This is a genomic window from Aliamphritea hakodatensis (assembly GCF_024347195.1).
Lineage (GTDB): Bacteria > Pseudomonadota > Gammaproteobacteria > Pseudomonadales > Balneatricaceae > Amphritea > Amphritea hakodatensis.
In genome coordinates this window covers 2248667-3171412 of record NZ_AP025281.1, presented here as the reverse complement: position 1 = coordinate 3171412, position 922746 = coordinate 2248667, and the positions used below count along the sequence as shown (strand labels likewise).

The 922746-nt window shown below is 51.7% G+C and carries 860 protein-coding genes, 21 tRNA genes, 1 pseudogene and 5 riboswitches (2 of these 887 only partly in view); of the genes and pseudogenes, 503 read left to right on the top strand and 379 right to left on the bottom strand.

Translation table 11 applies throughout. From position 1 onward, the window contains the following. Positions 1-381, top strand: partial view of an FKBP-type peptidyl-prolyl cis-trans isomerase gene (locus tag PCI15_RS14670; RefSeq protein ID WP_271270688.1) — the 3' portion only. The gene continues 102 nt to the left of window position 1, outside the view; 381 of the gene's 483 nt are visible here — the last part of the coding sequence; the start codon falls outside the window, past its left edge; the stop codon is at positions 379-381. A gap of 86 nt (positions 382-467) precedes the next feature. After that, a complete protein-coding gene (locus PCI15_RS14665) occupies positions 468-1778 on the top strand; it encodes a hypothetical protein (RefSeq protein ID WP_271270687.1) in 1311 nt (436 codons plus the stop codon). A 6-nt stretch (positions 1779-1784) separates the two neighbouring features. Here the strand turns inward: PCI15_RS14665 and PCI15_RS14660 are convergent, their stop codons facing one another. Continuing rightward, the gene (locus tag PCI15_RS14660) at positions 1785-1961 is read right to left on the bottom strand and encodes an oxidoreductase-like domain-containing protein (RefSeq protein WP_271270686.1); all 177 of its coding nucleotides are present in this window, start codon (positions 1959-1961) and stop codon (positions 1785-1787) included. A 150-nt stretch (positions 1962-2111) separates the two neighbouring features. On the opposite strand from PCI15_RS14660, the gene PCI15_RS14655 reads away from it, so the two are divergent. Further along, positions 2112-4391 carry a YgiQ family radical SAM protein gene (locus PCI15_RS14655; protein ID WP_271270685.1) on the top strand — a complete coding sequence of 760 codons (2280 nt, stop codon included), beginning with the start codon at positions 2112-2114 and terminating at the stop codon, positions 4389-4391. Positions 4392-4433: 42 nt separating this feature from the next. On the opposite strand, the gene PCI15_RS14650 is transcribed toward PCI15_RS14655, so the two are convergent. The 3 genes from PCI15_RS14650 to htpX all read right to left on the bottom strand — a co-directional run bounded on the left by PCI15_RS14650 (position 4434) and on the right by htpX (position 6074). Further along, positions 4434-4625 carry a PA3496 family putative envelope integrity protein gene (locus tag PCI15_RS14650; protein WP_271270684.1) on the bottom strand — a complete coding sequence of 64 codons (192 nt, stop codon included), beginning with the start codon at positions 4623-4625 and terminating at the stop codon, positions 4434-4436. A gap of 142 nt (positions 4626-4767) precedes the next feature. Further along, positions 4768-4947 carry a PA3496 family putative envelope integrity protein gene (locus PCI15_RS14645; protein WP_271270683.1) on the bottom strand — a complete coding sequence of 60 codons (180 nt, stop codon included), beginning with the start codon at positions 4945-4947 and terminating at the stop codon, positions 4768-4770. 248 nt (positions 4948-5195) lie between these two features. Then, positions 5196-6074 (bottom strand): protease HtpX, encoded by an 879-nt coding sequence (gene htpX / locus PCI15_RS14640; RefSeq protein WP_271270682.1) that lies wholly within the window; start codon positions 6072-6074, stop codon positions 5196-5198. A gap of 239 nt (positions 6075-6313) precedes the next feature. Here htpX and PCI15_RS14635 point away from each other — a divergent pair, with 239 nt between their 5' ends. Further along, positions 6314-7231, top strand: a complete 918-nt coding sequence (locus tag PCI15_RS14635) for a class I SAM-dependent methyltransferase (RefSeq protein WP_271270681.1) — start codon at positions 6314-6316, stop codon at positions 7229-7231. Between the two features lie 73 nt (positions 7232-7304). Here the strand turns inward: PCI15_RS14635 and PCI15_RS14630 are convergent, their stop codons facing one another. From PCI15_RS14630 to PCI15_RS14620, 3 genes are all read right to left on the bottom strand, one after another. Next, positions 7305-8132 carry an HDOD domain-containing protein gene (locus PCI15_RS14630; protein WP_271270680.1) on the bottom strand — a complete coding sequence of 276 codons (828 nt, stop codon included), beginning with the start codon at positions 8130-8132 and terminating at the stop codon, positions 7305-7307. A 332-nt stretch (positions 8133-8464) separates the two neighbouring features. After that, a complete protein-coding gene (locus PCI15_RS14625; protein ID WP_271270679.1) occupies positions 8465-8833 on the bottom strand; it encodes a hypothetical protein in 369 nt (122 codons plus the stop codon). A 214-nt stretch (positions 8834-9047) separates the two neighbouring features. Next, positions 9048-10265, bottom strand: a complete 1218-nt coding sequence (locus PCI15_RS14620; protein WP_271270678.1) for a pyridoxal phosphate-dependent aminotransferase — start codon at positions 10263-10265, stop codon at positions 9048-9050. A gap of 173 nt (positions 10266-10438) precedes the next feature. Between PCI15_RS14620 and msrB the strand changes: the two genes are divergently transcribed. Beyond that, positions 10439-10852: a peptide-methionine (R)-S-oxide reductase MsrB gene (gene msrB / locus PCI15_RS14615; RefSeq protein WP_271270677.1), complete on the top strand. Its 414-nt coding sequence runs from the start codon at positions 10439-10441 to the stop codon at positions 10850-10852. Beyond that, entirely contained in the window at positions 10853-11521 is a 669-nt protein-coding gene (locus PCI15_RS14610) for a DNA-3-methyladenine glycosylase I (protein WP_271270676.1), read from the top strand. Positions 11522-11591: 70 nt separating this feature from the next. On the opposite strand, the gene PCI15_RS14605 is transcribed toward PCI15_RS14610, so the two are convergent. Both PCI15_RS14605 and syd read right to left on the bottom strand, forming a co-directional pair. Continuing rightward, on the bottom strand, positions 11592-12167 hold the full coding sequence (locus tag PCI15_RS14605; RefSeq protein ID WP_271270675.1) for a YajG family lipoprotein: 576 nt from the start codon (positions 12165-12167) through the stop codon (positions 11592-11594). A 6-nt stretch (positions 12168-12173) separates the two neighbouring features. After that, positions 12174-12758: a SecY-interacting protein gene (gene syd, locus PCI15_RS14600; protein ID WP_271270674.1), complete on the bottom strand. Its 585-nt coding sequence runs from the start codon at positions 12756-12758 to the stop codon at positions 12174-12176. A 233-nt stretch (positions 12759-12991) separates the two neighbouring features. On the opposite strand from syd, the gene PCI15_RS14595 reads away from it, so the two are divergent. From PCI15_RS14595 to PCI15_RS14500, 20 genes are all read left to right on the top strand, one after another. After that, positions 12992-13067 (top strand) — tRNA-Val (locus PCI15_RS14595). A 22-nt stretch (positions 13068-13089) separates the two neighbouring features. Then, a tRNA-Asp gene (locus PCI15_RS14590) sits at positions 13090-13166 on the top strand. A gap of 49 nt (positions 13167-13215) precedes the next feature. Continuing rightward, positions 13216-13291: transfer RNA gene (locus tag PCI15_RS14585), tRNA-Val, on the top strand. Positions 13292-13308: 17 nt separating this feature from the next. Continuing rightward, positions 13309-13385, top strand: a tRNA-Asp gene (locus PCI15_RS14580). A 57-nt stretch (positions 13386-13442) separates the two neighbouring features. Further along, positions 13443-13518 (top strand) — tRNA-Val (locus tag PCI15_RS14575). Positions 13519-13535: 17 nt separating this feature from the next. Then, a tRNA-Asp gene (locus PCI15_RS14570) sits at positions 13536-13612 on the top strand. 57 nt (positions 13613-13669) lie between these two features. Next, positions 13670-13745, top strand: a tRNA-Val gene (locus tag PCI15_RS14565). Between the two features lie 17 nt (positions 13746-13762). Beyond that, positions 13763-13839 (top strand) — tRNA-Asp (locus tag PCI15_RS14560). Between the two features lie 57 nt (positions 13840-13896). Next, a tRNA-Val gene (locus PCI15_RS14555) sits at positions 13897-13972 on the top strand. A 21-nt stretch (positions 13973-13993) separates the two neighbouring features. Then, positions 13994-14070 (top strand) — tRNA-Asp (locus PCI15_RS14550). 379 nt (positions 14071-14449) lie between these two features. Continuing rightward, entirely contained in the window at positions 14450-15385 is a 936-nt protein-coding gene (locus PCI15_RS14545; protein WP_271270673.1) for a GGDEF domain-containing protein, read from the top strand. Positions 15386-15465: 80 nt separating this feature from the next. Further along, positions 15466-16422, top strand: a complete 957-nt coding sequence (locus PCI15_RS14540) for a 1-aminocyclopropane-1-carboxylate deaminase/D-cysteine desulfhydrase (RefSeq protein ID WP_271270672.1) — start codon at positions 15466-15468, stop codon at positions 16420-16422. Between the two features lie 55 nt (positions 16423-16477). Beyond that, positions 16478-17359 carry an NAD(+) kinase gene (locus PCI15_RS14535; RefSeq protein WP_271270671.1) on the top strand — a complete coding sequence of 294 codons (882 nt, stop codon included), beginning with the start codon at positions 16478-16480 and terminating at the stop codon, positions 17357-17359. A gap of 1 nt (position 17360) precedes the next feature. Further along, entirely contained in the window at positions 17361-18335 is a 975-nt protein-coding gene (locus PCI15_RS14530; protein ID WP_271270670.1) for a metallophosphoesterase, read from the top strand. Positions 18336-18341: 6 nt separating this feature from the next. Next, the gene (locus PCI15_RS14525; RefSeq protein WP_271270669.1) at positions 18342-19199 is read left to right on the top strand and encodes a rhomboid family intramembrane serine protease; all 858 of its coding nucleotides are present in this window, start codon (positions 18342-18344) and stop codon (positions 19197-19199) included. A gap of 45 nt (positions 19200-19244) precedes the next feature. After that, positions 19245-19511 (top strand): YeaC family protein, encoded by a 267-nt coding sequence (locus tag PCI15_RS14520; protein ID WP_271270668.1) that lies wholly within the window; start codon positions 19245-19247, stop codon positions 19509-19511. Then, positions 19501-20349 carry a DUF2797 domain-containing protein gene (locus PCI15_RS14515; RefSeq protein WP_376787817.1) on the top strand — a complete coding sequence of 283 codons (849 nt, stop codon included), beginning with the start codon at positions 19501-19503 and terminating at the stop codon, positions 20347-20349. The genes PCI15_RS14520 and PCI15_RS14515 overlap by 11 nt, the downstream gene beginning before the upstream one ends. A 167-nt stretch (positions 20350-20516) precedes the next feature. Continuing rightward, the gene (gene pepN / locus PCI15_RS14510) at positions 20517-23150 is read left to right on the top strand and encodes an aminopeptidase N (protein ID WP_271270667.1); all 2634 of its coding nucleotides are present in this window, start codon (positions 20517-20519) and stop codon (positions 23148-23150) included. Between the two features lie 91 nt (positions 23151-23241). Then, positions 23242-23628 carry a hypothetical protein gene (locus PCI15_RS14505; protein ID WP_271270666.1) on the top strand — a complete coding sequence of 129 codons (387 nt, stop codon included), beginning with the start codon at positions 23242-23244 and terminating at the stop codon, positions 23626-23628. An 11-nt stretch (positions 23629-23639) separates the two neighbouring features. Then, complete coding sequence (locus PCI15_RS14500; RefSeq protein ID WP_271270665.1) at positions 23640-24224, top strand: HAD family hydrolase; 585 nt, start codon at positions 23640-23642, stop codon at positions 24222-24224. A 60-nt stretch (positions 24225-24284) separates the two neighbouring features. Here PCI15_RS14500 and PCI15_RS14495 read toward each other — a convergent pair whose 3' ends face one another. Then, positions 24285-24740, bottom strand: coding sequence for an Lrp/AsnC family transcriptional regulator (locus PCI15_RS14495; RefSeq protein ID WP_271270664.1), 456 nt, complete (start codon positions 24738-24740; stop codon positions 24285-24287). A gap of 197 nt (positions 24741-24937) precedes the next feature. On the opposite strand from PCI15_RS14495, the gene PCI15_RS14490 reads away from it, so the two are divergent. Beyond that, positions 24938-26593, top strand: a complete 1656-nt coding sequence (locus PCI15_RS14490) for an aminotransferase class V-fold PLP-dependent enzyme (protein WP_271270663.1) — start codon at positions 24938-24940, stop codon at positions 26591-26593. A 58-nt stretch (positions 26594-26651) separates the two neighbouring features. Here PCI15_RS14490 and PCI15_RS14485 read toward each other — a convergent pair whose 3' ends face one another. Together PCI15_RS14485 and PCI15_RS14480 are read right to left on the bottom strand one after the other, a co-directional pair. After that, a complete protein-coding gene (locus PCI15_RS14485) occupies positions 26652-27779 on the bottom strand; it encodes a sensor domain-containing diguanylate cyclase (RefSeq protein ID WP_271270662.1) in 1128 nt (375 codons plus the stop codon). A gap of 191 nt (positions 27780-27970) precedes the next feature. Next, on the bottom strand, positions 27971-29152 hold the full coding sequence (locus PCI15_RS14480) for a GNAT family N-acetyltransferase (protein ID WP_271270661.1): 1182 nt from the start codon (positions 29150-29152) through the stop codon (positions 27971-27973). Between the two features lie 182 nt (positions 29153-29334). Between PCI15_RS14480 and PCI15_RS14475 the strand changes: the two genes are divergently transcribed. Beyond that, positions 29335-29784, top strand: coding sequence for an HIT domain-containing protein (locus PCI15_RS14475; RefSeq protein WP_271274623.1), 450 nt, complete (start codon positions 29335-29337; stop codon positions 29782-29784). A 102-nt stretch (positions 29785-29886) separates the two neighbouring features. Here the strand turns inward: PCI15_RS14475 and PCI15_RS14470 are convergent, their stop codons facing one another. Both PCI15_RS14470 and PCI15_RS14465 read right to left on the bottom strand, forming a co-directional pair. Next, on the bottom strand, positions 29887-30042 hold the full coding sequence (locus PCI15_RS14470) for a hypothetical protein (protein WP_271270660.1): 156 nt from the start codon (positions 30040-30042) through the stop codon (positions 29887-29889). Between the two features lie 43 nt (positions 30043-30085). Further along, complete coding sequence (locus PCI15_RS14465; protein ID WP_205656784.1) at positions 30086-30355, bottom strand: GrxA family glutaredoxin; 270 nt, start codon at positions 30353-30355, stop codon at positions 30086-30088. 322 nt (positions 30356-30677) lie between these two features. Here PCI15_RS14465 and PCI15_RS14460 point away from each other — a divergent pair, with 322 nt between their 5' ends. Then, a complete protein-coding gene (locus PCI15_RS14460; protein ID WP_271270659.1) occupies positions 30678-31163 on the top strand; it encodes a Crp/Fnr family transcriptional regulator in 486 nt (161 codons plus the stop codon). 41 nt (positions 31164-31204) lie between these two features. Here the strand turns inward: PCI15_RS14460 and PCI15_RS14455 are convergent, their stop codons facing one another. Continuing rightward, positions 31205-31774 (bottom strand): TIGR04211 family SH3 domain-containing protein, encoded by a 570-nt coding sequence (locus tag PCI15_RS14455; RefSeq protein ID WP_205656782.1) that lies wholly within the window; start codon positions 31772-31774, stop codon positions 31205-31207. Positions 31775-32113: 339 nt separating this feature from the next. On the opposite strand from PCI15_RS14455, the gene PCI15_RS14450 reads away from it, so the two are divergent. Together PCI15_RS14450 and PCI15_RS14445 are read left to right on the top strand one after the other, a co-directional pair. After that, on the top strand, positions 32114-32476 hold the full coding sequence (locus PCI15_RS14450; RefSeq protein WP_271270658.1) for a glutathione S-transferase N-terminal domain-containing protein: 363 nt from the start codon (positions 32114-32116) through the stop codon (positions 32474-32476). A 124-nt stretch (positions 32477-32600) separates the two neighbouring features. Continuing rightward, entirely contained in the window at positions 32601-34574 is a 1974-nt protein-coding gene (locus PCI15_RS14445; RefSeq protein WP_271270657.1) for a DNA topoisomerase III, read from the top strand. Positions 34575-34698: 124 nt separating this feature from the next. On the opposite strand, the gene PCI15_RS14440 is transcribed toward PCI15_RS14445, so the two are convergent. Beyond that, a complete protein-coding gene (locus PCI15_RS14440; RefSeq protein ID WP_271270656.1) occupies positions 34699-35388 on the bottom strand; it encodes a type 1 glutamine amidotransferase domain-containing protein in 690 nt (229 codons plus the stop codon). A 117-nt stretch (positions 35389-35505) separates the two neighbouring features. Between PCI15_RS14440 and PCI15_RS14435 the strand changes: the two genes are divergently transcribed. From PCI15_RS14435 to PCI15_RS14365, 15 genes are all read left to right on the top strand, one after another. Further along, the gene (locus PCI15_RS14435) at positions 35506-36423 is read left to right on the top strand and encodes a LysR family transcriptional regulator (RefSeq protein ID WP_271270655.1); all 918 of its coding nucleotides are present in this window, start codon (positions 35506-35508) and stop codon (positions 36421-36423) included. Between the two features lie 146 nt (positions 36424-36569). Beyond that, positions 36570-37538, top strand: coding sequence for a GTP cyclohydrolase FolE2 (gene folE2 / locus PCI15_RS14430; protein ID WP_271270654.1), 969 nt, complete (start codon positions 36570-36572; stop codon positions 37536-37538). Beyond that, positions 37535-38140 carry a DUF1826 domain-containing protein gene (locus PCI15_RS14425; RefSeq protein ID WP_271270653.1) on the top strand — a complete coding sequence of 202 codons (606 nt, stop codon included), beginning with the start codon at positions 37535-37537 and terminating at the stop codon, positions 38138-38140. The genes folE2 and PCI15_RS14425 overlap by 4 nt, the downstream gene beginning before the upstream one ends. Positions 38141-38151: 11 nt before the next feature. Next, positions 38152-38574: a phosphoribosyl-AMP cyclohydrolase gene (gene hisI, locus PCI15_RS14420; protein WP_271270652.1), complete on the top strand. Its 423-nt coding sequence runs from the start codon at positions 38152-38154 to the stop codon at positions 38572-38574. 132 nt (positions 38575-38706) lie between these two features. Further along, on the top strand, positions 38707-39384 hold the full coding sequence (locus PCI15_RS14415) for a response regulator (RefSeq protein ID WP_271270651.1): 678 nt from the start codon (positions 38707-38709) through the stop codon (positions 39382-39384). Beyond that, positions 39371-40741: a HAMP domain-containing sensor histidine kinase gene (locus PCI15_RS14410; RefSeq protein WP_271270650.1), complete on the top strand. Its 1371-nt coding sequence runs from the start codon at positions 39371-39373 to the stop codon at positions 40739-40741. The genes PCI15_RS14415 and PCI15_RS14410 overlap by 14 nt, the downstream gene beginning before the upstream one ends. Positions 40742-41018: 277 nt before the next feature. After that, positions 41019-41195 (top strand): hypothetical protein, encoded by a 177-nt coding sequence (locus PCI15_RS14405; RefSeq protein WP_271270649.1) that lies wholly within the window; start codon positions 41019-41021, stop codon positions 41193-41195. A 193-nt stretch (positions 41196-41388) separates the two neighbouring features. Beyond that, a complete protein-coding gene (locus tag PCI15_RS14400; protein WP_271270648.1) occupies positions 41389-42042 on the top strand; it encodes a YfdX family protein in 654 nt (217 codons plus the stop codon). 78 nt (positions 42043-42120) lie between these two features. After that, positions 42121-43113 carry an AAA family ATPase gene (locus tag PCI15_RS14395; RefSeq protein WP_271270647.1) on the top strand — a complete coding sequence of 331 codons (993 nt, stop codon included), beginning with the start codon at positions 42121-42123 and terminating at the stop codon, positions 43111-43113. 16 nt (positions 43114-43129) lie between these two features. Then, positions 43130-44059, top strand: a complete 930-nt coding sequence (locus PCI15_RS14390; protein WP_271270646.1) for a DUF58 domain-containing protein — start codon at positions 43130-43132, stop codon at positions 44057-44059. Between the two features lie 2 nt (positions 44060-44061). Further along, complete coding sequence (locus tag PCI15_RS14385; RefSeq protein ID WP_271270645.1) at positions 44062-44556, top strand: DUF4381 domain-containing protein; 495 nt, start codon at positions 44062-44064, stop codon at positions 44554-44556. After that, complete coding sequence (locus PCI15_RS14380) at positions 44553-45581, top strand: VWA domain-containing protein (protein WP_271270644.1); 1029 nt, start codon at positions 44553-44555, stop codon at positions 45579-45581. Before PCI15_RS14385 ends, PCI15_RS14380 begins: the two co-directional genes overlap by 4 nt. Then, entirely contained in the window at positions 45581-47719 is a 2139-nt protein-coding gene (locus tag PCI15_RS14375; RefSeq protein WP_271270643.1) for a vWA domain-containing protein, read from the top strand. The genes PCI15_RS14380 and PCI15_RS14375 overlap by 1 nt, the downstream gene beginning before the upstream one ends. A 12-nt stretch (positions 47720-47731) precedes the next feature. Beyond that, a complete protein-coding gene (locus tag PCI15_RS14370; protein WP_271270642.1) occupies positions 47732-49516 on the top strand; it encodes a BatD family protein in 1785 nt (594 codons plus the stop codon). A gap of 134 nt (positions 49517-49650) precedes the next feature. Next, positions 49651-50772: a mandelate racemase/muconate lactonizing enzyme family protein gene (locus PCI15_RS14365; RefSeq protein WP_271270641.1), complete on the top strand. Its 1122-nt coding sequence runs from the start codon at positions 49651-49653 to the stop codon at positions 50770-50772. 61 nt (positions 50773-50833) lie between these two features. Here PCI15_RS14365 and PCI15_RS14360 read toward each other — a convergent pair whose 3' ends face one another. Continuing rightward, positions 50834-51304 carry a nucleoside triphosphate pyrophosphohydrolase family protein gene (locus tag PCI15_RS14360; protein WP_271270640.1) on the bottom strand — a complete coding sequence of 157 codons (471 nt, stop codon included), beginning with the start codon at positions 51302-51304 and terminating at the stop codon, positions 50834-50836. Positions 51305-51475: 171 nt separating this feature from the next. On the opposite strand from PCI15_RS14360, the gene PCI15_RS14355 reads away from it, so the two are divergent. Beyond that, positions 51476-52201, top strand: coding sequence for a PhzF family phenazine biosynthesis protein (locus tag PCI15_RS14355; protein WP_271270639.1), 726 nt, complete (start codon positions 51476-51478; stop codon positions 52199-52201). A gap of 145 nt (positions 52202-52346) precedes the next feature. Here PCI15_RS14355 and PCI15_RS14350 read toward each other — a convergent pair whose 3' ends face one another. Beyond that, a complete protein-coding gene (locus PCI15_RS14350) occupies positions 52347-52826 on the bottom strand; it encodes a hypothetical protein (protein ID WP_271270638.1) in 480 nt (159 codons plus the stop codon). A gap of 178 nt (positions 52827-53004) precedes the next feature. Between PCI15_RS14350 and PCI15_RS14345 the strand changes: the two genes are divergently transcribed. Next, the gene (locus PCI15_RS14345; protein ID WP_271270637.1) at positions 53005-53583 is read left to right on the top strand and encodes a TetR/AcrR family transcriptional regulator; all 579 of its coding nucleotides are present in this window, start codon (positions 53005-53007) and stop codon (positions 53581-53583) included. 97 nt (positions 53584-53680) lie between these two features. Here the strand turns inward: PCI15_RS14345 and PCI15_RS14340 are convergent, their stop codons facing one another. The 6 genes from PCI15_RS14340 to bhcA all read right to left on the bottom strand — a co-directional run bounded on the left by PCI15_RS14340 (position 53681) and on the right by bhcA (position 60074). After that, a complete protein-coding gene (locus tag PCI15_RS14340) occupies positions 53681-54385 on the bottom strand; it encodes a DsbA family protein (RefSeq protein ID WP_271270636.1) in 705 nt (234 codons plus the stop codon). A 118-nt stretch (positions 54386-54503) separates the two neighbouring features. After that, the gene (locus PCI15_RS14335) at positions 54504-55379 is read right to left on the bottom strand and encodes an isocitrate lyase/PEP mutase family protein (RefSeq protein WP_271270635.1); all 876 of its coding nucleotides are present in this window, start codon (positions 55377-55379) and stop codon (positions 54504-54506) included. 203 nt (positions 55380-55582) lie between these two features. Further along, complete coding sequence (bhcD, locus tag PCI15_RS14330) at positions 55583-56569, bottom strand: iminosuccinate reductase BhcD (RefSeq protein ID WP_271270634.1); 987 nt, start codon at positions 56567-56569, stop codon at positions 55583-55585. Between the two features lie 69 nt (positions 56570-56638). After that, positions 56639-57799, bottom strand: coding sequence for a 3-hydroxy-D-aspartate aldolase BhcC (gene bhcC / locus PCI15_RS14325; RefSeq protein ID WP_271270633.1), 1161 nt, complete (start codon positions 57797-57799; stop codon positions 56639-56641). Between the two features lie 110 nt (positions 57800-57909). Further along, on the bottom strand, positions 57910-58872 hold the full coding sequence (gene bhcB, locus PCI15_RS14320; RefSeq protein ID WP_271270632.1) for a beta-hydroxyaspartate dehydratase BhcB: 963 nt from the start codon (positions 58870-58872) through the stop codon (positions 57910-57912). Positions 58873-58904: 32 nt separating this feature from the next. Beyond that, positions 58905-60074, bottom strand: coding sequence for an L-aspartate--glyoxylate aminotransferase BhcA (bhcA, locus tag PCI15_RS14315; protein ID WP_271270631.1), 1170 nt, complete (start codon positions 60072-60074; stop codon positions 58905-58907). Positions 60075-60375: 301 nt separating this feature from the next. Here bhcA and PCI15_RS14310 point away from each other — a divergent pair, with 301 nt between their 5' ends. The 4 genes from PCI15_RS14310 to PCI15_RS14295 all read left to right on the top strand — a co-directional run bounded on the left by PCI15_RS14310 (position 60376) and on the right by PCI15_RS14295 (position 66123). After that, positions 60376-61149 (top strand): IclR family transcriptional regulator, encoded by a 774-nt coding sequence (locus tag PCI15_RS14310; protein ID WP_271270630.1) that lies wholly within the window; start codon positions 60376-60378, stop codon positions 61147-61149. 422 nt (positions 61150-61571) lie between these two features. Next, positions 61572-64493, top strand: coding sequence for an AAA family ATPase (locus PCI15_RS14305; RefSeq protein ID WP_271270629.1), 2922 nt, complete (start codon positions 61572-61574; stop codon positions 64491-64493). A 667-nt stretch (positions 64494-65160) separates the two neighbouring features. Next, on the top strand, positions 65161-65505 hold the full coding sequence (locus PCI15_RS14300; protein WP_271270628.1) for a mannan-binding lectin: 345 nt from the start codon (positions 65161-65163) through the stop codon (positions 65503-65505). Between the two features lie 174 nt (positions 65506-65679). Continuing rightward, entirely contained in the window at positions 65680-66123 is a 444-nt protein-coding gene (locus PCI15_RS14295; protein ID WP_271270627.1) for a pseudoazurin, read from the top strand. A gap of 43 nt (positions 66124-66166) precedes the next feature. On the opposite strand, the gene PCI15_RS14290 is transcribed toward PCI15_RS14295, so the two are convergent. The 4 genes from PCI15_RS14290 to PCI15_RS14280 form a co-directional block, all read right to left on the bottom strand. Further along, positions 66167-67765 (bottom strand): sensor domain-containing protein, encoded by a 1599-nt coding sequence (locus PCI15_RS14290; RefSeq protein WP_271270626.1) that lies wholly within the window; start codon positions 67763-67765, stop codon positions 66167-66169. Between the two features lie 583 nt (positions 67766-68348). Further along, the gene (locus PCI15_RS14285; protein ID WP_271270625.1) at positions 68349-69401 is read right to left on the bottom strand and encodes a GGDEF domain-containing protein; all 1053 of its coding nucleotides are present in this window, start codon (positions 69399-69401) and stop codon (positions 68349-68351) included. Between the two features lie 259 nt (positions 69402-69660). Next, entirely contained in the window at positions 69661-69918 is a 258-nt protein-coding gene (locus PCI15_RS23740; RefSeq protein WP_376787816.1) for a CV_2116 domain-containing protein, read from the bottom strand. Positions 69919-70141: 223 nt separating this feature from the next. Further along, complete coding sequence (locus tag PCI15_RS14280; RefSeq protein WP_271270624.1) at positions 70142-71773, bottom strand: methyl-accepting chemotaxis protein; 1632 nt, start codon at positions 71771-71773, stop codon at positions 70142-70144. A 558-nt stretch (positions 71774-72331) separates the two neighbouring features. On the opposite strand from PCI15_RS14280, the gene PCI15_RS14275 reads away from it, so the two are divergent. Both PCI15_RS14275 and PCI15_RS14270 read left to right on the top strand, forming a co-directional pair. Further along, positions 72332-73639 (top strand): Na+/H+ antiporter NhaC family protein, encoded by a 1308-nt coding sequence (locus PCI15_RS14275; RefSeq protein WP_271270623.1) that lies wholly within the window; start codon positions 72332-72334, stop codon positions 73637-73639. Positions 73640-73935: 296 nt separating this feature from the next. Continuing rightward, on the top strand, positions 73936-74400 hold the full coding sequence (locus PCI15_RS14270) for a hypothetical protein (protein ID WP_271270622.1): 465 nt from the start codon (positions 73936-73938) through the stop codon (positions 74398-74400). Between the two features lie 135 nt (positions 74401-74535). On the opposite strand, the gene PCI15_RS14265 is transcribed toward PCI15_RS14270, so the two are convergent. The 6 genes from PCI15_RS14265 to PCI15_RS14240 all read right to left on the bottom strand — a co-directional run bounded on the left by PCI15_RS14265 (position 74536) and on the right by PCI15_RS14240 (position 82895). Further along, entirely contained in the window at positions 74536-75117 is a 582-nt protein-coding gene (locus PCI15_RS14265; RefSeq protein WP_271270621.1) for a cytochrome b, read from the bottom strand. Between the two features lie 137 nt (positions 75118-75254). Further along, positions 75255-76514: a sensor histidine kinase gene (locus PCI15_RS14260; protein ID WP_271270620.1), complete on the bottom strand. Its 1260-nt coding sequence runs from the start codon at positions 76512-76514 to the stop codon at positions 75255-75257. 15 nt (positions 76515-76529) lie between these two features. Beyond that, positions 76530-77204 (bottom strand): response regulator transcription factor, encoded by a 675-nt coding sequence (locus tag PCI15_RS14255; RefSeq protein ID WP_271270619.1) that lies wholly within the window; start codon positions 77202-77204, stop codon positions 76530-76532. Further along, complete coding sequence (locus PCI15_RS14250; RefSeq protein WP_271270618.1) at positions 77198-80347, bottom strand: efflux RND transporter permease subunit; 3150 nt, start codon at positions 80345-80347, stop codon at positions 77198-77200. The genes PCI15_RS14255 and PCI15_RS14250 overlap by 7 nt, the downstream gene beginning before the upstream one ends. After that, entirely contained in the window at positions 80344-81543 is a 1200-nt protein-coding gene (locus tag PCI15_RS14245; RefSeq protein WP_271270617.1) for an efflux RND transporter periplasmic adaptor subunit, read from the bottom strand. The genes PCI15_RS14250 and PCI15_RS14245 overlap by 4 nt, the downstream gene beginning before the upstream one ends. Next, complete coding sequence (locus tag PCI15_RS14240) at positions 81540-82895, bottom strand: TolC family protein (RefSeq protein ID WP_271270616.1); 1356 nt, start codon at positions 82893-82895, stop codon at positions 81540-81542. The genes PCI15_RS14245 and PCI15_RS14240 overlap by 4 nt, the downstream gene beginning before the upstream one ends. Positions 82896-83371: 476 nt before the next feature. Between PCI15_RS14240 and PCI15_RS14235 the strand changes: the two genes are divergently transcribed. Then, positions 83372-83527, top strand: a complete 156-nt coding sequence (locus PCI15_RS14235) for a hypothetical protein (protein WP_271270615.1) — start codon at positions 83372-83374, stop codon at positions 83525-83527. Between the two features lie 264 nt (positions 83528-83791). Then, positions 83792-86035: an ankyrin repeat domain-containing protein gene (locus PCI15_RS14230; RefSeq protein WP_271270614.1), complete on the top strand. Its 2244-nt coding sequence runs from the start codon at positions 83792-83794 to the stop codon at positions 86033-86035. A 139-nt stretch (positions 86036-86174) separates the two neighbouring features. Here the strand turns inward: PCI15_RS14230 and trpB (PCI15_RS14225) are convergent, their stop codons facing one another. Together trpB (PCI15_RS14225) and PCI15_RS14220 are read right to left on the bottom strand one after the other, a co-directional pair. Beyond that, positions 86175-87377: a tryptophan synthase subunit beta gene (gene trpB / locus PCI15_RS14225; RefSeq protein WP_271270613.1), complete on the bottom strand. Its 1203-nt coding sequence runs from the start codon at positions 87375-87377 to the stop codon at positions 86175-86177. Positions 87378-87586: 209 nt separating this feature from the next. After that, on the bottom strand, positions 87587-87835 hold the full coding sequence (locus tag PCI15_RS14220; RefSeq protein WP_271270612.1) for a hypothetical protein: 249 nt from the start codon (positions 87833-87835) through the stop codon (positions 87587-87589). Between the two features lie 113 nt (positions 87836-87948). On the opposite strand from PCI15_RS14220, the gene pdxB reads away from it, so the two are divergent. From pdxB to PCI15_RS14195, 5 genes are all read left to right on the top strand, one after another. Next, complete coding sequence (gene pdxB, locus PCI15_RS14215) at positions 87949-89103, top strand: 4-phosphoerythronate dehydrogenase PdxB (protein WP_271270611.1); 1155 nt, start codon at positions 87949-87951, stop codon at positions 89101-89103. A gap of 2 nt (positions 89104-89105) precedes the next feature. Further along, positions 89106-89801, top strand: coding sequence for a flagellar brake protein (locus tag PCI15_RS14210; protein WP_271270610.1), 696 nt, complete (start codon positions 89106-89108; stop codon positions 89799-89801). A gap of 113 nt (positions 89802-89914) precedes the next feature. Next, a complete protein-coding gene (locus tag PCI15_RS14205; RefSeq protein ID WP_271270609.1) occupies positions 89915-91030 on the top strand; it encodes an ATP-NAD kinase family protein in 1116 nt (371 codons plus the stop codon). Positions 91031-91181: 151 nt separating this feature from the next. Further along, on the top strand, positions 91182-91745 hold the full coding sequence (locus tag PCI15_RS14200; RefSeq protein WP_271270608.1) for a hypothetical protein: 564 nt from the start codon (positions 91182-91184) through the stop codon (positions 91743-91745). A 270-nt stretch (positions 91746-92015) separates the two neighbouring features. Next, on the top strand, positions 92016-94748 hold the full coding sequence (locus tag PCI15_RS14195; protein WP_271270607.1) for a bifunctional acetate--CoA ligase family protein/GNAT family N-acetyltransferase: 2733 nt from the start codon (positions 92016-92018) through the stop codon (positions 94746-94748). 51 nt (positions 94749-94799) lie between these two features. Here PCI15_RS14195 and PCI15_RS14190 read toward each other — a convergent pair whose 3' ends face one another. From PCI15_RS14190 to PCI15_RS14175, 4 genes are all read right to left on the bottom strand, one after another. Further along, a complete protein-coding gene (locus PCI15_RS14190) occupies positions 94800-95108 on the bottom strand; it encodes an ArsR/SmtB family transcription factor (protein ID WP_205656730.1) in 309 nt (102 codons plus the stop codon). 274 nt (positions 95109-95382) lie between these two features. Further along, complete coding sequence (locus PCI15_RS14185; RefSeq protein ID WP_271270606.1) at positions 95383-95949, bottom strand: DUF5610 domain-containing protein; 567 nt, start codon at positions 95947-95949, stop codon at positions 95383-95385. A 134-nt stretch (positions 95950-96083) separates the two neighbouring features. Next, positions 96084-97346, bottom strand: a complete 1263-nt coding sequence (locus tag PCI15_RS14180; RefSeq protein WP_271270605.1) for a GGDEF domain-containing protein — start codon at positions 97344-97346, stop codon at positions 96084-96086. Positions 97347-97450: 104 nt separating this feature from the next. Beyond that, complete coding sequence (locus PCI15_RS14175; protein ID WP_271270604.1) at positions 97451-97804, bottom strand: hypothetical protein; 354 nt, start codon at positions 97802-97804, stop codon at positions 97451-97453. A gap of 318 nt (positions 97805-98122) precedes the next feature. Between PCI15_RS14175 and PCI15_RS14170 the strand changes: the two genes are divergently transcribed. Both PCI15_RS14170 and PCI15_RS14165 read left to right on the top strand, forming a co-directional pair. Continuing rightward, complete coding sequence (locus PCI15_RS14170; protein WP_271270603.1) at positions 98123-98317, top strand: bacterioferritin-associated ferredoxin; 195 nt, start codon at positions 98123-98125, stop codon at positions 98315-98317. 135 nt (positions 98318-98452) lie between these two features. After that, on the top strand, positions 98453-98845 hold the full coding sequence (locus PCI15_RS14165) for a hypothetical protein (protein WP_271270602.1): 393 nt from the start codon (positions 98453-98455) through the stop codon (positions 98843-98845). Between the two features lie 21 nt (positions 98846-98866). Here PCI15_RS14165 and bfr (PCI15_RS14160) read toward each other — a convergent pair whose 3' ends face one another. Both bfr (PCI15_RS14160) and bfr (PCI15_RS14155) read right to left on the bottom strand, forming a co-directional pair. Beyond that, positions 98867-99340 (bottom strand): bacterioferritin, encoded by a 474-nt coding sequence (gene bfr / locus PCI15_RS14160; protein ID WP_271270601.1) that lies wholly within the window; start codon positions 99338-99340, stop codon positions 98867-98869. A 65-nt stretch (positions 99341-99405) separates the two neighbouring features. Next, the gene (gene bfr, locus PCI15_RS14155) at positions 99406-99891 is read right to left on the bottom strand and encodes a bacterioferritin (protein WP_271270600.1); all 486 of its coding nucleotides are present in this window, start codon (positions 99889-99891) and stop codon (positions 99406-99408) included. A gap of 254 nt (positions 99892-100145) precedes the next feature. On the opposite strand from bfr (PCI15_RS14155), the gene PCI15_RS14150 reads away from it, so the two are divergent. Both PCI15_RS14150 and PCI15_RS14145 read left to right on the top strand, forming a co-directional pair. Beyond that, positions 100146-100892 carry a sulfite exporter TauE/SafE family protein gene (locus PCI15_RS14150; RefSeq protein WP_271270599.1) on the top strand — a complete coding sequence of 249 codons (747 nt, stop codon included), beginning with the start codon at positions 100146-100148 and terminating at the stop codon, positions 100890-100892. Positions 100893-100980: 88 nt separating this feature from the next. Further along, entirely contained in the window at positions 100981-101919 is a 939-nt protein-coding gene (locus PCI15_RS14145; protein ID WP_271270598.1) for a universal stress protein, read from the top strand. Between the two features lie 126 nt (positions 101920-102045). Here the strand turns inward: PCI15_RS14145 and PCI15_RS14140 are convergent, their stop codons facing one another. The 6 genes from PCI15_RS14140 to xthA form a co-directional block, all read right to left on the bottom strand. Then, complete coding sequence (locus tag PCI15_RS14140; protein ID WP_271270597.1) at positions 102046-103068, bottom strand: LacI family DNA-binding transcriptional regulator; 1023 nt, start codon at positions 103066-103068, stop codon at positions 102046-102048. Between the two features lie 96 nt (positions 103069-103164). After that, complete coding sequence (locus PCI15_RS14135; protein ID WP_271270596.1) at positions 103165-104703, bottom strand: ABC transporter permease; 1539 nt, start codon at positions 104701-104703, stop codon at positions 103165-103167. After that, the gene (locus PCI15_RS14130) at positions 104700-105764 is read right to left on the bottom strand and encodes a quaternary amine ABC transporter ATP-binding protein (RefSeq protein ID WP_271270595.1); all 1065 of its coding nucleotides are present in this window, start codon (positions 105762-105764) and stop codon (positions 104700-104702) included. The genes PCI15_RS14135 and PCI15_RS14130 overlap by 4 nt, the downstream gene beginning before the upstream one ends. A gap of 128 nt (positions 105765-105892) precedes the next feature. Next, the gene (locus PCI15_RS14125) at positions 105893-106861 is read right to left on the bottom strand and encodes an ABC transporter substrate-binding protein (protein ID WP_271270594.1); all 969 of its coding nucleotides are present in this window, start codon (positions 106859-106861) and stop codon (positions 105893-105895) included. Between the two features lie 67 nt (positions 106862-106928). Continuing rightward, positions 106929-109304 (bottom strand): DUF1989 domain-containing protein, encoded by a 2376-nt coding sequence (locus PCI15_RS14120; protein WP_271270593.1) that lies wholly within the window; start codon positions 109302-109304, stop codon positions 106929-106931. 363 nt (positions 109305-109667) lie between these two features. Further along, complete coding sequence (gene xthA / locus PCI15_RS14115; RefSeq protein ID WP_271270592.1) at positions 109668-110477, bottom strand: exodeoxyribonuclease III; 810 nt, start codon at positions 110475-110477, stop codon at positions 109668-109670. A 279-nt stretch (positions 110478-110756) separates the two neighbouring features. On the opposite strand from xthA, the gene gorA reads away from it, so the two are divergent. Then, positions 110757-112112 (top strand): glutathione-disulfide reductase, encoded by a 1356-nt coding sequence (gene gorA, locus PCI15_RS14110; protein ID WP_271270591.1) that lies wholly within the window; start codon positions 110757-110759, stop codon positions 112110-112112. 72 nt (positions 112113-112184) lie between these two features. On the opposite strand, the gene PCI15_RS14105 is transcribed toward gorA, so the two are convergent. The 3 genes from PCI15_RS14105 to PCI15_RS14095 form a co-directional block, all read right to left on the bottom strand. Then, entirely contained in the window at positions 112185-113207 is a 1023-nt protein-coding gene (locus tag PCI15_RS14105) for a GGDEF domain-containing protein (RefSeq protein WP_271270590.1), read from the bottom strand. A 397-nt stretch (positions 113208-113604) separates the two neighbouring features. After that, positions 113605-114213, bottom strand: coding sequence for a YigZ family protein (locus PCI15_RS14100; protein WP_271270589.1), 609 nt, complete (start codon positions 114211-114213; stop codon positions 113605-113607). Continuing rightward, the gene (locus tag PCI15_RS14095) at positions 114210-115367 is read right to left on the bottom strand and encodes a cation diffusion facilitator family transporter (RefSeq protein WP_271270588.1); all 1158 of its coding nucleotides are present in this window, start codon (positions 115365-115367) and stop codon (positions 114210-114212) included. Before PCI15_RS14095 ends, PCI15_RS14100 begins: the two co-directional genes overlap by 4 nt. 541 nt (positions 115368-115908) lie before the next feature. Between PCI15_RS14095 and PCI15_RS14090 the strand changes: the two genes are divergently transcribed. After that, positions 115909-116847, top strand: a complete 939-nt coding sequence (locus PCI15_RS14090) for a bile acid:sodium symporter family protein (protein ID WP_271270587.1) — start codon at positions 115909-115911, stop codon at positions 116845-116847. 506 nt (positions 116848-117353) lie between these two features. Further along, on the top strand, positions 117354-118856 hold the full coding sequence (gene mqo, locus PCI15_RS14085) for a malate dehydrogenase (quinone) (protein WP_376787815.1): 1503 nt from the start codon (positions 117354-117356) through the stop codon (positions 118854-118856). Positions 118857-118931: 75 nt separating this feature from the next. On the opposite strand, the gene PCI15_RS14080 is transcribed toward mqo, so the two are convergent. Both PCI15_RS14080 and PCI15_RS14075 read right to left on the bottom strand, forming a co-directional pair. Beyond that, on the bottom strand, positions 118932-119432 hold the full coding sequence (locus PCI15_RS14080; protein WP_271270585.1) for a hypothetical protein: 501 nt from the start codon (positions 119430-119432) through the stop codon (positions 118932-118934). A gap of 167 nt (positions 119433-119599) precedes the next feature. After that, the gene (locus PCI15_RS14075) at positions 119600-120214 is read right to left on the bottom strand and encodes a riboflavin synthase subunit alpha (RefSeq protein ID WP_271270584.1); all 615 of its coding nucleotides are present in this window, start codon (positions 120212-120214) and stop codon (positions 119600-119602) included. A 176-nt stretch (positions 120215-120390) separates the two neighbouring features. Between PCI15_RS14075 and PCI15_RS14070 the strand changes: the two genes are divergently transcribed. Continuing rightward, a complete protein-coding gene (locus PCI15_RS14070; protein ID WP_271270583.1) occupies positions 120391-121293 on the top strand; it encodes a TIGR01777 family oxidoreductase in 903 nt (300 codons plus the stop codon). On the opposite strand, the gene PCI15_RS14065 is transcribed toward PCI15_RS14070, so the two are convergent. After that, positions 121294-123084, bottom strand: a complete 1791-nt coding sequence (locus PCI15_RS14065) for a BatD family protein (RefSeq protein WP_271270582.1) — start codon at positions 123082-123084, stop codon at positions 121294-121296. Between the two features lie 256 nt (positions 123085-123340). Between PCI15_RS14065 and PCI15_RS14060 the strand changes: the two genes are divergently transcribed. Continuing rightward, positions 123341-123559 (top strand): DUF2835 domain-containing protein, encoded by a 219-nt coding sequence (locus PCI15_RS14060; RefSeq protein WP_271270581.1) that lies wholly within the window; start codon positions 123341-123343, stop codon positions 123557-123559. 74 nt (positions 123560-123633) lie between these two features. Continuing rightward, positions 123634-124662, top strand: coding sequence for a quinone-dependent dihydroorotate dehydrogenase (locus tag PCI15_RS14055; protein ID WP_271270580.1), 1029 nt, complete (start codon positions 123634-123636; stop codon positions 124660-124662). 127 nt (positions 124663-124789) lie between these two features. Here the strand turns inward: PCI15_RS14055 and PCI15_RS14050 are convergent, their stop codons facing one another. Further along, the gene (locus tag PCI15_RS14050; RefSeq protein ID WP_205656703.1) at positions 124790-124999 is read right to left on the bottom strand and encodes a BatR family protein; all 210 of its coding nucleotides are present in this window, start codon (positions 124997-124999) and stop codon (positions 124790-124792) included. A 517-nt stretch (positions 125000-125516) separates the two neighbouring features. Between PCI15_RS14050 and rlmKL the strand changes: the two genes are divergently transcribed. Then, entirely contained in the window at positions 125517-127700 is a 2184-nt protein-coding gene (rlmKL, locus tag PCI15_RS14045) for a bifunctional 23S rRNA (guanine(2069)-N(7))-methyltransferase RlmK/23S rRNA (guanine(2445)-N(2))-methyltransferase RlmL (RefSeq protein WP_271270579.1), read from the top strand. A gap of 99 nt (positions 127701-127799) precedes the next feature. On the opposite strand, the gene gltA is transcribed toward rlmKL, so the two are convergent. After that, a complete protein-coding gene (gene gltA / locus PCI15_RS14040; protein WP_271270578.1) occupies positions 127800-129080 on the bottom strand; it encodes a citrate synthase in 1281 nt (426 codons plus the stop codon). An 851-nt stretch (positions 129081-129931) separates the two neighbouring features. Here gltA and sdhC point away from each other — a divergent pair. From sdhC to PCI15_RS13910, 26 genes are all read left to right on the top strand, one after another. Beyond that, the gene (sdhC, locus tag PCI15_RS14035; RefSeq protein ID WP_271270577.1) at positions 129932-130309 is read left to right on the top strand and encodes a succinate dehydrogenase, cytochrome b556 subunit; all 378 of its coding nucleotides are present in this window, start codon (positions 129932-129934) and stop codon (positions 130307-130309) included. Further along, positions 130303-130650 carry a succinate dehydrogenase, hydrophobic membrane anchor protein gene (gene sdhD, locus PCI15_RS14030; RefSeq protein ID WP_271270576.1) on the top strand — a complete coding sequence of 116 codons (348 nt, stop codon included), beginning with the start codon at positions 130303-130305 and terminating at the stop codon, positions 130648-130650. Before sdhC ends, sdhD begins: the two co-directional genes overlap by 7 nt. 1 nt (position 130651) lies before the next feature. Further along, positions 130652-132427, top strand: a complete 1776-nt coding sequence (sdhA, locus tag PCI15_RS14025) for a succinate dehydrogenase flavoprotein subunit (protein ID WP_271270575.1) — start codon at positions 130652-130654, stop codon at positions 132425-132427. A 12-nt stretch (positions 132428-132439) separates the two neighbouring features. Then, entirely contained in the window at positions 132440-133144 is a 705-nt protein-coding gene (locus PCI15_RS14020) for a succinate dehydrogenase iron-sulfur subunit (protein WP_205656698.1), read from the top strand. A gap of 467 nt (positions 133145-133611) precedes the next feature. Then, positions 133612-136443: a 2-oxoglutarate dehydrogenase E1 component gene (locus PCI15_RS14015; RefSeq protein WP_271270574.1), complete on the top strand. Its 2832-nt coding sequence runs from the start codon at positions 133612-133614 to the stop codon at positions 136441-136443. Between the two features lie 47 nt (positions 136444-136490). Beyond that, the gene (odhB, locus tag PCI15_RS14010) at positions 136491-137699 is read left to right on the top strand and encodes a 2-oxoglutarate dehydrogenase complex dihydrolipoyllysine-residue succinyltransferase (RefSeq protein ID WP_271270573.1); all 1209 of its coding nucleotides are present in this window, start codon (positions 136491-136493) and stop codon (positions 137697-137699) included. A 39-nt stretch (positions 137700-137738) separates the two neighbouring features. Beyond that, positions 137739-139181, top strand: coding sequence for a dihydrolipoyl dehydrogenase (gene lpdA, locus PCI15_RS14005; protein ID WP_271270572.1), 1443 nt, complete (start codon positions 137739-137741; stop codon positions 139179-139181). 194 nt (positions 139182-139375) lie between these two features. Beyond that, entirely contained in the window at positions 139376-140542 is a 1167-nt protein-coding gene (gene sucC, locus PCI15_RS14000; protein WP_271270571.1) for an ADP-forming succinate--CoA ligase subunit beta, read from the top strand. A 2-nt stretch (positions 140543-140544) separates the two neighbouring features. Then, complete coding sequence (gene sucD, locus PCI15_RS13995) at positions 140545-141420, top strand: succinate--CoA ligase subunit alpha (protein WP_205656693.1); 876 nt, start codon at positions 140545-140547, stop codon at positions 141418-141420. A gap of 90 nt (positions 141421-141510) precedes the next feature. Next, positions 141511-142158 (top strand): nucleotidyltransferase family protein, encoded by a 648-nt coding sequence (locus PCI15_RS13990; protein WP_271270570.1) that lies wholly within the window; start codon positions 141511-141513, stop codon positions 142156-142158. A gap of 191 nt (positions 142159-142349) precedes the next feature. Continuing rightward, on the top strand, positions 142350-142580 hold the full coding sequence (locus tag PCI15_RS13985) for an FmdB family zinc ribbon protein (RefSeq protein ID WP_271270569.1): 231 nt from the start codon (positions 142350-142352) through the stop codon (positions 142578-142580). Between the two features lie 100 nt (positions 142581-142680). Further along, positions 142681-144447: an aspartate--tRNA ligase gene (aspS, locus tag PCI15_RS13980; protein ID WP_271270568.1), complete on the top strand. Its 1767-nt coding sequence runs from the start codon at positions 142681-142683 to the stop codon at positions 144445-144447. Between the two features lie 256 nt (positions 144448-144703). Continuing rightward, entirely contained in the window at positions 144704-145219 is a 516-nt protein-coding gene (ruvC, locus tag PCI15_RS13975; RefSeq protein ID WP_205657035.1) for a crossover junction endodeoxyribonuclease RuvC, read from the top strand. Next, positions 145213-145923 carry a trimeric intracellular cation channel family protein gene (locus PCI15_RS13970; protein WP_271270567.1) on the top strand — a complete coding sequence of 237 codons (711 nt, stop codon included), beginning with the start codon at positions 145213-145215 and terminating at the stop codon, positions 145921-145923. The genes ruvC and PCI15_RS13970 overlap by 7 nt, the downstream gene beginning before the upstream one ends. A gap of 45 nt (positions 145924-145968) precedes the next feature. Next, positions 145969-146592 (top strand): Holliday junction branch migration protein RuvA, encoded by a 624-nt coding sequence (gene ruvA / locus PCI15_RS13965; protein WP_271270566.1) that lies wholly within the window; start codon positions 145969-145971, stop codon positions 146590-146592. Between the two features lie 19 nt (positions 146593-146611). Then, positions 146612-147625 (top strand): Holliday junction branch migration DNA helicase RuvB, encoded by a 1014-nt coding sequence (gene ruvB / locus PCI15_RS13960; RefSeq protein ID WP_271270565.1) that lies wholly within the window; start codon positions 146612-146614, stop codon positions 147623-147625. 136 nt (positions 147626-147761) lie between these two features. Then, positions 147762-148133 carry a TraR/DksA family transcriptional regulator gene (locus PCI15_RS13955; RefSeq protein ID WP_271274622.1) on the top strand — a complete coding sequence of 124 codons (372 nt, stop codon included), beginning with the start codon at positions 147762-147764 and terminating at the stop codon, positions 148131-148133. A gap of 377 nt (positions 148134-148510) precedes the next feature. Then, a complete protein-coding gene (gene tolQ, locus PCI15_RS13950; protein ID WP_271270564.1) occupies positions 148511-149191 on the top strand; it encodes a protein TolQ in 681 nt (226 codons plus the stop codon). 12 nt (positions 149192-149203) lie between these two features. Next, entirely contained in the window at positions 149204-149620 is a 417-nt protein-coding gene (tolR, locus tag PCI15_RS13945) for a protein TolR (protein ID WP_271270563.1), read from the top strand. A gap of 7 nt (positions 149621-149627) precedes the next feature. Beyond that, positions 149628-150701 (top strand): cell envelope integrity protein TolA, encoded by a 1074-nt coding sequence (gene tolA, locus PCI15_RS13940; protein WP_271270562.1) that lies wholly within the window; start codon positions 149628-149630, stop codon positions 150699-150701. Continuing rightward, on the top strand, positions 150698-151996 hold the full coding sequence (gene tolB, locus PCI15_RS13935; RefSeq protein WP_376787814.1) for a Tol-Pal system beta propeller repeat protein TolB: 1299 nt from the start codon (positions 150698-150700) through the stop codon (positions 151994-151996). The genes tolA and tolB overlap by 4 nt, the downstream gene beginning before the upstream one ends. 322 nt (positions 151997-152318) lie before the next feature. After that, positions 152319-152822 carry a peptidoglycan-associated lipoprotein Pal gene (pal, locus tag PCI15_RS13930; protein WP_271270561.1) on the top strand — a complete coding sequence of 168 codons (504 nt, stop codon included), beginning with the start codon at positions 152319-152321 and terminating at the stop codon, positions 152820-152822. 20 nt (positions 152823-152842) lie between these two features. After that, complete coding sequence (gene ybgF / locus PCI15_RS13925) at positions 152843-153598, top strand: tol-pal system protein YbgF (protein ID WP_271270560.1); 756 nt, start codon at positions 152843-152845, stop codon at positions 153596-153598. A 48-nt stretch (positions 153599-153646) separates the two neighbouring features. Then, on the top strand, positions 153647-154330 hold the full coding sequence (gene queC, locus PCI15_RS13920) for a 7-cyano-7-deazaguanine synthase QueC (protein ID WP_271274620.1): 684 nt from the start codon (positions 153647-153649) through the stop codon (positions 154328-154330). Positions 154331-154454: 124 nt separating this feature from the next. After that, positions 154455-155507: a quinolinate synthase NadA gene (gene nadA, locus PCI15_RS13915; RefSeq protein ID WP_271274619.1), complete on the top strand. Its 1053-nt coding sequence runs from the start codon at positions 154455-154457 to the stop codon at positions 155505-155507. Between the two features lies 1 nt (position 155508). Further along, positions 155509-155949, top strand: a complete 441-nt coding sequence (locus PCI15_RS13910; protein WP_271270559.1) for a c-type cytochrome — start codon at positions 155509-155511, stop codon at positions 155947-155949. Positions 155950-156017: 68 nt separating this feature from the next. On the opposite strand, the gene PCI15_RS13905 is transcribed toward PCI15_RS13910, so the two are convergent. Beyond that, complete coding sequence (locus PCI15_RS13905; protein WP_271270558.1) at positions 156018-156446, bottom strand: MaoC family dehydratase; 429 nt, start codon at positions 156444-156446, stop codon at positions 156018-156020. 320 nt (positions 156447-156766) lie between these two features. Here PCI15_RS13905 and PCI15_RS13900 point away from each other — a divergent pair, with 320 nt between their 5' ends. Further along, positions 156767-158551, top strand: coding sequence for an acyl-CoA dehydrogenase (locus PCI15_RS13900; protein WP_271270557.1), 1785 nt, complete (start codon positions 156767-156769; stop codon positions 158549-158551). Positions 158552-158620: 69 nt separating this feature from the next. On the opposite strand, the gene PCI15_RS13895 is transcribed toward PCI15_RS13900, so the two are convergent. Beyond that, on the bottom strand, positions 158621-159439 hold the full coding sequence (locus PCI15_RS13895; protein ID WP_271270556.1) for a mechanosensitive ion channel family protein: 819 nt from the start codon (positions 159437-159439) through the stop codon (positions 158621-158623). A 290-nt stretch (positions 159440-159729) separates the two neighbouring features. On the opposite strand from PCI15_RS13895, the gene PCI15_RS13890 reads away from it, so the two are divergent. The 8 genes from PCI15_RS13890 (at position 159730) to PCI15_RS13855 (ending at position 172815) form a co-directional block, all read left to right on the top strand. After that, positions 159730-160116 (top strand): hypothetical protein, encoded by a 387-nt coding sequence (locus PCI15_RS13890; RefSeq protein WP_271270555.1) that lies wholly within the window; start codon positions 159730-159732, stop codon positions 160114-160116. Between the two features lie 616 nt (positions 160117-160732). Further along, positions 160733-161560, top strand: coding sequence for a hypothetical protein (locus tag PCI15_RS13885; RefSeq protein ID WP_271270554.1), 828 nt, complete (start codon positions 160733-160735; stop codon positions 161558-161560). Between the two features lie 98 nt (positions 161561-161658). Further along, positions 161659-161862, top strand: coding sequence for a hypothetical protein (locus PCI15_RS13880; protein WP_271270553.1), 204 nt, complete (start codon positions 161659-161661; stop codon positions 161860-161862). Positions 161863-161923: 61 nt separating this feature from the next. Next, positions 161924-165250 carry an exodeoxyribonuclease V subunit gamma gene (gene recC, locus PCI15_RS13875; RefSeq protein WP_271270552.1) on the top strand — a complete coding sequence of 1109 codons (3327 nt, stop codon included), beginning with the start codon at positions 161924-161926 and terminating at the stop codon, positions 165248-165250. Then, positions 165243-168932: an exodeoxyribonuclease V subunit beta gene (recB, locus tag PCI15_RS13870; RefSeq protein ID WP_271270551.1), complete on the top strand. Its 3690-nt coding sequence runs from the start codon at positions 165243-165245 to the stop codon at positions 168930-168932. The genes recC and recB overlap by 8 nt, the downstream gene beginning before the upstream one ends. Continuing rightward, positions 168919-170952 carry an exodeoxyribonuclease V subunit alpha gene (gene recD / locus PCI15_RS13865; protein WP_271270550.1) on the top strand — a complete coding sequence of 678 codons (2034 nt, stop codon included), beginning with the start codon at positions 168919-168921 and terminating at the stop codon, positions 170950-170952. The genes recB and recD overlap by 14 nt, the downstream gene beginning before the upstream one ends. Positions 170953-171071: 119 nt before the next feature. Continuing rightward, the gene (locus tag PCI15_RS13860; RefSeq protein WP_271270549.1) at positions 171072-172082 is read left to right on the top strand and encodes a class I SAM-dependent rRNA methyltransferase; all 1011 of its coding nucleotides are present in this window, start codon (positions 171072-171074) and stop codon (positions 172080-172082) included. A 52-nt stretch (positions 172083-172134) separates the two neighbouring features. Then, the gene (locus PCI15_RS13855; RefSeq protein ID WP_271270548.1) at positions 172135-172815 is read left to right on the top strand and encodes an alpha/beta hydrolase; all 681 of its coding nucleotides are present in this window, start codon (positions 172135-172137) and stop codon (positions 172813-172815) included. A 17-nt stretch (positions 172816-172832) separates the two neighbouring features. Here PCI15_RS13855 and PCI15_RS13850 read toward each other — a convergent pair whose 3' ends face one another. Then, positions 172833-173150: a DUF3301 domain-containing protein gene (locus PCI15_RS13850; protein ID WP_271270547.1), complete on the bottom strand. Its 318-nt coding sequence runs from the start codon at positions 173148-173150 to the stop codon at positions 172833-172835. A gap of 144 nt (positions 173151-173294) precedes the next feature. Here PCI15_RS13850 and PCI15_RS13845 point away from each other — a divergent pair, with 144 nt between their 5' ends. The 7 genes from PCI15_RS13845 (at position 173295) to htpG (ending at position 179920) form a co-directional block, all read left to right on the top strand. Then, the gene (locus tag PCI15_RS13845; RefSeq protein WP_271270546.1) at positions 173295-174056 is read left to right on the top strand and encodes a DUF599 domain-containing protein; all 762 of its coding nucleotides are present in this window, start codon (positions 173295-173297) and stop codon (positions 174054-174056) included. Between the two features lie 2 nt (positions 174057-174058). After that, entirely contained in the window at positions 174059-174958 is a 900-nt protein-coding gene (locus PCI15_RS13840; protein ID WP_271270545.1) for a LysR family transcriptional regulator, read from the top strand. A 218-nt stretch (positions 174959-175176) separates the two neighbouring features. Then, positions 175177-175764: a YceI family protein gene (locus PCI15_RS13835; protein WP_271270544.1), complete on the top strand. Its 588-nt coding sequence runs from the start codon at positions 175177-175179 to the stop codon at positions 175762-175764. A 5-nt stretch (positions 175765-175769) separates the two neighbouring features. After that, complete coding sequence (locus tag PCI15_RS13830) at positions 175770-176294, top strand: cytochrome b (protein ID WP_271270543.1); 525 nt, start codon at positions 175770-175772, stop codon at positions 176292-176294. 16 nt (positions 176295-176310) lie between these two features. After that, on the top strand, positions 176311-176853 hold the full coding sequence (locus tag PCI15_RS13825; RefSeq protein WP_271270542.1) for a YceI family protein: 543 nt from the start codon (positions 176311-176313) through the stop codon (positions 176851-176853). A 21-nt stretch (positions 176854-176874) separates the two neighbouring features. Beyond that, a complete protein-coding gene (locus tag PCI15_RS13820) occupies positions 176875-177825 on the top strand; it encodes an MBL fold metallo-hydrolase (RefSeq protein WP_271270541.1) in 951 nt (316 codons plus the stop codon). A gap of 187 nt (positions 177826-178012) precedes the next feature. Further along, positions 178013-179920, top strand: a complete 1908-nt coding sequence (gene htpG, locus PCI15_RS13815; protein ID WP_271270540.1) for a molecular chaperone HtpG — start codon at positions 178013-178015, stop codon at positions 179918-179920. 68 nt (positions 179921-179988) lie between these two features. On the opposite strand, the gene PCI15_RS13810 is transcribed toward htpG, so the two are convergent. Further along, the gene (locus tag PCI15_RS13810) at positions 179989-183138 is read right to left on the bottom strand and encodes an HD domain-containing phosphohydrolase (RefSeq protein ID WP_271270539.1); all 3150 of its coding nucleotides are present in this window, start codon (positions 183136-183138) and stop codon (positions 179989-179991) included. A gap of 546 nt (positions 183139-183684) precedes the next feature. Here PCI15_RS13810 and PCI15_RS13805 point away from each other — a divergent pair. The 4 genes from PCI15_RS13805 to PCI15_RS13790 are packed head-to-tail and all read left to right on the top strand — an operon-like array spanning position 183685 to position 187046. Continuing rightward, entirely contained in the window at positions 183685-184620 is a 936-nt protein-coding gene (locus PCI15_RS13805; RefSeq protein ID WP_271270538.1) for a DMT family transporter, read from the top strand. Next, complete coding sequence (gene ada / locus PCI15_RS13800) at positions 184617-185687, top strand: bifunctional DNA-binding transcriptional regulator/O6-methylguanine-DNA methyltransferase Ada (RefSeq protein ID WP_271270537.1); 1071 nt, start codon at positions 184617-184619, stop codon at positions 185685-185687. Before PCI15_RS13805 ends, ada begins: the two co-directional genes overlap by 4 nt. Before the next feature lie 11 nt (positions 185688-185698). After that, entirely contained in the window at positions 185699-186676 is a 978-nt protein-coding gene (locus tag PCI15_RS13795) for an alpha/beta fold hydrolase (RefSeq protein ID WP_271270536.1), read from the top strand. Continuing rightward, the gene (locus PCI15_RS13790; RefSeq protein WP_271274677.1) at positions 186603-187046 is read left to right on the top strand and encodes a hypothetical protein; all 444 of its coding nucleotides are present in this window, start codon (positions 186603-186605) and stop codon (positions 187044-187046) included. Before PCI15_RS13795 ends, PCI15_RS13790 begins: the two co-directional genes overlap by 74 nt. A 12-nt stretch (positions 187047-187058) precedes the next feature. On the opposite strand, the gene mepK is transcribed toward PCI15_RS13790, so the two are convergent. The 3 genes from mepK to PCI15_RS13775 form a co-directional block, all read right to left on the bottom strand. After that, the gene (gene mepK / locus PCI15_RS13785; protein ID WP_271270535.1) at positions 187059-187655 is read right to left on the bottom strand and encodes a peptidoglycan L,D-endopeptidase MepK; all 597 of its coding nucleotides are present in this window, start codon (positions 187653-187655) and stop codon (positions 187059-187061) included. Between the two features lie 115 nt (positions 187656-187770). After that, entirely contained in the window at positions 187771-189075 is a 1305-nt protein-coding gene (locus tag PCI15_RS13780) for a L,D-transpeptidase family protein (RefSeq protein ID WP_271270534.1), read from the bottom strand. A 361-nt stretch (positions 189076-189436) separates the two neighbouring features. Then, positions 189437-190618: a pyridoxal phosphate-dependent aminotransferase gene (locus PCI15_RS13775; protein ID WP_336296709.1), complete on the bottom strand. Its 1182-nt coding sequence runs from the start codon at positions 190616-190618 to the stop codon at positions 189437-189439. Between the two features lie 235 nt (positions 190619-190853). Here PCI15_RS13775 and uvrB point away from each other — a divergent pair, with 235 nt between their 5' ends. From uvrB to PCI15_RS13745, 6 genes are all read left to right on the top strand, one after another. Beyond that, positions 190854-192869, top strand: coding sequence for an excinuclease ABC subunit UvrB (uvrB, locus tag PCI15_RS13770; RefSeq protein WP_271270532.1), 2016 nt, complete (start codon positions 190854-190856; stop codon positions 192867-192869). A 157-nt stretch (positions 192870-193026) separates the two neighbouring features. Beyond that, complete coding sequence (locus PCI15_RS13765) at positions 193027-193647, top strand: response regulator (RefSeq protein WP_271270531.1); 621 nt, start codon at positions 193027-193029, stop codon at positions 193645-193647. 41 nt (positions 193648-193688) lie between these two features. Continuing rightward, positions 193689-194900 (top strand): ABC transporter substrate-binding protein, encoded by a 1212-nt coding sequence (locus tag PCI15_RS13760; protein WP_271270530.1) that lies wholly within the window; start codon positions 193689-193691, stop codon positions 194898-194900. Positions 194901-194902: 2 nt separating this feature from the next. Beyond that, complete coding sequence (locus PCI15_RS13755; protein ID WP_271270529.1) at positions 194903-196771, top strand: sensor histidine kinase; 1869 nt, start codon at positions 194903-194905, stop codon at positions 196769-196771. 38 nt (positions 196772-196809) lie between these two features. Continuing rightward, positions 196810-198102, top strand: coding sequence for a response regulator c-di-GMP phosphodiesterase, NosR family (nosR, locus tag PCI15_RS13750; RefSeq protein WP_271270528.1), 1293 nt, complete (start codon positions 196810-196812; stop codon positions 198100-198102). 388 nt (positions 198103-198490) lie between these two features. Next, positions 198491-201178: a bifunctional diguanylate cyclase/phosphodiesterase gene (locus tag PCI15_RS13745; RefSeq protein WP_271270527.1), complete on the top strand. Its 2688-nt coding sequence runs from the start codon at positions 198491-198493 to the stop codon at positions 201176-201178. 57 nt (positions 201179-201235) lie between these two features. Here PCI15_RS13745 and PCI15_RS13740 read toward each other — a convergent pair whose 3' ends face one another. From PCI15_RS13740 to PCI15_RS13730, 3 genes are all read right to left on the bottom strand, one after another. Continuing rightward, positions 201236-202243, bottom strand: a complete 1008-nt coding sequence (locus PCI15_RS13740) for a sensor histidine kinase (RefSeq protein ID WP_271270526.1) — start codon at positions 202241-202243, stop codon at positions 201236-201238. Next, positions 202240-202788, bottom strand: coding sequence for a heme NO-binding domain-containing protein (locus tag PCI15_RS13735; protein ID WP_271270525.1), 549 nt, complete (start codon positions 202786-202788; stop codon positions 202240-202242). Before PCI15_RS13735 ends, PCI15_RS13740 begins: the two co-directional genes overlap by 4 nt. Positions 202789-202859: 71 nt before the next feature. Then, positions 202860-203774, bottom strand: coding sequence for a transporter substrate-binding domain-containing protein (locus tag PCI15_RS13730; RefSeq protein WP_271270524.1), 915 nt, complete (start codon positions 203772-203774; stop codon positions 202860-202862). Between the two features lie 279 nt (positions 203775-204053). Between PCI15_RS13730 and PCI15_RS13725 the strand changes: the two genes are divergently transcribed. The 3 genes from PCI15_RS13725 (at position 204054) to PCI15_RS13715 (ending at position 206780) form a co-directional block, all read left to right on the top strand. Next, a tRNA-Val gene (locus PCI15_RS13725) sits at positions 204054-204130 on the top strand. A gap of 213 nt (positions 204131-204343) precedes the next feature. Beyond that, complete coding sequence (locus PCI15_RS13720) at positions 204344-205393, top strand: hypothetical protein (protein ID WP_271270523.1); 1050 nt, start codon at positions 204344-204346, stop codon at positions 205391-205393. Between the two features lie 214 nt (positions 205394-205607). Further along, positions 205608-206780, top strand: a complete 1173-nt coding sequence (locus PCI15_RS13715) for an HNH endonuclease (protein ID WP_271270522.1) — start codon at positions 205608-205610, stop codon at positions 206778-206780. A gap of 11 nt (positions 206781-206791) precedes the next feature. Here the strand turns inward: PCI15_RS13715 and PCI15_RS13710 are convergent, their stop codons facing one another. The 9 genes from PCI15_RS13710 to PCI15_RS13670 form a co-directional block, all read right to left on the bottom strand. After that, positions 206792-208024 carry a tyrosine-type recombinase/integrase gene (locus PCI15_RS13710; protein ID WP_271270521.1) on the bottom strand — a complete coding sequence of 411 codons (1233 nt, stop codon included), beginning with the start codon at positions 208022-208024 and terminating at the stop codon, positions 206792-206794. Then, entirely contained in the window at positions 208021-208338 is a 318-nt protein-coding gene (locus tag PCI15_RS13705) for a hypothetical protein (protein ID WP_271270520.1), read from the bottom strand. The genes PCI15_RS13710 and PCI15_RS13705 overlap by 4 nt, the downstream gene beginning before the upstream one ends. A 147-nt stretch (positions 208339-208485) precedes the next feature. Further along, on the bottom strand, positions 208486-209121 hold the full coding sequence (locus PCI15_RS23735; RefSeq protein ID WP_376787813.1) for a DNA translocase FtsK: 636 nt from the start codon (positions 209119-209121) through the stop codon (positions 208486-208488). Positions 209122-209174: 53 nt separating this feature from the next. Next, complete coding sequence (gene ssb / locus PCI15_RS13695; protein ID WP_271270519.1) at positions 209175-209675, bottom strand: single-stranded DNA-binding protein; 501 nt, start codon at positions 209673-209675, stop codon at positions 209175-209177. Positions 209676-209684: 9 nt separating this feature from the next. Continuing rightward, entirely contained in the window at positions 209685-211304 is a 1620-nt protein-coding gene (locus tag PCI15_RS13690; protein WP_271270518.1) for a YqaJ viral recombinase family protein, read from the bottom strand. Then, positions 211301-212056, bottom strand: coding sequence for a RecT family recombinase (locus PCI15_RS13685; protein WP_271270517.1), 756 nt, complete (start codon positions 212054-212056; stop codon positions 211301-211303). Before PCI15_RS13685 ends, PCI15_RS13690 begins: the two co-directional genes overlap by 4 nt. Before the next feature lie 116 nt (positions 212057-212172). Beyond that, positions 212173-212583, bottom strand: a complete 411-nt coding sequence (locus PCI15_RS13680) for a hypothetical protein (protein ID WP_271270516.1) — start codon at positions 212581-212583, stop codon at positions 212173-212175. Between the two features lie 379 nt (positions 212584-212962). Then, complete coding sequence (locus tag PCI15_RS13675) at positions 212963-213058, bottom strand: YHYH domain-containing protein (RefSeq protein WP_271274618.1); 96 nt, start codon at positions 213056-213058, stop codon at positions 212963-212965. Positions 213059-213589: 531 nt separating this feature from the next. Continuing rightward, positions 213590-214318, bottom strand: coding sequence for an XRE family transcriptional regulator (locus PCI15_RS13670; protein ID WP_271270515.1), 729 nt, complete (start codon positions 214316-214318; stop codon positions 213590-213592). Positions 214319-214351: 33 nt separating this feature from the next. Here PCI15_RS13670 and PCI15_RS13665 point away from each other — a divergent pair, with 33 nt between their 5' ends. The 12 genes from PCI15_RS13665 to PCI15_RS13615 all read left to right on the top strand — a co-directional run bounded on the left by PCI15_RS13665 (position 214352) and on the right by PCI15_RS13615 (position 223151). Further along, positions 214352-214564, top strand: coding sequence for a Cro/CI family transcriptional regulator (locus tag PCI15_RS13665; RefSeq protein WP_271270514.1), 213 nt, complete (start codon positions 214352-214354; stop codon positions 214562-214564). A gap of 27 nt (positions 214565-214591) precedes the next feature. Further along, positions 214592-214915 (top strand): hypothetical protein, encoded by a 324-nt coding sequence (locus PCI15_RS13660; RefSeq protein ID WP_271270513.1) that lies wholly within the window; start codon positions 214592-214594, stop codon positions 214913-214915. A gap of 178 nt (positions 214916-215093) precedes the next feature. Continuing rightward, the gene (locus tag PCI15_RS13655) at positions 215094-215948 is read left to right on the top strand and encodes a TAXI family TRAP transporter solute-binding subunit (protein ID WP_271270512.1); all 855 of its coding nucleotides are present in this window, start codon (positions 215094-215096) and stop codon (positions 215946-215948) included. A 389-nt stretch (positions 215949-216337) separates the two neighbouring features. Beyond that, positions 216338-217024 (top strand): Gp49 family protein, encoded by a 687-nt coding sequence (locus PCI15_RS13650; RefSeq protein WP_271270511.1) that lies wholly within the window; start codon positions 216338-216340, stop codon positions 217022-217024. Positions 217025-217141: 117 nt separating this feature from the next. After that, positions 217142-218158, top strand: coding sequence for a helix-turn-helix domain-containing protein (locus PCI15_RS13645; protein WP_271270510.1), 1017 nt, complete (start codon positions 217142-217144; stop codon positions 218156-218158). After that, on the top strand, positions 218158-218844 hold the full coding sequence (locus tag PCI15_RS13640) for a replication protein P (RefSeq protein WP_271270509.1): 687 nt from the start codon (positions 218158-218160) through the stop codon (positions 218842-218844). The genes PCI15_RS13645 and PCI15_RS13640 overlap by 1 nt, the downstream gene beginning before the upstream one ends. Then, positions 218841-219314 (top strand): recombination protein NinB, encoded by a 474-nt coding sequence (locus tag PCI15_RS13635; protein ID WP_271270508.1) that lies wholly within the window; start codon positions 218841-218843, stop codon positions 219312-219314. Before PCI15_RS13640 ends, PCI15_RS13635 begins: the two co-directional genes overlap by 4 nt. After that, entirely contained in the window at positions 219311-219622 is a 312-nt protein-coding gene (locus tag PCI15_RS13630; protein WP_271270507.1) for a DUF1364 domain-containing protein, read from the top strand. Before PCI15_RS13635 ends, PCI15_RS13630 begins: the two co-directional genes overlap by 4 nt. 38 nt (positions 219623-219660) lie before the next feature. Then, positions 219661-220038, top strand: coding sequence for a RusA family crossover junction endodeoxyribonuclease (locus tag PCI15_RS13625; RefSeq protein WP_271270506.1), 378 nt, complete (start codon positions 219661-219663; stop codon positions 220036-220038). Between the two features lie 30 nt (positions 220039-220068). Continuing rightward, positions 220069-220728 carry a hypothetical protein gene (locus PCI15_RS13620; protein ID WP_271270505.1) on the top strand — a complete coding sequence of 220 codons (660 nt, stop codon included), beginning with the start codon at positions 220069-220071 and terminating at the stop codon, positions 220726-220728. A 225-nt stretch (positions 220729-220953) separates the two neighbouring features. Continuing rightward, positions 220954-221163: a YgaP family membrane protein gene (locus PCI15_RS23730; protein WP_376787812.1), complete on the top strand. Its 210-nt coding sequence runs from the start codon at positions 220954-220956 to the stop codon at positions 221161-221163. Then, positions 221163-223151: a putative bifunctional diguanylate cyclase/phosphodiesterase gene (locus PCI15_RS13615; RefSeq protein WP_271270504.1), complete on the top strand. Its 1989-nt coding sequence runs from the start codon at positions 221163-221165 to the stop codon at positions 223149-223151. The genes PCI15_RS23730 and PCI15_RS13615 overlap by 1 nt, the downstream gene beginning before the upstream one ends. A gap of 287 nt (positions 223152-223438) precedes the next feature. Here PCI15_RS13615 and PCI15_RS13610 read toward each other — a convergent pair whose 3' ends face one another. Next, positions 223439-223843, bottom strand: a complete 405-nt coding sequence (locus PCI15_RS13610; protein ID WP_271270503.1) for a hypothetical protein — start codon at positions 223841-223843, stop codon at positions 223439-223441. 495 nt (positions 223844-224338) lie between these two features. Here PCI15_RS13610 and PCI15_RS13605 point away from each other — a divergent pair, with 495 nt between their 5' ends. From PCI15_RS13605 to PCI15_RS13480, 27 genes are all read left to right on the top strand, one after another. Next, entirely contained in the window at positions 224339-224611 is a 273-nt protein-coding gene (locus PCI15_RS13605; protein WP_271270502.1) for a DUF1496 domain-containing protein, read from the top strand. Between the two features lie 181 nt (positions 224612-224792). Further along, the gene (locus tag PCI15_RS13600; protein WP_271270501.1) at positions 224793-225260 is read left to right on the top strand and encodes a hypothetical protein; all 468 of its coding nucleotides are present in this window, start codon (positions 224793-224795) and stop codon (positions 225258-225260) included. 424 nt (positions 225261-225684) lie between these two features. Further along, positions 225685-226278, top strand: a complete 594-nt coding sequence (locus tag PCI15_RS13595) for a hypothetical protein (RefSeq protein ID WP_271270500.1) — start codon at positions 225685-225687, stop codon at positions 226276-226278. A 2-nt stretch (positions 226279-226280) separates the two neighbouring features. Further along, positions 226281-226637 (top strand): hypothetical protein, encoded by a 357-nt coding sequence (locus tag PCI15_RS13590; RefSeq protein WP_271270499.1) that lies wholly within the window; start codon positions 226281-226283, stop codon positions 226635-226637. A 44-nt stretch (positions 226638-226681) separates the two neighbouring features. After that, complete coding sequence (locus PCI15_RS13585) at positions 226682-227002, top strand: hypothetical protein (protein ID WP_271270498.1); 321 nt, start codon at positions 226682-226684, stop codon at positions 227000-227002. Continuing rightward, positions 226908-227159 carry an Rz1-like lysis system protein LysC gene (gene lysC / locus PCI15_RS23795; protein WP_446680444.1) on the top strand — a complete coding sequence of 84 codons (252 nt, stop codon included), beginning with the start codon at positions 226908-226910 and terminating at the stop codon, positions 227157-227159. Before PCI15_RS13585 ends, lysC (PCI15_RS23795) begins: the two co-directional genes overlap by 95 nt. An 18-nt stretch (positions 227160-227177) precedes the next feature. After that, the gene (locus PCI15_RS13580; protein ID WP_271270497.1) at positions 227178-227534 is read left to right on the top strand and encodes a hypothetical protein; all 357 of its coding nucleotides are present in this window, start codon (positions 227178-227180) and stop codon (positions 227532-227534) included. A gap of 71 nt (positions 227535-227605) precedes the next feature. Beyond that, positions 227606-228148 carry a terminase small subunit gene (locus PCI15_RS13575; RefSeq protein ID WP_271270496.1) on the top strand — a complete coding sequence of 181 codons (543 nt, stop codon included), beginning with the start codon at positions 227606-227608 and terminating at the stop codon, positions 228146-228148. Next, positions 228093-228836 carry a terminase large subunit domain-containing protein gene (locus PCI15_RS13570; RefSeq protein WP_271270495.1) on the top strand — a complete coding sequence of 248 codons (744 nt, stop codon included), beginning with the start codon at positions 228093-228095 and terminating at the stop codon, positions 228834-228836. Before PCI15_RS13575 ends, PCI15_RS13570 begins: the two co-directional genes overlap by 56 nt. Beyond that, on the top strand, positions 228833-229549 hold the full coding sequence (locus tag PCI15_RS13565) for a phage terminase large subunit family protein (RefSeq protein WP_271270494.1): 717 nt from the start codon (positions 228833-228835) through the stop codon (positions 229547-229549). The genes PCI15_RS13570 and PCI15_RS13565 overlap by 4 nt, the downstream gene beginning before the upstream one ends. A 33-nt stretch (positions 229550-229582) precedes the next feature. Further along, positions 229583-231724: a hypothetical protein gene (locus PCI15_RS13560; protein WP_271270493.1), complete on the top strand. Its 2142-nt coding sequence runs from the start codon at positions 229583-229585 to the stop codon at positions 231722-231724. After that, a complete protein-coding gene (locus tag PCI15_RS13555) occupies positions 231717-231914 on the top strand; it encodes a hypothetical protein (RefSeq protein ID WP_271270492.1) in 198 nt (65 codons plus the stop codon). The genes PCI15_RS13560 and PCI15_RS13555 overlap by 8 nt, the downstream gene beginning before the upstream one ends. Positions 231915-231963: 49 nt before the next feature. Beyond that, the gene (locus PCI15_RS13550) at positions 231964-232929 is read left to right on the top strand and encodes a hypothetical protein (RefSeq protein ID WP_271270491.1); all 966 of its coding nucleotides are present in this window, start codon (positions 231964-231966) and stop codon (positions 232927-232929) included. Between the two features lie 168 nt (positions 232930-233097). Next, positions 233098-234087 (top strand): N4-gp56 family major capsid protein, encoded by a 990-nt coding sequence (locus PCI15_RS13545; protein WP_271270490.1) that lies wholly within the window; start codon positions 233098-233100, stop codon positions 234085-234087. Between the two features lie 85 nt (positions 234088-234172). Further along, on the top strand, positions 234173-234604 hold the full coding sequence (locus PCI15_RS13540) for a hypothetical protein (protein WP_271270489.1): 432 nt from the start codon (positions 234173-234175) through the stop codon (positions 234602-234604). Positions 234605-234613: 9 nt separating this feature from the next. Then, a complete protein-coding gene (locus PCI15_RS13535; protein ID WP_271270488.1) occupies positions 234614-235243 on the top strand; it encodes a phage adaptor protein in 630 nt (209 codons plus the stop codon). Continuing rightward, positions 235243-236988 (top strand): hypothetical protein, encoded by a 1746-nt coding sequence (locus PCI15_RS13530; RefSeq protein ID WP_271270487.1) that lies wholly within the window; start codon positions 235243-235245, stop codon positions 236986-236988. The genes PCI15_RS13535 and PCI15_RS13530 overlap by 1 nt, the downstream gene beginning before the upstream one ends. Then, positions 236985-239561, top strand: coding sequence for a hypothetical protein (locus PCI15_RS13525; RefSeq protein ID WP_271270486.1), 2577 nt, complete (start codon positions 236985-236987; stop codon positions 239559-239561). Before PCI15_RS13530 ends, PCI15_RS13525 begins: the two co-directional genes overlap by 4 nt. Beyond that, on the top strand, positions 239558-239920 hold the full coding sequence (locus PCI15_RS13520; protein WP_271270485.1) for a DUF4376 domain-containing protein: 363 nt from the start codon (positions 239558-239560) through the stop codon (positions 239918-239920). Before PCI15_RS13525 ends, PCI15_RS13520 begins: the two co-directional genes overlap by 4 nt. 1 nt (position 239921) lies before the next feature. Beyond that, positions 239922-240608, top strand: coding sequence for a hypothetical protein (locus PCI15_RS13515; protein ID WP_271270484.1), 687 nt, complete (start codon positions 239922-239924; stop codon positions 240606-240608). 13 nt (positions 240609-240621) lie between these two features. Continuing rightward, positions 240622-240927, top strand: a complete 306-nt coding sequence (locus tag PCI15_RS13510) for a hypothetical protein (RefSeq protein WP_271270483.1) — start codon at positions 240622-240624, stop codon at positions 240925-240927. 53 nt (positions 240928-240980) lie between these two features. Beyond that, the gene (locus tag PCI15_RS13505) at positions 240981-241982 is read left to right on the top strand and encodes a hypothetical protein (RefSeq protein ID WP_271270482.1); all 1002 of its coding nucleotides are present in this window, start codon (positions 240981-240983) and stop codon (positions 241980-241982) included. Beyond that, positions 241982-242491, top strand: coding sequence for a hypothetical protein (locus PCI15_RS13500; RefSeq protein WP_271270481.1), 510 nt, complete (start codon positions 241982-241984; stop codon positions 242489-242491). Before PCI15_RS13505 ends, PCI15_RS13500 begins: the two co-directional genes overlap by 1 nt. Next, entirely contained in the window at positions 242491-243186 is a 696-nt protein-coding gene (locus PCI15_RS13495) for a hypothetical protein (protein ID WP_271270480.1), read from the top strand. Before PCI15_RS13500 ends, PCI15_RS13495 begins: the two co-directional genes overlap by 1 nt. Positions 243187-243221: 35 nt before the next feature. Further along, positions 243222-251243 carry an LPD38 domain-containing protein gene (locus tag PCI15_RS13490; protein WP_271270479.1) on the top strand — a complete coding sequence of 2674 codons (8022 nt, stop codon included), beginning with the start codon at positions 243222-243224 and terminating at the stop codon, positions 251241-251243. Positions 251244-251333: 90 nt separating this feature from the next. Continuing rightward, positions 251334-251555 carry a cupin domain-containing protein gene (locus tag PCI15_RS13485; RefSeq protein ID WP_271270478.1) on the top strand — a complete coding sequence of 74 codons (222 nt, stop codon included), beginning with the start codon at positions 251334-251336 and terminating at the stop codon, positions 251553-251555. Position 251556: 1 nt separating this feature from the next. Beyond that, a complete protein-coding gene (locus PCI15_RS13480; protein WP_271270477.1) occupies positions 251557-252231 on the top strand; it encodes a hypothetical protein in 675 nt (224 codons plus the stop codon). A gap of 74 nt (positions 252232-252305) precedes the next feature. On the opposite strand, the gene PCI15_RS13475 is transcribed toward PCI15_RS13480, so the two are convergent. Both PCI15_RS13475 and PCI15_RS13470 read right to left on the bottom strand, forming a co-directional pair. Then, positions 252306-252989: an RloB family protein gene (locus PCI15_RS13475; protein ID WP_271270476.1), complete on the bottom strand. Its 684-nt coding sequence runs from the start codon at positions 252987-252989 to the stop codon at positions 252306-252308. 18 nt (positions 252990-253007) lie between these two features. Continuing rightward, positions 253008-254249: an AAA family ATPase gene (locus PCI15_RS13470; RefSeq protein ID WP_271270475.1), complete on the bottom strand. Its 1242-nt coding sequence runs from the start codon at positions 254247-254249 to the stop codon at positions 253008-253010. A gap of 1342 nt (positions 254250-255591) precedes the next feature. On the opposite strand from PCI15_RS13470, the gene PCI15_RS13465 reads away from it, so the two are divergent. Next, a complete protein-coding gene (locus tag PCI15_RS13465; RefSeq protein ID WP_271270474.1) occupies positions 255592-256404 on the top strand; it encodes an SEL1-like repeat protein in 813 nt (270 codons plus the stop codon). Between the two features lie 42 nt (positions 256405-256446). Here the strand turns inward: PCI15_RS13465 and PCI15_RS13460 are convergent, their stop codons facing one another. Beyond that, a complete protein-coding gene (locus tag PCI15_RS13460) occupies positions 256447-257892 on the bottom strand; it encodes a coiled-coil domain-containing protein (protein ID WP_271270473.1) in 1446 nt (481 codons plus the stop codon). A gap of 321 nt (positions 257893-258213) precedes the next feature. Here PCI15_RS13460 and PCI15_RS13455 point away from each other — a divergent pair, with 321 nt between their 5' ends. Next, positions 258214-258666 carry a hypothetical protein gene (locus tag PCI15_RS13455; protein ID WP_271270472.1) on the top strand — a complete coding sequence of 151 codons (453 nt, stop codon included), beginning with the start codon at positions 258214-258216 and terminating at the stop codon, positions 258664-258666. A 336-nt stretch (positions 258667-259002) separates the two neighbouring features. Here PCI15_RS13455 and PCI15_RS13450 read toward each other — a convergent pair whose 3' ends face one another. After that, positions 259003-260805: a helix-turn-helix domain-containing protein gene (locus PCI15_RS13450; protein WP_271270471.1), complete on the bottom strand. Its 1803-nt coding sequence runs from the start codon at positions 260803-260805 to the stop codon at positions 259003-259005. A 254-nt stretch (positions 260806-261059) separates the two neighbouring features. Here PCI15_RS13450 and PCI15_RS13445 point away from each other — a divergent pair, with 254 nt between their 5' ends. The 10 genes from PCI15_RS13445 to PCI15_RS13400 all read left to right on the top strand — a co-directional run bounded on the left by PCI15_RS13445 (position 261060) and on the right by PCI15_RS13400 (position 272332). After that, positions 261060-262037 carry a flavin reductase gene (locus tag PCI15_RS13445; protein ID WP_271270470.1) on the top strand — a complete coding sequence of 326 codons (978 nt, stop codon included), beginning with the start codon at positions 261060-261062 and terminating at the stop codon, positions 262035-262037. 15 nt (positions 262038-262052) lie between these two features. Next, positions 262053-263564, top strand: a complete 1512-nt coding sequence (locus PCI15_RS13440; protein WP_271270469.1) for an aldehyde dehydrogenase — start codon at positions 262053-262055, stop codon at positions 263562-263564. Positions 263565-263701: 137 nt separating this feature from the next. After that, the gene (locus PCI15_RS13435; RefSeq protein WP_271270468.1) at positions 263702-264742 is read left to right on the top strand and encodes an LLM class flavin-dependent oxidoreductase; all 1041 of its coding nucleotides are present in this window, start codon (positions 263702-263704) and stop codon (positions 264740-264742) included. Positions 264743-264863: 121 nt separating this feature from the next. Then, complete coding sequence (locus PCI15_RS13430; protein ID WP_271270467.1) at positions 264864-265994, top strand: ABC transporter substrate-binding protein; 1131 nt, start codon at positions 264864-264866, stop codon at positions 265992-265994. After that, the gene (locus PCI15_RS13425) at positions 265979-266863 is read left to right on the top strand and encodes an ABC transporter permease (protein ID WP_271270466.1); all 885 of its coding nucleotides are present in this window, start codon (positions 265979-265981) and stop codon (positions 266861-266863) included. Before PCI15_RS13430 ends, PCI15_RS13425 begins: the two co-directional genes overlap by 16 nt. Then, complete coding sequence (locus PCI15_RS13420) at positions 266860-267699, top strand: ABC transporter permease (RefSeq protein WP_271270465.1); 840 nt, start codon at positions 266860-266862, stop codon at positions 267697-267699. The genes PCI15_RS13425 and PCI15_RS13420 overlap by 4 nt, the downstream gene beginning before the upstream one ends. Before the next feature lie 12 nt (positions 267700-267711). Next, positions 267712-268887: an ABC transporter ATP-binding protein gene (locus PCI15_RS13415; protein WP_271270464.1), complete on the top strand. Its 1176-nt coding sequence runs from the start codon at positions 267712-267714 to the stop codon at positions 268885-268887. 8 nt (positions 268888-268895) lie between these two features. After that, positions 268896-270095 (top strand): alpha/beta fold hydrolase, encoded by a 1200-nt coding sequence (locus PCI15_RS13410; protein ID WP_271270463.1) that lies wholly within the window; start codon positions 268896-268898, stop codon positions 270093-270095. A 104-nt stretch (positions 270096-270199) separates the two neighbouring features. Further along, positions 270200-270790, top strand: coding sequence for an amino acid synthesis family protein (locus PCI15_RS13405; protein ID WP_271270462.1), 591 nt, complete (start codon positions 270200-270202; stop codon positions 270788-270790). A gap of 84 nt (positions 270791-270874) precedes the next feature. Next, positions 270875-272332, top strand: a complete 1458-nt coding sequence (locus PCI15_RS13400) for an NAD-dependent succinate-semialdehyde dehydrogenase (protein ID WP_271270461.1) — start codon at positions 270875-270877, stop codon at positions 272330-272332. A gap of 355 nt (positions 272333-272687) precedes the next feature. Here PCI15_RS13400 and PCI15_RS13395 read toward each other — a convergent pair whose 3' ends face one another. After that, positions 272688-273152, bottom strand: coding sequence for a cyclic nucleotide-binding domain-containing protein (locus tag PCI15_RS13395; protein ID WP_271270460.1), 465 nt, complete (start codon positions 273150-273152; stop codon positions 272688-272690). Between the two features lie 405 nt (positions 273153-273557). On the opposite strand from PCI15_RS13395, the gene PCI15_RS13390 reads away from it, so the two are divergent. Continuing rightward, positions 273558-274016, top strand: coding sequence for a DUF2846 domain-containing protein (locus PCI15_RS13390; RefSeq protein ID WP_271270459.1), 459 nt, complete (start codon positions 273558-273560; stop codon positions 274014-274016). A 232-nt stretch (positions 274017-274248) separates the two neighbouring features. Here the strand turns inward: PCI15_RS13390 and PCI15_RS13385 are convergent, their stop codons facing one another. From PCI15_RS13385 to thiD, 9 genes are all read right to left on the bottom strand, one after another. Beyond that, positions 274249-274638 (bottom strand): VOC family protein, encoded by a 390-nt coding sequence (locus tag PCI15_RS13385; RefSeq protein WP_271270458.1) that lies wholly within the window; start codon positions 274636-274638, stop codon positions 274249-274251. Positions 274639-274701: 63 nt separating this feature from the next. Further along, entirely contained in the window at positions 274702-275106 is a 405-nt protein-coding gene (locus PCI15_RS13380) for a helix-turn-helix domain-containing protein (protein ID WP_271270457.1), read from the bottom strand. Between the two features lie 196 nt (positions 275107-275302). Continuing rightward, the gene (locus PCI15_RS13375; protein ID WP_271270456.1) at positions 275303-276370 is read right to left on the bottom strand and encodes a nickel/cobalt transporter; all 1068 of its coding nucleotides are present in this window, start codon (positions 276368-276370) and stop codon (positions 275303-275305) included. A 17-nt stretch (positions 276371-276387) separates the two neighbouring features. Further along, the gene (locus PCI15_RS13370) at positions 276388-277056 is read right to left on the bottom strand and encodes a DUF1007 family protein (RefSeq protein WP_271270455.1); all 669 of its coding nucleotides are present in this window, start codon (positions 277054-277056) and stop codon (positions 276388-276390) included. Between the two features lie 523 nt (positions 277057-277579). Then, positions 277580-278245, bottom strand: coding sequence for a thiaminase II (gene tenA, locus PCI15_RS13365; RefSeq protein ID WP_271270454.1), 666 nt, complete (start codon positions 278243-278245; stop codon positions 277580-277582). A gap of 28 nt (positions 278246-278273) precedes the next feature. After that, complete coding sequence (locus tag PCI15_RS13360) at positions 278274-279203, bottom strand: ABC transporter substrate-binding protein (RefSeq protein ID WP_271270453.1); 930 nt, start codon at positions 279201-279203, stop codon at positions 278274-278276. 23 nt (positions 279204-279226) lie between these two features. Beyond that, positions 279227-279976, bottom strand: coding sequence for an ABC transporter permease (locus PCI15_RS13355; protein WP_271274617.1), 750 nt, complete (start codon positions 279974-279976; stop codon positions 279227-279229). Between the two features lie 70 nt (positions 279977-280046). Further along, entirely contained in the window at positions 280047-280817 is a 771-nt protein-coding gene (locus PCI15_RS13350; protein ID WP_271270452.1) for an ABC transporter ATP-binding protein, read from the bottom strand. Between the two features lie 8 nt (positions 280818-280825). Next, positions 280826-281647 (bottom strand): bifunctional hydroxymethylpyrimidine kinase/phosphomethylpyrimidine kinase, encoded by an 822-nt coding sequence (gene thiD, locus PCI15_RS13345; RefSeq protein ID WP_271270451.1) that lies wholly within the window; start codon positions 281645-281647, stop codon positions 280826-280828. A gap of 59 nt (positions 281648-281706) precedes the next feature. After that, a riboswitch (TPP riboswitch) is annotated at positions 281707-281808 on the bottom strand. 206 nt (positions 281809-282014) lie between these two features. Further along, a riboswitch (cobalamin riboswitch) is annotated at positions 282015-282217 on the top strand. 141 nt (positions 282218-282358) lie between these two features. On the opposite strand from thiD, the gene PCI15_RS13340 reads away from it, so the two are divergent. From PCI15_RS13340 to PCI15_RS13330, 3 genes are read left to right on the top strand one after another with little or no spacing between them, the layout of a single operon-like run. Continuing rightward, positions 282359-283228 carry an ABC transporter ATP-binding protein gene (locus PCI15_RS13340; RefSeq protein ID WP_271270450.1) on the top strand — a complete coding sequence of 290 codons (870 nt, stop codon included), beginning with the start codon at positions 282359-282361 and terminating at the stop codon, positions 283226-283228. Next, positions 283173-284129 (top strand): ABC transporter substrate-binding protein, encoded by a 957-nt coding sequence (locus PCI15_RS13335; RefSeq protein WP_271270449.1) that lies wholly within the window; start codon positions 283173-283175, stop codon positions 284127-284129. The genes PCI15_RS13340 and PCI15_RS13335 overlap by 56 nt, the downstream gene beginning before the upstream one ends. Positions 284130-284132: 3 nt before the next feature. Next, positions 284133-285161: a FecCD family ABC transporter permease gene (locus tag PCI15_RS13330; RefSeq protein WP_271270448.1), complete on the top strand. Its 1029-nt coding sequence runs from the start codon at positions 284133-284135 to the stop codon at positions 285159-285161. Positions 285162-285163: 2 nt separating this feature from the next. Here the strand turns inward: PCI15_RS13330 and PCI15_RS13325 are convergent, their stop codons facing one another. Beyond that, positions 285164-286027, bottom strand: coding sequence for a substrate-binding periplasmic protein (locus PCI15_RS13325; RefSeq protein WP_271270447.1), 864 nt, complete (start codon positions 286025-286027; stop codon positions 285164-285166). Positions 286028-286327: 300 nt separating this feature from the next. Between PCI15_RS13325 and PCI15_RS13320 the strand changes: the two genes are divergently transcribed. Next, entirely contained in the window at positions 286328-286603 is a 276-nt protein-coding gene (locus tag PCI15_RS13320; RefSeq protein ID WP_271270446.1) for a LysR substrate-binding domain-containing protein, read from the top strand. 90 nt (positions 286604-286693) lie between these two features. On the opposite strand, the gene PCI15_RS13315 is transcribed toward PCI15_RS13320, so the two are convergent. From PCI15_RS13315 to PCI15_RS13295, 5 genes are all read right to left on the bottom strand, one after another. Further along, positions 286694-288121 carry an APC family permease gene (locus PCI15_RS13315; protein WP_271270445.1) on the bottom strand — a complete coding sequence of 476 codons (1428 nt, stop codon included), beginning with the start codon at positions 288119-288121 and terminating at the stop codon, positions 286694-286696. Between the two features lie 130 nt (positions 288122-288251). Continuing rightward, a complete protein-coding gene (gene argE / locus PCI15_RS13310; RefSeq protein ID WP_271270444.1) occupies positions 288252-289430 on the bottom strand; it encodes an acetylornithine deacetylase in 1179 nt (392 codons plus the stop codon). A gap of 332 nt (positions 289431-289762) precedes the next feature. Continuing rightward, positions 289763-290434, bottom strand: coding sequence for a DUF1028 domain-containing protein (locus tag PCI15_RS13305; protein WP_271270443.1), 672 nt, complete (start codon positions 290432-290434; stop codon positions 289763-289765). 72 nt (positions 290435-290506) lie between these two features. After that, positions 290507-290926 carry a RidA family protein gene (locus tag PCI15_RS13300; RefSeq protein ID WP_271270442.1) on the bottom strand — a complete coding sequence of 140 codons (420 nt, stop codon included), beginning with the start codon at positions 290924-290926 and terminating at the stop codon, positions 290507-290509. A 63-nt stretch (positions 290927-290989) separates the two neighbouring features. Beyond that, positions 290990-292249, bottom strand: coding sequence for a flavin-containing monooxygenase (locus PCI15_RS13295; protein ID WP_271270441.1), 1260 nt, complete (start codon positions 292247-292249; stop codon positions 290990-290992). A gap of 748 nt (positions 292250-292997) precedes the next feature. Between PCI15_RS13295 and PCI15_RS13290 the strand changes: the two genes are divergently transcribed. The 5 genes from PCI15_RS13290 (at position 292998) to PCI15_RS13270 (ending at position 301072) form a co-directional block, all read left to right on the top strand. Further along, a complete protein-coding gene (locus PCI15_RS13290; RefSeq protein WP_271270440.1) occupies positions 292998-294530 on the top strand; it encodes an HD domain-containing phosphohydrolase in 1533 nt (510 codons plus the stop codon). A gap of 72 nt (positions 294531-294602) precedes the next feature. Beyond that, positions 294603-295928, top strand: a complete 1326-nt coding sequence (locus PCI15_RS13285; RefSeq protein ID WP_271270439.1) for a sensor histidine kinase — start codon at positions 294603-294605, stop codon at positions 295926-295928. Positions 295929-296003: 75 nt separating this feature from the next. Then, on the top strand, positions 296004-297419 hold the full coding sequence (locus PCI15_RS13280; protein ID WP_271270438.1) for an MATE family efflux transporter: 1416 nt from the start codon (positions 296004-296006) through the stop codon (positions 297417-297419). 187 nt (positions 297420-297606) lie between these two features. Further along, positions 297607-297751, top strand: a riboswitch (cobalamin riboswitch). Positions 297752-297902: 151 nt separating this feature from the next. Further along, on the top strand, positions 297903-299078 hold the full coding sequence (locus tag PCI15_RS13275; RefSeq protein ID WP_271270437.1) for an SRPBCC family protein: 1176 nt from the start codon (positions 297903-297905) through the stop codon (positions 299076-299078). Positions 299079-299104: 26 nt separating this feature from the next. Next, positions 299105-301072 (top strand): Rieske 2Fe-2S domain-containing protein, encoded by a 1968-nt coding sequence (locus PCI15_RS13270; RefSeq protein ID WP_271270436.1) that lies wholly within the window; start codon positions 299105-299107, stop codon positions 301070-301072. A gap of 117 nt (positions 301073-301189) precedes the next feature. Here PCI15_RS13270 and PCI15_RS13265 read toward each other — a convergent pair whose 3' ends face one another. The 4 genes from PCI15_RS13265 to PCI15_RS13250 form a co-directional block, all read right to left on the bottom strand. Then, positions 301190-301474, bottom strand: a complete 285-nt coding sequence (locus tag PCI15_RS13265; RefSeq protein ID WP_271270435.1) for a type II toxin-antitoxin system RelE/ParE family toxin — start codon at positions 301472-301474, stop codon at positions 301190-301192. 2 nt (positions 301475-301476) lie between these two features. Then, on the bottom strand, positions 301477-301755 hold the full coding sequence (locus PCI15_RS13260) for a type II toxin-antitoxin system TacA family antitoxin (RefSeq protein WP_271270434.1): 279 nt from the start codon (positions 301753-301755) through the stop codon (positions 301477-301479). A gap of 103 nt (positions 301756-301858) precedes the next feature. Continuing rightward, positions 301859-302674 carry a substrate-binding periplasmic protein gene (locus PCI15_RS13255; protein ID WP_271270433.1) on the bottom strand — a complete coding sequence of 272 codons (816 nt, stop codon included), beginning with the start codon at positions 302672-302674 and terminating at the stop codon, positions 301859-301861. Between the two features lie 142 nt (positions 302675-302816). Further along, positions 302817-303713, bottom strand: coding sequence for an endonuclease/exonuclease/phosphatase family protein (locus tag PCI15_RS13250; RefSeq protein WP_271270432.1), 897 nt, complete (start codon positions 303711-303713; stop codon positions 302817-302819). Between the two features lie 74 nt (positions 303714-303787). Here PCI15_RS13250 and PCI15_RS13245 point away from each other — a divergent pair, with 74 nt between their 5' ends. From PCI15_RS13245 to PCI15_RS13235, 3 genes are read left to right on the top strand one after another with little or no spacing between them, the layout of a single operon-like run. Next, on the top strand, positions 303788-304279 hold the full coding sequence (locus tag PCI15_RS13245; protein WP_271270431.1) for a methyltransferase family protein: 492 nt from the start codon (positions 303788-303790) through the stop codon (positions 304277-304279). A gap of 39 nt (positions 304280-304318) precedes the next feature. Next, entirely contained in the window at positions 304319-306622 is a 2304-nt protein-coding gene (locus PCI15_RS13240; protein ID WP_271270430.1) for a mechanosensitive ion channel family protein, read from the top strand. Next, on the top strand, positions 306619-307593 hold the full coding sequence (locus tag PCI15_RS13235) for a LysR substrate-binding domain-containing protein (RefSeq protein ID WP_271270429.1): 975 nt from the start codon (positions 306619-306621) through the stop codon (positions 307591-307593). The genes PCI15_RS13240 and PCI15_RS13235 overlap by 4 nt, the downstream gene beginning before the upstream one ends. An 11-nt stretch (positions 307594-307604) precedes the next feature. Here the strand turns inward: PCI15_RS13235 and PCI15_RS13230 are convergent, their stop codons facing one another. Beyond that, positions 307605-308354 (bottom strand): HDOD domain-containing protein, encoded by a 750-nt coding sequence (locus PCI15_RS13230; protein WP_271270428.1) that lies wholly within the window; start codon positions 308352-308354, stop codon positions 307605-307607. Positions 308355-308536: 182 nt separating this feature from the next. Continuing rightward, positions 308537-309460, bottom strand: coding sequence for a LysR substrate-binding domain-containing protein (locus tag PCI15_RS13225; RefSeq protein ID WP_271270427.1), 924 nt, complete (start codon positions 309458-309460; stop codon positions 308537-308539). A 134-nt stretch (positions 309461-309594) separates the two neighbouring features. On the opposite strand from PCI15_RS13225, the gene PCI15_RS13220 reads away from it, so the two are divergent. Then, positions 309595-310542 (top strand): DMT family transporter, encoded by a 948-nt coding sequence (locus PCI15_RS13220; RefSeq protein ID WP_271270426.1) that lies wholly within the window; start codon positions 309595-309597, stop codon positions 310540-310542. A gap of 65 nt (positions 310543-310607) precedes the next feature. Here PCI15_RS13220 and lysA read toward each other — a convergent pair whose 3' ends face one another. Further along, the gene (gene lysA, locus PCI15_RS13215) at positions 310608-311879 is read right to left on the bottom strand and encodes a diaminopimelate decarboxylase (protein ID WP_271270425.1); all 1272 of its coding nucleotides are present in this window, start codon (positions 311877-311879) and stop codon (positions 310608-310610) included. Between the two features lie 250 nt (positions 311880-312129). Here lysA and PCI15_RS13210 point away from each other — a divergent pair, with 250 nt between their 5' ends. The 3 genes from PCI15_RS13210 to PCI15_RS13200 all read left to right on the top strand — a co-directional run bounded on the left by PCI15_RS13210 (position 312130) and on the right by PCI15_RS13200 (position 314440). Further along, positions 312130-312549 carry an Lrp/AsnC family transcriptional regulator gene (locus tag PCI15_RS13210; RefSeq protein WP_271270424.1) on the top strand — a complete coding sequence of 140 codons (420 nt, stop codon included), beginning with the start codon at positions 312130-312132 and terminating at the stop codon, positions 312547-312549. A gap of 146 nt (positions 312550-312695) precedes the next feature. Then, the gene (locus PCI15_RS13205) at positions 312696-313487 is read left to right on the top strand and encodes a DUF1338 domain-containing protein (RefSeq protein WP_271270423.1); all 792 of its coding nucleotides are present in this window, start codon (positions 312696-312698) and stop codon (positions 313485-313487) included. A gap of 122 nt (positions 313488-313609) precedes the next feature. After that, complete coding sequence (locus tag PCI15_RS13200; RefSeq protein ID WP_271270422.1) at positions 313610-314440, top strand: hypothetical protein; 831 nt, start codon at positions 313610-313612, stop codon at positions 314438-314440. A 59-nt stretch (positions 314441-314499) separates the two neighbouring features. Here PCI15_RS13200 and astA (PCI15_RS13195) read toward each other — a convergent pair whose 3' ends face one another. Continuing rightward, positions 314500-315552, bottom strand: coding sequence for an arginine N-succinyltransferase (gene astA, locus PCI15_RS13195; RefSeq protein ID WP_271270421.1), 1053 nt, complete (start codon positions 315550-315552; stop codon positions 314500-314502). A gap of 327 nt (positions 315553-315879) precedes the next feature. On the opposite strand from astA (PCI15_RS13195), the gene PCI15_RS13190 reads away from it, so the two are divergent. Both PCI15_RS13190 and PCI15_RS13185 read left to right on the top strand, forming a co-directional pair. Continuing rightward, on the top strand, positions 315880-316362 hold the full coding sequence (locus tag PCI15_RS13190) for an Lrp/AsnC family transcriptional regulator (protein ID WP_205656593.1): 483 nt from the start codon (positions 315880-315882) through the stop codon (positions 316360-316362). Beyond that, entirely contained in the window at positions 316362-316781 is a 420-nt protein-coding gene (locus PCI15_RS13185; protein ID WP_271270420.1) for a GNAT family N-acetyltransferase, read from the top strand. The genes PCI15_RS13190 and PCI15_RS13185 overlap by 1 nt, the downstream gene beginning before the upstream one ends. A 1-nt stretch (position 316782) precedes the next feature. Here the strand turns inward: PCI15_RS13185 and PCI15_RS13180 are convergent, their stop codons facing one another. From PCI15_RS13180 to PCI15_RS13135, 10 genes are all read right to left on the bottom strand, one after another. Further along, positions 316783-317415, bottom strand: coding sequence for a cytochrome P460 family protein (locus PCI15_RS13180; RefSeq protein WP_271270419.1), 633 nt, complete (start codon positions 317413-317415; stop codon positions 316783-316785). 111 nt (positions 317416-317526) lie between these two features. Further along, positions 317527-318486: a helix-turn-helix transcriptional regulator gene (locus tag PCI15_RS13175; protein ID WP_271270418.1), complete on the bottom strand. Its 960-nt coding sequence runs from the start codon at positions 318484-318486 to the stop codon at positions 317527-317529. A 173-nt stretch (positions 318487-318659) separates the two neighbouring features. Further along, positions 318660-320147: an SPM autocatalytic domain-containing protein gene (locus PCI15_RS13170; protein ID WP_271270417.1), complete on the bottom strand. Its 1488-nt coding sequence runs from the start codon at positions 320145-320147 to the stop codon at positions 318660-318662. Between the two features lie 149 nt (positions 320148-320296). Further along, positions 320297-321181, bottom strand: coding sequence for a PhzF family protein (locus PCI15_RS13165; protein ID WP_271270416.1), 885 nt, complete (start codon positions 321179-321181; stop codon positions 320297-320299). Between the two features lie 70 nt (positions 321182-321251). After that, entirely contained in the window at positions 321252-322604 is a 1353-nt protein-coding gene (gene astB, locus PCI15_RS13160; protein ID WP_271270415.1) for an N-succinylarginine dihydrolase, read from the bottom strand. Positions 322605-322739: 135 nt separating this feature from the next. Beyond that, complete coding sequence (gene astD, locus PCI15_RS13155) at positions 322740-324209, bottom strand: succinylglutamate-semialdehyde dehydrogenase (protein WP_271270414.1); 1470 nt, start codon at positions 324207-324209, stop codon at positions 322740-322742. Between the two features lies 1 nt (position 324210). Next, positions 324211-325239 (bottom strand): arginine N-succinyltransferase, encoded by a 1029-nt coding sequence (gene astA, locus PCI15_RS13150; RefSeq protein ID WP_271270413.1) that lies wholly within the window; start codon positions 325237-325239, stop codon positions 324211-324213. A 58-nt stretch (positions 325240-325297) separates the two neighbouring features. Beyond that, positions 325298-326317 carry an arginine N-succinyltransferase gene (gene astA, locus PCI15_RS13145; RefSeq protein ID WP_271270412.1) on the bottom strand — a complete coding sequence of 340 codons (1020 nt, stop codon included), beginning with the start codon at positions 326315-326317 and terminating at the stop codon, positions 325298-325300. Next, positions 326317-327570: a hydrolase gene (locus PCI15_RS13140; protein ID WP_271270411.1), complete on the bottom strand. Its 1254-nt coding sequence runs from the start codon at positions 327568-327570 to the stop codon at positions 326317-326319. The genes astA (PCI15_RS13145) and PCI15_RS13140 overlap by 1 nt, the downstream gene beginning before the upstream one ends. Positions 327571-327579: 9 nt before the next feature. Continuing rightward, a complete protein-coding gene (locus PCI15_RS13135; RefSeq protein ID WP_271270410.1) occupies positions 327580-328809 on the bottom strand; it encodes an aspartate aminotransferase family protein in 1230 nt (409 codons plus the stop codon). Between the two features lie 285 nt (positions 328810-329094). On the opposite strand from PCI15_RS13135, the gene PCI15_RS13130 reads away from it, so the two are divergent. Continuing rightward, positions 329095-330147: a GlxA family transcriptional regulator gene (locus PCI15_RS13130; RefSeq protein WP_271270409.1), complete on the top strand. Its 1053-nt coding sequence runs from the start codon at positions 329095-329097 to the stop codon at positions 330145-330147. 26 nt (positions 330148-330173) lie between these two features. On the opposite strand, the gene PCI15_RS13125 is transcribed toward PCI15_RS13130, so the two are convergent. The 3 genes from PCI15_RS13125 to PCI15_RS13115 are packed head-to-tail and all read right to left on the bottom strand — an operon-like array spanning position 330174 to position 331628. Further along, positions 330174-330398, bottom strand: a complete 225-nt coding sequence (locus PCI15_RS13125; RefSeq protein ID WP_271270408.1) for a BrnA antitoxin family protein — start codon at positions 330396-330398, stop codon at positions 330174-330176. Beyond that, on the bottom strand, positions 330395-330682 hold the full coding sequence (locus PCI15_RS13120) for a BrnT family toxin (protein ID WP_271270407.1): 288 nt from the start codon (positions 330680-330682) through the stop codon (positions 330395-330397). The genes PCI15_RS13125 and PCI15_RS13120 overlap by 4 nt, the downstream gene beginning before the upstream one ends. A 19-nt stretch (positions 330683-330701) precedes the next feature. Next, positions 330702-331628, bottom strand: coding sequence for a LysR family transcriptional regulator (locus PCI15_RS13115; RefSeq protein ID WP_271270406.1), 927 nt, complete (start codon positions 331626-331628; stop codon positions 330702-330704). A 140-nt stretch (positions 331629-331768) separates the two neighbouring features. On the opposite strand from PCI15_RS13115, the gene speB reads away from it, so the two are divergent. The 6 genes from speB (at position 331769) to PCI15_RS13085 (ending at position 342593) form a co-directional block, all read left to right on the top strand. After that, complete coding sequence (gene speB / locus PCI15_RS13110) at positions 331769-332704, top strand: agmatinase (RefSeq protein ID WP_271270405.1); 936 nt, start codon at positions 331769-331771, stop codon at positions 332702-332704. A gap of 177 nt (positions 332705-332881) precedes the next feature. After that, the gene (locus PCI15_RS13105) at positions 332882-334003 is read left to right on the top strand and encodes a polyamine ABC transporter substrate-binding protein (RefSeq protein WP_271270404.1); all 1122 of its coding nucleotides are present in this window, start codon (positions 332882-332884) and stop codon (positions 334001-334003) included. Between the two features lie 180 nt (positions 334004-334183). Continuing rightward, positions 334184-334870 carry a hypothetical protein gene (locus tag PCI15_RS13100; RefSeq protein WP_271270403.1) on the top strand — a complete coding sequence of 229 codons (687 nt, stop codon included), beginning with the start codon at positions 334184-334186 and terminating at the stop codon, positions 334868-334870. A gap of 171 nt (positions 334871-335041) precedes the next feature. After that, a complete protein-coding gene (locus tag PCI15_RS13095; RefSeq protein WP_271270402.1) occupies positions 335042-337795 on the top strand; it encodes a bifunctional diguanylate cyclase/phosphodiesterase in 2754 nt (917 codons plus the stop codon). A gap of 20 nt (positions 337796-337815) precedes the next feature. Further along, positions 337816-338850: an extracellular solute-binding protein gene (locus tag PCI15_RS13090; RefSeq protein ID WP_271270401.1), complete on the top strand. Its 1035-nt coding sequence runs from the start codon at positions 337816-337818 to the stop codon at positions 338848-338850. Positions 338851-339140: 290 nt separating this feature from the next. Next, positions 339141-342593: a bifunctional diguanylate cyclase/phosphodiesterase gene (locus tag PCI15_RS13085; protein WP_271270400.1), complete on the top strand. Its 3453-nt coding sequence runs from the start codon at positions 339141-339143 to the stop codon at positions 342591-342593. A 43-nt stretch (positions 342594-342636) separates the two neighbouring features. Here the strand turns inward: PCI15_RS13085 and ribB are convergent, their stop codons facing one another. Beyond that, complete coding sequence (gene ribB / locus PCI15_RS13080; protein WP_271270399.1) at positions 342637-343302, bottom strand: 3,4-dihydroxy-2-butanone-4-phosphate synthase; 666 nt, start codon at positions 343300-343302, stop codon at positions 342637-342639. A gap of 147 nt (positions 343303-343449) precedes the next feature. Continuing rightward, positions 343450-343670: riboswitch (FMN riboswitch) on the bottom strand. 313 nt (positions 343671-343983) lie between these two features. Between ribB and PCI15_RS13075 the strand changes: the two genes are divergently transcribed. The 14 genes from PCI15_RS13075 (at position 343984) to PCI15_RS13010 (ending at position 358450) form a co-directional block, all read left to right on the top strand. Further along, a complete protein-coding gene (locus PCI15_RS13075) occupies positions 343984-344337 on the top strand; it encodes a hypothetical protein (protein ID WP_271270398.1) in 354 nt (117 codons plus the stop codon). A 26-nt stretch (positions 344338-344363) separates the two neighbouring features. Continuing rightward, positions 344364-345740: a class II fumarate hydratase gene (locus tag PCI15_RS13070; RefSeq protein ID WP_271270397.1), complete on the top strand. Its 1377-nt coding sequence runs from the start codon at positions 344364-344366 to the stop codon at positions 345738-345740. Positions 345741-345750: 10 nt separating this feature from the next. Continuing rightward, complete coding sequence (locus tag PCI15_RS13065; RefSeq protein WP_271270396.1) at positions 345751-346179, top strand: DUF2753 family protein; 429 nt, start codon at positions 345751-345753, stop codon at positions 346177-346179. 104 nt (positions 346180-346283) lie between these two features. Beyond that, the gene (gene sodN, locus PCI15_RS13060) at positions 346284-346784 is read left to right on the top strand and encodes a superoxide dismutase, Ni (RefSeq protein WP_271270395.1); all 501 of its coding nucleotides are present in this window, start codon (positions 346284-346286) and stop codon (positions 346782-346784) included. Between the two features lie 73 nt (positions 346785-346857). After that, a complete protein-coding gene (locus PCI15_RS13055; RefSeq protein WP_271270394.1) occupies positions 346858-347163 on the top strand; it encodes a S24/S26 family peptidase in 306 nt (101 codons plus the stop codon). 78 nt (positions 347164-347241) lie between these two features. Further along, the gene (locus PCI15_RS13050; protein ID WP_271270393.1) at positions 347242-347589 is read left to right on the top strand and encodes a DOPA 4,5-dioxygenase family protein; all 348 of its coding nucleotides are present in this window, start codon (positions 347242-347244) and stop codon (positions 347587-347589) included. A gap of 152 nt (positions 347590-347741) precedes the next feature. After that, on the top strand, positions 347742-349322 hold the full coding sequence (locus PCI15_RS13045; protein ID WP_271270392.1) for a DEAD/DEAH box helicase: 1581 nt from the start codon (positions 347742-347744) through the stop codon (positions 349320-349322). 32 nt (positions 349323-349354) lie between these two features. Then, on the top strand, positions 349355-349828 hold the full coding sequence (locus PCI15_RS13040; RefSeq protein ID WP_271270391.1) for a LabA-like NYN domain-containing protein: 474 nt from the start codon (positions 349355-349357) through the stop codon (positions 349826-349828). A gap of 168 nt (positions 349829-349996) precedes the next feature. Continuing rightward, entirely contained in the window at positions 349997-350740 is a 744-nt protein-coding gene (locus tag PCI15_RS13035; protein WP_271270390.1) for a TetR/AcrR family transcriptional regulator, read from the top strand. A gap of 95 nt (positions 350741-350835) precedes the next feature. After that, positions 350836-353202, top strand: coding sequence for an efflux RND transporter permease subunit (locus PCI15_RS13030; RefSeq protein WP_271270389.1), 2367 nt, complete (start codon positions 350836-350838; stop codon positions 353200-353202). Then, complete coding sequence (locus tag PCI15_RS13025; RefSeq protein WP_271270388.1) at positions 353189-353995, top strand: outer membrane lipoprotein-sorting protein; 807 nt, start codon at positions 353189-353191, stop codon at positions 353993-353995. The genes PCI15_RS13030 and PCI15_RS13025 overlap by 14 nt, the downstream gene beginning before the upstream one ends. Positions 353996-353997: 2 nt before the next feature. Further along, entirely contained in the window at positions 353998-355197 is a 1200-nt protein-coding gene (locus PCI15_RS13020; protein ID WP_271270387.1) for a hypothetical protein, read from the top strand. Positions 355198-355476: 279 nt separating this feature from the next. Next, positions 355477-357495, top strand: coding sequence for a methyl-accepting chemotaxis protein (locus PCI15_RS13015; protein WP_271270386.1), 2019 nt, complete (start codon positions 355477-355479; stop codon positions 357493-357495). A gap of 154 nt (positions 357496-357649) precedes the next feature. Continuing rightward, a complete protein-coding gene (locus PCI15_RS13010) occupies positions 357650-358450 on the top strand; it encodes a substrate-binding periplasmic protein (RefSeq protein WP_271270385.1) in 801 nt (266 codons plus the stop codon). 1 nt (position 358451) lies between these two features. On the opposite strand, the gene PCI15_RS13005 is transcribed toward PCI15_RS13010, so the two are convergent. The 4 genes from PCI15_RS13005 to PCI15_RS12990 form a co-directional block, all read right to left on the bottom strand. Beyond that, the gene (locus tag PCI15_RS13005) at positions 358452-359984 is read right to left on the bottom strand and encodes a PhnE/PtxC family ABC transporter permease (RefSeq protein WP_271270384.1); all 1533 of its coding nucleotides are present in this window, start codon (positions 359982-359984) and stop codon (positions 358452-358454) included. Positions 359985-359991: 7 nt separating this feature from the next. After that, positions 359992-360648: an ATP-binding cassette domain-containing protein gene (locus PCI15_RS13000; protein WP_271270383.1), complete on the bottom strand. Its 657-nt coding sequence runs from the start codon at positions 360646-360648 to the stop codon at positions 359992-359994. After that, positions 360648-361523 carry a putative selenate ABC transporter substrate-binding protein gene (locus PCI15_RS12995; protein ID WP_271270382.1) on the bottom strand — a complete coding sequence of 292 codons (876 nt, stop codon included), beginning with the start codon at positions 361521-361523 and terminating at the stop codon, positions 360648-360650. Before PCI15_RS12995 ends, PCI15_RS13000 begins: the two co-directional genes overlap by 1 nt. Positions 361524-361700: 177 nt before the next feature. Continuing rightward, a complete protein-coding gene (locus PCI15_RS12990) occupies positions 361701-362774 on the bottom strand; it encodes a TauD/TfdA family dioxygenase (RefSeq protein ID WP_271270381.1) in 1074 nt (357 codons plus the stop codon). Positions 362775-362958: 184 nt separating this feature from the next. Between PCI15_RS12990 and PCI15_RS12985 the strand changes: the two genes are divergently transcribed. From PCI15_RS12985 to PCI15_RS12920, 14 genes are all read left to right on the top strand, one after another. Continuing rightward, positions 362959-363750 (top strand): helix-turn-helix domain-containing protein, encoded by a 792-nt coding sequence (locus tag PCI15_RS12985; RefSeq protein WP_271270380.1) that lies wholly within the window; start codon positions 362959-362961, stop codon positions 363748-363750. Positions 363751-363811: 61 nt separating this feature from the next. Next, a complete protein-coding gene (locus PCI15_RS12980; RefSeq protein WP_271270379.1) occupies positions 363812-364384 on the top strand; it encodes an HD domain-containing protein in 573 nt (190 codons plus the stop codon). A gap of 487 nt (positions 364385-364871) precedes the next feature. Next, entirely contained in the window at positions 364872-367640 is a 2769-nt protein-coding gene (locus tag PCI15_RS12975; protein WP_271270378.1) for a FimV/HubP family polar landmark protein, read from the top strand. A gap of 40 nt (positions 367641-367680) precedes the next feature. Further along, positions 367681-368523 carry a tRNA pseudouridine(38-40) synthase TruA gene (gene truA / locus PCI15_RS12970; protein ID WP_271270377.1) on the top strand — a complete coding sequence of 281 codons (843 nt, stop codon included), beginning with the start codon at positions 367681-367683 and terminating at the stop codon, positions 368521-368523. Positions 368524-368747: 224 nt separating this feature from the next. Then, on the top strand, positions 368748-369428 hold the full coding sequence (locus PCI15_RS12965; RefSeq protein WP_376787811.1) for a phosphoribosylanthranilate isomerase: 681 nt from the start codon (positions 368748-368750) through the stop codon (positions 369426-369428). 19 nt (positions 369429-369447) lie between these two features. Further along, positions 369448-370632: a tryptophan synthase subunit beta gene (gene trpB / locus PCI15_RS12960; protein WP_271274615.1), complete on the top strand. Its 1185-nt coding sequence runs from the start codon at positions 369448-369450 to the stop codon at positions 370630-370632. 38 nt (positions 370633-370670) lie between these two features. Next, entirely contained in the window at positions 370671-371474 is an 804-nt protein-coding gene (gene trpA / locus PCI15_RS12955; RefSeq protein ID WP_271270376.1) for a tryptophan synthase subunit alpha, read from the top strand. 33 nt (positions 371475-371507) lie between these two features. Further along, positions 371508-372371 carry an acetyl-CoA carboxylase, carboxyltransferase subunit beta gene (gene accD / locus PCI15_RS12950; protein WP_271270375.1) on the top strand — a complete coding sequence of 288 codons (864 nt, stop codon included), beginning with the start codon at positions 371508-371510 and terminating at the stop codon, positions 372369-372371. A 114-nt stretch (positions 372372-372485) separates the two neighbouring features. Further along, the gene (gene folC / locus PCI15_RS12945; protein WP_271270374.1) at positions 372486-373778 is read left to right on the top strand and encodes a bifunctional tetrahydrofolate synthase/dihydrofolate synthase; all 1293 of its coding nucleotides are present in this window, start codon (positions 372486-372488) and stop codon (positions 373776-373778) included. A 1-nt stretch (position 373779) separates the two neighbouring features. Beyond that, complete coding sequence (locus PCI15_RS12940) at positions 373780-374331, top strand: SPOR domain-containing protein (RefSeq protein WP_271270373.1); 552 nt, start codon at positions 373780-373782, stop codon at positions 374329-374331. A 106-nt stretch (positions 374332-374437) separates the two neighbouring features. Further along, positions 374438-374956, top strand: a complete 519-nt coding sequence (locus PCI15_RS12935; RefSeq protein WP_271270372.1) for a CvpA family protein — start codon at positions 374438-374440, stop codon at positions 374954-374956. Between the two features lie 33 nt (positions 374957-374989). After that, the gene (gene purF, locus PCI15_RS12930) at positions 374990-376507 is read left to right on the top strand and encodes an amidophosphoribosyltransferase (protein ID WP_271270371.1); all 1518 of its coding nucleotides are present in this window, start codon (positions 374990-374992) and stop codon (positions 376505-376507) included. A gap of 131 nt (positions 376508-376638) precedes the next feature. Continuing rightward, the gene (locus PCI15_RS12925) at positions 376639-377598 is read left to right on the top strand and encodes a tRNA dihydrouridine synthase (protein WP_271270370.1); all 960 of its coding nucleotides are present in this window, start codon (positions 376639-376641) and stop codon (positions 377596-377598) included. A gap of 293 nt (positions 377599-377891) precedes the next feature. Then, the gene (locus PCI15_RS12920; RefSeq protein WP_271270369.1) at positions 377892-379772 is read left to right on the top strand and encodes a methyl-accepting chemotaxis protein; all 1881 of its coding nucleotides are present in this window, start codon (positions 377892-377894) and stop codon (positions 379770-379772) included. A 53-nt stretch (positions 379773-379825) separates the two neighbouring features. Here the strand turns inward: PCI15_RS12920 and PCI15_RS12915 are convergent, their stop codons facing one another. Next, positions 379826-380239, bottom strand: coding sequence for an immunity protein Imm33 domain-containing protein (locus PCI15_RS12915; RefSeq protein ID WP_271270368.1), 414 nt, complete (start codon positions 380237-380239; stop codon positions 379826-379828). Positions 380240-380407: 168 nt separating this feature from the next. On the opposite strand from PCI15_RS12915, the gene PCI15_RS12910 reads away from it, so the two are divergent. Both PCI15_RS12910 and PCI15_RS12905 read left to right on the top strand, forming a co-directional pair. Beyond that, the gene (locus tag PCI15_RS12910; protein ID WP_271270367.1) at positions 380408-380851 is read left to right on the top strand and encodes a YbaN family protein; all 444 of its coding nucleotides are present in this window, start codon (positions 380408-380410) and stop codon (positions 380849-380851) included. Between the two features lie 102 nt (positions 380852-380953). Beyond that, positions 380954-381562 (top strand): MiaE family protein, encoded by a 609-nt coding sequence (locus PCI15_RS12905; protein WP_271270366.1) that lies wholly within the window; start codon positions 380954-380956, stop codon positions 381560-381562. Between the two features lie 51 nt (positions 381563-381613). On the opposite strand, the gene PCI15_RS12900 is transcribed toward PCI15_RS12905, so the two are convergent. Beyond that, positions 381614-382336 (bottom strand): UDP-2,3-diacylglucosamine diphosphatase, encoded by a 723-nt coding sequence (locus PCI15_RS12900; RefSeq protein ID WP_271270365.1) that lies wholly within the window; start codon positions 382334-382336, stop codon positions 381614-381616. A gap of 1 nt (position 382337) precedes the next feature. Then, positions 382338-382865, bottom strand: a complete 528-nt coding sequence (locus PCI15_RS12895) for a peptidylprolyl isomerase (protein ID WP_271270364.1) — start codon at positions 382863-382865, stop codon at positions 382338-382340. Between the two features lie 192 nt (positions 382866-383057). Between PCI15_RS12895 and PCI15_RS12890 the strand changes: the two genes are divergently transcribed. The 3 genes from PCI15_RS12890 to PCI15_RS12880 all read left to right on the top strand — a co-directional run bounded on the left by PCI15_RS12890 (position 383058) and on the right by PCI15_RS12880 (position 386136). Further along, positions 383058-384743, top strand: coding sequence for a glutamine--tRNA ligase/YqeY domain fusion protein (locus PCI15_RS12890; RefSeq protein ID WP_271270363.1), 1686 nt, complete (start codon positions 383058-383060; stop codon positions 384741-384743). A 104-nt stretch (positions 384744-384847) separates the two neighbouring features. After that, on the top strand, positions 384848-385588 hold the full coding sequence (gene bluB / locus PCI15_RS12885; RefSeq protein WP_336296707.1) for a 5,6-dimethylbenzimidazole synthase: 741 nt from the start codon (positions 384848-384850) through the stop codon (positions 385586-385588). A gap of 173 nt (positions 385589-385761) precedes the next feature. After that, positions 385762-386136 carry an acyl-CoA thioesterase gene (locus tag PCI15_RS12880; protein ID WP_271274613.1) on the top strand — a complete coding sequence of 125 codons (375 nt, stop codon included), beginning with the start codon at positions 385762-385764 and terminating at the stop codon, positions 386134-386136. Positions 386137-386209: 73 nt separating this feature from the next. Here PCI15_RS12880 and ftnA read toward each other — a convergent pair whose 3' ends face one another. Then, positions 386210-386743, bottom strand: coding sequence for a non-heme ferritin (gene ftnA / locus PCI15_RS12875; protein ID WP_271270362.1), 534 nt, complete (start codon positions 386741-386743; stop codon positions 386210-386212). Between the two features lie 433 nt (positions 386744-387176). Here ftnA and cysS point away from each other — a divergent pair, with 433 nt between their 5' ends. From cysS to PCI15_RS12855, 4 genes are all read left to right on the top strand, one after another. Then, complete coding sequence (gene cysS / locus PCI15_RS12870) at positions 387177-388562, top strand: cysteine--tRNA ligase (protein ID WP_271270361.1); 1386 nt, start codon at positions 387177-387179, stop codon at positions 388560-388562. Positions 388563-388626: 64 nt separating this feature from the next. Beyond that, complete coding sequence (locus PCI15_RS12865) at positions 388627-389310, top strand: TIGR04282 family arsenosugar biosynthesis glycosyltransferase (protein WP_271270360.1); 684 nt, start codon at positions 388627-388629, stop codon at positions 389308-389310. Beyond that, positions 389301-390212, top strand: a complete 912-nt coding sequence (locus PCI15_RS12860; protein ID WP_271270359.1) for a radical SAM protein — start codon at positions 389301-389303, stop codon at positions 390210-390212. The genes PCI15_RS12865 and PCI15_RS12860 overlap by 10 nt, the downstream gene beginning before the upstream one ends. 23 nt (positions 390213-390235) lie before the next feature. Then, positions 390236-390952: a glycosyltransferase family protein gene (locus tag PCI15_RS12855; protein ID WP_271270358.1), complete on the top strand. Its 717-nt coding sequence runs from the start codon at positions 390236-390238 to the stop codon at positions 390950-390952. Here the strand turns inward: PCI15_RS12855 and PCI15_RS12850 are convergent. The 3 genes from PCI15_RS12850 to PCI15_RS12840 form a co-directional block, all read right to left on the bottom strand. Next, complete coding sequence (locus PCI15_RS12850; RefSeq protein ID WP_271270357.1) at positions 390929-391726, bottom strand: substrate-binding periplasmic protein; 798 nt, start codon at positions 391724-391726, stop codon at positions 390929-390931. The genes PCI15_RS12855 and PCI15_RS12850 overlap by 24 nt on opposite strands. Before the next feature lie 82 nt (positions 391727-391808). Further along, positions 391809-394193 (bottom strand): bifunctional diguanylate cyclase/phosphodiesterase, encoded by a 2385-nt coding sequence (locus PCI15_RS12845; protein WP_271270356.1) that lies wholly within the window; start codon positions 394191-394193, stop codon positions 391809-391811. A 383-nt stretch (positions 394194-394576) separates the two neighbouring features. Continuing rightward, a complete protein-coding gene (locus PCI15_RS12840) occupies positions 394577-396712 on the bottom strand; it encodes a dihydrolipoyl dehydrogenase family protein (RefSeq protein ID WP_271270355.1) in 2136 nt (711 codons plus the stop codon). Positions 396713-397139: 427 nt separating this feature from the next. On the opposite strand from PCI15_RS12840, the gene PCI15_RS12835 reads away from it, so the two are divergent. The 12 genes from PCI15_RS12835 (at position 397140) to PCI15_RS12780 (ending at position 407818) form a co-directional block, all read left to right on the top strand. After that, a tRNA-Arg gene (locus tag PCI15_RS12835) sits at positions 397140-397216 on the top strand. A gap of 26 nt (positions 397217-397242) precedes the next feature. Next, positions 397243-397318, top strand: a tRNA-His gene (locus PCI15_RS12830). A 9-nt stretch (positions 397319-397327) separates the two neighbouring features. Further along, positions 397328-397412: transfer RNA gene (locus tag PCI15_RS12825), tRNA-Leu, on the top strand. A 31-nt stretch (positions 397413-397443) separates the two neighbouring features. Further along, a tRNA-His gene (locus PCI15_RS12820) sits at positions 397444-397519 on the top strand. A gap of 243 nt (positions 397520-397762) precedes the next feature. Continuing rightward, on the top strand, positions 397763-399103 hold the full coding sequence (gene tig, locus PCI15_RS12815; RefSeq protein WP_271270354.1) for a trigger factor: 1341 nt from the start codon (positions 397763-397765) through the stop codon (positions 399101-399103). Between the two features lie 130 nt (positions 399104-399233). Beyond that, a complete protein-coding gene (gene clpP, locus PCI15_RS12810; RefSeq protein ID WP_205656529.1) occupies positions 399234-399854 on the top strand; it encodes an ATP-dependent Clp endopeptidase proteolytic subunit ClpP in 621 nt (206 codons plus the stop codon). Positions 399855-400021: 167 nt separating this feature from the next. Then, complete coding sequence (clpX, locus tag PCI15_RS12805) at positions 400022-401314, top strand: ATP-dependent Clp protease ATP-binding subunit ClpX (RefSeq protein WP_271270353.1); 1293 nt, start codon at positions 400022-400024, stop codon at positions 401312-401314. A 142-nt stretch (positions 401315-401456) separates the two neighbouring features. Beyond that, a complete protein-coding gene (locus tag PCI15_RS12800; protein ID WP_271270352.1) occupies positions 401457-401795 on the top strand; it encodes a hypothetical protein in 339 nt (112 codons plus the stop codon). A gap of 189 nt (positions 401796-401984) precedes the next feature. After that, positions 401985-403274 carry an NAD(P)/FAD-dependent oxidoreductase gene (locus PCI15_RS12795; protein ID WP_271270351.1) on the top strand — a complete coding sequence of 430 codons (1290 nt, stop codon included), beginning with the start codon at positions 401985-401987 and terminating at the stop codon, positions 403272-403274. A 338-nt stretch (positions 403275-403612) separates the two neighbouring features. Next, a complete protein-coding gene (locus PCI15_RS12790; protein ID WP_271270350.1) occupies positions 403613-404224 on the top strand; it encodes a cupredoxin domain-containing protein in 612 nt (203 codons plus the stop codon). A 10-nt stretch (positions 404225-404234) separates the two neighbouring features. Next, a complete protein-coding gene (locus PCI15_RS12785) occupies positions 404235-406580 on the top strand; it encodes a bifunctional diguanylate cyclase/phosphodiesterase (protein ID WP_271270349.1) in 2346 nt (781 codons plus the stop codon). Beyond that, positions 406574-407818, top strand: a complete 1245-nt coding sequence (locus PCI15_RS12780) for a hypothetical protein (protein WP_271270348.1) — start codon at positions 406574-406576, stop codon at positions 407816-407818. Before PCI15_RS12785 ends, PCI15_RS12780 begins: the two co-directional genes overlap by 7 nt. 96 nt (positions 407819-407914) lie before the next feature. On the opposite strand, the gene purB is transcribed toward PCI15_RS12780, so the two are convergent. The 4 genes from purB to PCI15_RS12760 all read right to left on the bottom strand — a co-directional run bounded on the left by purB (position 407915) and on the right by PCI15_RS12760 (position 411698). Beyond that, a complete protein-coding gene (purB, locus tag PCI15_RS12775) occupies positions 407915-409279 on the bottom strand; it encodes an adenylosuccinate lyase (protein WP_271270347.1) in 1365 nt (454 codons plus the stop codon). Between the two features lie 126 nt (positions 409280-409405). Further along, entirely contained in the window at positions 409406-410071 is a 666-nt protein-coding gene (gene hflD / locus PCI15_RS12770) for a high frequency lysogenization protein HflD (RefSeq protein WP_271270346.1), read from the bottom strand. A 7-nt stretch (positions 410072-410078) separates the two neighbouring features. Next, positions 410079-411182, bottom strand: coding sequence for a tRNA 2-thiouridine(34) synthase MnmA (gene mnmA, locus PCI15_RS12765; protein WP_271270345.1), 1104 nt, complete (start codon positions 411180-411182; stop codon positions 410079-410081). Between the two features lie 69 nt (positions 411183-411251). After that, positions 411252-411698 (bottom strand): NUDIX hydrolase, encoded by a 447-nt coding sequence (locus tag PCI15_RS12760; RefSeq protein WP_271270344.1) that lies wholly within the window; start codon positions 411696-411698, stop codon positions 411252-411254. A gap of 116 nt (positions 411699-411814) precedes the next feature. Here PCI15_RS12760 and PCI15_RS12755 point away from each other — a divergent pair, with 116 nt between their 5' ends. Next, a complete protein-coding gene (locus PCI15_RS12755) occupies positions 411815-412276 on the top strand; it encodes a molybdenum cofactor biosynthesis protein MoaE (protein ID WP_271270343.1) in 462 nt (153 codons plus the stop codon). 14 nt (positions 412277-412290) lie between these two features. Here PCI15_RS12755 and PCI15_RS12750 read toward each other — a convergent pair whose 3' ends face one another. Then, the gene (locus tag PCI15_RS12750; RefSeq protein ID WP_271270342.1) at positions 412291-412962 is read right to left on the bottom strand and encodes an rRNA large subunit pseudouridine synthase E; all 672 of its coding nucleotides are present in this window, start codon (positions 412960-412962) and stop codon (positions 412291-412293) included. A gap of 143 nt (positions 412963-413105) precedes the next feature. Between PCI15_RS12750 and icd the strand changes: the two genes are divergently transcribed. Beyond that, positions 413106-414362: an NADP-dependent isocitrate dehydrogenase gene (gene icd / locus PCI15_RS12745; RefSeq protein ID WP_271270341.1), complete on the top strand. Its 1257-nt coding sequence runs from the start codon at positions 413106-413108 to the stop codon at positions 414360-414362. Positions 414363-414447: 85 nt separating this feature from the next. Here icd and PCI15_RS12740 read toward each other — a convergent pair whose 3' ends face one another. Then, on the bottom strand, positions 414448-414684 hold the full coding sequence (locus PCI15_RS12740; protein WP_271270340.1) for a cold shock domain-containing protein: 237 nt from the start codon (positions 414682-414684) through the stop codon (positions 414448-414450). 253 nt (positions 414685-414937) lie between these two features. On the opposite strand from PCI15_RS12740, the gene clpS reads away from it, so the two are divergent. Further along, positions 414938-415291 (top strand): ATP-dependent Clp protease adapter ClpS, encoded by a 354-nt coding sequence (gene clpS, locus PCI15_RS12735; RefSeq protein ID WP_271270339.1) that lies wholly within the window; start codon positions 414938-414940, stop codon positions 415289-415291. Between the two features lie 13 nt (positions 415292-415304). After that, the gene (gene clpA / locus PCI15_RS12730) at positions 415305-417566 is read left to right on the top strand and encodes an ATP-dependent Clp protease ATP-binding subunit ClpA (RefSeq protein WP_271270338.1); all 2262 of its coding nucleotides are present in this window, start codon (positions 415305-415307) and stop codon (positions 417564-417566) included. A 150-nt stretch (positions 417567-417716) separates the two neighbouring features. Here the strand turns inward: clpA and infA are convergent, their stop codons facing one another. The 4 genes from infA to trxB all read right to left on the bottom strand — a co-directional run bounded on the left by infA (position 417717) and on the right by trxB (position 420491). Continuing rightward, the gene (gene infA, locus PCI15_RS12725; RefSeq protein WP_205656512.1) at positions 417717-417935 is read right to left on the bottom strand and encodes a translation initiation factor IF-1; all 219 of its coding nucleotides are present in this window, start codon (positions 417933-417935) and stop codon (positions 417717-417719) included. Positions 417936-418041: 106 nt separating this feature from the next. Then, positions 418042-418755: an arginyltransferase gene (locus PCI15_RS12720; protein WP_271270337.1), complete on the bottom strand. Its 714-nt coding sequence runs from the start codon at positions 418753-418755 to the stop codon at positions 418042-418044. Continuing rightward, positions 418752-419462: a leucyl/phenylalanyl-tRNA--protein transferase gene (gene aat / locus PCI15_RS12715; protein WP_271270336.1), complete on the bottom strand. Its 711-nt coding sequence runs from the start codon at positions 419460-419462 to the stop codon at positions 418752-418754. The genes PCI15_RS12720 and aat overlap by 4 nt, the downstream gene beginning before the upstream one ends. Before the next feature lie 81 nt (positions 419463-419543). Then, complete coding sequence (trxB, locus tag PCI15_RS12710; RefSeq protein WP_271270335.1) at positions 419544-420491, bottom strand: thioredoxin-disulfide reductase; 948 nt, start codon at positions 420489-420491, stop codon at positions 419544-419546. A 299-nt stretch (positions 420492-420790) separates the two neighbouring features. Here trxB and PCI15_RS23725 point away from each other — a divergent pair, with 299 nt between their 5' ends. The 6 genes from PCI15_RS23725 (at position 420791) to PCI15_RS12675 (ending at position 428787) form a co-directional block, all read left to right on the top strand. Further along, a complete protein-coding gene (locus PCI15_RS23725; RefSeq protein WP_376787810.1) occupies positions 420791-423754 on the top strand; it encodes a DNA translocase FtsK in 2964 nt (987 codons plus the stop codon). Positions 423755-423757: 3 nt separating this feature from the next. Next, positions 423758-424447, top strand: a complete 690-nt coding sequence (lolA, locus tag PCI15_RS12695; protein ID WP_271270334.1) for an outer membrane lipoprotein periplasmic chaperone LolA — start codon at positions 423758-423760, stop codon at positions 424445-424447. Further along, complete coding sequence (locus PCI15_RS12690; RefSeq protein ID WP_271270333.1) at positions 424447-425790, top strand: replication-associated recombination protein A; 1344 nt, start codon at positions 424447-424449, stop codon at positions 425788-425790. The genes lolA and PCI15_RS12690 overlap by 1 nt, the downstream gene beginning before the upstream one ends. Before the next feature lie 9 nt (positions 425791-425799). Continuing rightward, entirely contained in the window at positions 425800-426174 is a 375-nt protein-coding gene (gene crcB / locus PCI15_RS12685; protein WP_271270332.1) for a fluoride efflux transporter CrcB, read from the top strand. Positions 426175-426194: 20 nt separating this feature from the next. Then, complete coding sequence (gene serS, locus PCI15_RS12680; protein ID WP_271270331.1) at positions 426195-427466, top strand: serine--tRNA ligase; 1272 nt, start codon at positions 426195-426197, stop codon at positions 427464-427466. Positions 427467-427578: 112 nt separating this feature from the next. Further along, on the top strand, positions 427579-428787 hold the full coding sequence (locus tag PCI15_RS12675; RefSeq protein ID WP_271270330.1) for a UbiH/UbiF/VisC/COQ6 family ubiquinone biosynthesis hydroxylase: 1209 nt from the start codon (positions 427579-427581) through the stop codon (positions 428785-428787). A 398-nt stretch (positions 428788-429185) separates the two neighbouring features. On the opposite strand, the gene PCI15_RS12670 is transcribed toward PCI15_RS12675, so the two are convergent. Further along, positions 429186-429716: a phasin family protein gene (locus PCI15_RS12670; RefSeq protein WP_271270329.1), complete on the bottom strand. Its 531-nt coding sequence runs from the start codon at positions 429714-429716 to the stop codon at positions 429186-429188. Between the two features lie 319 nt (positions 429717-430035). On the opposite strand from PCI15_RS12670, the gene PCI15_RS12665 reads away from it, so the two are divergent. From PCI15_RS12665 to mtgA, 3 genes are all read left to right on the top strand, one after another. After that, positions 430036-432957, top strand: a complete 2922-nt coding sequence (locus PCI15_RS12665; RefSeq protein ID WP_271270328.1) for an insulinase family protein — start codon at positions 430036-430038, stop codon at positions 432955-432957. Between the two features lie 68 nt (positions 432958-433025). After that, positions 433026-433904, top strand: coding sequence for a DMT family transporter (locus tag PCI15_RS12660; RefSeq protein ID WP_271270327.1), 879 nt, complete (start codon positions 433026-433028; stop codon positions 433902-433904). 78 nt (positions 433905-433982) lie between these two features. Beyond that, positions 433983-434717, top strand: a complete 735-nt coding sequence (mtgA, locus tag PCI15_RS12655) for a monofunctional biosynthetic peptidoglycan transglycosylase (protein WP_271270326.1) — start codon at positions 433983-433985, stop codon at positions 434715-434717. A gap of 31 nt (positions 434718-434748) precedes the next feature. Here the strand turns inward: mtgA and PCI15_RS12650 are convergent, their stop codons facing one another. After that, the gene (locus tag PCI15_RS12650; protein ID WP_271270325.1) at positions 434749-435108 is read right to left on the bottom strand and encodes a DUF2750 domain-containing protein; all 360 of its coding nucleotides are present in this window, start codon (positions 435106-435108) and stop codon (positions 434749-434751) included. A gap of 209 nt (positions 435109-435317) precedes the next feature. On the opposite strand from PCI15_RS12650, the gene katG reads away from it, so the two are divergent. Beyond that, a complete protein-coding gene (gene katG / locus PCI15_RS12645) occupies positions 435318-437513 on the top strand; it encodes a catalase/peroxidase HPI (protein ID WP_271270324.1) in 2196 nt (731 codons plus the stop codon). Between the two features lie 164 nt (positions 437514-437677). Here katG and metH read toward each other — a convergent pair whose 3' ends face one another. Further along, positions 437678-441406: a methionine synthase gene (gene metH / locus PCI15_RS12640; RefSeq protein ID WP_271270323.1), complete on the bottom strand. Its 3729-nt coding sequence runs from the start codon at positions 441404-441406 to the stop codon at positions 437678-437680. A gap of 459 nt (positions 441407-441865) precedes the next feature. Between metH and panD the strand changes: the two genes are divergently transcribed. Beyond that, on the top strand, positions 441866-442306 hold the full coding sequence (gene panD / locus PCI15_RS12635; protein ID WP_271270322.1) for an aspartate 1-decarboxylase: 441 nt from the start codon (positions 441866-441868) through the stop codon (positions 442304-442306). 45 nt (positions 442307-442351) lie between these two features. Here panD and PCI15_RS12630 read toward each other — a convergent pair whose 3' ends face one another. Both PCI15_RS12630 and PCI15_RS12625 read right to left on the bottom strand, forming a co-directional pair. Further along, the gene (locus PCI15_RS12630) at positions 442352-442654 is read right to left on the bottom strand and encodes an antibiotic biosynthesis monooxygenase family protein (RefSeq protein ID WP_271270321.1); all 303 of its coding nucleotides are present in this window, start codon (positions 442652-442654) and stop codon (positions 442352-442354) included. A 32-nt stretch (positions 442655-442686) separates the two neighbouring features. Further along, positions 442687-443535, bottom strand: a complete 849-nt coding sequence (locus tag PCI15_RS12625) for an SDR family oxidoreductase (RefSeq protein ID WP_271270320.1) — start codon at positions 443533-443535, stop codon at positions 442687-442689. A gap of 106 nt (positions 443536-443641) precedes the next feature. Between PCI15_RS12625 and PCI15_RS12620 the strand changes: the two genes are divergently transcribed. The 3 genes from PCI15_RS12620 (at position 443642) to PCI15_RS12610 (ending at position 445485) form a co-directional block, all read left to right on the top strand. Further along, positions 443642-444025, top strand: a complete 384-nt coding sequence (locus PCI15_RS12620) for a VOC family protein (RefSeq protein ID WP_271270319.1) — start codon at positions 443642-443644, stop codon at positions 444023-444025. Between the two features lie 107 nt (positions 444026-444132). Continuing rightward, entirely contained in the window at positions 444133-444735 is a 603-nt protein-coding gene (locus tag PCI15_RS12615) for an FMN-dependent NADH-azoreductase (RefSeq protein WP_271270318.1), read from the top strand. Positions 444736-445023: 288 nt separating this feature from the next. Further along, entirely contained in the window at positions 445024-445485 is a 462-nt protein-coding gene (locus PCI15_RS12610) for a flavodoxin family protein (protein WP_271270317.1), read from the top strand. A gap of 89 nt (positions 445486-445574) precedes the next feature. Here PCI15_RS12610 and PCI15_RS12605 read toward each other — a convergent pair whose 3' ends face one another. After that, positions 445575-445751 (bottom strand): hypothetical protein, encoded by a 177-nt coding sequence (locus PCI15_RS12605; RefSeq protein ID WP_271270316.1) that lies wholly within the window; start codon positions 445749-445751, stop codon positions 445575-445577. Positions 445752-445798: 47 nt separating this feature from the next. Beyond that, a complete protein-coding gene (locus PCI15_RS12600; RefSeq protein WP_271270315.1) occupies positions 445799-446884 on the bottom strand; it encodes a site-2 protease family protein in 1086 nt (361 codons plus the stop codon). Between the two features lie 116 nt (positions 446885-447000). Here PCI15_RS12600 and PCI15_RS12595 point away from each other — a divergent pair, with 116 nt between their 5' ends. Continuing rightward, entirely contained in the window at positions 447001-447651 is a 651-nt protein-coding gene (locus tag PCI15_RS12595; protein ID WP_271270314.1) for a glutathione S-transferase, read from the top strand. Between the two features lie 33 nt (positions 447652-447684). Here PCI15_RS12595 and PCI15_RS23720 read toward each other — a convergent pair whose 3' ends face one another. Together PCI15_RS23720 and PCI15_RS12590 are read right to left on the bottom strand one after the other, a co-directional pair. Next, positions 447685-447795, bottom strand: coding sequence for a DUF4113 domain-containing protein (locus PCI15_RS23720; protein ID WP_376787842.1), 111 nt, complete (start codon positions 447793-447795; stop codon positions 447685-447687). A 427-nt stretch (positions 447796-448222) separates the two neighbouring features. After that, positions 448223-448540 (bottom strand): type II toxin-antitoxin system RelE/ParE family toxin, encoded by a 318-nt coding sequence (locus tag PCI15_RS12590; RefSeq protein ID WP_271270313.1) that lies wholly within the window; start codon positions 448538-448540, stop codon positions 448223-448225. Positions 448541-448803: 263 nt separating this feature from the next. On the opposite strand from PCI15_RS12590, the gene PCI15_RS12585 reads away from it, so the two are divergent. After that, positions 448804-449583, top strand: a complete 780-nt coding sequence (locus PCI15_RS12585) for a substrate-binding periplasmic protein (protein ID WP_271270312.1) — start codon at positions 448804-448806, stop codon at positions 449581-449583. Between the two features lie 67 nt (positions 449584-449650). Here PCI15_RS12585 and PCI15_RS12580 read toward each other — a convergent pair whose 3' ends face one another. Beyond that, entirely contained in the window at positions 449651-450460 is an 810-nt protein-coding gene (locus PCI15_RS12580; protein ID WP_271270311.1) for an ion transporter, read from the bottom strand. Positions 450461-450696: 236 nt separating this feature from the next. Between PCI15_RS12580 and PCI15_RS12575 the strand changes: the two genes are divergently transcribed. Next, a complete protein-coding gene (locus PCI15_RS12575; protein WP_271270310.1) occupies positions 450697-450933 on the top strand; it encodes a VF530 family protein in 237 nt (78 codons plus the stop codon). A gap of 6 nt (positions 450934-450939) precedes the next feature. Here the strand turns inward: PCI15_RS12575 and PCI15_RS12570 are convergent, their stop codons facing one another. Together PCI15_RS12570 and PCI15_RS12565 are read right to left on the bottom strand one after the other, a co-directional pair. Then, positions 450940-451347, bottom strand: coding sequence for a hypothetical protein (locus tag PCI15_RS12570; protein ID WP_271270309.1), 408 nt, complete (start codon positions 451345-451347; stop codon positions 450940-450942). A gap of 1 nt (position 451348) precedes the next feature. Beyond that, the gene (locus PCI15_RS12565) at positions 451349-452266 is read right to left on the bottom strand and encodes a hypothetical protein (RefSeq protein WP_271270308.1); all 918 of its coding nucleotides are present in this window, start codon (positions 452264-452266) and stop codon (positions 451349-451351) included. A gap of 327 nt (positions 452267-452593) precedes the next feature. Between PCI15_RS12565 and PCI15_RS12560 the strand changes: the two genes are divergently transcribed. Continuing rightward, a complete protein-coding gene (locus PCI15_RS12560; protein ID WP_271270307.1) occupies positions 452594-453463 on the top strand; it encodes a DMT family transporter in 870 nt (289 codons plus the stop codon). Between the two features lie 51 nt (positions 453464-453514). Here the strand turns inward: PCI15_RS12560 and PCI15_RS12555 are convergent, their stop codons facing one another. Both PCI15_RS12555 and PCI15_RS12550 read right to left on the bottom strand, forming a co-directional pair. After that, positions 453515-455116 (bottom strand): methyl-accepting chemotaxis protein, encoded by a 1602-nt coding sequence (locus PCI15_RS12555; RefSeq protein WP_271270306.1) that lies wholly within the window; start codon positions 455114-455116, stop codon positions 453515-453517. A 179-nt stretch (positions 455117-455295) separates the two neighbouring features. Then, positions 455296-456228, bottom strand: coding sequence for a LysR family transcriptional regulator (locus PCI15_RS12550; protein WP_271270305.1), 933 nt, complete (start codon positions 456226-456228; stop codon positions 455296-455298). 192 nt (positions 456229-456420) lie between these two features. Here PCI15_RS12550 and ydiJ point away from each other — a divergent pair, with 192 nt between their 5' ends. The 4 genes from ydiJ to rraA all read left to right on the top strand — a co-directional run bounded on the left by ydiJ (position 456421) and on the right by rraA (position 460973). Beyond that, a complete protein-coding gene (ydiJ, locus tag PCI15_RS12545; RefSeq protein ID WP_271270304.1) occupies positions 456421-459480 on the top strand; it encodes a D-2-hydroxyglutarate dehydrogenase YdiJ in 3060 nt (1019 codons plus the stop codon). Between the two features lie 15 nt (positions 459481-459495). Further along, a complete protein-coding gene (locus PCI15_RS12540) occupies positions 459496-459720 on the top strand; it encodes a hypothetical protein (protein WP_271270303.1) in 225 nt (74 codons plus the stop codon). Between the two features lie 85 nt (positions 459721-459805). Next, the gene (locus PCI15_RS12535; RefSeq protein ID WP_271270302.1) at positions 459806-460384 is read left to right on the top strand and encodes a methyltransferase domain-containing protein; all 579 of its coding nucleotides are present in this window, start codon (positions 459806-459808) and stop codon (positions 460382-460384) included. Positions 460385-460484: 100 nt separating this feature from the next. Further along, a complete protein-coding gene (gene rraA / locus PCI15_RS12530; RefSeq protein WP_271270301.1) occupies positions 460485-460973 on the top strand; it encodes a ribonuclease E activity regulator RraA in 489 nt (162 codons plus the stop codon). A 1-nt stretch (position 460974) separates the two neighbouring features. Here rraA and PCI15_RS12525 read toward each other — a convergent pair whose 3' ends face one another. Beyond that, the gene (locus PCI15_RS12525) at positions 460975-461403 is read right to left on the bottom strand and encodes an RrF2 family transcriptional regulator (RefSeq protein ID WP_271270300.1); all 429 of its coding nucleotides are present in this window, start codon (positions 461401-461403) and stop codon (positions 460975-460977) included. 281 nt (positions 461404-461684) lie between these two features. Here PCI15_RS12525 and PCI15_RS12520 point away from each other — a divergent pair, with 281 nt between their 5' ends. The 3 genes from PCI15_RS12520 to PCI15_RS12510 all read left to right on the top strand — a co-directional run bounded on the left by PCI15_RS12520 (position 461685) and on the right by PCI15_RS12510 (position 463968). Further along, entirely contained in the window at positions 461685-462344 is a 660-nt protein-coding gene (locus tag PCI15_RS12520) for an HAD-IA family hydrolase (RefSeq protein ID WP_271270299.1), read from the top strand. Positions 462345-462579: 235 nt separating this feature from the next. After that, positions 462580-463557: a signal peptide peptidase SppA gene (gene sppA, locus PCI15_RS12515; protein WP_271274612.1), complete on the top strand. Its 978-nt coding sequence runs from the start codon at positions 462580-462582 to the stop codon at positions 463555-463557. Between the two features lie 3 nt (positions 463558-463560). Then, the gene (locus tag PCI15_RS12510; RefSeq protein ID WP_271270298.1) at positions 463561-463968 is read left to right on the top strand and encodes a GFA family protein; all 408 of its coding nucleotides are present in this window, start codon (positions 463561-463563) and stop codon (positions 463966-463968) included. Positions 463969-463977: 9 nt separating this feature from the next. Here the strand turns inward: PCI15_RS12510 and PCI15_RS12505 are convergent, their stop codons facing one another. After that, on the bottom strand, positions 463978-464556 hold the full coding sequence (locus PCI15_RS12505; protein ID WP_271270297.1) for a Maf family protein: 579 nt from the start codon (positions 464554-464556) through the stop codon (positions 463978-463980). A 122-nt stretch (positions 464557-464678) separates the two neighbouring features. Between PCI15_RS12505 and PCI15_RS12500 the strand changes: the two genes are divergently transcribed. The 13 genes from PCI15_RS12500 (at position 464679) to PCI15_RS12440 (ending at position 475056) form a co-directional block, all read left to right on the top strand. Continuing rightward, the gene (locus tag PCI15_RS12500) at positions 464679-465209 is read left to right on the top strand and encodes a YceD family protein (protein WP_271270296.1); all 531 of its coding nucleotides are present in this window, start codon (positions 464679-464681) and stop codon (positions 465207-465209) included. A 25-nt stretch (positions 465210-465234) separates the two neighbouring features. Next, positions 465235-465417, top strand: a complete 183-nt coding sequence (gene rpmF, locus PCI15_RS12495) for a 50S ribosomal protein L32 (RefSeq protein ID WP_205656453.1) — start codon at positions 465235-465237, stop codon at positions 465415-465417. A 14-nt stretch (positions 465418-465431) separates the two neighbouring features. After that, the gene (plsX, locus tag PCI15_RS12490; protein WP_271270295.1) at positions 465432-466442 is read left to right on the top strand and encodes a phosphate acyltransferase PlsX; all 1011 of its coding nucleotides are present in this window, start codon (positions 465432-465434) and stop codon (positions 466440-466442) included. 142 nt (positions 466443-466584) lie between these two features. Next, positions 466585-467514, top strand: coding sequence for an ACP S-malonyltransferase (gene fabD, locus PCI15_RS12485; RefSeq protein ID WP_271270294.1), 930 nt, complete (start codon positions 466585-466587; stop codon positions 467512-467514). A gap of 37 nt (positions 467515-467551) precedes the next feature. After that, complete coding sequence (gene fabG, locus PCI15_RS12480) at positions 467552-468295, top strand: 3-oxoacyl-ACP reductase FabG (protein ID WP_271270293.1); 744 nt, start codon at positions 467552-467554, stop codon at positions 468293-468295. A gap of 158 nt (positions 468296-468453) precedes the next feature. Continuing rightward, positions 468454-468687: an acyl carrier protein gene (gene acpP, locus PCI15_RS12475; protein WP_205656449.1), complete on the top strand. Its 234-nt coding sequence runs from the start codon at positions 468454-468456 to the stop codon at positions 468685-468687. 86 nt (positions 468688-468773) lie between these two features. Continuing rightward, positions 468774-470015, top strand: a complete 1242-nt coding sequence (fabF, locus tag PCI15_RS12470) for a beta-ketoacyl-ACP synthase II (RefSeq protein WP_271270292.1) — start codon at positions 468774-468776, stop codon at positions 470013-470015. A gap of 86 nt (positions 470016-470101) precedes the next feature. Then, on the top strand, positions 470102-470944 hold the full coding sequence (pabC, locus tag PCI15_RS12465; RefSeq protein ID WP_271270291.1) for an aminodeoxychorismate lyase: 843 nt from the start codon (positions 470102-470104) through the stop codon (positions 470942-470944). Positions 470945-470960: 16 nt separating this feature from the next. Continuing rightward, positions 470961-472007: an endolytic transglycosylase MltG gene (gene mltG / locus PCI15_RS12460; protein ID WP_271270290.1), complete on the top strand. Its 1047-nt coding sequence runs from the start codon at positions 470961-470963 to the stop codon at positions 472005-472007. A gap of 13 nt (positions 472008-472020) precedes the next feature. Beyond that, the gene (gene tmk / locus PCI15_RS12455) at positions 472021-472665 is read left to right on the top strand and encodes a dTMP kinase (RefSeq protein ID WP_271270289.1); all 645 of its coding nucleotides are present in this window, start codon (positions 472021-472023) and stop codon (positions 472663-472665) included. A 24-nt stretch (positions 472666-472689) separates the two neighbouring features. Beyond that, the gene (locus PCI15_RS12450) at positions 472690-473700 is read left to right on the top strand and encodes a DNA polymerase III subunit delta' (RefSeq protein ID WP_271270288.1); all 1011 of its coding nucleotides are present in this window, start codon (positions 472690-472692) and stop codon (positions 473698-473700) included. Between the two features lie 116 nt (positions 473701-473816). Beyond that, positions 473817-474167: a PilZ domain-containing protein gene (locus PCI15_RS12445; protein ID WP_271270287.1), complete on the top strand. Its 351-nt coding sequence runs from the start codon at positions 473817-473819 to the stop codon at positions 474165-474167. Between the two features lie 112 nt (positions 474168-474279). Next, positions 474280-475056 carry a TatD family hydrolase gene (locus PCI15_RS12440; RefSeq protein ID WP_271270286.1) on the top strand — a complete coding sequence of 259 codons (777 nt, stop codon included), beginning with the start codon at positions 474280-474282 and terminating at the stop codon, positions 475054-475056. Positions 475057-475078: 22 nt separating this feature from the next. On the opposite strand, the gene PCI15_RS12435 is transcribed toward PCI15_RS12440, so the two are convergent. Next, positions 475079-475987 carry a LysR family transcriptional regulator gene (locus PCI15_RS12435; RefSeq protein ID WP_271270285.1) on the bottom strand — a complete coding sequence of 303 codons (909 nt, stop codon included), beginning with the start codon at positions 475985-475987 and terminating at the stop codon, positions 475079-475081. Positions 475988-476103: 116 nt separating this feature from the next. On the opposite strand from PCI15_RS12435, the gene PCI15_RS12430 reads away from it, so the two are divergent. Both PCI15_RS12430 and PCI15_RS12425 read left to right on the top strand, forming a co-directional pair. After that, positions 476104-477033, top strand: coding sequence for a DMT family transporter (locus PCI15_RS12430; RefSeq protein WP_271270284.1), 930 nt, complete (start codon positions 476104-476106; stop codon positions 477031-477033). A gap of 62 nt (positions 477034-477095) precedes the next feature. Further along, positions 477096-477503: a secondary thiamine-phosphate synthase enzyme YjbQ gene (locus PCI15_RS12425; protein WP_271270283.1), complete on the top strand. Its 408-nt coding sequence runs from the start codon at positions 477096-477098 to the stop codon at positions 477501-477503. A 58-nt stretch (positions 477504-477561) separates the two neighbouring features. Here the strand turns inward: PCI15_RS12425 and PCI15_RS12420 are convergent, their stop codons facing one another. The 9 genes from PCI15_RS12420 to PCI15_RS12380 form a co-directional block, all read right to left on the bottom strand. Continuing rightward, the gene (locus PCI15_RS12420; RefSeq protein ID WP_271270282.1) at positions 477562-479106 is read right to left on the bottom strand and encodes a methyl-accepting chemotaxis protein; all 1545 of its coding nucleotides are present in this window, start codon (positions 479104-479106) and stop codon (positions 477562-477564) included. Between the two features lie 282 nt (positions 479107-479388). Then, on the bottom strand, positions 479389-479928 hold the full coding sequence (locus PCI15_RS12415; RefSeq protein WP_446680443.1) for a chemotaxis protein CheW: 540 nt from the start codon (positions 479926-479928) through the stop codon (positions 479389-479391). Positions 479929-479943: 15 nt separating this feature from the next. Continuing rightward, entirely contained in the window at positions 479944-480720 is a 777-nt protein-coding gene (locus PCI15_RS12410; protein ID WP_271270281.1) for a hydroxypyruvate isomerase family protein, read from the bottom strand. Continuing rightward, positions 480713-481651, bottom strand: coding sequence for an NAD(P)-dependent oxidoreductase (locus tag PCI15_RS12405; protein WP_271270280.1), 939 nt, complete (start codon positions 481649-481651; stop codon positions 480713-480715). The genes PCI15_RS12410 and PCI15_RS12405 overlap by 8 nt, the downstream gene beginning before the upstream one ends. 29 nt (positions 481652-481680) lie before the next feature. Further along, a complete protein-coding gene (locus PCI15_RS12400; protein ID WP_271270279.1) occupies positions 481681-482016 on the bottom strand; it encodes a TusE/DsrC/DsvC family sulfur relay protein in 336 nt (111 codons plus the stop codon). A 12-nt stretch (positions 482017-482028) separates the two neighbouring features. After that, positions 482029-482325, bottom strand: a complete 297-nt coding sequence (gene tusB, locus PCI15_RS12395; protein WP_271270278.1) for a sulfurtransferase complex subunit TusB — start codon at positions 482323-482325, stop codon at positions 482029-482031. 1 nt (position 482326) lies between these two features. Beyond that, positions 482327-482695 (bottom strand): sulfurtransferase complex subunit TusC, encoded by a 369-nt coding sequence (gene tusC, locus PCI15_RS12390; RefSeq protein WP_271270277.1) that lies wholly within the window; start codon positions 482693-482695, stop codon positions 482327-482329. 23 nt (positions 482696-482718) lie between these two features. Next, on the bottom strand, positions 482719-483111 hold the full coding sequence (tusD, locus tag PCI15_RS12385) for a sulfurtransferase complex subunit TusD (RefSeq protein ID WP_271270276.1): 393 nt from the start codon (positions 483109-483111) through the stop codon (positions 482719-482721). A 166-nt stretch (positions 483112-483277) separates the two neighbouring features. Continuing rightward, positions 483278-483961, bottom strand: a complete 684-nt coding sequence (locus PCI15_RS12380; RefSeq protein WP_271270275.1) for a Bax inhibitor-1/YccA family protein — start codon at positions 483959-483961, stop codon at positions 483278-483280. Positions 483962-484186: 225 nt separating this feature from the next. Between PCI15_RS12380 and PCI15_RS12375 the strand changes: the two genes are divergently transcribed. The 3 genes from PCI15_RS12375 to mtnN all read left to right on the top strand — a co-directional run bounded on the left by PCI15_RS12375 (position 484187) and on the right by mtnN (position 486807). Further along, positions 484187-484939: a pseudouridine synthase gene (locus PCI15_RS12375; RefSeq protein ID WP_271270274.1), complete on the top strand. Its 753-nt coding sequence runs from the start codon at positions 484187-484189 to the stop codon at positions 484937-484939. A gap of 61 nt (positions 484940-485000) precedes the next feature. Continuing rightward, positions 485001-486002, top strand: coding sequence for a thioredoxin fold domain-containing protein (locus PCI15_RS12370; protein WP_271270273.1), 1002 nt, complete (start codon positions 485001-485003; stop codon positions 486000-486002). Between the two features lie 52 nt (positions 486003-486054). After that, positions 486055-486807 (top strand): 5'-methylthioadenosine/S-adenosylhomocysteine nucleosidase, encoded by a 753-nt coding sequence (gene mtnN / locus PCI15_RS12365; RefSeq protein WP_271270272.1) that lies wholly within the window; start codon positions 486055-486057, stop codon positions 486805-486807. 51 nt (positions 486808-486858) lie between these two features. Here the strand turns inward: mtnN and PCI15_RS12360 are convergent, their stop codons facing one another. Next, positions 486859-487398 (bottom strand): TlpA disulfide reductase family protein, encoded by a 540-nt coding sequence (locus tag PCI15_RS12360; RefSeq protein ID WP_271270271.1) that lies wholly within the window; start codon positions 487396-487398, stop codon positions 486859-486861. 140 nt (positions 487399-487538) lie between these two features. Between PCI15_RS12360 and PCI15_RS12355 the strand changes: the two genes are divergently transcribed. Then, positions 487539-488414 carry an NAD(P)-dependent oxidoreductase gene (locus PCI15_RS12355; protein ID WP_271270270.1) on the top strand — a complete coding sequence of 292 codons (876 nt, stop codon included), beginning with the start codon at positions 487539-487541 and terminating at the stop codon, positions 488412-488414. A gap of 122 nt (positions 488415-488536) precedes the next feature. Beyond that, the gene (locus tag PCI15_RS12350; protein ID WP_261840996.1) at positions 488537-488674 is read left to right on the top strand and encodes a hypothetical protein; all 138 of its coding nucleotides are present in this window, start codon (positions 488537-488539) and stop codon (positions 488672-488674) included. A gap of 108 nt (positions 488675-488782) precedes the next feature. On the opposite strand, the gene PCI15_RS12345 is transcribed toward PCI15_RS12350, so the two are convergent. Continuing rightward, positions 488783-489691, bottom strand: a complete 909-nt coding sequence (locus PCI15_RS12345; RefSeq protein ID WP_271270269.1) for a DUF1853 family protein — start codon at positions 489689-489691, stop codon at positions 488783-488785. A 157-nt stretch (positions 489692-489848) separates the two neighbouring features. Between PCI15_RS12345 and PCI15_RS12340 the strand changes: the two genes are divergently transcribed. The 7 genes from PCI15_RS12340 to PCI15_RS12310 all read left to right on the top strand — a co-directional run bounded on the left by PCI15_RS12340 (position 489849) and on the right by PCI15_RS12310 (position 494218). Next, positions 489849-490160 (top strand): excinuclease ABC subunit C, encoded by a 312-nt coding sequence (locus tag PCI15_RS12340; RefSeq protein ID WP_271270268.1) that lies wholly within the window; start codon positions 489849-489851, stop codon positions 490158-490160. Positions 490161-490276: 116 nt separating this feature from the next. After that, positions 490277-492166, top strand: a complete 1890-nt coding sequence (gene uvrC, locus PCI15_RS12335; RefSeq protein WP_271270267.1) for an excinuclease ABC subunit UvrC — start codon at positions 490277-490279, stop codon at positions 492164-492166. Positions 492167-492243: 77 nt separating this feature from the next. Further along, complete coding sequence (gene pgsA, locus PCI15_RS12330) at positions 492244-492792, top strand: CDP-diacylglycerol--glycerol-3-phosphate 3-phosphatidyltransferase (protein WP_271270266.1); 549 nt, start codon at positions 492244-492246, stop codon at positions 492790-492792. Between the two features lie 177 nt (positions 492793-492969). Then, positions 492970-493045: transfer RNA gene (locus PCI15_RS12325), tRNA-Gly, on the top strand. 37 nt (positions 493046-493082) lie between these two features. After that, positions 493083-493156: transfer RNA gene (locus tag PCI15_RS12320), tRNA-Cys, on the top strand. A 6-nt stretch (positions 493157-493162) separates the two neighbouring features. Beyond that, positions 493163-493249, top strand: a tRNA-Leu gene (locus PCI15_RS12315). Between the two features lie 219 nt (positions 493250-493468). Next, complete coding sequence (locus PCI15_RS12310; protein ID WP_271270265.1) at positions 493469-494218, top strand: hypothetical protein; 750 nt, start codon at positions 493469-493471, stop codon at positions 494216-494218. A gap of 36 nt (positions 494219-494254) precedes the next feature. Here the strand turns inward: PCI15_RS12310 and PCI15_RS12305 are convergent, their stop codons facing one another. The 10 genes from PCI15_RS12305 to PCI15_RS12260 all read right to left on the bottom strand — a co-directional run bounded on the left by PCI15_RS12305 (position 494255) and on the right by PCI15_RS12260 (position 499668). Beyond that, on the bottom strand, positions 494255-495244 hold the full coding sequence (locus PCI15_RS12305) for a phage integrase central domain-containing protein (protein WP_271270264.1): 990 nt from the start codon (positions 495242-495244) through the stop codon (positions 494255-494257). 6 nt (positions 495245-495250) lie between these two features. Continuing rightward, the gene (locus PCI15_RS12300) at positions 495251-495469 is read right to left on the bottom strand and encodes a DUF4224 domain-containing protein (protein ID WP_271270263.1); all 219 of its coding nucleotides are present in this window, start codon (positions 495467-495469) and stop codon (positions 495251-495253) included. Positions 495470-495479: 10 nt separating this feature from the next. After that, positions 495480-495713, bottom strand: a complete 234-nt coding sequence (locus PCI15_RS12295) for a hypothetical protein (protein WP_271270262.1) — start codon at positions 495711-495713, stop codon at positions 495480-495482. 24 nt (positions 495714-495737) lie between these two features. Then, on the bottom strand, positions 495738-497435 hold the full coding sequence (locus PCI15_RS12290) for a DNA cytosine methyltransferase (protein WP_271270261.1): 1698 nt from the start codon (positions 497433-497435) through the stop codon (positions 495738-495740). Further along, positions 497435-497626 (bottom strand): hypothetical protein, encoded by a 192-nt coding sequence (locus PCI15_RS12285; protein WP_271270260.1) that lies wholly within the window; start codon positions 497624-497626, stop codon positions 497435-497437. Before PCI15_RS12285 ends, PCI15_RS12290 begins: the two co-directional genes overlap by 1 nt. Then, a complete protein-coding gene (locus tag PCI15_RS12280) occupies positions 497623-497880 on the bottom strand; it encodes a hypothetical protein (RefSeq protein WP_271270259.1) in 258 nt (85 codons plus the stop codon). The genes PCI15_RS12285 and PCI15_RS12280 overlap by 4 nt, the downstream gene beginning before the upstream one ends. A gap of 82 nt (positions 497881-497962) precedes the next feature. Then, a complete protein-coding gene (gene ssb, locus PCI15_RS12275) occupies positions 497963-498430 on the bottom strand; it encodes a single-stranded DNA-binding protein (protein WP_271270258.1) in 468 nt (155 codons plus the stop codon). Positions 498431-498440: 10 nt separating this feature from the next. Continuing rightward, the gene (locus tag PCI15_RS12270) at positions 498441-498701 is read right to left on the bottom strand and encodes a hypothetical protein (protein ID WP_271270257.1); all 261 of its coding nucleotides are present in this window, start codon (positions 498699-498701) and stop codon (positions 498441-498443) included. A gap of 321 nt (positions 498702-499022) precedes the next feature. Next, the gene (locus PCI15_RS12265) at positions 499023-499253 is read right to left on the bottom strand and encodes a hypothetical protein (RefSeq protein WP_271270256.1); all 231 of its coding nucleotides are present in this window, start codon (positions 499251-499253) and stop codon (positions 499023-499025) included. After that, positions 499231-499668: a helix-turn-helix domain-containing protein gene (locus PCI15_RS12260; protein ID WP_271270255.1), complete on the bottom strand. Its 438-nt coding sequence runs from the start codon at positions 499666-499668 to the stop codon at positions 499231-499233. The genes PCI15_RS12265 and PCI15_RS12260 overlap by 23 nt, the downstream gene beginning before the upstream one ends. Positions 499669-499851: 183 nt before the next feature. On the opposite strand from PCI15_RS12260, the gene PCI15_RS12255 reads away from it, so the two are divergent. Continuing rightward, positions 499852-500880 (top strand): hypothetical protein, encoded by a 1029-nt coding sequence (locus tag PCI15_RS12255; protein WP_271270254.1) that lies wholly within the window; start codon positions 499852-499854, stop codon positions 500878-500880. A gap of 74 nt (positions 500881-500954) precedes the next feature. Here PCI15_RS12255 and PCI15_RS12250 read toward each other — a convergent pair whose 3' ends face one another. Beyond that, complete coding sequence (locus tag PCI15_RS12250) at positions 500955-501284, bottom strand: helix-turn-helix domain-containing protein (protein ID WP_271270253.1); 330 nt, start codon at positions 501282-501284, stop codon at positions 500955-500957. 225 nt (positions 501285-501509) lie between these two features. Between PCI15_RS12250 and PCI15_RS12245 the strand changes: the two genes are divergently transcribed. Then, positions 501510-501692: a hypothetical protein gene (locus PCI15_RS12245; RefSeq protein WP_271270252.1), complete on the top strand. Its 183-nt coding sequence runs from the start codon at positions 501510-501512 to the stop codon at positions 501690-501692. Positions 501693-501727: 35 nt separating this feature from the next. On the opposite strand, the gene PCI15_RS12240 is transcribed toward PCI15_RS12245, so the two are convergent. After that, a complete protein-coding gene (locus PCI15_RS12240; RefSeq protein WP_271270251.1) occupies positions 501728-502291 on the bottom strand; it encodes a hypothetical protein in 564 nt (187 codons plus the stop codon). Between the two features lie 88 nt (positions 502292-502379). Between PCI15_RS12240 and PCI15_RS12235 the strand changes: the two genes are divergently transcribed. The 7 genes from PCI15_RS12235 to PCI15_RS12205 all read left to right on the top strand — a co-directional run bounded on the left by PCI15_RS12235 (position 502380) and on the right by PCI15_RS12205 (position 507666). Then, a complete protein-coding gene (locus PCI15_RS12235; RefSeq protein WP_271270250.1) occupies positions 502380-502613 on the top strand; it encodes a Cro/CI family transcriptional regulator in 234 nt (77 codons plus the stop codon). Between the two features lie 583 nt (positions 502614-503196). Continuing rightward, positions 503197-504198 carry a DnaT-like ssDNA-binding domain-containing protein gene (locus PCI15_RS12230; protein WP_271270249.1) on the top strand — a complete coding sequence of 334 codons (1002 nt, stop codon included), beginning with the start codon at positions 503197-503199 and terminating at the stop codon, positions 504196-504198. A 10-nt stretch (positions 504199-504208) separates the two neighbouring features. Then, a complete protein-coding gene (locus tag PCI15_RS12225; protein WP_271270248.1) occupies positions 504209-504649 on the top strand; it encodes a hypothetical protein in 441 nt (146 codons plus the stop codon). 17 nt (positions 504650-504666) lie between these two features. Next, positions 504667-505122, top strand: coding sequence for a hypothetical protein (locus PCI15_RS12220; protein ID WP_271270247.1), 456 nt, complete (start codon positions 504667-504669; stop codon positions 505120-505122). A gap of 176 nt (positions 505123-505298) precedes the next feature. Continuing rightward, positions 505299-506528, top strand: coding sequence for an AAA family ATPase (locus tag PCI15_RS12215; RefSeq protein WP_271270246.1), 1230 nt, complete (start codon positions 505299-505301; stop codon positions 506526-506528). A 4-nt stretch (positions 506529-506532) separates the two neighbouring features. Continuing rightward, complete coding sequence (locus PCI15_RS12210) at positions 506533-507198, top strand: HNH endonuclease (protein WP_271270245.1); 666 nt, start codon at positions 506533-506535, stop codon at positions 507196-507198. 69 nt (positions 507199-507267) lie between these two features. Continuing rightward, positions 507268-507666, top strand: a complete 399-nt coding sequence (locus tag PCI15_RS12205; RefSeq protein WP_271270244.1) for a hypothetical protein — start codon at positions 507268-507270, stop codon at positions 507664-507666. Positions 507667-507813: 147 nt separating this feature from the next. On the opposite strand, the gene PCI15_RS12200 is transcribed toward PCI15_RS12205, so the two are convergent. Beyond that, positions 507814-508620 carry a pentapeptide repeat-containing protein gene (locus PCI15_RS12200; RefSeq protein ID WP_271270243.1) on the bottom strand — a complete coding sequence of 269 codons (807 nt, stop codon included), beginning with the start codon at positions 508618-508620 and terminating at the stop codon, positions 507814-507816. 103 nt (positions 508621-508723) lie between these two features. Between PCI15_RS12200 and PCI15_RS12195 the strand changes: the two genes are divergently transcribed. Continuing rightward, the gene (locus PCI15_RS12195; RefSeq protein WP_271270242.1) at positions 508724-509149 is read left to right on the top strand and encodes a M15 family metallopeptidase; all 426 of its coding nucleotides are present in this window, start codon (positions 508724-508726) and stop codon (positions 509147-509149) included. 41 nt (positions 509150-509190) lie between these two features. On the opposite strand, the gene PCI15_RS12190 is transcribed toward PCI15_RS12195, so the two are convergent. Beyond that, the gene (locus PCI15_RS12190) at positions 509191-510621 is read right to left on the bottom strand and encodes a pentapeptide repeat-containing protein (protein WP_271270241.1); all 1431 of its coding nucleotides are present in this window, start codon (positions 510619-510621) and stop codon (positions 509191-509193) included. Positions 510622-510837: 216 nt separating this feature from the next. Here PCI15_RS12190 and PCI15_RS12185 point away from each other — a divergent pair, with 216 nt between their 5' ends. From PCI15_RS12185 to PCI15_RS12035, 33 genes are all read left to right on the top strand, one after another. Beyond that, positions 510838-512694, top strand: coding sequence for an ankyrin repeat domain-containing protein (locus PCI15_RS12185; RefSeq protein WP_271270240.1), 1857 nt, complete (start codon positions 510838-510840; stop codon positions 512692-512694). 1 nt (position 512695) lies between these two features. Beyond that, positions 512696-513859, top strand: a complete 1164-nt coding sequence (locus PCI15_RS12180) for a hypothetical protein (protein WP_271270239.1) — start codon at positions 512696-512698, stop codon at positions 513857-513859. 110 nt (positions 513860-513969) lie between these two features. Continuing rightward, positions 513970-514374, top strand: coding sequence for a S24 family peptidase (locus tag PCI15_RS12175; RefSeq protein ID WP_271270238.1), 405 nt, complete (start codon positions 513970-513972; stop codon positions 514372-514374). Further along, positions 514374-515633, top strand: coding sequence for a Y-family DNA polymerase (locus PCI15_RS12170; RefSeq protein ID WP_271270237.1), 1260 nt, complete (start codon positions 514374-514376; stop codon positions 515631-515633). The genes PCI15_RS12175 and PCI15_RS12170 overlap by 1 nt, the downstream gene beginning before the upstream one ends. Positions 515634-516100: 467 nt before the next feature. Next, positions 516101-516961, top strand: coding sequence for a hypothetical protein (locus PCI15_RS12165; RefSeq protein WP_271270236.1), 861 nt, complete (start codon positions 516101-516103; stop codon positions 516959-516961). Further along, positions 516958-517419 (top strand): hypothetical protein, encoded by a 462-nt coding sequence (locus PCI15_RS12160; RefSeq protein ID WP_271270235.1) that lies wholly within the window; start codon positions 516958-516960, stop codon positions 517417-517419. Before PCI15_RS12165 ends, PCI15_RS12160 begins: the two co-directional genes overlap by 4 nt. 2 nt (positions 517420-517421) lie before the next feature. Continuing rightward, the gene (locus PCI15_RS12155; protein WP_271270234.1) at positions 517422-517982 is read left to right on the top strand and encodes a hypothetical protein; all 561 of its coding nucleotides are present in this window, start codon (positions 517422-517424) and stop codon (positions 517980-517982) included. A 159-nt stretch (positions 517983-518141) separates the two neighbouring features. Next, entirely contained in the window at positions 518142-518744 is a 603-nt protein-coding gene (locus tag PCI15_RS12150; RefSeq protein ID WP_271270233.1) for a hypothetical protein, read from the top strand. Next, the gene (locus PCI15_RS12145; protein ID WP_271270232.1) at positions 518737-519048 is read left to right on the top strand and encodes a phage holin family protein; all 312 of its coding nucleotides are present in this window, start codon (positions 518737-518739) and stop codon (positions 519046-519048) included. Before PCI15_RS12150 ends, PCI15_RS12145 begins: the two co-directional genes overlap by 8 nt. Before the next feature lie 2 nt (positions 519049-519050). Then, positions 519051-519392 (top strand): hypothetical protein, encoded by a 342-nt coding sequence (locus PCI15_RS12140; RefSeq protein ID WP_271270231.1) that lies wholly within the window; start codon positions 519051-519053, stop codon positions 519390-519392. Beyond that, on the top strand, positions 519286-519540 hold the full coding sequence (lysC, locus tag PCI15_RS23790; RefSeq protein ID WP_446680442.1) for an Rz1-like lysis system protein LysC: 255 nt from the start codon (positions 519286-519288) through the stop codon (positions 519538-519540). Before PCI15_RS12140 ends, lysC (PCI15_RS23790) begins: the two co-directional genes overlap by 107 nt. A 48-nt stretch (positions 519541-519588) precedes the next feature. Further along, positions 519589-519960, top strand: coding sequence for an HNH endonuclease (locus PCI15_RS23715; protein WP_376787809.1), 372 nt, complete (start codon positions 519589-519591; stop codon positions 519958-519960). A gap of 207 nt (positions 519961-520167) precedes the next feature. Further along, the gene (locus PCI15_RS12135; protein WP_271270230.1) at positions 520168-520530 is read left to right on the top strand and encodes a phage terminase small subunit P27 family; all 363 of its coding nucleotides are present in this window, start codon (positions 520168-520170) and stop codon (positions 520528-520530) included. A gap of 3 nt (positions 520531-520533) precedes the next feature. Further along, positions 520534-522255, top strand: coding sequence for a terminase large subunit (locus tag PCI15_RS12130; protein WP_271270229.1), 1722 nt, complete (start codon positions 520534-520536; stop codon positions 522253-522255). Between the two features lie 172 nt (positions 522256-522427). Continuing rightward, positions 522428-523714, top strand: a complete 1287-nt coding sequence (locus PCI15_RS12125; RefSeq protein WP_271270228.1) for a phage portal protein — start codon at positions 522428-522430, stop codon at positions 523712-523714. Beyond that, complete coding sequence (locus PCI15_RS12120) at positions 523702-524661, top strand: S49 family peptidase (protein ID WP_271270227.1); 960 nt, start codon at positions 523702-523704, stop codon at positions 524659-524661. The genes PCI15_RS12125 and PCI15_RS12120 overlap by 13 nt, the downstream gene beginning before the upstream one ends. A 78-nt stretch (positions 524662-524739) precedes the next feature. Next, a complete protein-coding gene (locus PCI15_RS12115; protein WP_271270226.1) occupies positions 524740-526014 on the top strand; it encodes a phage major capsid protein in 1275 nt (424 codons plus the stop codon). 65 nt (positions 526015-526079) lie between these two features. Then, positions 526080-526277, top strand: a complete 198-nt coding sequence (locus tag PCI15_RS12110; RefSeq protein ID WP_271270225.1) for a hypothetical protein — start codon at positions 526080-526082, stop codon at positions 526275-526277. Positions 526278-526348: 71 nt separating this feature from the next. Beyond that, positions 526349-526897 carry a head-tail connector protein gene (locus tag PCI15_RS12105; protein WP_271270224.1) on the top strand — a complete coding sequence of 183 codons (549 nt, stop codon included), beginning with the start codon at positions 526349-526351 and terminating at the stop codon, positions 526895-526897. Further along, complete coding sequence (locus PCI15_RS12100; protein ID WP_271270223.1) at positions 526894-527220, top strand: phage head closure protein; 327 nt, start codon at positions 526894-526896, stop codon at positions 527218-527220. Before PCI15_RS12105 ends, PCI15_RS12100 begins: the two co-directional genes overlap by 4 nt. Then, positions 527220-527729, top strand: coding sequence for a hypothetical protein (locus tag PCI15_RS12095; protein ID WP_271270222.1), 510 nt, complete (start codon positions 527220-527222; stop codon positions 527727-527729). Before PCI15_RS12100 ends, PCI15_RS12095 begins: the two co-directional genes overlap by 1 nt. Continuing rightward, positions 527729-528445, top strand: coding sequence for a hypothetical protein (locus PCI15_RS12090; RefSeq protein WP_271270221.1), 717 nt, complete (start codon positions 527729-527731; stop codon positions 528443-528445). Before PCI15_RS12095 ends, PCI15_RS12090 begins: the two co-directional genes overlap by 1 nt. A 12-nt stretch (positions 528446-528457) precedes the next feature. Further along, the gene (locus PCI15_RS12085; RefSeq protein WP_271270220.1) at positions 528458-528607 is read left to right on the top strand and encodes a hypothetical protein; all 150 of its coding nucleotides are present in this window, start codon (positions 528458-528460) and stop codon (positions 528605-528607) included. 2 nt (positions 528608-528609) lie between these two features. Continuing rightward, positions 528610-529530, top strand: coding sequence for a phage tail tube protein (locus PCI15_RS12080; protein WP_271270219.1), 921 nt, complete (start codon positions 528610-528612; stop codon positions 529528-529530). A gap of 84 nt (positions 529531-529614) precedes the next feature. Then, on the top strand, positions 529615-530034 hold the full coding sequence (locus tag PCI15_RS12075) for a phage-derived protein YdaY family protein (protein ID WP_271270218.1): 420 nt from the start codon (positions 529615-529617) through the stop codon (positions 530032-530034). A 550-nt stretch (positions 530035-530584) separates the two neighbouring features. Then, complete coding sequence (locus PCI15_RS12070) at positions 530585-534598, top strand: hypothetical protein (RefSeq protein WP_271270217.1); 4014 nt, start codon at positions 530585-530587, stop codon at positions 534596-534598. Further along, positions 534595-536016, top strand: coding sequence for a hypothetical protein (locus PCI15_RS12065; protein ID WP_271270216.1), 1422 nt, complete (start codon positions 534595-534597; stop codon positions 536014-536016). Before PCI15_RS12070 ends, PCI15_RS12065 begins: the two co-directional genes overlap by 4 nt. Beyond that, entirely contained in the window at positions 536016-536843 is an 828-nt protein-coding gene (locus PCI15_RS12060; RefSeq protein WP_271270215.1) for a hypothetical protein, read from the top strand. Before PCI15_RS12065 ends, PCI15_RS12060 begins: the two co-directional genes overlap by 1 nt. A 5-nt stretch (positions 536844-536848) precedes the next feature. After that, positions 536849-537358 (top strand): hypothetical protein, encoded by a 510-nt coding sequence (locus PCI15_RS12055; protein ID WP_271270214.1) that lies wholly within the window; start codon positions 536849-536851, stop codon positions 537356-537358. 10 nt (positions 537359-537368) lie between these two features. Then, on the top strand, positions 537369-538943 hold the full coding sequence (locus PCI15_RS12050; RefSeq protein ID WP_271270213.1) for a hypothetical protein: 1575 nt from the start codon (positions 537369-537371) through the stop codon (positions 538941-538943). 755 nt (positions 538944-539698) lie between these two features. After that, a tRNA-Gly gene (locus tag PCI15_RS12045) sits at positions 539699-539774 on the top strand. Positions 539775-539833: 59 nt separating this feature from the next. Further along, positions 539834-539909: transfer RNA gene (locus tag PCI15_RS12040), tRNA-Gly, on the top strand. An 18-nt stretch (positions 539910-539927) separates the two neighbouring features. Next, a tRNA-Cys gene (locus PCI15_RS12035) sits at positions 539928-540001 on the top strand. Positions 540002-540040: 39 nt separating this feature from the next. Here the strand turns inward: PCI15_RS12035 and PCI15_RS12030 are convergent. After that, positions 540041-540850 carry an aminoglycoside phosphotransferase family protein gene (locus PCI15_RS12030; RefSeq protein ID WP_271270212.1) on the bottom strand — a complete coding sequence of 270 codons (810 nt, stop codon included), beginning with the start codon at positions 540848-540850 and terminating at the stop codon, positions 540041-540043. A 188-nt stretch (positions 540851-541038) separates the two neighbouring features. Between PCI15_RS12030 and thiB the strand changes: the two genes are divergently transcribed. The 3 genes from thiB to PCI15_RS12015 are packed head-to-tail and all read left to right on the top strand — an operon-like array spanning position 541039 to position 544259. Continuing rightward, positions 541039-542043, top strand: coding sequence for a thiamine ABC transporter substrate binding subunit (gene thiB / locus PCI15_RS12025; RefSeq protein ID WP_271270211.1), 1005 nt, complete (start codon positions 541039-541041; stop codon positions 542041-542043). 42 nt (positions 542044-542085) lie between these two features. Beyond that, positions 542086-543651, top strand: a complete 1566-nt coding sequence (locus PCI15_RS12020; protein WP_271270210.1) for an ABC transporter permease subunit — start codon at positions 542086-542088, stop codon at positions 543649-543651. Between the two features lie 8 nt (positions 543652-543659). Beyond that, a complete protein-coding gene (locus tag PCI15_RS12015; RefSeq protein ID WP_271270209.1) occupies positions 543660-544259 on the top strand; it encodes an ATP-binding cassette domain-containing protein in 600 nt (199 codons plus the stop codon). 41 nt (positions 544260-544300) lie between these two features. Here PCI15_RS12015 and gap read toward each other — a convergent pair whose 3' ends face one another. Then, positions 544301-545305: a type I glyceraldehyde-3-phosphate dehydrogenase gene (gene gap / locus PCI15_RS12010; protein WP_271270208.1), complete on the bottom strand. Its 1005-nt coding sequence runs from the start codon at positions 545303-545305 to the stop codon at positions 544301-544303. 168 nt (positions 545306-545473) lie between these two features. Between gap and PCI15_RS12005 the strand changes: the two genes are divergently transcribed. The 5 genes from PCI15_RS12005 (at position 545474) to PCI15_RS11985 (ending at position 550609) form a co-directional block, all read left to right on the top strand. Beyond that, positions 545474-546079, top strand: a complete 606-nt coding sequence (locus PCI15_RS12005) for a DNA-binding protein (protein ID WP_271270207.1) — start codon at positions 545474-545476, stop codon at positions 546077-546079. 57 nt (positions 546080-546136) lie between these two features. Then, complete coding sequence (locus PCI15_RS12000) at positions 546137-546577, top strand: response regulator (protein WP_271270206.1); 441 nt, start codon at positions 546137-546139, stop codon at positions 546575-546577. A 109-nt stretch (positions 546578-546686) separates the two neighbouring features. After that, entirely contained in the window at positions 546687-547355 is a 669-nt protein-coding gene (locus PCI15_RS11995; RefSeq protein ID WP_271270205.1) for a response regulator, read from the top strand. A 95-nt stretch (positions 547356-547450) separates the two neighbouring features. Further along, positions 547451-547735, top strand: coding sequence for a hypothetical protein (locus tag PCI15_RS11990; RefSeq protein ID WP_205656409.1), 285 nt, complete (start codon positions 547451-547453; stop codon positions 547733-547735). A gap of 1647 nt (positions 547736-549382) precedes the next feature. Further along, positions 549383-550609: a tyrosine-type recombinase/integrase gene (locus PCI15_RS11985; RefSeq protein ID WP_271270204.1), complete on the top strand. Its 1227-nt coding sequence runs from the start codon at positions 549383-549385 to the stop codon at positions 550607-550609. Between the two features lie 227 nt (positions 550610-550836). On the opposite strand, the gene PCI15_RS11980 is transcribed toward PCI15_RS11985, so the two are convergent. Further along, positions 550837-551715 carry a general secretion pathway protein GspB gene (locus PCI15_RS11980; protein ID WP_271270203.1) on the bottom strand — a complete coding sequence of 293 codons (879 nt, stop codon included), beginning with the start codon at positions 551713-551715 and terminating at the stop codon, positions 550837-550839. Positions 551716-551725: 10 nt separating this feature from the next. Further along, positions 551726-553645: an ExeA family protein gene (locus tag PCI15_RS11975; protein WP_271270202.1), complete on the bottom strand. Its 1920-nt coding sequence runs from the start codon at positions 553643-553645 to the stop codon at positions 551726-551728. Positions 553646-553903: 258 nt separating this feature from the next. On the opposite strand from PCI15_RS11975, the gene PCI15_RS11970 reads away from it, so the two are divergent. The 3 genes from PCI15_RS11970 to PCI15_RS11960 all read left to right on the top strand — a co-directional run bounded on the left by PCI15_RS11970 (position 553904) and on the right by PCI15_RS11960 (position 558531). After that, positions 553904-555277, top strand: coding sequence for a sigma-54 dependent transcriptional regulator (locus PCI15_RS11970; RefSeq protein ID WP_271270201.1), 1374 nt, complete (start codon positions 553904-553906; stop codon positions 555275-555277). A 128-nt stretch (positions 555278-555405) separates the two neighbouring features. After that, positions 555406-555666: a hypothetical protein gene (locus PCI15_RS11965; RefSeq protein ID WP_271270200.1), complete on the top strand. Its 261-nt coding sequence runs from the start codon at positions 555406-555408 to the stop codon at positions 555664-555666. Positions 555667-555983: 317 nt separating this feature from the next. Next, a riboswitch (cyclic di-GMP riboswitch) is annotated at positions 555984-556069 on the top strand. A gap of 77 nt (positions 556070-556146) precedes the next feature. Beyond that, positions 556147-558531, top strand: a complete 2385-nt coding sequence (locus PCI15_RS11960; RefSeq protein ID WP_271270199.1) for an Ig-like domain-containing protein — start codon at positions 556147-556149, stop codon at positions 558529-558531. Between the two features lie 63 nt (positions 558532-558594). Here the strand turns inward: PCI15_RS11960 and PCI15_RS11955 are convergent, their stop codons facing one another. The 14 genes from PCI15_RS11955 to PCI15_RS11890 all read right to left on the bottom strand — a co-directional run bounded on the left by PCI15_RS11955 (position 558595) and on the right by PCI15_RS11890 (position 574078). Beyond that, positions 558595-559935 (bottom strand): hypothetical protein, encoded by a 1341-nt coding sequence (locus PCI15_RS11955; protein WP_271270198.1) that lies wholly within the window; start codon positions 559933-559935, stop codon positions 558595-558597. Between the two features lie 389 nt (positions 559936-560324). Next, positions 560325-562490, bottom strand: a complete 2166-nt coding sequence (locus PCI15_RS11950; RefSeq protein WP_271270197.1) for a hypothetical protein — start codon at positions 562488-562490, stop codon at positions 560325-560327. A gap of 553 nt (positions 562491-563043) precedes the next feature. Then, entirely contained in the window at positions 563044-565197 is a 2154-nt protein-coding gene (gene gspD, locus PCI15_RS11945; protein WP_271270196.1) for a type II secretion system secretin GspD, read from the bottom strand. Positions 565198-565218: 21 nt separating this feature from the next. Further along, a complete protein-coding gene (locus PCI15_RS11940) occupies positions 565219-565827 on the bottom strand; it encodes a hypothetical protein (RefSeq protein ID WP_271270195.1) in 609 nt (202 codons plus the stop codon). Then, the gene (gspM, locus tag PCI15_RS11935) at positions 565824-566441 is read right to left on the bottom strand and encodes a type II secretion system protein GspM (RefSeq protein ID WP_271270194.1); all 618 of its coding nucleotides are present in this window, start codon (positions 566439-566441) and stop codon (positions 565824-565826) included. Before gspM ends, PCI15_RS11940 begins: the two co-directional genes overlap by 4 nt. Next, complete coding sequence (locus tag PCI15_RS11930) at positions 566438-567547, bottom strand: PilN domain-containing protein (RefSeq protein ID WP_271274566.1); 1110 nt, start codon at positions 567545-567547, stop codon at positions 566438-566440. Before PCI15_RS11930 ends, gspM begins: the two co-directional genes overlap by 4 nt. Positions 567548-567581: 34 nt before the next feature. Beyond that, entirely contained in the window at positions 567582-568523 is a 942-nt protein-coding gene (locus tag PCI15_RS11925; protein ID WP_271274565.1) for a type II secretion system minor pseudopilin, read from the bottom strand. Further along, positions 568498-569217 carry a PulJ/GspJ family protein gene (locus tag PCI15_RS11920; RefSeq protein ID WP_271274564.1) on the bottom strand — a complete coding sequence of 240 codons (720 nt, stop codon included), beginning with the start codon at positions 569215-569217 and terminating at the stop codon, positions 568498-568500. The genes PCI15_RS11925 and PCI15_RS11920 overlap by 26 nt, the downstream gene beginning before the upstream one ends. Next, positions 569217-569630: a type IV pilus modification PilV family protein gene (locus PCI15_RS11915; RefSeq protein ID WP_271274563.1), complete on the bottom strand. Its 414-nt coding sequence runs from the start codon at positions 569628-569630 to the stop codon at positions 569217-569219. The genes PCI15_RS11920 and PCI15_RS11915 overlap by 1 nt, the downstream gene beginning before the upstream one ends. Further along, positions 569623-570069, bottom strand: coding sequence for a GspH/FimT family pseudopilin (locus tag PCI15_RS11910; RefSeq protein ID WP_271274562.1), 447 nt, complete (start codon positions 570067-570069; stop codon positions 569623-569625). The genes PCI15_RS11915 and PCI15_RS11910 overlap by 8 nt, the downstream gene beginning before the upstream one ends. Before the next feature lie 23 nt (positions 570070-570092). Continuing rightward, positions 570093-570545, bottom strand: coding sequence for a type II secretion system major pseudopilin GspG (gspG, locus tag PCI15_RS11905; protein ID WP_271274561.1), 453 nt, complete (start codon positions 570543-570545; stop codon positions 570093-570095). A 16-nt stretch (positions 570546-570561) separates the two neighbouring features. Next, positions 570562-571782 carry a type II secretion system F family protein gene (locus PCI15_RS11900; protein WP_271274560.1) on the bottom strand — a complete coding sequence of 407 codons (1221 nt, stop codon included), beginning with the start codon at positions 571780-571782 and terminating at the stop codon, positions 570562-570564. A 1-nt stretch (position 571783) separates the two neighbouring features. Next, positions 571784-573508: a type II secretion system ATPase GspE gene (gene gspE, locus PCI15_RS11895; protein WP_271274559.1), complete on the bottom strand. Its 1725-nt coding sequence runs from the start codon at positions 573506-573508 to the stop codon at positions 571784-571786. A gap of 252 nt (positions 573509-573760) precedes the next feature. Continuing rightward, a complete protein-coding gene (locus PCI15_RS11890) occupies positions 573761-574078 on the bottom strand; it encodes an ArsR/SmtB family transcription factor (RefSeq protein WP_271274558.1) in 318 nt (105 codons plus the stop codon). Between the two features lie 278 nt (positions 574079-574356). Between PCI15_RS11890 and PCI15_RS11885 the strand changes: the two genes are divergently transcribed. The 4 genes from PCI15_RS11885 to PCI15_RS11870 all read left to right on the top strand — a co-directional run bounded on the left by PCI15_RS11885 (position 574357) and on the right by PCI15_RS11870 (position 577149). After that, positions 574357-575319, top strand: coding sequence for a permease (locus tag PCI15_RS11885; protein ID WP_271274557.1), 963 nt, complete (start codon positions 574357-574359; stop codon positions 575317-575319). 132 nt (positions 575320-575451) lie between these two features. After that, positions 575452-575790, top strand: coding sequence for a hypothetical protein (locus PCI15_RS11880; protein WP_271274556.1), 339 nt, complete (start codon positions 575452-575454; stop codon positions 575788-575790). Between the two features lie 64 nt (positions 575791-575854). Continuing rightward, the gene (locus tag PCI15_RS11875) at positions 575855-576121 is read left to right on the top strand and encodes a DUF2933 domain-containing protein (protein ID WP_271274555.1); all 267 of its coding nucleotides are present in this window, start codon (positions 575855-575857) and stop codon (positions 576119-576121) included. A 29-nt stretch (positions 576122-576150) separates the two neighbouring features. Next, positions 576151-577149: a YncE family protein gene (locus tag PCI15_RS11870; RefSeq protein ID WP_271274554.1), complete on the top strand. Its 999-nt coding sequence runs from the start codon at positions 576151-576153 to the stop codon at positions 577147-577149. A gap of 50 nt (positions 577150-577199) precedes the next feature. On the opposite strand, the gene PCI15_RS11865 is transcribed toward PCI15_RS11870, so the two are convergent. From PCI15_RS11865 to PCI15_RS11850, 4 genes are all read right to left on the bottom strand, one after another. Then, positions 577200-578609, bottom strand: a complete 1410-nt coding sequence (locus tag PCI15_RS11865) for a multicopper oxidase family protein (protein ID WP_271274553.1) — start codon at positions 578607-578609, stop codon at positions 577200-577202. A 214-nt stretch (positions 578610-578823) separates the two neighbouring features. Further along, a complete protein-coding gene (locus PCI15_RS11860; RefSeq protein WP_271274552.1) occupies positions 578824-579627 on the bottom strand; it encodes an SDR family NAD(P)-dependent oxidoreductase in 804 nt (267 codons plus the stop codon). A 2-nt stretch (positions 579628-579629) separates the two neighbouring features. Continuing rightward, positions 579630-580607: an LLM class oxidoreductase gene (locus PCI15_RS11855; RefSeq protein ID WP_271274551.1), complete on the bottom strand. Its 978-nt coding sequence runs from the start codon at positions 580605-580607 to the stop codon at positions 579630-579632. A 21-nt stretch (positions 580608-580628) separates the two neighbouring features. Continuing rightward, a complete protein-coding gene (locus PCI15_RS11850; protein ID WP_271274550.1) occupies positions 580629-581621 on the bottom strand; it encodes a zinc-dependent alcohol dehydrogenase family protein in 993 nt (330 codons plus the stop codon). A 105-nt stretch (positions 581622-581726) separates the two neighbouring features. Between PCI15_RS11850 and PCI15_RS11845 the strand changes: the two genes are divergently transcribed. Continuing rightward, positions 581727-582626 (top strand): LysR family transcriptional regulator, encoded by a 900-nt coding sequence (locus PCI15_RS11845; RefSeq protein ID WP_271274549.1) that lies wholly within the window; start codon positions 581727-581729, stop codon positions 582624-582626. Positions 582627-582646: 20 nt separating this feature from the next. On the opposite strand, the gene PCI15_RS11840 is transcribed toward PCI15_RS11845, so the two are convergent. Next, a complete protein-coding gene (locus tag PCI15_RS11840) occupies positions 582647-584293 on the bottom strand; it encodes an amidohydrolase (protein ID WP_271274548.1) in 1647 nt (548 codons plus the stop codon). 140 nt (positions 584294-584433) lie between these two features. On the opposite strand from PCI15_RS11840, the gene PCI15_RS11835 reads away from it, so the two are divergent. Further along, positions 584434-584811: a VOC family protein gene (locus PCI15_RS11835; RefSeq protein WP_271274547.1), complete on the top strand. Its 378-nt coding sequence runs from the start codon at positions 584434-584436 to the stop codon at positions 584809-584811. 1 nt (position 584812) lies between these two features. On the opposite strand, the gene PCI15_RS11830 is transcribed toward PCI15_RS11835, so the two are convergent. Continuing rightward, positions 584813-585691, bottom strand: coding sequence for an AraC family transcriptional regulator (locus tag PCI15_RS11830; protein WP_271274546.1), 879 nt, complete (start codon positions 585689-585691; stop codon positions 584813-584815). Between the two features lie 20 nt (positions 585692-585711). Continuing rightward, positions 585712-586206, bottom strand: coding sequence for an SRPBCC family protein (locus PCI15_RS11825; protein WP_271274545.1), 495 nt, complete (start codon positions 586204-586206; stop codon positions 585712-585714). Between the two features lie 221 nt (positions 586207-586427). Here PCI15_RS11825 and PCI15_RS11820 point away from each other — a divergent pair, with 221 nt between their 5' ends. Then, positions 586428-587561: a hypothetical protein gene (locus tag PCI15_RS11820; protein ID WP_271274544.1), complete on the top strand. Its 1134-nt coding sequence runs from the start codon at positions 586428-586430 to the stop codon at positions 587559-587561. 155 nt (positions 587562-587716) lie between these two features. Here PCI15_RS11820 and PCI15_RS11815 read toward each other — a convergent pair whose 3' ends face one another. Continuing rightward, positions 587717-588823: an adenosylhomocysteinase gene (locus tag PCI15_RS11815; protein WP_271274543.1), complete on the bottom strand. Its 1107-nt coding sequence runs from the start codon at positions 588821-588823 to the stop codon at positions 587717-587719. 280 nt (positions 588824-589103) lie between these two features. On the opposite strand from PCI15_RS11815, the gene PCI15_RS11810 reads away from it, so the two are divergent. After that, positions 589104-590741 carry a diguanylate cyclase domain-containing protein gene (locus PCI15_RS11810; protein WP_271274542.1) on the top strand — a complete coding sequence of 546 codons (1638 nt, stop codon included), beginning with the start codon at positions 589104-589106 and terminating at the stop codon, positions 590739-590741. 501 nt (positions 590742-591242) lie between these two features. Here the strand turns inward: PCI15_RS11810 and PCI15_RS11805 are convergent. Then, the gene (locus tag PCI15_RS11805) at positions 591243-594935 is read right to left on the bottom strand and encodes an EAL domain-containing protein (RefSeq protein WP_271274541.1); all 3693 of its coding nucleotides are present in this window, start codon (positions 594933-594935) and stop codon (positions 591243-591245) included. 471 nt (positions 594936-595406) lie between these two features. Between PCI15_RS11805 and PCI15_RS11800 the strand changes: the two genes are divergently transcribed. Further along, on the top strand, positions 595407-597938 hold the full coding sequence (locus tag PCI15_RS11800; protein ID WP_271274540.1) for an EAL domain-containing protein: 2532 nt from the start codon (positions 595407-595409) through the stop codon (positions 597936-597938). Between the two features lie 75 nt (positions 597939-598013). Here the strand turns inward: PCI15_RS11800 and PCI15_RS11795 are convergent, their stop codons facing one another. After that, positions 598014-598409 (bottom strand): GFA family protein, encoded by a 396-nt coding sequence (locus tag PCI15_RS11795; protein WP_271274539.1) that lies wholly within the window; start codon positions 598407-598409, stop codon positions 598014-598016. Positions 598410-598568: 159 nt separating this feature from the next. Here PCI15_RS11795 and PCI15_RS11790 point away from each other — a divergent pair, with 159 nt between their 5' ends. Both PCI15_RS11790 and PCI15_RS11785 read left to right on the top strand, forming a co-directional pair. After that, entirely contained in the window at positions 598569-599453 is an 885-nt protein-coding gene (locus tag PCI15_RS11790) for a LysR family transcriptional regulator (protein WP_271274538.1), read from the top strand. 80 nt (positions 599454-599533) lie between these two features. After that, positions 599534-600772, top strand: a complete 1239-nt coding sequence (locus tag PCI15_RS11785) for a M24 family metallopeptidase (protein WP_271274537.1) — start codon at positions 599534-599536, stop codon at positions 600770-600772. Between the two features lie 9 nt (positions 600773-600781). Here PCI15_RS11785 and PCI15_RS11780 read toward each other — a convergent pair whose 3' ends face one another. Both PCI15_RS11780 and PCI15_RS11775 read right to left on the bottom strand, forming a co-directional pair. Next, positions 600782-601891, bottom strand: coding sequence for a mandelate racemase/muconate lactonizing enzyme family protein (locus PCI15_RS11780; RefSeq protein WP_271274536.1), 1110 nt, complete (start codon positions 601889-601891; stop codon positions 600782-600784). Between the two features lie 32 nt (positions 601892-601923). Beyond that, entirely contained in the window at positions 601924-603036 is a 1113-nt protein-coding gene (locus tag PCI15_RS11775) for an alcohol dehydrogenase family protein (RefSeq protein ID WP_271274535.1), read from the bottom strand. A gap of 131 nt (positions 603037-603167) precedes the next feature. Here PCI15_RS11775 and PCI15_RS11770 point away from each other — a divergent pair, with 131 nt between their 5' ends. Then, a complete protein-coding gene (locus PCI15_RS11770) occupies positions 603168-604043 on the top strand; it encodes a LysR family transcriptional regulator (protein WP_271274534.1) in 876 nt (291 codons plus the stop codon). Here the strand turns inward: PCI15_RS11770 and PCI15_RS11765 are convergent. After that, a complete protein-coding gene (locus PCI15_RS11765) occupies positions 604040-605455 on the bottom strand; it encodes a sigma-54 interaction domain-containing protein (protein WP_271274533.1) in 1416 nt (471 codons plus the stop codon). The genes PCI15_RS11770 and PCI15_RS11765 overlap by 4 nt on opposite strands. A gap of 277 nt (positions 605456-605732) precedes the next feature. Between PCI15_RS11765 and PCI15_RS11760 the strand changes: the two genes are divergently transcribed. From PCI15_RS11760 to PCI15_RS11740, 5 genes are all read left to right on the top strand, one after another. After that, the gene (locus PCI15_RS11760) at positions 605733-606509 is read left to right on the top strand and encodes a 3-hydroxybutyrate dehydrogenase (protein ID WP_271274532.1); all 777 of its coding nucleotides are present in this window, start codon (positions 605733-605735) and stop codon (positions 606507-606509) included. Between the two features lie 83 nt (positions 606510-606592). Continuing rightward, positions 606593-607660: a TRAP transporter substrate-binding protein gene (locus tag PCI15_RS11755; RefSeq protein ID WP_271274531.1), complete on the top strand. Its 1068-nt coding sequence runs from the start codon at positions 606593-606595 to the stop codon at positions 607658-607660. Between the two features lie 105 nt (positions 607661-607765). Next, on the top strand, positions 607766-608296 hold the full coding sequence (locus tag PCI15_RS11750) for a TRAP transporter small permease subunit (protein ID WP_376787836.1): 531 nt from the start codon (positions 607766-607768) through the stop codon (positions 608294-608296). Next, positions 608296-609681, top strand: a complete 1386-nt coding sequence (locus PCI15_RS11745) for a TRAP transporter large permease (protein ID WP_271274529.1) — start codon at positions 608296-608298, stop codon at positions 609679-609681. The genes PCI15_RS11750 and PCI15_RS11745 overlap by 1 nt, the downstream gene beginning before the upstream one ends. Before the next feature lie 80 nt (positions 609682-609761). After that, complete coding sequence (locus PCI15_RS11740) at positions 609762-610520, top strand: spermidine synthase (RefSeq protein ID WP_271274528.1); 759 nt, start codon at positions 609762-609764, stop codon at positions 610518-610520. Here the strand turns inward: PCI15_RS11740 and PCI15_RS11735 are convergent. Further along, the gene (locus PCI15_RS11735) at positions 610517-611968 is read right to left on the bottom strand and encodes an aminotransferase-like domain-containing protein (protein WP_271274527.1); all 1452 of its coding nucleotides are present in this window, start codon (positions 611966-611968) and stop codon (positions 610517-610519) included. The two genes, PCI15_RS11740 and PCI15_RS11735, sit on opposite strands and share 4 nt — an antisense overlap. 168 nt (positions 611969-612136) lie before the next feature. On the opposite strand from PCI15_RS11735, the gene PCI15_RS11730 reads away from it, so the two are divergent. Continuing rightward, complete coding sequence (locus tag PCI15_RS11730) at positions 612137-612739, top strand: LysE family translocator (RefSeq protein WP_271274526.1); 603 nt, start codon at positions 612137-612139, stop codon at positions 612737-612739. Between the two features lie 62 nt (positions 612740-612801). Here the strand turns inward: PCI15_RS11730 and PCI15_RS11725 are convergent, their stop codons facing one another. Continuing rightward, positions 612802-613782, bottom strand: coding sequence for a cytochrome-c peroxidase (locus tag PCI15_RS11725; RefSeq protein WP_271274525.1), 981 nt, complete (start codon positions 613780-613782; stop codon positions 612802-612804). Positions 613783-614049: 267 nt separating this feature from the next. Beyond that, positions 614050-614940, bottom strand: coding sequence for a LysR family transcriptional regulator (locus PCI15_RS11720; RefSeq protein WP_271274524.1), 891 nt, complete (start codon positions 614938-614940; stop codon positions 614050-614052). Positions 614941-615089: 149 nt separating this feature from the next. On the opposite strand from PCI15_RS11720, the gene PCI15_RS11715 reads away from it, so the two are divergent. Next, positions 615090-616292, top strand: a complete 1203-nt coding sequence (locus PCI15_RS11715; protein WP_271274523.1) for an NADH:flavin oxidoreductase/NADH oxidase family protein — start codon at positions 615090-615092, stop codon at positions 616290-616292. Between the two features lie 55 nt (positions 616293-616347). Here the strand turns inward: PCI15_RS11715 and PCI15_RS11710 are convergent, their stop codons facing one another. The 6 genes from PCI15_RS11710 to PCI15_RS11685 form a co-directional block, all read right to left on the bottom strand. Continuing rightward, entirely contained in the window at positions 616348-617712 is a 1365-nt protein-coding gene (locus PCI15_RS11710) for a malonyl-CoA decarboxylase (protein ID WP_271274522.1), read from the bottom strand. A gap of 10 nt (positions 617713-617722) precedes the next feature. Continuing rightward, positions 617723-619351, bottom strand: a complete 1629-nt coding sequence (locus PCI15_RS11705) for a long-chain-fatty-acid--CoA ligase (protein WP_271274521.1) — start codon at positions 619349-619351, stop codon at positions 617723-617725. An 80-nt stretch (positions 619352-619431) separates the two neighbouring features. Further along, positions 619432-621750 carry a 3-hydroxyacyl-CoA dehydrogenase/enoyl-CoA hydratase family protein gene (locus PCI15_RS11700; protein ID WP_271274520.1) on the bottom strand — a complete coding sequence of 773 codons (2319 nt, stop codon included), beginning with the start codon at positions 621748-621750 and terminating at the stop codon, positions 619432-619434. A 31-nt stretch (positions 621751-621781) separates the two neighbouring features. Further along, positions 621782-622564, bottom strand: coding sequence for an alpha/beta fold hydrolase (locus PCI15_RS11695; protein WP_271274519.1), 783 nt, complete (start codon positions 622562-622564; stop codon positions 621782-621784). A gap of 1 nt (position 622565) precedes the next feature. After that, positions 622566-623894, bottom strand: a complete 1329-nt coding sequence (locus PCI15_RS11690; RefSeq protein ID WP_271274518.1) for an O-acetylhomoserine aminocarboxypropyltransferase — start codon at positions 623892-623894, stop codon at positions 622566-622568. After that, positions 623894-625048, bottom strand: a complete 1155-nt coding sequence (locus PCI15_RS11685) for a dimethylsulfoniopropionate demethylase (RefSeq protein WP_271274517.1) — start codon at positions 625046-625048, stop codon at positions 623894-623896. Before PCI15_RS11685 ends, PCI15_RS11690 begins: the two co-directional genes overlap by 1 nt. Before the next feature lie 283 nt (positions 625049-625331). Here PCI15_RS11685 and PCI15_RS11680 point away from each other — a divergent pair, with 283 nt between their 5' ends. Beyond that, positions 625332-625484, top strand: a complete 153-nt coding sequence (locus PCI15_RS11680) for a hypothetical protein (RefSeq protein WP_271274516.1) — start codon at positions 625332-625334, stop codon at positions 625482-625484. 178 nt (positions 625485-625662) lie between these two features. On the opposite strand, the gene fecE is transcribed toward PCI15_RS11680, so the two are convergent. The 7 genes from fecE to PCI15_RS11645 form a co-directional block, all read right to left on the bottom strand. After that, a complete protein-coding gene (gene fecE, locus PCI15_RS11675) occupies positions 625663-626433 on the bottom strand; it encodes a Fe(3+) dicitrate ABC transporter ATP-binding protein FecE (RefSeq protein ID WP_271274515.1) in 771 nt (256 codons plus the stop codon). Next, entirely contained in the window at positions 626433-627383 is a 951-nt protein-coding gene (locus PCI15_RS11670; RefSeq protein WP_271274514.1) for a FecCD family ABC transporter permease, read from the bottom strand. Before PCI15_RS11670 ends, fecE begins: the two co-directional genes overlap by 1 nt. Further along, a complete protein-coding gene (locus tag PCI15_RS11665) occupies positions 627380-628408 on the bottom strand; it encodes a FecCD family ABC transporter permease (RefSeq protein WP_271274513.1) in 1029 nt (342 codons plus the stop codon). The genes PCI15_RS11670 and PCI15_RS11665 overlap by 4 nt, the downstream gene beginning before the upstream one ends. Beyond that, positions 628405-629343 carry an ABC transporter substrate-binding protein gene (locus PCI15_RS11660; RefSeq protein ID WP_271274512.1) on the bottom strand — a complete coding sequence of 313 codons (939 nt, stop codon included), beginning with the start codon at positions 629341-629343 and terminating at the stop codon, positions 628405-628407. The genes PCI15_RS11665 and PCI15_RS11660 overlap by 4 nt, the downstream gene beginning before the upstream one ends. An 81-nt stretch (positions 629344-629424) precedes the next feature. Beyond that, entirely contained in the window at positions 629425-631842 is a 2418-nt protein-coding gene (locus PCI15_RS11655) for a TonB-dependent siderophore receptor (RefSeq protein ID WP_271274511.1), read from the bottom strand. 114 nt (positions 631843-631956) lie between these two features. Further along, positions 631957-632955 (bottom strand): FecR family protein, encoded by a 999-nt coding sequence (locus PCI15_RS11650; protein WP_271274510.1) that lies wholly within the window; start codon positions 632953-632955, stop codon positions 631957-631959. A gap of 13 nt (positions 632956-632968) precedes the next feature. Further along, complete coding sequence (locus tag PCI15_RS11645) at positions 632969-633556, bottom strand: RNA polymerase sigma factor (protein WP_271274509.1); 588 nt, start codon at positions 633554-633556, stop codon at positions 632969-632971. Positions 633557-634050: 494 nt separating this feature from the next. On the opposite strand from PCI15_RS11645, the gene PCI15_RS11640 reads away from it, so the two are divergent. Both PCI15_RS11640 and PCI15_RS11635 read left to right on the top strand, forming a co-directional pair. Continuing rightward, the gene (locus PCI15_RS11640; protein ID WP_271274508.1) at positions 634051-634908 is read left to right on the top strand and encodes a LysR family transcriptional regulator; all 858 of its coding nucleotides are present in this window, start codon (positions 634051-634053) and stop codon (positions 634906-634908) included. A 146-nt stretch (positions 634909-635054) separates the two neighbouring features. After that, positions 635055-636632, top strand: a complete 1578-nt coding sequence (locus PCI15_RS11635; RefSeq protein WP_271274507.1) for an alkaline phosphatase family protein — start codon at positions 635055-635057, stop codon at positions 636630-636632. Positions 636633-636683: 51 nt separating this feature from the next. Here PCI15_RS11635 and PCI15_RS11630 read toward each other — a convergent pair whose 3' ends face one another. The 8 genes from PCI15_RS11630 to PCI15_RS11595 form a co-directional block, all read right to left on the bottom strand. Continuing rightward, positions 636684-637154: a CreA family protein gene (locus tag PCI15_RS11630; protein WP_271274506.1), complete on the bottom strand. Its 471-nt coding sequence runs from the start codon at positions 637152-637154 to the stop codon at positions 636684-636686. A 61-nt stretch (positions 637155-637215) separates the two neighbouring features. Then, entirely contained in the window at positions 637216-637569 is a 354-nt protein-coding gene (locus PCI15_RS11625; protein ID WP_271274505.1) for a 5-carboxymethyl-2-hydroxymuconate Delta-isomerase, read from the bottom strand. Between the two features lie 107 nt (positions 637570-637676). After that, on the bottom strand, positions 637677-638795 hold the full coding sequence (gene gbdR / locus PCI15_RS11620; protein ID WP_271274504.1) for a choline metabolism transcriptional regulator GbdR: 1119 nt from the start codon (positions 638793-638795) through the stop codon (positions 637677-637679). Positions 638796-639515: 720 nt separating this feature from the next. Next, positions 639516-640088: a carboxymuconolactone decarboxylase family protein gene (locus PCI15_RS11615; RefSeq protein ID WP_271274503.1), complete on the bottom strand. Its 573-nt coding sequence runs from the start codon at positions 640086-640088 to the stop codon at positions 639516-639518. A gap of 125 nt (positions 640089-640213) precedes the next feature. Next, positions 640214-643141 carry an MFS transporter gene (locus PCI15_RS11610; protein WP_271274502.1) on the bottom strand — a complete coding sequence of 976 codons (2928 nt, stop codon included), beginning with the start codon at positions 643139-643141 and terminating at the stop codon, positions 640214-640216. Positions 643142-643816: 675 nt separating this feature from the next. Continuing rightward, positions 643817-645397 (bottom strand): BCCT family transporter, encoded by a 1581-nt coding sequence (locus tag PCI15_RS11605; protein WP_271274501.1) that lies wholly within the window; start codon positions 645395-645397, stop codon positions 643817-643819. A gap of 235 nt (positions 645398-645632) precedes the next feature. Next, the gene (locus PCI15_RS11600) at positions 645633-646139 is read right to left on the bottom strand and encodes a M48 metallopeptidase family protein (RefSeq protein WP_271274500.1); all 507 of its coding nucleotides are present in this window, start codon (positions 646137-646139) and stop codon (positions 645633-645635) included. Continuing rightward, positions 646139-646609 carry a DUF1499 domain-containing protein gene (locus PCI15_RS11595; RefSeq protein ID WP_271274499.1) on the bottom strand — a complete coding sequence of 157 codons (471 nt, stop codon included), beginning with the start codon at positions 646607-646609 and terminating at the stop codon, positions 646139-646141. Before PCI15_RS11595 ends, PCI15_RS11600 begins: the two co-directional genes overlap by 1 nt. A gap of 352 nt (positions 646610-646961) precedes the next feature. On the opposite strand from PCI15_RS11595, the gene PCI15_RS11590 reads away from it, so the two are divergent. Further along, on the top strand, positions 646962-647582 hold the full coding sequence (locus tag PCI15_RS11590) for an SOS response-associated peptidase (RefSeq protein ID WP_271274498.1): 621 nt from the start codon (positions 646962-646964) through the stop codon (positions 647580-647582). 20 nt (positions 647583-647602) lie between these two features. Here the strand turns inward: PCI15_RS11590 and PCI15_RS11585 are convergent, their stop codons facing one another. From PCI15_RS11585 to ppsA, 3 genes are all read right to left on the bottom strand, one after another. Next, on the bottom strand, positions 647603-648862 hold the full coding sequence (locus PCI15_RS11585) for a Y-family DNA polymerase (protein ID WP_271274497.1): 1260 nt from the start codon (positions 648860-648862) through the stop codon (positions 647603-647605). After that, on the bottom strand, positions 648862-649266 hold the full coding sequence (locus tag PCI15_RS11580; protein ID WP_271274496.1) for a S24 family peptidase: 405 nt from the start codon (positions 649264-649266) through the stop codon (positions 648862-648864). The genes PCI15_RS11585 and PCI15_RS11580 overlap by 1 nt, the downstream gene beginning before the upstream one ends. A 236-nt stretch (positions 649267-649502) precedes the next feature. After that, positions 649503-651902 (bottom strand): phosphoenolpyruvate synthase, encoded by a 2400-nt coding sequence (ppsA, locus tag PCI15_RS11575; protein WP_376787835.1) that lies wholly within the window; start codon positions 651900-651902, stop codon positions 649503-649505. A 509-nt stretch (positions 651903-652411) separates the two neighbouring features. Between ppsA and ppsR the strand changes: the two genes are divergently transcribed. Further along, positions 652412-653230, top strand: a complete 819-nt coding sequence (gene ppsR / locus PCI15_RS11570) for a posphoenolpyruvate synthetase regulatory kinase/phosphorylase PpsR (protein ID WP_271274494.1) — start codon at positions 652412-652414, stop codon at positions 653228-653230. 25 nt (positions 653231-653255) lie between these two features. On the opposite strand, the gene PCI15_RS11565 is transcribed toward ppsR, so the two are convergent. Both PCI15_RS11565 and PCI15_RS11560 read right to left on the bottom strand, forming a co-directional pair. Beyond that, positions 653256-654653 (bottom strand): MFS transporter, encoded by a 1398-nt coding sequence (locus PCI15_RS11565; protein ID WP_271274493.1) that lies wholly within the window; start codon positions 654651-654653, stop codon positions 653256-653258. Between the two features lie 228 nt (positions 654654-654881). After that, complete coding sequence (locus tag PCI15_RS11560) at positions 654882-655349, bottom strand: DM13 domain-containing protein (RefSeq protein WP_271274492.1); 468 nt, start codon at positions 655347-655349, stop codon at positions 654882-654884. A gap of 404 nt (positions 655350-655753) precedes the next feature. Here PCI15_RS11560 and PCI15_RS11555 point away from each other — a divergent pair, with 404 nt between their 5' ends. Continuing rightward, positions 655754-656857, top strand: a complete 1104-nt coding sequence (locus PCI15_RS11555; protein WP_271274491.1) for a phosphoribosylaminoimidazolesuccinocarboxamide synthase — start codon at positions 655754-655756, stop codon at positions 656855-656857. An 86-nt stretch (positions 656858-656943) separates the two neighbouring features. Here the strand turns inward: PCI15_RS11555 and PCI15_RS11550 are convergent, their stop codons facing one another. The 3 genes from PCI15_RS11550 to ylqF all read right to left on the bottom strand — a co-directional run bounded on the left by PCI15_RS11550 (position 656944) and on the right by ylqF (position 658558). Then, positions 656944-657189, bottom strand: coding sequence for a CDGSH iron-sulfur domain-containing protein (locus PCI15_RS11550; RefSeq protein WP_271274490.1), 246 nt, complete (start codon positions 657187-657189; stop codon positions 656944-656946). A 152-nt stretch (positions 657190-657341) separates the two neighbouring features. Further along, positions 657342-657590 (bottom strand): hypothetical protein, encoded by a 249-nt coding sequence (locus PCI15_RS11545; RefSeq protein WP_271274489.1) that lies wholly within the window; start codon positions 657588-657590, stop codon positions 657342-657344. Positions 657591-657616: 26 nt separating this feature from the next. Next, entirely contained in the window at positions 657617-658558 is a 942-nt protein-coding gene (gene ylqF, locus PCI15_RS11540) for a ribosome biogenesis GTPase YlqF (RefSeq protein ID WP_271274488.1), read from the bottom strand. Positions 658559-658755: 197 nt separating this feature from the next. Between ylqF and PCI15_RS11535 the strand changes: the two genes are divergently transcribed. Beyond that, the gene (locus PCI15_RS11535) at positions 658756-659976 is read left to right on the top strand and encodes an EAL and HDOD domain-containing protein (protein WP_271274487.1); all 1221 of its coding nucleotides are present in this window, start codon (positions 658756-658758) and stop codon (positions 659974-659976) included. A gap of 171 nt (positions 659977-660147) precedes the next feature. Further along, entirely contained in the window at positions 660148-660738 is a 591-nt protein-coding gene (locus tag PCI15_RS11530; protein ID WP_271274486.1) for a DUF2889 domain-containing protein, read from the top strand. 65 nt (positions 660739-660803) lie between these two features. On the opposite strand, the gene PCI15_RS11525 is transcribed toward PCI15_RS11530, so the two are convergent. Next, positions 660804-661250 carry an HPP family protein gene (locus PCI15_RS11525; protein WP_271274485.1) on the bottom strand — a complete coding sequence of 149 codons (447 nt, stop codon included), beginning with the start codon at positions 661248-661250 and terminating at the stop codon, positions 660804-660806. A 130-nt stretch (positions 661251-661380) separates the two neighbouring features. On the opposite strand from PCI15_RS11525, the gene PCI15_RS11520 reads away from it, so the two are divergent. After that, entirely contained in the window at positions 661381-661956 is a 576-nt protein-coding gene (locus PCI15_RS11520; protein ID WP_271274484.1) for a TetR/AcrR family transcriptional regulator, read from the top strand. A gap of 61 nt (positions 661957-662017) precedes the next feature. Here the strand turns inward: PCI15_RS11520 and PCI15_RS11515 are convergent, their stop codons facing one another. Then, on the bottom strand, positions 662018-663724 hold the full coding sequence (locus PCI15_RS11515) for a methyl-accepting chemotaxis protein (RefSeq protein ID WP_271274483.1): 1707 nt from the start codon (positions 663722-663724) through the stop codon (positions 662018-662020). Positions 663725-663994: 270 nt separating this feature from the next. Beyond that, positions 663995-664903: a LysR family transcriptional regulator gene (locus tag PCI15_RS11510; RefSeq protein ID WP_271274482.1), complete on the bottom strand. Its 909-nt coding sequence runs from the start codon at positions 664901-664903 to the stop codon at positions 663995-663997. 139 nt (positions 664904-665042) lie between these two features. Here PCI15_RS11510 and PCI15_RS11505 point away from each other — a divergent pair, with 139 nt between their 5' ends. From PCI15_RS11505 to PCI15_RS11485, 5 genes are all read left to right on the top strand, one after another. Beyond that, positions 665043-667007: an acetoacetate--CoA ligase gene (locus tag PCI15_RS11505; protein ID WP_271274481.1), complete on the top strand. Its 1965-nt coding sequence runs from the start codon at positions 665043-665045 to the stop codon at positions 667005-667007. 339 nt (positions 667008-667346) lie between these two features. Then, on the top strand, positions 667347-668249 hold the full coding sequence (locus PCI15_RS11500; RefSeq protein WP_271274480.1) for a methylenetetrahydrofolate reductase: 903 nt from the start codon (positions 667347-667349) through the stop codon (positions 668247-668249). 271 nt (positions 668250-668520) lie between these two features. After that, positions 668521-669528, top strand: a complete 1008-nt coding sequence (gene dctP / locus PCI15_RS11495) for a TRAP transporter substrate-binding protein DctP (protein WP_271274479.1) — start codon at positions 668521-668523, stop codon at positions 669526-669528. A 76-nt stretch (positions 669529-669604) separates the two neighbouring features. Further along, complete coding sequence (locus PCI15_RS11490) at positions 669605-670240, top strand: TRAP transporter small permease subunit (protein ID WP_271274478.1); 636 nt, start codon at positions 669605-669607, stop codon at positions 670238-670240. After that, positions 670237-671640, top strand: coding sequence for a TRAP transporter large permease (locus PCI15_RS11485; RefSeq protein WP_271274477.1), 1404 nt, complete (start codon positions 670237-670239; stop codon positions 671638-671640). Before PCI15_RS11490 ends, PCI15_RS11485 begins: the two co-directional genes overlap by 4 nt. Positions 671641-671702: 62 nt before the next feature. On the opposite strand, the gene PCI15_RS11480 is transcribed toward PCI15_RS11485, so the two are convergent. The 7 genes from PCI15_RS11480 to PCI15_RS11450 all read right to left on the bottom strand — a co-directional run bounded on the left by PCI15_RS11480 (position 671703) and on the right by PCI15_RS11450 (position 677700). Next, the gene (locus PCI15_RS11480; protein WP_271274476.1) at positions 671703-672416 is read right to left on the bottom strand and encodes an aspartate/glutamate racemase family protein; all 714 of its coding nucleotides are present in this window, start codon (positions 672414-672416) and stop codon (positions 671703-671705) included. Continuing rightward, positions 672413-673717, bottom strand: a complete 1305-nt coding sequence (locus PCI15_RS11475) for an S-methyl thiohydantoin desulfurase domain-containing protein (RefSeq protein ID WP_271274475.1) — start codon at positions 673715-673717, stop codon at positions 672413-672415. Before PCI15_RS11475 ends, PCI15_RS11480 begins: the two co-directional genes overlap by 4 nt. Positions 673718-673782: 65 nt before the next feature. Continuing rightward, positions 673783-675051, bottom strand: coding sequence for an ATP-grasp domain-containing protein (locus tag PCI15_RS11470; protein WP_271274474.1), 1269 nt, complete (start codon positions 675049-675051; stop codon positions 673783-673785). A gap of 440 nt (positions 675052-675491) precedes the next feature. After that, a complete protein-coding gene (locus PCI15_RS11465; RefSeq protein ID WP_271274473.1) occupies positions 675492-675707 on the bottom strand; it encodes a GDCCVxC domain-containing (seleno)protein in 216 nt (71 codons plus the stop codon). Next, complete coding sequence (gene merC / locus PCI15_RS11460; protein ID WP_271274472.1) at positions 675700-676116, bottom strand: organomercurial transporter MerC; 417 nt, start codon at positions 676114-676116, stop codon at positions 675700-675702. The genes PCI15_RS11465 and merC overlap by 8 nt, the downstream gene beginning before the upstream one ends. A 95-nt stretch (positions 676117-676211) precedes the next feature. Then, a complete protein-coding gene (locus PCI15_RS11455) occupies positions 676212-676631 on the bottom strand; it encodes a MerR family transcriptional regulator (RefSeq protein WP_271274471.1) in 420 nt (139 codons plus the stop codon). 37 nt (positions 676632-676668) lie between these two features. Next, positions 676669-677700: a permease gene (locus tag PCI15_RS11450; protein WP_271274470.1), complete on the bottom strand. Its 1032-nt coding sequence runs from the start codon at positions 677698-677700 to the stop codon at positions 676669-676671. Between the two features lie 84 nt (positions 677701-677784). Between PCI15_RS11450 and PCI15_RS11445 the strand changes: the two genes are divergently transcribed. Then, positions 677785-678657: a LysR family transcriptional regulator gene (locus tag PCI15_RS11445; protein ID WP_271274469.1), complete on the top strand. Its 873-nt coding sequence runs from the start codon at positions 677785-677787 to the stop codon at positions 678655-678657. A gap of 41 nt (positions 678658-678698) precedes the next feature. On the opposite strand, the gene dsbD is transcribed toward PCI15_RS11445, so the two are convergent. Then, on the bottom strand, positions 678699-680591 hold the full coding sequence (gene dsbD / locus PCI15_RS11440; RefSeq protein ID WP_271274468.1) for a protein-disulfide reductase DsbD: 1893 nt from the start codon (positions 680589-680591) through the stop codon (positions 678699-678701). A gap of 392 nt (positions 680592-680983) precedes the next feature. Here dsbD and PCI15_RS11435 point away from each other — a divergent pair, with 392 nt between their 5' ends. From PCI15_RS11435 to PCI15_RS11420, 4 genes are all read left to right on the top strand, one after another. Beyond that, on the top strand, positions 680984-682051 hold the full coding sequence (locus PCI15_RS11435; RefSeq protein WP_271274467.1) for a 3-deoxy-7-phosphoheptulonate synthase: 1068 nt from the start codon (positions 680984-680986) through the stop codon (positions 682049-682051). Positions 682052-682340: 289 nt separating this feature from the next. Then, entirely contained in the window at positions 682341-684569 is a 2229-nt protein-coding gene (locus tag PCI15_RS11430; RefSeq protein ID WP_271274466.1) for an NADP-dependent isocitrate dehydrogenase, read from the top strand. A 398-nt stretch (positions 684570-684967) separates the two neighbouring features. Then, on the top strand, positions 684968-685981 hold the full coding sequence (locus PCI15_RS11425; RefSeq protein ID WP_271274465.1) for a cytochrome-c peroxidase: 1014 nt from the start codon (positions 684968-684970) through the stop codon (positions 685979-685981). Between the two features lie 15 nt (positions 685982-685996). Then, positions 685997-687598, top strand: coding sequence for a methyl-accepting chemotaxis protein (locus PCI15_RS11420; RefSeq protein WP_271274464.1), 1602 nt, complete (start codon positions 685997-685999; stop codon positions 687596-687598). A 76-nt stretch (positions 687599-687674) separates the two neighbouring features. Here PCI15_RS11420 and PCI15_RS11415 read toward each other — a convergent pair whose 3' ends face one another. The 5 genes from PCI15_RS11415 to PCI15_RS11395 form a co-directional block, all read right to left on the bottom strand. Further along, the gene (locus PCI15_RS11415; RefSeq protein ID WP_271274463.1) at positions 687675-688784 is read right to left on the bottom strand and encodes an MDR/zinc-dependent alcohol dehydrogenase-like family protein; all 1110 of its coding nucleotides are present in this window, start codon (positions 688782-688784) and stop codon (positions 687675-687677) included. A gap of 149 nt (positions 688785-688933) precedes the next feature. Next, a complete protein-coding gene (locus PCI15_RS11410; protein ID WP_271274610.1) occupies positions 688934-689851 on the bottom strand; it encodes a D-ribose ABC transporter substrate-binding protein in 918 nt (305 codons plus the stop codon). 151 nt (positions 689852-690002) lie between these two features. Next, positions 690003-691049, bottom strand: coding sequence for an ABC transporter permease (locus PCI15_RS11405; RefSeq protein ID WP_271274462.1), 1047 nt, complete (start codon positions 691047-691049; stop codon positions 690003-690005). A gap of 26 nt (positions 691050-691075) precedes the next feature. Then, on the bottom strand, positions 691076-692617 hold the full coding sequence (locus PCI15_RS11400; protein WP_271274461.1) for a sugar ABC transporter ATP-binding protein: 1542 nt from the start codon (positions 692615-692617) through the stop codon (positions 691076-691078). After that, positions 692614-693270 (bottom strand): DUF2291 family protein, encoded by a 657-nt coding sequence (locus PCI15_RS11395; protein ID WP_271274460.1) that lies wholly within the window; start codon positions 693268-693270, stop codon positions 692614-692616. Before PCI15_RS11395 ends, PCI15_RS11400 begins: the two co-directional genes overlap by 4 nt. A gap of 455 nt (positions 693271-693725) precedes the next feature. Between PCI15_RS11395 and rpiB the strand changes: the two genes are divergently transcribed. Genes rpiB through dhaL form a run of 3 tightly spaced genes read left to right on the top strand, consistent with a single transcriptional unit; the run spans position 693726 to position 695918 of the window. Then, positions 693726-694211 carry a ribose 5-phosphate isomerase B gene (rpiB, locus tag PCI15_RS11390; RefSeq protein WP_271274459.1) on the top strand — a complete coding sequence of 162 codons (486 nt, stop codon included), beginning with the start codon at positions 693726-693728 and terminating at the stop codon, positions 694209-694211. 38 nt (positions 694212-694249) lie between these two features. Next, a complete protein-coding gene (locus PCI15_RS11385; protein WP_271274458.1) occupies positions 694250-695260 on the top strand; it encodes a dihydroxyacetone kinase subunit DhaK in 1011 nt (336 codons plus the stop codon). 1 nt (position 695261) lies between these two features. After that, positions 695262-695918: a dihydroxyacetone kinase subunit DhaL gene (dhaL, locus tag PCI15_RS11380; protein ID WP_271274457.1), complete on the top strand. Its 657-nt coding sequence runs from the start codon at positions 695262-695264 to the stop codon at positions 695916-695918. Positions 695919-695930: 12 nt separating this feature from the next. On the opposite strand, the gene PCI15_RS11375 is transcribed toward dhaL, so the two are convergent. Then, positions 695931-696914, bottom strand: coding sequence for a sugar-binding transcriptional regulator (locus PCI15_RS11375; protein WP_271274456.1), 984 nt, complete (start codon positions 696912-696914; stop codon positions 695931-695933). A 173-nt stretch (positions 696915-697087) separates the two neighbouring features. Beyond that, positions 697088-698038, bottom strand: coding sequence for a hypothetical protein (locus tag PCI15_RS11370; RefSeq protein ID WP_271274455.1), 951 nt, complete (start codon positions 698036-698038; stop codon positions 697088-697090). Positions 698039-698270: 232 nt separating this feature from the next. On the opposite strand from PCI15_RS11370, the gene trmJ reads away from it, so the two are divergent. The 7 genes from trmJ (at position 698271) to PCI15_RS11335 (ending at position 705634) form a co-directional block, all read left to right on the top strand. Then, positions 698271-699035 carry a tRNA (cytosine(32)/uridine(32)-2'-O)-methyltransferase TrmJ gene (trmJ, locus tag PCI15_RS11365; RefSeq protein WP_271274454.1) on the top strand — a complete coding sequence of 255 codons (765 nt, stop codon included), beginning with the start codon at positions 698271-698273 and terminating at the stop codon, positions 699033-699035. Beyond that, positions 699032-700192 carry a cupin domain-containing protein gene (locus PCI15_RS11360; RefSeq protein WP_271274453.1) on the top strand — a complete coding sequence of 387 codons (1161 nt, stop codon included), beginning with the start codon at positions 699032-699034 and terminating at the stop codon, positions 700190-700192. Before trmJ ends, PCI15_RS11360 begins: the two co-directional genes overlap by 4 nt. 680 nt (positions 700193-700872) lie before the next feature. Beyond that, on the top strand, positions 700873-702468 hold the full coding sequence (locus PCI15_RS11355; RefSeq protein WP_271274452.1) for an isocitrate lyase: 1596 nt from the start codon (positions 700873-700875) through the stop codon (positions 702466-702468). A gap of 184 nt (positions 702469-702652) precedes the next feature. After that, positions 702653-703216, top strand: a complete 564-nt coding sequence (locus PCI15_RS11350) for a hypothetical protein (RefSeq protein ID WP_271274451.1) — start codon at positions 702653-702655, stop codon at positions 703214-703216. A gap of 224 nt (positions 703217-703440) precedes the next feature. Then, entirely contained in the window at positions 703441-704118 is a 678-nt protein-coding gene (locus tag PCI15_RS11345) for a DUF3313 domain-containing protein (protein WP_271274450.1), read from the top strand. Positions 704119-704144: 26 nt separating this feature from the next. Further along, positions 704145-704492 carry a DUF3302 domain-containing protein gene (locus tag PCI15_RS11340; RefSeq protein ID WP_271274449.1) on the top strand — a complete coding sequence of 116 codons (348 nt, stop codon included), beginning with the start codon at positions 704145-704147 and terminating at the stop codon, positions 704490-704492. Between the two features lie 2 nt (positions 704493-704494). Next, positions 704495-705634, top strand: a complete 1140-nt coding sequence (locus tag PCI15_RS11335; RefSeq protein ID WP_271274448.1) for an HlyD family secretion protein — start codon at positions 704495-704497, stop codon at positions 705632-705634. A gap of 229 nt (positions 705635-705863) precedes the next feature. Here PCI15_RS11335 and PCI15_RS11330 read toward each other — a convergent pair whose 3' ends face one another. Together PCI15_RS11330 and mtnK are read right to left on the bottom strand one after the other, a co-directional pair. Further along, on the bottom strand, positions 705864-706652 hold the full coding sequence (locus PCI15_RS11330) for an autoinducer binding domain-containing protein (RefSeq protein ID WP_271274447.1): 789 nt from the start codon (positions 706650-706652) through the stop codon (positions 705864-705866). A gap of 50 nt (positions 706653-706702) precedes the next feature. Then, on the bottom strand, positions 706703-707917 hold the full coding sequence (mtnK, locus tag PCI15_RS11325) for an S-methyl-5-thioribose kinase (RefSeq protein WP_271274446.1): 1215 nt from the start codon (positions 707915-707917) through the stop codon (positions 706703-706705). A gap of 392 nt (positions 707918-708309) precedes the next feature. Here mtnK and PCI15_RS11320 point away from each other — a divergent pair, with 392 nt between their 5' ends. Beyond that, positions 708310-709023: an RluA family pseudouridine synthase gene (locus PCI15_RS11320; RefSeq protein ID WP_271274445.1), complete on the top strand. Its 714-nt coding sequence runs from the start codon at positions 708310-708312 to the stop codon at positions 709021-709023. Positions 709024-709072: 49 nt separating this feature from the next. On the opposite strand, the gene PCI15_RS11315 is transcribed toward PCI15_RS11320, so the two are convergent. Next, complete coding sequence (locus tag PCI15_RS11315; RefSeq protein WP_271274444.1) at positions 709073-710020, bottom strand: LysR family transcriptional regulator; 948 nt, start codon at positions 710018-710020, stop codon at positions 709073-709075. A 106-nt stretch (positions 710021-710126) separates the two neighbouring features. Here PCI15_RS11315 and PCI15_RS11310 point away from each other — a divergent pair, with 106 nt between their 5' ends. Continuing rightward, positions 710127-710561: a carboxymuconolactone decarboxylase family protein gene (locus tag PCI15_RS11310; protein WP_271274443.1), complete on the top strand. Its 435-nt coding sequence runs from the start codon at positions 710127-710129 to the stop codon at positions 710559-710561. Positions 710562-710575: 14 nt separating this feature from the next. Continuing rightward, positions 710576-711250: a DJ-1/PfpI family protein gene (locus PCI15_RS11305; RefSeq protein WP_271274442.1), complete on the top strand. Its 675-nt coding sequence runs from the start codon at positions 710576-710578 to the stop codon at positions 711248-711250. A gap of 44 nt (positions 711251-711294) precedes the next feature. On the opposite strand, the gene PCI15_RS11300 is transcribed toward PCI15_RS11305, so the two are convergent. Further along, positions 711295-711639, bottom strand: coding sequence for a hypothetical protein (locus PCI15_RS11300; RefSeq protein ID WP_271274441.1), 345 nt, complete (start codon positions 711637-711639; stop codon positions 711295-711297). 3 nt (positions 711640-711642) lie between these two features. Then, positions 711643-711939 carry a DUF1330 domain-containing protein gene (locus PCI15_RS11295; protein WP_271274440.1) on the bottom strand — a complete coding sequence of 99 codons (297 nt, stop codon included), beginning with the start codon at positions 711937-711939 and terminating at the stop codon, positions 711643-711645. A gap of 247 nt (positions 711940-712186) precedes the next feature. On the opposite strand from PCI15_RS11295, the gene PCI15_RS11290 reads away from it, so the two are divergent. Beyond that, entirely contained in the window at positions 712187-712894 is a 708-nt protein-coding gene (locus tag PCI15_RS11290; RefSeq protein WP_271274439.1) for a TetR/AcrR family transcriptional regulator, read from the top strand. A gap of 11 nt (positions 712895-712905) precedes the next feature. Then, positions 712906-713379 (top strand): VOC family protein, encoded by a 474-nt coding sequence (locus PCI15_RS11285; RefSeq protein ID WP_271274438.1) that lies wholly within the window; start codon positions 712906-712908, stop codon positions 713377-713379. Here PCI15_RS11285 and PCI15_RS11280 read toward each other — a convergent pair. Genes PCI15_RS11280 through PCI15_RS11270 form a run of 3 tightly spaced genes read right to left on the bottom strand, consistent with a single transcriptional unit; the run spans position 713372 to position 714933 of the window. Then, positions 713372-713788 (bottom strand): GNAT family N-acetyltransferase, encoded by a 417-nt coding sequence (locus PCI15_RS11280; protein WP_271274437.1) that lies wholly within the window; start codon positions 713786-713788, stop codon positions 713372-713374. The two genes, PCI15_RS11285 and PCI15_RS11280, sit on opposite strands and share 8 nt — an antisense overlap. Then, positions 713778-714494 carry a pseudouridine synthase gene (locus PCI15_RS11275; RefSeq protein ID WP_271274436.1) on the bottom strand — a complete coding sequence of 239 codons (717 nt, stop codon included), beginning with the start codon at positions 714492-714494 and terminating at the stop codon, positions 713778-713780. Before PCI15_RS11275 ends, PCI15_RS11280 begins: the two co-directional genes overlap by 11 nt. 22 nt (positions 714495-714516) lie before the next feature. After that, positions 714517-714933 (bottom strand): VOC family protein, encoded by a 417-nt coding sequence (locus PCI15_RS11270; protein ID WP_271274435.1) that lies wholly within the window; start codon positions 714931-714933, stop codon positions 714517-714519. A 135-nt stretch (positions 714934-715068) separates the two neighbouring features. Between PCI15_RS11270 and PCI15_RS11265 the strand changes: the two genes are divergently transcribed. From PCI15_RS11265 to PCI15_RS11255, 3 genes are read left to right on the top strand one after another with little or no spacing between them, the layout of a single operon-like run. Beyond that, positions 715069-715611 carry a GbsR/MarR family transcriptional regulator gene (locus tag PCI15_RS11265; protein ID WP_271274434.1) on the top strand — a complete coding sequence of 181 codons (543 nt, stop codon included), beginning with the start codon at positions 715069-715071 and terminating at the stop codon, positions 715609-715611. A gap of 51 nt (positions 715612-715662) precedes the next feature. Further along, positions 715663-717084, top strand: a complete 1422-nt coding sequence (locus tag PCI15_RS11260) for a cytochrome ubiquinol oxidase subunit I (protein ID WP_271274433.1) — start codon at positions 715663-715665, stop codon at positions 717082-717084. Then, a complete protein-coding gene (locus tag PCI15_RS11255; protein WP_271274432.1) occupies positions 717081-718082 on the top strand; it encodes a cytochrome d ubiquinol oxidase subunit II in 1002 nt (333 codons plus the stop codon). The genes PCI15_RS11260 and PCI15_RS11255 overlap by 4 nt, the downstream gene beginning before the upstream one ends. A 69-nt stretch (positions 718083-718151) precedes the next feature. Here PCI15_RS11255 and PCI15_RS11250 read toward each other — a convergent pair whose 3' ends face one another. Then, entirely contained in the window at positions 718152-719045 is an 894-nt protein-coding gene (locus tag PCI15_RS11250; RefSeq protein ID WP_271274431.1) for a LysR family transcriptional regulator, read from the bottom strand. Positions 719046-719175: 130 nt separating this feature from the next. Here PCI15_RS11250 and PCI15_RS11245 point away from each other — a divergent pair, with 130 nt between their 5' ends. After that, a complete protein-coding gene (locus tag PCI15_RS11245) occupies positions 719176-719682 on the top strand; it encodes an ester cyclase (protein WP_271274430.1) in 507 nt (168 codons plus the stop codon). Between the two features lie 158 nt (positions 719683-719840). Here PCI15_RS11245 and PCI15_RS11240 read toward each other — a convergent pair whose 3' ends face one another. The 4 genes from PCI15_RS11240 to PCI15_RS11225 form a co-directional block, all read right to left on the bottom strand. Continuing rightward, positions 719841-721493, bottom strand: a complete 1653-nt coding sequence (locus PCI15_RS11240) for a GMC family oxidoreductase (protein ID WP_271274429.1) — start codon at positions 721491-721493, stop codon at positions 719841-719843. Positions 721494-721542: 49 nt separating this feature from the next. Next, positions 721543-722859, bottom strand: a complete 1317-nt coding sequence (locus PCI15_RS11235) for an NAD(P)/FAD-dependent oxidoreductase (protein WP_271274428.1) — start codon at positions 722857-722859, stop codon at positions 721543-721545. A gap of 77 nt (positions 722860-722936) precedes the next feature. Then, the gene (locus PCI15_RS11230; RefSeq protein ID WP_271274427.1) at positions 722937-724439 is read right to left on the bottom strand and encodes an aldehyde dehydrogenase family protein; all 1503 of its coding nucleotides are present in this window, start codon (positions 724437-724439) and stop codon (positions 722937-722939) included. Position 724440: 1 nt separating this feature from the next. Next, positions 724441-725553 (bottom strand): mandelate racemase/muconate lactonizing enzyme family protein, encoded by a 1113-nt coding sequence (locus tag PCI15_RS11225; RefSeq protein ID WP_271274426.1) that lies wholly within the window; start codon positions 725551-725553, stop codon positions 724441-724443. Between the two features lie 209 nt (positions 725554-725762). Between PCI15_RS11225 and pdxR the strand changes: the two genes are divergently transcribed. The 5 genes from pdxR (at position 725763) to PCI15_RS11200 (ending at position 731636) form a co-directional block, all read left to right on the top strand. After that, a complete protein-coding gene (gene pdxR / locus PCI15_RS11220) occupies positions 725763-727277 on the top strand; it encodes a MocR-like pyridoxine biosynthesis transcription factor PdxR (protein WP_271274425.1) in 1515 nt (504 codons plus the stop codon). A 244-nt stretch (positions 727278-727521) separates the two neighbouring features. After that, positions 727522-728604, top strand: coding sequence for an extracellular solute-binding protein (locus tag PCI15_RS11215; RefSeq protein WP_271274424.1), 1083 nt, complete (start codon positions 727522-727524; stop codon positions 728602-728604). Positions 728605-728746: 142 nt separating this feature from the next. Continuing rightward, a complete protein-coding gene (locus tag PCI15_RS11210; protein ID WP_271274423.1) occupies positions 728747-729853 on the top strand; it encodes an ABC transporter ATP-binding protein in 1107 nt (368 codons plus the stop codon). Positions 729854-729855: 2 nt separating this feature from the next. After that, positions 729856-730722, top strand: coding sequence for an ABC transporter permease (locus PCI15_RS11205; RefSeq protein ID WP_271274422.1), 867 nt, complete (start codon positions 729856-729858; stop codon positions 730720-730722). An 11-nt stretch (positions 730723-730733) separates the two neighbouring features. Continuing rightward, positions 730734-731636: an ABC transporter permease gene (locus PCI15_RS11200; protein ID WP_271274421.1), complete on the top strand. Its 903-nt coding sequence runs from the start codon at positions 730734-730736 to the stop codon at positions 731634-731636. Between the two features lie 101 nt (positions 731637-731737). On the opposite strand, the gene PCI15_RS11195 is transcribed toward PCI15_RS11200, so the two are convergent. From PCI15_RS11195 to PCI15_RS11180, 4 genes are read right to left on the bottom strand one after another with little or no spacing between them, the layout of a single operon-like run. After that, entirely contained in the window at positions 731738-732895 is a 1158-nt protein-coding gene (locus tag PCI15_RS11195; protein WP_271274420.1) for a D-alanyl-D-alanine carboxypeptidase, read from the bottom strand. A gap of 43 nt (positions 732896-732938) precedes the next feature. Then, entirely contained in the window at positions 732939-734150 is a 1212-nt protein-coding gene (locus PCI15_RS11190; protein WP_271274419.1) for an MFS transporter, read from the bottom strand. Positions 734151-734193: 43 nt separating this feature from the next. After that, complete coding sequence (locus PCI15_RS11185; RefSeq protein ID WP_271274418.1) at positions 734194-734469, bottom strand: TMEM165/GDT1 family protein; 276 nt, start codon at positions 734467-734469, stop codon at positions 734194-734196. 21 nt (positions 734470-734490) lie between these two features. Beyond that, on the bottom strand, positions 734491-735366 hold the full coding sequence (locus PCI15_RS11180) for a DMT family transporter (protein WP_271274417.1): 876 nt from the start codon (positions 735364-735366) through the stop codon (positions 734491-734493). Positions 735367-735642: 276 nt separating this feature from the next. Here PCI15_RS11180 and PCI15_RS11175 point away from each other — a divergent pair, with 276 nt between their 5' ends. Continuing rightward, entirely contained in the window at positions 735643-736404 is a 762-nt protein-coding gene (locus PCI15_RS11175) for a dimethylarginine dimethylaminohydrolase family protein (RefSeq protein WP_271274416.1), read from the top strand. Positions 736405-736426: 22 nt separating this feature from the next. Beyond that, complete coding sequence (locus tag PCI15_RS11170) at positions 736427-737266, top strand: substrate-binding periplasmic protein (protein WP_271274415.1); 840 nt, start codon at positions 736427-736429, stop codon at positions 737264-737266. On the opposite strand, the gene PCI15_RS11165 is transcribed toward PCI15_RS11170, so the two are convergent. From PCI15_RS11165 to PCI15_RS11150, 4 genes are all read right to left on the bottom strand, one after another. Further along, positions 737228-738076, bottom strand: coding sequence for an ABC transporter permease (locus PCI15_RS11165; protein WP_271274414.1), 849 nt, complete (start codon positions 738074-738076; stop codon positions 737228-737230). The genes PCI15_RS11170 and PCI15_RS11165 overlap by 39 nt on opposite strands. A 5-nt stretch (positions 738077-738081) precedes the next feature. Then, positions 738082-738774 (bottom strand): ABC transporter permease, encoded by a 693-nt coding sequence (locus tag PCI15_RS11160; RefSeq protein WP_336296749.1) that lies wholly within the window; start codon positions 738772-738774, stop codon positions 738082-738084. A 275-nt stretch (positions 738775-739049) separates the two neighbouring features. After that, on the bottom strand, positions 739050-739844 hold the full coding sequence (locus PCI15_RS11155; protein ID WP_271274413.1) for a transporter substrate-binding domain-containing protein: 795 nt from the start codon (positions 739842-739844) through the stop codon (positions 739050-739052). Between the two features lie 76 nt (positions 739845-739920). Beyond that, positions 739921-740730, bottom strand: a complete 810-nt coding sequence (locus PCI15_RS11150) for an ABC transporter ATP-binding protein (protein WP_271274412.1) — start codon at positions 740728-740730, stop codon at positions 739921-739923. Positions 740731-740871: 141 nt separating this feature from the next. On the opposite strand from PCI15_RS11150, the gene PCI15_RS11145 reads away from it, so the two are divergent. Together PCI15_RS11145 and PCI15_RS11140 are read left to right on the top strand one after the other, a co-directional pair. Further along, positions 740872-741501, top strand: coding sequence for a TetR family transcriptional regulator C-terminal domain-containing protein (locus tag PCI15_RS11145; protein WP_271274411.1), 630 nt, complete (start codon positions 740872-740874; stop codon positions 741499-741501). Between the two features lie 441 nt (positions 741502-741942). Continuing rightward, complete coding sequence (locus tag PCI15_RS11140) at positions 741943-742704, top strand: dimethylarginine dimethylaminohydrolase family protein (RefSeq protein ID WP_271274410.1); 762 nt, start codon at positions 741943-741945, stop codon at positions 742702-742704. Between the two features lie 109 nt (positions 742705-742813). Here PCI15_RS11140 and PCI15_RS11135 read toward each other — a convergent pair whose 3' ends face one another. Beyond that, positions 742814-743947 carry a trimethyllysine dioxygenase gene (locus tag PCI15_RS11135; protein ID WP_271274409.1) on the bottom strand — a complete coding sequence of 378 codons (1134 nt, stop codon included), beginning with the start codon at positions 743945-743947 and terminating at the stop codon, positions 742814-742816. Between the two features lie 191 nt (positions 743948-744138). Between PCI15_RS11135 and PCI15_RS11130 the strand changes: the two genes are divergently transcribed. Continuing rightward, positions 744139-745191, top strand: a complete 1053-nt coding sequence (locus tag PCI15_RS11130) for a threonine aldolase family protein (RefSeq protein ID WP_271274408.1) — start codon at positions 744139-744141, stop codon at positions 745189-745191. Positions 745192-745230: 39 nt separating this feature from the next. Here the strand turns inward: PCI15_RS11130 and PCI15_RS11125 are convergent, their stop codons facing one another. Further along, positions 745231-745626 carry a DUF1761 domain-containing protein gene (locus PCI15_RS11125; protein ID WP_271274407.1) on the bottom strand — a complete coding sequence of 132 codons (396 nt, stop codon included), beginning with the start codon at positions 745624-745626 and terminating at the stop codon, positions 745231-745233. Positions 745627-745913: 287 nt separating this feature from the next. On the opposite strand from PCI15_RS11125, the gene PCI15_RS11120 reads away from it, so the two are divergent. Beyond that, positions 745914-747323 carry an aminotransferase gene (locus PCI15_RS11120; RefSeq protein ID WP_271274406.1) on the top strand — a complete coding sequence of 470 codons (1410 nt, stop codon included), beginning with the start codon at positions 745914-745916 and terminating at the stop codon, positions 747321-747323. Between the two features lie 181 nt (positions 747324-747504). On the opposite strand, the gene PCI15_RS11115 is transcribed toward PCI15_RS11120, so the two are convergent. The 3 genes from PCI15_RS11115 to PCI15_RS11105 form a co-directional block, all read right to left on the bottom strand. Further along, the gene (locus PCI15_RS11115; protein ID WP_271274405.1) at positions 747505-748593 is read right to left on the bottom strand and encodes a mandelate racemase/muconate lactonizing enzyme family protein; all 1089 of its coding nucleotides are present in this window, start codon (positions 748591-748593) and stop codon (positions 747505-747507) included. Positions 748594-748751: 158 nt separating this feature from the next. Continuing rightward, entirely contained in the window at positions 748752-749420 is a 669-nt protein-coding gene (locus PCI15_RS11110; protein WP_271274404.1) for a class I SAM-dependent methyltransferase, read from the bottom strand. 101 nt (positions 749421-749521) lie between these two features. Beyond that, entirely contained in the window at positions 749522-750127 is a 606-nt protein-coding gene (locus tag PCI15_RS11105; RefSeq protein WP_271274403.1) for a TetR/AcrR family transcriptional regulator, read from the bottom strand. Between the two features lie 157 nt (positions 750128-750284). Here PCI15_RS11105 and PCI15_RS11100 point away from each other — a divergent pair, with 157 nt between their 5' ends. Beyond that, positions 750285-751340, top strand: coding sequence for an MBL fold metallo-hydrolase (locus tag PCI15_RS11100; RefSeq protein ID WP_271274402.1), 1056 nt, complete (start codon positions 750285-750287; stop codon positions 751338-751340). A gap of 46 nt (positions 751341-751386) precedes the next feature. Here the strand turns inward: PCI15_RS11100 and PCI15_RS11095 are convergent, their stop codons facing one another. Continuing rightward, the gene (locus PCI15_RS11095) at positions 751387-751935 is read right to left on the bottom strand and encodes an NADPH-dependent FMN reductase (protein WP_271274401.1); all 549 of its coding nucleotides are present in this window, start codon (positions 751933-751935) and stop codon (positions 751387-751389) included. Positions 751936-752072: 137 nt separating this feature from the next. Between PCI15_RS11095 and PCI15_RS11090 the strand changes: the two genes are divergently transcribed. Further along, positions 752073-752966 carry a LysR family transcriptional regulator gene (locus tag PCI15_RS11090; protein WP_271274400.1) on the top strand — a complete coding sequence of 298 codons (894 nt, stop codon included), beginning with the start codon at positions 752073-752075 and terminating at the stop codon, positions 752964-752966. 1 nt (position 752967) lies between these two features. Here PCI15_RS11090 and hisD read toward each other — a convergent pair whose 3' ends face one another. Together hisD and PCI15_RS11080 are read right to left on the bottom strand one after the other, a co-directional pair. Further along, the gene (hisD, locus tag PCI15_RS11085) at positions 752968-754311 is read right to left on the bottom strand and encodes a histidinol dehydrogenase (protein ID WP_271274399.1); all 1344 of its coding nucleotides are present in this window, start codon (positions 754309-754311) and stop codon (positions 752968-752970) included. After that, entirely contained in the window at positions 754308-755255 is a 948-nt protein-coding gene (locus tag PCI15_RS11080; RefSeq protein WP_271274398.1) for a LysR substrate-binding domain-containing protein, read from the bottom strand. The genes hisD and PCI15_RS11080 overlap by 4 nt, the downstream gene beginning before the upstream one ends. Before the next feature lie 202 nt (positions 755256-755457). Here PCI15_RS11080 and PCI15_RS11075 point away from each other — a divergent pair, with 202 nt between their 5' ends. Beyond that, complete coding sequence (locus PCI15_RS11075; protein ID WP_271274397.1) at positions 755458-756423, top strand: DMT family transporter; 966 nt, start codon at positions 755458-755460, stop codon at positions 756421-756423. 98 nt (positions 756424-756521) lie between these two features. On the opposite strand, the gene PCI15_RS11070 is transcribed toward PCI15_RS11075, so the two are convergent. Both PCI15_RS11070 and aspA read right to left on the bottom strand, forming a co-directional pair. Then, positions 756522-758006 carry an aldehyde dehydrogenase gene (locus PCI15_RS11070; protein WP_271274396.1) on the bottom strand — a complete coding sequence of 495 codons (1485 nt, stop codon included), beginning with the start codon at positions 758004-758006 and terminating at the stop codon, positions 756522-756524. Positions 758007-758020: 14 nt separating this feature from the next. Continuing rightward, positions 758021-759865, bottom strand: a complete 1845-nt coding sequence (gene aspA, locus PCI15_RS11065) for an aspartate ammonia-lyase (RefSeq protein WP_336296739.1) — start codon at positions 759863-759865, stop codon at positions 758021-758023. A gap of 184 nt (positions 759866-760049) precedes the next feature. Between aspA and PCI15_RS11060 the strand changes: the two genes are divergently transcribed. The 5 genes from PCI15_RS11060 (at position 760050) to PCI15_RS11040 (ending at position 765745) form a co-directional block, all read left to right on the top strand. After that, entirely contained in the window at positions 760050-760964 is a 915-nt protein-coding gene (locus tag PCI15_RS11060) for a LysR family transcriptional regulator (protein ID WP_271274395.1), read from the top strand. 178 nt (positions 760965-761142) lie between these two features. Continuing rightward, positions 761143-762606 (top strand): sulfatase family protein, encoded by a 1464-nt coding sequence (locus tag PCI15_RS11055; RefSeq protein WP_271274394.1) that lies wholly within the window; start codon positions 761143-761145, stop codon positions 762604-762606. Positions 762607-762663: 57 nt separating this feature from the next. After that, complete coding sequence (locus PCI15_RS11050; protein WP_271274393.1) at positions 762664-763608, top strand: Bug family tripartite tricarboxylate transporter substrate binding protein; 945 nt, start codon at positions 762664-762666, stop codon at positions 763606-763608. Between the two features lie 14 nt (positions 763609-763622). Then, positions 763623-764144: a tripartite tricarboxylate transporter TctB family protein gene (locus PCI15_RS11045; RefSeq protein ID WP_271274392.1), complete on the top strand. Its 522-nt coding sequence runs from the start codon at positions 763623-763625 to the stop codon at positions 764142-764144. 65 nt (positions 764145-764209) lie between these two features. Next, positions 764210-765745 (top strand): tripartite tricarboxylate transporter permease, encoded by a 1536-nt coding sequence (locus tag PCI15_RS11040; RefSeq protein WP_271274391.1) that lies wholly within the window; start codon positions 764210-764212, stop codon positions 765743-765745. On the opposite strand, the gene PCI15_RS11035 is transcribed toward PCI15_RS11040, so the two are convergent. Continuing rightward, the gene (locus tag PCI15_RS11035; protein ID WP_271274390.1) at positions 765727-766671 is read right to left on the bottom strand and encodes a LysR family transcriptional regulator; all 945 of its coding nucleotides are present in this window, start codon (positions 766669-766671) and stop codon (positions 765727-765729) included. The two genes, PCI15_RS11040 and PCI15_RS11035, sit on opposite strands and share 19 nt — an antisense overlap. 238 nt (positions 766672-766909) lie before the next feature. On the opposite strand from PCI15_RS11035, the gene PCI15_RS11030 reads away from it, so the two are divergent. Further along, positions 766910-767815, top strand: a complete 906-nt coding sequence (locus tag PCI15_RS11030; protein ID WP_271274389.1) for a DNA-3-methyladenine glycosylase family protein — start codon at positions 766910-766912, stop codon at positions 767813-767815. Between the two features lie 25 nt (positions 767816-767840). Here PCI15_RS11030 and PCI15_RS11025 read toward each other — a convergent pair whose 3' ends face one another. From PCI15_RS11025 to PCI15_RS11015, 3 genes are all read right to left on the bottom strand, one after another. Next, positions 767841-768755, bottom strand: coding sequence for an AEC family transporter (locus tag PCI15_RS11025; protein ID WP_271274388.1), 915 nt, complete (start codon positions 768753-768755; stop codon positions 767841-767843). A gap of 32 nt (positions 768756-768787) precedes the next feature. Next, a complete protein-coding gene (locus tag PCI15_RS11020) occupies positions 768788-770056 on the bottom strand; it encodes a glycosyltransferase (RefSeq protein WP_271274387.1) in 1269 nt (422 codons plus the stop codon). A gap of 207 nt (positions 770057-770263) precedes the next feature. Further along, positions 770264-771100: a helix-turn-helix domain-containing protein gene (locus PCI15_RS11015; protein WP_271274386.1), complete on the bottom strand. Its 837-nt coding sequence runs from the start codon at positions 771098-771100 to the stop codon at positions 770264-770266. Between the two features lie 318 nt (positions 771101-771418). Here PCI15_RS11015 and PCI15_RS11010 point away from each other — a divergent pair, with 318 nt between their 5' ends. The 7 genes from PCI15_RS11010 (at position 771419) to PCI15_RS10980 (ending at position 778054) form a co-directional block, all read left to right on the top strand. After that, entirely contained in the window at positions 771419-772711 is a 1293-nt protein-coding gene (locus PCI15_RS11010) for an NAD(P)/FAD-dependent oxidoreductase (protein ID WP_271274385.1), read from the top strand. Between the two features lie 74 nt (positions 772712-772785). Beyond that, positions 772786-773046: a cupin domain-containing protein gene (locus PCI15_RS11005; protein ID WP_271274384.1), complete on the top strand. Its 261-nt coding sequence runs from the start codon at positions 772786-772788 to the stop codon at positions 773044-773046. Positions 773047-773115: 69 nt separating this feature from the next. After that, positions 773116-774558 (top strand): aldehyde dehydrogenase, encoded by a 1443-nt coding sequence (gene aldA, locus PCI15_RS11000; protein WP_271274383.1) that lies wholly within the window; start codon positions 773116-773118, stop codon positions 774556-774558. Further along, complete coding sequence (locus PCI15_RS10995; RefSeq protein WP_271274382.1) at positions 774558-774905, top strand: transposase; 348 nt, start codon at positions 774558-774560, stop codon at positions 774903-774905. The genes aldA and PCI15_RS10995 overlap by 1 nt, the downstream gene beginning before the upstream one ends. Positions 774906-774988: 83 nt before the next feature. Next, a complete protein-coding gene (locus PCI15_RS10990; RefSeq protein WP_271274381.1) occupies positions 774989-775981 on the top strand; it encodes a TRAP transporter substrate-binding protein in 993 nt (330 codons plus the stop codon). A gap of 285 nt (positions 775982-776266) precedes the next feature. Then, complete coding sequence (locus PCI15_RS10985; RefSeq protein WP_271274380.1) at positions 776267-776704, top strand: hypothetical protein; 438 nt, start codon at positions 776267-776269, stop codon at positions 776702-776704. A gap of 102 nt (positions 776705-776806) precedes the next feature. Beyond that, a complete protein-coding gene (locus PCI15_RS10980; RefSeq protein ID WP_271274379.1) occupies positions 776807-778054 on the top strand; it encodes an NAD(P)/FAD-dependent oxidoreductase in 1248 nt (415 codons plus the stop codon). Positions 778055-778094: 40 nt separating this feature from the next. On the opposite strand, the gene PCI15_RS10975 is transcribed toward PCI15_RS10980, so the two are convergent. Beyond that, positions 778095-779519, bottom strand: coding sequence for an aminotransferase-like domain-containing protein (locus tag PCI15_RS10975; RefSeq protein WP_271274378.1), 1425 nt, complete (start codon positions 779517-779519; stop codon positions 778095-778097). A 188-nt stretch (positions 779520-779707) separates the two neighbouring features. Here PCI15_RS10975 and PCI15_RS10970 point away from each other — a divergent pair, with 188 nt between their 5' ends. Together PCI15_RS10970 and PCI15_RS23785 are read left to right on the top strand one after the other, a co-directional pair. Beyond that, complete coding sequence (locus PCI15_RS10970; RefSeq protein ID WP_271274377.1) at positions 779708-780493, top strand: PhzF family protein; 786 nt, start codon at positions 779708-779710, stop codon at positions 780491-780493. A 671-nt stretch (positions 780494-781164) separates the two neighbouring features. Then, entirely contained in the window at positions 781165-781509 is a 345-nt protein-coding gene (locus PCI15_RS23785; RefSeq protein ID WP_446680452.1) for a DUF3592 domain-containing protein, read from the top strand. A 144-nt stretch (positions 781510-781653) separates the two neighbouring features. On the opposite strand, the gene PCI15_RS10960 is transcribed toward PCI15_RS23785, so the two are convergent. Beyond that, entirely contained in the window at positions 781654-782553 is a 900-nt protein-coding gene (locus PCI15_RS10960; protein ID WP_271274376.1) for a DMT family transporter, read from the bottom strand. A 343-nt stretch (positions 782554-782896) separates the two neighbouring features. Here PCI15_RS10960 and PCI15_RS10955 point away from each other — a divergent pair, with 343 nt between their 5' ends. The 6 genes from PCI15_RS10955 to PCI15_RS10930 all read left to right on the top strand — a co-directional run bounded on the left by PCI15_RS10955 (position 782897) and on the right by PCI15_RS10930 (position 790886). Continuing rightward, positions 782897-784312 carry an aminotransferase-like domain-containing protein gene (locus tag PCI15_RS10955; RefSeq protein WP_271274375.1) on the top strand — a complete coding sequence of 472 codons (1416 nt, stop codon included), beginning with the start codon at positions 782897-782899 and terminating at the stop codon, positions 784310-784312. A gap of 175 nt (positions 784313-784487) precedes the next feature. Then, the gene (locus PCI15_RS10950) at positions 784488-785072 is read left to right on the top strand and encodes an SIS domain-containing protein (protein ID WP_271274374.1); all 585 of its coding nucleotides are present in this window, start codon (positions 784488-784490) and stop codon (positions 785070-785072) included. 260 nt (positions 785073-785332) lie between these two features. Continuing rightward, positions 785333-785890, top strand: coding sequence for an alkyl hydroperoxide reductase subunit C (ahpC, locus tag PCI15_RS10945; protein ID WP_446680453.1), 558 nt, complete (start codon positions 785333-785335; stop codon positions 785888-785890). A 109-nt stretch (positions 785891-785999) separates the two neighbouring features. Next, positions 786000-787586, top strand: coding sequence for an alkyl hydroperoxide reductase subunit F (gene ahpF / locus PCI15_RS10940; protein ID WP_271274372.1), 1587 nt, complete (start codon positions 786000-786002; stop codon positions 787584-787586). A 198-nt stretch (positions 787587-787784) separates the two neighbouring features. After that, entirely contained in the window at positions 787785-789002 is a 1218-nt protein-coding gene (locus tag PCI15_RS10935) for a bifunctional alpha/beta hydrolase/OsmC family protein (protein ID WP_271274371.1), read from the top strand. A gap of 54 nt (positions 789003-789056) precedes the next feature. Beyond that, positions 789057-790886: an ABC transporter ATP-binding protein gene (locus PCI15_RS10930; protein WP_271274370.1), complete on the top strand. Its 1830-nt coding sequence runs from the start codon at positions 789057-789059 to the stop codon at positions 790884-790886. A 55-nt stretch (positions 790887-790941) separates the two neighbouring features. Here PCI15_RS10930 and PCI15_RS10925 read toward each other — a convergent pair whose 3' ends face one another. Next, positions 790942-791544, bottom strand: a complete 603-nt coding sequence (locus PCI15_RS10925; protein ID WP_271274369.1) for a TetR/AcrR family transcriptional regulator — start codon at positions 791542-791544, stop codon at positions 790942-790944. Positions 791545-791649: 105 nt separating this feature from the next. Here PCI15_RS10925 and PCI15_RS10920 point away from each other — a divergent pair, with 105 nt between their 5' ends. Both PCI15_RS10920 and PCI15_RS10915 read left to right on the top strand, forming a co-directional pair. Then, positions 791650-792537 carry a DMT family transporter gene (locus tag PCI15_RS10920; protein WP_271274368.1) on the top strand — a complete coding sequence of 296 codons (888 nt, stop codon included), beginning with the start codon at positions 791650-791652 and terminating at the stop codon, positions 792535-792537. Between the two features lie 10 nt (positions 792538-792547). After that, the gene (locus PCI15_RS10915; RefSeq protein WP_271274367.1) at positions 792548-792985 is read left to right on the top strand and encodes a TrmO family methyltransferase domain-containing protein; all 438 of its coding nucleotides are present in this window, start codon (positions 792548-792550) and stop codon (positions 792983-792985) included. 32 nt (positions 792986-793017) lie between these two features. On the opposite strand, the gene PCI15_RS10910 is transcribed toward PCI15_RS10915, so the two are convergent. From PCI15_RS10910 to PCI15_RS10885, 6 genes are all read right to left on the bottom strand, one after another. Next, positions 793018-793302: a hypothetical protein gene (locus tag PCI15_RS10910; RefSeq protein WP_271274366.1), complete on the bottom strand. Its 285-nt coding sequence runs from the start codon at positions 793300-793302 to the stop codon at positions 793018-793020. Positions 793303-793339: 37 nt separating this feature from the next. Then, positions 793340-793990, bottom strand: a complete 651-nt coding sequence (locus tag PCI15_RS10905; protein ID WP_271274365.1) for a response regulator transcription factor — start codon at positions 793988-793990, stop codon at positions 793340-793342. Positions 793991-794013: 23 nt separating this feature from the next. After that, positions 794014-795378, bottom strand: coding sequence for a cache domain-containing protein (locus PCI15_RS10900; protein ID WP_271274364.1), 1365 nt, complete (start codon positions 795376-795378; stop codon positions 794014-794016). A gap of 128 nt (positions 795379-795506) precedes the next feature. Further along, positions 795507-796796, bottom strand: a complete 1290-nt coding sequence (locus PCI15_RS10895; RefSeq protein WP_271274363.1) for a TRAP transporter large permease — start codon at positions 796794-796796, stop codon at positions 795507-795509. Positions 796797-796808: 12 nt separating this feature from the next. Continuing rightward, positions 796809-797345 (bottom strand): TRAP transporter small permease subunit, encoded by a 537-nt coding sequence (locus tag PCI15_RS10890; RefSeq protein WP_271274362.1) that lies wholly within the window; start codon positions 797343-797345, stop codon positions 796809-796811. Positions 797346-797408: 63 nt separating this feature from the next. Further along, the gene (locus PCI15_RS10885; protein WP_271274361.1) at positions 797409-798503 is read right to left on the bottom strand and encodes a TRAP transporter substrate-binding protein; all 1095 of its coding nucleotides are present in this window, start codon (positions 798501-798503) and stop codon (positions 797409-797411) included. A 418-nt stretch (positions 798504-798921) separates the two neighbouring features. Between PCI15_RS10885 and PCI15_RS10880 the strand changes: the two genes are divergently transcribed. Next, positions 798922-799614 (top strand): outer membrane protein, encoded by a 693-nt coding sequence (locus tag PCI15_RS10880; RefSeq protein ID WP_271274360.1) that lies wholly within the window; start codon positions 798922-798924, stop codon positions 799612-799614. Positions 799615-799712: 98 nt separating this feature from the next. Here PCI15_RS10880 and chrA read toward each other — a convergent pair whose 3' ends face one another. Together chrA and norR are read right to left on the bottom strand one after the other, a co-directional pair. Continuing rightward, positions 799713-800936: a chromate efflux transporter gene (gene chrA / locus PCI15_RS10875; protein WP_271274359.1), complete on the bottom strand. Its 1224-nt coding sequence runs from the start codon at positions 800934-800936 to the stop codon at positions 799713-799715. A 206-nt stretch (positions 800937-801142) separates the two neighbouring features. Continuing rightward, positions 801143-802738 carry a nitric oxide reductase transcriptional regulator NorR gene (gene norR / locus PCI15_RS10870; protein WP_271274358.1) on the bottom strand — a complete coding sequence of 532 codons (1596 nt, stop codon included), beginning with the start codon at positions 802736-802738 and terminating at the stop codon, positions 801143-801145. A gap of 323 nt (positions 802739-803061) precedes the next feature. Between norR and PCI15_RS10865 the strand changes: the two genes are divergently transcribed. Beyond that, the gene (locus PCI15_RS10865) at positions 803062-803421 is read left to right on the top strand and encodes a hypothetical protein (protein ID WP_271274357.1); all 360 of its coding nucleotides are present in this window, start codon (positions 803062-803064) and stop codon (positions 803419-803421) included. 50 nt (positions 803422-803471) lie between these two features. Further along, positions 803472-804659, top strand: coding sequence for an NO-inducible flavohemoprotein (hmpA, locus tag PCI15_RS10860; RefSeq protein WP_271274356.1), 1188 nt, complete (start codon positions 803472-803474; stop codon positions 804657-804659). Between the two features lie 72 nt (positions 804660-804731). Here hmpA and PCI15_RS10855 read toward each other — a convergent pair whose 3' ends face one another. The 4 genes from PCI15_RS10855 to PCI15_RS10840 all read right to left on the bottom strand — a co-directional run bounded on the left by PCI15_RS10855 (position 804732) and on the right by PCI15_RS10840 (position 806934). Beyond that, positions 804732-805697 carry a permease gene (locus PCI15_RS10855; RefSeq protein WP_271274355.1) on the bottom strand — a complete coding sequence of 322 codons (966 nt, stop codon included), beginning with the start codon at positions 805695-805697 and terminating at the stop codon, positions 804732-804734. A 120-nt stretch (positions 805698-805817) separates the two neighbouring features. Beyond that, on the bottom strand, positions 805818-806114 hold the full coding sequence (locus PCI15_RS10850) for an ArsR/SmtB family transcription factor (protein WP_271274354.1): 297 nt from the start codon (positions 806112-806114) through the stop codon (positions 805818-805820). A 150-nt stretch (positions 806115-806264) separates the two neighbouring features. Then, positions 806265-806663 (bottom strand): fosfomycin resistance glutathione transferase, encoded by a 399-nt coding sequence (gene fos / locus PCI15_RS10845; protein ID WP_271274353.1) that lies wholly within the window; start codon positions 806661-806663, stop codon positions 806265-806267. 25 nt (positions 806664-806688) lie between these two features. Further along, entirely contained in the window at positions 806689-806934 is a 246-nt protein-coding gene (locus PCI15_RS10840; protein WP_271274352.1) for a hypothetical protein, read from the bottom strand. Positions 806935-807090: 156 nt separating this feature from the next. Between PCI15_RS10840 and PCI15_RS10835 the strand changes: the two genes are divergently transcribed. Next, positions 807091-808017, top strand: coding sequence for a DMT family transporter (locus tag PCI15_RS10835; RefSeq protein ID WP_271274351.1), 927 nt, complete (start codon positions 807091-807093; stop codon positions 808015-808017). A 46-nt stretch (positions 808018-808063) separates the two neighbouring features. On the opposite strand, the gene PCI15_RS10830 is transcribed toward PCI15_RS10835, so the two are convergent. The 13 genes from PCI15_RS10830 to PCI15_RS10770 form a co-directional block, all read right to left on the bottom strand. Further along, positions 808064-808753, bottom strand: coding sequence for a hypothetical protein (locus PCI15_RS10830; RefSeq protein ID WP_271274350.1), 690 nt, complete (start codon positions 808751-808753; stop codon positions 808064-808066). Positions 808754-808920: 167 nt separating this feature from the next. Beyond that, positions 808921-809850 (bottom strand): AEC family transporter, encoded by a 930-nt coding sequence (locus tag PCI15_RS10825; protein WP_271274349.1) that lies wholly within the window; start codon positions 809848-809850, stop codon positions 808921-808923. Positions 809851-809985: 135 nt separating this feature from the next. Beyond that, a complete protein-coding gene (locus PCI15_RS10820; protein ID WP_271274348.1) occupies positions 809986-810873 on the bottom strand; it encodes a LysR family transcriptional regulator in 888 nt (295 codons plus the stop codon). Positions 810874-810887: 14 nt separating this feature from the next. Beyond that, complete coding sequence (locus PCI15_RS10815) at positions 810888-811589, bottom strand: MOSC domain-containing protein (RefSeq protein ID WP_271274347.1); 702 nt, start codon at positions 811587-811589, stop codon at positions 810888-810890. Positions 811590-811790: 201 nt separating this feature from the next. Then, the gene (locus PCI15_RS10810) at positions 811791-812186 is read right to left on the bottom strand and encodes a type II toxin-antitoxin system YafO family toxin (protein WP_271274346.1); all 396 of its coding nucleotides are present in this window, start codon (positions 812184-812186) and stop codon (positions 811791-811793) included. After that, complete coding sequence (gene yafN / locus PCI15_RS10805) at positions 812186-812485, bottom strand: type I toxin-antitoxin system antitoxin YafN (protein WP_271274345.1); 300 nt, start codon at positions 812483-812485, stop codon at positions 812186-812188. Before yafN ends, PCI15_RS10810 begins: the two co-directional genes overlap by 1 nt. 237 nt (positions 812486-812722) lie before the next feature. Beyond that, the gene (locus PCI15_RS10800) at positions 812723-813334 is read right to left on the bottom strand and encodes a LysE family translocator (protein ID WP_271274344.1); all 612 of its coding nucleotides are present in this window, start codon (positions 813332-813334) and stop codon (positions 812723-812725) included. Between the two features lie 60 nt (positions 813335-813394). After that, positions 813395-814318 (bottom strand): LysR family transcriptional regulator, encoded by a 924-nt coding sequence (locus tag PCI15_RS10795; protein WP_271274343.1) that lies wholly within the window; start codon positions 814316-814318, stop codon positions 813395-813397. A gap of 27 nt (positions 814319-814345) precedes the next feature. Then, positions 814346-815512 (bottom strand): M20 aminoacylase family protein, encoded by a 1167-nt coding sequence (locus PCI15_RS10790; RefSeq protein ID WP_271274342.1) that lies wholly within the window; start codon positions 815510-815512, stop codon positions 814346-814348. A 27-nt stretch (positions 815513-815539) separates the two neighbouring features. Beyond that, the gene (locus PCI15_RS10785) at positions 815540-816442 is read right to left on the bottom strand and encodes a VOC family protein (RefSeq protein ID WP_271274341.1); all 903 of its coding nucleotides are present in this window, start codon (positions 816440-816442) and stop codon (positions 815540-815542) included. 4 nt (positions 816443-816446) lie between these two features. Next, entirely contained in the window at positions 816447-817229 is a 783-nt protein-coding gene (gene epsC, locus PCI15_RS10780; protein ID WP_271274340.1) for a serine O-acetyltransferase EpsC, read from the bottom strand. Positions 817230-817304: 75 nt separating this feature from the next. Further along, a complete protein-coding gene (locus tag PCI15_RS10775; protein ID WP_271274339.1) occupies positions 817305-818870 on the bottom strand; it encodes an aldehyde dehydrogenase family protein in 1566 nt (521 codons plus the stop codon). A gap of 2 nt (positions 818871-818872) precedes the next feature. Then, positions 818873-819751, bottom strand: coding sequence for an NAD(P)-dependent oxidoreductase (locus tag PCI15_RS10770; protein ID WP_271274338.1), 879 nt, complete (start codon positions 819749-819751; stop codon positions 818873-818875). Between the two features lie 664 nt (positions 819752-820415). Between PCI15_RS10770 and PCI15_RS10765 the strand changes: the two genes are divergently transcribed. Continuing rightward, the gene (locus PCI15_RS10765) at positions 820416-821468 is read left to right on the top strand and encodes an NAD(P)-dependent oxidoreductase (RefSeq protein WP_271274337.1); all 1053 of its coding nucleotides are present in this window, start codon (positions 820416-820418) and stop codon (positions 821466-821468) included. A gap of 103 nt (positions 821469-821571) precedes the next feature. Here PCI15_RS10765 and PCI15_RS10760 read toward each other — a convergent pair whose 3' ends face one another. From PCI15_RS10760 to PCI15_RS10710, 11 genes are all read right to left on the bottom strand, one after another. Beyond that, on the bottom strand, positions 821572-822645 hold the full coding sequence (locus PCI15_RS10760) for a hypothetical protein (RefSeq protein WP_271274336.1): 1074 nt from the start codon (positions 822643-822645) through the stop codon (positions 821572-821574). A 135-nt stretch (positions 822646-822780) separates the two neighbouring features. Beyond that, a complete protein-coding gene (locus tag PCI15_RS10755) occupies positions 822781-825606 on the bottom strand; it encodes a DEAD/DEAH box helicase (protein ID WP_271274335.1) in 2826 nt (941 codons plus the stop codon). Then, the gene (locus PCI15_RS10750) at positions 825581-827359 is read right to left on the bottom strand and encodes a tetratricopeptide repeat protein (protein ID WP_271274334.1); all 1779 of its coding nucleotides are present in this window, start codon (positions 827357-827359) and stop codon (positions 825581-825583) included. The genes PCI15_RS10755 and PCI15_RS10750 overlap by 26 nt, the downstream gene beginning before the upstream one ends. A 492-nt stretch (positions 827360-827851) precedes the next feature. Further along, positions 827852-828244 carry a hypothetical protein gene (locus PCI15_RS10745; protein ID WP_271274333.1) on the bottom strand — a complete coding sequence of 131 codons (393 nt, stop codon included), beginning with the start codon at positions 828242-828244 and terminating at the stop codon, positions 827852-827854. A gap of 443 nt (positions 828245-828687) precedes the next feature. Then, a complete protein-coding gene (locus PCI15_RS10740; protein ID WP_271274332.1) occupies positions 828688-829602 on the bottom strand; it encodes a DMT family transporter in 915 nt (304 codons plus the stop codon). 17 nt (positions 829603-829619) lie between these two features. Beyond that, on the bottom strand, positions 829620-830435 hold the full coding sequence (proC, locus tag PCI15_RS10735) for a pyrroline-5-carboxylate reductase (RefSeq protein ID WP_271274331.1): 816 nt from the start codon (positions 830433-830435) through the stop codon (positions 829620-829622). Positions 830436-830534: 99 nt separating this feature from the next. Then, positions 830535-831494: a helix-turn-helix domain-containing protein gene (locus PCI15_RS10730; RefSeq protein WP_271274330.1), complete on the bottom strand. Its 960-nt coding sequence runs from the start codon at positions 831492-831494 to the stop codon at positions 830535-830537. 176 nt (positions 831495-831670) lie between these two features. Then, positions 831671-832375 carry an amino acid ABC transporter permease gene (locus tag PCI15_RS10725; RefSeq protein ID WP_271274329.1) on the bottom strand — a complete coding sequence of 235 codons (705 nt, stop codon included), beginning with the start codon at positions 832373-832375 and terminating at the stop codon, positions 831671-831673. After that, a complete protein-coding gene (locus PCI15_RS10720; protein ID WP_271274328.1) occupies positions 832368-833075 on the bottom strand; it encodes an amino acid ABC transporter permease in 708 nt (235 codons plus the stop codon). The genes PCI15_RS10725 and PCI15_RS10720 overlap by 8 nt, the downstream gene beginning before the upstream one ends. Positions 833076-833155: 80 nt before the next feature. Continuing rightward, on the bottom strand, positions 833156-833953 hold the full coding sequence (locus tag PCI15_RS10715) for a substrate-binding periplasmic protein (protein ID WP_271274327.1): 798 nt from the start codon (positions 833951-833953) through the stop codon (positions 833156-833158). 21 nt (positions 833954-833974) lie between these two features. Continuing rightward, positions 833975-834739, bottom strand: a complete 765-nt coding sequence (locus PCI15_RS10710; protein WP_271274326.1) for an amino acid ABC transporter ATP-binding protein — start codon at positions 834737-834739, stop codon at positions 833975-833977. A 359-nt stretch (positions 834740-835098) separates the two neighbouring features. Between PCI15_RS10710 and PCI15_RS10705 the strand changes: the two genes are divergently transcribed. Further along, a complete protein-coding gene (locus tag PCI15_RS10705; RefSeq protein WP_271274325.1) occupies positions 835099-836121 on the top strand; it encodes a threonine aldolase family protein in 1023 nt (340 codons plus the stop codon). 382 nt (positions 836122-836503) lie between these two features. Here the strand turns inward: PCI15_RS10705 and PCI15_RS10700 are convergent, their stop codons facing one another. From PCI15_RS10700 to PCI15_RS10690, 3 genes are all read right to left on the bottom strand, one after another. Next, on the bottom strand, positions 836504-836896 hold the full coding sequence (locus PCI15_RS10700; RefSeq protein WP_271274324.1) for a hypothetical protein: 393 nt from the start codon (positions 836894-836896) through the stop codon (positions 836504-836506). Positions 836897-837186: 290 nt separating this feature from the next. Continuing rightward, complete coding sequence (locus PCI15_RS10695; RefSeq protein ID WP_271274323.1) at positions 837187-837726, bottom strand: class I SAM-dependent methyltransferase; 540 nt, start codon at positions 837724-837726, stop codon at positions 837187-837189. 5 nt (positions 837727-837731) lie between these two features. Then, complete coding sequence (locus PCI15_RS10690; RefSeq protein ID WP_271274322.1) at positions 837732-838064, bottom strand: PBPRA1643 family SWIM/SEC-C metal-binding motif protein; 333 nt, start codon at positions 838062-838064, stop codon at positions 837732-837734. 264 nt (positions 838065-838328) lie between these two features. Here PCI15_RS10690 and PCI15_RS10685 point away from each other — a divergent pair, with 264 nt between their 5' ends. Beyond that, positions 838329-839993, top strand: a complete 1665-nt coding sequence (locus tag PCI15_RS10685) for an alkaline phosphatase D family protein (RefSeq protein WP_271274321.1) — start codon at positions 838329-838331, stop codon at positions 839991-839993. Positions 839994-840215: 222 nt separating this feature from the next. On the opposite strand, the gene PCI15_RS10680 is transcribed toward PCI15_RS10685, so the two are convergent. After that, on the bottom strand, positions 840216-841091 hold the full coding sequence (locus tag PCI15_RS10680; protein ID WP_271274320.1) for a LysR substrate-binding domain-containing protein: 876 nt from the start codon (positions 841089-841091) through the stop codon (positions 840216-840218). A 123-nt stretch (positions 841092-841214) separates the two neighbouring features. On the opposite strand from PCI15_RS10680, the gene PCI15_RS10675 reads away from it, so the two are divergent. After that, positions 841215-841886 carry an FMN-dependent NADH-azoreductase gene (locus tag PCI15_RS10675; protein ID WP_271274319.1) on the top strand — a complete coding sequence of 224 codons (672 nt, stop codon included), beginning with the start codon at positions 841215-841217 and terminating at the stop codon, positions 841884-841886. A gap of 313 nt (positions 841887-842199) precedes the next feature. On the opposite strand, the gene PCI15_RS10670 is transcribed toward PCI15_RS10675, so the two are convergent. The 4 genes from PCI15_RS10670 to PCI15_RS10655 all read right to left on the bottom strand — a co-directional run bounded on the left by PCI15_RS10670 (position 842200) and on the right by PCI15_RS10655 (position 843896). After that, positions 842200-842430 (bottom strand): TA system antitoxin ParD family protein, encoded by a 231-nt coding sequence (locus PCI15_RS10670; protein ID WP_271274318.1) that lies wholly within the window; start codon positions 842428-842430, stop codon positions 842200-842202. Positions 842431-842529: 99 nt separating this feature from the next. After that, positions 842530-842934 (bottom strand): DUF1801 domain-containing protein, encoded by a 405-nt coding sequence (locus PCI15_RS10665; RefSeq protein ID WP_271274317.1) that lies wholly within the window; start codon positions 842932-842934, stop codon positions 842530-842532. Beyond that, positions 842931-843605 carry a class I SAM-dependent methyltransferase gene (locus PCI15_RS10660; RefSeq protein ID WP_271274316.1) on the bottom strand — a complete coding sequence of 225 codons (675 nt, stop codon included), beginning with the start codon at positions 843603-843605 and terminating at the stop codon, positions 842931-842933. The genes PCI15_RS10665 and PCI15_RS10660 overlap by 4 nt, the downstream gene beginning before the upstream one ends. 24 nt (positions 843606-843629) lie before the next feature. Continuing rightward, positions 843630-843896, bottom strand: a complete 267-nt coding sequence (locus tag PCI15_RS10655) for a hypothetical protein (RefSeq protein WP_271274315.1) — start codon at positions 843894-843896, stop codon at positions 843630-843632. Positions 843897-844057: 161 nt separating this feature from the next. On the opposite strand from PCI15_RS10655, the gene PCI15_RS10650 reads away from it, so the two are divergent. Further along, on the top strand, positions 844058-844705 hold the full coding sequence (locus tag PCI15_RS10650) for a GntR family transcriptional regulator (protein WP_271274314.1): 648 nt from the start codon (positions 844058-844060) through the stop codon (positions 844703-844705). An 83-nt stretch (positions 844706-844788) separates the two neighbouring features. Here the strand turns inward: PCI15_RS10650 and PCI15_RS10645 are convergent, their stop codons facing one another. The 3 genes from PCI15_RS10645 to PCI15_RS10635 all read right to left on the bottom strand — a co-directional run bounded on the left by PCI15_RS10645 (position 844789) and on the right by PCI15_RS10635 (position 847764). Beyond that, positions 844789-846108 (bottom strand): TRAP transporter large permease, encoded by a 1320-nt coding sequence (locus tag PCI15_RS10645; RefSeq protein WP_271274313.1) that lies wholly within the window; start codon positions 846106-846108, stop codon positions 844789-844791. Then, complete coding sequence (locus PCI15_RS10640) at positions 846105-846629, bottom strand: TRAP transporter small permease (RefSeq protein WP_271274312.1); 525 nt, start codon at positions 846627-846629, stop codon at positions 846105-846107. The genes PCI15_RS10645 and PCI15_RS10640 overlap by 4 nt, the downstream gene beginning before the upstream one ends. A gap of 142 nt (positions 846630-846771) precedes the next feature. After that, on the bottom strand, positions 846772-847764 hold the full coding sequence (locus PCI15_RS10635) for a TRAP transporter substrate-binding protein (protein ID WP_271274311.1): 993 nt from the start codon (positions 847762-847764) through the stop codon (positions 846772-846774). 225 nt (positions 847765-847989) lie between these two features. On the opposite strand from PCI15_RS10635, the gene PCI15_RS10630 reads away from it, so the two are divergent. From PCI15_RS10630 to PCI15_RS10615, 4 genes are read left to right on the top strand one after another with little or no spacing between them, the layout of a single operon-like run. Beyond that, positions 847990-848631 (top strand): GntR family transcriptional regulator, encoded by a 642-nt coding sequence (locus tag PCI15_RS10630; protein ID WP_271274310.1) that lies wholly within the window; start codon positions 847990-847992, stop codon positions 848629-848631. A gap of 38 nt (positions 848632-848669) precedes the next feature. Then, complete coding sequence (locus PCI15_RS10625) at positions 848670-850184, top strand: malonate--CoA ligase (RefSeq protein ID WP_271274309.1); 1515 nt, start codon at positions 848670-848672, stop codon at positions 850182-850184. Continuing rightward, positions 850165-850662, top strand: coding sequence for a YiiD C-terminal domain-containing protein (locus PCI15_RS10620; RefSeq protein ID WP_271274308.1), 498 nt, complete (start codon positions 850165-850167; stop codon positions 850660-850662). The genes PCI15_RS10625 and PCI15_RS10620 overlap by 20 nt, the downstream gene beginning before the upstream one ends. Positions 850663-850672: 10 nt before the next feature. Beyond that, complete coding sequence (locus PCI15_RS10615) at positions 850673-851971, top strand: malonyl-CoA decarboxylase (RefSeq protein ID WP_271274307.1); 1299 nt, start codon at positions 850673-850675, stop codon at positions 851969-851971. Positions 851972-852170: 199 nt separating this feature from the next. Here PCI15_RS10615 and PCI15_RS10610 read toward each other — a convergent pair whose 3' ends face one another. Further along, positions 852171-852617, bottom strand: a complete 447-nt coding sequence (locus PCI15_RS10610) for a flavodoxin family protein (protein WP_271274606.1) — start codon at positions 852615-852617, stop codon at positions 852171-852173. A 224-nt stretch (positions 852618-852841) separates the two neighbouring features. On the opposite strand from PCI15_RS10610, the gene dctP (PCI15_RS10605) reads away from it, so the two are divergent. The 3 genes from dctP (PCI15_RS10605) (at position 852842) to PCI15_RS10595 (ending at position 855792) form a co-directional block, all read left to right on the top strand. Beyond that, positions 852842-853885 carry a TRAP transporter substrate-binding protein DctP gene (gene dctP, locus PCI15_RS10605; RefSeq protein ID WP_271274306.1) on the top strand — a complete coding sequence of 348 codons (1044 nt, stop codon included), beginning with the start codon at positions 852842-852844 and terminating at the stop codon, positions 853883-853885. A 63-nt stretch (positions 853886-853948) separates the two neighbouring features. Then, on the top strand, positions 853949-854491 hold the full coding sequence (locus tag PCI15_RS10600; protein ID WP_271274305.1) for a TRAP transporter small permease: 543 nt from the start codon (positions 853949-853951) through the stop codon (positions 854489-854491). Continuing rightward, positions 854491-855792 (top strand): TRAP transporter large permease, encoded by a 1302-nt coding sequence (locus PCI15_RS10595; protein WP_271274304.1) that lies wholly within the window; start codon positions 854491-854493, stop codon positions 855790-855792. Before PCI15_RS10600 ends, PCI15_RS10595 begins: the two co-directional genes overlap by 1 nt. A gap of 37 nt (positions 855793-855829) precedes the next feature. Here the strand turns inward: PCI15_RS10595 and PCI15_RS10590 are convergent, their stop codons facing one another. Then, positions 855830-856423, bottom strand: a complete 594-nt coding sequence (locus PCI15_RS10590) for a TetR/AcrR family transcriptional regulator (RefSeq protein WP_271274303.1) — start codon at positions 856421-856423, stop codon at positions 855830-855832. A 120-nt stretch (positions 856424-856543) separates the two neighbouring features. Between PCI15_RS10590 and PCI15_RS10585 the strand changes: the two genes are divergently transcribed. From PCI15_RS10585 to PCI15_RS10575, 3 genes are all read left to right on the top strand, one after another. Further along, positions 856544-857191 carry a glutathione S-transferase family protein gene (locus PCI15_RS10585; RefSeq protein WP_271274302.1) on the top strand — a complete coding sequence of 216 codons (648 nt, stop codon included), beginning with the start codon at positions 856544-856546 and terminating at the stop codon, positions 857189-857191. 228 nt (positions 857192-857419) lie between these two features. Then, positions 857420-858373: an ABC transporter ATP-binding protein gene (locus tag PCI15_RS10580; RefSeq protein WP_271274301.1), complete on the top strand. Its 954-nt coding sequence runs from the start codon at positions 857420-857422 to the stop codon at positions 858371-858373. Further along, a complete protein-coding gene (locus PCI15_RS10575) occupies positions 858370-859131 on the top strand; it encodes an ABC transporter permease (protein ID WP_271274300.1) in 762 nt (253 codons plus the stop codon). The genes PCI15_RS10580 and PCI15_RS10575 overlap by 4 nt, the downstream gene beginning before the upstream one ends. A 91-nt stretch (positions 859132-859222) precedes the next feature. Here the strand turns inward: PCI15_RS10575 and PCI15_RS10570 are convergent, their stop codons facing one another. From PCI15_RS10570 to PCI15_RS10540, 7 genes are all read right to left on the bottom strand, one after another. Further along, complete coding sequence (locus PCI15_RS10570) at positions 859223-860005, bottom strand: inositol monophosphatase family protein (RefSeq protein WP_271274299.1); 783 nt, start codon at positions 860003-860005, stop codon at positions 859223-859225. Between the two features lie 12 nt (positions 860006-860017). After that, positions 860018-861037, bottom strand: a complete 1020-nt coding sequence (locus PCI15_RS10565) for a LacI family DNA-binding transcriptional regulator (RefSeq protein ID WP_271274298.1) — start codon at positions 861035-861037, stop codon at positions 860018-860020. 33 nt (positions 861038-861070) lie between these two features. After that, positions 861071-862585, bottom strand: coding sequence for a glycerophosphodiester phosphodiesterase (locus PCI15_RS10560; protein WP_271274297.1), 1515 nt, complete (start codon positions 862583-862585; stop codon positions 861071-861073). Beyond that, positions 862582-863643: an ABC transporter ATP-binding protein gene (locus PCI15_RS23780; RefSeq protein WP_271274296.1), complete on the bottom strand. Its 1062-nt coding sequence runs from the start codon at positions 863641-863643 to the stop codon at positions 862582-862584. Before PCI15_RS23780 ends, PCI15_RS10560 begins: the two co-directional genes overlap by 4 nt. Continuing rightward, positions 863643-864479: a carbohydrate ABC transporter permease gene (locus PCI15_RS10550; protein WP_271274295.1), complete on the bottom strand. Its 837-nt coding sequence runs from the start codon at positions 864477-864479 to the stop codon at positions 863643-863645. The genes PCI15_RS23780 and PCI15_RS10550 overlap by 1 nt, the downstream gene beginning before the upstream one ends. Before the next feature lie 14 nt (positions 864480-864493). After that, a complete protein-coding gene (locus PCI15_RS10545; protein WP_271274294.1) occupies positions 864494-865807 on the bottom strand; it encodes a carbohydrate ABC transporter permease in 1314 nt (437 codons plus the stop codon). 90 nt (positions 865808-865897) lie between these two features. Next, on the bottom strand, positions 865898-867259 hold the full coding sequence (locus PCI15_RS10540) for an ABC transporter substrate-binding protein (RefSeq protein WP_271274293.1): 1362 nt from the start codon (positions 867257-867259) through the stop codon (positions 865898-865900). Positions 867260-867926: 667 nt separating this feature from the next. Here PCI15_RS10540 and PCI15_RS10535 point away from each other — a divergent pair. After that, complete coding sequence (locus tag PCI15_RS10535) at positions 867927-869903, top strand: bifunctional diguanylate cyclase/phosphodiesterase (protein WP_271274292.1); 1977 nt, start codon at positions 867927-867929, stop codon at positions 869901-869903. Positions 869904-869923: 20 nt separating this feature from the next. Then, entirely contained in the window at positions 869924-871513 is a 1590-nt protein-coding gene (locus tag PCI15_RS10530; protein WP_271274291.1) for an HD domain-containing phosphohydrolase, read from the top strand. A 29-nt stretch (positions 871514-871542) separates the two neighbouring features. On the opposite strand, the gene PCI15_RS10525 is transcribed toward PCI15_RS10530, so the two are convergent. Beyond that, positions 871543-873750, bottom strand: coding sequence for a CHASE2 domain-containing protein (locus PCI15_RS10525; RefSeq protein ID WP_271274290.1), 2208 nt, complete (start codon positions 873748-873750; stop codon positions 871543-871545). A 162-nt stretch (positions 873751-873912) separates the two neighbouring features. Between PCI15_RS10525 and PCI15_RS10520 the strand changes: the two genes are divergently transcribed. After that, the gene (locus PCI15_RS10520) at positions 873913-874677 is read left to right on the top strand and encodes an MBL fold metallo-hydrolase (RefSeq protein WP_271274289.1); all 765 of its coding nucleotides are present in this window, start codon (positions 873913-873915) and stop codon (positions 874675-874677) included. 12 nt (positions 874678-874689) lie between these two features. On the opposite strand, the gene PCI15_RS10515 is transcribed toward PCI15_RS10520, so the two are convergent. The 6 genes and pseudogenes from PCI15_RS10515 to PCI15_RS10495 form a co-directional block, all read right to left on the bottom strand. Beyond that, a complete protein-coding gene (locus PCI15_RS10515; protein WP_271274288.1) occupies positions 874690-876567 on the bottom strand; it encodes a FecR domain-containing protein in 1878 nt (625 codons plus the stop codon). A gap of 54 nt (positions 876568-876621) precedes the next feature. Further along, positions 876622-877800 (bottom strand): porin family protein, encoded by a 1179-nt coding sequence (locus tag PCI15_RS10510; RefSeq protein ID WP_271274287.1) that lies wholly within the window; start codon positions 877798-877800, stop codon positions 876622-876624. Positions 877801-878056: 256 nt separating this feature from the next. Further along, complete coding sequence (locus PCI15_RS10505) at positions 878057-879211, bottom strand: FAD-dependent oxidoreductase (RefSeq protein WP_336296748.1); 1155 nt, start codon at positions 879209-879211, stop codon at positions 878057-878059. A gap of 57 nt (positions 879212-879268) precedes the next feature. Beyond that, a pseudogene (locus tag PCI15_RS23680) lies at positions 879269-879430 on the bottom strand (rubredoxin); the annotation flags it as partial. A 143-nt stretch (positions 879431-879573) separates the two neighbouring features. After that, the gene (locus PCI15_RS10500; RefSeq protein WP_271274285.1) at positions 879574-881007 is read right to left on the bottom strand and encodes an aldehyde dehydrogenase family protein; all 1434 of its coding nucleotides are present in this window, start codon (positions 881005-881007) and stop codon (positions 879574-879576) included. A 23-nt stretch (positions 881008-881030) separates the two neighbouring features. Next, positions 881031-882212, bottom strand: coding sequence for an aromatic ring-hydroxylating oxygenase subunit alpha (locus PCI15_RS10495; protein ID WP_271274284.1), 1182 nt, complete (start codon positions 882210-882212; stop codon positions 881031-881033). A 361-nt stretch (positions 882213-882573) separates the two neighbouring features. Between PCI15_RS10495 and PCI15_RS10490 the strand changes: the two genes are divergently transcribed. Then, positions 882574-883470: a LysR substrate-binding domain-containing protein gene (locus tag PCI15_RS10490; RefSeq protein ID WP_271274283.1), complete on the top strand. Its 897-nt coding sequence runs from the start codon at positions 882574-882576 to the stop codon at positions 883468-883470. A gap of 7 nt (positions 883471-883477) precedes the next feature. Here the strand turns inward: PCI15_RS10490 and cysQ are convergent, their stop codons facing one another. Next, positions 883478-884266 (bottom strand): 3'(2'),5'-bisphosphate nucleotidase CysQ, encoded by a 789-nt coding sequence (cysQ, locus tag PCI15_RS10485; protein WP_271274282.1) that lies wholly within the window; start codon positions 884264-884266, stop codon positions 883478-883480. A gap of 180 nt (positions 884267-884446) precedes the next feature. Here cysQ and cysD point away from each other — a divergent pair, with 180 nt between their 5' ends. The 4 genes from cysD (at position 884447) to galE (ending at position 889603) form a co-directional block, all read left to right on the top strand. Continuing rightward, positions 884447-886198, top strand: a complete 1752-nt coding sequence (gene cysD / locus PCI15_RS10480; RefSeq protein ID WP_271274281.1) for a sulfate adenylyltransferase subunit CysD — start codon at positions 884447-884449, stop codon at positions 886196-886198. Further along, complete coding sequence (gene cysN, locus PCI15_RS10475; protein WP_271274280.1) at positions 886198-888099, top strand: sulfate adenylyltransferase subunit CysN; 1902 nt, start codon at positions 886198-886200, stop codon at positions 888097-888099. The genes cysD and cysN overlap by 1 nt, the downstream gene beginning before the upstream one ends. Before the next feature lie 260 nt (positions 888100-888359). Next, positions 888360-888503, top strand: a complete 144-nt coding sequence (locus tag PCI15_RS10470) for a hypothetical protein (protein ID WP_271274279.1) — start codon at positions 888360-888362, stop codon at positions 888501-888503. A gap of 83 nt (positions 888504-888586) precedes the next feature. Beyond that, entirely contained in the window at positions 888587-889603 is a 1017-nt protein-coding gene (gene galE, locus PCI15_RS10465) for a UDP-glucose 4-epimerase GalE (RefSeq protein WP_271274278.1), read from the top strand. Between the two features lie 122 nt (positions 889604-889725). Here the strand turns inward: galE and ygiD are convergent, their stop codons facing one another. Continuing rightward, complete coding sequence (gene ygiD, locus PCI15_RS10460) at positions 889726-890658, bottom strand: 4,5-DOPA-extradiol-dioxygenase (RefSeq protein WP_271274277.1); 933 nt, start codon at positions 890656-890658, stop codon at positions 889726-889728. A 232-nt stretch (positions 890659-890890) separates the two neighbouring features. Here ygiD and hpaR point away from each other — a divergent pair, with 232 nt between their 5' ends. From hpaR to PCI15_RS10440, 4 genes are all read left to right on the top strand, one after another. Then, positions 890891-891313, top strand: a complete 423-nt coding sequence (gene hpaR, locus PCI15_RS10455; protein ID WP_271274276.1) for a homoprotocatechuate degradation operon regulator HpaR — start codon at positions 890891-890893, stop codon at positions 891311-891313. A 272-nt stretch (positions 891314-891585) separates the two neighbouring features. Then, positions 891586-892437 (top strand): 3,4-dihydroxyphenylacetate 2,3-dioxygenase, encoded by an 852-nt coding sequence (gene hpaD / locus PCI15_RS10450; RefSeq protein ID WP_271274275.1) that lies wholly within the window; start codon positions 891586-891588, stop codon positions 892435-892437. Positions 892438-892486: 49 nt separating this feature from the next. Next, positions 892487-892930 (top strand): GlcG/HbpS family heme-binding protein, encoded by a 444-nt coding sequence (locus tag PCI15_RS10445; RefSeq protein ID WP_271274274.1) that lies wholly within the window; start codon positions 892487-892489, stop codon positions 892928-892930. A 1-nt stretch (position 892931) separates the two neighbouring features. Further along, on the top strand, positions 892932-894134 hold the full coding sequence (locus PCI15_RS10440) for a multidrug effflux MFS transporter (RefSeq protein WP_271274273.1): 1203 nt from the start codon (positions 892932-892934) through the stop codon (positions 894132-894134). Here the strand turns inward: PCI15_RS10440 and PCI15_RS10435 are convergent. The 14 genes from PCI15_RS10435 to PCI15_RS10370 form a co-directional block, all read right to left on the bottom strand. Beyond that, positions 894131-894934: a hypothetical protein gene (locus PCI15_RS10435; RefSeq protein WP_271274272.1), complete on the bottom strand. Its 804-nt coding sequence runs from the start codon at positions 894932-894934 to the stop codon at positions 894131-894133. The two genes, PCI15_RS10440 and PCI15_RS10435, sit on opposite strands and share 4 nt — an antisense overlap. Positions 894935-895058: 124 nt before the next feature. Further along, positions 895059-895541, bottom strand: a complete 483-nt coding sequence (locus PCI15_RS10430) for a universal stress protein (RefSeq protein WP_271274271.1) — start codon at positions 895539-895541, stop codon at positions 895059-895061. A 20-nt stretch (positions 895542-895561) separates the two neighbouring features. Further along, on the bottom strand, positions 895562-896890 hold the full coding sequence (locus PCI15_RS10425; protein ID WP_271274270.1) for a TRAP transporter large permease: 1329 nt from the start codon (positions 896888-896890) through the stop codon (positions 895562-895564). A 47-nt stretch (positions 896891-896937) separates the two neighbouring features. Next, positions 896938-897453 carry a TRAP transporter small permease gene (locus PCI15_RS10420; protein WP_271274269.1) on the bottom strand — a complete coding sequence of 172 codons (516 nt, stop codon included), beginning with the start codon at positions 897451-897453 and terminating at the stop codon, positions 896938-896940. A 28-nt stretch (positions 897454-897481) separates the two neighbouring features. Continuing rightward, on the bottom strand, positions 897482-898492 hold the full coding sequence (locus tag PCI15_RS10415; protein WP_271274268.1) for a TRAP transporter substrate-binding protein: 1011 nt from the start codon (positions 898490-898492) through the stop codon (positions 897482-897484). Between the two features lie 235 nt (positions 898493-898727). Next, a complete protein-coding gene (locus tag PCI15_RS10410) occupies positions 898728-899114 on the bottom strand; it encodes a 5-carboxymethyl-2-hydroxymuconate Delta-isomerase (RefSeq protein WP_271274267.1) in 387 nt (128 codons plus the stop codon). A gap of 95 nt (positions 899115-899209) precedes the next feature. Further along, complete coding sequence (hpaE, locus tag PCI15_RS10405) at positions 899210-900733, bottom strand: 5-carboxymethyl-2-hydroxymuconate semialdehyde dehydrogenase (RefSeq protein WP_271274266.1); 1524 nt, start codon at positions 900731-900733, stop codon at positions 899210-899212. Positions 900734-900754: 21 nt separating this feature from the next. Continuing rightward, positions 900755-901525, bottom strand: a complete 771-nt coding sequence (locus PCI15_RS10400; protein ID WP_271274265.1) for a fumarylacetoacetate hydrolase family protein — start codon at positions 901523-901525, stop codon at positions 900755-900757. A gap of 10 nt (positions 901526-901535) precedes the next feature. Further along, positions 901536-902186 carry a fumarylacetoacetate hydrolase family protein gene (locus tag PCI15_RS10395; RefSeq protein WP_271274264.1) on the bottom strand — a complete coding sequence of 217 codons (651 nt, stop codon included), beginning with the start codon at positions 902184-902186 and terminating at the stop codon, positions 901536-901538. A 15-nt stretch (positions 902187-902201) separates the two neighbouring features. Continuing rightward, the gene (gene hpaI / locus PCI15_RS10390) at positions 902202-903041 is read right to left on the bottom strand and encodes a 4-hydroxy-2-oxoheptanedioate aldolase (RefSeq protein WP_271274263.1); all 840 of its coding nucleotides are present in this window, start codon (positions 903039-903041) and stop codon (positions 902202-902204) included. A 10-nt stretch (positions 903042-903051) separates the two neighbouring features. Beyond that, complete coding sequence (gene hpaH / locus PCI15_RS10385) at positions 903052-903855, bottom strand: 2-oxo-hept-4-ene-1,7-dioate hydratase (RefSeq protein ID WP_271274262.1); 804 nt, start codon at positions 903853-903855, stop codon at positions 903052-903054. 262 nt (positions 903856-904117) lie between these two features. Then, on the bottom strand, positions 904118-905578 hold the full coding sequence (locus PCI15_RS10380) for an NAD-dependent succinate-semialdehyde dehydrogenase (protein ID WP_271274261.1): 1461 nt from the start codon (positions 905576-905578) through the stop codon (positions 904118-904120). A gap of 163 nt (positions 905579-905741) precedes the next feature. Then, on the bottom strand, positions 905742-906689 hold the full coding sequence (locus PCI15_RS10375) for an AEC family transporter (RefSeq protein WP_271274260.1): 948 nt from the start codon (positions 906687-906689) through the stop codon (positions 905742-905744). A gap of 85 nt (positions 906690-906774) precedes the next feature. After that, a complete protein-coding gene (locus PCI15_RS10370; protein ID WP_271274259.1) occupies positions 906775-907947 on the bottom strand; it encodes a p-hydroxyphenylacetate 3-hydroxylase oxygenase component in 1173 nt (390 codons plus the stop codon). Between the two features lie 300 nt (positions 907948-908247). On the opposite strand from PCI15_RS10370, the gene hpaA reads away from it, so the two are divergent. The 15 genes from hpaA to PCI15_RS10295 form a co-directional block, all read left to right on the top strand. Continuing rightward, a complete protein-coding gene (gene hpaA / locus PCI15_RS10365; protein WP_271274258.1) occupies positions 908248-909171 on the top strand; it encodes a 4-hydroxyphenylacetate catabolism regulatory protein HpaA in 924 nt (307 codons plus the stop codon). 230 nt (positions 909172-909401) lie between these two features. Then, on the top strand, positions 909402-910340 hold the full coding sequence (locus PCI15_RS10360) for a flavin reductase (RefSeq protein WP_271274257.1): 939 nt from the start codon (positions 909402-909404) through the stop codon (positions 910338-910340). Between the two features lie 127 nt (positions 910341-910467). Next, a complete protein-coding gene (locus PCI15_RS10355; RefSeq protein WP_271274256.1) occupies positions 910468-911172 on the top strand; it encodes a helix-turn-helix transcriptional regulator in 705 nt (234 codons plus the stop codon). 100 nt (positions 911173-911272) lie between these two features. Beyond that, positions 911273-912595 (top strand): aspartate aminotransferase family protein, encoded by a 1323-nt coding sequence (locus PCI15_RS10350; protein ID WP_271274255.1) that lies wholly within the window; start codon positions 911273-911275, stop codon positions 912593-912595. Beyond that, positions 912588-913607 (top strand): phosphotransferase enzyme family protein, encoded by a 1020-nt coding sequence (locus tag PCI15_RS10345; RefSeq protein ID WP_271274254.1) that lies wholly within the window; start codon positions 912588-912590, stop codon positions 913605-913607. Before PCI15_RS10350 ends, PCI15_RS10345 begins: the two co-directional genes overlap by 8 nt. Positions 913608-913796: 189 nt before the next feature. Then, positions 913797-914042, top strand: a complete 246-nt coding sequence (locus PCI15_RS10340; RefSeq protein ID WP_271274253.1) for a hypothetical protein — start codon at positions 913797-913799, stop codon at positions 914040-914042. A gap of 236 nt (positions 914043-914278) precedes the next feature. Beyond that, positions 914279-914596, top strand: coding sequence for a hypothetical protein (locus tag PCI15_RS10335; protein ID WP_271274252.1), 318 nt, complete (start codon positions 914279-914281; stop codon positions 914594-914596). A 262-nt stretch (positions 914597-914858) separates the two neighbouring features. After that, the gene (locus PCI15_RS10330; RefSeq protein ID WP_271274251.1) at positions 914859-915035 is read left to right on the top strand and encodes a hypothetical protein; all 177 of its coding nucleotides are present in this window, start codon (positions 914859-914861) and stop codon (positions 915033-915035) included. A gap of 66 nt (positions 915036-915101) precedes the next feature. Next, positions 915102-916016, top strand: coding sequence for a PDC sensor domain-containing protein (locus PCI15_RS10325; RefSeq protein WP_271274250.1), 915 nt, complete (start codon positions 915102-915104; stop codon positions 916014-916016). 238 nt (positions 916017-916254) lie between these two features. Next, on the top strand, positions 916255-917544 hold the full coding sequence (locus tag PCI15_RS10320) for an alginate export family protein (protein WP_271274249.1): 1290 nt from the start codon (positions 916255-916257) through the stop codon (positions 917542-917544). A gap of 81 nt (positions 917545-917625) precedes the next feature. Beyond that, complete coding sequence (locus tag PCI15_RS10315) at positions 917626-919038, top strand: aldehyde dehydrogenase family protein (RefSeq protein ID WP_271274248.1); 1413 nt, start codon at positions 917626-917628, stop codon at positions 919036-919038. A 351-nt stretch (positions 919039-919389) separates the two neighbouring features. Next, positions 919390-919881 (top strand): universal stress protein, encoded by a 492-nt coding sequence (locus PCI15_RS10310; protein ID WP_271274247.1) that lies wholly within the window; start codon positions 919390-919392, stop codon positions 919879-919881. A gap of 57 nt (positions 919882-919938) precedes the next feature. Then, a complete protein-coding gene (locus PCI15_RS10305; protein ID WP_271274246.1) occupies positions 919939-920898 on the top strand; it encodes a tripartite tricarboxylate transporter substrate binding protein in 960 nt (319 codons plus the stop codon). A gap of 112 nt (positions 920899-921010) precedes the next feature. Then, positions 921011-921622: a hypothetical protein gene (locus PCI15_RS10300; RefSeq protein WP_271274245.1), complete on the top strand. Its 612-nt coding sequence runs from the start codon at positions 921011-921013 to the stop codon at positions 921620-921622. Between the two features lie 14 nt (positions 921623-921636). Then, a protein-coding gene (locus PCI15_RS10295; RefSeq protein WP_271274244.1) for a tripartite tricarboxylate transporter permease crosses the window boundary here: on the top strand, positions 921637-922746 show its 5' portion. Its footprint extends 381 nt past the window's final position; only the first 1110 of its 1491 coding nucleotides appear in the window; it begins with the start codon at positions 921637-921639; the stop codon falls past the right edge of the window.

Sequence of the window (922746 nt, the reverse complement as noted above, 5' to 3'; positions counted from 1 at the left end):
CTGCACGGTAAGGGCAATATTGTTCCTGGCCTGGAAAACGCTCTGACCGGTAAACAGGTCGGCGATAAGCAGCAGGTAGAAGTATCTCCTGAAGAAGGTTACGGTCAGCCAAACGAAGAGTTGATTCAGGAAGTTGAACGTAATCTTTTTGACGGTATCGACAATATTGAAATCGGTATGCAGTTCATGGCGCAGACGCCATGGGGTGAGCAGCCGGTTGTTGTAACTGCTTTGACTGACGAAACTGTTACGGTAGACGGCAACCACCCGCTGGCAGGTGATGTACTGAACTTCGACGTTGAAGTGGTTGAAGTACGCGATGCGTCTGAAGAAGAGCTTGAACACGGCCATGCACACGGTGCTGGCGGTCATCATCACTGATCGGTTCGTAATGTAATACTCAAAGCCTTGTGCATCTTCGGAGCACAAGGCTTTTTTCGTTAAGGGCTTTTTAAGGACAGGATGTTATGTCACAGGGTAACAGTGTTGCGGATGCGGTGGCGGTGAATCCGTTGCAGTCATTGCGGGGCGTCAGTGTCTTGCTGGGGGTGATCAGTACTCCGCTGGCCCTTTGGCAGGAGAGTTTTCTTCTATTTGCCGGTCTGTGTTACTGGCTGGCCTGCGGGCTCTCGTGGCAGACAATGAGCCGCCGTAACCGCCTGCAGGCGCTGGTGTTGTCCGGGATTGGCGCAGGGGCTGCTTTACTGGCGTGGTTGCTGGCTAATCCGGTGGATTTCAGTGGTTTACTGAAAGGCAATATTGCGCTGATTTCGATGCTGGTGGCGGTAAGCTTTCTCGGGCTGGTCAGCCAGCCTGATCTTGCGGAAGGTGAGCAACTGCCTACGGGTAAGCGTTCGATCCTGGGAACCCTTCTGGGGGTGCATTTCTTCGGAGCGGTGATTAACCTTTCCGCGCTGTTTATTCTCGGGGACCGTATGTCACAGCGGCGCTCACTGAGCCGGGCGCAGGTGGTCGCGCTGACCCGGGCTTTTTCAGCGGCAGCGTTCTGGTCGCCATTCTTTGCGGCGATGGGGGTGGCGCTTACCTATGCACCTGAAGCACGCTTATCGGAGCTGATGTTTAGCGGAGCTTTTCTGGCGATGGCGGCGTTGGTGGTGATCTTCTTTACGGTACGCCGGCTGTCAGTGCATGAGCGCTTTGAAGGCTATCCGCTTCGGCTGAACAGCCTCTGGTTGCCAAGCTTACTGGCGGTCGCTGTATTGCTTGTACACTACCTTTATCCGCAGTTGTCCATATTGTTCATTATCACCCTGTCTGCACCGCTGATTTGCCTGTTTACATTGCTGTTGCGGGGCAGCGTGGCTGCACCGCTGCGCGGTCACGTACATGGTCGGCTGGCGAATATGACCAATGAGGTGGTGCTGTTTCTGTCTGCCGGGGTATTCAGTTTTGGCTTGCAGAGTTTGCTGGCCGGGCAGGGGTCTTTACTGCCATTCAGTGAATTTAACGCCTGGACGGCGGGCCTGAGTTACGGATTTATTATGCTGCTGGCGGTATCAGGCCTGCATCCGGTTATCGGTATTTCCCTTATCGGCCCCTTGCTGATGCCGCTGCAGCCGGATCAGAGCATGTTGGGGATTATCTTTTTATCCAGCTGGGCGCTGGGGTCGGCAGCGGGACCGTTGTCCGGCATGAATATTTCGATACAGGGGAAATACGGCATCGACGGTATGCAGATTATGCGCTGGAATATGCCGTATATGCTGGGAATGTCGGTTCTGGTGATGCTCACATTGTTAGTTTTTGAGCGGATTTAAGCAGCCTTAAGCGCCGGCCTCGCTGTTGTCTGGCTGCTGAGTCTGTGCCTGTGCTTCCTTCAGGGCTTTTTGCTCTGCATTCCAGGCATGCAGGTCTTCATAATAGGTGTCCCATACGCAGGGGGAGCAGGCGCTTTCACAGCATTCATATTCACCGGGCGGTGTCGGGCGTTCTCGGTTCATTGGCGTTGGCTCGTGTATTCTGTACTGAAACTCCATTCTAACATTTAATGATCCGGGGTGGAGGGGCTGTTAGCGGCCGGTTTATTGGCCGTTAGTCGCAGTTTCTGCGACAATGGCCGGCTACTTACGACGAAGCAGTTTCCAAACGCCATGAGAATACACGCCCCCGATATCTTTTCGTTTCCGCCATACAGGGCCAAAAGCGATAATCCGGCACCGTTTTTACCGACAACCCGTGCAGAAATGGACCAGCTTGGCTGGGACAGTTGCGACATTATCATCGTGACCGGTGATGCCTATGTGGACCATCCGAGCTTCGGTATGGCAGTGATGGGGCGGTTGCTGGAAGCGCAGGGATTCCGGGTTGGCATTATTGCCCAGCCGGACTGGCGCAGTGCTGAGCCGTTTATGGCCCTGGGCAAGCCAAATCTGTATTACGGGGTAACCGCCGGAAATATGGATTCGATGATCAACCGCTACACGGCGGATCTGCGGATGCGTCATGACGATGCTTATACGGCGGGCGGGGAAGGCGGTAAGCGTCCTGACAGGGCGGTCATTGTCTACAGTCAGCGCTGTAAGGAAGCCTACCGGGATGTACCGGTAGTCATCGGCGGGATTGAGGCGAGCCTGCGACGGATCGCTCAGTACGATTACTGGAGTGACAAGGTCAGACGTTCAGTACTGATTGATGCCACGGCGGATATTCTGCTTTACGGCAATGCTGAGCGGGCCATTGTGGACCTGTCACATGCGCTGGCTGAAGGGAAGTCGCTGGATGATATCTGGAATCTGCGTGGCACGGTGCATTTACGTAAAGCACCGCCTGCCGGCTATGTTGAGCTGGATTCTTCCCGGATTGACTGGCCGGGTAATATCGATAAATTGCCTAACCCTTATGATTTTGGCAATCAGGAAAATGACAGTGATAACGGTACTGCCTGCGGCACGGCCCCGGATGATCTGGCAGACATTCCGGCACCCATAAAAATAGTACCGATGCCGCTTAAGCGTAAGGAAAAGCTTGAGTTCGAAACGACCTATATCCGGTTACCGTCGTTCGATAAAGTCACCAAAGATCCGGCCCTCTATGCTCATGCTTCACGGGTGTTGCATCAGGAATCGAATCCGCACAATGCCCGTGCGCTGATGCAGAAACACGGTAACCGGGAGGTGTGGGTTAACCCGCCGCCGATTCCCCTGACCACTGAAGAGATGGATGGTGTGTTTGGCCTGCAGTACCAGCGGGTGCCGCATCCGAAGTACGGTAAGGCGAAGATTCCGGCGTATGACATGATCCGTTTTTCGATCAATATTATGCGCGGCTGTTTCGGTGGCTGTACCTTCTGTTCGATTACCGAACATGAAGGGCGGATCATTCAGAGCCGGTCCCATGAGTCGATCATTAATGAGATTGAAGATATCAAAGAGAAAGTGCCGGGCTTTACCGGCTCAATCTCGGATTTGGGCGGCCCCACGTCCAATATGTATTTCCTCAACTGTAATGATGATGAAATTCAGTCGAATTGCCGTAAGCTTTCCTGTGTCTATCCGACTATCTGTAAGAACCTGACGACGGATCACAGTCCGACCACTGAGCTGTACCGCAAAGCCCGTAAGGTGCAAGGCATCCATAATGTCGCGATCGCTTCCGGCCTGCGTTACGATCTGGCGGTGCGAGACCCGGAATATGTTAAAGAGCTGGTCACCTATCATGTGGGCGGTTATTTGAAGATTGCGCCGGAGCACAGCGAGCCGAATACCCTCAGTAAGATGATGAAACCGGGTATGGATACCTACTACGACTTCAAGAATATGTTTGACCGTTTCTCCAGAGAAGCGGGTAAGAAGCAGTATCTGATTCCGTATTTTATTGCCGCCCATCCGGGCTGTGATGATGAGGATATGCTGAGCCTGTCTTTATGGCTCAAGGACAATGATCTGAAAGTGGACCAGGTGCAGACTTTCTATCCCTCCCCTATGTCTCTGGCAACCGCCATGTATCACTCCGAAAAGAATCCGCTGAAGCAGATTACTTATAAGAGTGACCGCATGTATATCCCTAAGCAGACTGAGCAGCGTAAAGCCCATAAAACCCTGCTGCGTTACCATGATAAGGAGAACTGGCCACAGCTGCGGGCCAAGCTGAAGGAGATGGGGCGTTCAGAGCTGATCGGCCGGGGTAAAGAGTGTCTGGTTGCAGAAGAAGAGGCGCCGAAGCGTCAGTCCGGGGCAAAAACTGCTGGTCAGGGCAGCGCGCAGGCTGCTAAGGGTTATCAGCCGGTTACACCGCAGGCGGTTAAGGCCAGGAAAAAGCCAGCGCAGAGTAAAGCGTCACAGAAACAGAAGCCGGCTGCTAAAACGGCCACCGGGGCCAAGGCCCGCAGTGCCCAGCGCAGCCGGATAGCCGACCGGATAAAGCAGCGCTGAGCGCTGCTTTAGCTGTATTCTGACAATGGGGCTGGCGCTGGTTCAGGCCCATTCAAAGCCGTCGCTGATGCGCCGTTTCAACTGACGTTCTTCCATATAATCTTCGATCATCTGGCGTTTGCGTTTTGTTTTGGCTTTTTTCGGGCGCTGTTGTTTGTCTTCACCAAAGAAGCTGTTGTCCATATCATCAAAGGCTTCTGCAGATAGGTCTTCAAGACGGATTTTGCTGCTCATAACTGTATTGTTCCGCTGGTTTATATGTCGTATTGTCCGGTGCACCGCAGTGCTTGTTCCGATATATAAAACCGCGTTTTTATGACCGGCGTATTACCGAATGATGACGGTTCCGTCATGTATGCGATTAAGCCGGGCGGTATCAGTCGTCAAAGAATTCCCTGAGTTCGCGTTCCAGTTCACGCTGTTCCCGCATAGCTTCAATGCGGCGGCGTTTTTCTGTGTCCGGGCAAAATCTTTTTTCAGCTGTCGACAGTTCAGTATCCGCTGAGTCGGTATCTGTAATGTCCAGTTCTTCTTCGATAGCAGTTTTTTCATTCATGCTAAAAAACCTCGGCTAAAGTCCGATAGCGGGTGAAAATACCATCAGCCGAATTTGGCGTGGCGCTGTAAGTGTTAATCTGATTATGGAACAAAGTTTGGGGAGAGGTTAAAGAACTTTTTTTTATTAAACTATGACGTAATATTCGCTGAGAGAATAATTCACTGACACCATTGCTGGCTATCTGCAGCAATAAAAAAGCCCTGTTTTCCGGAAGAAAAACAGGGCTGGTTACAGCGGGTCTGAGTTTATTTCTGCAGCGCGGCTATGCGGTCATCCAGTGGCGGATGGGTGGCAAATGCGGCCATAAAACCCTGTTTAAGGTGGCTGCTGATACCGAATGCAGTCATGGTTGTTGGCATCTGGTCAGGCACTTCATATTCCGCCTTGAGGCGTTGCAGGGCACCGATCATTGCAAAATTACCTGCCAGGCGGGCACCCATTTCATCGGCGCGGAATTCCCGGCGGCGGCTGAACCAGGCAACGATGGTGGATGCCAGTACGCCCAGAATCAGTTCAGCAACGATTGATGCGATGAAGTAGCCGATGCCATGGCCTTCTTCGTTCTTCAGAATAACCCGGTCAACAAAGTGACCAATGATGCGGGCAAAGAACATGACAAAGGTGTTTACCACCCCCTGAATCAGCGTCAGGGTGACCATGTCACCGTTGGCAATGTGGCCTATTTCATGGGCCAGGACGGCGCGGATTTCTTCCCGGCGGAAACGCTGTAACAGGCCCAGGCTGATACCGACCAGCGCATTGTTTTTATTCCAGCCGGTGGCAAAGGCATTCGCCTGTTCCGCCGGAAAAATGCCTACTTCCGGCATGCCGATGCCGGCTTCGGTGACCAGTTCCTGAACCGTATCCATCAGCCACTGTTCGTCAGCGTTGCTGGCCTGTTCGATCATTTGCAGGCCGGTAGAGCGTTTGGCCATGAATTTGGAGAGCAGCAGGGAAACAAAGGAGCCGATGAAACCGAAAACGGCACAGATGATCAGCAGGTTGCCCAGATCAAGATCCACGCCGTTGGCTTGCAGGGTGGAGCCCACGCCCAGAAGGCTGAGGGTAACACTGGCAACCAGAATGATGGCAAGGTTGGTCAGAAGAAAGAGTACGATACGCATAGATGTATAACCTTTGGCTGGCTATGGGATTATTTTACCGGCCGGTTAACGGCCTGTTATGGATTATGTGTGTTTCAACCTTAGATATAGGCGGGGGGCTTAAGTTTCAACCGCTAAGGCTAAATTAGTCTGCGCTGGTACCGCCCGGGCAGGATGTCTATAATCGCCGCTGATTTTAATTTGCAGGTGTTTTCTTCCCACTGAATCCCGGGAGGTCGCCTTGTTCAGAGCAGGATAATATGCAGGCCGTATTTGATTATATAGAACAGCAGTTTGGCCGCCGGCCGGGGGAAGTCAGCCGTTTATTTCATGGCCGGGGGTGTTGCTTCAGTGGCTTTGAAAATGTGGTTATTGATCGCTTGCCGCCACTGATCGTTATCCGTCTGTTTAATGAAATTCCGGCGGATCAGCTAGAGCGGCTGGTGGCTTTTTTTGCAGAACATCCGGTTCACCGGCCAGCGACATTGCTGGTGCAGCACCGCTATCGCCGTGAAGACAGTATTCAGGTGTGCTGGCAGGCGGATGATGCTGATATTCACAGGCTGGCGGTGACAGAAGGGTCGCTGAAGTTCTGGATGCAACCCCTGAAGAATCAGAACAACGGTTTGTTTCTGGACATGCGCGAAGGCCGTCGCTGGGTGCAGCAGCATGCTGAAGGGGCGCGGGTTCTTAATCTGTTTGCATATACCTGTGGCTTTTCGGTAGCTGCGCTGGCCGGTGGAGCTGAGAAGGTGGTTAATCTGGATATGAGCAGTCCGGCGTTAAACACCGGTCGGGAGAATCACAGGCTGAATGATCATGATCTCAGCCGGGTAAAGTTCTTTGCCCATGATCTGTTCCGTTCCTGGGGGAAGCTGAAGCGTGAAGGGCCTTATGATCTGGTGGTAATTGATCCGCCAAGTTTTCAGAAGGGTAGCTTTGTGGCAACCAAGGATTATCTGAAAGTGTTACGGCGTTTGCCGGAGCTGACCACTGATCATGCCAAAGTACTCAGTTGTCTGAATTCGCCGGAGCTGGAAAGTCAGTTTTTGCGGGATCTGATGGCAGAGCATTGCCCACAGTTCAGCTTTGTGGAACGTCTGGCGAACCCGGATGATTTCCCGGATGCTGATCCGGAGCGGGCGCTGAAGGTGCTTGTATTTGAGAAACTGGCTTGAGAAATGAGTGCTGAGAAAGCAGTGCCTGGAAAGAAAAGATCAGGCTGCCGGTAAACGGCAGCCTGAGGCGGTATTAACCGGCCAGACCGTCAAGGCCGGACTCAAGTGCCATGGCTTCTTCACAGCTGCTGGCAATGTCAGCCGGTAAGCCTGCCAGTGCGGCTACTTTAACCGGGAAGCGTTCAATGGTTTCTTCCAGGCTGCGTTTGCTGCGGATGCAGGCATTCAGATAGCAGGCAATGTTGGTGATGGCGCAGGCAGGGTTAGGTGGCTCGGCTTCCATCGGGTTTTTATGGTAGCGAACAGCCTGACCCAGCTCTTCCGGGAATTTCCATAACTCCAGCAGGGCCTGGCCCGCTTCCGGAGTCGTAAAGTTCAGGCGTTCCATTTCTGCTGCTGACCGGCTTGTGCCGCTTTCCTTGACCCGCTGCTGAATGGCTTCGGCCAGTTTAGGTTTGGTGAGGTGTAACAACAGACGGCCGATGTTATGAATCAGGCCGATGGTGAATGCCATATCCGGATCAACGTTGTCGGTTTTGCTGGCGTACCATTTGGCAATCGTGGCAATGCGGAATGACTGTGACCAGAATTCTTTCAGGTTCATGCCTTCCACTTCGCTGACTGAGCCTGCCAGTCCGGAGGCGATAACCAGTGTTTTCAGCTGGGTCATGCCGAGCATGACAACGGCTTCGTCGATTGAGGACACTTTTCGGCTCAGGCCGAAGTGTGCTGAGTTGACCAGACGAAGTATCTTCAGTGACATGGTCTGATCCTGAGAGACCTTTTCGCTGATTTCACCATAGTCGGCATTTGGATTGTTCAGTTGCTGGATCAGCTCACGTACCACATCAGGTACATTGGGTAATTTGTGAGTCTGTTGTAATAATTCGCTGACTTCCATAGCCACTCCTTAATCTGTGACAGGCTATCTAAAATTCGTTGTTCAGCTCAGTGTCTGCAGTATGGTGGCGGAAAAAACGTGCTATAACGGCCGCCAGAAATTCTTTAACCTGTTGAGCTGACTGTTATAGATAAATACGAAGAGGCTTGTTTTGCAAGCAAATATAACCTCATTATGGGAGGTGGCCCGCCAATAAACACACGTTTGTTTAATGGCTGGCGGTGGCTGATTCCTGTGAATCATTCGCGAGTAAGTAAGCGCGTTTGTAAAGCGCCAGGCAGTTATGGCCGGCTGACCGGCCATAACCGGGTGCTGTTGCAGATCTTTCCGGTTTACAGGTTCAGTACATGATTTTCGATATGGCCGCGCAGCTGTTCATATTGCCCCATTTCTTCCGGCATGAAGTAGAACTTGTAGTAATTACGTTCAACTATGCTGCCTTTGTTATCACCGATCCGTTCTTTAATGCTGGAGTGCCGGTATGTCATCTGCATGTGAATCACGCGGGTGTGAGGCGGTACACTGATTTCGTAGCCTTCCAGATCGTAGCGGGTTTTGGTTTCTTTGATGGTGTAGAAGGAAATTTCTGCAGCGTGGTTAAGGTTGATCAGAAAGTTACTGGTGACCGGAATGATATGATTCTGTTCCATGCCGTTGTGTTCCATGAAGATGCCGCAATTCTTTTTGATCTTTATAAACATAATGCTTCCAGTTGCTGATAGATTGGGTGCGCCGAGTGCCGGGTATCAGCATCAGGGCACAGACAGTATAGCTGGCCTGTATGAAAAAAATCTTACGCCAGCCTGGCAAGGAAAGCGAACGGTTATACGGCTATCGGTTTTCAGCATGTGGCAAAGGCAGGGGAGGGTAGCTGCCGGTTCGGGGCGACCGGCAGCGGGCTGTCAGTGTGGCTGATCAGCTTTGAGAGTAGTTGCGGAAAAACTCACCGATGCGGCTGATAGCCTCCATCAGTTCGTCTTCACGGGGCAGGATAACCAGGCGGAAGTGCTGTGTATCCGGCATGTTGAAGCCGCTTCCCTGAACAATCAGTACTTTTTGCTGCAGCAGAAGATCGAGGGCCAGCTTTTCATCATTGAAGATCGGGTACATATCCGGATCCACTTTTACGAACAGGTACAGTGCGCCCATAGGCTTTACGCAGGAAAGTCCTGGAATGGCGTTTATTTCACGATACGCAAGTTCTCGCTGGTCATACAGGCGTCCCCCGGGGATGATCAGCTCATTAATACTTTGATAGCCGCCCAGTGCTGTCTGAATTGCGTGCTGCGACGGAACGTTTGCGCACAGGCGCATGCTGGCGAGCATATCCAGGCCTTCGATATAGTCTCTGGCATGATGTTTAGGGCCGCTGAGAACCATCCAGCCAGAGCGGAAGCCGGCAACGCGATAAGTTTTTGAGAGGCCGTTGAACGTAATACAAAGGACGTCGTCGCTGAGGCTGGCCAGTGGAATATGCCTGGCGTCGTCATAGGTGATTTTATCGTATATCTCGTCGGCAAAAATAATCAGGTTGAATTCACGTGCAAGGTCAATAATCTGTTCCAGTACTTCCTGCGGATAAACGGCACCGGTCGGATTGTTTGGGTTAATGACCACGATACCTTTGGTGTGTTCGCTGATTTTGCTGCGCATGTCATCAATGTTGGGTGCCCAGCCGAGGCTTTCATCACACTGATAATGAACCGGAGTACCACCGGCAAGGCTGACTGCAGCGGTCCACAGTGGATAGTCCGGCGCAGGAATAAGCAGCTCATCGTTGTCGTTAAGCAGTCCCTGGGTGGCCATGACGATCAGCTCGCTGACGCCGTTGCCCAGATAGATGTCTTCGATGGTGACGTTTTTAATGCCCCGTTTCTGGGTTTCCTGCATGACGGCTTTGCGGGCCGAGAACAGGCCTTTGGAGTCACAGTAGCCCTGGGCGGTTGGCAGATTATGCACCACGTCCTGAATGATTTCTTCGGGCGCTTCAAAGCCAAAAGGGGCGGGGTTGCCGATGTTCAGCTTGATGATGCGCTGGCCTTCTTCTTCGAGACGTTTGGCTTCCTGAAGTACTGGTCCGCGTATGTCGTAACAGACGTTAATCAGTTTGTTGGATTTGCGGATTATTGACATCTTTATTTATCCTTGGTGGCCACGGTCTGCCAGTGGCTGAAACAGTGAGTTATTTTATTGTATGCACAGGACGCTAAAGTTTAACTTTGGGCGATCAAAACAAGGTTTTGAATCATACTGCATTTGGCCTGTCCATAAACAGTAGCTGAGTGTAAAAAAACAGGGGAATTTCAATGGGTGAAAACAAATATCCGCGTCAGCGCAGTGATGCTGAATGGCAGTCTGAATTAACCCCGGAGCAGTTTCGGGTCTGCCGCCAGAAAGGGACCGAGCGTCCGCACACCGGGGCGTATGATCAGCATTTCGTTGCCGGCAAGTATCAGTGTGTATGTTGCGGGGAAGAGTTGTTCGTTTCAGAGACCAAATTTGATGCTGGTTGTGGCTGGCCGAGCTTTAATCAGCCGGCTAATGACAGCTGTATCGGTGAGAACCGTGACCTGTCTCACGGCATGATCCGTACCGAGGTGGTCTGTAATGGCTGCGGTGCGCATCTGGGGCATGTGTTTCCGGATGGTCCGGCACCGACCGGTTTGCGTTACTGTATTAATTCAGTATCGCTGGATTTTACCGCCAAAGAGGAACCGTAAGTGAAGTCATTTACATGGATTTATGAGCACGTCAGTGCACATAAGGCCGGCGAGGATATAGAAAGCCTGATGCCGGTGGTGCAGCCGCCGAAAGTGCTGGCCGGGCTGGCCGATGACAGGGTGTTGTCTGAAATGTCGCGGCGGATTTTCCGGGCCGGGCTGAAACATTCACTGGTGGATGCCAAGTGGCCTGCTTTTGAAGAAGCGTTCTGGGGATTTGCGCCCCAAAAGATTGCGCTGATGAGTGATGAGCAGCTGGAAAACATGATGCAGAATGACAGGATCATCCGGCACTGGGGCAAGATTAAAGCGGTCCGTACCAATGCCACGATGATTGTGAATTACAGCGAGCAACATGGCAGTTTTGCACAGATGATTGCGCACTGGCCAACGGAAGATATTGTCAGTCTGTGGGCCTTCCTTAAAAAAGAAGGTCAGCAGCTTGGCGGGCGTTCTGCTGCCTATTTTCTGCGTCAGATAGGCAAAGATACTTTTCTGCTGACGGATGATGTTGTGGCGGCTCTGAAGGCACAGGGAGTGATCGATAAAGCGCCGACTGCCAAACGGGATCTGGCACTGGTACAGAATGCGTTCAATGCCTGGCAGCAGGAATCTGGCAGGCCGCTGGCGCATATCAGCAGGCTGCTGTCTTACACTGTCGGCTGGTAATGTTCAGGCGGGCTGAATGACAAAAAAAACAGGCCTTCGGGCCTGTTTTTTTATGTGTTGGTTGCCAGTATTACTGGGCAAGAAAGTCCAGTAACTGCGGGTCACTGAAAGCGCGGCTCAGGGTTTCCAGAATGATTTCCTGTACCACTGCCTGGTTTTCCTGCAGGTCAGGGGTGGCAACAAACTGATGCTGTTTCTGGCTGTTGTAGTTGCCGGTATAGCTACGGTTATATTTGCTGGCTTTTACTTCAAGGCTGGCCTTGACGGTAACGGTTTGCAGGGCTTCTACCGATGCAGAGTAGCTCAGGTCTTTCAGGGTCAGTAGCAGTTGGGCTTCGGCATTGCCGGCGACGGGCGTGGCCCCCAGTTTAACCAGCGCGACTTTCGCCCCCTGATTGATCTGCACGTTTGCCGGCAGGGCCAGTTCTACCGGTGCCCGGTCGCTGAGGCGGCTGATACGGTAGCCGATCAGACTGTCCGGCCGCAGGTCGCGGGTTTCAACGGCAACGGTCAGGCCTTCAGGCAGGCGTTGCTGAGTGTCGATTTTGGGGTGCAGGGCCTGCAGATCAACCTGATGAGGCTGAAACTTACTGCAGCCGGTGAGCAGCAGTAAGGAGGCGAATACAGACATCATTAAAAAACGCATAGCTGTTTACTCCGTGTCAGGAATCGGTAAAGGCGTCAGTGTGGTGATAAATTCACTTAATGAGCCTGCTATCTTTCGGATTGCCGGGCGGCCGGGAAGTTCCAGCCAGACTTCGCCGGTGTGATTATCGACGCTAAGATAGTGATCGCCGTCCGGTTCTGTGCAGGCAAAAAAGAGGCTTGGCGGGTGGCGCAGTTTCTGTTTGTTCAGCAGGTGAGCGATCAGGTTTCCCCGCAGGCGTTCGCAGTCTTTTTCATTCCAGATAAACAGCAGGCTCAGGTCGCCGTCCGGACATTGCGCCGGCACGGGGTCGGACCAGTAGCTGCTATACCAGGTGCGGATGTCCGGATGAATGCTGTAGCTAAGTGCTTCTTCCAGCCGGTCGAACATCTCCTGTGCGTAGCTGTTTTGCGGCATAGGTTGCCATACCTGATGGCTGTCGGTGTTGGCCGGGGAAGGCTGATAGCAGGCTGACGGCCATTCCGGATCAGCAATCGTCAGCGGTAATCTGCCATATGTTTCCTGCTGCAGTTCAGTGCTGCTCTGTATGAACCGGTCAATGAGTGTCTGTAAGCTTTCGGCGGTGTGCATGGATCTGTTTTCCCCTTATTGTTGCAGTAAGTATAAAGGCTTCCGGATATAAAAGAATGCTGTGTATCCGGTCTTTAGCAGATAAAGCTGAGCGTATTGAACCGGTTAGAATAGCAAGGGCTGACAAGGGGGAGTGAAATAGCGGACGAAAATCTTCACTGAAGCTTTGAAATAATTTCTGATAAACGTTTGACAAGGCACGTAAAATCCTTACAATTCGGCTCTCGATTTGAGGGCGTGTAGCTCAGTTGGGAGAGCGTCGCCCTTACAAGGCGAATGTCGGGAGTTCGAGCCTCTCCACGCCCACCATCAAATCGAACACTTGCAGAGTGGAGCGGTAGTTCAGTTGGTTAGAATACCTGCCTGTCACGCAGGGGGTCGCGGGTTCGAGTCCCGTCCGTTCCGCCAATCTGCAGTAACTCCTGAAGGGGAGTCTAAAACCTTCAGCTTGTTTAGTGGGCGTGTAGCTCAGTTGGGAGAGCGTCGCCCTTACAAGGCGAATGTCGGGAGTTCGAGCCTCTCCACGCCCACCACTAAACAGCACGACTGTGGAGCGGTAGTTCAGTTGGTTAGAATACCTGCCTGTCACGCAGGGGGTCGCGGGTTCGAGTCCCGTCCGTTCCGCCACTTCTCCGGAAGCGGCAACTCCTGAAGGAGAGTCTAAAGCCTTCAACTCTGTTTAGTGGGCGTGTAGCTCAGTTGGGAGAGCGTCGCCCTTACAAGGCGAATGTCGGGAGTTCGAGCCTCTCCACGCCCACCACTAAACAGTACTACTGTGGAGCGGTAGTTCAGTTGGTTAGAATACCTGCCTGTCACGCAGGGGGTCGCGGGTTCGAGTCCCGTCCGTTCCGCCACTTCTTTTGAAGCGGCAACTCCTGAAGGGGAGTCTAAAACCTTCAACTCTGTTTAGTGGGCGTGTAGCTCAGTTGGGAGAGCGTCGCCCTTACAAGGCGAATGTCGGGAGTTCGAGCCTCTCCACGCCCACCACTAAACGGCACTACTGTGGAGCGGTAGTTCAGTTGGTTAGAATACCTGCCTGTCACGCAGGGGGTCGCGGGTTCGAGTCCCGTCCGTTCCGCCACTTCTCCGGAAGCGGCAACTCCTGAAGGGGAGTCTAAAACCTTCAACTCTGTTCAGTGGGCGTGTAGCTCAGTTGGGAGAGCGTCGCCCTTACAAGGCGAATGTCGGGAGTTCGAGCCTCTCCACGCCCACCACTAAACAGATCTTATCGCTGCGGAGCGGTAGTTCAGTTGGTTAGAATACCTGCCTGTCACGCAGGGGGTCGCGGGTTCGAGTCCCGTCCGTTCCGCCACTCTATATCTTTATATCCCCTCTCTTTTGTTTTAAATATGCCGTTAGGTAGATGCTTTGACATCTCTGATATATCCCTTCTTTCCAGTCTGATTCTTAAACTAATCGCCAGTTGATTTTTGGTACATTTGTTTGATTTTCTTTGCTTAACGGAAAATTAATAACATTACTGTCATTATGGGTAATCTGCATGATGCAGTGCCGATGTGATTGTGTTTCTATAACGCCCTTAATATTGCGCCATCTGATGTTCAGCACTGTCTCTTCGATAGCCTGATAGATAACAAGGATCCGGGTTGGAATGTTTTTCTGCCTGGTGCACATTTTATGTGTTGTTTGACTTTAAACACTGTTTGGGACTTTCAGGTATCGGATAACCTATGAGAAATACTACTGTGTTAAGTGAAATTACCGCTATATGCCCAGACCCTATTATTGCTGTTGACAGTAAGGGACTTATTTCGGTTTTTAATCCGGCGGCAGAGAGGTTGTTAGGTTATAAGGCTGCGGATGTGGTGGGGGAGATGCACATCCGTGCATTATATTCCAGTGAGGCGGATGCCCGTGCGGTCATGCTGACGATGCTGTCCGTTAGGCTGGGGGGACCCGGTAAGCTCGAGGGGTATGAAACGGCTATTCTGGCCTGTGACGGCAGGCGTATCCCAATCCGTCTGTCGGCGTCACTGATTAAGGATGGTGACCGTCGCGGCAGTATCGGTTTCTTTCATGATTTGTCCCAGCAGAAAACACTTGAAGCCAATCTTAAGAAACAGTCCATTACTGATGATCTCAGCGGGTTATATAACCAGCGGTATTTTTATTCACGTTTATCAAAAGAAATGGAGCGTGCAAAACGCTACGGCAGTAACGTCAGCCTTATCTGTATAGATCTGGATGGGTTTAAGCAGGTAAATGACCGGCTGGGCCATCTCGAAGGTGATCAGGTTATTCGCCGTATGGGGCAGTTGTTGCTGGAGACCGTCAGGGATTCCGATCTGGCATTCCGTTATGGTGGTGATGAGTTTATGGTGCTCTTGCCGAATACCAACGGTGATCATGGTATGAGTTCTGCTAACCGTATCCGGGAGCGTTTTAATGCCGGATGTTTTTATTCGCCGGAGTTTGCTGCAGAAGGGGATATTTGCCTGTCGATGAGTCTGGGCGTTGCTTCCAGTGACGGTAGTGAGCCCGTGGATCATCTGATTCAGCGGGCAGATATGGCGATGTACCGGGCGAAACATGCCGGCGGAGACTGTGCAGTGCCGTTGCAGGGATGCGCTGATATAAAAACACCCGATGCTGAGGCAATTGCCTGAGGGTGTTTGCGGGCCTGCAGGACTGGGCAGCGCTCTGATACTTCTATATGATGCGGGCAATATTTGTGGATTGCCAAACCGTGTCGTCAACTGATTTTTCCCTTTCTTTGCGAGATGTTACGCCTGTCGCCTTTGCCCGGCGGGGGGTGCAGTTACAGTTGCTGGATCTCACCGGCATCCATCCTTTCATCAGCGGTAACAAGTGGTTCAAGCTGAAATACAATCTGGCGGCCTATCAGGCGGCGGGTAAGTGTTGCCCGTTACTGTCGTTCGGCGGTGCCTGGTCTAACCATCTTCATGCGCTGGCCTTTGCCGGGTATCAGGCAGGCATTCCTACCATTGGTGTTATCCGCGGTGAGCGGCCGCCGGTATTATCTGCCATGCTGCAGGATGCAGAGTCCTGGGGGATGCGGCTGGAGTTTGTCAGCCGGGCGGAATACCGGGAAAAAAACACCGGGGCTTTTCGTATCGCTTTGCATGATCGTCTGGGAGCGTTTGAGTATTTGCCGGAAGGCGGTTCCAATGCATTGGCGGTTAAAGGGTGCCGCGAAATTCTGAGTGGGCTTGAGAACAGCGATGCCCCGGATTTTCTTTGCTGTGCCTGCGGTACCGGCGCAACGCTGGCCGGGCTGATTGCTGCAGCGCGGCCTGCGACTCAGGTGTTAGGTGTGCCGGCTCTGAAAGGGGCTGATTTCCTGTATGATGATATTCGCGGTTTACTGAAGCAGGCAGGCTATGCTGATAGTGGGCGCTGGCGGTTAATTCTCAGTGCGCACGAGGGCGGCTATGGTAAAATCAGCCCCCGCCTGGCGGACTGTATCGAGCGTTTTCGTCTCAGCAGCGGGGTGCAGCTGGAGCCTTTATATACTGGGAAGTTGTTGCTGGCGCTGGAAGATCTGCTGGCAGCCGGTGAGTTTCCGACCGGAAGCCGGGTGGTGATGGTTCATACTGGCGGGTTACAGGGGCTCAGGGGAATGGCTGAGCGACTGGCCGGGCAGCTGCAACGTTTTTATGATTCAGGCTGTGATATACAGTGACAAGAGACAGAATAAATTGCGTGGCAGCTGTGCCTGACTGCGTTTTGGAGTACTAATGGATAATTTTCGTAATATCGGTTTAATTGGCCGGCTTGGCAGTACAAAGGTGATAGATACCCTGAAGCATCTGATTCGCTTCCTGGGAGAGCGTGGTCTGAATGTCATTCTTGACGAGAAGATTGCCTCGCTGATGCCCGGCCACAGTGAGCAGACGTGTAATACGAAAATGATGGGTGAGATTTGTGATCTGGTCATTGTTGTCGGCGGCGACGGCAGTTTACTGGGAGCCGCCCGCAGTCTGGCGCAGTCTAATGTGCCGGTGTTGGGTGTTAACCGGGGGAACCTGGGATTCCTGACGGATATCGCACCGACTGAGATTGAAGAGAAGGTCGGCGAAGTACTGAATGGTCAGTATACGGTTGACCGCCGGTTTCTGATTGACGTGGTGGTGAAGCGTAAAGGTGAACCCATCGGTGAGGCTACTGGCCTGAACGACTGTGTACTGCACCCGGGTAAGTCAGCCCGGATGATTCAGTTCGAGCTGTATATTGAAGGGCAGTTTGTCTACACCCAGCGCTCTGATGGTCTGATTGTATCCACGCCAACCGGTTCCACCGCTTATGCGTTATCCGGTGGCGGGCCGATTATGCATCCAAAGCTGGATGCGCTGGTGCTGGTGCCAATGTTCCCGCACACCCTTTCCAGCCGGCCAATTGTGGTCGACGGCAACAGTGAGCTGAAGCTGGTGATCAGTGACAGCAACGAGACCTACCCAACTATCAGTTGTGACGGTCAGAAAGATATCAGCTGTGCGCCCGGCGATACGATTACCATTCATAAGAAGCCGCAGAAGCTGAAGCTGCTGCATCCGCTGAACCATAATTTTTATCAGACTTGTCGTGAAAAACTCGGCTGGAGCACGAAGCTGGGTGAGTAATATGCAACAACAATGGCAGGGGTTCGACCTGATTGGCGATGTGCATGGCTGCGCCAATACCTTAATTCTTTTACTGGAAAAACTTGGTTACAGTAAGCGTAACGGCGTTTTTTCACACCCGTCCCGTCAGGCAATTTTTCTGGGGGACATCGTTGACCGCGGGCCGCGTATCCGGGAAGCGCTGCATATTGTCCGGGATATGGTGGATGCGGGTTATGCGCAGATTGTCATGGGCAACCATGAGTTTAATTATCTTTCCTATACGACGCCGGGCCGTCCGGGGTCGGGGATGCCGTATCTGCGGGAGCATAACCGCCGTCACCTGCGCATTCTGAACGAGACCCTTGAGCAGTTTGCTAATCATCCTGAAGATAAGCGTGACTTTCTCAACTGGATACAGGAGATGCCGCTGTTCCTTGAGCAGGATCAGTTCCGGGTAGTGCATGCCTGCTGGTCACAGGAGCATATAGACCATTTTCTGCAGACTACCGGCGGCAGCCGTATCAGTGAGGATTATCTCCATCAGTCGGCGATTGTCGGCAGCTATGAATGGGAAACCATGGATCGCTTATTGCGCGGCACGCATCTCAAATTGCCGAACGGTGAAGAGATGGTCAGTAAAGACGGTTTCCGGCGCCGGTTTTTCCGAACTAAGTTCTGGTCCTGTGATCCCCAGTATTATATTGATGTGGTTTTTCAGCCTGACCCGTTACCGGAGCATGTTGCCCGTACACCGTTGAGTAAGGCTGACCGTGCTGACCTGATTCATTATTCGCCGGAAGAAGCCTTGCTGTTTATCGGCCATTACTGGTGCGAAGGCAAACCTCAGGCGCTGGCGGATAATGTCGCCTGTCTGGATTACAGTGCGGTGAAGTACGGTAAGTTAGTTGCCTACCGTCTGGATGATGAAACCAGCATTGATCCGGATAAGTTTGTCTGGGTTGATGTGCGAAAAGAAATTGCCGATCAGGTATAGGAGCCTATGAAGCCAGTTCTTGAAGTCCCCCTTGATGTCGACCTGAGTGAGTTCACTGCCATGCTGTGGAAGCACAGCGTGCCGCACCGGGTACTGGAAGAGGGTGACAGGCAGATTTTGCTGGTGGCACATACGGTCAGTGATGAGCAGGTGGAAGCGCTGTTTGAGCACTGGCAGAATGGTGGCAGTTTGCAGAATGTGCGCAGTAATCAACCCCGTCAGGGGGCAGTTTCAGTGGCACATATGAAGCGAACGCCGGTGACGCTGGTGCTTATTCTGCTGAGTGTCCTGGCGACTTTTCAGGTGGATTTCGGGACCGATTTGCAGGCTGTGTCTGTGTGGTCCATTGTTGATTTTCAGGTACTCGGCGATCAGATCCGTTATGGTACGGATCTCTGGGCTGAGTTAGGCAATGGCGAGCTCTGGCGGCTGTTTACACCTGCATTCATGCACGGCAGTGTGCTGCATCTGGTATTTAATATGCTGTGGATGTGGATTGTTGCCCGCCGGCTAGAGCTACTGTTCGGTTCGCCGGCACTGTTACTGATGGCGCTGATTACCGGCGTCGTCTCTAATATTGCCCAGTTCTGGGATGCCGGCCCGCTGTTTCTGGGGATGTCCGGTGTGGTCTTTGGCTTACTGGGATTTGCCACCGTATGGGATCGTTTGAAACCCCGGCAACCGGTGGGGCTGCCACCGGCCATTCTGGGCTTTATCCTGTTTATGCTGGCGCTGGGGTACTCAGGCTTGCTGGCGACTTTCGGTTTTGGTCAGGTGGCGAATACTGCCCACCTTGCCGGTTTATTAACCGGGGTCATGTTAGCGTTAATTGCCCGGGGTATCAGTATGCTTCGTCATCCCTGAGGGGAAGACTTTGTGCTAGTATTGGCAGCCCGAACGGAGACTGATATGACTTTTGAAAAAATGATCCAGGCGATGACGCCGGATGTCTATGCCAGCCTTAAGCGGGCTGTAGAGCTGGGAAAGTGGCCGAATGGTCAGACGCTCAGTCAGGAACAGCGTGAAACTTCAATGCGGGCGGTGATTGCCTATGAAGCGGCGAATCTGCCTGAAGAACAGCGTAGCGGATACATTGACCGTACCAAGAAGGACGGCAGCCAGCACGGTAAGAATCCCCTGGAACCTCAGGTACTGAAGATTTTAAATGAGCACTGATATTACTATTCTGCAACAACTTGGTTGCGGTGCATTAAGTAAAATGCCGGTCAGTCTGGCTGAACCTGTTGAGTACCGGCTTCAGCTGGATGAGCAGCAAATCGTTCTGAATGAATATCTGGGACGCCGGATCCGGCTGAGCTTTGCCGGTGAAATAAACTGCACGAACTGTGGCCGTAAAACCAAGAAGAGTTTTGCCCAGGGGTTTTGTTATCCGTGCTTTAAAAAGCTGCCCCAGTGTGACACCTGTATTATGGCCCCGGAGCGCTGTCACTTTCATCTGGGCACGTGCCGTGATCCGGAATGGGGTGAACGTTTCTGTAAGCAGAGCCATTACGTGTATCTGGCTAACTCTTCCGGTATTAAGGTGGGTATCACCCGGGGCAATCAGTTACCGACCCGCTGGATTGATCAGGGAGCGGTACAGGCTTTGCCGATTCTGAAAGTCAGCGAGCGCCGCTGGTCCGGGCTGGTGGAGCGGGTCATTGGTCAGCATGTCAGTGATAAAACCAACTGGCGGACGATGCTTAAAGGGCAAACCGATACGCTGGATCTGATTGCCGAACGGGACCGGTTGCTGGCGCTGTGTGCCGATGAGCTGGCAGCGCTGGAGCAGGAGCATGATACGCAGTTTGAGCATCTCAGCGATTCTGAGGTGCTGGAAATTAATTACCCTGTGCTTAACTACCCAAGCAAGGTAAGCAGCCATAACCTGGATAAAACCCCTGAAGTCGAAGGTGTACTGCAAGGTATCAAGGGGCAGTATCTGATTTTAGATACCGGGGTGATCAATATTCGTAAATTTACTGCTTACCGGGTTGAATTCAGTGCAGTTTGAGGGGAATTTTTTTCCGCTTCACCCCTCCAATTGCTAGATTCCGAAACATGACACTTTTACCGGCGCTGTTAGATACCGGGATGTGACCAGAGAGCCGGGCAGGGAAGCGCCCGGTGGCACCTCCGGTCAGCGGCGGCAGGAAGTAACAGAATACATAAGGTAGCTTGATGACTCAGCCACAACCGAATGAGATTTTTCTGAAGGATTATCAGGTTCCTGCTTACCTGATCGAAACAACTGCACTGCGTTTTGAACTGGGTGAAGAAAATACCCGGGTCATCGCTGATCTTAAAATCAGCCGTAATCCGCAATGCCAGCAAAACAAACCGGGGCTGCAACTGGACGGCCATCCGGATCTGGTGCTTGAAGAACTGTCCGTTGACGGTCGCTGCCTGTCTGCCGATGAGTATCAGCGCGACGGCGAACAGCTGGTTATCGCCGATGTACCCGCCCGCTTTGAATTACACTGTGTGACGGTGATTGAACCGCAGAACAATACCGCTCTGGAAGGCCTGTACAAGTCTGACGGGATGTTCTGTACCCAGTGTGAAGCCGAAGGTTTCCGACGTATTACCTTCTATCCTGACCGTCCGGATGTGATGTCCGTCTTTGAAACGACCGTTGTGGCCGATAAAGCGGCCTATCCGGTATTACTGTCCAACGGAAATGCGGTTGAACGGGGCGAAGAGGAAGGTATTCACTGGGTACGCTGGCAGGACCCTTTTCCGAAGCCTGCTTACCTGTTTGCGCTGGTCGCCGGTGACCTGAAGTACATTGAAGACAGCTTTACCACGATGTCCGGTCGCGACGTCAAGCTGCAGATTTTTGCGGAAGCCAAGGATCTGGATAAGCTGGACTACGGCATGGCTTCACTGAAAAAGTCCATGCGCTGGGATGAAGAAGTCTATGGCCGTGAATACGACCTGGATATCTTCATGGTGGTGGCTGTTGATTTCTTCAACATGGGGGCGATGGAGAATAAAGGTCTGAACATCTTTAATACCTCCTGTGTACTGGCCCATCCGGCGACCACTGTTGATGCCGGCTTTCAGCGGGTGGAGGCAGTTGTTGCCCACGAATATTTCCATAACTGGTCCGGCAACCGGGTCACCTGCCGTGACTGGTTCCAGCTGAGCCTGAAAGAAGGTTTTACTGTTTTCCGTGATTCTGAGTTCTCAGCGGACATGAACTCCCGTACCGTCAAGCGGGTTGAAGATGTATCTTTACTGCGCACCGCACAGTTTGCTGAAGATGCCGGCCCGATGGCACATCCGGTCCGCCCGGCGTCCTTTATCGAGATTTCTAACTTCTACACCCTGACCGTGTATGAAAAGGGCTGTGAAGTGGTCCGCATGATTCATACCCTGCTGGGCGCTGAGGAATTCCGTAAAGGCTCTGATCTGTACTTTGAGCGGCATGACGGTCAGGCGGTTACCACGGATGATTTTGTGCAGGCAATGGAAGACGCCAGTGGCCGTGATCTGACGCAATTCCGGCGTTGGTACTCACAGGCCGGCACGCCGGTGATTGAGGCCAGCGGGGCGTATGATGCTGCGGCTAAGCGTTTCAGCCTGACCCTTCGCCAGAGCTGCCCGGCAACGCCGGATATGGCAGAGAAGCAGCCGTTCCATATTCCGGTTGCTGTAGGCTTGCTGAACCCGCAGGGGGATGACTGCCTGCTGGATGACGGTGCAACGTCTGTGGTGCTGGATTTCACTGAAGCTGAGCAGGTGTTCCATTTCAGTAATATTGATGCCGCGCCGGTGCCTTCGTTGCTGCGTGGCTTTTCTGCGCCGGTTAAGCTGAGCTATCCGTACAGCCGTGAAGCGCGGATGTTCCTGATGCAGCATGACAGTGACGGTTTCAACCGCTGGGATGCTTCTCAGCAACTGGCGGTTGAGATCATGCAGGGGCTGATTGAAGATCATCAGGCTGGCAGAGCGCTGCAGATTCCGGAACAACTGATTACCGCTTATCGCACGGTGTTGGCGGATACGTCTCTGGATAAAGCCATGGTCAGCAAGATTCTGACTTTGCCAAGCCAGGCATATCTGAGTGAACTGGCTGAGGTGATTGATGTTGAGGCGATTCATACGGTCCGTAAGTTTGTCCGTAACAACCTGGCGGATGCCCTTGAGCCATTGTGGCTGGAAGTGTATCAGGCAAACCTGAGTAACGAGACTTACCGTCCGGATGCCGATTCCATTGCCCGTCGCAGCCTGAAGAATCTGGCGCTGGCGTACCTGCTGGCAACGGCTAAAGATGAATATCTTCAGTTTGCCCTGCAGCAGTATGATGCAGCAGATAACATGACTGATCAGCAGGCATCGCTGACGCTGGTGGCGCACTCTGAATTTACTGATGCGGCGGATGACTTGCTGAGCCGTTTCTATGCGGTCTGGAAGGATGAAGCACTGGTGGTGAATCAGTGGTTGTCGGTGCAGGCAAGTATTCCTGCAGACGGCGCTCTGAAGCGGGTAGAGGCGTTACTGGAACACCCTGCTTACGATGCGAAGAATCCGAATAAGATCCGCTCATTAGTCGGCGCGTTCTGTGGTCAGAATCCGGTGAACTTCCATCATCAGGATGGTTCCGGTTATGCTTTCCTGGCGGATCAGATCATCATGCTGAATACGCAGAATCCGCAGATTGCATCCCGCTTACTGGGGCCGCTGACCCGCTGGAAGAAATATGCGCCGGCGCGGCAACAGCAAATGCGTGCAGAGCTGGAACGGATCAAAGCCAGCGGTGAGCTGTCGAAGGATGTGTTTGAAGTTTTGACTAAGAGTTTGGCGGTATAGCCGCCGGATTATTGTGCTGTTCTGTACATGCCGGTTGCGCAGTGACAGAACAGCGACTTTATACGAGCCAAGAAAAGAAAGGAAAAGAGTGATGGAGCCAAGTATCGCTGCACAGGATAAGTATGATGTGCAACAGAACTTTCGCCGTTTTGTTAAGTTTGATGATAATTACCGGGATCATTTCGAGCGTTTGAAAGAGGCGAAAGCCAGCCGGGTATGGATTGCCGGTGTGATTGCGTTACTGTTTGCCTTCGCATCAGAGTTTTACCTGGGGGCTGCTGCTGCGCTGCTGGTCCTGTATTTTTACCGGATAGGTATGGCCTGGCAGGCATCCTTTAAAGCAGATGAAAGCCGTGAAGAAGTGATTCGCTGGTTCCACAGCAAGGGCTTTAAGCTGGAAGGTCAGATTTTATACCGCAGTGAAGACAGTGCGCTGGAAAATCCGATCGATCCGTTTAATGACGTTAATTATTCCTGAGTGGAACGGCCATGCTCGATCTGAATAAGTTTCGTCACTGGGTCTTTGATCTGGACGGTACCCTGACCCGTCCGGTGCATGATTTTGCACATATGCGCCGTGAGCTGGGGATACCTGAAGGTGAGATGATTCTCGAAACAATCGAGCAGGCACCTGAGCCGCACAAGCAAAAACTGTTACAGCGGCTTGATGAGCTTGAAGGGCATTATGCCCGTCAGGCTCAGCCGGCAGAAGGGGTGCAGGATCTGATTATCAGACTGCACCGTGCCGGCTGTAAACTGGGCATTCTGACCCGGAATAAAAAGGATTTTGCAATCAGTTCCCTACAGGCAATCGGTGTGGCGGAATACTTCCACGCGGATGAAGTGCTTGGTCGGGATGAAGCTCGCCCCAAGCCGGACCCTGAAGGCTTGCAGAAGCTCTGTCATCGCTGGCAGGTGGTGGGAGATGAGCTGGTAATGGTCGGCGATTTTCGCTTTGATCTTGAGGCCGGTAAAGCCATAGATGCTCAGACCGTACATGTATCTGCCGCCGGCGCGGTTGAGTGGCCGGAGCTGACCGATGTGCGGATTCATTCGCTGGCTGAACTGCTCTGAGCAGACAGGCGTTCTGAATCACCGCTTGTTAACCAGGGCCAGCTAGTCAGAGCCCGTAAATCAAAGCAAGGGTAAGCAGGTAGTATTCTTAATTTCTTCCATGGCAAAACTGGACGTCACATTGCTAATACCTTCAACCCGGTTGACCAGCTCTTTGTAAAACCCGTCAAACGCCTGAATATCGGCGACCACTACCCGCAGCAAGTAATCCCATTCACCGGCCATCCGGTAACATTCCACCACTTCTTTGAGTTCTGTCACCCTGACAGCGAAGTTTTCCAGCCAGCGACTGTCGTGATGCTGGGTTTTTATATGCACGAATACCGATACCCCAAGATTGACTTTGGTTGCATCAAGCAGTGCCACCCGCGACCGGATCACACCGGCTTCTTCCAGCCGCTTAATCCGTTTCCAGCAGGGAGTGGGTGAAAGATTGACCTGTTCGGCAAGCGCCTGCAGGGAGAGGCTGCAGTCTTCCTGGAGCAGGTTGAGTATCTGGCGGTCTTTAAGGTCCATAGGTGATCCGGGTTACTGGCTGAGTAAAGCCAGTTTATCTCAGGCGTGATGCTTGTAAAATAAATTTCTGTTTTTCTTTTAAAGAGGAAAATAAATTTCTACTATTTGCGCTTATATTACAAATAAAAGCAAACTAATTTTCCCTCTGGGTGCATATACTTTATCCATTCTTTAAATGCAGTTTTCGGAGTGGCAGTATGACAGCGCTTATTCAGCATATACGTGATTCAGTGATCGGTGCAGACCGGAGCATCGCAACCCCTTTTGGTAACAGACCGCTGGTGTATGCGGATTACACCGCATCCGGCCGCAGTCTCAGTTTTATTGAAGATTATATTCGCCGGCAGGTGTTGCCGTTTTATGCCAATACGCATACGGAGTCTTCTTATACCGGTGCACAGACAGGGCAGTTACGTGAGCAGGCACGGACCGAAATCCGCCGGGCGGTGAATGCCGGGGATGACTATGAAGTCATTTTTTGCGGATCGGGGGCGACTGCTGCAATTCATAAGCTGGTAGATATTCTTAATCTGCGTTTACCGGCGGATCTGAATGACCGGTATGAGTTTGCGGCGATGATCCCTGAAACTGAACGCCCGGTGGTGTTTATCGGGCCCTACGAACATCATTCTAATGAACTGCCATGGCGGGAAAGCATTGCGGATGTGGTGGTTATACCACTGGATGCGTCCGGGCTGCTGGATATATCCGTGCTGGAAGACAGGCTGCTTGAATACCGTGACCGGCCACTGAAAATTGGCAGCTTCTCTGCAGCCTCAAACGTAACGGGCCTGAAGAGTAATGTGGAACAAATCAGCCGGTTGCTGAAGCAATCCGGTGCTTATGCCTTCTGGGATTATGCCGCCGCCGCGCCTTATGTTGGCATTGATATGATGTCCGGCGGTCAGCCTGAAAGTGCGCTGGATGCGGTCTTTATTTCACCTCATAAATTTATCGGCGGGCCAGGCACACCAGGTATTCTGGTGGTGAACAAAGCGCTGCTGTCAAACCGGGTGCCGGCAGTGCCCGGTGGTGGAACCGTGATATATGTGACCCCTGAAGACCACAGCTATACCGACAGTGGTGAGCGTCGGGAAGAGGGGGGGACGCCGGCGATTGTTGAGTCGGTCCGTGCCGGTCTGGTGTTCAAGTTGCAGCAGCAGGTTGGGGTTGAAACTATCGAACGTCTTGAGACAGATTTTGTGCGCCGGGCGCTGCAGCACTGGGGCGCTAACGATAATATTGAGGTGCTGGGTAACCCGGATGCACCACGCTTATCCATTGTTTCCCTGCGGATTAAGCACCGGCAGCAAGATCTTCACTACGGATTTGTCGTGGCGCTGCTGAATGATCTGTTTGGCATTCAGGCCCGTGGCGGCTGCTCCTGTGCGGGGCCATACGGCCACGCATTGCTGGAGATGGATATGCAGTACAGTAAAGCGGTCGAAGCCCAGATAAAGGCGGCGCAGATGGTTATGCGGCCGGGCTGGAGCCGGCTGAACTTTAACTATTTCATTGATGAGGCAACCTTTCAGTATCTTTTGCAGGCGGTGGATCTGATTGCTGCCCATGGCTGGAGACTGTTACCGTATTATCAGTATGATCCTGCTTCAGGCGTCTGGAAGTATCAGGGGCAGGGGCTGCAGACAGCGGTGAATCTGCATGATGTGGATTTCATGGCGGCTGCAGAACCGCTGGGGGCTGTCACAGTTGCGTCTGACTATGCGGATTTACTGCAGCAGGCGGAAGCCGTTTTACTGGGGGATCAGGAAGGGCAACGTTATGCGCTTGATCTGCCGGCAGATGCCGAAGCGCTGCGCTGGTTTATATTACCTCAGGAAGTAGCTGTCTGATTTACCGGCAGTATGAAAGAAGACCGTCGCAGTATTAGCTGCGGCGGTTTTTTTTGGTTCAGCCAGATACCAGTTTAATGCCACTGCGCGGTTCCAGATCAAACGGCTCGTAGGCACACTGGTTGCGGCCGTTATGCTTGGCGGTATAGACACCGTCATCGGCAGCTTTCAGCAGCCGGGTGGACAGGTCTTCCAGTGATGCCCAGTGATAACGGGACACTTCACAGCTGGATATGCCAATGGAACAACTGATCCGGAAGGCTTCTCCAAGATCATTATGCATGATCATTTTCAAAATTTTGCTGCGAATGGTATCACCGATTTGCTGTGCCTGAGCGGCATCACATTTGGGCAGCAGAATCGCAAATTCTTCGCCGCCATAACGGGCAATAAAGTCAGTTTTACGCAGTGACTTTTTAAGAACCTGGCCCACACTGCGCAGCACCCGGTCCCCCACCTGATGGCCGTAAGTGTCGTTTACCAGCTTGAAATGGTCCAGGTCGACAAACAGGCAACTGAGCGTGGTCTGGTGCCGGTTTGCGCGGGACAGTTCCCGGATGATTTCCTGATCGAATGCACGGCGGTTATGTACCTTGGTGAGCATATCAATGATGCTCATGCGTTTGAGATTCTGCTGGTTGATGCAGTTTTCTATACAGACTGCGATAACAGAGGCCAGGTGGTTTATGTAGTCATAGTCAAAACTGTCGTTGTAACGCCCGGGATCTTTGCTGCCTAAGTGCAGGCTGCCGATCAGGCAGTCATGGCGTACCAGCGGCAGCAGGGCGCTGCTGAGAATAAAGGGGCTGCTGGGAAAGGCGAGTTTTTTAGTTTCACTGTCCAGTTCTCCCGCCTTCAGTTCAGGGACCGGAAAAATTGATTTCAGTAAGCGCTGATTTTTGACAAACCGCAGGGTGTGGCCGGGCTTTGGGGGCACGTACTCATCCAGAAGATCCCGGGCGGCGCCTTCAGGGTCCAGCAAGATCAGATTGACAGAACTCAGGCGGAAATATTCTTTGAACTCAACTAACAGCAGGTCCAGTAATTCTGCCAGCGTGCTACAGCTCAGCAGGCGGATTTCCATCTCAAAAAAAGATTTCAGAATGGCCTCATTACGCTCCATCTTACTCGACATAAGACGGATAACGCGGCGCAGCTCCTGATTGTCTTTTTCTGTTGATGCCATAAATCGCCTAACTGGAAACTAGGGTTTTGCCTGACTGCAAAACTATAATTCATTTAATCGGCAAAGTACTGGGAAACTTTTGTCCCTAAACCTGAAAAAAACACTTTAATTTCAACAACCCTGATGAACACTGGCCTGTAGCCAGAATAGTCATTACCCAGATTGGGTAATGGATGTGCTTTTAATGCTGTTTAGTCTGCATCCCGGCCATCCGGATTATCTGCTTTGAAAGGCAACTGGGCTTCCAGCGCTGCCATATGTTCACGCATCATGGTTTCTTCTTCGGCAAGAAACTGGCTGATAGCCTGGTCGAATCCTGCTTCCGCCAGCCAGTGTACCGACCAGGTTTCGATTGGTTTAAAGCCACGCTGAATTTTATGCTCTCCCTGTGCGCCGGGGTCAAAGCGTTTTAAGCCGTTCGCAATACAGTAGTCGATGCCCTGATAGTAACAGGTTTCAAAATGCAGGCTGTCGAACGCCTCCAGTGAGCCCCAGTAGCGTCCGTACAGGGTGGCTGAATCCTGCAGATACAGGGCGGCGGCTACGTCCTGATCGTCTTTGCTGGCGATACAGAACAGCAGGTTTTCCGGGATGCTTTCGCACAGCAGGCGAAAGAAATCGCGGTTCAGATAACCGGAACGGCCCCGTTTAAGGTAGGTGATCTGGTAAAAGTCGTAAAAGCGGTCCAGTTCTGCGTCAGTGATTTGCTGGCCGTTCAGAAACCGGTGGCTGATCGCCTGCTGGTTAATTTTCTGCCGTTCCTTGCGGACGTTTTTACGCTTTCTGGAACTGAAGGTACTCAGGAAATCATCAAAGTCATGGTAACCCTGATTGAACCAGTGATACTGGCTGCCCAGGCGGCGCTTAACCCCGTCACCCCTGAGGAGCGGCAGGCTGTCAGTGTCCAGAAACAGGCTGTGCCAGCCGGACAGCTTATGTTGCCGGCATACCTGTGTCAGTGCCTGAGCAGCCGCCTGGTGCAGCTCTGCCTGCTGTGGCGGGCTCAGGTCAGCCGACAGGCACAGGCGGGGGCCGGTGCTCGGTGTAAAAGGAATGGCGTTGAGCAGTTTTGGGTAATATTCCAGGCCGTAACGTTGGTAGGCGTCTGCCCAGGCCCAGTCGAACACGTATTCGCCATAGGAATGCTGTTTGACATACAGAGGCATCACGCCAACCGGTTCCGGATCGTTGATGACCAGATGAAAGGGTTGCCAGCCTGTTTTGATCGAGACGCTGCCACTGCTTTCCAGTGCATGCAGGAATCCGTAACGGATAAACGGATAATCCAGTCCGCAGTCTGGCCGGTGGACCAGGGCATCCCAGGTTTCCTCGCCGATATCAGCGATGGAGTTATGAAAACTGAATGTGGTCATAGCGCAGTGTTTGGTGGCTGGAGGAGTGTGCTTACTGTAAGTCAGTTGGTTGTGGTAAATCCAGCTTTCTGTCTGATGCTGACCGGTAAGTATGAGAAAAACTGCTTTACAGTCAACAAGTTCTGTCGGGAAGGCTGTTCAACTGCTAGAGTTAAGGTATTGCTACACAAAGGAGATATATGATGGATGAGCTAGAGCTGGAATTTGAACTGGATCCCCGTCTCGCCGCCGACTGCATTCATATTGGTGATTTCCCGCTATGCCGGCTGTTGCTGATGAATGATGCCAACTATCCCTGGTTTATTCTGGTACCACGCCGGGCCGGCGCGACAGAAATTTATCATTTGCCGGAAGAAGAGCAGCAACAGCTTATACATGAATCCTCTTTTCTGGCTGAGAACCTGCACGATATTTTTGCCGCCAGAAAAATGAATGTGGCGGCTATCGGTAATATGGTTGCGCAGTTACATGTGCACCATGTGGTGCGTTATGAAGATGATGCCGCCTGGCCTGCGCCTGTATGGGGCGCGGTACCGTCCCGGCAATATTCTGAAACAGAGCTGTATGAAGTACAGCATAAACTTGAAGTGATACTCAGAGGTGCGCTGGCGCTGAACCGGGCGGCCAGTTAACCGGCGGGATGTATCGGCAGGTATAAAAAAAGCGCTGAGTCTTCATGACTGAGCGCTTTTCTGTTGTCCGGGCTTTTCGGAACGGGCCCGTTTTCTGCAGGTCTAACGGCGACGGCGGCGCTGTGGATGCCGGCGTTGCTCTTCGACAGGAATACGGATTGCCTGCGGTTGGCTGCTGTGCCCTTTAAGATGGTCTCTGAGGCTATAGCCAATCACGAACAGACAAGCTAAAACGGCTAAAGACAATAATGTAATCATAGGCTTGCTCGCTGTTAATTGCGGTTATTGCTTAGTCAGTTCCTTACAGCTCGAATCCTTCGAGCTCATTTCCTTCTTCAAGCTCAGCGACTAATGCAGAAAACTCGGTAAAGCCTCCGATGTGCTCCTTTCCGTGGAAGATCTGAGGAACAGTTGTGACTGGTTTACCGATGGTTTTTTCCAGATCTTCTTTGCTGATACCTTCTTTATGGATATCAATGTAGCGATGATCTAAATCTTTGATTTCACAAAGTTGCTTGGCACGGACACAGAATCCGCATCCTTCACGACCAAAAATAGTCACACGTTGCATCTAAATAATCTCCTCATAAGAACGGGTGACATTGAAACAATTTATTAACCCGTATGCCAATAGTGAATGTTTATATTAAACATAGCTATTGGTTATTAGCTCTGTAACCCGGTGAAGTATGCCATAAACCGGGACTGAAGCCGCGCCAATATTGTCAGTATAGCAACCAGTTTGAGTAAAGGATGCTATGTAACCTTTAACCCCGCTGGGCGTTTGATTTTACCAAGAGTAAAAGTGCCTGTTTGACCGTGGCGCTGCTTGGTTTATTATGTCACGAGTTTGACATAATAAAATGTCGTCTCGGGAAAAGTTGAGTAGTCGCGTGGCAGTAGATATTCCTATTGAGCAATTGCAGAACATGCCTGTATTTGGTGGCCTGCGGGAAGACAGTATCCGGATGCTGATTGCCGGTTGTAAATGCGTTGAGCATGTGCCGGGAGAGGCTTTTTTCTCCGAAGGTGAGCGGGGCGATTCAGCCTTTATCGTGGTATCAGGCCATGCATCCCTGTATAAGCACGGCAGTGGAAATGGCAACCTGCATAAGATTCGCAGTTTTCAGGCGACAGAATGCTTCGGTGCTATGGCCCTGCTTGGGGTTTACCCACGCAGCGGTGTGGTCATCGCTGATGATCACTGCCATGCGATTGAAATCAAGGCCGATCAGTTGTTTTCGCTTTATCAGCAGGATGCCGAGCAGTACATGCTTATATTTATGAACATGGCCCGTGATCTGAGCAGACGTCTGCGTGACGGAGATTGCGAACTGGCCGGCTGTATTGATCAGTTAAGTACAGAAACCGCCGGATAACGGCGGTTTTTTGCATCTGAAGACTTTATCTGGATTTATCCTTACCACACGTCCGGACGTTTCTTGCGGCGCGGAATCAGCGGGATAATCAGACCCAGTACCAGACCGCCGAATGCAACCAGCCCGCCGTAGGTAAACCAGCGCATCAGGTTTGAATCATCCATGCTGTTTATGGAGCGGTTCAGGCTGGAAATTTCCAGCTCCAGTTTGGCAATGGTGTCAGCATATTCTTTATTTTGCTGCTGCAGACCCACAGTTTGTTGCTTCAGTGACTGAATAACCTCATTCTGCTGGGTGATCATGGCATTACTTTTACCCAGTTTTTCTTCCAGCTGGGGAAAGCGGACCGACATGCTTGAGCCTTCGCTGACGTTAGCGCCGGGCAACCAGCCGGTACGCCCTGAAGCGGTTTTGATTTTTACGTAACCGCTGTCTTTATTGCGGTCCAGTATGGTGATGCTGGTGCCGCTGCGGATCCGGCCGGTGATCCTGTACTGATCACTGGGGCCGCCGTGGTAATAGGTAAAAACATCATCACTTATATAGGCTGCCTGAGTGTTCAGGCTGAAAAGAGAAACCAGGGTAAAACAGGAAGCAATCAATAAACGCATGGTGGCACCGTAACTCGTATTCTGCTCTTGCTGCATAACAGGGCTGCAAGCTTGTATTGGTTTTATCGGGTGCCTGCTGACGGGAACGGTATTGTCCTTCGTTTCGCAGGGTGCAGACCCCCGGGTAAATAATTTTAATTTTGTCTCATCCCTGTACAGCTTAGCCTGTGACTTCGGTGCCCGGGAAAAGTTCGAACATTTGTTTATTATTTTCAGTTTTATTTCAGCTTTGTCGTGCAGGCATCCGGTGCTGACGGTTAAGCGGATTTACGGCATCGTCACAGAGGGTTGTTGTGTGCTAGAATCGCCCACCGTTTTTGTTCTCTGAGGAAGATAGAAGTGTTTATTATTCGCTGGATTCTTGGCCGTATTATTTTACTGGTGAATGCGCTTACTCCGCCGAAAAAAATGCAGCGCAGCCCTGAAGAACAGGCTGAGCTGGATAAGCAGACAGCCAGTTTATCCCTGTATCAGTACGAAGCATGTCCTTTTTGCGTTAAGGTTCGCCGTGCGATGCGCCGTTTTAACCTGAATGTGGAAGTGCGGGATGCCCGGCGTAACCAGGATTATAAAACTGAGCTGGAGCAGAATGGCGGCAAACTGAAAGTGCCTTGTCTGCGTATTGAAGAGCAGGATGGTGTGCGCTGGATGTATGAGTCCGGTGACATTATTCAGTATCTGGAACAGAACTACGTAAAATAAGCCGCTTTGCGGTGAGAAAAAAGCAGCCAGTGGCTGCTTTTTTTGTGTCTGTGGCTCACGGGGCTTGCCGTAACAGAATGCTTAACTGTATATTTAGCCAGTAAAGTATCCGGTTGAGCTATTTATGATTTTATACATTGCCGAAAAACCCAGTCTGGCACGGGCATTGGCTGACGTTCTGCCAAAACCGCACAGCAAAGATCAGGGATTCATCCGGCTGGGCAACGGCGATGTTGTCAGTTGGTGCCTCGGACATTTGCTGGAGCAGGCTGAACCGGATCACTATGACCCCCAGTATAAACAGTGGCGTTTTGAGCATTTACCCATTGTGCCTGAACAGTGGAAGCTGCAGCCGCGCAGCAAAACACGCAGCCAGCTGAGTGTTTTGCGCAAGCTGGTGAAGCAGGCTGATCAACTGGTTCACGTTGGCGACCCGGACCGGGAAGGGCAGTTGCTGGTGGATGAAGTCATCAACTACTTAGGTGTCAGTGCGGCAAAAAAAGCTGCCACGCAGCGCTGCCTGATCAGTGACTTGAATGCCAGTGCAGTGCGCCGGGCACTGCAGCAACTGCGTTCTAATCAGGAATTTGTACCCCTTTCAGTCTCGGCACTGGCCCGTTCCCGGGCGGACTGGCTGTACGGGATGAATATGACCCGGGCCTATACATTACGCGGACAGCAGGCCGGTTATAGCGGCGTACTGTCAGTCGGCCGGGTACAGACACCGGTTTTGGGGCTGGTGGTCCGGCGGGACCAGAGCATTGCAGACTTTGTATCGAAGCCATTCTATGAAGTAGCCGCCCATTTGCAGACGGAAAAACAGGAAGATTTTCAGGCCCGCTGGAAGCCCAGTGAAAACTGTGCCCCTTATCAGGATGAAGAAGGGCGGGTATTGTCCCGGCCGCTGGCGGAGAATGTCGCCTCCAGAATTACCGGCCAACCGGGCACCGTCACAAAGCTGGAACAGAAGCAGAAACAGCAGGCCGCGCCGCTACCCTTTAACCTCTCTTCACTGCAGATAGAAGCCGCAAAGCGCTTCGGCATGAATGCCAAGGCGGTACTGGATACCTGTCAGAGTTTGTATGAACGTCACAAGCTGATTACCTATCCCCGCTCTGACAGTCGGTATCTGCCCCGGGAGCATCACGGGCTGGCAAAAGATGTTATGCCTGTTGTACTGGCAAACTGCCCAAGTTTTGAGAAGGTGTCCGGAATGCTGGACCTGAGCCGGCGCAGCGCCGCCTGGAATGACAGCAAAGTAGACGCCCACCACGCGATTATTCCCACCAGTCGTAAAATGCCTGCGTCTCTGAGCGAAACTGAGAAGAAAATTTATACCCTGATCGCAACCTTCTATCTGTATCAGTTCATGCCTAAGTACAGTTACTTTGAGACCAAAGCTGAGGTAACGGTTGCCGGTGGTCTGTTTGTCTGTAATGCCCACCGTACGCTGGAGCTGGGCTGGAAGCATTTACTGAATAAAGATGCCAGCAAGGATCAGCAGTTGCCTGAACTGCAGCAGGGGCAGGTGGTTGACTGTCTGCGCGGTGAGGTGGAAGAAAAGCATACCCAGCCCCCCAAATATTTCACCGACGCCACTCTGCTGGCGGCGATGACCGGGATTGCCCGCTATGTTCAGGACCCGGATATCCGCAAGATACTGAAGGAAACTGACGGGCTGGGCACTGAAGCTACCCGTGCCGGAATTATTGAACTGCTGTTTACCCGGGGTTTTTTGTACCGGGAAGGTAAGGCGGTTCGGGCTTCAGAGGTAGGTAAGGCGCTTATCGGTTGCTTACCGGATTCGGCGACCACACCGGATATGACCGCCCGCTGGGAATCCACCCTTAATGATATCTGTCATAAGCAGAGCAGCTACGACGGGTTCATGCAACCCTTGATGAGACATTTAAAAACGCTGGTAGAAGGCTCTGCCGGGGTGCAGATTCCGGCTTCACTGAAAGCAGCCGCACCGGCCCGGAAAAAGAGCTACAAACGCCGCAAGACGACAGGTAAAGCGAAGGGGGCCGCAACTAAATCAGCGGCTAAAACGCCCCGCTCTTCAGCAGGTCGCCGACGTAAAGCCGCAACCGCCTGAGGCCAGTGCTGAGCGCAGGTGGCCCGGAATAGGGGGCCTGACCTGTCACCGGTCATATCGGGGGGATGACAGACCACCTAAGACGTGAAGGTAAGAGGTGAAGGCCAGGCAAAAAGAAAATAACTCAGCCGTCCAGATGTCCCAGTAATTTTTCAGCAACCAGTTCAGAACTTGCAGGGTTCTGGCCGGTAATGATCAGACCATCCTGTACGGCAAAGGCGTGCCAGTCTTCGGCTTTCTGATATTCCGCACCGGCAGCGAGTAATGCATCTTCCAGTAAAAACGGAACGATGTCGGTTAACTGTACAGCCGCTTCTTCACTGTTACTGAAGCCGGTGACCGCCCGGTCTTTAACCACTGCCGTACCGGTGGCATCTTTTGCATGCAGTAATACGGCGCTGGCATGGCAGACGGCGGAAACCGGCTTGTTGCTGCGGATCATGGCTTCAATCAGCGCAATTGAATGCTGATCTTCTGTCAGATCCCACAGCGGACCGTGACCACCGGGGAAAAATATCCCGTCGTAATCATCAGCTTTGATATCGCCGAGGGGCAGAGTGGCTGCCAGTAGTTGTTGAGCCGTTTCATCCTGAGCGAAGCGCCGGGTGGCATCAGTCTGGAAGTCCGGGAGTTCACTTTTAGGATCAACCGGCGGCTGACCACCGGTGGGTGATGCAAGGGTGATATTTACGCCGGCATCCGCAAACACATAGTAAGGTGCGGCGAACTCTTCTACCCAGAAGCCGGTTTTCTCGCCGGTATTGCCCAGTTCAGAGTGGGAAGTTAGCACCATAAGAATATTTAACTGTGACATAAACAGTGTCCTTCAAGTAAGAAACCAGAATATCTGCAGTATGAATTAATCAGCTTCATTACATAATGGTTATAAAATTGGTAACTTTGTTTTAATAATTAATACAAAGGCGGCTTTATGGATCTCTCTTTTGAACAGCTCAAGAGTATGGTGGTGTTTGCCCACGTAGCAGGCCGGGGCAGTTTCAGCGCGGCTGCCCGTCATATGGGGCTGTCCCGCGGTGTGGTGAGTTATCATATAAAAAAGCTTGAACGCCAGTTAGGCGTGCAATTACTCAACCGCTCAACCCGCTCATTATCTCTGACCGATGAGGGCCGCAGTTATTATGCCTACTGTAAAACCATCACTGAACAGGCCGCTTCAGCACAGCAGCAGATGGAAAACTTCAGACAGGTGCCGGAAGGCTTACTGAAGATTACTTGCCCGGTAAATATGGGGCTGCAGATTATTGTCCCGGCACTGAATGAGTTTAAGCAGCGCTACCCAAGGATTGAGCTTGATATCGTACTGGCGGATCAGGTGGTGAATATTCTGGAAGAAGGCATTGATCTGGCAATCAGGGGGGCACCGCTGGCGGATTCGTCTTTACAGGCAGTGCAGCTGGCGGTGCTGAAAACCCATATCTGCGGCTCGCCGGCTTATTTTCGTAAACATGGCAGGCCACAGTCACCGGAAGATCTCAGCCGCCATAACTGGGTGATGTACCAGCTGTCGCCAGGCAGCCTGGAACTGCGCAAAGGGGAGCGCTCTTTCAGCATCCGGCCGCAGGGGGATATTTCGACCAATAACGCAGCTGCCCGTACCGCGTTTGTTGAAGGCGGCCACGGGCTGGGGCGGATTCCCGCCTATGATGCCGCGCCGAAAATCCACGGTGGCACGCTGGAGTCAGTACTGGATGATTACCGGCTTAACGATATTGAAGTCTACGGAGTGTTTGCGCCGGGCGCTGCGAAAACCAAAAAACTCAGAGTACTGCTGGATTTTCTGAAGTTGCATTATGCCGCTCTGGAACATCAGCGGTTACTGAGTGTGTAATTTGCAGAGAAATCGTGCTTGTAGATATAAAAAGAATTGTTATAACATAACAAAATAATGCAGTCCGGTTACTGCGCTTGCCGACATCTGTGATGATCTGAGGCAGTAACCGATAGATTTTCTTTTTATATTTCAGGAGCCATTGCTTGAACGCCTCTCTGCCGGATACTGCCCGCCATCTGTTACCATCCCACAGCCACTCTCTGGACTGGGTGGGTATGGAAAATATCAGACTGCCCTTACAAATACTGACCTCTGATTCCGCGCAGGAAGCCATTCCTGTGACCGCGTCGGCTGATCTGGGAATCGATCTTCCCGGAGGGGAAGGTGCACGCAAAGGCATCCATATGTCCCGGCTATACCATGCCCTGATGGCGCTGACGGAAGCGCCACTGACTGTGCCGGCGGTACTGCACTGTTTACAGGCATGTGTGCACAGCCATGAAGACTGTCACTCAGATCAGGCGGCGCTTACGCTGCGGTTTGATTTATTATTGTCACGTCCTGCGTTGCTGACTAAACAGGCGGCAGGTTGGCAGGGCTACGGTGTAGAGTTGTCTGCCAGTACGGATAAAGACGGCTATGCCACCCTGTCTGCGACGGTTGAAGTTGCCTATTCCTCAACCTGTCCCTGCTCGGCGGCGCTGTCCCGTCAGGCGCTGAGTGAACATTTTAATGATGCCTTTGCCGGTGACTTCCGGCCTGATATTGCTGAAGTCAGCCAGTGGCTGATGAAAGAAGGCAGTGTCGCCACACCACACAGCCAGCGCAGTGTGGCGCGGGTGTCGGTCGGAGTGCCGGTCGGAGTGCCGGGGCGGGCGTCAAATTTTGGTTTGATAACGCTGATTGACCGGATTGAGTCCGCCTTGCAAACCCCGGTGCAGACCTTTGTGAAACGCGCCGATGAACAGGCTTTTGCACTGCGTAACGGCAGCAATCTGATGTATGTGGAAGATGCCAGCCGGCGGATTCTCGATGCCGTGTGTGAGTATTCGTTGGCAACCGTGCAGGTGCGTCATTTTGAAAGTTTGCACGGGCATGATGCGGTAGCTAAAGCTCACTGGACAGCGCCCGGCCTGAGCGCACAACCGGCTAATAAAGAGGTTCGCAGATGACCGCGGCACTGGCTTTGCCTGCACAGCCGGCCCATGTGTGCAGCGGCAACCAGCCGGTTATTCTCAGTGAGATCTACCGGCCGGAACTGAATCTGGTGTACTGGCAGCGGCAGGCTGAACAGGCCGTACTGAACTATGCCCGGTTTCTGGCCGGATCTGAGTGTCATTTCACCAGTAAGTCCAGCGTGCTGTCTGAACCGGAAGTTGCAGACTGGCTGAATGATGTATTGCCGGAGCATCCGGACAAGGCTGCCTTTACTGAGGATGTGGCGCTGCTGGCTGACATGTTCAGTTGTCTGTTTGATCTGCCCCGTATTGGCGTACGCCTGCAGGTCTTGCAGCAGGCCATGTGTCCGAAGTTTCATGTTGATAAGGTGCCCTGCCGGCTGGTAACGACCTATACCGGTGCCACCACCGAATGGCGGGAACAGGCTGTGGCCGGGTCTGATACTGCAGCAGAACACTTCGTCCCACCGTACAGTGTGGTGCTCCTGAAGGGCGATGGCTGGTGGCAAAATGAAGGACGGGGCATTGTTCACCGTTCGCCGGCGGCCAGCCCTGAAGACCCCCGGGTGTTTCTCAGTTTTGATTTTGCCAACTGAGGATCAGCGGTATGCATAATCAATACTTTTTAGCGCTGGAAAATGCCGCCGCAGGACACCGCGTGTCACTGGATGAATTGCTTGAGCAACTCGCTTTCAATCAGGATGGGCTGATCCCGGTAATCACTCAGTGTGCCGATACTTGTCAGGTGCTGATGCAGGCATGGATGAATGCTGAATCGCTGCGTAAAACCCTGGCAACAGGCCATGTGACATACTGGAGCCGGAGCCGGAATCAGCTGTGGGAGAAAGGCCTTACCAGCGGCCATACTCAGGAACTGCTGGAGTTGCGCACTGACTGTGACGGCGACAGCCTGCTGTGTCTGGTCAGGCAAAACGGACCTGCCTGCCATACCGGGCGCTCCGGTTGTTTTTATTTTTCAATGAAGCCTCAGTCTGATCAGGCTGCCGTGCTGGAATCCAGGCCGGATTAACGGCTTCTGTTTACCTGCTAAGAAGTATTTAGCAGTTGCACTCCTCATACGGGATAATTATGTTGTATCCGGTTGTCAGTACTTAAACCGCTGATAACCGGACCAATGTGCAACCAGGTGAACGGAACACTGATGAAAATTTTGCTGGCTGAAGATGATGTCGTCAACGCTGAGTACATTCGCAAAGGGCTGATCGAAAAGGGCTTTGTAGTGGACTGGGTGACCGATGGCAGGGAAGCCCTGACCTATTGCCTGTATAACCGGTGCGATCTGTTCATTGCTGACCGGATGCTGCCGGGCATGGACGGACTGTCGGTGGTTAAGGCATTGCGGGCGTCCGGCAGCCAGCTGCCGGTGATCTTTCTCACGGCCATGTCCGATGTGGACGACAAAGTGGAAGGGCTGCTGGCCGGCGGCGATGACTATATGGTTAAGCCGTTTCACTTTTCAGAATTGCTGGCGCGGATCACCGTGCTGTCCCGGCGTCCGGGTGAAAGTACCGAAAAAACTGAGCTGGTGGTACATGACCTGAAACTGGATCTGCTGACCCGGATGGCCGAACGGCAGGGGCAGCACATTGAACTTAAGAACAAAGAGTTTGCCCTGCTTGAATTACTGATGGAAAACGCCAACAGGGTGGTCAGTAAAACCATCATTCTGGAAAAAGTCTGGGATCTGAATTTTGACCCGGGTACCACCGCAGTAGAAACCCATATCAGTAAGTTGCGCCAGAAAGTGGATAAGCCATTTGCTGAGCAACTGATCCATACCGTCCGTAATATGGGATACAGCCTCCGTGCCCCTCGCTAATATTACCGCCGGATCAGCATTTCGGGTTGCGGTTCAGCTGCTGGCGGTATTCATCGTCATGTTACTGGTGGCCGGCACTGTGCTGGTTTCCGCCGTGACCAATACCCTTGAAAATGAAACCCGGGCCCAGCTTGAAGAAGAAGCCCTGCTGTTTGAAGACATTTACGACGCAGAGGGCACCCCCGGGCTTACCAAAACCATCGAAGAACTCGGCAGGCAGTCGGTATTGTTTGACCATGCACTGGGGCTGTTCGATGAAGACCAGGTACATCTGGCCGGCCAGGTAAGCCTGATGCCGGACTTTGTTGGTTGGCGCAAAACCCGTCTGACGTTAGCAGATTCTCAGCCTGATAAAGAACAGAATTACCATGCCCGGGTGATACAGCTGAACAGCATGACCCTGGTCATCGGGCGAAGCACGGCGCACATTGATGCCGCCAGAATTCAGCTGATTTTCTGGTTGCTGGTCACCGGGGTGTTCCTGTCTCTGGGGGCTTTAATTCTTGGTTATCTGGCCAGCCGCCGTTCTTACCGTAAATTGCAGCGCATGGGGCAGATTCTGAAAGCCATCGCTGCCGGTGATATGAGCGCCCGGATTCCCGTTTCAGAAAAGCCCGATCAGATAGACTTGATCGCCTTGCAGATGAATGCTCAGCTGCAGCATCTGGCAACACTGGTGAACGGTATTCAGGCCACTGCCACTGCCATTGCCCATGATCTTAAAACGCCTTTATCACATGCTCAGATTGCCCTTTATGAAGCCGGCGATAAGTGTGACCGGGGTGAAGATCCCGAACAGGAAATCAGTCAGGCGCTGAGTAAGCTGGAACAGCTGAACCAGACCTTTGATACCATTTTGCGGATTTCCCGTATTCAGGCCCACACCGACCGCAGCAGCTTTGCGACGGTTGAACTGTACGGTCTGGTGGAAAAAATCCATGACCTGCTGGAACCCGGTGCTCAGGACGCCGGAATCCGGCTGACTGTTATGCCTCAGCAGCAGGCTGAGCTGAAACTGTATTGCGATGCAGGCATGATTCAGCAACTGCTGATTAACCTGCTGACCAATGCCATTACCCATTGTCCGTCAGGCAGCCATGTGCAAATCAGCGCGATGCAGCAGGGTGATGGCGTGATGCTGACGGTAGAAGATAACGGTCCGGGGATTCCTGAAGATGAGCGTGATGCGGTTTTCAAACCCTTTAGTCGCCTCAGCCAGTCCCGCACAACACCGGGTAACGGGCTGGGTCTGGCGCTGGTGAAAGCCATTGCGGATGCCCATCAGGCCCGTATATCCCTGGCGGATGCCGGGCCGGGCCTGACAATCCGGATACTGTTTCCAAAGTTGGTTCCTTAGCTTATCCCGGAACGCATTCCAAAACTTTAAATTATTTTAAACTTTTGCCGAATTTCAGCCGAACTTCGGGGGTTAAGCTGTTCCTCAACATCTGAAACGGTTGCTGTGAAGGCGCATGGGGAAGCCTTCAGGGCGCTAAATTAGGATGTCTTGCAATGACAATGCCGGGCCTCTGCTGTGACTGTGTACCCGCGCACCGACTCCTGCCGCTTATGGATGCACAGGTCAGGGCCCGGCTTTCAGTTGCTGCACCGATTAACGCTTACCGGAACAGATCATGTCAGACATACAACAGGCAGAAATTGCCAAACTGCATAGCCATATCACTCAGGACGTCCATAAGCTGGTGGATAAATACCTGAGAATCATGGAATGGGAAGTACCGGAAACCGACGAAGCTACTGCCCGTTCAATGATCCTTGAACAGATAAAAGTTACCCTGGAAACGCTCTGAATCACCCATCCTGAGCGAGGACCAAAAGCCCGCCGGCGCCTGCCGGACGGGCTTTTTTATTGCCCTGAACTTGTTTTAAAACAGTAGGTTAGCGTTTTTATGAAAGTTTAAATTTTTTTAAAGCTGGTTAAAGGTGGGGGTGAATATCAGGGCTTACTCTGTTCAGCATCAAATGAATGAACTGGAGATAATCATGAAAACAGCCTCTACAAAAATCGCATTAGCATTCACCGGCATTCTGGCCGCCAGCAGTGTTTCCGGTCTGGCCATGGCTGGCCAGAGCAAAGCGGCTACTCAGGAGAGTGCGGCGGTATATGTGATCGAAAGTATCAAGATTCCAGGCCATGCTAAGTCGGTTTTATCTGATACCCGTGCTGCCCGTGTGGCCCTGTTTGAAGGCCAGACGGATGCTGCTATCGATCTGGTACAGAAGGCGCTGGAGACCTTTGATGCCGGTGTGGCCGATTACGCGGTTGAGCTGGATGGTGATGCCGGTTTCGGTATTCCCGTCGACAGTTCGGTGGAGTTCAACGAAGGCTTCCAGCCCACTGAATCAAACGCAAAAGTCATTAATCAGGCCGGGCAACTGGCGCAGCAGGGTGACTCGCAGGCCGCGGTTAAAACCATGATTGAAGGCGGCATTGAACTGGACTTTAAATACGCCATGCTGCCGGTCGCCCCGACCGTTGTCAGCCTGAATAACGCGCTGGATGATCTGCAGGATGGCAGCTTCTACGAAGCAAACATCGCCCTCAAAGCAATTGAGACCTCTCTGGTAATCGAAGACTACGGTGTGGCAGACACGCCGAAGCAGGGCTTCGCCTGGGAAACCATCAGTAAATCTTAATCTGTTCACCGTTGGGGCCGGCGCAGGCCGGTCTCTTTTTCTTTGCCCTGCTGGTTTTTTGATGAAGAGGAAAAACCGATGAATACTAATGCTGTACTGCAGGAAACGGATCAGTTGAATGATGGACTGATCCCCTACCTGAAAGCCCATATGAACGCCCGGATTGTGGGGCAGGAACGGTTTGTTGAACGCCTGTTAATGGCACTGTTTGCCGACGGTCACATTCTGCTTGAAGGCGCGCCGGGGCTGGCAAAAACCAAGGCCGTTAATGCCCTGGCGGAAGCCATCGACTGCGATGCGCGCCGGATTCAGTTCACCCCGGATCTGCTGCCCAGTGACCTGACCGGCACGGACATCTACCGGCCGGAACAGCAGAGTTTCACCTTTCAGGAAGGGCCGCTGTTTAACAGTCTGATTCTGGCGGATGAGATCAACCGGGCACCGGCCAAGGTGCAGTCGGCACTGCTGGAAGCGATGGCTGAAAGGCAAATCACAGTGGGTGGCAAAACCTATCCGTTACCGGCGCTCTTTCTGGTCATGGCCACGCAGAACCCGATTGAACAGGAAGGAACCTATCCGCTGCCGGAAGCTCAGCTGGACCGCTTTCTGCTGCATGTAAATATTGATTTCCCCAGCGCTGCAGCTGAACGGGAAATTTTGCGCATTGTTCACGGTGAGGCCCGGGGCGAAGTGACAAAACCTCAGCGGCTGATTAGCGCTGAAGAAATTTTTGCTGCCCGCCAGCAGGCACTGGAGACCCATGCGTCTGAATCCCTGCTGCAATACATTATTCAGATTATTCAGGCGACCCGCCGGCCGTTCATGTATGGCGAAGATATGGTGGATGTCATCAGTTACGGCGCCAGTCCGCGGAGTACTATCGCGCTGGATCGCTGTGCCCGGGTACACGCCTGGATGCGGGGCTCTGAGTTTGTCACGCCGATGGATGTGCAGGCGGTGGTTCATGATGTTTTGCGCCACCGTATCATCCTCAGTTTTGAAGCCCAGGCCGACGGTAAAACTGCCGATGAGTTCATTTCCACCCTGATCGACCGTGTGCCGGTGAGCTGACAGGGAGGGTGTACTGATGCAACAGACACAAGCTGTCGCGCCGGGCATTGAGCTCAGTAAAAAAGAACTGATTCAGATGCGACCGCCGCGGAGAGCAACCGGCTTTGCACCGTCCGGTCCGGTTCAGACCCACCAGTGGGGCACTAACCGCTCGGCATTTCTTGGTCAGGGAATGGAGTTTGCTGAGTCGCGTATATATCAGCCGGGGGATGACGTTAAAAATATCGACTGGTGTGTCACTGCCCGCACCGGGCAGGCCCATACCAAGCTGTTTCAGGCAGAGCGGGAACGGCCGGTATACCTCCTGCTGGACCTGCGCAGCATGATGCAGTTCGGTTCCCGGGTGCGCTTTAAATCACATCTGGCAGCTGAAGTTGCCGCAAAACTTGCCTGGATTGGCCACGACGGCGGTGACCGGATCGGCGCGCTGATTCTGGGGCGCAACAATATTCACAGTTTCAGATCGGCCCGCACCCGGGGTTCAGTTTTACAGTTTCTCGATACCGTCGCCCGGGAAACCCGGCAACAGGGGATGGCGGATGAAGCCGGGCTGCAGGAAACGTCTTTAAGTGATGGCCTGCGGCGGCTGCGTCAGATCTGCCGGCCCGGCAGCATGGTATTCGTGATCAGTGACTTTGCGGATCTGGATAGCGCCTGTGAACGGGAGATGAAATATCTGGCGGGCCGTACCCACATGATCAACATTCAGATCAGCGATCCGCTGGACTCGGCATTGCCGGCAACTGCAGGACGGATCAGTAATGGCCGGGATACCCTGCAACTGAACCGTCTGGGGCAACAGGCACTGCAAGATTACGCCAGTGCTTTTGAGTATCGCAGCCAGCGACTGAAAAAACTGAGTGCGCAGCACCGCATGGTGTTGCATCAGATCAGTACCCCTGAATCCCCTGCAAGCCTGTTCAGCCCTCGGCCGGCAAGGAGCTAAAGATGGAATCCAATCTTACACCTGATGTTCAGGCCCAGCTGGCGTTACTGCGGGATATCAGCTTACCGGAAGCGGTTTCATGGTGGCCGCTGGCACCGGGCTGGTGGCTGGCCGCAGGCGCTGTTGTCACGTTACTCATCGCGGTACTGGTGTATCGGTATTTTCACCGGCGCAGCCTGCGGTATATCGCCCTTCAGGAGCTGGCGCTGCTGCGGCGCGGGGCCGCTGATATGCATGCGGTTGAGCTGGCGACCCGTTTATCAGTACTGCTGCATCGGATCGCCATGGCGGCGGGTAACCGGGAATCGGGCAAACTCAGTGACGGGCAATGGCGTGAGTATTTGTGTCAGGGCAGGCAGGGGATGGCATCCGGGATTGCCGGGTTTATTGCCAGTGCGCCGTACCGTCAGCAGGATCATTTTCCTGCAGACGATGAAATGCCGGATCACAGCAGCCTGCTGGATAAAAGCGAGCACTGGATCAGGAGGCATACATGATTACCTTTATATGGCCGCTGGCCTTTCTGTTATTACCGCTGCCGTTGCTTGCCCGCCGGTATCTGAAACCGGTGGCTGCAGGTACTGGCGGGGCATTGCGCGTGCCATTTTATGCCCGCTTTTCGGTGCAGCAGACCTCTGCTGCCGGTGCAGCGGGTCAGAGCCTGTGGCGCTTGCTGATGGCCTGGAGTATCTGGGGATTACTGGTGACTGCACTGGCGCGGCCGGCACTGGTGGGGGAAGAGGTTCCGTTGCCGGCACAGGGAAGGGATCTGATGATGGCCATCGACCTGTCCGGTTCAATGCAAGAGGAAGATCTGACCCGTGGCGGACAGCGGGCAACCCGGCTGGCTGTGGTGAAACAGGCGGCGGATGATTTTCTCCGGCGGCGGGAAGGTGACCGTGTCGGCCTGGTGCTGTTTTCTGACCGGGCGTATCTGCAGGCGCCGTTAACCTTTGACCGTGAAGCTGTCCGGGAACTGCTGGGTCAGGCACAGGTGGGGCTGACCGGCCAGAAAACCGCCATTGGCGATGCGATAGCCATTGCTGCCAAACGCCTGAAAGACAGGGCCGAAGACAGTCGGGTGCTGGTGTTGCTGACCGACGGTGCCAACAACGAAGGTGTTATGGACCCCCTGCAGGCGGCTGCGCTGGCTAAAAAACTCGGTATCCGGATTTATACCATTGGTGTGGGAGCGGATGCCGTGCAGGTGAATACTGTGTTTGGCCGGCAGGTGGTCAACCCTTCACAGGGTCTGGATGAAACAAGTCTGCGTGACATTGCTGCCATGACCGGCGGTGAATATTTCCGGGCGACCGATGAACAGGGGCTGGCCAGCATTTACCGGGCCATTGACCGGCTGGAGCCAGTCAGCGGTGAGCCGGTATATGTACGGCCGGAAGTCGCCCTGTATTTCTGGCCGGCGGGGATCGCGCTGGGGCTGACGGCACTCTTGGCTGTACTCAGCCTGTTAGTCGGCGGTGTGCTGAGTGTAAACCGGGTTAACCGTGCGGAGGTTCAGTGATGAACGGTATGTTTGAACAGTTTCATTTTCTGCGTCCGGAATGGCTCTGGGTGCTGCTGCCTGCAGCGGTGTTGTTGGTGCTGCTGGCTCGCCGGGGGGCTGCGCAGGGGCAGGATAACTGGCGGCGTTACATTGATGCGCATCTGTTAGCGCATCTTTCATTAGCGGGCAGTGCCCCGGTTAAGCGGCGTAAGTCCTGGAGCGTGGTGGCGCTGGTGCTGGCGCTGCTGATTACCGGTCTGGCGGGGCCAAGCTGGAAAAAAGCTGACACGCCATTATTTAACGGTGGTGAGCCGGTGGTGGCGGTTCTGAGTCTGGCGCAGTCTATGAACGGGACGGATATTGCCCCCAGCCGGCTTAAACGGGCCATTCATAAACTGCGGGATTTACTGGCTGAAACCCGGGGCAATGACCGGGCGCTGGTGATCTATTCCGATATTCCCTTTGTTGCGGCCCCGCTGACCAGAGATGCGCAGGTGATTGAACAGATGTTGCCGGAACTGTCTACCGGGCTGATGCCGGTACTGGGAGACCGGCCTGATCTGGCGATTAATGAAGCGTCACAGTTGTTGCAGCGTACCGGCGCACGGTCGGGCAGGATCATTCTGCTGACGGACAGTCTGGGCGACCGTCCGCAGGCCAGTTTAGAGGCGGCGCAGGCGGCCCGTGAACAGGGCTATGAGGTATCTGTGCTGGCAGTGGGCACCGCAGAAGGTGCGACACTGCAAACCGCTTCCGGACAGGTCATCAGTGATGCCGACGGTTCGGCATATGTTTCGCGGCTCCCCCTGGACGGGCTGGCGCAACTGGCCCGTCAGGGGGGCGGAGCAATGGCGCTGATCACGCCGGGCGGTGAAGATCTGGCACAACTGTTACCACAGGATGCCGGGGCTGTATCAGCCGGTGACAGCAGTGATATCCGTTCTGACCGCTGGGTGGACAGCGGTTACTGGCTGTTACTGCTGCCGGTGCTGGCTGCGCCGCTGCTGTTTCGCCGCGGCCTGGTCTTCGGTCTGCTATGCATGCTGGGGGTGGCCGGGTTTCAGCCGGATACGGCTATGGCTTCAGAAAAGGCTGGTGGAAAGGGGGCCGTGTCACCGGCTCCTGAACCACCGTCTGTCTGGACGGGACTCTGGCAAACGCCGGATCAGCAGGGCAGTGAAGCCTTTGCTGCCGATGATTTCAGCACCGCAGCACAGACGTTCGAATCACCGGACTGGCAGGCAACTGCCCTGTACCGCGCCGGCGATTATCAGGCGGCCGCAAAAGAATATGCCGCCCTGCCATCCGGAGATAAAGACTACAACCTGGGCAATTCGCTGGCCCACAGCGGTGACTTTCAGGGCGCGCTGGATGCCTATGACCGTTTCTTAGCAGGCAATCCTGAGCATGAGAATGGGCTGTATAACCGTGAGCTGGTGGCGAAATTGCTTGAGCAACAGCAACAGCAACAGCAACAGCAACAGCAACAGCAACAGCAACAGCAACAGCAACAGCAACAGCAACAGCAACAGCGACAGCGACAGCAACAGCAACAGGATCGGGATCAGGGTCAGGAGCAGTCCGGCTCAGGTTCTCAGGATTGGCAACAGGAGCAGCAGTCCGGCTCAGGTTCTGAGGAGCAGCAGGAGTCGCAGGATCAGCAGTCCGGTTCAGGTTCTCAGGAACAGCAGGATCAGCAGGATCAGCAGTCTGGCTCAGATTCTCAGGATCAGCAACAGGAGCAGCAATCCGGTTTAGGTTCTCAGGAACAGCAGGATCAGCAGTCCGGTTCAGGTGCTAAGGATCAGCAACAGGATCAGCAATCCGGTTCAGGTTCTCAGGAACAGCAGGATCAGCAGGGGCAGCAGTCCGGCTCAGGTGCTCAGGATCAGCAATCCAGTTCAGAGGCGCAGGCCGGAAATGCCGCAGAGAAAGAAGACCCGGGCTTGCTGTCCCAACTGATTTCTGACGCCCTGCTGGGCAACGGAGAGCCGGCAGAAGATCCGCAACAGAACGCTGAAAAGGCTGGATCAGGGGCGGTGGCACCTCTGGATCAGGCGTCTGAGCAACAGTTACGGCGGGTGCCGGATGATCCTACAGGTCTGTTGCGCGCCCGTATTCGCCAACATTATGCCCGGCTCCGGGCGGCGCAGTAAAAGAGGTTAAAGATGAAGTCATTCCGTTTTAAAACACTCACTCTGGCTGCGGCGGTGACCGCAGCCGCTATGTCGCCGGCGTTGCTGGCGGCCGGTCTGGATGCCCGGCTGAATGCACAGAAGGTTGCCGTGGGTGATAGCTTTCAGCTGATTCTGAGCACCCGTGACCCGCAGGCATCTGCGCCGGATCTGACGCCACTGGCAAAGGATTTTGCTGTGCAGGGAACGTCCCAGTCCATGCAGACCAGTATCATTAATGGCCGAAAAAGCGCTCAGCAAAGCTGGATTATTACGCTGGCAGCAAAGCATACCGGGGAGCTGACAATCCCGGCAATTTTTGCCGGTGCGGTCAGCAGTGATACTGCATCAGTGCAGGTGGTGGACATCAGCGAGATGCCTAAAGCGGTTGGTGCTGACGGCATCAGTGTCACGGTCAGCCTGGCGGATCAGTCACCGCATTATATTTATCAGGAAATTCCTGTAACAGTGAGGATGGAGGTACGTCAGCCCATACAGCAGGCGACACTAATTGCGCCACAGAGTCCGGATTTTGAGCTGACTCAGAACGGTGAAGACCGGCTGGTTCAGGGGCAGGGCGTGAACATCATTGAGCGGGATTATCTGTTACGGCCACACACCAGCGGTGAACTGACGTTGGGGCCGTTTGTACTGCAGGGGGAAGTGGCGGATGCCCGGCAGACAAGATCGCCGTTTTCAGGCTTCCCGTTTGACCGCAGCGCCATGCTTCAGCAGTTTGGCTTTGGTGGCATGTTCAGCCAGGGGAAACCGTTTAAGGTGCGTTCCGATGCGACCGGCCTGCAGATTGCCGGTAATCCGGACGCGGCTGCAGGCAGTTGGTTCCTGCCGGCCCGGGCTGTGCAGATAGAGGCCAGCTGGGAGTCTCAGAACCCGGTGTTCAGGGTAGGAGAGGCGGTAAGCCGCAAGATCAGCCTGTTGGCGTTAGGTGCCCGGCCGGAACAATTGCCGGATCTGCACATAACCGGTACTGAAGATGTGAAGCTGTATGTGGATGACAGCCGTGTTCATCAGGTGCAGAGCGCCGAAGGCACCGTTGCCCGGCGGGATACGCTGATTTCTGTGGTGCCTACTGTGCCCGGTGAAGTGACTCTGCCAGAAGTGCGGGTAAGCTGGTTGGATACCGGTAGCAGTGAGCAGAAAGAGGCTGTTTTACCGGCGCAGACCATTACCGTGGAAGGGATTGCCAGTCAGGCACAGCCTGCTCAGGTGACTGCATTACCGGCGCAGCCTGAGGCAACCGGGACCGGGGCTGCTGAGCCGGCATCTGCGGCTTCGGATGTGTTTGCTCTCCTTAAAGATAAGCGCTACGAAGCGGCTGCTTTAGCGGTTCTGCTGTTACTGACGCTGCTCATTATCAGGCAGCGCAAAGGTTCAGCCCGCCGGCAGCCTTTGGCTGATATGTCTGCCCGGGGGCAGGGGGGAAATGCCGTAAAGACCGCAGCATCTTCACCGGGGGCGGATAAAGAAACCGTACAGCTTGAAGTATTGCGCGAGGCGATCCGGGCAGGGGATAACCGTCAGATATACCTTGCCCTGCTAAGCTGGATGCGTTGGCGGCAACGGCCGCAAATGAATGCCGAACTCAACCGGGAAATAACAGCACTGGAGGCTGTGGTGTTCGGCTCTGAAGGCAGTGCCACTGTCACCTATGACAGCAGTGGTCTGACCAGGATTCTGGATACGGTCGGTACGCCGGCTAAGCGCAGCAGTGAAAAATTACCACCGCTGTATCCGGAGCAAGTCAGGCATTCTACCTGATATAAAGAGTGATGTAGCCGTTTCATAGGATTGGCAATCTTCTTCGCTTTTGTGAGAGTAAGGGGTATCTTGACTGGGCTATAAAGGAACAGTTCGATATTCAAAATCCGCAAAATCATAATAAGAAGATTGCCATGAAAATTGCCCGTATTGATGTGTTTCAGCAGGATTTACCCTACTCGGGCGGCGTATACCGGTTATCCGGCGGCCGCGAGTACCACAGTTTCGATGCTACCTTTGTCAGAATTACCACGGATACCGGCCTGGAAGGCTGGGGGGAAAGCACCCCGTTTGGCGCAACCTACATTGCCGCCCATGCACTGGGGGTGCGGGCCGGCATCGCTGAAATAGCCCCGCAACTGATCGGGCTTGATCCCCGTCATGTTGACCGGATGAATGATGCGATGGATGGCGCACTGGTTGGCCACAATCATGCCAAAACCGCGATAGATGTCGCTTGCTGGGATATCTTCGGTAAAGCAACCGGGATGCCTGTCTGTGATTTATTAGGCGGGCGTACCCGGGCAGCCATGCCAATTATCTCGTCGATTTATGCCGGTGATCCGGACGATATGCGTCGCCGCATTGCTGAACACCGGGCGCAGGGCTACCGCAGCCATTCAATTAAGGTTGGTGCGGCGGAGGCAGAAGGTGGGCCGGCGCTGGATGCTGAACGGATTACCGCTTCGCTGGCGGATCGGCAGCCTGGTGAATATTTTCTGGTGGATGCTAACGGCGGTATGTCCGTGGAACATGCGTTGCGCATGATCCGTCTGTTGCCGGCCGGGCTGGACATCGTGCTGGAGGCTCCTTGCGCAACAGTTCGGGAATGCCAGTCCCTGCGTGCCCGCTGCGATGTCCCCATTATCTGGGATGAGCTGGCGCTGGATGAAGCGGCTATAACGCAGATCGTTGCCAATGATCTGGCGGACGGCATTGGCCTGAAAATTTCCAAGAATGGCGGACTGACCCGTGGCCGCCGGCAGCGGGATATCTGTACCGCTGCAGGGCTGACCCTGAGCGTACAGGAAACCACCGGTTCTGATATTGCATTTGCCGCCATCGTCCATTTAGGCCAGACAGTCAGGCCGGAACTGTTACGTTCCGTACTTGAGTGCCGGGACATGGTGAGCCTGACAACCGCCGACGGTAATTTCAGGGTGGAGAACGGTCTGGTTATGGCACCGGACGAGCCTGGTCTGGGCATTACTCCAAGGCTGGATGTGCTGGGTGAACCTGTGGCCAGTTACGGCTGAGTATAAGAAGAGGGAATAGAGAAGCCGGACAGCCCTGGCTGTCCGGCGGACAAGGCGGTACTTAAACGAATTCCGGCTCGTGCCAGTTAATGCATTTCAGGAACTTGTGCGCCGGGTAGAACTTGCCGTCTTTACCGGTCTGGTCTTGCGCTGATTTAATAAAGGCTTCCGGCAGTTCGCCACCGCTGTATACCTGCAGGCCAACTTCTTCGCTGTAATACGCCAGGGTCTGTTCAACTTCTTCTTGTGTCTTACACAGCTTGGACAGGTTGCTTGCCTGTACGGTTGCCATGTCCTGATCGGCATCAATCCCCAGAACATGGGCCATGCCATATGTGGTGACCAGTACGTCGGCAATGGCATCACGGACTTCGCTGATATCCTGATTCTCTATACCTTCTACCAGCTCAGCCAGCTCTTCTTTTATCAGGTGTAACTGCTTGGCCGCTTTTTGCCAGTCAGGATTGGTTTTATCACCCTGAACGTTGCCAAAAACTGAGTTAAGAAAGGATACATCGCTGAAATTACTCATAGAGATTCGCCTGAAATAAATAATCTGATTGCTGCCTGACGGTGCTTACTGTAAAAAATGGAAGTAAGTCTGTCGGCAATTGGGTGAAAGCATACACCGGGCCGGCATAAATTCAGCGCAATATGATGGCGTTATTGGCGGTTCAGTGCAACCGCTTTGCAGGAGGCAGCAATGCGATTCAGAGTATTTGGGAATGCCGCCGGTCAGGGAAATCTGATGGCGATGACTGACGTGCCTGAAAATGAGGAAAACAGCGGGGTTCCGGTCCAGGTGCTGGCTGAAAACTCTGCAATAGCGGCGCGGCGTCTGCGGTTTTTTTATCCCGGTTCGAAGGAAGCGCCCCTGTGTGGTCATGCGTTATTGGGGGCTGTCCGGGCGTTGCAGATGACCGCCGGGCAGGTAGAAACCGCCGCGGGGGTGATGCAGGTACGCTGTGACGGAGAGCTTGCAGAAGTGAATTTGGGCGCACGGGAGTCCCCGGCTATCGATCTGGAAGGCTTTTCAGCCTGCTGGCTGGGGCTGATGCCGGGCAATATTCATCTTGAAGGGGTGCACAGTGCGGGTAAGGCCAAGCTGTGTATCTGGGTGGATTCACTGCAGGCACTCAATGCTGCTGAGTTTAATTTGCCGGCGCTGGCGGACTGGAATCAGGGGCGGGATTTCAGTGGTTATGTGCTGTACACCGAGCATGAAGGACAGCTGTATGCCCGGGCGACGAATCCGTTATTTAACATGCCGGAAGATCCTGCCTGCGGTGTGTGCTGTTCAGCGTTGCCACTGACCATCAGTGAGGCCGGCTGCAGCGTTATGATGGGGTTTCCGGATTATCCGAACCGTATTCACCTGCGTTGTGAGGCGGGCAATATCTGGGCCGGTGGCCGGGTAACCCCGGCCTGATCGTTAGAGGGCCGGCTCTGTATAAAAGCATTTTTTATTACGGGTGGTGTTGCAATACTGACTTCGGTTGTCCGGAGTATCTGAAGGGGCTGGCAGAATATTTCCCGAAACAGAAGATATAGATGTCCTGAAGGGAGCCTGTTACTTAGAACAGATGCCGCAGTGACATCAAAAGGAAAACGCATGTCCAGAGCAGCAGCATCAGCCAGCTCCAGTTTTTAAGCCTTCTTTGCAACATTTCCAGTTCACTGATCTGAAAATCTTTCTCAATTCCTGCAATTATTTTATGAAAATTACCTCCTATGGCCAGTGCGCCGATAAAGGCCATCACGACAGTGATCAGGAGGCCCGCATAAATGGCCCAGGGTACATTGCCAAAACCCAGTAGGAATATAAGTGCACCGCCACTTAAAATACTTCCCATGCCACTGATGGTTCCCAGCCGTCCCGCCTGTTTTTCCAGCTCAACGCTGTGTGCTTTATCTTTTTGCCGGTTCCCGGTGAACCTGTGTGACGTACCGATTTCTTTGATGATTGCCGCTAGCCAGAATGCCATGAACAGCACGTGTAATGTTTTTAACAGGAGGTAAATCATAAGGGGCCTTTTCGGTTTGATCTCTGACAAACGAAGATCCGTCAGTGCTGAACAGATCGGTAGAATTTTATGTAACCATATAGTTACTAATTGAATGGTAACTATATGGTTACTACTTGGCAAGGCCGGTCGCATATGATTAACTGTAGATGCTTGTCCGACATTTAAAGAACTTACATATAATCCAGAATAAATCCCGGTATTTCAGATGGTTAAATCAGTCAGAAACCCACATGAAACAAAGAAAAAAATACTGGAAGCCGCGCTGGAAGAGTTTTCTGAATACGGTTTTTATGGTGCAAGAGTAGACCGTATTGTTCAGTCTGCCGGTGTTAATAAGCGGATGGTTTATCATTACTTTCATGATAAGACCGGCTTATTTGAAGCCTTGATTAACGCTGAAATCGTGAAAATGAGCGAAGTTGCGCAACACGGACCGGTTGATTCCCTGGTCGAACTTTCACGGTACTGGTTGAAAAATGCCGGGGTCACCAAAGACTATTATCGCCTTTTAATGGCATCTGAAGCTGTGTCCGGTGACGATATCATGCTGAAAGATGAACATGACGCCAGTTACCGTTATTCAAAAAATATTTACTCAGATTTACTGCAAGATAAAGACGTTGATCCTGCTTACTTCCTGTTAGCGATGGTGAGTATCACGTCTTTTCCAATTATGATGCCCGGGCTTGCTAAGCTGATTACCGGCGACTCTGTTGAAACCACTGAGTTCGGGACTGCATATGAAAAAGCCCTGCTGACCCTTCTGGAAGAAAAGTACCGGTAACCGGCGGGTTGTTGTGCCGGGTAGTGACTACGAATTACCTGCAAGAGCGGTTGCGCCTGATCACTCAGAATAACCCAATTTTCGCAGGTATATCCTCTTAGGTAAGCAGGCTTATTATGTGGTCTGCAAATGCGATGGGCTGTCCATAGTAAGGCTGATGATTGATGACGCCGACACAGTTATTAGAATCAGGGCCGGCAGGGGGGGCAGATGCGGGCGCCGTTTTCTCAAGTACAAAGCCGGGATAGCCGTGCAGGTTAAAACGCTGCATCTGTGAGCGGCAGTCGTTAAACCGTTCTAGGATGCGGGGCGTTATGACGGACATGCTGTGCAGAAAATCCTGAGGGGCATTCAGTACTTCAGAGGCCCGTTGTACCAGCACCTCTTCGGCGGTGATATCTAGCCCGTCGATGTAATGCGCCTTTTGCAGGCTATGCAGCATCTCGGTGCCTTTTCCTGCTAATGCTTCAGCTGCCAGCACAGCAGCGGAAGGGGGCGTGGAATCCAGAATCCGGGAGGTATCAAACAGTAACTCCTGTTGATAGGCCTGACCGAATGTCTGACCGGTCAGGTCAGCAATGCGGGCATCGTGGTGGCTGGCCATCGCCCGGAACCGGTCTGAAACCGGCAGGCAGTTTGGCTGGCTGAACAGGCCGCCCGGGTGCAGATGAATATTCAGCTGTATATCCTGTCCGGCCAGTTCAGGGGCCAGGCGTTTTGCCTGATTCAGCAGGGGGGCGGCGCCGTAGCACCAGCCACATAAAGGGTCGAAGTAATAGTGCAGGGTATAGTTTCGGGACACGGTATTGTCGTCAGTTTCTGAGTACAGAGGGGTACTCTAAAACTGACGGCGCGGGGAATATAGTCGCCTGCCAGCAACAGATTGTTGCATGATCCGGCAGAATGAAGCCGCTGGAAGGTTAATTGTCCGGAGTGACATAGTCGTTAATCAGGGCGTCATAGTGTGACTGGCGTGAATATTCACTGATCAGTGCTTTCGCGGAGGCATCGGTATGGCGTAATTCAGCCGTTGGATGGTGTCGGAGATGTAACGCCTGTAATGACCGGTAGGTAGCCTGAACGGCGGCCTCGTACGCCAGATGCCCCTGCAGGCGGATTCTGACCTTGTTATCAGTCAGCATCTGCTGGTTGCCTAAATCAACCTCACCGTAGGTAATCAGCATCAGTGGCAGATGGGTGCTGGTGGCGATCTGACCTAAAACGTCTTTGTCGGTGAGCCCGAAGATACACAGGCCGTCGATGCCGGTCGCACTGTAGGCTTTTACTCTTTCCAGTATTGCATCCACCGGCTGGCCCGGCAGTGCATGGGTGCGGGCAAAGATTGCAAATTCAGGGTCCCGACGTGTTTGCAGGGCTGCTTTCAGTTTACTGCAGGCTTCATCAACCGGGATCAGTTGCTGTGCAGAACCCTTATAGGCGCGGGGTAAAACAGTATCTTCCAGTGTCACCAGTGAGGCGCAGGCATATTCCAGCGCTTCGACGGTTCTGACAACGTTAAGGGCGTTTCCGTAGCCGTTATCACCGTCCACAATGACCGGCAGAGCAGATGCCCGGCATACCCTGCGGGCCTGTTCAACCAGCTCACTGAGTGTCAGCTGACAGATGTCCGGTACGCCAAGGGTCATCAGGGATGTGACAGAGCCTCCCAGAATACCGGTCTGAAAGCCAATATCCTCTGCCATCCGTGCGGACATGGGATCAAACACAGAGGCGCAGGGAATACATTGGTTGTCGTCAAGCAGGGCGCGCATGCGCCTTCGGGCGGTTTTTTTCATGCTGTGTGCTCCTAAATTCAGTGCAGGAAAAAAACACCCCTCCGGCGAAGGAAGGGGTGTTTGGCTGCCTGTTCAGGCAGCCGGGGCATCGCTGCATGTACCGGCGGACAGGGAGTAACTCCTGACTGCTTATGGACGTCAGCTGTAGCAGGAGAGGCCGGCAGGTTCAGCGATATACCGGAAGCAGACGCCGTGATGTCTGCTTACAGTTCGGTCCAGTCGGCTTTGTTCTGAGCAATGGCCAGTTCAGCGGCCGCCGAGGCGACTGCCAGATCCTGCAGGCCTACACCGGTGCCATCAAACAGGGTGATTTCATCATCAGAACGGCGGCCCGGGTGGCTGGCGTTGATGACTTCACCGATGGGGGTAATATCACTGGGGCTCAGGCTGCCATTGCCAACGGCATGCTGTGCTTCACCTATGGTCACCGACTGTTCGGTCTCGTCGGTAAATACGGTAGCGGCGACCAGCAGTTGCGGATCAACTTCCTGTTTACCTTTGGTGTCGGTGCCCATGCAGGCGATGTGGGTGCCGGGTTTGATCCAGTCTTTCTTCAGCAGTGGTTCAAAGGCCGAGGTGATGGTGATAATCACGTCAGCCTGAGCCCCCAGTGTTTCGCGGCTGACCGCTTCGAATGGTAAGCCCAGTTCCTCGCAGACCGCCTGCAGCCTTGGCAGGTATTCCGGGTGCGGGTTCCAGGCAACCACTTTTTCAAAGTTGCGTTGCTCCACGGCAGCCCGCAGCTGGAATGTTGACTGGTGGCCTGCGCCGACCATTCCGAGCACTTTGGCATCTTTACGGGCCAGGTGGGCAATCGATACCGCGGAAGATGCCGCCGTACGGACAGCGGTCAGGTAATTACCGCCGACCAGCGCTTTCAGCTTGCCGGTGTCCGGATCGAACAGGATCACCGTGGACTGGTGGTTGGTCAGGCCGTTGGCAGCATTGCCTGGCCAGTAGCCCCCGGATTTCACCCCCAGTACCTGACCGGCCCGGTCGAAACCGGATTTAAATCCGTACAGGGCATCGGCATGGCCAATGGCTTCACGGACAACCGGAAAGTTACAGGCGTCATTTTTGGCCATGGCAGCAAAGATATTTTCAACGGCGGTGAATGCTTCCGGGCGGCCAACGATGGCTTCGCAGACAGCTTCGGAAACAATGGCAACGCCTTTATTCTGAGTAGTCATTCAGTGACTCCTTTCAGGTGTTGTGTGCCGGTTGCCCGGCACAGCAGATCAGGATGTTAATGGTGGTGCTCAGTAAGCCTTGCCGCGGGCAGATACCGGCCACAGGGTTTCAACCTTGCCGCCGCGTACGCCGACGTACCAGTCGTGAACGTTACAGGTCGGGTCACAGTGGCCGGGTACCAGTTTCAGTTTCTGGTTTACTTTCAGTGCGCCGTCCGGGTCGGCAATCACGCCGTGTTCATCGGAACACTTGATGTATTCAACATCGTCGCGGCCGAAGATATACGGCAGGCCGCTGTCCACTGACTGGGCTTTCAGCCCGGCATCACAGATGGCTTTATCGGCTTTGGCGTGGCTCATGACCGACGTCAGGATGAACAGTGAGTTTTCGAATTCTGAGATACGTTCGCCGTTTTCGTCATGAATGGTCTGGTAATCCGCATCCATGAAGGCGTATGAACCACACTGCAGTTCATTGAATACACCGGAATTGCCTTCGAAGTAGTAAGAGCCGGTGCCGCCACCGCCGACGATGTCGCACTCCAGCCCTTCTGATTTCAGCAATTCGATGGACCGGGCCACCATTTCGACTGCGATATCAATCTTTTCTTTACGTTCGCTGTAGTTTTGCAGGTGTTGCATAGCGCCCTGATAGGCTTGAATACCGGCAAACTTCAGACCCGGTGCAGCAGCAATGGCTTTGGCCAGTTCAACTACCGGTTCACCGGCGGCCACACCGCAGCGGCCGGCACCGCAGTCGATCTCTACCAGGCATTCAATTTCAGTGCCGTGGGTCTGGGTCGCTGCTGACAGTTCGGCGACGTTATCGATGTCATCGACGCAGCAGATCGTCCGTGCACCCAGTTTCGGCAGTTGTACCATACGGTCGATTTTTGCCGGGTCACGTACCTGATTGGAAACCAGTACGTCACGGATACCGCCACGGGCAAATACTTCTGCTTCTGATACTTTCTGGCAGCAAACACCGCAGCTGTCCCCCAGGCGTTCCTGTAACAGGGCGATATCGACGGACTTGTGCATCTTGCCGTGCACCCGGTGGCGAACACCCATTTCACGGGCGTAGCGACCCATGGTACGGATGTTGTTTTCCAGGGCATCCAGATCAACCACCAGGCAGGGGGTCTGGATATCTGCTTCGTTCATGCCGATTGCCGCCGGGATGTCATAACCTACTTCCGGGGTGGCCGGTACATTGTTTTGTGCTGTCATGGGATTCTCCAAATGAATTTTCCTTACCCGGCAGTACTCTCAGCAAGTGAGAGGCGTGCTGTTGTGCAGAGACTGACCGGGGGCAGATAGTTGTTCGGTTAACGGGATGTTTACAGCCAGGGCAGTTTGTCGAGATCGACATTGCCGCCGGTGATAATCACGCCGACGCGTTTGCCCCGGAATACATCCGGATTCTTCAGGATGGTTGCCAGCGGCACTGCGCTGCTGGGTTCCATCACGATTTTCATGCGCTTCCAGATGAGCTTCATGGCCTCCACAATCTCGGTTTCTGTGGCCGTCAGAATGTCTGTGACGTGGTTGCTGACGAAGTGCCAGGTGAGATCTTTCAGCGGTACTTTTAAACCGTCGGCAATGGTCTGTGGGGCATCGTCAGCAATGATGTGACCGGCCCGGAAAGAGCGGGCAGCGTCATCGGCATTCAGCGGTTCTGCCGCATAGATTTTTATGTCAGGGGCGATGCTGGACAGGGTCAGACAGGTACCGGAGATCATCCCGCCACCGCCTATCGGTGCGATAACCGTATCCAGATCATCTACCTGATCCAGTAACTCCCGGGAGCAGGTTGCCTGGCCGGCGATGACCCGCGGATCGTTATACGGGTGAATGAAGTCCGCTCCGGACTGAGCAACCATGTCGGCAAATACCGCTTCCCGTGAACTGGTTGAAGGCTCGCATTCGACGATCTTCCCGCCGTAGCCGATAACCGCATCTTTCTTTGCCTGCGGTGCGGTCCGCGGCATCACCACTGAAACAGGGATGCCGCGCTGGCCAGCAGCGTAAGAAAGCGACAGGGCGTGGTTACCGGAAGAGTGGGTGGCCACACCAACTGCCGCCTGTTCTTCGCTGAGACCAAACACAGCATTACAGGCACCGCGCACTTTGAACGCACCGGCTTTCTGAAAGTTTTCGCACTTAAAGAACAGCTCTGCGCCGGTCAGCTCATTGATGAAACGCGAGGTCAGGACTGGCGTTTCATGGATGTAGGGTCTGATACGCTCGTGGGCGATCTTCACATCATCCCAGGTCGGTATGATCATTGTTTGTTCAGACATGATGTACCTCTTATCTGCAGTTTGAAGACGCCTTACGCGGCGGTCTGGCGGAAATACTCCTGGGCGGCACGTACACCGCTGCCCAGTTCTATCGGGTAATCCAGGTCGGCCATCGCCATTTCAATGGTGGCAAGTCCGGACAACACCATGACGTCGGTCAGTGATCCAAGGTGGCCGATACGGAATGCCTTGCCGTTCATTTCGCCCAGGCCGATGCCGAAAGAAACGCCGTATTTGCTGAAGGCGTGTTCCGTTAAGCGGTTACTGTCAAAGCCTTCCGGTACGTAAATGGCGCTGACCGTGTTGGAATAAAGCGCCGGTGAGTTGGCGCATAATTTCAGTCCCCAGGCTGATACTGCTTTGCGGACACCTTCAGCCAGGCGGTGATGGCGGGCGTAAACCTGTTCCAGACCTTCTTCAAACAGCATGCTGAGGCTTTCTTTCAGGCCGTAAATCAATTGCAGGGGCGGTGTGTAAGGGAAGCCGCCGGTGGCGTTGGCAGCCAGCATGTCGCGAAAGTCAAAAAAGGTCCGTGGCAGGGTGGCGGTTTCCATGGCGGCCAGCGCTTTCTGGCTTACTCCCAGAATGGCCATGCCGGTTGCCAGCATGAAACCTTTCTGCGAGCCGGATACGGCGATGTCTACACCCCAGGCATCCATTTCGAAAGGGACTGAAGCCAGTGAGCTGACACAGTCAACAAACATCATGGCCGGGTGACCGGCGCTGTCCATTGCCCGGCGAACTGCGGCGATATCACTGAGGACACCGGTTGCTGTTTCGTTATGGGTTACGAGGACTGCTTTGATCGCTTGCTGGCTGTCGCCCCGGAGCACTTCTTCGAACTGGTCTGCCGGAGCACCGCTGCCCCAGCTGCATTCGATGATCTGTACATCCAGACCGTGCCGTTCGCAAAGGTCGATCCAGCGGTGCGAAAACATGCCGTAGCGGGCAATCAGGACTTTGTCACCCGGGGACAGGGTGTTGCAGATAGCCGCTTCCCAGCCACCCGTACCGCTCGCCGGGAAGGTGATAATTTCACCGCTGTCGGTACCAAACACTTTTTTGCAGTCGCGCAGGACGGGGGCAAAGGTTTCTACAAAATCAGGGGCGCGGTGATCGCGGCTCTGAATGTGCATTGCGTTGCGTAACCGGTCCGGGATGTTGGTCGGGCCGGGAATAAAAACGGGATTCTGATCTGCCATGATTGCTCTGCCTAAAGTTGATAGTTGGACCCTCGGCCTGATAACGGCTGCGGTGGTCAGTTACTATTTAACTTATGGGTCAGGTTTTTATATCGCAATACGCAAGATTGTCATAATGTGAAAATTATTGATTTTTTGGAGTTTTGTTGTTTATATTGTTGTTTTTAAACAATTTTATATTTTAAGTCCAGCTTTCATAATGCGAAAATGGAAAGTTGTGTGTTGTATAGTGAAAATATCTGCTGCATTATGAAATGGTTTCCCATTGCAATTACGTTTCAGACCTTCGGAGAGCAGGCAGATGTCTCAGGAAAAAAATAAAGAGAAGCCGGAAGCGCGCATTCAGGTGATTGACCGTGCAGCAACCTTACTGGATTCAATTTCACGTTATTCAAAACCGGTGAAGCTGAAGGTGTTAAGTGCTGATACCGGGCTGCATCCTTCAACTGCGCACCGCATTTTGCATTCGCTGATCGATAACCGTTTTGTAGAACGTAATGGCAGTGGAGAGTACCGTCTGGGGCAGCGTTTGCTACAGCTGAGCAACCGCCTGCATACGGACATTGATCTACGTGCAGTGGCATTACCTTTTATGGAAAAGTTGCGGGATAAGACCGGTGAAACGGTCAATCTGACGATCCGTGAAGGGGATGTGGTGATTTATTTTGAAAAGGTCACCCCAAACCGGATGATGCATGTTCAGCAGATTATTGGCAGCCGTGCGCCGCTGCATGTGACAGGAGTGGGTAAGCTGATGCTCGGCTCAGGCGGGGAAGAGGAAATTGCGAATTACGCTCAGCGGACCAATTTACCGGCTTATACCCGCAATACATACTCATCATTGCCGGCACTGACCGACGAGTGTCTGAAAAGTGTTGCTCAGGGTTATGCTTTAGATAATGAAGAGGCTGAAATTGATGTCGGTTGTATTGGCGTATTGTTATACGACCGGACCGGTAATATTACCGCGGGACTGTCCGTTTCAGCACCGATTGAGCGGCGCAAAAATGCCTGGATTGAAGATTTGCAAGCGGCTGGCAAGGCTATTTCTGCTCAACTTGGTTATGAAAACTGAGTCACGGGCTTCTTTTCTGAGGATTTGCTGCAACAATTAATTAACAGACTGTTGGAATCAACAGGTGTGTTACCTGCGATTGTCAGGTATATTTTGCGTATAGGGATTCGTTTGTTTTTTGCATGGCTAGCGTTTGAGTTTAAACGTTTCTGTGGGGACAGTCGGCGGCAACTGGCAGCGAATCCGTCATTTCAGGGCTCTTGCATTCCGGTGCAGCGAATACCGCTGCAGGTGCCTGTCTGACTGTTCTCCCGTGTGTGACATAAGTATTAGAATAATAAAGTGTTTCATCGGCTGAATATGCCCGATCAAAGCCTGGTAAATGGCTTGTTTCTGTATTAGTTGATGGCCATTTTCTGTTTTAAAGTCTGATTCGTTCAGCAGGTTGTTTAACAGGTTTTACCTGGTTCAGGATTTGAAGCATGACAAAACAAAAAGACCGGCAGATTTTTATTGACGGTACAAGACTGAAACGTCTCCGGCGGGAGCACGGCCTCAGTCAGGAGGCTTTGGCAGATGCCTGTGAGCGTCAGCATTTGCGTATCTCTATCGCAACAATTAAGCGTGCGGAAACTAATAAGCCGGTAACCCTGCGTACATTGCATAATCTGGCAGAGTATTTTTCAGTACCACACCTTGAATTGTCATTGCACAAAGAGCAGTACGATTTGGCGGAAGGACAGGCGCTTTTACAGAACCGCCTGAGTGTTGTTGCGGTTGTTAAGGTGACTGATGCTGAGCAAAATGCTGTCATACAGCAGCAACTGAATGATTTATCTCCGCTGTTTGTCAAACAGCACGGCGCTTATGTTATCGCGGCGTTCAGCCAGTATGTGGCTGTGCCGGGCTCAGGGAACAGTGGCCGGGCGCATATTCTGCTGCTGCTTGAACACATGCTGACGGAACGGCCTGCTTCACTGCTGTCACCGCACTTTTGTCTGATCTCACTGGAGCAGTTACACCATGACGGCAAGGCGTATACTCTGCCAAACAGTGATGTCAGCAGGTTACTTGACGATGCTATGTATGTCCCGGCCAACAAAATTGTGGTCGGTGATCAGCTGAAGTTTCTGTATGACCTGCAGTTTGATTTTTCTCCGCTGCAGCCGGATCAGTCTGGCTGGTGGGTTATCGAAGGTGCAACCAGCAGAGAAGAGCGGCAAGTTCCCCTCTATGGCCGTGAGAAAGAACTCAGCCGCTTACAGGGGCAGTTCGACGTCAGTCTGGGGGAGAGCAGGTTAACCCTTAACTGTCTGGCCGGCGACTCCGGTATGGGTAAGACCCGGATGCTGGAAGAAATGTCGGGCTATGCACAAGACCGGGGAATGCGGGTCATTCGCCTGGACGCCGAGCAGTATGAAACTGACTGGCGTCTGTCGCTGATCAATCGTCTTGAACAATGGCAACCAGAGGGGCTGAGTGAAGACAGTGATGTGTTGCTTGCCACCCTGGAGAATATGCCAGGCGGGCTGGCGTTACTGATCGATAATATCCACCTTTGTGTATCTGACACGTTAGAACAACTGGCTGAGTTAAGTGAGACCCTGAAGGGCTTCCCCGTGGCGGCGGTGATTACCAGTACTTTCCGTTATTCTGACCGGGTTATCCGTTTACTGAATCCGGATTCCTTTATCGCGTTATCCCGTTTAACCGTCGCCGAATGTGAAAAGCTGGCGGGGCACTTTAAACATCATTCCCGGGAATGGCTGCAGCAGAGCATTGCCCGTTCTAACGGGGTGCCATTTTATCTCAACTTATTGCTGGAACAGGTTGATCCTGACAGCCAGCAAATGCCTGAGTCTATCCAACTGGTGTTGGAAGAGCAGTTATTTGCCCTCAGTTCCGGTGAGTTACAGGCCATGCAGTACCTGGCGCTGGCCGGCGCTTCTTTACCGCTTGATGTGCTCTATGTGCTGGCGGGACAGTCTGATCTGAAAGCCCTGCGACAGTCACAACTGGTACGGACAACTTCAGACGGCCAGCTGGAAATTGCAAACCGGCTGATACGTGAGTTGGTGGTTGAAACCCTGAAGGATGAAGACCGTTCCGAACACCACGGGCAACTGGCCGATGAAGTTGAGAAGGCCATGATGGACGGTAAATTGTCTGAGCAGACACCGTCCCGTGACCGGCTACGCATGGAGTGGTTATACCGTCAGTTTAAACTGGCCGGTAATTATTTCCGGGCGGTGGTGTATCAGGCCCGTTATGCCAACCTGCTGATTGCTGCAGACAGTTACAGTGAAGCTGAAGCACAGTTGCTGGAAGCCCGTGATTTACTGGTTACAGCGGCATTGCCTGAACACTGTACCCGGGGGAAATATACGCCGGAACAGTGCGAAGACCTTAAGCTGGACCTGCTGTTCTATCTGGCGAACGTTTATAAAATGCGTTATGGCTGGTATTCCCCGGTGATCAGCGATGTGTATGCTGAAATCCTTGACCTGTGTGACCGGACCAAGAGTTATCACCGGAAAGTAAACGGATTATTCAGGGTCTGGACAATTGCGCTGATGCGGTTGGATATTCCTGAAGCCATTGGCTACGCTCAGGAGGCTTTGGCGTTATCTGAGCAACTGGAAGACAGCGCCTGTAAAATGCAGGCGCTGACGGCTCTTGGCAATACCTGCTTCTGGGCTGGCCGGGCTAAGGATGCTTTCCGGCACTCCAGCCTGGCATTAGAGCAGTATGAGCCGGATATTCTGGAGTCGGCACTGGAAATCGAAGGCCAGGATCCCCGCATGATAGCCTGGTGCTTTAAATGTCTGAGTGCTTTGCAGTTGCAGGATGAGCAGGCGGAGTCTTATCTGGAAGAAATGATCGCAACCAGCCGTGAAGTCGGACATATGTTCAGCCTTGCAATTGCTTTACAGGCCGGTGCCTGGTTCTGCTGGAAGCAGCGTAATGTAGAGAAAACCCTTGAGTATGCCGCTGAGCTTGAAGTGCTGACGGAAGAAAATGCCTTTCCGTTTTACCAGGGCATTGCCGCCTTATTTAAGGGCTGGGCCGAATATCAGCAAAATCCGGATGAGAAACATATTCTGACCATTTCAACGGCATTTCAGCGTTGGTTATCCAGCACCGGATTCCGTCTGACCCATTCGCTTTATGCTGCGCTGATCAGTGATGTACTGATCAGTCACGGGCAGCAACAGGAAGCAGTTAAGGTGCTGGAAGAAGCCATCGGGCTGGCCGAGCAGCAGGGGGCTAACTGTTATCTGCCGGAACTGTATTATCTGATGTCCCGTACGGTGGGCGATAATTCCTTTGTGGCTTCCGAATGGGTACAGAAAGCCCGTCTTCATTTTTCCTGCACTCCACTTCAGCACAGTTTATTTGGTTGATTCTCTGCCGCCGGTTATCCGTACCGGCGGCTCATTTCACGGCCTTTCATTGCCTTGTTTTACATCTAATAGTTAACAATTGTTTAATAATTGATCAATAATGGCGTTTAGTCTCTTTTTGCCCCTGCAACTGATACCAAGATGATACTTTTTAAAATTCAGGCTTTGTTAGACTTATTTGTACGGAGAGATCATTGCAGCAGTCAGAGAGGGAGCGTGTCAGGATGACATAACGCCAATGACAAGGAAGCTGGTCGAAGCGACAGGAATTACTGCAAAGGAACTGAAAAGTTCAGGGATGAGCGCTGCATCAGGATGTATGCATGAATGGATCTGGGGGACGGAGTTCACCCATTCATGGACGAGCAGGATAATTTGCCTCTGTTAGGATGAGGCGCTCATGGATTGATTCAGGGACGATAGGCTTTAAGGACAGAGTCACTTCACGGACGGGAGCTTCGTTATGGATGATTTTATACGGGGTGGTATGGGCGCATACCATCCCGTAAATCGCCTGATCAGATCAGCGCCTTCCTGCTTTTTGCGAACTTCACCATCGGGTGGCCGTTTGCACTCTATTTACGATAGTCAGATTTATGTCATTTGATACCAGGCTGACAGAAATACTCAGGATGTGAGTACAGCCAGTGCACAACAGGGAATCGTGATGTCTAGCTACAAAGTCAGTTTGCCCGCAGGCCCTATCTGGAACCAGGCGGATGCCGAAAAGAAAGCACCCATGATTGCGGCAGCGCATCAGGGCGTCTGGACCGGCGTCTGGAATACCGTAGTTGAAGGCAAGATGAGTGTGGTAGAGGTTGAGTTAAGCGGTAACCAGCAAGGCGAAAATGAGCTGGTAACAACTGTACCCGCCGGGCCACTCTGGAGCGATGACGAAGCACAGGAAATAGGACCTGTACTGGCCGCGTCATACGGCGCTGAATTCACCGGGCGCTGGGAGTCCGTTGTTCAGGGAGAGATGAGTATTATAGAGATCAGATATGTCTTCTGACATCTTCTGATGACAAGATCAGATAAAGAAACGGTTGCTGTTATGGCAGCCGTTTTTTTTTGTTCGCAGATAATTATACTTTAATGTAAATAATAATGATTATCAGGTGCTTTAGGTTCATGAGTGGCGTACCCTATGGCCAGATTATTTCATTCAGTTAAACAGGAGGTTGTTATGAAACTGAAAAATCTGCTGGGTGCTGCGCTGATGTGCCTGACAACAGGCGCATGGGCAGCGGAAATCATTGTTGAAATGAAAAATGCCGGTGCTGACGGTGCCATGGTCTTTGAGCCTGCGGTGGTGAAAGCGGAAGTGGGTGATACCGTGACGTTTGTGCCGACGGATATGGCTCATAACTCAGAGTTGGTGCCGGGGCTGGCACCGTCGGGAGCAGCAAGCTGGAAGGGCGGAATTGGTCAGGCAGTATCAGTCACGCTGGATAAAGAAGGGGTGTATGTTTATCAGTGTCTGCCGCACGTCATTATGGCGATGGTCGGTGTGATCGTGGCCGGAGAACCGGATAATCTGGATCAGGTTATCGCGGACTCTGCCGCTTTGAAGGGGCGTTTTGTCATGAATAAGGACCGTTTGGATACCTATTTGGAACAGGCAAAATAGTGCTGTTATCTACTTGCCGGAAAGCGGATGCGCTTTCCGGTTTTCACAGGTCGGTTTTCCGGTTGCTAACCAGTGGCTGCTGCTGTTGGCTGATCCGGTAAGTACCTCGGCCGGCAAGTTTAGCGTCATACATAGCCATATCGGCGGCCCGTATCATATCTTCAGGTTTATACAGGATTTCTGAAGACAGACAGATGCCAATACTGGCGTTGATACTAAGAATTTCCCCTTTGATATCAAATGGATGTGAAAGGGCATCAATAATACGGTGCGCCGTTTCCTGGCTCCTGCTGGCCTGGTTATCATCCTGTAACAGCACGATAAATTCATCACCCCCCACCCGGGCAACCAAATCTTCCCCACGGATAGTGTGGCGCATACGCTTACCTACCAGCGCCAGCAGTTCATCACCTACCTGATGGCCAAGGGTGTCGTTAACCACTTTGAAGTGATCCAGATCGACAAACAGCAGCGCATAACGCTGGGTGTGATGATTTTTCATGAGCCGGTCTATCTGCCGGTTGAGTAATACTCTGTTAGGCAGACCGGTGACACTGTCATGATTGACCTGGTGAATCAGTTTTTGCTGGGCATTCAGGCGTTCCAGTACGCTGCCAATGATGCCACTCAGCGTACCCAGGATGTCCAGGAGCCGGTGTGAGTTTGAATCCGGTACTGAGGCAGCGGCATTGAGCACTGCGATGATACGGTTTTCACAGCGGACAGGAATACTCCAGGCGCAGTTCATTCCCCGTTCACTCAGACACTGATGTTCAGGGTAGGGGGAGTCGGCAAGCTGAGAGAAATACATGGGTTTCTGGGAATTCATCACCTGCTGCAGCGCCGTTCCCTGAGCAGGCATACTCAGGCAATTCATAACTTCATTCCCTGCCAGAACGGTTATCTCAAAGATATCCTGCTCCGGACAATACGCAGCATAGCTGATGCGCTGTGAAGGCATCATAACCTGCAGCGTACGGGTGGTGATTTCCAGTGTTTCAGTGACCGATGTTACTGTTGACAGTTGCTGGGCCAGCCGGCTGAGATTCTCTAACTGGGTGGCATAAAACCGGTAATGGCTGACGGCTTTCTGACGGTCTTCGAGTAATCGCTGACGTTCAATGTTGGCAGAAACCAGCTGAGCAATCAGTTCAAGTAACTGTAATGAAACCCGGTTAAATCCTGTGTGGCTGCGGTGGCCTGAATTGATAGCGCCAATGGCGTTATCATGAATAATCAGGGGGGCATTGATGATGCTGCGCAGGCCGTCCTTATAGAGGATCTGTCCGTCAGTTTCTGTTGTGGTTGCGTGTAGCTGATGGATTTGCCCCTTGCACAGTTTAAATGCCCGGCCGGTAAAGGTGTTTTCCACGGTCAGTGATTTCCCCATCGGCAGCGTGCCGTGCTGACCATGCAGTGTGAAGATGTCCAGTTGATGGGTCTCAGGGTTATGTAATGTGACACTGGCACGGTCATTGGGAATCAGGGCTTTCAGGCTGTTGGCAAGGATGGAATAAATCTGTTGCTCTGAAGGGGCGGTAATAATTGCGCTGATAAAACGGGCCAGAGCTATGCTTACCTCAGAGGATAAGGCGAAGGGTTGTTCCGAAATTGCAGCCTGCTGATCCGACACAGTTGACATAGTAATTCAGAGTTGCCGATGGCGATAATTGCAATTCAGTATAGCCCCGGAACCGGTAAATGTCGTATTTGTCTGAAAAGTCCGGTGTATTTAATTGATATGTGCGTTTGAATTAAGTTATTGAATTTTAGATAATTTTTGAATAATAGGCCGGATGTGTCTGGCAGAAGCTGTGAAGGCAAGGGGGAGCAAAACAAAAAGCTACCCGTCTGAAAGGTGGGTCGTGGGAGTTCAGACAGATAGCTTTTCGTATAACTAAGTATAGGTGGAATGTGCCGGTTCGCTATTTTCTCGTTAAGAAATCTGTATATTCAGATTAATAACCTTAAATTTCAATTGCTTATGTATAGGGGTTTTCACCTAAAAGCTCATGCTGCAGGTCAATTTTAAACAGACTGTCCGGCGTAAGATTGACGTTGCGATTTGGTTTGAGATGGGATGGGTACCGGATGCCTGCTGGCGTATCGACATGCCGACTATATTACCAGGCCGATTTCCCTATTTTACAGATGTACTTAAAACCGGAAATACCAGCGTTTGTCAGCATCCGTAGTACCCGGTTATCAGTATAGTTAACTTCTGCTTATCCGATATGATCCGCGTCAGCGGGCTTTGGGAGTGTGCCCGCTTGAGCGTCATGTATTTCAATACGGTTGCGGCCGTTTTGTTTGGCTTTATAAAGTGCAGCGTCGGCTCTTTCCAGCCATTCAACGGCTGACTCGCCCTCCGTTTGCCGGGCTGCTCCCATGGATATGGTGACTTTGACATCTGCGGGAAAACGGTAAGTTTCAACCAGTTTCCGCAGATTCTCACAGACCTCTGCCGCTTCGTCCAGGCGGGTATCCGGCAGCAACAAGACAAACTCTTCACCGCCATATCGGTATAAAGAATCCGCTGCCCGGATATTCAGGCTGATAACTTTTGCCAGTTGGATCAGGACTTCGTCGCCGGCCAGGTGGCCGTAACGGTCATTGACGCTTTTAAAATTATCCAGGTCAAACATCACCAGTGAAATGTTGGTGAAGTTTCTGCGTTGTGCCATGACCCGGTTTGCGAGTTCCTGAGTGAGTGAACGCCGGTTTCGGATACCGGTCAGCGCGTCTAATGTCACAAGCCGGGTGAGTTGTTTTTCAATTTTTCTGTATGAGTTAAATGTAATATACAGGATTAAATTCATCAGCGTACAGGGGACCAGTATTGAGGCAAATACGATACTTTCAGTCTGGGGAAACAGTATAAAAGACAATGCTATTGCTGATGTAATACTGATTACAACGGCGGATGCCGGGGGCATCAGATAATAAACAACAATGACGGCTGGAAAATACCAGAAAACAGAGGACAATCCTTTAATGTATACCACAGCTACGCAGGCAGTCATGAGAAAAACTGACATGGTGACCCGGGCAGACGAAACGTTGTTTTTGCCGTAGTTCAGTTTGAAAAATGCCAGCATGATAGTCAGAACGATAGCGTCAATGGCTGCTACAGCCCAGTCTTCGGTGATGATCCGGTAGATGATAAAAGGCGGGATATATAAGATGCCCAGTGCGCTGCAGGAGAGCAGTACTATTTCTTGTTCTGACCGGGTCTTACATTCGTTCTTTAATTTATTGATAAGGTTTACAGCAGCCATTCTTATACTCAGCACTGTCAGTGTCTAAAAAACAGTATTATCATGAATGGCAATCATCAGAACAAAAAAGTCCCGGCAAATCAAACGGCATATAATATTAATAACGTAATCTGATTTATTATGAATATCTCCTGAATAATTAACTTAATGTTTGCTTTTATGTGGTTGGGTTTTTGACAGGTATCAATTAATACTTAATAAGTATTTATTGATTGTTTTATATTAAAAATTAAGTTGTTTTCTGGATATATGCTTGCGGCTATATAACTGAAAACAGGCGATTCGTATTCTGGCCGGGAATTTTGCCGTCAATCACCCTGAGCGCATAGAAAATACAGTGGGCTTCAGCCTCTTCCCGTGAGTCGCAGGTGTTTTTGCTTTTGAAGTATTGCTGTCTCGATACAGAAGCGGTTTTCAGATTACGCTGTATCAGTACCCTTACGCTCCATTTTCGACTCTCTGTCAGCTCTTCCGGCGCTGCGAAAATAAGAAATCCTTTGTGCTGAGCCCTGATCATAGGCATTTCCCTGTTGTTGTTAAAACGTGCCACAGGAAAAAGATAGTTGAGGCTGAATATGATGCGACAAGCGTATACTCAGTTTGGGTAAATATTGTAAAAGATCCGTCTGACCGAACGGCTTAATTAAAATGCATTAAGTCCTGTGTGACCAGAACCGGACGGTAAATGCCTTTTATACGCGCCAGACACACAGTGGTGCCTGGCTTTCAGGGAAGGGGTGTCAGGCAATCCGAAAACGCTCAACGGTCGCTTTAAGCTCATCTGCGAGCGCTGAAAGTTCTTCACTGGAGCGTGCAATATCCTGTGCTCCCTGTGCGGAGCTGTGGGAGTTGTCCAGAATGCTGATCAGAGAACGGTCGATCTCTTCCGATACGCTGGTCTGTTCGCCGGAGGCGCTGGCAATTTGTGTATTCATGTCGGTAATACTGTTAATTGCGAGGGAAATATTACGCAGCGCTTCACCGGCTTCACCGGCTTTTTCGCCAGCATCTTTCGCTTTTTCCTGACCGGCAATCATCGCCGTCACTGCATTTGCCGTACCTGTTTGCAAATGCTCTATCGCATTCTGGATTTCCTGGGTTGAGCTTTGAGTCCGTTGGGCTAAGGTTCTTACTTCGTCTGCTACAACGGCGAACCCGCGCCCCTGATCACCAGCCCGGGCTGCTTCAATGGCTGCATTGAGTGCCAGTAAATTTGTCTGCTCAGCAATTTCTTTGATAACGTCGACAATATTCCCAATACTGGCGCTGTCATTTTCCAGTGCCTGGATACGTTCTGATACGGTCGCGACATCATTGATCAGGGTGTTTGTCGCATTGACCGCTTCAGACACAATGCTGTTGCCTTTGGCAGCCTGCTTGCTGGTATTCTGTGCGTCGAGATCGGCATGAGTGGCATGTTGTGAAATGTCCTGAGCAGTGGCGACCATTTCATTCATGGCGGTAGCGACCTGCTCTATCTCAATACGTTGGGCATCAATATTACTGTTGGCATCTATGCTGACGCGGGTCATATCGGTAGCTGAAGCTGCCAGCTGTCCAGTGGCCAGGTTGATTTGCAGGATAATGCTCCGCATTTGATCAATCATTTTGTTAAAACTGCCGGCCATATCTCCCAATTCATCATTGTTAGTGATATCCAGCGTGAGCGTCAGGTCGGACGTGAGGGCTATTTTTTCGATAGTCTGGCGGGCCTGGTTTAATGATCCCATCAAAGAATGAAAAATGCTGAAAGCAATTGCCAGAAAGGACGCAGAAATGACCAGAGTCATCAGACCGAGGTATAGCAAGCTTTCATCATAGGTTGCCTGAACCAGATGGAATTCCTGTTCTGCCCCCCGCAGTTGAAACTCAACCAGCTCATTAATTTTAACGCTGATGGGATCAATCGCCGCATAAAGTCCGGCTATATCTTCAGTGAGAGTGTTTTCAGGATTACCCTGAAATTTTTCCAGTTTACCCACGAGGGTGTAGATGACTGTGTCGGCATGTTTAAAAAGCGCTTCAGCTTCTGCAGCAATTCGTGCCTCTTCTTCTGTCAGGTGGCTGGACATAAAGTCCTGCCATTTGAGCTGGATTTGCTGCTCTGCCTGAATGATGTCCTTAACGGTTGTATTCAGAGGCGTCAGGCCAACGTTGGCTTTGTTCAGGCTATTGATAACTTTGATGGCATAGTCGTCTGATATAACTTTGAGGTCTTCCAGTGGAATGACCCGGTCTTTATAGATACGTTCTGAGCCTGCGACGGTAACCTGTAACTCAAGCAAAGCGGTGATCATAATTGCAAGTAAACCTGCAACTGGCAGTACTGACATCATAAGCAGTTTATGCTTAATGGACATGTTTTTCAGCATGTTACTTCCTGTTCATATGTTTGATGAAAAACAGCATGTTCCCCCGGTAGCATTGTGGTTTCATAAGATCCTGTTATAAAACCATTTGCTACATGCTAACGCGGCGTATAAGTATCAACTTATTGAATCTAATGCAATATTTATTATTTTTTGAGAGAGGTAATTCATCAGGTGCTACCAGTATATTGCTTCTGTTTCAGAGCTGAATGGTATTTTGGTACAGGTGTGAAATCGTCGTTTTTGTTTGAATTTTGTACAGATGGTAAGATTTTAATCCAGGCCAGAATCGCCTGGCCGGGCACTATGTGTGTCCGGTTACAGTTTTGTAATAACCGGTTGATTATCTGTAGAGAAGCACCTGCAACAGAGCGGGGTGGTCTTTTATAACCAACATGCTATGTTTTATAATTTTTTAATTCTAAAAAGAAATAAAAAATCTTTTCTTTACAGTATTCTGAGAGTATCTTTGCCGGCACTTCCAGTCTGGCTTACAGAGATCCTGGCAGCCGGGCTGAGTTAACTGTTACCCACAGATTTCTCGTTTCAGGATGACGATTCATGCAAACTTCCAACCCACTGGCGCTGCTACCGTTAGCGCTGTTTCTTGTGCTGTTCATTGGCAGCGGTCTTTATTATCAGTCACAGGGCACTGATTTTGCTTTCTATCAGATTTCTGCGCCCGTCGCGATTATCCCGGCGATTGTGCTGGCACTTTGCTTTTCTGCCGGATCACTGAATAACCGGCTGGAATCTTTCATTAAAGGGATCGGTGATTCCACCATTATCACCATGGTGCTGGTGTTTCTGCTGGCCGGGGCGTTTGCCTCAGTGGTGAAAGCTGTTGGCGGGGTAGATGCAACGGTTAATTTCGGGCTGAGCGTTATACCTGAATGGCTGTTATTACCGGGCATCTTTGTGATTGCTGCTTTTATTGCTACATCAATGGGTACCTCCATGGGCACTATTGCCGCGGTGGCACCGGTTGCGGTCGGGTTATCTGAGTCCAGTGACCTGCCATTGCTGTTGACTACCGGCGCTGTTGTTGGCGGCGCCATGTTTGGCGATAACTTGTCGATCATCTCAGATACAACCATTGCTGCAACCCGTACTCAGGGGTGTGCAATGCGGGATAAGTTCCGTCTTAACCTGATGATCGCCTTGCCGGCGGCCTTTGCGGCGATTCTGTTGCTGGCCTATCAGAGTAACCCGGGTGATGTGATACCGCAGGATTATGAATTCATTAAAGTAGTGCCGTATCTGGTTGTGCTGGTTCTGGCGGTATTGGGGATGAATGTAATGCTGGTACTGTTAACCGGTATCTTACTGGCCGGTGGCGTTGGCTTCATGAGCCTGCCGGATTACAGTGTGGCGCAGTTGTCTAAACAGATTTACCAGGGCTATACCGGAATGCAGGAAATTATAATCCTGTCTATGCTGATCGGCGGTTTAGGTGCTTTGATCAAACAGCAGGGTGGCCTGAACTTTATTGCGCAGACCATTGAGAAACTGACTCACCGGGAAGGGCGCGAAGATAATCGCCGGGTGGGGGAATTCAGCATTGCCGCCAGTGTGGCTGCGGTAAACCTGTGTACTGCTAATAATACGGTGTCCATTGTCATTGCCGGCTCGCTGGCAAGGGACATTGCGGAACGTTATGGGGTAAACGCGAAACGCGCTGCCAGCCTGATGGATATTTTTTCCTGTGTGGTTCAGGGGATGATCCCCTGGGGCGCGCAGATCCTGCTGGCATCATCTGTCGCAAAAGTTTCCCCACTGGAGCTGGTGACGTCGGTGCAGTACTGCTGGTTCCTTGGATTAGCGGCGATCATTTCAGTGATCATTGCCCGGCCGGGTTATGGCCGCTAATTCGCTGTAACGGATATAACAGAGTTAACGGCGCGGCTGTGCAGCAGTATTCGCGCCGTTTTTGTTTTTTTAACAGAAAAAAGCCGCACATCTTTGGATTATGGAATAGTAGATGTGTATCATTCCGGGGTTGTAAAAAGTTGCAGAAAATACAAAGTTAACGGATTGGTATGTTCAAAAGAGTTCTTTTATTGGTCGCTGCGATTGGGGTGTCGGGTTGCCAGTTACAGTCTCTGTTAAAGCCTGACGCTTCATCTCAGGCAGAGTCTTCAGATACATCTGTACAGGCGCAGACTGTGACGGTTGAAAAAACACCTGTTAAAGTAGCCCCTCAGAAACCGGCGGTTGCATCAGTAACGAAACCTTCAGCTTCTTCCCTGAGCGAAGATGATCCTCTTAAAGCGGAACAGAGTAACGCCATTCTGGCTGGCCGTCTGGCGGTGATCAATGCCCGCCTGCATGAGGTTTGTCAGGTCTCTGATTATGAAAGAAGTGAGCTGAACCAGTGGTCAGCGGCGCAGGATCAGCTGTATCTGGGTAATCAGCAATCGCCTTTTAAAAGTTATTATGAGCACGGTAAAGGCATTGCATCCACCTATACCACCGAACATCTGAAAGATGTGCTGGTAGTGACCAGTAAAGATGCAGGTGTCAGTTTTACGGAAAACTGTAAACTGATGATCTCGCAGGTGATTAAGAAGAATGCTCACCTGCGTTCGTTCACCGGTACTGAAACAGAACCGCCTACCTTCAGTTTCTGATCAGCCGCATAACGCGGCTGTAAAAAAAGAGAAAGTCCGTCGTCCGGTAACCGGCAGATGGCTTTCTCTTTTTTTTGTGGCCGGAACGCCTGAGTTGTGTTTCCGACTGAACAGAGTTCACTGAATCAAGGGAGGTTACTCGTATGTGCTTTTGGTATGGGGTTTGGCTCCAAGCATCCGGCGGATTGTGGCATCTTTATCTATCAGGTGATGTTTCAGTGCGCCGATTGTATGCAGGGCCACTGTGATCAGAATCAGGTCCCCGGCCAGACTGTGTACAGTACTCATAATGTTTTTCAGGCTCTCATTGATAGCCACAAAATCAAACGGGCCATCCGGACCTGTGTTTGTTGGGAAGAGTTCCACCCCAAAGGCTGTCACGCCGTAGCCGCCCATTGCAGACATCATGAAACCACTGAAAGGCATGATGACTGTGCCTGAAATTAAAATCCAGTGGCTGGCTTTGGACAGAATGCGTTCTATCCGGGAGTAGTTACCCACGTGTGCCGGCCAGCCCTGTTTTATACGCCAGATAATGCGAAAAACAGCAAAACCAAATACCAGCACCCCAAAGGATTTATGCCAGGGCATCAGGGCAAAGGTTTCTGTGGTTGAAATGTAAAGGCCGCTGGCTAATAGCATGATCATCAGAAAAGCAATCAGCCAGTGTAATCTCACCGTGGTTCGGGACAGTTTTGATGGGGTATCGTTATTCATGGTGCACCTCAACGCCATTGATTGAACTTGTTGTCAGAGTGTGAACCGGGGGGCATTAAAAAAGCGTTAAAAGATTGAAACAGAACGAGACTGTTATGTACTGGTCCTGTTATGGGATGGACGTTTTAAGGTGATGATTATTTTTCCGGGTTGAAGATAACCGTCATCTGTTTGCTTGCATCTTCTTCCTGTTCCGTCAGTGCCCAGTTGAAGCGGCTGACGAGCTGGCGAATCAGTTTCAGCCCCAGTCCGAATCCGGTCTGGGTTTTGGCTTGGCTGGCGGGCAATGTATTGATCACCCGGATACTGTTGCCGTCCTGAATGATCTGAATTTTTCCACTAATAGTATGCTGAAACGCATTGCGGATGATATTCGTGATCAGAATACGGAAGGCCGCTTCAGGCAGTTGCATGATGGTGGGCTGAGTTCGGATACTCACTTCGACGTCTTTGCCGGCAAGAAGGTAGTCAAGTTCGCCGGTTACCTGTTGCAGAGTATATTCTATATGCACGTCGGTGGTCTCAAGGGCTTCCTGGCTGTCTCTGTTCAGCCAAAGCAGGGTTTCCGTAATGCCTTTCATGGTTAGGCTGGCCCGAAGAATTCTGTCCCGTACTTCACGTTCTTTGAGGGACGGCGAGGTGCTTATTTTGTCCAGCAGTGTGGCATTGCTTCTGAGGGTTGCGATGGGGGTGCGCAGTTCGTGGCTGGCGAAGCCCAGAAACTCTTTTTCCCGTTCCAGTGCTTGTCCCGCATTCTGAATACTGCCATGAATGATTTTCGCAAGCTGGTTCAGTTCATCGTACTGAAAGTCCGGCGGGGATTCGTTAGCACTCTTCAGATTCAGTTGCCTGGCCCATTTGTAGATAGACTGCACCGGATAGGTGAGGTTATTCAGCATCCGGTATATGACGAAAATAAAAACAGCCAATGATCCCAGGCCCCATAAAGCGATGATTACCATGGGGTCCAGCCCTTCATGGGATGTTGTTTTCTCCATGTTGGATGAAATCATAATCTTTGAAACGTAACGCAGTTCGCCATGTTTATTCCGCAGGGACATCAGAGAATAAGATTTTTCCGGGGGGGCAAAGTACCACCAGTTTTCAAAATGGATCAGCTGCTTCTGATGTCGCTCCGGCGGGGTTGGGAATATGTTTCGGATGTTTTCCGGCACCTTTTCCCAGCGGTCTGCCACATGGTAACCAAAGTCGGTAGTAATGGCGTTTTGCCCCGGCGGTAGCAGTTTTGATGCCTGTATCATCTGAGATTCCTGTACGGAATCAAAGCCTTCAAGAAAATACTGTGTGCTCTGGTAGGTGAGCAGTGCAGACATACAGATGGCCAGCAGGATTATCCGGAACAGAATATAGGATTTCAGGCTTTTGGTTTGCTGCATGGAAATACCCTTGTATCAGCTGTGTTCTGAGGAAATGAAAAATCCGAATCCTGTGGCGGTTTTCAGCATGTCACCGGCATTGCCTGTTTCCAGCGCTTTGCGCAGATTGTGAATGTGAACGCGCAGTTTGTTACTGTCGGGTAAGTCATCTCCCCATACTTTCATTATCAGATCCGCATGGGGGACCGGATGGGGGCTTGCCCGCATGAGTACTTCCAGAAGTTTAAAACCCGTTGGGCTCAGTTTGATCGGAGAACTGTTGATACTGGCGGTGCGGCTGTGAAGGTTCAGCTGCAGCGGACCGGTCTGAATAACGGATACCTGGCCGCTGCGCCTTTTGGAAAGAGCATGCAGGCGCACGATCAGCTCTTCAATCTCAAAGGGTTTGATCATGTAATCATCGGTACCGGCGTTAAATCCTTCAATTTTATTTGCCAGCGTATCCCGGGCGGTCAACATCAGGATTGGAGTATCATTGCTGTCAGAGCGTATTTTTTCACACAATGATAAACCGTCCATGCCTGGCATATTGATATCCAGGATCAGCACGTCATAGCGGTTCTTCGCGATCAGCGCTGCGCCTTCCATACCATTGGCTGCGTAGTCGCAGATGATGCTTTCAATCTCCAGATGGTCGATAACAGCCAGTGCCAGGTCGCGATCATCTTCTGCCAGTAAAACATTTAGCATCCGGATTCCTCGGGGTAAGCATTTGTTTCAGATGTATGCGTTTTAGAGCTGAAAAACTGTGTTACGTCATACTGAATCATGAGCATTGCGGGAATAATTATCAACGTAATTGCCGTGGCGAATAAAATGCCGTATCCCAGTGACGCTGCTGCCGGGATGATGAACTGAGCCTGAGTTGATGTTTCACTCAAAAGGGGGGCAAGCCCTGCAAAGGTGGTAAGAGATGTCAGCAGTACAGGCCTGATCCGGCCTGTACAGGCCTCAATTATTGCTTCACGATAAGGTATATCCTGCTTGCGGTTTTCATTAAAACGGGAAACCAGCAGCAGACTGTCATTCACCACCACACCGCTCAGTGCGACGATACCGTTGAATGACAACACGCTCAGCATCATATCGTTGAACCAGTGTCCCAGGATGGCACCGACCAGGCCAAACGGAATGGCTGTCATAATGATAAGTGGTTGAAAATAAGAACGTAAGGGAACTGCCAACAGAATATAAACAGCCATCATGGCGATGACGAACAGTTCGGTCATTGAGCCTGCTGTTTCAGCCTGCTCTTCCGCTTCACCGGCAAAATGAATGTTCAGATCCGGATAGCTTTTCTGCAATTCAGGGACAAGTGTTGCCTCTAGCTGCTGAACCAGTTCTGTTGGAGACAGGATTGCCTTATCAACACTGGCGCTCACATAGTAAGCCTGCAGCCCGCCGATCCGGGTCCTTTCGGTTTGCTGATATTCTTCGGTGACTGAAGCGACTACCGAGAGCGGCACTACAGATCCGTTGGGCAGACGGACTTTGGCATTGAGGATATCGCTGATATCCCGGCGTGCTGATTCAGGGTAGCGGATGCGAACCTTGATTTCGTCTTTTCCCCGCTGATACTGCTGGACCACTTCACCGCCAAAGGCCTGCAGTATCTGCCGGGAAAGATCCGCCGTTGTAATACCCAATGTATAGCCTTGCTGGGTCAGGCTGAACTTCAGCTGGTTCTGGCCGCTGCTGAAGTTGTTATCAATCCCCTGTACACCTTTTATTTGAGAGAGCGCTGTTAAAAATTTCTTACCGGCCAGGGACAGTGTCTGGCTGTCCCAGGCTTTCAGTTCAACTTTGAATTCATTGCCGCCCCCAAAACCCGAACGAATATCCAGTGATTTTACGCCTTCCAGACTGCCAGCCAGAGATTTCCATTCGCGGGTGAAGTCATTAATTGAGTAGCTCGCAGATTCGTTCAGTTCAACGGAAACGGATCCGGAGAAATCATCGCTGGCAATGATTTCAACAGTACCAATACCGGACGCGGTATCTGGTCCGGACAGGGTCCGATCTGCTTTTTGTGCAAGCTGTTCAAGGGTCAGCAGGTTTTTTTGGGTGAGGCCAAAGCTGGCATCATTTTGCATCGCAAGGCTGGCGGAAATCGTTGTACCCGGGATGTCAGGAAAGAATCCGGTGCGAACGCTGCCGTTAAAAGGCATGGAGAGAACGAAAATAAAAACAGCAATGGAGGCTAATACAGCGGCATACCTAAATTGAATAACCTGTCTGATTAATGGGGCATAGAGCCGTTCAGTCACCCACATAAGCCCGGCGTCGCAGCGGTGCTGAATACGTGCCCAGCAATCTTTCCAGCCGTTACCGATTTTGCGGTGTGTATTCAGGTGTGCCAGATGTGCCGGAAGAATCAGTTTAGACTCCACCACCGAGAGCAGTAAACAGATAGTAACGATTACCGCAAACTGACTATACACCTGTCCCATGCCGCCTTCGATGTTGGCCAGGGCCACAAATACCGCAACGGTAGTCAGTACACCGAATATCGTGGGCACGGCGACGCGCTTAGTGCCGGCGATGGTGTTGGCCAGTGTGTCACCCTTGATCCGGCGTTCTGTATAAATGCTTTCGCCAACGACGACGGCGTCATCAACTACGATACCCAGAGCTAGAATAAAGCCAAAAGTGGTCATCTCATTGATCGACATGCCGGTGAAGGATTCAGACATGAAGAACAGGGTGCCACAGAAAATGAATGGCAGGCCGGCAACAACCCAAAGAGCGACCCGAAGATTCAGAAACAGGGCCAGGACAACAAAGACCAGAGCTATACCGGACAGTGCATTTTTGATGAGCAGTGAGAGCCGGTCTTTAATCAGTGCACTGCCATCATTCCAGGCTTGTACAGATACATTGTCCGGCAGAGCTGCGGAGGTTTGCCATTTTTCAACGATCTCATCAGCCTCTTCAACCAGCTTGATAACATCGCCGGTTTCATTGACGGTCATTTCAAGGCCGATGCCGTTCATGCCGTTATAGCGGGCCAGGGTGTAGGTCTGATCGGTAAAGCTGTCTTCAATCTGGCTGATATCGCCGAGCCTGATAACCGTTCCTGCAGGATCAGTAATGACGGGAATCCGGGCAAATTGCTCGGCATAATAGGCTTGCCGGGCAACTTTCAGCCGCACAATCTGATCTTCACTGCGCAGGCTGGTGGACAGGGCTGAGGTTGATTCCGCATTGATGGCTGTCTGTACGTCTGAAAGGGTCAGACCGTAAGCTTCTAATTTAGCTTCATCGATCTCAACAGACAGTAACTTTTCGGCTTTGCCTTTAATATCCACGCTGCTGATCTGGCTCTGAGCAAGAAGGTCAACCTTCATGCGTTCGGCCAGTGTTTGCAGGGTAAGTCGGTCTGTATTACCGTAAATTTTGACTGAGTAGGCGTGTTCTTTAAGTGCCTGCTTTTCAATCACCGGGTTTTCAGCATCTGCCGGAAAATTATAAATAGCATCAACTTTACTTTTTACATCCCGTAACAGCGTGTCCAAATCATAGCCACTGACTCTTTCAATTGTCACGGTAGATGAGTTTGCATCAGATACCGAGGTAACCCGTTTGATACCGTTAACGCTTGCGACTGCTTCTTCAATTTTTATTGCAATGCCTTCTTCGGTCTGGGTGGCATCACCACTGTCATAAGTAACAGAGACTGTGACCGAATCGACAGGCCAGGGAGGGAAGGCTTCTTTGCGTAAACCGTCAACAGATAACAACCCCAGCAGAATGATGCTCAACAGCAGCAGGTTAGATGCAACACTGTTACCGGCGAACCAGGCGATGATTCCCGTTCTTGATATCTGATTCATCGGGTGCTCCCGGAAGATGCGTTGGTTTGAGCTAAGGCCGCCGGTATGCCGGAAGCTGCGTCAGTTTCAACTTTCATACCCGGCAAATAGCTGGCAAGCGGTAATGTGACAATACGGGGAATGACGGCGGTGTCTTCAGATGCCAGGTATACTTTATCAGCCATGCGTAAACGGATATTGGCCGGTGCTTTGATCAGAGTATCAGTGCCGTCTACAAACCAGATCTCATTATTCTGAGTGACACTTGAAGCCGGAATTTGCCAAACATCTTCCATTATTAAACCGGGAACTGAAGCTTCAATAAATGTACCGGGATAGAGAGGCGGGGACTGATCCAGAGGGTTATCCAGCCGGACAATCAGGGAGCGTTGCCGGGTATTACTTTCGATGTGTTGTGTTGCCCGGTCCACATATCCCTGCCACTGGTGATCGCTTTCAGTATCTGACAATGAGACAAACCAGGTTTTTTCATCTTCAGAGGGTTGTGGGAGGTGGCTCCAGTCTTTTGTGGAGATCGGCAGTGTCAGTTCTACCTGATCAGTGCCGTACAAAACGGCCAGTTCAGCGCCTGGCTGGATAAAGCCACCCAGCTCGACCGCACGGGACACGATCAGGGCGTTAAAAGGCGCCCGGATAATCGTTTTGCCAAGATCCGCGTTGGCTTTTTCGAGAGAGCGTCTGGCGTGCTCAACCGCTGCCCGGGCTGATTTTACCTGAGGTGCATACAGTGCCAGTTCAGAGTCGGGAGAACCTTTCAGGCCGGAGCGTTGCCACTCAGCTTTAGCCTGGGTGCGGTTCAGTTGCTGTTGTAATAGTGTTACCTCAGCAGCCGCGAGTGCCGATTTCGCATTCGCAACCGCTTCCCGGTATTCAGTATCATCAACCTTCAGCAATACATCGCCGGCCTGAAGCCGTTCGCCGCTTTTAAACAACGCAGAGAGTTGAGTAACTCTGCCACTCACTTCAGCAGCCAGATTAAGTGTCTGAACAGGAATGACTTCACCGTACCCCTTAATACTGGAAGGAAAGTTTCCGGCTGCCGGTTCAATGATTGTGACTTGCGGGTAGCTTTTGGCCTCTGGCAGCGGTGCCGGAAAGTTCTCTTCTGGAGAGTTGCTACTGATGGCATACGCTCCAAGCACACCGGCAGCAGCAATTACGGTAATCAGTAACTGTGTTTTAACACTCTTTTTCATGATTTAACTCCCAGCCCTAATGCCAGTCCAAGGGTTATGCGGTTTGATAAGCGCGCGTAAGTCAGTTGGGTTTTCTGCACTCTGAGGTCGAAGGTTTGTGTCTGGATTGTTAGCAAATCCAGAAATGTCACCAGCCCCTGGCGATACTTTGTCTGATAGGTTTCAAAGCTGCGCTCAGCGTTGTTCAGCGCGTCGCTGATATGTGCTTGCTGTGCCGATAATGCGTTCTCCTGCCCCAGGGCGTTTTCTACTTCCTGCACGGCAGCTAACAGCTTTTCCTGATAGGCCCAATAGGTCTGCTCTGCAGTCAGATCCGCCTGCCGGGCCTGTGCCCGTAGACTGCCTCCCTGAAACAGAGGAATAGTGAGCTGGTTCAGGACACTCCACGCGGGGCTGGTGAACAGCGCATCACGTAATGCTGAGTTGCTTTGGGAGAGGGACAGACCCAGTGAAAGAGAGGGCAACAGATTTTTATAAGCGACCGCACTGTTCAGATCAGCGATTCTGATGTTCAGGTAGGCCTGCTGAAGGTCCGGACGGCGCCCCAGATCCTGCGCTGGAACGGAAGCAAGGGGAATTTGTACCTGAGGAAAGCTGATGCTCTCCGGGGAGCTGTATTCAGTTTTACCCAGCAGGGCTGCCATAGAACGTTGCAGGGTTTTATGACCTTGCAAATAGGCAACCAGTGTTGCTCTGGATGACGCGCTCTGGCTGCGGGCTGAATCCAGATCGGTCAGTTCGTCAAGACCTTTGCGGTAGCGCTCAACAATGGTTTGCTCGTTTTGCTCAAGTACCCGCAACCGGGTTCGTTCTATATCAATTAACTGGCTTTGCTGAACAAGTTGGAACCAGATATCGATGATAGAAGAAGCAAGCAGGTCACGGGCATACTGGTCGGCAGCAATGCTGCTGGCAAGGCCTGCCTGACTGGCGTCTGCACTATCCTGCAGCTTTTGCAGCCAGTCCAGTGTCCAACTGACATCCAGACTGCTCTGGTAAACCGCATCGCTGCCCTCGGTGTTGTTCTGCGAAACGCTGAGGCTGGCCTGCGGCAGTTGGTCGCCTCTGACGTTCGCGACATTTTCACGGGCTATCTGAATAGCCAGAGCTGTTTGTTGTAGCCCTGGATTGTTACTTAAGCCCTGTTGGATAAGTACCTCTAAAGCTTCCGAATGAATCAGGTCTGTCAGATAGGTTTTTTCTGAGGCAGAGGGTATCTGCTGTTGCCATTCACTGATGCTGTTCAGCGATTCTGTGGATTGCTCAGCAAACCGGGTGCCATCCAGTGCTGCGCATCCTGAAAGCATGGCAATGGTGCACAATGCCGGAAATTTGAATGTGAGTTTTAACATGAGTTTAGCCGCTGCAATTGATTAGTCGTGATGACTGAAAAACAAGGGTATGCAGGTGGGCATTAAAAAAGCGTTAAAAAAATAATGGATCCGTTAACGCGGTCAATGATCAAATCAGACTGTGCGTCTGTTCAAAGTGCAGCCGGTGGCTTATAAAACGGGAGAGAAATGACAGGTTTGCTGAACAAATCTAAGTACAGGGAGATAAAGGGATATAGCTGAAGCAGCAATTCGGAGCGGGTAAGTATCTGCAGTAATGCTTTTCGGAAAGCTTGCTGGGAGGCATAGTGATAGTAAGGATCAGATGTAAAATTTAAGTGATCGGCATCTTTCATCTACAAATATCTGAAACAATACACACGGAATATAATTTAAAATTTTTTCACCTTCCACGCTGTCGTTTGATAGTAAGGCTTCAAATATCCTCAATCTGTGTTCAAGAGAACGCTAACCTTTTAAAGATTGAGGAAATAGTTATGTCTAAAAGCAAATCCAGCACTGCAATGTCTACAGCGGCTGCATCTCGTATTCAAAGCTCTACAGCCAAGTCTAATGGTGGCAAAGTGTCTTCTGGAAGCTTTGCTTCAAGGGCGCAATCTGCAGCTGCCAGAAAATCTGCGGGCAAAAAATAAAAAGGATATTAAACGGGGGAGGTGAAGGCCTCCCCGGTTTTCAACGGAGTTGAATGATGCGAAAGTTCAGCAGCTGTAAAGAGATTGGTGCACTGGTCTCAACAAAAGTTAGACAGGGCTGGTTTTTCCGTAAAGGTAAAAAGCATGGTCAGTTAGTATCCCCTAATGGTAAAAAGTTGACAGTGCCTTCGTCACCGAGTGATAGGCGCGCGTTTCAGAATTTCAGGCGGGATGTACAAGTAGTAGAAAAGGAGTATCAACTAAATGGATGTTAAGATTCCAGAAAGGCCATATCTCACTCAAGGTGAGATTCTTAGAGTTTTATCTGTTGCTTTGGGCACAAAGAATAATAATCCGGATGTGGATCAGCTAGCACGACGCGGGGATTTTGATTGCGAGTTAAGAAGCAAACTGCTAAATGATTTGTTTTACCTACCGCTTGTTGAGCATGGTCTTGAGTCATTCGCGTTTTTCTTCACTAAATCCTTAGATCATATTTTGAACGAATACGTGCGTTTGGTGAATACCGTTTCATTAGATGCAATGGATAGAAAGGAATCAATGCCTGTATTAATAGAGCATTTCTTCTGTCGTTTCTTTTCTGGTCTGTTGTTGAGGTTTCACAAAGACTTCGGTGGACCTGGCCCGAGAAGTTATCTTGAAGATATAGATAATAACTATCTTGGAGTTGCTTGCAGATGGTTGGAATTAAATGTCGATTCATTCCCTGTGTTTCTTAAATCCAACGATAAAAAGTGGCAAGACCAATATAGAAAGTGGAAGAAAGGGCAAGAGATTCCAAAGTTTGAGTCATTGTTACTTTTTCTTTCAGATTTTCCAGAATCCCCTGATAAGCAGACGATTCTAATTCATCTAATAGCTTCTCGCTTTATTCATTTTTATGGGAACAAATTCACCGCGTATGACCTTAAAGCATATGTTAATCAAGCTATTAAAAATGTTGGAAAGTACGATGTAGGTCGGGCTTTGTCCATGGCTAATCACAATGCAGCAGAAAAGTTTGCGCCCCTTCGTCAAGCTATTATTCCAGCATTTGAACTATTGTCGCTGAAATCTGAAAAAGATAGCACCATTCAGCAGAAAGCAAAAAAAGAGCTGGATTTGTTTGAAGTAAGAATTGGACAGATGGATCCATCAGGTAGGACAAGGCATTTTTATGAGTGGTTGCAAGCGAGATGGTTGTTGTTTTCAGGTGAATATCAGAAGGCTCTGAAACAATATGAAGTAGCATTTCAATACAGTATCTACAGGACTTCTAATGTTCAGGAAATTCTAAAAGAGGCTCTTGCTTTAGCCGCGAAAGAGCGTGATAAAGCTCTTATGAAACGTCTGAAAAATCAGGCTGCAGCATTTGGGTTCTATAACTTACCTGAAGCTATTGAATCAACTTCAAACCCTAAAAAGAAAACCAAGATTGATGTTGTGGAAGACTGGGAAATTGAGCAATGGGATATGGCTTTTGCTCGTCTATTTCCAGCCAAAAGCTGCTTCCCGGGATGCTTTGATGAAAAGAAACACTCAGTAAACCTCCCATTTGTTCATCATGTTGAAAAGAAACATTTTGAAAGAGAACCTGATCTCGATAACCCAAATCGAAGGAGAGATGTTGGTATCAAAATAGGTGGAAATAAACGCAGATATTCCGAGCTTATCTGGCATACCGATAACAATCATCCAGAACATGTGGAGTCTCTTCTTGATGCTGGGGCAAAGGTTGATCTATTGTCAGATACTTCTGACTCCGCTTTGCTTTTAGCAATTTTGGAGATCGTCAACAGCGGTGATCGAAGATGTTATGACTTATTGAAAAGTCAAAAACATAGTCAACAGACAATGAATGCCTGTACTGATAAGGAAAAAAGAACGATTTTATTGGCTGCACTAGAGACAGGGCAACCGGATATAGTTAGCACTGTATTAGATATGGGAGCGGAAGTAGATCTTCGTGGGAAAACCGATAATACAACAGCTTTAAATCAATGCCTTAAATATCTGGGTACGCTCAAATCACCCCTTAAGACATTTCTGAATCAAATGAGCTTATCTATAGATGATCCGGTGTTTATAGATAGCGTCAGGCGTTTGTCTGCAGGCTTTTTAGGGCTATCAGATGCAGAAGTAAGAAATAGATTACATAGTCAAAAGTATGATCCCAGAATGCAAGAAGTGCTGAGTGCACTCACCGAAGCCTTTGTGGAAAATAAAGTTGAGAAGTTTGAGAAAGACAAACTATATGAAATCTGCAATTTGTTATTAGACCGGGGGGCAGATCCAAATGCTGTGCATACAAGCCCAATTAAAGGCTACACGCCATTAATGTTGGCTGTAGAGAATGACGACGCAGAACTGGTTAAGAAAATGCTCTCTTTGGGCGGAGATCCGTATAAAGTCTATTTTCATGGGCCGGAGCCTGTAGATTGCTGGAAGATAGCACAAGAGTTTCGTGCGAATAGATCTCTGGATGTTTTAGGAAGGCGTAAAGCGTAAGGGGGAAAGACCAAGTCGCGTGCGAAAAGCTTGCGAATTTGTAGAAAGATTTTTGCAGGTAAGTAGAAAGGATTAGATTAAGCATAAATCAGTAACTGATTGATTAATAAGATCTGATCCTTTCTTTTTATTTCTGAACTTACAGCCCCAGCTTATCTGCCACGTAGTCGGCGTCTTTGTCGCCGCGGCCGGAGAGATTCACCAGAATGGTCTGGTTCTGATCCAGTTGCGGTGCCATGCGCATGGCCCAGGCCACCGCGTGGGCGCTTTCCAGTGCCGGAATGATGCCTTCCACCCGGGAGAGGGTCATGAAGGCGTTCAGGCATTCTTCGTCGGTGACGGATTCGTACTGTACCCGTTCAATGTCTTTCAGGTAGCAATGCTGTGGGCCAACGCCGGGATAGTCCAGACCGGAGGCAATGGAGTGTACCGGCAGTGGCTGGCCGTCGTCATCCTGCAGGACGTAGCATTTAAAGCCGTGAATTTCGCCCGGTGAGCCGAGGGTCAGAGTGGCGGAGTGATCCGGTGTGCTGAGGCCTTTACCGGCCGGTTCTACCCCGACGATGCGGACCTCGTCATCATTCAGAAAGGCAGTGAACAGGCCCATGGCGTTGGATCCGCCGCCGACACAGGCGGTGATGTAATCCGGGTGTTTGTTAAATTTATCCTGAAACTGCTGGCGGGCTTCCCGGCCAATGATGCTCTGGAAGTCCCGGACCATTTTCGGAAACGGGTGCGGGCCAACGACGGAGCCAATGGCATAGATAGAGTTAACCGGGTCCTTCAGGTATTCCTCAAAGGCACTGTCGACAGCATCTTTTAAAGTGGCGGTGCCGCGGCTAACCGGGATCAGGTTACAGCCCAGGATTTTCATCTTAGTGACGTTCGGGTGTTCTTTTTCGATATCTACCTGGCCCATGTGGATCTCACACGGAATGCCCACCAGTGCGCAGGCGGTTGCCAGTGCGACGCCGTGCTGGCCGGCACCGGTTTCTGCAATGACCTTGGTTTTCCCCATGTATTTGGCCAGCAGGGCTTCACCCAGGCAGTGGTTGATTTTGTGGGCGCCGGTGTGGTTCAGGTCTTCCCGTTTCAGGAAAATCTGTGCACCGCCAAGCTGATCGCTTAACCGTTTGGCGTGATAAACCGGGCTCGGGCGGCCGACGTAATCCTGAAATAACTGCATCAGTTCATTCTGAAATGCGTCGGTATGGCGGATCTCTTCGTACGCCTGATTGATCTCATCCATAATGGCTTTCAGTTCCGGGGGAATGATTTGTCCGCCGTATTCTCCAAAATAGCCTTCGGCATCGGGCATTGGCGCAAAACTGAACTGACTCATGATACCTCTCCTGGTTCTTGCAGGGGCAGGCAGCGGTTGCCTCAAGGTGGGCGATGCTGCTGCTTTGTTATATGCATAGCAAAAGATGAACTATAGGGATTAAGCGGGGTGGAGACTGTTCGCCATTAGTCTAATAGACGGGGTAAAGAAAACACACAGAAGTCGAAGGGGGAAAGTGATATATGACGGGGAAAGGAATTGCGCTGGGATTAACCGAAATCCAGCTCGATCTGCTGCTCTTTGGCCGCGGTTTTTTTAAAGCCGAGTTGTTTTTTTTCACGGCCGATTTCCCGTAAGCGGTGCCGGGCTTCGTGATAGCAGTGATATACCGTGTGATTGAAGGCATTGTCCTGGTTCAAAGAGTTGCCCCAGGACTCGCTGAGCACCCAGTCACCTACCAGGTCCTGGTAGAGACGGACGATAAAAAAGTCCTGTTGTTTGCGCCAGCGAATGATCAAGAGTGGTTCCTAAATAAAATGACTGCATATTTTACTGCAATCTTGAGTGGCCGGGAATTATAATCATGCTTGAGACGCTTAACCAGCCGTAATTTCAGTATCCGGAGCCCTATTTGAATAACCTGCCATTACATATTGTTGCTGATGAAAATATTCCTGCTGTGGAAACCCTGTTTGGTGGTTTTGGCAGCATTCGCCGGTTACCGGGACGCCACCTGAACAGTGAAGATGTTGCAGGGGCTGATGTGCTGCTGGTGCGGTCAATTTCCCGGGTAAACGCGCAGCTTCTGGCGGGCAGCCAGGTAAAGTTTGTTGGGACCGCCACGATCGGTACTGACCATATTGATCAGAACTATTTACAGCAGCAGGGCATCAGCTTTTCCAGTGCTCCGGGCTGTAATGCGGATGCGGTGGTGGAGTATGTCATCAGTGCTCTGTACATGCTGGCAGCTGAGCAGGGGTTTGAATTACTGGATAAAACCGTTGGCATCATCGGTGTGGGCAATGTGGGTGGCCGGCTGCAGCGACGCATGCAGGGGATGGGCATAAAGGTACTGGTGAATGATCCGCCCCGGGCAGCCCGCGAGGGATCAGAAAGCTTTACCGCCTTGGATGCTTTGCTGACCGAAGCCGATATCATCTGCTGCCATACACCCCTGACCACAACAGGCGAGCATCCCAGCAAACATCTACTCAATAAAGATAATCTGGACTGCCTTAAGTCCGGTGCAGTGCTGCTGAATGCGGGCCGTGGCCCGGTGATTAATAATGAGGATCTGCTCAACTGGCACCGCCGGCGTGATGATGCCACCCTGATTCTGGATGTCTGGGAACATGAACCGGCAGTAAATGCTGAGCTTGCCGCACGGGCGCGCATCGGTACGCCGCATATTGCCGGCTACAGTCTGGAAGGCAAGGTGCGCGGAACCTTTATGTTGTATGAGGCATTTTGCCGGGCGCAGGGGATCACGCCCCAACTGACACTGGATGACTGTTTGCCTCGGGCGGAGCTGACGGATCTGACACTGGAAGACACCGCAGATGTTCGTCAGGCGATTGATGCTGTGTATCATCCCGGCGCTGATGATCAGCGTTTTCGGGATTCGCTGACGGATGCGGTGCAACAGCCGCAGAATTTTGACCGGCTGCGTAAAGAATATCCGGTCCGCCGAGAGTTTGCCTCGCTGACATTACATGGTGTGGCGGCTGACAGCCGTCGGGGAAAGCTGCTCCAGGCGCTGGGTTTTAAACTCGCGGAGCAGTCGTAATCATGGCGAAGACACTGGCAGACTTTAAACTGCAAATCGGTGAGCCGGTCCGGGTTGAGATTAAAGCCCCGAAAGGACATTACATGACCTCGCTGGCAGGCGTGGTAGAAAACAGCGGGATCTTCATTCAGGCACCGAAAAATGCCTATGGGGAAACGGTGCTGATCACCGAAGGGAACATCATTACATTGCGTTTACTGAGCAATAACCGGATCATTACCTTCGCCAGTAAACTGCTCAAGCAGTATGATATGCCGGTGTCTTACTGGCTGCTGGAATATCCCGGGCGCATTGAGTCCAAGCAGATTCGCAGTAACAGCCGGGTGCCGGTGAATCTGATGGTCTCGGTGGATGATTTTGATGATATGAGCCACCGGGATGACCTGCCCTGTTCCGCGCTGGGGGTGGACATCAGCCTGAGTGGCTGCTGTGTGCAGTATGGCCAGACCCTGGGTGATATCGGCGACCGTTTCTATCTGACAACCCGGGTGCGGGTGGCGGATATTGAACATGTGATCCTGACCCCGGTCGAGTTACGTAACCTTCACCGGGGCAGTGAAGCAGGCAGTGTGGTGATTAATCATGGGTTTAAATTTATAGATCTGGATGAAGACTCCCGTCTGATTCTGATTGCCTTTACCTACCAGCAGTTCCTGGTGGAAACCGGCAATCTGGAACCGAACGGCCAGGAGTTGTAACCGGCCAGAGATTGAATCAGAAACCGTCTGGTGCGGCGGCAACTGATGCAGCGTGATGATTGAAAGTGATACGTACGGTGCTTGAGGGAGCATCACAGCAAACAGGATTAAAGATGTTTCGATTAGGTTTAATTGTAAATCCCGTCGCAGGGCTGGGTGGCAGTGTTGCACTTAAAGGCAGTGACGGTGAAGATACCGCTGCCAAAGCACTGGCATTAGGTGCCGAACCCAAGGCCAACCTGCGTACCCGTCAGGCGCTGGAGCCTTTACAGGGGCTTGAGCTGGAAGTGCTGACGTTTCCCGCGGAGATGGGCGCGGATACCGCTACCGAAATGGGATTTGATCCTAAGGTGATCGGTGAAATTGAGTCCGGTCATACCACGGCGGAAGACACCGAGCGTGCTGCTGTGGCGATGGTGGCCGAAGGGGTAGATCTGATCCTGTTCGCCGGCGGTGATGGCACTGCGCGTAATATCTGCCACGCCATTGAAAACGCCGTGCCGGTATTAGGTGTACCTGCCGGGGTTAAAATCCATTCCGGGGTGTACGCGGTGACGCCTAAAGCCGCCGGTGAAGTGGTGGCCATGCTGGTGCGCGGCGAAATAGTCACGCTGGATGAACAGGAAGTGCGGGATATCGATGAAGCGGCTTTCCGGGAAGGCCGTGTCCGGGCCAAATACTACGGTGAATTGCTGGTGCCGCAGGAAGCCCGTTATGTGCAGAATGTGAAAAGCAGCGGCGGTAAAGAGATTGAAGAGCTGGTGCTGGACGACATTGCGGCGGACTTCGTGGAAACCATGGAAGATGATGTGCTGTACATCATGGGGTCCGGCTCGACGGTCCAGGCACTGATGAATGAGCTGGGGCTGGAAAATACCCTGCTGGGGGTGGATCTGATCGAAAATGGTCAACTGATCGGCCAGGATCTGACCGCCCAGCAACTGCTGGACATGACCGAAGGGCGGGAAACCCGGCTGGTCATTACGGTGATCGGTGGTCAGGGGCATATTATTGGTCGCGGTAATCAGCAGCTCAGCCCGGCACTGCTGAAGCGTCTGGGCCGCGACAACATCATTGTGGTGGCCACCAAAACCAAGATTCAGTCACTGGATGGCCGACCGCTGATCGTTGACAGCGGCGATGCCGAATTGAACCATCAGTTATCCGGCCTGATCCGCATTGTCACCGGTTACCGGGATGCCATTCTCTACCGGGTTGCTGATCTGTAATCCGCAAGCGTATTGATAAGCCGGTGTTATACCGCCGGCTTATCGGTATAAGTTTTGTTACATCGCTGCAGTAATTCTGACATTCTCCTGTCATATACCTTCCTTATTCTCCTGAGCAATACAAAACAATTTATGCCCGGAGAGAATACCTATGTCCATGAAAACATTTGCCAAAGCCGTGATGGTTGCCGGTACAGCACTGGCCCTGACGGCTTGTCAGACGCAGCAGGATAAGCCGGTGGCAGAAGCCGCCCCGCAACTGAATAATCAGGACCTTTACGAAGTGGCTCATGAAGGCCGTCACTATGTCTTTGACGACTTTGCTACCTACCAGCAATTCCTGACCGTGGGCGAAACCTCATACCGGAAGGTTTTCATTGGCGGCGGTCCTAAGGGTGAGAGCCTGGTGTTTGGCCTGCGCGGTGAAGATAAGAAAAAACTCACCGGTCTGGCCGGTGTGGAAATGTATAACGGTAACATGCCGGCGGCTGAAGATTTTTACGGCGAAATGCGCGGTGAAGATGGTCGCTTGTATGTATTTGACCGTCTGGAAGATATGGAAGCTGTTCGCCAGACCGGTGAAGCGGCATATCGCCTGACGCAGATCGGTACCGGCCCACAGGGACAGTCTGTTGTATTTGTACTGAACAAAGACAACAAAAAACAATATCCTGAAGCGCTGGTTAAGCGCTTTAAGGCAGTGAATTCGCTGTAATTCCTACCGCCATTAAGATCAGAGTCAAAACCCGCCGCCCGGCGGGTTTTTTTCGTCAGGCTGATTTATATTCCCGTAAGGTTACAGTCTGAACTGTCAGCAAACCCCAGCCGTCCGGGAGAATGACCGGGATGAGTGTGTCTGTCCTGACGCAACCTTTGATGTTCGTCACAAAGTGATGAGTAAAATCTATGCTGCACCTGCGAAAGAAGCGTTTCACAGGTAGAATAGCGGCTATTATGTTTGCTAATCCATTGCAGGGCTGTCGCTGTGAGTACCCGATATCTGAAGCGTTTATTTAATCCCCGGTCTGTTGTCATTATCGGCGCGTCTGAGCGCCAGAATAATATGGGCGGCGTGGTGTTGCAGAACCTGCAGGAAGGCGGTTACAAAGGCCAGTTAGCAGTGGTGCACCCTGATGACCATGGTGAGGTATTCGGCGTGCCTGCGTTCACGGAGGTGAGCGGGCTGGACTGGGTGGCTGATCTGGCAATTATCTGTTCGCCGCCGGCCACGGTGCCGGGCATGGTGGAAGTGCTGGGGCAGCAGGGTGTTAAGGCGGCAATGATCCTCACCGGTGGCTTGTCCCGGGATGTTGGTTCCGATGGTAAGAGCCAGCGGGACGCCATCCGGGAAGCGGCAGAGCCCTATGGTATCCGGATTCTCGGCCCTGACTGTATGGGATTACTGGCCCCCTGGCAGAGCATTAATGCCAGCTATTCACACCTGAATATCCAGAAGGGCAAGGTAAGCTATATCGGCCAATCCGGTTTGCTGGGCACGGCGATGATTGACTGGGCAAATGGTCAGGGCATTGGTTTTTCACACTTCCTGACGCTGGGGGACGGGGTGGATGTGGACCTTGCTTCCATTATTGACTATCTGGCACAGGACCCGCACACCCAGGCGATTCTATTGCAGATGGATCATCTGATCGGCAGTTCCCGGGATTTTATCAGTGCATTACGGGCTGCTTCCCGGAACAAGCTGGTGCTGGTGCTGAAATCCAATATGGTCTTCGCTGAAGACCGCTTGCAGGCGCCGGCACCGGGTATCGCCCATGAAGATCTGGTGTACAACGCGGCCCTTAGCCGGGCGGGTGCGGTCAGGGTTGATACCAGCGATCAGCTGTTTAATGCGCTGGAAACCCTGTCGCGGATGAAAACCATGCGCGGTGAACGGTTGGCGATTGTTTGTAACGGTATGGGGCCCAGTGCGCTGGCGGTGGACCGGTTAAGGAGACGGGGCGGCCGGCTGGCAGAACTGACCCCGGCAACGGTGACTGCCCTGAAGGAAGTCTTACCGGGCAACTGGAGTGGCCGTAATCCTATTGATCTGAGTGCAGAAGCTACCCCGGAGTGTTTCTCCCGGGCGGTGCAGTTACTGAGCAAAGACGATCAGGTAGATGTGGTGCTGGTGGTGCATGCTCCCACCCGTCTGGCTTCCGGGGCGGATACCGCTGAGGCGGTGATTGCGGTGGCTAAAAAAACCGTGCGAAACGTTCTGACCTGCTGGATGGGGCGTAGCACGGCGATTGACTGCCGCAACCTGTTTAATGATGCCGGGATGACGACCTTTATCACCCCGGAAGAGGCGGTGGATGCGTTTATGTATATGGTGGACTTCCACCGTAACCAGAGCGCCATGAAACAGACGCCGCTGCCTTATATCACCCAGAACCGGGAAAATCATATCCGGGCCAAGCATTTACTGGAGGTGGCGTCGGCAAAGGGCCGCAGTTTCCTGCGCCACAGTGAGGCCTGCGAGCTGCTGGATCAGTACAGTATTCCGGTGGCTAAATCCTGGTATGCAGATGATATAGAAGAAGCGGTTGAGGCTTCGCAGCAGTTTGACCGTCCGGCGGCGATCAAGGTACTTCACGACCAGAATGCCCAGCCGTACTGTTATGACGAAAAAAGTCAGCAACGCTGGCAGGATCTGGCGCTGGATCTGGAGAACGAACAGGAAGTCCGGCAGGCGGCGGTCCGGCTGGCATACCGGGCACGGGAGCGTTGCCCGGAAAGCGGTGCATTGGGATTCTGCGTTCAGCCCATGCAGCGGGGCAAACAGTCGATTCTGATCAACCTGGGTATCAGCCGGGACCCGGTGTTCGGGCCAGTGATAATTTTTGGTGTCGGGGGGTATACGGTGGATGTGATTGCTGACCGGCGGGTAATGTTGCCCCCGCTGAATCTGAGTCTGGCCCGGCAACTGATCTGTCAGAGCCGCGCATGGCAGGTACTGCAGGAAAACAGCCACCGCCCGCACAGCGATCTGGAACAGTTGTGTGAAGTGTTGCTGAGTTTGTCGCAAATGGCTGTGGAATTACCCCATTTACAGGCGGTGGAGATTAACCCGCTGATGATCAACAAGCAGGGCGTACTGGCGGTGGATGCCGCAGTATCTCTGGGGGAGCCGGCACCGCTGGCAATTTCTGCCTATCCTGAGCATCTGCGGGAAGAAGTTAGCCTGAAAGGCGGAAGGCCCGTTGAGATCCGGCCGATTCGCGGCGAGGATGAGCCCAATCATTTGTTGTTTTATAACAGCCTCAGCGCTGAATCGATCCGGCTGAGGTATTTCTATAACCGTGGTGTGCCGGATCATCTGGAACTGGCCAACTGGACGCAGATTGATTACGACCGGGAGATGGCCTTTATCGCCACAGCCTGGAAAGCGGATGGCAGCGGCTGGGAGACCCTCGGAGTGGTACGGGCGGTGACCGACGCGGATAATGTCCGTGCGGAGTTCTCGGTGGTTATCCGTGATGAGCTGCAGGGGGAAGGGCTGGGCCGTATTCTGATGCAAAAGGTCATCGACTACTGCCGCAGCCGGGGCACACTGTTGCTGATGGGCTCAACACTGGTGTCGAATAAGGGCATGCAGGGGCTGGCCCGTCATCTGGGCTTTAATAACAGCTACAACATGGATGAAGACGCTATCGAAATGGAGATGCTGCTGAATGAGCCGGAACAGGACTGGCAGAAGCAGCGGCTGAAGCACTGACTGGCAGGGGAATCATGGGCACTGAAGGGGCACTCTTCAATGCCTGACCGGTTATAGCGTTGGGCAGAACACTTCGTGCAGGGTGTGAATAATGCGGGTAGCATTATTGCCCGACAGCGAATAGTAGATGGTCTGCGATTCACGGCGGGTGCTGACTAACTCATCCTTGCGCAGTACTGCCAGATGCTGCGATAAAGCCGACTGACTAAGATCCAGATAGTCGTTTAACTGAGTGACCGACAGTTCTTTGCCATCGAGATGACAGAGAATCAGTAACCGGCTTTCGTTACTCAGGGCTTTCATTATTTTTGCGGCCTGGGCCGCATTGTCTTTCATCATTACCAGGGTCTCTGGCGTCATAGGATGATCCGCAATGGTATTCAAGGGGAAGTCTCCGGTAATTTTTATTATTGTGCGGGACTGACCAAGGATCACTCGGCCATCCAACACAGGGATTCTAGTGGAACTGGAATTAAATCTCAATTTGCTAATACACTAGAAACGACGCTGGCTGGCGAGCAGATACTGCAGTTTGTCGCTGAAAAAAATCCCGGGGAGTATTTGCGTCCGGCACTGATCGTAATTTTTTTGATCATATACCTAAGTAGGATGCCGGACATTGATCTGAATCGGGTTATGTTGCGGCGCTTTCAGCGGGGGCCGGTCCGGTCAGGTTTTCAAAGAAAACATCGAGTTTTTCCTGCACCAGATCGTAGGTGGTATCGATATTGGCGGCAATGTCTCCTTCAAGCACTTTCAGACCGTCGAGAATTTCACGGGCTTCATCAAAGCCCTGTTTGATGCCGCCGCGGATGATCTCGCTGAACTTACTGGCCGCTTCTGCTTCGCTGAGTTCCGGATTTTGCTGCCGGTAGCTGCCGAAGAAGGCCGTGGTCTGGCTTGCGATACGTTCTGCCGTGGCTTCCGGGCTGACATCCAGGCCAGCGTCATAGGCTTTGTTGATAGAATTCTCGCCGAGATCAGCTTCCAGTACTTCATTGAGCTTATCAATCGCACTGCGGTACACCAGCGCCAGGGAGTCGTTACCGGAGCTGATGCTGACATTCAGTGATGCCTGCAAGATTGACTGGTTCAGTTCGGTCCGGCTGGACTGGGCGGTGCTGACCTGTTCGGTCTGGTTTTTTTGCTGAGCAGATACGTCATTGCTGCGGGGCGTGGTTCCCTGAGTATTAATCTCCATAGTACCGGTCTCTGAATGGGGTTAACGATCTCTTTACTATCGGCTACTCAGGGAAAATATCGAGTGAATTTATTTCAACCGGGCCGGGGCAGCGTGCGCCAGTCCCGGCCAGGCATGAATAAACAGAGATGCTGTTATTCGTTAGTGATGCCGGTCTGCCGCCCGATGGTGCGGTTACGGCCCATCTGTTTAGCCTTATACAGGGCCTCATCGGCAGCTTTGAGAACGGCGCTGCTGTCTGCCAGATCATCGGTATTCTGGCACAGGCCCAGACTTATACAGACCTGCACATAGTCCGACTCCGGCTGGCCTTTGCTGCGCTGATTTTTGCCCTCGTCGGCATCTTCCGGGCGGTTGTCGCCGCGAATATACATCGGGTACCCGGCCACTGCTTCCCGGACCCGCTCTGCGGTATGCCAGGCGGCTGCTTCATCCTTGCCTTTAAAGAGGATGGTAAATTCTTCACCCCCATAACGGAATACCTGCGCGCCTTTGGCGGCCTGACGCATCTGGCTGGCCACCATTCTCAGTACCTGATCGCCGACATCGTGGCCGTAGGTATCGTTGAATTTTTTGAAGTGGTCCACATCCACCATGGCCAGGGTGTAATGTTTACCGACACTGGCGAGCTGGTTCTCCAGTGCCCGTCGTCCGGGCAGGCCGGTCAGTTCATCGATAAATGCCATGCTGTAGGAGTTAAACAGAATGGTAAACAGCAGCAATATTAGCGCCGAGCAGGCGAACAACGCAGAAACCAGTGGCTGTGCGAAGAACGCCAGCATAACCGCCGCGGCCAGTGTCATCATCAGCATGGCGGCGTCTACCAGGCTCTGACGCCGCATCAACAGAAAACCGTTAAGTAGCAGCGTTGCCGAGAATACTGCCAGGCTGACCTGATTCAGTAATAGCGGATCAAATGCCAGCTCCAGCATGGATGACGGCAGGGTGCTTATCCAGCCGGCGAAGCTCTGGGTATATTTCAGCCCACATAACAGCAGGTAACCGCAGATGATAATGCCCGCCCGGGGGATGGCCCAGCGAGGACTGAAGCCCCGTTCCGGGTACAGACTGAGTAACGCCTGCTGGGCCGGAAACAGCAGGCAAAGCAGGCTGAAAAACACAAAATTGGCAGGCAGATTAAGTGAGGTCTGCAGCTCCGCCTGAATGGCTGCATAAAAGCAAAGGGCGTTGAGTGACCCCAGGAACAGCCGGCCCTGATTAAAACTCATCGCAAGGATCAGACTAATAACACCAAGAATATACGGGAGCAGGGTAACTATATCTTTATAGTGCAGGGGCAGGGCGGCTGCCTGCTGCTGTAACAGGATTCCGGCAATCAGGGTGATAATGCCGGGAATCAGTAAACGCAGCGACTTTGTGAAGGCATGAGCAAGCAAAGAAATGGCCTTAAAATAACAAACAAATTAAGGCGTTAGGGTATCACAGGCTGTCCGGATGATGAGGCTGCTGTTAACCGCTTTGGGGAATTTCTTTGCCGGTTTCAGTTCGTTTCCGGGTGCTCGTTATGGTATTGCTCTATCAGAATAACGATGATCCCCAGCAGGAAGGTTTCCAGTTCATCAACACTTTTATTGAAGTAGCTGAGAAATTTTTCTGCCTGATGATCCTGCAGGAGCTTATTCATCAGTGAGTACTGGATTTCCGGCTTGTTGTTATCGGTACGGGGGGTTATCTGCCAGTTAATAAAGTCGCTGTGCAGATCGGCCATCTGTTCCTGCGCAAACTGGCAGAAGGGCTCTATATGTGAGCGGCCCTGAGGGCCCAGGCAACCTGACTCAACGTTATAAATGATGGTCAACTTCTTGGCTGCGGGTAATGGTAAGCGTACTGTCATAGATCTGTTTAACCTGATTCACGTCCCGTGTGAGCATAGTAATTGTTTTTCTGATTCAGTGAACGGGTGTCGTTAAATTTTCAAAGGCTCCGTTACTGAGGGGCGTAGGGTTTCAATACATTAAACAAGCGTATAAATCGTTTGTAAATCAACAGACTGATTAATTCTACCCAAATTTGTGTGAGGCAGCAGTCCTTTGTACTCAGTTTGACATTGAAGCACATTATTGATGTGAATCATTTTCATGTTGATTCATCTTGATAGTCATTATCATTTACATTAATATCTCCGCAGCTACTGTTAATGAGAATGAGTTCAATGTACGTCTGCATTTGCCACGGTATAACCGATAAAAAGATTGAAGCCAGTATTGAAGCTGGGGCGACCACCATGAAACAGCTTTCTACTGAGCTGGGTGTGGCCAGTCAGTGCGGTAAATGTGCACGTGTCACGAAAAAAATTCTCAATGATAAGCTTTATGAGCTGGCGGAAAACGCTGTAAAAGTTGCCTGATCAGGCAATTTCTCTTCTCTGTGTCCTGGGCCCGTCTGCCCGGGTCTGATATTTCTTTTCTTTTTAATCCTGTTTGACCCTGACGGTCGTCTGTTTATAAGATGTTTTTAAACCACCTGTTTAAGAGTGCCTCTTATGAAACGCTCGCTGGCCCTTACCCCGCTCAGTAAAGAACACCATCTTGCCTTGGTGAATGCCAAGCGCATACTGGATGCTGCGCAAGTGTCTTCGCAGGCTTTATCCAACCAGTGGCAGGTTATGCACGGTACTTTCATTGCTGACTTACTGGTTCACTTCGACGAAGAAGAGAAGCTGTTTGCACATCTGTTAAGCGGTGACCTGAAGCAGCAGTTCGAAGAAGAACACCGGCAACTGCGGTGTCTGGCAACCGCGGATACTGATGAGGAGCGAGCGGAGTTTGCCCGGTTGCTGAGGGCACATGTACGGTTTGAAGAGCGGGAAATGTTTAACTGGCTGGAGGAGCACCACAGTGACGCGCTGGCCACTGCGGTGGGGATTACTTCTTAATATTTGTCCTGGCGGACGGGTTTAGTCGTCATCCATCTGGGTTTGCAGGTAGTTTTCCATGCCGGCATTGGCAATCAGATGCTGCTGGGTTTCCAGCCAGTCGATCTGTTCTTCCTGATCTTCCAGAATACTTTCCAGCAGGCTGCGGCTGATGTAGTCATTCTTTTCTTCACATTTGGCAATGGTGTCTTTCAGCGGTTTAAGTGCTTCCAGCTCAAAGTCCATATTTGCCTGAATGATTTCACCGGTGTCTTCGCCGATCCTTAACCGGCCCAGATCCTGCAGGTTCGGTAAGCCTTCCAGAAACAGAACCCGTTCGATAATCTTATCGGCATTCTTCATTTTCTGAATGGACACTTTGTAATCGGCTTCATTCAGGCCACCCAGCCCCCAGTTCTTGAACATGCGTGCGTGCAGGAAGTACTGGTTAATGGCGACCAGTTCATTCGCAAGTACGGCGTTCAGGCCTGCGATAATTTGGCTATCACCCTTCATAATTTTTTTCCTTATCGGCGTATCAGTCTGTGATATCTGTTCTGATAAATGGCTGTTTTAGTGAATTATGCGCCGGCGCCGCCGCCCATCTGTGACTGGGTATAGTTCGCAATGCCGATTCGCCCGATCAGACCCAGTTGCTGCTCCAGCCAGTAAACATGGTCTTCCTCGGTGTCGAACAGCAGTTTTTCCAGAACTTCGCGGCTCTGATAATCCTGTTCAGCTTCGCAGGTTGCGATCACGTTACGGACGGCTGCAACGACTTCCATTTCCAGCTTCAGATCATTTTCCATCATGGATTTAATGTCATGACCAATGATCAGTTCGCGGCGTTTACTCAGGTTTGGCACACCTTCCAGAAAGAGGATACGCTTGATCAGCCAGTCTGCATGCTGAGTTTCTTCTTCCATTTCGTGATTCAGTCGGGTGTATAGCTTTTCCAGGCCCCAGTCGTCATACATGCGAGAATGTACAAAGTACTGGTCAATGGCGGCGAGTTCATTCGCCAGCAGCATATTGAAGGCGTCGATAACTTTTTGGCTGCCTTTCATGGGATTCTCCGTATCAGGCTCTTGTCATTGATTGTGTGTTCGGACAGGTGGTTTTTTATAATTGGTTCTACCCGCCGGACAATAGGGTGGCATAAATATAGCGTATAAAGATGACAATTGTGTCTGTGATTTAATGCTGTTTTTGCATACCATGCCGGGATTATCATTTGTAAATTATTATCGCTAACCGGTGCATAGGATTCGCGTTAAGTATTTGAAAATAAATATCATTCGGCAAACGCTGAGGAATGTGAATGGAACTTATTGAGTGGGTTATGCTGACGTTGATCGTCGGCGTTGCTGGGGTGGTCAGGGGCTGTATTGGCTTTGGTTTTTCAGCGTTGGTGGTGGCTTCGGCGACACTTTTTCTGGCCCCGTCCCAGGTAGTCCCGATGATTGCGGTACTGGAAATTGCAGCCAGTATTCAGATGGTGCTCAGCACCTGGCGGGATACCGCCTGGCGAATTCTGAGCTATCTGCTGATTGGCACTCTGATCGCCACCCCGCTGGGCGTGTATGCGCTGGTGGTGATGCCGGCGGATAATATTCGCTTGCTGCTCTCGGCGGTTATCCTGATTATGAGTGTGCTGCTGGCTGTTGGCTGGCAGTACCGTGGCCCCACCGGCCCGGTGCCGTTTTTCGGGCTGGGGCTGGTGTCCGGGGTCTGTAATGGTGCTGCAGGGGTAGGCGGTTTGCCGGTGGCAACCTTTCTGACGGCCATGAATCTGACCATGACCGAGTTACGGGCCACCCTGGTTATGTTCTTCCTGCTGACGGATATTATCCTGCTGAGTACGGCCTCCGGCCATGGCCTGCTGAACGAAGAACTGGTGTGGCAAAGCCTGGCAATGATGGTGCCGATGGGGATAGGAATTTTCTTCGGCTCGCGCCTGTTCAGGGTATTGCCGGAGAAAAAACTGCGCCGGGGGGTGATCTGCCTGCTGATCCTGTTATCGGCGGTGGGCATTATCCGGGCCGGGATACAGGCGTTCACCGGATAATCTTTCTCTGCACTGACACTAAAAAAAGCGTTGAAAAATTCTTATGCTGATTCATGCTTAAAGGGTGAGAGTGAACAGGGGGTTAGCGATGAATATAGAGAAGATTCTGGTTAACGTGGAAGCGGGAGTGGATCATCAGTATCTGCTGGAGAAAACCTTACGCCTTGCTGAAGCCAGCGATGCCCGTGTGGAGCTGTTTCGCTGCTGCTATAACACGTCTTTGCGTAACAGTTATCTGTTCGATAAAGAAGGCCTGCTCCGCGCGGAACATGGCTTTATGAATCAGGCTGAGCGAGAACTGGAAGTTCTGGCGGAGCAGCTGGAAGCCGAAGGTGTGGATGTTGACTTCGATGTTTGCTGGGAGCGGCACCATGCCGACAGTCTGGTCCGTAAGGTGCTCCGTTATCAGCCGGATATCCTGTTGCATCAGATAGAGAAACATTCCCGTCTGGGGCATTTCCTGTTTGCCCAGAGTGACTGGCAACTGATCCGTGAGTGTCCGGTGCCTTTAATGCTGGTTAAGGAACACAGCTGGTCGGATGGCGGTCATGTGGCGGCAACCGTTGATCCGTTTCATGAGTGTGAATCTCCTGCAGTACTGGACAGCCATATTCTTGACTGGAGTGCGGCGATTGCCCAGCAGCTTGAAGGTGAAATGCGGGTGATGCACTGTTTCAACGTTCTGCCCCATTCCGCCATTTTTGACGAGCACGTGGTGGCTGATTTTGAAAATATGCAGGTGAAAGTGCGCCGTGAGCATATCCGGGCACTGGATACTTTGCTGGAACCTTACGGACTGAATACTGACAGTTCCAGAGTCAATTTGCTGGAAGGGCCGCCACACCGGAAGATGCTGGAATATGCGGATGATCATCATGTGGATTTACTGGTGATGGGCGCGGTTGCCCGCGGTGTATTTGACCGGCTGATGGTGGGCAGCACCATTGAACGGATTCTGGACTCGATCCACTGTGACATTATGGTGGTAAAAGGGCCAGATTTTGAATGCCATGTCAGTGAGTCCTGATTTGGTCAGTCTCTGAAGTGCTATCAGAAACCATCCTGCGGGATGGTTTTTTGTGTCTGGTTGTTTTTTCAGGCGAGAGTTCTTCAGGTCTGGTTTCTCAGGCCTGGTCCCTTCAGGCTTATTTTCTCAGACTGAGGGCGCCGGGCCGCTGGAATCCCGAATTACCAGATGCGAATCGATCAGTTGGCTGGCGATGGCAGTGTTCTGTTCAATGTTGTCCATCAGGGCCCTTGCGGTGGCGTCACCCATTCGCCGGGAAGGCGTGTGTACGCTGGTCAGCCCGGGATTACTGACGGCAGCCCAGTCCTGATCATCAAACCCGGTGACTGACAACTGTTGCGGTACGCGGATGCCTAGGCGGGGCGCTTCCAGTAAGACCCCCATGGCCAGCACGTCAGAAGTGCACAGTAGTGCCGTGAAATTCAGGGGCGGGGTGAGGATGTTTTTGGCTGCCTGGCAGCCGGCGGCAAAGTTCAGTTCCGTTTCACTGATACTGATATCGCTGACCCCTGCTTCATGTAAACCGTCCAGAATGCCCTGTACCCTGATGCGGGTCCGGTCGATCAGGTCCCGCGGGCCAGAGAGAATATGAAACTGTCGGTGGCCGTGGTCCAGTAGGTGCCGGGTGATGGCTTTACCCATGCTGTAGTTATCGTAGCCGATTGTCGGCCACGGATACGCGGCGTCGAATAAGCTGGTACAGACCAGCGGCAGGTTACGGGCGGCGATCAGTTCCAGCAGTGCTTCATCGTGTTCAGCACCAGACAGAATCAGGCCTTCAATGCCCATTTTCAGCAGTTCTTCAACCCGGTGGCTTTCGCTGTACCGGTCAAAGCCACAGGTGGCAACAATCAGTCCGTAGCCGCGGGTTGCCAGCGTCTGTTCAATGGCATCAATAAACCGGGCAAAGATGGAGTTGTCGATAGTGGGAATGACAATGCCAATGGTGTAGCTGCGGTTCATGGTCAGTGAGCGGGCAGCGCTGTTAGGGACATAATTCAGCTGCTTGGCGGCGGCCATCACTTTGTCGCGGGTATCAGGCCGTACGGTGCTGGCCTGATTAAATACCCTGGAGACGGTGGCGACGGAGACCCCTGCGAGTTTGGCGACCTGACGGACGCCGCTTTGTCCGGACACTGCTTTATTCATAGGCAAGGAGAATACTGGATCTGTGGTGCTTTGAGAAGAAAACGCTGCCGTGTTGTCACGGCAGCGCTCTGGTTTCAGCCGGTGTGACGCTTATCGTCAGCGTTTACCCTGAATGATCCGGTCAAGAATCATGGAGCAGATCAGAATGGCAAAGCCGGCCAGTATACCTTCACCGGTGGAGGCGTATTGCAGTGCTTCCAGTACATCTTCACCCAGGCCTTTTGCGCCGATCAGGGAGGCGATGACGACCATGGCCAGGCTCATCATGATGGTTTGGTTAACCCCGGTCATGATGGTTTTAGCCGCCAGTGGCAGATCAACTTTGAAGAGCAGGTAAGCCGGTGTGGCGCCGAAAGAGATTGCCGCTTCGCGAACATGCTCCGGAACACCCTGCAGGCCCAGTACCGTCAGGCGGATAACCGGCGGGCTGCCGAATACCAGTGTCGCCAGAATGGCGGCCGGTTTACCTGTCCCGAAAAAGGCGATGATAGGAATCAGGTAGACGAACGATGGCATGGTCTGCATGAAGTCCAGCACCGGCCGGATAAAGGTATATACCCGGGGCTTGCGGGCACAGAGAATCCCCATTGGAATGCCCAGCGAGATACTGACACAGGCCGCAGCACCCAGCAGGGATACAGTGGCCATTGCTTTGTCCCAGAAGCCCAGAAAGCCCAGGTACATTAAGCCTGCTACGGCAAAAATGGCGACTCTTGGCCCGGCACACTGCCATGCCAGCAAGGCAATGAACAGAATCACAACCGGCCATGGCGTACCGACGAACAGGGTTTCCAGCCCGTCCAGCAGCACCCGCACGCTGTCGGTTACATTATTGAAGAAACCGCTGCCGGCCACTGTGGCGTAATCAAACCATTCTTTCAGGCCGGAACTCACGCCGGTACGGAAGCCTTCCGGTGCGGGAAAGGTTTGCAGGGCGCTCCAGGTGGTTGGAAAGGAAAACTGTGCGGATGCCAGACCATAAACGGTGGCCACGATTGCCAGACCGGTGATGCCCCGTAATGAGGATATGCCGTGGGGCAGGTAACGGTCGGAGCGCCACAGGGTAAAGTGTTTTTCCAGTGCCTGATTGGCGATTAGCCCCTGAATCAGTTTAAAGGCTGCCATCACGGCCAGGCCGAAAATCAACAGGGACATGCGCTCGGTTTCAAGTGCCTGCGCCTGCTGCAGTGCCTGCTGGACGGCGTTTTCCAGTGAGTTGACGATGCGGGTCAGGCCTTCGACGTTACCGGACCCGGTTTCAATGGCGCTGGCCAGTTGTTCCCGGCGCTGTTCCAGGGTGGCGCTGATGCGTTCAGCCCGCAGCTTGGACTCCGCTCCCAGATCACTGAATAGCCCAAGTGAGATCTGAATACAGGCAAAGGCTTCCAGCAGTACAAAGACCAGAAACCAGTTCCATAACCCCCGGGCGGCAAACCATACCGGGCCCAGTAACGCAGCCATCAGATTGAAGCTCAGGATAAAGCGGTTAGCGCCGCTGATCCGTGCAAAGGCTTGTCGGTAGTACGGGCTGTTCTGGACGCAATACTGGTCGACCAGCTCATTCACGGCCTGCTGGTAGGCGGCTGTGTTTTTGTCTGCGGCGGCGTTGGCTGTGTGTTGGGTGGTGCTGTTCATTCTGAACCTCCGTTGCCCTGGATACCGCGCATAATGTCTACCCGGTCGATTACGCCGACGGTTGCGCCGGCGTCTTCAACGATGATTGCCCCGGGCCATTCAATGGCGGTGTCAATCAGGGTGTTCAGGTCGGCATCGGCGCTGACTTTCGGGGCGTTCTGCGCCAGCGGGCCATATTCGGCAATATAGGCGTCCGGGCTTTGCATCAGTGAAGCGGCATGGACAAACTTGAGCCGGGAAATACTGGCGACAAAATCAGCGACGTAATCATCGGCAGGGTTGGTAACAATGTCTTCAGGGGTGCCGATCTGGATAATGCGGCCGTCCTTCATGATGGCGATCCGGTGGCCGATGCGAATAGCTTCATCGAGGTCGTGGGTGATGAAAAGGGTGGTTTTTTTCATAACCCGGGCCAGCTGCATGAACTGATCCTGTAACTGGCGGCGGATCAGCGGATCAAGTGCGCTGAAGGGTTCGTCCATCAGCAGTACCTGAGGGTCGGCGGCAATGGCCCGTGCCAGACCGACCCGCTGCTGCATCCCGCCGGAGAGTTCGTGGGCGTATTTATCTTCCCAGCCGTTCAGCTCTACCAGTTCCAGTACCCGGTCGGCTTCCTGCCAGCGTGTGGCCTTGGGCAGGTCACGGATTTCCAGAGGCATGGCGACATTATCCCGCACGGTGCGGTGGGGCATCAGTCCGAAGTTCTGAAAGACCATGGCGATACGGCGGTTGCGCAGATCACGCAGCTGTTTCGCATCCAGCCCGACAACGTCATCACTATTGACATGAATATGACCGGCAGACGGTTCCAGCAGGCGGTTTACATGGCGTACCAGGGTAGATTTGCCGCTGCCGGATAAGCCCATGATGCAGAAGATTTCGCCTTCTGCCACTTCAAAGCTGGCGTCTGCCACGCCGACCACACAATTATATTCTTCCAGTACCTGTTGCTTGCTGATGCCATGTTCCTGCACTGCCTGCAGTGCTTCGCGCCAGCGGTCGCCGAAGATCTTCCAGACCCCGCTGACCTGAATAGCCGGCTGCTCGGTTAGTGTATTCACCGTTACTTCCTTCTTATTCTGTTTGTTTCTGCTGGCCTGCCACGTCTGAGAGACGTGGTAGGTTCCGGTGACAGTGGCCCTGAAACGGGCCCTGTGCTGACTATCTGTTCTGAAGGCCTGTGCTGGCCTCAGAGGCCCAGCCATTTATCGACAGTTGCGGTGTTGGCGTCGACCCAGGCTTTGGCCACATCGGCCGGTGCCTGTTTCTCAATGACCACGGCATGAGTCATGGCGCTGATGGCCTGATTGTCCAGATCGATGTTCTTCAGGAAGTTCGCCACTTCCGGAGCGCGCTGTTCCAGTGATTTAGAATAGGCGACCCGAACGGTTTTTTTCGCATCACCGCTGCTGATGTGAGATTTAGCGAACCATTCAGAGTCCTGATCAGGCTGTACCATACGGTAGGTGTCAGGATTATTTTCCGGTTCTTCCACCATGGTCACGTCATAGAGTTTGTGAACGTAGTGGGGGTTGTAGCAGTAGAACACCACGCCCTGACGTTTTTTTATGGCGGCGGAAATTTTGGCGTAGAACACCGCTTCATCTTCGGTGGTCGGTTCGAGGAAGTCTTCAATGCCGTAATCCCGGACTTTCACCTGATTGATTTTGGTGGAGCCCCAGCCTGGCGCCCCGACCCAGATTTCCCCTTTGCCGTCGTTGTTCAGGTCGAACAGCTTCTGGGCTTCGGGGGTGGCCAGGTCATAAATGGAGCTGATGCCGTGTTCGGTTTTCATATAGGTCGGCATACAGAAACCGCTGACGCCTTCATAAGACCCTTCACTGAGATTGACGGTACCGTTCTCTTCCACGTATTTATCGGTGAAGCTTTGCTGATTGGGCAACCAGACATCCGGGTGTACGTCGATATCCCCCCGGCCTTTATCCATACCGGCGTAAATCGCGGCGTTAGCCCCCGGGGCCAGGCCGACTTCAGCACCAAGCTTTTCACTGGCAACGACCTGAATCACGTTAGCGATAATTTTGGCGCCCGGCCAGCTGGGTTCGCCGACGGTGATTTTATCCGTCGCATGGGCCTGACTGAAAAGCAGGCCTGAAGCACTGAGGGCGATCAGCAGAGGTTGACGTAAAGATTTCATGTTTCACTCCGGTTGTTATTGTTGGTGTGGGTGTTCGCTACTTAAGGCATTGCCGGACAAAAGCCGGTTACTGCCTTGCTTTATGACGTTGCGGATCAATGAACGGCAACTCACAGACCGTTGCACTGAGACGTTTCATGTGGCCGTCGAGCCGGCCGATTTCAAGCGGGGTGCCGGGGACCGCCAGTTCAGTGGCGACTCTTGCCATGGCGATAACCTGTTGCAGCTCCGGTGACCGGGTGGCGCTGGTGATCGTGCCCACGGGCTGGCGTTCAAGGAAAATGTGATCGCCGTGCTGGGGCAGTTCGTCCCCCTGTATTTTCAGGCCGACCAGCTGTTTGCGCGGCGCCTGGCGGTTTCGTTCAATGGCCGCACGGCCGGCGAATTCGGTGTTGCGCATGTCGATGGCAAATCCCAGGCCAGCTTCGTCCGGTTCGGTATCTCCGCCGAATTCGGCACCGCTGATCATCAGGGCCGCTTCGATTCTGAGCATTTCCAGTGCGTCACCGCCCATCGGGCTGACGCCGAGACCTTCACCGGCAGCAAATACCGCATCCCACAGGGCGACCGCGTCACGGTGATCACAGAACAGTTCATACCCCAGTTCACCGGTAAAGCCACTGCGGGTGAGCATGAATGGGATGCCGTCACGGTCATGGGTGCGGGCAACGGCACAGCCGAACCATTTAATGTTGTTCAGTTCCGGCTGGGCTGGCTGGGTGAACACCAGCCGTTGCAGCAGTTCGCGGCTTTTCGGGCCCTGGATGGCAAGGTTGCAAAGCTTGAGGGTCAGATCCCTGATCCAGACTTTAAGGTTATTTTCCCGGGCGAGGCTTTCCAGCTGCCGGGCGGATTCGTCGCTGCCACAGCACCAGCGGAACAGCTGCGGTGCCAGCCGGAACAGGGTGCCGTCATCAATGACTGCGCCCTGGTCTGAGCAGAGCAGGGCATAGTAGCCACGGTGAACGGACAGCCGGCTGATGTCCCGGGTCAGGGCCAGTTGTAACAGCCGTTCGGCGTCCGGCCCGTAGATGTCCAGCTTACGCAGGTTGGACATGTCCTGAACGGTGACATTGTTGCGGCAGTTCCAGTATTCGGCGATGCTGCCGGTACTGTCAAATGCCTGGGGTAGCCAGTAATTACGGGCATTATGGAAACGCTTGGTCAGTGCGCTGGTACGCGGATGAAAAGGGGTTTCGGTACTCATAAACGGGGTCGACTCCGGTAAGGATCGGTAAGCAACAGAGCGGGGAATGGCCGCATCCGGACGGTATATGCGTATGTGTATCTCAGTCGGGTTCCAGCCGTTGATCGGGTCGATATCGTCCGGGCAGGCAGTGCTGACGCAGGTGAGGTCAGTGAGGGCCTGCATCAGTACATAATCCCCGGGCCGGGACCAGGATTCATCGGAGCCAAGCCGGTGGCTGTCAGGATCAATCCAGGAGTTAAAGAAGAAGTTAATGGCCGGCCAGGCCCGGCGGGATTGAATGCCGTAGGGAGCATAGGCGGCAGATATATTGTCGGAGCAGTTGATATGGCCGGGAAAGCCCCGTTCTGCATAGCCGAATTCGGTGCAGGCCAGTGCGAATGTGTCATGACGGCCGGCGGTATCCTGCACCACCGCCAGCAGGGGCTTCATGTCCTGATCATAAAATTTGTCATGCAGCCCTGGCTGGGGGTAGGCACCGGCCGCCAGCGAGCGGCTGACGGTGGAATCAATAAAGCGTTCTCTGCCTTCAGCCAGTGCGGCTGAGTTCATGGCCATAAAGTCGGAGCACTGGCGGCCTTCCACATCGATGATCTGAATGTATTCGCCTTTCTTAACGGTGTAGGCTTTGGCGGTGGCACGGGGGATGCGGAACTCATCCCGAACCGGCCCCAGTGGCTCCGGCAGTGGCTGATCGCTGTCGGTTTCAGATCGCTGGATACTGATATGGGTAACCGAGCGGGGCTGTTCACTGCCGTCTACCAGTTGGCTGCTGGTGGCAGAAAGAGCAATGAGCAGGCAGTAATCCTGCGCCGCCTGAATAATCAGGGGGAGCTCGGCGTTTGCCAGCATATCCCGGTTCAGTATCCGGAAGCTGAGGTCCTGTAACGCCAGTTGTCGCGCTTGCAACCGGGGTTGTATAGCCAGCGAATTAAATTGCTCAGCAGGCTGGTCTGCTGCTGGCATAGATTGCATAAATTCGGGCTGATAGTTGACGGTACTGAGGCTTCCGGGAGAAGCATCACCGGTGGTCAGTGCTGAGAACAGCAGGGTGCTGTCGGTCAGGCTGGCGTTCAGTGACAGCAGGTCACCTTTGCGCAGGCTGATCCAGTGGCAGCCTCCGGGATTAAGTTGCAGGGTTTCCTGAGTGTCCGGTTGTGGAAAGCCGGGATACAGGGCGGTGGTGTCCAGCCCGCCCCGTGAAGGTTCCCAGATAAGTGTCGTTGCATCAGCCATGGCAGGGCTCTTGTCATCAGGTTGTGTGGATGATTAATAGCTGCATTTAGTCATTCTGATTAAATGTAACCGGTTACATTTGTATTTAACTTAATCCCGGTTTTGACTCTTTGCAAGCCCTGGGGCTAAAAAACAGGTGAAAATTTATACAGACGGCGGAGCAGACTCTTTATCGGTTTGCCGGTGTAACTGTTACATTTTGCTTTGTCAGCGGGCTGCCTGCGCCGGCTGCCGGGGAGGGGGGGAGGGAGGCCGTTCCGGGGGGAGGGCAGTGAAAAGGCAGAAAAACAGGCCGTGGCGAGGAGGAAATAAAAAAGGATACCCGCGGGTATCCTTCTTAGATCTGATGGCTATTCCGGCCGGTTAGCTGAACTCGGCCCAGATAGGTGCGTGATCTGACGGTTTTTCCATACCGCGGATATCATAGTCGATGTTTGCATCGGTGCAGCGTTCATACAGTGGTTTTGTCACCAGGACTGCATCAATGCGCAGGCCGCGTTTCGGTTCTGCCTCGAAGCCACGGCTGCGGTAATCGAACCAGCTGAACAGGGCATCTTCGGTCGGATGGAGTTTACGGAAGGTGTCCTGCAAGCCCCAGCCCAGCAGGGTGGCCAGCCATTCCCGTTCTTCAGGCTGGAAACTGGCTTTACCTGTTTTCAGCCAGCGTTTGCGATTTGGCTCGCCGATGCCGATATCGATATCTTCACTGGAAATATTCAGGTCACCCATGACGCAGACATTGGCGTCCGGGGAGCAGTGTTCATTCAGGTGGATCTGCAGGTCGGCATAAAATTTACGCTTGGCCGGGTATTTGGTCTCGTGGGCAATATTTTCGCCCTGCGGGAAGTAGCCGTTAAGGACGGTAACGGTTTCGCCGTCGATGTTGTATTCGCCAATAATCATACGGCGCTGAGCGTCTTCATCATCGGTGGCAAAGCCCATCTGAATGCTGACCGGTGGCTGTTTGGAAATCAGGCAAACACCGTAATGGCCTTTCTGGCCATGGAATTCAACGTGGTAACCCAGGTCGGTGATCATCTCTACCGGAAATTCTTCGTTATGTACTTTAATTTCCTGAATGCCGATAACGTCTGGCTGGTGCTTGTCGATGAGGGCTTTGATCTGATGAGGACGTGCACGCAAGCCGTTGATGTTGAAAGAGATGAGTTTCATTGTAATTCCGTAAGGCTGAATCGAAAGGCCCTAAGTTACTCTGCGCACCGCTAAAGATCAATCGCCTGGCACGCGGGTAAACGGGAAGTTTTGTTTATAGCTTTTGGTAATTCTTAAAATGGATGTTTATAAGTGATTGCTATAAGTATTGTTGATTATCTTTATTGGCAGTTAGTCGTCCAAACAGGTAGATTAGCGTCTTTATATGACCGCAGGTTGTCGCGGTTTTGATTGATATTCGCAGCGCAGTACGTGGCGTAACAGAAAAGAGGAATAATTGTGGCAGAGTTTGATTTTGATCTGTTTGTAATTGGTGCCGGTTCAGGCGGTGTACGTGCCGGACGTATGGCAGCTGCCATGGGTGTAAAAGTAGGGATGGCTGAGGACCGCTACATGGGCGGTACCTGTGTCAATGTGGGTTGTGTACCGAAGAAACTGTTTGTTTACGGTTCCCACTACCATGAAGATTTTGAAAATGCAGCGGGCTTCGGCTGGGATGTGAAAGCGAATGGCTTTGACTGGCCGACCCTGCGTGATAACAAGACAAAGGAAATTGAGCGTCTTAACGGTATTTACCGCAACATGCTGAAAAATGCCGGCGTGAACCTTATTGAAGGCCGCGCGCGGATTACCGGTCCGAACGCGGTTGAAGTATCCGGGCAGACCTATACCGCTGAGCGTATTCTGATCGCCACCGGCGGCTGGCCGTTCGTCCCAGAGTTTGAGGGTAGCGAACATGCGATTACATCTAATGAAGTATTCTATCTGGATGAATTTCCGAAACGTGCACTGGTGGTGGGCGGCGGTTACATCGCGGTTGAGTTTGCCGGTATCTTTGCCGGTCTGGGGGCTGAAACATCTCTGATTTACCGCGGTGATATGTTCCTGCGCGGTTTTGACGAAGAAGTACGCCGTTTCACCGCTGAAGAAGTTGCCAAGAAGAATGTTAACCTGCGCTTCAACAACAATATCAGCAAGATTGAAAAACAGGCTGACGGCAGCCTGCTGGCGCATATGACCGATGGCTCGGTTCTGGAAGCGGATACCATTCTGTACGCGACCGGCCGGGTACCTAATGTTACCGATCTGGGTCTGGAAACGGTGAATGTTGAACAGCAGAAGAACGGCGCGATTGTGGTGAACGACAATTTCGAAACCAGCGAGCCGTCAATTTATGCGATCGGTGATGTGATTGACCGGGTGCAACTGACGCCGGTTGCCCTGGCTGAAGGGATGGCGCTGGTGCGTAATCTGTTCGGCGGTCAGGATCAGAAGGTGGACTACAACCTGATTGCTACGGCGGTATTCTGCCAGCCAAATATCGGCACTGTCGGTCTCTCGGAAGAGCAGGCCCGTGAACAGTACACCAATGTGGATGTTTACAAGTCATCTTTCCGGGCGATGAAGCATACGCTGAGTGGCAGTGATGAGAAGACCTTCATGAAGATGCTGGTGGACCGTGATACCGATAAGGTGCTGGGCATTCACATGGTGGGTGCAGATGCCGGTGAAATCATTCAGGGCATGGCGGTCGCGCTGAAAGCCGGTGCGACCAAAGCAGTATTTGACTCTACTATTGGTATTCACCCAACCTCTGCTGAAGAGTTTGTAACCATGCGTGAGCCGGCTAAATAAAAGGCTTTCACCGGGTATAAAAAAACGCGCCGGATGGCGCGTTTTTTTTCGTAAGCAGTCGCAGGGTGGTGGTCAGCCAGCCAGCTGTACCTGATCGCGTCCGTTGGCCTTAGCCTGGTAAAGGGCTGCATCGGCGCGGCTTATGCAGGCTTCCGGGGTTTCACCCGGGATCAGCCCGGCAACGCCGAATGACGATGTAATTGAGCTGATGACTTCGCCGGACTTCTTCTGTTTGATCCGGATCGCTTTGATTTTACCGCGGATGGTTTCGGCCAGTTTAGCCGCCGCAGCGGTATCTTTACCCGGCAACAGGACAGCAAATTCTTCGCCGCCAAAACGGACCGGTAACAGCGGCGGCAGGCACAGCTCTTTAACCATTTTACCCACGTACTGCAGGACTTTGTCGCCCATCAGGTGGCCATAGGTGTCATTAAATTTCTTGAAGTGATCAATGTCGATCATCACCAGCGTGACTTTGGCGTCCTGACTGCTGGCAATCTGGCTGAATTCCATATCGAATACACGGCGGTTGAACAGACCGGTAAGGGCGTCCACGCTGGCATCCTGACGGGATTTCTCCAGCTCCTGCTTGAGGGTGGCAATCTCAGCCTGAGCTTCGTCGATCTTGCTCTGGAACTGTTTGGTGGTTTCGCTCATTGCCTGGGTGTTTGCCGTCAGTTTTTCAATGATTCCGGCAACGTTTTCGTCCTGGTCAATGAAATGGCTGGCCTGTAAAGCCTGCAGGCTGTCTTCCAGAACATCATTGAAGGCTTCGGTATTCTGGATGGTGCTGCTGGCTTCATTTTCCAGGCTGCCCATAACGGCCATCAGAGCGGTCTGCAGGTCTTCAGCGTTATCGATTTCTTCTTTAATGAGGAAATCACGAAACATTTGTTCACTGACAATACTCGGGCAGGTACCGTAAGTTTCCAGCGCCTTGTCCATCTGGGTGTTGAGCCCCGGAATGACGTTGGAAACATAGGCATACCAGAGTGAATAATTCAGCGGGTTGGGCGGGATGCTGTATTTGACCATCAGAGGGATGGCCTGACGGAGGCATTCTGCAGCCTGATTTGGATTATCTGCGAACTTCATACGACCTCTTCTGCGAGTGCAATCGTTATATCAACAAGTACAACAATCAAACATGAACCTGATTTTCTACTCAGTAGTTATCTATCGGCTTGATTTGGCGGAACTTTATAGTTTATTGAAAATAATTAAACAACTGTTTTAAAGCCCGGGTGCGCTATTTTTGTGATCCTCGCATGAGGTGAAGCAATACTGAAATAAGACTATAGGTTAATGTGGGCTGTTTGAACAATTTAAAAATGAATAACTGATACAGAACAGACACTTATCTCTGTCAGGCAGGACTTTAAGTCACTGGGTTGTAAACGTGCTGCAAATCACAGTCCGGTGCTGGGACAGGCTGCCGCTGAAGGGGCCATGGGAGCTGCCGGCGGAGGTTATTCGCTGGCAGCCGGGCGGACTATTCGCCGGTTGAGAGGGTCACTTTGTGCTGAATCGGCTGCAGCGCCTGCTTAAAATCATCCAGTTGCTGAACTTCTATCCGGCCGTGAATAACCAGCTGTTCTTCAAAGAGCCGTTCGTCCACCTGAATGCTGAAGCGGACAATCAGCTGTTCCAGATCACCGGTCAGGTCATAACCGGCACTCAGGCTGATCGTCGACTGGGGAATAACCTCTTCGGTTTCCAGCAGGCGGATACTTTCATTCAGGCTCTGGCCATAAGCCCGGACCAGCCCGCCGGTGCCCAGTTTTACGCCACCAAAGTAACGGGTGACCACGGCGCAGATCTGCCCCATCCCGGAGTGCCGCAGAATGTTAAGCATAGGCTGGCCGGCAGTGCCTTTAGGTTCACCGTCATCACTGCAGTTCCACTGTTGCGGATCTTCAGGATAGCCTGCCACATAGCTCCAGCAGTTATGGTTGGCCTTGGGGTGCTGGCGGCGAATGCTGTCGATAAAGGCGTCTGCTTCTGCCCGGCTATTAACTGGCGCGATATAACAGATAAACCGACTGTGCTTGATAATGATTTCACTGCTTACAGCAGCGCTGGGGCGCAGGTAGGTCTTCATTTCAGTACTTGATCGTTGCTGTCGGTATGGCGTACCAGCAGGTTAAGATGGCCAAACCAGGCGTGTTTGCTCAGTTCAGTGTTCAGTTGCTGTTGCAGGTCTGGCAGGTCGTACGTCACAGTGTCCGGATGATTGAGCTGCAGGTCAATTTCAATGGCGTCGGTGTGATAATGCAGACTGAGGCGGTGAATTTTCAGCTCCGTTGCATCATGCCGGTCCAGAATAGCGAACAGACAGCGGCTGATTTCTACCCGGTTGGGCAGCACCTGGCAATAGTTCTCTGCTTCATCATCATAGGTATCAATATGGAAGATTACGTGCTTTATGTCGGGAAAACGGGCCCGCAGACGGTATACCGCCATATCACCGATAAAATGTCCCTCTGATGCGCTCAGATAGGGCGCTATCTGCAGGTGAACCTCCAGCAGGATATGGCTGGCCATCCGCCGGCTTTTAAAGTTGTGAACACTGAGGATGCCCTCAACCTGCATGATTTCGTCGGTGTAGGCCTGGACATCTTCTTCCGGTAAAGCGGTGTCGAGTAACTCCTGAACACATTTCCAGCTCAGCTCAATGCCTATTTTGGCAACAATAAAGCCCACCAGTATGGCGGCAACTGCATCCAGCCAGGCAAAGCCGCTCATGGCGCCGGCAATGCCCACAAATACGATGATGGATGAAAGGGCGTCTGTACGGCTGTGCCAGGCGTTGGCAATGAGCAGGTCAGACTTCAGCTTTTGTCCGATCGCCAGGGTATAGCGGAAGATCGCTTCTTTGGCGATGACAGATATCGCGGCTACCAGCAGCGTTGGCCACTCAGGAATGAGCAGCTGATTGCCGCTGATCAGGGTGTGCAGGCTGTCATAAGCAATGGCACCGGCCACCAGAATCAGCAGGCCGCCGAGAATAATTGTCCCCAGTGTTTCGAACCGGGCATGACCCCAGGGGTGTTCTTTGTCCGGTTCCTGATGGGAATACTTCAGAATGACGATGACCATAAAGTCGGTCAGCAGATCTGAAAGGGAATGGATGCCGTCAGCGACCAGTGCACTGGAGTGGGCAATGCTGCCTATAACGATCTTCAGGGCACCCAGCAGGGCATCGAGAACAGCGCCGATCAGGGTGATTTTCTGTGCTTCTGATTGCGGGGTCATAATCTGAATAATAGCTGTTATCGGGCAGCTTCGTCTGAATACGGAGGAGGCATACTAATGTGTCTGGCTGACGTGCTCCAGCTTCCGGATCAAAAAGCAGTAAAAAAAATATCAGAAAAGTACGCTTTTCGGGTTGACTTGGCTCTGTCACAGAGCTGACGCGGTTTTGCAATATAGTGTGGGAAAAATACCGCTTTAGTCAGGAAATATCCATTTTGAAGTTTGTAACTTATTGAAAAATATACGCTAAAACATATGGTTAAAAAGTGATCAGTTTGTGTGTATCAGCACGGTTATGGGGCTGTCGGCGGGTTTTTGAATGGCTACCCACAGCGTTATCCACAAGATATGTGAGTAGATCTTTTCAGGCCATGTGCTGCCGGGGTTTGGTGCAGGCTGGGGAAAAAATTTCTCGCCTGTTAAAGGTTTTCTGTGACCCAGGTAAAGGCAGAAAAAACAGGCTGTTATCCGGGTGTTTTTTCAGCCGTTTATACGACTAACGGATAGGCGGCGGTTATATTATCCGGAGCAGCTAAGGCCTATGATGGCGAAAACTTCTGAAACCTGTCTGCAACGGAGTACAGACCTGCCAATGAATAGCCCGGATACAGTTGCCATTTTCCTGCCCCTGGGGCTCTTTGCCGTGATGTTTGCGGTGGGGATGTCACTGTCGGTGAAAGATTTCAGGGTGTTACTGTCCCGGCCGGGCGTACTGGTGCTGGGAGCGCTGTTACAGTTAGTGCTGCTACCTTTGCTGGGTTTAGCTGTTGTGACGTTATTCGCCCTCCCGGCTGTTCTGGCCGCCGGGCTGATGATTGTTACCTTCGCACCGGGAGGCGCCACGTCTAATCTTATGTGTTTGCTGTGCCGGGCGGATACGGCATTGTCGGTCAGTCTGACGGTCATCTCCGGGCTGATTATCCCCTTTACCTTACCGGTGCTGAGTGTGTTTACCCTGCAGCAGTTGCAGCCGGGCGGTGCAGCCATTGATCTTCCGGTGGGGCCGACAATTGCCAAGTTACTGGCAATCGGTGTGTTGCCGGTGATTCTGGGGATGCTGTTACGCCACTGGCAAACTGAATTCTGTATCCGGTCACGGCGCTGGATCAAAGCGGCCGCTGCGCTGATTATGTTGCTGGTGGTGACGGCGCTGACGGTTGCTCAGATGCAGGGGCTGATGCAACTGCTGCCGGTGCTTGCGCCGGCGGTTTTAACCCTGGCGACCGGCGCAATGCTGCTGGCATTTATGGCCGGCAGGTGGTCAGGTGTGGGGACGCCCCGGGCGCTGACGCTGGCCATCGAGACGGGGATCCAGAATGCGGGCACCGGGTTGGTGATAACGGCGGTGATTCTGCAGAACCCGGATATGTCCGCCGCCGTTCTCCTGTATGGCATTCTGATGCAGGTACCGGCCCTTGGGCTGATCATCTGGCGAAATCTGCCGGGGCATTCCGGGCACCGTTCACCGGTGTTGCGTTAGGCTGGGGATTGTTTTTGATTTGCGCCGCGGTGTGTTTTACCGGTATCAGTGGCTGTAAAGTTCTGGCGGTTGGCTGAATTTGCACTAGGGTTATCAGGTCAGGTGCTTTTGCAGGCGCCTGACAGACGGGCTGATGGTGAAGATTGCTGTTTCGAAAACGGCTTCCGGTGATTTTGCAGGTGCAGCGTGAGGATTCCTGTCAAAGCATATTATTGTATAGACCTTAGTGGGAGTATCCGCCTAAGGGATAGTATTTTATTATCCGGTGCCACAAGCTTTTTTGGTCATAATCAGTATAATCAGCGCCACAAATTCCATCCCGGGCGGTAATTCAGCTTCGTTAATAACGAAAGCTGGTTCATTTACCCAGATGGATGCTGCAGCAACTAAACTGCAGAAGCTCTTTACTCAGTGCTGTTGCCGCTGGCTGGATTTCGGTCCTGCTGATTTGTTGCGGTGCAGTGTTGATAGCAGCGTTAATGTCCAGGTTTAAATGGCGGAGATTTATGACCTCGAAAACTGTTGATGTATTACTGGTGGGTGCCGGTGCGATGAGCACCACGTTGGGTGTGCTGCTTAAACAGCTCGATCCTTCCATGAAGATTGCCATGGTAGAGCGTCTTGACCACGTGGCGAATGAAAGTACCGATGCAATGAATAATGCCGGTACGGGCCATGCAGCATACTGTGAGCTGAACTACACAGCGTTGCAGGATGACGGCAGTGTCAGTACTGATAAAGCTTTTAACATTAACGCGTCTTTTGAAGCCAGCCTGCAATTCTGGTCTTATCTGGTTGAGCAGGGGTGCCTGCCTGATCCTGAACAGTTCATCAGCAACGTACCCCATCAGAGCCTGGTGTGGGGTGAAGAGAATGTTGCGTTCCTGCGTAAGCGTTATGCGGCCCTGAGCCAGCGTGCTCAGTTTGCCGATATGGAATATTCCGAAGATCCGGCAGTACTGACTGAGTGGATGCCGCTGGTGATGCAGAGTCGTCCGGTTGATCAACCGGTGGCAGCTACCCGGGTGCGCTACGGTACCGATGTTAACTTCGGCTCTCTGGCCCGTAACATGGTGGATTATCTGCAGAAACAGGATAACTTTGAGTTATTGCTGGGCCATGCGGTTGAAGACCTTTCCCAGTACAGTGACGGCGACTGGCGGGTTGAACTTAAGTCTCTGAAGGGTAAAGAAACTAAGCTGCGGGCTAAGTTTGTCTTCCTGGGGGCTGGCGGCGGTGCGTTACCGCTGCTGCAGAAATCCGGTATCAGTGAAGGTGACGGCTATGGCGGATTCCCGGTAAGTGGTCAGTGGCTGGTCTGTAACAAGCCGGAAATTGTTGAGCAGCACATGGCCAAGGTTTATGGTCAGGCACCGATCGGCGCGCCGCCGATGTCTGTCCCGCATCTGGACAGCCGGGTGATTGACGGTGAGCGGGCGCTGCTGTTCGGGCCTTTTGCCGGTTTTACCACTAAGTTCCTGAAAGAAGGCTCAGTACTGGATATGCCACTGAGTGTTCGGCTGAATAACCTTAAGCCAATGATGTCGGTGGGCGCCAAGAATATGGATCTGACCCGTTATCTGATCAGTGAGGTGATGCAGTCTCACAGTGACCGTGTGGATGCGTTACGCCGTTTCTTCCCGGACGCTAAAGACGAAGACTGGGAGTTGTCTTACGCCGGTCAGCGGGTCCAGATCATCAAGAAAGATGACAAGGGCAAGGGTAAGCTGGAATTTGGTACTGAGGTTATTTCCTCGGCAGATGGCCGGTTGGCTGCGCTGTTGGGGGCGTCTCCGGGGGCATCTACAGCAACTATGACCATGATTGATGTAATCCGTCGCTGTTTCCCTGAGCAGATTGCTACCCCTGAGTGGCAGGCAAAGCTGAAGCAGATGGTTGAGTCATACGGCGAAGATCTGGTAGCGGATGATGAGCTGTTGCGCCGGGTACGTAAGCGTACTCTGTCTGTGCTGAAAATTGATGATCAGTACGGTGCTGAAGAGGCGTAAGTCCTTTTGCTGATGTATTAAAAAAACCGCAGCCAGAGCTGCGGTTTTTTTTCGCCTGCCGTTTTCTTTACGGGGTTATTCAAATACCAGGCGGATGTAGTGGGTAGCTTTGGGTTTAAGCCGGATCTGGCCACTGACCAGATAATCGCTGTTGAGATTGCCTGACTTCATATAATAGGTGCCTTCCGCCAGGATAAGGGCGGCGTTCTTACCCTGCTCCAGCTTGACGGGGCTTTGCAGTTCACCGCTGTCATCAATGGGGAAAAGGTAGGTATTGCAGTTCACCTGACCGCTCTGTGGATGGATACAGTCGCTGAGTATTACCCGGGTATGGGAGGCTGTTTCCGGTGTTTTATCCCGCATCAGAATCGTGCCGTAGTTACGGCGGGTTTTGCTGGGCTGGCTGGGAGAGACCGACTGACGGGCAATGGCCCGGATGTTGATTGCCTGTGTGCCAGCCTGGGCGGAATGCTGCGTGTCTGGCGTTGGCTGCAGGGCGCAGCCAGTTAAAAAGATGCCTGTCAGACAAAGAATGCCCCGGAGAAAGTCTGACCTGTTGCCTGATTGTTGTTGCACCGGTTCTGCCACTGATGTCGTTTTAGAGGGTACATCCGATGCTGAATATGGCTCAGACTGCCGGCCGTACATGAATACTTATCATGACAACCGGATATGCACTTTGCAATAAAAATCAGTGAATTAGCCGACTTCCGGATGAGTAGTCCGTTATCGGGGCTGGCCGCTCAGCTGTCGCTCCGGTGTGCCATATAGCGTTCAATGGTATCTACCACTGCCTGGGTCTGGCTGTCGATTTCCAGATTAATGGCATCGCCGGGCTGAACAGTGCCAAAGGTGGTTACTGACAGGGTTTCGGGAATCAGATAGACATTGAAGCCGGTATCACTGACTTCGCCGACAGTGAGGCTGCAGCCGTTCAGGGCGACAAAGCCTTTTGGCAGGATGTACTTCATAAATTCCGGGGCGACATCAAACCACAGGATACAGTTATCTGCCGGGGTGTCTTTGCTGCGCAGGCTGATCTGGCTGTGAACGTGGCCGGATAACAGATGGCCGCCGATTTCATCGCCAAAGCGTGCCGCCCGTTCAAAGTTCACTTTGGCCCCCTGTTGCAGTGCGCCAAGGTTGGTCACCCGCAGGGTTTCCATAATGAGGTCGAAGTGGACCAGCCGGTCACTGAAACCGGTGATGGTCAGGCAGGTGCCGTTGACGGCGATGCTGGCCCCGGTCTGCAGGTTATCGCAACTGGCCTGCGGCAGTTCCAGGGTGAGCCGCATAAAGTTTTCCTGCCGCTCCAGTTGGGTGACGGTGGCGATGCCTTGTACGATACCTGTAAACATAAATGTCTCTCATTTGTGGGCAGCCGGCTGCCGGGGATTAAGCTGTCATCACGTTAAACGTGTTAGCTGAGATCTTTATATAGAGATCCACAGAATGGATTTCAAGGTATAAGATGGTAAAGAGCCTGTGTACTTTTTACAGGCGCAGATGCCGAAAGAAGGGATGGGGTAACCGTATGCATATTCTGATGAGTGGCGGAACAGGGTTTATTGGTCAGGCGCTGGTGCCGGTACTGCTGGCCGAAGGCCATTCGCTGACACTCTGGGTTCGCTCAGAAGCAAAGTTGCGGCGCTTATATGGAGACAGTGTCAGTGGTGTCGCTTCACTGGATCTTCTTGGGGATGATGTGCATATTGATGCGGTTATTAATCTGGCGGGGGAAGGCATTGCCGATGCCCGCTGGTCTGAGTCACGTAAGCAGCTGCTGCTGAACAGCCGACTTGGGGTGACGGACGCGCTGGTCGCACTGATTGAGCGCCTGCAGAATAAGCCGGCGGTTTTGCTCAGTGGTTCCGCTATCGGTTATTACGGCAGTCAGCCGTCTGACCGGGTGTTAACTGAAGACGCAGAACCCCATGATGAATTTGCCCACGAGCTGTGCCGGCGCTGGGAAGAGAGTGCCCTGCGGGCTGAAGCGTCCGGCGTAAGAGTGTGCCTGCTGCGTACAGGGATTGTGCTGGGTAACGGCGGCGCGCTGGCTAAAATGCTGCCACCGTTCCGGTTCGGGCTGGGCGGGCGGATTGCTTCCGGTGAGCAGGCGATGTCATGGATTCACCTTCAGGATGAGCTGGCGATTATTGTTTTTCTGCTTAAACATCCGGAATGTTCCGGTGCCTATAACCTGACGGCTCCCGGTGCCGTCAGTAATGCTGAGTTCACTGCTGAGCTGGGTCGGGCTTTGCACCGCCCGGCGATATTGCCGCTGCCGGCACTGGTGCCGGGGCTGATGCTTGGTGAAGGGGCTGTACTGCTGTTAAAAGGGCAGCGGGTGTATCCGAAGCGCATAGAAGATGCCGGCTACCGGTTCAGTTACCCTGAACTTCCGGCAGCCCTTGAGGCAGTTATGGCTGAAGGCTGATCAGAGGGTCTGTAACAGTGCGGACTGGCGATCCCGGATTTTATAAAGGGCATTGGCGAGCAGGTCACCGGCCCAGTCATCAGCATCGTGTTCGTTAATGTGGTTTTCAAGATCAATCAGCAGCAGTTCCAGGGTTTTGCTGCCGCTGGCGTGAATCATGTCCATGCTGTTATGTACCTCTTTGTCCGGCCAGATATACCGGGCCCATTCAAGCATCATTAGCCGGGCTTCCAGCGCCATACCCTGATGGCAGGCCTGTATTGTGGCATTAAAAGCCTCTTCTTCAGCAACCTGAATGGCCATCAGGTCAGCAGCATCCAGCTCTTCTTCCACGCTGTCAGGGATGCTGTCCGGGTCTTCGGTCAGAGGCATCGACGGCGCAAAAGGGTCCTGTTTCATTTTACGCAGGCGGGCAAAGGTATACAGCCAGCCGAGTGCACAGAGAATACTGAAGCCGGCCAGTAACCAGACAATGAAAGGCAGCGAAGTATCCTGGGGTGACGCAGGAAGGGGCTGAACAGGTGGCGCCGCTTCAGGTGTTGCCGGCTTCATTACGGTGTTTTCCTGCATCACCGGGGCAGTTATTGCTGCTGATATTTCCTCAGCAGGTTCTGCCGGTGCCATTGCTTTCATTGCTTCGGCCGGTGGCAGGCTTTCACCTATGCTGATCGGGGCTGCGCCGGGAATGATCCGCAGGATAGCGCTTGGCAGGGTGGCTCGCTCATTGCGGTCACGCTCGGTGTTCCACCAGGGAATAACAATCTGTGGCAGGGTAACTTCACCCCGTTCGGTGGGAATAATGGTAATGACTTCGGTACGGCTGCTTAACAGTCCTGCGCCGGTAATTTCTTCATTCAGGGTCACTTCTTCAATGGCAATGCGGGCCAGTTCGTTCCGCAGGGGCATCAGCGAGGGCAGATTGCTGGCGGGTACACCTTCGGCACTGAGGGTGATGGTCCGCCGGATGGCCGCACCCGGTACCAGGGGTTCAGGCATCTGCCAGGTTTCGCTAATGCTGGCTTTGCTGCTGGGCAACCAGAAACCGGGCGGGTCCTGAGGGGCCTGATTCAGAATGGCGATATTCAGTGGTGGGCTGGTTACCTCTGCTGCGCCGGGACCGTTGCGGAAGCTGGCCTGAGGAATGATCAACTGGCCGGGCTGCAACGGGAATATGGCGTAATTATGTTCCAGTACCTGATAGCTTTCGCCCTGAAAGCGGGTGGTGTACTGGCGCGGTTCCCCCAGTGACTTTACTTCGGCATTGTCTATTTCCGGCTGTTGCAGATGAGCAAGCTGTACCAGAGGCTCCTGGTGAAAGACCCTGATGCTGTAAAGCAACTGGCTGTTGACATAAATTTCGTTGTTATCGACGTTGTGCTCGACGAATTCATTCTGGGGGGCGGCGGCTGCCGGGCGGTTCTGGCTTGGCAGCACCGTCAGGGAAATTGTCGGGCTGAGTTCGTCGTTGATCAGTAATTCGGGAATTTGCAGTTCGCCGCTTTTACGCGGGCGGAGCAGTATCTGCCAGCGGCTGCTGTAGGTGTTATTACCGTTGGTGTGGCTGGATACGCTCATTTGCTTGCTGCCAAGGAAATGAAAGTCTTTATTCAGGGGGGAAAAATCCGGCCGACGGGCACTGCGCTGATCCACTTCGACGGTCAGTAGCACGGTTTCATTCTCGTTGATGGCATAGCGGTCAGGATAAACGCTTACCTGCGCCTGCAGCAGGCCGGAAAAAAACAGGCTTAAGGCACCTGACAGAATGACTGAGAAATTAAGTAAGCGTTGCATGCTGGCAGGTGAAGTCCTGTTGCGCTGATAGTATAGATGCCGGCAGTTTTTCGGATGCGGGCACCGGAAGTTTAAGCTTAGGATTATAACGGGGTTTTCGGTAAATCCCAGTGGTCACAGGAGGCGGGTATTAAAAAGCGGCGAATATGAGTTGCCTGGGGTGTCCGGATGTCTTTTTGTTACCGGTTATCATGGAATCCTGATCTTTTCCTGATATAAAATAACGGTAATTTTATGATCAGTTTTAAGCGGGATTATGCAGCAGATTATTGTTGATATCAGCCTGAGTAGCGAAGAGTTTTTACAGCATTACCGGGGGACGGCGAAAAATGTCGTAGCCCGCAGCCGGGATGGCCGGCGTATCCGGTTCCCCGCAGAGATACTGCGGCCGTTTTTGTTACACAGCGGAATCAGTGGCAGTTTTGTGATTCGTTTTGATGAAGGGGGAAAATTTAGCGATATCCGGCGTTTATAAGGGGATGGCTTTTTACTCTGTTTCACCGATTGCTTATAATGCCGCCTGAATTTTAAACCGATATGTGGCCGCCAATGTTATATCAACTCGCTCGTTCTGCACTGTTTCAGCTTGATCCTGAAGTTTCCCATGACCTGACTCTGAAAAGTATGCAGCTGATGGGCAGCAGCGGACTGAATAAGTTACTGGCGTGCAAGCAGCCGGAGTTGCCGGTGAATGTGATGGGAATCGACTTTCCAAACCCGGTGGGGCTGGCTGCAGGTCTGGATAAGAATGCTGTCGCCATCGATGCGATGTCTGCGCTGGGGTTTGGGTTTGTGGAAGTGGGCACGGTAACGCCGCGGCCTCAGCCGGGAAATCCGAAGCCGCGGATTTTTCGTCTGCCACAGCAGCACGCGATTATTAACCGGATGGGGTTTAATAATCTGGGCGTGGATACCCTGTTAGAGAATGTGGCCAGAAGCCGTTACAACGGGGTGCTGGGCATTAATATCGGTAAGAATATTGATACCCCTGTTGAAAGTGCGCTGGATGATTACCTGTTGTGTATGCGTAAGGTCTACGATAAAGCGACGTATATTACTGTGAATGTTTCCTCGCCCAATACACCGGGCCTGCGCAATCTGCAGTTTGGTGATTCACTGAATGAGCTGCTGGAAAACCTTAAGGAAGAGCAGGCCAAGCTGGCACAGGTGTTCGGTAAGTATGTGCCTGTAGCCGTTAAAATCGCGCCGGATATGAACGAAGAAGAATTCGGTCTGGTGGCAGCCTCCCTGAAGCAGTTCGAGCTTGACGGTGTGATTGCAACCAATACCACATTGTCCCGTGAAGGGGTGGAAGGGTTGCAGCACGGTGATGAGGCTGGTGGTCTGAGTGGCGCACCGGTTCGCAGCGGTTCTACACGAGCGGTGCGGATTCTTGCCCGTGAGCTGGACGGCGCGTTACCGATTATCGGTGTGGGCGGTATTACCGACGGTTTTGATGCCCGGGAAAAAATTGAAGCCGGTGCCAGTCTGGTGCAGATTTACAGTGGTTTCATCTATCAGGGGCCGGCGCTTATCCGGGATTCTGTTCAGGCGATAGCTGAGCTGGGCGATAGCTGAGTTATCTTGCCGGGATAAAAAAATAGGGCCTGAAACAGCGTTTCAGGCCCTTTTTTAATGGGTTAGGAAAAGTGAGTGTTATAGCTGAATCCTGCTGCCGTAAGGCTGGGCAGGATTCTGTGGGGTGTTAATGAAGAGACGGGTTGATGTTAATAGCTGAGACCCCGGACTGACCGTTCCAGTGCGCTTCGCGGCCTTCTCTCCAGCCACTCATCCAGTGACTGCGTAAATCGTTGACGTTGTTAACGGGACACTCGTCCCGGGATTTACCAATCAGGCCTGCCTGAAAACCACGGTTGAATAGTACGGAGGAACGATCTCGCTTTTGTCTTTTCATAAGACAACCTCTCTTTAAGGTTTAACATTGAAGGCAGGATAGCCGTCCTCTGGAATCCCTTAGCTGTCGGGTGACTCTTGATTATCTGCCAGCAATAATAGCTATCCATTTCTCTGTGAATCAGGGGCAGAGTGATCTTGCCTCTGAACATCGCACTCCACCATTTATACTCAATTCAGCTTCGCTGTGTAATTAAAAAAGCATATTAACGGTTGGCTTTTAATAAATTTGTAATCTTCGCAGTTGCAATAATGCCGTGTTTTCAAGCAGTTAATCTACGCGGGTATTTTTTAAATAGATGTTTGAAATATTTTCATCTGATATGGCGCAATTTTTGTACTCATTTGTCCTTATGCGAGTTGTCTTTTGGTGATTCTGATCTAATGGTGCCGGAGTGGGGAAGGTGATGCTGACAGGCGTCAGGGGCTGTTTGACTGGTGTTATGCCGGCCGGCGCGTTACCATGCGTGTCCTGACTATCTGTGTCCCGCATCCATCTATTTGAATACCTGTCTGATATGAATTTTTTTGCTACCTGTCCCAAAGGCCTGGAGCCTGTTTTATTTAATGAACTTGAATCTCTGGGGGTGACGGATTGCCGTCAGACTCTGGCAGGGGTGAGTTTTGCCGGCGAGCTGGCTGAGGCTTACCGGGTATGTCTGTGGTCGCGGGTGGCTAACCGGGTCTTGCTGGTATTGCATGAAGCCGGTGAAGTTGAAACCGCTGATGACCTGTATCAGGCGGTGCGTGCGGTGAGCTGGCTGGATCACCTGCGGGCCAGTGGTACGCTGACGGTGGATTTTTCCGGTCAGTCACAGGCCATCAGTCACAGCCGCTTTGGTGCTCAGAAGGTGAAGGACGGGATTGTCGATCAGATCCGTGAAGAGACCGGACGCCGGCCATCCGTTGACCGTGTGCGCCCGGATTTACGGGTGAATGTACGTCTGAACCGGGGTAAGTTACGGATCTGTCTGGACCTGTCCGGTGACAGCTTGCACCGTCGCGGCTATCGTTTGCAGGCAGGTAAAGCACCGATGAAGGAAAACCTGGCGGCGGCGCTTTTATACCGCAGCCAGTGGCAGGATTTTTATGCGCAGGGGCAGGGGCTGATCGATCCGATGTGTGGTTCCGGTACCTTGCTGATTGAAGCGGCGATGATGGCGGCAGATATTGCGCCGGGTCTGCAGCGCCGTGAATTTGGTTTTACCCACTGGCCGCAACATAAGGCATCTGTATGGCGGGAGCTGGTGGAAGAGGCACAGGCGCGCCGTGATGCGGGTCTGGCGGCAGTGAATATTAAGCTGGCCGGTTTCGATTCCGATGCTAAGGTTTTGGCGACCGCGCAGGAGAATGCCAGCCGTGCAGGGGTTGATCACCTGATGCATTTTGAGCGCCGCGAGCTGGCCAAGCTGTCGCGTCCTGCGAAAATGGAGCAGGGTTTGTTGCTGACTAACCCGCCGTACGGTGAGCGTCTGGGTGATGAGCCGACACTGTATTTTCTCTATCAGCATCTTGGTGAGCGTCTTAAGGCGGATTTTGCCGGCTGGCGAGCCGCGGTATTTACCGGTAATCCAGAGCTGTGCAAGATGATGAAGCTGGCGGTAGATAAGCGTTACAAGCTGTATAATGGTGCGCTGGAAAGCCAGTTGCTGATGTTTGATATCCGCGCCCGTACTGCTGAAGAAGTCGCGCAGGCTGAAGAGAAAGCACAGCAGGATCAGGAAAAGTATAAAACTGAAGCCGGTGCCATTGCGTTGTCCGAAGGGGCGACCATGTTTGCTAACCGGGTGAAGAAGAATTTAAAGCAATTGGGTAAATGGGCCCGTAAGCAGGATATCAGCTGTTACCGGATCTATGATGCTGATCTGCCTGAGTATGCCGTTGCGGTCGATCGTTACGGTGACTGGCTCCATGTGCAGGAATATGCTGCACCTAAGAGTGTTGATACTGTTAAAGCCTTTGAACGCGTGCAGGAAGTGATGCAGGTCTTGCCTGGCGTGCTGGAAATGCCAGCAGATAAGGTGGTGCTGAAACAGCGTCGCCGTCAGCAGGGCAGCAGTCAGTATGAAAAGCAGAATGCGACTGAGCATTTCTTCGAGGTGCAGGAGGGTGGCTGCCGGATTCTGGTCAATCTCCAGGATTATCTGGATACCGGGCTGTTCCTGGATCACCGTCCGGTGCGTCTGCAGATTCAGCAAGAGTCTGCCGGTAAGGATATTCTGAACCTGTTCAGTTATACAGCGACGGCTTCATTGCATGCGGCTAAGGGCGGTGCGCGTTCGACCACCAGTGTTGATATGTCGGCAACTTACCTTGGCTGGGCGCGTAAGAACTTTGCGCTTAATGGTTTTGCTGAAACCCGCCATCATTTTTTGCAGGAAGACTGCATCAAGTGGCTGAAGGCGCAAAAGGGCCAGCAGTTTGATCTGATCTTTATGGATCCGCCGACCTTCTCGAACTCTAAGCGCATGCATGATGTGCTGGATGTGCAGCGCGATCATGTGATGCTGGTGGATCAGGCGATGCAGTTGCTGCGCCCAGGCGGTAAGCTTATCTTTTCGAATAACTATCGCCGCTTTAAGTTGGATGAGGCGTTGCAGCAGCGTTATCAGGTTAAAGATATTACCCGCTCAACCATCGATCTGGATTTTAAGCGTAATGCTAAAATTCACTGCTGTTTTGAGTTTGTAAAGCCGGAGTAAAGCAGGGGAGTTGCGGTCAGCGACTGCCGGTGTAGCCGGTTCTGAAGAGAATAAAAAAGGCCATCATATGATGGCCTTTTTTGTGGCTTGTCAGCGGGATTACTTTTTCTCGTAATCGCGCTTGGTCGGGCCGGTGTATAGCTGGCGCGGGCGGCCGATTTTGTTCGGGCCGCTGTGGAATTCGCTCCAGTGAGAGATCCAGCCGATTGTCCGTGACAGAGCGAAGATAACGGTAAACATGTTCGTTGGGATACCGATAGCCTTCAGGATGATGCCGGAGTAGAAGTCTACATTCGGGTACAGTTTACGCTGGATGAAGTAATCATCTTCCAGGGCGATCTGTTCCAGGCGCTTGGCGATCTTCAGGAAAGGATCGTTTTCAATACCCAGTTCAGCCAGTACTTCGTCACAGGTTTGCTTCATAACCTTGGCGCGAGGGTCAAAGTTACGGTAAACACGGTGGCCGAAGCCCATCAGGCGGAAAGAGTCTTCAGGATCTTTCGCGCGCTGAATAAACTCATCGATGTTAGATTCGTCACCGATTTCCTGCAGCATGGTCAGTACGGCTTCGTTTGCACCGCCGTGCGCAGGTCCCCACAGGGCAGCAATACCGGATGCGATACAGGCGAATGGGTTAGCGCCGGAAGAACCTGCTAAACGGACGGTAGAAGTGGATGCGTTTTGTTCGTGATCTGCGTGTAACAGGAAGATGCGGTCCATGGCTTTAGCCAGTACCGGATTAGTTACATAGTCTTCACACGGGTTGCCAAACATCATCTGCAGGAAGTTGTCTGCATAATCCAGTTCGTTACGCGGGTACTGGAAGGGCTGGCCAATGCTGTATTTGTAACACATGGCAGCAATGGTTGGCATTTTGGCGATCAGACGGAAAGCACACACTTCACGGTGGTGCGCATCGTCGATATCCAGAGAATCGTGGTAGAAGGCGGACAGTGCGCCGACAACCGCTACCATGATCGCCATTGGGTGTGCGTCACGGCGGAAGCCGTTGAAGAAGTGTGTCATCTGTTCGTGAACCATGGTGTGGTTCTTAACAGTCTTAACGAAGACTTCTTTCTGTTCCGGGGTTGGCAGTTCGCCGTTTAAAAGTAAGAAGCAGACTTCCAGGTAATCGGAATTTTCTGCCAGCTGTTCGATCGGGTAGCCGCCATGCAGCAGTACACCTTTGGCACCATCGATATAAGTGATGCTGGACTCGCAGGCTGCGGTGGAAACGAAGCCCGGGTCATAAGTGAACAGGCCTTTGCTAGTCAGAGCGCGTACGTCAACCACATCGGGACCTGTGGTGCCGGTATAAACCGGAAGTTCGATGACTTCCTCGAGACCATCGACCGTTAAGCGTGCTTTCTTGTCAGCCATTAGAGGCTCCTATCATTTCTGGTTATCTGAATGACTCAAGAGCCTTTGAGGGAACCGCAGGACCGGCGCTGGCTATATATAAGCAGGCGGTCGGGTTTGCTCAGAGGCTCCTGTAATACTAGTCACGTTAGGGAAACCGCTCTTGGTCCAACCGGCAGATTGATAACAATTTCTGCAGATTGCCAAGCTTTTTTCAGGGTTTCGTCTGAGTCTCTGCTCGTAATAGGACCCAGACAATATAGAGACTTACACGAAATTGTCAATTTATATTCGGATTTCTGTGTTGCGGTGCAGCATGAGGTGTTGATGTGTCTGTTTTTTGGGTTTATTGATGTTTTTCAGTTAGTTAGGCGGTGTTTGTTAAGTGAGTATTTAGAAGTTTATGCCGCAGATAGCGACTTTTGTATGATTCTGAATGTCGTTGCCGGCAGGGTGTAAAAAGAAGGTTTTTAAAAAAAAATTAACAGTACCCATCGCGAGTGGAGAAGCCGGAATGTTGACACTATTATGCAGGTTAATCAATTTTGCCTGAGGCCAAGTATGGCGCGGGTTTTACGATGGTGGATGCGACATCTTCTGTCGCATTGAGGAAAACGATTTAGGTGCTGAAGGGGGCTTTTTTGGCTGTTTTCTGATCGTGTGATCTGGCTGTAAGTACCTAGACAAAGGGCTTAGAGGCCTGTTGCTTAATTGTAATATTAGTGCGAGCTGGTATACTCTCGCACCAGCTTGCAGGCCCGTATTTAAAGGGGTGTAGGCGTTGGACCGAGGTACTTACTTTGTCTTTGAACACTACCCTTTTATAACTTAGCCCTGCGATCGGGCTAACCAATAAAGTGTGAACAAGAGCCGTGAACAAGAAAAGACCCGTAAACTTAGATCTACGAACTATTAAACAGCCATTACCGGCGATTACATCCATTCTGCATCGTGCAACTGGTCTGGCACTATTTTTTGGTGCCTTCTTCATGCTGTATGCCCTGGGGATGTCTCTTGAGTCTGAGCAGGGTTTTAACGCTGCCGCACAGATGCTGACGGAGAGCTTCTTTGCGAAGCTGATTGCCTGGGGATTGGTTTCAGCATTGCTGTATCACTTCTTTGCCGGTATCAAACATCTGATTATGGATTTTGGTCATTGTGAAGAGTTGGAGTCTGGACAGAAGGCCGCCAAAGCGACTTTAGTTATTGCGGCTATCGCAATTCTGCTGGCAGGAGTATGGATATGGTAACTTCAATTACAAGTTTTGGTCGCAGCGGCTTATATGACTGGATGATCCAGCGTGTAACGGCTGTCGTACTGCTTGCTTACACGATCTTCATGATCGGTTATCTGTTAATGAATCCGGATCTGGATTACAACCAGTGGAGCGGCCTGTTTGAGGGCACGGTGATGCGTATCTTTACGCTGCTGACAATCCTGTCTCTGGCGGCACACGCCTGGATCGGAATGTGGTCTATCTCGACTGATTATATCAAGCCAACCGGTATCCGTTTTCTGTTCCAATCTGCGTGTGGTCTGCTGACCTTTATCTACGTTGTTTGGGGTGTTCAGATCCTGTGGGGAGCATAAGATGAGCAGCAAGTTACGTACCCTGACCTTTGACGGGATTGTAATTGGTGGCGGTGGTGCCGGTATGCGTGCCGCGCTGCAACTGGCCCAGTCGGGCCTGAATACTGCGTGTATTACAAAAGTATTTCCAACCCGTTCGCATACGGTGTCTGCGCAGGGTGGTATTACCTGTGCGATTGCCAGTGCGGATCCGAACGATGACTGGCGCTGGCACATGTACGATACCGTCAAGGGTTCCGATTATATCGGTGACCAGGACGCGATCGAATACATGTGTTCTGTAGGCCCGCAGGCGGTATTTGAGCTGGACCACATGGGTCTGCCGTTTTCCCGTACTGAAGAAGGCCGTATTTACCAGCGTCCTTTCGGTGGTCAGTCTAAAAACTTTGGTGAAGGTGGGCAGGCAGCCCGGACCTGTGCGGCCGCTGACCGTACCGGTCATGCGCTGCTGCACGCACTGTACCAGGGTAATATTAAAGCCGGTACCACCTTCCTGAATGAGTGGTATGCGGTTGATCTGGTTAAGAATGCAGATGACGCGGTGGTTGGTGTTATCGCGATCTGCATCGAAACCGGTGAAACAGTGTATATCAAGGCTAAAGCGACCGTGCTTGCGACCGGTGGTGCAGGCCGTATCTATCAGTCCACAACCAATGCGCTGATCAATACCGGTGACGGTATGGGCATGAGTCTGCGTGCCGGTGTACCGGCCCAGGATATGGAAATGTGGCAGTTCCACCCAACCGGTATTGCCGGTGCCGGCGTACTGGTAACCGAAGGTTGCCGGGGTGAGGGTGGTTACCTGGTCAATAAGGATGGCGAACGCTTCATGGAGCGTTATGCGCCTAACGCGAAAGACCTGGCTGGCCGTGACGTGGTTGCCCGCTCTATGGTGCTGGAGATTCTGGCTGGCCGTGGTTGCGGTGAGGAAGGTGATCACGTATTCCTGAAGCTGGATCATCTTGGGGCTGATACCCTGAATGCCAAGCTGCCGGGTATCCTTGAGTTGTCCCGTACCTTTGCGCATGCTGATCCGATTAAAGAGCCGATTCCGGTTGTTCCGACCTGTCACTACATGATGGGCGGTGTCACCACCAATATCGGTGGTCAGGCGATCGGTGCGGATGCGGACGGTAACGATACCATCATCGACGGCCTGTTTGCCTGCGGTGAAGTTGCCTGTGTATCGGTACACGGTGCAAACCGTCTGGGCGGTAACTCGCTGCTTGATCTGGTGGTATTTGGCCGTGCGGCCGGTATCCAGATTGAGAAGCAGATGCGTGAGGGCTACGAAGTAGCGCCGGCCAGCGAAGCTGATCTGGAACGTGCGATGGCGCGTCTGAACCGTTTGAACAATTCAACCGGTGGTGAAAAGGTTGCTGAGGTTCGTGCTGAACTGCAGAAGACCATGCAGCTGTATTTCGGTGTATTCCGTGAAGGCGAAAGCATGGAGAAAGGTCTGGAGCTGCTTAAGGAAGTGCGTGCCAAGGTGTCTGATCTTCATCTGGAAGATAAGAGCGCGGCATTCAACACGGCCCGTATTGAAGCGCTGGAACTGGAAAACCTGATGGAAGTTGCTGAGGCAACGGCAATCGCTGCTATTACCCGTAAGGAAAGTCGTGGTGCGCATGCCCGTAACGACTACACCGAGCGTGATGATGAAAACTGGTTGTGTCACTCACTGTATCACCCGCAAACGCAACAGATCACCAAGCGTGCTGTTAACTTTGCGCCGAAGACAGTAGATGCCTTCCCGCCAAAAGTTCGAACGTATTAAGGGGTTGCCACGATGTTAGTAAGTGTATATCGCTATAATCCTGAGGTTGATGATGCGCCTTACATGCAGGATGTCCATATCGACATTCCTGGTGGTAAGGACATCATGGTTCTGGATCTTCTGCAGTTGCTGAAAGATAAGGATCCGTCTCTGGCGTACCGCCGTTCGTGCCGTGAAGGTGTTTGTGGTTCCGACGGTATGAATATGAACGGTAAGAACGGTCTGGCGTGTATTACGCCGCTGTCTGAAGTGGTTGAGAACGATAAGATTGTTCTGCGTCCGCTGCCAGGTTTACCGGTTATCCGTGATGTGGTTGTTGATATGACCCAGTTCTATCAGCAGTACGAGAAGATCAAACCGTTCCTGCTGAATGATACGCCGGCGCCTGCGATTGAGCGTCTGCAGTCTCCGGAAGAGCGTGCTGAGCTGGATGGTCTGTACGAGTGTATTCTGTGTGCATGCTGTTCAACTGCCTGTCCGTCTTTCTGGTGGAACCCTGATAAGTTCATCGGCCCGTCCGGTTTGCTGCAGGCATACCGCTTCCTGGCTGACAGCCGGGATACGGCGACCAAGGAGCGTCTGGCAGACCTTGATGATCCGTTCAGCGTCTTCCGCTGCCACGGTATCATGAACTGTGTCAGCGTTTGTCCTAAGGGGCTTAACCCGACAAAGGCAATTGGCAAGATCCGTAACATGCTGTTGCAACAGGCAACCTGATTGTTACTCAGGGCGGTCCCGAAAGGTACCGCCTTTTTTATTGCGTAAATTTAGCTCAGCTATTGCGGTATGGCATGAATTGCATTCATGCATCCTTTGGTGAATGTTCAGCCGGGCCCAGGCATGGTACAACTGTATTTTGCTCTGAACGGTTGAATTTTATACACCAAATCAGCTGAAAGACGCTTTTGAATCGGATGAGTGGGGTGCGTGTCGTATTTTTGTAAGTAAAATAAAGTTGTATATGATCCAAAAATAGAAAACTTTAAGATTCTTAGTGCCTTGCATGTATGAAGCGGGGTACAAAAAGCGTAGAATCTGTCCCCGTATAAGTGCTACCACTTCGGGGCTATATACGTGAGAAATAATAAACGATAACCATAAAGGAAATGGTCGGAAATGGCCGAATCAGTCGGGACGTGGTGCAACCTGAACGTTGATATTCCTTTGAGCCAGGGTGATCAATAATGCAAGAAGGCATAATGGAGCTGATGTGGAAAAATGCGCATCTTTACGGTGGCAATTTATCCTACATTGAGCAGCTGTATGAAACCTATCTGATGGACCCCAACGCGATTCCTCAGGAATGGCGTGAAGAATTTGACCGGCTACCTAAAGTCGGCGACAACATTACACAGGATGTGCCGCATACAGCGGTGCGTGAACACTTCCAGTTTATTGCTAAGAATCAGCGTCGGGCCGCGCCTGTCTCTGCTTCCAGCGTCAGCTCTGATCACGAGAAAAAGCAGATCCGCGTCCTGCGGATGATCAACGCTTATCGTGTACGGGGGCATCAGGCCGCTCAGATTGATCCGCTTAATCTGCTTGAACGCGAGCCTGTTCCTGATCTGGACCCACGTTTTCATGAACTGTCTGAAGCAGATTATGATACGACGTTCCAGTTAGGTTCCCTGTTTTTCGGTGCTGAAGAAGCAACACTGAAATCTATCCTGGATGACCTTAAAAAGACTTACTGTACAACGGTCGGTGCTGAATACATGCACATCGTTGATACTAAAGAAAAGCGCTGGATTCAGTCCCGTCTGGAGCCGGTACGCGCCCATCCGACCGTCGAGCCGGAAAAGAAAGTCATGGTGCTGGAGCGCCTGACTGCGGCTGAAGGTCTGGAAAAATATCTGGGTTCCCGTTTTGCCGGCGCCAAGCGCTTCGGTCTGGAAGGCGGTGAATCAATGATCGTTTCACTGAATACCCTGATTCACCGTGCCGGTAAACACGGCGCCCGTGAGCTGGTAATCGGTATGGCTCACCGTGGCCGTCTGAATACCCTGGTGAATATCTTCGGTAAGAATCCGGCTGAGCTGTTTGGGGAGTTTGAAGGTGTGCAGACACTGGAAACCTCCGGTGATGTTAAGTATCACCAGGGCTTCTCATCCAACATCATGACCGATGGCGGTGAAATGCATATGGCGATGGCGTTTAACCCGTCGCACCTGGAAATTGCCGCACCGGTAGTGGAAGGTTCAGTGCGGGCCCGTCAGGACCGCCGGGATGATGATGTGGGCACCACGGTTGTGCCGGTTAACATCCACGGAGATCAGGCGTTTGCAGGTCAGGGCGTGGTTATGGAGACATTCCAGATGTCCCAGACCCGGGCTTACAAGACCGGCGGCACCATTCATATCGTTGTAAACAACCAGGTTGGTTTTACAACGAACAAGCAGGAAGACTCCCGTTCCACTGAGTACTGTACTGATATCGCCAAGATGGTACAGGCACCGATTTTCCACGTGAACGGTGATGATCCTGAAGCGGTACGCTTTGTAACCCAACTGGCTGTGGATTACCGTACCGAATTTAAGAAAGATGTGGTTATTGATCTGGTCTGTTACCGCCGTCGCGGTCACAACGAAGCGGATGAGCCGTCCGGCACCCAGCCGCTGATGTATCAGAAGATCAAGGCCCAGAAAACTACCCGTGAACTTTATGCTCAGCAGCTGATTGACGAGGGCGTCATCACGCAGGAGCAGAGTAAGCAAATGGAGAAGGATTACCGGAAGAATCTGGAAGACGGCAAGCACGTTACCCATTCTCTGGTGCTGGAACCGAATAAAGAACTGTTTGTGGACTGGACTCCGTATCTGGGTCACAAATGGTCATTTGACTGTGATACCAGCGTGGATATCAAAACCTTGCAGTCACTGGGTCAGCAGATCTGTGAAGTGCCTGAAGGTTTCTCTGTTCAGCGTCAGGTTCAGAAAATCTACGACGACCGTAAGAAAATGGCGGCCGGGGCAATGGCAGTTAACTGGGGCTGTGCGGAAATGCTTGCATACGCGTCAGTGCTGGCTGAAGGTCACGGTGTTCGTCTGACCGGTCAGGATGTGGGGCGCGGAACTTTCTCCCACCGTCACGCAGTGTTACACAGTCAGAAAGATGCGGCCGTTTACGAGCCGTTACAGAATATTGCACCGGATCAGCCACGGCTGACCCTGCATGATTCTTTCCTGTCGGAAGAGGCGGTTCTGGCGTTTGAGTATGGCTATGCCACGACGACGCCGAACGCGCTGGTTATCTGGGAAGCTCAGTTTGGTGATTTCGCCAACGGCGCTCAGGTAGTTATCGACCAGTTTATTACCAGTGGTGAGCATAAGTGGGCCCGTCTCTGCGGCCTGACCATGCTGTTGCCGCATGGCTTTGAAGGGCAGGGGCCTGAGCACTCATCAGCCCGTCTGGAGCGTTACCTGCAGTTGTGTGCTGAACACAACATTCAGGTATGTGTACCGACGACGCCGGCGCAGATTTTCCATCTGTTGCGCCGTCAGGTGGTGCGTCCGTTGCGTAAGCCTCTGGTGGTTATGTCGCCGAAGAGTCTGTTGCGTCATAAGCAGGCAGTTTCCAGTATTGAAGAGCTGGCAAACGGTAGCTTCCAGCCGGTTATCAGCGAGACTGATCAGCTTGATCCGGCGAAGGTTAAGCGCCTGGTGCTGTGCAGCGGCAAGGTTTACTACGACCTGTACAACCGCCGTGCGGAGCTGGAAAAAGACGATGTTGCGATTGTACGTATTGAACAGCTTTATCCGTTCCCTGAAAACCAGATGTATGAAGCGATCAAGGATTACACCAATCTTGAATCCGTTATCTGGTGTCAGGAAGAACCGATGAATCAGGGCGCCTGGTACTGCAGTCAGCACCACATGCGTCATGCGCTGGCGCGTCATAACAGCTCGATTCAACTGGGCGGCGTAGGCCGGCCACATGCAGCCGCACCTGCTGTAGGGTACATTTCAGTACACCTTGAACAGCAGGAAAAACTGGTTAATGAAGCAATCAATGGCTAACAGGCCTGACGAAAACGCCTGTTAGTAACACTGAGAAAGGAAAGAATATGTCTATCGAAATCAAAACGCCGACCTTCCCTGAATCCGTAGCCGACGGTACCGTGGCTACCTGGCACAAGCAGCCTGGTGAAGCTTGCTCCACCGATGAACTGATTGTTGATATTGAAACTGACAAAGTTGTGCTGGAAGTGGTAGCGCCGGCGGATGGCGTGCTTAAAGACATCATTAAAGGCGAAGGCGATACAGTACTGAGTGAAGAAGTGCTGGCGACTTTCGAAGCAGGTGCAGCAGCGGCTGCACCGGCAGCGGCGGCTGAGCCTGCTGCGGCGGCTCCTGCTGCAACTGATGCTGATAAGATCGGCCCGGCTGCCCGCAAGCTGATTGAAGAAAACGGTCTGGACGCTGCTCAGATTCCGGGTACCGGCAAAAATGGCGGTATCACTAAAGAAGATGTCGCGAACTTCATCAAGAACAAACCTGCGGCGCCTGCTCCGGCTGCCGCTGCGCCTGCGGTTGCATCAGCGGCTGCGCCGGGCACAGTGCCTGTCGGTGAGCGTGTTGAGAAGCGTGTTCCGATGACGCGTCTGCGTGCAACGATTGCTAAGCGTCTGGTTGAAGCTCAGCAAAATGCTGCCATGCTGACGACTTATAATGAAGTCAATATGAAGCCGATCATGGAGCTGCGTAAGCAGTACAAGGATCTGTTCGAGAAAACCCACAACGGTACCCGTCTTGGCTTCATGTCTTTCTTTGTTAAAGCTGCAACTGAAGCGCTGAAGCGTTTCCCTGCAGTGAATGCCTCAATCGATGGTAACGATATGGTTTACCACGGTTATCAGGATATCGGTGTAGCGGTATCGACCGAACGTGGTCTGATGGTACCGGTACTGCGTGATACAGATGCGATGAGCCTGGCAAATATTGAAGCCACTATCCGTGACTTCGGTCTGCGTGGCCGTGACGGTAAGCTGGGTATGGATGACATGCAGGGCGGTACGTTCACCATCACCAATGGTGGTGTGTTCGGTTCCCTGATGTCTACGCCAATTCTGAATCCGCCACAAACGGCTATCCTGGGCATGCATAAAATTCAGGAACGTCCAATGGCCGTCAATGGTCAGGTAGAAATTCTGCCAATGATGTATCTGGCCCTGTCATACGACCATCGTATGATTGATGGTAAGGAAGCTGTACAATTCCTGGTTACTATAAAGGATCTCTTAGAAGATCCAGCTCGGATGTTGCTAGACGTATAAACTCAGCCCCCTTACAGAAATTTTTAAAGGTAGGTAAAAATGTCAGATAAATTTGATGTCATCGTGATTGGTGCTGGCCCTGGTGGTTACGTAGCTGCGATTCGAGCCGCACAACTGGGACTGAAAACCGCGTGTGTAGAGAAGTGGGTCGATGGCAAAGGTGCACCTTTACTGGGTGGTACCTGTCTGAATGTTGGTTGTATCCCTTCCAAGGCTCTGCTGGAGTCTACTCACCAGTTTCATAATGCCCAGCACGCTGATGTTCACGGCATCCAGGTTGGTGGCGAAGTCACTATGGATGTTAAAGCGATGGTTGCCCGTAAGGACAAGATCGTTTCAAACCTGACCGGTGGTATTGCCGGTCTGTTCAAGGCGAATGGTGTGACGCTGCTGGCCGGTAAAGGCAAGCTGCTGGCAAACAAGCGTGTTGAAGTGACCGCTGCTGATGGTGTTGCAACTGTTTATGATGCAGAAAACGTAATCCTGGCTTCCGGGTCCGTGCCGGTTGAGATCCCGCCTGCGCCGCTGACTGAAGGCCTGATTCTGGACAACGAAGGTGCCCTGAACATCGACGAGACGCCTAAGCGTCTGGGTGTTATCGGTGCCGGTGTTATCGGTCTGGAAATGGGTTCCGTATGGGCGCGTCTGGGTACTGAAGTAACAGTACTTGAGGCGATGGACAGCTTCCTGGCGATGGCCGATAAGGACGTTGCCAAAGAAGGTCAGAAACTGCTCAAGAAGCAGAAGCTGGACATTAAACTGGGCGCACGTTGTACCGGTACTGAAATCATTGACGGTAAAGAAGTTAAGGTTAAGTACTCCGATGCGAACGGTGACCAGGAGCTGGTTGTTGATAAGCTGATCGTAGCGGTTGGCCGCCGTCCTCAGACTAACGGTCTGCTGGCAGATGATTCCGGCGTTAAGCTGGATGAGCGTGGTTTCATCTTTGTTGACGGTCAGTGCCGCACTGAAGCACCGGGCGTATACGCGATCGGTGACTCAGTACGTGGCCCTATGCTGGCGCACAAAGCATCTGAAGAAGGCATCATGGTTGCGGATATCATTGCCGGCCATCACGCACAGATGAACTACGATGTAATTCCAAGCATCATCTACACCCATCCTGAACTGGCCTGGGTCGGTAAGACCGAGCAGGAACTGAAGGCGGAAGGTGTTGACATTAAAGTAGGTAAATTCCCGTTTGCAGCGTCTGGTCGTGCCATGGCCGCGAACGATACCGACGGTTTTGTGAAGATGATTGCTGACGCTGAAACTGACCGCATCCTGGGCGTGCATATGGTCGGTGGTATTGCGTCTGAGCTGATTGCTCAGGCTGCAATTGCAATGGAATTCTCTTCAACTGCAGAAGACCTGCAACTGACTGTATTTGCTCACCCAACCGTGAGTGAGGCAGTGCATGAAGCGGCACTGGCTGTGGATGGTCACGCAATCCACATGGCAAACCGCCGCAAGCGTAAGTAATAAAAAGCCCCTGTACGCTGTGCAGGGGCTTTATAGTTTTAGATTTCGACCGGAGACCCCGGTTGATTATCGTTGTGTATACCCGGCATGCTGTTACTGCAGCAGCTGAGGTGTTTGCAACCTTTGGGCTGTATATCAGTGGCCTCTCCCCATTGAGTACAGAGACCTCAAAAGTAAAAACGACGGATTAGAGCATGAATCTTCATGAGTACCAGGGCAAACAACTGTTTGCCGAATATGGTCTGCCGGTATCCAAGGGATACGCTGTAGATACCCCGGAAGCGGCTGCTGAAGCAGCTGAAAAAATTGGTGGTAGCAAGTGGGTTGTTAAAACCCAAGTGCATGCCGGTGGCCGTGGTAAGGCTGGCGGTGTACAGCTGGTTGACTCTCCTGCAGAAGCGTCTGAATTTGCCGCTAAGTGGTTGGGTAAAAACCTGGTGACCTATCAGACTGACGCTAATGGTCAGCCTGTATCTAAAATTCTGGTAGAAGACTGCACCGATATCGCCAATGAGCTGTATCTGGGTGCGGTAGTTGACCGTTCTTCTCGTCGTATCGTTTTCATGGCATCTACTGAAGGTGGTGTGGAAATTGAGACAGTTGCGGAAGAAACACCAGAAAAAATCCTTAAAGCGACCATTGATCCGCTGACCGGTGCGCAGCCTTACCAGGGCCGTGAGCTGGCATTCAAGCTGGGTCTGGAAGGTGTGCAGATTAAGCAGTTTACTCAGATCTTCATGGGTCTGGCGAAAATGTTCCAGGAAAAAGACCTGGCGCTGCTGGAAATCAACCCGCTGGTTATCACTGAAGCCGGTGATCTGCACTGTCTGGACGCTAAAGTAGCGATCGACGGAAACGCGGTTTACCGTCACAAAGATCTGCAGGCAATGGAAGATCCGAGCCAGGAAGACGAGCGTGAAGCACGCGCTGCTGAGTGGGATCTGAACTACGTTGCACTGGATGGCAGCATCGGCTGCATGGTTAACGGCGCAGGCCTGGCAATGGGTACGATGGACATCGTTTCCCTGCACGATGGCTTCCCGGCTAACTTCCTGGACGTAGGTGGCGGCGCGACTAAAGAGCGTGTTACCGAAGCGTTCAAGATCATTCTGGAAGATTCAAAAGTTAAAGCGGTTCTGGTTAACATCTTCGGTGGTATCGTACGTTGCGACCTGATTGCTGAAGGTATCATCGGCGCGGTTAAAGAAGTCGGTGTAGAGGTGCCTGTTGTGGTACGTCTGGAAGGTAATAACGCAGAGCTGGGTTCTAAACTGCTGTCTGAATCCGGTCTGGATATCATTGCAGCGACCAGTCTGACAGACGCTGCTGAGCAAGCGGTAAAAGCAGCGGAGGGTAAATAATCATGGCGGTTTTAATTAACAAAGACACTAAGGTGATCTGTCAGGGTTTCACCGGTGGCCAGGGTACCTTCCACTCTGAACAGGCAATTGCCTACGGTACTAAAATGGTCGGCGGTGTTACGCCGGGCAAGGGCGGTACTGAGCATCTGGGTCTGCCAGTGTTTAACACTGTATCCGAAGCGGTTGCTGAAACCGGTGCTACTGCATCTGTTATCTACGTACCGGCGCCATTCTGTAAGGATTCTATCCTGGAAGCGGCGAATGCAGGTATCGAGCTGATCGTATGTATCACTGAGCACATCCCGGTTATGGATATGCTGGAGTGTAAAGTTAAGTGTGACGAGCTGGGCGTACGCCTGGTCGGCCCTAACTGTCCGGGTGTTATCACCCCGGGTGAATGTAAGATCGGTATCATGCCGGGTCACATTCACCTGCCGGGTAAGGTCGGTATCGTTTCCCGTTCAGGTACCCTGACCTATGAAGCGGTTAAACAGACAACTGATGCCGGTTTTGGTCAGTCTACCTGCGTAGGTATCGGTGGTGACCCGATTCCGGGTTCTAACTTCATCGACATTCTGGAAATGTTCCAGAACGATCCGCAGACTGAAGCCATCGTAATGATTGGTGAAATCGGCGGTTCTGCTGAAGAAGAAGCGGCTGCATACATCAAGGCAAACGTGACTAAGCCTGTTGTGTCTTACATTGCCGGTGTTACTGCACCTGCAGGTAAGCGTATGGGTCATGCCGGTGCAATCATCTCAGGCGGTAAAGGTACTGCTGATGAGAAGTTTGCAGCACTGGAAGCGGCTGGTGTTAAAACCGTTCGCTCTCTGGCACAGATCGCTGACGGTCTGCGCGAGGTAACCGGTTGGGAATAATTTCCTGACGGGTTTTCCGCTCTGAAAAAAAGGTAGCTTCGGCTGCCTTTTTTGCGTTTGGTATTTGAGGTGTTACCGGTTTTAGTATTTTTGGATTCTAATGTTCTTTTGTTGCTCGGGTCGTGCTTAAAAGATACTAGGGGAGTTGATTGTGATAACGGAATTTATCGAAAAAAAAACCTGGATGCTGTGCCTGATTATAAGAAAGAAATATTGGTGCTGATCAGTAACAATCAGGAGAGTATGGAGGCCTTAGCTGCGGTCAGGGAGTTGCAGTTGCCTGATGCATTAATCGCTGCAGGCTTTGTGCGTAATAAGATATGGGATTCTGTGTTTGCGACAGATACGCCGCTGGCCGATACGGATGTCATTTATTTTTGTCAGCATGATGTAAGCGAAGAACGTGACAAGCTGTTAGAACAGCGTCTTGGCAAATTATTACCTGGGGTATGCTGGTCGGTTAAAAATCAGGCCAGAATGCATGTCAGAAACGGTGACCGGCCCTATATCAGTAGCGCTGATGCAATGTCATTCTGGCCGGAAAAGCAAACCGCTCTGGGGATTCGCCTGGAACCGGACGGCAAGCTGCATCTCGAGCATTGCTTTGCGCTCTCACTGCAGTTTAATCTTCGTATTGATCACAATGAAGCAGGTTCTGTGGTTGTGTTCCGTGAACGTGTACAAAGTAAAGGCTGGCTCGAACGCTGGCCTGAGCTGATACCTGTCGAAAATAGCTGATGGTCAGTTTTCCTTTTTGGCTGCCGGTTTTTGGCCTGTGCCAGCGGGCTGAAGTGTGGCCGGAATGCCAGGATGTATCCGGGTGAGATATTTCCGTGTCAGCCCCTGTCAGCCCGGGGAAATTCAGGTATAATTTGCGTCTTTTTATTGGCGATGCATGCCTGAATAAGCATAAAGAAGTGATATAAGCGATGCCTATTTTTGATTTTGCCTGCCGCGAATGCGGTCATGAATTTGAAAAGTTAGTGATGAAATCTGATGCGCCGCCTCCGGCATGTCTGGCCTGTGACGCAGAGAATGTTGAGAAAAAGGTCTCCGCGCCAGGGTTCCGCTTATCCGGCAGCGGCTGGTATGAAACTGATTTCAAAACCGGCAAGAAGAAAAACATAGCGGGGGACAGCTCCTCCGGTGCAGGTAGCTGATACCTGACGTGTGATTGCTACGGCAATCTGAATAATTCAGCAGCCGGCCGGGAAGGCCGGCTGTGAGTGAACAACTGATTAATAACAGGAACTGGTAATTATGCGCAGCCATTATTGCGGCGAACTAAATACAACTCATATCGGCGAAGATATCGTCCTGAACGGCTGGGTACATCGTCGCCGTGACCACGGTGGTGTAATCTTCCTGGATGTTCGTGACCGCGAAGGTATCACCCAGGTCGTGTTCGACCCGGACCGTGAAGAAAGTTTTGCTCTGGCCGACAGCGTGCGTAATGAATATGTCATCGAAGTACGCGGTACGGTCCGTGCCCGTCCTGAAGGTACCACTAACACGGATATGCCTACCGGCGAAATCGAAGTGCTGGGTAAAGAGCTGGTTATCCTGAATAAGTCTGAAACACCGCCTTTCCAGCTGGATGAGCATCAGCAGGTAGGCGAAGATGTGCGTCTGCGTCACCGTTATGTTGACCTGCGCCGTCCGGAAATGCAGGACAAGCTGCGATTCCGTTCCAAGGTGACCAATGCGATCCGTAACTACATGGATGACAACGGTTTTCTGGATATCGAAACTCCGATTCTGAACCGTGCAACGCCGGAAGGTGCCCGTGACTATCTGGTACCGAGCCGGGTTCACGAAGGTCAGTTCTTCGCACTGCCGCAGTCGCCTCAGCTGTTCAAGCAGCTGCTGATGGTGTCCGGTTTCGACCGTTACTACCAGATCGCCCGCTGCTTCCGTGACGAAGATCTGCGTGCAGACCGTCAGCCTGAATTTACCCAGATCGACATTGAAACATCCTTCATGGATGAAGAAGGGATCATGGGGCTGACTGAAGCGATGATCCGCAAGCTGTTCCTGGAACTGAAAGGCGTTGATCTGGGTGAATTCCCGCGTATGCCATACGCAGAAGCGATGCAGCGATACGGTTCTGATAAGCCGGATCTGCGTTTCCCGATGGAACTGGTTGATGTTGCAGATCTGATGGCTGAGATTGAATTCAAGGTATTTGCCGGTCCGGCTAAAGATCCTAAAGGCCGCGTTGCTGCCCTGAAGGTTCCTGGCGGTGCCCAGCTGACCCGTAAGAATATCGATGAATACACCAAGTTCGTTAGCATCTACGGTGCTAAAGGTCTGGCGTGGATCAAGGTTAATGAACTGGAGAAGGGCGAAGAAGGCCTGCAGTCTCCGATCGTTAAGTTCCTGGGTGCTGAAGTTGCCATGCAAATCATGGAACGTCTGGGTGCACAGAACGGCGATATCGTATTCTTCGGTGCAGACAAAGAAAAAGTTGTCAGTGAAGCACTGGGTGCGCTGCGTATTAAGGTCGGTGAAGATCTGAATATGGGCGAGCGCGAGTGGGCGCCGCTGTGGGTGGTTGACTTCCCGATGTTTGAAGAAACCTCTGAAGGTGGTCTGACCGCACTGCATCACCCGTTCACCGCACCAAGCTGCTCGGCAGACGCGCTGAAAGCTAACCCGCTGGAAGCTCTGTCCCGTGCATATGACATGGTTCTGAACGGTTGTGAGCTGGGCGGTGGTTCAGTTCGTATCCACGATCAGGAAATGCAGGCGACGGTACTGGAAGTGCTGGGTATCTCTGACGAAGAAGCAGAAGACAAGTTTGGCTTCCTGCTGAACGCACTGAAATACGGTGCGCCACCGCACGGTGGTCTGGCATTCGGTCTGGACCGTCTGATTATGCTGATGACAGGTACTGACTCTATCCGTGAAGTAATTGCCTTCCCTAAAACTCAGAGTGCGTCCTGTCCGCTGACTGAAGCGCCGGGTCAGGTAAGTGCTGCGCAGCTGCGCGAACTGCACATTAAGCTGCGTGCCAAAGAGGCCTGAGCAGTACCCCTGTTCACCGCCGGGCGCTCTGGCGGTGAAGCTGAATCGGATCACTTATCCGGATGCTGGGCCTTGCTCAGATCAGAACAGTCCTGAACTGTAGCGTGAAAGTGATACGAAAATTAAACCGGGATTCATCTCCCGGTTTTTTTATGTCTGTTGTACGTAGATGCCTGGCTGAAGCAATGATAGTATGTATAAAAATACAGTGTATTCGTACAGTTTTATTGGATGACCGGGGATATCTCACAACGCCATGCTGATTCTAGGAATTGATCCGGGTTCACGGATAACCGGGTACGGCATTATCAATGCGGTAGGCAGTAAGAATGAATATGTTGCCAGCGGCTGCATCCGGATTAAAGGGGACGAGCTGCCGGAGCGGTTGCAGCAGGTCTATGCCGGGGTGACCGAAATTATCGAGCATTACTGTCCGCAGGAAATGGCCATCGAGCAGGTATTTATGGCCCGTAATGCCGACTCTGCCCTGAAACTGGGCCAGGCGCGGGGTGTGGCCATTGTGGCCGGCACTAATCAGAGTCTGCCGGTAGCCGAATATGCGGCCCGTAAGGTTAAGCAGGCTGTCGTAGGGAAAGGCTCAGCGGATAAATCTCAGGTACAGCATATGGTGATGTCCATTCTGAAGCTGCCCGGTCTGCCGCAGGCGGATGCGGCAGATGCGCTGGCCATTGCGCTGTGTCATGCCCACACCCGTACCAGCCTTATAGCCATGGCAGGTGCTAAGGGGAGTCGGCGGGGGCGCTTATGTTAAGTGATGAATTTGGCTGGACCGCAGACTTTAAAATGAACCTATTTTTTACCCTCTCTGAATTTGTTTATATGACAGAGCTTGTGGGCGTTGCTGTGTTTGCAATTACCGGTGCACTGGCTGCACAGGGTAAACACATGGACATCCTCGGCGTTGTAGTGCTGGCTGTCGTGACATCGCTGGGGGGCGGTACTATCCGGGATCTGACCCTGGACATTCATCCGCTGCTATGGATTCAGAATGATACCTATATATGGACTGCCGTTATTTCAGCGGTTGGGGCATTCTGGGTATGCCGTTATTTACGCTATCCGCGCCGTCTGCTGATCATTCTCGATGCGCTGGGCATGGCGCTGTTTACCGTGCTGGGAGCGCAGAAGGCCATCAGTCTTGAGTTGCCTGCCATTATTGTTGTCATGATGGCGATGGTCACCGGCTGTGCCGGGGGCATGGTCCGGGATGTCCTTACCCGTCAGATTCCGCTGATCCTGCACCGTCACGGTGAGTTATACGCCACCTGTTCAATCATTGGCGCAGTACTGTATGTGTGGCTGGAAGGTTCCATGCATCCTGTTGTATTAGTGGCATTATCAATTTCAATTATTTTTATTATCCGTATGGCAGCCGTATTTGGTGATATCTGTCTGCCGGAGTTTATCGTTGCCGGTCATAAACTTGAGCGTCGCGACGATAAAGAACGGGGTTAGTATTTCGGGTTGTCTGGCAGCCTCTATAAGTGAAGGAAACAATACGTGATTGGTCGTCTTAAAGGTGAATTGCTGGAAAAGGTGCCGCCGCAGCTGGTGCTGGATGTAAACGGTGTCGGCTATGAAGTGGATGCGTCAATGAACACCTTTTACCGTTTGCCGGGAGTGGGGCAGACGGTGGTGCTGTTTACCCATATGGTGGTGCGGGAAGATGCACAGTTACTGTACGGTTTTTATGACCGCCAGGAGCGTTCGCTGTTTCGCACGCTCATTAAGGTAAATGGCGTGGGGCCGAAGCTGGCGCTGACGATTTTGTCCGGCATCAGTGTCTCGGAGTTTGTGCAGAGTGTGCAGTTTGAAGATACCGCTGCGCTGGTGCGGTTGCCGGGCGTTGGTAAGAAAACCGCCGAACGCCTGCTGATCGAAATGAAGGATAAGATTAAAGACTTCCAGGTGGATGATGTGGCGGACTTCACCCTGACCGATGATTTTGGTGACGCGCCGCCGGTTGCGGATAACCGGGCTGAAGCTGAAAGTGCACTGGTTGCACTGGGGTATAAACCTGTACAGGCGACCAAGGCCATTGCTGCTGCAGAAAAAGGCCTGGAGCCCGGTGCCAGCAGCGAATCCTTGATCCGTGCCGCGCTGAAAAGTATGGTGCAGGGATAACTGAGATAAGGGTTAACTGATGATCGAAGCGGATCGTTTTGTATCGCCGGTGTCTGTGCCGGCTGCAGAAGAAGTGCAGGACCGGGCTATTCGTCCGAAATCACTGGAAGACTATGTGGGTCAGCCGGTGGTGCGCGAGCAGATGGAAATCTTCATTGGCGCGGCTAAAAAGCGTGGCGAAGCGCTGGATCATACCCTGGTATTCGGACCGCCGGGGCTGGGCAAAACGACATTGGCGAATATTATCGCCAGTGAAATGGGCAGTGAAATAAAAACCACCTCCGGGCCGGTACTGGAAAAGGCCGGTGATCTGGCGGCGATGCTGACCAATCTTGAACCCGGTGATGTGCTGTTTATTGATGAGATCCACCGGCTGAGTGCATCCGTTGAAGAAGTCCTGTATCCGGCGATGGAAGACTATCAGCTGGATATCATGATCGGTGAAGGTCCGGCTGCCCGGTCAATTAAGTTGGAGTTACCGCCTTTTACTCTGGTGGGCGCGACTACCAGAGCCGGTTTGCTGACGTCGCCGCTGCGTGACCGGTTTGGCATTGTGCAGCGGCTGGAGTTTTATAACATTGATGACCTGACCAGCATTGTCGAGCGGTCTGCCCGTTTGTCCGGCTGTGCAATTGAACATGAAGGTGCTATTGAGGTGGCCCGCCGTTCCCGGGGGACGCCGCGAATCGCTAACCGCTTATTGCGTCGTGCCCGGGATTTTGCAGAAGTCCGCGGTGACGGTGAGATAACCCGTGAAATGGCTGATCTGGCACTGAATATGCTGAATGTTGATGCCCGGGGTTTCGATCATATGGACCGCCGGCTGCTGCTCGCCATGATTGAAAAATTTGGTGGTGGGCCGGTTGGGGTGGATAACCTTGCGGCAGCGATCAGTGAAGAGCGGGATACCATTGAAGATGTACTTGAGCCTTATCTGATCCAGCAGGGGTATATGATGCGAACGCCCCGTGGCCGAGTGGTCACTGATCACGCTTATGCGCACTTTGGACTGGAATTACCTAAACGCGATTGACGTGCGTCATGGTGCGCTTTTCATGAATGTTTAATATTACATCTTAACAAAACAGTGTGGTGCAGATTGCCGGCGGGCCAGAGAGGGCCAGGGGCGCATCGCTGAATTTATACGAAGGATCCGGAGTAGAGATGTGATGAGACGCTGTGAATTGTCGCAGTCCCAGCTGGCTGATCTGAGAAGAGATGTCCGGCAGTTAATTGCCCAGTTGCGTGAAGATCTGACGCAGATCAGGGAGCAACAAAGAGCAGAGCTGGCTGTTGTGGATGTGGCTCAGCCAGTCGACAATGCTGAGCAGGCAAGTGCCAGTGCGCACCGGGTGCAGTTACTGGCGCATATACAGCAGCTGGAAGGTGAGGTACGGGCTGCTGAACATGCTTTGCAACGGCTGGATGATGGCCTTTACGGTGAGTGTGAAAGCTGTGGGGAAATGATTGAGTTGAATCGCCTTAAGGCGAATCCTGTCGCGGTGTTATGTATCGGCTGTCAGTCTAATTTTGAAGGCTGAATAACGTACGGCGGGGTAAAATTAAAAAACCGGGTTTTTTACCCGGTTTTTTTATGGAAAAAATAAACTTCCGGCAATCATTGCTGTCTCTTTTCATGGCCAGCATTGAGAAACTCAGAATGCGGTCAGGTCAGTCAGACATCCGGACGTCAGGCGAGCTTAATTCAGTATGCTGAAAATTACCTGAAAAACGAAGGTGGCTGTTGCTTACCTGTAAAATCAGGTGATTATCTGTACTAAAGCACGCCAGAAAACTGCCTGCCGGATCAGCAGCCAAATAATTGAATTTTGTAAAAAAGATAAAGATTTTAATTCTTTATCCGGCTACTATCTCATGCTAAATAATTTTTTTTGTATAAACGGAAGAGGTTCAGACTGTGCCGGATAAAATGTCGATCTGGAGTCTGGTGGTAAATGCCAGCGTAGTTGTTCAACTGGTTATGTTACTGCTGTTACTTGCATCGGTCGTTTCCTGGGTAATGATTTTCCAGCGTCACGCTGTATTACGCCAGGCAAAACAGAAATTACATTATTTTGAAGACCGTTTCTGGTCCGGTATGGACCTCAGTCAGCTGTTCCGGGAAGTCAATCATTCCCCGGATGCTGATAACGGTGCTGAAAATATTTTCCGGGCCGGCATTAAAGAGTTTACCCGTCTTAATCAGCAGCCAGGTGTGGATGCGGATGCCGTGATGGATGGTGCGCAGCGTAGCATGCGAGTGGCACTGGCCCGTGAAGAAGAGCGTCTGGAAACCAATTTGCCTTTCCTGGCGACGGTCGGTTCTACCAGCCCGTATATTGGTCTGTTCGGTACCGTATGGGGGATCATGAACTCTTTCCGCGGGCTGGCAAATGTCCATCAGGCGACACTGGCATCCGTTGCACCGGGCATTTCCGAGGCTCTGATTGCAACGGCTATCGGTTTGTTTGCGGCAATCCCCGCGGTCATTGCCTACAACCGCTACTCTGCTCAGACTGAAACACTGATGAACAGCTACGAAACCTTTGCCGATGAGTTTTCCAGTGTGCTGCACCGCCGTGCACATGCCGGACAATAAACGGTTAATGTTATGATCAGACGTCAGAAAAAATCCCGTAAGCTGAACGCCGAAATCAATGTGGTTCCCTATATTGATGTCATGATGGTGCTGCTGGTTATCTTTATGATAACCGCGCCGATGCTTACTCAGGGCGTTAATGTTGAACTGCCACAGGCGGGTGCAGATCCGGTAGATACCCAGGACAACGAACCGGTTATTGTCACGGTTGATAAAGACGGCAACTATTATATTGATATCGGCGGTGATCCGGCGGAAGCCGTCAGCGAAGATGTGGTGTTTGAGCGGGTTAGCAAAGTGCTGGCAACGAACCCAAAGACGCTTTTGCTGGTCAGAGGTGATAAGGGTGTCGATTATGAAGCCGTTGTGATGCTGATGACATTGTTGCAACAGGCCGGTGCCCCGAGTGTTGGCCTGGTGACTGAGTAAAGCAACTGTGAATTCCCGATCTTATATCATACCTACGTTTCTCGCTGTATCACTGCATGCAGTTGTGCTGACGCTGTTATTTAATTCATGGTTTGGCCATGCGGACGATGAACGTAAGGTTACGCCGCGTCATGTTCAGGCGAGCATTGTTGACCTGACATCCAAGAGTAAAGCATCAGAAGCGCAGGCGAAGAAACGAGAAGAAGCCCGCAAAAAAGCTGAAGAACTGAAAAAACAGCAGGCTGAACAGAAGAAAGCGGAAGACGCGAAACAGGAAGCGGAACGTAAAAAGGCTGAAGACGCTAAGCAGGAAGCGGAGCGCAAGAAGGCTGAAGAAGTTAAGCAGGAAGCCGAGCGTAAAAAGGCTGAAGAGCAGAAAAAGGAAGCGGAGCGGAAGAAAGCTGAAGTGGCTAAGCAGGAAGCTGAGCGCAAAAAAGCCGAGCAGGCTAAAAAGTTAGCTGAACAGAAGAAAGCAGAAGAGGCCAAACGTAAGAAAGAAGCCGAACGTAAAAAGGCTGAAGAGGCTAAGCGCAAAAAAGAAGCCGAACGTAAGAAAGCTGAAGAGGCTAAGCGTAAGAAAGAAGCAGAGCGTAAGAAAGCAGAAGAAGCTAAGCGTAAAAAAGACGCTGAACGTAAGAAAGCTGAAGCAGCTAAGCGTAAGAAAGAGGCTGAGCGTAAAAAGGCTGAAGCTGAGCGGAAAAAGGCTGAGGCAGCATTACAGGCTGCACTTGATGCTGAAATTGCCGAAGAAGCCCGTATTGCACAGGAGCTGGCCGATGCTGCCAGCGTAAATAGTTATACTGCCTATATTAAAGGTGAAATTCAGCGTCGCTGGAGCCGTCCGCCCAGTGCGAGGAATGGCATGAAGGTAACGCTGACGATTCATTTATTCCCCACAGGAGAAGTGGACAACGTCTACGTGAAGCGCTCCAGTGGTGATGCATTGTTTGATGAGAGCGCCATTCGGGCGGTGAAGCGTGTTGAACGGTTCGATCAGTTGCAGGACATGCAGTCTGCATTGTTTGACCGGCAGTTCAGAAAATTTGATTTGTTATTTAACCCTGGAGATCTTCGTCAATGAGCAGAATGTTGTCCGGCACAATCATGGTATGCCTACTCTTTTTCAGTTTACTTGCCAGGGCTGAATTAACCATTGAAATTACCGAAGGGGTGGACGAGCCAACCCCAGTGGCGGTTGTGCCTTTTGCCTGGAGCGGTAATACCGCATTACCGCAGGATATTGCAGAAATTGTCACCAATGACCTGAAAACCACTGGCCTGTTCTCGATGATGTCTCAGGACAATATGCTGAGCTTCCCGTCGGAGCGTTCAGGTGTGTTTTTCCGGGACTGGCGGGTATCCGGGACGGATTTTCTGGTGATTGGCCGGATTAATCCGCAGGTGGACGGCAATCTTGAGGTGGCCGTAGAAATGTTCGACGTGCTCAAAGAAGAACGCATTTTGGGGGAGGTGGTGAATGCCAACTTCTCGAATCTGCGGGCTGTGGCACACTATATCAGCGATAAAATTTATGAAGCCCTGACCGGTATCCGCGGTGCGTTTTCGACCCGTATAGTGTATGTAACCGCAGATCTGGTCCGTTCCGGCGTTTACGATTATAAGCTGCAAATGGCGGATGCGGACGGTTACGGCGCGCAGACCATTCTTCAGTCTGATGAGCCTATCATGTCACCGACCTGGTCCCGTGACGGCACTAAGCTGGCTTACGTCTCCTTCGAAACCGGCCGTCCCGCAATTTACATCCAGTATCTGTCTACCGGTCGCCGTGAAAAGGTTCAGTCATTCTCGGGCCTCAACGGTGCGCCAGCGTGGTCGCCTGATGGCAATAAACTGGCACTGGTGCTGTCGAAGGACGGCAACCCTGAAGTGTATGTTCTGGATCTGGTACAGCGCCGTTTAAACCGGGTGACGCATCATTTTGGAATTGATACGGAACCTTCCTGGACACCTGATGGTCAATCATTGATCTTCACGTCAGACCGGGGTGGCCAGCCACAGATTTATCAGGTCTATTTACCGACCGGTGATATTACCCGTCTGACGTTTGAAGGTAACTACAATGCCCGTGGTCGTCTGACTCAGGATGGTCGTTACCTGACCATGGTGCATCAGCAGGGCGGTTCTTTCCATATTGCTGTTCAGGATTTGCAGAGCGGCCGTCTGGATCTGCTGACACAGACAGCGATGGATGAATCGCCAACGATTGCACCAAACGGCAGCATTGTAATGTACGCAACCCAGGCCGGTGGCCGGGGTGTATTAGGGGCGGTGTCTCTGGACGGTAATGTTAAATACCGTCTGCCATCCGATCGCGGTGATGTTCGTGAGCCGGCCTGGTCACCGTTTCTTAACTGATGCGTTTTAAATAGGCTGTCTGTCTGGCAGGCAGCCTGACCGGTTTCACGTAAGCAGTTGACAGGGAACAATAATAAAGGGTTCTCTGGCTATTGAACTCTTGCGGGAACCACTTAGAATATGCAGTTCTGTGCTTAATGCGGAAAAGATCATGCCAAATTCCAGATGATCGTCGCAAAATGCCACGCAGGACTTGTGTAAAGCCAGTGTAGTTGGGGCAAAGCTATTGCATTCATGGCTGGCAAGCTTTAATTTAGGCAACCATACGTTGCATTAATTTTCGGTTCATTATGAACCAGTTAGAAAACTTTAGGAGTCGTCAATGCAAGCTAAGAATATCAGCAAAGCAGTTGCTTTAGCGCTGACTGTGGTATGGGCTGCCGGTTGTAGCACCACATCTCAAAATACTACTGAAGGCGCGGCTGGCGATACCAGCACTACGTCTACTACCAGCACTGCTTCAAGCAGTGTTTCCGGTAACGCAATGGATCAGGTTAAGAGCCTGGATAACACCTTCTACTTCGACTTCGACCAGTACACACTGAAGCCTGAAGCTGTTGCTGCGCTGCGCGGTCACGCTAAATACCTGGCGTCTAACCCGTCTGCAAAAGTAACGCTGGCAGGTCACGCCGATGATCGCGGTACCCGTGAATACAACATCGCTCTGGGTGAGAAGCGTGCTAAAGCAGCTGCGCGTGTTCTGACGATTAACGGTGTTTCCAGCAGCCAGATCGAAGTCATCAGCTACGGTGAAGAAAAGCCAGCAGTTGTGGGTAACAACCCATCTGCATGGGCTCAGAACCGTCGTGCTGTTCTGACTTACTAAGCGTAGGTAAGCAATAACACATGATTAAAGCATGTTCTGTTACTGCTATGGCGCTGGTGCTTTCAAGCACCGGCGCTTACGCTGCTGATCCGGTACCGGTAATTGAGCTTCAGGTACAGGAAGGTTCAGGCAGCAATTTTTCTCAGGGTAGCGCCGCTAACGGCGATATCCTCCAGTTGCTTGAACAGCTGCAGCGCGAAGTTCAGTCTTTGCGGGGCACGGTTGAAAAGCAGCAATATCAGATCAAGAAGATGGAACGGGATGCCCGTGACCGTTACCGTGATCTGGACCGGCGAATTTCTGCTGCACAGCAAGGTGTAGCGGCGAATGGCCCGGCGTCACCGGCAGGTGAAAATACAGGTGCTGATACAGCCGCAACAGGCACTTCAGCGCCGGCATCTTCAACACAGGTCACCGATGTTGAAGCGTATCAGGCCGCTTTCGCGCTGGTGCGTCAGAAAGATTACGCTGCCGCACTGAGTGCTTTTGATTCTTTTATTGATACCTATCCTTCCAGCCCGCGGTTAGCCAATGCTTATTACTGGCTTGGCGAGGTAAATCTGGCTGAGCAGAATGTTGAACCTGCGCAGCAGGCCTTTCAGTATGTACTCGATAATTTTGCCAAGCACCGCAAGGCCGCAGATGCCAGTTATAAGCTTGGCGTGATCTACAAACAGCTTGGTGATGCCGCTAAGGCAAAATCGTATTTTGAGCAGACTGTTGCTCAGTATCCCGGATCATCTGCTGCCAGTCTGGCGCAGGATCACCTTAAGTAACAACTTCAATGATGGCAGTCAGCACTGGCTGCCCGTGACAGATTAATGATGAATACTTCTCCGAACAAAGCGGTAGTGCTTTTATCCGGCGGTCTGGACTCTGTGACCGCACTGGCAATGGCTCAGGAAGCCGGCTACGAATGTTATGTACTCAGTTTTGATTACGGTCAGCGTTCTCAGACCGAGCTGAATGCCGCAAAGACAATTGCTGCCAAGATGAAGGTGGCTGATCATAAGGTTGTTCGTTTGCACCTTGAAGACTTTGGCGGCTCTGCTTTAACTGACGACACTATTGATGTGCCGGTTGAAGAAGAAGAAGGCATTCCGGTTACCTATGTGCCGGCCCGTAATACGGTGTTTATGTCACTGGCGCTGGCCTGGGCGGAAGTGCTGGAAGCTAAGTATATTTCCATTGGTGTGAATGCAGTTGATTATTCAGGCTATCCGGATTGCCGTCCGGAATATGTAACAGCCTTTGAAACCATGGCGAATCTGGCAACCAAAGCCGGTGTGGAAGGGGATGGCATTAAGATCCTGACTCCGCTGATTGATCTGACTAAGTCTGAAATCATTGCTGAAGGTAACCGTCTCGGCGTGGACTATGGTCTGAGTGTGTCCTGCTATCAGGCTGATGATGATGGCCGTGCCTGCCGCGAATGCGACAGCTGCCGCATCCGTGCCAAAGGCTTTGCCGACGCCGGCGTTGCCGATCCTACCCGTTACCAGCCGTAAGCTTTCTCTGGCGGAGCATGCCGGTGATGCCAAAAGCACCGGCAACAATGCTATACTCCGCAGCTTAAGAAAAACCGACCCTTACTTACAGCGTAAACGCTGTGTTGATGACAAGATCTACACAATGCTAACGAAACACGAATTAGATGACCGTATTCTGGTCCAGGAACACCTCGCACGGGAACGTTTGCCGGTTGATGTTGACCAGGCTCAGCGGGAAGAATACAAACAACGGATCAAGCAGTTACTGATTGAGAAAGATGCCTGTCTGGTAGCCCATTATTACACCGAAGAAGTCTTACAGGAGCTGGCGGATGAAACCGGCGGCTGCGTTTCTGATTCGCTGGAAATGGCGCGGTTCGGGAATCAGCATTCTGCCAAAACGCTGGTAGTTGCCGGGGTGCGTTTCATGGGCGAGACAGCCAAAATACTCAACCCTGAAAAACGTGTTCTGATGCCAACGCTGGAAGCAACCTGTTCACTTGATCTGGGATGTCCGGAAAAAGAATTTACAGCATTCTGTGACGCTCACCCTGATCACGAAGTGGTGGTTTACGCCAATACTTCTGCCGCAGTAAAAGCCCGTGCTGACTGGGTGGTCACCTCCGGGATTGCGCTTAAGGTCGTTGAACATCTGGCGGATCAGGGTAAGAAGGTTATCTGGGCGCCGGATAAGCATCTGGGTGAGTATGTTCAGAAACAGACCGGTATTGAAATGCTGATGTGGGATTCCTCCTGCATCGTCCATGAAGAATTTAAGGCACAGCGTCTTCTGGATATGAAACAGGTATACCCGGATGCTGCGGTACTGGTTCACCCGGAATCCCCGGACCCGGTGGTACAGATTGCTGATGTGGTGGGGTCCACCACCCAGATCATCAACGCCGCCCGTGACCTGCCAAACAAGCAGTTTATCGTTGCGACGGATAAGGCGATTTTCTACAAAATGCGTCAGGCTGCGCCGGATAAAGAGTTTATCGAAGCACCTACTGGTGGTTCCGGTGCCACATGCCGCAGCTGTGCACACTGTCCGTGGATGGCCATGAACGGTCTGGAAAATGTTCTCAGCGCGCTGGAAAACGGCACCGATGAGGTCATTGTTGACGATGCACTGCTGGATGACGCCCGCCGTCCTCTGCAGCGGATGCTCGACTTTTCCAGTCAGATGGTGAAGTAATATGCTGCGTTCGGCAATCGTAGCCAGTGTGCTGGGAATGGGCGTAATGCTCGCCGGGTGCGACGGTATGCCTGGCGGTGAACCGGATCTGAACGCACTGGCTGAGCAGTGGAATACACCTGCTAAACAGTGGAGTGAAGCTGATTTGCTGCGCCTTGACCGTGGTCAGAAATTCTATAAGCGCACCTGCGCCGCCTGCCATATGGGAACCGGTGAAGGTCAGGTCAGTGTGGGCGCGCCGGCACTTAAAGATAATGCTTTTGTCAGCGATGAAGTTGAGCCGCTGATTGAGCTGGTGCTCGAAGGTAAGGGTACGATGCCGGGTTTTTCTCATTCCGTGACCGGTATGGAGCTGGCGGATATCCTGACCTACATTTCGAATGCCTGGGGTAATGACAGTGGCATGACCTTCTCGATGGAGCAAGTTGACGCGCTGCGCTGATCCGCTTCTGAATCTTAAAAAAAACCGGCTTATGCCGGTTTTTTGTTATCTGAAGGCTGTTTTACCGGTTAGCCGCGTTTGTCGACCATCAGCAGTGCGTAACCGGTAGCAACCAGTTTATCCCCTACATGTACGTCGGTGCGCATCTTCACACGGCGGCGGCGCTGATCGATTTCCTCAATTGTGCCGGTTGCTTTCGCAGTATCACCGATCAGCACCGGAGCCTTAAACTTAATCTGCTGGTCGAGGTAGATACAGCCCGGTCCCGGAAGCTTGGTACCGGCAACGGTGGAAATCAGGGCACCACAAAACATGCCGTGAACAATTCGTTGTTTGAAAGGCGTAGATGCGGCGTATTCTTCATCCAGATGCACCGGGTTGGTGTCGCCGGACAGTTCAGCAAACAGGTTAACATCGGCTTCGCTGATGGTTTTTTCGTAGGAGTCACTCATGCCTACTTCCAGATCTTCCAGATAGTAGCCGTGTAAATCTTGCATACATTTTCCTCTTGTCTGCAATTGTATCGCGCAGCCCGGTGATGCAGTTGCCGGGCAGCATACAGGTTTCAGAATCAGGCGTTATGCGGTCGGTTAAGCAGGTTTATGATCCGTTGCCGGTGACTGTTTTAACCTTCCGACAATCTTATACTGGAAATATAAGTGAAAACCCTTATAAAATGATGGGCGCACTGATCATCAGGGTGTTAAGTAAAACATGCTTTTGCCCCTTAGCGAAGGTCAGAACAGAAAAATACACGGCTTCCTGACATAAAAAAGCCCTGTCTGCAGGGCGGTACAGTAAAAGAGTGGAATAGGTTATGGCGGAATACAGAGCACCGGTTGCGGATATGCGGTTTACCCTTAAACATGCAGCGGGTTTGCAGCAGCTGGCAAAGCTGCCCCAGTTTGAGGATGCCAGCGATGACATGGTTTCGGCGATTCTTGAAGAGGCCAGCAGAATTGCCGGTGAAGTGCTGGCGCCACTGAATATCAGCGGAGATCAGCAGGGCTTGCAGCAGCATGATACAGAGGTACAGACACCGGCCGGATTTCGGGAAGCCTATCAGGCATTTATCGAAGGGGGCTGGGGCTCTTTACAGTTTGATCCCGGTCACGGCGGGCAGGGCATGCCCTATGTGCTGTCCATTGCTGTTATGGAAATGTGGCAGGCGGCCAATATGAGCTGGGGATTGTGTCCGTTACTGACCCAGGGCGCAGTTGAGGCGCTGGCAAGCAGTGCCAGTGATGAGTTGCAACAGGCTTATTTGCCAAAACTGATCAGTGGCGAATGGACCGGCACCATGAATCTGACTGAACCCGCTGCCGGGTCTGATCTGTCGGTTATCCGCACTAAGGCCGTACCAAACGGTGATCATTACCTGATCAGCGGGCAAAAGATTTTTATCACCTGGGGTGAGCATGATATGGCGGAGAACATCGTCCATCTGGTGCTGGCCCGTTTACCGGATGCCCCACCGGGAGTGAAGGGGATTTCGCTATTTCTGGTACCTAAATTTCTGCCCGACGCGTCGGGTAACCCTGCTAGCCGGAATGACTGTCGGGTTGTGTCCCTTGAACATAAGCTGGGTATCCATGCCAGCCCGACCTGTGTGATGTCCTACGGAGACAATGATGGCGCTGTGGGTTATCTGGTGGGCGCTGAAAATCAGGGGCTGGCCTGTATGTTCAAAATGATGAATAACGCCCGACTGGCCGTAGGGTTGCAGGGTGTGGCGATTGCGGAAAGAGCCTATCAGCATGCGGTGGAGTTTGCCCGTGAACGGGTGCAGGGCCGTGCGGTGGGATTTGATCAGGCCGGCCCGATTATCCGTCATGCTGACGTGCAGCGTATGCTGTTGACCATGCGGGCGCTCACTGAAGCGGGCCGGGCGCTGACTTATGATGCCTGCGCCAGTATTGACTGGGCGGCACAGAACCAGCATGAAGATCTGCAGAAAACTCACAGTGCCCGGGCGGCATTGCTGACCCCTGTTGTTAAAGGCTGGTGTACCGAGCTGGCACAGGAAGTTACCTCACTGGGGGTGCAGGTCCATGGTGGGATGGGCTTTATCGAAGAAACCGGTGCTGCTCAGTACTACCGGGATGCACGCATCCTGCCTATTTATGAAGGTACTAACGGTATTCAGGCGATGGATCTGGTGGGGCGTAAGCTGATTTTTGATAATGCTGCTGCTTTTAATGCATTGATGGCAGAAATCCGGGCAGATATCGGTAGCGCAGAGGCTGTCGGTTTAACTGTTCAGGCTGAGGCTCTGAAGGCTGCAGTAGAGTGCTGGGAAGGTTGTGCTGAGTTTATTCTTCTGCACCAGGCCGGTGATCCTCAACTGGCCGGGGCGGTGGGGCAACATTTTCTGATGCTATCCGGCTATGTCTGCGGTGGCTGGCAGTTACTGCGTCAGGTCGTTGCCTGTCAGTCTGAGGCTGACATCAGTCCGCAGTATAAGGCGGGAAAGCAAAAGGTTTGTGATTTCTATCTTCAGCAGATTTTGCCACGTATTCAGGGCCATGCTGAAACCTTACGAAAGGGCAGCGCTGCGGTTATTGCGATGTCTGAGGAAGAGTGGCTGAGTGCCATCGGTTAAAGGCATTCACGGAAATGTTCAGACAAAAAAAAGGGCCTTCATGATGAAGGCCCTTTTTGTTTGAGTTATTTAGTCTTGGGAGATCATATGAATATCCCGCTGAGGGAACGGAATGGTGCAGCCTGCCGCTTCAATGGCTGACTTCAGCGCCACCCGGCTGTCAAAGAAGAAAGACCAGTAGTCTTCTGTTTTCACAAAGCCGCGTACCAGAAAGTCTACAGAGCTGTCATTCAGGTTAACGACGGCAACCACATTGCCTTCATCCTGCAGAATGCGGGCATCTTCAGCCAGTACCGCTTCCATCGCCGTTTTAGCTTTGCCCAGATCATCGCTGTAAGCAACGCCTATGTTGACTTCAACGGCCCGGATATCGCTGTGGGTGTGGTTGATGATGTTGCCATTAGCCAGTGGGCCGTTAGGGATGATAACAGTACGTTTATCAAAGGTTTGCAGGGTAGTAACGAAGATACCGATGTCGCTGACCATGCCTTCCAGCCCCTGGGCTTCAATATAATCACTGACTTTGAATGGCCGGAAGATCAGAATCATCACGCCGCCGGCAAAGTTAGACAGGCTGCCCTGCAGTGCCAGGCCAACTGCCAGTCCTGCAGCGCCGAGAACAGCGATAAAAGACGTTGTTTCAATGCCGACCATCGAGGCAACGCTGATGATCAGCAGTGCCTTGAGTAAGACGTCCAGTGCGCCGCTGAGAAATTTAGCCAGGGTTTCATCCGGAAAGTGGCTGATCATGGTGGTTCTGGAAAAATAGCTGATTTTTTTGATGACCCACAGGCCGATAATCAGTACCGCAATCGCCAGCAGTATCTGTCCGCCGTAAAGGGTGGCAAGGTTTATAAGGTTCTCGTATTGCGACTCTAGGATGTCCATAGGGTTACCGTTGTTGTGATGAATGTGATGAGCAAGTTGCTGTGAAAAAGCCAGGAAACGGGTAAATGGTAACCGGTCAATCCTGTCATCTGGCTGAACAGGAAACCGCTTTGTGGCTGTTTCTGAATAAGGGGGCTGGCACCGGAGCGGGTCTGGCTGTCAGACGGTAGTATCTGTAAGCCTTTGCAGGTAAGCTTCTGGTTGCTGAAAGGCTGGGGGAAGTTTTATGTTCTGCCGGGTGTTTTCAGCAGCTGATACCAATTTTTTATGTGTTGTTACGACGGGCATCTATGATCACCAAAATTTTTATTACTCTCGCTGTTATTGCTGCCTGTTATTTTTATCTGAAGTTCAAACGAAAACGTGTCGCAGCGTCGCAGCCTGCTGCACGGGTAATTCCTGATACAGATATTGATCCGCGTCCTCCGTTTCGCCTACTGGCTGTTATTCTGGTGGTTTTGGCGCTGGTGGGCGGAGCGTCGGTAGCGGCCTACCACTGGTATGATGGCCGTACGCTGCTGAGTGTACAGTTAACCCCGGCAGGGGAGGGGGAAAGCCGTGATTATCAGGTGTATAAACGGGATCTTGAACTGCGCCGTTTTACCACGGTTGAAGGTCAGATTGTCCGGGTTGCAGATTCAGACAGGCTGATTGTCACTGAGGTGCCGCAGGACTGAGCTCCTGAATCCGGCTGTCAGACATAAAAAAAGCCACGGTATTAGGGGATACCGTGGCTTAATGAATGTTGATGAAACTTTCATTAGGGAAATACAACGCTGCGGCTTAATTATAACTGCTTAGCGTTTGAATTCCGGCAATTATTACTTGTGATGTGAGTGCCTGAACTCTGCAGCGCGGATTAAAAGTATTGGTCCCAATAATGAATTCGTCAAGGGGTTTTCTGCTTAATTTTTAGTCTGTTTTATCGCTTTTCAGTGCTGTTCTTCAGGTGCCTGATCGGTAGCTATCTTTATTAAATACTTGAATAAAATCTTCTAACTTCATGAAACCTTGTGTGTTTTGTTCGGGTTTTTTGCGGTTTTATGTTGATGTATCCGATTGGAATGGTCTCGCTTAACGCAACTGCAAAAATACTGTGTAGTACGTTTGCCCGCCTGATGCCCCGGTATTCCCGTCTCTGTGTTTTGATTTCAAACCCATAATGGTTAGTCAGTCGACCTTTTGCCTATATCCCAACTTGGGTTTTAACCTATAGTTCCCATACGTTTTAGGGACCGTCAGATAGATGGCTGCCTGCGGGTTATATAAGGGACAATACAGGGAATCAGGACGATGAAAAAATTGGGCCTCAGGGGCCGGTTTGCAGGCTTTACAGGGATAGTCATTATGGTGTTTGTCAGCGCAGCTGCTGTACAGACTTTGTTGCTGCAGGGGCAGCGTGATGACTGGCATAACCTTAAGGATCAGGCGCTGGCCCGTGATCACTTGTTAACGGAAATCCGCTCGCAGCTGGGATACGGATCACTGATCCATAATTTCAAGAATTACGTGTTGCGGGGTCAGGCCGGTTATTACCGGCAACTCACAGAAAATCATGCGGCGTTGAGCAGTGGAATTAAACGCTATCGCCAGCTCGACGGACTGACGATGTCAGAAGGCAATGCTCTGGATAATATTCAGCGGGTGGCGGATCAGTATCTGGCTTCAGCGACCGCCGTCAGAAATTTGCTGGCCCGGGGGGCTGACAGCGGCAGTATAGATAAGAGCGTCAAAATTTCCGATGAGCCTGCCATTCAGGGGCTTTCTGATCTGCAGGCCCGCTACGCTGAGTTGCTGGCAAAGTATGTCAGGAAAATTGAGTCCCGGGCGGATCCTGCATCCGGCACCGCATTCGTGCTGATGGCAGCATCACTTGCAGTCATTCTGCTTGTCGCGTTGCTGTTTTACCGCTATCTCAGCGCCCAGCAACGTGCAGTACGTACAGTGCCAGGTAGTCAGCCTCACGGTGTGGCAGGAGAAATCAGTAACGAAGACGGCAGCATTGCAAACAGCGGAGCGCAGCATGTCAGCCGTATATTCCTGTTGTCCGAAGAAACCGCCGCAGCCGTTGAGCGGAATAAAGCCGTGATTGCAGAACTGGATCATAAAGCGCAGCAGTGAGTGATGTGCCAGGGTGATTTTAAAGTCAGTGAATGGGCTTGTGTGCGGTTAGGGTTCTTGTAAAATGTTGGTTTTAAAGACATGCCTGAAGAGCGAACATGAAGAGTTATCTGTTTACTACAGAGAATGACCGCGGCGGTGTAATGCTGTGTGATATAGAAGATTTTGATGAAGCCATTGTGTATCTTCGTAAGCGCTTTAAAGGGGTGGTCAGCGTAGTTGCCGGTGAGGAAAACTGGGAGTTGCCGCCTGAAGAGCGTGAATCAGCCTTACCGCCGGACCCCGCTGCACCGGACACCTGATATGTACGCGTAGCCTTGCTGCGCCGCTCTGACCGCCCTTGCTGTTGCAGGGGCTTTTTGTTTGTATGGTTTATCGCAACTGAGTGCCCCGTACCCTATGTTCCGAATCTATCACTCGAACTCACTTGAGTTACAGAAAGATCTGCTGGTGGAAATGATCCGCCGTGAGCCATTACCCAATCCGTTCAGCCGGGAGCAGATCCTGGTACAGAGCCCCGGGATGGCACAGTGGCTTAAGCTGGAGCTGGCGGAACGGCTGGGCATTGCTGCCAATATTGAATTCCCGCTGCCGGCATCTTTCCTGTGGCGAATATTTACCCAGGTTTTATCCAGTGTGCCGGAGCGTTCGGCGTTTAACAAAGAAGCCATGACCTGGTTGCTGGTGAGGCTGTTACCGGATTACCTTTCTCAGGATGAGTTTCTGCCCTTGCAGCAATACCTGCGGGGGGATGATGACGGCTATAAGCTGTATCAGCTGAGTGCTAAAGTCGCGGATATATTTGATCAGTATCTGGTGTACCGGCCCGACTGGATCGCCGCCTGGGAAGCGGGTGATCCGCTGCATGATATTACAGAGTCACAACCCTGGCAGCCTAAACTCTGGCAGGCGCTGGTCGCTGAGGTCGCCGGGCTGGGGCAGCCCCACTGGCACCGGGGTAATATGTTCAATGACTTTCTGGCTTCGCTGCGCAGCGGCGCTTTCGACACCTCGCAACTGCCGGAACGGGTATATGTGTTCGGTATTTCGGCATTACCCGGTAATTTCATCGAAGCATTGCAGGCGCTGGGTAAGCAGGTGGATGTCCATCTGATGGTGAATAATCCGTGCCGGTATTTCTGGGGAGACATTGTCGACCCTAAATACCTGGCCAGATTACATCAGCGCTGGCTGTCCAAGCCGGGTATGACTGAACAGAACTATTACAGCCACGGCAATCCGCTGCTGTCTTCCATGGGCAAGCTGGGCCGGGACTATCTGTATCAGTTGCAGGAACTTGGGGCTGAGGAAGTCGAGCTATTTGAATCTCCCCTGACGGATCAGCGACAGGGGCTCTTACAGCATATCCAGCACGATATTTTGCACCTGGATGATCCGGCGGCCAACAAGCTGTTGTCTGATGCTGAAAAACGTCAGATAGCATCCGATGATCAGTCCCTGATGCTGCACAGTGCCCACAGCCATCTGCGGGAAGTGGAAGTGCTGTACGATCAGCTGCTGGCGATGCTGGATGAAGATCACAGCCTGACGCCCCGGGACATTATCGTCATGGTGCCCGATGTCGCCACCTATGCACCTTACATTGAGGCGGTGTTCGGCAACGCGCCGGCAGGGCGCTTTATCGGCTATTCCATCTCCGACCGGACCGCCCAGCAGGAAAGCCCGTTACTGATGAGCTTTTTTGCGCTGCTATCCCTGCCTCAGAGCCGGTTAACCGTATCGGATGTACTGGCCATTCTGGAAGTGCCTGCTGTCTTACGCCGCTTCCAGCTGGATGAAGCGGGCTTTGAACGGTTACGCCGCTGGATTGATCAGACCAACATCCGCTGGGGGCTGGATGGCAGGCAGCGCTCCGGCATGGAGTTGCCGGCATTTGAACAGAACTCCTGGCAGTTTGGTCTGAAACGGATGCTCGCCGGTTATGCCATGGGTGGCAGCGATGAGCTGTGGCAGGGCATTGATCCTTATGCCGAGATCGAAGGCATTGAAGCCCGGGATCTGGGACAGCTGGCCGAATTCATTGAATTGCTGGAGTTTTGCCTGAGCAGCCTCAGCGAACCTCGCAGTATTGAGGACTGGTTACAGATCATTAACCACCTGCTGAACAGTGCTTATGATCCCGATGCCGCCGACGAAGTGGTCCTGAATCAGATCCGCGAAGCGCTGGAGAGCCTCAGTAATACCCTGCAGGAAAACCGTTTCGAAGCGCCACTCAGTGCGCAGGTCTTCAACGACTGGCTGCAGGAACATCTTGGGAGTCAGCGTTCCAGCCAGCGTTTTCTGGCGGGAGCGGTCAACTTCTGTACCCTGATGCCTATGCGGGCGATTCCTTTCCGGGTGGTCTGTTTGCTGGGAATGAACGACAGTGTTTACCCGCGGAGTATCGCCCCGGTCGGTTTCGATCTGATGGTGAAACACACCCGCCGCGGGGACCGTTCCCGCCGGGATGACGACCGTTACCTGTTCCTTGAAGCGCTCCTGTCTGCACAGGAACGGTTGTATATCAGTTATCTGGGGCGCAGCGCGCAGGACAATTCCCCCCGGGTACCCTCAGTACTGGTCAGTGAGTTATTTGAATACTGTCAGCAGAACTATATCGATGAGCAGGGTGGGCTGGCCGTAACAGAATTCACCGAGCACCCTTTGCAGCCGTTTAACCCGGCGTATTTTGGTCAGCATCCGCACTTATTCAGTTATGCGGATGAATGGTTACCGGCGGCAGGAGGCGGGGGTGAACAGCCGGATCAGTTCCTTACCCAGCCACTGGAAGCGGAGGCATTGCCAACGCTGGAGCTGAAAGACCTGCTGGCGTTTGCCCGTAATCCCGTGAAGCATTTTTTCCAGCGCCGTTTGCAGGTGTATTTTCTGGATCACAGCATCGTTAACCAGGATGAGGAACCGTTTCAGCTGGATGGTCTGGAAGGGTATCAGCTGAAGCAGCGCCTGCTGCTGGCGGCCCTGAATGGTGAAAGCCTGAATAAGCTGCTGGCAAGGGTAGAGGCGGCCGGTGAACTGCCGTACGGGCTGGCGGGGCAGCTACAGACCCGCAAACTGGTGCATGACTGTCAGGAAATGGCGCAGAAAATGGAAGCCTATTACAGCGGACAGCCTGCACGCCGGGAATGCCGTCTCACCCTTGAGCTGGAGGATGGCAGTGCAACAGAGCTGACCGGCTGGCTGGATGATTACCATGAAAACCGTCTGTTACGTTACCGTCCGGCCCATTCAAAAGGGCGGGATATGATCAGCCTGTGGCTTGAGCATCTGGTCAGTATGGCCCATGACAACCATCATGATTCCTGGTTCTTCGGGCTGAATGGCCGGCACGGGTTCAAAATGTTTTCTGCCGCCAAAGCCAGAGGGCATCTGCAGGACTGGCTGAACCTGTACCGCCGGGGGCTCTGTGAACCACTGCCGCTGCCTGCAGACACTGCCTGGGAATGGCTGACGGTGAATGAGGAAAAAGGCCCGGAGACGGCCGCTCAGAAAGCCGAGAGCCGTTTTAACCATGATGCTTTCAGTCCGGGAGAGTCTGCCGATGCCTATATTGCCCGGGTCTATCCGGAGTTTGCCTCGCTGGGTGAAGCATTTGTACAGCTGACCGAACAGTGTTATCAGCCCATGCTGGCCTGGTACGAAACTTCAAATGAGCAGGACGCCGATGACTGAATCTGTAATCCCACGGGATGTTACACCGGAGCAGCTAAACCCGCTGACGTTTCCCCTGCATGGTCAGCGGCTGATTGAGGCCAGTGCCGGTACCGGCAAAACCTTTACCATTGCCGCGCTGTATTTACGCCTGCTGCTGGGCCATGGTGCCGACGGCGCCGGCAGAGAGGCCCCGCTGAGTGTGGATCAGATCCTGGTGGTGACCTTTACCGAAGCGGCCACCGAAGAACTGCGGGAGCGGATCCGGGCACGGATTCAGCAGGCCCAGCAGGCATTTTTAGCGGTGGCTGGCGATGGCACATTGTCGGATGATCCGATCCTGCGGCAGTTGCTGGTGGATCAGGGCAACGCTGAAGCACAGCTGCGGGCGGCCAAACTGCTGGAACTGGCTGCCCGGCAGATGGATGAAGCGGCAATTTTTACCATTCACGGTTTCTGTCAGCGGATGCTCAAACAGCATGCCTTTGAAAGCGGTGCGCTGTTTGCCACAGAGCTGCTGACCGACGATGCAGATCTGCGCCGCCAGGCGTTACTGGATACCTGGCGCAGCCTCAGTTACTGCCTGCCGGAGGCCCTGACCGAAGCCTTGCTGCAAATCTGGCCGACCCCCGACCGCTATATGCAAACCCTGCGGCCGTATCTGGGGCAGACTGAAGCAGAGTTTACCCCGGATTGTCGCGGCTATGATTTGCTCAGTGGCTGGCAGGATTATCAGCAAAAACTGCAGGGGTTCCGTGAACAGTGGCTGGCCGGTGAAACGGATCTGGCTGAACTGATTCAGAGCTCAGGCGTAAACAAAAATGCTTACCGCAAGGCCTATGTACCGAAATACATCGCCGTCATTGACAGTTTCGCCCGGGGAGACATCCGGCAGGTACCGGAAGCGGAAATACAGCGGTTCCGGCAGTCGGTGCTGGCGACGAAAACCCCGGCGGGCAAGGCGGTACCTGAACATCCCTTGTTTGACCTGTGTGATGCATACTTTGAGTGGCGGCTGCCCCTGCGGGAAATTCTGATTCATCAGGGGCTTGAACAGCTGAATGCACGTTACAGCCTGCTTAAACAGCGGCTAAGTGTGCTTTCGTTTGATGATTTGCTGAGTAACCTTGACCGGGCATTGCAGCGCGATACCCACAATATTCTCGGGCAGCGCATTGCTGAGCAGTACCCGGTGGCGCTGATCGACGAATTTCAGGACACTGATCCCCTGCAGTACCGGATCTTCAGCCATCTGTATGGCGGCAGCGAGTCCACCGGCCTGTTTATGATCGGTGACCCTAAGCAGGCGATCTACGGTTTCCGCGGGGCGGATATCTTTACCTATATTCAGGCCCGCCGTGCGGTTCAGGCACACTATACCCTTGGCACGAACTGGCGCTCTGCCAGTAAAATGATTCAGGGGGTAAACCGCCTGTTTGACTATCATTCCGCGCCGTTTATGTACAACCGGGACATTCCGTTCCTGCCGGTGGATGCGGCGAATAAGGCCGACAAGACGCCTTTTACGCTGGCAGGGCAGCCGCAGACACCGCTGAATCTGTGGTTCGGCGAACGGGAAATTCAAAGCAAGAAATCTTATCTGAACAGTATGGCGCAGGCCTGTGCCAGTCATATTGCCGATGTGCTGGCGGCCGCTGCCCGGGGCGAAGCCCTGATCGGGGACCGGCCGGTAGCAGCGAAAGACATTGCCATTCTGGTGCGTGACCGGACTGAAGCCAATGCGGTGCGTCAGGCGCTGGCGGGCCGTGCTGTGGCCAGTGTCTATCTCAGTGGCCGGGAAAGTGTATTTAACAGCCAGGAAGCGGTGGACCTGAACCTGATTCTGCAGGCTATCCAGCATCCGCAGGATGAGCGCCGGTTGCGGGCCGCGCTGGCAACCGGTCTGTTAGATTACCCAGCCAGCTTTTTAGAGCGGTTAAACCGGGATGAACAGTTGTGGGAAGGCCTGGTGGCGGAGTTCAGTGGCTATCATGATTGCTGGCTGAGTCTGGGCATCTTACCTATGCTGCGGCGGTTACTTGTCCGCCGGCAGCTGGCCGAGCAATTGCTGGCTGGCGAGCAAGGCGAGCGGCGTCTGACGGACCTGCTACATCTCGGTGAAATACTTCAGCGGGTAAGTCTTGAGCAGGACAGCATGACCAGCCTGATGCGCTGGTTCAGTGATCAGCTATTGGCGCCTAACGGTGAAAATGATGAACAGCGCTTGCGGCTGGAAAGTGACCGGGCGCTGGTGACTGTGATTACTGTCCATAAGAGTAAAGGTCTGGAATATCCGCTGGTGTATCTGCCTTTTGCCTGTACGTTTAAGCCGGCTACCCAGGCCAGCTATCACGATGATGACGGCCATTATAAAATTGATCTGACCGCCGCGGACGAAGCGTTGGCTGCGGCGGATAAAGAGCGGCTGGCGGAAGATGTCCGCCTGCTGTATGTGGCACTTACCCGTTCGGTATACGCCTGTTATGTGGGGCTGGCAAACCTCCAGGATGGCCGCCGTAAGGCCAGCGGGCTGGCCCGCAGTGCGCTGGGGTATCTGCTGTTACAGGGCGATGCCGGTACGCTGCCGGGTAAAAAAGCCCCGGTGCCGGATCTGGATGCCCAGCTGGACAGCCTGCTGGCGACCGCAGAAGGCTCGATAACCGTCACAGAACCCCCAAGGCCTGTGGCAGCCGCACAACAGTCGCTGTTTGCCGAAGAGGATCGCGGCATTCCTGATTCCGGGGTCTCACCACAGGGCGGAACTGCAGAGCCTGAGGCGCGACAGTTTGCCCGGCGGTTATTGCGTGACTGGCGAATCTCCAGTTATTCAGCGCTGACCAGCCATGCCAGCCACAGTCTGCCAAACCTCCCGGGGCTGGATCTGGAAGTGGCGGATGAAGCCGACAGCGGAACCGATAGCGGCGCGGATGCGGCACCGGTCTACGATATTTTTACCTTCCACAAAGGGGCCCAGGCCGGTACCTTCCTGCACGAAATATTTGAATCGGTAGATTTTACCGATTACCACACGCCTGAGGTGGCAGAACTGCTGGAAGCCCGCAGTCAGGTGATGGGCTATGAACCGGAATGGTTACCTGTATTACAGCAGCTGCTGGATGATGTGCTGCAATGCCCGCTGAATATTGAAACCGGTCTCACTCTCGGCCAGATCAGCAACGCGCAGCGCTTAGTGGAAATGGAATTTATGTTGCCGTCTGAAGGGCTGAACGCCAGCGGTTTAAATGCGCTGGTGGCGCGTCATGATCCTCTTTCTCAACATGCACCGCCGCTGGATTTCGCACCGTTACGGGGCATGCTCAAAGGTTTTATCGATCTGGTGTTTGAGTATCAGGGGCGCTATTACATTCTCGATTACAAATCGAATCACCTGGGCAGTTCGACAGACGATTACAGCCCTGAAAAACTGGATCAGGCCATGTTGGAACACCGTTATGATCTGCAGTATCAGCTCTATACGCTGGCGTTACACCGCCTGCTTGCCAGCCGCTTACCGGGTTACAGCTATGAACAGCACTTTGGTGGCGTGTACTACCTGTTCCTGCGGGGGATGCGGGCTGGTATGCCGGGCTACGGTGTTTTTTATAACCGGCCGGCACTGGCACTGGTGACTGAAATGGATGCACTGTTCAAAGCAGAACTGAACACTGTTCCTGCGATGGAGGCTGGTAATGAAACCCTGTGAGCCTGTCCTGAATGATTGTTTTGACGCTTTGCTCCGGGCCCGTCAGCAGAACCTGCTAAGGCCACTGGATTATCAGTTTGCCCGTTTTATCTGCGAACAGGACAGCGCTGCTGATCAGCATCTGGCATTGTTGGCAGCCTTCACCAGTTATCAGTTGGGTCGGGGGGATGTTTGCCTGCCGCTGGAGCGGATTGCCAGTTTGGTGGATGAATGGCCGAAAGGGCTGCGCAAAGAGTTCCGGCTGTTATTTAATGCACTGGAGAGCGACTGCCTGCGGCCGCCGTCGGTCGGCGCTGAAGCAGCCCCGGTTACTGATGATATGCCGGTAACGCTGGATATGTTTGCAGAACCTCCGGCGCCAACCGTACCCGCAGGCGCTGTGCCAACAGTTGCTTTAAGTGACCGTTACAGCAGCATGGGTGAGCCGGGTGAAGAGGCGCCGCTGATCTTTGACGGCGAACGCTTATACCTGCAGCGCTACTTCAGCTTTGAGGCCTATCTGAACAGCCAGATTACCCGGTTGGCACAGCCGTTGACGGTAGACGAGTCAAGCCTTAAGCAGGGGCTTGCACAGCTGTTTACAGCCGATCCGGCGCAGCCGGTTGACTGGCAGCAGGTCGCTGTTGCGGTCGCCCTGCGGCGGCGTTTCAGTATCATCAGTGGCGGCCCGGGTACCGGGAAGACGACCACAGTAACCCGGTTACTGGCACTGTATGTTCAGCAGCAGTGTTTACAGCATGGCGCAGATTTTGTGCCGGCGATTAAACTGGCCGCGCCAACGGGTAAGGCGGCGGCAAGGCTGAGTGAATCCATTGCCCAGGCCCGTGATCAGCTGAATATAGCCCCGGAGATTATCCAGCGGATTCCGGTGGAAGCTACGACAATTCACCGTTTACTTGGCACCATTCCTAACAGTAAATCTTTCCGGCATAACGCCGAAAACCCGCTGCACCTTGAATTGCTGGTGGTGGACGAAGCGTCCATGATTGATTTGCCCATGATGGCAAGGCTGCTGGCAGCGCTCCCGCCACAGGGGCGCATCATTCTGATTGGTGACAAACATCAGTTGGCCTCGGTAGAGGCGGGCAGTGTGCTGGGGGACATCTGCGCCTGGCATTTGCAAGCAGGCGGTAGTCAGTCTGTGACATCTGCTGAGCTGCAGTACAGTACAGATCAGGCGGGCTATCTGAGTCGGGTGTGTGGGCTGGACGCCGGCAGCGTTGCCGGTGGACAGCGTGCAGTCGCCGACAGCCTGGCGCTGTTGCGGCACAGCTATCGTTTTGATGCTGCCAGCGGCATTGGCCAGTTGGCGGCGGCGATCAATGGCGGCGATGCCACGCAGATTGAGCCGGTACTGAAGAAAGGATATGAGGATATTGATTTTATACCGTTATCTTCTGACAGTTATCCGCAACTGATCGAGGCCGCTGCGCAAGGGTATTCAGACTATCTGCGGGCGTTACGGGCCGGTGCGGCACCGCTGGCGGTACTGAATGCTTTTGCCCGGGTTCAGCTGCTGGCGGTATTGCGTCAGGGTGTATACGGCGTTGAAGGGCTGAATCAGGCGCTGGAGCAGCGGCTTAACCGTATGGGGCTGATTCAGACCGGCCAGCAATGGTATCCGGGCAGGCCGGTCATGATCGTCCAGAATGATCACCAGTTAGGGCTGTATAACGGTGACATAGGCATTGTTCAACCTGATGAAGATGGCCGGGTGAGGGTCTGGTTTGAAGATCCGCACCATCCGGACGGTGTCAGAGGTGTTTTGCCCAGCCGGTTGCCGGGTCATGAAACCGTATTTGCGATGACCGTGCACAAAAGTCAGGGCTCTGAGTTTGCCCGGGTGCTGATGATCCTGCCGCCGGAAGACGGCCCGCTGATGACCCGCGAACTGGTTTATACCGGGGTGACCCGGGCGAAACAGCGGCTGGAATTGTACGCCCGCCTGACCAGCCTGAAAGGCGCTACTGCCCGCCGCACTGAGCGGGCCAGTGGTCTGGGCCCTAAGCTATGGACATGAGCTATGGCCATGAACTGAAACAGCCGCGGGCGGTTTACGGTCATTCAGCGGTGTGCGGTTGATGTCGCCGGACATCCACGTATACTGCCCGCCGAGCCGCACTTACTGAGATTGATTGAATGTCTGACCTATTCCAAGCTGCACTGCAACGCCGGGAGGCACTGCTGGCAGATCTTCACGCTGAAGCAACCCGCTGTTACCGGCTGTATCACGGTACCACCGAGGGTATACCGGGGCTGACGCTGGACCGCTACGGCGATCAGCTGTTGCTGCAGAGTTTTCATACGCCGCTCAGTGAATCTGAAGCGGATGCGCTGTTTACTCAGGCAGAAGTGTTTCTGCAACATGCCGGCGTGGAAAATCTGCAGCGGGTATATAACGACCGCAGCAGCAGTAATTCCCGCCGCAGTGATGATCACGTGGTCGACCGCCAGCAACTGACCGGACAGGAACTGGGGGTTAATTATCTGGTGAAGGGCAAGCACAAAGGTCAGGACCCGTTACTGTTTCTGGATATGCGGGCCGGGCGTCGCTGGCTGCAGGCGAATGCCGCCGGAAAATCCGTACTGAATCTGTTTTCGTATACCTGCGGGGTGGGCGTCGTGGCGGCTAAGGCCGGTGCCAGCCGGGTACTGAATGTGGATTTCGCCACCCGCAGCCTGGATGTTGGCCGTGAAAATGCCCGTCTGAATGATCTGGATGAGTCCCGGATAGGGTTCTTTCAGAGCGACTTCTTCACTGCCGCCAAACAGCTGGCAGGTATAGAGATTAAACAGCGGGTGAAAAGGGGGCAGAAACCCCGGCAGTTTCCCCGCATTGAGGCTGAAGAGTTTGATCTGGTGTATCTGGATCCGCCCCGCTGGGCGAAGAGTCATTTCGGCACGGTGGATCTGATCCGCGATTACCCCAGTGTGCTGAAGCCTTCATTGCTGGCGGTCAGTGACGGCGGTCAGTTGGTGTGTACCAATAATGTTGCCAAGGTGAGTCTGGAAGACTGGCTCGATGTGGTAAAACGCTGTGCCAGTAAAGCCGGTCGACCGGTGAAAGACATACAGTTGATTACCCCGGAAGCGGATTTCCCGAGCACTGACGGTTGCCATCCGCTGAAAATCGCTGTGTTACAGTTATAGTCAGGGAGGCCGTGCCGGCTCAGGTTTAATTTTCAAAATGACAGGGAAGCCCATGGACGAACAGTACGCTGAAAAGCCTGCCGCTGTGTCGGTAACAGGCCCTAAAGAAGCGGTGGTATTACTGCACGGCCTGGCCCGGACGCCAGCTGCCTTTAACCTCCTGGCCCGGTTTCTGGAAGAGGCGGGCTATCAGGTCGTTAATCAGGGCTATCCTTCCACATCTGAACCGGTTGAATCCCTCGCAGAGCCGGCCATCAGGAGTGCGCTTAAGGCCTGTAAAGGGGCTTCCAGAGTGCATTTTGTCACCCATTCCATGGGCGGAATTTTACTGCGGTATTTTTTGCGTCAGCAGACGATTACCGGGCTTGGCCGGGTGGTGATGCTCGGGCCGCCAAACGGTGGCAGCGAAGTGGTGGATAAGCTGGGCTGGTTACCGCCGTTCCGCTGGATAAACGGCCCGGCGGGTTTACAGCTGGGTACCCGCGGCTTACCGGTACAGCTGGGGCCGTTCAGCGGTGAGCTGGGCATTATTGCCGGCAGCCGCAGTGTGAATCCCTGGTTGTCATTGCTGATACCCGGAACCAACGACGGTAAGGTGTCGGTGGTCCACACCCGACTTGAAGGGATGCAGGATCATCTGATTATGCCGGTGACCCATACCTTTATGATGCAGAACCGCAAGGTGATGGCTCAGACGCTGTTTTTTCTGCGTTACGGTACTTTTAAACGCTAAAACCGCCGGTCTTCCGGTCAGATCCTGTGAGGGTCAAGCTGCGTGCTGGTCACTTTGTAACCCAGTAATATCACCCGGCCACGGGCCCGGTCTTCGCCATTGGCGGTGAAGTCAAACAGGTAAGAACGCCAGATACGGAACCGGCCGGTTTCATCCCGCTTCAGCCAGAAGCCCCGTAGATAGATACTTTCATCCAGCAACTGTACATCCATGTCTTTACAGTAAGCTTTGGCTGCCCGCAGGGCGATGTCTTTTACTTTCAGTGAATACCACCAGTGCCAGCAACCGACACAAATCAGGCACAGCCAGAATAAAGCTTTTAAATCTATATACATACGGGCATTTCTACAGAGAAGACACACAGGCAAGTTAGCATAGCTGCCGGGGGATGCCAACCGGCCGGCAGGTGCGCCCCGGTATTTGGCTATACCGTATAAGCCTATGTTTATACAGTGCAATTTAACCCCGGCATGATTAGAATGAAGGCTCCTTTGTACTACCGGGTTGTGAATGTGGAACCGTTGTCCCTGTTTGTTCAAGATAACTGGCTGAATATACTGGCACTGGTGTGGTTTTTAATGTGCTTTAAGGGCTATAACCTTTACAGCAAAAAGAAGGCCAGAACCTGTCATTGCCTTGCCAGTGTGATGCATTCCTACCGGCTGGACTGGATGACGCAGGTGATGCACCGGGATGTCAGGATTGCTGATGCGACGGTGATTTCTAATCTGGAACGAGGCGTGTCGTTCTTTGCCTCTTCGACGATTCTGATACTGGCCGGTTTAATGACCGTGCTGGGCTCTACTGAAAAAGCCATTGATATTGTCGGCGATATTCCCTTTGCCACCCATGCCACCAAGGCCGAATGGGAACTGAAACTGCTGGTGCTGATCGGCATGTTTATTTATGCTTTCTTCAAGTTTACCTGGAGCCTGCGGCAGTATGGTTTTACCTCGGTGATGATCGGCGGTGCTCCTATGCCCTGTGAAGGTGTACAGGAAAAAGAGCTGATGAACCATGCCAACCGGATTGCCATCATGAGCTCGCTGGCGGCTAATAACTTTAACCTTGGCCTGCGTACCTATTATTTCAGCATGGCGGTACTGGGCTGGTTTATTAACCCCTGGCTGTTTATGGCGCTGTCTGGCGGGGTACTGTTTGTGCTCTACCGGCGTGAATTCAAGTCTGCCACCTTGCTGCAACTGGTAAGCAGTCAGGCTGATCCGGGTCTGAAGGATTAACCGTGCTGGATCTTAACGGCGTACGGATTTTTGTGCAGGTGGTGGATGCCGGTGGTTTCAGCGCCGCAGGCCGGGTGCTGGGGCTGCCTAAGTCGACCATCAGCCGTAAGTTGTCGCAGCTGGAATCGGATCTGGGGGTACGTTTATTAAAACGTTCCACCCGCTCACTGACCCTGACGGAACAGGGCAGCACCTTTTACCAGCGGTGCCGTTTAATTGTGCAGCAGGCACAGGATGCCGAAAGCGAAATGCTGGACAGCCTGGCCGCTCCCCGGGGCATTTTGCGGGTCTCCGCACCGGTGGAAGAAGGTAACGATGTGCTGGGACCGGTGATCGCGGATTATCTGATGAAATACCCGGAGGTTGAGTTGCAGCTGCACCTGACCAATGAGTTCGTTGACCTGGTGGGCGGAGAGTATGACGTCGCTGTCCGGGCCGGAGAATTGCAGGATTCCTCGCTGATTGCGGTGAAGTTATTCAGCGAAACCATGACCCCTTATGCGTCGCCGGCGTATTTACAGAAATATGGCACGCCCACTGAGATTGCCCAGCTGGCGGAGCGTAACTGTTTTCTGTATGGCGAACGAACTGCCAAGGTCCTGCATCAGTTCATCAACGACGGCAAGCGTGAAAAAGTCACGCTTTCCGGCAGTATGGCGGTAAACAGCCTGGGATTTATCAAGAATGTCACCCTGCGCGGAGGAGGCATTGGTTTTCTGCCGGAACATCTGTGCCGGCAGGAACAGGAAAGTGGCCAACTGGTGGCGTTTCTGCCGCAATGGCGGTATCCGGAAGGCGGTGTGTATGCGGTCTATCCTCACCGTAAGCTGTTGTCTCCCAAGGTGCGCAGCTTTGTTGATCATCTCCGGGAGTATTTTGCTGATACGGCGGTTGGTCGCTGAGTAACCCTTCTTTTTTGTTTTCCTGGCCGTTTTCTTTTTACTTATATTTGCAAAAGTTCCCGGTTGACTGTTCCCTGAGTGGAACAATGCTTCTCAAATAACCCGTCTAATCTTACTGAAGCAACAATAGTATTCTCATATCCGTCGATTAATTAACCGGGTACGGCCAGAGGCTGCACAGGCAGCCGCCGGACTCACTGACCGAGAATGAGATGATTATGAAAAAAACACTTGCGCTGTGTTCCTTAGGATTAGCGATGGCACTGCCGGTATCTGCGGCGGATTATGAGTTTGATAAGGCACATACCAATATTCAGTTCGGGGTCAGCCATAATGGCCTGTCTAACTTCCTGGGTCAGTTTCAGGACTTCAGTGGTCAGTTCGACATTAATGAAGAAGATCTGACCCAGTCTTCCTTTGATGTGGTGATCAAAACCGCCAGTGTTGATACCGATGTACCGGCGCTGGATGATCACCTGAAGAATGAAGACTTCTTTGATGTGACCAAATACCCGGAAATGCGCTTTAAGAGTGAGCGTATTGTGCAGGTTGCCGGTGACAAATACGAAGTTGAAGGCCAACTGACCATGCTGGATAAAACCCTGCCGGTCACGCTGGATGCCCGTCTGAATTTTCAGGGACGGCACCCGCTGGCAGATTTCTTCCCGGCATATGACACCCAGTATCTGGGCTTTTCTGCAACCACCAGTATCCGCCGGACAGCATTCGGCATGATGACCTATGCGCCAATGCTGGCAGATCAGGTCAACATCACCCTTGAAGCTGAACTTAAGCGTACACCGTAAAGGCTATGTCTGTTTCGCAACGGTATGACCGGGTCAGCCGGATATTGCACTGGCTGACCGTACCTCTGGTGCTGGTGTTGCTGGTGATCGGCTGGCTGATGGTGGATATGCCATTGGGGCTGAAGCGTTTTGATACGGTAAACCTGCACAAGTCCCTTGGCGTGCTGGTGTTACTGCTGACGCTGATGCGCCTGTTGCACCACTGGGTAATCAGGCCGGCGGCACAGCTGCCGGAGAACCCTCTGGCTGCGAGACTGGCCCATAGATTGCTGTATCTGTGTTTACTCGGGCTGCCGCTGAGCGGCTGGTTGATGTCCAACGCCGCAGGGTTCGGTGTCACGGTTTATGGCACGGCTACCTTGCCGGTACTGCTGGCAGAAAACCCGTTTCTCAGAGAGGTGTTCAGCGCCCTGCATCAATGGCTGGGCTGGGGCCTGTGTGCGTTACTGGCGGGGCATATCGGTGCGGTGATATGGCACCGCTGCTGGCTGAAAGATGATGTCTGGCAGCGGATGCGTCCCTATGATTAATGACCGGAGTAGCAGATTGAGAAGAGTAAAACAGAGTCTGTTGGCAGTAATGCTGGGCATCAGCATGCTGGCCAGCGTTGCTGCCGGCGCCGCAGAGCTGGTCAGGGAAAGCAGTGAGATCCGTTTCAGCGGCACGCAGATGGGCAGGGCGTTTGACGGTCAGGCCGGTGTTTACACGGCCACGGCTGAATTCAGTGCCGAAGGCCAACTGACAGCCCTGCAGTTGCAGATCCGTGCGGATTCGCTGGATACGCAGAACGCAGAACGGGATCAGGTACTGCACAGTGATGAATGGCTGGATGCGGCGGTGTTTGCTGAAATCCGTTTTGCAGGCCAGTCTGATGATGGTGAGTTTATCCGTGGTTTTCTCACTATCCGCGATAAAACCCTGCCACTTGATCTGACGGTGAACAGTGCGACGGATAACAGCCTGGTGAGCCTCAGCGCAGAGGGTGAGTTCGACCGTCTGGCCTTTGGGCTGGGCAGTGGTGAATGGCTGGATACAGCGGTGGTGGGAGCAACGGTTAAATTCAGTGCCCGGCTCACTTTTGAACCCTGAAATATGGACAGGAGCAGTAAAATGAAGAAAACAGCAAGCTGGATTATCACCGGGATGCTTTCCCTCAGTGTGATGTCCGTTAGCAGTACACTGCAGGCGAATCATCTGGCAGAAAAGTCAGCATACTTTAATGACCGGGGCACCTTCTATAACTGGTTTGATTATGTGGATGTGAAGGAAACGGCGGCGGATGTTTTTACCCTGAAATTTAAGAATGAGCAGGAGTTTTATTACACGCATTTTGTGGTGACGTCAGCGGGCGTAGTGGTGTTTGATCCGTTATCCGACAGTGCCGCTGAAGCCATGGTGGATGTGATCCGGGAAAAAGCACCGGATATGCCGGTTGCTGCGATCATTTATTCCCACCTGCATACAGATCATATCGCCGGCGCGCGGGTGCTGCGCAAAGCCTTTGCTGAAGACACAGACACCGATATTCCGATCATTGCCCATGAGCGTACCAAGCGGTTCTTTGAACGCAGGGACGTCCCCTTTATTGATATGCCCACTGAGGTGGTAGGGGACGAAGGCAAAACCTATCAGTTCGGCGATACCGAGATCCAGCTGCAGTATCTGGGGGATGTGCATACCGCTTCCATTCTGGTGCCGGTGCTGCCTGAAAAGCGGGTGGCGTATACCGTGGATTATATTAACGGTGATGTGGTGGGCTGGACCGACCTGCCCGGGATCAATCTGGATGTGCTTATGGCCCAGCAGCGCCGTACCCTTGATGTGGAGGCGGATACGTTTTTATTCGGGCACGGTGCGCCGGGGGATAAAGCTACGTTGCAGCGGCAGATTGATTATTTTACGGCTCTTCAGACTGAAGCACGTAAAGCGATTGCTGCCGGCTGGACTGAAGATCAGGCCGCAGAACGTATTGAGCTTGAGGCGTTCCGGCATTTTGCTAACTATGATGACTGGTTTGAAGGCAACGTCCGGGCGTTCTACCGCTGGGAAAAGAATCGCTGAAGCCCGCTGAATAAAAGGGCCGGCCGCTGATGTTATTTTTATCCCTGCCGGCCTTGAAATCTGTTTGCTTACCCCCATTTTGAATGCAGGGTTAAGGAATCTGATATTTAATCTTGCCGTCTGCATTCACTGTGCAGCCGTTTTACAGCAGATTCCGTAATTATTGTTTTAAGCTTGGGATTGAATAATGAGCACAGATACTCAGAAAGAAACACTTGGTTTTCAGACCGAAGTTAAGCAGCTTTTACATTTGATGATTCACTCTTTGTACTCCAACAAAGAGATTTTCCTGCGTGAGCTGGTGTCCAATGCATCGGATGCTGCTGACAAGCTGCGTTTCCAGGCGCTTTCTGACAACGCCTTATATGAAGGTGACGGTGAACTGCGTATCCGTATCGGCTTTGATGCGGAAGCTAAAACCGTCACCATTGATGACAACGGCATCGGTATGAACCGTCAGGACGTTGTTGATCACCTGGGTACCATTGCCAAGTCCGGTACGTCCCAGTTCCTGTCGTCCCTGAGCGGTGATCAGAAGAAAGATTCTCAGCTGATCGGTCAGTTTGGGGTCGGTTTCTACTCGGCATTCATCGTGGCTGACAAGGTAGACGTTTACACCCGTAAAGCCGGTGAGTCTGCAGCCGAAGGTGTGCACTGGGCATCTGCCGGTGAAGGCGAGTTCAGCGTTGAAACCGTTGAGAAAGCCGAGCGCGGTACCCGTATCGTATTGCACCTGAAAGACGGTGAAGAAGAGTTCGCCAACGGTTTCCGCCTGCGGACCCTGATCCGTAAATATTCCGATCATATTTCCCTGCCGGTTATCATGCAGTCTGAGCCTGTGCCTGCGGCTGAAGGTGAAGAGCAAAAAGCTCCGGAAGACGAAACCGTTAACACTGCAACAGCGCTGTGGACCCGTTCCAAGAGTGACATCACTGACGAAGAATACGGTGAATTCTACAAGCACATTTCCCACGACTTCCAGGAGCCGGCGAAATGGAGCCACAACCGGGTTGAGGGTAAGCTGGAATACACCAGCCTGTTATACGTACCTTCCCATGCACCGCATGATCTGTGGAACCGCGATACTCCCCGCGGCCTGAAGCTGTACGTGCAGCGGGTATTCATCATGGATGACGCTGATCAGTTCCTGCCGATGTACCTGCGTTTCATGAAGGGTGTGGTGGACACCAATGATCTGTCACTGAACGTTTCCCGTGAGATTCTGCAGAAAGATCCGGTGGTTGATAAGCTGCGTGCAGCACTGACCAAACGTGCCCTGGATATGCTGGGTAAAGTGGCCAAAAATGATCCTGAAAAATATGCGTCGCTGTGGTCCTCGTTCGGTGAAGTACTGAAAGAAGGTCCGGCGGAAGATCACGCGAACCGTGAAACCGTTTGTAAGCTGTTGCGTTTTGCCTCTACTCACAATGCTGATGCTGCCCAGAGTGTATCCCTGGAAGATTACGTGTCCCGCATGCAGGAAGGTCAGGAGAAGATTTACTACACGGTTGCTGAAAACTACAACACCGCGAAGAACAGCCCGCATCTGGAGATCTTCCGTAAGAAGGGCATCGAAGTCATTCTGATGTCTGACCGGGTCGATGAGTGGCTGATGAGTCACCTGTTCGACTTTGACGGAAAATCTTTCCAGGATGTCAGCAAAGGCGAGCTGGATCTGGGTGAAGTTGAGAACGAAGAAGAGAAGCAGGCACAGGAGGAAGTTGCTAAGGAACTGGAAGGTCTGGTTGAGCGACTGACTACCGGTCTGGGTGACAAGGTAAGCGAAGTACGTATTACTCACCGTCTGACAGATTCCCCTGCCTGTGTGGTTCTGGGTGCTTATGATATGGGCATGCAGATGCGTAAGATCATGGAAGCGGCCGGTCAGGAAGTGCCGGAAAGCAAGCCAATCTTTGAAGTGAACCCTGAGCATCCGCTGATCAGCAAACTGGATCAGGAAGCGGATGAAGACCGCTTCAACGAACTGAGCCTGGTGGTATTTGAGCAGGCGCAACTGGCGGCCGGTGGCACACTGGATGATCCGGCGGCTTACGTGACCCGTCTGAACAAGCTGCTGGTGACCATGATTGGTTAAACCACTCAGTGAGTAAACAGAAAAACGCAGTCATCTGACTGCGTTTTTTTATGCCTGCAAAAGCGGTTTCAGGCCGCGGCCTGTTCCAGATATTTACGCAGGTCGACCGCATCAATCTGTTCATCCGGGAGAAACTTTCTGGCGTATTGCAGATAGGTCCCGCTCTCAAGGAAGAGCAGGAAAAGTTCCATATCCACGTGTTCATCCAGCGCCATCTTGTACATGATATCCACGGCGACACTCAGAGGCTTGGCTTTCTTGTAAGGCCTGTCAGCGGCGGTGAGGGCTTCGAAAATATCGGCAATCACCAGAATACGTTCCGGAATGGAAAGTTGCTCTGCGGTGAGCTTACGGGGGTAGCCGGTGCCCTTCAGTGTTTCATGGTGGCTGGTGGCATAGCGGGGTACCCGGCTGAGTTCTTCAGGGAAGGGCAGTGCTTCGAGTATCTTGATCCCGCTGATCATGTGCTCGTTGATTTTGAAACGGTCTTCAGCGGTCAGGGTGCCGCGGCTGATCGACAGGTTGTAAATTTCACCCTGATTGTAGAGGTGTTCCGGTACTTCCATGTCGATCTTATATTTCGGATCGAAGTGCATTTCCCGGTCCCGTTTGATGATATGTTCTGGCCGGTCGGCCAGCAGGGGTTCTGCGACCGGTAATGCTTGCTCTGTCGCAGGCCGGTTCAGTTCTTCCAGCGGGCCGAGGCCCAGGCGGTCATCGAAATGGCGCATCCAGGTTTGCTGGCTGATGGCTCTGATCCGTTCTACTTTCTCATCGCTGATAAACTCACCCCCGACATTCGCGCTGGCAATAAAACGGAAATCTTCCTGTAAACGGTTTTGCTGCTGCTGCAGTTTGGCCGCCGCGATGCTTTGTGACTCCGGATTTTGCTGCAGGGTTTTCAGATATTCAATTTCCGCGTCCCGCCAGAGGACTTCAAAGCGGGTTCGCACTTCGTGAATCCGGTTGTAATTGGCTTCAAGCTTGGTGCCTTTATCGACGATAAATTCCGGGGTGGTGATTTTACCGCAGTCGTGTAACCAGGCGGCGATACGGAACTCACGCCGTTCGTTGTCACTGGCAAACCGGAATTGTCTGAATTTGCCCTTGTTACTGTCCTCTACGGCCTGTGCCAGCATCATGCCAAGCTCCGGTACCCGGTTACAGTGTCCGGCGGTGTAGGGGGATTTGTCATCGATTGCCTGAGCGGTCAGGCGAATAAAGGCTTCGATGAAATCGTTCTGATCCTGTTGGTGTTTCTTAATTTCGCAGGCCATATCCAGTACCGAGTTGGATAGCTGCCAGACTTCTTTGATGCGGGTATCAACCAGGTGTATTTCATCAAAACGGCGGTCTTTAACCTTTTTGGTTTCTTCTTTCAGTGAGGTAATCGCCCGCACAATCGGGGAGCCAAACCACCAGGCAACAGGCACCAGTAATAGCAGTACAGCCCCGGTCATCAGGGTAGAGGTAATGATCTGGCTAAAGACCGCTTCAGTGACAATTTCTTCCGGTATGACAACGGCAAAAAACTCCCTGTTCCAGCCCTGTCCGTGGAGCGGGGTGACGTAAAAGAATTTGTTGCTGCCGTTTACCTCCATTCTGATCATGTTTTGCTGTGCGGAGGGGGTGCGTGATAAATCCAGCAACTGATCATAAGGCACAAAGTTATTGTGCTGCGTATGAATGCCTTCGCTGAGCCATTTGTCACGCAGTACCTGCCGCTGAGCCGGGGTAATGTTCGCCAGTGCCAGGTTAATAACCTTCATCAGGCGGGTCTGATCAGGTTGTAAATACAGGTGAAGGTCCAGTTTTTTCAGTTCCGGCAGGGTGATGACTTTCAGCATGTTACCCACGCTGGTTTTGCTGAAATGGTTAAGCGTGGAGCTGACATGGACGATCGCATCGATGCGGCCGTTCTGTAACGCCTTAATCGTGGTTTCCAGATCTGGAAAATCCCGCAGGGTTGCTTCAATCCCCTGGCGTTTTAGCAGTTCCGTTAATCCCTGACCGTAGGGAAGTCCCAGTGTCAGGCCGTTCAGGTCTGACAGTTTTGAGATGCCCCCCGTGTGTTTTTCAACTGCGACGGCCAGTGCCTTGGTATACATGGGCTGGCTGATTTCGCCCCGGTTTTCCTTCAGTCCGGATACTGAATGCAGAATGTCGATATCCCCGTCGTGAAATTTTCGCTGTAACTCGTTCAGGCTGAAGCCGTTGATAAACTCGAACTTCAGGCCAGTCATTTCCGCGATCAGGGTTAACAGATCAATGGCGTAGCCTTTAGGCTCCCCGGCGACTGAATAGTCCAGCGGCGGCCAGTTGGTCTGGTTGGAGACGGTCAGTGAGCTGGTAGCTGCAATCAGCTTCTGCTGGCCCGGTGATAGCTGCAGGGGCTCAGAAGCCGGCATTTCAAGTTGCTGGGCCCGGTTCTGGTTTGACGCGATCAGTTCGCCGTTATCATTGAATATAAATGACTCGATGCCTTGCTGATCGGTCAGCCCCAGAGCCGCAGCAGAGAGCTTTGAATTAACAGCGGAAAGCACAATATCAATGCCCAGCACGGCTTTGGGGGTTCTGATTGAATAGGTCTGGCCAGTGAGCTTCAGGTGTTTGAACAGGTAGGGTTCAGTTTTATGAACCTTGTTTGCCGTGGCCGCGTTATACCAGGGGCGCTGGGTGGGAAAATAGTTACTGATTTTTGAGGTGCTGTGGGTCAGGTTTAACTGGTTGTCGTAGTAGAGCGTCTGTCTGATACGCTGGCCGGTGTTGCTGCTGATTTTGATGATGACCCAGCGGTCCTGATCAGCGGCAAAGATTTTCTCACGCACCACCGGTGACGATTCAAGATTGATAACCTGATAGAAGTCTTCGTCAGCTTTGCCGTAATAGATGCTGTAAAACATCGGGTTGTCCTGTAATACCTGAATCAGCAGATCGCGGATTTCCAGTTCAGAAAATTTATGCTGGCTGGTAACAGAGACGTCTTTCAGTACCTTGATACTTCTTGAAGCATCGATGTCGATGCCCTGAATGTAGGCGCTGATTTTTGAAGAAGCGGTGGTGAGCTTGGTTAATACCAGCTCTTCAGACATTTGCTTGCCAAAATGAAACTGCAGGCTGAGTGCGAAGACAGCGGTCAAACCGGTGACCATTAAAAAGATGCATCCAACGGTAAACCGGATGGAAAATTTTCTGGCGTGCAGTACGGCTTTATCCATGTCTGTTGTACCCTCCGATGGCACCTGACAGCGTCTGTTTATGTTCCGGTTCTTGCCGCTCATTCCCTGAGTTTCGTGAGAAAAATGCTCGTTGGGGGAGGTAAATCAAGCAACAGACTTCAGCCTAACTGGTCACCTTTGTAGCATATAAGAGACACTTTGAATCACCCGGAGGGGTAAACGGCCCGTCCGTTTTATTATTGTTTATTAGTTTATGAGATGTTTACTCTCATAAAATCAATGGGTTATATATGTTCTTGCAATGTTTTTAATCAAGCCGGCCGGGTGCCCATATTAGGTATACTGAGCGGTTAGACGGTATTGTCTGCATTACTTCAGGATTGCATAACATACTGATTTTTATATCGGCAGGCAGTCGCGGTGCTGTAATCTTGCTATGTGTTACCGCGGGTTACTTTGGGTGTTACCGTTGTCGTATTCAGGTTTTATGAAAGCTGTTTCTGAATACAACGCAAGAACCTGAGTGTTTTAGCGGGGGTCCTGGCATACATTGGCTGAATAAGAGAACAGTGAAAGGATTATTTTATGAAACAGACAATGAATCTGCAGGAATGGGGGCTGTTATTCAGCCTGGCAATTATCTGGGGAGGCTCGTACTTCTTTGTTGATATTGCGCTAACACAACTGCCGGTGTTCAGCATTGTGCTGTTGCGGGTTGCCGGCGCAGCGCTGTTCCTGTTTGCGCTGTTATATCTCTTGGGGCAGCGAATGCCGTTTAACTGGCAGGCCTGGCGGGGCATGCTCTGTATCGGTTTGCTGAATAATGCGGCCCCTTTCTGTCTGATTGTCTGGGGGCAGACCTATATCAGTGGCGGTTTGGCTTCGGTGCTCATTGCGATGACGCCGGTGTTCAGTATTCTGGTGCTGCGCGGGCTGGGTATCGAAAAACGGATCGGCGCCGGGAAGCTGGCAGGGCTGGTGCTGGGGATCACCGGGGTAGCGGTGATTATTGGCCCGGATGTCTTTGCCGGTCTGAAAGGAGATCTGACCGCCCAGCTGGCGATCTTGCTGGCGGCGTTCAGCTATGCCTGTGCCGGGGTGTACGGTAAGCGTTTGCAGGGGCAGGGTTACAGCACGTTAGTGATCACTGCCGGGCAGGTCACCGCTTCAACCCTGCTGTTGCTGCCGGCAGTGCTGTGGGTTGATCAGCCATGGTTACTGCCGCTGCCTGATACTTCTGTGTTACTGGCGGTTGCGGCACTTGCCCTGGTCTGTACTGCGCTTGCCTATATTATTTATTTCCGGATTCTGTCGACAGCCGGCCCGACCAACTTGCTTTTGGTGACGTTTTTAGCGCCGGTCAGTGCCATCAGTTTAGGCGCGATATTCCTCGGCCAGTCTTTGTCAGCTGAGCATTATCTGGGCATCCTGCTGGTGGGGGCCGGGTTGCTGGCGATCGACGGTCGGACAGTGAAGCTGTTCACGGGGGCAAAGAATAATCAGCAGGAGGTGATGAAATGAATATGCTGTTTGCTGATGATGACAGCCGCTGGCAGGCGGTGTGTGACCGGAATCTGGCGGCCAGCGGTCAGTTTTATTATGCCGTGCTGAGTACCGGTATTTACTGCCGGCCGGGCTGTTCATCACGGCAGCCTAAACGGGAAAATGTTCGTTTCTTTGAAGATACAAAAAAGGCGGCAGAGGCGGGGTTTCGGGCTTGTAAACGCTGTAAACCGCAGGACGGTTCCGCATCGGATGCGCTGGTTGAAGTGGTCGTGAATGCCTGCCGCTATATTGAAGAAGCAGAAGACAGCGTTGACCTTGCTGAACTGGCTGAACATGCGCAGTTAAGTGTCTGGCATTTTCAGCGCTTGTTTACCCGGCTGGTGGGTGTAAGCCCGAAAGCCTATCAGCGCAATCACCAGAATAAGCGTTTCACTGCTGCCTTGCTGGATCAGGTCAGTGTGACAGAAGCGGTCTATGCCTCCGGTATCGGCTCAGCAGCTTCCGTGTACAGCCATAACCGGCTGGGTATGACGCCCTCACAGTTCCGTAAGGGCGGTAAAGGTCAGCAGATTTACTATTGCACCGGGGCAAGTGTGCTGGGCCCCCTGATGATGGGGGTGAGTGCCAGAGGTATCTGCTGTGTTGAATTTATGGATGCAAGTGCTGATGTACAGCAGATGCTGACGGTGCGTTTTCCTGCCGCAGAGCTGATTGCCGCCGGACATGAACTGTCTGATTTACTGGCTGAAGTACTGGCCTTCGTGGAAGCCCCTCAGGCGGAATGTGATTTACCGCTGGACATACAGGGCACTGCATTTCAGGAGCGGGTCTGGCAGGCTTTGCAGGCAATTCCGGTGGGCCAGACAATGAGTTATAGTCAGCTCGCTGCATCCGTGGGGCAGCCAAGCGCCAGCCGTGCTGTAGCCGGTGCCTGTGGCGCAAATAAGCTGGCAGTGCTGGTGCCCTGTCACCGGATTGTACGCAGCGACGGTGGCTTAAGCGGTTACCGCTGGGGAACAGAACGCAAGCAACAGTTGCTGAATAATGAAGAGCAGTTGCAGAATAACAGTGAGCATGAATGACAGGAACAGCAATGGGACAGACAGATGGAAGGGCTTTAACCGGGCCGGTTGCCGGCGGTTATGCTGAAGCCTGCGGCTTATACTGGCAGGCTTACGGAAATGCCTCAGACCCGGTATTGCTGATGATCCGGGGGCTGGGTTCACAGTTGATTCACTGGCCGGAAAACCTGCTGCAGCGTATCGCCGGTGAAGGCTATCGGGTGGTGGTATTCGATAACCGCGATTCCGGATTATCGGATAAACACAGGGCGCTGACCGGTAACCTTCTGGCTGAACGGTTGCAACAGGCCTGGCAGGGTGAAGCGGCAGAACCTGCTTATACACTGACAGATATGGCGGCGGACGTGGCGCACTTAATGGATGTGCTGGACATTCAGCAGGCACATATTCTGGGCGGCTCGATGGGCGGGCTGATCGCACAGATTTTTGCGGCTCAATGGCCGGAGAGAACATTGAGCCTGAGTGTGGTGTTTTCAACGTCACTTGATGCTCAGTTACCTAAAGGTCATGGCTGGAATCTGCTGTATGACGACAGTCAGGCCCCGGTTGCGGCAGCGCTGAGCCTTCCTGATGATGCCAGAACATTTGCAGATATGGTGCGGGCCGCTGCCGCAGAGAGCGCCCTGTATACCGGCACAGACCACCGGCCAACTGATGAACAGCAACTGCAGCTGGCGGAACAGGCGCTGCGCCGCTGTTATTGCCCCGAAGGGTACATGCGCCAGTTACTGGCGATTCTCTGTCACTCTGATTTACGGGAAGCTAACCGGTCGATAACGGCACCGGCACTGGTGCTTCACGGTTCAGCAGATCCGATTTTTCCGGTAGCCTGCGGACAAAGTATTGCCGACAGCATCGGCGGCGCCCGTCTGGAAGTGCTGACCGGCTGGGGGCATGACTTACCGGACAGCATGCATGACTGGTTTATCAGCCGGCTGGCAGGGTTGCTGCAGGGGAGTGATGCCGGTGTTGCCTGTTCGGCTGGTTAACCGGCTGAAGTCAGCTTTTGCCGTGCTGGTGATTCTTTTAACCGGGGTTTTAATGCTTGGTTCACCGGAAGGTGATGGGTTCCCGCTGGCGGATCTGGTTCTGGCGATCACCGGACTTCTTCTCAGCGGCACCGTTGCGGTATCGGTGAAGGTAGCCTCGCTGCATACCCTGGCGGTCGCGTTGGCCAGAGTGTCGGGCATTCTGTCGGTCTTTGCGCTGATCCTGCTGATCGCCGCCGGTACTCTCGGCGGTGGCTTCAACCTGTCGTCTGAGAACGCCGGTACGGCTGTTTTACTGGTGCTGCTGTCGCTGACAGGATTATCGGCGTTACTCTGGCCACACCGGCAGGGAAGTGCTGCCGGTTCCTGATAGTGTTGGGTTTTACTTGCCCCAGCGGCGTACCCGGCCCACATCCAGGTGAACAAAGTCACTGCGGGTATAGAGGCCAACGCCACCGCCTTTAACCGCCAGTGCCGCTTTGTGGATGTCTTTTACATCAACCCCAGGGATCCGGATATCGATGGCTTTGCCCTGCATGTGCAGGCTCTTCTTAGCGACTTTGCTGCTGTTCTTGCGTAATTTTTCGTTGGTTGCCGGTGAGCGGTAAGCAGAAATTACATGGAAGGGTTTCTGGGTTCCCAGTGCGGTCCGTACGTCGTACAGCAAGTTCAGCAGGTCCGGGTTCATGGTATAGACCTCACCGTTATGATGATCCCGTAAAAGATAGTTCACATCGGACATTTCGGTGGCGACAAACTGATTGTCACTGAAAAAGGTAGTCGACAGGGATTCACCGGTATGCAGGTGTAAAAAATCCAGTTGCTTTTCTGCATGAGAAGCCAGTGGCATACCCTGAGCGGATGCCAGGGGGATTTGCATCTGGTTGATCTGCGAAAAGGCGTTAGGGGCCAGAGACAGGCCGGTGAAACCGCTGAGGGTGCGCAGAAATTTTCTGCGGCTGTGAAACTGTTTAGACATAGTGTGCGTGAGGTACTGAGGGTCAACGAATACTACCAGGGCGGCCGCATTGGCCGCCCTGAATCATGGCTGGGGATTATGCCCGAAAGCGTCTCTGCTGTACATAAAATGATCACTAATTATGTGCTTCAGGTGATGGTGATATGTCTGCCTGCGCGGTCTCCAGTACCGGTTGGGCAGCACTTTTATTTATGATTTCAGCCAGTTGCTGCTGATGTTCCTGAATTTGCCAGCGATCACGTTTATACAGATCTTCGCGAAAATTTAACGTGCCCCGGGGGCCGATCCAGGCCGTCCAGTAGGTGACATGCAAATTGACCGGTTGCTGAAGCGGCAATGTTTCGGTTTGGGAGTGGTCGAGTATGGGGTCCAGAGACACTGTTTCCTGCTCACTCAGTGCCAGCAGAGTGTCAGCCAGTTGCCGTGCTCTGGCCACCCGGATACAGCCGGAACTGAATGCCCGGCGGTGTTCGTCGAACAGCCGCGGTGCAGAGGTGTCATGCAGGTAAATGGCGTACTGGCTACGGGAGACAAACTTAATTCGCCCCAGAGTATTTCCGGCACCGGGTGGCTCCCAGAGGCGCTGAAACTCATCGCCCTGATACATTTTGTTCAGATCTATATTTTCTTCAGGAACCGGGGTGGATGAGTGCCAGCCCGACAGTACCTGCAGGTTTTTCCGTGCCAGATAGCCAGGGTCAGCCTGCCAGCGGGGCAGAATATCTTTGAAGGCAATGCTGCGGGGCACGTTCCAGGAGGGGTTAATTACAAGTGCCTGGATGTGGGTGTCGAAAACCGGGGTTTTACGGGTCTTTCTGCCGACGATGGTTTTCATCTCCAGGAGGAGTTGCTGTTGGTCATATAAACGCAGACGAAATTCCGGAATATTCACCTGAATAAACCGGTTACTGATTTTCTCAGCAAACTGGTTCTGGCGATGAATATTCAGCGCCAGTTGCTGGATACGGTGAGCCGGTGACATGTTCAGCGCTTTGCGGCTTTGCGGGCCAAGAATGCCATCCACTTTAATGCCGTGGCGCTGCTGAAAATGCATGAGAGCCTGTTCCAGATTACCGTCGAAATACTCAAGACTGCCGTCGGTTTCCGGGTCGGTATACGGCGCGGAGAGGTCGCCCAGCAGTAACAGCTGGTGGCGCATAACTGCCAGATCCGGATGGCTGTCTTCCAGTCGTAGCAGCTTGTTGGTTTTCCGCAGGGTAGGCCAGGGCAATGTGCTCAGGGTCTGATAAAAACCGATGGCCTGTTGCAGGTTTTTAAAATCGTAGGGTTTGGTATCCAGAGGTGTAATGACAGGTCGGTTTGCAGAGGCCGTTGCTGATAAGCAGAGCAGCAGGAAGAAGACGAGAGCGTGCAAGGAGAGCTGGGGAAGTGCTGGCTGGCTGATCGTTCGGCAAAACATGACATACTCCTCCCTGGGGGTGAAGCCGGTCAGCGACTGTCGGGGGTAAGGCCTGCAATGCCTGATCGTTATGTTGCTGTCAGTCGTCTGTTATTACGGTGGCTCCCACAGGTTTACTGCATAGTGGCGAGCAGCTGAGATGTTCCCGGGTCTTGCTGCGGTCTTGCTATGTAGCGGCTAAAAACACTTTTCAAATAAAAGCAGGTAAGGGTAAGTACAGTCCGGGTTTGGGTGTTCTTCAAGTTATTTTCTGAGCGGATATGAAAATGAAACGGCTGTTTTGTGGTGTTTTTGTGGTTGAGATATAGCTGACAGGCAATAAAAAACCGGGCAGTTGCCCGGTTTTCTTTTAACGGTAAAATCAGCCCTGCAGGGCTTTCTTGATACGGTTGATTGCGTCGTCCAGTACTTCCATAGATGTAGCGAAAGACAGACGCATGTTGCCCGGCGCACCGAAAGCAGAGCCCGGTACCAGTGCAACACCGGCTTCCTGCAACAGGAATTCAGCCAGCGCGATGTCATCAGCAAAACGGTCATCATTGTCGATGATGGCGTGGAAGCTTGGGAAAGCGTAGAAGGTGCCATCAACATCCAGACAGTCAACGCCTTCGATTTCGTTCAGTTTGTTTACAACGAAGTCACGGCGCGCCTGGAACGCAACCAGCATTTCGTTGACACATTCCAGGCCGCCTTCCAGTGCCGCTTCAGCCGCGACCTGAGAGATAGAGGTTGGGTTAGAAGTGCTCTGGGACTGGATCTTTTTCATCGCACCGATGAGCTTCGCAGGACCTGCTGCGTAACCGATACGCCAGCCTGTCATGGAGTAAGCCTTGGATACACCGTTCAGTACGATGGTACGGTCATACAGTTCAGGACAGGCATTCAGGATGTTCACGAATGGCTTGTCGTCGAACATGATGTGTTCGTACATGTCATCGCTGGCCACCATCACGTGAGGGTGCTTCTTCAGCACTTCACCCAGGGCTTTCAGTTCGTCCAGTTCGTAAGCAACGCCGGTCGGGTTAGACGGGCTGTTCAGCACCAGCAGTTTAGTGCGTTCAGTGATGGCTGCTTCCAGCTGTTCCGGCGTGATCTTGAAGCGGGCAGACTGTTCAGTTGTTACGATAACCGGCTTACCTTCACCCATCAGAACCATATCCGGGTAAGACACCCAGTACGGAGCCGGGATGATGACTTCATCACCTGCGTTCAGCAGGGCCATCGACAGGTTAAAGAAACTCTGCTTACCACCACATGAAACCAGAATCTGGTTAGCTTCGTAATCAAAGCCGTTATCACGTTTTAATTTATTAATAATCGCGGTTTTCAGAGCTGGCGTACCGTCAACAGCGGTGTATTTGGTGAAGCCGTTGTTCAGCGCGGTAATTGCTGCGGTTTTAATGTGTTCCGGGGTATCAAAATCAGGTTCGCCGGCACCCAGGCCGATAATGTTCTGACCCGCTGCACGTAATTCGGCAGCACGGTTGGTTACCGCCAGTGTCGGGGAAGGTTTGATACTGTTTACGCGGTCGGAAAGTTGCATATCCAAGCCCATATCCTCTGAAAATGTGGATTTATTCCACGGTCGATTAACCGCACAATCATACCGGAAACCAATGTGAGTAAGCATCCCCCTGAACCGTAAAAAAGCGACATATTTATGAAATAACGCTTTGTTTTTTAAATTCAGGTAACAGATTCGTTTGTCCCTCTTTCGGCCTGCCGGGTATAATCCCCGATTCTCTTATTTTATGCAGCGATACAAGCGAACTCACATTATGAAGCAACGCTTTCAGGTAAAGTCGAATTTCCAGCCCGCCGGTGATCAGCCGGCGGCGATTGAAGGGCTGGTAACGGGTATCAATGCAGGGTTAACTGCGCAGACTTTACTTGGGGTAACCGGCTCAGGGAAAACCTTTACAGTTGCAAATGTGGTTGCTGAGTTGCAGCGGCCAACCATCGTGCTGGCCCATAACAAGACCCTGGCAGCCCAGCTGTACGGTGAGTTCCGGGAGTTTTTCCCGAACAACTCGGTTGAGTACTTCGTGTCTTACTATGATTACTATCAGCCTGAAGCCTACGTGCCGTCCTCGGATACCTTCATCGAGAAAGATGCGTCCATAAACGACCACATTGAACAGATGCGGCTGTCGGCGACCAAAGCATTGCTGGAGCGCGAAGACGCGATCATTGTTGCCACCGTGTCAGCAATTTACGGTCTGGGTGATCCTAAGTCTTATCTTGGCATGATGTTACATCTGGACCGTGGCGATGAGATTGATCAGCGCTTTGTTCTGCGCCGTTTAGCTGAGCTTCAGTACACCCGCAATGATATTGAACTGCACCGGGGTACCTACCGGGTACGGGGGGATGTGATTGACGTTTTCCCGGCAGAATCTGAAAAAGAAGCGGTGCGCATCGAACTGTTTGATGATGAAGTTGAAAACATCAGCTATTTCGACCCGCTGACTGGCGAGGTGCTGCGCAAAGTGCCCCGGGCAACGATTTATCCGAAATCCCACTATGTTACCCCCCGGGAAATACTGGTGGCCGCGGTCGATAAAATTAAAGTAGAGCTGCAAGAACGCCTGAAACAATTGCGCGATCACGACAAGCTGGTGGAAGCGCAACGCCTTGAACAGCGGACCCTCTATGATATGGAAATGATCATGGAGCTGGGCTACTGCTCAGGTATTGAAAACTATTCCCGTTATCTGTCCGGCCGTGACCCGGGTGCTGCACCGCCGACCCTGTTCGATTATCTGCCGGATGATGCGCTGGTGGTGATCGATGAATCCCATGTGACCGTGCCGCAGTTAGGCGCGATGTATAAGGGTGACCGGTCCCGCAAAGAGACACTGGTGGAATATGGCTTCCGCTTGCCGTCTGCGCTGGATAACCGGCCAATGCGGTTCGAGGAATGGGAGTCGATTTCTCCCCAGATGATTTTTGTTTCCGCAACTCCGGGTAAATATGAAGCAGCTAATGCCGGTCAGGTAGTAGAGCAGGTGGTACGCCCCACCGGGCTGCTGGACCCGCTGGTGGAAGTACGACCGGCACAAACCCAGGTCGATAACCTGTTAGGTGAAATCAATAAGGTCGCTGCCAATAAAGAACGGGTAATCGTCACGGTGCTGACCAAGCGGATGGCGGAAGATCTGACCGAGTATCTGGATGAACACGGGGTTCGGGTTCGTTATCTTCATTCCGATATTGATACCGTGGAGCGGGTGGAAATTATCCGTGACCTGCGGATTGGTGAGTTCGATGTACTGGTGGGGATTAACCTGTTACGTGAAGGCATTGATATGCCGGAAGTAGGCTTGGTGGCGATTCTGGATGCGGATAAAGAAGGCTTCCTGCGTTCGGAAACGTCAATGATTCAGACCATCGGCCGGGCAGCCCGTAATATCAATGGCCGGGCGATTCTGTATGCGGACCGGGTAACCGGCTCCATGCAGCGGGCGATGGATGAAACCGAACGTCGCCGTGAAAAGCAGATGGAGCATAACGAGAAGCACGGCATTGTGCCCAAAGGCATCAAAAAGTCGGTGGCTGACATTATGGAAGGGGCTTCGTCTATTCCGGGCCGTAAGAGCAGCAAGGCGGCGAAGAAGGTGGCTGAAGCCACTGCAGAATACAATGTTGATCCGGCACAGCTGAGCGGGCCGGAACTGGCGAAAGCCATGAGCAAGCTTGAAGACCAGATGTATGAAGCGGCGAAAAACCTTGAGTTTGAGAAAGCCGCACATTTCCGGGATCAGCTGGAAAAGCTCAAACACAGCGGTTTGTAATAGCGTTCTTCAGGAAAACCCGGCACATGCCGGGTTTTTTGTGCCTGCTGTTTGCCCCCAACACTCCGCTGTCGGCTGTGTCCTGAATGTCTGATTTGTCCGATAAGTCGCATTTGTCTGAAAAGTGTCTATGATAGAGAAGAGTTAAGGAGCCTCTATGCAGACATTTACCAGCGGCCAGATCGCGACTCTGTGCAACGTAAACCCCCGAACGGTGCTGCGCTGGATCACCAGCGGCAAGCTCAAAGCGTTCCGTTTACCCGGGGGAAATCACCGTGTACCTGAAGATGATTTTCTGGCCTTTCTGAACGACAACGGGCTGCCGGTACCGGCTGAGCTACAGCACACAGCCAGTCCGGACGGTGAGTCTTCCATCGCAGAAACGGTGGTTCACAGTGCCCCTAAAGTGTTGATTGTTGATGATGAAAAGGATGTCCGCCGGGCCATTAACCGGGTATTACGGCCGTTACGCTGGGAAGTACATGAAGCGGCTGACGGATTTCAGGCAGGCAGTCTGATGCTGCAGGAAAGGCCGGATCTGGTGTTGCTGGACCTGAGTATGCCGGGGCTGGATGGCTACGAAGTGATTCGCTATATACGGGGCAACCGGCAAATCTGTGACTGCAGGATTCTGGTGATTTCTGCACTGCCGTCGGCGGCGCTGAAAAAGGCGCTGGATTGCGGTGCCGATGAAGTGCTGGCCAAACCGTTCGACAACCGGAGGCTGCGTGAACTGGCGCAACATCTGGTGATGAATTCAAACCGTAAGGAAGCATAAGCGCCTGAATACGTTCGCCTTCTGAATAGGGAGTAACCGATATGCAGCTACGTCTGATCATTTTTCTGATGGTGTGTGTGCTGGCCTGGCCGGTGTTTGCCCGGGATAAGCTGATGCGGCTGTATATTGATGCAGATAACAGCATTTCGCGGCAGGCAACAGAATCGATTTACCGGGGCATGTATACCGCACTGAAGGAACGTGATTTTCAGATAGAAGGATACCGGTTTGAAATTGTTATCCGTGATCACCGGGGCAACTCTTCCCGAAGTAAGGCGAACCTGGAAGCCTTCCTGAAGGATGACCGTGGCTTGCTGATATTCAGCGGTTTGCATTCGCCACCGCTGCTGGCCAATCAGTCATTCATCAACCGGCAAAAAATTCTTCTGCTTGATCCATGGGCAGCCGCGGCCCCTATTACCCGCAGTAAAGAGGCGGAAAACTGGATTTACAGGTTGTCGGTTGATGACAGTAAGGCCGGTGAATTTATCACGGCCCAGGCGGTCGACAGGGAAGGCTTCAGCAGGCCCTATCTGTTACTTGAGAATACTGGCTGGGGCCGCTCAAACGAAAATAATATGCTCAGTGCGCTGGCGGAAAGAGGGCTGGAGGTAGCCGGCGTTAGCTGGTTTAACTGGTCGCTGGGACAATACAATGCCAGAAGTATCCTGCGTCAGGCCAGAGACTCCGGCGCTGATGTGATTTTTCTGGTCGCCAATGCGCCTGAAGGGAAGGTGCTGCTGCAGGCGATGGCGGACGATCCTTCCCTGAGACTGCCTGTACGCAGCCACTGGGGGATTACCGGTGGGGATTTCGCCTTGGATGTGTCCGCTGAAATCCGCCGGCAGACAGACCTTAAATTTATCCAGACCCGTTTTTCATTTCTGGAACTGCCCCGTACGCCGCTGGCTGAACAGGTGTTACAACAAGCCCGTGACAATTTTTCCGATGTGATCAGCGCCAGTGATATTAAGGCCCCGGCTGGGTTTATTCATGCCTATGATCTGACCAGACTGATGATTGCCGCGATTGAGCAGGCAGGCCTGAGTGGAGATGTAGTGGCAGACCGGGCGGGTATCCGTGCGGCACTTAACCGGCTGCAGCAGCCAGTTGAAGGGCTGATTAAAACCTACCGGCAGCCCTTTTCTGTATTCACCCCGCAACAGCCGGATGCCCATGAGGCGCTCGGCCCTCAGGATTTGCGTATGGCCCGTTATAACGGGCAGGGGAATATTATTCTGGAGTCTGAATAAATATGTCTGTCCGGCAAGCGCCTGAGCGCAAAACACGTAAACCCAGTATTGCCAGAGGGGTTGCCCGCCTGACTGCCCTGAGTATTGCTGTCATGGGGGTTCTGGTAGTCGTCCTGGTCGGTCTGCGGATTAACGGTGTCATGCAGGAATTGCGGCAGGAGCATCTGCGCCATGAAAGTCAGACGCTGGTGGCAGAGTTCGAGCGCTTTCTTGCTAACCAGTTAATTGTTCTGCGGGATCATGCCGCTTTTCCGGTGATGCGTCAGGGGGTATTGCAGCCTGAGCAGATGCGTGGCTACGTCAGTGATTTTATGCAAAATCTGTCGGTGATCGGCCGCCGTTATAAAGAAACCCTGGTGGATTTTCAGGGCCTGACGGTCTATTCAACCCGGCCGGAGCTGGAAGCGGATTACAGCCATGCCCCATGGATGCAGAAGGTGATCAGTGGTGAAGTATCTGAACTGATTATGCTGCATGCCATCCGGGGAGAATATTACTGGTGCATTGTTATTCCGGTGGAATATCAGGGGTTTGCAGAAGGGGCACTGATTACAGAAATTCCCCTGAGTGCAATGAGCAATGATTATCAGCTTAATGAACGTCTCAGCGATATGTATATTCGCCTGCTGCAGGGCGATCAGGAAGTTGCGCATTATGGCCAGCCACAACCTGACGGGGCGGTGTATCTGGCTGACTGGCCGTCGCAGAATCTGCGTTTTGAGTTTCAGGCAGATGATACCGCATTGCATAATCAGCGCTGGGAAATTCTCTTGCAACTGGTACTGCTGGTGGCATCGGTGGCCATTGTGATGGTGTTGCTGGCTTATCGCTGGGGACAACGGGCGATTGCCCGCCCGATCCTGTATCTGCAGCAGGAAATACGCCGTCTGAGTATCCGTAAAAACAAGGACCCGATTGATGAAGCCAGTGCCTGGCGGGAAGTTCAGGATGTGGCCCGGGGGTTTAACCGGATGTTACGGCGGATCGACCAGCGGGAACAGCAGCTAAAACAGTCAAACCAGGACCTTGCCCGGATGAACCGGCAGCTGCAGCAAAGTCAGGATCAGTTAGTGCATGCAGAAAAAATGGCCAGCCTCGGTACGCTGGCAGCGGGGGTTGCCCATGAAATCAATAATCCTATCGGCTATGTAAAGAGTAATCTGGGAACCCTTGAGGGTTATCTGGCTTCTGTGTTGCACTATCAGCAATTCATTGACCGGCACAGTGATACATGGCTTGAAGCTTTCCCTGAACAGCGTCAGCAGCTGGCAGAACTGAGGCAAAGCGCTGACATTGACTATGTACTGGAAGATGCACCTCAGCTGATCTGTGAGTCCAGGGCCGGGGTTGAAAGGGTGGCGGATATCGTGACTAACCTGAAGAGCTTCGCCCATGTGGGTGAAACTGAAATGGCCCGGGTGGATATGAATATCATTATTCAGGATACCCTCAAAGTGATCCGGAATGAGCTGAAATATAAAACATCAGTGTATGAAGACTATGATAATTTGCCGGAGATCGACGCCAATGCGGGCCAGCTTCAGCAGGTGATTATTAACTTGCTGATGAATGCCGTACAGGCAATTGAGACCCGCGGGGATATATTCATTGCCAGCCGGTATTGTGATGGTCAGATAATAATCAGCGTCCGGGATACAGGTTGCGGGATTGCGGCCGACAACATGAAAGACCTGTTTACGCCCTTCTATACCAGTAAAAAAGTGGGTGAGGGTACCGGGCTGGGCCTTTCGATCAGCCATGGCATCATTGAGAAGCATGGCGGCACTATAAAGGTTACCAGTCAGCCGGGTCAGGGGACGGAGTTCCGTATCTCATTGCCGGCAGATGTAGAAGCGGTACAGCAGGATTAAATACAACCGGCAGGTTTTACCTGATTACAGGGAGCGGCATGGATACTGATAACCGATCAATTCTTCTGGTGGACGATGACGTTGAATATCTGGCGGCGCTAAAAGCCCTGCTGGAACCTGCCGGGCACCAGATCCACTGCGCCGAATCCGGTGGTGCCGGTCTGGATATTCTGGCGGACAGCCCCATGGATCTGGTGATCAGTGACATGAATATGCCAAATATGAGTGGTGATGAATTTCTCAGTGAAGTGGCTGCCAGATGGCCGGAAACGGAACGTATCGGCATGACGGCGTCGGTTGAATCTGAAGTAACGGTCCGGGCCATCAATAAAGGCAAGGTCAGCCGTTTTCTGCTCAAACCCTGGGAAGATGATGAGATGCTGCAGGCGGTAGAAAAATGCTTGCAGCTGGGACAGTTAAAGCGCGAGAACGAACAGCTGCACGCGCTGACGCTGGCGAGCAATAAACAGCTGAAAAAACTGACCCGTAAACTGGCCGGTGCCGTTGAAGACAGAACTGCCCGGCTGTTGCACAGCCATACCGAGCTGAAAAGCAGTTACCGTTCGGTGGTACGGATGTTTTCCGCGCTGACTGCCCGCCGTCTGGGGCAACTGGCGGAAGACAACGTCAGGCTGAATAAACTGATGGTCACGGTCGCTAAGTTAAGCCCTCTGAAGGGCGGGGATTTAAAGCAGCTCTATTATGCCTGGCAGTTGCGTAATATCGGTAAACTGAGTTTTGATGATCAGCTCATTAAGCCCGCCTATCTGCAACTCTCCCCGGCCCGACAGCGTCTGTACCGCCGGCATCCTCTGCTGGCTCAGGCGCAGATTATGTTGGTAAAGCCGCTTTACGACGCCGGTAAGATTATTGCCCAGCATAAAGAATATCTGGATGGCAGTGGCTATCCTTCAGGCCTTAAAAGTGACGACATCAGCCTTGGGGCGCAGTATCTGTGTGTCGTAAATGATTATGTGGAATTAGTGAACGGCCATTATTCCGAGCGGGCTTACAGTACCGCAGAAGCCATCCGCTATATGCAGGAAACCGCCGCCGAGCGTTATAACCCTGAAGCGCTGAAAACACTGGTTAAAGCTTTGCAGGAACTTAATAAGCAGGGTGCGGCTCTTAAGGATGAATACATTGGCAGCGTAGAGCTTAAACCGGGGATGAAACTGACCCGTGATCTGCTCAGTGAGCAGCATGTCCTGTTGCTCAGTGCCGGCATGGTGATGGATGAGGTGGCGATTGAGCGCCTGCGGGAGATGGAATTTAATCTGGGCGAGCATTTTCGTATTTACATACAGCAACGTAAGTCTGGCCGGGCCTGAGCGGCCAATTTATATGGGCGGTTCTTAAGGGCAGAGTCAGCCACTGGCTGTACTATAACTGTTTGATTTTATGACAGGGTATACCCAGTCTGGTGAGTTATCTGGCTTCATACGCAGATAAACGGTCAGTATCGTTGTAGGCTTATCTCTAAGGTTCATGTAATTACGTCCGGACAGCGCAGAAAATTATCAGTTTGCCGGAAACACGGGATGTTTAACGGATGTGGAAATCACCGGTAAGCATTCCCGGAGCAGTACTATGCATGTAATAGCGGCATTTTATGTTTTCTCAATTGATTCTCTGACTCCTCTGGCGTTCCGGCAATCACGCTTACAGAGAGGTCTTATGTTAATTCCAACCCAACCGGTCAGTTCATAAACCTGTGTCATGAAGCTTAAAACCATTCAGTTTTCTCTGGCGTTACTCTGTCTTCTGACGCTCTTTGGCAGTTTAGTCGGCTATATCTGGTTACTTGAAACAGATGCTGAATACCAGTCCCGGCAGCGGGCCGACAGCTACGTGGAAAAAGTAAATGCAGAGCTGGATGCATATCTGCGGGCACAATCCCGGCAGTTAAGTCTGCAGGCCAGCCTGACAGAAGTCACCGGTTTCTACTCCAGCCCTGGTGAAGACCCTACGCCGGTTCTTAACCGTATCTGTGATATTAATTCTGCTTCCCTGTGTTATCTGATGGATCTCGACGGTTATATGGTGGCCGTGAATGATAATCCGCTGAAACAGCAGATACTGGGGAATAATTTCGCCTACCGTCCGTATTTCAGCCAGGCCCTGTCAGGGATTTCATCGGTGTATCTGGCGCTGGGGTACCGTACTAAAAAAAGGGGCCTGTATTTTTCCCATCAGGTCCGCGGTGAACAGGGTCAGTTGCTGGGGGTCATCGTTAATAAGATAGATATTACCGGCCTCGAAGAACGGTTTACTGACGTGCCGGGCAAGATGGTGTTGTTATCACCGGACAGCATTGTGATGGCATCGAATATCCGGGAGTGGGTGTTTAAAAGCATGAATCCGCTGGACAGCTGGCAGCAACAGTTGCTGGTTGACGGGCGTCAGTTTGGTGAGAGAGTCACCGAAACCTTACCCTTTGTCTGGAAAAACGGCTCACCTGATGTGACTGATGAGTTTGGCAATAATTATCGGGTATCGACGGCTGAAATTGAGCGGCTGCCCGGGTGGCGCTGGCTGTATCTCGAAGATGAAAACTATTTACCTTCCAGCCATTTTTCCGATTTATCGGTGCTGACACTGCTGACGCTGATGGCGGTGATTCTGACGATGATTACCTGGATGCTACTCAGTAAGGGGCGTACGTATATTCATGAGCTGAGCCGTGAAATTCATGATTTGCGTATCAGTGAGTCCCGTTTGCGGCAGCTGACCCAGACCGGCAGTGAAGCCGTTCTGTTGCTGCGGGGCAATCAGATCATTGATTTCAATGAAATTGCCGAAGGTATGTTTGGTTATACCCGCAATGAATTACTCAGTACCGAAATGCCCGACCTGTGGGGCAGCACTCAGACTGAACGGGTGGCAAAAGCGATGGCTAACAGTGAACAGCATATTGAAGCTGAGGCCGTTCGCCACGACGGGATGAGTTTTCCGGTCGAGCTGAATACTAAACACATCATCCTGGATGATGGCCCCGCAACAATCATCAACCTGCAGGACATTACCGTACGCCGGCAGCGTGAAAAGCTGGTTCGGTATCAGGCACAGTTTGACGCCCTGACAAACCTGCCCAACCGTACCCTGATGACCCAGCGTCTGGAAAGGGCAATCAGCCGCTCAGCGCTGAATGATGGTTTTGTTGTGCTGATGTTTATTGATCTGGATGATTTTAAAAAGATCAATGATAGCCTGGGGCACAAAGTTGGCGATGAACTGCTGATATCTGTTTCACAGCGATTGCAGGATGTGATCCACGAAGACGATACGCTGGCGCGCTACGGCGGTGATGAATTCATCCTGATTCTGGAAAATCAGCAAAGCCAGGCGGACGCCGAAGCCATAGCCCGAAAAATACTGGTGGCACTGGCGATGGAGTTTCAGTTGCAGGGCCGCAGTTACTTCATTTCTGGCAGTATTGGTCTGGTGATTGCGCCGCAGGATGGCACCCAGCCGGAAGAGCTGCTGAAGAAGGCTGATACCGCCATGTATCACGTCAAAGCGGAAGGGCGTAACAACTTTGCCTTCTATACACCGGAAATGAATAACGAGATTACCGACCGGCTGGAAGTGGAAGATCAGTTACGCGGTGCGCTGGAGCGGGATGAGATTTATCTGAACTTTCAGCCGATATATTCTTTTAAAGAGCAGCAGTTGCTGGGCGCAGAAGTACTGGTACGCTGGGATAATATACAGCTCGGCATGGTACCGCCGGATGTGTTCATTCCGGTTGCGGAACAAACCGGCTTAATTGTCCCGCTGGGAGAATGGATTCTGACTCAGGCCTGTCATCAGGCGAAGCAGTGGAGCGAACAGCTTAACGGTGAGTTTACGCTGGGAATCAATGTATCGCCCCGGCAGTTTAAAGACGGCCATATTGTGCAGGTGTTGCATCAGGCACTGGAAAACAGTGGTTTCCCGGCTCATCAGTTAGTCCTTGAGATCACCGAGGGTCTGCTGATTAAGCACGATGCCAGTACAAAAACCGTTCTGCAGCAAATCAAGGACATGGGTATTTGTCTGTCGATGGATGATTTCGGCACCGGCTATTCTTCCCTGAGCTATCTTAAACAGTTCCCGTTTGATGTGGTGAAAATTGACCGCAGCTTTGTCCGGGATCTGGCCAGCGATCCGAGCGATCAGAAACTGATTCTTGCCTCAATTGCGATGGCCAAAGGCCTGGGGCTGAAAGTGGTTGCAGAAGGGGTGGAAGACGTTTATCAGTATGACTTCCTGCACACCGCCGGATGCGATGCGGTGCAGGGGTATCTGCTTGGCCGGCCAATGTCTGCAGAGGTTTTTTATGCTCAGGTTATGGATTCATCAGTGCCGTCAGAAGACCTTGTTGAAGATGGGGTATCTGTGCCGCAGCCCGGATTGACTGACTAGCAAGAATTCGTCCACATACTCTGTAAGCCCACCTGGCCTTGATTTCCTGTCGCGGTATTAAACTGACTCTTCTGTCAGTTCCTGAGGGTCTGACAGCGGATCGCTGGCTGCAGATTCGCCCCGTTTAAGTGGCAGATAAATACTGAAGCGGCTGCCAACCCCCGGCTTACTGGCCACTTTCAAACGCCCCTGATGATTTTTGATGATGGAATAGGTGATCGACATTCCCATGCCGGTGCCTTCGCCCACAGGTTTGGTGGTAAAGAAAGGATCGAACAGGGATTTCAGTACTTTTTCATCCATCCCGCAGCCGTTGTCCGTAATCTGAACAAGGACTGCTTCATTTTCAGTTCGGGTTTCAATGCGCAGCAGTGGCCGTTCTGTGTTTTTCATGGCGTGGCAGGCATTCACAATGATATTGAGAAAGGTCTGATTCAGTTCGTTAGCTTTGCCGGGCACTAATGGTAATTCTGTAAAATGTTTTTCAACAGTGACGGTGTTTTTCAGCTGGCTGTTGAGAATTTTCAGAGTGCTTTCCAGACCATCAATAACGTCCACATCTTCCCAGTCAGTATCCTGTGAGTGTGCAAAGCGTCTGAGGTTCTGTACGATGTCTTTCAGGCGGTCCAGACCCTCCTGTGAGTCCGCCAGCAGGCCGGTGATGTCTTCGCTGATAAACACCAGATCTTCGGCTTCTATCAGCCCGGTGAGTGCCTCAGCCTGTTCCGGTTTCAGCAGCTCATCAGTCTGCCAGCGCAGTACCAGTTGCAGCAGCTTCTGATATCCCCCGATATAACCATTCAGGCTGCCCAGGTTACTGTAAACAAATGCCAGCGGATTATTGATTTCATGGGCAACGCCGGCAGACAGGGTGCCCAGCGTTGCCAGCTTTTCGTTACGCATCAGCGCGTTATGCTGTTCTTTCAGCCGTTTGTTAGACGCCTCTAACTGCTGGTTTTTCAGAAAAAGCTCGCGGCTTTTATCATCCAGCAATTGCTCAGCTTCCAGACGGGCAGCCCTTTCCCGGGCATAGGCCGTCTTATAGGCTTGTGCTTCGTCGTTCATGCTGTCTGCTCAGTAAACCGGATGATTAAATCACAATGATCAGCCCCCTGATGGGTGCAGACCGGATGTGTCATTTCAATTGCCTCGTTGTAACGGCTGGCCGCACCGCGAATCAGCCCTTCAGCCAGCAGACAAAGCTGACGGGGGGAGCGGTATTCCATGACAAGGGTATGATCGTCAGGCTCATGGCAAATAATCGATGGCAGGTCCGGAGACTCGTAGAGTTTACGGACTTCTACATGAATCACGGAATCGATGCTTTTCAGAAAGTCTTTCAGGGTCGGCTGGGTTTCCAGAAATACCGGATAGCGGCGGGCAAGCTGGTCAAACAGAAACTCACCGAAGGCACCCACAACCGCTTCAGCCGGTAGCTCCAGCCGGGCAGACACTTCACCAACCAGTGCAAAGAGCTTATCATCCGGGTAGCTTTTGCCGGCGGTGTAGATGCCGTCCTGGCCGAGTGTGCCGAGAATATCGTTCCAGGCCATCATGCCACATTTCTCGATGACCATTTCTTCAAGAATGTTGAAGATAACTCCTTTCATGGACGTCCTCCTGACGCAGCTGTTCACCTATATCCTTTAAATATAACGGGAATTCAGCGATTTGCAGTACGTTAATTACCCATTGCGGGTTGAGAAGATGACGGCATGCTGCCATGCCCATCCTCAAATGCTTTTTTTAACCACCGACCGGTATTCGGGAGTGGCAGATCTGCGGGGAGGTCCGGATTGTTGAGGATAAAAATACGCCGGTGCTTCAGACCGGACTGTTTAATCACTTCCCGGTGGTACTGCATGAATAACCGGTCGAAAGAGCCGTCGGCTTTTGCCTGTTCGAGACCGCGCTGCAGACGGTCGGCCAGTGCCTGATTATCTTTGCTGACGTAGAAAAAAACCGGGTAAGGGTAGTAAAGCGCAAATCCCTTATCCGCCGTTAATTGCGGATAGTCCGGTTTTCGTTCTTCCAGCTCTTTATAGATTTCATTGATGCCCCGGGGGAAGTAATCAAAGCGACCCGCGCTGAGCATAGAAAACAGATTAGGGTAGCGGGCAACGCCTGTGACTGGCAGTTGATTCGCCTTGAGAATGGAGAGATCAGCCCAGTGACTGCCGAATCCGGCATTTAGCTGGCGCAGATCGTTCAGGCTGCTGATGCCGGCAAATACATCCGCCTGACGGAGGTGAATCATAGCAATCCGGTAGCCGAGAATGCCCTGAAGGATAGGCACTTTGACCGACAGAAAACGTGCCTCCCGTTCTGTCGTTGCGGAAAGAAAAGCAATGTTAATGCCCTGTTTCATTTCCAGTGACTGGAGACCACGAGCCTGGGTCATTTCTTCAGTGATCGGGCTGAGCAGGTAGGGGCCATCGGTTGCGGCGGTTTTATCCAGCGCAAGTTTAAGCAGATCGATCCGGTAGCTGTACCGGGAGTCGGTCTGAAAGAATTTCAGTGTCAGAGGCGTACTGTGTACGAAGGTACCGAACAGCAAAAGCAGTACACAGGCCAGAGAGCGAACAACAGCAATCATAAAACAACCTGTCAGATAAATGCTTCAGCGGTCTGGAATGGAAAAGTATACATGGCTGAACGGGTGCAAGTGTGAATAATGTGTTAATTGGGCAAAGGAACAGTCAGAAGCTGAGCATTGACTAAAGTCTAACGGGCGTTTTATGAGCTGCAGCTGAATTACAGGGGATTTAAATAAGAAAATTTGACGATCTGCCTTTCGGGAAGGATAAGTTATTAAAAACACCGGTAAAAACTGCTTGCGTCCGGCAATGATTTGCCTATAATACGACCCCACTTCAGGACTATAGCTCAGTTGGTTAGAGCGCTACCTTGACATGGTAGAGGTCCCCAGTTCGAATCTGGGTAGTCCTACCAAAATTCTTCAAGAAAAACAGACGTTTATGTCTGTTTTTTTTCGCCTGCAGTTTTTCAGTTTCCAATCAGTTTCCAATCAGTTTCCAAACGTTTCTGATCGAAGTTCTTTTTTGTCTTTGGATCCCTCCTCGTATTAGCAATCTAGCCAACTCTTCCTGACCCGTGTCATTGCAGTTAAAGTAGCTGCAATCACAAGGAAAAAGGAATCCGTGAATGTTACTGGAACAGATTGCTGGATATGAGTTACCAACATTAGGTTTATGGCCTCATTATTCTCCTCAGTTCGATTGTTGGATGATGCATGCCTACAAGCTAAAAAAAAATGGTAGTTTAGCTTGGTACAAGTACTTTATAGAAGGCGGAAATGATTGGGTAAAGCCTGAGTTATACAGCGACCTTAAGGAAGCGGAAAGTGTAGCTAGAGACAGGAACCCTGCATTGCTATTGAACATAGATAGTTTGGCTGTAAAAGATGAAGTAAGGCTATCTCTTCGATTGAAGGTAGATAAAGCGTTAAAGTCTAGAGATCGGCTAATTGAAGAAGAGTTGTTGATGTTAGAGGTTGCTAAGGAGAAGCATTCAAAAGCCGAGCGCCCTAGTATCCATAGTCTGGTTCTATCTGAAAAGCACGAGCATTTACGTGGGGAACTGCATAGCCAATTGCAAGAAATGCCTTATCTGCAGATTGCTCGTGTTAAACATACAATTCTTGCCCGTAAGGGGGAGAGTGATTGGTCAACTGAATTGTATAAGTACACTAAATCAGAGCAAGCATGCTATCGAGAAAGGATTGCACGTGGCTTTGGTTATTGCGGTACTGCTCATTGGGGTAAGACAAAAGCCGCCATCCGTGCTGAGTTATTGCCAAGGGCTAATGAATTGCTTGCGAAGGCTAGTGTTAAAAGAATGTTAGATGAAGCTTTACGTGATGGTCGTAAGGTGATCGTGGCTGGAGGTTTCGTTTTTTGGTACGAGGCTAACGAGAAAGTAGGCTGGATCGTTAAAGAAGCGAATTATTCAGATAGTAAAAAGGCAAACATAGCTTTATGGGCTGAAGGTACGATTGTTTCAAAAAATCATGGACGAATCGTTGTATTACCATACATCAAAGAGAATGGTGAGTTAGTCCAGGGTCATACAAAGAATGCGCCTAATGATGGTAAAGCTACACCAAGAGATCCGAGAGAATACCTTGAATTACCATTTGATATTCTCAGAGGTGATTACATGAGAACTTTATTTGGTGAGCTGCAGTACGAATAAGCTTCTTCCAGCTTATCGATGTCATGGCAAGCAAAGCCTGTCATGACAAAAAGTTTGCAAGTCAGTGCCAAAAAATCCGCTAATTTACATTCAAAAAGAACTTTGCCTCTATACCTGCAATTCAAGGTTTTGGTTGATCTAGTTAGTTGTTCGTCAGCGGCCATGCTGATAGATTTTGATCTTCTGTACTTGAGTAATGGAAAGGAAAGAAAGGATGCCTAGACGTGGCGGAGCTGACTGGTCTGAAGAAGAGCTTGTGCTCGCGCTTCATACCTATCAATCAAATCTTGATCAAGATTTGGTTGCTACCCATCCTTCAATCGTAAAATTGAGCGAGGATTTGCGGCAAGCACCTTTGAATTTAGATTGGGAGCGAGACGCTTCTTATCGCCCTCCGGATGGTGTTCGATCTAGAGTTGGGAATTTTCGTCGTATTGCCAATAATCAGTTGGATAATGTCCCTAAATCAGCCATTGCTGTGTGGGATAAATTCGGCAGCAATTCACTCAAGCTTAAAAAACGTTGCGATCAGATACGTACATCATGGCAAAGTAAGAAGGCGTTGGTCCCTTCAGGGGTTCTCCCGTTTATAAAAGGAAGATTATATAAGCGTAGTCATCTTCATGATTTATGGGGAGGTTCCAGGCAAAGTGGAATTGCGCCGTCAGCAAAGCAAAAAGTAGTTTTCATTTTTACCGGTGAAAGTGGAGAACAACATGGTTATGAAGACCGATGGGTTGATGGCGTTTTTCGATATGCGGGTGAAGGGCAGCGTGGAGACATGGCGTTAAATTCCAATAACATGTCGATCATCGGACATGTAGCTGCTGGTAAAGATCTTCTGCTATTTAAGCAGGCTGACAAAAGAAGTTATGTTACTTTCGAAGGTCAGATGATTTATACAGGTCATGACACTACGAGAGGTGTAGATACAGATGGTAATGAGCGAGAGCTAATAATATTCGATCTGGTACCTATCGAAGAAATGGCATCTACTTCAAATTCAGAGTTAGAGAATGAAGTTGATGAAATCGATGATCTGGGAAGGCTGCGAGAGTTAGCAATGGAGGCTGCCACATGGAGCGGTAAATCAAAAGATGTACAGAAACAGTACTATCGACGCAGTTTTGCTGTTAAAAATTATGCTTTGAGAAGAGCTGCAGGAAGCTGCGAAAGCTGCAAACTACCAGCTCCTTTCGAGACAACTCAAAATGCCCCGTATCTCGAAGTGCATCATGTAAACAAATTATCAGATGGTGGTCCTGATCATCCTGACTTTGTGATTGCTTTATGTCCGAACTGCCATCGGAAGGCACATTATTCCAAGTTTGCTGCGGAATATAATTTAGAACTGAAGGCAAAATTGGCAACTTTATCTGTGACGTAGCTAGATATCGTTCACTCCCCCTCATCAACTAACCTTGCGATTTCTGGGGGGAGAAGGGTGTTGTTCCAGTCAATCTCATCAACATTTACCTGGTCTAGAGATAAGTCTGCATTAACGGCGACTGGTCGTATTTGTTCGTGGCCGGCGATGTAGTGTTCAGTCGTTGTCACTTTACCATGGCCAGCCAGGGCCATGATGTATTCCAGGGAATAGCCTGCTTTGAAGTACATCAAGATCCCCAGTGCACGAATGTCATGTAGGGTCGGACGTTCTCTTTTCGGCAGGTGATCGTATGCTCCGGAAGCGTCCCGAGCCTTGCTGAATTGCTTTGACAGGTAGTCAGGCAGAACGGCGAAAGGATGGGGTTTCGCATCCCGGACTTTTGCTGACATCCGGACCGGCCGGCAATGCACCAGATACGGACAGGGAATGTTACTGGATAATGACGAATCAACTGCATTCCAAAGTGCATCACCCATCGATATCTGAATATAAACCGGGTTCGAATAGTTACGGGTTTTCTGCTGCAGGATTTTGATTGATTTGTTTGCACGATTGACGTGATCGCGGTGCATTGCGATGAGGTCAGACCGGCGCTGCAGGCTGTACAGAGCAATATCCATAGTGCGTTGAATCCACTCTGGTGCGAATGTCCGGACTTTCTGAAAGCCTTCCAGTGTGTGCCGTTTGCGCTGGCGAGGCTCGGCAACCTTAGGCTGTAATTCAGTTGCTGGATTATTGTCTCTGTATCCCTCTGCAATCGCATATCTGAACAGTTCTTTCAGCAGAGGTATATGTTTGTTCTGGACGTGGCCAGACCTAGACTTTAAGTGCTGAGCCAGGTCGAAAGTCGTTACCTGCTGGCAGGGGGTTTTACCTAACAAGGTGTTGTACTCATTCACAACTAGTTGTTTACCGTCAAACGTCTGTTGACTGATTTTTCCCTGCTCAAGTTTTACGGCAAGCATGTTGTTCATGTACTCGTCGATCACTTGCATCATCGGCGGGTTTCTGGGGTTGTATGGCTGCGGATTGTCAGCAAGGTTTAGTACCTTCTCAACCAGAGTGCCTGAAGCCCTTAGCGCCGTTGTCAGCGCATTGGCTGCCTCAATGGCTTCCTGCTCACTGTCGGTTTTAAGTGGTTCCAGATCGCCGTTAGGCATTCTGTAATAGAAATACCTACGGCCATTAGGTTTGTTTACCACTTTAAGGTGAGGGGCCTTGTCGTTACGGCGTGGACTCATGCTACTTTCATTCCGGTATTAGCGGCGGTTTTTGCCAGGATTGCATCAGCAACCGGGTTGCCGGTTAGCCTGACTGATTTTTCAGCCTGAGGCGCAGCAGGCTGATTTTCACTGTATCCCCATGCCGGTGATCCGTCCGGAAGGACATAGACATACCAGCGGCCACCGAACTTAATGCCGGGGACAGTGCCTTTCTTGATTTGGCGTACAACGGATGCATTGCTTACACCGCCTTCAGTGTAGTTCTGAAGAATGTACTCAGCGACCGGTTGTTTCTTTGGCCATTTGCTTCGGTTCAGATGTTGTGTAGTCATATTAAATTAGCCTCGCTAACATCGGTTGCAGCACTTCTACCGGGGCGGGTTCGAAGTGAGGGTAGGGGTGACGTCGTTCTATATCTGAGTTGTGTAGAGATATGCAGAGGTTTCTGCATATCCCATCGCAGTAAGGGCAAGAAGCCATTAGCTTAAAATCTCTCTGGCGCCGTTTTCGTTTGGTGCGCTGAGAATACCTGCCTGCTCCATCATCTCAATGAGACGAGCAGCGCGGTTGTAACCAATCTTCAAATCACGCTGAACAGCAGATATGGTTGTTTTTCGTTCCTCCTGTACGAACTTCACTGCTTCGTCGTACAGAGGGTCATTAGCTGAATCAAGCAGGTCCGGCTGATCATCTTCAGAGATCGGTTTGTCGCGCTCATCAGATTCATATTCTTCGATGCCTGGCAGAATGATCATTACTTTCTGGCCAGTCTGATCAGCCAGTTCGTGAGCGCCGGATGGTGCGCCATCTTCGCCGAGGGTACGTTCAATTTTCATCTTGGCTTCAATGCCGCCTTTGAAGACAACCTGATCCACGGTTGCCATAACAAATGGGCGACCGTTAGCAGAGATGTGCTTTACGCACGTTTCAACAGCTTCAGATGTTTGCTTATCGATGCTTTCCAGAAAGTCGTCCTGAGTGGCCTGGCTCATTTTCTGCCAGACATCAGGCATTGCTTTACAGCAGCGGACGATGATACCCATTAAATCCGCCTGCATTGTTTCAACGGAGGTGATTAAGGTTTCGCTGTTTTCGGTATCGGTTAGTGCATTCATTGAAATGGTTCCTGTGGGGTTGTAGTTGCAATGTTGTTTAATTAGCCGTTTCGCTAAAACGGTATGTCGTCGTCGAAATCATCCATGCCTGGCGCCGGTTGTGGTGCTGGTGCCTGTTGCCGTGGCGGCTGTTGGTACTGCTGCTGCGGTGCCTGCTGCTGGTATTGCTGCTGATAACCGCCTTGCTGATACTGCTGTTGTCCGCCGCCTTTATCGTTACGGCCATCCAACATTTGCATTTCACTGGCAACAATCTCAGTGGTGTACCGATCCTGGCCGCTTTGATCCTGCCATTTGCGGGTTCGTAGAGAGCCTTCCAAGTAAATCTTTGAGCCTTTGCGCAGGTATTCACCGGCAATTTCCGCCAGACGGTTAAAGAACACCACACGGTGCCATTCGGTACGTTCCTGCTGTTGGCCGGTTTGCTTGTCTTTCCAGCTTTCCGAAGTGGCTACCGTGATGTTGGTTACGGCGTTGCCACTCGGCATGTATTTGGTATCTGGGTCGTTGCCCAGATTACCGATGAGGATTACTTTGTTTACGCCGCGAGCCATGGGAACCTCTTAGGCTGCATCATGCAGTGCAGCAGTGTTGACGTTGTATTTAGTGAGGATCTCATTCAGCTCAGCCATGGCAGATGCTGAAACTATGTTACGAACTCCCCAGGAACCGATAGCTGCATTCAGGCACTTTGCATCAGCCAGTGGCTCGCCGCGGCGTGTGGGTGTCTGAAAGCGAGGGGTAGAGGTTACCGGTATAGACTGCTCAGCAATTGCCGGTGAAGGCTCCTCAGTAGCTGTAGTAGGCTGTTTAGCAGCTGCTTCCTGTTCTTCCCGAATACGCTGTTCTTCCTGTAAGCGGATGGTTTCACGCTCTTGTTCCAGCCGGTCATCTTCGTCACGGATGCGGTTTTTGATTTCTGCCTGAACGTGCTCAGTAGCCAGCAGGGACAGGGTGGATGCATCGCTGAACAGATGGTGATAGCTTTCAGCTACTTCATTAAGTGCTGTCAGGTTCTTCTGTATCAGGTTGCTGTGTTGGGTGGCTTCGATTTTGGACGCCGCCAGCAGGTCATCAGCGGCGGAGCGCAGGCTTGTAATGGTGCGCTTACCTTTAATTGCACCGGCAAAATCATCATTAACAGCAGGTATCCGGACCGGGTATTTATTCCCGAACATGGCCTCGAGGGATTTTTCCAGATCACCGATATGCTTGCTCAGGGCCAGCTTACCGCTTGAAACAATATCGCTACGGATAGCAAGCTTTCGCTCTTTCACCAGCTTGTCGACGCTCAGGCGCTTTTGCCGGGTCGCTTCTTTGATGCGATCAATGGTTTTGAACAGCTCGTTAATGCTGGCGGTACTTGCCAGCGCCTGCTCTTTCACCCGGCCCAGTTGATCCTCTGCGTTTTTGCAGAATTTCACTGCTTTTTCGGCATCAGCAAAATCCTGATCAGTTTGCAGATCCGTTTTAATGCTGTTGATGACGGCTGTTGCTTTCTGCTCAAACTCGGGCAGGTTGCTGGCCAGCACTTCGCCGGAGATGTTTACTGACAGGGCCGGCAGGTTTTCGATATCGGCACCCGCAGGCACCGGCTTTTCTTCGACGTGTTCGTAGTTGGCTTGATCGGTCGCGAACTGATCCCAGCCGGCGCGCAGCTGTTCTTCATCGCCTGGCTGCAGTTCATACCAGAAGGTATAGGTATTTTCTTCCGTACCATCGGTGACCATGTACAGGCACTTTTCCGCTTCACTGACGATCAGCTGCTGAACGACCTGCCAGCGGTCCGCCTCTGGCATTTTGCCATCCTGGATGCTGGCAACCTTTTCAGCGTTGTACTGCTTACATTCCCATGCAACGGTGCCCATCATGTTCAGGCCGTCGAATGATGCCAGCAGCACTTCGTCTTCCGTCAGGCCAGTGACCGGATATAGCTCTTCGCCAATGATTTTTTCAGCGATAGGGCGTGCCAGCGCTTCAATTGCGTGGCCTTTATCCAGAACGTGTTCCTGGAACCAGCTGCTGAACTCCTGCTCGGTGCCCAGCGCTTTCATCTGAAGCAGTTCGTTACGCTTCACACTCTTGGAACACGCCATCATAATGCTGGCTTCAGAGGCGGTGAAGTAGTGCAGGCGTGATGCCTTCCACTCTTCAGACCCTTGGATTAACTGTAAAATCTTCATGCTGCCACCTGCTTAATTTGCTGTTGCTGTTCGTCGGTTAACTGAGCTTTGCTGCTGACCATTGCTATGATTTGGTCCGGTGTCCGCTTTTCTGATTCGATAGCGGATTTCCATGTTGGAAAGTTCTTCTCGAAGTCATCTGCGGAGTAGAAGGGCATTGCTTCTGGCTCTGATGCAGAAGGGCTTACATCCTTCGGCTGTACTGATTCGATGCGCTCCGCTTCATCTGGATCAACGATTCCGGACAGGCCGAATGCATAACGGGCAGCCTGAATGGTCGCTTTGTGGCGAAGCATACGGGCTGGCCATTTTTTCCACGGATCAGATGTGCCGGCGCATTCATTGAAATACTCGGTTACCTCTGTGTGCCGGGTGCGGTCTTTACGGAAGATTCGGCAGGTGATGGCAGATAGCTTGCCTTTGTCATCAAGACTGTCTTCAAACTCCATACCGTCGAACTGAGGGTGTCCGTTGATGATCTTCAGCCAGCCGTCGATTGACACGATTGGCTGAATAGCGCCCCGGTTCGCAAATGCGTAAATCTCTTTGGTCAGCGGGTTCAGTTTGTATTCGTTGGCAATGGCCAAGAAGGTTACAAACTCTTCGTTGCTTACCTGATTGCCATTGTTTCCTTTGGCCTTAATCAATGTATTCATAACGATGCCGTGCATTTCACCGGCATCAATATTCAGACGCTGCGCAAGGTTGCTCAGAACCGCTGGTGGCTGGTAATGCGTGGATTGCTGTGTCATATCCCTATCTCCGGGTTTTGCTAATCGGTAAGCTCTGAGCGTATTCAGCAGCCTTGTTTTGTGCTTTACGCTTTTGCTCGCGCTGAGTCTGTTTTTTCTTATCGGTGGTCATGCTTCTATGCTGCGTAGTCCCTGCCTAAAAAGTCGCTGAGCAGTTCAAGCTCTTGCAGGATTGATTCGTAATGCTCGTCAACCAGCTGTACAGCGGCCTGTTTCATTAGCCTGGTCAGATCCGCCTGAAGGCCGAGGCGCGCTGATTTGATTGCCCAGACACCGGCTTTCAGTGCTTTCATATCTTCTTCCAGCGTGTCATTACCGCCGGATAACGTGTTTTCCATAAAGCGCTCAATCACCGCGGATTCGTTAAGAGAGCAGCGCTTATGTTCTGCATCGAAATACGAAAGCGGTTCGCCGTTCAGCACCTGCGAAGCTAGTGCTTCAATGCGGCCCTGGCGGCTGATCGTTGCAGTGTCTTCCTGTACTTCTGGGCCGCTGATGAGCACGTTTTGTTGATATGCGTTAATCATGGCTATCTCCCTTAGGCGACTGATTTAAGCAGGCGCTGTAAAAGTGATGGCTCAGTGAACCGGATGAGAACCGCGGGGAACTCGGCTCTATCATCCAGCTCACGTTTTGCCAATTTGGCGCGCCAGTTAGCCAGGCGCTTTGCTCGCTGCAGTGACGGGAGTGAGAAAGGTTTATGAGTTACTGAATTAAGTACGATCATGTGTTCCTCAAACTGTCCTGTTAGCAAGTAGTAACAAATGTTAGTTAACTAGCATTGGAGTAAATGTTAGTTTGCTAGCATTTTTGCGTCAAGTGGTTTTTTTAAAATTTAATGGCCAGTTCGTGGAGTCGAAAAAAAACCCGCTCAGATGGCGGGTTTAGGTTTTGAAGAGGTAAGAGTTAGTGGCAGTGGTATGCCTTGGTTCCCGAGTGGCATCCGTTGCTATCAGTTCCGCCTGAGTGGGCGCTTGCTATGGATGTTGTAAAAAGCGCCATAAATGCGATTGCAATCAGCTTTTTCATGATATTTCCTTTTCATGTACTGGCTTGAAAGTAGCGACGGCTTAACACTACTGGTTTATATTCGGAAAAAATAACGCGGTAATTACTTAATTGCAGCCGTATTGGTTACAAGTCTTGTTGTAGTAATTACCATTACTATCCGTTCCGTTATGGTATGTAGTATTACCGATGGTTGTTGAGGTGCCGCTCCAGGAATTTCCGTTTGAAGCGCGCCCGTTTTGATATGTGGTATTACCTATAGTGGTGGAGTCTTGGGACCAGGTTGATCCTGTGTTGCTGTTTCTGCCGTTAAGATATGTAGAATTTCCGATTTTTTGAACATCGTACGTATTGCCAGAATTGTCATAGCATGTTTTGTACGAACCGGAACCGTAGCACTCGGCGTGGGAAGGTAAAGAAAAAACTAAAGCAAACAGTGATGCAAAAAGGGTGGTTTTAATCATATATCATTCCTTGAGTATATTGAGGGCGACAGCTTCCTGCTCAATCAAATCAGAACATTTATTATAGCTTTCTGGCAAGTATGCCTGCAACTCTACCAATTATTGTCAGTTGACCGATATTGTGAGGGGCAACAGTTTGATCCTGATACGCAGGGTCAAAATTATTGTCTGATCGAATTGTCCAGTTTTGATCAAAGTTTTTAATAAAGCGTTTAACTTTCAATTCACCATCGAAAGCAAAAGCGTAAATGCTATTGCTTGTCAGCCGGGATTGAGATGTGTCAACAATAATACGGTCGCCATCCCTAAGAGTTGTTTCCATTGAGTCACCTTTAACGGAAACAATTCGGGCGCTTAAAGAGTTTACGTTGAACTCGTCAAGAAGGGATTCTGGTACCTGGATAGTTTCAATTACTGCCTCTTGATCTGACGAGGTGCCGAATCCTGCAGATAGCTCCACACTCAAAACAGGGATATCAACGAAGGGCTCGACAGGCTGGATAGGGGCTGATTTTCCCCAACCTTGGCTTAAGTCTGCCGGTAAACATCCAAACGCTTTAGCCAGGCTAAGTAAAGTTTCAGCCTTAACGTCAGAGTTAGGATCTTTCTCAATCTGAGCTATTCGACCGCGGCTAATGTTTATGCGTCGCGCCAGCTCTTCTTGAGTCCATTTACGCTCTTTCCGGAGTGCCCGGACATTTTTACCAATGCTCATGGAAGTTATTTTACTAACAAAATTGGTTAGTTGGGGTTGCATAGTATTTGCTAGTAAACTAACATTTTCGTTCATAAAGACCTCTTTGCCGAAAATTCGGAGCTACTTATGGAAATCAAGATCAAGACCGAAGATGCAGTTAACTTCTTCGGTGGCTGGGGGAAAGGCGGAGTTCAAAAGCTTGCTGAAGCTCTTGGAATCACTCACGGCGCTATAAGTCAGTGGGGTGAGTATTTGCCGGAACGCCGCGCATTGAAGTTATACGTCGACACTAAGGGTGCAATCACAACTGTAGCAGACGAGCCTCAGAAAGCTGCCTGATACCCCAATACTGAAAAGGACTTTCTCATGTCAGACAAAAAAATATTCAAAGTGACAAGTCACACTTCCGAAGAAAATCACCAGTACGTTCATGAGCAGGCCAAAGCTTTAGGTATTTCTGCATCTCAATATGTCCATGAGCTGATTGATTACATTCGCGGCAGTGATAAGGCCAGTGGCTTTGATCCTGTCATGAGCAAACGTGTTGAAGAATTCATTAACACTATGGCGCCAGAGTTTGGCTTTGAAAAGCAAAACCAGAGCGCGGATAGCGCGGATCAGCGCGCCATGTTCTTACGCTGCGTTGCCAAGTTTCAAAATAACCGCGTAGTGAGTACCGAATTGCACTGAGGTGGGTGGAGCCATCCTCTGGGCTGTGGCTTGGCCGGTTATCTGTTCCTCCGGGTACCGGTCTTTTTTAAAGCATCTTCTGAGAGGGTGCTTTAAAAAATTCTTAATCTCAGTCTGAGGTTAAAGCAAGCAAAGGGACTTTTTCCCGAAAAATAAACCAACCCAACAGGGGGCGATTGTGAAGAAATTAATAATAGCTTTTGTGCTGGCATCTCTTGCTGCTTTCAGTTTGCCGGCAGCCGCAGATGACTTCGTTATCTCAACAGGTGTTGAGAAGGGCGGTTACTGGGCGAAAGGCAAAAATATCAAGAATCAGATTTTGAAAGCTGCTGACAAGATGGATGTCCGGCTTGATATCGAAGTCATTGATTCGACGGGCTCGCCAGAAAACATCACCCGCATGAACGATGGCGATGCTCAGTTAATTATGGTTCAGGCAGATGCGCTAAATGTCATGCCGGTTAACGTGCCGATTAAGACCAAGAGCGCAGGCACCGAATATGTGCTCTGGGTGTACAACATCGACAACGGTTATGACGACCTTGATGAAATTGAAGGTAACGAAAAAGCCGCTCTGGTTTTAGTTGAAGGCTCTGGCGCTGAAATCACGATGAGTTCGTTTGTGCAGGAAGACGGGGGATATGAGAAGAACCTGAAGACTGCAATTTATGCAATGGACTTAGAAGAGGCTTTCGACATTGTTGCTGATGGCCGCCATGAAGGGCGCAAGGTGGCTGGGCTGTTACACGTAGGCTCATCTATCCCGCAAGATCTGGCCAAGTCGTTTAAAGGCCTTGTCATGGTGGGGTCTGCTTCAGATAGCGATTTCAATGATGCTGAAGATGTAAACGGTGAAGCCCTTTATGCAAATTGCGAAGTCACGCAAAAGCAGGCGTATGGCCTTACAGGCTTCTCTGATCCGGACACGGTTTGTGTTCGCGCACTGGCTGTCTATACGACCGACCTTGAAAGCTCAAAGCTGGTAAAGGCGGTAAGGAAAGGCACTTCTAAAGCTTTACGTGGGGTTAAGTAGGTGACTGGTTTCGCGCTGGTAATGGTTATTCCTGCTTTGATTCTCGGTTTCATTCTTGGCCGTAAATGGCAGCGAATCATCCACTGGTTTAAGAAATCCTGAAGCAGAAATTGCGTTCAGCACAAGCCCCTTTACTGGGGCTTTCTGGGTGCCGGGATAAGTTGATTGGGTCTTACCTAGTTGCAGTATTAAAACCCGTCTGTGGCGCAGCGATGCCGGGGGTGGTTGGCCGAACAACCCTGACCTACCAGTAAAGGGCTGATCAGGTAGATGTTTTCTGATCGCAGTAACTCGCCGGGAGGCGATAGGTTCGCCGTGCGACGGTGAGGGCTTGAATACTCGCGTTATCCAATAGGCCCTTCTTAAAAACCTCAATACAGGATTTCACGATGACCAATGTAACGGAAACTAAGCCTACCGGTGATGCTGCTGGCGTTGATGCTGCGATGGAAGCTGACATCATTCAGAAGGGGCTGACCGCTCCCCGGGTAACCAAAGAAAGTATCGATGCCATTATGGCGGCTGTCGATTATCACACCTATGTCGTACCAGGTACGACCACCACTGTAGCGGTTGCCATGATTCATGGTTTCACGCTTTGTCAGGAAATCACCGCCTGTGTCGATGCTAAAAACTTCGATGAAGAGCTGGGCCGTAAGTATGCCATTGAAAAGGCTGCTGCTGTTGCCCGCGACAAGCTCTGGGAACTGGAAGGCTACACCCTGAAGTTTGGTTGCGTCAGCCTACCTGATATTGCTCGCGTCGCTCATGAGATAAACCGTGCTTACTGTGAAGCCATGGGTGACATGTCACAGGAAGAATGGAGCCAGGCACCCGCTTGGCAGCGTGATTCTGCAATCAATGGCGTTAATTTCCACCTGATGAACCCTGATGCGGATGCCGGTCTTTCTCACATCAACTGGATGGCTGAGAAGAAGGCTGACGGCTGGGTGTATGGCGAAACTAAGGATCCTGAAGCGAAGACGCACCCTTGTATGGTGCCGTTTAATCAGCTGCCTATTGAGCAGCAGGCGAAGGATTTCTTATTCCGTGCGGTGGTACACGCGCTGAAGTAAGTAAGGCGGTCATTCCCTGAATCTTGCTGGACACGGGAATGACCTTCCAGACAACAAAAAACCGCGATAACTGGGGTTGCAGCCCCTACGCGGTTTTTCATCAACTGAGGTTTAAGTATGACACACACAGCTCAAATATTGCAATTTGATACAGCGAGGCGTCAGACCAAGGTGGATCAGGAAACGGAAGCCGTAGACACCGGCTGGATTAAGTCGTATCGCAAGCGCCTTGAGAGCGATTTTGCGCGTTGTCCGGTTAAGTATGCCGTATGGGATTACCTGTTGCATACAGCGACCCACAAGCCACGTAAAACCCGTCTGGGGCGGCAGGATATTACATTGCAACCCGGCCAACTGATTACCAGTCAGCGCGTGATCATGAATCAGTTCAATAAGAGTGTGCTTCCTATTACCCGGGATATTATTCGTGGGGCGCTGGATTACTTTGTCCGTGAGGGGATGATTCAGTCAGAAGGTGGGCGTACCGGTTCTGTTGTTACCATTGTGAACTGGGGTAAGTATCAGGGCGAAAAACAGTCAAAAATTCCCCCACAGATCCCCCACACAATTCCCCCACATGATCCCCAAGCGGAAGCCCCGGAATTAAAGGGCTGCGCTGACGTAACGCCCAAGGCGCTCCCCCACACGGAACCCAAGGCATTCCCCACTATACAAGAAGACAATAATTCTAATACTAACCTCTGTAGTAATACCTCTCTTGTCACAACTAACGTTGAGACGACCGATAAATTACCGGCTAAGCGGACTGTTACCGATTACCCCGAAGAGTTCGAGTGGATGTGGCAACGCAGACCACGCCGTGAAGGTTCTGATAACAAGCGTAAAACCCTGACTCACTGCCGGGCCCGTATCAAAGAGGGCGCAACCTGGAATGACCTGATCGCCGGTATGTTCCGTTACGGCAAGTACTGCAAACAGCGTGGTCAGTTGCATACCCCGTATACGATGCAGATGTGCACGTTCTTCGGTACCGGTGAGCATTACAAAAACGACTGGACTGTTAACGAATCAACCCCAGCAACCGGGCCTAAGTCGCCGGCTGGCAGTATTACTGCGCCCACCGCTGAAGACTTCGATGATACTGGCTGGATTCATGAGCTGGAGGATGCGTGATGAAGTCTGTTAACGCTCTGACTAACCCAGCAATGAACGCTATCCGCACCGGTAAGTTCGACGATAAGGCGAGCTATGCCAGCGTAGAGACTGCCAAACACATCAACAAGGTGTTCAAAGCGCTGCAGTCTGTCTCTCCGGCATGGAAGGCTGCATTCCCATCCTCTGAAGCGCTGAATGAAGCCCGCCGCTCCTGGACCAAGGCATTTATCGATGCCGGCTTGTCTGACATGGGCATGATTGAGCTGGGCATTTCCCGGGCCCGCCAAGACCCTTCCGACTTTTTCCCGTCACCGGGCAAGTTCATAGCCTGGTGCTTTCCGACACCTGAAGAGCTGGGGTTGCCTTCGTTGGAAGCTGCTTACCGTGAGGCTTGCAATAACGCCCACCGCATCAGTCAGCACCGGTGGAGCCATGGAGCGGTTTACCAAGCCGGCAAAGAAAGCGACTGGACAAAACTGCGCAGTGAAGTACAGCGCTACTCATTCCCGGTGTTCAAGAAGGTTTATAGCGAAATATGCATTCGAGCTTTACGTGGCGAACAGTTTCAGATGCCTGTGCCTGCTGCTAACCAGCTGGAACATCACATGAACGGTATGCCGGTGGTTACTGAGCAGACCAAAGCTGCCGGCCGGGAAGAACTGAGCAAAATGAAAGCCATGTTTTCGACCAAGGGGGCAGCATGAGTAAAGGCGATCTTCAGATTCTAATTGAGAACGAAACCGTAAAGCGTGATCGGATGATGCATGTCTGGAAACTGGTAAACAAGGGACTGACTGCTGGTCCGGTACTGTTAACCCTTGGCCGTGAAAAACGTACCTTGGATCAAAATGCCAAAATGTGGGCAATGCTGGCAGATGTCAGTTTTCAGGTTGATTGGTACGGCGAAAAGCTTTGTACAGAGAGCTGGAAGAACATCTTCACCGCGTCACTGTTTAAGCAGAAGACAGTCCCCGGCATTGATGGTGGTTTTGTCGTGCTGGGTAAGCCAACCCGAAATATGAAGAAGCGTACCTTCGCTGAGCTTATAGAGCTGATGTACGCCTTTGGTGCTGAGCATGGCGTTCACTGGTCAGAGCGCAACGTGACCATGATTCAGGAGTATCTGCAGTGGCTGAATGATGAACGGGCTAAGGAAGGGGACAAGGCAGCATGATTCGTTCAAAGCATCTTCGTGAATCAGCCCGGGGGCAGGAGTGCACATTGCAGATTGCCGGTATTTGTAATTACCAGAGCGAAACAACCGTGCTTGCACATCTGCCAAGTGAAAGCCACGGCATGGGTCTGAAAGCAGATGATATATCCGCCTGCTTTGCCTGTTCAGCATGTCATGACGTTATCGACAACCGCTCATCAATCCGGATCAGCAACGAAGACCGTGAATTCTATATGCGCCGGGCTCAGAACCGGACTCTGAACATCTGGGTTGATATGGGTCTGGTAACCGTAAAGGGGGCGGCGTGAATTCCATCAACGGTAAGTTAACGGTAAGGGATAGATAGATGCGTGAAGTAGAAATCTTCATTCCATTCATGGGCCCCAGCACCAACAAGATTTACGCCGGTGAGCATTGGGCAAAGAGAAAGAAGCAGGCAGATCTTGGCCATAGTGCAGTAAAGGCGGCTGGTATTGAGCCGTTTATGCGGCCAGTGCATTTAACGTTTACCCCAGTGCTTGGTAAACGGGCCAGAGCAAGAGACTGCAGTAATTACAGTTACACAGTGAAACTGATTGAAGATGGTTTAGTGGCTGCCGGTGTGATCATTAACGACACGCCTGATTATGTGAAAGGCATCAGCATCATGGCTCCGATTACAGACCGATCAAAGCCATCAGGCATGATTGTTTATATAGAAGAAGTTCGTTGTGACGCTGCTTGATGAGCGGTGATTCAATAAGGAGAGTATTAGATGAAGCTTATTTCAGCTAGACAAGCATGGCATGACTGTTACCTGGATTCTCAGGTATCGCCGCTTGAACGCTATATTGAAACGGCCCGGCTGTGCGCACAGGTTCAGTACAGCAGTAAATTGAATACGGCGAATAAGGCCGCTCACCAGGCGCAGGCCGGCTTGATCCAGTCTGCAATCGGTACATTGCCGGTGCCGCTGCAGGCGTTGGGGCACTGGCTCTACGCGCCTCAGGGTGTATTCGGTACAGAAAAGGTTTCAGGGGAGTGGGTTGATGGCGCAGACGGTGCGCCTGAATACAAAGTTCTGAAGGATCACGGACATATTGAGAATGCTGTGTGGCAGATGATTGCTGTGAAGTTGGGTATAGAAGACCAGCACAGCGATGAATGGTACCTGGTGCGCTGTTCAATGCATGCCTATCGCGAACTCGCATGGGGCCGGGATGCGCTGCTGAAGCGGCCTAAGTACATTGCTCAGTGGCTGGAAGAACAGCACGGCATTGATATTGATACCCGAAATTTTTACCGGGGGCTGGGTAAAGTGCAGACAGAAGTGTTAATGCTGCTGGATGATTTGGATAAGAAGGCGTTGGAACCGGTGGCAAAGCTTATTGCTGAAATGACCAGTGAGGTGGAAGAAGGTGAAGAAAGCGTTTGAGACGGAATTTATTAACTAAACGAATATTGTTCTGTGAGATCTCGTACTAGAGTTACTTAGAAAGAACATGCGTCTAATGGCAGATGGTTCAGTTAGCTACTAGGCAAACGTTAAGGGCTGTTGATAGCTTTCTCTGCATTTTGAGTAGCCTAAGGTTACACATTATTATTCGAATACACTACTTTTGTACTAAGGAGTTCGGCGTTAAGTAAGTTGGTAAATTCTATGACTAGAAACATGAGTGTATTGGATCGTTGTTTGAGAACTTTTTTTGGAACAATATTGGTTTTGATTAGCTGGCCATTTTTAGATGTGGTTCCAGGTATTGTTCTTAGTTACTTTTGCTTAATATTTGGTATTGTAAATATTATTTCTAGTTTGGTTTGTTGGTGCTTTATGTATGATTTACTTGGTGTTTCTACTAAGGATGATTAATGAGCTTTATTACGGAAATAAATAAAGTATATGATGATAAGCAAATAGAAAAAAGCTTAAGAAAAAGAATTTTCTTTGGGTTTTTAATTGTCACTTCAATTATAAGTTTATTATTTATAGTTGAAGGGTATGACTCTGCTGTTGATTTTGGTAAGCAAGCTGAAGGATTTCAACTTCATGAAAATGCAATACATGTAGTCGAAACTCTAGAGTTTCTTGATGCAAATTCAGACGAAAATATTGAAGAGTATATGAATATATCTGATCATTTGCATACGAGAAATGAGGCCGCAGTAATTTATATGCTTAATGGAAGAGAGGTTGTTTCTTCATCGGATCTTTCAACAGAGCATCTCAATAAATTAATTCCTTTAATTAGAACCATCGATAAAGAAAGTAATTATGATCGTCATTATTATCATAGCAAAATGTGTGATGATGAGTATTGTATAGTTGAGTGTGATGGTTATGAATATAATTGGATGATTTATCATAGTGATATGTATGGCGATGTCTTAGTGATACAAAAATATAATTTAAAAGAATTAGCCAGAGATTATGTTATACCAAGAATGTTAACTTCTGCATTTGTCGTGATATGGCTAGGTATATGGTCATCATTTGGTATCGCATTGGTACTGTCAAAGTTAATCAGTAAGTATCAAAAGTCACTTCAATTTCATGTATTTCATGATCGAGTGACAAAACTACCAAATGAGAAGTACCTTATTGATAAACTTTATCATATTAATGATATTGACGATTCTATTGAGATTTATGGATTAGTAATGATATCAGTTGATAATATTGATTCTATACAGTCTTTACATGGATTAGAAGTTCGCGAGTTATTGATGTCGAAAGTAGCAAAAACAATTAATGATAATATTGATGGCTGTGTCGTAGGTAATTATAGCCGTGATGTTTTTTATGTGCTGTTTTCGTATGATGAGCATAAATTGAAAACGATAAAGAATTTATTTACTAATTTTCCATGTAAAGAGTTCAATGTGAGCAGGGTTATATTTAATCCTGTTTTTAGTTTAGGGGTTAATAGTTTTAGTGATGATTTCTACTCGCCTAATGAAGTTATAAGTGGTGCATGTAGTGCACTGAAAAAAGCTAAAGATTATAGAAGTGGTTGTGTTGTATTCACAGATGCTGATGGTAAAAGAATTAATACAAATAATTTACTTAATCAAGATTTAGATAATGCTATTAAAAATCAAGAGTTTGTTCTTCACTATCAGCCAAAAATATCTCTGATTTATAATGAAATTGTTGGTGTGGAGGCATTGATTAGATGGAATCACCCAAAAAGAGGTATTATTTATCCGGATCAATTTATTCATTTAATTGAAAATAGTTCAATAGCCAAAAAATTTACAGCTAATGTTGCAGATATGGCTATTCATCAAATAAATGAATGGGCTAGTAAAGGCTTAGATATCAAGGTGGCAATTAATGTGTCGCCATATGATTTAGCGGATGAAGAGTTTTCAAATTATTTGTTGTCGCTTTTCGCGAGTGGAACGTTAAAACGCCATCAGATAGAGATAGAACTGACAGAAGTAGAGCATACGGTAGATATTAAACATTTATCTAAGGTTCTGTATCAATTAAGAGACATAGGAGTTGATTGCTCAATTGACGACTTTGGTACAGGTATGGGTTCTCTTACTTACTTGAAAGATATACCTGTACATGCGGTGAAGATTGATAAGTCTTTTGTTATGGATATGGACGTCAATCCTGCAAGTGAAGCGATTACTGAGTCTACAATTAAGCTTGCTAATAAACTGGGGTGTAAGGTTATTGCCGAAGGCATTGAAAACGCATGTATTGAGAGAATGCTATTTGAAAGAAAATGCGATGTAGCTCAGGGCTATCATTATTCAAAGCCATTGTCTGCTGATGAATTAGCTGATTATATTTTTGATTATAATCAGCAACAAGAAGAGAAGATAAAATTGTTTATTATTGATTAGATGTGCAGAAATAATATTAATTTCCCAAATTGTGCTTTATATGCACTGACCAAACATTCAAAACCTCGCTTCGGCGGGGTTTTTATCGCTTTAAGAAGGGGGGTTCTGTCATAAGAAGGATATCCTAAAGTGATACTTGTTTATTTGTTGGCATGAGTATTATGGAATGTACCCTCCAGTCCTATTGCGTAGTAGTAGAGAGGCTCTTAACTATGATCAATTAATCCGAGCTTCAATTTCCTTTGATAAAGGCCCAGGCTTGATCTAGATAAGCCTGGGCCTTCACTTTACCTGTATGGGTCAATAGTAATTATGACAGTGAGGGCAGGTTTGCGGTCGTCTCTGTTTTCAAAGCATTTCCAGTGGTATTCAGCTGTGGGTCTAATTGTAGAATGATCTATCCTGGCGAAGTCTTGACTGCCAGAGTGACCCATAAAGACTTCAATATCTGTGGATTGGAAGTTGAAATCACTATGCACATTGATGTTGATCGGTCCTTCGCGATCTACTAAAACTTCTGTCGGATCATTTGCTAAGCGTATAAGAAGCCGTTGACGGTTCCGGGAGTTGGTAACTGCAACTGTTTTGATTGTAATGCCACGGTTTGAACCGCCTGCTTCACCGCACGGAACCGTATACGTCTGCTCTGGCAAGATGTCTAAGTTTGATTTCTCTTCTATCTGATCTGTCATGTCTATGTCCCTATATCTTTACACTGAGGCGTTACTATTTCAGGAATTTACTTGTAGATCAAATTTTGATCAGTAGGGGCGGTGGCAGTGGTGCTCTGTTGTTAAAGGTTTATGTCCGTTGTGTATCAAGAGAAGACATTAAGCCTGTGTGACAATATGACTAATAGTATAATTACAGTATGAAACTTATCTGACTGATTAAAGATTTAATATTTGTTTAATGATGTTTATTATTTGGAGGGATGCTTGGTGATTGTTTTATATGGTTTTCAGTGTTCTGAAATCAAAAAAGCTAATAGGGTGCCTTGAAATTTTTATCTGCTTTTTATATGAAAGCAATAAAAGGTGTTGTTTTATATGGGGTTAGGGTGATAAATGCTTGGTTATAATTAGTTTAAGAGAAGGTTATTATCTGATTTTACTAAAAGAGTAAGGTCATTTCTTTTTTTTGGACTATGCTTAATGCTATGGTGTTAAAAACATAGGGATTTTCCTGTGCGTAAATATTTAATAGTAGCTGTGCTGACTATTGCTTTAGTTTTTCTGTTTTCTAATTCATCTTTAGGATCCGAAAAATCTAAGATGGCATCGATAGAATTTGGCTTAGGTGGTCATGTTTGTTTGTATGATGGGAAAGCTTATTCTCATGGTGCATATCTAAAGATTAAGCATAAGGAAATGTGGTGCTTTTCAAAAGGATATGAAGGAAAGCCTGAATGGAGAAACGTAAAAACCGAAAGTTGGATAAAAGTCTCAATAGGTAAGTAGTAGGATAGTCTACTTAATTTTAAATCCTCGCTTACTAAATTTCTGTGATTTCCGGACATTGCTGATGTTAACTATTAGTTTGATGATAATCCTTGGTAACTTAATCTTCACAAAATAGACACTTCAATATTTATGGAACTGCTACAGATTTCTAGAGCAAATATCAACAATGAGAATTGCTATGGAATTTATTACGAAAGAAGAAACAATTCACTGTATTCGAGTTGGTAAAAATAGTAACTTAGGAATAGAAAATCGTACTATAGTAGCTTCATTTGATGCACGTATTAACCGTGCTGCACCTCATGTTGTAACAAAGTTATTACCAACGGAGATAGAAGAGCTTGAGTTATGGCTGAAGGATCGCAGAGACTTGCAGGCAAGATTAGAAGGGCAAGCTATAGAAAATACTATTCTTGAAGCTCTTCCTATTTTACTCAGACAAGCTATTTATGCTGTAAAGTATATAGACAAACTAGATTCGCATGTCTATTTTTCTATCGTTGAAAATTTAAAAGAATTGTCGGGGGTGCTTGAAAATTGTACACAGTATAACGCTGATTGTAGAGCAGATTTAAAACAAATGAAAAACAGCGAAGAGCAAAAAGAAAGACTGAGCATGATTAAAAAGAATATTGAAAAAAAATAATATTAAACAATAATCGTATTAAATTTTATATTATGAATGGATCTGTTAGTTGTTTTTAATTGGCTGGGTTTTATAGTTATGGTTTTTTACAAATGTATTGAGGATTTACAATTTAATTTGCTAGTGAATCATGGCGAATAGTTATTGGTTAAGACATTGAAAATGAGTCTGTTGAGAAGATGCCATTTTGATAGAAAGTACGATATAGCACCAAGAATGCCATTACCCAAAGCCTGTACCTGCAGAGAGTTTGGCTGACCATATATTTTATTATAATCAAAAAAATAAAGGCTGAAATTATCTATTGTTGACTAAATGTGCAGAAATAGTATGATTTCCCCATGATGTGCTTTCTGCGCACTGACCAAACATTCAAAACCTCGCTTCGGCGGGGTTTTTTTATGCCTGCCGTTTAGGACTCACCATGAAAACTTCAGATATCACGGTTGAAATGCTGCGTGAGGCCTGCGCACGTAAGGACTATTTGTTCTTCGAGAAAGGCAACTTCAACATGAACATCATTGGCATCCGGACCGAGGACAATGCAGCCAATACGTTCAACGACGTCATCTGCTTTGCATATAAGCAGTCCGGCCGCTGGGTGCTGTTTACTCTGGATGGAACAACTGACCCCGGTCTGTTCTGGCGATTGAATCCAATGAATGCACTGGGTACGGCGGTGCTTGTGCCGGGCCAGTACCTTGGCGCTTACACGCTGGGGCTTCATAAAGGTAAGTATCCTGCTTTCATCCAGTCCAAGGCGTTACCGGTTTACCGGGATGCTGATCAGGATGGCTTTGTCGATACCGACGGCGAGATTGATCTTGGCTGGCATGGCATCAACATTCATCCGCGTTCTGAAAGCTCCACCAGTGACGAAATTGGCAAATGGTCCGCCGGTTGCCAGGTTCCGGAGCATTACTACGAGCACATGATGTGTTACTACGCTGCTAAACATGCTGAAACGCTTTACGGCACGCGCTTTTCTTATACGCTGCTGGAAGAGAAGGATTTGTAAGTATGGGTAGCAATGAAGCACAAATCATTGCCAGCGCGTTGCAGGACTATCAGGAAGAGAATCGCCAGCAGTTATCAGAGCTGCGCAAGTCCACTACAGCAATGGCTACAGCTGTTGCTGATCTGAATACTACTATTGCCCGGGTTGAAGAGCGCCACGCTCACCAAGATGACGGCATGAAGCGTATCGGAAAGCAGCTTGATGATCATGAAAACCGGCTGAGAAAGCTGGAGGGAAGCCAAGCAGGTGCCCGAATGGCATTTCTGGGTGGATGGAAAGTGCTGGTAACTATCGGTGGTGTTATGTCACTGGTGGCAGCGATAGCTTCAGCGGCTTGGCCGATAATTTCAGGCTCATAGGTAATCCCATGTTATTTGCTTCCCGGATGGCAGGCTTTAAAGCAATGGCTGCAGCAGCTGTTGTGGTTATTATTTTGGGCGGTCTGTTGTATTTGCAGATCAAACGAAACGGAGAGCTTTCAGCAACTGTTGATCAGCAGGCTGCCACGATTAATTTGCAGACTGCCGCCCTCGATAAAGAGCGCAGAAAAAGCGCTGAAACCAATTTACAGCTCGCTGAATCTCGCAAGAAGGTTCAGCAGCTGCAGCAAAGCGAGCGGGAGCTTAGCCATGACCTTCAAGCGAGTAATGACAAAATTATTAATGCTCGCATCCCTGTTGATGTTGCTGAGCGGGTGCGGCAGTTCCGGAACAGTAATAACTGAAACTGTTCGTGACCCTGTTCCTAATACCTGGACTGTGCCGGTGCAGGCACCCAGCTTAAGCGGCACATTCGGTGAGTATATTGCCCAGTGTGAAGCCGCAATTAAGCAAAGCAATGCCGATAAGCGGCAGATCCGGGAATGGTCTGAATCAGAATAGCCCAGCGAGGTTTAGCTTATGCCGTATGAACTGGATGCACCAGAAGGGTTCTGGAAGTTAGGACCGGTAGCAAAGTCGGCCATCTGCAACGGTATGGGCGCGAAAGACAGTCGCCTATCGCGGTTTATTCCGAATTCAATGCTGTTTCTGGATGTGAAAGAGGCAGCTGATATCCATGACTACATGTATCACGTCGGCACAACCATTGAAGATAAGAAGGATGCTGACCGGTATTTTCTGATCAACCTTCTGAAGATCATCAATGATGCCGGCGGTCTGCTTGCGTTCCCGCGCCGGTGTATCGCATTAAAGTATTACGAAGCCGTCCATTATGGCGGTGAAGCTGCTTTCTATAAGGGAAAGCTGAATGTTTAAGAGCTCGTTGTGAAACGCCTCTTTGGCTCGCTGTGAAGCGTCCCGCCAGCTTGCCGTGAGGCACCTGGTAAATGGGAGGCATAGCCTCCCTTTTCTTTTTTCAGCAGGCCGCCCGGGAGGGCCGCTATTACATGAAAAAGCTTACCGTTAAAGAAGAAGGATTCTGCCAAAGTGTTCTGCTGCTAAGCGACAAGTCGGCGGCCTACCGTAAGCACTATAAGTGTGATCGGATGAAGGACAGTACTGTACATGTCAAAGCCTCAGAGCTGGCGAAGAAGCCGCATGTGGCTGCACGAATAGATGAGTTGCAGGCCGAAGTAAAAGAAACCTTTCTCGTTGATGTTTCAGATAAGAAAAAGCTGTTATGGCAGATTGCTGAGCGGTGCGCCCAAGCAGTTCCAGTGTTTGATTTGGAAGGCAATGAAACGGGCGTATATAAATTTGATGCAAAAGGCGCGGTGTCTGCGGTGTCTGAGTTGAACCGTATGGATGGCGATCACGCTGTTATAAAAATGGCCAGTTTAAATAAAAATCTTTCACCAGAGGAAGAACTGACGGATGACGAGCTTGATGCAGAAATTGCCAAGTTCTTTGACTCCGCCTCAAAAGCGTAAGCTGCTGGCCCTGCTTCGTGAAAAGCAAAACAGAGAGCGTTGCAGGCAGTTTGAGCAGCTGTTTCCGGAAGCGGGAGATTACCGCAGAGAGCTTTATCCGAAGCACCTGGAGTTCTTTAGAGCTGGCTCAATCCACCGTGAAAGACTGTTCATGGCGGGTAGCCGGGTAGGCAAAACGGTTGCTGGAGGATATGAAACAACCTGCCACCTGACCGGGCTTTATCCCGATTGGTGGGAAGGCCGGCGGTTTATGTACCCCGTTAAAGTCCTTGCTGCAGGTGATACCGGGCAATCAACCAAAGACATTATTCAGGAAAAGATGCTGGGTGGTGAATGGGGAACTGATGACTGGGGCACCGGCATGATTCCGCGCCACCTCATGAGCAAGCCAAAACCGAAGCAAGGTATATCGGGCGGCTATGAGGAAGTGAAAGTAAAACACGTTACTGGTGGCTGGTCCGTATTCAAAATGCGTTCCTATGACCAGGGGCGTCGAATCTTCCAGGGGTTTGAGCTGGATGTGTTCTGGCCAGATGAAGAAGTCCCGCAGGATGTTTATGCAGAAGGGCTTATTCGAACAATGACAACTCAGGGAATGGTGATCATGACCTTTACCCCGCTGAATGGCCTGACTCCACTGGTTTTAGATTTCATGACGAGCATGAACGATCAGGAGCTGCTTGAATGAGTCGGTATGTAGTTCAGGCCGGGTGGGATGATGTACCCCACCTAAGCGAGCAGGATAAAGCAGATATGATGAAGTCATTACCACCACACCAGAAAGATGCGCGGTCGAAAGGCGTACCATCGTTAGGTGCTGGCGCTATATATCCAATCGCTGAAGAAGAGGTGACTTGCGAGCCGTTCCAGATTCCCCGTTATTTTGCCAAAGCATATGGCATGGATGTGGGCTGGAAAAAAACTGCTGCCATCTGGGGGGCTTGGGATCGGGACAGTGACATCATCTATTGCTACTCAGAGCACTATCGTGGATATGCTGAGCCAAGCGTTCACGCCTCGGCAGTAAAGGCCCGTGGCGTTTGGATACCTGGCAATATTGATTATGCCGGTGCCAATCAGTCGGATGGTAAGCGGATCATGGAGCTTTATGAGAATGAAGATCTGAATCTTTTTCGGGCTGAAAAGGCGGTTGAAGCTGGGTTGCTGGAAGTCTATGAGCGACTTTCTACCGGCAGGCTGAAGATTTTCAGCACATTAAAAAGCACGTTTGGCGAATACCGCATTTACCGGCGAAACGATAAGGGTAAGGTGGTCAAAGAAAACGACCACTTAATGGATGCGCTCCGTTATCTGGTAATGGGTATATCCAATGCAACGACTCCGCCGGTTCAAACGCCAGGCATTACGAGTGTCGTGATTGACCCTGTTGCGGGTTACTAATCCTTCCTTTTAACCTCCAGTCGTGAGACTCGAATGAATCAAAATGCAGAACAGACAACTCAGCAGGATACCGCTGAGCGTATTGCTGAACGCTTACAGGCGGCAGGCGATAAGTTGCTTAAGCTGGTTGGCGAACAGGCTAAGGCTCGGTCACAGATCGAGCAGCGCTGGCTAAAGGATTTACGGCAGTACCACGGCAAATACACTGAGCAGGAAGAAGCGGCGTTTAAGGATGCGGAGACTTCTCAGCTGTATGTGAATATCACCCGCAATAAAACCAATGCGGCTGAGGCGCGGCTGCAGGATATGCTTTTTCCCACCGATGACCGGAACTGGGGAATCAAGCCTACACCTGTTCCAGAAATGGAAAAGAAGGCTGTTGCTGCAGGTGTTGAGGCTGCGAATGATGAAACTGCCAAGATGGTCCGGGAAGCCAAAGCTGCTTCTGATCGGATGCAAACCAAGATCGATGATCAGTTAACCGAGGCGCGGTATCAGATTAAATCCCGTGACATTATTCATGATGCAGCGCTGCTGGGTATCGGCATTGTTAAAGGCCCGGTCATTGTGGGCCGGGCTAAGAAAAAATGGACGACCAGCCCGAATGGCGAATCTGAACTGGAAATTACAGAGACTTTTGAGCCAGGGGCTGCACGAGTTGATCCGTGGAACTTCTATCCGGATATGTCAGCGCGAACCATTGAAGAAGCTGAATTTACTTTCGAACACCATAGTTGGACTAAAAAAGAATTACGCAAATTCGCTGCATTACCTGGTGTTATTAAGTCAGAGGTGAAAAATCTGCTGGCTATCCAGAATCGTGAAAACGGTGTGGTGGAAGACCATCTTGATGATATCCGTGCGATTACCGGCGTGGATGTTGTTAGCAGCTCCAACCGGTATGAGGTTTGGGAATATCACGGGCCGATCAAAAAGTCTGATTTGCAGGATGCTTACGATCTGTCCGGCTCTGACTATGAAGAAGATGAGTTTGAAGATCTGGACGATGAAGTCGATGCGGTTGTTTTCTTCTCTGATAAGCACATCCTGAAGGTCGTATTAAACCCGATGGATACCGAAGAGTCGCCTTACTCGGTGTTTAACTGGGAAAAGGATGAGTCTTCAATCTTTGGCTTTGGTGTTCCGTATCTGATGCGCAATGCTCAGAAGGTTATCAACGCCGCTTGGCGAATGATGATGGATAATGCCGGTGCCAGTGTGTCGGATATCATTGTTGTCAATCAGGATATTGTCACGCCGGCTGATGGGAAGTGGACGCAAACGACTGGTAAGCGGAAGCTGTATTTCCTTAAGGATAAAACCAGGACTGTTCAAGAAGCATTTCATGCTTTCTCAATGCCTAACCATCAAGGTGAGCTGGCAAACATTCTAACCATGGCTCGGCAGTTGGCAGATGAAGAAACAAACCTGCCGCTGATTGCCCAGGGCGAGCAGTCTTCCCATGTAACCAAAACCAGCAGCGGCATGGCGATGCTGATGAACAGTGCAAATATTGTGTTGCGTCGGGCAGTTAAAAACTGGGATGACGATATCACTCGCCCAATGATCAGCCGTTTTTACGACTGGAATATGCAGTTCTCCCGGGACACAACCATTAAGGGTGATTTCTCAGTTGATGCTCGTGGCTCAAGCGCGTTGCTTGTCCGTGAGAAGCAACAGCAGAACCTGATGATCTACGCCAACATGTCTGCGTCGAACCCTGAGCTGGCTATTCGTCGCGACTGGGAAGGTATGGACAAAGAGATTGCTAAATCTCTGGAGGTGCCTCACGACAAACTGACGCTGACTGAAGACCAGATCAAAGAGAAGCGTGATCAGGCGGCACAGCAGGGTAATCCTGAAATGGAAATCAGGATGGCAGAAATTCAGATGAAGCAGCAGCAAATGGACTTTGACCAGCGTCTGAAAATTCAGGAGTTGGAGCTTCAGATTCAATTCGATTATGAGAAGTTGCAGCAAGAGCGGGAGCTGAAGCTTGCTGATATAGCCTCCCGGGAAAATATCACCATTGCTCAGTTGCAGGCCCGGACGGGGATTGAGGAAAAGCGGGAGAAAAACAAGCGTGATATTGCTGCTTCGATTGCTATGAGCCGGCAGGCAGAGACACAGCTGAAAGCTCAGAATCTTGCTGAAGGACACGACACGTATGGCTGATATCGATCCGAATTCTGAAACGTGGAAAACTGTAAGAGAATTCTTGGATGAACAGCGCAGCGAAGCCGTAGAGATGTTGATTGCCGGAGATAAGTGCAAGAAGCAGCGGGGCAAGATTGAGCTGATAGATAAGATTTACGGCTTGGAAGATAAGTGCGATATAGCTATCAAGCCGACAACATATTGTTAATTACCCAACCAACGACATAAGCCGCCTGTGAAGGCCGCTGGAGAATGTTATGCCAGACCCAAATGAATCACTGGAAACAACCACTGTTGAGGTGCAGGAAGCTTCTGACGCCGAATTCGATGCGGCGTTTGATGAGTTTGCCGGTGATGGATCCACCGGAGATCTGTCGGATACTGAAACTAATGATGAATTATTGCCGGATGATCAGGCGAGTGGTGCCGCTGAACAGAATCGCGATGATAAAGGGCGGTTTGCTTCTGCTGATAATGATCAGAATACAGACGGCGCTGATGGCAACAAGGATGATGGCCAGTCTGCTGAAACGGATGGTGCTGCTGAGCCTGAGAAAGGAACCGAGTATTGGCAGGCAGAGGCTCAGAAGTGGGAGCATCGGTTTAATTCAGATGCCGGTCGTCAGCGAGCGCTTCAGCAAAAGATTGCTGAACAGAATACGGTCATTGAGCAGCTGCAGCAGAAAGGCCCTGTTGCAGAATCTTCCACTACCGGTGAAGAAGCAACCGGTATGTCTGGGGAAGAGTGGGCGCTTTTCAAGGAAGAGTTTCCGGAAATGGCAGCCGGTGTTGAGAAACAATTCAATACTATGGCGCAGCAGATTCAGGGTATGCAGCAGCAGTTTGCGTCTCAGTTGAAGCCGATGCAGGAGCAGCATGCTGAACAGCAGCGACTCGCTGAACAGCAATATGCTGATGCTCAGTTTACTGTGCTTGAGAATAAGCACCCAGATTTTAAAGCTGTTGTTAATTCAGCAGAGTTTGATAGTTGGTTGAAACAGCAGCCGAGTGCTGTACAGCAGCTTATGGCCAGCGATGACGCCGCAGATGCCGCGTATTTGCTTGATGGTTATAAAGCTACCCTGGAGCCTACGGCGCTTTCAGCCAAACGTGAACGTCAGTTACGTGACGCTCAAACGGTATCGGGCCGTTCAACCCGAAAAACCCCGGCAGCAGCTGATGATTATGATGCTGCCTTTGATGAGTTTGCTGCACAACAGTAGCCGCGGTAGCCGCTATTTTATTGTGAACTCATTACTTCCATCTCCCCTCATTTAAGCAATCGCTAACGGTTAAGCCGCCTCTGTAAAGACGCGGTTTTTTTGTGTGGCTTGTTTATCGCCGGGATTGGAGTTTTTCAATTTATATTTTATTCGTTAGGAGTAACTAACATGACTACTACTTATGGCGGCCTGTCCCAGCGGACAGTTGCTTCCGCGGCTACCAACCACCTGAAACACGCTGAGCCGATTATCGTTCTTGGTCGTTACGGTATGTCTAAGCCAATTCCAAAAAACACTGCAGAGAAGCAGAAGTTTCGTCGCCCGGTGCCTCTGCCGTTAGCAAAAACTCCGTTAACTGAAGGCTCCCCGCCAACGTCTAAAGCAATGCAGTATGAAGATGTTGAAGTCACCTTGAGCCAGTACGGTGATGTGGTAGAAATTACCGATAAGGTTCAGGATCTGGCAGAAGACCCTGTACTGAAAGATGCAACACAGTTGACCGGCGAGCAGTCTGCAGAAACGATTGAATCGCTGATGTGGGGCATTTTGCGTGCGGGCACAAACGTATTCTACGGAAATGGCGCCGTTCGGAACGGTGTTAATTCAAAAATTTCCGTAAGCAAGCAGCGCAAAATTACTCGTTTGCTGAAACGTGAGCGAGCGAAGAAAGTTACCACCATGGTTGGTCCTTCTGTGCACTATAGCACCCAGCCAGTAGATGCTGCTTTCATTGGCTTGGCGCATACCGATTGCGAAGCTGATATTCGTGATATGGCTGGCTTTGTGCCGGTTGAAAAATATGGCCAGATGAAGGCGATGCCTTTCGAGATCGGTAAGGTTGAAGATGTCCGTTATGTGCTGACGCCTGTCATGGAGCCGTTTGAAGATGCCGGCGGCGATAAAGGCACAATGATGTCCACATCCGGCACCAAAGCAGATGTCTATCCGGTAATTTATATCGGTAAGGATGCCTATGGTCACGTTTGCCCGAAAGGTAAAAACGGCGTTGAGATGAAAATTCGCCAGCCTGGTGAAATTGATTCCAATGACAAGCTGGGCCAGGTCGGCTGGGTAGGCTGGAAGACCTGGTGGAAAGGCTTCATCGCAAATGAAATGTGGATGGCGCGACTGGAAGTTGCGGTATCCAGTCTGGACTAATCATTAACCATTTTAAAACCAGATAAGGGGGGGGCGTTTGCCTCCCTTTTTTTTAGCCGCCCGTGAGGGCCGCAGGAGAAAGCTCATGGAACTGCATCAAATTAAAAGCTTGTCCGGTGAAGAACTGAAGAATCAGGCGAAAACACTGGACATCAACGTCACCGGCAATATGAAAGATGAAACCATCCAGAAAAAAATCATTGAGAAGCTGGGGCTGACCGATGATTCCGAAGGTGGCGTGGGAAAAGCGGGCAACAATGAATCTGGAAAGTCTGCTGATTCTGGTAAAGAACGCATGGTAACCGTGCGTATTCAGGGTGATAAAGACAACAAACAGCCTGTCCCCGTCGCGGTGAATGGTCGTGTTCTGCGTATTAAGCGGAATGAAGATGTGCAAATTCCTGAGTCCTTCCTGGAAGTTCTGAAGAATGCCAAGCAGTTACAGTATGAAGAAAATTCTAAAGGTGAGCTGGAATCATCTGAAGTCTTTTCTTATCAGTTTTCTGTGCTGGGCTAAGGCGGTCAGATGAACTATCTCAAGCTGTGTCAAAGATTGCGTCAGGAATGCGGCGGATCAGGAAGCGGGCCTACCAGCGTTGCTGGGCAGCGGGGCGAAAGCCAAAACTATGTTGACTGGATCAGCCAGGCATGGCTTGAGATACAGCAAGAGCGTCAGGAATGGCGTTTTATGTGGGGTAAGGAAAGCGTCTCGCTTGTGGCTGGTACCCGGCTGTATGCAAAGCCTGATGGGGTTAAGTCCATCGTTCCGGATAGCGTCAAAATCAATGGTCATATTGCCAGCATGGTTGATTATGAAGCCTTTCGGACCCGTTATGACGCTGACACCCCGTCTATTCCACGTGTTATAGCCGAACAACCGGATGGCCAGATCATTATCAGTGGTACACCAGACGCGGCTTACACCTTAACTTTTGAGGTAAATAAGCGGCCGCAGTTACTGGTCGATGATGATGATATTCCTTCCATACCCGAAGAATTTCACATGGCAATTGTGTACCGGGCAATGATTGACTATGCCGGTTTTGAAAATGCCGGCGAGGTTTACGCCAGAGCTCAGAAACGGTTGTCAGACATCATGACAGCGCTGGCTGATGACCAGTTACCGCCAATGTCATTTGCGGGGCCCATTGCATAATGTCTATGAAGCATATTCCCATTCAGGGTGGTCTGGATCTGGTAACCGGCTCTCTGCAGCGTAACCCCGGTGCACCAATAGGTTGCCTGAATTATGAGGTGCCGCTGCAGCATGGCCTGAAAAGCATTGATGGTTTTGAGCGGCTGGATGGCAAAACATCGCCAACTGATGGCGACTTCCATGTACTAAAGGTTGTCGATAGCAGCGGCTTTACGTTGGGATCATTGATCACCGGGAACAGCGGTGCCACCGGTGTCGTGATAGGTATTAATCCTTTCGAAGTAGCTGTAGCGAATATGACCGGCAGCTTTGAAGGGGATACCGTTCAGGGGCAGACTGTTCAGTCTGTGCTACGGAACGATGCCGAAGTGGATGCAAACTACCATGCCTACAAGTTGGCGAAGGCTGATTACCTTCGGACGCTTATTGGTGCTGTTCCGGGATCAGGCTCAGTACTGGGTGTATGGATTTATAACGGCCGCTATTTTGCCTTTCGAAATATTGAAGATGGCGCCAGCGCTACAATGTGGGAATCATCCCCGGTCGGCTGGGTTGCTCGAAAAACTGGCCTTACGCCAGGTGGTAAGTATTCGTTCGTGAATGCCAACTTTACCGGCTCAACTGAAACCCTGTTTATGTACGGGGTCAGCGGGGTTCACAAGGCATTCCAGTTCGACGGAACTACCTGGACAGATATCAGCACGGGCATGACGGACGATAAGCCGTCCCACATTGCTGCACATAAGCAGCACCTGTTCCTGAGTTTTAATGGTTCGGTCCAGCACTCACCGATAGGCGATCCTTTGGCGGAATGGTCGCCGGTGCTGGGAGCTGGTGAGATTGCCACCGGCGACAGCGTGTCCGGCATGGTCGTTGAAGCTGGTTCGTTAGCCATTCTTACCAGGAACAAAACTTTTATTCTGTACGGCTCGTCAGCTGCTGATTGGCAACTTTCAGAAGTTAGTACCTCAGCTGGCGCGCTGGCGGGCACTCTTCAGTCAATCGGTAGACTCAGATATCTGGATGACAGAGGTCTGACCCAGCTGGCCGCTGTTCAGCATTATGGAAACTTCAGCACTAATGGCTTTGACCGGCTGATAGCACCTCTTATCCAGAAACGGAAGGGAATCACAGCCGGCAGTATTGTCGTTAGAAAGAAGAGCCAGTACCGGCTGTATTTCAGTGATGGGACCGGTGTGTTTTGCACTCTTGATGGTCAAAACGTACTTGGTTTTACCGAGGTGGATTACGGTGTCAGTCTGACCTGCTTCTGTTCAGGTGAGGCTTCTGGTGGTGAAGAGGTGCTGCTTGCCGGATCTGAGGACGGGTTTATTTATCAGCTCGATAAAGGAACCAGCCTTGATGGCCGGGAGATACAGGCCCACATCAAGCTGCCATACCACCATTACGGTAATTCTCGGATGAGAAAGCGCTTCCGCCGGGTAAGCATAGAGGCGGAGTGTCCAGAACCTGTTTCGTTGTTGACCCGGGCTGATTTTGATTACGGTAACAGTAATGTAGATGAGCCTCTGGATGTAGATATTCTGGCCGGCGGCGGTTCTTGGAACATTGACGACTGGAACGAATTCGTCTGGTCGCAGGCAGTTGCTACCGAAGCAATCGCGAATGTTGATGGCACCGGTGTAAATATGGGGCTGATCATCTACTCCAATTCTAAGACGGCTCCTCCGCATATCATCAATTCAATTCAAACGCAGTTCGATCCCCGTAGGTTACAGCGATGAGTAATGATTATTTTAGCCAGGAGTCAGAACGGATTCCGGGTACACGCGCTCGCGCAGAAAATATCAATAAAGATTTGAAGGGCATTGAAGCAGGATTCGATAAGTTGCCGAATCCTCGTACTGATGAGCGGCCCGGCTTCTCGGAACCTATTGCAGTACCAGAAGCCATTGACGATGATCAGGCGGCCACCTTTGGCCAAGCCAAGCAATACGCGAACGCTGCAGCAGCTGCCGGCGGTAATCCGGCAGCTCTTCCAGTTACCGCACTGGCAATTGGCTCCCTGGGCGAAGGTGAGTCACTGATTAATCGCAATGGCGTTCTGACCGGCGGTAGCAGCCATAAGGTGCATACCGCTCGTAGCCTTGCTATGGGGCAGGGTGATGAGCTTGAAATCATCCACGATGACCTGTCTGATGCTGCCGATAACCGGATAGTACAGGTATCGGAAAAAACACTGGGTACAAACCTCAGCAGTGATGTTCTGGTGCAGGACGGCAGCGATGCAGTCTGGCAGTCAGAAGCAGGCGCAAGCCCTGTTTCCGTTACAGATAACGGGGGGCAGGTAGGAACGCTGGCTAACCGGTATATGATCGAGACAGCAAATTATATAAGCCGTACTACCTGTATGGATGAGTCGGCGATAGTTGTTGAAAGCGACCGAGTAGGGTTCCTTGGTGTAGAGCTTAATGACTCTGGCGACTCTTCATTTGAGCCGCAGATCTGCATGTATTGGATGCATGGTGCCGGAACTAACGTTGAGAAGCAAGGAGATGATTACGGTACTTCTTACCCTTCAGGCTTACAGCGTGAGTTGCTGGGGCTGTTGGAAGTGTTCAACTCTGACAGGCTCGGGGCTCATAGCAATGTGCTGATTCATCATGGTGGCAAATATTATTTGGTTCTGCGTACCAATGTGGCCGGCGGCAGTACGAACCGGTACTTCCATGATGTCATTTCCTTTGAGCTGAACAGTGAAAGGGAGGTTGTGAATAGAACACTGATTTCCAGTATGGAAGCGCAAATCGGTCTTTACACAAAGACTTATGCGAAATCAGGCAGTGTTATTTATTGGCTTTCGCTTGAAAGCTCTACCGGCAAGGTTTTTTTTAATGCTTTGGATTTACCTACCGGTGTCTTAACTGAAACATTATTAACGGATTCAGATGCCAATCTGTTAAATGTCACAGCTGCCTACACGCCAGCAATTGTGAATGGATCGCTATTGATGGCTGGAAAGCACTATGACGGCTCTGTATTAAGTAGTTACAAATATAAGTTAGTGATTGTTGCTATCCCGCTCGCAACACCTGCAAGCTATTCTGTTACGGAAGTTTGGAAAAGCAGCAATAGCATTAATTCGGCTACCATTTTTGAGGGTGACCAGCTGTATGTGTATACCGGTACAACTTATAACGCCAATGGGTATACGGTTGACTGCAGCAATCCTTCAAGCCTAGTTGTAACCCAAGAGGGAGGGCTTTCTTACAGCCCTAGCCGTATACGTAATCTTTGCCAAAATTCACCGGCGGGATTACGAGTGGCTGCTTACAGCTCTTACAATTCTATTTCGTTTTGGCGGCAAGGGGATTACCAGGCTAAAAATCTTCGTGTTGATGACGGCATTCTGTGGTCGATAGCGAATGCGTCTTTCTTTAGCAATGGCGGAATTGGCCGCCTTCTGCATGTTGCTGGGAATCGTTATGTTGCATTGCCATCAACTGACCGCCTTAGGTCTTTTGATGCAGCTGTTTTTGACCTCACATTACCAACGAATATAAGCAACGCTTCGGTTACCGACGATCAAGGTTTTAGCCTGGTTAAATCTGCAGGCACTTGGCAGGCAGGTGATGTAGGTAAATTTATCACCGGTAACGGCGGTATTGTCCGGATCACCGAGATAGATACCGACACTAGTATTGCCCACGCCAAAGCGGCCTATACCGACTTCACAGACCTGTCTGATTTATCTGAATGGAATCTTCAGCCATTGCACCTGGAGAATGAAACTTTCAGAAACTACATGCCGGAAGGTCAGCAGGCAGAACTGGAATCTATTGATACCAGTCTGTGGGCATCGATCCAGTCGGTAACAGCCGCTGACGCCGCCGGTTATTTCTTTACCTTCAGCTTTGATGATGCCAATTGGCTGATTCATAAAAACGGTGTCAATCGCGTTATCGCTTCATCAGAGGCGGCAAAGCATTCCGGCACCGATGGTAACTGGTACTACCTGAACAATTCAGATGTGTGGCAGCCAGTGTCTGGCAAGCAGGCGGCACTGCAGGCCGCGTTAGTCTCCTCATTAAACCAGATGAATAAAGACGACTTAGCGGCCATTGATTGGTCGTCTGCCGGCTTTACTCCGTCCCTGTCAGGAATGCTGTATTTGGCAATCTTGGTTCCCACCGGCGTTTCGAGCATGGGGACACTGAGCATTGCTTACACATCTCATGAAGAGTGGATTATCCGAACTCAGAATTACCGCATAAACATCGAGCGTGACAATAAAGTGATCGTTCAGAAAGAGTCTGCGGGAACCGAAGACGTAAAAGTATTGGTGGCATGCTTATGAATCAGGCAAACCAGCTGTTTTCCCGAGAGGTGAACAAGGCGCGGCAAAAGCGTTTAGAAAGCAATTTGGTCGAGTTTAAGGGGTACCACTGGCAGGCAGATCCTATGTCGCTGTTATTGATCGTCGGTGCCGTCCTGGGTCTGGTAGTCGATCCTGATAAGCCGGGTATTGAATGGATGACCGGAGAGAATGTGAAAGTGGAGCTTTCCCAGGATGAATTTATTCAGCTGTCGCAGGCAATTCTTGCTCATGTTTCTGATGCTTACGCCTGGTCATGGATGATGAAAGAGCAACTGGGTCAGTGCGCTGATATCAACGAAGCGTTGCAGCTTCTTAATGAAATGAAGGATGGTAAATAAAATGGCCTTATCTCCCAAGGTATCCACTGTCAGCAAGGAAATGACCTCTTTGCTGAGTTCCGATAGCCCCTACATGAAGCAGGCTGAGACCCGCGGCAAGCAGCAGGGTAATAGCCGTGGCTTGCTGAATTCCTCTATGGGGGTAGGTGCCGTTGAAAATTCCCGTATAAGCGCTGCCATGCCGATAGCCCAAGCCGATGCAGCGGCTAAAAATCAGGTAGCCATGAAGGCTTACGATCATGCGCAGCGTAAAGAAACGATGCTCCTGGATAATGAGCTTCAGCAATCAAACATGAATCTCAGCAACTCATTACAAAAAGGTGTGATGAGCTATGGCAATGAGCTGGATAAGGATAAACAGACCCACAGCACCGGCCTGCAGAAGGATTTAGCATCATTCAACACTGATCAGTCTATCCGGCAAATGGGCTATGAAGCCTCAGCCAATACCCAGGGTAAATATTTAGAAGCTCTGGACAAGATTACCAATAACACCATGGTATCGATCAATGAGATCGAAACAGCGCAAGGTATTCCCCAGTCAGAGAAAAACAAGATGATTGAGAATACCGTAAAACGCCGTGATGCCGATTTGGCTTGGACTCGCCAGCTGTACAGCAATATGCCGACCTGGGATTTCAACTGGTTTAAAGCTTCATCTTCACCGTCAGCCCCTGGCAAAGCATAAGGAGTAAACACATATGTCTTCATGGTATACCCCTGTGGTTAGTTTTCTGGAAAGCAGTGCAAAGTGGATGGAGAAAAACCCGACAGCGGCGTCAATGATCGGCGGTGCCTTGGCCGGTGGGGCGCAGTACTACACCGAAACAAAGATCCAGAAAGACCGCGAGCGCCACGATAAAAAAATGTATGACCGCCGAAAGAGCGATCAGCTTGATAATGCCCGGGCCTCTTCTGGAATTGATGCCAGTGGGTACGGTAACCATGCCAAGTCTTTGGTGGGCGGTACCGGTTTGCTGAATAGTGCGAAGGGCGGGGTGGTTTAATTATGGCGGGTAGAGCGGGAGCCAATGCCCGGGGTGGCCGAAGTGGTCACTCTATGGGCGCTGAGCGTGAGGGACAAGCAAGAGGGCATACCGGTGGTGGTAATGAATCACGTCATGCGCCGGGAAGATATACAAAAGATCAAATAAACCAACAGCTGGATCAGGAAAGGGAGCGGCAGGAGGCTGAGAGAGAAGGCCGTTCAAGTGCAAAAAAAACGACAACAGAGCGGCGAAATCAGTATGCCGGTGCTCCGGGACGGTTTACCGCTGAGGAGCTGAATCGACAAGTAGATCATGAGGTGTCTCAGACGAACAGTGATCTGGTTTCTCAACAGCGTGATCTGGATCCAAGGGGTTTAAACGCAGCGACATATGCTGAAAGGCAAGTTGATAATGTGGCGCCAAGCAGTGCTTCTGATCGTCAGGGATTCACCGACAGGGAAAATACAACCGTCACACGCAGCGAAGATGCACAGGATGCTGGAAGAGCAGCCTACGGCAATGTAGTCGGTAATGGTCTTGCTGGAGCGATTGCAACGGCAGCTAATTATACCGTTGCTCCTGGTGCTGGTTTGCTGGCGCATTCTGCTATTGATGCAAGCCAAGCCAGCGATTACCAAGAGGCAATGGGCCGAAAAGAGCTGTCGTTTACTGATCATGCTAAGGATTTCGGCAAAGCTGCCCTGAGTAATACGGTTCCAGATTTTATAAACGGCGGAGTTGGGCAGATAGCAGGATCGTTAGCCTCTAAAACAAATCCGGCCATACAGTTAGGTACCGGACTGTTGGCAAGTGTCGTTACTAAACCGGTAACAGATGCCATTCAACAAGAAATATATTCTCCAGACAATGGTATAGAGACAACCCAGCAGCATATTGCAGGAACCCGTAACGGCTTGCTGCAGTCGGCAAAAACTAGTCAGCTTGGAAGTGTGACAAATCAGGTGGAGGCCAATACAGCAGCTACCGGCTTTGATTCAAACTTTGGCAGTTATGACAGCCATCTGAACGACTTTAAATATTCAATTCAATCTGCAAATGAGGCGTGGAGCTAATGGAAGGATTACTAAACCAGGCCCGGCAACCGCAGCCAGGTGTAAGTGGTGGCCAGCCGCCAGTACAGGAGTCACAGGGCAGGCAGCCGGATGATCAGGCAATGTATGAACGGCTGGTCAATACGGCCCTTGAGTTTATTTACTCTGATGTCGGTACTGACATGGTACTGGAAGGGCTTCAGCTGTCCGGTGCCGACTTTGTTCAGAATGCGGGCAATGTTATTGCAAAGGTATTAATGCGGCTGATTATCTCTGTGCGGACGTCTGGCAGTGCTATACCGGCGAAGATGATGCTGCAGGCGGGTATGGAATTATCTGCGGTGGTTCTGGATATGGCAGAGCAGCATGATCAGTTGCCAAATACAGAAGATGGCATGCTGGATAATATTTTCTTTGCCGCGATTACGATTACCGGCCGAGAATTGCCAGAAGATATTCTGACGGCGCAGGAGCGGCAGGAGATTGGTCAGACACTTCAGGAAGTGCAGCAAATGAAAGGAGGCCAGTAATGTCTGGATTAGGTTTGTTGGCAAGTGTGGTGGGTGGCGGTGCAAAAGCTGGTGCAGCCAGTGCCCGTCAAATCGCAGATGATGGTCGCGCTGCTGAAGCAAAAGAGTTGGATCGGCAATACCAGACTGAACAGAATAACATTCAGCACCAGCGTCAGCTTGAGCGGGACGATATTCAGTATGACCGGCAACAGGCCCAGGCGGATTTAGCGTATAAGCGGAGCCTGCAATTGGCCCGCATTAAGGCTAGTCAAAAGCCTGTTGCTAATCAGTGGCAGCTGATTAAAACCAAAGATCTTGAAGGCAATGAGCAGGTTGTCGGCCGATTTAATAAAACCACCGGTGAGCGGGATATGTTTGATTCATCAGGCGGCAACGGCGGGGCAGGCAGTGTTCTGGATTTTGCAACTAATTTGCCCGGCGGGCGTAAGGTTGGCGACAAAGCCAAATCGTTAAATGATCTGGAAAACGAGCAGCGACAGCGCGATACTACGGTAGAAGGAAAGTATGCGGTTGGCGCACCGGTTCCGGATTATACTCAGCCTAACCGCAGAACCCCGATGGAGTCTGTGGCGTTTGTGATTGATGCCTTCAGCAAAGGCGAAACGCCTGATATCAACGATGTTGAAGCCGCGTTGCCTAATCTGCCGCCGTTGTATCGAGCGAAAGCACAAGCGTTAATTGATCAGAAGTAAGATACATATTCAGCCTGTCGAGAGGACACGCGTTCATGAGCTACATGAAAGAGCTACGGGAATCGAACCCCGGCTTAGAAAATTTCTCAGATGCAGAAATTGCCCAGCATTTGCCTGATATCGATCCGGAAATGTTCGCCGGAAAATCACCAGAAGAGTCTTTGTCACTGGCCACGCAGGATAATAACTTTATCGCTGATGCTGGCCGGCTGTTCTGGGCCGGGGCTAAAGAAACGACCGGCCAGGCACTGACCGCTTTAGAACTTGCAACGGGTTCTGATTGGCAGGTTGATGATGATCTAATTCAAAGCGGAAAGGAAACTTATCAGAATGTTGATCCGCTGTTGCGGCATGACATTGAGAAGGCCGGCTTCCAGGAAGAGAGCGAGAATACCGTAGCGGGTGTTACCGGTGCGCTGGCCAAGTCGGGCGGCTCAATGGTGCCATACGCAGTTGCTCAGACAGGCGCAGCCCTTACTTCTCCCCTTACCGGTGGCACCTCTACATTTGCTGCACCTGCTGCAGTTAACGCGGCAGTGATTGCCGGCGGTAATTATCACTCTGTTAAAGACCAGATTAATGCGCTTTCTTATGAAGATTTGGAAGGCGGCGAGTTGTTTGCAAACTACCTGGCCAGATCAGAAAAATTCGCTCAGGGAGACGAAGCCAAAGCACTGGCGCGGGCTCAGATGGCTGACGATTTGGCCCGGGATGCGGCGACTGAAGGCGCATGGATAGGCGGCTTGTCGGGTGCAGTGCTTGGCCCGGCGCTTTCCAAAATGTTCCGTGGTGGCCAGGGTGCTTTAAAGGGGGCCGGTACCGGTGCTGCAGCTGAAGGCGGTCAAGAGTTTGTTGAGTCCGGTGCCGAGTCGTATGCAGTGGAATCAGCCAAATCTGAAGCGATCGGTTTTGATGTTGATTATAACCGGGTTGTTCGTGATGCGGCATTCGGTGCAACGCTGGGCGCTGGCGCGGGTGGTACGCTGGGTGCTGCCACCGGTGCGCTGGCACCGACTCCGATTGAACATTCCCAGGAGCGTATCAATGAGGCGGTTGAAAAAGCTGCCGCTGAAGGCGGCGACTCACTGGATCAGGCTGTTGCCGGCGGTAAGGCGCAGGCTGAAACGGTTGCCGCTGCTGTCTCTGAAACCAAGGCTCAGGCGAAGGCAAGTAGCCGGGATATGTCGGGGCTCGATGGGTTAATCATTATCGCTCGCCGTGAAGGGGTCGCAGAAGAAGAGGCCCGGCTGACCAATGCTAAGAACCTGTATGAACGGGCTTTACAGTATCAGCGGGCTGGCGATATTGCGGCAGCTGACCGGCTTCAACAGAAAGCTGATCAGATTGTTCGTGATGTCTCACAGGTTAACGAGCCGATCAAACAAGAGGCCACTGCAAGTTTTCCTGTTCCGTTCACCCATCAGGGTACCGTTGAAGGGACAACTGATTTGGTGCCCGGCAGGCAGTCCGCCCCTGAAAGCGTTATTGAAGGGGAAACAATCACTGATCCGCAGCGTCTTGAATATCAGACGGCTTTACTGGCCGATCAGCGCGGGGTTAACCGGCTGGAAAATGCCGGGGTGATTTATGGGGAAGAGCCTGCTGAAGTTACGGCTGTACGGCAGCAACGGGAAGCTGACAACTTCAATGCGTTTTATGGTCAGGAAGGTCAGGCTAACTTTCAGCAAAACGTTATTGAAGGTGAGCTGGACCGCAGTAATGAATTACCCGACAACCGGGCTAAACGGCTCCCACCAGGTACCGGCCAGATTGATCTGGGACAGCAGCGTCCGGACCGGCAGTTTAAGCCGGTAGATCCTGTTTACTCCGGCGTAGGTGAGAACATTGTTCAGCGCCAGGGCGGGGATAAAGCCGCATTACCACGACCAAGCACAATCAGCCCTGATCAGTACCGAGAACTGCAGACTATTCAGCGCCAGGCTGTCAGAACGCCAGTCAGTAAGCGGACTGAGGAACAGCGGCAGGCGGTTGCTGTCGTGTCTGCCGTAAAGTCCGGCAGCATTAAAGTTGCTGAATCGGCGAAGATAAAGCCTCAATCCCGTGGGAAGTCTTCACAAGTTGATACCAGTCGTCACACGTTTGCCCAGGCAATTGCTTTATCTGGCGGACTGAGTCGTGAAGCGGCACAGGATATGGGGGTTGATCCCGCGCATTTTGCTGACAAGCGCGGAGGTGTATTCGGTAAGCCGTTGTTCCGTAAAAATGGCGGCTTGTCTGAAGGTGAGCTTTTTGAAGTGCTAAGCCAGCAGGGTATGGAATATATTCAGACTCAGGAAGAGTTCCGGGAACGTCTGTTTGATCATCTTGGCGGGAAGGCGCATTACACTGCTGAAGGTTATGTTCGCCAAGCCGAAGAAGAAGCAATGCTGCGCGAGCAGTTTGAAGAAGGTGCTGAGCCGATTATTGAAGGCCAGACCTCAGAAGAAAGTATTCTGTCTGTTGCCGTGGATGAGGCCCGCCAAGCTGGCGTGGCAGAAAGCAGAATCCACGATATACTGCAGACCAATGATAATGAACTTGATGTGGCACTGGAGCTGCGCAATGAAATCGACCAATTACACACCCAAGGGCTTCCGGCCGGAAATGGTTCTGAAGGGCGCGGACAAACTGAAGCAGCAGCGGGAGAATTCCCAGCAGGCGAATCAACCAACCCGGAGCAAGTCTGGGGATCAGAAGACTTCGAACTAAATTCCTATACTGAGGCGGATATTAGCGCACAGGAGCAAGCGATTGCCGACGCTGATGCATCTGCCGCCACTCAACAAAAAACCGCTCAGGCGAAAGTTGACGCGGACTCTGAAGTAAATGACTTTACGCTAACAGGTTCTGACCGCGCTGCTGATGTAGCTGCAGGGCGTGGCCAGAATGATATGTTTGATTCTGGTGTAGCTGAAAATAGCGCTGAAGCTTATACTGACGAATCCACGGAAAGCATAAAATCGGAATCTGAAAATGTCAGAGAATCAGGGTCAGTACATAGTGAAGAATTGCGAGAGCAAGACCCAGCCTCCGAACAGGCCGAAAGGAACTTACTCACCGCCAGCGGATTATCAGGTAGAGAGCAGTCAGCGCAAATCAAAGACAACTTCAGAGTCCAGTACAAACAAGTCCCAGTAGGCTCTGTATCGGTTGCGTTTGATGTTGCTAACACACCCTCAGAAGTCGCGCATATAGTTGCCCCATTTCGCAAGCATGCCCAGGAAACCATGCTTGCACTGGTAACGGATAAGACCGGTAAGGTCGTAAACTTAATTCGGCACACCAAGGGAACAAAAAACGCTTCGAGCGTTTACCCTGTGGAGTTGATTTCTGCAATTGCCGCTACCGAGAACGGGGCTAACGTTTGGTTTTCTCATAACCACCCATCCGGATCTCTTGACCCTTCAAAAGCAGATATACAAATAACTGATAAGCTGCAGGGAATGTTGGACGCTTCTGGCGTAGACTTCAAAGGGCATGTGATCGTCGCCCCGGGGAACAAGGCTACTTTCTTTAAAGATGAAATTCGCAGCACTGTAGCCATCAAGGCTGCGCATCGAAACAAATCAGTCAGCGTAACAGAGAGAGTCATCCGAAAGCGCAATCTTGATGACGCCCTATATGTAACATCTCCTGACGCAGCCTTTAAGGTTGCCAAAGAGACCGCATCAGAAGATGCGATTATCTTGCTCAGCAATGCCAATCAACATATCGGCTCGTTAGCTATCTCAAGCTATGAGATGCAACAGCTTAGATCGGGTGGGCAGGTGCGCCGTATCCTTAGCGCGATAGATGCGACAAATACTGCCGCTGTATTGATAAAAACTCAGAATAAAGACTCTGCAGAAAACGTGGCTCGCTTCCTGAACTCACTTGATGATATTCGGGTGTTGGATTGGATTTCTGAATCTAATGGCAGGCTGGTTAGCGATATGGCTGACGGCGGCAGAGTAAATAGCAGTTCAGGTGCGTTCTTCTCCCGCTCCGGTTCCGGGGCCGACCTTTCTGAATCTGCTACCGGTGACGTGGAAGCGCATGCCGGACTTACTGTGGATGCAGCCGAAAGCGCTGTCGTTAACATCCGGAAGCGTCTTGGTCTGCGGGGCGTTAAGATCAGCGTTGTTGCTTCCGAGTCCGGCCTTCCCGAAGTGATTCGCAAACAGGCTGCGCAGGAAGGCGCTGAGGGCGCGATAGGTGCGGTTTATCACGATAATTCTATCTATATAGTTGCTGACCAGATGCAAAGTGTAACGCATCTGGAATCAGTAATCTTTCATGAGGCTGCACACTACGGTAGCGGCAAGCTGTTCGGCAAAGACCTCACCAGCGCATATAACAAGCTATGGATGAAGCTGGGTGGATTCAAGAAGCTGAAAGCGTTAGCGGAAGAGCTGGGCGTTTATGCGGATATGGAGCCGTATTTCACCACGGCAGAAGAATCCGTTTTGAACGGGAGTATGTCTACGGCCCGTCGGTCTGCGTATTTGATCGATGAGTTTCTGGCGCATGTGAATGAAAGGCAGGCAACGGAAACTCTGCCGGCAAAAGTGAAGCGCGCTATTCAGGAGTTTGTGGGTGCAGTTCGTGATGTTATCCGCAAGCTGGGTCTGAAGAATCTGGAAGAAGTCTCACAGGAAGATATTGCGTTTCTGCTGAAGCGTATCAATGCTTCTGCTCAGAATTACGATTCTGCCAAAGGTCAGCCGCACTTCATGAACATCTCAGAAGAAGATCAGCAGCTGATGTTCCTTAGCAACTTGGCTGATCAGTTTGAAATTGAAGAGCTAGCTGCATTCTCCCGTCAGTCAGAGGTTGATGCCAGTAAGGTGCTGGAGCAATGGCAGCGAAAGCTGAAAATGGCGAGACATTCAAAAAATCTTGATTTCGTTATTGAGGTGAAAGCGCCGTTGATTCTGCGTGAGCTGGGGATTCTGAAAACGGTTTCTCTGACCAAGCGGCGCATGTCTGCCATTCTTGATAAGCATAAAGAATTACCGCGCAAGGTGTTGGAAGAACTACCTGTATTGCTTGCTGACCCATCGGTTATTTATACGCGAAAGAAAGGCGATACTAATGCCGTTATAGAGGTAACGACCAGTGCGGGAGAGCCAATCTTGGTTGGTATGCAGGACGGTATTATCAAAACAGTTACTCCCAAGAATCATCATAACGGAATTGATGGGAATAATCGCTTAGCGACTGAGATAGCGGGCAGTCGGGTTCTGTACGCTAGAAACAAAGAAGCCCTGACTAATGCCAAGGCTTCCATTGAAGGCCGCCACAGTGGAGCAACAATCGCTCATGAACACCGAGGTGTTCGTGGTCAGGGCCTGAAAGGAAAGATACTCTTCAAATCTGATGTTGTCAAAAAGCATAACCGTGAAGATGACGGCCAGCCAATGTTTTCCCGTAAAAGCCGCTCCCGGGCAGCCGAACAATTTGCTGATCTGAACGAAGATCAGACTTCGTTCCTGGGTAAGATTGCGCCGAAAACCACCGCGCAGCGAATCAAAGACCGTATAGCCGAAGCGCTGGACCGGGGCGGGCTGAAAGTTCGCCAGGGCATGATTGATCGGTATGCTGCTTTGTTCGAGCTGGATAAGCAGGCGCAGGGTGAAGAGGTTGTTGAGAATAACACCCGGATGAGTTCATGGGTGCTGGCCAAGATGAGCCATGCGGCGGACGGTGCTTTATCGGCGCTGATGAGCTTTGGTCGTATCCGATTTTCTGATGGTGTGATTCAGCTGCAGAATGATCAGGATGAATCCGGTGGCTTAATGGGCGTTCTGTCAAAGCTGGGATCTGGCTCAGAAGTGGAGCGGTTCATGGGCTGGATTGCTGCCAACCGTTCAGCAAAGCTGTCTGCTGAAGGCCGGGAGAACCTGTTTACGGAAGAGGAGATTGCCGCCAGCATCGACCTGAATAAAGGTGAAACCGCTGAAGGCAAGCAGCGAGAAGCCTTGTATGAAGAGGTCTTTGCAGAGTTTCAGCAGTACCGGGATGACGTGTTAAAGATTGCTCAGGAAGCTGGCATTATCTCTGAGAGTAACTATGACATGTGGAAGGACGAATTCTACGTGCCATTCTACCGGGTAATGGAAGAGCAGGATGTTAACGGCCCCCGGATGTCAGGTGGCCTGTCACGTCAGCAGGCTTACAAAAAGCTGAAGGGCGGTAGTCAGGAACTGAATGACCTGCTGGAAAATACGCTGCTTAACTTTCAGCATCTGCTGTCTTCATCGTTGAAAAACAATGCGGCCAGTCAGGCAATCGATAATGCGATGAAAGTCGGTATTGCTGAACAGACCAGCGAGTCTGCCCGGGATAAGAAGGCATCGACCTTTGTATTAGAGGGCGGTGAAAAGCGCTGGTATAACATCAGTGATCCATTGGTGTTTGAGTCGCTTACATCGCTGAACGACCCGGCCACCAGTACATTTTCCCGGAAGCTGATGCGTTCATTTAAGCGGGTCTTCACCAGTTTTATCACATCGTCACCTCAGTTCATGGTTGCCAACGGTATCCGGGATACGTTGCATGCCATGGCCATTGGCAACTTAAGCTATAACGGCTTCAAGAACTTTGCCGGCGGCCTGAAGGATTACGGTTCACCGGTGCACAAAGGTAAGCTGAAAGGCCAGATGATGGCTACGGGCGCTTCTTTTAGCTTCGGGCATGTGTACGGCTCCGGTGATGCGGACGCGCTGCATGCTGAGCTTGAGCGGACAATAAAGGGCGCGAAGGTTTTGCGCGACCCGAAGGACGTGCCCGGCATGATCCGTCAGGCATGGGACTTCTATTCTGGCTTTGGTGACGCAGCGGAAAACGCTAACCGGACATCGATGTATAAGCAGAACCTTGAAAAAGGGGAGCTGTATGCCGCGTTTCAGGCTCGGGATTTGATGGACTTCAGTAGTCACGGCGCTTGGCCGGCAGTCCGCTTTCTGGTGGATACCGTGCCGTTCCTGAATGCCCGACTGATCGGTCTGGATCGCATGTACCGCGGTGGCGTAAAACCCACTGTGAATGTGATTAAGCAAATGCTCGGCGGGGAAGCGGCCAGTATGACCGATAAGCAGGCAGCCCAGCGCTTTGCTATTGTTACCGGGGCACTGACGGCGGCCAGTATTGCGCTGTACCTTCACAACAAGGACGATGAAGAATTCCAGAAGCTGGAAGACTGGCAGCGTGATATGTACTGGTTTGTTCGTGTCGGTGATTCAGCCTATTTCATCCCTAAGCCTTTCGAGATCGGCGCGATTGCCACGGTTGCGGAGCGGGGGCTTGAACAGATGGTTGACGATACCAAAGATGGCAAGCTGTTCCTGGAACGGATGGGGCATGTGGTAACCGATACCTTTGCATTCAACCCGGTGCCGCAGATGTTTAAGCCGGTGCTGGATGTGTATGCCAATAAGAGCAGCTTCACCGGCCGGGACATTGAAACAATGGGTATGGACCGGCTGAGTAAGGTTAACCGGTACCGGACCAATACCACGGATGGTGCCAAATACATTTCCCGGGCGCTGGATAGCACGGTCGGAAAGGTCAGTGAAAACCTGGTGATTAGCCCGGTGCAGGCTGATTATCTGATACAGCAGTATCTTGGCTGGGTCGGCACCATGGGTGCCACTACGGTTGATATTATCAGCAAGCAAGCCCGGGGCCACGAAGATCCGGCCAAAGACTGGACCGAGCACCAGCCGATTCGTCGGTTCTTCCGTGATACCAGCAACCCCAGTTACACCCGCTATGGCACAGAGTTTTACGATGCGCTGCGGGAGACGAACCGGGTATATGCTGATATCAAGCATCTGAGGAAGATGGGGGAGGAAGCTGCAGCAGCTGAACTGGCTGCTGAAAATGGCAATAAGTTACGGTTGCGGGCAGTGCTTAACAAAGCGAACAAGACGCTGAGCAAACTGAATACCCGGTCTAAGCTAATTCAGCGAAACAACAAGCTTTCTGCAACGGAAAAGCGTCAGCGACTGGATATCATTCTGAAGCAGAGAAATATTATTCAGGTGGCGATGATTAAAAAGGTTGAGAAGAGATAGCAGGTAATGCGGCTTGAAATTACATTATGTATCTGCTAATTATTAAGCCGAATAGTGCGGAAGCCTATATCTATTAAGGAGCTAGTTGTTATGGTAACGATTTCTATACCTGTTGGTGATTATTTTCAACATACACATGATCACGAAAGTACAAGTGAGATATTACAAGGAGTTGCCCGTGTGAAGGTAGGTACTCAGACGTTCGTGATGAACATGGGTGAGCTTATCAGCGTTCCAGCAGATACACCTCATTCGTTTGAAAATATTAGCCAAGAGATGCTGTTAGTTAGTTGTGGCCATAAAAATTCATGATATGAAAGAAAAATTTGGACATTCTGGCCCTCAGAAAGAATTAATTAGAAGTATTTTAAAGCCAAATATAATGTTGGCCTTGATTCTCATTTTTACTATTTCTTTGATATATCAAATAGGTTATGAGTACGGTTTTTTTTGTAACAGTTTTGTGCTTCCATTTTCTTTAGATAAAACAATAACAGTATATGTTCTCTTATTAGGCACTGTCTTTGCGGTAAGAAACTTTTGTTTGAGTTCAAAACCTTTAATTAATTATGAATATAGGTCAAATGTCAAATCAGAAAGTGGACTGTCTGATAAAGTATTTCAAACAAAGCTAAAAAATTCTGGGAATGGGATCGCCATTATTAACAGTGTTTTATATATAGTTAAGACTGTCGATTCAGAGGAAGTACTTAAAACAGAAGAGCCTTTCAAGGTGATTGAATATCTCGAGAAAAATGGTATACACCATCATAAGGATTTAGAAATCCTTTTTTGTAGTCCTGGCTATGCTTTAGGCTCTAATGCTGAGAAGCCTTTACTTGAGTCTGCGCAAGACGTTGCAGAAAAAATTGAATTTCTTGACATGAGAATAAGAGTTAAAAGCATTATGAATAATGAATTTGAAAAATGGGTGTTTTGTATTCCTAGGAATAAAGATGTTAGTTTTTATATGAGAATAAGAAGTTGATTTATAATGTTGATTTTATTTCTAGATGTTCTTTGTTTAAAAAATAGGTTATAAATGATTTTGTATATTTTACGTTAATTTTTATTTTTAAAGCTCAAGAGAAGTTTTACTATTAAGTGTATGTCCGTATAGAGATCACATCCTGTCCAGAATGTATTTTCTTTAGCTAGTGACTCAGCTCGTTCAATAGCTATGTCTAACCATCGTTTAGTGATGGAATAGTGGTTTTGGTTACCTTTTTCGTAATTGTCAATATGATGGGATAATGCAGCATAGACATCTTCTTTTGGCATCATCGTTTGTCTATTTTCAAAGTGTAAGAGCAGCCATATTTCAAAATTAGGAATAGAAGGAATTACTGAAAACTCAATAGGTACTTTCTTGTCATTTAACAGTTTTTTATTATTTATATTTTCTGCGAGTTGCAAGGCAGTATGGTAGTGTGCGTGATCATCTCTATCTATAACCGCATAAATCTTTTCAAATGCTTTTGGCTGAATGTCTGTATCAGAGTCACCTTTTAGGAAAAGATCATAAGCATACTCTACAACTTGCTTGGGACATGTACCATATTTACCTTTTAAAATTGAAACACTAGTCGTTTGAAGCCGCAGGTCACGCCTGATTTCTAAGAAGTAGTTTGGCTCAGTCTCTTTTCCTTCCGTTACGATTAAAACTCTATCTGCAGTTAATCTACTGCCTTGTTTTCTTTGAAATTTCTTTGCTTGGCGTATTTTAGGCTGATTATCCTTTCCCATTTTCAATTCCTTATGATTTTATTCCTGAAAAAACGGAATAGCACCGTATCTGCCAATTAAATAGCCAGTTTCTAAGTCCTCACCTTTCCTAGGGCTAAAATCAAGGAGAGGGTAAAGTTCAGAAGCGTGCTGATCATTTTTTTCGATAAACCAAATTTGATCTCTACGAAATAGCTTTTTATCTAAAAGGCTTGTATCGTGAGTAGTAAAAATTAACTGCGCAGAATTATTATTAACTGTCTTACTATAAAATAGTTTTATAATCCGTTTAGCCATAAGAGTATGTAGGCTTGTATCGAGCTCGTCATATATAAGGACTTTTCCGGATTCAAAAATATCAAGAAGAGGGCCGGCTAAAGAAAAAAGACGCTGAGTCCCCATCGACTCTTCACTTAGTTCAAATGTGGCTTCCATATGATCATTTTTTTTATGAAAGACAGGAAGAGCAAACTCGGTTTCTTCAGATGTTATCTCAGGAGCACCTGTTTCGTTAAATTGTATTTTTTGAGATCTTCCTTTTTTCTTGACAATAGTAACGTTTTCAATACTTAAGTCTGAATTTCTTAGAAAGTCTTTAACTATTTTTTTTGATTTATCATCACTTAAAGCTATTAAAGTGAATTCATCATTTGGAACCGAGTAGCTATTATAAATAACCATATCATTTTCAAAGAAATCATAGACTTCTTTTAATTGTTCACTGTTGAATTGAACTGCAGCAGAAAGAAATAGTACGTTATGTCTAGTAGATCGTTTCCATAAGTCCTTTTGACCTGTGATATTTGGCCCAAAGTAATAATCATAGTCTTGAGTGGTACTATTAAAAGTTCTGGTAAACCAATGCTGAGGCTTTGATGTCTTATAAACATAGAGCCATTCTTCAACTACACGTTCTTTCGTAACATTAAAGCCGTATTGATATCGAACTTTATTTTTAATGAATGTTATTTCAAATTCTGAAGGGGAAGATATACATTCGGCTGCTAGTTTGAAGGGGCTAACATTAATTTGCTTACTAGGAGGTTGTGTTGCAGACTGAATTACAGCTGATTTAAAAAAATCTAATGCATAAATGAGGTTAGATTTTCCACTTGCGTTTGCTCCATACAGTGCAGTACAGCTGAGGAGTTTCGGGATAGATTTGATATCGGTATTAAGAGTATTACTATCGATAAAAGTTTTATCTTTTGAAGCAGAAAGATTGAGGACTGCTTCATCTTTAATAGATCGAAAGTTAGTAACTCTAAATTCTAAGAGCATGATAGCACCTAAAAGGGGGTATTTCTGTCGATTTTTGCATTATTTGTGCAAATAAACAACCTATATTGCTGTTTTAGCGTTTCTGATAGAGCTGCTTCAGATCTTTTAACATCAGGTAAATTGCTACGCTATCCAACCGATGATACCAAACACAATACTTAGCACAATCGGCATGCCAGCTCCCAGTAGGAATACTGTTGTCCAATTCTGATTTCTGGGATGAAACACGCCGCCCAGATGTACAACAATGAATGAAAGTACCAGGCAGAGTAGGCCGCCAAAGAACCATTGATGAAGCGCGCTTTCCACTTTTAAATCTCCTTTCTAATGTGGCGCTAAGTCAGCGTTTAGAGTTTCCAATAGTAGCGTAAGTTATTGATTTAGTTACCACGGATATAGCTGTTTTGAGTAACAGAAAAACAGGCTATATTCTCTTTATATCAATACCTTACAGCTTAACGACTGCCGCTTTGACATGGTAGAGGTCCCCAGTTCGAATCTGGGTAGTCCTACCAAAATTCTGAAAAAGCCCGCATTCACTGCGGGCTTTTTGCGTTCTGGGATATGGCAGATGAGAACTGCCGAAGGCAGTCGAGCCGAGCGAAGCGAGACCAAATAGGAACCTGCGACGATAGCCTCGAAGGGGTGAACGGCGAAGCCGGGAATAATCTGCCTGGTCCTACCAAAATTCTGAAAAAGCCCGCTTTTATAGCGGGCTTTTTGCATTCTGCGATAAGTGAATTCTTTGGCAGATGAGAACTGCCGAAGGCAGCCGAGCCGAGCGAAGCGAGACCACATCGGAGCCTGCGACGATAGCCCCGAAGGGGTGAGCAGCGAAGCCGGGAATAATCTGCCAAGTCCTGCCGGATTCTGAAAAAGCCCGCATTCACTGCGGACTTTTTGCATTCTGCGCTGTGGATATTCATTGGCAGATGAGAACTGCCGAAGGCAGTCAAGCCGAGCGAGGCGAGACCACAACGGAGCTTGCGACGATAGCCCTGGTAGCCGCGAATAATCTATTTGATTTTATCCGGTTGACGAAAGCATCCTGCTGTTATTTTGTTTGATAAGTCAGTTTTGAAGAAACGATGGGCTTTGTTATAGCAGTCCGTTCAATAGCCTTGCTATTACCGCATGGAAGCTTTCAGGATGTTCAGGCCGGTTATCGAAAGATAGCCGTTGTTATTAGAGGCTTGTCATAACTCGACTAACATGGCTGTTTTGTGGTGGGTCAGAGTCAGGTGAAAGGTATCGGTATTTGTTAACTTATCTGGCCGGAAAACGCAGGCTGGCTCTGTTAGAAGCTATAATCCTGCTTAGAATCAGCTGTAGTGGAAGTACCATGAGAATTATTATTTCAACGTTCATTGCCCTGTTAATGGTGGGGTGCACAGGGTTTGGCGGTCATCAGGATTTATCCTCTGAAGCACTGTACAAGCGCGGTGTTTCCTATACCCAGGGAACGGACAGACCACAGGATTATGCCGCTGGCGTCAGGGACTTTATCCGGGCAGGAGAGAGGGGGCATGCGGCCGCACAGTATCTTGCCGGTATCGGTTTTTATACCGGCAGAGGTGTGGCACAGGATTATCAGCAAGCCCGTTACTGGTTTACTCAGGCAGCCCTGCAGGGACATGCCGCCGCGATGAATCAGCTGGGTGATATCTACCTTAATGGCAGGGGAGCAGCAGCGGAGAAAAGCTGGGGAATGTATTGGACAGGCCGGGCGGCATCTCAGGGTGATGTGAATGCCATGTTTGTTTATGGGATTGGCCGCCTGCGTGGCCTGGGTGTTCCTGAAGATATTCGGCAGGGTGTTTTCTGGTTGAAGCTGGCACAACAGCATGGGCGTCAGAATATGGAGCAGCTGTTGAGTACCATGCAGCAGAAGTACCCCCGGGAATATGAGCAGGCGGGAAAAGATATTCAGCATTGGCAACCCTTGAGTGTGGCTGCCGCAGAAAAGCGAATGCAGGTTGTTTACATTCAGTCCAGACTGCGGGCGGAAGGTTACTCCCCCGGTTCGGCTGATGGCCTCTGGGGGACGCGAACCGCGTCTGCGCTGAATGCATTCTGTTTGGGCCGCCAGCAAGTGTGCGATCAGCCTGACAACAAGGTGATTGAATTACTGCGAAAGGCGGAGCGGGAGCACTAAAAAAGGGCCCGTGTAGCGGGCCCTTATTAAGTTCAGTCCGGTTTATACGTCCGGTGTTTCGTCAGTCGGTTGTTCGGCTGTCGGGTCTTGCGGAGAAATGCCCAGTAAGTCGTTCAGTGCGGTGGTTACTTCATCGGTAACCTCCTTGTTGGCGGCTTCTGCCAGTGCTGTTGCTTCGGTTTCAGCCTGAGTTTGAATTGCCTCTTCAACGGTGTCTTTCTGTTCAGTTGTATCAGTTACTTCGCTGGTTTTGTCATCAACTGCTTCATTAAGCGTATCTACTGCCTGCTGAGCGTCAGCCAGTTCTGTGTCAGCAACGCCAACGTTGGCACTGGCGGTTTCAACACCGGACTGTGCTGTTCCGATATTTGCTTCTGCTTCACTTATGTCGTTTTGCGCGCTGGTCAGTGAGTCCTGAGCATCAGCCAGTGCTGATGCGGCACTGGCCAGACCGGTGGTTGCAGTATCAAGTTCTGACTGAGCTGCATCCGCTGAAGTGACCGAGCTGTTAACAGTGTTTTGTGCGCTGTCTAATTCAGTCTGAGCGCTGCTGACGGCCTCCTGAAGGTCCGCGTTCTCCGGGTCTGCGGATAAGGCTGACTCTGCGTCAGCCAATGATTGCTGGCGATCACTCAGTGCTTGCTCTGCTGTATTCAGTGACTGTTGTGCATCAGCCAGTGTTTGCTCCGCCGCTGAAACGGTTTCTTCTGCCTGAGAGACGGATTGCCGAGCCGTTTCCACACTGTGAGTGGCGTCAGTAACAGAATCCTGGGCGTCAGTTAAAGATTGCTGCGCGTCAGCAAGGGTCTGCTCAGCGGCACTTAAATCTGCTAATGCATCCGTTACGCTCTGTTCAGCTGAACTCAGCTGGTCTGTGGCTGTGTCCAGATCTGTGTTCAGAGAATTCAGTTGTTGATTTAGCTGTTCGAGAACATCATTGATTTCTGCCAGCTCACCGTTAAGTTTACGGCCTTCCAGTACCGCTGTTTCATAGGTCGCCAGGAGACCGACCACTGATTTAGGTGATGCATTGAGACGGGCATTAGGGGATGCGTGTGCTGCGTTTAAGCGGCCAAGTGCACTGGCAATAGCACCGTGGTTATTGCCCAGGGATTTACCATGGCCTTTACCATTATTGGTTTTACCTGCGGAAGCTGACTGGCCTGCAGAGCTGTCATTGCCATTACCGCCGCCATTGCCATTACCACCTCCGTTACCGCCGCCGTTACCGCCGCCATTACCGCCGCCGTTACCGCCGCCGTTACCGCCGCCATTACCGCCGCCGTTGCCACCGCCACCACCATTACCGCCGCCGTTGCCACCACCATTACCGCCGCCGTTTCCGCCACCATTGCCATTTTTAGCATAGGCCTGGCCGCCTAAATCAATCAGTGGGCTGTTGGCAGTCAGTGCAGGAAGTACAGTCAGTGTAACGCCCAGTGCAGTTACTTTAAGAAGAGAATGTAAATAGGAAGATGCATATGGCATGGGAAGACCTCAGCTAAAAAAACAGATCTTGCAGTAACTGAGATCAACGAATGAAGAACAGTAAAACTACAAACAAAATTCAAACATCCGTATTGGATGAAAACTATACAACTGAAATGGAGGGTTATAGAACCGCCGGTTAAGGGTGAAATACCCAGATTGAGTAATCTGTTTGCTGCAGGGCCCCTAGCCTGTAACGGATGGCTGTGATAACTCTTTCAGTAACATTTCAGTTACAGGTGTTTATATACTGATCAGTGGGTGGGTCGTGGACTTACTTTTTTCTCATTAACCGGATAGCAGGGATAAGGAGGATCGGTTATGGACGGCATTTCACATATTACTTCAGCAGCGGTCGGTCAGATCACTGCTACGGCTCCCGTCAGCAGAGCAGAACGGGCCATTGCGGCGTATACAGAAACCCTTGAGCCTGAGCGTACTGAACGCCCGGGGGTACAGGTAAGCATCAGCGATGCTGCACGCGAAGCGCTGGCCCGGGAACAACTGGAACTGGAGCGCTTGAGCGAGGAACGTATTGAGGCCCAGCGACAGCGGGATCTGGATAACGACGCCTTTATCAGACAGCTGGATCAGATTCGCCTGACGGATTTCATTCTGGCTGCGCAGAAGTATTCATTGTACGGTCTGGCGAATGCACCCATCGACCGTCGCTACGATGTTGATGAATTTGAATCAGCGGACAATCGGGTGCTCAGAACCGGTCAGCCATCAACGGTTACCTATTACAGTCAGGCCGATTCCGGCATGACATAATATTCAGTAATACTTTTCCCCTGTCTCACAGTTACGGGCATTAGTTTTCCGTGACTGTGCGACCCTCCTGCATAAGGCTGTTTTTACGGCCCTATGTCAGATAGATGTACTGTACATACAGGTGATGTAAAAGATTATGAGATGGCTGAAAAATTGCTTTTTTCCGGATAGCAGTGCTGAGTATTGCACTAACACTATTTAGTCGCGTCTTTACTGGGGGGGCGCGAATCACAAGCTCGGGTTTCAGGACTGTGGCAGCACTTTCTTAACGGACGTTACTGGCAGAAGGAATCCATGTGTCTGTTCTGGATGTCTTCTTGTGTTTGTTGAAGCAGTTTAGTTTGTGCCACTTCCTGCCATATGCCGTAAACGCAATGCCAGCTCCAGACCAAAGCGCTGATCGGCATCTTCAAAATTAATATCAAACAGCTCTTCGATTCGTTCAATCCGGTAGCGAAGTGTAGTGACATGGATCTCCAGAGTGTCAGCACAGGCCTGATAGCGGCAGTTGCTGTGCAAGAATGCAGATAAGGTATCCAGCAGCTTATTCTTATGTTTGCGGTCGTACTGATCAATCTGTTCCAGGCTTTGATTGATGAAGTTGCTGACGACAGACTGATTGGTGGCAGCAAATAAAATTGCGTATGCACCAAAGCTGTCTTCATTGAGGACCCCGGTACGGTTGAATTGCTGGCTTAGCTGGATCAGGCGTTTGCATTCAGACCATGCATTCGAGTAATCATCCAGCTGGTGGCAGGACTGGCAACTGACGAGTGTCGGCTGCTGACTGAAAATCCATTGTAATTTCTTCTCAAGATTTAACATGCGCAGGTTAAGTTTATCCCTGGTACTGCACTGGCTGGCAGGTATTGATACAAGATAAAGGTCTTCAAAAATCAGACAGACTGATGCTTCAAATACACTGTTAACCTGGCTGGCAACCTGTTGATGCTTTGAGCTTAAAAAGTCCTCCGGGCTGGTACGATTACCTAGCTCAGGCGGGGCTATTGCCAGCAGATAATTGCTCTGATCCAGCCGAATACCTTTATGTTGGGCCCGGGCGATAAGTTCTTCAGGGTTACGCCAGTTACGGCTGATCAGTTGTTGAAAAAGGTCGTTGAGAGAGCCGGTTTCACTTTTAAAGTGAATAAAGCTACGCATCATCAAAACCCGTAATGCAAATTCGCTTTGCTCGGTCATCAGGTTAAGGATGGGGGTCTCCTGGATACCCTGTCTGAGCAGTAGCAGAGCGCCGACAACATTATCGTCAACTCTTAGCAGCTCAATCTGGTATTTAAGGGTGCCTGATGTACTCAGTTCTAACGCCAGCAAAGCTGGGTTTGTGGCTTGTTCGGCGGCCTGTACCTGTTGCAACACCGATCTTGCATGCTGGTTGCTGACTAAATGCTGCCATTGATTGTCGCCGATAATCCCCTGAGCTGGCGGGCTTCCCGGGATGACTGTTTGCTGAGTCAGATCCACCAGGATGACAGGGTGTTGAAGTAATTTTTCCACTGCTTCCAGAATATGGGGAATCGAAGAGTCGGTCAGGGCCAGATCCATCAGTGCTGCACTATGGGTAATCGAGCTTTGTAAGCGTTCGGTGCGGGCGGTTTCACGTTGCAGATAGATCATCCGTTTGACCGTTATTGCTGCCAGGTTGCCGATGGTTGTCAGGTAGCTCAGTTCGTCTTCGTCAACGTTAATTATCTGGCGTGAGAGAACAGTCAGTACCATCGGATTGCCATGCTGGTCTTCGGTATTCAGCGGCAGAATTACCACGGAAAAGTAATTACGCCGGATAGCATCGGACTGGTGAGCAGGATATTGCGCGCATTCCTGCATATTGCTGATAACCAGTGGTTTATTGTTCTTGATGACTTCGGTCGTCGGGCTGGATACCAGTGGCCATTCATTGGGGATTTTATCTTCAGTATCAATGTAAGGGTCGAAACGTGCTCTGGCGAAAACCTTACTTTGCTTTGAATCCATGCTCAGTACTGAGCTCATGCTCCAACTGGTATGACGACATACTGCATAGACGATTCTATTCAGTGCTTCTTCGTAACTGGTACCGGAATTAATCAGCTTTGCCAGTTCGGCTATGTTGTTAAGCAGGTTGGTAGTGGCCTGATTCATTGGCTCTGGTGCTCCTGTGGCAGATAACTAATCCGGCCTGGTTGGTATTGACCCTCATTTTTTACTATTACCCGGATTTGTCAGTGAGGCAATCGATGGTGCACAGGTTTTATCTTTTCCTATGAAAAGTAGGAAAATTAGATCGTTTTTTGGTTGTTTTTCTCAATTGTTGCCCCGGTTGTTGATCCATATCATGAAATTATTCCTATTGATGATGAATGTTTTGAACCGGCTTGTTTCTGAGGAGAATAAAAATGAAAACCTCGACACTTGATCCCAAAGCCCTGCGTCAGGCCTTTGGAACCTATGTCACCGGCGTTACTGTTGTTACCACTGTGGATGCTGATGGTCAGCCCCGCGGCCTGACTGCCAATTCTTTTACGTCTGTATCTCTGGACCCGGCCCTGGTGATGTTTTGTATCGACCATAAGGCGGCCAGCTATCCCGTTTTCCAAAACTGTAAAGGCTTTGTGGTCAATGTTCTGACCGAAGCTCAAAAGGACGTATCTAATCTGTTTGCTTCCAAAGCGACAGACAAATTTGATCATGTTGAAACTCGACCGGGTGTTACTGGCGCTCCGATTATCGATGATGCGCTGAGCTGGTTTGACTGCACACTGCATGATCAGGTCGAAGCCGGAGATCATCTGATTCTGATCGGTGAAGTGAAAGACTTTGCCAGCCGTCAGGCCACCCCGCTGGGATACGGTGGCGGTAACTACATTACGTTCGGGTTGGAACAGACAGCTGTTAAAGCGGGCAACAATACTCAGTTTGGCTGTGTGCTGGGCCATGAAAATAAGGTCTTACTGATTCGGGATGAGGAATCAAACGGCTGGACGATTCCACTGGTGCAGGCGGAACCGGGGCAAAGTGAAGTGCTGAGCCGTTTACCCGGTTTATTGAAACAGATAGGTGCCGAAGCTGAGATCAGCTTTCTCTATTCCGTCTACGAAACCCTTGATCATAAAACGCATATCGTCTACCGGGGCCAGCTGACACAGCCGGAGCTGTCCGGGAGCAAGACGACTGCGAGGCTATTTACCGCGGATGAACTGCCCTGGGACCAGCTGTGTTTCCCGCAACTGAATGCGATGTTGCGCCGCTATTTCCGTGACTGTGTTAATGACCGTTTCGGAATCTATACCGAGGCACTCGGTGAGGGTTCGGTGGCCATGCTGGAAGGCCGGCCGGAAGCATGGGGCGAGCATAAGCAGAAAATAAACCTGTAAACGGAGTCGATTGTAATGCGCAATTTGGAACAGATTACAGGCCAGCGCCTGAGTCACTATATTAACGGTCAGTGGCACGAACCCAGTAACGGAGAATACTTCGACAGTCTTGATCCGACAAATGCCCAGCCCTGGTATAAGGTCGCTTCCGGTGATGCTCAGGATATTGAAGACGCCGTCAGTGCTGCCCGGGCAGCCCTTAAGAATCCGCAGTGGCAACGTATGAGCCAGACGGACCGTGGTCACATGGTTCGCCGGCTGGCGCAACTGATTGATGAAAACCGTGAAATGCTGGCCCGCATTGAAACCCGGGATAACGGTAAGCTTCTGCGGGAAACCCGTGCCCAGACCACCATTGTGCCGGATACCTTTTCTTACTTTGCCGGTGCGGCTGACAAGCTGGAAGGTACGACCATCCCGCTGAATAAGCCGGATATGCTTAATTACACTGTCCGTGAGCCGATCGGTGTCGTCGGTATTATCGTGCCCTGGAATTCACCCTTGTATCAGCTGGCCTGGACCCTGGCTCCCTGTCTGGCAATCGGTAATACCGTGGTTATCAAGCCCTCTGAACATACAAGTGCTTCCACGCTGGCATTGATGGACCTGGTGGAGCAGGCCGGATTCCCGCCGGGCGTGGTGAATGTTGTCACCGGATTTGGCCCGGTGGCCGGTGAAGCGCTGACCCGGCATCCGCATATCGCCAAAATTGCTTTCACCGGCAGCAGTGAGACTGGTAAGCGGGTCGCCGCGAATGCTGCCAGCCATCTGGCCCAGTGCAATATGGAGCTGGGGGGGAAGTCGCCGCACTGTGTGTTTGATGATGCTGATCTGGACCGTGCCGCTAATGGTGTGGTCGCGGGTATTTTTGCCGCTGCCGGACAGACCTGTGTGGCGGGCTCCCGGATCTTTGTCCAGGAGAGTGTTTATGACGCGTTTCTCGATAAATTACTGACCCGCACCAGGCAGATTAAACTTGGGGATCCTACCGAAGAGGGGGTTCAGGTCGGGCCACTGGCGATCCGTGAACAGCTGGAAAAGGTCACCCGCTATGTCGAGATTGCTAAAGCGGAGGGGGCCACTCTGCTGAGCGGTGGTAAACCGCCCGAAGACCCGGCGCTGAGTGAGGGCTGGTATTTCGAGCCAACACTGTTCACCGATGTCGACAATTCAATGCGCATCGCTCAGGAAGAGGTCTTCGGGCCGGTCGGTTGTGTGATCCGTTTTTCGACTGAAGAAGAGCTGACAGAGCTGGCCAATGCGACCGAGTATGGCCTGGCAGCAGGTGTCTGGACCCAGAGCATGGAGAGGGGGCTGCGTTTTGCCCGGGAAGTTGAGAGCGGCATTGTCTGGGTGAATACCTACCGTGCAGCATCATTTGCTACCCCGGTAGGCGGCTTTAAAAACAGTGGCTATGGCAGCCATAACGGACTGGAATCGCTGCGTGAATATTCCAGAAGTAAGAGCGTGATGCTTGATTATTCCGGCAAAGCACAGGATCCGTTTGTGATCCGTGTGAAGGAATAACGCTGCGGGAGGGAGCCCGCGGGTCTCCTTATCTGCATTTTAAACACCAGGGTAACACCGGGAAACGGGCCGGCCTGTCTGTAGCGGCAGAGGTTGGTGTGGCAGAAATCTGAGAATAACAATAAATCTGGAGAGAGATGATGGATTTTGACATCGTATTAAATATGGCACGTCTGGATGACGAAACGCCGATGCAGCAGGTCTGGGATAAGACCAATTATATGGTTCGGTTGGCTGATGAAGCAGGCTTTACCACTGCCTGGACTGCTGAGCACCATACCATTGAGCTGACTATTGCACCTAATCCGTTTCAGTTGCTGAGTCACTGGGCTGCGATCACTAAGAATATTCGCCTGGGTACCGGGATTGTAACGGCGCCTTACTGGCACCCGATCAGACTGGCCGGTGAGGCCGGATTGTGTGATCTGATTTCCGGCGGCCGGCTTGAGTTTGGTATCGGGCGCGGTTCATTCCAGTATGAGTTTGACCGTATGCAGCCGGGTATCGATCAGCGTGAAGGCGTGGGGTATATGAAGGAGATGCTGGCGGCACTGAAGGAACTGTGGAAAGGCGACTATGCCCATGATGGCCAGTACTGGCAGTTCCCGACAGCCACCGCCTGCCCGAAACCACAGCAGTTACCGCATCCGCCGCTTTGGTGTGCTGCCCGTGATCCGGGCTCGTTTGACTGGGCGATTAGCAATGGCTGCAACATTATGGCTACGCCGCTTCAGGCACCTCATTCTGAAGTAGAGGTGTTGGTAAATCGTTTTAACGATACCGTTGCCCGTTATCCTGAGCTGCCCCGTCCCAAGCTGATGATGCTGCGCCGGGTCTGTGTTTATGATAATCCGGATGACTGGATGGTGCCGGTAGAAGGGGTGACTAATTTTGGCCGCTACTTCGAAACGCTGATGAAGAACATTGGTGGCGTGGAAAACGGCTTTGCTGACCCTGCGGATTATCAGGCCATTGCCAATAAGAACGATTATGACCCTAAGTCCCTACACGAAAACATGTTATTTGGTACGCCGGAAGAGGTCGTTGTCAAACTGAAAAAATATGAAGCACTGGGAATCGATACTTTCCTGTACGGCGAAGCGTACGGGGTATCTGATGAATTTAATAAACGTTCGCTGGAGCTGTTTGCCAGTGAGGTTATGCCACATTTTCAATAAGCCATAAATTTCAATGTCAGAGAATTAGGAGAGTATTACAAACCGTAAGTGGATTTAATCTGCTGTATCCTAAGATATAAATATAACTATTTGTTTTCTATGCAAAGTTTAGGAGAAAGAGATGTCAGACAATAAAAATAAATTTGATACTGATCCGCAGTTAAACAGTGATGAAGCAGGGGCTTCCTGTGTCGCGCCGGTCCAGCTGAGCAGGCGTAAGTTTTTGGGGGCCACGGCCGCTGTAGGTGCCGGTGCTATGCTGATGCCATTTGGTTCAAGCTTTGCCGCGAGCAATAAGGGGACAGTCGTATACCTGAGTTGGGGCGGGTTTTATCAGGAGTCACAGAAGAAAGCCTGGTGTGATCCTTTTGAGAAAGAATCCGGTGTTCGGGTGGTTCAGGCCGGCCCGATGAACGAAGCGAAAGTCCGTACCAGTGTGGCCAGCGGTTCACCTGAGTTTGATATCGCAGATGCCACGGACATATTCCTTTACTACGGCAGCGCCGATAATCTTTTTGAACCGATCGACTACAGCGTGGTTAACCGTAATACCCTGCCACCGCAGTTTACGCATGATTACGGCGTGGGGAACTGCGTCTGGTCTTATAACGTTTGTTACAACACTGATAAGTTCAGTGAAGGCACTGGTCCTCAGACCTGGACTGATATTTTTGATACCAAACGTTTCCCCGGTAAACGGATTCTGCGTGACCGCGTATACGGCATGTTAGAAGTGGCATTACTGGCCGACGGTGTTGCACCTGCTGATCTTTATCCGCTGGATGTTGAACGCGCATTTCGTAAGCTGGATACCATTAAGGACGATCTGATCCTGTGGAAGTCGGCTTCGCAGGCTCAGCAACTGATGGTGGATGGTGTTGCCTCCTGTGGTTTGCTGCATAACGGCCGTATTTTTGACGCGGTGAAAAAAGGCGGTCATCTGGCAATCGGCTGGGAACAGAACGTTCAGTCAGTGGACTATCATGTGGTACTCAAAGGAGCACCTAACAAAGCCAATGCCATGGCTCTGATCGAGCGCTCAATTCAGCCGGATGCTCAGGCAGCTTTTGCGAATATGACCGGGTACGCACCTGTGAATCAGGCCGCGTTTGAGTTTATTGATGCCGATGTGGCGCCATGGTTGCCAACTGAACCTTCGAATATTGAAAAAGGTTTTGTTCTGAATGCGGATTACTGGCGTGAAAACCTGAAAGAACTGGCAGATGAGTGGACCAAATGGAAACTATCGTAACCAACAGGGCTGCCGGCCTTGGGGTTACCTGGTGGAGTAACGCGGCACAGCTGGTCAGAAATCGATATTTCTGGCTGGTGGTGCCCGCCACCGTCACACTCTTGCTGGCATTTGCCTGGCCGGTACTGGGTTTTCTGCTGAAGGCCTTTACCGACCCTTTTAACGGGTTGCATAACTTCAATGAAGTGTTCAGCAACTTTATATACGGCGCGGTGTTGTGGAATACCGTAGTGATAAGCTTCGTCACCACGTTTCTTTCATTACTGTTAGGGTATCCGCTGGCTTACACAATCGCTCAGGCTTCACCAAGGGTGCGACGGTTATTGATCTTTGCGGTGCTGGTGCCTTTCTGGACCAGTATTCTGGTGAGAACCTTTGCCTGGATGGTGTTGTTGCAACCCAGTGGTCTGATTAATGACATATTGATTGGGCTGGGGTTGTTACTGGAACCGCTGGATATGCTGTTTAACCGCACGGGTCTGTTGATCGGTATGGTGCAGATTCAGTTGCCACTGATGGTGTTCCCGCTCTATACCGTGATGTCGAAAATCGATAAGCAGTATGTTTCGGCAGCAGCCAACCTGGGGGCGAGTCCTGTCACCGCATTCAGGCGGGTTTACCTGCCACTGAGTATGCCGGGAGTCTTTACCGGATCGATGCTGGTGTTCGTGACGTGTCTGGGGTATTTCATCACGCCGGCACTTTTAGGCGGCCACCGTGATGTTGTAGTAGCACAGTTGATCCATGAGCAGGTAACCGAGCTGGGTAGTTGGGGGATTCCTGCGGTACTGGCCATTATCCTGTTACTTAGCACACTGTTTATCTTCGGTATTGTGCGGCTGTTTCAGCGTCGGGAGAAGAAACTATGATTTTATCTTCATCGTTACAGGCGCTGAAATATCAGTTCACGCAAAACGGCTGGAGCTGGCTGCGGTGGTTGCTTTGTTACACGGTAATTTTGTACCTCATAGCACCGCTGATCATCGTCGTTATTATCTCCTTTAGTTCGGGGTATTACCTGACGTTTCCACCACCGGGTTTCTCTTTCCAGTGGTACGAAAACATCCTTGATCCCAAGTGGATGGATACACTCTGGATCAGTGTTCTGGTAATGGTGCCGACATCGATAATTGCCACGGCATTAGGGCTTGCGACAGCTCTGGGACTGGCCCGGTCGGATATTCCCGGTACCACGTTCATTCGGGCTTTGCTGATATCTCCGCTGGTTGTTCCGGTGATCATTACCGCAGCGGCTTTGTATGGGACGTTCAGAAGCTGGGGCATTCACGGCACCGTTGGAGGTTTGATACTGGCGCATATAATTCTGACGATCCCCTATGCGCTGTCGACGATCACCGCGTCACTGGGCATGGTGGATGCTCGGCTGGAAGATGCTGCGGCTAATCTGGGGGCATCGCCATGGACGGTATTCCGCAAGATTACTTTTCCTTTAGTAATGCCCGGGGTGCTGTCGAGTTTTTTGTTTTCACTGGTGATCTCGTTTGATGAGTTGATCGTGTCTCTGTTCATCAGTACGCCACTGGTGCGGCCGGTCACAGTTCAGATGTGGTCGAATATCCGTGGTGATGTCGACCCGACGATAGCGGCGCTGGCTTCTATGTTGTTTGTGTTTGCATTGCTGATTCTGTTACTGGAAAGCCTGTTCGGTAAGAAGGAGCAGAGTCAGGATGCATCTGCAAGTTGAGGAATAATAAAAATGAATACCCAATCAACAACCTTTGCAGTTGAGAACGATAGCCCGGCTATGCCGGAGGCCGTTTCTTCAGCAGCAGACATTTTATCGTTACGTAATGTGAACAAGTTATACGGCGATTTCGTTGCCGTTAGCAATGTATCGCTGGACCTTAAACAGGGTGAATTCCTGACATTTCTGGGGCCTTCAGGCTCCGGTAAAACCACTACGCTGATGATGGTTGCAGGTTTCACCGGCCTGTCCAGCGGTTCAATCATGCTGGATGGTAAGCCGCTGGATCCTTTGCCGCCTCATAAGCGGGATCTGGGCATGGTATTTCAGCAATATGCACTGTTTCCGCATATGACGGTGGAACAGAATGTCGCGTTTCCCCTGCAGGTCAGAAAGCTGGGGCGTGATGTCATTGAGGAAAAAGTCCGTGCCAGCCTGGAACAGGTCGGGCTGAGCCAGTATGGGGACCGTTTGCCGAAACAGTTATCCGGTGGTCAGCAACAACGGGTCGCACTGGCCCGGGCGATGGTGTTTGAACCCCGCTTATTGCTGATGGACGAACCCCTTGGCGCTTTGGATAAGAAACTGCGGGAACATATGCAGATTGAAATTATGCGGCTCCACAGAGAAATGGGGATTACTGTCATTTACGTGACTCATGATCAGGAAGAAGCGCTGGCAATGAGTGACCGGATAGCGGTGTTCAATGAAGGGGAGATCAAGCAAATCGGGTCGCCGTCAGAGCTGTATAAGCAACCTAACAGCCGCTTTGTTGCAGACTTTATCGGCGAAAGTAATTTCATTGAAGGGACAATAACCTCAGTCATTGAACTTGCTGACAGCGACACCGGTGTAGCTGTCGGCACTGTTGAAACTGCCATCGGACCTTTACAGGCCCGGCTTGGATCGGAACTGGCAGTTAACTGTAAAGTCAGTCTGGCGGTGCGGCCAGAGAGAATCTGGATTGTTGCACCGGACACACCGGACAACTGTGAAAATATCGTTTCCGCCAGGGTCACTGATGTGGTGTATCTGGGGCAGCAGCAGAAATACGTTGTGCGGCTGAATAACGGTGACGAGATGACGGTTATGCAGCAGCTAAACCGTGCAACCAGCGGTGAAATTGCGGTTGGCAGTGAAATCCAGCTGGCCTGGACCGCAGAAGCCAGCGTGTTGCTGGCGGACTAGGAGGGCCTATGAACTATTTCGATAATGGCCAGTTTGCAACCTGCTATGAGCTGGCCGGTCAGGGAATGCCGGTGGTATTCGTCCATGGTGTAGGTGCACACCTGCAGGGCTGGGATGGTGTGATTAAAGCCTTTAAAGGTTCTGTCAGATCACTGCGTTACGACCTGCGTGGCCATGGTGAAAGTGAGCGGATACAAGGGCCTTACCAGTTGCAGGCGTTTGTAGATGACCTGCAGGCATTGGTGACGGAACAGGGGTGGAGCCGGTTTCATTTGGTCGGCTTCTCACTCGGGGGGCTGATTGCACAGGCATATGCACTGCAACATTCCCGGCAATTGCACAGCCTGACCATCATCAGCTCGGTCACTGACCGTACGCCGGAAGAGCAGGCAAAGGTGACAATGCGGGCCGATACACTGGCCGAAGGCCGGGCTGATAAGCATATGGCGGCAGCGGTAAACCGTTGGTTCAGTGATCGGTTTATTGAGGATCATCCGGAAATCGTCGAGTGCCGGGTGCAGCGTAGCCTGAACAATGACCCCCACTGTTATGCCGCTGCATACCGGGTACTGGCTGAGTCTGATCTGGCTGATCAGCTCCCCGGAATTACCTGTCCGACGCTGATCATGACTGGCGAGGAGGATGCCGGATCGACGCCCCGGATGGCGAAGGTAATGAGCCAGCGGATTCCGGATGCGGAAGTACATATCCTGCCGGGGCTTAAACATGGGGTGTTACTGGAAGCCCCTGACCTGATTGCCGGAATCATGCTTGAGTTTTATCGCCGCCGATTCAACCATTCTTTAATGTCCGGGAGTAACCCTGTGAGTAATAAACTGATGGAACAAGGGCTTAAAGTCCGTAAAGAAGTGCTGGGAGAGGCGTATGTTGAGGCTGCCTTTGACAATGCTGATGACTTTAACTGCGAGTTTCAGCATCTGGTCAGTGAATACTGTTGGGGAGTGTGCTGGACTGACGACACACTTAACCGGCGTGAACGCAGTATCCTGAATCTGGGAATGATTGCAGCTCTGGGTAAAAGTCATGAATTTGAGTTGCATTTTCGGGGGGCTCTGCGCAACGGGTTAAACCCGGATGAGCTGAAATCAGTCCTCACCCAGATTGCAGTTTACTGCGGTATTCCGGCCGGCGTGGAGTGTTTCAGAATCGCTCGCAAAGTATTGGCGGAAGAAAGCGCAAGTCACTGATATCTGAACGTTTATCCTAAACGTTTAATTCACTAAGAACGCACAGCAGATAGTTGCCCCGGAGTGGGGTAAGGCCTTCTGTTGTCTGAAAAAAGGTAAGCATTATGGCTTTTACAATCAGAAAACTTGTCACCCACAAGGAAACAACCTTAATCGAGGGTGATAAAGGTGTTGATATACCGGTCACAATGACCGGCGTTGCGGCGGTTGTGAAAAACCCCTGGCATGGTCGCGGGTTTATCGAGGACCTACGGCCAGAACAGCTTGATGGCTGCAGTGAACTGGGGCGTGTGCTGGTAGAGCAGATGCTTAAAGAAATCGACAGCGTCGATTCGATTGAAGCCTATGGTAAGGCGGCTGTCGTGGGTGCCGACGGGGAGATCGAGCATGCTTCCGCGATGATTCATAACCTGCGGTTTGGTAATCATTACCGTAATGCCATGAAGGCGGAGAGCTTTTTAGCCTTTACCAATATCCGTGGTGGCATGAACTGTTCAATTCAGGTGCCGATGAAGCATTTACATGAAATCAGTGCCCGTTCCCACTTTATCACGATGGAGTTTTCCATTTCCGATGCACCAAGGGCCGACGAAGTGGTTGTCGTTCTGGGAGCTTCCACCGGTGGCCGGGCACATCCGCGTATCGGTGACCGCAATATGGATATGGTTGAACTGGAGCAGGAAGCACAAGCCTGACCTCTGGCCATCAAACCGGGCCGGAAGCCCGGTGCACGGCTTCCGGCTATTCGTGAATACGTAATCAATACACAGGTAATCGTTATGTCATTGCACCAATTAAATGATGCATCGCTGTTAAAGACCGATGCCTTTATCAATGGTCGCTGGGTGAAAACCGGACAGCATTTTAATGTGTTCAATCCGGCCACGGGAGAAGTTCTGGCTGAAGTTGCAAGTTGTACAACTGAGCATACCCGTGAGGCAATCAGTTCAGCTGATGTGGCGTATCGCAGCTGGTCTGCCCAAACGGCTAAGCAACGGGCAGGGATATTGCGCAACTGGTTTAATCTGATGCTGCAACACAAGCAGGATCTGGCCATGATTATGACTGCTGAGCAGGGTAAACCTCTGGCTGAGTCTGAAGGCGAGATCGCCTATGCGGCCTCATTCGTGGAATGGTTCGCTGAAGAGGGTAAACGGATTTATGGGGATACCATTCCTTCACCGGCAGGCGACAAGCGGATTATAACGGTTAAGCAGCCAATCGGTGTGTGTGCGGCAATTACCCCCTGGAATTTTCCGGCCGCAATGATCACCCGTAAAGTGGCTCCGGCGCTGGCAGTTGGTTGTGCGGTCGTGGTTAAACCCGCCGAACTGACTCCTTTATCGGCGCTGGCGCTGGCTGAGCTGGCTGACCGGGCAGGTTTTCCACCAGGCGTATTTAATGTTGTGATGGGGGATGTAACAGCGATAGGTGCGGAGCTGACCGCTAATAAAACGGTGCGTAAATTGTCCTTTACCGGATCAACCGATATCGGAAAATTGCTGATGGGGCAAAGCGCTGCAACGGTCAAAAAACTCTCGTTGGAGCTGGGCGGTAATGCACCCTTTATCGTATTTGATGATGCAGATCTTGATGCCGCTGTCGAAGGCGCGGTGCAGTCTAAGTATCGAAATACAGGCCAAACCTGCATCTGTACCAATCGTTTTCTGATTCAGGACGGTATCTATGATGCCTTCGCGGAAAAACTGGCCTGCCGGGTCGCCACAATGACAGTTGGCTCCGGGTTTGATCCACAATCAGTGCAGGGGCCGCTGATTGATGAGCGGGCTTTGGAGAAGGTGGAACGGCATGTTCATGATGCTGTAGCAAAGGGAGCCAGGATTCTGACCGGCGGAAAACGTCATTCACTGGGGCGGACATTTTATCAGCCCACCGTGCTTGCTGATGTAAGTCCGCAGATGCTCTGTTGTGAAGAAGAAACCTTCGGACCGGTGGCTGCGCTGACACGTTTCAGCGATGAGAGTGAAGCTACTGATATTGCTAATGATACAGACTCCGGACTCGCGGGCTACCTGTACAGCCGTGATATCAGTCGGGTGTGGCGGGTAGCGGAGGCACTTGAATACGGCATGGTCGGGGTTAATACCGGTGCGGTTTCAAATGAGGTCGCGCCATTCGGCGGCATCAAGCAATCCGGTATTGGCCGGGAAGGCTCACGGTATGGCGTCGAGGATTATCTGGAACTGAAATATATCTGTCTCGGCGGCATTGAGTAAGTGTCGGAATCTTGAAGTAGCTTCATGAAGACCGTTCGTAAGAACGTTATATAACCCGGCGCTCCCGTCGGGTTTTTTTTCGGGAAAATTAACAGGGCTGAAAAGAGAAGTTGAGGCCGTCAGAAGAAGTGGCAGATGGGTATGTCAGTGAGAATGATACATCAGGTTTGGGCTGAAGGCCGGAAGCTGTATGTGCCAGGGTGTGGTTTTTGGTGTTTAAACCCCGGAAGGAGCAGAGATATACGTTTAGTTATTTTCAATAAAAGGGCGATTGAGAACTGAAAGACATAACCCTGAATGTACTTCTTTGCGGGGCAGTGAGGAGAGGCTTTTATGTGAAAACAGACCATTCATGTTAGTTCTGTACCGCATGTTTGATATAGGCCCGGCAGATATTACGCGTCAGGTTCATTAACAGGATGAAGGACTGTTCTCCGTCGATTTCCGGCAGGCTGGCAAACAGGTGATCGCTGATGCGCAGCACCACCGACCCGGTGACGGGTGTTACATCCCCAATGACAGGGTTCATCGAAAGCATGCTGATAAAGCCCACGCACTCACCTGGCTCCAGCACGTTGACGATCTTGTTTTCTTTGTGCGGACCGCAGTAGAGCGTGCTGTTCCCTTCAATCAGGATATAAAAGCCGTTGGGCCGATGGCCTGCAGAGAACAGCCGGTCGTTCTTTTCAGTGCGGTAGATCTCGGCCTGGTCCAGTAAATGCCCGACAAAATCCTGATTCAGTGCACCAAATACCGATAACTCCTGAAGATGCCCGACAGGGTAGTCCTTATCAAACTGTGTTCTGGATATTTTCAACATGGTAGAGGCCCCGATTTCTCTTACTGCAGTTTAGTTAAGCCAGAGAGGATTGCACCGTGAAGGTTAAGAACCCCAGCGTACCAATGAGTTTTTGAAATGGGTGGGGGCTTTGATTCAGAGCCCGTAAAAGATCTGATTTTATCCTTGTTTTTGATATAAAAGCACTACATATTAAGCACTTAGGGCTTTAGGTATACGGCAACAGGTACACAGTCCGTCATTAATACATGCATGCTTGTTTTTATCGGAGGAAAAAGGCAGTGCAGTCTGAAAGTCTTTTGGATTCAGGTTATTGCCGTTTTTCTTGCTACCGGCTGTGGTCGAAAAACACGTACGCTTGTTTGTAAAACAATATTGATAGTTTCAAAACTAATTGGCACTTAGCAGTAAGGAATGGATTAAGTAATGAAAAAAGTGTTGGTAGCATCAGTTTTAGCGGCGTCATTTTTATCCGGATGTGCCTCCGTCCCGATGGAGTCGGCTGAAAAAACAGAACAGGCAAAGAAGTTTAACGCGCCTTCTGAAGGTAACGCTGGTCTGTATATCTACCGTGCAGGTGCATTCGGTGGTGCTTTGAAGAAAGACATTTGGGTCGACGATAAATGCATTGGTGAATCAGCGCCTGATGTATTTTTCTATGAAGAGGTTGTGGGTGGCGTAGAGCACAAAATATCGACAGAGTCAGAGTTTTCACCCAATGATCTGCTTGTTAAAACAGAAAAAGGGAAAAACTATTTCTTCAATCAGTATATAAAACTGGGCGCTTTTGTTGGCGGTGCGAATATCGAGCAGGTTAACGAAGCGGAAGGTAAGGCGGCGATTGCAGGTTTAGCGATGGCGAAAAAAGGAACCTGCAGTAAATAGTGTAACACCGCTGGTTACTGCTATTGCCAGGTAGTACTTGCTTAAAGTGCTATCTGGCTGAGGCTAAAGAAATCTAGGGCAGGCCGGTTTTCTTGCTCATCCAGAAGGCTGGAAAAAGGAGAGGTCTGACCCCGTATCCTTTGAAGATCAAAGAGGATAACGGAGGCCGGAGTCAGATTAACACATAAATCTCCGGCCCTTTAAAGCTCCCTGGTACGAAGCTGGGTGACCTCTACAGCTCCTGCATCAGCTGAATATAATTCCCGCAGGTATCATCCAGTACCGTAATTTTAACGGTGCCCGCTTCAGTCGGCGGCATAGAAAACGTCACCCCCAGACCGATGAGCCTCTGGTATTCTTTTTCTATGTCATTCACCTCAAAAGAGGTGCAGGGGATACCGGCTTCTTTAAGGGCGTGCTGGTACACTTTAGCGGGTTCAAAGGCCATTGGCTCCAGCAACAACTCAACGCCGGATTGTTCATCAGGGGAGACGACCGTCAGCCATTTGTGTTCTCCCAGTGGGATATCCTTTTTTTTAATAAAGCCTAAAATGCCGGTGTAAAAATCCAGCGCTTTATCCTGATCTTCAACAGGCACACTGGTAACGTATATTCTGATCATCTCTTTAAAACTCTTTGCGGGTTAGTGAGCAGATAAAGCATAACTGTGTTCCCGGGCGAATACTTATTCCCGATTGCTGTTATGCATGCGCTGATATTCTCTGGGGGTGTTACCGGTGCATTTTTTAAAGACGGATGAAAAGGTTGGCATGCTTTGGTAACCGACGTCCAGGCAAGCCTGAGTGACCGGCATACCTGTTTTAATCAGGTCTTTGGCTTTAGAAATGCGTAAATCTCTCAGGTAGACTCTGGGGGTTAAGCCATACATTTGCTGAAAGATTCTGACAAAGTGAAACCGGGACATACACGCCGCTTTAGCCAGATCGTCCAGTTCCAGCCGCGCTGAATAGTGCGTATCCATGAGTTCCCGGGACTGCCGGACCTGTTCATATTTTTCCGGTGGCAATACCTCTTCGCGGTAGATGCGTTCCAGTTCAGCTTGGAAAAATGATTTGGGTGCGTTCGGCATTCGGCTACTTACAGTCAGAGTGCAGGTTCTGTCTGACTTTAGCACAGTTTAGTGATGGCCCGAGCTGAAGAACCCTTTGCCGAAAGCCTGTGTGTGCAGAGTGGCATTGGGGTGTGATCTGCCCCGGGAGCTCATTCTGAGAAGGGGAAAGGTGTGCCGGGTAACTGATCTGTTCAGTTACCCGGCCATATGAGTATTACAGTAAAGGGTGGTTGCTGATCAGGGCAGAGGTGGCAATGAACAGGCTATAGCCAAAGAAGATCAGAAAGATTCCTCCGGCAAGGCGCAGATAGTTGGAAAGAAAATGATAGGCTCTGGTACTGATGCCGTCCGGTCCGGAAATGAGACGTTCCAGCCGGGTACGGGCGTACACGGTCGCAATCGCCATTAAACTGACAGACAGTCCGGTTCCTAAGCCCATCATCACAGTGGCAAATACTCCATAGGAATAAACATCCACGAGGTGTGCGTAGATCAGCACAATGATTGCACCGGAGCAGGGCCGGAATCCCATGGAAAGAATCACGGTGAGTGTCTGTAAAACTGACTGATTCTTTACCGGGGCGTGGGCATGGGAGCAGCCGCAACCGGAGCTATGGGAATGATCATGTGAATGGTTGTGTGTATCGCTGTGGGAATGATCATGTGAATGGCTGTGTGAGTGATCGTGAGAATGATTATGATGCTGGTGATTATGATAGTTTGCGGATTTAAGCCGCTTAAACAGATTAGCAATGCGATCCGTTTTCAGAAGCACACGCACAGCTTTGAAAGTTAAAACCAGCCCCAGCAGCATGACCAGAATATAGCTGACAATGGCTACATTGGTTCCGTAGTTCTGCACGTCGGCTAATTGAAACGCCAGATATCTGGCCAGCAGGCTCACCAGCGTAATGGCAACAACGGATTGCATAATTGCGGACAGCATGGCGACAATCACACCATGGCGAATGCTCTCTTTGCCGGTGCCCAGATAGGTGATAATTACCGCTTTGCCGTGACCGGGTCCTACCGCATGAAAGACACCGTACAGGAAGCTGATTGCAATAAGGGCGCCACCAAATTTTGCAGGATTCTCTGTTACCTGGCTAATATGATTCGCCATGGTTTTATGCAGCTGTAGCTGCACCTCAACAATTAAGCCCATCAGGGAAGCCCAATTAAAATACAGGGCAGAAACCAGGGTAACCGTTAACAGGCAGGTTAACAGGTTGATGATGATCTTCTGGCGATTATGCTGAAATGCTGGGCTGATGGCTTTCATATATAGACTTCTGCTGTTTAATGTTTCTGATTGCAACTGATACGTATGGTTTCGGCAAAATATTTACCTAAGCCGTTGGTTTCACGCTGGCTCCGGTCCAGGCTCATTGCGTAGTCAATAATGTCTTCAGTCGGGGCGGGTTGTTCGAGTGTGCTGGAGCAATCTATGTCGCTGTTAGCGGTTACTGAGATATTGCTGTTTTCGGTGTGCATCATGGCGATATAGTAGGTGGGATCGAAAATCTGCCATTCAATTGTTTTATTATCGAGGGGGATTTCGGGCGCGATATCAAACAGAATTTCCATTTCAAGAAATTGTCCGGTGCCTTCATCCTGAGAATATAGCCGGTAGCTGGCCGGAGCGGGCAGTGGGACGGATGTATTATTGATATTCAGCAGCGAAAAATAATTATAATCTGCCAGGTCTGTAATCATTTTACGGGCAATTATATTCAAACCTTTTTCTTCATTTTTATGCTCATTTAATACGTCAGCTAAGGTGATCATTGAGTAGTAAATGTCGAACTTCCACGTCTGCTTAATTTGCGTCAGCCTGTTCTGGCTATTAATTGTGAAGCCGGATTTCAGGTCGATCCAGTTATGCGGGTGGGCAGATGTCAGGGATGCGTAGCAGGCAAGCAGGACTGATAAAACCAAAGACATGAAAATCCGGAACTGTAATGTCATGTTGCAGGCTGCCTGTTTGGATGGTCGGGAGTGCTCATATTCATTCTGAATACATGCCGGTGAGATGCTAAGCCCATCTCTGGCTGTCAGTGTTAATTCGCATAAATGTTATAATATAACATTTATATAATCCAGCTTTCCTCTGCGGCTGGTGTTACCTGAGTGTTGCGCAGGGAAGGTCGCCCTAAGGCGCCTTGCTCTCTGTGGGCGTTCTATTGATAAACATCAGCATGGCAGAAGGCAACGGAATAGAGTTTTGGGATAAAAATAAGATTGTTGCCGGATATCAGCAGGGTAATAAATGCTGTCAGGGGACGTGTCGGATTTGGTAAACAGTATTGGACGTTTATAAGAGAAAAGACGGCAGTAGGCTAACTGTGTGGAACAGACTGAGATGAGCCGGTGTAAAAAAGCCTTAGCAGCTTTGGTCTGCTAAGGCTTCTTCATTCAGGAATATCCGGCGTACAGTTGCCTTAAGCTATATGTAGCATCAGGATGCCCGCCGGATAATGCAGGTACTGACTTATTGTGTCAGATCCAGCCCCTGCTGCCAGAAGGCAATTTCCATGCGGGTAGCCGTGGTGAAATGCTTCTGCAGCTGTTTGCCGCGGCGGGAGTCCGCCGGGATTTCTGCAATCAGTTCATCGAAGAATGCTGTGGTTGCATAGGCTGCTTCCTGATATTCCTCACCGGCATACATGTCGATCCAGTTGGCATATGGATTGCCTTCAATGACGCTGTTGCCGGTTTCAGTCAGATACTGACCCACGTGGGCGTAACCCAGTGCACAGGGCACCAGTGCCGCGTACAGATCGGCCAGGTCACCCTGCAGGCCTGCATCGATCAGATAGCGGGTGTAGGCCACGGTGGCAACAGCCTCAGGCAGTTCCAGAATATCATTTTCCTGCAGACCCCAGGACTTGCAGTAGTCTATATGCAGGCTGATTTCGTGCTCCACCAGTGCAGAGAGAGACGGCAGGCTGGCACGCATCTGATGCGGGCTGTCGCTCTTGAATACCGCCAGCGCGTGGGCACGGGCGTAGTGAATCAGGTAGAGGTAATCCTGCTGCAGATAGTGGCGGAAGCTTTCATTGGCCAGTGTGCCCTGGCCAAGCTGCTGCACAAAGGGGTGTTTGATGTACAGGTCCCAGTCTTGCTGGCAGCCTTTAATCAGATCCTGATGGTTCATAGTCTGTGTTCCTGTGCTGTGTCCGGCGTTACTGAACGATGTAGTCAGTGGCTTTCGGCAGTGTTTTAATCACGCCGTTGTCGAACAGGAATTGGGCATAGTTGTCATAACGGCCCAGATCAGCTGCCTGCGGGCGCAGGGCGAAACGGATCAGGGTGTCTTTCCAGGCCAGACGGTTCAGTTCGGTATCCAGCTTGTTACCGTCGCCGTAAGACTTAAACAGTTCCCAGGCTTCATCCGGGTGATTAACGGTGAACTGTGTTGCCAGTTCCAGCGCCCGGTTAAACTTCTTCAGCATGTCTTTATCGATTTTGTTGCTGTTAGCAACCACAACCAGCTCGTCGTATGGCGGAATGCCTTCTTCTTCAACGAAGAATGCCTTGCCTTCAAAACCTTCCATGCTCAGCTGATGCATTTCAAAGTTACGGTAGCCGCCGTAGATGGCATCTACCTTGCCGGTTGCCAGTGACGCAGACAGGGACCAGCCTACGTTGATCAGTTCCACGTTGTCGATGCTGGCGCCGTTTTTCTTCATCATGGTGCCGATGGTAGCATCGACCAGTCCGCCGTCGAAGGCATAACCGATTTTCTTACCTTCCAGATCCGCCAGAGAAGTGTAGCCCTTATCTTTCAGAACCATCACGGTATTCAGCGGGGTGGCGATCAGGGTTGAAACCCGGCTCAGGGGCAGGTCTTCAACCACATCACGGATCAGCTGCGGCTGATAGGTAACCGCCAGATCAAATTTGCCGGCCGCAACCAGCTTAGGCGGGGTGCTTGGATCAGCAGGTTCGGTAATTTCAATGTCCAGACCCTGGGCTTTAAACAGGCCCTGTTGCTTGGCAACGATAATCGGGCCGTGGTCCGGGTTTACAAACCAGTCCAGCATCAGGGTGACTTTTTCAGCCAGTGCCTGCTGGCTGAACATGATCAGAGCAAAAGCGAGTATTTTTTTCATGACAGTTTCCGTTGTTTCATTTTTCAGGTGTTGTTTGACTTTTCCCGGTACCAGGGAATGGCTTTTTTAAGTAACTGGTCAGTGCTGTAGTACAGCAGGATAGAGAACAGGGCGAGGATAAACAGGGCCGCGAACATGTCGGCAATCTGCATCCGGGCGTTAGCCTGCAGCATCAGGTAACCCAGGCCGCCAGCAGAACCGACCCATTCGCCAACGACGGCGCCAATGGGGGCAACCACGACGGCTACCCGAATACCGGATGCCAGCGTTGGCAGGGCTGCCGGCAGGCGGATATGCCACAGCTGACGCCAGCGGTTGGCGTGCATGGTGGTGGCCAGGTCAAGGTAGCCGGTAGGCGTATGGCGCAGACCGTCGAAGCAGGTGGTAGTGACCGGGAAAAAGATTATCAGCGCTGCCATTATTACTTTGGAGGCCATACCATATCCGAACCAGAGCATCAGAATCGGTGCGAGGGCAAATACCGGGATGGCCTGGCTGGCAATCAGCACCGGCAGTAACCAGCGACGTACCGGATTAAACAGCAGCATCTGCAGCGCTAACCCGATGCCCATGAATAGTCCGAGTAACAGTCCCAGCACAATTTCTGTGAGCGTGATCAGGCTGTGATCCCAAAGCAGTTCCGGATTACTGATCAGCTTGTCGAATACCAGCAACGGTGGTGGCAGTATAAAGGGTGGCATAGAGAAGACCGTTACAATGGCCTGCCACACGCCCAATATAACCAGGCTGGTGACGGTCAGGCGAAACAGTATCTGCCGCCGGCCTGTTCCGTTCTGTACATCCTGCTGAGCGGTGGGGCGGGTTGTAACCGGGGTGACGGGCTTATTCACTGGCGCTCTCCTCACTGAACTGTTCATCCGCGGCCTGAAGGGCAGCTAACAGACGGTGCTGGTAGTCGCCGAGTTCTGCATCCACAGGCCGGGGCACCGGGCTGTCCGGTGTGGCTGCGGCTTTTAACCGTCGCTGCTGAAACAGCCAGACATGCTGGCCCAGCCGCAGGGCTTCCTGCGGGTCATGGGTGATCAGTAATACGGTGCGGCCTTCCAGCGCTTTAAACGCCAGCGCCTGTAAGCGGTGGCGGGTAACAGCATCCAGTGCGCTGAAGGGTTCATCCATCAGTACGATGGGGGTGTCCTGCATTAAGGTACGGGCCAGTGCTACCCGCTGACGCATGCCACCGGATAATGCGTCGGGTAGCAGATGGCTGCTGTCAGCCAGACCCAGCTGGGCCAGCAGTTGGTCGGCGCGGGCATAGTCATCAGCAGAGGGTTTACCTTTGCTCAGGCGAGCCTGCAGGCAGACGTTGTCGCGCACTTTCAGCCAGGGCAGGAGCAGATCCTGCTGGGCCATATAGGCGATCTGACCTTCCAGGGGCTGGCCGTGCTGATCGGTAATTTCACCGCTGCTGTGATGTTGGGGTTCGATTAATCCGGCAAGCCGGCGTAGCAGGCTGGTTTTACCGCAGCCGCTGCTGCCCAGCAGGCAGGTCCATTCTCCGGCAGGCAGTTGCAGGTTCAGTTCACTGAATACCGGTTCAGGGGCATGCTGATATTGCAGGCTAAGCTGGCGGATATTGATTTCGGTGGCGTGCATGGTCTGGATTACCGGGCCTGACGGTAAAAGTGATGCACCGGGCCGGAACCTTCACCAATGCGCAGTTCATCAGCATGTTCAATGGCCGCCTGAATATAGTCTTTGGCCTGCTGAATGGCGTCGGCCATCGCGTAGCCCTGTGCCAGGAACGAGGCTATGCTGGCGGACAGCGTGCAGCCAGTGCCGTGGGTGTTTTGGGTATCGATACGCGGGCTGCTGTAAGTGCGCAGGCCTTGAGCGCCGAGCCAGAAATCGGTGCTGGTATCGGCTGCCTGATGGCCGCCCTTGATCAGGACCGACTTGCAGCCATAGCCGAGCAGTTGTTCGCAATGTGCCGCGGTATCTTCCGCGCTGGCGGTATTCAGTTCCGGGCGTGCTGCCAGTAATGCCTGAGCTTCCGGCAGGTTCGGGGTGATCACATCGGCCAGTGGGATGAGTTCGCTGATCAGGGTGTCGGTGGCATCTTTGGCCAGCAGAACGTCGCCACTGGTGGCAACCATCACCGGGTCAAGCACGACGTATTTTGGCTGATATTTGCGGATGGCTGCAGCCACCGTCCGGATGGTGTCAGCATCGCCCAGCATGCCGATCTTGACGGCATCTACCGCGATATCACTGAAAACGGATTCGAACTGTTGCTCAATGAACGCGCCCGTTACTGGCATAACACCACTGACGCCGCGGGTATTCTGGGCGGTCAGGGCGGTGATGACTGTGCAGGCGTAGCTGCCGGTGGCAGAAATGGCTTTGATGTCTGCCTGTATGCCAGCGCCACCACCGCTGTCGGATCCGGCTACGCTGAGAACGATAGGAGTGTGGGGCTGTGACATGGTGCTTTCCTGCATCTGAGTAGAGATAACGGAGTGAACCGGCAGGAAATGTAATGCTGTAAGCGATGTTTACAGATTTCCTACGCCAATTCACTGGATCAGGTTCTACGGGTTTAGCAGTTGCCATCTCAACCAGAATTCTGGTTCCCCGACTGTATTGGGCGATCATAGAGAGTTGGCTATACAAACACAAATGAAACTTATTGGTATCCAGACGTGTACGCCTAAAGCATGAGTGGCAGCGCGCAGCGCCGGGCTTTCAGGGTGTGTGGCGGGGATCGGGTCGACGGGGCTGTATGCTGGCGTTGAAAAATATTCTGGCAGCAAGGGTTGTGTTTCAGGATTTTCCAAAATACTATGCTGCCAACTAATTCTGTATGCGACAGGTGCAGCCGGCCATTTTTATGGACGGCTGATAATTGGGAAGCCGGTGAGATTCCGGCGCTGCCCCCGCAACGGTAACTACAGTTTGGTCATCAGCAAACCACTGAGCAGTATGCTTGGGAAGGGTTGATGACCGGCATATGCCAACTGTTAAGCCCGGAAACCAGCCTGCGTATCACCCTTATAAAATCGCGGTGGGCGGTTCTGGGCATAAAAGCTTTCTGAAGCTTTTTTTCCTGGGCGTGCTTGTCCGTGTGTGAACTTAGGCGACACATGGCAAAGACATTTCGAAAACACTCTCTGTTCTGCCGGGGCTTCCGGTAACCGATGGCCGTGGCTGATTTGCTGCAGGTTTCAGGGCTGACTGTATCTGGCGATAACCAGCGTTTGCTGCTGGATGACGTCAGTTTCAGTATGCGCCCGGGCGAAGTGGTGGGCGTACTGGGGCCGAACGGTGCCGGTAAAACCACACTGCTGCGCTGCCTGTTTGGTGCTCTGCGCCAGTTCAGCGGATCAGTTCACATCAATGGCCGGGACATCAGTACCCTGACTGACCGGCAACGGGCTTTGCAGGTGGCTGCGGTTACGCAGGAAATGCCTGCTGACTTTCAGCTCAGCGTCCGTTCAGTGATTGCCACCGGCCGTACGCCGCATCAGCACTGGTTTACCGGCAATGATCCGGACGCGGAAAAGGTGATTGATGAGGCGATCAGGCAGTTTCATCTGCGACGCTATCTGGACCGTGATATCAGTGAGCTTTCAGGTGGGGAGCGCAAACGCGTGATGATCTGCCGGGCCCTGGTACAGCAGCCAGAGTTGCTGGTGCTGGATGAGCCCTGTAACCATCTGGACATTGAACATCAGCTCAGCCTGATGCAGTTACTGCGTAAACTGCCAGTCAGCAGCCTGGTGTCTCTGCATGATTTCCCACTGGCGGCCCGCTACTGCGACCGTGTTCTGGTGATGCAGCAGGGACGTCTGGTAGGCGAGGGGACACCTGCTGATGTGCTGACCCCTGAGTTATTCGAAAACGTTTTTGCCGTGCGTGCCAATACCTACTCTAACCCTTGGGAGCAGTGGTCGTTTTATGCCACCTCGCTCCCCTTTTTTTCCTGTACAAAAAAGCAAAAGGACCAAGCACATGCGCACCCTCATCTTCAGCTCAGCGATGCTGTTCGCCAGTCTGGCGCCGCTTAGCCAGGCATCTGAGTTTCCTGTTACTGTTGATAGCTGTGGCCGTACCGTTACCTTTGATGCGGCCCCTCAGCGGGCGGTGATTCATGATCAGAACATGAGCCAGATGGCATTTGCACTGGGTATTCAGAAGCATATAGCCGGTCTGACCGGCATTACCGGCTGGTACAAAACCAGCCCTGAATTTGATAAAGACCGGGGTGACATTCCGGAGCTGGCGCCAAAAAATCCCACCACTGAGAATGTGATCAGTGCCGATCCGGATCTGTTCTTTGCAGGCTGGAATTACGGCATGCGTACCGACGGTGAACTGACGCCGCAAAGCCTGGGTGATCTGGGTGTACCGGTACTGGAGTTGACGGAGTCTTGTGTGCACCTGACCAAGTCCGGACCGGATGCCTCAATGGATTTACTGTATGACGACGTTGTACGCCTGGGTGCCGTATTCGGTGTGAAGGAAAAAGCTGACGCACTGGTTGATGGCTGGAAGTCCCGTCTGGCAGCGGTTGCTGATAAGACTGAAGGCAAAAAGCCGGTTAAAGTTTTCCTGTATGATTCCGGCGAAGACAAGATTTTCACCTCCGGCCGTTTCGGTATGCCTACGGCGCTTATCCGCGCTGCGGGCGGTGAAAACGTGATGGATAACATTGATACCAGCTGGGGCAAGGTGGGTATTGAAGCGGTAATGGACGCTGAGCCTGACTTCTTTATTCTGGTGGATTATCAACAAGGTGGCTGGAAAGGCTCCTGGGAATTCATCAAGAACCATCCGGTCCTTTCTACACTGGATGCAGTGAAGAATGATCGCTTCCTGCCACTGGAATACGGTGAAATTACACCGGGCCCGCTGAACATTCAGGCCGTGGAAAAACTGGCTGAAAAGATGTACCTGAGCGGACGGTAAGCCTTGAGTAAGACCTTCAGGCCGGGACTGATCGGCGGCGCTCTGCTGTTGGTTATCCTGGCACTTTCACTGGCGGGCATCATGATCGGTGTCAGCCAGATTCGTCCGGATCAGGCGCTGGCCATTCTATTGCAGGGCTTAGGTCCTGATATGCTGGGTACTTTCATCGAGCCGGACTGGCGTAAATCTCAGTCGGTCATTATCACTGAACTGCGGGCTCCGCGGGTGATTCTGGCGATGCTGGCCGGTGCCGGTCTGGCTGTGGCCGGTGCGGCTTTGCAGGCGGCGACCCGTAATCCTCTGACTGATCCTTTCTTGCTGGGCGTGTCCTCCGGTGCATCGCTGGGAGCCGTGCTGGTTATTTCTCATGTGGGGTTGGTCATCGGTGCGTATAGCATGCCGGTGTTCAGTTTTGCCGGCGGACTGTTATCTTTTCTGCTGTTACTCATGCTTATCAAGCGGCCGGAAAACCAGCGGCCAGATCGTCTGGTGCTGGCCGGTGTCGCCATTTCATTTTTGCTGATGGCCGGCACCAACGGGCTTATTTTTCTGGGCGATCAGCGGGCGGCGCAGTCAGTGGTGTTCTGGATGCTGGGTGGCCTGGGCCGGGCGCGTTGGGATCTTCTGCCCATTCCTGCACTGATCATTGTGTTGGGTGTGGCCTTTCTGATCTGGCAGGCCCGTAACCTGAATGCCCTGATGATGGGGCAGGAGAGTGCAGCAGCATTGGGTGTATCGGTTAACCGGGCACGGGTGGTTGTATTATTGCTGGCCACCCTGGTGACCAGCCTGATCGTTTCGCTGACCGGCACGATCGGTTTTGTCGGCCTGGTGGTGCCGCATATTATGCGGGCGTTTGTCGGGGGCGATAACCGTACTCTGCTGCCGTTATGCGCGCTGGCCGGTGCGGCTTTCATGCTGGGTATGGACATTGTTGCCCGCATGTTACTGGCCCCGCAGGAACTGCCCATCGGGATTATTACCGGGGCAGTGGGAGGCAGTTATTTCTGCTATCTGTTAGCTCGGCGCTAGCGCTATATCTTGTTCACCAGCCTTTTGCGTAACCGGTAGTTGAGCATAACCGGGCTGTTGAAGCCGTACTGGCTGATCAGATCGTCCAGCAGATTTACTTCCGACAGTTTTATGTAGGCTGCCTGTAATGCCTGGACAACTTGTGGGGAGGTTTCCGGGCTGGCAGCAAGCCAGAGCTGTTTTGACAGATCATCGACGCGTAACACCGGTACAAAGTCATCCGCGTTAAAGCCGAATTCATCAATCCGGTAAGGGAAGCTGTTGACCTGTGGGGCGTAGTCAATGTGCAGGGCGCGGAGCATTTTAATGGTTTGCCGGGTGTGATTAACGCGCACCGGTGTGAAGCCCTGTTCTGTAAAGTAGGTGTCGAGGCTGCCGCCACCCTGAACAGCGACCCGATATTTCTTCAGCGCTTCCAGTGATGCTGGCATATGATCGGGGCCGTCAATATGTTTATAGACGATCACTTCATAGGGTGAAACCGGGCCGATCCAGTGGTACTGGCTTTCCCGCTGTGTATTACGGGATATAGAAAAAAACAGTTTGTTGGGGCCGTCCTGAGACATTTTGATCGCACGCCGCCAGGGGAGAAAGTGAGTACTGCCGATCACCATAGGCTCTTGTTTCGCCGCTTCTTCAACCAATGCTTTGATGAAATCAATCACGTAACCCTTGGGCTGGCTGTCCAGTTCGATTTGCAGGGGAGGGAATTCTTCAGTAATCAGATCAAGCTGAGTGGCTTCTGCTGCATAGCTTAGTGACGCTGTACTGCCGAATATAAAGACGGTTAACAGTCGGATGCAGTATCTGAAAATGAACGGTTGCTTACCGCATGGTAAAAAAAATCTGAAGGTTCTTCTGAACATTCAAGCAGCCTTATGACAACAACGATACTGGTCCCTCATCCATGTTTTATTCAGAAATCCCTTTCTTATTAGACAGATACTACGAAAATCCATAGGTAATTTCATCTAAAAACTGAATCCTGACTGAACTTTTATGAAGTATTTTCAGGATGCGTGGCACATCCTGAAAATATTGGAGCTGAGGGCCTGTTTTTCCGTTCAGGCCGGTGAGAACGGGTAGTCTGTACATCCGGCTGCTGAGCCGCCAAACAGCGTGCTTTTATCCTGCATGGGAGACAAGGGGAGATTCTGCGCAAAGCGGTGGTAAATCAGGCCGGCCTGCCGGGTAATGACGGTGCGCTCGTCCGGCAGTGGGCGCTGCAGAGTATGGGCATTGTGCTGAAGTCATACTGGGATGTTTGTAACGATATGAATGCTGGCCGGCTGGTACCTGTACTGGAAGACTATACTGCCGGTTTGAGTGAGCAGGATGACGCAACGGTGGGGTTGCAGATTGTATATCCGCAGCGGCGCTATCTGCCCCGTCAGGTACAGGCGTTCAGTGATTATCTGACGGCATTTAGGCGCCAGCAGTAATGTTGACGTCAGATCAGGCTGCAAAGGGGCCGAAGTCAAACTGACAAAATAAAAAAGGCAGCCGAAGCTGCCTTGTGATTCCAAAAGCTGTTATTCAGCGTCCAGTGCTTTTTCGATTGGCTCAGGTTCGAAGAGATTCTTCTTCATTACCACTTTCACCCAGAACACACCGATCACGGATACGATACCCAGTACCACACCTGCTGCGCCGAAGATCTGATTGCTCAGTTCCGGTGCCGGTGATGCGTAGATCACCGCATAGATCATACCGGCAATACCGATGATCTGAGGTAACGGATAGAAAGGTGTCTTGTACGGACGCGCCATATCCGGGTAACGCTTACGCAGGGCGATCACGTTAATGTGCGTGATGATATACGCCAGCAACCAGGCGATTGCTGCGGAGATCAGCAGCAGGCCGATGGCATCCGGGTTATCACCCATAACCAGCATTGGCAGGCCGGTAACCGCGGCAACAAATACCACCGCAACCCACGGAGTTTTTGTGTTTTTGGTCAGCTTTTTGAACTGTGGGAATGCCTGGCCGTTTTGTGCCATACCGTAAAGCATGCGGGGAATCGCAGCCAGTGAAGTGTTAACCGTTGAACAGGTTGCAGTAACAGCAGCAACCGCCAGGAAGGTTAAGCCTACATCACCGAATACGGCTTTGAAGTAATCGTAATGCGGTAACGGCGACGCCGCCAGATCATCTGCAGGGATATACAGCAGGGCACCCAGGCAGTAGATAGCGATCGTACCGAAAATAACGGTAACACCGATGATCATCGCGCGGGGAATATTGCGCTCAGGATTTTTGGATTCTTCTACCAGCGGGCAAACAAACTCCGCGCCGACATAACCCCAGATTGCCAGTGCAACCAGAGTAATTACTTCTGCACCCAGCGGGTTCCAGGTAGAGGTCAGATCAAGACCTGCAGGCTGCGGATTAGCTGCACCTGATACTGCTGTCAGGCCAAGCACCAGCAATACAACAACCATTACAAACGCCAGTACTGACTGCAGCTTGGCGAACACATCAATGCCCATCAGGTTCAGTGCGGTGAAGATAGCCAGTAAGCCAAAGCCTACGGTGTACTGCGGGAAGGCTCCCGGATAAATCTTGTCGATAATGAAGTCGACCAGTAACAGCTCAGCCGACAGGGCAAACATTGCCACGACGACATAGCCGGAGAATACCGCCAGAATGGCGGGGAAATGGCCAATCGCCACCTCAGTGTAACTACTGAGACTGCCCGCACGGGGAATCATCAGTGACAGTTCAGAGAATGAATAGACGTAGGTCAGGGCCAGAATGTAGCCGATAGCCAGCGGGATAATGAATCCCAGACCAGCGATGCCGGCACCCTGCAGCATCAGAACCATAACACCCTGAGATACCACCAGACCAACGGCAACGGCTAACAGTGAGCCTAAACCGAGTACTCTGCTGAATCCCTTGCTGCTGCTTCCCGAGGAAGCCTCAGCGCCGCCAGAGGCGTAGGTAGAATTGTCAGACATTTTTTACTCCTGGTTTATTATATTTTTGATATCAGGTTGGCCCTATTCAAGTATAAGACCGGACGTTAAAACGGGTAAGACCTCCTTCGCGATTTAAGGTGTGCGCGTGGTGCTGTAACCTGGCTGGCGATTATCCGCTTAGCTGGGTAATTAAGCGGGCCATGAAGGCATCGCACTGGTTGATTTGATCAATATGGATAAACTCATCGGGCTTGTGTCCCTGATCCATGCTGCCAGGGCCGCAGACAACGGTCGGAATGCCCAGCACCTTGCTGAACAGGCCGCCCTCGGTGCCAAAGTTGATATGTTTTTTGGCCATCGGCTGCGCAAGATTTTTCACAAAGGCGATCACTTCGCTGTCGCTGGCGGTGCTTAAGCCGGGGTATTCAGTGGTGATATTAATTTCAATGCGGCAATCCGGGCTGGTATTGCGCATTTCTTCAGTGAGCTTGTCCGCGTAACCCTGTAGGCGTTGCAGCAGGCCGCGGGGATCTTCGGCGGCAACGTTGCGGAATTCAAACACAAATTCACAGTAATTCGGCACGATGTTAACCACGGTACCGCCGTGAACGACACCGGTGTGAACAGTGGTGTAGGGGATGTCATAGCCGTCCTCGAACGGACCCAGTGTCTGTTTTTCATGGGCCAGCTGTTCCAGCCAGGTAATCATCCGGGCGGCGTAGTTCACCGCATTGACGCCGTAGGGTGCCATGCCGGAATGGCATTCTTTACCGTAGACGCTCACTTTAGCCGCCAGCTTGCCCTTGTGGGCCGTTACCACCTGCATTTCAGTCGGTTCGCCTATGATGCAGATAGCCGGTTTCACCGGGTGATCCTTCAGGGTATCGATCATCCGGCGTACGCCCACACAACCGATCTCCTCATCGTAGGAGAAAGCCAGGTGCACCGGCAGTTGCAGAACCGCCGCCTGCATGGCCGGTACCGCAGCCAGGGCCGAGGCGATGAAGGTTTTCATATCGCTGGTGCCACGGCCATAGTAACGGCCATCGGTTTCACTCAACTGATAAGGGTCACAGGTCCAGTTCTGGCCGGTAACAGGAACGGTATCGGTATGGCCGGATAGCATAACGCCCGCTTTCGCTGCTACTTCTGCCTTGTTAGCGGCGGAGCCGGCAACCGTGGCATAGAGGTTGGCCTTGCCACCGGCTGCATCATAAATCAGTTGGCTTTCCACACCCTGTTCATTCAGATAGCTTTGTACATAGGCCATCAGCTCCAGATTGGAATTGCAGCTGGTGGTGTCAAAGCTGATCAGATCTTGCAGCAGTTGCAGGGTGGTGTGTGGCATCTTGTTTCCCGGAGCGTTGTTATTATCAGTTGCCGGCTGTGCCGCTGAAGGCAGTTGTTCATGTGCTTCTGAAAGTCTGCGCCGTGAAGAACAGATACTTTCAGGAACAGGGCTGAACGCGTGGATCAGAAGGCCAGCTGGCGATAAATTCAGAATATGCCCTTGCTCTTCATCATTAAAATATTTTTATTTTTTGATTTGGATCAAAAAAACTTATTTAGCCTGTATTTCAATGTATTAGGCTGTTCTTCATGGTCAAATACATAGATTTAAGCCATAAAAAAGCCCGGAAACTATGTTTGTCGGGCTTAAAGTAAGGGGGTTTGGGAGGCTTATTCGTCGCCGGGCACGCCATAGGATTCTGCATTAGCAGGATCTGTGGCCCGGGTGATGTAAGCATCCATCTGAGGCTGGTAGTTGTTCAGTACCATGCGCAGTTCACTGATGGGTGAAACGTGCCAGTCAACCCGCAGATCAACGATGGGCCAGTTTGGCTCGCCATATACCAGCAGGCCGGCTGAATGTTCCGGGCCCAGTTCACCGCCGGCGGCCAGACCGGCTTCCAGCGCGGCTAGCAAGCGGTCCGCCAGGTCGCCGCTGCTGTGTTCGAAATGATCGGCCATTGCTTGTGGCACATCGGTATTGGCCAACAGGTTGCCCATCGCGATGCAGTTTTTACCTTCGGCAGTGGCATAGATGCCCAGTGCTTCGGCGCCACTGAAGGTGGCACCGCTGCCGTCTTTATCCAGCACGCCTAACTGACGCCACTGAACATGCGGTTCGGCGGCCTGAAGCTTTTCCATCACGGCTTCAGCATTGTGGCCTTCGGCCAGCAGATCGAGTGCCAGGGGGCCCAGATCCGGGTTGGTAATATTCTGTGTCAGGGCAACACCTGTACCACTGCGGGCGAAGGCGCACCGGCTGGTGACGCAAATGCTGGAAGAGGTGATCGCGCAGCCGACCATACCGGTATCAGGACAAATACCTGCAACTGAGAATGTCATATTGTTATCCTGTTGTGCTGTAGTAAAAATGCCTGCGTCATTACTGAGGCAGGCTGTAAGGTGTGTCTGTAATCAGGCTTCGTCGTCCGGTATGACGGCAATCACGTCAATTTCCATCAGCCACTGAGGCTGTGCCAGCGCCTGAACCACCAGCCCGGTTGAAATCGGGTAAACGCCTTTGAACCACTTACCGGTCTCTTTGTAGACTTCTTCCCGGTAGCGCGGGTCGATGATGTAGGTGGTGGTTTTAACCACGTGGCTAAGATCTGAACCGGCTTCTTCAAGCAGTTGCCTGACGTTTTTCATCGCCTGTTCTGTCTGCGCCTGCGGGTCACCCAGACCTACCAGGTTACCTTCAAAATCAGTGCCTACCTGGCCGCGGACGTAAACGGTGTTACCGGCACGCACAGCCTGACACAGGTCGTTGTCCAGGCTCTGGTTCGGGTAGGTTTCTTTCGTATTGAACATACGGATGCGTGTATGGGTTGGCATCAACTTGCTCCAGTTAAAACGTGATCAGACAGGCCGGCTGACAGCCGGCCTGTTTACGGGTGTTTAGCGCTGTGACGAATCGCGGTAAGCCAGATACTTACGCTGTGTCGCGATGTGATCCGCAATGTGCTTGGCGTCGTGCCACACACCCCAGATGAACGTGGAACCCCGGCGGGATAACCATGGCAGGCCAACAAAGTAGACGCCCGGTTCAGTGGATACGCCGCGCTGGTGAGCCGGCTTGCCTTTATCGTCGAAGGCGTTAACGTTCAGCCAGCTGTAATCGGTCGCAAAACCGGTCGCCCAGATGATGGAGGTGATACCGGCTTCGGCCAGGTTCAGCTCAACAATCGGGTTGGTGATGCAGTCTGCATCCGGGAAACGGGTGCGGGCTTCCGGTTCTTCCGGCAGATCCAGGCCGTTGCGTTCAATATAGGCATCAGCGGCATCCAGCAATTCCAGATAGTTGTCGTCGCCCCGGTTCAGGTTATCAACCAGATCTGACTGGAAGGTCACCGAGCCGTTGTTAAATGCTTTTGTCAGGCCAACCAGCGTCATGCCTTCGTTTGCCAGACGGCGGAAGTCGACAGTCTGGCCACCGTAAGCACCGCTTACCGCAATGGTGACGTGCTCAGTGCCCGGTTTCATGGCTTCGGCATCCCACTCACCCAGTACACCTAACCACCAGCAGAAGTCGCGGTTACGGTAAGAACGTGGTGGACGGTCATGCGGGCCAACAGACAGGTATACTTTTTTACCGGCACGTTGCAGTTCGTCAGCGATTTGTGCACCGGATGAACCTGCACCCACGACCAGTACTGCACCTTCCGGCAGTTGTTCCGGGTTGCGGTAACCGGCTGAGTGAATCTGATGGATGTTATCGTCTTTCGGTGCAATCGGCGGAATAACCGGGTGCTGGAAAGGGCCGGTGGCAGAAACCACACGGTTAGCAATAATAGTGCCTTCAGAGGTTTCTACGGTGAAACCTGGCTGGTCGGCATTGCGGACAACATTTTTAACTTCCACACCGGTACGGATCGGTGCGTTGAATTTTTTCGCATAGTCATTGAAATAGTCAGCCACGCGTTCTTTCGGGGCAAAGGCATCGGCATCAACATCTTCAAATTCCAGACCCGGGAAACGGTCGTGCCATGCCGGGCCGTTAGCGACCAGAGAATCCCAGCGGGCGGTACGCCATTTCTCGGCGATACGGTCACGTTCCAGAACCAGATGTGGCACATCAAGATTGCTAAGGTGTTCGCTCATGGCCACGCCGGCCTGGCCGGCACCGATAACAAGCGTGTCTATTTTTTCAACTGTCATGTCTGAGTCCTGTTGTTGTTATTCAGTGTTTCTCAGAGGGATTGGTGACCCGTCCCACACAGCAGGGTGGGCGGGGTGTGCATGGCCATAAGCATTACGCAGCGTTTCTCTTTCCGGTAATGCAGGGTAAATACACAGCCCTCATGTTGTGCATTCAGACTATGAGCTTTGCTTGCATTATTAAAATATTTTTAACTTTTAGAATGGATTAAAAAAACTGATTCAGATCATTTTTTGCTGCTATTCCTACCCGGCTTCCGGAAGGATCCGGAGCGGTGTTACTAAAATGGTTAATCTTGTGCCACAGTTATTTAGCCAGGTTTTACTGAGGTGGTGATTAGCAGAGAAAGCTAACCTGTTGATTTCCAATGGATGGCAGGCTTCCGGTATATCTCTGTACGGAGTCGCGTATGAATTTGGCAGTTTTGCAGTGGCATAAAAGGGTGCCTGCCAGCCATACGGGGGCTGATTTTGATGTTAGGCTTTTATTGATACTGGTATTTGCACCGACAGCAGACAGTGCTGTTTCAGGCTGGTTAATGATGTCGCAGGGCAGGAATTGTAGCCCGTATTTTTTACTTTTTTGTTAGCAGCAGTTCAGCCTGAATGTGCTTGAACTGGCTGCATGGAAGATGGACTGGCTGTTTTCAGCGGTCCGGTGGAAGAGAGTGTCAGGAAGACGTTACAGGTGTGCGTCAGGCCAGGTTTGCTGTTTTCGGTGTGATGCATCCGGGGGAACGATAACGATATGACGCTGTTTCAGTTTAAGCGGTCTGAGCAACCCTCAGATCACGTGCATATACCTGAGGAAGTGGATCACTGGCATGTGCTGGTGGTTGATGATGAGCAGGCTATTCATGATGTTACCCAACTGGTTCTTGCCGGTGTTGAAGTATTTGGCCGGCCACTGAAGCTGCACTTTGCCTATAACGGTACTGAAGCCCGCAGCATGCTGCAGAATGGCACCGAGTTTGCCATGGCATTTGTCGATGTGGTGATGGAAAGTGACAGCGCGGGTCTGGAACTGGTTTCCTGGATCCGTGAAAAACTTCAGAACCAGTCTATCCGGCTGGTCTTGCGGACCGGTCAGGCGGGGATGGCACCTGAAGAAGACGTCATTCGCCGGTATGACATTAACGACTATAAAACCAAGACGGAATTTACTGCGCTTAAAATGACCACCTCGGTGATCTCAGGCATTCGCAGTTACCGGGATATTGAAACCATCCTGAGAAACCTCAGGGAATTCCGCAACCTGATCCGCACATCAAATACCATTCTTAAAGTTCAGAATCTTGAAGAGTTTGCCCTGGCGGCGCTGGATAATATGTTGCCTCTGCTGCACCTCAAAGGGGCGTCTTTTTACATGGTGCGTCATGAGGATGATTTCATGGGAGAGACCCGTGAAACCGTGGTTGCCTGTAGCGGCCGGGAAGGTGTGGGCAGCCATTGTGTCAGCGCGATACCGGAAAAGGTCAGGCGGCAAATCGGTTCTGTCTTCCGGCTGGGGCAAAATGTTCAGGCCCGTGACTATTTTGTGGCCTACTTTCAGACCTCTGCCACCACCCGTTCAGTGTTTTACGTGAAATATGCGGATAAAGGCGAGCACTTTAATGCCCGTCTGGCGGAGTTGTATATCACCAATATTGCACTGATTCTTGAGAACCTGATTGGTAAACAGCAGTTAGCGGATAACCAGCGTGAGCTGATGTATATCGTGGGGGAAGCGGTCGAGGCCCGCAGTAAGGAAACCGGTTCCCATGTGAAGCGGGTGGCGATTCTGAGTGAGCTGCTGGCCCGTAAAGTGGGGCTGCCGGACAGTTTTTGCGCGGCGATTAAGACCGCAGCGCCCCTGCATGATATCGGTAAAATAGCCATCCCCGATAATATTCTCGGTAAGCCGGGTAAGCTCGATGCTGCGGAATGGTCGGTGATGCAGAGCCATGCAGAAATTGGCGGTAATATGCTGGCGAAGAGCCATTTGCCGGTGGCACAGCTGGGGTCACGGATTGCCCGCTACCACCACGAAAACTGGGATGGCAGCGGTTATCCGGAAGGGCTGTCCGGCGAGCAGATTCCGATAGAGGCACGGATTATGGCATTGGTGGATGTCTTCGATGCGCTGGGTGCAAAGCGCTGTTACAAAGACCCCTGGTCACTGGAGGATATTCGCGGGTTTATTGAGACGAACCGGGGCGTGAAATTTGATCCGCAGCTGGTGGAGCTGTTTTTTGAGTCTTTCGATGAAATGGTGGCAACCCGGGATCGTTATCCTGACTGATCCGGGGCTGTGGTGGGGCTTTCTTTGGTGGGGCTTTCTTTGGTGGGGCTTTCTTTGGTGGGATGAGAGGTAATGGAAGATTATATTAAAGAGATTATTGAAGATGCTTCCAGTACTTACGGTGCTGACTTCCTTCAGAAAATAACCCTTAAACTGAATAAGGTTCTCAAGGCTGACTATACCTATATTGCTGAGGCGGATGATGCATATGAAAAAGCTGATCTGGTGGTGTGGGTGGCCAGAGGTGAGCTCAGTGATACCTTCAGTTATCCGCTGAAAGATACTCCCTGTTCCGATGTAATGTGTGAAAAGGTGGCCTGCTTTCCCCGGGGTGTTGCCAGCGCATTTCCTGAAGATGAATTCCTGGCCGACCTGAAAATTGAAGGGTATATCGGCACCGCGATCCGGGATTCAAAAGGCCGGGTTATGGGACTGATTGCCGCACTGTACGAACGGGATATCAGTGATGAACAGGCGCTGATTTCAGGACTGTTTCAGGTATTTTCCGGCCGGATAGCGGCTGAGCTCGAACGGGCAAGATTTGAAACGTCGCTGGAAGACCTTAACGAAACCCTGGAAGCCCAGGTTCACAGCCGGACCCGCGAACTGACTACCACGCTGGCCAATTTACAGGCCGCCCAGCAACAACTGGTCGAATCGGAAAAAATGGCCGCCCTTGGCCGGCTGGTCACAGGCGTTGCCCATGAGGTGAATACTCCGCTGGGGATTGCCATTACGGCGCACAGTTTCATGGAAAAGCAGTTCGGGGATTTTCGCCGGCAGGTTGAGGCCCAGCAACTGACCATCGAAGATATGGATAAATACTGTGATTCAACCCGGGAATCGCTGCGTTTGCAGGCGTTTAACCTTAATCATGCGAAAGACCTGATAGACAGCTTTAAGCGCACGGCGGCAGATCAGCATGTGCTGGAAGAAGAAACCATTAATCTGCGGGAATACTATGCGGATGTTATCTCAACGTTGTCTGCCATGCTGAATACAAAACGTATCCGGCTGCAGCTTGATATTCCGACTGATTTAACCGTACGTACATTGCCGGGGGTACATGCACAGGTGCTCAGCAATCTGATTGAGAACAGTGCCCGGCATGGCTTTGATGCAACTGATGCAGACAACCGGATTTTGATTACCGGATTCAGTCGTGAGGATGGTTCAGTGCAGATTGATTACTCAGATAACGGTAAAGGTCTGAATGCTGAAAGCCGGGAAAAAATCTTTGAGCCTTTTTACACCACCGCCCGCAGTGAAGGTGGCACGGGGCTGGGTATGTCTATTGTATATAATCTGATCGTCCAGTCACTGAAAGGGCAGATTGAGTTATTGCCGGGAGATAGCGGTGTCAGTTTTTGTTATCGATTCAGTTCATTCCAGGGCTGAATTCTCTCTGTAAACTGAATGATTGTTCAGTTTTTTCTGTTATGCTAAGACTTGTTTCGCCGGTGTGCTTCCCGTATGCCGGCTTTTTTGTGGTTATGGAAAATGCATCAGGATCAGTACTCATCAGACACAGTTCCCCCAGCGGCGGGTGAAGCCCGGGCCATTCTGAACCTGGCTATTCCGCTGGCGGTTGCACATATTGCGATGGTCGGTATGGAAGTCATCGATACCATTGTTGCCGGACAGTACAGTGCGCAGGATCTGGCGGGGCTGGCAATGGGCGGCAGTATCTGGCTGATACTGGTGCTGTTTATGGTGGGTGTTCTGGGGGCAGTACTGCCACGTATGGCGCGATTTTACGGTGCGGATGATGGCGCGAACGTCACCGGTGAAGTGCAACAGGGAATGATTCTGGCGGTAACGCTGGGGCTGATAATGACGGCGCTGAGCTGGATTATTCCCGGCTGGCTGCCCGGGCTGGGCGCGGGGGACACTGAAACCCGCATTGCGCAGGGCTATATCAGCATTATCGGTTTGGGCTTTCCGGCGATCGGCGTCTTTATTGTCGTTATGAATCTGCTGGAAAGTCACGGGCTGACCCGCTTCATTGCGCTGACCAGCCTGCTTATTTTACCGTTGAATCTGTTGCTGGATTATGTGTTTGTATTTGGCGTCGGGCCATTTGAAGGCATGGGCGGGGTTGGCTGTGCGGTCACCTCGGCTTCGCTGTACGCTTTATGGACTGTTGCGCTGTGCGTGTACGCGGCGAAACATCCGAAGCTGAAAGGTTACCGTGTTTACCAGCGCTGGCCGGGGGTCGACAAACAGCGGATTAAAGCGATTCTGGGCCTTGGCCTGCCCATCGGTCTGATGCTGCTGGCGGAAGAAGGCTATTTTAATATTTCTGCGTTACTGATCGCGCCTTTAGGTGTCAGTTCAATGGGGGCGCACCAGATTACCATCCAGGTGGCGGCGCTGGTGCTGATGGTCGGGCTGTGTATCGGCCAGGCAACCGCCATTCGCGCTTCGCACAGTATCGGCCGGGAGGATACCCGCGGTGTACACCAGCAACTGAAAGTGGGGCTGGCTATGGTGCTGGTATTCAGTCTGGTGTCTGGCGCGCTGATCATGATCTGGCATGACAGGGTACCCGGGTTGTTCGTCCGGGATGCGGCGGTAATCGCACTGTCAGCGAGCATGCTGGTATTCGCACCGCTGTTCTTTGTATTCGATGCGCTGCAGGTGTGGTGTATCCAGGTGCTCAGAGGGTTTCAGGATACCCGTATGCCGATGCTGATCCAGCTAACATCTTACTGGGCAATCGGGTTTCCACTGGGTTACAGCCTTGGGCTCACTGATCTGTGGGGTGAGCAGTATGGTGTATTTGGCTTCTGGGCCGGCTTTATGTGTGGGGTGTTGCTCAGTGCAATGTTCCAGGCGCGACGTCTCTACCGGATGGTGCGACAGCAAGTCTGGCTGCCGGCCCACTGAAGCATTCTCTCTTTTCCGGCTGAAAAAACAGTTTTCCCTGTGTTTTAAGGATCACGGTATCTGAGAGGCTGTTTTTTCTGCATCTGATTGCGACTCATACCCTGCTTTTATGCGACTTACGACCTTTTCACCGGCTTTTTTGGGTCTGGAATGGTCGTTTTTAAGCAATGACCGAAGTTTTTTTTTGCGATACTGGCGCCACTTAGGACACGCCGTCACAAGCGGCGGGTTGGTGAAAACAGTGAAACTCTGTTGCTATCCCCGTAACGGTGAGAACGTTTTCTGATAAAGATGCGTTTTTAGCCCGATCCCACCTAAGTCACAAACTGGATACCAGGCACGGAGCCTGGTGATTAAGGTTGCGGTGGACAACAAAACTGAATTGCGGCTTGGCTGCAGGGTTATCCCTTGCCAGAAAAAGCTGTAACAATTCATGCTGTTCACCGCCTGAGATGCTATTGCTTTTTTAGTGTAGGCGGCCCTATGCAACACGTACTTACCGAGCTTGCCAATAAGCCAAAGAACTTCAGTCTGGCTGGCAAATTTTACAATGACCCTGCGCTTTATCAGATGGATCTGGAAAATATCTGGTACAAAGACTGGATATTTGTCGGCCATGATTTTGAGTTAGCCAATACCGGCGATTACATGACCCTGCCTCTGGGCGAGCATAACATCGTCATCATCAATCAGGGTGAATCCCTGAAAGCCTTCTATAACCGTTGTCCGGTCAGCGGCTATCCGCTGTGTAACGAAGAGAGCGGTAACCAACTGACCCTGGGTGACAGCGGTGCGACAATTCAGTATCAGCTGGATGGCGAATCCCTGGGTGAGGAAGAAGCACAGCTGCAGCCGGTAGCGCTGAACAGTGTGCAGAGCTATCTGTTTGTTTGCCTGGCGGATGCGCCGGAAGATTTTGCGGCGTTCAGCAGTGTGGTCGAGCCGTATATGGCACCGCACAGCATGGCCAATGTGAAAATTGCTGCCCAGTCTTCCATCATTGAAGAAGGTAACTGGAAGCTGGTATTCGAGAATAACCGCGAATGTTATCACTGCCTGAGTAACCATCCGGAACTGATCATTACTTACCCGGAAGACCCGGCGGTCACCGGTGTCAGCCCGACGGGCGAAGTGCCTGCCATGGTGTCTGATCACTGGGAGCGCTGTGAAGAAGCCGGTTTGCCAAGCCGTTTTAAAATTTCCGATAAAGGCGACTTCCGGGTGGCCCGTATGCCACTGCTCAAAGACTTCACCAGCTACACCATGAGCGGCGAAGATGCGGTCGCCAAGCCGCTGTGCGATGAAGCGCTGCCAAATGTCGGTGCCCTGGTGTTGTTCCATTACCCGAATACCTGGAATCACTTTCTGGGTGATCACGTTATTTCTTTCCGTATGTTGCCACTGGGGCCGCAGACCACACTGGTGACCACTAAGTGGATGGTGCGGGCTGATGCTGAAGAAAATGTGGATTACAACCCGGCGGAGCTGCTGGAAGTATGGGAAGCCACCAATGCTCAGGATAAGCACCTGGTGGAAGAGAACCAGCGGGGCATTAATTCACCGCTGTATTCATCCGGCCCGTACTCGGAAAATCAGGAAGACGGTGTTATTCAGTTTATTGAATGGTACAGCAACACTTTGCAGGCACGCCTGAGCTGAAACTCACGGCAGTAAGAGATCTGATAATGACAACAACAACTTCGACAAGCCGCCCCTGTGGAACTGAAGACAATCAGGAACTGATTTACCAGAGCCACGAAAGTTCTAAATCTGAACTGCATGAGCAGTGGTACAGTGACTGGATTTTTGCTGGCCATAGCAGCCAGATTCCTGCTAATGGTGACTACATTACGGTTCAGGCGGGTCACTATCCTGTGATTTTAGTCCGTAATAATGATGCTGAAATCGTCGCTTTGAATAACAGTTGCCGGCACCGTGGTTCACGGGTGTGCCAGCAGGACAAAGGTAATGCGCCAAATCTGGTGTGTCCTTATCATCAGTGGACGTACGATCTGAACGGTCAGCTGGTTTTTGCCCGTAACATGATGGATGAAATCAACATCGATGAGTTTCCGCTCAAGAAGTTTGCAGTAGCGGAACATGATGGTTTTGTCTTCGTACATCTGACGGATGAAAGTGCAGTATTTGCAGGGGTTGACGATTCTTTTAAGAAGACTTTGTCTGATTTATCGTTGTCGGATACCGATCAGTGGAGCTCTGCTGCGGATTATCGTCAGCAGGTTGATGCTCACTGGGATGAAGCCGAAAGTTTTATCAACGATGCAGCTGAGTGCCTGTATAGCGGCAAAAGTATCAGCATCTGGCAGGCTTCTGATCATATCGCCATTATTCGTCAGATTCCGTTAAACCTGTATCAGACTGAAATTTCGATCCAGTGTCTGGTAGCTGCAGATTCTGTTATGGGCCGTGACTATCATGACCAGGCCCTGATGGAACAGTGGGGCGTGACTGACTACCAGTCCAGCATTGTAGTGACTGCCGACACTGACCCTGATGAACAGCATCAGGCGAATATGGACTTTGCTGAAAAGTACGGTTTGGAAGCACCTGTTCTGCGTCATAACGACATGGACTACAACGACATGTTCTCTGAACACCGTACCTGGGACAGCAGTGCCCAGGAGCTGGTGTGCACCATGGTGGTGGATGAGACCGAGAACGTTAAGACCTATACCTTCAAAACAGATGGCAACAGCTGGTTTAAGTTCAAGCCAGGCCAGTTTGTGACCTTGTCACTGCCAACTGAAGAGGGTCCTGTTCTGCGTACGTATACGATTTCGTCAACACCTTCACGTCCGTTCTCTTTGTCTGTCACTGTAAAAGTGCAGCCAGATAGCACAGGTACACGCTGGTTGTTCGAAAACGTTCAGCCGGGCGACAGCCTGAAGGCTTACGGTCCGGCAGGTGAATTCAGCTTCTTTAATCAGCCGTCAGAGAAATATCTGTTTATTTCCGCCGGTTCAGGCATCACACCTATGATGTCCATGACCCGCTGGATGTTTGACTACGGTTACGACATGGACGTGAACTTCATCAGCTGTGTGAATACACCACAGGACATTCTGTTCCGTGAGGAGCTGGAGAATGTAGCAGGGCGTTGTCCGAACTTCCGTCTGAGCTGGGTGTGTGCTGAAGATACCAAGTACAATGCCTGGACAGGTTTACGTGGCCGCTTCAATAAGTTGATTCTGGGTCTGACAGCACCGGATTATATGGACCGTGATGTGTATTGCTGCGGACCTGCGCCCTTCATGAAAGCGGTGCGGGATGCGCTGGATGCATCCGGTTTTGACATGAGCCGTTACCACGAAGAAAGCTTTGGTGCGCCGGATACCTCAAATCAGGAAGATCAGTTCCCGGATGGTGCAGAAATCGTGCACGTTAACTTCGGTAAGTCTGATAAGAGCCGCGAAGTCAGCCAGCGTGAAACCCTTCTGGATGCAGCGAAAGCGGCGGACATCGCCATCCCGAGTGCCTGTGGCTTCGGTGTGTGCGGTACCTGTAAGGTGAAGGTTGTTTCCGGTGAAACCCATATGGTTCACAGTGGCGGTATCAGCCAGAAGGAAATCGATCAGGGCTATGTACTGGCGTGCTGTACTAACCCGATCACGAATACCGAAATCGCCCTGTAAACGGTTGGTGAAGGTAAGAAAAAAGGAGAGCTTCGGCTCTCCTTTTTTGGTTTGGGTTTAGCGAGACTGTGTTATCAATTGCTTTTAGCTCCGGTGGTATTGCAGAAGCAGGTAAGGTCAGTTTGTCTCTGAAGGGAATTTCTGTTTCTGATGCAATACGCGCATGATGCGGATGACAGCATTATCAGTGTAGTAAGAGACGAGCACTGAAATTTCAGGAATGATGAGCAGTCTGCCGCGGATGTTGTTTCTTTTCACTCCCAACTTTGGCTGCTCAGTCAGATTCTCAACTTTTGCCTGAATAATATCATCTGTTTTTTCTGCAACAGCAGGATTAAATGCGTACAGAAATTCAAATATCTTTTCCCTGTCGTTTAATGATTCTTCACTCCATTGAATCATGTTTAGCTCCGGTTTCGGATTCTGGCTTTACGCGCCGACATATCGTTTTTTGCTGATTCGTTATCGATAAATGTAGTTTGCTCTGAGTCGAGCTTTTCAAATGCCTGATTAACCTGTTCGGTCAGCCATGCATCATGTGTCAGTACTTTGCGTTGTTGTTCTGCGAGCTGCTCAGTCAGCTCCCGGCAGGCATCGCTGAGTGTTCGTCCCTGGCTTTCTGCCATTTGCTGTGCGAGACGTTTCGTTTCTTCGTCAACGCGAAACTGGATTCTGGTATCCATGAGAACCTCCAAAACTGCGTGTGTACAAATGTTAGCACGTGCTCATCAGGTCTTCAAAATTCAGAAGGACAGAATGACGGATCGCACAGATGCAGTGCGTTGGTCAGTTATTCTTGATTGATGAGCTGAGTCCGGCCTGCTCAGCGGAATACTTCTCTATGTTGGTTTTCAGTAACTCTTTAACCCATTGCCGATAGTCCGGTTCCTGAATCATGGCGTTAATTTCGGGCAGTAAATGCTTCCACCGGGATTTTTTTGAGATAGAGATGTACAGGTTGCCGGTGGTGATCGGGTGATCCAGTGGCACGATATCATCTGACATTTTCAGTGTGGCCAGTTTGGTTAGCCCGGATTGGCGGCCGAAGGGTACAAAATCGACCCGCCGGTGTTTAAGCATCATGAAAGCCGATTTGTAATCCGGTACCCATTCAATATTCACATTGTTTTTCAGAAACGTATCAAACTGTTCGCCGATACTCACGCCCAGTACCATGGCTGCCTGCTTCCCACTGAGATCTTCCCAGCGGTGAAAACTGAATGCGTTGTCCTTGCTGACGAAGACGGCGTTCTGGTTGTGGCCCATCGGGGTGGCGGTGAAGTCTGAATAGGTTTGGCGGGCGGGGTTGATAAAAGCACAGATGTTGACGTCTACATCACCCTGTTCAACTGCTTTCTGGCAGCGTTTCCAGGGGCCGACGTAAGAAAGGTCAACGCTGACCCCCAGCCGGCCGAACAGCTCGCGGGTAACATCTGCGCAGGCGCCGTGTATTTCGCCTTTGCTGTGCCAGTTCCAGGGCGGGTAGTCCTGATGGCCACAGGCTTTAAGGGGTACATCTGCGGACCCTGAATATGTATTGGCAGTAAACAACAGACCGATCCCGAGCAGTATACTTCTGACTAACTGAACGCGGCGTCTCATACGTTTGTATCCCCAATGGATTTAAGATACTACAAATAAATCAAAGAGTTGGAATACTAAAAGGTATAGTAAAATGGCGCATAAGCAAATAGAAAAAAAGCATAAGAGGCGGTTCTCAGGCTTTTCTGCTAACGGTGAGGGGCTAAAGACTGAGGGTGACGGATATCGGACAGTGATCGCTCAGGTAATGGTTCAGTACATCATCTTTTGCAAAGGTATGATGGTGGAACGATCCCGGTTGCAGGGCGCTGAATACTGAATCACTTAGCAGGATATGGTCGATATACTGCTTATAATTTCGCAGGGTCCAGCGGTGTTTTTTCTTATCATAACGGCGACTGTAGCACTGGCTGGCATTGTTGTTACCGGTAGTGCGCAGGCCAGTATTCTGCAGACGTTTAGCGTACTTGTCGGCGCTGTTTTTCAGTTGCCGGTTAAAGTCTCCTAAAATGGCGTAGTTGCGATCACCCTGTTGTTCTGCCCAGCTGCGGATCAGGTCTGTTTGCCGGTCAAGCTGCTGGCAGTTTTTACGCCGTTTGCTTTGCTTGTCTGCTGCATTGTTGTAGCAGCCTGCTTTCAGGTGCACGTTGAGTAGAGTGAGGGTTTTGCCGTCCGGGGCCGTAACCTTCAGTGGCAGACCGTAGCGCAGGCTTTGTCTGCGGTGAAGATCCAGCGCTTTCAGTTCGGGCAGGGGTTGAACGTGAAGAGATTTACGAACCGCATAGCCAACTTTCTGATCGTTCTCCCGGGATGAAATGAACAGCTGATATTCATCGGCAGGGAACAGCCGGGCGGCGCTGGCTGTGTCGGCCACCTCCTGAAACGCGATGATGTCAGCGTCTAACTGCCGGGCGTAGTCCCTGAGTTTTGCATAGTCTGCTGCTGTACGTTCCTGCTGGCGCTGTACCGGTGTGGAATCGAGCCATTCAATATTCCAGCTGGCAACCTTTAGCTCACTGGCAAGGCTGTATTCACTGCTAAGAATTAGCGCTGAAATGAGTTGCAGTTTAACTATCCTGTTGTTTTGTAAACTGAACATTGTCTGATTCCTTATCATTACCCCGGGGATTCAATATACTGCTGTAATAATGCCATTGATAGCCGGATGTTAAGATGACAACGCATTCCGATCAGCCATTTGATCCAGATAACGATAAGCGTGGCCCTGGTGTCAGAGTACCGCCGCCGGTGATGGTCGCCGGATCAGTGTTACTGGGGATGGGGCTGAACCTTATTGTGCCTTTAACGCTGAGTACGCTAGTGTACTGGCTGGGCGTTTTTCTGATGGCCGTTGCCCTGTGTCTGGCGCTGGCATGTGTCTGGCAGTTTTGGCGGGCTAAAACCCATATAGAACCCTGGCAGCCTACCCGCCGTATTATTATTTCAGGTGTGTACCGTTTCTCACGTAATCCTGTCTATCTTGCCATGTTTGTATTTCAGATTGGCTTAGGGCTTTGGCTGCTGAACGGCTGGGTTGTGTTATGTGGCAGTCTGACGCTGAGGCTGTTGTCTCATTTTGCCATCCGTAAAGAAGAGGCATATCTGCTGGCTAAGTTTGGTGATGAGTATCAGCGCTATGCGCAGCAGGTTCGGCGTTGGTTCTGACGCCGGTTCCCTAAAGAAAAATAACAAAGGATACCCTTTATGCAGTTGCGATTATTCACCAGCCTTGGGGTTGTGTTTTCTTTGCTGCTGAGTGTGCTGGTAAACGTGCATGCCGCGACAGCCACTGCCGAACCCCTGCTGCCGGAAACACTGACAAAAGAAAGTGTCAGTGGTTTTCTGGCGGAGTTATCAGATAAAGAAGTGCGCAGCCTGCTGAATAAGCAACTGCAGGGGCTGGCTGAAAAATCCGCTGAAGATAAACAAAGCCTGTTTGAGGGCTTTACCGCCGGTATTGTTAACACCCGGGAGCATTTGCTGGATGCTGTTCAGCAACTGCTGGCGTTACCCCGGAATTTTGCGGTGGTGGGGGAGGCACTGAATGAGGCCTTCAGTGATGTATTTACCGTTATCTGGTTTGCCGGGCTTGTCGCGCTGATTCTCGCGGTTACCTATAGCATTTCTGCCGGTGCGCTACGCCTGCTGCCCGTGAAATACCGTCTGCCTGTAAATGACGGTTTGGCAGTGCCGTTTTCCCTCAGACTGAAGTTGCTGGGGCGGCAGTTTTTACTGGTGAACATCAGTCTGGTGATTTTTTATAGTCTGGCTGAAACCCTGATGATGCTGGCTATCAGCCACAGTACTGCGCTGATGACGGCCATCGCCATTCTCGATTATGTCTATGTTGGTTTGGTGGCGTATGTGCTGATGTCGTTTTTTTTGGCACCCAGACATCCACATTTACGGATGATTAATCTGCCGGACCCTGCCGCGATTCGCATGGTCTGGCAGGGGGTTGTGCTTGCTTTGCTGGCAACCAGCAGTATTTTTCTGGAGTGGGTCTGGCACCTGCGCTTAAAGCCTTTGGAAACCGGATTGGGTTTCTGGCTGGATATTTGTTTTTATCTGGCGCTGCTGTGGATTGTGTGGAGTAACCGCCAAACGTTTACCGCAATGCTGTTATTGCAGAATGAACAGAGTAGTCCGGCCAGAATGCGGTTCGCTGAATTCTGGCCGAAAGTGGTGATGGTGGCGGTGGTACTGACCTGGCTGAGCTTGCAGGTGATCATCGCTAATGGCGGGTTCAGCCTGGAAGTGGTGTATGCGGCGGTGGTTACGCTGCTTATTTTGCTGGTGGTGCCGTTTTTTGATGTGGCGATCCGGGCCATTATTGAGCATTTTTATCCGTTACATCTGAGTGCCGGAGAGCCAAAACCTCAGGCTGAGCAGACGCAGGCTGAAGATCCCCCGGCCGGGCTGGCGGAAGATGCTGTTGGGGATGTTACCTGGGAGCAGGAAGCCCTGATGCGCGGTGAAGTGCAGATCAGTGCGCTTCGGGTTACCCGGTTGTTACTGGCAGGTATTGTTCTGATCATCCTGCCACTGCTGTGGGGTGTCAGCTATGTGGATCTGGCTAGTCAGGGGGTGAGCGCGAGGATCGCCGCCAGCTTGGTGGAGTCGACGGTATTGCTGTTGCTGGCGATGATTGCCGCGCAGGTGATTGATGTGCTGGTTAAACGCAAGCTGGCGACTGAGCTGCCAGTCGGTGATCAGGAACAGGATTCGGAAGGCGGGCAGGGGCTGTCCCGGGCGGCGACTTTATTGCCGATTATCCGGATCATTGCCTTTGTGCTGATTTTTGTCAGCTCGCTGTTTGCTATTCTCAGCAGTCTTGGGGTTAATACCACGCCACTGCTGGCCGGTGCCGGTGTGGTCGGTCTGGCAATCGGCTTTGGCGCGCAGACGCTGGTGAAGGATATCGTGTCCGGAATGTTTTTCCTGATTGATGATGCCTTCCGCATGGGAGAGTACGTGGATGTGGGTGAGATTAAGGGGACGGTTGAAAAGATTGCCCTGCGTTCGCTGCGTTTACGGCATCATCTTGGCGCGTTGCATACCGTACCGTACGGCGATATTGCGCGGCTGACCAACTACAGCCGTGACTGGGTGATTATGAAACTGCGTTTCCGGGTGCCCCATGATACGGATATCAACAAGGTGAAGAAGCTGTTTAAGAATCTGGGCAAAGAGTTGCTGGACCATCCGCTGATCGGTAAAGATTTTATTGAGCCGTTCAAGAGTCAGGGGGTGCTGGAAGTGGATGAAGTGGGGATGGTGATCCGCGGTAAATTCACCTGTAAACCCGGTGGCCAGTTTATGATCCGTAAGGAAGTTTATGCGCAGGTCCAGCGGGTGTTTGCGGAGAACGGCATTGAGTTTGCCCGCCGTAAGGTTGAGGTTCAGATGCCGGAGCATGCTACCGAGCAGGATAAAGAACGGGCGGTAGCGGCGGCCAGTGAAGCCATCCAGAACAGCCAGCCGGCAGAACCGGCTAAGCCAGCATGACAGAAAAAATGATGACACAGGATTCACGGTCAGCCTCCGGCCGTTTACCTTTGCGGGGCTTGCATGTGTTTGCCGTGGCGGCCCGCCATGGCAGCTTTAAAAAAGCAGCCGAGGCGTTGTGCGTAACGCCCCAGGCGGTGAGCCTGCAGGTACGTTCACTGGAGGAATCCCTGCAGTTCAGCCTGTTTGTACGTTTGCCCGCGGGTATACAGCTGACCCATGAAGGCGGGCAGTTGCTGGATTATGTTGAGCGGGGGGTCAGCCTGATCGAAACCGGCATTGCGGATATCCGTGCCAAGCAGGGGCGCCGGCAGTTCAATATCCGGGTATCTCCCTGGTTTGCCGTGCATTGTTTATTGCCCGGTTTCAGTGAGTTTGAAGCCCGTTATCCTCAGGTGGATTTCAATGTCCGTACGGCTTTAAGGTTTCCGGATTTCTCCCGGGAAGAAACGGATGTCGCCATTCAGTGGGGGTTTGGTCAGTGGCCATTCCGACACAAACAGCTGCTGATCAGGGATGATAAGTGCCTGGTCTGTGCGCCCTCGTTACTGAAGCGTAAAGCGCTGGCTGAGCCTCAGGATTTACTGCATCACCGTTTACTCTGCACGGAGCTGTCGGTGTATCTGTGGAAACAGGTGCTGGAGCATTTTGATGTGGACACGGTTGCAGAGCGTCAGGCGATGCCACTGGACAGTCAGGCCAGCCAGATTGAAGCAACGCTGCAGGGGCTGGGGGTGGCACTGATGTCAGAAGATGTAGCCCGTGATCATATGGCAACTGGCGAGCTGGTGCAGCCACTGGGAGACTGGACCGTTAGCCAGCTGGCCCCGGCACTGATGCCCGGTTACTGGCTGATCGCCAGCGATGGATTGGAAGATCTGCAAAGCGATACGCTGGTGGCTGACTTTATTCGCTGGCAACAGCAGCAGCTGGAAACCAATCCACTGGTGAAGCACCGGATTGCAGGCTGAATCAGGTTGTTTTACTGAATACTTGGGTTTGGGCTGCTGAGCAGGGCATCGCGGGTAATACCCACCAGAATTCTGAAACGTTCAGGGGCTTTGCTGTTGCTGATTACACCGGGATCATGGTGATGTTTAATCAGGCTGCAGATGATTTTTGGCAGGTTCATTTTTTTGGCGGCTATATAACCGATCTGGGCATGGGTGGTGCCGATCAGTTGCAGTTCCGCTCTGGGCAGGTCATCCAGCGACTGCCAGCCAGCAGCGGCAGCCTGGTTGATAGTTTGCGGTGAAAATTGCAGCAGAACAAAACGCCCCAGATCGTGGAGCAGTCCGCAGATATACCCCAGTTCCGGGGGGATCTTACTGTCTTTCTGCTGGCAGGAACGTTCAACTTCACTGGCGACCCGGACTGAATGGGGCCAGAGGCTTTTTTCTGCCTCGGTAGAGGGCATAAACACTTTGCCAACGGACACTTCTGTGACCAGCTTCACGACAGTTTCTGAACCAATACGGGTCAGCGCTTCACGCAGGTCATAAATCGGATGCCCGGGGGAGGATGTGGCCGAATTGGCATGGCTGAGTATCAGGCACGCCAGCGGTGGATCAGTTCTTGCCAGTTGGAAGACTGCTTCAAAAAAATGTTCGGACTGCGGGTCCAGTTGCATCAGTTGATGAATGACACCCGGTAGCATCGGGAAATGGCCGATCTGTTTTTCGACCGCTTCCAGATTTAAGTATTTCTTACGTGTTTTTCGGTCTGTATTCATAGGCATCCTGCGGACTCGTGGTCCTGCCCGGCTGTTATTAACAGTAAAATTATTGCAGACCCCGGAACAATGGCAATGCTGCTTAAGGCAAACATCTGATCCAGATAGGTTTTCCGGTCATTATTCTGGGGTATATGGGATCTAATGTACCCAGATTGTGCTTTTATGAATGCGCTGGGTTGTCAGCGTTCGGCGTGTGCGGTGGCCGTGATCCAGTCGATAAATGCCAGGGCTTCCGGGCGTCGGGCAGATTCTTCCGTGGCGACCACATCATAGCTGAGGGCCGGACTGGCTTTTTCGTCGAACGGGCAGGTGAGCAGACCGGACTGAAACAGGTTACTGACAATGGGTTCGCTGACCAGTATTACCCCCTGTCCGGCAATGGCTGCCTGCAGAGCCTGACTGTATTCACTGAAATGCATGCCTTCATCGGTGGCTATGTGCTGGATGCCAAAGTTTGCCAGCCAGCCTTGCCACAGAAACCATTGCTGGCTGGATTTAGCGCCTTCCAGCTGCGTGGTGTCCCAGTGAATGAGTTCGCTGGCCTGCAAGTCTGACAGTACCGGTGGGAAAGGCAATCCCGCAGCATAGGCCGGGCTGCAGGCCGGCAGAATTATGTCGCTGAACAGAGGGTGGCGGACCAGCCCGTCATCCCGTGGGATTCCGTAGCGGATCGCCAGATCGATATTGCTGCGTGGTAAGTCAATAATCTGGGGGCATGAGTCAATCAGCACACTGATATCAGGATGGGCCTGACGGAACTGCGCCAGCCGGGGGACCAGCCAGGCACTGGAAAAAGACGGTTCAACCGTAATGATCAGTTGTCGGCGCTGCCGGGTGTCGCGCATTTTTTCAACGGACGTCCGGATGTGCTGCATTCCCTGGCTGAGGTCATCCAGCCCCGCCATGCCCGCCTGTGTCAGTATCAGCCCCCGGCCTTTGCGGGTCAGCAGAGGAGTGCCGACAGCGGCTTCCAGCCGGCTGACCAGCTGCTTCACGGCGGCAGGTGTTACATTAAGTTCTTCTGCGGCAGCGTGATAGTTAAGGTGTCGGGCAGCTGCTTCAAAAGCCTTTAATGTATTCAGGGACGGCAGAGACTGATTCATGGCAATATTTAGAAAATGTTAATGATAAGAAAATAATATATGAATTCCGCCCGGATAATAAGACGCCTAGAATTCCGTGTAAGAGGGTGACTAAAAACCTCACGAAGATTTTCTATTTTTAAGGGTGGCTAACAGTGCTGATCAGATCTCCAGGTGCCGGGCTGGCATCGGCTGTGGTGTTTTTCTCTGCCGCGTTATGGGGCATTTACTGGATTCCGTTGCGCTTTCTGGAAGAGCAGGGGATTAGCGGAACCCTGGCGGTTGCGGTCTTAAACATGCCGGCGATTTTGCCTTTGCTGTTGTTAGTCGGGCTGCAGTTACGTGCCCACCGGGGCTATCTCGGCCGGATGCTGTTAATCGGTATTTTCACCGGCATGGCCATCGCTCTGTATTCCTCAGGGGTTATTTATTCGTCAGTGGTGCGGGCAACGCTGTTGTTTTATCTCACACCCGTGTGGGCAACCCTGATTGAGATTGTCTGGTTTAAGGAGAAGGCCGGTTGGCCGCGCTGGCTGGCAGCGGTTGCCGGCTTAGTCGGTATGGCGCTGCTGTTGTCCGGTGAAGGTTCTGCAGCATTTAATATTGGCGATGTGTTTGGCTTCTTTTCCGGGGTTTGCTGGGCATTTGGTGCAGCGATGATCAAGCGTTATGACAGCGTGCCATTACCGGGCATGTTGCTGAGCCAGTTTTGTTTTACCGTCGCCGGCGCCCTGTTACTGGGGTTGATTGCCGGTGCCGGTTACAGTTCTGCAGACTATGGTTCGGAGAGCGGCGTCAGCGCTGAACAGATACTGGCGGTATTGCCCCAGACCTCGGTGATTGCCATCGGTATCATTCTGCCGGCGGTGCTGGCGATTTTCTGGGCACAGAAGTTTCTTCTGCCGGGCAGGGTAGGCCTGCTGATGATGTCTGAAGTGATTGTGGCGGTGGCCTCTGCCAGTTTACTGCTGCCTGAAGAGCATATGTCACTGATCGCGTGGTGCGGTGCCGGGCTGATCATCAGCGCCTGTGTGCTGGAGGTGCTGTCTGTGCCGGATTCAGACCCGGCGGGATTACAGCCGGCTCAGGAAGGCGGCCGGTAAGATCACTGATACCGCAAAAACAGGGCCGGAAGCTAGCTTCCGCCCTGTTACGCCGGAGGCTTGCTTTAATCCTCAAATGCCATCAGGTCATCCTGGCTGACAGGCCGCCTGATGACTTGAAAAGTATCCTGATCTATCAGTACTTCAGCAGCTATATCCCGGCTGTTGTAACTGTTGCTCATGACGGAACAGTAGGCACCGGCGCAGAGAAAGGCCATCAGGTCGTCTGCCTGCACATCGTTGGGTACCGGATAATCCCGGGCAAAGGTATCGGTGCTTTCGCACACCGGGCCAACTACATCCAATTGTCTGAAACCGCCGTCGTCGGTGTGTCTGACGGGCAGCAGCGGATGTTCCGCCTGATAAAGTGCCGGGCGCATCAGGTCGTTCATGGCCGCATCCAGAATCAGAAACGGACGGGGTTCAGCCTCTTTCACAAAGTTCACCCTTGTTACCAGCAGTCCCGCATCGGCGATCAGTGAACGGCCGGGTTCAACGACCACTTTACCGTCATATTCAGGGACTTCTGTGTTAATAGTGTCGGCAATAACTGCCGCGACTTCACTGAAAGACAGGCTCCTGCCGTTGCCATAATCAATGCCAAACCCCCCGCCCAGATCCAGACAGAGGATATGAATATCTTCTGCCTCAAGTGTTTTGGTCAGGGCTAACAGTCTGGAAACAGCCTGACCGTAAGGGGCTGCGTCACAGATCTGTGAGCCAATGTGCATGGCCAGTCCGCAGAGGTTCAGGCAGCTGTGATCTGCATAGTCACGGAACAGCTGCAAAGCTTGTTCCGGCGGCATACCGAACTTGTTGCCCCGGGTGCCGGTTGTAATGTGCCGGTGGGTATTGACAGCTACATCAGGATTCACCCGCAGGGCAACCTTTACCGGTTGTGTGTGTGCCTGGGCCAGAGTGCCAAGCAGCGCGAGTTCTTCTGCTGATTCCACATTGAACTGGCCGATACCGGTGTTGAGGGCCAGACGTATTTCTGCCGCCGATTTGCCAACGCCGGAAAAGATAATTTGCTCTGCTGGAATGCCTGCTGCGATGGCCCGCTGTATTTCGCCGGCGGAAACGGTATCAACACCGAGGCCCTGGCTGCCGATCAGGCGTAAAATATGCAGGTTGCTGTTGGCTTTCATCGCGTAGTGAATATCAATATTATGGGCTGCAAAAGCCGCCTGACAGCGCGCTGTGTTTTGCAGGATTCTGGCTTTGGAATAGCCGTAAAAAGGTGTCGGCACCTGCTGAGCAACGGATGAAAGATTGCAGGACTCAAGCTGCAACTGGTTATCGCGGTAGTTCAGTTGTTCATTCAGAAGTGTGGTCACGGTTGGCTCCGGTTCAGATCATCGAATAAGGGCCAGCTTACGCAAGTGGCGGTTGCATGGCTGCTGTCAGAATCACCTGTTAGGGTGTCAGAATGCCGGTATTTCAGTGAAAATGTCTGCGCGAACCGCTTTAACCCTGAGGTAAACTCAGCAGGCTCAGCCTGTAAAAGAAGGCTTGTAAAAGAAGGCCTGTAAAAGAAAGCTTGTAAAAGAAAGCCGGGTAAATACACAACAGAGTAAAGAGAGTGTTATGGATAAGTTTGATCAGGGAATCATAGGCCTGCTGAAGCAAAATGCCCGTCAGTCTGTGGCGGCCATCGGCAATGAGGTCGGTTTGTCCCGTACCGCGGTGAATGACCGTATCCGTAAGCTTGAAGACCGTGGCGTTATCCGCGGTTATACCATTGAACTGGGGGGGGATCTGCAGGCAAACAAAGTGTCTGCGTATTTTGAACTGACCTTCAGGCCTTTCGACCTGCAGGCGGTGAAACAGCAGTTTGCCGGGATTCCTGAAATCACCCAGGCCCATGCTCTGAGTGGCTCCACTGATGTGCTGCTGTTTGTGGAGGCTGCATCCATGGAACGGCTGACCCGTATCCGGCAGCAGTTGTCGGAACTCCCGGATCTGGAAAAAATCGTCACCTCGACAGCATTTGAGCAATTGATATAAACAAGGTCAGCTTTCAGATCAGGGTAAGTTTTAATTGCTCTTGCAGGTAAGTTTTTTTGGTTGATAAAGCCTGCGACAGCTACCACACTAAGGGCATAAGAAGGGCGGTTGACGCCCGTGATACGGCACTAACGAGCGGAGTTTTTATGCAGGTCGAGCAGTTCTTTTCTAACCTCTGGCAGGACTATATTCAAATCACCCCACAGGCAAAAAGCATTCAGGAACTGTTTGTTGCTACTGATGGCGAAGTCATTAATGATCATGTTGCCTTCCGGACATTTGCCGGTACGCCGTTGCAACTGGATAATCTGGAGCCGGTGATCCTGAGTATGGGTTACGAGCGTCAGGACAGCTATGAGTTCAAAGCAAAGAAACTGCGGGCGCACAGCTTTATTCATCCTGATCCGAAGCAGCCAAAGATTTTCTGTTCTGAGTTGCTGACGGAACTGCTGAGCGAAGAAACACAGGCAATTATTGCCCGTTATACTGCGCAGATAGAGCCGCAGAATTTGACCCCGGCAGTATTTTATTCAGCCCGTCACTGGGATATGCCAACGCTGGAAGATTATCAGACTGTCATGGCTGAAAGTGAGTACGGTGCCTGGCTGCTGGCCGTCGGTGTACGGGTTAATCACTTTACGGTAAGCATTAATCATCTGAGCAGCACTGACAGCATTGCTGACGTTCTGCAGCGGGTAAAAGATGCCGGCTTCGCGGTGAATACTGTTGGTGGCGAGGTAAAAGGCACGCCGGCTAATCTGCTGGAGCAGGGTTCCACTATGGCAGACCGCCAGGTATATGAATTCGGTTGCGGTGCGCAGCAGGAAATTCCAACCTGTTTCTATGAGTTTGCCAAGCGCTATCCTGATGCTCAGGGGGTTGTTTATCAGGGATTTGTGGAAGCAAACGCGGATAAGATTTTCGAATCAACTAACTGATTCACTGACGCTTTTTCTGGAATCCGGCCGGTCTCTGATCGGTCGGATTTTTTTATTCCTGATGCTTTCTGGTTTATGCTTTGCCGTAGTGAAAAAGTGATGCTGTATAAAGGAGGGCTGAGATGTCCGTGTGTGAAGGGAATACAGAGTTCGCGAAAGACATACAGAAAGCCTGTGAATCCGGTGAAGATGCCTACGGTAATCAGATCAGTCATGTATTTGTGAAGCGCCCGCTGTTTATGGTGTATCAGATAGACGATGCGGATATTAATAACAGTCTGCGGGTCTATGTTTCTGAAGACCCGCGCAGTCAGGAGATCGACAAACGTTACAGCTACATCCGGCATTTTTATTTTAATGCCAAGGGGTTGCTGGCCCGGTCGCCAAACCTGAACGCGATGAAGTACCGCATCGCCAAAACCGTGGAAGACTGTTTAAAGGATGAGGCGCTGGATAAATCCTCAGCAGAGCAGACTTTTAAACATCTGATTCACATTATTGAAGAAGAATACGCCAAAGCAACTAAGAACCGGTTTTACTATCTGTTGCCGCATTTTGTGACCGTGCCGGTCTTATTTCTGCTGTGCCTGCAACTGATGGAGCAGCGCAGCCCGGAGAATGAATGGTGGGTAATTTTTACGTCATTACTGGCGGCTGCCCTGGGCGGTTTCATGAGTGTCCTGAAGAATGCTTCCAGACTGAATTTTTATGAGTACAGCCAGAAGCGTAAATACGTATTTCTGGGGGCGGAGCGCCTGCTGTTATCCTTTGTGGCGGCAGCCATTGCGTTCATTGTGCTGAAATCCGGTGCGGTGGTGGCGCTGACCGGTTTTGACAGCTACTGGCAGGTCATGCTGGTGCTGGTGGTGGCCGGCTTTTCCGAAACGCTGGTGCCGGGTATTTTGCAGAAAATGGAGAAAAGGGTTTCTTCAGAGCAACAGGATCAGAAATAAAAAAATGCCGGTATAAGCGCCGGCATTTCGGGTGTCTGTGTTCTGTTTAACAGAACTGTTTACGCGACCTGGGCGTTGCTTTCCGGTCGGGCTTTGCGAGTTTCAACGTAGCGTACCTGAGCCCGTCCTTTCAGTTGAAGGGCATCCAGTTCTGTCGCTGCCAGTTGTAACTGTCCCTTGCTACTGATGCTGGCCGGGGCCAGTGCCAGACGGTAGTTGGCCAGATCACCGTTACTGATTATGTATTCCTGTTGCTGGCTGCCGTTCGCGCACTGTACGGTGGTTATTTCTGCAGTACGGCTCTCCTGAACAGTATGAATTTCATCCCGTGTGATCTGCACGCTCGGGCCACCGTCAAACAGGTCAACGTATCCGGTAAACTGAAAACCTTCTTTCTTCAGCATGTTCAGGGCCGGCGCTGAGCTGTCGTGGGGTTTACCGATAACGTCCCGTGCGGCTTCCGGCAGCAGGTCAATGTAGATCGGGTACTTGGGCATCATGTCAGAAATGAACTGCGAACCTTCCAGCGCTGCCGTGCGGACCGCTTCCTGAAAATCCATGGCAAAGAACTTATGGCCCAGATGCTGCCACAACGGTGAATTGCCGTTTTCATCCTGCCAGCCCCGCAGTTCTGCCATAACGGTATCGGCGAACAGGTGAGGGAAGTCTGCCATTAACAGGAAACGTGCCCGGGAAAGGAATTTACCTACACCGGGTTTACGGTATTCAGGGAGCAGGAACAGCGAGCCGATTTCAGTCGCGCCGGTGTAGTCGTTCACCATGCTCAGCACTTTAGCCTGGCGGATCATATCCAGTTGCTGGCTGCTGCTGACCAGTGTTGAAACCTTATAGGAATAGAAGGGTTGCGACAGGCCAATGCCGGTGTAGATGGCGGTCGTGCCGACCACTTGTCCGGTCAGGTTATCTTCCAGCACCATGAAATAGGTGCTACTGGCATCTGCGTTACCGGCAAAGGCCTTCTGTGAGGCGGCAATTTTGCTTTCCCAGGCAGCTTCATCGGCTGGCATTGACGTCATACCGCGACCGACAACGGCTGAAATGTGCATCAGGTCATTCAGATCGCCTGGCTGGCAGGGACGGATAATCAGCATAGACTTTACCTTCTTATAATGGGCCAGCCGGGTCTGCGTGAATATGTGCAGAATATAGTGTGGGCTGGCTGCAGTAATCTTTTATATTGAGTCTATTTTAAAGGGTATGTGGCCGAATGAGCTGTGTAATTTACCCGTCTGTCAGACAGAATATTCATGATTTTAAGGTAAGTCGAAATAATATTTCGCCTAGTCGGTTTTCAGAAAATTACCAGCCTTCTGGCGTATATCCTGAAGATATACCTATATATACTGGGGCTTAGCGCTGATGCACAGTTAAAAGCTGATGTTTGTCGATATAAAAATAAAGCAGAAAAGAGAGTTAAAATGCAGTTAGATCGTATTGACCGAAATATTCTTTCGGTGCTGCAGGGTGAAGCACGGATTACCAACCAGGAACTGGCGGACCGGGTGGGGCTGTCGCCAAGTTCCTGCCTGAACCGGGTGCGGAAGTTACAGGAGGCTGAGCTGATCGGCCCGTATCTGGGGATTGTGAATCTGGCAAAACTGTTTCGCAGTGTAACAGTGGTGGCAACCGTCAGCCTGAAAGATCAGAGCACTGAGGCGTTCCGTTGCTTTCAGGAAGCCGCTCAGGCCATTCCGGAAGTTGTTGAATGCCATGTGGTCAGCGGCAGCTTCGATCTGTTTATGCGCATTGTCGCACCGGATATGCTGCGCTATAACGCCATCAATGATCAGTTGCTGGATGTGCTGCCCGGTGAGGTAAACATCAGCAGCCATGTGGTTCTGCATACACCGAAAGAGTTCAGTGGTTATCCGCTGAATGAGCTATGGGAGGGGTATAACTGATGATACAGCCAGTATTAGTTGAACAAACCGTGAGTGCTGAGGATTTTATACGTCTGAGGGCGATAACCGGGCTGAGTCCCCGGCCGGCAGAGGTTGTTGCCCGCGGGCTGGCCGCCAGTCTCTATGGCGTCTGCATTGTTGATTGCGGTAAAGCGGTCGGTATGGGGCGGATTATCGGTGACGGTGCACTGAACTTCGATATTGTGGATGTGGCGGTTGATCCGGCCTGTCAGGGGCAGGGGCTGGGCCGCGTGATTATGGATGCGCTGATGGCATGGTTAGAGACTAATGCACCCAGGGAATCTTACATTACCCTGATGGGGGACGTGCCGGCGCTGTATGAAAAGTATGGATTCAGGCTGACCAGACCCCGCAGTGAAGGGATGTATTACGACTGGTCAGCCCGCAGGCACCGTTAAGTTACTCGACCGGTACCGCGACCCGGCCGGTACCTTTGGCATCGGTTAATACCGGGTAGTGCTGAGTGAATACCATATCATCCTGCGCGCCGGCGGTGTGGCAACCGGAGCATTTTCCGGTTGGAAACTGTTCACTGGTTTTCTGGAAGAGCTCGCTGTTTTCCAGTTTCGGGAAACGGTAGAAGCCCCACTGCCCCGGTTCATTGGCAAACTTGACCGGGTCTTTCAGCATGCCTGCCACGGCGACCACTTCACCGGCACCGTAGCCGGAGCCGGTCATCCCCTGATAGCGGGTAATGCTCATGACTTCTTTGAGTATCATGGTGCCGGTACGGAATTCACCGGTTTCTTTCCAGTGTTTAAACGCCCCCCGATCCATATAGATGGTGCGCATTTCGTTGAACGGTGCCTTACCGTTGTTAAGTTCGTTGGGTGATACGTTGGCACCGACCTGAATCCATTCCCGGTAATCCAGCGGTAATTCCAGCCGGTTATCGGCGTTGAATTTAGCTGGCGGTGGCAGGTCTTCTGCCAATGCTGAGCTGCTCATGAGTCCGGCACTGAGCAGGCCGACTGCAGTGGAACGAAGCAGTTTACCGGTAAATCCGGTGTGTGTAATTATGCATTTTTTCATTATTTTTATTCCGGGCAAATGTCTGTAAGGCGTGCTTTTGCAGCGGCTTACCGGAGCAGGCCGAAAGCACATCTTCAGCATAAATAGCGGATTGCCGGAATTAAATACCAGTTAAGTGCGGGGAAAGTACGGGGTCAGGTAACTTTTCAGGCTGACGGACGCGCTGTTCAGGCCGAGTTTTTTACGGATGTTCTGGCGGTGGTAATCAACGGTTTTTTTGCTGATGTGTAAAAGCGCAGCAATCTCTTTACTGGATTTTCCTGCCTGAATATAACTGACAACGTTGTGTTCAGCAGGGCTGAGCAGACGCAGGTTCTGCAGCGGTGTGTTATCGGCGGGCAGCAGTTGCTGGCGGATCAGTTGCAGACATTCCTGTTGTGCCTCACTGAGGGGGTCGCTGGCCAGTTGTTCCAGCAGGGGCGAGATGTGCTGACTGAGTTCGGCACAGGTTTCCTGTTCCAGCACCTGCCGGTCACTTTCCCGTTGGCGTAACAGCACCCGCAGGGCGGTGTTGATTTCGTCCAGATCAGTTGCGCGGTTGTTTATCTCCGTATTCAGGGACTCCAGATGCTGTTCGAGCCGGGACTGCTGTTGCCGGTGGGTCTGTAATTCCTGCAGCAGTTTCAGGTCATGATTAATCAGTGACTGGAATTCTTCCATCAGATGGCGGTAATCCAGTGCCCGGTTATCGGCCTGGTAGTCCATCACACAAATGGTGCCGAAGGGTTCTGCGTCCGGCCAGTTAAGCGGATAACCCAGATAGAAGCTCATACCGTTCTCGACGTCAGGGGCGTTTTTCCAGTCCCGGGTCCGGTGCGCATCTTCTACCAGTAGGGCACTCTGGCCTTTCACGACCCGGTCACAGTACATGTCACTGCAACGTTTATTGAAACCTCTGGGGCGGAACGGGTTTTCGGCATTGCTGCTCCGAAGGAGCAAGCTGATGTCATCCTGTCTGACCTGGGTAATCAGTACCGCAGGGGTATTGCTGAGCCGGGCCAGCAGGTCGATAACGTGTTGCCATTTTTGCAGCAGGCTGGCGGGTACTTTCGGTCGGCGGGATGTAGTCATATCTGGCTCCCGATACAGTTGTTATTATGTACGGGATAATAAACCTGCCTGAGGATTTGTTCGTGAGCCAACAGAATTGAGGCTTTAGAGCCACCGGGGCTGTGAATTCTGGGATGGAGGGGATGGCAGGCGCAGAAAAGCGCGCCTGCCGGGCTGAACGTAATGGGGGAAGGTCAGTTCGCCTGGTGATGTTTACGCAGGTTCTGAATAATATCTTTCAGCTGCTGGTTGGCATCATATTCCTTTTCGTCCTTCAGGTGGGACAGTTCAATCAGCCGGTTGAGGGATTCCAGTATGTTTTCACCCAGTTCGCCAGAATGGACTTTTTTGGCTTCTTTGGGGGCGTCTTCACTGTTATCGGTTTTGACCGTCAGCTTTTCCCCGTCGGTCACCGTGCTGGTTTCAGTACGGCGGGTAACACGGGGCTGATTGTTTTCCGGCATCATCAGGTCAAAAATGCTGGCGAACCGGGGCGTGTCCCCTGTATTGGTAACGTCGGTTATGGCGGCAGGCTGGCCAGCTTGCTCCGGGATCTCCGGTGGCGGTGGTGCGTCGGGATGGATGGCCAGATCCACTTCCTGAATGCTGCCTGCCTGGCCATCTTCCATCAGAAACATACCGCTGCTTTTAACCTGTCCCAGCAGTTGGTTGCTGCTGTCGGTCAGGTCAAAGTTACCGCTGCCGGAGCCGAGATATATGGCACCGACGCCGGCCTGTTTCAGGCTGATCAGCTGATCATTACCGGCTTCGTCCCGGCTCCATATTTTCAGTTTGTCGAAGATCTCATCAGACTCATCGATCCATTTATTGCCGTCGTCATCATACCGGGCAAGGTGGGCAAAGCCGTCGGTTCCCTGGGTACCGAACAGTTCGCTGCCATCGTTGATGACGTTGTCGTTGTTGATGTCCAGCGCCAGAAATCCGCTGCCCCCGGTGGCGAATGAGATGTTCTCTTCGCTGCCGTCGGCATCCAGATCAAAACTGAAGCTGGTGCTGGTGAGTGCCGCACCGGCGCCGCCCAGATTAATCATCAGCGGGTCCATGACTTCCCGTTCACTATGGCGAATCTGCATGCTTTCTTCGAGTTCAAAGCTGCGCTCCATTTCCAGTTCCATGGCAAAGTTAATTTGCCGGCCGTCTGCGGTGGTCACGGTGCCCTGGGTGTTTACCTGCAGCTTTTCTTCCTCTTTATAGAAATGCTGTTCGGTGATATCTACCCGGGCGTTGGTGGCAGCCGCCGCACTGATGGCGGTGAGTTCGGCCTGTGCCTGATTTAACTGAGAGACATTCTGATACACCTGAGCCTGCTGAAGGTTAAGACTCTGGGTCGGGACCGGCAATTGAATATTAAAGCGCACCGACTGGGCATCGAGCCCCAGTGTTGTTCGGGTAAGGGTTTCAATATTCCGGGTATTTTCCAGCGTCCGGCTTTGCCCGTTCTGAGTGATAACCGACTGGCTGGAAAGGGAGTTACTGTCCCGGTGGCGCATTTTTGCCTGATAAGAAAGGTCAGTCACCGTTTCCGTCAGGCTAAGGCCGGTACCTGTGCCGAGGCCGCCACGGCTCTGGGCTGAAGAGGCGCTGGTCATCTTTTCGTAATGGTGGCTGTCTTCCCGGTTATGGAGGGTCCTGAAGGCGACCTCAGATGATGAGATTTTCACGATAATCGTCCTATGATAATGCTGGCAGTGATAACAACAGACACAGAATCAATATATGAGCCAGATATGAGTGAATAATCAGGTTATCGGCGAAGCTGAACAAAAGCTGAGTGACAGGAGCGAAAAAAATATCCCTGATGCGTGCTGAATCAGGCAGTCACTGACAAGTATTGCTGGCTGGTTAATTGTGCAGTACCGGAAACCTGTACCCGGTTGATGCGTCCCTGATGAATCTGCAGTGTGCTGTTAATCTGCGAATTCTGAGCGAGCGCACAGCCTTGCAGGAAATTGTATTCGGTTTGTTGCGGAGAGTGGTGGGCTTGCAGATAGCAGGCCAGTGCACCGTTGCTGCTGCCGGTGGCTGCTTCTTCGGGGATGCCGAACAGGGGCGCAAAGTTGCGGCATTCTGCGGTAAATGCGGCGCCTGCTGGCTGTATCTCAAAGGCATGCAGGCCAATCAGGTTATGCTGCTGGCAGAACTGACTGAGCGCTGTCTGATCCGGGGTTAGCCGGTTCAGGGTATTTACCGGCAAGGGTAGGAGAATATCCGCCAGACCGGTTGAGACCGCCTGTATAGGTAAGCCGGTGCTGAGTTCAGTTGCGGGCAGGTTAAGCAGAGGGGCGATCACTGCCGGATCGAAGGTTTGCAGGAATTCAGGGCGTTGCTGATCCATAGATACCTGGCCGGTTTCACTCATGCTGACTTGCAGAAGACCCGCGCCGGTGTCCTGAATATAGTCTCCGGCGGTGAGGATCTGTTGTTGCCACAGCAGGCTGAAGGTTGCCAGTGTTGCATGGCCGCAAAAATCCACTTCTGCGGTCGGAGTAAAAAAACGCACTTTGAGATCGGCGGCTGAAGCTTGTTCAGGGGGGCAGACAAAGGCTGTTTCCGGATAGCCCATTTGCCGGGCAATGTTCTGCATCTGCCGGGTAGTGAGGCCGTCTGCATCCGGTACAACGCCAGCGGGATTTCCGCCTTTATCCTGATAGGTGAAGGCGTTAACTGTATATACCTGAATGCGTTTGATGGTCATCTTGGTCAGTCATCCTGCAGTAAAACGAAAAACGCCGGCAGTATACCGGCGTTTTGTACTGATGTGCAGGTCAGCCGTGGCAGCGGCCTTCACGCTGGAACGGATACACAGAGCCCAGTTGTAAAATCTGTGTCAGTTCATCCAGTGCGGTACGGGATTCTGTCAGTAACTGCGGGTCTGCCAGATCTTTTTCGCGCAACTGATCACGGTAGTGTTTGTCTACCCAGGTGTTCAGTGTAGTGAACAGGCTGTCGCTCATGCGGGTATGCTGGTTGAACGCCGCCAGTTCGGCGTCATTCATGGCAACCCGCAAACGCAGGCAGGCAGGGCCGCCGCCGTTGCTCATGCTTTGCTTCAGGTCGAAGACTTTCAGTTCACTGATGCTGGCATCGCTGCTGATCAGTTCCTGCAGGTAGTTCCAGACTGCCGGATTTTTCTCACATTCTTCCGGGATGACCAGCAGGGTGCTGCCGTCTGGCTTACTTAGCAGCTGGCTGTTGAACAGATAGCTTTGCACTGCATCCTGCACGGATACCTTGTCGGAAGGGACTTCGATGATTTCGAAGTCGCCGTTCATAGCGGTCGTCAGCTGAGCGTTAACCTCAGCCTGATTGAGAAATGCTTCCTGGTGACAGAAAAGCAGTTTGCCGTTGCCCACCGCGATGACGTCATTATGAAAGACGCCCTGATCGATAATCGCCGGGTTCTGCTGGGCATAAACCACATGGCTGTCGCTCAGACCGTGCTTACGGGCAATCGCCTGGCTGGCTTCCAGAGTTTGCCGGGCCGGGTATTTTTGCGGTGCCGGTTTGCTCATATCAAAGCCGTAGCGGCCGAAGACGAAAAACTCGATGCCTTGCTGGCCATAGTCATGGCAGAAACGGGTATGGTTGGCAGCACCTTCATCGCCAAAGTGCTCGACCCCGGGCAGTGCATGGTGATGCTGGAAGTGCTGACTGTCGGCAAAAGTTGCCTGCAGGATACGGCCGGTAACGCTGTGTTCAATCGAGCGGTGAAACTTGTTGGTCAGGTTGGCCGGGGTGAAGTGTACTTTGCCGTCCGCAGTATCTGCGCTTGGGGATACGGTCGCGGCGTTGGCGGTCCACATGCTGGACGCTGAGCAGCAGGCCGCCAGAATGCGGGGCGCCTGCTCAGCGGCACTGGCCAGTACGCTGGCATCAGAACCGGTGAAACCCAGCCGGCGCAGGGTGGCAATGTCCGGGCGTTCCTGAGGGGCCAGTATACCCTGTACAAAGCCCATATCGTGCAGGGCTTTCATTTTCTGCAGGCCCTGTTTGGCTGCCAGCTTCGGATTAGACGCTGCAGCCTGATGCTGTTCAGAGGCAACGTTGCCGAAAGAGAGGCCGGCGTAGTTGTGAGTCGGGCCGACCAGGCCGTCAAAATTAGCTTCGCGTGCTGTCATCGAAGGTACCTGAATGTAGAACGTTAAAGGGGTTGGTCAGAACCTGTCTGGCTAACAGGGTAGCACCGGGCAGTGGCTGTCTGCACTGCCTGATGCGACATGCACAGCCGGAAAGCCGGCTGTGCTGTGTTACTGTCAGTCCAGTGTCAGGCCCGGTGACAGTGCGGCAGGCATGGCCAGACTGTCTGCTTCGATACCGGCGACCGGGTATGAGCAGTAGTCCGCCGCATAGTAGGCGCTGGCACGGTGGTTACCGCTGGCGCCGACGCCGCCGAACGGTGCAGCACTGCTGGCACCGGTAATCTGCTTGTTCCAGTTAACGATGCCGGCGCGGATCTTCTTATAGAAGGTGTTGAACTGGTCTTCACTGTCGCTGAATAAGCCGGCAGACAGGCCGTAGCTGGTGTTATTGGCCGCCTGGATTGCCGCGTCGAAATCTTCGTAGCGAACGACCTGCAGCAGCGGGCCGAAGTATTCTTCGTCCGGCAGCTGTTCGATGGCGGTCACGTCCAGTAGCCCGGGACTGACCAGACCGGTGCCGGCCTGCAGTTTAGCTGCTGCAACCAGTGCACTGGCACCCAGTGACAGCAGGTTTTCCTGCGCGGCGATAATGCCGTCGGCTGCCGCTTCAGAAATCAGGCTGCCCATAAACGGTGCCGGTTCTTCAAACTGGCCGCCAACTTTAATCTGGCTGACGGCTTTGCTCAGTTCAGCAATGAACTGATCACCGGTGCTACCGTTTGGTACGAACAGACGGCGGGCACAGGTGCAACGCTGACCAGAAGTGATGTAGGCAGACTGAATGGTTTCGTGAACGGCCGCTTTAACGTCGCTGATGTCACCTACAATAAGTGGGTTGTTACCGCCCATTTCCAGCGCCAGAATCTTGCCCGGATGGCCGGCGAACTGTTCATGTAACAGGTGTCCGGTACGGGAGCTGCCGGTGAAGAACAGACCGTCCAGACCGGCGTGGGATGCCAGCGCAATGCCGGTGTCTTTTTCACCCTGGGTCAGGTTCAGGACACCGGCTGGCAGGTCGGTTTTGTCCCACAGCTGAATCATCAGCTCGGCGACTTTAGGGGTCAGCTCGCTGGGCTTCAGGATGACAGTGTTGCCCGCCAGCAGCGCCGGTACGATATGGCCGTTAGGCAGGTGGCCCGGGAAGTTATACGGACCGAATACAGCCACCACACCGTGGGGCTTGTGGCGCAGCACCGCCTGAGCACCGGCCATGTCACTGCTTTTCTCGCCGGTACGTTCTTCGTAAGCGCGGATGGAAATTTCGATCTTGCCAGCCATGGCAGCCGCTTCTGTCAGGGTTTCCCACAGTGGCTTGCCGGTTTCTGAGGCAATGGTTTCCGCGATCAGTTGCTTGTTTTCAGCCAGCTGTTCGCCGTACTGACGCGCGATGGCGCAGCGGTCGCTGAAGCTCACTTCTGCCCAGTTCTGGGCCACTGAACGGGCGGCCTCTACTGCCGCGTTGACCTGTGCAGGGCTGGCGGCGGCAGATGTCCACACAGCGTCGCCGTTAAATGGATTCAGTGAAGAAAATACCGGGCCTTCGCCGTTCAGCCACTGGCCGTTGATGTATAAAGATGCAGTCATGTTAAAACCTCCGTGCGGATGAAAGCGGTACAACCCGTACTGTGCTTCCGTCATTAATCTGTAGGGCGTCGGCGACCTCCTGTGGCAGGGCGGCGACGTGCTTACCCACCGGGGTAAGGGCGGTCATGCAGCAGCGGAATTCTGTAAAGTCCGTGGTGCTGACCAGATAAAGTTCCCCTTCAGGGGCGCGTGCGGATATCTGTACCTTGACGTACTGGCTTTCCTGAATGGCACGGATATCGTTAGTCTGGGCTTCCAGCGTCGGGCCGCCGTCGAAAATGTCCACATAGCCGGTGTAGCGCATGCCTTCTTTTTCCAGCAGTTTGCGGGCCGGGGTGGTGGCTTCGTGGGTCTGGCCGATCGCCTTTTGGGCGGCTTCCGGCAAAAGGTTGGTGTAAATGGTGTTCTTCGGCATCAGTTCGGCAATGAATACCTTGTCCATGGAGGACAACTGGTCAGCCTCGGAAAAGTCCAGCGAGAAGAAGTGACGTCCCAGACCTTCCCAGAAAGGTGAGACGCCGTTTTCATCGGAGTAACCGCGCATTTCCGCAATCACATGGTCGTTGAACAGGTGCGGGAATTCGGCCATGAACATAAAACGGGATTTGGACAGTAACGATCCCTGACGGCTGTGACGGGCTTCCGGTGCCAGGAACAGGGTACACAGTTCAGAGTAGCCGGTGTGGTCATTGGTAATGGTCAGGGTGTTGATGGTGTTATAGACCTTCAGTTCCCGGGAAGCATGAATCAGGGTGCCTACGCGATAGTTGTACCATGGATCAGTCAGGCCGACGGCTGCTTCAATGCCACAGATGCCGACCACTTCACCGGATTCTGTATCTTCCATTACAAAGAGGTAGAGGGCGTCCTGAGGCGGTGTGTTGCTGTCATAGGCACGCAGGGCGTCATCCAGTTTGGCTTTTACCTGAGCGTCGTTATCTTGCAGGGAGGTGAATCCCGGACCGGTTTTGCGGGCCAGTTCGCGCAGGGCCTGGTGATCTTCAGCCCGTATTGGGCGCACAATCATCATATTAAAAAGCCTCTATAATCAATTTGTTAAGGTATTTTATTAAAGTATATTTTAGGCATTAAACGGCCAGTAACAGGGCTTCGTCACCATCGCTGAGCTGCAGTTGCCGTGCCTGCTCAGCTGTCAGCACCGGGTGCTGCGGATCAACGTCTGCAAGCAGGCAGCGGAATTCCCCTAATGCGTGATTGCTGATCAGCATGGCGATTTCATTGCCGCCCGGTTGCGGTGTTGCATCCTGCACGCGGACAGTCTGAGTGTTGCTGGCACGGACTGAGCGAATGTCGTCTGTGCGACTTTCAAGTGTTGGGCCGGCGTCAAAAATGTCCACGTAATTGCGGAACCGGAAGCCTTCGTTTTCCAGCAGATCCAGCACCGGTTGCTGATCCGGGCGGGTCTTGCCCAGGGCGGCTTTGGCGGCCGGGCTGAGCATCGGAACATACACCGGATAATGCGGCATCAGGTCGGCAATGAAGCCTTTGGAGTTAATGCCGGTCAGGTAGTTTGCCTTGGTAAAGTCCATGCTGAAGAAGTGCCGGCCCAGACTTTCCCAGAAAGGTGACTGGTGATTTTCATCGGCTACGCCCTGCAGTTCAGAAATGATCCGGCTGGCAAAGCGTTGCGGTTGCCGGGCGATAAACATCATCCGGGCACGGGAGATCAGTTGCAGGTTTTCCGCGGTACGGGCTTGCTGGTCCAGAAACAGGGTGCAGAGCCGGGCTGCGCCGGTGTAATCCTGACAAAGGTGCAGGGCCGGTACCTTGTTGTGGATCTGCAGCTCGCTGGAGGCATGGACCACTTCATCAATGCGGTAAGAATAAAACGGGGTGGTGATGCCCACGGTGGCATCAATACCACTGACGCCGAGTATCTCGCCGCTGTCTGTATCGGTGAGGACAAAGTGATAGCTTTCTTCACCGGGCATTTCCACCGTTTTACGCAGTGACTGCTGGGTACGGTTGATCAGTTCGCCGATATGATCCCGGTTGGCGGGCAGGGTTGTCATGCTGCCGCCGGAAATCACCGCCAGCCTTTCCAGGCCGGCAAGGTCAGCAAAGGTAACCGGGCGTACGACCAGCATCAGTGTTCTCCTGCACAGCTGTTTTTGGCATCAGTAAGCCAGCGGATGTCTTCGCTGCTGGCCAGTTTCAGCAGCATCAGGCCACTGAGCTTGGCCCGCTCTGTCAGAGAACGGACTTTCATATATTCGTCACTGGAGTGAATTTTGCCACCCTGAACGCCCAGGGTGTCAATGTTAGGCACACCGGCTGCTGCCAGGTTGTTGCCGTCACAGCAACCACCGGTTGGCAGCCATTCGATTTTCATACCCAGATTGCTGCCGCATTCCTGCGCCAGTTCAAATAACCGGGTATTGGTCGGGGACAGTACTTTCGGCTTACGACCAAAGCCGCCGAACAGTTCCAGTTCAAGGCCGTCGCGGTTGTTGATGTCTGTCAGCAGGCGCTGAATGTGTTCCAGGCACCAGGCTTCGTCTTCCGGCTGTTCGAGGCGGATATTAAAGCGGAAAACACAGAGGTCAGGGACGATGTTCACCGCGCCGCCGCCTTCAATGAAGCCGGGGTTAATGGTGACGCCTTCTCGCTGGCCATTCAGGTCGTCCAGCTGGCTGACGAAGTCACACATGGCACGGATCGCGTTGCGTCCCAGGTGGTGTTCACGGCCTGCATGGGCGGCTTTACCGGTGGCTTTGACGCTGAAGTTGCCACTGCCTTTACGGGCGCCGGCCAGGTTACCGTCCGGAAAGCTCGGTTCGTAAATCATGCCCAGGTGGGCGGTTTTCGCTGCGTCCTGAATCAGGGCAGCGGAGCCCGGTGAACCGATTTCTTCATCCGGGTTGAACAGTATCTGCCAGCCGATCCTGTCGGCGTAGGGGCTGCGTTCAAGCGTTTCAATGGCTTTAAGCATGACGATAATGCCGCCTTTAAGGTCGCTGACCCCAGGCCCGTTGATGGTTTCATCGTCTAACCAGGTGACCGTTTGGAAGTCGCTGTCGATGGCGAATACTGTGTCCATATGGGCGCAGAAGAATACCTGTAACGGTGCTTCAGGCCGTTTTGAGATCCGTACTGCATCCCCCAGTGGCAGGGATTGCAGAACGCCGTTAGCATCCAGTAGCTCATACGGGCTGACCGGCAGGGTTTCGATCTTACCGCCAAGCACTTGCGCATATTCCTTCAGCTTGTCGCCAACGCTGTTAACGCCGGCAACGTTCAGGCTACCGGAGTTGATGTTAGCAAGCTCGATGGTTTTGCCCAGCATGTCCGGGTATTCGTCGTCCAGCCAGGTCAGCCATTGGGTAAGATCGTGATTCATAGTCAGCCCTTATTCTGCCGCTTGTTCAGCTTCAATAACCTGAGCAATGGCCTTGTCCAGACGGGCCATGCCTTCAGCAATGTCTTCGTCCGGGATAATCAGGGACGGGGTGAAACGCAGCACATTAGGGCCTGCAACCAGAATCATCACGCCGGCATCACGGGCACCAGCCAGGAATTTAGCTGCCTTGCCGTGCCATGCTTCGGTCAGTTCAGCACCGATTAGCAGGCCGCCACCACGCACATCTTTAAAGATGCCGTATTTTTCATTCAGTTTTTGCAGTTCAGATTCGAAAACAGCCCGTTTATCACCCACCTGATTAAGTACTTCCGGGGTGTTAATGATATCCAGAGCCGCTTCTGCCACCGCACAGCCCAGCGGGTTGCCGCCGTAGGTGCTGCCGTGGGTACCGAAGTTCAGGCTTGGGGCAACTTTATCAGTACACAGCATTGCACCGATCGGGAAGCCGCCACCCAGTGCTTTGGCGGTGGTCAGGATGTCCGGTTTAACATCAGAGTGCATGTATGCATACAGCTTGCCGGTCCGGCCAACGCCGGTCTGTACTTCATCCAGTACCAGCAGGGCATTGTGCTGATCACAGAGTTCACGTACGCCGCGCATGAAGTCTGCATCCGGAGACAGTACGCCGCCTTCACCCTGAATCGGTTCCATGACCACTGCGCAGGTGCGCTCAGAAATGGCTGCTTTCAGGGCGTCCAGATCGTTAAAGGGTACGTGGGAGATGCCGCCCGGTACCGGCTCAAAACCGATCCGGTATTTCTCCTGACCACCGACTGATACCGTGAACAGGGTACGGCCGTGGAAGCCTTGATGGAACGCAATGATTTCGTTCTTTTCCGGACCAAAGTTGTCGTAGGCGAATTTACGGGCCAGTTTGAAAGCGGCTTCGTTGGCTTCACCGCCGGAGTTGGCAAAGAATACCTTGTCTGCAAAGGTGGCTGCAGTCAGCTTCTGTGCCAGGCGCAGGGCCGGCTCATTGGTGCAGGTGTTGCTCAGGTGCCAGAGCTGGTCGGCCTGGCCTTTCAGCGCTGCCACCAGTTTAGGGTGGGCGTGACCCAGTGCGTTTACTGCGATGCCACCGGCGAAGTCGATGTATTCGATATCATTCTGATCCCAGACACGTGAACCGGCACCGCGTACAGGGATGAACTGTTGTGGGTTGTAGTTAGGTACCATTACCTCATCAAAATCTGCCCGGGTAACCTGTGTGCTGGTCATTGTTATCTTCCTAATCAGTGTTGTTATCGTGACTTGCTGTGTTTGTGTATCTGCAAGCCGTGTTGTCTTATTAAAATACTAACAAAACCTATCGTGGAGATAAGATGTTAAGTTTATGTCCTGCGACATAAACTTTTAGTTTGTTGCCATTTTGGGCCTGGTTCGGGGCAATCTTCGCGACAGAGCCCCGGTGGCTGCGTATGATTAATACAAGTTTTCGTAAGGACTTTAGATTTTTGTCATTTACGGAATGTGGTCCTGATTTATCGGTAAATGGTTGTACAGATGGCAGCGGAACAGATTACGCCTCAACAGATAGTGACGTTAGCGAACAAGCCGGAACGGCCGTACCGTTTCGGCTTTCTGCTGCTGCCTAACTTTTCATTAATTGCGTTTTCTTCCGCTATCGAGCCGTTACGAATGGCTAACTGGGTGACCGGTGAAGACTGTTATGAAACGGTCCTGATCAGTCATGACGGTGAAGCGGTGGCCAGCAGTTTCGGTGTGCAGACATTGGTAGATTGCAGTCTGGCGACCATGCCGACGCTGGATGCAGTATTTGTCTGCGGTGCCAGCCCCATCGCCCGGACCGGCAATGAGGCGATTATTGCCTGGCTGCGCCGTCAGGCGAATACGTCACTGGCGATCGGCGGTATAGGTACCGGTTCCTATATTCTCGCCTGTGCCGGGTTACTGAATGAACACCGTGCCACCATTCACTGGTGGGATATGGCCAGCCTGAAGGCAGAGTTTCCTCAGACTCAGGTAATGAATACCCTGTTTGAAATCGACGGCAAGCGGTATACCTGCAGTGGTGGTACTGCTTCAATGGACATGATGCTGTTTCTGATCGGTCAGCATTTTGATATGTCACTGGCCGGCGCGATTTCGGAACAGTTTATCTGTGAGCGAATGCGTGCCGGGGATGACCAGCAGCGGATACCGCTGAAAAACCGTATCGGCGCCAGCCAGCCGAAACTGATCGAGGCGGTCAGCCTGATGGAAGCTAATCTGGAAGAGCCTCTGAGCAGTGAAGATCTGGCGGAGCTGGTGGGTATTTCCCGCCGGCATCTGGAGCGGCTGTTTAAACAGCATCTGCAAACCGTCCCGTCGAAACACTATCTGGAGCTGCGGCTGGAGCGTGCCCGGCAGCTGTTACGCCAGAGTGATAAACCGGCCGCTGAAATTGGCAACGAATGCGGTTTTTCCAGTGCCTCTTATTTCAGCACGGCTTACCGGAATCATTACGGCGTTTCACCCCGTGAAGAACGTAACCGGGTGGAAGTCACGGAGGGCATTATGCCCAGCGGGTTAGGCCGCTCGCGGAATTCTTTCTGAAGGCCTGAGCGCTCAGGTTAACGGGGTTATTTTTCCTGTTGCCAGGTGATATCTATCCTGCGTTGCTGATTCACACAGTCTTGCAAGTACAGGTTGATAAGGCTCTGGTACGGGATGCCTGTATCGGTGGACATCGCTTTAAAATAGCTGAGAATTTCTTCATCCAGACGGATTGTTACCGGTTTTTTTAATCGCGCAGCATAGGGATTGCTTCGTGACTCCATACTGGCGAAATCATATTCCTCTTTCATCCCCGGTGCTCCATATAATAGTTGTGCTCTTTTTTGGTTGCCTTGCGCGCTGAGATGATCCGGATAATATTGCCATTGTTCCGCTCGCAATAGCACACAACCAGAACATGGGTGTGAGCGCTCATGCCCAGCATGATAAAGCGGTCTTCTTCTGAAGAATGCTCCGGATCGAAAAACTGCAGTGCCTGTTCATCCGTGAACACTGTTTGGGCTTCTGGAAAAGATATCCCATGTTTCAGTATGTTCGATTCAGCTTTAATTGAGTTCCATTCAAATATAAGCATACATACAGTGTATGTACGCCTATGCTGATGTCAAATACCCATCGTATTGCTTGATGGTTTCCCGTAGCCAGATCAGCCCCGGATCGTTATCGAACAGGGGGTGGTGGAGGATCTGCATGTCGATGACCGGCATATTGGCCGGCGGGGTGACAATCCTTACCGGCAACAGATCACAGAACAGCCGGGCCATCTGGTAAGGCAGGGTGGCGATGGCACCGGTTTGGGCGACAATCCGGGCGGCCGCCATATAGTTGGTGGTGCGGACGCTGTGATGGCGGCTGAGCTGCTGACTCTGCAACCAGCTGTCGACGGGGTTGGCGGTGTCGCCGACCTGATCGAAAAACACCACGTGATTAATGTCCAGATATTCCTGCAGACTGAGCTGATTGCTGATGCGGCTGTTTTGCTGGCCGGCCAGACAGACAAGATGTTCGCTGAGCCAGTCTTCGGTGACCAGATGCTTGGGAATCCGGTGGCTGGCATCAACACCAACCACCAGATCGACGCTGCGGTTTTCCAGTTTTTCCCGGCTGCTGGCATCGGTGATCATTTCGACATTAATCCGGACCCCGGGAGCCGTTTGCTGTAACCGGGCAAAGAGCCCCGGAAAAATAACGGCTTCAAAGTAATCGGTACAGGCGATGGTGAATACCCGGTTGCTGCGGGCCGCATCAAAAGCTTCCGGTTTGGCAAGGGTGCGGTCGATCAGCTGCAGGGCGCGGCGGACTTCCGGCAGCATTTCCAGCGCTCTGGGGGTGGCCTGCAAACCGTTGGCAGTACGTACCAGCAGCGGATCGTCGCAGTATTCCCGTAACCGGTTCAGGGCGTGACTCATCGCTGACTGGCTGAGGAAAACTTTTTCAGCAGCGCGGCTGACATGGCATTCGCTGATCAGGGCTTCGAAGATGATCAGCAGGTTCAGGTCGAACTGTCTCAGTGCCTGCATAGGGCAATAATCCTGATGGTATTAATCTTATGCATAGTTGTATTGAAACTATGCGTTTCACTAATTATAACCCCGGAGTTACCTTGGTGAGCAATAACAATAATCCGGGTAGCAAGAGGCTGCCCGTATCGAGGTGAGTAATGTCAGCTTCTATGAATATTGCCGACGCAGATATGCCTATTTATGGCGGTCTTGGAATGACGTTTATGGAATTCCCGCAGGTTACCAGTTTACAGACCAGTGATGCCGATGTGGTGGTGACCGGAGTGCCGTTTGATATGGCGACTTCCGGCAGGCCGGGTGCCCGTTTCGGGCCGACCGGTGTACGTCAGGCATCTGCACAGCTGGTGTGGGAGGGCGCGCGCTGGCCCTGGACTTTTGCGCTGGATAATCACCTTAAAGTTGAAGATTCCGGCAATGTTTCTTTTAAGCACGGTGAGCCGCAGACCCTGGTGGATAACCTGGAAGCCCATATCAGCCAGATTCTGGAAAGCGGTAAATCTGCGCTGACCTTTGGCGGCGATCACTTTATCACGCTGCCGGTATTACGGGCTTACGCTAAAAAGCACGGTCCGGTTGCGCTGATTCACTTTGATGCTCATACCGATACCTACGACGGCGGCAGTAAGTACGATCACGGCACCCTGTTCCATCATGCGGTGGTGGAGGGGCTGGTGGATACAGAGCATTCTTTGCAGATTGGTATCCGTACCTCCTATAACCGTAAGAATCACCCTTTTGAGGTGCTGGATGCTGCCTGGGTGGGTGATAACGGCCCGCAGGAAACCCTGAAGCGGATTCACGAGCGGGTTGGCAATAAGAAAGTCTATGTCAGCTTTGATATTGACGGCCTTGATCCTGCGTTTGCGCCGGGTACCGGTACGCCAGTGGCGGCGGGTATCAGTATTGACTGTGCCCTGAAGGTGATCCGTGGCCTGCAGGGGCTGGATCTTATCGGCATGGATGTAGTCGAGGTCGCCCCGGCTTATGATCACGCTGAAATCACTTCACTTGCAGGCGCAACCCTTGCGCTTGAGTATCTGTACGTTCTGGCTGCCAACGGCGGCGCTGTCTAGTCGCTTAAAATAGCTTGTCTGTTACCCGCGTCCTCAGGGTAGCAGGCAGGCATCTGCTGAATTTCTGATTTATCCGCTTTCAGTCATGTGCCCCTTTCCATTATGTATTTGGTTGCACAGGATGAGTTGTGGCTGAAGCATCTGTTCTGAGAATAAAAATAATCCGGGAGATCTGTGATGCGTGTACTCAATAATCTTAAATCAACGCCTCTGGTGAGCGGCATTTCTGCTGCTGTGCTGGCGCTGGGTATCAGTGGTTCAGTGATGGCCGAACAGCAGGTGCTGAACGTCTATAACTGGTCGGACTATATCGATCCTGCGGTGCTGGAAAACTTCCAGAAAGAGACCGGCATTAAGCTCAATTATGACGTCTACGATTCGAATGAAGTTCTGGAGGCCAAGCTCATGGCCGGCGGCAGTGGTTATGATGTGGTGGTGCCAACGGCTGCCTTTCTTGAGCGGCAGGCTAAGGCGGGAATCTATGCGCCCATCGATATGAGCCTGCTGAGTAATGCCGGTAATCTGGATGAAGATATGCGCGCCAAGGTTGCCCGGCATGATCCCGGTAATCAGTACAATGTACCTTATACCTGGGGCACGATCGGTCTGGGCTATAACGTTGCGGCATTAAAACAGCGCCTGGGAGACGTGCCTTTCGACAGCCTTGATCTGCTGTTCAAACCGGAAGTGGTCAGTAAACTGCAGGACTGTGGGGTCAGTGTACTGGACTCGCCGGCGGAAGTGGTGTCTATGGCGCTGCATTATCTGGGGCTTGATCCGAATTCCGAGAAAAAATCTGACCTGAAAAAAGCCACCGCTTTACTGCAGTCGGTGCGGCCTTATTACACAAAGTTTACCTCTTCACAGTTTACTTCTGATCTGGCCAATGGCGAGTTGTGTCTGGCAATGGGCTATAACGGCGATGTCCTTCAGGCCCAGAGCCGGGCCGCTGAGGCCGGTCAGGGCATTGAAATTGAGTACCGGATACCTAAAGAAGGTTCGCTGGTGTGGTTCGACCTGATGGCTATTCCGGCGGATGCACCCCATAAAGAGGCTGCCCACAGGTTTATTGATTACATCCTGAGGCCTGAGAATGCAGCGGCGGTCTCTAACTTCGCGTATTTTGCGGTTGCCAACAACAAGGTTGATCCTTATCTGCTGGATGAAGTTAAAAATGATAAGGGCATTTATCCCGATGAGGATGTGAAAGCCAGCCTGTTCACCCAGAATACGCATACCGCTAAATACGACCGTTTGCTGACCCGTGCCTGGACCATGATCAAGGCTAACCGGCAGTAGCCGTTTTGCCCCCGTCATCTGCAAGTCTGGCTGAAGCGGACAGGCCTGCAGGGCGGGGGTGTTTTCATCACAGCATCCGGGGTGAGCCGCTGCTGTGGGTTGATGGTCTTATTTTTGCTTATCTTTTCCTGAGATATATTTTTGCCTGTCATCCGGTGGGCACAGACTTAAGGAAAAGCTATGTATATTCAGCAATCAGCCGTGGTACAGCCAGCGGTTTCCTCAGCTCCCCGTGTCCGTTCAGCGGCAAACGGCGATCGTCAGGCGGCAACGTCTGGCCAGCCAGAAGCGGTCACTGTGTCGGCGCAGGGTCGCGAAATGTCTGCCAGTCAGGCGATTTATACCATGGAGACCGGCGCTGGCCGTAAAGATGTTGATCTGGACAGTTTTTTTAAGCCCGGTTCTCATCTGAAAGACGGTGTGCTGGATACCGGCGCATTGCTGATGCCCAGCGCAGAGAATGTCAAAGCGCTGCAGCAGCATATCAGTCAGCGTTTTCCTGATTTTCTGGCGGCCAATAACATTCCAGAAGCGCCGGAAAAAATTGAGTTTGATAATCAGGGACAAATTGTTCTGCCCGCAGATTATCCATACGCGGAGCAACTCAAAGACGCGCTGGGGCAGGATCAGGAAATGTCCCGGATGCTGTCGACCGTTAACGGCCTGAGTTCCCATCTCGCTGCGTTACAGAGTTTGCAGCCTATGCATGATGCGCTGGATGCTGCGGATTCTCAGGCAGAAATTGATTCAATCCTGCAACGTTTCAGCCATTTGCTGAATGATAACGCCCGGTATCCCGAGGTCAGCCTGAGCTTTTCTGAAGACGGTCAGTTACAGATGATGGCTGATAACAGGGCGATGGTTTAGATCAGGGGCAGGCAAATAGCCTAAAATGACAAAATGGGTAATTGATCTTTGTTATCTAAATAAAAATCATTATCATTATTGATGTGCGCTTCTGGCATTCGCCAGTCGCGCATTCTGATGTTCAGCCTGTCACCGGGGTTTTGCCGGTGTGATCTGAGAGATAATGATTGCGTGAAAAAGCGTTCAGTTTCCCCGCTTGTCATGGTGTTCCTTGCCACCTGTATTCTGTTGCCCAGCAGTTGGGCTGCTTACCGTGTAACGGCTGGTCTGGAGCAGCGTGAGTATGAGCGCACCCTTGAGGAACGGGCGGCAGGGCAGTTCAGTGTCGTGCGTGCAGCCCTGAACGAGCTGGTGGGCGGTCTGTCTTCCCTGCGCAGCTTTATTGAAATCAGTGGCAGCGTGAAGCGCTGGGAATTTGATCACTTTATTGTCTCGCAGAATATATCGGATTACGGCATCGCTTCGTTTGAATGGTTACCTAAGGTAGCGGTAGAGGCGGCTGAGGCACTTACCCGGCAGGCCCGCGCTGAAGGGCAGTTTGATTTTGCTGTCCGTGCCCCTGATACGGGGCTGCACACACCGTTCCCTGATTTGTTCCCGTTACTTTACAGTTCTTCTTCTGATATGGACGGTATCACGCTGGGCACCAATCTGGTGGCGGTGCCTGAATACAGCAATGCTTTTGTGGCCGCGGCAGAGAATGCCGGTTTGCAGATCGCCATTGTTGAGCAGTCAGACGGGAATGAGCACCTCTCCCGCCTTGTTTTTGGTGTATTCGAGCCGCAGTCAGATATGCCCCGCTATGCATCGCTCTATGGCTATGTATCCGCAGCGATCGACATCGGCAATGCGCTGGAAGTGTTGCTCGGGCAGCAGGCGGTTCAGGCCGGCCTGTGCGTGCAGGTGGCTGATATGACCGGTGCCGGTGTGGGGGTCCTGTTCCGCAGCAACCATTTATCCGGTAGCCGCTGCCGGTATGATGTTGCCCCTGAGGCGACACGTTCGATGGCGTATACACTGGGCGGACGTCAGTTACGGTTTACCTTTTATGATCAGACCCGGCCGGGCTACACCCGCTGGTTTGCCCTGTCGAACCTGGTGGGTCTGGCGTTGCTCGGGGTGAGCATCATGGTGCTGATGTATATCTATACGTCGCGACGCTATGCCCTGAAGATAGAACGTTTATTTACCAACAGAACCCTCCGGCTGCGGGCGGTAAAGCATGAGTACAGCCAGCTGTTTATGCTATCGGTCGATGGCATTTACCGGGCCTCGGTGTCAGGCCGCCTGCTGAAGGCGAACCCTGCCTTTGCGGCTGCGTTCGGTTTCAGCTCCCAGGATACTTTGCATCAGGAGGTGAAGAGTGTGCCCGGACAACTGCATCATGATCCTGACGTGTTCAGTGCGCTGGTTCATGAACTGAAAGCCTCCGGCCGGGTAGTCAATTTCGAATGGCAGGGGACCGATTCAGCCGGCCAGCCGGTCTGGCTGGTTGAAAACGCCTACATCGTTGATGATGGCCAGGGGGACAGCTATTACGAAGGCTCTATCAGTGTCATCACCGAACGTAAACTGGCACAACTGAAGTTACAGCATCAGGCTGAACGGGATGCGCTCACCGGCTTGTACAACCGGCCAGCATTTGTGGCCCGGATTGATCACCATCTGAATACGTATGGTGCGCTGGGGACCGGGTTGTTTTTCATCGATCTGGACCGTTTTAAAGCGGTCAATGATACCTACGGTCATGCTATCGGTGATGAGCTTTTGCAGCAGTTCTCTGCGCGGCTGACAGATTGCTTCCGGGAGTCGGATCTGATCGCCCGCTTTGGCGGCGATGAGTTTGCTGTATTTGTGACGGAGGTGCAGGGCAGTGCCCGTCTGCAGTTACTGGCTGCCCGGGTGTTGGAAACCATGCAGGAGCCCTTTGTATTCAGTGACGGTAATTGTTTTCAGACCACAGCAAGTTTGGGGCTGAGCCTGCTGGATAAGGCCTGTCAGAGCGCCGAAGACGGCCTGCGTCAGGCGGATCTGGCGATGTATGAGGTAAAGCGCAATGGCCGTGACAGCCAGGTGCTCTATGATGACCGCCTGAATGCCAGAGCCCAGCGCCGTATCCGGCTGGAAGTGTGTCTGCGCAGTGCGATTGAAAATAATGAGCTGGTACTGTGTCATCAGCCTGTGGTGGCGCTGAATGACTCTAAAATTAAGGGCAGTGAGGCTTTGCTGCGCTGGTCCAGCCCGTTGTTGGGTGACGTCTCCCCGGTGGAGTTTATCCCGTTGGCGGAAGAGCTGAACCTGATTCAGGCAATCGGTGACTGGGTATTGCAGCAGGCGGTTACTGATCTTGCCGGCCTTGTCAGGCTGACCGGTAATCAGCGTTTGTTCGTTAACGTGAATGTATCTCCCAAGCAGCTGCTGAGTGACACAATCCTCCGGCAGGTTAGCCGGTTGCTGAGCCGCTGTCAGCTGCAGCCTCATAACCTGCGCCTTGAAGTCACCGAGAGCGCCCTGTACAGCCATGAAGAGCTGGCGATTAAACAGTTGCAGGCTCTGCATGAAATGGGGATCGGCATTTACATTGATGATTTTGGCACCGGCCACAGCTCACTGGAGCGGCTGGTGACCTATCCGCTGAGCGGGCTGAAGATCGACCGTTCTTTTGTCAGTAAGCTGGCACCGGATAATACCCAGGCCATTATTTTGCAGGCAACGGTCAAAATGGCCGAATTGCTCGGCCTGACTGTTGCCGCGGAAGGTATCGAAACCTTCCGGCAACAACAGTTTTTCGCTGATCTGGATTGTCGGTACGGGCAGGGCTTTCTGTTTTATAAACCACTGGTGCTGAGTGAATATACCCGGGTGCTGGGAGATGATTCCGCTGCAGGGGATATCACTGTACAGGTGCAACCGCTGCCGGTGTAAATGTGTAAGGTTTGAATCTGATGAGTACTGATCTGATGAAGCGTACAGCTGTTCTGTGTGGCGGCGTGTGTCTGTTGCTGAGCAGTGTTGTGCCGGCGGCTGAAATTAATATTTATTCTTACCGCCAACCATTTCTGATTAAGCCGATACTTGACTCGTTTGAAGCGGTGTCGGGTATCCAGGTGAATGTTGTCTACGTCAGGAAGGGGCTGGTGAAGCGGCTTGAAATAGAAGGCGACCGTTCTGTGGTTGATCTGATTCTGACAGCCGATATCGGCCCGCTGTATGCCCTCAAGCAGGCCCGGCTGATTCAGCCGGTCAAAAGCGATGTACTGAAAGAGAATATCCCTGCGAAGTACCGTGATGCCGATTCTCAGTGGTTTGGTCTTACCGCCCGGTCCCGCATCCTGTATACCTCGAAAGAGCGTCTCGCCGCGGATGCTATCGGTCGCTATGAAGAACTGGCTGACAGCCGCTGGAAAGGGCGGGTGTGCAGCCGTAGCGGCAAGCATAAGTATATGCTGTCTCTGGTGAGCAGTCTGATTTTGGCCAACGGTGAGACGGCGACTGAACAGTGGCTCAGGGACGTGAAAGATAATTTGGCCCGGCGACCAACCGGTAATGACCGGGCGCAGATTAAAGCCATCAGCGACGGCGTCTGTGATGTTGCCCTGGCAAACTCATACTACTTTGGCAAGATCCTGACGAATGAACGTAAGCCTGAACAGCAAGTTTGGGCGGGGGCGGTCAGGCTGGTTTTTCCTAATCAGGCGGACCGCGGGGCGCACATGAATATCAGTGGCATAGCCCTCAGCCGGTATGCACCTCACCGGGAAGAGGCTATCCGGCTGATGGAATATCTCAGTGCTGAACAGGCGCAGTTTATGTATGCGCAGGGCAATTTTGAATTTCCGGTGCGGGTTAATACCCCCCGGGCTGAACTGATCGAAACATACATGGGCGACTTTAAAGAGGATGATCAGCCGCTGGGGCAGATAGCTGCACGTCGTCAGCAGGCTCTGCAGCTGGTTGAAAAGGTCGGTTATGATGAATGATTAAATGTCGGAATGAGCAGAAAAAATCATTGCAGACTTCAGATTGCCCGATACAATGTCCCGGACAGAAAATTGCGCTGTGATCTAAACGTAACCTTGTGAATATGATAATTTAGATTAGCTTCGTAACTTAATGATATTTATTAATAATATGTTTTATTTGAAAATAAATATTAAACGCATTTAGCCAGCTGTTATCATTTTTGGCTGGCACTATCTGTCCGGTATTATTGAATCGTGTTTTGAGTTTGCGCGCCAGGGATGGAACCGCGACGTTATGGTGATCCCTGATGAGTCTGAGCCTGTCCCTGCTGGCTGCAACAATCAAGCGACGTTTAAACTTTGCTTCTGTAACCCTGTTGGTGTGTTTTTCTGTCATCTGGTGGCAGGCATCTTACTGGTTTGAAACCTATCTGGTTGAAGAGCGCGGTCAGCAGTTTGACCAACAGGTCGACGGCTACGCACAGAATCTGGCAAATATTCTCAATAAACGCTTTGCGCTTCTGCAGGGCCTTACCTCCTACGTTGAAACCGACTTACTGTCTTCTGATGAGAGCCCAGAAGATTCAGGGCAGCGTCTTGATACCTTTATTAACGGCTTACTGACCTCATCAAAGGGCATCCGTAATTTTGCGGTGGCTCCGGATGGTGTTATCAGCAAGGTTATACCGCTGCAGGGCAACGAGTCTGCACTGGGGCATGATCTGCTCAGTGATACCCGACGGGCAAGCCGTCATGCGACGTTGCGGGCCATGCGTCAGTCTGACATTGCACTGACATCACCGATGCAGTTATTGCAGGGCGGTGACGGTGTTGTGGCCCGCCAGGCAGTGAACGTGGATGGTCATTTCTGGGGGCTGGTGTCGATGGCACTCGATATGGCCCCGCTGTTACAGGAGTCCGGATTGTTAAATCCGGAAACAGATTTGCAGATTGCTATCCGCGACACTCAGGGCGTCGTGTTTTACGGTGAAAGCGAGATGTTCACCAATGAGCGCCTGGTGCACAGTGTTGACCTGATTGATGGCCAGTGGGAGCTGGCTGCCGTGAGTTCTGCCAGAACTGATTCCCATATCCGTCAGTCCGTGATGATTTTTGAAAGTGTGCTGGCGGCTTTCTTCCTGCTGGTGACTGGCGTATTAACCCAGCAGCGGCGACAGTTCCGTGGGCAGTTATCTTTCGCCGATGACGACCGGGACGTGCAACCGGGGCGACCGGGGCCTCCAACCTGGGCAGCGCCGCTGCTGACGTTCAGTGCGCTGTTTATGGCAACCGTTGCCCTGTACTGGTTTATGCAGCGCAATGATACGGCCAGCGAACAGTTGGCGCTGAATAACACCGCGGCGACGCTGGAGCACGATATCCGCCGGCGTCTGAGTTCACATCAGGAATATTTTGAGTTGCTGGCGGAGCAGATCAGCCAGGGGCAGCTTTCAAAAACTTCCTATCAGCAACGGGTATCCCGCTATGTGTATGACCACCCAGGGCTGGTAAATGTGACCTGGGCGGATGCTGATTTCATTATCCGCGATACGGCACCTTATGAAGAGAACAAGCAGGTCGTCGGCCTGAAGCTCTTATTACCTGAGCCGAAACGGGCATCTTATGAGGCTTACGTTAGCCGTCAGCCGGTCTATACCAATCCGTTTGTGGTGATTCAGGGGCATCCGGCATTTGAACTCTACGTGCCAATTTTTACCGGCGAACGTTTCCTCGGGACGCTGGGGGCGGTATATAAAATTGAATATCTGCTGGATGGTCTGGTGCCCGAAGATGTGCGCAGCCGGTACAAGGTGGATTTTGTGGACCGGGAAGGTCAGGTGATTTATGGCGAAGCTGAGCATACGCCGTTAACCGGTCTGACCCGGGTACTGCCTATCAGCCAGCTGAATGAAGCGGTGTGGTTGCGCCTGAGTGCATATGATAACCGTCCTGAGCAAAGCAGCCGTCTGTTGCTGATTCTGTTGTTGTTACTGGCGACCGGTATCGGCATCAGCCTTTGGCTGCAGTACCGGGAAAGCCGCCTTAACTGGCGTCTGGGTGAGGATCTGCGGGAAAGTCAGCGGCATTTTCAGGCGATTGCTCAGTCTTCCCCGATGGCGATCATTATCAGTTGTCCCGAAGACGGCAGGATTGTGTACGGCAATGCCCAGGCAGAAAAGCTGTTCAGTTGTGCCATTGATACACTGCAGGGAAGTCAGCTTGAGGATTATTTTTCCAGTGTTGAGGATTATCGCCGGTTCTGTTCACTCATAAAGGAACAGCGGCATCTGGATAACTTCGAGCTGCTGATCGACAGACAGGACGCAGGAGAAAGGTTCTGGGCATCGTTGTCTTCTCAGGTGGCGTTATACGGCAGCCGTGATGCCATTATCACCAGTGTCATTGATCTGTCGGAACGTAAGAATCATGAAGACAAACTGTTTGAACAGGCTAATTATGATGCCCTGACCGGGCTGCCTAACCGGGGGCTTGCGTTTGATCGCCTGCAGGATGCGATGGCCCGGGCAAAGCGGCAAGGTACCCGGATAGCGCTGATGATGCTGGACCTGGATCACTTTAAAACTGTCAACGACAACCTCGGCCACAATGCCGGAGACCTGCTGCTTAAGGAAGTGTCCCGGCGCTTAACCGGCTGTGTCAGGGAAGGGGATACGGTTGCCCGGCTGGGGGGCGACGAATTTACGCTGATCCTGCCTGAGCTGAAAGAGGCAATGGAAGCAGAGCTGATCGCGGAAAAAATTATTAAGGCTTGTAGTGAGCCGGTGTTCATCCGGGGTCATGAGGTGGCGGTAAGTGCCAGTATTGGTATTACGGTATTTCCTGATGACGGTGAAGGCCAGGAAATGCTGCTGAAAAATGCCGATACCGCGATGTATAAATGCAAGGAAGACGGCCGTAACCATTTTCACTTTTATACTGAAGAAATGAACCGTCATGCGCAGGCACTGCTGCAGATGGAGCTGGAGCTGCGTAAGGCGTTGCAGCGTGAGGAGTTTGTGCTCCATTATCAGCCGCTTATCTGTACCAAAACCGGTCAGATTATGGGCGTGGAAGCGCTCCTGCGCTGGCACAACGAAACCCTCGGACATGTGACGCCTGATGTGTTTATCCCGCTGGCGGAAAGTATCGGTGTGATTAATGAGCTGGGGGAGTGGGTGTTGTATCAGGCCGCTTCCCGGATAAAAACCTGGCGGCAGCAGCCCGGTATGCCTCAGTACGTAGCGGTGAATGTTTCGGTGCAGCAGTTACGGCAGGGGCGTTTTGCCGAGCTGGTGGGTAAGGTGCTGCAGGAAGTTGATATTCCGCCGCAGGCGCTGGAGCTTGAAATCACTGAAACCGTCCTGCTGGACAACACTGAGCGTAATCACAGCATCCTGAATGTGATCGATGCAATGGGTGTACGGTTATCAATTGATGACTTTGGCACAGGCTATTCATCACTGAGTTATCTGGGGCGTTTTCCGTTTGATACCCTGAAAATCGACCGGTCGTTTATTAGCGATGTGGATGAGCGTGATGAGGCGGCGCAACTGACCAGTGCAATAATTTCCATGGCGGATATTCTGGGCCTGCGGGTGGTTGCGGAAGGGGTGGAAACCCAGAAGCAACTGGATTTTCTCGGTTCGCTGAGTTGTGACCTGACCCAGGGGTTCTATCTGGCCAGGCCCATGCCGGCGGCTGAGCTTGAAGCCTTTATTGCTGAATATTCGCCGGTCTGCAGTCAGGTTGTACCTGCCTGAACCGGGCGGCGCTGAACCGCCCGGTAACATACTGTCTTGGCGGTTAAGCGCTTTCTGACAGCGCAGCCATCCGCCAGGTCACGATATCTTCCACGCTCAGCACGGGCATGTTGTTCGCTTCGCCGAAGCGGACGATTTCCGGCAGTTTCGCCATGCTGCCGTCCGGATTTGTCAGCTCGCAAAGCACGCCGTAGGGTTCCAGTCCGGCCAGCTTCATCAAATCAATGGTGGCTTCGGTGTGTCCCCGGCGGGTCAGTACACCGCCTTCACGGGCCCGCAGCGGATAAACATGTCCGGGCCGGGCCAGATCTGACGGTACTGCGCGCTTTGCAATCGCCGCTTTTATGGTGGTGACACGGTCGGCAGCGGAGACGCCGGTGGTGACGCCTTTGCTGGCTTCAATGCTGACGGTAAAGGCGGTTCCGTACTGGCTGTTGTTGTCGGTGACCATCGGTGGTAGTTCCAGCTGACGGACCCGGTCTTCATCCAGGCACAGGCAGACAATGCCGCTGCATTCGCGGATCAGCATGGCCATCTGGGGCACGGTCAGGCTCTGAGCGGCAAAGATTATATCCCCTTCGTTTTCCCGGTCTTCATCGTCGACCACGAGTACGCCCTGTCCGTTCCGCAGGGTTTCAAGTGCCAGGCTGATGCGCTCAGCAGGGGTGCTTTCAGTAAATGGATTTGTAAAAATTTCAGACTGATTCATGGTTTTACCTAAATGCGTAATAGTTCCAGAATCAGGGCATAAGGAACGGCAGCAGGCATCTGCTGTTTGCACAGCAAGCTCCGCCATCAGATATGACATACATAGCTGCACTCAGCAGGTAACACACCGGCTGAAGCAGGGGATGTTGTTCATTCTCTTCCATCCGGACTCAGCAGTGTCTGACTGACAACACTGGCATTACCGTCGGCTCTGGATTGTTTCTGTGAAATCACCAGATCTGCTGACCCCGGCACTGATCATCACTGAGATTGTCAGCAATGCAGTTTGCCGGGCGCTCGCGGGCTTAAAAAGAGGATTGGTCTTTTATCACCGCCGGTGGGGAGTTGCACCCCGCCCTGAGAATTTCCCGGCTGTGCCGGGTGAGGGGATAGTCGGCTAAATTTAATCCGGAGTCTAGTGTTTTCAGTAGCCTTGTCGTTATTGAGCCTGTGCAGGCTTTTAACCTTTGCTGAGGCTTAAAAACCCCTGAAAATCCATGGGTTTAATTATGCGAAAGCAGGGGAGATACAGGTTTACCTGAATAGAATTGTAAAATATAATGCGAATAATTCTCGTTTGTAGTTAGTGCTTTGATGATCGGTATCATTTCCCTGGCAGTTCCGGCAAACGTTCAGCAGCAGTTAGTCAGATACCGGCGGAGTATCTGCTAAGGAGATCCGATTGAGCCAACAGATAATCGACCAGCTTTCAGTACACCTCCCGGACGGACAGGCGATCCGTTTAGGCCTGAGCCCGGATCGTCCGGAACGGGTCAAAGAGTATCTTGATGAAGCGGACAGGCTGGTTAGTCAGTTGCCGCGTCCGGTGCAGCGCCAGGCATATATACTTTGTTATCAGTTACTGCTGGAAACGATTTGCGATTGCTGTGTGCCGGTGCACTGGCGCCGGCTCTGTATGGATCATATCTACCGGCCGTTGCTTGCCCTCGGCCGGCTGGCCAGATCCCAACAGCAGCGGCAGGCCGTCAGGCGCTGCTATCGTGAAGTGTCAGTATTAAGTAATTATTTTCTGTAAGCCGTTCCGGGCCTTGAGGAGTCACTATGAAAACACGTATCGAAAAAGACAGTATGGGTAGCCTGGAAGTACCTGAAAACGCGTTGTATGGCGCGCAGACTCAGCGGGCGATTAACAACTTCCCGATCAGTGATGAGGCTATGCCACGGCCATTCATTGAAGCCCTGCTGCTGATTAAAAATGCCGCTGCCCAGGCGAATCAGGAGCTGGGCTGTATTTCTGCAGCGGTTGCCAATGCAATCAGTGACAGCTGTCAGTTGCTCAGCAGCGATCCGTTACTGATGGATCACTTTCCGGTAGATATTTTTCAGACCGGCTCAGCCACCAGTTCAAACATGAATGCCAACGAGGTGATTGCAACGCTGGCCAGCAGGGCGCTGGGGGATGAAGTCAATCCAAACGATCATGTGAACTTTGGCCAGAGCAGCAATGATGTGGTGCCCAGTGCGATTCATATCAGTGCAGCCTTACAGATACAGGATCAGCTGCTACCGGCGCTGGAGCATTTACAGGCCACAATTGAAACCAAAGCAACAGCGGTTGCCGGCTACTGTAAAACCGGCCGGACTCACCTGATGGATGCCATGCCGGTACGGATGGATCAGCAATTACTCGGCTGGGCAAGCCAGATCCGGCAGAATCGCGAGCACCTGGAAGCACTGTTACCTGCCTTGCAGCAACTGGCACAGGGCGGCACAGCGGTGGGGACCGGGGTGAATACCCATGAGCAGTTCGCTGCGCTGTTTGCGCAGCGTTTAAGCTCACTCACCGGCTACAGTTTTTCACCCTGTCATAACAGGTTTGCAGCCATCGGTTCGCAGGATACGGCGGTTGCGGTTTCAGGGCAGCTGAAAACAACAGCGGTCAGCATTATGAAGATCGCCAATGATTTGCGCTGGATGAATTCCGGGCCGCTGGCCGGTTTGGGCGAAATCTCGCTGGAGGCGCTACAACCGGGATCTTCCATTATGCCGGGCAAAGTGAATCCGGTGATTCCGGAGGCGGCAGCCATGGCTGCAGCACAGGTGATGGGTAACGACACGGCGATCAGTGTGGGTGGCCAGTCCGGTAATTTCGAACTGAATGTGATGTTACCGATGATTGCGGCAAACCTGCTGAAGAGCATTGGCTTACTGACCAGTACCAGCCGGCTGCTGGCGGATAAAGCAATCAGCAGTTTCAGTGTTAATGAAGCGAAATTAACTGAAGCACTGCACCGTAATCCTATCCTGGTGACGGCGCTGAATCCTGTTATCGGTTATGCCCGGGCGGCGGAAATCGCCAAGCAAGCTTACCGTGAAGGCCGTCCGATCCTGGATGTTGCGGTGGAGGGAACGGATCTTTCCCGTGAAGAATTGGCAGTTTTGCTGGACCCGCAGAAACTGACAGAAGGCGGATTATAGGCGGTGATATATGAGCAATCAGATACTCAAAATGAAACGCTGGCAGAAACAGGTTCAGGCGGGTAATGAGTGCTTCAATGCCCATCAGCTGTTTGCTGCAGTGGCGCATTACCAGTCTGCCAAACAGCTGGCCTGGCATTTATTCAGATATTGGGAAGACCCCGCTGAAGCCGTCGCGGTGGTGATCATCAGTTATCACAATCTGGCTGATCTGTACTTGCGGCGGTTGCAGCCCGAGATGGCCGGTAATGAACTTGACCGGGTGCATGACAGCCTGTTGCAGGAAATTGCAACAGAATCTGATTCGCCGCGGTATCAGGCGCTGTTATCGGGACTTCGGCGTACGTATCAGGCGTTGCTGGAATTTAATCAGCAACACCGCCCTGATCAGGTCGGGGCATTGCAGGACCGCTATGAAGCAGAGCTTCTGGCGGGGTAGCAATGTAACGAAATAACAAGGTTTCCGGAAACGGAATGACCACTGAGTGCAGGGTGGCGGCGTGGCTGCCGGTTTTGCACGCTTTACTATGATAGGAGTAAATAATGATCCACGGTATTTTTAAACAGCTTGACGCCATTTGTCAGTTTTCTGCAGCGCAAGCTCACTGCGACATTCCCTGCAAGATTTATGATCCGCAGATTGCCCAGATCGCTGCACTGAGTGTGATCCGTTTTATGGATCTGATTCAGGAACTGGCAGATAAAGACAGCCTGACACTGGCAGAGCAGGCTCAGCTTGGCCGCCTGATGCAGGAAAAAGAAACCCATGCTGCAAAGGTTAAGGAAGAGGTCCGGGTTATCTGGGGTGACTACTTCAAACAGCCGCAGTTTGATCAGTTCCCGAATACCAATGAACTGGTACACAGCATTATGCTGACCGGATCTGCCTGCAAGCAGAACATCAGCCGTGAACACGGTGAGAAGCTGCTGGCGCTGGTGAATGAGTTTGCGGCAAGTTTCTGGACGACCAAAGGCGTAGAGACCTTTACTGCTGAGTGCCCGTATCCGCCTGCGATGCAGGTGACCTATCCTAAGCTTGGCTGATTAGCCGGCCCTAAGCTTGGCTGAGCAGCCGGGTTAAGGGTTTCAGTTCCATTAATAAAGGCAGGGTTGCGTAATGATCAGTATTCACCGTGTGGATGGCCAGAGTATGCTGCCGGCGTATGCCGATGGCGACTATGTGCTCTGTATTAAGCCTCTGCCTTTAATGCCGCTGAAGAAAGGGGATGTTGTGGTGATTCAGCATCCCCGTTTAGGCCGGATCATTAAACGCGTCGCCAATCTCAGTACCGGTGACGATATGTGGCTCAGTGGTGATGGTCCGCAGAGTACCCCAAGCGAAGTAATGGGCTGGCAGCCCAGCCAAACCCTGGTTGGCCGTGTGGTGTGGCATATCGCCAGACACTCTGCTGTCACCGGCTGAATCTGAATTTTTAGTCCCGGTCCGGGGGCAGACTTGCTATGATGCTCTGGTTCTTATTTGCCTGAGTTGTTTAAAGCTATGTCTGATCTGTATCCCCGAAATCTTCATCCCGCTTATCACGCCCATGTCTATTTTGATGCCAGCACGCTGGCCTTTGCCACAGCATTGTGTGAACAGGCTGGTCAGGCGCTGAATGTTCAGGTTGGCAGGGTGCATGAACGTCTTGTCGGGCCGCATCCCTGCTGGAGCTGTCAACTGAGTTTTGTAGCGGCTGACTTCGATAACGTTGTGCCCTGGCTGGATCAACACCGCCAGGGTCTGAGCGTTCTGGTGCACGGTTTAACCGGTGACAATCTTAAAGATCACACTGACTATGCTTACTGGCTGGGGGATGCTGTGCCTCTGAATCTGGAAATGTTTCGCTAAAGCGCCGTTATCCAGCTGTCTCACTGGTGTTATGCGGTAGCCTGCTGTAAGCTTCGCGCCGGTTCTTTACTTCGGATATTGCCGGTTACATCAGACAAGAGTCTGCCGGTGAATCTCTCGCCATTACTTGCCAACCAAGAGAAACATTTTTTATGAGTTTTGCCGATCTGGGCTTATCGACGCCATTGCTTGATGCCGTTAGCGAACAGGGCTATTCAGAGCCTTCAGCGATACAGGCGGAAGCGATTCCAGCAGTTATCCATGGAAAGGATGTGATGGCTGCAGCCCAGACAGGGACCGGCAAAACCGCAGGCTTTACCCTGCCAATTCTTGAGCGTCTGAAAGACGGGCCGCGGGCGAAAGCCAATCAGGCCCGGGCGCTTATTCTGACACCAACCCGTGAGCTGGCCGCTCAGGTGGGTGAGAGTGTGGTTGATTACAGTAAATACCTGAAGCTGAGTTCTGCTGTGGTGTTTGGTGGTGTGAAAATTAACCCGCAAATGCAAAAGCTCTGCAAAGGCACCGATGTGCTGGTGGCAACACCGGGCCGCTTGCTGGATCTGTATAACCAGAATGCTGTGAAGTTTGATCATCTGGAAGTACTGGTGCTGGATGAAGCAGACCGGATGCTGGATATGGGATTTATCCATGATATCCGTAAAATCCTGCGATTGTTGCCGACGCGTCGCCAGAACCTGCTGTTTTCAGCCACGTTTTCAGATGAGATTCGCCAGCTTGCCAAAGGGCTGGTGAATGATCCTGTTGAAATTTCGGTGACGCCCCGTAATGCTGCGGCGACTAGCGTGAAGCAGTGGCTCAGCCCGGTAGATAAGAACCGTAAGGCGCCGTTGCTGATTAAGCTGATTAAAGATAATGACTGGCAGCAACTGATCGTGTTTACCCGTACCAAACACGGTGCGAACCGTCTGGCCAAACAGCTGGAAGCGAAGGGTATTACCGCGGCAGCCATTCACGGTAACAAGAGCCAGGGCGCGCGTACCCGTGCGCTGGCGAACTTTAAAGCCGGTGAGGTCCGTGCGCTGGTTGCAACAGATATCGCCGCCCGTGGTCTGGATATCGAACAGCTGCCACAGGTTGTGAATTACGACCTGCCTAATGTGGCGGAGGATTACGTACACCGTATCGGCAGAACCGGACGTGCAGGGGCCAGCGGTGAAGCAGTCTCTCTGGTCTGTGCTGAAGAGCTGGATCAGCTGACAGGTATTGAAAGCCTGACCGGTAAATTGATTGAGCGGGTGTCAGTAGAAGGTTTTGAACCGTCTGAGCCGTTACCGGAAAAACCTCTGAAAACACTGAAAAAGAAAAAGCCGAAAAAGCCGAAACCGCGGGCCGCGGGTGAACGCCAGTCCGGTGAGCATAAAGATGGTCAGCGCTCTGCGGATAATGCCCGGGGTCATAAGCCTGCCGGTAAGAATAAACGCCACCGCAGCGACAGCCAGGCCAAAGGGAATAGCCGGGGAGAATCCCGTTCCGGGCCAAACCGGGATGGCCAGGCGGCTGATCCGGCCAAACCGGCTAACCGACGCCGCCGTTCCGGGTCAAAACCCGCTGTAAACGGTAACCGGGCTGAGCAGGGGCAACCGTCAAATGCTAATGGCCAGTCCCGTGGTCCGGCAAAGGGTAACCAGCGCCGCAATGATCAGTCCGGTGCGCAGCGCCCGGCGGGTAATGCACCCCGTAAACGAGTAGCTTCCGGAAACCGGGCCGTTTAAACGCTCAAAAGGTGTAAGGGAGAAAGGTGAAAATGATGAAGATCGCCGTGTTTGCCGATGTGCAGAATCTCTACTACACCACCCGTCAGGCGTATAACCGCCAGTTCAATTACCGCAAGCTCTGGCAACGGCTGAGTGCCGAAGGGGAAATTGTACTGGCTAATGCTTATGCCATTCACCGTGGTGATGATAAGCAAATGGGGTTTCAGCAGGCGTTACGGCACATTGGTTTTGATGTGAAGCTGAAACCTTATATCCAGCGCAGCGATGGCACTGCCAAAGGTGACTGGGACGTAGGGATCACTATCGATATCATGCAGGCCGCCAGCGAAGTGGACCGGGTTGTCTTGCTGTCCGGTGACGGGGATTTTGATCTGCTCATGCAACATATTCAGCAACACCATGCAGTGGTGGCTGATGCTTACGGCGTGCCCGGCCTCACGGCTAACGCCCTGATAAACAGTGTAAACGCATTCTTTCCGATTGAAGATGAACTGTTACAGTAGCGGCGCTGACCGCCACTGCACTTTCCTGAAATTTACTCACCAGTCATAAATAAACTGAACTTTTTCAGTTGTCATAAGGCGCTATATCTCTATAATTGACGATTCGTCACTAAAGCTTCATGTGACTGACACATGTGCCCGGTAAGTTAAGTAAGTAAAGAGAATTGAATGAGTCCACGCCAGGTTGATGAACGTACCCTCCATGACCGCGAACAGCAGATGCTGGATGCGGCAGTCCTGCTGCTCGGTAAGATTGGGGTAGAAGGCCTGACCATGGATAAGCTGGTGAAGGAAGTGCCATTTTCCAAAGGTACGGTTTACAGCCATTTTACCGGTAAGGAAGACGTGCTTCTGGCGTTGTGTAACCGGGGAATGGGATTGCTGGGCGGATATTTTCGGCGGGCATATCTGTTTGAAGGCAGCACCCGGGAACGGATGCTGGCGCTGATGTTTGCATACCTTATTTATTCGCAGATTTATCCAATGCTGTTTATGTTGGTAGTCAGTGCCAAAGCTCCGGGGGTCATTGAAAAGGCTTCTGAAAAACGCCGTGATGAACATCATGAACTTGAACAAACACTGTTCGCCAGCGTTGGCGGTATTATTCAGGATGCCCTGGATAACGGTGACTGTAAGAATCCCAACGAACTGACCCTCGAGGAAATCGCCTATACCGGTTGGGCTTCTGCTTTTGGTGCGATCACCCTGATGGCGAAAGGTGTTGAGGATTGCGTCGTGCGGGGTGAGCTGTGTCCTCAGCAAGTGGTGATGACTTCGGTGCATACACATCTTGACGGCCTGCAGTGGCTTCCTTTGCTGCGGGATTACAATTTTGAACAGACAGTTGAACGTTTAAAGCGGGAAGATTTTGCAACTGAAGTACAGTTGCTGATGGCCCGTTGCGGTGGTTAACTGATTGATTTAAAAGCAATATAACAAAAACAGGCGCGGCAGAAATGCCGTTTTTTTAAACCTTTATAATGACGATTCGTCAAAAAGGCAGAGAAATGAAAGAAAAACTTTTCTCAACGGTGATTAAGCATCCTGTATGGGTGGCTTTACTGTCAATTCTGTTGATAGTGGGTGCTGCATACGGTGGTAAGAATCTGGTATTTAAGAGCGATTACAGGGTGTTTTTCAGTGAAGACAATCCGCAGTTACTCGCATATGAGGCCATGCAGAACATTTACAACAAGAGTGATAATGCTTCTTTTGTAATTGCTCCGGCTGATGGTGACGTGTTCACTCCGGAACGTTTGGAGATGATCCGTCAGATTACGGAAGATGCCTGGCAGATTCCGTATTCTACCCGGGTTGATTCGATTACTAACTTCCAGCATACCTGGGCGGAAGAAGACGACATGATAGTGGAAGACCTGGTGCTGGAGGGTGCTGTGCTGGATCAGGCGGCACTTGACCGGGTACGTCAGGTCGCGGTTAACGAACCACTGCTGTTAAATAACCAGATTTCCAAGACGGGTCACGTGGCGGTCGTGAACGTCACCGTACGCCTGCCGGGCATTGATCCGGTTACCGAAGTGCCGGAGGTTGTCACCAAGGTTCGCGAAATTCAGCAGAAGTATATGCAGGCGAACCCTGATATCAGCATTCAGCTGTCCGGCATCGTGATGATGAACAACAGCTTTGCCGAATCGTCTTTGCAGGATAATGCCACCCTTGTACCGGGCATGTTCCTGGTTGTGATTATCGCAATGGTACTGTTACTGCGCAGCTTCACCGGTACGCTATCAACAGTGCTGATTGTTGCGACCAGTATTGCCGGTGCAATGGGGCTGGCAGGCTGGGCCGGACTGTTCCTGACCGGCCCTTCAGCCAGTGCGCCAACGATGATTCTGACGCTGGCGGTGGCTGACTGTATTCATATTCTCAGTACCATGAAATATGAGATGCGTCTGGGTGTGGCAAAGCGTGAAGCGATTCTGGACAGCCTGCGGGTTAACTTCCAGCCGATTCTGCTGACCAGTGTGACCACCGCGATTGGTTTCATGAGCATGAACTTCTCTGACTCACCGCCGTTCCGTGACCTGGGTAACATTGTTGCTGTGGGCGTGATGCTGGCGTTTATCCTTTCCGTCACCCTGTTCCCGGCGTTGCTGATGATTCTGCCGGTGCGTGTGAAGGTGCGTAAGGAAGAAGAGCGGGATTCGATGCGTTCTCTGGCGGGGTTTGTTACCAATAACCGTCGCGTGCTGTTGCCGGTGATGACTGTGATCATGGCCAGCCTGATCGTGTTCCTGCCACAGAATAAACTGAACGATGACTTCGTGAAGTACTTTGATGAGTCGGTGCCTTTCCGTCAGGCAACGGACTTCATGCAGGATAACCTGTCCGGTATGACGCAGCTTGAAATCTCGCTGGGCAGTGGTGAGTCCAGTGGTATCAATGACCCTGCTTACCTGAAAGTGCTGGGTGAATTCAGTGCATGGCTGCGCGAACAGCCGGAAACAGATCACGTAAATACTTTATCTGATACGCTGATGCGTCTGAACAAGAACATGCACGCGGATGATGAAAGTTATTACCGTCTGCCGGATGACCGCGAGCTGTCGGCGCAGTACCTGTTGCTGTATGAAATGTCACTGCCATACGGGCTGGATCTGAATAATCAGCTTAACGTTGATAAGTCAGCGACGCGGATCATTGCCACCATGACCAATATGTCCAGTAATGAACTTATTCAGGTGGAAAGACGTATTCAGGGCTGGTTTATTGCCAATGCGCCGGATATTGAAGTGGAAGTGACCGGACCAAACCTGATGTTTGCGCATATTGGTCAGCGGAATATTCAGAGTATGCTGTCCGGTATTGCCATGGCACTGGTGCTGATTTCAATATTACTCGGCTTCGCGTTACGTTCCGTACGCTTTGGTCTGATCAGTCTGATTCCTAACCTGGCGCCGGCGGCAATGGGCTTTGGTGTCTGGTTCCTGATCGATGGTCAGGTGGGCCTTGGTCTGTCGGTTGTGGCCGGTATGACCCTGGGTATTGTGGTGGATGATACGGTTCATTTCCTGAGTAAGTATCTGCATGCCCGCCGTAATAAGCAGGCTGATCCTGAAGCCGCCGTTCGTTATGCCTTTGGCAGCGTTGGCCGGGCTTTATGGATTACCACCTTTGTACTGGTTGCCGGCTTCATGGTGCTGTCTTTATCAAGCTTCAAGCTGAATGCTGATATGGGCTTACTGACCGCGGTCACCATTCTGATCGCCCTGATTGTGGATTTCTTCTTCCTGCCGCCGTTGCTGATGAAGCTTGATGCTGGCCGGGTTGAAGCGCCGGTAGATGCTGCTGAAAAAGAATCTGAAACTGTAACTGCTACTGTGACTGCTGGAGAGCAACATGCAAGTAACTAAGTCTTTTAATTTTGTACTGGGCGCCGGCTTGCTGGCATCCGGGATGCTGATGAGTTCTCTGACGCTGGCTCAGACGGCTGAAGAGCGCGGCCTTGAAATATCCCAGGAAGCCAAGCAGCGTGACCTTGGCTGGGGTGATATGCAGGCTGAGATGCTGATGGTGTTGCGTAATAAGCAGGGTGAAGAAAGTGTCCGGGAAATCCGGATTAAAAACCTGGAAATTGACAACGACGGTGATAAAAGCCTGACGGTTTTCGATAAGCCCCGCGATGTGAAAGGCACAGCATTCCTGAGTTTCTCTCACCCGGTGGGTGCGGATGATCAGTGGCTGTATCTGCCGGCACTGAAGCGGGTTAAGCGTATTGCGTCCCGTAACAAGTCCGGTCCTTTCATGGGGTCTGAGTTTGCCTTTGAAGATCTGAGTTCGTTTGAGATTGAAAAGTACACCTATAAGTACCTGCGTGATGAGGCCTGTGGTCTGGGCCAGTGCTTCGTGGTTGAACAGTATCCGGTGGATAAAAACTCCGGTTACACCCGCCGTGTCGTGTGGCTGGATCAGGCAGAATACCGCACTGAAAAAGTCGAGTTTTATGACCGCAAAGACAGCCTGCTGAAAACCCTGACGTTCAACGGTTATCAGCAGTACCTGGGCCAGTACTGGCGTGCAGATCTTCAGACCATGGTTAATCACCAAAACGGCAAAGGCACCGATCTTGAGTGGTCCGGCTATAACTTCCGTACCGGTCTGAAAGATTCTGATTTTAATAAAAACACCCTGAAACGGGCGCGTTAACCATGGCGTTCAGGCAAATGGCTGTGGCAGCACTGGCGTTCGCGCCGGTGGCTGTCAGTGCTGAGGATGTTTTTTTTGAGGTGTCGGGTAAGGTGGCCGGACAGCTGCAGGGCTTCACTGAAGATGCGCAGTTTGCCGGGCAGGATTACGATACCAATCTGTCGTTCAGTATTGAACCGGAGTTCTACTGGGAGTGGAATGATGGCGAAGACTCAATCATCTTTGAACCTTTTTTCCGTTACGACGAACAGGACAGTGAGCGTACCCATGGGGATATCCGTGAGCTGAACTGGCTGAGAGTCGGTGATGGCTGGGAGTTCCGGGCCGGTCTGGGTAAAGTCTTCTGGGGGGTGACCGAATTTCAGCACCTCACAGACATTATCAACCAGACGGACGGTGTTGAAAGCTTCGACGGTGAGGAAAAGCTGGGCCAGCCTATGCTGAACCTTTCTCTGGTCTATGACTGGGGCATTGTGGACGCCTTCATACTGCCCGGATTCCGGGAGCGGACATTCGCCGGGCAGGACGGTCGTCTGCGTTCCGGTCTGGTGGTCAATACGGATGAAGCCGAGTATGAATCCTCGGCGGAAGATAAGCACGTGGATCTGGCGCTGCGCTGGAGTCACAGCATTGATGTCTTTGATCTGGGTGTTTACTGGTTCCGTGGTACTAACCGTGAGCCGCTGCTGCAAACCCGCAGTATTGGCGGTAAAATCGAACTGGTGCCGGTGTATCAGCAGATTGATCAGTTGGGGTTTGACGGTCAGGCGACCATTGATTCCTGGCTCTGGAAGGTTGAAACCATTGTCCGTGACAGCAAGGATGATCGCTATACCGCTTTTCAGGGCGGTGTTGAATACACCTTTTACGGTATCAGTGAAACCAACACGGATTTAGGTCTGTTGCTGGAATATGGCTGGGATGAGCGCGGTAAAGACGCCACTTCAGCTGCGCAGAACGATGTCTTTGTCGGTACCCGTTTTACCCTTAATGATGAAGCCAGTACGGAAATTCTGCTGGGGGGCGGCATTGATGCTGACTACGGCAGTCGCAGCTTCTTCGTTGAGGCCAGTCGGCGGGTAGGGGAAGACTGGAAAGTCAGTCTGGATGGCCGTTTCTTCAGTACCGATAAGGCGGCTGACCCTGCAGTAGCGCTTTCGGAAGATGACCGTATTCAGTTGACGGTTGAACGCTACTTCTGATCACTGCTTTTCAAACGTATAAAACCGGAGCCTGCTCCGGTTTTTTATGCATAATGCATAATTTTTTCACTTTTTATGACCCTTAACTGTGATAAAAAACTGAGGTAAATCAGCTGTTTGTTTTCTATTACCCAAATTGACATATATGTATTACTGTCTTATTGAAAATGAATCTCATTTCTATATAGTGCGCTGCAAGTATGACAGGTGTGTTACAACCTGAAAATAAGTCAGGCGGTTCAGTCCGGAGCCGTTTATCTAGCAGTAGTGAGGAATGAAATGGCAATTAATCGTTGGCCCCTGACCAGGCAGCTGAGCCTGGGGGTGTTTGTGCTGGTGGGCGTAATCATGGCCATTCTGATCGGTGTGGTGGGTTACGAAACCCGTACCGTGCTGATAAGTCAGGCGGAGCAGTCACAGGACCGGCAGGTTGAGGTACTGGCATCTCAGCTGGATACCGCGTATGGCACCATCATTGATAACACCGAACGCCTGGCGACCACCTTCAACGGGCTTTACCCCGACGGGCTGGTATTCGACCGTGAGAAAACGGTTCAGGTCGGTGCCTATGCCAGCCCGCGGGTGACGCATAACGGCGAGGTGGTCAATCTGAACTTTTCTCAGGTAGACCGGTTTGCCCGGATGACCGGGGGTAATGCGACGGTTTTCATCCGTTATCAGGATGACTTTCTGCGGGTCACCACATCACTGAAGAATCTGCAGGGCAAACGGGCTATCGGTACGTTGCTGGGTAAGGGGCATCCCGGATACCAGCAGTTAATGCGCGGTGAAGTGTACCTGGGTGAAGCGCACCTGTTCGGTACTGATTATATGACCAAGTACACACCGGTAACGGCTAACGGTGAAGTGGTTGCGATTCTGTATGTGGGCTTCCCGACATCTGATTTACTGAAGCAGTTGCGTAATAACCTGCTGATGACCCGGTTCGGCGACTCAGGATATGCGGGGCTGGTGTATAACGCAGCAAACAAACTGGCGGGTAAACTCATTGCCGATCGGCGCAATCAGGGGGACTCCCTTACCGCCGTTTACAGCAATGCCGGTTATAAAGATGTACTGAGTGATAGCACCGGTGCGTTTGAATACAGTGATACGAATCATGATGGCGGGGTCAGGGTCAGTTACCGTCAGGCGGGAAACAGTCCGTGGACGGTGTTTGCAGTGAGCTACAAGGATGAATACACCCGTCAGGTTGAGCCTTTACTCTGGTTGCTGATGGCCATGGCGTGTATAGCGGTGGTGGTGCTGGTGGTATTACTGTCAGTCTTTTTACGCCGTGCACTGGCGCCGCTCAAAGAGGTTGGACGTGTGCTGACGCTGGTGGGGCAGGGGGATCTTACTGCAGGGTTCAGACGCGCGCCGGATGCACAGAGTGAAAACGAGCTGGTGCGTCTCCAGCTTCGGGTAAGCGCGATGCTGGAAGCCTTTTCAGAAGTGATTGCAAAAGTCCGGGCCTCCGGTGACGACGTTGCACATGTATCCGGAGAGATATATGTGGGCAGTGATCAGCTTCAGGAGGCTGCGCAGGCCAGCAGTGAAGAGATCGTTCAGGTGTCGGCTGCGATTACTCAGGTTGCCGATTCCATTCATCATGTCGCGGAAAATGTCAGTTCTGTATCGGCAGAGGCCGATACTACGTCTCAGTTGGCGCTGGACGGGCAGCAGGCTGTTGCCGGGGTTGAACAGTCGATTAATTTGCTTAATTCTGAGTTTGCTGAGGTGGTTGGTTCGATTGGCAAGCTGGAGCAGGACAGCGCTGATATCGGCAATGTGGTAGAAGTGATTAATGCCGTTGCTGAACAGACGAATTTATTGGCACTGAATGCGGCTATTGAAGCTGCCCGTGCCGGCGAGCAGGGCCGTGGTTTTGCCGTGGTCGCAGATGAGGTGCGTACGCTGGCGCAGCGGGTGCAGGATTCAACCAAGGAAATTCAGCAGGTTGTTGCCAAGTTACAGCTGAATGCCAAGCAGGCTTCTGAGCGAATGCGGGCAGGGGAATCCCGGGTGTCTGAGAGCGTTGAAAAGGCCGGCATTGCTGAGGCGCTGCTGGGTCAGATTCAGGCGGCCACCCAGCGGGTACGTGAGCGCATGCTTGATGTGGCCAGTGCCACAGAAGAGCAAAGTTGTGCGTCTGAACAGATCAGTCAGAGCAGTCAGTCATTACAGGTGCGCTCCCGTCAGGCGGCAGAGCAGGCCCATGCCAGTTCAGATGCCAGCCAGCAGATGCAGGCGTCTGCCCGGGCACTGCAGGAACAGGTCAGTCAGTTCCGTATCTGAGGTGCTTAGTTTTAGGCCGGTCCGCTGTTTGGCGGGCCGGCAAAATTTCAGTTGACCCATCCTCCGTCAGTCGCTAGTTTTAGTCTATATTGACGTGCTGCATGATTGTTCAGCAGCATCATTTCTCATTGGCTGATCGCAGGAAAATAACAGTATGGCTAATACAGCAAGATGTTTGTTGTTATGGGTTGCTATTGTTTTATCCGTTTCATCTGTTGCTGTCACTGCCAGCGAAAAGCCCCCGCTCAGGATTATTGCCCTGACAGATTTTAAGCCGTTTATCTGGTGCGAACAGAATCAGGCGGACGGTATTGATATCGAGCTGATTGCGGAGCTGTTTGACCGGCTCGAAATGACCTACGAGATCGAGTGCGTTCCCTGGAAACGGGCCCTTCATTATATTAAAACCGGCTCAGCGGATGTTTTACTGACCGCGTATAAAACCGCTGACCGGGAAGTGTTTGCAACCTACCCCAAAGCACCCCTTCATCGCACGGTTTTCAGTGTGTTCGTTCGTAAGGGCGACGGTTTTACGCTTGATTCAGTTGCGGATCTGTCCGGTAAGCGGATCAGTGTGCCGGCGGGATTCAGCATTAACCCCCAGTTTGATCATGCCAGGCAAAGCGGGCAGTTTACGTCTTATGAAACTAATTCGATGGCCAGTGGTTTTCAGATGCTGATGAGTGGCCGGGTTGATGCCTATGTCAATGAGCGGCACGTAGGCTTATATGCGTTGTATGAGATGGGAATGAGTAATGAAATAGTGCCTCTGAAAACGCCGCTGCATGAGCCCCGTCCCGCGTATATGATTTTTTCCAGGAAGTCGCCGCTTAACCAGAAACTGCTGATTGAGGCGGTGAATACGCATCTTCAGGATATGTGGAATGAAGGCACTGTGCTGGAAATCACTGACAGTTTCACCAGCCGTCTGTTGCCGGTGGCTGTGACTGAGTAAGTCAGCAACTGCTTATCTGTTGCAGTTTCAGTTTCTTACGCAGCATTCCGGCCACATGATCTGCAACAATATTCAGCATTGCCGCGCTGATAATCAGTAACATGGCCACATCAAAACGAATCTCCTGAATGGCGCTGTCGACAAAGAATCCGAGGGTGTAAATACCCAGGATGCCGAGTATCGCGGTTTCACGCATGATGACCTCCCAGCGGTAAAACAGGATTGCCATAAACGGATTATAAATGCGCGGCAATACTTCATATCCGTACCGCTTAAAGCCGGTGACAGCATCTTTTCGCAATGGAAGGTGTTCACTGCGCTTAGCCAGCAGGTGCGCAATCAGTGCGCCGTTATGCAGGGCCAGCGCCGCAATGGCCGGCAGCATGGAGGGGCCCCACAGTTGTAGCAGAATATAAGCCAGCAGGTATTCCGGTGTTGAACGGGCAATGATCAGCAGCAGTTTGCCGCCGCTGCGGCCGGTGGCGTTCATAAACAGTTTTGATGCCAGCGGGAAAAGTACCAAGGCGATGATACCGGTCATGACCAGGGCGATCTGAGTCAGGATCAGTGTGTTCCAGATGCCTGGCAGGATCTGGTGGCTGAAAATATTTTCAAACCATTGCAGGAGTGCTGTCAGCGTTTCCGGGGCCCATAAAGCATCTGCGTTGCGTAACGGTGCAGGGATGATATCTGAAGTTAAAAAACGCACAATGTTTTGCCACTGAATGCTGGCCTGTCCCGCCGGATTGAAATGTTCAGAGATTATCAGCCAGGGGCTGGCCAGCAACCACAGTGGTAGCAGGCGTTGGTGGCACCAGAGTCTGATGCTGGCGATAAGCGCGAAAAATAACAGCAGCAGGCTGGCAACTTCATGATAATAGCCCTGACTGAATGAGGCCTCCAGATAGTAGCCAAGTGTGGGCAGGCCTATAAAGCCGAGAATGGCACTGGAGCGGATGCCGCATTCGAAGCGGTAGCGGGTATAGCTTACAAGGTGTGGCCAGGCCTGGGCGATCCGGCTGTAACAGAGACTGGTTAAGCGGCTGCTGTTGCCGGCGATCACCCGTTCGGGGCTGGCGGAGGTCTCTTCCAGAATTTCAGCATACACTTTAGCGAAGACGCCGCTGTAGGGTAGCGCAATGGCAAGCAGGCCGGTGAGCGGATGCAATCCGAAGCATTGCAGAAAAATCAGCGCCCAGAATAATTCATGAACCGAACGCAGGGCCGCGCAGAGTATTCGCAGCCAGCGACGGTGAAACTGAGTGGCAAGACACAGCCCGCAGAATGCCGCCAGCGCGACGCCCAGCAGGGCAAAAGCAATGGTGATTATCAGTGCATCGGCGGCGCTGCCAAGGATATTCAGATCCGGTTGTAACCAGGCGCTGAAAAAACGCTGCATTTCCAGCATTGGGTTGATACTGGTGATGGATATGTCTGCCAGAAACAGGCAGCCGGCGGCAATCAGTAAGAAACAGATGCTGATTCGCAGACGGGGAGTGTGGCTGAGTAAGCCCGGACGCTGGCTGATGTTCATGCCGGTGTCAGTAGAAGTCCAGCAAGCTTTGCTGGGTCAGGCGGGTGGCGGGCTGGTCCAGCGCCAACTGACCGTCGGCGATGCCGATAATGCGGTCTGCATATTTTAATGTTATTTCCAGATCGTGCAGTGCAACGATGGCCCCCGGATATTGCTTACGCAGCAGTTGCATGGCCTGGCTGGCTCTCGGGCCGTCGAGAGCAGAAAAGGGCTCGTCGGCAATCAGCAAGTCGGCCTGCTGATACAGTGCGCGGGCGATGGCAATACGCTGTTGCTGCCCTCCGGAGAGTTCACCAACCGGCTGCCAGCATTTGTCTGCCAGATCCAGTTGGTCCAGCTGTTCCCAAACCTTTGTTATGTCAGCTTGTCTGGGGCGGATCAGGTTGATCAGGTTATACAGGGTAGAATGGCGCTGCAACTGGCCCATATAGACGTTCTGATACGCTGAAAGGGTGTCGACAAGCCCGAGATCCTGTGGAATAAGGGCGATGTTACGGCGGGCCGACAGGCGGTCATAAATGTGGTTGAGCAGCGATGATTTGCCACCGCCGCTCTTGCCGATGAAAACCGTCAGCTGATCAGTATCCAGGTGCAGTGTAACAGGGCTGATGACCTGCTGTTTGCCGTAATGAACGCTGAGGTTTTCAAGGGCGATGGCTGACATCAGTCAATCAGCCCTACCTGTTTGCCGATTTCAAGAATGGAACGGAAGTCTTCGTTGCTGGCAGGAATAAAGCCTTTGCGCGGGAAGCTGTTAAGCAGTTCGGTGTCTTTCATGCTGAGCAGAGCCTGTTTTACTTTTGCTGTGAAGCCTTCGCCAAACTGACTGTCGAGGTCGCCCCGTACAGTCCACTGATAATCCGGGTATCCCGGTGTTTCCGCAATGATGTTTACCTTTGTAGTATCAACGGTACCGGCTGCCACGCTGCTGTCCCAGACTTTATAGTTGACGGCACCCACCTGATAAGCGCCGGATTCAACTAAAGCAATCGTCCGCGAATGGTTGCCGCTGAAGCCGACCCGGCTGAAGATATCATCCGGGGCCTGGTCAAACTGTTTGCGCAGAAAGAATTCAGGCATCAGCCGGCCCGATGTGGAGCCTTTAGAGCCAAAGGTAAACGTCTTGCCCTTAATCTCTGCTGGCAGGGTGGTTGTGCCACCATCAGCGTTGGCGGTCAGGCCGGTACTGCTGTGGGCGATGAAGTAAGATTTGAAGTTTGGATCTTCCACGCCCTGAGCGATCGCCTGAGCACCTGGCACCAACTGACGTGCTTTAACGCCCGACAGGCCACCAAACCAGGCCAGCTGAACCTGATTGTTGCGAAAGGCGGTGATGGCGGCAGCGTAAGATTTAACCGGTACGAACCGAACGTCAGTTTTGAGCTGGCTTTCAAGATACTCGGATACCCGGGCGAAGCGTTCCTTGAGACGGGTTTCGTCCTGATCAGGAATGGCGGTAAAGACAAAGGTGGGTGTGGCGTGTACCAGGCTGCCGGATAACGCGGCCAGACAGGCAATCAGAGTGTGTTTTAGTTTCATTGTGAGCTCATTGATGAACAGAATAACAGGCCGCCGAATCTGTGCGGATTCAGCGGCGCGCATTCTTACATATCCGGGGGGTAAGCTCGAGAGTTATAACGGTTTTTTGTGAAAAAAATGACAGTTTGCGGCTCCCCTTGTCTGACCGGAGCAAGGGGAGTCTCAGCCGTGGGCCGTTCAGCTCTTCAGCTGATTACGCAGTACGGCAGCGGTGCTGCGCAGGCTGTCGATATCGGCATAGCAGCCCTGCAGGTGACGGGCACCAATTGCCTGAACTTCCCGGCCGTGAAGAACCCGTTCATTGTTGAACAGGATCAGGTCGCCGGACTGCAGTTTCAGGGTCCGTTTGCAGCGGTCTCCCTGTACGATGCGCATAAACGTCTGATAGGCGTCATAAAAGGCTGGCATGATGTCAAAGTCAACCTGGAAGGGCGCCGATGAGCGGTTGTTGATCCGCACTTTTATGATCTCGCCACGGCTGTTGGTGGTGATCATTGTATCCTGATGCTCAAGAACTGCATCTTGGCTGGCAAAGCGGAAGCGGACAATCTGTTCGCTCAGCAGAGCGAATTTCTCCGGGTATTCCTCCCGCAAAATCCGTGCAGCTTCAAAACCATCTGTCAGGGCAGTCACGCCGCCTTCTTCTGCCTGGATAAGGCAGTGAAGTAATTGCAGGGTCGGGACCGGATCACGGTAAGGGTTGTCGGTATGCAGGCTGAGTGGCATAGGGGTGTATGCCAGATTCTGAGGCTTTTCTTCAGTTTTAACCTCAAACAGGGTGCCGTAGTTGGTCTGGCGTACAAAGCCAAACAGGTCGACTGCCTTGAGAATCATCCCGGCCTGTGCCGGTACGCCACTGAGTTTGGTGATGCCGTGGCTGATCAGCGCGTCCAGCCAGGCCAGTTTGGTGCGGTCATCGCTGATCACGTCGGCGTATTCAAAGCTGATACTGTCCAGATTCAGATCACTGCCCCAGAGCGTATCCCGGTCAGTTGTGGCTGTCCCGTTGTCGTAGGCATGCGAAGCAAGATAAGTATCGGTAAATTCGGATTCATGGGTGTGGGGTTCAGCAAACCGGACCCACAGGCCGGTGTCGGTTTCACGGCTTTCTGCAATTTTCACATCCGCCGGCAGTTGCCAGGTTTCGTGCAGACGCTGGCCATTTTCATGGCGGCATTGAGGGCACTGGCAGTTATCCCGTAGCCACAGACTGTGAAAGCGCTGATTTTTATAAGTAAGTATGTCTTGCATAACAGAGTCTCTTGAAAGTTTATCCGACTGGCCGGCAAATAGATTCTGGCCGTTGCTTGACGGTGCTGAATTTTGATTGTTATGGTATGTCGGTTTTATGATTATTCATATGGATTTTATGGATATAAATATGGACTTTTTTGATTCTGATGTGAAGTTTTAATGACGTTTTACGGTTTGGGCTATGCAACTGACTGATGCAAATTTAAGCTTGTCACTGGTGCGTTCATACTGGCAGAAAGCGGATCTGGACTGGGCATATCCGAGTTATCAGCGTCCGTATAACTGGTTGATCTATACCCGCAGTGGCCGGGGATATGTTGAGCTGGAAGGGCGGCGGCTGAAGTTGCTGCCCGGCAGTATGGTCGTCGTGCCTCTGAACCGTGAGTGCCATTATCACTGTACCGAGCCCATGGAAATCGGGGCCTGTGCATTTACCTTGCAGATGTCACCGGGGGTGGATGTGTTTGACCTTTACCGTGTGCCGGATAATCCGGTTGCGGTGACGGATGAACAGCTATTCAGGGATGTGATTGAGGCAGAGCAAAAGCCGGGCGGCACGCTGCTGGCGATGGGGGCTGTGCTGAGGTTGCTGGCACCGGTGCTGGATGTGGCGGCGACCCGGGGAGAATCCGGTCAGGATGAAGTGAGAATGCAGAAGGTGCTCAGCTACATAGACCGGCATCTGACCCATCTGGATATGACCGATCTGGCATCTCAGTTGGGGTTCAGTGACGGGCATTTCAGCCGCTGGTTCAATAATGTAATGGGGGTGTCTCCAAAGCGTTATGTGATCCAGAAACGGGTGGAGGCCGCCACCAGGTTGCTGCTGTTTGGTGGGCAGAATATTGAAGCGGTAGCACGGCATTGCGGATACGAGGATGCGTTATATTTTTCGAGGATATTCAAAAAATATACCGGATTATCGCCCCGTGAATACCGGAAAATTAAACAGTTTGATTTAGGCAGTCAGTGAGCAATGGCTGCGCGCTGAGTGAGTGCTCTTATGACGGGCAACTTTATTACTGGTGAGGAAAATGATTAATAAAAGCGATGTAACCCGTGACAATATTGTCGATTATCTGCTGGAAGTGTTTGCGGTCCGCGGGCCTGAATCCTATCTGGGTGAGCCGGTGTCTATGGCGGATCACATGGAACAGTCAGCAGCCTGCGCGGTTGAAGACGGTGCGCCGGATTCGCTGGTGATTGCTGCACTGTTACACGATATCGGTCACTTTATCGGTGATTTCCCGCTGGATGCGCTGGAGAATGGAACGGACAATTTGCATGAAGATGCCGGTGGTGCGATTCTGAAGATGTTTTATCCGCCGGAGGTCAGTGAGCCGGTGCGTTTGCACGTTGCTGCCAAGCGTTATCTGTGCACCGTAGATGAAACCTACTATGACCGTTTGTCACCGGCGTCAATTAACTCACTGAATCTGCAGGGCGGAAAAATGTCAGCAGAAGAGGTGGCGGAATTTGAAGCTAACCCGCACCATAAAGATGCTGTGCGGTTGCGGTATTACGATGATGACGGAAAGGTTGCCGGGCGGACAATTCATAAAGTGGCCTACTACCGCCCAATGCTGGAATCATTACGTCTTCAGTAAAAGGGTGAATTTTGAAAACCGAAAAGCCGCGTTTAGCGGCTTTTTTGTGTCTGTACTGAGCCGGCACTGTGAGTCAGGTATTGCATGTTCGGCAATGCAGATTGATGGCTGGATGAAGAGGTTCCGTTAAGGGCAGTGGATTAACGCAGGCTAATCGAATAACAACGTGTTTGGCGCACATTCATATTCAGAGGCTTATGGTCTGGCGCGGGTGACTATAGTCCCGCGCTGGCCGGGTGATTTTAGTGGGGAAATGCCCCGAAATATCCCTGCTGGACGTAAGATATGTGCAGCAAATCAATAATTTAGGGGGGCGGTAGCACAAATGTAGCATTTTTACTGACCATTATGGTGTCAGTTGGACCTGAGTTGTTGATTAAACACTGGTTTTAATGAATACTCTGCTGTGATAGTCCGCTTTGTAACTTTCTGAATATATAAGGTTTTCGCTCAGCTATTTTTGAGTGGGGATATAAGGAAGCAAAATATGCTGCGTAAATTGGCTCTTAGCCTGGCAATTGCCGGAGCAATGAGTAGCACCACAGCCCAGGCTCTGGGACTGGGTGAAATCCAAATTAAGTCGGCGTTGAACGAGCCGTTAAGGGCTGAGATACAACTTCTCCAGGCGCGGCAGTTAAACCCCCAGCAAGTACAGCCAAGAATGGCGGGAATTGATGAATTCGCATTAGCGGGAATCGAGAAACTGCGCTTTCTGACGGATGTACAGTTTAATGTGCAGATCCGGCCTGACGGTAATGGCGTTATTTATCTTTCTTCTGCTGTGCCGGTCAAAGAGCCGTTTCTGAACTTTCTGGTTGAAGTGAACTGGCCAAGCGGACGCCTGGTTCGCGAATATACCGTTCTGCTCGACCCGCCGGTGTATGATCCGACTCCGGCAACTGTTGCCGCGCAACCCCCTAAAATACGTTCTGAGGCAATGACTGCAGCGCCATTGCCCCAGTCTCAGTCCCGGCCTGCTACACCTTCAAAACCTGTTTCTAATATTCAGACCCGTGCGGACGGCAAGTCTGAAGTTTATGTTGATGTCAATGATACCCTCTGGCACATCGCTCAACAGAACCGGCCATCAGACAGCATCTCTGAAGCGCAGATGATGCTCGCGATTCAGCGTAAAAATCCGGATGCATTTTCAAACGGCAATGTTAATCAGCTGAAAGCTGGTGTTGTCCTTAAAATGCCGACAATGGAAGAAGCTAAGAAGCTGACCCCTCAGCAGGCAAAGGAAGAATTCTGGCGTCAGACCGCCGTGTGGAAACAGAGCACAGGTAAGTCGGCAAAAAAGCCACAGCTGGATAGTTCAGATAAAAGTGATGTCAGTGTGAAATCGGCGGCGCCTGCCGATCCGGTGGCGGAGTCAGGCCAGCTTAAAATAGTTGCTTCAGCCTCGGAGAGTGATTCGGCTGCGATGGCGGATGGTCAGAGTGGTGAAATGGCCAAAGCTGATGATTCTGAGCTGGTCGCCAAGAATACCCAGCTGGAAACCGATTTAACTGCTGCACTGGAAACCGTTGATCAGATTCAGCGTGAGAATCAGGAATTGACTGGCCGGGTAGATGCACTTGCCCAGCAGATGGAAAGTTTGCAGCGTTTGCTTGAACTTAAAGATCAACAACTGGCTGCACTTCAGGCTGAGCTGGATGCGGCCAAAAAACAGCAGCTAGATGCTGAGCTGGCAGCGCAGCAGGCTGCTGAAAGCGGTTTAGTGCCGACCATCATGAAAGTGCTGAAAGATTTTGGTTTGTATATTGCCGCCGGCGGTGCCGGATTGCTGGCGCTGATTGCCGGGCTGATTTTCTTCCTGCGTCGCCGTAAAGATAAAGATGAAGAAGCGGGCAGTGAGCTTGAGCAGGCGGTGGCAGATGCTGAAGCCGATATCGGTGATGTTACGGAAGCTACTGAAGACGCCGTGACTGCAGACGCTGAGTCAGTTGCAGACGCTGATGCGGATGTGCCGGACGAGGCTGAAGAACTGGTGGCAATGTCAGATGATGTTGATCTGGATGATCTTGAAGACCTGACTGAGCTGGATCTGGAAATGGATCTTGATGACAGCTTTGCAGAAAACCCGCTGGAAGCGCCTGACGCTGATCCGCTGGATGAAACAATTGATGATCAGGAGTTCGATCTGGGGCTGGGTGATGATGACCTGGATGCGGATCTGGCTGAACTGGATATCGCTGATGTGGAAGAGGCCGTTGAACCGGCTGCTGTCACGGCAGCAGCAGATCCTGCAGACGATGAGTTTGATCTGGATCTGGACATGGATATTGACGAGCCGTTTGCTGCGGCTGCTGAACAGCCTGAAGTCGATGAGCTGTCTGAAGAGCTGGCAGGGCCGGAGGTTGATGACGCCCTGGATGCCATTCTTGATGAGGGTAATGACGCCTCAATCGATGATGTTCTGGCTGAGATCGATGATGATGAGCTGGAATTCACCGCTGAACCTTTGGCTCAGGATACCGAAGATGATATAGCTGATCTGGACGATGTCCTTGCGGAAGCGGGTGGCGATGATCTGGAGTTTACGCCGCAGGCTTTGCCGGATGATGAGCCTGAAGCGGTGGCTGAGGCCGTTGCTGATGACAGCGATGAGCTTGAATTTGATTTGTCTGCCGCTGAAGAGGATGAAGATCTGGTTGATCTTGATTCACTGCTGAATGATGCGCCGCCGGAAGCGCCGGTTGCCGCGCAAGATGAGTCAGTTGATATTGATGATCTTATGGCTGATCTTCAGTCTGCAGATCCGCTGCCGGAAGATGAAGACGACAGTGATATGGTGTCACTGGATGAGTTGTTAGGTGAGTCTTCAGCGCCGGAAGCTGCTTCACCTGTGCCTGAGCATGTGGCCGTTCATCCTGAAGTTGAAAGCCTGCTTGAAGAAGCGGTTGCCGAAAATGATGAAGTGGTGCTGGATGAAACAGCATTTACCGGTGGCTCTGCTGCAGACGAGCTGGAAGCGACGTTCTCTTCGGATCTGGATGCAGATCTTGATTCCGAACTCGAAGCGTTGCTCAGTGGTGATGACAGTGCGTTACCGGCTGGCGGTGATGAGAGTCTTGACGGTATCAGCCTGCTGGATGGCGCTGATGAAGTTGAGACCAAGCTTGATCTGGCCCGTGCCTACATCGATATGGAAGATGTCGACGGTGCAAAAGATATTTTGGCTGAAATTCTGCAGGAAGGCAGTGATAATCAAAAGCAGGAAGCGAACTCTCTGCTGGAATCGCTTGTCTGAGGACAGGATTTTAAGCACTCTGGAAAGTAAGTAAGAATTTATGTCACAACGGGATAACACCCAGCAAGAAGGGGCGACGCAAGTCGCCCCTTATCGTTTTGCGTTATGTGTAGAGTATGCCGGTGGAAACTACCGGGGCTGGCAAATTCAGCCGGAACATAACGTGCCGACCATTCAGGCTGAGGTTGAGGCCGCTCTGAGTAAGATTGCCAACGAACCCGTCAGTGTGGTCTGTGCCGGCAGGACAGATGCCGGGGTCAGTGGTACCTATCAGATTATTCATTTTGATACCTATGCGAAGCGCGATGTTCGCGGCTGGGTGATGGGAACAAACACCAAGCTCCCTGATGATATAGCCATTAAATGGGCCAAGCCAGTTGATGCCACGTTCCATGCCCGTTTTTCTGCGCTTGAGCGGCGCTACCGGTACCTTATATACAGCGCTAAGGTGAAGCCTGCGGTATTGAATAAAGGGGTGACCTGGACGTATAAAAGCCTCAATGTCGATGCCATGCGCGAGGCGGTTCAGCACCTGATCGGCAAACACGATTTTACTTCCTACCGGGCGGTGGGCTGTCAGGCAAAAAGTCCGGTAAGGGACGTCCGGGAGTTCAATGTATACCGTGAAGGGGATCTGATCGTTCTGGATGTGCGGGCGAACGCCTTTTTGCATCATATGATCCGTAACTTCGCCGGTGTGCTGATGACGATCGGGGCGGGTGAGGCCGAGCCGGTATGGGCAAAAGAAGTGCTTGAGGCACAAGATCGCCGTTTGGGCGGCGTCACTGCGCCGCCGTTTGGTCTGTACTTTGTTGATGTGAAGTATCCGGCAGAATATGAGTTACCGGTGTCTGATCTTGGACCGTATTTTTTGTCCTGCTAGTCAGAAAAAACGCTGAGCCAGCCGGTACAGGTGTGCTGTTTCTTTTCCTGTCTGAAACGCGTCTTGGGGCTGTGCTTGGCGGATCTATCTGGTAGTATGTTCGGCTTCATAATTAGATATAAGTTTATTGTGTGATGTGCACGCAGCTTGTGTGCGAATTGTACAGTATTCATGATTTGAGCCTGTCTGGCAGGCTGTGTAACAGACAAGCAGGAGAGCTGCAGTTGGCGGTTGAAACGGCTACTGGCAATTCAGAGCATAATAACATTGGATCCGGTACGGCAGCCCGGGTGAAAATCTGTGGTATTACCTGTCTTGAAGATGCGCTTATGGCCATCGACGCAGGTGCTGATGCGCTGGGGTTCGTATTTTATGCGCCAAGCCCACGCTACGTGAGTCCTGAAACTGCGGCGGAGATTATTCGCCAGCTTCCTCCCTTTGTTACCACGGTTGCGCTCTTTGTTGACGCGCCAGCAGAGGATGTTGCCGCTGTTGTTGAACTGACTCAGATAGACCTTCTGCAATTCCATGGCAAAGAAACCGCCGCCTATTGCGAGCAGTTCAGCCGTCCTTATTTCAAAGCCCTGCGTATGTCCGCTGACATTGATGTCAGTCTGGCTGCTGCTGAGTACCCCTCGGCCCGGGCAATTCTGCTGGATGCTTATCGCAAAGGGGTGCCCGGCGGCACCGGCGAAAGCTTTGACTGGCAACGTATACCTTCAGATCTTCCTAAGCCTTTAATTCTGGCGGGTGGTCTGGACGGGTCCAATATTTATCGTGCTATCACCCAGGTCAGCCCGTTTGCGGTTGATGTCAGTGGCGGGGTAGAGCGAGTCAGGGGGCGAAAGTCGCCTGAGAAAATCAATACCTTTATGAGTGAGGTGGCACGTGCCAACTACAGCTGAACTTGCAATCGCAAAGCAGATGCCTGATCAGGGTGGTCACTTCGGTGACTTCGGTGGTCGTTATGTATCTGAGACCCTGATGGCTGCATTGCAGCATCTTGAACATACTTATGAAACCCTGTGGGCTGATCCTAAGTTTCAGGAAGAATTTGACCGCGATCTGGCACATTATGTTGGCCGTCCGTCGCCACTGTATCATGCGGAGCGTTTGTCCCGTGAGCTGGGCGGCGCGCAGATTTACCTGAAGCGTGAAGACCTTAACCATACCGGTGCCCATAAGGTGAACAATACCATCGGTCAGGCGTTGCTGGCCAAGCACACCGGTAAGCCGCGGATCATTGCTGAAACCGGTGCCGGTATGCACGGCGTTGCCAGTGCCACAGTTGCTGCCCGTCTGGGGCTTCAGTGCCAGGTTTACATGGGTGAGGAAGATGTCCGCCGTCAGGTGATGAACGTCTACCGTATGAAATTGCTGGGTGCTGAGGTTATTTCGGTCAGCTCCGGTACCAAAACCCTGAAAGACGCGATGAACGAAGCCATGCGTGACTGGGTAACCAATGTTGATAATACATTCTACATTATCGGTACCGCTGCAGGCCCGCATCCTTATCCGAAACTGGTGCGTGATTTCCAGTCTGTTATTGGTCGTGAAGCCCGTAAACAGTGTCTTGATCAGGCCGGTAAACTGCCGGATGCGCTGATTGCCTGTGTTGGCGGTGGATCCAATGCCATTGGTTTGTTCCATCCGTTTATTGAAGATGCTGATGTGCGTATGGTGGGTGTGGAAGCGGGCGGTAACGGTCTGGAAACCGGTGAGCATGCTGCGCCACTGACTGCCGGACGTCCGGGCGTACTGCACGGTAACCGTACCTATCTGATGGAAGATGACGCGGGTCAGATCCTTGGCACGCACTCAGTGTCTGCCGGTCTGGATTACCCGGGTGTCGGTCCTGAGCATTCTTATCTTAAGGATATTGGCCGTGCTGAATATACTGCGATCAACGATGACGAAGCGCTGGACGCTTTCCGCCGTCTGACGCTGGTTGAAGGCATTATGCCGGCACTGGAATCCAGCCACGCAATTGCTCAGGCGATGAAGATGGCACCGACGATGGATAAAGATCAGGTTTTACTGGTCAACCTGTCAGGTCGGGGTGATAAAGATATGCATACCGTTGCTGCGATTGATGGTATTAAGGTTTAACAGCGGTTTACGCAGACAGCGAAAGAGTACTGAATATTATGAGTCGTATAAGTTCCTGTTTTGAAAAGTTGCAGGCAGAAGGTCGTAAGGCACTGATTCCTTACGTTACTGCCGGCGATCCGGCCCCGGGTGTTACGCTGCCGTTAATGCATGCGATGGTAGAGTCCGGCGCAGATATTATTGAGCTGGGTGTGCCCTTCTCTGACCCGATGGCTGACGGTCCTGTTATCCAGTTGGCGTGTGAACGGGCCTTGAGTCACAACACCAGCCTGCTGGATGTGCTGGCGGTGGTAGCTGAATTCCGTAAGACAGATCAGACCACTCCGGTCGTACTGATGGGGTACCTGAACCCGATCGAAGTAATGGGGTATGAGGCATTTGCTCAGGCTGCTTCTGACGCCGGTGTCGACGGCGTACTGACCGTCGATCTGCCACCAGAAGAAGCGGTTGATTTCGGCCCGCTGATGAAGGCTAAAGACATTGATGTCATTTACCTGCTGGCACCGACGACTGTTGAATCCCGCATAGAGAAAATCTGTGCCGCGGGCAGTGGTTATGTGTATTACGTGTCGGTTAAAGGTGTGACCGGTTCTGCCAGTCTGGATGTTGATGACGTGGCAAGCCGGTTGGATATCATCCGCAAGCATACAGATATGCCGGTGGGTGTGGGTTTTGGTATCCGTGATGATGCGTCTGCCCGGGCAATTTCTGAAGTTGCTGACGGTGTAATCGTCGGCAGCGTACTGGTTAATAAGATCGCCGAACTGGCTGATCAGCAAGATAAGATTCCTGAAGCAGTGGCTGCAATTACCGGTAGCATGCGTCAGGCCATGGATAAATAAGCCCGCTGAAGAAATGCGGTTAGTGGAGTCATAATGAGTAACTGGCTGGAAAAAATTGTTCCCTCTCTGGCGCGTTCTTCAGAGAAGAAACGTACCAACATTCCTGAAGGTCTGTGGAAGAAGTGTGCAAAGTGTGAATCGGTACTGTACCGCCCGGAACTGGAAAAGAATCTGAGCGTTTGTCCGAAGTGTGATCACCACATGCGGATTGGTGCGCGTCCACGTCTGGAAATGTTCCTGGACGAAGACGGACGTCAGGAAATCGGTGCAGAGGTGACACCGGTTGACCGTCTGAAGTTTAAAGATTCTAAAAAGTATAAAGACCGTCTGGCTGCTGCGCAGAAAGATACCGGTGAGAAAGATGCGCTGGTTGCGATGCGCGGTGAAGTGAACGGCCTGCCGGTTGTGGCGGTTGCATTTGAGTTCCGCTTCATGGGCGGCTCAATGGGTGCTGTGGTTGGTGAGCGTTTTGTGCGTGCTGCTAATGTGGCGCTGGAAGAGGGTATTCCGCTGATCTGTTTTGCTGCCAGTGGCGGTGCGCGTATGCAGGAAGCTCTTTTCTCCCTGATGCAGATGGCGAAAACCAGTGCGGCACTTGAAAAGCTGAAAAATGCAGGCGTACCGTACATTTCTGTGCTGACTGATCCTGTATACGGCGGTGTATCTGCCAGTCTGGCAATGCTGGGTGACCTGAACATCGGTGAACCCCGTGCCCTGGTTGGCTTTGCAGGTCCGCGGGTTATTGAGCAAACGGTACGTGAGAAGTTACCGGAAGGCTTCCAGCGCAGTGAGTTCCTGCTGGAACACGGTCAGGTTGATATGATTATTAACCGTGGCGAGATGCGCGACCGTTTATCTTCTATTCTGCGTATGATGCAGGGTAAGCCGGCAGCATAAGTTGCAGAGGCGAATACTTCGAAGGCCGATTTTGCTTAGCAAGTCGGCTTTCTTGTTTTTAATGGTTTTTTAGCATTGCAGACCGTTTTCAGGTCGTAACTGATGGCAGTGAGTATGTCTGAGCAAACAGCAAATAAAAAAGATCTGGCGCAGTGGCTGAGCTGGATTGAGCAGTCCCATCCCAGTGAAATTGAGCTTGGTCTTGAAAGGCTTAATGAAGTCTACCAGCGGCTGAATCTGGATCTGTCGGTCTCGAAGGTTGTCATTATTGGCGGCACCAACGGTAAGGGCTCAACGGTTGCGATGCTGGACCAGGCATTGCGTGATGCAGGCAAAACCGTTGGTTGCTTTACTTCGCCTCATTTCCTTCGTTACAACGAGCGGATCAAGCTGAACGGTCAGCAGGCGCAGGATGAGGTGCTGGTAAGTGCGTTCGAACGTATTTATGCGGCCTGCGGTGATACTTCGCTGACATACTTTGAATACAATGCGCTGGCGGCTCTGATTGTGTTTGCTGATGCCAAGCCGGATGTCATGCTGCTGGAAGTCGGACTGGGCGGTCGCCTGGATGCAATCAATATTGTCGATGCGGATATCTCTGTGGTTACAACGGTCGCTGTCGATCATATTGACTGGCTGGGTGATGACCGCGAAAAAATCGGTTATGAGAAAGCCGGTATATACCGAAGCGGACGGCCGGCGGTATGCGGTGATCCGGATGCGCCGAAAATGCTGCTCGATTACGCCGCTGAAATTGGCGCTGAACTGTGCGCCCGCGGCGATGATTTTCAGCTGACTGAACACGCTGACGGCCGCTGGGACTGGCAGGGGAAGTCTGCCACTGGTGATGTTGTCAGTTATAAAGGGTTGCCGGATATAAATTTACCGAAACCAAATGCGGCAGTTGTGATCCAAGTACTGCAGTTGCTTGGGGTGTCGCCTGAGGAAGGTGAGCTTGCGGCCAGCCTGGCAGCAGCATCGCTGACCGGCCGCTTGCAGCGCATAGAGCGCCACGGCTGTCAGTATACGCTGGATGTGGCGCATAATCCGCAAGCAGCTGAATACGTTACCCGACGGCTGAATACTGAACCCTGTTCAGGTAAAACCTGGATGGTGCTGGGGATGCTGGCAGATAAGGATATTACCGAGGTGCTTGGTCACCTTAAAGATTTAGCGGATCAGTGGTTGCTGGTAACGCTTGATGTTCCCCGGGGGCAGACAAGTGCAGCCCTGGCTGAAATGCTGCAGCAGCAGGGGGTCGCCAGCGACCGTCAAACTGCTTATGATAGTGTGGCGCAGGCGCTGGAAGGGCTTGTGCCTCAGTTGAGCACCGGTGATCGGGTTGTGATTGCCGGCTCATTCTTTACCGTCAGTGGTGCGCTGGCGGCACTTGAACTGGAAGGCTAGTGTGACAGATGTGCTTAAACAGCGCCTGGTAGGTGCAGTCATCGTAATACTGGCAGCGGTTGTGCTGCTGCCGGTGCTGTTCGACGGTGCCGGTTATAAAGAACGGCATCTGGATAGCCGTATTCCTGCGGAACCAGAGCTGGCTGAGGTGATTATCAGTGAGCCGGAGAACGAGCGCTTGCCGGATACCGACGAGCCTGCGGAACCGCAGCCTGCGGTTACCATTAAAGCCAAGCCTGCTGTGCTGGCCGAACAGGTAGAAAAAGTTGCCCCTGAAATTGATTTGAGCACCGATACGCCCACGCTGGATGCAGAGGGTGTGACGGTTGCCTGGACCCTGCAGTTGGCCAGCTTTAAAGATGAAGATAATGCCAAAGCGTTACGCCGCCAGCTTATTAAGGCGGGTTATAAAGTATATACCCGTAAAAATGGCAGCCTGATTAAGGTGTTTGTCGGGCCGGATGTGCAGAAAACCAGGCTCGAGTCGCTGCAGGGCGGGATCAAGGAGCAGTTTGGTCTCGACGGTATAATCGTGCGTTTTACCACCCGATAGGCATTGGGTAATGTCGCAGGCTCTGGTAGAATCCGCGGCATTGCAGATAACAGGCTGTTTCAGCCTACTGACAGTCCCTTTAACAGGGCTTGGATAACTGATTGTTATGACACTGAACTGGGCCGACTGGGCAATTGTCGGTATCGTTGTTTTGTCGGGTCTATATAGCTTGCGCGGTGGTTTCGTAAAGGAAGCCCTGTCGCTGGTCACCTGGGTTGCCGCATTCGTTATCGCGCGTCTTTTTGCTCCTTCTATGAGCACCTTGCTGGATGATTTTATCAGTACACCTTCAGTACGCATCGGCGGGGCTTTTATCCTTTTATTTGTCGCTACCCTTATGGTGGGCGCTATTCTTAATAATCTGATCGGAATGCTAGTAGAGGCGACCGGTCTGAGTGGCACGGACCGCATTCTGGGCGTAGGCTTTGGAGTGGTACGTGGCGGATTAATCGTTGTCGTGCTGGCGGCGTTACTGGTGCGTTCACCGGTCGTCAGTGATCAGTGGTGGAATGAGTCCCAGCTAATTCCCCACTTCCTGTTGCTTGAAACCTGGACCCGGGACACAGCCACTGATATTGGCTCGCTGATCTGGAATATAGGTGTCGACGGGATCAATAATAATTAACTTTGCTGTAATTGCTTAGCTGAGGTGTCTTAAATGTGCGGTATTGTTGGCGTGGTTGCCAAGTCCTATGTAAACCAGACGATTTTTGATGCACTGACAGTGCTCCAGCACCGTGGCCAGGACGCCGCAGGTATGGTGACCTGCGACGAGGATCGTTTTTTTCTGCGTAAGGATAATGGTTTAGTCAATGAGGTTTTCCGTACCCGGCACATGAAGCGCCTGGTAGGTAATCAGGGTATCGGTCACGTCCGGTACCCGACGGCGGGCAGCTCAAGTTCTGCAGAAGCTCAGCCGTTCTATGTAAACTCTCCTTACGGGATTGCGTTAGCGCATAACGGTAACCTGACCAATGCTGAGCAACTGGCTGAGCAGATGCGCAATGAGAATCTGCGTCATATTAATACAACGTCTGATTCTGAAATTCTGTTAAATATCTTTGCCCATGAATTGCAGCAAATCGGTAAGCGGGTACCTACCGCAGACGATATTTTCACGGCAGTGAAAGCCGTGCATGAGCGTTGCATCGGCGGTTACGCAGTGGTTGCTGTTATTACCGGTTATGGCATCGTTGCCTTCCGGGATCCTAACGGTATCCGTCCACTGGTATACGGTAAGCGCGAAACGCCGAACGGTACTGAGTTTATGGTTGCTTCAGAATCTGTTGCACTGGATATTTCCGGTTACACACTGGTGCGTGATATTGCCCCGGGTGAAGCAATCTACATTTCTCAGGAAGGCGAAGTGAGTACGCTGCAGTGTGCGCCGAAAGCTGATTTTGCCCCGTGTCTGTTTGAATACGTGTATCTGGCGCGTCCTGACTCCATTATGGATGAAGTGAACGTATACAAGTCGCGCATGCGTATGGGTGAAAAACTGGCTGAGAAGGTCATGCGTGAGCGTCCGGATCATGACATCGACGTGGTGATTCCGATTCCGGATACCAGCCGAACTTCTGCACTGGAAATGGCCCATCATCTGAACGTGAATTTCCGGGAAGGTTTTATTAAGAACCGTTACATTGGCCGTACGTTTATTATGCCGGGTCAGGAAATGCGTGAGAAGTCTGTGCGCCGTAAGCTGAACCCGATTGAGCTGGAATTCAAAGACAAGGTGGTCATGCTGGTTGATGACTCGATTGTTCGCGGTACCACGTCCCGGCAGATCGTTGAGATGGCCCGGGATATGGGTGCGAAAAAGGTGTACTTTGCCTCTGCAGCGCCAGCTGTCCGTTTCCCGAACGTATACGGTATCGATATGCCTTCAGTGGACGAGCTGATCGCCCATGACCGGACCGATGATGAAGTCGGTGAACTTATCGGTTGTGACTGGATGCTGTATCAGGATCTTGATGATCTGAAAGAATGTGTCCGCGCCGGTAACGAAGAAATTAACAATTTCGACAGTTCAGTGTTTAACGGTGAGTACATCACCGGTGACATTGATCAGGCGTATCTGGACCGTATCGAAGCCAAACGTAATGATGCTGCTAAAGCGGGTAAAGATACCAAAGACGGTAATGATTCCACTGATCTGCTAACCAAGATCAGTTAACAGGGTTACCGGCGTCAGCGCCGGTTCCGTCAGTGCAGAGGAGTGACCGGTTAGCCGGACACTCCTTTTTACATTTAAGGGGCACCGTATCGTCTGTCGGTGCTGTCATGCCAGGATTAAAGTCTCCGTTTATGAAGATTGTTTTAGCGCCGATGGAAGGGGTTGTGGACGCCACAATGCGCCACATGCTGACAGATATCGGTGGTGTTGATCAGTGCGTTACCGAATTCGTGCGGATCTCTGACCGTCTGTTGCCGCGTAAAGTGTTTCACCGGCTGTCGCCTGAACTGCTGAACGGCGGTAAAACTGCCAGTGGTGTGCCGGTCATTGTTCAGTTGCTGGGCAATCATCCGGAAATGATGGCCATGAATGCCTGTCGTGCGGCGAAGCTGGGTGCGCCGGGTATTGATCTGAATTTTGGCTGTCCGGCAAAAACTGTCAATAAAAACCGGGGTGGGGCGGTTTTGCTGCAATTCCCGGAAGAGATTTACAGCATCATTAAAAAGGTCCGTCAGGAAGTGCCGGCGGATGTGCCTGTCACCGCTAAGATGCGACTGGGTTTTGCGGATAAGTCGCTGGCACTTGAAAATGCACGGGCCATTGCTGATGCTGGCGCTGATGGTCTGGCAGTCCATGCGCGGACCAAAGTTGAAGGCTATAAACCGCCTGCGCACTGGGAATGGATAGCCCGCATCCGTGAGGCTGTTGATATCCCTGTTACCGCCAATGGTGAAGTCTGGGATTATCAGGATTATCTGAAGTGCCGCGAGGTCAGTGGCTGTGATGATGTCATGATCGGGCGGGGGCTGATTGCTTCACCGGACCTGGGCCTGATGATTAACAGCCACAATCGCGGTGAAGATTTTCAGGCGATGAGCTGGCCCTGTATGCTGTCAGTGTTAGAGGATTATCTGGAGCGGGTCGTCGTGCAGATGGCGCCTAAGTATGTTCATGGCCGGCTTAAACAGTGGTTGAAAATGATGCAGCGGCGTTATCCTCAGGCAGAACAGATGTTGCTCGAAATGCGTACCCTGAAAGAGGTGGGGGAGGTTCGCAGTTTTCTGCAGGCGTATAAAGCGCAGGCGGTTTGATCCGTATCGGGTCACGGAGTTCTCCGTGGCCTTCAGACATGCCGTTTTACGACGGCCGAAACTCATCCAAAAGTCGAAATATTCGGCGTTTGTAATCCGTTGATTTTATTGATCCAGCGCTATAGACAGCATATCCCGTGGCTTGCAGTACCCAATCTGTGATGTAAGTAGATTGTTCAGGGCACCCGACAAAAGTAGTATTCGCAGAATACCCATTTGTCTGATTACGACAACAAGAATTAGTTCCGGCGCGGGTAATTTTTTCGCTGACATGAGTAGCATAAAGAGGTTCTATGAAAGTCTCCCATAAAATTGCAGTGGTAGCATCGGCTGTTGTTGCGGTTATTTTTACCATTTTTTCCTGGTTTCAGTATGCGTCAGTGAGGGATTCACTGTATAGCACCGCAGCGAGTAATACCCAGGAAGCAACACAGGCATTGTCGGCCCAGATTACTAACTGGCTGAATGCCAAGCTGGCACTGATCGATATGACCGCTCAGGTAATTGATGCTGAATTTACGCCTGAGGCCATTCAGCAGACATTTGATGCGCCGATCCTGAAGCGTGAGTTTGAGTTGATCTTCGGTGGTCTGGCAACAGACGGCAAGCGGATAACCAATGATTCGAGTTGGAATCCTGCCGGCTGGGATGCCCGTAAACGTCCGTGGTATCCGTATGCGCAGGAGCATAACCGGGCAGTACTGACAGCGCCGTATAATGACGCTGCTTCCGGGTTGCTGCTGGTATCAGCTGTCACCAAGTTTACCGATAACGGAGCCTTTAAGGGGGCTTTCGGCGGTGATCTGAGCTTGCAGGTCATTTCTGATGCGGTGAATACCCTGAATTTCAACGGCGCGGGCCATGCATTCTTACTGGATAGCAACGGCAGCATTATCAGCTATCCGGGCGGTGAGTTTGACGGCAAGCAATTGTCAGATATTTTCACGGCTGATCAGCCACAGCTGAACAATCAGCTGCAGGAAGTAAGCTTTAAGGGTGAAGCGGTCCTGACCTCATTCACCAAGCTGGAAGGGCTGTACGGCAGTGACTGGCTGATCGGCGTTATTCTGGAAAAAGACATTGTCATGGCAGAAGCTACCGCGCTGGGCGTACGGGCGTTAATCGTCACCGTGCTGAGCGTGCTGATCTGTTCTGTTGTGCTGTATATGACAACAACCCGTCTGCTGACGCCGTTGCAGAATCTACGGGAGTCACTGATTGATATTAATTCCGGTGAAGGTGACCTGAGACACCGTTTGTCCGTGGACAGTAAAGATGAGTTTGGTCAGGTATCAGTCGACTTTAACGAGTTCGTATCGCACCTGCAGGCACTGATTCAGGATGTCAAAACCACCTCTACGGATATTCTGACGAGTACGGAGCTGACAGCCGGTTCGGCCAATGAATCCGTATCCCGTCTGACGCAGCAACTGAGCGAACTGGATCAGTTGGCGGCGGCAATGCATGAGATGTCAGCGACGGCTCAGGATGTTGCCCAGCACGCCCAGCATACCGCTGATGCGGCCAATCAGGCTGATCAGGCTGCAGAGCAGGGTGCCGGCATTGTTTCCCAGACGACGTCTTCTATCGAGAAGCTGGTCGTTGATATGGATAACGCGGTGAACACCATCAATGAGCTGGCAGATTTCAGTAATAACATAGCCTCTATTCTGACCGTTATTACCGGTATTTCTCAGCAAACTAACCTGTTAGCACTTAACGCGGCGATTGAGGCTGCGCGGGCGGGTGAAGCTGGCCGTGGATTTGCCGTGGTGGCTGATGAGGTGCGTGCGCTGGCTTCCCGGACTCAGCAATCCACTGAAGAAATTCAGGAGATGATCGATCAGCTGCAGAACGGTGTAACCAATGCAGAGCAGACCATCAGTCAGGGCCGTAACATGGCCAGTGAAACCAGTGAGCTTGCCAGTGAGGCCAATGGTGCACTGCTGAATATCCGTGACAGTATCCGCAGTATCAGTGAAATGACCATTCATATTGCAACGGCGGCGGAAGAACAGAGTGCAACGGCTGAAGAGATTAACCGTAACACGACGAATATCCGTGATATCAGCCAGACGGTGTCCGACAGTGCTAATGAGCAGTCTCAGCTGTGTCACGGCATGGTTGAACTGACCCAGAAACAGGATGCGGGTCTTAATCAGTTCAAAGTGTAAACATCCGGAATTAAAACAAGCGCCTCAGGGCGCTTTTTTTATATCTGCCAGTCTTAAATGTCCAGGTCTTCTTCTTTGACGCTGAAGCGCCCCAGATCATTGGTGATTTCAACGTCCGGGCTGGCGGTCGGAATTTTGAAATCGTATACCCGTTGCCATTCAGTGCAATCCGGTGTCCGTTCCCAGACTGTGCCAGCGTTATATTCAAGCAGAGATTGAAGAGAAGGGTCCAGGTTGGTGATTTTGTCCATCGGAACCGTTGCCATGTTGGCAATGTCATCTTCAAGGTATTCAGGGGCTTCGTAGCCTGTATATAAGCGCCATCCGGTATCGTTCAGATGTTCAGGTACAGTTTTGTACATGAAGCGAACCGGCAGCTTTTCATCAAAAATCATCCGCGAGGCAAGTACCAGATATCCGTTTTTGGTTTGATTGGTTTCCGGATTTTGTGTGTCGCTGGTTGTCATGCGCAGATCCTGTCAGTTAAAAAGGAGCGCATTATAGCCTGTCCGGATGGATGAGTTTAGCCCTGGGTCTCCCCGAAAGGGGGGTACAAAGTATGATTATGAAAATAAATGGCGTAATGCATATTTATGACTTGGTTTGTTGTCATCATGTATTTATGCTGTTTGGTTATGAACCCGTTGAAAGATTCATCCGTTCCCGGCCGCGAATCATCCGTTATCAGTGAGGAAGTGGCCACCGTTTCTTCATTCTGGCGGCCATTGTTGCTGCTGGCAGGCTGGTTATCACTGATTCTCGGCGTGATTGGTATCTTTCTGCCATTGCTGCCGACGACACCATTCCTGCTGCTGACAGCGACCTGCTTTGCTAAATCATCGCCGCGGTTTCATGGCTGGCTGATGAGTCATCCGAAACTCGGGCCGCCCATACGGGACTGGCAAGAGTACCGCTGCATTGTTCCTGCCACCAAGCGCCTTGCAACCGTGCTGATCGTGCTTAGCTTCAGTGTTTCGACTTTTATAGTTAAGTACCTGATTCTGAAGGTCATGCTGGTAACAATGATGTGTGGCTTACTGGTCTTTATCTGGCGCACCGCTGACGGGCCGTCCGAGTAATTTTTTCCTGACTTTAATTGCGCTGAATCAGGCCCTGGCGGTTTGTTACTGATGGACTGCGGGGTATAATCCCGGCTCGCTAAATTTCAGTTGGATTATGACATGTCTGCTCTGGACGAGATTAAAGAATTTCTTGCCTGTGAAACCCCTGATAGCTGGATTCAGGCTGCGCTTGAGCAGCAGGATCTGTTGCTGATTGATCATGCTCACTGTGAAAAGAAAGCGGCATCCACGGCGATGACGCTGATGTTTCGTTACGTTGATAACAGTGACTTGCTGAATAAAATGTCCCGGCTGGCCCGTGAAGAGCTGATTCATTTTGAACAGGTGCTGGCGCTGATGGAAGACCGGGGTATCCAGTACTGTCATCTGAGTTCAGCCCGCTATGCCGGTGGATTACGTGAGCATGTACGGACCAGTGAGCCTGGCCGGTTAATTGATATTTCTATTATCGGTGCATTCATTGAGGCCCGTTCCTGTGAGCGTTTTGCCAAACTTGCGCCGTATCTCGATGATGAGCTGGCAAAGTTTTACCGCTCTTTGCTGAAGTCCGAAGGGCGTCATTACCAGGATTATCTGAAACTCGCGGAAGATGCAGCAGGCGAAGATATCAGTGAACGGGTGGCGATGTTCCGTGAAGCTGAGCGTAACCTGATCGAGTCGCCGGATACTGAGTTCCGCTTCCACAGCGGTGTGCCTTCAGCCGCATAATGATCCAGCAGTGATTAAAAAAAAACCGGCTATGTGCCGGTTTTTTTATGATCAGTGATCTGTAATGGGGAAGCTAATGAGGGCTTCGCCTGCTTCGGTGCATTCCAGATACCAGCCCTGCGTATCCCAGTCACCCAGGACTATGCGTCGCCGCTCCTGAGCCTCTTCGTGAACAGCCGGGCGGTGGGTGTGGCCGTGGATGAGCAGGCTTACGTCTGCGTCAGTCATGGCCTGTGCCACTGCCTGCGGATTCACATCCATGATGGTCATAGATTTTTCGGCATTTTTGTTCTGGCTCGCCGCCCGCAGCTGGCGGGCAATTTCCAGCCGCTCGGCAATGCTTTTACTGAGGAAGTCATCCTGCCACTGCGGGTTGCGCAGCAGTTTGCGGAATTCCATGTATTCATGGTCATCGGTGCAAAGCTGGTCGCCATGCATGAGCAGGGCGCGTCCGGCAGGGAGGTCAACGGTAATGGCTTCCGGTAACAGGGTGCAGCCAGTCAGGTCGGCAAAGGTCTGCTGAACCAGAAAGTCTCTGTTGCCGTGCTGAAAAAACAGTTCGGTCCCCTGATCGTGTAAATCCCGTAAGGCTGAAATGACCTGTTGCATATCCCCGGGGATTGCATCGTCACCTATCCAGGCTTCGAACAGGTCGCCAAGAATATACAGCTGCTGGCACTCTCCGGCCTCACTGTTCAGGAACGTCAGTAACGCCCGGGTAAGGTCCGGGCGTGAGGCCTGCAGATGCAGGTCGGAAATAAACAGGCAGCGCATGTTATTCGTCGACGTCGATCTCTTCCAGATCCGGCAGGTCGGCAATGGATGCCGACTTGATGATTACGTCTTCAGTCGGAACATCCTGGTGGCCGGCACGGAAAGTGGTGGTCACCGCTTTGATCTTGTCTACCGCATCAAAACCGTCTACCACTTCCGCGAATACTGTGTAACCCCAGCCTTCCATTGTTTTAGCGGTGTGATCCAGGAAGGTGTTGTCGCTAACGTTGATAAAGAACTGAGCAGATGCGCTGTGCGGGTCCATTGTGCGGGCCATAGCAACTGTGTATTTTTTGTTGCTCAGACCGTTGTCAGCTTCGTTTTCGATGCTGTCAGCGTTTTCTTTGCTGACCATACCCGGTTCGAAACCGCCGCCCTGAATCATAAAGCCATCAATAACACGGTGGAAGATTACACCGTCGTAGAAGCCTTCTTTAACGTATTTTTCAAAGTTAGCGGCTGTTTTTGGCGCTTTCTCATGGTTCAGTTCCAGGGAAATGTCCCCGAAGTTAGTCTGCAGAACGATCATGGCTTTAATTACCTTTAAACCTAATAAAACAAAGCAGGGATTATACGTCAGGCAATGGGCTGCGTCAGGTGAAAATTAATGCAGCTGAATGCTGAGTGATGTGGCAGTTGACCTGAGGCTGATTTATAATGCTGCTCACTTTTGTGCCTGGCTGTAGCCAGGTGAATACAATAACGGAATCAAAGACGTACTATGAGTAATAACGACGCTTCGACAACAAATACACCGCCGACGAACTTTATCCATCAGATCATTGAACAGGATATCCAGGAGGGTCGGAACGGTGGCAAGGTTGTTACGCGTTTCCCGCCTGAGCCAAACGGTTATCTGCATATTGGTCATGCCAAATCTATCTGTCTGAATTTCGGCACGGCTGAAAAATACAATGGCGAGTGTAATCTGCGTTTCGACGATACCAACCCTTCCAAGGAAGATCAGGAATACGTAGATGCCATTAAAGAAGATGTGCAGTGGTTAGGCTTTAAGTGGGCTGGCGAAGTACGTTATGCGTCTGATTATTTCGATCAGTTCTATGCCTGGGCGCAGCACCTGATCCGCAATGGCAATGCTTATGTCTGTGACCTGTCCCCGGAAGAAGCCAGTGAATACCGTGGCTGGGCGACTAAGCCAGGTAAGAACAGCCCGTTCCGTGAACGCAGTGCTGAAGAAAGTCTGGATCTGTTGGAACGCATGAAACAGGGTGAGTTTGAAGAAGGCAGCCGGGTACTGCGTGCCAAGATCGACATGACCTCTTCAAACATGAATCTGCGGGATCCGATTCTGTACCGTATTCGCAAGCAGTCGCACCATCAGACCGGTGACAAATGGTGCATCTATCCGAACTATGATTTTGCGCATGGTCAGGAAGATGCTATTGAAGGTGTCACGCATTCGATCTGTACCCTGGAATTTGCTGATCACCGTCCATTGTATGAATGGTTCATTGAGAATCTGCCCGTACCGAGCAAGCCGCGTCAGTACGAGTTTGGCCGTCTGAATATTAACTACACAGTCACCAGTAAGCGTAAGCTGAAACAGCTGGTGGATGAAGGTGTGGTAAATGGCTGGAATGATCCGCGGATGCCGACAATCTCCGGTATGCGTCGTCGTGGCTACTCTGCGCAGGCCGTGCGTAATTTCTGCGACAGTCTGGCTGTTGCCAAAACTGACGGTGTTGTTGATATGGCGCAGTTTGAGTTCTTTGTCCGTGAAGACCTTAATGAAAACTCTGCCCGTGCTATGTGTGTCCTTAACCCGCTGAAAGTGGTTATTACCAACTTCCCGGAAGGTGAAGTGGAGATGATGACTGCGCCGGCGCACCCGCAAAAAGAAATGGGTAGCCGCAGCCTGCCGTTCACCCGCGAAATCTATATCGACCGGAATGACTTCAATGAAGACAGCACCCTGTCCCGTAAGAAGTTCAAAAAGCTGGTACCGGGTGACTTTATGCGCCTGCGCAGCGCCTATGTCATTAAAGCAGAAGAAGTGATTAAAGATACGGACGGTGAGGTAACCGAAATCAGAGCGACACTGGTACCGGGGACTGTGGGTGAAAACCCGCCAGCTGAAATGAAGCCGCGGGGTGTTATGCACTGGGTATCCGCGACTCAGGGTAAGCAGGTTAAAGTCCGTGTTTATGACCGGCTGTTCAGTGTTGAAAAACCAAACGATGATGACTTCCTGGCGGACATCAATCCTGATTCCTATATGGAACTGGATAATTGCTGGGCTGAGCCGGATCTGATTAATGCTGAGCCGGAAACGGTTTTCCAGTTTGAGCGTGAGGGCTACTTTGTGGCAGACCGTTACGACCACGATGTCACCACACCGACATTTAATAAGACCATCGGCTTGAAAGACAGCTGGGTGAAGAAGTAATCTAGACTTTGCTAAAAAACGGCTTTTTAGCCGTTTTTTTATGCCTGCCGCGCTGGTCAGACCTGCCCGGCGCTGAATATCTTGTTTTGAGTCAGGAGTGCGTTTTGACCGATCCTATGATGCATCAGACCGATGACGGTTTTACTGAGCAACAGTTAGAAGGTCTTTATAAAGCTATATACACGCGTAGGGATGTACGGGGGCAGTTTAAACCGGATCCGATTCCTGCGGATGTGCTGGGGCGGATCCTTGACGCGGCACATCATGCGCCCTCTGTGGGGTTTATGCAGCCGTGGAATTTCATGCTGATCCGTTCTGAAGCAGTAAAGCGGGGCGTGCAGACGTTATTTGCCAGGGCAAATGAAGAAGCGGCACAGATGTTCGAGTCTGAAAAGGCCCGGCTGTATCAGCAGCTGAAACTCGAAGGGATAATGGCGTCCCCACTGAATATCTGTATTACCTGTGATTCGGAAAAAGCCGGTCCTGTCGTGCTGGGCCGTACCCATGATAAAGCGATGGATCTCTACAGCACAGTATGTGCGGTACAGAATCTGATGCTGGCGGCCCGGGCGGAGGGAGTGGGCACTGGCTGGGTAAGTATTTTTGACAAAGATGAGCTGAAAAAGCTGCTGAATCTCCCCGAGCATGTTACCCCTGTTGCGTATCTTTGCCTGGGGTACGTTGATTTCTTTTATCAGAAGCCCGAGCTTGAAAGTGTTGGCTGGCGAAAACGGCTGGCTGTTGAAGAGCAGGTGATGTTTGACCGTTGGGATAATCTTGAATCAGATAATGCAGAGAATCAGGCGCTTCTCGATGAGCTGGCTCGGCGAAGCGAAAACGAATAAAGATTGCTTCAGCAAGTCCGTTGCTGATATGGCATAGTAATATATCTGTTTTAGATCATTAATTATATTCGGAAGTCGCTGTGTCGAATCAATCAGATAACACCAATACGCAGAAGCAGAATCCTGCAGTAACAGATAAAACCCGTGGCCGTCTCACGACACGGACCATTGCCATGCCTAATGATACCAACCCGGCGGGGGATATCTTCGGTGGCTGGGTGTTGTCACAAATGGATATGGCGGCGGGTATCTGCGCCGGCCAGCGGGCTCAGACCCGGGTAGTCACCGTGGCACTGGACAGTATGAGCTTTATCCGTCCGGTGAAGGTAGGGGACATTCTGGGGGTCTATACCGAGACGCTGTCAGTGGGGCGTACGTCTATGCAGATTCACGTTGAAGCCTGGGTGCGCCGTGGCCGTATCGGTCTGCGTGAAAAAGTGACCGAGGCGATCTTTAAGTTCGTTGCTATTGATGACGATGGCAATCCTGTACCGGTGCCGGCAGAGGATGAGTTGCCTGAATATGTGTTAGGGGATCATGAGTTCTGAGCACTGGGTTCTGAGCCATCAATAAAAAAGCCTGTGATTGTCACAGGCTTTTTTGATGGTGCAGTTGAAGCTGTTATACCTGAGCTTCGGCTTCCAGAATGCTGCCGCCGGCTTCACCGTTCGCCATCTGACCGATTTCTTTATCAATAAAGAACAGGCCTTTACCGTCTTCACCGATAATTTCAATTTTGTCCAGGATACCTTTGAACAGCTTTTCTTCTTCGTGCTGCTCGGCAACATACCACTGCAGGAAGTTAAAGGTTGAATAATCCTGGTTGCTGAATGCGGTGTGGGCCAGTTCGTTGATCTTGCGGGTGATCAGGCATTCATGTTCGTAAACTTTTTCAAACAGATCTTTGATAGATGTAAATTCTTCAACCGGTGCGTCAATCGCGCCAACTCTTGCCATTGCGCCGGTTTCATTAACATAGGTGAACAGGCGCTTCATGTGCTGCATTTCTTCGTCAGCATGGATCATCAGGAATGCTGCGCAGCCATCAAAGCCTTTGGATTCAGCCCACGAGCTCATCTGCAGGTACATATTTGATGAGTAAAATTCGAGATTGATCTGGCTGTTAAGTTTCTCAAGCATGGATGGGCTGAGCATGGTTATGTCCTTGATACAGAATTAAAAACTGATTATATCGCAATTGGCTTGCAGAGCCATTTTTTTGCTTTGGCTGAGCGGGCACATTTCTGGCACAGATACTCACTGTGGCGGGTAACGGCTGCCAGTTCATCAAAGTGTTTGGCTATGTTGTCTTTGTTGAGTTTGCAAAGGCTTTTTGGCTTAAGTGAAGATGACAAGATACTTACCTGCTGGCTGAGCGGGATATGCGAAAGCCGGGATTATATTTGTAATTGAGAACGTTTTGCAATTGAACTTCTTTCAGCTTGAGGGTCGCGTTAAGTTTGTGCTGCAGGAGTGATGCAAGTGTTTGATCTGCGTGTAAAGAAATACGGCTAATCGGGTGCATGGCGGCTAATTTTCTTTATAATGTTCAGCTCAATTCGAACTGTCTAGTTATAAGCGAAATCAAATGCTACAAATCTATAACACCCTGACGAAAGAGAAAGCGCCTTTTCAACCGATAGAAGCAGGCAAGATCAAGATGTATGTCTGTGGAATGACAGTGTATGACTACTGTCACATCGGTCACGCCCGGGTGATGGTGTCATTTGATTTGATTACCCGTTACCTGCGGTCCCGTGGCTGGGAAGTAGAATACGTGCGCAACATTACAGATGTTGATGACAAGATCATCAACCGGGCGGCGGAAAATGGCGAACCGGCCATCGATCTCTCTGAGCGCATGATTGCGGCGATGCATGAAGACGAAGCCAAGCTGAATGTGCTGCGTCCTTCTCAGGAACCTAAGGCAACGGCACACATCGACAGCATTCAGGAGCTGATCCGGACGCTGATCGACAAAGGTTTTGCTTATGCCTGTGATAACGGTGATGTGTATTACCGGGTCGAAAAATTTGCCACCTACGGCCAACTGACCAACAAAAATGTTGATGAGCTGCGCGCCGGTGCCCGTATTGAAGTGAACGATGCGAAAGAAAGCCCGCTGGACTTTGTGCTCTGGAAAGGTGCGAAGGAAGGTGAGGTTAGCTGGGAATCCCCGTGGGGTGCAGGCCGTCCCGGCTGGCATATCGAGTGTTCAGCAATGTCTAAATGCTGCCTGGGTGACACCTTTGATATTCACGGTGGTGGTCCGGATTTACCCTTCCCACACCACGAGAATGAAATTGCCCAGTCGGAAGCCGCAAATGGCGTGAAATACGTTAATACCTGGATGCACGCCGGCGCTGTGCGGGTCAATTCAGAGAAAATGTCTAAGTCTCTGGGTAACTTCTTCACCATCCGTGACGTACTGGAAAAGTATGATGCTGAAGTGGTGCGGATGTTCCTGTCTTCCGTACACTACCGCAGCTATATTGATTATTCAGAAGAAAGTCTGAAGGAAGCGCGCAGTAAGCTGGACCGTTTCTATCAGGCGCTGAATGATGTTGACGCAGGTGAGCCGGCACAGGAAAACGATTACCAACAGCGTTTTGATGCTGCCATGGATGATGACTTTAATACCCCGCAGGCATTCGCAGTGATGTTTGAACTGGTCAATGAGCTGAACACTGCCAAGCGTGAAAATGCGGATAAAGCCGCCGCTCTGGCCGCTCAGCTGAAGCAATTAGGCGGTGTTCTGGGTCTGCTGCAGCAGCGTCCGGCTGACTTCCTGCAGGGAGAGGCAAAAGAAGGTGGGCTGAGTAACGATGCGATTGAAGCGATGATTCAGCAGCGTGCTGATGCCAAGGCCGATAAGGATTATGCTGAATCTGACCGGATTCGTGACGAACTGGCCTCCCAGGGGGTTATTCTTAAAGACTCCCGTGAAGGTACCAGTTGGTACCGGGAAGGTTAAATTAACCCTGTAATCTTAAAAAGGCAGAGCTAACCCTCTGCCTTTTGTGTATCTGGAGTATCGCTTGTTCGCAAAGGATATTAGCTTAGTCATTTTTTGTAAGCGTCCGGCACCTGGTCAGGGGAAGCAACGTCTGGCGGCCAGTGTTGGCCGGACTGCTGCATTTCAGGTGGCTGAAGCCTTGCTGGATTGCGTGCTGGAAGATGCGGCTCAGTGGCCTGGCACGGTTGTATTATCACCTGCCAGTGAATCTGATGCTGAATGGGCCGCAGGGCAGGCCGGAGGAAACTATAAAGTTGTGCCGCAGTCTGAAGGTAATCTGGGTGAGCGTATTCTTGCGGTAGATGCTCAGCTGCGTGATGAAGGGCATCACAGGATTGTTTATATCGGCAGTGATGCGCCGGAGCATAATCAGGAAGTGTACGAACGGCTTGCTGTTCTGATGTCCGATCATGATGTGGTGCTGACACCGGCAGGAGATGGCGGCGTGACGGCAATGGGTTCAGCGGTTGGCTGGGGTGAGCTGGAAACCTTGCCCTGGAGTACTGATCAGTTAGGAATGGCGTTAAAGCGTCAGTCAGAATCTGCAGGCTTATCAGTGGGGTGCACCCCGGTCTGTTATGATGTTGATCAGCTGAGTGATCTGCAGCGCTTACAGAAAACTTTACGAGATGATCCGCGGCCGGCGCGCCAAACGCTGTTGCGGATAACCGGTCAATTGCTGGAGGAGCATGACGGATGGAAGTAATTCGCAGTCGTAGCTGGTATCAGACTGAGGACGGTACCGCACGGGGTTATATTGCACCGCATGAGCTGAAAGAGCTCTGGTTTCATACGGGCACAGCCTGCAATTTAAGCTGTGATTTTTGTCTGGAAGGTTCCGGGCCCGGTGATAAGCGGCTTGAGCTGATTAAATTGGTGGATGCTGAGCCGTATATCCGTCAGGCGGTAGTCATGGGCGTACAGCAGTTTTCGTTTACCGGCGGCGAACCGTTCCTGGCCAAAGATCTGGTCAGGATACTTCAGGCTGCCGCTGAGCATGCGCCGTGTCTGGTGCTGACAAACGGCACTGATGCATTACAGAAGCGCATTGAGCAGCTGGATGTGTTGCATGACGCCAAATACCCGGTCAGTTTTCGGGTAAGCATTGATTCCCCGGATGAGGAAATACACGATCAGGGCCGCGGTGAAGGTATGTTTGCCAGTGCGCTCACGGGCATGAAAATGCTTCATGACCATGGTTTCGGTGTGTCGCTGGCCCGGCATATGGCCGACGGTGAAGATACTGCGGCGGTGGAGCAGGCTTACCGGGCGGTTTTAAGCGATTATGGGCTGCCAGACGATATCAAGTTTGTTGCCTTTCCTGATTTTTTGCCGCCGGGCAGCATGGGGCACGGGCCTGATATCACCACTAATTGTATGACGCAGTACCATACGGAAGATTCACGGCGCAGTTTTATGTGTGCATTCAGTAAAATGCTGGTTAAGCAGAAAGGCCGCATGCGTGTATACGCCTGTACGCTGGTGGATGATGATGCGGAGTATGATCTGGGAGATGACCTTGCTGCCGCCCTCGAGCAGAAGATAAGTATGCGGCATCAGCGGTGTTTCAGTTGTTTTAAGTACGGTTCTTCCTGCAGTGAAACCTGACCTTAACTGGCTGGTGGTGGCCGGTGTCTAGCCTGTCGGTTGTGATTCCTGTGGGGCCGGCGGAAAAAACGCTGGGTGATCTGCCGTTGAATCTGCTGCGTGCTTTTAATGATACGCCAGGACTGGGGCTGTTAGTGCAGCGCTGGGAGATTATTCTGGTGTTTTGCGAGGCTTCCCGGCACTTAGAAAAACAGTTGCCACCTGAATCTGGGCTCACAGTGCGTTACGCCGAAGCTGGCCGGGCAAAGCAGATGAATGCCGGGGCTGCCGTGGCAACCGGGTGTTTTATCTGGTTTTTACATCTGGATTCAAAGATTAAACCTTTGCATTGCCTGCGTCTGAGTGAGCGGGTTATTCAACGTAGCGATACGCTTCATTATTTCCCGCTGGCATTTCAGAATGACGGTGCCGGGCTGATGGTATTGAATCAGTGGGGGGCTAACGTGCGGTCTGATCTGCTGCGCGTGCCATTCGGTGATCAGGCGTTCTGTTTGTCAGCCCGGCTCTTCAGGCTTCTTGGGGGGTATCCCGAGGACGTCGCTTACGGGGAAGATCATTTACTGGTCTGGTACGCTCGTCAGACCGGAATCCCGTTGTGTTCAACCGGGGTTGCGTTGCCCACCAGTGCGCGTAAGTATGCGTCCCATGGGTGGTTAAAACTGACCCTCAGATATCAGTATCTATGGCTCAGGCAGGCATGGCCGGAATTCCTTTGCTTACTGAGGCGACGTTTTCTGTAGCCTGACATTGTCGTAAGACTGTTGCAGTCTTATGTAGTCCTGAAGGGATGCGGGATTAAGCACTTCTCCCAGACAGTCTTCGAGGATAGCCTGATAGCTGCCGTCCTGTTTCATTGCCCGGATTGCGTTTGCCAGTCTGGGTATCAGGCTTTCGTGTTTGCGGTGAAGATAGATGTATATCGGCTCAATCGTCAGTGCTGGCTGCAGAGCATGTATGTTGGTGATTTGTTGTTGCCGGAGCAGCCCGTAGCCCATCTTTTTTTCATATAACGCTAAATCTGCACGATTCATTTTCAGCATTTTAAACAGCGCTTCCGGGCTGACTACCTTATCGATCATGGGGGTGTCAGGCAGGTTGTTCTCGAATACTACCCAGCCCCGTATATATGATAGCCGGTGGGTTTCAAGGCTGCTCCAGTCCGGCGTTGTCAGTTGCCGGTTTTTACTGAAGGCAACAATTTCTGCTACCCATGTGATTTCAGGAACGGGCAGCAGGTTTGGGTATGTGTGGGTGACACCTGCAATGCGGGCCAGATCTCCGTCATGTAAGCCTGCGTTGGCGTCTCTCAATGCCCGTCGTGCCGGAATCTTTTTAATGACTGCCTGAATGCCAATGCGTCGGAATGCTTCTGTTGCAATACGGTCGGCGAGTCCTGTCTGAAGATCGGTAGAGATTGGCAGGCGCTGGATGGTGCTCAGTACGATTGTCTGGCTGGCCTGTGCGGGGGGCAGAAATATACAAAATAACAGCCCGCAAAGTATCATCGCTTTCATAGTCATCCTTTTTTGTGATCGCAAAAAAATGAGCCGGAAACATGATCATCCCAGTGCATACAGCAGTGCACTGAACTGCGGGTTACAAGTTGCTTATTTTTTCGAGTTTTTCTTCCTGATAATGAATGCTTTTAATCAGTTCGCCCTGTGGCTTCTGGTAGAGATAGCCTTGTGCCTTGGCGCAACCAAGATGTCGCAGGTGCTGTGCCTGAAGCTCTGTTTCTACGCCTTCTGCAATGAGATCCAGATTAAGAATTTTAGCAATGGAGATGATGGTGGCCACAATGGCTGAATCTTCAGGATCGGTCAGCATGTCCCGGACAAAGCTCTGGTCGATCTTAAGCTTATCAACGGGCAGGATCTTGAGATAGGAGAGGGATGAATAACCGGTGCCGAAATCATCAAGGGCAATTCGCACACCCATTTTGCTGAGCCGGTTAAGCCGTTCAATCGCCCAGCCCTTATCCTGTATGATCAGATCTTCAGTGACTTCTATTACCAGCATTTCCGGTGCCAGGCCGGTTTCTTCCAGTACTTGTTGAATATGGGTGATGATTGCATCTGACTCAAGCTGGCAGGGGCTGACGTTGACGGCAATCGGTACCTGTTCATCAAGCTTTGCCATGGTGCTGCAGGCTTCTTCAATGACCCAGGCGCCAACGTCAGTGATCAGGCCGCTGGAAACAAGTTCAGGAATGAACTCGGCGGGTGAAATCATATTGCCGTCAGGGGTTTTCCAGCGCAGCAGACATTCGACAGAGACTGTCTGGCGGGTTTTCAGATCAATAATCGGCTGATAAAACAGGACGAATTCTTTGGCCTTAAGCGCGCGGTGCAGGGCGGTCTTCAGAATAAGTTTCTGATTCGCCTCTGCGTCCATGCCCGGGCTGAAGAAAACGACCCGGTCACGGCCGTCAGCTTTAGCTTTGCACAGGGCCAGATCCGTATGGCGCAGTAGTTCATCAAAACTGTTGCCATCTTCTTCGAGCATGGCGCAGCCGATACTGACGGACACCTTGATCATTGAGCCGGCAACCAGCATGGTTTCATCAAACGCTTGCCGGATCTGTTCAGCCATCCGGGCGGTAATTTTCCGGGCGATGGTGATGTCTGTTTCCGGCAGTTCGGTCAGTAACAGAAACTCGTCGGAGCTGAGCCGGCCCAGTGAATCGCTTTTAGGCACGATAGATTGAATAATGTTGGCCGTTGCTTTAATCAGCAGGTCGCCATTTCCCTGGCCGAGGGTATCGTTGATGCTTTTGAAATTATCGATATCAACAATCATAACGGCATAGCGGTTTGGTGATGCCTGATTGCGGATGATTGTCTGATTAATCCGGTCACGCATCAGTACCCGGTTGGGCAGGGAGGTCAGCTGATCAAAGTTAGTGATTTTGTCGATCTTGGCTTCCTGCTGTTTCCGTTCGCGGATGTCCCGGCAAATGGTCAGCAGATGTGGCTGGTCATTGATCTCAATGATAGAGGCTGAGGTTTCTGTAGGGATCAGATTCCCCAGTCGTGATTTAAAGGTCAGCTCCTGAATATTCCAGCCGGTCCGCTGGGTTTCATCAAGGAAATTCCGAATGTGTGTATGTGCGCCGCTGTAGAGGGCGTAAAAAGACAGATCCCTGAGCTGCTCCTCGCTGAAGTTCAGCATGTCGCAGGCTTTGCCGTTGAAGTCGATGATACTGTTATTGGTCAGGTCGATTATCAGGATGGCATCATGAGAGCCTTCGAAGATAGTGCTGAGCTTGCGGCGCTGTTCATCGCTTTGCAGATAAAGCTGCCGCACCTTGCCGTGCATCGAGTCAATCGTCTGCGCCAGTTCGTCCAGCTCATCGTGAGAACGGTTAGGGCGGGCAATTGCCTTATGGACAGACAGTTCCTGCTGATTCTTCTGATCGTCAGACAGATCAATGCTGCTGACCAGCTGCGAAATCCGGGATACCCGGCTGGTGATGATCTTAAAAATTATCAGCAGGATCAGGAATGAAACCAGAAAGGTCTTAACCCCCTGGCCCAGCAGGATAACGGCCAGACGGTTACGCAGGCTGGCGTATATATTGTCCAGTGTAGCCCATACTTCCATATGGCCTAACTGATTAATGGTACCCTGCTGTTCACGGACGATAGGATAGGTTTGGGAAATAATGTGCTGGGCTTGCTTGTCGCCGATGGCATTTACAATGGTGTTGGTTTCGTCGACGATGCTGACGTAGATGACGTCGTTGAGGTTATAAATGCCCCGGATCTGGGATTCCACAACATCAGTGTTAAACAGCCAGATGTTTTCGCTCAGGCTGGGCAGGTAGCTGACTTCAATGGATTTAAAGCGCTGTTCGAGCAGATTTACGTCAATGCGGTATTCAAAATACAGTTCAAGCAGCGTCAGAATCAGGGTGACTGAGGAGCTGCAGATCAGAATGTAGAAAAGTATTCTTTTACTCAGCCCAGTAACGCCGGACATCTGAGACTTTTTTGAAATCACAAAAATATACCTACTCAGTATCAATGAACCGAGTTCTTGTGCCGTAAAAGAGAAAACAGTGGCGGGTAACTGAACTCAATATTGAACCAAAACTAAGACTAATGGGTATTAGCTTGCGTCCATGCGTTTATAGCATATTGGCTTAATGGACGCTCAGAAACAACCGAATAATGCTAAGCGGTTACTCATTATGTTGAAGAATAAACTGAGAATGTCTTTTAATCCGGTTTTGCTGCCGGGGTTGGCTGATCCTGTACCTATGTATCAGCCGGAGGCAGACAGGAGGCTGATGGCGGGCGGCAGTCTGTAGGACGAATGTTTGCCCCTCAGGGATATGAGGGGCGGGTGAAGGTTATGAAGGATCAGTTGCGCATCCAGCGGTGGAATTTTTCCAGCCATGCCAGGGCTTTCTGGGGTGCATGGCGTTTTTTCCAGACGCCGGCAGCAAAGCGGTTTGCCTCATTAATAGTCGGATAAGCGTGTAAAGTACCGAGAATCTTATTCAGTCCCAGCTTATGCTTCATCGCCAGGGCAAATTCCGGCAGCATCTCCGCAGCATGTTCGCCGACCAGAGTCACGCCCAGAATCTTATCGGTTCCGGGTTTGAGCAGTACTTTAACAAAACCGTAGGCCGCTTCATCTGTAATGGCTCTGTCGAGATCATCAAGATCATATTTAACAACCTCATGGGGAATGCCTTTATCAATAGCCTGCTTTTCATTGATGCCTATCCGGGCAACTTCCGGGCTGGTATAGGTTGTAAACGGTATGTAGCTGTAATCAACTTTAAAGCGCTTTAACTGGCCGAACAGGCCGTTGACCGCTGCGTACCATGCCTGATGTGACGCGGCGTGGGTGAAGCGGTACGGGCCAATCACATCGCCGCAGGCGAATACGTTAGGCAACTCTGTGCGGAGGTATTCATCCACTTCAAGCTGGTTATCACCTTTTCTGGTCAGGCCGATATTTTCAAGGCCAAAGCCATGCAGGTTAGGGGTTCTGCCGGTGGCTACAAGAAGCTGGTCGAAATCGATGCGCCGTTCTGTGCCCATATGTTCGCAGATCAGCGTGTGCTGGCCATTACTGGTTTCGAAGCGAACCGGTGTGTGTTCAGCACACAGGCTGATACCGTCTTCCAGCAGGCGGCTTTCAACCACCTTGGCTGCATCCTGATCTTCATTGGTCAGCACCTGGGGCTTGCGGTATACCAGCGATACCTGACTGCCCAGACGGGCGAAACACTGGCCGAGTTCACAGCCAATGGCGCCGGCGCCGAGCACCAGCAGCCGTTCAGGACGTTGCTGAAGTTCCCAGACGGTGTCAGAGGTTAGCGGAGTCAGATTTTCAATGCCCGGAATGTTCGGAACAGAGGGGCGGGCGCCGGTGGCAATGACAATATTTCGCGTAGTGATGATTTTGCCGTTAACTTCAACTTCCCAGGGGGAGCGGATGGTCGCCTCGCCGGTTTCACAGTCAACGCCGAGGGATTCGTACCGTTCTACCGAGTCATGGGGTTCGATGGTCGTAATTACCCGTTTAATCCTTGCCATGATGTCGGCAAAGTCAAACTCCACTTCAGCCTTCTTAATGCCGAGTTTATTGGCGTCACGGACATCGGCCAGAAAGTGGGTGCTGCGAATCAGTGCTTTGGAAGGCACGCAGCCAGTATTGAGGCAGTCGCCGCCCATCTTGTGCTTTTCAACGAGCGTGACCCTGGCTTTTGTTGCCGCAGCAATATAAGAGGTAATCAGGCCGCCTGCGCCAGCACCTATGACGACCATGTTGGTGTCAAATGAAGCCGGCTTGTTGAATGCGCGGTATTTTTGACGGGCTTTGATGTTGCTGACAATCGCTTTGGCGATCCACGGGAAAATACCTAATAAGCAGAACGACAGTAACAACCCGGGTGAAACAATATCACCGGCCTGCTCAATCGCGCCTAGCTGAGTGCCTGCGTTGACGTAAACAACTGTTCCCGGCAGCATGCCAAGTTGGCTTACCCAGTAGAATGTTCTTGCGCGCATGGTGGTCAGGCCCATGACCGGATTAATCACAAAGAAAGGTACCAGAGGTACCAGGCGCAGGGTGAACAGGTAGAACATGCCATCTTTGGCTATGCCCTGATTAATAGGGTCAATGTGCGACTGGAATTTGTTCGTCAGGGGTTCCCGTAACAGGTAGCGGGCAATCAGAAATGAACAGGTGGCGCCAATGGTACTGGCAAATGACACCAGAATAAGGCCGGACAGTAAACCGAATACGGCACCGGCGACCAGCGTCATGACGGCGGCGCCCGGAAGGGAGAGGGCAGTAACTGCTATGTAAATAGCCATAAACACCAGGCCGGATAACAGCAGGTTATCATCAACCCAGGTTTGCAGTGATGTTTGCTGGGACTTTATATAGCTAAGGTTGAAATAGCTGCCTAAGTCGAAAATAAAGAATGCGATAACGACCAGTGCAATGATTGCAATCAGCAGGCCTTTTTTCCAGTTCATGACGGTGTCCTTATTATAAGCAAGCAGGGTTTGCATTGCCGGGATGGTGGCATCGGCCGGATTTGCTATGGTATTGATTTTTAAACCGGGCCACAAATACTGCTCTATGCTGCAGTGAGGGCCTGAAATAAAGCTGAAAATATCCGCTTTATCAATGAGCTGAACGGTTTTTGGCCGCCGGGCCCCGGGGGCTGGCTGACAAATAAACAACAGTGACAGGAAAATCCGGCTAACTGGCTTATTTCGTTAAAAAAATCAAAAAGGGTGTTGACGCCAAAGGGGCGCATATATAATATGCGCACCACCTTGAGGCGAGGCACACAACGCAGCAATGCAGAGGGTTGATCGCACAGGGGTTCGGGAATTAAAACGCCTGAAACTCATTGAGAAGGCAGTTGTTCTGATCATAGAGTAAGCTTTCCAATATGGGCCAATAGCTCAGCTGGATAGAGCACCGCCCTTCTAAGGCGGTGGTCGAGGGTTCGAATCCTTCTTGGCCCGCCAGTTTGGAAAAGTAAATGTATGTAGTGGTGGGCGTAGCTCAGTTGGTAGAGCTCCGGATTGTGATTCCGGCGGTCGTGGGTTCAAGCCCCATCGTCCACCCCAATACATATTGCGGACGTGGTGAAATTGGTAGACACGCTGGATTTAGGTTCCAGTGCCGCAAGGTGTGAGAGTTCGAGTCTCTCCGTCCGCACCATTTAGAAAGACTCCTTTCCATAGGAAATATGGTGGGCGTAGCTCAGTTGGTAGAGCTCCGGATTGTGATTCCGGCGGTCGTGGGTTCAAGCCCCATCGTCCACCCCAATTTCCTTATCTTAATCTTCTCTTTTGTTTCTTTTGATGCTGCCTGATTCGCAGTTTTTTGCGTATCTGCTGTTTGCTGGCTATTTCGGTGCTTTTCACTTGACTAATCCTGCGGCTTGCCGGAAAATTCCCGCCTTTAGATATTCTGGCCCTGTTTGCGTAAGAGTGCTTTAGCTTCAATAGCATGCAGGTTGTAAGTGTTTTGATTTGTAACGATACAAATAATTTTTTGCGAGGAATTCCATGCAAGTTTCTGTAGAAACGACTACTGGTCTAGAACGTCAGGTGACTGTTGTTGTACCGGCCGAGCGTGTAGACAATGATGTTGCTCAGCGCGTGCAGCAAACTGCCCGTACTGTTCGAATTGACGGTTTCCGTCCTGGTAAGGTTCCGGCCAAAGTAGTTAAGAAGCGCTACGGCAAGGGAATTCGTCAGGAAGTCATCGGTGAAGTTATTCAGGAAAGCTTCTACCAGGCTACTCAGCAGGAAAACCTGACTCCTGCAGGTGGTCCGAACATCGAATTCAAAAACGACAAAGAAGGTGAAGATTTTTCTTACACCGCTACTTTTGAAGTTTACCCTGAAATCGCTCTGGCTGATTTCTCTGCTGCTGAAATAGAAAAGAACAGCGCTGACGTAAAAGACGAAGACCTGGAGCAGATGATCGAAACTCTGCGTAAGCAGCAGTCTGACTGGGTTGCTGTAGAGCGTGCTGCTGCAGACGGCGATCAGGTTAAGATCGATTTTGAAGGTTTCATCGACGGTGAAGCATTCGAAGGCGGTAAAGGCGAAGGTATGGACCTGGTTCTGGGTTCTAACACCATGATCCCGGGTTTCGAAGCAGGTCTGGACGGTGCTGAAACCGGCGCTGACGTTGAGCTGAACGTGACTTTCCCTGAAGATTACCACTCTGAAGATCTGAAAGGTAAAGCGGCAGTATTCAAAGTTAAGGTGCAGTCTGTATCTGAGCAGCAGCTGCCTGAACTGAACGAAGAATTCTTTGCCAAGTTTGGTCTGGAAGAAAACAACGTAGACAGCTTCAAAGTTGAAGTTCGCAAGAATATGGAACGTGAAGTTAAGCAGGCGCTGAAAACCAAGCTGAAAGAAGCTGTTTTCGGTCAACTGGTTGAGCTGAACGCAATTGATGTTCCTGCGGCTCTGATCGACAATGAAATTGATGCAATGCGTCGTCAGGCGATTCAGCAGTTCGGTGGTGCGGAAGCTAACATCGATCCTGAAATGCTGCCTAAGGAAATGTTCCAGGAGCAGTCTGAGAAGCGTGTTAAAGTTGGCCTGCTGGTAAACGAAGTTATTAAGGCAAACGAACTGACTGTTGACGAAGACCGCGTTAAGACAACCATTGATGAGCTGGCTGCTACTTACCAGGATCCTCAGCAGGTTATCGACTGGTACAACAGCAATGAAGAAATGCTGGGTCAGGTTAAGAGCCTGGTGATGGAAGATCAGGTACTGGATCTGCTGCTGGAATCCGCTAAGGTTACAGAAGTAGCGCTGAGCTACGAAGATGCTATCAAGCCTGCTGAGCCAAAAGCACAGGAAGAAGACGCAGAAGCTGAAGCATAATTGCCAACTGCTTGATTTGCGTTTATAAAATAACGGCTGTCGGCGTAAAGTCGGCCGCCGTTTTTGCTTTTCAGGGTGCTTTTAATCTGTATGTAGGGCACCGAGTTCAGGATCAAAGGAGAGAATAGGTATGTCACAAACTTATAATGGCCCAACAATGATCACCAGCAGTGGCCTGGTACCTATGGTTGTTGAGCAGACCGCCCGCGGCGAGCGTTCTTATGACATTTACTCCCGGTTACTTAAAGAACGTGTGATTTTTATGGTTGGCCAGGTTGAAGATCACATGGCTAATCTGGTGGTAGCGCAGCTGTTGTTCCTGGAGTCTGAAAATCCGGATAAGGATATTCACCTGTATATTAATTCTCCGGGCGGTTCTGTGACTGCCGGGCTGTCGATTTACGATACCATGCAATTTATTAAGCCCGATGTGAGTACAATGTGTATTGGTCAGGCTGCCAGCATGGGTGCGCTGTTGCTTACCGGTGGTGCAGCAGGCAAGCGTTACTGCTTACCTAATTCGCGTATGATGATTCATCAGCCGCTGGGCGGATACCAGGGCCAGGCAACTGATATTGAAATCCATACAAAAGAGATTCTGTCTATCCGTGAGCGCCTGAATGGTATTATGGCGCATCATACAAATCAGGATCTTGAAGTAATTTCCCGTGATACTGACCGTGACAATTTCATGTCGCCTCAGGCTGCGGTTGAGTACGGACTGATTGATGCGGTGATGGAACGTCGCTAAACTTCAGGGTAGTGATGACTGCCGTATGCTACAGTTGTAGCGGTTATAATACGGTTGTTGTGTTCTGCTCCGGAGTGATGAACCGCTATAATTTTCAGTATGGCGGAAGATATATATTAGATGGTGGCCGGGTTCAGCACTGGTTACCTGAGGAAAGAGGTAGTTGAATGTCAGACGATATCAACGGCAAAGATGGCGGCGATGACAGCAAAACGCTGTATTGCTCGTTCTGCGGCAAAGGTCAGGACGAAGTTAAAAAGCTGATTGCAGGCCCTTCAGTATTCATCTGTGATGAGTGTGTGGATCTGTGCAACGACATCATTACTGAAGAAACCCAGCAGGTGAGTGAAGATGTTGAGCAAAGCGATGATTTGCCGACACCTGCCGAAATTAAGCATAACCTGGACGAATACGTTATTGGTCAGGAGCGTGCAAAGAAGGTTTTATCTGTCGCTGTTTATAACCACTACAAGCGTTTGCGTTTTCAGCAGAACAGCAACGCTGAAGTAGAGCTGGGTAAGAGTAATATTCTGCTTATTGGTCCAACCGGTAGCGGTAAAACCCTGCTGGCTCAGACGCTGGCGCGTATGCTGAATGTACCTTTTACAATTGCTGATGCAACGACGCTGACCGAAGCCGGTTATGTGGGTGAAGATGTTGAGAACATCATTCAGAAGCTGCTGCAGAAGTGTGATTACGATGTAGAAAAGGCTCAGCTGGGCATTGTCTATATCGATGAGATCGATAAGATTTCCCGTAAGTCAGATAATCCTTCAATTACCCGGGATGTATCCGGCGAAGGTGTTCAGCAGGCGCTGCTGAAGCTGATTGAGGGTACGGTTGCATCTGTGCCGCCTCAGGGTGGTCGTAAGCACCCACAGCAGGAATTCCTGCAGGTTGATACGTCTAACATCCTGTTTATCTGTGGCGGTGCATTTGCCGGCCTTGATCAGGTAATCCGTAATCGCAGTGAAAAGAGCTCAATCGGTTTCAGTGCAACTGTCAGCAGCAAGGATGATTCTAAAAACGTCACTGACGCGCTGCGTGATCTGGAAGCGGAAGATCTGGTTAAATATGGTCTGATTCCTGAGTTTGTCGGTCGTCTTCCTATGCTGGCTACACTGGCAGAGCTGGATGAAGATGCGCTGATTCAGATTCTGACTGAGCCAAAGAACTCGCTGACCAAGCAGTACGGTGCCTTGTTTGAAATGGAAGGGGCAGAGCTGGACTTCCGTGAGTCTGCGCTGCACGCAGTTGCTCAGAAAGCGCTGGCAAGAAAGACCGGGGCACGTGGTTTGCGCTCAATTCTTGAGGAAACGCTGCTGGATACTATGTATTCACTGCCGTCTCAGGATAATGTCAGTAAAGTTGTGATTGATGAAGGCGTCATTTTAGGCGAATCTGAACCAATGATGATTTACGAGAACACTGAGCAGCCAAAAGCGGCCGCTGAAGAATAACCAGCAATTACGCTGATAAAAAGGTAGCCATCGCTACCTTTTTTTATGCCTGTTGTTCAGGCTGCGTCTGTTTGTCCGGGCCGCACTATACTGAGGTTTTAATCTGTGAGGCGCGGTTATCGGCAGATACTGCGATGCTGATATGAACAGACTTTTTTCCGGTGTATGCCGTTGGTGTGTTGTTTGCTGCCTGTCAGGGGCTGCGTCCGGTATTTACGGCGCGGATCAGCCGTTGTTGTGTAAGTTGGCGACCAGTGAAGATTATTTTGCACTCTATGATGATCAGGTGAGTTATGAGAGCGGGCTGTTCCGGCATTACAGTATGCTCAGTGGTCTGACTGTGATTGTGCTGAATAAGCAGACGCTGGGTTTTAACCGGTTGTCGAATCTGGCGCTGTTGCCGGTATCCACGCTGGATATTAACCGGCCGGCGGAGCCAAACCAGCTGATGTCCGGTCAGTGCCATTATGTACCTCAATGAGCTATTCATTTCTGGGTATAGCGGCTTGCTAGACTTTCGTCTATTGTATGTCCCGGTAGGTTTTTGTCTGCGTGTATCTGTTTTCAGCCAGTGCATGCAGTAAGCTTATTGCTCTGAATAAGGTGAGCTTAAGTCATTGTTTCTTTGTACATATAGTGGCTTAAGCTGACTTTATTTTGAGGATTAACCATGCAAACCATTGTAATCGTAGGAGGAGGGGCCGGCGGCCTTGAACTGGCAGCAAGTTTAGGCAGCCGATTAGGCAAAAAGAAACAGGCGAAGATTATTCTCGTAGACCGAAATCCGAATCATATCTGGAAACCCTTGCTCCATGAGGTGGCAACGGGGTCGCTGGACATGAGTATTGACGGTGTGTCATACCGGGCGCACAGCGGGCAGCATCATTACCAGTTTCAGCTGGGTACCATGACCGGGCTGGATGCGGCTGATAAGCAGATTCATCTGGCGGCCGTTGATGATGAGTATGGCGTGCAGGTGTTGCCGGAGCGGAATATCAGCTATGACACTCTGGTCATGGCCGTCGGCAGTGTGAGTAATGATTTCGGAACGCCGGGAGTGGCTGAGTACAGCTATTTTCTTGATTCTCATCAGCAGGCGGAGCGTTTTCAGCGGGGCCTGCTGAACAGCTTCATGCGTGTGAATCAGCAGGGCGCGGAAAACAAGCTGCGGTTGGCCATTGTTGGCGGCGGCGCGACCGGTGTTGAGCTTGCCGCGGAACTGACTCATGTGGCCAATTTGCTCAAACAGTACGGTATGCCGGAAATGTCTGCGAGCCGTTTGCAGGTGGATTTGCTGGAAGCGGGGCCGAGTATCCTGCCAGCCCTGCCTGCGCGTATATCCACCGCTGCACGGCGCGAATTGCAGCGGTTGGGGGTGGTGGTACATGAGAATACCCGGGTGACCTGTGCGGATGAGCGGGGATATGTTGATCAGAATGGCGATCTGATTGCTGCTGATCTGATGGTCTGGGCAGCAGGTGTCAAAGCACCGGACTTTATCAGGGATCTTAATTATTTTGAGCTCGGCCGCGGTGGTCAGATAGTGGTTAAGCCGGGTTTGCAGTCCAGTGTGGATGATAATATCTGGGTGTTGGGTGACTGTGCTGCCTGCCAGCAACCGGACGGTTCCTGGGTGCCGCCCCGGGCGCAGTCTGCACATCAGATGGCCAGTCATATCGCGAGCAGTATAAGGCGTCAGATGAAGGGTAAGCCGGTCAGACCGTATCTGTATAAAGATCACGGCTCCCTTGTGAATCTCAGTCGTTACAGTACGGTGGGCAGCCTGATGGGGAATCTCAGCGGCGGCACAATGTTTGTGGAGGGTAAGATAGCCCGGCTTATGTATATGTCACTGTACCGGATGCATCAGCTCAGTATCCATGGCTGGCTCAAAGGGATGTGTCTTATACTTGCGCAGAAAGTGGGGCACATGGTTCAGCCGAAAATAAAATTACACTGATGAAGAGCCGGCTTTTTAGCCGGCTTTTTTTGTCCCTGAATTCAATCACTCAATGATCTGATTATTATCTGAACAGGCCGTGGTGCGGGGGTTCTCAGAAACACAAAGTGAGATGTTTTTTGTGTAAAAATGTACTTTCTGCAACAAGTTACGGGTCAATAATACTGTATATTCAGGTCAGAATTGATCGGGTTTCAGATGAATCCCGGGTGAATATAACTGCTTCAGCGATGTATAGCAGCAGGTTTTCCGGGCTGACTAGGGAGTGTATTTCAGTGGCAAAGTTGGGTTGGGCTGTAACTGTTGGAAGTCGTGCCGGCTGTATTCTTGGGCTGCTGATGTCTGCACCGGCCCTGGCAATTGAGCTGAATGTTCAGGTGCTGAGCGCCTCGGGAGAGCCCCTGCAGGATATGGTTGTGTATGCTGAGCCTCTGGACGGTCAGCAATTGCCTGCGACGGATAAAGTTGTCAGTGTCGGCCAGAAAGGTAAGTCTTTTGCACCTTATGTCAGTGTGTCTCAGGCCGGCAGCGACGTACTGTTTGATAACCAGGATGATATTACTCACCACATTTACTCGGTTGACAGTGATGCCCGTTTTTCATTCAAGATCAAGGCAGGGGAACAGCGTCTGCAGCGTGGTCTTGATCAGAGCGGGGAAGTGGCTATGGGCTGTAATATACATGACTGGATGTCCGGTTATCTGTTGCTGGTTGATACCCCTTTGTTCGGAAAAACCTCACAGGCTGGCGCTGTCAGTTTCGATACCCCTGAGGCGGGCCGTTACCGGGTGACTGTGTGGCATCCACAGCTGCTGGCCGACAATAACAGAGAGGCACAGACAGTGGATGTGCAAAACGGGATGAAGGTAACAGCTCGGCTGACCAGCGGTATGGATGAAACACCTGAGCAGGAAAGCGATGATGATTTTGATTTTCTGTCTGAGTATTGAGTGAGTTTGTGTGAAAAGCTTACAAAGTAAAATATTTACCTTCTTTGTACTGCTTCTGTTATTGGTACAGGGGGTGGCGTTCTGGACCCTGTATGCGGGTAATCAGAATCAGCAAAAGCAGGAAATCAGTAATCGGCTGACGACTGCTAAGACTGTTTTTACGGAGTTGTTTTCCAGCCGGATTGAATACCTTGCAGCGTTCGCTGAAACCGTGTCTAAAGACTATGGCATTAAGCAGGTATTTAATGAAGATCAGCGCAGTTTGCTGGTCGCGCTCAATAATCACCGTAAGCGAATTAATGCAGATCTGGCGATGACTGTATCCGCACAGGGGGTGATCAATGCTCAACTGGTCAGCGCGGAACAGGACGGCGGTGAGCGCAAGGTCCGCCGGGGTGATGAGGTGGGTGTTGAATTTCGTTATCAGGACTGGCTGAAGAATCCTGAACCGGGTCATCTGTATGCCATCGGCAAGAATGTTTACCAGTTAAGTTTATCGCCGGTAAAAGTCGGCGCGAAAACCATTGGCTGGGTGATGTTCGGCTTTCAGGTTGACGGGCGTCTGGCGACTGAATTTATGACCATCACCGGCCTTGAAACAGACTTTATAGTGGAAGGTGATGCCGGTTGGTGGCTGGTGGCATCTTCATCGCCAACAGCTGATGTTCAGTTTTCCGGAAAAATCATCACTGAGCAGTCTGTTGATGACCGCTTTATTGCGGTCGGGCATCAGATTTCCGAAGACCAGCACCTACGTTTTGGCGTTGCCATGTATGGCTTACGGGCAAATTTCGTGGAAGTTCTGCAGGAGCAGTGGTGGAAGCTGCTGATTCTGGCAGTCGGTACACTGGTGTTGTCGCTGGCCGGCGCTTACTGGATTTCTGCATCCATTACCCGGCCGGTTAAACGGCTGGTTCAGCAGGCCAAAATTGTTGCCAGTGGTGATTATAACCAGACGATTAATCTCGATGACCGCAGCGAGCTGGGGCAACTGGCCGACGAGATTAACCTTATGCAGGATGCGGTGCTCAGCCGCGAACAGGCATTGTCTCACCGGGCTAACCATGACCCCCTGACGGATTTGCCTAACCGTAACTTTCTGAAGATTATTCTGGGCTCTCTGTGCGGGCAGGAAGAAGCCTTCGGGGTGATTCAGCTTAATCTGAGCCGCCTTAAGGATGTGAATGATACCCTGGGTCATCAGGTGGGTGATTATGTTATTCAGGCGCTGGCTGAGCGTCTGCGGAGTGTGCAGGGTTTTCAGCTGGTGTGTCATCTTGGGGCCGATGAGTTCGTGGTGCTCACTGAGAATTGCCCACTGGCTGAAGCGCAAAGCTGTGTGCAGCGTTGTCTCGATCATCTGGATGCAGCGCTGGAGCCGGTCTTTGATTATGAAGGACTGGGCTTTCAGCTACAGGTGCGCAGCGGAGTGTCACTGTATCCAGAGCATGGTAATACGCCTGACAGCCTGCTGAGAATGTCGGATATCGCGTTACATCATACCCGGGCGACCAGTCAGCAAGTGCAGTGGTTTGCCCCTGAGCTTGATGTAAACAGTGTTGAGCGGCTTAATCTTATTAATGATTTGAAGCAGGCTATCAGTGGTGATCAGTTAGTCCTGTTTTATCAGCCAAAAATGAACCTGGAGAGCCGGGTGGTTACCCATGTTGAGGCGCTGGTCCGCTGGATTCATCCGACAGTGGGCATGGTGCCACCGGACAACTTTATTCATATTGCCGAGCAGACCGGGCAGATCAATGCACTGACGCGCTGGGTAATCCGCACTGCGCTGAGCCAGTACAATGACTGGCGGGCCGAGGGGCTTGATCTGGGGGTAGCGATAAATATCTCAGCGGCCAATCTTAAGGACCCGGATTTTTACGGCTTTCTCTGTGAAACCGTACAGGAACAGGTTGTACCGGCAGAAAAGATCACCCTGGAAGTGACCGAAAGCGCCGTGGTTGAAGACCCTGAGTCTGCTATTACATTGCTGAGCCGCTTTAAAGTCTGGGGGATGCGCATTTCAATAGATGATTATGGTACCGGTTATTCTTCACTGGCTCAGCTTAAACAGTTGCCCGTACATGAACTTAAAATTGATAAGTCATTTATTCAGCGTCTCAGTGATGATCAGTCCGATCAGATCATTGTTAAATCGACCATTGAACTGGCCCACAGTATGGGGCTGAGCGTGGTTGCAGAAGGTATCGAAGATGAGTTCGCCCTGGATTGGCTGACGACTAACAAGTGCGAATTGGCGCAGGGCTATCATATCAGCCGTCCTCAGGCTGTCGATGTGCTGACGCCATGGCTGAAGGACCACGCCCAGCTGAATCCCCGGGAGGAGGCGTGCTAAATAAAGGCACAGTATTTGCGGCAATCGTAAGTGCCGGAGCGGTTACCCAGGTAAGCGCGCTGGAAAGTAAGCTGAACGGCATCATTGACTACCGTTTGGCGCACAGTGATACCTCTGACAGTTACCGTCAGGGCGGGATTGGTAAATTCGGCACAGATAATGGCGGTCAGGCCTATCTTGGTCAGGCGGGCCTGCAGTGGGTTCTGGAGTGGGATTCCGGTCTCAGCTTTCATGCGGTGGCTAACGGCTATCTTGATGGTGAAGATAACGGTCTGGGTATAACGGAAACATTTTTTAAGTACCGCGGTATCCCGAATGATTCCGGGCACCGGCTTCAGTCAAAGGTCGGTTTGTTTTATCCGGCTATATCGCTGGAGAATAAAGCCTTTGCCTGGGCAGCCAAAAACACCCTTAACAGCTCAACACTGAACACCTGGATCGGTGAGGAGATCCGTTTGCTGGGGGCAGAGCTTACCTGGACGCGCTTAGGCAAACTGAACGATGCGGATTATGATCTGAGTTTTACGGCCTCCGGTTTCTTTAACAATGATCCTTCCGGCGCGCTGCTGGCGTGGCATGGCTGGACCAGCAGTTCGCGGCAAACGCTGTGGGGAGAAAAGCGTAAGATCCCGCCGCTGGAAGCGCGCAAGAGTGGATTCAAACTTGAGCCTCAGGCGGCTGAGTCTGACCCTTTTTTAGAGCTGGATGACCGGCCAGGTTATCATTTGCAGACTCAGGTACGCTGGTCGCGCCAGGGAGAAATAAATGCCGGTTATTATAATAATAATGCCCGGACAGATATCGTAGAGCACGGTCAGTATACCTGGCTTACCCGGTTTTATTATGTGGGTGCGCGCTGGTTACTGGATAAGAAGCTGGAGCTGACAGCCCAGTATATGACCGGTGATACCCTGATGAATGATGTCTACGGCAGGCCTGTGGTCGACAATGATTACAGCAGTGCTTTTGTGATGCTTAGCAAGCGTATCGGGAAGCACCGGGTTACCGGTCGTATTGAAGAGTTTTCTGTGACGGATAAAGACCAGACTGTGGGTGATAACAACAGTGAATACGGTAAGGCGGCGACCCTGAACTATACCTACCGGTATTCAAAGCCTCTGTTTTTATCTGTAGAACATAGCTGGATTAATTCCGACCGGCCGGGGCGTGTGTATTCCGGTGAACCGGCTGACCGTGAAGAACGGCAGTTGTTACTGGCAGTCAGGTATTTCTTTTAGCGGGCAGGGATCTTTTCTGTCAGGGCTGAAACAAAAAAGCAGGGTGTTAACCCTGCTTTTTTATGCGCGATGCGCTGTTGCATCCACAGAGAAAGCTCAGATGGCTTTAGCCTGAGCCGGTGCGTTACCGATGTAGCTGTGCGGCGTCAGCTCCTTCAGTTCATCCTTAGCGCTCTGTGGCATTTCCAGCGTATCAATAAATGTCTGGATGGTCTGTTTATTCATGGTCTGGCCACGGGTCAGTGCCTTGAGCTTTTCATACGGTTCTTCGATGCCGTAACGACGCATTACCGTCTGAATCGGCTCGGCCAGTACTTCCCAGGCATTTTCCAGATCGTCGTTCAGGCGGGCTGCATTCAGTTCCAGCTTGCTGATGCCTTTCAGGCTGGCCTGATAAGCGATCATGCTGTAACCAAAGCCTACACCCATGTTACGCAGTACGGTGGAGTCAGTCAGGTCGCGCTGCCAGCGGGAGATTGGCAGTTTGGCAGCCAGGTGCTGCATGATGGCATTGGCGATACCCAGGTTGCCTTCAGAATTTTCGAAGTCGATCGGGTTAACCTTGTGGGGCATGGTAGATGAGCCGACTTCACCGGCAATGGTCTTCTGCTTGAAATAACCCTGTGAAATGTAACCCCATACATCCCGGTCGAAATCGATGATGATGGTGTTGAAGCGGCAGACAGCATCGAACATTTCAGCAATGTAATCATGCGGTTCGATCTGAGTGGTGTAAGGGTTGAAGCTCAGGCCCAGGCTTTCTACAAATTCCTGTGCGTTCTGCGCCCAGTCAACATCAGGGTAAGCAGACAGGTGCGCGTTGTAGTTACCTACTGCGCCGTTAATTTTACCCAGCAGTTCAGCATTTTTCAGCTGTTTAATCTGGCGCTGCAGACGGTAAGCCACGTTTGCCATTTCTTTACCAACGGTGGTTGGTGACGCCGTCTGGCCGTGGGTGCGGGACAGCATTGGCTGTTCTGCAAAATCGCGGCCCAGCTTTGCGATTTCGTCAGTGACCTGTTGCATCAGCGGCAGCATAACCGCCTGGCCCTGTTTCAGCATCAGTGCGTGAGACAGGTTGTTAATGTCTTCAGAGGTGCAGGCAAAGTGAACGAATTCGCTGACAGCAGCCAGTTCGGCGTTGTCCTGAATACGTTCTTTGATCAGGTATTCAACCGCTTTAACGTCGTGGTTGGTGGTACGTTCGATTTCTTTAACGCGGTTAGCTTCAGTTTCGCCAAAGTTGTCAACCAGTTGGTTAAGCACGGCGTTGGCAGCATCGCTTAATGCCGGTACTTCAGTGATTTGTGGGTGAGCGGCCAGTTTCTGCAGCCAGCGTACTTCCACTTCAACACGGGCTCTGATCAGACCGAATTCGCTGAATACCGGACGCAGGTCAGCTGTTTTGCTGCCGTAGCGGCCGTCGACGGGGGAAATAGCAGTTAAAGAAGAGAGATCCATAACGAGGCATTACCTGATGAATTAAATTTTGAGGGCGAATTATAGCGAAAACGCCGGGAGAGGAAAATCCGCCCGGCGTCTTTTTACACATTCATAAGTTGCAGAAACACGTTTTATGTTGCCTCTTCAGCGTCCGGTGATGTCAGTAATGGCCGGGCGAATGCGGGACTTGAAGAACAGTAACTGCCAACGCTTGCCGCCACTCTGACGCCACAGCACCGCTGCACGGATACCTGCCAGCAGTAAGGCCCGAATCTTGTCAGCGTTTTCCGCATTTTGCAGATGACGGGGTTCACCGGTTACCTGAATGCGGAATTTAAAGGTGCTGAGGGTGTCCTGATAGAGGCTCGCCAGATTGGCAATGATCGTCGGGTGTGTCAGAGTCGCTGCGTTATCAATCAGGTTTTCCTGATCATTAAAGTATTTCGCCTGCTGTTCGATTTTCAGTAGCCGCTCAGCAATGGTATTGAAAAGCTCAGGTTGTTTATTGAGCTTCTTTTCCAGGTGCAACAGGCTGAGGGCGTAGCGGATGACATCCTGATTCTGCTTGGAGCGGTCTTTGTCGATCAGTTCCTGCAGGTGACGGAATCCCGTACCGAGGCTGACCGGCAGGGCGCGTTCGCCGCCGTAGATTTCTGCAGTGCTGTCCGGATTGGTGACGAATACGCTGCGAATACAGGTTTCCAGATTGCTTTGCTGCACCATACCCCGGGTTGCGATCTGTTCGACCAGGCTGGCAGCCTGGAACAGCCCTGCCAGTGCAATTGCCTGATTATGTGTTGCCTGTGACATGATGTGTCTAGCCTCGCTTACCGGTAGTTTCAATGACGCCGCCGCCAATGCACACTTCTTCAGCGTAAAAAACAACGGACTGGCCGGGTGTGACGGCGCGCTGTGGTTCGTCAAAGCGGATAAGGTAGCCACCCTTTTCTCCGGCTTCAATGGTGCAGGCCTGATCATCCTGACGATAACGGACTTTTGCTTTACAGCGTACCGGCAGTTCAGCCGGTGCTTCGGAGATCCAGAAAATGTCACTGGCGCTGAGCCAGTCACTGAACAGCCGTTCGTGGGAGGTGCCCTGTACGGCGACCAGTACATTTCGTTCCAGATCTTTTTCGGCAACAAACCACGGAATTTCCGGATAATCTTTCAGGCCGCCGATGCCCAGCCCCTGACGCTGACCGATGGTGTGATACATCAGCCCCTGGTGCTGGCCAATCACATCACCATCCGGGGTTTGGATGTCGCCCGGTTGTGCCGGCAGGTACTGTTTCAGGAAGTCGCTGAAGCGGCGCTCGCCGATAAAGCAAATGCCGGTACTGTCTTTTTTGTTGTGGGTAACCAGGTCATGTTCTTCAGCCAGGCGGCGTACTTCCGGCTTTTCAAGTTCACCGACAGGGAACAGGGTCATTGCCAGCTCTTCGCTGCCTACCTGATGCAGGAAGTAGCTCTGATCCTTGTTATTATCCAGACCTTTCAGCAGGCAGGCGTGCCCATTGATATCGCTGCGGCGTACATAGTGGCCGGTTGCAATTTTGTCGGCTCCCAGGGTCTGGGCATATTCAAGGAAGGCTTTAAACTTGATCTCACGGTTACACAGAATGTCCGGGTTGGGGGTGCGACCGGCCTTGTATTCTTCAAGAAAATGCTCGAAGACGTTGTCCCAGTACTCAGCAGCAAAGTTTGCCGTGTGCAGGGTGAGGCCCAGTTTATCGCAAACCGCCTGTGCGTCAGCCAGGTCATCCATGGCGGTACAGTAATCGGTGCCGTCATCTTCATCCCAGTTTTTCATGAACAGGCCTTCAACCTGATAGCCCTGTTGCTGCAGAAGCAGAGCGGAAACAGATGAATCAACACCGCCGGACATGCCGACAATGACTTTGGTAGTGGCGTTATTACTCATAAAAAATACTGGCTCGTAATGGCTGTGTGCAAATTTCTAATATGGGGATGCGGCTGGCAATATTAAAGCTTAATCATGAATAAAGTTCAGCGGGTAACGCTGACCTTTCAGATAGTCATCAAGGCATTGCAGAACTGTCGGGCTGCGCAGGTCACCCTTGCGGGCGATCAGTTCATCGTAGGTCAGCCATAAGGCGCGCTCTATGCCGGTATCCAGTTCAGCATCCGGCTGTTCTGAAATCGCCCGGGCAATAAAGGTAAAGCGGTGATATACCGTGCCGTTCCCCGGTGCTTTATAAACGTACATGCCCAGAAGTGCTTCGGGTTCCACATGCCAGCCGGTTTCTTCCAGGGTTTCTCGCCGGGCCGCTTCAGTAAAGCTTTCGTTGGCTTCCAGATGGCCTGCCGGCTGATTGATCACCAGCCTGTTCAGGGTGGGGGAGTGTTCTTCAACAAACAGGAAACGTCCGTTATCTTCTACGATGGTGGCAACGGTGGCGTGTGGAGTCCAGCGCATGGGTGTAAAATATCCATATCGGTTATGACTTTTTAGGTGGACAACCTTAGCATTTCTGGTCATGCTTTTCCTGAGTTTTAAATAGTCATTTTTGTGTTTGTGGTACGGAGTTTCAGGTGGTCAGCAATATCATCAAAGTTCAGCAGGAAGATTTCGATATCAGTGGTTTAAATGCCTTAATCCGGGACGATGATGGTAGTCATGGTGCGATTGTTACCTTTACCGGCATTGTCCGGGAAATGGCGTCCGGACCCGGGCTGGTAGCAATGGAGCTTGAGCATTACCCCGGGATGACCGAAAAGTCTCTGGAAAAAATTGCATTGCAGGCACGGGAGCGCTGGGATCTGGGTCCGATTGTGATTGTTCACCGTGTTGGCCGGCTGGCGCTGAATGACAATATTGTCTTTGTGGGTGTGGCAAGTCCTCACCGTGTTGCCGGTTTTGCAGCAGCACAGTTCATTATGGATTACCTGAAGCGCGACGCGCCATTCTGGAAGAAAGAGATTACTGAGCAGGGTGAGAACTGGGTGGCTGCAAAGGACAGTGACCTGGCGCGCGCAGATTCCTGGGATACATAAGCACCCGGAAATGTTTATTTTTTAGTTTGTCTGCGCCCGGCTCTGTTGCCGGGCTTTTTATGTGCGGTATGCCCTGTTTTTTGTCCCCCGTTACTGCGTTTTGCCGGTGGCCGCCGATTTGGTTTGTCTGTTGTGGTGGCGGGTAAAAAGACCGTTTCTGACCGGCTTTCGCCGGGCTTCAGAGAGTCCAGTTTCCAATCACCAATACTTGCTCTGATCAGTCGCAGTGTCGGGAAGCCGACAGCCGCGGTCATGCGCCTGACCTGTCGGTTTTTGCCTTCACTGATGGTCAGTTCAAGCCAGCTGGTCGGCTTGTTTTTACGTTCACGGATAGGTGGATTACGGGGCCAGACATCCGGTTCGTTAATGTGTCTTGCCTTTGCTGGCCGGGTTTTGCCGTCCTTCAGTTCTACGCCTTCGCGCAGTTTTTTCAGGGCGTTTTCGTCAATTTCGCCTTCGACCTGAGCCCAGTAGGTTTTGGCCATCTTAAATTTGGGGTTGGCAAGCTGGTGCTGTAACTGACCGTCGTCGGTGAGTATTAATAAGCCTTCAGAGTCGTAATCAAGGCGTCCGGCGGCATAAACACCGGGCTGGCGGATAAAGTCAGCCAGGGTGGCCCGTCCTTCATTGTCAGTAAACTGGGTGAGTACCTGAAAGGGCTTATTAAAAAGTATGACGTTGGACATTTGTAGGACGGTGACCTGAAAACTATATTTAAATCTGACTGGACGGAAGCTGGATTCCGTATTCTTCTGTGCCGAAGCTTATGGATTGACGGCTCTGACCCGTACTCAGAATTTTCCGGACGTAAGTATACGTGGAGTAAGCTATGGCATACCAACATATTCGTGTTCCCGAGGGTGAGAAAATAACATTTACCGGTGACAACCTGATTCAGGTGCCAGACCGGCCGGTGATTCCGTATATCGAAGGCGACGGAATCGGGATGGATGTATCACCGGTCATGATTGATGTGGTCGATGCTGCGATAAAACAGGCTTACGGTGGCAGCAGGAAAATAGCCTGGATGGAAGTGTATGCCGGCGAGAAGGCAACGCAGGTCTATGATCAGGATACCTGGTTGCCGGATGAAACGTTGCAGGCATTTAAAGATTTTGCAGTGGGCATTAAAGGGCCGCTGACGACCCCTGTCGGCGGAGGGATCCGTTCTCTGAATGTTGCCCTGCGTCAGGAGTTGGATCTGTATGTATGCCAGCGTCCGGTGCGCTGGTTTCAGGGGGTACCCAGTCCTGTTGTGAATCCCGGTGACGTTGATATGGTGATTTATCGGGAGAATTCTGAAGATATTTATGCCGGGATCGAGTGGCAGGCGGGCACAGCTGAAGCGCAGAAGGTAATTGACTTTCTGCAGCAGGAAATGGGCGTCACAAAAATCCGTTTTGATCAGATGTGCGGTATCGGTATTAAGCCGGTATCAGAAGAGGGGACTAAGCGTCTGGTGCGTAAGGCGTTGCAGTATTGCGTGGATAATGACCGCCGGTCTCTTACACTGGTTCATAAAGGTAACATCATGAAGTTTACCGAAGGTGCCTTTAAGGAATGGGGGTATGAGCTGGCAAAAGATGAGTTTGGTGCGCAGCTGATGGACGGCGGCCCCTGGATGAGCTTCAGGAATCCGGACAGCGGGCGAGAAATTGTCGTCAAGGATGTCATTGCAGACGCGATGTTACAGCAGATACTGCTCAGGCCGGCTGAGTATGATGTGGTCGCCACGCTGAATCTGAACGGTGATTATCTGTCTGATGCGCTGGCTGCGGAGGTGGGCGGTATAGGTATTGCGCCCGGTGCTAACTTATCGGACCGCGTGGCTATTTTTGAGGCGACCCACGGCACAGCACCTAAATATGCCGGTAAAGATATGGTCAATCCCGGCTCGATTATATTGTCTGCCGAAATGATGCTGCGTCATCTTGGCTGGCTTGAAGCGGCCGACCTGATCATTAAAGGGATGGACGGTGCGATTGCTGCGAAAACGGTTACCTATGATTTTGAGCGTCTGATGGATGGGGCTACAAAGGTGTCCAGTTCGGGTTTCGGGGAGGCGATTATTCAGCATATGGGCTGAGGGCAGGGGCGTTCAGTTTGTGTGTGAGAGATACAAAAAAGGCAGCGTAAGCTGCCTTTTATCGTTTGAAGTGGTTAGAAGTTGCTTATGAACTTTCCGCTTCTTCCAGTGCCGTAACTTCAATAGGTTTGATGTTGATCGCGTGGATACCCTTAGGGCCCGGTGTCGTCTCAAAGCTCACTTCCTGGCCAGCTTTTAAGCTTTTATAGCCATCGATAAGAATTACCGAATAGTGAGCAAATAAGTCTTCATCATGTTCTTGCGATATAATAAATCCAAAGCCTTTGGCGTTATTGAACCACTTGACTTTCCCTGTGTACATTGGTGTCCCCCAATTTCCGATTAAAACTGCGACCCTAAGCTCCGTGGGTCTGTTAACTGAACGACCTCTGTTGATACAATGTACTACAGCTGAGGTGCTTCCATGTTTCTGAAAATGTCTCGCAGGGACTACCGATACAACAAATTTATTATTCCTCCTGCAAAAAAAATTATAACATTCTTCGGACTTAGACGAGCATTACAACACTCCCCATTATGAGATATAAAAATTGGTAAAAATTGTGAAATGTGATATGCGTCATTTACAAACAACAATCCGTTGTTCTGCCGACGATCAGGATCCACATGATCATGGTACCGGCGTAGTCGAAGAAGTTGCAAAGCCTGAACTAAAACGTCCTTCAATGTACCAAGTACTATTGATGAACGATGACTATACCCCTATGGACTTTGTGGTGGAAATACTAATGGTTTTTTTCTCTATGAATCAAGAAAAAGCCACACAAGTTATGTTAACGGTCCATACTAAGGGTAAAGCTGTGTGCGGTGTGTATACCCGGGATGTCGCAGAAACAAAAGCAACTCAGGTGAATCAGTACGCTAAGGAGAGTAAGCACCCGTTGCTGTGTGAAGTCGAGCAAGCGTAGCGGAGCGATTATTATGTTGAATAAAGAGTTAGAAGATACGCTGAGTGTGGCTTTTAATAGTGCTCGTGCAAAACGTCATGAATTTATGACGGTTGAGCATCTGTTGCTGGCTTTGTTAGATAATTCAGAGGCCCATTCTGTATTACAGGCATGTGGTGTTGACGTTGATAAGTTAAGGGTCTCACTGGCCTCTTTTATTGAGGACACTACGCCTTTACTGCCGGACAATATCCCGGATCTTGAAACACAGCCCACGCTCGGTTTTCAGCGTGTGCTGCAGCGGGCGGTGTTCCATGTACAGTCCTCCGGTAAATCTGAAGTAACCGGCGCCAATGTGCTGGTGGCAATCTTCAGTGAACAGGAAAGTCAGGCGGTGTATGTGCTGCAGCAGCAGGGCATTGAGCGCATTGATATTGTTAATTATATCTCCCACGGGATTTCCAAGGTTTCAGATTCAGAAGAGCCGGCCGCACTGGATGATCTGAGTGAAGCCAGCCCTTCCACCGAGAAAGATAAGAGCCCGCTGGCCAATTATGCGGTGAATCTTAATAAAGAGGCGGAAGCGGGTAATATCGATCCGCTGGTTGGCCGTGATGATGAAGTTGAGCGGGTGGTGCAGATCCTTTCCCGGCGCCGTAAAAATAACCCGCTGCTGGTGGGTGAAGCCGGGGTGGGTAAGACAGCCATTGCGGAAGGCCTGGCAAAGCTGATCATCGAGGGTTCTGTTCCCGAAGTGATATCCGAGAGCACAGTGTATTCCCTTGATCTTGGCGCATTGCTGGCCGGTACCAAGTACCGCGGTGATTTTGAGAAACGCCTTAAGGGTCTGCTGAATGAAATCCGTAAGCTGGACCACGCGATCCTGTTTATTGACGAGATCCATACCATCATCGGGGCGGGTGCTGCTTCCGGTGGCTCAATGGATGCCTCTAATCTGCTTAAGCCGCTGCTGAGCTCCGGTCAGTTACGCTGTATCGGCTCGACCACTTTTCAGGAATTCCGCGGCATCTTTGAAAAAGACCGTGCTCTGGCGCGCCGCTTCCAGAAGGTGGATGTGCTTGAGCCGTCTGTCGATGATACTTACCGTATCCTGCAGGGGCTGCGCAGCCGCTTCGAAGAACATCATGAGATCACGTACACCGATAATGCGCTGCGGGTCGCTTCTGAGCTTGCTGACCGTTATATCAATGATAAACATATGCCGGACAAGGCAATCGATGTGATTGATGAGGCCGGTGCTTATCAGCGTCTGGTGCCTGAAGAGAAGCGTGCCGAGCTGATTGATGTGGCTGAAGTGGAAAGCGTGGTGGCCAAAATTGCCCGTATTCCGGTGAATAATGTCACCGCTTCAGATAAGGAACAGCTAAAAAAGCTGGATAAGAATCTGAAGATGGTGGTGCTGGGTCAGGACGAAGCAATTGATACCCTGTCTGCGGCAATCAAGCTGTCCCGTGCGGGCCTTAAAGAGCCGAACAAACCCGTGGGGTCATTCCTGTTTTCCGGCCCGACCGGTGTAGGTAAAACCGAGGTAACCAATCAGCTGGCCCGTATTATGGGCATTGAACTGATTCGCTTCGATATGTCGGAGTACATGGAGCGGCATACGGTTTCCCGTCTGATCGGTGCGCCTCCGGGCTATGTCGGTTATGATCAGGGTGGCCTGCTGACGGAAGCGGTTACCAAGTCGCCGCACTCTGTATTGCTGCTGGACGAGATCGAAAAAGCTCATCCGGAAGTATTCAACCTGCTGTTACAGGTAATGGATAACGGCACGCTGACGGATAACAATGGCCGCAAGGCTGATTTCCGCAACGTTATTCTGGTAATGACCACCAATGCCGGAGTTGAGCAGATGAGCCGTGCCTCAATCGGCTTTACGCATCAGGACCATACCACTGACGGTATGGAAGCGATCAAGAAGATGTTCACCCCTGAGTTCCGTAACCGTCTCGACGGTATCATTCAGTTCAAGGCTCTGCCGATGGATGTTATCAAAGGTGTGGTCGATAAGTTCCTGACTGAACTGCAGGTGCAGCTTGATGATAAGGGCGTTCAGCTGAATATCGATGATGCAGCCCGTACCTGGCTGGCAGAGAAAGGCTACGATGAAACCATGGGGGCGCGTCCGATGCAGCGTCTGATTCAGGAGCAGCTCAAGAAGCCACTGGCAGAAATGATTCTGTTCGGCGAGCTGTCTGAAGAGGGCGGTGAGGTCGAAATCAGCGTTGATGATAACAATGAACTGGCGCTGGATGTGGTCGCGGCAATGGCTTAACCGCTGTTGCTGCACCGGTAAAGCCCGGGCATAAAAAAACCGCTTGTGAAAACAAGCGGTTTTTTTTATTAAGGTCGGCGCTGGCGGACAGCTATTGATGCTTCAGTAAACAGCAGTTAGCTAATAAGTTGCAGAGCCGGAAAACCGTAATTAGCGGGCGCGGTAGGTGATGCGGCCTTTGGTCAGATCGTAAGGTGTCAGCTCAACTTTTACCTTATCGCCAGTCAGGATGCGGATGTAGTTTTTACGCATTTTGCCGGAGATATGTGCAGTCACAACGTGACCGTTTTCAAGTTCTACGCGAAACATGGTGTTAGGCAGTGTGTCGGTGACAACGCCTTCCATTTCAATACTATCTTCTTTGGACATTCAGTACCTACCTAGGTTGCTAATATTTGAAGCGCCGTATTTTGCCTCATTTATCGGGTATATCAAAGAGATTTCTCTGCATATTCTTTGCATATGTCGATTTGGATCATACATCTACGTTTAGCCACTCGCCCTGCAGCAACATTTCCAGCGGGCGGAAGCTGGTTTTGTACGACATTTTCTGGCAATCGCGTACCCAGTACCCCAGATAAAGATAGTCTTTATCCTGGCGAAGTACCTCTTCAATCTGCCATAAAATTGCATAACTGCCGAGGCTGCGACGGGTCTGTTGCGGATCAAAAAATGTATAAATCGCAGACAGCCCCTGTATCAGATCATCAATGACGGCGATGCCTATGAGTTGTTTGTCCGGCAGGCGAAACTCTATAAAGCAGCCCTGTTGCTGGCTTTCCACCAGAAAGGTGCTGAACTGGCTCTGGCTGGGAGGGTACATGTCACCATCGGAATGTCTGGCTTCAATGTAGCGGGCATAGAGATCATAGTATTCGTCGGTAAAGCGGGGGGCTGACTGGCTGATCAGTAAATCACTGTTACGGTTCCAGATCCGCTGCTGGCTTTTGCTGCGGTGAAACTCCCGTACCGGAATGCGGACTGAAATGCATGCCTGACAGTGGTTACAGTAAGGGCGGTAGATATGTTTGCCGCTGCGTCGAAAACCAAGGTCAGACAGCTGGCTGTAGGCGTCAGTGGCAATAATTTCGTGGGGATCCACAAACAGTGTCTTTGCCTGAACGCCGTCCAGATAGCTGCACTCATGCTCCGGCGTAGTATAGAAGTGTAACGTTTTGAGATTCGTCACTGGCTGCTCACTATGTCGTCTGTTGCCAAATCGAATTGCCAGGGATGTGTGCAGGGTATATCCAGATAGCGATCAAGATAGTGCTTAAATTCCGTTCTGGGGATGACCTCTGCTCCCAGGCTCGCCAGGTGATCGTTGTAAACCTGACAGTCAATTAAAGCATAGCCCCATTTTTGCAGTTGTTTGGCAAAAAATACGTAGGCAATTTTCGATGCATCCGTGCGACGGCTGAACATCGACTCACCGAAAAACAGCTTGCCGATGGCGATACCGTAGAGGCCGCCGATCAGTTGGCCATCTTCACGGACTTCTACAGAATGTGCGTGGCCCAGGTGATGAAGGTTTAAATATGCCTGCTGAATATCTTCGGTGATCCAGGTTTCCGGCTGGCCGGGCCTCGGCTGAGCGCAGGCGTTGATGACCGCCGCAAAGTCATTATTAAAACTGACGTCAAATCCTCCGCGGCGGATCCGTTTGCGCAGGCTTTTCGACAGGTGGATGGCTTCAGGGCGCATCACGCAGCGGGGGTTGGGTGACCACCAGAGGATAGGCTCATCATCAGCAAACCAGGGGAAAATACCTCGGCGGTAGGCGTTTAACAGCCTTTCCGGGCTGAGGTCGGCACCTGCGGCGAGCAGGCCATTGGGGTCGTCCAGTGCTTCTTCAATGGGTGGAAAGCTGCAATCGGGGGTAAGCCAGGGGATCATAGTGACGGGTATTAATCCTGATTAAAAAATAACGGCGTCCTGAAAGACGCCGTTAATGTATAGCAAAAAGCCTGATAAAGATCAGTTATCCAGGAAGGTTTCTGCGTCCAGCGCGGCCATGCAGCCAAAACCTGCAGATGTGATTGCCTGGCGGTAAACGTGATCGGCCACATCGCCGGCAGCGAAAACGCCGGGTACTGATGTCTGGGTGGCATTGCCGCTGGTGCCTGAGTTGATGGTCAGGTAGCCATCTTTCATATCCAGCTGACCTTCAAAGATACCGGTATTTGGCTGGTGGCCAATGGCAATAAATGCACCCTCAAGTTCCAGCTCCTGAGTGCTGTCATCGAGTTTGTTTTTAATCCGGATGCCGGTCACGCCCATATCGTCGCCCAGCACTTCATCCAGGGTGTTGTTCCAGATGATATTAATGTTGCCGTTTTTCGCCCGGTCGAGCACTTTATCCTGCAGAATTTTCTCAGCGCTGAAACTGTCGCGACGGTGAATCAGGGTGACTTCTGCGGCGATGTTGGAGAGATACAGGGCTTCTTCAACCGCAGTGTTGCCGCCGCCAATCACCGCGACTTTTTTACCCCGGTAGAAAAAACCATCACAGGTAGCGCAGGCACTGACGCCTTTACCCATGAAGGCTTCTTCTGAAGGCAGACCGAGGTATTTGGCTGATGCGCCGGTGGCGATGATCAGGGCGTCACAGGTGTACTCGCCCATATCGCCAACCAGGCGGAAAGGTCGCTGGGTCAGCTCGGTCGTATGAATATGATCGAACAGTACCTGAGTATCGAATCTTTCGGCATGGGCCTGCATGCGCTGCATCAGTTCAGGCCCTTGCACGCCGTCAACATCGCCGGGCCAGTTATCGACGTCGGTCGTGGTTGTCAGCTGGCCGCCGGCCTGCATACCGGTAATGACAACCGGGTTCAGGTTGGCGCGCGCAGCATACACTGCAGCGGTGTAACCGGCCGGGCCAGAACCAAGAATAATAAGGCGGTGATGTTGTACTTCACTCATAAGGAATGTCCACTCAGATAGCTGGGTAAAAGCCAGGGGGAAGTCAGGCGGATCAATGACGGTAACGCATGTGCCTGAGGCCGCTCTGCCGGTTATCAGTCCGGCGAATAATCTGGCATAAAATCAGTGGCCTATTATGCCTGTTTTCCGTTTAGAGACAAATTGTCCGGGATCAATTCGGTCAGTGGCCATAAAACACCTGTTTAAGGGCTAATTAATTACTACAGGCTGTGGGGCTGGGGACGCAATTATGCTATTTTTCGGGTATATGTTTTATGTTTGTGTGTGAGGGAATTTCGTTGAGTCAAAACAATCAGTTAAGCACCGAATCTTTTACAGATCTTGTCGCCCGGGTGATGAAAGAAGGCGGCATCATACTCTGGATCGGTTTAGCTGTTTTTATGCAGTTAGCGATGTTTGGCTATGACAGGCGGGACTCCGGCTGGTCCCATTTAGGCTATCAGCCTGAAGCGCGTAATTTTACCGGGCAAACCGGTGCCTGGCTGGCGGATCTGCTGTTTTCCATGGTGGGGGTTGCTGCCTGGATTGTGCCTGCACTGCTGATGTATCCGGCCATAAAATTTTTCTTCCGTAAGCAGGCGACACTGGTGGATGCTATTCCGTTTGTGATGGTGCGTTTAGTCGGGCTGGTGCTGTTCCTGTGTTGTCTGGCGACCCTGGCTGCAACGCATCTATCCAATGCCGGTGATGCTCTGCCGTTCAGTATGGGCGGGGTGATCGGCCAGGCTATTTCTGATTTAACGGTCAGCCTGTTCAGCCTGGTGGGCGGTACCGTCGTTCTCTGGACGCTGCTGTTATTTGCCCTGACCCTGTTTCTTGAAGTGTCCTGGGTAGCGGTGCTTGAAGGGATGGGGCGGTTTGCCCTGAATCTGACTGATAAAGTCTTAGGCCGGGACGTTGCCCGCGAAGAGGTGGCTCAGGAGCATACTGCCGTCGATTCTGAGATTGCCTATCAGCCTGAAATGGTTGCTAAACCACTGCCAATCGTTGAGGAGCCGCCGGTTCAGGAAACGTCAGTACCTGAGTCAGAATTTGCCATTGAAGAGCGCCCGTCGGCGCTGGATAAACTGAAGTCCCTGTTTTCCCGTCAGCGTGACTCAGCAGAACATGACGATTCTGCTATCACTGACTCAGTGCCGGGTGCTCAGGAAGGTGGACGCCGCGAACCGAGCTTTAATCTGGAACAGCCCCGGGGAGAGGACCTTAATGATCCGTTATTTGCGCCCCTTGATCAGCAGCCACGGCGGGCCGAACAACAGCAGGATCTGAATTTACGACCAGAGCCTGCAGCGGCACCTCGCCGCCCGGCCGATGCACGGCCGCCGTCGCAACGGCCTCAGCCGGCGGCAGAGCAAGCGCCGCAGCCAGTGGGGGATATTTTACAGAGGGCAGTGCCGCAGCGGGAGACCGTGCCGCCTCAGGATACACTGCACCGTCCGGAACAGGCATCACCCCGTCAGGCAGCCGTGCAGCCAGCAGCGCAGCCTAACCCAGAACCCCGTCAGGTTGCGCCAGCTGAAACGGAGATTGATCCGGATTCTGTACCCATTGTCGGGATGGAAACAGCAGTACCCTCTGCGCCTGCAGCATCTGTTGCGCCTGCCGCTCAACAGACGGCATATGTTGAGAGCGAGCAGCGCAAGGGTGTAAAAATTGTGCCTTTATCAGAAACCCACGTGCCGATGAAAGATAACGAGCTGGGTTTGGATAAGGCTGCAATGACCAAGCGCCGTCAGCCCCGCCGTAAGATTCCTTCAATGGATCTGATGGACCCGCCTGAGCTGAAGCAGGGTCATTGTTATACCGATGAGCAGCTGGAGCAGATGTCCCGCCTGTTGGAAAGCAAACTGAAAGACTTTGGCATTGTTGCCGAAGTGGTAGAGGTGAATCCAGGCCCGGTGATTACCCGCTTTGAGTTACAGCCTGCACCCGGTGTGAAAGCCAGCCGGATCACTAACCTGGCGACAGATCTGGCCCGTTCCATGGCTGTGATGAGTGTGCGGGTGGTTGAAGTTATCGCTGGTAAGTCAGTCATCGGCATCGAAATACCAAATGAAGAGCGCCAGATGGTGCGGCTCAGTGAAGTACTTAATTCCAAGCCTTACATTGAGGCATCGTCCAAGCTGACACTGGGTCTGGGTAACGACATTGCCGGTAACCCGGTGGTTGCCAATCTGGCGAAAATGCCTCACCTGCTGGTAGCCGGTACTACCGGTTCCGGTAAGTCAGTCGGGGTTAATGCCATGCTGCTTAGTCTGTTGTACAAGGCTACCCCTGAAGAAGTACGTCTGATGCTGGTTGACCCCAAGATGCTTGAGCTTTCCATTTATGAAGGCATACCGCACCTGCTGGCACCGGTTATTACTGATATGAAAGAAGCCGCCGGCGGTTTGCGCTGGTGTGTGGCGGAAATGGAACGCCGCTATCGGATCATGGCTAAGATGGGCGTCCGTAATATTGCCGGATTTAACGATAAGCTGCAGGAGGCCCGGGACCGCGGTGAGCCGCTGCTGGATCCTCTGTGGAATCCTGAGGAAGAAGGCTTGCCTGCTGATTCGCCGGCACCTTATCTGGAATCTTTCCCGTACATCGTGGTCTGTATCGATGAGTTTGCTGACATGATGATGGTCGTGGGTAAGAAAGTTGAAGAACTGATTGCCCGTATCGCTCAGAAAGCGCGGGCAGCCGGTATCCACCTGATCCTGGCGACCCAGCGACCATCTGTTGATGTTATAACCGGTCTGATTAAAGCCAACGTGCCGACCCGGATAGGTTTCCAGGTGTCATCAAAAATTGATTCACGGACGATTCTTGACCAGAGCGGCGCCGAGCACTTGCTGGGCAACGGTGACATGCTGTATCTGCCGGCAGGCAGCAGCTTGCCGAACCGGGTGCACGGTGCGTTTGTCAGTGATGATGAAGTCCACCGGGTAGTGGAAGCCTGGAAGAAGATTGGCAGCCCTGAGTACCTGATCCATGATCTGTCAGAAATGGTTGAAGGTGGCGGTAGCAGTGGTGGCAGCTTTGGCGGTGATGATGAGCAGGATGCCTTGTATGATGAAGCAGTTGCCTTTGTGACAGAGACCCGTAAAGCGTCTATTTCATCGGTACAGCGCCGGCTGAAAATCGGTTATAACCGTGCAGCAAGAATGATAGAAACAATGGAAGCGGCAGGCGTGATTTCCAGCGCCGGCAGTAACGGTGCCCGTGAGGTGCTGGCGCCGCCTCCGCCTAAGGATTAATACATGTTAAATACGTTTGTAAAACGCGGTATACAGCTGGCCGGTGCCGTGGCACTGGCGGGCTGGGTAGGCTTTGCTTCAGCGGAAGCGGATCTGAATAAAGATGCCAGCGCTGAGCTACAGGGGCTGCTGAGCAGTTTTAACAGTCTGAGCGCTGAGTTTGAACAGGTTTCGGTGGCCGGTGACAGCCGCCGTACGGAGCAGTCACGCGGTGAGCTGGTTGTCGCTAAGCCTGACCGTTTCAGCTGGCTGGCGAAAGAACCGTTTCCGCAGCAGATTATCAGTGACGGCGAGTACATCTGGATTTATGACCCTGATCTTGAGCAGGCAACCCGTAAAAAGGCTGATCAGCAGAATGCCGGTGTACCGGCGCTGATCCTCAACGGACAGGTTGATGAGCTGAAGGCAACCTATAAAATTCGCCTGATCCATGAAGAAGGCGCGAATAAACTCTTTGAGCTTTTGCCGAAAAGTGACCAGGAGATTTTTACCCGGGTACGGTTACTCTTTACTGATGGCGTGATTGCAGAGTTGCAGCTGGAAGACTCTCTGGGGCAGCGCAGCTCAGTGCAGTTTTTTGAGCAGCAACTGAATCCGGTTATCAGTGAAACACAGTTTAGCTTTGATGTTCCCGAAGGTACCGACGTGATGTACGATCACGGCACAGAAAACGGTATTGACGGAGCAAATTAATGGCAGATCTGTTCAGCGATCTGGAAAACGAGGCTTATCAGCCACTGGCAGCAAGAATGCGGCCGGTGAAGTTAACCGATTACTGTGGCCAGCAGCACCTCCTGGGCGAGGATAAACCGCTGCGTAAGGCGCTCGAGCAGGGCGCTGTGCACTCGATGATTCTCTGGGGGCCGCCGGGAGTGGGAAAAACCACACTGGCCAAGCTGCTGGCACACCATGTGGATGCCCATTTTATTACGCTTTCCGCGGTACTCAGTGGTGTAAAGGATATTCGTGCAGCGGTTGATCAGGCGCAGCATGTAAAGGCGCAGTCCGGTCGCAAAACCATTCTGTTTGTGGATGAGGTACATCGCTTTAATAAATCGCAGCAGGATGCATTTCTGCCATTCATTGAAGACGGCACATTTCTGTTTGTCGGGGCAACGACCGAGAACCCATCGTTCGAGTTGAATAACGCATTGTTATCCCGGGCGCGGGTCTATTTACTGCGCAGTCTGAATGACAGCGATATTCTGCATTTACTGGAACGGGCCATTAATGATCCGGATAAAGGTGTGTCGCAGCAGCCGCTGATTTTCGGTGAAGGCGCGCTTAATAAGTTAGCACAGGCGGCTGATGGCGATGGCCGCCGCGGGCTGAATCTTCTGGAGATAGCTGCTGATCTGGCGGAGCGTCAGGCTGACGGCTATCACGTGGATCAGGCGGTGATCGAAGAGGTGCTTAAATCCAGTGCCCGCCGGTATGACAAACAGGGTGACCTGTTTTACGACATGATTTCTGCCTTTCATAAATCTGTCAGGGGGTCTTCACCGGACGGTGCCCTTTACTGGTATTGCCGGATGCTTGATGGTGGCTGTGATCCACTGTATGTGGCCCGCCGACTGGTGGCGATTGCCTCTGAAGACATCGGCAATGCGGATCCAAGGGCCATGCAGGTGGCGTTGTCGGCCTGGGATGCGTTCGAGCGGGTTGGCCCTGCTGAAGGGGAGCGAGCCATCGCTCAGGCAGCTATTTACTGTGCCAGCGCGCCCAAGAGTAATGCGGTGTATATGGCGTTTAATCAGGCTAAGGCGGATGTCCGTGAAGACCCCGGTTATGAGGTGCCGGTGCATTTGCGTAATGCGCCTACCAGCCTGATGGCTGATCTGGGTTATGGCGCAGAGTACCGCTATGCCCATAATGAGCCGGATGCTTACGCTGCCGGTGAAAGTTATCTGCCGGAAGAAATTGCTGAACGCCGCTACTATCATCCGGAGCCCCGCGGGCTGGAAATCAAAATTGCCGATAAGCTTGAATACCTGCGCGCACTGGATGCTGCCAGTGATAAACAGCGCTACCCTTAAGGAGGCCGTATGCTGCAGCTGGTGTTTGTTGCGTTAGGTGGCGCGCTGGGCGCACTGGGCCGTTACTGGGTGAGTAATCATATTGTCAATAATGCCCGCTACGAACTGCCCTACGGGACCCTGCTGTGTAATGTGCTGGGCTCCTTTCTGATGGGGATCTGCTTTGTGCTTGTGCTGGAGAAAGCCAGGCTCAGTCCGGAGATGCGGCCGTTGCTGATGGTCGGCTTTATGGGTGCGTTTACAACTTTTTCCACCTTCTCGCTGGAAGCCGTGACCCTGTTGCAAGAAGGGCATATAATGTCTGCCGCAGTGTATGTGTTACTTAGTGTTTTACTGTGCCTGCTGGCGTTATACGCCGGTTTATGGTTTACCCGCTTAATCTGATTAAGGTTATATCTGACATCATGCTAGATCCTAAATTTATTCGTTCAAATCCTGAGGAAGTTGCACAGTTACTGGCTAAAAAAGGTTACCAGTTTCCTGTGGATGAGTTTAACGCGCTGGAAGCGCAGCGCCGCGAAGTGCAGGTACAGGCTGAGCAGCTGCAGAGTGAGCGAAATACCCGATCGAAAAATATCGGTAAGGCCATCGCAGCAGGTGAAGATGCTGAAGCGCTGAAAGCTGAAGTACGTGAGCTGGGTGAAAAGCTGGACAGCAGTAAAGAATCCCTGCGTGAGATTCAGGAACAGATGGACGCCATTCTGATGGGCGTACCGAACATCCCGCACGAAGACGTACCGGAAGGCGCGGATGAAGACGATAACGTTCTAGTGCGCACCTGGGGTGAGCCAACACAGCTGGATTTTGAACCCCGCGATCACGTCGATCTGGGCGAACTGAGCGGCGGTCTGGATTTTGGCACAGCGGCGAAGATCACCGGGGCCCGTTTTGCGGTATTGCGTGGCGGTATTGCCCGCATGCACCGTGCACTGATCCAGTTCATGCTGGATACACACAGCAGCGATCACGGTTATCAGGAAACCTATGTGCCATACATGGTGAATGCTGATTCCCTGCGCGGCACCGGCCAGTTGCCTAAGTTTGAAGAAGATCTGTTTAAAGTACCGGGCGAACGGGATTACTACCTGATTCCAACCGCTGAAGTACCGGTTACCAATATCGTCCGTGATGAAATTGTTGATGCTAATCAACTGCCAATGAAGTTTGTCTGCCACACACCCTGTTTCCGCAGTGAGGCCGGCAGCCATGGTCGTGATACCCGCGGCATGATCCGTCAGCACCAGTTTGAAAAAGTTGAGCTGGTACATGTGGTTGAACCTTCCAAGTCATGGGATGCACTGGAAGAACTGATAGGTAATGCAGAAACCATTCTGAAGAAACTGAACCTGCCGTACCGGGTTGTTACCCTGTGTGGCGGTGATCTGGGCTTCAGTGCGGCAAAAACCTACGATATCGAAGTATGGTTGCCAGGTCAGCAGAAGTACCGTGAAATCTCTTCCTGCAGCAACATGGCAGACTTCCAGGCCCGCCGTATGATGGCGCGCTGGCGTAACCCTGAAACCGGTAAGCCTGAACTGCTGCATACCCTGAACGGTTCCGGTCTGGCGGTTGGCCGTACCCTGGTGGCTATCCTTGAGAACTACCAGACTGCTGAAGGTAAGGTGAAAGTACCTGAAGCACTTCTGCCATACATGGGCGGCATTACTGAGCTTTAATCCTCCGGTAAACGGAAGTGTGGTTGCTCAGTAAGGGCAGAAGAGCGATCTGAGGATCGCTCTTTTTGTATCTGCAGCAGATAAAATTCACCGGGTGAACGGTTAACTGACAATGAAAAAATATGATGTGCTGATTGTAGGCGGCGGCATGGTAGGGGCAAGCATTGCCTGTGCCCTGGGAGGCTCAGAGCTCAGTGTTGGGGTTATTGAACTGCGCATGCCGGCGCCGTTTGACCATAGTCAGGCCCATGATATGCGGGTGTCTGCTATCAGTTTGGCGTCAGAAAATATTCTCCGTAATGTCGGTGCCTGGCCCGGCTTACAGAATAAGCGGCTGTGTCCTTACCGCCGGCTGAAAACCTGGGAAGTAGACGCCGACCGGGCTGCTACGGAATTTAACAGCGCAGATATTGGCGAAGACCATCTGGGTCATATAGTTGAAAACCGGGTTATTCAGCTCGGGTTGCTGGAACAGCTTCGGCAATGCGCTAACGTAGACCTGATTTGTCCGGCAGACATTACCGGCATTGATTATGCGGCCGGTGCCAGCATTATAACCCTGGCGGATGGTCAGCAGGTGTTTGGCCGGCTGCTGATAGGTGCAGACGGTGCCCAGTCTAAAGTCCGCAGTCAGGTAGGGATTGGCGTGCACAGCTGGGATTATGAGCAGCATGCGCTGGTGGCTTCTGTGACCACTGAGCTGCCGCAGCAGGATATAACCTGGCAGCAGTTTACGCCGACAGGACCGCTGGCGTTTCTGCCTCTGAGCGGTCATCAGGGCTCGCTGGTGTGGTACAACACACCGGCTGAAGCGCGCAGGCTGCTGGCCCTGAGCGATGAGGCTTTTCTTGCAGAAGCACAGAGCCGCTTTCCTGACTGTCTCGGTGGTATTACCGGCTTGCTTGGCAGGGCGGCGTTTCCCTTGCGGCGTCAGCATGCGCAGCAATACGTTAAAGAAGGCGTTGCGCTGGTGGGGGATGCAGCCCACACGATTCATCCGCTTGCCGGGCAGGGCGTGAACATTGGTTTGCTGGATGCGGCAGCGCTGGCTGAAGTGTTACTGGATGCAACCCGGGCGGGTGAAGATATTACCGGCAAGGAGGTATTAGGCCGGTATGAGAATCAGCGGCGCAATCAGAATCTGCTGATGATGCAGGTAATGGACAGTTTTTACCGTCTGTTCAGTAATGATCATCTGCCGCTGAAGCTGCTGCGTAATCTAGGCCTTGGGGCTGCCGGTAAACTTGGCCCGGCCCGTAACCGGGTGATGCGTTTTGCCATGGGGCTTGAAGGTCCGATGCCTGAGCTGGCTCGCCGGTAAAAAAGCACCCTGCATGGCAGGGTGTGGAGAACGGCAATGACTGCCGTTTAGGAAGAACGCAGCGGGTCTGTTACATCAGGGGGTGATGTGGCCTGGCCAGAACAGGTACCGCTGCAGAGCAAATCGTTGGGACGCTTTTCTGCGCCCTTTTTAGCACGCTTATTCAGAGCGCTTATTCAGAACCTTTATTCAGCGAGCAGGCTCAGATCTTTGCCTCTGACTGTTTTGGCGCTGCTGTCTTGCTGGCTGCTGTCGTTGCTGGTTTCGCTGCAGAGCCCGGTACTGTTTTATCCGCTTCTGCCGTTTTCGCTGCTGGCTGGGTTGCTGTAACCGGAGGCTTAGCCGGGGTAGGCGCTGTTTTCACTTCAGGCTTTTTGGCTGGCTGGGCGGCAGCAGCTTTAGGTGCTTGTTTTTTTTGCAGCAGTCTTCTTTGCAGCAGGTTTCGTGGCTGCTTTTTTAGGTGCCGTGCGCGGGGCGGCTTTGGTTGCCGCAGGGGTGATGGCCGGTGTCGTTGCGCTGGCGGCTGGTGCTGCACCTTCTGCTGTAAAATCCGGCAGGCCGGTCATGGTCAGCAGTTTGCCTACTTCATCTATATACTGCAGTTCAGACTGGGTAATGCTATCCAGATTGGTTTTAACAATGTCGCTCAGTTCGCCGGATGCTTCGTTGATGGTTGCCAGTTCTTTTTCAGCCACTTCAGAAAACTGGTCTTCTATGCGTTTGAAGAACTTCACCTGCAGATCCAGAAACTGCTGAGGATCAGTGGCCACTGTCAGTTCCTGTATTTGGGACAGGGTGGTGTTGACCAGACTGTTCATGTAGTCCGACTGCAGCGCAAACATCTTTTCTGCTGCTTTCTGATTGATCTCTACCATGTCCATCACCGGGCGGAATGATGCCTGAACGTCCTTAAACATATTTTCATACATATTGTTCACCTTCGCAGTAGTGTTATGTTGCAGTGCAACAAAGCTGGTTAAAATATAAGCATGGTGTTCCTTCAAGTCAAACCTTTTTGTGCACTGCACAAGGTAGCCTTTGGTCGTAACTGAACAGTGGCACTTTTTGATTGCAACCCCGTGACAAAAGCGTGACAGAACTGTCATACCCGGGGAGGTTGAGGTTTCCCGGATATTTTTCAATGTCTTAGTCAGCAAATTAGTTATCAAACTTAGTCATCAAACCCAAGCGTTCCGGGACATTTCGGATTACAATGCACCAAACGGTTTTACAAAAGGCATAGGATTTATGAACCAAGCAGCTACGCAACAGGCCTGTCATTCTGCGTTTCAACTGCAGCGCAGCCAGCCGATCGAATCGCTGGATATAGTTATAGAGGAATATCAGCATAAGCAGACCGGCGCGCTGCATTACCATATTCAGAGTGAAAATCAGGAAAATGTATTCCTGGTGGCGTTTCGTACTGTGCCTGAAGACAGCACCGGTGTGGCCCATATGCTGGAACATACGGCGCTGTGCGGCAGTGAGCGTTATCCTGTCCGTGACCCGTTCTTTATGATGACCCGCCGCTCCCTGAATACGTTTATGAACGCGTTTACCAGCAGTGACTGGACGGCATATCCTTTTGCCAGCCAGAACCGTAAAGATTATTTTAACCTGCTGGACGTGTATCTGGATGCGGCTTTCTTCAGCCGTCTTGACCCTCTGGATTTTGCTCAGGAAGGTCACCGCATTGAGTTTGAGGAACCGGGCAATGCAGACAGCCCTCTGGTCTATAAAGGGGTTGTGTTTAATGAGATGAAAGGGGCCATGAGCTCAGTGGTTTCCACTGTCTGGCAAACCCTGACCAAGCATCTTTTCCCGACGACGACTTATCATTACAACAGTGGCGGTGATCCGGAATGTATTCCGGATCTGAGCTATGAAGAGTTGATTGAGTTTTATCGCAGTCATTACCACCCGACCAATGCTGTATTCATGACATTCGGTGATATTCCGGTGGCTGAGTTGCAGGAACGGATGGAGACACTGGCGTTGTCCCGGTTTGAAAAACTGGATACTACGATCAGTGTCAGCGATGAAAAACGTTACCATTCACCGGTCCGTGTCGAAGAAGCTTATGCGCTTGATCAGGATGATGTTGACAACAAAACCCACCATGTTCTTGCCTGGCTTATCGGGCCAAGTATCGATTTAGAACAACAGCTTAAAGCGAACTTGTTATCCAGAGTCTTATTAGATAACAGCTCGTCTCCGCTGCGTTATGCACTGGAATCTACCGAGCTGGGGCTGGCGCCTTCGCCGTTGTGCGGCCTTGAAGACAGTAACCGTGAGATGGCGTTCATGTGTGGTCTGGAGGGCAGTAACCCGGAACACGCAGCAGCGTTTGAGCAGTTGGTACTGGAGACCCTGCAAAAGGTGGTTGATGAGGGTATCGACCAGAGTCATGTTGAGGCAGCACTGCATCAGCTGGAACTCAGCCAGCGTGAGCTGAGCGGTGATGGTTACCCGTATGGGATGAACCTGATTCTGTCTTCCCTGTCTTCTGCGATTCACTGTGGGGACCCGATTGCGTTGCTGAACCTGGATCCGGTGTTAGAAAAACTGCACGATGAGATTAAGCATGAGGACTTTATTCCGGGCCTGATCCGTGAGCTGTTACTGGATAATGCTCACCAGGTGCGCCTGACCATGCGTCCGGATACTCAGCTGAGCCAGCGTAAGGATGCGGCTGAGGCTGCCCGTCTGGCGAAGATTAAGGCGACTTTTTCAGATGCAGAAAAGCAACAGGTTATTGAACAGGCTGCTGCGCTTGAAGCACGTCAGAATGAGCAGGATGATGAATCCGTGCTGCCTAAGGTAACCATTGCAGATGTACCGGCTGAAATGCGCATTCCGACCGGCACCGATCATCAGGATAAAGTGGATTACAGCTTCTATGCTCAGGGTACCAACGGTCTGGTCTATCAGCAGGTGATTATGCCGTTACCGGCGCTGAGCGCTGAAGAAATTGAATTGCTGCTCCTGTACAGTGACTGCGTCACCGAACTGGGGTGTGGCGGACGTGACTATCAGCAGAATCAGGCGCTGCAGTCACAGGTATCCGGCGGGGTGTACGCCCACAGTACCCTGCGTGGCAGTATTGATAACGAACAGAGTGTTTCCGGCTATTTTGTGGTGTCAGGCAAGGCTCTGGTAACTAAGCAGCAGGCATTGACTGAGCTGCTGAAAGAAACCCTCGAAACCGTTCGTTTTGATGAGCTGGCGAAAATCCGCGAGCTGGTTTCCCAGCGCCGTACCCGTAAGGAGCAGAGCATCACTGGTCAGGGACACAGTCTGGCAATTGCAGCGGCCTGCAGTGAGCTTGCACCGGCGGCGAATGTCAGTCATTTGCAGCGTGGTCTGGCCAGCATTAAGGCGGTTAAGGTGCTGGATGATGCACTGGCAGATGATGCCCGTCTGCAGCAGTTGGGCGAACAGCTTCAGGCGCTGCACAGCAAAATGACTGATGCACCGCGCCGCTTCCTGCTGGTTGCTGAGCCGGAGCATGAAGCGGAGCTGGTTGCTGATTTGTGTGAACGCTGGCAGGGCCATGAATCCCGCAATTTTGCGCCACTGGCGCTGGCAGAAACCCGTCAGGTGGTTAAACAGGCATGGACCACCAGCACCCAGGTGAACTTCGCTGCCAAAGCCTATGCCACCGTTGCGGTTGAGCATCCGGATGCTGCCCCGTTAACCGTACTGGGTGACTTCCTGCGTAACGGCTTCCTGCACCGGGCAATCCGTGAGCAGGGTGGTGCGTATGGCAGCGGTGCCGGTCAGGATTCTGCCGATGCGGTATTCCGTTTCTTCTCGTACCGTGACCCGCGTCTGAGTGAAACACTGGATGATTTTGACGCTTCCCTGCAATGGCTGGCAGACAATGACCACGATGAGCAGAAGCTGGAAGAAGCGGTGCTGGGGATTGTCAGCAGCATCGATAAGCCAGGTTCTCCGGCGGGTGAAGCCAAACAGGCATATCACAGTGAGTTGTTTGGCCGTACACCGGAACAGCGCAAAGCCTTCCGTCAGCGTATTCTGGAGGTCAGCATTGCCGATCTGAAACGGGTAGCTGCTGAGTATCTGCAACCTGAAAAGGCCAGTGTGGCAGTGGTTACCAATCCGAGCGGTGCGGAGCAACTCAAAGGCTTTGACGTTATCAGCATCTGATAACCGCTGCGTCCGAATCAAGGCACTGATGTTCTCAGTGCCTTTCTTTTTTCTGCAAAGTGAAACCTATGTCCGTCAGTCGTGTGATTGAAAGCAAGGGAAGCATTTATCAGGGCGCTGCGCTGATACTTATATCTGAACTGTTTCTGGTGGGTTCAGGCATGGCCATCAAGCAGATCGGTGATCAGTTACCGGTAGAGATGATTGTGTTTTTCCGTAACCTGCTGGGGGTCATGCTGTTATTGCCCTGGTTGCTCAATAACGGACTCAGTGCCATCCGTACCAGCCGTTTGCATCTGCACTTTATGCGGGCCGGCGTGGGGGTGGTTGCGATGGGGTGCCTGTTTTATACCTGGGGGCATTTGCCACTGGCACAGGCTGCATTGCTAAAGCAGACAGCGCCTTTCTTTATGCCGGTGCTGGCGTTCTTCTGGCTTGGGGAGCGGGTTGGCTGGCTGGTTAAGGTTTCCATTGTCATCGGTTTTAGCGGTGTCTATCTGATCCTGAATCCTCAGGAGGGGGCGTTTAACTGGGTGGTTCTGGTCGCGCTTTGTGGTGCATCTCTCGGCGCGCTGGCCAAGGTGACGGTGCGTAATCTGCGCAGTACTGAACCTGCCCGGCGGATTGTATTTTATTTTGCCTTCTTCAGTACACTGATTGCCTTTGTGCCTGCGGTTATCGGCTGGCAGCCGCTGACCTGGCCGTTATTTGGGCTCTTGGTGATAGTGGCGGCCTGTTCAACACTGGCGCAACTGTTGCTCAGTAAAGCCTACGGGATGGCGCCTGCAGGACAGCTGGGGCCTTTCACCTATGGCTCAGTCGCATTCGCGGTATTGCTTGGCTGGTTTATCTGGGATGAGGTGCTGGCAACCCATACCTGGATCGGGATCGGTCTGATTTGCGGCGCGGGTCTGGTGGCTATGCTGGGTAAAGCCCGGTCTGCCTGACCGGAATTCACTTTCTGTATGACGTATAAGCCGGTATGATGGCGATTTTTTGTACAGCAGTCAGGTAGGTTTATCGCCGTGTGGTTAGCAGGTTCAGGTATCAGAAAGCGGATTCAGCACGTCAGGTTACGCCTTAAGCGTTGGGTTCTGGGTATGCTGCTGATGGTGTGTCTGTTGCCGTTTGCGCTGGTTGCCAGTGTGAAGTTTATTGATCCGCCGGTCTGGTCCTGGCAATTCCAGCGCTGGATCGATACTCCGGATCAGTATCCTGAAACGGTGCTGCACCAGTGGGTTGATCTGGCGGATATCTCCGACAATATGCAGCTGGCGGTAATTGCCAGTGAAGATCAGTTATTTCCCGAACATGACGGGCTGGACTGGGATTCTATCGATAAAGCGCTGGCCGACCGTAAGGCGGGTAAGCGTACCCGCGGGGCCAGTACGATCACGCAGCAAACGGTGAAGAATCTGTTTCTCTGGCCGGCAAAGAGTTATGTGCGTAAAGGGCTTGAGGCCGGGCTGGCGGTTATCATGGATGCCATGTGTGATAAGCAGCGGATTCTTGAGCTTTACCTGAATATTGTAGAATTCGGGCCGGGTATCTATGGTGTGGAGGCTGCCAGCCAGCACTTCTTCAGCCGTTCAGCTAAGCAGTTAACAGCCCGTCAGGCGGCGTTGCTGGCCAGTGTGTTGCCGAATCCTTACCGCTTTAATGTCTCGGCCCCGAGCGATTATATGCAACAGCGGGTGCGCTGGATCATGCGGCAAATGCGGCAGCTTGGGGTTGCCACGGTAGCCGGTTTGCAGCGCTGAGCCGGCTATTTCATGGGCAGGAAAGCGGTGGTTACGAATTCGCTTTCTTAATTGCTTTTCTCAGGTCTGCATCCAGATCTTCCGGGTGAATTACCAGACCGTCCTGATTTTCTTTCGGTGATACAACCACACAGAACTCATCTTCTTCCAGACCGGCAGTCCAGCGGTGCTGCCAGACTTTCAGTGGGATGGCTTCCGGTTCACAGTCTTTCCATTCGTCGCTGATCCAGGCGGCAGCTTCTGCTTCGCTGGCCCATACCGGCACACAGTCTTCGTCGTCAGTGTTGAGCATTACGCTGCCGTGCTGATCGGTAAGAATCCAGACTTCCTTCTGGTTGGCAACGGCGCTGAGAAAGGCGTTGTAATCCTGGTCGTTGTTTTGCTGGGTCATAATTTTTCACTGAGTTTGAAGATAAGAGGCGCGCATACTGCCCGGCTTTGGTAGCCGGGTCAATCACTCCTGTAGCCCGTCTATTTATAAAAAACTATTAAATATAGAAAATTAATTAATTATCCGTAATCGCCATCTGTTTCTATAGTTTCATTACTCCCGTACTGAGCATAGCGGGGAGATTCCAATAATGACAGGAGATCAGGCCGATGAGTGAACAAGGTAAATGCCCCGTAATGCACGGGGCAAATAAGCAAATGGCGACCGGCAGTACCGCTAACCGTCACTGGTGGCCCAACCAGCTGAACCTTAAGATTCTGAGTCAGAATACGGCGCAAGTAAGCCCGATGGATAAAGGCTTTGATTACGCCAAAGCGTTCAGTGCACTGGACCTTGATGCGCTGGCAAAGGACGTGGATGCCCTCATGACGGATTCGCAGGATTGGTGGCCCGCGGATTACGGGCATTACGGTCCGTTATTTATCCGTATGGCCTGGCACAGCGCGGGTACTTACCGGACTCATGATGGACGGGGGGGCGCCGGTACCGGATCGCAGCGTTTTGCACCGCTGAACAGCTGGCCGGATAACGGTAACCTGGATAAAGCCCGGCGTTTACTCTGGCCAGTAAAGCAAAAGTACGGTGAGGCTATTTCCTGGGCGGATCTGATGATTTTTGCCGGTAACCGGGCACTGGAAACCATGGGGCTGAAGACCTTTGGCTTTGCCGGCGGCCGTGAAGATATCTGGGAGCCGGAGGAAGATATTTACTGGGGGCCTGAAACTGAGTGGCTAGGGGATCAGCGTTACAGCGGTGACCGCGCGCTGGACAATCCGCTGGGGGCGGTACAGATGGGGTTGATTTACGTTAACCCTGAAGGCCCGAATGGTAATCCTGATCCGCTGGCATCTGCCCGTGACATCCGGGAAACTTTTGCCCGGATGGCCATGAATGATGAAGAAACCGTAGCGCTGGTGGCCGGCGGCCATACTTTCGGTAAAGCACACGGGGCCGGTGACCCTTCTCATGTGGGGGCCGAGCCTGAAGCGGCAGCTATTGAGGAGCAGGGACTGGGCTGGAAAAATACCATGGGCAGCGGTAAGGGTGGTGATGCCATTACCAGCGGTATTGAAGGGGCATGGACCAGTAACCCGGTACAGTGGGATAACGGTTTCTTTGATGCGTTATTAGGCTATGAGTGGGAGCTGACCAAGAGTCCTGCCGGTGCCCATCAGTGGACGCCGACTGCAGCGTCACAGTCTTCCGGTGCGCCGGCGGCCCATGATGCTGATCGCCGGGAGCCGCTGATGATGACCACCGCTGATATGGCGTTAAAACTGGATCCGGTGTACGGACCGATTTCACAGCGTTTCCATCAGCACCCTGAAGAATTGGCGGAAGCATTTTCCAGAGCCTGGTTTAAGCTGACGCACCGGGACATGGGGCCGTACGTGCGTGGTCTGGGGGCGATGGTGCCGGCAGAACCACAGTTATGGCAGGATCCTGTACCTGAGGTGTCTCATCCGCTGATTGATGAAGAGGATGCGCAGAACATCAAAGCGGAGATCCTGGCGACCGGGTTAACCCTTTCTCAGCTGGTATCGACCGCATGGGCGTCGGCTGCCACGTTCCGCGGCAGCGATATGCGCGGTGGCGCGAACGGCGCACGGTTGCGTCTGGCACCGCAGAAAGACTGGAGTGTGAATAATCCCGCTCAGTTGGAGGGTGTGCTGCAGTCGCTGGTCAGTGTGCAGCAGGCGTTTAACTGCTCACTGGCTAATGACAAACAGGTATCTCTGGCGGATGTGATTGTGCTTGGTGGCGCAGCAGCCATTGAGCAGGCTGCCGGAAACGCTGGTTTTGCTGTCAGCGTACCTTTTAATCCGGGCCGTACCGATGCGACGCAGGAGCAGACTGACATTGAATCATTCAGTGCGCTGGAGCCGGTTGCTGACGGATTCCGTAACTTTGCCGTGCCTAACCATGTGCGTCCGGCGGCTGAACTGCTGGTGGATAAAGCGCAGCTGCTTACCCTGACAGCACCGGAAATGACGGTTCTTGTCGGTGGTATGCGCATGCTGAGTGCCAATACAGGGCAGAGCCGCCACGGCGTATTCACGAAACAGGCTGATACTCTGTCGAATGATTTCTTTGTCAATTTGCTGGATATGAGTACCCAATGGCAGAAGTCGGCAACTGAGGAGGGTGTCATTGAAGGCAGTGACCGTGCGAGCGGTCAGCTGAAGTGGACTGCCACTGAAGTTGATCTGGTGTTTGGCTCGAACTCTCAACTGCGGGCCATTGCTGAAGTGTATGCCAGTGCCGATGCCGGTGAGAAATTTGTGGCGGATTTTGTCTCAGCATGGGCGAAAGTGATGGACCTGGACCGGTTTGATCTGAGCTAAGATAAGCCTCCGGCACCCGGGTCACGGCAACGGCATTTCGGTTAATTCCGGGGTGCCGTTTTTCTTTGTCTTTCACGGGTAGGAAAATGTAGTCAGGAAAAAAGGCAGCCACCGGCAAATAGCTTTGCCGGTGGCTGCAAAGGGACGCGGTTGGGGAAAGCGTCTTAACCTTCTTCAGGCTCGTAGCCAAGGTTCGGGGTCAGCCAGCGTTCTGCTTCCTGCTGGCTGATCTGGCAGCGTTCAGCGTAGGAACCGACCTGATCTTCGCTGATTTTGGCGACACCGAAATACTGGCTTTGAGGATGGCTGAAATACCAGCCACTGACGGCTGCAGTCGGGTACATGGCATAACTGTCGGTCAGTGTCAGGCCGGTATGTTGTTCCACATTCAGTAGGTCCCACAGGTGGGCTTTGATTCTGTGATCCGGACAGGCCGGATAGCCCGGTGCTGGCCGGATGCCGCTGTATTCCTCACGGATCAGGGCTTCGTTATTCAGTTGTTCCTGGCTGGCGTAACCCCACAGCTTTGTGCGTACGTAGTGATGCATGTATTCGGCAAACGCCTCTGCCAGCCGGTCTGCCAGTGCTTTAACCATAATACTGCTGTAGATGTCGTTGTCTGCTTCGTAGCCTGCAACCAGTGTCTCAACGCCATGACCGGTGCTGACCGCAAACATACCCAGATAATCTTCCCTGTTGCTGTCTTCAGGGGCGATGAAATCAGCCAGGCACAGATTTGCCTTGCCGGCAGTTTTTTCTATTTGCTGGCGCAGCTGGGGCAGGGTGGCTTGTATTTCCTGACGCTGCTCATCCTGATAAATCACGATATCGTCATGATCCCGTGTGCAGGCTGGCAGTAATCCGACAACGGCATGTGCAGTAATGCTGCGGTTGCTGATTATGTCATCCAGCATGCTGGTGGCATCGTCAAAAAGTTTGCTGGCCGCTTCACCGACAACCTCATCTTTAAGGATGGCAGGATAGCGCCCGGCCAGCTCCCAGCTACGGAAGAAGGGCGTCCAGTCGATGAATTCAGTCAGCTTGTTCAGGTCAAAATTTCTGAAACTGTGAATCCCTGGCTGTGCGGGTACCGGCGGGGTGTAAGTATCCCAGTCCGTTGCCAGTTTATTGACGCGGGCCTGTTGCAGGCTGACCCGGCGACCCAGCTTCTGTCGCTCCGTGAAACGTTCCCGTATCGCCTGATATTCCTCTTTTATCTCATTGATATAGGTATCTTTTTTGGTTTCTGAGAGCAAGCTGCTTGCCACGTTGACCGCCCGTGATGCGTTGCTGACGTGAACCACCTGATCAAGATTAAAACCCGGTTCAATCTTGACTGCGGTATGTGCCTTGGAGGTAGTTGCGCCACCAATCATCAGAGGCAGGCTGATATTCTGGCGCTGCATTTCTTTGGCGACACTGACCATCTCATCCAGTGACGGTGTGATCAGTCCGGACAGGCCAATGATGTCGACATTTTCTTCCCGTGCGGTACGCAGAATGGTTTCACCGGATACCATCACACCGAGGTCGATAATTTCGTAGTTATTACACTGCAGCACCACGCCGACAATATTTTTACCGATGTCGTGAACATCCCCTTTGACGGTTGCCAGCAGGATCTTACCGTTACTGCGGACTTTACCGCCTTGCTGCTCGGCTTCAATATAAGGCATGAGCCAGGCGACGGCTTTTTTCATCACCCGTGCTGACTTCACGACCTGGGGGAGAAACATCTTACCCGCACCGAACAGATCGCCGACGATGCCCATCCCTGCCATCAGCGGACCTTCAATGACTTCGATTGGCCGGGCATAGTGCTGGCGACATTCTTCCACATCGGCTTCGATATGGTCGGCAACCCCTTTTACCAGCGCATGGGAGAGGCGTTCTTCAACCGGCAGTTCCCGCCAGGCGGCCAGTTGCTCGGTGGTATCTGTCTGGCTGTCGTCATTCAGGTAACGGCTGGCTATGTCCAGCAGGTTTTCTGTGGCTTCATCCGAGGTATTGAGGACTACCGCTTCCACGGCGGTTTTCAGTTCAGCCGGCAGGTCATCATAGATTGCGAGCTGGCCCGCATTGACGATTGCCATGTCCAGCCCCTGACGGATGGCATGGTAGAGAAAGACGCAGTGAATGGCTTCACGGACCGGATTATTGCCCCGGAAGGAAAAAGACACGTTCGATACGCCGCCGGACACCATTGCGTGGGGCAGGTTCTGTTTGATCCAGCCGGTAGCGCGGATAAAGTCATCGGCGTAGTTGTTGTGTTCCTCTATCCCGGTGGCAACCGCGAAGATGTTCGGGTCAAAGATAATATCTTCTGCGGGAAAGCCGACGGTGTCCGTGAGTAACTGATAAGAACGCTGGCAGATCTCAGTCTTACGCTCATAGGTATCTGCCTGACCGGTTTCATCAAACGCCATCACCACAACAGCGGCACCGTAGCGGCGCAGCAGGTTGGCCTGTCGGATAAAGGCTGCTTCGCCTTCTTTCAGGCTGATGGAGTTGACGATCCCTTTGCCCTGTACACATTTCAGACCGGCTTCTATGACCTCCCATTTGGATGAGTCCAGCATCACCGGTACCCGGCTGATATCCGGCTCGGAGGCGATCAGGTTAAGGAAGCGCACCATCGCGGCTTCTGCATCCAGCATGCCTTCGTCCATGTTGATGTCGATGATCTGTGCACCGTTTTCAACTTGCTGCCGGGCGACTTCCAGCGCGGTTTCATAGTCACCGGCTTTAATCAGGCGGCGGAAAACCGCTGAGCCGGTGACATTGGTACGCTCACCGACATTCACAAACAGGCTGTCTGCATCAATATTAAGGGGTTCCAGGCCGGCCAGCCGGCAGGCAACCGGTAATTCAGGTACCTGACGGGGGGCATGTTGCTGGCATGCCTGCCTGATGGCTTTCAGGTGTTCAGGGGTAGTACCGCAACAGCCGCCGACAAGGTTGACCAGCCCGCTGGCGGCCCATTCACCGATTTCTGTGGCCATTTCTGCCGGTGTTTCATCGTATTCGCCAAAGGCATTCGGCAGGCCTGCGTTGGGGTGCACAGATACAAAGGTGTCAGCCACCCGGGACAGTTCTGCCACATACTGACGTAATTCCTTCGGGCCAAGGGCGCAGTTCAGGCCGATGGTTACCGGCCGGATATGGCGGACGGCATTCCAGAATGCTTCTGTGGTCTGGCCCGATAATGTCCGGCCGGACGCATCGGTAATGGTACCGGAGATCATCAGGGGGATATCCAGGCAGTGATCCTGGCAGTATTTATCGAAAGCAAATATCGCCGCTTTCGCATTCAGCGTGTCAAAAATGGTTTCGATCAGGATCAGGTCTGATCCGCCTTCAATCAGGCCTTGCAGAGATTCAGTATAGGCTGTTACCAGTTCATCAAAGTGAACATTGCGTTTACCCGGGTCATTCACATCCGGTGAAAGCGAGCAGGTACGGTTTGTCGGGCCTAGTACCCCGGCAACATAGCGTGGCTGTGCGGCAGTGCTGAACTGGTCTGCCGTTTCCCTGGCCAGTTTTGCCGCCTGAAAGTTAATTTCCTGGCTTAGATGCGCCATGTCATAGTCGGCCATGGCAATGGACGTGGCATTGAAAGTGTTGGTCTCAATGATATCGCAGCCGGCATCCAGGAATGCCCCGTGGATTTCACGGATGATGTCCGGACGGGTCAGTACCAGTAAGTCATTGTTGCCTTTCAGGTCGGTTGGCCAGTCGCTGAATCGCTGGCCGCGGAAGTCCGTTTCACCGAGTGGGTATTGCTGAATCATTGTGCCCATGGCGCCGTCCAGCATCAGAATACGCTGTTTAAGTGCAGTGCGAAGTGTCTCAGTGATGTTCTGTGCTGATGGCTGGGTAGGGGCGATTGTCATAGGTGTTTCCGTTACTGCGTGTCGATAAAGGCGTTTATTCTAGGGGCTTCTGGTGAGCTGCTGGGTGATTTCGACTCAGGTTAAAATGAATGAAATTAAAGTAAGGTTAAAACAACTTGAATTTTATTGCTGGTGGGGTGGGTATTGCTTATGCGTCGCTAATCCGAATAATGGTTCAATATGTTGATTTTTAGCGACAAATTAGCGCTTTTATTCCCTTTTTCAGCTGTTACAATCAGCGCCGGAAGTACCGCTGTCCGGTTTTCGGACGGTGAAGAAGTGTTGCCTGGCGGCACTTATTGGGCAGGTCTGTCGGCGTTCGTTTATCGTGCCAGAACAGATCAGAGGGTTCTGAACCGGTGCGGGCGCAGACACGACTTTAGATGAACAGTTCTGAAATCAGGCTGTTCCTGGGAAAGCCGCAGAGACATTCTGTGGCGCAAGATTAAGGTTGTATCTATGTTGCAAACATTTCTGAAAGCAAAACTTCACCGGGTCACTGCTACCCATGCCGAACTGCATTATGAAGGCTCCTGTGCCATCGACGGTAAGCTGCTGGACAGCTCCGGCATTCGCGAATATGAACAGATACACATCTATAACATTAATAACGGCGAACGTTTCAGTACCTATGCGATCCGCGCTGAAGATAACAGCGGCATCATTTCTGTAAACGGTGCGGCAGCACACAAAGCGAATAAAGGGGACTTGCTGATTATCTGTGCGTATGTGCAGTTGGATGAGCAGGAAGCAGAGGGCTTCGAACCTACCCTGTGTTACTTTGAAAATGCCCGTAACGAGAATGATGCCGAACAGGTGAGCGATGCTGAATTACACAGCCGTAATACCCTGACCGGCATCAAGAACGCGATTGCTACCCAGATGAGTGATCTGGCATAAGCGGCGGTTCTGACTGCAGGGCCGCGCTGGCGACCCTGCCTGTGGTTATTCCTGCGGTGGATTAAAGGCATAACTGCGTTTTACTTCCACAACATCGACCCGGTAGCTCTTATACCATTTTTCCCGGCCATACTGCTGTGCAAGGCTGTGCTCCTGATCCTGTTTCCAGCGCAAAACCGCCGCTTCGTCCGGCCAGTATGAAATGGCAATCTCATCATCTCCTTCGGTGACAGCGACAAATTCCAGACAGCCGTATTGTTCAAAGGCCAGTTCCCGCATCCGGGCAACGGTATCACTGTATGCCTGATCCTGTCTGGCGGCTTTGGCGCGGAAAATAACGGCGTACATTGCGGTGGCTCCTGATGTGTTTTGTCCGGGGGTTATGAGTTTTCTGAACCGGATGCCCTGATCAGTATTCTGTCCAGTACCCGGGTGGAAACGAAACGTTTCAGCCAGCCCAGCAGGTAAGTGGGGGTGGTAACGTAATAGCGCGGTTGCGGACGTTTGCTTTCCAGTGCGTGGATGACGCGTTTCAGTACGGCTTCCGGTCCGAGTGTAAAGGGATCTTCTTTTTGCGGGTCAGCATTGCTCAGCCGGCTGACAACGCCCTCGTAGGTTCTGCGGAAAGGGCTGTTTTCAATGTTTATATTGGCCTGGAATTTGGCATAGGCATTGGCGCGAAACTCGCTGCGTACCGGGCCCGGCTCTATCAGTGAGACGTATATACCGGTGCCGTCCAGCTCCTGCCTAAGGGTATCGCTGTAACCTTCCAGTGCGAACTTGCTGGTGTTGTAGGCACCGCGGAACTTCATGGTGATTAAACCGAGCACCGAGCTGTTCTGAATGATTCGGCCTTCTCCCTGGCGGCGCATTACCGGTAACAGCTTGCAGGTAAGCTCGTGCCAGCCCAGCAGATTTGTCTCCAGCTGTTCTCTCAGCACTTCACGGCTGAGGTCCTCGATTGCACCGGGCTGGCCATAAGCACCGTTATTGAACAGGGCAAAGAGTTTACCGTGGGTCTGTTCCAGCACCCAGTCGGTTGCCAGCTGAATAGATTCGGAGTTATCCAGGTCAAGCTGGAAGCTGTTTAGCCCTTCGTTATTCAGGCGGGCGACGTCTTCAGCTTTACGGGCGGTGGCAAATACCTGATAGCCACGCTGGCTGAGATGTTTTGCTACATAGTAGCCAATACCCGTTGAACAGCCGGTAATCAGAATGCTTTTATTCATAATTTCCTGTCAGAGATTAATGAGTTGTAAGCACCGTATACCGTCCCGAATTGTTTTGCTAGTCTGAAGTTAAGTGTTTCATAACAAGGGTTATCAGGGAGGTTGTATGAGTAGCGAGACTTTACCAGGGCCGCGTCACGGGAGTATCAATTATCTGGAGTTTCCGTCCCGTGATCCGGCGCTGACAAAAGCGTTTTTCGGCCAGGTGTTTGGCTGGACCTTTGTGGATTATGGGCCAGATTATTGTGCCTTTAAGGAGCCGCATACCAGCAGTGTGGAAGGGGGCTTTTACCGGGCAGACGCATCTTCGGATGCGGATGCCGGTGCCGTACTTATAGTGTTCTACAGTCAGGATCTGGCGGCAACTCAGCAGGCGGTTGAGCAGGCCGGGGGAACGGTATCCCGAGCTGTATTTGAGTTTCCCGGTGGCCGGCGTTTTCATTTTAAAGAGCCCTGTGGCAATGAGTTTGCTGTCTGGTCAGATCAGTGATAGTTCGATTTAAACGAATGAAATTAGCTATTTCATATGATTTATATTCGTTTTTTTATGGTTAATAATGCGCCTCATCACTGGCTATCTGACTTGAGGAGCATTCCATGGCCCGTTTACTCGTAATTAACTCCAGCCCGGCTGCAGAAGGTTCAGTCAGCCGTCGCCTGACGGCTGCGCTGGTGGCCCGTTTTTCAGGTAAGGCATCTGATATCACGTATCGGGATGTAGGGCTTGAGCCACCGGCGCATCTTGATGCTGAGACCATAGGCGCGTTTTATACCCCGGCGGACCAGTTAACCCCTGAGCAGCAACAGAAAACCCGGTTATCTGACCAGTTAATTGCTGAGCTGGAAGCGGCCGATGTGATTGTCATTGGCTCACCCATGCATAATTTCACTATTGCCGGAGGCCTTAAAGCGTATTTAGATCAGGTTGCCCGGGTGGGGCGTACCTTTCAGTACAGCCCGGAAACTGGCCCGGTTGGGCTGCTGGCCGATAAAAAAGTGTATGTGCTGAGCAGCCGTGGCGGAAATTACTCTTCCCGCAGCCCTTATGCAGAGCTGAACCATGAATCTACCTATTTGCAGACGGTGCTGGGCTTCATTGGCCTGACGGATGTTACTTTCATTGCCGCTGAAGATATTAAGGGTGGTGATGACGGCATCAACACGGCGCTGGCACTGATCGACAGTATTGAGATTGCTTAATCTGTATTTCCTTTAGAAAGCAGCCAGATGGCTGCTTTTTTATGCCTGAATGCTGGTGGTCAGAGCTTTATACTTTACTTTATACCGTTATCTTCTGAGAAAATTTATATCCTGTAAACCGCAGTGAGCTGCAGCCCGGGTGTTTTTCCGGTAATCAGCGGGCAGAGCGTAGGGGGCTTTCTGCAGCTTAAGTGACTGATTTGTCTGGTCTGTTTGTACGGATAGTCTGACAGGACGGCGTTTCGGGGCTATGTTAAGCTGCAAGGGTATCTGATTCAGGAATATGTCATGAAGAAACTGCTTATTGTTGCCCATGCACCGTCGGAAAATACCCGGCGTATGGTGGATGCTGTCCTGCGGGGGGCCAGCCATCCGGACATTGAGGGTGTCAGTTGTCGCTGGGTGCCACCGCTGGACGCGGTGCCAGCAGATGTTCTGGAGTGCGATGCGATTATTCTTGGCACCACAGAAAATCTTGGCTACATGAGTGGTGCGCTAAAGGATTTTTTTGACCGCATATATTATCCCTGCCTGGAACAGACTCAGGCATTACCCTGTGCGATGTATATCCGTGCCGGACATGACGGCACCGGGACCCGCCGGGCGGCGGAAACAATCTGTACAGGGTTGCGGTGGAGCTGGGTTCAGGAGCCGCTGTTGTGTCGGGGAGAGTGGCAGGACAGTTTCGAAGAGCAGTGTGAAGAGCTGGGTATGGCGCTGGCGGCAGGGTTGGACGCTGGGATTTACTGAGTGCGTCTGTATCTGGCGTCCGGATAGTGCCGGGACCGTCCGGTAAGTTAGTGCTGGGGTAAAAGGGCTGCAACCCGGGGATCCCGGGATCAGCGTTTTTTCGGTTTTTTCTTGGTAAAAATATTCAGCAGTTTTTTCTTCGGATCTGTTTCTTCGGTAGGCATGGCTTTTTCGAAGCGGTCTTTCATCTGATCCATACGTTGTTCTTTACGTTTATGGCGGGCGTCATCCCGTCTGCTGCTGATATCGACGACCTTATCACTCATATTTTGCTCTCATAAAGCGGACGCCGCTCGCCCGCGATATGTGCATTCTAGCTGCGTAATACCTGTAACGGCAAACCCAGTAACGCATCCCCTGTGCCGGCAAAGTACCAGATGATGGCGACCAGCCCGCTGACGGTTGCCAGATACCAGAGGGTTGAAAAAATCTGGCCATAGCGGTCCAGCGGCAGTAAATGGGTCATATAACGGCTGCGCCATTCAAAACCGATCTCAACACAGCCGACAATCAGCAGAAAACCCAGCAGAGCAAGCCCCAGTGTGTAGCTGATGAATATACCGATACCGGCAGCACCTGCACACAGCAGCAGGCCGACCAGTGAATTCATTGAAAAGGCGATGCTCTTCAGGACATGTCCGCCATCCAGAGGCAGGATTGGCAGCAGGTTGAACAGGTTAAGCAGGGCGTTGAAAGCACTGAGTCCCGCAAAAAATGCTTCCCCGGTTACCCAGTAGGCAAACAAACACAGTACTGACATACCCAGGCCGAATACCGGCCCCATCAGGGAAATAACGACGTCCTGCCAGCGGGTGTTTATTTTTTCGTCGCTGAGAGCAAGCCCGCCAAGAAAGGGAATCAGGTAGATGCCTTTGGTCTGCATGCCAAAATGTTTCATCGCCCGGATATGCCCATACTCGTGCACCACCAGGCAGGCAATCAGTGCCAGTGCGAACTGCAGGGAGAAGAACCATGAATAGGCGGCCAGGCTCGCACCGGCCAGTACCACTTTGATCAGCTTGGCGCTTTTCAGCAGTTTCAGGCCCAGTGCCGCCAGACCCACTATGCTGAATGGCTTTTTCGCAGGTTGCGGGGTTTCAACCGGTTGCTGGCGTTCAATGTCTTTGCTGTTACGGCTGCCGTCACTGACGGCGTGATCATCAATGAAGAGCTCATGCTGTAGGGTGAAGGGTTGCCAGTTCAGGTCAATCGCCAGCCGGCAGGTGATTATCTGCTCGCCGGCTTTCAGTTCAAAGCTGTGCTCAGATGTGCCGTTATAATTAGCATCGGCGTCAATACGGGATACTGGTGTGTTGTTCCAGTAGAGGATTTGCCAGCCGGCCATCGAGCCTTCCAGACGCAGTGATTTTCCCAGACACTGAATATTAAGTAATTCCACAGGGTGCTCTTATACAGTTAATGCTTATCGGCGGGATCATAACATAGCGCTGTTCGGTTAAGCACCGGAGGATTACCGGGTATACTGGGCGTTTTTGATTATCTGGGTTGATGTGTATGGCGGATTTGCCTGTTCTGTATTCTTTCCGGCGTTGCCCTTATGCAATGCGTGCCCGTTTAGCGCTTGCGTATAGTCAGCAAGAGGTATTGTTGCGTGAAGTGGTGCTCCGGAATAAGCCCCGGGCAATGCTGGAGGTTTCTCCGAAAGGCACCGTGCCGGTTCTGGTATTGCCGGAGGGCAGGGTGATCGATGAGAGTTTCGACATTATGCGCTGGGCGCTGCGGCAAAATGATCCTCAGGACTGGCTTCTGAACAGGGATTTGGATCTGCAGTGGGATATGCAGGGGCTGATTCAGGAAAATGATTTTGTTTTCAAGCAGCATCTGGATCGCTATAAGTATTCTGAACGTCATCCTGAGCATTCACAGGATTATTACCGTGATCAGTGCATGGTGAGTCTGGCGAAGCTTGAAACCCGGCTGGCGAAGCATGGCGGGTATCTGGTTCTGCCCCGGGTGAGTCTGGCTGATATGGCGATCGTGCCATTCGTGCGGCAGTTTGCCCACGTTGACAGGGACTGGTTTTACAGCAGTGAATATCCGCACTTGCAGGCCTGGGTGAGAGGCTTCTGTGACTCTGAACTGTTCCGGAAGGTGATGCCGAAGTTTGCGCCCTGGGATGAGGGTGGTGACTCTGTTCTATTTTAATATCAATTAGTTATGTTTGTTATTTAAAGCTAATCAGAGTTTTTGGATTGGCAGTTCGTTCCAGCGATTTGTATAAGCCGGGGAGGGTTTGTTGCGTTGCATTTGCCAGCTCCGGGTCAGTTTTTCTCCCGCAACCCAGGCAATAAACCGGCGGCTTTACTGTCAGATGCTACAGGGCAGTTTAATGGCGCCAGTTATCAGGCAATGGCGTGCAGGCCTTTTTTTTCTGCGATAGCCAACAGTTTGGCTGTTGATCCAGTGGGCTTTGAGTAGCCCTGCTCCTATCGCTGGACTGCTTTGACTGTAACACCCAGATAAGCCGCCAGTACTGACTGGCTGATATGATTTTTATCCCGAACTTCTTTAATTCGTTCCGGGGTATAGACGGGGACTGGTGTCAGGCATAGCGCATTAAATTACGCATAGTGATTTCATCAGCTGCGCCGCATTCATGCAGAGCGGTTATATCTTCGTGTATGGAATTAAGAATATCGCTCATGACGAATCTTCCTCAGTGCTGTTTGTTATTTCGCGTATTGCGCCAGACTTGAGAGATGCTTTCAGTTGCTCATCATTGAGCCTGAAAATACACTTTAGCCATTTCCTTGAAAGCCGCTTTTTCCTGCTGAGTGATATTGTCTGTTTCGCTCTTCAGGAATCCGTAAAGGAAAAAGGCTTTGTTGCCTTTTTTGAATCCAATGATTGTGCGCAGGCTGCCGCTATTACCACGCTCATTAATGCCTGTGCGCTTTTTAAAAATGGAACCACCCAGATCCGCATCAATGAGTCCGTTTTCAATTTCAGCGATGGTGTCTTTGATTCTGTCATCTGCCAAACCAATAGCATCAGACCATTTGGTAAACTTTTTTGTTAGAAAAATCCGTGTCACTGAAGCCTTCCCTGCTTATATGGCACTAAAACTATACAACTGGATAGGATACTAAGAAATGGTATAAAGCTAAGAGCAGCTCTGTCCTGATTTTTTATATGTTTGCTTCCTGTAAGGGATATAGCCTGCTTCTTGACTGTTTGCGGCACATTCCCCCGATCTGGGCAGTCCTTCATGCATATCCCGTGTAACCCTTGCAGTAGCTGCTATATACTGGGCGAAACAGTGACAGATTCATTCTGATAGCCAAAAGGAAACGTAATATGCGCATACTTTTCGACTGTCTGATTCGTTCAGTTCTGGTTGTTGTTCTGTTTGGTGCCACGCAGGTTTTTGCAGCTGATAAGCTCAAAGCCTGTTTTGTGGAGTGGCCCCCTTATACACGGATGATTGATGGTCAGCCTGGCGGAATTACCGTCGATATAATGAAGGCTGCAGCAGAACGGGCCGGGTTCGAAATCAGCTTCCGTAATTTACCCTGGCAACGGTGTATCGTGATGGTACAGCGGGGCGAGTATGACTTTGCTCTGGATGCAGTTGAGCGTCCGGGTCTGATTCACGGTGATCACCCTAATGCTTTGTATGTTCAGGCTTTCTGGTTACGTGACGGTGATGATTACGGCCCCTATGAGTACGTCGGCAAGCTGGTTGATAAGCGCCTGGCGCTGATGCAGGGGTTTCAGTATTCAGCCAAAATTCTTAACGCAGGCTTTCCGGTAATTGAGTGGGTAGCGACGGAGGAAGTTGCCGGCAAGATGATTATGAAAAATCGCCTGGATCTGGTGTTTGCTGATGTGGTCGTGATGCAGCAGGCGATCCGGGATCATGGTCTGGCACTGAAGCCTATGTTGCCGGTGTTCAGTACGCAGCCGATGTATCCTTCATTTAACGTCGGACAGCGTGAAAAAATGCGCCGCATCGATGATGCAATCGGGGCGATGCATGCGGATGGCAGTCTGGATGAGGTGTATCAGCAGCATACCGGGGCCGGGTTCTCGGATCTGGTGAAAATCAGTTCGCAGGGCCAGACTCTCAGGCCCTGATAGCGGGCCCGGATATAAAAAAAGCCTCATCATGAGGCTTTTTTTGTGCAGATTAAGACTTGCTGTATTAACGGTGAGTGTGCTGATCTCTGATCAGGGCTTTCAGCTCAATAATTTCTTTGTGCAGATCTTCGATTGTAGGCACGCCGTCGGCCATGTCCTGTTCTTTGCGTTCGTCTGCATGTTCCGCTTCCATCACATTGACAACGATACCGATCACCATGTTCAGGAAGGCAAATGTTGTCAGGAAGATAAAGCTCAGATAATACGCCCAGCTGAAGGAGTAGACGGCCATTGTTTCGTACATGACGTCGGTCCAGTCTTCAAAGGTCATTACCCGGAACAGTGTGAGCATGGCAATGGAAATGTCACCCCACAGGGTTTCATTGATGTGGGCGAAGAAGGATGCGCCGACTGCTGCATAGATATAGAAAATAATGAACATCAGCAGGATCACATAGCCCAGTTGCGGCAGGGCTTTAATCAGTGAGTTCAGCAGCAGGCGCAACTCGGGAATGATCGAAACCATCCGTAACACCCGGAAAATCCGGATCAGGCGGCCTATCAGTGCCATTTCGCTGTCCTGAATCGGGATCAGGCTGATGACAACGATCAGGGTATCGAACAGGTTCCACGGATTTTTAAAGAAGTTGCGCTTATCCGGTTCGCCAATAAAACGAATGCTGATTTCAATAAGGAAGAATACCGTGATACCGCTGTCCAGCCAACTGATCAGCTGTAATACCTGCGGTGGAATATCGTAGGTTTTTGCGCCGATTACCAGTGCGGAAAAGATGATGATGCCTACGACAAACCATTCGAACATACGGTTGTTGCGGAGGCGGTAAAAGTTGTCTTGCAGCGTATCAAAAGTCATATCAGGTTACAGCTTATTGATAAGGGTTGATGTTCAGGCCGGGCATTGTAACCCAGCTCAAATGCAGAGGAAAATGCCAGTCTGCCGCTCTCTGGCGGCCGGAGCAGGTAAACAGGTAAAAGTATGGCCTGAAATCCGGCGGGACAGGTTAACGGTGCGGAATCTGGATGTCGGGTATCGGGCCGGTTTGATAGGCCGTATAATTGCGCCATTATTAATCATCCGGCCGGAAATTTATGGATCAGCAACCGAATAACCCCTTACATGGCATTAAGCTGGAACAGATTGTTGTTGAACTGGAGCAGCATTATGGCTGGGAACGTCTCGGACAATTAATTGATATTAACTGCTTTCAGGCAAACCCGAGCGTTAAATCCAGCCTTAAGTTTTTGCGCCGCACCCCCTGGGCGCGCAGTAAGGTTGAGCAGCTGTACCTTGATACCAAAAGTAGCCCCTGGGGGAAAAAAGACTGACCGTTGTCAGGCGGTCTGCAGGTATTGCTGCAACGCCTGCTGACTGTCAGCGCAGTGGTAAAGGGTTGTTTTCAGCTGATGTGTCCGGCAGGTGATTTCCAGTGCGGACTGCTGGCTCAGTAACAGAATAATCTCCGTGGTTTCATCCAGTGTCATTCGGTACAGGCCTGTCGTGAGGGGATTTTCCGGATCAAGTTGCTGCAGGTAGTCAGCTGCATTCATTTGATGAATTTCCGGGTCGGATTCACCTGAAAGTTCCAGTACTGCGAAGCTCTTGGGGGCGGACAGAAAGTCCCGTTCAGTGGCATATATGAGTAATGTTGACCGCCCCAGCGGGCTATGGTGATGGAACCAGCACAGGTCTTCGTGCAGCCGCTCCGGGGCTGGTAAGTGGGTGGCGCGGATAAAATCCATGTCAGCGTATGGTTCCTTTCTCACAGTCCCACTGCAGCTTGCGGACTTTTTGCCGGGCCTTTTCATCTAACGGCAGGCTGGTGAGGTGCTGCAGATTTTCCGGTGTGAAAAACAGGCTGGCTTCAGCAATCAGTTGTTCTCCGCTGGCCAGGGCCTGGCTGATGTCATCGAACCAGTTTTCCGGTAGCTGAAGCGTTTCGGAATCGTTATATCTGCTGAGTTTCTTCTCCAGCTCAGTGATGCCTTTCAGGCAGGTATCGATCAGTTGCTGTCGGATGTCGCCGTTGAAAACGCCCAGCCCCTGAAGGCTTTCAATATCTGCTAGCTGAGCGTCGCTGGCGTCTGCTTCAATCATTTGCTCAATGACCGGGCTGTTCTCTCCCTGCTGATGCAGGCTTTTCAGGGCGTCAAACAGCTCGGAAGGGCAGGCCTGACGGAAATTGCGCACTGACTGATAGAGCCAACTTGCGCCCTTGGGTTGTTTTTTTAGGGCTTCAACACGGTTCTTGGTATCAGCACAGCGCTGCCGGATCTCGCTGAGACTGAGTACAACGGTGTCGGCAGGCGGCTCTGCCGGGGTGCTTTTGCTGACGGTTTTTGTTTTTGGCGCTGCCGGCCGGCTGCTGACTCTTGCTGCGCGGGGTGGCTTTAGCATTTCTGCAGGCATCAGTTTGCGGGCACAGCTGTCGCACAGACAGCATTCCCGCCCGTGTGCAGTGTGTACCAGAAAGCCCTTCTTGTGATTCTGATAGCAGTTAGTGACCGAGCAGCTGGCAATTTTGCGGGGGAAGGAATATGCAGCAACGACGTACCGGAACTCGGACCGCAGGGGCCGGACGGTATCACTGAAACCGGGTCGCTGGGTAAGGTCGTTGAGGCTGTTAATTGTGACGCGTTCAGCGGTGTAGAATTTGCTCATAAATACTTCTTATTATCTGTGGCCGCATATTATTTTTTGATTATCAGAAACTTATGACATCAGCTGTATGCAGATATTAGCTGATGAAAATGCGTTGCGGCATTTTACTTGTAACTCAGGGAGTGGCAGAACGTCAACCTGAGGCTAGGGTTTGTATGCCTTAATACTGAGGGTTTTTACTGCAATACAGGTTAATGATGAAGGAATAATAGTTAACTAATATTTTTATGCTCATCTGGTGGTATTGCCTGCCATCTATTTTCGATATGATGCGGCGTTCTTTGTTTTTCAGATGTTTTCCGCTATTCGTTATTAAAGGATGCTTGTATGAATCGCGCCATTGCGCTCGTTCCATGGATGTTCGTGCTGTTGTGGAGTACCGGCTTTATCGGTGCGAAATATGCGCTGCCATTTATAGAGCCATTTTATCTGCTGTTTATCCGTATGTTGTTTACCCTGGTGGTGTTTGCCGGGCTGTGTATTGTCTTTAAGCCCCGCTGGCCCGGTCCGGTGGAGGCCAGCCACCAGATGGTAACCGGATTTCTGGTACATGGCTGTTATCTGGGAGGGGTGTTTGCTGCCATTAAACTGGGTATGCCGGCGGGTCTGACGGCCATATTTGTCGGTCTGCAGCCTTTGCTGACAGCCTTGCTGAGCTGGCGCTGGTTCGGTCAGAAGCTGCTGGGGATTCAGTGGCTTGGCATGGTGCTGGGGTTGCTCGGGGTGAGTGTGGTTATTCTCAGTGGTCAGCAGGCCGGGGCAAACCTGAATGTGGGCGGTGCCGCCTTTGTGGCTGTGGGGGTGGCACTGATTGCCATTTCAGTGGGCACGCTGTACCAGAAGCGTTTTGGTGGTCAGGTGGATTTACTGGCCGGTTCGGTTTTTCAGTACATTTCCACGGCCGTTTTTATGGGGCTGCTGGCCTTTCTGTTTGAAGACCGGGTGGTGCAATGGACACCGACATTGTGGCTGGCAATGGCCTGGCTGGTGTTTGGGCTTTCCGTGGCGGCGATACTGCTGCTGATGCTGATGATCCGTGAAGGTGAGTCTGCGCGGGTGGCCAGCTTCTTTTATCTGGTGCCGCCGGCGGCCGCTATCGAAGCCTGGCTGTTGTTTGATGAACAACTGACGCTCATTCAGCTGGGGGCTATCGGCGTGACGGTGTTTGGTGTGTATCTGGTATTGCGCCGCCGTTAAATAAAAAAGCCTCTGCAGCGAACTGCAGAGGCTTTTTTCTGTGTGTCTGTGTCAGACTTTAAAGCGGGCCACAGTGTTGTTCAGCGTGTTACCGTGATCATTCAGGCTTTCTGCTTCAGCTTTAATTCGCTGGGAATCTTCCGCAACATTTTTACCGACAGAGCAGAATTGCTGGACATCGTCAGCAATGCTGGAAACCTGCTGCCCGGCCCGTTCTGTTTCAGTCGCCACTTGATGGCTTTCCTCACTGAGGGACAGAATAGAAGCACGGATCTCATTCAGTACCGTCACCATATTCTGGCCGAGTTCTACCGATGCCGAGGCTTTTTCACGGCCACTTTGCATGGAGTTCACCACCGTATTGATTGACTGCACAAGCGCTGCCAGCATGTCGTTAATTTCAGCAGTGGACTGGTGAGTACGGGTCGCCAGGGTGCGTACCTCGTCGGCGACAACTGCGAAGCCACGGCCTGATTCACCGGCCCGTGCGGCCTCAATGGCGGCGTTCAGTGCCAGCAGGTTGGTTTGTTCGGCAATATCGGCAATGGTACTGACAACCTGACCAACCTGATTACTGGTTTCATGCAGTTGCATCAGTTCATTCGAGGCTTTTTCTACGTCATTGGCCAGTTCGTCGATGCTGTCAGAGGTGCGTTGCATCTGAGACGCGCCTTTGTCGACTTCGTCAGCGCCTTTGTTGGCAGCTTCTGCGGCGGCTTCAGAGCGGACAACCTGATCCTGAATGTGGCCTTCAAGTTCGCGGGTGGTATTCATCAGTTCATCAATCATCAGGCTGAGATTATCGATTTGCTGATCCGATGTGCTGGCCACCGAGCTGAGTGTGGAAACGGCGTTTTGGGTGCCCTGGGCGGCATTGTTTACTTCGGCCATGGCGGAGCGGAACGTACCCAGCAGGGCATTAAGGCGCTGTGCGGTGTCGCCAATTTCGTCATGGGCAAAGGTTTTGACCTCATGGCGCAGGTCATAGCTGCTGGCAACTACGTCAATGTCGTTAGAGAGTGACAGGATGGGGGCTGCCACCAGCCGCTTGGTAACGATGAATGCGGCAATAACGACGGCGAGAATCAGGATGATAAGTACCACTAACAGCTGGATTTCATTGCCCAGCATCTTGCTGACTTCCGCAACACCGGCGCTGGCGTCTTCCTGGATCATCTGTTTAATTTCAACAATCCGGTGCTTGCCATCGGTGGCTCGGGCGGAAAGGTCGGCCAGTTGATTACGGGCTTTATCCCAGTCTTTATTACTGGCAGACATGGTTTGCTGTAACTGTCCCAGAGAGCTGCTGACGGAGTCGACGATACCCTGCAGTTGCCCCATGTCATTGCCACGGATGGTCTGATAGGCGGTGACGGCAGCATTAATATGCTCAAGTTCAGCGGCAGCCCGTTCGGCAAACTGTTCAGGGTTGATGCTGGTGCCATAGAGTTCATAGGCAGTGATTTCCAGCTCATTCAGTGAGAGGTTGATATCCTGAATGTGGTTGAGTGCGGGCAGCGTGTCGTCAACAAAGACGTTTACCTTGTCCCGGATCAGATGTGTGGCGTTATACAGAATGGCGGCTGCGACCACCGTCATGATCAGAATAATCAGGTATCCGATCGAAGCTTTGTGGGTGATATTTATTTTCATAATAGGCGCTAATCTTCCTGCAACATAAAGCTTGAGAGTTAGGACAGTTGGTACGGAACATCATCCTTATTCCATTACCCATTTTGAGCTTGTCCGTTAAGCCTATAGAAAGAATTCATTCAGATATAGCGATCAGGAGGCTGCAGAAGGGCATGCATATCCCAAAATGACATATGTTTTCATTCCCGGGTCAGACGCACATGTCCGGGCAGGCGGGCGTGTTCAAGATATTCAGTTATCAGTTGCAGAAAGCTGGCCGCTGCAGGGCTGAGGGAGCGGGATTTACGGGTAATGATACAGATGCGGCGGGTAATGGCCGGGGCGTTCAGGGGAACAAAGCTGAGGTTCTGAAAGGCGGTTGTGCTGGCGGCAAGTGCCGGTAACAGCGTAATGCCAAGGCCCTGTTCAACCAGCGCAGCCAGCCCGGCGGTGGTTGATACTTCCAGCCCCGGTGGGCGTGAAAACGCAGGAATGTGTTCAGTAAGCTGCTGGCGTATTGCGCTGTCTCTGCTCAGGTGAATAAGAGGTTCGCCGGCGATCTGCTGCCAGGAAAGTGTTGGCATGTCGCTCAAAGGGTGGTGCCGGGCCAGTACTGCGCCGTAGTCATCGCTCAGAATCTGCCGGTATTCAAGGTCCGGATGCTGGCTGTGGCTGGCGGCAATCGCAAAGTCAGCATCATTGCTGATGACCAGTTGTTCAAGCTGGGCAGCATTGTCGTCCCGCAGGCAGATGTCGACGTCAGGGTATTGCGTCTTATAAAGCTGTACCAGCTTGGGCAGCAACCTGCTGACCGTTGAAGGGGAGGCGGCGACAGTTACCAGGCCCTGCTGATGGGCGGATATGGCTTGCAGATCACCAATGGCGGTATCGAAATCAGAGATAAGTTGTTTTGCCTGGGGCATAAAACGTTCCCCCGCCTGGGTGAGGATGACCCGGCGGGTAGTGCGGTCAAACAGTGACAGGCCAACATGCTGTTCAAGTTGTTTGATGGTTGCTGTCAGTGTTGACTGGGTCTGGTGAAGGCTTTCGGCTGCCCGGGTAAAGCTGCCTGTTTCGGCGATACGGAGGAATGCACGGAGGTGGCGGATGGACAGGTGATGGCTGTTTGGCATGGCTGCAGACTGAAAGATTGATTGGTAATAGCGATTAATGTATCAAATTAAATCATTTGAGTAATTAATTATCATGCTTCAGACTACCCTGATAAGAGCCATATAGCATCGTTTTCAGCGTCTGATTTTTCTGTTGTCTTAGTTTAGTTTTGTGCTGTAACTGATTGTTAATAAATTATAAAGAGTGATTGTATGATCCCCCGTCTTGATAATCTGAATCCTGTGCAGAGTCTGTATCTGGAGTTTTTTAATCAGTTAACTGCCCGAGGATTTGGCGGTGATGTAAATCCTGATTATGCCAACCGGGTTGTGTTGGCAACGGATAACAGTATTTATCAGGTATTACCCCAGGGGGTGGTGTATCCAAAGCAAACATCCGATCTGGTGATGATTGCCCGGCTTGTCAGCGAAGAGCGTTTTAAAGAGGTTGTTCTGGCTCCACGTGGAGGCGGTACCGGTACTAACGGACAGTCGCTGACCGATGGGGTTGTGGTGGATATTTCCCGCCATATGAACCAGATTCTGGAAATTAATGCTGAAGAAGGCTGGGTCCGGGTTCAGACCGGGGTGGTTAAAGATCAGCTGAATGCTGCGCTTAAACCTCATGGTTTGTTCTTTGCGCCGGAGCTGTCTACCAGTAACCGGGCGACCATCGGCGGCATGATTAATACCGACGCAAGTGGTCAGGGTTCCTGCCTGTACGGTAAAACCCGGGATCATGTGCTGGCACTGAATTCAGTGTTTCTTGATGGCAGTGAGTGGCAGTCAGAACCTTTGTCGGATACTGAGCTGGGAACGGTTAAACAGCGCAACGATAAAGTCGGCGAAGTCCACCGTCTGGTGGATGCTATTCACCGTGAGAACCGACAGCTGATTTCCGATGTGTTTCCGCCACTTAACCGCTGCCTTACCGGTTACGACCTGGCCCATATCCGGACTGAAGAAGGTTTGTTTGATCTGAATTCGGTACTCTGTGGCGCGGAAGGGTCGCTGGCGTTTATCACAGAGGCAAAACTGAATGTGTTGCCGATTCCTGAATATGCTGCGCTGGTCAATATTAAGTATGCCGGTTTTCAGGATTCCCTTGAGGATGCCAAGCAAATTTTGGGATGTGGCCCGACATCCGTAGAAACCATTGATTCTAAAGTGTTGTCGCTGGCGATGCAGGATATTGTCTGGCAGACCGTTGAAGACTATTTCCCGCAGGATGCTGCTGAGCCGGAGATTAAGGGCATTAATCTGGTGGAATATACCGCGGCCAGTCAGGCAGAACTGGAAGCCGGTGTGGCCCGGCTAACAACGTATCTGGATGAGGTAAACCAGCAGCCGGCTAAAAGCTTCGGTTATTCTGTGGTGTACGGCGGAGCAGAAATCAGCAAGGTCTGGGCAATGCGTAAAAAGGCCGTAGGTTTGCTGGGGAATGCCAAGGGCCAGCAACGGCCCATTCCTTTTGTGGAAGATACCGCCGTGCCGCCGGAAAATCTGGCGCCTTTTATTGCCGAGTTCCGGGCGTTACTGGATCAGCACGGGCTGGCGTATGGCATGTTCGGGCATGTTGATGCCGGTGTGTTGCATGTCCGGCCGGCGATGGATATGAAAGATGAAGTTGATGAGGCTCTGGTCCGCACGGTCACCGACGGCGTGGTGGCGCTGACGCAGAAATATAACGGCTTGCTGTGGGGCGAGCACGGTAAAGGCGTCCGTTCAGAGTATGCACCGGCATTTTTTGGTGAACTTTACCCTCAGTTGCAACGCCTGAAGGCCGGCTTTGATCCCTTTAATCAGCTTAATCCCGGCAAGATAGCCACCCCGGCAGGCAGTGGTGCGCAGCTGCTGAAAATTGATGAGGTTGCTACACGGGGGCAGCAGGATCGTCTGATTCCGCTGGCGGCCAGAGATGAATACAGTCAGGCGATGTTCTGTAACGGTAATGGCGCCTGTTATAACTACGATCCGAAGGATGCTATGTGTCCTTCATGGAAGGTCACCCGGGAGCGTAAACACTCTCCCAAGGGGCGGTCTTCACTGGTGCGGGAGTGGCTGAAACAGCTGGCGGTTCATAATACGGATCCGGTCGCCGAGCATCAGAAGGTGCGTTCGTCTAACTTCCTATTTAGCTTGCCGGCCAGATTACTTAACAGTCTGTTGCTTAAGCGTGGCCAGTATGACTTTAACCATGAAGTGTATGAGGCCATGCAAGGGTGTTTGTCCTGCAAGTCCTGTGTGGCCCAGTGTCCGATTAAAGTGAATGTGCCGGATTTCCGTGCCCGTTTTCTTGAGTTGTATTACGGCCGTTATATGCGCCCGGCTAAAGATTATTTGCTGGCGGGGCTGGAGCCTTTGCTGCCGACGTTGGCGAAATGGCCGGGGCTGTATAACACCCTGACCCAGCGGCCGGCGATGCGCGCTGTTACCGCCAGGTTGTTGGGGCTGATCGATAACCCGGCAATGTCTCCGGAGAGTCTGGCAGGGCAGTTAGAAGCGCAGGCGGTTGAGCTGGCAACGGTCAGCCGTATTGCCCGTCTGAATCAGGCAGACCGTGCCCGCACCGTGATTCTGGTGCAGGATGCGTTTACCAGTCACTTTGAAGTACCGTTGGTACTGGATGTTATCGAGTTGCTGCAGCGGCTTGGTTTTAATGTCTTACTTGCACCGTTCAGGCCGAATGGTAAGCCGCTGCATGTGCACGGTTTTATGAAAGGGTTTGAGAAAGCCGCCGACCGCAATACTGAAATGTTGAAAGGGCTGCAAGGTACCGGTGTGCCACTGGTGGGAATTGATCCGGCAATGACGCTTACATACCGTCAGGAGTACCGCGATAATCCTGACCGGGATCAGATTGAAGTGCAGTTGTTACAGGAGTGGCTGGCAGGGCAGAGTGATGCCTTGAAAGGCTTTGCGGCGGATTATAATCTGGACGCCGGTGAGTTTGTGCTACTGGCTCACTGCACTGAGAAAACGTCGGCGGCAGTAAGTATGAAAGGCTGGCAGCAGATCTTTTCTGATTGCGGCCAGGCGCTGACTCAGGCAGCGACCGGGTGTTGCGGTATGTCTGGCACCTATGGCCATGAAGCAGAAAATGCTGACACATCCGCCGGAATCTATAAAATGAGCTGGTCCGGTGTGGTGAATGCCCCCGAAAACCGTGATCGTCTGGTTGCGACTGGCTACTCGTGCAGGAGTCAGGTGAAAAGGCAGGATCAGCAACAGATTCCTCATCCGTTGCAGATGTTGCTGTCTCTGAGCCGCTAACTTAAGAAGGCTGTAATGATTGATAGTGATGTTTCATGGCCATTGTTGCTGATATTTATATTGCTGGTGTTTGGTCCGCTTAGCTGGCGGGCCTGGAAGCGGCGGCATCAGCAGGTGCCGCCGATGGCTAAAAACGACCGCAAGCTCTACCGGCTATGGCAGTCTGATCCGCAGGCTTATGAGCGCCAGTATGGGGAAATGGACCGTCAGTTAGCCACGCGTGACAAATCCGGTTCCTGAGCCGTTCAGGGCAGGTGTTGCTTGCCCGTCTCCTGCCTTGCGCGCATAATCGACGGCCTGTTTTTATCGTGGGATATCAGCCGTTATGCAGCAAGACCGTATTAAGTGGGACCAGCGTTACGCCGGTAAGCCTTCTGTCCCGCCCGGGGCGCCAAAAATTCTTCTTACCGAATGGTCGCTTCTGAAGCCGGGTACAGTGCTGGATATTGCCAGCGGTGACGGGGCGGCGAGCCTGTTTCTGGCTGACAAAGGCTTTATGGTGACCGCTGCGGATATATCGGCAACGGGTTTGGCGCGGCTGGCTGGTTTCGCTGAAGACGCCGGGCTGACAGTTAAAACCTGTTGTGTGGATCTCGATGATACAGCTGCGTTGCAGCAGCTGGGCCGTTTTGACAATGTGGTGATGAGTTATTTCAGGCCAACGCCGGAGCTGTTGGCAGGCTTGGCCGGTTTGTTGTCGCCGGGAGGGCGTGCCTGGCTGGCAACCTTTAATCAGAGGCAGCATCAGCAGCAGGGCTTTTCAGCAAGATTTTGTCTTGATGACGCTGAGTTTTGTGACTTTTCCGGTCAGCGTCAGGCGGGGCTCACTCTGCTGGAATATCGCAACCACAACGATGAAGAAGGTGGGATTGACAGTTATCTGTTCGAAAAAGTTGCCGAATAACCGTGCTTTTCCCTCTTAAGTGGTAGTGCATAAGCCGCGGATATCGAGGATGATGCGGTAACTGATATGTATTCGTATAAAGATAATTAAGGAGTGCTTCGTGGACGATTTATTACCCGAGTTATGTGACCAGTTTCCGGAAAAAATTCAGGTCGTAGAGCCGATGTTTGGCAACTATGGTGGCCGTGAGCGTTTTGGTGGTGAGATCGTCACGCTGAAAGCCTTTGAAGATAACTCGCTGGTCCGCGAGCAGGTTGCGCTGCCGGGAACGGGTAAAGTGTTGGTTGTTGACGGGGGCGGCTCAATGCGCCGTGCCATGCTGGGCGATATGCTGGCAGAGAAGGCCGCGCTTAATGGCTGGGAAGGCATCATTATCTACGGCTGTATCCGTGATGTGAATGCGATCGGTGAGCTGGATCTGGGGGTGCAGGCGCTGGGACCTAATCCGATGAAGACCGAAAAGAAAGGTGTGGGTGAGCTGAATGTGTCGCTGAATTTTGGCGGTGCGACGTTTACACCGGGTCACTATGTTTATGCTGATAACAACGGTGTCATTGTTGCCAGTGAGAAACTGGAACTGGCCGAATAATTCAGCGGCTGGTCACGATCAGACGGCTCTGCATCTGCGGGTCGTCTAAAATATCTGCCAGTGAATACAGCGCCAGAGTTTTCATCATGGCGGCCTGTGCCTGGGCAAGAATGTTTTTCAGGCCGCATGCGGGTGCAAGGCAGCACTCCTGGCCGGTGCAGTCAACCAGTGGCCGCATACCTTCCGTCAGGGCTATGACTTCTGCAAGGTTGATGTCTTCAGATGCAATGGCCAGCCGTATACCACCTTTCTTTCCTCTGAATGTTTCCAGATAGCCGGATTTAGCCAGTCCATGTACGACCTTGCGTAAGTGTTCGACAGAAATGTCGAAGAAGTCAGCAATTTCTGCAAGCTGGCACAGACGGTGGTTGTTGGTGGCTGTGTAGAAGAGTACGCGTAAACTGTAATCGCTGAAGCGGCTGAGCTGCATGACTTACCTGCCTGAGTCACTGTTCTGACTGGCTGCTCTGCAGTGTCTGTCCGGCAGAACCGGAGGCAGGCAGAAGCTGGCGTGTCAGAGAATTCTGAGTGAACTCACTAGCCTAGTTGAGTCTAACAGTGCATACAAGTCCTGTGACGTGAATTGCCCGGTTTACTTTCGGGGCTATTCATATAATGTAGGCGGCTGATTTTTCGTGTTTTATCTGGCTTACCGGTTAACAGAGTTTTTTCTGTTCCGGCCGGGTTTTGTGGGTTTATAAGGAGTGTCGCTTGTATAAGCTGCTGATTTTTGACTGGGACGGAACCGTGATGGATTCCGCTGCGCGGATTGTTGCCTGTATGCAGCATGCGGCAAGGGATTTGCAACAGCCTGAATTAACGGACAGTGCAATCCGTGACATTATCGGGCTGGGTTTGCCGGAAGCGTTCCGTATTCTTATCCCCGGTATTGCGGAGGATATGATCGAGCCAATGCGCGAGCGTTACGGGCATTACTTTTTGGGAGATGACCCGACCCCTGTTGAGCTGTTTCCCGGTGTGAGGGAAGGTCTGGAGAAATTGCAGCGTCAGGGGTTTGTACTGACAGTGGCAACCGGCAAGAGTCGCCGGGGGATTGACCGGGTATTTTCTTCTACCGGGCTGGGGGAGGTGTTTGTTGCGTCCCGCGGGGCAGATGAGACGGCTTCGAAGCCGGATCCGCTGATGATTCATGAAATTCTGGCGGAAACCGGCGTTGCACCGGAGCATGCGCTGATGATCGGTGATACCGAGTACGACATGGAAATGGCGGCTAATGCTGGCGTGGATGGTCTGGCGGTCAGTTACGGGGTGCATACCCTGGAACGTATGCAGCCATTCAGTCCGGTGCAGGAAGTGCACAGTTTTACTGAAATGGTTAACTGGCTGGAAAGCCGTTGTCTGAAAGATTAGTTTTAAAGTTGTTGTCCGGCAGTAAGCGGTTATGGATATAGCGCTTACGGGTCTAAAATACAGTTACAGATAATAGGTGCAGTAATGTGGGCTGTGCCAGGAGAATTACGTGTCAGATAAGCATTGGCAGGCAGCGCCAGAGGATGAGGCTGCCGGGCGGGTAAAATCAGCAGATCAGGCAACAGCTGAAGCATCTTCTGAATCGTCAGACGCAGTGGCAGCGCAACCTGAAAAAATAACGGTAAGCACTGAGTCTGAAGAAAAGAATCTGCGTGCAACCAAAGAGTGGCGGCTGATTGAGCGGCTGATCATGAGTTTGCAAAGTGAGCAGCGTAAATCCCGGCGCTGGGGGATCTTCTTTAAATCCCTGACGTTCTTATATCTGTTCATTATTCTCGGCGTTTTTCTGTTGCAGTCTCCGTTTTCTTCGGATGTGCTGGAAGAAGCGCCACATACCGCTGTTGTTCAGGTAAATGGCCCGATTGCCAATGGTCAGGATGCTAATGCGGACGCCATTATTCATTCCCTGCGCAGCGCCTTTAAAGCAGAAGATTCGAAGGCCGTGCTGGTGCGGATTAACAGCCCTGGTGGCAGTCCCGTACAGTCCGGCTATGTCTATGATGAGATTAAACGGCTGCGCCTGCTGTATCCGGAAAAGAAACTGTATGCAGTGATTACCGATATAGGGGCGTCCGGGGCGTATTATATTGCAGCCGCTGCGGATGAAATTTATGCGGATAAGGCCAGTCTGGTGGGGTCTATCGGTGTGGTGTCATCCGGTTTTGGTTTTGTTGATCTGATGTCCAAGCTCGGGGTTGAACGCCGTGCTCTGACTGCCGGTGACAACAAGGCGTTACTGGATCCTTTCTCGCCGTTACGGGACGAAGACAAGCAGTTCTGGCAAACCGTTCTGGATACCACCCATAAGCAGTTTATCGAGCAGGTAAAGCTTGGCCGTGGTGAGCGGTTGCAGGATAATCCGGATCTGTATACGGGGCTGGTGTGGACCGGTGAGCAAGCGCTTGAGCTGGGGCTGGTTGACGGTCTTGCCAGTAGCAGTACAGTGGCGCGTGATATTGTCGGTGCTGAGAAGCTGATTTTGTATTCGCCTAAGGTCTCGCCGCTGAAGCAGTTGGCTGATCAGCTGGGGGTGAGTTTTGCGAAAGCGATGAGTACTCATTTAGGGCTGGATTCACCGGTGCGGTTGCAGTAACCGGTGGCCATTACCGGCGGGTGTTTTTGTGGGGCGGTTCGTTACCGGATAGAGGGCAGGCTGCGTGATGCGCGTAGCTGTCACTGTTCTCTGTGCCGTAAAGCTTTCAGTGCTCAGGCCTCAGCGTATGCGCTGCTGGATGCGGAAGCGTTCAGTTGGGTTGCCGGTGAAAACCTCCTGACCCGGTATGTGGGTAAGCAGGGTTTTGGGCTGCAGTTTTGTAAGCTTTGTGGCTCAACCCTGACCGGAATTTATGAAGGCCGGATTCACGGTGTTACCCTGGGTTGCGTTGACGGTGATCCGGATATTGAGATCGGCATGCATATATATGTCGGTTCAAAAGCCGCCTGGGAGGTTTTGCCGTTGGCAGAGTCCCGGGCGGTGTTTCATGAAGAAGGGACGGCTCCCTGAATTTCTTATTTAAAGCGTTCGCAACCCCTGGTGCTCCAGCATGCTGATCAGGCGGATCAGTGGCAGTCCGATCAGGCTGTTAGGATCATCTCCCTCCAGTTTGCTGAACAGCGCGATTCCCAGCCCTTCCATTTTAAAGCTGCCGGCGCAGTCGTAAGGCTGTTCTGCGTTCAGGTAGTTTTCGATCATCGTTTGGCTCAGGGTGCGAAAGTGCACATGGTAAGGTTCTACGCATACCTGATGGCTGTCATCAGCCGTGTTAAGCACGCACAGGCCGGTCAGAAAGGTCACGTGTTTTTCTGAGCAGGCCTGCAGGTGTTGGCTGGCATTGGCAAAGTTGCCGGGCTTGCCGACGATCTTATTGTCCAGAACGCAGCACTGGTCGCTGCCGATAATAAGGGTGTCAGGATGATGAGGTGCCAGTGCAAGGGCCTTTTCATGGGCCAGCCGGGCAACATAATCCGCCGGTGATTCGTCTTGGTGCGGGGTTTCATCGATGTCCGGTGAGGCGCTGCTGAACGGCAGATTCAGACGCTCAAGAAGGGCACGGCGGTAAGGTGAAGATGAGGCTAAAACAAGCGCTGGCATCGGGCAGTTATTCCAATCAGATTAACAGGATAGGTAAGCGGTAGATATTAACGCTTTTTTTTATCTTGCAAAGGGTTATTTCCTTTGACAGCAGGGATTTTGATCCCTATCATGGCGCGCTTATGTCGAACGTCCCAATACCAAAGAAAATAGACCCGCGTAAGCTTGCTGAGCGGGGAGTACGAATTGAAGGTTCAACTGAACTGAAGTTCATGCCGAATCTGACATCAATGTTAGTTGATGATCAGAATTCTGTATGGATCGATTTACAGTTTGATCGTGATGAACTGAAGATACGTACGGTTCAGGGCAGTGCAGGTGGCAAGTTAGCAATGACCTGTCAGCGTTGTCTGGAACCGGTTGAAATTGATGTCGAAGCGAAGTTCAATCTGGCCATTGCGCCGACTGAGGAGCATGCCAAGAATCTGCCTAAGTACTATGATCCGCTGATCGTAGAAGGCGATGAACTTGAATTGCTGACAATGGTTGAAGAAGAGCTGATTTTGACGCTGCCAATTGTGCCATACCATGATGACTGCAGCATCCAGACTTCCTTCGGTGAAGAAGTAACGGATATTTCGACAGACACAGATTCAGATAAAACTAACCCTTTCAGTGTTTTAGCCACACTGAAAGGCGGTAAGCTTGATTAAGCTTTGATAATAGGAGCTACAACCCATGGCAGTACAAAAGAGCAAAGTAACTCGTTCACGTCGCGGTCAGCGCCGTTCTCACGACGCTCTGAGCAACCCAACTCTATCTGTAGAAGCAACTACCGGTGAAACTCACCGTCGTCACCACGTAAGTGCTGACGGTTTCTACCGCGGTAAGCAGGTTGTTGCGCAGCAAGACGACGAGTAAGTCGGCCTGACTATATGCGAATCGCGATTGACGCGATGGGCGGGGACTTCGGTCCCCGCGTTGTTATACCCGCCTGTATTGATGCACTGACGCGTCATCCTCATTTATCTCTGACCTTAGTGGGCCAGCAGGATAAAATCTCTGCTTTTATTTCTTCCGGTGAGCGACAGCAGTTTGCTGAGCGCCTGACGGTTCTGCATGCCGAAAAAATAATCGGTAATACGGATAAACCTTCCCGTGCGTTGCGGCAGCGTAAGCAAACCTCGATGCATGAAGCGCTGTGCCTGGTGGCTGATGGTCGCGCACAGGCTTGTGTCAGTGCGGGAAATACCGGTGCGCTGATGGCACTGAGTCGCTTTGTCCTGAAGATGCTTCCCGGTATTGACCGACCGGCAATTATTACTGCGATTCCGTCCCGTAAAGGTGATAGCTATATGCTTGATCTGGGAGCAAATGTAGATTGCAGCGCCGAACATCTGCTGCAGTTTGCCATTATGGGGTCGGTAATGACCCGGGCGGTTGCCGGTATAGCTGAGCCTAAAGTCGGCTTGCTGAATGTCGGCGAAGAAGAAATTAAAGGGAATGAACAGGTAAAGCTGGCATCCCGGCTGATCAGGGAGCATGGCGGGATTAATTATGCCGGCTTTATTGAGGGCGACGATATCTGTGCCGGAAAGGTTGATGTGGTGGTTTGTGACGGTTTTGTTGGCAATATCGCGCTGAAAAGCAGTGAAGGGGTTGCGAGGCTGATTGGTCGCCAGCTTCGGGATGGTTTCAGTGGCAGTGTGTTTCGGCGCTTGCTGGGATGGCTGGTAAAGCCGGTATTGCAGGATATTGCCAGCTATATCGATCCGGGGAGGCGTAACGGTGCCAGTTTGCTGGGGCTGCAGGGTATTGTGGTAAAAAGTCATGGCGGTGCTGACAGGCAATGTTTTGGCTATGCGATTGATCAGGCGGTTGCTGAAGTCAGCATGGATGTGCCTAATTGCATTAACCTTCAGCTGGAAAAAATTCATAGCGATTAAATACTGTCTGAAAAGATCTTACTGAGCCGTTAAGGCGTTTTATTTTCAGGCGAATACTGTAAACTACGCTGTCAATTGAGCCTGTAGTTATGCTGTTTTGTTGATACAGGTTTCGGGCATTCATCTGCGAATTGAGGTAATAATGCAGCAGTCTCTTGCGTTTGCTTTTCCGGGACAGGGTTCCCAACATCTATCTATGCTGGCTGAGCTGGCAGAATCTCATCCTGTAATTCAAGCAACCTTTGCTGAAGCATCCGACGTGCTGGGTTACGACCTGTGGGCGCTGACTCAGGATGGTCCTGAGGCGGATCTGAATCAGACGGACCGTACCCAGCCAGCGCTGCTGACTGCCGGTGTTGCTTTATGGCGTCTGTGGCAGGAACAGGGTGGTGCTACGCCGGCGGTTATGGCAGGTCACAGCCTGGGTGAGTACACCGCGCTGGTCTGTGCCGGTGCGATTGACTTTAAAGATGCTGTGAATCTGGTGAAGCTGCGCGGTGAGTTTATGCAGCAGGCTGTGCCGGCAGGTACAGGTGCAATGGCTGCAGTGCTGGGTCTGGCGGATGATGCAATCGAAGCGGCCTGTGCAGCATCAGCCGGTGATGAGGTTGTGTCAGCGGTTAATTATAACTGCCCTGGACAGGTCGTGATTGCCGGTAACAAAGATGCCGTGGAACGGGCAAGTGCTGCCTGTAAAGAAGCCGGTGCCAAGCGCGTTGTGCCGTTACCTGTCAGTGTGCCGTCTCACTGTGCGCTGATGCGACCGGCAGCTGAGCAGATGCAGCAGGCGCTGGCGAATATTGATATTCGCATGCCTGATATCAAGGTTGTGCAGAACTTTACCGCACAGCCTCCGGCAGATGTTGATGCGCTGGTCCAGAATCTGCTGGCGCAACTGTACAGCCCTGTACTGTGGACGAACAGTGTTCAGGGTATGGTCGCTGAAGGAATTGAAACCATTGTTGAGTGTGGTCCGGGTAAGGTGTTATCCGGCCTCAATAAGAAGGTACACCGTCCGTTGAATGTGGCTGCAATTAATGAGCCGGCCGGACTTGAAAAAGCATTAAGTTAAACACGGTCGTCAGAATCGTGATGATAGGAAGAAAAGTATGAGCATTGAAGGTAAGGTAGCTCTGGTTACCGGTGCCACACGGGGAATTGGTAAGGCGATTGCGCTGGAACTGGGTCGCCAGGGTGCTGTGGTAATCGGTACTGCAACCAGTGACAACGGTGCAGCATCTATTGCTGAATACCTGCAGCAGGCGGGTGTCAGCGGTACCGGTCTTAAGCTGGACGTGGGATCCAGTGAGTCAGTTGAAGCGGTGGTGAAAACTGTGCAGGATGAGTACGGTGCGGTTGCTATCATCGTGAATAATGCCGGTATCACCCGGGATAACATTATGATGCGGATGAAAGAAGATGAGTGGGATTCAGTGATGAATACCAACCTGAAATCCGTTTACCGTCTGATGAAAGGCTGTCTGCGCGGTATGACCAAGGCCCGCTGGGGCCGCGTTATCAACGTCAGTTCGGTTGTGGCGTCAATGGGTAATGCCGGTCAGGCGAACTATGCGGCTGCCAAATCCGGTATGGAAGGTTTCAGCCGGGCGCTGGCCCGTGAAGTTGCTTCCCGTAACATCACTGTGAACTGTGTTGCACCGGGTTTTATCGATACCGATATGACCAGTGGTTTGGCGCAGGAGCACAAAGATACACTGCAGTCACAGATTCCTTTAGGGCGTCTGGGGCAGCCTGAAGAAATTGCATCTGTTGTTGGTTTTTTAGCCAGCGACGCCGGCGGCTATGTGACGGGTGAGACGATCCACGTCAATGGCGGCATGTATATGTCTTAAAGTTCTCTCACGGGAATTGTTTTTTTTGTCAAATTGTTGATAATGGGCCGCAGCTCACTGGATAAAATTGCCGTTAGGCTTGATCCAAGGCGGCGGATTCTAATAAAATCCCTGTTCGCATCTACGGATGTGACTGTCGATAAAAAATAGGAAGAGTTATGAGCAACATCGAAGAGCGCGTTAAAAAAATCATCGCTGAACAGCTTGGTGTAAAAGAAGACGAAGTTACCACTGAAGCTTCTTTCGTAGAAGATCTGGGTGCAGATTCTCTGGACACCGTTGAACTGGTGATGGCTTTGGAAGAGGAATTTGAAACTGAAATTCCTGACGAAGAAGCTGAAAAGATCACTACCGTTAAGCTGGCAATCGATTACATTAACGCAAATCAGTAATCGACATACCCAGAATACCGAGAAGCCGCAACTATAGCGATATAGTGCGGCTTTTCTTTTTGTCACCAAACCCCAGGAGGATCTGAATGTCTCGTAGAAGAGTTGTCGTCACCGGCATGGGCATGCTTAGCCCGGTAGGTAACACTGTCCAGGAGACATGGGCGAATATACTCAATGGCGTCAGTGGTGCTGCTGAAATTACTCATTTCGATGCATCTGCCTTTGGTACACGTTTTTCAGCGTCTGTTAAAGACTTCAGTCTCGACGGTTATCTGAACCCTAAAGACGCCCGTAAAATGGATTTATTTATCCAGTACGGCATGGTGGCAAGCATTCAGGCGATTCAGGACGCAGGTCTTGAAGTCACTGAGGAGAACGCATCGCGTATCGGCGTCGCGATTGGTTCCGGAATCGGCGGTTTGCCGATGATTGAAAATACCCATGATATTCTTAATAAGAGTGGTCCGCGCCGGATTTCACCATTCTTTGTGCCAGGCAGCATCATTAACATGATTGCCGGCAACCTGGCGATTAAGTACGGCTTTAAAGGCCCGAATATTGCCATTACCACTGCATGTACAACCGGTACGCACAATATTGGTCAGGCAGCGCGTATGATTCAGTACGGTGATGCTGACGTGATGATCGCCGGCGGTGCGGAGATGGCAACTACGCCTTTAGGTCTGGGCGGCTTCTCTGCAGCCCGTGCACTGTCTACCCGTAATGATGATCCGCAGGCAGCCTCCCGTCCGTGGGACCGTGACCGTGACGGCTTCGTGCTGGGTGACGGTGCCGGTGTCATGGTGCTTGAAGAGTATGAAGCGGCAAAAGCCCGCGGTGCGGAAATTTATGCTGAAGTCGTCGGCTTTGGCATGAGTGATGATGCACACCATATGACTTCACCACCGGAAGACGGTAGCGGTGCCGCGCTGTCTATGGCGAATGCCATGCGCGATGCCGGTCTTAATGGCGATCAGATTCACTACATTAACGCCCACGGTACTTCGACACCGGCCGGTGATATTGCTGAATCCAATGCAGCCAAGCTGGTACTGGGTGAAGCGGCTGCGGCGAATGTCCGTATGAGTTCCACCAAGTCGATGACCGGTCACTTGCTGGGTGCAGCAGGTGCTGTTGAAGCGATCTTCAGCGTGCTGGCCATCCGTGATCAGGTTGCACCGCCAACCATCAACCTGGATAACCCGTCTGAGGGCTGTGACCTGAACTATGTGGCGCATACCGCGCAGCAGGCAACAATCGAAGCGGCTATATCCAACTCCTTCGGATTTGGCGGTACCAACGGTACCCTGATTTTCCGAAAAGTCTGAGCGGTATAAAATAAAGGCGTGCCGGGCACGCCTTTATTATTTCTACAGGGCAGTATATGCGCTGTATCGTTACAGAGAGAATTCCCATGCTTAGTTGTATCGTCAATGGCCAGCCGGTCAGTGAGCTCAGTGTGCAGGACCGTGGACTGGCCTATGGTCAGGGACTGTTTGAAACTCTGACGCTTAAAGAAGGTAATCCGCAGGACTGGAAGCTGCATATGCAGCGTCTGGAACTTGGGGCGAATCGATTAGGAATTCCCTTCGATAACAATCTGTTAGATGCATTTTCTGATGATTTAGTTAAGCTTCTGGCAGCGAAGGCTCTGCCTGAGCGCGCCGTTCTCAAGATAATTCTCACCCGTGGTGCCGGGGGGCGTGGATATGCGGTCACTGAGCCGCTGGCGCCGAACCGTATTCTGCAACTCAATCCTTTTCCGGCCTGGCCGGCTGATCCGCAGCAGAACGGTATCCGTGTCATCCTCTGCGAAACCCGTCTGGGGCTGAATCCTCAACTGGCAGGTATTAAGCATCTCAACCGGCTTGAGCAGGTGCTGGCCCGCAGTGAATGGCAGCAGTCTGACATTGCGGAAGGGCTGGTCTGTGACACGGAAGGTTATCTCGTAGAAGGGACAATGAGTAACCTGTTCTGGCTACGTAACGGTGAGTTGTTCACGCCTGATCTGACTTACTGCGGAATTGACGGCATTATCCGTCAGCGACTGATTGAGCGGGTACGGGAATTAAAGATTAAGGTCAGTGTGGGCCGTTATCAGCCGGCCGATCTGCTGGATGCAGATGAGGTCTTTATGACCAACAGCGTTATTGGCCTCTGGCCAGTCACTGAATGTATATCAGCGGGTTTGCAGCAGCGCTGGCAGATCGGTACCCTAAGCCGTCAGCTGAGCCGGTGGCTGGCGGAACAGCAATAATAACAACGGGAAGTATATGTTACGTAAAATCGCCTTTTCATTTCTGTTAACGCTGGCGGTGGTCGCCCTGGCGCTTTATTTTGGCTGGCGTTCACTTAATGGTTATCTGGATGAGCCTTTACAGCTTGATGAGCCGGAGATCGTGCTGGTTAAGTCCGGCAGCAGCTTTCCGCGGGTAGGGCGTGAGCTTGCCGAGCGGGGCTTGTTGTCGAAACCTGACTGGATGGCGTTTTATGTGCGTATGCAAAAGGTCGGGCATTTACTGAAAGCCGGCGAATATCAGATTGAACCGGGTGTCACGCCGAGACAGCTGGTTGCACAACTGGTGGAAGGTAAAAGTATTTCTTACCGCTTTACGCTGATAGAAGGCTCAACATTTAAGCAGATGCGTCAGCGTTTAGCCGAAAGTGATGTGCTGGTACACGAAACCGATGGGATGAGTGACGGAGAACTGATGGCCGCTTTAGGGCTTGAAGGTCAGCATCCTGAAGGGCGTTTTCTGGCAAATACTTATCAGTTTCAGCGGGGGATGACTGATCTGGACCTGTTACGCAGAGCCCATCAGCTGCAGAAAAAAGTGCTGACTGAAGAGTGGCAGGCACGGGCAGAAAAGTTTGAAAGCAAGGTTTTACCCTATAAAGACCCGTATGAAGCGCTGATTATGGCGTCCATCGTGGAGAAGGAAACCGGTCTGAGTGCTGAGCGTCCGGTGATTGCCGGGGTGTTTGTGCGTCGTATGCAGATCGGGATGCGCCTGCAGACGGATCCGACAGTCATTTATGGTATGGGGGATAAATATAAAGGTAATATCCGCCGTAAAGATTTGCGTACCCCTACACCTTATAACACCTATACAATTCCCGGGTTGCCACCGACGCCGATCGCCATGGTAGGCCGTGAAGCCATTAAAGCTGCGCTGCATCCGGAAGGTAAAAAGTGGCTGTATTTTGTTGCTAAGGGAGATGGCAGTCATCAGTTCTCCGCGACCCTTAAGCAGCACAATAAAGCGGTACGTGAATATCAGTTAAAGCGTAAAGCGTCATACCGTTCCGCACCTGAATAACCAAAGGAAGTATATGAGTGATCGTCAGGGGTGTTTTATTACACTCGAAGGTACAGAGGGCGTAGGTAAATCGACCAATCTGGCATTTATTGAAAGCATGCTGGCTGAGGCTGGTATCAGCTTTGCCCTGACCCGTGAGCCGGGCGGTACGCCTCTGGCAGAGGAGCTGCGGGAGATGTTGCTGTCGCCCCGTGAAGAGGCGGTTGCTGATGATGCTGAGTTACTGATGGTTTTTGCTGCCCGTGCGCAGCACTTGCAGACAGTGATTAAGCCTGCATTGCAGTCCGGGCAGTGGGTACTGTGTGACCGCTTTACTGATGCGACCTTTGCTTATCAGGGCGGTGGCCGGGGGCTGGATCAGAGTCTGATTCTTGACCTTGAGCAGCGTGTTCAGAAGGGGCTGCAGCCGGATCTTACCCTGTTGCTTGATGTGCCGGTTGAAATTGGCCTTGCCCGTGCAGCTAAGCGTGGTGCGTTGGACCGTTTCGAGCAGGAGCAAATTGGCTTTTTTGAGCGGGTGCGTGCTGCTTATCTGCAGCGGGCTGCTGATGATCCTCAGCGGTTTGCTGTTATTGACGCCTCCGTCTCACTGGCTGAGGTTCAGGCGCAGATCTGCAAGGTGATGGGTGTGTTTCTTGAGCAGCATCCGACGGCTTAACAGATAATTTCACAGGAATTTCAAATGAGTGAAGAGCTCTGGCAAGATCATCCGGTAGTGCTGCCCTGGCTTAAGGAGCGCTGGCAGTATCTGTGCAACCTTAAGCAGCAGGGTCGGTTACCTCATGCGCTGATGGTGAATGGCCCAAGGGGAATCGGTAAAGCCTGTTTTGCGCTGGCAACCGCCAATTATCTGTTATGCAAATCGCCAAAACATGATGCGGCATGTGGTCATTGCCGCAGCTGCGAACTGGCGCAGAGCAGCGGCCACCCTGACCTGTTTCATTTGCAGCCTGATGAGCCGGGTAAGCCCATCAAGGTTGATCAGATCCGTGAGCTGACCGAGTTTATCTATTCCACAGCCCAGCAGGGTGGCTATCGGGTGGTCATCGTTGACCCGGCAGAAAGCATGAACGTCAATGCGGCCAATGCGCTGTTAAAAATGCTGGAAGAGCCGGGTAAGGATACTGTGCTCCTGTTGGTTACCCACCGTTCCGGTCAGGTGATGCCAACCATTAAAAGCCGCTGTCAGCGCGTTGACTGCGTGGCGCCGGACGGAGTAATGGCCGCTCAGTGGCTGGGTACTCAGTTGGCGATGGACACGCAGGATGCTGAGCAACTGTTACGCATTGCGCATAATTCACCTTTGCAGGCCATGGCTTACAAACAGCAGGATTATCTGGGATTGCGAAGCAAGGTATTGGCTGGCCTGGCGGATATACTGAAAAACCGCCGCAGCACCATTGAAGTGGCGCAAGCTCTGCATAAGGAAGATCTGGAGTTAATTCTGGCCTGGCTTTACGGGTTGGTGAATGACATTGCCCGGCTTGCGGCGGGGCAGGAAAATACTGAATTGCTGCGGCATAAGGATGTTCAGAATATGCTACTGGCGGTTTCCCGCCGGGCAGACCCGCAACGCCTGTTTTCGTTTGCAGATGAAGTGCATGAAGCACGTAAGTCTGTAATGTTCCGGTTAAATCCCAATAAACAGCTGTTACTGGAAAAGCTTCTGTTCGGCTGGCAGAGCCTGCGTTAATCTTTAATCTTGGCGGCCAATGCAGTAAGCTGTGAGCACAATGGCTGGCTGTTGTATATCAGCATCAGACAGGACAGTATCTGCGTAAGTATATAGATCAGGGAGGCTCCGGCCAGATGTCAGTAATTCCTCGTATGAGCCATGGCATATTGTCATTAGCGATTAACACGAAAGAGGATCTGTACAAGGCGTACATGCCATATATCGTTAATGGCGGCCTGTTTATTCCCACTCCGCGTACGTATCAGTTAGGGGAAGAAGTGTTTATGCTTCTGACCCTGATGGAAGAAGGTGACAAGATTCCCGTGACAGGAAAAGTTGTCTGGGTAACGCCCCGTGCAGCCCAGGGGGGTCGTATTCCCGGTATCGGTATTCAGTTATCACAGGAAGATTCAACCCTGGTGCGAAAGATCGAAACTTACCTGACAGGTGCGCTGAACTCCGGACGGCGTACCGATACGATGTAGAGCAGCCCGGCTGCTACTGATATCTGCGTTCAAAGCATGCTTCTGCTGCTTACTTTTTGTGTCTTTTGTCTTACAATGCCGGCACTTTTTTCCCATGTTGTGATCAGGTCCGATGTTTGTAGATTCCCATTGCCATTTAGATAAACTGGATTTCTCCTCTGGCGATACCCTTTCCCGTGTACTGACGAGTGCTGCAGAGCGTCAGGTCAGCAAAATGTTGTGTGTCAGCGTTGATATGCAGAGCTTTACGCCGATGTATGAGCAGATTGCCGGGCTTGATCAGGTATATGCTTCGGTAGGTGTTCATCCACTGAATACCGCTGAAACACCGGTCTCTGTTGATGAGTTGCTGGCCAAAACAGAACTGCCGAAGATCATTGCGCTTGGGGAAACCGGGCTGGATTATTTTTATCAGCAGGATACTGTTGAAATCCAGCAGCAAAGCTTCATTAATCATCTGGATGCGGCGAAGGTCTGTAAGCTTCCGGTCATAGTGCATACCCGGGATGCCCGTCAGGATACGCTGGACATTCTCAGACACCATGCCGATTTTGAAGTGGGCGGTGTTTTACACTGCTTCACGGAAAGCTGGGATATGGGACGGCAGGCGCTGGATATGAATTACCTCTTGTCGTTCTCCGGTATCATCACGTTCAAAAATGCTGCCGAATTGCGTGAAGTGGTGAAACAGACGCCGCTGGATAAGATGCTGATTGAAACTGATTCACCCTATCTGGCACCGGTGCCTTACCGGGGTAAGCAAAATGAACCGGCTTATGTTGCTGAAGTGGCGCAGTGCATTGCTGATATTAAAGGCCTGCGCGCAGAAGATGTGGCGCGTATTACTACCGATAACTTCCACCGGTTGTTTAACCGGGCGGCTGACTGATTCTGCTTTCTGTGCCGGCGGTTCAGCCGGCATTTCTTCCTGAAATATGCTGTTGCAGAATATCCTGCATAGCTCTTCCGGCGTTGCTCAGTGCCTGGTTTTTTGACCAGGCTAGCAGGCACTGACGCTGCAGCCCCGGGTTGCTGATCGGTACATTGCGCACATCCGGCGGCAGTGCGATGCCTTCAGGCATCACGGTGTATCCGAGACCCCGTCGTACCAGTTCAAGCTGAATCTGCATTGATTCAGCCTCTATCACGGTATTCAGTTGCAGGTTGTGCCGGAATGCTTCCCGTTCCAGCAGGGCGCGCAGACCGTGAGGGCGGTTAGGCAATATCTGTGGCAGTGTCAGCGCCTTGCTGAGGGTGATCTCACTGCTCAGTACTTGCGGGTGCTGCCGGTTGATCGGCAGGTCATCAGCCGGTGTGATCAGTTGCATCGATTCCTGCCAGATAAGCTGGGTATTCAGATTAGCGCTCAGTGCGCCTGCGTACAAAATCCCCATATCAATACGGTTTTCCAGCAGGGCCTTTTCCAGCGCGCCTGACAGCAGTTGGATCACCCTCAGCTTTACGTTCGGGTAGCGGCGGTGAAAAGCTTCTACAACCGGGCCGGCAAACCGGCTGCCTGCCGTTGGGGGAAAGCCTATGCTCAGGCTGCCCTGTACATCGCCCTGTAACCCGGCGAGGTCGCTGTTCAGCTTTTCCATCTCATCAATAATGATACGGGCCCGGTCCGCCAGGATCTGGCCCGCGTCAGTTAACTGAACGCCGCGGCCGGTACGGTGCAGCAGGCGTGTTCCGGCCGCATCTTCCAGGGCTTTTAAGTGGCGGCTCAGTGCAGGTTGGCTCAGTTCCAGGCGAGCAGCAGCCTGGCTGAGGCTGCCAAGTTCCGCAATGTGCAGAAAGCTGCGTAAATGTCTGGATTCCATAAGGCATATTCCGATATGCATAAGTGTAATATCTGATAGTAGCAGTATGATATCGACTTATATTAGGGCGCTGCAAATAATATCCGTACTGATTAACTGATACGGACAGAGTGCCGATGAGTGCATTAAATACACGTACAGAGCAGCAGGCCTTGCTGATGATAATGGTGGCTACGGCGGCGCTGTCGGTGAAAGGGATTATTGCCAAATTTGTCTATGCCTCCGGTACGGATATAACAGTCTTGCTGTTATTGCGCTTTGGGGTAGCTGTGCCTTTGTTCTGGATCTGGTATGGCTTTCAGCGAAGCAGGGAGCAAGTGAGGCGGCAAGCTGCTGTCGGGATGTCAGCCAGAAAGCAAGTGGGGCAGCTGTTGATTACCAGTGGTTTGTTTTTTGCGGCCACCTATGCCGATTTTCAGGCGCTGTTGCTCATTGATGCGGGCTTGTCCCGGCTGATTCTGTTTACCTTCCCGGTATTCGTTGTGCTGTTCAGTGCTGCTGTGAACCGTTCCGTACCGGGAGGGTGGCAGATAATCGCCCTGTGTCTGGCATACGCAGGTCTGGTGATTATTATGTGGCAGGGCAACGGCATGACAGGTGAATATGCCCATCGGTCAGAAGGGATTGCCTGGGCATTACTGGCGGCGGTGTCATATGCGGCATACCTGATGTACAGTCAGCGGGTTATGCGGCATATGTCATCAGCACTGTTTTCAGCCGCCAGTGGCAGTTTGATTCTGTTGTTCATGGTCGCGTTCTACTGCCTGCAGGGCCGGCCTGTGTTGCACTATAGCGCTGAAGGCGCTGTCTGGAGTGTAGTGATTGCAATTGTATGCACGGTTGTGCCGTTCCTGCTGATGCACGAAGCGATTCGCCGGGCCAGTGTGGAGCGGGCCAGCCGTGTTGCGCTGGCGGGGCCGGGAATGACGCTGTTGTTTGCCTGGTTGCTGTTAGATGAGGCGTTGTTGCCGTTACAGATTGTCGGGTGCGTTATAACGGTTGCAGCAATTGCCTGGCTGGAAAAGCTGCGCTCAGCGGACCCCTGAGTTGATTATTTTTTCCCGGTGGCTAAGCTGGCCACAGATAAATATCAGCACAGGTGACGCAGATGGTAACAACACTGGAAATCAATACCCGTGGGCAGGGATTATATGAGTTTACAGATCAGCTTGCTGCGCTGGTGAGTCGCAGTGGTATCTCAGATGGCCTGTGTACCATTATGATCCGGCATACCAGTGCCAGTCTGTGTATTCAGGAGAACGCTGATCCCAGTGCTCAGCATGACCTGGAGCGCTGGCTGAGCAGGTTGGTGCCGGAAAATGACGCGCTGTACACCCATATCTTCGAAGGTGCCGATGATATGCCTGCGCATATTAAAGCGGCGCTGACAGCTACCAGTCTGTCGGTGCCGGTTCAGGACGCAAGGCTGATGCTCGGAACCTGGCAGGGCGTATTTTGCTGGGAGCATCGCCATGGCAGCCATCGTCGCAGTATCGCAGTGCATATTGGCGGCTAAAGTGCAGATCTGAAATTAAAACGGCCGCTGTTGCGGCCGTTTCTGTTTCTTAAAGTGGTTATTTAGTTCGGCTGACAATCTGGGAAAGGTCTGCCACCAGTGCGGCCAGTTCTTCGCTGGCATCGGTTGTCTGGCTGACCGATTGGCTGCTTTGTTCTGAAACGGTGCGTATCGACATGATGCTGTTGCTGACTTCCGTTGCTGCAGCGCTTTGTTGATCTGCCGCGCTGGCGATCTGATAAGTGCCCTGGGAGATGGTGTCGATGGATACCGCGACCTCTTCAAATGCATGGTTGGCCTGCAGTGCCTGACCGATGCTGGTCTGGGCTTTCTGCTGGCTTTGTTCCATGGTATTAACAGTGATGTTGACCTGTTTCTGGATGCCGTCGATGGTCTGGTGAATCTCACCGGTGAATTCCTGAGTGCGTTGGGCAAGCGCCCGGACTTCATCAGCCACTACGGCGAATCCGCGGCCATGTTCGCCGGCACGGGCTGCTTCGATCGCAGCGTTCAGAGACAGCAGGTTGGTCTGGTCGGCGATGTCATCAATGATGCTTATAGTTGCACCAATTTCCTGTGCCTGATTCCGTAGTTGTTCAGACGACTGAGAGGCTGTGCTGACATCTGCCACCAGTTGTTCGATGCTGTGATGCAGGGTGTTGATGATCGCTTTCCCGGACTGTGTCTGAGTCACTACGCGCCGGGTTTCGTCAGAGGCCTGCCGGGTGTTGGCAGCTATTTCATCAGCACTTGCTGACATCTGTTCCGCGGCAGATGCGAGCATATCCGTTTCATTGTTCTGTTGTTCGATGCCGGTGCTGGTTTTGATCAGCGCATCCCGTGTGGTGTGCATGACACTGTCCAGGGTACCAATGGCGTCTTCAATACGGCCGGTGATTGTCCGTAACTGTGCTTTTTGCATCCGCATGGCCAGTTCGACTGCGCCCGTTTCATCCATGCGGCCGGTCATTGCAAGTTGTGCAACGGGGTTGTCATAAACTTCACGGGCATTGCTCAGCAATTTCTGTAGTGGGTTCAGCAGGCGGTAAGAGGCATAGCTAACAGCACCGGCAGTTGCTGTCAGCAGTAACAGTTTGCTGGCTGTGTCCAGTGGTATAAAGCTTGCCGAGCCTGCTGCAGCCAGGCCTGCGAGCAGCGTAGCACCCATGCGCACCATCAGGCTTTGCCGTGTAAAAGACGCGCTGGATCCGCTGTTCAGGCGTTTGTAGAGTTTGCTTGCCAGTTGTTTTTCTTCATCACTCGGGCGGGTGCGGACAGACTGGTAGCCGGTTTTACTGCCGTGGCTGTCATAAATAGGCGTGACAAAGGCTCTGACCCAGTAGTGGTCGCCATTTTTGCAGCGGTTTTTAACCAGTCCCATCCAGGGCTGATCCTGTTTCAGGTGTTGCCACAAATCAGCAAATGCAGCTTTTGGCATGTCGTTATGGCGGACTATATTATGGTGTTGCCCGACCAGCTCGTTCAGGCTGTAGCCGGATACATCAACAAAGTCCTGATTAGCATAAGTAATCCGACCATCAAGATCAGTGGTCGAAATCAGTCGGGTTGCGGCTGAGTACTGGCGTTCGGTGTTACTGGTCAACCTGATATTCTCCTCGCAAAGCACCGGCGGGTGGGGCTTGCCGGGTAATGTACATGCACTGTTTGTTGTGCCTGAAAATGGCGGAAGAGTAATATTAGATTAACTAATAAGCAAAGCGATGGTCACCAAAATGATGATAATTTCAGCGTCTGTTCAGCTTGTTGTCTTATTGGAGTTTAATGGCGGATGCTAAGGCTTTCAGAGCATCGGAAAGTGCTGTGCTCAGGCAATAAAAAACCCCTGGCCACAGGGCAGGGGTTCAGAGGTGTAAAACGGGTCTGATTAAGCGTAATCAGGGCTCAGGCTGCGGTAGCCCGAGAGCATTTTAACCAGATCCAGCAGGATAATAAGCTGCTCATCCCGGTAGCAAACGCCCTGTACGTAATGCCGGGCGGTTTCGTCACGACCCAGATTCGGTGCGCGGTCGACTTCGCTGATTGGCAGGTTGATTACCTCATCAACGCCGTCCACCAGCATGCCGATTACTTCTTCCTCATCAAACTCGGCAACCACGACGCGGGTGTCGTTGTTGATGTCTGAGGCTGGCAGATTGAACAGATCGCGGGTGCTGATGACTGTTACCACATTACCCCGCAGGTTAATGATGCCGAGAATGCCCGGTAATGAACCCGGAACAGGGGTGATTTCGGTATAACGCAGTACTTCCTTAACCTGCATTACATCAATGCCATAAAGCTCTTCAGCGACTGTGAACGTCGCCCATTGCTTCATTTCTTCCTGAGTTTGGCCTTTTTTTTCAAGTTCGGAGTCACTTAATTGCTCCAGCTCATGAAGGTGTTTCGTGGCTTCTTCAAAACTCATAGTTCACCTACAACCTTATTTTGATTGATTTAACCAACTGAGCCCCGTCAGGGTGCTGGTCAGTGGTATATATTCAAGACTGACAGATCCCGCATAAGATGTCGCGTCAATTGCATTGAAAACATTGGTGAAATTGATTTCACCGGTACCTGGTTCGTGACGGCCAGGTACATCTGCAAACTGTATGTGGCCAATCCGGTCAATGTTTTCCTGCAGGGTTTGAATCAGATTCCCCTGCATAATCTGCATATGATAAATATCAAACTGCAGTTTCAGATTGGCATGTCCAACCTCAGCAAATAGCTGCCATGCCTGATTGCTGGTGCAGAGGAAAAAGCCAGGAATATCCTGAGTATTGATTGCCTCACTGACCAAGCTTATACCTTCAGCATCACATGCTACAGCCGTATTGTATAGATTACGGATAAACGTTGATTTTACTTGGTCTTTTTCACTATTTTGGGGAGTAATGCCCGCCAGCAAATTAATTTTCTTGCAGTTCAGGGCTGTTGCATACTGAATCGCTCTGGCAACCCCTTGTTGTTGCTCGTCTATTCTGTCCGGATGGCAGGCAATGCCCCGTTCTCCGGTGGCCCAGTTACCGGCGGGGGCATTTATCAGAATCAGGTCCAGTTCATGCCGTTCCAGTTGTTCTTTTATCTCAGCGATGCTCAGTTCATAGGGGAACTGTATTTCAACCTTTCTGAAGCCCGCCTCCGCGGCTGCGGCAAAGCGTTGCTTCAGTGGCAGTTCGGTAAAGAGCATGCTCAGATTAATGGCAAAATCAGGCATCCCGGTGCTCCGTGTCATATCTGGGTGTGGCCGCCGGGGCTGTTGTAGGCTTGTCGTTCAGGCGGGCGGGCTGATTCAGGGCTTCAAGCTGCAGCAATAAACCGCTGTGATCAACGTCTTCAAAGCCCTTGCTTAGCATTTCCTGATATTGCTCGTAAACCCGCTGTGAGAGGGGCAGGGTCAGTGATTCTGCCCGGGCGGTGTCCAGAATCGTGCGTAAATCTTTGAGCTGTACTCTGGAAGTTGCTCCCGGGTTGAACTGCCGGTCGATCATACGCTGGCCGTGCAGTTCAAGGATTCTGCTGCTGGCAAAGCCGCCCATCAGGGCTTCTCTGACGGCCGCCGGGTCCGCACCACCTTCCGCCGCCAGCAGCAGGGCTTCAGAGACCGCGCCAATGGTAATGCCGACGATGGCCTGGTTGGCGCATTTAGCCAGTTGTCCGGAACCTGCCGGGCCGATATAGGTGGATTTACCCAGGGCAGCAAAGACAGGTTGAACGGCATCAAATGTCTGCTTACTGCCGCCGGCCATAATTGACAGGGTTGCCTGGGCAGCGCCGACAGTCCCGCCGGACACCGGGGCATCCAGGTAGTTAATGCCGGCTGCCACGAAAGTGGCAGCATGCTGCTTGGCCAATTCCGGTGGGATGGAACTCATGTCTATTACTGTCGCGCCGGGCTTAAAACTGCTGATGCCTGCCTGTTGCAGTAATACGTCATCAACAATGGGGCCGTTTTCCAACATAGAAATGACAATGTCCGCCTGCTTAACTGCGCCGGCCGGTGTCTCGGCAGCTTCTGCGCCATGGGGGCACAGGGCCCGGGCTTTGCTGGCGGTACGGTTCCAGACGGTGAGGCTGAATCCTGCGTTCAGCAGATTGGTTGCCATAGGATGACCCATCAGGCCGATGCCCAGAAAAGCGATACGCATATTAGCTCCTGAAAAGTAGGTGTCCGAGATCAGAGGCAGTTGGTTGGCTTGGGTAAGCCCGCCAGTTTACTGGCAAGCTTGGCCGGGCTGCCCGGAAAAAGCTGCATCAGATACATGCTCTTGCCTTTGTCGGCGCCTAACTTTAAACCCACCGCCTTTACCAGTGGCCGCATCGCCGGAGACTGCTCATAGGTGTGATAGAAATCCCGCAGGATCTCGATAACCTGCCAGTGATCATCTGTCAGTGTCAGGTTTTCTGTACTGGCCAGCTGCTCGGCAACCGACCGGTTCCAGTCATTCAGGTCCCGCAGGTAGCCTTCTTTATCAAGTTCGATGGTCTGGCCATCAATGATTAACTGTGACATGTAGATTCCGAATCAGGCCCAACTGACAACAGGATGATGCTGACAGCTAAGTTCAACAAAGGTGCTGTAAGAGGCAGGCTTAAACAATGGGTTGAGTGTGGTCAGGCCGCGGGCATCAGTATCCGCTGACAGTACGTAGCAATCAACCGCAAGGCTTTCTGCATGCTGAAACAGTGCGCTGTAAGCGTCAAGTGCGCCATAAACGCCGTCTTCTATCAATAGCAGTGCATCGCCTGCCTGCAGGGCGTTAAGGCAATCCTGTGTGGCGGAGCTGCCGGACGGGGCTTTATTAAGGGTATGTAAACTCATTTCAGAAACTCATTACCTGGTCGTGACGGCTGATCAGTGTGGCTATTTGCTGGTCATCCAGTAATTCTGCAGGCAGGCTCAGCTGTTCTTTTTTCAGTCCGCGTTGCTGCAGTGCGCTGGCGGACACAAAAATCTGGTCGATGTCGTACATGGGCAGGGCCGAAAGATTGGCCGCGAGATTCTTCTGACCGATTCCCTGCGGCTGCTGATCCTGCAAAAGCTGAAAGACGCCGTCCGCCAGGAACAGCAGGCTGATATCCTGCTCAAAAACAGATGCGGTTAACGCGACATCAAGTGCGTCGCGGGCCGCTGAAGAGCCGTAAGGGGCTTGTCGGTTTATCAGCAGAAAGGATTTTTTAATCTGACTCATGGGGTGTCCTGTAGGCTGCTGAGTTAAGGAGCAAAGGTAATCATGCGGTCTGAAATCATCGCCGCTTCTACCAGCTGACCAAGGCCGGATAACTGGTAGTTATCCTGCAGGTTGCCGGCCGGTTTTTCATGACGTTTGGCTTCACCCTCGTCGAGTACACCCCGGCGTACTGCGGCAGCAATGCACACTACCAGATCAAGATCATTGTCTTTCGCCAGCTGTTGCCATTCGTTAGGAATATGCATTTCATCCTGCGGCGGAGTCGCCAGTTTTGAGCCGGTGTGGACAGCATCCGCATAAAAGAAAACACGGTGAAGGGTGTGGCCCTGTTGCAGCGCTTCCCTGGCGAACTGAACAGCGGTGGCGACGCTCTGGCTGCTATATGGCGCGCCGGTGATAAGCAGAGAAAAGATCATAGTTAATAGTATCTGTACCAGTAAAGCATTTCGCAGTGATACGGTAATGTGTACTGCGTGAAAGCCAAAATATTATGGCCAAAAAAAAGCCCTGCATTTGCAGGGTTTTAGTTTAACAAGGCTTAGCCCGTTGAAGAAATAGGCCAGGCTGTTTTATCTGTTGGGATCAGTCGTCGCTGAAAGCACCGATCAGGCTCAGCAGGTGTACGAACAGGTTGTAAATGTTCAGGTACAGGCTGACAGTTGCCATGATGTAGTTGGTGTAGACGCCGTTAACGATGTTGCTGGTGTCATACAGGATGAAACCGGCCATCAGCATTACGATCAGGGCAGAGAACGCCAGGCTGAATGCGCCAACCTGAACACCGAAGAACGGCAGGGCAATCAGGGCAACCATGGAAATCAGGGCAACCATCATGCCGGCAGCCAGGAAGCCACCCATGAAGCTGAAGTCTTTCTTGCTGGTCAGCACGTATGCAGACAGACCCATGAATACTGCGCCGGTCATGCCCAGTGCAGTCATGATGATCTGACCACCGTTAGCCATTGCCAGGTAGTGGTTCAGTAATGGTCCCAGACCAAAACCCATCAGGCCGGTGAAGGCAAATACCATAGGTAATGCCCATACGGAGTTTTGCATTTTGTTCAGGGCAAAAATCATGATGAAGCTGACAATGATGCTGCCGATGTAGAGCATGAACGGAGGATTCATTGCCATGGAAATACCCGCAGTGACTGCGCTGAAGACCAGTGTCATCGCCAGCAGCATGTAGGTATTACGGATTACTTTATTGGTTGCCAGAACCGACTCTTGCGAGCGCGGGGCAGCCATAGTATCGATATTACGCATTGTATCCCTCGATAAAATCTTAATGATGTTGCTTTATATATATAGGATTTTACTGTTATTTCAACTCTGTGTGCATGAAAAAAAATTAAAAAAAGCGGAAAAATCCTTATGAATTATAGGTCTATAGGCTTTGTCAGGTTTAGTCTGTACCTCGGTGGATGCTGGCCGTATGATACGGCGCCTGAATTAGCCGTAAGGCCGGTTAACTGATATGACGGTATTGTTTTGACTGAAATAAGCACAACTGAACTGAATGTTCTTTTTGAAGACGATTATCTCCTGGCAATCGATAAGCCTTCCGGGCTGCTGGTGCACCCGAGCCCGATTGAAAGGCGGGCAGAAAATGCTGTCGCGCTGTTACGGGGGCAGAGAGGTTTAAAAGCCTATACGGTTCATCGTCTGGACCGTCCGACGTCAGGGGTGTTGCTGTTTGCCAAAGACCCACAAACCGCCCGGGCCATGAGTGAGCAGTTTGCGGCCAGAGAAACAGACAAGACCTACCTGTGTGTTTGTCGCGGATATACAGATGCAGAGGCGGTCATTGATTATCCGCTGAAGGAAGAGCTGGATAAGGCGGCGGATAAATTTGCAAATCCTGATCAGCCTGCAAAAGAGGCTGTGAGTGCATACCGAACCCTTGGCCATGCAGAACTGGATATCCCTTCCGGTCATTTTCCCACCAGTCGGTACTCACTGGTTGAAGTCAGGCCGAAAACCGGCAGGAAACACCAGATCCGCCGTCATATGAAGCACATATTTCATCCTATTATCGGTGATACCAAGCATGGTGACGGTCATCACAACCGGATCTTCCGGGATACGTTCGGCCTGCAACGTTTGCTGTTATTGGCAACCCGGCTGGAGTTTACCCACCCTCATAGCGGTGAGCGGGTGTGTGTGACCGCTGAGCCGGGTGAATGGGAGCGCTCTCTGTTCGCTGAGCTTGGATGGGCTGATGTCGCCCAGACAGGCGGCTGATAGGAGCGAATCGGGTATACTTGGGTTTTTAAACTGAACGGCGATGAAGGAGATATCAGTAATGATCAGGCAAGGTATAAAGCAATGTTTCCGTCAGATATGCCGGTTGTCAGTCGTCATGCTTATGGCGTTTACCGTGCATGCCAGCCAGGGCGGGCAGCCTGCTGTGAGTATGCAGGCGGTCGATCATAATCAGGAGATTCCCGAGCTGAGCTGGTATCTGGACGGTTTTCTGGAACTTGCCGATGACGTTGCCGAAGCCAGGGAACGTGGCCATAAAATCGTATTGTATTTTCATCAGGAAGGTTGTCCCTATTGCTACAACCTGGTCACTCAGGTATTTCCGGAACCCCGTATTGATGCCCTGATGGCTGAAAATTATGAACTGATAGAGCTGGATATCTGGGGGTCACGGATTGTTACCCTGCAAGATGGCACCGAGCTGGAAGAGAAGCAGCTGGCGGCCATGTTAAAAGTTCAGTACACCCCGACCCTGATCTTTCTGGATGAAACCGGGACACCGGAACGCCGGGTTGACGGTTACCGGCCACCGGAAGCGTTTCTCGAGCTGGTCACAGGGCTGGTGAATGGCGAAAGTGCGCTGCCATCCTCAGAAGAGACAGGGGATCAGCTGATTGATCTGAGCAAACAGTCCCGGCCTGCTGCGATTCAGCTGGTTGCTACAGCATGCTCTGCCTGTGAAGGCTTCAGTCAAGAAGTGCTGGTCAGAGAGGATACCCGGGCGTTGCTGGCGGACTACCGGCAGGTAGACGTCAATTTGACGGATAATCCCATGCTTAAACTTCCGGATGGAAGGACACTGCCGGCAGGCCAGTGGGCACGGGAGCTGGGTATTTCATATTTACCTGCCTGGATTTTTCTGGACGCTGCCGGTAAAGAACAGTTCCGGGTGGATGCTTACGTAAGAGCATTTCACTTTAACAGCGCTTTACAGTATGTTGCTTCCGGCGCGTATAAAGGTCAGCCTGAGTTTCAGCGTTATCTTCATGATCAGGCCGATCAGATCCGTAAAAGTGGCAGCAGCGTCGATATATTAGAGTGATAATGATTACTTAATCATTACGCGTGGTAATTTTAATTGGGAAACGTATAAGATGACAGCACAAACCAGTTTTGCAAGCCGCCTTCAGCAGCAGAGTAACGCACTTAAGGTAGGCATTATCGGTGCGATGGATGAAGAGGTAGAAATCCTTAAGCAGGCACTGCAGAACCGTGAAGATCACACCATTGCCGGTTATGAGCTTTTTACCGGCCAGATGCACGGCGTTGAGGTTGTACTGCTTAAATCAGGAATCGGTAAGGTAAATGCGGCGATTGGTACCACGCTGATGCTGCAGACGTTTCAGCCAACCTGCGTGATTAACACCGGCTCGGCCGGCGGTTTTGCAGCGGAGCTGGAAGTGGGTGATGTTGTTATTTCTTCTGAAGTGCGCCACCACGATGTCGACGTGACCATCTTTGGCTATGAACACGGTCAGGTGCCGGGCCTGCCTGCAGCCTTCCTGCCGGATGAGCATCTGGCTCAGGTAGCGGAGTGCTGTATTGCCCGCATGGAAGGAATGAAGACAGTGCAGGGGCTGATTGCCACCGGTGATTCCTTCATGAACTGCCCGGAACGTGTTGCCAAAACCCGCGAAAACTTCCCGACAATGAAAGCGGTTGAGATGGAAGCGGCGGCAATTGCCCAGACCTGCCATCAGTTTGATATGCCATTTATTGTTATCCGTGCGTTGTCTGATATTGCCGGTAAGGAATCAAATCTGTCATTTGAGGAGTTTCTGGTAACCGCCGCCAAGCATTCCGCAGCGATGGTAATGAACATTGTTGAAGATCTGCACGCTGCATAATTGTGCAGTGGGATTAAAAAAGCCGGCAATTGCCGGCTTTTTTGTATCTCGTTATTGGGGGATCAGTCCCCGGACAGCCTGAATATTTTCCGGATGATCCCATTCGCGGATACCGACGATCTTTTCCAGTACATTGCCGTCGGCGTCCAGTACAAAGCTGGAAGGCATGACATCAATCAGTTTTGAGCCAAGGGCAGTGCCTTTTTCATCAATCAGGATGTCCATGCTGAGCTGAGTTTCCTGCTGGCTGAGAAAGTTTTCGATGCTGGCCTGGTTTTCACTGATATTTACCGCAACGACCTGAAACTCATCATAACTGAAGGCGTCCTGCAAACGCTGCAGGGCAGGCATCTCTTTAACGCACGGCCGGCACCATGACGCCCAGAAGTTTACCAGCACGGGTTTGCCGCGGTACTCGCTGAGTGAACGGGTGTTTTTTTCCATGTCAGACAATGATAACTGGTGCAGTTGCCGGGTTTGCACCTCGGGACTGGCCTTTTCAGCATATGCCGCTGAGGCAGAACAGAGTGTCAGGATGGCTGAAGTAATCATTACGCGTGGAAATGCTTTTAGTTGCTGCATGCTGATCATAAAGTTGCGTCCGTGAAAATTAACACCGTAGGTACATATTCTGCCCGATAACGGCGCGAGTCTAAACAAAGAGTTTTGCATTGACTGCGCTTGGTATAGGCTAGGCGCAGTTAATAATGCGTGTCAGAGGATAAGAACACATGAAGGTTGCATTTGTTGGTTTGGGAGTAATGGGTTTTCCAATGGCGGGTCATCTGGCCCGTGCCGGTCATGAAGTGTGCGTCTATAACCGCACTGAAGCCCGCGCTGAGAAATGGCTGGAGACTTACCCGGGCAGCCGTGCTGATACGCCGCAGGCTGCCGCTCAGGGCGCTGAAATTGTGTTCACCTGTGTCGGTAATGATGCGGATCTTCGGGAAGTGGTCACCGGTGAGCAGGGTGTGTTTGCCGGTCTGGCTGCCGGTGCCATTCTGGTGGATCATACGACCGCTTCTGCCGATGTGGCGCGTGAGCTTGATGCGATTGCCGCTGAGCGCGGTTTTGGCTTTCTGGATGCGCCGGTTTCCGGCGGACAGGCAGGCGCTGAGAACGGTGTGCTGAGTGTGATGGTTGGGGGCAGTGATGCGGTTTTTGCTATAGCTGAGCCGGTGATTGACTGCTTCGCCAAATCCAGCAAGCTGCTTGGTCCGGCAGGCAGTGGTCAGTTGGCTAAAATGGTGAACCAGATCTGTATTGCCGGCCTGGTTCAGGGCTTGTCTGAAGGGGTTCACTTTGCACAGCAGGCGGGTTTGGATGTGGCGGCTGTTTTTGATGTTATTCAGCACGGTGCTGCCGGTTCCTGGCAGATGGTTAACCGCCATCAGACCATGATTGATGATGAGTTTGATTTTGGCTTTGCCGTCGACTGGATGCGTAAGGATCTGGATATCGCCCTGAGTGAAGCGCGTAATAATGGCGCTCAGCTGCCGGTGACCGGTCTGGTTGATCAGTTTTATGCGGATGTGCAGGGGATGGGTGGCAACCGCTGGGATACTTCAAGTCTGGTTAAACGCCTGAACCGTAATCGCCAGTCGTAAGGCTTAACCCTGCTGATTAACCTTTGCACAAAATGACTGTTGCTCTTGATGATTGGTGCCGATTCTCTATAATCGGCGCCAATTATAAATAAGGGTTAAAAGCCCGAAACGAGGACAGTTCTATGGTCGATAAGTACAACTTAATCTCTTTCGCGCCGAGCATTGCAATTGTAGGCGCGATGCTGGTCATGGTCGTTGTGGGTGTTTGCCTTCTGAAGAAGAGCATCGCCAAAGATGCGGCTGCCGCTGAGCGCAAGTAAACTCTGCTTTTCAGGTATCTGCAGGTGCCGTCCGGCATCTGCATCTCACAGTACTTTTTTCTTATATATCAGCCAGTTAATCTTCCCGGTTGAAGTGCCGGTTAGGGTTCAGGCGCCGGTATGCCAGTCATTCGGCACGATAAAGCCGCGGCTCACTTCCTGCCAGCCGTGTTCCGGATGCTGATTCAACTGAGCAATTAACAGCGGTGACGATAAATCATCGATATTTGCCAGCAGCTCATGACGGCTCAGGCTATCCTGAAAGCACATACGGGCCGGTGCCAGCCACTGGGGTTTCATTAAAATGCCGTAGCGAAAGTCCTGACTGCCAGGCAGTGCCTGAGCGGCTTGCAGTGGCAGCCACCAGCCCCGGGCGTGCTCTGGGCTGACCGGTTCGATCCAGTTATCCGCATTCTGCCATTCGGTGTAAGGGTAGAAGAGGTAGCCTTTAAGCAGCAGGCTGTGCAAATCCGGAAACAGGTCCAGCTTTTCAGCCTGCTGGCCGCCGGCGCGGGTGTTGGACAGTTGCAGCTGATGCTCATTGAGCCTTTGCCATTTACGTGACAGCTGATCAGAACGGTTAGGGCCAATAAAGTGGCTCAGATCCTGTGCCCGGGTATCGGTACACAGATAGAACTTAACCGCCGTTTCAAGATGCACTTTTTTACCGGTATTCAGGCGAATCAGGAAGTCATATTCACCCACGGTAGTTTTGTCTTTGAATACCTGAATATTAGTTTTTATTTCAGTAGGTTGTATGAACTGTTTAAGGTATATTTTAACCAGGTCTTCGAAGTAATAACCGAGCCTGTAACAGGCTTGCTGGCGTAGCTGGCTGATCACAGGTTCAGGATGGTTATCGAGGGCTTCAAGGCGTTGTTGCAGGTTATCGATATCAAACAGCCAGTCGGCACAGAGTGATTCAGGTAGGGTCATAATGTCCGGGCTGCGGGCGAGCCAGGCCAGATCTCTGACAATTCCGTGGCGGAAGTTTGCCATGCTTACTTCAGTCTTCATACGCAAAGCATTCACATTGCTGGGAAAAATCCCTAAAGTAGTGAAACTGTAGCAGTTATTGAGCGTGTTTGAGAACTCATTTTCAGCGCATAATCCGGACACGCAGCTGATAACGCAACCGAAAGTCGGGCAAGCCGCCCTTTATAAGGTAAATATCATGACCCAGACCAGACGACAGCAGGATACTCAGGTGGTTGATGAGCAGGATCGTCATCCTTTAATGACCACCAATGACATTAATATGATTCTGGTGAATGGTGCACAAACCGCCCTGAGCAAGCTGAAAAGGGCGCAGAGCTTTAATGCCCGGTTGTATTATTATGCTGAGATAGCGGTATTCCTTGAGGTCTCTCTCTCCCGTGACTCAGGCATTCTGGACGATACCCGCCAGCGGCTGGAAGAAATTCATCAGGAAGCCACACACGCCCATATGGATGCTAATAAGCTGAACAATATTATTGATGTTTAGGTAATAAGCACGGTGCCCGCTTGCCGTTCAGATTGCTGGCGGGCGGATGATTTCCTTTTCCGCTCCGGAATATTTATGGCTTGCCACCCGTTGGGTGCTCAGTAGAATACGGCTGCATGGTTGATAATAATCCCCCCCACGACGACGCGGTGTTTAAGGCAGCAGATGCCAGTGACAGCTCACAGCAGGCGTTTGACAGTAAGGCTTTTCTTTCCCGTCTGACAAGGCGTCCCGGTGTGTATCAGATGTATAACAGCAAAGAAGAGCTGTTATATGTTGGCAAGGCCAAGAATCTGAAAAACCGTGTCAGTAGCTATTTTCGCTCCACCGGCCTTAATGTAAAAACCCAGGCGCTGGTCAGCCACATTGCAGATATTCAGATCACTGTGACCAACAGTGAAACCGAGGCGTTGCTGCTTGAACAGAATCTGATTAAAGAAAACCGGCCGCCGTACAATATCCTGCTGCGGGATGATAAATCATATCCGTATATCTTTGTCTCAGATACACAGACCTATCCTGCGGTGCGCTTTCACCGCGGCGCAAAGCGGGCTAAGGGTAAGTATTTCGGCCCGTTTCCCAGCAGCGGTGCGGTGCGGGAAAGTCTGGCTATCTTGCAAAAGGTTTTCCAGATCCGGCAGTGTGAAGAGAGTTTCTTTAAAAACCGTTCACGGCCTTGTCTGCAGCATCAGATCAAGCGCTGTACAGCGCCCTGTGTCGGGCTTATTTCCCCGGAAGCCTATCAGGGAGACATTCGCCGGGCGAGTATGTTTCTGGAAGGCAAAAGCACCGCGATAATGGATGAGCTGGCGGTGCTGATGGAAGACGCGTCCATGGCGTTGAAATTTGAAGAGGCTGCCCATTTTCGGGATCAGATCTCAAGCCTGCAAAAAGTGCAGGAGCAGCAGTATGTTTCAGGCACAAGTGGTGATGCGGATGTCATTGGCTGCGCAATTAAACCCGGCGGAGTATGCCTGCATATGCTGTTTGTTCGGGGCGGCCGTATTATCGGATCGAAAGTGCACCACCCCAAGGTGTCCGTTGAGGATACCGAAAGTGATTTGTTGTCTGCGTTTATTGCGCAGTGGTACCTGGGGGCTGGCCGGGAAATTCCGGATTCAGTGATTACCAGCTTTCCGCTGGAAGATAAGGATTGCCTTGAAGAGGCGCTGGCGGCACGTCGCGGCAAGAAAGTGGCGGTGGTTGAGCGGGTGCGGGCAGATAAAGCTGGCTGGCAGCGTCTGGCACAGACCAATGCAGAGCAGCATCTGCAAAGCTATCTGGCCAGTAAACAGAATATTTATAACCGCTTTCTGGCGCTTCAGGAGGCGATGCAGCTGGATGATGTGCCAAGGCGTTTGGAATGTTTTGATATCAGTCACAGCTCCGGTGAGGCAACTGTGGCGTCCTGTGTGGTGTTTGACCATAACGGCCCGCTGAAAAGTGATTACCGGCACTTTAATATTACTGACATCACCGGCGGTGATGATTACGCCGCGATGCATCAGGCGCTGACGCGCCGTTATACGCGTTTGCGTAAAGGTGAAGGCAAACTGCCGGATATCCTTCTTATCGACGGTGGTAAAGGGCAGGTATCCCAGGCGGTTGATGTGCTCAGTGAGCTGCAGATAGAAGGGGTGCTGATTGTCGGTGTTGCGAAAGGCAGTGACCGCCGTGCCGGGCTGGAAACACTGGTGATGGCAGAAACAAATACTGAAATTTCCCTGCGCGGGGATTCTTCCGCGCTGCACCTGATACAGCATATTCGTGATGAAGCCCACCGCTTTGCCATTACCGGGCACCGGGCCCGCCGTGCCAAAGCACGTAAAACTTCTCCGCTGGAAGGCATTGCCGGTGTGGGAGCCAAGCGTCGCCGTGAATTACTGAAGCACTTTGGCGGTATTCAGTCTATCGAGAAAGCAAGTATTGAAGAAATTGCAAAAGTCTCTAGTATTAGCCGCAAAATTGCTGAGGATATTTATGCCGCGTTACATCCGGACCCGTAACTGATATGTTAGCTGCGGCCCGAAAGGGCATGATATTTAAAGGGTTGTCGAGAAAACCCTGTTGTTTTGGATAATTGATGAAAATCCCCAATATTTTAACCTCATTACGCATTCTGCTGATTCCGGTCTTCGTGATGATTTATTACCTTCCCTATGGCTGGAGTGCAGTGGGGGCGGGTTTTGTATTTGCGCTGGCGGCTGTCACAGACTGGCTGGACGGTTATCTGGCCCGTAAGCTTGATCAGAGTTCGCCGTTTGGTGCGTTTCTTGATCCTGTTGCCGATAAGCTGATGGTGGCGGCAGCACTGACATTGCTGATTGAGACCTACGGCAATCTCTGGATAACCATCCCGGCGATTATCATTATTGGCCGTGAGATTGTTATTTCGGCGCTCCGGGAGTGGATGGCTGAGCTGGGTAAGCGGGCCAATATCTCGGTATCCTATATCGGCAAGGTGAAGACATCACTGCAAATGCTGTCGATTCTCTTGTTACTTGTCAGCATACCTTACTCCACTGTTTCCTGGGCCGGCATTGTGTGTCTGTATATGGCGGCAGTGCTTACGCTGTGGTCAATGTATATTTATCTGGCTGCGTCCTGGGCGGATCTTACTCATGATATCTGAATGCTTTAACGCCCGGTAAAAGCTAATAATAACCAGCCTTGAGCTGGTTATTTTTTGTCCGTTTACTGGCAATCTAAGTTATTAATCTGCTTGGTTTTTTCTAAGCAGGGGTGAACACCAAAAGTTGTTGACATAAAAGGGCATCTGTCTATAATACGCACCACTCTTACGGAGCAGGCGGAATTAGCTCAGTTGGTAGAGCGGAACCTTGCCAAGGTTCAGGTCGTCGGTTCGAGCCCGATATTCCGCTCCAATCTCTTTACAGAGAACTGCAACGTAAAAGTTACCTAGGCGCGATGGCAGAGTGGTTATGCAGCGGACTGCAACTCCGTGTACGCCGGTTCGATTCCGACTCGCGCCTCCATGTCCAGCCCGGATGATGGAATTGGTAGACATAGGAGACTTAAAATCTCCCGCTGGAAACAGCGTGCCGGTTCAAGTCCGGCTCCGGGCACCATTGATATGGTCACTTTAAACCCCGCAGGCTCAGGCTTTCGGGGTTTTTTGTTGTCTGGGGCTTGGTTTTTCAATTTCTCTTAAAAACGCCTTTCCTAATAAAGTTCCTAATATACAGTGCTGAATATAATGCTTTTGCTTGGTTTTTATGGGGGCTCTTTAGTAGTGATTGAAAAAAAGATAGAATTTTGTTCTGTATAAACGATGGAGATTTCTGCTTATGGACGAGGTTAAGGTTAATGAATACTTATTGAGTGGAGCGGATATTGTTGGTTTAGTTGACGCTTTGGTCTGGCCGGTAGTCTTCTTGATTTCTCTATATACGGTTAAAGATGGGGTGCCAGAAGCGGCAAAAGAGTTCTTAAAGAACATACGATTAAAAGAGCTTTCTACTCCAATTGTCAGTGGAAAATTTGAGCAGGTACCCGTAGATAATACTGATGGAGTGAGGGAGCTTAAGCAGGCCCAGTCTTGCATAGAAGAAAACTCTTATTCTGACAAAAAGAGCGGTGGCTCGAGTGAGTACACAAAGCTGATTGATACTCAGATCAAGAGAGAAAATAAGTTATCAGGTTCAATATTGAATACGGTCAGAGATCAGCTTCAATCTTTAAGCAAGGATGAAAAAGTTGATCTACTTGAAAGAACCTTAGCGATAGAGTTATCACATAAAACGTTCGCATCAATCACTCAAACAATTTATTTGTCGCAGTACAATTACTTACTCAGCCTTTACGTTAAGGAAGATCATAAAGACCCCATAAAAAATATATTTGTATTTTTTGCAGCGATTCGCGAAACAAACGAGACATTACAAAATACAGATGCCAGTTCTTTTGTTGGTTATCTTGTTAATTCAGGGCTTATGATTGTTGAAGGTGATCAGCATCAACTTACATTAACTGGTGAGTCTTATGTTGAGTATATACAAAACAACCCTAATATTTACTCTATGCTGACTAAGATTTAGCTCTATCAATTCATAACTGAATCTTCGGGGTGGCTGTTAATCATGCGTTCTAACTACCTCAGTTTTTCGGTCATAGGTCGCTATCATCTGAAATGATTTATGACCGCTAAATTTTTGTTTATCGCCACTCCAATCACTAATGCTCTTTGCCTTGATGTCATGAAATGTGAACTCGAAGCTCAGATTAGGGTACGCTTCTTGAGCGAGCGCTTTAGCTTTTAGCCATCGTGCACGGAAGGCTGCATAGGTCAGTGGCTGGCCTTGTTCGTTGGCGATTACCTGATTGACTGAGCTGATCACCTGAAACGACTTTGCCGTGTTTATGGCTGCTTGCAGGCGAGGGGACCAGGCTTTGATCTGGGCTTTGCCGGTTTTACCCTGTTGTATATAAATCCCTTCTTGCTGCAGCTGGTTGGCTTGTAGCTTTAACACATCCCCAACCCGGGCGGCGCAGCAGTACGATATTTCCATCACCGCCTGAATAATCGGATCACTACATTTCAGGATGGCGGTGTATTCTGCATCTGATATATAGCGTTCACGGGCTTTCTCTGTAAACTTCCGGACGCCTTTGCACGGGTTAGCGGTTACCTTACCTCGCTCATATGCCCAACTGAATACCTTAGACATAAACGAGTGTTCCCGGTTGGCGGTTACCTGTGCCTGTTGGCCTCGCAGGTCCATATACTGGCGTATGTGTTCTGGTTTTATGTTGCTGGCTTGCATCTTTCCAAACGGTTTAAGTACTTGCCGTGCATTCTGGTGGTATTTCTTTTGTGTGCTAACGGCCAGTTCTTCAAATGCAGGTGAAGCTAAAAATTTCTGCACCAGTTCTTTAAAGGTGCCTTGTGACATTTCCAGTTGCGCCAGGGCTTCGTCATAAGAGCGAATAACGGCGGCTTTACTGGCCGTCAGTGGAACCAGCCGAATAGCGCCACCGGTCTTAGGGTGAAACTCATAGGCTGATTTTCCTTTGTATACCCGCTGCGGTAGCCATTCGGTACCGGGCTTCCTTTTTCTGCCCATGGTGTTTTATGCCTTAAATGCTGAAAAGTCAGGTTCTTCCTGCGCAATAGCATGGCGCAAGTGCGAAGGGTGGTTAACGTGATACCAGGTGGTTTTTATCTTACCGTCAGCCCGCTCTACAAACTCAATGCCTGCTTCCCGCAACACATGTGCCTGCTTGGCCCGTTGCTTGTAGCCGGTCAGCTCGATTATATCGCTGTCTGTAAGCAGATTAGCCTGTGCCATGCGATATCTCCTATTCATCATCCCAGGCATTACAGTCCGCACCCATATCATCGATGTCGGTTAAATAGTCGTCTAACTGATCAGCCATATCTTCAATCTCTTCGTGAAGCTCAGACATTGCTTTCATGGCTTTTCTGCAAGACTCCGGGTTATTGTGTTCTGCAATTTCACTAAGCTGATTGGCCGCATCAAATATGTGTGTGCGGGTTGCTTCAATTACCTTTTTGATGTCTTCGCATTCCATAGATCTCTCCTTTCAGTCAGTGGCTTAATGCCACTCCCGATCTTGCTTTTGACGAACGGACATGGCGGCTGCAACTGGCTGTACCCATATCGGAGTTGAGCCAAGTACGAAAGTTTCTCCAGACCATGCAAGTAACAGGGTTTCTGCAATCACGTTGAAGATGGCCTCGGCAGCTGGTGGCGGAACCATATTGCCAATTTGTTCACGCCAGATGCTGTGGCCACCGCCATGCATTTCAAGGTATTCACCGGGCTGCACGTAGCCCTGTAATGCTGCAAGCTCGAGTGTGGTGAACGGGCGGTGCCAGGTGCCATCTAATGATTCGATTACGCAGGCCAGTTTTTCATTTTGGTCAGGTAGATCAGATGGGCGAGGATCAGCAACAGAGAACTTTCCATTGTCGTACTTGCCTGCAGCAGTGACAGCGCCAGCGGTTTCTTGCCAGTCGACAACACCATAATGTGCGGCAGTCAGATAATGGTCGCCTTTTTCCCGGTGCAGTGCTGGGCGTGGATCTTGTACAGAGAACGCACCTTCACCGGTGGTGCTGGCGGCGATAACTGAGCCGGCATGTTCTGACCAGGGCACGATTTTGTATTTACCGCCGCCTCGCCGGTGATTTGCAGGCCTAGGATCAGCAATGCCGAAAGCGCCTTCACCTTTGTTGCTGCCGGCGATAACGGTACCGGCAGTATCTTGAAGGCGGCAGATATTGTATTTCGAAAAGGCCATGCCAGAATTCGGGCGTGGGTCAGCCACAGCAAACGCGTCATTTGTAACTGTGCTTCTACCAGGTACGGCACCAGTGCTGCAGTGCCAATCCCGGACCCCTAAATAGCCTTTGTGGTACTCAGGAATGATCAGATAGTCCCGCAAGGTGCCGTCAGTGTTCACAGCCAAGTCTCTAAGGCTACGCCAGTCTTTACCGGCTTCAACAAATGCCAGTCGAACCCACGTTTTCCAGTGCAGCTGAGGGATTGAGTGCAGAGGCCCAGCACTGGCATTACCCGGCATTGGGAATCCTTCAAGCACTTTACCGACAGAGTTAAGCGGGCGGTGCGGCGGCTCATATAAGAACGGTGGCACTTTCTCAGCATGTCGAGCCACCAGTAAGAAACGTTTACGGCTCTGCGCCAGCCCTGCTACATGACCACAGTCATGAGTTGTGCGGGCAACGATATAGCCATAGCGTTCAAGTAATTGCTGTATCTGGTCCAGCAGTTCGCCGCCACGGGCTTCAATGCGGGGTACGTTTTCCAGCAGGAAAAACTCTGGCGGATCGTCTTGCCAAGCTTCCATGCAAAGAAATATACCCCGAACGGTTAAGCGGTTCAGTGCTCGGTATTTATCTGTTTCACTTTTCTTCTGGCTTAGCAGGCCAGAGAAGCCTTTGCAGGGCGGGCTGGTAAAGATGATGTGCGGGCGCTCATTTCCTGCTGCCTTGCGGATATCTTCAGGCGTGATTTCTTGCCAGTCAGCAGCGGGCTCAGCACCGTGAAAGTCAATGTACTGATCGCGGTCGAATAGGTCCATGACGCTACCAGGTGCACCGGTTTGCTGCTCAAAGTTATGGATCGCATCAGGCAAAACATCAATGCCACCTAAGCAGCGCGGCTTTCCCTGAAGGGTGCCGATGTTTGCCTTGCCACGGTTAAAGCCAATCGCACCGCCGCCTGCCCCGCAAAATACGTGAAAGTGTCGGATTTCTTTTACTGTGGCCATTATTCAGCCCTCTGGATATGGTCAATGCTGACGGCACCGGTTTGACCGGCTACTTTTACAACGCCGCTGCCACACACCATCCACGGATCAGAGGTGATTTCAGTATCGCGGTGGCGGTCGCGGCCAAGCACGGGGAAATACTTTACAGGTGTGCCGATAGGGAACTGGGTTTTGAACTGGTCAAGGGTCATAACTGGTTACCTTTATGCTGCGGAACTGCTAACAATTCTTTTTGTCGTGACATGTCACAATTTGCGATGTTGTGAATTAGAAGTGTCACAACCTCACCGTCTTCTTCGAATCCGTGATCAGACTTAAGCTTGTCCAGGTGTTCACGGGTTCTGCGAAACATATCCATTTGGAAAAGCTGAGCGCCGACTGCTTCCCGGTGTTCTTTTTCTCGCTGCAGTTGTTCCGCTTTGCGCTTTGCTGCTGACTTAGCCATCTGTCAATTACCTTTCTTGGCATAGGTGCGCTGCGCTGGCCGTGGGGGAACGAAAGGCCAGCGCGGCGACTTAATCGGTTCGTCAAAAGGGCACATCATCATCAAACTCGACCGGCGGCAGGGGCGCTGCGCTAGGTGCCGGAGCGGCTTGCTGTTGCTGGTACCGCTGGGGTTGTGCTTCCGGATACGGGCCTTGGCTGTTGCTTTGCTCCGTCCGTCCGTCCAACATTTGTAATTCATTGGCGACAATCTCAGTGGTGTACCGGTCCTGTCCGCTCTGGTCCTGCCATTTACGGGTTCTGAGAGAGCCCTCGATGTACACTTTTGAGCCTTTGCGCAGGTATTCACCGGCGATTTCAGCCAGCCGGTTAAAGAACACCACCCGGTGCCATTCAGTGCGCTCGACCGGCTGCCCGGTTTGCTTGTCTTTCCAGGTGTCAGAGGTGGCAACCGTGATGTTTGTCACGGCGTTACCGCTTGGCATGTATTTGGTATCCGGGTCATTGCCCAGATTGCCAATCAGAATGACTTTGTTAATTCCGCGAGCCATTGCCGTTTCCTTAAATCAGTTTGTTGCGTGGTTCAATTTCAAAATTGAATCGGCGGCGCTTGTGCCAGTCCGGACGGCGCAGAATCTTCAGCGTGTTAATGGCCCGCCCTCGGTCGCCATTGCTCATGGTGTCCATGTGCTGCTCAATCAAGTGAATATCTGCTTGCAGGGCTTCATATTCAGAGTATCGACCGCGCACTAACTGAGAGCTTTCTGCTTTGTCTATGGCATCAGCGGCCAGTTTTCTGAATTTGGGTGTCTGGTGTTTCATTAGCTTCAGTCCATTCTGTGTTTTGCACCGTGCCGTATAGTGGCTGGGGCGTGTGGGTCGTATTGATCAGCGCCGCGGCGCAAATCAGCAATTTGTTGTTTTAAATCCCTGATCACCTCCAGCATGCTGACGGCGGCAATGCTGGGAGTTAATGCGGTGCCAGTTGTGCGACAGACAACACCCATTTCATTACAGGCAGCGCACGGGACTTCATGAAACAAGCCTTCTATATAGGCTTTGCCGTTGCAGACAGCGCAGGGCGCTATCTGAACTCGATTTATCTTCAGGTCTGGGCCTGTTGATTTCGGTTTATTCACTGTGCTACAGGTCCAGATTCAGTTGTTTTTTGACGAAGATCGCACCGGCGTATACATCGGGTTTAATTTTCCGCTCGACCAGCCCCTGCCTGGCAGCTTCTTCCAGTACCGGACCCACATAGCGAGGGCTGTAATTAAGAATGCTGGCCAGCAGTTCAGGGGTGTATTCCTGATCGGTCACCATGTTTGCAACCACGGCATGGCCGCCTTTATCAAGCAAGAATTCGAGGCTCATGCGCTACCCACTCAGAGATATTTGATTTACTAAAAGCTAACCACTGGGGCAGGTCGGTAGCTTCTTCAATGGTGGCCAGCTCCCGGGCCCTGCGCCCACGGACCCGCCGGGTCATATCATCAGCGCTGCTGAAGCACGCAGCAAAGCCGAAAGCCAGCAGCAGGGCGGCGGCAGCCCCTTTGGTTTGGAAGACTCCAGCGATGAAAAGAGTCGCGACCATTTGCGCCCGGGTGTGGGTGTCAGTAATAGCCATGCAGCCCAGCACGTCATGCTTAGCTGTCCGCTGGGTAATGCCAACGATCATCCCTATTTCAGAATCAGTTTTGCCGGCAGCCACCCACGTTGCACACTCAACCTGCCGGCCTGTGAGTTGAATTGCTGCTGCTTTTTCTTGATTGACTTCAATGTCTCGCATTTCTTTAATCTACCTAAAGTAGCATTCAGAATGAATATACTACCTCCGGTAGCTCAAGTAAAGCTACCAATAATAGATTTTTGCAAAAACTTTGGGGTGGTAGAATTCCGGGGCATTGCAAGGATTGAGCTTGGTAGGGCGCTCAGTAGTTCCGGAACCTTCTAACTATGCCAAGGAATGAAAATGGCCAAAGTATTTAATGGACCATATAAAGCAGGGCCGGCCGGCGGCGCAAAGAAAACGCTTTTAACAGATATTGATTACGAAGCTTACAACGCTCAAAAAGAGTCAGAAAAAGACATTCTCAGTGAAAGGCGCCATTGGTTTTTTGGCTGCCTGTTTTTATTGATAGGTACCTTCATACTGTTCTCAGTTCCTCTGGCTGGAATACCTATTATCTTAATTTCCACATTCTTATTGCCGCCCATAAGAAGCTTGGTTTATTCCGCCGCGAGGAAGGATGTTTCAGCCAAAGGAAAAGTCTTACTGTCCGCTACCCTGATTGTTCTATCCGGATTTATGTATAAACAACACGATGACCGGCAGGCAGAACAGCAGCTGGCTGAACAGGTGAGGCAGGTAGAGGAAATAAGGCACCAAGAAGCAGAATATTTCAACGCTAACCGCGAACAGATAATAGCCAGCATTAATCAACATCTGTTATCAAAGAGTTATGAGGCTGCAGCGGCTGAGTCTGGCAAGTATCTTTCTGCCGGAGGTGAAGAGCTAAAAAGCCTGAATTTGCAGGCTAAGCAGCTGTTGGTCCAGACTCAAAACAACGAAGAGATTTCTAAAATATTAGCTGAGCTTAAAGCGATCCCTGTTAAAGAGTACGAGAAAAACAGATTGCTTTATCTGCGCCTGGTTGATTTGGACCCGAGCAAAAAGAGATACGCAGAAAAGCTTAAGTTTTACACCAAAAAGGTTGAGGAACAGGAAGAGCGAATAGCGGCAGATACAGAAAGGGCGATTAAAATTAAAAAGCAATTTAGCCCTATCGATGGCCGGCACTACAACTTTGAAAGACTGATCAAAACAGAAATGAACGATCCTTCAAGCTATGAGCATGTTGAGACGGGTTACTGGAACAGGGGAGATCATATTGTTGTTAAAACAATTTTCCGTGGGAAGAATAGTTACGGCGCCCTGGTTAAAGACTCAGCGACAGCCAAGTTTAATTTGGATGGTGAGTTCCTTCAGTTGCTTGAATAGGTATTGATGATAGCTGTATGAATGACCTTGAGGGGGTGGCAGGGGTGTCTGTTCCCCCGGGTCGGGACGTTTGCTTAAGCGTTTTGCTTTTCGGCCAGCGCCCCGGCCACGCTTGAAACCAGTTCCCTATAGGGGGTGGGTAACATCCTGTAGTCGCTTAGAAACGTTTGTTCTTCCTTCGTAAGCTGCGTAATGTTTTCGCGTCCGTTAATGTAATAATCAATGCTCATGCCGTACAACCGGCACATGCTGGCAACATCGCCCAAAGTATTGGGCTCTGAACCGCCTTCACGTTCCCAGCTTTTAATCGTGGCAATAGATTTATTCAGCTTTTCAGCTGCGTCTGACTGTCTCAATCCTGCGCTATTCCGTGCGGCTTTACATCTTTTAGCGCGACTACTCATAAGGTAATAGTGGCAAAAATATTGCTTATTGGAAAATTTTTTTTCTGAAGGGTAAGGCGTTCTAACCCTAGACAAGTGTTTGAGGATATACGGATTAACCCTTTGTTGTTACTGGGAATTCAAGAAACTAAACTGTGTCGGCAGCGTTTGTTTCGCCGCATGGACACGGAGCCGTTATGGCAGTGGGAGTTCTCTTAACTGAGAAAAAGCACGTAGGGATAATTAATGGAATTAGGAAAAGACGGTCAGGTTATACACCTGAAAACAGTAAATCGAGCAGAAGAATTAATTGATCAGTGGGTTGATATTGAGGATATGACAAACCCAGTAGAAAAGCTTGCCGCTGCCAGTATCTGGCGTATGCGGGTAAGGGATTATGCACGTCTCAAGAGGGCTGATAGCGCATAGTGCTTTGCCTGTTCGCGGTGTTGTTTGTTGTTTTGTTATCCTTCGCTTCCTGCCGCGGTACTTAGTACTGCATCGCGAACTTCTTCAGGAATTTCATTAGGTTTAGTCTTATATTTAACGCAATGGTTGAATAGTACAGCAGCCGCTTTTGCCGCGATCCGGTCGGAAAACTCAAAGCCGGAAAGGTCGCGAGTCTCAACAACGTGAGCCATGCAATCCTGCAGTAGAGTGATGTGGAAGGGGTTCAGATAGATTTCAGGTTCTTCTACTGTCACAAATGAATTATCACCGTTGCTACCTGGTAGCGCGACCTGTTGTTTTTTACTTTCGTCCTGGGGGTATTTCTCACCCTCGCCATATCGTAACCACGCTTCACGAACACCCAGCCACCGGGCGATCTTCGGCATTTTCTCGTTATCTGGCCAGGCTTGACCGAGAGTGTACCGGCGGGCCATTTCGTTTGTGACCTTGGCAACGTCTTTAAGCTTAAGCGTGGTCACACCGGTGGCGCTTTTCCGCTGGGACTGCTGACCATTTTCAAGCATGGCCTCAATCAGGCGGGCTGCAAATTTTTTGCATTCTGTCTGTTCATTTCTCATATGGGTAATTCTATTACTACTATCGGTAGTATTAAATTAAACTATCGGTAGCTTATTGGCTTGACACTAAGCTACTACCGGTAGCATTATGGCCCGCATGAATACAACGACCGATTTAAAAGCCTGCGCTTCAGCTGTTATCGAAAAGCTGGGCGGCCCATCTGCCATTGCTTCTACCCTGGACATTTTGCCGTGGGCAGTTTCTAAGTGGCGTAAATCTAAAATTCCAGCAGAAAGGGTGCCTGTCTTGGTGCAGCAGTTTTCCGGAAAGGTTACTGCTAACGAAATGCGCCCTGATCTATATCCCAAAGATAGCGGTTAATTGCTGGTGGCGCATTGTCCGAACGGACAAAGCAGCCTGATAGAACAGAATTCACAGTAAGGGACCGGGAGAGATCTATCTGTGTTTGGCCGGTATCTGTTTCCCGGGTACCGGCCCTTTTTATTTACTGGCTCTGCCAGCCATTATGCCCCTTAGACTGGGGCTTTCTGGGTGCAAATTATCGCTAAAGCTAAAACCCAGCTGGTGGTCCCGGCTAAACAGATCAGGGAGGGCAGGCCGATGTAGTTTGACTGGTTCCGCGAAAGCGGCGAGTTTGGGCAACTTGTAATCATTTTCCAGTGCTGGAAATCCGTCATGCTGCCAGCGCCCAAAAAGAAGAGAGACGGCCCCCGGAATCCTGTGTCGGGGTGGTTTTACCGGGTCATGCAGTACCGGCACTTTTTACAGGCCGTCAGCCCCTTCACATTGCTGAGCGTCAGGGCTGGCGTACAGGCAATAAAAAACCGCTATCAATGGGCGGCAACCCTAAGCGGTTTTTTATTAACTCTGAGGTTCAAATTATGCAGTTACATGATTCAAAACGCAAACCTGCAGGCCTGTCCGTTCGGACAGGGGGGATGTAATGCAGTACTCATTATTCTTAAATCAAGTTCGTATGGTTGAGTGGAGTTTGAACCTACAGCAAGCAGTATTGTTCAGCTTCCTGTATGAGCTTCCAAGCTGGTGCGAGAGCAAGCAGATAGACGGCAAGGCTTTTTACTGGATCAGCAAAGAGAAGGTCGCAGAAGAGCTGCCAGCCATATCTCCAAAGCCTGACACCATTAAGCGCTATATGGCCTCTTTGGAAAAACTGGGGGTGATTGAGCGTGTTGTGATCAGCAATAAGACGCACGTTCGTATCACTGATAAGGGCCGCACCTGGAACAAAGCAGAGACTCAGGAAGGTGCGGGCAAGGTAGGGAAAAAAATCCCGACCACCAAAGCAAAGGCGGGAAAAAAAAACCGGCCAAGCGGGGAAAAAAATCCCGACCAAGTAGGGAAAAATATCCCGACTAAGGCGGGAGAAATATCCCGATCAAGTGGGGAAAAAAATCCCGCATATCAGTATACCAGTGATCAAGCTGACCAGAATCAGCCTACCCATGATCAGATAACCAATGATCAAATTATTGTAGAGGTTGGTGGTCCAAATGCAGATTTTCACCCGGCGGTGCCTGCTCGAGATTCAGCCACACCACCAGCATCACCATCAGCCGATTTGTTCGCGCTGGATGTTAACCAGCCATTCAACCAATCAGCCACACCTGATCATCAGAAATTCAACATGCACTGGGAGTGGCTGCCAGGTGGAATGTTTAACGGTCGCTGCCAGCTGCTGAAAATCAACGTGTCTAGTATTGACCCTGACCAGCAGGAGGAGATTTTAGGCGAGTTTCGAAGTTACTGGTCCGGTAAGCCGTTACGGCTGAGTCAGAGTGACTGGGAGCACAAGCTTGCCAAGCGGATGCAAGCCTTGCAGGTGAACGCTGCCAGCCATGGCCACCAGCAGCCCGTGACCACGCCGGCCGGCAAGCGGGCCATGGTGTCAGAAGAAATCATGAACGTTAATGATACCAACTGGTGAGGATACGGGTATGACTTCAAAAATAATCATTGGAATTGATCCGGACTTGGTGAAAAGCGGGGTAGCGATCACTCAGGCCAAGCAGATCATCAGTTTGGATGCTATGTCGTTCTTCCAGCTGATTCAGTTCATTGAAGAACACAAACACCAGGCATGCTTTCACCTGGAAGACGTTGAACACGATAAAACGGTTTACCGGCGGGCAGGTGTACGCAGTGCCGCGGTAGAGCGGAACATTGCTCAGAAAGTTGGCCAGGTAAAAGCGATCGGGCGCTTGCTGAAACAATACCTAACCGATACCGGTGCAGATTTTCGTCTGATAAAGCCGCTGCAAGGCGTTACCAAGCGAAATGCCAAAAAGAACGCAGAATACTTCAATCGCCTGACTGGCTGGACCGGGACAAGCAACGAAGACAAGCGCGATGCCGCCTTACTGGCGCTATACGGCTGATTAGCGAAGGGGATCAAATGATCAGTGATGCCAGAATCATAAACGTGGTTGACCGTTACCTGGCCGTAGAGATCGCCAGAGACTTAAACAGTGAAGCCGGCTTTCGCGCTGAGCACCAGATCGGCCGGTTGATGGACTACCGGGGCCAGCTGCCGGAGAGTGGCCACGGCGGTAACAGCAATGGCGCCATGATCTACCAGGTAGGCATGATGTTCAAAGAACCCCGCGATCGTAAAACACTATGGGCCTGCCGGGTGATGACCTGCCTGCATAAGCGTAATCCCAAACACCACGCCGCGCTGGTGGCCTGGGTACTGCTAAAGAACCGCCCGGATCCGGATAACGAAGCCGACTACCATACCGATGCCCGCATCGCCGCCGCTCTGCAAGTAAGCCGCTCCGCCTTCCTCAATAATCTGAAGGCGGGGAAGGGGTTTGTGTCGGACATGGTAGAGATTAGCGAAGTGGGCTAATTTGAATTGTTTATCGCATCTCATAAATATGCATAGAGACTCTAAGGTGTTGATGCCTCTAAAATGATCGACAAAGCGTAAAGCCTGGTGCTTATCTATTAAATAGTGCTTTCAAGCTATATAGTTCAACTCAAAATTAGACAGAGCTCTATCTGACTTAGTGTGTGGTGGACAAGATGATTGATGCAATAGATTTTAAGTTGACTGGTAACAACGGCAAATATGTAAAGATTGCACTTAACGGTAAAAACCTAATAATTACCGGAGCTAATGGATGTGGTAAAACACGGCTTTTACTTCAGTTACATGGACGTCTTCTCAGCGTATTTGACCGTGATATTCACAAGACAATGGATATCCAGAATCAATTAGATTACTTAGAAAGTAAAATTGTAAATTTCCAGCCGTCTGATCCTGTGTACAATCAGTATAAAGTTCAAATTCAGAACTTAAGGGAATCTCTAGCTTCAGCCGATAGGGAAAAATTATTTTTTAGAGATTTAGATAGCCTCTTTCTTTTAATGGATGAGAAAAAATTTTTATTGCGCTTTTATGAAGCTAATAGGTTGACAGATAATATAGGAGGAACTGGGCATGTCGTTAGTCTTTCTTCAGTAAAGCAAAATGCGAAAAACTTCAGTTATCGTGAAAATTTGAGTCACGAATTTGAAAATTATTTAGTTAGTTTATATAACTACGCATCACATGTGATTGCTCGTGAAGAAAATCTAGGAAAAGTACAGTATATTAATGAGTGGTTTGATAAAGTACAAAATGATCTATGTAGTTTGTTTGAGGACCCCGGATTAAGATTGAAATATAATCCTGAAGAGCAGACCTTCTATATTCACCAAAATGGGAAGGATCCATATAGATTCAACAACTTATCATCAGGGTACGGTTCGATTATTGCTATTTATGCAGATTTGTTAATGAGTGTTGAACTACATGATTTATCTGCACATGAAATTACAGGTATTGTTTTAATTGATGAAATTGATGCACATCTACATGTTTCGATTCAACGTAAAATTTTTGCATTCTTTAATAGAGCATTTCCTAAGATTCAATTTATTATTACAACTCACTCTCCTTTTGTTGTTCAGTCAGTTAATGATGCAATTATCTATGACCTTGGTAGTTCAGAAACTTTAGAAGATCTATCTATGTATTCTTATAATTCCATACTTAAAGGTCTTCTGGGTGTTGATAGTACATCTGATGTTTTAATTGAAAAATTGATTGAAATGGCAAATATTGTAAAACAAAAAAACTTAGATGAGGCTCGATTGAAAGAGTTGGTGAATTTGATTTACCCACATTTTAATGAATTGGATTCTCGCTCTAAGGCATTCTTTCTTCAGGGTAAAAATAAACTTTTAGATGCTAGTGATGGAGCAGAATAAACAGATGTTTAACGTAATTCGTACTTATCCTGCGCCAGATAGCATTGCAAAGAATCAACATAATAAGGAAGATATCCTAGAAGCATTGTTGCCAATTTTTTTTGAAAAATGCTATTTATGTGAGCGTGATGAGATTCAAGATGCTGAAGTTGAGCATTTCGTTCCACATGAAGGCGATAAGTTATTAAAGTATGCATGGGAAAATCTTTATTATGCTTGCTCACGTTGTAATAGTATAAAAAGTAATAGTCATATTGATTTGTTAGACTGTGCTGACCCTACTGTTGATGTAGGAGGGTTAATTAGCTGTTTAATGCCTTCAGTACCTAATGGCAATATTATAGTAGAGCCTGTCAGTCAAAATCCTACTACGCGTACTAATAATACAGTAGATTTGCTAAATTATTGCTACAATCTTGAAAACACAGCTTTGAGAAAAATTAGTCGTGAGTCTCTTTTTGAAAAAATGTGGGATTATTACTCAAAATTATTACTTGCTAGGCAGGTATTACGTAACAAGAGTTCAGGGAAAACTGCAAAAAAAGAAGCTGAAGAAATCATTGAGTCTATGATGGATGTGAAACATCCATTTTCAATATTTTGGCGTTATTTTTATATCAATGACTCCTTTCTGGTTAAAAATTATCCATATTTAAGGTCGGGTTTTTAAATTTTAAAAATGTTTATATCAGGACGTATAGGGTTATTTTTATGATTAATTTGTTGATGGGAGGCGACAATGAGTAACTATGAACAAGATTACGTCGAGTTCTCAGAGATGAGATCTAGGGCCGATTCAATTGCTAATGCGGCTTTTTTATTGAGTGGCGGAGCTTTGGTTGTTTCTGTATCAAACATGATCGAGGCGAAAAAGCAAAATATGATCACGGATGAAGTAGCGCAACTTGTTTCGGCCTCATGGCAATATTTCGCATATGCGATAATTATGTTTGTTGTACTCAAAGCTTATTTGGTTTTCTTTTCTTTTTTAAGGCATCAAATATCTGAAGATTCTTTTCAGAGATTGGTTAACTTTCTTAATCTGATAGGGTGGTTGATCGGTATTGTTGGGCTTTATTGCTTCTTTCAAGGGCTGCTTAAAATGGTATCTGCAGCTCAGCTAATAGTTGTTATGTGAGTTTTATAGGAGGGCTGAAAATTTTTGTGGTTTGTGTTTTTTTTATACAAAAAGTATATCTTGATTTCTAAATTGGGATTTCTGCCCAAATAGTAATTTTAAAACCTCGCTTCGGCGGGGTTTTTTTATGGGTGAAATTTGAGAGGCTTACTTGTCGTCAGGGTGAATTGGAATATCAGCACCACAGCTCAATTCCTGATCACGAAAACTTGTTTCCCAGTTCTCTGCATTTGTAAGCTCTTGGCAAGTAAGCTTAGCGAATCTAAGATCAGCTTCAAATAGGTTCGCCGATCGAAGGTTGGCACTGGTTAGGTCGACTCCGGTTAGGATGGCCCAAGTTAGGTCGACTTCGCTTAGGTTGGCCTTGCTTAGGGTTGCTTCAGTTAGGTTGGCCCCTCTTAGATTGGCCTTGCTTAAGTTTGCTCCGAATAGAATGGCCTCGGTTAGGTTTGCCCCTCTTAGACTGGCTCTTGTTAGGTTGGCCTGGAATAGATCGGCCTTCGGAAGTAGAACACCGTCTAAGTACACTCCAGCTTGCTCATTGTCGACGGAAAGGTCTATCCCTTCTAATGATTTTCCTTCTTGATGTAAAAACTCAAGTGCTTCTGTTTTACCTGAGCTTCCAGGAGAATCTATAGCAAGTAATTGCCAACCAGCTACGATGCGATCTTCTTTCCTGGCTTCTCTATCGCTATTGAAAGCTATTAGGGTCAGGATTAGTAAGAATGAGCTGATAGAATTAAATATACGAGTTAAATGCCAGTCATTAAGCCAGTCAGCAAAGCGATGTGAAATTTTAGAAGGAAAACCTATAAGTTGTATTAACCTGTAACGTATATCGAACATATCGTTTGGCTTCTTTTCTTCCTGTTCGATTGGCTCTTCCTGAAGGCTTCTTAAGTTGGAAATTTTTTGTTTCAAAATATCAGCGTTATTCCTAGGAGAAGGACGCATATCGTCTTCCTTGTTGTAATACGTACCAAATAGTCTTGATTATATTAACCGAGCGCCTTTGGTGTCTCGGTTTTTTTGTGTCTTTAATTCGAGAATCCATATTATGCCTTACCAATTAGGAAAGCAGTCACGCCAGCGCCTGGCTGGTGTGCATCCAGACTTGCGTGTTGTTGTTGAGCGAGCTATTCAAATCTCTAAAGTTGATTTCACTGTGCTGGAGACCCTTCGAACACTCGAACGTCAGCGCAGTCTTGTTGCTGCTGGTTCATCCACGACCATGAAAAGCCGTCATCTTACCGGCCATGCCGTTGATTTGGGGGCTTGGATTGATAACGCCGTAGACTGGAGTTGGCCACTTTATTACAAGATTGCCGAAGCAATGAAGCAGGCTGCTGAAGAGCTGGCTGTTTCCTTGGAAAGGGTTAAAACCATTCTAACTCCTTTTGCAAGGGTTTCGGTGATGATTGAAGGATCAAGAATGAAGTTTTTAGATGCCTTATTCAATGTAATTTCTCGTGTATGTGTATAGGGGCGGGATTAGACGTTGGGAAGTGAATTCTTACGTATTGGCTACAAACGGAAACGATGGCGGAACCCCAGACCAATCAAGAAAAGAAAGACGAATGATAATATTCCCTGAGTAACACTGATTGCATAAATCCAGGTTGGTATGTCGGAACTTCCAAATAGCTGGTTAGCAGTCTCATTGGCTGTTGCTCTGCTAGAGGCAACAAAAGGTACGACTTGCGTTAGCGAGTATAAGAGACTATTAAACAGAGTCTGGAGCCCATCTGTGACTGCAGTGGTTGAGAGCTTAACCAGGCTAATTATTTCATAGGTAATAGAATAGAGTAGGGTGATTAATATCAAGAATTTTGAAGGTATGGTGATGCTTCTTCCGTATTCTGAACATTCGTCAAAGGCATAGTCAAGCCAGTGGTTTATACCTTTCAGCTTGTGACGTTTAACGCGCATTTCCATAACGTGAAATTCTAGGGCCTGCTGGTGACTCCTGTTGCTTTCTGCAAGTTCTTTTAATCGACACAGTCGCGCACCATCGAATTCATCAATAGGTATCTGTGTATTGCGGAGTTTTTTATAATCGCAGGAGATATTGTCAAGAAATAGTTGATGGCTTAAGGAGGTTCCTGTTAGATCAGGAATACAGGAAAAGGTAAGCCCTGAAAGATTTAAGGTACGCTTAAACATACAGTTTTGGAGTGAGAAAGAAGTGATGGTTTCGGGAGTGTCTAGGTCTTTGAAGCTTACGCGCCCCGAGAATTCTGTAGCCGTGAAATCGACCTCGCCAGCGTTGAGTTTTGCATTACGGAAAGATAATCGTCCTTCTCCAAACATGGTTTGGATAAAAGATACCTTACCTTTACCGAATTGAGTCCTATTGAATGATACATATCCGTTACCGAACTTTGCCAAGGTAAAATCAACATCTCCTTGACCGAGTTTTGCTAGAGTGAAATCTACATCTCCTTGACCGAATTTGGCTAGAGAGAAGTTAACGTATCCTTTACCGAAATTTGAATTATAAAAAGTTACCTTTCCATCACCAAAATGAGTGCGAGAGAAAGAAACTGTCCCATCGTCAAACTGCGCATTTTCGAAAGAGATTCTGCCTTGACCGAACTGAGCGTCAAGAAAGGATACGTTTCCCTTGTTGAACTCTGTATTGGAGAAATATACATCTCCTTCGCCAAATTGAGTGTTATAGAAACTTACAATACCGACTCCAAAGTACGTATCTGAGAATGATACATCTCCCTTACCAAATTGTGTTTTAGAAAAGTTAACGTCCCCATATGTAGGAAAGCGATATCCCGCAAAGTTTAAAGCTTTATCTTTACTGCGGTACTGAGAGAAGTCTACTTTACTAAAGTCCACATTTGCTTCGGGAAAGCCCGCGATGTACTTATTCCATACTTCTTTGCCTGCCAGGAACTTCTCAAGTACTTCATCACCTTTTAAAACTATGCGTTCATTACTCATTGAGTGTCGTTCCTTGTTGTCGAGAGCAGGGGGCTACAGGAGGGACAATATAGCGATGATTGATGCTTACCGGAAGAGCACACCTATCTTGGTAACACCGTCGCGATAGATGCCGTCGGGAAGCATTTCTGTATGAACAAATGTCAAGTTCGCTGATTCGTAGGCTGCCTATACTTCATTTGTACTGGCTCGAGATACGCTGTTGGGGGTGAAGTCATGGATGAATACACTGTCAGGTTTAACCAAAACTTTCCCTCGCAGTATTTATGTACAGTTTTTATTTTTATCGCTTTGCTTCTGGGCAACTCTGTTGCAGCGGTGGCTGAGCAGTCAGAACCTCCAGAAGCACAAGCCCCGTCAGACGTAAGCCCATTCATACAGCAACAACTACAAAGCCCGGAAGGGTTGTTTGAACTGTTAATGATAGGTGTCTTTAGTGACGACCTTGATTTAATAGAGCAAAGCCTTATCAACCAGGTAAATCTGAAGAGCACAACAGAACAAGGTGAATCCCCGATATTCATTGCTGCCGCCCTGGGTAATGAAAGGGTAGTGAAATTGCTGCTCAGCTACAGGAATGAGTTTGATCTCAATAAACCCAATAATGAGGGCATATCTCCGTTAATGGCTGCCGTTATGGGGGAGCATACAGGTGTTGTGAAGATGCTTATTGATGCTGGCGCGGATTATAAGGCATCAAATTTCAATGAAGGGCAAATACAGAGCGTTCAGAGCCTGGCGTTGGCAAGCAACGACCCTGATTTGGTCGAATTATTTGATAAGGAAAGGGCAGATGCCCTAAGACTTAACATTAATCTGATCATTGCATCATCCGACTTATTCGATGGGGCCATAGAAGGTGATGTCGATCGGGTCAGAAACAGTCTGGAATTTTTTACCGACACTGACAGAACCACAATTCTTGACGAAAACGGCTGGTCTCCGCTTATGCATGCAGCGGCTAACGGTCACCTGAATGTTGTTAAGTTCCTGGTTGATGCTTCATTTGATGTAAATCAGCAGTACGGAGAAGAGCGGTTAACCATCTTGATGGCTGCAGCGGCAAATGATGATATTGATCTGGCCAAATATATCATCAGCCAGGGTGGCCGCTTTAGCTTGAGACAAAAAAACGGGCTTACGGCTGCCCAAATTGCCAGGGCTGTTGGCGCGACTTCTGTGTTAACCGTACTTGAAGGCACTCATAAGTCTGCAGATGCTTTCGTCGCGGCCAAAACAGGCGATATAGGGGCTTTACTTGGTTTTATGAAGAAGCGAAATGTCTCTGCCATGACTGATGATAAAGCCTGGACGCCTTTTTTCCATGCCGTTAACTCAAATCAGCTAAAAGCAGCCGTTTTGATTCTGAGTAAATATAACTCCAGACCCGTTCATCACATGACAGTACGTGGTGAAAGCCCTATGACAATTGCCATAGCAAACGGAAACATGGACATGGTTAAGTTGCTGGTCAGGCATGGGGCCCCAATAGAGAAAAACATTAAGGGGGATCTACCGCTGGATGCTTTGGCGGCACAGCTTAACCAACAAGAAATTGCTAAATACTTAAAAGCACAACGCAAAGAGCTGACGCTTGAACTTCAAAGGGAGTTACTGATTGCTGGTTATAAGGTTGGTAAACCGGATGGTATAGCCGGCGGCATGACTAAAAAGGCGTTGGTGTCTTTTAATAAAACCGTTACAAAACCACTAAATTATCGCGAAACAATAAACTACTTAAGGTCTGGCAGGGGAAAGCGCTCTTTTTATGTTTGCAATGTAAGTAAAAAAAAGAAGGTTTTTTACGCGGTTGCGAATCTACGTAATTATAAGGTCGGTGGCTGGTGGGGCGTTGATAAAAACAGGTGTAGATTGCATACAAGTAAGATTGGTATGAATGGTGAGGCCACATTTTTACACAGTACGCATTTTAAAAACTTTGAAAGGACTGAGTTAATCTGTGCGCCACAAACTGTTATAGATCATAGTACTTCAAAGAAATGTAAAGCAATGGAGACGTTTTATCATGTACCCCTGACAGACAAAGGGATTGTCGTATGGATAGGGGGCTGAGATGAATCATTTGTCGAGAGCGTCGCTGTTCTGTGCATTGATCATCCAATTATCTATTGTAGATACGACGCATGCACGCTACGTACCCGCAGCGCCTATTGATCCTAAAGATCGACAAGAATGCTCGGATCATGCCAAAAGGCTTCGAGCCATAAGTAAGTCTATTTATGATAAAGCAAGGGAAGCGCGCCGAAGATTTTATGCTACTCGTCCTACACCTAGGCAGTCGACAGCATTTAGCGAATGGCATAGTGGTGTCTGTAAAGAAGGGAATGATATTTTCGTCAGATCAATGCGTGAAGAAAATGAATGCCATAGGCAGGTTAGAGCATATAAGAAATCGGTGAGAAGCCAAAACACGCTTGCTAATCAGTCGAAAAGAGTTTTCAACCAACCTAGAAAGGTTATATTTAAAAGTTATCAGCCATCAGCAAAAAAAATGGCAGTTAGCTATGTGTCTAAACATAATTCCGATGTAGCAGCGATTAATCATGTCAGGAATCAATATTTAAAAAGACAAAAACAAATAGCGCTAGCTAAAACAGCCTGGGGGTTGATTAACGGGCAAGGTGGATGGGCTCAGCGATTAGATTTTGCAAAAAACTCTTCACTTCAGCTAAACGGCTTGAGGAAGGGGAATCCATTATCAAAGATGTTAACTTCATCCGGTATTAAATCTGTAAGCGGGATTGGTGCTGATTTAATTAAACGTTTTGAGTCAGGGTTTCAATCGTTTAACCATGGTTACTCCGGTAACCGATATCAGCCTTATCAAAGTTTATTGAATATATCGAACTATGCGCATGAATCTATCAACCTCGGTAAGACTGACCTTCTGAGTGAAGTCAATAGCATCCGGTTTGAGGATGGCAATATGCATCCGTCGGTGAAAATAGTTCAGGCTATTGCGGATAGCTATGTTAAGTATAAAACGGTGATAGCCAGCCAGCCGAAGAGGAGTGTTGCGGTTCGGAAACCCAACAGAGCCCAACCCAGCCGAAGCAGCCAAATGTATAAAAATGATAATCCTGATTGCGAAAAGATTTCGCGAAGATCAGGACTTGATCTGCTTAACGACGCTGAACTGATGAGAGATCAACATGAAAGTATTAGAGAATCCACCAGGCAGGTATTAATTTCTATGGGTTGTCGGCCAAACTTTTAAGAATGTAAACAATAGGCTCTGTCTGTTGCTCTCCATTGTTAACGTGTTTCAGTAGCTGAAGCACGTTTTCTTGCTTATACTGTATTTATGTACAGTATAAGGTTTGTTCTATGCTTCGTTTTATTCCCATACCGGCACAGGCCGGCATCAGCGGTTTTGAGTCGCCGGCTGCTGAGTACACACAATCTGCCCTGAATCTGGATGAGCTGCTCATCGATCATCCGTCTGCTACCTACCTTGGCTATGCCGAGGGGGAGTCCATGGTAGGAGAAGGGATCTTCTCCGGTGATTTACTGGTGATCTCACGGTTCGAGAAAGTGAAAGACCAGGACGTCGTTGTTGCCAACCTCAATGGCGTGTTTGTTTGTAAGAAGATCGACAAGCGCCGGGCTATGCTGCTGTCGGCGGCGCCGGGCAGGGCGCCGTATCATATCCGTGAAGGGGATGATTTTCAGATTGAAGGGGTGGTGATCCGCTCCATCCGCTTGCACCGGCCGCTGGTGAAGAGTATCTGATGTACGCGCTCTGTGATGCCAACAGCATGTATGCCAGCTGTGAGAAGATCTTTGATCCTTCGATTCGTGATAAACCTGTGGTGGTGCTAACCAATAATGATGGCTGCATCTGTGCAGCGTGTCATATCGCTAAGCGTCTGGGCATCGATAAGAAGTTTGTGCCGTACTTTAAGGTAAAGGAAGATCTTGAGCGAGCTGGGGCGGTGATCCGGTCCAGTAACTATGAGCTGTACGCGGATATCAGCCAGCGGATGATGGATGTGTGTTCCCGGTATGCGCCAAACAGCCATATCTATTCCATTGATGAAGTGTTTCATGATTACCAGGGCTGGATGCCGCCTGAAGGCTGGTTTAAGCATGCCTGGGCCATTCGCAGGGCCGTTTGGCAGGAAGTACGTTTACCCATAGGCGTGGGCATAGGCCCAACCCTGACGTTGGCTAAAGCGGCTAACCATGCAGCTAAACGTATACCGGGCTATCGGGGCGTGGCGGTGATCGATGATGAAACAAGCCGTCGGTATGTGCTTCAAAACATGGAACTGACAGACGTTTGGGGCATTGGTAGCCGTCTGGCCAGACGACTACAGGCGCTGGGGGTTGATACGGTATGGAAGCTGGCCAACGCCAACCCGGGCTGGATCCGGAAGAATTTTTCCGTGCTGGTGGAAGGTACGGTGTATGAGTTGAGTGGCATTGCTAAGCTTGGCTGGGATGATGTACGGGCGCCGAAGAAAGAGATTTACAGTATTCGTAGTTTTGGGCAACGGATATTCACCCCGGCTGATCTGTTACAGGCGCTGACTCAGCACGCCGGCATTGCCGCAGCTAAACTGCGCCGGCAGAACAGCCTGGCAGGTACGGCGATTATCTTTGCCACCAGCTCCCCGCACGATGCCCGCGGCTATTATCGGAAATACATCACCCATCGCTTTGCGGTACCGACACAGGATACCACCGTCATCGCCAATGCCTGCCGGCAAGCGGTGCAAGCTATCTATCGCCCGGGAGTACCGTTCTATCGCTGCGGCGTGGGTCTTATAGACCTCAGCGAGAAAGCCGCCTTTCAGCACGACCTCTTCACACCCTCTGCAGACAACCCCGAACTGATGGCCTGCATGGATGCTATCAACGTGAAATACGGCCGTGACACCGCCCACATCGCCGGGCAGGGCATCCGCCAGAAGTTCGCCATGCGCAGGCAGTTTCTTTCCCCTCAGTACACCACCAGGCTGAGTGATATACCAAGGGTCAAGTGTTAATGCATTAGGAAGTAATAACGGTGACGGATTGATGATTTATCAGGCTGGCATGACGTTCAAAAACCGAAAAATTTTGTCACGTAATAGCTCTACCGGATGGTGGGCAGTTTGCTGAAGAAAAATTTCAAGCATTATCGGGTATTGATTGCATAAGTGATGTTTAAGAACCGGCCAGATCCAATTGCCGGCAAGGCTTTTAACGCATACGAGCGCATTGCCGCGGTGCTTTATGTGAGCCGTAGTATGTTCTGAAGAGTCTGGATGTGGCTAAGGTGTATGTGTCTGATCTGGTGGAGTAACAGAGTAGGATGTTTGTATATAGCGTCGAGTCGGTTGATGATTGATTCTCAAATAGTGACTTAATGCATATGTTGTGGAAATCTTTGCTCAAATGGGTCAATATTGCTGCTGCCTATATGTGATGTATGCATGTTTAGGCTTTTATTGATAAGGATTATCGAGATTTTATGGCCTCCCTAGATATTACATTTCAGCTATATCGTTATCAGCTTTTACCTATTGACAGGTTTCTTCAGACCAGCCTGTTGAATGGAGCTAACACAATCAATGAGCTTATTGAAAGGAAAAACGAATTTTTTAATATAGCTCTATCGAATGTATCTGATAGTCCAGGTAAGAAGAAAGATGTTGAGATTAAAATTATAACTTCCGTTGGTGATATCTATCTTCTTAAACTGGCAAAAAAAAGAAAGGTAAATGTAGAAACAAAGCAGTTTAAGAAAGATGAAATAGAAAATTGGCCGTCGGTTTACGTTGTAGTTAATAACCACCCAGATATTCAGATGATTGCTGTTCAAAAAAGAACTAGCGCATTTGTTAACACAGGCACAGTCATAAATCATTTATTTGAAAGCTTAAAGCATACAATGCAGGGTTATCACTTAACGTCATTGTATGAGCCAAAGTTTGAAAGCAAGAAGTTCTGGCGATTGCTTAGCATGCTGCAGAAGCAAGGTGAGGAAGTTCATTCTATCGAATTTGAAATTGTGACTGCTAATATGGCGAGTATTTCAAAGACTCTTCCAGATGATTTGAAAGCCTTCGCAAAAGCAACTAACTCAGTAAAAACCAGCCTCAAAATTGAATCTGACTCCGACGCAAGCTTGAAGCTAGAGCAGTCTGAGCCATTAATGAAGGGTTTAGTTGATTACGCCAGTGAAGGGGGGGGCAATATACGTATTAAGCTTGCTGGTATATCAAAAACACACCATACTTCTGAAACAATCACAGAAGTTTCTGTAGATGACTTAGATATAGAAGGTTCTGCTGAACAGGCCATTGAAGCTTTACAGGAAATTTTTAAATGATATCTGAAGTTGCTAAAACATCTTTGATTTCGTTATCAATTGGGTTCCTCGTTGAAATCGCTGGTTCTTGGTTATCTTCTGACTTCCTATCTAGTTTTTTTAAAGCTAACTTAATTACTATTCTGGTAGCCCTGCTTGCTGTAAACGCTGCAACAATGGGGATTGTATTAACGAAAATTAGAGATTTGATAGATAAGAGCGGGAAACAAGATTCGCGAAATTATTTTTTAAATACCAGAAGCCAGATGTTGTTATCAGTTAAAGAGCAGATAGGTTTAATTGCAGTTGCTGTTAGTGTTTTAATTCTCCAAGATTCATTGGTTGTTAGTAAGCTTCCTAACTCCGAATTATTAATTCACTCAGTATTAACTGCTGTTTTTGTATATGCCCTGTTAGTTTTATATGACACCGCTAAGGGCGTTCTGATCATTGTTGATTTTGACGTGCCTGAGAAGTAAGTATGCCTGTAGAATCAGTTAACACTACTTCACAGTGGATCCCTTTGTTTGGACCTTTTGTTGGAGCAATAATAGGATTCAGTGGTGCACTTGCTGTTACAGCGTACGGTAAAAAGAAGGAAGAGAGGCTGGCTAGAGATGTTCGTCAGCGAAACAGGGTTGAGCGAATTTATATCTTATGTGCTGAGATATCATCGCAGCTAGTTGAAGCCACCAGTGATATTGATGAGTTATTCCATCAGGCGGCGTGTGAACACAACGGTGTTGAATTCAGAAAACAAGAGAAGTCTAAGGACAATTCATCAAGAGGGTTGCCGCCAATTAAAGAAGCAGAAATGCTTATTGGATTATATCATCCGGAGTTAGCACCAGAATTTCAGCAAATGTTAAAGCAGGTTCGAAAGGTTCATGGATTGCTTTCGCACTTAAGGATCACGTCCATTATTGACAAGGAAGAGATTTTGAATGAAAAATATGAAGATATGTCGGAAGAAAAATTTAATACTGCATACGCATCTATAGAGCGTTTTCAAAGTTTGTTAGCACGACATACATCTCCTTAGTTAACTGTATGTTTGCACAGACTGTATAAAAAACATAAATGTGTTGTTTTTTCGATACAAAATGCATATTCTGATTTCTAAGTTGGGATAGTTGCCCAACAACTAATTTTAAAACCTCGCCCCGGCGGGGTTTTTTTTCGCCTGTCGTTCGGAGGCCGCATGGATATGTCATTCATTACAACTGATCTGATCCGCGCTGCATGCCAGCGGCTGGATTATAAGTTTTTTGAATACGGTGACTACAACCTGAACATTGTCGGCATTCGTACCGCTGACGATAAGGCGAATACGTTTAACGATTTTATTACCGTGTCATTCAAGGTGCAGGGCGAGTGGCGGCTATACGTGTTCGATGCCACGACAGACCCTGGCGTGTATTACCGCCAGAACCCACTGAATGTTCTGGGAACGGCGATTCTGGCAGCCGGCCAACATCCCGGTGCATTTAAGCTGGGTAAGCACCGCGGCTTATATCCTGCACTGGTGCAGGCGTCTCCGTTACCGGTTCACCGGGATAATGATAAGGATGCTGAGCTCGATACAACCGGCCTGGTTGATGAAGGCTGGCATGGCATTAATATGCATCATGCGTCCGCCCGCTGGGTCAGTAAGTTAGTCGATAAGTGGTCTGCAGGTTGCCAGGTATTGGCCAGTAAAGCAGATTTAGATTTCATTGTGGGGCTGTGTCGCCATTCTGCCGCGCTGTACGGCAACCGGTTTACTTATACGTTGCTCGATGAACAGGATTTAAAGCATGCCTGAAAAAGACCCTCAAATGTATGAGCTCATTACTTATGTCTGGGTTCTGGCTGTTTCTGGTTTTGGTGGCCTTGCTAACTATGTTCGTAAGGTAAAGGCAGGAAATGCAGAGCGCTTTTCAATTTTAGAAGTTGTCGGTGAAATTGTGATTTCTGCTTTTGCTGGATTAGTTACATTCTGGCTGTGTGAGGCTGCAGGAATTGAGCAGCCTTTAACTGCTGCTTTGGTTGCTATATCTGGGCATATGGGAAGCCGTGCAATAGCTTTGTTTGAAGATGGCCTGAAGCGCCGCTTTGGCGTTAGATAGTTATGAGAATTGCTATTGGTCTTGGTCTCGCGGTGGTTGTTGTTTCTGGACTGCTTTACTGGCAGATCAAACGTAACGGTGAGCTGTCTGCAGTTATTGATCAGCATCAGGCAACTATCACCCAGCAGAACGCAATCATCCAGAAAGAGCGGACAGCAACCGCTAAGACAAATGCGCAGCTCGCTGAGTCCCGGCAGGCGGTTCAGCGGTTGCAGCGTAACGAGCAGGTATTTAATCATGATCTCGAAGCAAGTGCTGATCCGTGTATTAACTCCGCTATTCCTGCTGACGTTGCTCAGCGGGTGCAGCAGTTCCGCGACAGTAATAACGGAAACAATCCGTGATCCTGTTCCTGATACCTGGACGGTGCAGGTACAACCGCCAAGCTTAACTGGAACTATTGGTGACTATATCGCCCAGTGCGAGGCAGCCATCGTTCAAAGCAACTCAGATAAACAGCAAATCCGGGAATGGAGCAGCGGCCGCCGATAGTGGGTTTGCTCCAGGAACAATTAATCTTAATTCTTTTAGGGCTGTGTTATGCCGGCAAGAGTCCCGAAGGCTTGCCGGCAGGCAGGCTGTCCGAATACCACAATTGAAAGGCATGGCTATTGTCCGGCTCATGCCGACAAGGCCACCAGCTGGAAATCCGGCAGGGCAGGCCGCGGGCGAGGTGGCAGGCCCTGGAGGAGAAAGCGTGAAACGGTTAAAGAACGCGCTAAAGGTTTGTGCCGGCTTTGCGAACAGTCAGGGAGGCTGATGCCAGGCAGTATTTGTGACCACATTGTTCCTGAAGCCGAAGGAGGCACGGACAGCCTCAATAATCTGCAGTGGCTATGCAGTACCTGTAGTGATGAAAAAACCCGGCAAGAAGCACACAGAGGCCGGCTGCGGTCTGCTGGCAAGGGGTAGGGGGTGGTAAAACTCAACAGCCTTTGCAACCCGGACACCGCCACCTCAGTCAAATTTTTACGTGTACGTAATTAAAAAATAAAAAGGGCGAGAATTGTGGGGCGAGTGAACCGACCAGGGCAGGGCCGTAAGTCAAAGCCCGAAGCTCAGAAGCGTCTTAGCGGTTCCCGGCGGAGTAATTCTGATGCAGTTGAGTTCTCTCAGGTTGTGAATATTGATTGTCCTCCCTGGTTAACTGGTCTTGCTGCAGAAATGTGGAAAACGGTGTGTCCGCAACTTTGCAGAACCGGGATGCTATCAGCTGAAGACGCTCATTTACTCGAGGCGTTTGCTTCAGAGTATAAGCGTTGGCGTGAAGCTTTAGATTATTACAACGATCCTGAAACGGGTGGTCCAGTTGTGATTGGTGCTAATGGTGGACCAGTAAAGAATCCAGCGAGCACGGTTATCAATGAGTGTCTGCGAAATATCACTTCATATGGTGCTCAGTTAGGTCTAAGCCCGTCAGCAAGAAGTGCTTTGATCAATCCAGGCGGTAAATCTACTAAAGGCGAGTTTGACGAATTCTAATGAATGGCCAGTTATCCGAATGTAAATGCGGCAAACAAATACGCCCGGGACATTGTTGCCTGTCGTATTCCTGCTTGCCGGTGGGTTTATTTGGCGTGTAAACGCCACTTAGATGATTTAGAAAAAGCCAAACAGAAAAAATATCCATATAAGTTTGATAAGGCAAAAGCTGAAAGGATTTGCTCATTTTTACAAAAGCTACCTCACACTAAAGGCAAGTGGGCGCGGGAACGTAGAAAGCTTGTATTAGAGCCGTGGCAACTTTTCAGATATGCCGCTGTATTTGGTTGGGTAAATAAAAAAACTGGTTTTCGCCGCTTTAAAGAGTCGTATAACGAAATCCCCCGTAAAAACGGTAAGTCTGCAGAAGCGGCAGGAGTAGGGCTTTATCTGTTTGCTGCTGATGGGGAATTCGGTGCTGAAGTTTACTGCGGAGCAACGACAGAACACCAAGCCTGGAAGGTTTTCGAGCCGGCCCGGATTATGTGTCTTAGAACACCAGATCTGGTGAGCAGGTTTGGCATTGAGATAAACGCGAGAAATTTAAATATTCTTGCTGATAACTCAAAGTTTGAACCGTTGATCGGAGATCCGGGGGACGGCGGCTCTCCAAGTGGTGCAATCATTGATGAATATCATGAGCATAGAACTGCTTCACTGTATGACACCATGGCAACTGGTATGGGGGCACGGGAAAATCCGCTGATCCTTATTATTACCACCGGTGGTAATAACATTGCTAGCCCGTGCTATGCCAAGCGTAAAGAGGTTGAGCAAGTACTTGAAGGCGTGATTCAGGATGATGAACTATTCGGGATAATTTACACGATTGACCCGGATGATGACTGGAAAGACCCGAAAAGTTTAATCAAAGCTAACCCGAATTTTGGTGTTTCAGTAACGCCGGAGTATCTACAAAGTCAGTTACGAAAAGCCCTGAATAATCCGCGAACTGCGGCATCCTTTAAAACGAAACATTTAAACATGTGGGGCGGTGCTGCTAATGCGTTTTTCAATCTTGAACATTGGGACCAGTGCGCTGACACAAGCTTAAGGCACGATCAATTCAGAGGTGAGGATTTATTCTTAGGAATAGACCTTGCGTCTAAGCTTGATTTAACCGCTGCAGTTTCTGTTTACAGCCGGTTAGATGATGCCGGAAGAAGGCATTATTACTGCATTTCTCCGTATTTCTGGATACCTGAAGATACTGTATTTGAAAGTGAAGATGACACTGCAGCTGATAGATATAAAGCGTGGGTCGAAACTGGGCACTTAACAGCAACTGATGGGGCTGAAATAGATTATCTATACATCCTTGATGAAATGAAAAGCCTTAATGGTGACGGCCAAATCGAAGAAGTTGGCATGGATCCGCACGGTGCCGCGATGCTGTCACATCGACTAAGCGACGAGAATATTGAAGTCGTTTCTATTGTTCAAAACTTTACCAACATGTCTGATCCGATGAAAGAGTTGGAAGCCGCATTGAAAAGTGGACGTTTCCACCATGACGGTAACCCCGTTCTGAAGTGGTGTATCAGCAATGTAATCGGTAAAGAGTTGCCGGGTTCAGATGACATAGTTCGCCCAACTAAAGATAAAGCAACCAACAATAAAATTGATGGTGCAGTCGGTCTGTTAATGGCCATAAGTAGGGCAATGTTTACTGAAAGCAGCGGCCCTAAACAATCAGTCTATGACAGGACAGACGTAGCATGCTGAGCACATTTATTTTTTTGGTGGGGCTTGCTGGCGCTGGCCTTCTTTCATACGGAGCCTGGTTAGCATATGCGCCGGCCGGGTTCATTGTTGGTGGTGTTTTATCTCTGATATGGTCGTTTTTAATGGCAAGGGCTGGGCAATCACAGCCAGCTTCTGCTGATGAGGAGCAATAATGTTTATCCCTGCCATGTTCAAAAAAGGCGGCAGCGTCTCTGCACGTCAGGAGTGGGGCAACTGGATTAGCTCTATGTCATCCGGCTCTAAAACAAAATCCGGGATGATGGTGACAACAGAAACGGCGCTGGCTAATGCGGCGCTTCGGTCCTGTGTTACGTTGCTTGCTGAATCCGTTGCTCAGTTACCGTGTGAGCTCTACCGCCGTAAGAAAGACGCTAAAAACAGTGAATATTCTGGGCGCGAAAAGGCGGTTGATCATCCACTTTATGATGTTATCCGGCACCAGCCAAACGGTAAAGATACTGCTTTCGAATACTACGAACAGAGTCAGGGCGCTCTGGGGTTAGAAGGCAATACTTTTTCATACATCGATCGCGATGCAGCCGGCTTTGTTAAGCAACTGTGGCCAATTAACCCGAAAAAAGTAACGGTTCTAAAAGGCCCGGATGCTCTGCCGTATTACCAGGTGCAGGGCATGGAAGGCATTTTGCCTATGCGGCTGATTCACCACGTTAAAGCGTTTTCGCTGGATGGCTATATCGGGCTATCACCGCTGCAAACCAGTGCTGATGTGGTTGGTCTTGCGCTGGCCACTGAAGAACATGCTGCTGCCGTGTTTGAGCGGGGCGCAACTATGAGCGGTGTGATTGAACGGCCGAAAGATGCGGGAACAATTGAGTCACAGGAAGGAGTCGACCGGCTGCTGAAAAAATTCGCGGATCGGCACAGTGGTATGACAAATGCGTTCTCTGTCGCGCTGCTGCAGGAAGGCATGAAATATAACCAACTTGCCATGGATAACGAAAAGGCACAGTTAATTGCCAGCCGTAACTTCGGTGTTAATGAAATATGCCGGCTGTACAAAATACCGCCGCATATGATCCAGCATTTGGAGAAAACATCATCCTGGGGTTCTGGTATTGAACAGCTGTCCCTGAGTTTTGTGATTTACACGTTACTGCCATGGATCAAGCGCCACGAAGCCGCCATGATGCGCGACTTCCTGCTGCCTGAAGAGCGTAAAGAGCTCTATATCGAGTTCAATTTCTCCGGCTTATTACGGGGCGATCAGAAATCTCGGTATGACTCTTATGCACTTGGCCGGCAATGGGGCTTCCTGTCGGTTAACGATATTCGCCGGCTTGAGAATATGCCGCCGATCGCGGGCGGTGATAAATACCTAACCCCATTAAACATGGCTGATTCGGGACAGATTCAGTCTTCAATGAACGCGACCCCAGAACAAGCGAAAGAAATTGAGGAAATACTATGCAGAAGCTGATGATTAATTACCCCCATGTGGCCAGCATGGTATTTAACACGCCACTGTACGCGACTCCTGAAGTGGTTGCGGGTGTGAAAGCGGTGTTGATTCCACGGCTGACAGGTCAGGCAGGTGAAACAATCGGCATGGATGTTGAAGATTCAATGCCAATTCCGTCAGGTTCGGGGTCGGCTGAAATGTCAGAGCGGGACCGCGAATTACGCAGCCTGAAAATTGTCAGCAAGATAGCCATTATCAATGTGCACGGTGTGCTGGTGGCCCGCCGCGGGACGATTGATAACACCTGTTCAGAACTGATCAGCTATGAGCGCCTGCGCTCCCAGATTCACCTGGCAATTGAGCATGACCAGGTAGAAGAAATCGTACTCGACTTTCACTCTGGCGGTGGCCATGCGATGGGCTGCAAAGAGCTCGCGGATTTTATTCGGGCGTGTACCGAAATTAAGCCAATTACAGCCATCGTTAATTATGCCGCGTACTCAGCGGCGTATTTTCTGGCAGCAGCTTGCACAAAAATTATCTGCAGTCCTACGGCTGGTGCCGGTTCCATTGGTGTCATTATGGAAACAATGGAAGTCAGCGAGTGGGAAAAAAACGTGGGTATTAAGTACAACACGTTTTACCGCGGCAACCACAAAAATGATTGCAGCCCACATGAAGCTCTGACTGAACAGGCAGCCGCTGAAATTAACGGCAAACTTGATGAAGCCTATGAAATATTTACAGGCTCTGTTGCTGATTATTTAGGCCTGTCCCAGCAAGCTATTATCGACACACAGGCCCGCCTGTTCACGGCACCTCAGGCGCTGGCGGCAGGGCTGGTACATGAAATCATGCCTGCACAGGACGCCATCAACGCCATTGCCCAGCAGTACATTCAACCCGTTAATCAATCAACAATCGGTATCCGCGCTGCGGCGATCGATAAACAGGTTCAGCTTTAGCCCTGCGGCAGAGCTCGATCACGAAGCGGCATAAGCCGCTTTTTTTATGTCATTCAGTCACTAAAAAGGTGAAAAATAATGCTTACTATCGAACAAGCCCGCCGCAAGCGTGCGGAGATCAATGCACAGATTCAGGAACTGGCTGCTGCTGAAAAGGCTGGCACCATTACTGCTGAGCAAATTGAACAGTTTGAAACCCTTGAAACTGAGTTTAAAGGTCTGACTCAGCAGATTAACCGTCTGGAGGCAGCAGAGCAGATGAACGCTGCAGCGGCTGAACCTGTTGCTAGCTTTGCAGCACCTGCGGTGCATGTGAAAGAAGAAGCTAAGCAATACCCGGGAGCAGCGTTTGCGCGTACGGCAATGGCTGTGGCAGCGTCCAAAGGTGATCTGAATTTGGCCGCAAAGTTTGCAGCGAATGAGATGGGCGACAAGGGTCTGTCTATGGCAATTCAAACCTCTGCTGACAGCGGTGGAACTTTGATTCCCCGTAATACGCACAGTGAAGTTATTGAACTGCTGCGGCCTCGTACGGTTGTGCGGGCGCTGGGCGCGCGTGCCGTACCGCTGCCAAACGGTAACCTCGGCCTTCCGCGTATGGCGGGTGGTGCAACGTCTGGTTATGTTGGTGAAGGTGCGGATGTTCTGGCAACTGAAGCCAGCACAGATGATGTTCAGCTGTCAGCAAAAAGCATGATTACCCTGGTGCCTATTTCAAATCAGTTGATTGGACAGGCGGGCTTCAATGTGGAACAGCTGTTCCTTAATGACATGCTGAACGCAATGGCTGTGCGTGAAGATAAGGCATTCCTGCGGGATGACGGCACCAACAATACGCCGATCGGCTTCAAAAAAGTGGCGACGGATGCGTCTCGTGTTATGCCGTGGTCGGGTACTGCGGACTCTGATACTGTCGATGCGTATCTTGACAGCCTGATCCTGAAGCTGATGGAAAGCGACAGCATGCTGGTTAACCCTGGCTGGGCGATGGCACCGCGTACGTTCATGAAGCTTTCAGGCCTGCGTGATGGTAACGGTAATAAACTGTATCCAGAAATGGCACAGGGTATGCTGAAAGGCTGGCCGATCAAGCATACCACCACAATTCCTGTGAATATGGGCACAGGCTCCAATGAATCAGAAATCTACTTTGCAGACTGGAACGATGTAGTGATTGGTGAAGACGGGGCAATGAGCGTCGACTTCTCTAAAGAAGCCACCTACAAAGACGCTTCTGGCAATCTTGTATCAGCTTTTGCCCGTAACCAGTCAATCATTCGTGTTGTGAATGAGCACGATGTAGGCTTCTGTCATCCGGAAGGCCTGGTCATGGGTTCGAAGGTTACCTGGTAAACACCATGAATGGGCAGGGCACTGGCCCTGCCTCTTACCATCATACATAGCCAGGAGATATCACCATGGCCGGTAAACAAACCAAGCAAGAAGAAAATAAGCGGATCTCTGTGGAGTTCATTAAACCCTGGGGTCGTTACTCAAAAAGCGACATAGCAGGTTTTGATGCAGAAACAGCTGAGAAGCTGAAGAAGGCAAAAGTGGCTGTCGAACCAGGTACTGCGAAAGAAGCAGACGGTAAATCAGAAGATCCGGCAGCATAGTAGCAGTCTGAATCAAAAACACCGGCACCTGCCGGTGTTTTTCGTTGAGGATGTTAAGGAGTAGGGGTTGTATGGCAGTTACTATCAAAACAGAACCAGTTGATTTGGCTGTTGAATTATCGCTGGTGAAGAAACATTGCCAGATTGATGATGACATTACGGATGATGACGATCTCTTAACGGCGTACATACATGCGGCCCATCAGCTATGCCAGACGATTACTGGCCGATACTTTGGAAACCACACGTTACTGTTTAAGGGGCGTTTGTCGGATGAAATAGAATTGGCGGCGGATCTTCAAACAGTGGCGTCAGTTAAATATCGGAACTGTGAAGGTAGCCAGCAAGTTATATCTGAGTCGGATTATGGAGTATCTACTTCTGGGCTCGTCGGCTTTGTCAGACCATACGGGGTTGTATCGGATGTTCATAAAAAGGATCCAGAGCCGGTTACTATAGAGTTTGTCGCCGGTATGCCAGTTCCTAAGACCGTAGTTCAAGCCATTTTATTATTGGTTTCCCATTGGTATGAAAACCGCCAGGCAGTTGGGCGAGTGACCGAAGAAACAGAATATTCCGTGAATGCTCTGCTGAAACATTACCGAGTGATAAATATATGAGTGTCGTTCTTCGCCATCAGGTCCAGATCAAGCAGCCGGTGATGGGCCGCGGTGAATACGGCGGCGAGCAAGTCGAATCATATGATGTTTTTCTGAACAAGGCCCGGGCCCGGGTAAGGGTTGTTTCTGCAAAAGAAGAGGATCAGGCGGATCAAACTCAAAATCCAATCGTGTATGAAGTAATTCTGCGTTACAGGCCCGGGATAACTGAAAACATGGTTGTTGTATGGAAAAGCAAGTTCGGTGATAAATCCCTAAATATCAAAGGAATAAAGCCTGATGTTAAACAGGTTTATTTGACTCTGCTGTGTGAGGCTGCTTGATGATTGATGTCTCTATAAATGCAAATTCCGTTCTGGAAAGCCTGCAAGCCCTTGAAACCTCACTTAAAACTAAAGCTGTTCGGGCGGGCCTGGTATCTGTTGCAAAGCCTATTAAAGCAGCAGCAAAAAATCTTGCTCCTAAAGATAAAGGTGACCTTGCAAAAGCGATCGGTCATAAAACCTTGAGCAAGCGAGATGCTGCCCGAATTGATTTGTATCAGGGGTCATCGAATCAGGTTAGTGAAAACAACCCGGGGCTGGCAATTATTATCGGGCCTAATCGTAAAGTGGGTGGAAAGAGTCAGGCTTATATTGGAACCCTGGCAGAACATGGGACAAAGAAGCGTTTCAGGCATTACCGAAAAGCCCGTTTGAAACATCTCCCGGGTTACATGCACGGTGGAACAGAAGGTACGCACTTTATGGCCCGTGCCCTGAGCCGGAATCAGGGCGATATACCGGGGCGGTTTTATAGCGGCCTGGCAAATCACTTAGACCGGATCAAGTAATGATGAATGAGATAATAACGGCGCTGGTGGGCGTTGGGTTTAATGCTGCCCAGACAAATGAAACTGATATTTCTGATGTAGATACCGCCCACACGTTTTCCGATATGTTCTCGGGGCTTGTTGATGATCGAGTTTATCCGGTCCGACTGCCGGAAACAGTAACGTTACCTGCAGTCAATTTTCAGCCGGTTTTCAGAAATCACATTGAGGTTGATGGTGAGAAGGTTGGCAGGATAGATGGTTATGTTCTGACTATCAGAGCAAAAAATTTCCCTGATCTGCAGCGCCTGAGCTTGAGGATTGCTTCAGAAGTTACAGGAAGGTCTGAGCAGCTAGAAATAACCGATGCTTCTACAGACTTTGAGGCTGATCAGCATCAATTCCGCGCCGATATGGAAATTGAGATCACGACACTTGCAACTGCTTCACAGACCCTGCCTGCATCCCTTGTTTATTCAACGTCTGCCCGGGCTGAAACTAGCTCATTAAGTACAGCTATTCGTCAGCGTGTTACAGAGGTTTTTTCAGTTGTGCTGATAGGGCGAGCGGATCAGTTGAAGGCGATCCGCGACAAGTGTAAATCTGCATTGCTTGGTCTGGAACTGCATGAGAGGGGCGAACCTGTTGAATACATCGGTGGCAACCGGTTGGCGCAAAAAGGCCCGCTGATCTACTGGCGGGAACAGTATTCATACAAACGCTATATATCGAGTTAAAGGGGGTGTCTTGTGAATCAGGGCGGGCGTTACGAAATGATTGATGGTCAGCGGGTGCTTGTGGAGCAGACGCAGCCCAAAGGTAAAAAACCACTGGCTAAGCCGAAGGCCGCGCCAGGCACAAAGAAAACAACTGGCAACCCGGCTGGGAAGGAAAAATAACCATGTTATTTCGGAAAAAATTACTACTTGCAAAGATTGAGTCTGTTTATGCAACAGATTCGGCGCCGTCAGAATCTGGTAATGCGATTCTTACTAAGAACCTGCAGATTCAGTTAATGCAGGGCAACACAGTTAACCGGGATGTTGACCGGCCAACGCTGGGCAATGATGAAACTTACCACACTGCGCCGCATACCAAGGTCACTTTTGAAGTTGAAGTGGCGGGTTCTGGTGCGGCAGGCACTGCGCCGGCTTACGGTGCTTTGCTTCGGGCTTGCGGCTTTTCTGAAACGATCAATGCAGGAACAGACACGGTTTATCAGCCTGTCAGTAAAGATTTTGAATCAGCCACTTTATATTTCTACCTGGACGGCGATTTACATAAGCTGGTTGGTGCCCGGGGGTCGGTCAAAATCTCACTCGGAAAAGACGGGTTGCCGATGATGTCATTCGAGTTTACTGGCCTGCGAAAGGATCCCGGTACAGCCACGATGCCCGTAGCTGATTGGTCAGCCTTTGAAACGCCGGTGGCGGTAACAGACGGTAATTCAGCATTTTCAGTGCATGGCTATAACGCTGTCATGGAGTCTTTAGATATCGATATCTCCAACAATGTTGTCTATCGCAATGTTGTAGGCGGCGAGTCGGTACAGATCACTGACCGCTCTCCTTCAGGTTCGTGCACGATTGAATCCCCGGATATCGCGACAAAAGATTTCCATGCAATTATTGCCGGCCATGAGCTGGGAGCAATGACCTTTACCCACGGCAAAACCCCCGGAAATGTCGTTAAGTTCGACATGCCGAAGGTTCAGCTGTTACAGCCAAACATTGGCGATAGTGACGGTATTGCAACGCTTGGATTGAATTTAAGTGTGCTTCCGGATGCTGGCGACGATGATCTGAAAATCACAGTTAAGTAACTGGTTTAACCCTGCCTGCTTCCGTCCGTGGCGGGTGGGGTTTCTTTGTACAGCGGACGAGTAAACGGACAAAGGACAAGCAATATGTCATTCATTTTAAAGCCAATCGATGAAGTCTCTTTAAAGCTGGATATCAAGGAACCTTGCGGTGTAGGTGAATATAAGAGTCACGATCTGGTTGTTACCTGGGTTTATCTCCCAGAGCCTGAGTTAAAGCAGCTGAAAGAAGAAATTGAAGCTGAACAAAAGCGCATGATGAAGGCGGCTGAAGACTTAAAAGAAGGGCAGGAAATGCCAGAGCCTAAAATCACAGATCGTAGCATGTGTGAGCGGTTGATTAAGAATATCGAAGGCCTGCTTACGGATGACGGTAAAGAAATTCCTTATCAGCCGGAGCTGATAGAGCAACTGCTTAATATGAACTATGTGGCAGTGCCATTGCTTGAGCAACTGGGTACCGTCATTTCAGGCCAGGCTGGCTTAGAGGCGCTGGCAAAAAACTAATCGATGCCGGACGGTTCTGGGCGTCCGGTAGCGATTCCAGTCCTGATAATGAAGCATTAAAAGAGCTGATTGAATCAGGCGCACCGCCTGAAGTTTTGGAACACTTCCAAAGCGAATTATCAAAAACCTTTCCTTTAGATCCAGAAAATAACCTTCCTTTTCAGTTATTCCTCGGCTGTCGGCCTCAGTATGTCGTAATCAGCGGCATGGCAGGCACAACGCGAGTCTATGACGGCGTTTCACGCTGCGAGCTTGAATCAGTCATGAATATGCACGGCGTAAAGAAAAAACGCCGGCTGGGGCTGCTTAGGAAGGTTCAGCTAATAGAGAAAGGGGCCCGGCATGGGCAGGGTAAGAATACTTAATCGTTGATTGCTATAGCGCAACAGCTTACCCAGCCCGCGCCAGCTATAACCGGGCTGAAAAACCAGCCAGGGATAATCAGCAGGCTGACGGCTGCAAAGCCGAACTTCCCGCTAAGAATTAACATCAGTGTTGGCAGCAATGCCAATAAAAACAGAATCTCCATACCGGGATTATAGGGCGTTTCATGGCTAAAGCATATAAAACTGGCTTAGTGATCACCGGCGATGCCGCCGGCGGCGTTAAAGCTATTGAAATGACCCGGGAGAAGCTGGGGCGGCTTAACGATACCGGTAAACGTAGCCAGCGCCAGATGAAGGCTATGCGCAAGGAGAGCGATAAGCTAAGTGCATCTATTGCGTCTGTTGCTCATAAGGCTGTCGCATGGGGTGCCGCTTTTACCGGTATTGCTTCTGTAACAGCCGGTTTCAGTAAACAGTTAGACTCACTGGACAAAATCCACAAGTTAAATCTGCGCTTGGGTGCCAGCACAGAGGCTTTATCCGAATACTCAGCAGTTGCAGAGTGGTCCGGAACCAATATTAAACAGCTGTCTCTGGCCTGGCAGCGCCAGACCCGCAGAATTGCAGAGGCAGCCGCCGGCACTGGGGCCGCGAAAGATGCCCTGGTGGAGCTCAATTTATCTGCTGATGAATTAAAGCAGCTACGTCCTGAAGAACAGTTCCTGGCAATTGCCAACGCACTGCAGGGAATAGAAAACAGTGGCGATCGTGTACGGCTGGCAAACAAGATTTTTGACAGCGAGGGCGCCGCGGCGGCCCTTCAGGTTATCAATCAGGGTGAAGAAGCCCTTAATTCAATGCTGGCCCGCGCCCGTGAATTGAATGTGACTGTTGGTCAGGATCAAGCGGCGGCAGTTGCTGCTTACAATGATGCCATGGCCGATCTGTCCATGGCCTGGGGGAGCGTGAACCGGGAGGTGGCCGTATTTGTCGCCACCAATGGAACAGAAACCCTTCAAAACATGGCAACAACAGTTGCGGCCGCCGCGGAATCCGTTCAGTACCTGGATGATGTGGCGATTATTGCCGCAGGCACGATGGCCGCCAAATATGTACCGGCGATGCTGACAAAAATTAAAGCATCGGCTGCAGCGGTTCAGGCAAATCGTACTTTGCTGGCCAGTGAGCTGCAGCTTGCAAAACAGCAGCATCATCGAGCTGTGCAGGACCAGGCAGCGGCGCAGCGGTCCTTAGCTGCAGCTCATACAATGCAATTACGGGCCGCCGCGGGTACACGGTTAGCCGTTGCGAACCAGGCTGTTATTGCTACTCAAAATGGCTTAACTGCCGCGACTAACAGATATACGGCTTCAGCGACTTTAGCTGGCCGTGCCACCGCTGGGCTTAAAGCCTCTCTGGCTTTTATGGGTGGCCCCGTCGGTGTTGCTATTCTGGCGACAACAGGCATGGCGGTTTATGCCGCCAATGTTGATGAGGCAAAGATCAGAAGCCAAAAAGCTATAGGGCCAATTGACCAGTTGGCTATCTCTTTGCGGGAAATGTACCGGGTGCTTTCCGGCGGCCAAGACGAGTATCTGAAAAACAACTTGGTAAAAGGGTTTTTGAAACGGTCATCAGAAGAGCTGGCCAGCGATATCGAAAAAACTCAAAAGTTTATTGATAAGCTTGAGGCGGTGCCCGATGGCGGCTGGTTGGATGGCAAGTATGATGCTGCGCAAAGGGATTTAGTCGGCCAGAAATTGCGCTTAGAGGCTTTGACTGAAGCACAGGAACAGCAAACAAAAGCCCAGAAAGAAGCGGACAACGCCACCGGGGAGGCGAACGCCTCTGGCGCGAAAAACGTTATTGTTACTGTTAAGCAGGCTAAAGCAGTTGAGAGCCTGAAGGCCTCAAATGAAAGTCTGGTTGAATCGCTTCAGTTTGAAGTTGATGTGCTGAAGCACTCTGAAAAAGAACAGTACGTTCAGCGCCAGTTACGCCAGCTGAACGCAGAGGCGACCGAAGAGCAAAAGGCCACTGTTCGGCGCCATTCAGAGGCGCTATTTGAGCAGCAGCAGGCGCTTAAACAGTCAAATGAGGCCCTGAAAAAGAATCAAGAGTCTGTTGATGCATGGGCAAAAATGACGGACAGGGCGATAGAGCGCGTCGATGATGCGTTTTTTAAGCTGTACCGCAGCTCATTCGATGGCTTTGATGATTTCAAAGATTCAATGGTGAATACCGCCAAGGATCTGATGGCGCAACTTGCTTACACGTTCAGTAAGCGGTTGGTAATAAATGCTGTCGGCTCCATTTCTGGTGCCGGCTCACTTGTCGGGGGGCTGTCATCAGCGGCCGGCGCTGTTACGGGTAGCGGTTCCGCCGGCGGTGGCGGTGGTGGATTGCTTGGCAATTTATCAAGTCTGAAGTCATTGGTTGATCTGGGAACCGGTAATTTAGTGCCTGCCTGGGCAATTGCAGGGCTGAATAAACTGGCTGCCACTCAGAATGTTTTGTTCAATCCAGCATGGGCGGCTGCTAACCCTGAAATCGGGCTGGCAACCGGTGCAGGTTCTGGACAGGCTTTATCTGTTGCCAATCCTGCAAACTGGTCACAGTCCATATCAGCTGTTGCTCCCTACGTTTCAGGCATTGGCGGTGCTTTCTATGGTTATGGCCAGTCTGGCGTCAAAGGTGCTATTTCCGGCGCTGCTGGTGGCTATTTTGGTGCTAAAGGTGGCGCAAGCTTTGGTGCGGCTATTGCCGGCCCTGTGGGGGCTGCTGTCGGCGCTGTGCTTGGTGGCGTTCTGGGGGGCAAGCTGGGCGGCAGTCTCTTCGGGTCTGGGTGGAAGCTGAAAAGTAAAACCCTGAATCTTGGGTACCGCAACGGCAAGACCTACGGATACGTTAAAACTAAAGAGAAAAAGAAAAAATCGTTTTTCAGAGGTAGCAAAAGCCGTTACCGCGTTTATCGGTTTTCGAGAGACAGTACAGATCAGCTGAGTACGTATTTTCAGGCCGTGAAGGACGGTTTGAAAAGCTTAACAGGCGATGTGGGGTTAAGCGCCCATTACGGTGCTGCCGAGAAATACCGGAGCCGGTACTCCAGAAATATCAAATATTCCAGCAATAACCAGGTTAAAAAGTACGTAGAGCAATGGACAGACCGGGTTGTTGATGGGCTATCAACTTCTGTATTGAAGTCTGCAGGTCTTGACGACCTGATAGCGATTGACGAAAAAGCTAATGCAGCCTTAATGCGGCTGGCCGGTCAGTTTAAGTCCTTTACTGCAATTACTGAGGATCTGAATTTATCGTTCAATCAAACTGGCGCTGGCGCCATTCGGCTCAGCGACAGGATGGTAAAGATTTTCGGCGGCATGGAACAGCTGCAGGAAAGCAGTGGCTTTTATTACCAGAATTACTTTACTGACAAAGAAAGAAGCACCCGGCAGATTGCAAAACTGAATGGTGTTTTAAATGAATTTAACGAGGAGTACGGCACCTCGATTGATTCACGCAAAGACTTACGCAGCTTTGTGGAGTCTCTGAACCTGACAACAGCCGCAGGGCAAGATGCTTATTTGGCAGCAATGAAGCTTGCCCCGGCGCTCTCAACATTGGGACAGTTAACCGAAGAAGCCGTTTCTTCTATCTCACAGCCAATTACAGAGCAATTAAGCCGTATCCGGGATTACTCTGTGGGGTTGCTGCAGGATCAGCAGCGGGCCGCGGCGTCACTTGCGGGTGTGGTAAATGGCTTGAAGCTTTCCGATAACTCACCGCTGAAGGCTCAGGCGAAATTCAACCTGGTACAGAGTGATTTTGCTGCCCTGCAGGTACGTGCAGAAACCGGTGATGCGGAAGCGCTTGGCCAGATTGGTAACGCTGCACAGGCGTATATAAACCAAGCGGCAAGCTTTTACGCCAGTACCGGAGCTTATAAGGATATCTTCGAAGATGTAACCAAGGTTCTTACCGGTCTTGGGCAGGAGTTCGGCAGCGAGGACCGGTTACAGTCAGAGATTGCCCGCCTTGATAAGGAACTACTCGAAGAGAGCAAGAAGGCCCGGGAGGCCGCTGATAAGCAGGTGCTTGAATTGAAGCTTTTGCGGGGTGAGGTCGAGCGCCTGAATGCTCAGAATGCTGCTATTGCGAATGCACAGATTGCTGAAGCAGAAAGGCAGACCCGGGCTTTTGAACGTAACGGACAAGCAGTAATAGCGAGCCCTTTATGATTTCAGATGATGATTACCAAAACTGGCTGACACAGGCGGCGGCGCGGCGCTGTCTGCTTGTTGAGTTGACGCATACGGCGGGTGTTGAGTATGTGGCAACCGCGCCGTATATCGGGGAGCCGGTAACCAGGGATAATACGCACCGGGTATATGAAGACAGGGTTTCTTCAGTGGTCAGCTTATCTGAGCGGATCGATGGCAGGTCAGAAATAGGCACCATTACCGTGATAAACGATGGTGATTTAAATGCCTGGCACGGTTACCAATGGCGCACCGGTAACATCAGCATTTATTTGGGCGACCTTACCTGGCATCGGCAGGATTTTCGACTGGTGGCATCTCTGCCTAATAGTGGTTTGGCCGCCAGCCGTGCCGGGGAAATTTCATTTTCGGTGTCTGATGGCCGATCGGCACTTGAGGTGCCGCTGCATGAATACAGGGCCGAAACTGAGAATAAGGAATACGGGTTCCCGGCGGTATTTGGCTCCGTCTTGCATGTGCCGGCCGTTCTGATAAATGCCGTTGAAGATGAATACATTCTCAGTGGCTGGGAAGATGGCCCGGCGAGCATATATAGCTACCCAGATATTCATGATTCTGGGGCAGTGGTTTCTGATCCGGATGTGCGGTGGTTGTCGAACTCCAGATTTCAGCTAAAGGTTCCAGCTCAGGGGCCTGTATCTGCCAGCACCATTCGGACCTATGGCCTCAATAAGCCAGCCGAGATCGTTCAATTTATTGCGGGCGTGGCCGGGTTAGCCGTTAAAGCTGAGTTGCTTGATGCGCTGCCGGATCGTCATTTATCTCTGTACTACCCGGACGGCACAAAGACAACCTGTCGCCAGGTGCTTGATGATCTGGTGCTGCAGATTGGAGGTTATTGGCGAGTCAATTTAACCGGTGAATTAGAGGTGGCTGTATTGGAGGCGCCAGCGGAACCGGGAATCACAATAACCCCTGATGATATTTTCAAGGATGGGTTACGGCTGATAAGAACAGAGCCGGCATGGCGTCAGTGCTCCGTTGATTATTACAAGAATTTCTATGTTCTGTCCCCGGGCGATATAGCCGGCTCAGTCAGTGATTTTATTAAAGGCGCGCTGACCCGTGAGTGGTTCCAGCAGCGGACCTTTAAGTTATCGGATGCCGATACTGTCGAGGCTTCTATAGCAGTCGATGTGCAAATTCCGAACTATGACGGTTATTACGAAGCTGACCGGCGATTGCAGTTGCGAAGTGCTGACCGGCAGGTATGGGAGTGTGAATGTTTCTTGGCGCCGGCCCTGATATCAGTGGGCGATACAGTCAAGATAATGCACCCCGGTATCAGTCCGTTTTCTGATGGTGTAGACGCCGTGGTTTTTTCAAAGAGGCCTTCTTTCACTGAAGAGCGGATAAAATTAGAGGTGTGGTTTTAATGGCTGAAAGCAATATTCGATTTATTGTTGTCAATGAGCATGACAAGGCCGCACTGACTGCCAGCAGCGAAGCTGTCCCGGTGGCATCAACGCAGAAGCAAAGCAAGGCCCATGCTTGGCGGACACAAAGTGTCGGTGTTCACTCAGTTACCGCTCAGATGGGGCAAGGGCCAGCGTATGCTAATGGCTTTTGTATGGCTCAGCATAACCTCAGTAAGGATTCCGAATATCGGCTCGTTCTGAAGCTCCAGGGCGTAACGGTTTACGACTCCGGTTTAATTCCTGTTCAGACTTTCTTCATACCTGCCGGAACCTGGCGGGCGGGCATAGACCCATGGATGGCGGCCGATAACGATAAGCTGGCGGAACAGTGCACTTCACTGTGGTTTGATGCCGTACTTTTCGACAGTTACGAAATAACCGTATCCGATTCAAAAAATAGCGCTGGCTGGCTTCAGGTCGGCCGGTTCTTCCTGGGGGTTGCCATTTCGCCGGCGGTGAATATGGACTACAACGCAAGAATGACCCATCAGGAAAGCGGGCGGCACAGCCCTACGGATGGCGGCTCGCTATGGACGGTCGGCAAGGGCTCCAGAAGGCAATTTGATATCGATCTCAACTACTTATCTATGGATGAACGCTTATTGCTTGAAGGAGAGCTGGTGGCCGCTGGGCTCGCGGCGGATATATTTATTTCCGCATATCCCGGGGCCGGTGGTTTGAAAGAAATTCAGCATCAGTTCATTGCAAAAAGGCAGGCAGGACTTTCATTTACTCATAACAATTTCAACAACTGCACAACGAAGCTGCAGTTTTTTGAGGTGTAGCAGAAATGTCGATATCAGAAATTAGCCTCAGTCTTTCAGATTTAAAAATTCAGCCCGGTCATACCATCGATTTTGTTAACAACTTCAATACCCAGCAAGACCGGTTGATGAAGTTTGCCGGTGATCTGAATACTGTAGCCGGTGAAATAGAGCAGGCTCATACAGAGGCGCTGCAGGCCCGAAACGAGGCGGTAGCGGCTCAGCAAGGATCATCAGCAGAGGCGGCGGCACAAAGCGCAGGTGAGGCGCAGGGCTACAAAGACGCAGCTGAACAGGCAGCGACCGCAACGGGTAATGACCGTCAGGCCGTGGCTCTCGATAAATCAAGCGTAGCAACAAATAAACAAACGGTAATAACGGCTGCGTCAGAGGTCGCCAGCGCGCGGCAGGCTGTTGAGGAGGATCGTCAGGCGGTAGCCGTAGACAGAGCGGCAACAGAGCAGGCGGCCAGTAATGCATTGAATTCAGTCAGTCCGGACAATGTGGCCCGGGAACTGGGAATGGCAATTTTTTAAGGGGTGGGAAATGTCCAACAAAATTGAAACAACATTGAATCAAATCGCTGACAAGCTATCTTCTGTTGCGGCCAGTTCTGAATCTCTCCAGGAGCTGGCATACGCTGCGAAGGGGCTGGAGCACTTAGACGCGATTACTGCGCGCCGTACCCTTGAAGCGTCAGTGGTTCCGTCATATGCAAAAACGATGCTGCCATCGTTAACGCTTCCATTTGCTGTTACCGCTGGGCAGTTTGTAACGGCGCTTGCGCCGGTCAGTGAAATGCCACCGCCGGCCATGGCTGAAGACACTCGAACTATCCTGAATTCCACCTACGGTCACGATGTGTGGGCGGAGCCATGTGGGGATAAGCGTGTGATGGTGGCGGCCAGTGATACGAGCAGCGGCGATACCTATATTTATGTTGCTGCAGATGATGACGCAGATGCCGGTGTGACCTTGGGGTCACCGTTTACGCTAAATTCTTCATATGCATGGCATGTAAGAATGGGGAGAATAGGTAAAAGTAACAAGGTGTTATGCGCACATGTTGATGCTTCAAGTGATGGTCGCGTATATGTGATGACAGATCAGGGCGGCGGCATAGCTCCCGTGCCTGGCAGTGAGGTTGAGTTCTATACGGGCACAATTCCTAATGATTATATGGGGCTGGATGTATGCGCCCTGTCTGATGCTCGCGGGCTGGTGGCATACCTTAATGGGAGTCAGGCCGGGGAGTTGCAGCTGATCAATATTAACGGCGCGGCTGTTAGCGAGATTGGCAGCGCTGTTTCATTTGGGGCGAACGCTACTTATTCGATAAGGCTTCACCAGTTGAGTGATACCCGTGCAATTCTGGTGTATGCACTTTCAACAGGAAAAACAGAAGCTCGGATAATCGACATTGCTAGCGGAACTATTCAGTTAGGGCCTGTATTTGAGTTGTCAGCATCCGGCACCAGTTATGTTGATGTTGTTGGCGTCGCTACTGACCGGGCGGTAGCTGTTCTGAGCGCTGCGACCGGCACCAAGGTGATGGATCTAAATGTTAATGGATCAAATGTCATTTCGCTGGGTAATGTTATTGTTCTGGGTAGTAGTGGTTCTGCTAATGAGCTGCCGAATATTGAACTGATAGACAGCGAGACGGCAATTATCAGTTATGCCGAAGGCGCCGGCGCTGGTGACCGTTATTTGCGGCGGGTCGACCTGCGGGCCGGAACGCTGAAAGATATTGATTCGGCTGCTATCGATTCGGGCATTGATGTGGAGTTTGTAACGCCGGCCGTCCAGATCGGTGAAGGCCGGGTGCTGGTGGCTTATTCTGACTCTGTTTCAAGCGGTAATGCTTACCTTAAAACGTTTGATGCTTTGGCGAATTTATCTAATGCTGATGAATGGCTTGCCCTGGCAAAAACTTCCCAGGCTGAAAACGAGCAGGGTGACTATTTCGTCGCTGGCTCGGTGGTTGAAGGGGTTTTTACTGGGCTTGTCCCAGGCTCGGATTACCATCTTTCAGACAGTGGTACTTTGTCAGTTAATCCATTAATAAATCGGCCGATTGGTAAGGCTATATCGTCTGATGTGCTGTTACTCAGAAATTGATTTATAACCTCCGTAAAATGCCTGGTTTCAAACAGGCATTTTCCTAATATACAGTGGATGAAGTCACCGCAAAGCCGCGTAAAATCACAGTGTTATATTAGGAAAATACAGCACAACTGTCTGATTAGAGGGCTTTTTTGGGGAGACTTAAAATCTCCCGCTGGAAACAGCGTGCCGGTTCAAGTCCGGCTCCGGGCACCATTGTCACATGGTCACTTTAAACCCCGTAGGCTCAGGCTTTCGGGGTTTTTTGTTGTCTGGGATTTGCTCAGCCCAGCTGAAAAGCAGATTGTAGGTCAGCGGATCAGGTCAGCTTTTAAAGTGTCGCCGGAAAATGTCAGAGCCGAGTGTCTGAGGGGCTACTGCGGGAATTGGTCTGAGAGGACCGGCAGCGGTCTTTAATCGGGTTAAGTACCGTTGCCTGGGCGCTTCTGCCAGATAAACCTGAGGGCTCAGGTAGCAGGAGCATGGCCTGATTCGGGCAAATATTTCCTGATACGCTAATCCGTACATTTATGGGGAAGTCAGGACTTTTTCAGGATGCAATTCCGGTTATTCAGTTGTGTATCTGGCTGCCCGGGTCCCGGTGACGGCGGGTTGTTTTATGACCAGGTGTGGGCAGCTGTTAAAAAACTGAAAATATCAGTTGAAATAGAGGGGCGATTTTCCTAATATACAGCGCATCGAAACACCGGGCAGCTCATAAGATTACCAAGTTTTATGAGAGATATGACTGGCAAGTATTTGATAGAAAAGCGGAATTAGCTCAGTTGGTAGAGCGGAACCTTGCCAAGGTTCAGGTCGTCGGTTCGAGCCCGATATTCCGCTCCACTTCTTGTAAGTGGTTTACAATCTTTGATGAAAACTGATCGTTTCTGATCAGGATCTATGCGGAATTAGCTCAGTTGGTAGAGCGGAACCTTGCCAAGGTTCAGGTCGTCGGTTCGAGCCCGATATTCCGCTCCAATCCCTTAAAGATTTCAAGGCGCGATGGCAGAGTGGTTATGCAGCGGACTGCAACTCCGTGAACGCCGGTTCGATTCCGACTCGCGCCTCCATTTCTTTCCCTTAAATGATTCTTTTCTTTATTGCGGTGCTTACATCTGTTCGCCGGCGATTTCCCGTGCCTGAAACCACAGAGCTTCGAGTTGTTTGTTGAATCTTACGGCGGCGCTGGCTGCTACGGAAAACTGCTCTCTTTCTAAGTGCTTGAAGGCGGGCAATTGATTCACCTCATCAGGTGCGAATCCAAACTGAGTGATCAGGCCGGCAGCATCCAGCCAGGGGTGACACAGGCCTGCATATTCCCAGTCCAGTAAGATCAGTTGACCCTTGCTGAGGCTGAGGTTGCCGGGATGAAGGTCCTGATGGCCGGGTACGGTTGGGGTGGAAGGGAGCTGCTGCTGAAGTTGAATTGTACTGTGCAGTTCGTGCCGCAGCCTCTGGCATGCGTCCTGCTTCTCTTTGCTTGCCTGGTGTTCAGTGATTATCTGTTCATAGGTATCCCAGATGGCATCAAACTTAAAGTTGAGTGCGGCTGTGCTGACGGAGGCTGTTTGTAGCTGCCGGATAATCTCAATCAGCTGAGCCCGGGCTGCTGATATAATGTCTGAGCTGTCGTGGTCACCGTAATCATAAAGGCAGCACCAGCCTTTGTCTGGCTGGTTGCTGAGTGTTTTTACCATCCAGGGATGGTCCTGAAATAATTCCATAATGCCGGCTTCTCTGTGGCGGCATACCCCCACAGCCCGCTCTGCGGGTGCATTGATGCGTAAAATCTGCTGACCTTTGCCTGCCCGAAACAGATAATTACTGGTTCCCTGGGCATTAAGCGGGCGCCAGTCCGTTATATTTGTCTGGGAGCAGGCATGTGTATAGCAAGATTGCAGGTCGTCAGGTAGTTGCACGTGAGGTCTTTTGTCAGATGATGGTCAGGTAATAATCAGGTTTAAGTGCAGTGTACTGTTGGTGGAAATCCGGGTAAAGCAATCCGTTAAAATCATAGGCTTATGGGTGACTTGTAATCGCTTGGGTCAGCTCCCGGTTTAGAGTAATATGGCGCCGGTATATGAAAATAATTTTTGGGGAATCGTACATGTCTAAGTTTAAGTCGGCGCTGTTGGCATCTGCTGTATCACTGTCTGCGGGAGGGGTATTGTCGGCAAACGTTGCTCAGGCAGAACCGCTGAATGTATATACGTATGATTCCTTTGTTTCAGAGTGGGGCCCGGGTCCTAAGCTTGAGGCGGCGTTTGAAGCGCAGTGCAACTGTGATGTGAATTTCATTGCGGTGGATGACGGTGTCAGTATTCTGAACCGCCTGCGGGTTGAAGGGAAAAAGAATAAGGCCGATATCATTATGGGCCTTGATGATGCGCTGATGGAAGAAACCCGTGCCACTGGTCTGATCGCTGAACATAAGGTGAAATTGCCCGAGCTGCGGGCTGAACTTAACTGGCAGGATAAGCAGTTTGTGCCTTTTGATATGGGGTATTTCGCCTTCGTTTACGATGCGGACAAGATTGCAGAGCCTGTAACATCTTTACGTGAACTGATTAATAGCGATGCCAGTGTCATCTATCAGGATCCCCGCACCAGTACGCCGGGCCAGGGATTGATGATGTGGGTTGAGTCGGTTTACGGAGATGAGTCTGAAGCGGCATGGAAGCAGCTGAGCCAGCATACTGTGACCGTCACTAAGGGGTGGTGGGAAGCGTACAGTATGTTCCTGGAGGGTGGCGCTGATTACGTACTGAGTTACACAACGTCTCCGGCCTATCATGCTGTTGTAGAAGAAAAAAATAATTACAAAGCAGCTGCTTTCAGTGAGGGGCATGTGGCTCAGGTTGAGGTTGCTGCGGTGCTGAATACCAGTAAACAGCCAGAGCTGGCTCAGCAGTTTTTACAGTTCATGGTATCGCCTGAAGCGCAGGAAATTCTGCCGGTAACAAACTGGATGCTGCCGGTAGCAAAAAATACAGAGCTTCCGGAAGTGTTTGGCCGTCTGGCGAATGTTGAACGTATCGGCTTCACGTCTGAAGAAGTGGCCAAACAACGTAAATCATGGATCCGCGAATGGCGCAGCGCTGCTGCTAAATAACGTGACGATCAAATCTGTCCAGCCAGCATTACAGGGTTGTATATGCTGGTAGTCGCTTTACTGGTACTGACCGGCAACATTGCTGTGTCAGTGCTGGCCTTTCAGGGGCTTATTGGTTTCTCAGGGCAGGGAGCCGATCTGAGCATTTTCAGCGACGCTTATTTCTGGGGCGTACTTTCCTTTTCTGTGAAGCAGGCGGTACTGAGTGCTGTGCTGTCTGTCATGCTGGCGTGGCCGGTTGCTCGTGGTCTGTATTTTCTGCCGACGCTCCGGGGGCAGCAGTCGTTTCTTCGGCTTTGCTTATTGGCATTTGTGATGCCGACGCTGGTGCTTATTACCGGGTTGGTTGTATTGTTTGGCCGCTCCGGCTGGCTGTTACCGCTGTTGCCGGATGACTGGAATCTTTACGGTTTACATGGCATTTTGCTGGCGCATATTTACTTGAACATGCCTTTTGCTATCAGAATGTTACGCCAGCAATATAACAATATACCTGATCCTGCCTGGCGGCTGGCTTTGCAGCTGAAACTCAGTCACTGGCAACGCTTTTGTTATATAGAGTTGCCGGTGCTGCGTCCGGTTTTGGTTATGTTGCTGGGTTTCGTTTTTATTCTCTGCTTTAACAGCTTTGCGGTGGTGCTGGCGCTGGGTGGCGGGCCGCAGGCAACCACGCTTGAGGTGGCGATTTATCAGGCCCTCAAATATGACTTTAATATTCCCGAGGCTCTTAGCTTTGCCTGGACGCAGCTGATAATAGCGGGCGGGCTGTTTGTTGTGCTGTACCGAAAAGGCAGTGGCGGCTGGCTGAGTGTGGACCTGCCGGACAGCCATTGGCGCCCGTTGCCCGGCAAATGGGCGGGAGTTGCTTACCGCACCGGTTACGGGCTGGTTTGGGTGTTTCTGTTGCTGCCGTTGGTATCCCTGGTCTTTCAGGCGGCGCGGAATGATCTGCTGGAATTTGATTATCTGGCATTATTGCAGCCGATACTGTTGTCTGCCTTACTGGGTATTATGGCTGCCTGTCTTTCGGTGATCATCGGTTATTTGTTGCTGCTGCCTGTCAGGGAGGCCCGTTACCGTGGCATGACCCGGCGGCAGTGGCTCCTGGAGTGGCTGGCCACCCATACACTGATAGCGCCGGCTATGGTGACCAGTGTCGGGCTGTATGTGCTGTTGCTGCCGCAAACGGATCTTGATCAGTACGGTCTGGTATTGGTGGTCGTGCTGAATACGCTGGCGGTAGTGCCTTTTGTAGTGCAGCAGCTGCGGCCGCGTCTGCTTCAGTACGATGCGCAGTATGATCAGTTAGTGCGGAACCTTAAGTTTTCACCGCTATTACGGCTGCAGGCTGAGTTACCATATTTACGGCAGGTGCTGATTAATGCATTTGCGTTAGGTTTGTTACTGGCCATTGGAGATGTCGCGGTGTTTGCAATTTTCGGGCATCAGGACCTGATTACCTTGCCATGGCTGATTTACAGTTATGCCGGTACCTACAGAATGGATGAGGCGGCGATGGCTTCGCTGGTTCTGCTTTTGATGTGTGCCGGGTTAATGAAATTATTTGTAGTTCAGAAGTTACCTTATAAAGTTAAAGATAAGCGATAAATATCAATATGTTAAAGGTAGAGTCTCTTAAAGTACGTCGGGATCATAAGTTGCTTGCTTATGATATGGCTATTGCGCCCGGTGAGCGGGTAACGCTGCAGGGTGAGAGTGGTGTGGGTAAAACAACGTTGTTGCTGTGTCTGGCGGGCTTTGTGGCAGCTGAATCCGGCGCAGTCAGTTTTGATGGCGAGCCGCTTCTGGGGTTGCCGGCTGACAAGCGACCGGTTGCGATGCTGTTTCAGGAACATAATCTGTTTGAGCATTTATCGGTAATCAGGAATTTAACGCTGGCGCTTCAGGGGACTGATGAAGTGCTTATCCGCGCGGAGGCGGAGCAGTTGGGAGTGTCAGAGCTGCTGGAGAAGATGCCTGCGCAGCTTTCCGGTGGCCAGCGGCAGCGAATCGCTCTGTTGAGGACGCTGTTGCGTCCGGAGCCTGTAGTACTGCTTGATGAGCCTTTTGCTGAGCTAGATGCCAAAACCCGGGAGCTCGCCGCTGACTGGGTACAGGAGAAGGTTGAAAGCACGGGTAAGACGTTATTGCTGGTTACCCACCAGGATGAAGATGTAGCCAGGTTGTCGCAGCGGAACATTATTATTACCGGATAAAAAACGGGCAGTTAAACTGCCCGTTTTTTTATGCAGAAGTTTTACAGGGCGGCAATCGCCTTGCAGGTATCCAGCATACGGTTGGAGAATCCCCATTCGTTGTCATACCAGCCAAATACCTTCACCAGTCCATCGGCATAGAGCGTCTGTGTAGAGTCGAAGATGCAGGAAGCGGGGTGGTGATTAAAATCAACAGATACCAGCGGTAACTCATTGTAATGCAGTATTTGATGGTACTGATCCAGCGCAGCGGCCTGCATCAGACTGTTGATTTCATCAGCGCTGGTTTCCCGTTCAGGGATAAAACTCAGATCTACCAGGGAGACGTTGGCTGTCGGGACCCGGACAGCCATGCCGGTAAGCTTGCCATTCATTTCCGGTAATACCAGACCGACCGCCTGAGCCGCGCCGGTTTTGGTTGGAATCATCGAGAGTGCTGCTGCCCGTGCACGGTAAAGATCCCCGCCGGCGGTATCGGAAAGATGCTGGTCATTGGTATAAGCATGAATGGTTGTCATAACCCCCTGGCGAATGCCAATGGCGTCATTAAAAATCTTAGCCATAGGGGCCAGGCAGTTGGTTGTGCAAGACGCGTTAGAGATAACTCTGTGGTCAGCGCGCAGGTTGTGATGGTTGACGCCATAGACGATGGTGGCGTCGGCACCGCTGCAGGGGGCGGATACCAAAACCCGTTTTGCGCCCTGATTCAGATGCACAGAGGCGGCTTCTTTTGATGTAAATCTGCCGGTGCATTCAAACACAATGTCGATATCAAGATCAGACCAGGGCAGTGCCTGCGGGTCTGCTTCGCTGAGCATGTTAATGCGGTCGGATCCGACGTGCATTTCATTATTAACCAGCTGTATCTGAGTAGCGAATTTGCCATGCACACTGTCGTACTGGCAGAGGTGAATATTGCTGGCCGGATCGCCCAGATCATTGATGGCTACTACGTTGATTTCGTGCTGTCGTCCTGACTCATATAAAGCACGCAATATGTTTCTACCGATACGACCAAAACCATTGATTGCGACACGTGTAGTCATGGTACTTCTCCTTTTTCAGGCAGGTAATTTCAGAATATGAATAAACGCACTGAATTAAAAGCAGTTTTTTAAAGAATCTAAGGATTGTCGACACTGCCGCGCTAGTTAGTTGTTACTAACGCTGGTATGATACATATTATTCAGTATGTATTGTGTATTAATAATATCATGAGCGAACACGATTCAACCTATCAGAAAGTCTTTATTGCAGCGGATGAGTTGCTGGCGAAAGGCCAGCGACCTACTCAGCAATCTGTGCGGGATCTGCTGGGAACCGGCAGCCTGACAACCATTAATAAAGCCCTGAATGCGTGGTGGCAAAGTCTCGGTGAACGGCTGCAAATGCAGCGTCAGCGACCGGATATCCCGGAGCATATTTTTGACATGGCGAACGGAATTTGGGAGAAGGCGCTGGCCCATTCAGACGCTGAAATGTCAGCTAAAAAGCAGGCGCTTGAGATGGAATATGCCGATAAACTGGCAGCGCTGAATGCCCGTGAAGCGACCCTGATATCAAACAAAGCATCTGATTTTTCAGCGACGGATACACAAAGCGGGCAGAAAGTAATTCAATTAACGGATGAAAATTTACGGCTCTCGCAGCATAATCAAAGACTTGAAGGCGAACTGACGAATTTGCGCGATGCATATCAGCAATCGCAGCAGCAAATAATTCAGCAGGATTTACGGCTTCAGTCACTGGAAGCCGAAAAATCTGCAAAGGAACAGGAGGTGCAGCGTCTGCATTCACTGATCCTGAGTCTGAATAAATAATGATTACTGTCGCGCAGATGCGGCTAAGAACACCCAAGCCATGTGACCTGGAATACTATGGATATATATCTGGAAAAAAACGCCACGTATGAGGATGTCCTGGAAGCTATTCGCGAAGTGGATGTAAGTGCGGCGGTTTGTTGCACTGAAGAAGCGGTATTCGCACTGGCAAAAGACGTTTTGGTCAAAGAAAAGCAGGCGGGCGTCACCGTTCAGCTTGTGGATGAGCAGGGTTTTGCGGTTCGTCAGGTGACCAGCAAAACACCGGAAGAAGACCGGCCGACTGATTGTCAGCTGAGTACCCGACAGGCAGCCGTTGTGCGGGCGCTTGAAAAAGTTTTGATGCATTGCAAAAAAGAGGGTGTCCAGCTTGTAGGGTACAGTGACGAACTGGTTGCAATGCCAGCCCAGGTTGACCCGGAAGACGTATCGCCGGCAGTTGCACTGGATGTTGAAACCTTTGGAGTGTATCGCGGTGCGGATGCAATAATTAAATGAGAATAATTCTTTTTAAAGAATAGGTTTCAAAATAGGTAGTCTGCAGTAGTTTAACTTGATTATTCTCAGTAACATCAATACATATCGAGCGTAACCCTTTGTAAATATTATGAGTGAACTGATCAAAGTACTTTTAGTGGATGATCATCCTGTAGTGCGGGCAGGTTTTCAGAGATTGCTTGATAATGATAGCCGCATAGACATTATTGCCGAGGCAAGCAGTGGGCAGGAAGCAGTTGAAAAATACTTCGAAACCCAGCCAGACGTGATAATTATGGACCTTTCAATGCCCCAGGATGATTCCGAACAGGAAGGCATGCAGGCATATGGAGGGCTAGAGGCTATCAGAAAAATCCGTGCAAAAGACCCTAAAGCCAAAGTACTGGTTTTAACGGTTATGGAGAGTGAGCCGTTTCCGGCCCATGTTGTTCAGGCGGGTGCCAGTGGTTATTTAACCAAGCGCTGTGCGCCGGATGAGCTTTTAATGGCTGTTTGTGAAGTCGCCAGCGGGAAAACATATTTCGCTGAGAGTATCAAAGAAAAGCTTTCGCCCGGCAGTGGCGAAGAAGGTACGCCTTTTGGTTTGCTGACAAAGCGTGAATTTCAGATATTCTCATGCCTGGCAGAGGGGCAGCCGGTTGCGCATATTGCAGAGAAAATGTTTCTCAGCCCTAAGACTGTTCATGCGCACCGGGCAAATATTTTACGGAAACTGAAGATTAGTAATAATTCTGAATTGGTTCACATGGCGATTCGTCACAACATAGTTCAGGCTTAAAGAGTTCAGGCATAAATATGGCACTAAAAATGCGAGCTTCAGCTATGCTTAATGGCATAGTAACGCCAATAAAACCCAGCGAAAGCGAGGCCGGTATGAACCCAATCAGGCAGGATCAGTCAGACCTTATTGTTGAGGCCGACTTTATGTGGCGCGAAATCCAGATTGGCGATGACATCTATATAGATGCTGATCACTATATGGATGGCGAACGTAAGCTTTGCAAAGCGGTTCCGTATCAGGTGCTGAATAAAGTTGAAGCGCTGGGCGGCGCACAAACACTGGTGGTTCAGTCATACAAAACCGGTGAGCTTGTGAATGTTTCGATGTATCAGGTATGCAGCTACGAACAGGCACCGACACCCATACAAATGGTTTGAAGCACGCAATACAACAAAGAGGCCCGGTTAATCCGGGTTTTTTTGTGCCTGTCATTTTTGGCCGGTTGTTGATCTGATTCTCAAAGGGCTCCGGATAATCCGGTGCCTTTGTATCTGCAGTTTTTGATTAGCATTGTTTACAGATGGCGTTCATCTGGCGCTTTTTGTGGCTCAAAATTATCGTGCGGAGAGTGCTGTTAATTTTTGTTTCGTGGGGTGAGTATGGTTTCGTGCACGTAGCGCGCGATATTAATTCATCTTATTAACGAATCGCTGTGTAATGAAATTTGTTTTTTATCAATTGATTTTCTGATGGTCTTCGAGGCAGGTATCCAGGTATGCATCAGTTATTGGCAATCTATTAATAGCAGATAATTAGTTTGTTCCGGATGGATGCCGGTTCACAAGCTGGTATCTGTCAGCAATGCCAGATATCCGGTTGAATACTGGATAAGGAGCACATTTAATTAAGATGTTGGTTGGTACTAGCCAATTATATGACGTATAAATAACACAATATCTTATTTCGCATAATGTATATTATGTTAAATAGAGTGATGCTTTTTGTATTCATATGGCGCCTGTTCTGCAGGAAGGTACTGTTTTGTTATGAATGGAACATCAGATCAGATTCTCACGCGGTTTTCTCCGTGCGGAGAGCGTCGCTAATTTTAATTTCGGGTACTGGGTATGGTTCTGTGCACATAGCGTCACCTGTTATTTTAAAGTTAACATTTAGCCTTAAATCATTTTGCTGTGAAATGATAACTGCATAGCTCTTTCAACAAGTCTCTTTCAACTATCAGTTGTGCTACGGGCATATTCTTCTTTCCGTTGGCGGTCTGATTGTTTTCATTAGTTGTGTGATCAGCGCTTTGGTCTCTTCCGGTTCTGAGGCATTCGCCTTCTTCAGATTAGCAGGCAAAGGTACAGCTTCGTGTCTGTTCTGGCTGCTGGGCTTTGTGAAAGCCTAGGTAGCTTGTGCGGAGAGTTAGATGATTCAATGTTCAGGCTCTGTTGTATTGCTCATTCGACTTGTTCGCTCAGTTCGGTTGATCAGGGTTATGTCTGAAATTATTCACTGTGCTTTCGTGAAATGTGCCTTTGTCAGTGCTGGGCTTTACTCAGGGTCTGTACTGATGGCTTTTGTTAATAACAGATCAGCAGCTGCAAATAAGGACATCGGTTTTTCAGTTGAACTAATCAGTCAGCATTGCTCAGTTACGAATCTGTGAAGCTTCTGGTATTTCCAAAACTGCCTTTGCCAGGCATTCGGATCGCAGTGAGATTCTTAAAAAATATTTCTGGAGAAGATCTGTGTTGTGAATGAGCCCATCAAACTGAATGTTGAACGTGGCAGGCTCAATGCAACAGGAAGCAGTATTCTGTGTACTTAGAGTTGTGCACGGGTTTGTGTGGTTCCTGTTTGTGAACATAGGTTCCGGATTGTCTCCCAGCAATATGACTAAGCCAGGTATCTGATAACAGGCCGTTATCGTTGCGGCTGTAAAGAAAAGTAACGGGGTTGCAGCCGGATATGGCTCTATTTGAGATTATATTAAACTTCCAGTAGTAGACACTACTGGAAGTTGAGTGTGTAAATACATATACTCAACACCTTTAAGTTTTCTTCGGAGGTTCTGATCCGTGTCTGACAAATCCTTTCCCGGTTTGCCGCTGTTTGATTCTGCAAAATACTTTAACCAGATCCCCAGAAATGCAGTCTTTCCCGATCAGTCACCGGCAGTCGAAAAATTTGTGCTTAGCCTCGGTGTTGATGGTGCGCTGGACGATTACCGCTATACCCGTGATTTTCTGGCCAGTTACAGTAAGAAAAGCCAGGATACCTACGATAAGTTCCGCGGTGATGCCGAACGCCTGCTGTTATGGGCGTGGCTGATTCAAAGAAAATCCGTTGTTGAGCTCCGTCGGCGCGATCTTGAAGAATACACAGACTTTGTCGCAAAACCTGACAGCAACTGGCAGGCACCAGCAACCGTACGTCGCTTTCTGAGTACTAATGGTCGGCGTGAACCTAATGAAGACTGGCGCCCTTTCCGTCTAGCCGGCGCCGGCAAAGGCCGCCTGAATACCAAGTCCTGGCAAGGGTTGTTTTCAAACCTGAGCGTGTATTTCAATTACCTGATGGCTGAGGATTACGCTCCGGGTAACCATATTCCTATCGTAAAGAAAAACTGCCCGTATTTACGCCAGGAAACCGGCATCAATACGGCTAAACGGCTGTCTGAACTGCAATGGGAGTATCTGCTTAGCACAGCTGTAGCCATGGCGGATGCCGATCAGGCCCATGAACGTACTTTGTTTGTTATCGCTACTCTTAAGTCCCTGAAACTGCGTATTTCTGAACTGTCTGAGCGGCCTAACTGGCTACCGGTTATGTCACACTTTCACCGGGATCATGAAGGAAACTGGTGGTATCGCACCTTTGGTAAAGGCTCTAAAGAACGGGATGTGTCTATCTCTGATGAGTATCTGAAGTTTCTCAAACGTTACCGTACACACCGTGGCTTAACCCCCCTGCCATCAAAGGATTCCAGCGAGCCTGTGATCGAATCCAGGGTTAAAAAGCGCGGTATTGGCAGCCGTCAGCTGCGTAATATTGTTGAAGTAGCCTTCACGGAGAGCTGTGAGTCGTTGTTAAAGGACGGCTTTGAAGTGGAGGCTGCAGAGCTTCGTGCTGCCACAACCCACTGGCTTCGGCACACGGGCGCTTCAATGGAAGTTGCCGCCGGTCGTAACCTGGCCCACGTTCAGGCGGATCTGGGGCATGGCAGCATCCGGACAACGGATGAGCTGTATGTGGATTCAGACAATATGGAGCGGGCGTCCAGTGCTAAGGCGCAGGATGTTTAGGTAGTGACTACCTGGGCACCAGCCTTTCCCTGTATGCCCATGCTGACACTGGACTGAGCGCCTCATCACTCACTCAACAAAGGAGGATTATTCCTTGCGAGTTGATATTTTTACCACTAAATCAGCAATCCGTTCTGCCAAAATAATTGAAGGATAATTGCTGCCGGTTAAACAGCTGTAGATAAGCCTGTTCCTGCAAAATAAAAAATGCGGATAATCGTTTGCCGTCACCGCGAAAGTTGCCAGAAGCGCTGAGCTTTGAAGGTCATAATCACCCCGTCGCGGGTGATTTCATCCAGCCTGAGACCCTGTGAAACATTTTCCCCCTGTCGATAGCTCCGGCCGTTTATCTTTACCATGCGACTGGCCGCGTTGGCTGAATAAATATGTACGCTGAAGTTCAGTTCCGGAAGCTCTCTTTTTAAGCCTTCCGGCAGTTGCCGGGCATGCAGAATCCCCTGGTAAGGATCTCTGGCCGGGGGATTCTTATGCTTTGTTGCGGTTGGCGGCAGTTTTTCAGGCGCCGTGAGCAACCTTGGTCTGATGCTTTGTTCTGCTGCAGACAGCGAGCTTTCACTGGTGGTTTCTACCGGTTGCTCAGAACGGCCTTTCGGCTGAGTTACTGTTGCAGCCTGTTGAGCTTCAGGCTGGCTGGGAGCCTTTGTTTTGTGATCCTGTAACTGGACTTTAACGCCTTTTAAACGGTTCTGTGTAGATGATGAAATGCCGAATCCGTCATGGGGCTTTATCTCCGGCAAGTCATCAGACGTTACACTTGTGGCGTGCTCTGTAGGGATTACTTCCGGATTCATAATGTTTTGTGTGTCCGTTGTTTTCTCAGCCGGTATGACGTTTTCTCCGGCTATTGCCGCCGTTGACTGCACAGGTGTATGGGCTGTTACTCTTACTGGTGTGTCTGACATGATTAGCAGGCTAGCTGTATAAGCGGCCAGCAGAAGCGCTGCCGATATTACCAGCCATTTTGCATTGATGGTTCGTTTACGTGGTGGCGTATCGCTTATCAGCGGCAGGCTCTGCAGTGTGGGTACTGATCCCAGTGTGCGCTCTTTGTCAGAACGTTTGAGAGAGTCGAGAATATATGACACCTCTGCCCTCCTATGGACTGGTCAGTTGTGGTGTGTCTTTTCCAGCCTTTACCGTCAGTTGGATAAGTGTTTTTGGCCCGACTACACCGTCCGGTATCAGGCCGGCTGTCGTCTGAAATTTTTTAACCTGCCAGACCAGCGCTTCATCATAACGTTGTGGTGACGGTTGTCTTGGCGCGCGCCCCTGAATGGCAGCCAGTTGTTTATCAAGCCAGGTGACTTCAGGGCCTTTTTTGCCGGGCTTTAAGATGTGTTTATATCCGTCGGGCGGATTCCAGAACAGGGTAAAATTGCCGGACAACCAAAGTTCAAGGTTTTTCAGCTCTACATAGCGGGTTTCTTCGGCCACATATAAGCGGGCAATTTCACCGTCAATTGCACTGATGGTGGCGTAAAAGATTTGTCCCCGGGCGTTCTGCATTTTGATAACGGTAGGCAGATTTATCCGACGTAATTCATCCAGATTACTGACCCTGAAATAACAGCTGAGTCCGAAGCTGCTGGCTGCCTTGCAAACATCAGGTTGCTGTAAGGGGTCATAATTTTCGCCCCACAGCTCAAACAGATACTGATATGCCAGTGTTTTGCTCAGATCAGCCTGCTCTTCCCCCTCCCAGTACCAGTTTGCCGGGTTCGACAGTGTTGGGGTGGCTGCAGATGTTACCGGGTCAGATGCGGCGGGTTTTCCAGTAATTTCAGCTTCAGGCTCCACCTCCTGAGGCGGGGTAAGTAGTGCAACGTTGCGGGTAGGCGTGGCATCGTTTTGTTTGTGCTGATCTGTCTGGTCTGACGGAGTGTTTTCAGGTGTTTGTATATCTGTATTTTGGCGTTCAGGCTGCTCTGCTTCTTCAAAGCCTTTAACGGTTACTGATGAAGCATGTCTGTTTGTTAATTTTTCCGGTTCTGTACGGTCGGCTGTTGTGGCGGCTATCGCCGGTGTTTCCGGGAATGTGTTAACTGTATCTGTTTTGTCTGTTTGGTGATTCACCAGCGCCTGTGCGTGGCTGATCAGTGCCTGATAGCCTGGGTAGCCAAAGATCAGAAAGCCGGCAATGACTGATACCAGAACACCTGACCAGACCGGCTTAATGAATTGCGGGAGGTATTTTTTCTTTACCTGTTGCTCACCGAACACTTCCCCTGCAGCCTTACCCAGAACGTCTATTTTGACTGTATTTTCCCGCTGTACGTAGGCGCCCAAAAGCGCCCGGTCACAGATGATGTTGATCAGTCTGGGAACACCTTTTGTCAGCTTATATAGCCGTTTTGTGGCGTCCAGATTAAACAGGGGGCAGTCTACGCCTGCCACCGCCAGACGGTGATTAATATATGCCTGAATTTCATCCGGCTGCAGTGCTTTAAGGTGATACCGGGCGGTGATTCGCTGATTGAGCTGACGCAGCATGGGCTGGGACAGCAGTTCAAGCAGTTCCGGCTGGCCCACCAGAATAATCTGTAACAGTTTTTGAGTATTGGTCTCCAGGTTGGTCAGAAGGCGAACAGTTTCAAGGACATCGGTCGAAAGGTTTTGTGCTTCATCGATGATCAGCACCGTATTTTTGTTATGGCGGTGGTTTGTAATCAGGTGCTGGTTAATCCGGTCTACGTATTCTTTCAGGCTGCGGGAGTCGGCTGTTATGAAGATACCGAGATCATCACAAATGGTGGCCAATAATTCGGTAACTGTGTATTTGGGGTTAAGAATCAGGGCAACTTCGGTGTTCTCAGGAAGCTGTTCAAGCAGGCACCGCGTCACAGTGGTTTTACCGGTTCCCACTTCACCGGTCAGCAACACAAAGCCGCCGTTACTGTTAATGCCATACAGTAAATGTGCCAGTGCTTCTCTGTGTTGCTCACTCATATAGAGAAAACGAGGATTGGGTGCAATTGAGAATGGCGGCTCAGTTAACCCAAAATAATGGCTGTACATACCGGTTCTCCTTTTATAGCCCTTTAACTATAGAACCTGAATATCAAAGCCGCGCACGTAAAAAGCGTATAAATGACCTGTTTTGATGTGATTCACCAAGTTTACAGTTGCTCCGGTAATGTAACTCATACAATACACATTAGTGTTGCGCAGATTTCACCCACAATGCGGTATCTGTTACTAGAATTATGCTTGCGTCCCCTGAAACAGGGGCGTTTAAATAATAAAAAAAGCCCTCTACAGGAAATTTATAGCACCATGGATACGTTCATTCAGGGTGCTGCCGCTGGTGGAAATGTAAGAAAAGCGGTCTATCTCGATCTGGCGGATAAGCACCAGTACAACATTAACAGGTTCCCGTTTTCAGACTGGTCTGTTGACCGTGTGACGACTGAATACCGGGCAAAGAATTTAATCAGTAATCAACATTATCTCGTGGGTATGGTTTATCTCAGTTACCTGACTGACGAGCAACGTGAAAAAATTATAAATCTGATCGGGTATGAATACGGCACTGTCTGGATTGCCCTGGTTGAAGAAGGAGATCTTGAAGACAGCCGTTTACGGTCACTTATTTACGAAAATTTTTATGATTACTTCACCCTCCCCCTGGACAGCAGTCTGGTTAACCTGAAGGCGGTTATGGGGCACGCCTATGGGATATCTCTGCTTCGGGTGGCCAGTGAGCGGGAAGAAGATTTCATAAAAACCAGTGAAATGGTCGGTGCTAGTGAACCCATGCGGCGGATATTCGAAATGATCCGAAAAATATGTATGGTGGATGCATCTGTCCTCATCTCCGGTGAAACAGGCACGGGTAAAGAGATGATTGCCCGGGCAATTCATCAGCGTTCTTCCCGCTGTGAAGGCCCTTTTGTGGCAATTAACTGCGGTGCGCTGCCGGATACTCTGATTCACTCAGAGCTGTTCGGTCATGAAAAAGGCGCATTTACCGGCGCCCATGAACGAACGATCGGGCGTCTGGAATCTGCGCATAACGGCACATGTTTTCTGGACGAAATTGGCGATCTGCCCCTGCCGTTGCAGGTGTATCTGTTGCGCTTTCTTGAAGAGCAAACCATCGAGCGGGTTGGCGGCAGTGAGTCATTTAAGATTGATACCCGTATCATTGCCGCGACGAATGTTAATCTTAAGAAAGCTGTGGAAGATGGCCGCTTTCGCAAAGATCTGTTCTACCGGCTGAATGTGCTCAATATTCATACGCCAAACCTGGCTGAGCGTTTTGAAGATATTGAACTGCTGGCAAAGTATTTTTTCCGTCATTTTGCGAAAGAATACAACACCCAGTGCAAAGGCTTTTCCAAACAGGCGCTGTACACAATGAGTAATTATGAGTGGCCGGGCAATATTCGCGAGATGATCAACCGTATCCGTCGGGCGCTTATCATGACAGATAACCGGCTGATTACCGCAGATGATCTCGGTATGTCGAGCCAGGACATTACGCATGAGATCGTTTCGCTGGATAAAGCCCGGGATAAAGCAGAGGAACTTGCGGTGCGCAGTACCCTGCATTACGTAAAAGGCAATATATCCAAAGCGGCAAAATATCTGGGTATATCCCGGGTGACGCTTTACCGCCTTATCAGGAAATACGACTTACAGGTCTGAACTGTACAGGTGGCGAAACAATTTGAATTTATTTCATGATGTAAATTCAATAACTTATTGTTTTTAAATGAATATTAACAGTGGCTCAAACGTTGCATTACTCTTTCGGGGGAAGGAGGAAAACGGTCATGCGCGTCACTGGCACAGTCATTAATCAGGCTGATCCGGATAAGTCTCTTCGTGAAGATTATTCCAGTAAGCTTCCAGTCCTTATCGATTCTGACAGCACTTCACCTAAGTGGAATCAGGCGCTGTTACAGGATATCCGCCGGCACCAGCAGCGTGCCATGCACCATTCCATACACTGGTCTTCTGCACCCTACATTATCTTCTGGGACGAACTGGCTGAGGATTGGCACGCAGATTACCCCCACCATTTACCAAAATAGGCGGTCTTTGACCGCGACTCTTCTGAATTTATCCCGCAAAAGCGATCACATTTTATACAAAAGTTTACACTTTCTATCAGACAACTGTATAAGACTTGTACAGTTTGAGGTGCTAACATGTCGCGCAGTTTACAGGGTGTAACACAGCTTAAACAGTTCAGTACTGTGGGCAGGCTAAACAAAGCATCCAATTGATACAGGACATCATGTATAGGTCAGCCTTAAATATGGCTGCTTATATTGCAGGTGGAATAGCCATATGGAACAGACAGTATCTGCTGAAGTAAACAGCAGACGTACAGAATAGAAAGATCCTCTCCAGACAAAGGCACAACCTGAGTAATCAGGTTTCGCAAAGTTACGGATCCCGGTTTGTCTCAGACGGGACCGCCGAACTGCCAAAAAGAGAGAATTCGTCCCTACCTTTGCAGCCCTGCGTTGCTGAGGATCTTTCGTTACATATTTTTAACAGAGATCCTCATGGCTTTACTCAAAAATTCTTTCGTGCGCGCCATCAGCTCACTGAGCTTTGTTTCTTTTATAGGGTTATCCGCAGCTGAGGTTGTGGCCTCTTCCCATGTTTCCCATGTTCATTCAAAGGGCGTATCCCAGGGCGCTGGCGAGAATACCACAAAAGGTATGCCGGCACATATCCGTGAAAAGCTCCAGAGCCGGTTGGAACTCGAAGGCACTATTGAGAAGGTATATGAAGACTTCCCGGACGGCAGCCATCAGCTTAATCACTATCTGATAACCGGTAATGACCGTTTCCCGTTGCATATGTATGGTCAGCAAAAAAACCTGCGCAGCGGACAGAAAGCACGGGTACGGGGCTGGGCGTTTAAAGGCCAGCAGAATGATGATCAGATCGCCGTTGAAACCGGTGATGATATCCTGATCATGGGCGCTACCGGTGGGGATAACGGCGGCACTGCCGGCATTATGCCGAATACCTTTGGGGAGCGTAAGATAGCGGTTTTCCTGGTGAATTTTCAGGACTCACCAAATGATAAGCCGTGGACGACCAGCCAGGTCCGGGACAACGTATTTGGCCTGGTAAACGATTTCATTCAGGAAACGTCTTATAACCAGACATGGCTGAGCGGTGACGTGTACAACTGGATCACCCTTCCTCTGGATGGCAATACCTCCTGCCCTTCGAACTATCACCTGCAGGTGGATCAGATAGCCCAGAATCAGGGTGTAAACCTGGCCGATTATGAGCACATCATGTACATGATCCCACCTGACAGTGCCTGTTCAACCAATGCCGGCACCGTTGGCAGCAACGGTGTATCCCGTGCCTGGATCAGTTCTCCCCTGTCGCTGGATATCGTGGCCCATGAGTTTGGTCACAACCTGGGGCTTTCCCATGCCCACAGCCTTAACTGCCAGAACGGTGTGCTTGAGAGTAACTGCCAGTCTGCAACTTATGGCGATTTGCTGGATATCATGGGTACTAACGTTGGTCATATGAATGCTTTCAACAAATCATTACTCGGCTGGCTGGGTTACGGTCAGTCACCGGCGGTAACAACGGTTACTTCCTCAGGAATCTATGAGATTGCCCCGCTTGAGTCCAATACTACTGGCAGCAAAGCGCTTAAAATCGCCGCCGGTAACGATGCAACAACCGGTGATACAGTGTGGTACTACCTGGAATACCGGCAGCCGATTGGCTTCGATGCAGAGCATTTCGAAGACGGTTATGAGCGCTATCCTGAAAACCTGGCGAACGGTGTGATTTTCCACCGTGCAACAGGCACCCAGAGTAACAGCAGTTATTTGCTGGATATGACACCGGACAGCATTACCAGTTTTGCCAGCTACGATTTCCGCGATGCTGCTCTGGAAGTCGGCCAGACGTACATTGATGATGAATTTGGTATCTCCATTACACCGGTCTCGAATACCGCTAACGGTATCAGTATCAGCGTGTCTCTGGACGGTACCGCACCGGACCCCGTTCCGGATACCAATGCTGCGCCGGTTGCAGTGAATGACAGCGCGGCAACCAGCGAGAATGCCACGGTAACGGTCAATGTGCTGGCTAACGATAGCGATGCTGACGGCGACAGTCTGAGCATTACCTCTGTTTCAGGCGTGAACGGTTCTGCTCAGATCAGTGGCGGTAATATTGTGTTTACGCCGGCCAGTGGTTTCAGTGGTACAGAAAGCTTCAGCTATACACTGTCTGATGGCCAGGGTGGTACTGACAGCGCAACGGTTACCGTTACTGTGACAGCAAACAGCCAGAACAATGCCCCGGTTGCCAAGAATGACAGTGCCAGTACGAATGCGGGAACAGCAGTAACGATTGCCGTATTAAACAACGACAGCGACAGCGATGGCGACAGCCTGACGATCACTGCCGCTAACAGCTTGCAGGGCAATGTCAGCATCAGTGGCAGCCAGCTTGTATTCACCCCGGCCAGTGGCTTTACCGGTACTGCAACTGTTAACTACAGCATCAGTGATGGTAACGGTGGTACCGACAACGGGGCAGTCTCTGTTTCTGTGAATCCGGTCTCATCAAACACAGCACCGGTCGCGGTTGCGGACCTGGCACAGATCAGCAGTAAAACCACAGTTCAGATCGCTGTTCTGGAAAATGATTATGATGCGGAGAATGATACGCTGACCGTTGCAGGTGTTACTCAGGGCAGTAAAGGTACTGTCAGTGTCAGCAACGGTGTGCTGGTGTATTCACCGCATAAGAGTTTCAAAAACTCCGACAGCTTTACCTACACCATAAGCGACGGTAAAGCCACGGCAACGGCAACCGTGACTGTGCAGTTATCATCCGGTACGGGTGGAGATGACAGCAGTGGTGGCGGAAATAAAGGCAAAGGCCGTAATAAGTAACCGGCAAGATTGAATAGCTGTAAGAAAACCGGCCCGGAATGGGCCGGTTTTTTATTACTCCGTTTACTCAGTTAACAGATAAGGATTCATGTCCGGGCTGGGGCATTCGGACGGTAACCCTGGTGTGTCGGATACGCAGATTGAACAATTGGCATCGTCATCATCGGAGACTTGCGCTCCAGAGAAGATCCCTTCTGCCATCACAACGGCTGTATTAGAGAACAGAGCCTCAGGGGTTTCGCCTTGCATGTACACAGTAAACAGTGAATAGATACCGTCACCGTGCAGCAGTGTTTCGCCGGTAGGCATGCTTGGGTAATAGCAGATATTCAGATCTTTATAGGCACCCGGTGCCAGATCATTTATCGGCAGGTTCTGATCAAGGGCGATTTCATCCACCAGAACAATGTTGGTCAGTGTTTCATCATTACCGTTGTTGGTAACGCGGATATCAACACAGGCCTGCACACCCAGAATGGTTGCTTCGCCAACGGTGACCTCTTTTAAACGGATCATCGGATCAGCACAGCTCTTTTCAATCACCACGCTTGGTGGTGCGAAATCAGGGCAGCTTGCATTGCTGTCATCGCTGACAGTTGGCTGGTGGCCAAACTCGGTATCAGCGGTAACAGTCACTTCGTTATAACCATTGTTAGGCAATGGAGTGGCGGAATCACAGACCACGCTGATGGTGGCCATAGCGTCTTCACCCAGTTGCTCAGGTACATTGGTTATATTACAGCTGGCGACATTTGTCAGTGAGTCATCAACCATGAAGTTATTAAGTACGCCGTCACCACTGTTAGTGACTTTAACTTCATAGGTGTAACGGGCGCCGTTTTCACCATTGTTGAGTAATTGCGGTGCTGAAGGACAGCTTTTCTCAACGGTGATGTCCGGGCTGCCTGGCAGATAGCAGAACGAGATATGGCTCAGGCCACTGAATTGTTCTTTTCTTGGATGTAAGGGAGAATGCAGATTACCGTCGGTGCTGATGCCTGTACCCGTGTAATCATACATGTTGCCGCCGATTGGGCCGCCTTTTACAAAAATCCCCTGAATCTGGCCCTGAAAGTTCTCCCATTTGAATGTGTTATTCCCGGTCAGGGTAATATCGACGTAAGGGTTTGAGAGATAGTCCTCAGGATGCAGCTTAATTTCCAGCAATCCGGGGATTCCGCTCACCTCACCCAGTTGAGAACAGGTTGGGTTGCCCTCATAAACATGCGGAACTATTCCGCCCGGATCGGTTGGTGAGCCCGCACGGTCCTGAAAGTCCGTGTGGCCTGCATTTGCTGAGACCGAAAGCATCATGGCACAGAGCCCCCCTACTGCAAAACTCCACAGTCTTTGGTGGGGTGTGCCGTTAGTACAGCCATTATAGTCAGATGTTATATAAGACATGGCTTGTCCTCCTTTTGGTTAAAGACTGCTGTCAGGTCGTTCTGGCAGCCCTTAGAAGAAGCAGGAACTCTGCCCCTGCTTCTGTGACAAGCGCTGAAACAACATTCCCCCGAACAAGCCTGATTACAGCACTTTGTATATAGTGAGCATATACCGTGCCATGAATATAACTTATTGATATCAGGTGGTTATTGGAGAGGTTTAGTGCTTTTTTTCCCCGCTTAGTAAGGCAGTGTTTACACATCGGTAATTCACCGTGAACTATGTGTAAAGATGATGAAACTGAGGTTTCTGGCACAGGTTCAGCAGGTAAATTTAACGGCGAAGAATAAAAAAGCGGGGGCCGATGCCCCCGCTATGCTATGCCTCTGTGTTACTGAGTAATCATATTAATTACACAATTCACAGGTTGCACTGTCAGACTTGTCTTCAGGATCACCCTGAGTCAGTACGCCTGAGAATGCGGCAGTTGCTGTGTTGGTGAATGTTGCTGTGCCCTGCTCAATGATTGGGCCAAGGTCAGCATCAGGCAGATAAGTGGTCTTGATGACCAGAGTCTCACCCACATCTAACCGGCCATTACAGCCAGCATTGGTACATGACATTCCGGCAGGACCACTGACTTTCTCAACGGTTTCTGCAAGGGTGTCAGTCAGCAGTACGTTAAGATCCTCATGATCGCTGGTATTACCTGAGTTGGTGACCGTGATCAGGTTAGTGATCTCGACGGCCAGTGCCCCCTGGTGTGCAACCAGTGCAACGCCATCCGGGTCAGCCTGAGTACCGCACTCTTTAACGATGGTCAGGTCACGTAACGGTGCCAGAGCGCATGTCAGTACGCTGGCGGTATCACTGGCAGATTCGTCAACAAGGTTATCAACCAGATAATCTGCACTGGCTGTTATTGTATCGGAATGGTCGGTGTCATTGGTTTTAGTCAGTGAACCTGAATAAGCCACAAGGTCACCGATTTCCATGGTGCCACTGCCCAGAGTGAGGTTAGCCTCACCGGCATCCTGAATACCGTTAACAGTCACAGACTCATACCAGGCAACAAAGTTGTTTGGTGTGATGCCTGAACCGTCGGTAGCCACGTCAGCCAGGTCGACATTCGACAGCAGGACGTTACCGGTATTTTCAATGGTACCGCTCAGCGTTGCCTGATAAGTATCATTGTTTATCAGCGCGGCTGTGCAGTTCTTCGTCACTGCAAGGGTTGGGTTAGACGCAAAGCATGCCGCGATGGCTTCTTTGGTATCTATCAGAGAGCCTCCACCGGTGGTAGAGTACGCTTCTGCGGTAACCGTATCCGTAAAGTTCAGATCGGACAGGTCCGGATTGGCCACGGTGTAATGGCCTTCGTAACGAACCACAGTACCACCGGGTACGACGACAGTCGGTTCGCCTGCAGTACCGGTGTTGGTGATAGCTGTATCACCACCGTCACAACCGTCTCCGCCTGTATCGATGCAGAATGCATCAAACACAGCGACACCGCCGGGGGCAGTATCAGTCAGGTCAATGGACAGAGAAGCGACACCGGTATTATCAATGTTACCGGCAAAGCTGACGGTTACCTGGGTATCGTCACCGTTAATATCGGCTTTACAGAACTTATCGACTTCAAAACCGCACAGTGGGAACGCGCCAGTAATGAAATCTTTCAGCTGAGCAGTAAATGAGCTGGAAGAACGGGTTTCGGCCATGAAGCTGGCAAAGCAGCCGTCACCACCGACCAGTTGAGTGATGTTAATACCCCCTTCGAAGAAGGTTTCATATGGGAACTGGTTAACAAAACCGTCTTTTGAGGTATAAGGCCATGGGCTGGCAGTCGGGTCGTTAGGGCCGTTTTCATCGTTTGAAACAGCACAGGCCAGATCAGCACCCGGACCACCACAGATTGCACCGGCACCGGACTGACCTTCAATTAAGCGCAGGTTTCTGGCGGCACAGTCTAAAGGACCAGGGTTATTGCTGGCAGCTTTAGGACAGGTTTCATCCCATACCAGCACCTGGATTAACGGTACAGCATTGTTAGCCTGCGGGAAGTTGACCAGCACCAGAACGTCACCGTTGCTGTACTTGCCGTTACTGAAGGTGGCTGATGTGTGATTCCCGAAAAACTGTCCAAAATCCGGGTCCTGAGGGTCATCAATGATGCCAACCTCTTCAACGAAGAACCAGAAGCCCAGAAAGGTGTCACCGGCATTTGCAAAGCGGTCAGCACCAAAGTAGACCGTCAGGTCGCCGTTGTCATTATATGCGGCAGCGAAGGCGTCGCGGATATCACTTTTATCCGGTACTGAGCCGTCTCCCCAGCTCCAGTCGCTGACATCATGGATGTCTTTGTTACCGCCGCCGAATATGGAAATATCTGCGTTCTCGGAAACAAATGTAAAGACATCATCGTTACCGTTGTTTGTTCCGTTGATTAAGTCATCATAGAGGGTTTCCCAGTCATCGGGTTCTGTTGCCGCAGCATCATCAACCGCATTCCCTTCGAGCTGAAAGAAACCGTCATGTACAGCATGGGCTGACACGGATGCCAAACACATAAAGCATCCGAAAAACCATGCCTGTATATATCGGAAGAGTGTCGTTTGTTTCATATTGCACCTCACCAATTCCGCAGGAAATAATTGCCACAGAGGCATCCGCATCGACACAACATATACTGCGTTTGTCTCAGACGTGAGGTCGTTATCCTGCTCTGTTTTTTGGGGCTACCCTGCCTGCTTTTCCCGCTTGGGAGGTTCTGTTGCGTTCCGTTGTGCGTAATCAGACTGAGTGATCAGGCAGCAAGAGTAGCGTCTTTAAGTAGGCAAGTTCTGTGCCTGTTTGTAAGGTGTTGATTTATAGGAGTTTATTTCTATTAAAATTCTGTAAAAAGTAAGGAATGTATAGGCGGTATACAAAACCTGAGGTTCTGTGTAACAACCGCTTTACGGTAGCTGTTTAAAATGACGTACTGCTAAACGCAATAAGTTTTTTGCGGATACAAGTGCCAATTAATCAATTAATTAGATAAAGAAGTGAAGGTGTTTTAGCAGGCAGGAGTTGTTAGTCTGTGTAAAGTTGCCGGTGCGGGTAGGCACCGGCAGGAAAATATTAAAGCGGAAATTCAACGCCTTTGAGTTTCTCGCGGTATTCCCGGGTGACATCCCGGGCTTCCTCTTTGTCGGTGACCGCCGTTGGCGTGATCATAACGACCAGCTCTGTACGGCTGACGCTCTTTCGCTCACTGCCAAATAGCCAGCCGACAACCGGTAAATGCCGTATCCCCGGTACCCCGCCACTACCGGTATCGCGGTTTTCTTTTATAAGACCACCAAGCACGAGGGTTTCGCCACTCTGTACGGCCACACTGGTTTCAATTTGCCGCTGGATGATGGTCGGTGAATCAATGCCGGAGGTCGTTGTCTGGTCAACATCGTTCACTTCCTGTTTGATATCCAGTACGACCATACCCCCGGCATTTACCCTGGGTGTAACTTCCAGCAATACACCGGTATCCCTGAACTGAATAGTGCTGGTGGTGTTCAGGTTGTCGCTTGCCGTAGATGTGGTTTCCGATGTCCGTACCGGTACCTGATCGCCAACCCTTATGGTTGCGGTATGATTATCCAGCACCATCAGCGTGGGTGAAGATATAACATTCAACTTGGAGTCTTCTGCCAGCGCGTTCAGCAGTAAGCGGGTTCCGGCGGCATCGAATACTTCAAAGTTAGCGGTGGCGAAAAAGTTGCTGGGAGTCACAATCGGCACGTTACCGACAGAACCTCTGGAGGATTTACCATCCAGGGAGGATTTGAAGAACCATTGCAGGCCATAGCGCAGCTCATCTTCCAGCGAGACCTCTACAATGGTAGCTTCAACCAGCACCTGTAATGGCAGTACATCCAGTTTCTGAATGGCTCGCTGTACCTTTTCATAATCAAGGGCTGACGCCAGAATGAGTAACGCATTGTTTTCTTCATCGGCAATAATACTTACATCCCCAACATCGAGGCTGGACCCGTCAGAAGGCTGTGCAGAACTTAACCGTACCGGGCTTGTACTTTGCGCGGTCTGTGTATCGGCGTCTGTATCCGGCTCATTCACCGGTCGGGGACGGTTTACGGATGTATTACCTTCATCGGCCTGACGGCTGCGGCGCTGGCCTTCAAACAGCTCTGACAGCATTTCTGCCAGATTTTCTGCTTTGCCATTCTGCACGTAGTACACATACATGTTTGTGCCGCGTGGATCTTCTGCCCGGTCCAGCCGTTTGATCCAAACCTTCACATCACGCAGGTATTTTTTTTGCGGCGTAATTACTAATAGCGCATTGAGTCGATCGATTGGCAGAAACTGAACAAATCCGGCCAGAGGCCCTTCAGCGGCATCACCAAAAATGGCTTCCAGTTCTTCAATCATTACATCAGCAGCCACTGTCTGCAGCCGGAATAACCCGACTGACATGCCTTTGAGCTGATCGACATCGAAAATATTCACCGTTTCCTGGATGTTCTGGAGTTCATCTGCTGAGCCGGCAACGATCAGCAGGTTACGGCGGCTGTCGACTTCAAGCAGGCCCTGTTTGGGCTTCAGCGGCTCCAGTATTTTCATCATTTCCGAAGATGCGATATACCGCAGGGGCATAATCAGTACCTGATAACCCCGTCCGCTTTTTAAACCTGTTTGTGGTGAATAGCCTGAATCCAGTGCCGATTCGGCGGGGACGATTTCGTAGAAATTGCGTGTTTGGCGCAAAACCGCGCCGTTGATGGCTAACAGGGCTTCAAGGGTTGGGAGAAGCTCTTCCTGCAGGAGTGGCTGGCTGGTTTTCATGTGCACCGAGCCTCTGACCCGGTCATCAATGACATAGTTTTTTTGCAGGATATCACCGAGAATGGTTTTGATGACTTCGCTGATTTCAGCGCCCTGGAAATTCATGGTGATCTCGCCTTCCGCGGCGGCTGGCGCTGATTCTGATGAGGTTTGAGATACCATCACCCCGTGACCTTCATAAATTTCAAAGCTGGGAGTTTTGGCTGTTTCGTTAAGGCTGCCCTGATCCGAAAAACGGGATGCTATCGCCGAACTGTCTCTGATGGCTGACCGTTGTTTTGTGTTTTCCCCCGGTGCCTGCTGCGTCTCTTTGTTATCAGAATACCAGGGGTTGTCGAGCGCCTGACGATGCCCTCCCGGTGTCAGACTGCATGCATAAATAAAATAGCAACTGGCAAAGAGCATCACTGTTCTTACTGAGAGATTATTCATTACATCCTTCCTCGGCAGTGGTTATTCTGTTTTTGGATCCACTGCCTTTTCCACGATTTGTGGCTTTAACTTTTTCCGGTCGGGTTTAGTTACTGCCGCCTGCTTCTGTTGCTGGGTCTGAGGCTGGGCCAGTTCCCGGGGCTGCCACAGTTCAAACCGTACCTGTTCTTCGCCGTTACTGACCAGTGCATAGTCAGGGCCAACCTCGTCCAGTAACCAGCTGGGTTCCAACGGCATTCCTGCTTCAATCCGCCGGGGGGGTCCCCCCTGTTCTTTAGATGAAAACAGGGCAATGGGCGTTTGTTTCAGGAGAATGGTGCCGCTCAGTCGCCATTTTTCAGACAGGTCACCAAGGTTATTGTTAACGCTGGCTTCGGGCCGTGGACGCCGGGATGCATGAAACAGCGGCCTTTCACTGATGCTGCGATAATCACTGATCGTCGCGGTACGGTGTGCCGCTGTATCGGCAGAGTTTTCCTGAGTCTGTGCGGGCTGCGAATCAGGGCCAGTACTGGCAGTGTTGGTGCCGGTGCCGTTTTCCTGGGCATGCAGCGGTGCTGCTAACAGTGTTGTAAGGAGCAGAGTTATCAGCGTGCCTGCCAGATATTCAGGCGGTGGAATTAAATTCATATCCCCTCCGCTAATGTGTATGCGGTGACATTAAACTGTACGTCAAGTGTCGGAACGCGGGCTCTGATGCGGCTTTTTGCTTTACCCCGGCTGGTGACGACAGTGTTCGGCTCAGTACGGATGGTCGAACGGATCACCAGATCATCGGTAAACAGCACTGGCCGGCTGTGTTCGATGGCATACAGCACTTTCACCAGATCGGTAATTTCTGTTCGCAGATGAACTTTAATGCTCACGGCTTGTAAGGGGGTGTTCTGCTGCAGGTTGTTAATGCCTGTGCTCACCAGCTGTCCTCCCGTACGGCTGATCATTGAGTTGATCATTTGTTGCAACTGAGCGGCCGCCAGACTGGGTTTTGATTCCCTCAGGTAGATATCGGTTACCGGCGCAGCAGCCCGTAACTCCTGTAATTTGGTACGGTTGTCCTGCAATTCTGAAGCTACCCGGCGGTAAACCTGCAACTGATGTTCTAACTGCTGAATTTCACTCCGGGTCTCCAGATATCGGGTTAACAGCGGTGCGATGAGCAGCCAGTAGATCAGGATGGCAAATATCATTAATAATGCCAGTGCCAGAAAGCGGCTGCGGCTAAACGTTGACTGTGCGGGACTCATTGTGCTGACTCCCCATGCAAACGGCCACTGATTACAAAGCGTTCCTTCCGGGTTCTGGGGTTCAGTGTGACCGGTGAAGCGAAGGCAATCTCCGTCATCAGCTGTGACTGATCCAGCAGGCCAATCAGTGCCGATGCCTGACGGGACTCACCCTGAAGGCGAATGTCCTGACCGTTTATCTGTAACTGGTTAATCCAGGTGTGATCCGGCAATATCCGGGTCAGTTGTTTAAGAAAGTCCAGTGTGGAATAGGATGCCTGCTGTTGCTCACTGAAAAAGGTGCGGCTCTGACTCAGTATTATGAATTCCTGTTCTACCGCTCTGGCCTCTTCCGCCGCCAGTTTAGGTTCCGTGACTGCCTGCCTGAGTGATGTCAGCTGTTGTTGCTGAAAATGGAATGGCAGGATCAGCAAGGCGATCAGCAGCAGGATTACGAGACTGGTTCGCCAGAAAATTCCCATGCCGGACCGGGATGTACCGGTATCTGTTTCCGGTAGCAGGTTCATACTGTAAAGGTTGTTACTTTGTTCTGCGGACGGAGCTATCACACCGGGGGCAACGCCCCAGTCAGCCAGTTTATTCAGTACCGGTTCGAGTATTTCGCGGGTTACCACCTTCAGCGCGACCCGGATCCGGGTGTCATCGTTGTCAGCTATGCCGATGACCCGGTAACCATAATAGATGTGCTCTGCTTTGTACGGGGTATAGCGGTCAATTTCATATCTGAGCACATCCGAAAGATTACGTTCCGTGGCACGGGGCAGGATGATTTCTGTTTCCAGTAAATATTCCGGAGGGAGTAAGAGAATGATCTGATCGGCCTGCTGCGCATACGGATGGTAACGGCCTGACAGTTCAGGCGACGGATCATCCAGTGTCAGGCTGCCGAGGAGTACAAGCTGGCCACGGTTGCCAAACCGGAAGCTGCAGGCTTGCTGCTGGAGTTCTGCAATCAGAAATCTGCCTCGGTTTGTCAGGTGATGCCTCAGTGTATAGGGCATCAGTTCCAGCAGTTCTGTGCTCCACCATTTCCAGAAATGCCGGAGTTTGTGGAGTATTTGACGGACACTGTTTGCTATAACGGAGCTGCTTTGTGGTGTATCCATGTTGGTTATCCTTTAATTCGGTAACCAGTAAATGCTATTCCTCTCTTGGCTGCGTTCCTTCAGACGGGATAGGAATACGAATACTCTGTACCTCGTGGTTACCCAGAGGCCCCGTCCTCTTGCGGATAACTACGTCTTTTAACGCCCGGGCATGTTCTGCCACAAACGCCTTAGTATGAATAGTGTAGTAGACACCTTGTAAAGTTGGTGGAACAAATTTTTCAATAAACTCCGGAGGCGCAGGTGCCGGTTGCTCACTGTCATGGTGTTCACGCCGTTTCAGGATGTACTGATCCACGGCGATAGCGGTGGCATTGGGAAACGCCAGCAATACCAGCCGGGGTGCGACTTGCGGATTAATTTGCTCCCGCCGGGAGTAGACAGTGATGGCCCCTGAAACCGCTTCAAAAATCCATTCTTCCATGCCAAGAATCTGACGTAACTCTGATATGGATTCGAATTCGTCATCTTTCGCTTCGTAAGCCAGTCCGGCAGCTATGTAGTCCTCGTCTTCGGCGCCGTTAAGTCGGCGCAGGTTGTCCGGGTCACGCCAGTCCAGCACGGCATTTGCCAGAAAGTTGCTTTTTTCCGGCGCGACACCGGCTGCCACAAAAAGCCTTTCAAGTTGCAGGAGGCTGACCTGATTAAGGTCGAACTTTCCGTTTTCGTCCTGTAGTTTTACCTCGATCTGAATACCGTTCAGGGTCATCAGGTGTGGGCTGCTGTCTGCCAGCCAGCGTTCCTCAGGGGGTAAAGACAGATTCATAACCGCCCAGTTAACACCGGCATCAGCCGCATAACTGAGACGGGTGTGGCTGAGCAGATTGTGCGACAGCTGTGTTTCGGTACGGGTAATCAGAGAAAGATGCATGGCCATCAGGGAAAGAAGTACTAACAGCCACAGCACCATCACCAGCACAAAACCGTACTGGCTGTGCCGACCGGGGGCGCTATAAACCCAGTTGCTTGACTTCATAGTTGTGTACCTGGGGTTTGATCATCAGCTCAGCGGTTACTCTCCCCTCCTGGTCAGCCAGCCTTACTCTGATCAGCTCCGGTAGTTGCTTTTGTTTTTCCCATTCTGTTTCCCAACTGGGTAAGTGGTCATCAGGGGTATGGCGATAATCAATTTCGATCTGGCTGACGCGGTGCAGCAGGAATACCCTGCTTTCGCTTTCCCGCAGCTGATCCCGGGCTGTATCGATCAGGAAAGGCTGATTATCTTCATCCTCAGATTCGATTTCACTGGCAGTTCCCTGTCGGGCCGATGGCTGGTTATCATAGGCCAGATAGCTTAAGAGCAGCCCCTGTCTGCCAGCTTCATTATATTCCAGTCCAATTCTGATCCAGTACAGGTGGCTTAAAGTGGTGTCGCCGGGTAACGGCGCAACAAAAGTAATTTCATCAGGATAGCCTGCAAAGGCAATCATGCTTTCGCCGCCCTGATTGTAGAGTACTTCGTTACGGGCCTGACCAATCAGCTTTCGGAGCATCCACTGGGCGCTTTGCTGCCGGTTCTGTGTTTCCTGAATGCTGATCAGGCTTTCCCAGTTCCGCACGCCCAGATTGAGCCCCACAGAAACGAGCAGCATAACCAGACCCGTCAGGGTCAGTGCGACAAGGACTTCGACCAGTGTAAAGCCTTTCAGACGTGCTGCAACGACAGTCATTACAGGGGCTCCGTACGTATCAGTTTGACGGTTTGTAACCTGACCTGGCGTTCTTTTGTGTTTCCCCAGGCAACAGTGACGGTGACGCTCAGTGACTCGAGATCATTGACAATAGCCGGATCATAATCAGGGTATTGCCAGTCATCAATGTCCACTTCCCAGTGATACTTGTCATCGATCCGGCCCCGGTCCCGGCCGGGCCGCAGCGCCTGTCCGGACGTTACCTCTGCCATCCTTGATTCTGCAAACTGCAATGCTTTACGGTACTCTGCCCCCGTGACCTGATGGTGCACGCTGGCAGAGAAAATGTTCATTATCACTGTGAGTGAAACGCTGAGTAGCAGGAAAGAAACCAGCACTTCCAGCAGGGTAAAACCTTGTTGTGGGTGTGAGGATTTTTTGTGTTCAGCCATCGACGTTCACCCTGCCCGTTAACCAGTCGACCATGATCTGATACTGACTGTCCGAGGCTTTCAGGCTCACGCTGCCACCACTGGAACTGCCGTCAGGAAAAAACAAAATATAAGGTTGGCGGTCTGGCCTGTGACCAGCCCCCGTGAGTGAAATAACGGTGCCTGCTTCCAGTGGATACAAGGTGTTCTTGTTCGCATGGCTAACCGACAGTTCGCCACTTTCAGGGTGCAGTTCAACACGGACCAGGCTGGCCCGGCTGATTGCTTCACTGCGGGCAAACCGCAGCAGAGCAGCGATTTTCTGGCTGTCACCCCGTAAGGCCATGCGCTCGGCTACCTGGTTGAAGCCCGGGGCTATCAGGGTGGTGGCCATCACGGCGATTACCAGAACGATCAGCAGTTCAAGTAAGGTAAACCCCCGATGGTTATACCCGCGCATTTTGCTACTCCTGTTTCAGTACTCTATTGCCAGTTAGCAACATCGCGGTTTTCAGCCTGCCCGCCTTCCTTGTTGTCTGCGCCGTAGGAATATAAATCGAATTCGGCATTTTCTCCCGGATGTCTGTAGTGATAAGGATTACCCCAGGGGTCCAGCCGGATAACGGATTTTTTCAGATAAGGGCCGTTCCACTTATCTTCACCTGAAGGCTGTTTTATCAGTGCCTCAAGGCCTTCATCGGTACTTGGGTAACGGCCTACTTCAAGGCGGTAGAGGTCAAGGGCTGATGAAAGCTCTTCGATCTGTAAGGCCGCTGTTTTTACCTTTGAACCTGACAGTTGGCGGAATACCTGCGGGCCGACCAGGCTGGCGAGTAATCCCAGAATGACCAGTACTACAAGGATTTCCAGTAGCGTGAAGCCTTTTAATGTTGCAGGTATACTCCCCCGCTTGTTATTTGCGTGTCGGGCATACATGGCTGTTCCTCCTGCATTAGATAGGTATGTCGTTGATACTCATAATGGCAGCCAGTATTGAGATGATGATGCCGGCAATCATAATGCCCAGCCCGACAATAAGTGCCGGGGTGAGCACGGCCAGCAGGCGCTGAGTCTGGTTGGCTACTTGCCGGTCATAAAGATCAGCTACCTTGATCAGCATGACATCGAGCTGGCCGGTTTCCTCTCCTACCTGAATCATCTGTATTGCCAGTGATGGAAAGCGTCGGGTGTTCTGCAATGGCCGGGTAAGGTGTTTACCCGCTTTAAGTTCAGCAGCTGCCTGATCCACTGAGTGCGTCATCTGTGTATTGGTCAGGGTCTGCCGGGCGATCCCCATTGCGCTGAGCAACGGCACACCGCCATGTAGCAGCGTACCCAGGCTGCGGCAGAACCGTGCGGTTTCCACACTCTGGATCAGCCGCCCTAACAGCGGCAATCTCAGCTTGAGGTTATCCCACGATTCCCGTTGAGCGGTTTTCTGTAACTGATACCTGAGCAATACCATGCCGGGCAGGATGACTGCCAGCGCCCACAGGCCGTATTCCTTAATCCCCGCAGCAACGCTGAGAACGACGGTTGTGGAAAGGGGCAGCGATTTGTTCATACCGGCAAACAGCTGTTCAAACTGAGGCACGACGTACACCAGAATAATCAGCAGCGAAATAACTGATACAACCACCAGAATAATGGGGTAAATGAGAGCGGACAGCAGATTGTCACGCAAAGCCTGACTGCGCGTCAGGTAAGCAGCCAGATTCTGTAATCCTTTGCCCAGATCGCCATAGGCTTCAGCGGCCTGAATCATGCTGATATAAAAGCTGCTGAAGATTCCAGGTTGCTCAGCAAGGACGCCGGATAAGGCCTGCCCCCGCCGGACACCTTCCTGAATCGGTACAATCCGCGTCTGAAGTTTTGGATCATCACTGACATTAATCATGATCTCCAGGGCCCGGTCCAGGGAAATACCCGCCTGCATCAGTGAGGCTAACTGCTCAGTGAATATTAACAGTCTGGCTTTGCTGAACTCGGTGCCTCCTACCGGTGTGTTCAGCAGCCGGTGAAGGTCTGAGCCCTGTTGGGGTTTAGCGATGCTGAGTGGGATCAGCCCCTGGGATTGCAGGCTGTGAGCGACAGCGAATTCATCCGCTGAATCCAGTGTGCCGGCTTTTTCTTCACCGTCAGAGGTCACCGCCCGGTAAGCAAATAAAGGCATGTCATGACTCCTGCGTGACCCGGATGATTTCTTCGATACTGGTGTATCCAAGCAGCGCTTTACGGCAACCGTCTTCATACATACTGTGCATGCCGCTGGCTTTTGCCTGTTTCATAAGAGTGCCTGCGTCTGCCCGTTGCAGTATCAGCCGGCGAAGTTCATCGTTCATGATCAGCAATTCAATGATTGCCAGCCGGCCTTTATAACCGCTTTCGGCACAGTGCTCGCAGCCTACAGGACGGTACAGTTGTACAGGAGCGGCAGACGGCAGCGCGTCCAGCCCCATATCCCGGACCATTTCCGGCAAAGGGGTATATGCTTCACGGCAGTGCTGGCACAGCTTTCTGACCAGGCGCTGACCGATTGCAGCATTCAGGGTGGAGGTCAGTAAGTACTCTTCAATGCCCATTTCCAGCAGACGGGTGATGCTGCTGGCAGCGTCATTGGTATGCAGGGTTGAAAGCACGATATGGCCCGTCAGTGATGACTGAACACAGATGCGTGCTGTTTCCAGGTCCCGCATCTCCCCTACCATGATGACGTCCGGGTCCTGACGGACAATCGAACGCAGCGCGCTGTTGAATGTCAGGCCGATTGCCGGTTTAACCTGAATCTGGTTAATGCCTTCAAGATGATACTCAACCGGATCTTCTACGGTAATCAGTTTACTGGTTTCCGTGTTGAGCTGATTCAGCGCAGTATACAGCGTGGTGGTTTTACCGCTGCCTGTCGGGCCGGTGACAATTAACATGCCGTGGGGAATACTGAGGACAGTGTTCAGTTGCTGTAACAGCGCGGTATCAAAACCCAGGGTATCAAATTCAAGCGCGACGCTTTCTCTGTCCAGTAAACGTAATACCAGGCTTTCGCCAAACATGGTTGGCACGGTGGAGACCCGGATATCCAGATCTTTACCCTGCAGCCGTATTTCAATCCGGCCATCCTGTGGCAGACGACGCTCGGCAATATTCAGTTTTGCCATCAGCTTGACCCGTGAAATGACCGCTGGAGACATGTTAACCGGAGGTGCTTCACTGTCCTGCAGTACCCCGTCAACCCGATAGCGCACTTTGAGGCTGTTTTCAAAGGGTTCAATGTGAATATCAGACGCTCTGGACTCAACGGCCCGCTGGATAATCAGATTGACCAACCTGATAACCGGCGCTTCACTGGCCATATCTTTTAACTGTTCGATATCCTGGTCATCACTGTCCGCGTCCGGGCTGACCTGCGCCAGAATATTTCCCATCCGGCTATTACCCTCTCCGTAAAGACGCTCAATGGCATTTTCCAGTTCTGTACAAACGCCGATACACGGCTGAATTTCATAGCCGCTTGCGTGTTGCAGAGCCGCCAGAGTAAAAGCTTCCCCGGGCCGGCCAAGCGCCACCTGAAGCCGGTTATCCTCAATGGCGATGGGTAGTGCGCACTGTTCTTTAAGAAACCGGAAAGACAGGCTTTCAGTCAGCAGAGGCGCATCGGGAAATTCCCGGGCACTGATCAGGGGCAAGTCCAGTAACGTTGCCAGCTGTTGCGACATGGTGGTTTCTGATACCAGGCCCAGCCGGATAAGCAGGCTGGATACGGGGGTGTTATCTGTACTGGAGGATTGCATCTGTAACACGCGTTGCAGATCTTTTTCCGTCAGGGAGCCGGTACTGATCAGCGCTTGCCCGAGAGCATCACTGTCGATGGTGGGAGCAGCACCGGCAAGGGCTGGTTGCATCGAACTTCCCTCCGCTTGCCGAAGATGGATGGACAAAAGTTGATACTGTCTGAAACCCATCCATTACGGGATAATTTCAATTGGTCATTGAGTAAACACTAGTCCAAATAATAGACGCTATTGCTGAAACAACATCATAATCATATGGCGCCGGTGTTAAGCGGAGAGAATAACAATGGTTTACAAACGGGTTTAACCGGTAAGTAAACGACAGGTCAGACTGAACACAGTGATAGGGGCAACAAGGTGTCGTTAACTGCTGCAGTCCGAATCCGACTGGCTGTATTCCTTACTACAGCATTCATCAATCAGAAAGGAGGCCAGTGCCAGCAGTTTGTCGTACTGGGGAACGCAATACAGTATGCGCCCTTCCCTGCGCTGCTCTACCAGGCCGACTGACACCAGACGGCTGATATGATGCGACAGAGTAGACCCGGGAATGCCAAGGTTGGTTTGTAACTCCCCTACGGGTACCCCCTGATGCCCGGCTTTAACCAGATACCGGAATACCTCAAGACGGGTTTCGTGGCCCAGTTCGGCCAGACGTTTAGCGGCCAGTTGTGTCTGCATATCAGTTTCCTTATTAAACTATTTCGATATTAATCGAAGTTTTTTTAAAACGCAAAAGCATAGCCGGCTCAGGCATGTGGGCGCTCTGACCTTACCGAATGTCCTTATTAAATCATATAAATCAGATAGTTAATTTATCTGACGCAATCTGATGTTCACCGGGACCTTCGCTGCTACTGCAAGATCGTTTCGATTAACGTGGAAATAATCCTTGACGGTTGCTTTTTATTTCTATAATTCTGGAAATATAGTTAATTAATTCAGATCACGGAGTATATATGTCCCCTGAAACTATTCAGATGTTTGAAGATGCACTCGGCATGTTTGCATTTCTGGCGGTTGAGCTAACCCTGCTGTTCCTTGCGATCAGTTATCTGGTTGGTGTTCTGCAGGAATTCATCACGCCTGAGAAAATTCAGTCGATTCTTAGCTCGCGTAAAGGTAAAGGCTATGTGATTGCTGCTCTGCTGGGGGCGATTACACCTTTTTGTTCGTGTTCAACGATTCCTTTCCTAAAAGGGTTGTTACGTGCCCGCGCCGGCTTTGGCCCGATGATGGTATTTCTGTTTTCCAGCCCGTTGCTGAACCCGGTCATTATTGGCCTGTTTATCATCACTTTTGGTTTACAGGTTGCGGTGATGTATTTCAGTGTTGCGCTTGTGGTGTCTGTGACAGCGGGTTTCGTACTGGAGAAACTGGGCTTTGAACGCTATGTCCGTCAGGAGGCTTACCAGCAGCCGGTGGCCACTGGCTGTGGCGCGTCTGCCAGCAGTGACTGCGGTGCGTCTGTGAGTAGCTGTGGTTCAGATACCCCTGCACCGGCAGTTGAAAGCCGCTGGGTCCGCATCTGGAAAGCCACCTGGAAAGACTTCAGGCAGGTTGTCCCTTATCTGTTGCTGGGTATCTGTCTTGGCTCGTTTATCTACGGCTTCATCCCAACGGATCTGATTGCCAAGTACGCCGGTGATGCCACCTGGTATGCAATTCCTGTCGCAGCGGTTATCGGTATACCTCTGTATATCCGTGCGGAAGCGGTTATCCCGCTGAGTGCTGCGCTGGTCAAGAAAGGTATGGCGATGGGGTCTGTGATGGCGCTGATCATTGGCAGTGCCGGTGCCAGCCTGACTGAAGTGATCCTGCTGAAAGCGATTTTCAAAAACCAGATGATTGCCGCTTTCCTGGTCGTGATTCTCAGTATGGCAATTTTAGCCGGCCTGATGTTCAACCTGTTTCTCTCCTGAGGGATCCTTCATCCGCAGCAACCGCCCGGTTGCTGCTCTCTGTCCATACTGCGCTGAACTATAAGCGTGGCTGAGGGTCTGTTTAAGGGTGTTCGGATAACAACGGATGTTAACGTCATGCCCCGGCAACCTATGTTTTTCACAATTCTGTGTGCCCTCTTTCTGGCGATGGTTAGCAGTCAGTTAACAGATGCCAGCCCGTCATCCGGTATGCAGGGGGCGGAACATTCTGAATGCACAATTATCGGTGAACCGGGGGACGCCAGCCCGCTGCTGGCTGAATACAGCGCTGATCAGCCTGACAATCTTTCCTGTGCTGCTATGTGTGTAACGTCCTGCAGTACTGCGCAGGCCGGCGTAGATGCAGCCCATTCTCCTGTGTCGCTAACATCTTTACATTCCCCGCTGTTATACGCAGACAACGTTATTGCTGTATCCCTTAAGCCCTTGTTACGCCCGCCTATTGGCTGATTTTCTGTTCGCCTGTCCTGACTGAACCAAACTAAAGATCACCTGTTTAACTGAGGAAGTCGTAATGAAGACTGATAACCGCACTCCCTGGTGGAAAAACGGCCATAATCTGATGATGGCCGGTTGTATCTCAATTGCCGGATACCTGTTTCTCTTTACTGATACCCGTTGGCAGACAGCTTTGCTGTTTCTCGCCTGCCCTTTAATGCATCTGTTCATGATGAAAGGCATGGGGCATGACTGCCATTCGAAGCATGACGCTGCGGATAAGCCGGGTAAAGAACCGGTTCAGCCCGCCGGACAAAAGACCCAGGTACATAAAGATTTTTGAAATAAGCATTTTTAACAGAAGGATTTGTCATGAAGCGTACATTTTCAGGAAGCAGTTTATTGAGTCTGACCTGTATGGTGGGCAGCTTGTATGCGTTACCTGTACTGTCAGCTCCCACAGTGTATATTCCCCTGGGGTCCGGTAATGGAGTTGTCGCCGTTGATGCCGCCACGGACACGGTGACTGAGCATTTTACCGGGGTTAAAAACCCCCACGGGCTGGTAGCCACGCCCGACGGAGAATATCTGCTGGCGGGCAGCATCGCGGAGGATAAGGTAAAAACCGCAGCCGGTGAGGATCAGAACAGTGAACTGTATCTGGTGCATCCTGCCCATGGTCATGTCATGCAAACGGTACCGGTGTCCGGCTGGTCACATCATCAGGCGATTACACCGGATGGACGCTATGTGCTGTCCACGCATCCGACCCGTAACCATGTCAGTGTGGTGGATGTGCAAAGCGGTGCTCAGGTTAAACTGATTGAAACGGATAACGGGCCTTACTTTGTGCTGGTCTCTTCCGATGGCTCTAAAGCCTATGTCAGTAACAGCGGTGCAGGCAATGTTCAGGAGATAGAGACTGAAACCTGGCAGGTTATCCGCAGTTTTGATGCCGGCAGTTCTCCTGAGCATATGGTGTTGTCCGGTGATGAATCCGAACTGTACGTCAATAATGCCCGTAAAGGCGCCCTTTCTATCATCCCTCTTGCTGATCCGGAACAGCGTAAAGAAGTGGCAATCAGTGACAGTCTGCATGGGCTGGACATCAGTGATGATGGTCGCCACCTGTTTATCAGCAGTACCACTGCAGGCAAGCTGGTGGTGTTTACGCCCGCCACCGGCCAGAAAACCGAAGTACCGCTGGCCCCGAAACCTTATCATCTCAATACGGTTAAAGGTGCCGGTAAAGTGTATGTGTCCAGCCGGTCGGATCCCACGATCTGGGTGATTGATCAACAGTCTTTCGAGGTGACTAACCGTTTCAGCCTGCCGGCCGGTGAAGGTCACCAGATGGCGGTAGTTCGGTAAAAAAGCTCTATATTTATCAGCTAAATACAGAGCTTTGTTATGCTTAGTTGTTAAGCTGTTACTTCAATCCAGGTCACCATTCCGGCGGCCTGGTGTTCAATCATATGGCAGTGTAATAACCACTTTCCGGGCAAGCCGGCTTTAAAGCGGATGGTCAGGTTTTCGTTTCTTTCCATCAGTGCTGTGTCATGCAACATTCCCGGCTCATAACGGTCTGATCCGCGCAGCTGAAAATGATGGCCATGTAAATGCATGCCGTGTGGCCAGCGGGTATCGTTAACGATTTCAATCTCAACTGTTGCGCCGGTCCGGGCGCTGAGTAGCGGTTTGTCCGGCAAATTTGCAACGCCGTTAAAGGCCCAGGCCTGTTTATTGACGGAAAGTTTCTGGGCGCTCATGGGGGTATTGCGGTAAATCGCGCTTCTGAGGCCCCCCATTGCCCCGCCGGTCATTAACAGTTGTGCATGATGATCCGGCTTACCTTCGCCGGGAACGGGCACAGGGTTAGCAGGCAATGGCTGCGGTGACTGACGTTCTGTTCGCTGCTTACTTCCCGGAATGATCTGCCAGAAAGCACCGGCCAGCCGGGTTCTGCTGCCGGTCTCATGAATAGGCTGTTCGCCCTGCCAGTCAGTGGGAATATCAACCGTCAGGTCGTAACGCTCCGCCGGCGCGATGGTCAGAGACTCGTTTGTTTTCAGCGGTTTAGTCAGGGGCTGGCCGTCTTTGGCAATGATCCAGCACTGCAGGCCGTTCAGCTCCAGTGCCATGATTCTTGAGTTTGCGGTATTCAGTATCCGCAGCCGTGTTCTTGAGCCTGCCTCTACCGGCAACCGGGGAGTAATTTCCCGGTTTACCGTCAGGAGATTTCCCATTCGCCCGCCGTGTGACCATTCATGCATACTTCCCAGCGATTCCAGATCAAGCTGTCCGGTGCTGTTGAGGCGCCAGTCATCCAGTACCAGTAAGTGATCATGATCTGCCGGATACGGTGTGCTTTCTTCGACGACCAGTGGCTGGCAAAGCCCGCGTGCCAGTTGTTCATATGTGTTGTGATGGCTGTGTGCCCAGTAGGTCCCCGCATCCGGAGGTGTAAAGCGGTAGGTAAATGCCTGACCGGGATCAATGGCCTGCTGGGTAAGGCCGCTGGCACCGTCCATATCATTGGGGACCCGCATACCATGCCAGTGCACACTGCTGGCATCAGGCAACCGGTTACGAACGGTTATCTCAGCGGGTATATGCTGTTGCAGCCTGAGCACATTCTGGCCCATGGCCCAGAGATCCGTTGGTGGAGACTGGCTGAACCAGTATGCCTGTTCCGGTTGCAGCGTTATTAGCTTTTTCTGCACTTTAGCAGCGGCTTCCTGGCTGGCATAAACCAGCCCGGATATATTCAGTGGCAGCGCACATATCCCTGTGCCGGCCAGCCTTAGAAACGCACGGCGTTTTACGTCCATTTATGTTATTCCCTTTAGGTTTGATCTCTTTCCATAGTCCGGCCTTATCATTCCTGAAGCGCGAATAATATGTATCCGCGGATCAGGCCGGAGATTGGTCTGAGTATGCCCGCGGTTGCCAACGGCTGCAGCGGTTAACTATTCAGAGTCTCCCCCGGTGTTTATTCCGGGGGCTAAAGGGAATTGAGGGTTTGGCGGTCAGTTGCCTGATTATTTAGCCGCTACCGGCCAGTATGGCTTCAATGGCGTCTGTCACTGCACTGACTTTGCCTGTATTCAGGGCATCTGCATGGGGAGTACTGAAGCAACGGGCATCGTTATCGAAGTACTCCCCCGAAGCGTTAGCAAATTCCTCTGAAAGCGCGGCCCTGATCAGGATGTCTGCGCCGATACTTAAATCTGAGCCGGGAATACTGAATGCATCTTTGACCATCTTACTGGCCAGCAGTGAGCCTGGATTGACGGCGACGATCATGGGGCCAGTGTTGCTGTGTTGCAGGCCCAGCTGGCGTGACCACATGGTGATTGCCAGCTTGCTCTGCGCGTAAGCCGGGCCATCAGTCAGTGGGATTTCCCCAGCCAGTGCACTGAGATCTACCGGTGCCTGAGCAGCGGATGAAAGGTTGATCACCCGGCCGTTGCTGCCCAGCAGCGGTAAAAGTTCCTTCGTGAGCAGATAAGGGGCCAGCGTATTCACAGCAAAGCGGATATCCAGACCCTCTTTAGTGCGGGTAACCGGGGTTTTATAAATGCCGGCATTGTTTATCAGCACGTCCAGCTGTGGCTGATCCTGCCGTATGCTGGCCGCCAGCGCCCTGACCTGAGCCATGTCAGAAAGATCTGCCAGATAACCGCTGACGGCTTCATGGTTGATGTCTGCCAGCCGTTGCCGGGCTTGTTCAAGTTTTGTCTGGCTGCGGCCGTGCAGTATGACCCTGTGTCCTGCCGTCAGCAGTTTTTCTGCAGTTAACAGGCCGATACCATCGGTAGAACCGGTAATGAGTATGGTTTTGCGCATGTTTATGCTCCGTGATGGCCGAAGTCTGGCAGGATTGCATCCGCCAGCTTATTTAAGGTTTTAAGGGTATCTGCGCTGTTAAAGCGGAGGTTCAGTGCAACATGGTTTACACCGGCATCCTGCAGTGCCTGCAGATGTAAGTGTAACTGCCGGATGCCAAGCCGGTAGCCCAAATGGATCGGCCGGGGCAAGGCTTCAGGATCGGCGACCAGATCAATGTACAGCGGTTGCATAACCGGCTGTGCGTTGCGGCCTGCTGCCAGGGTTTCGGAGCGCCACTGGCTGATAATCTGTTTTTGCAGCTGTGCTTCACGGGGGTACAGCATCCGGCCGTCGCCGTGCTGTGCGATCCAGCCTGAAGACTGCTGGCTGGCGCCGGTAATCAGCAGGGGTAACTGACTGCCTACAGGCTTGGGCAGCATGTCTATATCACCGGATAAATCACCGTAACTGTTGCTGAGTTCCGGCCTGTTATCATTCATGCTGCGGATATAGGCGTAGCTTTCCCGGAACCTCTGACTGCGTTCTTCAAAGGGTGTGTTCAGCGCCGGATATTCTTCCGGCCGGTCTCCGGATGCAACGCCCATAATCAGCCGCCCACCGGACAGGACATCCGCACTGGCTGCGGCCTTTGCCACGTGGGCCGGGTGCCGTAACGACAATACAATGCTGGCGACCCCCAGTGCTATTTTATCTGTGGAAGCCGCCAGCGCACCTAAATAGACGAAGGGATCAAACAGTTGCCCGGCATCACCGAATGATGGCACGTTAAACGGCACATCTCTCAGCCAGATGGCAGCAAAACCAAGCGCTTCAGCCAGTTGAATACGGGCCAGATGATCGGTTAACGCCGGTACCGGGCCGCTGGCATAGTTTTCCAGCGGGGCAACCAGACCGACCGTTAGCTTTCCCGTGCGGAATACCCGGTTGTAGCCCCGGTTTATCTGCCGGAAGTCCTGTGTGGCAACTGTCATGTCCATTCTGATCTCCTGTGTTGCGGATTATTCAGCGATGTCGATAACCACTTTACCGGTAGCCGTACCGCTGTTCAGGTGCTGGTGAGCCTGGCCAGCTTGCGTCAGGCTGAAGCGTTGTTCGTCCAGTACTGGCCTCAGGCAACCTGCATCAACAATGCGGCTGATATCCCGCAGAATCCCTGAATGGGCCTGCCTGGCGTAATTATGGATCATTGGTATCAGCATGAAGACTACATGCAGGGATAACCCTTTCATATGTGCCACGCTCAGATCCATTTCCACCAGAGATACGGTGGTGGCAACCTGACCATTCAGCGCGGCTGCTTCAAAGGAGCTGCTGATATTAGCGCCGCCGACGGAGTCGAATACCAGATCGAAGCCTTTACCTGCTGTGTGTTCAGCCACATAGTCTGCAACGGTGTCTGTCCGGTAGTTTACGGGGGCTGCACCAAGCTGGCGGATCAGTTCCAGATGGGCCTCATTACCGGCGGTGGAAACAACATTGGCACTCCAGTATCTGGCAAGCTGCAGGGCCACATGGCCAACACCGCCGGCACCGCCATGCACCAGTACATTCTGGCCAGCCCTGATACCTGCGCGTTGCAGGCCTTCGTAAGCAGTAATGGCAACCAGTGGCAGCGCTGCCGCTTCACGCATGTTCAGCCTGGCAGGTTTAGGGGCGATCAGCTCAACGTCTGCCAGCATGTATTCAGCCAGTGTGCCGGGACGGTCCCCCAGACCACCGGCGCAGCCATACACCTCATCTCCTGCTGTATATTCAGTGACACCTTCACCCACCGCTGTTACTGTGCCGGCAAAGTCCATACCGAGAATCGCCGGTAACGCCGGCGCGAATGGCAGGTCTTCGCCCATTTGCCGGAGCATGGTATCGACGGTGTTTACACTGGTGGCAGCAATGCGGATCAGTACCTGACCGGCTTCTGGTTGTGGTTGCTGTACATCGCTGAGCTGAAATTCTTCCGGGCCGCCGAACTGACGAATAATCATTGCTTTCATGAATCAGTGCCTCTGTTTATGTATGAGGCCATTGTATTTGTTTATCAAAAGATGATAATCAGGGTAAACGTGGAATTACTTTCAACAATATATTGATAATAAGTGATGAATATTGAGCACCTGAAATTGTTTGTCCGTCTGGCCACCACGCAAAATATCACTCAGGCCGGGCATGAACTCGGCCTGTCACCGGCGGTTGCCAGTTTGCATATTAATAAACTTGAAGACGGTCTGGGTGTCCGGCTGGTGCACCGTACGACCCGTAAGGTATCGCTGACGGAAGAAGGGCTGGCATTTCTCCCTCACGCTGAAGACGTGCTGGCCAGTGTTGAAGCAGCACGGGCATCTGTCGGTGCCGGGAAGGTGTCTCCTTCAGGTACGTTGCGGGTGACAGCACCTGCTTCGTTCGGACGGATGCATCTGGTGCCGGCGCTGGACGGTTTTCTAAACCGTTACCCGGATCTGTCGGTTGATTTCAGGTTTTCTGATTCGATCATCGATATGGTGGAAGGCGGGTTTGATATTGCGATCCGTAATGCCCCGCTGAAAGATTCAACGTTAATCGCCCGCAGGCTGGCGCCGGACCGCCGTATTCTCTGCGCGTCACCGGATTATCTGGCCAGATACGATGAACCGCAGACCCCTGCTGATCTGGCTAATCATGCCTGTGTCAATCTGGCCGGGCTGGATAACTGGATGTTCAGTACCCCTGACGGGCCGGTGACGGTAAAAGCAACCGGCCGGTTACGGACAGACAACGGTGAAGCCATGCGGGATGCCAGCGTGGCCGGTGCCGGTATTTCGGTGAATTCGACCTGGAGTGTTTATCAGCATTTGCTTAGCGGTGAGCTGGTGCAGGTTCTGAAAGATTATCCGCTGGTCTCCGAAGCTGCCATATGGGCGGTATACCCAAGCTCCCGACAGTTGGCCCCTAAAGTTCGCGCATTTATCGATTATTACGCCGCCTGTTTTGCCCCGCCCATCTACTGGGATGAGCGGTTGTAACGGCACGTCTGATCCGGTGCCTACCAGCCCAGCTCCCCGGCTTTGTATACCCAGCGGCCATCAACCATGGTGGCCAGCGGTCTGATACTGGCAATCTTGCTGCTATCAACCCGCATGTAGTCCTGATTAAGGATCAGCAGGTCTGCCCGTTTGCCTGTTTCCAGTGAGCCTGTTTTATCTTCCATGAAGGCCAGCCGGGCGTTATTGATGGTATGCGCGACCAGCGCCTGACGGCGGTCAACATTCTGCTCTGAGACTTTTGTGCCATCAACCATCCGGCCGTTAACCGCCCACCACAGGGTACGGAACGGGTTATAGATTGATACAACGGGGCTGTCGGAGCCCAGCCCCCAGAGCGCCCCTTTTTCGGTGAGGGTTTTCATCGGGGTCATGTTCATGGCGGCACTGCCAAAACTGTTTTGAAACCGGTAACCGATAAGGACCGGTCGACTGTGTATGGCGAACAGAATGCCCAAGGCTCTGGCCCGCTCAATGGTATCTGGCTGAATGCCGTCAATGTGAGCGAAGGTCCAGCGCAACGGTGCCAGCGGATAGGTTTCATTGATGGTTTCAAAAGCATCCAGATGCTGGTTGATAGATGCATCATTGACGGCATGAAGGTGTAGCTGAATGCCCCGTTTCGCCAGTTTCCGGGCGTTGTTCAGAAACGCGGTTTTAACTGCTTCAGTACTGCGGGCAGCCCGGCCGGCGGTATCCTGCACAGGAAGCATCAGTTGCTCCCCAACCCCCACCGGGCGGAAAAAATCATCATCGGAACGGAAATTTACGCCATCCAGTCTGCTCAGGTCCGGGCTGAGATTATCCCGGCCCCAGGGGATGACCTGTTTCATATACATCAGCCGGATCGGCATTTCGCCTTTGCTGTTCAGGGTTTCAAAAGGTTCGTACAGTGAATCAAGGGTATCAAACCCACCGGCATCCACCACGGTGGTCAGGCCGGCGCGGGCTAAGTCTGTGAGCGCTTTGCGGCTTTGTTCCAGCCGGTTCTTTTTGGTATTGGCGGTGAGCTGTTCTTCCAGCAGAAACTGGGCCCGTTTGGTTACCGGGCCTTGCGGCTGGCCGTCTCCATCCAGCAGCAGGCCGGGCATTTGCGGCGGGCTGTCCGGATTTACACCGATGGTTTTTAATGCCGCGCTGTTGGCATAGCCCCAGTCAAACAGGTGCTGGAGATATACCGGATTATCCGGGGCGGCTTTATCCAGATCACTGCGCAGAAAGCCAGCTTTGGGCCGGCCGGAAAACTGGCGCTCTACAAAACCGCCACTGGCAACCAGCCACTGCCCCGGTTTGGCTCTGGCGGCCGTATCTGCGATTTGTTTCAGGGCCTGCTGATAATCGGTAATCCCCTCCAGGCGAATCTGGTGGCCCCAGTTCTGTGCAGCACGCACCAGGTGCATGTGGTTATCAATGAGGCCGGGGATAACCGTCCGCCCCTCAAGATCAATGACTTCAGTGGTGTCGGTTATATGGGTGGATACTTCTTTATCGGAGCCAATGGCGACAATTTCACCGGCGTCGATGGCGATTGCGCTGGCCGTGTTAAACCCTGAATCTACCTGCAGAATATTGCCGTTATTGAGTACCAGTTCAGCACTGAAAGCTGTGCTGCTAAGGCTGATAAACAGAATGCTGACGGGCAGTTTCATGATCTTCTCCGCTGAAATACGATTTGTGGCACGTATTATTCTGAGTGACTTTGTGCAGTTTTGTTCCCCTGTCAGGCTAGGTTATAAAGGCAATAACCGCTAGTATGTGACTGATTTTTATATCAATTGAGGATAAGAATATGCTTCTTGGTGTGTGTCTGGGAACGAATGACTTACCGGCTGCGGCCGATTTTTACGATAAAGTTTTAGGCACCCTTGGGATGGTCCGGACGATGGAAGTGGACAATGAGGTGGGCTACGGCCCGGCTGGCGGCCCCAGCTGTTTCTGGGTACTTATCCCTTATGATCAGCAACCGGCGACCCGTGGCAATGGTACCCAGGTGACCTTCCAGGCGGGCAATAATTCACTGGTTGAAGCTTTTTATCAGGCGGCCGTTAAATCAGGCGGCAGCTGTGACGGTGCACCGGGTTACCGTTACCGCCCGGGATATTACGGCGCATATTGTCGTGATCCGGACGGTAATAAGCTGCACGTTATGCATGAAGCCGCTGAATGATTCAGGCCTTTTGCTGAACCGGTATATGCAGATACAGTTCATTGTCCGGATCCGCATCATTGAAGCCTGGCATATAGAGTTCAAAGTCAGGCTTTTCTATATAGTCATAGTCACTTTTCGGCAACCATGTTCCCCAGATATATCTGAGGGTCTGATCCAGGTTGGCCACCGGCCCCCGGTGGGTGAACTTTGCGTACAGCTGCTCGGGCAGTTCCCGGGCAACCATATCCTGCGGGACTTCCGACAGGTCTGACACCGGCGCTGCGCATACATACACAAAGCTTACTGACTTTTCATCAGTGTCACCTTCCGCTGCTGCGTGCTCTTCATAGGATTCATAGATCCCGAAGAAGTTGTCCCCCTGCCGGTTTGGTATCCGGTCCCGGTTAGGGCCGAAAGCAGACCAGAGTGTGTGCAGATTGAGCGCTTCGTTGTCATATTCAGTGGCAATGCCGATCAGTTTGGTGGCTGGCTGCAGTATGATTTCCGGCGCCATGCTCACCTGATTGTGCAGATAATGCAGGTCATTCGGGCTGAACTGATCCTTATAGAGTAAACGGAACGGGTCCTGTGCTTTACGGTACTGGGCCGGCGTCATATTAAACAAGGCCTTGAACGCACGGGTAAAGGCTTCCTGAGAGTCAAACTGACAATCCATCGCCAGTTGCAGAATGCTCGCTTCATCACTCAGCAGGCGTTTGGCGGCGACAGTGAGTCGCCGTTTACGCAGATATTCCTTGGGTGTCTCCCCTACCATGGCTTTGAACATCCGACTGAAATGGTAGGTGGAGTAATGGGAAGCGGCCGCGATTTCATGGACCGAGATCTTGTCGTACAGATGTTGTTCAATGAAATCGATACTGTTGAAAAACCGCTGCATGTCATTTACCTGAATAAACATTAGTTGGCAGGTGCTGACACTGAAGCCGGCTGCTCTGCAAATTCTTTTAATCCATTCAGCAGTTTACCAAAGGCTATCGGCAGTGCCATACGCAGTAACGGATATACAAGATACGCCGGGGTTTTCAGTTGGGGTCTGGCGGTCCAGGTGACTTCACACTGGTCGCTGCTTTTTGCGATGACCTGCATGGTTACCTGATTCTGTTTTAGCGGGACAATTGCCGGGACATTGACGGGTGAAATATCAAAGGTCAGGGTCATATCTTTTTCGCTATAGTAGGAAATCATTTCTTTCGCTTTAGCGCCGTCCGGGTTGTCGCTCAGATGGCAGATCCGCCCTTCCATTGGTGCACCGCCGGTACCTTTGTCGGTGCCAATCCCGTAAGAGTGAGGGATGGGCCCCATCCACTCATAAGCCTTATCAAAATCATGAGCAATAATTTTCCAGATTGTGTCCGCCGCTTTATTGATGGTGACTTTTTTTACGATCTTCATAATGTATTCCTCAGTGAATCAGTGAGATGGGTGCATGTTTGTAAGTTGTTTCCTGGTGTTCTGCAGGTGAAGAGCTACCTGTTGAAGAGCACTATAGAAAATACACAGCCATATTTTTTGATATTTCTTGCTGTCTTTAACTGTGGTGCTGGCCGGCTGTAAGCAGTGGTTGGAACAGAATTTGCCCTGTTAAAGGGAATGCTGATAAACGGAGGTGACGTATGAGGAATCAGTTGCGCGACCAGTTTATTTTACAAGTGCCCCATCCCGGAAGGTTCAGTGCATCCCTGTTGGGTATGGTTGTCATATTTCAGGCGGCTGCAGTAAGAGCGGATACCTATGCTGATGACTGGCAGACTCAGTTCAAAGTAACCACGTTTGAAGATGTCCGCACCGACGATAATGCCAGCAGCGGCTCAACTCTGTGGACCATCGACAACAAGGCGGATGTATATTCAAAGGAATTATATGAACGGCCTGTTGCATCTATGGATGAAACCGTGGGCAGTAAACCGGCATCAGAAACCTACTATGAGTTTATTGATATCAGTACCGGCAGCATTGCCATCGATAAGAAGAGTGAGCATGCCTATTTTTCAATTGATCTGACCGGTGATGCCGAAGTGTCCGATGGGACTTCGGTGATCAAAGGATTCAGTGAAAACTACCGTATCAGGTTCTCATCTGACCGTAACTTTGCATCAGAAGATGGTGAGGTTTCCAGCTATATGATTGGCGTAAAAGGCCCGTCAGGCAATGTCTCCGGGAGTTTCAACGACAGCGGTTCTTCTGCCGGTACACAGATCTGGTTTGATGACCCTGCCGACGGCGCTGTCACCGGTACCGGGCTGAGCATTACCGATGAAGGCACCAGTGGCTATGCTGAACTGACAAGTGAAGGCAGCTCATCTGATATACGTGCCAGAATCGACGGCAACTCCATTCAGTTTGCGTTGAACTACGGTAATCTCGGACTGGAAAAGAAGCTTTTTCGTAATCTGATCTTTGAAGCGAATAAAGGTGTAACGGATCCGCAAAACAGCTTTTTCAATGACGCATACAGCTTTGAAGACGCTGGCAGTCCGTACGACACGGAAAATCCGCCCGGGAGCATCTATGAAGTAGATACCCTGCTGGCGAGAAACGGAGGCGGTATGCGGGCGGCACCTGTACCGGAAATGGGGTCAGGCATTTCTGCCGTTTTCCTGATCGGGGCCATGTTTTATCTGTTTCGTCCCCGCCGTTTCAGGCTGCAGGGCTGCAGGGCTGAAACCGTTATCCCCTCTTTTTACTTGCAGTTTGCGTGGTCAGTCATTGTGCGGCACAGAATGCGTTGCAGATTGAGATTTCAGTGATATATGACGGAGATCACATCAGATACCGGAGAGCTCTTCCGGAAAAGAACTCTCCCTCGCGGGATACGGTTTGGTGTTCGCAGCAGGCAATTGCTCTGTCCCAGCCGTATTTCAGGGGTGACTGACGGTATTGAGGTAATGCAGAACGGGCGGGTTCAGCCGAAGTGTGCCAGCCAGCTGGTAGCCAGCTGGCGACGCTGTTCTGCTGCAAGGTTGGAAATACCGGCCGGCAGCGGGTTCTTCTGTAAATGATCTACGGCCATAATCGCTTCTCCCTGTACCAGGTAAATGTATGGGCCTACTTCCGCGTTATGAATGAAGTTAATGGCATTGCCATAATTGCCCAGATAAAAGTACTGACCAAGCCGCTCATACTGGCTGACGTATTCCGTCACCGGTGTGATATTAAAACTGTTATCCGCCCTTTTCAGATCCAGCTCATCATCTGAAGATGTCACTGAAAAGATGAAAGCGCCGTTCTTAATCCGGCTGAAGTCGTGGTTGCTCAGGGACTGGTTTCCGGTGGCGCAGAAAATCACATCGCTCTGTTGCAGGGCTTCGTCTTTCTGAATCAGATCAAAGCCTCTGGAACGGGCTTCGATGGCTCTGATGGGGTCTATCTCAACTATTTTGGTGTTGATATTTTTCGCGTGCAGCGCCTTAGCAATGGAGCTGCCGATCTTGCCGTAGCCAAACACCACGGCATTGCCGCCGTTCATGATGTGATGACACTGGCGCATAAGGGCTTCACTGGAATAAACGATGGACTGTCCGGTCAGGTAATCTTCCGGGCCTTTAAGGGGGCTGCGGGCTATGGAAATTACCGGCACGGGAAGCGCCGGCAGATTGCTGTAGCGCTGATGGCCGTTTTCAGTTATTTCAACAATGCCCTTCAGCCTGGCCTGCAACATCTCTGGCAGGTGGCTGACCGAGGCAGCAAAATACCCGCCGATATCGATGATGATCAGGTCGCCTTCCGGAACATGATCGTTAATCACTGCTGCGGTGACGTCAGCAGACTGCAACTGATCACGCTTCTTGATCACAACCGGGAATTTCTTCTCTACCTGCTCCAGTGTGCTGTGGCTGATGCTCCGGGGCTTTGGCACTACCATTGAGACCCGTGCAAAGCGTTCAAGGCAGTCCAGATAGCAGGTTGGAATATCAAGCAGGTGTGTAACTACCACCAGATTCAGACTGGAAGTGTACTGTGGCTGGATATCTTCAAAGAAATGTCTGCTTTTAATAAACAAGGGATTCATAGCCTTACTCCTTAGGGCTGATTTTGTCGTACATCTGTGTAAAAGATTGTTCTCAAGAGTACAAATGTTTGTTTTAATCAAACACTTGTATTAATTTTTGGGTCAGCACAATTGCGCTATTAACCGCCGATTGATGTAGAATTGATTGAAATTATTTGCTTCAGTGCAGCTGCTTAATGGCTATCTGTTCTGCCATGCAGTTGTAGCAGTTCCGGCCGGGACACTGGTCAGGAAAGAATTTTAAAGGCCGGTTCCGAGGCTAACAGGTAGTCAAACTGAAATGAGTTCAGATGTTAAGTTAACCCAGAATCAGTCCCGAGAAATGGATACATCAATACTCAGTTATATTGATGATCTGGTGTCCATTGTCGATAAAAATTACCGTTACCGTGCTGTCAGTAAAGGCTATGAAAGCTTTTTTGGCTGCGACCACAGCCAGATCATTGGCAAGCATGTCAGTGAAGTTCACGGCGAAGCTGTGTTTGAGACGCACATTAAAGCCGAACTGGACCGGACACTTGCCGGCGAGGAACATACCTTTCGTTTCTGGCGCCCCGACTCCCGGGGTGATCTGCGTTTTCTTGATGTTAAGCATACCTGCTACCGGGGCCCGCTGACTGAGGGGCCGGGGGTGGCTGTTGTGGTCCGTGATGTCACAGAGATTGTCCGGGCGAATGAAGCAACCGAACAGAAGCAGGAATTGCTTAACACCATTATTAATGCCATTCCTGACCTTATCTTTGCGAAGGACTCTAACGGGGTTTATCAGGTCTGTAATAAAAGTTTTGAAGAGTTTCTCGGCTTTACGGCTGAGCATATTATTGGCAAAACCGATTATGAGCTGATGTCTGAAGAATCTGCCACGTATATCAACCGCCGGGACAAGGAAGTACGGGCGAGCCACGAAGCACAGCGATATGATGAGTGGGTCAGATACCAGGATGGCCGTCGTCGTTTGCTGGATATGTATAAACTCCCCCTGCTGGAAAAAGGCCGTTCTGAGGCCGGTGTATTGGGAATTGGCCGTAACGTTACCTATGAGCGCAAAGCAGAGCAGAACCTGCTGATGGCTTCGCTGGTGTTTGATACCACACCTGATCCGTGCATTATTTTTGATAACAAAGGCGGCATTATTTCCTGCAATGAAGCAGCGATTAAACGCTTTGATCAGCTGAAAAGCGACTATCAGAAGCAGGACATTAATGACCTGTTCCATTGCCCTTCTCTGGCAAACCTGGATCTGAATACCCTGCTGGGTGATACCTGTAGCTGGTATGGTGAGATTTGCTCCTGTAGTGAAAACAACAGCTTACTTGCGACAATTAACCTTGTGCAGGGGCAGTTTGAGCAGCTGAACAAATATGTACTGATTATCCGTGATGAAAAAACCCATCAGGAAATTGCAGAAAATCTGCTGCATATCGCCTATCAGGATTCCCTGACAAGCCTGCCCAACCGCCGGCTGTTCTATTCCCGTCTTGAGAGTGCAATTATCCGGGCTGAACGGCAGTTATCGCAGCTGGCCGTCATGTATATCGATCTGAATGATTTTAAGCCCGTTAATGATCAGTATGGCCACGCGGTGGGTGATCAGGTGCTGATTGAGATTGCCGGACGCCTGCAAAGCTGTTTCCGTTCCACTGATACCCTGGCGAGAATCGGTGGGGATGAATTTGTTGCGCTGGTGGATATTGAACATCCGGAGCAGGCAAAAGCGGTTGCTGAGAAGGTGCTTAAGAGTCTGGATCCGCCGCTGGTGCTTGATGACAGTGACCAGACCATTATTTCCGCCAGTATTGGTATCAGCCTTTTCCCATCGGATGCCGGCAGTGCTGAGGAGCTTCTCCTTAAGGCAGATGAGGCTATGTACCGCGCCAAACGTGAGGCCGGACGGTATTGTGAGTTCAGCGGTAAATAAACATCATTACTGAGTGCTGTCTGCGTGCATTGCACGCCTGCCCGTTTTGACTAACAGGGTAAGACGTTTGGTTGCTTTTATGAGTCCTGGGTAACAGGCATAAAAAAAGCCCCTGTCTGCGGGGCTAAAAGATACTCTTTAAGAGTATGCTTGGCTGGATTCTAACGCTGATAGGCTGGGATATTGTGTTTGTCGCACATGCGCTCATAACCGGGTGTCTGATAAAAGCCCGATGCAATCAGTGTGTCGTGCAGCCTGTGTTCAACTGATTGCAGGTGCTCTGATTTAAAATCTGTTCGGTGTAATGCCCGTCTGACGAGCTCCATAACTTCCGGTGAAAATGTCATAGTAAATCTCCTTTTTACCAATCGACTGTTTCAGCGCATAGGGGAAAATGTGCTACTGAAATAAGATTAGCTCATGTATCTTTTCTGACATCTGAATTGCGGATTTTTTTCAAATAACCGTGCCCATTTTGTGTTTATCTTCGCCTAAATGTGTTTAACGGGAAGAATGTAAGTCACTTTGCAGTAAGTCCCGTAAGCAGCTGAACATAATGTCTGCCCGGGCACTTAATTTGGGCATTTTTTCCCGGGCTGCATCGCTTTCTCCGCTGTTAAACAAGTCACAGACTGACTGACCTCTGCGATGAATGTCTTCATGCAGGTTAAGCAGGTTGCTGAAACTGGGGTGCTCTGCGTAGCTGAGTTTACCCTCGCCTTTCAGCCATTCGCCAAAACGGCAGTTCAGCAGGCTGGGCGGCGGGTCATTAATGGCGGCAGTGTCCAGGTATTTTTCTATCTGGGTTACCCAGGCTTTGTGCTCAACGGCGGAAAACAGTAATGAGAAATCATCATGGTTGATGCGGCGCTGATTCTGCCATTCAGCTGGCGCGGCCCAGTCAGCGAGCCATTGCGTCAGTTCAGCGGCGGGCATCGGCCGGGCAATGATGTTGCCCTGTGCCAGCTCGCACCCCAGCTGGAGAAGCAGAGTGCCGTGCTCTGTTTGTTCCACACCTTCAGCGACGACGGTACGGCGGAAGGCGTTTGACATCCCCATAATGCCTTCCAGAATTGCCAGATCATCCGGATCCCGGAGCATATCCCGGACAAAACTGCGGTCAACTTTTAATACTGCCGCAGGCAAATGTTTCAGGTATTTAAGCGATGAATAGCCGGTTCCGAAGTCGTCCAGTGCAAAGCTGATACCAATGTTCTGACACTGGCGCATTACCTCTGACACCTGTTCAATATCTTCAAGGGCTGAGGTTTCCAGTATTTCCAGCTCAATGTCGGTCGGCGAAATGCCGGGGTGTGCATCAATCATCGATTGTAAATTCGCCACAAACTGACTCTGCTGTAATTCGAGGGCCGTTATATTGATGCTCATGTGAATATCAAGTCCGCCCTCTTTCCAGGCAGCAAGCTGGCTCAGGGCTGTTCGCAATACCCACTGCCCAATACTGATACACAGTGGGTGATCTTCCAGTGCAGGCAGGAAGTCACCGGGTAACAGTAACCCCTGCTCCGGATGCTGCCAGCGTATCAGCGCTTCTGCACCGTTCAGCACACCGGTTTTCATATTCACCCGTGGCTGATAGTGCAGCTCAAACTCATTATTGCCGAGGGCCTGCCGGATCCGCTCAAGACTCTGGCGCTGACCCCGAATGCTGTCTTCCCGGTGCGGATCAAAGAAATGAATGCGGTTTTTACCGGCCAGCTTAGCCTGATACATCGCCTGATCAGCCTGCCGGATCAGTTGATCGGCTTCTACGCCGTTATGCTGCGGGTAAAAGGTCACCCCCAGGCTGGATGATACTTTGAGGGTCAGTTCATCCACTTCGATGGGCTGTGTGGTGGTTTGCTGTAACCGTTTCAGCAGCGGCATGGCCTGGTCATCCCTGTCGGTATTCAGAAGGACAGCAACGAATTCATCGCCTCCCAATCGCGCAATGGTATCCCCTTCACGGAGAATCAGACGGAAGCGTTTACCCAGTGCCATTAACACTTTGTCGCCGGTTTCATGGCCGTACTGGTCGTTAACTTCTTTAAAACCGTCAAGATCAAGGTACACGACAGCCAGAGTCTCTCCCCGACGACGCTCCTGCCCCATGGCTTGCTGTAAGCGGTCGGAGAGCAGGTCTCTGTTGGGCAGGCCGGTAAGCTTATCGTGGTAGGCGGCGTGTTCCAGTTCTGCCTGATGTTGCTTAAAGTCGGTGATATCTTTACAGACCCCGATCCACTTATAGGCTTTGTTGCTGTCATCCAGCAGCGGCAATGCGTGGTCGCTCCAGTAGCGGTAGCCGCCGTCCTGATGCAGTATCCGATACTCATATTTCAGTGGCTGAGTCAGGGTTTTGTAACTGTCTTGCATTTCAGTCACGGTGCTCAGGTCCTCCGGGTGGATCAGCTTCAGCCACTGATCCGGCCGGTTAAGCGTTTGGGCGTCCCGGTAGCCCAGAATGCTGTTAATATCACCAAACCAGATCAACTGGTTGTTGCTGATATGGCGTTCGTAAATCAGGTCATAGGCGGCCTGTCCGGCAATCATAAAGCGCTGTTCACTTTCTCTCAGTGCTTTTTCGATATCTTTCAGGCGGGATATGTCCACCGAAATACCGCATAAAGCATATACGCTGCCATCATCCCGCTTCAGTGGCAGCTTGGTCGACTGAAAGGTCGTTGTCTGGCCGGTTTCCGGAACCGTGTTCGTTTCCTCCGCCCGAATGGTTTCACCATGAATCAGGACCCGGGCATCATTCTGACGGATGTTCTGACTGGTTTCGGCATCAAAGAACCGTTCATCCGGCGAGCCGATAATGTCTTCCATCGCTGCCCGCCACAGTTCCCGGACCGCTTTATTGGCAAACAGATAGCGCCCTTCGGTATCTTTGAGGTAGATATAGGCATCCACGTTATCCAGGATGGTGCGCAGCTTATATTCGCTTTCAATTACCTGCTCCTGGGCGCTGACGATGTCTGAGATATCCTGAGCAAGAATCAGTGTCTGATGCTCGCCACCTGCTGCGGTAATGGTTTTTTTTATTACCCGGTAATGATGATGCTGGCGCTCAAGCTGCAGAAGAATACGGGCTTCACTGCGGCTGTCACGGTTAGGCAGTTCGCGGGCAAAATATTCGGCAAGGGGCTTGGGGGCACTGAAGTCACTCTCAGCCTTCCCGATGAATGCTTCAGGGGTGGTTTTGTAGAGTTTTGCTGCCGGCTGGTTGCCGAGCAAAATCCTGTTGTCACTGTCTTTGAGAAGCACTGCGTCAGGAATTTCATTGACCACTGACTGCAGCAACATTTCGCGTTCATGCAGTGATCGCAGTGATTCACTGAGTTGCTGCCGGGCATTTTCGGCTTTTTGTCTGGCACGGTTAAGTGAGTTGAGGTTGAACAGAATAAAGATAAAGATACTCACAATTATGAGTGCCAGGGTTAAAAAGCCCAGTGTTATCATTTTCAGCCCTTCGGGTTCCGATGCCCACTCTCCCCGGGCGGCTGCGGTGAGCTGCCAGCTGCCGATGGGCAACTGAATATCAGCCATGACGGCGTCGGCTGTGAACAGCTCAGGGTTCCCATAGAAGACCTCACCCCGTTCACCAAGGCTGTCTTTTCCCCGGATGGCTATTTCAACCGGCAGTGGGTCTGACAGGCCGCTGATACGGAATAGCTGTTCTTTATCGATGACGCTACTGACAATACCCCAAAAGTAGTCAGGGCGATAATCATTTCGCAGGTAAATGGGAAAGCGGGCAATAAAAGCAGAACCGCCCTGCACCAGATCGACAGGACCGGCCAGCACTACCTTACGGGTTTGTCTGGCAAGGTCAGCGGTGCGGAACTGAGAAGGTATATCACGGTAATCAAGGCCAATCGCCTGTTCATTGCCCTGTACCGGATATATCAGTTTGATTTTCATACCCGGGGCTGCAGCTACATTGCGCAGGATGCTGTCTTCCTTAAACAGGGTTTCTGCTATTTTTTCAAACTGCTGCTGATTCATTGCCGGGTTGACCGAGATGCTGGCAACCAGCCCCTTGGATAATTGCAGATCGCTGGCCAGGTTATGTTCCAGCCGGTCGCGTATTTTAAGCAGGTGTTTATGCACCTGTTCCCGTACTTCATTTTCATGCTGGAGGGTATAAATGGCTTCTGCTTTGAACCAGCCAAACAGTACCAGGCCAAACATAAGCAGGGCAAAACAGGCAATGACTAACCTGACCCGTCCGCTGGCGGATTTGGCGGAAACCGATTCCTTTCGGTGTAAGGACGAGCCTGAAGTCTTGATATGGTGTACCTACTGAATCGTATAAACCTTTATCATCCGCTGCTGTTAATAAGTCCCTGTGGTTTAGTAAAGATAGTTTGTTTTGTTTGAATTTGTTAATAAAAATACCACTAATTGATCATTGTCTGTGGTCTTGTTATGTGTACTGCAACTACGATTATACGGTGTGTTATGAGTTAAAGAAGTCAGATCTGCCCGTGATCCCGCCCGATATGGGTAATGTTTTCAGAAAAACATCCTGCGTTTGAATATTTAAGGATGCATGTGAATGAAAAAGCCTCTCAAATCAAACAAAAATTGACCTGAATCTAAACTGAAGAAACTGGCTTTAAGTAAACTGTGTCGCCTTTCAGCAACAGCAAATGGATTACTGTGTCTTTTTCAATGTTTACCACCCCTTCTGCGCGCTCAGAAAAACTCGTCAGGGATGCGGCGCAGTGTCAGGTCTTAACCTGTACACCGGATGTCAGTCTTAAAACAGCCACGGCGATGATGCAGGCTGAAAACTGCAGTTCCATTGTGGTTGTTACTGATCGGGTCCCGGTGGGTATCTGGACAGAGGCAGATGCTTTGCGCATTGATTTTACAGACAGTGCTTCGCTGAACCGCCCTGTGTCAGCGTTTATGAGTACCGCATTGCACACAGTTGAAATGACCGCCACGCTGGATGATGCTGCACTTGAGTTTCGCCGGCAGAGCATCCGCCACCTGATTGTTACTGATCAGGCGAATGAGCTGCAGGGCATTCTTTCCCAAACCGATGTGGTCATGCATCAGAATGCTGAATTTTTCCTCAGTATGACCGAAATAGATGCGTTACTTCCTGTCAGACTTACAATCACCCTGGATCAGCAACAAATGATCAGTGACGCGGTGGGTCTGATGCGCGAACACAGTCAGGATGCACTGGTTGTTACCGCCCGGGGAGAGCCCGCCGGTATGCTGACCCAGCGGGATCTGGTCAGGCTGATTGGCGAAGGTCACCGGGACCGCCCCCTCGCAGATGTAATGAGCACGCCGCTGATCAGCGTACCCCGCTCCATGAGTTTGCTCGCTACCCGTTCGCTGATGCAGAAACGCTGCATTCGCCATATCGGCGTCAATGATGATGCCGGGACGTTTATCGGCCTGATTTCATTCGGTGACATTCTGAATAATATTGAGCAGACCTACGTTCGTCGTCTGCGGGCGGCACTTGCTAACCAGTCTGCAGATCTTCAGGATGCCGCCCAGCAGCTGCACATGGCGCATACCCTCATTGAAGCGTCAATGGACGGTATAATGGTGACCAATGATGACGGCATTATCGAGTCTATTAATCCGGCTTTCAGCATTCTGACCGGGTATTCTGAATCTGAAGCGCTGGGCAAAAAGGCAAGCCTGATCAGTTCAGGTAAACATGATGCTGAGTTTTATCAGCAGATGTGGCACTCAATTAATACTCAGGGTCAGTGGAAAGGTGAAATCTGGAACCGCCGTAAGAACGGTGAGGTGTACCTGGAATGGCTGACCATTACCCGAATACTTGAACCGAACAGCGGCCGTTCACTTTATGCGGGCATTTTCAGTGATATTACCGAGCGTAAAAAATCTGAGCAGATCATTGAAAACCTCGCTTATTATGATGCGCTGACAAAACTCCCCAACCGACAGTTGCTGTTTGACCGCCTGGACGTGGCGCTGGCCGGCGCCCACCGGGACTGCTGTAACCTCGCCCTGTTGTTTATCGATCTGGATCACTTCAAGCGTATCAACGATACCCTGGGGCATACCATTGGCGATAAGGTGCTGATAGAAACCGCTAACCGGCTCAAGAATATTATTCGCGAAGGCGATACCCTGGCACGCATTGGCGGTGACGAGCTGATTCTGATGCTCACAGAAGTCTCCGATGCCGATACCGTTGGCCGTGCAGTTCACCGTATTTCAGAATGTCTGCAGCAGCCAGTCATTGTAGAAGACAATGAACTTTACGTTTCAGCCAGTATCGGCTGTGCGATTTATCCGGAAGACGGCCAAGACCGCGAAACCCTGCTAAAAAATGCAGATATCGCCATGTATCGGGCCAAGCAGACTGGTCGTAATACATTTCACTTCTACTCTTCCAAGATGGATGAGTTGTCTCATCTGCACCTTAAAATGGAAAGCCGCTTAAGAGGCGCGCTGGCCAATAACGAGCTGTTCCTGGAGTATCAGCCCAAGCGTGCGCTGGACAGCGAACGGATTGTCGGGGTGGAAGCCCTGCTCCGCTGGCAGGATAAAGAGCTGGGCCGGGTACCACCGGATCAGTTTATTCCGCTGGCGGAAGATCTCGGGCTGATTAACGAAATTGGCAGCTGGGTGCTGGACCAGGCAGCGCAACAGTGTCAGCGCTGGCAGGCAGAGGGGATCGACGATCTGCATGTGTCGGTGAATGTATCGGCGCTGCAGTTTAAGCAGCAGGCCGTGATTGGTCAGGTAGAGAAAGCCCTTAAGCACAGCCACCTGCAGCCAAGTCTGCTCGATATTGAAATCACCGAGAGCTGCTTGCTGGAAGATCTTAAGTCCGTTAGCCGGAGCCTGCGGCATTTACGCAATCTGGGATTAAGTATTTCACTGGATGATTTCGGCACCGGCTTTTCCAGTCTGAGCATGCTGACTCAACTGCAGGTGGACTATCTGAAAATTGACCGCAGCTTTATGCAGGGCATTCCGGGGGATCCGGACAGTGAAATGCTGGTATCAACGATCATCCTGATGGCCAAAAATCTGGGGTTCAAAGTCGTGGCCGAAGGGGTCGAAACTGCCGAGCAAATGGCATTTCTGAAAGACAAAGACTGTGATCAGATACAGGGATATTATTTCAGCAAGCCGGTCAGTGCCGGGCGAATCTCGGAAATGATGTTGCCGGCGGCAGTAGTTTAATGCTCCATTATCTTGATTAAGGCCTGCTTATGTACAGGCCTGCTTATGTACAGGTCTTATTCCGGCAACCGGCTTTCAGTTAAGCTGGCTCTGGTCGACCTGTTTGACGTCAGGCAGAGAATAATAGTCCCCTTTCGACTCACTGTGGATCTGGCTTTCAAGCACCAGCCCGGTTGGCAGGTCCAGCCCGCCGGCAAAAATACTCACGTAATCTTTACCGAAACTGCGCCAGAACAGGTTACTGCCACAGGTTCCACAGAAGCCCCTTTCAGCAGTGTCAGACGATGCAAACCACCGCAGACTCTCTCCGCTGACTGTCAGATCAGCGGCCTGACACTGGCTGGCCATCACAAAAGAGCCACTGGTTTTCTGACACTGCCGGCAATGGCAGGCAACTACCGGGCGTAATGCGCCGGTTATCTGATAAATCACTTCACCACACAGGCAACTGCCCCGATGATGTTCAGGCATAAATCTTACTCCGGGTCTGATAATAAAACGGGACTAGCCTAGGGGATCCTGACATAGCCGACAAACGACAATACAGGCCTCTATAATTAAGCCTGGCTTTTTTGTGATGAATGCATTCGGTATGCTGGCCGTTCAATGATTTCAGCGGGTATTGCGAATATGTCATCTTTGCCACCGGTGGAGCAGCTGCGTTTCTTTGATGCGGCGGCCAGACACCTAAGCTTTCAGCAGGCTGCGAATGAGCTGTGTGTCAGCCCTGCTGCGGTCAGCCAGAGAGTCCGGGCGCTTGAAGCGCAGCTGAACACAGCGCTGTTTGTACGGCATACCCGCAGGGTTAGCCTGACCCCTGCGGGGGAAATGCTTGCCACCAAAACCCGCCAGGCGTTTGGTTTGCTCAACGAAGGTGTCACTGATATCAAGCAGTTACACGGCCGTTCTGTATTTACCATCAGCACCACAACCACCTTTGCTGAACAGTTTCTGATGGGTCATATTGATCGGTTCCAGCACATTTTTCCCGACCGGGATAACCGGGTACTGGTATCCAACAATCTGGTGGACTTCCGGCAGGATCAGGTAGATGTGGCTGTTCGGCAGGGCCTTGGTGCGTATCCCGGCTGTACCGCGCTGCCTCTGGGGTCGGACCGCTATATGGCGGTTGCCAGCCCTGAACTTGCAGCAAATTTTGCAGCCGAAAAAGCCGTTACCGGGATCAGGGTAGACTGGCCGGCACGAATAACAGATTTCCCCCGCTGGAATGACTGGTACGCTTTGCAAGGCATGCCTTCTGAAACCGCCAGTCGCCAGCTTAATCTGCCTACGGAAGCGCTGGCTGTCCGGGCAGCGGTTAACGGTCAGGGTATTGCCCTCATTCATACGCTTCATATACGTGAAGAGCTCGCGTCGGGCGCGCTGGTTCCCTTGTTGGGGCAAGCCCAGCAGTTACTCGCTTCTCCGTATCGTTATCATCTGGTCTGGCCTGAAAATGTTGCCAATCCGGTGACAGAAGCTTTTTGCCAGTGGCTTGCCGGACAACTTAGCTGATCGAAAACTCCGATGGCTGCTGTGGGAAATTCCGTTTGTTGCATGGCAGCCCTCTGCTGATACTGAATGGCGCTGCCAATATGGGCAGGCCTGTTATCAGTAGCCGCTACGGAGAACGCACAGTGGAAGACATTCTGGTTTTACCCGTCATACCTGACAGCCAGCTTATAGAAATGCACGGTTACCGGCTGGCAAGAATACGGCAGCAAATGCGTTTACAGGGCGTCAGTCTCTGTGTGCTGGCAAGCCCCGTCAGCCTGCGCTATGCGGTGAACTTTGTTGAATACCAGATGTTTCAGGCGCACATTCCTACCGCGTATCTGTTCATTCCACTGGAAGGACCGGTCACCCTGTTCGGTGCCAGCCAGCGGCATTACAGCTTAGTGGATGACTATTGCCCTTCCCGGTTTGTAACCCCTTTTGATGGCGGTGTAGATTTGACCCACAACTGCCAGCAACTGGTCGGTGATATCAGGGGCTTTATGGATGATCACCGGCTCCGCGACGGGCTGCTGGCGCTGGAACGGCTTTCACCGCTGATTTCCCAGCAACTGGTGTATGAAGGGTACCGGCTGGCAGACGCCGAATGTCTGGTGGAACAGGCACGGATGATTAAGCATCCTGTCGAGCTGACCTGTATAGAGCAGTCGGTGGCGGTTGCCGAGTACGGCATCGCTCAGATGCAGCAGGCACTGCGGCCGGGCATCACGGAAAACCAGCTCTGGTCGGTGCTGCATCAGGTGAACATCGCCCACGGCGGTGACTGGATTGAAGGCAAGATGCTGGCGTCCGGGCCCCGAACTAACCCTTGGTTACAGGAAGCAACTAACCGGGTGATTCAGGCCGGCGAACTGGTGGCTTTTGACACTGATATGATCGGGCCCCACGGCTACCTCGCTGATATTTCACGCACCTGGCTGTGCGGAGACTTGCCACCCAATACGGAACAGAAAGATGCCTACCGCCATGCCTGGGATGAAATCCAGTACAACACCGGTCTGATCCGCCCCGGCGTGGGTTTTAATGAGCTGGCGGAACGGGCATTTGCCCGGCAGGACAAATACCGGGCACGGCGCTATGTCTGTGCGTTTCACGGTGCAGGCCTGTCTGATGAGTACCCGAAAATCTATTACCCTGAAGACAGCCGTCACAACACCTATGATGATGTGCTGCAGGAAAATATGGTGATGTGTGTAGAAAGTTATTCCGGCGCGGATAACGGCCGTGAAGGGGTGAAGCTTGAACAGATGGTACGGGTAACGAAGGATGGTTGTGAAGCCATCAGCCGTTACCCGTTTGAGGAAGCGTTATTCAGCTGAGACGCTCAGTCAGAGGCTGAATGACATTGCCGGTGAGCCCAGTCGGGTACCGTCAGGGGTAACCCCCAGCCCGGCACCCTCCGGCACCCTGAGCTGGCCGTTATGTAAGGCTACAGGATTCTGATTATCATAGTGTCCGTCAATATACGGCGCGGCAATCCAACTGCCGGCAAACAGATTGCCTGTTACTGTCGCACCCAGATGCACGCAGCTGGCGGCAACCAGATCACCGCCCCAGCTGTCATCACAGGTCATGGGTAAGCCTGCAACAGCACAGATTTCCCGGGCGGTACGCATCAGGCTGATGCCCCCTATTCTGCTCTGTTTCATGCCAAAACCCTGAGCAGCATTATCACCGATGGCTCTGAGCAGGCCGTTAAGATCTTCGATGACTTCATCCAGCCACAGCGGATGGTGCAGGTTCCCCCTCAGGTGCAGACACTGCTCATAGGTCTGGCACGGCTGTTCGAACACAAAACGGATATCCCGGCAGGCTGCGGACAGCTGTATGGCATCATTCACGTTCAGACCCCGGTTGGCGTCCACCGCCAGCTCGGTACCCGGTGTCAGTACCTCAGCCACCTTGCTGACACAGGCGATATCTTCGTCCAGTGTCCGGCCACCCACTTTAAGCTGCAGCCGGCGGAACCCTTCTGCCTGTTTTTTCACCGCGACAGATGCCGCTTCTTCGGGGCTGCTCAGGCCGATCGCGTAGTAAGAAGGAATCACTTCCCGTACTGCACCTCCCAGCAAGTCGCAGACCCTGCTGTTATATGCCTTGCCGCTGATGTCCCAGCAGGCCATATCGATGGCGGATTTTGCATACAGGCTGCCACACAGGGCCTGATGCATCCGCTGGTTTATCTGTTCGGTGTACTGCGGGTTTTCCCCCAGTAAATGGGGGGCAATTTCACCGATAGCAGCCCTGGCACCGGCGGCGTGCTGTGGCTGATAGGCCGGCCCCAGCGGACATACCTCTCCCCAGCCCTCGATACCGTTGTCGGTGGTAATACGCACCAGCGTTGTGTCCAGTGCTGTCAGTGTCTGCAGGGCCATTTTATAAGCCGGGCCCTGAATGGGCAGATCCTTTTGCCAGACATCGATTTGACAGATCTTCATAGGTTCACTCCTGAATGTTCCGGTCCGTCAGTTCAGCTGTCACGCTGGGGCAGTAATACCAGCTTGCCGGTAAAGCCTTTATCCAGGAACGCCTGCTGCGCTTCAACAATAGACTCCAGCGGATAGCGCTTCGCTACCAGTGGCTTCAGCTCACCCTTTTCGATATAAGACACCAGGTTCTCGAAAACATGCCGGGGCTGGTAAGTACAGCCAAAAAACGTCAGATCTTTGAGGTACAGGCTGCGAACATCCAGTTCAACCAGTGGTCCGGCGATGGCACCCGCTACCGCATAACGGCCACCCGGACGGAGAATATCCAGCAGCTCCGGCCACTGGTCACCGGCGACCAGATCAACCACCGCATCCAGACTGTCCTTGCCCAGCATCTTCAGCAGGTTATCGCCCCGGTTAATGACCTGATCAGCGCCAATGGCCCGCAGTTCATCAGCTTTGGACGGGCTGCAAACCGCAATTATCTCTGCGCCCCTGCGTTTGGCCAGCTGTACGGCCGCAGAGCCCACGCCCCCGGAAGCACCGGTTACCAGTACCCTTTCGCCGTTACTGAGGTTCATCCGGTCGAGCATGTTCTCTGCGGTTGAATAAGCACAGGGAAAGGATGCCAGTTCAGCGTCTGTCATCTGACTGTTGACGGCAAAGGCTTCTCTTGACTGGGACAGGGTGTATTCCGCGTAACCGCCATCACATTCGGAACCGTAGGTAAAACACTCGAACGGGTTGTCGCTGCCCGGTGGTTGCTGCAGATTGCGTACCAGCACGCGTTCACCCACCCGTTCCGCTGATACCCCGTCGCCGACCGCAACGATTTCACCGCAAACGTCGCATCCCTGTATGCGGGGCAACTGCAACGGAATACCGGACCAGGATGCGTCATCGTCGTTAATGTCATCAAAGCCTTCACTGCCGCCGGCATTAGTATCGCCGCTGACGGCTTTTGAGTACCAGCCGATCCGGGTGTTGATGTCGGTGTTGTTGATGGCGCTTGCGCCTACTCGAATCAGTACTTCACCGGCAGCCGGTGTGGGTACAGGCACATCGGTACGGTAGCTGAGCTGATCAAATCCGCCATGGCCGGTTAGCAGCACGGCTGCCATTGTTTGGGGTAATTCAGACTTGTTGCCAGACATCGTGGTCTCCGGAATGTTTGTATCAATAGTTTTTATGATTAGCTTGATAGCCACTGTAAAAAACCGCTGTTATTCAGGCAAACAAATAATTTAGAATCTGTTATTCAGAAAAACTAAATCATGGCTCCGCTATGCTTCCTTTGCTCGATCTCGATTTATTGCGAACCTTTGCTGCAGTCGTTCAGGCCGGTGAGTTTAAAAAGGCCGCCGAAACCGTTCACCGCTCCCATGCCGCAGTCAGCATGCAGATTAAACGCCTTGAGGAGCAGCTGGGCTGTCAGCTGATGCAGCGGAATAATCAGGGTATCCGCCTGACTGAATCTGGCGAAATCCTGATGGGTTACTGTGAACAGTTTCTTAAGCTTAATGCAGCGACCTTCGGGGCGCTTGCAGAAACACCGCTGGCCGGCAAAGTGCGTTTCGGTATTCCTACTGATTACGCGCAGGATTTTCTGCAGGATTTTTTGCCGGTGCTGGCGGCGGAAATGCCCAACCTTGATGCCAGGATAGTGTGTGACCGGAGCCGGAATCTGCGCCAGATGCTGGCGGCAGGCCAACTGGATATCGCCATTGTGGCCGGTGAAGAAGAATACCGGGATGAGCAACTGATCTGGACGGAACGGCTACAGTGGTGTGGCTCATACGGGCAGCAACGCACTGACGCTACGCCCCTGCCATTCGCCTTGCTGGAAGAAAACTGCATCGTCCGGGATCTGGCGCTGCAACAGTTACAGGCCGGTCAGATTCCCTACGAACGGGTGTTCAGCAGTACCGTGCTGGAAAATATCGCCGCGGCGGTGGCGGCAGGTTTTGCGGTATCGTTACTGCCTGAGTCCTCGGCCCGCGCCGGCAATATTAAACCTCTGGAAGATCCGCGACTGGACAATAATCAGCTGCTGAAAATGAATATGATCTGTTCACAGGCCATTGATCCGCGGATCAGCCAGCGCCTGACAGAACGTCTGAGGGAGGCCGCTTCCCGGATTCTCCGTAAAACGGCGGGTTAACTGCCCGCAGCGGCGCCAAGGCCAAGCTTGTCCAGTTTTGCATACAGGGTTGCTCTGGATATGCCCAGCTGTCTGGCGGCATTGGCTTTATGGCCCCGGTGATAGTTCAGGGCGCTGATAATCGCCTGGCGTTCGGCATCGGCAATGCTTTGTGCAAGAGGACCGGGGGCTTCTGCAACTGGCGTTAAGGCCGTTTCCGCGGGGAGCTGTTTACTGGCTGGCAGTACCGAGCTGAGAAATTCTGCTTCTATCACTGTCTCGGGATGCATCACACAGGTGCGCTCGAGCACATTGCGCAATTCCCTGACGTTCCCTACCCACGCCTGATGGCGGAGTAACTGCAGTGCGGTATAGCTGAGTTGCTTGGCGGGTATGCCCAGATTCAGGCAGATGTCATCGATGATGCTTTCACACAGGGATTCAATATCCTCCAGCCGCGCCCGTAACGGCGGCAACTCGATGGGCATGGCATTGAGCCGGTAATACAGATCAGCACGAAACTCCCCCTGCTCCACCATGGCGGCCAGATCCCGGCTGGTGGCAGCAATGACCCGTATGTCGATGGTCTGAATGTCATTAGACCCCAGAGCAGAAAACTCTTTTTCCTGAAGCACCCTAAGTAACTTTGCCTGAACATTGAGGGGCATATCACCGATTTCATCCAGAAACAGGCTGCCACCGTCTGCCAGCGCCAGTTTACCTTTACGACCGCTCTTGCTGGCGCCCGTATAGGCACCGGCAACGCTGCCGAAGAACTCCGCTTCAATCAGTTCGCCGGGAATCGCGGCGACGTTAATGCTGACAAAAGGTGCGCTGCTGCGGGGAGACAAATCATGCAATGCCCGGGCAAACAGCTCTTTACCGGTGCCGGTTTCCCCGGTGAGCAATACGGATATATCGAAACGGGCAGCCTGACGTACCTGCTTTTTCACATGGGCCATAACCGGGCTGTTACCGATCACCCGGGACAGTCCGTAGCGGGGTCTGTCGCTGTTCAGCTTATCTTTTGCTGCCTGAAGTTCATCCTGTAACTTATTGTATTTATTGATTAACGGGTTAATGCTATCAGTGGCAACAAAGCCGAATGCACCGATGATTTTATCGTTATCATCCTTCAGGGGAATGACACTTATGACGACCCACTGGTCGCTGATATACAGCAAATCGAGAAACACCGGCTGGCCGCTTTCAATCACAGAAGGCAGCCGGCTGGTAGGAATTATTTCACTGATGTGTTTCCCCAGAGGAGATTCCTCCAGCCTGAGAAAGTCGAAATAGGCTTCGCTGATCCAGACAATCACGCCGCGGGCATCCGTAGAAACCGAGTGCTGATAAAAGCTGTCAAAAGACTGGCTGAGGAATGCCATTGCCCGCTGTTTATGTGACGCCTGCTGCATGTCATCCCAAATCATAATTCGCCAGCCTGTTAGTTATTGTGTCTGAAAAAATAAACACTCATGTCTTATAAATAAGACATTAAGTGTCTTGTTTTTAAGACATAAAATATATTTTGCCTGTCATTTAAGCAAGCCGGCTACTCTCTTTTCATATAAATCAATAGCTTAGGAATTTGGCACAGAGTCTGCAATAAGGACGTTAATAAAATTTGCGCAGAGGCCCGATCCTCATGACCGGAAAACAGACAGTTGTCTGCCGGTCACGCGCTCAGAATAATAACGGAGACTCTCTATGCAGACGCGAACGGCCCTGGTAACCGGCTCAAGCAGTGGTATTGGTCTGGCATGTGCTCACCGGCTTGCCGCCAGTGGTATGAACATCATGCTTCACGGCCTGGAAGATAAAGCCTTTGGAGAGCAGCTGTGTGAACAGTTTGCCGGCTATGGGGTCAGGTGTGCTTACCAGCCTGCAGATTTAAGTGATGTTGGCCAGCTGGAATCCCTGATCAGCACAACAATCACGCAATTTGGCGGCCTGGATGTGCTGGTCAACAATGCCGGTATTCAGTACACCGCACCTGCCGAACAGTTTCCCACGGAAAAGTGGGATCAGATCATCGCCATTAATCTTTCTGCTGCTTTTCATACTACCCGCCTGTGCCTGCCGCACTTTCAGCAGCAGGGGTTTGGCCGCATCGTCAATATTGCTTCGGTCCACGGTCTGGTTGCATCCGTTAATAAAGCGGCCTACTGCGCTGCTAAGCACGGTCTGGTGGGTTTTACTAAGGTGGTTGCACTGGAAAACGCCGCGGCAGGCATTACCGCCAACTGTATCTGCCCCGGCTGGGTCGATACCCCCCTGCTGAACGATCAGATCGCGGCCATCGCCGCTGAGAAAAACTGCTCTGCTGAACAGGCCAAACACGATCTGGTGGTAGATAAACAGGCCTATCCTGATCTGATTAAACCGGATGCCATCGGTGACATGGTGGTGTTTCTCTGCAGTGAATCCGCCCGTGGAATCAACGGTGCAGCCCTGCCGATAGACGGTGCCTGGAGCGCCCAGTAACCCATTAATTTTCATCAGTTTAAGTGGAACGACGCTATACCCGGAATTTTTTAACGACATTCTCTGATAAACAAGGAACCATCATGAAAAAAATAAAATCGATGTTCGCTGTATCACTGTTAACCGCCGCAATGGCCGCCGGCAGCACCGCTGCTTCTGCCGCGGATAAAGTTCTGCTGAAAACCCCGATTGCATTTGGCTCCCACCTGCCGGCACTGGGTACTCCCATTAAATGGGTTTCGGAACAGCTTAAGCTGATGAGTGATGGCTCAATAAAGATGAAGATCTATGAGCCGGGTAAACTGGTTGCCCCGAAAGAGATTCTCGATGCGGTATCTTCCGGCAAGGTGAATTCCGGCTATGCAACGGCCGGTTACTGGCAGGGTAAAATGCCGGCAGCCGCGCTGTTCTCTGCTGTGCCTTTCGGCCCGGAAGCCGGTGAGTACATGGCCTGGCTGTATTACGGTAATGGCCTGAAACTGTATCAGGAAATGTATGACACTAACGGTTACAACGTTAAAGTCATTCCCTGCGCAATCATTTCGCCGGAAACCTCCGGCTGGTTCAGCAAAGAAATCAACAGCCCGGAAGACCTCAGTGGCCTGAACATGCGTTTCTTCGGTCTGGGTGCCTCCGTGATGGAAAAACTGGGTGTATCCACGTCTCAGTTGCCGGGCGGCGAAATCTTTGGCGCGCTTGAGAAAGGTGCCATTGACGCCTCTGAATTCTCTCAGCCAGCCATCGATCAGCGTCTGGGCTTCCATAAGATCGTTAAGTACAACTACTTCCCGGGCTGGCACCAGCAGGCGACCATTTTTGAATTACTGGTAAACAAAGACGCCTGGGGCAAACTGTCTGTTGGCCAGCAGGCCATTGTTGAAAATGCCTGTAAAGCATCCATGACCAATGCCATTGCAGAGGGTGAATCCATGCAGTTTGAGGTGATGGCCAAAGCTCAGGAAAACGGTGTGAATATCCGTTACTGGAGCGATGACATGCTGAACACCTTTAACGAAAAGTGGTTGGAAGTGGTGGCTGACAAAACTGCGGCTGATCCTTTCTTTACCAAAGTGTGGGATGACCTGAGTACGTTCCGTAAAGGTTACGATCTTTGGGAAGCAAACGCTTTCTTGCCCCGCACGACAAATTAGCCCCATACTGACTGAGTATCGTACAGTGCTTCAGCCCCGGCTGTTGCACTGTTTTTGTGCGGTATCAGAACGGACATTCGACAATAACAATAAGGGATGCATCGGGTGAATGACGCAAACAATACACGGCCTCCAGTGGGATTTTCAGACGGTATAGACCGGCTAATTCAGAAAGTCGGCGGGCTGATTGCCTGGGCTTATGTACTGCTGATTCTGGTTATTATGGCGCAGGTTATTCTGCGTAAAGGGTTTTCCAGCGGGCTGATCATGCTGGAGGAACTGCAGTGGCATCTGTATGCCATTGGGGTGATGTTTGGCTTAGCCTACGCCCAGACCACCAATTCCCACATCCGTGTGGACCTCTTCTATACCGGGTTTCGCGCCCGGACCAAATACCTTGTCGAGATCTTCGGCATTCTGTTTCTGTTACTGCCGTTTATCACGGTGATCTTTCTGCACAGCCTGGATTTCGTTGCTGACGCCTGGCGCATCAACGAACATTCTGAATCCCCTTCCGGCCTGCCCTGGCGCTGGCTGATTAAAGGTGTGATTCCCCTGAGTATGGCGATGCTTATTCTGGCGGCACTTTCCCGCCTGTATCGCGATACCCTGTTGCTGTTCAGAGGGACTGATTGATGGAAATTAATGAAATTCTAGTCATTGCGATGTTCGTCTCATTCATCGCACTGTTATTTACCGGCATCCCGGTCGCCTGGGTTTTAGGTGGCATCGGGGTTATCTTTGCCGGCATCGGCTACATTGCGGATACCTACTTCGACACCATTACCGGGCTGGATTATCTGACCCTCGGTCTGGTGGTGAACCGCCTCTGGAAGATCATGGACAACTGGATTCTGGTGGCGCTCCCCATGTTCATATTCATGGGCATCATGCTGGACAAATCCGGCGTGGCAGAACGGCTGATGAAATCCATGCAGGAACTGTTCGGCAACGTCCGTGGCGGTTTGGCCATCACGGTAACAGCCATCGGCATTATCCTGGCGGCATCCACCGGTATCATCGGGGCATCCGTGGTGTTGTTAGCCGTTATGTCCCTGCCTTCTATGACTAAACAGGGCTATGCCATGCCGCTGGCACTGGGCACCATCGCCAGCGCCGGTACCCTGGGGATTCTGATTCCGCCGAGCATCATGTTGGTCATCATGGCTGACCAGTTAGGTCTGTCCGTGGGTGATCTCTTCATGGGGGCTGTGTTCCCGGGCCTGATGCTGGGTGCCATGTACATTGCCTACATTCTGATTACCGGCTTCCTCAAGCCTGAGTCTGCGCCGCTGCCAGCGGACGCCAAACCGGTGACTATGGCAACGCTGATTTCTGTACTTAAGGCTATTTTGCCGACATTAGCACTGATCTTCGTAGTATTGGGGTCGATCTTCGCCGGCATTGCCACGCCGACAGAAGCCTCTGGTGTGGGCGCTTTCGGGGCCACCCTGCTGGCCATGTACAACCGTAAGTTCAGTTTTAAAGTGCTGAAAGAAGTGATGACCGGTACCTACAACACCACGGCATACATCTTTGCCATTTTCATCGGGGCTACCTGTTTTGCGCTGGTACTGCGGGAGCTGGGCGGTGATGAGCTGATCGAGTCCTTCCTGACCGGACTGCCGTTCGGCCCATACGGCATTATCTTCTTTATCCTTGGGGTAATCTTCCTGCTGGGCTTCTTCCTGGACTGGATAGAAATCACCCTGATTATCCTGCCGCTGCTGGCACCGGTGATTTCTGCCCTGGGGCTGGATATCAACGGCTACGGTGTGGTGGATAATCCGGAGCTCGTGTGGTTCGTGATGCTCGTCGCCATGGCCTTGCAGACCTCCTTCCTCACCCCGCCGGTGGGCTTCGCCCTGTTCTATCTGAAAGGGGTATGTCCGCCGAATGTGAAAATTACCGATATCTATAAAGGTGTGACACCCTTTATTATTCTGCAGCTGACCGGCCTGTTAATCCTGGTATTCTGGCCACAGCTAGTGCTCTGGTTACCTGCTACTGCATACGGTTAAAAACGTGCTGGAGTAAGCGTGGGCGGCTGTATATACTCAGCCGCTTATGCCAGCAGGAACAGCAGCAGGAAACCCACTGTATGAGCGCATTTGAAGTCAGCCGCTACCATGATGAATGGGGTCCCATTCATGTTCTCAGTGACAACGACAATATATACCTAACCTTCGGTAACGGCGGTGAGCAAAGCGGTATGCAGGTCAACCAGCCCGATCGCCTGCTCTTTCAGTACACCCAGTGCATGATGCTGGCGTTATTACTCGCCCCGGACGCCCGGGGTGCCACCCTGCTCGGTTTAGGGGCTGGCTCGCTGGCGAAAGCCCTGTTGCTGGCGGATGAAAACCTGCAAGTAACCGTTGTCGAACTGCGGGAGAAAGTCGCACTGGCGGCCCGTGACTGGTTTTCGTTACCGGATTCGAAGCGCCTGACCCTGCATATAGGTGACGCCTTTGAGCATATTCAGGCGCCTTTACTGCCGGCCGGTCAGCAGGATCTGTTATTCGTCGATCTCTATCTGGATAACGGTTTACAGGATCAGTTGGTTGATCCGGCCTTCTTACAGGCCAGTTATGATCATTTAAAGGATGAAGGCGTGCTGGTCATCAATTTGTGGGATGAAGGTAAAGGTATCCTGCCCCTCTGTATGGATACCCTGCAGGAGGTGTTCGGTTCCCAGCCGTTACAGGCCAGCACCCAGGAAGGCAATGTAATTGTGTTTGTGGGAAAGGATATTCAGCTGGACCCACACCCCCGCCGCCTGCAGGCCCAAGCAAAGAAACTGGGCGGCCATCTGGATGTACCCCTGCAGCGGTTGCTGAACCGGCTGCAGGTAGTGGTTTAGGCTTTTTTCAGTAAGGGTTTAAGGATCCCCGTCAGCTTTTGCAGCGCCTTTTCATAGCGCTCATCCTTCGGCGGGATCAGTACCAGCCTGATGTATTGCTTAAACCGCGGTGCCAGGCTGAATACTTCACCCGGCAGGAAGTCACAATCCTTCGCCCGGGCCTGCCGGCGTACTTCACTAACATCCACATAATCCGGAAGCCTTATCCAGAGCGCATACCCGCCACTTGGTGAGGTAATTTCAATTGCACTGCCCAGTTCAGCATGCAGATATTCGCTGGCCTCATTCAGAAAGGCTTTCATCTCGCCCCGCCATTGACGCAGCTGGCTGGCATACCGGGAGCCGTTAAGGTAGTTCGCCAGTGCTTTCTGGCGGAAATACGGGCCGCTGATCTGGCTGATGGCCACCTGGGTCATATAGGCATCGCGGAAGCGCCCCGGCAGGCACCAGCCAAGCCGTTCGCTGTCCCCGACGATTTTCGAGATCGAGCTGACCAGCATACACCAGCCGTCAGTGTCATAACTGATAACCGGTCTGGGAAAGGCTTCAGAAAAGTTCAGCGTGGCGCAGATGTCGTCCTCAATGACCGGAATCCTCAGACTGTTGGCCCAGTGAGCGATGTCCCGTTTATAGTCATCACTGATGGTTACCCCGGTCGGATTATGGCAGACCGGATTGATGATCAGCGCGGCGATATCGCCACTGTACATCACTGTTTTAAGGGATTCGTAATCCGGCCCCGCCGGTGTCATGGGGACCTCCACCGCGTTCAGTTGCAGCTGCCCCAGTAATGCCAGATAGCCGGGAAATGCCGGCGTGGGTACGGCAACATTATCACCGGGCTGACACACTGTCCGTAACGCATGTTCCATGGCGTGCTGACAACCGCTGGTAATCTGCACCTGAGTTGGATTTACGTTGGTCTGGCGCTGAGCATACAGACGACACAGGGCGTCTCTTAATGGCAGATAACCTGCTGAGCTTTCCATCCCCCTTCTGGATGGCTGTAACAGCACCTTGTGATAATGACGCTGGAAAGAACGGAACATGTCCAGCTCCGGTGACAGCACCATGTTAATGAACTGGCCATTTGATTGCCCGTTGAGGATAGAGGCATCCAGCCATTTCTGTGCCTGAGGCGCCAGCCGGGAATCAGCCTTAAAGGGTTCGAACGGCCGGTAATGCTGTTGAGGCTTTGACTGAAAGTTAACCCGTGTGCCCTGCCGGGGTTGCCGGCTGATCAGGTCTTGCTGTTCAAGAATGTCCAGTACACTGCGAATGGTATTTATGCTGACATGATAATCCGCTGCAAGCTGCCGGATTGCCGGTAAACGTGTGCCATGACTGAGTTCGCTGTTGCGGATTTTCTGTTCGATTAATCCGGCGATCTGTAAATACCGGGGCTGGCCGGTCTGTGTCTGATTTTGTGTCTGGTTGTTTCCGGTCATGGTGTCCCGAGGCCTGTCGCTGTTCATGTTTGTAAAGCTTATCAGCCCGGCTGAGTATGCAAAGGGAAAACCCCTGTGTCTATTCATTATTCTGCTTTGTGTGTCTGTGTCCTTTGCTTGTCCTGCTCCTATACTGTCTGCTCATTCAACGCGGAGCCGGAAAACCTGATGTCTGCAAATCTTGAGTTACTGATGCCCTTTGTTCTGGTTGCTTACACTATGTGGGCGACACCGGGGCCGAATAATATGATGTTGGTATATTCCGGGGCTAAGTTCGGGGTAAGGGCAACCCTGCCACATATTTTTGGCATTCTGGCCGGCACGGTACTACTGAATTCACTGGCGGTGCTGGGGCTGAAGCCCCTGATCGATACCTGGCCGCAAACCCTGCTGGTTCTGAAGGTAATGGGCAGTGTGTGGCTGTGTATGATCGGCTGGAAAATGGCTACGGCCCGACAGTCCGGGGGCGATAAGCAGGTGGAAAAACCGATGCGTTTTATCATGGCGGTGTTATTCCAGTTCGCCAATCCAAAGGCTATCAGTGCCACCCTTGCGCTGGTCAGTCTTGTACTGGTGGCGATTGAACAGGAGCCTGAGCTGATCTGGCTGGTGTTACTGATCATCCCGCCGCTGAGTTTTCTGTCGATTACCCCCTGGGCCGTCGCAGGCCGGGCAATCCGACGATTTCTGTCAACCGAACTGCGCTGGAAGCTGTTTACCCGGACAACCGGCGGCCTGACGGCTGGGTGCGCACTGTTTTTGTGGCTGTAAGGCCAGGCTGATAAATCAAAAAGCAGCCCGGGGGCTGCTTTTGCGTTTTCTCAGTTCAGTTATCAGGCCGGATCAGGCCGTGGGGTATTGTTGGTTGATGGCGGCAGCTGTGGCAGTTTAAAGCTTGGCTGGTCACCGGTAAGGGTTTTCAGGAAGGCAACAATTTCATCTGTTTCTTCCTGCTTCAGTGCTTTGCCCAGCTGTAGCTCAGCCATGATGTTGACGGCTTCTTCCAGCGTCCAGATAGCGCCATCGTGGAAGTACGGATAGGTCAGCTCTACATTACGCAGTGTCGGGACTTTGAACTTGAAACGGTCGATTTCCTGACCGGTTACCGCTGACAGCCCGGCTGCCGGATTGTCAGTTTTATAGGGCTTTACAAGACCCATTTTCTGAAAGGAGTTACCGCCTACCGCCTGGCCGTTATGGCAGGCAGTACAGCCGGTCGCTTTAAAACGCTCATAACCTGCTTTCGCAATATCTGAAATGGCATCTTTTTCACCTTTAAGGTAACGGTCGAACGGTGCATTCGGTGTCACCAGCGTTTCCTCGAATGCGGCGATTGCATCGGTCACCTGATCAATGGCGATCGCATCAGTGTCGTATACCGCGTTAAAAGATGCTTTGTACTGTGGAATTGTATCCAGAACCTCAACAGCCAGCTGGTGACTGAAGCCCATTTCTATCGGGTTGGCGATGGGCCCTGCGGCTTGTTCCTGCAAGTCTTTGGCGCGGCCATCCCAGAACTGGGCAATATTAAGGCTGCTGTTCAGTACAGTGGGGGCATTAATGGGCCCTAGGGTCCAGTTATGGCCGATTGAAGTCGGCATGTTGTCAGTTCCGCCCATGCTGAGGTTGTGGCATGAGTTACAGGATATAAAGCCGGATTTAGACAGTCTGGGATCAAAATACAGTTGCTTACCCAGCTCCACTTTTGCAGGGCTTGTTACCGTATAGGGTTCGACAGGTTGTAAAGGTTCATTGGCCATTACAGGAAAAACGGTCAGAAGGCCCAGCAGGGCCAGACCAGAGCGTTGTTTCATGGTATAAATCTCCGTTGTGAGCCCGCAGCCCGACCGGTCACCGACGCAGCCTGCCAGTTGAGACGGTGATTCGGTCGCCTGCGCGGTTCCGTTTTATTCAGCCCTTGTCGGATACAAAGGCTGATTTGCTTCTTTTACCGTTACCGGTACCGGCAGAGTAGAACTTCAGCGCAAACGGCATTCTGACCTGTATCAATGATCTTAATTAGCTTTACCTATGTGATTCATAGGCAATTTTTATCTGTGACTGATTTTCGTCTCACGCACTTAAATCAGTGCGGCGCATTTCTCCCTTAGCATCTCACGGAACGCAATGACCGCTGGGGTAACCTGCTTTCTTCCCGGGCAAAGCAGGTAAAGCTCAACGGGAGGTGACTGATAGTCGTTAAGTAACGGTACCAGCCTGCCCTGTTTAATATCTGCTGCGACATCGATCTGTGAGCGATAGGCAACGCCCTTTCCGGCCACCGCCCAGCGGCGCACGATATCGGTATCATTGCTGATCCGGTTGCTGCTGACTTTAAGCCGGTGTTTGCCGGTTTCGCCGCTATATTCCCAGTGATTAAATAACCGGCCGTCCAGCCGGTACAACAGGCAGTTATGAGCTTTAAGTTCATCGGGATGTGCCGGCACACCCACGTCTGCGAGATACTCAGGAGACGCGCAGGTAATCCGTTTCAGGGTGGCTATGTGGAAAGACACCATGGTGGAATCCTGCGGTTTACCGTAACGCAGCGCTACATCGACCTGATCCTGAAAGAAATTTGACAGGCTGTCACTCACATTCAGATCAATGGTCAGTGCCGGATACTGCTCCATCATTTCGTCCACCCAGCCAAACACCAGATTGCGGCCGAGATCAGAGGATACGGAAAACCTCAGGTTGCCACTGATGTCATTTAAATTGCTGTGTGCGGCCGCCATACCCTGTTCAAGGGTGTCCAGTGCATGCCGGCAGTGAAACAGAAATTTCTCCCCGGCGGCGGTGATTCTCAGTTGCCGGGTGGTCCGGATAAACAACTGCATATCCAACTGAGCTTCCAGGCGGCGTAGCCCCAGGCTTGCAGCTGCGGTGGTAATGCCCAGCTGCCTGGCAGACTCAGTGATGCTGCCGGTTTCGGCGATGCGGATAAACAGGTTCAGATCAGATATGTTCATTATTAAATTTTATTTAATAGTCATTGTAGTATTACTGTGTTTTTAGTTTAGATAAGTTCGCCGATAATGTCTTCATCAGTCGGGCGCTTAAGTCAGGAGCTTGAGTTTTCAGAGCCTGTGCAGCCCTTATAAACAGATGAGAAGACACTATGAATACACAAACCGGATCAGCCCCGCAGCTGGGCGATGCTATACAGTTGCCCGGTGGCGCAGTACTGAAGAACAGAATGGTAAAATCCGCCATGTCAGATTCGCTGGGTGACGGCACGGGCAACCCGACGGCTGCCCAGACTCGCCTCTATGAACGCTGGGCTCAGGGCGGTCTGGCGTTATCGCTGATCGGTGAGGTGCAGTCTGACCCCCGTTATCCGGAAAAGCCCGGAAACCTGATGCTGTGGGAACATTCAGATCTGGACAGCCTGCGGGAACTGACTGCCAGAGCGTCGGTAAACGGTGCGCATATCTGGCCGCAGCTGGGCCATGGTGGTGCCTTGTCACATAGCCCTATATATCAGCCGAAAGGGCCTTCTGCATTGCACATTGGTGATTTCAGATGTGACGGAATGACCCTTGCAGAGATTCAGCAGTTACCGGAAACCTACGCCCGGTCTGCGACGCTGGCCAAAGAAGTCGGCTTTACTGGTGTGCAGATCCATGCTGGCCACGGTTTTTTGCTCAGTCAGTTCCTGTCACCGCTGTTTAATCGCCGGGAGGATGAGTACGGCGGTTCAGTTGCCCGGCGGGCGCGGATTGTGACGGAAATTATTGCGGCAGTCCGTGAAGCTGTCGGTCCGGCTTTTCCTGTCGGGATCAAGATCAACACGTCGGATCTGCTGGAAGGCGGCCTGACCCGGCAGGACGCACTGGAAACCATCAGCTTGCTGGATAAAACCACCCTTGATCTTATCGAGCTAAGCGGCGGTACTTACTTTCCCGGCGCTAAATCCAGTTCAGACAGTGCGGCTAAAGGCCCCTACTACGTGGAGTTTGCAGCACAGGCGCGGGAAATCACGGCCATTCCGCTGATGGTTACCGGCGGTTTTAAGTCCCGGCAAGACGCTACTGATGCCCTGGCTGGCGGAAATACTGATCTGATCGGGGTGGCCCGCGCCACCATCCTTAATCCGTCGCTGGCCAGTGACTGGCTGGCCGGAAAAGGTGATCCTGAGTTTCCCCGTTTCGAAACCAATCCGCCGGGAGGCATTACCGCCTGGTACACCCTGCTGCTAACTGCGCTGGCAAATGATGAAGAAGCAGGCTTTGAGCTGGATTTACCCACCGCATTGCGGGTTTATGAAGAGCGGGATGCGCTCAAAACCGCGCGCTGGAAAGATGCTTTCTGGCTGGTATAGACGAACAACCCTCCGTCGGTTTGTCCCGAACGGAGGGTATAACAGGAATGAAACCTTATTTCTTGTGTTTACTGAGCGCCGCTGACAGTGCGATATCACCGTTACCGGTGTAACCCTGGCTGCGGGATTCAATGTGTGGCAGTTCGTAAAGGTAATTCACCATGAGCCCCAGAGATTGCTGCAGGCCCTTCTCTGACTGGTCAGCCAGCCAGTTTATCCGCGCCAGTTGGGCACCGTTGGTCAGATGGAAGTGTGCCACAGGGTCCCTGACAAACGGCGCATACCGGGGATGCTTTGCCTGGGTAAAGTAAGCCAGTGCCAGCGGCTCGATCTGCTCTTTCAGAGCCTCACGTTCGGTCTGATCCGCCTGCACCAGTTGCTGGCGCAGTTGTTCAGAATTACTGCTGAATGCCAGTGTCTTCTGTTCCTCTTCGCTGAGGTTATCCAGCCACTGGGTAAAGCCCGGTACCGGTGATAATGTCGCAAACTGCTTCAGTTGCGGGAAGTCATGCTGCAACTGGTTCACCACCCGTTTGATCAGGAAGTTGCCCAGGCTGATGCCCCGCAATCCCTTCTGGGTGTTGGAGATGGAATAGAAGATGGCACTGTCCGCCTGATTCAGATCCGCCAGCGGCGCATCCTCATCCAGCAGGGTCTGTACGTTCCCGGCCAGCCCTTCAACCAGTGCCACTTCCACAAAGATAAGGGGCTCGTTTGGCATGTTCGGGTGGAAGAACGCAAAGCAGCGCCGGTCTGAATCCAGGCGGTTTTTCAGGTCGTTCCAGCTTTGTATTTCGTGTACCGCTTCATACTCAATGAGCTTCTCAAGAAGGTCCGCCCCTGAGTGCCAGGTGATCTCTTCCAGTTGCAATAAACCTACGTCAAACCAACTGGTTAGCAGACGTTTTAAATCTTCTTCAAGAGGTTTTAAATGAGGGTGCTGACGGCTCAGTTTAAGGAGTTCAGCGCGCATATCCACCAGGAATTTAACCCCTTCCGGCAGTTCATTGAACTGACGTAAAAGCACCATTCTTGGCGGTTCAAGTTGGTGGCGAAGCTTGCGGGTCAGTGCCGGACGGCTGTCGCTGTCAGCGGCCTGCCAGGCTTGCATCAGCTCACTTAACGGCTGTTCCTGAATATCGAATTTCTGGCATAACAGGGTGAAGAAGGTCACCCGGCCGGTTTCGTTCAGCTCCAGATAACAACGGCCAAGTTGCGCGGTACGGTTGCGGGCGGCAACGTCCCCTGCTCCGTCGATACAGGCATCGATCCAGGTGAGCAGTTGTTCGTGGTCAGAGGTTTCAAGATCCGGGGTCAGCGTCAGGCTGTCCAGCGCATCTTTGTTCCCCAGTGCTTCCCGCCAGAGAGGCATCAGGTGTTGTATGGTTTTTTGCCAGAGGCTGCTTGGATTATCGAGCACGGGCAGATCCTTATTCAGCCGGTTTCAGTTGATCGCGTAATGCGTGTTTCTGAATTTTACCGGTGGCTGTTTTCGGCAGCGGGCCAAAAATAACCCGCTTGGGTCGCTTAAAGCGTGCCATGTGAGTGCTGCAGAAATCAATTAATTCTGCTTCGGTGACAGACGCCGACTCTTTAAGCTCAACAAATGCACAGGGCACTTCTCCCCAGGTATCATCAGGCATGGCGACCACTGCTGCCTCACCCACCGCCGGATGTTTGTAAAGGGTATTTTCCACTTCCACCGAGGATATATTCTCTCCGCCGGAAATAATCAGATCCTTGGAACGGTCTTTAATCTGGATGTATCCGTCAGGATGAACCACCGCCAGATCGCCACTGTGGAACCAGCCATCAGCAAAGGCTTCAGCGGTGGCTTCAGGGTTATTCAGATAGCCCTTCATACAGGTGTTACCACGGATCAGGATTTCACCAATGGAAGTGCCGTCAGCGGGTACCTGCAAGCCAGTATCGGTATCCTGAACGATCACCGCTTCGGTCATGGGAAAACGCACCCCCTGACGGGATTTAAGGTCTGCCTGCCGGCTGTTGTCTTCGGCTTCCCAGCTCTGCTGCGGTGCTGCCTGCAGAATATGGCCATAGGTTTCCGTCAGGCCGTAAACGTGCATCACATCAAAGCCGAACTCTGTCATGCGGCTCAGTACCTGCGCCGGTGGCGGTGCGCCGGCGGTCATCACTTTAATACTGCGGTCAAACCGGATCTGTTGTTCTTCCGGGGCATTGGCCAGCATATTGAGAATAATCGGCGCGCCGCCGAAATGGCTTACCTGATGCTCATCGACCAGCCGGAACAGCAGACCAGGCTCAAACGCCCGCATACAGACGACGGTGCCGCTTACTGCCGCCATCGTCCAGGCATGCCCCCAGCCGTTGCAGTGAAACATAGGCACGCAGTACAGGTACCGGGGATGGTTCGGCAGGTTCCAGCCGATTACAGTGCCCATGCTCATCAGATAGGAACCCCGGTGGTGATAGACCACCCCTTTTGGCCTGCCGGTGGTACCGGAGGTGTAATTCAGGGCAATGGCCTGCCACTCGTCTTCCGGTGGCTGCCAGCTGAAGTCCGGATTGCCGCTGCTGATCAGGGATTCATAACTAAGGTGTGGGAGGTCGACATCCGGGCGCTCTCCTGCTGCCGGATCATCAATCACTACCAGTTGCGGCCGGCTTTCGGCGAATTCCAGGGCGGCTTTGTAAACCGGATACAGTTGCCGGTCGACAATGGCGACCCGTACCTTGCCGTGATCAAGAATATACGCCACGGTTTCAGCATCCAGCCGGGTATTTATGGTGTTGATTACCCCGCCGGTCATTGGCACAGAAAAGTGTGACTCAAACATTTCCGGGGTATTAAAGGCCAGCACCGCTACCGTATCCCCCAGGCCGACACCCATTTCAGTCAGTGACGATGCCATACGGTTACACCGTTGCCGGACGTCCTGCCAGCTGTAACGGCGGTCACCGTAAATAACGGCTTCGTAATCGGGGTAAACATCTGCACTGCGGTGCAGGAACGATACCGGGGACAGGCCCACATGGTTGGCCGCATTCATGCCCAGCGCCTGATAATCTGCATGCATGATTGTACTCCTTATTCTTATTCTGGTCCGGATTCCGGCGGCGGTTTAATACGCCGCCGGTATCCTTCAGTTTCATGCCATCAGTTGCGGATGCTGCTGCCGCTGCCCAGCATGCTGTCGATTCGCGCGCGGGTTTCCGGGGTTTTTACCAGCCTCAGGAATGCCCGGCGTTCCGCAGCGAACAGATCCTGCTCAGTATGCAGGGTACCGGCTGCACACTGGCCACCGGTGAGAATGCCGGCGATCTCAGTACCAACAACCACATCATGGGGATACAACTGCCCTTCCGCGCGGGCTTTATGCAGCCAGTCACACATTTCGGTATACAGTGGTTCACCCGCCAGAGCCACCGGTTCGCGGGCCGGTGCTTTTTCAACCTTATCCAGTGCATTGAGGGCATGGTTAAGCAAACGGTCACGGTTCATCAGCCACTGATCCTGATCCCGCAGCATGGCCAGCTTTTTACTGATGATGGGTGAGGTGCCGGTCCGGCCGTAACCCAGATTCATGAAGGCTTTCATGCTTGCCGTTTTGATATCGCCGAATTTGGCCAGATTGCGGTACAGAGTTTCCTTAACCCCGCCGCCGCCGGGAACCACGCCCACCAGAGATTCAACCAGCCCGGTAACCGAGTTGGCATGGCAGATGACCTGATCCGCATGCAGCACTACTTCAAAACCGCCGCCGATGGACAGACCGGATGGTGCAGCCACAACCGGTACCGGGCTGTTACGCATGGCCAGTACCACTTGCTGGAAGTGATTAAGGAAGTGGTCCAGATCTTCATAGTCTTCCGCCTGATAGAAGCGCTGTACCGCGCCCAGGTTCACACCACAGGAGAAATGCTGGGCATCATTGTGGATGATAACGCCCCGTAATCCACGGGCTGCCGCCTGCTGGAGGGCATCTTCCAGAATGGCCATTGAATCACCGTCCAGTGCGTTGGCCTTGCTGTGGAATTCCACAATGGCGGCGTCCTCAACAATGAACCAGCTGGCAACGGCATTGCTGTTTTGCGGTGTCAGCGTACGGCGCAGTTCAGAGAAGCGCAGCACCCCTTCGGCCCGCTGAATCGGCGGATAGCTGCCGTCTGCCCGGCGGGCAAAAAGCTGATTCCCGGCAACCCGGTAAAACTGATCACCACGGGTTTGTTGCAGTAGTGCAGGAACGGTACGGCCTTCTGCTTCAAGCCGTGTCACAAAACGTTCGGTGCCAATCTGGTCCAGCAGCTCAAACGGCCCCTGTACCCAGTTGTAGCCCAGTTTCATGGCATCATCGACCGGGACAATGTCATCCCCCACTTCCGGGATAAGCGACGCGGCATAACACAGGGTACGTGAGAGCACCTGCCAGGCGTATTTACCGTAGCGGCTGTCATCATCCAGCAGCACCTGTACGCCCTGCGCTTCAGCCTTAAGCGCCAGCGGCAGTTCCAGACGTGTATAGGGCTGATATTCATTGTTGCTGAGGTTGAGAACTTCGCGGGTGCTGAGATCCGGGTTTTCGGTGGGGACATCACGGAAGAAGCCCTGACCATTCTTGTTGCCGGTCTGACCGTTGGCAATCATGGCGCTCATCAGCGGGATTTCAGCCGCCACCCTGTGGAAGTCATCTTCCGCGGGGAGAATATTCACCAGACTTTTGACCACATCAGACATCAGGTCGATGCCGATCAGATCATACAGGCCAAACACGCCGGTTTTCGGAATGCCCATTGGCCGGCCAAACAGCGCATCTGCTTCCGCAGGACTCAGGCCCATTTCAAAGGCGGTATGTAAGGCACACTGGATCGCATATACACCGACCCGGTTACCCAGAAAGCCAGGTGTGTCGGCACAGTGCACCACCCCTTTCCCCAGTTGCTGGTCACAGAATGCATCAAGTCGTGCCATAACATCATCACGGGTCTGTTCCCCGCGAACCAGCTCCAGCAGGCGCATAAAACGCACCGGGTTAAAGAAATGGGTAATGGCAAAGCGCTCACAGAAAGACTGCGGCATGCCCTGGGTCAGCAAGCTGATAGGGATCGTCGAAGTGTTGGAGGTAATGATGGCATCGTCACGGCAAACATCATTGATACGGCGATATAAGTCCTGCTTGATGTCGAGACGCTCCACTACCGCTTCGGCGATCCAGTCGCAGTCCGCCAACTGGTCAAAATCATCGCGGATATTGCCCAGATGGATGTTCTCCGCCGCTGCGTCGCTCATCAGTCCCGGGGCGTCCGGATCCTGCAGCCGTTCCATACCCCGTTCAGCCAGAGCATTCACCTGCTCGCCTTCTGACGCCAGATCCAGCAGCCAGACTTCAATGCCTGCATTGGCAACCTGTCCGGCAATGCCAGCGCCCATGGTACCGGCACCGATAACGGCAACTTTTTTGAATGTAGATGTAGACATAATGGGTTCTCTTATTCGGTTACCGGCACAGTTAAAGACGGGTGAAAAACTGTTTCATGGCATCGAGACAGGCTTTAGGGGCTTCAATCGGTAACATATGGCCCGATTCAATCCGGATCGCCTCTGTGTTCAGCAGTTTTGCCAGCTCAAGCCCGGTTTTATAAGGGGTCATGCGGTCCTGCCCGGCTAAAATCACCTGGGTCGGACACATAATATCTGCGGCTCTGACGGTGCCTTGGGTGTAGTCGTTACAGGCCTGAAGGTCTTCTGCCAAGGGGTTGGCGGCCATGATCTGACGGCCTACTGCGATAGGCTGTACGCCCGGTACAGCGCTGTAGCCCATTTGCGTCGCCTGGCCAAAGCCCCACTGCAACATCATATCTGCGGCTTTCATCGGGGCTTCTTTAGCCGTCTCAATTAACGCCGGATTCACCGGTATTGCGGCTGCGGTGCCAATCGCTGTTAGCGACAGCAGCTTCGACTGTAGCCGCGCTGCAGCTTCCAACGCCACCAGAAAGCCCTGGGAATGCCCGACCAGATGTAACTGATCAACACCGGCCGCATCAAGCGCATCGATCAGCCAGTCGGCCATGGCTTCGATGCTGGTCAGCGGCTCACCGGCAGACAGGCTGTGGCCAGGAAAATCCGGTGCGAAGACGCTATAGCCGTGAAACGCAAACCACCGGGCCTGCAGTGCCCAGCAACGGTGATCCAGCCCACTGCCATGAAGAAATACCACACATGGCAGTTCCGGGTTGAAATCTTTGCCGCCGGTAGCTATGAATACGTCTTGTTGATTAACGGTAATCCGCATCTTATGCCTCCTGCTGCTTTTGCCATGCTTTATCAGCGGCTTTAAGCCCCTGAGCGAAATCAGCACAGATATCACGGATGGATTCGATGCCTACGGATACCCGGATCATATCCGGGCCAATACCTGCTTTAATCATGGCTTCATCATCAAGCCGTGAGTGGGTGGTGCTGGCCGGGTGCAATACAAGAGTCCGTGCATCGCCTACGTTGGCAAGGTTGGAGGAAAGCTGAAGTGCATCAATAAACGCTGCCCCACAGGCCCTGCCGCCCTTCACGCCAAAGCACAGCATAGAGCCGGCGCCGTTCGGGAACAGTTGTGCGGCAATTTCCTTGGTGGGATTGGATTCAAGGTCCGGATGGTTTACCCAGGCAACATTATCCTGTTGCGGCAGCCATTCCGTGAGTTGTCTGGCGTTTTCGACGTGCTGTTTCATCCGCAGGTTGAGGGTTTCGATACCCTGTAATAACAGGAAGGCATTGTGCGGGCTCATCGCAGCACCGAAATCACGCATGGCTTCTGCACGGATACGCATCGTCAGCGCTGCCGGGCCGAATTCTTCCCAGAAGTTAATGCCGTGGAACGGCTCATAGGGTTCGGTCAGCGTCGGGAAGCGACCGCTGGCAGACCAGTCGAACTTGCCGCCATCCACAATCGCCCCGCCGATGGCCGTACCATGGCCACCGATCCATTTAGTCAGGGAGTGCACCACAACATCGGCACCGTGTTCCAATGGCCGGCACAGGCTTGGCGTGGCAAATGTGGCATCTACAACCAGCGGAATGCCGTGGCGGTGGGCCACATCTGAGACGGAAGGCAGATCGGAGACTTCCAGCCCCGGGTTACCGATAGACTCACAGAACACCAGTTTGGTATTGCTCTGTATCGCGCCCGCGACCGCCTGAGCATCGTTAATATCAACGAAGGTAACGTCGATGGCGAAGCGCTTCAGTGTGTGTTTCAGTAGCGTCACGGTGGAGCCGTATATTTGTCCGGCGCTGACAATATGATCCCCGGCAGAACACAGGGAAACAAAGGTAACGAACAGCGCGCTCATGCCTGAGGCAGTACAGACAGCACCCGTGCCGCCTTCAAGGGCTGCTACCCGCTGTTCAAGTACTGCAACGGTAGGGTTAGTAATGCGGCTGTAAATATGACCGCCCTGTTCGACGTTAAACAGTGCCGATGCAGCATCAACGCTTTCGAAAACATAGGAGGTTGTCTGATAAATGGGAACGGCGCGTGAACCATGTTCCGGTTCAGGCTGATAGCCGGCATGCAGGGCGATTGTGTCAGCCCCCAGATACGACGACCGGTTGTTTTGTTTACTCATTAAACTTGCTTCCCTGTCACTGACTGCGACTGACCCGCCTCATGAGCTGTCAGTCCTAAGTCGTTAAAATTAAATGGCAATCCGCTCAATACTACGGGCTGAGAACCGTTGTCGCTATTCACCGTTAGGCTCACACCCTCATCCATTACCGCAGGGTTGCAGCGGGCCATGGCCAGTGTCACGCCATATTTCGGTGACCAGGCCCACGAGGTAATCTCGCCGACACAAAGCTCTTCCATATACACACCGGTGGCGGTAAAACTGTGCTTACCTGCACACACCAGACCCACTAACTGATGCCGCGGTGTGCTGTTGCGCAGGGCCTCAATGCTCAGGCTGTTAATCTCTGCGCTGAGGCTGACGTATTTATCCAGGCCACATTCCAGCGGTGTGTCGGAATCATCCATATCATTACCGAACGACAGTAAACCGCTTTCAATGCGTTCAATCAGATTTGGGCAGCCCGGGGCAACCTGAAGATCTTCACCGGCACTGAACAGATCATCCCAGAGCATGCAGCCAAGTTCCGCATCGTTGACGTAGATTTCAAAACCGCCCTGTTTGCTCCAGCCGGAACGGGCAACCACCATGTTTTTACCCCGGTAATTCAGATGCCGGTACCGGAAGAAACGGATATCCCTGACGTCTTCACCGAATACCCGGGCCATCAGTTCTTCTGCTTTCGGCCCCTGTACCGCCAGCGGCCAGACATCCGGTTCACAGACTTTCACCTCTAACTGCATGCCGGTGGCGATGCCTTTTGCCCAAAGCTTCACGTCGCTGTCCGCAATAGACAGCCACCAGTGCTCATCACTGTGCTTGATAGCGATGGGATCATTTATAAGCATGCCCTTTTCGTCACACAAAGGCAGATAAAAGCACTGCCCTGCATGGGCTTTACTCAGATCCCGCGGGGTCATCAGCTGAATCAGTTGCTGGGCATCCGGGCCGGTAATCTCCACCTGACGTTCACAGGAAACATCCCACACCTGTACGTGTTCGCACAGGTGCCAGTAATCTTCTTCAATGCCCTGAAAGGCAGTTGGTAACAGCATGTGGTTATACACGGTGTAAGCCTGAACCCCCATGGCTTCGACACGGCTGGTAAAAGGCGTACTGCGGGTACGTCGGGAAACGGCTAGCGCTGGCATCATGGCTGCGTCCTGAAAATAGAAAATTATGGTTGATTTACAGTAAGTAACTTCCCTAATAGTAGTCGCGTGCCACTGAAGGCCTCAAACGAATAAGTTAAACCCTGAGACGCTGTTTTAGTTATGGGTAGATAATTTTGGGAATGCTGGGTTCAGGTAAAACGGTATGCCGGAGATAGCCGGGACCAGAAATGACTGAGGATAGTCGCTGAGAAATGTCTGGTGAATCAGAGAAGTTAAGCAAGTCTTAAGCAGAATTTTTTAAGCTGCTGAATTTCAGTGGAATATGGTTGAGAAAAAACTGGACGGCGAAATCATCATTGCGGAGACGCTCAATGGCACAGAGCTGCAAATTGCCATTCCTATGTATAGCAATGGCCTGTGGCTGCGTATTAAAACTCTGCTGGATAACTCACTGAGCGCATTCAGGCATGCTTAGGAACCTGTCATCAGTCTTGTTTTGTTCCACTCCCAGGAATGCCTGTTAACGTTAATGTTTACGGGCAGTTGTTTTACTCCAACGGCCTGATCAGTTTCGTTTTTACGAGCTTAAGAATGAACACTGAATACGCATTACCCGACAGGTTAACGGGACCGGATCCTTGCTTTGCAGACTGTTACAACGCAAACAGACTGGGGGTGCCGGATACCGGATCAGGATGTATTTCTGCAGAAAGTGAAAAGGTATCTTCCAGCAGTTTCCGGGTAAAGACTTCTGACGGTGCGCCCTGCGCCTGTAACCGCCCTTCCCTGAGTACGACCAGTTCATCGCAGTAGCGGCAGGCCTGATTCAGGTCGTGCAGTACCACAACGACGGTTTTCCCTTGTTTATTCAGCTTACGCATCAGTTGCAGCAGTTCTACCTGATGGGCGATGTCCAGCCAGGTGGTGGGTTCGTCAAGCAATACCAGATCTGTCTGCTGGGCAAGGATCATGGCGATCCAGGCGCGCTGGCGCTGGCCGCCGGAAAGCTCGGCAACTGTCTGGCCGGCCTGATCAGACAGTCCGGTTTCTGCCAGAGCCTGAGCCACAATTTCTTTATCACCTGTGCTCAGACGGCCCCAGCGGTTGCCCCAGGGAGCCCTGCCGTAGCCCACTAGGTTTTTGACGCTGATACCTTCCGGGGTTACCGGAGCCTGCGGTAACAGTGCCATCTTTTGTGACAGCTGGCGGGTGTCTTGCCGGTGAACACTGTCGCCCTGCAGCGTGATGTCGCCTTGCTGGGGCTGCAGAATCCGGGCGATACATTTCAGTAAGGTTGATTTACCGCAGCCATTCGGGCCGATCAGGGCGGTAATTTTCCCCTGGGGGATATCCAGATTAAGGTCTTGCAGTACCGGCCGGTTCCCATAAGTAAACGACAGGTTATTTATACTCAGGTATGCCATTACCAGCCTCGGTAGCGGGTTAACAGAAACAGAAAATACGGGGCACCGATCAGTGATGTGAATACCCCTGCCGGCAGTTCTAGTGGTGCAGCAAGGGTTCGGCCCAGAATATCAGCAACCAGTACCAGCAATCCGCCGATCATGGCGGCGGCCGGCAACAGCCTCAGATGATTACCCCCTGCCAGCAAACGGGCCAGATGGGGTGCAATCAGGCCAACAAAACTCAGGGTGCCGCATACCGCAACACTGATGGCCGCCAGTGCAACCGCCAGCAAAAGTGCTGTTTTGTGGGTGTTCAGTACGCCGGCACCCAAACTTTCGGCGGCGTCGTCTCCCAGCGCCAGCAGATCCAGCCGCAGCGCCAGCATCAGACTGACCGGCAACAGCACCGCGAACCACGGCAGTAACACCCAGAGCTGATCCCAGCCCCGGCCCCACAGGCTGCCGGTTAACCAGATCAGCGCTGTATTGGTTTGTTGGGGATGGCTGACCAGCAGCCAGTCGGTTAACGCAGACAGCCAGATGCTCAGAGCGACGCCGGTCAGCACCAGCCGGGTTGGGCTAAGGGCATCATTGCGTAACAGCCGGAACAACAGCCACAGGGTTGCCAGTGCACCGCAAATTGCTGCCGGAATCAGCCAGTGCAGCGACAGTTGCGGAAACAGTAACAACAACGCAGTAGCAGCTACACCTGCCCCGGCACTGACGCCAATCAGGTCCGGTGCTGCCAGCGGGTTACGGACGACCCCCTGAATCAGGCAGCCGGACATACCCAGCGCGGCCCCAGCCAGTATGGCGATCAGCACCCGGGCAAAGCGTAAATCCCCGACTATCACGTCCAGCGCCATCGCTTCAGTGAAACTGAGGCTGCCCAGATACAGACCGGCCAATGCGCCCAGAAAGAGAAGCCCGGGCAGGATAACCGGTAACATCAGTTGCTGAGTCTTCATCGGCCATGCTCCCTACGACGGCTGGCCAGCCAGATAAAACACGGCGCACCTAATAATGCTGTTACCAGACCCACCGGGGTTTCCGACGGAAATGCCATATAACGTGAGATCAGATCGGCCCAACTCAACAGGCCAGCCCCCAATAATCCGCAGAACGGCAGCAATATCCGGTAGTCATGGCCAACAATATTTCGCCCCAGATGCGGAATCAGCAGACCAACAAAGGCAATCGGCCCGGTGATCGCAACACAGCTGGCCGTCAGCATGATGACGGCCAGTGAAGCCCAGAGACGAATCTGTAATGCCGGTGCGCCAAGCCCGGTTGAAATATCATCCCCCAGTGCCAGCAGATTGAGTTTCTGACTGAGTAGCAGGGCCAGTAATCCGCCAGACAACAACCAGGGCCACAGTTGCTGCCAGTGGTCCCAGCCGGTATCGGTCAGCGATCCGGCCAACCATGACAGCACCCCCTGTGACTGTTCATCCAGAATCAGTAATGCCCGGGTCAGCGCCAGCAGTAATGCACTTAAGGCAACGCCGGCCAGTACCATCCGGGTGGGATGCAGCCTGCCACTCAGACCACCGCCCAGTGCCAGCACCAGAATGCCGGCCAGCGCGGCCCCGAGGGCCGTGCTGATGATCAGGGGGAAGTCACTCAGTACCGGCAGTACACCGGTTTGTGCCAGTACCATCATGCAGGCTGCGCCAGCATTAATGCCAAACAGTGCCGGAGATGCCAGTGGATTACGGGTCAGGCCCTGCATGAGTGTACCGGCCATGGCCAGCGCAGCCCCGGCACCTGCGGCGATCAGTACCCGTGGCAGCCTGACAGTTGCGATGAGCTGTGCCCCCAGATCACCATTCGGGCTCTGCGGCCCCAAATGCGGGCTGACATAGCTCAGCAGCACGTCGCCCAATTGTGAGAAATGCAGCTCGAAAGCAGAGCCTCCGACGGTCGCACCGGCGAGCCCGGCAAGCAGAAACACCCCCGCCAGCACAAAGCTTAGATACACACGGGAAATCATGGTTGTTTCAGCGCCCTGCTCAGATCTGCAGCGATCCGCTCTGCCCCCATCACGCCACGGCCAAGTGCCCATACTTTAGGGTCTACCTGAACCTGATGACCAGACTTAACAGCGTTCAGATGCTGCCACAGCGGGTGTTGCTGCCAGCGGTTGAGAATATCCGAGCCCCCCTGCGCTTCACTGTAATCACCGATGATCAGCCATTGGGGGTTCATTTCCAGCAGTTGTTCAAAGCCGACCTGGATGTATGCACCTTCATCGTTCACCGGTGTGACATGCTGCAGCCCCAGCCGTCGCATCACACCACTGGCAAAGGCTTTGCTGCCATGAAGGGTCATCGCGCGGTGATTGGTAACCGCAAATAGTAATGACTGGCCGTTAATACCGGCACCGGCCCCCGCGGTGATTTGCTTGCTTAAGTCGTCCATCCGCCGGTTATGCAGGGCCAGCGCCCGGTTAATTTCATCCGGTTTGCCCAGCGCAGCACCAATGGTGACGGTATCTTCAAGCAAATCAGTATATTCAGCACCGTAACTGCGTAATAACAGGGTCGGGGCGATTTTCTGCAGTTCTTTGTAAATGGCTTCGTGCCGGTATGTATCCGCAATGATCAGGTCCGGCTTCAGGCTGGCAATGGTTTCCAGATCCGGCTGGCCACGCAGACCCACCGAGGTGTAGTCGTCCAGTTGCTGGCGGATTTCAGGCAGGATGCGTTCCGGGCGCTGATCATCGGCAATGCCCGTGGGGCTGATACCTGCCAGCACCACGGCGTCAAGAAACGAATATTCCAGCACCACTATCCGTTGCGGTATGCCTTCAATGTTCAGTCCGTCTCCCTGATCCGTCACGGTACGTGCCGCGCTGTACAGTGACAGCAACGTACAGACAGACAACAGCAAAAACCGTAAAACGGCGGCGTTAAAAAAATATCTCATGGGTGTATCCGTGCAGCAAAAAACAGAGGCAGCCCGCACGCTGAAAGCGCCGGGCTGCCGGGTGCTTAACTGATGTAAAGATCAGAATTCCATTTCCAGTTCCAGATAAGCGGTTGTCGGTGCCCCGGGGCTGATGCCGGCACCGTATGGCTGATCAGGACCGCTCAGAGAGTAATACTTCTCGTTGAACAGGTTCTTGACGCCGAAGGATACCCGGGTGGCTGGCTGGAACTGATAGCTGGCGCGGGTATTCCAGATAACAAAACTTGGCATCTCACCGCGGTAGTATGTGTCGTTCACTACCGTCAGATCTTTGGTGTTTTCGTTATCGGTGTACTGTTTGGACTGAGCGTACGCTTCCAGGTTGTAAGTCCAGGGTCCTGTTTCATACTGCATACCCAGGTTACCCACCCAGTTAGAGTAGTACGGCAGGTCATTGCCTTTTACGTCCCCATCTTTGAACTCCGCTTCGGTATACGCCAGGTTACCGTATACGCTCATGCCGGTGTTCTCAAACGCATAGGCCGCGGCCATTTCAAAACCGTAGTGCTGGGTTTCACCTTTGTTGACGTGGTGCTCAAGGGTGTCATCCCACTGCAGTTTGTTATCAAAGTTGATGTTAAACAGGGTCAGTTCTGCACTCAGGCCACCTTTCTGGTAACGGCTACCCAGTTCAATGGTCTTGGCGATTTCCGGTTCCAGATCATTGTCGGTGGTATCTGCCAGCTGCAGGTGCTGCAGTGTACCGAACGAGGTGTTGTAGTTGGCAAACAGGGTGACTTCCGGTGACAGCAGGTAACTGGCACTCAGAGATGGCAGCACTTCGGTATAGCTCTGTTCATTACGGAAGTCGTTGGCAACATTTTTACGGATCTTACTGTCACGGAATACTTCAACATCTTCCACCCGTACACCCGGGGTGACGATCCAGTCACCAAAGCTGATACGGTCATCCACATACACTGCATGTGCTGTGGTGCCCGCTTTATCTTTGGTGCGCAGTACGCCGGCAACCGTTCTTGGATCGCTGCCCGCGGCAAAACCGTTCCAGCGGTGGCGGGTCAGGTCAGCTTCTTCCTTGATGAAGCGGTAACCCACGGAAACTTCGTGCTCTGTGTCCCCTGCTTCGAATACCTGGCTGTAGCGGGGTTCGACGCCGTATACGTCGTATTCACGGTCCCATTCGTCGTAGCGCTGACGGTTATCCGGGTTGAATTGCAGGCCGTAAAGACGGGCGGTGTTTGAAGCAAACGCCTGCACTTCAAATTCCTGGGTATCGCTGATGAAGTTGGTGTATTTCACCCGGGCTTCAGTGCGGTCACCGTCGAAGTGGTTATTGTCATAACGGGACTGATATCTGTCTTCCGCATATTGAGCTTCGTTCAGGCCGCCGGCAATGTCTGTTTCGGCCTGGAAACGGCGGATATGCCCTTCCAGTTTTTGTTTGTCATCCAGCCAGGTTTCAGCCTTGATCATCAAATCATCGATGCTTTCATCAGAATTTTCCCGGAAGCTGCTGCCGTGGCTGCCGGAATACATCAGCGCCAGGCCAGTGCTTTCACCGGTTGCGCCGCCAATAAACAGATTGGTCTGGCCGAGCATGCCACCACGGCCGTCATCGACGGCACCTTCGGTACGCAGCTTCAGGCGGGTGGTGAGTTCTTCCGGAATTTCCGGCGTGACGAAGTTAATGATGCCGCCCACGTTTTGCGGCCCGTAACGTACCGAGCTGCCGCCCTTAACAACATCAATGGCGGCAAGGTTGCCTAAGCCGACTGGCGCAATGGATAACTGTGGCTGCCCGTAAGGCGCAAATGCCAGCGGCATACCGTCCAGCAGAATGGTGGATTTTTCTGAGAAGCGGGATTTCAGGCCCCGTACACCCACACTCAGTGCATGATTGGCGCCGTAACTTTCTGAAGGTATGCGCACCTGAACCCCGGGGATCTTGCGGAAGGCCTCAGTCAGGGATGATGCACCGGATTTTTCGATCTCTTCAGCCGTAAGGATATTCCGGGCACCGGGGAATTCGTGCACCGTAGTTTCGCCTACGTTGTCCAGCCAGTTACCGGTTACCACCATAGATTCGGGCCTGACTAAAGGCAGATCACTGCTGCCCTCCCGCAAGATCAGGGTGTTGCCGTTATCAACCTGATAGGTGTAGCCGGTGCCGTCCAGTAACTGCTCCAGTGCGGCTGTCACGGTCATATCGCCGCGTAACGCACTGGCATTTACATTGCTGAACTGTTCCGGTGGCAACAGAATTACCAGCCCGGCCCGTTCTGCCAGGTCAGTAATAGATACATTCAGAGGCTGCGCCGGTATATTCCAGCGGTAGTTTTGCTGCAGGTTCGCATCCGCTGCGGTCACCTGCTGTACAGGTAATGCGGCTGTCAGGACGGCCGAGCAAAATACGCCTCTGGCGAGGAGCTGTTTGTAATCAGATTTGTGGCGTGCCTGCATCGCGGTATACAGGGCTGTGAAACGCGGAAGGGTCATCCGGTACTCCAAATTGTCTTACTGCTAATGAATGCAAATCGTTGTCATTCAGATTATTTGTACTAATAAGACGGAGCAGCCCGGGATGACCCAACCTCTTTTTGTAAAAAGATTTTAATAAATTAAAATCAGCTGATCTGAAACCCTTGTAAACTCCAGATTTAATGCGCCCTGCAGCACTTTCATCACTGTTTCAAGATTATTCAGCGGCAAGGTTCCCTGCAGGGTTTCTTCCCTTAGTTTCGGGTTAGCAATACGGAATACCGGCGTGTAATTGCGGTTCAGCAATTCAACCACATCATTGAGTGGCATACGGTCCAGACGCACGATATTGCGTTTCCAGCTGGGCAGATACGGATAATCCCCTTTCAGGAGCCGGTGTTTACCTGTGCCATCCCATTCAACCCGCTGGCCGGCATTAATGATCACCGTCGCCTGGTCATCAAGGTCAAGTTTGAGCGTGCCTTCGGTTAACGTGGTCTGGATGTTGTTATCCAGTAGCCGGATATTAAAGGCCGTGCCCAGCGCCTGAGCCATCTGATTTTCTGATTGCACCCTGAATGGTCGCCGGGGATCACTGGCCACTTCAAAAAAAACTTCACCGTACAGCAGTTCAATTTGCCGCCCGGAGGCCGTGTAATCAACATTCACAGCGGACTGTGCTGCAAGATGAAGCTTGCTGCCGTCATCAAGTTCAATGATTCGCTGTTCAGCCGTGGCGGTTGAATAGTCAGCGGGCTGCCAAACATGTACCGGCGTTAACACCGCTACGAGTGCCACACAGGCAGCCAGGGCAAATGCCTGTGTAAAGCGCTTTATGTAAGTCGTTTGACCTGTTGTTTTTAAATTGCTTTTCTCTTCCAGAGCTGTGACGTACGCAACACCTGAATCTAATGGTGCAACAGTTTTTTCATCAGCGTCAGGCGTAAGCTGATCCAGCTCCTGCCACAGGGAAAGCACTTCAAGATACGCTTCCTCATGGTCAGGATCACTGTCCAGCCAGCTCTGAAATTCAGTCAGCAGCTGAGGATCAGCACTGTTCTGCAGTTTTAAAAACCAGTCGCTGGCTTGCTCGAATACCGGGCTGGCAGGCTGTAGTTCTTGTCTTGTCATTGTGATACCCAAACTAATGTGATTCTGAGATCAGTGCTGTCCGGCACTTTTGCAGAGCGGTTTTCAGATGTTTTTCAACCATTGTCTGAGATATCTCCATTTCTCTGGCGACCTCTTTCAGGGGCATTTCCCGGTACTTGGCTAACATCAGCGCTTCCCTGGCCCGGGGTGGCAGCCCGGCAACCGCAGATTTGAGTTGCTGCAGCCGGCGTTCTTTAATAAGTTGCTCCAGGTGTTCCGGATCTGCAGCCATCAATTCAGTATCAATGTCTTCCATATCAGCTGCTGGCCTGGCCTTTTGCTGCCGCAAATAGTCCAGCGCCAGGTTTCTTGCCGTCTTAATCAGGAAAGGTCTGGGTTTTCGTATCGCACTGATAGCAGGCATTCTGGATACCCTGATGAAGGTGTCATGTAGCAACTCTTCGGCTATGTCTCTGTCTTTAACCATTGACTGCAGGTGCAGTAAAAGATCCTGCCGATAGGTGCTGTACAGCTCGCTGACATCTGCGCTGCGCTGTTGTTTACCGGATGCTTCCTGGTGCCCGGAAGCATCCCCTGCTTCTTCCTGATGCAGCGGTGAATCACAATATGAACTGGTCATTTATTGGTTGCCGGGGTTGGATAATTACTCAGTGAGGACGCATTGTAATCGCAAGTAATAATAATTCGCAATTACCTGTTGCCCTGCGACTGTATTTACCTGCGCTTTCAGGGAACTGTCCGGAGAATTTCAGCGGGATGATAAGGAAATAAGGTATCCGGGCCTGAAAGTATCTGAGTCGAATATCAGCTATAGAGTAACCTGTCTTGGTTACCTTTATCGAATGTAACCTAAACTGGTTACATATCGAGAATGTAGCTTAAACAGGTCGCTGTTTTTTATCATTATTCTGTATGCGCTAAATTTGTGACCGCTCAGATTTTAGTGTTATATACCCTGTTAACAACACAACAGTATCTGTAGGTTTGTGTACGGACTGTCAGCAGAATTCTTGCGAAGATATGAAACAGACTCTGCCGGCTATGGTGACTGACTCAGCCACATATTTCCCGGTTGCCGGTTCCTACAGATGACATGACAGGCAATAATCAGCGATGAATCCACATCCCCCGCTTCACTGGCTACGTACCTTTGCCTGCGCCGCCCAACAGCGCAGCTTCACCAAAGCAGCACAAACCCTGAATCTGACCCAGGCGGCTGTCAGTAAACAGATGCGGGCGCTTGAGCAGGCGCTGAATCAACCGCTGTTTAACCGGGAAGCTCACGGTATTAGTCTGACGGAGCTTGGCGAGCGTTACCTTGTGGAGGTTCAGGCTGCCCTGAATACTCTGGACGGTGCCACTGAGGACCTGTTCGGGCTGCGGCAGCGCGGTGTGTTACAGCTGAGGGTTAATATCAGTTTCGCGCACTGGGTACTCAGCCAGCGTTTACCGGATCTCTACCGCCGTTTACCTGACCTGCAAATGGAAATGACCCATACCGTCTGGGATGTTAACCGTGAACCGGTTGGCGGTGATATCGATATCCGTTATGGCATGGGGCCGTGGAAAGGCTTCAGCGCCATGCGGCTTACCCGTGATGAACTGTACCCTGCCGTGGGTAAGGGTGTTGAAGATCACCCACAGCTGCCGCTGATCAATGTTCTGGGCTACCGTTCCGGCTGGCAGTGGTATGCCAAGCAGACCGGCCAGCCGGCATTGCTGAACCGGCCACAGCGGTCTGTCGATAATTCCATCATTGCCTACCAGATGGCAGCGCAGGGGCTGGGTATTGTGCTGGCACGCAGCAGTTTTATGGAACATGAGTCTGCCAGCAGCACTCTTTCCGACCTGGGTTTACCCCGTTGCGTTACGGATGAAGGTTTTTTTGCACTCTGTTCGGGCAGTTCGCAGTTACCCCCTGCCGGCCGTGAAGTATGGCGCTGGCTGGCGGATCAGTTTTCCGGCGTTTAGCATTTCCCCGTGTAACGGTTTCAGCCTGGTTTGGCCTGTATTACATTCTGTTGAAGATATTGTGACAGCGGGCCTCACCCTCTTTTCTGTGGTATAGACCAGAGGTATGATGCCGGGTAACGCCATAGACTGTCCGGATTATTGTCATGATAAAAAATGTTCTGCTGATCACCGCTGACCAGTGGCGGGGGACCTGCCTTTCAGCCCTGGGTCACCCGGTTGTTAAAACCCCGAATCTCGACCGGCTGGCCAGTGAAGGCGTCACCTTTACCCGTCATTACTCCCAGGCAACACCCTGCAGCCCCTCCAGAGCGTCTATTCATACAGGCATGTACCAGCATAATCACCGGGTGTGCCGCAACGGAACGCCGCTTCACCGGCGCTTTACCAACCTGGCACAGGAGGCCCGCAAACTGGATTTTGAGCCAGCCCTGTTTGGTTATACGGATACGGCGCTGGACCCGGCTACCCTTGAAGATAATTCACCGGATTTTCAAAGCTACGAAACGGTGCTGCCCGGTTATGATGTCGGAGAGCTGCTAACCGAGGTCCCGCTTAACTGGTTCGCCTGGCTGGTTAAACAAGGGGTAAGTGTGCCGGATGCCAGTGACTTTCACAGTATATATACGCCGCTGAAACAACCGGACGATGCAGACCGGGGCGCTACCTACGGCATACCCTGCTACAGTGCCGAACAAACCGAAACGGCGTTTCTGCGACAACAGGCGCAGGATTATATTAGCCAACAGGAAGACGCCCCCTGGTTCATCCATCTGTCCTGGATTAAGCCCCACCCGCCCTTCGTGGCCCCTGAGCCCTATAACAGCATGTATGACCCTGCAGACGTAGACATGCCGGTCAGGCATGGGAGCATCGGTCAGGAAATGGAACAGCACCCGTATGTGGATTTTTATCTGCGAAACGCACTGGCCCAGGATAAGTACTGGAATGTGATTGACGGTAAAGGCTTGGGGCCGGATATGCCTGAGAAAGAGCTGCGCCAGCTGCGGGCCACCTATTACGGCCTGATCAGCGAAGTAGATGCCCAGTTCGGCGAACTTTACGCCTTTCTTGCTGAACATCAGTTGCTGGAAAATACCCTCATTGTGTTCAGCAGTGATCACGGCGAACAGCTCGGGGATCATTACCTGTCGGACAAACAGGGCTTCTTTGACCAGTCTTACCACATTCCGCTGATCATCCGTGCCCCTGGCAATGAATGGGATGCCGGACGTGGCAGGCAGGTCAGCCGCTTTACTGAAAACATCGACATTATGCCAACGGTACTGAATCTGCTGGGGGCTGATATTCCCCTGCAGTGCGACGGTTACAGCTTACAACCGTTTCTGGCCGGGCAAACAAATATAAGCTGGCGTTCCGCTGCTCACTGGGAGCATGACTTCAGAGATATTGTCAGCGGCGGGCCTGAATCACAGCTGGGGCTGAATCTGGATGAGTGCAGCCTGGCGGTTATCAGGGATGAAGAGTTCAAATATGTGCACTTTAATCAGCTACCACCACTGCTGTTTGATATGCAGGCAGACCCCGGCGAACTGAATAACCTGGCGGACAATCCCGATTATGCTCAGGTGGCGCTGAAATACGCACAGAAGATGCTCAGCTGGCGGATGAGCAGCAACGAACGCACCCTCACCGGCTGGCACTATCACTCTGAAGGGCCTTCTTACCGGGCGGATAATCAGCGTGGCGACCTGAAACGTTAAAGGCAGGATTAAAGCACAGCGGGCAGATATTTTCTGCCCGGTTTAACCCTGTTACCAGGGCCGGATCGGCACGCTGGAAATGCTGTTCTTCGGTGAACCTTCTACCAGTTTGTCGGAATACACCAGATAGATGAGTACGTTACGCTTCTGATCCAGAAAGCGAACCACCTGCATGCTTTTGAACAGGATGGAGGTTTTCTGTTTAAACACCCGTTCCCCGTTTTTGAGATCGGCGGGTAAAGTTATGGGACCAACCTGGCGGCAGGCGATGGACGCATCAGAGGTATCTTCCGCCAGACCCAGGCTGCCGCTGATACCACCGGTTTTCGCCCGGCTCAGGTGGCAGGTTACCCCGGGAATTCTTGGGTCGTCGAAGGCTTCAATGACGATCTTATGATTCGCCCCCAGCAGTTTGAATACCGTATCTACGCTGCCAATCTCTTCAGCCTGCAGGGCTGTACAGGCAAATACAGTACTGAATACTACCCCGGCACACACCGATAGCCGCTTAGAAAAAAACATCAATTGCTTCCTTAAAATCATTTAAATTCAACCGATTACGGAGACACTCTCAAATCAGTGTTTACAATATGATCTTTGAGTAACTTGCCCGTTCAATCTCACTGACTTCAACACTCAGGGATACCTGGCTAAGCCCTGCCTCACTCAGGTAAGTGTGCAGCCCATGCAGCACTTTCTCAGACAGGTGCTTGCGCTGTTCTGCAGTGCGGCCATCAAGAATTTTAACTTCAGTGTGTAATTGTGTCAGCGCGGTTTCGCCCACCTGCTGGTTTTCAAGACGCAGGATTCGCACCTTAATGTCCTCCGGCGAAAACAGACCACTGGCAACGGCAGCATCAAAGCAGTGCTGCATCAGCACCTGCTGGTTACAGTGCTTTAAAATCTCCGGGCTGCACTCAAGTATGCAATGGGGCATGGGTGATCAATCCTTATGAATCCTGTGAGCCGGCATCATAGCAGCTACGGCTACAAAAAACCCGGAGAGCCGTTAAGCTGTCCGGGTTATTATTAACCTGTTCTGTATCAGAGTGTAACGGAACCAAAGCTGGGTTCTGCCTGGGCTTCAGACAGCGCTGAAGACGAACGTGCAGCCCGCGCAATCAGCTGTTCATCTGCAGCGGGATCGCCCATCACCGTCTCATGCCCTTTGCCCCAGACCCGCTTACGTTCGTCCCGGGGAGAAATACCGATGTGCTTCCGGTAGCAGCGGCTGAAGTGCGGTGTCGAGACAAAGCCACAGGCGCTGGCAATTTCCACAATCGACATACTCGACTGTTTCAGTAACTGACGGGCGCGGTCCAGACGCAACTTAAGGTAGTAACGGGATGGCGAGCAGTTAAGGTACTTATGGAACATACGCTCCAGCTGCCGGCGGGATACGTCTACAAAACGGGCCAGTTCATCCAGTTCGATCGGCTCTTCCAGGTTGGCTTCCATCAGTTCGATAATATCCACCAGTTTCGGCTTGGGCTGGCCATTGTTGTGCAACTGACGCAGCGGGATACGCTGCTGATCAAACTCGCTGCGGATACGGTCACAGACAAACATGTCTGAAACAGCACTGGAAAGCTTGGCGCCGTGTTGTAATGCCACCAGATGCAGGAACATATCCATCGGAGTGTTGCCTCCTGAAGAGGTCATACGCTTCTGATCAATGGTGAACAGGCGGTTATTACAGCGAACCTTCGGGTAGCGTTCCTGCAGCGCAGCGATACATTCCCAGTGAGCACTGCATTCGTGATCGTCCAGCAGACCGGCATGTGCCAGCGCGTACGGGCCGGTGCAGATGCCACCGATCACGATGCCGCGACGGGCCTGAGCCTGTATCCAGCTGATTTGTTTGGGCCGGTAGCTGCGGGTAATGTTTACGCCGCCGGCAACGATCAGAATATCCACGTCCGGTGCATGGCTGATGCTGGCATCCGGTGTAAAACACAGACCGTCACTGGCACGAACCTGCTCACCATTTTCAGAAATCATATGCCAGCTGTACAGTTCTTCACCGGATAACTGATTAGCCATGCGCAGCGGTTCAACCGCTGAAGCCAGGGCAATCATGGTGAAATTGTCCAGCAACAGAAAGCCCACACGGGTCTGTTCTTTTGTTTCTTTAAAAGGGTGTCGCATAACAACTGAAGTCATAGTATGCCCTCTCAGACGCCCCTTGGTCGTTACCGCACGACACAAGTCACTAATATTATTATTAATTCAGATATTTACGCTTCTGCTGCACCCGTGGTTTTGTATATTCAGGCAAACAGCCGGCACTGGCCGTAACCCGTCAGGGTTAACCTGTGAAGATACATTTCCGAAGTGCGATACTCTCGGCTGTCAGTCAGCCAGCAGTGTACAGCAACACTCAATTCATACCCTGAGATGAATCCGGGTACTCCCAAGAATTCAATGTTAAGTCTTTACAGACTTTAAAATCTGAACCTGATGCTATTTATCCGTAAACAGCTTAACCGTATCGCTTAAGAAGAATCTGATAGCAGACCCGGAAGGTTTCCGATCAGAAAACCGGGCTTACATGATTTTTTTAAATGCCCTGTTTGCCCCTGATCTTTCCGCAGCGGATAAGATGAGGAGATATATTAATCACTCCCCTGAAAGTCGAATACGAAAAAGCGACATCTTGGCCGGAGATTTTATCAAATAGCGACATTAAAAATTATTTTCACCGAATAGCGACAGACTTTTAACGTTTTTCAGCTACGCCCTGACCAGCCAAGGGCTGCGGGCGGTTTTTTATTAAATGCTTCATCAAAAAAAACGCCGGAAATTGCATTTCCTGTGTCACTCAGAGGTTTCCGATTGGCAACCTGATTTCCGCTCTGTTCTGCCGTTCAGATGACGCATCCCTCAGCGGATTTCAGCCGTGAAATGTCGTGCATTAAAGAGTATCTGCCGTATGCTCATAAGCCCGGCAACCAGTCGCAGCGCCTGATCAATTGCCGCATCGCTTTCGCCCTGTTCCCGCAGGCTTTGAAGATGACTGTTATAGCAAACAAAGCCACCGTTAATCGCCGCCACCGCGACACAGGCATAGTGATAGCCACAGGCATTGCCGACGTTAAGCGTATGGAACGGACGCATCTGCAGGCTTTCCAGACTGCCGCCGGCCTGCAGGGGCTGAATATTGCGTGCCATAAAATAAGGATTGGTCACTGCCATTCGGCTGCTGGCAAGTATGGCCCCCCTGCTTATCTCTTCAGCCGGTTCTGCAAACTGCTGTTTGGCCCACGCCATAACGACGTCATCACGCAATGCGTGTACAGCGGCCCATAATACCCAGTGGCAGTGTTCCTGACTGAGCGGCCCCTGTCCTTCAGTTATTGTGCTTAGCAGATTTAACTGATCCTCCAGCTCCGGTATCCGGGCCAGCAGCTTACTTAGCTGAGGAATGATGTCGGTATAGATACTGATACGGGACATGAGACGGTCCTTTCTGTAAGCGAAAAAAATCGCCGCAAAGGCGGCGATTTCAGAGTGACGGCATTATAAGCCCTGCCCGGATAACTGCAATTGCAGCGGCCGGATCAGCTCAGGGCAAACAGCCCTTAGCCGGCGGGTTTATCGGTTCCGTTTTCGGTGTCTTCCGCTTGCTGCTCCGGCCCGTCATCGATACTTTGTGCCCATTCACCGTCGACAGACTCATCACCGGCACTGATGGCGTCTACAATATCCGACGCTGACTCAGGCAGAACTTCCACAACCGCCGCGGCAACATCAACCGTGTTTTCAGGGGCTGCTTCTGCAATCCGCTGTACCAGCTCTACCGCTGCTTCGCTGACGGTTTCGCTGTCTTCTTCAGCGGTGGACTCAGCGTCATGTTCTTCTGCAGATTCAGAGCTGGCTGCTGTTTCAGCAGAAGCATCCTCTTCTGCAGATTCTTCATGGCTTGCTGAAATATCTGCGGCCATGCCTGCCGCAACATCCGCTGCTGCATCCGGTAAGGCCTCAACAACGGCAACGGCGACATCTACCGCAGTATCCGGTGCCACTTCGTTAATCCGCTGTACCAGCTCGACCGCCGCATCGTTATCGGATATGCCCTGTTCAGTATCGGCGACAGCCTCTGCTGAGGGTTCATCCTCAGCTATGCTGACGGATTCAGCGTCGGTGTTTTTATCTGCATCTTCGCCGGTGTCAGTGTCAGTGTCAGAAACTGATTCCGTATCCGCATCTTCCTGCTGACTGGCCATTTCAGATGCAATTTCAGCCGCAACGTCTGCGGCGGATTCCGGCATGGCTTCGACGACCGCCACCGCGACATCTACTGCGGCCTGATCCGGTGCCACTTCATTGATACGGTGTACCAGCTCAACCGCGGCCTCGTTGCCAGTCTGTTCTTCACTCTGGTCATCGTCCTGAACGTCGTTACGCTGTTCAGTCTCTTCGGCAGCCTGTTCATCATCAACCTGATGGCTGACCATGCTTGCGGCCACACCTGCAGCAACGTCTGCAGCACTTTCCGGCATGGCTTCAACGGCTGCTACCGCCACATCAACCGCCTGCTCTGGCGCAACTTCAGCCAGACGGGTAACCAGTTCAACTGTATCGTTCTGGGCGTTCTGTTCCGCTTCCGACAACTCTTCGGTTTCGTCTTGCTGTTCTGTGGTTGTTTCAGCGCTTTCTTCTGCATCCGGCATGGCATTGGCCATAAAGCCTTCGGTGACGGATACCGCCGCTTCAGGTACGGCATCCACCATGGCAACGGCAACATCCATTGCCTGTTCAGGAGCTGCATCCCAGAGTTCACTGGCGATGTCCGCCGCATCCTGAACACTGGTATCGTCTACCATATCCGCCGGACGGGTTGCTTCAAGCTCTTCTGCCAGTACCTGAGCATAATATTCAGCTACCTGGGTAACCGATTCCGGTGCCGCTTCAGCGGCTACCCGGGCCATTTCCACCCGAATGTCCGGCAGCGCACGGCCGATTTCTGCCGCAATGGAAACCACCTGGTTAGGATGGGTTTCAGCCAGCTTGGTCACCAGTTCGTAAGCCAGTTCGGGTTTGGCGGTAACAATCGAGCGGGTGATGTCCAGAATCTGATACGGCACCACTTCTTTCATGACTTCATAGAGGCGCAGTACATCGATACCCTGCACATCAGCAACCGCCGCGGCCACTTCACTGCCCTTGGAAGGATTAGTCATCGCAATGGCACGGGCCATCTTCACCGCCGCCGCCGGATCAACCTCAGCAATCGCCACGGCCGTTTTTGCCTCTTTACTCATCGGCATGACCGGCTCTTTATACTCAGTACGCGGGTCCAGCTCTACCGCCACACTGGTACCGGTGGCCTGCATAACGAAACTTTCCTGCTGCTCTACCGGCAATGCATCCCGTACGGTCATCCGGTAGGCAACAAAACCGGCCAGGCAGAACTGGACAATGCCCAGGAAGTAAAACAGCGCGGTGCTGCCAAAGGCATCCATCGTCATGGATGCGATATAAGGCCCCATGATTCCGCCAATGGAGAAGATAACGATCAGCTTGCCGGAGGCCGCAACCATCTGGTTCTGTTTCAGCGTATCGAAGGTTTGCGAGACACTTAACGGATAGGTACAGGCAATGATCCCGCAGGTAACGGCTGCTCCAAGGTAGGCAATCCAGATCTGATCCAGCGGTGCAAATACCGATACGATCACGCCGACACCGGCGGAAATTAACAGCAGATACATCAGCACAGTCCGGCGGTCAAAGCGGTCTGACAGATAGCCTACCGGGAACTGCAGTACGAACGCACCGAAGATCGCCGCGCCCATAAACAGGGACAGCTGGAAATTTACAATGCCAAAGTCGTTGGCAAAGATCGGCAGCATATTGAAAATAGCCTGATAAATGATACCTGAAGCAAAACAGCTGATCACACCCAGAGGTGATGCTCTGTACAGGTCCTTAATCGACATTGAGGTAACATCTTCAACGATCGGGCCTTTATTCTTACTCAGCACCATCGGAATAATGGCCGTACACAGCAGAATACCGGTCGCCACAAACAGCACCGTGCCTGCCGGGTCTGCGGCATTAAGCAGAAACTGCCCCAGGAACAGACCGCCTAACACAACTGCGTTATATACCCCGAGTACCTTACCGCGGGTCTGCTTGTCCGAACTGCCGCTGAGCCAGCTTTCCATGGCCGTGGCGGCAGAGGCATTACAGAAACCGATAAAGACCCGCATCGCCCCCCACAGAATCGGGTCTGTATACAGGCTGCAGATCAGAACACTGATGGTACCCAGGGCAACACAACCGGCAAACATGCGGATGTGCCCTGCCCGTTTAATCAGTTCTTTGCTGTACAGTGCGCCCAGTAATGCACCGACAGAATACAGCGATAACACCATACCGATGGAGTTAGCATCAAAACTCTCAAGCTCCATCCGTATCGGCAGGAAGACGTTTATCAGTCCGTTACCCAGATACAGAATGAAACAGCTGGTGAACAACGCTATCAATGGCAGAATAGTTGCGCGCACTTAAGGAATTCTCAACTTCAATAATTCGTTAATATTTACTGTCAGGCCTTTCAGGCCAGCTTTCTCAGCCAGGTGCGCAGCATACTGTGGATCTGACCGGGCACAGATTGCCGGTCACAACGGATGCATTACATCTCTGTGAAAACATAGCGTTTTGGTCTGAAACGTCAAAGGGAATTCTCCCCGTTTGTAGGTTCAGTTCTGATCATTCAGCCGGTTAAGCCTGAAACGCTTCCGTTTATTTACCGTTACCGCACAACTTGCTTCAGTAAAACTCACTCAAACCATTAGATTTTAACGAAGATTAAAACCAATAACGGCACCTGAACACTCTGATGAGTATCCAGTAAAGCGTGTCTTGCAGGTAAATTTTTCGGACGGGAAGCGCCGGGGGAACTGGTCAGAAATGAACCGTTTCTATGGGGCGCAAAGGTAAAGGTTTCTTGCTGAACCCGCAATCTTTACGGCTTTAAAAACATGCTTAAATGCGTCACATAAATACCTCTATGTGAAGTTTTAACATGATTGTCATATCAGGCCGGAAAAAGCACCGAAAATGCCTTTACCGATAAGACCTTAGAGGGATATTCCGGGCAGCAAAAAGCCGGCTTGCGCCGGCTTTATTCTGATCATCCTATAACGGTTATAAACACCATTGGATCAGTCAGATCCCACTTAACGTGGTTCGTCTTTCAGACCTTTATACAGGCTTACGCACATGCACAGCAGTACGACCGTAAACGGCAGACCTACTGTTACTGCACCGGCCTGCAGAGCAGTCAGTGCTTCAGAGCCGCCACCGTACAGCAGTACACCGGCGATAACGCCCTGCAGTACCGCCCAGAACAGACGCTGTGGTGCCGGTGCATCAACTTTACCGCCAGCAGTAATCGAGTCGATTACCAGTGAGCCGGAGTCAGAAGATGTGATGAAGAACACCAGAACCAGAACGATCGCCAGTAAGGACGTGATTTCTACCAGAGGCAGGTTATCAAGCATCTGGAACATCGCCAGTGACACGTCGCCAACACCGTTAGCCAGTTCACCCACACCGTTCTGAACCTGATCAAGTGCGCTGCCGCCAAAGGCTGCCATCCACACTGCAGATACCAGAGTCGGAACCAGCAGTACTGCGATCATGAATTCACGTACAGTACGGCCCTTCGAGATACGCGCAATGAACATACCGACGAAAGGAGACCAGGAAATCCACCAAGCCCAGTAGAACACAGTCCAGCCGTGGAACCAGGTATCGTCTTCACGGCCAACCCAGTTGCTCAGCGGCACAATGTTTTCTGCATAGCTGCCCAGGATTCCGAAGAAGTTAGACAGGAAAGCAGTCACAGAACCGGCGAAAATAACAAACATCAGCAGCGCAAACGCGATGATCATGTTGATGTTACTCAGCAGTTTCACACCACCGTCCAGGCCACGAACAACCGAGAAGATAGCAATCGCACTTACCGCAACAATGATACCGATCTGGGTTGAGATGTTGTTTTCGATACCGAACAGGAAGTTCAGACCACCGGCCGCCTGGCTTGCGCCAAGGCCCAGAGAGGTTGCCAGACCAAAGATAGTCGCCAGTACAGCAACGATATCGATGACGTGACCAATCGGACCCCATACGCGGTCACCCAGCAGTGGGTAGAACGCAGAACGGATCGTCAGTGGCAGACCTTTGTTATAGGTAAAGAAACACAGAGCCAGCGCAACAACGCCATAAATCGCCCATGGGTGCATGCCCCAGTGGAACATGGTCGCGCCCATCGCCGCAGAAGCGCCTTCAGGGGTGTTTGGCGCCGCATTCAGAGGCGTGCCGTACCAGTTGGTGTAATACGCAACAGGCTCAGCAACACTCCAGAACATCAGACCGATGCCCATGCCGGCAGCAAATAACATGCACAACCAGGAAATGGTGCTGAAATCAGTTTTTGCTGATTTACCACCAAGCCTTACCTTACCGACCGGCAGGAAAATCAAAGCTAAACAGAACAAGACGAAAACGTTACCACCGATCATGAATAACCAGTCGAACGTCTGAATTGACCAGGTACGTGCGCCAACCAGCATTTCTTTTGCATCAGCCGGGAAAATCAGGGCAAACACAATGAAAAGCAGGATAGCAACAGCACTGATCGCAAACACCGGATTATGGACATCCATACCCATCATCTGGACGTTACTTTGCCCTATCTGATACTCGGAATCATATTCCGTACCAGAGCCTTGCGAGCTTTTAGAGTTATCGTACATAAACGACTCCAATTTGTTGTTATTATTGGCAATTTTGAACGACAGACCTAACCGAAGCGCCAGGCCGCAAAAATGCCCGCACCATACTAGGCAGTTACGTGATTCAGATGATTGCAGTTAACGACATGTATATGACGGGAAATGACCGTTTTCGACAAAGCGGTTGATCTGCGACAAGCTTTTGCCTGTTAAGGACTTCAGGGTCGCTGGGGGACAAAATTATTTGCGCAGGACGTCACCAGTTAACATGGCCCTGATGGTCAAGCAGGGTCAGATACAGGCGTAAATCAAGCTCTAACTGGTGGTAATCCGGCTCCATGTGACAGCAAAGCTTATAGAACGCCTTGTTATGATCCTTCTCCCGCAGATGCGCCAGTTCATGTACCACAATCATCTTCAGGAAAGGCTCAGGCGCATCACGGAACAGGCTTGCGACACGGATTTCACGCTTGGATTTAAGCTTATTGCCCTGTACCCGGGCGATCTGGGTATGCAGGCCCAGCGCGTTATGAATGACATCAATTTTGTCGTCGTAAATGACCTTGCTCAGCGCCGGAGACTGACGCAGACAGGTCTGCTTGATATCCATGGCATACCCGTACAGCGCTTTGGCCTGTCGGATCTCATGCCCCGGCCGGTAACGCTTACTCAGATATTCATCCAGCTTATTCTGTTGCAACAGCGATTCCGCCTGCTCCTGAAGGTGGACCGGATAACCGTTCAGAAATCGTCTTGCTGACATTACCATCCCGCCTCTGTCAGATGTGCCCGGAAGGCATCATAACGCTTACGGTTCACGGAGAAGTCACTTTTACCCACCCGGGAAGCAGAGCGGATATGTAACAGCCCTTCTGACTCATCAATCCGTAATTCAAAGTCATCGACGAAACGGAAAATCAGGCTGGTAAAGCGGGTTGCGAGATAATGGCCCTGCCACTCCGGATTACCGGCTCCCATCCGGTCCAGCGTGTTAATAATATCAAGCTGCAACTCAGAGAGTGGTTTATCCGGTAACGGCACAGGATCAACTTTCGCATCCGCCCTTGTTTCAGGGCTGTAACTTTCACTGTTTATACAGTTTGGTGTATCAGGGCATTCCGCCAACTGACCGTTGTGAAGACCCGGCGCACTGCCCTTATGTGACCACCAGCCCTTAACGAACATAGTTATCAGCAATGCGGCCACCAGAAAAATCACAGATTTAAGTAACATAGACATATCCGCCGTAAAATTCGCAGGCCATTATGTTTACTGGCACCTGACAATACAAGAATAGCGGGGAATTCTTCTGTAACCCAGATAAAGCCCCTCCCTGCTGATCACAGGGCAGCACTGCAGGCTTTGAATATTTTTACTACAAAAGATAACGGTATAAATATACTTGTACAGCGGCGCTTCTGCTGGCCCGTGCTCAGGTTTAAATGCATGCCGCTAACAGCGGTTGCATCTCTTACCGGCACCCTCCAGCCGCTTATTCATCCCCGCTATTCATCTCTTCTTTCCTGACGAATCAATCGCCGCCACGTTATACTGTGGCAATCAGCATTCAGCCCGGAACCAAGTTATGTGCGGCCGATTTACCGTCAAAGGCAAGAAGCTTACGAAACAGGTCAGTGAAGAACTGGACTGTGATTTTGAAGCAGACACCAATGAAGACCTGTGTCCGACACAACAGGTCGAAACCCTGATTTCATCGGAAGGGAAGTTACAGCAGCTTTCAGCTACCTGGGGGATTCATCCGCAGTGGTCCAACAAATTACTGATCAATGCCAAAGCGGAGACGGTGACCGGGAAGAGTACATTCCGGCAGGCGTTCACCCACCGGCGTTGTGTGGTGCCCTGTTCCGGGTGGTTTGAGTGGCGCAATGAAGGCGGCAGCCGAAAACAGAAGTATTTCTTCCGCCAGAAAGATGAATCTGCATTGTATATGGCAGGCTTCTGGTACCCGGGTGCTGATGAGCACTTACCTCAGCTGATGACTATGACCATAGCCCCCACCGCCACCTGTGCTGAATATCATCACCGGATGCCCTTGCTGATTCAGCCTGAACACATCCACTACTGGCTGAATGCCAAGGCTGACGAGCTGCAGCCCCTGCTAATCTCACCTGATGAAACAATCATCATATCGCCCGCTGATCCTGAGCCACCATCGCCATCAGCCGCACAACAGTCATTGTTCTGAACGCATCCTCTTTTTTCACCTCAGCACTGAATCCGCGGTATATCGCTTAACCGGGTGGTGTATTGCGGTGACAGAAACTCCCGTCGCATGGCGAACTTCTGCTGAATGCCCTGCCCCGCCAGGTAAGCGGTGTTACGGCCGTAACGGGCATTGATGGCGTCCAGGCATTGCATCAGCCCGGGATTGTCTGCAGAGGGGGTAAAGAGGTCTTGCTGGAAGGCGGCTTTCTCACTCAGGTCAATAAGGCCGACGCCGCAGCGGTAGAACGGTACGCCGGGACGATAGATAGCTTGCACCGCTTGCCGGCAGGCATTGGCGATAACAGTGGTGTCCTGTGTCGGTACCGCAAAGCGGTGGGTAATGTATTTCCGATAATAGCCCTGGGCATCGTGCGGAGAACTGGTCGCAAAGATCACCGCCACGCCGGCGAGGCTCTGCTGCCGGCGCAGTTTAGCAGCAGCGATACTGGCGTGTTGCACCAGCGCCTGACCCAGCACATCCGGCGTACGGATTCGCTGACCGAAGCTACGGGTACTGTAGATCTCTTTCTTTGAGGCCCGTACATCGTCCCAACTGAGTTTCACCACGCCCTGCAACTCGTATACGGTGCTCTCAACCAGCACCGAAAAGTGTTTGCGTATCCAGCCAGGATTGGCGTTCGCCAATTGCCAGGGGGAATCTATATTCAGCGCCTGCAGGCGTTTGGCCAGCCGGCTGCCAATGCCCCAGACATCGGTTAACGCCATATTCTGCAGAATGTGCCGTCGAGCAGTTTCGTTGTCGATAACGGCCACACCACGGTAGCCTTCTATCCGTTTTGCAGCATGATTCGCGGCCTTCGCCAGTGTGGGGGTCGGGCCGATGCCCACGCCGATCGGCAAGCGTACTTCCGTCCACACGGCCCGGCGAATCGCCCGGCCGTGCTCAAACCAGCCTTCCGGTGGCACCCAGCCTTCATAGAAATGAAAGATCTCATCAATGGAATACACGTGGCAGCGGGGCGCAAAGCGGGAGCAGGTATCCATCATCCGCTGGCTAATGTCCGCATAGAGTTCATAATTGCTGGAGCGGATCACCGCCCCGGCCCGTTCCAGATCTTCCCGGACCTGAAAATACGGGATGAACTTCTTCCCCACCCCTAACCGTTTAGCAATGTGGCAGGCCGCACAGATGCAGCCGTCGTTGTTGGTCAGCACCACCACGGGCTTATTGCGGATACTCGGGTCGAAGATCTTTTCACAGCTGGCATACATGCTGTTGGCATCACAAAGCGCGTACATCAGATACTCTTTACCAGCGGCCGGTGTAAGCGGATGGAGCGGATCACCACCCCTTCGATCTGGAAGTCATCTCCTTCGCGGATGTGATACGGTGCCCGGTCCGGCGCCGCCGACAGCAGCATGGCCCGGCGCTTATCGATCTTCTTACAGACAAATACGCCATTGAGATTGGCGACCACCACGTCCTGGTCTTTGACTTTCTCGAACCGGGAAATCACCAACAGGTCACCGGAGAAGATGCCTTCCCCCACCATCGACTCCCCCTCGGCATACCCCAGGTAGGTAGCAGAGGGGTGATCAATTAACAGCTCATCCAGATTCAGGGCCGATTGTGTGTATTCAGCAGCCGGCGACTCAAAACCGCTGATGCCGGCCTGTGCCGGTATAGGAATAAAACGAAGCATAGAAAAAACCTTATACTGTATATAAATACAGTATAAGTAAGAAAACGTGCTTCAGCTACTGAAACACACTCATGATGGGTAATAACTGATTCCCATATCATTGACCCGGGTTTTCAGAACAGCTGGATTCGCTCCGGGGCAGACAGGCCTTGGCAGGAGCAGCTACAGCAATGACAACACAGAAACAAAAACGCCCGTTACAGAAACGGGCGTTGTTATCGATTGACTCAGACTGTCTACTCTTCTGAGGTATCGCCATTAGCCAGGAAGAACCAGGTATCCAGCACGGTATCCGGATTAAGGGATACCGAGTCGATACCTTCTTCCATCAGCCAGCGGGCCAGGTCCGGGTGATCTGACGGTCCCTGACCGCAGATGCCCACATACTTGTTGTGCTTCTTACAGGCGCGTATCGCCATGGCCAGTAACTGGCGCACCGCTTCGTTACGTTCATCGAACAGATGGGCAATGACGCCGGAATCCCGGTCCAGCCCCAGTGTCAGTTGGGTCAGATCATTGGAGCCAATAGAGAAACCATCGAAGTATTCCAGAAATTCCTCGGCCAGCAAGGCATTGGCCGGCAGTTCACACATCATAATGATGCGCAGGCCATTCTCCCCGCGGCGCAAACCGTTTTCAGCCAGCAGGTCGATAACCTGCTTGGCTTCACCCAGCGTCCGGACAAACGGAATCATAATTTCGATGTTGCTGAGCTTCATTTTTTCACGCACATACTTCATCGCACGGCATTCAAGCTCGAAACAGTCACGGAAACTTTCAGCGATATAGCGGCTGGCACCCCGGAAGCCGAGCATCGGGTTTTCTTCTCTGGCTTCGTAAGCATCGCCGCCAATCAGATGGCTGTATTCATTCGATTTGAAGTCCGACATCCGGATAATGACTTTCTTCGGATAGAAGGCCGCCGCCAGGCTTGAAATCCCTTCAACCAGTTTGGATACGTAAAAGTCGATCGGGTCTTTGTAACCCGCAGTACGGCGGTCAATAACCTGCTGCAACCCTTCACTTAACTGGTCGTAATTCAGCAGTGCTTTGGGGTGAATACCGATCATCCGGTTAATAATGAACTCCAGCCGTGCCAGGCCCACACCGGCATTCGGTAACGCCTGAAAATCAAACGCCCGGTCCGGGTTGCCCACGTTCATCATAATATCGAACGGCAGAGACGGCATTGAATCCACCCGGTTGGTCTGGTGTTCGAAGTCCAGCTTACCCGAATAGGCCTTACCGGTATCACCTTCCGCACAGGAGGCGGTTACCAGCTGACCTTCTTTAAGTACTTCAGTGGCATTGCCGCAACCAACAATTGCCGGGATCCCCAGTTCACGGGCAATGATTGCCGCATGACAGGTACGGCCACCCCGGTTGGTAATAATGGCGGAAGCACGTTTCATCACCGGCTCCCAGTCCGGATCGGTCATATCGGTGACCAGCACATCACCGGGCTGAACCCGATCCATCTCAGTGATATCTTCAACCAGCCGCACCGGGCCACTGCCGATCCGGTGGCCGATTGAACGGCCTTCTACCAGCACTTCACCGGTTTCTTTCAGCAGATAGCGCTCAATAACCGCATCCTGGGCACGGCTCTTAACCGTTTCAGGGCGGGCCTGTACAACGTACAGTAAACCGTCTGCACCGTCTTTGGCCCACTCGATATCCATCGCGCAGCCGTAATGCTGTTCAATTGTGACGGCAAGTTTTGCCAGTTCCTGAATGTCATCATCGCTGAGGGAGAAACGCATCCGCTCGGCCTGATCAACCGGAACCGTTTTAACACTGCTCTCGCCTTCGCCTGCCGCTTCGTTATACACCATTTTGATGGCTTTGGTGCCAAGGTTGCGGCGCAGCACGGCAGGCACATCCTGACGCAGGGTTGGCTTATAGACGTAATATTCATCCGGGTTGACCGCGCCCTGCACCACGGTTTCACCTAAACCGTAAGCAGAAGTAATAAATACCACATGCTGGAAACCGGATTCAGTATCCAGAGAGAACATCACACCACTGGTGGCGATATCACTGCGCACCATGCGCTGAATACCGGCAGACAGGGATACCAGGTCATGTTCGAACCCCTGATGTACCCGGTAGGCGATTGCCCGGTCGTTATACAGTGATGCAAATACAGATTTGATGGACTGAACAACGGCTTCATAACCACGGATGTTCAGAAAGGTTTCCTGCTGGCCGGCAAAAGAGGCATCCGGCAAATCTTCTGCCGTTGCGGATGAACGGACAGCAACACTGATATCCTGCCCGTCACACAGTGCTTCGTAAGCGGCTTTGATGGCGCTTTCCAGCTCAGGCTGCAGGGGTTCGGCTTCGATCCAGCCGCGTATCTCTGCGCCAACTCTGGCCAGTTCACGGACATCTTCAACATCAAGGGCAGCCAGTGCCGCAGAAATTTTGTCCCCCAGCTGGTGATAGCTGAGAAATTCATTAAAGGCTTCAGCAGTTGTGGCAAATCCGCCGGGTACCCTGATACCGGCATCGCTCAGCTGACTTATCATCTCCCCCAGGGAGGCATTCTTCCCACCAACTTTATCGACATCCTTCATGCCCACCTGGGCTAACGAGATCACGTAGTTGTGCAAAGTCTTTCTCCTTATTGTCATTTGTTCCGGGGTATGAACACGGTGTGCTGATAATCCAGGCGGTCGGGTAAACCGCGTGCGGAAAAACACCCGCTGGCCCGGCCATAATACTGTAATTGGCGGCAGATTATGAGAGGTATCAGCCCCTGTTTTGGCGGAAGTATTGCCCCACCGCAGGGTCTGCACAGAAACTGATCAATATTAAGATTGCGAAACGCGGCGGCGTACAGCCTCTGAGGCATACTTTTTATCGGTACAGGCCTCCGTTAGTAAAGAAGAGATGTACCGGTAAACCGGGCCCTGCAGGGACAAATATCTATTCAGACACGGGCTGTTTTATGCCTCTGCAAGCCGTCCGGAACTGAACGTATGCCGTGATAACCCTTTATCAGGAATGAGTAGCCACCTGATTAACATAAAGGTGACGTACGACTTTTGGCGGATATATCAGCGGCGGCGGATACACAGGTATTGCTTTGCAATTATCTGTAAAGTGGCAATAATGCCGTTTTACTCAAAGACATAAGCCCATGAAACGTACAGCATTCTTTATTTCCGACGGGACCGGCATCACCGCCGAAGCATTGGGCAACAGCCTGCTGGCTCAGTTTGAAGGCATTAACTTCGACAAGATTACCCTGCCGTACATCGATAGCATCGATAAGGCTCACGATGCCGTAAAACGCATAAACGAAGCCAGCGAACGTGACGGCCAGCAGGCCATCGTTTTCGATACGGTAGTTGATGAAACCATCCGCAAGGAAATAAGCAGCAGCGTTTCCTACAAGATCGATGTCTTTTCAGCTTTTCTCAAGCCTCTTGAGCTGGAACTGGGTTGCCACTCTTCATACAGCGTCGGCACTTCACACGGTATTCACGAGATGGACCGCTATAAAGACCGGATCGAATCCGTGAACTTTGCGCTGGATAATGATGACGGTGCCCGGACCCGACAATACGACCAGGCAGATATCATTCTGATCGGTGTTTCCCGTTGCGGTAAGACCCCGTCCTGTCTGTATATGGCGCTGCAATTCGGCATCCGGGCGGCAAACTACCCCCTGACGGAAGAAGATCTGGGTGAGGAAGATCTGCCGGAAATTCTCCGCCCTTACCGGGATAAACTGTATGGGCTGACGATTGACCCGTTCCAACTGGCGGCTATTCGCCATGAGCGTCGGGCCAACAGCCGCTATGCATCACTGGATCAGTGTGAATTTGAAGTCCGCTCTGTTGAAAAAATGCTGCGCAGGGAAAAGCTGCCGAGCATTAACACCACCAGTTTCTCCATTGAAGAAATTGCCACTAAAATCATGGCGCATATGGATCTGGACCGGCGGATCGACTGATCAAACTGCCGCCACAGAAACAGCGTCAGCGCATCCGGCCGCGGGTCAGAGAGAAATACCCGCCGGCCAGTGCGTAAGCCCCGCCCAGTAACACTGCGATTTTCACCACCACCAGCAGTTGCGGATAGTCTTCCGGCTGTAATACCTTTTCACCGAAATAGTGGTTAAAGATCACCACCATAATAGTGGTGCTAAACATATTCCCTGCCGTACGGGCCAGATTCAGAAGCGCGGAAGCAATGCCCAGACGTGCCGGATCAACCGATCCCATGGCGGCATTGTTGTTCGGTGATGAAAACAGTCCGAAGCCGATGCCCAGCAAACACAGGCCCAGCTTGATCTGCCACAGCGGGGAATGCATTCCGGCAAAAAACAGCACCACAAAGCCGAGCACAAACATGCCGCAACCCACAGTGGCAATGACCCGCGCCTCATAGCGATCCGATAACCGTCCTGCCACCGGCGCAATACAGGCCATCAGCAATGCCTGAATCAGGATAATGCTGCCGGCTTCACCCGGCGACAGCCCCTGAATGTATTGCAGATACAGACTGAGAATAAACAGCACCGGAAAGCTGGCCCCGTACATACAGATGCTGGCCAGAATGGAGCGGGTAAATATACGGTTCTGGCGCATGGCATCAATCCGTACCAGCGGCGCTGTTGCCTGACGCTGATGACGTACAAAACACCCGCAAAGCAAGATTCCGGCAATGAGTACGCCCATAAAGCGGGGGTCAGGTAAACCGGAAATCCCGAAGAACAGGCAACTGGTGCACAGCATGAAAATAAGGCTGCCAGTCAGATCCAGCCGCTGGCTGAATGTCAGCGAGCGGTCCTGTTCAGTACGGGGGGTGACAGGCACAAACCGCAGCACCAGAGCCAGTGCCAGAATAATCCCGGGAACCGGTAACCAGAAAACACTGCGCCAGCCTAACAACTCGGTTAACCAGCCGCCTGCGACAGGGCCGAGCGACAGCCCCAGATATACTGACGTGGAAACAATGCCAAGAAACATGCCCCGGCGGGCATTCCCTGCCAGACTGGCCACCATGGCCATGGCAGTCGCAAAAATACAGGAACTTCCCAGCCCCTGGAGTACCCGTAACACAAGCAGCCATTCAACCTGATCAACCCAGGCAACAACCGCCGATGATAATGCGTAAAGCGCAAGCCCATAAAGGTGAATGCGGCGACGGCCATACAGATCTGCTAACCGGGCAATCGGCAGCATCAGCACAACAGATCCCCACAGCGGCGCACTGGGCACCCAGCTCAGATACACCGCATCGATATGCAAGTCATCCGCAATGCTGGGTAATGCCAGGTTTACGGCAGCCATTGCCATCGGCACCAGAAAAGCCGCCAGACATATACTGAACAGCGCTAACCAGGGTGGCTGGGGAGTATCAGCCTGTTGCATGGAAATACCTTTTAATCAGCGAGCAGAAAGCTGCATACGTGGCCTGAACGGCAGACTGATGCAGATATCCATTTCTTGTCAGAGATCAGCCCCGTGACTGTCGGAAAAAAACAGCAAGGGCGCAGGAAAGAATTCAGGTGATTATATCACTGTAACGGCCAAAAATAGTCACCGGGCCGGTGTTTAATCCCCCGGCTTTTACTGAACTGGCTTTTGACAAACAGGGGGTTAGCGAAACTGACTGGCAGAAATATATTTCTGAAATGTTTCGCACCACACCAGTACCGTGTTGTACTGCGTAAAATCGATCTGCTGATCGAACGCAACCAGAAAATTGTTAAAGGTATTCACCTCACCCAGCTGCAATGCACTGGATTTTACCGCCAGAAATTCCTGATCAGAATTTACATACTGAGGCACAAGATAGACACGGTAGTCGGGGCCGGGAGCCAGTTCACCAATGAAGGCCACCTGATGACGGCTGATACCGACACGCCCTTCTCCCCAGTGAAGGAAGTCACTGCCAGGAATATCCGGCTCAAAAGTAGCTGTATATTCCGCTTCAGCGATGATTTCAGACAGCTGAGCACTGTCCGGCGATGCCGGTGCGATCATGATAGGTAATGCATAAATACCCGCAGCAAAGCCTGTTGCCAGGGTGGCTAAAAACGCCGCCAGTAAAAGTAATTTCTTCATTATGATTTATCCGTAACTGTCCGTCGCTGCTCAGGAAAGCGTTCTTCTTATTAAATCGGCTTATCAAAATTGAAACACATGTTACATGTCTGTCACAGAGGAATAAACCGCCCTGTCATAAAGGCTGAATTTTCTGACTTTTCAGTCAGCTAGCATACTCCCAGGTCAAGCCGCACAGACGTCACAGCCGAACCTCAGAATAATTCTCTATCCGGCTGAATTTTAAGTGATTTTTCACACACAACAAGGGATACCAGAAGTCTCTTTGCAGGAAAACAAATGCCAGCTTCGCTGACATCTGGTAAGATCCGCGTTTTTGTATTTTCGGGGCCTTGTTCCGGCGTCACAGCGGCGCGATAAAATACAGATACACACTCTGAAATAGCAATACAGGACACTGACACATGAGTCTTGCCGATAAAGTTTTGGCGGTAAATGATGATTTGCCTATTCGCACAGGCAGCCCGGTTCACAGCGGTAAAGTACGTTCCGTTTACTGGCTGACAGACGCCGACAGCCGCCGCCTGATCGCTGAACGGGGTTATGACGTCGCCAGCGATGCACCGCTGGCTATTATGGTGATCAGTGACCGTATTTCAGCGTTTGACTGCATCTGGCACGGTGAAGGTGGGATGCGCGGCGTACCGGGCAAAGGTGCGGCGCTGAATGCAATCTCTAACCACTGGTTCCGCCTGTTCCGTGAAAACGGTCTGGCAGACAGCCACATTCTTGATATCCCTCACCCACTGGTATGGATTGTACAGAAAGCCAGACCTGTCATGATTGAAGCCATCTGCCGCCAATACATCACCGGGTCTATGTGGCGCGCATACGCGAAAGGCGGACGTGAATTCTGCGGCATTCAGCTGAATGACGGCCTGCAAAAAGACCAGAAACTGGAAGAACTGCTCATTACTCCTTCCACCAAAGGCATTCTTAAAGGCATTCCGGGTGTACCGGAAGCCGACGATGTGAACATCACCCGTGATGACATCCGCAACAATTTTGCAGCATTTAACTTCACCGGCCCTGAAGATATCGATGCCTACGAGAAGCTTCTGAAAGAAGGTTTTAACCTGATCAGCGGTGCACTGGAATCACTTGATCAGGTCTTTGTCGATACTAAGTTTGAGTTCGGTTACGTCACTGATGCCAGCGGCCGTGAAAAACTGATTTACATGGATGAAGTGGGTACGCCTGACTCATCACGTATCTGGGATGGTCCGGCTTACCGTAATGGTGAAGTGCTCGAGAACTCCAAGGAAGGTTTCCGCCAGTTACTGCTGAATCACTTCCCTGATCCTGACATCCTGCTCAACAAAGAACGGATGGATGAGCGCCAGGCGCTGGCCCGTGATAACGCCCTGCCAGCCGATGTACTGAACGCTGTATCTGACACTTATGTGGGTATTGCCGAAAAAATCACCGGCGAAACGCTGCATATCTCGGATAACCCAAAAGCCGAGATTATTGCCATTCTGAAAGATGAGTACGGCCTGATAGACTGAGCCTGATCAGCTGTTATAACCGGCGTTGACCCCCTTCGCCGGCTCCTTTCTGTCTGTTTTACTTCAGGACCTGATGCCTGAATGCTTCAGTGGTTTTTATGACTGCCGTCACACATGGGCGCATGCTGGGACTGTTTACAGGTACACAGCCAGACGGTTTCTGACTTACGGGCAACAAATACCACCGGGTCCAGACCGGTGCCCTGATGGGATCCGTCACACAGCGGCTGGGTAGATGAGCGCCCGCAGGCGCACCAGCAATAGGTCTCACCTTCAACCAGATCCAGTTTCATGGGGGCGTCGCCGGCACGGCGTACTTCAGCATGAGACATAATAATCTCCCTTGGGGTTACTGCATGCAATAACCGTAGAAGAGCCTGCGCAATCGCGCAAATTCTCAGAAAGGGAAAACAAAGCTCAGAATACCGGTCAGAACCGGATAAAAAGCGTCCGCCAGAACAGCGGACGGCCTGGCAGTACCGCGTCAGTCGTCTTTTTTCAGCTGGCGGATTTTATCAGCAAGGCGGGTTTTGCGCTGGTCTGAACCGCCCTCGCCATTGCCCTGATCATCCTGATGCTTATCATAAACGGACTTCACCTTTTTCTTCTTATCAAGGTTTTTACGCTTACGGCTTTCATAGCTGTCCGGGTCTGCCAGCTTTTCACTGCGGCGCGGCGCGTCTAACCAGATGACCGGCTGCCCACCGGTACGTTTCTTTTTAACTCGTGACATAATGTTACCTTTACTGCCCGGCGCAATCAGCGGCGGGACCTTTTATCTGTTTGCTGTTCAGCGGCCAGGCGCTCTTCTTCAAGACGTTCCTGTTCAAGCCGTTCAGCCTCAAGCCGCTGGGCTTCCCATTTAGCGAGCCACTCATCGACAGTTTCAAAGCTGATGTTACCGAGCAGCCCGGAACGTAATTCATTCAGCAGGATCTCGGAAGCCTTGTGCAGGTCAACCACCCCGCCGGGTCTAAGCCCTGCCCGCTTGCGGCCAATGCTTTCAAGCACCTCTTCAGCGGTCTCCGGAAGTTCTTTCAGCTTATAACGCTGACACAGAAGCTCCGGATAATCGCTGCGCAGAAAACCTGCCGCATAGATGGCGATATCTTCATATTCGATCGCGGTATCTTTTATCGCACCACTGGCTGCCAGACGGTAACCGGAATCCCGGTCCTCGATCTTGGGCCAGAGAATTCCCGGGGTATCAGACAGCGCCATACCGTTTTTAAGGGTAAAACGTTTCTGCCCCTTGGTGACCGCTGGCTCATTTCCGACCTTGGCAATACGCTTACCCAGTAAAGCATTGATCATGGTGGATTTACCCACGTTAGGGATCCCCATAATCATTGCCCGAACCGGGCGGCCGGCATTGGCACGGGCCGGTACCTGCTGTTTGCACAGTTCAGGAATCCTGCTGATCAGTTTCTTCTGCTGATAATCGATCAGCATTGCGGTGGTATCCGGCAGGCTGTTGAAGTACTCAAGCCATTGCTGGCTGCGCTCCGGGTCTGCCAGATCACACTTATTTAAAAGTTTGATCACCGGCGTGCCTTTACGGAGTGAAGAAACCATCGGGTTCTCGCTGGACACAGGCAAGCGTGCATCCAGTACTTCTATAACAACATCTATGTCCTTCATCACTTCGGCGATTTCTTTCCTCGCCTTGTGCATGTGACCCGGGAACCAGTTAATACTCATAATCGATAATCGTAAAAAAATGCGGGCTGCAATTATACAGACAGCTTAGCCCTAAGTAACGGAAATAACGTGAATAACAAGAAAAACTGAATAATTATTAAGTCCACATCATGAGTAGTACCAATACTGACTTGCTGGACAAGTGAATATAACCTAGGACTTAGTATATCGGGGATATTTTTAAGGAACATTCATATATGACCACCACCGCTGCGCACTCGCAGGTATTGATGGCCAGACAACCAATTTTTGACTGCCAGCAACGGGTTGTTGCGTATGAGCTGCTTTACCGTAATGAAGCAGATACAGAACACGCATTATTTAACGACTCCAGCGCCACCTGTGATGTGATTCTCAATGTTTACACCAGCATTGCGGATAATGGCAGCAAGAAAAGTGTTCCTGCCTTCATTAACATGACCCGGGATCTTCTCGTATCGGAAGACTTTCCCGAGTTGCCCCGCAAGCAGATTGTAATTGAAGTGCTTGAAGACATTGCCGCTGACGACGAAGTCATTGCGGCTGTTACCCGTCTGGCCGAGAAAGGCTACCGCATCGCGCTGGATGATTTTGTCTACAGCCCGGAATTTGATCCCCTCTTGAAACTCGCGCATATCGTGAAGGTCGACGTGCTGGGGATGTCGCCGGACGACATTGCCCGGCAGGTGAAACTGCTGCGGCCGTTTAACGTTACCCTGCTGGCTGAAAAAATCGAAACCGTGGAAGTACTGGAACACTGCCACGCCCTTGGTTTCAAACTGTTTCAGGGCCATTTTCTCAGTAAACCCAAGCTGATCAAAGGCCGTAAACTGGAAGCCAATCACGCTAACCTGCTGGTGCTGGTCAGCGAGTTGCAAAACAAGCGCACCACCCCGGAACGTCTTGAAGAACTGATCATTCAGGACCCGGTACTGACTTACAAGCTATTGCGTATTGTTAACTCAGCGGCCTATTCACTGATTCGACGGGTGGAATCACTCTCAGAAGCCATTGTACTGCTGGGGATGGACCAGATCCGCAGCTGGGCAACCATGATTGCGCTGGCCAACCGTACCAGCAAGCCTGAGGAAATCTGCCGCTCATTACTGTTACGGGGCAAAATGTGTGAAGCCATTGCCCGCTCCCAGGGCTGCCATAACGACAGCAGCTATTTCATGACCGGTGTCCTGTCACAGCTGCATGTCATGCTGGACATCGATCAGAAAACCATGCTCGAACAGGTTCCTCTGGGGGAAGACATTGAATCCGCCATTAAAGACCATGCAGGATCAATGGGCGATATTCTTAAACACGTCACCCATTACGAAGCCGGGGACTGGGATCTCCTGCCGAATGACATCGATATTGATGCCTATGAAGAGTCTTACCGCGCCGCACTCGACTGGAGCAAAGACGCGATGTTATCTATGTCAACTTAACGCTGTCTGATCATTGCGCAGCAATTCTCGCCGTTAATGTAACTGAAGCGCAGCTAAAGACGCTTTAGTTACACCTCCCCCCTGACACTGTATTTACAAACCTGCCCCGTAGGTTTAACTTGTTGCAATGCAGCAAGAGCACACAACAATAACCTATAAGATATACAGCCTATGCCATTACCATCTCCGGCGCCCCGCGCCCTGCAGCATACCCGTACGGTTACCTGCCGCGGTTACAAACGTGACGACGGCTTATGGGATATCGAAGGCCATCTGACTGATATAAAAACCAGCGCCATCCCCCTGAAGGAGCGCAATGATGGTTGGGTACCCGCCGGCGAACCCATTCATGATCTGAGCCTGCGTATCACCATTGATCTTGATATGAACATCCATGATGTCGCCAGCAGCATGGACCTGACACCTTATCGCCTGTGTCCTGACATTACCGTTCACTACAGAAAGCTCATTGGCTTACGCATTGCTTCAGGTTTCACCCGCCAGACCCGGGAACTCTTCGGCGGTATCAGCGGCTGTACGCACCTGCTCGAACTGCTCGGGCCGATAGCCACAACCGCATTCCAGGCAACCCATAAGGAACAGCTGGCCCGTCTCGAACATATGCCGCAAGCTAAACCCTTTATGCTGGATAACTGCCATGCCCTGAACACCCGCGGCGAAGTAGTAAAACAGCACTGGCCAGATTATTTTCAGGGGAAGCCTGTCCCTGCAAAGCCTATCCCTTCTAAAGAAATATCTTAGCCACTCAGCCACAAAAAAAGGGATCACAAGATCCCTTTTTTATTAGCCCTTATAAGTGCTGGCTGTTACTGTTTATGAACAAACTTATTGACCAGAAAGCCCATTGCAATAATGACCACTGCACCTGCTGCAACCGGCGTCAGCAGGAAGCCCCAGCTCTGCCCGGTCAGCATAATCAGTGTCGGGTTAGCCCCTGCAGGCGGATGGGTCGTTCCGGTTGCCAGCATCAGCGCAATGGCCACACCGGTTGCGGCACCCAGCGACCACGGCTCTACACCGACGAAGGTGACAAACACCACACCGACCAGCGCCGAAAGCACGTGGCCAAAAAAGACGTTTTTCGGTTGTGCCAGCGGGCTTTTCGGCAAACCGAATACCAGTACTGTGGACGCACCGAACGGCGCCATCAGCCATAAACCCTGACCGGTAAATGCCTCAAGATACGCCAGTACGGATATCGTGATGGCAGCCGCTATGCCGGCAACCAACGGAAAAAACTTTGAATCCAGCATGGATATTCCTCACCTGTTAACAGCTCAGGTAGACAAAGTTGTCTACCGTTTTTTGCATGGTAGACAAGTCTGTCTACCTCTGTCAATATGCAGGTTGAAATGTGTCGCAAACAGCGCTGTCTGAGTTACCATGACCGAAAAACAACAGCTTATTATCCGAACTGCCCTGAAACTCTTTTACCGCCAGGGAATCCATGCGGTTGGCATCAATGAAATTATTCAGCAGTCCGGTGTCGCCAAGAAAACGCTGTACAGCTATTTTTCAGGCAAAGAGGCCCTGATTATTGCCGCGTTGCATTACCGTGATGAGATTTTTATGGGCTGGCTGGGTAATATTATGGCGTCGGCAGAACCCGGCCAGCCAGCCCTGATCGCTATGTTCCACGGGCTGGATGACTGGTTTAACGACCGTGCTGACGCCCTGGGCAACTTCCGGGGCTGTTTCTTTATCAATGCCAGTGGCGAGTATACCGATCCCCAAACGCCAGTGCATCAGGCCTGTAAAGCGCACAAGGCCCACGTCCACGCACTGGTTATGCAACACACACAGCGAGTTTCTGCGAACGCGGCCGCCGCTGAGCAACTGGCCGACACGCTTTGCCTGCTGAAAGAAGGCGCCATTACCACCGCCATGGTTCAGGAAGATCCCCGGGCCGCCAGCAAGCTGCTACCGCTGGTTGAAACCCTGACCCGGCCCACAGAATAAAAAAAAGGCCTTCATCCGAAGGCCTTTTGCTCCTCACCTGTCATTTATCAGGCGACGCGAATTAAGCAACCTTAAACTGCCCCACCAGTGTTTTCAGCTCCATGGATAAAGCCCGCATACTGTCACTGCTGATGGCGGTATTCCGTGATCCCGCTGAGGTTTCGTCCACCTGACTCAGGATTGCGGTAATACTGGTACTGATCTCATCCATTACTGCTCCCTGCTGCTCACTGGCGGTTGCGATCTGGTTATTCATATCGTTAATGGCCGAAATAGCCTGGGTAATGCTCTGCAGTGACTCACCGGCCTCAGCAGCCTGAGTCACACAACTCTGGGCCTGATCCTGGCTACGCTGCATCACATTTACCGCTGTCAGTGCACTGTTTTGCAACCGTTCGATCATTCCCTGAATTTCCTGGGTGGAATCCTGGGTACGCTGAGCAAGATTACGCACCTCATCAGCGACAACGGCAAAGCCGCGGCCCTGCTCACCGGCACGAGCCGCCTCAATGGCAGCGTTCAGCGCCAGCAGGTTGGTCTGATCCGCAATGTCGCGGATTACATCCAGTATCGAACTGATAGTATTGCTGTCTGACTCCAGCTGACCAATCGCACCGGATGCCTGATGAATTTCTTCCGTCAGCACATTTATTTCCTGGATAGCATTTCCCAGCACCTGCATGCCCTGGCTGGCTTCTGTATCAGACTGGCTGGTCGCCGCTGCTGCCGATGTGGCATGACGGGCCACTTCATGAACCGCGCTAACCATCTGATGGCTGGCGGAGGATACCTGATCGATCGACATTTTCTGCTGATTAATCGCGAAATCCGCTTTTTCAGCGGTTGATGCCAGCTGACTTGAAGATGCTGAGATATTCTCGACAGAGGCGCCGACTTTTTCCACCATGGCCATCACGTTAGCGGCAAAAAGGTTAAAGCTGTGGGCCAGATCGGTCAGCTCATCATTGCCTTTTTCTTCCAGACGGCGGCCCAGATCGCCTTCGCCTTCGGCAATTTCGTGCATCGCCGTGACCACCTCATTCAGCGGTGCCAGGACTAAACGTAACGTCATAAAGATCACCGCCACCAGCGCACCGGCCACTAACAGCTGAAAAGTAAATGCGGTATTCATCCAGAAGTTGGCACTGGCCTGTGCCGCGTACAGCTCGGCGGATGTACGCTGATCAATTTCATTGAAAAACAGATCCACCGGACGCATTATTTCTGTCACTTCATTATGGTAATTGGCATCAAACAGAATACGGATCGCAAAGGCTTCTGTGGATTCTTCCGCAACAGCCTTAAAAGGCCCTGCCACCACCTGTTGCTGGCGGACACTGTTCATGGCCTGTTCTTCTGTTTTGATCAGATCATTGGATAAGCTACCCGCCTCTGTCAGCAGGGCAAACTCAGCCTCAGTAAAATTCAGTTCCTTCATGATCTCTGTCTGGGGCTTAGTTACCCCGGGGTAAAGTGCCGGATGGGTCTCTGCAGGCCGGGGGATCTCCCCGCTGCGCCATTTTACGATGTCCCAATAGGCATTCTCATAGGCAGGATCGCCGGTGGCAACGTAGGTACGTGCCAGACGGGTCAGGTTTTTAGAACTGTGCAGGAACTCTTCAGCAATAAGGGTTGATAAATGACGTTTTTCACTGACAACAAGCTGATAATCATTTTTCGATACGGCAACCTTTTCGGCCACCAGTGCAGCCCCGATCAGCGCCATAGACAAACAAAAAACACTCACAAGCTTCGTTCTGATTTTCATAACTCATCCTGATTACTGTTACAAAAATTCAGGGAACTCCGTGACAAGCAGTACATTCACATGAACGAATTTTCCCCATCCTTAGGCTGATCCATGAAAACCTTGCCTTTCACCATTCCATCCTCTGAAACGGCTTAATTATTGAAAAGTAAGTGTTTTGATGCACCTGCACCACGTAAGTCTAGTAGTGCAAACTGACATTGCCATGTGGGATTACTTATTTTGAGTAAAACAGCCGTATGAGTGCTGACTGATGGTCTACGACCGGCCTCACAAACCTGCCGGAAAGCGACTCTCCTGCTTGCCGACGATTTCAAGAAACTGCCTGGCGGCACTGGATAAAGGATACCTGCGGCGGGTAATTATGCCCACCGGACGGGATATCTCCGGTGCTTTGAGCGGCTTACAGACCACTGACATCTCCTGCATCTGCTGAATACAGACCGACGGTACCGCGCTCACTCCCAGGCCCGCTGACACCATCCGGCCAACGGTCACCAACTGGTGGCTTTCAAGCTCAGGTACCAGTTGCATGCCGTGTTCTTCAAGGCTATCCGTCAGTAACTGGCGCATACTGGAAGGCTTCTGCAAGCTGATAAAATGATCCGCCAGCAGATCTTTCCAGCAGATGGTCTCAGCTGATGCCAGAGGATGGTTACGGTTGACGATGGCGACAAAGTTGTCCCTGAACAAAGGGGTGAAATTCAGGTCTTCCGCCTCGCCGGGATCAAAACTGAAGCCGATTTCAATACGCCCTTCGCGGATCAGATCAACCACACTTTCTGCAACCACATCCTGAACAGTGACTGCAATGTGCGGGAACTCACTGCGAAAAGGCTTTAGCAGCGCTGGCAGCAGGCTGCTGGCAAACGAGGGCATCGCCCCGATGACAATGCGGCCTCGTTTAAGGGCAAAACGCTGCTGCAGATCGTCAAGGGCGTTATCCCAGTCCAGCAACATCCGCTCTGCAACCGGGTAAAACTCCTCACCTTCCGGGGTCAGGGCCAGGGTACGGGTCGTCCTGGCAAGCAGTTCACCGCCTACCTCTTCCTCAAGATTCTTAATGGCTATACTCAGGGCAGGTTGCGACAGATGCACCCTTGCACAGGCCTCGGTAAAGCTTCGCGTATGGGCAACCGCCACAAAGGCCCTGAGCTGTTTAAGTGTGATATTGCGCATCTGTGTCTGTGCCTTCTGAACTGTAAAAATACATTTATAAATTTACTAAATAAATTATTCAAATAATTTTATTGGATTTATAAAGCGGTCTGGCCGACACTGCTAAAAAATTTTAACAAACCCTATTCGGAGTACCCCCATGAATCAGCCACTGTGGACCCCCACCGCGGAAGCAGTCGCGGCCTCAAACATCCGCGCATTCAGCCAGCAGTGTGAAAGCCGTTTTAATCTGCAACTCCCGGATTACGACAGCCTGTGGCAGTGGTCGGTTGAGTGCCCGGAAGATTTCTGGAACGCATTCTGGGATTTCGCTGACATTAAAAGTCAGCAACGCGGTGACCGGGTATTAATCAATGGCGACGAAATGCCGGGGGCACAGTTCTTTCCGGATGCCAGACTGAATTTCGCTGAAAACCTGCTGCAACGCCGGGATGACACTGATGCAATCGTCTTCCGGGCTGAAGACCGGGTTAACCGCCGCATCAGCTGGAATCAGCTGTATGATCAGGTGTCATTACTCAGCCAGGCGCTGCGCGATGCCGGCGTTCAGCCCGGCGACCGGGTGGCCGGATTTGTACCGAATATGCCGGAAACCATCATTGCCATGCTGGCGACGGCGTCGCTGGGGGCAATCTGGACCAGCTGTTCACCGGACTTCGGTGTCAACGGCGTGCTGGACCGGTTTGGCCAGTCCCGCCCCAAAGTACTCTTCTGCGCTGACGGTTACTTCTATAACGGTAAAGGCCACAGCAGCCTCAGCACTGTCGCTGAGATCCTGCAGGATCTGCCGGTTGTCGAACAGGTTGTTGTACTGCCCCTGCTGGATGCGGAGCCGGACGTCAGTGCGGTGAATAGCGTTCGCCCGACAGCAACACTGGCACAGTTTACGGCCAGCTACACCGCTGCTGAGATTGAATTCGCTTCCATGCCGTTTAATCATCCGCTGTTTATCATGTACTCCAGCGGCACCACCGGTAAACCAAAATGCATTACCCACAGCGCCGGCGGTATGCTGCTGAATCTGCGCAAAGAGCATTTGCTTAACTGTGATCAGCGTCCTGAAGACCGGGTGTTTTATTTCACAACCTGTGGCTGGATGATGTGGAACTGGCTGATCGGCGCACTGGGCACCGGCGCCACCGTCATGCTGTACGATGGTTCACCTTTTTATCCTAACGGTAACGTGCTTTACGATTATGCCGCGCAAGAGCGCTTCACCCTGTTCGGCACGTCCGCCAAATACATTGATGCCTGCCGCAAAGCCGGACTGAAACCGGCCGAAACCCATGATCTGTCAGATCTGCGTGCGATCTGTTCTACGGGCTCTCCGCTGGTCGATGAGGGATTCGATTATATTTATGAATCCGTTAAGCGGGATGTACAGCTGTCTTCTATCTCAGGCGGCACCGACATCTGCGGCTGTTTCATTCTGGGCAACCCGACAGGGCCGGTATGGCGCGGCGAAATTCAGGCCCGCGGCCTGGGCATGGCCATTGAAGTATTTGACGATGAGGGGCAACCGGTTCGCGGCGACCGCGGCGAGCTGGTCTGCACCAAACCTTTCCCGAACATGCCAGTCGGATTCTGGGGGGATGACAGCGGTGAGAAATACCAGTCAGCCTATTTTGATAAGTACGCCAACATCTGGACCCACGGTGATTTTATTGAGATCACCGCGCACAACGGCGTGGTTGTCTATGGCCGCTCTGATGCCACCCTTAATCCCGGCGGTGTACGTATCGGTACTGCTGAAATCTACCGGCAGGTGGAACTCTTTGATGAGATTCAGGAAGCTATAGTTATCGGTCAGGAATGGGATGCGGATACCCGGGTGGTACTCTTTGTACGGCTTTCAGAGGGTGTCACACTGAACGATGAACTGATGACGGCCATTAAACGCCGCATTCGCAGCGAATGTACCCCCCGCCATGTGCCGGCGAAAATCATCGCTGTAACCGACATTCCCCGCACCCGTTCCGGCAAGATCACCGAGCTGGCTGTCCGGGACGTGGTCCACGGCCGACCGGTTAAAAATAAAGAGGCGCTGGCCAACCCCGGGGCACTGGAGCTCTTTGCCGGCATTCCGGAGTTACAGCAAGACTGATCCTCCACCAAATAATCTGCCTAATTACGGCATCCGCACAGGATACTCTGAAAGCGCCTTTTATAAGGCGCTTTTTTTCTGCAACTGTTTGATTGCGCTATATCAAATTTCAGCAAAACTTTTGCCCTGAACGACATATCCATGCCGTATTTTGGCGCTTTTCTGACGTCTTCAGATAATTAATCCGCGCCATGAAAGAGGACACTAGCGGCTTATAAGAAACACAGTGAGCAAGTTGCCCGCTGCATAACAACTACATCAACCTATCGGTATCCGCCAAAGTGCGCCTGGCATACGCCCGCAACAGGTCCCCGATAACTGGTCAAGGTAATAACGATTATGTCCAATCCTGAAATCATTCAGAACTTTATCCAGGGCTTTACAGCGGAAACTACGCCGGCTGGCGCAGCTAAGATTCCTGATTTTCGCGAGCACTTACGCGAAGGTACCGTTGTTTACATCACCTTCCTGCCAGGTTCGGACTTTAATGATACGGTTGATGTTGCTGTTCGCTTACGTAAAGAAGGTTTCATCCCGGTTCCTCACTTTGCTGCCCGCAGCATCACTAACGAGCAGGTTCTGGAAGAAAACATCAAGCGCGTCGTGGGTGAAGCCGGTGTAGACTGGGTTCTGACCATTGCCGGTGCGGTAGACAAGCCACTGGGTGACTTCACTGACTCCACTCAGCTGTTACAGACAGGTTTGTTCCAGAAGCACGGCATTAACAAAATCGCTGTTGCAGGCCACCCTGAAGGCAGCCCTGACATGCCAGATTCTGCCATTCTGGACGCTATGCGCTGGAAGAATGCCTACGCGAAAGAAACCGGTACTGATATGTACATGGTGACTCAGTTCGCATTTGACGTTGACCCAATCATCAAGTGGGACAAGTTCCTGCAATCTGAAGGTAACGAACTGCCAATCCACATTGGCGTACCGGGTCTGGCGACACTTAAATCTCTGATGATGCACGCTAAGCACTGTGGCGTTGGCGCATCTATGAAGGTACTGACCAAGCAGGCGAAAAACCTGACCAAGCTGCTGGTTGTTAACGCACCTGACAAGCAACTGACTGACCTGGCGCACTACCACGCCACTGATCCTGACTGCGGTATCACCGGTATTCACATGTACCCGTTAGGCGGCCTGCGCCGTACTGCTGAATGGAGCTACGAAGTTGCTGACGGCCGTATCGTAATGAACAAAAAAGGTGGTTTCGACACCATCAACAAGATCAGCTAATCGCTGGTTATACCGATTGCCCATGTAAAAGGCCTCTTCTGAGGCCTTTTTTATACCTGTCTGTTTACTGCCCCCTGCCGCCTTCTTCAGCCTGACCGGAAACACTGCTTCACCCTGTTTTTTGCATTTTCCATCTGGTCAAACTTGACGTCATTTACCCAATGCGTTACCTATGTATTTGTTTTAAAACTCAATCTGGTCGGCCAGGGAAGCGACGCATTGCAGTACTTGCCTGTATCGTCTTAACAAAAACAATAATCACGAGAACGCTATGAAACACTTCAAAACACTGGCGATGGCTTCGGCAATCGGCCTGCTAACCGCTGCCCAGGTGCAGGCAGCTACCGAATGGAACGTCTCACTGTGGGGCAAACCCCGTGCATTCACCGCTCACGTTGAAAAACTGGCGGAACTGGTAGAAACCAAAACCAACGGTGACTTTAAACTCAACCTGTCCTACGGTGGCCTTTCCAAGAACAAGGAAAACCTCGACGGTATCTCGATCGGTGCTTTTGAAATGGCCCAGTTCTGTGCCGGCTACCACCGCGATAAAAACCCGACCATCACGGTCATGGAGCTGCCTTTCCTGGGCGTGTCTTCCCTTGAACAGGAAACCAAAATCGCTCAGGCTCTCTACAAGCACCCTGCGGTCGTCAAAGACCTTGCCCGCTGGAGCGCTACCCTGCTGATGCCATCTCCTATGCCACAATACAACATTGCCGGCGTCGGTGATGCCCCTAAAACCGTCGCCGATTTTGAAGGTATGCGGGTACGGGCAACTGGCGGTATCGGTAAAGCCATGGCTGGCGTAGATGCAGTACCGACCTCGATGTCAGCCACTGAAGTGCGCACCTCTCTGGATTCCGGTGTTATTTCTGCAGTGGCCTTTGCACCGCACGCACACATGGCATTCGGGACAGTTGAATCCGCCACATGGTGGACGACTAACCTCAACCCGGGCACCGTAAACTGCCCTGTCGTTGTAAATACCGATGCACTGGGCAGCCTGAGCGATGCTAACCGTGAAGCGCTGCTGGGCTCTGTTGATGAAGCGCTGGCCTATTACATTGATAACTACAACGGCAAAACCATGAAGGCCTGGGGGCCTAAACTGGATGAAAAAGGCATCGAACAGATTACCTTTTCCGATGCTGAGATTGCCGAGTTTAAATCCAAGGTTGCCGGCCCGACCCGCGAAGCCTGGATTAAAGACATGGCTGCCAAAGGCATTCCTGCCCAGGAGCTCTATGATCTGGTTAATGGCATGATTACCCAGTAAAGAGTGTCATCTCTGATACCCGGCCCGTCTCCTGACGGGCCGTTTTCTGCAAGTACTCTTGTAAAGGTACTCTCTTATGGCTGGATCCTCTGCTGTACTCAGTGATTCATCTCTTCTCAGCCGGCTTGACCGCGCCTTCTTCGTCGCGGAGTCATGGCTGGCGCTAATGAGCGGTATAACAATTTTTATGCTGGTTCTGCTGGCGGTCGTCAACGTACTCGGACGCTGGCTCTTCAGCCTGCCGGTCACAGGTTACATCGACTGGGTCGAACAGTTTATGGCGATTTTTGCGTTTTTCGGTATCGCTTACTGTCAGCGGCTGGGCGGCCATATCCGTATGGATATTCTGGTCAGCAAACTGCACGGCCGTAAACTCTGGCTCAGCGAAACGGTTACCACAGTACTGATGCTGTTCGTCACCCTGGTACTTATTTACGGTTCATATCTGCACTTCCTGCGGGCCTATACCAACGGTGACAGCTCAATCGACATCGGCCTGCCTGTCTGGCCGGCAAAGCTGGTGATCCCCTTTGCGCTTACTGTGCTGGCGCTGCGGCTGGTCCTGCAGTTGTGGGGCTATATCCGCGCCTTCAGAGAAGGCGGCGATACCCCGGTTGCGGTCCCCCTGATCGAGGATGCTGCAACTCAGGCATCCCATGAAGCAGAGAGTGTTTCCGGCATGGAGCACGACGATAACGGAGGCCGCTCATGAGCGAACTGTTCACGGCTATGGGTAACCTCAGCTCAGTTAATATCGGCCTGATTGTGACCGCCTTCATGCTGTTTATGGTCATCATCGGTGTACGGGTGGCATTCGCTGCTGCGAGCGCCGGGTTCTTCGGCCTGTTATGGATCTTCTCTGCCAAACTCGGCTTTGAAAAAGGCTTTGGGGTTGCCGTTAAGATGGCAGGGACCATCCCTCATTCCAAAGCCACGACCCTGTCACTGTCACTGATTCCGACCTTTATCCTGATCGGGTATCTGGCCTATTACGCCGGGCTGACCAAAGCCCTGTTCCGGGCTGCCAAGTGCTGGGTGGGCTGGCTGCCGGGCGGCCTGGGCGTGGCAACAGTATTCTCAACCGCAGGCTTTGCTGCGGTATCAGGCGCGTCGGTGGCAACATCGGCTGTATTTGCCCGTATCGCCATACCTGAAATGCTCAAAATCGGTTACGACAAGCGCTTTGCCGCCGGGGTTGTTGCCGCCGGCGGCACGCTAGCGTCACTGATTCCGCCTTCAGCGATCCTGGTGATCTACGCCATTATTGTCGAACAGGACGTAGGCACCCTGCTGATGGCAGGCTTCCTCCCCGGGGTGGTATCAGCCATTATCTATGCCGGCCTGGTCATCCTGCTGGCCAAATGGCGCAAAGATCTTGGGCCGCCGGTCAGCGGCTTCAGCTGGGGCGAACGCTTTGCATCCCTGCCGGGTGCCTTACCGATTTTCTTCGTTGTCGGCATTATCATGGTGTGTATTTATGGTGGCGTGGGTACACCAACGGAGGCCGGTGCACTGGGTGCATTTGTAGTGCTCATCATGGCACTCATTCAGGGGATGAAATGGCATAACCTCAAGGATGCGCTGATTGAGTCCGCCAAACTGACGGTCATGATCTTTACCATCATCTGGGGCGTGTTGCTGTATGTGCGTTTCCTGGGCTTCGCCGACCTGCCGTCGGCATTTTCCGACTGGATTACCGCCCTTGATCAGCCTCCCATGCTGACGCTGTTGCTGATCCTGCTGGCATACGCGGTACTGGGTATGTTTATGGATGCCATTGGTATGCTCCTGCTGACCCTGCCGGTAGTTTACCCGGCGGTGATTGCCCTGAACGGCGGTGAAGGGGTTGCAGCAGCAGATTCTGCTTTCGGGGTTTCCGGTGTGGGCTGTGCCATCTGGTTTGGCATCATAGTGGTGAAGATGGCCGAGCTGTGCCTGATCACTCCACCTATCGGGCTGAACTGCTTTGTTGTCGCCGGGGTCCGTAAAGACATTTCAGTGCAGGATGTATTCCGGGGAGCAACCCCCTTCTTCGTGGCTGATGTCATTACCATTGGCGTACTGATTGCCTTCCCTAGCATCGTCCTCTGGTTACCCTCCCTTATCGGCTGATGCTGTACTGACGAAAAAAAGCCGCTGACATCAGCGGCTTTTCTTTTTACACCGGCAGTGGCCTATGCCAGATTCGGCAGTACCAGCGGATAGGTTTTCTGACTCTGCGACAGACGGTTTCTGACCAGCAGTTCCAGATAGTTAATGGCACACCTGTTAGGGTCCATCACCGGAATATAGCTGCCGAGAATCTCCTGCAGGGCATCCGACAGAAAATCCGCATAAGCAACGAAACCGGTACAGCCAAATGTAATGGCCTCGGCACCGTGTTCCCGGATCGCTTTAAGCGCATATTCAACCAGCAATTGCCGTATCTCAGCTTCGTCAGTCAGATCATACACCCCCAGTGGCAACGCCAGCACCGTCGCCAGATTGTTGTCGATGCCGAACATACGGGCGTGTTCACGCTGCATGTCGTCGGCATTGGCGATGGTCAGAATGGCAAAGCGCTGGCTGAGCATCATGGCCGTGTATGCACTGGCCCGGTAACCGCCGATGACCGGTATACTGACCAGTTGCCGTGAGGCTTCCACGCCGCACATATCCATATCCGTCACAAACACGCCGTCAAAACCGTCCGCTTCGGCCTGCTGAACAGCACGGATCACATGACTGGCATTGATCGCCAGATCCGCCCGGGATTCAATACAACGGGTACCGGCATCCAGATTTCGGACCGACACAGTGGTTCCCTCACCCACCGCAGGAAGGACATGGCCGAGAATTGAATCATTGAATGCCTGGGTATTCACCGGCACTAAAATCAGTAATTTCATAGCAACGCTCCCTGTTCCGATACCAGATCCGGGCTGACTGGCTGACCGATAACCCCCGACACAGCGTCTTCACTGGCGCGGTTCCCGGTCTCAGGGTAATCAGCAAACGGCGAAACAATCTTCGACTGTGGCCAGCCGATTGCCGCCAGTTCATCCATACAAAGCTGACGGAAATGCGCTGTGTTCAGTTCTTCCGGTACAGGTACCACGAACAGATTCAGCATCAGGGGTTTACCCTGTTTTGCACACTCCGCCTGGGCCGCCGCCAGTTCAGCATTGGTAATGGTGTCACCGTTGCTGCACAGATAGCAGATCAGGTCCGGTGCCATGGCAACCGGCTGCCACTGGCCGTACAGATCTTCACGTAATACCAGCAAGCTTTCGTTTTCCACCTGCACCCGGTAGCGGTTGCCCCTGTCATCCAGCAGTTCAACCTGTAAATAGTCAAAACCGTCACGGGTTTCTTCATCGAGCCCTAACAGGCGCAGACGGCCAAGGTGAATGCCGCCGGTGAGATCCGCCACTGCCTTAACCATCGCCTGCTCGCTGGCTTTGTGAGCGCGCAGCGTGCGTCCAAACTGCAAACACCGGCTCATGGCCCCCGGCACGATAAAGCCCGGGCTGGCGCTGTTCAGTGACGCCCCTGTGGCTGCATAACAACTGAACGCAGAACGCTGATCAAAACCGTCATCATAGGTAATGATGCCATGTAACATGTCACTCAGATTGTGGGTATTACGGGTATTGATCACCAGTTGCGCCCCGCCTTCCAGCTCATCCTGTTCGGATACCAGCGCAATTGGTGAAAGCGGTGGTGCAGCGGCAACCGGCTGTGCCAGCCCCAGCATCGGAATAACCGGCACCGCCCGCCCGCAGCCATCGGCATCAATCATAGGAATCCCCTGCTGGGCAGCCAGCAGCATGTTCATGCCATAAGCGATTGTGCCGGTTTCCACTGCACTCACGGCAGCGAAGCGTAAATCGGGGTCACCCAGCTGCTGCCCCAGCGCGTCTTCGTGCAGCCTGAGCGCACGCAACGGCGCATGTTCAAAGCCTTCGCTCAGGTACTTGGCAGGTGCACCCAGGGCGCCAACAAAGGGACAGCGAATGTCATCCGGGATATTCTTACCCGGTTCCAGATATGCCAGGCCTGACAGGCCCTGCTGATGAAGAATATCAACGGTCTGTTCTAACAGCTGTTTACCGTTTTCATAAGCGCCCCCGCCACCACTGGCATAAAAGTGTGCGCCGCGAAGGATGTCTTCCAGATCCTGAAAAGAAAAATAACGTACGTCTTCCATGAGAAAGCCTCATCTGTGAGATAGATTCAGAGAATCATTCCGGCTAAACCGGAGATGTCCATAAATTAGCGACAGGTCGTCGCGGTGAAATTTTGCAGGCGTTTGAAGTCACGCCGCAGTGCCCGGGGGTCCGTGTTATATACCCGCAGCACACCGGCCTGATCCTGTACGGTTTCGGTGAGAGCCACTGAAGTACCTTCGCTGACAAACCAGTCGATGCCAAAATCACTTTCCAGATCTGGCCGGTGTAAGCGGGTTACCTCACCCCGGCCAACAGGCAGCAGCGCGGCAAAACGGTCATTCTTCGCGGTGGTTTGCAGAGTATTAAGCCAGCGCTTATCCGCTGCAAGGTAAAGGCTGCAGTCAATCAGGTTAATACCGCAGTTGTCTGCATGGAGCGGAACCACAATGGTACCGGGTACCCGCATGGCAATTTCAAGGAAGGTTATCTTGCCGGTATCATGATCATAGAAGAACTCATGGTGAGTGACCCCGTTTTCAAGGCCAAGGGCTGCAATGACCCGGCGGTTAAAGTCTTTCAGAAGATCACTGAGCTGTGCAGGAATAGACGGCATAAAACTCAGCGGCTGCCCCTGCACGAACTCAAAGTTAGTACAGCCCAGCTCCAGCACCGATGAGAACTTCACCCCGCCATCCACAATCACAGAATCACACTGATACATGGTACCGGCTATAAATTCATCCACCTCGTATTCAAAGCCATAGTGGGTTTCATCTAACAGTGTTCCGAAGGCTTCAAAATCACTGAATGATTCAATTATGGCTACATTGACGCTGCCCGCGCCGGACACCGGCTTGATAACCATACGCGGCCCGAGATATTCACAGAGGGCCTGATAATACTGCTGGCCGTTTTCCCGGTAGCGCTGCATATCGAACCGCCGGTGCCTGGGTATGCTGCCGGCAATGCTCTCACCGACACGGGTTTTCATCGCCAGTTTATCGCGAAACAGTTCAACCTGTTCCGGCCTGTCCCCGGCAATCCCGTACGCCTGCCGTAAGCGGGCAGCCACCATCAGATTGTCTTCCTGCTGGCAGTAAATACTGATGTCCCGGGCAGAACCCAGTAATGCTATTTCCGCTTCGATTCTTTCAGCCACCGCGCCGAACTCAAATGCCGGCCGCAGGGTTAATGTACAGTCTCCGCGAACGTGGACAATTTCATCAATATACTGGGTAATACGTGAATCCGGAATTTCACCAAGCGGTAAAATAAGTACGGTTTTAGTATTTTTACCCAGCCTTTGAAATGCTTCTTCAGAAGCGTAATGAAGGTATGTCTGTGACAGTATAAATATCGTTTTAATCATCATAATTTCCCTTTTCTTATGCTTAAAACAGAGTTAATCCGCAATGCGAATAAAGGAAACTTACAAGATGACTTTATAAAAAAACAGGGTTCATGACGCCTTACTCAAGCATGAGAAGACGCCTAAGCAGGTAATCACAACCTATTGAAACATAAGTATTAAACTGTATCTAACGTTTTCCATAGGCAGCTAAAACAACTAACATAAAACTCTGTTAAAGAGCCTCTTTCTGCCCATTACAGTTTAAATAAAAAATACTGAATCTTTATCATCAAATAATTCAGACAGATAAATAAATGATAAAATTGTTTGAATAATTACGGATAATTTTTCCCGTAAAATAATAATCACCAAAGGTATTATACGAAAGTATAAAACAGTAATCGTGAAAATTCATAAGAAATACATTTTAAAAAAACAATTACCCATTTTATGGATAAAAATTACTGACAACACTTTTTATCCTGCTGAACCGGCGGACAAGGCACCGTGCCATAAGAACAAAATACGCAACAGTCACCCGGCAACGGTTTTAAAAGGCGTGCACAGGCGTCACACTCATAAAACCACTGGCAGGCATTCGTTGGCATGGTTTCCTGCTTAACAAAACCGCATTCAGGACAGGTCAGTACCGATATCAGATTGACAGTTTCAGTCATAATTTTTCTCCTCAGCCCGGGCCAGGCTGCAATGGCGTTGTGGCGGTTTGATCAGATCTGCGATCCCGTTAAAAAACATCAGCGCAATTGCAAAATAGAACATCGGGGTACTCCAGCTATCCGTCCAGAACAGATACAGTGTCGCCAGTATCATTAAAGGACCGGCAACCGATAGCAGTAAACGCCACCAGCGCCGGTGCTTATATCCGGCCACCAGAGATGCAATCAGCGCCAGCCAGGCAAAGAATGGCAGCAGTGTATTGATAAACAGGCCTTCAAACTGGGCAAGAAACCCCATCCCCACCGCAGCACCAAGCGCGCCCAGTGCTGGAAAACATGAGGCACAACCCATTGCCGCAATGATCGCGCCAAAGACGCCGGCTTTTTCAGTAAACAGTGTCAGCCGCATAACAGGCTCCGTCAGGTGTATTACACATAACACCACTATAAACGCCGTACCTTAGTACGGAGTCAACGGTCCTAAACGGCTTTTTGAGGTGTAACTCAGGGAATCGTCTGCTCAGAGATAATATTGTCGATTGCAGGGCACACACCGACCCCCGCGGCAATATTCTGATCACAACTGGCCACCATGCTTTCCAGGCTGCGTGCCATCACTTGCAAATCGTGCATCCGGGCCTGAACATCCTTAAGACGGGAGGCCGCCAGATTTCTGGTCGTCTGGCAGCGGGTACCGGTATCCAGCGCCAGCAATGCGCGGATATCCTTGAGGCTGAAACCGAGCCGCTTTGCCCGGCGGATGAACAACAGCCGCTGCAGATCACTGTGACCGTACTGCCGGTAACCGGAGGGCGGCTTCGCCGGCTCAGTCATAAGCCCGCTGCGCTGGTAATACCGTACCGTTTCTACCCCAACACCGGCCCGGGAGGCCAGCACACTGATGGTCATTGTGGTTACCGACATATAATTACTGCTTCTGTTTACATATTGATACAGAGAATTATAAAAACAATCCGCCAATAAAGCCCACCAGTACTGAAGCAAGCAAGGCTAACAGCAAATAAAACAGAAACACCCGCCCACGCACCAAAGCAAATACCGGCACCGCGGCCCAGGCACTGGTAATCCCTCCGGCGACCAGAAACGTAAGGGCAGCGTCATAGCCCATGCCTGCATCAATAAGCCCTCTCACCAGGGGTAACGCTGCATAACCGTCCAGATATATGGGCGCACCAACAATGGCCGCCAGCGGAACTGCCCACGCAGCTTCAGCACCCAAAAGCCCGGGCAACCAGTCCAGTGGCACATAGGTCTGCAGGTAGAACTCGGCGATGAACGCGAGGCTTAACCAGATCAGCATCAGCCGGCCGTTACTTTTGATACTGCCAACAAACACAGCCTTACGGGATGGGATTTTCCAGAAACGCCAGACAATCGCGCCGCCTGCATCAGCCGTATCACAACTGAAACGCTGCAATTGTGATCCGCTTCTGACCGGGTCTTTGAGATAGCCGTTGGTTGTCAGCAATAACACAGCCAGCCCGCCAAACACTCCGGCCCCCACCGAGCCGGCGGTTTTCGCCAGCGCCAGCGGCCAGCCAAGGGTGGCGGCAGTCAGCGACAACATTGCCGGATCGGTTATCGGTGAAGCAAGCCAGAAAGCCATTACCGGCGCCAGAGGTACGCGGGCAATCAGCAGTCCGGCAATCAGCGGCAGCACAGTAGCCCCGCATACAGGGGTGACAGCGCCAACCATGGATACCCACAAAATCATGGGCAGCTCACGACCATGAAACGCCCGGGCGATCAACTGCATGGAGTTGCTTGCCAGCATCAGTGCAGTCAGTACCAGCCCGATAACAATCATGGGACTCACCAGCCACAGGCTGTCCAGCGTAAACAGCACAGCCCGGCCGAAAGCAGCCGGACTCATAGCAATAGCCACAAGAAGCAATCCCGATACCAGCCACCGCCAGTAGGAAATGTTGCGCCCGCCGGCTGAATCAGCGGTACCGGATGTACTGCAGAACATAATACTTTACCTCTTTAAACCAATTGTTCGTCTACAGTAATCCCGGTAAAATGATTCATAAAATGAATAGTTATGAAGTCAATCATGAATACTATCGAACGCTCTGATATCGACAGCGAGCTGCTCAGGACCTTTCTGGCCATTGCCGAAACCCGCAACCTTACCCAGGCAGCCAACTTGCTCAACCGGACCCAATCGGCGATCAGCGTACAGATCCGCAAGCTTGAAGAGGCGCTGGGCACCTGCCTGTTTCACCGTTTACCACGGGGTATGCAATTATCAGAAAGCGGTCACCGGCTGCTGCCTGAAGCCAGACAGCTTGTTAAAGATGTCGACCGGATTGCCCGGCTGTTCACACAGAGCCTCAGCGGCCAGATTACTATCGGGGTGCCGGATGACTTTTCCCGTGATGCACTGAAAGCTGTTTTGCAGCAGTTTACGGCCAGATATCCTGAGGTGGATGTCACCGTTAACTGCAGTTTCAGCGAAACCTTCCCCCGGGCGATTCAGCGCGGTGAACTGGATCTGGCCCTGTATACAGCAGGCCCGGACGCCGGCAGTGAAAAGATTGTTTGTCAGGATGAAATGATCTGGGTCGCCTCAGACAGCTTCTTACCGGAACCAGGCAAGCCATTACCGGTCGCCCTGTTTAACCGAGAATGCTGGTGGCGTGATGCCGCCATTGCTGCACTGGAAAACAACGCTGTCGAATATCGGATTGCCTTCAGTAGCGAAAGTTTATCCGGTATCAGTGCAGCCGTTCACGCCGGGCTGGCGGTCGCTATGCTGAGCCGTTCTGCCCTCAGCGCCGGGATGCGGATTTTAGATCACAGAGACGGCCTGCCCGCCTTACCGGTGTCAACAACCGTCCTGCTGAGCGGAGAACGGCAAACAGCGCTGACAACCGCAATGGCAGAGGTGATCGAAACCGTCGCCTGTAATATCCGCCAGGCATAAAAAAACCGGGCACAGGCCCGGTTTGTCTTTCAATAATGTATTCAGATCAGCGGTTGAACGTGGCGGATAAAGTCATCCGGCTGCACCATGCCAATCAGGGTCATATTCGGCTGGATATTGCCCTGATTATCGTAAAAAATCAGCGCAGGCGGCCCGATTACACTGTAACGCTTATACAATGCTTTAGAGTCAGCATCGTTGGCGGTCACATCAATTTTCACGCTGATAAAGGGTTTCAGAGACTGCTGAACACCGGCATCCACAAAGGTAATATTGTCCAGCTCAATGCAGGAAATACACCAGTCGGCATAAAAATCCAGCATCACCGGCTGATTGTTTTGCCGGGCGGTATTGAGGATCTGATCCAGCGTCTGCTCGTCAGTCACCTTCACAAATTCAACCTTGGCTTCAGCGGCAACAGTGCCACCGCCGGCAACCAGCCCCTTCAGCGGCTGAAACAGGCTCTGGCTGCCAGCCAGACTGCCAATCACCAGGCTGCCACCGTACACCAGAAGCAGCACCGCGGTGCCCTTCCAGAAACGCTGCCACTTGCTGGCGGCCTCCGCCAGCGTATCCAGCGCCTTCATATACACCGCACTGACCAGCAGAATCATGCCGTACAGGAAGATCGCAATGCCATCGGCAATCACCCGGTCCAGCATCCATACTGCCATCAGCAGCATCAGTACACCGAAGCCTGCTTTGACATTCTCCATCCACATACCGGCTTTCGGTAACAGCTTGCCCGCCGATGCGCCCACAATCAGTAACGGAACCCCCATCCCCATACTCAGGCTGAAGAGTGCCGCACCGCCCAGTACCGGGTCGCCGGTCTGGCCGATATAGATAAGCGCACCGGCCAGCGGCGCGGCCATGCACGGACCGACAATCAGCGCCGACAGCAGACCCATTATCACCACGCCAATGATGCTGCCACCCTGCTGGCTGTTGCTCATTTGATTAAGTTTGGTTTGCAGGCTGTTCGGCAATTGCAGGTCATAAAAGCCGAACATTGAAAGAGACAGCAGCACAAAGATGAAACTGAAGGTGCCGATAATCCAGGCATTCTGGAAAGCCGCCTGCAGGTTCTCACCAAACAGACCGGCAACAATGCCCAGTACCGTATAGGTCACGGCGACAGACAGCACATACACCAGCGACAGGAAGAAGCCCCGTTTAGTGCTGACCGGCTGTTGCTGACCAATGATGATGCTGGACAAAATCGGAATCATCGGGAATACGCAGGGGGTCAGCGCCAGCGCCAGACCGGCCACAAAGAAAGCGCCCAGAATCAGCATCAGGCTGCTGGAAGACAGCAACTGAGCAAACTGATCCTGTTCACTGACTGTAGTGCTCAGGGTTTGCTGAGGGACAACCGCCTGAATGACTTTATCGGCATTCGCCATCGCCGGATCAGTGGCTGCCGGTGTAGGAATCACCGATGCCTGTACCACCGGAATATCTTTAAGGTCGATGGTTTTCTGTACCGGCGGATAACAGATACCGCCATCCCAGCAGCCCTGATAGGACACCGTCATCGTATCGCTGACGGTTGAACCGGTCGTACTGCTCAGCTGGTAATCCATCACGCCCTGGCTGTAATACACATAGACATCGCCGAACAGCGGATCGGCTTTCAGTTTGGCAGTAGAATGCTCTTCCGAGAGTATTTTGATCTTATCGCTGTAGGTCAGCTCAACATTATCCCGGTACAGGTAGTAACCGTCTTTAACGACCCAGACAAGTTTAAGCGCGCCGTTCTCTCCCTGTTCGTAATCAAAAGTAAATGCTTCTTCCACATCTACCGGGCCTTCACTGGCGCCAAACAGGTCAGCATTATCGAACAGTCCGGCCTGTGCGGCGGGTACCGTCGAGAGAACTAAAAAGGTGCAAGCTAGCAGATAGCTGAGCCATTGCTGGATTCTTTGCAACACGGTTTTTCCTATTGTGATTTATACGGGTTGGCTTAATGGACAACCATTTTAGCGAACAGTTCTGTTTAAAGCGGATAAAACTGTTTAAAAACAGCCTTCTTTACCTGATTCAGATCAGAAAATTTAGCTATAACCATATGCCTTGTAACACGCCACCTTACCGTTAACCCGCAGGTGGCCAGTCTGATCTTCAGAAGTAATTTTATTCTCTTTTACCCGGCAGACAACGTTTTATTCCTTCCAAGGTCCGGGATTCGCTGTTTGCCCCCTTAAACAGTAACAACTTATGTGATACAAAGAGTCTCCACTTATTAGTAAGTTAACAAGAGTTAAGCCAAAGCAAGGCGTTGTGGTCCAGCTGAACGACTTAAGGATCACATGAAGGAAATAAGATGTCTGATAAACGCGTAGAAAACCTCAATATCGAGAGTAATGAAGTCCTCCTGACTCCTGCCGAACTGAAAAACAAACTGCCGCTGAGCGAAACCGCTGCTGCATCTGTTATGGAAGGCCGTCAGGTTATTAAAAACATCCTAAAAGGCGAAGATAAGCGTCTTTTTGTGGTGGTTGGCCCCTGTTCAATTCACGACACCAAAGCGGCTATCGAGTATGGCCAGCGTCTGAAAGAGCTGGCTGCCAAAGTCGAAGACACTCTTTATCTGGTTATGCGCGTCTATTTTGAGAAGCCACGTACCACCGTTGGCTGGAAAGGTCTGATCAACGATCCCCACATGAACGATTCGTTCCAGATCGAAGAAGGCCTGCACATCGGCCGTGACCTGCTGCTGCAACTGGCAGAAGCCGGCCTGCCACTGGCAACTGAAGCACTGGACCCTATTTCCCCGCAGTACCTGCAGGATCTGATCTCCTGGTCAGCTATCGGTGCCCGTACCACTGAATCCCAGACTCACCGCGAAATGTCCAGCGGTCTGTCCGGCGCAGTGGGCTTCAAGAACGGTACTGACGGCGGCCTGACCGTTGCCATCAATGCGCTGGAATCCGTGGCCCACCCGCACAACTTCCTGGGTATTAACGAAGACGGCCAGTGCTCTATCGTACGTACCAAGGGTAACAAGTACGGTCACGTTGTACTGCGTGGCGGTAACGGCAAGCCTAACTACGATTCTGTAAACGTTGCCCTGTGCGAGCAGGCACTGGACAAAGCCGGCGTATCCACCAACATCATGGTCGATTGCAGCCACGCGAACTCCAACAAAGATCACAACCTGCAGCCACTGGTGATGACCGACGTGACCAACCAGATCATCGACGGCAACAAAACCATCGTTGGCCTGATGGTAGAAAGCAACCTGGGTGCCGGTAACCAGAAGATGACGGCGGACCCGGCAGACCTGCAGTACGGTGTATCTATCACTGATGCCTGCATCGACTGGGACACAACTGAAAAGACACTGCTGGACATGCACGAAAAACTGAAGGCTGTACTACCAACCCGGTAAACCGTACTCAATCCAGTAAAAACAAGGGCTTATATTAAGCCCTTTTTTATTATCTGAAGAAAATCACAGGCACTTTGGAGTAGTAATACTACAGTCTATTGCTACTTTAGCCGAAAAATCCCCGCTCAGATCAGCAGCCCGCTTCAATTTAAGTAGTTTTTTAACGTATAATCGCCCCCGCGTAAAAAACATTCGGTGGTGCGACGCCCGCTTCGGGAGATGCGAACTCACGTCCGCGTCGTTTCCTATAATAAACCACCGTCTCTCTGTCGAAACAAAAGGGGATAAAATGACAACCAATAAACAAACGATGTACTACACCCTGACCGACGAAGCACCATCATTGGCGACCTGTTCTCTGCTCCCTATTATCAGAACATTCACCTCTGCTGCCGGCATCGATGTCAAAATCAGCGATATTTCTCTTGCTGGTCGTGTACTGTCTGCGTTCCCCGAAAACCTGAGTGAAGATCAGAAAGTAGTTGATGGCCTGGCTTTCCTGGGCAAACTGACTCAGGACCCGGATGCCAATATCATTAAGCTGCCTAACATCAGCGCGTCTATCCCACAGCTGAAAGCCTGTATCGCTGAACTTCAGGGCCAGGGTTACAACATCCCTGACTACCCGGAAGCACCGGCCAACGACACTGACGCTGAAATTCAGGCACGTTACTCCAAAATTCTGGGCAGTGCTGTAAACCCGGTATTACGTGAAGGTAACTCTGACCGTCGTGCCCCTGCTGCAGTAAAAGCTTACGCACGTAAATTCCCACACTCCATGGGCAAATGGAGCAAAGCATCCCGCACCCACGCTGACTACATGCGCAGCGGTGACTTCTTCTCCAGCGAACAGTCCATTACGTCTAACGAAGCGCAGGACGTTCGTATTGAATTCGTTTCCAAAGACGGCGACGTACAGCTGAAGAAAGAACTGAGCCTGGAGAAAGGTGAAGTACTGGACAGCATGTACATGTGCTGCAAGTCTCTGCGTGAATTCTTTGAACAATCACTGAACGATGCCAAAGAAACCAATGTTATGTGGTCTCTGCACGTTAAAGCGACCATGATGAAGGTTTCTCACCCGATCGTATTCGGTCACGCGGTAACCGTTTTCTACAAAGACCTGTTCGAAAAGCACGCAGAACTGTTTACTAAGCTGGGTGTTAACCCGAACAACGGTCTGGGCAGCGTTTACGAAAAGATTGCCAGCCTGCCTAACTCAGTTCGCGAAGAAATCGAAGAAGATATCCAGGCATGCTACGAGTCCCGCCCTGAACTGGCGATGGTTGACTCTGTTAAAGGCATTTCCAACCTGCACGTACCAAGCGACGTAATTGTGGACGCTTCCATGCCGGCCATGATCCGTAACTCCGGTAAGATGTGGGGCCCTGACGGTAAGGTTAAAGACACCAAAGCGGTTATGCCTGAAAGCACCTATGCCCGTATCTATCAGGAAATGATTAACTTCTGTAAGACCAACGGCGCATTCGATCCGACCACAATGGGCACCGTGCCTAACGTCGGCCTGATGGCTAAGAAAGCTGAAGAATACGGTTCTCACGACAAGACTTTCGAAATCGAACAGGACGGCACCATGCGCGTTGTTGACGCAGACGGTACCGTACTGATGTCTCACGAAGTTGAAGTGGGCGACATCTGGCGTGCCTGCCAGACCAAAGACGAGCCGGTCCGTGACTGGGTTAAGCTGGGTGTAACCCGTGCCCGTAACTCTGACACCCCTGCTATCTTCTGGCTGGACCCTGAGCGTGCCCACGACGTACAGCTGATGGCGAAGGTAAAAGAATACCTGAAGGACCACGACACTGACGGTCTGGATATTCACATCATGTCTTACAACGAAGCGATCCGTTTCTCGATGGAACGTCAGCTGCGCGGTCAGGACACTATCTCCGTGACCGGTAACGTACTGCGTGACTACCTGACTGACCTGTTCCCGATCATGGAACTGGGTACATCTGCAAAAATGCTATCCATCGTACCGATGCTGAAAGGCGGCGGTATGTATGAAACAGGTGCCGGCGGTTCTGCACCTAAGCACGTACAGCAGGTACAGGAAGAAAACCACCTGCGCTGGGACTCCCTGGGTGAGTTCATGGCGATTTCAGTATCTCTGGAAGAACAGGGCCTGAAGGGCAACGCCCGTGCCGGCCTGCTTTCCAAGACTCTGGACGAAGCCACTATCCAATTGCTGGAAAACAACAAGTCACCTTCCCGCAAGACCGGTGAACTGGACAACCGTGGCAGCCACTTCTACCTGGGCAAGTACTGGGCACAGGCAGTCGCTAACCAGTCCGAAGATCCGGAACTGGCGGCACAGTTCAAGCAACTGGCAGAAGACCTGGCCAGCGGTGAAGAAGCCATTATCAGCGAACTGAAAGCTGTACAGGGTTCCGCACCGGAACTGGATGGCTACTACCACGCCAACCGCGATATGGTTAAGAAGGTTATGCGTCCAAGCACTACCCTTAACGCTGCACTGGCCCGTGCCAACGGCTGAACTTACTGCTGAGTTCGTATAAAAGCGAACTGTACAACTGACAATACCCCGCCTCTGTGCGGGGTATTTTTTTACTTGTAATTTACTGTGCCCGGCCTCCACAACCTACTCAATGAACAGATCTGTTCAGTCAAAATCAAGTTATGATATTTTTAACAATTTAATGTTATTAATTAATAACTTAAAGCCCTTAAAACAGCAGAAACACTCACCAAATCAGGGACTTTGCCGGTTGTTGAAAATCCCTGCAACGGTACCCTGATAAAACTCTGGGGGGAGGAATGATAAAGGCCGGTCTCAGCCGGACCTGTAATACAAACGCGTAATAACTACAGTCTTGTTTGCGGAAGGACACCACTTGAAGCTGTAGCTGTTTCTCTTATGGAGATAACCCAAAAATGTCCTATATCGCCAAATTCGGAGCCGCCGTTGCAGCAAGCATCCTGCTAAGCGCCGGACAGATAGCTATTGCAGACACCTCTGCGAACTCTCTGAAGGCCCAGTATCAGAGGCCCGATAACATTCCGTTTCCGGCAGACAACCTCTACAGCGCCGAAAAAGCCCAACTCGGAAAAATGCTGTTCTTTGATCAGCGCCTGAGTAAAAACTTCAATATGACCTGCGCTACCTGCCATAACCCGTCATTAGGTTGGGAAGACGGCGTGCCAGGCGCTTTCGGCGGACAGGGTAAATTTCTTGACCGCCACTCCCCCACCATTCTGAACATGGCATGGAGCGACAGCTTTTTCTGGGACGGTCGCAGCCCGACACTGGAAGACCAGATACGGGGGCCGGTTGAATCCCCCAATGAAATGAACATCAGCATGGATGAAGTTGTCGATCGCCTGAGCAAAGTCAGCGGTTATCAGGACATGTTTCAGCGGGTCTTTCCGGGCTCAGGCATTACCGGAGACGGCATCATGAAAGCCATTGCTACCTATGAACGTACACTGGTATCCGGCACGGCTCCATTCGACCGCTGGGTCATGGGCAACGAGCAGGCCATCAGTGAGTCTGCGAAACGGGGCTTTGAATTTTTCAATAACGGCGCTGGCTGCAGTGAATGCCATACCGGCTGGAACTTCAGCGATAACAAATTTTATGACATCGGTCTGAGGTCTGCCGACGAGGGCCGCATGACCGTCACCGGAAATGCCTCCGACAGGCACAGCTTCAAAACCCCGGGACTGCGTAACATTCAGCAACGAGCACCCTATATGCACGACGGCAGTATGAAAACCCTGGATGAAGTGATCGTGCATTACATCGCCGGTGGTACACCACGTCCCAGCCGTTCAGACAAAATGACTATCCGGCCGATGACCGCCCAGCAGATAACTGATTTACGCAGTTTCCTTGAAAGTCTCACCGGCGAAGATCAACCGGTAAGCCTGCCAATTCTGCCCTACTGACCGGAGACCAGAATAATGACCATTAAACATAAATTATGGCTGGGATTTGGCCTGCTGATCAGTATCTTCAGTGGCCTGGGACTTTACCAGAGTTATCAGCTTGGCCTACTTGGGAATACCGCCGTTGCCGCCTTTGAACATCCGTTAACGGCGGTGGATCAGAGCCGCGCCGCCTGGGACACGTTCAGAAACAGCCGGGATCTGGTTAACCGCCAGCTTGCACGGATCGAGTTTATGGATGCCAGCTCAGCGGAAAACACCCTCAAAGGCTATCAGCAAACCTTTCATCAGCAGCTTGACCAGGCTGTATCAGCAACCTCCGCACTGATGGTTCAGGGTGAAACCGCACAACTTAGTCAGTGGGCTGATCAGTGGTACCGGCTCAACCTGCAACGCATCGGCAGCGCTCAGCAACACCAGTTAACCGACCAGCGTATTCTTAACCAGTTAGACATGCAGCTGGGAGATGAACTGCTGAAACTGGTTGAAAACAGCCTCTATGCAGCTAACGAACATAAGCAGCAGACCATCGCCCATACCCGGCAGGTGCAAACCATTAACAACATCATTCTGGGGCTGACCAGCCTGACCGGGATTATCCTTGCCCTGCTGATCGCCCGCAGCCTGACACTGCCCCTTGCCGAGCTGCTCAGTGCCGTAAAGAATCTGGCCCATGGTAAAGGTGACCTGACCCGCCGCCTCGGATTCAGGCGTAAAGACGAAATCGGCCAGCTCGCCGGGGAAGTGGATGTGTTCATTGCCCGTATCCATCAGCTTGTCAGCGAAACCCGTAACTCAGTGGAACAGGCAAGCCATACACTCGCTGAAGTGGGCAACCTCACCGCAGAGACCAGCCAGGGTGTAAAACAACAGAAAAACCATCTGGTAGAAACCGCGGACATCGTCAACCAGATGCATCAGACCGTTGAACTGGTGGCCGATCATTCGTTTGATGCTAAAGAACAGGCCGTGCGGATTAACAGTGAGACCCGCACCAGCCTGACCCTTGTAGAAGATTCAGCTGACAGCATTGGCCTGCTGGCACAGGAAGTGGCTAACGCCAGCCAGAGTACTCAGGCACTGGAAAGTGCCAGTGAATCCATCAGTGAGCTGCTGACAGTGATTGAAGTGATAGCCGATCAGACCAACCTGCTCGCGCTTAACGCGGCCATTGAAGCCGCCCGGGCCGGTGAGGCCGGGCGCGGCTTTGCGGTGGTTGCCGATGAAGTGCGCTCACTGGCACTGAAGACCCGCCAGTCCACCGAAAATATCCAGCAAACCGTCTGCAATATCCAGCAAGAGGTGAAAAACACCCGAACCGTGATGGATCAGGGCCAGCAACTGGCACTGGAATGCGTAAACAAAAGTCAGGCGGTCAGTGACGCCCTGCAAAGCATGGCTGAAAATGCCGCTGCGATCGAAACCATTAACCTGGGCATTTCCAGCGAAACGGAGCAGCAACGGACCAGCATGCAGGAAATTAACAGCCACATGGGCGATGTCAGCACAGTCGCAGATCAGACTGAAGGGGTCACCCATGCACTGCAGAACGGCCGGCAAGCCCTTGAAGAAGCACTTTCCAAAGTATCCGGCAATATGGCGCAGTTCAGACTCTGAGGATGATAAACAGGTATTGTCAGTATCCGGCCCGGGCCGGATACTGATCAATATACCCGCACGTTACCGGTCTCCGTCAGGGAACCAGCACGACTTTCAGGGCATTTTTGCCGTTCATTACCAACTCAAACCCTTCCATAAACTGCGCCAGAGGCAGACTGTGAGTCACTACACCCTCCGTCGGTAAACTGCCATCGGCGATCCCCTTAATCACTCTTGGATAACAGTAGGGCCCCAGATGCGACCCCAGCACATCCAGTTCCTTCCGGTCGCTGATAATACTCCAGTCAACGGAGACCGGATCTTTAAACACACTGAATTCAACAAAACGTCCAAGGTTCCGGGTCATACCCAGCCCCTGTTCCACTGACGCCGGATGCCCTGTCGCTTCGATATAGACATCGCAACCATAGCCGTCAGTTAATGCTCTGATCTTCGCTTCAGCATCACATTCAGACGGATTGATAACGATATCCGCACCAAAACCTTTCGCCAGCTCAAGGCGCTTATTAAACATATCAAGAACAACCAGAATCTCTGCTCCCGCCTTTTTTGCTGCACCAATCATACCCAGACCAAGGGTGCCGGCACCGGCAATCACTACGACATCACCAAGCCTGATATCTGCCCGTTCCACCGCATGCATGGAACAGGCGTACGGTTCAATCAGAATTGCCTTTTTGACCGGCAGATCCTCTGGTACCCGGTAGTTAATAGCTTCTTTAGGAAACTTCATGTATTCCGCCATCGCACCGTTCACATTGTGCTGGAAACCATAAACATCATGTTTCTGACACATCCAGTATTGGCCACTTTTACAAAACCGGCATTGCCAGCAGGGAACAATTTGCTCGGAGACAATCCGGTCACCAACACTGAAATCGGTGACACCCTCACCGAGGGTTACCACCCTGCCAATAAACTCATGCCCCGGAATCATGGGGGCTTTTATGTACGCCGGCTGCGTATCATCCCCCCAGAAGCTGGGGGCACCGCTGAAGGATTTAATGTCACCGGCACAAATTCCGCAGGCCTCAACCTTAATCAGAATTTCACCGGGGCCGGCCAAAGGCACATTCACTTCTTCAAGCCGGTAATCCCCCGGACCATACGCAACCACCGCCTGCATCCGGTCAGGGATACACCCGGCAGCAGCTGAACTTTCCATGTTCTCTGTGCTACACATTTCACTTACCTCATCCTCTTTATTCCGCGAGACAGCGCACCGCCGGAGCCAGCCTCTGTGACCGGACTGACCTGCCAGACAAACCGCACCCTATGACCGCCTACCCTGAACGGGTTACAGCTATGATCACCCGGTAACCAGCCCCACTGTCACTGTGCAAGTACAAATGGCGCAATATAGTCATCCACATTGTCAGCGGTGATAACAATACAATCGAATAACTGTTTTTCCGAAGCCGCTCCGGTTTCACCGGTTCGGATAAAATTATCTGCCTGTCTCACCGCCGCTTCCGAAAATACGGCGACCGGCTGCAGCACGGTATAGGCCAGCTCACCGGACTTAATCGCATCAATGGCATCCGGTGACCCGTCAAAACCCCCAACCCTGACACTGCCAAGCTTACCGGCTTCTTTTAAGGCAGCAATTGCACCCAGCGCCATCTCATCATTACCACTGATGACACCCTGGATATCCGGGTTTGACTGCAGCATCGCCTGCATCTTGCTGTACCCCTGTGAGCGATCCCAGTTAGCCACTTCTGATGCCACCTTATTAAGATCAGGATACTGACTCAAAACCGTCTCGAAACCGTTTGAACGGGTCGCCGCATTATTATCAGACGGAGCACCGAACAGCTCGACGTAGTTCCCGGAATCACCCACGCTCTCAACCCATTGCAGGGCGCCCATCGCAGCCCCCTGAGCATTGTTGGAAACCAGTTGGCTTTTCGCCAGCCCTTCCTGGTTGATCTCGGCATTTACCAGAAATACCGGCACACCTGCGCTCACTGCTTTACGTACTGCACCGATCGAACCGTCAGCGTTTGCCGGGTCGAGAATAATGGCAACCGATTTATTGGTAATCGCGGTATCAATCAGTTGGCTTTCTGTATTGGTATCCCCGGTATGGGCCGCCACATTGGCCGTATAGCCAAGCTTCTCAGCTGTTGCCTTTGCCACTTCTCCTTCCGTAAACCAGTATGGATTTGAAGGATCATTAACGATGATTGTTATCAGCCCGCCTGCCCAGGCCTGTCCTGTTAAAATCAGCAGTCCTGCTGCCAGCATCTTCACTATCATCTTCCTGTATTTACTGAGCATCTTTAAACTCCCTTTATCGATTAAGATCACCGGTTAACCGTTACTGTTTCCCATATAACCTGTGTTAACCGGCCACTAGCTGTTGGCGAACCTGACAGCGCTTTATCTGCAGCTGAAGTCACGCCTCCCGTCGCCGGTACTGAATACTGTTTAATAAAACTGCCAACACAATCACTGCGCCGGTAAAAACCGTTTGCCAGTAAGCTGAAACACCGATGATTACCAGGCCGTCAGCCAGAAAACCGATGACAAACGCCCCCAGCAATGTACCGCGAACATTCCCCCGGCCCCCTGTCAGCGCGGCTCCGCCGATAACCACCGCAGCAATTGCAGTCAGCTCATACGTTGTACCGGCTGTAGGCCCTGCTGACGTTAACTGTGATGACAACACAAGTCCGGCAAGGGCCGCACAAATACCCGATAAGACATACACAGTTACCTGCACCCGTTTGACCGGCACCCCTGACAGCTCGGCGGCCCGTTCATTACCACCTGAAGCGTACAGCCATCTGCCAAATGCCGTCCGGCTGAGCATCAAGCCACAACACAGCGCGATGACTATCAAAACGATCACCCCGACAGGCACTTCCCAGAACCGGTTAAATCCCAGCCAGTCGAAGCCGGTATTACCAAGTACTTCGCTGCCGGAAAGCTTGTTATAGGTCAGCCCGTTAGTCATCAGTAATGCGACCCCTCTGGCTACATAGAGAGTGCCAAGGGTGGCAACAAAGGCAGGCACTTTAAAGAATGCGATCAGTACACCGTTAACCAGACCAACCAGCGCCCCCATCGCGCAGGTCAGCAATACAACCACCCACACCGGCGGATAGAGAATTACCCCAAGTGACTCCAGCACGACTCCCTGCATCAGAAATCCGGCGAACACACCACATAGCCCCAGTGTTGACCCTACCGAAAGATCAATACCGCCATTGAGAATAACCAGCAACATACCTACCGCCAGCAAACCGAAGATTGCCACATGAGATGACATAATCATGAAGTTAGCGAAGCTCAGGTAATGGGGAGATAGCAGTGAGAAAACCGCAATGATGACCAGTAATGCAAAGTACGCCCGGCCTTCCAGCAATATCCTGATCAGGCTATATGGGTTTGTTGTTTTAAGGGCCGAAGCCCTGTCCGGTATAAAGCTGCTGCCTGACATAATCCTTGTCCTGTCTGTAACTAGATTCAGGCAATCAGAGATTCACCTGATGCTGACATAATCGCTTCCTTACTGGCATCAGCACCGAACACGGCCGCAATCCTGCCACGGTTCATAACAATGATCCGGTGTGCAATGCTCAGGCATTCGTTTACTTCAGAGGTACTGAACAGCACCCCAAGGCCTTCTTCTGCCCTGCTCGCTAACAAACGAAAGACCTCACCTTTCGCACCTATATCAATTCCCCGGCTCGGTTCATCCAGAAGCATCACTTTTGGCTGGGTTGCCAGCATTTTTCCGATAACCACTTTTTGCTGATTGCCACCGGACAGGGAACCGACTGAGGCATCAGCACTGGCGGTTTTAACCGTCACATCCCTGACAGTCCGGCTGATCAGGGATGCTTCTTTTTCAACTGAGGTGATCAGTGCTTGTGTAAACGCCCGAATACTCGCCAGGGACAGATTGCGGCCGACATTCATCGTCTGCACCAGACCGTCGCGCTGGCGGTCTTCCGGCACCAGTACCAGCCCCAGTGATATCCGCTGAGCGATGGTCATTGACGCAATATTTCTGCCAAACAGTTCAACCCTGCCCCCTGAAGGCCTGATTCGCCCGGCGAGACATTCCATCAATTCTGTCCTGCCAGCCCCCATCAACCCGTAGATACATATGATCTCACCGGGATGAATATTCAGAGACAAACCGTCCACTAACCGGTATCCGGCCCCACCAGAGTCCGTAATCACAAGATCCGTTACCGCAAGCGCAGGCCTTTCAGAAATCAGAACTTGCGGCGGTGACCCCAAATTAAAATGATCACCGACCATATTTCGTACCAACCATTGCAGATCTATATCAGCACGCCGGGCACTGGCGGTCACAGTTCCGTCACGCAGCACCACCGCATGATCCGTAATCTGTAACGCTTCCTCCAGATGATGGGAAATGTAAACAACCGATACGCCGCGGGCGGTCAGCTCATGTATTACCCGAAAAAGTACTGCAACTTCTGAGGCGCTGAGCGCAGAGGTAGGTTCATCCATAATCAGAATACGGGAGTTTACTGACAAAGCTCTGGCGATCTCCACCAGCTGTTGCTGACCCAGACGCAGCTCCTCTACCCGGGTATGAGGTGAAATGTCTTCTTCAAGCTGCTGCATGAGCTGTCGGGTCTGGCGATCTTCTTCAGCAAAATCAATGCCCGCAGAACCGGTGATTTCACGGCCCAAAAATATGTTATCCCGCACGGTCATGTTCGGCGCCAGACTGAGTTCCTGATGGATAATACAAACTCCGCAGGCCTGCGCATCTGCAGAGGAACTGAACCTCACTGGCTGATTATCCAGAAAGATATCTCCCGAACTTGCTTTAACTATGCCCGAAAGTATTTTCATCAGGGTTGACTTACCGGCACCATTCTCACCGAATAGCGTGGTCACCTGCCCACGATGGATATCAAAATTCACGTCTCTCAGTGCCAGAGTACTGCCATATACACGGCTTATATTTCTGGCTGACATCACAACTTCACCGGTTTCTCCGGTGGTTCCCGGACACCCTGTCATTGCACCACCAGCCTGACCGGTGTCACTAACCAGTTTTTAGGATTAATGAGTTTAAATACGCCGGTCACCGATAGCTGTCTGCCAGTCAGATCAGTTGATGCAATTCCAGTCAGCACCGATGACTTCATCGCATTATTCAGCGCTGAGCCGGCATCCTGATACTCAATCTGATTGGTGAACTGTCCAAAGGTGACGGTACCGGTAGCATCCCGAAGGTCTGTACCATTAATGGCAGGCCCGGTCTGGAGCCGGACGGTATGGGACGGTGGCATGCCATCTATCTCGATCCTGTAAACGCCGGATACAGATTCTCTGGCTTTGCCCTCAAAGGCGACTGGAAAGATTGTGCCGATTCCGGCTTTGACGCCGAAGTTTTCGGCCGCTACAGCTTTGTCTTCAATAATCGCCTGATACAAGGCTTCGGCCCTGACAGCATTTTCAACAACGTATTGGCGGATGCGGGGAAATTCCGACTGGCCGAACAGCTGAGGCGAAAATGCCCGGTCCCGGCTGTCCTCAGATGAACCGGTCTGTACTATACGGGTATCAAGCAGCATGCCGGCCAGCAATGCTATAATCGCTCCCGGCAGGAGCATATGCCTGAAGGCAGCTTTTTCAGAAGACGTGACAAATTCAGACTGCACACTTGCCATAAAGGCCCCCTCCCTGGAGTGCATTTAAGCGAAACAGGCAACTGACATTTTCCCGGCCAGTTCAATTAGCCCTGTTCTGTAAAACTCCGAACTCAATCCGGCGTATTACGGCTTATTAAAAGCGTTTTTAAACTTAAACCACGCACTGTAGACAAACGCCAGCTCTGTACATTTGTCTGTATCAGTGAACATTTGAGCAGCAGATTTGTCAAGCCTGTAAAACGTTAGCCTTCAACATGTGACCATATATCATTGATTTTTAATTATTTATTTTATTACCCACCAAAAGAGCTAATGAAACTTTCAGACTCTGAGCGAGCAGCTGGCATTGACAACAAAAATTTTTTCAACGATAAATGCCAGTTATCGATCATTTGATCAGGGATTCGATCATTAGATTAAAAGCGATGAGTGTTATATCTCATCAGCATGCTTATCAGCAGGTGCTAAACAACATGGATACGTCGAAAAGGATCGCCATCGGCTGTGACGAAGCAGCCTATACCCTCAAAGAAGAACTCAAAGATTTTATTGCCTGGCTGGGATTCAGTGTTGAAGACTTTGGCACTCAGCAAGGCGAAAAAGCACTCTATCCGGATATTTCTTTCGCCGTTGCCCAGTCGGTTGCAGACGGTAAAAACGATCTGGCAATCCTCTGCTGCGGTACCGGTATCGGTATGGCGATTACAGCGAATAAGGTAGCGGGAATCCGTGCCGCGCAAACCCACGACACATACTCTGCCGAACGGGCCAGAAAAAGCAATAATGCACAGATCGCCAGTATTGGGGCCCGGGTTGTCGGCAGCGAACTTGCCAAAAGCATCGTTCAGGCATTCCTGAATTCTGATTTCGAATCTTCCCGTTCAGGGGCAAAAGTTGATCTGATCAGCCATTACGAAGAAATCGGTTGCCGCAGACCAGCAAGTAAAAAATCCCGCTAGCCCTTACCTTCCCTCAAACCTTTTGAAGAGGTCAGATCATGCAAAGAATTATCAATAAACCTGAATTAGTCGTGGACGATGCCATCCGCGGATACGTTAAGGCATGGCCACAGCTTTTCACCGCAACGGACAATCCCCGTGTACTGCAATATGCCTGCCGGACAACGGACTCCGAACGGGTGGGTATCGTCACCGGTGGAGGCTCAGGTCATGAACCCGCGTTTCTCGGTTACATCGGCAAGAACATGCTGGATGCAGTTGCCATCGGGGAGGTATTTTCTTCGCCTACCGCAATTAGCTTTCTTGATTCAATGAGGGCCGCGGATAACGGCGCCGGTGTCGCCTGCCTCTATGGGAATTACGCGGGAGACAATATGAACGTTGCGATGGCCGTGCAGATGGCTGAAGCTGAAGGCATTAGTGTTAAGACGGTTGTCGCTAATGATGATGTAGCATCCGCCCCCGCCACTGAGAAAGATAAACGCCGTGGCGTCGCCGGTGAAATATTGATGTGGAAGATTGCCGGTGCTGCCGCTGCAAGTGGCTATAACCTCGACAACGTGATCCGCGTCGCACAACTGGCGATAGATAACACCCGCAGTATTGGTATGGGCCTCACCTCCTGTGTGATCCCCGCCGTTGGCAAGCCGAACTTTACAATCAGGCCCGGTACCATGGAGATAGGTATAGGCCATCACGGCGAGCCGGGCACAGAGGTGCGGGATATTACCGACGCCAGCAGAATTGCACAGCTAATGGTAAACAGCGTTCTGGATGACCTGCCGTTTCAGACCAATGATGATGTTGCGGTTTTGATTTCGGGACTGGGTGCGACACCTCAGATGGAGCTGCATATTCTCTACTCAGCGGTAGCTGAACTTTTGGAATCTTCAGGCTTAACCATTCACCGTGCTTTTGTCGGTAACTATTTCACTTCACTGGATATGATGGGCGCCACCCTGACGGTGATGCGTCTTAACTTCGAGTTAAAAGGACTTCTGGATATGCCAGCAGAATCGCTGGCGCTAACCCTCAGGGAAGAGACATAGAATGCAAAGTCTTACTAATAATTTTGGCGTGGAATGCATGCACGCCATGAGCGAAATTATCATCAGGAATACATCTTATCTTAGTGAAATTGACGGTGCGATTGGCGATGGCGACCACGGCATCAACATGGCGAAAGGTTTTACTCTTTGCCAGACAGCCTTATCAGACCTGCAGGCTGATGCACCACTGGAAAAAACTTTCGCTTTACTGGCGAGTGTATTGATGGGCTCGATTGGCGGATCTATGGGCCCACTGTATGGCAGTCTGTTCTTTGGGATGGCGGCAGCGATCAAAGACCGGCAACAAATAACAAAAGAAGATTTTGCACAGATGCTCAGTGAAGGACTGAAATCGATCCGGGCAATCAGTCAGGCGCAACCGGGTGACAAAACCATGATGGACGTTCTGGTACCGGCCACAAAGAGCTTCGCTGGCAGCATACAGTCAGGAAAAACTTTTGCTGATGCCCTTGAGAAAATGACTGCCGATGCAGAAGCAGGCCGGGACTCAACCCGTGATCTTCAGGCCCGGGTTGGCAGGGCCAGCCGGCTGGGTCAGCGTTCGGTGGGAGTATTGGATGCCGGTGCTGTTTCCTGCTGCATGCTCTTAACAAGCCTGGCTGAAACCTGTCAAAGCCATTTGCGTGAAAACACCTGATAGCCCGACTGCTTAACCTTCCGGTTCCTGAGCAGTTGCATCATCAAGTTTCAAAACAGTCTGGGCATTGGTCGTTGTCGTACACAAAGTATTTATAACACCGGAGCGCAACGCCCCGAGTATCGCAGCCCCCTTGGTATTCTCACTGGCCACGGCTAATACATCCGGAATCCGTGCAAGGTCAGGTCTGCTCAGGCCTATAACCCGCCCATGCAGCTCAAATGCGGCCGGATTACCCTGTATGTCCAGAAAGTCATAGCCCATCATGTCGCCTACGGTGCCAGACAGCCGCGCTGCGGTAATTTCCTGTGGAGAAAACCATCCCATCCGGACAAGATTGCTGTCTTCACTCATGTCGCCAATACCGATCAGGGCAATGTCAGCCCGGCACGCAGTATCCAGGGTTTGTTTAACCGTATCATTGAGCAGCAGGGCTTCGCGTAAATCATTACTGGCGACCAGCGCAGGCGCATAAAGCGTTTCAGACTGACCACCGAACTTTGCCGCCAGCCGTCGGCTAATATGATCAGGGTTCATATGCTGCCCGGCCCGAACTGAACCGCCAATCGCAGAAATAAACAATGCATTTCTGGGTTCAGCGTTCACGGCACCCTCTGCAATGCTACCAACATTACGGCCCATCCCTACAGCCACTATCATCCGGTCCTTAACCGTTTTCGCCAGATAGGCGCCTGCCAGGTCTGCTACCAGCATTCGCTGCATGTCAGGATCGGAATGATCGACGGCTATCATCGCCCGGTCAATGCCGAAGCGCCGTTTCAATTCCTGCTCAAGCTGCTCATGTCTCGCCGGATGATTACGCACCTGAATTTCGACAATGCCCTCATCAATGGCTTTTTTCAGCAAACGGCCAACTTTTACCCGGGAAAGCTGTAAGGTATTGGCGATCTGTTCCTGGGTCTGATTTTCCAGATAATACAGAACAGCAATTTCAGTAATGAGCCCGGTATCACCGGTAACAGATTGTTTAGCCACGTCATTCCTCTTCGCAGAGTGTCAGCCCGGTTTGCCTGTTTTTACAGTGCCTTGCAGCACCTCCTGCAACCCATACTAGCAAGCTTGTGCAGATTTTTTCCAGCAACCTGACACCTTAAAAATACCTGTAAGATCCGGTCCGGGTTTCCGGAAAAGAGAAGAATGACAGGCAATCAGGTCAGTACCGAACGGGGGCCCGGTATAGCATTCGGTGGCGGTGCCAGCGCACTCAGTCGCCGCTCATGGGTTTCCTGTGCCAGCGCCGATACTGCCACAAACAGATCACTGTCATCGTCAAAGCCCCAGGCATGCATCTGTACCAGCATCTGGTTTACCACGGTGTCATATTCAAAATGCACATCCCCCAGGCCACCCATGCCGTTTTTGCCATAATTGATCCGTTCCAGAATCCAGCGTTTCTTGCGCTCTGCTTCGGTTTGCAGCCGCTGAGTATTCTCAGTGCCCGGCTTCCAGGTTCGCAGGGTTTTTGCCACCCGGCCCTGATACTGCATTTCATGGGCCAGCGACTGCTGTTCGTTCATCTGTTCAACACTGGTGGGTGCAGCCTTTAACTGACGCTTCTGCTCCCGGCTCATAAACTTGTTTTCTGTATCTTCGTAATCTTCCACGTCTGCAATGGCTTTCAGGCGGGTCAGGTTACCTTCAAGAATCAGTTTATAATCCTGCCGGTACCAGGCTTTGCGGCGGGCTATAATACTTTCGGCAACCAGTGAAACGGTATGTGCAGGCGCACCGGGCATCGCACCTTTTCCGAATGACATGACGGCCGTATTCGGCCCACTCGGTGCATAATTCACGGTTTCAGACTTATAACACTGGATACACCGCGCATGGGTCAGCTCATGCACAAAGCTGGGCAGATCATCTTTAAAGGTCACATGTGCCCCCACCAGTTGATGACCGCTGTCTTCTGAATAGCCCGTATACCCTTCTGCTGAATATACCGGCACCGTATTCGGGTTATTGGCTGCGGTAAACGTTACCGAATATGCGCTGCTGTTCGCCATCCCGTACAGCTCATCCATTACACGGTACAGAGCACTGCGAAGAGGTGCAGCCTGTTTGATCCGGTCCATTCTCTGAAGCAATGCCTGGGCAGTCATACTATCTCCGTAATAATCGGCCGGTGCGGCCAGGGTAAACTGTTGAAAGTCCGGCATTTTAAGGCTGCACAACGTAAATTCATACAGCTGTATTAATTTTATCTGCCTGCGACAGATCAAAGACTCCGTATCAGCTGCCCTGCACCGATATATTTATCATGCGCAGTGCAATACAATATGCGTCGCCTGACGAACGGGCATTTTGGTGATTTTTCCGGAGATTCATAGCTGTATGCTGGACAACATTCGTATCGTACTGATCAACACTTTTCACCCGGGCAATATCGGGGCCGCCGCCCGTGCCATGAAAAACATGGGCCTCAGCCAGTTGTATCTGGTGGAACCGCGCATCTATCCAAGTGAAGAAGCAGATTCCCGTGCTGCAGGTGCCAAAGACGTGCTTGATCAGGCCACCGTCGTCGATACCCTCGAAGAAGCCATTGCAGACTGCCAACTGGTTATCGGCACCAGTGCCCGCAACCGTTCATTTGATCTGCCAATTTTTGATGCCCGCACCTGCGGCGAAAAAGTTGTGACTGAAGCAGCCAGCGGAAAAGTTGCCATCATCTTCGGCCGGGAAACCATGGGCCTGCACAACCACGAACTGGAACAGTGTAACTATCACGTTTATATTCCGGCCAACCCTGATTACCCGGTACTGAACGTTTCTGCCGCGATTCAGCTGGTATGCTATGAAATCTGGCAAGCCAGCCTGCAGGACAATAAAGAAGAAGCCCCGGCAGAATATCCGCTGCATAAAGAAATGCAGCTGTTTTACGAACACCTGGAATCAGCACTGCGCAAAACCCGCTTTATCATTCCCCAGCATGAAGGCAAGGTGATGAAAAAGCTGATCCGCTACTTTAACCGCAGCCGTCCGGAACAGATTGAACTGAACATGCTGCGCGGTATTTTACGTTCGGTGGATGAAACCGCCGCCCGTGCTGAACAGACTAGCCCGGCTGACAGCAGCCAGGACAACGGAGCAAAGTCATGAGCCAGTCCCCTTTTGGTGATATTTCGATCGAAACCTTTCTTGCCGAATACTGGCAAAAGAAACCGCTGCTGGTACGCGGGGCATACAAAGATTTTATTCAGCCGGTAGATGCTGACGAACTGGCAGGCCTTGCCTGTGAAGAAGACGTAGAAGCCCGCCTTGTCATAACCGCTCCGGATAACGACACATGGGAACTGAAACACGGCCCCTTTAATGAAGACACCTTTGCTGAACTGCCGGACAGCCACTGGACTCTGCTGGTACAAGCAGTCGACAACTGGGTACCGGATGCCTGCGATCTGGTAGAACAGTTTCGCTTTATCCCTAACTGGCGCTATGACGACCTGATGGTCAGCTTTGCCAGCGAAGGCGGTGGTGTCGGTCCACACTATGATAACTATGACGTATTCCTGATCCAGACTCAGGGTGAACGCCGCTGGGAGATTGGCGGACATTTCGATCAGCATTCGCCCCGCCGGGATGATACCCCGGTAATGATCATTCCTGACTGGCATCCGGAACAGACCTGGGTACTGGAACCCGGCGACATGCTCTACGTACCGCCACAGGTTGGCCATAACGGCGTAGCGGTAACGGATGACTGCATGACTTACTCCGTAGGTTTCAGGGCGCCGTCGCAGGCAGAAATCCTGCGTGGCTTTACTGACTATGTCGGTGAGCAGCTGACATCAGAATCCCGCTATGCGGATCCTGAACTCACCGTACAGGAACATCCCGGTGAAATTACCCCGCAAGCTCTGGAAAAAGTACGCAACATCTTTAACGCATTCCTGAATGATGAACAGAAACTGGCCACCTGGTTCGGTGAATACGTCACCGATCCTAAATACCCGGAACTGGATCAGAGCCCGGAAGATAAAATCAACAGCCAGCAACTGGCAGACGCGCTCTCTCAGAGCGAACTGGCATTTGTACGGAACGAAGGCAGCCGGGTATCTTTCACTGAGCAGACCAGCGGTGATGTACTGCTGTTTGTTGATGGTCAGTCATACCCTTGCAAAGGTGGCAGTATCCAGCTGGCTAAACTGCTGTGCCAGACCCCTAACCTGATCATCAACCAGGGAGAATGGTCAGGTGACGCGCTTGAGTTGCTGGTCAGCCTGTACAACCGGGGCTGTATTTATCTGGCGGAATAGCCTTTGTAGTTTTGAATTTTTCGATACACCCGATGTTAAAGCCTGCCTTTGTGCAGGCTTTTTTGTTTGCGCTGCACAGTTGTCAACAATCAGTGTTTCAAAGCGCTCAAAACCCCGAAAAACCACTAAGATTGTCGACAATTTCATTAATAGAAATACCAGTAAATACAGCATAATGGATTTTTAGGCATTAAATAGACTAAAAACTGTCTATTTGTGCTTCAAAACCTGATTTTGATTCAGATCACATTTTTATTTCTGTCGACAGTTATTGCCAAATTTCAAAAATGTAGTAAGAAATTGCTTATAAAATTTTGGAATTAAAAACTAGCTTAATATTCTTGTAATAACAGATAAAAACAGGCTGTTTTGTATTACACCAAAGTCGCTGATCACAAAACAACCAGCACTGAAGCCCTTATTAAACGTGCTTTTATGCCGTCAGGCAGAGGAAAATCCTCTGTAGTTTTTTTACCAACCTTTGTAAATCACTGTTTGTAGTATATTTACAGCTATATTGCTCTGCACAAAAACCCTTTGACCAGGCCTGCTCTCCTCCCCCATAGTGGCGACCTGAATCGAGTGCTAGTCAACGTTTCACCGGTGTTACATGAGAGGCTGTAACATCGGTGGAACGGGGACTTATTCAAACTTTAGCGATAAAAATAGAAGGTTTGGTCATGTCTACATATCAAGAAAACATTAAAGCAGTTGCTGCTGCAAAAGAAGTAGCGGGTAGCCCATGGGATGCTATCAACCCGGAATCAGCAGCGCGTATGCGTGCACAGAACAAATTTAAGACTGGCCTGGACGTTGCTAAATATACTGCGGCTATCATGCGTCGCGACATGGCTGAATTCGACAAAGACAAGACCAAGTACACTCAGTCTCTGGGCTGCTGGCACGGTTTCGTAGGTCAGCAGAAGCTGATCTCTATCAAGAAGCACTTCGGTACGACTGAACGTCGTTACCTGTACCTGTCTGGCTGGATGGTTGCTGCACTGCGTTCTGAGTTCGGTCCTCTGCCGGATCAGTCTATGCACGAGAAAACTTCTGTAGCAAGCCTGGTTAAAGAACTGTACACCTTCCTGCGTCAGGCTGATGCACGTGAACTGGGTGGTCTGTTCCGTGAACTGGACAAGGCACGTGAAGCTGGCGATGCTGCTAAAGAAGCTGAAGTTCAGGCGGCGATCGACAACCACGAAACTCACGTTGTACCAATCGTTGCAGACATCGATGCCGGTTTCGGTAACGCTGAAGCAACTTACCTGATGGCTAAGCAGATGATCGAAGCTGGCGCTTGCTGCCTGCAGATCGAAAACCAGGTTGCTGATGAGAAGCAATGTGGCCACCAGGACGGTAAAGTTACTGTTCCTCACGCTGACTTCCACAACAAGCTGCGTGCACTGCGTTACGCTTTCCTTGAACTGGGTGTTGATGACGGTCTGATCGTTGCACGTACCGACTCTGAAGGTGCTGGCCTGACCAAAGAAATCGCGGTTGTTAAAGAGCCGGGCGACCAGGGTGACGTATACAACTCTTACCTGGACGTTGAAGAAATCGACGTTGCAGACATGAAGCAAGGTGATGTTGTCTTCAACCGTGACGGCAAGCTGGTTCGTCCTAAGCGTCTGCCTTCCGGTCTGTACCAGTTCCGTCAGGGCACTGGCCACGAACGTTGCGTATTCGACTGTATCGAAGCACTGAATGCCGGCGCTGACCTGCTGTGGATCGAAACTGCAGTACCGACTGTCCACGAAATCAAGGGCATGATGGATGACGTACGTAAAGTACACCCGGATGCGAAGCTGGTTTACAACAACTCTCCTTCTTTCAACTGGACGCTGAACTTCCGTCAGCAAGCATACGACGCGATGGTTGAAGCCGGTGAAGACGTATCTGCATACGACCGTGCTAACCTGATGTCTGCGGAATACGACGATTCTGAGCTGTCTGCTACTGCAGATGCCCGCATCAAGACCTTCCAGGCGGATACTGCCCGTGAAGCGAACGTATTCCACCACCTGATCACTCTGCCGACTTACCACACGACTGCACTGTCTGTTGATAACCTGGCGAAAGAGTACTTCGGTGAGCAAGGCATGCTGGGCTACGTTGCTGGCGTACAGCGTAAAGAGATCCGTCAGGGTATCGCATGCGTTAAGCACCAGAACATGGCCGGTTCCGACATGGGCGACGATCACAAAGAATACTACGCTGGTGAGAACGCTCTGAAAGCCGGTGGCGCTAAGAACACTTCTAACCAGTTCGGTTAAGATCTGTTCAGCCAGCCCTTAGCGTTATAAGGGCAAGGTCCATCTTCGGATGAACAGGCGGCACCCTTCCCCGGGGTGCCGCCTTTTTTTCGGCCGGTTAACCAATAGCGCAAAGAAACAGACAGCTTTTTACGGTAAAATTCCAGGCTGCTATTTATTGCAAACTGATTAAGTGATTTTGAATATGACTGATACACCAGCCTTCCTTAAAGATGCACAGGACTTGTTAACCGCACAGGGATTTACCGCCAGCAACATCTGGTATCACGGCACATCATCGGCTCTGGTTGATTCAATCAAACAGCAGGGGCTGAAACGGTCCGGTGACAAAGCACTCAAAGCCGCCGCTAAACAAACCATGGCCACTATCGGTAACAGCTATGCAGAATCGGTTGAGCCGGTATTTTTAACCCAGAGCAAAGAACTGGCTTTCTACTGGGCGCAGCAAACCGTCAGAAACCGCAGCGTCCGCATTGAAGGTGATGAACAGCCGGTTGTTTTCAGCGTCACCCTCAACGATGAGCAGAATGCTAAAGTCCGCCCTGATGTTGGCGCTGCCAGTCTGCTGATGCTTGAAGAGGGTGAAAATTTCATGGCATTCCTGGCCGCCGTGTATGAAGCCAATAACGTCAGCGCACCGGAAATTGATCTGATGAGTGCCGACCGCCTGGAATACCTCAATAAACTGGGTATGGGCTATTACGATGCCGATATCGACCCGGCCAGCGTCGCACTTATCACCGGATAACGTGCCACTGGTATCACAGTATTCAGGGTGATCCGGGTAGGCGGAACACCCTGAACAAGGGCAGATTGTATCTGCCCTTTTTTATGTCAGCTGCCTGCAAATCTTTGCACACCTGCCCCGTTTCCCCATTTACCCATTCCGGTGAAAATACTCTGTAAATCGCTGATCTTATTAAATATTTCCTTCTATACTCAAATGAGTATATATCAATGAGGGAATATTCTATGAAACACATATATGCAGTGCTGTCGGTGCTTCTGTCCGTTGTGCTTCTGTCGGGTTGCCAGGGCAATGCCGTTAAAGGCTCTGGCTTCCTGGGTAACTATAACGGCTTTGAAGACCGCAGCTGGAGCGACGGTGCCAAAGTTTACCTTCCCCCTGGGAGCGAACTCAGTCATCTCAGCAAGTACGACAAAATCATGCTTCTGCCGATTGAAGTCTGGTATTCACAAAACGCTGAATACAAAGGCATTAACCCTCAGGAACTTGCCTATATAACCGCCCGTCTGGAAGAAAAGTTCAGAGCAGAGTTTGAGCCTCAGTACCCGATTGTTGATGTCGCTGCAGAAAATGTACTGGTCGTGCGCATGGCACTGACAGGCCTGCAGAAAAAATCTCCCGAGCGTGGCGCACTGGGTTATATTCCCATTGCCCTGCTGATCAGCGCAGGTCAGAACCTGGCCAACAGCATTCAGGATCAGGAAGAAATCTTTTATGAAGCCAGTCTGGAAGCTGAAGGTTACGACGCCGTCACCGGGGACCGCCTGATAGCCATGGTCGACCGGCGCAGCAGCGATGAAACCACGGTCAGCACCGGCACATCAGATATTAAATCACTGGACGAAACCCTCGACTATTGGGTGAAACGCTTCCGTAAAAACTGGGATCTGGCCCATCAATAACAGCCATATTCAGCAAGGAGAGTGATATGTTTCTGGACTATGCGGCTTTATTTCTGATCTTTTTCGTCGGCATTTTTGTGTTTTATGCGGTGATTGTGATTCATGACATCCCCTACGAAATCGCCGTTCACCGCAACCATCCCCATCAGGATGCCATTCACGTGGCAGGCTGGGTGAGTCTGTTCACGCTGCACATTTTATGGCCCTTTCTCTGGATCTGGTCGACCCTCTACCGGGAAGACCGTGGCTGGGGCTTTAAACACAGTCAGCATCAGGAACAGACAGCGGAACATGCTGATCTGGCCAGCATTCAGCAGCAATTGACAGAGCTTCAGGAACAGCTCAGTCACCTTAAAGACCAACAGGAGCGCTGAATATGGATCTGCTGATTATCCTCATCTATGCGGGATTCTGTGTGCTTGTTTTCAAGCTGTTTAAAATCCCTCTGAATAAGTGGAGCGTACCCACCGCCATACTCGGGGGTATTGCTTTGCTGGGCACGATGATTCTGCTGATGAATTTTAATCACCCCTACGCAAAATTCAGTAAGGAAGTGTACGCCGTCGTGCCTATCGTTGCGCCGGTTAAAGGCATTGTTCAGTCCGTTGAGGTAGCGCCTAACACCGCGGTAAAAAAAGACGATATTCTGTTTACCATCGACCCGAAACCTTACCGGCTTAAAGTCAGTGAGCTTGAAGCGTCGTTAGTAGAAGCACAGCAGGACGCCCGCCAGCTGGGTGCCCAGATGGACTTTGCCAAAGCCAAGGTGGAGCAGGCACTGGCAGAACGGGACCGTACCCGCACTGCCTATAACCGCTACCGCAAAGGCAGTAAAAACAATGCCGCTGCCTTCGCCCGGCAAACCGTGGATGACAGCCGTCAGATGTACCTTGCCGCACAGGCCAGTGCCGATGCCGCCGAAGCAGACCTGCAACGGGTAACGCTGGCATTTGAATCAAATATAAACGGTGTGAACACGGCCGTTATTGAACTGGAGAACAAGCTTGAAGCAGCCCGCTATGATCTGGAACGTACGGTTGTCAGAGCGCCTTCTGACGGCATGGCCACCCAGATTGCACTGAAACCCGGTATCATGGCGGTTCCCCTGCCCCTCAGCCCTGCCATGGTCTTTATTCCTGATCAGGAAAGGGTCTTTGCCGGCAGCTTCTGGCAAAACTCTCTGAGCATGATGAAGCCGGGATTTGAAACAGAAATGATCCTCGACGCCGTGCCCGGACATGTATTTAAAGGAGAGGTGATCAGCGTCTTGCCGGCAATGAGCGAAGGTCAGTATCAGGCATCCGGCCAGTTGTTGTCGGCGAACCAGATCAGCCGTCACGGCCGGGCAATTGCACTGATGAGCGTCAGTGATGAAGATCTGAAAAATTACAATCTGCCCCTTGGCGTACAGGGAAAAATGGTGATCTATTCCGATCAGTTCACCCATGTTGCAGTCATGCGCAAAGTACTGCTGCGCATGCTTGGCTGGTTGAACTACGTCTTCCCGGTTAAATAATCCCTTCAACCGTCCATAAAAAAACGGCGCGCAGAACTCCCTGTTCTGTGCGCCGCCGGTTGCTTCCCTTCCTACGTCCCCGTGCGATCCCCGCCTCCCTGCCTGTTGCAGCGGAACTCTCTCCACGACGTATGCGCTGTATATTACCGGTTTTAACCCGCGGGAACAGTGTGATAATTTTCACATTGTTAGCAGGAAAGAAATGTGCACGGGATTGCACAGAACTGCCTCACAGCAATTCAAGAATCCGGTGAAGCCCGACAATGTACGCCAGCTCAGAGACATTCTTAACGCCCAGCTTACGAAACAGTACCGTGCGAACATTGCCTGCATAACTGGGGCTGATACCCGCCGCAGCCTCGATAGACTTAAGCGGCAGACCGCTAGCCAGAAACCGCAACACCGTGCGTTCTGTGTCGTTCAGTTGTTGTAACAGCGGGAGGTACAACTGTGTCTGAAACTCAGGATTGGCATACATCCGGTCATGAAACAGCCGGAGGATGGTTTTAAGCATCGCCAGCCGCTCATCAAGTAACCGGCCGAATGCTTCGCTGTTGTCTTCACTGACCACACTGCAGCCCGCCAGATGGTGATCATTTTTCAGCAGCGGCACCGATAACCCCTGTGCCATGCCGTAATCGTAACGGGCTACGTCAATGACTTCCTGCTCATCGGAAACCAGCCGCCCTGCCGCCGCTTCCTGCCACCAGTTCACCGTCTGCAGGTCATCATCCATAATGCGCTTAATGGTGAAGTCCTGACTGGCAAAATCCGCTTCCTGATAATGTGTCAGGAAAGCCTCACTGAAGCCTTCGGAGCGGAAAAACAGTGGGCCACGAGCCTCAAGGGGTGCTACTCCGGTGGCGATAGACGTATAGACCAGCCCGGAAAAGCCCAGCGCCTCACTGGTCCTGGCCAGCAGATCGAAACAGCCCTGAACATCGCAGGCAGCCTCAAGCCCGAGGACAAAATCCGCCAGCAAAAGCCTTAAATGAGGGGAAGCTCCGGTGTTATCCATGACTGACTGACCAGAAGGTTCTCATAACACCGGTAACACTTCGGCCAGCTTCAGCGGCAGAAACTCAGTTCAGATACGGCGGCCGTAATTACCGGCATTCCACTGAACTGAGGTGCGTGTTTAATCAGCAGATCGGCAATATCAAGACACATTGCCTGGGCTTCAGCCCGGGCGGCGTCATCTTCGATTTGTTCTACATCCGCCACATGAGCAACCCCCAGCGTGCGCCGGGTCATCTCCACACCGGCAAATCCCAGGCTGTCTGTCAGCAATTCTGCCAGCCAGGCATCCACAACGGCGGCACCCTGCAAACAGGGGTCCTGAGTATGATCAGCCGCCAGACTGCGGAAGCTATCCGCCAGGCTTTGCCAGAGGATATTCAGATCAGTGAGCAGGGTTTGCTGATAAGCATGACGTTCCGCAGGATCACCGCCGGCACGGGCCTGCCCCGCCAGATTCAGCAGATAGTTTGCCAGCAGCACCCCCAGATCAAAGCCTGCCGGGCCCACAAAGGCGAATTCCGGATCGATGATTTTTACTTTGTTTTCCGCGGACGGGTCCACAAACACCGAGCCGGTATGTAAATCACCGTGAAGCAGCACCTGCGCCTGATTCTGGAACTTCATTTTCAGCCGGGCGACGGCCTGCTTCAGTTCATCATCCTGCCACCACTGAGCGGCGCGGGCTGCCAGCGGCGGGTTGACGTTATTGCGTTCGTGGTCGCAGAACGGATCCCAGAAATACACTTCTTCGCTGATCTGACATAAATCCGGGTTAATGAATGCCTGCACCATGGCTTTCTTGGCACTGCTGCTCAGATAAAAGTCTGATGAGTAAAACAGGTTACGGGCTAACAGCTCACCCAGTTCCCGGGCCACTCCCGGCAGCGGTCGGCGTTCGGTGAGAGCTTCACGCATGTTCTGATAATGACCGATATCCGCCATGATGATCGCACAGCTGGCCGCATCATAGTGATACACCTCAGGCACGCTTCCCGGTGAGAACGCCTCACTCTGTTTCAGTGCTTTGGCTTCGATGCGGATCCGGTCCTGAGATAACGGCCAGGCTTCGCCGATAACCCGGATGTATGGCAACGCCTGTTTAACAATCAGGCTGTTACTGCCGTCATCCACCCGGTAGACAAAATTGATATTACCGTCACCAATCTCCGTCACCGTCAGATCAGGGCTATTGTTAAACACAGCGGTGTGGGTCTGTACAAAATTTATGACGTCCTGATCAGTGGAAAACTGCTTAAAACTCATACTTATATGTCCGTTATCCCAAAAAAGTTACTGCATTGTTACAAATCAGTCTGAGAGATGGAACCGCTGTGCGATAGATTCTGGCGCTAAGCTTATACGCACGGATAAAAGGCCATATACCTGATCTGATAACTGACACTGTAAGCCAGATCCCGTATCGCAGACGCTCCCGTGGAGTCATTAACTATAGCCTCTGAATCATTACAGAAGCACTGGAGTCCTTAGCCTGTTGTTTATTCATTGCGGAAAGCGTCAGGATACTTAAAAGCAACAAACCGAATCTCAAAAGGTGAAAGCAGCCAGCAGAATATCTGTGCTAACCAGGATTAAAAAGTTAAAGTACAGAGCCTTAAAACTGCACCGGTTGCCCAACTCAGCAACAGAGAACACAGATGCCTGAAGCCACTTCTTCCAGCCACGTAATCACCGATGATTTCATCGCACCGGCATGTGATGAACCTATCGAAATCCTATATCAGGATGATGCAATTCTGCTGATCAGCAAACCCAGCGGGCTGCTCAGCCTGTCCGGCAAAAATCCTCTAAACCGTGATTCAGTGCATTACCGGTTAGTACATGGACAGGCAGGCATAACCCCCCCGTTTCCGGAAGCCAAACTGCCACACCGGTTAGACTTCGGTACCTCAGGCATCATGATCGTTGGGCTGAATGCTGCATCATCAAAGCATCTCAACCGGCAGTTTCAGGCCGGCAGTGTTAAAAAGCATTATGTCGCCATGCTCGAAGGCAGTGTTGCAGCCGATCAGGGTAATATACAGGCTGCCATCGCTAAGGATAAAACCCTGTTCCCGCGGGTGAAAATATGCCAGAGCACAGGTAAGGCGGCCGTGAGTGAATATACAGTTTTAGAACGGCTGGCGGCCCCTGCGCGCACCTTAGTACGCTATACCCCTCTGACGGGACGTACTCACCAGTTGCGCATTCACAGCCATAATATTGGCCACCCTATTCTTGGCTGTGATTTATATAAAAGTGAAACCAGTGAGCACATGGCAAAACGTCTGCTGTTACACGCCAGTGACTTGTTTGTTGAACATCCGGTAAGCGGTGAACAGCTTCACGGTCAGTGTCCCTGCCCGTTTTAGCGTTTCAGTTAATGTCAGGAAGATCCTTAAACAAGGCGTTCGCTGCCGCTCACCACTGATGCAAGGGCGTGATATCTCTGGCCCAGGTATGCCCTGAAGTCTCATTCATTGCACTGAGAGACTGGCGTACAAAATCAATAAAAACCGCTACTTTAGCGGGCAGGAAACGCCGTTTCGGATACAGCATACATACACTGAATCCTTCAGCTTCGGTCGCCGGGAACAAAGTGACCAGCCTGCCTTCCTCCAGCGCTTTTCTCAGCACAAAATGCGGGGCTTGCATCAGCCCCAGACCTGCAGCAGACAAATCCACCAGCGCCTTACCGTCGTCCACCACATAATCGCTGCAGCTTTCCAGTGCCGGCGGCACCCTGTCACCGTTGCCCAGCAACATGGGCATCAGTTTTCCGGTCTGCTTAAACTTAAAGCGTATCCAGCGATGTTCCGCCAGCTGATCCATCCCGGATACCGGGTTTGCTTTCAGGTAATCCGGCGCTGCCACGATGAGAAAATCCATCGGGCTGAGCTTCTGCATCACCAGCCGGCTGTCGGCAACGGTGCCGCTGCGAATTGAAATATCAATGCCCTGTTCAATGATATCGACGTATTCATCGGAAAACGTCACATGCAGTTTTATATCCGGATACTGGCGACAGAACGCCGGTAACAGCGGAAGAATGTTGCTGCGGCCATATGACACGGGCAAATTCAGCCGGAGGGTACCGGACGGCGTCTCGTTATCACTGATTAGCCGGTTCTCACAGGTGTCCAGTTCTGCCAGTACCCGCCTGACCGTTTCCAGATACGTTCTGCCTGCTTCAGTAATCTGCAGTTTACGGGTTGAGCGGTAAAACAACTGATACTCAAGGGTTTCCTCAAGCCGGGTAATCGACTTGCTGATCGTCGAGGGATCAGTGCCCAGCGCATTGGCAGCAGCGCCGAATGAACCATGATCATGGGCGGCGAGAAACATTTTCAGCGAATTGAATTTATCCATTAGTGAAGATTATTCATTAATTAAATGCCAAACAAGATATTTTTCCACGCAAGAGTAATTCATACACTGTTTGCAATTCAATAACTGACTAACAGTGAGTACAACAATGAGTACCCGTCTGAACATACAGCAACAGGCCCCTGACGCTTTCAAAGCAATGCTTGATCTTGAGGCCGCGGTCGCACAATGCAACATTCCCAACGGCCTGCGGGCTCTGATCAAAATGCGGGCATCGGTGATAAACAACTGTCGCTACTGTCTGGAGATGCATACACCATGGGCACAGGAACAGGGCTTCAGCGAAGCAAAGATCACCGCCATTCAGTCCTGGTCTGCCTCATCCCTGTTTAACCCGCAGGAACAGGCTGTGCTGGCACTGACGGATGAAGTCACTCAGATACACCTCAAAGGCCTTAAAACCACCACCTATCTGGATGCACTGGAGCAGCTGGGTGAACCGCTGCTGGCCAGCTGTATTATGCAAATCAGCGTCATCAATGGCTGGAACCGCATCGCAATCGCAACCGGCATGGAACACTGAACAGGAGAATACCCATGAAATCCACATTACGTATGGCATGTTTACTGATTATCAGCTGCCTGAGCGTTAGCCAGCCGGTTTTCGCCGCAGACAAGAAAATCGGCATACTGGTGTTTGACGGTGTCCTGACATCTGATATTACCGCCCCGCTGGAAGTCTTCGGCGTCGCCAGCCGCCAAACCTGGTTCAGCGACTACACGCCGGTGGTAATCGCTGTAAAAGATACCGACAGCATCACCACTGAAGAAGGTCTGACCCTGAATACCGACAGCTGGATCGGTGCTAACCCCGAAGTAGATGTGCTGATTGTGCCCTCCAGCTATGACATGGAGCCCTTGCTGGATGACCCAAAGCTGATCAGTTATATCCGCCACACGGCCCGGTCAGCTGAATGGATGGCCAGTAACTGTTCAGGGTCATTCCTGTTAGGCGAAGCAGGACTGCTTGATGGCAAAAAAGCCACCACCTGGGCGGGCGGCGAAGCCGACCTTCAGGATAGCTACCCAAAGGTGGACGTGCAGTTTGACAGCAATGTGGTGGTCGATGGCCGGGTCATTACCTCAAATGGCAGCCTGGTCAGCTATCAGGCTGCACTGATACTGCTAAGCAAGCTGACCTCCCAGGCCAAGGCTGAAGAAGTGGCTGAAACCATACAGTACAGCCGTTTTTCCGATAAAGTATATTTCTGAGCGACTCACAGAGCGGCTTACCGCCGAACAGGAAACGGACCCTTTCAGCCGGTTAGCTGCTCCCGAACCAGATCAGCCATGGTACTCACCGTACTCTGGCTGATTCCTCCCATCAGAGAGGGATTGTTCAGCGCGTAGATGTAATCCTCCACTACTGAACAGTCAAACTCTTCCCGGGTATCCAGCAGCATGGCCCAGTCTTCCAGGTCATCCTCAGCAAGGGAGCCGGACAGGTAACGGCCCAGCACAGCACTCACATCACTGAGACTGACCTGATACACGGCGGTATCCTGGCTTTCGGCCAGAGCTTTGTCTGCAAGTGCTTCGAAGGCCTGATCCTGCTGTTCACCGTATTCTGCAAGCACCTTGAGTGCTGTCATAAGTTCCACGGGTTACTTCTGATAATCAGCGATCATGGTGACATCTGCTACTGAACGGCTGAAATATTCAGCTTTGATCTGCAGATAATCAGGATGACTGAAGAACGCATCTTTAGTCTCTGTATCAGGAAAGCGGATGGTAAACACCCGGTTGAAAGGCTCCGGTGTTTCACTGATCAGTACCTCTGACACCTTGCAATCGTATCCGAAACTGCCGCCATGGGCGTGTAATACAGGTGTCATCGCCCGCCGGTACACACTGTACATTTCATCGTCGGTGATATTCATCGCCATCAGCATTTCATACATAAGTTCTTCCTTAAATAACAGATTCGCCTTAAGCCTGTAGCCTAACCGGTAAAAGTTAGTCTTGCCGGCGGATCCAACCGGTACAACTAACCCTAGATTATTGCGGTTATTCTACTGAAAAATCGGTGTTTATGTTGTGCCCGAAACAATCAGATTCGCACGATATCAGCCCTTTCTTCCTATCTGCATTGACCGGACTGATAAAGATAAGTAATATTTTGGAAAATTATTCCAAATATTTTCATTTATGAACAAACAACAAAAAGCAACCCTTCGCGAAGCCAAAATACTGTACTCAGCCCGTGAAATTTGTCGGGACTCCGGGATACATAAATTGCGAATGCCGGACCTTGCCCGTCAGTCAGACACATCAACCGGTTCACTGTACCGCCATTATGAGCGCCGCGAAGACGTCATCACCTCGCTTGCCCGTCAGGCGCTCGATTTTCGTATCAGCAAACTTTCAGAATACTGTAGCCGCCTTACTGATCCCGCAGAGCGACTGAATGCCCTGCTCATTCTGGATTTCCTGTTCAATGTTGCCCATCCGGAAGCATTCCACAGCGAGATAACCTGTGACAATCCGGATTGGTGGGATGATGTATCACCTCAACTCAAAGACAGTTATCAGCGTTCAGCAACCACCATTGCTGCCACCGTACAGAAATATGTACGTGAGGCGCTTCCCGACGGCGATGAACAAGGTATTCACCTCATATCAACGGGTATCTGGAGCCTGATAACAGGTATTTCGAACGTTTGGCTGGTTCAGCATCACGGTCGCGAGAACCTGCTCAGCAAAGCCAGTGACTTTTTCACTCCGCACTTACAAGCCTTTATGCAGGGATACTGCCCTGAACTGCAGCTTCACGCGTCTGAGTTAACTACGCTCAGCGAAGCGATTATTACTAACCGGGCGGAATGGCTGTGGCCACACATCCAACCGACCATCTGAGGAGACATACAATGCAATACAAATCTGCAATATTGGGAGGCATTATGCTGACAATGGCATCGATATCTTCGGGCGGCACACCCACCCTTAAAAACAGCCAGATTTATATGGCAACCCTGCATACTCAGCAATATGAGACGATGTTCAACTTCTATGCGGATACCCTGCAGCTTCCGGTTCTCTCTGAAAACGAAGGCTTCGCAGAATTCTCTGTCAATGGATTACGGCTGAGCCTTGCGAGTTATCAGACACTGGACGGCTTTCTCGACAGCCCGGATCTGCAACTGACCCGTCAGGGAACCGGCGTGGGTGTTGGATTTAAACTGAAGAGCCAGAAAGAAGTTGATGAACTGTATCAGCAAATGAAATTACAAAACGTTGAGTTTATTGCCCCGCCAACGGCACAACCCTGGGGTGAATATACAACCTTCTTTCGCGATCCTGACGGGAACATTCACGAAATAGTTGCTGACTTGCCTAACTGAGTTCAAACACCGTCTGCTCTTTATTCACGATAAACCCCAGCGACCGGTAAAACCGGTGGGCGTCGGCCCGCTGGCTGTTACAGCGCACCCTCAGTTTCATATTCTCAGACGCGGCGTAAGTCATTGCCTGATTCACCAACGCTGTGGCGATGCCTAAACGCCTGAAGCGTTTGCTGACCACCAGCCCGGTAATCTCAACAAAGGGCTCGCTGCCGACCCGAAAGGTTTTACCGAACTGGATCCAGCCCGCCGGCTGTTCAAGGTGTTCAAATACCTGCACCTTCTGCGCTTCACTGCTGAGCAGGTATTCCAACTGATGGCTGACCGTCTCAGGTGATGTGGAATAACCAAGATCAGATGTCAGCAAATGGATTGCTCCGGCATCATCAGGGGTTGCATTACGAATCACTGTGAATCTCCCCGCGGGCAAATATATGCAGCCTTTCTGCAGCACTCAGCTCCCGGTACTGCCCGGGTTTCAGATCCCCCAGGCTCAACTGGCCGACCTGTTCCCGGTGCAACCCCACCACTTCGTTGCGCAGATGCCCGAACATTCGCTTAACCTGATGGTAACGCCCTTCGTAAAGGGTCAGACGTGAGGTATGGCTGTCGATGGTTTCCAGTTGCGCCGGTAAGGTCGTTATATCTTCCGTGGCAAAATAAATGCCCCGGGTAAAGACCTCAGCTGTCTCCGGCGCCACCGGGTCTTTGGTTTGTACCCGATAGACTTTGGGGATCTTTTCTTCCGGCTGGGTCACCTTACGGGACCAGCCACCGTCATTGGTCAGCAACATCAGACCAGTGGTTTTCAGATCCAGCCGCCCTGCCAGATGCAGATCGCCCCGGAGCCCCTCCGGTAACAGGTCCAGAACCGTTGGATGCTCATCATGCTCCGTAGAACTGACAACGCCGGCAGGCTTATGCAGCATCAGATAGCGGGCCTGACGCTGTTGTAGCAGTTCATCACCGAGCCTGACGGTAGTAAACGGATCAATCTCCCGGTGCAGATCCCGGCATACTTCTCCGCCAACCTGCACCCGTCCGGCGGCGATTAATTCACGGCAAGCCTGCTTACCGTGCAGGGTGTTACGTTGTATAAAACGGTCAAGACGCATTAACTGACATTCCGGAAAAATATTACTGAGCCTGTTCACTCATCAGAGTGAGAATATTACCACTTGGGTCTTTAAAGTGTGCAAGACTTCCGCCCCAGGGCTGTTTTTCCGGGGGCGAGGTAAATATCACCCCTTTCGCACATAAGTCCGCATAACTGGCCTCGATATCCTCAACCTGGAGGATCACCCCTAAAAAACGCCCTACCAACAGGGCAGCAGATTCATCCGGATGATCTCCCGTGGTGGTCTCTTCATCGCTGTAACCTTCGACGCAGAGTTTGGCAGCCCCGGTCGCATACTCAGCCCAGCTGAATTCAACACTCTTGTATTCTGCTTTTAAGCCCAGTTTATGCTCGTAAAAGTCACAGGCCAGTGGCCAGTCATCAACAAAGACTCTTATGCCATAAAGATTAACTGATCGCTCATTACTGTTGCCCATCACCGCCTCCTTTTGAGCTTAATAGCGTCTTTCTATGCCAGTCATTAATTTAGCTTATCAGTTTTTGATTGACACAGATCAACTAAAATTTATAATTTTCAGAAATTACTGAAAATTCAGAAAAGACAAAAGCCAATGAAATTATCGCCACTCAGCCAGTCACTGGTTCTTCACTTCGGTGAAATGGGTTCCCGCTGGGGCCTTAACCGCACACTGGGTCAGATGTATGCCGTTATCGTATTAACCGAAGCGCCGCTCAACGCCGACCAGATCAGTGAAGCCCTGCAGATCAGCCGCTCCAATGTCAGCATGGGGCTGAAAGAACTTAAATCCTGGAACCTCATTAAGCTGCAGCACATTCCCGGCGATCGTAAGGAATATTTCACCGCCCCGGAAGATGTCTGGGACATTGCCAAAACCCTTCTGGTTGAGCGTCGTAAGCGCGAGCTCGATCCTACCCTGACTTCATTACGCGATGCCCTGCTGCAGGAGCCGTCTTCCTCTGAAGACGAATATGCCCAGCAACGGATTCGTGAAATGCATGACCTCATGGAAATGATTTCCAGCTGGTCGGGCGAACTGGAAAACATGTCTTCCGGCAAGCTGGCCACCCTGCTGACCCTGGGCTCCGGGTTAAGCAAGATCCTTGAGGCCAAAGACCGACTCCTAAATAAATAACGTCTGAGAAGATTCGGGGTATTGCCCCGGTCCCGGACATCGAGGTGTTCTATGCTAGAGTTAGCCACTGACCCCGGGGTCAGCAGCCTGATGCTGTCGCGCATTCAGTTTGCCGCCAACATCAGTTTTCACATTCTATTCCCAACCATCAACATTGCCCTGTGCTGGATGCTCCTGTTCTTCAAGGTGCGCTACGCCACCACCGGTGATGATAACTGGTTACGGGTTTACCGTTTCTGGGTGCGGATTTTTGCCCTTACTTTCGCGCTGGGTGTCGTGACCGGCGTGACCATGTCTTTTCAGTTCGGCACCAACTGGCCCGGTTTCATGGAGACCGTCGGCAACATCGCCGGTCCGCTGTTAGGCTATGAGGTTCTGACGGCCTTCTTCCTGGAAGCCACCTTCCTGCCCATCATGCTGTTTGGTATCGAACGGGTATCTGACCGTACCCACACCATTGCAACTGCTCTGGTGACACTGGGCACCAGTACCTCGGCATTCTGGATTCTGTCACTGGATTCATGGATGCAGACCCCGGCAGGATTTGAGATGCGCGACGGCGTTGCCTATGTGACCGACTGGTGGGAAGTCATTTTCAATCCATCGATGCCATACCGCCTCACCCACATGTTGCTGGCATCCGGCCTGACGGCAGCCTTCTTTGTTGCCGGTATTTCTGCCTACCGGATTTACAAGGGTGACCCGAAACATTCGGCAAAACTGGCGCTTAAATTTGCCATTATTACCGCGGCTATTCTGGCACCGTTGCAGATCATTGTGGGTGACTTCCACGGTCTGAATACGCTGAAGTATCAGCCGGCCAAAGTCGCTGCAATGGAAGGCATCTGGGAGACCGAAAAAGGCGCCCCCCTGCTGCTGTTTGCCATTCCGGACGAAGAAACCCGCTCCAATAAATATGAGATCGCCATCCCTAATCTGGCCAGTATCATTCTGACCCATGAAATGGACGGTGAACTGCAGGGCGTTAACGACTTCCCGGATGCTGCACCGCCTGTCGCCCCGATTTTCTTCAGCTTCAGAGTCATGGTAGGCACCGGTGTACTGATGCTGCTGACCGCCGGATTCGGCTGCTGGTATTTTGTCCGCAAAAATCAGTATCCACCCTGGCTGCTCAAAGCCACCATCGCCATGACTTTTTCCGGCTGGGTGGCAACACTGGCAGGCTGGTATGTCACTGAAATTGGCCGCCAGCCCTTCCTGGTTAGCGGCGTACTGCGTACCGCCGATGCCGCCACGCAGATACCGTCCGGCAATATCGCGCTGTCACTGGCCATGTATCTGTCTATCTATTTCCTGTTACTGGTTGCCTACATCAGTACTCTGTTCGTTATGGCGAACCGGGCAATCCGTCTGGAGGTGAATAACCTGCATGTATCTGATATGCAAACCGACCCGGCAGCAGTAAACGGTGGTATCTCTGAAAAGCAATTTAATCTGGAGAAGCAGGCATGATCTTTCCTGAATATGACTGGCTCCCGCTGGCCTTCGTGTCTCTCATGGGGCTGGCATTCCTGATTTACGCCATACTCGACGGCTACGATCTGGGGGTGGGTGTACTGCTGCCACGGGATAATCAGGCCCAGCGCGACAGTATGATCTACTCCATCGGCCCTTTCTGGGACGCCAACGAAACCTGGCTGGTAATGGCAATCGGTCTGTTGCTGATTGCCTTCCCCAGCGCGCACTCTTATATCCTGCAGGGTCTGTATCTGCCGACAGCTATTATGCTGGCCGGTCTGATACTGCGCGGCGTGGCGTTTGACTTCCGCACCAAGGCCCCCAGCCGGTTCAAACAGAAATGGGATCTGGCATTCAAGCTGGGCTCATTACTGGCCACTCTGACCCAGGGCTACATGCTGGGCCGTTATGTGACCGGTTTTGAAGAAACAAACGCCGCTCTGGCATTTGCCCTGCTGTCAGCGGTCTGTGTGACCGCCGGTTACTGTTTCATCGGCTCTGCCTGGCTGGTAATGAAAACCGAAGGAGAGCTGCAAATCCGTGCCGCCCGCTGGGCAAGATACAGTAACTTGCTGATGGCGCTTGGCATTGTCGCCGTCTCCATCAGTAACCTGTTACTCAGCGATATCATTATGGATAAATGGCTGGGCTTCCCGCAGGTCTTTGTGCTGGTGCCAACAGGGTTGCTACTGGGCTTCCTGTTTTTACTCAACCACTTGTATCTGAAACGGGTACCACTGGAAAATGATCTGGGATGCTGGGTACCCTTTACCAGTGCCAGCATTATCTTCGTGCTGTGTTTCTGCGGGCTGGCCTACAACTTCTTCCCGTATATCGTCTGGCAGAAAATCACCATCTGGGATGCAGCAAGTTCGCGGGAATCCCTTTGGTTCATCTTCGTCGGAGCAGCCATCGTATTACCGGTGATCCTTGCCTATACCGCCTTCACATACCGGGTATTCAGAGGGAAAACCCGCAAACTGAACTACTGATTTCTCACCCTTGGCAGTTTTTGTCCACGGCGTCCGGTATTCCCAACCTTACCTGACGCCGTTTTTTTTTTACCGTTCGAAATGCTCAATCAGATAGTCAACCAGAGACCGTGTGCGTAGCGGCAGGTGTTTTCGGGAAGGATACATCAGCGAGAACGTCAAGACCCCTCCATGCCACCCCGGTAAAACCGGCACCAGTTCCCCCTTTTGTATTTCAGCGGTAACCGTCGAAGGCAGCAGAATGCCCAGCCCCATCCCGCAACTGATCATCTTCTGCATCATTAGCGGCGCATTACACAGATGCACAAACTCAGGTGTAACCTTTAACCGCTGATCACCACACTCCAGCTCAACCGTTTTACGGCCAGAATACTGTGTCAGCAGCACCCAGCGATGGGCGGAAAGGCTTTCCGGTGATTCCGGCATCCCGTGACGCTCAAGAAACGACGGGCTGGCATAGATCCCCATAGGTTCCTGAAACAGGCTGCGCCCCACCAGAGATGAATCTTTTGGAATGCCGACCCGGATTGCCAGATCGATTTCTCCGGCGATCAGATCAACAGGCTCGTCGCTGAGCTGCAGTTCAACACTGATATCCGGATAAAGTTGCTCAAATGCCGCCAGATGATCAGCCAGCTTTTTAACACCGATATCATGGGTACAGGTGATGCTGATTCTCCCTGCCATCGTATGCTGGTTGGTATCGGCTTCAACGCTGTCGAGCACCTGCTGCAACTGTGACGCATGATGATAAACACTGCGTCCTTCAGAGGTCAGGGTCAGCTTGCGGGTTGAACGGTTCAGCAAACGGATGCCCAGTTCTTTTTCCAGGCTGGCAACTGTTTCGCTGGTACGGGAGCGACTGGTAGCCAGTTTCTTTGCCGCGGCAGCAAAACTGCCACTCTCAACGACCAGTGCGAATATGGCCAGTGCCCTTAACTGTCGGATGTTTTCAATGCTCATCCGGGGATTATACCGTCAACCATACGTATCAAAAACAGTACGTACAGTTACCCGTTATTCGTCTTATCGGATCAATTGAGATTCAGCACAATGATTCCCGATGCACATAACCACACCTGAGGAATTCATTATGTTTCTGACAAAACAATTCAACAAATCCGCAACACTGTTAACCACTACTGCAGCCGCAATGATTCTGTCCACCAATGCGCTGGCGCTGAGTGTTGAAGAAGGCGGTGCAATCGTGAAGCCTTTTTATGACTTCCTGAGCAATCCGACTGATACCCGGCAAGCAGATAAAGCCCGCCAGTCGTTTCACAGCGACTGGCAGTCTTTCTACGACAACAGCGGCTCTAAAAATCTGGATCAGACCATCGAAACGCTGTCCGGTATCGGTCAGTTAATCCCGGACCTGAACTGGGAAATTAAGGATATTAAAATCGCCGGCGACACGGTGATTGTCCGGGGTGAAGCCACCGGTACACCGGCAGGCGACTTCTTCGGCGTGGCGCACAGTGGCAACAGCTTTAAGATCATGTCTATTGATATGCACACCGTTGAAGATGGCAAGGTAAAAACCTCATATCACATTGAAGACTGGGCTACAGCTATGCGCCAGCTGTCTCAGGCAAAGTAAGCTGACAGCAACATCAGAGATAAAGTAAGCCCGCCGGAATCCCCTTTCCGGCGGGCTTTGATTGTTATGGTTAGCGGTGATCTTACAAAATAAGATCTAAGCCTTTTTCGCCAATCATTATTACTCTTGGTATCATCTGCATTGGTATTCCCCGTTATTTAGCGGTGATCTTCCAGAATCAGATCCGAGCCTTTCTCGCCGATCATAATGGTCGGCGCGTTAGTATTGCCGGACACCATGAACGGCATAATGGAAGCATCCACCACCCGCAGATTTTCCAGCCCGTGCACCCGCAGACGTGAATCCACCACCGACTGCTCAGCATCCGGCCCCATCCGGCAGGTGCAGGAGGCATGAAACACTGTCCAGGCGTAGCTGTGAATGTCCTTTATCAGGGCTTCATCTGAATCCATATCTTTACCGGGGCGAATCTCTTCGGTAATTATGTCCCGGAAGGCTTCAGTCTGCGCCAGCCTGCGCATCAGCTTTGAGCCTTCCAGCATCAGTTTGATGTCGTCTTCATGGCTGAAATACTTGGGATCAATGACCGGTGCGGCCAGCGGGTCTTTAGAGGCCAGACGGATTTCCCCTTCCGACTTTACCCGGCAGTTACTGTAGCCGATCAGAAACGCCGAAAACGGATCAGGGTTCATCAGTGGCCGGGTTTTCGCCGGTGCACGGGTATAGCTCACCGGTGAGAAATACAGCTGTAAATCCGGCTGATCTTTATCCGCAGAAGAACGCACAAAACCGCCGCCCTGATTCACACTGAGCCGGCACGGCCCTTTACGCAAGAAGATAAACTTCAACCCGGCCCAGAGCTTACCCAGGCTTGAATGCAGCTCATCATTCAGGGTTGGCACCTTACATTTGTAGAGAAAATCCACCCCCAGGTGATCCTGTAAATGCTGTCCCACATGGGCATTATGCTGTACCACCTCAATGCCCATGTCTCTCAGATGATCCTGTGGCCCCACACCGGACAGCATGAGTAATTGCGGAGACTGCACGGCACCGGCACTGAGTATCACTTCCTTACGGGCGTATACCTGCTCCAGTTTACCTTTACGCAGATACTCAACCCCGATGGCCTTTTTCCCATCAAACAGCACCCGGGTAACCTGCGCGTGGCTGGTAATGGTCAGATTTGGCCGCGCCTTCGCCGGGTGCAGGTACGCCTTGGCTGCTGAGACCCGCCAGCCGTTTTTAGTGGTTTGCTGATAATTACCAATGCCCTGCTGACGCGCGCCGTTAAAGTCAGGGTTGTACTTAATGCCCAGCTCTTCTCCGGCAGCGACCCAGGTTTGGGTCAGCGGATGCATGTCTTTGGCCACATCAGACACATAAAGGGGGCCGTCTTTACCCCGGTACTGACTGTCGCCTTTCTGTGCCGTTTCGGAACGCTTAAAGTACGGCAGTACATCTTCATAGCCCCAGCCAGGGTTCCCCTGTGCGGCCCAGTCGTCGTAGTCCTTACGGTGGCCGCGGATGTAGACCATGGCATTAATCGAGCTCGAACCGCCCCAGACTTTGCCCCGGGGCCAGTAACTGACACCGCCGTTAAGGCCCGGCTGCGGAACCGTTTCGAACATCCAGTTAACCGCCTTCTGGTAATAGGTTTTACCGTAGCCGATCGGCACCTGTACCCAAAAACGCCAGTCACTGCCGCCGGCTTCAATGACACCGACACTGTGCTGGCCTGAAGCCGACAAACGGTTCGCCAGCACACAGCCTGCCGACCCTGCGCCGATCACCAGAAAATCGTAACTTGCCTGTTGTCCGTGCATGCACACATCTCCAAACCTGATCACCCCGGGTGATCCTGAATTATTGTTGTTTATATCAGAGAATTGATAAGAATCAGATATTTAACCTGTCCCGCAAACGGTAATACTGTACCGCCGCCGGTAAAAACCAGGGGTTGCCCCGGTAACCGGGCCGGCTCGGGAACGCCGGTATACTGAAAACGGTTTCACCGTCAGGATCGCCAACCAACTGCTTGCCCAGTTTATTGCCCAGATAACTGGCCATCCCCACACCCGCTCCGCAGTACCCCATGGCATAATGCAACCCCTGCTGCATGCCGATATGTGGCAATTCATCAAAGGTGTACGCCACCAGCCCGGACCAGGAATGGCTAATGCCGATCCCTTCCAGTTCCGGCAATAAGTTCACCAGTTCACGCTGTAACTGCGGGCCACTGACGGCCGGGTCTGTCTCACTGCCGGATACCCGGCCACCGAACAGGATGCGCTGGCCATCCGGTGATTTGCGGTAGTAATACACCACCTTACGGCTGTCGCTGATAATCTTGCCGGTTGGCAACAAACCGTTGAGCAGCTCTGGCTGAATCTGTTCAGTTGCAATCATATAGCTGCCGATGGGAATAACCCGTCGCTGCAACTGCGGTGTAATGCCGGAGGTATATCCGTTTGTGGCCATGACCACCTTATCAGCCAGTACTTCACCCCGGGATGTCAGCAGCCGAAACGGCCCTTCACCGCGAACACTTTCAACCCGGCAATCCGCCATAAAACGGACGCCTTTTTCAGCAGCAAGCCGCACCAGTTCACGGTGATACTTTGCCGGATGCACACTGGCATGACGGGGAAAAACCGCACCACCAAAGTACGCATCGCTGCGGATATATGCCTGTTGCTCAGCCTGGCTGATCAGTTGTGCACCGCTGGCAAGCAGCGGATGTTCTGAATTAAGTCTTTGACTTAACTTATTGAAAGTACTTGCATTATGCGCAGCATGAAAACGCCCGCAACGGTCAAAGTCACAATCCAGCCCCGCCTGTTCAATGAATTCGCCGAGCCATTGTAACGAGCGGTGACCCTCCTGATGAATGGCCAGCGCGACAGATTCACCGTGACGTTTTTTCAGTACCTCAAAACCCGGCTTGATACTGCTGCTGATCTGACCGCCGTTACGGCTGCTGCAACCAAACCCCAGTTCCCCGGCATCGACCACCAGCGTTTCTCTGCCAGCTTCAGCACATACCAGTGCGGCATGCAGGCCGGTGTAACCCGAGCCGACAACCACTACATCCGCCTTCGCCGGCAATGTCTGTTCAGCAACCCGAACACAGATATTCCGGTCTGCTGACTCATGCCACCAGGGCGTCAGTTGCAGTGAGGTTTGTTCCGGGTTTTGTCCTGCATGGGGGAACATAAGCGGCTCTCTCCAGTGCTCTCTTCAGTTCTTTCTTAAACGCTCTTCAGCGGTCTCTTCAAGTTAGCCACCGGCGGTCAGATTTTGGCGGTAATGCTCTTCACCCGGCAATACGCCCTTAATGCTTCCAGACCTTTTTCACGGCCAAAGCCGGATTTCTTATTGCCTCCGAACGGCGTAGATACACCCCCGGCAAAATACTGATTGATCGTGATAATACCGGCGTCAAAATCCCGGGCCATCCGCAATGCCTTGGTGATATCCCGGGTATAGACACAGGCCGCCAGACCAAAGTCTGTGCCGTTGGCATAGGACAGCGCCTGTTCATCAGAATCCACCAGTTGCACCGCCAGCACCGGACCGAAAATCTCTTCCTGAACGATGCAGTCTTGGTGAAGCACGTCATAAATCAGGGTCGGCTCATAAAACCAGCCTTTACCGGATACCGGATCGGTGGTGACATTGCCGCCCATCAGAACTTCAAGCCCCCGGGCTTTGGCCCCGTCAACGTAACCGGCTACCTTAGCCAGTTGCTGAGCGGAATTGATTGCCGCGACATCCGGCCGGCGCAGCGCGTGGCCAATCGTCAACTGACGCGCTTTTGCCATAAAGACTTCAAGAAACTGCTGATGGACTGAACGGTGAATCACCAGTCGGGAACCTGCTGAACAGACCTGCCCGGCATTCTCATAGATGGCCATTACCAGATCTTCAGCGGCGGCTTCGATATCCGCATCGGCCAATACCACCGCCGGTGACTTGCCGCCCAGCTCAAGGGTCACACTGGCAATGTTTTTAGCCGCCATGCCCATTACCGCTGAACCGGTCGGCACCGAACCGGTAAAGGTCACATGGCGTACATCCGGATGCTGACACAGGGGCGCACCAACTTCAGCACCCAATCCGGTCACTACGTTGCAGACGCCATCCGGCAAACCGGCTTTGCTGAGTAACTCAGCCACCACCAGCGCTGAAACCGAGGTGGTTTCCGCCGGTTTGACCACCGCCGTACAACCGACTGCCAGTGCCGGCGCAATGCCCCGGAACATGGTGGATATCGGATAATTCCACGGGATAATATGGGTGGTCACACCCACCGGCTCAAGAATATTAAAGGACATCATATCCGGACCAAGGGGAATCGTGTCTCCCTCGAGCTTGTCCGCAGCCCCGGCATAGTAATTCAGGTATTTCTGAACCGTTCCGATATCCCACTCAGCATCCACCAGTGACTTACCGCAGTCCAGCGACTCAATCACTGCCAGCCGTTCAGCGTTCTCACCGATCAGCCGGGCAGCATTCTGCATCACTTCTGCCCGCTGCGCCGGCGTGGTTTTACGCCACTGTTCAAACGCCTGCTGCGATGAAGCAACGGCCTGTTCAGCATCCCCTGCGGTACCGGCCGGAATCTGATGCCAGACCTCTGCGCAGCCCGGATCGTATGTATCCAGCATGGCGCCACTTTCGGAGCCCTGCCATGTGCCATCGATAAAATGCTGACTGGGTAAATTATCCAGGGCTTCACCCGCCAGTACTCTGCCCGCCAGGTCAGTTGTTTTTGAATCTGCAGAAGCTGTCATCTTATTTCTCCCACTCAGAAACCTGATACTGCGCTTTCTCAAGCCAGCTCTCGCGGATATTCACGCCCCAGCCCGGCCCTTCAGGAATCTGGACCTTGCCGTCTTTCGCCACCGGGAATTCGTCATAAATACCGTACTGCCAGGGGTAGTAATCCGCTTCTTCAATTGAAAACTCAACATAAGGGCCGGCGTTTTTAATCGCCCCCATCATGTGCATGGTGAAGACAGTTACCAGCGACATATTCGCCGCATGGGGCGTAATAATCTTGCCCGCATCCTGTGCCATATTCACTACCCGCATGGTGCGTTCGATACCGCCCATGTAGCAGATGTCCGGCTGATAAATATCCACGGTGTCGTTATCAATCATGTATTTCCACAGCGCCAGGTTGTTATCCTGCTCACCGCCGGTAACGTCAATATCCAGTGCATCGGTGACCTGCTTCGTCCACTCGTACTCCCAGTAAGGGCATGGCTCTTCAAAGTGACAGATGCCGTTGTCCTGCAGCAGCTTACCCACCTCAATGGCGGTTTCCGGCCGGTAGCAGCTGTTACCGTCTACCAACAGATCCACATCATCACCCAGGGTCTTGCGTACCGCCGGTACTATGGCTTCGGTCCGGCCGGGCCATTCATCCTGGTTGCGGCCACACTCAGCACCTACGCGGAATTTAAAGGCATCATAGCCGTGGATATCCCGTAACCGGGCAAAGCGGTCTGCTTCATCCTGCGGGCTGATGTCCCGCTTCATGCTGGAAGCGTATACACGGATAGGATGAGGCGTACCGCCGAGTAATTCACAAACGGACTTCTCCTGTAACTTACCGTGCAGGTCCCAGAGTGCAGTATCAACACCGCATACCGCCCGACACATATATGACCCGGGGAATTTATGTTCTTTCTCGAACACAAAATCGAACATATCACCGATCTGGCTCAGCTCAGAGACATCACGGCCCATCACCCAGGGGGCCACCTGACGGTGTAACACGGTGCAGCTGATATCTGAGTGATAGGTAGATACCTGCCCCCAGCCCTGATGTCCGGTATCGGTGGTGACTCTTACCAGACCAATATCTTCTGTACAGAATGTTTCAATGCGACTGATTTTCATGGCTCATCCTTAGCAGCTGCCAGACCCGGCCGGAAACACCGTAAAGGCCGGTACGCGTATATATCGCTGAGAATATTGACGCTGAACAGCTGTTATTTATGTTTGTTTGCCGGCATCATGGCGTAACATTGGCCATATAAAAATATCCATTTAGATACAGCATAAAATACCAATTTAAATTTCAGGATCATGATTCAGAGGGTGTAACCATGGCGAAAAGCAGCGGCGGCTCATTACTCAGCGCAATTCATCTCGACAAAAAAGCCGGCCAGAGTCTGCAATATCAGCTGTATATCGCCCTGCGGGACATGATTCTCAATGGCAGCCTGCACGGCGGTGAACGCCTGCCGGCATCCCGGGTTCTGGCAGAAGAGCTTACGATATCCCGCACCACGGTCATCAGTGTGTTTGATCGCCTCACCAGTGAAGGCCTGCTGGAATCCCGAACCGGGTCAGGCAGTTTTGTAAAAGATGTCTTCAGCCAGCAGAAAAAGCTTATCAGCACCCTGCACAAACGCTCTAAAGCTGAACCCCGCCACAATAAAGAATCTGACAACACCCGCCGGCCGATGGTATCCCGCTCTTTCCTGAAGAAAGCCAGCCAGCTACCTGCTCCAGTGGCACACAGTGTCAGCCAGTCTTTTTCTACCGCGATCCCGGCAATTGATGCTTTCCCGCTGCCCCTCTGGGCCCGGCTGGTAGCCAAGCACAGCCGCCTGCCAAACCTGACCCGCTATAACTCGAGTAAAGGTTCCGCCGCCCTGCGGGATGCCATTGCCAGTCATCTGCATACCGACCGGGGGCTGGTCTGCGATGCTGAGCAGGTGTACATCACCAGTGGTGCCCATCAGGCTTTCAGTTTTCTGTCCCATCTGCTGCTGGACCCGGGCGACAAGGTCTGGATTGAAAATCCCGGCTCACGGGTTGCCCGTAATGGACTGTTGCAGAGCGAACCTGAACTGATTCCTGTCCCGGTAGATGACGAAGGTATAAATGTGGCTGCCGGCCAGCAAATGACACGAAATTTCCGCCTTGCCACCGTCACCCCCTCACACCAGCAACCCCGGGGAGTATTACTCACACTGCCCCGCCGTCTGGCCCTTCTGGAGGCTGCAGATCAGGCGAATGCCTGGATCATTGAAGATGATTACGACGGTGAACTTTTTTATAACAAAGAACCTCTGCCCACCCTGTTTTCTCTCAGTCAGCAACAACGGGTCATTCACGTAGGTACATTCAGCAAGACCATTTTTCCAGCCCTGCGCCTGGGCTATTTTGTGGTACCTGAACATTTGGTCGACAGCGTTGATAAGGTCATCAACAGTTTTCTGCCGGCGGTTCCCCTGCCGGTACAGGCTGCGGTGGCGGAGTTTATCGAAAACGGCCATTTCGCAACCCATATCCGCCGTTCTAAAAAACTCTATGAAGAGCGTTACCACGCATTAATGCGCGGTATTGATCAGCATCTGGCGGACTTCATCAGCCCGATCCCTACCGCCACAGGCTTTCATCTGCTGAATCTTTTCCGCCAGGAAACCGGTGAAGCTGACCTGACTCAGGCAGCTGCGGAGCGGGGTATTCTGGTACGGCCGCTTGCCAATTATTGCGCTGCACCGGTCACTGAACGGGGCATTGCACTGGGGTACGGGTGCATTCAGCCCCATGAGTTTGATACCTCCTGTGCAACCCTCGCAGATGCATTCAGAGCCGTTACAAAAGCATAAAAAACACTGCAATTATTCTCTTACGAATATATTCGAACAATTTATTTTCTTATTACTCTCTTTTGGGATATGTTTGTGTTCGCATACGGCATTCTTTGCCGGAATCGGATTGATCATGACAATCGGAAAGCCCGTTAAATTGGTATCTAAAAATTAACGTTAATGGTTATTCTTTTAAAACCAAAGATAACTTAAGGTGGCTTTCAGTTATGTCGAACAACAAAAATAATCAGGGAGAAACCCGATGTCCCAACATAAGAAAACCCTCATCGCTGCTGCAACTGGTCTGGCACTGCTGACGTCAGTTAACGCCAGTGCAGAAACCACTCTGCGACTGCTCACCTGGGGCAGCTACGCACCGGACAAAGTGGTTCAGATGTTTGAAGAGAAGTACCCGGATATCAAAGTTGAGGTAACCTTTTCCAACAACGAAGAAATGATCTCCAAACTGCGTGCCACCCGCGGCGCCGGTTTTGACCTGGCACAGCCAAGCCACGACCGTATCCACTCTGCCCAGCTGGAATACAACATTTACAAGCCGATGGATCTGTCAAAGGTAAATCTGTCCAATGTTGACGGTACCCTTCTGGACGGCGTAAAAGCCAACACCACCATCGATGGCAAAGTATTCTCTGTACCGCACCAGTGGGGCACCACCGGTCTGATGGCTGATAAAACCATGGCACCCAACCTGACTGGCTGGGGTGACCTGTGTGATACTCAGTACAAAGGCAAAACCTCCATGCGCCTGAAGCGGACAATCCTGCTGGCCATGGCGTTCGATATGGGCGAAGACCCGTTTGCTGCCTACGGTGATCTCGACAAATATCAGGGTATTCTTAACAAGGTCACCGACAAACTGATCGATTGTAAAGACAACATCAAAGCCTACTGGAAAGGCGGTGACGATCTGTCTGCCATGATGCTGTCCGGTGAAATCGTCGGTTCTGAAACCTGGGACTCCACCGCTTTCAAACTGTACAACCAGAACAAAAACATCGTCTTCGTTCCACCTAAGACCGGTGCCCTGGCCTGGATCGACACCTTCACCCTGCCGCGCAAGGGTAAAGCAGATGATGCCGCCTACAAGTGGATCAACTTTGTCATGTCTCCGGAAATCATTCCGCTGATGTCTGCCAGCACCGGGGCTGTTGCCGCGGTTGATGGTGGTATCGATCTGATGCCGGATGACAAGCGTGAAGCCCTGAAGGCTGCATTCACCCCTGCTGATATTAAAAACCTGAAGTTCTTCGCCAACATCCCGCCAGGGGTTGAAGATATGGAAGGTAAGGCACTGGAGAAAATCAAAGCCGCTTCCGGCAGCTGATTTTCTGCCGCAACGATTAGGTAGCGGTTTAACACCGTTACCGGAGGGGCCGCGCGCCGGCCCCCTTTCAGGCAGCTGCCGCTGCCTGTTCTCCTGATTCACACCCAAGCTGTGATTGCTTCGTAAATACCGGAATAATGCTATGCAGTATGATCTGACCGTCGATAATATAACTAAAAACTTCGATCTCTTTACCGCCGTTGACCAGGTTTCATTCGATATACCCAGTGGCTCTTTCTTCTCTATCTTAGGCCCTTCCGGATGCGGTAAAACCACCCTGATGCGCATGATTGCCGGCTTTGAGACACCCTCTTCCGGCGATATCCGCATTAAAGGTGATTCAGTCATCGCGCTGCCGCCCAACCGCCGAAATGTAAAAATGGTGTTTCAGCATCTGGCCCTGTTTCCGATGATGAATGTCCACGAGAATATTGCCTACGGCCTGCGCTGCCGCGGGGCTGGGAAAGATGAAATTACCCGTAAGGTGGGTGAAGTACTGGAACGGATCGGCCTGCCGGACTCCGCCAGTAAAGAAATCAACCAGCTTTCCGGTGGCCAGAAACAGCGTATTGCGATTGCCCGCTGCATGGTACTCGACCCGGATGTTCTGCTGTTGGATGAACCCCTAGGCGCGCTGGACCTTAAGCTTCGTGAACACATGAAGATCGAGCTGAAAGCCCTGCAACATGAATTTGATACCACCTTTGTATACATCACCCATGACCAGTCAGAAGCGCTGGTGATGTCTGATAACGTCGCCGTCATGAAAGACGGTCGCTTTGAGCAGGTTGGCTCTCCTCAGGAACTTTATCATAACCCGCAGACGCCTTTTGTCGCCGGTTTTGTGGGCGACAGCAACCGCTGGAGCGGTAAGGTAAAAGACGTCAGTAACGGCATCATTACCGCCACCACGGAATCCGGCCTCACCTTGCAGAGTAAATCGGCCACGGGAGATACCGTCAGCGCCGGTGAAGACGTTAACATCTTTGTCCGTCCTGAAGCGGTACAGCTGCATCTGGGTGAGGAAGCTGCGCAGCTGGCCAATGCCGGCGCAGACCTGAACCACATGCCGGTCACCGTCGAAAGCATGCTGTTTAACGGTGCCAACAGCCGCATACTGGTGAACAGCCATTCCGGTGAACGGATCGAAGTAGACCTGCCCCAGCGCGGTGAACACGCAACCCTGCGCAGCGGTGACAAAATCGGCATCAGTTGGGCACAGTCACAGAGCCTGTGCTTCCGGGGGTAATTATGAATCACGCACAAAAACGCCTGGCGTTTCTATTGCTGTTTGCCCCCTTCTTCCTGTGGATTTTACTCTTGATAGTGCTGCCCCATATCGGCGTGTTTATCCTGTCAGTGAAAGAAAAGGTTGGCATGGGGGTCTATGAATACGGACTGGGCAACTACATCGAGTTCTTTAACGAACCCGTTTACTGGAACACCCTGCTGCGTACCGCAGTGATGTCCATATTCGTCACCATTGTTACCCTGATTATCGGCTTCCCGATTGCTTATTATATTGCCAAAATCGCCCGCCAGCGGGCCAAGGCAGGCCTGTTCCTGCTCTGCCTGATTCCACTCTGGGTAAGCGATCTGGTACGTTCTTTCGGCTGGATCGTGTTACTGCGGGAAACCGGCATAGTGTCCTCATTCCTGCAATACATTGGTCTGGTGGACGGCCCGGTAGAGTTCCTCTACAACGACGCAACCGTGGTTGTCGGTCTGGTCTACACCGTCATGCTGTTCATGATTGTTCCGCTGGTGACCACACTGGACGGTATGGACGACAGCCTGATTGAAGCTGGCTTCAACCTGGGTGGCAGCCGCCTGACGGTTCTGCGCAGGATCATCATTCCTTACGCTATGCCAGGCATTATCTCTGGCTGCATCGTGGTATTCATGCTGACGGCCGGCAGTTATCTGACGCCGATTCTGCTCGGTGGCAAGAACAGTCAGTGGTTTACGGAACAGATTTACGAGCAATTTATCACCCGCTTCAACTGGGAATCCGGTGCGGCCTTCGGGGTACTGCTGCTGATCTTCACCTCCATCACTGTATGGATCGGACTGCGCCTTTCCGGCCAGACCCTTTCTTCTACCGTGGCTAAGACATAAGGAGGTTTACCATGTCATCTAATACCAACACGATCAGTAACCCGGCGATAAACCCTAAGCCTGCGGCCTTTAATCAGGTACGTTTCCTGCGTAACTGCTTTACCGGCTACGTGGTCCTGTTCTTTATTTATCTGGCAGCGCCGCTGATTGCGGCCGGTGCATTTGCCTTCAATGATTCCATGTTCCCGGCACTGCCCTGGCAGGGTTTTACCCTGGACTGGTTCTTCAGTGATACCGAACCTAAACTGGGTATGTTCCATGACCGTCGCTTACTCAGCGGTCTGAGCATCTCCTTTTGGGTTGCCATCATAGTGGCAGTCATGTCCATCATTGTGGGCACCTGCAACGCCTTCCTGTTCGAACGCATGGATTTTCCGTTCAAGAGCTTCTGCTACATCATGATGGTGATTCCGCTGGTGATTCCCGGGGTAATTCTGGGCATCTCCATTCTGGTGTTTGCCAGTGATATTGCCAACGGCATGGAAGATAACTGGGGCATTGATATTGAATCCCTGCGGCCGGGTCTGTTGCTGGTGATTCTGGGTCAGTTCTCCTTTATCACCACCATTACCACGCTGGTGATTGCCGCCCGTCTGAAGAAGTTCGACATTCAGCTGGAAGAAGCGGCACTGAATCTGGGCGCCAGCCGGGCCCGGATTCTGCGTACCGTTACCCTGCCATTCCTTAAACCGGCCCTGATCGGTGCAGGGGTTGTTGGCTTCCTGATCTCGTTTGAGAACTTCAACACCACACTGATGCTGGTTGGCTCAGATGCACCACTGACCATCACCATGTATGACCGTATGGCGAAGGTCGGCTCAACGCCGGTCCTGAACGCTGTATCCTTCTTCCTGATGATAGGTTCCGGCCTGCTGGCCCTGCTAAGTGTTGTTGTACAGAGGGATAAGAACTGAGTGCCTGGCAGGCACTCAGCTTAAAAGAATCTCGTCCAAACTGCAGATTATCTGCCTGGCCCGCCCTCACCGGCGGGTCTTTTTTTGTCTCTAAGAAAGCCTCAGCGGATCAGCGCATCCGCGAACCGGAAGCGGTAACCGGCCTTCATGGTGGTATTGATCAGCAGGACGAACGCCTGCCACTCTTGCCGGTCATCCAGATAATAGCCGGCATAACTGTGGTTATCCCAGAAGGTGCCCGTCTTAGCCTGTATCCGCTCGCCGCGGCTGGGTAGCAAATACGCCCAGGGGCGGAAATTCTCCAGCACCGCCATCAGTTGCCGGGCACTGAGACGGTTCTGGCGGGATAAACCGGCACCGTCACTGACATTAAAGTCCTGCCAGCCATATTCAGCTTCCAGCTGTGCCATCACATACCTTTGCGATGCACTGATACTGACCTCTTTGCCGGGCAGTAACAGAAACAACTGGTTCGCAATGAAGTTATTGGAATACTTCAGCATGCCCAGCAACAAATCCTCAAGGGTCCGTGAACTCTTGTGGGTATAAACCGCCGTTGCCGTTTTGTTCAGCGGCATGATCTGCAACGGTAACTGCCGGTCAAACACCAGCGCAGAAAACACCTCGCCAAAATAGCGGGCCGACATATCCCGGCCACCGGGTAAGGCAATGCGCCGTTCGCCGTTTTGCTTATCGGTGGGCATATCATCCGCCAGATCCACCGCCAGCGGCGTTAATGGGGTCTGGGCTTCACCGGGGAGCAGCTTGCCTTTGCGGTAACGTACTGCGGCGGTATTAAAATTGATCGCCAGCGCCGCATTCCCGGCGTCATAGGGGTTATCGCTTTTGTTACGGCCATCGAGACGTAATTCAGGGAAAAAACTGTTATCCAGGCGAATTTCCGTGACCGTGCTTAAATCTGTACGGGCTTCCAGCTGCACTTTAATCAGCCCGATTTCTTCTGACGTCAGGAAAGGATCGCCCAGCCCCTTCACCCAGAGCACATTGCCATCGCGATAAAATTCAGTGGTAAACCGGTGCCCCAGCCCCCAGCGTTTAATGGCCAGCGAGGCCAGCACTATCTTCAGGGTGGACGCCGGCACCAGTGACTTATCCGCCCGCAGTGCCCAGTCCTGATCCTGATTCTGTACCAGCAACGCCACCTTCTTAATGGGTTTCAGACGGGACAGGTGATCCGCCAACACCGGATTCGGCTGCTGGGCAAAGGTCAGGGATGAAAACAGAACGAACGCCGTCAAACAAAGCGTTTCCAGCCAGTGTCGCATTATACCTACTCTGTATTTAAATCTGTGGCACCGGTGCCTTTACTGCGGGCATACCGGCTTTTTTCAGGCCCGCCAGCAGCATCAGCGAGGCCATTACAATCCATATCATGCTGAGCCAGAGTAAACCGGACCAGCCAACACCGGCATCCAGTAACAGGCCAAAACTTACCGGCCCCAGCGCACTGGAAAATACCATACAGGCATGAATCAGTGCCCGTATTGCACCGATATGACGGGTCCCGTACAGCTCAACCCAGAGAACGCCACTGGCCGGCACATAAAGCCCCTGAGCGGCCCCCATCAGGGCAAAAAATAACAATGATACCCAGGGCAGATCAGAACCCGCTATCCAGCAGCTGGCCAGCAAAGGTAACAGCATGAAACTGACTATCCGCTTAGCGCCCCAGCGGTCTACCGCGGCACCACCGGCCAGCGACAACGCAAAACTGCTCACTGAATAGCCCACAATTGTGGCCGCCCAGAACGGAAAATCAATGCCTTTATATTCAGCCAGACTCTGCTGATGAAAGAAAAATGCCGTAATAAACATGGATGGCGCGAACATTGCCGGTGCCATTAGCCAGAAGCCCCTGTCCCGGAGGACCTGACCCCGCTGCCAGCCGCTGTCAGCCCCGGAGCCTTTTGAGCCACCGCTACCGGCCTCTTTAACCGGGTAAAACCGCTGTAACAGCCACATGGCGAGTATCAGCGCGACCAGTACCTCTGCCAGCGCAACTCCCTGCCAGATTTGCCGCCAGCTTAACCATCCCAGCAACATCGCCACGGCGGCAGGCATGACTGACTCCCCTAAAGAGAACCCCAGCCCGCAAATGCTCAGCGACATACCCCGGCGGTTTTCGGCATAGCGGCTCACTGTAGTTAGCCCCACATGGCCTGAAAGCCCCTGGCCGGTAAGGCGCAGTAAAAAGAAACTTATACCGAGCAATAGCAGAGAGTCCGCCCCGGTCATTAACCAGGCAGCCCCACCAAGCCCCAGCATCACAACGCCGGTGTACAAACGCAGATCAATGCTATCGATCAGTTTACCCAGATAAATCAGACAGGCCGCGCTGCATAAGGTTGCAGCTGAATATAAGGCACCGATTTCCCCATGGCTGAGACCAAACTCAGCCCGCCAGGACGCATTGAACAGGGAAATAAAATGCGTCTGGCCGAAACTGGATGACAGGGTCAGCACAAAACCGAAGAAAACAACCGGAAAATTCAACCTGCCCCCCTGGTTCTGCGCCTGTTTATGGATAACGTTCGGGTTAGCCTGCCTGATACAGTGTCAGGGCGCCGATGGCAATAAAGCCAACCCCGGCAATGTAAGAAAGGGTTTTAGGGCTGATATACGCAGACAGAAAACTGCCCGCCAGTACGCCAATGGCAGACGCCACAATCAGCGCCAGCGAAGCCGCCAGAAACACCGTCATTTTGCTGGTTTCACCGTCTGCCGCAAATAACATCGTGGCCAGCTGAGTCTTATCCCCCAGTTCAGCCATAAACACCACACCAAATATTGTCAGAAATACCTTGTAATCCACGCTCGCCGTCTCACTTATAAATCAGGCAGTTTTGGCAGCCTGATGCTTGCTTAAAAACACGCACAATACGCCTCCTAAGACCAATAAGGAAGCCACCATCAGACGCTGATCTATCAGCTCACCTGCAAACACAACACCGCCGGCGGCAGCAATCACCGGTACCGTCAGTTGCACTACCGCGGCCTGCACATTCTGCAACCCCGGTAGCGCCATGTACCAGATGGCATAGCCCAGCCCTGACGCCAGCGAGCCGGACGCCACCGCCAGTAACACACCCTGTAAATTAAAACGTGCATCAGCCAGGGTCAGCAGGGTCAGCACCGCTACCATTGGCAGGGTTTTGATGAAGTTATACGCCGTATCACGCACCGGCTGATCAGCCCCCCGGCCTTTCAGGGTATACAGGCCCCATGCAATGCCCGCCACGGTCATCAGTACAAACCCCAGCAATGAAGGCTCAGTCAGGCTCGGCCAGACCAGATAGACAAATCCCACAACAGCCATGAGCAGGCCGAACCATTCGAACGGACGGAACCTTGCCCCGCTGAACAGACTGATCAGAATCATGGTCAGCTGTACGGAACCAAACAGAATCAGAGCACCGACGCCGGTATCCAGTGTCAAGTAGGCATAAGAAAAGCCGATCACGTAGATAAACAGATAAGCGGCCGCGTTATAACTGCCACGAAACATCTGTTGCAGGTGCCCTTTCTCGCCGGCTTTAACCCTGGCCACCAGCGGCAACAGAATTGCCAGCATCAGCACGCCGGAAAGCAGCCGGATACTGCTGAAACTGGCTGCATCAATACTGCCTGAGGCCAGCGCCAGCCGGGACAGTACTGAATTACCGGCAAAAGCCAGCATCGCCATGCCGGTAAGAAGAATAATTCTGAGCACCGTTACTTTTCCCGTGCAGTTAAAACTGAAAATGCGTTATTTAATCAGCTCTCGGCAGACAGCACCAGCCAAATTACACGGCATCGACAAAAGCATAAGTACCCATATTGCCAGCCTGCTCCATGTCATCCGTAAAATCGTTGCTACAGTTACAGTCAGCAGTCAAACAAAACCTGTTAAATTGCGTCCCGAGGCAACTGAAAACATTGAGTAATCTGCCAGTTTTGCCCCTAATGCCAGATTCAGATGCCCGGGCTCATCAAGGAAGTGAACCCAATGATTACACAAGCGATTGTGCGTAAACCCTGTCACGCGATTATCAATGCGCTGACCACTTCAGACATGGGACCACCGGACTATCAGGCCGCCCTGTCTCAACATGCCGCCTACACAGATGCCCTGAGGAACTGTGGGCTGAATGTTATTGAACTGCCCGCCGACGAAAACTTTCCTGACTCCACCTTTGTTGAGGATGTTGCCCTGCTGACGCCCCAGTGCGCGATTCTTACCCGCCCGGGCGCGCCCAGCCGAACCGCCGAAGTCATCGCCATGACGCCGGTGATTCAGGAATACTATGAATCCGTGGAAATTATTGATGCCCCCGGCATGCTTGATGCGGGTGACATTCTGCTGGCCGGCGAACACTACTATATCGGGCTGTCCGGCCGGACCAACCGGGCCGGTGCTGAACAGCTTATCAGCATTTTGTCCCGCTATGGCATGACCGGCTCAGTGGTCAGGCTGAATACAGTACTTCACCTGAAAACCGGCATGGGCTATCTGGACAACGGTGACATGCTGGTCAGTGGCGAATTTACCGATAAACCGGAGTTCACCCCATTTCATCAGATTCATTTACCCAGTGAGGAGGCTGCTGCCGCAAACTGCCTGCTGATTAACGGTACCGTGCTCATGCCGGAAGGCTATCCCTGTGCCCGGCAGATCGTTGAAGCACAGGGCTACCCGGTTAAAACCATTGATATCAGTGAATTTGAAAAAATTGACGGTGGTATCAGTTGCCTGTCGCTGCGTTTCTGACCCGCTGAACACAGGCGACAATATGCAGCGGACAGACACTGTTAAACGCACCAACAGATTTGCGGATACGTTACGTAATGGCATCGCAGCTGTAATAGCAACCCTGCTACCCGTGCTGTCCTCAGTTACCGGGACGGCTTATGCAGATGTAGCACAGCTAACCTTTGCTACCATCGCCCATTCAGTGAACTCGCAAATCAGCTTTCAGGTTATCAGGGAGGCCTATAAGCAACTTGATATCGAAGTGGATGCCGATTATCTGCCAGCCAGCCGCTCATTAATGATGGCAGCCAAGGGTCAGTATGACGGCGAACTTTACCGTATCGCCGGCATATCTGAAGACTACCCCCACCTGTTACAGGTTCCCACCCCTGTTAACCGGGTGGAGGTAGTCGCTTTTTGCCGCAGCGCGGGTGATCACGATATGAGTCTGGAAGCACTCAGAAATTACCGGCTGGGTGTCCGCCGCGGCGTGCGGTTTAATGTGCTCCTGCCCCTTACCGAAACAACCCAGCGGGTAGACAGTAACCGCCAGTTATTTAATATGCTGGAAAAATCCCGTATTGATATCGCCCTTGTCGCCCGCGCCAATGGACTCCAGATTATCCGGGAAATGCAAATCACAGATATAACCGCCCTTAATCCACCGCTGCTCAACCTGAACCTTTATCACTACGTGCATGTACGGCATAAGGCCTTAATCCCTGAACTGAATAAAGTCCTGCAGAACATGCACCTGAATGGCCGGATCGCCCAAATCCGTGAAGCCTATCTCGCGGCCATTTCTGACAGACAAACCAACTCTGCCCATGATGTAAGCAGCTTATTTGACGGGGATACGACGCTCCAGATACCGGAATAAAACCACTAAAGCCCCGGCCATCAGCATATATATAAAGGCCAGTAACAGTAACGGTTCATAGGTTAAAAAAGCATCCTGCCTGACCCGGGTAAACGCACCATAAACATCGATAACAGTAATAGTGGCGACCAGCGGCGTTGCTTTAAGCTGTAACACAACCTCACCACCCAATGTTGGGAGTGCCCGGTGGATCGCTCGGGGCATCCAGATCCGGCGGAATATCTGCCAGGGAGTGAATCCATAAGCTTTGGCCGCTTCGAGTTCACCTTTGGGTACACCGGCAAAGGCGCCGCGCATTACTTCTGCTTCATAAGCGGCAAACGATATTGTCAGGCTCAGTAACGCATAGGGCCATGCCTGTCGTAAATATGGCCATAACCAGGAATCACGGATTTCAGGAATAGCCGGAAAAACCGATCCCAGGCCGTAATATAATAACCATAACTGCAGCAATAACGGCGTACCGCGAATCACATTACAGAAAGCTTTAGCAGGGCTGGCCAAAATTGCCGGACCGGTTACCTGAACCAGCCCCAGGGGCAATGCCAACAAAAAACCGATTACCACGCTGGCGATCAGCAACCAGACCGTACGCCACAGGCCTTCAAAAATGATGTCGTGATACTCCGGTAACCAGTCCCAGCGCATCTGTAGTGCACAGATCACAAGTATTGCGATGGCGACCGCCGCCATTACTATCCGGTGCAATGCAAAACCACTGGCGGCCGCCCGGGACAATAGCCCGGCGCTTACCGGTGAAGAAGCACCGGGGTTCCCCGATAACGCATTTTCAGAAGATAAGTCATTCATATGCTTCACACCTGATAAAAGCCACGGCGGGACCAGCGTTCAATCCTGCCGATCACGTGATTAGAGATGAGTGTTACTAACAGATACAACACTCCGGCGGCACAATAGAACAACATATAATGCCGGGTAGCACCGGCCGCCTGGCGGGTCTCAAGGGTCAGCTCACTGAATCCCACAACAGCCAGCAGTGCGGTATCTTTGGTGGCTATCAGCCAGAGATTCGCCAAGCCTGGAATGGCATAAGGCAGCATGGCCGGTAACGTAATACGCCGTAACACCTGCCAGCCGGTAAACCCGTAAGCACGGGCTGCTTCAAGTTGCCCCTGCGGAATTGCCAGTACAGCCCCGCGGATAACTTCACCGCTGTAGGCCCCCTGCACAACACCGATCACAAAAATACCTGCCGCCAGACCGTTGATATTGACCGGATCTTTACCCAGCCAGAACATCAATTGATTGATCACATCGGTACCGGCATAGTAAAGCAGGAGTATGAGTACTAATTCCGGGACGGCCCGGACAATGGTGGTATAACAACCCAGAATGTCTTTGGTAATAATACCGCCATAGAGCTTTCCGCAGGCGGTGAATACACCGATCAGTAAACCCAGCGCATAGCCCCCCACCGCGATTTGCAGCGAGTTCATCAGGCCCCGTAATAAATTACCCCCCCAGCCGGGAGGTTCCAGTGATAACAACTGAAGACTGTCTAGCAATCCAGAGAAAATATCCAAAGCCTGATTCTCCCGAAGGAATCAGTTACCGCACCCTTGTCAGTACACAACACCAATGCAATAACCCGGGATTTCAGGATGGCCTCTGTCACAGAGGAATTCCCCCCTGCCAGGTGTGCCAAGCCCGTTACCCCGATTGTGATTCTTATGATTATTCCCCCAGCACGCACATAGAATTTGTGCCGGCGGTTACGTCTGGCCAGACACAGACGGGCACTGTCTGTGTCTGGCTGAAGTTCTTACTGACCGTATGGATCAAAAGAGAAGTACTTGGCTGAAATCTCCTGATACTGACCGCTGTCGCGCAGTGCCAGAATTGCCTCATTCACAGCCGCGCGTAATTTGTCATCCCCTTTGCGGATACCGGCACCAACCCCCGGTCCGAGGATCTCCAGATCCTGAGCGACTTCTCCCTTCACTTCGCAACAGGCCTGCCCCTGCGGCGAGTTTATGAAGTCCATCATGGCAATCGAGTCAGCCTGTAATGCATCAATCCGGCCTGCTACCAAATCCTGGTTTGCTTCATCCTGAGTTTGATACTCTTTGACAGAATCAGCAGTATCGGCAAAGTGCTTCTGGATATATTTACGGTGAATGGTCCCGCTCTGTACACCGAGAATCTTATTTTCCATGCTGGCTGCAGTGGCATCCATCTCAAGGCGTTTATCACCGACTATAACTGCCGGCGTGTTGTAATACTTGTCGGAGAAATCAATGACTTTCAAACGGTCAGGGGTTATCGACAGCGACGCCATAATCATATCGATTTTTTTACTCTGCAGCGCAGGAATGATACCGTCCCATGAAATCGGCGTAATCTCACACTCCAGCTTTGCCTCCAGACAAATAGCACCCATCATATCAACTTCCCACCCCTGCCACTTACCACTGGCATCGGTATAGGCAAAAGGCGGATATGGCTCAGCTGCCAACCCGACTTTCACAGTATCAGCCTGTGCACCAGCAGCCATTACACCCATGGCCATTGCACTGAAAGTTACGCCGATCAGACCTGCTTTACTTAGAAACGTCATTGTCATTCTCTCCAGATTTATTATTGTTTTTGCCAGTCCAGTTATCCGGTCCCCGATACAGCAGGAGATTCCGGTATTACTGCACGGAGCTGATGAACTGCTTTAAGCGTTCAGATTTCGGATTCTCAAATATTTCCTCCGGCGTACCCTGTTCTTCGATCACACCCTGATGTAAAAACACCACTTTGGTCGCCACTTCACGGGCAAACTTCATTTCGTGAGTAACCAGCACCATGGTTCTGCCCTCGTCAGCCAGGTCACGGATAACCTTAAGCACTTCACCAACCAGTTCAGGATCAAGTGCAGAGGTCGGCTCATCAAACAGCATGACACTTGGCTGTATTGCCACCGCACGCGCAATTGCAACCCGTTGCTGCTGACCGCCGGATAAAAACGCCGGGTAACTGGATTCTTTCTCGCTCAGCCCTACTCTGGCGAGTAGCTCACGGGCTCTTGAGGTCGCTTCAGCTTTACCGATCCCATGTACCAGGACCGGCGCTTCGGTAAGGTTTTCAAGCAACGTCATGTGCTGCCAGAGATTAAAGCTTTGAAACACCATCCCCAGGCTGGAACGGATACGGTTAACCTGGCGCTTATCTGCCGGGACCGGGCCATCTGAGGATGATTTCATCTGAATGGTTTCGCCGTTGACGCGAACGCGTCCGGCAGAGGGAATTTCAAGCAGATTAATACACCGCAGCAAGGTGGATTTACCGGACCCGCTGCCGCCAATGATGGCAATCACATCACCTTTCCGGGCTTCGAGGTCGACCCCCTTAAGGACCTCCAGGCCATTAAAAGACTTCCGCAGGCCGCTGATCGAAATTGCTTCTGCAGCGGCCTGATTTAACCCTTCTGATTCACCAACATTTTCATTCAGTAACATGCTTGCACCTCGAAAGTTGTCACAGGATATTATTATTCATTTGTATAACAAGCAATACTCGCAAGGCAAATTATTTGCCTGAACACCCCGAAAAAAGCTAAAATTCGCGTTACTATTCAGCGATTTAAATGGCTAAAATTAATGACTACTACCCGTCGACCCTTTCGCCGTGCAAGTGAAGAAGAACGCCGTACTTCATTAATCGAAGCGACACAGGAATGCATTGTTCAGGGTGGAATTGCAGCCGTGACAATCCGGCGGGTGGCAGAATTTGCAGAAGTCACGCCCGGGTTGGTCCGGCATTACTTTCCGGACAAAAACGCCCTCTTGTGTGAAGCACACCGGGCGACTATGTCAAACATGACCCGCTATGCAAAAGACGCCATTCATTCACAGGAAGAACCGGCCCGTGACCGGCTACAGCTGTTTGTCAGGACCTCCCTTGAAGCACCTGTCATGCAACCCCGTAACCATCAGTTATGGACCTCTTTCTGCAGCCTGATTAACTCCGTGCCGGAAATTGCAGAGATTCACCGTGAGGCCTACCTTGAATTCCGCGTTGAATGTGAATATCTGGTCAGGGAAGTGTTCGCCGAACGTAAACAGGACGTCACCGAAGATCAGATTGTCCGTCATGCCATCGCTGTCAACGCCCTGATTGACGGGCTCTGGATTGAAGGCTGTCTTGCCATGGACCTGTTCAAGAGCGGAGAGCTGGCTGAACTGGGGGTCAGCTCCGTCGAAAATTTACTCGGCATTAGCAGCGTTTAATGCCTGCAGGCACTTATTGTGCTTCCCCGCCAATCAGGTTGTTCTTTTTAACAGCCGCCCTGCTTAACTGCCTGTTTTCTTACCAGCTTTCTTGCGCACCCTGTGTCTGTAACACAAGCGGTTAACGGTCCTGCTCAGCTTACTTTCACTGCAGTAAACCCGCCGGCAATCGCTGCCAGAACTCAGGGATTAATGCCGGTTCAGGAACGTGAATACACAGCATCTGCAACAGTGTTTCACCCCGCAGTGAATGATTGCCAATATGCGCTATGGTGCTAAAAATTGTTGCACAAACGTATAACAACGTTAATATATTGCTCGTTAACCGTTCTGAAATTCATAATAAAAAACAAAAGCCCCAAATGAATACAACGACTTACGCTAACCAGGTAAATCAACAACTTCATCGGTGCTTGCAACAATTACAAGGATAGATTTCCTATGTTTACCCGAGCAATTGTAAAATCCCCCTGTGCTGCAATGATCAATGGCCTGACCGGGGCTGACCTTGGCGCACCGAATTATGACAACGCCCTCAGACAGCATTCTGAATACGTAGCCGCATTGCAGTCCTGCGGACTCGATATTATTTCACTGCCTGCGGAAGAAGACTTCCCGGACTCAACCTTCGTCGAAGATGTTGCCCTGATGACACCAGCCTGCGCGATCCTGACCCGCCCGGGCGCAGCAAGCCGTACTGACGAAGTCACCAGCATGGCCCCCGTCATTGAAAAGCTGTATGACGCCGTCGAGTGCATCACGGCACCGGGTGAAGTTGAAGCCGGTGATATTATGATGGTCGGGAAACACTTCTATATAGGACTTTCGGCACGGACCAATCAGGACGGTGCTGACCAGATGATTGCTATCCTCGAAAAGTACGGTATGAGCGGATCAGTCGTCAGTTTTGAAGAAGTACTTCATCTCAAGACAGGCCTGGGCTATCTGGAAGACAATAACCTGTTGGCCAGCGGTGAGTTTCTCCACAAATCTGAGTTTCAGCAATACAACATTATCGAAGTACCAGCAGAAGAAGCCTATGCGGCGAACAGCATCTGGGTTAACGGTACCGTGATCACACCGGCAGGCTATCCAAAAACCAAAGCCCTGATTGAAGCAGCTGGCTATCCGGTTATCTGCGTAGATGTCAGCGAATTCCGTAAGATAGATGGCGGCCTGAGCTGCCTTTCCCTGCGCTTCTGAAGCAAAGCCTCCGGCGGCTCAAATGCAGCCAGATACACTCCATAAAAAAGGCACCACCAAGGTGCCTTTTTACTGACATCATTTATCTAAAGATTCTGCACTGCGCCTTTTAACGACGCCCCAACTGTTGTTGCAGCGTTCTGAGACGGCTCTCATAATCAGCCTTATCATGGTAACAGCCAAAGAAATAACGCCGCCCTGAATAGCCCATACGTCCGTGCATACACCGCCAGTTATCAAAGATCAGCGCCATACCGGGCCGTAAGGGTATTTTCAGCCAGTTGGCCTGATCCATACTGTGCCGGCTATATTCTGCATAGGCTTCATAAAAGGCCGCCATCTGCTTTTCAGGCAGAATGAATGGCGAACGGTCATAGTTATTGAAAGTTACCTGCGCCAGTTCACCATGACGGTTTTTACGGATAACCGGCCGTTCGGCCGCCAGGTGAACCCCCTCTTCCTTATAATGGCCGGGCACAATAACCTTGCAGAGAATATCGTACAGATCAGGCCGTTCTGCTTCGATTTTCCGCGCAATGGCAAAACCGTCAACCACGACGCTTTCTCCACCTTTGCCGTCAAACTCAATGCAGTTAAACATCTGTAAGCCCGCAGCATTATGGTAATAAGAAGCATCGGTATGCGGCGACAGAAAGTCAGTGGTATAAGCCGTATCATCATGATGTTTCACATCGGTAGACAGCGGCCAGTAAGTACCGAAAATCGTCCGCTGTGCCGGCGCAATACGTTTCGCTAAACGCTCGGTTCCCGCTTCGGTTGGCTCTGTTCCTGTGACCACACAAAAACCAAAAGTGTCGATCCGGGTTAACCATTTCAGCACACCTTCGTCTGTTGTCATGATCTCATCAAAGGAAACAGACGGCAGTTCTTCAGGCATTGAATCTTTCAGCCAGTAAATTTTACTGTCCGCCGAGGATAGCTGTTCATCATCGATACACTTACCTGTGGCTTGTGCTAACCGCCGCACAGAAATCGATGTTTCATGATCAGCTTCCCAGCGGATCGCTATCGTCTGCCCGCTGTCATCAACCGCGGCATGTGCCGCACTGATATTGCCCGCCAGCGAAAAAGTATCCACCTGACGCTGCTGTGTTTTTAAATTCTGACTCTGACCATCAGTACAGTGATCACGTACCCAGAACCAGGGAATAAGCTGCTCTGAGCCGTCGCTCCAGTTCAGCTTTAAGCCTGACGTTTCTGCCGTTGCATGCTTTACCATCATACCGGCTGTCTGCACCCCATCTGTTTTCACAGCGGCTGTTTGCATAGTTTGATACATTGCACCAAGCTCCTTGTTATACGAGTGTATAACAAATATAGTATGGCTTAATTAAGCAATGATCAAGCGGCTGATACGTCAGCGTTTCAAATTCGTCCGTGACAATTATTTCAGCCCCGGCTGAGGAGACTCCGATGTTCCTATCAGACAATACCGCCCCTGCCTGTCCGGAAATATTCGCTTTCCTGCAACAGCACATTCAGGGCACCACAGATTTACCCTACGGCGACGACTTTTATACGCAGCAGCTGAATGAATTCCTGTCAGTGATATTCGACACCGACGTCTGGGTGATGCCGGTCCTGACAGGCACCGCTGCTAACTGCCTCGCGCTGGGACAGTTGTGTAACAACTATCAAAGCATTATTTGCCATGAATCCAGTCATCTGGCTATTTCAGAAAGTACCGCTCCGGTATTTTTCACCGGCGGCGCACGGCTGCAATACTGCGGCGGAGAGATAGACAAAATCACTCCCCAACAACTGGCACAACAGCTTGAGGCAACGCACTGGAATGATATTCATGGCAGCCCACCCGCGACACTGGCGATCACCCAGGCAACAGAGCTGGGCAGGACTTACAGCCCTGAAGACATGCAGATATTTGGCGATCTCTGCAAACAATATGGTTTGAATTACTTTGTCGACGGTGCCCGGTTCGCCAATGCAGTGGCTGCCCGTCAATGCCATCCAGCAGAACTGAGCTGGCGCGCAGGGGTAACCGCCATGACGCTGGGTGCCAGTAAAAACGGCGCTTTCAATGTTGAAGCACTGGTAATATTCGACCCGCAGTATGCCAAAGGCATCATGGCCAGAGCAAAACGCAGCGGCCATCTGGCATCAAAAATGCGCTTCCTCTCGGCTCAGCTACACACATATTTCAGCAACGACCTGTGGCTGAACAATGCCCGTCACGCCAACCAGATGGCGGCACTGTGTGACCGGTTACTTAAACAGCACAGCATTGAAACCCGATTCAGCGCGCACACCAACCAGCTGTTTATCCGGTTAACAGAATCCCAGTACCACAGTAGCCGTGATGCCGGGTACGAAATGTATCACTGGCCCCTGGAAGATCAGGGAATCCTGAAGGACTACTACCGCCTGGTCACCCACTGGTCTACCAGCGCTGAACAGATCGCCGGCTTTGCAGACGCCATCGGCATTAAGGTAACTAAACCCATCTGATATGACAGTTTGGATCACCACGGTGATTTCCGATAATGCTTAAGGCCAGAGCGCCAGCGTCAGTGCGATAATGACAAACCGGCAGACATGAAACCCTGCATCTATAAACCAGTAAACCTGGCTTCTGCCAGCAAACTGATAGTTAATGCCCATAGACGCGGCTGTGAGCCCGACGCCGATCAGCACCGCCACCATCAGTGCATTACCCACCCCCGGGTGCGGCCCGAGCAGAAAGGCCAGCGTAAATGCAGACATCAGGGTTAACAGAAATGTCGTCACATAGACCTTCACAGGGCTGGTCATATCTTTAGCAGGATCAACCCCGGATTCACGGCACCAGCGCTGCATAAACAGCAAAGGTGAATACCAGAGTGCGCCGAATGCAAAACTCAGCAGTGTAGCTACTAACACCCCCAGCCAGTTAAATTCCATCATCTGTCACTCCTTCAGATCACCTGATAACACCGTCATTTCAGTGTAGCCAGCAGCCTGTTAATCATCAAAACGGATACAAACACTGCCTGAATTAATTTTTCTGATGCAGGCCTACAATTTTTAGTATTTTACCTATGCTTTGATAGCGCATACCTTGTAATCAGCTAATCAGTGATTCCGACACTTCAGCCATGTACGGTTCAGCGGTTTTCAAAGGGTGAAATTTGTATACCGCCAGCGATCTGTGGCTGCACAAATACAATTAAAATTGAGGAGCGTTCCTGAAAATGTCCGATAAAAACATCGATATGACCACAGTGTGGCAGCAGGACAAAGACCACTACATTCATCCCTGGACAGATTTTTCTACCTTCAAAGAAAGCGGTTCTATGGTGCTGGCTGACAGTGATAACGTGCACGTCAAAGACGGCGACGGCAATGAATACCTGGACGGTATCGGCGGCCTGTGGTGTGTAAACATCGGCTATGCCCGTGAAGAAATGGCGCAGGCCATTGCCGATCAGGTTCGTCAGATTCCTTATTACTCCTGCTTTGGTCACCACACGACAGTACCGGCAGCGCAGCTGGCAGCAAAACTGGCCGAACTGGCACCGGGCAATCTGAACCACGTTTTCTACGGCTGTGGCGGTTCTGTCGCCAACGACACCGCTGTACGGATGATCCACTTCTACTTCAACCAGTTGGGTAAGAAGACCAAGAAGAAGATCATTTCCCGGATCGACGGCTACCACGGCAGCACCTATATGGCGATGTCCATTACCGGTGTTAAGTTCGACCACATCGGTTTCGACATTGAAGAGCAGCTGGTACATCACATCTCCTGCCCTAACCCTTACCGCCGTCCGGATGAACAGAGCCTGGAAGCGTTCTGTGATGAGAAAGTACAGGAACTGGAAGACAAGATTCTTGAACTGGGCCCGGACAACGTTGCAGCATTCTTTGCTGAACCTATTCTGGGTGCCGGTGGCGTTATCGTTCCCCCTGAAGGCTACCATCAGAAAACCCTGGCAGTATGCCGTAAGTACGGCGTCCTGTACGTATCCGATGAAGTGGTCACTGCATTTGGCCGTCTGGGCCACATGTTTGCCTCTGAAGATGAATTCGGCATCGTGCCGGACATCATTACCTGTGCAAAAGGCCTGACCTCAGGCTACCTGCCACTGGGTGCGACTATCATTTCTGAAGAAATGTATGAAGTCATCAGCAAGCCACAGGCAGACGGAGCCCTCTTTACCCACGGTTTCACTTACTCAGGCCACCCGGTCAGCTGTGCCGCCGGTGTTAAAAACATCGAAATCATGGAGCGGGAAAACCTGTGTGACCATGTGAAAGATATGGGTGCGTACTTCGAAGCACAGGTTAAAACCCTGATCGACCTGCCAATCGTGGGTGATGTGCGCGGCCGTAAGTTCATGATGTGTATCGAAAACGTTGCGAACAAAGAGACGAAGGAACTGATCAACCCGGATGCCAAAGTCGGTAACCGGATTGCAGATCACTGTCAGAAACGTGGTTTGATTGTACGTCCGCTGGCGCACATGAACGTTCTGTCACCGCCACTGACCCTGAGCAAAGAAAACGTCGACTTCCTGGTGGCCACTTTGCGTGAATCCATTGAAGCGACCATGGCTGACCTGCAGAGCGAAGGCTTTCTGACTGCAGAAGCCGCAGCTTAACAGCCACATCTTCTGCCCGCGGCCTTTCCCTGAAAGGCCGCTTATCTCACCTTTTCTCACGTATGGGTCGTTTGGCAATGAGAGCTTGCCAGACTTAGTCCGTCCGTCTGCACAGTAACAAGGCTTTCTCCCAGATCCTTTAATGCTACTGTGGTTTTCGGAGAGCTGCGGCTCTCCTTTTTTACGGTGTCAGCTGTAACTGCGCAACAGTATCCCAGTCAAAGCTGAATCCAAGACCCGGTGTCTGCGGCATAGCAATACAGCCCTCTGCTACGGTCATCTTTTCCTTAAACAGCGGCGCAAACCAGTCCACGTGCTCAACAGAAATACAGTTAGCGGCAGAACCCGCAATGCTCAGGCTCTGCTCGGTAAAGATATGTGTGGATATCGGTGTGTGATAGCTGGCGGCGATGGCGGCGGATTTACGCATTTCACTCAGGCCGCCAATCCGCTGCAGGTCCGGCATCAGCACATCCACCGTGCGTTGCTCCAGCATATCCTTCATGCCAAAGCTGGTGTACTCGGTTTCACCGCTGGCCAGCGGGATATCGATGGCTTCCAGCACCCGTCGGTGGCCGGCAAAGTCATTAGCCGCTACCGGTTCTTCCAGCCAGGTAATGTCATAGTCGGCAATCTGCCGGGCCAGGCTGATCGCCTTGCGGGGCGTTAGCGACTGATTGGCATCGGTAAGTATCTCCGTCGAATCCCCCAGAGACTCACGCAGTGCTTTGACTCTGGCAACATCTTCCCTGATATCCTCTTTGCCCAGCCTTAACTTAACGGCCCTGAATCCCTGATCAACAAACCCCTGCGCCTCGGCAATCAACTCATCAATAGACTGACTCAGCCAGAGGCCGCTGCTGGCATAGGTTTTAACTTCATCCCGGCATGCCCCAAATAACTGATACAGCGGCAGCCCTGCGCGCTTGCCGACAATGTCCCAGAGAGCCGTATCGATGGCAGACATTGCCGATACTGTGACGCCTTTTAAGCCCGCCGGGTTTACATCCCGCCACATGGCCTGCCAGTGTTTTTCAATATACAGAGGATTCTGGCCGACAATCAGGGGCATCAGGCTGTCGATCATGGCGGTAAATGCTGGCAGACGCTGCTGATTCAGCGCGAAGACATAGCCCTCACCGCACAAGCCTGCGTCGGTTTCGATGGACAGCAACACACATCCCACAGCATCAGTACGGTGAATCGCCGTGATCAGTGGTTGACTGAGGGGAACTGAAACCTGAGTGGTGTGATAACCGGTAACCTTCATGCTGCAACCTGTTCATAGTTAACAAAGGGTTACAGCAATAACAGCAGATAGCCGGCGAATCTGCAAAGCAGATTTTCGATAACCGTCACAGGGTTTCTGAATGGCTGCAGCCGAAACCCAGCCGGTCAGGGCTTGCCCCAGCAGCCAATCAGGCAGGATTACGGCTTGCGCCAGCAACCGATCAGAAATGCACCGCTGTCTTCACCCTTTGCCAGTGCCTGTGCCTCAACCTGCAAAGCGCCATCAGGATCAGCATCTTTCTCAAAATGAATGGCGGTGTGAATTTCACCGGCGACAGACATCAGGCTGGCCAGCTCATCGGGCGTGCGGAACCATGCGTGATTGAACAGGGAATCTTTATCCGCCGCCGCCTTTGCCCTGCGCCGTGCTGCCCAGGGGCTTTTGCCGTTCAGAGTCGCCACCACCATCAGCCCACCGGGTTTAGTTACCCGCCACATTTCATCCATGGCCCGTTGCGCATCTTCAATAAATTCCAGCGCCGTAACAGACACGGTCTTATCAAAGTGGCCATCGGCAAATGGCAGATCGCACATATCCGCCGTAAGAAACTGCTGTTCAGGCAAACGCTTTTCAGCCCACTCCAGCATTGGCCGGGAGACATCAATGCCGGTAATACCGGCCCCGGCAGTGACCAGAGGCTCTGTAAAAATACCGCTGCCGCAACCGGCATCCAGAATATGCTCACCGGGCTGCGGCTGCACCAGTTGCATGATCAGATCAAGTTCAAGCTGTTTAATCACCGCTCCCAGCGGGGTAAGAAACCACTGTTCATAAGGGTCTGGCATGGCATCAAACAACTGAGACATAGGTAAGCTCCGGCATCACTGAAATTGTAAGAGAGGGTTAATTGAAACGCATCGGCTGTGTGTATGACAGAGCCAGTCAGACAAATGACACCATGCCTGTCTTACACTCCGTAACGGCCGGTAAACATCGCAACTGCGTCACCAATAATTAATTCGCAAGTTTCATCATCAGGAAACGGCTGACCCATTAACAGCTGTGGCCAGAATGCCTGCGCCTTAATCAACCCATGGAACTGGTTCGCCGCATAATTGGCATCAACAGGCTGCAGTTTACCATCCGCAATGGCTGCGCTGATCCATTGCTCCAGGGTCTGTTCCTGTTCGGCAAATTTAACCATGGCCTCTGCAGCCAGCGCCGGTGAATGAATACACTCGGCAATCATCACCCGGCACAGATCCCTGAAACGCCGGGATTTAAGCAGTTCAGTTTCATTACGGCCATACGCCGTCAGCTGTTCAGTGACACTCTTGTCAGGACTGTAAGAAATCGCCGTCACTTCACTGCTTTGCTCAAAAATAAGCATGGCGATTTCCTGAAACAGCAACTCTTTGCTGGCGAAATGGTTATACACCGTCCGTTTAGAAACTTCGGCCCGTGCTGCCAACGCATCCATACTCATTGCCTGAAAACCTTTATCACTCAGTTCCAGCACTGCTGCTTCAACAATTGCCGCCCGCTTTCGCTGGCTGAGCGTCTGCCGTGTCATACCCGTTGCTCCGCTGTTAAATCCGGTTTCGAAGCAAATATACACCAACGAGTTTACTTTTACATATAAACAAGTAAACTGCACCGTACAGTTTACTTATTGAAACCTTACTATGCGTCTTAAAACATTCGGCAAAGTCCTTCTGGGAGGCACTCTGATGGCATCGTTATTCAGCTGCAGCATTTTCAGCAATACACCTGAAATCGCAGATTACTCAGACTCAACACAGTTTGCAGACGGCAAATTCCGCAATCAGAAAGAATTTGTCATGAATGACTCAGCCACTCTGGCGCGTATAGCCTGGCGCTACATGACCGAGAAACGGACAGATGCCCAGCCCGCCGCCGATATCCCCCTGACAACCCTGAACAAAGCTCAGCTGCAGGCCGACAATCATACCGGCACGGCCCTTTATCGGCTGGGGCATTCCAGTATGTTACTGGCTGTAGAGGGAGAATTCTGGCTGATCGATCCGGTGTTTTCAGAGCGCGCCTCCCCGGTGCAGTGGATGGGCCCGAAGCGCTTCCACCCCGTACCGGTGGAATATGACCAGTTGCCGGACATTAAAGGCGTGATCATTTCCCATGACCACTACGACCACCTCGATCAGGCTACCATTGAAACACTCAGCAACATGGCTGAACACTTCGTAACGCCGCTGGGTGTCGGTCAGTTAATGCTGGACTGGGGTGTCGATCCGCAACAGATTCACGAACTGGACTGGTGGCAGCACGTTGATATCGGCAAACTGCAACTGACTGCGGCTCCCGGACAGCACTTTTCTGGCCGGGGCATTACCGGCGGTAATCAGACCCTGTGGGCGTCGTGGGGAATTAAAACTCCGGATCAGAACATCTTTTACAGTGGTGATACCGGCTACTTTGAAGGCTTTAAAGAGATCGGCGAACGCCTCGGCCCGTTTGATCTGACACTGATTGAAAACGGCGCCTACGATAAAGACTGGTCAGAGGTACACATGAGCCCGGAAGAAACCCTGCAGGCCCATCTTGATGTAAAAGGAACAGCCCTGCTACCGGTGCATAACGGCACCTTCGACCTTGCCCTGCATCCGTGGTACGAACCTTTCGAACGGATCAGTGAACTGGCAGACGCTGCCGGTGTAAAACTGGTGACACCTGAAATAGGCCAGCGGCTGGATTTAGCCAAGATGGAAGAGAATGCTTACTGGTGGCGCGAAATTGCGCGGAAATGAGAAAGCAACCTCTTACCAGCCCTGCACGGTAAGAGGTTTTTATTTTCTATGCCGTAACAGCAACCCGATGTTCAGCCAGCGCTGCAACTGCACTTTCAATTTCAGCGGCGGCGTCTTCTGAAGTCACCTTCCCGGTTTGCATATCAAAAACATCGTAGAAACTTGCCACGGAAACATCCGCTACCACCTCACCGGCGAAATACGGGGCAGAGGTTTTCGCCTGGGTCAGCACATTACGCGCACCGCCGGGGCCCGGGGATGTTGCCAGCAACAGCATTGGCTTGTTCTGGAAGACTTTCTGGTCAATCCGGGATGTCCAGTCAAACAGGTTTTTCCAGGCGGCGGTGTACGAGCCGTTATGTTCCGCATACGCAATCACCAGTGCATCTGCTTCGCCGATTTTGCGGAAAAACGCTTGTGCCTGTTCCGGCTGACCCAGTTCTGCTTCACGGTCCACACTGAACAGTGGCATTTCGTAATCATTCAGATCCAGAATTTCAATCTCGGCACCGCTGATTAAACCTGTGGTGTAGCCTACCAGTTGTTTGTTAATGGATTGCTTACTGTTGGATGCTGCAAATGCTAATACTTTCATGCCTTACTCCTGCCTGTCCGGTGATCAGTATGTCGTTACTGAAGCGATATAACCATCTTAAACGTTCTGATTTATTTGACTAGTAAGCACAACTGCAAAATACTGTTCTGAAAATAGAACGACAATAGTGATTAGCCATGCCTGATATTAACGACATGCTGATATTCGCCAAGGTAGCAGAGCTGCAGGGAATTTCACCCGCGGCCCGGGCGCTGAATCTGCCGAAATCCAAAGTCAGCCGCCGGATGGCCATGCTGGAAACTGCCCTCAGTGCCCGCCTGCTGGAGCGTACCACCCGTGCTGTTCATCTTACCGAGGCCGGACGCATTTACTATCAGCACTGCAAGCAGATTAACGAAGCGGTAGAAAACGCCGAGCATGCGGTACAGCAACTGAGCGAGACTCCCAGGGGTCAACTGCGGATCAGCGCCTCGGTCACCACCGGGCAAACACTGATCGCCCCCCACCTGAGTGAGTTCGCAGAACTGTATCCACTGGTGAATATCGATCTTGACCTGAATAACCGGCGGGTAGATGTGGTCAGCGAAGGCTTCGACCTGGTGGTCCGGGTCGGCAAACTGGAAGACTCAAACCTGATCAGCCGAAAGTTAGGCGGCGGCAGCGCCGGCTTATTTGCAGCCCCGGGCTACCTGAAGAAACATGGTACGCCTTCCGATCCGGATGCCCTGCACCAGCACCGGATACTGGTCATGTCTGATGCCAGTAACGTGCTTAACTGGCGGCTGCAGAACAGCCGGGGCGACATTCACTCGCTGAATGTCACCCCAAGCATGCAAATCAATGATATGACCACCCTGACAACCGTGATTGCCGGCGGTGCCGGCATCGCCTGCCTGCCCGCGTATCTGGTTCATGAACAGGTTGAGTCCGGCAAGTTATGCCGGGTGCTGCCAGACTGGCACACCCCGGAAATCAACCTGTATATCCTCTACCCCAGCCAGCGGGGCCTGACGCACAAAGCCCGTTTATGGATGGACTTTTACATCAGTAAGCTGGCGGATAACTGGTAACTCAGCGCAGATAAGGTTTACGCACGGCGGATACCGCCCGGGCATGGCCGTCAAAGCCTTCGTAGGTCGCCAGCCGTTCAGCCTGCTTCGCCATTTCCGGGTAACCGGACTCAGTCACATAAGCCACGGACATGAACTTCATAAAGTCCATCACAGATAACGGTGACACCGTAGCAGCCTTACCGGAGGTCGGTAACACCGCATTGCAGCCAAGTACAAAATTCCCCAGCGTACTCGGTGAGTGCTGGCCCAGAAGTACTTCACCGGCATTTTCGATGTCTCCCAGATACTGCCAGGCATCGGTGCTGAGGATCTGTAAATGCTCCGGCGCATAATCATTGATGAAATCAAACGCCTGCTGACGGTCTTCGGCAATGACAATACCGCCCATCGGCCCACAGATAACGGTGGCAGAATACTCTACCCGCAGTTCCGACATCGCAGCCCAGTGGTCCGGCATGGCGGCAATGGCCTGTTCCGCGACCTGCCTTGACGTGGTAACCAGAAACGCAGAAGAATCCGGCCCGTGCTCCGCTTCAATCAGCAGATCCAGCGCCGCCAGGCCACCGTCCACCGTTTCATCTGCAAACACAATGGATTCTGAAGGTCCGGCGGGAATACCCGGATCAATCCGGCTGCTTAGCAGTTGCTTGGCGGCCACCATCCAGGGTGAGCCCGGGCCGACAATCTTGCTGCACCGGGGTACGGTGGCCGTACCATAGGCAACCGCTGCAACCGCCTGTGCACCGCCGCATTTAAACACCTGAATCTGGCAGCCCTGGGTATCAGCGATCAGCTGTATAGCTACCAGCGTGGCGGCGTCCACACTGCCGTCTGCTCCCGGCGGTGTGATGACAACCACCTGTTTAACACCGGCAACCACTGCCGGAATGGCATTCATCAGCAACACCGAAGGGAATGACCCCTTACCCCGGGGCACATAACAGGCCACCGAAGGAATCGGCAGAAAACGTTCGCCAACAAAACTGCCCCGGCGCACTTCCTGCATGGTCATTTCACCGGGTTTCTGTGCTTCGTGATAACGGCGGATATTGTCTGCGGCGTATTCAATGGCTTCGCGGGTTTCAGCATCAACCTTTGCCGCTGCCGCCTGAAACTCTTCCGGCGTTACCCGCAGATCCGCTTCACTGATGTCAGCGCCATCAAAACGGCGGCCGTATTCAGCCAGGGCCACATCTCCCCGCTGACGGACATCTTCAATGATCGGGCTGACCTGCAGCAGGTAGTCCGACATATCTGATTCGGTGCGCTGTAACAGCTGTTCTCTTTCCTGTCCGCTGAGCCCGTTCAGCTCCCAGACACTGATTGTTCGCTTGTCAGTCATCTTTCCTCACCCTCTTCCTGACGATTAGTTAAAATCGGTTTTAAAAAACGTGCCCGCATTTCCCTTGCCTGCAGCCGTTCCCGGAACCAGTTAAGTGCCTGCCCGCGGGATGACTTGCGCCATGCCACAAACAGCTCACTGCTGCAGTCGTAATTCACTATCTCACGGCTTAACAGTGCCCCGCTGGCCAGTAAGTCACTGATGAGATGTGCCGGCATAAAACCCACGCCAATGCCGCTTAAAATGGCTTCACGCTGGGCAAACAGATCCGGTACGATCAGTACGTCTTCACACAATTGCTGCTGCCCTTTACCCGGCCGGATCAGACGGCTGCTGTCACCCGCATCCACCAGCCGGTAACGGCTCAGTTCACCCATGCTCAGCGGCCGGTTATCCGTTGCCAACTGATGATCCGGTGCCATTACCAGCATCAGTGACTGGCGGCCGGCCGGTAAATATTCAATATCCACTTCATGGGGCGGCTGGCCGACGGCGCCGATCACCAGATCGACCCGCTGGTCATACAGGGCATCCCAGGTCCCCTGATACACCTCCCGGACTACTCTGATGCGGGTGCGGCTGTTCAGCTGATAAAACTCGCTGAGCCACTGGTAAAGCACCTCGCCGCACATCATGTTGGTAAAGGCAATTCGCAGCTCCGGCTCCCAGCCTTCGCCCACCTGTCGTACATGGGCTTCAAGACTCTGGTGCAGGTTGAGTATCTGTTCGGCGTAATCTCGGGCGGTAACCCCGGCCGGGGTCAGGCAGACCCGGTAACTGTCACGATTTAACAGTGCCTGCCCCAACTGCTCTTCAAGCTGACGGACTGCATAACTGACGCTGGAAACCGTGATACCCAGCTCCGCCGCCGCAGCAGACAGACTGCCGTTACTCTCCACCGCAATCAGCACCCGGAGGTACTCAGGTTTTACCGAAACCACCATGTGTATTACTCCCGTGTCGCTGGCCTTTTTGCACCGGATAACAGAGACAAACTGTTCAGAAATGTCTGCTCTGGGTGTGCCTTAACGACATCTTCAAATTTTTCGTTGATCTTGTTTCAGACCCTGTGCTTATCTGCCCCGCAAGCAGGCCCTACAATCCCGTTATTCCTTTTCCTGCCAGTCCTATTAAGGTTGTTTCACTATGACTTCACAGGCACATACTTCCCCCGCAGATGCCTCCGGTTCACTGCTGGGCAGCACCAACCTGCTCATCGCCGCTGTCGCCTGGGGCGGTATGTACGGGGTTTCACAAACCGCGCTTCAGTACCTGGATGCCTACACGCTCACAACGGTCCGCTATGGCTTCGGGGCACTGTTCTTTTGCCTGCTGCTGTGGCTGAAACAGGGCCGCAGCGGTTTTGGTTTTGACGGTCAGTTCGTCAAAGTCTGGCTGTATGGCTCATGCGGCTTCTGCGGCTTTTCCGTCCTGTTATTTCATGGCCTTGAATACGCGCCGGCAGAACATGGCGCAGTTATCGCCTCATTAATGCCCCTGATCAGTGCCCTGATTACCTGGGTTATCCATGGCAAACGGCCGGACCCGGCTACCCTTGCCTGCGCACTGGTTGCCATTGCCGGGGTCATGCTGGTCATTTCCCGGGGCGACATCGACAACCTGTTGCAGCTCAGCGCCATCAAGGGTGATCTGATGATCATTCTCGGCGTCACCTGCTGGGTCATTTTTTCCATGGGCATCACCCAGGTCCCCGGCTGGAATGCCAGCCGTTATACAGCGATGTCCTGCTGTGCCGGCCTGATTACCATAGTGGCGGTAAATCTGATCGCCGGCTGGCGCGGGGCCGCCTATTTACCGGCACTCAGCGATATCCGTATGGTCAGCTTTGAGATCAGTTACCTGATTTTGGCAGCCGGTGTACTGGCGGTTTCATGCTGGGCCAGCGGGGTCGCCCGGGTCGGGGCGATTAATGCCCTGCTGTTCATGAATATGATTCCGGTATCCGCCTTCATCATTGCCTTCCTGCAGGGCAAGGTCATCGACCCGATGGAGCTCTACGGCATGCTGCTGGTCGTCAGCGCACTGTTAGCCAATAACCTGTTACCACGGATTCGCCCGGTCCGTCAGCAACAGCCAGCCTGTTCTGAATAGCCGGTTGATGCCGGTCACAAAACCGCCTGATAAAACCCGTTTCAGAGCATATAAAAACGCCGGAGAAAACCCCGGCGTTGTGTCCCCCTTTACAGCTATCAGCCCAGCTTGATCCAGGTAGTCTTCAGCTGCGTGAACTTGTCCAGCGCATGCAGAGACAGATCACGGCCGAAACCGGACTGCTTGTAACCGCCAAATGGCGTACTGAAATCCAGCGCATCCATGGTATTCACTGAAACCGTACCGGCCCGCAGTTTCTTAGCAACACGGTGTGCACGGTTCAGGTTAGTGGTCCATAGGGATGCCGCCAGTCCGTACAGGGAATCATTGGCAATACGCACCGCCTCTTCTTCACTGTCGAAGGTCATCAGTGCGGCAACCGGGCCGAACACTTCATCACGGGCGATCTGCATATCCTGATTTACCCCGTCAAAAATGGTCGGTGCAACCACAGCAGTAGCCTCATCACCCACACCGCCGGTCAGCATTTGCGCGCCTTCAGCTTGTGCCTGTTTAATAAACTCGCGAACGTTGCAGGCGTGTTGCTGGTCGATCAGTGCACCCACCTGAGTATCAGCATCCAGCGGGTCACCTACCTTCATCGAAACAGCTTTCGCCACAAATTTTTCAACGAATGCGTCTTTAACGCTGGCTTCAATCAGAATACGGGAGTTAGCCGAGCAGACTTCGCCCTGATTGAAGAAAATGCCCATTGCAGCGTGCTCAACAGCCGCGTCCAGATCACAGTCAGCAAAGATCAGGTTCGGACTCTTACCGCCGGTTTCCGGCCAGACCGCTTTCAGATTTGATTCCGCGGAATACCCCATGAACAGCTTGCCAACCGCCGTTGAACCGGTGAATGCCAGGCAGTCCACATCCATATGCAGACCCAGTGCTTTACCCACTACATGGCCATGGCCGGTCACCACGTTCAGCACACCGTCCGGAATGCCCGCTTCTTTCGCCAGCTCAGCCAGACGCAGTGCGGTCAGGGTCGACTGCTCCGCAGGCTTAAGAACTACCGAGTTACCAGCAATCAGCGCCGGGGCCAGTTTCCAGGCAGCAATGTCCAGCGGGAAGTTCCACGGTACCACCGCTGCAACCACACCGATTGGCTCACGGGTAATGGTGGCAACATTGTTACCGTCGGTCGGCGCGACTTCGCCGTACAGTTTATCGATTGCTTCGGCGTACCATTCAAAACAGCCGGCAGAACCCGGAATGTCGATGTTCATAGCATCCTGTACCGGTTTGCCGACGTTCAGGCTTTCCAGCAGCGCCATTTCTTCATGGTTTTCCATGATCAGGGCCGCCAGACGTTTAAGTACCGCCTTACGGGCAGCCGGTGCCTGATCCGCCCAGATACCGCTGTCGAAAGTACGGCGGGCAGCAGCCACAGCCGCATCCACGTCCTGACCGGTACAGGCCGCCGCATTGACCAGCACTTCGCCGGTCGCCGGGTTGATGGCTTCGTAGGTGCCGCCATCGCTGGCTGCCACAAACTGGCCGTCGATAAACGCTTTGTCCTGTAACGTGATGGAAGCCTTCAGGCTCAGCCAGTAATCTTTATTCTGTACGCTCATTATTTTTATACTCCTTAAATTGCACTCGCTGCAGCTTTGCGCATTCGGCGCGGTGCAGTCATGTTTTCTACGCTGAGCACGTCGTCAAGTTCTTCAATGGAAAGCAGCCCTTCCTGCAGAACCAGTTCACGTACACTGCTGTTATTCTCAATCGCTGTTTTGGCGATCCGGGTGGCATTTTCATAGCCGATAAAAGGGTTCAGCGCGGTGATGATGCCAATGCTGTTATTCACCACATCCAGACAATGCTGCTCGTTAGCCGTAATACCCTGAATACATTTTTCTGCCAGGGTGTTAATCGCCCGCACCTGCAACCGCAGCGACTGCAAGACATTAAAAGCAATCACCGGCTCCATAACATTCAGCTGTAACTGCCCGGCTTCTGCGGCCATGGTGACCGTGATGTCGTTACCGATAACCTGAAACGCCACCTGATTTACCATCTCCGGAATTACCGGATTTACCTTGCCCGGCATAATGGAGCTGCCCGGCTGCATCGGCGGTAAATTAATTTCCTGCAAACCGGCCCGCGGCCCGCTGGATAATAAACGCAGGTCATTACACATTTTAGATAGCTTCACAGCATTACGTTTCAACACACTGGAGAAGGTTACAAATGCGCCCATATCCGAGGTAGCTTCGATCAGGTTTCGGGCCCGTACCAGCTCCTTACCGGAAATCTGTGAAAGCTCTTCAATTACCAGGCTGGAATATTCAGGATCAGAATTAATGCCGGTACCGATTGCCGTGGCACCCATATTAATTTCACGGAAGAATTCCACCACATCCTTGGCTTCTTCTATGTCTTCTTTCACGGTTGAGAACCAGGCATCAAATTCCTGACCCAGGGTAATCGGCACCGCATCCTGTAACTGGGTACGGCCCATCTTAACCACATCGGAAAACTCAACGGCTTTCTGCTTCAGCTGGTAGGACAGATTGCCCAGCGCCGACACATATTCCTGATGGCTTAACAAGATGCCCAGACGGATAGCGGTGGGGTAAGCATCATTGGTGGACTGGGAAAGATTGACGTGATTGTTCGGGTGCAGATACTGATACTCGCCCCGATTATGCCCCATGATCTCCAGACCACGGTTAGCAATCACCTCGTTGGCATTCATATTGGTAGAGGTACCGGCCCCGCCCTGGATCACATCAACAACAAAGTGTTCATGCCACTGGCCGGCAATGATTTCATCACAGGCGCTGCTGATCGCTGCGGCTACATCATTATCCAGTAGCCCCAGCTTGTTATTGGCCCGGGCAGCGGCTTTCTTAACCATCGCCAGCGCGGTAACCAGCTTGGGAAAGTGCATCAGTTTAATGCCGGTAATGGCAAAGTTTTCAGCGGCGCGCAGGGTCTGCACCCCGTACAGAGCATCCGCAGGCACCTGCCGCTCACCCAGCAGGTCTTTTTCCAGCCGGGTTTGCGTAGCCTGCTCAGCCTGAGCATCACGGGCCACCGCCTGAACCGCACTGCGCTGGCGGTCCAGCCGCAGCAACCGCACGGCCACCGCAGCAGTTTGCGGCGAGTGATCCAGCCAGGTGCTTAGAGCCTCCCGCTGCAAACGCAGCACCACCGCCGCAGATGTCGCACAGCCCTGAACTGAATCATCGGTCGGGTTCAGGCTGTTAATATTCACCTGGGCAGACAACTGAACAGTAAGCCCCTGCTGGGTAATCTCGGCGTCACCGCTGAGAAGAATCCCCAGTTCATCGCTGTCGGCAAGGGTAAACGCTTCCCCTGCGGCGAATGACTGAAGGGTTGAAAATTTAGTTAACTCAGAGAATTCGGACGCTTCAAGAGCATCACCACACAGAACAGATTTGATCAGCTTCTTATTATTGGCATTCATTTTTCAGGTACGATTAGTTTGATTAAACGGACAACCCCGTCGATTCAGACTAAAAATACCCACTGGATTTGTAAAATATTATATAGCTTGTCGCTGCATCAGAAATTATGATCCAGTAATTGCCATATTCCCCCGGGCAGGTTACTTTGCCCCGCATATCCCGCGAGAAAGGCCCGAAACCGCTATGACCAATATTACAATCCAGGAAATCCGTGCCTATATCGCGCTGGCCAATACCCTGAGTTTTACCCGGGCTGCTGAACAGCTGAACCTCTCCCAGCCGGCACTTTCTTATAAGTTACAGCAACTGGAAGAAAAGCTCGGTGCGGTATTATTCGAACGCAGCTCCCGCCGGGTGAATATGACCGAAGCCGGCCTGAAAATTCTCAGCAATGCCGAACGTCTGCTACAGGATCTGGATCACACCCTGGCACATATGCAGCAACTGTGTCAGGAAGATAACTACCGGATCGTTATCACCTGTTCGGAAGGGGTTGCTGCTGCCATGCTGGCACCGGTCATGGCCGGCTTTCAGGAACGCTTTCCCCACACCAGTATTTCCATTCTCGACGATACCGACAGCCGGGTCATTGAGCACCTCACCTCCGGCGCAGCACATCTGGGCATAACCTCTTACTGGCAGGACCATCCTGATTTCCTTTACGTACCTGTGCAAACCGACCAGCTGTATGTACTGTTTCCCGCCGGACATCCACTGGAAACACTGACAGAAATCAACCTGCAGGCGTTAGCACAATACGACTTTATCGGCCTGACCCGGGAAAGCGATCCGGGACAGCTGGTCAGTAAGCTCTGCACCCGCGATGGCATCGACCTGCAAATAAAATTTACCGCCAGCCATATCAGCACCCTGATGAACATGGTGCAGAGCAATCTGGGCATCAGCGTGGTGCCCCGGATGCGGTTGCCGTTGCAGTTACATGAATCACTGCGGATCGAACCTCTGCAGGCAGCCGGTGCGGAGGTCAGCATCGGCATTGTGTCGCAGGTAAAACGGCCGATGGCGGTCCAGATCCAGCTGTTACGGCAAGTTCTGATCGCCCAGGCGGAAAATTTCAGCCTGCCTGGCTCACCTTAAATCTCCTTAAAATCAAGTTGTTAAGAACTAATCCTTAAACGCTTCCTATCATCAATAGAAAGATATTCTTTATCTATAACATTTTTCGATTGGTTTATTTATCAATCCCCCGTTAGCGTATTTGTACCTGATAAACACCCCGTATTACCGGGGAAAAATAACAATAAACCGGTACGCTATGACACACACCACACCTGCAATAAAACCCACCAATGTGCTGTTCATTATCTGCGATGAAATGAGCCGCCAGTCACTCAGCTGTTACGGCAACCCACTGGTTAAAACCCCCAATATTGATCGCCTGGTCCGTGAGGGTAGCTGCTTCACCCAGGCGTATACGCCCTCACCTATCTGTGTACCTACCCGTGCCAGTCTGGCGACCGGGCAATATGTACACCAGATAGGTACCTGGAGCAGCGCTGAACCTTACGACGGCTCAGTGCCCGGCTGGGGCCACCAGTTAATGGATAAAGGCCACACCGTCACATCGATAGGCAAGCTGCATTACCGCAGCGCAGAAGATAACAACGGTTTCAGCGAAGAAATCATGCCAATGCATGTGTTCCGCAATATCGGCTGGCCGATTGGCCTGTTAAGAGATCAGATCTACAGCTACGACGGTGCCCCGGAAATGGCGCAGAATGTCGGCGCCGGTGAGTCTGACTACACCCGGTATGATGCGAAAATTGCCGCCGAAAGCTGTCGCTGGATCGCCGAAGCCGGTCAGCAGCAGACATCATCTGAACTGGCAAAACCCTGGGTATTGTTCAGTTCTTTTGTGGCCCCGCACTATCCGCTGATCGCGCCGCAGAAATTCTATGACATGTATCCGCCGGAAAGCGTGGACATGCCCCTGAACTACGCGCAGGAAGAACGCCCTCAGCATCCGGAAGTGGCTGCCATGGCCCGCTTCTGGAGTTATGACGATCACTTCAGTGAAGAATCCCTGCGTAAAGGCCGGGCCGCCTATTATGGCCTGTGCTCCTATCTGGACCACCACGTGGGCATGCTGATTAAGGCACTCGAAGATGCCGGCCTGTATGACTCCACCCGCATCATCTTCACCTCCGACCACGGTGAAATGCTGGGTAACCGCGGGCTCTGGGGCAAGAGCGTCATGTACGAAGAATCCGTGGGCATTCCAATGATCATCAGTGGCCCGGGCATTCCTGCCGGCCAGCGGATCGATACACCGGTTTCACTGATTGACTGCCACCGGACGGTACTGCACAGCGTGCTGGGTGAAACACAACAGGATGCAGCCACTCACAGCCATTCACTGATCGACATGGCCAACGGCTTTGTGCCGGACCGTACCCTGCTCAGTGAATACCACGACGGCGGCTGTACTACCGGCTTCTTTATGATCCGTATGGGCGACTGGAAATTCACCCACTATGTAGGCCGCCCACCGCAACTGTTCAACCTGAAAGATGACCCCCAGGAACAGAACGATCTGGGAGATTCCGACGCCCATCAGGATATTCGTGCTCAGTGCATGGCAAAACTCCGTGAAGTCTGTGACCCGGAAGCGGTCAACGAACAGGCCTTCCATGACCAGCAACTGAAAATCGATGAACTGGGCGGCAAACAGGCCTGTCTGGAATGGCGCGCCTTCAACTATACCCCGTTACCGGAGTAATAAACTGCTGCGTTAACACATCTCAACTAAAATTAAGCAACGTCAGAGGACAAAATAATGAAAACAATCGGCAAACGTTTGCTCACAACCCTCGGGATTTCTATGGCCCTGGTAACCGGCAGTGTGACTGCGGTAGCGGCTGAATTCCCGACCAAACCGGTTAACATCATCGTGCCTTACAAAGCCGGTGGCGCAACCGACGTCATGGCCCGCATCATCGCCAAAGCGATGCAGAAACAGCTCGGCAAACCGGTGGTGGTTCAGAACCGCAAAGGGGGCGGTGGTGCCGTTGCAGCATCTTACGTTAAGAACCGTCCGGCAGACGGCTACAGTGTGTTAGTCGGTGCCAGTGAAATATCGACCTGGATTCCCCTCACCAAAGAAGTGGATTACAAGTTTGAAGACTTCCGTCACATCGCGGCGGTCACTGAATTCCAGAACGCCCTGATCGCCAATGCGGACGCACCTTTTAAAAATCTGGAAGAGATGGTGGAGTACGCCCGTCAGAATCCTGGCCTGAAAATCGCCCATCAGGGTGCGATCAGCGAACTGATGCTGAAACAGCTGGCTGAAAAAGAAAACCTCGAGCTGCGGATGATCACCGCCTCTGGCGGGGCTGAGATTGTTCAGTTACTGCTCGCCGGCCAGATCGACGTAGGCTACAGCGGCGGTATTCACAGCTCTTACCCGGGTAAGTTTGAAGTCATCAGCTCCCTGAACAAAGAGCGCCTCAACGATTCCCCGACCAAGAAGAGCTTCGCGGAATCCGGCTACAACCTGGCCATTCCGGCCCACGTTGTGTTTATGGTGAAAGCCGGGGTTGATGACACAATCGTGAAGGTTCTTGAAGAGGCTATCCTTGAGGCGGCTACCGAAGAAGACTTCCGCAAGATCGTCGAAGACCGTATGAAAGCCCCGCTGCAGCTGATCAACGCGGCAGATATTACAACCATTATCGATGAATCCCAGGCCAGCCTGAAACTGGTTGCCAGCAAGAAATAACCGGAGGCCTGCTTATGCACCATCATACTGACGGGGATCTGACCAGTTTTAACATCATTGCCGCCTCAGCCCTGCTGCTGACCGGACTGACCAGCTGGTTCTATCTGATCCCCCGGTATGTGGCAACCGATCCGGAACAGGCCTTTGGCCTGTCTCCGGCCTTTATGCCACAGGTAGCCGCCGGCTGTGTATGTTTACTTGCCTCGCTGCTGCTCATTAAGTCCCTGCGTATCCGCTTTACTCAGATGCCCGCCATGGATGAAGAAAGTGAAGACGGCGATGATCTGCAGTTTGCCGCACAGGAATGCCTCTATCTGGGCGTGTTCGCGGTTTACGCCACCAGCTTCATGCTGATGTTTCAGTCGCTGGGATTCGCAATCACATCCACCTGCGCCCTCGCCGGCATCATGTGGGTATTCCGCATCCGGCCACACTGGCTGATCATCCTGCTGGGAGTATCTGTACCACTGCTGCTGCAAACCGCCCTCTGGTACGGGCTGACAATTGATATGCCGGGCATCAGCCTGGGCGAATGACAACTGCCTGGCGGACAGACTTCCGCCCGCCAAAACCACCACCATAATAATAATCAGGTGAGTTCATGCTAGATGCGTTAATACTTGGCTTCAGTAATGCTTTTACTCTGGTCAATCTGTGCTTTATTTTCCTCGGTGTCGCCACCGGCCTGCTGTTCGGCGTGTTGCCCGGTGTTGGCAGCATCACCGCCCTGTCACTGCTGATTCCGGTGACCTTCTATATGTCGCCGGTAACTGCGCTGGCATTCCTGATCGGCATTACCAAAGGCGGCACCTCCGGCGGCGCGATCCCGGCGATTCTGATCAACGCGCCCGGCAGTGCTGAAAACGTCGCCACCGCCCGGGATGGCTACCCCCTGACAAAACAGGGCAAGCCCATGAAAGCCATGAAAATGGCCCTCTACTCCTCCGTATTCGGTGATACCTGCTCCGATGTGGTGCTGATCCTGCTGGCTGCGCCGTTTGCTGCACTGGCACTGTTATTCGGCCCGCCGGAAATCACCGCCATCATCCTGCTGGCCTTTACCCTGATCGCCGGTCTGGCAGGCAAGTCACTGCTGAAAGGTTTAATGGCCGCAGCTCTGGGGGTGTTTCTCGCCACTGTTGGCCTGGATGCACAGGACGGCACCCAGCGAATGACATTCGGCATTGTCGACCTGTACGACGGCATTTCCATGAACGCCATGGCCATTGGTCTGTTTGCTTTCAGTTCAGTGATCAGCCAGCTGTTCGATCACTGGCAGGATCTGGATAAAAAACTCAACATTGAACGCCATTTTGATAAAGCCCTGCAAACCCTGCACTTTCATGAATTCAGGGCCTGTATTAAAACCCTGTTCCGCTCGGCTTACATAGGTACATTTGTCGGCATGTTGCCCGGGCTGGGCGTAACACTGGCGGCTTTTCTCGGTTACGGTGCAGCCAAACGGGCGTCCAAAACACCGGAAAAATTCGGCACTGGCCATCTGGAAGGCATCGCCGCCACTGAAGCCGCAAACAGCGCCGTGGCCGGGGCGAACCTGATTCCCACCATTGCGCTGGGCATTCCGGGGAACGTTGCCGCTGCACTGCTAATTGGCGCATTCATCATCCACGGCATCACCCCCGGGCCGTTCATGATGCAGCAAAACGGTGATCTGGTGTACGCCATTTTCGCCTCCATGCTGATGGCAAACTTTGCGCACCTGATTGTTGGCCGGCTGGGCATTCCCCTCTGGGTAAAAGTTACCCAGATTCCCAAAGCCATTGTCCTGCCTATCGTCACCATACTCTGCGTAGTGGGTGTTTATATCCCGGCGTACTCATTCTTCGAGGTGGGTATAATGTTTGCCTTCGCCGGGCTGGGTTACATCATGCGTAAAACCGGGTTTTCCATTGTCGCCCTGTTCATTGGGTTTCTGCTGGGCCCGATGCTCGAACAGGTCTTACGGCAAAGCATGGTACTGCATGATAATAACGTGCTGATCTTCTTCACCCGGCCAATGGCCCTGCCCTTCATGTTGCTGACCATTTTCTTTATCTGGCGGTTCGCCGTGCGCAAAGACACGCCACCGGCGTCTGCCACAACTGACAATGAAGAGGATCAGTCCAAAGCTTTGTGAAAACGCTTATCCGTAAACACGGCATCGGTCAGCTCGGTGGTCTGGGTCTTCAGCATTTGCACGAAGGCCTGGGCTGCCGGAGTCAGCCGTAACTGGCCCACTTTTGCGATGCCCATACGTAAAGGCCGCAGCTTATCCTTAAGCGGAATGGCTTTCAGTTCTGTGCCATCCAAGGCCAGATTACTGGCCAGCGGCGAGTTAAATAGGGAGTAACCGAATCCGTTGCCCACCAGCCCCCGCACCATGCCCAGCGACTGTGCCTTGTAGGCAAACTTTGGTTCCAGATCCTGACTTAAGAACAACGAATAGAAATAGTCCCGGCTCATGGGCCAGTCCAGCACCACCATGGGATACTCAGCCAGCTCTTTGAGCGACAACTCTTCCCGGTCTGCCAGTGGATGGGCATTATTGAGTACCGCATACGGGGGAAATTCGATAATCGCTTCGAATTCAATGTCCGCCGGAATCTGCAGATCATAGGTCAGCCCCAGTTCATAGCGGCCCTCGTGCAGACTCTGGATCAGATCTTTCTGGTGATTCTCATCGCACTGAATGGTCACTTCCGGATACGCATCCACAAAAGCCTTCATCAGCGACGGCATCAGAATCGGCGTGAACGTCGGGAAGCCCACGATACGTAATGAACCGGCGATATCTTCACCCAGCGTACTGGCGTAATGCCCCAGCCCTTCTGCATCCTGCAGTAACTGCTTGGCTTTAAGCACAAACTTGCGGCCAGCAGGCGTCAGGGAAAGCCCCTGTGCATGGTGCCGAACGAACAGCTGCAACCCGGTAACATCTTCCAGATGCAGGATCGCGGAAGAAATGGAAGGCTGGGATACATGCAGGGTTTCTGCGGCTTTTGTCACACTGTTGAATTCACCCGCGTTCACAAAATAGCGCAACTGTTTAAGAGTAAAATGCATTACACGAACCTCAGCAAGAACGATTATTATTAGAATTAAAAAAATTTAAGCAAAGAAAGCTTTAAATAGCAAAATCTTATTCAAATACCCTGCTGAGGTTTTCCTGATAACTGCGATAGGAAACGCTGATCAAACAATACTTCCTGCCACTGAGAATATAAGCGCAAGAAACTGAGTGTTTAACATCTGGCCTGCTGGTACAGTCAGCAGCGGCTTAACCGTTTCTTTAAGGCTATTCATGACATCCCTGACCATCACCCTGAACCTCCCCCCGAACTTCTGCACAGCCGGAATTCTTGCCTATCACCGCAGGGACAAACAACAACTGGCTGAACGTATTCTGGATCAGGACGCCACCGCAGATTCACAGGAATGCGGGATGGATAAAGGCATCATCTGGCACAGCCACCCGGCCTTACTGCAGGTGAGATTCTCTGATACTCAGGCACGGGTTAGCCTGCACACAGACAGCACAACTGTACCGGCGAAAGAAGCGCTGACAGCCCTCGCCGAACGCATGCTTGGCCTGCATCAGGATGTTGCAGCCTTTGAAGACAAATACACAAACCATCCGCTGCTGGCCAACCTGATCAGACAGAATCCGGGCTTGCGGATCCCGACCGTTGCATCCCCGTTTGAAGCATTCGCCTGGGCCATCACCGGCCAGCAGATCAGTGTCACCGCGGCCATCAGTATCCGCAGCAAGCTGATTCAGGCAGCCGGGGTGCGTCACAGCAGCGGCATGTATTGTTTCCCTGACGCCACACATATCAGTGCACTCAGCTATCAGGCCCTCCGTGAATGTGGCTTTTCCAACAGCAAAGCTAACTGCCTACTGAACCTGAGCAGACATGTGGCTGAAAAAGGTTACTTCAGTGACAACTGGCTGGAATCGCTGGGTACAGAAAAAGTCCGGGAAACCCTGCTCAGTCTGAAAGGCATCGGCCCGTGGACCATTAACTACGGTTTACTCAGAGGCTTCGGCTGGCTGGATGAATCACTGGAAACGGACGCCGCCGTCCGGCGCAATCTGGCACGTCTGCTGAATCAGGACAGGATAACACCGGCCAGAACCGCAGCATGGCTGGCACAGTTCAGCCCTTACCGGTCACTGGTCGCGGCCCATCTGTGGGAGATGGGCTAAGCCGGACACCGGAAGAAATGTCCCTTCAGATAAAGCGGGTGAGAAATGCCAGGCTGGGCAGCGACAGCACAGTTGCGGCAAGAATGGCCCGGGCCAGCCGGTCAGTCGGTATACCGTATTTCAGGGCAATGACAAAGGGCATCGCGCCGCAGGGGCCGGCCGCCAGCAGAATCAGGGTCGCCTGCCACTGAACATCCGCACCGTTAACATTCCCCAGCAGGTACATCAGGGTCGGCTGCGCCACCAACGCCAGTGCAATTACCAGGCAGGTCAGCTTATCCAGGCTGAACAGCCGTACATTGGCCATAGTAATACCCAACACAAACAACAGCGTTGCCGGGGCTGTACGGCCAACAAAGTCGGCAAAGGTATACAGACCTGCCGGCGAACCGATGCCTGACAGATTTGCCAGCAGCCCCAGCGACAACGCCCACAAAGCCGGGTTTCTGGCCAGAATGGCCGGCACCTGTGAAACAGACGCACCGCCCCGCGAAATCAGTTCGACGATGAAGACAGTGCCACAATACAGCACCGCCAGATCGGTAAAGATCGCCCCTTCCACCGGAATGGCAGCAACCTCCCCCTTCAGCAGGGTCACAATCGGCAGCACGTAGTAGAGATGGTTTACAAACACGGTTGTCATCCCCAGTACCAGGCCTTCACCCAACGAGGTACGGAATACCCGGACGGCAACAAAGGCAACCACCGCATAAAGCGTCACTTCCACGGCAAAGTAACTGCCCAGCGCTGCCACATCATACTCTCCCAGCGGCGAGCGGGCCGCCAGCAGGAAAATCAGCGCTGGCTGGCCAATGTAATACACAAAGGCATTCAGCGCCCTTGCCATTTCCGGTGTAAAAATCCCTTTACGGCCAAACACAATGCCCAAAAAGATTACCGTGAAAATCGGCAAAATCGGGTTGGCGAGAGCAGCTAACATAGTAATCCTTACAAAACGGGGGTGACTGACACTCAGGATAAAAGCTTATTTTTAGCTTCAATCCACTGGGACATATACTTAGTACTTTTATGGTGATGGTGACGTAACAGCTGCCCCATGAAATTCTCTTTGCGGCTAACCGTCAGATGCGCCCTGGTATACTCAATCTGCTGCAGAAAACGGGCCTGAATCTTTTCCCGGGAAAACTCAGCTTCAAGAATATCGAAACCGTTCTGCTGACAGTCCTGCCAGAACTCCGCATCCTTATACAGACGGACCGCGCCGGCGACAATGGCCGGTACAGACTCCGCTACTTCACCACACCAGGGAATATCCCCGTGCATGGATTCAGCCCCGACCGGCGTAGTAACCGCCGGCGTGCCATTAAGCATGGCATCGGTGAACTTGCCTTTGATGCCGGCACCGAAGCGCAGCGGTGCCAGACACACCCGGGCCTGACTCAGCACCCGGTGAACATCCGGGGCCCAGCCATCCAGATAAAAACCCTCACCAGGCTTATGCAGATCGGTGGCCTTTTTCGGCGGATAAGCACCGTAAACATGCAACTCAGCCTTCGGCAGCTGTTCTCTCACCCGCGGCCATATCACCTGCTTCAGCCAGAGGACGGAATCCCAGTTCGGTGCATGGCGGAAATTACCTATGGTCACGAAGTGATTACGGGCTTTGAAACGCGGCAGGGTTATATTCTCCCGTTCCAGCATAAACGGCAGATGCACCAGATTTTCATGGCGGACGCCGAAACACTCAGTGAGCAGTTCAATTTCAAAACGGGAAATCATTATGCTCAGATCACAGCGCATAATGGCCGCAATCTCACGCTGGGCGATATCCAGCTCAGACATCTCCAGAAACAGGGTGTGTTTGTCGTCAAACTGCTTATCCAGGGTTTCGGCCGGATCCAGCTTTTTAAACCGCTGGTGGCGAACCTGACGCAGGCTGTGCAGATCTTCTGTATCCAGAATCCGCAGGGCCTGCGGGCACTGCTGCTCCACTCGCCAGCCAAACTGTTCTTCCATCATAAAGCGGTCGAACATGACGATCTGAGGGTCAAGATTACGCACCCAGCCATCAAAACTTTCGCTGTTCAGTTCAATGGCAACCTCATGAACATCCAGAGACTTGAGATCCGCACGGTGTTCACTCAGGGCTGCCGGGCTGGCAAAGGTGACTTCATATCCCTGTTGCTGAAAAAAGTCGATTAACTCCATCATCCGGCTGCCCGCAGCAGAAGACCGGGGTTCAGGCCAGACATAACCAATAATCAACAACTTAAGAGCCATAAAAATCCATTGTCAGAAAACATATATGGCCGGGGAAATTTCACCAAACAGACACGCAACTTCCCCGGGTGCAGTGCCTATGTTACTAAATTTTACGCAAAAAAGTTGTCCCGGAGACCTGTCAGAAACAACCGGACTGACCAGATTAAGACCTCAGAGGGATAAATCCCCCTGTAAACGGTCCCTCCTGTCGCCTGCCAGTGCCTGTCAGCCCCGGGGAGGATGAAAGGTGAACTCTTCCGGAGTGATGACATTGCCAATCGCCTGACGGATATTCTTGGGAATACTGTCATCCGTATGATGAAACAAATCACATTTTTTCATCGCCTTACGCACATCAATATTTTTACCCAGATACTCAAACATAGTTCTTGCCGCGCCGGGCTGATGGGCGCTGCAACTGGATGCACAGATCATCAACCCAGAGAGGTACGGATTATTCGGCCGGTAACTGGGGGTCAGAATGGTTTCAGAAACCGTGGAATTCAGCTCCGGCTCGGACTCCACCAAAAACAGCCTGTCGGCCAGTAAGAATACCAGCCCGTGATACTTAATCGTCAGGCGCGCGCCTAACATGGGGTTTTTGCCACTGGAGCGTTCGATGTGCTTCATGTAATAAATATCATCACTCTTATAAATCTTTACAAAGGAGCGAAAGATAAACCCGGGAAAACCAAACGAATAAAAATAGCGGTAGTAATAGCCTTCATACCGCTCCAGCCCCTGACTCGGGCTCTTCAGCAGCGGCAAAATGATATTCGCCAGATTACGGGGGATAGCCTGCTGCGCATTGACGGTATCCGGCGGGGATACTCTGGACTGAAACACCGCCGGCAGCTCTACAATCTCTTCACTCTCAACACCGAAGAAATCACAGATTTTCTTCAGGTTTTTGAACGACGGAAACGCCTTGCCATTCAGATAACGGTTAAACTGCTGACGGTTGATTTCAAGCCGGCGGCACACCTCTGAAATAGAACTGTAGAACCCGCACAGGAACTGCAGGTTCGTCGCAAAGTTTTCCAGATCATCATTTGACTGCATGGCCAACCTCTCCTGAATACTTACCGATAATCACGCCGGCGGCCCGCCAGCAAAGAATAGATCCACGGCCGGTTGCGGCATCTGAAGTACGCCGCACAGCCGTTCATGCTTTGAAACTTACCCTAAAACCTACCCAGAAACATAAAGAAAACTGAGAAAAAAGCACAAATTATGTAAGCGCTGCATCACCAACGCACAAAAACTGCAGCGCTAATGCTGCAGAGTGAACAAAGCTGCCAAATGGTTGCAGCGCAGGTTCCGCTGATAGTCTGATCCGGTACTCAGATAACCCGCTACCACACACAACCGGAGCACAAGATGTCCCTGCCGCAATCCACCAATCCTTCCTTCTGGACCCGTACCGCTGTTGCTGCAGCGCCGGGTAAAGCCCTGCAGGAAGACATCCGCCGGGATGTTACCGTCATCGGTGCCGGTATAACCGGATTAAGGGCAGCACTGGAACTGGCATCATCGGGCGCTTCTGTCGCCTTACTGGACGCCCATGAACCGGGCTGGGGCGCATCCGGCCGTACCGGCGGGCAGGTCAATCCGCTGGCCCATGCGGTGCCGGAAAAAATCATCGCCCAGTTAGGCAACACCTTCGGCCCGCGCATGCTGGAAAGCTATGTTAATTCCGGTAACGAACTGTTCAATCTGATTGCGGAACACCAACTGGACTGCGACGCAGTACAGAATGGCTGGATTCGGGGAGCTCACTGTACCGGCGCCATTAAAGAACTGGAAGCCATGCATAAGGGCTGGTCAGAGTACGGGCTGGATATCAGTTTTACCCAAGGTCAGGCACTGCGTGAACTGAGCGGCTCCGATGCTTACAAAACCGCCACCGTGGTTAAATCCGGCGGCTGCATCCAGCCCCTCTCCTACAGCCGGGAGCTGGCCCGGGTTGCCACTGAACAGGGTGCTGAAATCTATTCCTGCAGCCCGGCCCTGAGTGTCACCCCGGACAACAGACAATGGCAGGTCAGTACACCGTCAGGCAAGGTGACCAGCGACTGGGTACTGTTCTGTACCAACGGCTATACCGACGACACGCTTAAGGGCCTTAAGCAGACCATAGTACCCCTGATCAGTGTTCAGGCAGTTACCCGGCCGCTAAGCGACGCTGAATACAATGCCATCCTGCCCCAGGGGCATACCCTTTCTGATACCCGCCGGGTGATCTACTACTGCCGCAAAGACAACCACAACCGCCTGCTGTTCGGCAGCCTTGGCATGAGTGAACAGTGCAACACCGCAGACCGCAAACGCCTGCACAAAGCCATCAGTCACGTGTTCCCGCAGTTCAGCGCCACCGATCTGGATGTGTACTGGGGCGGACGGCTGGCCTTCACACCTGAAGTGCTGCCTCACCTTCACGAACCGGCACCGGGCATTCTGGCCGGCCTGGGGTACAACGGTCGCGGGGTGGCAATGGGCACCGTCATGGGCCGTATTCTGGCCGAACGGGTGCAGGGAAAAGCGCCGGAAGATCTGGCCATCCCCACCACCGGGTTTAAAGCATTCCCCTTTCACGGCATGCACCGGCTAGGCGTGTACAGCGCCATTAAATACTACGAAGCACGGGACGCCATTGATACCAGAATTGGCTAAGTAACATTAATAATTCACATGACTAGTACACCATAACTTATTGATTAAAAATAAAACACATAGGAAAAAACAGCATGATATCAGTTCAGTCACCGGATGCTTCACAACTTGAAACGGCGACACAGTGGCCGGTCTGGGAAAAAGAGATCTGTAACTTTGACGAAGATTACACCGCCAGAGAAATGTTCTACATCCTGGACGGCGAAGCCCGCCTGACAACCCGGTGCGGCATCGATCAGACCATCCGTCAGGGCGATCTGGTGACGGTGGAAGCCGGCGTTTTGGTGAACTGGGATATCCGCCAGCCCATCCGCAAACACTTCAAATTTTTCTAGAACAGGTTTCTGACAACCCGTCTGCGCACAGCGACTTCATCTGCAAACAATAACAAAGGAGCCCCCTCCATGAGCAGCACTGAACATTACCAGAACTATATCAACGGCGAGTTTGTCGCCGCCTCTTCCGGTGACCGGATCGATGTCCTGAACCCGGCCAGCGGTGAACGGCTGTCCACCATACCTGACAGCCATGCCGAAGACGTTAACCGGGCGGTAGCCGCTGCGAAGGCTGCACAGGTTGAATGGGCACGTAAACCTGCCATTGAACGGGCCGGCTACCTGCGCCGTATCGCTGCCAAACTGCGGGAAAATGTGCCGGCACTGGCCCGCACCATTGTGGCCGAACAGGGCAAAGTCATGGGGCTGGCAGAAGTCGAAGTTAACTTCACCGCCGATTATCTGGATTACATGGCCGAGTGGGCCCGGCGCATTGAGGGCGAAGTCATCACCAGTGACCGTCCGGATGAAACCATCTTTTTACAGCGTAAACCCATCGGCGTGGTAGGCGGCATTCTGCCCTGGAACTTCCCGTTCTTCCTGATTGCCCGCAAACTGGCACCGGCACTGGTCACCGGTAACACCATCGTGATTAAGCCCAGCGAAGAAACCCCTAACAACGCTTTCGAATTTGCCAGACTGGTGGCTGAAACCGACCTCCCGGCCGGTGTTTTCAATCTGGTCGCCGGTAAAGGCGCCAGTGGCGCGGCCCTTTGTGAGAACAAAGATGTGGGCATGATCAGCTTCACCGGCAGCGTCGAAACCGGTAAACGTATCATGGCTGCCTGCGCGGCTAACGTCACTAAGGTTAATCTGGAACTGGGTGGCAAGGCCCCTGCCATCGTCACCGCCAACGCCGATGTTGATCTGGCGGTAAAAGCCATCCGTGACTCACGCATCATCAACACCGGACAGGTCTGTAACTGCGCTGAACGGGTTTATGTTGAACGGGCAGTTGCCGATGAGTTCCTGGAAAAAATCACCGCCGCCATGACCAACACCCAATTTGGCGATCCGCTGCAGGACGCTGATATCGAGATGGGCCCGCTGGTTAACCGGGCCGGGCTGGATAAAGTTGCCGCGATGGTAGCAGCCGCCAAAGCCGACGGCGTAAACGTACTCTGCGGCGGCAATGTCGTCGAAGATGTTGCCGGCCATCACTATCAGCCAACCGTGCTGCAAGTGGACAGTAATCAGCACCCGCTGATGCAGCAGGAAATCTTTGGTCCTGTTCTGCCGGTCATGATCGTCGACAGTCTGGATGAAGCACTGCAATACGCCAACGACACCGAATACGGCCTGACCTCCTCCATCTTCTCCCGGGATGCAGACGAGATCATGAAAGCCTGCCGTGAACTGAAGTTCGGTGAAACCTATGTCAACCGCGAACACTTTGAAGCCATGCAGGGTTACCACGCCGGTACCCGTAAATCAGGCATCGGCGGCGCAGACGGTAAGCACGGCCTGTACGAATACACCGAAACCCAGGTGGTGTACTGGCAGTCACGCTGATGAAAAGCCGTTCCGCAATCATCGAACAGGCGCTGTTTATGGCTGAATGCGGCGTGCTGGCCAGCACCATCTGCGACCGGCTGAAGATCACCGACACCACCTTCTACAACTGGAAGCGCCGGTTCAACGGTCTGAATGCCGCCGCCATTGATCAGCTGACCGACCTGCAGCAGCGCAACCGCCTGCTGCAAAAACAGGTTGAGCAACTGAACCTGGATAAACAGATTTTGCAGGATGTGCTCTGTAACAGCCTGCAAACGGAACACCGGGAACAGAAAATCCCGGGAATACTGGAATCACAGCCGGTAACCAATAACCGTGCCCGACAGCTAATGTTACTAAAATAAGCTCAGGGCATATAAAAACCGTGAAGCCAATTCGCTTCACCATTAACATGTCGCGCCTGAGATACGCGACCCAGAGGTAAAAGATGAAAACAACAACTAAATCTTTACTGTTAAGCTGCGCCCTGTTCTGTGCCAGCCCTTTGCTGCAGGCAGCTGAATACAAGATCGCCCTTGGCGGCGGTCAGGGTGGCTCCCAGCATGCGCTGGCCAGTAAATTTGTCTCCGAGCTGGAAAAAAACACCGACGGTAAGTCTACCGCCAAGATGTTCTACAACAGCCAGTTGGGCTCCGAGCAGGACACCATCAACGATGCGGCACTGGGTGTACTGGACTTCTCCGTCGTTGCTATTAACAACATCACCCCTTTCTCGCCGACGGTTGGGGTATTTACCCTGCCCTATATGATTCAGAGTCTGGATGAAGCGGTTGAGCTGACCAAGAGCCCGGCTGCTCAGCAACTGGTTGATAACACCGTTCGGGACGCCGGTGTTCGCATCATCGGCTGGACCTTTTCCGGATTCCGCGTACTGACTAACTCCAAACACCCGGTCGGTAACCTCAGCGATCTGCAGGATCTGGTGATCCGGGTACCGAAGAACGAGATCATGATTGATACCTACAAAGCCTGGGGCATCAACCCGACGCCAATGGCCTGGTCTGAACTGTTCACGGCTCTGCAGCAGAAGGTTGTCGACGGACAGGACCTGTCTCTTGTAGATATCGAGTCTGTAAAGTTCAACGAAGTGCAGACCTACATCTCCAACATTCACTACAACTTCCTGCTGGAACCTATGATCATGTCTGAAGCCATCTTCCAGGAGCAGCCAAAGGACGTTCAGGAGGCAATTCTGGCCGCAGGCAAAGCAGCCACCCTGCACAGTGCGGACTTCCTGCGCAGCAAGGAAGCCTCTGCCAAGGCAAACCTGCTGAGCAAGGGCATGCAGTGGGCTGAAGTGGATGAAGCTGAATGGATCAGCAAGGCAACGACTCAGGTGTGGCCAAAGTACTACGACAGCGTTGGTGGTAAAGACAAGATCAACAACGTTCTGCGCGCCCTGGGCCGCGACGAAATCTAAAACGCATCACAGCGTCGTCCAAACGCTGTTCTTATGCTTCAGCCCGGCCCTGCGCCGGGCTTTTTTATGATCAGCTCATGGCTGCCCACTTAGCAGGCGAAAATGCCCCGACCATATCCGCATCTTGACCGGAAAAACTTAACAATTGAACTTAACCGGCTGGCAGGATACCTATATATAACACTCATAAAGCGCACGGATGCTGCTAATGACACCTTCCTCATACACATTTCTGTTAGCACCTGGCTATCTTTTGGGCTTCCTCAGCGCAGCGGGAGCCACGCCATGAAAAAAGCGATTTTCGGTTTAGGCATGCTGACCATTCTGGCTATTCACAGCCTGCCAACGGACAACTTCCTCAGCAGAACCCTCAATAGCATTACGCTCTACAATCCGCTGCCATCCGGGCTGACGGAAACCGGCATTGCGGATTTTGACTGTTTCAGCGAGATAAAACGGCTTATCAATACAAACGGCATCAGCCATGAAATATGGTACGCAGGCAGTAACCCTGAACTGGTCAGCACGTCCCCGAGCATTAACAGCAAGGGGGTTACTATCAACAGCATTAAGGTCGTCACCATTAAAGCCCGGCGAATCAGCCTGTTATTTCTGGACAGTAACCTGACCACCTATCAGATAGCCTTTCATAACGGCATAGTGCAGGACATCAGCCACAATAGCGTATGGATGCCTTTGTTTTACTCCGACCTGATGATCTGAATATCCGCGCCCCCTTAAATCAGTACTGATACTTCTATGTGCAACAGAACTGCTCTATATTCCGGTCAATAAACAATAAAAACAAACACGGAAGGTCAGGTCATGTCACAACAACGCGTGCTTATCATTGGTGCCGGCCAGGCAGGCGGACAGCTAGCCCTGCAGCTTCGGCAAAAAGGCTTCACCGGCACTATCAGCCTGTTGGGGGAAGAAGCTTCCGCCCCCTATGAACGGCCGGCATTGTCCAAGGGCGTCCTTACTGGCACACAAACCACGGAAGACCTTTTGCTGCGTCCGGCTGCAACCTACCCGGAACAGGACATCACACTGCACCTGAATACACGTGCTGAGCAGATCGACCTTAAAACCCGGCAAGTACACACTGATACCGGACAGACGCTGGAATTCGATATCCTTGTCTTCGCGACCGGCGCGACACCCCGCCAGCTTCCACTGCCGGGCCGCGATCTTCCGGGCGTCCATCTGCTGCGTACCGATACTGATGCTCTGGCTATTAAACACCGACTGCAGAACGCCACTGCGGTTGCGATTATCGGTGCCGGCTTCATCGGCATGGAAGTCGCTGCCAGCGCCCGCCGTCTCGGCATTGCAACCCACGTGCTGGAAGCCGGGCCCCGCATCATGGCCCGCAGCCTGCCTGCTTTTCTTGCGGACAGAATCACAGAGTTACATGAAAGCCAGGGCAATGTGATTCACTGCAACGCCGCGCTCAAAGGCTTTAAGGGTAACCATCAGGTAACCGCGGTTGAATTTGAGGACGGCAGCGAACTGAAAGTTGATGCGGTCATCGTCGGCATCGGTGTAACCCCGAATACTCAGCTTGCAGAAGCCGCCGGCCTGCCCTGTGATAACGGCATCCTTACTGACGCCCGGGGTCAAACCAGTATTCCGAATGTGTATGCCATCGGTGACTGCGCAGCCAGCTACCTGCCCCGTTACGGCCGCCAGCAACGGCTGGAGTCTTATCAGAATGCTAACCTGCAGGCGGAAAATGTTGTCGCCAACATTCTCGGCAACCACAGTGAGTACAACCCAGTGCCCTGGATATGGTCCGACCAGTATCACTGGCAAATCCAAACGCTGGGCTTTCCCGCTGCAGCAGAACACTGGCTGCAGCGCGGTTCGCTGGAATCAGACCGGAAGGAAATTCATCTGGGTTTTAGCAACAATAAGCTTAGCGCAGTGGTCAGTATTGCAGAAGGTACAGCTGCTGCGGCAGATGTGAAGGTGTTGCAGCGCTTAATGGAGATGGAGGCGCAACCGGACCCGGACCAGCTGTGTAATCCGGACGTAAAACTCAAAGTACTCTTAAAACAGGTAAAGAAGTAAAACAGGCAAAGAGGTAAAACAGCTCCGCTGACAAACCGCGTTAGCCGTTACCAAGCAATTTTTCTGCCTCACGGCCGATGCAGAACAGTGCCTGATCCAGCGCAGCATTCCACGGCTGCGCACAGTTAAGCCGTAAACAGTTCAGGTACTGCTTATTGGCAGAGAACAGCTGGCCCGGTGCAATACTGATATTCAGCTCAAACAGCCGCTGGCACAGCGCCAGGGTATCAAAGTCTCTTACCAGCTCAACCCAGAGCACATAACCACCACAGGGCTGACTGATCCGCGTACCTTCCGGAAAATAACGGATCACCGCCTGACTGATTCGCTGAATCTGCTCCCGGTAACGCAGCCGCACTTCACGCAAGTGCCGCTCATAACCGCCGTCCTGCAGGTAATCCGTCAGCGCCAGCTGAGCCAGCGAATTACTGGACAGGTTCAGTATCTGCTTAAGGTGTTGCAGTCGTAACCGCAGTGCCGGCGGGCAGATCAGCCAGCCGATCCTCAGCCCGGGAGATACCGTTTTGGAAAATGAACTGTAATAAATCACCCTACCACAATCATCATAACTGTGCAGGCTGCAGGGGCGCTGATCTGTCTGACTCAGCTCACCGTAAATATCATCCTCAATGAGCATAAAATCATAGCGTTCAGCCAGACGGATAATTTTGTCTTTATTATCATCACTGAGTCTGGCACCCAGCGGATTCTGGAAATTCGGCATCAGCAAACAGGCTTTTACGGGCCATTGTCGGGCTGCCATTTCCAGCGCCGGTAAACTGATACCTTCAACGGGATCAGTCGCCACCTCAATGGCTTTCATACCGAGTGACTCGACTGCCTGTAACAACCCATAGTAAGTGGGCGACTCTATGGCGATTACATCCCCCGGCTCAGCAATGCTGCGTAACGCCAGTGTTAAGGCCTCCTGCGCACCGCCGGTAATCAGAATATCTTCGTTGTCCACCTCGCTGCCGGCAAAACGCATTCGCCGGGCAATCTGCTGCTTCAGCGCCTCATTACCGCCTGGCGAGGTGTAACCCGCTGCCCGTTCATCAAACTGACGCACAGCTAAGCCAAGGGACTTTTGCAACGCCCGCATAGGTAAAAAGTCGGTATGCGGAATGGCAAACCCCAGCTGGGTACAGTCTTTTTGCTGACTCAGCTGTCCCAGAAACAGGGTCACCTCACCGGTAGTCACCGGTACCGGCTGAACCGCTGACACCCCCGCCGCCGGCAATGCAGTTTCAGGCATTGAGGGCTGACACACATAGAAACCCGAACGCGGCCGCGCCGCAATGACGCCGTTATCTTCCAGTAAGCGCTGTGCCTGAACCACAGTGGACACACTGACATCCATACTCTGGCTGAGCTTTCGCACCCCCGGCAACCGCTCCCCGACACTGAACAGCCCACTGTCTATCTGTTGCTGAATACGGCCAGCCACTTCCCGGTATAACGCCATACAGTACAGTTCCCGAAGCAAAACCCAATACAGTTTTGTATTATGCAAAAACTGTACTGCTCAAAAAATAATTATCTAAATCTGTATTGAAACACTATACCCCAAATATACTTTTCATACAGCAGAAGCCACGCCTTGCCTGGCTTCCCACACTCAAACATCACTTATGCGATCAAAGGAATAAAACAATGAAAATCCCGGTTTATCAGGTCGATGCGTTTACAGACACTCTGTTCGGCGGCAACCCGGCCGCGGTATGCATGCTGGAAAACTGGCCTGAAGATGAACTGTTACAAAAAATTGCCGCCGAAAATAATCTGGCAGAAACCGCTTACATCGTTACCACAGAAAACGGCTATGAGTTACGCTGGTTCACACCAGCCGTAGAAATAGACCTGTGTGGCCATGCAACACTGGCAGCAGCCTATATTATCTTCCGCTTCGTTGCGCCAAACCTGCAACGGGTCAGTTTCAGCACAAAAAGCGGCATTCTGACAGTCAACCGGGAAGCGGAAGACCGCCTGAGCCTGGACTTCCCGGCCAGAAAGCCGACCCCTGCAGAAATCACCCAGGCCGCCATCAACGCCATGGGCAAAGCCCCTACAGAAGCATGGCAGTCCCGCGACCTGATGCTGGTCTATGAAAACGAAGCGGACATTCTGGCACTGGAACCCGATCTGCTGGCATTTAAGGAACTGACCAGCCATTTTGCCGTAATTACCACCGCCAAAGGAGATGAAGCAGACTTTGTATCCCGCTTCTTTGCCCCACTGGCAGGCATTCCGGAAGACCCGGTCACCGGTTCAGCCCACTGCACACTGATCCCTTTCTGGGCGGAACGGCTGGAAAAAAATACCCTGTTCGCCCGGCAGCTTTCTCCCCGCGGCGGTACTCTTTACTGCCAGCATCAGGGAGAACGGGTCATCATGAGCGGCACAGCGGTGCTGTTTATGCAGGGTGAAATCTACCTTTGAACACGCAGCCGGGGCGAAAGCTCCGGCCACCTCCACCTTCATGAACATAATCTGGCTGTCGGAGCTAAAAGCATCAGCAGATGCTCATACAGACTATTCGCGACTCTGAACCCGCTACCTGAAAATACCGACGGCAATCAAACCGACGCTGAAGCATTAATGCTGGTAATGACACCAAAAAGACACTGTTACTGGCAGATTTAATCAAGCCACAGCGGGTTACAGCTTAACTGCCCTATTAACACTTACCCCAGCGTAACAACCGCAATGCTATTTCATAAAACGAAAGGTTTGACGATGCAGCAAAGTGTCTGATCAGACACTATACCCCCCGGATTCCAGCCTCCTGAATCCCTGTTTTTCCAATAGACACGGGATGTTACTGGCGTATTAAACGCCGGTCTGAGTTAACAGAAGCTCCCGTGAACACCCGGCACACAGCCTTTACCGTCCACACCAACCCTGTCAGTCCAGAGCAGATAAGCATGAGCAGATCGCACAAGGGGAATCACTTAATATCTGTCCTGATAAACATGATGGCCGCATTTTATATATTCTCGATCGTTGATATGCGACTTTCGGACACTTTAAATTATTTTTCAGCACAGGACTGGCCAACAACACAGGGCACGATCACTCAGATAGCAGTAGTACCGGCTGAAACACACCTGTTGTTTCTTAAAAAAACAGGCATTCAGCCCCGAATACACTTTCGCTATTACGCAGAAGGAAAAGAGTATCTGGGCAGCAGGCCCTGGCTGGGTGCGGATACAACTGTCTACTCAGTCAACAGGCACGGCATATATTCAACGGTCTATAAAGATCAGTTACTGACGGATTATATAAACCGGAATTACCGGGCCGGCGATACCGTCACGGTTTACTACAACCAGACCGCCCCGGAACAGGCTGTCACAGAACATCAGGACGCAATGAGTGGATTCTGGTCTTACTGGATATACAGAGCACTTGCTCTGTTTTTCCTGCTAAATGCTATCAGACTGATCGCTTCCTGAAGCTAAACAATCATGCACCTAGTTCCTGGCTTTACTAAGCAGCAAGGTACGACGCTCAGCCTGCTGCCAACTAAAACACATCAGCTTATACCCCGCATACTGCTTATTGTTGACCGGAAGGACGCACCCGGTGACCAGCAAGTATCAACTGGCAGCCGGCTCAGCCCTGCGCTGTAACCATTCATGAACGGCAATCGCCAGTAAAATCAGCCCGCCGCCAAATGCCTGAAGCAGTGTAGTCACCTGCCCCAGCACAATAAAACCGATCACCATGGCAAACACCGGCTCAGTCAGTTCGATCAGTTGCACAGACTGGCTGTTCAGCAAAGTCAGCGCTTTCACGGTACACCAGAAACCGCCAATGGTTGGCAACACTGCCAGCAACAACAGAACAGGCAGGCTGTCAGCCGTTGGCACGCTCAGACCTGCCAGAGCAAAGGGAACCGCTAGATAAGCCACCCCAAACAGCAACAGGGCGAATACCGCGATCAGCCCGCCCCCCAGCTCAAAGCGCTTTGATAACACCAGAAACACTCCGTAACCGACGCCAGACAGCACCCCGTAGCCAATCCCGGCATAACTGCCTGCTCCGACACTGCCCACATCCAGAAAGATCAGCGACAGCCCAAGCAGCGATACCCCCACAGAAAACACATCAGCAGCACGCAGACCCCGCTTTTCAAGCACGGCACTGAAGATAAACGTCGTGACTGTGGAGGTACCAAACAGACAGAACACCACCACTGCCACATTGACATACTGATACGCAGCGGTTTCGAAGTTATAGAGCATGAAAAAGCCGAAAAACGCACAGGCAGCCGCCTGTCGCCACTTAGCCTGCAGATAACGGATCACCGCCGGCCACTGGCCGCTGACCAGCAACACGGCCCCCAGCACTGCAAGTGCCAATAAACATTTATAGAAAGCCACCGCCTGTGCAGATAACCCGGTTGCAAACAGGTTAACGCTGATAACCCCGACGGTGCCGTTGAAAAGTGCCGCCAGGGTCGCCAGCACCCCGCCTGCCATGCGTGAATTAATCATTTTGACCTATATTTGATTTATGCCAGAGAAGCCGGATTCAGAGTAGGGTATAACCCTTCAGACTTATGGACTGTCATTAAAATTAACTGACAGAATCACAGGCGGTTGCCGCAATGAATTCTGTGAGTCTCTTTGTTACTATGAGGCGGATACAGAAGGCGAAACTCTCAGGCCTTCTTTTAACTCTATACTGAGTAACACAGTTCTGTGCGCCGACAGACATGTGAAGCCGTACCCCGTATAGATGTCATCCGGCGCTATGCATTACGTTTGCAGCACAAGCATACCAAAGCAACACAATTCAGGCATAATGCATACAAATAATAACAAAAGCAACACAATCATGATAAACAAAATTGATAAGATCGCGATCGCCCCAAATAACACCTACCCCATCTATATGGCTGTCGCCAATCAGTTTGAAGCGCTGATCAAAAATAATGAGTACATTTACAACGAGCGCCTGCCAGCCCTGCGATTACTGGCCGAACACCTTGGCGTGGCACTTGATACTGTTAAGAAAGCCTACTCAGAACTGGAAAGCCGGCAGCTGGTCTACTCGCGGGTAGGCAGCGGCACCTACGTTAAATGGCGTCAGGCCGGTAACGCTGAATCCACACTCAGCGAGACCTTTATACCACCCAATAGCAACACAATTGATTTAAGCCTGAATGAACAACTGCTATTAGATGAGCGCGGCACAGAACTGAGCAATGCCATGGGCCGGCTTTCACATCAGACACAGCGGCTCAACCTGATGACCAGCTATCAGGCACCGGAACACATTATCCAGCCGCAACTGGAAATCATCGCCCGCTTTATGAATGAACTGGGCATTCCCGCCAGCACACACGAGATGCTGCTGACATCCGGCGCACAGCAGGGCCTGCACCTGATACTGCAATACCTGCTGAATACCGGAGACGTTATTGTCACCGGTCAGCAGGCCTACCCCGGCGTCAAACAGGCCAGCCATCTTCTGGGTCGCACGCTGATGACCGTCAGCCAGGACGCAGACGGCTTAAACACCGACGACCTTGAATCACTGCTCGCACAACAAACCGTCAGCGCCGTATACGTCACCCCTGAATATGACAACCCAACCGCAGCAGTCATGAGCCTGCCCCGCCGGGAACGCCTGGCTGAGCTGGCCCGGGAGCACAACTTTCTGATCATTGAAGACGGCGCCCTGCACATGCCGCAGAACGGCCTGCCTTCTCTGTACTCACTGGCACCCGGGCACTGTATTTATCTGTTCAGCTTTTCCAAGATTCTGGCCGGCGGATTACGGCTGGGTTCACTGCTCGCGTCGGGCCGTAATTACCGTAAAATGGTGGTCGCCCAGCAAAGCCAGTACTGGATGGTATCCCCCTTCCTCAGCAGCCTCGCCTGCGACATGATTCTGCACGGCGCCGCAAAGCGCCTACTGGACAAGCAGATTGCCGAACTGGAAAACCGCTTCCACCTGTGCCACAAAATACTCGGCAACTACAGCATCAGCGGCAGCGCCCCGGGCTATCATATCTGGCTGGCACTGCCGGAGCATATTGACGCCGACCGCCTGGCCGGCAGCCTGAAAAACCATCATGTAGAAATTGCCCCATCCAAAGCATTCTGTATGGACAGCACGCCGCCGGCGCACGCAATCCGCATCAGCCTGGCCGGCTCAGTCAATACCGGTGACTTCGTCCGGGGACTGGAAATCATCCGGGAGTGCCTGGAAGATTCCGGACAGGACGCCGACTGGAGCATCATCTGAATACCCTTCACAGGTAACAGATATTTTGCAGGCAACCGGCATCACGCCGTTGCCTGCCCCTCCCCCTACTCAGAGCAACACAGCTCTGAATATCACTTCTCATACCAATAGCTGTTTTTTCCAGCGTTTAAGCGTATTGTTCAGGCAACACGTAAATGGACTGAGACGCGCATCAATGAATGAACACATCACCGCCAGCCTGCATGAGGCCCGCGAAGGGCTTGAAAACCTGATCAACTCACCTGATACATTACAGAAAATAGCCACCGGTGCAGACTGGATTGTTTCGTCCGTGCGTAATGGCGGTCGGGTATTCTCCTGCGGGAATGGCGGCTCAATGTGTGATGCGATGCACTTCGCCGAAGAACTGACCGGCCGCTACCGAAACACCCGCAAAGGGGTTGCTGCGGTTGCCATCAGCGACCCGTCACATATCAGCTGCGTGGCAAACGATTTCGGCTATGACTACATTTTCTCCCGCTACCTTGAAAGCCACGGCAACCCAAAAGACCTGCTGATTGCACTGAGCACCAGCGGCAGCAGCAAAAACATCATCAAGGCAGTCGAAGCTGCACGTAACGAAGGCATACGCAGCATTGTACTGACGGGAAAACCTGACTCTGCCCTTCAGTCCATGGCCGATCTCTGCATCTGCACACCCGCCGGCAACTATGCTGACCGGGTGCAGGAACTGCATATTAAAGTGCTGCATATATTCATCGAACTCACCGAACGGACACTCTTCCCGGAAAATTACTGACCCGCTTCCAGGCCGGCCATCTGCCGGCCATCTGCCGGCCTCATTCCTCTGATACCTCAGCGCGACTACAGCTCTTCTGAATTAGCTTTTCCCTATCGAACCAATAGTCGTTATTTATCAATAAGTTACGATTATAAAAATCTATGAAAATCGTAGAAACTATCAATTATAATTAATTAATATAATTTCTTAATATCTCTCCAGCGTTACGAAACAGCAAACCAATTGCACACTTTAAGGAGAGTTACATGTCCCACTCGCTGATCAATACAGAAGTAAAACCTTTCCAGGCAACAGCCTTCAAAGCTGGTGAATTTGTACCGGTATCCGACGCTGACCTGAAAGGCAAATGGTCTGTGGTGTTCTTCTACCCGGCCGACTTTACATTTGTATGCCCAACGGAACTGGAAGATTTAGCAGACCACTACGCTGAACTGCAAAGCATGGGCGTTGAAGTGTACTCAGTCTCAACCGACACACACTTCACCCACAAAGCATGGCACGACACATCCGACAGCATTCGTAAGATCAACTACCCGATGATCGGTGACCCGACCGGCACCATCACCCGTAACTTCGGGGTAATGATCGAAGCAGACGGCCTGGCTGAGCGTGGCACCTTCGTGATCAACCCGGAAGGCAAGATTCAGATCATCGAAATCAATGCCGGTGCGATCGGTCGCGATGCCTCCGAATTGCTGCGCAAGATCAAAGCCGCGCAGTACATCGCTGCACACCCGGGTGAAGTATGCCCGGCTAAATGGAAAGAAGGCGAAGCCACCCTGGCTCCTTCACTGGATCTGGTCGGCAAAATCTGAGCCGCAGAACCACTCACAGTGCCGCATAAAGCGGCACTCTTGAGAACCATATTTTCATCAGGATATCACTTTGCACAGGGTCTCAGTCAGACCGGAAAAGGAATCACACATGTTAGATGCAAATCTCAAATCACAGCTAAACACTTACCTGCAAAACATCGTGCGTCCCATTGAGATTACGGTTGCCACCGATACCTCCCCGGAACGTCAGGCTAAATCTCAGGAATTACTGACACTGGCCACTGAAATCAGCAGCCTCTCTGAACATATCACGCTGCAGGAAGCGATTGCACAGGACCGCACCCCCAGCATGAGCATTGCGCTGACCGGTGAAGCCCCGCGGGTAACATTCGCAGGCGTACCCATGGGCCACGAATTTAACTCGCTGGTACTGGCGCTGCTCTATGCCGGCGGCCACCCACCAAAAGTGGATGAAGCACTGCTGGAGCAGATTCGGAACCTGCCCGGGGAACGCAACTTTGAAACCTATGTTTCCCTGTCGTGCCAGAGCTGCCCGGAAACGGTACAGGCACTCAACCTGATGGCCCTGCTGAATCCGAATATAAAACACACCATGATCGACGGCGCGCTCTTCCAGCAGGAAGTCGACAGTAAAAACGTCATGGCCGTCCCCAGTATTTACCTGAACGGCGAGCTGTTCGGCCAGGGCCGCATGACGGTGCAGGAAGTTGTCGACCAGTTGGATGATGCCGCCGCAGAAAAACAGGCCGATGCCCTGAACGCAAAAGCCCCTTACGACGTGCTGATCGTCGGCGGCGGCCCGGCAGGCGCATCCGCAGCCATATACGCGGCCCGCAAAGGCATCCGCACCGGCATCGTGGCAGACCGTTTCGGCGGCCAGGTGCTGGATACCATGGCCATTGAAAACTTCATATCCGTCAGCGAGACCGAAGGGCCTAAACTGGTTGCCAACCTTGAAGCACACGTTAAAGATTACGAAGTCGACATTATGACCGGCCAGTTGGCAAGCGGCCTGACAAAGGACACAAACGGCATCAGCGTTGAGCTGAAAAACGGCGCCAGCCTGCAGAGCAAATCGGTGATTATTTCCACCGGCGCACGCTGGAGAGAAATGAACGTCCCCGGCGAGCAGACCTACCGCGGTAAAGGGGTTGCTTACTGCCCGCACTGCGACGGCCCGCTGTTTAAAGGCAAAAAGGTCGCCGTCATTGGCGGCGGTAACTCAGGCATTGAAGCGGCAATCGATCTGGCGGGCATTGTTGAGCACGTCACCGTGCTGGAATTTGCCGACACCCTGCGTGCCGATGAAGTACTGCAACGCAAGGCCCGTTCAATGGCGAATATCGAGATTATCAGCAGCGCTATGACTACCGAAGTACTGGGTGACGGCAACCGGGTAACCGGACTGACCTGGGAAGACCGCACCAACGGCCAGCTGAACCAGCTGAACCTTGCCGGCATCTTCGTACAGATCGGCCTGATGCCGAACACCGAATGGCTGGGCGACAGCATTGCCCTGACTGACAGAGGCGAAATTCCCGTCGACAACCGGGGCCAGACCTCTGTTCCGGGCGTTTTTGCCGCCGGCGATGTAACCGACTCCGCCTACAAGCAAATCATCATTGCAATGGGCTCCGGTGCAACGGCCTCACTCGGCGCGTTTGACCACCTGATCCGCAGCAGCGCAGATCAGGAACTGGAAGCAGTCGCCTGATTGACGAACGGCCTGCAAACGGTTTTCTCCTGCTCACGGGTTACCACGGCCATGGGCCTGTGGGTGGGAGATCCTTTATCCATATAACCCCCCCCTAAAAAAGCTCACCGGATGAGCGCCTCTCTTGACTGCAGCACAGGAACAACATTCAACAAAACCGGTCATACTCTAAACGGTCTGACTGATAAGGAATTACACATGCCTGCCCAACGCCAGAAAGTCACGTTCACCAGTAACGGCCATCAACTGGCCGGATTACTTGAAACACCCGAAGTAAATTCCCGGGGCTGCGCCCTGTTTGCCCACTGTTTCACCTGCGGTAAAAATGTCCTCGCCGCCACACGGATTTCCCAGAGCCTGGTAGCACTGGGCTTTTCAGTGCTGCGTTTTGACTTCACCGGCCTTGGCGGCAGTGGCGGGGATTTCTCCAACACCAATTTTTCATCCAATGTAGATGATCTCATCGCCGCTGCGGATTACCTGCGCGAAAATCATCAGGCACCTGCACTGCTGATCGGCCACAGCCTGGGCGGCCGGGCGGTCTTATCCGCCGCTAACCGGATTCCGGAAGTTGCTGCCGTGGCCACCATCGGCGCACCGGCAGATGCTGCCCACGTGGAAAAACAGTTTTCCGCCCATGTTGAAGAAATAGATACCCGGGGCAAAGCCGACGTCAGCCTCGGCGGTCGCAACTTTACCATTGAAAAACAGTTCCTCGACGATATCCGCAACACCAACGATGACATTGAACAGCTGCGCGTCCCCCTACTGGTCATGCACTCGCCGCTGGATGCCACCGTATCCATCCAACAGGCAGAGCATATCTACCGCCGGGCCAAACACCCGAAGAGCTTCATCACTCTGGATACAGCAGACCACCTGCTGACTAACAAAGCCGACGCCGCCTATGCGGCATCCATCATCAGCAGCTGGTCAGAAAAATACCTGGACACAGCCCCTTTACCTGAGACTCCGACGACACCGCCAGAGAAAGGCGAAGTCGTGATTTATGAAGGCAATAAACAGTTTCTGCGGGTGGTTCAAACCGACCATCACCAGTGGTTAAGCGACGAACCGGTAAATGTTGGTGGCGGTAATGCTGGCCCTGACCCTTACGAACAATTATTATCGGCGCTTGGCAGTTGCACGTCGATGACAATACGCATGTACGCCAATCACAAAAATCTGCCGCTGGACGCCGTAAACGTCAGCCTCAAGCACCACCGCCAGCATTGCAGCGACTGCCAGGCGGCAGATGAAAACAACCCGCGTATTGATGTCATCGAACGTTTGATCGACCTTAAGGGCGACCTGACCCCGGAACAGCGACAGCGGTTGCTGGAAATTGCTGATAAATGCCCGGTTCACCGTACCCTTGAAGGCCCGATTCGCATAACATCTGCGCTCGTGGAATGACGGCTCTCAGTGCAGAGCCGCCTCTAATCAGACATTTTTTACAGGCTACACTCTGTGCTGAAGTTTTTCGAAGGACTGATCGCTCCCTTTCCCGATCATGGCGACCGGCAACCGCCTGACAAGCTGTTTGCCTTTTGCCGTTACTACACCCGCGGTGCTGAACCTCAGCTGCTGCTGATGACATTACTGACCGCTTCACTGGCCATCAGTGAAGTGATCCTGTTTGGCTTTATGGGGGATCTGGTCGACTGGATCGCCACTAAAAGCACCCCCGAAATTCTCGCCGAGCACGGCACCCATCTGACCCTGATGGCCGTACTGCTGATGGTGGTGTTACCCCTGCTGGTGTTCTTCCATTCAGCGATTATCCATCAGGGCATTCTCGGCAATTATCCGATGGCCATCCGCTGGTCCATGCACCGCTACCTGCTTAAACAGAGCATGGCGTTTTATCAGAATGACTTCGCCGGCCGCATTGCCACTAAGGTAATGCAAACCTCGCTGGCATTAAGAGAAAGCATTACAAAAGTTCTGGATGTCTTTGTTTATATTATAGTTTACTTCACGTCACTGATGGTGCTCATCGCCCAGGCAGACCTGTTACTGCTGTTGCCGATGATGCTGTGGCTGGCGTGCTATGTGGCGATTCAGAAGTATTTTCTGCCCCGCTTACAGAAGGTTTCCACGGAACAGGCAGACGCCCGCTCGATGATGACCGGTGCCGTGGTCGACAGCTATACCAACATCGCTACCGTGAAACTCTTCTCCCATACCGACCGGGAAGAAGCCTATGCCAGAGACAGCATGCAGGGCTTTCTGGATACGGTTTACCGGCAAATGCGACTGGTCACCAAGCTGAACGTTCTGGTACAGCTTAACAACTATTTTCTGGTCTTCAGCATCACTGCTCTGTCGCTGTATCTGTGGAATGACAACGCCATAACCGCCGGCGCGATTGCCATCGCGGTCAGTCTTGCACTGCGGCTCAACGGCATGTCCCAGTGGATCATGTGGGAGGTCAGTAACCTGTTCGAGAACATCGGTACTGTTGCCGATGGCATGTCCAGCCTGGCCCAGCCACAAAGCGTTCAGGACAAACCCGATGCGCCGGCACTGCAGGTGAGCAAGGGCGAAATCCACTTTGATAACATCAGCTTCAATTACGGCGAAGAAATCCCCTTAATTGAAGCGATGAACCTGCGCATAAAACCTGGCGAAAAAGTCGGTCTGGTGGGCCGCTCAGGGGCCGGTAAATCCACCCTGGTTAACCTGCTGATGCGGTTTTACGATCTCAACACCGGCAAGATCACCATCGACGGCACCGACATTGCTGCCGTCAATCAGGAAAGCCTGCGCAGCCATCTGGGTATGGTGACTCAGGATACCTCCCTGCTGCACCGAAGCATCCGGGAAAACATCATGTATGGCCGCCCGGACGCCAGTGAAGAGGATATGCGCTCGGCCACCGTTCAGGCGCAGGCAGACCAGTTTATCGACAGCCTCAGCGATCCGAAAGGTGGTACCGGCTACGATGCACAGGTCGGCGAACGGGGTGTTAAACTCTCCGGCGGCCAGCGCCAGCGCATCGCCATTGCCCGGGTATTGCTGAAAGATGCGCCTATCCTGCTGCTGGACGAAGCCACCTCCGCGCTGGACTCAGAAGTGGAAGCCGCCATTCAGCAAAACCTGACTCGCCTGATGGAAAACAAAACCGTTATCGCCATTGCCCACCGCCTGTCGACGATCGCGGCAATGGACCGCCTCATCGTGCTGGATAAAGGCCGGATTGTTGAAGAAGGTAACCATCAGGAGCTGCTGGATAAAGGCGGCATCTACGCCCAGCTATGGGCACATCAGAGCGGCGACTTCCTCGGCGAAGCCTGATATCGGCTGCGTGCCTGCTGACAGCCGTCAGCAGGTTCTTATCAGCAAACAGCAGTCAGCTTCCGGCCCGCTCAGCCGCCACTGCGGCAAGCATAAACTCCGTCGCGTTGCGGGCATGCTGTTCAATTTCAGCAGCATCCGGACGCGCCATCCCCATCAGCACCCCCCCTCTTAGTGACAGCAGCATACCGGTCCACAGGCGGATAACCGTTTTAGCATCCCGGAGTGCCATCCGTTCTCTGAAAAACGCTTCCAGCCTGGCGGCAGTATCATCCGGGCCAACCTCACGGAAAGTCGCAGTCATCTCCGGGGCCTTGCCCCCTTCGGCCACCAGCAGCCTGAAAGTCGCCAGATGCACCTCGGTCATATGAAAGCGCAGAAACCCCAGCGCAAAATTATGCAGCGCCTGCTCCGTGTCCGGATCCGCAAGATGGGCCATCACATCCGGCTCTGAACTTTCCCCCATGTACTGCAACGTCGCCTTAAACAATTCAGTTTTAGACGGGAAATACCGGTAAACCGTCTGCTTGGTCACCTGTGCCTGAGCGGCAATTTTGTCCATGCCCGCCTGCACAAATCCCTCAGACAGAAACACGTCCTGAGCCGCCTGCAAAATCAGCCGGCGTTTTTTCTCTTTATTCTGTTCGATTTTTCCCATTATTCCGCCTCAGATAGAAATCATACTCCATAGTATGATTTTCTTGACAAGCCTGCAATCTTAATAAATCATACCGGCAAGTATGATTTATTACAGGAGATTACAATGAACCATTCCCTCACCCAAAAATTTACCGCAGGAAACGCCCGCGCCAGTGGCATACTGATTGCCCTTGCCGGTGCTCTGCTAATGAGTTTCGACCCGATATTTATCCGTTTTTCAGGGGTAAGCGGTTTTGATACCGCCTTTCTGTTCGGCCTGTTCACAGCTGTATCCATGCCGGTATTCATCCAGTTACGGGATCAACGGGGTATAGTTAAAGCGGTTCAGGAAAGCGGCTGGCCAGTTGTGTTATCCGGCATTCTGATGCTGGGCAGCGCCTCTGCACTGGTGCTGAGCATTAAAAACACTTCTATCGCCAACACCTTTGTAATTCTCAGTGCCGCGCCGGCACTGGCGGCGGTTTTCAGCCGGATCTTCCTCGGTGAAGTTACCCGCCGCTCGACGTGGATCGCCATTGCCTCAGTCATGATCGGCATCGCAATCGTAGTATCCGGCTCATTCGAATCCGGCAACTTACTGGGGGATGTTCTGGCACTGTTTGCAGTGACATGCTTATCGCTGAACCAAACTCTGCTGCGCAAATATCAGGGGGTCAGCCGCATGGCCAGCGTCGGTCTGGGCGGCCTGTTCCTGGCAATTGTGATGTTCTTTCTGGCAACCCCTTCAACCTTCAGCACCAGCACCTGGATCATCATGGCTGTAATGGGATTATTTACTGCGCCGTTTGGCCGGGTGCTGTCACAGGTGGCTACCCGCTACATCACGGCACCGGAAGTCGGCATGATCCTGATGATTGAGGCGGTATTTGCTCCACTATGGGCATTTGGCTTCTTTGGCGAAGTACCACCCTTCACCAGCATCATCGGCGGCTCGGTCATCCTGATCACCATCCTGGTTTACGCCATGTCAGCGGCAAAAGAAGGCCGCTAAGGAGACAGACATGAACCGACAACTGAACTTCATTGGCCACATTGCCACGCCGTACAAAACGCTGGAGGCCTGCCCTAACAACATTTCGCCTGAGGGCCCTGCCTGCCAGTTAAAGTTAAAACCTGAATACCTCCGGGAGCTGAACGGCCTGAATGAAGGGCAGGAAATTCTGATTCTCTACTGGCTGCAGAACCCGGATGAATCCGTCAATCAGCCCTACCGGTTCGCCGGTACAGGAAGCTGCGATGACGCTGATTCGATGCCTGCAGGCACCTTTGCCCTGAGGACACCGCACCGGCCTAACCCTGTCGGTGCGGCAGTACTGCCCATTAAAGAGATAAACAACGGGGAAATTACGGTACGCGGGCTGGACTGCCTGAACAACACCCGCCTGCTGGACATTAAACCGGCAATCTATCTGGAAGCCGGTAAAACACCGGAGCGATAGCCCCGCAAAGCAGAAACAAAAAAGCCGAAGTATCAGTCTTCGGCTTTTTCTGTGGCGGACTCAATACAGAGTTCCAGCAGATTGGCAGCACCGGGGCGCACTACGATTCTTGGCCAGCCCAGTGGCGGGCGCTGATCCCTTTCAGCGTAGGGTGGCGTGGCAACTGCAAGGCCGGCACCGGGATACGGCGCGACGTCTAAGTCAATCTCAACCGCTTCACCACACGCCATCTCAATCACCAGCGACTTTGCATCAATGGCGATCTTGCGACCGTCTTCCAGAACAGCATATGCCTGATGTTTCTTGTTGTTTTCCATGTAACACTCAACCTGTCTATTACTCAGAGCCGGTCCGCTAATCTATCAGCTTATGCTCAATTGCGTAACGCACCAGGCCCGCAGATGTCTGAATTTTTAGCTTATTTTTAATATTCTGCCGGTGGGTTTCCGCTGTCCGGACGGAAATATCCAGCGCCCGGGCCACATCCTTGTTACTGGCACCTTCCGCCAGCAACTTCAGAACCTCCTGTTCCCGGCCAGTGAGCATTTCCGCCTCAGCGGAACCGGCAGACATCGCCGCGTCGCCCTGACCAAACAACGACTGAGACGCACCGGCACTGAAATAGGTTCCGCCACGGTGTACCGTCTGAATAGCAGTAACCAGCTCGCCAGATGACACATCCTTCAGCACATAGCCGGCTGCCCCGCACTGAATCAGCTTGAGAATATACTCGCGGTTTTCATGCATACTGAGGATCAGCACCCGCACATCCGGCTGCTCGACCCGTAATCGCTCGGTGGCTTCAAAGCCGGTCATCACCGGCATGGAAATATCCATCAGCACCACGTCAGGTTTGGTGTCGGCAATCAGTACCAGCGCCTGCTGACCGTCATTAGCCGCACCGACCACTTCCAGTGAATCTTCATTTTCCAGCCGGGCAATAATGCCTTCCTGTACCAGCGGATGATCATCCACCAGCACCACCCTGATTTTACTGTCACTCATTTCATATCCTTCCTAACAGGAGACTACAGCAGCGCGAGCCCGGCCCGCACCCGGGTACCCATTCCCGGCTTACTGCGCACGCTGAAATCACCACTGAGTATCTCGGTACGCTCCCGCATATTCATCAAGCCAATGCCGCAGTCATCGCTGCCCTGCGCCGAACAGTTAAACCCCTGCCCGTCATCTTTGACTTCAACCCAAACCATGTTGTCTTTCTGCCATACCGTCAGCCATACCTGCCGGGCGTTGGCGTGACGCTCCACATTGGTCAGCGCCTCCTGCGTGACCCGGTACAGGGTAATCTCAATATCATCGGGCAACCGCTGCACCGGTAAATCCAGGCTGACATCCACAGTAACGCCGGTACGTTCGGCAAAATCATCCGTCATACTGTGCAAGGCAGATTCCAGCCCCAGATCATCCAGCAGAATCGGCCGCAGGTCATGAGAGATCCGCCGCACTTCCTGAATCGCCTGATTCAGCACTTCGCTGCCCTTTTCCAGCTCCGAAAGTGCCCGCTGTTCCGGCTGTTCAAGCGTATCCCTTGCCAGCTCAATGCGAAACTTTACCGACACCATTAACTGATTGATGCCGTCATGCAGCTCCCGGGCAAAATTACGCCGCTGGCTGACCTGTGACTGCACATAACTGTGGGCCACTTCCCGCAGCCGGGTATCCGCCAGCTGTGAAGCATGCACATTAATGCCGACCCCCAGCAAGGCAATAATGACCACAGTACCCGCCAGAATAATCACCACCGTCACAAAGGTATTGCGAATATTCGCGGTGACCTTATCCCGGGTGGCCGCAACTTCTTTGGCGATATCATCAATATACAGGCCGGTACCCAGCATCCAGTTCACTTTTGGAATTTGCACCACGTAGCTCAATTTGTCTTCCAGCCCGCCCTTGGAGGGCTTACGCCAGACGTAGCGGTAAAAACCGCCCCCTTCTTCCGCCAGCGTCAGCAAATCCCGGATGACAAAATTTCCGTAAGTATCCCGTAAATCATACAGGTTCTGCCCCACCAGCTCAGGTTGTATCGGGTGCACCAGGCTCCGCCCCTGCATGTCATACACGAAGAAGTAACCGTCATCCCCATAGGTAAGGCTGTGAAGAATCGCCTTTACCCGCGCTTCAGAAAATTTGTCGATGGTATCGGCATCCGCCAGAATATGCGAAATCGAGGTCATCGCCAGCCCTACATAATGCTGTAGCTCCTGACGCTTGGAACGCAGCAGGTTTTCCTCAAAGGTCTGAATTTCCTGTTCCGACAACTGCTTCGCCTGGCTCAGGCTGATCACTGTTATCGCCGCCGTTACCAGCACCAGCGGGATGATGGAAAGCAGCAGGATTTTCGTTTTTAAAGACTTGATCACACGTTTCATGGAACGCCTTACAATACCCTTCTGGGCAGTTTTCCGTGACAAAACTGCATGTCATTGATGAGCTGCAGTATACCGTAAAATAAAAAAAGCCCGGTGCACTTTACGTACACCGGGCGAATGACAAACCATCAGGTCAGTCCGTAAAACTCCGGGAACAGCAGTATGGATATCACCACAGCTACCTGCATCAGGATGAACGGCATCACCCCTTTATAAATATCCACCGTCCGTATCGAAGGTGGCGATACGCCTTTCAGATAAAAGAGACTGAAACCAAACGGCGGGGTCAGGAAACTGGTTTGCAGGTTCATAGCAATCAGAATGGCAAACCATACTGGCGCAATGCCCAGCGCATCCGCCACCGGGGCCAGAATCGGCACTATGATGAAGCTGATCTCGACGAAATCGATAAAGAAGCCCAAAATCAGAATGGCAATCATCGACAGAATCAGGAAGCCCGTGGCTCCGCCTGGCAAATCAGTCAGTATTTCCTCAACAATGTAATCGCCGCCTGTATAGGTAAACGCCATTGAGAAGGCTGTCGCCCCCAACAGAATGGCAAACACCATGGCAGTCACCTTGACGGTCTCCAGTGCAGAATCGTATACCATCTTCCAGCTGAACTGCCGGTACAGAGCCGCCAGCACAATGGCACCCACACCGCCCAGCGCAGAAGACTCAGTCGGTGTGGCGATGCCTGCAAAGATCGACCCCAGTACCACCAGAATCAGCGCCAGCGGCGGCACAATCGCTTTCAGGGCTTTACGGTACTGCTCACCTTTAGTGGCAACGTCGTCATCCAGCGGCAATGCCGGCGCAACTTCCGGCTTAACCCAGGTGTAAATCAGGATATACAGCACGTATACGCCAATCAGGATCAGACCCGGCCCCACTGCGGCCTTAAACAGATCCCCTACCGGAATCCCCAGTACATCACCGAGAATAATCAGGATAATCGACGGCGGAATAATCTGCCCCAGGGTACCCGAAGCACAAATAGTACCGCAGGCCAGCGACTTGTCGTATTTGTACTTCAGCATCACCGGCAGGGAAATAAGCCCCATTGCCACCACGGACGCACCCACCACACCGGTCGAGGCCGCCAGCAGCGCGCCCACCAGCACAGTAGAAATCGCCAGACCGCCACGGACACCGCCAAACAGCTTACCCATGGATTCCAGCAGCTGCTCTGCAAGACGGGTCTTCTGCAGAACGATGCCCATGAAAATAAATAACGGAACGGCCATCAGCACCGTATTTTCCATAATGCTCTGAATACGGAACGGCATGAAGGCAAACATTTCAGGACCTTCCGCAAAGACCCCGAAAATCAGTGCCGCACCCCCAAAGGTGAATGCCACAGGGAAGCCCACTAACAGCATTAGTAGGGCGACAATAAACATGACTATACCAATCATAATAATGCTTCCTTAATGCTGCGGTGGCTGGTAATCGTCCGGCTGGCGGTTGCCCAGCAGAACGTTAAGTGATTTAAGAAACAGGCCAATGCCGCTGATCAGCATGGCAAAAAATGCAAACGGAATAACCGCCTTGATAACCCAACGGTAAGGCAGGCCACCCGGATCTCCGGAGGTCTCCCCCAGCTCCCAGGCTTCATACGCAAAGCCGATACCGTACCAGCCAACCAGCGCACAGAAAGGCACCAGCAGAATCATCGTACCGAACATATCAATCAGTGCTTTGGTTGCCGGGCTGCGGCGCTCGTAGATCAGATCAACCCGCACATGGCCGCCGGCCTTCAGGGTGTATGGCACCGCCAGAAGGAATACAGCGGAGTACAGGTGCCATTCAAGCTCCTGCATACCAATGGAAACATCGTTAAACAGATAGCGCATGACGACGTCGTAGAAGACGTTAAACAGCATGGCGACAAAGAGAATTGCAGATACCTTGCCCAACAGGTCGGAAAACCCGTTGATGATCTGCTCAAGACGGACTAACAGCATAACTGCTCCTGACTTTCTGACAGCCTGCGGACCAGGTCCGCAGGCCAGTTGAGCTGAAAATGCTTATTGCGCAGCGGCGCTGTCCAGATAGGCCTTATCAGAAATATTGGTCCAGGCGCGGGCTTTACCCATGTACTCCGCCTGAGAGTCCAGAATCTTCTTCGCCAGCGGATCAGCGGCAGCCTTCTCAGCCAGCAACTCATCATTCGCCGTACGCATCGCCGTTACCACGTCCTGCGGGAAAGATTTCACTTCAATGTTCGGGAATTCTTTCTTCATGTTTTCCCAGTTTTCTGCTGATGCATGGTAAGACTGGATATACATGTCGTAAGCCGCGGTACGCATGGCCGTTTTCAGAATCTGCTGCAGATCAGCCGGCAGACGCTCAAACTTCTTCTTGTTGATCAGGAACTGCAACTCAGTTGCAGGCTCATGCCAGCCGGTGTAGTAGTAAGGGGCGATCTTGTGGAAACCCATACGTAAATCCAGCGACGGACCTACCCACTCCAGCGCATCAATGGTGCGACGCTCCAGCGCGGTATACAGTTCGCCGGCAGGAATGTTGGTCGGTTTGGCACCCAGCTTGGCCAGAACTTCGCCGGCAAAGCCCGGAATCCGCATCTTCAGACCCTGCAGGTCTTCCAGAGAATTAATCTCTTTCTGGAACCAGCCACCCATCTGGTTACCGGTGTTACCGCCCGGGAAGGACATCAGGTTGTACTTGCCGTACACCTCATCCATCAGTTCCTGACCGCCGCCATAGTAGAACCAGCCGTACTGTTCAGGCGCCGTCATACCGAAAGGCATGGTGGTGAAATACAGGGTATTAGGCACCTTACCCTTCCAGTAATAAGATGCTGAGTGGCCCATGTCATACTGGCCGGAACGCACCATATCAAATACACCGAAAGGTGCCTTGTGCTTATTCTTGGAATCGATGGTGATCTTCAGACGGCCATCAGACATTTTCTCAGCCAGCGCCGCCATGTTCTTAGTGGCATCGCCGAAAATCGGGAAGTTAGTCGGCCAGGTTTCCGCCAGTTTAAGGCGATATACTTTATCCGCCGCCATGGCCGGGCTGGCCAGCACCGCTGCACAGGTCGCTACCAGTGCCAGCTTCTTAGCCGCTTTAATCTTCAGAGTTTTAAGGTTTAGCATTGTTATTATCATCCTCACAGCAAACCGGTATCACCGGATTGCCGCTGATCATCAAAGAACAGCTGCCCCTGCTTCTCACCGGAAACAGGCGCAACCCCCATGACTCAAGTCTGACAAAGCTCCCACAAGCTAAATATTCGCAATACTTCGCAGCCCGGCAACTGAAACTACCCACGAACAACTACGCAGCCTGCCTGCGTATTTTCCCTCCTGCATACGTAGTTTTACGTAGTACCTGTTGCAGCCCGCCCTGCCCGGTAGAAAATAATTTTCTGCTGCCGTGAACTTATTTCAAAATGCTCACTCTTATTGCTTACAATTTAATTGTGCGCAATTAAATTAATGCGATGTGAACCTGATCCACCTTATGAGCACTATTAAACAGACACCTGACACAGGTGCCTGACAGGAAGATCCAATGCAGAATACATTTATTAAACGCAGTTTTGTTGCAAGCATGATTCTGGCGGCTTCAGCCGTCGCACCGATAGCGCAGGCCGGTTCCGGCTGGTACGGCGAAATCAGCATTCTGAGTACCGATGTGGACGACACGTCACTGAACAGCAGCGGCCGCAATGTCACCGCAGAGTTTGATAAAGACACCGCCTTCAGCATCGCCGGCGGCTACAGCTATGAAGCCAACAGCCTGGGTAACGTCCGCATTGAAGCGGAATATCTGACTACCGATAACGATACCGACAGCGTTAACTTCAACGGCAACAACTTCCCTGCCAATGGTCAGGCGGTCGGCGGCAGCCTTGAGACCCGGGCACTGTTTCTTAACGTCACCCAGGAATTCAACACACCCTCAGAAACCTTTACTCCCTATCTGGGGATCGGTGTCGGATATGCCGATGTGGACAGCAGCATCAGCTATGGCCCGGTGGCTAATATCGATGACAATGACAGCGCCTTCGCCTACCAGATTCAGGCAGGTCTGGACGTGAAGTTCACCGAACAGCTGACCGGTTTTGCAGAGTATCGCTATGTTGCGATCGATGACATCGACCTGGACCGTTTCGGCGGTGGCCCGGGGGGCATCCAGACCACCCGCCAGAGCGGCGACCTGGACTTTGACGCCTTCAGTCTGGGCCTGCGTTACAACTTCTGATCAGACTTTTAAGCAATTCAGCGAACGTCCCCAAAGCGGTCTGGCTCGAAGGCTTTACGCCGAAAAGCCAGCACCGCTTTTTTTCGGGATAAAGAAGATCAGGCCAATGCCAGCGTCAGGCTGGCCGCCACACACCAGAGCACCGTCCATAACGGCGACAGACGCCAGATCACCAGCATCAGAAAACCGACAATGCCGATCGCCAGATCCGCCGGTTCAGTGACCGCGCTGACAAAAATAGGATCAAACAGCGCAGCCCCCAGTAAGCCCACAACTACCGCATTCACACCGGCAATCCCTCGGGCTGCAGAAGCCCCCTGGGACACCTTCTTCCAGAGCGGCAAACAGCCTGCCAGCAACAGAAAACCCGGCAGGAAAATACTCAGTACCGCCAGCAAGGCACCACCGATGCCACCCATGCCGTCGGGCAGCACACTTCCCAGATAGGCCGCAAATGAAAACATCGGGCCAGGCAAAGCCTGCGCCGCACCATAGCCAGCCAGAAAATCTTCAGAGCTGACCCAGCCCGGCGCAACCACCGCATCCTCCAGCATCGGCAGCACCACATGCCCGCCACCAAAGACCAGCGCACCTGCCTGATAGAAGCCCTGCATAGCCGCGATAATCCCTTCACCGCTGCTCAGCAACGGCAAACCGATAAACAACAGGGCAAACGCTGCCAGACAGGCAACTCCCAGACCGCTGCCATATGGCACCTGCAGCGCTGCGGCCGGTTCAGGTTTAACCTCCCGGCACAGCATAATCCCTGCAAGCGCGCCCAGCATTACCAGCAACAGCTGCACCCAGGCAGTGCCAACAATCAGTACCACTGCCGCCGCCAGCAGCGCCATCCCCGCCCGGGTTTTGTCCGGACACAGCTGGCGGGACATTCCCAGCACACCTTGCGCCACGACCGCCAGGGCAACAATCTTCAGCCCGTGAATCACAGCCGCCCCCGCCTCACCGGAAAAATACGGCAGACAGAAGGCAAATAACATCATCAGCACCACCGAAGGTGCCGTAAAGGCCAGAAAAGCAGCGAAAGCACCACGCCAGCCGGCCCGCATTAACCCCAGGCTGAAGCCCATCTGGCTGCTCGCCGGCCCGGGCAAAAACTGGCAGATCGCCAGCAACTGCGCAAACTGGCTATCCGACAGCCAGCGCTGCTTCTCAACCAGCTCGGTTCGAAAATAGCCGATATGCGCCACCGGGCCACCGAAAGACGTAAAACCCAGCTTCAGAAACGTCAGAAATACCTGCCAGGCCGAACCGGAAGACGTGTCCGCCGGTTCTGTTCCTGACACTGAATGAGGAGATTGCATACTGAAAACCTGTAAAACCAAAACTCTGGAGAGCGCCTGAAAATTCAGACAACAATTAAAACAACACCGATAAGCAAAAGCGCCAATCTTACACGGCAAAGATGACAGAAACATGTCGTTGCCTGCCGTATGCCGAAGCTGTTCACTGCACCCAAAAACCGTGCCGGCGGCAATCATACCCCTGAAAATGTGAAAAAAATGTCCGTTCAGCGACTAACAATTTCCCGCACAACCGCAACGTCCAGCCGCTTAGCCAGCCGCACCAGATTCGCCCGGTCAGTTTTCAGCTCCCGGGCGGCCGCCGCCCAGTTACCGTCATTCATCTGCAGGGAATTGACAATCAGTTGTTTCTGAAAAGCTTCTGTCGCGGCTTTCAGCCCGGCAGCGGTATCCGGCACCCTGACCGTCACATCATCACAGACAGAATCATCTTCAGGCAGTTCTGCAGCAGGCTCTGGGGTTACCGGCATCAGCAGCCCGAGATGTTCCGCCCGCACCTGTACAATGCGGCCGGCGCGACCTGCCCGGGCTGTCAGTGCGGCCCGGCTAATGACATGTTCCAGCTCCCGGACATTCCCCGGCCAGTCATAAGCGTCCAGCACCTGCACTGCATCTTCCGCCAGCACCAGCTGACGCATCCCCAGCTTACGCCGGGTTGCCTCACAGAAATAACCGCCCAGCAGGGCAACATCCCCCTGCCGGTCACGTAATGGTGGTACTTTCACCGGATACACATTCAGCCGGTGATATAAATCCGCCCGGAAGCGCTGCCCCGCCACCTCTTCTTCCAATACCCGGTTGGTGGCTGCCAGCACCCGCACATCCACATGGGCAACACTGTCCTGGCCCACCGGCTGAATCTCCTGACTCTGCAAGGCCCGCAGAAGCTTGCTTTGCGCTGCCAGCGGTAACTCACCGATTTCATCCAGAAACAGGGTGCCGCCGTCAGCCAGACTGAATTTACCGACCCGGTTTCTGTCTGCACCGGTAAAAGCCCCTTTGACGTGACCAAACAGTTCACTTTCAACCAGATTTTCCGGAATGGCGGCGCAGTTCACATACACCAGCGGCCCCTGACTTCTCGAAGAGCGGCTGTGCAGGGTCCGGGCGACCAGCTCCTTACCCACCCCGGTCTCACCTTCAATGAGGATGGCATAATCCGAAGGGGCCACCAGTGAGATCTCCCGCTGCAGCTTTTGCATAACCGGGCTGTCGCCAATCAGCTCGCCGCCGTCTTTATTCAGCGCTTCCAAAGTCAGTTCCGTGACCACGCTCTCAACATGCTGGGAATGATGTTCCAGCCGCTCAAGCAGCACCGCCGTCTTCAGGGTGGCAGCAGACATCGCAGCGATGAGTTCCAGCGAGCGGCCAGGAATATCATCAAAAGCACCCGGCAGCATGCTGTCCATTGTCAGTATGCCAATGATCCTGTCATCCGCTAAAAGCGGCAGCCCCATGCAGGCATGAATCGGCAGATCACCGTCATGCTCCGGCAGCATGCCGTCATAAGGGTCGGGCAGATCACAATCTGCAGAAAATCTCACCGGCACTGTGGAGCTGTAAACAGTGTCCAGCCGGGGATGCTCTGCCAGCACAAAACGCCGCCCCAGAATCTCCCGGTGCAGGCCCTTCTGCGCCAGCGGTTTTAACACACCGCCCTGCAGCCGGAGCAACACCACGGCGTCGCACTGAATATGGCTGCGCACCGTATTAAGCAACCGCTCAAAACGGTCACTGGCGGTAACGCTGTTCGCCATATCAACGGCCAGTTGTAACAGTGCACTGTGCGATAGCGGACTCATAAATACCCTCTGTTTGTCCATCTGAAATACCGCCGTCCGGATCTTTTATCCCGGGCAGTTTTAATGCTTACAGCAAGTATATACAGACCTGAAGCAAATACACACAAAAAGGTCATTTTGACACATAAATAACAGAGTTAAAATGACACTAATAAATTACACATAGGATTAACTTAAATACATAACCATTTGTTTTTATGTAATTTTAGTTTTGTGGCACGAATTCTGTAATAACAAGAACATAAAGCACCGGCACAGGTGTAAAACAGTCTATGCAATGTAAGCCGGGGTTTCTGACACGGCTGAAAAGGGAAGTAACTATCATGTCAAAGCACACCACAAAACCCATTGAAGCCCCCGCCTCTGCCACACAGACAACAGCTTTTCCGGGCCTGGAATTACGGCGCGCCAAAACGCTGATCACCGCCGGCAACAGTTTGCTTTTCTGTTCGGTCTTCATGCTGTTAACCACCGTTTTCATTGCCTACATTATCCCTGAAAAAGTGACATTACAGATCCAGGTTCTCAGCCACATCGGCATGCTGATTTTCGCTACCGGCCTGAAGTTTGGTTACATCCTGAGGCTGACCGGCCAGCACCGGATCCGCAAAATTCATATGCGCTCAGAAGCCACCGCAAACCAGCGTCAAAAAGAAAACCAATACGGCCTGTGCAACGCATAACGCACCAGCAGAGCCGACCTATAACAAGCAATACCTAAGAAGGAAATTCTATGCTATCCCAGCAACACATCGACACCGTTAAAAGCACTATTCCCCTGCTAGAAAGTGTTGGAAGTCAGATTACCGAACATTTCTACGTGCGGATGTTTAAGCATAACCCCGAGCTGAAAGACATCTTCAACATGAGCCACCAGCACAGTGGTGGTCAGTCCGTTGCTCTGTTTAACGCACTTGCCGCCTACGCCACACACATTGATAATCTGCCGGTACTCACCGCCGCTGTCGAACGCATCGCCCAGAAACATACCAGCTTCAATATCCAGCCGGAGCATTATGACATTGTGGGTCATCACCTGATCGAAACCTTACGGGAGCTGGCTGCCGATGCATTTACCCCGGACATCGAAGACGCCTGGATAGCCGCCTATGGCCTGCTGGCCTCGGTATTTATTGGCCGCGAAGGTGAACTTTACAGTGAACGCGCAGCCACAGACGGGGGCTGGAGCGGCCCGCGGCGCTTCCGACTGATCGAAAAACGCATTGAATCCGAACTGGTTAAAAGCCTGGTATTTGAACCGGTTGATGGCCAGCCGGTCATCGGTTATCAGCCGGGACAATACCTCGGCGTTAAAGTTAAACCGACTACCAGCGAACATATTGAGATCCGCCAGTACTCCCTGTCGGATACACCCAACGGCGAAACCTACCGGATCTCCGTCAAACGTGAAGCCATGGGGGTACCCGGTCAGGTATCCAATTATCTGCACGATGGCCTGCGGCTTAATCAGGAAGTTGAACTGCTGGCACCGGCCGGTGACTTCCTGTTTACCGACCGCCAGCGCCCAGTAGTCGCTATTTCAGCAGGGGTTGGCCTGACGCCCATGATCAGCATTCTGGAAACCCTTGCCCGGAAGGGCTACAGCCAGCCGATCCATTACCTGCATGCCTGTGAAAACCTTGAGCAGCATTCTTTCCGCAAGCGTGTAAACCAATTAGCAGAGGCATTGCCGCTCACCGCGCACACCTGGTACAACCAGGACCACAGTGATGCGGCAAACAGCCATCACGGCCTGATGGATCTCAGCCTGATCAAACAAGAGCTGCCGTTAAACGACGGTGATTTCTATCTGTGCGGCCCAACGCCTTTCATGCGGTTTATCAAGCAACAGTTGCTGAACCTGGGTGCCACTGAAGACCAGATCCACTACGAAGTATTCGGCCCCCATCAGGACTTCTGATCACCGCTGAATCACCAAACGCCGCATCCAACACTGCGGCGTTTTTACATTCCAGAAAAGAAAAGCGGCCCCCTACACCACAATGATATGGTCAAAAGCAAAGCCCCCGATTACTGCCATACTGAAGATCACCGTCAGGAACGCAGCCAGTAATGGCCAGTAAAATAACCGGCGCAGTAAAATCACCTCCGGCAGGCTGGCACCGCCACTGCCAATCACCAGCGCGATGATCGCCCCCATACTCACCCCTTTGGCCAGAAAAGAGCCTACCAGTGGCATGATTGCCGTTACCCGCATATACAGCGGAATACCGATCAGCGCTGCCACCGGCACGGCTGCCGGGTTGTCCGCACTGGCCACTTCGGCAAAGAAGTCTGCCGGCACAAAACCGTGTACAAAGGCACCGATCAGCATGGCAATCAGCATATACGGAAACATACTCTTGAACAGGCTCCAGCTGTCTGCCCAGGCCTGCTGCCAGACCGATACAGGCGCCGGCTCACTGCCACCGTCAGACGAGCAGCTGCTCCCTGATGATTTCGAACCACAGCCGGAGGGCCGTGCTTCCAGCATCTCAGTCTTGATGAACCGGTCGAAGTTAAACATTTGCAGCAGGTAACCTGCCAGAACCGAAGCCGTCAGTGCCAGCCCCGCGTACCAGAGCGTAATTTTCAGCCCAAGTACCGGAATAAACAGGGCGATGACTATCGGGTTAAGCAACGGCGAAGTAAACAGAAAGGTCATGGTCGGTCCGAAACCGGCCCGGGCTTTCAGCAAGCCAACCAGCATAGGGATGGTGGAGCAACTGCAAAAGGGCGTAACCGCACCCAGCCCGGCTGCCGTCAGGTAGCCCCTGCCACTGCGGGCACCTAATAAGCGCTGAATTTTTTCAGCAGGCAGTTTCTGATTGATCAGCCCTACGACAAAGCTGATCGCCAGAAACAGGATTGTCAGCTCAGTAAACAGCTGCACAAACATCAGGCCGCTATCCGCAAGCATTGCCTGCATGTCGGGTGTCAGAAAGCTATCAGCGGACATAGTTATAGGCTCCAATTTAATTTGATAATTTTATAAACATCAAAATATATGCTTAAAAAGATGCAGCCACGATGGCTGCGTTATATAACACTCAACAGTTAACCCTGTTGCAGCAATGACTCACTCAGACACATTCAGCGTACAGCACTCAGATTCAAGGAATCCGGTCAGCTCCCGCAGGGCATCCATCTGCGGCACACAGTACAGGGTGCGCCCTTCCCGCCGCTGAGTCAGCAACCCAACGCCCTTAAGCCGGTTAATGTGATGAGACAGCGTCGGCCCGGCCACATCCAGATGCTTCTGTATGTCCCCTACCGGCAAACCTTCACGGCCGGCCCGTACCAGCAACCTGAACACCGCCAGTCGGGTTGTATGGCCTAATTCTGCAAGCCGCTGCGCGGCCAGATCATGTTCCATTGTCATTCCATAAGTGTTGCATTGTTGCGCGAAACCCTTCTTATCCCGGGCAGCAACAGAACAACATTAACTGTTCAGTTGAGGCAAGCATAGATCAGCAAATATTATATTTCAATATTTATTGAAGTATAATATTAGTTATATCTGATTTTAAAGCCAGACAAGGCCCGCATAGGGCTCTTTCTCCAGCGCTTCCAGACGGGAACGAAGGTTACCACAATGGATCTCCAGTTTATGCCCGTCCGGATCAAGCACATACAGAGAATCCCCTTCACTCTGATTGGTTTTCCAGCAGGTAACGCCGGCATTCTGTAAACACAGGGTAATCCGGGGGAAGTCTTCCTCACTGGCATCAAAGGCAATGTGGCTGTAATCCTCCCGCACATCCGGCTCATCCAGCGACAGGCAAAGCCACAACTCCCCCACTGACAGATACGCACCCCGGTCCCATTTCACATGGCCGGTAAAGCCCAGCAGATCAACATAGAAGGCCAGCGCGGCATCCACGTCCCTCACCGCCAGGGTGATATGATTTAAACCTTTCAGCATTGCTGCCTCCTGTTCAGTCTGCTATTCAATCTGAACTGCTGCTGCCACCATCACCGCCAGAACTGCTGCCAGAATCGCCGTCATCTGTGCGGCTAACCTCAACATCGCCACCACTCTCCGCCCCGCTATCACTCCGGCGATCTGCTCTGTTGCCTCCGAGGGTCTTCTTTGCGGTATAGCGTACCGGCTTCCCGGAGCCGGGCCTTAACAACAAATATCTGAGCAACAAAAACACCAGCAGCGCGATAATACCGGCTATTAAATAATCCATTTAAGACTCCCTGAACATCTGTTCAGCTGCTTCCCTGCTTGCGGATATAAAACTCTGATTACTGACCAAAGCATACCCGCAAACTTTGTGCTGACAAGTGTGTTTTTTTACTTCAGTATTGTCGGTTTCTCACCCTCGGCCCCATGGAAGAACCCAGTGTCAGATTCACGTCATACCGCTTTATCCTCGCCCTACCTGCTGCTGACGCTGGCCCCGCTGTTCTGGGGCGGTAATGCGGTAGTTGGCAAACTGGCTGTCAGCGAATGGAACGCCATTGAATTTACCTTCTTACGCTGGGTATTTGCGGTCGCCCTGATCGGCTTTATTGCCCGGGCCCACCTCAAAAAAGACTGGCCCGTAATCCGGGAAAACTGGTGGAAACTGTGCTTAATGGGTGGCTTCGGTTTTGTCGGCTTTAACCTTTGCCTGTATGGCGCTCTGCACTATACCAGCGCCATTAACGTCTCCATCGAACAGGCGGCCATTCCGGTGTTCATCATGGTGCTGAACCGGATTTTATTCAGCCAGCAGGTCTTTGGCCTGCAGATCCTCGGCGTGGTAATTGCGGGTATAGGCGTTGTGATCACAGTTACTCAGGGCAACCCGGCCATTCTGCTCAATGAGGGCCTGAACCGGGGCGATGCCATCATGATCATCGCCATCGTCTTTTACTCTGTTTACAGCGTCAGCCTGCGCTGGCGGCCACAGATTCACGACCTGAGCTTTATTTTCTCTCTGGCGGTGGTCTCGCTGGCAGTGTTGCTGCCGCTGATCGCCTGGAACACCCAGAGCCGTGGCCTGCCGGAAATTAACAGCGGCAACATACTGCTGGTCATTTATGTGGCGATCTTCCCGTCTTTCCTGGCACAACTGTTTTATGCCAAAGGGGTGGCGCGCATCGGTGCTAACCGGGGCGGGATTTTCATCAATCTGGTGCCGATCTTCGGTGCCCTGCTGGCGGTACTGGTGCTGGGTGAAGCTTTTCAGATTTATCACATGATCGGGCTGATCATGGTGCTGGCCGGGATCAGCCTCGCAGAATGGGTCGTGCGGCAGCACAATAAAAAACAGGGGCTTGGCTAACCTGAACGGCTTAGCTAAGCGCCCCTGTTCTTTTCAATCGGAGGAATCAGGCCGCAACAGGCTTTTCCCTGAAGAAGTAGAACTGCATGATCACCGCAGCTTTGGTCAGCGCACTCACGGTACCTGTCATGATCAGCGGCCAGCCGTCGGCAAATCCGATCACCAGACCAAACGCGATATTAGAGACATCTTTCATTGCAAAAATCACGTTCATCGACAGCGATAACGCTCCGACTGACTGCTCTTGGCGGATCTTGCGAATCTGCTGGATGCCACCCTGCAGCATAATCAGGGTAGCCCCCACCGCCAGGAAGATCGACGCCGAGCGGCCGATAAACAGCATGTCTTCTCTGACGCCAATACACAGCACCGCAACGGCCATTAACAGTACGCCGGATAAGAACGGCAGGCGTTGCGACAGCGGCTTACGGTCGCGGAATATTTCAAACAGCACGACCAGTGTCATGGATGCGGCCAGCAAGCGGGTCACAAACAGGTAGTAATCAATCTCCTGCAACATGATGGAATACAGGAAGAACGCATAGAATGCGATGAAGCTTGAAAAGAAGCTGTTCACCGACAGTGAGCGGGTCGCGTAGCCGGTCTCACCGGCCGGAACATCTTTTTTACGGCTGTTGATCCGGCGGTACTGTTTAACCAGCCCGAACAGACAGCCGAGAAACATCAGCGAGCTGAGCATGCCGACGGCGTTGTATAAAAAATCGTGAGTGATCATTGTTAACCTTAAGCAGAGACGGCCGGGCCGTGAAGGCGCGGGAGTATATCAAAAGGCAAACCACGGCGCTTACTGAATACGACAAAACAGCATAATAATTGCGCAAACTTTCGTTCCGCCCTGTGCCGCGCTGATTTCCCGCGATTACCCTGCCCGGTTAATGCGCCTCAGGCATTAACCATCGGCAGCAGTAAACTCAGGGTTATGGGCAAGGTCACAAAGGCAATCAGGGTCTGCACGGTAATGATCGATGCCATTGCCGGGGCATTCCCGCCCAGCTGCCGGGCCAGCACATAGGCCGAAGGTGCAGTCGGCACCGCCATAAAAATCACCACGATAATCACCGTCAGCCCTTCCAGACCCAGCCATTGCCCGATCAGCAGCGCCGCCAGCGGTTTAAACAGAAACTGCATCACAGAGGTAAAGGCGATCATTTCAATGCTGCTGCTAATATTTCCCAGCCGTAACGCCGCGCCTACCGCCAGCAACGCCATAGGCAGCGCGGTTTTACCCAGCATCAGCAGCAGATTGTCCAGCGAAGCTGTCAGGCCGATACCGGTCAGGTTCAGAGTTAAACCGATCAGGCAGCCGATAATCAGCGGATTGGTAATTAACTGGTACGGCAACTGCAGCCAGTTCCCCTGCCGGCGGTTCGCCACCGAGAACACAGACACACTGAGAATATTCACCGAAATCACGATCACCACCGTGGCCAGCGCGCCAACCATCAGCCCCTGAGCGCCAAACAGGTTATCCGCCAGTGCCAGTGCCACAAAGCTGTTAAAACGGACCCCACCCTGAAACACCGAAGTGAAAGATGGCATATCCACCGGACGGACCAGGCTCTGCCACAGCACAATCACTGCGCTGCACAGCAACAGCGCCATGACGAGGGTGGCAAAAACTTCGAACCAGGCCAGATCCTGCAGGGATTTATTCGCCAGTGACACCACCAGCAGCGAGGGCGCAAACAGATAGTAGGTAAGCTTTTCAATGCCAGCCCAGACACTTTCACCCACCTTAAAATGCTGGCGGGCCAGATAACCGATAAACACGGTCAGGGTCACGGGAATGAGGGCTTCGATGGCAAGAGGCATAGCAGGCTCCGACTAAACACACAGCAGAAGAAGTAATTTCCGCCAAGCTTACGCCTGCTTAACAAACAATAAAAATTATACTTTTTAGCTTAACTGTTAAAATTATTTTATGAATTAACTTAACCTTCTGATCTCTTAGCCCTCTGTTTCAATAAAGGCATCAGTAAACTCATCAATCAGCATCTGCACCAGCCCCTGCCGGGCATGTTCGCGGCGCTGATAAATACCGATATTCCGGTAAATAACCGGATCACCAAAAGGCACCAGCCGGATATCGCTCATGAGCTGCTCACTGCGGTACTTACCCAGCGCCATTACTGTGACGCCAAGGTTCTGCTTCACCATATTCAGCGCCCCCTGCAGCGAATCCAACTCCATCATTTCGTTGGTCTGAATCTGGCGGCGGCGCAGTTCGTTGTCGATCATGCTCCCCGCCCAGGCCCGCGGATCAAGGCGGATAAACGGATACTGGCTCAGGATCTCACTGTCGGACAACGCCGGCACATCTTTATGGCCAACCACGTAAAACGGCTCCGATTCCAGCGTTTGCCAGCAAAATTCCGGGCGTATCGCCTGTTGCGGCTCGGTAATGAGCACGGCATCAAGTTCACCGTTTTCCACCCGGGCTGCCAGATCAATCGACATGCCGCGCAGAATCTTGATCTTCAGATGCGGAAAACGTTCCCGCAGCCGTGCCAGCACTAAACCCAGCCCGCCGGTCTGAATGCTGAATACCGCCCCCAGCAACAGCTCACCCCGGTACTGGCTTTCACTGCCAATGCCCTCGCCTAACTGATCATACAGCCCGAGAATTTTCTCTGCCCTTTCCAGCACTTTGCGGCCATCAGGATTCAACACCTGATTTCGGCCAATACGGTCAAACAGCCGCGCCCCCAGTTCCTCTTCCAGCTGGCGAATCTGAATACTGACCGCCGCCTGAGTCAGGCCCAGCGTCTCGCCGGCAGCGGCAAAGCTGCCCTGCTGGACAATGGCGGTCAGTGTGCGCAGTGTTTTAAGTGACATGATTTACCTGCCTGTCAGTCCTTAGCCGGCCCGTCTATACGGGGTGACCAGTCTTCCACTTCGGCTTTTTCCAGACGCTTCTTCAGCAGCTTCTCCCACGATTCAACCAATGGCAGCTGCAGCGCTTCCCGCAACTGCGGTGCATCCAGAACACCGTCGTAGATCAGCCCCATAAAGCGGGACAGTGACCATTGCGGCCACGGCCGTGCAACCAGCACAATATCATCGCCAGCCTGTAAAGAGCCGGCTTCCAGCACCCGGAAGTACCAACCCGTACGCCGCGTATCCTGCACCTGCTTCGCCATGGTTTTGCAGTCAAACCTGTCGTTCAGCTTCCAGCATGGCTGACGCCCCTGCGACACTTCAAACAGTACCGATCCGATTCTGAACTGATCCCCCATGCACACCGTTGCTTCGGTCAGGCCCCGGCTGCTGAGGTTTTCACCAAAGGCACCGGCCTGTTCCAGAACAGCCCGGTGGCCAAGGGCTTCCTGCCATTCGCTGTAATGTTCCCGGGGGTAAATATGCACCGCTTTGTGAGGCCCGCCGTGCACCCGTAAATCTGCCTGTTCATCACCGTAAAGCCCAAGTTCCAACACCTCAACTGCACCTTCAACCGGTGTTTTATGAATGGCGCTGGTCTTGCCCGGCCGGCTGTACGGAACCGCCTTACCGGTTAATACGACTTCAACTTTCCCTAGTACTGTATGGTTCATAACTGACTTCCTTCTTCGCAAGAATGTCTGGCTGTGAATGGCCAGAGGCTTATCCTATTACTTCGCATTACGAATCGCTATTACCTATCTTACCTCTCATCCGGAAAGACAGGCTTTTGGCCTCACAGACCGGTCGCTAAAAATAATCACAAAACACACTGTCATAAATTGTCTGCCCGGAGACAAACAGAAAAGGCATCGTTAATAGATATTTCTGAATTTCTCAGCCATCAGCCCCAGTTTTCTCATAATATTGGAGTCTTTTGCCTGCGCATGGGCATCCGGTGACAGTATCGCCATCAGTAAAAAGCAATCATCATGTAAAGCCCCCGGGCAATACACCAGGTGTTTATCACTGGTTCGGTAAAACTGAATGGTATGTACATCCCACTGATCTGATTCATCCAACAAATGTATATGCTGAACCTGCCCGGCCTGTATCAGTGGCGGAGTATTCGGATGGTCGTATGCTGCATCTCTGCCAAATGTATCGGGCAGTTCGCCTGTGGTTTTATAGCGTCTGAAGTCATTGGTTAACGCAATTTGCTCTTGTTCCGTGAGCTGTGCCCGAAGCACTCGTCCTTTGAAAATACGCATTATTCAGTGAATTCACCCAGTTCATCATCAGAGGCAGTTTCCAATGCTTCCCTGCCTGCCGCTGCGATAGCATCAAGCCGGGCCGCTGTTGGCCGGAAGCTCGCCCTGAATTCTGTCGGTGCCTGCTGTGCCTCAACTGCTTTAATCAGCATTTCGAATGTTTCAGCGCTGACCATGTAACCGGCAGGCTTGTTGTTCGACAACACGGCTACCGGCTGCTCGGTGAAATATTTTGCAGGATTTTTACGCACTTCAGTAATACTGACTGTTTGTTCCGCGTAGATCGCCTGAGTACTCATTTACTCTCTCCGCATAAGGTTTGCACATAATATTGTACATAAAGATGTACTTAATTATGTACCTCTAAACCGAATACTACAAACTGTCGCTGTTCATAAGGTGATACATAAAGAATCTGCATCACTCGCAAAACAAATCTGTGAGAGAAGCAGGCAACGCAAGGCTGACTTAAATTGAGTTCAGAAGTGTCGGTGCGGCCTCCGGTATCAGTCTGATACCTTATACCGCACCCTGTTTCAGTTACTGAACGGTAAGGCCACACCAATCCCGGCGAACATGCCACCGCAGCAACGGTTGAAGATCTTGCCGGAGCGTTCCAGCACCGGCCGTAGCTGAAATGCCGCCCGGGCCAGGGTGAACTCTATGATGATTTCCATCACGCCGATGGTCAGTGCCATCACCACAAACTGAGTGAGCAGCGAGCGTTCCGGGTCGATGAACTGCGGAAAGAACGCCGCAAAAAACAGAATAACCTTAGGGTTAGAGACCGACGTCGTGAACCCGGAACGGAACAGCGCCAGATTACTCCGTCGCTTTGGTTCTGCAGGCTGGCTCATGGACATCGCCGGGCTGCGCCACACCTGAATGCCCAGGTAGATCAGGTAAGCCGCGCCGAGCCATTTCATGATCAGCAAAATATTACCGCTGGTTTGCAACAGTGCGCCAATACCCAGCAGCGACAACGCCACAATCAGCATGAAGCCGCTGCAGCTGCCGGCAATGGTCAGGCAGGTACGGCGGTGCCCGTAGAGCGCGCCGTGCGTGAGCGCCAGCAGGCTGTTCGGGCCAGGAGTCAGGGTAAGACCGGCAACCGCCAGTAAATAGATCAGCCAGGTATCAAGTGCCATCAGAATGTCTCCATGAATCAGACAGCCAATGTACGGCACGGATGGGAGAAAATAAACCTTTTATCCGGCAGGCCGGAATGCCCGCATCCATGCAGTCAGGTGTTGCAGTAATTTGTGGGGGCCGGCTGAGAGATGTCGCCCCAGCCGGGTAATCATGTGCGCTTCGCCGCTGGCCAGCAAGTTGTGGTCCACCGGGATGGTCACCAGCTGCTGATCAGCAATTTCCGCCGCCACCACAAACTCCGGCAATAGGGTGATGCCCATATCTGCCCGGACAAAATGCTTAAGCACCGCGATTGAATTACTGGTCATTACCGGGGTAAACCGAAACTGCTCCCGAAATTCCACCATGGCCAGTAACTGGCGCACACCGAAATGGCTTTCCGGTAACGCCACCGGATAATCCAGTAACTGTTCCAGACTCACAGCCCCCTGCCCGGCAACCGCCACCAGCTCATGTTCCGGATGAACAATGACACAGGTAGGCTGACGGCTCACCGCCTGAGAACGGATACCGGGATGATTACCCGGCTGGAACAGCAGGCCGATATGGGCTTCATCGCTTTCCACCATGCGTACCACTTCGTTACTCCCGGCGGTGGTAATGCCCACGGTGATCTGCGGATAATGGCGTTGAAACTCGGGTAACGGCCCGGCCATTAAATCACCGACAAAGCCTTCGCCAACCGCGAGTTGTATATGACCAAGCTGCAACCCCTTAAGGGCCTGCAGCTTGGCCACACAGTCTTCTTCGTTTGCCAGGCTCTCACGGTAGTAACGTAACACCAGCTCACCGGCTTCCGTCACGGTGACACCTTTACGGTGCCGCTCGATCAGGGTCATGGCCAGTTCGTCTTCAAGTAAAGCGATTTGCCGGCTCACCGCAGAAGGCGCGACATTCAGCTTGTCCGCCGCTGCCCTGACAGTGCCCAGGGTAACCGCCTCATAGAGATAAGCCACCCGCTTTTCGTTAATCGCCTTCATGATGAATGACTACTCAGCCAACCCGGTTCAGGCCAACTGTGCCCGGGCCAGTTCAACCCAGTAGTTAGCACCCCGTGGCAGGATGTCATCGTTAAAGTCGTAATACGGATTGTGCAGGCCTTTACCGCCTTCACTGGAACCGTTACCCACCCAAACGTACGCACCCGGGCGTTCCTGCAGCATAAAGGCAAAATCTTCCGCCCCCATGCTCGGGTCAGGAGTGAGATCCACTTTATCGTCACCCACCAGCGCTTTAGCCACACTGGCACAGATATCAGCATGCGCCGCATCATTCACCGTGCACGGATACACCCGGCGGTAATCAAGCGCGCCGGTGGCACCGTATGCCTGACAGATGCTTTCCACCAGACGGCGCATGCGGGATTCGATCAGATCCTGAGTTTCTTTTGAGAATGCCCGGCAGGTGCCGGAAAGGGTCGCGCTGTCCGGCACCACGTTATAGGCTTCGCCGCCTTTCATCCGGGTGATACTGATTACCCCGGACTGCAGCGGGTTCATGGTCCGGCTGACCACGCTCTGCAGGCTGGTAATCAGTTGGCCGGCAATCGCCACCGGGTCGACCCCAAGGTGTGGCATACCGCCATGGCAGCCCTTACCGGTAATGGTGATATCGAATACATCCATAGACGCCATCACCGGCCCGGAATGCACGGCAAATTCGCCGCTTTCAAGCCCCGGCCAGTTATGCATGCCATATACCGCTTTCACCGGAAAACGCTCAAACAGGCCCTGCTCACACATGGCCCGGGCACCGGCTTCACCTTCTTCAGCAGGCTGGAAGATGAATACCACAGTCCCGGCAAAATCCCGGTGTTCCGCCAGATGCTTTGCCGCCCCCAGTAACATGCAGGTATGGCCGTCGTGGCCGCAGCCATGCATCTTACCGGCATTCACCGAACAGTGATCGAAGGTATTCAGCTCTTGCAGATTCAGCGCATCCATATCCGCCCGCAGGGCAATGGCGTCATCCCCCGCCAGCTTGCCCTTAAGAGTGGCTACTACACCGGTGGTTGCAATGCCGGTATGCACTTCCAGACCAAATTCCGTTAACAGGCTGGCAACAATTTTCGCGGTACGGTGTTCTTCAAAGGCAGTTTCCGGATGGCGGTGTAAATCCCGCCGCCAGTCACGCATTTGCTGATGGAGCTGGCCTTCCTGTTCTATCAGTGACATCTGTCTTCTCCTCTGGGCTTCGGCATGTCAGCCGCAGTCCGGATAAATCTCAATAATGGTGTTACCGGCATAATGTGCCGGTATGCGCAGGCCGCCGTCATCGGTGCGGATATACTCAACGCCGCCGGCATCCAGATAGTCGCTCGCCTGCTGCAGTGATGCGGTACTCACCCGAATGGCTACGCCGCCGGGTAACTGATCATCGCTGACGGGTACGTCCACCCCGCGAAAGCGAATCGTCGCCTGCTCAGGTGTCAGTACTTCAAATATGCCCCGGTCGGTCTGAACCTTCATATAACCGTCTTCCCGGGTCACCGCCTGCGGGCCGTAAATGCCGCTGAAACGGGCCGCCAGTGACGCTGGCTCACGGGCCACATAGCTGACACAGGTAATGCCATTCGCGCCGTTCGGGTGGGTCATCCAGTCTTCTACCCACACCAGGTGCGGTTTATGCTGATGGCAGAAAAAATGTGACACCGACGGGGCATCGGAGTTTATCAGCATCACCAGCGAAACCACAGCCTCTTCTTCCGTGCCGTCGGGCCGGTGGGCCACCCGGCGAAACTCCACAATGCCCATATTTTCCACCCCACGGGTTTCCATCAGGGCATGATCCGCCCGGGCATCCTTACTGTGCAGCGCCACCAGTGAAATGCCTTCTTTGCGCTCAATGGAATTGCTGATAAAGCGGCCAAAGGCAAACCCTTTCTCGTTGGTCAGGTCCAGCTTGCTGTGATCATAAATGCTGATCACCTCAATGAAGTTTTCCGGGAACATCAGCAAATGGTTGTCGGTGCCCCACGGATGATGGTGCCGGGGGTTAATAAAAAAACCCAGCCGGGCAAAATCTTCGCAGGCCTTATCCATATCACGAACCGCCACCAGCGGATGGTCGATTCCCAAATGATTTTCAGCACGTTTATTATTCATTGTTTCAGTCTCTGTTATTCAGCACCCGGCCTTTTGGCCCAACCACGGTTGTGCCGGCAGGAATGTCATTGACCACAACTGCGCCACCGGCCACTTTGGCACCGGCTCCAATTTCAACATTGCCGAAGATCACCGCGCCGGAACCGACAAAGCTGCCCTCACGCAATTTCGGATGGCGGTCGCCACTGCCCTTACCGGTGCCACCCAGGGTGACATTCTGGAACAGGGTCACGTTGTCTTCGATCACTGCGGTTTCACCCACGACCACGCCCACGGCATGATCAATAAAAATGCCACGGCCAATCTTGGCCCCGGGATGAATATCCACCCCGAACAGGGAAACCACCCTTCCCTGAATATAGCTGGCCATTGCCCGCTGATCACTGTGCCAGCAATGATGCGCTATACGGTGGCACTGCAACGCCTGATAGCTGGCGAAGTGCAGCAGCGGCGTGTAATGGTCTTTAATGCTGGCATTGCTCTGCAGCTGGCAGAGCAGATCACAAAAAGCCGCCTCTTCAATGGCCGGCTCTGCAGTGATCTGCTGCTGTAAAAAAGTCCGCCACTGGTTAAGCTGATCTTTCAATTCAGCAGCCCCGCCCGCATCACGGTCCAGCAGCTTTTCGGCCAGCACAAACGCCAGCGCGCCGGCAAAGCTATCGTGCTGAATAATGTTGCGACGGTAAAAGTCTTCCAACATCGGAAAATCCCGCGCTGCCAGTTCAGCTTCCGCCACCACCGTTGGCCACAGGGTTGTCAGATCTATCTCGCGTTTATAATCGGTCATCAGATATGCCTCTTCTTCGCGCCTGCCCGGCCGGCTCAGGTTTTCACCTGAACCGACCGCACAGCGTCTTCGCGATTATTCGATGGAATAGCCAAACTGAATGGCGGCATCCTTCGCGGTTTCCACCCAGACGCTCTTGGTCTGGGTGTATTCCAGCAGGCCTTCATAGCCGCTGGAACGGCCATATCCGCTTTCACCGAAGCCACCGAACGGTGACATCACATTGATAGCCTTATAGCTGTTCACCCAGAAGGTACCGGCATTCACGGCCGCGGCCATGCGGTGAGCACGGCCCACATCCGCCGTCCAGACCGCACCGGCCAGACCAAAGCGGCTGTCATTGGCAATCGCAATCGCATCTTCTTCGTCATCAAACGGAATCACCGAGACCACCGGGCCGAAGATCTCTTCCTGCGCCACCGCCATGCTGTTATCGACATCCGCCAGTACCGTTGGGCGGAAGAAGTAGCCGGCCTCGCCGCCGGCAATATCCGCTCCGCAGCCACCGGCAGCAACCCGTGCACCGGCAGCCTTACCCTGCTCCACCAGTGCTGACACATGGCTGAACTGAGCCAGGTTATTAATCGGCCCCACCATGGTGTCGTCCTGCCACGGCAGGCCCACCGGAATTTTGTTTGTGGCTGAAGCCAAACGCTCTACCACTTCGTCATACACACCGCGCTGCACCAGCAAACGGGAACCGGATACGCAGCTCTGCCCGGCGGCAGCAAACACCGCGGCCTGAGCACCCACCACGGCACGGTCCAGATCCGCATCATCGAAGACGATATTGGCAGACTTGCCGCCCAGCTCCAGTACGCATGGAATCACCCGCTGTGCCGCCGCCGCAGCAATCACGCCACCGGTTTTCGGAGAACCGACAAACACAACCTTCTTCGTCACAGGGTTGCTGATGGCCGCCGCACCGGTGCTGTGGCCCAGCCCGTTAATCACGTTAACCAGCCCTTTCGGAATGCCGGCATCTTCAATCAGCTTCACCAGCGCAGTAGAACTTAACGGGGTCAGCTCAGACGGCTTCAGCAATACACCGTTACCGGCACAGATCGCCGGGGCAATCTGCCAGCCACAGGTAAACACCGGCGCATTCCACGGCGTAATCTGGGTCACCACGCCGTACGGTTCATGGCGGGTATAGTTAAGGTGAGACGTCGGCACCGGAATCACCTGGCCGGTCATCTTGTCGCACCAGCCGGCATAGTACTCAAACATCTCGGCGACTTTAGCCACCTCTACCCGGCAATCCCGCACCGGCTTACCGGCAGACACCGACTCAAGACGGGCCAGCGCTTCAGCATGCTCACGCACCTTGATGCTGCAGGCCCACATCGCACGGGCACGGGCACTGGCAGGTAACGCCCACCACTGCTTCTGTGCCGCACTGGCGGCAGCGGCGGCGTCTTCAACCACCGCTTCACCGGCATCGGCATAGCTCATAAACTCCGCGCCGGTGGCCGGGTTAATCAGGCTGATGGCTTCGCCGTTACCCATGCGCATTGCACCGTTAACCCAGCTACCAAAGGTAGCTGCGGCCCGGCTGTCATCAAATAAGCTGTTCAGTAGCTCAGCCACCTGAGCGGCACCGTTCTGTTCAACGGTAAATTCTTTGGCTAATACGGTCATGATTATTCTCCCAGCCCGGCGTTCTTGATGATGCAGTTGAAATCGTCAGCGTCTGCGATGTTGTCTTCACTGGCAGCCCAGATCTGCGCGATCTGCTCCGCAACAGGCAACTCCAGCTGCATATCCGCCGCCAGCTTCTTCGCCAAACGAACATCCTTACGCATCAGTTGCATGGTAAAACCGGAGTCAAAACCTTCATTCAGAATCCAGCGGGGGAAGTTCACTTCACTGATGGCACTGCGGCCTGAGCCAGCATTCAGACCTTCAATTAACAATGCAGGATCAAGCCCGGCGCGCTTACCCAGCGCCACCGCCTCCGCAGTCGTCACCAAATGGGCCGCACACAGCAGGTTATTGATCAGCTTGGCCACATGGCCGCTGCCGCTGTCACCCAGGTGCACCACCTTGCTGCTCAGGGCATCCAGTACCGGCATAGCGCGGTCCAGCGCGGCGGCTTCACCGCCCACCACCATCACCATGGTGCCAGCGGCTGCACCTGCCGGCCCGCCGCTCACTGGCGCATCCAGCATCTGGTGGCCCTTGCTGGCCAGACAACCGGCCAGATCACGGGTAATATCCGGCTCAGAGGTAGAGGTATCAATCATCAGGCTGCCCGCCGGCGCATGCTCCAGCAAGCCACCCTCACCCTGAATCACCGCCTGCACGTGCTTCGCCATCGGTAACGACAACACAAAGGTATCCGTCAGTTCACAAAGTGCAGCGATACTGTCAACCATCTGCACCCCTAACTCTGCCGCCGCTGCACGCTGCGCTTCACCCAAATCCGTACCTGCCACCTGAAACCCTTCCCGCAACAGGGTTTTGGCCATGCCATAACCCATTGCGCCCAGGCCGATTACACCTACCGTCTTATTCGCCATGATTTACCTTTTCTTATAATTGAGAATCACATTTCCCCCATTCTGACCCAACAGACTGTTACGAATAAGGAGATAAGATTTGGTTTATTGTTCTGATTTAGGCAACACAAAGAGTGTAGGAGAAGATTGGGAGTTGGGGGTGGGAGTTGGGGTTTTATGGAGTGCTTAGAGGAGGGAGCAAGCTAAGGCAGCAGATTGGAGTCAGGTAGCACGACTACCAAGTGTTATGCCTAATCAAGGTCGGCAGGAAATTTACAAATTTTCAGAAGACTTTAAAGTACAAGTACATTGTCAGATTTTTCCCTTTGCTTATCTTTCTTTAAGACAAAACAAGCCTGCAAAGGGATTCACATAATTAAAAAACATCTGAGTATGTTTAAAGGTGAAAAGCTGACAAAATAAAAAAAGCCCGCGTATGGCGGGCTTTTCTTAACTCTTATGTCTTTGGTGGGCTGCCGAAACAGGGATATCCAAAGCTCACAACCAAATACTAAGCGCTAAGCAACTTTGTGTCAAAAATGATAATAACTTCTGAGAATCAGGTAATAAGATCAGGTCTTTCATTTTGACTTATTTACTACAAAGACAAAACAAGACCTGACCATATTGTAACAGTTATATTTCAGCATGATTTTTCATTTACTTAACTGATTGGAAACACCAGATGCGTAAGCCGATTGTAATCAAAGCAGGATCTGAATCTCCGGATGAAACAAATGGCACCAGCTTTGCGATTCCACGGTGCCTGGCAACGCTACGCACACGCTGCGAGGTTGTTGTCACGGAGGATGAAGCACAACAAACACTGATCGATGCCGTCGCAGGCGCGAGCATTCTCATGTACACCTATGGAAACATAACCCGGGAAGTGCTGGAGGCAGGACAACCAAACTTAAAAACTGTGATAAAGATGGGCACAGGTATAGATTCTGTCGACTTTACAGCCGCTAAAGCTTTGGGTGTAAGAGTAGTGAACTGTCCTGATTACGCGCGTTTTGCCGTTGCTGAAACGGCATTTTTACTGCTGATTAACTGTTTTAAAAAATTTATACCAATGCATCGGGCAATGTGTGAGGCGGGTTGGGCTGCACCAGGTAAAGCGAATCAGGGGTTTGAACTCAGAGGGAAAACCGTAGGCCTCGTCGGAGTGGGTCATATTAACGCTGAATTAGCTCAGATGTGCTCAGGATTTGGTATGCAAGTACAAGGCTACAGCCCACGTATGGACCGTGCAAGAATGCAGGATCACGGTGTGGAAAAAGTCGATTCCTTACCTGAACTTGCCGCACAGGCAGATGCACTCTGTATCTGTGTGCCTTTAACCGCAGAAACCACAGGACTGATTAGCCGGGAAGTGCTGGAAGCAATGAAGCCCAGCGCGTTTTTAATCAATGTCGGTCGTGGCGCTACGGTGGATGAAGAAGCTCTAGTAGAGTGTGTTGAACAGGGCGTTATCGCCGGTTGTGGGTTAGATGTTTACTCGCAAGAGCCCCTAAATAAAGATGACCACCCAATGGCTAAACTGCTCAATTCAGATAACGCGGTGCTCACCCCGCACTTAGCGGCGTGGACTAAAGATACCTGGCAGCGCCTGGAGCAGGATATAGTCACTCATGTCTTTAACGTGCTGGATAATCAGCCGTTGGTGATTAACTCAACAGACAGACGTTTAGCAGGACAGCCTGACTGTGTTTACCCTCATTCAAAGGCAAATTAAACACACTGCACGTTGTAATGATGGAATAACTACATAACGGGGCCAGGTGTTTCCTCTTGGCTTATTTACTTCAAAGGCAAAGAGCAATGTCTGACCCCACAGCTCACTCAATGAATTCAAATTTACTGAAGACAGGCAGAACTTTTAATGACCGAGAGCCATAGTTTGCACAGTAATACTTGCTGTAAAGATTTGCCAAAGCCGCCTTATTCAACATGAAAATCTCATGCTGTTCATCACCACAGTATTCACACTTATTAATATTATGATTTCTGGTTACCAAGCAGGTTTCACAGCGTTTACCAGCCAATACTCCGCTTTCGTAAAGCTCTTCCACGACAGCGACTAATTCAGATACTCTTTCCTTCACCCGCTCCAAAGCTTGCTCTTTCTGTACACGTTGAATCTCGACAGGAACACTTCTAATCTTGCGGCGCTCTTCAGCCCTCTGCCTCTCTTCAGCCCACTCTTGCTCTTGCTGGGCCTTACGGGCCTGAGCCGCCTCTTCAGCCTTTAGCTTTTCAAGTTCAACAAGACCTTCGAAATGTTGTTCGCATTTCTCTTGCCTTTGACGTGAGTGATAAATCCATTTCTTTGCTTCAGTATGCTGGAGAAGAATCCTGCTCATTGCTTCTTTAAACCCCTTACTGCGGCCTTCAAGCAACTCAACTAAAACATTCAATGACACATGAATACTTGACTCTTCTAGCATTGGGGTCCTATCAACATATGAAATAACAACAACTAGAGGATGGTTGCGAATCTTCAGCTTTACCCGAATTTCACTATTAGCAGTATTGATCTCTGGAAAGTATTCCAGAGTGTATTCAAGTGTTTTGGCTTCCGTTATGTCATAGCTCTTTTTTATCCGATAAACAAGGTTCTCAAGTGTGTATTGGAAATCTGGTAAAGCTATCGTATCCCCCTCGTCGAATACTTTTTTTGCCATCCAAAAAATACACCTTTCCACTGTAGCTGGACAGATATTCTCGTCATCAACAGCTTTTGCCTGATGAGCAAAATACTCAACTATTAACTCCCCCTGACGGGCTTGAAGTGGAGCTCCGCAAAAAACGCACTCACAATTACAAGCGTTGCCGCGTTCAACTTCATCAGGAGCAACAACTTTACCCGTAGGAACATGTACTCCAACTGGCAGTAACAGTATCGCACTCATACATGTCCTTATACTTAAATTAGAATTTCCCTACTCATCCTTTAACACACAAGCATAACGGGGTCAGATTCTTCCTTTTGACTAATTTATTACGATGGCAAAAAATCAATACCTAACTCCACTCCTTTTCCTTAATCAACTTAGATTGAGCCAAGCAGAAGCAACTGCTTGATAGCTGTCGGGGTGAAGCCACTTATTACTGACTTCTAGCAAACGTTTGTTAGCCGCTTCATCTACTGCCTGATAAGTTATTTTGTTTAAATCTTTTGGAGCCGAAATCCCTGCTGTTTCAGCCTTTTCTTTTAACCAGTTTGATAGCTCTGCAGGATTAGATGTAACTCCACCTTCATTGTCGACGTGCCAAACAGCATATTCTTGACGCTGTCTGAGTCCATTTTCGTTTTGCCATCTTAAATAACCTGAAACTAAAGCTCCTCCCATTAGGTTATGTGTTAAAGAAACGGCTGATTGTCCCATAAAGTCATATGACTGAGCTTGCTCAATCAAATACTGCATGAGGAAATTATCCATATCCATCATTTCAGTATTAGCTCTGTGAGCTGCAGTTATTCTATCAACAGTAATCTCCCATCTACTGCGCTTAACCCCTAACTTTTCCATTACTGATTCTGGAAGCTTTATATGCCACACAAAACCTTTGTGAGTTTGTTCGATTATTTCGATGGATAGATAATCAAACATACCTTTAATAAAAGATTTTAGGTGCTCAGAAGTAATTCCAAGCTCCTCCCTTGCCTCATCTGGATCAAAACTTGCCGCATATTCGAACAATTCACGTTGCTTGGATGCTGCTTCTTTGGCCTTTTGCATAGCCTCATCAATTCGATCCTGTGTTCTTGATATTCCAGCAACTGTTGCATCTTCAAGTATACTTTGAATATCAACCATATCGGCGATTTCACCAAGAATGTCATCTTGTAACTTTTCATTGAATTCATTCCCTATAGTCGCTAAATCTATAACAACTTGACCAATACGTTCATACATCATGTCCATAACTTGCTCATCTGCGGTATCAGGCGAATGGACATTAAATACAACTACTCGTTTTTTCTGCCCATAACGGTATAAACGACCAATTCGTTGGACTAATCTCATCGGGTTCCAAGGCAGGTCATAATTGACCATAACATGGCAGTTTTTCTGAAGGTTAATACCCTCCCCACCAGCTTCAGTTGAAATCATAAACTGACCACTATCTTCAAACCGAGCTATAGCTTCTCGCCGTTCGTGATGCCTCATAGAGCCGTTTATTAACTCAACGTTATTACCGTAACGTTTTAATAGAGCCGCTTTTATATATTCCTGTGTTGATCGATACTCAGTAAAAATGAGAATTTTTTCATTAGTATTTTTAGCCAAAATATTGTTAATAAGCTCATCCATAAAAATCTTAATTTTCTTATCCGAATCTAAATGATTCTGGCTTCTAATTATTAAATTGTCTAATAGCTCCAACTCGCCCTCAAAAAACTCTTCTTGTTGAGGATCGATTGTCTCTTCATACTCACCCCAAAAGCGTTCGTCAGATATATAACCCAAAGATTCAGAAGGATTTTTAAGTTCACCATGAAGTCTATCTCTTCTTCGTAATAACGCTGTATGTATCGCTTGTGCACTTGACGCGGCCAGTTTGCGATATACAGTCATAACAAACCCAATCGCATTGCCCTTAAAGCCAAGTTCAGAACCAGCTGCATAACCTTGTCTTAAATACGCCTGCAGGGCTTTATCAAACTCTTTTGCATCTTCCCCTAAAGGAACTCTTAGAGCTTTTGTTGTTTTTCCATGAAATATGAAATTTCCATCTATGTCAGTCACATCAGACTTATTATTCCTGAACATCATATCGGAGAGAATCTCAGGATTAAGCGCCAATGTTTCTATGTCTTCTTTCCTTTCAGGATGAAGTAGCATTAACAGGCTTTGAAATTTATCAGGCATCCCTTGATGAGGCGTTGCTGACAAGAGAATGATCGCTTGAGTCTTTTTTCTTAACTCTTGGGCAAGCTGAAAACGCTGCGACGCATCAAATTTCATTCCATATTGCCTGCGACTTAACCTATGAGCCTCATCAAAAATAACAAGGTCCCAAGGTTCTGCTTGCATGAGGATTTCGAGGTGCCTCTCGTCTTTGAATTTATCTATCGAGCCTATTACATCATCGTGCTTTTTCCACTCTCGTGGGGCATCTATATTGAAGTTCTCCCCATAAATTTCAAAATCACTCAAAGCGAATTTATGATGCAATTCTTCTTTCCATTGTGCGGTGAGCCCTGCAGGTGTGATAAGTAAAATTCTTCTAGCCTGGCCCCTTTGTCTTAATGCCTTAATAAGCATCCCTGTTTCAATAGTTTTTCCCAAACCAACATCATCCGCAATTAGCCAATTCAAGTTTCCTGAGGCGAGGATGTGATGAACAAGGTTAGTTTGATGCGGCAGCGGGTCTATATCCAACCTAGATAGTGAGCCTGTGTTTTCGTTCCAGGCTGTAATAGCGTGGGCAAGAACCTTTAATCTGAACCTCTCAGCACTATCTTCAGGACCAACATCACCAACAATAAATCGATGTTTAGCCCCCTTAATCCACTCTAAATTCTGATAAGGCAGCCACTTTGTGAAGCCTGAATCTGGGAACTCGACTAATACTTGATCACTAAATCCAAGCGTCCGAGTTTTGAGAATTTGACCTTCACCTAAAGACTTTATACCTGATCTAGTTGTAACATGTCTGACCTCCATTCCGACCTGAAAGCCTGAGGTTAGCTCACGTATGCTTACTATTTTTTCATTTCTATCTTTTGGGAATCGGACCTTAGCACTGATGCCATCAACTCCATCCATAGTAGACAGAACAAGACCTCTTTCTTCACCGCGACTTACCCAGCAGTTTTTAACAGGTGTTAAACAATCCCTATTCTTTTTCATCATATTCGTCATCCAAATTTTCCTCTTGAAGCACAATGGCTTGTCTTTTCTTTAACACCTTGGGATAAAGCAAAACTCCTTCCTTGTGGTCAAAAGGAATATCCGAAACATAATAGCTTTTCGCGGTAAAAGTATTATTGAGTTCAATTCCACACCTTGATAATTTCTCGTATTCATCTGAGTTCTCATACAACAAACCATTATCATCCAATAAACAATCATCATGTCCATTGAAAAAAAATAGCTGATTTGTTGAAGGCAATAACAATTTTGATTCGCTGAACCTGTAATAAAGCAGATATTTAATAAAGGCAGGATACTTTCTGCGAAGAATCTGATTTGAATACCAATACTCAAATTCAACTTCTAACATCTCATGTAATTCTTCGATGGGGGGAGGCGAAGTATAAATATTGATAAGCCTTATTGATTGCTTCCAACTAAAGTGTTCATAGGAGGCAATAGTGTGATCTTTTTTACGGCTAGAAAAATATATCCAATACCTTTCACTTTCTTTCCAAAGGAGCTTTAACTCCCTTGCAACTTCTATGGTTTCAACAGAAGTTCCTTTATTGATTTCTTCTAGTAGTGTCCGCTTTGTAGCAGACCAGCCATTCTCAAAAAAAATAGTTGTAATCAAGTCAAGTTCTGATTTTGACCAATTCACCTCATTAATAAAATCTACAGCTTCTTGCCTGGCTCTCTGGTATTTTGTGAGAGTATTAGATATTTCTAAATCATGATTTTCATTTTCTTCCAATTGATCATTTTCTGACCAGAACTCATAAAGATCAGTATCATCAAATAGATCATTGAAGCTAGGTACGTCTATTCCAACTTCAGGATCGGCATTAAATTCGTTCTGGATGCTATAAAAAAGCTCATCATCTGAAGAAAACTCTGTCTCTTGATCAGAATAAATCCCTTGTTCGAGAAGCTCCAAACATTCATCTGCCTCATAAATATGGATATCTGGCTCTGGCTCTGGCTCTGGCTCTGGCTCTGGCTCTGGCTCTGGCTCTGGCTCTGGCTCTGGCTCTGGCTCTGGCTCTGGCTCTGGCTCTGACTCTGGCTCTGGATCTTTAACATGGTTTGTACATGTTTCTATTAAGCCAACGATCTTATCGATCTCATTGCTGATTGTGAAATCTTGATTTTCTCCCTCTAGATCATCTACTTCTAATTGCTTATCTGTATTTTTTTTCGTTTTGAATGTTATAACTGGACGATTGAAACACTGAAGATCTAGGTTTTGACCCTGCTCCGTAATAGTCAAAGCAGTTGATCCCACCGTTTGATCTGTGGCGTTATTACTTGCATTTACATCTGCGGCGCTTCTGATCGATAATATCTCTTTACTTCTCCCCTTCAGAGTAAGTTTTGGGCGTGTACTGGGAGCGTTGATATCAGACTGTGCATCTTTATCAAATCCTATTATGAATTCATTCTCTTGTAATGAATCACTTTGATTATCTAGATATGTGATGTCATCACTACTGAACTCTGAATGAGAATAACCTTCTTGTTGTAACTCCTTCATGTTGAGAGCTTTTTTTAGATATTCAGCTGCTTTTTTAGGTTTACCAATACGTAGATAGATTCGGCCAATTGTTTGTAGTAACTGAGTGTCTAATGGGTACTCAGATAAGGTGTTTTGAGCTAATGCTAACGCGGCTTTATGATCACCTTTCGAAAACAATCGATTTATGTCTAATAAAACAGAGCGACTTACAGCCTTTGCATGTCCTTTTGTAAGTGTATCCATCACTTACTAACTCCATACTCCCTGTAAAGACTGTTCAACATAGATGCAACAGCTTCCCATATTTTGGGAGATTAAATATTGATTTTTTAGATGATTACTAGCTAGATACCAGCTCTTAAGCTTCCATCTAACCCCAATCCATCAAGCCTATGTGGGACATTCATACATTTAGGGGGCAAATCTATCCATTCGTTTGTTTGTCTATATATGGCAAAAACAAGACCCAGCCCGCACACTCTTACCAGTCACTTTTAGCAACCATTGTCAGCCATTAAACACATATCGAACCAACAAAACAGTATCATCTTGGTATCAGTTGAATGAATCTTGACTTGAAACAGTACAAAAAACGTACATAACCATGCATAAGGGAAATACGGTTTTAAATCAGGAGCAGAGTCATAACTAAACTAACCCGCCCCCGAGGGTTTAAAGAGGCTTCACGGCATACTTCAACCAGCCTCAGCCTCTACAAGTTTCAGCCGTTCAACACTACATCACCACCTGCGTTCGGTTATGCAGCTGCGAACTCAGTCGCTTACGAAGCGCTTCAATTTCTTCATTCGGCTCCAGAGGTTCACTGTGTACCAGCATAAAGCGGTCAGCAAAATCGATGCAGCGCAGTACGCTGGCGTATCGCCACATGAGGTTTCTAAGATCTTCCGGGGTGGGATCGACGCCCTTCTCCCAGTCATTCAGCATGTGAATCAGTTCGCCCTGAGCGCTGCCGAACATGCCCATAGTGCCGATATCCAGCACGCGGTAGTCGTACAGCCTGCGCAGGTTGATTCGGGCATCCAATGTAGTGAGAGGTGTTGTGTCTTGAGGGTCGTTAAAGCAGGAACGCAGTGAATACACCACGTTATCGATCTGATGGTTAGCCATACCTGGCCTCCTTTGTTTAATCTCAGGTGACCCCAGTTCCATTGGGGCGTCGGGAGGTTGAGAACGGCACAAAGAAGCCGCGAGCTTATTTCCCCCGAAAGGGTTTTATATTCGCTGCCCTCCCGACATACGGGAGTTTGTACCACATTTGTGGCACAAAAAAACCAACACTACGGGGTTGGATATCCGTCTTTGTAGAGGTTCTCAAGCCTCACTAAGGACTATAAAGCTGATTCAACCGGGCGGTCAACTTGGGTGTTTTCGTGTTACAACAAAGACTTACGTGGCTTACGGACGTGTGACCTGATAAAGGCAGACCGTCGACTTGTATAAATCCAGGAGCTGAGCAGGCTTAACGGGGTTAGCGCATCCAGTAGAGTTAAGCCTTCCGTTTTGCTTATCTTTCTAAACAGGCAATAAACAAAACAGGCCCCACTGTATGTTTATTTTTTGTACAAAGTATTAACCAGTGCACCTAAAATAACCATTGCACCACCTAAAACAGTCCATAAGGTGGGCGTTTCAGAGAATACCCACCAACCAAACAGTACGGCAAAAACAACCTGAATATAGGAGTAAGCCACTACTTTTCCTGCTTTTTCAACAGACATAGCCTTAGTTAACCCAAATTGACCTATCTGAGTAAATATACCGACTAATATCAAGAGGGCTGCAGATTCAATGTCTGGAAATATAAAATCATCACCAAGCATCAGCACCGATAAAGGAAATGCAATCAGAGGAAAATAGATAATAATAACGCTGACATCATCACTACGGCTTAAAGCTCTTACAATGACATAGGCTACAGCACTGCCAAAAGCTCCGATAAGTGCAACGACAATGCTGAATAAAGATAATCTTTCGGTTGAATCAAATCCTATATCAGGCGAAACCATAACAGCTAAACCCGATATACTTATTATAAAACAATATATACTTGCCAGCTGGATATTTTCTTTTAATACCCACAAAGCAATTAATGCCGTAAAGACCGGGTACGTATATTGTAAAACAGTGGCCTCAGCCAAGGGTAAAGTAATCACTGCATAATAAACACAAATCAAAGAAAGCGCCCCTACTCCCCCTCTTGCAAGCAGTAATACTTTGTTATTTCCCCATATTGAAATACGCTTTCGTTTAATATCAATATAACTTAACACTAAAGAAACAAGAGAGCGCGCTGCAACAATTTCAAGAACTGGTATACCGTAGAGTGATACCGCTTTTACACATACAGCCATCATTGAAAAGCTGAGCGCTGAAAGCAGCATGTAGCCTACACCTGCAGGCAATTTTTCAGTAAGAGCCTGAAAGAAATTAGTCAGTTGTAACTTAATAAGAAATCGCTGCAGCATACGGGTCAGACCAGATATTACTTTTTACCTGATAATTCGACTGACCGGCTAACCGCAGCGCTCATAGCATGGCGCACTAAGCACCTCATGGCATCATCGTGAGAAAAAGCATCCAATGCCGCCTGAGTGGTACCATTCGGGCTAGTAACCATCACTCGCAGTGCTGTTGGATCCCTTTGTACTTTTAGTAACTCAGCTGCACCAATCATCGTATCTATTGCAAGCTGATCCGCCAGAGCAGCGTTTAAACCCAGGCCCGTTCCTGCTTCGCGCATTGCTTCTACAAATGCAAAAAAATATGCGGGTCCGCTGCCAGACAACCCTGTGACAGCATGCATTAAATCTTCGGATTCAACCCATGCAAAACTACCAACTTGTGTCATTAAGTTTTCAGCAATACAACGTGAGTTTTCAGTCACATGAGACGGACAATAACTGACAGAGGCGGAATGACCATTTAGCGCACCAACGTTTGGCATACAGCGAATAATTTCTGAAGTTTCAGGCATTACCTTTGAAATTGTCTGACAGCTTATACCCGCCATCACTGATATAACAACGGTTTTAGGATGTATTAACTGATCAAACGACAGGGAACTGTTTTCAAAAATCTGTGGTTTTACCGACAAGAAAACCACATCAAAACGAAGATTTTTCTCTAAACACTGAGAAAGGTTAGCATATATTTCACATACGCTTAACTCTTCAGCTGCATCTTTATTAAGGCCTGGATCGACAATATAAAAAGAACAATCACCAAAGTTTGATGAAAGTAACTTAGATAATATTGCACCGCCCATTTTACCAGCACCGAGAAACAAGACCTTTTTCATATTTACCTCTGATATATATTAGCTTACCTGTTACTAACATATACCAGCTGTAAAAATTGCCATTCCACTAATTGCTATTCAATGGTGATATTGCGATTATCAGCTATTTTGTATCTTTCTATAGTCACGGGGAGTAACGCCAATTATTTTAATAAAATTATGATTCATTGTAGCTGGCCTTAAATACCCGACTTCATAGGCAATCGCAGTTATGGATAACGTACTTGACTTTAATAACGCGGCAGCTTTTTCTACTCTGCGTCGCATTACATAATGATGAACAGTTTCACCTGTTTCTTTTTTAAATGAACGAGCCATATGAAAAGTGCTTAAATTACAAACATCAGATATATCCTCAAGTGACAGCTGGCTTGACAGGTTATCTTCTATATATTCTTTAACGCGCCGTAAGGTTACCGGTGCCATGCCACCCTTAGGCCTATCAATCACAGAAGACGCATTCGAGTACTCTCTGACCAAATGCGTACCTATACACGTGAGCAGTGATTCTGAGTACGTCTTTCCCAGCACTTCTGAAGATGCCTGGTGATTGGCAAGACCGAGTACTAAACCCGACAACACAGGATCATTAGTTACATACTTCGCATCAAACAGTATCCCGGAACTGTCTACAATTCGGGAAACATCCCTATACAGCCATTTGCTGTCCAGATATAACGCTATATAGTCAGATTCACCCTGTCCTTTTAACTCTGTTTTGAGCTCGTAATCTGCAGGCAAAATCAACAATTGTTCTAGAGGAAGGGCGCCTTTCCATTGAGGCTCAGAAAATGAAACCATTTTAGGTGCTTCAACACCGACAGGCCTGATTTTACGCAGATAAATAGCAAATTTATCAGTAACCCAGTCACCATATTTACAACCATCAAAGGTTCTTGTGTACTGTTCAAGGCTATACCCGTCTCCCTGGAAAACAGTGAAATCTGTCATTGATTCACTGCTGGTTGTTTCCCTGGTAAAGAAATCTCTCATACTCACACCACTGAAGAAGATCGCCGTAAATGTATGTTTCTCAAGTAACGCACTGGCTACTGGCATTACTCATAGATAACAGAAAAGTATAGTACTAGTAACACAGCTTTCGCGCAGATTCAGCCTGAAGCCGGCTTTAGAGACAAGATATCGTTTAAATATCAATTTATAGCAATCACAAAGAACAGACCCCAGCGCCAGCAGCAACTGAAGCCTGCCCTGTGCTTAGCCCCCGAAAGAATTTATACGGGCTCTTCAACCGCCTTATTTACCTTCTTTTCGTCAAACACCTTTCCTTTAGTCGCCCACTGTTCTATCCAGCTTATTGAACGTAAAATTGGATAACAGTAGACAAAGTACATGAGCGCCACTACCCCCAGAACGAACATGATATGGCCTGGGCTGCGGTTTATTGCATCCTGACCATAGCGCATTAGCTCCGCAACACCGATAACGGAAATAATAGATGTTCCCTTAATGATAAGGACATATACACCGGCCATCGGTGCAAGTGTCAACTTATATGCCTGAGGCACTATTACGTATCGCATAGACTGAAATGTACTCATCCCATATGCTTTAGCTGCTTCCCACTGACCTACCGGTACAGCCATTATTGCGGCCCGAACAATTTCAGCAACATATGACGAAGTATAAATTGACAACGCAAGCACTGCGGCAGCAAATCCGGATAAGTCAAAAATCCACACACCTGTTGTAGGCAGGATGTAATAAATAATAAAGAGTTGTATAAGGACAGGCATGCCCCTGACAAAATGAATATAAGTGCCTACAACTGCATATATATACTTATTGGAAAGCGTTCTGATAAGTCCAAGAATCACTCCGGCAATACTGCCAAAAAAAATCGATAACAGAGAAATAATGATCGTATTTATAAGCCCTTCCAATAAGAAAGGCATTGAAACCTTAAGCACATCATACATAACTACCACCTACTGACTTTTTGCCTTTTCCACCCAGTACATTTTTAACCCGCTCTGCAGCCAAGACTAATGCTGTATAAATAGCTAAATAAAACAATGCTGGAGTAATAAATGATTCCACTGGCATTACACGGTCAGACAGAATGACCAGGCCAACACTCATCAGTTCCATAACTGTTATAAAGCTAAGCAAAGAGGAATCTTTTATCAGTACGGATGCCTGACCAATAAGCGGTGGCAGCACAGTTACAAAAGCCTGAGGATAAATAACATGAATAAACGTTTTACCCCTGCTCATCCCAAGTGAGAGAGCGCCTTCCCATTGCCCTTTTGAAACCGACTCTATTCCTGCCCTGAATATTTCAGACATATACGCAGTCGTATGCAAAGTCAGAGCCAGAATTCCACATATAATTGCCGGCACACTCACATCTAACACGGGAATATTAGACAAACCATAATAGAGAATATAAATTTGGACTATCAGAGGTGTTGCTCTGACTGATTGAATATATATAGCTGCAGGTCTCCAAACATAGGGATTTGAAGACATACGCATCAGGGCGACAAAGCCACCTAAAATTAATGAAAGCAGTAAACAAACTGCTGACACCCAAACGGTAGTCCAAAGCCCTTCCATGAATTGAGGAAAGTACTGCCAAACCACACGAAAATTATAAAATTCTGAAAACCAACTCATATATAACCTGCTTGCATTTATAACAGGCCTTATCTTGTGATAAGGCCTATTTACAACCTGAAAGTGACATTCAGATATTATTATTTATGATCTTTCTCCCAGGCATCTGTACGTACCCAGTAATCCAGCAGTTTATCCATAGTGTTATCACCCTGTTTAAGGGTGAAATAATTATTCAACACAGCCACAAGATGTGTATCAGCAGGACGCACAGCAAAGCTGAGGGGAGACTTCAAAATGGACCCGTCAAGAATCTTAAGTTCAGGAAATTGTCTGGTCATAGCCTGCGCGATGCCCAGTTCTGTGACGCCTGCGTCGATGCGGCCTGTCGTAATCGCCTGCGCTACTGCCGGTGTGCCGCCACCATACTCTTTAAGATCGCCTTCCGGCATAAAGCGTTTTACATAATTTGACGATGAGCTGGCCTGAGCCGCCCCAATTTTATAATCGCTGCTATTCAGCTGTTTCCAGGAACTAAGCTCACTGCTGCTCTTTGTATAAGCAACCACCTCTGAAAACATGAACGGATCTGTAAAGCTAACTTTTAATGACCGCTTAGCAGTTGACGTCATGTCAGCAGCAATCATATCCACTTTCTTGGAGAGTAAAGACGGAATCAACCCTTTCCATTCGTAATCCCTGAACTCAATCTCTACACCAATATCGTGGCCAAAGGTTTTCACCAAATCGATTACAAATCCTGTACGTTCTCCGTGCTTATCAATGAAGCTATATGGAGGTCCCTGTGTCTGAACAGCGACGACAATCTTTCCTTCTGAAACGATATCGTCGACAGTATCCGCCTGAACAAAAGCAGAGCCCACAGCAGCGCCCATCGTAATAGCTGCTGCTTTAACGAATGAAACTAACTTTCTCATCTTTTTTTCCTTATTTTTGAGTTACCGAACTTGCTCAAGAAATTGTTGAGCCCTTTCGTTTTTTGGATTTGTAAAAAATACTTCCGGAGGAGCTTCCTCTAAGATTTCACCATCTGCCATAAAGATCAGCCGGTCGCCAACTTCTCTCGCAAACCCCATCTCATGGGTTACAACAATCATCGTCATACCCTCCCCGGCAAGCCCCACCATCAAGTCCAGCACTTCACCAACCATTTCAGGATCCAGCGCTGACGTAGCCTCATCGAACAACATTACTTCCGGATCCATTGCCAATGATCTTGCGATGGCCACCCGTTGTTGTTGCCCACCTGACAGCTGAGACGGATAGCTATTCGCCCAGGCCTTCATACCCACTCGCTGCAGAAGGGATTCAGCGACACTCCGGGCCTCATCAGAACTTCGTTTCAGCACGATCATTTGCGGCATCATCACGTTCTCGATAACCGATTTATGCTGAAATAAATTAAAATGCTGAAACACCATGCCAACTTTTGCTCTAAGTGAGTTATGGTCAGCATCCGGACTGGAAACCTCATGTTTATCAACCCGAATGGAGCCATTCGTTATGGTTTCAAGCGCATTAATTGTTCTTAGCAAAGTGCTTTTTCCTGAGCCACTGGGCCCGATAATGACAACAACTTCACCTTTATTTATTGATGTATTTACTTTTTCCAGAGCCCTTATCTTTCGCCCGTCAGGTGCAACAAAAACCTTATCCACATCACGAATTTCAATTAATGGATTAATTTCTGAAGATTCATTCATATACAACCTACAAAGTAATTAAATTTATTTTTATGCGTTGAAATTCATCCTAGACAATCAAGTAATGTTTTCTAGCTATATCTTGTTGTTCTTTCGTTTTTCTGCGTAAAAACCTTAACCGCAGCATTTCCAATACATAGCAAATATGCGTTTTATTTAATTTAAATCTTTCAATATCTTTTATTAGGCCTTATGCATTACGCATAAGACTTACCTTTTATAATCTCACTATTAGGCCTCCATATTTATTTATGAGAGGCCATTTTTTTGGCAACATTTCATTGTTTCAGCAAATTATGGTGGGAATTAGAAGTGGTAATAAAAAACTATATATTCATAATTTGAATGGAGATTGTCAGATGTACGATTTTTACAGTGATACTAAGTCTTTACCGACACATGAAATGTTATGTGCAATTGCAGAAGCACAATTAGGTGATGAACAAAAAGGAGAAGACCCTACAACCAGAGCGTTAGAAGAACGCGTCGCGAAATTGCTGGGTAAAGAGGCCGCGGTGTTCATGATTTCAGGAACAATGTGCAACGAAATTGCAGTACGCGTTCATTGCCGCCCGGGCGATGAAGTAATTCTTGATGAAACTGCCCATCTGTTAAATTTCGAATGTGGCGGGCCCTCAGCACTGAGCGGCGTAGTATTGAGAACAGTTAAAGGTGACAGAGGCATTTATAGTGCAAAGGACGTTAAGCATTCTGTTCGCCCCAACTCACGATACATGCCGAAGTCACGCATGGTACTGGTTGAGCAAACTGCAAATTTTGGTGGCGGTGCCATCTGGCCACTCGAAACAATCAATGAAGTCGTCGACGAAGCCAAAAAGCACGACCTGATTACCCACATGGACGGCGCACGTCTGATGAATGCGGTTGTAAAAACAGGCATTTCTGCTGCGGAATATGCCAAAGGCTTCGATTCAGTCTGGATAGATTTTTCTAAAGGATTGGGAGCACCCTGCGGTGCGGTACTTGCGGGAAGTAAAGAATTTATTGAAAAAGCGTGGCGAGAAAAGCAAGCGTTTGGCGGAGCTATGCGTCAGTCAGGCGTACTTGCGTCTACGTGTCTTTACGCTTTAGATCATCACATGGAGCAACAATCCAGCGATAATCAACTGGCATCATTTATTGGTGAAAAACTCCTGGAAGTTCCACAGATAACGAACGTATTACCTGTCGATACAAATATCGTTATTTTCGACCTCGATGACACAGCGCCTACCGCACAGGAACTTGTTAATGAGATGAAACAGCGAGGCATATTACTGGGAGCATTTGGTGAAAGAAGAGTTCGCGCTGTGACCTGCCTTAATGTCAATCAAAAAGCAGGGATTGAATTGATTAACGAACTTACCGATTATCTATCATAAAGCATTCGCTATTATACTTTGAATATATTGCCTTTGCTTATAGCGGCGGGAATACTAGCGAAATCTCTGTTTTAAATAGTACTTCTGTAAAAGCCTTCAGAATTAACTGAAGGCATTTTTTACAAACCTATTGCCAGGCGCGAGATGTAATAATTTACAAAGATTAAACACAGGCCGATCTAATAAAAGAGTATCATCCTGGTATCCACTACAGAGCTCTTGACCTTAAACAATACAACAAAAAAACACAGCAAACATTAAAAGGCAGAGTTAGCACTCAATCGATTTTAACCTGCCCCCAGATACCTTCAGAAGCCAATTGCAGACTGCAACCAGCTTTAGTTTCGACAGGTTTCAACCCACTACCTATAAGCGGCAACCCTTACATCACCACCTGCGTACGGTTATGCAGCTGTGAACCCAGCCGCTTACGCAGTGTATTAACCTCTTTATTCGGTTCAAGCGGTTCGCTGTGTACCAGCATAAAGCGGTCGGCGAAGTCGATGCAGCGCAGTACGCTGGCGTATCGCCACATGAGGTTTCTAAGATCTTCCGGGGTGGGATCGACTCCCTTCTCCCAGTCATTCAGCATGTGAATCAGTTCGCCCTGAGCGCTGCCGAACATGCCCATGGTGCCGATATCCAGCACCCGGTAGTCGTACAACCGGCGCAGGTTGATGCGGGCATCCAGCGTGGTGAGAGGTGTTGTTTCTTGAGAGTCGTTAAAGCAGGAACGCAGTGAGTACACCACGTTATCGATCTGATGGTTAGCCATACCTGGCCTCCTTACATTTTTATCGATAAACGCCTCAATCCGTGAGGTGCCGGGAGGTTCGAAACGGCTGTAAGAGACCGCGGGTTTATTTCCCCCGAAAGGGTTTTATATTCACCGCCCTCCCGACATAACGGGAGTTTGTACCACATTTGTGGCACAAAAAAACCAACATAACGGTGATGGTTGTCCGCTTACAGCAGAGGTTTCGACGCCTCACCAAGGACTATAAAGCGGTTCTGGCTAACCGGTCAACTTGGGTGTTTTCGTGTTACAACAAAGACTTACGCGGCTTACGGACGAGTGAGCCGGTAGAGGTAGACAGGGGATTTAAAAAAGTCCGTCAGGTACAGAAGGTTTACCGGCTGGTGTGCCGGTAGTGAGAAATTATTACTGATCAGATACTCAGGCGTCATATGCCCTGCTTCCAGTTGGTCGGCAATGGCCTGCATGCCACCTGAGTAGAGGTAACACAGCAACACCGAGGCTTCCGATAAGTCTGCCTTAAGGAAATTCTGCCGGTACAGCTCTACGTTTTTCAGCCGCAGCAGCTTTACCAGTATCAGGCTTGTTAACCAGGGCAGTAGCGACAGCTCATAACCGACGATTTTTCGCTGAGGATATTCCCGTGCCAGCGGGATGAGCAAATTGCCCCAACCGCTGCCCAGTTCATACACCGGACCAGTGCCGGTTTCCCGGCTCAGTTCAAGCATGGCCTGCCGGGCTTTCTTTGAACTGGGCATCGGGGAGATACCCAGCCACACCGTACTCCAGACCACCGATAAACAGATGATCAGCGTGATCAGTAACAGTGCAATTTCAAAGGCTGGCAAGGTGTTTAGCCACAGCACTTCTTGTATTTTTTACCGCTGCCGCAAGAGCAAGGTTCGTTACGGGCCGGTTTAGGGGCGAAACGCTGGGTTTCCTGAGTGTTGATCATGGCATCCAGCTCAGCGAGGTTTTCCGGTGCGTCCGGATTCACGTCAATGTTGCCCACTAGGTCATGTTCCACCAGCAGTGCTGCAACCTCTTCTTTGCGGGCTTCAGTCTGCACGGATATCGCCAGCGGATGGGCATCGGTGCCCGCTTTTACGTTTGGCTTCGGGTTGTAACCGCTTTTACCGTAGTTCCCCATGACGTCCGGGGTACCTTTAAAGAAAAACTTAGACACTGCTCGCTCCTGCTACTTCTATTACCTGCCGTGCGTCGCAGGCGCACAGACATAGGGGCGCGCATTATAACGGATTACACATTGAAGTAACGGATATTCAGCAGATACATTGGAAATGCCTGCCATACAGCAGCACATTGCCCCGTTCAAGCTGGCCCCTCCCATGCATTAGGGGCTATTCTAAATAGCGCCTGATAACCGGAAGTCTGACAGGCTCCCTGTCCGCCAGTCAGCGCCAGGTAATATAACTATAAGGAGATAGGCATGTACTTCCCACGGAACCCCGCCAATGTAGAACAGGATCACCCAAAACTTGGCTCGCTGGCCATTATCGGCCATATGACTGCTAAAACCTGCCGACTCTGGGTGCGGATGTACTGCGCGGCAAAATGGTGGCTGGTCGTGACAGAAAGCCCGTTACAGGGGGACCTGGATACGCTGGACGGCCTGAATGTCGATGCATTCGTTGCACAGCAAGCAGCTAATCCCGTGTTCTGCCAGGCGAAGAACATCGGCACAGCCACCGATAACACGGTGGTGTTTAATGTCACCGGTTTACAGGCCGGCCGCAAATATTACTACGCGGTGATTGCCGATCTGGCAGACGCAGAACGTATTCCCCGCCGCACTGAAATTGGCCATCAGGGTAAGAAGTTCTTCCATGCGTTGCCCGCTAATCTTAATAACCTGACATTCGGCTATTTCAGCTGCCATGATCCGTTCAGTTCCGTGAGCCACAGCGAAGGTGCCTGGCCGCTGTATTACCAGACCATGGTGAACCGAAATGGTCTGTTCTCAATCGGTGGCGGCGATCAGGTGTATATCGATACTAACGACAAAGAAGATATGTATTCCGCGTGGGACTGGCTGGGGGATTACAAGAACGCCATCATCCAGGCGTTTTCTGAAAACGGTGAACTTAAAAAACCCGAGCTGATTAGCTATTTCGCAGAGGTTTACCGGACCTATTACCGCCTGTACTGGAACTTCCCGAATCTGAAGAAAACCTTCCAGCGCTTCCCTACCTATATGATCTGGGACGACCATGAAATCATGGATGGCTGGGGTTCCTATACCCGGCAGGAACGCAGCAAGCTGCTCAATCGCTTCTTTCAGGATGATGACGAAGCCACCAACGACCAGTTAATCCAGCTGATGTTTGAAGCGGCCAAACAGGTCTACTTCGAGTATCAGCACAGCCATAACCCGAAGACGCCTGTTTCCCTGAAGCCTGAAGACAATGAAGACTGCCAGTGGGATTACAGCTTCCGCATGGGGGACCACGGATTCTATGTGCTGGATATGCGTGGCCATCACGATTATGAACGCCATGAAGACGGCACCGCCCTGCTGGGCGCTAAGCAGATGCAACGGGTGCTGGAGTGGCTGGATGACGCCAGCCAGCGTTGCAAAAGCCTGTTCATTGTCTCACCGGTGCCGGTAGTTCACTGGGGTGTGCTGGTGTCTATGATGGATATTGGCTCGGTTAAAGACGACCTGCGGGATGAATGGGAGCACGACACCAACCATAAGGAACGGAATATTCTGCTCGATGCCATGCTGAAATGCTCCCATGATCAGGGCTGCCCGGTGACGGTACTGAGCGGTGATGTGCACAGCGCCAGCGTCTACCAGTTGGAGAACCGGGATAAATTCCCTAACGCCAAAGTATTCAACGCTACCTCCAGCGCTATCTCCAGAAAACCTGCCCCGGCCAAAGCAGAAATGCTGATCCGCAGCACCGGTAACATTAACGGCTATGAAGGCGGTTACGCTACCCGGCTGTATGCCCTCTCGGGCCAGCATAACTTCCTGATGGTAAATACGAATCTCGAAGACGGCACAGCCAGCGTCAGCGTAGACCTCTACTGGCCCGCCGGCGACGACGGTGAGCTGACGCAGAAGCGTATTAAACTGACCGGGGAGTAATACGGTATTTATCAGCCTGGCCAGAAAGAAATGGTCAGGCTGATAATAAGCAGGCTTCAGGGTCAGGTCTTGCCTTTTGCCTAATTCGATACAAATCATAAATGGCAAAAGGCAAGACCTGACCCCATTGTTTGCAAATCATAAATGGCCAAAGACAAGACCTGACCCCATTGTTTGGGACTAGCGACAAACATGCCACTCAAGTTAGCTAAGACAGAAGTGTTAGCCGTTAACTGCTAATTCATCAGTTAACCAGTTTCGAAAGAGAGTGACTTTGCGACTGTGTTTACTGTGGGGTGGGATTATCAGGTAGTAGGTTAACCCTAATGCCCGATGCTTCTTATCATACTCGGTCAACCAACCCTGTTGTAATGCAGTCTGGACCAGCAATGAACTGACCAAAGCAATACCTTGTCCAGCTAGCGCCGCTTGAATCACATGATGCTCCTGATCAAATTGACGTATGTTGGCTGGCTTGTGCTGCTTACCCAGATACTGATCCCAGGAAATTACCGGTAAGTTAGTATTTTCCCATTTGGTTTCTATTAAACAGGCATCGCTGATTCTGGCATGGCTTTCTAAATACTCTGGCGTGGCATACAGGCCAAGAGTCTCATTCACCAGTTCGATCCTGTTGGCTTCTTCACCCTTAAACTGACCATAGCGAATCGCCAGGTCGATGCGTCGATCTTTTTCCAGATCATCCAGTTGCTCTCCGGTTTTAACAATCACTTGAATGTGTGGATTCAGTCGATGAAATTTTTCCAGTTTGGGTACCAACCACATGGCGGCAAATGAGGAGGTAGTACTGAGGGTAAGCGTGGTCTGGGTATCTGATATATCTTCCAATACAACCGAGAGCTGCTGTAAGGCCAGGTATGCAGCTTGAGCGAGCTTCTCTCCTTCTTCAGTAAGTTCTATAGCACGCGTCTTTCGTTCAAACAGCAGCGTACCCAGCCTGTCTTCGAGACTACGTATCTGATGCGATACCGCAGTGGGTGTGACATTAAGTTCGGCTGCAGCTGCTTTAAAACTCTTCAAACGGGCTGCGGCCTCAAACACTCGAATGCTATTTAACGGGGGAAGATGAGTAAACATAACCACCTACATGAATGAGTATTACTCACCTATAAGAAAAAAATGATCTTTTGTCAATTATCCTGACTGCGCGCACCATATCTTCATGTTGACACACAATCTAATAAAATCTGAGGATATACTATGCCTACTATACTGCATATCGACAGCAGCGCCCGACGCTTAGATAACTCTGTTGCTGAGTATAATTCAATCTCTAAAACACTGGCTGGTGAATTTATCCGGCAGTGGCAAAATCAACGTCCGAACGATTCGGTGATTTATCGTGATCTCGGACAAACACCGCCTGACTTTATCAATCAGGATTGGATAGCTGCGGTATTTACGAATGAGGAAAATCGCACTGACACACAAAAAAACTTACTGGAATTGTCCGATACATTAATTGATGAGTTGAATGAGGCTGATATCATTTTGATGTCTGCCCCCATGTATAACTACGGTATGCCAGCCGTGCTGAAAGCCTGGTTTGACCAGGTTGTCCGTATTAACAAAACCTTCTCCTTTGATTTGAACCGTGGAGATTTTCCTCTTGAACCCATTATGTCGGGTAAAACACTGATATTAGTGTCATCCTGCGGTGAGTTTGGCTTTGAATCCGGGGGAATCAGAGAGGCGATGAACCACCTAGGGCCGCACATCGAAGTGCTGGCTAAGTACCTGGGGGTGGAGCATTTCCATGAAATTCGTGCGGAATACCAAGAGTTCGCTGATCATCGGCATGAACAGTCGGTCCGAAAAGCTCAGGCTGACGCTATCGAACTGGCAGGACACCTTGCGCATGCTTACGGCTAAGACTGCTAACACCGAATGTGCGAGGAAACTGCGTATTTGGAGTGTTTACCCATTACCGCTACTTAATAGAGGACGCTATGAAAACAGAGATTATCGTCTGGGCAAGCATTCAGCGTCTGCTATTGGAGTTGAGGGGGTGGAGGTGCAGGTGCAGCGCTATATTAGCGAAGCCTCAAAGACCGGATTTGGCACAGAACAGACACCCTCAGTTAGTCCTGACCGGACAGCGATTGTCAGATTAAGTCCTGATTTCTACATATTAAGATCGGTCTTATGCCGTTTTTTACACCACTGTAGAAACTGTCTCTGAACGTCAGATCCGCTTTGTTCTGCGGACATACGGTATGCCCTTCCCGACTGAAACTTCTTCCTGTGCCAACTGTGCATCCCGGATAAATTCATAGGTCAGATCCGGGTTGTCTTCAGCAACCTTTCCGATCTTTATCCAGTGCTCTATTTGTTCCGAAGTTGAGCGATTGACAGCTTGCGCGTGAGTTTTGGAATCTTCAACGAAGGCATCATCTAATGTGATAGTGGTAGACATGTCACTCTCCTGATATGTCCACCGTTCTAGCACTGAACAACTAAAAAGTACGGTGTTTTGTTGCCTTCAATAACTGAAGGTTTCTTACCAGGCGTACATTCACATACCCAGTAAAGGCAGCTTTTTCAGGCGGTGATACCGTAGGGCCACTTCAAGGCAGTGTTGCAGAGGCTTAAGCGGTAACGGCTCCGCCCTGCTGAGTGTCAGCTCCCGGTTACCGGCAAACGGCAGTTCATCACCGTAGACTTCCCGAAAGGTTGCCACCAGCGAGGTGCTGCAGTTGAAATACACACCTAACTGATCCGGCGCTTTGGCCTGCCAGTTCATCCTTACCGGGCTGCCCCCTTTAACCGCATAACTGGGTTCGCCCCACTTAAGGGATTCTTCTACCGTGCCTAATTCATGTTCTGAGGCGATATCGAAAATCAGCGTGCGAATGGCCAGCAGCTGAGTGCATACATCCTCAGGGTACGTGGCAAATTTTGCTTCTACATCCGGGTTCATTTCACGGTGCCGGTAATGATCAGGGAGGCCGGTTGGCCGGTTTCCGGGTGGACTGGTTCCTGCACCTGTTCTATCCGCATGCCGTTGTCCGTAAACAGCGCCTGCCAGGCGTCTACAGTACGGAAATACCAGGGGGCGGGATCGGTAAAGTCATCGCTGAAGCCTGCCCAGGAACCTTCCCGCCAGCCGTCTTCGTAGATCCCGTCGCCGTTGCTGGTCACCGGGTGTAGGGTTTGCACCACAAAATGCCCGCCGGAGTTTAATAAACTTGGAACCGCGGCAAACACCTGTTCAACGGATTCTTTGCCCAACAGTGAGAAATTACATACCGCCAGATCAAATCGCTCATTGATGCTGTCACCAGATAAGTCTTCATAGGCCACCTTTTTGAAAGTCCCCCCACCCGCCGCGCGGGCCTTGTCGATCAGCTCTGCTACAGCATCGGTACCGGTGACCTGCATGCCGGCAGCGGCCAGCGCCCGGACTAACCAGCCTTCACCGCAGCCGATATCCAGTACGGTTTTGGGGGCCAGTGCGGTAATGGTGTCGGTGATCGCCCGGTCGGTGACCATTACCCGGCTGGGGATTGTCTGCCCGGCGATTGCATCCGCCCAGGGTGCGGCATTCTTATGCCAGGATTTAAGAATGGTCTTATCGCTAAGTTTGGTCATCAGGGAAGCATCCTCTGCTTTGGGTTACAGGGCAAACAGAAATACCGGCGTCAGTAACGGCACCGCCAGCGCGAGCAGGAGGCAGCGGTTAATGACCGACAGAGTATGTAAATCCGGATGGCTGCGGATATACAGCGCGTTAATAATGGCCGTGCCTGGAATGGCAAAGATCGCCAGCAGGAACACGCCCAGCCCCACCCAGGAGCCGTTGCCGGTGTTCATTGCAACCACGATGAACACAAACAGGCACTGCAACACGGCCGGTAATACAACGCCAGTGATGTACCTCATTACACCTTCCTTTTTAAGTTTACAGACTCTGAGCGGTCAATAATTACGATTTCTCTGCCCTGCTTAGCCTACCGTATAAAAACTTCAACCACATGATAAGTATGCACTTTGAGTGTTATAGTATGCAAAGTCGTCAAATTAAAATGCAAGAAGTGAATATCATGGTTCAAGGGATACACGCAGAACTGCGCAAAGAACTGGAAAACGAAATAATAACTGGCAAGCTGAAACCGGGCGACCGTCTGGATGAAACAGCACTGGCTGAACGCTTTGGCGTTTCAAGAACACCGGTCAGAGAAGCGTTATTACAGCTCAATACAACCGGCCTAATTGAAATGCGGGCCCGCAAAGGTGCCATTGTCGCCGGTATTGAGCTTAAAGAGTTACTGGAAATGTTCGAAGTAATGGCTGAGCTTGAAAGCATGTGCGGCAGGCTAGCAGCCCGCCGGGCTTCACCTGAAGATATTGAAGCGATCCGTGCCGCCCATGACAGCTGTAAAACAGCCGCCGAGAATAAAGACTTCGACAATTATTACTCGCTGAATGTCGACTTTCACGAAGCCATATACAAAGCAGGCCGCAATTCTTACCTGGCGAACCAAACGATCGCCCTTCGTAACCGGCTTGCCCCTTACCGACGCACCCAGCTCAGAAACGCCAACCGCATCATGGAATCCTTTAATGAGCATCAGGATGTATTACTTGCCATTGAGGAACGCGATGCAGACAAAGCTGAGAATCTGCTCAAGGAACATGTCACCATTCAGGGCGATACGTTCAGTGATTTTGTTGCCAGCCTGCCAGGCTGATATTTTTTACTTCAAATATAAACTGACACCCATAAAAAACGGATAGTCCTTAAAGGCCCTATCCGTTTTTGGTGCTCTGTTCTTTACTTAATTTCAGGCCCCATGACCGCATCTGGCAACCACAGCGCTATTTCAGGAAACACTGCCAAAATCACAATGGCCAACACCATACACAACACAAATGGCAACGAACCTTTCAGTATCGTTGGCAGGCTGACGTCCTTACAGATACTGTTGATCACATAGAGGTTAAGCCCTACCGGCGGTGTTATTAAACCTATCTCCATGTTGATGGTGAACACCACTGCAAACCAGTACGGATCAAATCCGGCGCTCTGTATAATTGGCAACAGTATCGGAGCCGTCATCAGAATGACTGCAACCGGCGGCAGGAAGAAGCCGGCAACCAGCAGGAACAGGTTGATCATACCCAGCAGTACCCAGCGGTTTACATCCATATTAACAATCAGTTCAGCAACAGACTGCGTAATATATAAGCTGGACAGTGTAAAACTGAAAAGCTCAGATGCTGCAATGATCATTAATATCATCACGCTTTCTTTCATACTGGCGGAGAGCATGTCCCATAAACGCCGGAAATCACGGATTTTATAAATCACCACCGCCAGCATGACACACATCATCGCACCCACACCTGCGGCTTCAGACGGGGTCGCTATACCGCCATACAACACGTACAGAATGCCGATAATCACCAGCATAAAGGGAACAACCCGCGGTAATACTTCCAGCTTATCGTGCAAGGTATAGCTGCGCGCCTGATCAGCAAATGAGTAACCGTTGCGCTTTGCTGTATACAAGGCCCAGGCCATAAAAAGTGCCGTTAACATGAAGCCCGGAACCAGTCCCGCCAGGAACAGACGACCAATCGAAGTTTCAGTTGCGATACCATAAACAATCATAGTGATGGATGGCGGAATCAGAATACCCAGCGTCCCGCCCGCTGCAATTGCACCGGTTGCCAGACTTGCCGGATAGCCCCGGGCGCGCATTTCCGGAATGCCCATTTTTCCGATGGCAGCACAGGTCGCCGGAGAGGAGCCACTCAGTGCAGAAAATATGGAACAGGCCCCCAGATTGGAAATGATCAGACCACCCGGGACTTTATACAGCCAACGGTCCAGTGCTTCATACAGATCTTTGGCTGCCGGCGAACTGGCTACCGCCGCGCCCATCAGTATGAACATCGGGATCGACACAAGGGTAAAGTGGCTGATACTCGAAAACATAGTTTCAGCGACGATATCCAGCGACCCTACGCCTTCAAATATAACGAGAAAACCAACACCAACCAGCGCCAGCGCAAAGGCAACGGGTACTCCGGCCGCCAGAATAATAATGGTAACTATGCACAACAGTGCACCTATCATTAACGGGCTCATGAGTGACCTCCTGGCTCAGTACCAAAAGGCACTTCATCGTTAGTGACTACGCAAATCGCATCTGCCAGATATTCCAGCGATAGAAGTGTCATACCAACAGACATAGATAAATAAGGAATCCACAGCGGCAGTTCCCAGATGGACTCTGTCGTCCATCCTCCACTCCAGGCTTCATGCCAGAGTTCCCAGCCGGTATACATGAACAACAGTGAAAACAGTAATGCGAACGCAATTGTGATGTACCCCAGTAATCGCTTGAAACGTGGTGATACGTACATGGTCAGCAAATCAACATTCACATGCCCTTTTATCTGGGCGACATAAGGTGCGCCGAGAAAGACAGATGCAGCCAGACCATAAGTTACAAAATCGGTTTGCCAGATAGTACTTTCGCCAAATACGTATCTGACAACCACCAACTGACACACAACGACAACCGAGGCTGCCAGTAAAAACGCTGATGCCAGGCCACTGGCCTTGGACAGCGCCCTTATCAGGGATACAAATTTTCTTAAAAACATGGCTTCAGACCTTTGTACGTGGGAAGGCGAACGGTCAGATAAAGGCGCCTGCCCAGAGTTCTCCTGTTGCATAAAACTACAACGCTCCTGTTACTACAGATAAGGGCGGCCTTGTCAGCCGCCGAACACTACAGCTGACGGCTTACTCTACTGAGAGAGCCATATCGATCAGCGCCTGACCACCATCCACTGACTCTGTAAAAACTTTGTAACTGGTTGCTTTGGCAATTTCACGCCACTGATCTGCCTGCTCCGGCGTCATGCTGACGACGTCAACACCTGCCTTTTTGAAGATATCGACCATTTTCTGATCCAGACCCTGCGCTTCCTTAAAGAAGTAGGCTTCTGCTTTTTCACCGGCAGCCATCAGCGCATCCTGCTGAGCCTTATTGAGTTTGTTCCAGGTCTTTTTCGACAGCATTACAGGCTCATACATAAACCAGAGTGCGTTGTCTCCGGGAGCTGTCAGGCATTTAACCTGCTCAAAAATACGGTAAGACACGAAGCTGCCGGAGCTGGTATTTGCAGCATCAATCGTCCCGGTTTGCATGGCGGTATAAATTTCTGAACTGGGCATCGAAGCAATAGATGCCCCTGCTCCGGCCAGCATTCTCTCAAATGCCTTACCTGCTGCACGGGTCGTCTGACCTTTAATATCATCCGGGCTCAGAATGCAGCTTTTTGCTGAGGCAAAACCACCTGCCAGCCACGCATCAGCCAACACAATGGCGCCTGCTTTATTAATTTCATCCTTAATTTCCTGCATGAATGCAGAGTCATTCAGGCGTGCGGCATGTTCGTGATTTTTAACCAGACCAGGCATCAGAGTGGCGTCAAACTTAGGATGACGACCAGAGGCATAGGCCAGAGGGAAAAGTGTCATATCCAGCCGTCCTTTAGTCAGCGGTGCCCACTGTTCCTTGGCTTTATACAAAGAACTACCCGGATATACACGAATCGTCAGATCGACATCGGCAGCAGCAACTTCACGGGCAATTAGCTGCACCATTTCATCGCGCACATCACCTTTACCACCGGGAAACTGGTGAGAGGCTTTTAGTGTTTCAGCTTGGGAAGTACCCGCAAGCGTCGCCAGAGCAACAGCACAACAGGCAAAAGTTTTCTTCAGGTTCATGTGGACACTCCATTTATTTTTGTTTGTTTCGAGTATAGGGCAGCAATCATGTATTCACAGAAAGCAACTTGATATCAACATACAAAGCATTTGCATTTTTTGCAAGGCTTGTTGTATACATAAAAACAGATTAAAAAAACACTGATCCTATAATCTTAAAAATTTAACCCATATTTCAGCGCTTTCACTGCTGAACAGAAATTAGTACAGACAAAAGGTTTTCTGATGCGGACCACACCTAACCTGGTGCAAACACTGGAACATGAGATCGTCACTGGCCAGCTAAAGCCCCGTGACAAGCTCGATGAAACCCAACTGGCTGAACGCTTCGGTGTTTCCAGAACCCCTGTCAGGGAAGCACTGTTGCAACTGCGGGCAACCGGCTTAATTGATATGCAGCCACGTAAAGGGGCAGCCGTTGCCAGCATTGATCTGAAAAACTTACTGGAAATGTTCGAAATGATGGCGAACTACGAATCGATAACCGCCAAACTTGCCGCCCGCCGGGCAGGTTCTGCAGATATAGAACAGATTCGCCAGGCTCATCTTGCCGGCATCAGCGCCGCAGAATCCGGTGATGTAGATACCTATTTTCTTGGCAACATCCGATTTCATGAATCCATATACAACGCCAGCCATAACAGCTTTTTAGCCCGGCTGGCGACCGACCTGAACAAGCGCTTGTGCCCCTATCGCCGCACACAACTGCACTGCACTAACCGCATCACCGAGTCACATCAGGAGCACCAGAATTTACTCAGCGCGATTGAACATAGAAACGCTGAACTGGCAGCTTCACTCGCGTATGACCATATCGCAGTACAGGGCTCTAATTTCACTGATTTCATTGCACGGCTGAATACCTGATCCGGCAAGTAACCACAGACAAACAATCGGAGTACATAATGAATAAAAATATCTACGCACTATTTGAATCCCGCTTTCCAGACGATTCTGCAGCGGTGTTTCTCGAGCATCCCAGGGGCAACCTCCTTTACAGTGAAATAGACAGCATGACTGGCCGGTTATCAGGGCTGTTGCGAAAACTGGGAGTAAGCAAAGGCGACCGTATTATCATGCAGGTAGACAAATCCCCTGAAGCAGTCATGCTGTACCTTGCCTGTTTACGGGTCGGCGCTATTTTTATTCCGCTGAACACAGCCTATACCACGCTTGAACTGCGTTACTTCATGGAAGATGCCAAACCAACACTGGTTGTCTGCAGGCCTCAGGATCACGAAGCCATCAGCCATTCTGCTCAGGGATTCGGATTTCCCCACGTAATGACACTGGATGACCAGGGAAATGGATCCCTTTCGGATGCTGCACAGGAAACTCCGGTAGATACAAATACTGAAATCTGTGACAGCAACGACCTCGCCTGCATCTTGTATACATCAGGCACCACCGGCCGTTCTAAAGGTGCAAAGCTGTCCCACGGTAACCTGGCATCAAACGGCCAGGTATTACACAGTTACTGGCAGTGGGAAGAAGGTGATGTACTGCTACATGCTTTGCCGATCTTCCATGTTCACGGTTTGTTTGTCGCCCTACACTGCGCACTCCTGAACGGCTCAAAGGTTATTTTTCTGCCAAGATTCAGTTTGCCTGAAGTCAGAGAAAACCTGCCCCGCAGCACTGTCATGATGGGCGTTCCGACCTTTTATGTGCGTCTGCTGGAGGACCCTGATTTTAACCGTGAACTGTGCAATAACATGCGTCTGTTTGTGGCAGGCTCCGCACCATTACTGGCAGAAACTTTCCAGGCGTTCGAAGCAATATCCGGTCACAAAATTCTCGAACGCTACGGCATGACAGAAGCAGGCATGATCACCTCTAACCCTTACAAAGGGGAGCGCCTGCCGGGTACTGTTGGCCTGCCCCTGCCAGATGTTCAGGCCCGCGTAGCAGATAAAAACGGCAACGAAGTACCCCGGGGTGATGTCGGCGTGTTGGAAATAAACGGCCCTAACGTCTTTAAGGGCTACTGGTGTATGCCTGAAAAAACTGCTGAAGAGTTTCGCGAAGACGGTTACTTCATCACCGGAGATATGGCCACGATGGCAGAAGATGGCCGTATCAGCATTGTCGGACGCTCTAAAGATCTGGTTATTTCAGGTGGCTATAACGTCTACCCCAAAGAAGTTGAAAACATGATTGACCAGATTGCCGGCGTCAAAGAATCAGCAGTTATTGGTGTGCCCCACCGTGATTTCGGTGAAGGCGTTACTGCTGTCATTGTTGCTGAGCATGGCGCAGACCTAAGTGCTGAAGATGTAATGGCGTTCCTTAAAGGAAAAATCGCCCGTTTTAAGCAGCCACAGAAGATCTTTTTTGTTGATGAACTGCCCCGTAACACCATGGGCAAAGTTCAGAAGAAGCAACTCCGTGAGGATTACAATGACATCTATGGCCAGTAACTCCACCGCTGCCAGCTCGCTGGAAGCTTTGCTGCATCGGGAAATCCCGGCCAGCAAGGCATTTAGCATACAGGTCAGTTCACTGGATTCGGGGCAAATCTGCCTCGAAGCCCCGGTGGCAGAAAACAACATCAATATTCACGGTACGGCTTTCGCAGGCAGTATTTACTCTATGTCAGCACTGGCAGCCTGGGCACTGATGTTTGATTGTATGCAACGGGCTGACTGTCATGCAGACCTTGTTATCGCCAAGGCTAATATCCAATATCAGCGTCCGGCTGTTGGCAGCATCATTGCAACGACCCGCCTTTCTGATGAAACTCTTCAGGCGTTCTTCTCGGACCTTGAAGAGAATGGAAAAGCCCGGCTCGAAGCGCATGTTGATGTGTTTGACCGCACAGCTTTACGAGCCACTAATCAGGTCTGTCTGGTCGCCATAAGCCGGTCTTCCATACCGGCTGATCAACCACCGCTCTAAGGAGGGTATTATGCGCCTCAACCGATTATTAAGTTCTGTGGCTGACGCTGGCCGCGAACTGTTATCCCGGAAAAATACTGTATCACCACAAAAAGATCTGGAAGATTACTGTGCTGAACTGCTCACCAGTAAAGGAGAAGCCCTTGGCACAGCAATCGCTGTCGAAGTTGTAAATGCTTATAGAAAAACAGACAGTGAAGCCAAACTGTCGTTTTTTCAGCATTTGATAGCGCAGTACTCCCCTTCAGCAGACGAAGTAATTGCGTTGGCTGAAGCCTATAAACTCGATCCAAGCTTTGGCAATTTTGCAGCACTTAATGATGCGGTTGAATCCCCGAGACAAATGCTTTTTCGCCGTATCAACATGGCCCCTCAGGGCACGGAAACCATTGTGTCTTTGCGCCATGATTTGCTGAGCATGCTTAAGCAGTACCCTGAATTAAAGCCCATTGATTATGACCTTCAGCACCTGCTGAAATCATGGTTTAACCGGGGGTTTCTGAGCCTGGAAGAGGTCAGTTGGCAAACCCCCGCGCGGATTCTTGAAAAGCTGATGCGTTACGAAGCCGTGCATTCTATGTCTGGCTGGGACGACCTGAAGAAACGCCTGAGCCATAACCGCAGGTGCTTCGCCTTCTTTCATCCATCACTGCCAGAAGAGCCGCTTATTTTTGTGGAAGTGGCACTGGTCAACGGGCTGGCTGATTCTGTTGTTCCCCTCATTAATCCGCAGGAAACAACAGAAGAAATACCGGCAGACACAGCAATTTTCTATTCAATCAGTAATTGCCAGACAGGTTTAGCTGGCATTTCCTTTGGCAACTTCCTGATTAAGCAGGTTGTACTTGAACTGCAAAGAGAACTGCCGGAACTGAAACAGTTTGCCACTCTGTCTCCTATCCCCGGTTTTATGCGATGGCTGGATACAGAAGTTAATTCAGGTGAATCAGCGGCTGTCAGTGAAGAGGAACAAAACCTTTTAGAGTTGCTAAACCTGCCTGACTGGCAGAAGAACACCACCCACTGTGAAAAACTGGAACCGCTGTTAACCCGACTCTGCACTTACTATTTAACGACGGCAAAAAAAGGCCGTAACCCCTATGACCCGGTGGCCCGTTTCCATTTAGGTAACGGTGCCAGAATTGAACGCCTTAACTGGATGGGTGACCCTTCCGAAAAAGGGCTTAAGCAATCCGCAGGCTTACTGGTGAATTATTTCTACGATATTTCACAAGTTGAAGCCAATCACGAATCTTTCATAAACGACGGACAGGTGATTACCGCAAAAAGCTTTGCCAAAGCATATTAGCGATTGCCCCGCTAAGTGCTGTTTATGGCAAGCTTCTTCCCCTTGCAGGCTTTGTTTCAGAGCCTGCCTTTTTATTTTTTTGCATCTTTCAGCTTTTAAAGCGCGTCAGTTGCGTTATCAGCCGCTCCCCTAAATATCTGGCAGTAGCAAGGTCACGGGGGTCTGCGGTGCCGTCTTCAGAATGGGCAACCACACCTGCCTAGCAGCCTAAGCGGTTAATGCCCTTATCATCATTTTGCGGCAGGTCCAGCCCCATCCAGAGCATGCCCTGCTGATTTGCCAGCGTCGCCATATACTGCAGGGTAGCTGTCTGATCACCGTTCAGGCCGCTGCCGCAGGTAAATCCGGCTGCCAGCTTGCCCGCCCAGAGCTGTTCGCACCACTGGTCACTGGTGGCATCCGCAAAGGCTTTAAACTGCGCCGCCACGCTGCCCATGTAGGTGGGCGAGCCAAAGAGGATGCCGTCACAGCCGTTCAGTTCATCCAGCAATGGCTGATTTCTGAAGCGGCCTTCGATGATTTCAGTGCCGCTGATCCGGTGTTCTGTTACCTGAATCTGGCCATGGCTGCCCAGCCCTTCAGCCACCGCGCCTGCCAGCTTGGCCGTTACACCTGTCTGGGAAAAATACACCACCGCTACTTTCATCACCGCCATTCCTTAACCTGTTTGGTACCTGATCGGTTGCCCGCATTCCGGCACATAAAGCCTGTGCTAAAAGCATCTAACCACAGCTGTGAGCGGCTGTCAGCCGTTGCCGAAATGACAACAATCAAAAAAATTCTAACAACGCAGAACTGGTTATGCTCGGTTTCAGAGTGATTCATCGCTCTTCAAACATTCCACACAATAATAATTACGGAGCGTTAACCATGCTGCATAACTTTTCCCTGAAGAACACAGTTAAAGGCTGCAAGCCGCTGAAGTCACTGGCACTGGCCAGTGCTGTAGCGCTGGCAACCTTTGGTTCAGCAGTGCAGGCAGAGGAAGATGTCATCCTCGCGCATGCCATGTCTCAGGAGCATATCTTTAACCCGATTGCCGACCGCTTTATGTCTGCCCTTGAAGCACAGGCTCCTAATGAATTTAACGTCCGCTATCATCCCGGCGGTGACCTGGGTGACTGGACCTCACAGTTTGAACAGACCATCGCCGGCGAGATCGGTATGACGATGGCCTTCCCTGCTACCGACTTTGATCCCCGTCTGAACCTTTCAGCCATGGGTATGGTGGCCCAGAACTGGGATGAAGCTACCCGTATTTACGGCCCTGGCGGAAGCATGGTGAATACTTACAGTGGTATCTATGCAGACCTGAATATGAAGCTGCTGGCGATTTTGCCGGTTGATTTTGGCGGCATCGCCATCCGTAAAGGGACAGGTAAGGTACCGGTCAACTTTCCGGAAGATGGTCAGGGGCTGAAAGTCCGGGTCCCCCCTACCGAAGTTGCAATTAAACGGTTTGAATTCCTGGGTTTCAATCCGGTACCCCTGCCTTTCTCTGAGCTGTATACCGCGTTACAGCTGGGTAGCGTCGATGGACGTACTTTTGGCCCGCCATCTGAAATCTGGCAGATGCGTGACGTGCTGGAAACCTATGTGTTCTCCCGTGATTTCTTTGAACAGGGTGCATTTCTGGTCAATCTTGACTGGTGGAACGATCTGAATGCCAGCCAGCAACAGGCTGTTCAGACCGCCGCAGACACTGCCAGCCGCTGGGCATGGAAAGAGGCAGAAACCATCAGTGAAAAGCTGATCACAGATATCAAAGCATATGGCATTAACGTAGTTGAGCTGGACGGCCCGCAACAGGCTAAATTACGCGACATCATCCAGAGCAAAGAATGGCCGTGGATGGAAGAAACTGTCGGTAAGGATCTGGTGAATCAGGTCCGTACCGCGACCGCTAATCTGTAATTCCCTCTGACAACCGGCCGGTGCCCTCTGCACCGGCCCCTGCCTGTTTTCGGGAGATCTCCCATGCTTAGTTTATTCCGTCGTCTCGATGCGGGTTTTGCCCGGCTGTCGCGACTACTTCTTATATTTCTGTGTTTGTTCCTCACCGGCCTGATGGCCACGGCGGTGTTCCTCCGTTATGTGCTTGATCAGGCCTTCCCCGCCATTGAAGAAATCAGCATTCTCACCGGGCTGTGGCTGTATTTTATCGCTATGGTGCTGGTCACGCGGGAGCGCAGCCACCTGACAGGCGGCATTATGGAACTGCTCAATCTCAGCCCCAAGCAACGTACCCTGATCAAAGTTTTTAATGATCTTATCGGGCTGACAGTTATCTGTTTTTTTGGCTTTTATGCCGCCAAATATCTGTTGTTCATTATGAAAATTAACCGTGCCAGCACCAACCTTGGCTGGCCAACGGCGCTCTGGGTCAGTGCGGCAGTCGCAGGCTTTGCCCTGATGGCCGCCTACAAACTGCGGGACCTGTTCAGCCATTCCAACACCTATAGCCAGTATGATAATAAATCCCTGCACGCCCGGGACGCCGTTCTGAAGGAGAGTCGCTGATGGCTACCTTAAGTATTTCCCTGCTACTGATCGTTGCACTGCTATTGATCGGCATGCCGGTAGCTTACGTATTTGGCGTGGGTGCCATCAGCTTCGTGCTGCTGACCGGCAAGAGCATGAGCTATCTGGTGCCCCATGCATTCTGGCAACTGGGCAGCTTTGCGCTGTTATCGCTGCCGCTGTTTATCATTGCCGGTGCCTTAATGGGTGCCAGCGGTATTTCAGACCGTCTGGTGCGGTTTGTTAACGCCTTTGTCGGGCCGATCCGGGGTGGCCTGGGGGCAGTGACTATCGTCACCTGTGCCTTGTTCGGTGCGATTGCCGGCTCAGGGGCATCTGCCATTGCGGCCATCGGCTCAATCATGATTCCGAAGATGACCGAACAGGGCTATCCGCGGGGCTATGCCACCGCACTGGTGGGTTGTTCTTCAGTACTTGCCCTGCTGATTCCCCCCAGCGTGCCGATGATCATCTTTGCGCTGACCGGCGGGTTGTCGGTGGCCGCAGCGTTTCTCTCCACCATCGTTCCCGGCGTTGTTATCGCGCTGATTTACTGCCTGATCAATTACCTCTACCTGAAGCGCAAGAACATTAAGGTGGAGAAGAAGGTCAGCTTTCCGGAGCGCACCAAAGTAATTACCCTCGCCAGTAAAGAAGCCAGCTGGGCCATCCTGATGCCTGTGATCATGCTCGGCGGCATTTACGGCGGCATTTTTACGCCAACCGAAGCCGCAGCGGTCGCACTGGTTTACACCCTGCCGGTTGGCTTTTTTATTTACAAAGGCCTGACCATGCAGACCGCCGGCAAGGCCATTCTGCACGGGGCGATCAGCACCGGTTCTATCATTGCGATGATCTTTTTCCTGTTCGTTATGAGCCGGGTGATGATCATGGAACAGGTGCCGCAGCAGCTGTCTGATTTCATGATTGCACTGTCGGATAACAAGATCATCATCCTGTTGCTGATTAACGTCATTCTGCTGGGCATTGGCATGCTGGTGGATGATGTATCCGGCAGCATTCTGGCGTCGATCATCCTGATGCCGGTGGCGGTGAATCTGGGGGTACATCCGATTCATTTTGCAGCCATTGTCGGGACTAACTTAGGGCTGGGGAATATCACGCCCCCCTGTGCACCGCTCCTGTATATGGCCGGATCGGTGGGTAAAGCGACGTTTAATGAGTATCTGAAACCAACCCTGATGTTCATCCTGCTGGGCCATTTACCGGTGGTACTGGCGGTGACCTTCATTCCTGACCTGGCGCTGTTCCTGCCGCGCCTGCTGATGGACATTCAGTAATATAAATCCAGCAACGGCCTGAGCTGCTTACAACAGATCAGGCTGTTGCAGGTATTCCCTCTAACATACCCTGCCGACAGGCGTGCAGCAGTTCTTCCGCCAGGTCATCATCGTTCAGTGCCCGGGCGATGGCCATGCCGCCCACCATCATCACGGTTTTTTGCAGCAGCTGATTTTTCTGCGCATCTGCATCTGCCGCTTCAGTACCGCCGAGTCTTGAACCGAGCATATCCATAAAGCCCCGAAACACCTGGGTGTAAACATCACGCACCTGTTCGTCCTGCTGCGTAATATCCGTCACCAGAAATGCCAGCGGGCAGCCGCCCTCTTCACTCTTGCGATGTCCCTGACTTAAATAGCCATTCACCAGCGCCTGCAGGGCAGCGGAACTCTCTTCAGGGGACCGGTTAAGGATGTTTTTGGCCCGCCGGGATCCGGCCGTCCGCATTGACTCAGCATACAGCTCAGCCTTGGATGAAAAGTGGCTGTAAAACGCCCCTCTGGTGAGGCCGGCATCGGCCATCACATCGTTAATGCCAACCTTATCAAAACCTTTAAGTGTGAATAGCTTAGCGCCGCTCTTGAGGATTCTGAGTCGGGTTTTCTGTTTGTGATCTTTTTGCCAGGCCATGTTGTGTCTCCCAAAGCGATTACCGGCAAGCTTATTATAATTCTGAAATATGTTCTTGATCATATTGTCATAACTTCTAATCTGACAACATCACCCAGCAATGGTTAACGGAGAAATATCATGTCTGCTCAGGTTCATATTCTTGGCCCCCAGTTCAGCACCTTTGTGCGCAGTGTCTGTCTGGCCTGCGAAGAAAAAGGCATCAGTTACCGCTACGGTTTAAAGCCCGACGGTAAAGAAGTTGAGTTCAAAGGTCCTTCTCATCTGGCGCTGCATCCGTTCGGTAAAATCCCTGCGCTGCTCCATGATGACCATGTCATTTTTGAAACCACGGCAATCTGCCGTTATCTGGACGCCGCATTTCCGGGGCCGGCCCTGCAGCCTGCAGATCCGGTTGAACGGGCCTATGTCGATGAATGGTCTGCCGCCCTGAGCTGCTATGTGGATCAGGCGCTGGTGCGCAATTACCTGCTTGAATTTGCGTTTCCCAAAGGTAAAGACGGCAGCATCAGAATGGACAAAGTAGCGGAGCATCAGCCAGCGGTACTCGACATGCTGGGATTGCTGGAACACCAGTTGGCGGGTAAACCTTTCATTTGCGGCGAACAATACAGCATGGCTGATGCCATTCTCACCCCGATGATGGATTATCTGTCCGGCCTGCCACATGCTGAGGAACTGCTGGCGGCAACCCCTGAACTGAAAACCTGGACTGAGCGAATGCAGGCCCGTGATTCAGGCAAACAGGTGCTAATCGCCCGGGGATAAAGATACTCATATTGCCAACATTTCCCCCATACCCGTCGATTGTTCGTATATCCTGACGGGTATGTTCGCATTTAAGATACTGACTTCTTAAAAATTACCGCTAAACTAGTGTTTTAATTCAGCATTCTGCAACCTTTGTCAGGTTATCGGGCAGAACTCTTCCCTGCTGACAGCTATCTGTTTTTCGGCCTTCATTCACATATATGGCCTTTTGCATAAGGAGCACAAGTGCAAAACTCCCCTGAGCAACCACCGATTATCAGCGTTCAGGCGCTGCATAAAACCTATGATTCGGGCTTCAGCGCCCTCAAAGACGTAAATCTTGATATACAGCGCGGCGAGATTTTCGCCCTGCTCGGCCCGAACGGAGCCGGTAAAACCACCCTGATCAGCATCATTTGCGGCATTGTTAACCCAACTCAGGGCACAGTGCTGGCCGATGGTTACAACGTCGTTAAAGACTACCGCGAAGCCCGCAGCAAAATCGGCCTGGTACCGCAGGAACTGAGCACCGATGCCTTTGAAAGCGTCTGGGCCACGGTCAACTTCAGCCGCGGGCTGTTCGGTAAAGCCCCGGACCCTGCCTACATCGAAAAGCTGTTACGCCAGTTATCCCTGTGGGACAAAAAGAATGCCCGTATCCGTGAGTTATCCGGTGGTATGAAGCGCCGGGTGATGATCGCCAAAGCCCTGTCACACGAGCCGGATATTCTGTTTCTCGACGAACCCACCGCCGGGGTTGATGTGGAACTGCGCCGGGATATGTGGGAGATGGTTCGCGAACTGCGCGAACGGGGTGTGACCATTCTGCTGACCACCCATTACATCGAAGAAGCCGAAGAAATGGCTGACCGTATCGGCGTCATCCGTCAGGGCACCCTGATGCTGGTGGAAGAGAAAGACAAACTGATGCGTCAGTTAGGCCAGAAACATCTGCGCATCCAGCTGCAAACACCGCTGAGTGAAATCCCCGCGGAACTGGAAGAATTCCAGCTGGACATTAATGACGGCGGTTATTCCATCGATTACCGCTTTGATGTCTCTGAGGAACATACCGGCATCGCAGAATTACTGCGGGCGCTGAGTAAAGCCGGCGTCGATGTAAAAGACCTGCATTCCAGTGAGAGTTCGCTGGAAGAAATATTCGTTAATCTGGTACACCGGCAGGGAGAGCAGGCATGAACTTCTATGGCATAAAAGCAATTTACAAATTCGAGATGGCCCGTGCCTGGCGTACCCTGATGCAGAGCATTGCCTCGCCGGTGCTTTCCACTACCCTGTACTTTGTGGTGTTTGGCACCGCAATCGGTTCGCGGATGGGTGAAATCGACGGCGTTAGTTACGGGGCCTATATCATCCCCGGGCTGGTGATGCTTTCCCTGTTGAGTGAAAGTATTTCCAATGCCGCCTTCGGGATATTCTTCCCCAAATTCTCCGGCACCATTTACGAAGTGCTCTCGGCCCCAGTATCCCCTTTCGAAATCGTTACCGGTTATGTGGGGGCCGCAGCAACCAAATCAATATTGCTTGGCCTGCTGATACTGGCAACGGCACGAATCTTTGTTGATTATGAGATTGCCCATCCGGTATGGATGATCGCCTTTCTGGTGCTGACGGCCATTACCTTCAGTCTGTTCGGTTTTATGATCGGCATCTGGGCGGATGATTTCCAGAAACTGCAGATCATCCCGCTGATGGTGATTACCCCGCTGACCTTCCTGGGTGGCGCGTTTTATTCCATCAAGATGTTGCCGGAGCCGTGGCAGACCCTGACCCTGTTTAACCCGGTGGTCTATCTGATCAGCGGCTTCCGCTGGGCCTTCTATGGTGTGTCTGACGTGAACGTCGGGGTGAGCCTGAGCATGACGTTCGCCTTCCTGCTGCTGTGTCTGGGCGGCGTATGGTGGATCTTCAAAACCGGTTACCGGATCAAGACCTGAGCATAAAAAAAGCCGCAGGGGTTACCTGCGGCAAACTAAGCTAGCCCCTAAGGACTAATCCCTGACGGGATGCTGTGACTGGCGGGCGGAATCAGCCGCCCGCCAGTTTAACCAGGTTATTCAGTTGCGGTTGCAGCCCGGCAATGCCAGCCGCCACCGGACAATTCTTTAAATCCGTAATCATGCTCCTGCCGCTGACAACCACCCCACCGGCTTCTTCGATCAGTAACAGCCCTGCCATACAGTCCCAGGGGTTAAGATCCGCTTCGTAGTAGCCGTCCGTCTGGCCGGTAATGACGTACGCCAGCCCTAATGCCGCAGAACCAAAACGGCGGTGCTCAACCCCCGCTTCATGCAGGTATTCCAGCACATTCAGGTAAACATTCAGTTCGGCGCGGCGGGAATACCCCAGAATCAGCGTCGGGTCCGCCGGCAAAGCACCGTTCAGCTCACAGCGCTGTTCATTGCAGTAAGCACCTTCGCCACGCTGGCTGTGAAACAGCTGCTGCCGTACCGGGTCATAAATCACCCCTAGCTGGATCTGCCCTTCGGCGACGTAGGCAATGGATATGCCCCACTGGTCTACGTAACGCATGAAGTTGGAGGTACCATCAATTGGATCAACCACCCAGAAGCCCTGTTCCGGTTTCAGGTCGCTGTCTGATTCTTCACCGAAAAAACCGTCTTCAGGAAACGCTGCCTGCAACCGGCTACGGATCAGCTTTTCTGTCCGCTGGTCTGCTTCGGTCACGAAATCCTGTACACCCTTGGCTTCAATCATCAGTTCGCCACTGCTAAGCCCGCGCTGGTATTCCAGCGCCAGCGCCCCGGCTTCGATGGCAATGTCCTTTGCTACCTGATATCTGTCACTCATGTATTTTTCTCATTATTTAGCTGTGCTGTTACGTGCTGTCAGGCTGACATCCAGTACTTTAACGGCGGCCGGTAATTCCGGGTTATGGATGCGTTCCAGTAACACTTCCACCACCAGCTCGGCCAGTTGTTCCGGGTCTTGCCGGATGGAAGACAGGTCATACACCGGCCAGCCCGCCTGCGGGATGTCGTCACAACTGATCACCTTAAGTTGCTGCGGTACGGCGATTTTCTGCGCTATGCGCAGCTGATCCAGAAACCCCATGGCCATATAGTCGCTGACGCAGAAAACCCCGTCGGCCGGCTCGGCCGCAGCCATCAGCAAATCGGCCGCATGACGTCCGCCGTCGTAACTCTGTTCCGGCGCCGAAAACCGTTCAACAGTTTCAATCCCCAAACTGCGGCAACGCTCGGTAAACGCTCCCACCCGCACACTCAGCGAGTAAGACGGCTTAACGGTAGTTACCACCGCCAGTTTGCGACACCCTGAATTAAACAATGTCTCAGCGGCAATCCTGCCGGAGCGGGGGTTGTCCAGCAGTACCCTGTCGACCATGGCATCGGTCTGATCCTTATTGACCAACACCATGGGGACGCCCAGGGTTACACACTCTTCACAGATGCTCTGGGGCGGTGTATCCGAGGTGACAATCACACCGCTGACGTTATATTCGAGCAGCATGCCAATGATCCGGGAAGGATCTTCTTCCCCTTCCACCAGCAGTAGGATCGGCCGCAGGTTATTGGCCAGTAAGGTTTTCGCCAGATATTCCACCTGCCGGCTGCGGAACGGGTTGTCCATATTCGAGGCAATGATACCCACCAGATCTGACCGGTTATTGATCAGGCTGCTGGCCAGTTTATTCACCCGGTAACCCAGTGCCTGTGCCGCCTGCATCACTTTATTACGGGTCTCTTCCGAGACACTCGCATTCGGTGTAAAAGTACGTGACACCGCCGAGCGGGAAACTCCCGCCAGGCGGGCCACGTCAACGGAGGTGACCTTTTTGTTGTGACTGTCTTTGTCAGACATAAACCTGTTACCTGTTTAACGGTATTGTTAAAATCACGTATCTTTACAAAGATAACGGTATAACTGTTGTTTAAAGATTTCCGGATGGCGCTGATTAATCAGTGCCGGCCGTAAGTCAATCAGTCGGGTAAAAACATCCGGATCATCCCCCTGATAACAAAACATCAGTTGGCAGCCGGCTTCCTCCACCTGCGCTGCCAGTGCGGCCAGATCGACACCGTCCCGCACCAGCACTTCAATCACCCAGGCATTAATGCTGTCCCGTGCGGCAGTGATCTCACTGAAGTCTTCCTCCCGGGCCATAATCCGTGCCTGCGGGCTCAGACGGCGTAACTGTTGCAGCTTGTCAGCGGAAAAACTCCAGAAGAAGCAGTCTTCAATAAAGCTCTCGGCATTCACCGCCGCCAGAACTTTTTCCGGGCTAGCCCCTTTCAGTTCGATATACAGTTTGCCGCCGTGCTGCTTTGCCAGCTGAATCACCTGCTGCAACGTCGGCAACGGTTCGCCCCGGTAAAAGTCACTGAAAAACCCGCCGGCATCCAGTTGCTGTAACGCGCGCAGTGACTGTTCAGTAACCGGGCCGCTGCCATCGGTGGTCCGTTCCAGAGTTTCATCATGGCAGAGGACTAACTCACCGTCGGCGGTTTCCTGTACATCCACTTCTGCCCACTGAAAGCCCTGTTCATAGACACGGGCCAGAGCAGCCAGGGTGTTTTCCGGGGCAATCAGCTCGGCTCCCCGGTGGCATACTGGCTGTGGCAGCTCTGCGGTTGTCTGCAGCGGCCGTGCCGGTGAACCCGGGTACGGTACCAGCAGCTCAGGCCGGTCACTGCATACGGCAAGTATCGGCAGTTGCATCAGCGCCTGAATAACAGCGGGCCGCTCCTCATGCCAAAGTACCACTTCAAGCTGCTCCTCAGCCGCCCTGCTTAGTAGCTCAGGGGTGACAAGGGTCTGTGGTGTATTGCTGGCCCGCTCCCAGCACAGATGAATTGCATCAGCTCCGGCTTCAGCGGCCATGGCAAACGGATCTGCTCCGACCGGTACAAGTACGGATAACGGATACTCACACCCGGCAGCCGCCAGCGGTTTAACCCAATCGACAATGAATGAGCCTATTGCTGCGTAGGTAAAGCTGGCCTCCCGCAATTGTTGCAGTGCTACCGGGCCTGCCGTGGCAGCTTTCAGCTCAATATACAGACCGCAGCCTGTCTCAGTGGCCAGCGCCATGACTTCCGCAAAGCTCGGCACCTGTGGCACCCTTTCACGCAGTTCGTTAAAACTCAGAGCTGAAATATGCGCATCGGCCCCGAAGACGGTCATCAGGCTGTCATCATGGCTGACGACACAGACGCCATCGGCAGTCAGCCTGGCGTCCAGCTCCCACATATCCGCCCCAAGCAGTGCTGCGGTACGGAACGCCGCCAGGGTATTTTCTGTGGCGTGATAACTGGCGCCCCGGTGACCGATAATCCGCGGCCCGGCAAACCTTGCACAGGGCCAGTCAGCGGTTGTCAGTTTTGGTATCAGTGCTGCTGACCGGTTCATGCAACCCGCTGCCCCTGCTCATCAAAGATCAGTACCTGTTCGGTATTCAGCGGCCAGCTGACGCTGTCTCCCAGAGCTGCATTTGCCCGTACCGGCTGAATAGACCGCAGCACAGCACCGTTCCCCAGCCGGACATCGTAAAGATTTTCCCGCCCCTGGGTTTCCACAAAGCTGACTTCCCCCTGCAATTCAATACCTGCTTCATTACCGAAGTATTCAGGGCGCACGCCTAAACGCACGATCTTGCCGTCCGGCTGAGCCGGTACCCGGGATGGCATCGGCAAGTGAATGGCAGAGTCTTTCAGCCGGATCTGACCGTTGGCAATGGTTCCGTCCAGAAAGGCAATCGGCGGATTACCGAGGAAGCCTGCAACGAAATCCGTCTGCGGGTTGTGGTACATGTCGTTCGGCGTGGTGACCTGCAGAATCTTGCCGTGATCCATCAGGGCGATGCGGTCACACATGGACATGGCCTCGACCTGATCATGGGTCACCAGAATCGCCGTGATGCCGGTTTCCTGCTGAATACGGCGGATTTCAGAGCGCATTTCCAGCCGCAGCTTGGCATCCAGATTGGCCAGCGGTTCGTCCAGCAACAGTACATCCGGTTTACGAACCAGCGCCCGGCTCAGGGCCACCCGCTGTTGCTGACCGCCGGATAACTGCGACGGCTTTCGCTCCAGCAGATTACCGATATGCACCAGTTCAGCGATTTTATGCACTTCTTTTTTAATCTGCTCCGCCGGCATTTTCTTAACCATCAGCGGAAAGGCGATGTTGTCGAAAATCGACATGTGCGGATACAGCGCGTAGTTCTGAAACACAACGCCGACATTACGGTGCTGGGAAGTCACGTGGGACACATCCCGTTCGCCGAACAGAATACGGCCGCCGTTGCACTGATAGATCCCGCAAATGGAAAACAGTGTGGTGGACTTGCCACAGCCGGAAGGCCCCAGCAGCGCCATCATTTCGCCATCGCGGACTTCCAGATTCATGTTATTGATGACAGTTACGTCATCAAACTTCTTGGTGAAATTATCTAGCAGGATACGCATCAGCCTTTCGAGCCTCCACCGTAAATGTTCATCAGCTTATTCTGGAAAACCAGATACAAAACGATCACCGGCAACACATAAAACAGGCCGATGGACTTAAACAGGTTGAAATCAAATTTCTGGTCATCGGCGATCAGCGAAGCCAGATATACCGACAACACCTGCACATCCGCTTCCGGTGCAAAGATCTGCGGCATCAGGTATTCACTCCAGCCTTCCAGGAAGGAAAACACGCCCAGCGCGATCAGTCCCGGTTTAATCTGCGGTAACACCAGCAGACGCCACACCATGAAGCGGCTGGCACCGTCCTGTACGCCGGCCATTTCGATTTCCCAGGGCACCGTGTCATAAAACCCTTTCATCACCCAGATGCCGAACGGCAACATCAGGGCCGCCTTGATAAAGATCACCCCGATCAGGGTGTTATACAGGCCCAGAAACTGCAGCACGATAAACAGTGCGATCACCAGCGTAACCGTCGGAAATGCATGCAGGGTTAACACTCCCGCCAGAAAGAAACGGCGGAACGGCATATTCAGACGGGAAAGCGCATAGCCTGCCGTCAGAGACACCGACAGAATCACCAGCGTCATTACTGAAGCAAAGATCAGCGTATTCAGGGTCACCTGCCAGATACTCACGGTACCCGGGTCGGTTTCCCACAGAAAACGCCAGTGTTCCAGCGTCAGTTCATTGGGTATCAGCGAACCGGGCGCGGTGTTGGTAAAGGTATCGATGAACAGATACAGATACATCACCAGCAGCGGGACTGAAAACAGCCCCAGAATCAGGGTGACCGGCCAGCTCTTAAAGTTACTGCTGTTTTTATCAGACATAATCAGGCCTCCCCTCAATTCTCAATTTTCGGCCGGGCAACCAGCTCATCAAATTTAAACAGCCGCAGGTACAGCAGCGACACCAGTATCCCAATGGTAACCAGCACCAGCGCCATCGCCGCCCCATAACCGTACTGCAGGTTACCGGCGTAGTTATTCAGCGCGGTAAAGTAGGCTTCCAGCGCCCACACATTGGTGGTATTCCCCGGGCCGCCTTCCGTCGACAGCAGGATGTATTCAAAGGATGTCAGTAACGACAGGGTCGTATAACTGGTAGTGAACAGTATCGGCCAGCGTAACTGCGGCAGGATGATGTAACGTACCTGCTGCCAGCGGTTCGCACCGTCTACTTCACTGGCATAAAGGATAGATTTAGGAATGGCCTGGATAGCACTGGAGAACAGGATCATACCCAGTGACGCACCCACGAACCCGTTGATCAGCACCACCACGGCCCAGGCACTGCCCACCGACCCCAGCATGTAGTTGAACGCAGGCACCCCAAACCAGCCCAGCACCGTGGAAATAAAACCGGTATCCCAGGTGAGCCACTTCCACAGCAGCACATAGAGTACCGGCGGCGAAATCCGTGGTAACAGCCACACAGCCCGGAAAAACGCCGACTGACCGGATGGCAGATAGAAGGTTGTCAGGGCCAGAAACAGGCCAAAGCCAATATTAAATGCCAGCACCAGTAACACGTAAACCAGCGTATTGAACGCCACCACCCAGGTGTCCGGTTTGCTGAACATGCTGGTAAAGTTGTCTGTGGTCCAGATCCAGCCGGTATAACTGGCACTCAGCACCTGTTCAAGTTCAGTTGCGCTCAGCTGTATACCTGTTTCAGTAACGGCTGTTTTAAATTCGTTTTCTGTCAGGTAACGGCGGTTCAGTATCGACTGGCTGAAATATTCAGCAGACTTTTTAAGCTCGCGTACCTTGCGGGGACGGTCTTTTACTTTTTTAAGGGCCCGCTCAAAATCCCGCTTACTGTGATATTCACGGCCCAGCAAGGTGTCACGGAGCCCCTGAATATAGGCAGATTTCAGACCGGCACCGGCGGCCCTGGTCAATCCCTCTTCGGTAACCTGATAACGGTTACTGCTCAGAGCCGTAAGAGACTGCTTATCAAACTCTCCACGGATTTCCAGCTGCTTAACGATTTTGGGTGTTAACAGATATTCGCCGCCGGAAATGCCGGTCGCGGTTCCCATATTGGTAAAACCGAAGACGGCGGTCATCACCACGGGTATCAGAAAAAACACCAGAACCATTACCAGCGCGGGCGTCATAAAGCCCAGACCCAGCAGGCCAATGCGTTGGCGCATACAAATTTCCTATGAACTGCTCTTTCATTGTGCCGGCGGTACCGGCAACCGGAGATAAGGAGCCGGTGTCAGCCACCGGCCCCCGGACCCTTAGCGGATCTGAATGTTGTCACCCAGGGCAGACGCCAGTTCAGATTCAACACCGCTGACGGCATCGGCAACGCTCTTCTGGCCGGTCCAGGCGGACTCAAGCCCTTTGAACATGATCTGCCAGTACTGACCAAACTCAGTGTGATTCGGCATTGCATTGGCATTCACCAGGAGCCGTTCGGTGGCCTCAGTGGCCCACTGATCGTTCGCATAGAGATCAACATTCGCCTGCTCTGAACCAATGCCCAGGTGGGCAGATTTGATGGCGTGCAGCGAGTTAAGACGGGGTTCTGATGCTATGGCAATTAACTGGGCAGCAATGGCGGCATCATCATCGGTGCCAGTATTGGAAATCAGATACACCAGCGGATGGGTTATCGTATTGGCGCGGCCTTTATCGTTACCGCTCGGGATCAGGGTAAACTGGATATTGCCAAAGAAATCATCCAGCCCTTCCTTACCGGTATAGCGCTTATAGTGCCAGGTGCCACCGTGCCAGGTTGCCGCCTTGCCGTTAGCCACTTCGGAATACCACTGGTTCCAGTCGGCACCCAGATGGGTTTTGGAGGTTACCCCCATTTCAGCAGCATCAACGAAGAACTGATACATCTCCGTCATGGCCTGCTTGTCAAAAATCAGCTGACCGGTCTGGGCATCTTTCAGCTGACCGCCGAAGCTCTGGTAAAACTGCCAGTAATCCGGGCCGTTTGAAACCCGTGGTGAAAAGCCCTTACCCTTTTCGACCAGGCCTTTGTCCTGAATCTTTTTGGCATCTTCAATGACGTTATACAGAGTGTATTCACCGCTCTTTACCTTTTCAGGTAGGGCATCGATTTCGGCATCACTGTAGCCGATTGCTTTCATGTGCGGACGCCAGAAAAAGAATGGCCGGGATTCAGCATCCTGAGGCATGCCCCACAATTGGCCGTTATAAGACGCGATTTCAATCAGGTTGTCATATACCTGATTAACCGGCCAGGCATCCTGGTCGATATAATCTTCAATCGGCCGGATCAGACCCGCCTGCGACCAGGGCGCAATGTCCGCATGGGACGTTACAATGATATTCGGCGCAGTGCCGGATTCGCCCGCCAGAGTCACCGCCTGTTTGAAGTTTTCCCAGCCATCGTTAAACAGCTTGCCTTCAACGGTAATATTCAGTTCTTCGCCCTGAATTTTTGCTTCCCGTTCCAGAATATCTGCGGCGATCTCAATCGCCTCTGTACGGTATGAATCAGCCTGATTCGAGCCGCCGGCCCACACGCTGATGGTGACATCTTTAGCCATGGCAGCCGTCGCCACTGATACTGCCAGTGCCACCGCGCCTGCCCTGAGGCCCAGTGCCAGTTTTTTCGTAACCATTGTAAACATCTCCACTTGTTTATTGTTGTTCCGGAGCCCAGTTAACCCCGCCACAGGCCGGGTTTTGGCTGGTTTTCAGACCCTCATAAGAAGGCTTTTTTAGCAAAGCTACCAGATCAAGTTAACACCCGATGCACACGTGTGCAATGGCAAAATATAGAAAAGATGTATGACGTAAGAATGACAAAAATCTTACATTTTGTAATATTTAATCTAAATATATGAAAATAAAACAAATATTCTATTAATGATAAATAATGAAAGGAATCATATTTTTTTCTGCTCACTGAGTGCGCCGCTGAAGAAGATCTGTCCATGTTCACCACAATGCCGGACTCCATATCAGTATTCACTGCTCGCTTAACACTGCGGCTCAGGCCACCCTGTAACAGGCAATCGCAACAAGCCTTAAACATTTGCACCGGCTATCATCCAACCGGCTCCCCGTATCACCTGCGACAGGATCAGGCCTTTGCCCCTGTGCCTTTCAGCCTCAGCCTTAACAAGCAGGTTCTGCAGGTTCAGGCCCTTCATTTAAACGACAGTTCTGTTTTTTCTGCGTATAACCAATATGAGATATACGGCGATTGTCTTCACTTCTCCATCCCGGCGGAGTCTGCTACTAATGCAGGTACTGTGTGAGGTCTGAAGGAGCCGGACTGTATCGATGCAAACAAAAAGTGAACAACTGAAGGTATCTGATGAGATCTTTCAGGGATGGCAGCAGACCGTAAATATTATTGCCGAACTGGCCAGTATTCCGGCGGCGCTGATTATGCGGATCAGCCACGACAGCATTCAGGTCTTTGCCACCAGCGAATCCAGCAATAACCCTTATGGCCGCGGCATGACTGAGCCTCTGGGTCAGGGCCTGTATTGCGAAACAGTGGTCGCCGACCAATCGCAGTTGCTGATCCCCAACGCGCTAGTGAACCATGACTGGAAGCAAAACCCGGACATCGCCCTGGGGATGATTTCGTATTGTGGCCTGCCGCTAAACTGGCCGGACGGGTCCCCCTTCGGCACCATCTGTATGCTCGACAATAAAGAGAACTGCTATACCCCGCAGGCGCTCAGCCTGCTGGATCGCTTTCGTGAAACCATTGAAACGGATTTGCGGATTATTTTCGAAAAACACAGTTTCGAGCTGGCAAACCTGCAACTTGAGGCACGCATTACTGAACGCACACAGGAGCTGGAAGCGCTGAACCTGAAGCTCAGTAAAGAAATTGACCGGCGCAATGCCAGTGAGCACACCCTGCAATACAACCAGCAGTATGACGCCCTCACCGGCCTGGCTAAACGCAGCGCACTGATGCACAGCCTGGAAGCCCAGCTGGAACAGCTTAACCCGACTCGCTCAGGCATCGCGGTGTTATATCTCAGCCTGACGAATTTCAAATCCATTAACAACAGTTATGGTCACGTCATTGGCGATAGGGTTCTGCGCGAGCTGGCCCGGCGTATCCAGAGCACGCTTGAACATCACCAGTTTGCAGCCCGCATCATCGGTGATGAGTTTGTCATCGTCAGCCAGCCACAGAAACCCGGGCAAACCGTCTGTCAGGATTTAAAGGAACAGGCACTGGCGCTGGCACATAAGATCAGCAAGCTCAGCCAGAACGTTTATAACATCCACGGCCATTCGATAACCGTCAGTGCCAGTATCGGGATCGCAATGGCACCCCATGATGGCCTGGAAGCAGCGGCGCTGATCCAGAAAGCCAGTGCAGCAATGGCAGCCAGTAAGGAAGATAAACTTAGCTACGGCTTCTTCAGCGAGGCAACCGAAGCACTGATAAATCAGCGCTACCTGCTGGAAACCCATCTGGCTGATGCGCTGGAAAACGATGAACTGATGCTTCACTACCAGCCACTGATCTGCACCAAAACAGGCGTAACCGTTGGCGCTGAAGCCCTGCTTCGCTGGTTCAGCCCGGTGCTGGGTAATGTCCGGCCCGACCAGTTTATCCATGTGGCCGAACAGACCGGACAGATTATGCAGATCGGCAGCTTTGTCCTGCGCAGTGCCATCCGGCAGGCCAGCCGCTGGCATAAACAGTATCCGGCCGATTTCCGTATCGCCGTTAACATTTCACCCATCCAGTTTAAAGACGATCAGTTCGCCGGTTACCTTGCAGAATTACTCGACTGCTATCAGCTTCCTGCGCAATACCTCGAAGTTGAAATAACCGAAGGCGTACTGATTGAAGATGAACACCGGGCGGTTAAAACCATCCGTACCATTCAGGAACTGGGGGTGCGTACCTCTCTGGATGATTTCGGTACCGGCTATTCATCGCTGAGCTATCTGAAAAAATATTCTTTTGACACCCTAAAGATAGACCGCAGTTTCATTGCCAATATCGTAGACAATAAGCAGGATCAGAAGCTGGCACGGGGCATTATTTCAATCGCCCGCAGCCTGGATCTGCAGGTAGTGGCCGAAGGTATAGAAACCGCCGAACAGAACCGCTTCATCAGCCAGGAAGGCTGCGACTACGGTCAGGGATACTATTACGGTAAACCGGTTCCCGGCGACGTATTTGCAATCCGCTATCTGAAAGACAATCATACAAAACAGCAGGCGATACAGATCTGTGCCATGCAGAACAGCCTGACGAATAACAAAGTTGCTGGTTAACCAGCCCGGACGCCCTACTTATGAGCCATCTTTCGACCCAGGAAATTATCGGACACTTAGCAGACCTGACCGGTGCCCTGACCTCAGAAACTGACCATGTGCGTCTGCTGGACCGTATTATTCTTGGCTGCATGAGCCTCACCAATGCCGACGGTGGTACCCTTTATACCATTGACGAGCACAGTGATAATGACCTGAACATTGCCATTCTGCATAACCGTTCCCTGGGCATTCACGGTAAACCGAGCAACTTCCCCACCATCGAAATTTACAATTCCCGCCAGCAGGCGTCGAAGCTGGTTGCCGTACAGACCTTTGTGTCCAAACAGACCATCAATATTCCGGATGCCTACAGCTGTACTGAATATGATTTTTCCGGCACCCGTAATTTTGACAAACAGCTGAGCTATCACTCAAAGTCGTTCCTGTGTGTCCCGCTGAATGACCATGAGAACGTCACCATCGGTGTTTTGCAACTGATCAATGCCCTGGATGAAGATGGCAACATCATTGAATTCGATCAGACCCACCTTGAACTGGTTCAGTCCCTTGCCTCACTGGCAGCAACGGTGCTGACCAAACGGCGTCTGATCAATGCCCAGCGGGAATTATTCGAATCCTTTATTAAACTGATTGGCCGGGCCATTGACCATAAGTCTCCGGTGACGGGCAAACACTGCGAACAGGTGCCGGAAATCGCCATGCTGCTGGCCGATGCGATTAACAGCAGCCAACAGGGATCATTTGCAGATACACACTTCAGCGAGCAAGAACTGTACGAACTACGGATTGCTGCCTGGCTCCACGATTGTGGCAAAATCACCACGCCTGAATACATCATCGACAAAGCCACCAAGCTGCACACCATGTTCGACAGGATCGAGCTGATCAGCAGCCGGTTTAAAATCTACCGGCAACACTTGCGCCTCAGTTTCCTGCAGCAAACCGCTGAATTTTCTGATCAGAACACCGCCCAGCAGCAAGCACTGGATCAGCAGTTGGCGCAACTCAGTGATGATCTGGCGTTTCTGCGCTCAGCGAATACCGGTAAAGAATTCATATCTGAAGCTGACCAGCTGCGGATTAAAGCAATCGGCGAACTTCGCTGGGAAGATGAAGACGGCATACACTGCCTGCTGACTGAAGACGAGATCAGTAACCTGTGTATCAGCCGCGGCACACTGACGGAAGATGAACGTCAGGTAATGCGTGATCACATCAAGGTCTCCATCGACATGCTGGAGTCCCTCAAATACCCGCGGCAGCTGGCTGAAGTGCCGGAAATCGCCTGCAGCCACCATGAACACATGAATGGTAGCGGGTACCCCCGTGGCCTGACCGGTGACCAGTTGTCATTAAGGGCCCGGATCATGTGCATTGCCGACGTGTTTGAAGCTCTCACCTCACCGGACCGCCCCTATAAGAAAGGCATGTTGCTTTCCAAAGCGATGAACATCCTCGGCCATATGGTTCAGGACGGTCATCTTGATCCGCAGCTGTTTAAACTCTTTGTTGAAAGCGGTACTTACAGAGCCTATGCCGAAAAGCATATGTCGCCCCGGCAAATCGATGATTTTGATATCAGCGCACTGCCGGGTCTGAACGGTTAACCAGGCCGTTCAGAAGAACAGCCCGCCGTCTATTTTTGCCGGTGGCAGTAAATCCCGTCCCACGGCTGCTGGCCGGCTTCACGGCTTTCGGCGATGCGCAGTAAATACATCTGTGCACAGTAATCATCCTTATCAGACCGCAGATACCGGCGGAAAGCGGCGTCGGCCTCGTCCCAGCGCTGTTGCTGATACGTCCGCACCCCGGCAGAAAAGTCATCAATGCCGGTCAGTTGCACCGGCGTCAGCTCTGAACGCTTGCCCACCGGCTGGTACAGATCCACCGGCTCAAAACGGCCTTTTACCCTGACCCGGTCGATATAACGAAAACCGTACTCAGGCACGCTGTTAGCGGTTTCATCACTGACTAACAGCGGGCAGTTATAAAACTTCGTCAGCCCTTCCAGCCGGGACGCCAGATTCACCGCATCCCCCATGACGGTATAGGCCATCCGGAAACTGGAGCCCATGTTCCCGACATTCATCTGTCCGGTGTTAATGCCCATGCCCACAGAGACTTCCGGCAAACCTTCTGCCACCAGTTGCCGGTTCAGCTCCGGCAGCACGGCCAGCATGTCCATCGCCGCCTGCAGGCTGTGCCGTGCATGGGAAGCATCCTCCAGAGGCGCACCCCAGAAGGCCATCACCGCATCACCGATGTATTTATCAACGGTACCGCGCCGCTGGTGAATTTTTGCGGTCATGGAGGTCAGGTATATATTCATCATCCGGGTCAGCTGCTGGGGCGATAGCTGTTCCGAAAGGCTGGTAAAATCGCGGATATCCGAGAAAAACACGGTCATCTCCCGGCTTTCACCGGATAGCTGTACCGCATCACCCTGCGCACTCAGCTCGGCCACCACTTCCGGCGGAATATACTGGCCGAACTGACCTTCCAGCTTGCGGATATTCCGGGTTTCAAAGAAATAGCCCGTGATCTGTAAAAACAGATACAGCAACACCACCAGAAACAGGCTATAGCCCAGGGGTATCACCCACTGTAATGCCTGCCAGGCATACAGATTAAACCCGCTTAACATGCCCACCCAGACCAGGGCCAGCAAGCCTGAAACCAGCACAGACGTACGGGGAATCAGCAACGAGAGCAGTAAACCGCTGAGCAATACCTGCAGCAACTCAACGCCTAAGGTGTAATCTGGCCGGTGGTTGATCTGCTCATCCAGAATGCCGGCAATGATATTGGCATGTACCTCAACACCGGCATAACGGCTGCCGACAGGCGTGACCCGTAAATCCAGCAGCCCGGCGGCACTGGTTCCCACCAGCACGATGGCTCCTTCCAGTACATCAGCACTGGCGCGGCCGTTGATAACATCCGTCGCCGATACGTAAGGGAAACTTCCCTGCCGGCCCCGGTACGGCACCAGCACAGCACCACCGTTATCTACCGGAATGCTGATCCCCGCGGCATCCACCGCCACCAACACAGAATCGCTCCCGTCACTTTCTGTTACCGGTATTACCTGATCTTCTTCAAACAGGGCGAGAATCATAGCCAGCGCGAGAGACGGATAGTACTGCGACTGGTATTCCTGCAACAACGGCACCCGGCGGTATACCCCGTCGGCATCTACCCGGGGGTTATCAATAAAGCCATTGCGGATACCCGTGGCCTGAAACGCATCCAGACTGGCCACCACACCACTGGCACGGGGTACCGGAATGCCTTGCAACTGGCCGGCACCCACCACCGGGCTACCCGGATCTCCCACTTGCAGCTGCTGTGTGCTGCGATCAAACACATAGCCCAGCACTACTGGCCGGTCTTCCAGTGCAGCGGCAAACTGCCGGTCCGGATTCAGGCTGTCCAGCTGGGTGCTGAGTTCGCTGCCCGCAGTTGCCGGCCGGCTATCGAGCCACTGCTGCAACGCTTCAAACGGCACATTACGGTCGGCTTCAGCAAACAACATATCGAAACCGACAATCGCCACCCCGTATTCATCAAACAGCTTATTTAACAGCTTCGCCAGTGTCGCCCGGCCCCAGGGCCAGCGCCCCTGTTCAGCCAGGCTGGCTTCATCAATGTCTACAATGACGATGCGCGGGTCCTGATCATCCGCCAGAAACTGCCGTAACCTCAGGTCGTACAGATCCGATTCAAAGCGCTCCAGCAAGACCGGGCGGCTATCCTGAATCAGCGGCACCAGCATCAACAGGGTAAGTAAGATCCCCAGACCGCTGCGCACCAGCCGCTGGCCGACACTGAATCCCTTAATCACTGGTACTACTCCCCTGTAAAGCAGGTATTGTCATAGCGGGTATTTCCGGGTGTATGTTGCATAGTATTGTGACTCAATATTTTGTATCGTTAGTGTATTCATCTGCCGGGCGTCTTTGCCGGCAGGGACTATCAGACCGGCCAGTCAGGAACAGGTGATCAGATGAAGCTCGATATCCTCGGTTGCAGCGGCGGCATCGGAAAAGGACTCAAAACAACCACGTTTCTGGTCGACGATACCCTGTTGCTGGATGCCGGTACCGGTGTTGAGTCCCTGACCCTTGAGCATATGCTGCAAATCCGGACGGTTCTGATTACCCATGCCCATGTTGACCATATCACCGGCCTGCCGCTGATGCTGGCAACCATTTTCGATCAGCATCAGGCACCCGTGGATGTTTACGCCCTGCCGGAGGTTATCAGCGCCCTGCAAAACCATATTTTCAACTGGATCATCTGGCCGGACTACACCTGCCTGCCGGAAAAGAATCCAATTCTGCGTCTGCACCCGCTCAGCGTTGGCGATACCCTTCAGCTGGAAAACAAATCCGTTGAAGTATTACCGGCAGAGCACCCGACCCCCACGGTTGGTTACCTGCTGAGCAATGCCGCCACCAGCTTTGCTTTCAGTGGCGATAACGGCATTAATGACCGGCTCTGGCCGATCCTCAGTGAGCGCCGGCCGGACCTGCTGATTGTCGATGTCTCGTTTACCGATGACGTCGACGAACTGGCCCGGCTCAGCGGCCATCTGACACCCTCTCATCTGGCTGAAGAGCTCGGCCACTTCAGCCATAACTGCCCGGTCATGATTACCCACCTGAAGCCGGGCTTTGAAAGCGAAATCATGAACCGCTGTCAGGCACTGATGCCGCACCGGGACATTCGCAAACTGCAGCATGGCTGCCTCACATTGCCCCTGAAATAAACCCGCCTCTGTTTAAGGTGCCAGGCCACCGTCCTGCAACAGCGCCGTACCGGAGACTGTTGCCGGCGTTCCGTCGGGCATAACACCCGTCGCACCGTAACTGGTTATCGCACCTTCTGCCTGACTGCCCACCAGATTAACCGTCATCTGCCCGGACATATTTGTCTCAGTTTCCACCACCGTACAGGCACCGCCATAACAGGTACCTGAAAGCCCGATTTCACCGCCATCAAGCACACTGCTGAGGCTGGTATCAGCGCTGTCGATAAGGCTATAGGTGCGCACACCGGTACCATCGTTCACCTGTGCCACCACCGAAGTTTCTGTAATGGTCTGGGTATCCCAGTCAATCACCATATAGGTACCGTTATACAGTTGGCTTTCCTTCGCAACACTGGTGTCACCATAGCCAATCAGCGTCCCCGTCTGCCCGGTCTCAATCTGCGGTGGCGTCATCAGCGAGGAGCCCTGACCAAAGGTATAAAGATAGGATCCGGACTTTGCACCGGCAACAGCAGCCACTTCCGCCGCAGTGGTTAAACTGTCTGTATACATGAAACTGAAGCTTCCGCTGGTTTCCAGGGTTACGCCGTTGGACACCACCTCAAACCCGGAATCCCAGCGCCCCCAAGACACATTCGATGACCCGACACTGATGAAACCGGAATCTTTAACATCACTCAGCGAATCGGAACCGGTAAACAGGCAGGGCGAACACGCATCGGCTGACAGGCTGTCGGAATGTACAAACCGGATCCCGGTGACCATTTTTGAATCAATCATTGCGGCTGAGCGTTTCTCGATTTTGACCGCATCGTTGGCGTTTTTCAGCGACCCGGATTCGTTGCTGTTAAAGGCAACGGCAACCAGGCTGCCTTCAGGCGCCAGCACCGCATTGCCGGTGGGGTTCGGTGCCTGGGGGATTCTGCCTTCAGTTGACTCCGTCACTGTATCTGAGGGAGGAGTCGTAAGCTGAGGATCGGTGGCCGGTAAGGTTGCATCACTGCCTGATACATCAGCAGCGTCAATGTTCAGGGTTACTGAGCCGGTATCATCACTGACAGAGCTGCCACCAGCTGAGGCGTCGCCCGTGCCAGCATCTGCCGTTGTGTCTGCACCTTCCTGAGTTGTTTCACCGGCTGCGGTTTCTTCTCCGGCAGTGCCTTCAGACTCAGCAGCTGTATCGGAGTCGCCCGTGCCTTCTGAATCGTCACTTGCTTCAGATTCATCAGATTCTGAGGATTCTTCTGACTCTTCAGTATCCTCCTCAGAAGAGCCGTCTTCAGCAGAACCTTCACCAGTTTCGGTGGACGGCGGCGTTTCAAAAACCTGTATCGCCCCCTGGGTCTGGATCACGAACGAATTACCCGCAACAATATTCTCGCTGCGCGCACCTTCATTACCGGCAACATTAATTTCACCGCTGTTGACGGAACCGGTGACCGTTGTGCCTTTACTGATGATGACAAAATCCGTGCCCCGTATACCAATGGTCGCCACCGTGGTTTCCAGCCGGTAATCCTCTTTATCCACCTTACCGATCTGGCCTGACAGAGTACGCATGCCCCCCTTCAGCAACTTGTATATAGCCTTACCTTCGGTGGGCTCTGCTGCATCGAACCTGTATTCGGCAATTTTAAATTCTGTCTCTGAGCGCAACGACAGCCGGGAACCATCGGTGAAGCGCACTTGTAAACGCCCTTTTTTACCGGTCGTCAGTAAATCATCGGCATACACTTCAGCCTTACGGGCCAGCTTGCGTACCTGACCATCCGGCCCGGCCGCCTGATTCTGACCGATACTCAGAATGACTTTACCGACAACCTCTGCCGCAGCCACAGGGAACGGAGCCAGCAATACCACCAGCAGAAAAAAAGCAGATACAAACACAGCTTGCCCAAAAGGCGCTTGCGTTATTGCCCGTGCATATAACATGTCGCCACCTCATTTAAAGTCCCGGCGCAGACCGAAATTAATCTGCTCACGCCGGAAATCATTCAGTTCAATATTGGAGTCTGAATCGGCATAGCTGTAATTAGCCAGCAACGACCAGTCAGGTTTAAAGCGCCAATTCATATTCAGATTCAGCGCTGCATATTTATCTTTACGTTTTACGTTATAGATCCAGTGATCACCGGCATATTCACTGACCTGATACACCAGACTGGGCATGAGCGTCAGATCCTGAAGCGGAGTCAGCTGCACCCCCAGGCTGACACCATAGAAATTCCGGTCGACGTCCCCGTCGGCCAGAGTGCCTGGCTCATCGGGTTTTTCATTGCCGATAAAACCGCCCAGCACGTAAACCGGCTTCCAGTTACCCTCACCGGCATACAGGTAATTGCTGCCCAGGCTGTACTGCCGGGAGTCCCGCCACTCGCTGGATGCGTATTCAAGATCATTCACCGCCAGATAGGAACGCAGCAGGCTGCGGTTACTCAGTTGCCGGTTCCAGTCGACACTGAGGCCCATTAAATCCCGGTAGCCGTCCTCATCGAGCCGGTAGTCCTGGCGCACCGCATTCAGCTGATACTGATTTTTACCCTCATACCAGCGATGGCCAACTTTCAGGGTAAGGTTGGAATTGTCCTGTGCTTCTTCGGTGTCGTAATAGCGGATATCCAGACGGGATTCAAAAATCAGCGAGCGGTCTTCAGCATAGCGATGCTCAACATCCACACCGGCTTTCAGCGCCATAAAAGAATCCCCTCTGCCCAGTGCATCATCACTGAGTACCACGCGGGTCAGCTGGCTGCCCGGGGCAGAGTTAACATTGGAATCATATCCGGCATACAGTTCGATAAACCCCTGTACCCGGGTGAAGCGGTTCACCCTGCGCTTTTCGATCAGTGCAAGGTAACGGTCTATGCGGGTTAGGACCCGGGGAGGCGGATTTTTGGTTTTGACCGCATTAAACATGGCAGCGGCCTGATCAAACTTGCGCTGCTGGTAATAGCCCCGGGCCAGTTCAAGCCTGGCCAGCTGATTATCCGGCTCAACCAGCAACACCCGTTCCAGCGCAAACACCCCTTCTTCAAGGTGGAAGGTTTCAATGGCCGCCACGGCGTACTGAATATCAAACGCGGGGTCGCCTTCATACTCCGGCAACATTGTATTCGCCAACTGATACGCCTTTCCAAACTGGCCAGCGTCGACGAATTGGGAGAGTTCTTCAAGTGAAGCAAAGCAAACGCTGCTGAACAGGTTTGCTGCAGTAAGAAGACTCCCCGCAAGTAAGGGCTTTAAACGGCCCCTATGACTGGAAAAATACTGCAATCTCACACATGCATCCTTTCATTCAAAGACTGTTAACCATACTAACAATCCGGGAATAACAAGGCCATGTGTAACGCCACCACTCTGGGTAGCACAGGCCTGATCAGATCAACTGATCAAGCCATTGCTGACGCTCCGACGTACAGCTTCCCGCCAGCACAAAACCTTTCAGCATGCCGGCGGCATCCCGATACAGACTGCGCAGGCCATCCTCAGCGGTTTCTGTCTGCCACTCACCTTCAGCCCCGGTTTCCGGAGACTGAATGGTTAACGGCAGCGCCGGCGTTTTTACCACCACAGGCATAGGCGGATACTGCGCCATGGTTGGCCGGCCCAGAAGACAGTCTGCCAACGCACGGACGCCAAAGTTAATCGGCGCAATATACGGCAACACCCTGCCCTGCAGTTCGGCACAGTCACCCAACGCGTAAACATCGGCGACGTTAGTGCGCAGACCGCCGTTGACCTTAATACCCCGGCCACAGTCCACGCCGGCGGTTTGTGCCAGCTCAGTACGGGGTTTCAGGCCCACGGCCGAGATCACCAGATCAGCTTCAACAATTTCGCCGCTGGTCAGGGTCAGGCGGTAACCGCTGTCTGCCTGATCAACGATCTCAACGCTGGTCTGTAACTGCCAGCTGACACCCTGTGCGGAAAGTTTCGCCTGTAAGGCTTCACCCACCTGCCGGGGAATCAGCCCTTGCATAGCCCAGTCACCCAGGCCAACCACGGTCACATCCAGCCCCTGATTACTCAGATCATTAGCAAACTCGCAGCCGATCAGGCCATTACCGATAATGCAGACTTTTTTAGCCCCTTCCAGCCGGGTGCGCATGACCCGGTAATCCGTCAGATCATTCACGCTCAGCACATCTGCCGCGCCGCTGCCTGATAGTGGTAAGCGGATTGGCGCAGCGCCGGTAGTCAGAATCAGTTTACTGTAGGCCTGTTCGCCGATATCGGTATGCAGCATATGCACATCGGCGTCGATACGTTCAGCCTGCACCCGGGTATAGACACGGATATTCAGCCGCTGCTCTATCTGCAATGCAGTTTCAGTGACCAGTTCAGGGGCGGTTTTACCCCGGGTAAGCGCATTGGAAAGGCCCGGTTTGGAATAGTTAGCGCCATCATCAGAAGTAAACACAACAATCGGCTTCTGCGGGGCTTTTTCACGCAGCGTTTCCGCCAGGCTATATCCGGCAAAACCACTGCCGACGATAACCACCGGAGGTTCGTCGTTCAGTACCGCAGCCATTGGCGTATCAGCAGCAGGCTCAGCAGATGCAGCGGCGGCAGCTACCGGTGATTCAGTGATCTCAATCATTTCGAAGTCGGCCTTACCGACGCCACAGTCCGGACATAACCAGTCATCGGGGACGTCTTCCCAGCGGGTACCCGCCATGATGCCATCATCCGGCCAGCCTTTGGCCTCGTCGTAAATCAAACCACACACCACACAGAGCCATTTTCTCACGCGCTACTCCTCTCCCCGGAAACCCCTGTTTCCTCTGATTAAAACCAACAATTCTCTTTTTCGCCAGTAAAAACAATCAATTGTTCAGGAACTGACGTGAATACAAAAACACCCGGCGCAGCTGGATACGCCGGGCTGTTACATCAGGTCACACGGATTGCTACGTTCTTGGTGTGCACGTAGCTGTACAGTGCTTCCTGACCTTTTTCACGGCCGTAACCGGATAACTTAATGCCGCCAAACGGAGTTTCAATGCCCCCGGCATACCACTCGTTAACGAACACCTGACCGGCCTGCAGTTTACGGCTGGCCCGCATGGCACGCGTAAGGTCATGGGTAAAGACACCGGCCACCAGACCAAATTCGGTACCGTTGGCCAACGCCCAGGCTTCCTCTTCCGTATCAAACGGTGTAATGGCCAGCACCGGGCCGAATACTTCATCCCGGAAAATGCTCATCTCAGGGGTCACATCGGCAAATACGGTTGCTTCAAAAAAGTAACCCGGCCGCTGAGGCACATCTCCACCTGTTACCAAACGCGCACCTTCTTCTTTGGCACGGTTAACAATGCTGGCAACACGCTTTTGCTGATCCGCAGAGGCCAGTGGCGTCAGGTCAGCATTTTCCATGCCCGGCCCCATTTGCAGGCTTTCGGCCAGATCTTTCACCGCGGCGACCACCTGATCATAGACATCCCGCTGTACCAGCATGCGTGACATGGCAGAGCAGACTTGCCCGGCGTTAAAGAAAATACCCCATTTCACGCTGCTTAACAGCTGATCCATATCCGCATCATTAAACACCACCGCCGCAGACTTACCGCCCAGCTCCATCACGCACGGCAGTGCGCGGTCTGCTGCAGAACGCAAAATCGCCTGCCCGGTGGCTACCGAGCCGGTAAAGACAATCTGGTCGATCTCAGGATGAGCCACCAGCTGTGCACCGGTACTGTGGCCATAGCCATTGATGATACTCAGGGCACCCTCCGGTAAACCGGCATTCTGGCAAGCCTGAGCCAGCAGCAACATGGCGAGGGGGGTATTTTCCGGGGTTTTCACGACCACCGCGTTACCGGCCGCCAGCGCAGGGGCCAGCGAACGGGCGCAGATATCAACCGGAAAATTCCACGGCACGATTTGGGCTGACACGCCCATAGGTTCGTAATAGGTGAAATCGACGTAATCATTACCCAGTGGAATGGATTTACCTTCGATCTTATCCGCCATGCCGGCGTAGTATTCGAAGTATCGGGCCGCGGTGGTGAACTCACCCATGGCATCGTCCAGCGATTTACCGCTTTCCTGTACCAGAAGCAGCGCGCCTTCCTCCGCCAGCGCCCGGATCTCAGCGGCGATGCGGTAAAGAAGTTCAGCCCGGACCGCCGGACGGCAGTCGGTCAGTTCGCCGCTGGCCACACAGGCCCGGGCAGCCTTAACAGCCCGGTCGATATCGGCGGCATCAGCCGCCGCCATGCTGGCAAATACTTCGCCGGTTGCCGGGTCATATACGTCGATGCTTTCGCTGCCATCAACCCATTCGCCGGCAATGAAATTCTGCCAGTGTTTCACGTCTGTCATGGTTTACTCCAGTCTGTCTGCTTTCAGGCCATCGACTCAGCATAACGGTTAGCCACCCACTGGTGGAAGTGATGGGTCGGACCATCCAGTACCGGAGAGAATACACCGCCCTCAAATGCCGGAGATTTACGGCCGTTCTGCATGCCCTCTACCGCAAATACATCTTCGCCGAACACCACTTTCCAGCTTTCCAGTACGGATGTACGGCAGGCAGCATATTTATCACCACAGGCTTCTTCGCCCACATACGCCAACTGCAATTTTTCCAACGTTTTATTATTTGCCTGCGGCTGCAAAATGATTGAGAACACATGATCCGCCTGCACACCTAACAGCACATTCGGATATAGCGAGATGTATTCCGCCTGGCGGATCTTGTCCTGTGGCCAGTCGGTAAACTGTGGCAGGCTGGTACCGGCAACATCAGACAGGTTATAGGTATAGCTGCCCTGCCCCGACATGTTGTCGTTCACAATCAGGTTATAGTGCTGATCCAGCGGTGAGTAGGTATTCAGGCTCGGGTGAACCCAGGGCAGGTGGTAAGCCTCGCAGTAGTTTTCGACCGCCAGTTTCCAGTTCGCCATCACGGTCAGTTCCATGGCGCTGCCGGTCGGTGCGACATGCACCTTGTCGAAGCCACCGTTGCCGGTAAACTCTTCCCAGCGCTGTACCAGGGGCGTGATAAATTCTTCGAACGGCACACCGTCGCCGGACAGGTTGATAAATATAATGTCATTCCACATGGCTGAACGGACTTTACGCAGGCCATGCTTCTCACAGACAAAACCTTCCGCCTTGTGTACCCCAACGCCGCCGATATGTGGCGTCCCCTTCAAGTTACCGTTCAGGTCATATGTCCAGGAGTGATACGGGCAACGCACCATGCCTTCCACTTCGGTTTCTTCCCGCAGCAGAATCATGCCCCGGTGGCTGCAGATGTTATGAAAGACATTAATTTCGCCATCGCGGTTACGCATAATTGCCAGCGGTAACCCCATGAAGTCAACCGGCTTGGCAAAGCCTTTCTTGGGTAACTCGCTGCCAAAGGCCAGACCCGCCCAGGTTTTACCCAGCACGTTATCACGCTCGTACTCAAACATCGCCGGATCATCATACACCGCATTTGGCATGCCATTAGCTTCAGCGATAGGCTTACGAACGGCGTCCAGCGTCGCCAGAGGGATTTGCTGCATTGAATCAGTCATAAGTGTGCTCTCAACAGAACCGGCAAACATACAACAACCGGTGGATTCTTATTTTCAGGCACGCTGTACAGCCCTGCAGTATTGCACTGCTGATAAATGGCCAAAGCGATACCCTGTTTATCCGTCAATAGTAGCGGCGCACCGGGAAAGCTGACAAACGACTTATTCGCCCTTAACCCATTACAAAATGTAATAGATAATAAACAAGTTTGAAAAACCGGCAGAAAGCCTCTAAATTGCCTGATTATAAAAGGATATGTGGTCATCAGTACTTACCTTCCAAACGGGTCAGCACAGTAATAATTCAAAAAAAACGCCACGATCTATTACAAAAAATAACAATAAGAGCCTGTTGAATTCTATGCGCATCACCCCCCTGCCACCACTGAACAGCCTGGTGGTATTTGAATCCGCCGCCCGGCACCTGAGTTTCACCCGTGCTGCTGACGAGCTTAATGTGACTCAGGGTGCCATCAGCCGTCAGATCCGCCATCTGGAAGACTATCTGGGCCGCAAACTGTTCATCCGCGATAAACGCAGCCTCAGCCTCACCAGCACCGGCATGGAATACTACGACAGCATTCAGCAATCCCTGTTACTGGTCGCCGGTGCTACCGGGAATATTTTGCAATGGCAGGGTGATCAGCAGGTTACCGTGGTAACAACCCATGCAATGGCCTCTTTCTGGCTACTGCCCAGATTCAACGCCTTTCAGGAACTGCATCCGGACATCGACGTACGCATACTGGCGGTAGACTCCCTGAAAGACATCCGCCACAACGAATTCGATATCGCCCTGTTTTTCTGCCACGAAGCTCCGGCAGACCTCTCCGCAACCCCATTATTTGCCGAAAATGTCTTCCCGGTATGCAGTCCGGGCTACCTGGAAAAGAATCCGCATATAAGCCAGACAGAAGACATGCTTAAAGGCACCCTGCTAACCCTTGAAGTGGGGGAAGAATGGCTCAGCTGGCAAGCCTGGTTCCGGGCCTGCAGCATCGAATACAGAGCAGACGCAGGCCCGCGGATGAACATCAACAACTACCTGCTGGTAATCCAGTCAGCCCTGAACGGCCAGGGCCTGGCGCTGGGGTGGGAAAATCTGGTGGATGACTATCTGGCCAGCGGCCTGCTGGTGAAACCGGTAAGCACCAGCGTAGAAACCACCTCCCAGTTCCTGATGCTGGAACCTGAACAGACCGCCCGCCCCAAGCAGGGCGCAGAGTATTTCAGAAAGTGGCTGTTATCGTTAATCTGATAACCAACTATTTAAGATTTGTCCAGAGACCGTCAATGTCGGCACATACGATAAAGAAAGGATTAAGAAGTGTATCCGGCCTCGTATTGTACAGCAGAGGATCCAGACCAGGGTACTGCAAAACCTTACCTCCAGCGGCTTCAACAACAGCATGAGCAGCTGCGGTATCCCATTCGCTGGTCAACCCCAAACGAGGATAAAGATCCGCTTTCCCTTCGGCTACAAGACAAAGCTTCAGCGAACTTCCCATCGATACAACTTCTGTTTTCGGCAAGCCTTTTACAAATGATTTAAAGGCATCTGACTGATGAGAGCGACTGCCGACAACGCGCCATACCTGCCCTTCAGCTGGTACAGGTGATACCTCTATCGGCGTAACCTTTCCGGCTTCCTCTTTATACGCACCCTTTACATCACCCCAGTACGTCACATTCAGTGCAGGCGCATAAACGACGCCAAAAACAGCTCTGCCGTTGTCAATCAAAGCAATATTAACGGTGAATTCACCATTCTTCTTGACGAATTCCTTGGTGCCGTCAAGAGGATCGATAAGCCAATACGTTTTCCAGGAGATCCTGTCCTGATGTTCTTCATTCACAGACTCTTCAGAAAGCACCGGAATCTCAGGCGTAAGCGCTTTAAGACCTGCCACAATACAGTTATGCGACGCCAGATCAGCCTCAGTTAACGGGCTTTCATCCTGCTTATCGTAAATAACGAAGTCCCGTTGATATATTTCCATAATCGCATCGCCAGCCTTTTTCGCCAAAGCAATGACCTCATCATTCTCAAACATGACTTCCCTTCTCGTTATTCAAAATACACGCAGTCATACTCATTTTTTCCACTACTAATAACCTCGGAATCCACAGACCGACACAAAAACAAAACAAGGACATAAAATGTTTAACACCAACTGATTGTCAGAATACCTAGAATTTAATATCATCTCAATTCTTAATGACGGACCGGCCTCATGAGCGCAAAAAGACTTTCACCAATTGAACTTAACAAGCTGCGTAGAATAGCGGTACAACTGCGCCTTACAGGTGAAACACTCGCCTCAGTTAAATCTAAAACCGGACTATCTCACCCCACCATTATTTCAGCTCATAAATGTTTTATAGATGGAGGATGGGAAGCGGTTAATACACGACAACGTGGCCGCCCAAAACAAAACGCTGAAAGCACGACCCCACCCGAAGACTGCCTGTCATTCATCATAAATAACTCACCAGCTTCCACAGGCTTATGGACAAATATCAGCGTTAAGCAATGGTTTCAGGATTATCACAACCAGATCATCACTACAAAAACCGTGAATCGTCATCTGAAAAGCTGGGGGATTTCAGCACCTGAGAGCACAGCCGACCTGAGAACAGCTCAGGCATGGCTGAGTCATTACCATCCTCAGTCGGATCCGGAACATAAAATCGCTGATGAATACAAAAAAGTTCTGAAAGGTGGCATTGGACTTATAAAATACCCCTGCCCCCATACACACAAGACAATAGAAGGCACTTTTGTATACGCAGAAGACTTCAGAGGTAAACTGTACTGGCTGGCAAAAAAAGGCAGACCAGATACACAACTGATAATAGAGTTTCTTACCAGACTTAACGAAAAATTCCGTCAGAAACTCCTGCTATCATTTCATAGCTACTCTCTTAATCGGTTTCAACAAATAAACGTACAGCGTCAACAATTCAAAAACATTTTGCTGTTAACCCATTCGAACACCGTAGGCCAACTGTCTCAGCCCCTATTACCGGCAGCTGAAACACAACGCACAGCAACGCATCACAATCAGTCATATGTGAGGAACACAATGGCACTTACACACTTAGAAAGACTGGAAGCAGAAAGTATTCAGATAATGCGCGAAGTCGTCTCTAAATCTGAAAACCCAGTCATGCTTTACTCCATAGGCAAAGATAGCGCTGTCATGCTTCACCTGGCAATAAAAGCATTCTACCCTTCAAAGCCGCCATTCCCTTTACTTCACGTAGATACCGGCTGGAAGTTCCGGGACATGTACACATTCCGCGATAAATTGGTGAAGAAACTGGGGCTAGAGCTCATTACTTACAAAAACCCGGAAGGCGTTGAAAAAGACATTAACCCCTTCACCCATGGTTCGGCACTACACACCGATATTATGAAAACCGAAGGCCTTAAGCAGGCGCTGGATAAATACAAATTTGATGCTGCCTTCGGGGGTGCCCGTCGAGACGAAGAAAAGTCCCGGGCTAAAGAACGTATCTTCTCATTTCGCACAGCCGACCACCGCTGGGACCCAAAAAATCAGCGGCCTGAGTTATGGAAAAATTACAACGCAAATAAACGCCAGGGAGAGTCTATCCGAGTCTTCCCACTATCTAACTGGACTGAGCTGGATATCTGGCAATACATCTATCAGGAAGAAATCCCTATTGTTCCGTTATATCTCGCCGCTGAACGCCCGGTTGTAGAGCGGGACGGAACGCTTATCATGGTTGATGATGAGCGCATGCCCCTGCAGCCAGATGAAATACCTGTCATGCAAAAAGTACGTTTCAGAACACTTGGCTGCTATCCGCTGACAGGCGCAGTGGAATCAGACGCCGATACACTCCCAGCAATCATCCAGGAAATGCTCCTGTCTAAAACGTCTGAAAGACAAGGCCGAATGATCGATCACGACTCCGCAGCCTCCATGGAGAAAAAGAAGCAAGAAGGATACTTCTAATGACACACTCATCTGACCTGATTTCAGAAGATATTGTTCAGTACCTGCACAATCATGAACAAAAAAGTCTTTTGCGTTTTATCACCTGCGGCAGCGTTGACGACGGTAAAAGCACCTTAATCGGCCGTCTGTTATTTGAATCAAAACTTTTATTTGAAGACCAGCTTCAGGCTGTAGAGGCAGAATCTAAAAAATTTGGCACCCAGGGTGATCAGATTGACTTCGCCCTGCTGGTTGACGGCCTTGCCGCTGAACGTGAGCAAGGCATTACAATTGACGTAGCATATCGGTTTTTCTCAACAGATAAACGCAAGTTTATTGTTGCTGATACTCCGGGGCATGAGCAATACACCCGGAACATGGTTACCGGAGCCTCCACTGCAGATGCTGCTATTCTGATGGTAGATGCCCGCAAAGGTATCCTGACCCAGACCCGCCGACACAGTTATCTGGTATCTCTGATTGGCATTCGCCATATTGTTGTTGCTATAAATAAAATGGATCTGGTGAATTACTCTGAAGACACATTCACTACCATAATGGATGAATACAGCGAATTTGCTAAACAGATTGGCATTGAGCAGGTTAGTTTTATTCCAATGTCGGCACTGGCGGGCGACAATATCACCGAACCAAGCAGCAACATGCCATGGTATCACGGTACAACCCTGATGGGTTATCTGGAAACTGTTCAGATAGACGACGAACATATGCAGAAATCGCCTTTCCGCATGGCCGTACAGTGGGTTAACCGTCCGAATTTAGATTTCAGAGGATTCTCCGGACAAATTGCCAGCGGCATCATCAAACCCGGAGATAAGATCCGCACTTTGCCCTCCGGTAAAGCAAGCAAAATCGATAAGATCAGCACCTACAACGGTGACCTTGAACAGGCCGTTGCCGGCCAGTCTGTGACGCTGACACTTGAGGACGAGATCGATATATCCAGGGGGGATGTTATTACCTCTGCCTCGGAACCTGCATCAATCGGCAAACAGTTTGAAACGACTATTATCTGGATGCATGAAGACGCATTACTGCCCGGTCGTGCTTACCTGCTGCAAACAGGCACTAAAACGGTCACAGCAACAATCACTGATATAAAATACCAGGTTAACATTAATACAATGGAACATCTGGCTGCCAAGCGCCTGGAACTGAACGCTATTGGTGAATGTAATATCAGCCTGGATCAGGACATTGCTTTTGATCCCTACAAAGAAAACAAGGACACCGGCAACTTCATTCTTATTGACAGGATGACTAACAACACGGTAGGTGCAGGTCTGATCAACTTCGCACTGCGCAGAAGCACCAATATCACCAAGCAACATGTCGATATTGATAAACAAACCCGGGCAGATCTGAAGTCACAGAAGCCATGCATTGTTTGGATGACGGGCCTTTCCGGCTCAGGAAAATCAACCATTGCCAACCTGGTTGAAAAGAAACTCGTTGCAGCCGGTCACCACACCTACTTGCTGGATGGTGATAATGTTCGTCACGGCCTCAACAAAGATCTTGGTTTTACTGATCAGGACCGTGTCGAGAACATCCGTCGAATTTCGGAAGTCGCCAAATTAATGGTAGATGCAGGCCTGATCGTTCTCACAGCGTTTATCTCACCGTTCCGCTCAGAAAGACGAATGGCAAGAGAAATTGTCGGGGACGGTGAATTCATAGAAGTGTTTGTAAATACCCCATTAGAAATCGCAGAAGACCGGGACGTTAAAGGGCTTTATAAAAAAGCACGTCGCGGAGAACTGAAAAACTTTACCGGTATCGATTCCCCATATGAAGAGCCCGAAAGTCCGGAGTGCAACATTCATACGGCAGAGATGACACCTGATGAAGCTGCTGATGAAATAATGGAAGCACTTAAAGCCAGAAATATTATTTAATCAAATTATAAGATGCTGCCCCTGATGGGCAGCACTTTCATAACTTTCAACCTTACGTTCGCCCGAATCATAGGAAACCGATGCCATGAAAATTCGTATTTTCAATGGCTGATCTGATTAACTCACTAAACCATTGAACAACACTGGCCGCATTAAGAACACGCCTGGTTCCTGCCCAGCGGATAAACATCAACAACTAATTGTTGGTAATCCAGTCAGCCCTGAACGGCCAGGGTCTGGCGCTGGGATAGGAAAATCTGGTGGATGACTATCTGGCCAGTGGCCTGCTGGTAAAACCGGTAAGCACCAGCGTAGAAACCACCTCCCGGTTCCTGATGCTGGAACCGGAACAGACTGCCCCAAGCAGGGCGCAGAGTATTTCAGAAAGTGGCTGTTATCGCTGATATAACAATTATCAGTAGCACGAAAAATCTGTATAATTTTGCCTGGAAAAATGGATACCACACCTAAGGTATAAGGGCACAACATGACAATCCTGGTTACCGGCGGTGCCGGCTATATTGGCAGCCATACCTGCGTAGAGCTGATTCAGGCCGGCTACGACGTACTCATCCTCGATAACTTCAGTAACGCAAAACCGGAAGTCCTTAACCGCATTGAGAGCATCACAGGTACCCGTCCCGGCCTTGTTGAAGGTGACGTAGCAGATGCAGAACTGCTGAACGTCATCTTCAGAGAAAATAACATTGAAGCTGTGATCCACTTCGCCGGCTATAAAGCCGTGGGGGAATCCATGGCCTTTCCGCTGAAGTATTATCAAAATAATCTGGCAGCCACCATTACACTTTGCGAAGTCATGGCGGCACATGAATGCTTCAGGTTTGTGTTCAGTTCTTCAGCGACTGTATACGGTGAACCTGACACCCCGGCACTGCAGGAAGACTTCCCGCTTCGCCCGGCTAACACCTATGGACGTACTAAGTTCATGGTAGAAGAAGTGTTACGGGATGCGACGCTGGCAGACAAACGTTGGGACACTGCTTTACTGCGTTACTTTAACCCGGTTGGCGCACACCATACCGGTAAAATCGGGGAAGACCCTGAAGGTATTCCTAACAATCTGATGCCATATGTAGCACAGGTTGCCAGCGGTAAACTGGACTGCCTGAGCATTTTTGGTAACGACTATCCTACTCCGGATGGCACGGGTATTCGTGACTACATCCATGTAGTAGACCTCGCGCAGGGACATGTAACAGCACTGCAAAAAATCACTAAAGACTCAGGTAAACACGGTTGCGTTGCCTATAATCTGGGAACGGGTCACGGATACTCAGTTCTCGACGTAGTGAATACCTTCCAAAGGGTTACAAACAAAACCATTAATTATAAATTTGCAGAACGCCGGGCCGGTGACATCGCCGAATTCTTTGCCGACCCTGCATTTACCGAAAAAGAGTTAGGCTGGAAAACCAAGTATAACCTTGATGAAATGGTAAGAGACCACTGGAACTGGCAAAAGCAGAATCCACTGGGATATTAAACACTCTCCAGCGCATAAATAAACCGGCGAAATGCCGGTTTTTCTTTTATTCGTTTCGCGCCAACAATAGGAAACCGATGCCGTGAAAATTCGTATTTTCAACGGATTATCAGATCAAGCCTCTAGCCATTAAAAAGCACCGAGCGCATTGAGAACGAGCCGGCCTCAAAGCCTTCTGCGAAGTACTCCGCCTGCTCGGCTTCATAGGCACTGGCAGCCACATACAACAATGGCAGATAGTGCTCCGGTGTGGGTACCGACATCTGCGCCGCGCGGCCATACCGGAGGTAATCTGCCAGTGCGGCGTATTCCCGGTTGTTGATCCGCTGAGTCACCTGATCATCAAAATATTTTGCCCAGTCGTGCACCACATGAGTACGGCCCATACGGTAATCCTGCTGCCAACTGCGCATGTTATGGGTAATGTTGCCTGACCCGATGATCATCACCCCCTGTTCCCGCAGCTGACGAAGTTCCTGCCCCAGCGCATAGTGTGCTGCAGCATTCATATTGCGCGACAGACTGAACTGAAACACCGGCACATCCGCTTTTGGGAACAGGCGCATCAGCACGCACCAGGCACCGTGATCCAGCCCCTGACGGGGATCGGCTATTACCGGCTGGGAGAGAATTGCCTTCGTCAGGCCAGCGGCGATTTCCGGTGCACCCCGCGCCGGGTAATTCTGCTGATACATTTGATCCGGGAAGCCGTAAAAATCGTAAATCATGGCAGGGTTTTCAGCTACAGAAACTGCCACACCACGGGTTTCCCAGTGGGCCGAAACCATCAGGATTGCCCGGGGTTTTGCCTCTGCTGAATCAAAACGTGCTGCCAGCGTATCCCAGTCCCGGGTGAAGCGGTTATCCTGCAGGATATTCATCGGGTCACCATGGCCGATAAACAGCGCCGGCGCCTTCCTGCCCGTATTATCCGGATTTAGCCCGCCAACAGAACCGGCTTCAGTGGCCGGTTCTTCAGCACTCCAGGCAGGCAAGGCAGATAAAGCAGCCCAAAGACCGGCCAGGCCGGTAAAACGTCGGCGGGATACAGGCATAAGCACCTCATCAGTAAATATATTAAGTAATTCAGCATTCACTGTATCCACTGATCAGACATTCATCTAATGCATAATGATTATTTCCATCATGCGCCATGCATATAAAAATAATGATTTATTCACCATTACGACCATTTATACCTGCTCCCGCAGCCGGGTGCCGTTTACTTTGCGCAGTGCCCCCGATACCATCTTTGTTAATACATTAATTACTTTTAAGCGATGACTTATGCGCAAGTTTGAAGACTCATTACCCCTTCAACTTCTCCGGGCACGGGAAGCCACCATGCTGTTCTTCCGGCCCCTGCTTCATGACAACTCTTTAACTGAACAGCAATGGCGGATTTTACGGGCGTTGTATAACTATAAGGAGCTGGAGTCCAAGGAACTGGCAAAACGCTGCTGCATTCTGAGCCCCAGCCTGACCGGTATACTGAAACGGCTGGCACAACAGGGTTATATCCAGCGCCGTAAGTGCCATGAAGACCAGCGCCGGGCACTCATCAGCCTGACCGACAAAGCCTACGACCTGTTCGAGCGCCTGAGCCCTGAGGTAGAAGCCGCCTATGCCGCCTTTATCGAGCGCTACAGTGAAGACAAGCTTGAAGAACTGATGGGCATGCTTAAAGAGCTTTCCGAACTGGAACCCTGAACAACTCTGCTGATATACCCGCCGGGCACGTTTCAGCTCAGTCTGTTACACATACCATCCGGTTTTATTCCCCCGGATGGTATCCCCCCAACCACTGGTACTTTAAGCCTTAGCCGTTGTACTTTTCCCTGAAACCCTAATTCAGATCAATATTCATAACTTTGACCTTATAAATTTAGTTAACATATTAACTTATTCGCTATATACTGATTTTAACTTGTCACCCTTTGACACTACTTTTAAAAAGAATAAACACGATTGAGAGGTCTCCGATGGGAAAAATTGTACTCGCGGCAAAAATCACCCATGTTCCAACCATGCTGCTTTCTGAACGTCCGGGTAAGCTGGAAGGCTGCCGCCAGCAAGCCATTGACGGCCACAGGGAAATTGCCCGCCGTGCCCGTGAAGCCGGGGCCGACACCGTCGTGGTTATAGACACTCACTGGCTGGTCAATGCTGGTTATCATGTTAACTCCGGGGAACACTTTAAAGGCAGCTTCACCAGCCATGAATTCCCGCACTTCATTCAGAATCTTGAATACGAATACACCGGTAACCCGGCACTTGGCGACCTGATCGCCGAAAAAGCCACCGAAAAAGGCGTATTTACCCTGTCTCATCAGGTAGAAACCTTGGATCTGGAATACGGCACTCTGGTGCCAATGCGCTATATGAACCCGGAAGCAGACCTTAAAGTGGTGTCCGTTGCCGGCTGGTGTACCGTCCACAGTCTGGAATCTTCGAAGTTACTGGGCGAAGCCATTCGCGAAGCCATTGAAGCCAGTGACAGCAACGTCATGCTGCTGGCTTCCGGCTCCCTGTCGCACCGCATCTGGGACAACGACGATTACGAAGCCAATAACGGTACCTTCACCATCTCCAAAGAATTTAACCGTCAGGTCGATCTGCGGGTACTGGACCTGTGGCAGCAGGGAGACATCAGCACCTTCCTGAAGATGCTGCCGGAGTACGCACAACTGTGTTCCGGCGAAGGCGGTATGCACGACACCGCCATGCTGTTTGGCGCACTGGGCTGGGACAACTATCAGGGCAAAGGTGAAGTCATCGGTGAATACTTCCCAAGTTCCGGTACCGGTCAGGTAAACGTCGTCTTCAGCCTTTAAATACTAAAACATCCAATGGCCGGCCAGCCTGACTGCCCGGCCATTTTTTATGAGTGGAATCTGTATGCTCACCGAAGAAAGCTCACTTAGCTGGCAAAGCGCCTCACAGATCTGCGCTGCAAGCTGCCAGTATGCCAGCGAACATCAGCTCAAGATCTGCGTATGGGTGCTGGATCGCCACGGCAATCCACTGGCCATGCAACGGATTAACCACGCCCCGCTGCCCTCCACAGACATCGCCCGCAAAAAAGCATATACCGCCGCCAGCTTTGGCTTCGGTACTCACCTGTGGCAACAGCGGCTGGCGGATAAACCCCACCTGCTTTCAGGCCTGACACAACAGCCGGACATGATACTGTTCGGCGGTGGCCTGCCAGTAACATACAAGGGTCAGATGGTCGGCGCTGTTGGCGTATCCGGCGCCAGTGAAGCACAGGATCAGGCCTGTGCCGCTGCTGGCATCGCAGCCCTTCCTGAATTGCAGAACCCGTAACATGACCCCGACTACACAGCAAAACCCTGCAAGCGCACATCTGCCCGGCATTGCCTGGTTTACGGTCATGTCGATGGTCAGCCCGGTGGCACTGAACATTCTCATGCCTGCCCTGCCAGACATTGCAGCCGACCTTAACGTCAGCACCGATGAAGTTCAGCTCAGCCTGACCCTGTATCTGCTGACACTGGCATTCGGCCAGCTTATATGCGGACCGCTGGCAGACCGCTTTGGACGAAAGCCGGTATTGCTATGTGGCATCGCCCTGCACTTTGCCGGCTGTTTACTGGGTGCATTTGCCGATGACCTGCAGTCGTTATTGCTTGCCCGGGTATTACAGGCTGCCGGTGGCTGTACCGGCATGGTGCTGGCCCGCACTATCATGCTTGATTGCTACAGCCGTTCTCAGGCTGCCGGTAAAATTGGCTACATCACCCTTTCGATTGCACTGGCACAGGCCATTGCCCCCACACTCGGTGGGCAGCTTAATTTACTGTTTGGCTGGCAAGTGCTGTTTCATTTTTCCCTGCTGCTGAGCAGCCTTTCATGGCTGATCGTTTTGCTCATCGTTCCTGAAACCGCCATCAAGCTGACCACCCGTATTCGTCTCAGCACTGTACTGCAACGCTACCAACAGCTGGTCTGTAACCGCAATTATATCCGTTACAGCGCATCAGCCACCCTGATTGCCTGCGGCTTCTACCTGTTTATCGGAACTGCTCCCTACATAGTTGCTAGCCAGATGCAGGGCACTTCAGCAGATTTCGGTAACTGGTTTTTAATCGTCGCACTGGGCTTTATGGCTGGTAGTTATACCGCCGCCAGACTTTCTGCAAATCTGGGCATTGCACGAATGATTTTTCTGGGCAACGCAGTTTCAGGTTGTGCAGCGCTCAGCCTGTTCGCAGGATTGCTGATCACAGGCCTGTCGACCACGACGCTGAGTTATCTTCTGCTATTCCTGCCAATGGCGTTCTACACCTATGGCCGGGGGCTCAGCCAGCCCAATAATCAGTCTGCGGCCATTGCCAGCAGTGACATCGCCCCGGGAGCAGCTTCAGGTTTATTAGGGTTTATGCAGCTGATCACCGGCGCGCTGGTTACCCAGGTCGCACCGCTGATTTTAGAACTGGGAATAGTATGGCTGGCAGCCACCCTGATGATGTTTGTTGCAGGTGCCATTCGCCTGAGTAGCAGGCGTTAAACCCGCTCTTGCGTATCCACCGCGATCTGCCCGGATTCCGGAGAACAATTGTCCCGAAGCCAGGCGTAGCTGAGGGACAGAATTGCCACCTCCAGTACGCCACAGACCGTCCAGACAACCACTTGTAACACCTGTACTGCCAGCCCGGAGAAATCCTGCAACGCGATATTCATCAAATCAGTCAGGGCTGGCAACAGTCCAATCAGAATCAACAGACGCCAGCCATTCCCCCGACTTAGCCGCCATGCAATCACGGGACTGCGATTTTCTGCATTGATGGCAATTGCGGGGAACATCACAGCAAACCGGGTAAGCAGATAGATAAAAGGTAAAAACATCAGGTAGGTCTGTAACCACAGAAAATACAAATTATCCATTGCCGGCCCCAGGACTTTAGCCAGAGCGGGCAGCATCAGCATCGCCCAGGGTATGATAGCCACTATTGCAACACTGCAAATCAACACCCACCAGAGCACGAACCGGGTTTCGGTCATGGTCCAGCGGAACACCCTACTTTGAGACACCTCTTTAGCATCTAGCAGGAAAATCCGGTGATAACTTACCATCACCAGAGGAATACTAAGGTTAACAACCAAAAAGCCAGCCAGCAGTAAGAAAAAAGGCGGTTGAGTAACGCCTGCAGTAAGGAGCACCGAGGTTACAATTTGTGCGATCACGAGACATAAAATCGCCGGCATTCCATAGAGCAGCAGCATACTGAACTGCCTGACAGATAATGAAAACGCGCGAATAAGAATATTAAAGACGGGAAGCTTAGCCGTTGCTCTGAAGTCATCCATAACCGTGAGTCCCTTGTTTACTGCTATGTTGTAATACCATTCATCGGGCAACTTACGTGCAACAAATGAACAGTATTAAACATAGCACAGCCTGAAGAGGCCGAAACAAAATGACTTACAAGGGTTAATCCAAGGGTACTATTAATACCGGTCGCCCGGCGTTCTGCATTACCTTGGTAGCAGTTGACCCAAGAATCACACTGCCCAGCGTGGAATGGGTTCGGGTACCCATGACAATCACATCCGCCTCCATGGCTGCTGCTTGCTTTACGATCGCTTTCCACGGGGTGCCTTCCACAATGACAGAGTTCACCTCCAGCGCATCCGGCAACGGGCTTTGGGCACTCTCGTCCGCCAGAAACCCGGCAATCCGCTGTTCAAGATTTTGCTTCAGATCCGTCAGGCTCTGCCGGTACATATCCCGCATGTCGTCATCCTTCAGCAACGTCTGCAGCACCATATTGTCTTTATGGGTCGACGCCAGCACGTGAAGATAACTGATTTCTGCAGGATGCCCGCCGGTCACCGCCACGGCTGCCCGCAGTGCCGGCCGTGAGCCTTCTTCCATATCGGATGCGTACAGCACCTTTTTCATTCGGTTAATCATGTATCACTCCTTTTGTGCTGCTAACGGTACAGCAGTTCCGGCAGGAACAGTGCAACAGATGAAACGGCGGTAATCAGCACCAGACGGATAATGTCGGCACACCAGAACGGGGTAACCCCTTTAAAAATGGTACCCGCCTTAACGTCCCTTAATACGGCACTGAGTACAAACACATTCATCCCCACCGGTGGGGTTATCAGGCTGATTTCGGTAACTACCACCACGACAATGCCGAACCACACCAGATCAAAGCCCATGCTCTGCACCAGCGGGAAGAAGATCGGCACCGTCAGCAACAGCATCGAAAGGCTCTCGAACACCATGCCCAGCACAATGTAGATCAGCAGAATAACGACGATCACCAGCATCGGAGACAGCTCCAGGCTGTTCACCATGGCCAGCAGATCAGCAGGTAAGCCCGCCCGGTTAATGAAGTTGGAGAAAATCAGCGCGCCGATTAATACCGCAAACAGCATGGCCGAGGTGCGCGCCGTATCCGTGAGGATCTCAAACAGGCTGCCCCAGTTCAGGCTGCGCCGTAACATGGCAATCAGGAATGCACCGCCGGCCCCGATGCCTGCCGCTTCCGTCGGCGTGAAAATGCCCAGATAAATACCGCCCATCACCACGCTGAACAGAATCAGCACACCCCAAACGCCATTTAAAGCTTCCAGACGCTCAGGCCAGCTGAATTTCTCGCCACAGGGGCCAGCCTCCGGGTCACGCCAGACCACATACCGCACCGCCCCCAGATACAGCAGAATGCCCAGCATGCCGGGAATAAAACCCGCCGCGAACAGTTCACGGATACTGGTTTCTGTCAGCAGGCCATAGATCACCAGAATCACACTGGGGGGAATCAGAATCCCCAGGGTACCACCGGCAGCAATGGAGGCCGTGGCCAGTGAGTCGGCATAGCCGTATTTACGCATCGGCGGCATGGCTACCTTTGCCATAGTCGCCGACGTTGCCAGGCTGGAACCGCAGATGGCCGAGAAACCACCACAGGCCACCACCGTTGCCATCGAAAGGCCGCCTTTGCGATGCCCCAGAAAGGCGTAGGATGCCCGGTACAGTTCCTGAGAGAGGCCTGATTTCGTTACCAGATTACCCATCAGGATGAACAGCGGAATCACGGACAGGCTATATTCCTGTGCCGTATCAATGACCCGCTTGGAAGCCATGGATAACGCGCCGGTCCAGCGGAAATCCAACATATTGTCGAACGTCAGGCCCTGCAGAAATGCAAAGCCGAAAAACCCTACCAGCCCCATCGCGAATGCAATGGGTACCCGGACGATAACGATCATCGCCAACAGGATAAAAAAGCCGGTTAATGCAATCATCATGAGTGAATACCCCATGCGCCTGTGGCGCTAAATCTGAACTGCCTGTCTTAATCCCGGGGCTGAGTAATCAGCCGGTACGCGCCGTAAGTCAGCATTGCAGCGGCGGTAATCCAGCTCATCATGGCGATATATTCCACCACATAGCCCACCGGAACCTGCAGGTACTCAGTCACTTCGCCACGCCGGATTGAACGGGCCGCCAGTTCCCAGATCCGTACCGCCAGAAAGTACAGCGAACCGCTGATCAGCAACACGGATACCAGACCCAGTACCTGAATCATCCGGCTGCCCAGCCAGCGGTCGAGAATGTCCACCACCACATGGCCACCCCGCCAGGTCACCACCGGCATTTCAGCGAATACCAGTACCGCAATGGCCATTTCAGTGAGTTCAGTGGTGCCGTCGACCGCATCCGCGAAGAAATAACGGCCAATCACATCAGCGCAGGTCAGCGCCATCAGAAAAAACAGGGTTACCGCTGCAATCAGTTCCAGAGCAAAGGCCAGCCAGACAACCGGCCCCTGTTCTTCGTAATGCGCGTTCACCCAGGCAGTTAATGCCATAGGAGCCACCTCATATCCGTCGCGCACATTACTTATAGTTACGGGCTACTTCACGCAGTTCCTGCAATGCGTTGCGGGTATCCACACCCCGGTCTTCAACCGATTCAATGAAGGCGTCGTCCATGCCTTTGGTGAGGCTGATAAATTCCTGTGCAAAGGCATCATCCGGCTTGACCATGATGACGTTCACACCGGCTTCCTGAGCAGCGGCAAGACCGTCTTTATCGCCGGCATCCCAGGCGCGACCGGCCATGGCAGAGAGTTTTTCGCCGGACACATCCAGAATCGCCTGACGGTCCTGCGGATCAAGATCATCCAGAAAATCAGGGTTCATAAAGATTGAGAAACTGCCCATGTACATGCCGCCCGGCAGGGCCACCACATTGCGGGCCACTTCTTTCAGACGCAGACCTTTCTGGTCGATCAGCGGGATAAATACGCCATCAATCACCCCCTGCTGCATCATTTCATACACTTTCGGTGCCGGTGCACCCACGGCAGTCACACCCATGCGGTGACCGATCTCACCCTGCACACCGCCGCCCAGACGGATCTTCTTACCTTTCAACTCTGTCAGGGAGTCAATCGGTTCTGCCAGCTGAATCTGACCCGGCCCATGGGTAAACAGACCGATCACTTCCAGCCCGTCGTGCTCGTTGGCGTCGGCCAGATACTTCTGATGGATGCGCCAGTGCGCCACTGAAGCCGCCTCGGCATTGGTACCCAGCAATGGCTGTTCAACCATCTGGGTCAGTTTAAAGCGGCCCGGCACATAGCCGTGGTAGCTGAAAGAGGCATCCACCACACCGTCTTCCACCAGCTCAAACATGGTTTTCGGATGGCCCATACCATATTCAACAACGACCTTTACCCGGCCTTCGGTGGCTTCTTCCACCCACTTGGCCCAGGTCGGCCAGACAACGGTGTTCTGGGTATGGGTCGGTGGCAACCAGCTCGCCACCCGTAAGCTTGTTTCTGCGCTGGCGACGCTGGCCAGTGCGGTCAGTAATCCTGCTGTGAGAAGTTTTTTTATACTCATTATTCTGTCCTCAAAGGTATATTTCAGCTTGCGTACACTTATAAAGTTAATATGTTAATTATTCAATTCTATGTACCTGACACAGAGAAGAAATACGACCATGGCCCAATCTGCTAAAGGCTCTTCTTATGGGTCTTTTTCTTCTCCCGGCAAGTACTCAGAATCCTGTTTCCCGCCTGCGCTTCAGCACAGACGGTTGGTAAATCACAGTATCCTCAGAAGCACTTACCAAGCCTCAGCGGCTGGCCAGTTTCTGATGGATGTTGTTCTGTTTGTAATTCAGTACCGGGTGCAGCTCAGTCATCTCAAATCCGATACTCATGTAGCGCTTATCAAAAACCAGCTGCAGGCATTCGGTAAAAGTGGCGAATACCTTATCTGCCGCGGCTTTCAGCACCTCCGGATCACGCCCCGAGCCTACTTTGGCCGTCAGGTGCACAAAGGTATTCTCCGGATCACCTTCACCGATTCGATAATGCTCACAGCGAACAGCCCGGGTACGGATACCGCCAATGGGAAACACCCCGGTGGCGATGGCCGTGTTATTCAGCTGTTCGAACAACGCCGGAATGTCCAGATCATCATCCAGATTGGCTGAATATTCCATAATAAAATGTGGCATATTTGCCTCCTGTTTAGCCGCCATCATGACAGGTTAAAGCCGGCAGCCAATCCCACGATCAGGCAGGCTGCCGGGCCCTGTACATACGGGCTTTTTCAGCGTCCCAGTACCGGCACGTTATGCAAGTCGTGGGCAATACAGACGTTCTTGGTTTCCATATAGAAATCGAAACTCCAGTCACCGCCGTCACGGCCCACACCGGACATCTTTACACCGCCAAACGGCGATGGCAGGTTACGGTTATTTTCCGAGTTCACCCACAGCATGCCCGCTTCCACCTTATTGGCCATGCGCATGGCGCGGCCGGTGTTAGCGGTCCAGATGTAGCCGGCCAGACCGTAAATGGTGTCATTTGCCAGTTCGACAGCCTGTTCTTCGGTTTCGAATTCAATGGCGGTCAGCACCGGGCCAAAGATCTCTTCCTGCGCAATGCGCATGCTGTTATTGGCATCCACAAACAGGGTCGGGGCAACGTAGTTACCCGGGCCGAGTTCGTCACGCAGAGAATGGCCTCCCACAGCGACGGTTGCGCCGTCTTCCTTAGCGGTGTCGAAGTAGCCGGTTACCTTGGCGTAATGGCCGGTATGTACCAGCGGCCCTACCTCGGTTGCCGGATCCAGTGAGTGGCCCACTTTCAGATTGGCAACCCGCTCTTTAAGTGCGGCCATGAACTTGTCTTTAATGCCGCTCTGTACCAGTAAGCGGCTGGAGCTGGTGCAGCGCTGGCCATTCAGGCTGTAGATCATGAACACCACGGCATCCAGTGCACGGTCAAAGTCGGCATCATCAAACACGATTACCGGGTTTTTGCCGCCCAGCTCCAGATGCAGACGCTTCAGGGTCGAAGCGGTCTGTGCCTGAATCAGCTTACCGGTAGCGGAATCGCCCACCAGTGCCACCGCTTTAATCGCCGGGTGCTCAGTCAGGGCTTTACCCACTTCGGTACCGAAGCCGTTGACCATGTTCCAGACACCTTTCGGCAGTCCGGCAGCTTGCGCACATTCCGCCAGAATGGCACCGGTCAGCGGGCTCAGTTCAGCAGGCTTATGTACCACCGTACAGCCCGCCGCCAGTGCCGGGGCAATCTTCCAGGTAGACAGCATGAAGGGAGTATTCCACGGCGTAATCACCGCCACCGGGCCGATCGGATTACGTACGGTGAAGTTAGTGTGCTGATCCTGATGCAGGGATAAACCGTTACGGGCTTCCGGGGCTTTGTCCGCAAAGAAACGGAAGTTAGCCGCACCGCGAACCGCCGCCTGACGCATAAAGCGCAGCGCCTGACCGCAGTCCATGGACTCAACCAGCGCAATCTCTTCGGCACGCTTCTCAATTTCATCCGCCAGTTTATGGAGGATTTTCTTGCGGGCAGCGCCAGGCATTTCCGCCCATTCAGCGGAGGCTTTACGGGCCGCTTCGCAGGCGGCGTTAACATCCGCCTCAGTGCCTTTCACCACATAGCCCAGTGAAGTATTGTCGGTAGGCGTGGTGTTTTCGAAGGTCTGGCCTTCGGCACCCTGAGTCCATTCACCATTGATGTAGTGACCCAGAGTGTTGTCTTTAAAACGTGCCAGATAGCCTTCGGCTTTGGCAATGTTTTGCTGTAATGCTTCGCTCATCGTTATATCTCCGGGTCTTGATTAATACTTGTCGCCATAGAAATGCTGTTCCGACACAATATGGGTTTCCAGTGCGCCGACCTTTTCGATCTCACAGACAACCACATCGCCGGGCTGCATATCTTTCAGGCCCTTAGGGGTACCGGTAGCAATCATGTCACCCGGTTGCAGGGTCATGATCTTGCTGAGGTATTCCACCAGGAACGGCACATCAAAAATCATGTCAGCAGTGCTGCCTTCCTGAGTCAGCTCACCGTTGACACGGGTAGTCAGTTTCAGATTGCTGATATCGCCTACATCGTCTTTATCGATCAGCCACGGGCCGATCGGGCACAGGGAATCACGGCTCTTCACCCGCAGATTCGGCCGGTAGTAGTTTTCCAGATAGTCGCGGATGGCGAAGTCGTTACAGACGGTGTAACCGGCGATGTAATCCATGGCATCTTCGCGGGCGATGTTCTTCCCTGCTTTGCCAATCACCGCCACCAGCTCACATTCATAGTGCTGAAATTCAATATCATCCGGGCGGTAAGACGGCTGCTTATGGCCGGTCAGGGTATTAGCCCCTTTTAAGAACACCAGCGGCTCGGTGGGCGGCTCAAACGCCAGCTCAGAGGCGTGATCTGCATAGTTAAGCCCCAGCGCAAAAATCGTTCCCGGCTGTTTTACCGGGCACAGCCAGGTGACTTCAGCTTCATTCAGTTCGGTGCCGTCAGCCAGTAACAGACGGTTAGCATCATCTACGGTGATATCCAGCTCAACACCGTTATGTAATACGCGTGCGTGTTTCATCGTCTGCCCCTTAATCAGCCAGTTGGTTATTCAGTTCTGCCACACCGGCGATGGCCGATGTAACACGGTCGCTGCGCTGCACGGCTGTGCGCTCGCCACGGAAACCCACCGCCAGCACATCACCGGCCTGCAGGGTCATGATGCGGGACACGATGCTGATCAGCTCCGGCACACTGCGTTCCAACTGACTCATTGGCAATTCACTGACAGTCTCGCCATTCACCTGGGTGACAACGGTCAGTGCCGCAGGATCAGCCACCTGATCTGCAGCCACCACCGCTGCGCCTACCGGCGCACTGCCGTCCAGGCATTTACCCTTAATGTCCGGGCGGTAATAGCTTTGTTCCGGTAAGGAAAAATCATGTAACAGGGTGTAGCCACCCACAAAGTTCAGAGCCTCATCAGCACTGACCCGGCAGCATTCCTGACCCATCACCACCGCCAGGCTGGCGCCCACCACCATGGCCGCTTCCCCGGCCGGCCATTCAATGACCGCGCCGTCGGTATTCCAGGTGTTATGAGGTTTGAAATACAGTACCGGCTGAGTCGGTGCTGCTTTATAAGGTGCCTGGCTGAATTCAGCCTGCATCGCGGCCAGCTGCTGTGCATCGTTTAATGCCACGCAGACCAGCTTGCCTTTAACAATCGGATTGCTATTCATAGTTTCTGTACCTGATTAATAACCGCTGGACTGACCAGCGCCAGCACTGCCTGCAGTGCCGTTTTTAAAGCTTTTCGCTAACTGCCGGGCGGCATTGCCCAGCAACAGAGTGTCGACGCCAATGCCCACAAAACGGGCCCCTTTGGCGACATAGTCATTGGCTTTCGCCGGATTAATACACAGCAGACCGGCGGCTTTACCGGCGGCATTGATGATGGCGATGCCCTGCTCAATGGCAGCGACCACGTCCGGATGATCCGGATTACCCACATGGCCCATCGAGGCAGAGAGATCCGACGGGCCAATAAAGACTGCATCCACCCCGTCAACCGCAGCAATTTCAGCCAGATTTTCCATCGCGGTGGTGGTTTCCGCCTGAACGATCAGACAGATTTCATCATTGGCTTTTTGCAGATACCCCGGCACGTTATTCCATTTAGCGGCACGGGCCAGCGAACTGCCCAGCCCACGGATGCCCTGTGGCGGATACTTCACCGCCTGCACCAGCTCACGGGCCTGTTCGGCGGTATCACACATGGGAATCAGCAGCGTCTGCGCGCCGATATCCAGCAAACGTTTCAGTAACGCCGTGCGGCCTTCTTCCGGGCGCACAATGGCCGATACCGGATACGGTGCCATTGCCTGCAGGTGGCGCATGGTGCTGCCCAGTTCGAAAGGCGCGTGTTCACCGTCGATCAGTAACCAGTCAAAGCCGGCACCGGCCAGAATCTCGGCACAGCTTGAATCCGGCAGCCCCAGCCACAGCCCCCATAAAGGCTGATCGCCTTTAAGCCCCTGCTTGAAGGTATTCACCGGCAACTGTGTGCTGTAATCGGTTTGCAATTCAGAAGACATAGCCCGCCCCTCAGACAAACTTCACAGAGATACCGCCCAGCGGGCCGTAATCTGCATGCACAGTATCACCGGCTTTTACCGGTACCGGACGGGTAAACGAGCCGGACAGAATCACCTGACCCGGCTCCAGCGCCACCCCGTGCGGGGCAAAACGTTTGCACACCCAGCAAATGCCGTTTGCCGGATGGCCCAGCACCCCGGCAGCAATGCCGGTTTCTTCGATCTGACCGTTGAGGTACAGCAAAGAGCCTGCCCAACGCAGATCCATTTCCATCGGTTTGATCGGGCGGCCGCCCAGAATGATGCCGGCATTGGCCGCATTGTCAGAAATGGTATCCAGTACCTTGCGGGTATAGCCGGTTTCCGGATCGGTACGGTGGCAACGAGCCGCAATCAGTTCCAGCGCCGGTACCACGTAATCGGTGGCATTAAGGACATCAAACATGGTGATGTTGTCGCCTTCCAGACGGTCTTTCAGCACAAATGCCAGTTCAACTTCGATGCGCGGATCAAGGAAGTCATCCACCTTAATTTCAGCGCCATCCGCAAAGAACATATCATCCAGCAGCACGCCGTAGTCCGGCTGATCAATGTTTACTGCCATCTGCATGGCACGGGATGTCAGGCCGATTTTGTAACCCTTAACGCTGGCCCCTTCTTCAATCTTACGGTCAACCCAGGTTTTCTGGATTTTATAAGCGTCATCCATATCCATCCCGGGATAATCCAGGGTAAGCGCAGGAATCTGCTGGCGGCCATTTTCTGCGTTGTACAGGCGTTCAGCAGCATCGCTGATCTGTTCCGGAGTTAACATGTATGTGCCCTTTTCAATAGGTTTGTTTTCAGGCCAGATACCATGGCATCAGGCGAGTCATCTGTGTCTTTTACCGAAACAGATAACATCTTAACTATCTCTCACCAAATATACTTAATATCTTAATCAATATCTACTAATTAACATATTAAGTATTTATATAAAAATGCCCATCCCCTGTTAAGGGGTTATACAAACAGGCTCTGACGGAAATAAAACGGTTCAGCCCGGCACGGCGTCCGGGCTGTATATGAGGTGGTGCTTACAGACCACCCATGCAGATGTACTTGGTTTCCAGATAATCATCCAGCCCATACTTGGAACCTTCACGGCCCTGACCGGACTCCTTAACGCCGCCAAACGGAATGACTTCAGAACTGATGGCGGTTTCATTCACCCCCACCATGCCGTACTCGATCCCTTCTGACACCCGCCACACACGGCCCAGATTCTGGGTATACACATAGGCGGCCAGACCAAACTCGGTATCGTTTGCCATCGAAATGGCTTCTTCTTCAGTGGAGAAGCGGAAGACCGGCGCAACCGGGCCAAAGATCTCTTCACGGAACACACGCATATCCGTATTTACGCCGGTCAGGATTGTCGGCTCATAGAAGTTACCGCCCAGCTCAGATGGCTGACCGCCGGTCACTACCGTCGCCCCTTCAGCCACGGCATTTTCGACCTTGGCGTGAATATCATTCAGCGCCTTTTCCGTAATGACCGGACCGTGGGTAGTATCTTTATCGAAGCCCTGCCCCAGACGGAAGCCGTTCACGGCAGCGGTAAACTTCTCAACAAAAGCATCGTAGATACTGTCCTGTACCAGCAAGCGGTTGGCACAGATACATGTCTGACCCGAGTTACGGTACTTAGAAACCAGTGCACCTTCGATCGCCGCGTCCAGATCCGCATCGTCAAAGATGATGACCGGCGCATTGCCCCCCAGCTCCATGGAAGTACGCTTAACGGTATCTGCACACTGTTTCATCAGCAGTTTGCCCACCGGCGTTGAACCGGTAAAGGTCACCTTTTTAACTACCGGGTTAGCAGTCATTTCACCGCCCACCGCCACTGCATCCGATGTTGGCAGCACCGAGAACAGGCCATCCGGCAAGCCGGCCCGTTTCGCCAGCTCTGCCAGCGCCAGCGCCGACAAAGGTGTTTCCGCCGCAGGCTTAAGCACAATGGCACAACCCACCGCCAGCGCCGGCGCCACCTTACGGGCGATCATCGCATTCGGGAAGTTCCAGGGTGTAATCGCCGCCACCACACCCACAGGCTGTTTTATCACCACACCGCGGCGGTTCGTTTGTGGGGTAGGAATGATGTCGCCGTAGATCCGTTTACCTTCTTCGGCGAACCACTTAAGGTAAGACGCACCGTAGGCAACTTCGCCCACCGACTCAAACAGCGGTTTACCCTGTTCCAGGGTCATCAGCGCCGCCAGATCCTGCTGATTTTCCAGGATCAGTGCGTGCCAAGCTTCCAGCACCGCAGAACGCTGTGCCGCAGACAGGGCTTTCCAGCTTTGCATTGCCGCCTCAGCCGCTTCAATGGCACGGCGGGTTTCCGCCTGACCGACACTGGCAACGTCGGCAATTTTCTCACCGTTGGCAGGGTTGTATACCGCGAAACTCTCACCCGCATCACCGTTAACCCAGTCACCGTTAATAAAGGCCTGGGTTTTCAGCAAGCTGCTGTCCTGTAATTCTAATTTCATAACTTACCCGTATTAATTTAATTATCGTATTAGCCGGCAGCCCGTCATATTCTGGCTGCCCACTGATAAGCGTTTTGGTATTTACTGCAGAGTACTCCAAATAAAATTAGTTAACAAGTTAACTAATTTTATAATATTCACCATAAAGGCTAACAGTTACCGCTTAAGCTGCGCCGGCACCCACCAGCCAGATCATCAGATTGATACTGAAAAATGCCAGCAGGGTTGCCGGCAGCAGAACCGCAGAACACAGCTCTCCCATGTTGTAACGCAGGCCAAACACCGCATAAATGCTGAACATCGGCATACAGGCCAGCACCAGTGCTACGGACTGAAACAGTGCCGGCATGGGCGGCATCAGAATGATCATCAGCACAATGCATAAAGGATGCAGAATCAGCTTGCCCAGTACGATGACGGAAATATCCGTTACCATCCCCGCCGGACGCAGCCCCACCAGCATGCCGCCGATGGTGAACAGAGCCAGCCCACCCACCGTCATCGCCAGCATATCGATTGCCTTGCCAACAAACGCCGGCGGTTGCAGGCCGGTCAGCGCACTGGCCAGCCCTACGCCGATTGACATCACCACCGGATTTTTCAGTAACTGAGGCAGCGCTGCACCCAGTGACCGGAAGAAACCTTCATTGCTTTGTTGCCCGGTATCCGCCAGCGCCAGCGCCAGTGGCAAAATAAAGAAGTTCTCAACAATGAGCGTCAGAGCAAAGGGTACCAGTGCGGCTTCACCAAACAGCTGCATAATGATCGGAAAACCAATCATCAGGCTGTTGGATAAGCTCCCCCCCAGGCCAAACATGGCACACTCGGTTAGCGATTTGCGCCGTAAACGGGCAATCCCAAACAGGGTCAGAAATGACAGCAGCGAACCCAGGCCAAAGATCAGCAGATAATCAAAGTGAAGGATGTCCTGAAACGACCGGGAACTGAGTGCTTTAAACATCGCGGCGGGTAAACCGAAATTAATCACAAACCAGCCAAAGGTGCGGATAGCATCACGGCTTAGATAGCCCAGCCGGACCACCAGAAAGCCCAGACCAATCAGCAAAAAAGTCGGGCTGGTGAGGGAAACAATGTACGTAAAGTCCTGCATATCAGCAATTTCCTGAAAATTTACCTACGCAAAAACCCGCAGACTCTTCCGAGCCGCGGGTTATCTTTAACAACAGGTCGTCAGATCAGACCATGGTTGGGTCCGGCTCCAGCCCCATCAGCGAGCGGCCCAGAATCTGTTTACAGACGTCATAGTCGGTATAGGCATGGGCAGCGGTCATGTGGGAATCCCGGAACAGACGCTGGGCTTCGTTATCGCTGAACCAGCAACTGCCACCAGCCACTTCAAAGACCCGGTCTACCGCTTCGATGCACATCTTCACTGCATAGGCCTGATTGGTACGCCAGAAGGCCAGTTGTTCATCCGTCGGATACTGCTTAAGCTCACCCAGTTCTTTATGCTCATCCCAGGTTTTTTCCATGAACGCCCGGGCTGCCGCCACCTGATGGGTGGATTCCGCCAGACGCATCAGTGCCGGGGTGGCATGACCCACTTTCGCACCGGTATAGGCACGGACCCGGTTTTTAGTGATGTTGCGGTACACTTCCAGCATACGCTCAGCAATGCCCAGACCGATGGCCGCAAAACCGCAGGCAAAATACGGCCGGTATGGCGCATAAAAGATCTTGCTGTCCGGATACAGGCCAAAACCTGCAGACTTACCGGTCATCATGTCTTTGGCCGCTTCAATCCGGTGTTCAGGAATGAAGGTATCCGGTTTAATCTTCAGCGTTTTGGTACCGCTGGAACGCATCCCGGCAGCATACCAATCGTCTTCAATTTCGTAGTCATCCCGGGACACGACACCAAAACTGTAAATCTTCTCGCCGTTTTCCCCGTCACGCAGGAAACCCAGAATGGCCCATTCCGCATGGTCGCAGCCGGAACTCCACTTCATATCGCCGTTGAACAGCACCCCGCCTTCGGTCTCCTGTACCTTACCGAAGGGTGCGATACTGCTGCTGGCAGTGGCATCCGGGTCGTCGCCCCAGAACTCATCCTGCGCCTGTTTGGAGAACATCGCCATCTGATGGCTGTGAGTCGCCAGCAAGCTACCCGCCCAGGCGGTACCGCCGCAGGCACCGGCAATGGCTGCGATGCAGTCGGTCAGCTCCGGCAGGGATATTTCCAGACCACCATAGGCTTTAGGCTGTAAAGCCCGGTGAAACTTCACCGATTTAAGCAGACGGATGTTCTCTTCCGGTACGGTACGGGCTTCTTCTGCCTGTGCGGCATTCTCTGCAATACGGGGCAGAATTTCCTGAAGCTTATCGAGTAATGGATTAGGCCTGTGCATGATGTCGCTACCTTCACTGTGATTCTTGTTTTAAGCAGCTACCGGATAACGGTTACTGCAGGATGATGACAGTTTGCAACGCACGGCGGATCAGGAGAATGGATCTTTCAGTGGCTTTGTTGTACTTTTGACAAGGCATATAAGTTAATATATTAATTAAATAGCTAATTACAAGCCAAGCAGCAACAGGATAAATACCCTTAATTTCAATCAGTTAACAAGCATACCTCACAGTACTCTGCTTCACTGGCTTGTACTAATATTGATAAAACAACGCCTGACAGGACTTTACAGCGAACTATGAGCACCCGGCCCGCCCCCCTCAAAACCCGCCAGAAGGATGCCATTCCCAACATCCATATTGGCCAGGTGTATGATCAGCGTTATATAGAAGCTGACATTCATTATGAACGTCTGGAGAACCTGGCGGACTTCTTTGGCCGGAATATGCCGGTGCATTACCACGACCGTTTCTACCAGTTACACGTGGTACTCAGCGGCACAGTGCGGGTGCATCTGGATGAGGTCAGTTACACCGCCCGGGCGCCCATGTTCTTCCTGACGCCCCCGACCGTCCCCCATGCCTTTATTACGGATGATCAGGCGACCGGCCATGTGATTACCGTTCGCCAGCAACAGATCTGGGAAATGCTTGGCGAAATCGACCAGCCAAACAGTCAGGGAGTAATGAGCCAGCCGTTATGTGTTGAACTGCAAACATCCGCCAATGATGCAACCGCCAGCCGGATGCTGCGGCTGCTTGAAATGATGTCTGCGGAGAATAACCCAGACAGCCTGCAACACGCCCGGGCCCAGCAGGCTTTGCTGCAACTGGTGCTGATCGATATATCCCGTCTCGCGGATCAGGGCCAGCCTCAACAGAATACCCAGAAGGAAGATGTACGGGTTTTTCACCGCTTCAATGAACTGATCGAAAACCATTTCCGGGAGCACCTGACGCTGGACCGTTACGCAGACCAGATTGGTGTTACCGAAGCCCGGCTGAATAACATCTGTCGCCGCCTTGCCGGTCAGCCCTCAAAACGGCTGATTATGGACCGGCTGGTGCAGGAAGCCCGCCGGCTGCTGACCTATTCGACCGCACCGGTCACCGAAATTGGCTACCATCTGGGCTTCAAAGACCCTGCGTATTTCGCCCGTTTCTTTCGCAGAAATACAGGTGTGACCGCCAGCGAATACCGTGACAAACGGAAAAACCTGTAAATACAGATGGATACCGGTTAAAAATCTGGTATTTTTTGCAGCTTTGGAAAAACGCACCTACATGAAAAGTACCAGTGAAGCCATGAAAAATATATTCATAGATTTCACAACAGGCCTATAATTTTCTCAGGTAATGCGTATTCTGGTGCTTTACACAGCCATGCTGACCTGAACGGGTTTCAGCCAGCCACATCAGACCGCCCAACTAACTACAATAATGAGTAATATCTATGTCTGCTTCAGGTTTCGATGCTAAAGATTTTCGCCGCGCACTGGGCCAGTTCCCCACCGGCGTCACCGTGATTACCACGCTGGATGAGTCCGGCAAACCGGTTGGCGTCACCGCCAGCAGCTTCAACTCTGTATCCATTGAGCCGGCACTGGTGCTGTGGAGCATCGATAAAGGCGCCAACAGCCTGAGTGCTTTTCAGAACGCTAAACACTTTGCAGTAAACGTGTTGGGCCGCGAACAGGTCAGTACCTCCAATAACTTTGCCAGCCGCGGTGAAGACAAATTTGCCAACGCCGACTATCACACCGGCATTGGTGGTGTGCCATTGCTGGACGACTACGCCGCGCAGTTCGAATGTAACACCTGGGCGGTTTATGAAGGCGGTGACCATCTGATTCTGGTGGGTGAAGTGAAAGAATACCGGCATCACAGTGAAACCGAACCACTGGTATTTGCCCGTGGCAGCTATGCAGTCTCGGCCCAGCATCCGGAAATGATGCAGAATCAGGCAGAAACTGTCACCGCCCCGGAAAACGACTTCGTTGGCGACTACCTGCTGTATCTGGTACGGGAAACCTACCAGCGTTTCAGCGCCCAGCTGTATCCGAAACTGAACCACGAGTGCGATGTAACCCCTGAAGAATGGCGTATCCTGGCCCGCATGGTTAACCAGCCGGAAGTGGCCATCGACCAGTTGACTGATCTTGTCATGCAGCCGGAAATCAGCCTGCGCCAGACCGCTGACTGGATGATGGAAAAAGGTCTGATCCAGTACAAGGACAAAGACACCCTCAAAGCCACCGAATCCGGTGCGGACATGGCCCGCCGCCTGCAGAAGCTGGCACTGGAAGAAGAAACCAGACTGCTCAGCGACCTGAGCCCGCAACAAACGGCCACTTTAAAGAGCAACCTGAAACAACTGATCGACAAGCTGTAACAGGCCGGCACACACTCCCCCGCACCAACGTGGGGGAGTCATAACATGATTTGCCTTGCATTCTGATTACATAGTTAATATGTTAACTGAATTATCAGCCGTATAAATCCCGTCAGGTGTATTCAGTATGACTGCCTCCCCACGCATTCCCCATCAATTCCAGCACCAGAGCCTGTCCCTGATCAGCAGCCTGTTACCCGTCAGCAATGCGGTTTTCTTTCTGGTTGAACCGGGTATGCAACACCGTGGTGCCGTCATCTTTAACGGCTGTCAGGATATGGAGAAGCAGTACACCCAAAAGTACAACACCATGGACCCCCTCAGCCCGGACCGCTTTCGCGATAAGGATACCCGGGTAGCCACGCTGGACTCTCAGATTGCACCACATCTGCTGAAACAGAGCCGTTACTATCAGGAATTCATGCTGCCCAATGATCACCGCTATGTAGCCGATCTGTTCTTCCGCCACGGGGGCACAATCGTCGCCATCCTGAGCATCCTGCGGGCGGAAGCTCTGGGAAATTTCACGGTTTCTGAGCTGGAACTGCTGAACAGTGTTCAGCCCTTTATGGAGTACAGCCTGAACACGGTTTACCTGCCCCGCCGGCAACAGGAGCGTCAGGGCTTTCACCAGCAGTATCAGCTCACCGAACGGGAACTGGACGTACTTGAACTGCTGATCAGCGGTGCCAACAACAAGCAAATCGCCACCGAACTGAACCTTGGCCTGGCCACGGTTAAAACCCATCTTCACCATATCTTTCAGAAAACCGGCGTACAGTCCCGGGCCGAACTGGTCAGCCGCAGCCTGCAACGTTTGCAGGCTGGCTGATCACCGTATAAATCAGCCCTCTCAACCATCTGATGGATGCTCCTCAAACCTGATAAGCCGGATACTCAAACGCTGATTCAACAGTTTGACGGTATCTGTTATGCAAAACGCTCCTACACACACACCTGCTCAGGATCTGCTGGCCCGCAGAATTAACGTACTCGGCCCCCATACCCCATTGTTTTATGACGAACCCCTGCATCTGGTACGGGGTGAAGGTGTCTGGCTTTATGATCACAGCGGCAAACGCTATCTGGATGTTTACAACAATGTCCCCCACGTGGGCCACTGTAACCCACGGGTCGTTGAAGCCATGCACCGCCAGGCCAGCACCCTGAACGTGCACACCCGTTATCTGCACAACAACATCATTGACTACACCGAACGGCTCAGTGCCACCTTTGCGGATTCCCTCAGCATGGCGATGCTGACCTGCACCGGCAGCGAAGCCAACGAACTGGCCCTGCGCATGGCACGGCATCATACCGGCGGTCAGGGCATTATCGTCACGGATTTCGCCTATCACGGCAATACCGAAGCGGTGGCTGAAATCGGCACCGGCTTCATGCCGGAATCCCGCCATACCAAACGGGTAAAAGCCTTTGCCATTCCGGACAGCTACCGGGGTATCGAAGGTGTAGCGGAGGAACAACTGGCAGATGCTTATGTCGCACAGATCGCCCGGGCGATTGATGAATTCGCCGCTGAAGGCATTCCATTTGCCGGCATGCTGGTGTGTCCGGATTTTGCCAATGAAGGCCTGCTTAACATCCCTGCCGGATTTATGGAAAAAGCCACGGCGCTGGTACACAAGGCCGGCGGCCTGCTGATTGCCGATGAAGTACAGGCCGGCTTTGGCCGCACCGGAAAGCACTGGTGGGCCCATCAGTGGTATGACATCACTCCGGACATCGTCACCCTGGGCAAACCCATGGGCAACGGCCACCCGCTGGCGGGCGTTGTCGCCCGTGGTGATCTGATCAATGCCTTCACTGAACATTCTATGTACTTCAATACCTTTGGCGGCACGCCGGTATCCTGTGCAGTCGGCATGGCCGTACTGGATGCACTGGAGCAGGATAACCTGCTGGAAAACGCCGTCAGCACCGGTGATTACGTCGCAGCAGGGTTACGTCAGTTACAAACTAAATACCCCCTGATCGGCGAAGTACGGGACCGGGGGCTGTTCTTTGCAGTCGAACTGGTCACAGATCCTGTGACTAAAACTCCGGCCAAAAAACAGGCCCGGCGGATCATCAACCTGATGAAAGAACAGAGCGTACTGATCAGCACCATCGGCGTCCATGACGCCATTCTCAAACTCCGCCCGCCGATGCCCTTCCAGCCGGAACATGCTGATGTATTGCTGCACACACTGGATAAAGTACTGCAACAGGTTTCGGAGGAACTGGTCCATGGATGATTTTTACGGCCTCAGCCCGGAGCAACAGGCGGACCGGCTGGCACTGCTGGCCCGGCAAGCCCTGAAGCACTGGGATCTGACACCTGTCAGCATCAGCCTGATTAAATACCGGGAGAATGCCGTTTTTAAAATTACCACTGCAGATAACACCTTTGCGCTGCGCATTCACCGGCCGGGGTATCACAGCAGCGCAGCCCTACGCTCTGAACTGCAGTGGATGGCGGCGCTGGATGACGCCGGTATCGCGGTGCCCAAAGTCATCCCCACCACCGACGGTCAGTTACTGGTCAGCGTACAAACCGATGCCGTGCCGGAACCCCGCTGTGTTGATCTGTTTGCCTGGATCAGTGGCGAGCAGCTGGGCAGCGTGGAGCACGGGCTGGGGAAAGACAGTGCCAGCATTCGCAGTACCTACCGGCAGATCGGCCAGATCGCCGCGCAGTTGCATAATCAGGCCAGCCAGTGGAGCTTGCCCGACGGTTTTGAACGCCATGCCTGGGATGCGGAAGGTCTGGTGGGCGAACAGCCTTTCTGGGGGCGCTTCTGGGAACTGCCCCAGCTAACCCCTGATCAGCGGGAACTGCTACTGCAGGCCAGAGATAAAGTCAGAAATGTGCTGTCTGCACTGGAAAAGTCTTCCCGGAACTACAGCCTGATCCATGCGGATTTTGTCCCGGAAAACCTGATGACCGACGGCGATGCAGTTCGCCTGCTGGACTTCGACGATGCCGGCTTTGGCTGGCACATGTTTGAACTGGCCACCGCCCTGTATTTCGTGCTCCGGGAACCGGACTACGACATTGCCCGCACCGCCCTGACCGAAGGTTACTGCCAGTTACGGCCACTGACTGAAGACGACCTTGGGTTACTGGAAACCTTCCTGACCGCCCGGGGCTTCACCTATCTCGGCTGGATTCAGGACCGTCAGGAAACGGAAACCGCCCGGCAACTGACCGCCGATCTGATTGCAAGAGCCTGCCATCAGTCACGCCGTTACCTGGGCCTCAGCTAACCACACCGTGCCTGAAATCCGCTATTTCAGGCACAGTCACCTTAGCGCCAGCCTTGCCTGATTAACAATCCTTTCACTTACAAAGAAATACCCTTGCTGAACCTGTTTCAGTTGTGCTTTTTAGACTCCGGGGCCAGCAAATTTTTTTGGCCACCCCGCGCTAATGAAAATCATTTAAGGATAAGCACAATGTTACAGGGAAAACGTATCTCACTGATTGGCGTGCCGCCAGGCCAGCTTCAGCGGTTGATTGCGCTGTATAGCCAGCATAAACTGCAGATTGTTCCGTATGGCCAGCCGGCGGATTACATTATTTATGGCAGCCAGCTGGAAAGTATCAGCCTGATTGAACGGGGCACCGAACCCATCGCAGATGTCATGTCAGAAGAAGACTTTTTCGATCTTCTGGTCAGGAGCAATACAAAGCCGGGCTAGTCATTGCGGAAACACACCTGCTATCACGGACGCACCCGTTTGCCTCCAATACTCATCCGGACGGTCACAGCAGGCAGTGAATGCCTGCTCTGCCACGGCTCTCCTGTAAACGCAGACCGTAAAACACCTCAGACATTGGTCGTAAATTTACGGCTATGAAGGCTACAGATACCCATTTTGCAGATATCTGTAGCACATTTATTTTGCACAGGTCTAACAGGCCACCTATTCTTTCCGTGACACAGTCATTACAACTGTTCAAGGATGAATACACTATGCTCAAAGGCAAACGCATTTCCCTTATTGGCGTACCCGCCGATCAGATACAGCGTTTAATCGCACTGTACACCCAAAGCAGACTGCAGGTGGTGCCTTACGGCCACCCTGCTGATTACATCATTTACGGCAGCCAGCTGGACACTGTTGACGACATTCAGCGCGGTACTGAACCTGTCGCCGATGTCATGTCACAGGAGGACTTCCTCCACCTCCTGCTCAGGACCAATGCCGCCCTCGGCGCGTTTGCTTCCCGTGGCCGGCGTAAGGCCGGCTGACACTTACCCAATCTGGCTTTATCTGTACGGCGGGCTGCCGGTGCCCGCTTTGTTCGCCTGCACCTTTATCAGAAAACTTTATCTCCCAATAAATATTCATCAATAGACTTTAGTACCGGTTAGTTAGTATAAATTCAGTTCAATCAGCCACAGATGCAGCGATTTCAAACCAATCGCCCATCTGGCCTGAGGTAAGCTTTTTATCAGACAGCGGTTAACCGCTGCGGCACACAACAACAATTAAAGATCTCGGAGTTACACTATGCAACAGAATACGGTTACCCCTCTCCAGCCGGAACCCAGCCCTGAAGAACCGGCTGAACCTGCCCCTGCGCAACCGGACACCTCTACTCAGACATCTTCACTCGCTTCATCCAAAGAAAGGCTCAGACAACAGATCTGGCCTGACGACCGCTGCTTTGTACTCTCTCTGAATTAACCGGATCTTTGACCCACTGCACTCTGCCAGCCATCCGGTCAGAGGGCATAATGAAGAGTACTAACCATGCAGAACCATTTACGTTTGCTGGAACATTACCAGCAATACAGCAAGGCTGTGCACAGCCTCATGGAATCCATGATGGCCAGCCTCAGCGGCGCACAGCTGCTTTCTGATCAGGAACAGCAACAGCAGGCGGTACGGCGTCTGAGCCAGAATTACCCCTTCATCGAACTGATGTACAGCCTGGACAGCCACGGTGTGCAACTGATGGATACTGTTTTCAGCCCTCACGTCAGTTACCGCAAGCGCCGTCAGCCCGGCAAGGGCCGTGACCGCAGCCAGCGGCCCTATATGCAGATCCTGCAGCACCGTGACCGGGATGTCAGCGTCACGGAACCCTACCTGTCCAGCGCCACTCACCAACTGGCTATCTCATGCGTGCAGACAATTCAGAACAGCCACGGAGACGTCACCGGCTATGTGGTGCTGAATTTTAATCTGCAGCGGCTGATTTCTTACCTCAAGGGGGATCAGTTACGGGAGCGGGTACATCCGGCTTTTCAGGGGGTATACGCCATCATCGGCGGGCTGTTGGTCATCGTTTCCCTGTTGCTGCTGGCGGGGGCGGGAAAATCCTTACTGGATGTATTTCAGCTCACCAGCGACGTCACCACCGGTGCCTTCGGTATCGTCATCCTGATTACCCTCGGGCTGGCAATTTTCGACCTTGGCAAAACCATTCTCGAAGAAGAAGTGCTGTCTAACAAAGACATCCACCACCACGATACTTCCCGGCGGACCATCACCCGTTTCATGTCGGCAATCGTCATCGCAATCTCCATTGAATCCCTGTTGCTGATGTTTAAATCCCTGCTGGCAGAAAGCGATACCCAGGTGCTCAACGCCGTATGGATGATGATGGCCGCCGTTGCCCTGCTGATGGCGCTAGGGGTGTATCTAAAGCTCAGTAAAGAATAGTTCAGTAAAGAATAGTTCAGTAAAGAATAGTTCAGTAAAGAATAGCTCAGCATAAGCCAACTGACTCTGCTGGCCGGCCCTCCGGTCAGCAACCGCCCCGCCTTCCATTCTGAAAAATACGCCCGGATCAACCATCTGGTTGATTACCCCCTTTTGCGCTTTGCTCTTAAATAGACCTCAGGCTGCCAGTACCTGCTGCCAGCTGACCAAACAATAATAAGACAGAGGTTCAAACTTGATGAGACTGCAAAAGGGTCATTACCTTTCATCTTTGCTGTTAGCAGCAACCATCAGCACCCCGGGCTATGCACTTAATTTAATCGACAAAGAAGGCGATCAGCTGAATCTGGATATCGAAGCGATTTTCGGTACCTTCAGCAGTGACCAGTCATACGGCAATGCCGACAGCAGCCCCCAGTGGCAGGAAGCGGCCATTAAATACGGTTTCTCCGGCCATACCACCCTCAGCAACAACAGCCAGCTGTACGGCACAATTAATGCCCTGACCACCGGCGCGTGGGGCGACGGTGAAGCCTCCGGCACCACCCTGGGTGACGAACGTCAGACCCGGTTCGAAGAGGTATATGGCGGCTGGCGCAACGACATGGTGGACTTCTCCATCGGCAGCCAGATCGTCACCATCGGTGACGGCTTCATCCTTAACGATGACGCCCTGAACTTCGGTAACGGTGTCGATTCAGATTTAAACCGTGGCGGCGCTTACTGGCTGGCAGGCCGCAAGGCATTTGATAAAACCGCCGTCCTGAAACTGGGGGGCGAGACAGGATTACGCACTGATCTTTTCTGGTTCGAATCCGACAACAAAGCTCAGGGCCGCCCGGAAATGGCCGGAATCAATGTTGAACATGTCAGCGACATTGGCACCTTTGGCGCGTTTTACCTGAAAGGGCTGGATACCGACCCGACCGGCATCGCCGGCGGCAACTTCGATAACCTGCAGCGTGACGGTCAGGAAACCATGAGCGTGCGATATCAGGGTAACGCCGGGGTTGAAAATCTGTTTCTGTCGGCCGAATTCGCCACCCAGGAACAGGGCAATAACAGCGCCGATGCCGATGCCTGGTACGCGGAAGCCGGCTGGACCTTCGCCGACCTGCCATGGTCGCCGAGTGTGAACTACCGCTACAGCACCTTTGATAAAGGATACGACAGCCTGTTTACCGGCTTTAACCGTGGCTTCGGGACCTGGTTTCAGGGTGAGGTCTGGGCCAACTATTCCGCTGCAGGCCCGGGCAACACCGGGGTGGACGTGCATCACGTAGGTGTGAAGGCCAACCCCACCGACACCCTGACCCTCGGTGCCCTGTATTTTGACTTTGAAGATACCACCGGCCGGGCAGAACGCTCTGATGCCCGGGAAGTTAACCTCTACGCCGAATGGGTGGTGAATGATCACCTGATCATCAGCCCGCTGCTGGGCTTCTATACCCCGGACAGCAAAACCAGCGTAGTCGACAACACCGACACCAACACCTATTTCCAGTTACTGGCCATCGTGCCCTTCTGATCCTTAACAACAACCATAATACGGTGACGCCAGTTGCAGATTCCCTATATAAGGTTCTGGCCGTCACCCGGGAGAAACGCTATGTCTGACGCAATTCAACTGACCATCAACGGACAGTCTGTTGCCGGTGCTGCCGGCCTGTTTGATGTGATTAACCCTGCCACCGAACTGACGGTTGCACAGGCGCCGCTGGCCTCGGTGGCCCAGCTGGATGAAGCCGTCGCGGCGGCCGGTACCGCCTTTAAAACCTGGCAGTACAGCAGCCATGAAAGCCGTCAGACACTGATCCGTCAGATCGCCGATAAAATTGAACAGCACGCCGATGAGCTGGCTGAAATCATTGTTCAGGAACAGGGCAAACCGCTGTTTCTGGCCAACATGGAAGTTCAGGGCGCGCTGGCATGGGCACGCTATACGGCGGATCTGGAGATTCCCGTTGAAGTGATCGAAGACAGCCCGAACAAGCGCATAGAAAACCACCGCAAACCGCTGGGTGTGGTGGCTTCAATCACGCCCTGGAACTGGCCACTGATGATCGCCATCTGGCACATCATTCCGGCACTGCGGTCCGGCAATACCGTGGTCTGCAAGCCCTCCGGCCTGACACCGCTCAACACCCTGCGGTTAGTGGAACTGATGAATGAAGTGCTGCCTGCCGGAGTGGTGAACATCGTCACCGGCGAAGCGGAAATCGGCAACGCCATCAGTGCCCATGAAGATATTCAGAAAGTGGTGTTCACCGGATCGACGGCAACCGGTCAGCGCATCATGGAGAGTGCCGCCGGCAACCTTAAGCGTCTGACGCTTGAGCTGGGCGGTAATGATGCGGCGATCGTCCTGCCGGACAGCGATATCGACGCCATCGCTGAAGGCCTGTTCCAGACAGCCTTCCTGAACATGGGCCAGACCTGTGCCTGCCTGAAACGCCTGTACGTGCATGAAAGCCAGTATCAGGCGGTCTGCGACAAACTGGTTGCAATGGCACAGGCGCAAACCATTGGCGATGGCATGGCTGAAACCACCACCTTCGGCCCGGTACAGAACGCCAACCAGCTGAAGATCGTCAGCGAGCTGGTAGACGATGCAGCCGCCAGTGGCGGTCAGATCCTGTGCGGCGGTGAAGCCCTGTCCGGTGACGGCTATTTTTATCCGCCAACCATTGTCGCCAACGTCAGTAACGGTACCCGTCTGGTGGACGAAGAACAGTTTGGTCCGGCCCTGCCCGTCATTGCCTACCGCGAAGTGGACGATGCCATCCGTATGGCTAACGACTGCGCCGTAGGCTTAGGCGGCTCTGTCTGGGGGAAAGATCTGGATGCGGCTCAGCAAATTGCCGCTCAGCTGGAATGCGGGACGGTGTGGATCAACGGCCATGCAGAAGTGCTGCCCCATGCCCCTTTTGGTGGCTGCAAGATGTCCGGCTTCGGGGTGGAGTTCGGGCTGGACGGTCTGCTGGAATACACCGTGCCGCAAATCATCAACATCAATAAGTAATTGCCCTGCGCTGTGTTCCCCTGTGAGCCAGCAATGACACAGCGCAGTTTGTATGGCCGGTGGCACATCACTCTGACCGGCCCCAGACATACACTCTGGCAATACAGCTGCGGGCCTGCACTGCCCCGTTACAGGTACCGTTACAGGTACTGGCACTGGTCTCCAAACCGGTAAATCTGCTACTGCCATATGGCAGTATTTTCAGGGCCTTCGGGCCCTTTTTTTATGCAGATGGCGGTCGTTTGCTGCGCCACGTTAATCTGCACATATCAACCATCCGGTTGATATTTTTTGTGGTACCGATCCTCTCTAATAGGTAGCAATGATACTCAGCGTTGCAAAGGTATAACCATGCTGCAAACCATTAACCGAATTCTCTATGCATCTGACCTGGGTCAGGGCAGCCGCCCGGCATTCCGCTATGCGGTGAATGAAGCCATTAAACACAACGCTGAAATTATTTTTTTACATGCGGTCGAGCCCATCAGCGAGCTCACCGAAGACATCATCGAAGACTACCTGCCGGAAAAGCTCAGCAAGAAACACAGCGAGCAGATCATGCAAAGCCGCAAACTGCGGATCAGAGAACGCATCGAATCTTTCGTTCAGAGTGAACTGGACGCCGGTGTCGCGCTGCCCAAACCGGCCATCATCAAAGTCTCTATCGGCCAGCCTCATAAAATCATTCTCGATAAGGCAAAAACCCTGGCGGCAGACATGATCGTCATGGGTGACCGGGAGAGCAACAGTATTTCGCGGATTTTTCTGGGTTCAACCGCCCAGAAGGTCATCCATCAGAGTCAGGTACCGGTACTGATCGTACCCCTCAGGAAAGAAAAATAACCGTTTCAGTCATACGCGCAGCGAGGATGCGCAATCCCATAATAAGAAGAGGTAATTATGAAAAAAATAATAAATCTGGTTTCTACTGCTGTTGTTGCAGCAAGTGTTTCTGCAACGCCTTTACTGATGTCTCAGGCACAGGCTGCCGATTACCCCAACCGCCCGGTTAAATTCGTTGTACCCTGGCCTGCGGGAGATCTGGAAGACATCCTCACCCGTATGGTTGCTGAGGATATGGCCAAAGAAACCGGCAAACCGGCTTCCGTAGTAAATAAACCCGGCGGTGCCGGTGTGGTTGGCGCTGCGGATGTATCCCGTGCCCGGGCTGACGGCCTGACCATAGGTTCCTTTGTGGCAGACATTCTGACCACCCACGTACTGGCAGGCAATGCACCGTTCAATGAAGAAACCTTTGAGCCGGTAGGTATTTTCCTGGATTACCCCTTTGTTATCGCCACCAAGGCGGATGCTCCTTACAACACCATGGGCGAACTGGCCGAGTATTCTAAGAACAACGCGGTTTCGCTGGGTCACTTCGGTTATCAGGCGCTGCCAACCGCGATTACCTTTAAGGCCGCGGATAAAATCGGCATTAAGTTCTCATCCGATGCCCCCTTTGATTCCAACGACTGCTCTACCCTGGCCAATGGCGATGCAGACGTCATCAACACCACCACTCAGCAGATCATTGCCTGCCTGAAATCCGGTGATGTAAAACTGCTGTCAGCCATCACCCGTGACCGCCTGAGCATCGCGCCGGAAGTACCCACCCTGAATGAACAGACCGGCGTCAGCCAGACCACCTGGAACGGCCTGTTCGTAAAACAGGGTACCTCTGCGGAAATCAAGGCACGCATTGCTGAAATCGCCGCCAAAACCATGGCCTCTGACCGCGCTCAGGAACTGGCTAAAACCACCGGTGCCGGTGTTTACTGGATCGCCGGTGCGGAAGCTGAGCAGGTTGTGTCTGACGACTACGACGCCGCTCAGGATCTGCTGGACTTCATGAAGCAGTAATCACACACGCAGCGCCTGCCGCCGGTCATCCCTCTGACAGTACCGGCGGCAGGCCTGTCTGTTTCTGCTATGTGCAATCTGCAATGACTTTCCTGCCAGGAGCGACCTGCCTATGAACGCTACAGACAGCCCATTAGACAAACCAGCCGGGCCTGCCAGCAGCGATGCCGGCGATGCCGCCAGCGCTGAGCAAGATACCCCTTTCACGGAACAGCGTACTTTCGGTATTTACTGGCTGTTACTGGCGGTGGCTGCTGCCCTGCTGATCCTGCTGCCCGAAGAAGCTAAGTGGGTCACCACCAAACGGGGCTGGTATACCCAGCCGATGATCGGCCCGGCAATTGGCCTGAGTGTGCTGATGATCTTTACTGCTGTCCGGCTGATGATTTCCTTCCGGCTGATCTGGTTGCGCAGCATCGACCCGATCGACAGCCTGCTGGATACCCTCAGTAACTACCGGGTGGCGCTGTTTTCCAGCGCGTTATTCTTTCTCTACATCAACACCCTCTCGGTATTCGGTTTTGCCCTGGCGACCCTGATGTTCGTCACCACACTGTTATGGCTCAGCCGCCTGCTGGACCGGTTCTGGTTTGCCTGCACCCTCGGCACGGTGAGCGCCCTTATCCTGATCTTCAGGGTCGGCGTCAGTGTCTGGTTACCGGATGTCTGGCTCTATGAGCTGTTACCGGAAGATCTGGCAACTTTTGCCAATCAGTATTTATAAGGTTCAGGTGATTTATGATGGAAACCTTACTGCTCGGTTTATCTGAAGTCAGCAACATAAATGTACTGCTGGCGATTCTTATCGGCGCGCTGATCGGCGTGACCATCGGCTCGATTCCCGGGCTGGAACCTGCCGGTGTCATGGCCATATTACTGCCGCTGAGTTTTTCAATGGAACCCTTAGCAGGCGTCACCCTGCTGTTAGGGGTCTATGGCGGTGCCTGGTATGGCGGTGCGATTCCGGCCATTCTGATGAATACCCCCGGCACCCCGGTGGCGGTATTAACCACCTATGATGGCTACCCCATGGCCAAACGGGGCGAAGGTAAGAAAGCCCTGTCGATTGCCTACACAGCCTCTTTCGTCGGCGGCATTATCAGTGTGATGTCACTGGTGTTACTGGCGCCACTGCTGTCACAGATCGCGACCCATTTCGGCTCTGCAGAGTTTGCCATGCTGGCGGTACTGGGGATGATCTTCGTGGTCCTCGCGCACCGTAAACATGTACTTGAAGCCGCCATGATGCTGGGGCTGGGAATTTTTCTCGGCACCGTCGGGTTAGACCGCTCCTATAACACCCAGACTTACACCTTTGATCAGGAATGGCTGCTGGGCGGCATTCCGCTTGTCCCAGCGGTGATCGGCCTGTTTGCCATGTCTCAGGCCTTTGTGCTGCTGTCCCAGAAAGGTGGCGATTCACAGGTCACTAAACTGACCGGCGATGGCTTCTTTGGCGGCGCGCTGACCTTGCTGAAACACAAGATTACCGTGATCCGCTCCGCCACACTGGGGGTCGTCATGGGCCTGTTACCCGGGGTGGGCGAATTCGGCTCGCAGTTTTTCTCCTATACCCTGGCGCAGAAGTTTTCCAAGAATCCGGAAAACTTCGGTAACGGCGAACCCGCAGGCCTGATCGCCTCAGAAACCTCCAACAACGCGGTTACCGCCTCGGTGATGATTCCGTTGCTGGCTTTTGGCATTCCGGCTGATGCCCTGATGGCCATGCTGCTGGCGGTATTCATGGTACACAACTACATCCCGGGGCCAACCCTGTTTGCTGAGCGGCCTGAGTTTATATCCGGTTTGTACATTTCCCTGTTCATGATGAACGTGATCGTGTTCCTG

Excerpts from the sequence above, each read along its gene's own strand:
- PCI15_RS14665 (WP_271270687.1), top strand. The coding sequence starts at position 468 with ATGTCACAGGGTAACAGTGTTGCGGATGCGGTGGCGGTGAATCCGTTG.
- PCI15_RS14660 (WP_271270686.1), bottom strand. The coding sequence starts at position 1,961 with ATGAACCGAGAACGCCCGACACCGCCCGGTGAATATGAATGCTGTGAA.
- PCI15_RS14655 (WP_271270685.1), top strand. The coding sequence starts at position 2,112 with ATGAGAATACACGCCCCCGATATCTTTTCGTTTCCGCCATACAGGGCC.
- PCI15_RS14650 (WP_271270684.1), bottom strand. The coding sequence starts at position 4,625 with ATGAGCAGCAAAATCCGTCTTGAAGACCTATCTGCAGAAGCCTTTGAT.
- PCI15_RS14645 (WP_271270683.1), bottom strand. The coding sequence starts at position 4,947 with ATGAATGAAAAAACTGCTATCGAAGAAGAACTGGACATTACAGATACC.
- htpX (WP_271270682.1), bottom strand. The coding sequence starts at position 6,074 with ATGCGTATCGTACTCTTTCTTCTGACCAACCTTGCCATCATTCTGGTT.
- PCI15_RS14635 (WP_271270681.1), top strand. The coding sequence starts at position 6,314 with ATGCAGGCCGTATTTGATTATATAGAACAGCAGTTTGGCCGCCGGCCG.
- PCI15_RS14630 (WP_271270680.1), bottom strand. The coding sequence starts at position 8,132 with ATGGAAGTCAGCGAATTATTACAACAGACTCACAAATTACCCAATGTA.
- PCI15_RS14625 (WP_271270679.1), bottom strand. The coding sequence starts at position 8,833 with ATGTTTATAAAGATCAAAAAGAATTGCGGCATCTTCATGGAACACAAC.
- PCI15_RS14620 (WP_271270678.1), bottom strand. The coding sequence starts at position 10,265 with ATGTCAATAATCCGCAAATCCAACAAACTGATTAACGTCTGTTACGAC.
- msrB (WP_271270677.1), top strand. The coding sequence starts at position 10,439 with ATGGGTGAAAACAAATATCCGCGTCAGCGCAGTGATGCTGAATGGCAG.
- PCI15_RS14605 (WP_271270675.1), bottom strand. The coding sequence starts at position 12,167 with ATGCGTTTTTTAATGATGTCTGTATTCGCCTCCTTACTGCTGCTCACC.
- syd (WP_271270674.1), bottom strand. The coding sequence starts at position 12,758 with ATGCACACCGCCGAAAGCTTACAGACACTCATTGACCGGTTCATACAG.
- PCI15_RS14545 (WP_271270673.1), top strand. The coding sequence starts at position 14,450 with ATGAGAAATACTACTGTGTTAAGTGAAATTACCGCTATATGCCCAGAC.
- PCI15_RS14535 (WP_271270671.1), top strand. The coding sequence starts at position 16,478 with ATGGATAATTTTCGTAATATCGGTTTAATTGGCCGGCTTGGCAGTACA.
- PCI15_RS14530 (WP_271270670.1), top strand. The coding sequence starts at position 17,361 with ATGCAACAACAATGGCAGGGGTTCGACCTGATTGGCGATGTGCATGGC.
- PCI15_RS14525 (WP_271270669.1), top strand. The coding sequence starts at position 18,342 with ATGAAGCCAGTTCTTGAAGTCCCCCTTGATGTCGACCTGAGTGAGTTC.
- PCI15_RS14520 (WP_271270668.1), top strand. The coding sequence starts at position 19,245 with ATGACTTTTGAAAAAATGATCCAGGCGATGACGCCGGATGTCTATGCC.
- PCI15_RS14515 (WP_376787817.1), top strand. The coding sequence starts at position 19,501 with ATGAGCACTGATATTACTATTCTGCAACAACTTGGTTGCGGTGCATTA.
- pepN (WP_271270667.1), top strand. The coding sequence starts at position 20,517 with ATGACTCAGCCACAACCGAATGAGATTTTTCTGAAGGATTATCAGGTT.
- PCI15_RS14505 (WP_271270666.1), top strand. The coding sequence starts at position 23,242 with ATGGAGCCAAGTATCGCTGCACAGGATAAGTATGATGTGCAACAGAAC.
- PCI15_RS14500 (WP_271270665.1), top strand. The coding sequence starts at position 23,640 with ATGCTCGATCTGAATAAGTTTCGTCACTGGGTCTTTGATCTGGACGGT.
- PCI15_RS14495 (WP_271270664.1), bottom strand. The coding sequence starts at position 24,740 with ATGGACCTTAAAGACCGCCAGATACTCAACCTGCTCCAGGAAGACTGC.
- PCI15_RS14490 (WP_271270663.1), top strand. The coding sequence starts at position 24,938 with ATGACAGCGCTTATTCAGCATATACGTGATTCAGTGATCGGTGCAGAC.
- PCI15_RS14485 (WP_271270662.1), bottom strand. The coding sequence starts at position 27,779 with ATGGCATCAACAGAAAAAGACAATCAGGAGCTGCGCCGCGTTATCCGT.
- PCI15_RS14480 (WP_271270661.1), bottom strand. The coding sequence starts at position 29,152 with ATGACCACATTCAGTTTTCATAACTCCATCGCTGATATCGGCGAGGAA.
- PCI15_RS14475 (WP_271274623.1), top strand. The coding sequence starts at position 29,335 with ATGGATGAGCTAGAGCTGGAATTTGAACTGGATCCCCGTCTCGCCGCC.
- PCI15_RS14470 (WP_271270660.1), bottom strand. The coding sequence starts at position 30,042 with ATGATTACATTATTGTCTTTAGCCGTTTTAGCTTGTCTGTTCGTGATT.
- PCI15_RS14465 (WP_205656784.1), bottom strand. The coding sequence starts at position 30,355 with ATGCAACGTGTGACTATTTTTGGTCGTGAAGGATGCGGATTCTGTGTC.
- PCI15_RS14455 (WP_205656782.1), bottom strand. The coding sequence starts at position 31,774 with ATGCGTTTATTGATTGCTTCCTGTTTTACCCTGGTTTCTCTTTTCAGC.
- PCI15_RS14445 (WP_271270657.1), top strand. The coding sequence starts at position 32,601 with ATGATTTTATACATTGCCGAAAAACCCAGTCTGGCACGGGCATTGGCT.
- PCI15_RS14440 (WP_271270656.1), bottom strand. The coding sequence starts at position 35,388 with ATGTCACAGTTAAATATTCTTATGGTGCTAACTTCCCACTCTGAACTG.
- PCI15_RS14435 (WP_271270655.1), top strand. The coding sequence starts at position 35,506 with ATGGATCTCTCTTTTGAACAGCTCAAGAGTATGGTGGTGTTTGCCCAC.
- PCI15_RS14425 (WP_271270653.1), top strand. The coding sequence starts at position 37,535 with ATGACCGCGGCACTGGCTTTGCCTGCACAGCCGGCCCATGTGTGCAGC.
- hisI (WP_271270652.1), top strand. The coding sequence starts at position 38,152 with ATGCATAATCAATACTTTTTAGCGCTGGAAAATGCCGCCGCAGGACAC.
- PCI15_RS14415 (WP_271270651.1), top strand. The coding sequence starts at position 38,707 with ATGAAAATTTTGCTGGCTGAAGATGATGTCGTCAACGCTGAGTACATT.
- PCI15_RS14405 (WP_271270649.1), top strand. The coding sequence starts at position 41,019 with ATGTCAGACATACAACAGGCAGAAATTGCCAAACTGCATAGCCATATC.
- PCI15_RS14400 (WP_271270648.1), top strand. The coding sequence starts at position 41,389 with ATGAAAACAGCCTCTACAAAAATCGCATTAGCATTCACCGGCATTCTG.
- PCI15_RS14395 (WP_271270647.1), top strand. The coding sequence starts at position 42,121 with ATGAATACTAATGCTGTACTGCAGGAAACGGATCAGTTGAATGATGGA.
- PCI15_RS14390 (WP_271270646.1), top strand. The coding sequence starts at position 43,130 with ATGCAACAGACACAAGCTGTCGCGCCGGGCATTGAGCTCAGTAAAAAA.
- PCI15_RS14385 (WP_271270645.1), top strand. The coding sequence starts at position 44,062 with ATGGAATCCAATCTTACACCTGATGTTCAGGCCCAGCTGGCGTTACTG.
- PCI15_RS14380 (WP_271270644.1), top strand. The coding sequence starts at position 44,553 with ATGATTACCTTTATATGGCCGCTGGCCTTTCTGTTATTACCGCTGCCG.
- PCI15_RS14375 (WP_271270643.1), top strand. The coding sequence starts at position 45,581 with ATGAACGGTATGTTTGAACAGTTTCATTTTCTGCGTCCGGAATGGCTC.
- PCI15_RS14370 (WP_271270642.1), top strand. The coding sequence starts at position 47,732 with ATGAAGTCATTCCGTTTTAAAACACTCACTCTGGCTGCGGCGGTGACC.
- PCI15_RS14365 (WP_271270641.1), top strand. The coding sequence starts at position 49,651 with ATGAAAATTGCCCGTATTGATGTGTTTCAGCAGGATTTACCCTACTCG.
- PCI15_RS14360 (WP_271270640.1), bottom strand. The coding sequence starts at position 51,304 with ATGAGTAATTTCAGCGATGTATCCTTTCTTAACTCAGTTTTTGGCAAC.
- PCI15_RS14355 (WP_271270639.1), top strand. The coding sequence starts at position 51,476 with ATGCGATTCAGAGTATTTGGGAATGCCGCCGGTCAGGGAAATCTGATG.
- PCI15_RS14345 (WP_271270637.1), top strand. The coding sequence starts at position 53,005 with ATGGTTAAATCAGTCAGAAACCCACATGAAACAAAGAAAAAAATACTG.
- PCI15_RS14335 (WP_271270635.1), bottom strand. The coding sequence starts at position 55,379 with ATGAAAAAAACCGCCCGAAGGCGCATGCGCGCCCTGCTTGACGACAAC.
- bhcD (WP_271270634.1), bottom strand. The coding sequence starts at position 56,569 with ATGACTACTCAGAATAAAGGCGTTGCCATTGTTTCCGAAGCTGTCTGC.
- bhcC (WP_271270633.1), bottom strand. The coding sequence starts at position 57,799 with ATGACAGCACAAAACAATGTACCGGCCACCCCGGAAGTAGGTTATGAC.
- bhcB (WP_271270632.1), bottom strand. The coding sequence starts at position 58,872 with ATGTCTGAACAAACAATGATCATACCGACCTGGGATGATGTGAAGATC.
- bhcA (WP_271270631.1), bottom strand. The coding sequence starts at position 60,074 with ATGGCAGATCAGAATCCCGTTTTTATTCCCGGCCCGACCAACATCCCG.
- PCI15_RS14310 (WP_271270630.1), top strand. The coding sequence starts at position 60,376 with ATGTCTCAGGAAAAAAATAAAGAGAAGCCGGAAGCGCGCATTCAGGTG.
- PCI15_RS14305 (WP_271270629.1), top strand. The coding sequence starts at position 61,572 with ATGACAAAACAAAAAGACCGGCAGATTTTTATTGACGGTACAAGACTG.
- PCI15_RS14300 (WP_271270628.1), top strand. The coding sequence starts at position 65,161 with ATGTCTAGCTACAAAGTCAGTTTGCCCGCAGGCCCTATCTGGAACCAG.
- PCI15_RS14295 (WP_271270627.1), top strand. The coding sequence starts at position 65,680 with ATGAAACTGAAAAATCTGCTGGGTGCTGCGCTGATGTGCCTGACAACA.
- PCI15_RS14290 (WP_271270626.1), bottom strand. The coding sequence starts at position 67,765 with ATGTCAACTGTGTCGGATCAGCAGGCTGCAATTTCGGAACAACCCTTC.
- PCI15_RS14285 (WP_271270625.1), bottom strand. The coding sequence starts at position 69,401 with ATGGCTGCTGTAAACCTTATCAATAAATTAAAGAACGAATGTAAGACC.
- PCI15_RS23740 (WP_376787816.1), bottom strand. The coding sequence starts at position 69,918 with ATGATCAGGGCTCAGCACAAAGGATTTCTTATTTTCGCAGCGCCGGAA.
- PCI15_RS14280 (WP_271270624.1), bottom strand. The coding sequence starts at position 71,773 with ATGCTGAAAAACATGTCCATTAAGCATAAACTGCTTATGATGTCAGTA.
- PCI15_RS14275 (WP_271270623.1), top strand. The coding sequence starts at position 72,332 with ATGCAAACTTCCAACCCACTGGCGCTGCTACCGTTAGCGCTGTTTCTT.
- PCI15_RS14265 (WP_271270621.1), bottom strand. The coding sequence starts at position 75,117 with ATGAATAACGATACCCCATCAAAACTGTCCCGAACCACGGTGAGATTA.
- PCI15_RS14260 (WP_271270620.1), bottom strand. The coding sequence starts at position 76,514 with ATGCAGCAAACCAAAAGCCTGAAATCCTATATTCTGTTCCGGATAATC.
- PCI15_RS14255 (WP_271270619.1), bottom strand. The coding sequence starts at position 77,204 with ATGCTAAATGTTTTACTGGCAGAAGATGATCGCGACCTGGCACTGGCT.
- PCI15_RS14250 (WP_271270618.1), bottom strand. The coding sequence starts at position 80,347 with ATGAATCAGATATCAAGAACGGGAATCATCGCCTGGTTCGCCGGTAAC.
- PCI15_RS14245 (WP_271270617.1), bottom strand. The coding sequence starts at position 81,543 with ATGAAAAAGAGTGTTAAAACACAGTTACTGATTACCGTAATTGCTGCT.
- PCI15_RS14240 (WP_271270616.1), bottom strand. The coding sequence starts at position 82,895 with ATGTTAAAACTCACATTCAAATTTCCGGCATTGTGCACCATTGCCATG.
- PCI15_RS14235 (WP_271270615.1), top strand. The coding sequence starts at position 83,372 with ATGTCTAAAAGCAAATCCAGCACTGCAATGTCTACAGCGGCTGCATCT.
- PCI15_RS14230 (WP_271270614.1), top strand. The coding sequence starts at position 83,792 with ATGGATGTTAAGATTCCAGAAAGGCCATATCTCACTCAAGGTGAGATT.
- trpB (WP_271270613.1), bottom strand. The coding sequence starts at position 87,377 with ATGAGTCAGTTCAGTTTTGCGCCAATGCCCGATGCCGAAGGCTATTTT.
- PCI15_RS14210 (WP_271270610.1), top strand. The coding sequence starts at position 89,106 with ATGGCGAAGACACTGGCAGACTTTAAACTGCAAATCGGTGAGCCGGTC.
- PCI15_RS14205 (WP_271270609.1), top strand. The coding sequence starts at position 89,915 with ATGTTTCGATTAGGTTTAATTGTAAATCCCGTCGCAGGGCTGGGTGGC.
- PCI15_RS14200 (WP_271270608.1), top strand. The coding sequence starts at position 91,182 with ATGTCCATGAAAACATTTGCCAAAGCCGTGATGGTTGCCGGTACAGCA.
- PCI15_RS14190 (WP_205656730.1), bottom strand. The coding sequence starts at position 95,108 with ATGACGCCAGAGACCCTGGTAATGATGAAAGACAATGCGGCCCAGGCC.
- PCI15_RS14185 (WP_271270606.1), bottom strand. The coding sequence starts at position 95,949 with ATGGAGATTAATACTCAGGGAACCACGCCCCGCAGCAATGACGTATCT.
- PCI15_RS14175 (WP_271270604.1), bottom strand. The coding sequence starts at position 97,804 with ATGACAGTACGCTTACCATTACCCGCAGCCAAGAAGTTGACCATCATT.
- PCI15_RS14170 (WP_271270603.1), top strand. The coding sequence starts at position 98,123 with ATGTACGTCTGCATTTGCCACGGTATAACCGATAAAAAGATTGAAGCC.
- PCI15_RS14165 (WP_271270602.1), top strand. The coding sequence starts at position 98,453 with ATGAAACGCTCGCTGGCCCTTACCCCGCTCAGTAAAGAACACCATCTT.
- bfr (WP_271270601.1), bottom strand. The coding sequence starts at position 99,340 with ATGAAGGGTGATAGCCAAATTATCGCAGGCCTGAACGCCGTACTTGCG.
- bfr (WP_271270600.1), bottom strand. The coding sequence starts at position 99,891 with ATGAAAGGCAGCCAAAAAGTTATCGACGCCTTCAATATGCTGCTGGCG.
- PCI15_RS14150 (WP_271270599.1), top strand. The coding sequence starts at position 100,146 with ATGGAACTTATTGAGTGGGTTATGCTGACGTTGATCGTCGGCGTTGCT.
- PCI15_RS14145 (WP_271270598.1), top strand. The coding sequence starts at position 100,981 with ATGAATATAGAGAAGATTCTGGTTAACGTGGAAGCGGGAGTGGATCAT.
- PCI15_RS14140 (WP_271270597.1), bottom strand. The coding sequence starts at position 103,068 with ATGAATAAAGCAGTGTCCGGACAAAGCGGCGTCCGTCAGGTCGCCAAA.
- PCI15_RS14135 (WP_271270596.1), bottom strand. The coding sequence starts at position 104,703 with ATGAACAGCACCACCCAACACACAGCCAACGCCGCCGCAGACAAAAAC.
- PCI15_RS14125 (WP_271270594.1), bottom strand. The coding sequence starts at position 106,861 with ATGAAATCTTTACGTCAACCTCTGCTGATCGCCCTCAGTGCTTCAGGC.
- PCI15_RS14120 (WP_271270593.1), bottom strand. The coding sequence starts at position 109,304 with ATGGCTGATGCAACGACACTTATCTGGGAACCTTCACGGGGCGGGCTG.
- xthA (WP_271270592.1), bottom strand. The coding sequence starts at position 110,477 with ATGAAACTCATCTCTTTCAACATCAACGGCTTGCGTGCACGTCCTCAT.
- PCI15_RS14105 (WP_271270590.1), bottom strand. The coding sequence starts at position 113,207 with ATGAAGTTCGCAGATAATCCAAATCAGGCTGCAGAATGCCTCCGTCAG.
- PCI15_RS14100 (WP_271270589.1), bottom strand. The coding sequence starts at position 114,213 with ATGAAGACCTACCTGCGCCCCAGCGCTGCTGTAAGCAGTGAAATCATT.
- PCI15_RS14095 (WP_271270588.1), bottom strand. The coding sequence starts at position 115,367 with ATGACCCCGCAATCAGAAGCACAGAAAATCACCCTGATCGGCGCTGTT.
- PCI15_RS14090 (WP_271270587.1), top strand. The coding sequence starts at position 115,909 with ATGATGGCGAAAACTTCTGAAACCTGTCTGCAACGGAGTACAGACCTG.
- mqo (WP_376787815.1), top strand. The coding sequence starts at position 117,354 with ATGACCTCGAAAACTGTTGATGTATTACTGGTGGGTGCCGGTGCGATG.
- PCI15_RS14075 (WP_271270584.1), bottom strand. The coding sequence starts at position 120,214 with ATGTTTACAGGTATCGTACAAGGCATCGCCACCGTCACCCAACTGGAG.
- PCI15_RS14070 (WP_271270583.1), top strand. The coding sequence starts at position 120,391 with ATGCATATTCTGATGAGTGGCGGAACAGGGTTTATTGGTCAGGCGCTG.
- PCI15_RS14065 (WP_271270582.1), bottom strand. The coding sequence starts at position 123,084 with ATGCAACGCTTACTTAATTTCTCAGTCATTCTGTCAGGTGCCTTAAGC.
- PCI15_RS14060 (WP_271270581.1), top strand. The coding sequence starts at position 123,341 with ATGCAGCAGATTATTGTTGATATCAGCCTGAGTAGCGAAGAGTTTTTA.
- PCI15_RS14055 (WP_271270580.1), top strand. The coding sequence starts at position 123,634 with ATGTTATATCAACTCGCTCGTTCTGCACTGTTTCAGCTTGATCCTGAA.
- PCI15_RS14050 (WP_205656703.1), bottom strand. The coding sequence starts at position 124,999 with ATGAAAAGACAAAAGCGAGATCGTTCCTCCGTACTATTCAACCGTGGT.
- rlmKL (WP_271270579.1), top strand. The coding sequence starts at position 125,517 with ATGAATTTTTTTGCTACCTGTCCCAAAGGCCTGGAGCCTGTTTTATTT.
- gltA (WP_271270578.1), bottom strand. The coding sequence starts at position 129,080 with ATGGCTGACAAGAAAGCACGCTTAACGGTCGATGGTCTCGAGGAAGTC.
- sdhD (WP_271270576.1), top strand. The coding sequence starts at position 130,303 with ATGGTAACTTCAATTACAAGTTTTGGTCGCAGCGGCTTATATGACTGG.
- sdhA (WP_271270575.1), top strand. The coding sequence starts at position 130,652 with ATGAGCAGCAAGTTACGTACCCTGACCTTTGACGGGATTGTAATTGGT.
- PCI15_RS14020 (WP_205656698.1), top strand. The coding sequence starts at position 132,440 with ATGTTAGTAAGTGTATATCGCTATAATCCTGAGGTTGATGATGCGCCT.
- PCI15_RS14015 (WP_271270574.1), top strand. The coding sequence starts at position 133,612 with ATGCAAGAAGGCATAATGGAGCTGATGTGGAAAAATGCGCATCTTTAC.
- odhB (WP_271270573.1), top strand. The coding sequence starts at position 136,491 with ATGTCTATCGAAATCAAAACGCCGACCTTCCCTGAATCCGTAGCCGAC.
- lpdA (WP_271270572.1), top strand. The coding sequence starts at position 137,739 with ATGTCAGATAAATTTGATGTCATCGTGATTGGTGCTGGCCCTGGTGGT.
- sucC (WP_271270571.1), top strand. The coding sequence starts at position 139,376 with ATGAATCTTCATGAGTACCAGGGCAAACAACTGTTTGCCGAATATGGT.
- sucD (WP_205656693.1), top strand. The coding sequence starts at position 140,545 with ATGGCGGTTTTAATTAACAAAGACACTAAGGTGATCTGTCAGGGTTTC.
- PCI15_RS13985 (WP_271270569.1), top strand. The coding sequence starts at position 142,350 with ATGCCTATTTTTGATTTTGCCTGCCGCGAATGCGGTCATGAATTTGAA.
- aspS (WP_271270568.1), top strand. The coding sequence starts at position 142,681 with ATGCGCAGCCATTATTGCGGCGAACTAAATACAACTCATATCGGCGAA.
- ruvC (WP_205657035.1), top strand. The coding sequence starts at position 144,704 with ATGCTGATTCTAGGAATTGATCCGGGTTCACGGATAACCGGGTACGGC.
- PCI15_RS13970 (WP_271270567.1), top strand. The coding sequence starts at position 145,213 with ATGTTAAGTGATGAATTTGGCTGGACCGCAGACTTTAAAATGAACCTA.
- ruvB (WP_271270565.1), top strand. The coding sequence starts at position 146,612 with ATGATCGAAGCGGATCGTTTTGTATCGCCGGTGTCTGTGCCGGCTGCA.
- PCI15_RS13955 (WP_271274622.1), top strand. The coding sequence starts at position 147,762 with ATGAGACGCTGTGAATTGTCGCAGTCCCAGCTGGCTGATCTGAGAAGA.
- tolR (WP_271270563.1), top strand. The coding sequence starts at position 149,204 with ATGATCAGACGTCAGAAAAAATCCCGTAAGCTGAACGCCGAAATCAAT.
- tolB (WP_376787814.1), top strand. The coding sequence starts at position 150,698 with ATGAGCAGAATGTTGTCCGGCACAATCATGGTATGCCTACTCTTTTTC.
- pal (WP_271270561.1), top strand. The coding sequence starts at position 152,319 with ATGCAAGCTAAGAATATCAGCAAAGCAGTTGCTTTAGCGCTGACTGTG.
- ybgF (WP_271270560.1), top strand. The coding sequence starts at position 152,843 with ATGATTAAAGCATGTTCTGTTACTGCTATGGCGCTGGTGCTTTCAAGC.
- queC (WP_271274620.1), top strand. The coding sequence starts at position 153,647 with ATGAATACTTCTCCGAACAAAGCGGTAGTGCTTTTATCCGGCGGTCTG.
- nadA (WP_271274619.1), top strand. The coding sequence starts at position 154,455 with ATGCTAACGAAACACGAATTAGATGACCGTATTCTGGTCCAGGAACAC.
- PCI15_RS13910 (WP_271270559.1), top strand. The coding sequence starts at position 155,509 with ATGCTGCGTTCGGCAATCGTAGCCAGTGTGCTGGGAATGGGCGTAATG.
- PCI15_RS13905 (WP_271270558.1), bottom strand. The coding sequence starts at position 156,446 with ATGCAAGATTTACACGGCTACTATCTGGAAGATCTGGAAGTAGGCATG.
- PCI15_RS13900 (WP_271270557.1), top strand. The coding sequence starts at position 156,767 with ATGGCGGAATACAGAGCACCGGTTGCGGATATGCGGTTTACCCTTAAA.
- PCI15_RS13895 (WP_271270556.1), bottom strand. The coding sequence starts at position 159,439 with ATGGACATCCTAGAGTCGCAATACGAGAACCTTATAAACCTTGCCACC.
- PCI15_RS13890 (WP_271270555.1), top strand. The coding sequence starts at position 159,730 with ATGATCACCAAAATTTTTATTACTCTCGCTGTTATTGCTGCCTGTTAT.
- PCI15_RS13885 (WP_271270554.1), top strand. The coding sequence starts at position 160,733 with ATGAAAAAATTGGGCCTCAGGGGCCGGTTTGCAGGCTTTACAGGGATA.
- PCI15_RS13880 (WP_271270553.1), top strand. The coding sequence starts at position 161,659 with ATGAAGAGTTATCTGTTTACTACAGAGAATGACCGCGGCGGTGTAATG.
- recB (WP_271270551.1), top strand. The coding sequence starts at position 165,243 with ATGACTGAATCTGTAATCCCACGGGATGTTACACCGGAGCAGCTAAAC.
- recD (WP_271270550.1), top strand. The coding sequence starts at position 168,919 with ATGAAACCCTGTGAGCCTGTCCTGAATGATTGTTTTGACGCTTTGCTC.
- PCI15_RS13860 (WP_271270549.1), top strand. The coding sequence starts at position 171,072 with ATGTCTGACCTATTCCAAGCTGCACTGCAACGCCGGGAGGCACTGCTG.
- PCI15_RS13855 (WP_271270548.1), top strand. The coding sequence starts at position 172,135 with ATGGACGAACAGTACGCTGAAAAGCCTGCCGCTGTGTCGGTAACAGGC.
- PCI15_RS13850 (WP_271270547.1), bottom strand. The coding sequence starts at position 173,150 with ATGTATATAGATTTAAAAGCTTTATTCTGGCTGTGCCTGATTTGTGTC.
- PCI15_RS13845 (WP_271270546.1), top strand. The coding sequence starts at position 173,295 with ATGAAGGCTCCTTTGTACTACCGGGTTGTGAATGTGGAACCGTTGTCC.
- PCI15_RS13835 (WP_271270544.1), top strand. The coding sequence starts at position 175,177 with ATGAAAAAAACACTTGCGCTGTGTTCCTTAGGATTAGCGATGGCACTG.
- PCI15_RS13830 (WP_271270543.1), top strand. The coding sequence starts at position 175,770 with ATGTCTGTTTCGCAACGGTATGACCGGGTCAGCCGGATATTGCACTGG.
- PCI15_RS13820 (WP_271270541.1), top strand. The coding sequence starts at position 176,875 with ATGAAGAAAACAGCAAGCTGGATTATCACCGGGATGCTTTCCCTCAGT.
- htpG (WP_271270540.1), top strand. The coding sequence starts at position 178,013 with ATGAGCACAGATACTCAGAAAGAAACACTTGGTTTTCAGACCGAAGTT.
- PCI15_RS13810 (WP_271270539.1), bottom strand. The coding sequence starts at position 183,138 with ATGGATAAAGCCGTACTGCACGCCAGAAAATTTTCCATCCGGTTTACC.
- PCI15_RS13805 (WP_271270538.1), top strand. The coding sequence starts at position 183,685 with ATGAAACAGACAATGAATCTGCAGGAATGGGGGCTGTTATTCAGCCTG.
- ada (WP_271270537.1), top strand. The coding sequence starts at position 184,617 with ATGAATATGCTGTTTGCTGATGATGACAGCCGCTGGCAGGCGGTGTGT.
- PCI15_RS13795 (WP_271270536.1), top strand. The coding sequence starts at position 185,699 with ATGGGACAGACAGATGGAAGGGCTTTAACCGGGCCGGTTGCCGGCGGT.
- PCI15_RS13790 (WP_271274677.1), top strand. The coding sequence starts at position 186,603 with ATGACTGGTTTATCAGCCGGCTGGCAGGGTTGCTGCAGGGGAGTGATG.
- mepK (WP_271270535.1), bottom strand. The coding sequence starts at position 187,655 with ATGTCTAAACAGTTTCACAGCCGCAGAAAATTTCTGCGCACCCTCAGC.
- PCI15_RS13780 (WP_271270534.1), bottom strand. The coding sequence starts at position 189,075 with ATGTTTTGCCGAACGATCAGCCAGCCAGCACTTCCCCAGCTCTCCTTG.
- PCI15_RS13775 (WP_336296709.1), bottom strand. The coding sequence starts at position 190,618 with ATGCAACTTTCCGACCGCGTAAACAGTATCAAACCTTCCCCGACACTG.
- uvrB (WP_271270532.1), top strand. The coding sequence starts at position 190,854 with ATGAAGCAACGCTTTCAGGTAAAGTCGAATTTCCAGCCCGCCGGTGAT.
- PCI15_RS13765 (WP_271270531.1), top strand. The coding sequence starts at position 193,027 with ATGCAGACATTTACCAGCGGCCAGATCGCGACTCTGTGCAACGTAAAC.
- PCI15_RS13760 (WP_271270530.1), top strand. The coding sequence starts at position 193,689 with ATGCAGCTACGTCTGATCATTTTTCTGATGGTGTGTGTGCTGGCCTGG.
- PCI15_RS13755 (WP_271270529.1), top strand. The coding sequence starts at position 194,903 with ATGTCTGTCCGGCAAGCGCCTGAGCGCAAAACACGTAAACCCAGTATT.
- nosR (WP_271270528.1), top strand. The coding sequence starts at position 196,810 with ATGGATACTGATAACCGATCAATTCTTCTGGTGGACGATGACGTTGAA.
- PCI15_RS13745 (WP_271270527.1), top strand. The coding sequence starts at position 198,491 with ATGAAGCTTAAAACCATTCAGTTTTCTCTGGCGTTACTCTGTCTTCTG.
- PCI15_RS13740 (WP_271270526.1), bottom strand. The coding sequence starts at position 202,243 with ATGAACGACGAAGCACAAGCCTATAAGACGGCCTATGCCCGGGAAAGG.
- PCI15_RS13735 (WP_271270525.1), bottom strand. The coding sequence starts at position 202,788 with ATGAAAGGAGTTATCTTCAACATTCTTGAAGAAATGGTCATCGAGAAA.
- PCI15_RS13730 (WP_271270524.1), bottom strand. The coding sequence starts at position 203,774 with ATGATTGCTGTTGTTCGCTCTCTGGCCTGTGTACTGCTTTTGCTGTTC.
- PCI15_RS13720 (WP_271270523.1), top strand. The coding sequence starts at position 204,344 with ATGTTACTGGAACAGATTGCTGGATATGAGTTACCAACATTAGGTTTA.
- PCI15_RS13715 (WP_271270522.1), top strand. The coding sequence starts at position 205,608 with ATGCCTAGACGTGGCGGAGCTGACTGGTCTGAAGAAGAGCTTGTGCTC.
- PCI15_RS13710 (WP_271270521.1), bottom strand. The coding sequence starts at position 208,024 with ATGAGTCCACGCCGTAACGACAAGGCCCCTCACCTTAAAGTGGTAAAC.
- PCI15_RS13705 (WP_271270520.1), bottom strand. The coding sequence starts at position 208,338 with ATGACTACACAACATCTGAACCGAAGCAAATGGCCAAAGAAACAACCG.
- PCI15_RS23735 (WP_376787813.1), bottom strand. The coding sequence starts at position 209,121 with ATGAATGCACTAACCGATACCGAAAACAGCGAAACCTTAATCACCTCC.
- ssb (WP_271270519.1), bottom strand. The coding sequence starts at position 209,675 with ATGGCTCGCGGCGTAAACAAAGTAATCCTCATCGGTAATCTGGGCAAC.
- PCI15_RS13690 (WP_271270518.1), bottom strand. The coding sequence starts at position 211,304 with ATGAAGATTTTACAGTTAATCCAAGGGTCTGAAGAGTGGAAGGCATCA.
- PCI15_RS13685 (WP_271270517.1), bottom strand. The coding sequence starts at position 212,056 with ATGACACAGCAATCCACGCATTACCAGCCACCAGCGGTTCTGAGCAAC.
- PCI15_RS13680 (WP_271270516.1), bottom strand. The coding sequence starts at position 212,583 with ATGATTAACGCATATCAACAAAACGTGCTCATCAGCGGCCCAGAAGTA.
- PCI15_RS13675 (WP_271274618.1), bottom strand. The coding sequence starts at position 213,058 with ATGGCGCTTTTTACAACATCCATAGCAAGCGCCCACTCAGGCGGAACT.
- PCI15_RS13670 (WP_271270515.1), bottom strand. The coding sequence starts at position 214,318 with ATGAACGAAAATGTTAGTTTACTAGCAAATACTATGCAACCCCAACTA.
- PCI15_RS13665 (WP_271270514.1), top strand. The coding sequence starts at position 214,352 with ATGGAAATCAAGATCAAGACCGAAGATGCAGTTAACTTCTTCGGTGGC.
- PCI15_RS13660 (WP_271270513.1), top strand. The coding sequence starts at position 214,592 with ATGTCAGACAAAAAAATATTCAAAGTGACAAGTCACACTTCCGAAGAA.
- PCI15_RS13650 (WP_271270511.1), top strand. The coding sequence starts at position 216,338 with ATGACCAATGTAACGGAAACTAAGCCTACCGGTGATGCTGCTGGCGTT.
- PCI15_RS13645 (WP_271270510.1), top strand. The coding sequence starts at position 217,142 with ATGACACACACAGCTCAAATATTGCAATTTGATACAGCGAGGCGTCAG.
- PCI15_RS13640 (WP_271270509.1), top strand. The coding sequence starts at position 218,158 with ATGAAGTCTGTTAACGCTCTGACTAACCCAGCAATGAACGCTATCCGC.
- PCI15_RS13635 (WP_271270508.1), top strand. The coding sequence starts at position 218,841 with ATGAGTAAAGGCGATCTTCAGATTCTAATTGAGAACGAAACCGTAAAG.
- PCI15_RS13630 (WP_271270507.1), top strand. The coding sequence starts at position 219,311 with ATGATTCGTTCAAAGCATCTTCGTGAATCAGCCCGGGGGCAGGAGTGC.
- PCI15_RS13625 (WP_271270506.1), top strand. The coding sequence starts at position 219,661 with ATGCGTGAAGTAGAAATCTTCATTCCATTCATGGGCCCCAGCACCAAC.
- PCI15_RS13620 (WP_271270505.1), top strand. The coding sequence starts at position 220,069 with ATGAAGCTTATTTCAGCTAGACAAGCATGGCATGACTGTTACCTGGAT.
- PCI15_RS23730 (WP_376787812.1), top strand. The coding sequence starts at position 220,954 with ATGACTAGAAACATGAGTGTATTGGATCGTTGTTTGAGAACTTTTTTT.
- PCI15_RS13615 (WP_271270504.1), top strand. The coding sequence starts at position 221,163 with ATGAGCTTTATTACGGAAATAAATAAAGTATATGATGATAAGCAAATA.
- PCI15_RS13610 (WP_271270503.1), bottom strand. The coding sequence starts at position 223,843 with ATGACAGATCAGATAGAAGAGAAATCAAACTTAGACATCTTGCCAGAG.
- PCI15_RS13600 (WP_271270501.1), top strand. The coding sequence starts at position 224,793 with ATGGAATTTATTACGAAAGAAGAAACAATTCACTGTATTCGAGTTGGT.
- PCI15_RS13595 (WP_271270500.1), top strand. The coding sequence starts at position 225,685 with ATGAAAACTTCAGATATCACGGTTGAAATGCTGCGTGAGGCCTGCGCA.
- PCI15_RS13590 (WP_271270499.1), top strand. The coding sequence starts at position 226,281 with ATGGGTAGCAATGAAGCACAAATCATTGCCAGCGCGTTGCAGGACTAT.
- PCI15_RS13585 (WP_271270498.1), top strand. The coding sequence starts at position 226,682 with ATGGCTGCAGCAGCTGTTGTGGTTATTATTTTGGGCGGTCTGTTGTAT.
- lysC (WP_446680444.1), top strand. The coding sequence starts at position 226,908 with ATGACCTTCAAGCGAGTAATGACAAAATTATTAATGCTCGCATCCCTG.
- PCI15_RS13580 (WP_271270497.1), top strand. The coding sequence starts at position 227,178 with ATGCCGTATGAACTGGATGCACCAGAAGGGTTCTGGAAGTTAGGACCG.
- PCI15_RS13575 (WP_271270496.1), top strand. The coding sequence starts at position 227,606 with ATGGGAGGCATAGCCTCCCTTTTCTTTTTTCAGCAGGCCGCCCGGGAG.
- PCI15_RS13570 (WP_271270495.1), top strand. The coding sequence starts at position 228,093 with ATGACGAGCTTGATGCAGAAATTGCCAAGTTCTTTGACTCCGCCTCAA.
- PCI15_RS13565 (WP_271270494.1), top strand. The coding sequence starts at position 228,833 with ATGAGTCGGTATGTAGTTCAGGCCGGGTGGGATGATGTACCCCACCTA.
- PCI15_RS13560 (WP_271270493.1), top strand. The coding sequence starts at position 229,583 with ATGAATCAAAATGCAGAACAGACAACTCAGCAGGATACCGCTGAGCGT.
- PCI15_RS13555 (WP_271270492.1), top strand. The coding sequence starts at position 231,717 with ATGGCTGATATCGATCCGAATTCTGAAACGTGGAAAACTGTAAGAGAA.
- PCI15_RS13550 (WP_271270491.1), top strand. The coding sequence starts at position 231,964 with ATGCCAGACCCAAATGAATCACTGGAAACAACCACTGTTGAGGTGCAG.
- PCI15_RS13545 (WP_271270490.1), top strand. The coding sequence starts at position 233,098 with ATGACTACTACTTATGGCGGCCTGTCCCAGCGGACAGTTGCTTCCGCG.
- PCI15_RS13540 (WP_271270489.1), top strand. The coding sequence starts at position 234,173 with ATGGAACTGCATCAAATTAAAAGCTTGTCCGGTGAAGAACTGAAGAAT.
- PCI15_RS13535 (WP_271270488.1), top strand. The coding sequence starts at position 234,614 with ATGAACTATCTCAAGCTGTGTCAAAGATTGCGTCAGGAATGCGGCGGA.
- PCI15_RS13530 (WP_271270487.1), top strand. The coding sequence starts at position 235,243 with ATGTCTATGAAGCATATTCCCATTCAGGGTGGTCTGGATCTGGTAACC.
- PCI15_RS13525 (WP_271270486.1), top strand. The coding sequence starts at position 236,985 with ATGAGTAATGATTATTTTAGCCAGGAGTCAGAACGGATTCCGGGTACA.
- PCI15_RS13520 (WP_271270485.1), top strand. The coding sequence starts at position 239,558 with ATGAATCAGGCAAACCAGCTGTTTTCCCGAGAGGTGAACAAGGCGCGG.
- PCI15_RS13515 (WP_271270484.1), top strand. The coding sequence starts at position 239,922 with ATGGCCTTATCTCCCAAGGTATCCACTGTCAGCAAGGAAATGACCTCT.
- PCI15_RS13510 (WP_271270483.1), top strand. The coding sequence starts at position 240,622 with ATGTCTTCATGGTATACCCCTGTGGTTAGTTTTCTGGAAAGCAGTGCA.
- PCI15_RS13505 (WP_271270482.1), top strand. The coding sequence starts at position 240,981 with ATGGGCGCTGAGCGTGAGGGACAAGCAAGAGGGCATACCGGTGGTGGT.
- PCI15_RS13500 (WP_271270481.1), top strand. The coding sequence starts at position 241,982 with ATGGAAGGATTACTAAACCAGGCCCGGCAACCGCAGCCAGGTGTAAGT.
- PCI15_RS13495 (WP_271270480.1), top strand. The coding sequence starts at position 242,491 with ATGTCTGGATTAGGTTTGTTGGCAAGTGTGGTGGGTGGCGGTGCAAAA.
- PCI15_RS13490 (WP_271270479.1), top strand. The coding sequence starts at position 243,222 with ATGAGCTACATGAAAGAGCTACGGGAATCGAACCCCGGCTTAGAAAAT.
- PCI15_RS13485 (WP_271270478.1), top strand. The coding sequence starts at position 251,334 with ATGGTAACGATTTCTATACCTGTTGGTGATTATTTTCAACATACACAT.
- PCI15_RS13480 (WP_271270477.1), top strand. The coding sequence starts at position 251,557 with ATGAAAGAAAAATTTGGACATTCTGGCCCTCAGAAAGAATTAATTAGA.
- PCI15_RS13475 (WP_271270476.1), bottom strand. The coding sequence starts at position 252,989 with ATGGGAAAGGATAATCAGCCTAAAATACGCCAAGCAAAGAAATTTCAA.
- PCI15_RS13470 (WP_271270475.1), bottom strand. The coding sequence starts at position 254,249 with ATGCTCTTAGAATTTAGAGTTACTAACTTTCGATCTATTAAAGATGAA.
- PCI15_RS13465 (WP_271270474.1), top strand. The coding sequence starts at position 255,592 with ATGAGAATTATTATTTCAACGTTCATTGCCCTGTTAATGGTGGGGTGC.
- PCI15_RS13460 (WP_271270473.1), bottom strand. The coding sequence starts at position 257,892 with ATGCCATATGCATCTTCCTATTTACATTCTCTTCTTAAAGTAACTGCA.
- PCI15_RS13455 (WP_271270472.1), top strand. The coding sequence starts at position 258,214 with ATGGACGGCATTTCACATATTACTTCAGCAGCGGTCGGTCAGATCACT.
- PCI15_RS13450 (WP_271270471.1), bottom strand. The coding sequence starts at position 260,805 with ATGAATCAGGCCACTACCAACCTGCTTAACAACATAGCCGAACTGGCA.
- PCI15_RS13445 (WP_271270470.1), top strand. The coding sequence starts at position 261,060 with ATGAAAACCTCGACACTTGATCCCAAAGCCCTGCGTCAGGCCTTTGGA.
- PCI15_RS13440 (WP_271270469.1), top strand. The coding sequence starts at position 262,053 with ATGCGCAATTTGGAACAGATTACAGGCCAGCGCCTGAGTCACTATATT.
- PCI15_RS13435 (WP_271270468.1), top strand. The coding sequence starts at position 263,702 with ATGATGGATTTTGACATCGTATTAAATATGGCACGTCTGGATGACGAA.
- PCI15_RS13430 (WP_271270467.1), top strand. The coding sequence starts at position 264,864 with ATGTCAGACAATAAAAATAAATTTGATACTGATCCGCAGTTAAACAGT.
- PCI15_RS13425 (WP_271270466.1), top strand. The coding sequence starts at position 265,979 with ATGGAAACTATCGTAACCAACAGGGCTGCCGGCCTTGGGGTTACCTGG.
- PCI15_RS13420 (WP_271270465.1), top strand. The coding sequence starts at position 266,860 with ATGATTTTATCTTCATCGTTACAGGCGCTGAAATATCAGTTCACGCAA.
- PCI15_RS13415 (WP_271270464.1), top strand. The coding sequence starts at position 267,712 with ATGAATACCCAATCAACAACCTTTGCAGTTGAGAACGATAGCCCGGCT.
- PCI15_RS13410 (WP_271270463.1), top strand. The coding sequence starts at position 268,896 with ATGAACTATTTCGATAATGGCCAGTTTGCAACCTGCTATGAGCTGGCC.
- PCI15_RS13405 (WP_271270462.1), top strand. The coding sequence starts at position 270,200 with ATGGCTTTTACAATCAGAAAACTTGTCACCCACAAGGAAACAACCTTA.
- PCI15_RS13400 (WP_271270461.1), top strand. The coding sequence starts at position 270,875 with ATGTCATTGCACCAATTAAATGATGCATCGCTGTTAAAGACCGATGCC.
- PCI15_RS13395 (WP_271270460.1), bottom strand. The coding sequence starts at position 273,152 with ATGTTGAAAATATCCAGAACACAGTTTGATAAGGACTACCCTGTCGGG.
- PCI15_RS13390 (WP_271270459.1), top strand. The coding sequence starts at position 273,558 with ATGAAAAAAGTGTTGGTAGCATCAGTTTTAGCGGCGTCATTTTTATCC.
- PCI15_RS13385 (WP_271270458.1), bottom strand. The coding sequence starts at position 274,638 with ATGATCAGAATATACGTTACCAGTGTGCCTGTTGAAGATCAGGATAAA.
- PCI15_RS13380 (WP_271270457.1), bottom strand. The coding sequence starts at position 275,106 with ATGCCGAACGCACCCAAATCATTTTTCCAAGCTGAACTGGAACGCATC.
- PCI15_RS13375 (WP_271270456.1), bottom strand. The coding sequence starts at position 276,370 with ATGAAAGCCATCAGCCCAGCATTTCAGCATAATCGCCAGAAGATCATC.
- PCI15_RS13370 (WP_271270455.1), bottom strand. The coding sequence starts at position 277,056 with ATGACATTACAGTTCCGGATTTTCATGTCTTTGGTTTTATCAGTCCTG.
- tenA (WP_271270454.1), bottom strand. The coding sequence starts at position 278,245 with ATGAACCATCAGGATCTGATTAAAGGCTGCCAGCAAGACTGGGACCTG.
- PCI15_RS13360 (WP_271270453.1), bottom strand. The coding sequence starts at position 279,203 with ATGAAAAAAATACTCGCTTTTGCTCTGATCATGTTCAGCCAGCAGGCA.
- PCI15_RS13350 (WP_271270452.1), bottom strand. The coding sequence starts at position 280,817 with ATGCACGCCACCGAAATCAATATCCGCCAGCTTAGCCTGCAATATCAG.
- thiD (WP_271270451.1), bottom strand. The coding sequence starts at position 281,647 with ATGTCACAGCCCCACACTCCTATCGTTCTCAGCGTAGCCGGATCCGAC.
- PCI15_RS13340 (WP_271270450.1), top strand. The coding sequence starts at position 282,359 with ATGGCCGTGGCTGATTTGCTGCAGGTTTCAGGGCTGACTGTATCTGGC.
- PCI15_RS13335 (WP_271270449.1), top strand. The coding sequence starts at position 283,173 with ATGCGCACCCTCATCTTCAGCTCAGCGATGCTGTTCGCCAGTCTGGCG.
- PCI15_RS13325 (WP_271270447.1), bottom strand. The coding sequence starts at position 286,027 with ATGTTCAGAAGAACCTTCAGATTTTTTTTACCATGCGGTAAGCAACCG.
- PCI15_RS13315 (WP_271270445.1), bottom strand. The coding sequence starts at position 288,121 with ATGTCTGACAATTCTACCTACGCCTCTGGCGGCGCTGAGGCTTCCTCG.
- argE (WP_271270444.1), bottom strand. The coding sequence starts at position 289,430 with ATGCCACACACCACCCTGCAACTGCTGCAAGATCTGATCAGCTTTGAC.
- PCI15_RS13305 (WP_271270443.1), bottom strand. The coding sequence starts at position 290,434 with ATGACATTCTCAGTTGCAGGTATTTGTCCTGATACCGGTATGGTCGGC.
- PCI15_RS13300 (WP_271270442.1), bottom strand. The coding sequence starts at position 290,926 with ATGCCAACCCATACACGCATCCGTATGTTCAATACGAAAGAAACCTAC.
- PCI15_RS13295 (WP_271270441.1), bottom strand. The coding sequence starts at position 292,249 with ATGACAGTTGAAAAAATAGACACGCTTGTTATCGGTGCCGGCCAGGCC.
- PCI15_RS13290 (WP_271270440.1), top strand. The coding sequence starts at position 292,998 with ATGACGCTGTTTCAGTTTAAGCGGTCTGAGCAACCCTCAGATCACGTG.
- PCI15_RS13285 (WP_271270439.1), top strand. The coding sequence starts at position 294,603 with ATGGAAGATTATATTAAAGAGATTATTGAAGATGCTTCCAGTACTTAC.
- PCI15_RS13280 (WP_271270438.1), top strand. The coding sequence starts at position 296,004 with ATGCCGGCTTTTTTGTGGTTATGGAAAATGCATCAGGATCAGTACTCA.
- PCI15_RS13275 (WP_271270437.1), top strand. The coding sequence starts at position 297,903 with ATGCAACACGTACTTACCGAGCTTGCCAATAAGCCAAAGAACTTCAGT.
- PCI15_RS13270 (WP_271270436.1), top strand. The coding sequence starts at position 299,105 with ATGACAACAACAACTTCGACAAGCCGCCCCTGTGGAACTGAAGACAAT.
- PCI15_RS13265 (WP_271270435.1), bottom strand. The coding sequence starts at position 301,474 with ATGATTCAATGGAGTGAAGAATCATTAAACGACAGGGAAAAGATATTT.
- PCI15_RS13260 (WP_271270434.1), bottom strand. The coding sequence starts at position 301,755 with ATGGATACCAGAATCCAGTTTCGCGTTGACGAAGAAACGAAACGTCTC.
- PCI15_RS13255 (WP_271270433.1), bottom strand. The coding sequence starts at position 302,674 with ATGAGACGCCGCGTTCAGTTAGTCAGAAGTATACTGCTCGGGATCGGT.
- PCI15_RS13250 (WP_271270432.1), bottom strand. The coding sequence starts at position 303,713 with ATGTTCAGTTTACAAAACAACAGGATAGTTAAACTGCAACTCATTTCA.
- PCI15_RS13245 (WP_271270431.1), top strand. The coding sequence starts at position 303,788 with ATGACAACGCATTCCGATCAGCCATTTGATCCAGATAACGATAAGCGT.
- PCI15_RS13240 (WP_271270430.1), top strand. The coding sequence starts at position 304,319 with ATGCAGTTGCGATTATTCACCAGCCTTGGGGTTGTGTTTTCTTTGCTG.
- PCI15_RS13235 (WP_271270429.1), top strand. The coding sequence starts at position 306,619 with ATGACAGAAAAAATGATGACACAGGATTCACGGTCAGCCTCCGGCCGT.
- PCI15_RS13230 (WP_271270428.1), bottom strand. The coding sequence starts at position 308,354 with ATGAATACAGACCGAAAAACACGTAAGAAATACTTAAATCTGGAAGCG.
- PCI15_RS13225 (WP_271270427.1), bottom strand. The coding sequence starts at position 309,460 with ATGAATCAGTCTCTGCCGTCCCTGAATACATTAAAGGCTTTTGAAGCA.
- PCI15_RS13210 (WP_271270424.1), top strand. The coding sequence starts at position 312,130 with ATGGATAAGTTTGATCAGGGAATCATAGGCCTGCTGAAGCAAAATGCC.
- PCI15_RS13205 (WP_271270423.1), top strand. The coding sequence starts at position 312,696 with ATGCAGGTCGAGCAGTTCTTTTCTAACCTCTGGCAGGACTATATTCAA.
- PCI15_RS13200 (WP_271270422.1), top strand. The coding sequence starts at position 313,610 with ATGTCCGTGTGTGAAGGGAATACAGAGTTCGCGAAAGACATACAGAAA.
- astA (WP_271270421.1), bottom strand. The coding sequence starts at position 315,552 with ATGCTGATTATCCGTCCCTGCCAGCCAGGCGATCTGAATGACCTGATG.
- PCI15_RS13190 (WP_205656593.1), top strand. The coding sequence starts at position 315,880 with ATGCAGTTAGATCGTATTGACCGAAATATTCTTTCGGTGCTGCAGGGT.
- PCI15_RS13185 (WP_271270420.1), top strand. The coding sequence starts at position 316,362 with ATGATACAGCCAGTATTAGTTGAACAAACCGTGAGTGCTGAGGATTTT.
- PCI15_RS13180 (WP_271270419.1), bottom strand. The coding sequence starts at position 317,415 with ATGAAAAAATGCATAATTACACACACCGGATTTACCGGTAAACTGCTT.
- PCI15_RS13175 (WP_271270418.1), bottom strand. The coding sequence starts at position 318,486 with ATGACTACATCCCGCCGACCGAAAGTACCCGCCAGCCTGCTGCAAAAA.
- PCI15_RS13165 (WP_271270416.1), bottom strand. The coding sequence starts at position 321,181 with ATGACCATCAAACGCATTCAGGTATATACAGTTAACGCCTTCACCTAT.
- astB (WP_271270415.1), bottom strand. The coding sequence starts at position 322,604 with ATGACAGCACGCGAAGCTAATTTTGACGGCCTGGTCGGCCCGACTCAC.
- astD (WP_271270414.1), bottom strand. The coding sequence starts at position 324,209 with ATGACTGCATCTTTATACATCAACGGCCAGTGGCTGAACGGCGAAGGC.
- astA (WP_271270413.1), bottom strand. The coding sequence starts at position 325,239 with ATGATGATTGTGCGCCCAATACGGGCTGAAGATCACCAGGCCCTGCGC.
- astA (WP_271270412.1), bottom strand. The coding sequence starts at position 326,317 with ATGCTGGTCGTACGCCCGGTTACCTTTGCTGACCTTGCCGGCCTGGAA.
- PCI15_RS13140 (WP_271270411.1), bottom strand. The coding sequence starts at position 327,570 with ATGAATCACGATCTTACCCAATGGCTGACCTGGCTGGACGACGAATAC.
- PCI15_RS13135 (WP_271270410.1), bottom strand. The coding sequence starts at position 328,809 with ATGACCAGCACACAGGTTACCCGGGCAGATTTTGATGAGGTAATGGTA.
- PCI15_RS13130 (WP_271270409.1), top strand. The coding sequence starts at position 329,095 with ATGGCAGCGGAACAGATTACGCCTCAACAGATAGTGACGTTAGCGAAC.
- PCI15_RS13125 (WP_271270408.1), bottom strand. The coding sequence starts at position 330,398 with ATGAAAGAGGAATATGATTTCGCCAGTATGGAGTCACGAAGCAATCCC.
- PCI15_RS13120 (WP_271270407.1), bottom strand. The coding sequence starts at position 330,682 with ATGCTTATATTTGAATGGAACTCAATTAAAGCTGAATCGAACATACTG.
- PCI15_RS13115 (WP_271270406.1), bottom strand. The coding sequence starts at position 331,628 with ATGCAGGCACTGAGACAGTTCGACCTGAACCTGCTGATCATCTTCGAA.
- speB (WP_271270405.1), top strand. The coding sequence starts at position 331,769 with ATGTCAGCTTCTATGAATATTGCCGACGCAGATATGCCTATTTATGGC.
- PCI15_RS13105 (WP_271270404.1), top strand. The coding sequence starts at position 332,882 with ATGCGTGTACTCAATAATCTTAAATCAACGCCTCTGGTGAGCGGCATT.
- PCI15_RS13100 (WP_271270403.1), top strand. The coding sequence starts at position 334,184 with ATGTATATTCAGCAATCAGCCGTGGTACAGCCAGCGGTTTCCTCAGCT.
- PCI15_RS13090 (WP_271270401.1), top strand. The coding sequence starts at position 337,816 with ATGAGTACTGATCTGATGAAGCGTACAGCTGTTCTGTGTGGCGGCGTG.
- PCI15_RS13085 (WP_271270400.1), top strand. The coding sequence starts at position 339,141 with ATGAGTCTGAGCCTGTCCCTGCTGGCTGCAACAATCAAGCGACGTTTA.
- ribB (WP_271270399.1), bottom strand. The coding sequence starts at position 343,302 with ATGAATCAGTCTGAAATTTTTACAAATCCATTTACTGAAAGCACCCCT.
- PCI15_RS13070 (WP_271270397.1), top strand. The coding sequence starts at position 344,364 with ATGAAAACACGTATCGAAAAAGACAGTATGGGTAGCCTGGAAGTACCT.
- PCI15_RS13065 (WP_271270396.1), top strand. The coding sequence starts at position 345,751 with ATGAGCAATCAGATACTCAAAATGAAACGCTGGCAGAAACAGGTTCAG.
- sodN (WP_271270395.1), top strand. The coding sequence starts at position 346,284 with ATGATCCACGGTATTTTTAAACAGCTTGACGCCATTTGTCAGTTTTCT.
- PCI15_RS13055 (WP_271270394.1), top strand. The coding sequence starts at position 346,858 with ATGATCAGTATTCACCGTGTGGATGGCCAGAGTATGCTGCCGGCGTAT.
- PCI15_RS13050 (WP_271270393.1), top strand. The coding sequence starts at position 347,242 with ATGTCTGATCTGTATCCCCGAAATCTTCATCCCGCTTATCACGCCCAT.
- PCI15_RS13045 (WP_271270392.1), top strand. The coding sequence starts at position 347,742 with ATGAGTTTTGCCGATCTGGGCTTATCGACGCCATTGCTTGATGCCGTT.
- PCI15_RS13040 (WP_271270391.1), top strand. The coding sequence starts at position 349,355 with ATGATGAAGATCGCCGTGTTTGCCGATGTGCAGAATCTCTACTACACC.
- PCI15_RS13035 (WP_271270390.1), top strand. The coding sequence starts at position 349,997 with ATGAGTCCACGCCAGGTTGATGAACGTACCCTCCATGACCGCGAACAG.
- PCI15_RS13030 (WP_271270389.1), top strand. The coding sequence starts at position 350,836 with ATGAAAGAAAAACTTTTCTCAACGGTGATTAAGCATCCTGTATGGGTG.
- PCI15_RS13025 (WP_271270388.1), top strand. The coding sequence starts at position 353,189 with ATGCAAGTAACTAAGTCTTTTAATTTTGTACTGGGCGCCGGCTTGCTG.
- PCI15_RS13020 (WP_271270387.1), top strand. The coding sequence starts at position 353,998 with ATGGCGTTCAGGCAAATGGCTGTGGCAGCACTGGCGTTCGCGCCGGTG.
- PCI15_RS13015 (WP_271270386.1), top strand. The coding sequence starts at position 355,477 with ATGGCAATTAATCGTTGGCCCCTGACCAGGCAGCTGAGCCTGGGGGTG.
- PCI15_RS13010 (WP_271270385.1), top strand. The coding sequence starts at position 357,650 with ATGGCTAATACAGCAAGATGTTTGTTGTTATGGGTTGCTATTGTTTTA.
- PCI15_RS13005 (WP_271270384.1), bottom strand. The coding sequence starts at position 359,984 with ATGAACATCAGCCAGCGTCCGGGCTTACTCAGCCACACTCCCCGTCTG.
- PCI15_RS13000 (WP_271270383.1), bottom strand. The coding sequence starts at position 360,648 with ATGTCAGCCATCGCCCTTGAAAACCTCAGCGTTCATTACGGCAAACAG.
- PCI15_RS12995 (WP_271270382.1), bottom strand. The coding sequence starts at position 361,523 with ATGAAACTAAAACACACTCTGATTGCCTGTCTGGCCGCGTTATCCGGC.
- PCI15_RS12990 (WP_271270381.1), bottom strand. The coding sequence starts at position 362,774 with ATGCAAGACATACTTACTTATAAAAATCAGCGCTTTCACAGTCTGTGG.
- PCI15_RS12985 (WP_271270380.1), top strand. The coding sequence starts at position 362,959 with ATGCAACTGACTGATGCAAATTTAAGCTTGTCACTGGTGCGTTCATAC.
- PCI15_RS12980 (WP_271270379.1), top strand. The coding sequence starts at position 363,812 with ATGATTAATAAAAGCGATGTAACCCGTGACAATATTGTCGATTATCTG.
- PCI15_RS12975 (WP_271270378.1), top strand. The coding sequence starts at position 364,872 with ATGCTGCGTAAATTGGCTCTTAGCCTGGCAATTGCCGGAGCAATGAGT.
- truA (WP_271270377.1), top strand. The coding sequence starts at position 367,681 with ATGTCACAACGGGATAACACCCAGCAAGAAGGGGCGACGCAAGTCGCC.
- trpB (WP_271274615.1), top strand. The coding sequence starts at position 369,448 with ATGCCTGATCAGGGTGGTCACTTCGGTGACTTCGGTGGTCGTTATGTA.
- trpA (WP_271270376.1), top strand. The coding sequence starts at position 370,671 with ATGAGTCGTATAAGTTCCTGTTTTGAAAAGTTGCAGGCAGAAGGTCGT.
- accD (WP_271270375.1), top strand. The coding sequence starts at position 371,508 with ATGAGTAACTGGCTGGAAAAAATTGTTCCCTCTCTGGCGCGTTCTTCA.
- folC (WP_271270374.1), top strand. The coding sequence starts at position 372,486 with ATGTCTGAGCAAACAGCAAATAAAAAAGATCTGGCGCAGTGGCTGAGC.
- PCI15_RS12935 (WP_271270372.1), top strand. The coding sequence starts at position 374,438 with ATGACACTGAACTGGGCCGACTGGGCAATTGTCGGTATCGTTGTTTTG.
- purF (WP_271270371.1), top strand. The coding sequence starts at position 374,990 with ATGTGCGGTATTGTTGGCGTGGTTGCCAAGTCCTATGTAAACCAGACG.
- PCI15_RS12925 (WP_271270370.1), top strand. The coding sequence starts at position 376,639 with ATGAAGATTGTTTTAGCGCCGATGGAAGGGGTTGTGGACGCCACAATG.
- PCI15_RS12920 (WP_271270369.1), top strand. The coding sequence starts at position 377,892 with ATGAAAGTCTCCCATAAAATTGCAGTGGTAGCATCGGCTGTTGTTGCG.
- PCI15_RS12915 (WP_271270368.1), bottom strand. The coding sequence starts at position 380,239 with ATGACAACCAGCGACACACAAAATCCGGAAACCAATCAAACCAAAAAC.
- PCI15_RS12910 (WP_271270367.1), top strand. The coding sequence starts at position 380,408 with ATGAACCCGTTGAAAGATTCATCCGTTCCCGGCCGCGAATCATCCGTT.
- PCI15_RS12905 (WP_271270366.1), top strand. The coding sequence starts at position 380,954 with ATGTCTGCTCTGGACGAGATTAAAGAATTTCTTGCCTGTGAAACCCCT.
- PCI15_RS12900 (WP_271270365.1), bottom strand. The coding sequence starts at position 382,336 with ATGCGCTGCCTGTTTATTTCCGACCTGCATCTGCAGGCCTCACGCCCG.
- PCI15_RS12895 (WP_271270364.1), bottom strand. The coding sequence starts at position 382,865 with ATGATCGTTCTGCAGACTAACTTCGGGGACATTTCCCTGGAACTGAAC.
- PCI15_RS12890 (WP_271270363.1), top strand. The coding sequence starts at position 383,058 with ATGAGTAATAACGACGCTTCGACAACAAATACACCGCCGACGAACTTT.
- PCI15_RS12880 (WP_271274613.1), top strand. The coding sequence starts at position 385,762 with ATGCCTAATGATACCAACCCGGCGGGGGATATCTTCGGTGGCTGGGTG.
- ftnA (WP_271270362.1), bottom strand. The coding sequence starts at position 386,743 with ATGCTCAGCCCATCCATGCTTGAGAAACTTAACAGCCAGATCAATCTC.
- cysS (WP_271270361.1), top strand. The coding sequence starts at position 387,177 with ATGCTACAAATCTATAACACCCTGACGAAAGAGAAAGCGCCTTTTCAA.
- PCI15_RS12860 (WP_271270359.1), top strand. The coding sequence starts at position 389,301 with ATGGAAGTAATTCGCAGTCGTAGCTGGTATCAGACTGAGGACGGTACC.
- PCI15_RS12850 (WP_271270357.1), bottom strand. The coding sequence starts at position 391,726 with ATGAAAGCGATGATACTTTGCGGGCTGTTATTTTGTATATTTCTGCCC.
- PCI15_RS12845 (WP_271270356.1), bottom strand. The coding sequence starts at position 394,193 with ATGTCCGGCGTTACTGGGCTGAGTAAAAGAATACTTTTCTACATTCTG.
- PCI15_RS12840 (WP_271270355.1), bottom strand. The coding sequence starts at position 396,712 with ATGAACTGGAAAAAAGGCCTGCTGATTGCAATCATTGCACTGGTCGTT.
- tig (WP_271270354.1), top strand. The coding sequence starts at position 397,763 with ATGCAAGTTTCTGTAGAAACGACTACTGGTCTAGAACGTCAGGTGACT.
- clpP (WP_205656529.1), top strand. The coding sequence starts at position 399,234 with ATGTCACAAACTTATAATGGCCCAACAATGATCACCAGCAGTGGCCTG.
- clpX (WP_271270353.1), top strand. The coding sequence starts at position 400,022 with ATGTCAGACGATATCAACGGCAAAGATGGCGGCGATGACAGCAAAACG.
- PCI15_RS12800 (WP_271270352.1), top strand. The coding sequence starts at position 401,457 with ATGAACAGACTTTTTTCCGGTGTATGCCGTTGGTGTGTTGTTTGCTGC.
- PCI15_RS12795 (WP_271270351.1), top strand. The coding sequence starts at position 401,985 with ATGCAAACCATTGTAATCGTAGGAGGAGGGGCCGGCGGCCTTGAACTG.
- PCI15_RS12790 (WP_271270350.1), top strand. The coding sequence starts at position 403,613 with ATGTCTGCACCGGCCCTGGCAATTGAGCTGAATGTTCAGGTGCTGAGC.
- purB (WP_271270347.1), bottom strand. The coding sequence starts at position 409,279 with ATGGATCTCTCTTCTTTAACTGCTATTTCCCCCGTCGACGGCCGCTAC.
- hflD (WP_271270346.1), bottom strand. The coding sequence starts at position 410,071 with ATGTCACAGGCAACACATAATCAGGCAATTGCACTGGCAGGGCTGTTC.
- mnmA (WP_271270345.1), bottom strand. The coding sequence starts at position 411,182 with ATGAGTAATAACGCCACTACCAAAGTCATTGTCGGCATGTCCGGCGGT.
- PCI15_RS12760 (WP_271270344.1), bottom strand. The coding sequence starts at position 411,698 with ATGCGCTGGACTCCACACGCCACCGTTGCCACCATCGTAGAAGATAAC.
- PCI15_RS12750 (WP_271270342.1), bottom strand. The coding sequence starts at position 412,962 with ATGTCCAACGTCATACTTTTTAATAAGCCCTTTCAGGTACTCACCCAG.
- icd (WP_271270341.1), top strand. The coding sequence starts at position 413,106 with ATGGCATACCAACATATTCGTGTTCCCGAGGGTGAGAAAATAACATTT.
- PCI15_RS12740 (WP_271270340.1), bottom strand. The coding sequence starts at position 414,684 with ATGTACACAGGGAAAGTCAAGTGGTTCAATAACGCCAAAGGCTTTGGA.
- clpS (WP_271270339.1), top strand. The coding sequence starts at position 414,938 with ATGCGTCATTTACAAACAACAATCCGTTGTTCTGCCGACGATCAGGAT.
- clpA (WP_271270338.1), top strand. The coding sequence starts at position 415,305 with ATGTTGAATAAAGAGTTAGAAGATACGCTGAGTGTGGCTTTTAATAGT.
- infA (WP_205656512.1), bottom strand. The coding sequence starts at position 417,935 with ATGTCCAAAGAAGATAGTATTGAAATGGAAGGCGTTGTCACCGACACA.
- aat (WP_271270336.1), bottom strand. The coding sequence starts at position 419,462 with ATGATCCCCTGGCTTACCCCCGATTGCAGCTTTCCACCCATTGAAGAA.
- trxB (WP_271270335.1), bottom strand. The coding sequence starts at position 420,491 with ATGAGTGAAGTACAACATCACCGCCTTATTATTCTTGGTTCTGGCCCG.
- lolA (WP_271270334.1), top strand. The coding sequence starts at position 423,758 with ATGTTAAATACGTTTGTAAAACGCGGTATACAGCTGGCCGGTGCCGTG.
- PCI15_RS12690 (WP_271270333.1), top strand. The coding sequence starts at position 424,447 with ATGGCAGATCTGTTCAGCGATCTGGAAAACGAGGCTTATCAGCCACTG.
- crcB (WP_271270332.1), top strand. The coding sequence starts at position 425,800 with ATGCTGCAGCTGGTGTTTGTTGCGTTAGGTGGCGCGCTGGGCGCACTG.
- serS (WP_271270331.1), top strand. The coding sequence starts at position 426,195 with ATGCTAGATCCTAAATTTATTCGTTCAAATCCTGAGGAAGTTGCACAG.
- PCI15_RS12675 (WP_271270330.1), top strand. The coding sequence starts at position 427,579 with ATGAAAAAATATGATGTGCTGATTGTAGGCGGCGGCATGGTAGGGGCA.
- PCI15_RS12670 (WP_271270329.1), bottom strand. The coding sequence starts at position 429,716 with ATGTATGAAAATATGTTTAAGGACGTTCAGGCATCATTCCGCCCGGTG.
- PCI15_RS12665 (WP_271270328.1), top strand. The coding sequence starts at position 430,036 with ATGAACCAAGCAGCTACGCAACAGGCCTGTCATTCTGCGTTTCAACTG.
- PCI15_RS12660 (WP_271270327.1), top strand. The coding sequence starts at position 433,026 with ATGTCCGTCAGTCGTGTGATTGAAAGCAAGGGAAGCATTTATCAGGGC.
- PCI15_RS12650 (WP_271270325.1), bottom strand. The coding sequence starts at position 435,108 with ATGACCCAGCAAAACAACGACCAGGATTACAACGCCTTTCTCAGCGCC.
- katG (WP_271270324.1), top strand. The coding sequence starts at position 435,318 with ATGAGTGAACAAGGTAAATGCCCCGTAATGCACGGGGCAAATAAGCAA.
- metH (WP_271270323.1), bottom strand. The coding sequence starts at position 441,406 with ATGACAATCGCCCCTACCCAGCCATCAGCACAGAACATCACTGAGACA.
- panD (WP_271270322.1), top strand. The coding sequence starts at position 441,866 with ATGTTGCAAACATTTCTGAAAGCAAAACTTCACCGGGTCACTGCTACC.
- PCI15_RS12630 (WP_271270321.1), bottom strand. The coding sequence starts at position 442,654 with ATGTACGCCGTTATTTTCCGCGCCAAAGCCGCCAGACAGGATCAGGCA.
- PCI15_RS12625 (WP_271270320.1), bottom strand. The coding sequence starts at position 443,535 with ATGAATAAAAGCATTCTGATTACCGGCTGTTCAACGGGTATTGGCTAC.
- PCI15_RS12620 (WP_271270319.1), top strand. The coding sequence starts at position 443,642 with ATGAGTAGCGAGACTTTACCAGGGCCGCGTCACGGGAGTATCAATTAT.
- PCI15_RS12615 (WP_271270318.1), top strand. The coding sequence starts at position 444,133 with ATGGCCCGTTTACTCGTAATTAACTCCAGCCCGGCTGCAGAAGGTTCA.
- PCI15_RS12610 (WP_271270317.1), top strand. The coding sequence starts at position 445,024 with ATGAAGAAACTGCTTATTGTTGCCCATGCACCGTCGGAAAATACCCGG.
- PCI15_RS12605 (WP_271270316.1), bottom strand. The coding sequence starts at position 445,751 with ATGAGTGATAAGGTCGTCGATATCAGCAGCAGACGGGATGACGCCCGC.
- PCI15_RS12595 (WP_271270314.1), top strand. The coding sequence starts at position 447,001 with ATGGCGGATTTGCCTGTTCTGTATTCTTTCCGGCGTTGCCCTTATGCA.
- PCI15_RS12585 (WP_271270312.1), top strand. The coding sequence starts at position 448,804 with ATGCGCATACTTTTCGACTGTCTGATTCGTTCAGTTCTGGTTGTTGTT.
- PCI15_RS12580 (WP_271270311.1), bottom strand. The coding sequence starts at position 450,460 with ATGACTTTTGATACGCTGCAAGACAACTTTTACCGCCTCCGCAACAAC.
- PCI15_RS12575 (WP_271270310.1), top strand. The coding sequence starts at position 450,697 with ATGGATCAGCAACCGAATAACCCCTTACATGGCATTAAGCTGGAACAG.
- PCI15_RS12570 (WP_271270309.1), bottom strand. The coding sequence starts at position 451,347 with ATGGATTTTATCCGCGCCACCCACTTACCAGCCCCGGAGCGGCTGCAC.
- PCI15_RS12565 (WP_271270308.1), bottom strand. The coding sequence starts at position 452,266 with ATGAGCAAATTCTACACCGCTGAACGCGTCACAATTAACAGCCTCAAC.
- PCI15_RS12560 (WP_271270307.1), top strand. The coding sequence starts at position 452,594 with ATGAATCGCGCCATTGCGCTCGTTCCATGGATGTTCGTGCTGTTGTGG.
- PCI15_RS12555 (WP_271270306.1), bottom strand. The coding sequence starts at position 455,116 with ATGAAAATAAATATCACCCACAAAGCTTCGATCGGATACCTGATTATT.
- PCI15_RS12550 (WP_271270305.1), bottom strand. The coding sequence starts at position 456,228 with ATGCCAAACAGCCATCACCTGTCCATCCGCCACCTCCGTGCATTCCTC.
- ydiJ (WP_271270304.1), top strand. The coding sequence starts at position 456,421 with ATGATCCCCCGTCTTGATAATCTGAATCCTGTGCAGAGTCTGTATCTG.
- PCI15_RS12540 (WP_271270303.1), top strand. The coding sequence starts at position 459,496 with ATGATTGATAGTGATGTTTCATGGCCATTGTTGCTGATATTTATATTG.
- PCI15_RS12535 (WP_271270302.1), top strand. The coding sequence starts at position 459,806 with ATGCAGCAAGACCGTATTAAGTGGGACCAGCGTTACGCCGGTAAGCCT.
- PCI15_RS12525 (WP_271270300.1), bottom strand. The coding sequence starts at position 461,403 with ATGCAGCTCAGCCGCTTCAGCGATTACAGTTTACGCGTACTCTTCTAC.
- PCI15_RS12505 (WP_271270297.1), bottom strand. The coding sequence starts at position 464,556 with ATGCCAGCGCTTGTTTTAGCCTCATCTTCACCTTACCGCCGTGCCCTT.
- PCI15_RS12500 (WP_271270296.1), top strand. The coding sequence starts at position 464,679 with ATGTCGAACGTCCCAATACCAAAGAAAATAGACCCGCGTAAGCTTGCT.
- rpmF (WP_205656453.1), top strand. The coding sequence starts at position 465,235 with ATGGCAGTACAAAAGAGCAAAGTAACTCGTTCACGTCGCGGTCAGCGC.
- plsX (WP_271270295.1), top strand. The coding sequence starts at position 465,432 with ATGCGAATCGCGATTGACGCGATGGGCGGGGACTTCGGTCCCCGCGTT.
- fabD (WP_271270294.1), top strand. The coding sequence starts at position 466,585 with ATGCAGCAGTCTCTTGCGTTTGCTTTTCCGGGACAGGGTTCCCAACAT.
- fabG (WP_271270293.1), top strand. The coding sequence starts at position 467,552 with ATGAGCATTGAAGGTAAGGTAGCTCTGGTTACCGGTGCCACACGGGGA.
- acpP (WP_205656449.1), top strand. The coding sequence starts at position 468,454 with ATGAGCAACATCGAAGAGCGCGTTAAAAAAATCATCGCTGAACAGCTT.
- fabF (WP_271270292.1), top strand. The coding sequence starts at position 468,774 with ATGTCTCGTAGAAGAGTTGTCGTCACCGGCATGGGCATGCTTAGCCCG.
- pabC (WP_271270291.1), top strand. The coding sequence starts at position 470,102 with ATGCTTAGTTGTATCGTCAATGGCCAGCCGGTCAGTGAGCTCAGTGTG.
- mltG (WP_271270290.1), top strand. The coding sequence starts at position 470,961 with ATGTTACGTAAAATCGCCTTTTCATTTCTGTTAACGCTGGCGGTGGTC.
- tmk (WP_271270289.1), top strand. The coding sequence starts at position 472,021 with ATGAGTGATCGTCAGGGGTGTTTTATTACACTCGAAGGTACAGAGGGC.
- PCI15_RS12450 (WP_271270288.1), top strand. The coding sequence starts at position 472,690 with ATGAGTGAAGAGCTCTGGCAAGATCATCCGGTAGTGCTGCCCTGGCTT.
- PCI15_RS12445 (WP_271270287.1), top strand. The coding sequence starts at position 473,817 with ATGTCAGTAATTCCTCGTATGAGCCATGGCATATTGTCATTAGCGATT.
- PCI15_RS12440 (WP_271270286.1), top strand. The coding sequence starts at position 474,280 with ATGTTTGTAGATTCCCATTGCCATTTAGATAAACTGGATTTCTCCTCT.
- PCI15_RS12435 (WP_271270285.1), bottom strand. The coding sequence starts at position 475,987 with ATGGAATCCAGACATTTACGCAGCTTTCTGCACATTGCGGAACTTGGC.
- PCI15_RS12430 (WP_271270284.1), top strand. The coding sequence starts at position 476,104 with ATGAGTGCATTAAATACACGTACAGAGCAGCAGGCCTTGCTGATGATA.
- PCI15_RS12425 (WP_271270283.1), top strand. The coding sequence starts at position 477,096 with ATGGTAACAACACTGGAAATCAATACCCGTGGGCAGGGATTATATGAG.
- PCI15_RS12415 (WP_446680443.1), bottom strand. The coding sequence starts at position 479,928 with ATGAGTTTTGAAGAAGCCACGAAACACCTTCATGAGCTGGAGCAATTA.
- PCI15_RS12410 (WP_271270281.1), bottom strand. The coding sequence starts at position 480,720 with ATGCCTGATTTTGCCATTAATCTGAGCATGCTCTTTACCGAACTGCCA.
- PCI15_RS12405 (WP_271270280.1), bottom strand. The coding sequence starts at position 481,651 with ATGCGTATCGCTTTTCTGGGCATCGGCCTGATGGGTCATCCTATGGCA.
- PCI15_RS12400 (WP_271270279.1), bottom strand. The coding sequence starts at position 482,016 with ATGTCACAGTTAATCATTGATGGCCAGACCATCGAACTTGATAAAGAA.
- tusB (WP_271270278.1), bottom strand. The coding sequence starts at position 482,325 with ATGAGTTTACATACCCTTAATAAAGCCCCGTCCGGCAGCTCCGCCACA.
- tusC (WP_271270277.1), bottom strand. The coding sequence starts at position 482,695 with ATGAGTCAGATTAAAAAATCCTTTCTGCTGATAAACCGACAAGCCCCT.
- tusD (WP_271270276.1), bottom strand. The coding sequence starts at position 483,111 with ATGATCTTTTCTCTGCTTATCACCGGCGCGCCATATAGCAGCCAGAGC.
- PCI15_RS12380 (WP_271270275.1), bottom strand. The coding sequence starts at position 483,961 with ATGCGTAATATCGATACTATGGCTGCCCCGCGCTCGCAAGAGTCGGTT.
- PCI15_RS12370 (WP_271270273.1), top strand. The coding sequence starts at position 485,001 with ATGATCAGGCAAGGTATAAAGCAATGTTTCCGTCAGATATGCCGGTTG.
- mtnN (WP_271270272.1), top strand. The coding sequence starts at position 486,055 with ATGACAGCACAAACCAGTTTTGCAAGCCGCCTTCAGCAGCAGAGTAAC.
- PCI15_RS12360 (WP_271270271.1), bottom strand. The coding sequence starts at position 487,398 with ATGATCAGCATGCAGCAACTAAAAGCATTTCCACGCGTAATGATTACT.
- PCI15_RS12355 (WP_271270270.1), top strand. The coding sequence starts at position 487,539 with ATGAAGGTTGCATTTGTTGGTTTGGGAGTAATGGGTTTTCCAATGGCG.
- PCI15_RS12350 (WP_261840996.1), top strand. The coding sequence starts at position 488,537 with ATGGTCGATAAGTACAACTTAATCTCTTTCGCGCCGAGCATTGCAATT.
- PCI15_RS12345 (WP_271270269.1), bottom strand. The coding sequence starts at position 489,691 with ATGAAGACTGAAGTAAGCATGGCAAACTTCCGCCACGGAATTGTCAGA.
- PCI15_RS12340 (WP_271270268.1), top strand. The coding sequence starts at position 489,849 with ATGACCCAGACCAGACGACAGCAGGATACTCAGGTGGTTGATGAGCAG.
- uvrC (WP_271270267.1), top strand. The coding sequence starts at position 490,277 with ATGGTTGATAATAATCCCCCCCACGACGACGCGGTGTTTAAGGCAGCA.
- pgsA (WP_271270266.1), top strand. The coding sequence starts at position 492,244 with ATGAAAATCCCCAATATTTTAACCTCATTACGCATTCTGCTGATTCCG.
- PCI15_RS12310 (WP_271270265.1), top strand. The coding sequence starts at position 493,469 with ATGGACGAGGTTAAGGTTAATGAATACTTATTGAGTGGAGCGGATATT.
- PCI15_RS12305 (WP_271270264.1), bottom strand. The coding sequence starts at position 495,244 with ATGGGCAGAAAAAGGAAGCCCGGTACCGAATGGCTACCGCAGCGGGTA.
- PCI15_RS12300 (WP_271270263.1), bottom strand. The coding sequence starts at position 495,469 with ATGGCACAGGCTAATCTGCTTACAGACAGCGATATAATCGAGCTGACC.
- PCI15_RS12295 (WP_271270262.1), bottom strand. The coding sequence starts at position 495,713 with ATGGAATGCGAAGACATCAAAAAGGTAATTGAAGCAACCCGCACACAC.
- PCI15_RS12290 (WP_271270261.1), bottom strand. The coding sequence starts at position 497,435 with ATGGCCACAGTAAAAGAAATCCGACACTTTCACGTATTTTGCGGGGCA.
- PCI15_RS12285 (WP_271270260.1), bottom strand. The coding sequence starts at position 497,626 with ATGACCCTTGACCAGTTCAAAACCCAGTTCCCTATCGGCACACCTGTA.
- PCI15_RS12280 (WP_271270259.1), bottom strand. The coding sequence starts at position 497,880 with ATGGCTAAGTCAGCAGCAAAGCGCAAAGCGGAACAACTGCAGCGAGAA.
- ssb (WP_271270258.1), bottom strand. The coding sequence starts at position 498,430 with ATGGCTCGCGGAATTAACAAAGTCATTCTGATTGGCAATCTGGGCAAT.
- PCI15_RS12270 (WP_271270257.1), bottom strand. The coding sequence starts at position 498,701 with ATGAAACACCAGACACCCAAATTCAGAAAACTGGCCGCTGATGCCATA.
- PCI15_RS12265 (WP_271270256.1), bottom strand. The coding sequence starts at position 499,253 with ATGAGCCTCGAATTCTTGCTTGATAAAGGCGGCCATGCCGTGGTTGCA.
- PCI15_RS12260 (WP_271270255.1), bottom strand. The coding sequence starts at position 499,668 with ATGCGAGACATTGAAGTCAATCAAGAAAAAGCAGCAGCAATTCAACTC.
- PCI15_RS12255 (WP_271270254.1), top strand. The coding sequence starts at position 499,852 with ATGGCCAAAGTATTTAATGGACCATATAAAGCAGGGCCGGCCGGCGGC.
- PCI15_RS12250 (WP_271270253.1), bottom strand. The coding sequence starts at position 501,284 with ATGAGTAGTCGCGCTAAAAGATGTAAAGCCGCACGGAATAGCGCAGGA.
- PCI15_RS12245 (WP_271270252.1), top strand. The coding sequence starts at position 501,510 with ATGGAATTAGGAAAAGACGGTCAGGTTATACACCTGAAAACAGTAAAT.
- PCI15_RS12240 (WP_271270251.1), bottom strand. The coding sequence starts at position 502,291 with ATGAGAAATGAACAGACAGAATGCAAAAAATTTGCAGCCCGCCTGATT.
- PCI15_RS12235 (WP_271270250.1), top strand. The coding sequence starts at position 502,380 with ATGGCCCGCATGAATACAACGACCGATTTAAAAGCCTGCGCTTCAGCT.
- PCI15_RS12230 (WP_271270249.1), top strand. The coding sequence starts at position 503,197 with ATGCAGTACTCATTATTCTTAAATCAAGTTCGTATGGTTGAGTGGAGT.
- PCI15_RS12225 (WP_271270248.1), top strand. The coding sequence starts at position 504,209 with ATGACTTCAAAAATAATCATTGGAATTGATCCGGACTTGGTGAAAAGC.
- PCI15_RS12220 (WP_271270247.1), top strand. The coding sequence starts at position 504,667 with ATGATCAGTGATGCCAGAATCATAAACGTGGTTGACCGTTACCTGGCC.
- PCI15_RS12215 (WP_271270246.1), top strand. The coding sequence starts at position 505,299 with ATGATTGATGCAATAGATTTTAAGTTGACTGGTAACAACGGCAAATAT.
- PCI15_RS12210 (WP_271270245.1), top strand. The coding sequence starts at position 506,533 with ATGTTTAACGTAATTCGTACTTATCCTGCGCCAGATAGCATTGCAAAG.
- PCI15_RS12205 (WP_271270244.1), top strand. The coding sequence starts at position 507,268 with ATGAGTAACTATGAACAAGATTACGTCGAGTTCTCAGAGATGAGATCT.
- PCI15_RS12200 (WP_271270243.1), bottom strand. The coding sequence starts at position 508,620 with ATGCGTCCTTCTCCTAGGAATAACGCTGATATTTTGAAACAAAAAATT.
- PCI15_RS12195 (WP_271270242.1), top strand. The coding sequence starts at position 508,724 with ATGCCTTACCAATTAGGAAAGCAGTCACGCCAGCGCCTGGCTGGTGTG.
- PCI15_RS12190 (WP_271270241.1), bottom strand. The coding sequence starts at position 510,621 with ATGAGTAATGAACGCATAGTTTTAAAAGGTGATGAAGTACTTGAGAAG.
- PCI15_RS12185 (WP_271270240.1), top strand. The coding sequence starts at position 510,838 with ATGGATGAATACACTGTCAGGTTTAACCAAAACTTTCCCTCGCAGTAT.
- PCI15_RS12180 (WP_271270239.1), top strand. The coding sequence starts at position 512,696 with ATGAATCATTTGTCGAGAGCGTCGCTGTTCTGTGCATTGATCATCCAA.
- PCI15_RS12175 (WP_271270238.1), top strand. The coding sequence starts at position 513,970 with ATGCTTCGTTTTATTCCCATACCGGCACAGGCCGGCATCAGCGGTTTT.
- PCI15_RS12170 (WP_271270237.1), top strand. The coding sequence starts at position 514,374 with ATGTACGCGCTCTGTGATGCCAACAGCATGTATGCCAGCTGTGAGAAG.
- PCI15_RS12165 (WP_271270236.1), top strand. The coding sequence starts at position 516,101 with ATGGCCTCCCTAGATATTACATTTCAGCTATATCGTTATCAGCTTTTA.
- PCI15_RS12160 (WP_271270235.1), top strand. The coding sequence starts at position 516,958 with ATGATATCTGAAGTTGCTAAAACATCTTTGATTTCGTTATCAATTGGG.
- PCI15_RS12155 (WP_271270234.1), top strand. The coding sequence starts at position 517,422 with ATGCCTGTAGAATCAGTTAACACTACTTCACAGTGGATCCCTTTGTTT.
- PCI15_RS12150 (WP_271270233.1), top strand. The coding sequence starts at position 518,142 with ATGGATATGTCATTCATTACAACTGATCTGATCCGCGCTGCATGCCAG.
- PCI15_RS12145 (WP_271270232.1), top strand. The coding sequence starts at position 518,737 with ATGCCTGAAAAAGACCCTCAAATGTATGAGCTCATTACTTATGTCTGG.
- PCI15_RS12140 (WP_271270231.1), top strand. The coding sequence starts at position 519,051 with ATGAGAATTGCTATTGGTCTTGGTCTCGCGGTGGTTGTTGTTTCTGGA.
- lysC (WP_446680442.1), top strand. The coding sequence starts at position 519,286 with ATGATCTCGAAGCAAGTGCTGATCCGTGTATTAACTCCGCTATTCCTG.
- PCI15_RS23715 (WP_376787809.1), top strand. The coding sequence starts at position 519,589 with ATGCCGGCAAGAGTCCCGAAGGCTTGCCGGCAGGCAGGCTGTCCGAAT.
- PCI15_RS12130 (WP_271270229.1), top strand. The coding sequence starts at position 520,534 with ATGGCCAGTTATCCGAATGTAAATGCGGCAAACAAATACGCCCGGGAC.
- PCI15_RS12125 (WP_271270228.1), top strand. The coding sequence starts at position 522,428 with ATGTTTATCCCTGCCATGTTCAAAAAAGGCGGCAGCGTCTCTGCACGT.
- PCI15_RS12120 (WP_271270227.1), top strand. The coding sequence starts at position 523,702 with ATGCAGAAGCTGATGATTAATTACCCCCATGTGGCCAGCATGGTATTT.
- PCI15_RS12115 (WP_271270226.1), top strand. The coding sequence starts at position 524,740 with ATGCTTACTATCGAACAAGCCCGCCGCAAGCGTGCGGAGATCAATGCA.
- PCI15_RS12110 (WP_271270225.1), top strand. The coding sequence starts at position 526,080 with ATGGCCGGTAAACAAACCAAGCAAGAAGAAAATAAGCGGATCTCTGTG.
- PCI15_RS12105 (WP_271270224.1), top strand. The coding sequence starts at position 526,349 with ATGGCAGTTACTATCAAAACAGAACCAGTTGATTTGGCTGTTGAATTA.
- PCI15_RS12100 (WP_271270223.1), top strand. The coding sequence starts at position 526,894 with ATGAGTGTCGTTCTTCGCCATCAGGTCCAGATCAAGCAGCCGGTGATG.
- PCI15_RS12095 (WP_271270222.1), top strand. The coding sequence starts at position 527,220 with ATGATTGATGTCTCTATAAATGCAAATTCCGTTCTGGAAAGCCTGCAA.
- PCI15_RS12090 (WP_271270221.1), top strand. The coding sequence starts at position 527,729 with ATGATGAATGAGATAATAACGGCGCTGGTGGGCGTTGGGTTTAATGCT.
- PCI15_RS12080 (WP_271270219.1), top strand. The coding sequence starts at position 528,610 with ATGTTATTTCGGAAAAAATTACTACTTGCAAAGATTGAGTCTGTTTAT.
- PCI15_RS12075 (WP_271270218.1), top strand. The coding sequence starts at position 529,615 with ATGTCATTCATTTTAAAGCCAATCGATGAAGTCTCTTTAAAGCTGGAT.
- PCI15_RS12070 (WP_271270217.1), top strand. The coding sequence starts at position 530,585 with ATGGCTAAAGCATATAAAACTGGCTTAGTGATCACCGGCGATGCCGCC.
- PCI15_RS12065 (WP_271270216.1), top strand. The coding sequence starts at position 534,595 with ATGATTTCAGATGATGATTACCAAAACTGGCTGACACAGGCGGCGGCG.
- PCI15_RS12060 (WP_271270215.1), top strand. The coding sequence starts at position 536,016 with ATGGCTGAAAGCAATATTCGATTTATTGTTGTCAATGAGCATGACAAG.
- PCI15_RS12055 (WP_271270214.1), top strand. The coding sequence starts at position 536,849 with ATGTCGATATCAGAAATTAGCCTCAGTCTTTCAGATTTAAAAATTCAG.
- PCI15_RS12050 (WP_271270213.1), top strand. The coding sequence starts at position 537,369 with ATGTCCAACAAAATTGAAACAACATTGAATCAAATCGCTGACAAGCTA.
- thiB (WP_271270211.1), top strand. The coding sequence starts at position 541,039 with ATGTCTAAGTTTAAGTCGGCGCTGTTGGCATCTGCTGTATCACTGTCT.
- PCI15_RS12020 (WP_271270210.1), top strand. The coding sequence starts at position 542,086 with ATGCTGGTAGTCGCTTTACTGGTACTGACCGGCAACATTGCTGTGTCA.
- PCI15_RS12015 (WP_271270209.1), top strand. The coding sequence starts at position 543,660 with ATGTTAAAGGTAGAGTCTCTTAAAGTACGTCGGGATCATAAGTTGCTT.
- gap (WP_271270208.1), bottom strand. The coding sequence starts at position 545,305 with ATGACTACACGTGTCGCAATCAATGGTTTTGGTCGTATCGGTAGAAAC.
- PCI15_RS12005 (WP_271270207.1), top strand. The coding sequence starts at position 545,474 with ATGAGCGAACACGATTCAACCTATCAGAAAGTCTTTATTGCAGCGGAT.
- PCI15_RS12000 (WP_271270206.1), top strand. The coding sequence starts at position 546,137 with ATGGATATATATCTGGAAAAAAACGCCACGTATGAGGATGTCCTGGAA.
- PCI15_RS11995 (WP_271270205.1), top strand. The coding sequence starts at position 546,687 with ATGAGTGAACTGATCAAAGTACTTTTAGTGGATGATCATCCTGTAGTG.
- PCI15_RS11990 (WP_205656409.1), top strand. The coding sequence starts at position 547,451 with ATGAACCCAATCAGGCAGGATCAGTCAGACCTTATTGTTGAGGCCGAC.
- PCI15_RS11975 (WP_271270202.1), bottom strand. The coding sequence starts at position 553,645 with ATGTACAGCCATTATTTTGGGTTAACTGAGCCGCCATTCTCAATTGCA.
- PCI15_RS11970 (WP_271270201.1), top strand. The coding sequence starts at position 553,904 with ATGGATACGTTCATTCAGGGTGCTGCCGCTGGTGGAAATGTAAGAAAA.
- PCI15_RS11965 (WP_271270200.1), top strand. The coding sequence starts at position 555,406 with ATGCGCGTCACTGGCACAGTCATTAATCAGGCTGATCCGGATAAGTCT.
- PCI15_RS11960 (WP_271270199.1), top strand. The coding sequence starts at position 556,147 with ATGGCTTTACTCAAAAATTCTTTCGTGCGCGCCATCAGCTCACTGAGC.
- PCI15_RS11955 (WP_271270198.1), bottom strand. The coding sequence starts at position 559,935 with ATGTCTTATATAACATCTGACTATAATGGCTGTACTAACGGCACACCC.
- PCI15_RS11950 (WP_271270197.1), bottom strand. The coding sequence starts at position 562,490 with ATGTGTTTGGCATCCGTGTCAGCCCATGCTGTACATGACGGTTTCTTT.
- gspD (WP_271270196.1), bottom strand. The coding sequence starts at position 565,197 with ATGAATAATCTCTCAGTAAGAACAGTGATGCTCTTTGCCAGTTGCTAT.
- PCI15_RS11940 (WP_271270195.1), bottom strand. The coding sequence starts at position 565,827 with ATGAATTTAATTCCACCGCCTGAATATCTGGCAGGCACGCTGATAACT.
- gspM (WP_271270194.1), bottom strand. The coding sequence starts at position 566,441 with ATGAGTCCCGCACAGTCAACGTTTAGCCGCAGCCGCTTTCTGGCACTG.
- PCI15_RS11930 (WP_271274566.1), bottom strand. The coding sequence starts at position 567,547 with ATGGATACACCACAAAGCAGCTCCGTTATAGCAAACAGTGTCCGTCAA.
- PCI15_RS11925 (WP_271274565.1), bottom strand. The coding sequence starts at position 568,523 with ATGAAGTCAAGCAACTGGGTTTATAGCGCCCCCGGTCGGCACAGCCAG.
- PCI15_RS11920 (WP_271274564.1), bottom strand. The coding sequence starts at position 569,217 with ATGACTGTCGTTGCAGCACGTCTGAAAGGCTTTACACTGGTCGAAGTC.
- PCI15_RS11915 (WP_271274563.1), bottom strand. The coding sequence starts at position 569,630 with ATGGCTGAACACAAAAAATCCTCACACCCACAACAAGGTTTTACCCTG.
- PCI15_RS11910 (WP_271274562.1), bottom strand. The coding sequence starts at position 570,069 with ATGCGCGGGTATAACCATCGGGGGTTTACCTTACTTGAACTGCTGATC.
- gspG (WP_271274561.1), bottom strand. The coding sequence starts at position 570,545 with ATGTATGCCCGACACGCAAATAACAAGCGGGGGAGTATACCTGCAACA.
- PCI15_RS11900 (WP_271274560.1), bottom strand. The coding sequence starts at position 571,782 with ATGCCTTTATTTGCTTACCGGGCGGTGACCTCTGACGGTGAAGAAAAA.
- gspE (WP_271274559.1), bottom strand. The coding sequence starts at position 573,508 with ATGCAACCAGCCCTTGCCGGTGCTGCTCCCACCATCGACAGTGATGCT.
- PCI15_RS11890 (WP_271274558.1), bottom strand. The coding sequence starts at position 574,078 with ATGCAGACACAACTGGCCGCTAAACGTCTGGCCGAACTGGGCCACGAA.
- PCI15_RS11885 (WP_271274557.1), top strand. The coding sequence starts at position 574,357 with ATGTCCCCTGAAACTATTCAGATGTTTGAAGATGCACTCGGCATGTTT.
- PCI15_RS11880 (WP_271274556.1), top strand. The coding sequence starts at position 575,452 with ATGTTTTTCACAATTCTGTGTGCCCTCTTTCTGGCGATGGTTAGCAGT.
- PCI15_RS11875 (WP_271274555.1), top strand. The coding sequence starts at position 575,855 with ATGAAGACTGATAACCGCACTCCCTGGTGGAAAAACGGCCATAATCTG.
- PCI15_RS11870 (WP_271274554.1), top strand. The coding sequence starts at position 576,151 with ATGAAGCGTACATTTTCAGGAAGCAGTTTATTGAGTCTGACCTGTATG.
- PCI15_RS11865 (WP_271274553.1), bottom strand. The coding sequence starts at position 578,609 with ATGGACGTAAAACGCCGTGCGTTTCTAAGGCTGGCCGGCACAGGGATA.
- PCI15_RS11860 (WP_271274552.1), bottom strand. The coding sequence starts at position 579,627 with ATGCGCAAAACCATACTCATTACCGGTTCTACCGATGGTATCGGCCTG.
- PCI15_RS11855 (WP_271274551.1), bottom strand. The coding sequence starts at position 580,607 with ATGGACATGACAGTTGCCACACAGGACTTCCGGCAGATAAACCGGGGC.
- PCI15_RS11850 (WP_271274550.1), bottom strand. The coding sequence starts at position 581,621 with ATGAAAGCAATGATTATTCGTCAGTTCGGCGGCCCGGAAGAATTTCAG.
- PCI15_RS11845 (WP_271274549.1), top strand. The coding sequence starts at position 581,727 with ATGAATATTGAGCACCTGAAATTGTTTGTCCGTCTGGCCACCACGCAA.
- PCI15_RS11840 (WP_271274548.1), bottom strand. The coding sequence starts at position 584,293 with ATGAAACTGCCCGTCAGCATTCTGTTTATCAGCCTTAGCAGCACAGCT.
- PCI15_RS11835 (WP_271274547.1), top strand. The coding sequence starts at position 584,434 with ATGCTTCTTGGTGTGTGTCTGGGAACGAATGACTTACCGGCTGCGGCC.
- PCI15_RS11830 (WP_271274546.1), bottom strand. The coding sequence starts at position 585,691 with ATGCAGCGGTTTTTCAACAGTATCGATTTCATTGAACAACATCTGTAC.
- PCI15_RS11825 (WP_271274545.1), bottom strand. The coding sequence starts at position 586,206 with ATGAAGATCGTAAAAAAAGTCACCATCAATAAAGCGGCGGACACAATC.
- PCI15_RS11820 (WP_271274544.1), top strand. The coding sequence starts at position 586,428 with ATGAGGAATCAGTTGCGCGACCAGTTTATTTTACAAGTGCCCCATCCC.
- PCI15_RS11815 (WP_271274543.1), bottom strand. The coding sequence starts at position 588,823 with ATGAATCCCTTGTTTATTAAAAGCAGACATTTCTTTGAAGATATCCAG.
- PCI15_RS11810 (WP_271274542.1), top strand. The coding sequence starts at position 589,104 with ATGAGTTCAGATGTTAAGTTAACCCAGAATCAGTCCCGAGAAATGGAT.
- PCI15_RS11805 (WP_271274541.1), bottom strand. The coding sequence starts at position 594,935 with ATGTTTGGCCTGGTACTGTTTGGCTGGTTCAAAGCAGAAGCCATTTAT.
- PCI15_RS11795 (WP_271274539.1), bottom strand. The coding sequence starts at position 598,409 with ATGCCTGAACATCATCGGGGCAGTTGCCTGTGTGGTGAAGTGATTTAT.
- PCI15_RS11790 (WP_271274538.1), top strand. The coding sequence starts at position 598,569 with ATGTCATCTTTGCCACCGGTGGAGCAGCTGCGTTTCTTTGATGCGGCG.
- PCI15_RS11785 (WP_271274537.1), top strand. The coding sequence starts at position 599,534 with ATGGGCAGGCCTGTTATCAGTAGCCGCTACGGAGAACGCACAGTGGAA.
- PCI15_RS11780 (WP_271274536.1), bottom strand. The coding sequence starts at position 601,891 with ATGAAGATCTGTCAAATCGATGTCTGGCAAAAGGATCTGCCCATTCAG.
- PCI15_RS11775 (WP_271274535.1), bottom strand. The coding sequence starts at position 603,036 with ATGTCTGGCAACAAGTCTGAATTACCCCAAACAATGGCAGCCGTGCTG.
- PCI15_RS11770 (WP_271274534.1), top strand. The coding sequence starts at position 603,168 with ATGCTTCCTTTGCTCGATCTCGATTTATTGCGAACCTTTGCTGCAGTC.
- PCI15_RS11765 (WP_271274533.1), bottom strand. The coding sequence starts at position 605,455 with ATGATTTGGGATGACATGCAGCAGGCGTCACATAAACAGCGGGCAATG.
- PCI15_RS11760 (WP_271274532.1), top strand. The coding sequence starts at position 605,733 with ATGCAGACGCGAACGGCCCTGGTAACCGGCTCAAGCAGTGGTATTGGT.
- PCI15_RS11755 (WP_271274531.1), top strand. The coding sequence starts at position 606,593 with ATGAAAAAAATAAAATCGATGTTCGCTGTATCACTGTTAACCGCCGCA.
- PCI15_RS11745 (WP_271274529.1), top strand. The coding sequence starts at position 608,296 with ATGGAAATTAATGAAATTCTAGTCATTGCGATGTTCGTCTCATTCATC.
- PCI15_RS11740 (WP_271274528.1), top strand. The coding sequence starts at position 609,762 with ATGAGCGCATTTGAAGTCAGCCGCTACCATGATGAATGGGGTCCCATT.
- PCI15_RS11735 (WP_271274527.1), bottom strand. The coding sequence starts at position 611,968 with ATGACCGGAAACAACCAGACACAAAATCAGACACAGACCGGCCAGCCC.
- PCI15_RS11730 (WP_271274526.1), top strand. The coding sequence starts at position 612,137 with ATGTCTGCAAATCTTGAGTTACTGATGCCCTTTGTTCTGGTTGCTTAC.
- PCI15_RS11725 (WP_271274525.1), bottom strand. The coding sequence starts at position 613,782 with ATGAAACAACGCTCTGGTCTGGCCCTGCTGGGCCTTCTGACCGTTTTT.
- PCI15_RS11720 (WP_271274524.1), bottom strand. The coding sequence starts at position 614,940 with ATGAACATATCTGATCTGAACCTGTTTATCCGCATCGCCGAAACCGGC.
- PCI15_RS11715 (WP_271274523.1), top strand. The coding sequence starts at position 615,090 with ATGAATACACAAACCGGATCAGCCCCGCAGCTGGGCGATGCTATACAG.
- PCI15_RS11705 (WP_271274521.1), bottom strand. The coding sequence starts at position 619,351 with ATGCATGCAGATTATCAGGCGCTGGGCATGAATGCGGCCAACCATGTG.
- PCI15_RS11700 (WP_271274520.1), bottom strand. The coding sequence starts at position 621,750 with ATGTCTACATCTACATTCAAAAAAGTTGCCGTTATCGGTGCCGGTACC.
- PCI15_RS11695 (WP_271274519.1), bottom strand. The coding sequence starts at position 622,564 with ATGCGGATTACCGTTAATCAACAAGACGTATTCATAGCTACCGGCGGC.
- PCI15_RS11690 (WP_271274518.1), bottom strand. The coding sequence starts at position 623,894 with ATGAGTAAACAAAACAACCGGTCGTCGTATCTGGGGGCTGACACAATC.
- PCI15_RS11685 (WP_271274517.1), bottom strand. The coding sequence starts at position 625,048 with ATGATGCCAGCGCTAGCCGTTTCCCGACGTACCCGCAGTACGCCTTTT.
- PCI15_RS11680 (WP_271274516.1), top strand. The coding sequence starts at position 625,332 with ATGGTTGAGAAAAAACTGGACGGCGAAATCATCATTGCGGAGACGCTC.
- fecE (WP_271274515.1), bottom strand. The coding sequence starts at position 626,433 with ATGGCATACCTGAGTATAAATAACCTGTCGTTTACTTATGGGAACCGG.
- PCI15_RS11670 (WP_271274514.1), bottom strand. The coding sequence starts at position 627,383 with ATGAAGACTCAGCAACTGATGTTACCGGTTATCCTGCCCGGGCTTCTC.
- PCI15_RS11665 (WP_271274513.1), bottom strand. The coding sequence starts at position 628,408 with ATGATTTCCCGTGTGTATCTAAGCTTTGTGCTGGCGGGGGTGTTTCTG.
- PCI15_RS11660 (WP_271274512.1), bottom strand. The coding sequence starts at position 629,343 with ATGAGATATTTTTTTAACGCCGCCGTTTTACGGTTTTTGCTGTTGTCT.
- PCI15_RS11655 (WP_271274511.1), bottom strand. The coding sequence starts at position 631,842 with ATGACCCTTCCGCGTTTCACAGCCCTGTATACCGCGATGCAGGCACGC.
- PCI15_RS11650 (WP_271274510.1), bottom strand. The coding sequence starts at position 632,955 with ATGACAAGACAAGAACTACAGCCTGCCAGCCCGGTATTCGAGCAAGCC.
- PCI15_RS11645 (WP_271274509.1), bottom strand. The coding sequence starts at position 633,556 with ATGACCAGTTCATATTGTGATTCACCGCTGCATCAGGAAGAAGCAGGG.
- PCI15_RS11640 (WP_271274508.1), top strand. The coding sequence starts at position 634,051 with ATGAATCCACATCCCCCGCTTCACTGGCTACGTACCTTTGCCTGCGCC.
- PCI15_RS11635 (WP_271274507.1), top strand. The coding sequence starts at position 635,055 with ATGATAAAAAATGTTCTGCTGATCACCGCTGACCAGTGGCGGGGGACC.
- PCI15_RS11630 (WP_271274506.1), bottom strand. The coding sequence starts at position 637,154 with ATGTTTTTTTCTAAGCGGCTATCGGTGTGTGCCGGGGTAGTATTCAGT.
- PCI15_RS11625 (WP_271274505.1), bottom strand. The coding sequence starts at position 637,569 with ATGCCCCATTGCATACTTGAGTGCAGCCCGGAGATTTTAAAGCACTGT.
- gbdR (WP_271274504.1), bottom strand. The coding sequence starts at position 638,795 with ATGACTTCAGTTGTTATGCGACACCCTTTTAAAGAAACAAAAGAACAG.
- PCI15_RS11615 (WP_271274503.1), bottom strand. The coding sequence starts at position 640,088 with ATGTCCCGTATCAGTATCTATACCGACATCATTCCTCAGCTAAGTAAG.
- PCI15_RS11605 (WP_271274501.1), bottom strand. The coding sequence starts at position 645,397 with ATGTACGATAACTCTAAAAGCTCGCAAGGCTCTGGTACGGAATATGAT.
- PCI15_RS11600 (WP_271274500.1), bottom strand. The coding sequence starts at position 646,139 with ATGTCAGCAAGACGATTTCTGAACGGTTATCCGGTCCACCTTCAGGAG.
- PCI15_RS11595 (WP_271274499.1), bottom strand. The coding sequence starts at position 646,609 with ATGTTACTTAAATCTGTGATTTTTCTGGTGGCCGCATTGCTGATAACT.
- PCI15_RS11590 (WP_271274498.1), top strand. The coding sequence starts at position 646,962 with ATGTGCGGCCGATTTACCGTCAAAGGCAAGAAGCTTACGAAACAGGTC.
- PCI15_RS11585 (WP_271274497.1), bottom strand. The coding sequence starts at position 648,862 with ATGTACGCGCTTTGTGATGCCAACAGCATGTATGCCAGCTGTGAAAAG.
- PCI15_RS11580 (WP_271274496.1), bottom strand. The coding sequence starts at position 649,266 with ATGCTTCGTTTTATTCCTATACCGGCACAGGCCGGCATCAGCGGTTTT.
- ppsA (WP_376787835.1), bottom strand. The coding sequence starts at position 651,902 with ATGACAATAAGGAGAAAGACTTTGCACAACTACGTGATCTCGTTAGCC.
- ppsR (WP_271274494.1), top strand. The coding sequence starts at position 652,412 with ATGAAACGTACAGCATTCTTTATTTCCGACGGGACCGGCATCACCGCC.
- PCI15_RS11565 (WP_271274493.1), bottom strand. The coding sequence starts at position 654,653 with ATGCAACAGGCTGATACTCCCCAGCCACCCTGGTTAGCGCTGTTCAGT.
- PCI15_RS11560 (WP_271274492.1), bottom strand. The coding sequence starts at position 655,349 with ATGAAGAAATTACTTTTACTGGCGGCGTTTTTAGCCACCCTGGCAACA.
- PCI15_RS11555 (WP_271274491.1), top strand. The coding sequence starts at position 655,754 with ATGAGTCTTGCCGATAAAGTTTTGGCGGTAAATGATGATTTGCCTATT.
- PCI15_RS11550 (WP_271274490.1), bottom strand. The coding sequence starts at position 657,189 with ATGTCTCATGCTGAAGTACGCCGTGCCGGCGACGCCCCCATGAAACTG.
- PCI15_RS11545 (WP_271274489.1), bottom strand. The coding sequence starts at position 657,590 with ATGTCACGAGTTAAAAAGAAACGTACCGGTGGGCAGCCGGTCATCTGG.
- ylqF (WP_271274488.1), bottom strand. The coding sequence starts at position 658,558 with ATGAGTATTAACTGGTTCCCGGGTCACATGCACAAGGCGAGGAAAGAA.
- PCI15_RS11535 (WP_271274487.1), top strand. The coding sequence starts at position 658,756 with ATGACCACCACCGCTGCGCACTCGCAGGTATTGATGGCCAGACAACCA.
- PCI15_RS11530 (WP_271274486.1), top strand. The coding sequence starts at position 660,148 with ATGCCATTACCATCTCCGGCGCCCCGCGCCCTGCAGCATACCCGTACG.
- PCI15_RS11525 (WP_271274485.1), bottom strand. The coding sequence starts at position 661,250 with ATGCTGGATTCAAAGTTTTTTCCGTTGGTTGCCGGCATAGCGGCTGCC.
- PCI15_RS11520 (WP_271274484.1), top strand. The coding sequence starts at position 661,381 with ATGACCGAAAAACAACAGCTTATTATCCGAACTGCCCTGAAACTCTTT.
- PCI15_RS11515 (WP_271274483.1), bottom strand. The coding sequence starts at position 663,724 with ATGAAAATCAGAACGAAGCTTGTGAGTGTTTTTTGTTTGTCTATGGCG.
- PCI15_RS11510 (WP_271274482.1), bottom strand. The coding sequence starts at position 664,903 with ATGCGCAATATCACACTTAAACAGCTCAGGGCCTTTGTGGCGGTTGCC.
- PCI15_RS11505 (WP_271274481.1), top strand. The coding sequence starts at position 665,043 with ATGAATCAGCCACTGTGGACCCCCACCGCGGAAGCAGTCGCGGCCTCA.
- PCI15_RS11500 (WP_271274480.1), top strand. The coding sequence starts at position 667,347 with ATGTCCAATCCTGAAATCATTCAGAACTTTATCCAGGGCTTTACAGCG.
- dctP (WP_271274479.1), top strand. The coding sequence starts at position 668,521 with ATGAAACACTTCAAAACACTGGCGATGGCTTCGGCAATCGGCCTGCTA.
- PCI15_RS11490 (WP_271274478.1), top strand. The coding sequence starts at position 669,605 with ATGGCTGGATCCTCTGCTGTACTCAGTGATTCATCTCTTCTCAGCCGG.
- PCI15_RS11485 (WP_271274477.1), top strand. The coding sequence starts at position 670,237 with ATGAGCGAACTGTTCACGGCTATGGGTAACCTCAGCTCAGTTAATATC.
- PCI15_RS11480 (WP_271274476.1), bottom strand. The coding sequence starts at position 672,416 with ATGAAATTACTGATTTTAGTGCCGGTGAATACCCAGGCATTCAATGAT.
- PCI15_RS11475 (WP_271274475.1), bottom strand. The coding sequence starts at position 673,717 with ATGGAAGACGTACGTTATTTTTCTTTTCAGGATCTGGAAGACATCCTT.
- PCI15_RS11470 (WP_271274474.1), bottom strand. The coding sequence starts at position 675,051 with ATGATGATTAAAACGATATTTATACTGTCACAGACATACCTTCATTAC.
- PCI15_RS11465 (WP_271274473.1), bottom strand. The coding sequence starts at position 675,707 with ATGACTGAAACTGTCAATCTGATATCGGTACTGACCTGTCCTGAATGC.
- merC (WP_271274472.1), bottom strand. The coding sequence starts at position 676,116 with ATGCGGCTGACACTGTTTACTGAAAAAGCCGGCGTCTTTGGCGCGATC.
- PCI15_RS11455 (WP_271274471.1), bottom strand. The coding sequence starts at position 676,631 with ATGTCGGTAACCACAATGACCATCAGTGTGCTGGCCTCCCGGGCCGGT.
- PCI15_RS11450 (WP_271274470.1), bottom strand. The coding sequence starts at position 677,700 with ATGTTCTGCAGTACATCCGGTACCGCTGATTCAGCCGGCGGGCGCAAC.
- PCI15_RS11445 (WP_271274469.1), top strand. The coding sequence starts at position 677,785 with ATGAATACTATCGAACGCTCTGATATCGACAGCGAGCTGCTCAGGACC.
- PCI15_RS11435 (WP_271274467.1), top strand. The coding sequence starts at position 680,984 with ATGTCTGATAAACGCGTAGAAAACCTCAATATCGAGAGTAATGAAGTC.
- PCI15_RS11430 (WP_271274466.1), top strand. The coding sequence starts at position 682,341 with ATGACAACCAATAAACAAACGATGTACTACACCCTGACCGACGAAGCA.
- PCI15_RS11425 (WP_271274465.1), top strand. The coding sequence starts at position 684,968 with ATGTCCTATATCGCCAAATTCGGAGCCGCCGTTGCAGCAAGCATCCTG.
- PCI15_RS11420 (WP_271274464.1), top strand. The coding sequence starts at position 685,997 with ATGACCATTAAACATAAATTATGGCTGGGATTTGGCCTGCTGATCAGT.
- PCI15_RS11415 (WP_271274463.1), bottom strand. The coding sequence starts at position 688,784 with ATGTGTAGCACAGAGAACATGGAAAGTTCAGCTGCTGCCGGGTGTATC.
- PCI15_RS11410 (WP_271274610.1), bottom strand. The coding sequence starts at position 689,851 with ATGCTGGCAGCAGGACTGCTGATTTTAACAGGACAGGCCTGGGCAGGC.
- PCI15_RS11405 (WP_271274462.1), bottom strand. The coding sequence starts at position 691,049 with ATGTCAGGCAGCAGCTTTATACCGGACAGGGCTTCGGCCCTTAAAACA.
- PCI15_RS11400 (WP_271274461.1), bottom strand. The coding sequence starts at position 692,617 with ATGACAGGGTGTCCGGGAACCACCGGAGAAACCGGTGAAGTTGTGATG.
- PCI15_RS11395 (WP_271274460.1), bottom strand. The coding sequence starts at position 693,270 with ATGGCAAGTGTGCAGTCTGAATTTGTCACGTCTTCTGAAAAAGCTGCC.
- rpiB (WP_271274459.1), top strand. The coding sequence starts at position 693,726 with ATGGATACGTCGAAAAGGATCGCCATCGGCTGTGACGAAGCAGCCTAT.
- PCI15_RS11385 (WP_271274458.1), top strand. The coding sequence starts at position 694,250 with ATGCAAAGAATTATCAATAAACCTGAATTAGTCGTGGACGATGCCATC.
- dhaL (WP_271274457.1), top strand. The coding sequence starts at position 695,262 with ATGCAAAGTCTTACTAATAATTTTGGCGTGGAATGCATGCACGCCATG.
- PCI15_RS11370 (WP_271274455.1), bottom strand. The coding sequence starts at position 698,038 with ATGACTGCCCAGGCATTGCTTCAGAGAATGGACCGGATCAAACAGGCT.
- trmJ (WP_271274454.1), top strand. The coding sequence starts at position 698,271 with ATGCTGGACAACATTCGTATCGTACTGATCAACACTTTTCACCCGGGC.
- PCI15_RS11360 (WP_271274453.1), top strand. The coding sequence starts at position 699,032 with ATGAGCCAGTCCCCTTTTGGTGATATTTCGATCGAAACCTTTCTTGCC.
- PCI15_RS11355 (WP_271274452.1), top strand. The coding sequence starts at position 700,873 with ATGTCTACATATCAAGAAAACATTAAAGCAGTTGCTGCTGCAAAAGAA.
- PCI15_RS11350 (WP_271274451.1), top strand. The coding sequence starts at position 702,653 with ATGACTGATACACCAGCCTTCCTTAAAGATGCACAGGACTTGTTAACC.
- PCI15_RS11345 (WP_271274450.1), top strand. The coding sequence starts at position 703,441 with ATGAAACACATATATGCAGTGCTGTCGGTGCTTCTGTCCGTTGTGCTT.
- PCI15_RS11340 (WP_271274449.1), top strand. The coding sequence starts at position 704,145 with ATGTTTCTGGACTATGCGGCTTTATTTCTGATCTTTTTCGTCGGCATT.
- PCI15_RS11335 (WP_271274448.1), top strand. The coding sequence starts at position 704,495 with ATGGATCTGCTGATTATCCTCATCTATGCGGGATTCTGTGTGCTTGTT.
- PCI15_RS11330 (WP_271274447.1), bottom strand. The coding sequence starts at position 706,652 with ATGGATAACACCGGAGCTTCCCCTCATTTAAGGCTTTTGCTGGCGGAT.
- mtnK (WP_271274446.1), bottom strand. The coding sequence starts at position 707,917 with ATGAGTTTTAAGCAGTTTTCCACTGATCAGGACGTCATAAATTTTGTA.
- PCI15_RS11320 (WP_271274445.1), top strand. The coding sequence starts at position 708,310 with ATGCCTGAAGCCACTTCTTCCAGCCACGTAATCACCGATGATTTCATC.
- PCI15_RS11315 (WP_271274444.1), bottom strand. The coding sequence starts at position 710,020 with ATGGATAAATTCAATTCGCTGAAAATGTTTCTCGCCGCCCATGATCAT.
- PCI15_RS11310 (WP_271274443.1), top strand. The coding sequence starts at position 710,127 with ATGAGTACCCGTCTGAACATACAGCAACAGGCCCCTGACGCTTTCAAA.
- PCI15_RS11305 (WP_271274442.1), top strand. The coding sequence starts at position 710,576 with ATGAAATCCACATTACGTATGGCATGTTTACTGATTATCAGCTGCCTG.
- PCI15_RS11295 (WP_271274440.1), bottom strand. The coding sequence starts at position 711,939 with ATGTATGAAATGCTGATGGCGATGAATATCACCGACGATGAAATGTAC.
- PCI15_RS11290 (WP_271274439.1), top strand. The coding sequence starts at position 712,187 with ATGAACAAACAACAAAAAGCAACCCTTCGCGAAGCCAAAATACTGTAC.
- PCI15_RS11285 (WP_271274438.1), top strand. The coding sequence starts at position 712,906 with ATGCAATACAAATCTGCAATATTGGGAGGCATTATGCTGACAATGGCA.
- PCI15_RS11275 (WP_271274436.1), bottom strand. The coding sequence starts at position 714,494 with ATGCGTCTTGACCGTTTTATACAACGTAACACCCTGCACGGTAAGCAG.
- PCI15_RS11270 (WP_271274435.1), bottom strand. The coding sequence starts at position 714,933 with ATGGGCAACAGTAATGAGCGATCAGTTAATCTTTATGGCATAAGAGTC.
- PCI15_RS11265 (WP_271274434.1), top strand. The coding sequence starts at position 715,069 with ATGAAATTATCGCCACTCAGCCAGTCACTGGTTCTTCACTTCGGTGAA.
- PCI15_RS11260 (WP_271274433.1), top strand. The coding sequence starts at position 715,663 with ATGCTAGAGTTAGCCACTGACCCCGGGGTCAGCAGCCTGATGCTGTCG.
- PCI15_RS11255 (WP_271274432.1), top strand. The coding sequence starts at position 717,081 with ATGATCTTTCCTGAATATGACTGGCTCCCGCTGGCCTTCGTGTCTCTC.
- PCI15_RS11250 (WP_271274431.1), bottom strand. The coding sequence starts at position 719,045 with ATGAGCATTGAAAACATCCGACAGTTAAGGGCACTGGCCATATTCGCA.
- PCI15_RS11245 (WP_271274430.1), top strand. The coding sequence starts at position 719,176 with ATGTTTCTGACAAAACAATTCAACAAATCCGCAACACTGTTAACCACT.
- PCI15_RS11235 (WP_271274428.1), bottom strand. The coding sequence starts at position 722,859 with ATGTTCCCCCATGCAGGACAAAACCCGGAACAAACCTCACTGCAACTG.
- PCI15_RS11230 (WP_271274427.1), bottom strand. The coding sequence starts at position 724,439 with ATGACAGCTTCTGCAGATTCAAAAACAACTGACCTGGCGGGCAGAGTA.
- PCI15_RS11225 (WP_271274426.1), bottom strand. The coding sequence starts at position 725,553 with ATGAAAATCAGTCGCATTGAAACATTCTGTACAGAAGATATTGGTCTG.
- pdxR (WP_271274425.1), top strand. The coding sequence starts at position 725,763 with ATGGCGAAAAGCAGCGGCGGCTCATTACTCAGCGCAATTCATCTCGAC.
- PCI15_RS11215 (WP_271274424.1), top strand. The coding sequence starts at position 727,522 with ATGTCCCAACATAAGAAAACCCTCATCGCTGCTGCAACTGGTCTGGCA.
- PCI15_RS11210 (WP_271274423.1), top strand. The coding sequence starts at position 728,747 with ATGCAGTATGATCTGACCGTCGATAATATAACTAAAAACTTCGATCTC.
- PCI15_RS11205 (WP_271274422.1), top strand. The coding sequence starts at position 729,856 with ATGAATCACGCACAAAAACGCCTGGCGTTTCTATTGCTGTTTGCCCCC.
- PCI15_RS11200 (WP_271274421.1), top strand. The coding sequence starts at position 730,734 with ATGTCATCTAATACCAACACGATCAGTAACCCGGCGATAAACCCTAAG.
- PCI15_RS11175 (WP_271274416.1), top strand. The coding sequence starts at position 735,643 with ATGATTACACAAGCGATTGTGCGTAAACCCTGTCACGCGATTATCAAT.
- PCI15_RS11170 (WP_271274415.1), top strand. The coding sequence starts at position 736,427 with ATGCAGCGGACAGACACTGTTAAACGCACCAACAGATTTGCGGATACG.
- PCI15_RS11165 (WP_271274414.1), bottom strand. The coding sequence starts at position 738,076 with ATGAATGACTTATCTTCTGAAAATGCGTTATCGGGGAACCCCGGTGCT.
- PCI15_RS11155 (WP_271274413.1), bottom strand. The coding sequence starts at position 739,844 with ATGACGTTTCTAAGTAAAGCAGGTCTGATCGGCGTAACTTTCAGTGCA.
- PCI15_RS11150 (WP_271274412.1), bottom strand. The coding sequence starts at position 740,730 with ATGTTACTGAATGAAAATGTTGGTGAATCAGAAGGGTTAAATCAGGCC.
- PCI15_RS11145 (WP_271274411.1), top strand. The coding sequence starts at position 740,872 with ATGACTACTACCCGTCGACCCTTTCGCCGTGCAAGTGAAGAAGAACGC.
- PCI15_RS11140 (WP_271274410.1), top strand. The coding sequence starts at position 741,943 with ATGTTTACCCGAGCAATTGTAAAATCCCCCTGTGCTGCAATGATCAAT.
- PCI15_RS11135 (WP_271274409.1), bottom strand. The coding sequence starts at position 743,947 with ATGATGGTAAAGCATGCAACGGCAGAAACGTCAGGCTTAAAGCTGAAC.
- PCI15_RS11130 (WP_271274408.1), top strand. The coding sequence starts at position 744,139 with ATGTTCCTATCAGACAATACCGCCCCTGCCTGTCCGGAAATATTCGCT.
- PCI15_RS11125 (WP_271274407.1), bottom strand. The coding sequence starts at position 745,626 with ATGATGGAATTTAACTGGCTGGGGGTGTTAGTAGCTACACTGCTGAGT.
- PCI15_RS11120 (WP_271274406.1), top strand. The coding sequence starts at position 745,914 with ATGTCCGATAAAAACATCGATATGACCACAGTGTGGCAGCAGGACAAA.
- PCI15_RS11115 (WP_271274405.1), bottom strand. The coding sequence starts at position 748,593 with ATGAAGGTTACCGGTTATCACACCACTCAGGTTTCAGTTCCCCTCAGT.
- PCI15_RS11110 (WP_271274404.1), bottom strand. The coding sequence starts at position 749,420 with ATGTCTCAGTTGTTTGATGCCATGCCAGACCCTTATGAACAGTGGTTT.
- PCI15_RS11105 (WP_271274403.1), bottom strand. The coding sequence starts at position 750,127 with ATGACACGGCAGACGCTCAGCCAGCGAAAGCGGGCGGCAATTGTTGAA.
- PCI15_RS11100 (WP_271274402.1), top strand. The coding sequence starts at position 750,285 with ATGGCATCGTTATTCAGCTGCAGCATTTTCAGCAATACACCTGAAATC.
- PCI15_RS11095 (WP_271274401.1), bottom strand. The coding sequence starts at position 751,935 with ATGAAAGTATTAGCATTTGCAGCATCCAACAGTAAGCAATCCATTAAC.
- PCI15_RS11090 (WP_271274400.1), top strand. The coding sequence starts at position 752,073 with ATGCCTGATATTAACGACATGCTGATATTCGCCAAGGTAGCAGAGCTG.
- hisD (WP_271274399.1), bottom strand. The coding sequence starts at position 754,311 with ATGACTGACAAGCGAACAATCAGTGTCTGGGAGCTGAACGGGCTCAGC.
- PCI15_RS11080 (WP_271274398.1), bottom strand. The coding sequence starts at position 755,255 with ATGGTGGTTTCGGTAAAACCTGAGTACCTCCGGGTGCTGATTGCGGTG.
- PCI15_RS11075 (WP_271274397.1), top strand. The coding sequence starts at position 755,458 with ATGACTTCACAGGCACATACTTCCCCCGCAGATGCCTCCGGTTCACTG.
- PCI15_RS11070 (WP_271274396.1), bottom strand. The coding sequence starts at position 758,006 with ATGAGCGTACAGAATAAAGATTACTGGCTGAGCCTGAAGGCTTCCATC.
- aspA (WP_336296739.1), bottom strand. The coding sequence starts at position 759,865 with ATGAATGCCAATAATAAGAAGCTGATCAAATCTGTTCTGTGTGGTGAT.
- PCI15_RS11060 (WP_271274395.1), top strand. The coding sequence starts at position 760,050 with ATGACCAATATTACAATCCAGGAAATCCGTGCCTATATCGCGCTGGCC.
- PCI15_RS11055 (WP_271274394.1), top strand. The coding sequence starts at position 761,143 with ATGACACACACCACACCTGCAATAAAACCCACCAATGTGCTGTTCATT.
- PCI15_RS11050 (WP_271274393.1), top strand. The coding sequence starts at position 762,664 with ATGAAAACAATCGGCAAACGTTTGCTCACAACCCTCGGGATTTCTATG.
- PCI15_RS11045 (WP_271274392.1), top strand. The coding sequence starts at position 763,623 with ATGCACCATCATACTGACGGGGATCTGACCAGTTTTAACATCATTGCC.
- PCI15_RS11040 (WP_271274391.1), top strand. The coding sequence starts at position 764,210 with ATGCTAGATGCGTTAATACTTGGCTTCAGTAATGCTTTTACTCTGGTC.
- PCI15_RS11035 (WP_271274390.1), bottom strand. The coding sequence starts at position 766,671 with ATGCATTTTACTCTTAAACAGTTGCGCTATTTTGTGAACGCGGGTGAA.
- PCI15_RS11030 (WP_271274389.1), top strand. The coding sequence starts at position 766,910 with ATGACATCCCTGACCATCACCCTGAACCTCCCCCCGAACTTCTGCACA.
- PCI15_RS11025 (WP_271274388.1), bottom strand. The coding sequence starts at position 768,755 with ATGTTAGCTGCTCTCGCCAACCCGATTTTGCCGATTTTCACGGTAATC.
- PCI15_RS11020 (WP_271274387.1), bottom strand. The coding sequence starts at position 770,056 with ATGGCTCTTAAGTTGTTGATTATTGGTTATGTCTGGCCTGAACCCCGG.
- PCI15_RS11015 (WP_271274386.1), bottom strand. The coding sequence starts at position 771,100 with ATGCAGTCAAATGATGATCTGGAAAACTTTGCGACGAACCTGCAGTTC.
- PCI15_RS11010 (WP_271274385.1), top strand. The coding sequence starts at position 771,419 with ATGTCCCTGCCGCAATCCACCAATCCTTCCTTCTGGACCCGTACCGCT.
- PCI15_RS11005 (WP_271274384.1), top strand. The coding sequence starts at position 772,786 with ATGATATCAGTTCAGTCACCGGATGCTTCACAACTTGAAACGGCGACA.
- aldA (WP_271274383.1), top strand. The coding sequence starts at position 773,116 with ATGAGCAGCACTGAACATTACCAGAACTATATCAACGGCGAGTTTGTC.
- PCI15_RS10995 (WP_271274382.1), top strand. The coding sequence starts at position 774,558 with ATGAAAAGCCGTTCCGCAATCATCGAACAGGCGCTGTTTATGGCTGAA.
- PCI15_RS10990 (WP_271274381.1), top strand. The coding sequence starts at position 774,989 with ATGAAAACAACAACTAAATCTTTACTGTTAAGCTGCGCCCTGTTCTGT.
- PCI15_RS10985 (WP_271274380.1), top strand. The coding sequence starts at position 776,267 with ATGAAAAAAGCGATTTTCGGTTTAGGCATGCTGACCATTCTGGCTATT.
- PCI15_RS10980 (WP_271274379.1), top strand. The coding sequence starts at position 776,807 with ATGTCACAACAACGCGTGCTTATCATTGGTGCCGGCCAGGCAGGCGGA.
- PCI15_RS10975 (WP_271274378.1), bottom strand. The coding sequence starts at position 779,519 with ATGGCGTTATACCGGGAAGTGGCTGGCCGTATTCAGCAACAGATAGAC.
- PCI15_RS10970 (WP_271274377.1), top strand. The coding sequence starts at position 779,708 with ATGAAAATCCCGGTTTATCAGGTCGATGCGTTTACAGACACTCTGTTC.
- PCI15_RS10960 (WP_271274376.1), bottom strand. The coding sequence starts at position 782,553 with ATGATTAATTCACGCATGGCAGGCGGGGTGCTGGCGACCCTGGCGGCA.
- PCI15_RS10955 (WP_271274375.1), top strand. The coding sequence starts at position 782,897 with ATGATAAACAAAATTGATAAGATCGCGATCGCCCCAAATAACACCTAC.
- PCI15_RS10950 (WP_271274374.1), top strand. The coding sequence starts at position 784,488 with ATGAATGAACACATCACCGCCAGCCTGCATGAGGCCCGCGAAGGGCTT.
- ahpF (WP_271274372.1), top strand. The coding sequence starts at position 786,000 with ATGTTAGATGCAAATCTCAAATCACAGCTAAACACTTACCTGCAAAAC.
- PCI15_RS10935 (WP_271274371.1), top strand. The coding sequence starts at position 787,785 with ATGCCTGCCCAACGCCAGAAAGTCACGTTCACCAGTAACGGCCATCAA.
- PCI15_RS10925 (WP_271274369.1), bottom strand. The coding sequence starts at position 791,544 with ATGGGAAAAATCGAACAGAATAAAGAGAAAAAACGCCGGCTGATTTTG.
- PCI15_RS10920 (WP_271274368.1), top strand. The coding sequence starts at position 791,650 with ATGAACCATTCCCTCACCCAAAAATTTACCGCAGGAAACGCCCGCGCC.
- PCI15_RS10915 (WP_271274367.1), top strand. The coding sequence starts at position 792,548 with ATGAACCGACAACTGAACTTCATTGGCCACATTGCCACGCCGTACAAA.
- PCI15_RS10910 (WP_271274366.1), bottom strand. The coding sequence starts at position 793,302 with ATGGAAAACAACAAGAAACATCAGGCATATGCTGTTCTGGAAGACGGT.
- PCI15_RS10905 (WP_271274365.1), bottom strand. The coding sequence starts at position 793,990 with ATGAGTGACAGTAAAATCAGGGTGGTGCTGGTGGATGATCATCCGCTG.
- PCI15_RS10900 (WP_271274364.1), bottom strand. The coding sequence starts at position 795,378 with ATGAAACGTGTGATCAAGTCTTTAAAAACGAAAATCCTGCTGCTTTCC.
- PCI15_RS10895 (WP_271274363.1), bottom strand. The coding sequence starts at position 796,796 with ATGATTGGTATAGTCATGTTTATTGTCGCCCTACTAATGCTGTTAGTG.
- PCI15_RS10890 (WP_271274362.1), bottom strand. The coding sequence starts at position 797,345 with ATGCTGTTAGTCCGTCTTGAGCAGATCATCAACGGGTTTTCCGACCTG.
- PCI15_RS10885 (WP_271274361.1), bottom strand. The coding sequence starts at position 798,503 with ATGCTAAACCTTAAAACTCTGAAGATTAAAGCGGCTAAGAAGCTGGCA.
- PCI15_RS10880 (WP_271274360.1), top strand. The coding sequence starts at position 798,922 with ATGCAGAATACATTTATTAAACGCAGTTTTGTTGCAAGCATGATTCTG.
- chrA (WP_271274359.1), bottom strand. The coding sequence starts at position 800,936 with ATGCAATCTCCTCATTCAGTGTCAGGAACAGAACCGGCGGACACGTCT.
- norR (WP_271274358.1), bottom strand. The coding sequence starts at position 802,738 with ATGAGTCCGCTATCGCACAGTGCACTGTTACAACTGGCCGTTGATATG.
- PCI15_RS10865 (WP_271274357.1), top strand. The coding sequence starts at position 803,062 with ATGTCAAAGCACACCACAAAACCCATTGAAGCCCCCGCCTCTGCCACA.
- hmpA (WP_271274356.1), top strand. The coding sequence starts at position 803,472 with ATGCTATCCCAGCAACACATCGACACCGTTAAAAGCACTATTCCCCTG.
- PCI15_RS10855 (WP_271274355.1), bottom strand. The coding sequence starts at position 805,697 with ATGTCCGCTGATAGCTTTCTGACACCCGACATGCAGGCAATGCTTGCG.
- PCI15_RS10850 (WP_271274354.1), bottom strand. The coding sequence starts at position 806,114 with ATGGAACATGATCTGGCCGCGCAGCGGCTTGCAGAATTAGGCCATACA.
- fos (WP_271274353.1), bottom strand. The coding sequence starts at position 806,663 with ATGCTGAAAGGTTTAAATCATATCACCCTGGCGGTGAGGGACGTGGAT.
- PCI15_RS10840 (WP_271274352.1), bottom strand. The coding sequence starts at position 806,934 with ATGGATTATTTAATAGCCGGTATTATCGCGCTGCTGGTGTTTTTGTTG.
- PCI15_RS10830 (WP_271274350.1), bottom strand. The coding sequence starts at position 808,753 with ATGATCACTCACGATTTTTTATACAACGCCGTCGGCATGCTCAGCTCG.
- PCI15_RS10825 (WP_271274349.1), bottom strand. The coding sequence starts at position 809,850 with ATGCCTCTTGCCATCGAAGCCCTCATTCCCGTGACCCTGACCGTGTTT.
- PCI15_RS10820 (WP_271274348.1), bottom strand. The coding sequence starts at position 810,873 with ATGTCACTTAAAACACTGCGCACACTGACCGCCATTGTCCAGCAGGGC.
- PCI15_RS10815 (WP_271274347.1), bottom strand. The coding sequence starts at position 811,589 with ATGAACCATACAGTACTAGGGAAAGTTGAAGTCGTATTAACCGGTAAG.
- PCI15_RS10810 (WP_271274346.1), bottom strand. The coding sequence starts at position 812,186 with ATGCGTATTTTCAAAGGACGAGTGCTTCGGGCACAGCTCACGGAACAA.
- yafN (WP_271274345.1), bottom strand. The coding sequence starts at position 812,485 with ATGAGTACTCAGGCGATCTACGCGGAACAAACAGTCAGTATTACTGAA.
- PCI15_RS10800 (WP_271274344.1), bottom strand. The coding sequence starts at position 813,334 with ATGGCACTTGATACCTGGCTGATCTATTTACTGGCGGTTGCCGGTCTT.
- PCI15_RS10795 (WP_271274343.1), bottom strand. The coding sequence starts at position 814,318 with ATGAAGGCGATTAACGAAAAGCGGGTGGCTTATCTCTATGAGGCGGTT.
- PCI15_RS10790 (WP_271274342.1), bottom strand. The coding sequence starts at position 815,512 with ATGTCACTGATAGAACAGGAAGGCCAGCTCCATCAGCAAATGCGTGAC.
- PCI15_RS10785 (WP_271274341.1), bottom strand. The coding sequence starts at position 816,442 with ATGAATAATAAACGTGCTGAAAATCATTTGGGAATCGACCATCCGCTG.
- epsC (WP_271274340.1), bottom strand. The coding sequence starts at position 817,229 with ATGACCGATTATAAACGCGAGATAGATCTGACAACCCTGTGGCCAACG.
- PCI15_RS10775 (WP_271274339.1), bottom strand. The coding sequence starts at position 818,870 with ATGACCGTATTAGCCAAAGAATTTACCGTTGAACAGAACGGTGCCGCT.
- PCI15_RS10770 (WP_271274338.1), bottom strand. The coding sequence starts at position 819,751 with ATGGCGAATAAGACGGTAGGTGTAATCGGCCTGGGCGCAATGGGTTAT.
- PCI15_RS10765 (WP_271274337.1), top strand. The coding sequence starts at position 820,416 with ATGCGTAAGCCGATTGTAATCAAAGCAGGATCTGAATCTCCGGATGAA.
- PCI15_RS10760 (WP_271274336.1), bottom strand. The coding sequence starts at position 822,645 with ATGAGTGCGATACTGTTACTGCCAGTTGGAGTACATGTTCCTACGGGT.
- PCI15_RS10755 (WP_271274335.1), bottom strand. The coding sequence starts at position 825,606 with ATGACGAATATGATGAAAAAGAATAGGGATTGTTTAACACCTGTTAAA.
- PCI15_RS10750 (WP_271274334.1), bottom strand. The coding sequence starts at position 827,359 with ATGGATACACTTACAAAAGGACATGCAAAGGCTGTAAGTCGCTCTGTT.
- PCI15_RS10745 (WP_271274333.1), bottom strand. The coding sequence starts at position 828,244 with ATGGCTAACCATCAGATCGATAACGTGGTGTATTCACTGCGTTCCTGC.
- PCI15_RS10740 (WP_271274332.1), bottom strand. The coding sequence starts at position 829,602 with ATGCTGCAGCGATTTCTTATTAAGTTACAACTGACTAATTTCTTTCAG.
- proC (WP_271274331.1), bottom strand. The coding sequence starts at position 830,435 with ATGAAAAAGGTCTTGTTTCTCGGTGCTGGTAAAATGGGCGGTGCAATA.
- PCI15_RS10730 (WP_271274330.1), bottom strand. The coding sequence starts at position 831,494 with ATGCCAGTAGCCAGTGCGTTACTTGAGAAACATACATTTACGGCGATC.
- PCI15_RS10725 (WP_271274329.1), bottom strand. The coding sequence starts at position 832,375 with ATGTATGATGTGCTTAAGGTTTCAATGCCTTTCTTATTGGAAGGGCTT.
- PCI15_RS10720 (WP_271274328.1), bottom strand. The coding sequence starts at position 833,075 with ATGAGTTGGTTTTCAGAATTTTATAATTTTCGTGTGGTTTGGCAGTAC.
- PCI15_RS10715 (WP_271274327.1), bottom strand. The coding sequence starts at position 833,953 with ATGAGAAAGTTAGTTTCATTCGTTAAAGCAGCAGCTATTACGATGGGC.
- PCI15_RS10710 (WP_271274326.1), bottom strand. The coding sequence starts at position 834,739 with ATGAATGAATCTTCAGAAATTAATCCATTAATTGAAATTCGTGATGTG.
- PCI15_RS10705 (WP_271274325.1), top strand. The coding sequence starts at position 835,099 with ATGTACGATTTTTACAGTGATACTAAGTCTTTACCGACACATGAAATG.
- PCI15_RS10700 (WP_271274324.1), bottom strand. The coding sequence starts at position 836,896 with ATGGCTAACCATCAGATCGATAACGTGGTGTACTCACTGCGTTCCTGC.
- PCI15_RS10685 (WP_271274321.1), top strand. The coding sequence starts at position 838,329 with ATGTACTTCCCACGGAACCCCGCCAATGTAGAACAGGATCACCCAAAA.
- PCI15_RS10680 (WP_271274320.1), bottom strand. The coding sequence starts at position 841,091 with ATGTTTACTCATCTTCCCCCGTTAAATAGCATTCGAGTGTTTGAGGCC.
- PCI15_RS10675 (WP_271274319.1), top strand. The coding sequence starts at position 841,215 with ATGCCTACTATACTGCATATCGACAGCAGCGCCCGACGCTTAGATAAC.
- PCI15_RS10670 (WP_271274318.1), bottom strand. The coding sequence starts at position 842,430 with ATGTCTACCACTATCACATTAGATGATGCCTTCGTTGAAGATTCCAAA.
- PCI15_RS10665 (WP_271274317.1), bottom strand. The coding sequence starts at position 842,934 with ATGAACCCGGATGTAGAAGCAAAATTTGCCACGTACCCTGAGGATGTA.
- PCI15_RS10660 (WP_271274316.1), bottom strand. The coding sequence starts at position 843,605 with ATGACCAAACTTAGCGATAAGACCATTCTTAAATCCTGGCATAAGAAT.
- PCI15_RS10655 (WP_271274315.1), bottom strand. The coding sequence starts at position 843,896 with ATGAGGTACATCACTGGCGTTGTATTACCGGCCGTGTTGCAGTGCCTG.
- PCI15_RS10650 (WP_271274314.1), top strand. The coding sequence starts at position 844,058 with ATGGTTCAAGGGATACACGCAGAACTGCGCAAAGAACTGGAAAACGAA.
- PCI15_RS10645 (WP_271274313.1), bottom strand. The coding sequence starts at position 846,108 with ATGAGCCCGTTAATGATAGGTGCACTGTTGTGCATAGTTACCATTATT.
- PCI15_RS10640 (WP_271274312.1), bottom strand. The coding sequence starts at position 846,629 with ATGTTTTTAAGAAAATTTGTATCCCTGATAAGGGCGCTGTCCAAGGCC.
- PCI15_RS10635 (WP_271274311.1), bottom strand. The coding sequence starts at position 847,764 with ATGAACCTGAAGAAAACTTTTGCCTGTTGTGCTGTTGCTCTGGCGACG.
- PCI15_RS10630 (WP_271274310.1), top strand. The coding sequence starts at position 847,990 with ATGCGGACCACACCTAACCTGGTGCAAACACTGGAACATGAGATCGTC.
- PCI15_RS10625 (WP_271274309.1), top strand. The coding sequence starts at position 848,670 with ATGAATAAAAATATCTACGCACTATTTGAATCCCGCTTTCCAGACGAT.
- PCI15_RS10620 (WP_271274308.1), top strand. The coding sequence starts at position 850,165 with ATGACATCTATGGCCAGTAACTCCACCGCTGCCAGCTCGCTGGAAGCT.
- PCI15_RS10615 (WP_271274307.1), top strand. The coding sequence starts at position 850,673 with ATGCGCCTCAACCGATTATTAAGTTCTGTGGCTGACGCTGGCCGCGAA.
- PCI15_RS10610 (WP_271274606.1), bottom strand. The coding sequence starts at position 852,617 with ATGAAAGTAGCGGTGGTGTATTTTTCCCAGACAGGTGTAACGGCCAAG.
- dctP (WP_271274306.1), top strand. The coding sequence starts at position 852,842 with ATGCTGCATAACTTTTCCCTGAAGAACACAGTTAAAGGCTGCAAGCCG.
- PCI15_RS10600 (WP_271274305.1), top strand. The coding sequence starts at position 853,949 with ATGCTTAGTTTATTCCGTCGTCTCGATGCGGGTTTTGCCCGGCTGTCG.
- PCI15_RS10595 (WP_271274304.1), top strand. The coding sequence starts at position 854,491 with ATGGCTACCTTAAGTATTTCCCTGCTACTGATCGTTGCACTGCTATTG.
- PCI15_RS10590 (WP_271274303.1), bottom strand. The coding sequence starts at position 856,423 with ATGGCCTGGCAAAAAGATCACAAACAGAAAACCCGACTCAGAATCCTC.
- PCI15_RS10585 (WP_271274302.1), top strand. The coding sequence starts at position 856,544 with ATGTCTGCTCAGGTTCATATTCTTGGCCCCCAGTTCAGCACCTTTGTG.
- PCI15_RS10575 (WP_271274300.1), top strand. The coding sequence starts at position 858,370 with ATGAACTTCTATGGCATAAAAGCAATTTACAAATTCGAGATGGCCCGT.
- PCI15_RS10570 (WP_271274299.1), bottom strand. The coding sequence starts at position 860,005 with ATGAGTGACAGATATCAGGTAGCAAAGGACATTGCCATCGAAGCCGGG.
- PCI15_RS10565 (WP_271274298.1), bottom strand. The coding sequence starts at position 861,037 with ATGTCTGACAAAGACAGTCACAACAAAAAGGTCACCTCCGTTGACGTG.
- PCI15_RS10560 (WP_271274297.1), bottom strand. The coding sequence starts at position 862,585 with ATGAACCGGTCAGCAGCACTGATACCAAAACTGACAACCGCTGACTGG.
- PCI15_RS23780 (WP_271274296.1), bottom strand. The coding sequence starts at position 863,643 with ATGCGTATCCTGCTAGATAATTTCACCAAGAAGTTTGATGACGTAACT.
- PCI15_RS10550 (WP_271274295.1), bottom strand. The coding sequence starts at position 864,479 with ATGTCTGATAAAAACAGCAGTAACTTTAAGAGCTGGCCGGTCACCCTG.
- PCI15_RS10545 (WP_271274294.1), bottom strand. The coding sequence starts at position 865,807 with ATGCGCCAACGCATTGGCCTGCTGGGTCTGGGCTTTATGACGCCCGCG.
- PCI15_RS10540 (WP_271274293.1), bottom strand. The coding sequence starts at position 867,259 with ATGGTTACGAAAAAACTGGCACTGGGCCTCAGGGCAGGCGCGGTGGCA.
- PCI15_RS10535 (WP_271274292.1), top strand. The coding sequence starts at position 867,927 with ATGCAAACAAAAAGTGAACAACTGAAGGTATCTGATGAGATCTTTCAG.
- PCI15_RS10530 (WP_271274291.1), top strand. The coding sequence starts at position 869,924 with ATGAGCCATCTTTCGACCCAGGAAATTATCGGACACTTAGCAGACCTG.
- PCI15_RS10520 (WP_271274289.1), top strand. The coding sequence starts at position 873,913 with ATGAAGCTCGATATCCTCGGTTGCAGCGGCGGCATCGGAAAAGGACTC.
- PCI15_RS10505 (WP_336296748.1), bottom strand. The coding sequence starts at position 879,211 with ATGGCTGCGGTACTGAACGACGAACCTCCGGTGGTTATCGTCGGCAGT.
- PCI15_RS10500 (WP_271274285.1), bottom strand. The coding sequence starts at position 881,007 with ATGACAGACGTGAAACACTGGCAGAATTTCATTGCCGGCGAATGGGTT.
- PCI15_RS10495 (WP_271274284.1), bottom strand. The coding sequence starts at position 882,212 with ATGACTGATTCAATGCAGCAAATCCCTCTGGCGACGCTGGACGCCGTT.
- PCI15_RS10490 (WP_271274283.1), top strand. The coding sequence starts at position 882,574 with ATGCGCATCACCCCCCTGCCACCACTGAACAGCCTGGTGGTATTTGAA.
- cysQ (WP_271274282.1), bottom strand. The coding sequence starts at position 884,266 with ATGTTTGAGAATGATGAGGTCATTGCTTTGGCGAAAAAGGCTGGCGAT.
- cysD (WP_271274281.1), top strand. The coding sequence starts at position 884,447 with ATGAGCGCAAAAAGACTTTCACCAATTGAACTTAACAAGCTGCGTAGA.
- cysN (WP_271274280.1), top strand. The coding sequence starts at position 886,198 with ATGACACACTCATCTGACCTGATTTCAGAAGATATTGTTCAGTACCTG.
- galE (WP_271274278.1), top strand. The coding sequence starts at position 888,587 with ATGACAATCCTGGTTACCGGCGGTGCCGGCTATATTGGCAGCCATACC.
- ygiD (WP_271274277.1), bottom strand. The coding sequence starts at position 890,658 with ATGCCTGTATCCCGCCGACGTTTTACCGGCCTGGCCGGTCTTTGGGCT.
- hpaR (WP_271274276.1), top strand. The coding sequence starts at position 890,891 with ATGCGCAAGTTTGAAGACTCATTACCCCTTCAACTTCTCCGGGCACGG.
- hpaD (WP_271274275.1), top strand. The coding sequence starts at position 891,586 with ATGGGAAAAATTGTACTCGCGGCAAAAATCACCCATGTTCCAACCATG.
- PCI15_RS10445 (WP_271274274.1), top strand. The coding sequence starts at position 892,487 with ATGAGTGGAATCTGTATGCTCACCGAAGAAAGCTCACTTAGCTGGCAA.
- PCI15_RS10440 (WP_271274273.1), top strand. The coding sequence starts at position 892,932 with ATGACCCCGACTACACAGCAAAACCCTGCAAGCGCACATCTGCCCGGC.
- PCI15_RS10435 (WP_271274272.1), bottom strand. The coding sequence starts at position 894,934 with ATGGATGACTTCAGAGCAACGGCTAAGCTTCCCGTCTTTAATATTCTT.
- PCI15_RS10430 (WP_271274271.1), bottom strand. The coding sequence starts at position 895,541 with ATGATTAACCGAATGAAAAAGGTGCTGTACGCATCCGATATGGAAGAA.
- PCI15_RS10425 (WP_271274270.1), bottom strand. The coding sequence starts at position 896,890 with ATGATGATTGCATTAACCGGCTTTTTTATCCTGTTGGCGATGATCGTT.
- PCI15_RS10420 (WP_271274269.1), bottom strand. The coding sequence starts at position 897,453 with ATGGCATTAACTGCCTGGGTGAACGCGCATTACGAAGAACAGGGGCCG.
- PCI15_RS10415 (WP_271274268.1), bottom strand. The coding sequence starts at position 898,492 with ATGAGTATAAAAAAACTTCTCACAGCAGGATTACTGACCGCACTGGCC.
- PCI15_RS10410 (WP_271274267.1), bottom strand. The coding sequence starts at position 899,114 with ATGCCACATTTTATTATGGAATATTCAGCCAATCTGGATGATGATCTG.
- hpaE (WP_271274266.1), bottom strand. The coding sequence starts at position 900,733 with ATGAGCGAAGCATTACAGCAAAACATTGCCAAAGCCGAAGGCTATCTG.
- PCI15_RS10400 (WP_271274265.1), bottom strand. The coding sequence starts at position 901,525 with ATGAAACACGCACGCGTATTACATAACGGTGTTGAGCTGGATATCACC.
- PCI15_RS10395 (WP_271274264.1), bottom strand. The coding sequence starts at position 902,186 with ATGAATAGCAATCCGATTGTTAAAGGCAAGCTGGTCTGCGTGGCATTA.
- hpaI (WP_271274263.1), bottom strand. The coding sequence starts at position 903,041 with ATGTCTTCTGAATTGCAAACCGATTACAGCACACAGTTGCCGGTGAAT.
- hpaH (WP_271274262.1), bottom strand. The coding sequence starts at position 903,855 with ATGTTAACTCCGGAACAGATCAGCGATGCTGCTGAACGCCTGTACAAC.
- PCI15_RS10380 (WP_271274261.1), bottom strand. The coding sequence starts at position 905,578 with ATGAAATTAGAATTACAGGACAGCAGCTTGCTGAAAACCCAGGCCTTT.
- PCI15_RS10375 (WP_271274260.1), bottom strand. The coding sequence starts at position 906,689 with ATGCAGGACTTTACGTACATTGTTTCCCTCACCAGCCCGACTTTTTTG.
- PCI15_RS10370 (WP_271274259.1), bottom strand. The coding sequence starts at position 907,947 with ATGCACAGGCCTAATCCATTACTCGATAAGCTTCAGGAAATTCTGCCC.
- hpaA (WP_271274258.1), top strand. The coding sequence starts at position 908,248 with ATGAGCACCCGGCCCGCCCCCCTCAAAACCCGCCAGAAGGATGCCATT.
- PCI15_RS10360 (WP_271274257.1), top strand. The coding sequence starts at position 909,402 with ATGTCTGCTTCAGGTTTCGATGCTAAAGATTTTCGCCGCGCACTGGGC.
- PCI15_RS10355 (WP_271274256.1), top strand. The coding sequence starts at position 910,468 with ATGACTGCCTCCCCACGCATTCCCCATCAATTCCAGCACCAGAGCCTG.
- PCI15_RS10350 (WP_271274255.1), top strand. The coding sequence starts at position 911,273 with ATGCAAAACGCTCCTACACACACACCTGCTCAGGATCTGCTGGCCCGC.
- PCI15_RS10345 (WP_271274254.1), top strand. The coding sequence starts at position 912,588 with ATGGATGATTTTTACGGCCTCAGCCCGGAGCAACAGGCGGACCGGCTG.
- PCI15_RS10340 (WP_271274253.1), top strand. The coding sequence starts at position 913,797 with ATGTTACAGGGAAAACGTATCTCACTGATTGGCGTGCCGCCAGGCCAG.
- PCI15_RS10330 (WP_271274251.1), top strand. The coding sequence starts at position 914,859 with ATGCAACAGAATACGGTTACCCCTCTCCAGCCGGAACCCAGCCCTGAA.
- PCI15_RS10325 (WP_271274250.1), top strand. The coding sequence starts at position 915,102 with ATGCAGAACCATTTACGTTTGCTGGAACATTACCAGCAATACAGCAAG.
- PCI15_RS10320 (WP_271274249.1), top strand. The coding sequence starts at position 916,255 with ATGAGACTGCAAAAGGGTCATTACCTTTCATCTTTGCTGTTAGCAGCA.
- PCI15_RS10315 (WP_271274248.1), top strand. The coding sequence starts at position 917,626 with ATGTCTGACGCAATTCAACTGACCATCAACGGACAGTCTGTTGCCGGT.
- PCI15_RS10310 (WP_271274247.1), top strand. The coding sequence starts at position 919,390 with ATGCTGCAAACCATTAACCGAATTCTCTATGCATCTGACCTGGGTCAG.
- PCI15_RS10305 (WP_271274246.1), top strand. The coding sequence starts at position 919,939 with ATGAAAAAAATAATAAATCTGGTTTCTACTGCTGTTGTTGCAGCAAGT.
- PCI15_RS10300 (WP_271274245.1), top strand. The coding sequence starts at position 921,011 with ATGAACGCTACAGACAGCCCATTAGACAAACCAGCCGGGCCTGCCAGC.